790 protein-coding genes, 9 tRNA genes, 1 other RNA gene, 8 pseudogenes and 2 riboswitches (2 of these 810 cut by a window edge) are annotated in these 922746 nt (G+C 59.9%); of the genes and pseudogenes, 438 read left to right on the top strand and 370 right to left on the bottom strand.

From position 1 onward, the window contains the following. The 7 genes from ACIX9_RS13770 to ACIX9_RS13740 form a co-directional block, all read right to left on the bottom strand. Positions 1-87, bottom strand: partial view of a hypothetical protein gene (locus ACIX9_RS13770; protein ID WP_198152103.1) — the beginning only. Its footprint begins 330 nt before the window's first position; 87 of the gene's 417 nt are visible here — the first part of the coding sequence; the start codon lies at positions 85-87; its stop codon lies beyond the left edge, outside the window. A gap of 98 nt (positions 88-185) precedes the next feature. Next, entirely contained in the window at positions 186-827 is a 642-nt protein-coding gene (gene leuD / locus ACIX9_RS13765) for a 3-isopropylmalate dehydratase small subunit (protein WP_013581099.1), read from the bottom strand. Positions 828-881: 54 nt separating this feature from the next. Beyond that, the gene (leuC, locus tag ACIX9_RS13760; RefSeq protein ID WP_013581098.1) at positions 882-2375 is read right to left on the bottom strand and encodes a 3-isopropylmalate dehydratase large subunit; all 1494 of its coding nucleotides are present in this window, start codon (positions 2373-2375) and stop codon (positions 882-884) included. A gap of 39 nt (positions 2376-2414) precedes the next feature. Further along, positions 2415-3173: a hypothetical protein gene (locus ACIX9_RS13755; protein ID WP_013581097.1), complete on the bottom strand. Its 759-nt coding sequence runs from the start codon at positions 3171-3173 to the stop codon at positions 2415-2417. After that, positions 3170-3397: a hypothetical protein gene (locus ACIX9_RS13750; RefSeq protein ID WP_013581096.1), complete on the bottom strand. Its 228-nt coding sequence runs from the start codon at positions 3395-3397 to the stop codon at positions 3170-3172. Before ACIX9_RS13750 ends, ACIX9_RS13755 begins: the two co-directional genes overlap by 4 nt. A 97-nt stretch (positions 3398-3494) precedes the next feature. Next, positions 3495-4604 (bottom strand): 3-isopropylmalate dehydrogenase, encoded by a 1110-nt coding sequence (gene leuB / locus ACIX9_RS13745; protein ID WP_013581095.1) that lies wholly within the window; start codon positions 4602-4604, stop codon positions 3495-3497. A gap of 82 nt (positions 4605-4686) precedes the next feature. Then, entirely contained in the window at positions 4687-5868 is a 1182-nt protein-coding gene (locus ACIX9_RS13740; protein WP_013581094.1) for a 2-isopropylmalate synthase, read from the bottom strand. 400 nt (positions 5869-6268) lie between these two features. On the opposite strand from ACIX9_RS13740, the gene ACIX9_RS13735 reads away from it, so the two are divergent. From ACIX9_RS13735 to ACIX9_RS13725, 3 genes are all read left to right on the top strand, one after another. Continuing rightward, a complete protein-coding gene (locus tag ACIX9_RS13735; protein WP_013581093.1) occupies positions 6269-7183 on the top strand; it encodes a LysR family transcriptional regulator in 915 nt (304 codons plus the stop codon). Positions 7184-7302: 119 nt separating this feature from the next. Continuing rightward, positions 7303-7803 (top strand): hypothetical protein, encoded by a 501-nt coding sequence (locus ACIX9_RS13730; protein WP_198152102.1) that lies wholly within the window; start codon positions 7303-7305, stop codon positions 7801-7803. Positions 7804-8052: 249 nt separating this feature from the next. Next, positions 8053-8649 carry an acyloxyacyl hydrolase gene (locus ACIX9_RS13725; protein ID WP_013581091.1) on the top strand — a complete coding sequence of 199 codons (597 nt, stop codon included), beginning with the start codon at positions 8053-8055 and terminating at the stop codon, positions 8647-8649. A 166-nt stretch (positions 8650-8815) separates the two neighbouring features. On the opposite strand, the gene ACIX9_RS13720 is transcribed toward ACIX9_RS13725, so the two are convergent. From ACIX9_RS13720 to ACIX9_RS13705, 4 genes are all read right to left on the bottom strand, one after another. Next, a complete protein-coding gene (locus ACIX9_RS13720) occupies positions 8816-9385 on the bottom strand; it encodes an outer membrane beta-barrel protein (RefSeq protein ID WP_157477561.1) in 570 nt (189 codons plus the stop codon). Between the two features lie 272 nt (positions 9386-9657). Continuing rightward, positions 9658-10065 carry an outer membrane beta-barrel protein gene (locus tag ACIX9_RS13715; RefSeq protein ID WP_013581089.1) on the bottom strand — a complete coding sequence of 136 codons (408 nt, stop codon included), beginning with the start codon at positions 10063-10065 and terminating at the stop codon, positions 9658-9660. A 97-nt stretch (positions 10066-10162) separates the two neighbouring features. Then, positions 10163-12040 carry a hypothetical protein gene (locus ACIX9_RS13710; RefSeq protein ID WP_013581088.1) on the bottom strand — a complete coding sequence of 626 codons (1878 nt, stop codon included), beginning with the start codon at positions 12038-12040 and terminating at the stop codon, positions 10163-10165. 102 nt (positions 12041-12142) lie between these two features. Continuing rightward, complete coding sequence (locus ACIX9_RS13705; RefSeq protein ID WP_013581087.1) at positions 12143-13246, bottom strand: energy transducer TonB; 1104 nt, start codon at positions 13244-13246, stop codon at positions 12143-12145. 419 nt (positions 13247-13665) lie between these two features. On the opposite strand from ACIX9_RS13705, the gene galE reads away from it, so the two are divergent. Together galE and ACIX9_RS13695 are read left to right on the top strand one after the other, a co-directional pair. Next, a complete protein-coding gene (gene galE / locus ACIX9_RS13700; RefSeq protein WP_013581086.1) occupies positions 13666-14634 on the top strand; it encodes a UDP-glucose 4-epimerase GalE in 969 nt (322 codons plus the stop codon). Between the two features lie 27 nt (positions 14635-14661). Then, on the top strand, positions 14662-15243 hold the full coding sequence (locus ACIX9_RS13695; protein ID WP_013581085.1) for a DUF421 domain-containing protein: 582 nt from the start codon (positions 14662-14664) through the stop codon (positions 15241-15243). Here ACIX9_RS13695 and ACIX9_RS13690 read toward each other — a convergent pair. Together ACIX9_RS13690 and ACIX9_RS13685 are read right to left on the bottom strand one after the other, a co-directional pair. Next, positions 15240-15422 (bottom strand): hypothetical protein, encoded by a 183-nt coding sequence (locus tag ACIX9_RS13690; protein ID WP_013581084.1) that lies wholly within the window; start codon positions 15420-15422, stop codon positions 15240-15242. The genes ACIX9_RS13695 and ACIX9_RS13690 overlap by 4 nt on opposite strands. Before the next feature lie 311 nt (positions 15423-15733). Then, on the bottom strand, positions 15734-16945 hold the full coding sequence (locus ACIX9_RS13685) for an L-lactate MFS transporter (protein ID WP_013581082.1): 1212 nt from the start codon (positions 16943-16945) through the stop codon (positions 15734-15736). A 284-nt stretch (positions 16946-17229) separates the two neighbouring features. Here ACIX9_RS13685 and acs point away from each other — a divergent pair, with 284 nt between their 5' ends. Then, the gene (gene acs, locus ACIX9_RS13680) at positions 17230-19167 is read left to right on the top strand and encodes an acetate--CoA ligase (RefSeq protein ID WP_041597796.1); all 1938 of its coding nucleotides are present in this window, start codon (positions 17230-17232) and stop codon (positions 19165-19167) included. A gap of 47 nt (positions 19168-19214) precedes the next feature. Here the strand turns inward: acs and ACIX9_RS13675 are convergent, their stop codons facing one another. The 3 genes from ACIX9_RS13675 to ACIX9_RS13665 all read right to left on the bottom strand — a co-directional run bounded on the left by ACIX9_RS13675 (position 19215) and on the right by ACIX9_RS13665 (position 25666). Beyond that, a complete protein-coding gene (locus ACIX9_RS13675) occupies positions 19215-21608 on the bottom strand; it encodes a PAS domain S-box protein (RefSeq protein ID WP_013581080.1) in 2394 nt (797 codons plus the stop codon). Positions 21609-21707: 99 nt separating this feature from the next. Then, entirely contained in the window at positions 21708-22220 is a 513-nt protein-coding gene (locus ACIX9_RS13670; protein ID WP_232298718.1) for a YybH family protein, read from the bottom strand. Between the two features lie 86 nt (positions 22221-22306). After that, positions 22307-25666 carry a S41 family peptidase gene (locus ACIX9_RS13665; RefSeq protein WP_013581078.1) on the bottom strand — a complete coding sequence of 1120 codons (3360 nt, stop codon included), beginning with the start codon at positions 25664-25666 and terminating at the stop codon, positions 22307-22309. 158 nt (positions 25667-25824) lie between these two features. Here ACIX9_RS13665 and ACIX9_RS13660 point away from each other — a divergent pair, with 158 nt between their 5' ends. The 3 genes from ACIX9_RS13660 to dxs all read left to right on the top strand — a co-directional run bounded on the left by ACIX9_RS13660 (position 25825) and on the right by dxs (position 30744). Then, positions 25825-27177 (top strand): glycosyltransferase family 87 protein, encoded by a 1353-nt coding sequence (locus ACIX9_RS13660; protein WP_013581077.1) that lies wholly within the window; start codon positions 25825-25827, stop codon positions 27175-27177. A gap of 29 nt (positions 27178-27206) precedes the next feature. Then, positions 27207-28598: a dicarboxylate/amino acid:cation symporter gene (locus ACIX9_RS13655; RefSeq protein WP_013581076.1), complete on the top strand. Its 1392-nt coding sequence runs from the start codon at positions 27207-27209 to the stop codon at positions 28596-28598. Positions 28599-28854: 256 nt separating this feature from the next. After that, positions 28855-30744 (top strand): 1-deoxy-D-xylulose-5-phosphate synthase, encoded by a 1890-nt coding sequence (dxs, locus tag ACIX9_RS13650; RefSeq protein ID WP_013581075.1) that lies wholly within the window; start codon positions 28855-28857, stop codon positions 30742-30744. A gap of 116 nt (positions 30745-30860) precedes the next feature. On the opposite strand, the gene ACIX9_RS13645 is transcribed toward dxs, so the two are convergent. Then, the gene (locus ACIX9_RS13645; protein ID WP_013581074.1) at positions 30861-31910 is read right to left on the bottom strand and encodes an endonuclease NucS domain-containing protein; all 1050 of its coding nucleotides are present in this window, start codon (positions 31908-31910) and stop codon (positions 30861-30863) included. Positions 31911-32024: 114 nt separating this feature from the next. Here ACIX9_RS13645 and ACIX9_RS13640 point away from each other — a divergent pair, with 114 nt between their 5' ends. Next, positions 32025-32321, top strand: a complete 297-nt coding sequence (locus ACIX9_RS13640; protein WP_041597116.1) for a BrnT family toxin — start codon at positions 32025-32027, stop codon at positions 32319-32321. Further along, on the top strand, positions 32308-32610 hold the full coding sequence (locus tag ACIX9_RS13635) for a hypothetical protein (RefSeq protein ID WP_013581072.1): 303 nt from the start codon (positions 32308-32310) through the stop codon (positions 32608-32610). The genes ACIX9_RS13640 and ACIX9_RS13635 overlap by 14 nt, the downstream gene beginning before the upstream one ends. A gap of 2 nt (positions 32611-32612) precedes the next feature. Here ACIX9_RS13635 and ACIX9_RS13630 read toward each other — a convergent pair whose 3' ends face one another. Next, positions 32613-34091 (bottom strand): SulP family inorganic anion transporter, encoded by a 1479-nt coding sequence (locus ACIX9_RS13630; protein ID WP_013581071.1) that lies wholly within the window; start codon positions 34089-34091, stop codon positions 32613-32615. Between the two features lie 155 nt (positions 34092-34246). Here ACIX9_RS13630 and ACIX9_RS13625 point away from each other — a divergent pair, with 155 nt between their 5' ends. Then, complete coding sequence (locus ACIX9_RS13625) at positions 34247-35965, top strand: peptide-N4-asparagine amidase (RefSeq protein ID WP_013581070.1); 1719 nt, start codon at positions 34247-34249, stop codon at positions 35963-35965. A gap of 45 nt (positions 35966-36010) precedes the next feature. On the opposite strand, the gene ruvX is transcribed toward ACIX9_RS13625, so the two are convergent. Both ruvX and ACIX9_RS13615 read right to left on the bottom strand, forming a co-directional pair. After that, a complete protein-coding gene (ruvX, locus tag ACIX9_RS13620; RefSeq protein WP_013581069.1) occupies positions 36011-36442 on the bottom strand; it encodes a Holliday junction resolvase RuvX in 432 nt (143 codons plus the stop codon). A 9-nt stretch (positions 36443-36451) separates the two neighbouring features. Beyond that, entirely contained in the window at positions 36452-37012 is a 561-nt protein-coding gene (locus ACIX9_RS13615) for an SRPBCC family protein (protein WP_013581068.1), read from the bottom strand. A 216-nt stretch (positions 37013-37228) separates the two neighbouring features. On the opposite strand from ACIX9_RS13615, the gene ACIX9_RS13610 reads away from it, so the two are divergent. Both ACIX9_RS13610 and ACIX9_RS13605 read left to right on the top strand, forming a co-directional pair. Beyond that, entirely contained in the window at positions 37229-39844 is a 2616-nt protein-coding gene (locus ACIX9_RS13610; protein ID WP_013581067.1) for a TonB-dependent siderophore receptor, read from the top strand. A 64-nt stretch (positions 39845-39908) separates the two neighbouring features. Further along, on the top strand, positions 39909-40595 hold the full coding sequence (locus tag ACIX9_RS13605; protein WP_013581066.1) for a Fe2+-dependent dioxygenase: 687 nt from the start codon (positions 39909-39911) through the stop codon (positions 40593-40595). A 5-nt stretch (positions 40596-40600) separates the two neighbouring features. On the opposite strand, the gene ACIX9_RS13600 is transcribed toward ACIX9_RS13605, so the two are convergent. The 3 genes from ACIX9_RS13600 to ACIX9_RS13590 all read right to left on the bottom strand — a co-directional run bounded on the left by ACIX9_RS13600 (position 40601) and on the right by ACIX9_RS13590 (position 42391). Then, the gene (locus ACIX9_RS13600) at positions 40601-40984 is read right to left on the bottom strand and encodes a DUF3037 domain-containing protein (RefSeq protein WP_013581065.1); all 384 of its coding nucleotides are present in this window, start codon (positions 40982-40984) and stop codon (positions 40601-40603) included. After that, a complete protein-coding gene (locus tag ACIX9_RS13595; RefSeq protein ID WP_041597794.1) occupies positions 40962-41738 on the bottom strand; it encodes a HipA family kinase in 777 nt (258 codons plus the stop codon). The genes ACIX9_RS13600 and ACIX9_RS13595 overlap by 23 nt, the downstream gene beginning before the upstream one ends. Positions 41739-41824: 86 nt before the next feature. After that, a complete protein-coding gene (locus tag ACIX9_RS13590) occupies positions 41825-42391 on the bottom strand; it encodes a fasciclin domain-containing protein (protein WP_013581063.1) in 567 nt (188 codons plus the stop codon). Positions 42392-42647: 256 nt separating this feature from the next. On the opposite strand from ACIX9_RS13590, the gene ACIX9_RS13585 reads away from it, so the two are divergent. From ACIX9_RS13585 to ACIX9_RS13545, 9 genes are all read left to right on the top strand, one after another. After that, entirely contained in the window at positions 42648-43199 is a 552-nt protein-coding gene (locus tag ACIX9_RS13585; RefSeq protein ID WP_013581062.1) for a DUF2127 domain-containing protein, read from the top strand. A 439-nt stretch (positions 43200-43638) separates the two neighbouring features. Continuing rightward, positions 43639-44073: a division/cell wall cluster transcriptional repressor MraZ gene (locus tag ACIX9_RS13580; RefSeq protein ID WP_013581061.1), complete on the top strand. Its 435-nt coding sequence runs from the start codon at positions 43639-43641 to the stop codon at positions 44071-44073. A gap of 36 nt (positions 44074-44109) precedes the next feature. Beyond that, the gene (rsmH, locus tag ACIX9_RS13575) at positions 44110-45003 is read left to right on the top strand and encodes a 16S rRNA (cytosine(1402)-N(4))-methyltransferase RsmH (RefSeq protein ID WP_013581060.1); all 894 of its coding nucleotides are present in this window, start codon (positions 44110-44112) and stop codon (positions 45001-45003) included. Positions 45004-45219: 216 nt separating this feature from the next. Next, positions 45220-45747: an FtsB/FtsL family cell division protein gene (locus ACIX9_RS13570; protein WP_013581059.1), complete on the top strand. Its 528-nt coding sequence runs from the start codon at positions 45220-45222 to the stop codon at positions 45745-45747. A 32-nt stretch (positions 45748-45779) separates the two neighbouring features. Beyond that, entirely contained in the window at positions 45780-48125 is a 2346-nt protein-coding gene (locus ACIX9_RS13565) for a penicillin-binding protein (protein ID WP_013581058.1), read from the top strand. A gap of 14 nt (positions 48126-48139) precedes the next feature. Beyond that, positions 48140-49609, top strand: coding sequence for a UDP-N-acetylmuramoyl-L-alanyl-D-glutamate--2,6-diaminopimelate ligase (locus ACIX9_RS13560; protein WP_013581057.1), 1470 nt, complete (start codon positions 48140-48142; stop codon positions 49607-49609). Further along, positions 49606-50976, top strand: a complete 1371-nt coding sequence (locus ACIX9_RS13555; protein ID WP_013581056.1) for a UDP-N-acetylmuramoyl-tripeptide--D-alanyl-D-alanine ligase — start codon at positions 49606-49608, stop codon at positions 50974-50976. Before ACIX9_RS13560 ends, ACIX9_RS13555 begins: the two co-directional genes overlap by 4 nt. 41 nt (positions 50977-51017) lie before the next feature. Next, complete coding sequence (gene mraY / locus ACIX9_RS13550) at positions 51018-52154, top strand: phospho-N-acetylmuramoyl-pentapeptide-transferase (protein ID WP_013581055.1); 1137 nt, start codon at positions 51018-51020, stop codon at positions 52152-52154. A gap of 72 nt (positions 52155-52226) precedes the next feature. Beyond that, positions 52227-52739: a hypothetical protein gene (locus tag ACIX9_RS13545; protein WP_013581054.1), complete on the top strand. Its 513-nt coding sequence runs from the start codon at positions 52227-52229 to the stop codon at positions 52737-52739. A 22-nt stretch (positions 52740-52761) separates the two neighbouring features. Here the strand turns inward: ACIX9_RS13545 and fucP are convergent, their stop codons facing one another. Together fucP and ACIX9_RS13535 are read right to left on the bottom strand one after the other, a co-directional pair. Next, complete coding sequence (gene fucP / locus ACIX9_RS13540) at positions 52762-54117, bottom strand: L-fucose:H+ symporter permease (protein WP_013581053.1); 1356 nt, start codon at positions 54115-54117, stop codon at positions 52762-52764. Positions 54118-54205: 88 nt separating this feature from the next. Beyond that, positions 54206-54415, bottom strand: a complete 210-nt coding sequence (locus tag ACIX9_RS13535) for a hypothetical protein (RefSeq protein ID WP_013581052.1) — start codon at positions 54413-54415, stop codon at positions 54206-54208. 93 nt (positions 54416-54508) lie between these two features. Here ACIX9_RS13535 and murD point away from each other — a divergent pair, with 93 nt between their 5' ends. From murD to murG, 3 genes are read left to right on the top strand one after another with little or no spacing between them, the layout of a single operon-like run. Continuing rightward, a complete protein-coding gene (gene murD, locus ACIX9_RS13530; RefSeq protein WP_013581051.1) occupies positions 54509-55864 on the top strand; it encodes a UDP-N-acetylmuramoyl-L-alanine--D-glutamate ligase in 1356 nt (451 codons plus the stop codon). Positions 55865-55873: 9 nt separating this feature from the next. Continuing rightward, positions 55874-56965 carry a putative lipid II flippase FtsW gene (gene ftsW / locus ACIX9_RS13525; protein WP_013581050.1) on the top strand — a complete coding sequence of 364 codons (1092 nt, stop codon included), beginning with the start codon at positions 55874-55876 and terminating at the stop codon, positions 56963-56965. A gap of 3 nt (positions 56966-56968) precedes the next feature. Continuing rightward, a complete protein-coding gene (gene murG, locus ACIX9_RS13520; RefSeq protein ID WP_013581049.1) occupies positions 56969-58048 on the top strand; it encodes an undecaprenyldiphospho-muramoylpentapeptide beta-N-acetylglucosaminyltransferase in 1080 nt (359 codons plus the stop codon). A gap of 92 nt (positions 58049-58140) precedes the next feature. Here murG and ACIX9_RS27410 read toward each other — a convergent pair whose 3' ends face one another. The 5 genes from ACIX9_RS27410 to ACIX9_RS13495 all read right to left on the bottom strand — a co-directional run bounded on the left by ACIX9_RS27410 (position 58141) and on the right by ACIX9_RS13495 (position 63462). Continuing rightward, positions 58141-59457 carry a YXWGXW repeat-containing protein gene (locus tag ACIX9_RS27410; RefSeq protein WP_013581048.1) on the bottom strand — a complete coding sequence of 439 codons (1317 nt, stop codon included), beginning with the start codon at positions 59455-59457 and terminating at the stop codon, positions 58141-58143. 96 nt (positions 59458-59553) lie between these two features. Continuing rightward, a complete protein-coding gene (locus tag ACIX9_RS13510) occupies positions 59554-60615 on the bottom strand; it encodes an acetamidase/formamidase family protein (RefSeq protein ID WP_013581047.1) in 1062 nt (353 codons plus the stop codon). A 138-nt stretch (positions 60616-60753) separates the two neighbouring features. Continuing rightward, positions 60754-62124 carry a carbohydrate porin gene (locus tag ACIX9_RS13505; RefSeq protein ID WP_013581046.1) on the bottom strand — a complete coding sequence of 457 codons (1371 nt, stop codon included), beginning with the start codon at positions 62122-62124 and terminating at the stop codon, positions 60754-60756. A gap of 30 nt (positions 62125-62154) precedes the next feature. After that, positions 62155-62838, bottom strand: coding sequence for a Bax inhibitor-1/YccA family protein (locus ACIX9_RS13500; protein ID WP_013581045.1), 684 nt, complete (start codon positions 62836-62838; stop codon positions 62155-62157). A 156-nt stretch (positions 62839-62994) separates the two neighbouring features. Further along, entirely contained in the window at positions 62995-63462 is a 468-nt protein-coding gene (locus tag ACIX9_RS13495; RefSeq protein ID WP_013581044.1) for a TonB family protein, read from the bottom strand. Between the two features lie 240 nt (positions 63463-63702). Between ACIX9_RS13495 and murC the strand changes: the two genes are divergently transcribed. The 4 genes from murC to ACIX9_RS13475 all read left to right on the top strand — a co-directional run bounded on the left by murC (position 63703) and on the right by ACIX9_RS13475 (position 69141). Next, complete coding sequence (murC, locus tag ACIX9_RS13490; RefSeq protein WP_013581043.1) at positions 63703-65094, top strand: UDP-N-acetylmuramate--L-alanine ligase; 1392 nt, start codon at positions 63703-63705, stop codon at positions 65092-65094. Positions 65095-65329: 235 nt separating this feature from the next. Continuing rightward, positions 65330-66628, top strand: a complete 1299-nt coding sequence (locus ACIX9_RS23880; protein WP_157477557.1) for a cell division protein FtsQ/DivIB — start codon at positions 65330-65332, stop codon at positions 66626-66628. Beyond that, complete coding sequence (gene ftsA, locus ACIX9_RS13480; protein WP_013581041.1) at positions 66625-67860, top strand: cell division protein FtsA; 1236 nt, start codon at positions 66625-66627, stop codon at positions 67858-67860. The genes ACIX9_RS23880 and ftsA overlap by 4 nt, the downstream gene beginning before the upstream one ends. Before the next feature lie 102 nt (positions 67861-67962). After that, the gene (locus ACIX9_RS13475) at positions 67963-69141 is read left to right on the top strand and encodes a carboxypeptidase-like regulatory domain-containing protein (protein ID WP_013581040.1); all 1179 of its coding nucleotides are present in this window, start codon (positions 67963-67965) and stop codon (positions 69139-69141) included. Between the two features lie 139 nt (positions 69142-69280). Here ACIX9_RS13475 and ACIX9_RS13470 read toward each other — a convergent pair whose 3' ends face one another. The 3 genes from ACIX9_RS13470 to ACIX9_RS13460 are packed head-to-tail and all read right to left on the bottom strand — an operon-like array spanning position 69281 to position 71189. Continuing rightward, a complete protein-coding gene (locus ACIX9_RS13470) occupies positions 69281-70057 on the bottom strand; it encodes a secretin N-terminal domain-containing protein (protein WP_013581039.1) in 777 nt (258 codons plus the stop codon). Next, complete coding sequence (locus tag ACIX9_RS13465) at positions 70018-70635, bottom strand: hypothetical protein (protein WP_013581038.1); 618 nt, start codon at positions 70633-70635, stop codon at positions 70018-70020. The genes ACIX9_RS13470 and ACIX9_RS13465 overlap by 40 nt, the downstream gene beginning before the upstream one ends. Further along, complete coding sequence (locus ACIX9_RS13460; RefSeq protein ID WP_013581037.1) at positions 70632-71189, bottom strand: RNA polymerase sigma factor; 558 nt, start codon at positions 71187-71189, stop codon at positions 70632-70634. The genes ACIX9_RS13465 and ACIX9_RS13460 overlap by 4 nt, the downstream gene beginning before the upstream one ends. Positions 71190-71302: 113 nt before the next feature. On the opposite strand from ACIX9_RS13460, the gene ACIX9_RS13455 reads away from it, so the two are divergent. The 4 genes from ACIX9_RS13455 (at position 71303) to ACIX9_RS26475 (ending at position 76070) form a co-directional block, all read left to right on the top strand. Next, positions 71303-72472, top strand: a complete 1170-nt coding sequence (locus ACIX9_RS13455; protein ID WP_013581036.1) for an acyltransferase family protein — start codon at positions 71303-71305, stop codon at positions 72470-72472. A 141-nt stretch (positions 72473-72613) separates the two neighbouring features. Then, positions 72614-74206 (top strand): cell division protein FtsZ, encoded by a 1593-nt coding sequence (gene ftsZ, locus ACIX9_RS13450; RefSeq protein ID WP_013581035.1) that lies wholly within the window; start codon positions 72614-72616, stop codon positions 74204-74206. 330 nt (positions 74207-74536) lie between these two features. Continuing rightward, positions 74537-75844 (top strand): penicillin-binding transpeptidase domain-containing protein, encoded by a 1308-nt coding sequence (locus ACIX9_RS13445; RefSeq protein ID WP_157477555.1) that lies wholly within the window; start codon positions 74537-74539, stop codon positions 75842-75844. Positions 75845-75881: 37 nt separating this feature from the next. Further along, positions 75882-76070 carry a hypothetical protein gene (locus tag ACIX9_RS26475; protein ID WP_083808448.1) on the top strand — a complete coding sequence of 63 codons (189 nt, stop codon included), beginning with the start codon at positions 75882-75884 and terminating at the stop codon, positions 76068-76070. 188 nt (positions 76071-76258) lie between these two features. Here the strand turns inward: ACIX9_RS26475 and ACIX9_RS13435 are convergent, their stop codons facing one another. Then, complete coding sequence (locus ACIX9_RS13435) at positions 76259-77656, bottom strand: APC family permease (RefSeq protein WP_013581033.1); 1398 nt, start codon at positions 77654-77656, stop codon at positions 76259-76261. Between the two features lie 123 nt (positions 77657-77779). On the opposite strand from ACIX9_RS13435, the gene ACIX9_RS13430 reads away from it, so the two are divergent. Continuing rightward, positions 77780-78163, top strand: a complete 384-nt coding sequence (locus ACIX9_RS13430; RefSeq protein WP_157477553.1) for an NIPSNAP family protein — start codon at positions 77780-77782, stop codon at positions 78161-78163. Positions 78164-78397: 234 nt separating this feature from the next. On the opposite strand, the gene ACIX9_RS13425 is transcribed toward ACIX9_RS13430, so the two are convergent. Beyond that, on the bottom strand, positions 78398-79936 hold the full coding sequence (locus tag ACIX9_RS13425) for a GDSL-type esterase/lipase family protein (protein ID WP_013581031.1): 1539 nt from the start codon (positions 79934-79936) through the stop codon (positions 78398-78400). 208 nt (positions 79937-80144) lie between these two features. On the opposite strand from ACIX9_RS13425, the gene ACIX9_RS13420 reads away from it, so the two are divergent. From ACIX9_RS13420 to ACIX9_RS13410, 3 genes are all read left to right on the top strand, one after another. Further along, entirely contained in the window at positions 80145-81998 is a 1854-nt protein-coding gene (locus ACIX9_RS13420) for a phosphoenolpyruvate carboxykinase (GTP) (RefSeq protein ID WP_013581030.1), read from the top strand. 416 nt (positions 81999-82414) lie between these two features. Next, complete coding sequence (locus ACIX9_RS13415) at positions 82415-84133, top strand: MFS transporter (protein ID WP_013581029.1); 1719 nt, start codon at positions 82415-82417, stop codon at positions 84131-84133. A 60-nt stretch (positions 84134-84193) separates the two neighbouring features. Then, entirely contained in the window at positions 84194-85372 is a 1179-nt protein-coding gene (locus tag ACIX9_RS13410) for a GGDEF domain-containing protein (RefSeq protein WP_013581028.1), read from the top strand. A gap of 15 nt (positions 85373-85387) precedes the next feature. Here the strand turns inward: ACIX9_RS13410 and pgm (ACIX9_RS13405) are convergent, their stop codons facing one another. The 3 genes from pgm (ACIX9_RS13405) to ACIX9_RS27745 form a co-directional block, all read right to left on the bottom strand. After that, positions 85388-87025 carry a phosphoglucomutase (alpha-D-glucose-1,6-bisphosphate-dependent) gene (gene pgm / locus ACIX9_RS13405; protein ID WP_013581027.1) on the bottom strand — a complete coding sequence of 546 codons (1638 nt, stop codon included), beginning with the start codon at positions 87023-87025 and terminating at the stop codon, positions 85388-85390. Between the two features lie 213 nt (positions 87026-87238). Beyond that, the gene (locus tag ACIX9_RS25865; protein WP_013581026.1) at positions 87239-87490 is read right to left on the bottom strand and encodes a hypothetical protein; all 252 of its coding nucleotides are present in this window, start codon (positions 87488-87490) and stop codon (positions 87239-87241) included. A gap of 13 nt (positions 87491-87503) precedes the next feature. Next, a complete protein-coding gene (locus tag ACIX9_RS27745; RefSeq protein WP_013581025.1) occupies positions 87504-87716 on the bottom strand; it encodes a helix-turn-helix domain-containing protein in 213 nt (70 codons plus the stop codon). 6 nt (positions 87717-87722) lie between these two features. On the opposite strand from ACIX9_RS27745, the gene ACIX9_RS13395 reads away from it, so the two are divergent. Beyond that, positions 87723-88109, top strand: a complete 387-nt coding sequence (locus ACIX9_RS13395; protein ID WP_041597113.1) for a hypothetical protein — start codon at positions 87723-87725, stop codon at positions 88107-88109. Here the strand turns inward: ACIX9_RS13395 and ACIX9_RS25860 are convergent. Together ACIX9_RS25860 and ACIX9_RS13390 are read right to left on the bottom strand one after the other, a co-directional pair. Beyond that, complete coding sequence (locus ACIX9_RS25860; protein WP_157477549.1) at positions 88092-88331, bottom strand: hypothetical protein; 240 nt, start codon at positions 88329-88331, stop codon at positions 88092-88094. The two genes, ACIX9_RS13395 and ACIX9_RS25860, sit on opposite strands and share 18 nt — an antisense overlap. Positions 88332-88606: 275 nt before the next feature. Beyond that, positions 88607-89575 (bottom strand): IS1595 family transposase, encoded by a 969-nt coding sequence (locus ACIX9_RS13390; RefSeq protein WP_013581024.1) that lies wholly within the window; start codon positions 89573-89575, stop codon positions 88607-88609. A 475-nt stretch (positions 89576-90050) separates the two neighbouring features. Between ACIX9_RS13390 and ACIX9_RS13385 the strand changes: the two genes are divergently transcribed. The 6 genes from ACIX9_RS13385 to ACIX9_RS13360 all read left to right on the top strand — a co-directional run bounded on the left by ACIX9_RS13385 (position 90051) and on the right by ACIX9_RS13360 (position 97157). Next, positions 90051-91439, top strand: a complete 1389-nt coding sequence (locus ACIX9_RS13385) for an MGH1-like glycoside hydrolase domain-containing protein (protein WP_013581023.1) — start codon at positions 90051-90053, stop codon at positions 91437-91439. Positions 91440-91534: 95 nt separating this feature from the next. Continuing rightward, on the top strand, positions 91535-92590 hold the full coding sequence (tilS, locus tag ACIX9_RS13380; RefSeq protein WP_013581022.1) for a tRNA lysidine(34) synthetase TilS: 1056 nt from the start codon (positions 91535-91537) through the stop codon (positions 92588-92590). Positions 92591-92804: 214 nt separating this feature from the next. Next, positions 92805-94724, top strand: coding sequence for an ATP-dependent zinc metalloprotease FtsH (ftsH, locus tag ACIX9_RS13375; RefSeq protein ID WP_013581021.1), 1920 nt, complete (start codon positions 92805-92807; stop codon positions 94722-94724). A 161-nt stretch (positions 94725-94885) separates the two neighbouring features. Continuing rightward, entirely contained in the window at positions 94886-95407 is a 522-nt protein-coding gene (locus ACIX9_RS13370; RefSeq protein ID WP_041597786.1) for an LPS-assembly lipoprotein LptE, read from the top strand. Beyond that, positions 95407-96591, top strand: a complete 1185-nt coding sequence (holA, locus tag ACIX9_RS13365) for a DNA polymerase III subunit delta (protein ID WP_013581019.1) — start codon at positions 95407-95409, stop codon at positions 96589-96591. The genes ACIX9_RS13370 and holA overlap by 1 nt, the downstream gene beginning before the upstream one ends. 110 nt (positions 96592-96701) lie before the next feature. Then, on the top strand, positions 96702-97157 hold the full coding sequence (locus tag ACIX9_RS13360) for a hypothetical protein (protein WP_013581018.1): 456 nt from the start codon (positions 96702-96704) through the stop codon (positions 97155-97157). On the opposite strand, the gene ACIX9_RS13355 is transcribed toward ACIX9_RS13360, so the two are convergent. Further along, the gene (locus tag ACIX9_RS13355) at positions 97154-98074 is read right to left on the bottom strand and encodes a hypothetical protein (RefSeq protein ID WP_013581017.1); all 921 of its coding nucleotides are present in this window, start codon (positions 98072-98074) and stop codon (positions 97154-97156) included. The genes ACIX9_RS13360 and ACIX9_RS13355 overlap by 4 nt on opposite strands. 266 nt (positions 98075-98340) lie before the next feature. On the opposite strand from ACIX9_RS13355, the gene ACIX9_RS13350 reads away from it, so the two are divergent. From ACIX9_RS13350 to ACIX9_RS13335, 4 genes are all read left to right on the top strand, one after another. Next, positions 98341-99198, top strand: a complete 858-nt coding sequence (locus tag ACIX9_RS13350) for a VWA domain-containing protein (RefSeq protein ID WP_232298716.1) — start codon at positions 98341-98343, stop codon at positions 99196-99198. Positions 99199-99405: 207 nt separating this feature from the next. Beyond that, a complete protein-coding gene (locus tag ACIX9_RS24825) occupies positions 99406-101004 on the top strand; it encodes a hypothetical protein (RefSeq protein WP_198152101.1) in 1599 nt (532 codons plus the stop codon). Between the two features lie 170 nt (positions 101005-101174). Further along, positions 101175-102425: a TCR/Tet family MFS transporter gene (locus ACIX9_RS13340; protein ID WP_013581014.1), complete on the top strand. Its 1251-nt coding sequence runs from the start codon at positions 101175-101177 to the stop codon at positions 102423-102425. Between the two features lie 4 nt (positions 102426-102429). Then, complete coding sequence (locus tag ACIX9_RS13335) at positions 102430-103956, top strand: sialate O-acetylesterase (protein ID WP_013581013.1); 1527 nt, start codon at positions 102430-102432, stop codon at positions 103954-103956. Positions 103957-104010: 54 nt separating this feature from the next. Here ACIX9_RS13335 and ACIX9_RS13330 read toward each other — a convergent pair whose 3' ends face one another. Then, positions 104011-105636: a DHA2 family efflux MFS transporter permease subunit gene (locus ACIX9_RS13330; RefSeq protein ID WP_013581012.1), complete on the bottom strand. Its 1626-nt coding sequence runs from the start codon at positions 105634-105636 to the stop codon at positions 104011-104013. A gap of 93 nt (positions 105637-105729) precedes the next feature. Between ACIX9_RS13330 and ACIX9_RS13325 the strand changes: the two genes are divergently transcribed. Together ACIX9_RS13325 and ACIX9_RS13320 are read left to right on the top strand one after the other, a co-directional pair. Next, complete coding sequence (locus ACIX9_RS13325; RefSeq protein WP_041597782.1) at positions 105730-106314, top strand: TetR/AcrR family transcriptional regulator; 585 nt, start codon at positions 105730-105732, stop codon at positions 106312-106314. A 17-nt stretch (positions 106315-106331) separates the two neighbouring features. Continuing rightward, complete coding sequence (locus tag ACIX9_RS13320; protein WP_013581010.1) at positions 106332-106778, top strand: acyl-CoA thioesterase; 447 nt, start codon at positions 106332-106334, stop codon at positions 106776-106778. On the opposite strand, the gene ACIX9_RS13315 is transcribed toward ACIX9_RS13320, so the two are convergent. The 7 genes from ACIX9_RS13315 to ACIX9_RS13280 form a co-directional block, all read right to left on the bottom strand. Continuing rightward, positions 106775-107110, bottom strand: a complete 336-nt coding sequence (locus ACIX9_RS13315) for a hypothetical protein (RefSeq protein ID WP_013581009.1) — start codon at positions 107108-107110, stop codon at positions 106775-106777. The two genes, ACIX9_RS13320 and ACIX9_RS13315, sit on opposite strands and share 4 nt — an antisense overlap. Before the next feature lie 91 nt (positions 107111-107201). Continuing rightward, complete coding sequence (locus ACIX9_RS13310) at positions 107202-109700, bottom strand: zinc-dependent metalloprotease (protein WP_013581008.1); 2499 nt, start codon at positions 109698-109700, stop codon at positions 107202-107204. Positions 109701-110136: 436 nt separating this feature from the next. Next, on the bottom strand, positions 110137-110928 hold the full coding sequence (locus ACIX9_RS13300; protein ID WP_013581006.1) for a glycosyltransferase family 2 protein: 792 nt from the start codon (positions 110926-110928) through the stop codon (positions 110137-110139). Between the two features lie 183 nt (positions 110929-111111). Beyond that, positions 111112-111447: an iron donor protein CyaY gene (gene cyaY, locus ACIX9_RS13295; protein ID WP_013581005.1), complete on the bottom strand. Its 336-nt coding sequence runs from the start codon at positions 111445-111447 to the stop codon at positions 111112-111114. Between the two features lie 29 nt (positions 111448-111476). Then, entirely contained in the window at positions 111477-112883 is a 1407-nt protein-coding gene (locus ACIX9_RS13290) for a dihydrolipoyl dehydrogenase family protein (protein WP_041597111.1), read from the bottom strand. Positions 112884-112984: 101 nt separating this feature from the next. Continuing rightward, the gene (locus tag ACIX9_RS13285) at positions 112985-114637 is read right to left on the bottom strand and encodes a TIGR03118 family protein (RefSeq protein ID WP_013581003.1); all 1653 of its coding nucleotides are present in this window, start codon (positions 114635-114637) and stop codon (positions 112985-112987) included. A 156-nt stretch (positions 114638-114793) separates the two neighbouring features. After that, the gene (locus ACIX9_RS13280) at positions 114794-115279 is read right to left on the bottom strand and encodes a DsrE family protein (RefSeq protein ID WP_013581002.1); all 486 of its coding nucleotides are present in this window, start codon (positions 115277-115279) and stop codon (positions 114794-114796) included. 137 nt (positions 115280-115416) lie between these two features. On the opposite strand from ACIX9_RS13280, the gene ACIX9_RS13275 reads away from it, so the two are divergent. From ACIX9_RS13275 to ACIX9_RS13260, 4 genes are all read left to right on the top strand, one after another. After that, the gene (locus ACIX9_RS13275) at positions 115417-116256 is read left to right on the top strand and encodes a sulfite exporter TauE/SafE family protein (protein ID WP_013581001.1); all 840 of its coding nucleotides are present in this window, start codon (positions 115417-115419) and stop codon (positions 116254-116256) included. Then, on the top strand, positions 116257-116640 hold the full coding sequence (locus ACIX9_RS13270) for a DUF1634 domain-containing protein (RefSeq protein ID WP_013581000.1): 384 nt from the start codon (positions 116257-116259) through the stop codon (positions 116638-116640). It begins immediately after the preceding gene. A 10-nt stretch (positions 116641-116650) separates the two neighbouring features. Next, entirely contained in the window at positions 116651-117478 is an 828-nt protein-coding gene (locus tag ACIX9_RS13265) for a c-type cytochrome (protein WP_013580999.1), read from the top strand. Between the two features lie 201 nt (positions 117479-117679). Continuing rightward, positions 117680-118138, top strand: coding sequence for a hypothetical protein (locus ACIX9_RS13260; RefSeq protein WP_041597110.1), 459 nt, complete (start codon positions 117680-117682; stop codon positions 118136-118138). Between the two features lie 97 nt (positions 118139-118235). On the opposite strand, the gene ACIX9_RS13255 is transcribed toward ACIX9_RS13260, so the two are convergent. The 6 genes from ACIX9_RS13255 to ACIX9_RS13230 all read right to left on the bottom strand — a co-directional run bounded on the left by ACIX9_RS13255 (position 118236) and on the right by ACIX9_RS13230 (position 126394). Beyond that, positions 118236-118727 (bottom strand): single-stranded DNA-binding protein, encoded by a 492-nt coding sequence (locus ACIX9_RS13255; RefSeq protein ID WP_013580998.1) that lies wholly within the window; start codon positions 118725-118727, stop codon positions 118236-118238. A gap of 61 nt (positions 118728-118788) precedes the next feature. Beyond that, positions 118789-119013 carry a hypothetical protein gene (locus ACIX9_RS13250; protein ID WP_013580997.1) on the bottom strand — a complete coding sequence of 75 codons (225 nt, stop codon included), beginning with the start codon at positions 119011-119013 and terminating at the stop codon, positions 118789-118791. Between the two features lie 45 nt (positions 119014-119058). Next, the gene (locus ACIX9_RS13245; RefSeq protein WP_013580996.1) at positions 119059-119616 is read right to left on the bottom strand and encodes a DUF420 domain-containing protein; all 558 of its coding nucleotides are present in this window, start codon (positions 119614-119616) and stop codon (positions 119059-119061) included. Positions 119617-119793: 177 nt separating this feature from the next. Further along, positions 119794-120753, bottom strand: coding sequence for a heme o synthase (cyoE, locus tag ACIX9_RS13240; protein ID WP_013580995.1), 960 nt, complete (start codon positions 120751-120753; stop codon positions 119794-119796). A gap of 28 nt (positions 120754-120781) precedes the next feature. Then, positions 120782-122521 carry a M1 family metallopeptidase gene (locus tag ACIX9_RS13235; RefSeq protein ID WP_013580994.1) on the bottom strand — a complete coding sequence of 580 codons (1740 nt, stop codon included), beginning with the start codon at positions 122519-122521 and terminating at the stop codon, positions 120782-120784. 69 nt (positions 122522-122590) lie between these two features. After that, a complete protein-coding gene (locus tag ACIX9_RS13230; RefSeq protein ID WP_198152100.1) occupies positions 122591-126394 on the bottom strand; it encodes an Ig-like domain repeat protein in 3804 nt (1267 codons plus the stop codon). A gap of 918 nt (positions 126395-127312) precedes the next feature. Between ACIX9_RS13230 and ACIX9_RS13225 the strand changes: the two genes are divergently transcribed. Beyond that, entirely contained in the window at positions 127313-129976 is a 2664-nt protein-coding gene (locus tag ACIX9_RS13225) for a TonB-dependent receptor (RefSeq protein ID WP_013580992.1), read from the top strand. A 71-nt stretch (positions 129977-130047) separates the two neighbouring features. On the opposite strand, the gene ACIX9_RS13220 is transcribed toward ACIX9_RS13225, so the two are convergent. From ACIX9_RS13220 to ACIX9_RS13210, 3 genes are all read right to left on the bottom strand, one after another. Further along, a complete protein-coding gene (locus ACIX9_RS13220; RefSeq protein WP_013580991.1) occupies positions 130048-130488 on the bottom strand; it encodes a hypothetical protein in 441 nt (146 codons plus the stop codon). Positions 130489-130588: 100 nt separating this feature from the next. After that, positions 130589-132343 (bottom strand): DNA polymerase/3'-5' exonuclease PolX, encoded by a 1755-nt coding sequence (polX, locus tag ACIX9_RS13215; RefSeq protein WP_013580990.1) that lies wholly within the window; start codon positions 132341-132343, stop codon positions 130589-130591. Between the two features lie 113 nt (positions 132344-132456). After that, a complete protein-coding gene (locus tag ACIX9_RS13210) occupies positions 132457-133092 on the bottom strand; it encodes an NUDIX hydrolase (protein ID WP_013580989.1) in 636 nt (211 codons plus the stop codon). Positions 133093-133179: 87 nt separating this feature from the next. Between ACIX9_RS13210 and bshC the strand changes: the two genes are divergently transcribed. Further along, positions 133180-134793 (top strand): bacillithiol biosynthesis cysteine-adding enzyme BshC, encoded by a 1614-nt coding sequence (gene bshC / locus ACIX9_RS13205; RefSeq protein WP_013580988.1) that lies wholly within the window; start codon positions 133180-133182, stop codon positions 134791-134793. A 62-nt stretch (positions 134794-134855) separates the two neighbouring features. On the opposite strand, the gene ACIX9_RS13200 is transcribed toward bshC, so the two are convergent. From ACIX9_RS13200 to ACIX9_RS13190, 3 genes are all read right to left on the bottom strand, one after another. Then, on the bottom strand, positions 134856-135176 hold the full coding sequence (locus ACIX9_RS13200) for a hypothetical protein (protein WP_013580987.1): 321 nt from the start codon (positions 135174-135176) through the stop codon (positions 134856-134858). After that, positions 135173-135835, bottom strand: coding sequence for an RNA polymerase sigma factor (locus ACIX9_RS13195; RefSeq protein WP_041597109.1), 663 nt, complete (start codon positions 135833-135835; stop codon positions 135173-135175). Before ACIX9_RS13195 ends, ACIX9_RS13200 begins: the two co-directional genes overlap by 4 nt. 180 nt (positions 135836-136015) lie before the next feature. Continuing rightward, positions 136016-137071, bottom strand: coding sequence for a ThiF family adenylyltransferase (locus ACIX9_RS13190; protein ID WP_013580985.1), 1056 nt, complete (start codon positions 137069-137071; stop codon positions 136016-136018). 568 nt (positions 137072-137639) lie between these two features. On the opposite strand from ACIX9_RS13190, the gene ACIX9_RS13185 reads away from it, so the two are divergent. From ACIX9_RS13185 to ACIX9_RS13170, 4 genes are all read left to right on the top strand, one after another. Beyond that, a complete protein-coding gene (locus tag ACIX9_RS13185) occupies positions 137640-140654 on the top strand; it encodes a POTRA domain-containing protein (RefSeq protein WP_232298715.1) in 3015 nt (1004 codons plus the stop codon). A 14-nt stretch (positions 140655-140668) separates the two neighbouring features. Further along, the gene (locus tag ACIX9_RS13180; RefSeq protein WP_013580982.1) at positions 140669-141442 is read left to right on the top strand and encodes a hypothetical protein; all 774 of its coding nucleotides are present in this window, start codon (positions 140669-140671) and stop codon (positions 141440-141442) included. Continuing rightward, positions 141439-145929 (top strand): translocation/assembly module TamB domain-containing protein, encoded by a 4491-nt coding sequence (locus ACIX9_RS13175; RefSeq protein ID WP_013580981.1) that lies wholly within the window; start codon positions 141439-141441, stop codon positions 145927-145929. The genes ACIX9_RS13180 and ACIX9_RS13175 overlap by 4 nt, the downstream gene beginning before the upstream one ends. Positions 145930-146466: 537 nt before the next feature. Further along, positions 146467-147333 carry a UbiA-like polyprenyltransferase gene (locus ACIX9_RS13170; RefSeq protein WP_013580980.1) on the top strand — a complete coding sequence of 289 codons (867 nt, stop codon included), beginning with the start codon at positions 146467-146469 and terminating at the stop codon, positions 147331-147333. A gap of 108 nt (positions 147334-147441) precedes the next feature. Here ACIX9_RS13170 and ACIX9_RS24820 read toward each other — a convergent pair whose 3' ends face one another. Both ACIX9_RS24820 and ACIX9_RS25855 read right to left on the bottom strand, forming a co-directional pair. After that, positions 147442-147759, bottom strand: coding sequence for a CsbD family protein (locus ACIX9_RS24820; RefSeq protein ID WP_013580979.1), 318 nt, complete (start codon positions 147757-147759; stop codon positions 147442-147444). Between the two features lie 66 nt (positions 147760-147825). Then, positions 147826-147975: a lmo0937 family membrane protein gene (locus tag ACIX9_RS25855; RefSeq protein ID WP_013580978.1), complete on the bottom strand. Its 150-nt coding sequence runs from the start codon at positions 147973-147975 to the stop codon at positions 147826-147828. 149 nt (positions 147976-148124) lie between these two features. On the opposite strand from ACIX9_RS25855, the gene ACIX9_RS13160 reads away from it, so the two are divergent. The 9 genes from ACIX9_RS13160 (at position 148125) to ACIX9_RS13120 (ending at position 155611) form a co-directional block, all read left to right on the top strand. After that, on the top strand, positions 148125-148991 hold the full coding sequence (locus tag ACIX9_RS13160; protein WP_013580977.1) for a prephenate dehydratase: 867 nt from the start codon (positions 148125-148127) through the stop codon (positions 148989-148991). A gap of 240 nt (positions 148992-149231) precedes the next feature. Then, positions 149232-151682 (top strand): endopeptidase La, encoded by a 2451-nt coding sequence (gene lon / locus ACIX9_RS13155; RefSeq protein ID WP_013580976.1) that lies wholly within the window; start codon positions 149232-149234, stop codon positions 151680-151682. 195 nt (positions 151683-151877) lie between these two features. After that, on the top strand, positions 151878-152315 hold the full coding sequence (locus tag ACIX9_RS13150; protein ID WP_013580975.1) for a DUF6321 domain-containing protein: 438 nt from the start codon (positions 151878-151880) through the stop codon (positions 152313-152315). Positions 152316-152337: 22 nt separating this feature from the next. Next, positions 152338-152676, top strand: coding sequence for a MoaD/ThiS family protein (locus tag ACIX9_RS27535; protein ID WP_013580974.1), 339 nt, complete (start codon positions 152338-152340; stop codon positions 152674-152676). After that, a complete protein-coding gene (locus tag ACIX9_RS13140) occupies positions 152666-153109 on the top strand; it encodes a molybdenum cofactor biosynthesis protein MoaE (protein ID WP_013580973.1) in 444 nt (147 codons plus the stop codon). Before ACIX9_RS27535 ends, ACIX9_RS13140 begins: the two co-directional genes overlap by 11 nt. Positions 153110-153215: 106 nt before the next feature. After that, positions 153216-154124 (top strand): VWA domain-containing protein, encoded by a 909-nt coding sequence (locus tag ACIX9_RS13135; protein WP_232298714.1) that lies wholly within the window; start codon positions 153216-153218, stop codon positions 154122-154124. Positions 154125-154184: 60 nt separating this feature from the next. Next, on the top strand, positions 154185-154391 hold the full coding sequence (locus tag ACIX9_RS13130; protein WP_198152099.1) for an AbrB/MazE/SpoVT family DNA-binding domain-containing protein: 207 nt from the start codon (positions 154185-154187) through the stop codon (positions 154389-154391). Next, positions 154388-154723, top strand: coding sequence for a type II toxin-antitoxin system PemK/MazF family toxin (locus ACIX9_RS13125; RefSeq protein WP_013580970.1), 336 nt, complete (start codon positions 154388-154390; stop codon positions 154721-154723). Before ACIX9_RS13130 ends, ACIX9_RS13125 begins: the two co-directional genes overlap by 4 nt. Positions 154724-154735: 12 nt before the next feature. Continuing rightward, the gene (locus ACIX9_RS13120; RefSeq protein WP_013580969.1) at positions 154736-155611 is read left to right on the top strand and encodes an inositol monophosphatase family protein; all 876 of its coding nucleotides are present in this window, start codon (positions 154736-154738) and stop codon (positions 155609-155611) included. Positions 155612-155657: 46 nt separating this feature from the next. On the opposite strand, the gene ACIX9_RS13115 is transcribed toward ACIX9_RS13120, so the two are convergent. Continuing rightward, positions 155658-156173, bottom strand: a complete 516-nt coding sequence (locus tag ACIX9_RS13115) for a hypothetical protein (protein WP_157477542.1) — start codon at positions 156171-156173, stop codon at positions 155658-155660. A 46-nt stretch (positions 156174-156219) separates the two neighbouring features. After that, positions 156220-157488 carry a PAAR domain-containing protein gene (locus ACIX9_RS24815; protein WP_013580967.1) on the bottom strand — a complete coding sequence of 423 codons (1269 nt, stop codon included), beginning with the start codon at positions 157486-157488 and terminating at the stop codon, positions 156220-156222. A 179-nt stretch (positions 157489-157667) separates the two neighbouring features. On the opposite strand from ACIX9_RS24815, the gene ACIX9_RS13105 reads away from it, so the two are divergent. The 14 genes from ACIX9_RS13105 to ACIX9_RS13040 all read left to right on the top strand — a co-directional run bounded on the left by ACIX9_RS13105 (position 157668) and on the right by ACIX9_RS13040 (position 171355). Further along, the gene (locus ACIX9_RS13105; RefSeq protein ID WP_013580966.1) at positions 157668-157928 is read left to right on the top strand and encodes a 4Fe-4S dicluster domain-containing protein; all 261 of its coding nucleotides are present in this window, start codon (positions 157668-157670) and stop codon (positions 157926-157928) included. Positions 157929-158074: 146 nt separating this feature from the next. Beyond that, positions 158075-158821 (top strand): DNA repair protein RecO, encoded by a 747-nt coding sequence (gene recO / locus ACIX9_RS13100; protein ID WP_013580965.1) that lies wholly within the window; start codon positions 158075-158077, stop codon positions 158819-158821. Between the two features lie 37 nt (positions 158822-158858). Next, on the top strand, positions 158859-160064 hold the full coding sequence (locus ACIX9_RS13095) for a glycosyltransferase family 87 protein (protein WP_157477539.1): 1206 nt from the start codon (positions 158859-158861) through the stop codon (positions 160062-160064). Then, a complete protein-coding gene (locus ACIX9_RS13090) occupies positions 160054-161157 on the top strand; it encodes a vWA domain-containing protein (protein WP_013580963.1) in 1104 nt (367 codons plus the stop codon). The genes ACIX9_RS13095 and ACIX9_RS13090 overlap by 11 nt, the downstream gene beginning before the upstream one ends. 62 nt (positions 161158-161219) lie before the next feature. Beyond that, positions 161220-162194 carry a glycine--tRNA ligase subunit alpha gene (locus tag ACIX9_RS13085; protein ID WP_013580962.1) on the top strand — a complete coding sequence of 325 codons (975 nt, stop codon included), beginning with the start codon at positions 161220-161222 and terminating at the stop codon, positions 162192-162194. Positions 162195-162343: 149 nt separating this feature from the next. Continuing rightward, the gene (glyS, locus tag ACIX9_RS13080) at positions 162344-164425 is read left to right on the top strand and encodes a glycine--tRNA ligase subunit beta (protein ID WP_013580960.1); all 2082 of its coding nucleotides are present in this window, start codon (positions 162344-162346) and stop codon (positions 164423-164425) included. A 20-nt stretch (positions 164426-164445) separates the two neighbouring features. After that, on the top strand, positions 164446-165099 hold the full coding sequence (gene bluB, locus ACIX9_RS13075) for a 5,6-dimethylbenzimidazole synthase (RefSeq protein ID WP_013580959.1): 654 nt from the start codon (positions 164446-164448) through the stop codon (positions 165097-165099). A 23-nt stretch (positions 165100-165122) separates the two neighbouring features. Then, positions 165123-166076, top strand: coding sequence for an RNase adapter RapZ (gene rapZ / locus ACIX9_RS13070; RefSeq protein WP_013580958.1), 954 nt, complete (start codon positions 165123-165125; stop codon positions 166074-166076). A 30-nt stretch (positions 166077-166106) separates the two neighbouring features. After that, entirely contained in the window at positions 166107-166574 is a 468-nt protein-coding gene (locus ACIX9_RS13065; protein ID WP_013580957.1) for a GxxExxY protein, read from the top strand. Between the two features lie 84 nt (positions 166575-166658). Then, positions 166659-168518 (top strand): ABC transporter ATP-binding protein, encoded by a 1860-nt coding sequence (locus ACIX9_RS13060; protein ID WP_041597107.1) that lies wholly within the window; start codon positions 166659-166661, stop codon positions 168516-168518. Then, complete coding sequence (locus ACIX9_RS13055) at positions 168515-169411, top strand: YicC/YloC family endoribonuclease (RefSeq protein WP_013580955.1); 897 nt, start codon at positions 168515-168517, stop codon at positions 169409-169411. Before ACIX9_RS13060 ends, ACIX9_RS13055 begins: the two co-directional genes overlap by 4 nt. A 46-nt stretch (positions 169412-169457) precedes the next feature. Further along, on the top strand, positions 169458-170120 hold the full coding sequence (gmk, locus tag ACIX9_RS13050) for a guanylate kinase (protein WP_013580954.1): 663 nt from the start codon (positions 169458-169460) through the stop codon (positions 170118-170120). A 96-nt stretch (positions 170121-170216) separates the two neighbouring features. Next, the gene (gene rpoZ / locus ACIX9_RS13045) at positions 170217-170438 is read left to right on the top strand and encodes a DNA-directed RNA polymerase subunit omega (RefSeq protein ID WP_013580953.1); all 222 of its coding nucleotides are present in this window, start codon (positions 170217-170219) and stop codon (positions 170436-170438) included. 44 nt (positions 170439-170482) lie between these two features. Beyond that, the gene (locus tag ACIX9_RS13040; RefSeq protein WP_013580952.1) at positions 170483-171355 is read left to right on the top strand and encodes a uracil-DNA glycosylase; all 873 of its coding nucleotides are present in this window, start codon (positions 170483-170485) and stop codon (positions 171353-171355) included. A gap of 6 nt (positions 171356-171361) precedes the next feature. On the opposite strand, the gene ACIX9_RS13035 is transcribed toward ACIX9_RS13040, so the two are convergent. Continuing rightward, positions 171362-172279: an energy transducer TonB gene (locus ACIX9_RS13035; RefSeq protein ID WP_013580951.1), complete on the bottom strand. Its 918-nt coding sequence runs from the start codon at positions 172277-172279 to the stop codon at positions 171362-171364. Positions 172280-172331: 52 nt separating this feature from the next. Here ACIX9_RS13035 and ACIX9_RS13030 point away from each other — a divergent pair, with 52 nt between their 5' ends. From ACIX9_RS13030 to ACIX9_RS13020, 3 genes are all read left to right on the top strand, one after another. Continuing rightward, on the top strand, positions 172332-173159 hold the full coding sequence (locus tag ACIX9_RS13030; protein ID WP_041597771.1) for a TatD family hydrolase: 828 nt from the start codon (positions 172332-172334) through the stop codon (positions 173157-173159). A 34-nt stretch (positions 173160-173193) separates the two neighbouring features. Next, positions 173194-173694 carry a YajQ family cyclic di-GMP-binding protein gene (locus ACIX9_RS13025; RefSeq protein WP_013580949.1) on the top strand — a complete coding sequence of 167 codons (501 nt, stop codon included), beginning with the start codon at positions 173194-173196 and terminating at the stop codon, positions 173692-173694. A gap of 122 nt (positions 173695-173816) precedes the next feature. Beyond that, a complete protein-coding gene (locus tag ACIX9_RS13020; RefSeq protein WP_013580948.1) occupies positions 173817-174806 on the top strand; it encodes a polyprenyl synthetase family protein in 990 nt (329 codons plus the stop codon). On the opposite strand, the gene ACIX9_RS13015 is transcribed toward ACIX9_RS13020, so the two are convergent. From ACIX9_RS13015 to ACIX9_RS13005, 4 genes are read right to left on the bottom strand one after another with little or no spacing between them, the layout of a single operon-like run. Next, positions 174803-175387: a zeta toxin family protein gene (locus ACIX9_RS13015; protein ID WP_013580947.1), complete on the bottom strand. Its 585-nt coding sequence runs from the start codon at positions 175385-175387 to the stop codon at positions 174803-174805. The two genes, ACIX9_RS13020 and ACIX9_RS13015, sit on opposite strands and share 4 nt — an antisense overlap. Beyond that, the gene (locus ACIX9_RS25850) at positions 175384-175542 is read right to left on the bottom strand and encodes a hypothetical protein (protein WP_013580946.1); all 159 of its coding nucleotides are present in this window, start codon (positions 175540-175542) and stop codon (positions 175384-175386) included. Before ACIX9_RS25850 ends, ACIX9_RS13015 begins: the two co-directional genes overlap by 4 nt. 19 nt (positions 175543-175561) lie before the next feature. Beyond that, entirely contained in the window at positions 175562-175828 is a 267-nt protein-coding gene (locus ACIX9_RS13010) for an exodeoxyribonuclease VII small subunit (protein ID WP_013580945.1), read from the bottom strand. A 34-nt stretch (positions 175829-175862) separates the two neighbouring features. Further along, entirely contained in the window at positions 175863-177776 is a 1914-nt protein-coding gene (locus ACIX9_RS13005; RefSeq protein WP_013580944.1) for a bifunctional homocysteine S-methyltransferase/methylenetetrahydrofolate reductase, read from the bottom strand. 151 nt (positions 177777-177927) lie between these two features. Between ACIX9_RS13005 and ACIX9_RS13000 the strand changes: the two genes are divergently transcribed. Both ACIX9_RS13000 and bshB1 read left to right on the top strand, forming a co-directional pair. Continuing rightward, the gene (locus tag ACIX9_RS13000; RefSeq protein ID WP_013580943.1) at positions 177928-179391 is read left to right on the top strand and encodes a hypothetical protein; all 1464 of its coding nucleotides are present in this window, start codon (positions 177928-177930) and stop codon (positions 179389-179391) included. Positions 179392-179480: 89 nt separating this feature from the next. Continuing rightward, the gene (gene bshB1, locus ACIX9_RS12995) at positions 179481-180224 is read left to right on the top strand and encodes a bacillithiol biosynthesis deacetylase BshB1 (RefSeq protein WP_013580942.1); all 744 of its coding nucleotides are present in this window, start codon (positions 179481-179483) and stop codon (positions 180222-180224) included. Between the two features lie 9 nt (positions 180225-180233). On the opposite strand, the gene lpxD is transcribed toward bshB1, so the two are convergent. The 5 genes from lpxD to dcd form a co-directional block, all read right to left on the bottom strand. Beyond that, positions 180234-181193, bottom strand: coding sequence for a UDP-3-O-(3-hydroxymyristoyl)glucosamine N-acyltransferase (gene lpxD, locus ACIX9_RS12990; RefSeq protein WP_013580941.1), 960 nt, complete (start codon positions 181191-181193; stop codon positions 180234-180236). After that, on the bottom strand, positions 181193-182134 hold the full coding sequence (locus ACIX9_RS12985) for a lysophospholipid acyltransferase family protein (protein ID WP_013580940.1): 942 nt from the start codon (positions 182132-182134) through the stop codon (positions 181193-181195). Before ACIX9_RS12985 ends, lpxD begins: the two co-directional genes overlap by 1 nt. A gap of 101 nt (positions 182135-182235) precedes the next feature. Next, positions 182236-182940: a lipid-binding SYLF domain-containing protein gene (locus ACIX9_RS12980; protein ID WP_013580939.1), complete on the bottom strand. Its 705-nt coding sequence runs from the start codon at positions 182938-182940 to the stop codon at positions 182236-182238. 315 nt (positions 182941-183255) lie between these two features. Then, a complete protein-coding gene (locus ACIX9_RS12975; protein ID WP_013580938.1) occupies positions 183256-183900 on the bottom strand; it encodes a response regulator transcription factor in 645 nt (214 codons plus the stop codon). Positions 183901-183950: 50 nt separating this feature from the next. After that, on the bottom strand, positions 183951-184505 hold the full coding sequence (gene dcd / locus ACIX9_RS12970; protein ID WP_013580937.1) for a dCTP deaminase: 555 nt from the start codon (positions 184503-184505) through the stop codon (positions 183951-183953). A gap of 196 nt (positions 184506-184701) precedes the next feature. Here dcd and ACIX9_RS12965 point away from each other — a divergent pair, with 196 nt between their 5' ends. After that, the gene (locus ACIX9_RS12965; RefSeq protein ID WP_041597106.1) at positions 184702-184971 is read left to right on the top strand and encodes an HU family DNA-binding protein; all 270 of its coding nucleotides are present in this window, start codon (positions 184702-184704) and stop codon (positions 184969-184971) included. Positions 184972-185005: 34 nt separating this feature from the next. Here ACIX9_RS12965 and priA read toward each other — a convergent pair whose 3' ends face one another. Together priA and aroE are read right to left on the bottom strand one after the other, a co-directional pair. Then, the gene (gene priA, locus ACIX9_RS12960) at positions 185006-187633 is read right to left on the bottom strand and encodes a replication restart helicase PriA (protein WP_013580935.1); all 2628 of its coding nucleotides are present in this window, start codon (positions 187631-187633) and stop codon (positions 185006-185008) included. A gap of 113 nt (positions 187634-187746) precedes the next feature. Continuing rightward, on the bottom strand, positions 187747-189462 hold the full coding sequence (gene aroE / locus ACIX9_RS12955) for a shikimate dehydrogenase (protein ID WP_013580934.1): 1716 nt from the start codon (positions 189460-189462) through the stop codon (positions 187747-187749). Positions 189463-189676: 214 nt separating this feature from the next. Between aroE and pgeF the strand changes: the two genes are divergently transcribed. Further along, positions 189677-190471: a peptidoglycan editing factor PgeF gene (gene pgeF / locus ACIX9_RS12950; RefSeq protein ID WP_013580933.1), complete on the top strand. Its 795-nt coding sequence runs from the start codon at positions 189677-189679 to the stop codon at positions 190469-190471. Here pgeF and ACIX9_RS12945 read toward each other — a convergent pair whose 3' ends face one another. The 4 genes from ACIX9_RS12945 to sppA all read right to left on the bottom strand — a co-directional run bounded on the left by ACIX9_RS12945 (position 190472) and on the right by sppA (position 194537). After that, complete coding sequence (locus ACIX9_RS12945; RefSeq protein ID WP_013580932.1) at positions 190472-192169, bottom strand: hypothetical protein; 1698 nt, start codon at positions 192167-192169, stop codon at positions 190472-190474. It lies immediately after the preceding gene. Further along, positions 192157-192954, bottom strand: coding sequence for an ABC transporter ATP-binding protein (locus tag ACIX9_RS12940; protein WP_013580931.1), 798 nt, complete (start codon positions 192952-192954; stop codon positions 192157-192159). The genes ACIX9_RS12945 and ACIX9_RS12940 overlap by 13 nt, the downstream gene beginning before the upstream one ends. A 75-nt stretch (positions 192955-193029) precedes the next feature. Then, a complete protein-coding gene (locus ACIX9_RS12935; protein WP_013580930.1) occupies positions 193030-193356 on the bottom strand; it encodes an HU family DNA-binding protein in 327 nt (108 codons plus the stop codon). Positions 193357-193475: 119 nt separating this feature from the next. Next, positions 193476-194537 carry a signal peptide peptidase SppA gene (gene sppA, locus ACIX9_RS12930; RefSeq protein WP_013580929.1) on the bottom strand — a complete coding sequence of 354 codons (1062 nt, stop codon included), beginning with the start codon at positions 194535-194537 and terminating at the stop codon, positions 193476-193478. Positions 194538-194683: 146 nt separating this feature from the next. On the opposite strand from sppA, the gene ACIX9_RS12925 reads away from it, so the two are divergent. Genes ACIX9_RS12925 through ACIX9_RS12915 form a run of 3 tightly spaced genes read left to right on the top strand, consistent with a single transcriptional unit; the run spans position 194684 to position 197992 of the window. Next, positions 194684-195505 (top strand): dolichyl-phosphate beta-glucosyltransferase, encoded by an 822-nt coding sequence (locus ACIX9_RS12925; protein WP_013580928.1) that lies wholly within the window; start codon positions 194684-194686, stop codon positions 195503-195505. A gap of 34 nt (positions 195506-195539) precedes the next feature. Beyond that, positions 195540-197027 carry an ankyrin repeat domain-containing protein gene (locus ACIX9_RS24810; RefSeq protein ID WP_157477537.1) on the top strand — a complete coding sequence of 496 codons (1488 nt, stop codon included), beginning with the start codon at positions 195540-195542 and terminating at the stop codon, positions 197025-197027. Between the two features lie 50 nt (positions 197028-197077). Then, the gene (locus tag ACIX9_RS12915; RefSeq protein ID WP_013580926.1) at positions 197078-197992 is read left to right on the top strand and encodes a proline dehydrogenase family protein; all 915 of its coding nucleotides are present in this window, start codon (positions 197078-197080) and stop codon (positions 197990-197992) included. 446 nt (positions 197993-198438) lie between these two features. Here the strand turns inward: ACIX9_RS12915 and ACIX9_RS12910 are convergent, their stop codons facing one another. The 3 genes from ACIX9_RS12910 to ACIX9_RS23860 all read right to left on the bottom strand — a co-directional run bounded on the left by ACIX9_RS12910 (position 198439) and on the right by ACIX9_RS23860 (position 200695). Continuing rightward, the gene (locus tag ACIX9_RS12910; RefSeq protein WP_013580925.1) at positions 198439-199122 is read right to left on the bottom strand and encodes a DUF3106 domain-containing protein; all 684 of its coding nucleotides are present in this window, start codon (positions 199120-199122) and stop codon (positions 198439-198441) included. Positions 199123-199257: 135 nt separating this feature from the next. Continuing rightward, on the bottom strand, positions 199258-199779 hold the full coding sequence (locus tag ACIX9_RS12905) for an anti-sigma factor (RefSeq protein ID WP_013580924.1): 522 nt from the start codon (positions 199777-199779) through the stop codon (positions 199258-199260). Between the two features lie 37 nt (positions 199780-199816). Continuing rightward, positions 199817-200695, bottom strand: a complete 879-nt coding sequence (locus ACIX9_RS23860) for an RNA polymerase sigma factor (RefSeq protein ID WP_013580923.1) — start codon at positions 200693-200695, stop codon at positions 199817-199819. Between the two features lie 154 nt (positions 200696-200849). Between ACIX9_RS23860 and ACIX9_RS12895 the strand changes: the two genes are divergently transcribed. From ACIX9_RS12895 to ACIX9_RS27740, 7 genes are all read left to right on the top strand, one after another. Beyond that, positions 200850-200924 (top strand) — tRNA-Val (locus ACIX9_RS12895). Between the two features lie 198 nt (positions 200925-201122). Continuing rightward, entirely contained in the window at positions 201123-201506 is a 384-nt protein-coding gene (locus tag ACIX9_RS12890) for a hypothetical protein (RefSeq protein WP_041597104.1), read from the top strand. A gap of 5 nt (positions 201507-201511) precedes the next feature. Further along, positions 201512-201958 carry a hypothetical protein gene (locus ACIX9_RS12885; RefSeq protein WP_198152098.1) on the top strand — a complete coding sequence of 149 codons (447 nt, stop codon included), beginning with the start codon at positions 201512-201514 and terminating at the stop codon, positions 201956-201958. Between the two features lie 74 nt (positions 201959-202032). Further along, the gene (locus ACIX9_RS12880) at positions 202033-202812 is read left to right on the top strand and encodes a tyrosine-type recombinase/integrase (RefSeq protein ID WP_041597103.1); all 780 of its coding nucleotides are present in this window, start codon (positions 202033-202035) and stop codon (positions 202810-202812) included. 478 nt (positions 202813-203290) lie between these two features. After that, entirely contained in the window at positions 203291-203887 is a 597-nt protein-coding gene (locus tag ACIX9_RS12875) for a DUF6088 family protein (RefSeq protein WP_041597102.1), read from the top strand. After that, the gene (locus tag ACIX9_RS12870) at positions 203880-204920 is read left to right on the top strand and encodes a nucleotidyl transferase AbiEii/AbiGii toxin family protein (RefSeq protein WP_013580920.1); all 1041 of its coding nucleotides are present in this window, start codon (positions 203880-203882) and stop codon (positions 204918-204920) included. The genes ACIX9_RS12875 and ACIX9_RS12870 overlap by 8 nt, the downstream gene beginning before the upstream one ends. A gap of 188 nt (positions 204921-205108) precedes the next feature. Next, positions 205109-205324: a TrbC/VirB2 family protein gene (locus tag ACIX9_RS27740; RefSeq protein WP_013580919.1), complete on the top strand. Its 216-nt coding sequence runs from the start codon at positions 205109-205111 to the stop codon at positions 205322-205324. A gap of 140 nt (positions 205325-205464) precedes the next feature. Here ACIX9_RS27740 and ACIX9_RS12860 read toward each other — a convergent pair whose 3' ends face one another. From ACIX9_RS12860 to ACIX9_RS12835, 6 genes are all read right to left on the bottom strand, one after another. Beyond that, positions 205465-206802, bottom strand: coding sequence for an EH signature domain-containing protein (locus tag ACIX9_RS12860; protein ID WP_013580918.1), 1338 nt, complete (start codon positions 206800-206802; stop codon positions 205465-205467). Beyond that, positions 206799-207482 carry an OmpA/MotB family protein gene (locus ACIX9_RS12855; RefSeq protein WP_013580917.1) on the bottom strand — a complete coding sequence of 228 codons (684 nt, stop codon included), beginning with the start codon at positions 207480-207482 and terminating at the stop codon, positions 206799-206801. The genes ACIX9_RS12860 and ACIX9_RS12855 overlap by 4 nt, the downstream gene beginning before the upstream one ends. Further along, positions 207482-209434 (bottom strand): hypothetical protein, encoded by a 1953-nt coding sequence (locus ACIX9_RS12850; RefSeq protein WP_013580916.1) that lies wholly within the window; start codon positions 209432-209434, stop codon positions 207482-207484. The genes ACIX9_RS12855 and ACIX9_RS12850 overlap by 1 nt, the downstream gene beginning before the upstream one ends. 180 nt (positions 209435-209614) lie before the next feature. Further along, the gene (locus ACIX9_RS12845; RefSeq protein ID WP_049789295.1) at positions 209615-210373 is read right to left on the bottom strand and encodes a hypothetical protein; all 759 of its coding nucleotides are present in this window, start codon (positions 210371-210373) and stop codon (positions 209615-209617) included. A 322-nt stretch (positions 210374-210695) separates the two neighbouring features. After that, the gene (locus tag ACIX9_RS12840) at positions 210696-211772 is read right to left on the bottom strand and encodes a DNA recombination protein RmuC (RefSeq protein WP_083808444.1); all 1077 of its coding nucleotides are present in this window, start codon (positions 211770-211772) and stop codon (positions 210696-210698) included. Then, positions 211733-212308 (bottom strand): hypothetical protein, encoded by a 576-nt coding sequence (locus tag ACIX9_RS12835; protein ID WP_041597100.1) that lies wholly within the window; start codon positions 212306-212308, stop codon positions 211733-211735. The genes ACIX9_RS12840 and ACIX9_RS12835 overlap by 40 nt, the downstream gene beginning before the upstream one ends. A gap of 741 nt (positions 212309-213049) precedes the next feature. On the opposite strand from ACIX9_RS12835, the gene ltrA reads away from it, so the two are divergent. After that, complete coding sequence (ltrA, locus tag ACIX9_RS12830; protein ID WP_013580914.1) at positions 213050-214516, top strand: group II intron reverse transcriptase/maturase; 1467 nt, start codon at positions 213050-213052, stop codon at positions 214514-214516. A 598-nt stretch (positions 214517-215114) separates the two neighbouring features. On the opposite strand, the gene ACIX9_RS12825 is transcribed toward ltrA, so the two are convergent. From ACIX9_RS12825 to ACIX9_RS12810, 4 genes are all read right to left on the bottom strand, one after another. Then, entirely contained in the window at positions 215115-216737 is a 1623-nt protein-coding gene (locus ACIX9_RS12825) for an amidohydrolase (protein ID WP_013580913.1), read from the bottom strand. A gap of 209 nt (positions 216738-216946) precedes the next feature. Further along, positions 216947-217828 carry a helix-turn-helix domain-containing protein gene (locus ACIX9_RS12820; protein WP_013580912.1) on the bottom strand — a complete coding sequence of 294 codons (882 nt, stop codon included), beginning with the start codon at positions 217826-217828 and terminating at the stop codon, positions 216947-216949. Then, entirely contained in the window at positions 217816-218355 is a 540-nt protein-coding gene (locus tag ACIX9_RS12815; protein ID WP_041597099.1) for a nuclear transport factor 2 family protein, read from the bottom strand. Before ACIX9_RS12815 ends, ACIX9_RS12820 begins: the two co-directional genes overlap by 13 nt. Before the next feature lie 65 nt (positions 218356-218420). Then, positions 218421-219227: a helix-turn-helix domain-containing protein gene (locus tag ACIX9_RS12810; RefSeq protein WP_013580910.1), complete on the bottom strand. Its 807-nt coding sequence runs from the start codon at positions 219225-219227 to the stop codon at positions 218421-218423. A 160-nt stretch (positions 219228-219387) separates the two neighbouring features. Between ACIX9_RS12810 and ACIX9_RS12805 the strand changes: the two genes are divergently transcribed. Beyond that, on the top strand, positions 219388-220035 hold the full coding sequence (locus ACIX9_RS12805) for a hypothetical protein (protein ID WP_041597098.1): 648 nt from the start codon (positions 219388-219390) through the stop codon (positions 220033-220035). 14 nt (positions 220036-220049) lie between these two features. Here the strand turns inward: ACIX9_RS12805 and ACIX9_RS12800 are convergent, their stop codons facing one another. Both ACIX9_RS12800 and ACIX9_RS12795 read right to left on the bottom strand, forming a co-directional pair. Continuing rightward, positions 220050-220886 (bottom strand): helix-turn-helix transcriptional regulator, encoded by an 837-nt coding sequence (locus ACIX9_RS12800; RefSeq protein ID WP_013580908.1) that lies wholly within the window; start codon positions 220884-220886, stop codon positions 220050-220052. A gap of 117 nt (positions 220887-221003) precedes the next feature. Beyond that, positions 221004-223436, bottom strand: a complete 2433-nt coding sequence (locus tag ACIX9_RS12795) for a winged helix-turn-helix domain-containing protein (protein WP_013580907.1) — start codon at positions 223434-223436, stop codon at positions 221004-221006. 103 nt (positions 223437-223539) lie between these two features. On the opposite strand from ACIX9_RS12795, the gene ACIX9_RS23855 reads away from it, so the two are divergent. Next, complete coding sequence (locus ACIX9_RS23855) at positions 223540-225003, top strand: nuclear transport factor 2 family protein (protein ID WP_013580906.1); 1464 nt, start codon at positions 223540-223542, stop codon at positions 225001-225003. 403 nt (positions 225004-225406) lie between these two features. On the opposite strand, the gene ACIX9_RS27735 is transcribed toward ACIX9_RS23855, so the two are convergent. The 3 genes from ACIX9_RS27735 to ACIX9_RS12775 form a co-directional block, all read right to left on the bottom strand. Further along, positions 225407-225664 carry a sigma factor gene (locus ACIX9_RS27735; RefSeq protein WP_408609731.1) on the bottom strand — a complete coding sequence of 86 codons (258 nt, stop codon included), beginning with the start codon at positions 225662-225664 and terminating at the stop codon, positions 225407-225409. A gap of 91 nt (positions 225665-225755) precedes the next feature. Beyond that, positions 225756-226646, bottom strand: coding sequence for a response regulator (locus ACIX9_RS12780; protein ID WP_013580904.1), 891 nt, complete (start codon positions 226644-226646; stop codon positions 225756-225758). A gap of 39 nt (positions 226647-226685) precedes the next feature. Next, entirely contained in the window at positions 226686-226964 is a 279-nt protein-coding gene (locus ACIX9_RS12775; protein WP_013580903.1) for a cold shock domain-containing protein, read from the bottom strand. A gap of 515 nt (positions 226965-227479) precedes the next feature. On the opposite strand from ACIX9_RS12775, the gene ACIX9_RS12765 reads away from it, so the two are divergent. Further along, positions 227480-228133: a Crp/Fnr family transcriptional regulator gene (locus tag ACIX9_RS12765; protein ID WP_013580902.1), complete on the top strand. Its 654-nt coding sequence runs from the start codon at positions 227480-227482 to the stop codon at positions 228131-228133. 221 nt (positions 228134-228354) lie between these two features. Here ACIX9_RS12765 and ACIX9_RS12760 read toward each other — a convergent pair whose 3' ends face one another. Then, positions 228355-228888, bottom strand: a complete 534-nt coding sequence (locus ACIX9_RS12760) for a hypothetical protein (protein WP_013580900.1) — start codon at positions 228886-228888, stop codon at positions 228355-228357. 38 nt (positions 228889-228926) lie between these two features. On the opposite strand from ACIX9_RS12760, the gene ACIX9_RS12755 reads away from it, so the two are divergent. After that, positions 228927-229331, top strand: coding sequence for a MerR family transcriptional regulator (locus tag ACIX9_RS12755; RefSeq protein ID WP_013580899.1), 405 nt, complete (start codon positions 228927-228929; stop codon positions 229329-229331). A 90-nt stretch (positions 229332-229421) separates the two neighbouring features. Here the strand turns inward: ACIX9_RS12755 and ACIX9_RS12750 are convergent, their stop codons facing one another. Next, the gene (locus ACIX9_RS12750) at positions 229422-230585 is read right to left on the bottom strand and encodes an IS481 family transposase (protein ID WP_013580898.1); all 1164 of its coding nucleotides are present in this window, start codon (positions 230583-230585) and stop codon (positions 229422-229424) included. A gap of 343 nt (positions 230586-230928) precedes the next feature. Between ACIX9_RS12750 and ACIX9_RS26945 the strand changes: the two are divergent. After that, positions 230929-231354 (top strand): annotated as a pseudogene (locus tag ACIX9_RS26945) (ArdC family protein); the annotation flags it as partial. Positions 231355-231418: 64 nt separating this feature from the next. Here ACIX9_RS26945 and ACIX9_RS12745 read toward each other — a convergent pair. Genes ACIX9_RS12745 through ACIX9_RS12735 form a run of 3 tightly spaced genes read right to left on the bottom strand, consistent with a single transcriptional unit; the run spans position 231419 to position 234782 of the window. Next, positions 231419-232276 (bottom strand): site-specific integrase, encoded by an 858-nt coding sequence (locus ACIX9_RS12745; protein ID WP_041597096.1) that lies wholly within the window; start codon positions 232274-232276, stop codon positions 231419-231421. Next, on the bottom strand, positions 232240-233592 hold the full coding sequence (locus tag ACIX9_RS25845; protein WP_041597095.1) for a hypothetical protein: 1353 nt from the start codon (positions 233590-233592) through the stop codon (positions 232240-232242). The genes ACIX9_RS12745 and ACIX9_RS25845 overlap by 37 nt, the downstream gene beginning before the upstream one ends. Next, positions 233589-234782 carry a tyrosine-type recombinase/integrase gene (locus ACIX9_RS12735; protein ID WP_198152097.1) on the bottom strand — a complete coding sequence of 398 codons (1194 nt, stop codon included), beginning with the start codon at positions 234780-234782 and terminating at the stop codon, positions 233589-233591. Before ACIX9_RS12735 ends, ACIX9_RS25845 begins: the two co-directional genes overlap by 4 nt. A gap of 140 nt (positions 234783-234922) precedes the next feature. Here ACIX9_RS12735 and ACIX9_RS12730 point away from each other — a divergent pair. The 3 genes and pseudogenes from ACIX9_RS12730 to ACIX9_RS12720 all read left to right on the top strand — a co-directional run. Further along, positions 234923-235429 (top strand): annotated as a pseudogene (locus tag ACIX9_RS12730) (DUF1738 domain-containing protein); the annotation flags it as partial. After that, on the top strand, positions 235429-235845 hold the full coding sequence (locus ACIX9_RS12725) for a DUF6908 domain-containing protein (protein WP_013580896.1): 417 nt from the start codon (positions 235429-235431) through the stop codon (positions 235843-235845). The pseudogene ACIX9_RS12730 and the gene ACIX9_RS12725, both read left to right, overlap by 1 nt. Positions 235846-235927: 82 nt before the next feature. Beyond that, positions 235928-237634, top strand: a complete 1707-nt coding sequence (locus ACIX9_RS12720) for a ParB/RepB/Spo0J family partition protein (protein WP_013580895.1) — start codon at positions 235928-235930, stop codon at positions 237632-237634. Positions 237635-237825: 191 nt separating this feature from the next. Here ACIX9_RS12720 and ACIX9_RS12715 read toward each other — a convergent pair whose 3' ends face one another. Further along, positions 237826-238491 carry a hypothetical protein gene (locus ACIX9_RS12715; RefSeq protein ID WP_198152096.1) on the bottom strand — a complete coding sequence of 222 codons (666 nt, stop codon included), beginning with the start codon at positions 238489-238491 and terminating at the stop codon, positions 237826-237828. Positions 238492-238867: 376 nt separating this feature from the next. On the opposite strand from ACIX9_RS12715, the gene ACIX9_RS12710 reads away from it, so the two are divergent. The 5 genes from ACIX9_RS12710 (at position 238868) to ACIX9_RS12690 (ending at position 243319) form a co-directional block, all read left to right on the top strand. After that, positions 238868-239203 (top strand): hypothetical protein, encoded by a 336-nt coding sequence (locus ACIX9_RS12710; RefSeq protein WP_013580893.1) that lies wholly within the window; start codon positions 238868-238870, stop codon positions 239201-239203. Next, positions 239200-240705, top strand: a complete 1506-nt coding sequence (locus tag ACIX9_RS12705) for an ATPase domain-containing protein (protein ID WP_013580892.1) — start codon at positions 239200-239202, stop codon at positions 240703-240705. Before ACIX9_RS12710 ends, ACIX9_RS12705 begins: the two co-directional genes overlap by 4 nt. A 12-nt stretch (positions 240706-240717) precedes the next feature. Beyond that, complete coding sequence (locus tag ACIX9_RS23850; RefSeq protein WP_013580891.1) at positions 240718-241923, top strand: PAS domain-containing sensor histidine kinase; 1206 nt, start codon at positions 240718-240720, stop codon at positions 241921-241923. Between the two features lie 35 nt (positions 241924-241958). After that, entirely contained in the window at positions 241959-242402 is a 444-nt protein-coding gene (locus ACIX9_RS12695; RefSeq protein WP_013580890.1) for an NUDIX domain-containing protein, read from the top strand. Between the two features lie 347 nt (positions 242403-242749). After that, complete coding sequence (locus tag ACIX9_RS12690) at positions 242750-243319, top strand: hypothetical protein (RefSeq protein WP_013580889.1); 570 nt, start codon at positions 242750-242752, stop codon at positions 243317-243319. Here ACIX9_RS12690 and ACIX9_RS12685 read toward each other — a convergent pair. Together ACIX9_RS12685 and ACIX9_RS12680 are read right to left on the bottom strand one after the other, a co-directional pair. Next, entirely contained in the window at positions 243303-244076 is a 774-nt protein-coding gene (locus ACIX9_RS12685; protein WP_013580888.1) for a Crp/Fnr family transcriptional regulator, read from the bottom strand. The genes ACIX9_RS12690 and ACIX9_RS12685 overlap by 17 nt on opposite strands. Positions 244077-244419: 343 nt before the next feature. Next, complete coding sequence (locus ACIX9_RS12680) at positions 244420-244659, bottom strand: hypothetical protein (protein WP_013580887.1); 240 nt, start codon at positions 244657-244659, stop codon at positions 244420-244422. A 174-nt stretch (positions 244660-244833) separates the two neighbouring features. Between ACIX9_RS12680 and ACIX9_RS12675 the strand changes: the two genes are divergently transcribed. Then, positions 244834-245826, top strand: coding sequence for a zinc-binding alcohol dehydrogenase family protein (locus tag ACIX9_RS12675; protein WP_013580886.1), 993 nt, complete (start codon positions 244834-244836; stop codon positions 245824-245826). 144 nt (positions 245827-245970) lie between these two features. Next, entirely contained in the window at positions 245971-248064 is a 2094-nt protein-coding gene (gene glgX, locus ACIX9_RS12670; RefSeq protein ID WP_013580885.1) for a glycogen debranching protein GlgX, read from the top strand. A gap of 144 nt (positions 248065-248208) precedes the next feature. Here the strand turns inward: glgX (ACIX9_RS12670) and ACIX9_RS12665 are convergent, their stop codons facing one another. Further along, the gene (locus ACIX9_RS12665; protein WP_041597758.1) at positions 248209-249168 is read right to left on the bottom strand and encodes an IS5 family transposase; all 960 of its coding nucleotides are present in this window, start codon (positions 249166-249168) and stop codon (positions 248209-248211) included. 239 nt (positions 249169-249407) lie between these two features. Here ACIX9_RS12665 and atpD point away from each other — a divergent pair, with 239 nt between their 5' ends. From atpD to glgP, 12 genes are read left to right on the top strand one after another with little or no spacing between them, the layout of a single operon-like run. Beyond that, positions 249408-250880 carry a F0F1 ATP synthase subunit beta gene (atpD, locus tag ACIX9_RS12660; protein WP_013580882.1) on the top strand — a complete coding sequence of 491 codons (1473 nt, stop codon included), beginning with the start codon at positions 249408-249410 and terminating at the stop codon, positions 250878-250880. Continuing rightward, positions 250870-251262 carry a F0F1 ATP synthase subunit epsilon gene (locus ACIX9_RS12655; RefSeq protein ID WP_013580881.1) on the top strand — a complete coding sequence of 131 codons (393 nt, stop codon included), beginning with the start codon at positions 250870-250872 and terminating at the stop codon, positions 251260-251262. The genes atpD and ACIX9_RS12655 overlap by 11 nt, the downstream gene beginning before the upstream one ends. After that, positions 251252-251593 carry an AtpZ/AtpI family protein gene (locus tag ACIX9_RS12650; protein ID WP_013580880.1) on the top strand — a complete coding sequence of 114 codons (342 nt, stop codon included), beginning with the start codon at positions 251252-251254 and terminating at the stop codon, positions 251591-251593. The genes ACIX9_RS12655 and ACIX9_RS12650 overlap by 11 nt, the downstream gene beginning before the upstream one ends. Beyond that, on the top strand, positions 251586-251894 hold the full coding sequence (locus tag ACIX9_RS12645) for an N-ATPase subunit AtpR (RefSeq protein ID WP_013580879.1): 309 nt from the start codon (positions 251586-251588) through the stop codon (positions 251892-251894). Before ACIX9_RS12650 ends, ACIX9_RS12645 begins: the two co-directional genes overlap by 8 nt. Then, entirely contained in the window at positions 251891-252607 is a 717-nt protein-coding gene (locus ACIX9_RS12640) for a F0F1 ATP synthase subunit A (RefSeq protein WP_013580878.1), read from the top strand. Before ACIX9_RS12645 ends, ACIX9_RS12640 begins: the two co-directional genes overlap by 4 nt. Before the next feature lie 14 nt (positions 252608-252621). Next, the gene (locus tag ACIX9_RS12635; protein ID WP_013580877.1) at positions 252622-252906 is read left to right on the top strand and encodes a F0F1 ATP synthase subunit C; all 285 of its coding nucleotides are present in this window, start codon (positions 252622-252624) and stop codon (positions 252904-252906) included. Between the two features lie 3 nt (positions 252907-252909). Further along, complete coding sequence (locus tag ACIX9_RS12630) at positions 252910-253698, top strand: F0F1 ATP synthase subunit delta (protein WP_013580876.1); 789 nt, start codon at positions 252910-252912, stop codon at positions 253696-253698. After that, a complete protein-coding gene (locus ACIX9_RS12625; RefSeq protein WP_013580875.1) occupies positions 253695-255260 on the top strand; it encodes an alternate F1F0 ATPase, F1 subunit alpha in 1566 nt (521 codons plus the stop codon). Before ACIX9_RS12630 ends, ACIX9_RS12625 begins: the two co-directional genes overlap by 4 nt. Then, positions 255257-256189, top strand: a complete 933-nt coding sequence (locus ACIX9_RS12620) for a F0F1 ATP synthase subunit gamma (RefSeq protein WP_013580874.1) — start codon at positions 255257-255259, stop codon at positions 256187-256189. Before ACIX9_RS12625 ends, ACIX9_RS12620 begins: the two co-directional genes overlap by 4 nt. Before the next feature lie 56 nt (positions 256190-256245). Continuing rightward, entirely contained in the window at positions 256246-257115 is an 870-nt protein-coding gene (locus ACIX9_RS12615; RefSeq protein ID WP_013580873.1) for an ADP-polyphosphate phosphotransferase, read from the top strand. 43 nt (positions 257116-257158) lie between these two features. Further along, on the top strand, positions 257159-258844 hold the full coding sequence (pgm, locus tag ACIX9_RS12610; RefSeq protein WP_013580872.1) for a phosphoglucomutase (alpha-D-glucose-1,6-bisphosphate-dependent): 1686 nt from the start codon (positions 257159-257161) through the stop codon (positions 258842-258844). Beyond that, a complete protein-coding gene (gene glgP, locus ACIX9_RS12605; protein WP_013580871.1) occupies positions 258841-261381 on the top strand; it encodes an alpha-glucan family phosphorylase in 2541 nt (846 codons plus the stop codon). The genes pgm (ACIX9_RS12610) and glgP overlap by 4 nt, the downstream gene beginning before the upstream one ends. Positions 261382-261468: 87 nt before the next feature. Here glgP and tpiA (ACIX9_RS12600) read toward each other — a convergent pair whose 3' ends face one another. The 4 genes from tpiA (ACIX9_RS12600) to ACIX9_RS12585 are packed head-to-tail and all read right to left on the bottom strand — an operon-like array spanning position 261469 to position 266450. Further along, entirely contained in the window at positions 261469-262269 is an 801-nt protein-coding gene (gene tpiA, locus ACIX9_RS12600) for a triose-phosphate isomerase (RefSeq protein WP_013580870.1), read from the bottom strand. Next, positions 262266-263339 (bottom strand): class I fructose-bisphosphate aldolase, encoded by a 1074-nt coding sequence (locus ACIX9_RS12595; protein ID WP_157477532.1) that lies wholly within the window; start codon positions 263337-263339, stop codon positions 262266-262268. Before ACIX9_RS12595 ends, tpiA (ACIX9_RS12600) begins: the two co-directional genes overlap by 4 nt. 2 nt (positions 263340-263341) lie before the next feature. Next, complete coding sequence (locus ACIX9_RS12590) at positions 263342-265786, bottom strand: phosphoketolase family protein (protein ID WP_013580868.1); 2445 nt, start codon at positions 265784-265786, stop codon at positions 263342-263344. A 31-nt stretch (positions 265787-265817) separates the two neighbouring features. Continuing rightward, entirely contained in the window at positions 265818-266450 is a 633-nt protein-coding gene (locus tag ACIX9_RS12585) for an HAD family hydrolase (RefSeq protein WP_041597091.1), read from the bottom strand. 442 nt (positions 266451-266892) lie between these two features. On the opposite strand from ACIX9_RS12585, the gene ACIX9_RS12580 reads away from it, so the two are divergent. Further along, positions 266893-269397 carry a heavy metal translocating P-type ATPase gene (locus ACIX9_RS12580; protein ID WP_456297993.1) on the top strand — a complete coding sequence of 835 codons (2505 nt, stop codon included), beginning with the start codon at positions 266893-266895 and terminating at the stop codon, positions 269395-269397. 550 nt (positions 269398-269947) lie between these two features. On the opposite strand, the gene ACIX9_RS25840 is transcribed toward ACIX9_RS12580, so the two are convergent. Next, positions 269948-270205, bottom strand: a complete 258-nt coding sequence (locus tag ACIX9_RS25840) for a hypothetical protein (protein WP_013580865.1) — start codon at positions 270203-270205, stop codon at positions 269948-269950. Between the two features lie 361 nt (positions 270206-270566). Between ACIX9_RS25840 and ACIX9_RS12570 the strand changes: the two genes are divergently transcribed. Together ACIX9_RS12570 and ACIX9_RS27730 are read left to right on the top strand one after the other, a co-directional pair. Next, positions 270567-270863, top strand: a complete 297-nt coding sequence (locus tag ACIX9_RS12570; protein WP_041597090.1) for a single-stranded DNA-binding protein — start codon at positions 270567-270569, stop codon at positions 270861-270863. A 252-nt stretch (positions 270864-271115) separates the two neighbouring features. After that, positions 271116-271436 carry a helix-turn-helix domain-containing protein gene (locus ACIX9_RS27730; protein ID WP_083808439.1) on the top strand — a complete coding sequence of 107 codons (321 nt, stop codon included), beginning with the start codon at positions 271116-271118 and terminating at the stop codon, positions 271434-271436. 32 nt (positions 271437-271468) lie between these two features. Here ACIX9_RS27730 and ACIX9_RS12555 read toward each other — a convergent pair whose 3' ends face one another. Beyond that, positions 271469-272431, bottom strand: coding sequence for a LysR family transcriptional regulator (locus tag ACIX9_RS12555; RefSeq protein ID WP_013580863.1), 963 nt, complete (start codon positions 272429-272431; stop codon positions 271469-271471). Positions 272432-272669: 238 nt separating this feature from the next. Between ACIX9_RS12555 and ACIX9_RS25835 the strand changes: the two genes are divergently transcribed. Together ACIX9_RS25835 and ACIX9_RS12545 are read left to right on the top strand one after the other, a co-directional pair. Then, positions 272670-272912, top strand: a complete 243-nt coding sequence (locus tag ACIX9_RS25835) for a helix-turn-helix domain-containing protein (RefSeq protein WP_013580862.1) — start codon at positions 272670-272672, stop codon at positions 272910-272912. Positions 272913-273016: 104 nt separating this feature from the next. Then, positions 273017-274162: a tyrosine-type recombinase/integrase gene (locus tag ACIX9_RS12545; RefSeq protein WP_013580861.1), complete on the top strand. Its 1146-nt coding sequence runs from the start codon at positions 273017-273019 to the stop codon at positions 274160-274162. A gap of 76 nt (positions 274163-274238) precedes the next feature. On the opposite strand, the gene ACIX9_RS12540 is transcribed toward ACIX9_RS12545, so the two are convergent. Then, a tRNA-Met gene (locus tag ACIX9_RS12540) sits at positions 274239-274315 on the bottom strand. Positions 274316-274554: 239 nt separating this feature from the next. Next, entirely contained in the window at positions 274555-274710 is a 156-nt protein-coding gene (locus tag ACIX9_RS26470; RefSeq protein ID WP_198152095.1) for a hypothetical protein, read from the bottom strand. 46 nt (positions 274711-274756) lie between these two features. On the opposite strand from ACIX9_RS26470, the gene ACIX9_RS12535 reads away from it, so the two are divergent. The 3 genes from ACIX9_RS12535 to ACIX9_RS25830 all read left to right on the top strand — a co-directional run bounded on the left by ACIX9_RS12535 (position 274757) and on the right by ACIX9_RS25830 (position 277849). Then, complete coding sequence (locus tag ACIX9_RS12535) at positions 274757-275101, top strand: L-rhamnose mutarotase (protein ID WP_013580859.1); 345 nt, start codon at positions 274757-274759, stop codon at positions 275099-275101. 169 nt (positions 275102-275270) lie between these two features. Then, positions 275271-277307: a DUF1800 domain-containing protein gene (locus tag ACIX9_RS12530; RefSeq protein ID WP_013580858.1), complete on the top strand. Its 2037-nt coding sequence runs from the start codon at positions 275271-275273 to the stop codon at positions 277305-277307. A gap of 260 nt (positions 277308-277567) precedes the next feature. Then, positions 277568-277849, top strand: a complete 282-nt coding sequence (locus tag ACIX9_RS25830) for a hypothetical protein (RefSeq protein WP_013580857.1) — start codon at positions 277568-277570, stop codon at positions 277847-277849. On the opposite strand, the gene ACIX9_RS24785 is transcribed toward ACIX9_RS25830, so the two are convergent. The 5 genes from ACIX9_RS24785 to ACIX9_RS12500 all read right to left on the bottom strand — a co-directional run bounded on the left by ACIX9_RS24785 (position 277792) and on the right by ACIX9_RS12500 (position 282080). Continuing rightward, positions 277792-278241, bottom strand: a complete 450-nt coding sequence (locus tag ACIX9_RS24785) for an REP-associated tyrosine transposase (RefSeq protein WP_013580856.1) — start codon at positions 278239-278241, stop codon at positions 277792-277794. The two genes, ACIX9_RS25830 and ACIX9_RS24785, sit on opposite strands and share 58 nt — an antisense overlap. 260 nt (positions 278242-278501) lie before the next feature. Next, positions 278502-279062: an MOSC domain-containing protein gene (locus tag ACIX9_RS12515; protein WP_013580855.1), complete on the bottom strand. Its 561-nt coding sequence runs from the start codon at positions 279060-279062 to the stop codon at positions 278502-278504. A gap of 224 nt (positions 279063-279286) precedes the next feature. Then, positions 279287-280030: a hypothetical protein gene (locus ACIX9_RS12510; protein WP_013580854.1), complete on the bottom strand. Its 744-nt coding sequence runs from the start codon at positions 280028-280030 to the stop codon at positions 279287-279289. Between the two features lie 126 nt (positions 280031-280156). After that, on the bottom strand, positions 280157-280576 hold the full coding sequence (locus ACIX9_RS23845; protein WP_157477528.1) for a hypothetical protein: 420 nt from the start codon (positions 280574-280576) through the stop codon (positions 280157-280159). A 472-nt stretch (positions 280577-281048) separates the two neighbouring features. Next, entirely contained in the window at positions 281049-282080 is a 1032-nt protein-coding gene (locus ACIX9_RS12500; protein WP_013573305.1) for an IS110 family RNA-guided transposase, read from the bottom strand. Between the two features lie 587 nt (positions 282081-282667). On the opposite strand from ACIX9_RS12500, the gene ACIX9_RS12490 reads away from it, so the two are divergent. Further along, positions 282668-284179 (top strand): RNB domain-containing ribonuclease, encoded by a 1512-nt coding sequence (locus ACIX9_RS12490; RefSeq protein ID WP_041597084.1) that lies wholly within the window; start codon positions 282668-282670, stop codon positions 284177-284179. 58 nt (positions 284180-284237) lie between these two features. Beyond that, the gene (locus ACIX9_RS24775; protein ID WP_013580851.1) at positions 284238-284399 is read left to right on the top strand and encodes a hypothetical protein; all 162 of its coding nucleotides are present in this window, start codon (positions 284238-284240) and stop codon (positions 284397-284399) included. A gap of 19 nt (positions 284400-284418) precedes the next feature. On the opposite strand, the gene ACIX9_RS12485 is transcribed toward ACIX9_RS24775, so the two are convergent. After that, the gene (locus ACIX9_RS12485; RefSeq protein WP_013580850.1) at positions 284419-285213 is read right to left on the bottom strand and encodes an EcsC family protein; all 795 of its coding nucleotides are present in this window, start codon (positions 285211-285213) and stop codon (positions 284419-284421) included. Positions 285214-285364: 151 nt separating this feature from the next. Further along, the gene (pdxH, locus tag ACIX9_RS12480; protein ID WP_013580849.1) at positions 285365-285982 is read right to left on the bottom strand and encodes a pyridoxamine 5'-phosphate oxidase; all 618 of its coding nucleotides are present in this window, start codon (positions 285980-285982) and stop codon (positions 285365-285367) included. 312 nt (positions 285983-286294) lie between these two features. Here pdxH and ACIX9_RS12475 point away from each other — a divergent pair, with 312 nt between their 5' ends. The 6 genes from ACIX9_RS12475 to ACIX9_RS12450 all read left to right on the top strand — a co-directional run bounded on the left by ACIX9_RS12475 (position 286295) and on the right by ACIX9_RS12450 (position 290452). Continuing rightward, positions 286295-286879, top strand: coding sequence for an RNA polymerase sigma factor (locus tag ACIX9_RS12475; protein ID WP_041597748.1), 585 nt, complete (start codon positions 286295-286297; stop codon positions 286877-286879). Next, positions 286876-287412 (top strand): hypothetical protein, encoded by a 537-nt coding sequence (locus ACIX9_RS12470; protein ID WP_013580847.1) that lies wholly within the window; start codon positions 286876-286878, stop codon positions 287410-287412. Before ACIX9_RS12475 ends, ACIX9_RS12470 begins: the two co-directional genes overlap by 4 nt. After that, entirely contained in the window at positions 287412-288032 is a 621-nt protein-coding gene (locus ACIX9_RS26465) for a hypothetical protein (RefSeq protein ID WP_013580846.1), read from the top strand. The genes ACIX9_RS12470 and ACIX9_RS26465 overlap by 1 nt, the downstream gene beginning before the upstream one ends. Positions 288033-288234: 202 nt before the next feature. Next, positions 288235-289008: a sensor histidine kinase gene (locus tag ACIX9_RS12460; RefSeq protein ID WP_013580845.1), complete on the top strand. Its 774-nt coding sequence runs from the start codon at positions 288235-288237 to the stop codon at positions 289006-289008. Further along, positions 289005-289541 (top strand): hypothetical protein, encoded by a 537-nt coding sequence (locus ACIX9_RS12455; protein WP_013580844.1) that lies wholly within the window; start codon positions 289005-289007, stop codon positions 289539-289541. The genes ACIX9_RS12460 and ACIX9_RS12455 overlap by 4 nt, the downstream gene beginning before the upstream one ends. Positions 289542-289753: 212 nt before the next feature. Continuing rightward, on the top strand, positions 289754-290452 hold the full coding sequence (locus tag ACIX9_RS12450; protein ID WP_013580843.1) for a Crp/Fnr family transcriptional regulator: 699 nt from the start codon (positions 289754-289756) through the stop codon (positions 290450-290452). A gap of 259 nt (positions 290453-290711) precedes the next feature. Here ACIX9_RS12450 and ACIX9_RS12445 read toward each other — a convergent pair whose 3' ends face one another. The 5 genes from ACIX9_RS12445 to ACIX9_RS12425 all read right to left on the bottom strand — a co-directional run bounded on the left by ACIX9_RS12445 (position 290712) and on the right by ACIX9_RS12425 (position 307902). Next, a complete protein-coding gene (locus tag ACIX9_RS12445; protein WP_083808437.1) occupies positions 290712-292508 on the bottom strand; it encodes a DsbA family protein in 1797 nt (598 codons plus the stop codon). A gap of 56 nt (positions 292509-292564) precedes the next feature. Further along, entirely contained in the window at positions 292565-293290 is a 726-nt protein-coding gene (locus tag ACIX9_RS12440; RefSeq protein WP_013580841.1) for a hypothetical protein, read from the bottom strand. Further along, entirely contained in the window at positions 293287-303414 is a 10128-nt protein-coding gene (locus ACIX9_RS27405; RefSeq protein WP_013580840.1) for a carboxypeptidase regulatory-like domain-containing protein, read from the bottom strand. Before ACIX9_RS27405 ends, ACIX9_RS12440 begins: the two co-directional genes overlap by 4 nt. 79 nt (positions 303415-303493) lie before the next feature. Continuing rightward, positions 303494-304372, bottom strand: a complete 879-nt coding sequence (locus tag ACIX9_RS12430) for a Cif family virulence factor (protein ID WP_013580839.1) — start codon at positions 304370-304372, stop codon at positions 303494-303496. Further along, a complete protein-coding gene (locus ACIX9_RS12425) occupies positions 304369-307902 on the bottom strand; it encodes a PKD domain-containing protein (protein ID WP_408609730.1) in 3534 nt (1177 codons plus the stop codon). The genes ACIX9_RS12430 and ACIX9_RS12425 overlap by 4 nt, the downstream gene beginning before the upstream one ends. Between ACIX9_RS12425 and ACIX9_RS26920 the strand changes: the two genes are divergently transcribed. Next, positions 307853-308047 (top strand): hypothetical protein, encoded by a 195-nt coding sequence (locus ACIX9_RS26920; RefSeq protein ID WP_232298710.1) that lies wholly within the window; start codon positions 307853-307855, stop codon positions 308045-308047. The genes ACIX9_RS12425 and ACIX9_RS26920 overlap by 50 nt on opposite strands. Here ACIX9_RS26920 and ACIX9_RS27725 read toward each other — a convergent pair. Both ACIX9_RS27725 and ACIX9_RS12410 read right to left on the bottom strand, forming a co-directional pair. Beyond that, positions 308041-308889, bottom strand: a pseudogene (locus ACIX9_RS27725) (PKD domain-containing protein); the annotation flags it as partial. The gene ACIX9_RS26920 and the pseudogene ACIX9_RS27725 sit on opposite strands and share 7 nt — an antisense overlap. Positions 308890-308902: 13 nt before the next feature. Then, positions 308903-311167 (bottom strand): PKD domain-containing protein, encoded by a 2265-nt coding sequence (locus ACIX9_RS12410; RefSeq protein ID WP_013580838.1) that lies wholly within the window; start codon positions 311165-311167, stop codon positions 308903-308905. 265 nt (positions 311168-311432) lie between these two features. Between ACIX9_RS12410 and ACIX9_RS12405 the strand changes: the two genes are divergently transcribed. Continuing rightward, the gene (locus ACIX9_RS12405; protein ID WP_083808436.1) at positions 311433-313739 is read left to right on the top strand and encodes a tetratricopeptide repeat protein; all 2307 of its coding nucleotides are present in this window, start codon (positions 311433-311435) and stop codon (positions 313737-313739) included. 12 nt (positions 313740-313751) lie between these two features. Here ACIX9_RS12405 and rph read toward each other — a convergent pair whose 3' ends face one another. Further along, the gene (gene rph / locus ACIX9_RS12400; RefSeq protein WP_013580836.1) at positions 313752-314489 is read right to left on the bottom strand and encodes a ribonuclease PH; all 738 of its coding nucleotides are present in this window, start codon (positions 314487-314489) and stop codon (positions 313752-313754) included. A gap of 513 nt (positions 314490-315002) precedes the next feature. On the opposite strand from rph, the gene ACIX9_RS12395 reads away from it, so the two are divergent. From ACIX9_RS12395 to ACIX9_RS12360, 8 genes are all read left to right on the top strand, one after another. Next, positions 315003-316547: a sigma-54-dependent transcriptional regulator gene (locus ACIX9_RS12395; protein WP_232298708.1), complete on the top strand. Its 1545-nt coding sequence runs from the start codon at positions 315003-315005 to the stop codon at positions 316545-316547. A gap of 68 nt (positions 316548-316615) precedes the next feature. Next, positions 316616-317119 carry a hypothetical protein gene (locus tag ACIX9_RS12390; protein ID WP_013580834.1) on the top strand — a complete coding sequence of 168 codons (504 nt, stop codon included), beginning with the start codon at positions 316616-316618 and terminating at the stop codon, positions 317117-317119. A gap of 73 nt (positions 317120-317192) precedes the next feature. Beyond that, a complete protein-coding gene (locus ACIX9_RS12385; RefSeq protein WP_013580833.1) occupies positions 317193-317450 on the top strand; it encodes a ubiquitin carboxyl-terminal hydrolase 14 in 258 nt (85 codons plus the stop codon). Positions 317451-317501: 51 nt separating this feature from the next. Beyond that, the gene (locus tag ACIX9_RS12380; protein ID WP_013580832.1) at positions 317502-317777 is read left to right on the top strand and encodes a CDGSH iron-sulfur domain-containing protein; all 276 of its coding nucleotides are present in this window, start codon (positions 317502-317504) and stop codon (positions 317775-317777) included. Positions 317778-317868: 91 nt separating this feature from the next. Next, positions 317869-320073, top strand: a complete 2205-nt coding sequence (locus ACIX9_RS12375) for a CocE/NonD family hydrolase (RefSeq protein ID WP_013580831.1) — start codon at positions 317869-317871, stop codon at positions 320071-320073. 5 nt (positions 320074-320078) lie between these two features. Continuing rightward, positions 320079-320633, top strand: coding sequence for an NUDIX domain-containing protein (locus ACIX9_RS12370; RefSeq protein ID WP_013580830.1), 555 nt, complete (start codon positions 320079-320081; stop codon positions 320631-320633). A 58-nt stretch (positions 320634-320691) separates the two neighbouring features. Further along, the gene (locus ACIX9_RS12365) at positions 320692-320874 is read left to right on the top strand and encodes a Flp family type IVb pilin (protein WP_013580829.1); all 183 of its coding nucleotides are present in this window, start codon (positions 320692-320694) and stop codon (positions 320872-320874) included. Between the two features lie 52 nt (positions 320875-320926). Next, a complete protein-coding gene (locus ACIX9_RS12360) occupies positions 320927-321391 on the top strand; it encodes a DinB family protein (RefSeq protein WP_013580828.1) in 465 nt (154 codons plus the stop codon). A 143-nt stretch (positions 321392-321534) separates the two neighbouring features. Here the strand turns inward: ACIX9_RS12360 and ACIX9_RS12355 are convergent, their stop codons facing one another. From ACIX9_RS12355 to uvrA, 3 genes are all read right to left on the bottom strand, one after another. After that, positions 321535-322770, bottom strand: a complete 1236-nt coding sequence (locus ACIX9_RS12355) for a vWA domain-containing protein (RefSeq protein ID WP_013580827.1) — start codon at positions 322768-322770, stop codon at positions 321535-321537. A 181-nt stretch (positions 322771-322951) separates the two neighbouring features. Continuing rightward, complete coding sequence (locus tag ACIX9_RS12350) at positions 322952-323560, bottom strand: hypothetical protein (protein ID WP_013580826.1); 609 nt, start codon at positions 323558-323560, stop codon at positions 322952-322954. A 190-nt stretch (positions 323561-323750) separates the two neighbouring features. Continuing rightward, on the bottom strand, positions 323751-327062 hold the full coding sequence (gene uvrA, locus ACIX9_RS12345; RefSeq protein WP_013580825.1) for an excinuclease ABC subunit UvrA: 3312 nt from the start codon (positions 327060-327062) through the stop codon (positions 323751-323753). Positions 327063-327321: 259 nt separating this feature from the next. Between uvrA and ACIX9_RS27395 the strand changes: the two genes are divergently transcribed. Next, complete coding sequence (locus tag ACIX9_RS27395; protein ID WP_269744671.1) at positions 327322-327456, top strand: hypothetical protein; 135 nt, start codon at positions 327322-327324, stop codon at positions 327454-327456. Between the two features lie 111 nt (positions 327457-327567). Here ACIX9_RS27395 and ACIX9_RS12340 read toward each other — a convergent pair whose 3' ends face one another. Beyond that, a complete protein-coding gene (locus ACIX9_RS12340; protein ID WP_013580823.1) occupies positions 327568-328143 on the bottom strand; it encodes an elongation factor P in 576 nt (191 codons plus the stop codon). Positions 328144-328235: 92 nt separating this feature from the next. Here ACIX9_RS12340 and ACIX9_RS12335 point away from each other — a divergent pair, with 92 nt between their 5' ends. Continuing rightward, positions 328236-329078, top strand: a complete 843-nt coding sequence (locus ACIX9_RS12335) for a TIGR04325 family methyltransferase (RefSeq protein ID WP_013580822.1) — start codon at positions 328236-328238, stop codon at positions 329076-329078. Between the two features lie 198 nt (positions 329079-329276). On the opposite strand, the gene ACIX9_RS12330 is transcribed toward ACIX9_RS12335, so the two are convergent. Then, positions 329277-329981: a hypothetical protein gene (locus tag ACIX9_RS12330; protein ID WP_013580821.1), complete on the bottom strand. Its 705-nt coding sequence runs from the start codon at positions 329979-329981 to the stop codon at positions 329277-329279. A gap of 126 nt (positions 329982-330107) precedes the next feature. Between ACIX9_RS12330 and ACIX9_RS12325 the strand changes: the two genes are divergently transcribed. From ACIX9_RS12325 to ACIX9_RS12310, 4 genes are all read left to right on the top strand, one after another. Next, positions 330108-331097, top strand: a complete 990-nt coding sequence (locus ACIX9_RS12325) for a hypothetical protein (protein ID WP_013580820.1) — start codon at positions 330108-330110, stop codon at positions 331095-331097. A gap of 159 nt (positions 331098-331256) precedes the next feature. Continuing rightward, positions 331257-331904 (top strand): nitroreductase family protein, encoded by a 648-nt coding sequence (locus tag ACIX9_RS12320; protein WP_013580819.1) that lies wholly within the window; start codon positions 331257-331259, stop codon positions 331902-331904. Positions 331905-331922: 18 nt separating this feature from the next. Continuing rightward, positions 331923-332915 carry an alpha/beta fold hydrolase gene (locus ACIX9_RS12315; RefSeq protein ID WP_013580818.1) on the top strand — a complete coding sequence of 331 codons (993 nt, stop codon included), beginning with the start codon at positions 331923-331925 and terminating at the stop codon, positions 332913-332915. Positions 332916-333028: 113 nt separating this feature from the next. After that, positions 333029-334045, top strand: a complete 1017-nt coding sequence (locus ACIX9_RS12310) for a VTT domain-containing protein (protein ID WP_013580817.1) — start codon at positions 333029-333031, stop codon at positions 334043-334045. A gap of 117 nt (positions 334046-334162) precedes the next feature. On the opposite strand, the gene ACIX9_RS12305 is transcribed toward ACIX9_RS12310, so the two are convergent. Further along, positions 334163-334915, bottom strand: a complete 753-nt coding sequence (locus ACIX9_RS12305) for an energy transducer TonB (protein ID WP_013580816.1) — start codon at positions 334913-334915, stop codon at positions 334163-334165. A 181-nt stretch (positions 334916-335096) separates the two neighbouring features. On the opposite strand from ACIX9_RS12305, the gene ACIX9_RS26455 reads away from it, so the two are divergent. The 25 genes from ACIX9_RS26455 (at position 335097) to ACIX9_RS12190 (ending at position 368191) form a co-directional block, all read left to right on the top strand. Continuing rightward, positions 335097-336272 (top strand): acyltransferase family protein, encoded by a 1176-nt coding sequence (locus tag ACIX9_RS26455; RefSeq protein WP_013580815.1) that lies wholly within the window; start codon positions 335097-335099, stop codon positions 336270-336272. 242 nt (positions 336273-336514) lie between these two features. After that, a complete protein-coding gene (locus tag ACIX9_RS12295) occupies positions 336515-337660 on the top strand; it encodes an acyl-CoA dehydrogenase (RefSeq protein WP_013580814.1) in 1146 nt (381 codons plus the stop codon). A gap of 68 nt (positions 337661-337728) precedes the next feature. Then, positions 337729-337820, top strand: a tRNA-Ser gene (locus ACIX9_RS12290). A 294-nt stretch (positions 337821-338114) separates the two neighbouring features. Beyond that, entirely contained in the window at positions 338115-339434 is a 1320-nt protein-coding gene (locus tag ACIX9_RS12285) for a sigma-54 interaction domain-containing protein (RefSeq protein WP_232298863.1), read from the top strand. Between the two features lie 103 nt (positions 339435-339537). Continuing rightward, positions 339538-339969, top strand: coding sequence for a hypothetical protein (locus ACIX9_RS26450; RefSeq protein WP_198152091.1), 432 nt, complete (start codon positions 339538-339540; stop codon positions 339967-339969). Next, positions 339932-341161, top strand: a complete 1230-nt coding sequence (locus tag ACIX9_RS12280) for a phage tail sheath subtilisin-like domain-containing protein (RefSeq protein ID WP_232298707.1) — start codon at positions 339932-339934, stop codon at positions 341159-341161. Before ACIX9_RS26450 ends, ACIX9_RS12280 begins: the two co-directional genes overlap by 38 nt. A gap of 35 nt (positions 341162-341196) precedes the next feature. Beyond that, entirely contained in the window at positions 341197-341577 is a 381-nt protein-coding gene (locus tag ACIX9_RS26910; protein ID WP_232298706.1) for a phage tail sheath C-terminal domain-containing protein, read from the top strand. A gap of 12 nt (positions 341578-341589) precedes the next feature. Continuing rightward, a complete protein-coding gene (locus ACIX9_RS12275) occupies positions 341590-342099 on the top strand; it encodes a phage tail protein (protein ID WP_013580812.1) in 510 nt (169 codons plus the stop codon). 257 nt (positions 342100-342356) lie between these two features. Continuing rightward, positions 342357-342860, top strand: coding sequence for a hypothetical protein (locus tag ACIX9_RS23830; protein WP_157477514.1), 504 nt, complete (start codon positions 342357-342359; stop codon positions 342858-342860). A gap of 820 nt (positions 342861-343680) precedes the next feature. Next, positions 343681-345000, top strand: a complete 1320-nt coding sequence (locus ACIX9_RS12265) for a DUF4255 domain-containing protein (protein ID WP_013580810.1) — start codon at positions 343681-343683, stop codon at positions 344998-345000. Further along, positions 344997-346874, top strand: coding sequence for an ATP-binding protein (locus ACIX9_RS12260; protein ID WP_013580809.1), 1878 nt, complete (start codon positions 344997-344999; stop codon positions 346872-346874). The genes ACIX9_RS12265 and ACIX9_RS12260 overlap by 4 nt, the downstream gene beginning before the upstream one ends. Continuing rightward, positions 346871-347197 (top strand): hypothetical protein, encoded by a 327-nt coding sequence (locus ACIX9_RS12255; protein WP_013580808.1) that lies wholly within the window; start codon positions 346871-346873, stop codon positions 347195-347197. Before ACIX9_RS12260 ends, ACIX9_RS12255 begins: the two co-directional genes overlap by 4 nt. Then, positions 347194-350628 carry an eCIS core domain-containing protein gene (locus tag ACIX9_RS23825; RefSeq protein WP_013580807.1) on the top strand — a complete coding sequence of 1145 codons (3435 nt, stop codon included), beginning with the start codon at positions 347194-347196 and terminating at the stop codon, positions 350626-350628. The genes ACIX9_RS12255 and ACIX9_RS23825 overlap by 4 nt, the downstream gene beginning before the upstream one ends. Then, complete coding sequence (locus tag ACIX9_RS12245) at positions 350628-351287, top strand: hypothetical protein (RefSeq protein ID WP_013580806.1); 660 nt, start codon at positions 350628-350630, stop codon at positions 351285-351287. Before ACIX9_RS23825 ends, ACIX9_RS12245 begins: the two co-directional genes overlap by 1 nt. 27 nt (positions 351288-351314) lie before the next feature. Continuing rightward, on the top strand, positions 351315-351626 hold the full coding sequence (locus ACIX9_RS12240) for a LysM peptidoglycan-binding domain-containing protein (protein ID WP_013580805.1): 312 nt from the start codon (positions 351315-351317) through the stop codon (positions 351624-351626). After that, a complete protein-coding gene (locus ACIX9_RS12235; protein WP_013580804.1) occupies positions 351619-352746 on the top strand; it encodes a hypothetical protein in 1128 nt (375 codons plus the stop codon). Before ACIX9_RS12240 ends, ACIX9_RS12235 begins: the two co-directional genes overlap by 8 nt. Continuing rightward, positions 352743-353276, top strand: a complete 534-nt coding sequence (locus ACIX9_RS12230) for a phage baseplate assembly protein V (protein ID WP_013580803.1) — start codon at positions 352743-352745, stop codon at positions 353274-353276. The genes ACIX9_RS12235 and ACIX9_RS12230 overlap by 4 nt, the downstream gene beginning before the upstream one ends. 27 nt (positions 353277-353303) lie before the next feature. Further along, positions 353304-353627 carry a hypothetical protein gene (locus ACIX9_RS12225; RefSeq protein WP_013580802.1) on the top strand — a complete coding sequence of 108 codons (324 nt, stop codon included), beginning with the start codon at positions 353304-353306 and terminating at the stop codon, positions 353625-353627. Positions 353628-353651: 24 nt separating this feature from the next. After that, complete coding sequence (locus ACIX9_RS12220) at positions 353652-354017, top strand: GPW/gp25 family protein (RefSeq protein WP_013580801.1); 366 nt, start codon at positions 353652-353654, stop codon at positions 354015-354017. Continuing rightward, a complete protein-coding gene (locus ACIX9_RS12215) occupies positions 354014-356554 on the top strand; it encodes a putative baseplate assembly protein (RefSeq protein WP_013580800.1) in 2541 nt (846 codons plus the stop codon). The genes ACIX9_RS12220 and ACIX9_RS12215 overlap by 4 nt, the downstream gene beginning before the upstream one ends. Then, positions 356554-359271 (top strand): putative baseplate assembly protein, encoded by a 2718-nt coding sequence (locus ACIX9_RS12210; RefSeq protein ID WP_013580799.1) that lies wholly within the window; start codon positions 356554-356556, stop codon positions 359269-359271. Before ACIX9_RS12215 ends, ACIX9_RS12210 begins: the two co-directional genes overlap by 1 nt. Further along, complete coding sequence (locus ACIX9_RS12205) at positions 359268-361490, top strand: hypothetical protein (protein ID WP_013580798.1); 2223 nt, start codon at positions 359268-359270, stop codon at positions 361488-361490. Before ACIX9_RS12210 ends, ACIX9_RS12205 begins: the two co-directional genes overlap by 4 nt. Before the next feature lie 12 nt (positions 361491-361502). After that, positions 361503-364526 carry a DUF6519 domain-containing protein gene (locus tag ACIX9_RS12200; RefSeq protein ID WP_013580797.1) on the top strand — a complete coding sequence of 1008 codons (3024 nt, stop codon included), beginning with the start codon at positions 361503-361505 and terminating at the stop codon, positions 364524-364526. 66 nt (positions 364527-364592) lie between these two features. After that, the gene (locus ACIX9_RS12195; protein ID WP_013580796.1) at positions 364593-365891 is read left to right on the top strand and encodes a hypothetical protein; all 1299 of its coding nucleotides are present in this window, start codon (positions 364593-364595) and stop codon (positions 365889-365891) included. An 11-nt stretch (positions 365892-365902) separates the two neighbouring features. Continuing rightward, positions 365903-368191 (top strand): glycosyltransferase, encoded by a 2289-nt coding sequence (locus ACIX9_RS12190; RefSeq protein WP_013580795.1) that lies wholly within the window; start codon positions 365903-365905, stop codon positions 368189-368191. 150 nt (positions 368192-368341) lie between these two features. Here ACIX9_RS12190 and ACIX9_RS12185 read toward each other — a convergent pair whose 3' ends face one another. Continuing rightward, complete coding sequence (locus tag ACIX9_RS12185; protein ID WP_013580794.1) at positions 368342-369781, bottom strand: outer membrane beta-barrel protein; 1440 nt, start codon at positions 369779-369781, stop codon at positions 368342-368344. A 119-nt stretch (positions 369782-369900) separates the two neighbouring features. Here ACIX9_RS12185 and ACIX9_RS12180 point away from each other — a divergent pair, with 119 nt between their 5' ends. The 7 genes from ACIX9_RS12180 to ACIX9_RS12150 all read left to right on the top strand — a co-directional run bounded on the left by ACIX9_RS12180 (position 369901) and on the right by ACIX9_RS12150 (position 380582). Further along, positions 369901-371388 (top strand): sensor histidine kinase, encoded by a 1488-nt coding sequence (locus tag ACIX9_RS12180; RefSeq protein ID WP_013580793.1) that lies wholly within the window; start codon positions 369901-369903, stop codon positions 371386-371388. Then, positions 371381-372097: a response regulator transcription factor gene (locus ACIX9_RS12175; protein WP_013580792.1), complete on the top strand. Its 717-nt coding sequence runs from the start codon at positions 371381-371383 to the stop codon at positions 372095-372097. The genes ACIX9_RS12180 and ACIX9_RS12175 overlap by 8 nt, the downstream gene beginning before the upstream one ends. A 64-nt stretch (positions 372098-372161) precedes the next feature. Continuing rightward, positions 372162-372305: a hypothetical protein gene (locus ACIX9_RS26445; protein WP_013580791.1), complete on the top strand. Its 144-nt coding sequence runs from the start codon at positions 372162-372164 to the stop codon at positions 372303-372305. A gap of 102 nt (positions 372306-372407) precedes the next feature. After that, positions 372408-374195: a potassium-transporting ATPase subunit KdpA gene (kdpA, locus tag ACIX9_RS12165; RefSeq protein ID WP_013580790.1), complete on the top strand. Its 1788-nt coding sequence runs from the start codon at positions 372408-372410 to the stop codon at positions 374193-374195. Between the two features lie 9 nt (positions 374196-374204). Then, the gene (gene kdpB / locus ACIX9_RS12160) at positions 374205-376244 is read left to right on the top strand and encodes a potassium-transporting ATPase subunit KdpB (RefSeq protein WP_013580789.1); all 2040 of its coding nucleotides are present in this window, start codon (positions 374205-374207) and stop codon (positions 376242-376244) included. An 11-nt stretch (positions 376245-376255) separates the two neighbouring features. Continuing rightward, positions 376256-376840: a potassium-transporting ATPase subunit KdpC gene (kdpC, locus tag ACIX9_RS12155; RefSeq protein ID WP_013580788.1), complete on the top strand. Its 585-nt coding sequence runs from the start codon at positions 376256-376258 to the stop codon at positions 376838-376840. Between the two features lie 439 nt (positions 376841-377279). After that, on the top strand, positions 377280-380582 hold the full coding sequence (locus tag ACIX9_RS12150; RefSeq protein ID WP_232298705.1) for a carboxypeptidase-like regulatory domain-containing protein: 3303 nt from the start codon (positions 377280-377282) through the stop codon (positions 380580-380582). 66 nt (positions 380583-380648) lie between these two features. Here the strand turns inward: ACIX9_RS12150 and ACIX9_RS26905 are convergent, their stop codons facing one another. Together ACIX9_RS26905 and ACIX9_RS12145 are read right to left on the bottom strand one after the other, a co-directional pair. Then, positions 380649-380819, bottom strand: coding sequence for an adenine nucleotide alpha hydrolase family protein (locus tag ACIX9_RS26905; RefSeq protein ID WP_232298704.1), 171 nt, complete (start codon positions 380817-380819; stop codon positions 380649-380651). A 24-nt stretch (positions 380820-380843) separates the two neighbouring features. Continuing rightward, on the bottom strand, positions 380844-381794 hold the full coding sequence (locus ACIX9_RS12145) for a histidine kinase (RefSeq protein ID WP_232298703.1): 951 nt from the start codon (positions 381792-381794) through the stop codon (positions 380844-380846). 14 nt (positions 381795-381808) lie between these two features. On the opposite strand from ACIX9_RS12145, the gene ACIX9_RS12140 reads away from it, so the two are divergent. After that, positions 381809-383245, top strand: coding sequence for an ATP-binding protein (locus tag ACIX9_RS12140; RefSeq protein ID WP_013580786.1), 1437 nt, complete (start codon positions 381809-381811; stop codon positions 383243-383245). A 241-nt stretch (positions 383246-383486) separates the two neighbouring features. Here ACIX9_RS12140 and ACIX9_RS12135 read toward each other — a convergent pair whose 3' ends face one another. The 7 genes from ACIX9_RS12135 to ACIX9_RS12105 all read right to left on the bottom strand — a co-directional run bounded on the left by ACIX9_RS12135 (position 383487) and on the right by ACIX9_RS12105 (position 391202). Beyond that, positions 383487-384146: a CatA-like O-acetyltransferase gene (locus ACIX9_RS12135; RefSeq protein ID WP_013580785.1), complete on the bottom strand. Its 660-nt coding sequence runs from the start codon at positions 384144-384146 to the stop codon at positions 383487-383489. 38 nt (positions 384147-384184) lie between these two features. Next, complete coding sequence (locus ACIX9_RS12130) at positions 384185-385465, bottom strand: lactate racemase domain-containing protein (RefSeq protein ID WP_013580784.1); 1281 nt, start codon at positions 385463-385465, stop codon at positions 384185-384187. A 49-nt stretch (positions 385466-385514) separates the two neighbouring features. After that, positions 385515-387308: an HAD-IIIC family phosphatase gene (locus tag ACIX9_RS12125; protein WP_041597738.1), complete on the bottom strand. Its 1794-nt coding sequence runs from the start codon at positions 387306-387308 to the stop codon at positions 385515-385517. Positions 387309-387370: 62 nt separating this feature from the next. After that, a complete protein-coding gene (locus tag ACIX9_RS12120) occupies positions 387371-389278 on the bottom strand; it encodes a type II and III secretion system protein (RefSeq protein ID WP_013580782.1) in 1908 nt (635 codons plus the stop codon). A gap of 65 nt (positions 389279-389343) precedes the next feature. Beyond that, the gene (locus tag ACIX9_RS12115) at positions 389344-389634 is read right to left on the bottom strand and encodes a helix-turn-helix domain-containing protein (protein WP_013580781.1); all 291 of its coding nucleotides are present in this window, start codon (positions 389632-389634) and stop codon (positions 389344-389346) included. 70 nt (positions 389635-389704) lie between these two features. Beyond that, positions 389705-390283: a CvpA family protein gene (locus tag ACIX9_RS12110; protein WP_013580780.1), complete on the bottom strand. Its 579-nt coding sequence runs from the start codon at positions 390281-390283 to the stop codon at positions 389705-389707. 10 nt (positions 390284-390293) lie between these two features. Next, positions 390294-391202 carry a phosphoribosylaminoimidazolesuccinocarboxamide synthase gene (locus ACIX9_RS12105; RefSeq protein ID WP_013580779.1) on the bottom strand — a complete coding sequence of 303 codons (909 nt, stop codon included), beginning with the start codon at positions 391200-391202 and terminating at the stop codon, positions 390294-390296. Between the two features lie 538 nt (positions 391203-391740). On the opposite strand from ACIX9_RS12105, the gene ACIX9_RS12100 reads away from it, so the two are divergent. Together ACIX9_RS12100 and ACIX9_RS12095 are read left to right on the top strand one after the other, a co-directional pair. Continuing rightward, positions 391741-392472: an SDR family NAD(P)-dependent oxidoreductase gene (locus ACIX9_RS12100; protein WP_013580778.1), complete on the top strand. Its 732-nt coding sequence runs from the start codon at positions 391741-391743 to the stop codon at positions 392470-392472. A 295-nt stretch (positions 392473-392767) separates the two neighbouring features. Next, entirely contained in the window at positions 392768-393787 is a 1020-nt protein-coding gene (locus tag ACIX9_RS12095; RefSeq protein ID WP_049789285.1) for a hypothetical protein, read from the top strand. A 198-nt stretch (positions 393788-393985) separates the two neighbouring features. Here ACIX9_RS12095 and ACIX9_RS12090 read toward each other — a convergent pair whose 3' ends face one another. From ACIX9_RS12090 to smc, 3 genes are all read right to left on the bottom strand, one after another. After that, entirely contained in the window at positions 393986-394528 is a 543-nt protein-coding gene (locus ACIX9_RS12090) for a DUF4357 domain-containing protein (protein WP_198152090.1), read from the bottom strand. Further along, positions 394500-394874, bottom strand: coding sequence for a GIY-YIG nuclease family protein (locus ACIX9_RS26440; protein WP_198152089.1), 375 nt, complete (start codon positions 394872-394874; stop codon positions 394500-394502). The genes ACIX9_RS12090 and ACIX9_RS26440 overlap by 29 nt, the downstream gene beginning before the upstream one ends. Before the next feature lie 61 nt (positions 394875-394935). Continuing rightward, positions 394936-398901, bottom strand: coding sequence for a chromosome segregation protein SMC (gene smc / locus ACIX9_RS12085; protein WP_013580776.1), 3966 nt, complete (start codon positions 398899-398901; stop codon positions 394936-394938). Between the two features lie 417 nt (positions 398902-399318). Between smc and ACIX9_RS12080 the strand changes: the two genes are divergently transcribed. Next, the gene (locus ACIX9_RS12080) at positions 399319-400629 is read left to right on the top strand and encodes a hypothetical protein (RefSeq protein WP_013580775.1); all 1311 of its coding nucleotides are present in this window, start codon (positions 399319-399321) and stop codon (positions 400627-400629) included. A gap of 70 nt (positions 400630-400699) precedes the next feature. Here the strand turns inward: ACIX9_RS12080 and ACIX9_RS12075 are convergent, their stop codons facing one another. Both ACIX9_RS12075 and ACIX9_RS12070 read right to left on the bottom strand, forming a co-directional pair. Beyond that, a complete protein-coding gene (locus ACIX9_RS12075; RefSeq protein WP_013580774.1) occupies positions 400700-401074 on the bottom strand; it encodes an RrF2 family transcriptional regulator in 375 nt (124 codons plus the stop codon). Between the two features lie 12 nt (positions 401075-401086). After that, positions 401087-401479, bottom strand: a complete 393-nt coding sequence (locus ACIX9_RS12070) for a hypothetical protein (RefSeq protein WP_013580773.1) — start codon at positions 401477-401479, stop codon at positions 401087-401089. A gap of 41 nt (positions 401480-401520) precedes the next feature. Between ACIX9_RS12070 and ACIX9_RS12065 the strand changes: the two genes are divergently transcribed. Continuing rightward, positions 401521-402327 (top strand): TIGR00282 family metallophosphoesterase, encoded by an 807-nt coding sequence (locus ACIX9_RS12065; RefSeq protein ID WP_013580772.1) that lies wholly within the window; start codon positions 401521-401523, stop codon positions 402325-402327. Here ACIX9_RS12065 and ACIX9_RS12060 read toward each other — a convergent pair whose 3' ends face one another. Then, complete coding sequence (locus ACIX9_RS12060; RefSeq protein WP_198152088.1) at positions 402328-402657, bottom strand: hypothetical protein; 330 nt, start codon at positions 402655-402657, stop codon at positions 402328-402330. 53 nt (positions 402658-402710) lie between these two features. Further along, positions 402711-404585 carry a lysine--tRNA ligase gene (gene lysS / locus ACIX9_RS12055; RefSeq protein WP_013580770.1) on the bottom strand — a complete coding sequence of 625 codons (1875 nt, stop codon included), beginning with the start codon at positions 404583-404585 and terminating at the stop codon, positions 402711-402713. A gap of 87 nt (positions 404586-404672) precedes the next feature. Between lysS and ACIX9_RS12050 the strand changes: the two genes are divergently transcribed. From ACIX9_RS12050 to ACIX9_RS12035, 4 genes are all read left to right on the top strand, one after another. Next, entirely contained in the window at positions 404673-404912 is a 240-nt protein-coding gene (locus ACIX9_RS12050) for an AtpZ/AtpI family protein (RefSeq protein WP_041597075.1), read from the top strand. A gap of 4 nt (positions 404913-404916) precedes the next feature. After that, positions 404917-405333 carry an ATP synthase subunit I gene (locus tag ACIX9_RS12045; RefSeq protein ID WP_013580768.1) on the top strand — a complete coding sequence of 139 codons (417 nt, stop codon included), beginning with the start codon at positions 404917-404919 and terminating at the stop codon, positions 405331-405333. 21 nt (positions 405334-405354) lie between these two features. Beyond that, the gene (gene atpB / locus ACIX9_RS12040; RefSeq protein WP_013580767.1) at positions 405355-406086 is read left to right on the top strand and encodes a F0F1 ATP synthase subunit A; all 732 of its coding nucleotides are present in this window, start codon (positions 405355-405357) and stop codon (positions 406084-406086) included. Positions 406087-406254: 168 nt separating this feature from the next. After that, a complete protein-coding gene (locus ACIX9_RS12035) occupies positions 406255-406569 on the top strand; it encodes an ATP synthase F0 subunit C (RefSeq protein ID WP_013580766.1) in 315 nt (104 codons plus the stop codon). A 61-nt stretch (positions 406570-406630) separates the two neighbouring features. Here ACIX9_RS12035 and ACIX9_RS12030 read toward each other — a convergent pair whose 3' ends face one another. The 16 genes from ACIX9_RS12030 to ACIX9_RS11955 form a co-directional block, all read right to left on the bottom strand. After that, entirely contained in the window at positions 406631-407449 is an 819-nt protein-coding gene (locus ACIX9_RS12030) for a hypothetical protein (RefSeq protein WP_013580765.1), read from the bottom strand. A gap of 96 nt (positions 407450-407545) precedes the next feature. Further along, entirely contained in the window at positions 407546-408250 is a 705-nt protein-coding gene (locus ACIX9_RS12025) for a Crp/Fnr family transcriptional regulator (RefSeq protein ID WP_013580764.1), read from the bottom strand. Positions 408251-408309: 59 nt separating this feature from the next. After that, positions 408310-409857, bottom strand: a complete 1548-nt coding sequence (locus ACIX9_RS12020) for an NADH-quinone oxidoreductase subunit N (protein WP_013580763.1) — start codon at positions 409855-409857, stop codon at positions 408310-408312. Continuing rightward, positions 409857-411491: a complex I subunit 4 family protein gene (locus ACIX9_RS12015; protein ID WP_013580762.1), complete on the bottom strand. Its 1635-nt coding sequence runs from the start codon at positions 411489-411491 to the stop codon at positions 409857-409859. The genes ACIX9_RS12020 and ACIX9_RS12015 overlap by 1 nt, the downstream gene beginning before the upstream one ends. Before the next feature lie 97 nt (positions 411492-411588). Next, on the bottom strand, positions 411589-413583 hold the full coding sequence (nuoL, locus tag ACIX9_RS12010; RefSeq protein WP_013580761.1) for an NADH-quinone oxidoreductase subunit L: 1995 nt from the start codon (positions 413581-413583) through the stop codon (positions 411589-411591). A 15-nt stretch (positions 413584-413598) separates the two neighbouring features. Next, positions 413599-413901 carry an NADH-quinone oxidoreductase subunit NuoK gene (gene nuoK / locus ACIX9_RS12005; protein ID WP_041597734.1) on the bottom strand — a complete coding sequence of 101 codons (303 nt, stop codon included), beginning with the start codon at positions 413899-413901 and terminating at the stop codon, positions 413599-413601. Between the two features lie 2 nt (positions 413902-413903). Continuing rightward, positions 413904-414428 carry an NADH-quinone oxidoreductase subunit J family protein gene (locus ACIX9_RS12000; protein ID WP_013580759.1) on the bottom strand — a complete coding sequence of 175 codons (525 nt, stop codon included), beginning with the start codon at positions 414426-414428 and terminating at the stop codon, positions 413904-413906. Positions 414429-414491: 63 nt separating this feature from the next. Next, on the bottom strand, positions 414492-415550 hold the full coding sequence (gene nuoH, locus ACIX9_RS11995; RefSeq protein ID WP_013580758.1) for an NADH-quinone oxidoreductase subunit NuoH: 1059 nt from the start codon (positions 415548-415550) through the stop codon (positions 414492-414494). Between the two features lie 15 nt (positions 415551-415565). Beyond that, positions 415566-417959, bottom strand: coding sequence for a molybdopterin-dependent oxidoreductase (locus tag ACIX9_RS11990; protein ID WP_013580757.1), 2394 nt, complete (start codon positions 417957-417959; stop codon positions 415566-415568). A 75-nt stretch (positions 417960-418034) separates the two neighbouring features. Then, a complete protein-coding gene (gene nuoF / locus ACIX9_RS11985) occupies positions 418035-419363 on the bottom strand; it encodes an NADH-quinone oxidoreductase subunit NuoF (RefSeq protein ID WP_013580756.1) in 1329 nt (442 codons plus the stop codon). Next, positions 419363-419872 carry an NADH-quinone oxidoreductase subunit NuoE family protein gene (locus tag ACIX9_RS11980; protein ID WP_013580755.1) on the bottom strand — a complete coding sequence of 170 codons (510 nt, stop codon included), beginning with the start codon at positions 419870-419872 and terminating at the stop codon, positions 419363-419365. Before ACIX9_RS11980 ends, nuoF begins: the two co-directional genes overlap by 1 nt. Further along, entirely contained in the window at positions 419869-420162 is a 294-nt protein-coding gene (locus tag ACIX9_RS11975) for a hypothetical protein (RefSeq protein ID WP_013580754.1), read from the bottom strand. The genes ACIX9_RS11980 and ACIX9_RS11975 overlap by 4 nt, the downstream gene beginning before the upstream one ends. A 15-nt stretch (positions 420163-420177) precedes the next feature. Then, positions 420178-421443, bottom strand: a complete 1266-nt coding sequence (gene nuoD / locus ACIX9_RS11970; protein WP_013580753.1) for an NADH dehydrogenase (quinone) subunit D — start codon at positions 421441-421443, stop codon at positions 420178-420180. Further along, on the bottom strand, positions 421443-421934 hold the full coding sequence (locus ACIX9_RS11965; protein ID WP_013580752.1) for an NADH-quinone oxidoreductase subunit C: 492 nt from the start codon (positions 421932-421934) through the stop codon (positions 421443-421445). The genes nuoD and ACIX9_RS11965 overlap by 1 nt, the downstream gene beginning before the upstream one ends. A gap of 1 nt (position 421935) precedes the next feature. Next, positions 421936-422343 (bottom strand): NADH-quinone oxidoreductase subunit A, encoded by a 408-nt coding sequence (locus ACIX9_RS11960; RefSeq protein WP_013580751.1) that lies wholly within the window; start codon positions 422341-422343, stop codon positions 421936-421938. A gap of 121 nt (positions 422344-422464) precedes the next feature. Then, positions 422465-423409 (bottom strand): prepilin peptidase, encoded by a 945-nt coding sequence (locus tag ACIX9_RS11955; RefSeq protein WP_013580750.1) that lies wholly within the window; start codon positions 423407-423409, stop codon positions 422465-422467. Positions 423410-423497: 88 nt separating this feature from the next. Here ACIX9_RS11955 and ACIX9_RS23815 point away from each other — a divergent pair, with 88 nt between their 5' ends. Then, positions 423498-423887, top strand: a complete 390-nt coding sequence (locus ACIX9_RS23815) for a DUF3592 domain-containing protein (RefSeq protein WP_157477507.1) — start codon at positions 423498-423500, stop codon at positions 423885-423887. Between the two features lie 19 nt (positions 423888-423906). On the opposite strand, the gene ACIX9_RS11945 is transcribed toward ACIX9_RS23815, so the two are convergent. Then, positions 423907-425340 carry a carbohydrate porin gene (locus ACIX9_RS11945; protein WP_013580748.1) on the bottom strand — a complete coding sequence of 478 codons (1434 nt, stop codon included), beginning with the start codon at positions 425338-425340 and terminating at the stop codon, positions 423907-423909. 87 nt (positions 425341-425427) lie between these two features. Further along, complete coding sequence (locus ACIX9_RS11940) at positions 425428-425667, bottom strand: hypothetical protein (protein WP_013580747.1); 240 nt, start codon at positions 425665-425667, stop codon at positions 425428-425430. Positions 425668-426046: 379 nt separating this feature from the next. On the opposite strand from ACIX9_RS11940, the gene ACIX9_RS11935 reads away from it, so the two are divergent. The 3 genes from ACIX9_RS11935 to ACIX9_RS11925 are packed head-to-tail and all read left to right on the top strand — an operon-like array spanning position 426047 to position 427964. After that, positions 426047-426817 (top strand): thiazole synthase, encoded by a 771-nt coding sequence (locus ACIX9_RS11935; RefSeq protein ID WP_013580746.1) that lies wholly within the window; start codon positions 426047-426049, stop codon positions 426815-426817. A gap of 17 nt (positions 426818-426834) precedes the next feature. Then, positions 426835-427353, top strand: coding sequence for a crossover junction endodeoxyribonuclease RuvC (gene ruvC, locus ACIX9_RS11930; RefSeq protein ID WP_013580745.1), 519 nt, complete (start codon positions 426835-426837; stop codon positions 427351-427353). Then, on the top strand, positions 427350-427964 hold the full coding sequence (locus ACIX9_RS11925; RefSeq protein ID WP_013580744.1) for a hypothetical protein: 615 nt from the start codon (positions 427350-427352) through the stop codon (positions 427962-427964). The genes ruvC and ACIX9_RS11925 overlap by 4 nt, the downstream gene beginning before the upstream one ends. On the opposite strand, the gene rsmA is transcribed toward ACIX9_RS11925, so the two are convergent. Together rsmA and ACIX9_RS11915 are read right to left on the bottom strand one after the other, a co-directional pair. Then, complete coding sequence (gene rsmA / locus ACIX9_RS11920; protein WP_013580743.1) at positions 427961-428776, bottom strand: 16S rRNA (adenine(1518)-N(6)/adenine(1519)-N(6))-dimethyltransferase RsmA; 816 nt, start codon at positions 428774-428776, stop codon at positions 427961-427963. The genes ACIX9_RS11925 and rsmA overlap by 4 nt on opposite strands. Before the next feature lie 97 nt (positions 428777-428873). After that, complete coding sequence (locus ACIX9_RS11915; RefSeq protein ID WP_013580742.1) at positions 428874-430433, bottom strand: ArnT family glycosyltransferase; 1560 nt, start codon at positions 430431-430433, stop codon at positions 428874-428876. Between the two features lie 96 nt (positions 430434-430529). Between ACIX9_RS11915 and ACIX9_RS11910 the strand changes: the two genes are divergently transcribed. Together ACIX9_RS11910 and ypfJ are read left to right on the top strand one after the other, a co-directional pair. Further along, complete coding sequence (locus ACIX9_RS11910; RefSeq protein ID WP_013580741.1) at positions 430530-431033, top strand: DUF3455 domain-containing protein; 504 nt, start codon at positions 430530-430532, stop codon at positions 431031-431033. A 60-nt stretch (positions 431034-431093) separates the two neighbouring features. Beyond that, complete coding sequence (gene ypfJ / locus ACIX9_RS11905) at positions 431094-432035, top strand: KPN_02809 family neutral zinc metallopeptidase (protein WP_013580740.1); 942 nt, start codon at positions 431094-431096, stop codon at positions 432033-432035. Between the two features lie 185 nt (positions 432036-432220). Here the strand turns inward: ypfJ and uvrC are convergent, their stop codons facing one another. Beyond that, positions 432221-434209 (bottom strand): excinuclease ABC subunit UvrC, encoded by a 1989-nt coding sequence (gene uvrC, locus ACIX9_RS11900; protein ID WP_013580739.1) that lies wholly within the window; start codon positions 434207-434209, stop codon positions 432221-432223. Positions 434210-434453: 244 nt separating this feature from the next. On the opposite strand from uvrC, the gene ACIX9_RS11895 reads away from it, so the two are divergent. Together ACIX9_RS11895 and mazG are read left to right on the top strand one after the other, a co-directional pair. Beyond that, the gene (locus ACIX9_RS11895; RefSeq protein ID WP_013580738.1) at positions 434454-435236 is read left to right on the top strand and encodes an OmpA family protein; all 783 of its coding nucleotides are present in this window, start codon (positions 434454-434456) and stop codon (positions 435234-435236) included. A 107-nt stretch (positions 435237-435343) separates the two neighbouring features. Next, positions 435344-436165, top strand: coding sequence for a nucleoside triphosphate pyrophosphohydrolase (gene mazG / locus ACIX9_RS11890; RefSeq protein ID WP_013580737.1), 822 nt, complete (start codon positions 435344-435346; stop codon positions 436163-436165). 4 nt (positions 436166-436169) lie between these two features. Here mazG and ACIX9_RS11885 read toward each other — a convergent pair whose 3' ends face one another. Beyond that, positions 436170-437132: a hypothetical protein gene (locus ACIX9_RS11885; RefSeq protein WP_013580736.1), complete on the bottom strand. Its 963-nt coding sequence runs from the start codon at positions 437130-437132 to the stop codon at positions 436170-436172. 133 nt (positions 437133-437265) lie between these two features. Here ACIX9_RS11885 and ACIX9_RS11880 point away from each other — a divergent pair, with 133 nt between their 5' ends. Further along, positions 437266-437619 (top strand): bactofilin family protein, encoded by a 354-nt coding sequence (locus ACIX9_RS11880; protein ID WP_013580735.1) that lies wholly within the window; start codon positions 437266-437268, stop codon positions 437617-437619. Positions 437620-437634: 15 nt separating this feature from the next. Then, on the top strand, positions 437635-438273 hold the full coding sequence (locus ACIX9_RS11875) for a class I SAM-dependent methyltransferase (protein WP_013580734.1): 639 nt from the start codon (positions 437635-437637) through the stop codon (positions 438271-438273). Between the two features lie 49 nt (positions 438274-438322). On the opposite strand, the gene ACIX9_RS11870 is transcribed toward ACIX9_RS11875, so the two are convergent. Beyond that, positions 438323-438583, bottom strand: coding sequence for a hypothetical protein (locus ACIX9_RS11870; protein WP_013580733.1), 261 nt, complete (start codon positions 438581-438583; stop codon positions 438323-438325). Between the two features lie 250 nt (positions 438584-438833). Here ACIX9_RS11870 and lnt (ACIX9_RS11865) point away from each other — a divergent pair, with 250 nt between their 5' ends. The 5 genes from lnt (ACIX9_RS11865) to ACIX9_RS11845 all read left to right on the top strand — a co-directional run bounded on the left by lnt (ACIX9_RS11865) (position 438834) and on the right by ACIX9_RS11845 (position 444654). After that, positions 438834-440417 carry an apolipoprotein N-acyltransferase gene (gene lnt / locus ACIX9_RS11865; protein WP_013580732.1) on the top strand — a complete coding sequence of 528 codons (1584 nt, stop codon included), beginning with the start codon at positions 438834-438836 and terminating at the stop codon, positions 440415-440417. A gap of 9 nt (positions 440418-440426) precedes the next feature. Beyond that, a protein-coding gene (gene prfB, locus ACIX9_RS11860) for a peptide chain release factor 2 (RefSeq protein WP_013580731.1) occupies positions 440427-441555 on the top strand; the annotation gives its coding sequence in 2 pieces (ribosomal slippage) (positions 440427-440495 and positions 440497-441555; 1128 coding nt in all). A gap of 69 nt (positions 441556-441624) precedes the next feature. After that, positions 441625-442116: a DinB family protein gene (locus ACIX9_RS11855; protein WP_013580730.1), complete on the top strand. Its 492-nt coding sequence runs from the start codon at positions 441625-441627 to the stop codon at positions 442114-442116. A 2-nt stretch (positions 442117-442118) separates the two neighbouring features. Beyond that, positions 442119-442517, top strand: a complete 399-nt coding sequence (locus ACIX9_RS11850) for a CoA-binding protein (protein WP_013580729.1) — start codon at positions 442119-442121, stop codon at positions 442515-442517. A gap of 40 nt (positions 442518-442557) precedes the next feature. Next, positions 442558-444654, top strand: coding sequence for a protein-disulfide reductase DsbD family protein (locus ACIX9_RS11845; RefSeq protein ID WP_013580728.1), 2097 nt, complete (start codon positions 442558-442560; stop codon positions 444652-444654). Between the two features lie 39 nt (positions 444655-444693). Here ACIX9_RS11845 and ACIX9_RS11840 read toward each other — a convergent pair whose 3' ends face one another. Together ACIX9_RS11840 and ACIX9_RS11835 are read right to left on the bottom strand one after the other, a co-directional pair. Next, positions 444694-446031 carry a replication-associated recombination protein A gene (locus tag ACIX9_RS11840; RefSeq protein ID WP_013580727.1) on the bottom strand — a complete coding sequence of 446 codons (1338 nt, stop codon included), beginning with the start codon at positions 446029-446031 and terminating at the stop codon, positions 444694-444696. Further along, on the bottom strand, positions 446028-446819 hold the full coding sequence (locus ACIX9_RS11835) for a TrmH family RNA methyltransferase (protein WP_013580726.1): 792 nt from the start codon (positions 446817-446819) through the stop codon (positions 446028-446030). The genes ACIX9_RS11840 and ACIX9_RS11835 overlap by 4 nt, the downstream gene beginning before the upstream one ends. 185 nt (positions 446820-447004) lie before the next feature. On the opposite strand from ACIX9_RS11835, the gene ACIX9_RS11830 reads away from it, so the two are divergent. Further along, the gene (locus ACIX9_RS11830; protein WP_013580725.1) at positions 447005-447649 is read left to right on the top strand and encodes an L-threonylcarbamoyladenylate synthase; all 645 of its coding nucleotides are present in this window, start codon (positions 447005-447007) and stop codon (positions 447647-447649) included. A 108-nt stretch (positions 447650-447757) separates the two neighbouring features. Continuing rightward, the gene (locus ACIX9_RS11825; protein ID WP_013580724.1) at positions 447758-448414 is read left to right on the top strand and encodes a YdcF family protein; all 657 of its coding nucleotides are present in this window, start codon (positions 447758-447760) and stop codon (positions 448412-448414) included. On the opposite strand, the gene ACIX9_RS11820 is transcribed toward ACIX9_RS11825, so the two are convergent. Continuing rightward, the gene (locus ACIX9_RS11820; protein WP_013580723.1) at positions 448411-449262 is read right to left on the bottom strand and encodes a DUF92 domain-containing protein; all 852 of its coding nucleotides are present in this window, start codon (positions 449260-449262) and stop codon (positions 448411-448413) included. The genes ACIX9_RS11825 and ACIX9_RS11820 overlap by 4 nt on opposite strands. Before the next feature lie 75 nt (positions 449263-449337). Between ACIX9_RS11820 and ACIX9_RS11815 the strand changes: the two genes are divergently transcribed. Beyond that, positions 449338-450720 carry a YncE family protein gene (locus tag ACIX9_RS11815; RefSeq protein ID WP_013580722.1) on the top strand — a complete coding sequence of 461 codons (1383 nt, stop codon included), beginning with the start codon at positions 449338-449340 and terminating at the stop codon, positions 450718-450720. A gap of 71 nt (positions 450721-450791) precedes the next feature. Here ACIX9_RS11815 and ACIX9_RS11810 read toward each other — a convergent pair whose 3' ends face one another. After that, on the bottom strand, positions 450792-451652 hold the full coding sequence (locus tag ACIX9_RS11810) for an anti-sigma factor domain-containing protein (RefSeq protein ID WP_013580721.1): 861 nt from the start codon (positions 451650-451652) through the stop codon (positions 450792-450794). After that, on the bottom strand, positions 451649-452188 hold the full coding sequence (locus ACIX9_RS11805; RefSeq protein WP_013580720.1) for an RNA polymerase sigma factor: 540 nt from the start codon (positions 452186-452188) through the stop codon (positions 451649-451651). The genes ACIX9_RS11810 and ACIX9_RS11805 overlap by 4 nt, the downstream gene beginning before the upstream one ends. 257 nt (positions 452189-452445) lie before the next feature. Here ACIX9_RS11805 and ACIX9_RS11800 point away from each other — a divergent pair, with 257 nt between their 5' ends. The 9 genes from ACIX9_RS11800 to ACIX9_RS11755 all read left to right on the top strand — a co-directional run bounded on the left by ACIX9_RS11800 (position 452446) and on the right by ACIX9_RS11755 (position 461242). Beyond that, positions 452446-453225: a TlyA family RNA methyltransferase gene (locus tag ACIX9_RS11800; RefSeq protein WP_013580719.1), complete on the top strand. Its 780-nt coding sequence runs from the start codon at positions 452446-452448 to the stop codon at positions 453223-453225. A gap of 49 nt (positions 453226-453274) precedes the next feature. Further along, a complete protein-coding gene (locus ACIX9_RS11795; RefSeq protein ID WP_013580718.1) occupies positions 453275-454129 on the top strand; it encodes an NAD(+)/NADH kinase in 855 nt (284 codons plus the stop codon). Positions 454130-454136: 7 nt separating this feature from the next. Further along, positions 454137-454991 (top strand): class I SAM-dependent methyltransferase, encoded by an 855-nt coding sequence (locus ACIX9_RS11790; RefSeq protein WP_013580717.1) that lies wholly within the window; start codon positions 454137-454139, stop codon positions 454989-454991. A 48-nt stretch (positions 454992-455039) separates the two neighbouring features. Continuing rightward, complete coding sequence (locus ACIX9_RS11785; RefSeq protein ID WP_013580716.1) at positions 455040-455306, top strand: type II toxin-antitoxin system ParD family antitoxin; 267 nt, start codon at positions 455040-455042, stop codon at positions 455304-455306. Beyond that, the gene (locus ACIX9_RS11780) at positions 455303-455605 is read left to right on the top strand and encodes a type II toxin-antitoxin system RelE/ParE family toxin (protein WP_013580715.1); all 303 of its coding nucleotides are present in this window, start codon (positions 455303-455305) and stop codon (positions 455603-455605) included. The genes ACIX9_RS11785 and ACIX9_RS11780 overlap by 4 nt, the downstream gene beginning before the upstream one ends. 212 nt (positions 455606-455817) lie before the next feature. Continuing rightward, on the top strand, positions 455818-457416 hold the full coding sequence (locus tag ACIX9_RS11775; RefSeq protein ID WP_013580714.1) for a B12-binding domain-containing radical SAM protein: 1599 nt from the start codon (positions 455818-455820) through the stop codon (positions 457414-457416). A 253-nt stretch (positions 457417-457669) separates the two neighbouring features. Further along, the gene (locus tag ACIX9_RS11770; RefSeq protein ID WP_013580713.1) at positions 457670-458215 is read left to right on the top strand and encodes a glutathione peroxidase; all 546 of its coding nucleotides are present in this window, start codon (positions 457670-457672) and stop codon (positions 458213-458215) included. Between the two features lie 1526 nt (positions 458216-459741). After that, positions 459742-460614, top strand: a complete 873-nt coding sequence (locus tag ACIX9_RS11760) for a glycine betaine ABC transporter substrate-binding protein (protein ID WP_013580710.1) — start codon at positions 459742-459744, stop codon at positions 460612-460614. Positions 460615-460753: 139 nt separating this feature from the next. After that, complete coding sequence (locus tag ACIX9_RS11755; protein ID WP_013580709.1) at positions 460754-461242, top strand: DinB family protein; 489 nt, start codon at positions 460754-460756, stop codon at positions 461240-461242. 89 nt (positions 461243-461331) lie between these two features. On the opposite strand, the gene ribA is transcribed toward ACIX9_RS11755, so the two are convergent. After that, positions 461332-461970 (bottom strand): GTP cyclohydrolase II, encoded by a 639-nt coding sequence (gene ribA / locus ACIX9_RS11750; RefSeq protein WP_013580708.1) that lies wholly within the window; start codon positions 461968-461970, stop codon positions 461332-461334. A 43-nt stretch (positions 461971-462013) separates the two neighbouring features. Between ribA and ACIX9_RS11745 the strand changes: the two genes are divergently transcribed. From ACIX9_RS11745 to ACIX9_RS11725, 5 genes are all read left to right on the top strand, one after another. Next, a complete protein-coding gene (locus ACIX9_RS11745; protein WP_013580707.1) occupies positions 462014-463381 on the top strand; it encodes a sensor histidine kinase in 1368 nt (455 codons plus the stop codon). Between the two features lie 18 nt (positions 463382-463399). Next, a complete protein-coding gene (gene miaB, locus ACIX9_RS11740; RefSeq protein WP_013580706.1) occupies positions 463400-464722 on the top strand; it encodes a tRNA (N6-isopentenyl adenosine(37)-C2)-methylthiotransferase MiaB in 1323 nt (440 codons plus the stop codon). Continuing rightward, a complete protein-coding gene (locus tag ACIX9_RS11735) occupies positions 464722-465240 on the top strand; it encodes a bifunctional nuclease family protein (protein WP_013580705.1) in 519 nt (172 codons plus the stop codon). Before miaB ends, ACIX9_RS11735 begins: the two co-directional genes overlap by 1 nt. A gap of 24 nt (positions 465241-465264) precedes the next feature. Next, on the top strand, positions 465265-466563 hold the full coding sequence (gene aroA, locus ACIX9_RS11730) for a 3-phosphoshikimate 1-carboxyvinyltransferase (RefSeq protein WP_013580704.1): 1299 nt from the start codon (positions 465265-465267) through the stop codon (positions 466561-466563). Positions 466564-466940: 377 nt separating this feature from the next. Further along, the gene (locus ACIX9_RS11725; protein WP_013580703.1) at positions 466941-467897 is read left to right on the top strand and encodes a hypothetical protein; all 957 of its coding nucleotides are present in this window, start codon (positions 466941-466943) and stop codon (positions 467895-467897) included. A gap of 582 nt (positions 467898-468479) precedes the next feature. Here ACIX9_RS11725 and ACIX9_RS11720 read toward each other — a convergent pair. Then, positions 468480-468881, bottom strand: a complete 402-nt coding sequence (locus ACIX9_RS11720) for a response regulator (protein WP_013580702.1) — start codon at positions 468879-468881, stop codon at positions 468480-468482. A 143-nt stretch (positions 468882-469024) separates the two neighbouring features. On the opposite strand from ACIX9_RS11720, the gene ACIX9_RS11715 reads away from it, so the two are divergent. The 18 genes from ACIX9_RS11715 to ACIX9_RS11635 all read left to right on the top strand — a co-directional run bounded on the left by ACIX9_RS11715 (position 469025) and on the right by ACIX9_RS11635 (position 483104). Next, positions 469025-469780, top strand: a complete 756-nt coding sequence (locus ACIX9_RS11715; RefSeq protein WP_013580701.1) for a flagellar hook-basal body protein — start codon at positions 469025-469027, stop codon at positions 469778-469780. Positions 469781-469820: 40 nt separating this feature from the next. Then, positions 469821-470609 (top strand): flagellar basal-body rod protein FlgG, encoded by a 789-nt coding sequence (gene flgG, locus ACIX9_RS11710; protein WP_013580700.1) that lies wholly within the window; start codon positions 469821-469823, stop codon positions 470607-470609. Between the two features lie 42 nt (positions 470610-470651). Further along, positions 470652-471155, top strand: a complete 504-nt coding sequence (locus ACIX9_RS11705; protein ID WP_013580699.1) for a hypothetical protein — start codon at positions 470652-470654, stop codon at positions 471153-471155. Positions 471156-471159: 4 nt separating this feature from the next. Then, positions 471160-472017 (top strand): flagellar basal body L-ring protein FlgH, encoded by an 858-nt coding sequence (locus tag ACIX9_RS11700; RefSeq protein WP_013580698.1) that lies wholly within the window; start codon positions 471160-471162, stop codon positions 472015-472017. After that, positions 472017-473213, top strand: coding sequence for a flagellar basal body P-ring protein FlgI (locus tag ACIX9_RS11695; protein WP_013580697.1), 1197 nt, complete (start codon positions 472017-472019; stop codon positions 473211-473213). Before ACIX9_RS11700 ends, ACIX9_RS11695 begins: the two co-directional genes overlap by 1 nt. Continuing rightward, positions 473210-473533 (top strand): flagellar protein FlgJ, encoded by a 324-nt coding sequence (locus ACIX9_RS11690; RefSeq protein ID WP_013580696.1) that lies wholly within the window; start codon positions 473210-473212, stop codon positions 473531-473533. Before ACIX9_RS11695 ends, ACIX9_RS11690 begins: the two co-directional genes overlap by 4 nt. A gap of 48 nt (positions 473534-473581) precedes the next feature. Then, a complete protein-coding gene (gene flgM, locus ACIX9_RS11685) occupies positions 473582-473875 on the top strand; it encodes a flagellar biosynthesis anti-sigma factor FlgM (protein WP_013580695.1) in 294 nt (97 codons plus the stop codon). 4 nt (positions 473876-473879) lie between these two features. Further along, on the top strand, positions 473880-474122 hold the full coding sequence (locus ACIX9_RS11680; RefSeq protein WP_013580694.1) for a hypothetical protein: 243 nt from the start codon (positions 473880-473882) through the stop codon (positions 474120-474122). Then, complete coding sequence (gene flgK, locus ACIX9_RS11675) at positions 474110-475519, top strand: flagellar hook-associated protein FlgK (protein WP_013580693.1); 1410 nt, start codon at positions 474110-474112, stop codon at positions 475517-475519. Before ACIX9_RS11680 ends, flgK begins: the two co-directional genes overlap by 13 nt. Positions 475520-475544: 25 nt before the next feature. After that, the gene (gene flgL / locus ACIX9_RS11670) at positions 475545-476447 is read left to right on the top strand and encodes a flagellar hook-associated protein FlgL (RefSeq protein ID WP_013580692.1); all 903 of its coding nucleotides are present in this window, start codon (positions 475545-475547) and stop codon (positions 476445-476447) included. A 20-nt stretch (positions 476448-476467) separates the two neighbouring features. Next, positions 476468-476707, top strand: coding sequence for a hypothetical protein (locus ACIX9_RS11665; RefSeq protein WP_013580691.1), 240 nt, complete (start codon positions 476468-476470; stop codon positions 476705-476707). A gap of 206 nt (positions 476708-476913) precedes the next feature. Then, positions 476914-477594 carry a dienelactone hydrolase family protein gene (locus ACIX9_RS11660; protein WP_013580690.1) on the top strand — a complete coding sequence of 227 codons (681 nt, stop codon included), beginning with the start codon at positions 476914-476916 and terminating at the stop codon, positions 477592-477594. A 167-nt stretch (positions 477595-477761) separates the two neighbouring features. After that, positions 477762-478028 carry a 30S ribosomal protein S15 gene (gene rpsO, locus ACIX9_RS11655; RefSeq protein WP_013580689.1) on the top strand — a complete coding sequence of 89 codons (267 nt, stop codon included), beginning with the start codon at positions 477762-477764 and terminating at the stop codon, positions 478026-478028. Between the two features lie 83 nt (positions 478029-478111). Further along, positions 478112-478309 carry a hypothetical protein gene (locus ACIX9_RS25800; RefSeq protein WP_157477503.1) on the top strand — a complete coding sequence of 66 codons (198 nt, stop codon included), beginning with the start codon at positions 478112-478114 and terminating at the stop codon, positions 478307-478309. Between the two features lie 42 nt (positions 478310-478351). Further along, on the top strand, positions 478352-480805 hold the full coding sequence (gene pnp / locus ACIX9_RS11650; RefSeq protein ID WP_013580688.1) for a polyribonucleotide nucleotidyltransferase: 2454 nt from the start codon (positions 478352-478354) through the stop codon (positions 480803-480805). Between the two features lie 10 nt (positions 480806-480815). Next, positions 480816-481733, top strand: a complete 918-nt coding sequence (locus tag ACIX9_RS11645; RefSeq protein WP_232298861.1) for an MBL fold metallo-hydrolase — start codon at positions 480816-480818, stop codon at positions 481731-481733. Continuing rightward, entirely contained in the window at positions 481733-482668 is a 936-nt protein-coding gene (locus tag ACIX9_RS11640) for a hypothetical protein (protein WP_013580686.1), read from the top strand. Before ACIX9_RS11645 ends, ACIX9_RS11640 begins: the two co-directional genes overlap by 1 nt. Positions 482669-482693: 25 nt before the next feature. Next, on the top strand, positions 482694-483104 hold the full coding sequence (locus ACIX9_RS11635; RefSeq protein WP_013580685.1) for a hypothetical protein: 411 nt from the start codon (positions 482694-482696) through the stop codon (positions 483102-483104). Positions 483105-483145: 41 nt separating this feature from the next. On the opposite strand, the gene ACIX9_RS11630 is transcribed toward ACIX9_RS11635, so the two are convergent. Continuing rightward, positions 483146-483904, bottom strand: a complete 759-nt coding sequence (locus ACIX9_RS11630) for a dienelactone hydrolase family protein (protein WP_013580684.1) — start codon at positions 483902-483904, stop codon at positions 483146-483148. Between the two features lie 27 nt (positions 483905-483931). Next, positions 483932-485992 (bottom strand): hypothetical protein, encoded by a 2061-nt coding sequence (locus tag ACIX9_RS11625; protein ID WP_013580683.1) that lies wholly within the window; start codon positions 485990-485992, stop codon positions 483932-483934. 312 nt (positions 485993-486304) lie between these two features. Between ACIX9_RS11625 and ACIX9_RS11620 the strand changes: the two genes are divergently transcribed. Further along, positions 486305-487657 carry an FAD-binding oxidoreductase gene (locus ACIX9_RS11620; protein WP_013580681.1) on the top strand — a complete coding sequence of 451 codons (1353 nt, stop codon included), beginning with the start codon at positions 486305-486307 and terminating at the stop codon, positions 487655-487657. 7 nt (positions 487658-487664) lie between these two features. Here ACIX9_RS11620 and ACIX9_RS11615 read toward each other — a convergent pair whose 3' ends face one another. Both ACIX9_RS11615 and ACIX9_RS11610 read right to left on the bottom strand, forming a co-directional pair. Beyond that, on the bottom strand, positions 487665-488696 hold the full coding sequence (locus tag ACIX9_RS11615; protein WP_013580680.1) for an MBL fold metallo-hydrolase: 1032 nt from the start codon (positions 488694-488696) through the stop codon (positions 487665-487667). Between the two features lie 51 nt (positions 488697-488747). Then, on the bottom strand, positions 488748-489842 hold the full coding sequence (locus tag ACIX9_RS11610; RefSeq protein ID WP_013580679.1) for an MBL fold metallo-hydrolase: 1095 nt from the start codon (positions 489840-489842) through the stop codon (positions 488748-488750). Between the two features lie 227 nt (positions 489843-490069). Between ACIX9_RS11610 and ACIX9_RS11605 the strand changes: the two genes are divergently transcribed. Then, positions 490070-491914: a TonB-dependent receptor plug domain-containing protein gene (locus ACIX9_RS11605; RefSeq protein WP_013580678.1), complete on the top strand. Its 1845-nt coding sequence runs from the start codon at positions 490070-490072 to the stop codon at positions 491912-491914. A gap of 5 nt (positions 491915-491919) precedes the next feature. On the opposite strand, the gene ACIX9_RS11600 is transcribed toward ACIX9_RS11605, so the two are convergent. From ACIX9_RS11600 to ACIX9_RS11570, 7 genes are all read right to left on the bottom strand, one after another. Next, a complete protein-coding gene (locus ACIX9_RS11600; protein ID WP_041597071.1) occupies positions 491920-492249 on the bottom strand; it encodes a hypothetical protein in 330 nt (109 codons plus the stop codon). A 397-nt stretch (positions 492250-492646) separates the two neighbouring features. Further along, positions 492647-493126 (bottom strand): c-type cytochrome, encoded by a 480-nt coding sequence (locus ACIX9_RS11595; RefSeq protein WP_013580676.1) that lies wholly within the window; start codon positions 493124-493126, stop codon positions 492647-492649. A gap of 15 nt (positions 493127-493141) precedes the next feature. Then, positions 493142-494578 (bottom strand): DUF1501 domain-containing protein, encoded by a 1437-nt coding sequence (locus tag ACIX9_RS11590; RefSeq protein ID WP_013580675.1) that lies wholly within the window; start codon positions 494576-494578, stop codon positions 493142-493144. Positions 494579-494612: 34 nt separating this feature from the next. Next, positions 494613-497837: a PSD1 and planctomycete cytochrome C domain-containing protein gene (locus ACIX9_RS11585; protein WP_013580674.1), complete on the bottom strand. Its 3225-nt coding sequence runs from the start codon at positions 497835-497837 to the stop codon at positions 494613-494615. Further along, positions 497834-498745 (bottom strand): ABC transporter ATP-binding protein, encoded by a 912-nt coding sequence (locus ACIX9_RS11580; RefSeq protein WP_013580673.1) that lies wholly within the window; start codon positions 498743-498745, stop codon positions 497834-497836. The genes ACIX9_RS11585 and ACIX9_RS11580 overlap by 4 nt, the downstream gene beginning before the upstream one ends. Continuing rightward, on the bottom strand, positions 498730-499590 hold the full coding sequence (locus ACIX9_RS11575; protein ID WP_013580672.1) for an ABC transporter permease: 861 nt from the start codon (positions 499588-499590) through the stop codon (positions 498730-498732). Before ACIX9_RS11575 ends, ACIX9_RS11580 begins: the two co-directional genes overlap by 16 nt. A gap of 2 nt (positions 499591-499592) precedes the next feature. After that, on the bottom strand, positions 499593-500753 hold the full coding sequence (locus ACIX9_RS11570; RefSeq protein ID WP_013580671.1) for a putative urea ABC transporter substrate-binding protein: 1161 nt from the start codon (positions 500751-500753) through the stop codon (positions 499593-499595). Between the two features lie 224 nt (positions 500754-500977). Here ACIX9_RS11570 and ACIX9_RS11565 point away from each other — a divergent pair, with 224 nt between their 5' ends. The 4 genes from ACIX9_RS11565 (at position 500978) to uca (ending at position 507288) form a co-directional block, all read left to right on the top strand. Next, positions 500978-502045, top strand: coding sequence for a Vgb family protein (locus ACIX9_RS11565; protein ID WP_013580670.1), 1068 nt, complete (start codon positions 500978-500980; stop codon positions 502043-502045). 152 nt (positions 502046-502197) lie between these two features. Beyond that, a complete protein-coding gene (locus ACIX9_RS11560; RefSeq protein WP_013580669.1) occupies positions 502198-502920 on the top strand; it encodes an urea amidolyase associated protein UAAP1 in 723 nt (240 codons plus the stop codon). A gap of 18 nt (positions 502921-502938) precedes the next feature. Then, on the top strand, positions 502939-503601 hold the full coding sequence (locus ACIX9_RS11555; protein WP_013580668.1) for an urea amidolyase associated protein UAAP2: 663 nt from the start codon (positions 502939-502941) through the stop codon (positions 503599-503601). Positions 503602-503604: 3 nt separating this feature from the next. Then, the gene (gene uca, locus ACIX9_RS11550) at positions 503605-507288 is read left to right on the top strand and encodes an urea carboxylase (protein ID WP_013580667.1); all 3684 of its coding nucleotides are present in this window, start codon (positions 503605-503607) and stop codon (positions 507286-507288) included. Positions 507289-507349: 61 nt separating this feature from the next. Here uca and ACIX9_RS11545 read toward each other — a convergent pair whose 3' ends face one another. Beyond that, positions 507350-507988: a nuclear transport factor 2 family protein gene (locus ACIX9_RS11545; RefSeq protein ID WP_013580666.1), complete on the bottom strand. Its 639-nt coding sequence runs from the start codon at positions 507986-507988 to the stop codon at positions 507350-507352. 578 nt (positions 507989-508566) lie between these two features. Here ACIX9_RS11545 and atzF point away from each other — a divergent pair. After that, complete coding sequence (gene atzF, locus ACIX9_RS11540) at positions 508567-510369, top strand: allophanate hydrolase (protein WP_013580665.1); 1803 nt, start codon at positions 508567-508569, stop codon at positions 510367-510369. Positions 510370-510372: 3 nt separating this feature from the next. On the opposite strand, the gene ACIX9_RS23810 is transcribed toward atzF, so the two are convergent. After that, positions 510373-511107: a glutathione peroxidase gene (locus tag ACIX9_RS23810; protein ID WP_232298702.1), complete on the bottom strand. Its 735-nt coding sequence runs from the start codon at positions 511105-511107 to the stop codon at positions 510373-510375. Between the two features lie 142 nt (positions 511108-511249). Then, on the bottom strand, positions 511250-515023 hold the full coding sequence (locus ACIX9_RS11530; RefSeq protein WP_013580663.1) for a carboxypeptidase-like regulatory domain-containing protein: 3774 nt from the start codon (positions 515021-515023) through the stop codon (positions 511250-511252). Between the two features lie 355 nt (positions 515024-515378). Here ACIX9_RS11530 and ACIX9_RS11525 point away from each other — a divergent pair, with 355 nt between their 5' ends. Together ACIX9_RS11525 and ACIX9_RS11520 are read left to right on the top strand one after the other, a co-directional pair. Further along, entirely contained in the window at positions 515379-516296 is a 918-nt protein-coding gene (locus ACIX9_RS11525) for a LysR family transcriptional regulator (protein WP_013580662.1), read from the top strand. Between the two features lie 191 nt (positions 516297-516487). Then, a complete protein-coding gene (locus ACIX9_RS11520) occupies positions 516488-517360 on the top strand; it encodes an MBL fold metallo-hydrolase (RefSeq protein WP_232298701.1) in 873 nt (290 codons plus the stop codon). 63 nt (positions 517361-517423) lie between these two features. On the opposite strand, the gene ACIX9_RS11515 is transcribed toward ACIX9_RS11520, so the two are convergent. Both ACIX9_RS11515 and ACIX9_RS24740 read right to left on the bottom strand, forming a co-directional pair. After that, a tRNA-Val gene (locus ACIX9_RS11515) sits at positions 517424-517500 on the bottom strand. A gap of 59 nt (positions 517501-517559) precedes the next feature. Further along, positions 517560-518324, bottom strand: coding sequence for a YkgJ family cysteine cluster protein (locus tag ACIX9_RS24740; protein ID WP_013580660.1), 765 nt, complete (start codon positions 518322-518324; stop codon positions 517560-517562). 164 nt (positions 518325-518488) lie between these two features. Here ACIX9_RS24740 and ACIX9_RS11505 point away from each other — a divergent pair. Continuing rightward, a tRNA-Asp gene (locus ACIX9_RS11505) sits at positions 518489-518565 on the top strand. A gap of 272 nt (positions 518566-518837) precedes the next feature. Here the strand turns inward: ACIX9_RS11505 and ACIX9_RS27390 are convergent. From ACIX9_RS27390 to ACIX9_RS23795, 9 genes are all read right to left on the bottom strand, one after another. After that, positions 518838-518960, bottom strand: coding sequence for a hypothetical protein (locus ACIX9_RS27390; RefSeq protein ID WP_013580658.1), 123 nt, complete (start codon positions 518958-518960; stop codon positions 518838-518840). Positions 518961-519503: 543 nt separating this feature from the next. Then, on the bottom strand, positions 519504-520253 hold the full coding sequence (locus tag ACIX9_RS11500; protein WP_013580657.1) for an ABC transporter ATP-binding protein: 750 nt from the start codon (positions 520251-520253) through the stop codon (positions 519504-519506). After that, the gene (locus ACIX9_RS11495; protein ID WP_013580656.1) at positions 520253-521341 is read right to left on the bottom strand and encodes an ABC transporter permease; all 1089 of its coding nucleotides are present in this window, start codon (positions 521339-521341) and stop codon (positions 520253-520255) included. The genes ACIX9_RS11500 and ACIX9_RS11495 overlap by 1 nt, the downstream gene beginning before the upstream one ends. After that, entirely contained in the window at positions 521338-522681 is a 1344-nt protein-coding gene (locus ACIX9_RS11490; protein ID WP_013580655.1) for an ABC transporter permease, read from the bottom strand. Before ACIX9_RS11490 ends, ACIX9_RS11495 begins: the two co-directional genes overlap by 4 nt. 4 nt (positions 522682-522685) lie before the next feature. After that, positions 522686-523954, bottom strand: a complete 1269-nt coding sequence (locus tag ACIX9_RS11485; RefSeq protein WP_013580654.1) for a Fe-S-containing protein — start codon at positions 523952-523954, stop codon at positions 522686-522688. Positions 523955-524105: 151 nt separating this feature from the next. After that, a complete protein-coding gene (locus ACIX9_RS11480; RefSeq protein ID WP_013580653.1) occupies positions 524106-524567 on the bottom strand; it encodes a hypothetical protein in 462 nt (153 codons plus the stop codon). 120 nt (positions 524568-524687) lie between these two features. Continuing rightward, positions 524688-525770 carry an outer membrane beta-barrel protein gene (locus ACIX9_RS23800; RefSeq protein ID WP_456297992.1) on the bottom strand — a complete coding sequence of 361 codons (1083 nt, stop codon included), beginning with the start codon at positions 525768-525770 and terminating at the stop codon, positions 524688-524690. Then, positions 525694-525990: an outer membrane beta-barrel protein gene (locus ACIX9_RS27905; RefSeq protein ID WP_456297996.1), complete on the bottom strand. Its 297-nt coding sequence runs from the start codon at positions 525988-525990 to the stop codon at positions 525694-525696. Before ACIX9_RS27905 ends, ACIX9_RS23800 begins: the two co-directional genes overlap by 77 nt. Next, positions 525987-527468 carry an outer membrane beta-barrel protein gene (locus ACIX9_RS23795; RefSeq protein WP_198152086.1) on the bottom strand — a complete coding sequence of 494 codons (1482 nt, stop codon included), beginning with the start codon at positions 527466-527468 and terminating at the stop codon, positions 525987-525989. Before ACIX9_RS23795 ends, ACIX9_RS27905 begins: the two co-directional genes overlap by 4 nt. Before the next feature lie 196 nt (positions 527469-527664). On the opposite strand from ACIX9_RS23795, the gene ACIX9_RS11470 reads away from it, so the two are divergent. Next, positions 527665-529104, top strand: coding sequence for an IS4 family transposase (locus ACIX9_RS11470; RefSeq protein ID WP_041597069.1), 1440 nt, complete (start codon positions 527665-527667; stop codon positions 529102-529104). On the opposite strand, the gene ACIX9_RS11465 is transcribed toward ACIX9_RS11470, so the two are convergent. Further along, complete coding sequence (locus tag ACIX9_RS11465; protein ID WP_013580651.1) at positions 529075-529674, bottom strand: carboxypeptidase-like regulatory domain-containing protein; 600 nt, start codon at positions 529672-529674, stop codon at positions 529075-529077. The genes ACIX9_RS11470 and ACIX9_RS11465 overlap by 30 nt on opposite strands. Positions 529675-529915: 241 nt before the next feature. Continuing rightward, entirely contained in the window at positions 529916-533443 is a 3528-nt protein-coding gene (locus ACIX9_RS11460; protein ID WP_013580650.1) for a TonB-dependent receptor, read from the bottom strand. Positions 533444-533740: 297 nt separating this feature from the next. Here ACIX9_RS11460 and ACIX9_RS11455 point away from each other — a divergent pair, with 297 nt between their 5' ends. Then, entirely contained in the window at positions 533741-536434 is a 2694-nt protein-coding gene (locus tag ACIX9_RS11455; RefSeq protein WP_013580649.1) for a glycoside hydrolase family 2 protein, read from the top strand. Positions 536435-536550: 116 nt separating this feature from the next. Here ACIX9_RS11455 and ACIX9_RS11450 read toward each other — a convergent pair. The 3 genes from ACIX9_RS11450 to ACIX9_RS11440 all read right to left on the bottom strand — a co-directional run bounded on the left by ACIX9_RS11450 (position 536551) and on the right by ACIX9_RS11440 (position 537520). Further along, positions 536551-536627, bottom strand: a tRNA-Arg gene (locus tag ACIX9_RS11450). A gap of 56 nt (positions 536628-536683) precedes the next feature. Further along, positions 536684-536983, bottom strand: a complete 300-nt coding sequence (locus ACIX9_RS11445; RefSeq protein ID WP_041597068.1) for a hypothetical protein — start codon at positions 536981-536983, stop codon at positions 536684-536686. A gap of 48 nt (positions 536984-537031) precedes the next feature. Continuing rightward, complete coding sequence (locus ACIX9_RS11440; protein ID WP_157477497.1) at positions 537032-537520, bottom strand: TlpA family protein disulfide reductase; 489 nt, start codon at positions 537518-537520, stop codon at positions 537032-537034. A gap of 31 nt (positions 537521-537551) precedes the next feature. Here ACIX9_RS11440 and ACIX9_RS11435 point away from each other — a divergent pair, with 31 nt between their 5' ends. The 5 genes from ACIX9_RS11435 (at position 537552) to truB (ending at position 541394) form a co-directional block, all read left to right on the top strand. Continuing rightward, positions 537552-538640 (top strand): glycosyltransferase, encoded by a 1089-nt coding sequence (locus ACIX9_RS11435; RefSeq protein ID WP_013580646.1) that lies wholly within the window; start codon positions 537552-537554, stop codon positions 538638-538640. 222 nt (positions 538641-538862) lie between these two features. After that, positions 538863-539303: a 6-pyruvoyl trahydropterin synthase family protein gene (locus ACIX9_RS11430; protein WP_013580645.1), complete on the top strand. Its 441-nt coding sequence runs from the start codon at positions 538863-538865 to the stop codon at positions 539301-539303. Continuing rightward, positions 539303-539728, top strand: coding sequence for a 6-carboxytetrahydropterin synthase (locus ACIX9_RS11425; RefSeq protein WP_013580644.1), 426 nt, complete (start codon positions 539303-539305; stop codon positions 539726-539728). The genes ACIX9_RS11430 and ACIX9_RS11425 overlap by 1 nt, the downstream gene beginning before the upstream one ends. Before the next feature lie 15 nt (positions 539729-539743). Beyond that, the gene (gene folE, locus ACIX9_RS11420; RefSeq protein ID WP_013580643.1) at positions 539744-540334 is read left to right on the top strand and encodes a GTP cyclohydrolase I FolE; all 591 of its coding nucleotides are present in this window, start codon (positions 539744-539746) and stop codon (positions 540332-540334) included. Positions 540335-540509: 175 nt separating this feature from the next. After that, entirely contained in the window at positions 540510-541394 is an 885-nt protein-coding gene (gene truB / locus ACIX9_RS11415) for a tRNA pseudouridine(55) synthase TruB (protein WP_013580642.1), read from the top strand. Positions 541395-541551: 157 nt separating this feature from the next. On the opposite strand, the gene ACIX9_RS11410 is transcribed toward truB, so the two are convergent. Then, positions 541552-542295, bottom strand: a complete 744-nt coding sequence (locus tag ACIX9_RS11410) for an arylesterase (RefSeq protein ID WP_013580641.1) — start codon at positions 542293-542295, stop codon at positions 541552-541554. A gap of 47 nt (positions 542296-542342) precedes the next feature. On the opposite strand from ACIX9_RS11410, the gene ACIX9_RS11405 reads away from it, so the two are divergent. From ACIX9_RS11405 to ACIX9_RS11390, 4 genes are all read left to right on the top strand, one after another. Continuing rightward, positions 542343-543086, top strand: coding sequence for an ABC transporter ATP-binding protein (locus ACIX9_RS11405; RefSeq protein WP_013580640.1), 744 nt, complete (start codon positions 542343-542345; stop codon positions 543084-543086). 93 nt (positions 543087-543179) lie between these two features. Beyond that, positions 543180-543419, top strand: a complete 240-nt coding sequence (locus ACIX9_RS11400; RefSeq protein WP_013580639.1) for a hypothetical protein — start codon at positions 543180-543182, stop codon at positions 543417-543419. Between the two features lie 41 nt (positions 543420-543460). Next, entirely contained in the window at positions 543461-543853 is a 393-nt protein-coding gene (locus tag ACIX9_RS11395) for a type II toxin-antitoxin system VapC family toxin (protein ID WP_049789420.1), read from the top strand. Between the two features lie 27 nt (positions 543854-543880). Further along, complete coding sequence (locus ACIX9_RS11390; RefSeq protein WP_013580637.1) at positions 543881-546478, top strand: ABC transporter permease; 2598 nt, start codon at positions 543881-543883, stop codon at positions 546476-546478. A 102-nt stretch (positions 546479-546580) separates the two neighbouring features. Here ACIX9_RS11390 and ACIX9_RS24735 read toward each other — a convergent pair whose 3' ends face one another. Next, positions 546581-546730, bottom strand: coding sequence for a hypothetical protein (locus ACIX9_RS24735; RefSeq protein WP_013580636.1), 150 nt, complete (start codon positions 546728-546730; stop codon positions 546581-546583). Between the two features lie 377 nt (positions 546731-547107). Between ACIX9_RS24735 and ACIX9_RS11385 the strand changes: the two genes are divergently transcribed. Beyond that, positions 547108-547950: a PGN_0703 family putative restriction endonuclease gene (locus ACIX9_RS11385; protein ID WP_083808515.1), complete on the top strand. Its 843-nt coding sequence runs from the start codon at positions 547108-547110 to the stop codon at positions 547948-547950. Between the two features lie 34 nt (positions 547951-547984). Here the strand turns inward: ACIX9_RS11385 and ACIX9_RS11380 are convergent, their stop codons facing one another. The 4 genes from ACIX9_RS11380 to ACIX9_RS11365 all read right to left on the bottom strand — a co-directional run bounded on the left by ACIX9_RS11380 (position 547985) and on the right by ACIX9_RS11365 (position 553239). Next, on the bottom strand, positions 547985-549751 hold the full coding sequence (locus ACIX9_RS11380; protein ID WP_013580634.1) for a S1 RNA-binding domain-containing protein: 1767 nt from the start codon (positions 549749-549751) through the stop codon (positions 547985-547987). A gap of 112 nt (positions 549752-549863) precedes the next feature. Next, on the bottom strand, positions 549864-551981 hold the full coding sequence (gene glgX, locus ACIX9_RS11375; protein WP_013580633.1) for a glycogen debranching protein GlgX: 2118 nt from the start codon (positions 551979-551981) through the stop codon (positions 549864-549866). Positions 551982-552119: 138 nt separating this feature from the next. Continuing rightward, a complete protein-coding gene (locus tag ACIX9_RS11370) occupies positions 552120-552731 on the bottom strand; it encodes a D-sedoheptulose 7-phosphate isomerase (RefSeq protein ID WP_013580632.1) in 612 nt (203 codons plus the stop codon). Positions 552732-552744: 13 nt separating this feature from the next. Further along, positions 552745-553239: a GtrA family protein gene (locus ACIX9_RS11365; RefSeq protein WP_013580631.1), complete on the bottom strand. Its 495-nt coding sequence runs from the start codon at positions 553237-553239 to the stop codon at positions 552745-552747. Positions 553240-553384: 145 nt separating this feature from the next. Here ACIX9_RS11365 and ACIX9_RS11360 point away from each other — a divergent pair, with 145 nt between their 5' ends. After that, positions 553385-554305 (top strand): alpha/beta hydrolase, encoded by a 921-nt coding sequence (locus tag ACIX9_RS11360; RefSeq protein ID WP_013580630.1) that lies wholly within the window; start codon positions 553385-553387, stop codon positions 554303-554305. Between the two features lie 7 nt (positions 554306-554312). Here the strand turns inward: ACIX9_RS11360 and ACIX9_RS11355 are convergent, their stop codons facing one another. Next, entirely contained in the window at positions 554313-554702 is a 390-nt protein-coding gene (locus ACIX9_RS11355; RefSeq protein WP_013580629.1) for a cupin domain-containing protein, read from the bottom strand. Positions 554703-554886: 184 nt separating this feature from the next. Between ACIX9_RS11355 and ACIX9_RS11350 the strand changes: the two genes are divergently transcribed. From ACIX9_RS11350 to ACIX9_RS11310, 9 genes are all read left to right on the top strand, one after another. Then, positions 554887-556338: an ammonium transporter gene (locus ACIX9_RS11350; protein ID WP_013580628.1), complete on the top strand. Its 1452-nt coding sequence runs from the start codon at positions 554887-554889 to the stop codon at positions 556336-556338. A gap of 52 nt (positions 556339-556390) precedes the next feature. Beyond that, positions 556391-556729 (top strand): P-II family nitrogen regulator, encoded by a 339-nt coding sequence (locus ACIX9_RS11345; protein ID WP_013580627.1) that lies wholly within the window; start codon positions 556391-556393, stop codon positions 556727-556729. 56 nt (positions 556730-556785) lie between these two features. After that, positions 556786-559461: a [protein-PII] uridylyltransferase gene (gene glnD, locus ACIX9_RS11340; RefSeq protein WP_013580626.1), complete on the top strand. Its 2676-nt coding sequence runs from the start codon at positions 556786-556788 to the stop codon at positions 559459-559461. Then, entirely contained in the window at positions 559451-560164 is a 714-nt protein-coding gene (locus ACIX9_RS11335; RefSeq protein ID WP_013580625.1) for a hypothetical protein, read from the top strand. The genes glnD and ACIX9_RS11335 overlap by 11 nt, the downstream gene beginning before the upstream one ends. 172 nt (positions 560165-560336) lie before the next feature. Beyond that, entirely contained in the window at positions 560337-560954 is a 618-nt protein-coding gene (locus ACIX9_RS11330) for an NADH-quinone oxidoreductase subunit B (RefSeq protein WP_013580624.1), read from the top strand. A 289-nt stretch (positions 560955-561243) separates the two neighbouring features. Next, positions 561244-562899: an OmpA family protein gene (locus tag ACIX9_RS11325; protein WP_013580623.1), complete on the top strand. Its 1656-nt coding sequence runs from the start codon at positions 561244-561246 to the stop codon at positions 562897-562899. 157 nt (positions 562900-563056) lie between these two features. Then, complete coding sequence (locus tag ACIX9_RS11320; protein WP_013580622.1) at positions 563057-565330, top strand: WD40/YVTN/BNR-like repeat-containing protein; 2274 nt, start codon at positions 563057-563059, stop codon at positions 565328-565330. A 30-nt stretch (positions 565331-565360) separates the two neighbouring features. After that, positions 565361-566524 (top strand): aminofutalosine synthase MqnE, encoded by a 1164-nt coding sequence (mqnE, locus tag ACIX9_RS11315; protein WP_013580621.1) that lies wholly within the window; start codon positions 565361-565363, stop codon positions 566522-566524. A gap of 2 nt (positions 566525-566526) precedes the next feature. Continuing rightward, entirely contained in the window at positions 566527-567096 is a 570-nt protein-coding gene (locus ACIX9_RS11310; RefSeq protein ID WP_013580620.1) for a GNAT family N-acetyltransferase, read from the top strand. Between the two features lie 28 nt (positions 567097-567124). Here the strand turns inward: ACIX9_RS11310 and murA are convergent, their stop codons facing one another. The 3 genes from murA to murQ all read right to left on the bottom strand — a co-directional run bounded on the left by murA (position 567125) and on the right by murQ (position 570069). Then, entirely contained in the window at positions 567125-568405 is a 1281-nt protein-coding gene (gene murA / locus ACIX9_RS11305) for a UDP-N-acetylglucosamine 1-carboxyvinyltransferase (RefSeq protein WP_013580619.1), read from the bottom strand. Positions 568406-568541: 136 nt separating this feature from the next. Further along, complete coding sequence (locus tag ACIX9_RS11300) at positions 568542-568991, bottom strand: hypothetical protein (RefSeq protein WP_013580618.1); 450 nt, start codon at positions 568989-568991, stop codon at positions 568542-568544. 97 nt (positions 568992-569088) lie between these two features. After that, positions 569089-570069 carry an N-acetylmuramic acid 6-phosphate etherase gene (gene murQ / locus ACIX9_RS11295; protein ID WP_013580617.1) on the bottom strand — a complete coding sequence of 327 codons (981 nt, stop codon included), beginning with the start codon at positions 570067-570069 and terminating at the stop codon, positions 569089-569091. A 192-nt stretch (positions 570070-570261) separates the two neighbouring features. On the opposite strand from murQ, the gene lepB reads away from it, so the two are divergent. Continuing rightward, on the top strand, positions 570262-570822 hold the full coding sequence (gene lepB / locus ACIX9_RS11290; RefSeq protein ID WP_013580616.1) for a signal peptidase I: 561 nt from the start codon (positions 570262-570264) through the stop codon (positions 570820-570822). A gap of 316 nt (positions 570823-571138) precedes the next feature. Here lepB and tpiA (ACIX9_RS11280) read toward each other — a convergent pair whose 3' ends face one another. Further along, positions 571139-571897, bottom strand: a complete 759-nt coding sequence (gene tpiA, locus ACIX9_RS11280; RefSeq protein WP_013580614.1) for a triose-phosphate isomerase — start codon at positions 571895-571897, stop codon at positions 571139-571141. 142 nt (positions 571898-572039) lie between these two features. Here tpiA (ACIX9_RS11280) and ACIX9_RS11275 point away from each other — a divergent pair, with 142 nt between their 5' ends. Beyond that, positions 572040-572399, top strand: coding sequence for a four helix bundle protein (locus tag ACIX9_RS11275; RefSeq protein WP_013580613.1), 360 nt, complete (start codon positions 572040-572042; stop codon positions 572397-572399). On the opposite strand, the gene ACIX9_RS11270 is transcribed toward ACIX9_RS11275, so the two are convergent. The 3 genes from ACIX9_RS11270 to gap form a co-directional block, all read right to left on the bottom strand. Continuing rightward, positions 572383-573600 (bottom strand): phosphoglycerate kinase, encoded by a 1218-nt coding sequence (locus ACIX9_RS11270; RefSeq protein ID WP_013580612.1) that lies wholly within the window; start codon positions 573598-573600, stop codon positions 572383-572385. The genes ACIX9_RS11275 and ACIX9_RS11270 overlap by 17 nt on opposite strands. Further along, positions 573600-574007, bottom strand: a complete 408-nt coding sequence (locus ACIX9_RS11265; RefSeq protein WP_013580611.1) for a RidA family protein — start codon at positions 574005-574007, stop codon at positions 573600-573602. The genes ACIX9_RS11270 and ACIX9_RS11265 overlap by 1 nt, the downstream gene beginning before the upstream one ends. Before the next feature lie 98 nt (positions 574008-574105). Then, positions 574106-575113, bottom strand: a complete 1008-nt coding sequence (gene gap, locus ACIX9_RS11260) for a type I glyceraldehyde-3-phosphate dehydrogenase (protein WP_013580610.1) — start codon at positions 575111-575113, stop codon at positions 574106-574108. Positions 575114-575355: 242 nt separating this feature from the next. Here gap and ACIX9_RS11255 point away from each other — a divergent pair, with 242 nt between their 5' ends. The 3 genes from ACIX9_RS11255 to ACIX9_RS11245 all read left to right on the top strand — a co-directional run bounded on the left by ACIX9_RS11255 (position 575356) and on the right by ACIX9_RS11245 (position 577948). Next, a complete protein-coding gene (locus tag ACIX9_RS11255; RefSeq protein WP_049789419.1) occupies positions 575356-576285 on the top strand; it encodes an ATP-binding protein in 930 nt (309 codons plus the stop codon). Between the two features lie 144 nt (positions 576286-576429). After that, complete coding sequence (locus ACIX9_RS11250; RefSeq protein WP_013580608.1) at positions 576430-577185, top strand: ATP-binding cassette domain-containing protein; 756 nt, start codon at positions 576430-576432, stop codon at positions 577183-577185. Positions 577186-577318: 133 nt separating this feature from the next. Continuing rightward, positions 577319-577948, top strand: coding sequence for an ABC transporter permease (locus ACIX9_RS11245; RefSeq protein ID WP_013580607.1), 630 nt, complete (start codon positions 577319-577321; stop codon positions 577946-577948). 73 nt (positions 577949-578021) lie between these two features. Here the strand turns inward: ACIX9_RS11245 and ACIX9_RS11240 are convergent, their stop codons facing one another. The 4 genes from ACIX9_RS11240 to ACIX9_RS11225 form a co-directional block, all read right to left on the bottom strand. Further along, positions 578022-578414 carry a hypothetical protein gene (locus ACIX9_RS11240; protein WP_332308604.1) on the bottom strand — a complete coding sequence of 131 codons (393 nt, stop codon included), beginning with the start codon at positions 578412-578414 and terminating at the stop codon, positions 578022-578024. Positions 578415-578662: 248 nt separating this feature from the next. Then, a complete protein-coding gene (locus tag ACIX9_RS11235) occupies positions 578663-579556 on the bottom strand; it encodes an RluA family pseudouridine synthase (protein ID WP_013580605.1) in 894 nt (297 codons plus the stop codon). A 68-nt stretch (positions 579557-579624) separates the two neighbouring features. Beyond that, positions 579625-580227 (bottom strand): hypothetical protein, encoded by a 603-nt coding sequence (locus ACIX9_RS11230; protein WP_013580604.1) that lies wholly within the window; start codon positions 580225-580227, stop codon positions 579625-579627. A 227-nt stretch (positions 580228-580454) separates the two neighbouring features. Then, complete coding sequence (locus ACIX9_RS11225; protein WP_041597709.1) at positions 580455-581402, bottom strand: IS5 family transposase; 948 nt, start codon at positions 581400-581402, stop codon at positions 580455-580457. 165 nt (positions 581403-581567) lie between these two features. On the opposite strand from ACIX9_RS11225, the gene ACIX9_RS27385 reads away from it, so the two are divergent. From ACIX9_RS27385 to ACIX9_RS25790, 7 genes and pseudogenes are all read left to right on the top strand, one after another. After that, on the top strand, positions 581568-581693 hold the full coding sequence (locus ACIX9_RS27385) for a hypothetical protein (RefSeq protein ID WP_269744669.1): 126 nt from the start codon (positions 581568-581570) through the stop codon (positions 581691-581693). A 460-nt stretch (positions 581694-582153) separates the two neighbouring features. After that, positions 582154-582489: pseudogene (locus ACIX9_RS27900) on the top strand (outer membrane beta-barrel protein); the annotation flags it as partial. A gap of 206 nt (positions 582490-582695) precedes the next feature. Next, a pseudogene (locus tag ACIX9_RS27895) lies at positions 582696-583343 on the top strand (outer membrane beta-barrel protein). 26 nt (positions 583344-583369) lie between these two features. Beyond that, positions 583370-583648, top strand: a pseudogene (locus tag ACIX9_RS27890) (outer membrane beta-barrel protein); the annotation flags it as partial. Continuing rightward, complete coding sequence (locus ACIX9_RS11205; RefSeq protein WP_456297995.1) at positions 583570-583998, top strand: outer membrane beta-barrel protein; 429 nt, start codon at positions 583570-583572, stop codon at positions 583996-583998. The pseudogene ACIX9_RS27890 and the gene ACIX9_RS11205, both read left to right, overlap by 79 nt. Positions 583999-584605: 607 nt before the next feature. Further along, complete coding sequence (locus ACIX9_RS11200; protein WP_041597059.1) at positions 584606-584923, top strand: alpha-amylase family protein; 318 nt, start codon at positions 584606-584608, stop codon at positions 584921-584923. Positions 584924-584963: 40 nt separating this feature from the next. Further along, a complete protein-coding gene (locus ACIX9_RS25790) occupies positions 584964-585308 on the top strand; it encodes an alpha-amylase family protein (RefSeq protein WP_157477490.1) in 345 nt (114 codons plus the stop codon). Positions 585309-585972: 664 nt separating this feature from the next. Here the strand turns inward: ACIX9_RS25790 and ACIX9_RS24730 are convergent. Continuing rightward, a pseudogene (locus ACIX9_RS24730) lies at positions 585973-587178 on the bottom strand (IS3 family transposase). A 246-nt stretch (positions 587179-587424) separates the two neighbouring features. Between ACIX9_RS24730 and ACIX9_RS11185 the strand changes: the two are divergent. After that, on the top strand, positions 587425-587958 hold the full coding sequence (locus ACIX9_RS11185) for a hypothetical protein (RefSeq protein WP_013580601.1): 534 nt from the start codon (positions 587425-587427) through the stop codon (positions 587956-587958). Between the two features lie 82 nt (positions 587959-588040). Beyond that, a complete protein-coding gene (locus tag ACIX9_RS11180; RefSeq protein ID WP_013580600.1) occupies positions 588041-588226 on the top strand; it encodes a hypothetical protein in 186 nt (61 codons plus the stop codon). A 5-nt stretch (positions 588227-588231) separates the two neighbouring features. Here ACIX9_RS11180 and ACIX9_RS11175 read toward each other — a convergent pair whose 3' ends face one another. From ACIX9_RS11175 to mutS, 3 genes are all read right to left on the bottom strand, one after another. After that, entirely contained in the window at positions 588232-589734 is a 1503-nt protein-coding gene (locus tag ACIX9_RS11175) for an ABC transporter substrate-binding protein (RefSeq protein ID WP_041597707.1), read from the bottom strand. 85 nt (positions 589735-589819) lie between these two features. Beyond that, on the bottom strand, positions 589820-591007 hold the full coding sequence (locus ACIX9_RS11170; protein ID WP_332308603.1) for an anhydro-N-acetylmuramic acid kinase: 1188 nt from the start codon (positions 591005-591007) through the stop codon (positions 589820-589822). A 69-nt stretch (positions 591008-591076) separates the two neighbouring features. Further along, entirely contained in the window at positions 591077-593785 is a 2709-nt protein-coding gene (mutS, locus tag ACIX9_RS11165) for a DNA mismatch repair protein MutS (RefSeq protein WP_013580597.1), read from the bottom strand. Between the two features lie 69 nt (positions 593786-593854). Between mutS and ACIX9_RS11160 the strand changes: the two genes are divergently transcribed. Next, a complete protein-coding gene (locus ACIX9_RS11160; protein ID WP_013580596.1) occupies positions 593855-594079 on the top strand; it encodes a hypothetical protein in 225 nt (74 codons plus the stop codon). A gap of 62 nt (positions 594080-594141) precedes the next feature. Here ACIX9_RS11160 and ACIX9_RS11155 read toward each other — a convergent pair whose 3' ends face one another. Further along, positions 594142-594561: a DUF7674 family protein gene (locus ACIX9_RS11155; protein WP_157477487.1), complete on the bottom strand. Its 420-nt coding sequence runs from the start codon at positions 594559-594561 to the stop codon at positions 594142-594144. A 331-nt stretch (positions 594562-594892) separates the two neighbouring features. Here ACIX9_RS11155 and ACIX9_RS11150 point away from each other — a divergent pair, with 331 nt between their 5' ends. From ACIX9_RS11150 to ACIX9_RS23790, 5 genes are all read left to right on the top strand, one after another. Beyond that, positions 594893-596317, top strand: a complete 1425-nt coding sequence (locus ACIX9_RS11150) for an alpha-L-fucosidase (RefSeq protein ID WP_013580594.1) — start codon at positions 594893-594895, stop codon at positions 596315-596317. A gap of 64 nt (positions 596318-596381) precedes the next feature. Next, the gene (locus ACIX9_RS11145; protein ID WP_013580593.1) at positions 596382-597194 is read left to right on the top strand and encodes a cytochrome C assembly family protein; all 813 of its coding nucleotides are present in this window, start codon (positions 596382-596384) and stop codon (positions 597192-597194) included. Beyond that, positions 597191-598465 carry a glutamyl-tRNA reductase gene (gene hemA, locus ACIX9_RS11140; RefSeq protein WP_013580592.1) on the top strand — a complete coding sequence of 425 codons (1275 nt, stop codon included), beginning with the start codon at positions 597191-597193 and terminating at the stop codon, positions 598463-598465. The genes ACIX9_RS11145 and hemA overlap by 4 nt, the downstream gene beginning before the upstream one ends. A gap of 46 nt (positions 598466-598511) precedes the next feature. Then, a complete protein-coding gene (locus tag ACIX9_RS11135; protein WP_013580591.1) occupies positions 598512-598940 on the top strand; it encodes a putative toxin-antitoxin system toxin component, PIN family in 429 nt (142 codons plus the stop codon). A gap of 2 nt (positions 598941-598942) precedes the next feature. Beyond that, positions 598943-599275 (top strand): hypothetical protein, encoded by a 333-nt coding sequence (locus tag ACIX9_RS23790; RefSeq protein WP_013580590.1) that lies wholly within the window; start codon positions 598943-598945, stop codon positions 599273-599275. 88 nt (positions 599276-599363) lie between these two features. Here the strand turns inward: ACIX9_RS23790 and ACIX9_RS23785 are convergent, their stop codons facing one another. Continuing rightward, positions 599364-600812, bottom strand: coding sequence for a pentapeptide repeat-containing protein (locus ACIX9_RS23785; RefSeq protein WP_013580589.1), 1449 nt, complete (start codon positions 600810-600812; stop codon positions 599364-599366). 23 nt (positions 600813-600835) lie between these two features. After that, entirely contained in the window at positions 600836-602071 is a 1236-nt protein-coding gene (gene hflX / locus ACIX9_RS11120) for a GTPase HflX (RefSeq protein ID WP_408609729.1), read from the bottom strand. A 366-nt stretch (positions 602072-602437) separates the two neighbouring features. On the opposite strand from hflX, the gene ACIX9_RS11115 reads away from it, so the two are divergent. From ACIX9_RS11115 to ACIX9_RS11090, 6 genes are all read left to right on the top strand, one after another. After that, complete coding sequence (locus ACIX9_RS11115) at positions 602438-603088, top strand: trimeric intracellular cation channel family protein (RefSeq protein WP_013580587.1); 651 nt, start codon at positions 602438-602440, stop codon at positions 603086-603088. 78 nt (positions 603089-603166) lie between these two features. Continuing rightward, positions 603167-604747, top strand: a complete 1581-nt coding sequence (locus ACIX9_RS23780) for a methyltransferase regulatory domain-containing protein (RefSeq protein WP_013580586.1) — start codon at positions 603167-603169, stop codon at positions 604745-604747. A 24-nt stretch (positions 604748-604771) separates the two neighbouring features. Continuing rightward, complete coding sequence (gene hemC / locus ACIX9_RS11105) at positions 604772-605728, top strand: hydroxymethylbilane synthase (RefSeq protein WP_013580585.1); 957 nt, start codon at positions 604772-604774, stop codon at positions 605726-605728. Between the two features lie 440 nt (positions 605729-606168). Then, on the top strand, positions 606169-606951 hold the full coding sequence (locus tag ACIX9_RS11100; protein WP_013580584.1) for a TIGR03435 family protein: 783 nt from the start codon (positions 606169-606171) through the stop codon (positions 606949-606951). A gap of 613 nt (positions 606952-607564) precedes the next feature. Next, positions 607565-607870 carry a hypothetical protein gene (locus ACIX9_RS11095; protein WP_013580583.1) on the top strand — a complete coding sequence of 102 codons (306 nt, stop codon included), beginning with the start codon at positions 607565-607567 and terminating at the stop codon, positions 607868-607870. Between the two features lie 98 nt (positions 607871-607968). Next, positions 607969-608451 (top strand): hypothetical protein, encoded by a 483-nt coding sequence (locus ACIX9_RS11090; protein WP_013580582.1) that lies wholly within the window; start codon positions 607969-607971, stop codon positions 608449-608451. Positions 608452-608516: 65 nt separating this feature from the next. Here the strand turns inward: ACIX9_RS11090 and ACIX9_RS11085 are convergent, their stop codons facing one another. Further along, positions 608517-609002: a heme-degrading domain-containing protein gene (locus tag ACIX9_RS11085; protein ID WP_013580581.1), complete on the bottom strand. Its 486-nt coding sequence runs from the start codon at positions 609000-609002 to the stop codon at positions 608517-608519. A 50-nt stretch (positions 609003-609052) separates the two neighbouring features. Here ACIX9_RS11085 and ACIX9_RS11080 point away from each other — a divergent pair, with 50 nt between their 5' ends. Continuing rightward, positions 609053-610390, top strand: coding sequence for an Hsp70 family protein (locus ACIX9_RS11080; RefSeq protein ID WP_013580580.1), 1338 nt, complete (start codon positions 609053-609055; stop codon positions 610388-610390). Between the two features lie 461 nt (positions 610391-610851). Here ACIX9_RS11080 and ACIX9_RS11075 read toward each other — a convergent pair whose 3' ends face one another. Together ACIX9_RS11075 and ACIX9_RS11070 are read right to left on the bottom strand one after the other, a co-directional pair. Continuing rightward, entirely contained in the window at positions 610852-611754 is a 903-nt protein-coding gene (locus ACIX9_RS11075) for an aromatic alcohol reductase (RefSeq protein WP_013580579.1), read from the bottom strand. A gap of 209 nt (positions 611755-611963) precedes the next feature. Next, positions 611964-614243, bottom strand: a complete 2280-nt coding sequence (locus tag ACIX9_RS11070; protein ID WP_013580578.1) for a S9 family peptidase — start codon at positions 614241-614243, stop codon at positions 611964-611966. 133 nt (positions 614244-614376) lie between these two features. Here ACIX9_RS11070 and ACIX9_RS11065 point away from each other — a divergent pair, with 133 nt between their 5' ends. After that, entirely contained in the window at positions 614377-616398 is a 2022-nt protein-coding gene (locus ACIX9_RS11065) for an amidohydrolase family protein (RefSeq protein ID WP_013580577.1), read from the top strand. Between the two features lie 36 nt (positions 616399-616434). Here the strand turns inward: ACIX9_RS11065 and ACIX9_RS11060 are convergent, their stop codons facing one another. Further along, positions 616435-617175, bottom strand: a complete 741-nt coding sequence (locus ACIX9_RS11060) for an SDR family NAD(P)-dependent oxidoreductase (RefSeq protein ID WP_013580576.1) — start codon at positions 617173-617175, stop codon at positions 616435-616437. A 410-nt stretch (positions 617176-617585) separates the two neighbouring features. Here ACIX9_RS11060 and ACIX9_RS11055 point away from each other — a divergent pair, with 410 nt between their 5' ends. Further along, on the top strand, positions 617586-618809 hold the full coding sequence (locus ACIX9_RS11055; RefSeq protein WP_013580575.1) for a hypothetical protein: 1224 nt from the start codon (positions 617586-617588) through the stop codon (positions 618807-618809). Between the two features lie 75 nt (positions 618810-618884). After that, a complete protein-coding gene (locus tag ACIX9_RS11050; RefSeq protein WP_083808432.1) occupies positions 618885-619919 on the top strand; it encodes an LLM class flavin-dependent oxidoreductase in 1035 nt (344 codons plus the stop codon). A gap of 10 nt (positions 619920-619929) precedes the next feature. Here the strand turns inward: ACIX9_RS11050 and ACIX9_RS11045 are convergent, their stop codons facing one another. Both ACIX9_RS11045 and ACIX9_RS11040 read right to left on the bottom strand, forming a co-directional pair. Further along, positions 619930-620904 carry a formylglycine-generating enzyme family protein gene (locus tag ACIX9_RS11045; RefSeq protein WP_013580573.1) on the bottom strand — a complete coding sequence of 325 codons (975 nt, stop codon included), beginning with the start codon at positions 620902-620904 and terminating at the stop codon, positions 619930-619932. A gap of 37 nt (positions 620905-620941) precedes the next feature. After that, on the bottom strand, positions 620942-621193 hold the full coding sequence (locus ACIX9_RS11040; RefSeq protein ID WP_041597058.1) for a hypothetical protein: 252 nt from the start codon (positions 621191-621193) through the stop codon (positions 620942-620944). Positions 621194-621332: 139 nt separating this feature from the next. Here ACIX9_RS11040 and ACIX9_RS11035 point away from each other — a divergent pair, with 139 nt between their 5' ends. Next, positions 621333-621707 (top strand): energy transducer TonB, encoded by a 375-nt coding sequence (locus tag ACIX9_RS11035; RefSeq protein ID WP_013580572.1) that lies wholly within the window; start codon positions 621333-621335, stop codon positions 621705-621707. Positions 621708-621886: 179 nt separating this feature from the next. Here the strand turns inward: ACIX9_RS11035 and ACIX9_RS26435 are convergent, their stop codons facing one another. The 3 genes from ACIX9_RS26435 to ACIX9_RS11020 all read right to left on the bottom strand — a co-directional run bounded on the left by ACIX9_RS26435 (position 621887) and on the right by ACIX9_RS11020 (position 627088). Then, the gene (locus ACIX9_RS26435) at positions 621887-622501 is read right to left on the bottom strand and encodes a TIR domain-containing protein (protein ID WP_013580571.1); all 615 of its coding nucleotides are present in this window, start codon (positions 622499-622501) and stop codon (positions 621887-621889) included. A gap of 64 nt (positions 622502-622565) precedes the next feature. Then, the gene (locus ACIX9_RS11025; RefSeq protein ID WP_013580570.1) at positions 622566-623993 is read right to left on the bottom strand and encodes a sigma-54-dependent transcriptional regulator; all 1428 of its coding nucleotides are present in this window, start codon (positions 623991-623993) and stop codon (positions 622566-622568) included. Positions 623994-624124: 131 nt separating this feature from the next. Next, positions 624125-627088, bottom strand: a complete 2964-nt coding sequence (locus tag ACIX9_RS11020; protein WP_013580569.1) for an ATP-binding protein — start codon at positions 627086-627088, stop codon at positions 624125-624127. Between the two features lie 256 nt (positions 627089-627344). Here ACIX9_RS11020 and ACIX9_RS11015 point away from each other — a divergent pair, with 256 nt between their 5' ends. After that, positions 627345-628166 carry an alpha/beta fold hydrolase gene (locus ACIX9_RS11015; RefSeq protein WP_013580568.1) on the top strand — a complete coding sequence of 274 codons (822 nt, stop codon included), beginning with the start codon at positions 627345-627347 and terminating at the stop codon, positions 628164-628166. Between the two features lie 99 nt (positions 628167-628265). Here ACIX9_RS11015 and ACIX9_RS11010 read toward each other — a convergent pair whose 3' ends face one another. Continuing rightward, positions 628266-628955, bottom strand: coding sequence for an alpha/beta hydrolase (locus ACIX9_RS11010; protein ID WP_013580567.1), 690 nt, complete (start codon positions 628953-628955; stop codon positions 628266-628268). Between the two features lie 61 nt (positions 628956-629016). Between ACIX9_RS11010 and ACIX9_RS11005 the strand changes: the two genes are divergently transcribed. The 4 genes from ACIX9_RS11005 to ACIX9_RS10995 all read left to right on the top strand — a co-directional run bounded on the left by ACIX9_RS11005 (position 629017) and on the right by ACIX9_RS10995 (position 631742). Beyond that, entirely contained in the window at positions 629017-630054 is a 1038-nt protein-coding gene (locus ACIX9_RS11005) for a M20/M25/M40 family metallo-hydrolase (RefSeq protein WP_013580566.1), read from the top strand. Further along, on the top strand, positions 630054-630419 hold the full coding sequence (locus tag ACIX9_RS11000) for a YdcF family protein (protein ID WP_013580565.1): 366 nt from the start codon (positions 630054-630056) through the stop codon (positions 630417-630419). Before ACIX9_RS11005 ends, ACIX9_RS11000 begins: the two co-directional genes overlap by 1 nt. Positions 630420-630431: 12 nt before the next feature. After that, complete coding sequence (locus tag ACIX9_RS23775) at positions 630432-630659, top strand: YdcF family protein (protein ID WP_013580564.1); 228 nt, start codon at positions 630432-630434, stop codon at positions 630657-630659. A gap of 72 nt (positions 630660-630731) precedes the next feature. Then, the gene (locus ACIX9_RS10995) at positions 630732-631742 is read left to right on the top strand and encodes a hypothetical protein (protein WP_013580563.1); all 1011 of its coding nucleotides are present in this window, start codon (positions 630732-630734) and stop codon (positions 631740-631742) included. A 26-nt stretch (positions 631743-631768) separates the two neighbouring features. On the opposite strand, the gene ACIX9_RS10990 is transcribed toward ACIX9_RS10995, so the two are convergent. Then, a complete protein-coding gene (locus ACIX9_RS10990; RefSeq protein WP_013580562.1) occupies positions 631769-632155 on the bottom strand; it encodes a hypothetical protein in 387 nt (128 codons plus the stop codon). A 172-nt stretch (positions 632156-632327) separates the two neighbouring features. Between ACIX9_RS10990 and dnaE the strand changes: the two genes are divergently transcribed. The 8 genes from dnaE to ACIX9_RS10950 all read left to right on the top strand — a co-directional run bounded on the left by dnaE (position 632328) and on the right by ACIX9_RS10950 (position 641615). Continuing rightward, positions 632328-635858 (top strand): DNA polymerase III subunit alpha, encoded by a 3531-nt coding sequence (gene dnaE / locus ACIX9_RS10985; protein WP_013580561.1) that lies wholly within the window; start codon positions 632328-632330, stop codon positions 635856-635858. A 71-nt stretch (positions 635859-635929) separates the two neighbouring features. Then, positions 635930-636463, top strand: coding sequence for a Uma2 family endonuclease (locus tag ACIX9_RS10980; protein ID WP_013580560.1), 534 nt, complete (start codon positions 635930-635932; stop codon positions 636461-636463). 48 nt (positions 636464-636511) lie between these two features. Next, positions 636512-636958 carry a DoxX family membrane protein gene (locus ACIX9_RS10975; protein WP_013580559.1) on the top strand — a complete coding sequence of 149 codons (447 nt, stop codon included), beginning with the start codon at positions 636512-636514 and terminating at the stop codon, positions 636956-636958. A gap of 6 nt (positions 636959-636964) precedes the next feature. After that, on the top strand, positions 636965-637813 hold the full coding sequence (locus ACIX9_RS10970) for an acetyl-CoA carboxylase carboxyltransferase subunit alpha (RefSeq protein WP_013580558.1): 849 nt from the start codon (positions 636965-636967) through the stop codon (positions 637811-637813). A gap of 44 nt (positions 637814-637857) precedes the next feature. After that, positions 637858-638913 carry a CPBP family intramembrane glutamic endopeptidase gene (locus ACIX9_RS10965; RefSeq protein WP_013580557.1) on the top strand — a complete coding sequence of 352 codons (1056 nt, stop codon included), beginning with the start codon at positions 637858-637860 and terminating at the stop codon, positions 638911-638913. Positions 638914-638991: 78 nt separating this feature from the next. Beyond that, positions 638992-640158 carry a hypothetical protein gene (locus ACIX9_RS10960; RefSeq protein ID WP_013580556.1) on the top strand — a complete coding sequence of 389 codons (1167 nt, stop codon included), beginning with the start codon at positions 638992-638994 and terminating at the stop codon, positions 640156-640158. A 112-nt stretch (positions 640159-640270) separates the two neighbouring features. Further along, a complete protein-coding gene (locus ACIX9_RS10955) occupies positions 640271-640450 on the top strand; it encodes an Rcat domain-containing protein (protein ID WP_013580555.1) in 180 nt (59 codons plus the stop codon). Positions 640451-640757: 307 nt separating this feature from the next. Then, a complete protein-coding gene (locus ACIX9_RS10950) occupies positions 640758-641615 on the top strand; it encodes a dimethylarginine dimethylaminohydrolase family protein (RefSeq protein ID WP_232298697.1) in 858 nt (285 codons plus the stop codon). Positions 641616-641680: 65 nt separating this feature from the next. Here the strand turns inward: ACIX9_RS10950 and pyrF are convergent, their stop codons facing one another. Then, positions 641681-642394, bottom strand: coding sequence for an orotidine-5'-phosphate decarboxylase (gene pyrF / locus ACIX9_RS10945; RefSeq protein ID WP_013580553.1), 714 nt, complete (start codon positions 642392-642394; stop codon positions 641681-641683). 32 nt (positions 642395-642426) lie between these two features. Between pyrF and thiD the strand changes: the two genes are divergently transcribed. The 3 genes from thiD to thiS all read left to right on the top strand — a co-directional run bounded on the left by thiD (position 642427) and on the right by thiS (position 643942). After that, the gene (thiD, locus tag ACIX9_RS10940; protein ID WP_013580552.1) at positions 642427-643230 is read left to right on the top strand and encodes a bifunctional hydroxymethylpyrimidine kinase/phosphomethylpyrimidine kinase; all 804 of its coding nucleotides are present in this window, start codon (positions 642427-642429) and stop codon (positions 643228-643230) included. A gap of 99 nt (positions 643231-643329) precedes the next feature. Continuing rightward, entirely contained in the window at positions 643330-643713 is a 384-nt protein-coding gene (locus ACIX9_RS10935; RefSeq protein WP_013580551.1) for a hypothetical protein, read from the top strand. 10 nt (positions 643714-643723) lie between these two features. Beyond that, the gene (gene thiS / locus ACIX9_RS10930) at positions 643724-643942 is read left to right on the top strand and encodes a sulfur carrier protein ThiS (protein WP_013580550.1); all 219 of its coding nucleotides are present in this window, start codon (positions 643724-643726) and stop codon (positions 643940-643942) included. Between the two features lie 57 nt (positions 643943-643999). Here thiS and ACIX9_RS10925 read toward each other — a convergent pair whose 3' ends face one another. Beyond that, positions 644000-645313: an MFS transporter gene (locus tag ACIX9_RS10925; RefSeq protein WP_013580549.1), complete on the bottom strand. Its 1314-nt coding sequence runs from the start codon at positions 645311-645313 to the stop codon at positions 644000-644002. A gap of 97 nt (positions 645314-645410) precedes the next feature. Here ACIX9_RS10925 and prpB point away from each other — a divergent pair, with 97 nt between their 5' ends. From prpB to ACIX9_RS10885, 8 genes are all read left to right on the top strand, one after another. Then, positions 645411-646301 carry a methylisocitrate lyase gene (prpB, locus tag ACIX9_RS10920; RefSeq protein WP_013580548.1) on the top strand — a complete coding sequence of 297 codons (891 nt, stop codon included), beginning with the start codon at positions 645411-645413 and terminating at the stop codon, positions 646299-646301. Beyond that, positions 646298-647455, top strand: coding sequence for a bifunctional 2-methylcitrate synthase/citrate synthase (gene prpC, locus ACIX9_RS10915; protein WP_013580547.1), 1158 nt, complete (start codon positions 646298-646300; stop codon positions 647453-647455). The genes prpB and prpC overlap by 4 nt, the downstream gene beginning before the upstream one ends. Then, the gene (locus ACIX9_RS10910) at positions 647452-648924 is read left to right on the top strand and encodes a bifunctional 2-methylcitrate dehydratase/aconitate hydratase (RefSeq protein WP_013580546.1); all 1473 of its coding nucleotides are present in this window, start codon (positions 647452-647454) and stop codon (positions 648922-648924) included. Before prpC ends, ACIX9_RS10910 begins: the two co-directional genes overlap by 4 nt. Beyond that, positions 648924-649688, top strand: coding sequence for a 3-hydroxyacyl-CoA dehydrogenase (locus ACIX9_RS10905; protein WP_013580545.1), 765 nt, complete (start codon positions 648924-648926; stop codon positions 649686-649688). Before ACIX9_RS10910 ends, ACIX9_RS10905 begins: the two co-directional genes overlap by 1 nt. A gap of 63 nt (positions 649689-649751) precedes the next feature. After that, positions 649752-650507 (top strand): electron transfer flavoprotein subunit beta/FixA family protein, encoded by a 756-nt coding sequence (locus ACIX9_RS10900; RefSeq protein WP_013580544.1) that lies wholly within the window; start codon positions 649752-649754, stop codon positions 650505-650507. Further along, complete coding sequence (locus tag ACIX9_RS10895) at positions 650507-651457, top strand: electron transfer flavoprotein subunit alpha/FixB family protein (protein WP_013580543.1); 951 nt, start codon at positions 650507-650509, stop codon at positions 651455-651457. The genes ACIX9_RS10900 and ACIX9_RS10895 overlap by 1 nt, the downstream gene beginning before the upstream one ends. Before the next feature lie 9 nt (positions 651458-651466). After that, positions 651467-653833: a (Fe-S)-binding protein gene (locus tag ACIX9_RS10890; protein ID WP_013580542.1), complete on the top strand. Its 2367-nt coding sequence runs from the start codon at positions 651467-651469 to the stop codon at positions 653831-653833. Positions 653834-653911: 78 nt separating this feature from the next. Next, positions 653912-656218, top strand: coding sequence for a GH92 family glycosyl hydrolase (locus ACIX9_RS10885; RefSeq protein WP_013580541.1), 2307 nt, complete (start codon positions 653912-653914; stop codon positions 656216-656218). Positions 656219-656224: 6 nt separating this feature from the next. Here the strand turns inward: ACIX9_RS10885 and ACIX9_RS10880 are convergent, their stop codons facing one another. From ACIX9_RS10880 to ACIX9_RS23770, 9 genes are all read right to left on the bottom strand, one after another. Further along, positions 656225-657361 carry an SIS domain-containing protein gene (locus ACIX9_RS10880; protein WP_013580540.1) on the bottom strand — a complete coding sequence of 379 codons (1137 nt, stop codon included), beginning with the start codon at positions 657359-657361 and terminating at the stop codon, positions 656225-656227. A gap of 30 nt (positions 657362-657391) precedes the next feature. Beyond that, a complete protein-coding gene (locus ACIX9_RS10875; RefSeq protein WP_013580539.1) occupies positions 657392-658681 on the bottom strand; it encodes a sugar MFS transporter in 1290 nt (429 codons plus the stop codon). A gap of 84 nt (positions 658682-658765) precedes the next feature. Next, positions 658766-658987 (bottom strand): hypothetical protein, encoded by a 222-nt coding sequence (locus ACIX9_RS10870; RefSeq protein ID WP_013580538.1) that lies wholly within the window; start codon positions 658985-658987, stop codon positions 658766-658768. Positions 658988-658991: 4 nt separating this feature from the next. Beyond that, positions 658992-660281 carry a voltage-gated chloride channel family protein gene (locus tag ACIX9_RS10865; protein WP_232298696.1) on the bottom strand — a complete coding sequence of 430 codons (1290 nt, stop codon included), beginning with the start codon at positions 660279-660281 and terminating at the stop codon, positions 658992-658994. A 53-nt stretch (positions 660282-660334) separates the two neighbouring features. Further along, positions 660335-660405, bottom strand: a riboswitch (Fluoride riboswitch). A gap of 35 nt (positions 660406-660440) precedes the next feature. Then, positions 660441-661523 (bottom strand): aromatic ring-hydroxylating oxygenase subunit alpha, encoded by a 1083-nt coding sequence (locus ACIX9_RS10860; protein WP_013580536.1) that lies wholly within the window; start codon positions 661521-661523, stop codon positions 660441-660443. A 46-nt stretch (positions 661524-661569) separates the two neighbouring features. After that, a complete protein-coding gene (msrB, locus tag ACIX9_RS10855; RefSeq protein WP_013580535.1) occupies positions 661570-662154 on the bottom strand; it encodes a peptide-methionine (R)-S-oxide reductase MsrB in 585 nt (194 codons plus the stop codon). Between the two features lie 45 nt (positions 662155-662199). Continuing rightward, complete coding sequence (locus ACIX9_RS26900; RefSeq protein ID WP_013580534.1) at positions 662200-664065, bottom strand: cytochrome c biogenesis protein DipZ; 1866 nt, start codon at positions 664063-664065, stop codon at positions 662200-662202. Between the two features lie 95 nt (positions 664066-664160). Then, positions 664161-664649, bottom strand: a complete 489-nt coding sequence (locus ACIX9_RS10845) for a GAF domain-containing protein (RefSeq protein ID WP_013580533.1) — start codon at positions 664647-664649, stop codon at positions 664161-664163. 89 nt (positions 664650-664738) lie between these two features. Then, positions 664739-666976, bottom strand: coding sequence for a winged helix-turn-helix domain-containing protein (locus ACIX9_RS23770; protein WP_157477485.1), 2238 nt, complete (start codon positions 666974-666976; stop codon positions 664739-664741). Between the two features lie 353 nt (positions 666977-667329). Here ACIX9_RS23770 and ACIX9_RS23765 point away from each other — a divergent pair, with 353 nt between their 5' ends. From ACIX9_RS23765 to ACIX9_RS10760, 15 genes are all read left to right on the top strand, one after another. Next, a complete protein-coding gene (locus ACIX9_RS23765) occupies positions 667330-672888 on the top strand; it encodes an IPT/TIG domain-containing protein (RefSeq protein ID WP_013580531.1) in 5559 nt (1852 codons plus the stop codon). Next, positions 672885-674228: an NHL repeat-containing protein gene (locus tag ACIX9_RS10830; RefSeq protein ID WP_013580530.1), complete on the top strand. Its 1344-nt coding sequence runs from the start codon at positions 672885-672887 to the stop codon at positions 674226-674228. The genes ACIX9_RS23765 and ACIX9_RS10830 overlap by 4 nt, the downstream gene beginning before the upstream one ends. A gap of 10 nt (positions 674229-674238) precedes the next feature. Next, positions 674239-674685: a PqqD family protein gene (locus ACIX9_RS10825; protein WP_013580529.1), complete on the top strand. Its 447-nt coding sequence runs from the start codon at positions 674239-674241 to the stop codon at positions 674683-674685. Between the two features lie 61 nt (positions 674686-674746). Next, positions 674747-676597 (top strand): NHL repeat-containing protein, encoded by a 1851-nt coding sequence (locus tag ACIX9_RS10820; protein ID WP_157477483.1) that lies wholly within the window; start codon positions 674747-674749, stop codon positions 676595-676597. Positions 676598-676697: 100 nt separating this feature from the next. Next, positions 676698-677495 (top strand): HPr kinase/phosphorylase, encoded by a 798-nt coding sequence (locus ACIX9_RS25785; protein WP_013580527.1) that lies wholly within the window; start codon positions 676698-676700, stop codon positions 677493-677495. Positions 677496-677503: 8 nt separating this feature from the next. Continuing rightward, positions 677504-678619 (top strand): nucleotidyltransferase domain-containing protein, encoded by a 1116-nt coding sequence (locus tag ACIX9_RS10805; RefSeq protein ID WP_041597053.1) that lies wholly within the window; start codon positions 677504-677506, stop codon positions 678617-678619. A gap of 25 nt (positions 678620-678644) precedes the next feature. Beyond that, the gene (locus ACIX9_RS10800) at positions 678645-678905 is read left to right on the top strand and encodes a helix-turn-helix domain-containing protein (protein WP_013580525.1); all 261 of its coding nucleotides are present in this window, start codon (positions 678645-678647) and stop codon (positions 678903-678905) included. Positions 678906-679094: 189 nt separating this feature from the next. Further along, positions 679095-680201, top strand: coding sequence for a cytochrome c oxidase subunit II (gene coxB / locus ACIX9_RS10795; protein WP_232298695.1), 1107 nt, complete (start codon positions 679095-679097; stop codon positions 680199-680201). A 37-nt stretch (positions 680202-680238) separates the two neighbouring features. Next, positions 680239-681939, top strand: a complete 1701-nt coding sequence (ctaD, locus tag ACIX9_RS10790) for a cytochrome c oxidase subunit I (protein ID WP_013580523.1) — start codon at positions 680239-680241, stop codon at positions 681937-681939. A 9-nt stretch (positions 681940-681948) separates the two neighbouring features. Beyond that, positions 681949-682551: a cytochrome c oxidase subunit 3 gene (locus tag ACIX9_RS10785; RefSeq protein ID WP_013580522.1), complete on the top strand. Its 603-nt coding sequence runs from the start codon at positions 681949-681951 to the stop codon at positions 682549-682551. Between the two features lie 30 nt (positions 682552-682581). Then, positions 682582-683442, top strand: a complete 861-nt coding sequence (locus ACIX9_RS10780) for a hypothetical protein (protein ID WP_013580521.1) — start codon at positions 682582-682584, stop codon at positions 683440-683442. 8 nt (positions 683443-683450) lie between these two features. After that, complete coding sequence (locus tag ACIX9_RS10775) at positions 683451-684197, top strand: c-type cytochrome (protein WP_013580520.1); 747 nt, start codon at positions 683451-683453, stop codon at positions 684195-684197. Next, positions 684194-684919: a QcrA and Rieske domain-containing protein gene (locus ACIX9_RS10770; RefSeq protein ID WP_013580519.1), complete on the top strand. Its 726-nt coding sequence runs from the start codon at positions 684194-684196 to the stop codon at positions 684917-684919. Before ACIX9_RS10775 ends, ACIX9_RS10770 begins: the two co-directional genes overlap by 4 nt. Next, complete coding sequence (locus ACIX9_RS10765; RefSeq protein WP_013580518.1) at positions 684916-686478, top strand: cytochrome b N-terminal domain-containing protein; 1563 nt, start codon at positions 684916-684918, stop codon at positions 686476-686478. Before ACIX9_RS10770 ends, ACIX9_RS10765 begins: the two co-directional genes overlap by 4 nt. Positions 686479-686493: 15 nt before the next feature. Then, entirely contained in the window at positions 686494-687393 is a 900-nt protein-coding gene (locus ACIX9_RS10760; protein ID WP_013580517.1) for a cytochrome c oxidase assembly protein, read from the top strand. A gap of 140 nt (positions 687394-687533) precedes the next feature. Here ACIX9_RS10760 and lnt (ACIX9_RS10755) read toward each other — a convergent pair whose 3' ends face one another. Next, the gene (gene lnt, locus ACIX9_RS10755) at positions 687534-689168 is read right to left on the bottom strand and encodes an apolipoprotein N-acyltransferase (RefSeq protein ID WP_013580516.1); all 1635 of its coding nucleotides are present in this window, start codon (positions 689166-689168) and stop codon (positions 687534-687536) included. Further along, the gene (locus tag ACIX9_RS10750) at positions 689165-693430 is read right to left on the bottom strand and encodes a choice-of-anchor D domain-containing protein (protein WP_013580515.1); all 4266 of its coding nucleotides are present in this window, start codon (positions 693428-693430) and stop codon (positions 689165-689167) included. Before ACIX9_RS10750 ends, lnt (ACIX9_RS10755) begins: the two co-directional genes overlap by 4 nt. 1240 nt (positions 693431-694670) lie before the next feature. Here ACIX9_RS10750 and ACIX9_RS27380 point away from each other — a divergent pair. Further along, the gene (locus ACIX9_RS27380; RefSeq protein ID WP_013580514.1) at positions 694671-694793 is read left to right on the top strand and encodes a DNA repair protein; all 123 of its coding nucleotides are present in this window, start codon (positions 694671-694673) and stop codon (positions 694791-694793) included. Between the two features lie 1268 nt (positions 694794-696061). Here ACIX9_RS27380 and ssrA read toward each other — a convergent pair. Together ssrA and ACIX9_RS10745 are read right to left on the bottom strand one after the other, a co-directional pair. Beyond that, positions 696062-696415, bottom strand: a transfer-messenger RNA (tmRNA) gene (gene ssrA, locus ACIX9_RS24725). Positions 696416-696530: 115 nt separating this feature from the next. After that, positions 696531-697175: an SGNH/GDSL hydrolase family protein gene (locus ACIX9_RS10745; RefSeq protein WP_013580513.1), complete on the bottom strand. Its 645-nt coding sequence runs from the start codon at positions 697173-697175 to the stop codon at positions 696531-696533. Positions 697176-697217: 42 nt separating this feature from the next. Here ACIX9_RS10745 and ACIX9_RS10740 point away from each other — a divergent pair, with 42 nt between their 5' ends. Next, the gene (locus ACIX9_RS10740) at positions 697218-697637 is read left to right on the top strand and encodes an EamA family transporter (protein WP_013580512.1); all 420 of its coding nucleotides are present in this window, start codon (positions 697218-697220) and stop codon (positions 697635-697637) included. Here the strand turns inward: ACIX9_RS10740 and ACIX9_RS10735 are convergent. From ACIX9_RS10735 to glmU, 4 genes are all read right to left on the bottom strand, one after another. Continuing rightward, positions 697634-698071 (bottom strand): CYCXC family (seleno)protein, encoded by a 438-nt coding sequence (locus ACIX9_RS10735; protein WP_232298694.1) that lies wholly within the window; start codon positions 698069-698071, stop codon positions 697634-697636. The genes ACIX9_RS10740 and ACIX9_RS10735 overlap by 4 nt on opposite strands. A gap of 295 nt (positions 698072-698366) precedes the next feature. After that, a complete protein-coding gene (locus ACIX9_RS10730; protein ID WP_013580510.1) occupies positions 698367-698651 on the bottom strand; it encodes a 4a-hydroxytetrahydrobiopterin dehydratase in 285 nt (94 codons plus the stop codon). A gap of 57 nt (positions 698652-698708) precedes the next feature. Further along, positions 698709-699818 (bottom strand): response regulator, encoded by a 1110-nt coding sequence (locus ACIX9_RS10725; protein ID WP_232298693.1) that lies wholly within the window; start codon positions 699816-699818, stop codon positions 698709-698711. 85 nt (positions 699819-699903) lie between these two features. Continuing rightward, positions 699904-701328, bottom strand: coding sequence for a bifunctional UDP-N-acetylglucosamine diphosphorylase/glucosamine-1-phosphate N-acetyltransferase GlmU (gene glmU, locus ACIX9_RS10720; protein WP_013580508.1), 1425 nt, complete (start codon positions 701326-701328; stop codon positions 699904-699906). 78 nt (positions 701329-701406) lie between these two features. On the opposite strand from glmU, the gene ACIX9_RS10715 reads away from it, so the two are divergent. Continuing rightward, positions 701407-701940 carry a Uma2 family endonuclease gene (locus tag ACIX9_RS10715; protein ID WP_013580507.1) on the top strand — a complete coding sequence of 178 codons (534 nt, stop codon included), beginning with the start codon at positions 701407-701409 and terminating at the stop codon, positions 701938-701940. A 12-nt stretch (positions 701941-701952) separates the two neighbouring features. On the opposite strand, the gene ACIX9_RS10710 is transcribed toward ACIX9_RS10715, so the two are convergent. Continuing rightward, entirely contained in the window at positions 701953-703470 is a 1518-nt protein-coding gene (locus ACIX9_RS10710) for a M16 family metallopeptidase (protein ID WP_232298859.1), read from the bottom strand. A gap of 2 nt (positions 703471-703472) precedes the next feature. Beyond that, positions 703473-705023: a M16 family metallopeptidase gene (locus ACIX9_RS10705; protein WP_232298692.1), complete on the bottom strand. Its 1551-nt coding sequence runs from the start codon at positions 705021-705023 to the stop codon at positions 703473-703475. Positions 705024-705157: 134 nt separating this feature from the next. Between ACIX9_RS10705 and ACIX9_RS10700 the strand changes: the two genes are divergently transcribed. The 5 genes from ACIX9_RS10700 to ACIX9_RS27375 all read left to right on the top strand — a co-directional run bounded on the left by ACIX9_RS10700 (position 705158) and on the right by ACIX9_RS27375 (position 715636). Beyond that, the gene (locus tag ACIX9_RS10700; protein ID WP_013580504.1) at positions 705158-705481 is read left to right on the top strand and encodes a hypothetical protein; all 324 of its coding nucleotides are present in this window, start codon (positions 705158-705160) and stop codon (positions 705479-705481) included. Positions 705482-705658: 177 nt separating this feature from the next. Then, the gene (locus ACIX9_RS10695) at positions 705659-708115 is read left to right on the top strand and encodes a 3-hydroxyacyl-CoA dehydrogenase/enoyl-CoA hydratase family protein (RefSeq protein WP_013580503.1); all 2457 of its coding nucleotides are present in this window, start codon (positions 705659-705661) and stop codon (positions 708113-708115) included. A 132-nt stretch (positions 708116-708247) separates the two neighbouring features. Further along, on the top strand, positions 708248-709432 hold the full coding sequence (locus ACIX9_RS10690; protein ID WP_013580502.1) for an acetyl-CoA C-acyltransferase: 1185 nt from the start codon (positions 708248-708250) through the stop codon (positions 709430-709432). A 304-nt stretch (positions 709433-709736) separates the two neighbouring features. After that, positions 709737-711563: an acyl-CoA dehydrogenase family protein gene (locus ACIX9_RS10685; RefSeq protein ID WP_013580501.1), complete on the top strand. Its 1827-nt coding sequence runs from the start codon at positions 709737-709739 to the stop codon at positions 711561-711563. Between the two features lie 248 nt (positions 711564-711811). Then, the gene (locus tag ACIX9_RS27375) at positions 711812-715636 is read left to right on the top strand and encodes an Ig-like domain repeat protein (protein ID WP_198152082.1); all 3825 of its coding nucleotides are present in this window, start codon (positions 711812-711814) and stop codon (positions 715634-715636) included. A gap of 70 nt (positions 715637-715706) precedes the next feature. On the opposite strand, the gene ppk1 is transcribed toward ACIX9_RS27375, so the two are convergent. From ppk1 to ACIX9_RS10665, 3 genes are all read right to left on the bottom strand, one after another. Further along, the gene (gene ppk1 / locus ACIX9_RS10675) at positions 715707-718019 is read right to left on the bottom strand and encodes a polyphosphate kinase 1 (RefSeq protein WP_013580499.1); all 2313 of its coding nucleotides are present in this window, start codon (positions 718017-718019) and stop codon (positions 715707-715709) included. 150 nt (positions 718020-718169) lie between these two features. Further along, entirely contained in the window at positions 718170-719222 is a 1053-nt protein-coding gene (locus ACIX9_RS10670; protein ID WP_013580498.1) for an ATP-grasp domain-containing protein, read from the bottom strand. Positions 719223-719314: 92 nt separating this feature from the next. Continuing rightward, positions 719315-720070, bottom strand: coding sequence for an esterase family protein (locus ACIX9_RS10665; RefSeq protein WP_332308602.1), 756 nt, complete (start codon positions 720068-720070; stop codon positions 719315-719317). A gap of 79 nt (positions 720071-720149) precedes the next feature. On the opposite strand from ACIX9_RS10665, the gene ACIX9_RS10660 reads away from it, so the two are divergent. From ACIX9_RS10660 to ACIX9_RS10620, 8 genes are all read left to right on the top strand, one after another. After that, a complete protein-coding gene (locus ACIX9_RS10660) occupies positions 720150-721013 on the top strand; it encodes an alpha/beta hydrolase (RefSeq protein WP_232298690.1) in 864 nt (287 codons plus the stop codon). A gap of 151 nt (positions 721014-721164) precedes the next feature. Beyond that, positions 721165-721416 carry a 30S ribosomal protein S16 gene (rpsP, locus tag ACIX9_RS10655; RefSeq protein WP_013580495.1) on the top strand — a complete coding sequence of 84 codons (252 nt, stop codon included), beginning with the start codon at positions 721165-721167 and terminating at the stop codon, positions 721414-721416. 287 nt (positions 721417-721703) lie between these two features. Continuing rightward, positions 721704-722015, top strand: a complete 312-nt coding sequence (locus ACIX9_RS10645; RefSeq protein ID WP_013580494.1) for a KH domain-containing protein — start codon at positions 721704-721706, stop codon at positions 722013-722015. A 53-nt stretch (positions 722016-722068) separates the two neighbouring features. After that, positions 722069-722695, top strand: a complete 627-nt coding sequence (gene rimM / locus ACIX9_RS10640) for a ribosome maturation factor RimM (protein WP_157477481.1) — start codon at positions 722069-722071, stop codon at positions 722693-722695. Continuing rightward, positions 722695-723513 (top strand): tRNA (guanosine(37)-N1)-methyltransferase TrmD, encoded by an 819-nt coding sequence (gene trmD / locus ACIX9_RS10635; RefSeq protein ID WP_013580492.1) that lies wholly within the window; start codon positions 722695-722697, stop codon positions 723511-723513. Before rimM ends, trmD begins: the two co-directional genes overlap by 1 nt. A 73-nt stretch (positions 723514-723586) precedes the next feature. After that, complete coding sequence (rplS, locus tag ACIX9_RS10630; protein WP_013580491.1) at positions 723587-723943, top strand: 50S ribosomal protein L19; 357 nt, start codon at positions 723587-723589, stop codon at positions 723941-723943. A 101-nt stretch (positions 723944-724044) separates the two neighbouring features. Beyond that, positions 724045-724788, top strand: coding sequence for a ribonuclease HII (locus ACIX9_RS10625; RefSeq protein ID WP_013580490.1), 744 nt, complete (start codon positions 724045-724047; stop codon positions 724786-724788). Beyond that, positions 724779-725510 (top strand): PIG-L deacetylase family protein, encoded by a 732-nt coding sequence (locus ACIX9_RS10620; protein ID WP_157477479.1) that lies wholly within the window; start codon positions 724779-724781, stop codon positions 725508-725510. Before ACIX9_RS10625 ends, ACIX9_RS10620 begins: the two co-directional genes overlap by 10 nt. Here ACIX9_RS10620 and ligD read toward each other — a convergent pair. The 4 genes from ligD to ACIX9_RS10600 form a co-directional block, all read right to left on the bottom strand. Then, positions 725507-728251: a DNA ligase D gene (gene ligD / locus ACIX9_RS10615; RefSeq protein ID WP_013580488.1), complete on the bottom strand. Its 2745-nt coding sequence runs from the start codon at positions 728249-728251 to the stop codon at positions 725507-725509. The two genes, ACIX9_RS10620 and ligD, sit on opposite strands and share 4 nt — an antisense overlap. An 85-nt stretch (positions 728252-728336) precedes the next feature. Further along, on the bottom strand, positions 728337-729341 hold the full coding sequence (gene ku / locus ACIX9_RS10610; RefSeq protein ID WP_013580487.1) for a non-homologous end joining protein Ku: 1005 nt from the start codon (positions 729339-729341) through the stop codon (positions 728337-728339). 74 nt (positions 729342-729415) lie between these two features. Then, positions 729416-730207, bottom strand: a complete 792-nt coding sequence (locus ACIX9_RS10605; protein WP_013580486.1) for a 2-keto-4-pentenoate hydratase — start codon at positions 730205-730207, stop codon at positions 729416-729418. Beyond that, on the bottom strand, positions 730194-733007 hold the full coding sequence (locus ACIX9_RS10600; RefSeq protein WP_198152081.1) for a PIG-L family deacetylase: 2814 nt from the start codon (positions 733005-733007) through the stop codon (positions 730194-730196). Before ACIX9_RS10600 ends, ACIX9_RS10605 begins: the two co-directional genes overlap by 14 nt. Before the next feature lie 177 nt (positions 733008-733184). Between ACIX9_RS10600 and ACIX9_RS10595 the strand changes: the two genes are divergently transcribed. Together ACIX9_RS10595 and ACIX9_RS10590 are read left to right on the top strand one after the other, a co-directional pair. Further along, on the top strand, positions 733185-734564 hold the full coding sequence (locus ACIX9_RS10595; RefSeq protein ID WP_013580484.1) for an APC family permease: 1380 nt from the start codon (positions 733185-733187) through the stop codon (positions 734562-734564). A gap of 9 nt (positions 734565-734573) precedes the next feature. Further along, positions 734574-735758 (top strand): diflavin oxidoreductase, encoded by a 1185-nt coding sequence (locus ACIX9_RS10590; RefSeq protein ID WP_013580483.1) that lies wholly within the window; start codon positions 734574-734576, stop codon positions 735756-735758. A gap of 74 nt (positions 735759-735832) precedes the next feature. Here the strand turns inward: ACIX9_RS10590 and ACIX9_RS10585 are convergent, their stop codons facing one another. Both ACIX9_RS10585 and ACIX9_RS10580 read right to left on the bottom strand, forming a co-directional pair. Beyond that, complete coding sequence (locus ACIX9_RS10585) at positions 735833-736273, bottom strand: DUF6526 family protein (protein WP_013580482.1); 441 nt, start codon at positions 736271-736273, stop codon at positions 735833-735835. Positions 736274-736338: 65 nt separating this feature from the next. Beyond that, positions 736339-736635 (bottom strand): hypothetical protein, encoded by a 297-nt coding sequence (locus ACIX9_RS10580; RefSeq protein WP_013580481.1) that lies wholly within the window; start codon positions 736633-736635, stop codon positions 736339-736341. Positions 736636-736803: 168 nt separating this feature from the next. On the opposite strand from ACIX9_RS10580, the gene ACIX9_RS10575 reads away from it, so the two are divergent. After that, the gene (locus ACIX9_RS10575) at positions 736804-737670 is read left to right on the top strand and encodes a deoxyribonuclease IV (protein WP_013580480.1); all 867 of its coding nucleotides are present in this window, start codon (positions 736804-736806) and stop codon (positions 737668-737670) included. 53 nt (positions 737671-737723) lie between these two features. Beyond that, entirely contained in the window at positions 737724-738515 is a 792-nt protein-coding gene (locus ACIX9_RS10570) for a hypothetical protein (RefSeq protein WP_157477477.1), read from the top strand. A gap of 48 nt (positions 738516-738563) precedes the next feature. Here the strand turns inward: ACIX9_RS10570 and ACIX9_RS10565 are convergent, their stop codons facing one another. Beyond that, positions 738564-739856, bottom strand: a complete 1293-nt coding sequence (locus ACIX9_RS10565; protein ID WP_041597667.1) for a D-arabinono-1,4-lactone oxidase — start codon at positions 739854-739856, stop codon at positions 738564-738566. Between the two features lie 62 nt (positions 739857-739918). Here ACIX9_RS10565 and leuS point away from each other — a divergent pair, with 62 nt between their 5' ends. From leuS to guaA, 4 genes are all read left to right on the top strand, one after another. Further along, the gene (leuS, locus tag ACIX9_RS10560; protein WP_013580477.1) at positions 739919-742486 is read left to right on the top strand and encodes a leucine--tRNA ligase; all 2568 of its coding nucleotides are present in this window, start codon (positions 739919-739921) and stop codon (positions 742484-742486) included. A gap of 1 nt (position 742487) precedes the next feature. After that, positions 742488-743435, top strand: a complete 948-nt coding sequence (locus ACIX9_RS10555; RefSeq protein WP_013580476.1) for a hypothetical protein — start codon at positions 742488-742490, stop codon at positions 743433-743435. 93 nt (positions 743436-743528) lie between these two features. Then, complete coding sequence (locus tag ACIX9_RS26420) at positions 743529-743699, top strand: hypothetical protein (RefSeq protein ID WP_013580475.1); 171 nt, start codon at positions 743529-743531, stop codon at positions 743697-743699. Positions 743700-743741: 42 nt separating this feature from the next. Next, positions 743742-745325 carry a glutamine-hydrolyzing GMP synthase gene (guaA, locus tag ACIX9_RS10550; protein ID WP_013580474.1) on the top strand — a complete coding sequence of 528 codons (1584 nt, stop codon included), beginning with the start codon at positions 743742-743744 and terminating at the stop codon, positions 745323-745325. On the opposite strand, the gene ACIX9_RS10545 is transcribed toward guaA, so the two are convergent. Both ACIX9_RS10545 and ACIX9_RS10540 read right to left on the bottom strand, forming a co-directional pair. After that, a complete protein-coding gene (locus ACIX9_RS10545) occupies positions 745326-746684 on the bottom strand; it encodes a hypothetical protein (RefSeq protein WP_013580473.1) in 1359 nt (452 codons plus the stop codon). A gap of 109 nt (positions 746685-746793) precedes the next feature. After that, positions 746794-747801 (bottom strand): tagatose 1,6-diphosphate aldolase, encoded by a 1008-nt coding sequence (locus ACIX9_RS10540; protein WP_013580472.1) that lies wholly within the window; start codon positions 747799-747801, stop codon positions 746794-746796. Between the two features lie 192 nt (positions 747802-747993). Between ACIX9_RS10540 and ACIX9_RS10535 the strand changes: the two genes are divergently transcribed. Continuing rightward, positions 747994-749172 (top strand): MFS transporter, encoded by a 1179-nt coding sequence (locus ACIX9_RS10535; protein WP_013580471.1) that lies wholly within the window; start codon positions 747994-747996, stop codon positions 749170-749172. A 27-nt stretch (positions 749173-749199) separates the two neighbouring features. Here the strand turns inward: ACIX9_RS10535 and ACIX9_RS10530 are convergent. Continuing rightward, positions 749200-749275 (bottom strand) — tRNA-Glu (locus ACIX9_RS10530). Positions 749276-749515: 240 nt separating this feature from the next. On the opposite strand from ACIX9_RS10530, the gene ACIX9_RS10525 reads away from it, so the two are divergent. From ACIX9_RS10525 to ACIX9_RS10495, 7 genes are all read left to right on the top strand, one after another. Further along, positions 749516-750592 carry an efflux RND transporter periplasmic adaptor subunit gene (locus ACIX9_RS10525; RefSeq protein ID WP_013580470.1) on the top strand — a complete coding sequence of 359 codons (1077 nt, stop codon included), beginning with the start codon at positions 749516-749518 and terminating at the stop codon, positions 750590-750592. A gap of 429 nt (positions 750593-751021) precedes the next feature. Then, positions 751022-754189 (top strand): efflux RND transporter permease subunit, encoded by a 3168-nt coding sequence (locus tag ACIX9_RS10520; protein ID WP_013580469.1) that lies wholly within the window; start codon positions 751022-751024, stop codon positions 754187-754189. Positions 754190-754475: 286 nt separating this feature from the next. Continuing rightward, positions 754476-755582 (top strand): carboxylate-amine ligase, encoded by a 1107-nt coding sequence (locus ACIX9_RS10515; RefSeq protein ID WP_013580468.1) that lies wholly within the window; start codon positions 754476-754478, stop codon positions 755580-755582. Positions 755583-755648: 66 nt separating this feature from the next. Then, complete coding sequence (locus tag ACIX9_RS10510) at positions 755649-756749, top strand: aminopeptidase (protein ID WP_013580467.1); 1101 nt, start codon at positions 755649-755651, stop codon at positions 756747-756749. A 9-nt stretch (positions 756750-756758) separates the two neighbouring features. Then, positions 756759-757976 carry a hypothetical protein gene (locus ACIX9_RS10505; protein WP_013580466.1) on the top strand — a complete coding sequence of 406 codons (1218 nt, stop codon included), beginning with the start codon at positions 756759-756761 and terminating at the stop codon, positions 757974-757976. Positions 757977-758095: 119 nt separating this feature from the next. After that, positions 758096-758422: a PilZ domain-containing protein gene (locus ACIX9_RS10500; RefSeq protein ID WP_013580465.1), complete on the top strand. Its 327-nt coding sequence runs from the start codon at positions 758096-758098 to the stop codon at positions 758420-758422. A gap of 43 nt (positions 758423-758465) precedes the next feature. Beyond that, positions 758466-759194: a response regulator transcription factor gene (locus tag ACIX9_RS10495; RefSeq protein ID WP_232298687.1), complete on the top strand. Its 729-nt coding sequence runs from the start codon at positions 758466-758468 to the stop codon at positions 759192-759194. 67 nt (positions 759195-759261) lie between these two features. Here the strand turns inward: ACIX9_RS10495 and ACIX9_RS10490 are convergent, their stop codons facing one another. Then, positions 759262-759840: a YceI family protein gene (locus ACIX9_RS10490; protein WP_041597046.1), complete on the bottom strand. Its 579-nt coding sequence runs from the start codon at positions 759838-759840 to the stop codon at positions 759262-759264. A gap of 346 nt (positions 759841-760186) precedes the next feature. Beyond that, positions 760187-760555 (bottom strand): hypothetical protein, encoded by a 369-nt coding sequence (locus ACIX9_RS26415; RefSeq protein WP_198152080.1) that lies wholly within the window; start codon positions 760553-760555, stop codon positions 760187-760189. A gap of 39 nt (positions 760556-760594) precedes the next feature. Here ACIX9_RS26415 and ACIX9_RS10480 point away from each other — a divergent pair, with 39 nt between their 5' ends. The 3 genes from ACIX9_RS10480 to ACIX9_RS10470 all read left to right on the top strand — a co-directional run bounded on the left by ACIX9_RS10480 (position 760595) and on the right by ACIX9_RS10470 (position 763525). Then, complete coding sequence (locus ACIX9_RS10480) at positions 760595-761845, top strand: MFS transporter (protein ID WP_013580461.1); 1251 nt, start codon at positions 760595-760597, stop codon at positions 761843-761845. A gap of 168 nt (positions 761846-762013) precedes the next feature. Further along, positions 762014-762772: a phenylalanine 4-monooxygenase gene (locus tag ACIX9_RS10475; RefSeq protein WP_013580460.1), complete on the top strand. Its 759-nt coding sequence runs from the start codon at positions 762014-762016 to the stop codon at positions 762770-762772. 123 nt (positions 762773-762895) lie between these two features. Beyond that, positions 762896-763525, top strand: coding sequence for a PPC domain-containing DNA-binding protein (locus ACIX9_RS10470; RefSeq protein WP_013580459.1), 630 nt, complete (start codon positions 762896-762898; stop codon positions 763523-763525). A gap of 161 nt (positions 763526-763686) precedes the next feature. On the opposite strand, the gene cobA is transcribed toward ACIX9_RS10470, so the two are convergent. After that, positions 763687-764487 (bottom strand): uroporphyrinogen-III C-methyltransferase, encoded by an 801-nt coding sequence (gene cobA, locus ACIX9_RS10465; RefSeq protein ID WP_013580458.1) that lies wholly within the window; start codon positions 764485-764487, stop codon positions 763687-763689. Then, positions 764484-765146 (bottom strand): precorrin-2 dehydrogenase/sirohydrochlorin ferrochelatase family protein, encoded by a 663-nt coding sequence (locus tag ACIX9_RS10460; protein WP_013580457.1) that lies wholly within the window; start codon positions 765144-765146, stop codon positions 764484-764486. The genes cobA and ACIX9_RS10460 overlap by 4 nt, the downstream gene beginning before the upstream one ends. A gap of 79 nt (positions 765147-765225) precedes the next feature. Here ACIX9_RS10460 and ACIX9_RS10455 point away from each other — a divergent pair, with 79 nt between their 5' ends. The 3 genes from ACIX9_RS10455 to ACIX9_RS10445 all read left to right on the top strand — a co-directional run bounded on the left by ACIX9_RS10455 (position 765226) and on the right by ACIX9_RS10445 (position 768412). Further along, a complete protein-coding gene (locus ACIX9_RS10455; RefSeq protein WP_232298686.1) occupies positions 765226-766773 on the top strand; it encodes a two-component system sensor histidine kinase NtrB in 1548 nt (515 codons plus the stop codon). A gap of 43 nt (positions 766774-766816) precedes the next feature. Beyond that, positions 766817-767749, top strand: a complete 933-nt coding sequence (locus tag ACIX9_RS10450) for a hypothetical protein (RefSeq protein WP_013580455.1) — start codon at positions 766817-766819, stop codon at positions 767747-767749. Between the two features lie 93 nt (positions 767750-767842). Beyond that, positions 767843-768412: a methyltransferase family protein gene (locus ACIX9_RS10445; protein ID WP_013580454.1), complete on the top strand. Its 570-nt coding sequence runs from the start codon at positions 767843-767845 to the stop codon at positions 768410-768412. Positions 768413-768460: 48 nt separating this feature from the next. Here ACIX9_RS10445 and ACIX9_RS10440 read toward each other — a convergent pair whose 3' ends face one another. Both ACIX9_RS10440 and ACIX9_RS10435 read right to left on the bottom strand, forming a co-directional pair. Beyond that, a complete protein-coding gene (locus ACIX9_RS10440) occupies positions 768461-768844 on the bottom strand; it encodes a hypothetical protein (RefSeq protein ID WP_013580453.1) in 384 nt (127 codons plus the stop codon). 25 nt (positions 768845-768869) lie between these two features. Beyond that, on the bottom strand, positions 768870-769493 hold the full coding sequence (locus tag ACIX9_RS10435) for an FMN-dependent NADH-azoreductase (protein ID WP_013580452.1): 624 nt from the start codon (positions 769491-769493) through the stop codon (positions 768870-768872). Positions 769494-769590: 97 nt separating this feature from the next. Here ACIX9_RS10435 and ACIX9_RS10430 point away from each other — a divergent pair, with 97 nt between their 5' ends. After that, entirely contained in the window at positions 769591-770190 is a 600-nt protein-coding gene (locus tag ACIX9_RS10430; RefSeq protein WP_041597659.1) for a TetR/AcrR family transcriptional regulator, read from the top strand. Here the strand turns inward: ACIX9_RS10430 and ACIX9_RS26410 are convergent. The 8 genes from ACIX9_RS26410 to ACIX9_RS10395 all read right to left on the bottom strand — a co-directional run bounded on the left by ACIX9_RS26410 (position 770187) and on the right by ACIX9_RS10395 (position 779873). Next, positions 770187-773135: an aminotransferase class V-fold PLP-dependent enzyme gene (locus ACIX9_RS26410; RefSeq protein ID WP_013580450.1), complete on the bottom strand. Its 2949-nt coding sequence runs from the start codon at positions 773133-773135 to the stop codon at positions 770187-770189. The genes ACIX9_RS10430 and ACIX9_RS26410 overlap by 4 nt on opposite strands. Before the next feature lie 171 nt (positions 773136-773306). Then, positions 773307-775055 (bottom strand): nitrite/sulfite reductase, encoded by a 1749-nt coding sequence (locus ACIX9_RS10420; protein ID WP_013580449.1) that lies wholly within the window; start codon positions 775053-775055, stop codon positions 773307-773309. 225 nt (positions 775056-775280) lie between these two features. Then, positions 775281-775733, bottom strand: a complete 453-nt coding sequence (locus tag ACIX9_RS10415; RefSeq protein WP_013580448.1) for a c-type cytochrome — start codon at positions 775731-775733, stop codon at positions 775281-775283. A gap of 15 nt (positions 775734-775748) precedes the next feature. Beyond that, complete coding sequence (locus ACIX9_RS10410) at positions 775749-776981, bottom strand: PQQ-dependent sugar dehydrogenase (protein ID WP_013580447.1); 1233 nt, start codon at positions 776979-776981, stop codon at positions 775749-775751. Positions 776982-777194: 213 nt separating this feature from the next. After that, positions 777195-777602 carry a hypothetical protein gene (locus ACIX9_RS26405; protein ID WP_198152079.1) on the bottom strand — a complete coding sequence of 136 codons (408 nt, stop codon included), beginning with the start codon at positions 777600-777602 and terminating at the stop codon, positions 777195-777197. Positions 777603-777618: 16 nt separating this feature from the next. Next, positions 777619-778578 carry an IS5 family transposase gene (locus tag ACIX9_RS10405; RefSeq protein WP_041597230.1) on the bottom strand — a complete coding sequence of 320 codons (960 nt, stop codon included), beginning with the start codon at positions 778576-778578 and terminating at the stop codon, positions 777619-777621. A gap of 209 nt (positions 778579-778787) precedes the next feature. Further along, positions 778788-779270, bottom strand: a complete 483-nt coding sequence (locus tag ACIX9_RS25770; protein WP_157477473.1) for a hypothetical protein — start codon at positions 779268-779270, stop codon at positions 778788-778790. A gap of 48 nt (positions 779271-779318) precedes the next feature. Beyond that, the gene (locus ACIX9_RS10395; protein WP_013580445.1) at positions 779319-779873 is read right to left on the bottom strand and encodes a DinB family protein; all 555 of its coding nucleotides are present in this window, start codon (positions 779871-779873) and stop codon (positions 779319-779321) included. 87 nt (positions 779874-779960) lie between these two features. Between ACIX9_RS10395 and dcp the strand changes: the two genes are divergently transcribed. Continuing rightward, on the top strand, positions 779961-782066 hold the full coding sequence (dcp, locus tag ACIX9_RS10390) for a peptidyl-dipeptidase Dcp (protein ID WP_013580444.1): 2106 nt from the start codon (positions 779961-779963) through the stop codon (positions 782064-782066). 65 nt (positions 782067-782131) lie between these two features. On the opposite strand, the gene phoU is transcribed toward dcp, so the two are convergent. Together phoU and ACIX9_RS10380 are read right to left on the bottom strand one after the other, a co-directional pair. Then, entirely contained in the window at positions 782132-782809 is a 678-nt protein-coding gene (gene phoU / locus ACIX9_RS10385) for a phosphate signaling complex protein PhoU (protein WP_013580443.1), read from the bottom strand. Positions 782810-782913: 104 nt separating this feature from the next. Continuing rightward, positions 782914-787446, bottom strand: coding sequence for a sodium:solute symporter family transporter (locus ACIX9_RS10380; protein ID WP_013580442.1), 4533 nt, complete (start codon positions 787444-787446; stop codon positions 782914-782916). Between the two features lie 76 nt (positions 787447-787522). Here ACIX9_RS10380 and ACIX9_RS27370 point away from each other — a divergent pair, with 76 nt between their 5' ends. Continuing rightward, the gene (locus ACIX9_RS27370) at positions 787523-787876 is read left to right on the top strand and encodes a BadF/BadG/BcrA/BcrD ATPase family protein (protein ID WP_049789272.1); all 354 of its coding nucleotides are present in this window, start codon (positions 787523-787525) and stop codon (positions 787874-787876) included. Then, positions 787873-788445, top strand: coding sequence for an N-acetylglucosamine kinase (locus tag ACIX9_RS27365; protein WP_049789271.1), 573 nt, complete (start codon positions 787873-787875; stop codon positions 788443-788445). The genes ACIX9_RS27370 and ACIX9_RS27365 overlap by 4 nt, the downstream gene beginning before the upstream one ends. Positions 788446-788453: 8 nt before the next feature. On the opposite strand, the gene nagA is transcribed toward ACIX9_RS27365, so the two are convergent. After that, positions 788454-789584 (bottom strand): N-acetylglucosamine-6-phosphate deacetylase, encoded by a 1131-nt coding sequence (nagA, locus tag ACIX9_RS10370; protein ID WP_013580441.1) that lies wholly within the window; start codon positions 789582-789584, stop codon positions 788454-788456. Between the two features lie 591 nt (positions 789585-790175). Here nagA and ACIX9_RS25765 point away from each other — a divergent pair. After that, positions 790176-790313, top strand: a complete 138-nt coding sequence (locus tag ACIX9_RS25765) for a hypothetical protein (protein ID WP_157477469.1) — start codon at positions 790176-790178, stop codon at positions 790311-790313. Positions 790314-790491: 178 nt separating this feature from the next. Here ACIX9_RS25765 and ACIX9_RS10365 read toward each other — a convergent pair whose 3' ends face one another. Both ACIX9_RS10365 and ACIX9_RS10360 read right to left on the bottom strand, forming a co-directional pair. After that, on the bottom strand, positions 790492-790923 hold the full coding sequence (locus ACIX9_RS10365; protein ID WP_013580440.1) for a YidB family protein: 432 nt from the start codon (positions 790921-790923) through the stop codon (positions 790492-790494). 63 nt (positions 790924-790986) lie between these two features. Further along, on the bottom strand, positions 790987-793185 hold the full coding sequence (locus ACIX9_RS10360) for a beta-N-acetylhexosaminidase (protein WP_013580439.1): 2199 nt from the start codon (positions 793183-793185) through the stop codon (positions 790987-790989). Between the two features lie 236 nt (positions 793186-793421). Here ACIX9_RS10360 and ACIX9_RS10355 point away from each other — a divergent pair, with 236 nt between their 5' ends. Continuing rightward, complete coding sequence (locus ACIX9_RS10355) at positions 793422-795446, top strand: hypothetical protein (RefSeq protein WP_013580438.1); 2025 nt, start codon at positions 793422-793424, stop codon at positions 795444-795446. A 136-nt stretch (positions 795447-795582) separates the two neighbouring features. Next, entirely contained in the window at positions 795583-796992 is a 1410-nt protein-coding gene (uxaC, locus tag ACIX9_RS10350) for a glucuronate isomerase (protein WP_013580437.1), read from the top strand. On the opposite strand, the gene ACIX9_RS10345 is transcribed toward uxaC, so the two are convergent. The 3 genes from ACIX9_RS10345 to ACIX9_RS25760 all read right to left on the bottom strand — a co-directional run bounded on the left by ACIX9_RS10345 (position 796993) and on the right by ACIX9_RS25760 (position 797972). After that, the gene (locus ACIX9_RS10345; RefSeq protein WP_013580436.1) at positions 796993-797424 is read right to left on the bottom strand and encodes a TA system VapC family ribonuclease toxin; all 432 of its coding nucleotides are present in this window, start codon (positions 797422-797424) and stop codon (positions 796993-796995) included. Further along, positions 797421-797666, bottom strand: coding sequence for a hypothetical protein (locus ACIX9_RS10340; RefSeq protein WP_013580435.1), 246 nt, complete (start codon positions 797664-797666; stop codon positions 797421-797423). The genes ACIX9_RS10345 and ACIX9_RS10340 overlap by 4 nt, the downstream gene beginning before the upstream one ends. Positions 797667-797786: 120 nt before the next feature. After that, positions 797787-797972, bottom strand: a complete 186-nt coding sequence (locus tag ACIX9_RS25760; protein WP_157477467.1) for a hypothetical protein — start codon at positions 797970-797972, stop codon at positions 797787-797789. A gap of 35 nt (positions 797973-798007) precedes the next feature. Here ACIX9_RS25760 and ACIX9_RS10335 point away from each other — a divergent pair, with 35 nt between their 5' ends. The 4 genes from ACIX9_RS10335 to ACIX9_RS10320 all read left to right on the top strand — a co-directional run bounded on the left by ACIX9_RS10335 (position 798008) and on the right by ACIX9_RS10320 (position 801948). Beyond that, positions 798008-799285 carry a lactate racemase domain-containing protein gene (locus ACIX9_RS10335; RefSeq protein WP_013580434.1) on the top strand — a complete coding sequence of 426 codons (1278 nt, stop codon included), beginning with the start codon at positions 798008-798010 and terminating at the stop codon, positions 799283-799285. A gap of 115 nt (positions 799286-799400) precedes the next feature. Then, a complete protein-coding gene (locus ACIX9_RS10330) occupies positions 799401-800663 on the top strand; it encodes a tagaturonate epimerase family protein (protein WP_013580433.1) in 1263 nt (420 codons plus the stop codon). Further along, positions 800663-801172: a gluconokinase gene (locus ACIX9_RS10325; RefSeq protein WP_013580432.1), complete on the top strand. Its 510-nt coding sequence runs from the start codon at positions 800663-800665 to the stop codon at positions 801170-801172. The genes ACIX9_RS10330 and ACIX9_RS10325 overlap by 1 nt, the downstream gene beginning before the upstream one ends. Beyond that, on the top strand, positions 801172-801948 hold the full coding sequence (locus ACIX9_RS10320; RefSeq protein ID WP_013580431.1) for an SDR family NAD(P)-dependent oxidoreductase: 777 nt from the start codon (positions 801172-801174) through the stop codon (positions 801946-801948). Before ACIX9_RS10325 ends, ACIX9_RS10320 begins: the two co-directional genes overlap by 1 nt. 133 nt (positions 801949-802081) lie before the next feature. On the opposite strand, the gene ACIX9_RS10315 is transcribed toward ACIX9_RS10320, so the two are convergent. The 6 genes from ACIX9_RS10315 to ACIX9_RS10290 all read right to left on the bottom strand — a co-directional run bounded on the left by ACIX9_RS10315 (position 802082) and on the right by ACIX9_RS10290 (position 808442). Continuing rightward, entirely contained in the window at positions 802082-802810 is a 729-nt protein-coding gene (locus ACIX9_RS10315; RefSeq protein ID WP_041597654.1) for a carbohydrate-binding family 9-like protein, read from the bottom strand. Between the two features lie 129 nt (positions 802811-802939). Beyond that, complete coding sequence (gene larB / locus ACIX9_RS10310; RefSeq protein ID WP_013580429.1) at positions 802940-803713, bottom strand: nickel pincer cofactor biosynthesis protein LarB; 774 nt, start codon at positions 803711-803713, stop codon at positions 802940-802942. Then, entirely contained in the window at positions 803710-805041 is a 1332-nt protein-coding gene (gene larC / locus ACIX9_RS10305; RefSeq protein ID WP_013580428.1) for a nickel pincer cofactor biosynthesis protein LarC, read from the bottom strand. The genes larB and larC overlap by 4 nt, the downstream gene beginning before the upstream one ends. Further along, positions 805038-805877 carry an ATP-dependent sacrificial sulfur transferase LarE gene (larE, locus tag ACIX9_RS10300; RefSeq protein WP_013580427.1) on the bottom strand — a complete coding sequence of 280 codons (840 nt, stop codon included), beginning with the start codon at positions 805875-805877 and terminating at the stop codon, positions 805038-805040. Before larE ends, larC begins: the two co-directional genes overlap by 4 nt. Positions 805878-805967: 90 nt before the next feature. After that, complete coding sequence (locus tag ACIX9_RS10295; protein WP_157477465.1) at positions 805968-808187, bottom strand: heavy metal translocating P-type ATPase; 2220 nt, start codon at positions 808185-808187, stop codon at positions 805968-805970. Positions 808188-808247: 60 nt separating this feature from the next. Continuing rightward, positions 808248-808442 carry a heavy-metal-associated domain-containing protein gene (locus ACIX9_RS10290; protein ID WP_013580425.1) on the bottom strand — a complete coding sequence of 65 codons (195 nt, stop codon included), beginning with the start codon at positions 808440-808442 and terminating at the stop codon, positions 808248-808250. A 68-nt stretch (positions 808443-808510) separates the two neighbouring features. Here ACIX9_RS10290 and ACIX9_RS10285 point away from each other — a divergent pair, with 68 nt between their 5' ends. Continuing rightward, the gene (locus tag ACIX9_RS10285) at positions 808511-809140 is read left to right on the top strand and encodes an NAD(P)-dependent oxidoreductase (RefSeq protein WP_013580424.1); all 630 of its coding nucleotides are present in this window, start codon (positions 808511-808513) and stop codon (positions 809138-809140) included. A gap of 6 nt (positions 809141-809146) precedes the next feature. Here ACIX9_RS10285 and ACIX9_RS10280 read toward each other — a convergent pair whose 3' ends face one another. Both ACIX9_RS10280 and lpxB read right to left on the bottom strand, forming a co-directional pair. Continuing rightward, the gene (locus ACIX9_RS10280) at positions 809147-809350 is read right to left on the bottom strand and encodes a hypothetical protein (protein WP_013580423.1); all 204 of its coding nucleotides are present in this window, start codon (positions 809348-809350) and stop codon (positions 809147-809149) included. 35 nt (positions 809351-809385) lie between these two features. Then, the gene (gene lpxB / locus ACIX9_RS10275; RefSeq protein WP_232298858.1) at positions 809386-810597 is read right to left on the bottom strand and encodes a lipid-A-disaccharide synthase; all 1212 of its coding nucleotides are present in this window, start codon (positions 810595-810597) and stop codon (positions 809386-809388) included. Between the two features lie 13 nt (positions 810598-810610). Here lpxB and queG point away from each other — a divergent pair, with 13 nt between their 5' ends. Continuing rightward, positions 810611-812689, top strand: coding sequence for a tRNA epoxyqueuosine(34) reductase QueG (gene queG / locus ACIX9_RS27530; RefSeq protein ID WP_332308601.1), 2079 nt, complete (start codon positions 810611-810613; stop codon positions 812687-812689). 182 nt (positions 812690-812871) lie between these two features. Here the strand turns inward: queG and ACIX9_RS10260 are convergent, their stop codons facing one another. Next, positions 812872-813435 carry a tetratricopeptide repeat protein gene (locus ACIX9_RS10260; protein ID WP_013580420.1) on the bottom strand — a complete coding sequence of 188 codons (564 nt, stop codon included), beginning with the start codon at positions 813433-813435 and terminating at the stop codon, positions 812872-812874. A 138-nt stretch (positions 813436-813573) separates the two neighbouring features. Beyond that, positions 813574-814185, bottom strand: coding sequence for a DUF4254 domain-containing protein (locus ACIX9_RS10255; protein ID WP_013580419.1), 612 nt, complete (start codon positions 814183-814185; stop codon positions 813574-813576). Between the two features lie 101 nt (positions 814186-814286). Here ACIX9_RS10255 and ACIX9_RS10250 point away from each other — a divergent pair, with 101 nt between their 5' ends. The 3 genes from ACIX9_RS10250 to ACIX9_RS10240 are packed head-to-tail and all read left to right on the top strand — an operon-like array spanning position 814287 to position 818156. Further along, positions 814287-815381: a glycosyltransferase family 9 protein gene (locus ACIX9_RS10250; RefSeq protein ID WP_157477463.1), complete on the top strand. Its 1095-nt coding sequence runs from the start codon at positions 814287-814289 to the stop codon at positions 815379-815381. Positions 815382-815411: 30 nt separating this feature from the next. Beyond that, positions 815412-816899, top strand: coding sequence for a bifunctional D-glycero-beta-D-manno-heptose-7-phosphate kinase/D-glycero-beta-D-manno-heptose 1-phosphate adenylyltransferase HldE (hldE, locus tag ACIX9_RS10245; protein ID WP_013580417.1), 1488 nt, complete (start codon positions 815412-815414; stop codon positions 816897-816899). Positions 816900-816932: 33 nt separating this feature from the next. Then, positions 816933-818156, top strand: coding sequence for an ATPase (locus ACIX9_RS10240; protein WP_013580416.1), 1224 nt, complete (start codon positions 816933-816935; stop codon positions 818154-818156). Positions 818157-818197: 41 nt separating this feature from the next. Here ACIX9_RS10240 and ACIX9_RS10235 read toward each other — a convergent pair. After that, positions 818198-818273: transfer RNA gene (locus tag ACIX9_RS10235), tRNA-Lys, on the bottom strand. Between the two features lie 396 nt (positions 818274-818669). Here ACIX9_RS10235 and ACIX9_RS10230 point away from each other — a divergent pair. The 7 genes from ACIX9_RS10230 (at position 818670) to ACIX9_RS10200 (ending at position 838202) form a co-directional block, all read left to right on the top strand. Next, on the top strand, positions 818670-820403 hold the full coding sequence (locus ACIX9_RS10230; protein ID WP_013580415.1) for a cellulose synthase operon protein YhjQ/BcsQ: 1734 nt from the start codon (positions 818670-818672) through the stop codon (positions 820401-820403). Next, entirely contained in the window at positions 820400-824950 is a 4551-nt protein-coding gene (bcsA, locus tag ACIX9_RS10225; RefSeq protein WP_013580414.1) for a UDP-forming cellulose synthase catalytic subunit, read from the top strand. The genes ACIX9_RS10230 and bcsA overlap by 4 nt, the downstream gene beginning before the upstream one ends. 59 nt (positions 824951-825009) lie before the next feature. Then, positions 825010-826206, top strand: coding sequence for a cellulose synthase complex periplasmic endoglucanase BcsZ (gene bcsZ, locus ACIX9_RS10220; RefSeq protein WP_408609728.1), 1197 nt, complete (start codon positions 825010-825012; stop codon positions 826204-826206). Positions 826207-826293: 87 nt separating this feature from the next. Beyond that, complete coding sequence (locus ACIX9_RS10215) at positions 826294-831684, top strand: cellulose synthase subunit BcsC-related outer membrane protein (RefSeq protein ID WP_083808428.1); 5391 nt, start codon at positions 826294-826296, stop codon at positions 831682-831684. Positions 831685-832118: 434 nt separating this feature from the next. Continuing rightward, positions 832119-833969 carry a DUF3857 domain-containing transglutaminase family protein gene (locus ACIX9_RS10210; RefSeq protein ID WP_232298685.1) on the top strand — a complete coding sequence of 617 codons (1851 nt, stop codon included), beginning with the start codon at positions 832119-832121 and terminating at the stop codon, positions 833967-833969. 138 nt (positions 833970-834107) lie between these two features. Further along, positions 834108-836099, top strand: a complete 1992-nt coding sequence (locus tag ACIX9_RS10205) for a DUF3857 domain-containing protein (RefSeq protein WP_013580410.1) — start codon at positions 834108-834110, stop codon at positions 836097-836099. A 78-nt stretch (positions 836100-836177) separates the two neighbouring features. After that, positions 836178-838202 (top strand): arginine--tRNA ligase, encoded by a 2025-nt coding sequence (locus ACIX9_RS10200; RefSeq protein WP_013580409.1) that lies wholly within the window; start codon positions 836178-836180, stop codon positions 838200-838202. Between the two features lie 5 nt (positions 838203-838207). On the opposite strand, the gene ACIX9_RS10195 is transcribed toward ACIX9_RS10200, so the two are convergent. The 11 genes and pseudogenes from ACIX9_RS10195 to cobU form a co-directional block, all read right to left on the bottom strand. Beyond that, complete coding sequence (locus tag ACIX9_RS10195) at positions 838208-839248, bottom strand: HoxN/HupN/NixA family nickel/cobalt transporter (RefSeq protein ID WP_013580408.1); 1041 nt, start codon at positions 839246-839248, stop codon at positions 838208-838210. Between the two features lie 72 nt (positions 839249-839320). Then, the gene (locus tag ACIX9_RS10190) at positions 839321-840568 is read right to left on the bottom strand and encodes a pyridoxal phosphate-dependent aminotransferase (RefSeq protein WP_013580407.1); all 1248 of its coding nucleotides are present in this window, start codon (positions 840566-840568) and stop codon (positions 839321-839323) included. Continuing rightward, positions 840565-841593, bottom strand: a complete 1029-nt coding sequence (gene cbiB, locus ACIX9_RS10185) for an adenosylcobinamide-phosphate synthase CbiB (protein WP_013580406.1) — start codon at positions 841591-841593, stop codon at positions 840565-840567. The genes ACIX9_RS10190 and cbiB overlap by 4 nt, the downstream gene beginning before the upstream one ends. Beyond that, entirely contained in the window at positions 841590-843206 is a 1617-nt protein-coding gene (locus tag ACIX9_RS10180; RefSeq protein WP_013580405.1) for a cobyric acid synthase, read from the bottom strand. The genes cbiB and ACIX9_RS10180 overlap by 4 nt, the downstream gene beginning before the upstream one ends. Before the next feature lie 9 nt (positions 843207-843215). After that, the gene (locus ACIX9_RS10175) at positions 843216-843803 is read right to left on the bottom strand and encodes a cob(I)yrinic acid a,c-diamide adenosyltransferase (RefSeq protein ID WP_013580404.1); all 588 of its coding nucleotides are present in this window, start codon (positions 843801-843803) and stop codon (positions 843216-843218) included. After that, entirely contained in the window at positions 843800-844546 is a 747-nt protein-coding gene (locus tag ACIX9_RS25755; protein ID WP_013580403.1) for a hypothetical protein, read from the bottom strand. The genes ACIX9_RS10175 and ACIX9_RS25755 overlap by 4 nt, the downstream gene beginning before the upstream one ends. Next, positions 844543-845124 (bottom strand): histidine phosphatase family protein, encoded by a 582-nt coding sequence (locus ACIX9_RS23745; RefSeq protein WP_013580402.1) that lies wholly within the window; start codon positions 845122-845124, stop codon positions 844543-844545. Before ACIX9_RS23745 ends, ACIX9_RS25755 begins: the two co-directional genes overlap by 4 nt. A 1-nt stretch (position 845125) precedes the next feature. Continuing rightward, positions 845126-845907 (bottom strand): annotated as a pseudogene (gene cobS, locus ACIX9_RS10160) (adenosylcobinamide-GDP ribazoletransferase). 8 nt (positions 845908-845915) lie between these two features. After that, positions 845916-846962 (bottom strand): nicotinate-nucleotide--dimethylbenzimidazole phosphoribosyltransferase, encoded by a 1047-nt coding sequence (cobT, locus tag ACIX9_RS10155; RefSeq protein WP_013580399.1) that lies wholly within the window; start codon positions 846960-846962, stop codon positions 845916-845918. 11 nt (positions 846963-846973) lie between these two features. Continuing rightward, positions 846974-848449: a cobyrinate a,c-diamide synthase gene (locus ACIX9_RS10150; RefSeq protein WP_013580398.1), complete on the bottom strand. Its 1476-nt coding sequence runs from the start codon at positions 848447-848449 to the stop codon at positions 846974-846976. Next, positions 848446-848991: a bifunctional adenosylcobinamide kinase/adenosylcobinamide-phosphate guanylyltransferase gene (gene cobU, locus ACIX9_RS10145; RefSeq protein ID WP_013580397.1), complete on the bottom strand. Its 546-nt coding sequence runs from the start codon at positions 848989-848991 to the stop codon at positions 848446-848448. The genes ACIX9_RS10150 and cobU overlap by 4 nt, the downstream gene beginning before the upstream one ends. 123 nt (positions 848992-849114) lie before the next feature. Beyond that, positions 849115-849317, bottom strand: a riboswitch (cobalamin riboswitch). Positions 849318-849713: 396 nt separating this feature from the next. Between cobU and ACIX9_RS10140 the strand changes: the two genes are divergently transcribed. After that, positions 849714-851366: a peroxidase family protein gene (locus tag ACIX9_RS10140; protein ID WP_013580396.1), complete on the top strand. Its 1653-nt coding sequence runs from the start codon at positions 849714-849716 to the stop codon at positions 851364-851366. On the opposite strand, the gene ACIX9_RS10135 is transcribed toward ACIX9_RS10140, so the two are convergent. The 3 genes from ACIX9_RS10135 to ACIX9_RS10125 all read right to left on the bottom strand — a co-directional run bounded on the left by ACIX9_RS10135 (position 851363) and on the right by ACIX9_RS10125 (position 852881). Next, positions 851363-851842, bottom strand: a complete 480-nt coding sequence (locus tag ACIX9_RS10135; protein WP_013580395.1) for a GNAT family N-acetyltransferase — start codon at positions 851840-851842, stop codon at positions 851363-851365. The genes ACIX9_RS10140 and ACIX9_RS10135 overlap by 4 nt on opposite strands. Positions 851843-851970: 128 nt before the next feature. Beyond that, positions 851971-852243 (bottom strand): anti-sigma factor family protein, encoded by a 273-nt coding sequence (locus ACIX9_RS10130; protein WP_013580394.1) that lies wholly within the window; start codon positions 852241-852243, stop codon positions 851971-851973. After that, positions 852240-852881 (bottom strand): sigma-70 family RNA polymerase sigma factor, encoded by a 642-nt coding sequence (locus ACIX9_RS10125; RefSeq protein ID WP_013580393.1) that lies wholly within the window; start codon positions 852879-852881, stop codon positions 852240-852242. Before ACIX9_RS10125 ends, ACIX9_RS10130 begins: the two co-directional genes overlap by 4 nt. 323 nt (positions 852882-853204) lie before the next feature. Here ACIX9_RS10125 and ACIX9_RS25750 point away from each other — a divergent pair, with 323 nt between their 5' ends. The 13 genes from ACIX9_RS25750 (at position 853205) to ACIX9_RS10050 (ending at position 870463) form a co-directional block, all read left to right on the top strand. Continuing rightward, positions 853205-853498, top strand: coding sequence for a hypothetical protein (locus ACIX9_RS25750; protein WP_157477461.1), 294 nt, complete (start codon positions 853205-853207; stop codon positions 853496-853498). A gap of 400 nt (positions 853499-853898) precedes the next feature. Further along, positions 853899-856310 carry a transglycosylase SLT domain-containing protein gene (locus tag ACIX9_RS10115; protein ID WP_041597041.1) on the top strand — a complete coding sequence of 804 codons (2412 nt, stop codon included), beginning with the start codon at positions 853899-853901 and terminating at the stop codon, positions 856308-856310. A gap of 50 nt (positions 856311-856360) precedes the next feature. Continuing rightward, a tRNA-Leu gene (locus ACIX9_RS10110) sits at positions 856361-856447 on the top strand. Positions 856448-856561: 114 nt separating this feature from the next. Next, entirely contained in the window at positions 856562-857620 is a 1059-nt protein-coding gene (locus ACIX9_RS10105) for a tyrosine-type recombinase/integrase (RefSeq protein ID WP_013580390.1), read from the top strand. A 682-nt stretch (positions 857621-858302) separates the two neighbouring features. Next, positions 858303-859505 carry a hypothetical protein gene (locus tag ACIX9_RS10095; RefSeq protein ID WP_013580388.1) on the top strand — a complete coding sequence of 401 codons (1203 nt, stop codon included), beginning with the start codon at positions 858303-858305 and terminating at the stop codon, positions 859503-859505. Continuing rightward, a complete protein-coding gene (locus ACIX9_RS10090) occupies positions 859505-860728 on the top strand; it encodes a CHC2 zinc finger domain-containing protein (protein ID WP_013580387.1) in 1224 nt (407 codons plus the stop codon). The genes ACIX9_RS10095 and ACIX9_RS10090 overlap by 1 nt, the downstream gene beginning before the upstream one ends. A 291-nt stretch (positions 860729-861019) precedes the next feature. Next, positions 861020-861979: an IS5 family transposase gene (locus tag ACIX9_RS10085; RefSeq protein ID WP_041597230.1), complete on the top strand. Its 960-nt coding sequence runs from the start codon at positions 861020-861022 to the stop codon at positions 861977-861979. Positions 861980-862327: 348 nt separating this feature from the next. Then, positions 862328-862669: a hypothetical protein gene (locus ACIX9_RS10080; RefSeq protein ID WP_157477459.1), complete on the top strand. Its 342-nt coding sequence runs from the start codon at positions 862328-862330 to the stop codon at positions 862667-862669. A gap of 399 nt (positions 862670-863068) precedes the next feature. After that, positions 863069-863326 (top strand): hypothetical protein, encoded by a 258-nt coding sequence (locus tag ACIX9_RS10075; protein ID WP_013580385.1) that lies wholly within the window; start codon positions 863069-863071, stop codon positions 863324-863326. Positions 863327-863415: 89 nt separating this feature from the next. After that, on the top strand, positions 863416-863937 hold the full coding sequence (locus tag ACIX9_RS10070; protein WP_013580384.1) for a hypothetical protein: 522 nt from the start codon (positions 863416-863418) through the stop codon (positions 863935-863937). Positions 863938-865096: 1159 nt separating this feature from the next. Continuing rightward, positions 865097-868279 (top strand): hypothetical protein, encoded by a 3183-nt coding sequence (locus ACIX9_RS10060; RefSeq protein ID WP_013580382.1) that lies wholly within the window; start codon positions 865097-865099, stop codon positions 868277-868279. 660 nt (positions 868280-868939) lie between these two features. Then, on the top strand, positions 868940-869551 hold the full coding sequence (locus tag ACIX9_RS10055; RefSeq protein ID WP_013580381.1) for a hypothetical protein: 612 nt from the start codon (positions 868940-868942) through the stop codon (positions 869549-869551). A gap of 63 nt (positions 869552-869614) precedes the next feature. Further along, on the top strand, positions 869615-870463 hold the full coding sequence (locus ACIX9_RS10050) for an SGNH/GDSL hydrolase family protein (protein WP_013580380.1): 849 nt from the start codon (positions 869615-869617) through the stop codon (positions 870461-870463). A 1109-nt stretch (positions 870464-871572) separates the two neighbouring features. Here ACIX9_RS10050 and ACIX9_RS10040 read toward each other — a convergent pair. From ACIX9_RS10040 to ACIX9_RS26875, 6 genes are all read right to left on the bottom strand, one after another. After that, the gene (locus ACIX9_RS10040) at positions 871573-872199 is read right to left on the bottom strand and encodes a Crp/Fnr family transcriptional regulator (protein WP_013580378.1); all 627 of its coding nucleotides are present in this window, start codon (positions 872197-872199) and stop codon (positions 871573-871575) included. 298 nt (positions 872200-872497) lie between these two features. Then, the gene (locus ACIX9_RS10035) at positions 872498-872746 is read right to left on the bottom strand and encodes a KH domain-containing protein (RefSeq protein ID WP_013580377.1); all 249 of its coding nucleotides are present in this window, start codon (positions 872744-872746) and stop codon (positions 872498-872500) included. A 234-nt stretch (positions 872747-872980) separates the two neighbouring features. Further along, entirely contained in the window at positions 872981-873196 is a 216-nt protein-coding gene (locus ACIX9_RS10030; RefSeq protein WP_013580376.1) for a cold shock domain-containing protein, read from the bottom strand. Between the two features lie 741 nt (positions 873197-873937). Then, the gene (locus ACIX9_RS26400; protein ID WP_198152077.1) at positions 873938-874114 is read right to left on the bottom strand and encodes a hypothetical protein; all 177 of its coding nucleotides are present in this window, start codon (positions 874112-874114) and stop codon (positions 873938-873940) included. Positions 874115-874283: 169 nt separating this feature from the next. After that, positions 874284-874553 carry a cold shock domain-containing protein gene (locus ACIX9_RS10015; RefSeq protein WP_013580373.1) on the bottom strand — a complete coding sequence of 90 codons (270 nt, stop codon included), beginning with the start codon at positions 874551-874553 and terminating at the stop codon, positions 874284-874286. A 74-nt stretch (positions 874554-874627) separates the two neighbouring features. After that, the gene (locus tag ACIX9_RS26875; protein ID WP_232298683.1) at positions 874628-874855 is read right to left on the bottom strand and encodes a hypothetical protein; all 228 of its coding nucleotides are present in this window, start codon (positions 874853-874855) and stop codon (positions 874628-874630) included. A 312-nt stretch (positions 874856-875167) separates the two neighbouring features. Here ACIX9_RS26875 and ACIX9_RS10005 point away from each other — a divergent pair, with 312 nt between their 5' ends. Beyond that, a complete protein-coding gene (locus tag ACIX9_RS10005; RefSeq protein ID WP_232298682.1) occupies positions 875168-875626 on the top strand; it encodes a hypothetical protein in 459 nt (152 codons plus the stop codon). 87 nt (positions 875627-875713) lie between these two features. Here the strand turns inward: ACIX9_RS10005 and ACIX9_RS10000 are convergent, their stop codons facing one another. The 8 genes from ACIX9_RS10000 to ACIX9_RS09965 all read right to left on the bottom strand — a co-directional run bounded on the left by ACIX9_RS10000 (position 875714) and on the right by ACIX9_RS09965 (position 885075). Beyond that, the gene (locus ACIX9_RS10000) at positions 875714-876874 is read right to left on the bottom strand and encodes an IS30 family transposase (protein ID WP_013580370.1); all 1161 of its coding nucleotides are present in this window, start codon (positions 876872-876874) and stop codon (positions 875714-875716) included. Between the two features lie 811 nt (positions 876875-877685). After that, positions 877686-878018 carry a helix-turn-helix domain-containing protein gene (locus ACIX9_RS09990; protein WP_013580369.1) on the bottom strand — a complete coding sequence of 111 codons (333 nt, stop codon included), beginning with the start codon at positions 878016-878018 and terminating at the stop codon, positions 877686-877688. 1156 nt (positions 878019-879174) lie between these two features. After that, entirely contained in the window at positions 879175-879777 is a 603-nt protein-coding gene (locus ACIX9_RS09985) for a class D sortase (protein WP_013580367.1), read from the bottom strand. 1 nt (position 879778) lies between these two features. Continuing rightward, a complete protein-coding gene (locus tag ACIX9_RS25745; protein ID WP_013580366.1) occupies positions 879779-880567 on the bottom strand; it encodes a hypothetical protein in 789 nt (262 codons plus the stop codon). 957 nt (positions 880568-881524) lie between these two features. Further along, positions 881525-882484, bottom strand: coding sequence for an IS5 family transposase (locus ACIX9_RS09975; protein ID WP_041597230.1), 960 nt, complete (start codon positions 882482-882484; stop codon positions 881525-881527). Between the two features lie 256 nt (positions 882485-882740). Beyond that, a complete protein-coding gene (locus tag ACIX9_RS26395; RefSeq protein ID WP_013580363.1) occupies positions 882741-882941 on the bottom strand; it encodes a hypothetical protein in 201 nt (66 codons plus the stop codon). A 191-nt stretch (positions 882942-883132) separates the two neighbouring features. After that, on the bottom strand, positions 883133-883309 hold the full coding sequence (locus ACIX9_RS26390) for a hypothetical protein (RefSeq protein ID WP_198152076.1): 177 nt from the start codon (positions 883307-883309) through the stop codon (positions 883133-883135). A 947-nt stretch (positions 883310-884256) separates the two neighbouring features. Further along, entirely contained in the window at positions 884257-885075 is an 819-nt protein-coding gene (locus ACIX9_RS09965; protein WP_157477916.1) for an EAL domain-containing protein, read from the bottom strand. Positions 885076-885478: 403 nt separating this feature from the next. Between ACIX9_RS09965 and ACIX9_RS27715 the strand changes: the two genes are divergently transcribed. The 5 genes from ACIX9_RS27715 to ACIX9_RS09945 all read left to right on the top strand — a co-directional run bounded on the left by ACIX9_RS27715 (position 885479) and on the right by ACIX9_RS09945 (position 889214). Then, positions 885479-886723 (top strand): tyrosine-type recombinase/integrase, encoded by a 1245-nt coding sequence (locus tag ACIX9_RS27715; protein ID WP_013580360.1) that lies wholly within the window; start codon positions 885479-885481, stop codon positions 886721-886723. Continuing rightward, positions 886720-887688 carry a tyrosine-type recombinase/integrase gene (locus ACIX9_RS27710; protein WP_049789268.1) on the top strand — a complete coding sequence of 323 codons (969 nt, stop codon included), beginning with the start codon at positions 886720-886722 and terminating at the stop codon, positions 887686-887688. The genes ACIX9_RS27715 and ACIX9_RS27710 overlap by 4 nt, the downstream gene beginning before the upstream one ends. Positions 887689-887713: 25 nt before the next feature. After that, positions 887714-887965, top strand: coding sequence for a KH domain-containing protein (locus ACIX9_RS09950; protein WP_013580358.1), 252 nt, complete (start codon positions 887714-887716; stop codon positions 887963-887965). Between the two features lie 80 nt (positions 887966-888045). Next, entirely contained in the window at positions 888046-888351 is a 306-nt protein-coding gene (locus tag ACIX9_RS27705; RefSeq protein WP_083808424.1) for a DUF3761 domain-containing protein, read from the top strand. Between the two features lie 314 nt (positions 888352-888665). Beyond that, complete coding sequence (locus ACIX9_RS09945; RefSeq protein WP_013580356.1) at positions 888666-889214, top strand: hypothetical protein; 549 nt, start codon at positions 888666-888668, stop codon at positions 889212-889214. A 1214-nt stretch (positions 889215-890428) separates the two neighbouring features. Here the strand turns inward: ACIX9_RS09945 and ACIX9_RS09940 are convergent. From ACIX9_RS09940 to ACIX9_RS26385, 4 genes are all read right to left on the bottom strand, one after another. Beyond that, positions 890429-891388, bottom strand: a complete 960-nt coding sequence (locus ACIX9_RS09940; RefSeq protein ID WP_013580355.1) for an alpha/beta hydrolase family protein — start codon at positions 891386-891388, stop codon at positions 890429-890431. 588 nt (positions 891389-891976) lie between these two features. Continuing rightward, complete coding sequence (locus tag ACIX9_RS09935) at positions 891977-892156, bottom strand: hypothetical protein (protein ID WP_013580354.1); 180 nt, start codon at positions 892154-892156, stop codon at positions 891977-891979. Positions 892157-893209: 1053 nt separating this feature from the next. After that, on the bottom strand, positions 893210-893503 hold the full coding sequence (locus ACIX9_RS09930; RefSeq protein ID WP_013580352.1) for a hypothetical protein: 294 nt from the start codon (positions 893501-893503) through the stop codon (positions 893210-893212). 9 nt (positions 893504-893512) lie between these two features. Beyond that, positions 893513-893725 carry a hypothetical protein gene (locus ACIX9_RS26385; protein WP_013580351.1) on the bottom strand — a complete coding sequence of 71 codons (213 nt, stop codon included), beginning with the start codon at positions 893723-893725 and terminating at the stop codon, positions 893513-893515. Between the two features lie 93 nt (positions 893726-893818). Here ACIX9_RS26385 and ACIX9_RS09925 point away from each other — a divergent pair, with 93 nt between their 5' ends. The 3 genes from ACIX9_RS09925 (at position 893819) to ACIX9_RS09910 (ending at position 903936) form a co-directional block, all read left to right on the top strand. After that, the gene (locus ACIX9_RS09925) at positions 893819-894541 is read left to right on the top strand and encodes a hypothetical protein (protein ID WP_013580350.1); all 723 of its coding nucleotides are present in this window, start codon (positions 893819-893821) and stop codon (positions 894539-894541) included. Between the two features lie 339 nt (positions 894542-894880). Then, entirely contained in the window at positions 894881-896161 is a 1281-nt protein-coding gene (locus ACIX9_RS09920; protein WP_013580348.1) for a tyrosine-type recombinase/integrase, read from the top strand. A gap of 482 nt (positions 896162-896643) precedes the next feature. Then, the gene (locus ACIX9_RS09910; protein ID WP_083808423.1) at positions 896644-903936 is read left to right on the top strand and encodes a phage head spike fiber domain-containing protein; all 7293 of its coding nucleotides are present in this window, start codon (positions 896644-896646) and stop codon (positions 903934-903936) included. A gap of 713 nt (positions 903937-904649) precedes the next feature. Here ACIX9_RS09910 and ACIX9_RS09900 read toward each other — a convergent pair. The 21 genes from ACIX9_RS09900 to ACIX9_RS09800 form a co-directional block, all read right to left on the bottom strand. Then, positions 904650-905102, bottom strand: coding sequence for a lysozyme (locus ACIX9_RS09900; RefSeq protein WP_013580344.1), 453 nt, complete (start codon positions 905100-905102; stop codon positions 904650-904652). Between the two features lie 48 nt (positions 905103-905150). Continuing rightward, positions 905151-905690, bottom strand: a complete 540-nt coding sequence (locus ACIX9_RS09895) for a hypothetical protein (protein WP_013580343.1) — start codon at positions 905688-905690, stop codon at positions 905151-905153. A 73-nt stretch (positions 905691-905763) separates the two neighbouring features. Beyond that, positions 905764-908655 (bottom strand): phage tail protein, encoded by a 2892-nt coding sequence (locus tag ACIX9_RS09890; RefSeq protein WP_013580342.1) that lies wholly within the window; start codon positions 908653-908655, stop codon positions 905764-905766. 4 nt (positions 908656-908659) lie between these two features. Further along, positions 908660-909097 carry a DUF6950 family protein gene (locus ACIX9_RS27700; RefSeq protein WP_013580341.1) on the bottom strand — a complete coding sequence of 146 codons (438 nt, stop codon included), beginning with the start codon at positions 909095-909097 and terminating at the stop codon, positions 908660-908662. A gap of 58 nt (positions 909098-909155) precedes the next feature. Next, on the bottom strand, positions 909156-909710 hold the full coding sequence (locus ACIX9_RS09880; protein ID WP_013580340.1) for a hypothetical protein: 555 nt from the start codon (positions 909708-909710) through the stop codon (positions 909156-909158). Then, a complete protein-coding gene (locus tag ACIX9_RS09875) occupies positions 909710-910366 on the bottom strand; it encodes a hypothetical protein (protein WP_013580339.1) in 657 nt (218 codons plus the stop codon). The genes ACIX9_RS09880 and ACIX9_RS09875 overlap by 1 nt, the downstream gene beginning before the upstream one ends. A 42-nt stretch (positions 910367-910408) precedes the next feature. Then, positions 910409-910759, bottom strand: coding sequence for a hypothetical protein (locus ACIX9_RS09870; RefSeq protein ID WP_013580338.1), 351 nt, complete (start codon positions 910757-910759; stop codon positions 910409-910411). 35 nt (positions 910760-910794) lie between these two features. Beyond that, positions 910795-913638, bottom strand: coding sequence for an SGNH/GDSL hydrolase family protein (locus tag ACIX9_RS09865; protein ID WP_013580337.1), 2844 nt, complete (start codon positions 913636-913638; stop codon positions 910795-910797). A gap of 41 nt (positions 913639-913679) precedes the next feature. Further along, complete coding sequence (locus tag ACIX9_RS09860) at positions 913680-916073, bottom strand: phage tail tape measure protein (protein ID WP_013580336.1); 2394 nt, start codon at positions 916071-916073, stop codon at positions 913680-913682. Beyond that, positions 916070-916810: a GIY-YIG nuclease family protein gene (locus ACIX9_RS23735; protein WP_013580335.1), complete on the bottom strand. Its 741-nt coding sequence runs from the start codon at positions 916808-916810 to the stop codon at positions 916070-916072. The genes ACIX9_RS09860 and ACIX9_RS23735 overlap by 4 nt, the downstream gene beginning before the upstream one ends. A gap of 36 nt (positions 916811-916846) precedes the next feature. Next, complete coding sequence (locus ACIX9_RS09850) at positions 916847-917344, bottom strand: HK97 gp10 family phage protein (protein ID WP_013580334.1); 498 nt, start codon at positions 917342-917344, stop codon at positions 916847-916849. Between the two features lie 2 nt (positions 917345-917346). Further along, positions 917347-917685, bottom strand: a complete 339-nt coding sequence (locus tag ACIX9_RS09845; RefSeq protein ID WP_013580333.1) for a UBA domain-containing protein — start codon at positions 917683-917685, stop codon at positions 917347-917349. Between the two features lie 17 nt (positions 917686-917702). Further along, positions 917703-918095, bottom strand: a complete 393-nt coding sequence (locus ACIX9_RS09840) for a hypothetical protein (protein WP_013580332.1) — start codon at positions 918093-918095, stop codon at positions 917703-917705. Positions 918096-918097: 2 nt separating this feature from the next. Beyond that, positions 918098-918574: a hypothetical protein gene (locus tag ACIX9_RS09835; protein ID WP_013580331.1), complete on the bottom strand. Its 477-nt coding sequence runs from the start codon at positions 918572-918574 to the stop codon at positions 918098-918100. A 116-nt stretch (positions 918575-918690) separates the two neighbouring features. Then, positions 918691-919059 carry a DUF3168 domain-containing protein gene (locus tag ACIX9_RS09830; protein WP_013580330.1) on the bottom strand — a complete coding sequence of 123 codons (369 nt, stop codon included), beginning with the start codon at positions 919057-919059 and terminating at the stop codon, positions 918691-918693. A 2-nt stretch (positions 919060-919061) separates the two neighbouring features. After that, entirely contained in the window at positions 919062-919412 is a 351-nt protein-coding gene (locus tag ACIX9_RS09825) for a phage head closure protein (RefSeq protein WP_013580329.1), read from the bottom strand. Next, on the bottom strand, positions 919413-920072 hold the full coding sequence (locus tag ACIX9_RS09820) for a head-tail connector protein (protein ID WP_013580328.1): 660 nt from the start codon (positions 920070-920072) through the stop codon (positions 919413-919415). It abuts the gene before it with no gap. A gap of 9 nt (positions 920073-920081) precedes the next feature. Beyond that, entirely contained in the window at positions 920082-920288 is a 207-nt protein-coding gene (locus ACIX9_RS09815) for a hypothetical protein (protein ID WP_013580327.1), read from the bottom strand. Between the two features lie 55 nt (positions 920289-920343). Next, positions 920344-921510: a phage major capsid protein gene (locus tag ACIX9_RS09810; RefSeq protein WP_013580326.1), complete on the bottom strand. Its 1167-nt coding sequence runs from the start codon at positions 921508-921510 to the stop codon at positions 920344-920346. Positions 921511-921644: 134 nt separating this feature from the next. Continuing rightward, positions 921645-922397 (bottom strand): HK97 family phage prohead protease, encoded by a 753-nt coding sequence (locus tag ACIX9_RS09805; protein WP_013580325.1) that lies wholly within the window; start codon positions 922395-922397, stop codon positions 921645-921647. Continuing rightward, positions 922387-922746: the 3' portion of a phage portal protein gene (locus tag ACIX9_RS09800; protein ID WP_013580324.1), read on the bottom strand. Its footprint extends 987 nt past the window's final position; the window shows 360 of its 1347 coding nt (coding positions 988-1347); the start codon falls outside the window, past its right edge; its stop codon occupies positions 922387-922389. Before ACIX9_RS09800 ends, ACIX9_RS09805 begins: the two co-directional genes overlap by 11 nt.

Below are 922746 nucleotides of genomic sequence, written 5' to 3'. Positions count from 1 at the left end.
TGAGATGAACACGGACTTTGCAGTCGTCAGTTGCAAGGGCTTAGGTGCCGATGGATTGTAGGCACCTTGTGCGTGGAGATTAGGCACAGCAATGCAACTGAGTAGAAGAGTCATCACTGAGCAAGCGATTTTTGTCGATTTATGGATCATCACGAAGGGCCAACCTCTGTTGAACTACTCGGCTGTTAGAGGGACAAGGATTTAGCGCGGGGTTTTAGCCAGAAGGCCTGGTCGTGGGTGCGTTCGTAGGTGTTGAGTTGGGCTTCGTGGCGGAGGGTCAGGCCTATGTCGTCGAGGCCGTTCAGGAGGCAGTATTTGCGGAAGGGGTCGATTTCGAATGTGGCGCTGAAGCCTTCATCGTCGGTGATGGTTTGGGCCTCGAGATTGATGGTGATGCTGTGCTTTGGGTTTACGGTGCTGCGGTGGGTGAGGAGGTTGACGTCTTCCTCTGACAGGCGGACGAGGATCATGCCGTTCTTGCCGGCGTTCGAGAAGAAGATGTCGGCGAAGCTGGGGGCGATGACGGCGAGGAAGCCGAAGTCGGTGAGGGCCCATGCGGCGTGCTCGCGGGAGCTGCCGCAGCCGAAGTTCTTGCCTGCGATGAGGATCTTTGCGCCGGCGTACTCGGGGCGGTTGAGGGCGAAGGATGGGTCTTCGGCTCCGGTATTGGGGCCTTCCTGGAAGCGGCGCCAGTCGAAGAAGAGAAACTCGCCGTAGCCGGTGCGCTCGATGCGCTTGAGGAACTGCTTGGGGATGATCTGGTCGGTGTCGATGTTGGAGATGTCGAGTGGGGCGGCGGTGCTGGTGAGGACGTTGATGGCGATCATGGGGTGCTCCTCCGGAGCTAGGGATCAGGGATCAGTTGTCAGGGATCAGTGTGCTTAGCTTTTGAATTCCCAGGTGCGGATGTCTGTGAGGTGGCCTGTGATGGCTGCTGCTGCGGCCATGACGGGGCTGAGGAGATGGGTGCGGCCTCCGCGGCCCTGGCGGCCTTCGAAGTTGCGGTTGCTGGTGCTGGCGCAGCGCTCGCCGGGGGCGAGGATGTCCGGGTTCATGCCGAGGCACATGCTGCAGCCGGGCTCTCGCCAGTCAAAGCCGGCGGTGGTGAAGATGTGGTCGAGGCCTTCTTCTTCTGCTTGCGCTTTGACGGACTGGGAGCCGGGGACGACCATCGCCTTGACCGTCGTGGCGACGTGATAGCCGCGGACGAGGGCGGCGGCGGCGCGAAGGTCTTCAATGCGGGCGTTGGTGCAGGAGCCTATGAAGACACGATCGACTGCGATCTCCTGCATGGGTGTGCCGGACTTGAGGTCCATGTATTCCAGGGCGCGCTCGAAGCCTTTTTGATCGGCCTCTGAGGCTCCGGCTGGGAGGGTGGGAACGTTGGAGTCGATGCCGGTGACCATCCCTGGGGACGTCCCCCAGGTTACTGTGGGGGTGAGTCTGGTCGCGTCGATGAAGAGCTCGCGGTCGAAGGTTGCGCCTTCGTCCGTAACGAAGGTGGACCATTGGGCTACGGCTTCGTTCCAGGGTGAGGTGGCTCCCTTCATGGCTTTGCCGAACTGGGCGGGGTCCATGGGGATGTTGGGGATGGTGAGGGCGGGGGAGAAGCGGCGGCCACGGAGGTAGTCGAAGGTGGTCTGGTCCGGGGCGATCATGCCTGCGCGTGCGCCCGCCTCAATGCTCATGTTGCAGACGGTCATGCGGCCTTCCATGGAGAGGGCGCGGATGGCGGAGCCGGCGTATTCGACGACGTGGCCTGTGGCTCCGGCGGTGCCTATTTCACCGATGATGTGAAGGACGATGTCCTTGGCGGTGACGCCGTAGGGGAGTTCGCCATCGACGGTGATGCGGAAGGTTTTGGGCTTGTCCTGAGGCAATGTTTGCGTTGCCATGACGTGCTCGACTTCACTGGTGCCGATGCCGAAGGCGAGGGCTCCGAAGGCTCCGTGGGTGCTGGTGTGTGAGTCGCCGCAGACGATGGTCATGCCGGGCTTGGTTGCGCCGAGCTCGGGTCCGATCATGTGGACGATGCCTTGCTCGGGGGCCTGGACGTCGAAGAGCTGGACGCCGAAGTCGGCGCAGTTTTGGCGGAGGGCTTCGATCTGGCGGTTGGCGATGGGATCGAGGATGTGGAGGCGATCCTGGATGCTGGAGGTGGGGACGTTGTGGTCGACCGTTGCGAGGGTGCGGTCTGGGCGGCGGAGCTTGCGGTTCGCCATTCTCAGGCCGTCGAAGGCCTGGGGGCTGGTGACCTCGTGGACGAGGTGGAGATCGATGTAGAGGATGCTGGGCTCGTTGGCGGGGGCTACGACGAGGTGCTGCTGCCAGACTTTTTCGAAGAGGGTGCGGGGTGTGGTGATGTTCGTCTGCATTACTTGCTCCTGGCTAAAAGCTCGGGTTCGGGCTGATTGCTACTTGCGTTTCGGAAGCGTCGGGCCTTCGGGCTGGACTGCTTCGGTGGGGACTGCGATCTGGTGTGGGGTGCCGTCGGGGTCTACGACGATGGCGGCGGTGATCTTCTGGACGATGCCGGTTCCGGGGACGGGCTCGGCCATCCAGCGGGTGAGGGAGTGGATGAGTGGGCCGGGGAGGTATGCGGGGTTAGCCGAGGTGGCGGTGCTGTGGTTGGGGAAGAGCCAGAGGGTGTACTCGGCGTCGGGCTGGTCGGTTGTTTTGCTGTCGCGAATCCAGTCGATGGCGGCGAAGACGGCGAGGGGGTGATCGCCGTTGAGGTCCACGAAGAGGAGGCCGCGCGAGGTGCGGAGATGGAAGACGCTGCCGGTGGCGGTGATGTAACGGTTGTTGTCTGCCCAGACCTTGCCGGGGACGGTGAGGAAGTCGTAGGCGGTTTCGGCGAGGGACTTGCGGCGGCCTGTGCGGCCGGAGGAATCAGTGCCCCAGAAGGATTGGGGGGCGGTGAAGTACTGATCGAGGAAGGGGAGGAAGTTGGGGTCCTGGATGAGGTCGTGCTCGCGGCCGTCCGCGGGCGGGGGGCTGTACTGCCAGAGCCACTCGACGTTTTCTTTGGACTTGGCTTTCTTGTCTCGCTTGATGCGGTTGATGTCCTGAGCTGCGTCGTGCTGGACGAGCGGCGGCTGGCCGAGGAGCTGGGCTTGCGCGCAGGGCGTCAGGGCGAGTGCAAGGGCCGAGATGTAAAGGGGGCGGATCATTCTTTGGTGTCCCGGAGGCCTGCGTAGTAGTCGCGCTTACGCTGTTGCTGGATAGCTCGTTGTTTTGAGCCGGCGAGGTAGACGGTAAGGTTGCCGATGAAGATGAAGGCGATGGCCCCAATGATGACGATGTATGGCTTGTAACCGCGGACAAGCTGGATGACGCTCGCGGTAAGGATGGCGGCGGTGACCAGGAGGTACTGCGATTTGTGGGAGATCGTCATGACGGGGTTACATTCCCTCAGCGGCTAAAGCCGGCTTTGTTGCGGGCGCTGAGGGCGGGGCTGAAGCCCCGCCCTTTCAAGGCGAAGTGCTTCAACCTTAGACGGCGTGCATGGACTGGCTGCGGTCGAGCGACTGGGTTAGGGCTTCGTGGACGAGGCGGCCCATCTGGGTGGTGGTGACGCGGACGTGGGCGGGGTCCGTGCCGCGGGCTATGTCCGCGGTGCGGTGGCCGGCGAGGAGGACGTGCTGGACTGCGGCTTCTACGGCGGCGGCTTCAGCCTCCAGCTTGCCGGAGTGGCGGAGGACCATGGCGGCGGTGAGGATGGCGCCGAGGGGGTTGGCCTTGCCCGTGCCTGCGATGTCCGGGGCGGAGCCGTGGACGGGCTCGTAAAGGTTGACCTTGCCGCCGATGGTGGCGGAGGGCAGCATGCCGAGCGAGCCGGTGATGACGCCGGCTTCGTCGGAGAGGATGTCGCCGAAGAGGTTCTCGGTGAGGACGACGTCGAAGCTGCGGGGGGTATTCATGATGTGCATGGCCATGGAGTCGACGAGCTGGTGCTCGAGGGTGATCTCGGGGTAGTCCTTGGCGACCTCCGTGACGGTGGCTCGCCAGAGTTGGGAGACTTCGAGGACGTTGGCCTTGTCTACGCTGGTGACCTTCTTCTTGCGCTTTCCGGCGAGTTCAAAGGCGACTTTGGCAACGCGGACTACTTCGTCGCGGGTGTAGCGCATGGTGTTGATGGCTTCGTTGGTGTCGTGGTTCCACCAGCGGGGGGCTCCGAAGTAGAGGCCGCCGAGGAGCTCGCGGACGAAGAGGATGTCGGCGTCCTTGGTGACCTCGGGGCGGAGGGGGGAGTTCTCGGATAGGGCAGCGTAAGCGACGGAAGGGCGGAGGTTGGCGAAGCCGCCGAGGTGCTGGCGAATCTGCAGCAGGCCTGCCTCCGGGCGCTTGTCGGGAGTGAGGTGGTTGAACTTGTTATCGCCGACTGCGCCGAGGAGGACTGCGTCGGACGCCAAGGAGATTTTGAGGGTTTCTTCGGGCAGGGGGGTGCCTGCGGCGGTGATGGCGACTCCGCCGAGCAGGGCGGGGGTGAAGGTGAAGTCGTGGCCGCCGAGGTCGGCGACGGCGCGGAGGATGTTAGTGGCTTCTGCGGTGACTTCAGGGCCGATGCCGTCTCCGGCGAGGACTGCAATGTTGAGCTTCAAGGTGGATCTCCAAATAGTTGCCGGGTGAAGGAAGGCTTACCACGGATAAAAGACGGATCAAGGCCGGATCTTCAGGCTTCGATCAGACGGTCATGATGGAGTCTTCGGGTTTCAAGAGGCCTATAAGGTCCTGGTCGTAGATGGATTTCTTGCGGTCGGCGAGGGTGGTGAAGCGGGCGTAGACCTCGTCGAGCTCAGGGCGGGTGAGGGGGTGGCCTAGTTCGGCGAGGCGCTGCTCCAACAGGCGGCGGCCGGAGTGCTTGCCGAGGACCATGTTGTTGGCGGGGACGCCGACGGATTCGGGCGTCATGATCTCGTAGGTGAGGGGGTTGGCGAGGACGCCGTGCTGGTGGATGCCGGACTCGTGCGCGAAGGCGTTGGCTCCGACGACGGCCTTGTTGGGCGAGCAGCCGAAGCTGATGAACTCGGCGAGAAGCTTGCTGGTGGGGTAGAGCTGCTTCATCTTGAGGTTGTGGCGGTAAGGGAACTTGTCGTGGCGGGTGGCGAGGGCGGCGGCGATCTCTTCGAGGGCTGCGTTGCCGGCGCGCTCGCCGATGCCGTTGATGGTGCATTCGATCTGGCGTGCTCCGCCTTCAACGCCGGCGAGAGAGTTGGCGACGGCCATGCCGAGGTCGTTGTGGCAGTGGGTGGAGAAGATGATGTTTTCAGAGTTGGGCACCTCTGCCTTCATGCGGGCGAAGAGGGCCTTGTACTCGTCCGGCGTGGTGTAACCGACGGTGTCCGGGAGGTTGATTGTTGTGGCTCCGGCGGAGACGGCGTGGATGACGAGCTTGAGGAGGAAGGCGGGGTTGGAGCGGGTGGCGTCCTCGGCGGAGAACTCAACGTTATCGGTGTAGCGGAGGGCGTGGGTGATGGACTCGGCGGCCTGCTCGAGGGCCTGGTCGCGGGTGATGCGGAGCTTGGCTTCGAGATGAAGGTCTGAGCTGGCGAGGAAAACGTGGATGCGGTTGTGATGGGCGGGCTCGATGGCACGGGCGGCGGCTTCGATGTCAGCGGCCTTGCAGCGGGCGAGCGAGGTGATGCGGGGGCCTTTGACCTCTTTGGCGATGGCGCGGATGGATTCGAGATCGCCGTCGGAGGCGATGGCGAAACCGGCTTCGAGGACGTCGACGCCGAGGGCTGCGAGCTGATGGGCCATGCGGAGCTTCTCGTCATGGTGCATGGTGCAGCCGGGCGATTGCTCGCCGTCGCGGAGGGTGGTGTCGAAGAAGACGATTTGGTCGTTTACGGCGGGGTCGGTCATGTTGGCTCACTCTGGAACGGCTTACTACAGACATTGGTTAGCATAACGGATGGTTATGCTGGATGCTCGGAGTATTATTATTTCTTATTGCTTTATTGTTTTGGACGATGGTTGGTTTCGCCCCCGGGGTTGAGGTGAGTTTAGACCTGTGAGGGGGTGGGGGCAATGGTTGGCTCCGTGGCTGAGGGAAATTCGCAGAGCACGGCGTAACGGGGAAAAGATGGATAAAGGCGGGATTAAGAGGGATACGGCAAAGACAACGGCTCCAGGGCTTGAAGAGCAAGGGCAACTGCAGGTTCCTCCGCTGCGCTACGGAATGACAAGAAAAAAGCTGCGGAGTGACAAAAAGAACTGGATGCGGGACCGCTTGATTGGTTGAGCAGAGATTTGGGAGGGTTGGATGGATTTGTTTCAGTTGGAGACGTTTTTGGCGGTGGCTGAGGAGCGGAGTTTTTCGCGGGCGGCGGCGCGGCTGCATCGGACGCAGCCGGCGGTGAGTCAGGCGATTGCGAAGCTTGAAGGGGAGCTTGGGGAGGTGCTGCTGGAGCGGTCTTCTCGGGATGGGACGCTGACGGATGCCGGAGAGGTGCTGCGGGAGTATGCACTGAAGCTGCTGAACCTGCGCAATGAGGCTGCGGGGGCGCTGACGGAGCTGCGGGAGCTGCATCGGGGGCGGTTGAACCTGGCGGCGAATGAGTACACCTGTCTTTATCTGCTGCCGCTGCTGGATGAGTTCAGGCGGCAGAATCCGCAGATCAAGGTGGCGGTGCAGAGGACGCTGGCGAGCAGGATTGCGGATGAGGTGCTGATGCACTCGGTTGAGATTGGGGTGCTGTCGTTCAAGCCGGATGATGTGCAGGTGCATTCTGTGATGGTTTACCGGGATGAATTGGCGCTGGTGGTGAATCCGAAGCATCCGCTGGCGAAGGAGGGTGAGGTTTCGATCCGGCAACTGGGGGCGCTGAACTTTGTGGCGCACAACATTCCTTCGCCGCAGAGGCAGAAGGTAATCCAGACGTTTCGGCGGCATAAGACACCGCTGAATATGGGGGTGGAGCTGCCGTCGCTGGAGGCGATCAAGCGGTTTGTGGAGCTGGGGAACGGGGTGGCGCTGGTGCCGGCGCTGGTAGCGCAGACGGAGCTGGCGAGCGGTGCGCTGGTTCGGGTGAGGGTGAAGGAGCTGCAACTGGAGCGGAAGCTGCGGCTGGTTTATCGGAAGCAGGCGAGCCTTTCGCACGCGGCGCTGGCGTTTCTGCGGGTGGTGGAGGCTTATGCGGCGGCGCATGGCGATCCCTATGCGTACCAGTCCAGTTGATTACGGGAAGATAAATCCGGCGGGGACCGGAACAAATGGTGATGGGTTCGCGTCTGAAGGTGATAGACGACGCCCGCATCCGATGTTTGGGCGCGACGCAGGATGAAGGTGAGAGTGCCATGAAGATTGCAAAGATAACGTGTACCGGTGCGATGGTCGGGATGCTGATGCTGGGAGTGGGGAGTGTGCCGATGCTGGCGCAGGCCTCGACGGCACCGGTGGCGCAGCAGCCTGCGGAGAATCAGCCCTCTTTGCCTACGGAGGCTCGTCAGGGCGGACGTGGCGGGCAGATGGGTGGACCGCGGCAGGTGGAGATGCTGACGAAGCAGCTCAGCCTGACGGACGACCAGGTGACGAAGCTGAAGGCGATCGACGCGGACGGCATGCAGCAGATGCAGGCGCTGCGGGCCGATACGGCGACTCCGCAGGAGGAGAAGCGGCCGAAGATGATGGCGATTCGTCAGGCGCAGGAGACGAAGATCAAGGCCATGCTGACGGACGAGCAGAAGACCAAGTACGACGCGATGATTGCGCGGATGCGGGAGCGCAGGGCCGAGGGTGACGGGCCGGGTGGGTCACCGCCGACTGTACCTCCTCCGAGCACGCCTCCGCAGCCTTAGGCTTCGGTTTCAAGGCAGGGCCGGCGCGCCACTGCGGTATGGGTGCGCCGGCCCTTTGGTGCGTCTGGATGAGGTGAGGAAAGCTGGAGATTTTGCGAGGTGTGTGTCCTTTTTGCTACCGGTGGTGTGTGGGGTGAGTCCAACGGGTACAATTGTGAGAGCGAAGAGACTGTTTGGGGCTGCGTGGCGATCATGCGGACTTAGTGTTTCAAGGCAGCGTCGCTCGACATCGAGAGGGTTTGAGGAAGAATGAAGAAGACGATCTTTTTGGGCGCGCTGATGTTGTCAGCAGCCGCCGGATACGCGCAGGAGAGCCGGCAGGACGTCAGCATCAGCGGGTTTGAGACGATCAACCCGACCGTGCACGGAAACTCGGTTACATTGACCCCGACGCACACGACCGGAGTTCTGGCGAGCTACCGGTTTCTGTTGACCCCGAAGAGTGCACTGGAGGTGAACTACTCGTTTGCCCAGTACACGAACTACTACCAGTACTCGGGCAACCTGACGTACAACCCGATTCACACACGGCAGCAGGAGTTTTCTGCGGCTTATGTGTTCGGGCTGAACTTTAAGAACTTCAATCCGTTTGTAGAAGCGGGTCCTGGCGTGATGTTCTTCTCGCCGATCCGGGACAACGGTACGGACCGGCTGGACGCGAAGCGTGCGACGGGTGTGGGTGGCTTGTTTGGCGCGGGTCTGGCGTACGAGATCAGCCCCAGCTTCGACATTCGCGCGGAGTATCGCGGGTTTTTCGTGAAGGCACCGAGCTTCATCGACGACTTCAAGACCGGGCGTTATGAAGTTTTGAGCATGCCGACGATCGGCGTGGCGTTCCACTTCTAAGATTGACCGCGGGCGGCAAGAAGAGGCCTGCCACGGATAAGACGAGCAAGGACGGATCAAGGCAGGATAGAGCTATGGCTCTGCTTCTGGCTTGATCCGTTTTTGTTTGCGACAACAGAAGAGGCGCGGATCGTGTCCGCGCCTCTTCTGTTTGTTTCAGGGAGGGCTATTTACCGTAGTGCTGGCCACGACCGAGGCCGCCGGGGAAGTGATAGGCGACGCCGACGTTGAAGACCTGGGGGTTGAGGCCGTTGGCAGGGAAGCCGAACCAGTCCTGGTACTCGTAGTTGGCGCGGACATTGATGTAGCGGAGGACGCGCACGTCCACACCGGCTCCGATGACGGCTTCGTTATAGGCGAGGTTGGCGTTCACGGGACCCAGCGGGGCAAAGTTGAAGACCCCACGGCCGTACATGATCTTGGCATATGGGGAGTAGCGGCCGTAGGTGCGGAAGTAGCGAGCACCAAGCTCATAGGTTCGCTCGTAGTCCTTATTGGGCGATGAGGCGCTTCCCTGATTGAAGTCAAACTCAGCGCCGAGGTGATTGGTGAGGTCGAAGGTGGTGTAGAGGCCATAGCCCTTGTAGAGCTTGGGATCGTAGTCGGAGTGAATGCCGGCGAAGTCGACCCCGACCTGGAAGTCTCCGGTGCGGGCGGCGGTGTACTTCGCTTGCGCGTGCAGCATCGGTACGGAGCATGCGAAGAGGGTCAGTGCGGCGAGGAACCGTGTCAGCAAGGGTAGATCTCCCATTCCGGCGCGTCGACGAGGGTCGAGACGTTTTCGTTCATGAAGTTTGACGTCCCCTGGTGAAGCGGGATTACTGCTGAGTGCCGCTTATTATGTGGGTCGTCGTCGATAAGGTTACGCCGTAAGGGACGATTAGTGAATGATATAAGCGATACCGGCGCTGATGGCGATGGGGGAGAGGGTGTGTGGCTCGAAGTTAGGCCATTTCTGGAGTTCTACGTCGATGGCGCGGATGTTGAAGCGGCGCGTGGCGCGGTACTCTACTCCACCGCCGTACCCGAAGACGTTGAAGGCGCTAGAGTTCTTGGTGATCTGATTGGTGATGATGCCGCGGCCGAGGGTGACCTTGCCGAGACGTTGAGGCGACCGCGGCGGTAGGTGGCACGGGGGCCGATGGAGTAGCTGTTTTCCCCGATGTCGCTGGCGGAGATGAGACCTCCGAGGCGGGCGTCTGCTTCTACGCCGACCCACCGGTTGAAGTCATAGTCGCCGAAGAAGAGCAGGCCCTTATTTCCATCATCTGTGTAGTCGCTATTGAGGTACATTACGGCGACCCCGGCTTGGATGCGGGAGGAACGGGTAGCGGTGTAGGCGGCCTGAGCGAAGAGGGTGGGAGCGAATGAAAGGAGTGCAGCGAAGACCAGAACAGAGCGGGACCGGAGGTTCATTCAATCTCCTGAGCGACTGGTGTACGTGTGCAGGCCCGGCACGATTCGTGTGGGAGATGGAGCGAGGCAGCGCTGGTTGGCGCTGCCTCGGGTCCGGTTACTGGGGAGTTGCGGTGGGTGTCGGTGTGGGGGTCGGCGCGGTGGGCTGAGCCGGGACGGTGTTATCGGTTGGGGCTGGTGCCGGCGCTGGAGCGGTGTTATCTGCCGGTGCCGGGCCTGCGGGGGATGGGACGGGCTCCGCGGGTGCCTTGTAGTAGCCGAGCTTCAGGTAGACCGGCGCGACTTCGAAGGGCATCTTGTCGCTGGCGCTGAGGATCGGCTCCAGGGCGGTGTGCATGGTGATGACCTGATCGGTCCAGGGGTCGAAGCGGAGGAAGCTCGAAAGAGGCTCGGCTGCCTGCTGCTTGAGATCCTTGACGTTGAGCTTGTCGCCCTTGGGCATCATGGCTGCGAGCCAGAAGGTGGGGTCGGTTTCGCTCTTGACCAGGCCGTCTCCGATGGCAGGCGTGTTGAGAGCCTTCAGGCCCTTGACGCGCTGCTGGAGCTGCTGGAGGTAGAGGCCGAAGTACTTCTGACCGCCCTCAAGCTCCTTGACGCTGAGGAGTTCCATGGTCTTCTTGGCGGCTTCGATGTTGTCGGCATCCGTGTGGTGCATGGGGATGCGCTTGAACGAGGAATCCGAGGGGAAGAGGAGGCGATCGTTGAAGGCGTACTTGGTGTCCAGCTTGTGGCCGGCCAGGATGTGGGCGAGCTGGAAGGCGACGATGGCGTAGAGATTGCCTTCCTGCTGTGCGCCGTCGGTGGACTGAACGGCGGTGGTGTCGATGAGGCTCTTGGAGAGGATGATGGTGTTTCCGACCGAGAGGGACTCAAGCGGCTCCGTGAGCAGGGTGCGGACGTGGATCGTGCCCGCGACCGGGATGTTGTTGTACGCGAGGATGTTGTTGGCGAGGGCTTCGAGGGTCTTGTCGAAGTCGCTGGGCGCGTCGATGAGGCCGGCTTCGAAGAGCTTCTCAACCACGTTGTCCTCAGCCTGCTTGGAGAAGGCGCGCTGTGCGCCGAGCGGGCTGACATCCTGTGCATCATTGGAGACGTCCTGAGCGCCGACGACTTCAAGCGAGGTGTTCTCCGCCTGAACCGGCGGAACCTTCAACTGGTAGCCCCAGACGTGATTGATGGCCTTGAACTTGAGGGTGCTGGTGCGGCTCTTGGGATCGGACTCCTCAACGTAGAAGGAGGTGGGGAGCCAGAGGTCAGGCTGCACGTTGGTACGCCAGGAATCGAAGTGGTAGTAGTCCTGGTACTCCTTGTCGGAGCCAGCGAAGTCACCGTTGAAGCGGACGACGTTGCCGTTGCGGGTCTCGACCCAGATGCGCCCGAAGAAACGGCCGCGGTCGTTGTTCTTGGCGGGAGTTACGTCGAAGACGGCGGTGGGAACGTTGCCGAGAAAATCGTTGCGGACGAAGCCGAAGTTGTAGTGCTGCTTATCGAACTCATAGGAGTCCATGAGGAGCATGGAGACGAAACCTGCCTCGTGAAACTGGAGGTGAAGCGAGCCGCCGAGACCGCCGAGGAAGCCTGCGGAGTTCTTGAAGAAGCCGAGCTTGCTACCCTTTTCGCCGGAGCCGGCCTTTGGACCCTGCTTGAAGGCATCGTCGCCGATGACCTTGCCGAAGTCGACGCGACCGAGAAAGTGTTGGTCGGAGTCGGGGACCTGGCGCATGACTGGGTCCTGCTTCATGTTCTGGATGTAGGTCTCGACGAGGGGAGTGCGCTCCTTGACGACTTTGATGACCTCTTTTTCGCGAAGCACGGCCTTATCGATCAGCGCGCTCTGGCCCGGGGTAAGCTTCTTGCCGGCGTTCGCGTCCTTGGGTTTCTTGCTTCCGAAGACGGGAAATGCTTTGGCCTGGGTGGCCGAAGCAACGATCAGTGCAAGAGAAAGTCCGGCAATTTTCTGGTTCCGAGAAATCATGTCTTACGGCTCCTGTGGTGTGCAGCGAGGAATGGGTACCTGATGTGATGCTAGCCGATGCAGCCTGCGAACGGCTAATTCGTTCCAGATGAGACGTTTGAACTAGCTTGCGAGCTGGAAGGAGATGTTGACGACACCCTCCCAGTCAACGGGGTTTCCGGAGGCATCGACCGCCGGCTTGAACCGGGTGGCCTGGATGGCGTGAACGGCAGACTCATCCAGCCCGTGACCGAGACCATTGGTGACGCCGATGACCGAGACGGCAGCGTTGGAGGAGACCCGGATACGAACCGAAACCGTGCCTTCCAGATGCATGGAGGTGGCCTCCGCGGTGTAGACAGGGCGCGGCTTGAAGAGGACCTGGGGGCCGGTGCGGACGGGCGGGTGCTCGGCGCGTGCCTGCTGGGTCTGTGGGGTCTCCGGAGCGTGACCGAGGGCGACGACCGCGGGACGATTGCCGACGCCGTTACCGGTGCCACCGGGGGTTCCGTTGGTGACGCCGAACTTCACGCCCTGGACGCCGCGTGAGCCGGTGCCGTTCATGGCGCCGCCGGGCTGTCCGCTGCCAAGGTTGACGGAGCTGGCCGGGGGACCGCCGCCGGTGGTGCGGGCGGGCATGCCGGCGAGACCGCGGCTGCCGAGATCGACGGCTGCGACCGCAGGACGGTCCGAGTGCAGGGGATTGTTGGCCGTGCCGAGCGAGACGGCCGCGGGGTGGGGATCGTTGTTGGCGACCGAGGCGGAGCGCGCGAGGTTCACGGCGACCGGCTTGGGCGCGGCGGCGGCCACGACGACTTTGGGCGGCGCGGGGGCCACTGCGGGGAGCGGCTTTTCGACCGGCTTCATCTCCAGCGGCTTGGGTACGTCAGGCAGCTTGACCTCAGGCTTGAGGATCTTGGGCTCGATCGTCTTGACCGGCGGGAGCTTGGGCGGAGGAGGAGGCGGGATGATCTTGACGATCGGTTTGGGCTCCGGCACAGGCACGGGCGCAACGTAGGTCAGGTTTTCCTTGGCGCGGAGCGCAATGGTCTTCTTGGCGGCCGCGCCGATGATGATGGCGACGATGGCCAGAACGATGTTGAGCGTGACCGAGGTGAAGAGCGACGACTTGCTCTGGCCACCGGTGTTCATGACACCGAAGTGCTTGAACTGTTGTTCCTGGGGCTGTGGCTGGGTGACGGTTTCGCTGCGCAGAGGAGTCGACATAAAAGGTCCTTTTGAGGGCCTCGGTGCGAGGAGGCGACGAGGAGGTTGATTTGAGATGCTGTAGATGGAGCCTGGTTCAACCGTCTGCGCGGCCTAAGTAACGTAAAACGAGGACAAACCCGTACTGTTGCCCTTTGAAAGATCAACCCGATATCGGTGAGATGCCGATAATGGGTTTTGAAGTCTGCTGATGCTGAACTGCGATAGTCACGGAGCAAGGTTGAGGACAATCAAAGAGTCCGGTAGATGGTTTGGATCGTTCGACTTCCGAGTTCGAAGTGAGACGCCCACTACAGTCATCGGTAAACTTAAGTAACTCTTTAACAGTGTGCCAGAGAGTCGTAGTCGACGCACTGATACTTTTGTTGCAGCGCATACTAAAAGGTTTCATTGTGAAGAATTTAGGGGAGATGGGACAGATGAAGATTCTGGTAACTGGAGGCGCGGGCTACATCGGCGGAACGGTGAGCCGACTGCTCCTGGAGCGGGGCCATGAGGTCACGGTTTTCGACAGTCTTTGCCATAGCCGCCGGTCGGCGATTGCAGAGGGTGTGACGTTTGTGGAGGGCGATCTGGCAGATAGCGCTCTGCTCGAAAAGACGTTGAATGCCGGGAAGTTCGATGGCGTGCTGCACTTTGCGGCGCTGATCGAGGCCGGCGAGAGCATGAAGCAGCCGGAGGTTTACTTCCGCAACAACACGGCGGGAACGCTGACGCTGCTGGAGGCGATGCTGGCGACCGGGCACAACAAGCTGGTGTTCAGCTCCACCGCTGCCTGCTACGGCGAGCCGGAGAAGACGCCGATCACCGAAGAGGCCAGGCTGGCGCCGACGAACGCGTACGGAGAGAGCAAGCTGCTCTCTGAGCATATGATGCGCTGGATGCACCACTCCCACGGGCTGCGGTATGCGGCGCTGCGGTACTTCAACGTAGCCGGCGCGATTCCCGGATATGGCGAGAATCATGAGCCTGAGTCTCACCTGATTCCGCTGGTGCTGGATGTGGCGCTGGGACGGCGGGCGAGTATCAAGATCTTTGGGCAGGACTATCCCACGCCCGATGGGACATGCGTGCGCGACTATGTGCATGTGCAGGACCTGGCGGATGCGCATCTGCTGGCGCTGGCGGCTCTCGAAGACAAGGCTCCGCTGATCTATAACCTGGGCAGCGGAACGGGTTTCACGGTGCTGGAGGTGATCGAGTCTGTGCGGCGGGTGACGGGCAAGGAGATTCCGGTGGAACTATGTCCTCGCCGTCCGGGCGATCCTGCGGTGCTGGTGGCAAGCTCTGAGAAGATCCAGCAGGAGTTGGGTTGGAAGCCTCAGTTTGCGAAGCTGGACAGCATCATCGAGAGCGCATGGATCTGGCATCAGCAGCTGCATCGCTAGTTTTAGTCACGAGGAGGGAGAGTTCGCTTGATCGAGAGTATGTTTCACATGCACCTGCCGCTGCTGGAGAAGATTCTGCGGCCGATGATCGTGTACCTGGTGCTGATCGTGTTTCTGCGTCTGTTCGGCAAGCGTGAGCTGGCGCAGTTGAACCCGTTCGACCTGGTGGTTCTGCTGAGCTTGTCGAATACGGTGCAGAACGCGATCATTGGGGACGATAACTCGGTGACGGGCGGCGTGGTGGGTGCGTTTGCGCTGCTGGCGATCAACTGGGTGTTGATGCGGATCCTGTTCAAGGTTCCGAAGCTGAACGATGCGTTGGAGGGAACGGAGACGCTCTTGATCCTGGACGGTATCGTCGACTATGAAGCGTTGAAGCGGGAGACGCTGACCGAGGTCGAACTCCTGTCCGTGCTGCACAAGCAGAGCTTCGACAGCGTGAGTCAGGTAAGGAAGTGCGTGCTCGAGCCGAATGGGACGTTCTATGTCGAGGGCATGACGCCGAGCGCGGAGGATGTTCACTCCAGCGATCTGATGAAGGCGGTGGAGACGCTGACGCGCGAGGTGAGGGAGCTGCGATCGGAACTGAACCGGCGAGCCGATGCCTAAGCCGGCTTGAGCTTGGCAAGAGCCTTGGTGAGGCGCTCGGGCTGCGTGGGCAGGATGGAGTCGCGAACCGCGGCGCGGTAGCCGCCCATGTAGATGGAGTACATCACCGCAAGCGCGCAGCCCACTCCAAAGACGAAGCCCAGGAAGAATCCGATGCAGACTGAGAGCGGGAAGGTCACAGGCTCAGTCTAGCAGCGGGGTCTAAGGCCGGAGGTGACTAGCGGTTGCGGGTGGGTGCCGGCTCTGACTTTTCGACCGAGGTCATCGCGACGAGGCAAGGGATAAGGATGATGAGGATGAAGCTGGCTGCGATGGCGATATCGGGCATAGTGTGTGACCTCAGGGGACGTTGAAACAACCTGTCTGTGTTTACCCTATCGTCAATTTGCGCCTCGCTACAAGGTTATGGTTGTACAACTAATGACCCACGAAAATTACTCCCGATAAAGGGAATAAGCTTCGTGGGTCGTGGGTAGTTTTGTCCTTGTTTTCAAGCCTTTGCGACGGCAGGCGGTCTGACGACGAGAGGCAGCAGAGCAGAGACGGCCATGATCATCGCGATGATGTGCAGACCGCTCGCGTAGGTGCCGCTGGACTGCCGCAGATGCGCGATGAGCAGAGGACCGAAGGCGCTGGCGAAGCCCCATGCGGTGAGCATCAGGCCATAGATCGAACCCACGTTGGCCGGCCCGAAGTAGTCTGCTGCAAACGCCGGCATGGTGCCGAAGCCGCCGCCGTAGCACATGAGGATGATGAAGCTGATGGCGGTGACGATGGGAACGGCATGCAGGCTCGGCAGGAGCCAGAAGAGCAGGATCTGAATGACGAACATGGAGACGAAGGTCATACGTCGACCGAGCGTGTCCGACACCCAGGCCCAGAAGACTCGTCCAAGCGCGTTGCCGATACTGACGATGCCGACCATGCCTGCCGCGATGATGGCGGTGGCACGGGCAAACTCCTGGAACATGGGAGCTTCCTGGGAGATGATCGAGATACCCGCAGACGTATTGAGGAAGAGCAGGAGCCAGAGCGCCCACCACTGCCAGGTCTTGAGCGCCTCGCCGAGGGTGAAGCTGCGTGCGTGCTCCTGGACGAGCTGCTTCTGGGTGGGGGTCCAGCCTTCCGGCTGCCAGCCTTCGGGCGGGTTCTGCATGAAGGTGGCTGCGGCCACGGTGACGATGAGGAAGGCGATGCCGAGATAGGCGAAGGTATGCAGGACGCCGATGCTCTGAATGAGGCGCGTGGCGATGGGCGCGGTGACCAGGGCTCCGGCCCCGAAGCCGCCGACGGCGATGCCGGTCATGAGGCCGCGCTTATCCGGGAACCACTTGAGGAGGACGGCTACGGGAACGATATAGGCGAAGCCCAGGCCGATACCGCCGATGACGCCGTAGGTCAAATAGAGCCACCACAGGCCGATGGAAGAGAAGCTGGCGAGGAAGACGCCGATCCCGTAGAGTGCGCCGCCAGTGAGCGCTACGACACGGGGGCCGACTTTCTTGAGCCAGAGGCCGCCGAAGAAGGAGGCGAAGCCGAGCACCATGATGGCGATGGTGAAGGTGAGGGTGACCTCAGAGATGGACCAGTGAAACTGCTTGGCGAGAGGCGCGCGAAAGACGCTCCAGGCATAGACGGCTCCGAGAGCCATTTGCAACAGAATGCCGGCAAGGGCGATCCACCACCGATTCAACGTGCTCATCGTAAAACTCCTGGAAGGCAAAATGTGGGTGCGCGACGCCGATGGCTAGCGAGTGATCTCGTCAAAGCGGTCGCCGGACCAGTGTACGAGTACATATGTACATGAGTTAATAGACGTTTGAACAGCGGTCTATGATCTCATTTCTTTGTTTGGTGTATGGAATTGGGACAAATTGCTCTTGGTATGGCGCATAGCGTACCTTTTCGAGGATGGTCTCAAGGGGGAATTCAAGCGTGTCCAGCTCCAGCAACAGCGCCACGGAAAGCACCACCGTTCACACGAATATGCACTCGTTTCTGCGGGAAGACCGCGTCTTTGCACCGCCTGCGGAGTTTGCGGCGAAGGCCCATGTAACGTCGCTGGACGACTATGAGGCGATGTACAAGCGGAGCGTCGACGATCCTGAAGGCTTCTGGAGCGACGCTGCGAACGAACTGGAGTGGTTTACGCCGTTTACCTCCGTGGTTCAAGGTGAGATGGGGTCGGCGCGTTGGTTTGAGGGTGGGCGGCTGAATCTTTGCCACAACTGTGTGGATCGTCATGCGTTGGGGGTGCGGCGGGATAAGGTCGCCATCGTGTGGGAGGGTGAGCCGGGTGAGGTAAAACGGCTGACGTATGGCGACCTGCTGGAGCAGGTACAGGTGTTCGGGAATGTGCTGAAGTCGCTGGGTGTGAAGAAGGGCGACCGCGTGGCGATCTACATGGGGATGTGCCCGGAGCTTGCGATTGCGCTGCTGGCCTGTGCGCGTGTGGGGGCGGTGCATAACGTGATCTTCGGTGGGTTTGCGGCGCATGCGCTGGTAGACCGGATCAACGACTCGGAGTGCAAGGTGGTGCTGACGCAGGATACGTCGTACCGGCGCGGGGGCGAGGTCAAGCTGAAGGCCATCGTGGATGAGGCGCTGGAGAAGTGCCCGGGTGTGGAGAGCGTGCTGGTGCATCGGCGCAGCGGGACCGCGGTGGCGATGAAGGAAGGGCGCGACCTCTGGCTGGATGAGGAGAGTGCGAAGTTTGCGGGGCAGGCTTGCGTGGCGGAGGCGATGGAGTCGGAAGATCCGCTCTACATCCTCTACACGTCCGGGACGACGGGCAAGCCGAAGGGGCTGGTGCATACGACGGGTGGGTACTCCGTGGGGACGTATCTGACGAGCAAGTACAACTTCGACCTGCGGGAAGAGGATGTGTACTGGTGTACGGCGGATATCGGATGGGTGACGGGGCATAGCTACGTGGTCTATGGGCCGCTGCAGAATGGCGCTACGGTGCTGATGTATGAGGGTGCGCCAAATCATCCGCAGCCGGACCGGTTCTGGAAGCTGATCGACGATCACAAGGTGACGGTGTTCTACACGGCTCCGACGGCGATCCGGTCGTTCATCAAGTGGGGCGGCGAGTGGTTGAAGCCGTACTCACTGGCTTCGCTGCGGCTGCTGGGGACGGTGGGTGAGCCGATCAATCCTGAGTCTTGGATGTGGTATTACCGGGAGATTGGGCATGAGAAATGCCCCATCGTCGATACATGGTGGCAGACGGAGACGGGTGCTCACATGATCGCGCCGGTGCCGGGCGCGGTGGCGACGAAGCCGGGATCGGCGACGCGGCCTTTCTTTGGGATTGTGCCTGAGATTGTTACAAAAGAAGGCGAGCCGGTGCCTGCGGGGCAGGGCGGGTTGCTGGTGATCCGCAAGCCTTGGCCCTCGATGGCACGGACGATCTATGGAGATGCGGAGCGGTACAAGCAGGCTTACTTCTCTGAGATTCCGGGGGCGTACTTCACCGGCGACGGCGCGCGATGCGATGCGGATGGATACTACTGGCTGATGGGGCGCGTGGACGACGTGATCAACGTCAGCGGGCATCGGCTGGGGACGATGGAGATCGAGTCCGCGCTGGTGGCACATCCCAAGGTGGCCGAGGCTGCGGTCGTCGGGCGGCCGGATGAGATGAAGGGGCAGGCGATCTCTGCGTTCGTGTCGCTTGAGGAGGGCCATGAGCCATCGGATGAGTTGAAGAACGAACTGCGGCAGTGGGTGGCGAAGGAGATCGGTGCGCTGGCGCGGCCGGATGACCTGCGGTTCACGCAGTCGCTGCCGAAGACGCGGTCCGGCAAGATCATGCGGCGTCTGCTGCGGGAGCTTGCGACGACCGGGACGGTGACGGGGGATACGACGACGCTGGAAGACTTCAATGTAATTGCTAGTCTTCGGGGGAACGAGGAGTAAGGGTGGTCCAACCCACGTCTCAGAATCGAGACGTGGGGCACCCAGTTTTAGCGGAGATGGGCGACGGCCTTGGTGGGCAAGGTGAAGTGGAAGGTTGCGCCCTTGCCCGGGGGGCTGGAGGCCCAGATGCGGCCGCCGTGCTGGGCGATGATGCTGCGGCAGATGGCGAGCCCGAGGCCGGTGCCGCCCATGGCGCGGGTGTCTGAGGCGTCGACCTGCTGGAAGCGCTCGAAGATATTTTCAAGCCGATCCTGCGGGATGCCCGGACCCTGGTCGCTGATGTCGAACTGGGCTTCCTGTTCGTCGAGGTAGCGGGCGGTGAGGGTGATCTCGCCTTCGGGCGGCGAAAACTTGATGGCGTTGGAGATGAGGTTAGAGAGCGCCTGCAGGATGCGGTCGGGATCTGCCCAGACGCGGACATCGTTGCTTTCCACGCGGAAGCGCACGTTGTGCTTGAAGGTGGCGCCCTGGTGGATCTTGGTGGCGCGTTCCAGCAGGTCTTCTGCGGCGGACATGACGGGACGCAGTTCAGAACTCCCGCTGCCGATGCGCTCGATATCCAGGATGTCGTTGACGAGGCGGACGAGTCGATCGGTGTTGGCGATGGCGATCTGAAGCATCTGCTTCATCTTGTCCGGACGCGTGGCTAAAGCACCACCGGTGACGAGGCCCAGGGCTGCGCGCAGGGAGGTGAGCGGCGTGCGCAGTTCATGAGAGACGGTTGAGATGAACTCGTCCTTCATGCGGTCGAGCTGGCGGCGCTCCGTGGTATCGGCGAAGGCGACGACGACACCGACGGCGCGGCCGGGGCGGATGCCGTCTTCGGAGGCCTCGATCTGCGGACGAGCGACGTACTCGACCGGGAAGCAGGTGCCGTCCTTGCGCCAGAAGACCTCGTCCGAGACGCGCATGGTGTCAAGCGCATCGATGGCACGCATGACGGCGCAGTCATGGAAGTCGTGCGCGGAGCCGTCGGCGCGGGTGTGGTGGATGACCTCATGCATGTTGCGGCCCAGAAGCTCATGGGGCTTGTAGCCGAGCATCTGCGCGGCTGCGGGATTGACGACGGTGACCCGGCCTTCAAGATCGAGTCCGTAGATGCCGTCGCCGACCGATTCCAGGATGGAGTTGGACTGGTCGATGAGGTTGCGCAGCTTGCCTTCCGCCTGAACCTGCTCGGAGATATCGACGCCGAAGCCGAGGACGTAAGGCTCGCGCCCCGCGATCTCGATGAGCTTGTTGCGGTAGGCGATGATGCGTTCGCTTCCGTTGCGATGCGTGAGGTAAAGGCGGCCCTGGGCTTCGCCGGTCTGCTGGACCTGGCGGAGATAGTCCTGGAAATGTGGTCTGCGTGACGGTGCGAGTAGCAGAGCGAGGTTGCGGCCGATCAGCTCCTCGACCTCATACCCGACGCTTTGAGCACCGTGCAGGTTGACGGAGAGCAGCTTGCCTTCCAGGTCGTGCGTGCAGACCATGCCCAGCGAGCCTTCGATCAGCTGGCGGTAGCGTGCTTCGCTTTCGCGTAGGGTGTCTTCCGCCTCGCGCTGCTCGGTGACGTCAATGCCGGTGGAGATGATGAAGTTGGTCTGCCCCTGGGGATCGACGAGCGCGGTGGCGGACCAGGCGATGCGGCGGAGGCTGCCATCCCGGCGGAGCCAGTGGTTTTCAAAGCTGGTAGGGGACGAGCCGTTGACGATGCGCTCAAAGGTCGAGACGGATTCCGCGACCTCGTTTTCCGGGATGAGTTTCTCCCAGACGTAACGGCCGACCATGGATTGCAGATCGTAACCGGAAACGGCTTCGCAGGTGCGGTTGAAGCGCACGATGCGGCCGGCGGTATCGCGCACGAGGACCAGCGCACCTACAGTATCGAGCATGGCGGAGACGAAGTTGCGTTCGACGCTGAGGGCGCTTTCGACGCGCAGCCGCGATCGACCGGCGCGGTCCATGTGACGGACGCGGGCATTGAGTTCAAAGCGTGTGGTGACCTGGCGGGCAAGCACCTGGAGCGCGCTTTTCTGGGTCTCCGATAGGGTGCGCGGTGCGGAGTCCTGCACGAAGAGACAGCCGATGTTGATGCCCGCACCCCCGGCGAGGGGCGCACCGGCGTAGAAACGGGTGACTCGGCCGGCGACCATGATGCCGTCCGGACGGTAGTCGCGATGGTAACGCGCGTCCGGGATCTCATAGACCGAATCGCCCAGGATCGCGGTCTCGCAGGGGACGCTTCCGCGCGGCAGTCGTGGTGGACCCGGTCCGAAACGGGATTGAAAGTAAACGGCATCTGCCCCCACGAGCGAGATGCCCGCCATGGAGGTGCCGCAGATCTGCGCGGCGAGCTGCGTAAGGTCGTCGATTCCAGAATCAGGCGCGGTTCCGATGACCTCGTATTCCTCGAGGGCTTCAAGCCGTAGCGCTTCGTCTCTGGAGAGAGTTTTCATCGCTTAGTTGCCATGGTAAGGAGGGCGGGCGAGATTGGCTGTAATACTTACGGGGGATGATGCAATCAAGAGCTTCGATCCTGCAGGCGCACGGATCGCTCAGGGTTTGGGGAGCGAGCAGCAATCTCCGGCTCCAGGTGGCTCGTTCGCACTGGCGTCCAGGATGACCTTCCAGACGCCATCCTTGGATTTTCTCCACACCGTAAAATAACGTCCTGAAGTCACGGTTGGATGTCCGTCCGGGTTGATTGATTTGCCGTCGTAGTGCCCCCAGGTGAAGCCCATGTCGTTGGACGGGCCCATCTGCGCGCCTTGGGGGTTCCAGGTGAGCTGGTAGCTTTTGGGGTCCCACTGGGCCTGGGCCGTGATGGCGCCGCGACCCAGGATGGCGGGTTTGCCGTTATTGAGAACGACGGCATCGTCTGCAAACCACTCTGAAAAGACCTTGCCCCCGCCTGCGGCGACCGCTTCCTGGAAGCGTCCTTCCAGCTCCATCAACTCCACCACTCCGGGGGTGAGGACAGGCAGCGTGAGCGGACTGATGATGCGGTAGCCTGAATTGCCGGATGGCACAGTCTGGCCTGGAATAGTGCCGGGGAGCTGCTGGGCCATGCCCTCCCCGACCGCAACGATGACAAACAAGGCCCTAAGACTGGTCCGGAACATGGTAGATCGTAGCATTCCGGCCCATTCCGGGGTTAACGATTATGGTAGTCCGGGAACGGAGGACGCTTGGGTGCCGGAACGGGACTCTTCTCCAACCCTTCAAGAGCCAGGGCTACAGCTTTTTCCAGTTGCGGGTCATGGCCTTCGCTGACGGCCTTGGGGTCCTGGTCGACGGGGAAGTCCGGCTCTACGCCCTTGTTTTCCACATCCCAGACGCCGGATGGGGAAAACTGGCCGAAACTGGGCGAGGTGACGTTGCCGCCATCCATCAGGACCGGAATGCCGCCGATGCCGACGAGGCCGCCCCAGGTGCGCTTGCCGACGAGCGGACCGATCTTCTGCTGGCGGAAGAGGTACGGCATGGCGTCGCCACCGGAGCCGGAGAACTCGTTGGTGATCATGACCTTGGCCCCCAGGATGGCGGCGGTGGGGGTGCGGTCGATCGCTCCGTAACGCGGCTGCCAGAAGCTGAGCAGCGGGCGCTTCATGGCTTCGATGATGTAGTCGGCGACCTGGCCGCCGGCGTTGAAGCGCTCGTCGATGATGGCGCCCTGTTTGTTGTCCTGGGCGAAGTAGTAGCGGTTGAAGTTGGTGAAGCCGCCTTCTCCGGTATCGGGCAGGTAGACGTAGGCGAGCTTGCCGCCGGAGAGTTGATCGACCTTCTTCTGGTTGCTCTCGATCCAGTCGACATTGCGGAGGGAAGCTTCGCTGCGGATGGGGATGATGGTGATATCGCGTGCGGGAGCGCTGCCGGTGGCGAGGCGCAGCGTGACGGCGTGGCCGGCGGTGCCTTCGAGCGGGCGCTGGATGTCCTCGGCTGCGGTGAGCGGTTTGCCGCCGATGGCGGTGATGCAGTCGCCGACATGGACGTTGAGGCCGGGCTGGGTGAGCGGGCCGGTCATATTGGGGTTCCAGTGGCCGCCGTCGTAGAGTTTGGCGATGCAGTACTGGTTGTTGACGATGGTGTAGTCCGCGCCGAGCAGACCGCCGGGGACGCGCTTGGCCTCCGGGATCGCGCCGCCGTTACCGCGCAGGTGGCCGACGGAGAAGGGTCCGAGCATCTCCTGGAAGATGTAGTTGAGGTCTGTGCGCGAGGCGATGGAGCGGACGTAGGGCTCAAACTTCTTCTCATCGGCGACGGTGTCCACGCCGTGGAAGTGGGGGTCGTAGAAGTAGGCACGCTCGACGCGCCAGACCTCGTGGTACATCTGACGCCACTCGGCGGCGGGGTCTGTGCGGATCTGCATGTCGGCCAGGTTGAGGACGCCGCTGTCTCCACCGGGCTTACCGCCTGCGGGGGCGGGGGTTGCGGGGACGATGGAGTAGTTCGGGGTGCCACCGTCGCCGCCGTGAGGCTGCTCCAGCAGAACCTTCTCTCCGTTGGCGGAGAGGGAGTAGGACTCGACGCGGTCGGAGATGGTCTCGGCCTTGCGGGATTCAAGCGAAAAACGCTTCAGGGTGCCGGGGCCACCGCCTTCGCTGTGCTCGACGAAGAAGAAGCCGCCGGCCTTGCCGCTGTCGAGATCGGTGTAGCGGCGGGACGGGAGCGGCAGGGCGACGACGCGGGTCTCGATGCCTGCGAGATCGATCTTGGTCGGCTTGGTGGTGGGGACTGCGGGCATGGAAGCTTTGGCCTCGGCGGCTTCGTCGGGCTTCTGACCTGCTGGTTTTGCAGGAGTCGTGGTGGGCTCGTCGCCCATGTCCTTGTTGTGTTCCTTGGCTTCGGCGAGGGTCTTCTCGTCATCGCTCTCAGGTGCAACGGGGCTGGGGGCATCCGCGGCGAGCACCAGCGCGTAGAGGTTGCGCGTGGTGCGGAGAAGATCGCTGGTCATGTCCAGGCCGAAGGCTGTGCCGCCCTGGTTTGTGCTGGCGGTGAAGTAGAGATACTTGCCGTTGCGGTCGAAGGCGGGGTTGCCGGAGTCGGCCATCTTGTCCGTGAAGACCGTGCTCGTGCCGGTCTCGGTGGAGTAGAGATAGAGGCAGCTCAGGTGGTTGTCTTCGGTGCGCGAGTAGGCGAGCCACCTGGAGTCGGGCGACCAGGCGTAGTCGCGGTCGATGCCGGAGAAGAAGTTGTTCTCTCCTACGTGCGAGAGCTTGCCGGTGACGATGTCGAGCATCCAGAGGTTGAGGCGATTGTCGTAGAAGGCGATCTTCTTGGAATCGGGTGACCACTTGGGCTGGAAGTAGTAGGCGGCTTCAGCGGCCAGGGGGAACTTCTTGACGGGGCCGTCGTCGTTCTGGCTGGCGACGTGAAGGGCATAGAGGCCGCTTTCGTCGGAGAAATAAGCGATGGACTGGCCATCGGGTGCCCAGGCGGGCCAGCGCTCCATCGCGCCGGGGGTGTTCGTGAGGTCGCGGGTAGGACCGTGCTTGACGGGGACGGTAAGGATCTCGCCGTGCGCTTCAAAGACGGCTCGGATGCCGGTGGGCGAGATGCCGGCGTGTTCGATCTCGGCGCTGACGTTCTCGATGCGCTCGCGAACCTCGGGGAGGTCGCCGGTGACGTCGATCTCGATCATGTGGGACTTGCCGGAGGCGGGATCGAAGAGATAGATCTCGCCGAGCTGGTCGTAGACCAGGCCGCCGGGGCCGGCGGAGAGGGAGTGCATGTCTGATCCGGTGTTGTGGAGGGCTTCCGTGACGGCCTTGGTGGCGGGGTCGTAAGAGAAGAGGCTGACGGAGCCCTTGCGGTCTGAGAGGAAGTAGACCTTGTTGCCGAACCAGACGGGCGAGAAGTCCGACGCCTTCTCATGCGGGATGGCGGTGGTGGTCAGGTCAGGCAGGCTGGTGATGTTGACCGTACCCGCGCGGCCGCCGCGGTAGTTGCCCCACGAGACGTAGCTGGTGTAGTTGAAGCCGAAGGCCGGCGCGAGCGGGGAGTAGGCGATCATCTTGCCGTCGGCTGAGATCTGGCCCTGGTAGGCGAGGGGCAGTGGCAGCAGCTTGGCTACGCCGCCGGTGGGCGCGACCTCAAAGAGCTGGGCAAAGCGGCTGGTGGCCTGACGGTCGGAGCGGAAGATGATCTGCTTGCCGTCCGGTGTCCAGGCTACGGGGACGTCGATGGAGGGGTGATAGGTGACGCGTTTAGGGATGCCGCCTGCGATGGGAATGGTGAAGACGTCGGTGTTGCCGTCGTACTCGCCTGAGAAGGCGATGGTACTGCCGTCCGGCGAGACGACGGGTGCGGTCTCGATGCCGACGCCAGCGGTGAGGCGCGTGGCTTTGCCGCCCTTGCGGTCAACCGTCCACAGGTCTCCGGCGTAGTTGAAGACGATCTGGGTCTGGGTCAGTGCGGGCCGCTGCAGGAGATGTGGATTGGCGGGCGGCGGGGCGGCAATCGCGAAGGGCGCTACGGCAAACGAGGCGGCGAGCACGGACAGAACTTTGCGCAAAGAGACATCTCCTGAAAACTGCCTGGAACTAAATTCGCTGTTCGTTCATCTTACGATTTTCAGCGGCGAATAGTTCCTGTTTCATCATCCGGGCGACCCATTCGCGCTCGCGTCACTCTAACGAACAGCTCCAGAACGACATTCGAGGTCTTCTCTCTTTGCGCATCTTTCTGCGTTCCCTGAAGGACCAGCCCGCTGGACCATGGATGATCGCCGTCATCCTGATGCTGTTTGCCGTGCTCTCCTTTGCGGAATATCGCGACTACGACGGGGATGACCTGGGCTCCTCCTATGTGGGCTGCAGGCTGGTTGCGGCGGGGCAGGTCTCTCACCTGTACGCGCATGACCCCAAGGACTTCGCGGCGATCGGGCCCGATAAACCGTGGCAGGATGCGGCAGACTCCGGGGAGTTCACCGCGTTTCTTCATCCTTATGTGCAGACGCCGCTATGGGCGTGGGTGCTGCAGCCGCTTTGCACCGGCACGGAGTTTCAGACCTTTCAAGAGATCTTCACGGTTCTGACGATGTTGAGTTTTGTGGGGTGCCTCTGGCTGACGGCGCGGTTCTGGGCTCCTTCCATGTTCAATTCCTATGCGATGGCGCTGGTGGTGACGTGTCTCTGGTTCTCTGAACCGTTCGGCTATGCGATGGCCTTGATGCAGACGCATATGCTGCTTCTGGTGATGACGATTGCGGCGCTCATCCTCGCTGAGCGCGAGCGTCCCGTGGCGGCTGGATTGCTGCTGGCGTGCGCGACTGCGGTCAAGGTAACGCCGGGGATGCTGCTGATCTATTGGCTGCTGACGAGACGGTTCAGGGCAGCGGCGAGCATGGTGGCCTGGTCGGCGGTGCTGGTCGTGATCACGCTGCTCACTACAGGGCCGCAGGTCTTTGCGACCTACCTTGCCTGCCTGCATCGGGTGTCACGAGTTCTGTTGCTCTCCATGAATAACCAGTCCTTTGTGGCCTGGTTCATGGAAGGCGGTTATAACGTTCGAGAGATCTACGGCTTCAGGATTCTGGGGCTGCCTGACAGCGTGCGGATCGGTTCGACGGCTCTGATGGTCGGCTTTACCGTCCTCGGCGGCGTGATTGACCGGCGGAATGCGGCGCGCGGTCTGAGTGCTGCTCCTTTGGGCGCGATGATCGCGCTGATGGCCGCCACGATCTTTGCGCCGATTGCCTGGACGCACTACTTCGTTCTGCTGATGGTGCCGCTCATGGTCATCGTGGAAGAGAACCAACGGCTGACTGCGGCGTGGTCGCGATGGTGTGTCGCAGGATTTGCGTTGCTGATCGTGGCGCTGAACTTTCAGCCCCTTGCGACAGACATCCAGAACAGCATGGTCGGCAGCTTCTCTCTGATTCGGAGCGAGTTTTATGCCGGTGGGCTTTGTATTGCGTTGCTCGGTGTACTTGCCTGGTGCAGAAGGGCGCGGGAGCAGGTGAGAAGCGTTGCCGATGAAGAGGCAAAGGACGAAGCCGCTGAGAGGCCGATGCAGGCGGCTTGAGCGGGGGTGACCTGCTATTCTTCCTCCCAATGTCAAAACCCCAGACGGAACGAATTCTTCTTGGCGCAGCCGCGCTCTTTTTTCTGCTTGGCTGTGTGATTCTGCACGCGCAGCAAGGTCATGCGGTGGCGGCGATTGCGCTGCGGTGGGTGGCGATTGGGATTTTGGCGGTGTTTGCCGCGCGGCGGCGGACCCTGACGCCGTGGATCTTTGTGGCGATGGTGGCCGGTGCGGAGCTGGGGTTCGATGCGCCTGCGTTTGCCGTGAATCTGCGCGTCTTCTCCGACATCTTTCTGCGGCTGATCAAGACGATTGTGGCTCCGCTGATCTTTGCGACGTTGGTTGTGGGGATCGCGGGGCATGGGGATCTGAAGTCCGTGGGACGGATGGGGATCAAGTCGCTCTTTTACTTTGAGGTACTTACGACGATCGCGCTGGTGATCGGGCTGTTGGCGATCAATATCTCGAAGGCGGGTGTTGGACTTTCAATCCCTGTGGCCGCTGGCGCGACGGAGACGTTGGCGAAGGTTGCGCCGACCCACTGGGATGACTTTCTGCTGCACGTGTTTCCAGAGAATATTGCGAAGTCGGTTGCAGACGGTCAGATCCTGCAAGTGGCTGTGTTTGCCGTGTTTTTCGCCATTGCGCTGGCTGGTTTGAGCGAAGAAAAGCGCGGGCCGGTGATGCGGCTTTGCGAGAGTTTGAGTGAGGTGATGTTCAAATTCACCAACGTCGTCATGTACTTTGCGCCCATCGGGGTGGGGGCGGCGATGGCATTCACCGTCGGGCACATGGGGCTGGGGGTTCTCGTCAACCTGGGTAAGTTGTTGATGACGTTTTATTTAGCGTTGATCGCGTTTGTGTTGTTCGTGCTGTTGCCGGTGGCTCTGCTGGCTCGGGTGCCGATCCTCGGATTCGTGAAGGCGGTGACGGAGGCGGCTACGATTGCGTTCGCTACGGCTACGAGCGAGGCGGCGCTGCCGCGGGCCATGGAATCGATGGAAGCCTTCGGTGTACCCCGTAGGATCGTTTCTTTTGTTATACCTGCGGGCTACAGCTTCAATTTGGACGGCTCCACGTTGTACCTGGCGATGGCCAGTATCTTTGTGGCGCAGGCGGCGGGTATCCACATGGGGTGGGGTCAGCAGCTTGTGATGATGGGAACGCTGGTTTTGACGAGCAAGGGGGTGGCTGGAGTGCCGCGTGCGGTGCTGGTGGTGCTGCTGGCGACGGCGGCTACGTTTAGGTTGCCGACCGAGCCTATCTTTGTAATTCTAGGCATCGATGCGTTGATGGATATGGGGCGGACGATGCTGAATGTCGTAGGGAATTGTCTGGCCAGCGCGGTGATTGCGCGGTGGGAGGGAGCGTTCCGGACGGAGCCGGTTTCGAGCGTTGTGCATGAAGGAATGCTGGAATAAGGGCGTAAGAACGGGACCACAAATCACCACAAGCGCACCACAAATTGAAGTCGCAAATTGCGAGGGCTGGGCGAGGGCGGCAGATGTTCCAGGTTTGGATCGTTTTGTAGTCGTGCGTGACCAGTTGCACGTCTTTTCCAGCAGCGCTGGGTCCGAGTTATGGAGAGTCGTATACTTGTCGTTTGGGCGTCGATAACCGTGGGCGGATGGTGATGGCCGCGGATGAGACGCTTCCGGGAATGGGTAGCGAAGACTGATGAGCAGAATTCTTGAGACGATCAACTCGCCGGCGGATGTGAAGAAGCTCTCCGTGGCGGAGCTGACGATGCTTGCGGCGGAGATTCGCGAGCGGTTGATTCAGAGTGTGGCGAAGACGGGCGGGCACATTGGGCCCAACCTGGGTGTGGTGGAGCTGACGATTGCAATGCACTACGTCTTCGACACGCCGACGGACAGCTTTGTCTTCGACGTGAGCCACCAGGCTTATGTCCATAAGCTGCTGACGGGGCGCGAGAAGACCTTCCATACGATCCGGCAGCCGGAGGGGTTGAACGGCTTCATGCTCCGGACGGAGAGCGAGCATGACAGCTACGGCGCAGGCCATGCGGGTACGGCGTTGAGCGCTGCGCTGGGGATGGCGGTGGCTCGGGATATGTCCGGTGGCAGTGAGCATATCGTCGCGCTGGCCGGGGATGCGGCGTTCACGAACGGCATCAGCTTTGAGGCGTTGAACAACATTGCCGCGCAGACGAAGCGGATGATCATCATCCTGAACGATAACGAGTGGTCGATCGACAAGAACGTCGGGGCCATTGCGGAGTACTTCCACAAGATTGCGACGAACTCCACTTATGTGACCCTGCATGACAAGGCGGCGGGGCTGGTGGAGCGGTTCGGCGGCAAGGCTGCGCTGCATGTGGCGAAGCGTGCTGAGGAGGCGGCGAAGGGGCTGGTGGGCCGCGGCATGATCTTCGAGGAGTTCGGGATCAGCTACTTTGGGCCGATCGACGGGCATAACCTGCAGTTGTTGATTGAGACCTTCCAGTTTTTGAAGCAGCAGAACAAGCCCGTGGTGCTGCACGCCATTACGCAGAAGGGCCGTGGGTTTCAGCCGGCGATCGAAGGGCAGAAGAAGTTTCATGGTCTGGGACCGTACGACCCAGAGACGGGCGAGACGAAGGTGCCGGGGCAGAAGACATACTCGGAGATCTTTGCGGAGACGCTGACGAAGCTCGCGAACGGGAACGACAAGGTGGTGGCAATTACTGCCGCCATGCCAAATGGGACCGCGCTCGATCTGTTCCGGCCGCATCATCCGAAGCGGTACTTCGATGTTGGGATCGCTGAGGAGCATGCCGTGTTGTTTGCTGCTGGAATGGCGACGAAGGGGTATCGGCCTTTCTGTGCGATCTACTCGACGTTTCTGCAACGGTCGTTCGACCAGATTGTGCATGATGTTGCGTTGCAGAATCTGCCGGTCGTGTTCTGCATGGATCGCGGCGGGTTGAGCGGGGACGACGGGCCGACGCATCATGGGCTGTTCGACATCAGCTACCTGCGCGGGGTTCCGGGGCTGATCCACATGGACCCGATGGATGAGGACGAGCTCGCCGACATGATGTACACGGCGATGCTGCATGACGGGCCGAGTGCGATTCGGTATCCGCGTGGAACGGGACCTGCTTCGGTGGTGAAGGATCAGCCTGTGGCGCTTGAGATTGGCAAGGCTGAGGTGCTGCAGGACGGGTCCGATGTGGCGGTGTTTGCGCTGGGCGCGATGATGGGCGAAGGACGCCGCTTGGTGGGTCTGCTTGAGGCTCAGGGATTGTCTGTGGCGCTGGTGAATCCGCGCTTTGCCAAGCCGGTGGATGCGGAGTGCGTTGCGCTCTACGGACGGCGTTGCGGGCTGCTGATCACGCTGGAGGATCATGTGCTGGACGGTGGGTTTGGGTCTGCGCTGCTGGAGCGGGTGAACGAGCAGGAGCTCGCCGTGCCGGTGGTGCGGGTGGGCTGGCCGGATCAGTTCATCGAGCATGGCAAGCAGGATGATCTGCGGAAGAAGTATGGGCTGACCGCTGAGGGTGCTATGAGCAAGGCGGCGGGTTTTGTGGGAAAGATTGTGGGGGAGCGGCTGGCTGTGCAGTAGGGCGCCCACAGCCACCGTAGCTCTGATACGTTTCGGGTGATCCACCCAACGAATGTCAGCCACCTAATTAGAAGCTGCGCCTACATTGAATTTTGTAAACTTCTGTTTTAGGCGATCTACTGTGAACCGCCACTTGGTGTAGTGGGTTTGCATACCGTATTTTGGTTGCCGAATAGACCAATCTCCCAGACGGCTTCTCGGACTGGTAAGGTCTGCAGCCAATCCACTGGGATAAAGTATTCGCACTTCTCCAGATCATCGGCAAACTCACGGTGGTACATACCTTTCTTTGCGACATCGAGGATAGGTACCACAATGCCGTTAGAATCCTTCACAGTAAAAGCGGCGGCTGGGGAAGCTTGTCCCGTAACCCTTCCCACGCCGACGAATCCCATATTGGGAACTTTTACCCAAATTCTGTCTCCCGGCTTTACTAGACCAAGCGTTCTGCTATACCAAACGCCTCCGCCAGCGCACAGAAATCCATATTGAGTCGCGTCTTCCCATGAACGCGATTCTCCTTCGCCAAAGGAGCAATAAAATTCGCCGTTCCATGGTTCCGATTCGCTATATGTTGTGGCAGCACTGCTGACCTGTGAACGAACTGGATCAAGTAACCACGACCTACTGAGTAATTGTTCGCCGCTATGAGAGAAGATCTGAAAGCAGAGAATGTTAATCGATATATTTCGCTCGTTTAGATAGTTCACTATCCGTTCGCTGCTTTGATCTAATGAAGCGGCCACGATGACAATCTCGTGGCTTTGATTCAGCATGTCCTCGTCTAAGTTCAGGGCAAAACGTGCTTTGAAGTCTGCTTCCAAACTCCTGTTTGGCGCAAAACGATCATAGATTTCAGCAATTTCATCTGCACGAAGGTTGCTGAGCCAACTTGCGTAATCAAGAGCCTGTGCAACCACCTCGCGAGGGGTCCGGTCACGTTTGAGTTCAATGAGTACCAGGGAGCCATCTGGCGAGATAGCCAATAAGTCTATCCTTCCGCCGAATCCCGTGTCCTCCTGTCTTCCGATCAACATCCACTCATCTGAGAGTATTTGCGGAGCGGCGACAATCATATCTTCAAGTATTTGTTCTCTGGCAAGAAGCGATTCAGTCAACGGTTCTGGTTTTGCTCCGACCTTCCAAATTGCACTGCGTATTGGCAAGTGAATCTCTCCTGCATAGCCGCTTCATCCTACACGACCGAGACCAGCAGGCCGCCGACGGAAAACTTCTCTTAGTCGCTGTAAGCTTATATCTGTTGTATATACAATAGATATATGGCTATGCATTCGATGCTCGATGGGCAGCGCTTTGTCTGGGATAGCGATAAGGCTGCTCGCAATCTGGCATGGCATGGCGTTCGCTTCGAGCAGGCTCGGGAGGTCTTTCTGGATCAACTGGCTCGGTATGAGGATGCCAGTCCTGACGAAGAGGCGCGGCAGGCGTGTATCGGTCTTACAAGCGAGTACAGATTGCTGTACGTCGTTCATGTAGTTCGGGAAGGTGATGTGCTCCGCCTTATCTCCGCGCGTCTTGCGGAACGGGCGGAAAGGAGACGCTATGAAAATGACTGAACGCATCAAGCGCAATATGCAGGCTGATAAACCGATGACCCTGATCTCACTGCGTTTGCCGGATCATGTGATCGAAGATCTCAAGGAGGTTGCGCCTACGCTTGGATTTGGCGGATACCAGGCGCTGATTCGGGCTTATATCTCGAATGGGCTGCGGAAGCATCTGGCCGAGAGGGAGGCACTGCGGGTGAAGGAGAGTGCCGTGGAGGAGTTCAGTCAGAGGTTGCTGGCTCATGGGGTGCCGGAGCAGGCTATCAAGGACGCGGCGGCGGAGATGACAGAAAACTAGAACTAGGAGTCAGCTAGTGACAGGAGCAGGCCGGCTCCGTCCTTGCGGCGTAGGAGCTTGTCGCAGCTTTCGCTGAGGCCGTGGAGGTGGAGGCGTTTGCCCTGTTCGCGGTAACGCGTGGCGAGGGCCTCGACTGCTTCCAGTGCGGAGGAGTCCATGATGCGGGCTTCGTGGAATTCGAGGAAGACCTCTGCGGGGTCGAACTTGGGTTGGAAGAAGCTTGTGAACTGGGCTGCGGAGGCGAAGAAGAGGCTGCCCTTCAGACGGTAGGTCTTGCTGCCGGGCTCTTCCGTGATGGTGACTTCAAGCTCCTGTGCGTGGTCCCAGGCGAAGACCAGGGCTGCGATGACGATGCCTGCGACAACGGCGACTGCGAGGTTGGCGAGCACGGTCACAGCCGTTACGACGAGCATGACCATGGTGTCGTGGCGGGGGATGCGGGCGAAGCCTTTGAGGCTCTTCCAACTGAAGGTTTCGGCTGAGACGACGAACATGACGCCGACGAGCGCGGCGAGGGGAATGCGCTCGATGAGGCGCGAACCGAAGAGGATAAAGGCGAGCAGGAAGGTGCCGGCGCAGATGCCGGAGAGCCGGCGTCGGCCGCCTGCGTTGAGGTTGATCATGCTCTGGCCGATCATGGCGCAGCCGCCCATGCCGCCGAAGAGGGCGCCGATGAGGTTGCCGAGGCCCTGGGCCATGGACTCGCGATTGGGCTGGCTGTTGGTGCCGGTGAGTTCGTCGATGAGGTTGAGGGTGAGAAGGGTCTCGACGAGGCCGATGGTGGCGAGGATGAGGGCGTAGGGCAGGATGATGCGCAGGGTGTGGAGATCGTATGGGACGGCGGGGAGATGGAAGGTGGGGAGGGTGCCTTTGATGGAGGCGAGATCGCCCACCGTGCGGGTGTGGATGCCGAAGGCGAAGGCGCAGGCAGTGGCGGCGAGGATGCCGGCGAGAGCGGATGGGAACGCCTTGGTGAGGCGGGGCAGGAGGACGGTGACCAGGATCGTCACGGCTACCAGGCCGAGCATGATGAGGAGGGCGGGGGTGGCCATCCAGCCTTCGGAGCCGGTCTGGGTGCGGGTGTGGAAGTGCTGCAGCTGGGCAGATGCGATGACGATGGCGAGACCGTTGACGAAGCCGATCATGACCGGGTGAGGCACCATCCGGATGAGCTTGCCGAGGCGGAACCAGGCGAAGAGCAGTTGGAGGATGCCGGTGAGGATGATGGTGGCGAAGAGGTACTCGACGCCATGCTGGAGGACCAGTCCGGCGGAGACGACGGCCATGGAGCCGGCGGCACCGGAGATCATGCCGGGACGGCCGCCGAAGATTGCCGCGATGAGGCAGATGATGAAGGCGGCGTAGAGGCCTGTCAGTGGGTTGACATGCGCTACGAGAGCGAAGCCGACGACCTCCGGAACGAGGGAAAGGGCGGAGGTGAGGCCGGCGAGGAGTTCAATCCGAACGTCAGCGAGACGCATTCACGGCCTTGATGGAGCGGGTTTTGTGCATCCCCCTATCTTCTCTGAAAAGCGGGCAGCCGCCTAATGGGTGTTCAGAGGCTATGGCTGACCCAAATGTGTTACCTTGAGCGCATTCACGTTCGTACATCTTTCTATTTTTGTGAGGCCCTTTGATGAGCACTTCTGTTCGTTTTCGTGCAGCTATCTTTCAAACAGTGATTGCAGGCGCGTTTTGCGCTCAGGGCATCGCAGGGGCGCAGGTGGTTACGGTTCCAACAACGCCTGTGGTGGGCTCCTCCAACCCGGCAACGGCTGAGCCGCCGGTGACTCGGCCTACGACCAAGCCTTGCACCGTCTCGCTTTACAGCAATGAGGCGTTCAACGACTACTCCGCGCATCCGGTGTCGTATACGCCTCCAGCAGGCTGCAAAGGACCTTGGGCGAAGGTGGTGCTGAGCCTGGACTTTACCGTGACGGCGGGGCGTCAGTTCGACCGTACGGCGAGCCTGTACCTGGGCAATGCAAATATCTTCTACGGCACGACGGCGGAGCCTCGCACGGCGCTGAGCCCGTCCTGGCATGTGGAGCGTGATGTGACGGATCTGTCGGCATTGTTCAAGACCGCACAGACCGGCAACGCCATCGTCTACAACATCTTCAACAGCACGTATAACGGCGGCATCTACGGCAATGCGACGCTGCAGTTCTATCCGGCCGACCTGCGCAACCTCCCGCCGGAGGTGCCGGATATGGTGGTGCCGGTGAGCGGAACGAACAGCCCATATGAGCTGGATTCGACGAGCAGCGAGCTCAAGACGACGGTGACTCTGCCGCGCAACCTGACCAAGGCTTACCTGGATGTGATGGCGCAGAGCCAGAGCAATGACGAGTTCTGGTATCTGGGTGTGCCGAACGATGTCTCCAGTGAGCTGGAGACTGGCGGCGGGACTGCGTTCCGTGAGACGGAGGTGACGATCGACGGCAAGGCCGCGGGCGTGGCGCCGGTGTCTCCATGGATCTTTACGGGCGGCATCGATCCTTATCTATGGGAGCCGATCACGGGCGTGGAGACGTTGAACTTCAAGCCTTATCGCGTGGATTTGACACCGTTTGCGGGGATGCTGAGCGACGGCAAGCCGCACGTTGTGGGCATCAGCGTCTACAACGCCAACAGCTACTTCCTGGCGACGGCAAACCTGCTGCTCTACCGCGACAAGCTTCGCGCGGAGACGGGGGGCGACGTGATTGAGAACACGCTGTTCTCCGCACCTGTGCCTTCTGTAGTGGAGAACCTGACCACGGCGAACGGTGCGGTGACGGGAACCGTCGACGTGGCCTCCAAGCGCACGTTTGTGGTGAAGGGATACGTCAATACGGGCCTGGGACGCGTGGAGACGACGGTCGAGTCTACGGTGAACTTCGACAGCAACCAGAAGTTCAACGTAGCGACCTCTGGTGTGCCGGAGATTCAGAACATCAACCAGACGAGTACGGTGGATTCGAAGACCACGACGCGGCTGGGCTTCCTGGCGGAGCAGACGGCCACGCACTGGGCGTTCCCGCTGAAGCTGGACTACTCGTTCGTGCAGAACACGGATGGGACGTACACGCAGGTGGTCAGCTCCGACCAGCAGCATGAGGTGAGTGAGAGCAAGGGCATCAATGGCTTCTCGCTGGCGAGCTCCAGCACGGTGGAAGAGGTAAAGACAAGCGATGCGCTGGTCTATAACTCATCCCTGTCCGCGGTGGACTCGGTCGGCCCGACGGCCAGCTCGGCGAGCTATGTGTCGAAGGACTCCACGGGGAACTGCTTCAGCCGTGAGCTGACCTCGGCGGCACGCGTGCTGACTGCCGTGCAGGACGGCAAGGGATGCCCGGCGAAACGCTGGTAGGTCAAGCGATGACAGGGAAGGACCGGGCTTCGGCTCGGTCCTTTTTTATTGGAGCCTATATTGTGCCTGCATCCAGCCTTCCAGGATGAGGACGGCGGCTACCTGGTCGATGATGAACTTACGATCCTTGCCGCGCGCGTGGCCGGCTTCGTCGAGGATCTCGTTGGCGGCGACGGAGCTGAGACGCTCGTCCCAGAGCTGGATGGGGATCTCGGTGCGTTCGCGGAGGTATTCGGCGAACTCGTGGACCTTGGCGGCGAAGGGGCTGAGGTCGCCGGAGAGATGGAGTGGATTGCCGACGACGAGGTGGGTGACCTCGTGCTTGCGGATGAGGCGCAGGAGGCTGCGGGCGTCTTCGTTGCGAGTCTTGCGCCATAGCGTCAGGAGCGGCTGGGCGGTATAGCCCAGCGGGTCTGTGAGGGCTATGCCGATGCGTGCCTTGCCTACGTCCAGTGCCATGATGCGGCCGATTGCCATACGGCTAGTTTAGCGGGCGCGCGGCGTTTCTCTCACCCGTAGCAGGGGCATGAGCTCCGCGGTGCGCTTGTGGCGGAAGTCGAAGATGGACTTGAACTGCGCGGGGGCGAAGAGCTTTGCGGCTAGCTCGCCGAGTGGGCCGAGGGGGAGTTCGTATTCGACCTCGTCCCGTATCAGCGTGCCCTGGACCTCACGTCCGGTGTTGGCGCGGGGCTCCGGCGTGAGGCGATGGCAGTGCCGCCAGAACTTGAACGGGCCGCGGTGCTGCACGTCGCAGAAGTGCTCGTTCCAGGTGAACTCCGTAATCTCCGCATCCCAGGGTACGCGGATGGGTGAGAAGGGAATCGGCCGGAAGCTGATGGTCATGCGGGTGCCCGCTCCGGCTACGATGCCGGGAAAGATAGGCAGGCCTGCAGGGCGCGGAGGCGGCGGTGCGAAGGCGGCCTCCTCGATGCGGGCCTTCTGCCATGCGGGCATGAGGCGCGGAAGATTCTCCGGGTTGGAGAAGAAGGCGAAGACGTGCTCGATGGGATAGGGGAGCCATTGCTCGGCCTGAAAGTGATGACGCATACAGGGTGAGATGTCGATTCCATGCGTGGACGCGGCAGTTTGTTGGTGGGAAGCAGTGAAGATGAAAAAGACTGCATAAAAATTCAATGAACGTGGACTGGATCAGTCCTAGATCGTGTAAATTAGACATATCGGACCGGATCTGTCGGAGTTCGGAGGCTGCCTGGAGAAGACGCGCACCAGGTCAGCGAGAACGTGCGCCTGAAGGAAACTGAAATGGCTGAAAAGACTGGATTGAATAGCGTTGGCAATATGGCCGTAGTAGCGATGGTTGCGGCATGGACAGCGGTGAGTGCGCCCGCGGTGAGCTTCGCGCAGGTGCCGAACAATGGTTCGGCAACGACTGCGGCGAGCCAACAGAAGAGCTTCGATATTCCGGCGGGACGGTTGCCGGAGGCGCTTGAGGCGTACAAAAAGGCGACCGGCGTAACGGTTGCGGTGAAGGTGGGAAATACGGCTGGGGAAGACTTCCAGACCTCCGCCGTTACGGGTGTTTATACCAATGAGGCTGCGCTGCGGGCGATGCTGAATGGGACCGGGTTGAGCTCGCGTTTCACGGCTGGTGGGACGGCGGTGGTTTCGATTGAGAACGCGGAGTCGGTGGATGTCTCCGCGCCGCTGCCAAATGAAGTCGCGATGACGAAGTTTACGTCTCCGCTGCTGGATACGGCTGCGTCCGTGACGGTGATCCCGCAGTTCGTGCTGAAGGATGAGGGCGTGTCTACGCTGAGGGATGCGCTGCGCAACGTTCCGGGCATCAGCCTGGCGGCCGGTGAGTCCGGCGCGCAGGGCGACAATCTGACGATCCGTGGCTTTACGGCTCGGAACGATATCTTCATGGACGGTATCCGCGACTTCGGCAGCTACTTCCGTGACTCCTTCAACTATGAGCAGGTGGAGGCGCTGGAAGGGCCGGCGGGCATCGCATTTGGACGCGGTGCGACCGGCGGCGTCATCAACCAGGAGAACAAGGTTCCAGGGGTCACTCCGCTGATCAACGTGCAGGCGCAGTTCGGCACGAACCTCACCCGGCGTGTGACGGCTGACATCAATGAGCCGATTCCGGACGTGGCCAACGGCGCAGCCTTCCGGCTGAACCTGATGGTGAACGACAGCGGCGTGGCGGGACGGCCATTCGATGCGATCCACCGGCTGGGTGTGGCGCCTTCGATCTCGTTCGGCTTGAACACGGCGACCCGATTCACGCTGAGCTACATCCACCTGAATGAGAACGATACGCCGGACTATGGTCTGCCTTGGTTCTATAACAAGCTTGCGCCGGGCGTCAGCCGTTACGCTTACTTCGGCTTTGCGGACCAGAACTTCCTGAAGACGAACGACGACATCATCACGGCGAAGGTGGATCACGACTTCAACTCGCATGTGACGGTCCACTCGATTGCGCGTGCTGCGAACTATCCAAGGAACGCGCAGATTACCGAGCCGCAGATCTGTACCAATGCGAGCATTCCCGCTCCGGTGGGTGGTTGGGTTCCGTCACGGCCCACGTCCTCTGTGACGGGCGCGAACTGCCCGTACATTCCAGGCGCCGTGAACCCGAGCACGATCCTGGTGAACCGCAATCAAATCCAGATCAAAAGTGTTGAAGGCGATCTGTGGGATCAGACGGAGGTCAACGCACGCTTCAAGGTGCTGGGGCTGAAACATGAGTTCGTGGGCGGCGTTGAGGGTGGCCAGGAGATCTCAAACCCGATCCGCTACGGCTACACGATCAGCGGCTTGAACACCGTTCCTTCCACGACGCTGGTCAATCCGAATACGTCGCAGGTGTTTGGCGGCACGGGATATATCTCGTCGATCGTGCATACGAAGGCGGAGAGCGTTGGGCTTTACTTCGTCGACACGGTTCACCTGGGACGGCTGTTTGAGTTGAGCGGCGGCGTGCGCTGGGATCGGTTCGACACGGGTTACAACGGCTACCAGCCTACGGCGCCTACGGGCGGAACGGCGCTGGCGGCGAGCTCGGCTGGAACGTTCTCGCGAGTCGATGCGCAGCCTTCGTATCGTGCGGCGTTTGTGTATAAGCCGACCTCGCATGGCAGCGTGTACTTCGACTATGGAACGAGCTTCAATCCATCGGCTGAATCGCTGGCGCTGACCTCGATTACGCAGAACGTCGCTCCGGAGCAGAACGAGACGTATGAGGCCGGAGCGAAGTACAGCTTCCTGAACGAGCACCTGATGATGGAAGGCGCATGGTTTCGGACGGAGAAGGACAACGCTCGTGAGACGGACCCGAACAACTCCAACAACATCGTGGTGGCGGGTAACCAGGCAGTGAAGGGTGTGCAGGTCAGCGCTGTCGGCCGCCTGCCGCAGGGGATGGATATCGTCGCGGGCTATGCGTATCTGAGCAGCAAGGTGCTGTACTCACCGTTCTATCCGACGTCGGTTGGATACCAGTTGGCGAACGTGCCGAAGCAGACGTTCAATGCGTTCATCACGCATCGCCTGCCGGGCCACTTCAACGCGGGTGTCGGCGGCAACTATGTGGCGAGCAGGACGGCTAGCTCGACGACTCCGTTTGTGCCGTTGACGTTCGGTGCCGCTACGACCTTCGCGGCTGGATCAGCCCCTTGCGGAACCGCTACGACGACGACCTGCTACCAGGTGCTATCGACCGGAATGAAGCAGGTTCCGGGTTACTGGGTCTTCAACCTGATGCTGAAGCGTTCCATCAGCGAGCATCTTGAGGTGCAGGCGAACGTGAACAATGTGCTGAACCGGTTCTTCATCGACCTGCCGCATCCGAGCCACTTGATTCCCGGTGAAGGCGCGAATGCTTTGATGGGCTTGAACTATAAGTTCTAAGAACGAATTTTGTGCCCGAGCTTTCAGCGTAGGCTGAGGCTCGGTTTTTTATTCGGAGAGAGAAATGCTGCTTGCGATTGAAGATGTGTTGACCAAGGAGTTAGTGAACGAGGCGCGCCGTGTGCTTGCCGGGGCCGAGTGGGTGGATGGGCGCGTGACCGCCGGCTACCAGGCCAGTGAAGTGAAGCGCAATGCTCAGGTGAAGGAAGGGACGGCTGAGGCGAACGCCGTCGGCGAGATGGTGCTGACAGGACTGGCAAGGAGTCCGCGCTTCATGTCTGCCGCACTGCCGTTGCGGGTGTTTCCTCCGATGTTCAATAGCTACGCGGGCGGCCAAACGTTCGGGACGCATGTGGATACGGCGATCCGGCAGGTTTCGACTACGGGCCAGAGGATCAGGACGGATCTCTCCGCGACGCTGTTTCTGACGGAGCCGGATGAGTATGACGGTGGGGAGCTTGTTGTTGAAGACTCTTATGGCGAGCACAAGGTGAAGCTGCCTGCAGGTCACATGGTGTTGTATCCGGCGACGAGTCTGCATCGCGTTGAGCCTGTCACGCGCGGCAACCGGGTGAGCAGCTTCTTCTGGATTCAGAGCATGGTGCGCCATGACGCGCAGAGGACTCTGCTGTTCGATCTGGATAGCTCAATCCAGAGGCTTGCGGGGGTTGAAGGTGATGAAGTCAAGGCTTCTGCGGTGCAGTTGACGGGGGTTTATCACAACCTGCTGAGGCAGTGGTCGGAGATGTAATGCAGTCAGCCGACTAGCTGATGGTAGAGGCGGTCGAGGAGGGCTTCTGTTTCTGTGCAGAGGCCGGTATGGACGGGTGAGGTCTGCATGACGGTGCTGCGCGGGGAGGTGAGCCAGTGGAAGCGCTCGCTCTGCGAGAGCTTTGCGATGGGGCCGGCTGACTCGTCGCCCGTGCAGATGCGGTTGACGGCTTCGATATGCTCGCGGATGGCGTCGAGATCGAGCTGTGGCCAGAGGGCGCGGAGACGCTGCTCATCGACGTGAACCTTTGCGCCGAGGAAGCGTTTCTCACGGCAGAGGAGGATGACTCCTACGTTGATGAACTCGCCACGTTCCACGCGCGGGACCACACGCAGGACGGCGTAATCAAAGGAGGCGTTGGTGTGCATGGATCGCCTCCTCTTCAAAGATGCTTGCGGCCTGCAGGCGGCGGGTGAGGTATTCGACGTATGCTGTGCGGCGCTCACTGGCGGTGGCTTCTTCAGACTCGAGCCATGCATCCGGCACGAAGCTGAGGATGTTTTGCAGTAGCTCAGACGTGATGATGCCGCGGGCTTTGGTGCCTGCGGCTCCTATCTCCGTGGCCCAGGGCAGGAGGACGTGGTGTTGCGACTCAGCGAATAGCGACTCAGCCTTGGCTGGAGCGGTGGGCCAGTTGTGATGGAAGAAGAGGGCCGCGCCGTGGTCGATGAAGTGGAGCTTGCGGTGCCAGAGCAACAGGTTGGCGTTGCGCGCCGTGCGATCGACATTCTGCACGAAGGCGTCGAACCATACGGCCATGGACGCGATCTCCGCGGAGGCGGTGTTGCCTGCGGCGGGATCGAACATCATGGAGCCGGGCAGGTAGTCGAGCGCGAGGTTCAGGCCTGCGCTGGCCTTGAGGAGATAACGTATCTCCGCATCGGGATCGTTGCGCCCGAGGATGGGATCGACCTCGATGAAGACGAGCTCCGGCACCGTAAGTCCGAGAGCGCGTGCAATCTCTCCCGCCACAAGTTCAGCAACGAGCGCCAATGCTCCCTGGCCTGCACCGCGAAACTTGACGACGTACAGGCCCTGGTCGTCCGCTTCCACGATGGCGGGCAGGGAGCCGCCCTCCCGGAGTGGGAGCACGTAGCGCGTGGCTTGGACGGTACGAAGCATCAACGTCAGTGTATGGGTTTCGGGCAAAAAAGAACGCCTCCCGCTCGGATCGGGAGGCGTTTGATGATGCGGGGAGTGAAGCGTGCTTAGTTGGGCATCAGAACGGTGTCGATGACGTGAATGACGCCGTTCGACTGGTACACGTCTGCGGTGGTGATGTTGGAGACGCCGCCCTTGGCATCGGTGATGGTGATCATGCCAGGCGAAGGCATCATGAACGTGAGCTCTTCACCCTGAACGGTCTTCAGCATGGTCTTGCCGCCGCCCTTTTTGATGTCCTTGGCGAGCTTCTTGGAGTCGATCTTGCCGGGGACGACGTGGTAGGTCAGGATCTTGACCAGCGTGTCCTTGTTCTCAGGCTTGACGAGCGTATCGACGGTGCCGGCAGGCAGCTTGGCGAAGGCATCATCGGTGGGTGCGAAGACGGTGAAGGGACCGGGGCCGCTGAGGGTATCGACCAGGCCTGCGGCCTTGACGGCTGCGACGAGGGTGGTGTGAATGGGGGAGGCGATCGCATTCTGAACGATGGTCTTGTTGGCGTACATGGCCGCGCCGCCAACGGTGGGGTCAGCCTTCTGGGCAACTGCGCTGAAGGAGGTTGCGGCGAGAACGGCTGCTGCCATAGAGGCGAGGAAGGTCTTCTTGAGATTCATAGTCGTGTTCGTCCTTTGAGTGCGTGTGTTCTAAACTTCGCCTCGATCTCCGTCGTTCCATCAAGGCGTTCAATCATCTCTACGAGGTCTGTAAGAAGATGGATTGCGATACAGGAAGTGTGATGTAGAAAAAAATTGCGCGGCGGACGGGTTGCCTACACTATTTATGAATTGATGCCGATATGAAACTTGATCCCACCCTTCTGTGGTTGCGTTGACAATTGGCGGGTGAGACCGTCAACTGGACTAGGTGGATATGTCGAACAGAATGAGTGAAGAGGTCCTACAAAACGAGCGGGAGACCGAGGCAGCCGCGACGGAAGATCGTCCCAGCCTGCATGACAACGGTCTGCTGCTGATTGGCCTGTTCAAACTCAGCAAGGCGCTGTTCTTCTTCTGCGCCGGCCTGGGCGTCATCCACTTCATGAACAAGAACCTCAGCGATGAGGTCATCCGGCTGGCTATGGCGCTGAAACGCGACCCGGAAGGCCGTATTGTGCAACTCCTGCTGGAGAAGGTGGACCTGGTCGACGCACACACCATGCGGCGGATTGAGTTCTTCACCTTCGGCTACTCGGGCCTGGCTTTGACGGAAGGCATCGGGCTGCTGCTGAAGAAGGTCTGGGCGGAGTACCTGACGCTGCTCCTGACCATCTCGTTCCTGCCGTGGGAGCTGTTTGAGCTGGTGCGCCGTGCCAGCCTGTTCCGCTTCGGCCTGCTGGCGACCAACCTGGCCGTTCTCGGATACCTCATCTGGCTTCTGCAACGCAAGAAGCAAAGCCGGGTTGAGGCTGCGGACAGGGAATAGGCAATACCGGAGTTGACGCCCGCTTTGCTCTTTCCCAATGGCGATTGGCTCACCCGATTCCAGCAATGACAGACTGAAATCGACTAACACCAATGTGGGATTGCGTCGGCGACTTTCGCTTTTACTTCGCTTATCAGATCGGTTTCAGCCAAACAAGTAACCAATTCGCCCTGAACCAACCGAGCTAACACTACCTGTAGTGCTTTGCACAGGCATCCACCCTGCCGGCTGTTTTTTCCACAATTCGCCCACGTTATTCTTCCGGATTCCCCAACTTAGTCCTTTACACCGCGCAAGCCACAAGTAACTATGTGGATGGCAGTGGAACAAAGTGGAGCAAAAGGGAGCGACTTCAAGCTGAACTGAGCAAAGTCTACCCCTCCCAGGCAACTCTGGGAAGAACCCACCAAGGTTCACCGCCAAACGGGGTTAGAAAACGATGTTTCGGGGAAACCACCCAGCGCGCGTGGACGAGAAGGGCCGGTTGAAGATTCCGGCTGACTTCAAGCGCGAGTTTCCCGAAAAGCAGGAGTTTTACGTGACCAGCCTGGACGGCAAGCGGGCGCAGCTTTACCCGATCGCCGAATGGGAGAAGAAGGAGGAGGTTCTGGCGAAGATGCCTTCGACCTCCGTGGCAAAGATCAAGTTTCTGGACGTGACGAGCTACTACGGCCAGATGGTGGAGATGGACACGCAGGGCCGGGTGCTGTTGCCGCAGATTCTGCGGGAGTCGGCCCGGGTGGATGGCGAAGTGGTTGTGCTGGGTAAGCAGGGAATCCTGGAGGTCGTGAACCATGACGACTTCAAGGCCGAGATGGTGAAGGCGCCGCTTTCGATGCAAGACATGGCAGCACTCGCAGAGTTTGGACTTTAGCAGTTGAACGAGCACGAAACACCCTCAGGGGAGCGCATGACGCCACAGCAGCATGTGCCGGTTCTTTTAGAAGAAGCTTTGGAGTACCTGAATGTGCGGCCTGGCGGCGTGTATGTAGACGCCACGCTGGGACTGGGCGGCCACTCTTCCGCGATTGCGAAGAAGTTGGGCGGGCAGGGCAAGCTGATTGCCTTCGACCGTGACCCGGATGCGATGAGCAAGGCGCAGGCCCGGTTGGAAGCCCTGAAGGAAGAGCTTGGGGCGGAGATGCCGACGGTGCAGTTTGAGCCGAGAGCGTTCTCGGAGGCCGGCGACGCGATCGCCAAGGGCAGCCTGGACGGTTTGCTGGCGGACTTTGGCGTCAGCAGCATGCAGTTGGATGAGGCGCACAGAGGGTTTAGTTTTCGGTCGGATGGACCGCTCGACATGCGGATGGACACGCGGAGCGGGGAGACGGCCGGTCAAGTGGTAAATGAGGAAGACGAAAACGAGCTCGCCGACCTTATTTACGAATTCGGAGAGGAAAGGAGGTCGCGGAGAATCGCCAGAGCCATTGTCAGGGCCCGGCCGATATCGACGACAGCGGAACTGGCTCGAATCATATCGGCCGCGGCCCCTCCAATGAAAGGCGACAAGATTCATCCCGCAACGCGCACCTTTCAGGCAATCCGAATGAGGGTTAATGACGAACTGGGAGAGATTCAATCGCTGCTGAAGAGCGCGGGATCTCTGCTGAAGCCGGGCGGCAGGCTGGTGATGATCAGCTTCCACAGCCTGGAGGACCGATTGGTCAAGGATGCGTTCCGTGAGCTGGGCCGGGACAAGAAGTTTACGGTGCTGACCAAAAAGCCGGTCATCGCCGCGGAGCAGGAATCGCTTCGGAATCCAAGGTCGCGCAGCGCGAAGCTGAGGGCTCTGGAAAAAGTTTAGAACGGCCTTGAAATGCGGTTTCATTGCACAGTTATTAGTGCAATGATTAACACACAATTCAAGGATGACATGAGATCGGGCCGGGGTTGTCCCACCGTGCTTTCAGGCGAAAGACAACTTGCTCCAAACAGTCCCCTCCTCCACTAACGATCCCGGCCCGGATCGTACTGAGAAGGGGCAAGAGTTCAGAAAGAAGACGTACACGAGGGTAGGACAATGGCGACGATGACGGTGGGGATCGAGGCGATGGGAACCAGGGCGGCACGGGGGCGTGCCCAGTCCGTGGCGGAGCGCAATGCAGAGCGCTTTGAGGCGCAGCGCCGCGCTCGCCGTGGACCGACGCCTGAGGTCTTCTTCACCAAGCACATCGATAACAGCCGCATCGTGAAGGCGGACGACCCGGAGCGCCGGCGTGAGATGCGCCTGTTCACCGTGGCCATGACCGTACTCTTTTCGCTCTGCATGGTTTATGTGTACCAGCACTTCTCGTCGATCGAGGTTGGCTACAAGATTGAGGCGCAGAAGACGCAGGTGGCCGTGCTGCAGGAGAAGAATCGCGATCTCCGTCTGAACGAGGCGCAGCTCACGCAGCCGGGCCGGATCGTTACGATCGCCAAGCAGCTTGGTCTGGACGCACCCGCGCCCGGACAGATCATCCGCAACGACGGCTTCACCGGGCAGGAAGTTAACGCCCCGGCCTACGCTGAGGTTGCGGTTCCGGCATCGGGCGTTCTCTCTCGTTAGTGTTTTAGAAATCAGAAGCAGGCAGGGTGGGGATGCAACCGAATAACGCGCCAAGGCAGCCGAGGCAGACACTCACCGCTCCCATTCAACGGAAGCGGTTTGCCTATGTTGCCCTGGCCTTTATCGTCTGGATGTTGGCGATTGCGCTGCGGCTGGTCTGGCTGCAGGTCTACCAGAATCACAAGTGGGTGAGCCTGGCGGCACGGCAGCAGCAGGGATCGTTTGAGGTGGCTCCGCGCCGCGGTGTGCTGTATGACCGCAACCTCAAAGAGCTTGCGCTGACCGTGCAGGTGGACAGCATCTACGCGGTGCCCAGTGAGCTTGGCGAGAATCGCGAGGAGGCGTCGCAGATGCTCGCACGCCTGGTCCACACGGACCCCACCGATAACTTCACCTCGCAGCACCAGATGAACGCGCGCTTCAATGCCTCGCATGGCTTTGCGTGGGTCGCACGCCGCGTCAGTGCGGAGACGGCGCAGCGCGTGCGTGAGCTGAACCTGAAGGGCGTCTACTTCCAGAAGGAGTTCAAGCGCTTCTATCCCAACAACGAGCTGGCCGCGCACGTCCTTGGTTATGTGGGGACGGACGACGCCGGGCTCGGCGGGCTGGAGCTTCAGTTCGACGATGATATGCACGGCGTCTCCGGGCACATGCTGACCGCGCTCGACGCCAAGCGCCACGCGCTGGGCAGCACGGAGAACGAGCCGCAGCCGGGTGAGAATCTGGTGCTCTCAATCGACGCCAACATCCAGTACATGGCGGAGAAGGCACTGGATGAGCAGATGGCGAAGGTCAAGGCCGCGCACGGTACGGTCGTCGTGCAGGACCCGCATACGGGCCAGATTCTGGCACTTGCGGTCTCGCCGCGCTTCAATCCGAACGACGCCAAGCACATGGACGCCAGTGTGCTGCAGAACCTTGCAGTGAGCGATATCTATGAGCCGGGTTCGACCTTCAAGCTGGTGACCTACTCGGCCGCGATGGACGGCGCGGGTGTGGAGCCCACCGATATCGTTGACTGCATGGGCGGCGCGATGACCATGATGGGCCGCACGCTGCATGACGATAAATCGGACGGCCGCATGGGCCGCGTGACGGTGCAGTACGCGCTGGAGCGCTCAAGCGACGTGGGCGCGGCCAAGATGGCCATGAAGCTCGGCAACCAGAAGTTCTACGACTATATGAAGTCGTACGGCTTCGGCGACCGCACCGGTATTGAGCTGCCCAGCGAGACGCGCGGCCTGCTGCGTGCCCCCAAGAAATGGGACGCCACCAGCTTCATGTCGCTTGCCATTGGGCAGGAGATCGGCGTGACGCCGATTCAGCTTGCGACCATGGTTTCCACCATCGCGAACGGTGGCATGTACATGCCGCCACACGTTCTGCTGCAGTCCACCGACGAGATGAAGGGCGATCCGCGGCTCAAGCCCGCGGCCTTCCATCCAGCCAATCAGCTTCCAACCGTACTGCCCGATGGCGCACACCGCGTCATCAAGGAGATCACCTCCGCCAAGATGCGCGAGATGATGCGCGGCATCGTCGTTGAGGGCACGGGTAAGGCTGCCGCGCTGAACGGCTACAGCTCCGGCGGCAAGACCGGGACGGCCAACAAGATTGATCCGGCGACCCACACGTACAGCCACACCAAGCTGGTCGCCAGCTTCGCGGGAATGGCTCCCATCTCGAATCCTGCAATCACGGTCGCGGTGATCATCGATACGCCGACCGTGGGCAGCCTGTACGGCGCGGCTGTGAGCGCTCCTGTGTTTGCAAGCGTCGCGCAGCAGGTGCTTGAGTATCTGGGTGTGCCGCACGATCAGCCGCTCAAGACGCAGAAGGAGATGCAGGTCGCCGCAGCGCAGGCGAAGGATGACTTCGACGGCGACGCAGCCGATAACGGCGCTGACCTGAACGCGATGTTCGCGGATGTGAACAGCCTGCCCGCCGACGATCCGCTGCGTGGCGGGACGGAGAAGCCGGTGCTGGCTGTGGCTGCGCCCGTTGAGACTGAAGAAGAGAAGCGCTCCAGCGGTCTGAAGAGCCTGCTTCCAAAGAGTGTGCTGGAAGCGTTCCATGCCAACGGCAGCACGACCTCTGTAATCGCCGATGAGAGCGCCAATGCGGATCGTCCGTTGGCCGCGCCCAAGGTCGTTCCTGTGGTGCAGGCACTGACCAATGGTGGTGTGCGAGTCGATGCAGGGCAGCGTGTGGCCGTGCCGGAGTTCAGCGGCATTCCGCTTCGCGCGGTCGTTGAAAGGGCTGGTGCTGCTGGCCTGCGCGTGCAGCCTGTAGGCAGCGGTCTCGCAACGGAGCAAGTTCCCCTGCCGGGGACGATGGTGCCCGTGGGGACAGAGATCGTCGTCCGTTTCGTCCGATAGGTCGTGGTGTTTCTATGTTGATTGATGAAGCGCTTGCGGGTATCGACGTACTGGAGCGGGGCTCCGGCTCCGCTGACGTAACGGGCGTGCAGTACGATTCGCGCCGTGTGGTGGCCGGTGATGTCTTCGTCGCAATGAAGGGCGAAAGCTCTGACGGCAATCGCTTCATCGAGACCGCAATTGCGCATGGTGCGCGAGCCATCGTGACGGACTCGCGCGAGGCCTGGGCAGCGGGCGGTGCAGTCCCGTTCTATCTTGTAGGCAACGGTCGCCGAGCCCTTGCAGGCGTAGCAGCAAACGTCTTTGGACATCCCGAGCATGTGCTGAAGATAAGCGCGGTCACGGGGACCAATGGCAAGACGACCACAGCCTTTCTCCTGGAGCAGATGCTCAAGAGCGTCAACCGCAAGTGCCTGCTGATCGGAACGATCGAAACCCACATCGGCGATGAGGTCCGAGTCAGCGAGCACACCACGCCGGAGTCCCGCGACCTGCTCGCTCTCTTTGCGGATGGTGTGAAGGCAGGTTGCACGGAAGCCGTCATGGAGATGAGCAGCCACGCACTGGCGCAGGAGCGTGTGTGGGGCGTGCCGGTCGATGTGGCGATGTTTACGAACCTCACGCAAGATCACCTGGACTATCACGGCACGATGGAGCGTTACTTTCAGGCGAAGGCGAGGCTCTTTGAGGGAGTCGGCGCGGAGGCACCACGCGTGGCGGTGGTCAATGAAGATAGCCCGGCGGGCGTGTGGCTGCTGACGCGAGATCTCGGCCCCGAAGTCATGAGCTACGGCATCAACGCCGGCGAGTTCAGAGCGAGCAAGGTGGCTTTGAGCGCGGGCCGGACGCAGTTTCTCTGGGAAACACCATACGGTGCCGTTCAGATCGACTCGCCACTAACGGGCAAGGTCAACGTCTACAACCTCCTGGCCGCAAGCTGCGCGGCGATGGGCCGTGGGCTGACGCTCGAAGAGATCGCTAAAGCCGCTCAAGGCTTGCACCAGGTTCCAGGCCGCTTCCAGACTGTACCGAATGACCTCGGCATCACAGTCGTCGTGGACTACGCCCACACGGATGATGCACTGCGAAATCTCATCGGCCTCGCGCGTGAGTTGGTCGGCAAGGGCCGCGTCATCACGCTCTTCGGTTGCGGCGGCGATCGCGACAAAACCAAGCGGCCAAAGATGGGCCGCGCAGCCGGTGAAGGCAGCGATCTGGTCGTCCTGACCAATGACAATCCTCGTACGGAGGAGCCGGGCGCGATCCTTGATGAGGCACTGGCAGGTGTTCGCGAGACATCCGTCGAGTGTGTAGTCGAGCCGGACAGGGCGACAGCGATAGCCCTCGCGATCAAGGCTGTGAAAGGTGGAGACATCGTGCTGCTCGCAGGCAAGGGACATGAGAAGGTGCAGATCCTGAAGACCGGCACGGTGCCGTTCGATGATGCAGAGGTTGCGGCGCGTGTGCTGCGGGAGATTCGATGAAGTTGACGTTGGGACAGGTTGCGGATTGGATTCACGCGGAGGGGGACTTCACCACCTCCAGCGAAGCCGTTGGTTATTCGATCGACTCGCGGACGATCGGCGCGGGGGAGTTGTTCTTTGCCGTGACCGGCGACCGTGTGGACGGGCATGACTACGTGGAGGCGGCGCTCGCCAACGGTGCGGTGGCAGCGGTGGTCAGCAATCGCTGGCTGGCCTCTGACGAGCCGCGTGAGGTGGACCCGTGCAAGCTGCTCTGGGTCCCGGAGGGCGAAGAGTGTGTGCTGCGTGCGATGCAGTTGCTGGCCCTGCGCGTCAGGCAGAGCTGGGGCGGACGCGTCATTGGAGTCACAGGCTCGGCAGGGAAGACGACGACCAAGGAGATGGTGGCCACGGTTCTCAGTTCTCAGTTCTCAGTTCTCAAGTCGGCCGGTAATTTGAACAATCACTTTGGTGTGCCGCTGCAACTGCTGAGGTTGGAGGCGGAGCATGAGGTTGCCGTCATCGAGATGGGCATGAACCACTCCGGCGAGATCAAACGCTTGGCAGAGATCGCAGAGCCGCAGTGGGGCGTCGTCTCGAACGTAGCAGCCGTCCATCTGGAGTTCTTTCCAGCCGGTATCGCGGGGATTGCGGCGGCGAAGCGGGAGCTGATTGAGGCTTTGCCTTCGGATGGACTTGCAATTTTGAATGGCGATGATGAGTGGGTACGCGGCTTTGGAGTTGGCGTCGACTCCGTCTTGTACGGTTTGGGCGATGAAGCCCAGGTGCGCGCCACGAATGTAGTTGAGGCTGGACTCGACGGCGTCAGCTTCACCGTCCACGCTGGCGGAGACACGGCTGAGGTCCACCTCGCGCTCCTGGGCAAGCACAACGTCTCCAACGCTCTCGCTGCCATTGCCGTGGGGTGGAAGAGCGGGATGACATTGACCGCATGTGCGGCTGCGCTTGCGGAGATGCGAGCTACGGACAAGCGCGGTGCCGTGATCGAGTGGCGCGGTGCAAAGCTGCTCAATGACTCGTACAACTCGAATCCGAAGGCACTGGACGCAATGGTGGATGCCTTGATCTCTACCCCAGCCACACGACGGATTGTGGTGGCAGGAGAAATGTTGGAGCTTGGGCCGGAAGGGCCGGCGCTCCATAAAGCTTGCGGTCGCCGAATGGCGGAGCAAGGCGTGGACCTCATCGTCGGCGTGAGAGGCCTCGCCGCTGACCTCGTGAGCGGCGCAGGTGAAAAGGCCGTCTTCGTGGAGACGCCTGAGGCCGCAGGCAACTGGCTCACAGCAAACGTCAAAGCAGGCGATGTGGTCTTGCTGAAGGCCTCACGCGGCGTCCGCCTGGAGCGGGCTTTGGAGAAGTTGGGTTAGACACTGCTGTTAAGATTGAGAGATTCACGCGGAGAACTCCTTTGCTCTATTGGCTGCTGTACCAGAAGCTGTTTCCTTATTTTCGGTTCTTTCGCATCTTCCGCTACCTGACCTTCCGGTGCGTCTTTGCGAGCCTCACGGCCTTGCTGATCGGGCTGCTGATCGGGCCGTTTGTGATTCAGCGGCTGCGCGAGTTTCAGATCGGCCAGTACATCCGTGAGGAGGGGCCGCAGAGCCATCAGAAGAAGGGCGGCACGCCCACCATGGGCGGCGTGCTGATCTGCATCTCCATCCTGGTCCCCACGCTGCTGTGGTCGGATCTCTCGAACCCCTTCGTCTGGGTGGTCATGCTGTCCACCCTGGCCTTCGGAGCCATCGGCTTTGCGGATGACTATATCAAGGTGGTGAACCGCCGCAATCTTGGCCTGACGAGCAGGCAGAAGCTGCTGGCGCAGTTCGTGGTCAGCGGCGCGGTGGCGGTGACGTTGATCAAGCTGCAGGGCGTCGGGAGCTACTCCACGCGGCTGGTGGTTCCGTTTGCCAAGCGGCTGCGGCCGGACCTGGTCTGGGAGTGGATGGGCCACATCCCGCACCTGCACTGGATTGCGTTCCTGCCCTTCGTCTTCTTCGTGATGATCGTGATTGCAGGCGCATCCAATGCTGTCAATTTGACGGACGGGCTGGATGGCCTTGCCATCGGCTGCACGATCATCGCCGCCGGCGCGTTGACGGTGCTGACTTACATCAGCGGCCACGTCGTCTTCTCTGACTATCTCGAGCTCCAGCGCATGCCGCTGGTGAGCGAGCTGACGGTCTTCTGCGGAGCCATGGTGGGCGGCTCCATCGGCTTCCTCTGGTACAACGCGCACCCGGCTGAGATCTTCATGGGCGACGTCGGATCGCTCGCGCTGGGCGGCGCAATCGGCACGGTCGCCGTGGTCATCAAGCAGGAGTTACTGCTGCCGTTCATCGGCGGCGTCTTCATTCTGGAGCTGATGAGCGTCGTCTTGCAGGTCGGCAGTTACAAGCTCAGGAACGGCAAACGCATCTTCAAGATGGCTCCGCTGCACCATCACTTTGAGCTGCTGGGCTGGAGCGAGAGCAAGGTCATCGCACGCTTCTGGATTCTGGCGCTGGTCTTCGCATTGCTGGCTCTGACGACGTTGAAGCTGCGGTAAGGTACCCACGACAAAAGACGATCCCGTTTATTTTGCCTGGAGCAGGATCCAGGTTGCAGGTATCGTAGCGGGATGCTTGCTTCCACCTCCAATCTGTCCTACTGGTTCCCGCTGATCACGGCGGGTGTCGCATTGCTGACTGCGCTTTTGACCGTAGTCTCCTCCCAGACGCTGGAGTGGTTGAAGGAGAGACGCAGCTATCGGCGCGAGGTGGAGACGCGGCTTCTGACGCGGCGTGAGGCGCTGCGGGAGAGGCGCAACGACTTCCAACGGCAGACGCTGCTCGATCTGCAGGACGCGATCCTCGAGTACGTCTCCGTGAAGCTGGAGACACAGCGGCTGCAGCCTTCGAACGAGCTCGCGTCCAAGGTCTTGCTTGCGAACGCCCGCATCACCAAGCTGATGACGCGGGTGGAGGATGAAGAGGTCAGGAGGCTAATCGATCGCGCGCAGGAGGCGACTCGGGTCACGCGGCCTGGTGAGAGTCCGGCGGCCGCGGAACGGCCTCTCGGCCTGATCCTTGAGGAGATCAACAACCGCATTGGCGGGCTTCTGCGGAAGCTGGACTCTGAAGAGTCACTGTAAGGATCGTATAGAGCCGAGGCGGCTAGATGCTGCTGACGCGCAGCGCCTCTTCGCGCCGAATCTCAGCCGGGGTGATCCGCACGCGGGAGCCTATGAAGGCGAACCAGGCTACGACGAGGTAGCTCACAAGCGGCACGACGAATCCCCAGGCCGTGCTGTGCATGCGCTCGGCCACAAATCCCACGGCAGGCGTGACCACCGCGCCGCCAACGATGGACATCACCAGCACGGATGCACCCAGGGTCGTATCGGGGCCAAGCTGCTTCAAGCCCAGCGCGAAGATGGTGGGGTACATCAGCGACATGCACAAGCTCGTCAGCATCAGCGCCCAGAGACCGATCCATCCCGGAAAGCCGATTGCGACGGTGAGGAGCAAGACGTTGACCAGCGCGAGGAAGCCCATCAGACGGTTGGGGCGGACATACTTCATCAGCGCCGTGGCGACGAAGCGGCCCAGCGCGAAGAGCAGCAACGTCCCGCTGAGGAAGTAGCCTGCAATCTTCTCCGGCTGGTGAGTATAGTCCAGCACGTACTGGATGAGGAAGCTCCACGTACCCACCTGTGCGCCGACATAGAAGAACTGGGCGACGACCGCGGAGACGAAGTGCGGGATGCGGAAGAGGCTGGTGACGGGGCCGCGCGGCTCATGCGGAAACTGCTCCTGGCTCAGCGTGGGTGAAGGGAACTTGACGCGGAAGAGCGCGAGCGCAAACAGAAAGACGACCGTACCGAGCACGAGGTACGGCGTGATGACGCGCAGGGTCTCGCTGTGCAGGAAGCTGGCGTAGGTGCCTGCGGACTTCATGGTCTGCACGTCGGCGGGGCCGGGCTCCACGCCGGAAAAGATGAAGACCGTGCCGATGAGCGCCCCTGCGATGGTTCCGGGGGGATTGAAGGCCTGCGCAAGGTTCAGGCGGCGCTCGGAGGTGGCGGGGTCGCCAAGCTGCGTGATGAACGAGCCCGCGCCCGTCTCCAGAAAGGCGAGCCCGGCGGCGATGACGAAGAGTGCGAAGAGGAAGAAGTTGTAGCTGTTGGCCTGGGCCGCCGGCCAGAAGAGCAGGCAGCCGATCGCATACAGCAGCAGCCCGGTGACCAGTCCAATGCGATATCCAAAGCGGCGCAGCACCAGCGCCGCCGGCAGCGAGATGCAGAAGTAGCCAAAGTAGAACGCGGACTGCACCAGCCCGGCCTGCAGGCGGCTGATCTGGAAGGACTTCATAAACTGCCGGATCAGCACGTCGTTGAGGTTGTTCGGCATCGCCCAAAGGAAGAAGAGCGCGGTCACCATGAAGAAGGGAACGGCGTAGCGCCGATCGAAGAGCGGCAGTTCTTCGCCGGGCCTGACGGTTCGGGGCGCTGTGGAGGGCGACAGATGCACGGATAACTTGTATCAGAAGGGCACGAGGGTTGGCACGAGAGCCCCGGCGATTATAGATTCAGGTCCGAGAATGGGAAGGGAAGGAGAACTACTTCGCCGGCTGTAAGTGAGCCCATGCGGCGTCCTCTTCCGGTCCCAGCCAGTTTTCGGCTAAGGCAGTCTCAGAAAGCAGCATGGTCTCGTGTTCTGGGGCTGTCTGCCAGGTGAGAATGGCGCGGCCTTCCGGAAGAGTGGAGAGTGGATCGACGGGATGAACCTTGCCGAGGGAATCGATTTCTACTTCGATCGCATGCGTCATGGCCGGTTTCCTCCTCACCTGCAGTCTGTCTAAGATATCAAAGTCAGTGCACGCATTCATGCACTAAGCTGGACCCATGGAGTGGATTTCAGAATGGAACTGAAGAACAAACGGGTGTTGGTGGTTGGGTTGGGCCGGAGCGGGTTGTCGGCGGCGATGTTTCTGCGGGATCGCGGGGCCCGGGTGACGGTGAGCGATACGCGCTCCGCAACGGCGCTGGCCAAGGAGATTCCCGCGCTGATGGAGGCCGGAATCATGGTCGAATCCGGCGGCCATGGGCTGCTGACCTTCCGGCGGCAGGATCTGATCGTCGTCAGCCCGGGCGTGCCGCTGGAGACGCCGGAGATCGCGCAGGCGGCGGCGTTTGGCACGGCGGTCATCGGAGAGCTGGAGCTGGCGAGCCGCTTTCTGGACGGCTCCGTCATCGCGATCACGGGGTCCAATGGCAAGACGACAACGACCACACTGACCGGCAAGATCTTTGCGGATGCAGCGTTGCCGACCCTCGTCGGCGGCAACATCGGGCTGCCGGTGATCGATCTCATCGCAGAGAGCCGGCCGGAGACCTGGAGCGTGCTGGAGGTCTCTAGCTTTCAATTGGAGACCGCGACCACCTTCAAGCCGCGCATCGCGATGGTGCTGAACGTGACGCCGGATCACCTGGATCGGCATAAGACGTTTGAGCGGTACTGGGAGGCGAAGGCTCGCATCACGGCCTGCCAGGAGTCCGAGGACTTCCTGATATTGAATGCGGAGGATGTGAACGCACAGAAGATGGCCGCGAAGACTCGCGCCCAGATCTACTGGTTCAGCGGACGGCGGCAGGTCAAGCAGGGAGCCTTCGTGCATGGGGAGAGCGTGTTCTTCCTTGGCAAAGAGGGCGGCAAGCCGGAGCCCGTGTTGCCGGTGAGCGAGATTGCGTTGAAGGGCGCGCATAACGTGGAGAACGTGCTGGCGGCAGTCTGCGCGGCGCGGCTGGCGGGGATCGATGCGGAGACGATCCGTGCGGCGGTGAAGGGATTCCGCGCGGTCGAGCATCGGCTGGAGCTCGTCCGGGTGCGGAACGGCGTGGAGTTCTACAACGACTCCAAGGCCACCAACGTGGATGCAACCGTGAAGGCGGTGGAGTCGTTTGCGGGTGGCATTCACCTGATCCTGGGGGGCAAGGACAAGGATTCCGACTACGCGACCCTGTCAGCCCTCCTGAAGGAACGCGTCCGGGTTGTTTATACGATTGGTTCAGCGGCCGAAAAGATTGAGCGGCAACTGGATGGAGTAGTGAAGATAGTGCAGGCGGGGACTTTGGACAAGGCTGTGAAGCTTGCGGCTGAGGCTGCTGTTTCTGACGAGATTGTTTTATTGGCTCCGGCTTGCTCGAGTTTTGATCAGTTTACGAACTACGAGGAGCGCGGGCGGGTCTTTCGGGACGTTGTGTTGGGTCTGGATTAGAGGTTTTGGATGGCGAAGCGCGTAGGGGTCGATAAGTGGCTGTTCGGGGTGGTGCTGCTGCTGACTCTGTTTGGGTTGGTGATGGTCTTCTCTGCGAGCGCGGTGGTGGCGAAGTCGCAGTATGGCTCTCCGTATTACTTCGTCGTGAAGGAGTTTGGCTTTGCGGTGGCCGGGCTGGTGGCGCTGGCGGTGCTGATGCAGGTGGACTATCGCCGCTATAACAGCCCCAGGGTCGTCTTCCCCGCAATGGCCGTCACCACGCTGCTTCTGGTCAGCGTCTTCGCGATGCATGCGTTGAACAACACGCATCGCTGGGTCAAATTTGGCGTCTTCACCTTTCAGCCGTCGGAGCTTGCGAAGCCGATGAGCGTGCTGTTTCTCGCGTACTTTTTGCAGACCCGCATCCACAAGATGGACGACTGGAAGGGCACCGTGATGCGGGCGGCGCTGCCTCCGCTGGTGTTCGTTGGGCTGATCCTGAAGGAGCCGGACCTGGGGACGGCGCTGGTTTGTGCAGGTGTGACGGTAGCGATGCTTTATCTGGCGGGGTTGCAGATGAAGTGGATTGGGCTGGCAGCTGCTGCGGCTTCGCCGGTGATGTTTTATATGCTTTGGATGGTGAAGTGGCGGCGGGATCGTCTGATTGCCTTCACCAACCCGGAGGCCGATCCGCTGGGCAAGGGCTTTCACATCATGCAGTCGCTGATTGCCGTGGGCACGGGCGGTGTGCGCGGACTGGGCTTGATGGAAGGCCGGCAGAAGCTCTACTACCTGCCGGAGGCCTGGACCGACTTCATCTTCGCCAACATCTCGGAGGAGCTTGGGCTGCTCGGCGCATTGGCGCTGGTCGCGCTGTTCGTCACCTTCGGCTATCGCGGCCTGCGCGCGGCGTATCTTTCCACCGATCCCTTTGCGCGCTTCCTCGCCTTCGGCCTCACCACCGCGATCCTGATCCAGGCGTTCTTCAACATGAGCGTCGCGCTCGCGCTCGTTCCGACCAAAGGAATCACCCTGCCGTTCGTCTCCTTCGGCGGAACGTCCCTCTTCTTCACGCTGGCAGGCATGGGCGTGCTGCTGAACATCACACGGGAGATCGATTAGCCGGTGAAGGTTTTGATTGCGGGTGGGGGAACCGGTGGGCACGTCATCCCCGGGTTGGCGATTGCGCGTGAGCTACGAGACACCGCCGGGGCCGAGGTGCGGTTCGTGGGCACTGCACGCGGGCTTGAAACCAAGCTGGTCCCTGAGGCCGGCTTCTCTCTGGAACTCATCCATGTAGGACAGTTGAAGGGCGTCAGCCTCGCGACACGCCTGCGCACCCTCGGCGATCTGCCACTGGGCATCGCAAAATGCGTGGCGATGCTGCGGGAGTTCAAGCCGGACGTGGTCGTAGGCGTAGGCGGATACGCGTCAGGCCCTGCGATGATGGCGGCACTCCTGCTGCGCGTGCCGACCGTCGCCTACGAGCCCAACGCCGTCCCGGGCCTGACGAACAAGCTGGTCGGAAAGTTCGTAAGCGCGGCCGCAGTGAGCTACGCGCAGACGACGAAGTACTTCAGGAACGCCACAGTGACGGGCGTGCCGGTCCGCGCGACGATCTTCGACGTCGCTCCCCTCACCGAGGCTCAAACTCCCAGGCTCCTCATCACCGCAGGGAGCCAGGGCGCAAAGATCTTCAACGACACCATGCCGCTGATCCTCTCGCGACTGCTGGAGGCGGTCCCCGGCCTGACGATCCTCCATCAAGCCGGAGCACGGCACATCGAGGCAACCACCGCCGCCTTCGCAGCCAGCGGAGCCGACCCCTCCCGCTGGGAGGTCAGGGCGTTCATCGACGACATGCCCCACCAGTACGCCGCCTGTACCCTGGTCCTCGCACGCAGCGGAAGCACCGTAGCGGAGCTCGCGGCGAGCGGACGGCCATCACTCCTGGTGCCGTTCCCCCAGGCCGCCGACGACCACCAGAGAAAGAACGCTGAAGTGTTGGTGCAGGCTGGCGCAGCCACGATGATGATCCAGGCAGGCCTGACGCCGGAGGGTCTGCTGGAAGAGCTCACGCGGATGTTGAACGATGCGCCGGGCCTCGTGGAGATGGGCGCGAACGCCAGAACACTGGCACATCCAGGCGCACTGGAGCGCATCGCCGGGATGGCTTTGCGGGTTTCAAGGAAGACGCCAAACTAAGTTCGCAGTGGTCCGTTCTCAGTGGTCACGAAAAGCAAAAAGGCGAGCCGCTGAACTGGCTCGCCTTTGTCATTCTGTTTAGCGTCTAGGGATTAGCGATGACCGCCGCCCCCACCGCCGTGGGAGCCTCCGCCACCGCCGCCACCACCATGAAAGCCGCCGCCTCCTCCGCCAGCAGGTGCGCCGCCTCCACCGTGGAAGCCGCCGCCCCCACCGCCCGGGTTGCCCCCGCCGCTGGGAGCCGTGCGAACACCCCCACCACCGCCGAAGTTGCCTCCGCCGCTGGGAGCCGTGTGAACACCCCCGCCAGCGTTGCTTCCGGGATTACCGGAGAAGCCGCGTGCGCCGCCGCCCTGGAACGGTGTTCCCGTGGCTCCACGAACGTTGTTGCCAGCTGCAGGCGTACCGCCACCAAAGCCGCCGCGGTTCCCCGCGTAGCCCTGGTACCCGATCCCGCCACGGTTGCCCGCGTTGTTATTGCCGTTGAAGCCCTGGCTGCGGAAGCTGTTGCCCTGCTGATTGAACGTTCCGGCACGATTATTGATCCCAAAACCGCGTCCGCGATTGATCGAAGCAAAGCTGCTGCCGCCCGGGTGGATTCCGCCTACACCGGCATAGTGCTGGCTGTAGAAGTGACCACCAAAGGCACGGCCGAAATGGCCATACTCGCGGTTATAGAAGAAGCGCCCGCCATTCCAGTAGCCGCCGTAGAAGCCTACGCCAAAGTAGCCGAAGCCGTAGTCAATGCCGCCGTAGTAGCCGACGGTTGGTCCCCAGTAACCAGCGTTCCAGAAGTAGCCGTTGTCGCCATCGCCCCAGTAGCCGGGGGTATAGAGCGCGCCGGTATAGGGCGGCTCAACCCAGGCGCCGGGAACCCAGACATAGCCGTTGCCGCCCCACTGCCAGTAGCCGGGGGTCCAGATATCGCCGTCGGCCGGAGCCTCAGGCTGGTCATAGTCCGGAAGCGGCGGCGGAGCCTGCTGGACGAAGTCCTGCGGATCGGTCGGGGGACCCTGCTGGCCGTACTGCTGCTGCTGGGGATCACCGTAGGGCTGCTGCCCCTGATACTGCTGCGCCTGACCCTGATATTGGGGGTTAGCCTGGTTGCCGTACGTCTGAACGCCATAGGCATTGTTGCCGTAGGGCTGGTTGACGTAAGGCTGCTGCTGGCCGTACTGCTGCTGGGCCGGAGCAGCGTAGTTCTGGGGATCCTGGTTGTTATAGGGCTGCACGCCCTGGTTGTACTGGGCGGACGCGGCCTGCGGGGAGAAGGCCAGCGCACCGGCGAAGGCGAGAGTCGTAAGCGAAAGCTTGAGAGCGTTGCGTGCGTCCATGAGGTCCCCTACCGCCGGGGAATCCTTCGTTTGTCCCTGATGCTCCGGGAGTGCGAGGAGTTCGGCTTGAGTCATCCGTGTTTCCGGATTCAGGCTCCCTTGTTTAGACACAAATGCCGGAAATAGGTTGCGGCAAAGGGTACGGCACTCTAGTAACCGCACCCTTTTGGCCTATTTCGTGCTTGTAAACATGTTTTTCGGGCACATCACGTGGACTCCCACGCGCGGCAGGTCCACAAGTTGCGTGATATCAACGTCGCACGAGACTGAGATCAGCGAATACGCATCCTCGCGAGACAGGTGCGGATGATCCGGATTCTGCTCGCTCAGGAACGTAATCATGTTCCTGACCGCCATCTCGGTCGCGCGCTTGAGGTCCTCATGAAAGCCCATCGCGATGTACTGCGTCGGGGTCTCGCCGCGCGGCCACACCAGCCGCGTGGGGTCCGTCAGCGAGCCCTTGTGCAGGATGAACTCAAAAGTCCCCGTCAGCTGCGTCTCCATGGCCGTGATATCGACTTCGCCGTTCCCCTGCCCGGCATGCCCGTCGCCCACCTCAAAGTTCGCCCCCGGCGTATTGATCGGGATGTAGAGGACGGTTCCCGCCACCATCTCCTTGTTATCCATGTTGCCGGCGTTCATCCACGGTGGCGCGGAGTCGGACTTACCGCCCGGCGTCGCGATCCCCATGGACCCAAAGAACGGATGCAGCGGGATATCGACCCCCGGAGCGAAGTGTCCAATCATCTTCTCCCGATCCAGCGGAATGATCTTCGTACGGCTGTACGGAAAGTCATCCGGCAGGAATCCCCGTCCCGCGCCGAACGAGTTGCACGCCCACGGCACGTCGATATCGATCTTCTGAATCCGCACCTCCAGCACGTCGCCCGCCTTCGCGCCTTCAATGGCAACCGGACCAGTCAGAATGTGGCCGCCGGGACCCTTCTCCGTGGCAGGGAAGTTGCTGTAAATATCGTCGACGTAAGTCGGAATGTCCTTGCGATCGACCCCTGCTGCCATCAGCCTCGCAGCCGGTCCGCAGGTGGAAAGCGTCTGGATCGCGACCGTATCGCCCGATTTGACCGTCAGCGCGGGCTTGGCCATGCCGTTGTAGTTGCCCCAGACGATCGTCTGCGGCGTGGCGAGAAGCTTTTGGGGCTGCTGGGCTGAAGCAAAGGGCGCGAGAGCAAAGAGCGTGGCGGCGGCGACGATGAGGCGGCTACAGACGGGCATGGGGCTCCTTGGTTGGGGCGGAGAAAGACGAATCTCCCGGCATGGGGCAGGACAGGGGTTTGGGCTGTTGGGTTACTGCGCTGATTGTACGGATTTCGTACGCACGGAACTATGCGTACATCTACGGAGGCCATTCCTTTACAGGATCAGCTTCACCCTCATGCCCAGCAGCGCGGTCACGTAGGCGTTGGGGCTGTTGGTCGGGTGGATGGAAATCTCCAGATCCGGCCCTGCCTCAAAGCTGCGCGTCACACGCACCCGGTAGAAGGTCTCGAACAAGCTCTCGTGGTGCTTCGCGCCGTGGCTGGGATCGGTGATGTTGATGGACGCACCAAACATATCGCCGCGCCGTCCGAACGGCCGTATGTGGGCCACTCCCGCGTCGAAGACCCGCTTGATGGAAGTCCCTGAGTCGGTCGCAACGCCCAGCCTCCCAAACGGCACCCATCCGCTCTTCAGCTCGTAGTCTGATCCAAAGCCCGCACCCGCTCCGCTCCCCAGGTGTGCGGTGTCGTCCCGCCACAGGGCCAGCCGGAACAGATGCTCCTGCCGGGTCGGCGCACCGCTCTTCCACCCGAACTCCACCGCGTTCATATACTTCTTATCCGCCAGGCTCCTCAGGTTGCGCTGCTCCCCGCCCTCCGTATCGACAGTGACGGTGTGGATGTAGAAGTGCTGCGTCACCTGGTACTCCAGCGCCGCACCGCCGGCATAGGTTCCATCCGATGCAATCGTGAGGTTGCCGTCGTTCTGCGCGTTGAGGAACTGGCTGCGCTCGTCGTTGTTGTAAAGGCTCAGCGAGATGAACTCATTCGGGTGCAGCTTGCCGATATAGAACGCAAACTTCCTCTTATAGAAGTCCTGCCGGTAGTACAGGATGTTCAGCGAGATCGTATCCTGCGCCGCCCCGCCCTGCAGGCAGTTCAGCACCAGTCCCGAGCCCAGCGCATTGCTCAGGTTGAACTGCTCGCTGACGCCGATGTTGGTGCCCGACCGCACCAGCATACTGAACGAGCCCGCATTGCCACCATGATCGTAAGCCTTCCACCCACCCACCAGGTCGAACCGTCCCGTTCCCGCATTGTGGCGCACACCATCCGGGGTCTTGGTCGCGTACTGATCCAGCAGCGTATAGCTCCCGGCAAAGGTAATCCCTTCCTTCCTCTGGAGCCCGTTGAACGTCGCATCGAACGGCACCATGCCCCAGCGCAGCGGGTCTCTGTGGAAGAGCGGATCCGGCGGCACCGTGGACAGCACGGCGGCATCCTGGTCGAGCGCCTGCCCCCGCATCTTCGAGAGGTCGTCAGTCTGCGCATTCTCCGGCGTGGCCGTGCTGGACTTGCTCAATCGCTGTGCGGGCCCGGAGGCATCCGGAGCGCCGGAACCCACCTGCCCGGAGGCCGCCGCTGCCAGTCCCAGGCACAGCAGCGCCGGCAACACGCGCGTCAAACAGAAAGGCATCATGCCCTGGCCCACATCGTCGATCGTTCCGTGCTGTGTGGGGGGCATGATGCCTGGCCTTGCGGATTGCGATAAGGGTTAGTTGCGGCGGCGGCCGCCGCCCATCAGTTGCAGCACCGCCAGGAAGATGTTGATGGCGTCCAGATAAATGGAGAGCGATAGCGAGACAGCCGACTGTCCATCGCCACCCGCGCGAATGCGGGCAAAGTCACCCACCGTCAGCAGCGTAAACACCCCCAGCGTCAGCCACGAGTACGTATCCGGCTGCAGGAAGTGGAAGAACATGCTCGCAATCCCCATCAGGACCAGCAGCAGCAGCGCGGCGGATGCAATACCCGTTACCCGGCGGTAGTTGATGTTGAACAGATACGCGACGATGCCCATCGCAGCCATGCCCAGCCCAGTCGTCGCTGCCGCCTTGAAGACGATCGCCGGCCCAACCGTCTGCATATACCGGTGAATTAGCGGCCCGATCTCCCAGCCCATGAAGTAGGTCAGCAGCAGAAACAGCCCCAGCGCAAGTGAGGCGTTCGCCTTACGCGCGGCAGAGATAGCGAAGATCAGCGCAAAGACCGCGATCAGCCCAGGCAGGGTGCTCCAGACCGGAGCCGTGCGAACGCCGAAGGCGGTGATCAGGAAGCCCAGCGAAGTGATCGCCAGGACCTTGGAAAGCAGAGACGCGGTCTCCTCGCGCGGTACGTCGATGAGGGTGGACCAGGTGCCGGTGCGGGGATCGAGGCTGCGATTGACGTCGTAAGACATGGGGAGTACTCCAGTAAAACAAGCTGCGGTGCTACCTGACTTCTACCTGTTAGACGCGTAAAAACCTGTGTTGATTCTAGCCCTTACCCGGCCCCCCACAAGGAAAAGGGGCGAACGCCGAAGCGTCCACCCCTCAAGGGCCCAGGCAACCGCTGCTTACTGGTTGTGCGTAATGTTGTACTTAAGCGTCACAGGAACTGCAGTGGGAACACCGCTGACCTTCGCGGGCTCGTAGCGGAACTGGGAGACGGCTTCCAGAACCTCTGCGTTCGTGATGGGGTCTGCAACCTTGGTCAGCTTCAGGTTCTCCGGCTTGCCGGTCTCGTCGACGATCATTTCGATCACAACGCTGCGGTCGCCGTTGAAGCCGTGGGCCGAGTAGGAGCGGGTCTGGCCAAGCTCGACCGAGTGAACCAGCTTCAGCGGGGTCACGCCGGTTGAAACGCGCCGGGTGGTCGTCGTGGCTGCAGCCGCGGCAGACGCTGCGGAGTTGGCGGCCAACAGGCCGGCGGACTGGACGAGGGTGGACTGGAGGGCAGGCGTAGAGCTGGGCTGAGCAGGTGCATTCGTCTGCGCGAAAACGGACGCCGACGAAAGCGCGAGGATGGCCACGATAGTACGCATAATGATTGCTCCAAATGGGTAAGAGTACCCGTCACCACAGTAAAAGGTAATCCACACGATTGTCAAAGGAATTGTTTCGATTGAGAATTTGCCTTTGTTTTCCACATTCCGTTACGCCATGAAAACAGCGTCCTCAAGCCCGGTCCGAAAATCGCCCATGCGATCTCGACTTTCAAAACTCCAACAGAAAGAAGCGAACCGCCGTCGCTGATAGAGTGGGGAACTGAGGTAAGGTCAGCGATGTTTGTGCCGGGGCATATTCTTTTTGCGGCGACGCAGCGGGTTCATTTCATCGGAATCGGCGGAATCGGAATGAGCGGGATCGCAGAGATCCTCGTCACCATGGGGTACAGCGTCTCCGGCTCAGACCTTCGTGGCTCCGCCGTCACGGAGCGCCTTGAAAAGATGGGCGCGACGATCTACATCGGCCACGCCGCCGCCAACGCCGCCGCCAGCGACGTCGTCGTCACCAGCTCCGCCGTCAGCAAGGACAATCCGGAGGTCCTCGAGGCCCGCGCCCGCAAGATCCCCGTCATCCAGCGCGCGGAGATGCTCGCTGAGCTCATGCGCCTGAAGTACGGCATCGCCGTCGCAGGCATGCACGGCAAGACCACCACCACCAGCATGATCGCCGCGGTCCTCGCAGGCGGAGGTCTGGACCCGACCGTCGTAGTAGGCGGAAGAGTAGACGCCCTCGGCTCGAACGCACGCCTCGGGACGTCACAATACCTCGTCGCGGAGGCAGACGAGAGCGACCGTTCCTTCCTCAAGCTCTCCCCCATCCTCGCCGTCGTCACCAACCTCGACCGCGAGCACACCGACTGCTACCCCACCATGGACGACGTAGACGCCGCCTTCCTTCAGTTCATGGACGCACTCCCGTTCTACGGCGCAACCACCGCCTGCATCGATAACGAGCGTCTGCGCGGCATCCTCCCCCGCGTCCGCCGCAAGGTCTACACCTACGGCGAATCGCACGACGCCGACTTCCGCCTCGAAATGCTCCCTGGCGTAGATGGGGTTCGTTCCACCTTCGAGGTCAACTACCGCGGCCTGCTCCTCGGCCCCTTTGAGCTCCACGTCCCCGGCCGCCACAACGTCCTCAACGCCACCGCCGCCATCGCCGTCGGCGTGCAGCTCGGCATCGATCCAGCGTCCATCGCCAAAGGTCTAGCCACCTTCCGCGGCGTAGACCGCCGCTTCCAGCTCAAGGGCACCGTAGGCGGCATCGCAGTCGTAGACGACTACGGCCACCACCCCACCGAAATCACCGCCACCCTCAAAGCCGCACGCGACTGCGGCTACGGCAGGGTCCTGGTCGTCTTCCAGCCCCACCGCTACACCCGCACCCGCGACCTCATGCCGGAGTTCGCCGCAGCCTTCGGCGACGCCGACGCCATCCAGATCCTGGACATCTACGCCGCCAGCGAGCAGCCCATCCCCGGCATCACCGGCGAAGCCCTCGCCCAGCAGATCGCCCAACAAACCGACGGCCGCGCCACCTACGCCCCATCCGTAGCCGCCGCAATCGCCGCCCTCACAGCCCAGGCCCGTCCCGGCGACGTCATCATGACCCTCGGAGCCGGAAACGTCTCCGCCATAGCCCCCCAACTCCTGGAAGCCCTGAAGTAGAACCGAGCCGTTGCCCGCTAGGCCCTAGTCCCTAGGCTCTAGGCCCTGGTCTCTAGGCCCTGGTCTCTAGGCTCTAGGCCCTGCCTCACAAGAGTTCCGAGGCAGATACTCCCCCCGCATCCCCGCGAAGAACAGGCGATAACCGCGATATATTGAGATCGGCGATTCTCGCGGCCTTGCTCGGGTTTGCGGATAGTTTGTTTCATGTGTGAAGGGTGGGTCCCCGGTGCTTGAAGTGCCAGAGAAGACGTATGCGTCCAAAAGCGCCGGCCAGACCGTGACTCCGCGGCGGGTGTCCAAGCCCCCAGCCGCCGGGCGCGATACCAGCGACGACTTCGCACGGCCCGCAAGCAAGCAGACCCGCCGTTCCGCCGCCGCCGGAGACGACGACGGATACACCCGCGCCCACGGCCAGCGCTTCACCGGCCTCCGCTTCCGCCTCAAAGGCGGCGTCCCCAGCAGCGTCGCCGGGCGCATCGCAGCCGGGGTCGTCGTACTGACCGGCCTGGTCGGCTTCACCGCCGTCCTCTGGGCCGCGCGCAGCTCGCTCCTGCACGATCCGCGCCTCACCATCGCCTCCTCCGCCTCAATCCAGATCGTAGGCAACCGTCGCCTCACCCGGCCGCAGCTCCTCAGCGTCTTCGGCGAGGACGTCGACCGCAACATCCTCACCGTCGATCTCGCAGACCGCAAAGCAGAGCTCGAGCAGCTCCCCTGGGTCGAGCACGCCACCGTCATGCGCCTGCTCCCCAACCACGTCCGCGTAGCCATCATCGAACGCGTGCCCGTCGCATTCGTCCGCCAGGGCGGCCACATCGGCCTCGTAGACAAGACCGGCGTCCTCCTCGATCTCTCCCCGGAAGCAGCCTCGGACAATCACTACTCCTTCCCGGTCGTAACCGGCGTAACGGCGGACATGCCGATCTCCACCCGCGCGGCCCGCATGAAGCTCTACCAGGGCTTCCTGGACGCGCTCGATGCAGGCAAAGACAAGATCTCCGACAAGCTCAGCGAGGTCGATCTCTCCAGCCCCGAAGACATCAAGGCCCTCATCCCCAGCGGCACCGGCCCCGATACCCGCGACATCCTCGTCCACTTCGGCGACGACGACTTCCTCGCCCGCTACCAGCGCTTTGAGCAGCGCCTCCCGGAGTGGAAGCAGCAGTACCCCAAGCTCGCCTCAGCCGACATGCGCTATGAGCGCGAGGTCGTCCTCGAGATGGCACCTGGCAACGCCGTCCCCGTCTCTGAGGAAGAGAAGAAGCGCGTAGCCGGAGCGCAGGCGGTTGCTGAACGAGGCATTCTCGGCGGCAAGAATAAGAACCTGCCCAAGCCCACAGCCCTGAAGCCCACAGTCAAACCAGCCACCAAGGCCCCCACGCCCGCCGCGCATAAGCCATGGGTGAAGCCCACGGTCGCTAAGCCCGCAGTCGCCCACAAGCCGGCCGCAACCAAACCCGCTGCGACGCCCGCCCCCAAGCCTTACGTCTCGCCCATGCACATTCATAATCCGATGGCGGTTGAACCCCAATGACACCCAAGCCTGAAAACCTGATCACCGTTCTCGACGCCGGAAGCCACAAGAGCTGCGTGCTGGTGGCTGAGGTGGCCGATGGCGTCCTGCGTTATCGCGGCCACGGCATCGAAGCCTCGCGCGGCATGCGCAAGGGCCTGATCGCGGAGCTTGGTCCGGCAGCCGAGGCCATCAACCAGGCCGCCCTCACCGCGGAGCGCGTCGCCAAGGCCACCATTGAAAACGCCGTCGTCGGCATAGGCGGAACCCACGTCCGTGGCATCAACTCACGCGGCGGCATCTCCATGGGCAGCCGCATGCGGGAGATCACACGCGAGGAGGTCCGCGCCGCAGTAGACCGCGCCCGCAGCGTGCCCCTCCCGCCAGACCGTGAGGTCCTCCACCTCCTCCCACAGGAGTTCATCCTGGACGATCAGGCTGGCATCCACGACCCCGTCGGCATGGTCGGCAACCGCCTTGAGGTCAACCTCCATCTCTCCACCTGCTCCGGCGGCATCGCGCAGAGCGTCATCACCTGCGCCAACCGCGCCGGCCTTGAAGTCGAAGACACCGTCTTTGAAGGCATCGCCTCCGCAGAGGCCGTCCTCTCAGCCGACGAGCGCGAACTAGGCGTCTGCCTCGCAGACATCGGCGCATCCACCACGGAACTGGCCATCTACTTTGAAGGCTCCATCGCCCACACCGCCGTCCTGCCCATCGGCGGAGACCACTTCACGAACGACCTGGCGGTCGGGCTGCATGTGAGTGTAGAAGAAGCCGAGCAGATCAAGCAGCTCTACGGCAACTGCGTCGTCACCAGCGTCCCCACGCTCGCAGAGATTGAAGTAGGCGGCCAGCTCGCAGGCATCGGCGGCGGCGGCCAGCCCGCACGCCTCGTCCGCCAGCGCTTCGTCGCGGAGATTCTTGAGCCACGCGCCCGTGAGCTCTTCACCATGCTGCGCGATAACCTCCGCCAGGGCGGCGTCCTGGAAGCCCTCGGCGCAGGCTGCGTCCTCACCGGCGGCGGCGCAAACCTCGTCGGCCTGCTGGATAACGCAGAATCCCTCCTCCGCGTCCCCGCCCGCATCGGCATCCCGGTCCCCCTCTCGCGCATGCCGCAGGAGCTGGTCAAGCCGGAGTTCGCCGCAGCCATCGGCATGCTGCTTTACACCCACCGCACCCAGATCCGCCGCGCCGGGGAAGAGCAGGGCCTCAAAGCCAAGCTCCGCTCCATCTTTGCCGGCAGCTTCTAGTCAGAACTTCCGGCTAAACCAAAGTGTTACGAAGCTGTGACTCACAGACGTGAGTCTTGAGGGTATGCTCTGTGCATACTCTTTTGTTTCACTTGGTGGGATATGTCACGGTTCATTGGTTTGGATGAACTCGCGGCGAGAGCGTCTGTTCTCTCGCGCGGGGCAGTAGCTTCTTTGTTTCTGGCAGCGACGCTGTGTCTCGGCATCGCTCCCTCGCACGCGCAGACCGTACAGCTAAGCCGCACAGAGCTGCCCGACTCCCCGGGCCATCTCCGCGACCTCGAACTCCAGGCGACCGCAGCCCAGCAGACCCCCAACGCCCCCCAGACCGGCACGGCCAGCATTCGCGGCGTCGTCCTCGACGTCAACCAGGGCATCGTCCCGGACGCCAAGCTCACCCTCACCGAGCACGGCGTCTCAGGCGACCGCACCGCCATCTCCGGCCCCGACGGCATCTTCACCTTCGCCGACCTCCCCGCCGGCCGCTATAACTTCATCGTCACCTCCGCCGGCCTCGAAACCTTCGTCTCCTCTGAGATCACCCTCAAGGAAGGCCAGCACTACGAAGAACCCAAGATCGCCCTGCCCATCGCCACCGCCTCCAGCGACGTCACCGTCCGCGTCACCGAGCGCGAACTCGCCGAAGAGCAGATCAAGGCAGAGATGCAGCAGCGCGTCCTCGGCATCTTCCCCAACTTCTACAGCAGCTTCATCTGGGACGCCGCACCGCTGGAGCCCAAGCAGAAGTTTGAGATGGCCCTCCGCGCCCGCAGCGATCCATTCGTCTTCCTCGTAACCGGCATCGTCGCCGGCGTCCAGCAGGCACGCGATAAGCCCAGCGCCTGGGGCCAGGACCTTCCCGGCTACGCCCAGCGTTACGGCGCGGCCTTTACCACCGGCACCGTGAGCCGCTTCTTCGGCAGCGCCATCTACCCCGTGGTCTTCCACCAGGACCCGCGTTACTTCTACAAGGGCTCAGGCAGCGTAAGCTCACGCGCCTGGTACGCGATGACGCGTTCTGTCGTGGCTCGCGGAGACAACGGCAAGTGGCAGCCCAACTACTCCCACATCCTCGGCGGCATGACCGCCGGAGCCATCTCCAACCTCTACCATCCCGCCAGCAGCCGCGGCGCAGCCCTCACCTTTGAGAACGCCGGCCTGGGCATCGGCTTCACCGCAGCCGGCAACCTCGTCCGAGAGTTCGTCCTCCGCGGAGTCACCCACAAGGTCCCCACCTACGAGCAGGGCGATAAGTCGTCCGGCAAGTCCGCCATCAAGTAAGGCGATCAAGATTTGAGCCACACGCTTTGAAAGGGCGGGACTTCAGTCCCGCCATCCCCACCCCGCCACGACCCGGCTTTAGCCGCTGAGGGAGTTCCACCCAGACTCCCTCAACGGCAACGCCCACCCCAGCTCCAGCCTACGGAACCGGGTCCATCAATACCTCGATATCCAGGTGCCGTGTACTTCCCGGAATATCCATCGACCCAATCGTCACGGCCTTGCCAGGCACCAGAACCGCTGAACCTTCCGTGACGCTCTGGCGAATGACAGGCTCGGTCACCTCAGCGATCGTCTTCGTCTCAACGGCGCTCGACTGTTCGATCTTGGAGCGAAGGCGAGCACCATTGCCCAGAGCGTCCAGCGACGCATCGATGTTCAATCCCACGTCGATATAAGTGAACTGCGTGTCCCCGCCCTTGGATGAGCCTGTCGCCAGCGGGATCTTGCTGCCGTTCTTCACCGTCGTCCGTCCACCCTCCAGCACCACCAGCGAGGTGTGCTGCACGCCCACACGCTTGCCGTTATCAAGCTCGATGACGGTGTACGTCAAACGCCACGCCTTCCGCGGACGGTCAAGCTCTTTGATCAACCTTGCAATCAGTTCAAGATCGTCCGCGCTCGCGCGGGCAATGATCGCGTTCAGAGACGGATCGAGGTAAAGCTTATCTAAAGGGTCCACCATGATGCGAACCCCGGTCAGAATCTCGTTGCCGTCATTCGCTTGAGCCGCATGAGCCAGGTAGAACGTCTGGGTCGGACGCGTATCGTGATGCGGGTTCGGAGTATCTGCCTTCGGTGGATCAGCCTTAGGCCCATCCTGCGCCTGCAGCGTGACAAACGTAAGGCTGAACAATGCGGCGGTGGCAAGCACTCTCATTTTGCTGGAGCCTGTTCTGCGACGATGCGTTTCCATTGGTTCTCTCCTGTGGTTGGATCTTGAAAAAACTTGTCGCTGTCAGCCCGAAGCTCGGCGATCTCGGTCCCCCGTGCGATGGACGGAGGCGGCGTCACCGGCACTTCGTCACCGTGATGCGCAACCCGAATTAGCAGCTTCTCCTGCTGCGTCAACGGCAACGGCGGGGCAGGGAAGCTCTCCGCCATCGCATCCGGTTGCGTCGTCGCAACGTCGGCCTGCACAGCCCGCACACGTCCAGTCCGAGGCTGTCTCATTCCCTCCACTATCAGCGCAGGTGCAACCGGCACGCTGTGCAAGCGAGTCACTGCAATCGGAGCAACGGCATGTGCCACAACATCAGGAGCAGCGGCACGCTGGCCCGAGTGTTGCACCGCAAACGCAATCGCAACAACCGCCACAGCCAAACCACCACCCCAAGCCAAACGAAACATCCACAGCGACGCAGCCTTCGCCTCCGCACGCTCCTCGAGCCGCCGCAAAACACGCGCTTCCATCCCGGTCCCCGGCTCAACCTGCCTCAACCCCGCCAGTACCCGGTCAATCTCCCGCTCGTAGTTATCGTTAGGTTCAATCATCCGCGACCTCCTTTCTCCAGCCGCTCCCGCAGCCGCGTCCTTGCCCGAAACAACAACGCCCGTACCGCCGATTCGCTCTTCCCCAGCACCTCCGCCATCTCACTCGTGCCCATCTCTTCCACTGCAGAAAGCAGCAGCACATGTTTCTCCGCCTTGGGCAGCCTCTCCATCTCGGCCAGCACGACCTTCATCCGTTGCGCGTCATGCAGCGCCCGATCCGCAGGCACATTCCGCGCCGCCAGGCTCTCCGCAAACACACCATCCAGTTGCTCCGGCCTGATCTTCCTTCGCCGGTCGAGCGCCAGATTCCATGCAATCCGAATCAGCCACACCCGCACATCCCTCACCCCCGGCAGCTCCCGCCGATGCTCCAGCACCCGCACAAACGTATCCTGCACCACTTCCTCAGCCTCATGCCGGCTCCGCAGCACCGAGTGCGCGATCCGAAACAGCAGCCCGGAGTATGTGCCGACAAGCGCCGCAAGATCGGCCTGCTCCGATCGTGCGCGTTCGACCACCGGCAACTCCAAGCTGTATCCCTCAACCGACGCCATAGCTTCCTTCTAACAAGACAGACGGGCGCATCCCCATTCCGCTCGGAAATATTTCGCATCCCTACGCCCTGTACCCCATGATCCCGCTCCCAGAGCAGTGTAGGCTTTGGTGCATGACTGAACAGGCTCTCGGAGACATCCAACGCCCCAGCCGCCTCCTCTCCATCGACCTCCTCCGCGGCCTCACCATCGGCTTCATGATCCTCGTCAACGACGCAGGCAGTGAGCGCGACGCCTACGCGCCCCTCCAGCACGCCTGGTGGAACGGCTTCACCCCCACCGACCTCGTCTTCCCCACCTTCCTCTTCCTCGTCGGCATCACCACGGTCCTCTCGCTCGGCTCGCGCATGGACCGCAACGTCCCCCGCATGACCCTCTTCTGGAGCGTCCTCCGCCGCGCAGTCCTCATCTACGTAGTCGGCATCCTGGCCAGCACCTTCCCCTTCACGCACCTGGCTGGCATGCGCTTCGTCGGCGTACTCCCCCGCATCGCCCTCTGCTACCTCATCGTCGGCTCCCTCCTCCTCATCAGCAAGAGCTGGAAGGATAAGGTCGTGATCCTCGCCGCCTGCCTCATCGGCTACTGGGCTCTGCTCCGCTTCGTCCCCGTCCCTGGCTACGGAGTCCCCACCCATGACGTCCCGCTCCTGGATCGCGACGGCAACCTGGCCGCCTGGCTCGACCGCTGGATGTTCGCCCCCCAGCACCTCTATGAGCGCACCCGAGACCCAGAAGGCCTTCTCAGCACCATCCCCGCCGTCGGCACCGCCCTCCTGGGCCTCCTCACCGGCCTCTTCCTCCGCTCGCAGCACGCCCTCCGCACCAAGATCATGGGCATCGCCGGAGCAGCCACCGTCAGCATCCTCCTAGGCTTGTTGTGGAACATCACCCTCCCCATCAACAAGAAGATGTGGACCAGCTCCTACGTCCTCTTCGCAGGCGGCCTCAGCATGTTGCTCCTCGCCGCCTGCATGACCCTCATCGACATTCCCGCCGAAAGGGAGTCGAAGCTCCAGCGCTCCGCCCGCTCGCGCTTCTTCACGCCATTCCTGGTCTTCGGCACCAACGCCATCGCGGCTTACGTCCTCGCGGACCTGCTGGAAGAAATCCTCTCCACCATCCACATCGCCGGCCACAGCCTCCACCACGTCCTCTGGTATGCCCTCCGCAACGCCATCCCTGACATAGCCTTCGCCTCGCTCCTTTACGCCCTGGCCTACGTCTTCGTCTGCTGGCTCATCATCTACCAGCTCTATCGCCGCAAGATCTTCCTCAAGCTCTAGTTTTCCGCGTCTTTTCCGCCGTCCTTCCACCATTTGCGAACCACACAAGATACGTGCTGAGGAAATCAGCCCAAATCCGGGGTGCGCCATTTTGCTGTTGATGGGAGAATTAACACGTAACCCTGAGGAGCTCACCCGCCCATGTCCGATATGCATGAAAACGACCTTCGTATCCAGTATCACGATCAGATGCCCCGCGGCGCGCGCATCAAGGTCATCGGCGTAGGCGGAGGCGGAAACAACGCCGTAAACCGCATGATCGCGGCCCACGTGGAAGGCGTCGAGTTCATCGCAGCCAACACCGACGTCCAGGCCCTCCAGGTCTCGAACGCCCCCGTCAAGCTTCAGCTCGGCGTCAAGCTCACCAGCGGTCTCGGCGCAGGAGCCAACCCCGACGTAGGCCGCCGCGCCGCCCTGGAAGATTCAGACAAGATCATCGAAGCCCTTGAAGGCGCGGACATGGTCTTCGTCACCGCCGGCCTCGGCGGCGGCACCGGCACCGGCGCAGCCCCGGTCATTGCTTCGCTCGCGTCTGAGATGGGCGCACTCACCGTCGCCGTCGTCACCCGCCCCTTCGCCTTTGAGGGCAAGCGCCGCATGATGCAGGCCGAGCGCGGCATGCAGGAGCTACTCGAGTCAGTCGACACCGTCATCGTCATCCCCAACGAAAAACTCCTCGCCGTCGCCAAGGACGCAGGCTTCTTTGAGTCCTTCCGCATCGCGGACGACGTACTCCGCCTCGGCGTCCAAGGCATCTCAGACATCATCACCATCCCCGGCGTCATCAACCGCGACTTCGCCGACGTCAAAACCACCATGGCCGGCATGGGCTACGCCGTCATGGGCACCGCCTCGCGCACCGGCGAAAACCGCGCTCGTGAAGCAGCCGTCGCCGCCATGGCCTCGCCGCTCCTTGAAGACGGTGCCATCGACGGAGCACGCGGCATCCTCATCAACATCACCGGCTCCAGCTCGCTCAAGCTCTCAGAGGTCAACGAAGCCTCCAGCATCATCCAGAGTGCCGCCCACGAAGACGCCAACATCATCTTCGGCGCAGTCCTCGACGAATCCATGGGCGACGAGGTCAAGATCACCGTCATCGCCACCGGCTTCAAGCCCCAGGGCCAAGACGGCCTCAGCGACCGCCGCGAGCGCATGCTCGCCGGCACCACCCTCCCCACCGCACGCTGGGACGTCCCCATCGCCCCCCGCGTCAACACCCCCCGCGTTGAGGTAGGCAGCGCCCCGGAGCCCGTGCCGGTCATCTTCCCGGCAGCCGAGCCCCAGAAGCCCGCTGAGCCCCAGCAGACCGCCACCCCGGCCGAGCCTGAAGCTGCCCCCGCCCAAATGGAAGTCCAGGCCGAAACCCAGACCGAAGTCCAGCCCCAGGCCGAAACCCCCGCTCAGCCCGAGATCAAGGCCCACTCCCCGGAGCTCATCCCCGTACCACGCAGTGTCTTTGACGACGATTTCTTCCGCATCTCCGCCCGTGAACGTGCCGCAGAGCACGATATCGCCCCGGAGTCCAACCGCGTCCGTGGCAGTGACGGTAGCGACTTTGCCCGCCCCGGCCGCGTCCAATACGTGGAAGGCGGGCAGGATACCCATTCCCACCAGGCCTTCGGCGTCCCGGAACCCGTCGTCCGCGTACCTTCATTCTCAGGCGCAATGGCCCCGGAGCCCGTCGAATCGGACGAACTGGACATCCCAGCCTTCCTGCGGCGCGGAAATTAGCTCGTCCGTCGTTCGGAGCTTTTGCCGTTACCGTTCGAGGTCTTTGCCGTTGCCGTTCGGATTAGAGTGGGGCTTTAGCCCCACGTCCCGGGCACCCACAACAACCGGGCTTTAGCCCCGGGCCTTTCGCCGGGGAGACGCACAGAAGCACGAAATAAGAAAACGGCAACATTGTAGAAGTCGCACATGGCCTCAAATGTGCATAGATAGAAACCGGCCGAACGAAAGTGTAATAGTCGGCACGATTTGTTTCATTACCTTGGAAGTAGGGGTCTAGGCATGGTTGGAAGTTGGGTCAGGTTTTTCGGTGGGGTCTCGGTCAGTTTGGCAATGGCATGCGTCGCAGTGGTCCCGGCGGCAGCCCTGCACCCCAAAGCCAAGGTCGTCTCCGCGCATCCCACCGCCCACAAAGCCACCGCCTCCAAACACGCAGCTAAAGCCGAGCACGGCCGCGCCGTAAAAACCACCCCCATCATCACCCGCAGCGGAAAGCACGGCCACGCCGCCGTGGAAAAGGTCACCGTCAAGGGCCGCCACGGCAAGGTCGCCGTCATTGAGCGCGAAGTCGTCGCCACCAGGCTCGTCCGTGGCCGCCACGGCCGCCTCATCCGCGTCGCCGCCACTCCCGCCCGCCCCCGCTTCGTCGGCGAGCGCTTCTACGCCAGCTCCTTCGCAGACTCCTCCCAGTACACCGGAGACATCACCACCGGAGAAGATCCGCTCGTCCGCGCCGCCGCCATTGAGGCCCTCGGCAACATGAACGGCACCGCCCTCGCCATCGACCCCGCCACCGGCCGCATCCTCGCCATGGTCAACCAGAAGCTCGCCCTCTCCTCCGGAGCCGAGCCCTGCTCTACCATCAAGCTCACCGTAGCCCTCGCCGCGCTTGAGGAAGGCCTCATCAAGCACGACACCCTCGTCAGCCTCGGCGGCGGTTACAAGATGGACCTGACCTACGCCCTCGCCAAGTCCGTCAATCCTTTCTTCGAGACCCTCGGCCGCTCCCTCGGCTTTGAGCGCGTCAAGCACTACGCCAACCAGTTCGGCCTCGGCGAGCTCGCCGGCTACAACATCCAGGGCGAGCAGCTCGGCGTCTACCCAGACCAGGAGCTCCCCGCGGCCCTCGGCGGCGTAGGCCGCATGTGCTCCTTCGGCGAGTCGGTCTCCATGACCCCGCTCCAGCTCGGAGCCATCGTCGCCGCCATCGCCAATGGGGGCACCCTCTACTACCTCCAGCACCCCACCACCACGGAAGAGGTCTCGGCCTTCCAGCCCAGGATCAAGCGCACCCTGGACATCGGCCCCCTCATCCCGGAGATGCTCCCCGGCATGCAGGGCGCGGTCGCCGCCCCCTGGGGCACGGCACGCCGCCTCCAGGCCAGCTTCACCCAGTTTCCCGTCATGGGCAAGACCGGCACCTGCTCCAACAACGGCACGCGCTTCGGCTGGTTCGGCTCCTTCGCCAACACACCCAACGGCCGCATCGTCACGGTCTTCTTCCTCGAAGGCGGCCGCCCCACCTTCGGCCCCAAAGCAGCCGAGCTCACCGGCCTCTTCTACCGCAGCCTCTACGACAAAAACTACTTCGCCCCCAAGGTCCAATCCATGTCGGCTGAAGGCGTAGTGGGCACCAGGTAACGCAGTAGCACCCGCCGCGACCGTTGCCGCTGCCCCTTTGCTTGTCATCCCCAAAGGGGACCTGCAGTTGCCGCTGCCGTTGCTCTTGCCGCTGCCGCTGCCGTTGCTCTTGCCGCTGCCGTTGCCGTTGCCGCCGCCGTTGCCGCCGCCGTTGCCGCCGCCGTTGCCGCCGCCGTTGCCGCCGCCGTTGCCATTCGGATTAGAGGTGGGCTTCAGCCCACCGTAAACGGCCAAAAAACAAAGTGGGCTTTAGCCCCGGGCCCTCCTGAACCAGCCCAAACCCTATCCGTGCCCCATTCATCGCAAGCTTCATCGCGATGAATGGGAAGTACTCGCTCAAGCTGGAGTCTTTGCACTCTAGGTACCCCGAGGCTCCCCCCGCAAAACGGGCTGCAGGCTGCAACCCAAAATCCCTTACCCCCGCCCCCGAGTCCCCCGCCAATAAACCCCCATCCCCACCAGATTCAAAAACAAAGCCGCCCCCACCACCTTCCCCGCAAAAACCCACGCATTCGCCACCGCAACGATCGGCACCAGATTGAACCCCATAGCCAGCAGCGAAACCAGAAACCCACTCACCGCCGCCACCTTCATCCAAAACCGAGCCCCAACAAACAGCGGAATCGCAAACATCATCAAGTAATAAACCCCATAAAGCAGGTTCCCAGAAGTCACAATCAACTGAAACGCCTCCTGCTTCCCAGCTCCGGAGGTCGCCAGCAGCGCCGCCACCATCGACGCCCCCACGATCACCACAATCGCCCGCGTAGGCGTCCCCCACCGCGGATGCAGCCGTGTAAACCACGCAGGCAGAATCCCATCCCAACCCGCCACCAGCGGCAACCGGCTCGTCTCCGCCACGATCACCGCATACTGCGCCACCAGCGCCACCGCCAGCGCCAGAATAGCCCCCCGCCCCAGCAGTAGACCCACATCCAGCCCGCTTGAACTCCCACCAGAGAACGCCGCCGAAAGAATCTGCGGAACCGGCCCCGTCAGGTCCACCTGGTCCATCGGAATATACGTCAGGATCGACCCCGTCATCAGCACATAGATCAGCACGATCAGCGGCGCAGCAATCCACGCCGAGCGCAGAATCGCCCGCGCCGGGTCCTTCGTCTCTCCTGCAAACACCGCCACCTGCTCCAGCCCCGTTAGCGCATTAAAGGAAATCTTCGAAAACAAATTCAAACTCAGCAGCGTGAGCAGCGGCAGCCCAAACAGAAACGGCTTCTGTGGCGACACATGCGGATGCGCCGCCGTCGCATGGGGATGAAAGAACAGCAGCAGGATCAGCAAAAACGTCACCAGCACCATGACGGCGGTCCCAAAGTGCGAGACCCACTTCCCAATCCCGAATCCAAACAAATTGATGATCAGAATCAGCCCAAACAGCCCCGCACTCAGCCACACCACCAGCGCATGGCTATCGGTCATCCACGCCGCGCTCGGCCCCAGCCCGTAGCTCAAACTCGTCGCTGTGATAATGCCGATGTTCGAGACCGTCAGCAGCGCCCAAAGCGCAAAGTTCCACCCGCTCATAAACCCGGCAAACGGTCCAAAAGCATTCCGAGTCCACGAGTAGACCCCACCCTCCTCCGGCCACAGCCGCACACAGAACATCACCACCGCAGCCGTGGGAATGAACAGCGTCAGCACCGCCACCACCCAGAAGAAGACGTGCGTCCCGCCCTGCCGCGCGGCGATCCCGGCCCACGTAATCCCCACAACCAGCAGAATCTGCATCGGGACAAGGTCCCACAGGCGAAGCTCACGTTTGAGCTCATGGTTGGCAGGTGCAACAGGGTCCATCAGGGCCTCGGGCAGGGAATCGTTTGTTGCAGCCTAACATCCAAGCCTCAGCCTCCGGGAGTAAACTCCTCTCTGACGAGGTGCTACATGGATCGCCGCGATCTACTCAAGGTCATGGGAGCAATGGCAACAATCACGATGTTGAAGGGAACCGCAATGTCTGAAGTCACCAGCGAAACCGTCTACGAACTCCGCATCTACCACCTCAACGAGGGCAAACTCCCCCTCATCCTCAACCGCTTCCGCACCAAGGAGGTCGCCATCTTCAAGCGCCTCGGCATGGAGGAGGTCGGCTACTGGACCCCCACCGACGAGCCCCTCGCCAACCGCACCCTCATCTACATGCTCAAGCACAAGAGCCGCGCCGCAGCCACCGAGAGCTGGGCCAAATTCAAGGTCGATCCCGAGTGGGTCGCCCTCAAGGCCGAGACCGAAAAAGACGGCACCTTCGTCATCAAGAACGAGTCCACCTTCATGAAGCTCACCGACTTCAGCCCCAAGGTTTAGCCCTTCGACCTCGGAAATTGTCGAGACATTTCCGCCTCCACGCGTTTGTGGTGCAATCACCATCATGTGTGGTGATTTGCACCACGCATTTGCACCACAAATCGCGCTCTCAAGCCGTAAGAAACCCGCACAAAAGCCAGCAAAACCACCATCTCCAGCGGAAATCAACCACAACTCACCACAATCGCAGGTAAACCCCAAAGATCCAAAACTGAGGGGTCGAATTGGTCCAACCTATTTACCATCCGTAGGAGCCGCCTGCGTCACCGCAAACGTAGGAACAATCGACTTACCAGCAGCCTCCCCCACAACATCCGGCCCCAACTCCACCTGCGTTCGCACCAGATTATCCGCCACAATCCGCCCAAAGACCGCCTGCCCATGCGGATTCAAATGCGTCCGGTCGATGGTCGATTTCCCGCTCTCGGCCCGCTGATCCGCATGACCCACAGCATTGAACTCATCAGCCTGGGCCTGGGTCATATGATTGAGCAAAGCAGTGGAGATGCTATTCAAATCCACAACAGTAATGCCTTCCTCAGCCCCCACCTTCTTCGTAGCCGCAGCATAATCCTTAAGATCCTCAACAATCTTCCCATCCTTCATCGTCCGCCGGGACAGCGACGTCACCAGCACCGGAACCCCGCCCACCGAGCGCACGCCCCGGATGTAAAGCCGCAAGTAGTCCTGAAACGAGCCATTCGCATCCGTATGCCTCGCCACATCCGGCTTCTGATCGTTGTGCCCAAACTGGATCAGGTAGTAGTCGCCATGCTCGTCGAGCGCCTTCTTCCAAGCCCCCTCATCCACAAAGCTCTTCGTGCTCCGGCCATTCAGCGCCACGTCCACGCACGTCACATTCGGCGTCATCACCGCGCAGAACCCCGGCCCCCATCCGCCCCCAGTCGCCACAGTCGAGTCACCCACCAGCACAATCTTCACCGGTCCGCCCTCGATGATCTTCATCGCCTTCAGCCCCTCAGGCGGCAGCTTGGCAGCCGTGGGTAGCACATACTTGTGCAGCGCCGGAACCTCCTCGCCCAGGTCCTTCGCCACAATCCGCCCAAAGATATAGCTCCCCGCCCAGTTTAGATGGGTCTTGTCGAAGATCGTCTTACCCTCATCGTCCTTCTTCGTAATAGCCAGCTTATTGCCTTGTGTCTCCCCGGTTTTATCCAGCAGCGCAATGCTCTCCCCCTGCAGGTCGATCAGCGGAACCTGCATGTCTTTTGCCACCCGCTTCATGGTCGCGGCATGCCCCAGCAGGTCGGAGTGGATCTTGCCGTCAGCCTCAAAGTACCGGCGCGTCAGCGGCGTGCAAAGCACAGGCTTGATTCCCGCCGCGCGAGCCTCGGTGACAAACCGCCGCAGATTCGCCTCGTAATCCGCCATCGAGACCTGCCGATCCGCAGTCGCAACCCCGTCCACCTTCTCCATATCGTTGTGACCGAACTGAATCACCATGTAGTCGGGCTTCGTCGCCAGCGACCGGTCCCACAGCCCCTGTTCCCGGAACGTCTTCGTACTCGCTCCACCCTTCGCCATATTCACGCAGTCCACCTCCGGCGTGAAGTTCGCACAGAACCCTCGGCCATAGCCTGCGTTATCCGTCTGGGTCGAATCGCCGATCAGGTCGATCCGAACCTTCGTGCCGGGCCCGCGCGTCGCCGCGGTAGCACTGTTGAACGTCTTCGGTGGATCGCCCTGGGCGCGGGCTGCGGGGCTGAGGGCAGTGAACGTGGCGAGAAGCGCGGCGACAAGGATCGTTTGCATTCGAGTGTGGGCCTCGGTGAAAAGCTTACTGCATCCACGGCTGCGACTCATATGCCGATGGATCACAACAGCGTGCGCCGCCTGTAAAACGCTTCCAAAACACTTTCGGAAATTCTTAAGCTCAAATTTCGCACACTCGTGCCGATAATCGCACTCTTGGGTTGACACGCTGAATCCCGAAGAGAAAACTTGTTGCTCAGGTGACCCAATGACCCCTCAGACATCCGCAACTCGCTCGACAGTGTTGGACCCGACCGCCACGCCTCCCACCACCAACAAGCACCTGATCCGCTGGGTGGAGAAGATGGCCGATCTATGCCAGCCCGCGCGTGTGCATTGGCTGGATGGCTCGCAGGCCGAGTACGACTGGCTCTGCAATCAACTGGTGGAAGGTGGAACCTTCACACGGCTGTCGGAAGAGAAATGGCCCGGATGCTTCTACGCCCGCTCGTCGCCGAACGATGTGGCACGCGTGGAAGACCGCACCTTCATCTGCTCGCTCAGCAAGGAGAACGCAGGACCGACGAACAACTGGGAAGACCCCTTCGTGATGCGTAAGAAGCTCAAGGGCCTCTTCAAAGGCTCCATGCGCGGCCGCACCATGTACGTCATGCCGTTCTCCATGGGACCCATCGGCTCGCCCATGTCGCAGATCGGCGTGCAGCTTACGGACTCCGCATACGCAGTGGTCAACATGCGCATCATGGCCCGCATCGGCGCACCCGTCTATAAGGAGATCGATAAGGACGAGAAGCGCGTCGTACCTTGCCTCCACAGCGTAGGCGCACCGCTGCTGCCGGGCCAGAAGGACGTCTCCTGGCCTCAGAACGACACCAAGTACATCGTTCACTTCCCGGAGACGCGTGAGATCTGGAGCTACGGCTCGGGCTACGGCGGCAACGCTCTACTCGGCAAGAAATGCTTCGCCCTCCGCATCGCCTCCAACATCGCGCGCGACGAAGGCTGGATGGCCGAGCACATGCTCATCGTCGGCGTCGAATCCCCCACCAAGGAAAAGACCTACGTCGCAGCCGCCTTCCCATCCGCCTGCGGTAAGACCAACTTCGCCATGATGATCCCCCCCGCCGGCTTCGACGGCTGGAAGGTCTGGACCGTCGGCGACGACATCGCCTGGATCAAACCGGACGCCACCGGCGAGTTGCGCGCCATCAACCCGGAGAGCGGCTTCTTCGGCGTAGCCCCGGGCACCAGCGCCAGGACGAATCCCAACGCCATGGCCACCCTCCGCGCCAACTCCATCTTCACCAACGTTGCCCTGACCACCACCAACGGCGTGCCCGATGGCGGCATCTGGTGGGAGGGAATGACGGACGAGCCACCTGCAGAGGCGATCGACTGGCGCGGCAACCCCTGGACCCCCGCGAGCCCCACCCCCGCCGCCCATCCCAACGGCCGCTTCACCGCACCCGCCTCGCAGTGCCCCACCATCGATCCATCCTGGGAAGATCCCAACGGCGTCCCCATCTCCGCCTTCCTCTTCGGCGGACGCCGCCCCACCACCATGCCGCTCGTCTTCCAGGCCTTCAACTGGAGCTCCGGCGTCTACATTGGTGCGACCATGGGTTCGGAGACCACGGCAGCCGCCGGAGGAGCCATCGGCAAAGTCCGCCGCGATCCCATGGCCATGCTGCCCTTCTGCGGATACCACATGGGCGACTACTTCCGGCACTGGCTCCGCATGCAGCGCAACCTCAACTCCACCCCCCGCGTCTTCCACGTCAACTGGTTCCGCAAGGGCGCCGACGGCAAGTTCCTCTGGCCCGGTTACAGCGAAAACATGCGCGTCCTCAAGTGGGTCGTAGACCGCGTCCGCGGACGCGTACGCGGCAAGGAAACCCCCATCGGCTGGACCCCAAAGTTCAACGACATGCACTGGGAAGGAATGGACTTCACCTACGACCAGTTTAAGGAACTGCAAACGGTCGATCGGGAGAGCTGGAAGGTGGAGGTCATGGGCCATGAAGAACTGTTCCTGGCCCTGCACGACCACCTCCCCCCGGAGATGATCTACGAGCGGGAACTTCTCATCTGCCGCCTGTAGTTTTTGTTGATAAGACTTGACTATGGGCGGAAATCGACGTAGAGTCTCTTTAGGACATGGCTCCCCTTGTGGTTGAGCCGGTCTTAACGAAGTCCACCCACTTCGTTGCTTTACCGGAATAGCCACGCATCAGCCCCCACCGCGCTGCGTGGCTTTCCTTTTTAAGCTAATCCCTAAGACGACCAAAAGCGGCACAACATTCGCCGCCGCGCTGCGTGGCTTTCCTTTTTAAGCTAATCCCTAAGACGACCAAAAGCGGCACAACATTCGCCGCCGCGCTGCGTGGCTTTCCTTTTTAAGTTAGCCACCTCAGACGATCAAAAGCGGCACAACATTCGCCGCCGCGCTGCGTGGCTTTCCTCTTTTAAATCGACCCTTTTTAGCGATGCGTTCAGGCGTTTAGACTGAAGGAGCCGATGCCACTCGAACAGCCCAACGCTTCTCCTGCCGAGTCCTCAGTCAATCCAGCTTCGAGCGGCTTCGCGCCGCTTCATATCCCTCTCTTCCGCGATCGCTGGATCGCTTCAACGGTGTCCTCCCTGGGAACGTGGATGCAGGACACGGCAGGCACCTGGCTGATGACGCTGCTGACGTCGTCCCCACTGCTCATCGCGCTCATGCAGACGGCGGCCTCATTGCCCGTGTTGCTGCTGGGCCTGCTGGCGGGCGCAACGGCGGATATCTTTGACAGGCGCAAGCTGCTTATCTTCTGGCAGGCCTGGATGCTGGGAGCGGTTGGCTTGCTGGCCGTGCTGACCTTTCTGGGGCACATCTCGCCCTGGGGGCTGCTCGCGTTTACCTTCCTGCTGAACATCGGGTCGGCGATGAATAATCCCGCCTGGCAGGCCATCGTGCCGGAGCTGGTGCCTCGCGAACTGATCCCCGATACCGTTTCGCTCAACGCCGCTTCCAATAACCTCGCTCGAGCCGTGGGTCCCGCTTTGGGTGGCTTGATGGTAGCTGCCTTCCAGCGAGCCACGATGGGAGCAGGGTCGGTCTTCGCGCTGAATGCAGTCTCGTTTGCGGGCGTCATCTGGGTGCTGGTGAACTGGAAGCGCATGCCGCTCTTCAAGTCGGCCCTGCCGAGCGAACGGATTGCCGCTTCGATCCGCAGCGGCCTGCGCTATGTGCGCTACTCGCCGCCTCTGCAGGCATCGCTGCTCCGCGCGTTCACCTATACCTTCTTCGTCTCCGCCATCTGGTCTTTGCTGGCGGTCGTCGCGAAACGGGACCTCCACCAGGGAGCCCTGGGCTACGGAATCCTGAACGGCTCGCTCGGACTGGGCGCAGTCATTGCAGCCACGCAACTGCCGAAGGTCCGGCGCCGCTTCTCCGCGGACAGGATCATCGCGGCCTCGACCCTCTACAGCGTCTTCACGATGGTCATGCTGGCGTATGTGCGCTCGCCGTGGATCATCATTCCCGTACTGATCGTGTCGGGCTCCGCCTGGACGAGCACCATGTCGACCATCAATACCTCCGTCCAGCTTGGCGCGCCCGCCTGGGTTACGGCCCGCGCCCTGGGCACCTACCTGATGATCTTCCAGGGTGGGATGGCCCTCGGATCGGTCACTTGGGGCTTCCTGGCGGAGCACACCACCACCCCGACCGCCCTCGCATCCTCCGCCTGCGGCCTCCTCGTCACCCTGCCTCTGGTCTACCGCTTCCACATCCTCCAGGGCCCGCTACCAGACCACACACCCTACCAGTGGAAGCGCCCCGCGCCGGAGCTTGTGAGCCCCTTCGGTGTAGATGGCGCGACGACGGGCCTGGGCCTGGACGCCGAATACCACGAGGGTCCGGTGCGGATCTCGGTGGAGTACAGGATCGAGCCGGAGCGGTATGTGGAGTTTACTCATGCGATTCACCAGTTGCGTGGGGTCCGGCTACGCGATGGTGCGCTGCGGTGGGGCATCTTCCGCGAGGCCGCTGACCCATCACACCTGAACGAGACGTTCGTGATGGAGTCCTGGCTGGACTACCTGCGTTCCCGCGAGCGGATGACGGCCGCCGACCAGACCATTCGAGACCGCGTGCATGCCCTACATGCGAGTGACGAGCGTCCGCGGGTGACTCATCAGATATACGTCCGTGAGATCACACCAGAGCTGAAAAGTCCTACACAGGAGCCTTAGTTTCAGGCAAAATCATAGGACCGGCCAGATACCAGAGACCAGTCCCAAGGGGGAGACGATTTGAGCATTCACACGCTCCATATCGAGCACGTGATGCTGCTGGCGATCTATAGCCTCCTCACGGTCGCAAACTCTCTCCTGTACCGCAACGTCAAGGGCATCCACTGGTTCTCGCTGTATAACGTCTTTGCGTTGCTTGGCGCGATTGCTGTCGAACTGCGCGGGCAGATCCCGGACTTCCTTTCCATCGTCGTCGGCAATCTGTGCGTCATGACGGGTTATGCGCTGCTCTTCTTCTCGCTCGCCGCCCTGGCCGAGCGCAGCATTCGTCAGACCTACTTCCAACTGCTCCTCCTGGCAGCCGCCGTGGTCACCATGATGCAGTGGGGGTACTGGCATCCGGAGACGAAGACTCGTCTTCTGGCGTACAGCCTGATCCTCTTTCTGCAGCAGGCGCACATCGCGTTTTTCATCTGCTTTGCCCATGCGGGCAAGCTGCGCCGCGTGGGCAGCGCGATGGCGGTCATGCTCGCCGGGCTGGCGGCGATCAACGTTATCCGCATTCTCGGCGTCAGCCTGCACGGAGCACCCAGCGACTACCTCCAGGCTGGACCTTTCCTTGCAGGCATTGTCGTCGCCAATACCTGCCTCCAGTGTGGGGCGATGGTGGCTTACGTCTGGATGACTGCCTCGCTGCTGCGCAAGGAACTGGAGCATCAGGCGCTCTCCGACCCACTGACCGGCATTCTCAACCGTCGCGCGATCCAGAAGGCTGCCGAGCGCGAGATCGCGCTGAGCCGGCAGAGGTCCCTGCCGCTGTCGGTGATCACGGTCGACCTTGACTCCTTCAAGAAGATCAATGATTCATACGGCCACCACGCCGGCGACGCAACGCTCATCGCGGTCGCGGACTGTCTTCAGCAGGCGATGCGGGGCACCGACCTCCTGGCCCGGACCGGTGGAGATGAGTTCACGATTCTGCTTCCGCGTACCAGTCTGCAGTCAGCCGATGAGATCGCGGAAAGGCTCAGAAGCTGTGTCGAAGCTCTCCGCGTTCTGCATCAGGATGTCGAGACGACGATCACCGCGAGCTTCGGCCTCGCGACTCTCGAGAGCAGTACGCTTACCTGGGACCATCTGATCAACACCAGCGACAAAGCCCTTTACAGGGCCAAGCGGGCAGGCGGCAATATTGCTCTCACCACTCCCGACCCCAGCCCAACCCTGCTCGCCGGTTGAGCCCGATTCTTTTTGCTAGCTGCCGATTGCCGCAGTGACGAGAGCCTGGGCCTCCTGCTGGATCTGCTTGAGGTGGGACTCGCCTTCGAAAGATTCGGCGTAAATCTTATAGACATCTTCGGTTCCGCTGGGACGGGCAGCGAACCAGCCTTCCGCAGTGGTGACCTTGAGGCCTCCGATGGCGGCGTGGTTCCCGGGAGCTTCCGTGAGGATGCTGGTGATGTCGTCGCCGGCGAGGGTTTTGGCGGTGACCTGGCTGGGGGACAGCTTGCCTAGCTTGGCTTTCTGGTCCTTGGTGGCCGCGGCGTCGATGCGCTGGTAGACGGGTGCGCCGTACTTTGCGGTGAGGTCGTTGTAGAGCTGTCCGGGGTCCTTGCTGGTGACGGCGGTCATCTCTGCCGCGAGCAGGCCGAGGATGAGGCCGTCCTTGTCGGTAGTCCAGACCTTGCCGTTGCGGCGGAGGAAGGTGGCACCGGCGGACTCTTCACCGACGAAGCCGAGGGAGCCATCGATCAACCCGTCCACGAACCACTTGAAGCCCACAGGGACCTCAAGCATGGGGCGGTTGAGGCCCTTGGCTACGCGGTCGATCATGGAGGATGAGACGAGGGTCTTGCCGATGCCTACGTTCTGCGCCCAGTCCGGCCGGTGGGTGAAGAGGTACTGGATGGCGACGGCGAGGTAGTGGTTGGGGTTGAGCAAGCCGGACGAGCGGGTGACGATGCCGTGGCGGTCGTGGTCGGTGTCGCAGGCCCAGGCTACGTCGAACTTGTCCTTGTTAGCGATCATGCTGGCCATGGCGTTGGGGCTGGAGCAGTCCATGCGGATCTTGCCGTCCCAGTCGCAGGTCATGAAGCGGAAGGTGGGGTCGACGTGGGGGTTGAGGAGCTCGACCGAGAGGTTGTACTGGTCGAGGATGCGGGGCCAGTAGTAGACGCCTGCGCCTCCGAGGGGATCGACCGCGAGCTTGAGGGTGGAGTTCTGGAGGGGGTCGAAGTCGATGACGTTGGAGAGATCGTCGACGTAGGCGGTGAGGAAGTCATGGCGGTGAGTGGTCTGGGCGGCGAGAGCTTTGGTATAGGTGGTGCGCTTTACGCCGGCGAGGTGATTGGTGATGAGGTCGTTGGCGCGGTTCTCGATCCATTTTGTGGCGGTGGTGTCGGCCGGGCCGCCGTTGGGGGGGGTGTACTTAAAGCCGCCGTCCTCAGGGGGGTTGTGGCTGGGGGTGATGACGATGCCGTCGGCCAGGTCTGCGATGCGGTTCTCGTTGTAGCGGAGGATGGCGTGGGAGAGGGCAGGGGTGGGGGTGTAGGAGAGGGCGGAGTCGACCATGACCAGAACGTCGTTGGCGGCGAGAACCTCGAGGGCGGTGGAGAAGGCGGGGTCGGAGAGGGCGTGTGTGTCCTGGGCGAGGAAGAGGGGGCCGGTGATCTTCTGGGCGGCGCGGTACTCGACGATGGCCTGGGTGATGGCGGCGATGTGGTCGTCGTTGAAGCTGGTGAGGAAGGAGGAGCCCCGGTGGCCGGAGGTGCCGAAGGCGACGCGCTGGGCGGGGATGGTTGGGTCCGGGTGCAGGTTGTAGTAGGCGGCGATGAGGCGGGGGACGTTGACGAGAGAGTCGGGTGTTGGGTGCTGGCCGGGCTGGTTAGGCATGTGTCCCTTGGATGCTGCGTAGATGCGAAGTGGAGTTCGGTTGGCTAGAGGAGTGTAACGGAAACTCGGTTTCGTGCGCCGCTGGGGGTATCCCCCACCCCGGTGGTTCGATCTAAAGTATTCATTCTATTTTGTTTATGTTGGTAAAAACATACTTGACTAACCAAACCCCATCTCAGATGATTTTGGGGTGCGTTGTATTGGATAGTATGACTATTTCTGATTCGACAAAAGACGCGATACTAGATCAACTATCTCAGTGCTCGATCCGCCTATTGTGTTCTGAGATTCAGTTTCGGAGAGTTTTTCCCGAGAGTTCCAAACTGATTCGGCCTTTGAGTATTCTTCAGAGAAACCCGGAACTGTTTTGTGGAGAGTCTGAAGGGTAAGGAAAGCAATTTCATTGGTTCTCGTGAACGCTTCCAATAGAACTTTTAACGTGTTGTTTGCTTCGCCTTCAGTCATGTTTCTCGTCTCCTCATAAACCTTTCAAAATCTCAGACAGGCTCGAATCTAGAGCCGTCACAATGTCTTTTAGCCTCTGGACCCCAACCTCATGTTTCCCACGTTCGAGGAGAGACAAGTGAACTTCATGGACTCCCGAGTGTTCCGCTAGATCAATCTGTCGCCATCCCCTAGCGATTCGCAAATCCCGTATGCGCTGCCCCAACGGAATGAGAACGTCGCCCATTCCGCAATGTTCCGCTTAGTGAATATACTAGATTTAGCAAATTTGCTAAGCGGGGTTGAGATGGGAGATTGGTTCACATCCTGGCATTGGCCGACAGGGCATGAGCTTGCTATCTGTGGGATTATCATCGTGCTTCATGTGGTCTGGAAGACTGTTCAAACGAGTTTGGCGGAAATAGCCAAACTTCGTGTCCAAATCTCGGAACTATCTGAGTTCTTGGGATACAAGCCGGAACCTACCTATGCTTTCACTCGGGAAGAGTTCGAGGAAATGAAGGTTGAACAAACGCCTGAAGTGATTGAGAGAATGTCAGAGCAGTTGAAAGAACAAAAGAAGATACTCAAGGCTAAACGCCTTAGATCAAAGCAAAGAGGTTTATTTAGATGGTTTTGACTGAAACTCCGTCCCAGATTTCAACTTGGCAATCTGAAGCGTGTCAGAGACTCGACGTAGTTCTTGACCGGATTCGCGAATCTCACGCGCTTTTGCTCTCACTTCGCCAACAGCAGTCCGACTTACACGTTCTGCCAGATCGTCAACCAAATCAGCAACTTCACGGCTAAGTCTTTCAGTAACCTCTATCAATTTCAGTAATGCTTCTTGCGTCTCATCCATTGCCACGCCTCTTTCGCTTTGTCTTACACTCTACAGCCTGTCCACTTTCCGGACAGGTTTTCGTGCGTTTAGGCTCAATTTTGAACAAGTTCGCTAGGATGCGTCTAATAGGTTATGAAAGATCACGACGCAGAAACAACGTCCTCCCGTCCCAACGAAAAAGCCTATCCTCCTGAGTACTCGCGGTTTCGCGCTTTACTACGACAGGTGGTAAAACCTGACCCACCGCATCCCTCAAATCAGGGCGAGTCGGACCCCGCTGTTTCCGATTCAGATTAGAATTTCGCGGTTTGACCTGACCTCCCGGTAAGGTCTGCATATGTCAACTGACGGTTTACGATCTCTTTGAGTACGGCTTTGAAGCGGGTTGCGTCTGTGTGCCTGACTTTGCCAACCCAACGATGATTGAAGCGAAATACTTGCTCATTGACGTACCGACCCAAATGCTCGGGCTCTACTGATACATAGGTGCCAGCCAAACCACGTTTGAGCAATGCCCAAAAGTTCTCAATACCGTTGGTGTGGACCTGACCGCGAACGTATTCGGTCATATGGTTCACAAAGTCATGCTCATATTTGAGTTTCAAACCCGTATAGCCAACGTGACTGTCTGTGTAGACCGTAGATCCAAACTTGACGTGTTTCTGGACAAGGGCTTGCATCGTTTCGCGTTGTGCCGCTGGTATGACTTCAGCACGAACTTTCTTGTTCTCGCGGTCTACAGCACCCATGACAATGCTCTTATTTTTGTTGTCTCCGCCCGAACCCGCAAATGCCCGTCTTTGTTTGTTGTGCATGTTCTTCAACTTGCCACCGATATAGGACTCGTCAACTTCGACCGCTGTATCAGCCCCGCCAAGTTTAGAGCCGTCTTCAGGTGCCATTGCTTCCCGTATACGGTGGGTCATATGCCACGCAGATTTTTGAGTGATTCCGAGAGAACGGGCGATCTCATAGGACGAAACCCCATTTCGGCAATTCGCCAGCATCCACATAGCGACAAGCCATTTGTCTAAACCGAGGGGCGAATCCTCAAATATCGTTCCACGCTTGACTGAGAACTGTTTACGACAGGCTTTACACTTCCACCGCTTTTGCGTCGCAAGCCACGTATTGTTCTGCTTCCCGCACCAGCAGCAGGTTGGTTTACCATCAGGCCAGCGCATCTCGGAGACGGAATCAATGCAGACCTGTTCGTCGGAGAAATACCGGACCGCTTCGATGAGTGTTTTGGGGTAATCCATGCGTTTAGATTAAAACTCAGCGTGTGGTTAGTCAAGTAAGTTATTACCTTTATGTTTATGGTGATTGTAAAGTATTCAATCGAAAGGAGTTGCAGGTAAAGTCTTGATTCGATTGAGGTTGCTGATGGAGGTTATAGAAGCTCACCCACTTCTACTGCTTCTATTTTATCAGGGTAGGCGGGGTAAATACCCCAACTATTTCTGGAGCGTAAGTGGATTGGAATGTTCGGTTTAGCCACGAAAATCGGCTAGTGGGGGCTTGACACGCGAGTTTTGGGGTGTTTTTGCATAAAATAGTTGTAAAACGTTGTTATCAAAAGGGTTGTGGTCGCGCGAAGGAGAGCGGTCGTTTGCTTCCGCAAACGATATCCTACCCTGTCGCGATGAGGCTGCGCCGAGGATGGGGCACCCAGCGGTGACGATGATGCCTGGCGGTCGGTACACTCAGGGTGCTTGGGTTTGCTGGGGAGAGATTATGAGTCGGATGGGTGGGCGGCGGGAGTTTTTGAGGCGAGCGGGAGTTTTGGCGGCGGGGGTGGGAGTTGCCGGGCGGGGTATGTTGGGGCAGGCGGTTGGGGAACAGCAGACCCCGGCGGCTAAGCCCGTGCCGGCGATGGTGGCGGCGAATGCTAAGTGGAAATCGACCTGGAGCGATGCACTGACGGTGCTGGCGGGGAATATCAAGATGACTCCGCATTACCCTCGGCCCCTGCTGTTTGAGGGTGCGGTCTATGGAGGGTGCTGGCAGGAGTGTGGGCCGATGGAGGGGCTGGTTTACTCGTCTCTGGGGCAGTATGTGCCGGCGATGGCGGGGGTGCCTACTCCGGTGCAGGTGGCGAAGGATAACCATATGGCGTTCTTTGCGCTGCAGACGGCGGAGGGGCAGATTCCATCTTCGATCAAGGCGACCGCCTCGCCTGAAGGTGGGCTGGGGCAGATCCAGATGGTGGTGCCGATTGCGGCGACGGCTTGGGAGCTAGCGCAGGCTACGGGAGATGATGAGCTGCTGGTGGCGGCTTACAAGGCTGGCGGCAAGTGGGATGCCTGGCTGAGGCAGTATCGGGATACGCGGAAGACGGGGCTGGTGGAGGGGTTCTGCACGTACGACACGGGGCATGACAACTCGCCGCGGTGGAAGGGGATTCCGAACCGTTGTCCGGATGCGGATGCGAGGAAGTTTCCGGCGCTGCCGGGGATGCCGAGGCTGTGTCCCGATCTTTCGGCTACGGTTTATGGCGGGCGGGTGGCGCTGGCGGCGATGGCTCGGGAGTTGGGGCGGCCGGATGAGGCGGATCGTTGGCTGGCGGACGCCGAGACGATTCGGAAGCTGATTATTGCAAAACTTTGGGACCCTAAGGATGCGGCTTTTTATGACCTGGATTCCGATAACAAGTTTGTGAGGGTGCGGGGGGATCTGATTTCGCGGGTGCTGGGGGAGCATGTGCTGAAGCTGTCGGATGCTGGGGATCGGCAGATCTTCAATGCGGTTTATACGCGGCAGATTGTGAATCCGAAGGCTTTCTGGGCGCCTTATCCGCTGACCTCGATTGCGATGGATGATCCGGCTTTTGTAAGGCCGATTCCTCGTAATAGCTGGGGTGGGGCGAGTCAGGCGCTGACGGCGCTGAGGGTGCCGAGGTGGATGCCGCACTATGGGAAGCATGCGGACTTTGAGCATTTGATGAGGCAGTGGTGCGAGGCGATCAGCCGGCATGGGGAGTTTCGGCAGCAGATGGACCCGGAGACTGGGGATTTCACGCAGGCTGATCCTAGTGGGTACTCGCCGGCTGCTTTGGTGTTTTTGGATTTTGCGCGGAGGTTGGGTCGGGCGGATCTGGGGGCGGAGGGGAAGACGCAGGGGTAGCATTCCCTCAGCGGCTAAAGCCGGATTTGTGGTGGGGATATGACGGCGGGGCTTAAGCCCCGCCCTTTCAAAACGGGATCAGAGGTGGAGTAGACGTGTTGGCGCTTCCGAGTGTGGGGTTGAAGGTGGGGGAGAGGGTCTGCTGCGCGGTATCGGGCGGGGCGGACTCTGTGGCGATGCTGCTGCTGGTTTGTGCGGCTAATGGGGGGAGTAAGGGGTTGGGGTTGGGGGTCTCTGCGGTGCATGTGAATCATGGGCTGCGCGGGGCGGAGTCGGATGGGGATGAGGGGTTTGTGGCGGCGCTGTGTGAGGGGCTGGGGGTGCCGCTGACGATCGAGCGGGCGGATGTGGCGGGGCGGGTGGCTGCTCGGGGGGAGACGGTTGAGGAGGCGGCGCGGGAGGTTCGGTATGAGTGCTTTCGGCGGCTGATCGCTGAGGGGCGGGCGAATGTGGTGCTGACGGCGCATACGCTGGACGATCAGGCGGAGACGGTGTTGATGAAGTTGCTGCGGGGGGCCTGGACGGAGGGGTTGGGAGGGATCTCGCCGGTGGTGGAGGTGCCGGGTGGGCGGGTGGTGAGGCCGGTGCTGGGGGTTCGGCGGGGGGAGTTGGTTGAGTTTCTGAAGGCGAAGGGGCAGGGGTGGCGGGAGGACTCGTCCAATGCGGATGAGGCGTTTACGCGCAACCGGCTGCGGCATACGGTGATGCCGGTGCTGCGGGCGGAGAATCCTTCGGTGGACCGGACGCTGGCGAATCTGGCGGAGGTGGCTCGGGAGGAGGAGGCTCGGTGGGGGGTGGAGCTGAAGCGGCTGCTGCCGCAGGTGCTGCTGCCGGGTAAACCAGTGCGGGGCGGGGGACGGGCGAACTCAACTGCGGTGGATGGCGGGGCGGTGGCGATTGAGATCGAACGGCTGCGGGCGATGGATGGGGCGCTGCGGCGGCGGGTGCTGCGGGCGGCAGCGAGGGGGATTGGGGCGAGACTGAGTTTTGACGAGACTGGGCGGCTGCTGGCGCTGGCGGGGATTGGGCCGGCGGACCCGACGGTGCCGACGAAGGCGGGATCGGTGTTGAAACTGGCGAATGGGCTGGTGGGGGAGCGGAGTGTGCGAGAGCTGAGGCTCTCGCGGGCCGGAAGCGGGAGTCAGGGCTGAATGGTGGGAAAGTGGACGTAAGTTGCAGGAAACGGGCGGGAATTTGGCGCGCGTGAATCCTTCGGCTAAGAGTAGAATCTAAGCTAATTACGTAGCGGTGCCTTTCGTCACTTTGCGAATCAGTACACGTCTAACGAATGAGAGCCCTGGGGCTGAGTTGAATCGAAACCCTGGGGAGTTAAGTTTTACCCTGGTTCACCACGAGGAAATTCGCTTGAATTCGACCGTTAAACAACTTTTACTCTGGGTTTCGCTGCTTGCCTGCTTGTTCATCCTCTGGAACTACGTCGCCAAGACCACGGGCGGCGGCAAGGAAGAGCAGGTGAGCCTGTCGCAGCTTCAGAACGACGCAGACGCCGGCAAGATCCAGGACGTCACGGTCAATGGCAATGAAGTTACGGGCCACTATAAGGACAAGAAAGAGACCTTCCACACGATCATCCCGAGCAACTACCCGGATCTGTACAAGAACCTGCGGGAGCATGGGGTAGGGATCACGATCAAGGACCAGACGCCGAGCTTCTGGGTGAATGCGCTGGTGAGCCTGGCGCCGGTGGCGCTGCTGCTGGGGCTGTTCCTGTTCATGATGCGGCAGATGCAGTCCGGCGGGAACAAGGCAATGAGCTTCGGCAAGAGCCGTGCGCGCCTGCTCTCCATGCAGCAGAAGAAGATCACGTTCAAGGATGTGGCGGGTGTCGATGAGGCTAAGGAAGAGCTGAAGGAGATCATCGAGTTCCTGCGCGAAAGCCAGAAGTTCCAGAAACTGGGCGGCCGCATTCCCAAGGGCGTGCTATTGGTCGGACCTCCGGGAACGGGTAAGACCTTGCTCGCCCGCGCTGTTGCAGGCGAGGCAAACGTTCCGTTCTTCTCGATCTCCGGCTCCGACTTTGTGGAGATGTTTGTGGGCGTGGGCGCTTCGCGCGTGCGCGACCTGTTCGAGCAGGGCAAGAAGAATGCTCCTTGCATCATCTTCATCGATGAGATCGACGCTGTTGGACGGCACCGCGGTGCCGGACTGGGCGGCGGACACGATGAGCGCGAGCAGACGCTGAACCAGTTGCTGGTGGAGATGGATGGATTCGAGGCCAACGATGGAGTGATCCTGGTGGCTGCTACGAACCGTCCGGATGTGCTCGACCCGGCTCTGCTGCGTCCGGGCCGTTTCGATCGGCGCGTGATTGTGGATCGTCCTGACATCAAGGGGCGCGAAGAGGTTCTGCGCGTTCACTCGAAGAAGGTTCCTATGTCTGAGGACGTGAACCTGAACGTTCTGGCTCGTGGGACACCGGGCTTCTCCGGCGCGGATCTGGCGAACATGGTAAATGAGGCTGCGTTGACCGCGGCTCGGTTCAACCGCAAGGCCGTCCACATGTTCGACTTCGAGACCGCGAAGGATAAGGTCATGATGGGCGCGGAGCGGAAGTCGATGCTGCTGTCCGACGAGGAGAAGAAGGTGACGGCGTATCACGAGGCCGGGCACGTTCTGGTCGCGGCGCTGCGGAACCACTCTGATCCTCTTCACAAGGTGACGATCATCCCGCGCGGTATGGCGCTGGGCGTGACGATGCACCTGCCTGAGGAAGATAAGCACACCGTCACCAAGGATTACCTGGAGACTCAGTTGGCTGTATTTATGGGCGGACGCTGCGCGGAAGAGATATTCCTGAAGCAGATGACGACCGGCGCGGGCAACGATATTCAACGGTCCACGGCGCTGGCTCGCGCGATGGTTTGCGAGTACGGTATGTCGCGGATGGGTCCGCTGACCTTCGGCAAGAAAGAAGGCGGCGAGGTGTTCCTTGGGCGTGAGATTGGCCAGGCGCGTGACTTCTCAGACGATACGGCGAAGCAGATCGACGAAGAGGTCCGCAACTTTGTGGACGCGGGTTATCAGTCGGCTTACTCGATTCTGGATGGGAACCACGACATCATGCATCGCATGTCGGCCGCCCTGCTGGAGCGGGAGACGCTGGATGCGGCTGAGATCAAGCTGATCATCGAAGGCAAGGAGCTTCCGGAGGCGCGTTCGCCACTTTCGGCGGTCGATCCGGGTCCCGGTGGCGACGTGCAGAAGGTGCTGAAGCCTGAGAACGGCCGGAAGCCTGGATTTGAAGGACAGCCTAGCCCTGCCTAGAACAGTGATTAGTAGTTTGTGATTAGTAAGGCGTCCCCGTTCCGGCTTTGCTGGAGCGGGGATTTTCTTTGTTCGGGCTTTGCTTACGCGGGTTCTTGCCTGTGGAAAGCGGGGTTGTTCTCTGCATCGCGCAGGGTGTGGGTGCGACAATGGAAGAGGCGATGCGACGACTTTTCATGCTGTTTTTGTTGGTTTCTATGGTGCTTCCGTTGAGTGGGTGCGGGTACCACACGGCTGGGGCGGCTACACATCTGCCGGCTTCTGTGCGGACGGTGGCGGTGCCGGTGTTTGAGAATCGGACGCAGTCTTTTCATACGGAGTTTGCGTTTACGCAGGCGGTGATCCGGGAGTTGAATACGCGGACGAAGTACCAGGTGCTGAATACGGATGGGCCGGCGGATGCGACGCTGAAGGGGACGATTCTTTCGCAGACGGCTTCGCCGCTGACGTATGACTCGACCTCCGGGCAGACATCTTCTTACCTGGTGACGATTACGGCTCGGGTGGTACTGACGGGGAGCGATGGGAAGGTGCTGTATCAGAACGATGCGCTGGCTTATCGGGAGCAGTATCAGTCGACGCAGGATTTGTCCGGGTTTATCCAGGAGGATGGACCGGCGGTGAGACGGATGGCTCGGGACTTTGCGCAGACGCTGGTATCGAATGTGTTGGAGTCGTTTTGATGCCTAAGGCTGTGATCAAGAGTTTTGCGAGTTCAGATCGATTTCTTTCGGAGCTGCGGTCTGGCAGCCTAAGGCCGGGGTATGTGCTGGCGGGGGATGAGGCGTTTCTGTATCAGCGGTGCCGGGATGGGGTGCTCGATGCGCTGGCTCCGCCGGATCAGCGGGACTTCTGCCTGCATGACCTGGACTTGGGTGAGACGGCGATCTTCGATGTGCTGGACCGGGCGCAGACGCCTTCGCTGATGGTGCCGTTCCAAGTGATCTTCGTGCGTGGGTTGAAGGCGCTGTACGGACGGGGGTCGAAGAAGGAGGAGTTTGCGGCGATCGACGCTTACTTCCGGCGGCCGAATCCGCAGGCACTGATTTTGTTTGTGGCGGATCATCTTTCTATTCCGACCGATCTTCGGCGCATGGATATGACCGACAAGGAGCGCTACGACCGCATCCGCGAGACGCTGGGCGACTGGTGTGGGTTGGTGGAGCTGGCGCGGGTTGAGGAAGGTGATGCTGCTCGGTGGTTGATGGAGACGGCGGCTGAACGTGGGGCTCGGATTGAGACGGACGCGGCGAGGGAGTTGGTGGACGCGCTGGGTGCGGACATGATGCTAATTGCCAGTGAGTTTGAGAAACTGTGTTTGTACGCGCAAGGGAAGCAGTTGCTGACGCTGGCGGGGAAGCCCGCAGTTGAGACGCCGGCGATTACGCTGGGCGATGTGGAGACGATGGTGCTGGCGGCGAAGCAGCGGTCCTTGTATGAGCTGACGGATGCGATCTCCGCGAAGGACCGGCCGCGTGCGCTTGGGCTGCTGCATGGGTTGTTGAATGCGAGCGATGGTGGCGAGGATTCGGCGATCGGGCACTTGTATATGCTGGCGCGGACGTTCCGGCAGATGCTGATTATTTCGGAGAAAAATGTCAGGGACTCAAGGGCGATCTGGGGGGTGCTGTGGCAGGGCTTCCGGATGCCTCCGTTTGCGGCTGAGGAGCTGATCAAGCAGGCTCGGAGATACAAGTCGCGGGGGGATCTGACGCGGGCGTTGCGGTTGATTGCCAAGGCTGACCTGGAGATTCGGTCGAGCCCGCCGGATAAGCGGCTTGTGCTGGAGCGGCTGGTGCTGGGGCTCGCAACCGAGGCGAAGGTGAATGTGTATGAGGCCAGCGGGCAGTTTGCGATGGAGCTATAGGGCTTAGGCGGTGGCCTTTACGGCTTCCGTGGCCTTTGGTATACAAGGCTTGAGTCCCTTTTGGGTTTAGAGGGGAAGTTGATCGAGCGCGCTTCATAGGAGTCCAAATCGTGAGACGTTTTGCTGCCACACTCTTACTTTCCGCCAGTTTGTCTATGGGTTATGCCGCATGCCAAGGTACTGCGCACCCGCTGCCCAAGCCTGTGTTTATTGCGAAGACGATTGTCATCCTCAATAACACGCACAACGAGGCTGTCGAGCAGGGTGCGGTTGAGGCTTTGAAGCGGTGGGGGAAGTTCACTATTGTCGACGACCCCGACCTGGCTGACATCACGCTGACCTTCGATAAGAAGTCTGAGCATGACGGCACCAGTTCACAGAAGCCGGATAAGGATGGGAATCCAAGCTCCAGCTACAGCATGTCCTTCTCGTCTTCGATCCACATGCATGCTTCGCTCAAGGGTGCTTCGGGCTCTTTCTATAACGCTACGACGACTGAAGGGAAGAAGAAGGCCGGGGCGGAGTGCATCGTCGATCTCCAGCAGGCGTATGCGAGCGGACCCTAGGGCTTTGGTGGCAAGACCCGTGCGTTCTGCCAACGTGCGAAACAGAGCATGAGAAAGGTCATCCCGCTGACCGCAACCGTGACGGCGATCGTGATGAAGACGTCGACATAGAACGGATCGGCCCGCTGGCTGGGGATATCACCCCACTCCACCACCGCGAGTCCATCCGGCACGTTGATCTTCTCGTCGAGTAGTTTGCGCGCCACAGTGCCAGAAATGCCATGACTCAGTGTGCCCGTGAAGTTGTAAGGCACACCATCGGTCAAGGGTGCCGGCAGAATCGGTGAGCCATGTTCGGAGCTCGCAGTCCTGCAATGCACCAGGTAGCGTACAGGCGCTGCCTGCGTCCAGTTTGACTCGACCACCGGGGCGAAAGCATCCCAAAGCTCTCCGGCCTTCGAGGTGACGATGAATTTTTTCGGTACGTTGCCGTTCAGGGAGATATAGCCCTGATGTTGGTCAGGGCCGGCCGGAGCGGTCGCGAGGTCCACCTGGTCCACCGGTTTAGCCTCTTCCTGTTTGTGTCCCACATATAGTACGGCTGCGATGACAGCTCCGAGCAGGGCCATGCCAGCTGGGATCGCAAAGACAAAGCCCCATGTCATGGGATTCGGAAAGCTTGCATTCCTCGGGTTCGCGTAGACGAGAAAAGCCTTGGTTTCAGCAAAAGCGATTTTCTTGAATACTGTTACTAAAGCTAAGAGGGGGATGCAGCCGACTAACATCGTCAGGACCAGCGTCATCTTCAGCGATGCAAACCCAAGGAGCCGCATCTGGCTGTCGACGACAAGACCTGGCAGCCCGCTTTCGGTATAAGCGCCGTGCAGCGCATAGGCAAAGAGCAAGCCTAGATAGAGATACGTGGCGAGTAAAATCCATCGATTTCTTCTTTGCTCTGTCCTGGCGATCTCCATCATCACGCCAATCTACAGCAATGCGAGCCGGCGCTGCTTGAAAAGGAGCCAATAGTCCTGGCACCGCGCCCATAAAGATCTCGCGTCCCAAGCTTGATCATGACATCGGCTGCATCGTCGATCCTGGCCAGCCCCGTGCGTTCGCTTTGACGGAACCACCGGCGGTTTTTTTGCGTAAACCCATCATGCTTTCAAGTGTGCGAAGCTTCCTAACCGCAGCTCTTTTGCTACCCCTTCCTGTTCTTGCTCAGAGCTTTCCTCCGCTGAAGGTGGAGACTCATCTGATCGATACGACAGTCAGCGTGCACGATGGCTCCGGCGGGCTCGTCAATGATGTTGCCAAGGACGACCTCACCATCATTGAGGACGGCGTTCCTCAGACGGTCCGCTTCTTCTCGCACGCCGATCAGCTCAACCTCAGTATCGGCCTGGTGATCGACGCGAGCGGAAGCCAGGAGAAGTTCATCAAGGAGCACGAGCATGATATCGCCGACTTCCTCCATCAGACTCTGCTTCCCGGTGACCGCGTCTTTGCGGTTTGCTTCGGGAATCATCTGCGGCTGGTGAGTGACTGGACCGGCGACCAGGCGGCTATCATCGATAACCTCCGCAGCTACGATAAGGGCCATCGGGACGGGCCGGAGCTCGGACCGATCGAAGAGCGGGAGTTTGGGACCGCGCTCAACGACGCCATCTTCTACTCTGCGACCGAGAAGATGGCGGATGTTCATCAGCGCCGGAAGGTTCTGGTCGTCTTCTCTGACGGCGAGGAAAACTCCAGTGAACACGATCTTGTCGATGCGATTGAAGCTGCGCAAAACAATGACGTGCTGGTGTATGCGATCCGCTACACGGAACTCAATCATGGCAAGATGAATGCGCGCGACCGGTATGGCATGCGCGAACTCGACCACCTCACCGCGCAGACCGGGGGCAAGTCCTACGATGTGCATGCGATGAAGGTCAGCCAGGCGTTTGCGGAGATCGCCGGTGAGCTTCGCTCGCTTTATGGTGTGGCGTATCAATCTACGAACAAGGTTCGCGACGGTGCCTTCCGCAAGATTGTGATTCAGCCGAATCGTCCGGGACTGGTGCTTAGAGCTCGCGCCGGGTATTACGCGAAGTAGTTGCGTCTTTGCTGACGCGGCGTTAAGCCTGGTTCAGGCTCAGTTCCGCTTTTGATAGAACGAACGGCTTATGCCATCTGACTACTTCGTCTGGCTCGGTAACACCTTCGTTGGGTGGCAAATCTCGCTTTTCAAAGTACTATCAAGGAATTCCCGAATTAGGAAAATTCCATTTTGCTTAAACACTCTGCTTTTCTCCCTTGTGCCTTGGTCAGCTTCGTGCTTCTTACCGGTTGTGGAGTGACGCAGAGTCCTTCTGCGACGGTCGGCCCCGCGGGACCTGCGGGCGCGCCTGGTCTCATCTTTCTCAACGCCTATACTGCGACCCTGCAATATGTCCCGACGGATGTCGTGACGTACCAGGGATCTTCGTATGTGGCGCTCGCCACGAGTACCGGTGTAGCACCTGTGGGAGCGACTGCGAGTGCGACCGATTGGGCGGTACTGGCGCAGGCGGGGGCGACCGGGGCTCCTGGAGCCGTGGGAGCCGTGGGAGCCGCGGGTCCGCAGGGCATTCCGGGCTTGTCTGGCGCGCAGGGGCCTGCGGGTTCGCCTGGGACGGCGGGAGCACAGGGAGCTGTTGGAGTCGCGGGTGCGCAAGGGGTGCAGGGTCCTGTCGGGCCGATCGGGCTGACGCTGCAGAGTTCGTATCTGCCGAATCAGCAGTATGCTGCGCGCGATGTGGTGCTGTACCAAGGCTCGTCTTACGTAGCGCTTGCGGCGAATATGGGCGTGGCTCCGCTGGGGGCTGCGATGAGCGGCGTGAACTGGGCTGTGCTCGCACAGGCTGGGGCAACGGGAGCGACCGGCTTGCAGGGTCCGGCTGGTCTCACGGGCGCCATGGGTCCTCAGGGGCCACAAGGTGCTGCGGGACCTCAGGGCATGATGGGTTTGCCGGGTGCCACTGGTGCTATGGGACCTCAGGGCTTGATGGGTCTACAAGGTTCGACGGGGGCTATGGGGGCTATCGGTCAGCAGGGGACACCTGGTGTTGCCGGGGCGCAGGGAACTCAAGGACCTGCTGGGGCTGCCGGGGCTCAGGGGTCACAGGGCGTTGCAGGTTCTCAAGGGCCTACCGGTGCGACGGGTGCAACAGGGCCTGCGGGACCTTCGGGCACGAGCGCCGTTTCGTATCTTCAGAACCGGAAGTTGGGCGTGCAGGGAGACAGTTTTTCCGCGCTCTTCAATAACGCATGGCAGAACGTGGTGACCTCGCGAACTGGGATGACGCTGGCCGTGCAGGAGGCGCATCCGGGAAAGCGCTTTGATACGGCGTTCGAATGCTGGAGCAATCCCGCCGTAGGCGGCATGCTGGGTCCCTTTACCGCAAGTCATAACCTCTCTGGCACGGGGGGGACCTGTGCTCAGGCTACCTTTGGAATTTCTGATGGCACCCTGTTTGCGGACAGCCTGGCGAACGTCGACCTGGAAGTGATTGAGTTGGGAACGAACGATCAGTCGACCACTCTTGGGCAACTGGGTGATGCGACCAATTCAGGCACCTACTACGGAAACATGCGCTGGGTGGTAGAAAACTACCTCAATGCAAAGCCGACGCTCCGTGTGGTGATGGTGACTTTGCAGTTCAACAACTTTGCCTCTGCCGCGACCAACCAGCAGTATGCCGATGCGACGGTGGCCTATGGGAACAGCATCGGAATCCCGGTCATCAACATGTTCAAACTGGGCGGAGTCAATGCGATCAGTTCTCCCGTGCTGCTGCGGGATGGTGCCCATCCAAGCGACTTCGCGTTTGCGAATTTCTATGGGCCGGTGATCGCGCAGCAGCTTCAGACACTTTTCTAAGGCAGTTCTCTTTGATGAGCTGTACTTCGGGATATACTTCTGGTCGTAGAGGTGTGGTTCAATGCGGATTGATTCTGAACTCGTGAAGTAGCTTCCTGCGTGGCTGTCTGCCGCGCGCTGCTGCCAATGCACGGATAGCTCCGTGCTTACAACGATCAGGATGTCTCTGCATGATGCGCTCCAACTCACGCTCTACGACCCTTATCTTTCTTATCGTGTTTCTGGATGCCATGGGCATCGGGATCGTCTTTCCGGTGCTGCCGGGACTGCTGCGCTCTTTGCTGCATGGACAAGGGCTGCATGGGCCGGGCGACGTGGTGCGGCAGTATGGCTATCTGCTGGCGGCTTATGCGGCGACGATGCTGCTGGCGAGCCCGGTGCTCGGGGCGTTGAGCGACAGGTTTGGGCGTCGGCCGATTCTGCTGCTGTCGCTGATGGGGACGGCGGTGGATGACCTGGTGATGGCGCTCTCGCCTACGGTGTGGGTGTTGTACGTGGGGCGGGCGGTGGCGGGGCTGACTGGGGCAAATATGACGGTCGCGAATGCCTATCTGGCGGATATCAACTCTGCCGAGACGCGGGCGGCGGCGTTCGGGCGGATGAATGCGTTCTTTGGGGTGGGGTTTATTGCGGGACCGGTGCTGGGTGGGTTGTGCGGGACGTACTCGCTGAGGGCTCCTTTTTATGTTGCGGCGGGGTTGAATCTGATTGGGTTTTTGGTGTGTGCGCTGGTGCTGCCGGAGTCGCTTGTGGCGCGGGCGGCGGTGCGGCCGCGGATTACCCTTGCGCAGTTGAATCCGTTTGCTGCCATGCGGGCGATCAGCGGGCTGCATGGCGTGGGCCGGCTGCTGTATATGTTCTGCACGATCGACCTGGTGGGGCAGGTGCCGGCGGTTTTGTGGGTGCTGTATACGACGGGGCGCTTTCAGTGGACACCTACGGTGGTGGGGATCTCGTTTGCGTACTTTGGGCTGTTTCATGCACTGTGCCAGGCATTTCTGCCGGAGCGGTTGCAGAAGCGATGGGGTGAGCGGGGGACACTGATGATCGGGATGACGGCTGACAGTGTGGGGATGGTGCTGTTCTCGCTGGCGCGGAGTACGGCTGCGGTGTTCGGGATGATTCCGCTGCTTTGTCTGGGTGGAGTTTCGCTGCCGGCGTTGCAGTCGTTGCTTTCAAACAGCGTAGGGGATGAGCGGCAAGGCGAGATGCAGGGCGTGCTGACAAGCTTCAACGGGCTGATTGCGGTGACGGGGCCGGTGCTGGCCTCGGGTGTTTATGGCTTGCTGCGGGAGCGGGTGCCTTCGTATCCGGGAGCGGTGTGGCTGGTGCCGGTTATGCTGTACTTGCCTTGTTTCCTGATGGTCGCGGTTGGCGGCAAGCTGGGGCGCAGGGCATCTGTAACGACAGACGGGGAGTGATGGGATGAAGGCAGTGCGGGTCATGATGGCGGGATGTTTGATGTTTGGCTGCGTTGCAGCCAAGGCGGAGTTGCGGTTGCCGAAGGTGATCTCCGATCATGCGGTGCTGCAGCGGGAGAGGCCGATCCATGTCTGGGGCTGGGCGACGCCGGGAGCCAGGGTGAAGGCTGAGTTTCACGCACAGACTCGCTACGCTGAGGCAGATGCGCTGGGACGTTGGAGCCTCTATCTGCAGCCTGAGAAGGCTGGTGGTCCGTATGAGTTGCGGGTGAGTGGGGATGGCGGTGAGGCGACGGTTCGCGATCTGCTGGTGGGCGATGTGTGGATCGCATCCGGGCAGAGCAATATGGAGATGCCGCTGCAGGGCTTTGGGCCGGGCACGCCGATCAAGGACGGCGAGAAGGAGATTGCAGCAGCGACGCATCCGAAGATGAGGCTGCTGCTGGTGGAGCATAAGAGCTCCGAGTATCCGCTGGATGATCTCTCGACGACGTGGACGGAGTGTACGCCGGAGACGGCGAAGAGCTTCTCCGCGGCGGCTTACTTCTTTGGGCGTGAGATCAGCGCGAAGGAGAATGTGCCGGTCGGGTTGATCGATTCTTCGTATGGCGGAACGCCGGCGGATGCGTGGGTGTCGCTGGATACGCTGGGGACGGACGCGAGCCTTCTGCCGGCGTTTGCGAGCCGTGCGACGTTTGCCAATCAGCAGACAGACATACGCGCGTTGATCGCAGAAGAAAAGCGGGAGGATGATGCGGCGCGGGCCGCGGGCAAGCCGGTTCCGAGTCACTTCTGGCACCCGGATGAAGCTCCATGGCGGCCGGCGGGGCTTTACAACGGGATGATTGCGCCGCTCGCGCCGGTGACCGTGAAGGGATTTCTCTGGTATCAGGGAGAGGCGAACAGCGGCTATGACCGTGCGCCTGAGTATGAGCGGTTGTTTGGGGCGATGATCGGCGACTGGCGACGGCATTTTGAGCAGGGGAACCTGCCCTTTTTGTATGCGCAGATTTCGAGCTACGACTCACCCAAGGAGTATTTCTCGCTGGTGCGCGAGGAGCAGCGTCGAGTGCTTGAGGTGGCCAATACGGGGATGGTCGTAACGCTTGATGTGGGGAACGCGCACAATGTGCATCCGGCAGATAAGCAGACGGTAGGCGCTCGGCTGGCGCTGGCTGCGAGGCATGTGGTCTATGGCCAAGAGGTCGCCTACGAGGGGCCGCTGTTCCGCGAGGCGACGACGGAGATGGGTAAGGATGGGGTCAAGGCGATGCGGGTGTGGTTCGATGCGGGGAAGGGGCTGACGTTCCGGGGCAAGGCTGCCAGTGGGTTTGAGCTGGCCGGGGCGGATCATCACTTCCTGCTCGCAGAGGCGGAGGTTGAAGGCGAGAGTGTCGTGGTGCGGTCGCAGGCTGTGCCGCTGCCGGTTTATGTGCGGTATGGCTGGTCGAGCGTGGTGCCGGAGAGCCTTTACAACGCAGCGGGTCTGCCTGCTTCCACGTTCAGCTCAGAGCCGGTGCCTAGCCGCTAGCTTGCCCATGTCCCAGGATCGGGACATGGGGCACCCATCGTGCCGGGTTGAGGGTTAGTGGGCGGGCTCGGACTTGGCGGAGGGTTTGAAGCTCTTGGTGAGGAGAGCCAGGGGGCCTACGACTAACGTCATGATGCCGAGGACGTAGAAGCAGTCCATGAAGGCGAGCAGGCGAGTCTGGGCGAAGAGCTCGTTGTAGTAACGGGCGTAGGCGGCGGAGAGCGCGTCGGCCTGCGAGAAGCCGTGTACGCGGAGATAAGCGGCTGTGGCGTTGACGGCGGATTGGAAGGTGGCCGATGACGCGTTCTGATTGGCTCCGACGATGGACTGGTGGAAGTCCTGGCGGCGCTCCGACATAGTGGTGACGAAGGCGATGCCAAAGCTTCCGCCCCAGTTGCGGAAGAAGTTGGTGAGGGACGATGCGCGGTTGTTTTGCGCGGGAGTGAGCTGCGAGTAGCCGATGACCGAAAGCGGCACGAAGAAGAAGGCGTAGCCGAAGCCCTGGAGTGCGCGGGCGAGGGCGTAGTGCTTGTAGTCGGTGGCCAGGTTGAAGTGGCTGTAGTGGATGAAGGAGAGGCCCACGACCATAACCGCGCCGAAGAGGAGGATCTTGGGTTTGACGATGCCTCGCTGGACCAGTTGCGCACCTACGGGGGCCAGGAAGGTAATGACGAGCGCACCGGGTCCAAGGACGAGGCCGGCGTCGATGGCGCGGTAGCCATAGAGCGACTGGAGGAGCTGGGGGATCATCGTGGTGGAGGCGAAGAGACCTACGCCGAAGGTGAAGTAGAAGACGCAGGCGAGGGCGAAGTTGCGGACCTTGAGGAGTCGGAAGTCGATGACGGGGTCCTTGTGGTTGAGCTCCCAGAAGACTGCGCCGGTGAGGCAGGCGACGCCGACGACGAAACACCAGCGGATGAAGACGGAGCCGAACCAGTCGTCGATCTGTCCGCGGTCGAGGAGGATCTCGAGCGCGGCGGAGCCTACGCCGATAAGGGCCATGCCGACGCCGTCGATGGAGAGCTTACCGCCCTGGCGGACGGAGGCTCGCTCTGCCGCGTAGGAGGGTGGATCGAAGACGAAGCGGTTGGTGAGGTAGAGCGAGAGGAGGCCGATGGGGATGTTGATGAGGAAGACCCAGCGCCAGTTGTAGTTGTCGGTGATCCAGCCGCCGAGGACGGGGCCGATGGCGGGTGCGGTGACGATGGCGACGGTGTAAAGGGCGAAGGCTGAGGCTCGCTTGGCGGGTTCAAAGGTGTCTACGAGAATGGCCTGTTCGACCGGGGCGAGGCCTCCACCGCCGATGCCTTGAAGGACGCGGGCGAGGAGCATGATCTCCAGGCTGGGGGCGATGCCGCAGAGGAAGCTGGTGACGGTGAAGAGCGCGACGCAGGCCATGTAGTAGTTCTTGCGGCCGAAGACGCGGGAGAACCAGGCTGACATGGGCAGGATGACAGCGTTGGCGACGAGGTAGGTGGTGAGAATCCAGGTGACTTCGTCGAACGAACGGCCGAGGCCTCCTGCGATGTAGGGCAGGGAGACGTTGGCGATGGAGGTATCGAGCAGCTCCATGAAGGTGGCGAGGGTGACGGTGAGTGCGACTACCCATGGGTTGATGCCCGCTCGCCGGAGTGCTTCTACAGGAGAAATCTGAGAGATTGGGGCGACTGCGGTTGCCATCGAAATCCTTTTGTCAGAGATGAGACCGTTCGGTCGCTTTATGCATCAGATTCAGGAGAGATGGTGTGCGATGCAGGTTTTCTGGAGGTCGCGATGAGTAAAGGCGAGACGACGCGGGAGCGGATTGTGCGCGAGGCCGCGCCTTTGTTCAATCAAAAGGGGTTTGCGGGTTGTTCGGTGCAAGACATCCTGAATGCGACGGGGCTCGAAAAGGGTGGGCTGTACCGGCATTTTGCGAGCAAGCAGGAGTTGGCGGTGGAGGTGTTCCGCTGGGCGACGGCGCAGTCGCAGCGCTCGCGCACCGACGGGATGGAGCATATTGAGAACGCGGTGGATCGGCTGAAGTTTCATGTGGCGCGGTTTGCGGAGGCTCCCAGCCTGGTGGCGGGCGGCTGTATGCTGCTGAACACCGCGGTGGACGCGGACGACGTGAACCCGGAGCTGAAGGCGATGGCTTGCGATGCGATCCAGCGTTGGAAGCGCAGGATTGCGGCGATCGTCGAGTATGGGATGGCGCGGGGGGAGATCAAGGCAGGGACTACGGCTCGGCGGGTGGGGAATACGATTGTGGCGACGCTGGAGGGGGCGTTGGTGATCAGCCGGCTGGAGGGGACGAAGGATGCGCTGGAGGATGCGCGGGAGTCGCTGGGTGTGATGCTGGAGGGGCTGCGCGCCTGACCCGGTAAACTGAACAGATGAGTGAAATGGTTTTGGGTGAGGCGCGAGTGCGTGTCCGCTATGCGGAGACGGATCAGATGGGCGTGGTCTATCACGCGAACTACCTGGTCTGGTTTGAGGTGGGCCGGGTGGAGCTGATCCGGCAGATGGGCCTGGACTACAAGACAATGGAGCGCGAGGACGGCGTGGGGATTGCGGTGGTCGAGGTCACCTGCCGGTACAAGGCTCCGGCGCGGTACGACGATGAGCTGATCGTGCAGACGCGCATCGCGGGCGTACGCGGGAGCGTGGTGAAGTTTGCATATCGCGTGGTGCGTGCAGCGGATGGAACGCTGCTGTGCGAAGGCGCGACAACCCATGTGGTGGTCGACAAGGAGATGCGCAAGGCCGCGATGCCGGCACGCTACGCGGAGGCGTTCCGGGCCGCGCATGTGCCGGTGGAGACCGCTGAGGACGAGAGCTAGATCAGGACTGCGGCGGTCTCGGCGTCGGCGACGGTAGTGTCCGTGATTTCCAGCGTGGAGTCCACGTCAGCCCTGGTTAAGCCGAGGCTGGCAGAGATGGAGTTCACGCTGGCGCCGACCTGCTTGAGCGCCTCGACCTTGGCGGTCGTGGTCAGGTGGACGGTGTAGGCCTCGCGCACATGTTTGGCCTGCGCCTCTTCCACTTTCTGGGTCTTGGAGGGCTGGGTAGCTGTGTTGTGGGTTTCGGCCTGCGCCTGCACGTTGGTGGGCTTGTCGACGGGTTCCGGCTGGATCTGGGTGGGCTTCTGAATTGCGTTGATTTGATCGACCATGGTTGCACCTCTCTGGGGGTCTCGCCACGGAACTATCGGCAGGTCCCAGAGAGGCGTTCAACGATTCGCATCAATAATTTACGAATGCAGCTTACTCTTCGTCATCGCCGATGGGCATACCGGGGGGAGCTTCGATGGATTTGGCGGGGACGAACTTTTCAGGATCGCGGTTGAAGTCGTTGATGCGGTCGATCATCGCGGCGCGGTGGATGGCCTCTGCCGTATCTGTCAGGGGGGCGGCGGAGGTGAACTGCTTCAGCACGTCCTCAAGGTGGGAGTGGGCGATGGCGCGAGCCTGGGATGAGGCTGTTGGGTTCACGGCGAGGGTGAACATGGCTTCGAGCGCACGGAACTCGACGGCGCGTTCCACCTCAGAGGACATGGTGTGACCACCTTCTGGACGCTCGGCAGTGGTCTTGGAGACGGCCTCCATCAGGCCGCGCAGGGAGGGTGCCTTGGGCGAACGCATGTGGTACTGGACGAGGCGGCTGGCGCGTGCGGGATCGAAGAGAACGGCGAGGGTGAGGTCGGCGGCGGACTCTGCGGTGGCAATGGGATCGAAGGTCAGACCGGTCTCAGACGGGAAGGACTCCTGGGTGCGGCGGAGGCCGGGCGGGCGGGGCGGCAGGATCTGTAGCAGCGATTCAGGCAGCGTGAGCGTGTCCGGCGTGAGGGTCTTCAGCACGGCGGCGATGGCCTTGTTCTGATCCTCAGGCGAGACGATAGTGGGGTTGATCTGGCCGTCGTCACGGAGTTGGTAGCGGTAGTCCAGGCCGCCGATCTCCTTGATCGCGGCCTCGGTCTGGTAGCGGTGCAGCAGGTAGAGCGGGACGAGGGTGTCCTCAAGCTGGGCCATGGGCATGCCGGGCTTGATGGCGTTGGCGTTGAAGCGGGCGATGGCCTTGGCGCGGATGTCGAGGATGCGGATCAGCTCATCTGCTGGGTCTGCCCCGTTGTCCCAGAGATGGGCGTGCGGGTGTGCGCCGCTGAAGGGGCGGGAGTCCTCGTCGGTGATGAAGATGAGGCCCTTTTTCTCTGAGTCGGCAAGGATCTGATTGAGGGCTGCGGGCCGCTCCACGGCGCTGCCGGAGCGGTCGAACTCGCGATAGCCGTAATCGATGGCGACCTTATCCCAGGAGCCGATGTTGACGGGGTAGGCGTGGGAGAGATCGGGCACGCCTCCCTTGTTGAGGAAGATGTAAGGGTGCGGGTAGTCCATCACGGAGATGGTTTCGTCGAGATCGGTGTGGGGGAAGGCGCTGGCAGCGAAGTTGTGCGCGAGGCCGAGGGTGTGGCCGGTCTCATGCGCGGAGAGCTGACGGATGCGCTGCAGGACCATGGCGAGCATGGGATCGTTGCTGGGAGTGATCGCTGGTGCACCCTTGACGTAAGGGCTGAGCAGGGCTTCGGCGATGAGGTAGTCCTGGCGACCGCGCAGGCTGCCAAGGGTCACGTTGCCCTTGATGATTTCGCCGGTGCGTGGGTCTGCGATGGCGGCTCCGTAGCTCCAGCCGCGGGTGTAACGGTGGACCCACTGGATGATGTTGAAGCGGACGTCCATGGGGTCGGCGTCAGCGGGCAGGGGGTCTACGCGGAAGGTTCCCTTGGCCCAGCCGGCAGCCTGGAAGGCCTGGTCCCACCAGCGTGCGCCTTCTACGAGCGCGGTGCGGATGGGCTCCGGTGCGCCGCGATCCACGTAGTACTGGATGGGGGTGACGGGCTCGCAGGCCTTGGTGCAGCTTGGATCTTTCTTGATGAGGCGGTGGCGGATGATGAACCTTTGGTCGAGCTCTTCGCCTAAGGGCGCGCTGTAGTCGCGGTAGGAGCTGGGGAAGTAGCCGGCGCGCGGGTCGAAGCGCCGCGGGGTGAAGCCGGGGGGCGGGAGCTCCAGGAAGGACTGGTGCTCGCGCAGGGTGAGGGCGTGCGGGTCCGGGGTGACGTCCGCGACGTAGCTACGGCGACCTGGCGAGGTCTCGGAGGTGAAGGTCAGGAGGGCTTCGACCTCAGTGTTCTTTGGGAAGGCCTTGGTGTGGTCGAGCTCTATGGTGGAGCGGGAGGCATCCAGCTTGAACGCGCCCTGCTTCAACGTGGTGAGGGTCTCGATGACGCCGTGGGCGTCGCGGACGAAGAAGTCGGTGGCGTCTACAAGGACTGCGCCGTCGGGGTTTTCGGCCTCGACCTTGAAGCCGGCCAGGACGGACTCCGGGAAGGACTGGTGAATGGAGAGGCGCTCGGCGGGGTCGTCAGACGAGCTGCGGAACTCCTGGTTGGGCTCAACGAGGAGGACCTTGGGGCCGGAGCGCTCGAAGTGTACGATCTTGCCGCCGGAGGTCTGGCCGCGGTCCAGCCCAAGGTCGTTGGAGCCTGTCCCATGTGGCAGGGAATTTGTGTACAGGATGTCGTAGTTGAGCTTGGGGATCTCAAGGTAGAGCTTGCCGGCCCTGGCGTCCCAGTCCAGCGGCAGCAGGCCGGGCATGTGGACCATCGTCGCGGTCTTGGCGGCGATGGTCGGGGTCGGCTTGGACTCAGGAGACTGTGCGAGGACGGACGTCGCGGGAAGGGCGAGGGCGAGCAAAAACGCTGGGCGCATGTTTAGGTTTTAGCACGGGTGGAGGGGATCGGATTAAAAAGAGTTCAGCGGGGAGACCTCTCGCTGGCGAGGGCGACGGAGTTTGCAATGAGCACACCTGTGTCGAAATGGATTTCGCTTGAAGTAAAGTTCGTTGCAGCGGGGACAATCCCAGGAGGTCATCTGCCAGTTCATTCTGAACCACTGAATCAGGAGTGTCAGCCACAGCAGGCCGCCCAATAGAGCCGCTGAATCACTGAGGAAGGGATGATGTTCCAGAGACGTGGACGGGATCACTCCGAAGAGCAAGGCTCCGATCCCGATCGTCCCGAAGATGACTCCCAATCGGCTCAGCTTTCGCATACGCTCGCGGTAGAAGGCGCGCCACTGGTTTTGATACCAGAGTTCGTCCTTCCAAGGCTCGTCAACCAGAAGCTGCATGGAAGAAGTCTACGACCTAATTCGACTTCAGGAGTAATGCCGCGCGCCAGGCCTTCGCGTACTTCCAGCTCACATAGGCCGAGTGATACAGGTGCAGGAGCAGACCTTCGCGGCCGTCAAGGAAGCCGAGGCGGAAGATGTAGTTCCAACCGAAGGTCAGGGTCGGGACGATGAGGACGTTCCAGTAGAAGGCGGGCCACTCCCGGCTGGTGCGGCCGGCGGTCACCAGAAGCTCAGCGCCAAGCGTGGAGTAGCGATCCATATGCTCCAGGTAGCCTTCAAGCGTCGGGTAGGCGTGATGGATAAGGTCATAATCCAGGGTGTCTGAGTGGCCATCAAAGACGATGGTCTCGTGGACGGAGCGGTCTTCAAACTTGGGGGTGAGGGAGAAGTTGGCCGTGGAGCGGCGGAAGAGGCGTAGCTTGGGGTCCGGGTAGTAACCGCCATGCCTGATCCAGCGATTGAGAAAGAGGTTCCGGCGCTTCAGGAAATACGCATCGGCAGGCGGATTCGAAGGCAGCAGGGTCTGGATCTGGGTACGCAGCTTGGGGGAGAGTTCTTCGTCAGCGTCGAGCGAGAGAACCCAGTCTCCGGTGCATTGTGCGATGGCGAAGTTCTTCTGCGGGGCGAAGCCGGGCCAGGACTGCTCGAAGACCTTCGCGCCGAAGGACTGGGCGATCTCGACCGTCCGGTCCGTGGAGCCGGAGTCGACGATGACGATCTCGTCCGCGAAAGATACGCTGGCGAGCGTTCGTGCGAGGTTGTACTCCTCGTTACAGGTGATGATGGCGACGGACAGCATGGGCATGGTTTCTGGTCAGGTCCCCTCGCCCCTGGGGGCTAATGGCTTTCTTGTGAAGATGAGGGGGCGCGCGTAGGTGGCGGGCACCCTGAAAAGAGGCCCGCATATCTGGATTGTAGCGTGTCAGGGGGTGGTTACCGGAGAGCTTTCTGGTGACCGGAAGCCGGGTACTCCGCCAATTGGCACGGACTACGCCAGCAGAATGGAGGGGTCGCTGAGCTGCTCCTGGAGCAGGCGCTGGGTCAGCAGCAGCAGGGTTTCGCCGGTCTTGGACAGGACGAAGGCGGCGGCATCCTCAGACCAGTCCAGCTTGAAGCTGGTGGTGCGGGCGGAGATCCAGATCTGACGGACCGGGGTCTGCGGGGTGAAGACGAACTTGGTGCCGCCGTCCTCAAACAGCACGTTGAGCACACCGTTATGGTCCTCGGCCTCAAAGCCGCCTTCCTCTTCCACGCGGATCAGGGACTGTTTCAGGGATTCAAGGGCTTTGTCAGAGGCGCGGCGGAAGGTGGGCTCGTCAATCATGTTGCTAGTTTACGGCAGAGGACCGTCGCTCATCTCGGCGGCGTGCTGGAGAAGAGGTAGACCAGGCCCTCGTTCAGGGTGGGGTGCGTGACGATGAGGTCGCGTAGCGCGGTGTACGGCAGGTTGGCGGACATGGCCAGCTGGACCGCCGCCAGCATCTCGCCGGAGCCGACGCCGACCGCCGTGAAGCCGAGGATGGAGTCGTCCTGGGTGCTGATGAGGGCTTTGAGGAAGCCTTCGGACTCGTCCATCGTGCGGGTGCGAAGGACGGCGAGCATGGGGAGTTTGGCGAGGCGGTACGAGATGCCCTGGCGCTTGGCCTCACTCTCGCTCAGGCCGATGTGTGCGAACTCGGGATCGGTGAAGAGGCAGAAGGGGACCTGGCGGTCTTTTGTGCTTCGCGGAGTGCTTCCGGATTTGCCGAGCAGAACGGATTTTACGACGCGATGGTCGTCAAAGGCGATGTGCGTGAAGTGCGGACTGCCGGCGCAGTCGCCTACCGCAAAGACGTTTTCAGCAGAGGTGCGGAGATGCTCGTCGACCTGGATGTGGCCATCCTTGCCCAGGGTAACGCCGGCAAGATCCAGCCCGATGCCGTCCGTGTTCGGCGTTCTTCCCGTGGCGACGAGGATGTGGGTGCCCGTGATCTCGCCCGCGCTGGTGTGAACGGTGACGGAGGAGCCTGACCGACCGGTGACACGCTCGACCGAGGTGCTGGTGAGGATCTCGATGCCCTCGCGTGAGAGGACTCCGGTCAGCGTCGTGATGACGTCTTCGTCTTCCCGGTGGAGCAGGCGTGGATTGCGCTCGACGACTGTGACCTCGCTGCCTAGGCGGCGCATGGCCTGTGCAAACTCTAGGCCGATGTAGCCGCCGCCGAGGATGGTGAGGTGGGGTGGAACCTGGCCGGTTTCCAGCATCTCAATGTGGGTGAGGGGCTGGGCTTCGAGCAGGCCGGGGATGGGGTCGATGGCGGCACGGGAGCCGGTGCTGATCACCACGGTCTCCGCCGTCAGCATCCTGGTCATTCCGGTGTTGGTGAGGACGTGAAGGGTACGTGGCGCGGTGAAGGTGCCGGTGCCGAGAATCAACTCGGCCCCAGTCTGGGCGAATCGCCCTTCATGCATCTGGACGAGGCCATCGACCATCTTGCGCTTGCGACCGCGAACGACCTCCATGTCGATTGGCCCCGTCGCCACCGGAAGCCGGAACTGCGCGGCCTGCGAGGCGTAGTGAGCGACCTTGGCGGAGTGAACGAAGTTCTTGCTGGGCAGGCAGGCGATGTTGGGGCAGGAGCCGCCGATGTAACGGCGCTCGATGACCGCAGCCTTCTTGCCTGATGTGGCCATGGCCCAGGCGATGTACTTGCCGGCCTCTCCGCTGCCCAGGACTAGGAGGTCGTAGTGTTCGACGGGATCGGCTAACGGTGCGCTCATGCAGGTCAGTGTACGGCCAGCGCTGCCGCCCGTCATCCGCGTTCGAGGCAAAAAAGAGCCGCCCCTTGTGAGGGCGGCTGCGGGAAAGGGAAGCGGGGAGTTTACTGCACAGTCAGGGCGACGTTGGTCGTCTGGCTGATGGTGCCGCTGGTCGCCGTAACGGCGATCGTCGACTGTCCGGCAGGGGTAACGACAGCAGGCGTGGACGAGCTATCGTTGCAGCCCGCAAGCGAACCGATGGAGACCAGCAGCAGAAGCACTCCCAGGAGGTTCGGAAGTACGCTGCGGCCGGCCGTCGCCTTGCGCTTGCGGAAGGCAAGCAGCGAGGCAAACGGGAGGAGCATAGCAAAGGCGAGCCCGGTCGTCAGCTTGCTGGCCGGACGTACAAGTGCGGCGTTCGCCTTGCTGGTCAGGATGGTGACGGTGCCGGTGCTGCTTGCTGTGCCGGCGACCGTCAACTGCGTTGGCCCGAAGGTGCAGCTTGCGCCGACCGGCAGGCCGGAGCATGCAAGCGTTACCGTCCCACTGAAGTTATAGGTCGGCGCGACCGCGATCGTTGCCTGCACGTTGCTGCCTGCCGTAACGGCCAGCGCGGACGAAGACGTGCTGACTCCGAACGAAGGCGTACCTGCGGTGGTCGCGTCGTTGGCGATGCCTGCCAGCAGGCCGTGCTTCTCACCCGCGAGACCGGCGGTGAAGAAGACCGTGCTTGGATCGCCTGCGCTGACGGTGGTGCCGCCGGGGATAGCAGTTCCGCCGGGAAGCAGATCCCAGAGGGATGCGTACGCGAGCGGCTTGCCGGTGCCGTCGATCAACTGGCCCAGGTAGGCGAAGGTCTTGGGGTCATAGACGTTGATGAGGCCGTCGCCGAAGTTGCCGACGAGCAGGTCCTTGCTGAAGATGCCGAAGCTGGCCGGTGCGATGGCGACGCCCCAGGGCGCGTTGAGGTTGCCGCCGGTGACTGCCCGTGCGACAAAGGTGCCGGTGAGGTCAAAGATGCTGACGACGCCGTTGCCTGGTGCTACGAGTTCAAGTCCGGCGGCGGTGCGCTGCGAGTAAGCCACGAATACCTGCGTGCCGATGACATGGACGGAGAAAGGGAAGTAGCCGGTCGGCAGGGACGGATCGGTAAAGGTTCCGGCCAGCGTCGCAGGCTTGAAGGTGCTGTCGTAGATATCGACCTTGCCCGTGCCGAAGTTCGGCGCGAGCAGGAAGCTGGCTCCGGCGGCGTTGGTGAAGACGGCCAGACCGGTGTAGACGGAGCCCGTCGCGCCGGTGGCCGCGACCTGCGAGATTGCGTTGGCGGTCCCGAGCTTCGAGTTCCAGCCGGTGATCGCGCCGTCGATGCTGGAGAAGATAAAGGATGCCTTGGTGCCGTTGGGTAGAATCATGCCGGTGGTGCCGGCGGTAGTGACCGAGCCGGTCGGGGTTCCGGTCGCCGTGCCACCAGCCGCAGCCGGTACGATGACCTTGAACGCAATGGTTCCGGCGGCAGCCGTCACATAGTTGAAGCCCGTGCCCTGCGCGCTGATCCACCAGGTGGGGCTGACGGAGATGCCCCAGGGATTGATGAAGTTGGGGTCCATGGTGGTGGCGGCTACGGAGCCGTCAGAGAGGAGGTTGGTGACCTTGAAGGCGCCAGCCGTCTGGGCATGAAGCATTGCCGGAGCGGCAACGGAGAGCGCGGAAAGCGTCGCAACCGTTGCAAAGGATTTGATTGCCGCGAGGGCGCGGGTAACTCGTAGGGATGACATGGTGCCTCACTTTTCTTCGTCTGCCTCTTCTTTGAAGAAGCAGAGTCCTGACCGCAGAGTGTTTGCCGGTCAGGTTGAAGAGTAGTGAGGCGCAACCCCTGAGTTGTCAGTGGTTTGTCACGATGCTGTCTGCTGATCGTCTCAGCCGTGCAAAACCTAGCGACCGCCCTTGATGTACGTCCAGCCCTGCTCCTGCTTGAGCACCGTCTCGACGATTCCTGCGGGAACAGTCCCCACACCGGTTACCAGATCCGCCTCCGTCAACTTGCGTGCGTGCATGGAGTTCTGGCACGCGACGAAGCGGACGTGCTTCGCCATTAGCGCCTGGATATCGGCATCGGCGGTGGAAGGCTTGGCGACGAGCATGATGCCGCCACCAAAGGCCACAACCTCAACATCGACCTGATCCGGAGCCAGTCCCTTGAGCAGATTGCGAATGTTCCCCAAGGCAAGGTTCCAGTCGGCCTCATCGCCTGAGGTCACCGCGACCAGCACGTGATGCGGTTTGCCGGTGGCTTGGCTTGGAGCAGGCGCAGTGGTTGTGGCAGGCGCGGCGGCGGCCTGGGCCTGGCCGTTGATCGTGCAACAGAAGGGCAGGGCCAGCATCAGGCTGAACGGCAGAATCTTCTTACCTATGGACATGCGTGCGTACCTCGGATCGATTGGGATTCAGGTACGCTCATGCGCGTTCCTGCGATCAGGATAACCTCTCGCCCGCACTATAAGGCTCGGACACCGTATTCTGGAACCATCGTGACGGTTGAACAAGAGCGGGTGGCATGAACGCGGTTGAGTTTTCGGTATTGATTGGCGTGGCCTCGCTGCTCGCCGGCTTCCTCGGCTCGCTGACGGGGTTGGGCGGGGGCGTGGTGATCGTGCCGCTGCTGGCGCTGGGCTTTAAGGTGGATATCCACTACGCCATCGGCGCGTCGCTGGTCTCGGTGATCGCTACTTCGTGCGGGTCAGCGGGGTCGTTTCTGCGTGAGGGCTATTCCAACATTCGTATCGGCATGCTGCTTGAGGTGGCGACGACCACGGGCGCGATTGTCGGCGCTTTCCTCGCGGCAGGTACGCCGACGAAGGCCATCGCCATCGTCTTTGGGCTTGTGCTGATTGCCTCGGCTGTCATCTCGCTGCGAAAGAAGAAGCCGCACGCCAACGACGACGTCAAGGACCCCATCGCCACCGCGCTCAAGCTCAACGGCAGCTATCCCCTTCCAGCCGGCGGCCGTCAGGCCTACAACGTCCGCCGAGTCCCGCTCGGCTTCAGCCTCATGTTTGGCGCGGGTGCGCTTTCGGGTCTGCTCGGCATCGGCTCCGGCGCAGTGAAGGTGCTGGCGATGGACGAGGCAATGCTCATCCCCTTCAAGGTTTCGACCACAACCAGTAATTTCATGATTGGCGTCACCGCTGCGGCCAGTGCGGGGATTTATCTCAGCCGGGGCTACATCGACCCCGTCATCGCCTTCCCGGTCACCTTGGGCGTGGTGGCGGGCTCGCTCATCGGGGCACGCTTTCTGGTCCGCGCCAAGACCAGCGCCATCCGTATCGTCTTCGCCGTCGTCATCTGCCTGCTGGGGCTGGAGATGATCTACAGCGGCCTGACGGGGAGGCTCTAAATGGCCAAAGCCCCCAAGCCCTTGAACTGTACGGTGATCGATGCGCAGATCGGCCTCCTGCTGCGTATCGGTCTACTTTGCGCCACACTCGTCGTCATGGCTGGAGGAGCCATCTTCCTCGCCGCACACCAGCATTCCGTCGTCAGCTTCCATACCTTCCATGGCGAGCCCGCCAGCCTGAAGTCTCCCCTGCTGATCGTTGAAGGCGTCCTGCACGGGCAGGCGCTCGCCATCATCCAGTTCGGCATTCTGCTGCTGATCGCCACGCCGGTCGCGCGAGTGGTTTTCTCCATCTTTGCTTTCTTGAAGGCGCGGGATTATCTCTATGGCATGATCGCTGGTATGGTGCTGCTGGTTCTGCTGTACAGCCTGATCTGGCACTAGAGGCCTGGGGATGAAACGTGTGCGGGAGAGGTGGATCGTCGTTGCCGTCGTCGCGTTGACCGTCTCGGTCTACGGCGGGGCGATCCTCGCCAGCCTGCTTCCCAAACATCTCTCGCTCGACCTCGACGCAACCACTCGGCAGTCCAAGCTACCCTGGCGTCCGCCGCCCGTAAGCTCCATCCCGGACAACCCGCATGGTGACAGCATCCGCCGAGGCGCTCTGCTCTTCGACGAAACCCCGCTCTACGCCGCAGCCTTCACCGGAGCCAAAGTAAGCTGCGCCAACTGTCATGCGGAGGGCGGCATTCAACCGCTGGCCTCGCCGGTCGTCGGCCTCCCCGCAAAGTTTCCCATGTACAACGAGCGTGCCGGCCACATGATCAGCCTGAAGGACCGCGTGCAGGAGTGCTTCGTGCGTAGCGAGAACGGCACGCCGCTCGACTACGACGGCACGGAGATGAAGGGGCTCGTCGATTACATCGAATGGCTCTCCATACCGCAGCCCGGACGGCGGGCGTTTGAGGGGCGCGGCCTGGTCAAGCTGCCTGAACTCACTCCCGACCCCATCCACGGCGGCCAGATCTTCGCCGCCCAATGCGCGGGATGTCATGGTGAGGACGGGCAGGGTAAGCCACCCAAGTTCCCGCCGGTCTGGGGGCCGCAGTCCTTCAACGATGGCGCAGGCATGCATGGCGTGCGCAAGATGGCATCCTTCGTCCAGCACAACATGCCGCAGAACCGCATGGGCATCCTCACGCCACAGGAGGCCTGGGACGTGTCAGCTTTCATTCACGCGCAGCCCCGCCCGGCCTTCAATACGGCTTACAAGAAGTTTTAGAGCATGATTCCAAAGCCGTTGAAAAACTTCTATCGCGGTCATAACCGCAGCGGTATACTCCTGTTGAAACTCCGGCTGAAAGTTAGCTGAAGTGAACAATGCTCATGATTCCGTGAATGCGATCCGCTCCGGCTGGGACGACCGCGGTCTCTGGCAAGGCCCCGGCTCATCTCTGCAAATTGAAATTCACACTGGAGCGTTATGCCTATCAGATATGTCAATCAGATTCTTAATTCTTACAGCGCCAACGGAGTGACCTACAACAAGGGCGCTTCCGGCACGGGCGTGACCTACAACAACCCCTGGCAGGTGCTCACCGCAAGCGGCGACGCCGTCAGCGCGTTCACCGAGCCCCACATAACCGTATGGGCCAACAATGCCAACCGCATCACGACCGTGGAATTCACATGGGCGGGCAGCTATCATCTGGAGTTTCGCAATAGCTCGGGCAGGATCTTCGCCAAACACATCCCCGGTAGCGAAGCGACTAACGCGGCCAATCTGGAGAATCATCTGATTGCATTCCTGCAGACCTCCCACATCGTAGGTCCCAACAGGAATATTGGCCGCGCGTTTGCAGCTCCTGTAGCTAACGCCGCACCCATCGTACAAGCGCCTTTGAATCTCAACAGCCTGGCTGAGTTTCCATCACTGAGATAAGTGGCGCATCTTGCAACTCTCCCCAGAAGAAAAACCTGGTCCCCTCGATTCAGCAGGGGGGACCAGGTTTCGGATGGTGATTGACTGGTGATCAGGATTAGAAGGGAATGTCATCGTCGGTGATGCCGCTGTCGCCGTAGTCCGGGGTGCCGGCTGGTTGGCGCTGGTCGTAACCGCCGCTGCTTGATGCCGCGCTGGAGCGTGAGCTGGAACCGGAGTAAGAGGAGCTTCCGCCGCCGCTCTCGCCGCCTGCCTTGCCGCCCAGAAGCGTCAGTTCGTTGCACAGGATCTCGGTCTTGTACTTCTTCTCGCCGCTGGTCTTATCGTCCCAGGAGCGCGTCTGGATCTTGCCTTCGATCAGGATCTGTGAACCCTTCTTGACGTAGTCGCGGACCACCTCTGCCGTGCGCTGGAAGCAGACGATGTTGTGCCACTCCGTCTTGTCCGCCCAGTTGCCCTGCGCGTCCTTCTGGCGGTCGGCGGTGGCGAGCGAGAAGCTTGCGACGGTCATGCCGCCAGCCGTGCTGCGGATCTCGGGGTCCTTGCCGACGTTGCCGAGAAGGAAGACTTTATTGACGCCTTTTGCCATGGGGTGATGCTCCGATTCGTGCTGATTTTAGAGGTTGAGGATAGCAGAATGTTGTGTGGAACTAGCGGCGATAGTCGCCGGCCAGCTTTGCGATTCCCAAAAAGAGAGTCAGGACGCCGGTCGGCAGGCAGCCCATCGCAATCATCAGGCAGAGCCAGCCGGCGTTGGTGTGCGGTCCCTGATGGCCGATCCCCCCAAAGACGAAGAGGGCAAGAGCGGCGCAGACCGCCCCCGTGCCAAAGATGGCGATACCGGTCGTAAGAAGCTTGCGGGTGTCTTGTTGCATAGGGGCTTTCGGCAGAACATGGCAAACAAAAGAGTTGCAGTAAGGCTAGCGGTAAGCGGCCAGCATGGCGTAGACCAGGACTCCGCTGACCGAGACATAGAGCCAGATGGGAAAGGTGTAGCGGGCGAGACGGCGATGCAGCTCGAAGCGGCCGGTAAGCGAGAGAAAAAAGGTGATCAGGATCATCGGCAGCGCGAGCACGGAGGCCAGAATGTGCGGCGTCAACAGAATCCACAGGTAGAAGAAGCGGACGGCACCGTGGCCGGGAAAGTGCGCGTCGCCGTGCAGCGCATGATTCGTTATGTAGGATGCTAGAAAGAGTGACGAAAAGAAGAACGCCGCGAACATGCTGTTGCGGTGCTGCACGATCTCCCGCCGGCGAATGTAGCGCAGACCGATGATCAGGGCGATGGTGCAAAGGGTGTTGAAGACGGCATTCAGCGCTGGCAGAAAGCGCAGATGGGTGCCGCTCACGTCGGTCGGGTGGTGGTAGTAAACCAGCCACACCAGAAACGCGGAGGCCGCGCCGCTGATCGTGATGATGCCTGCGACAGCGCTGAAAGGGGTTCGGATGCCGAGAGTCGGGGTGGAAAGCGTGGACATGGTCTAAACACAGTGTAACGGCAGCGGGCAGGGCAGAAAAAAAGTGCGTGCTATCGTGGCTTCAAGTTCAATGAAATGAAGACTTTGGAGGCCAGGTTCGGACTTGCGTCCCGGGAAGTCCAGACCTAGGTCCAATGAATGGAATACTTTAGGCTTATTTGATAGGGGTGGGGGGCCTCAGAACCAAACCCGCCCCTGTGCGTTCAGGATCATCGCCCCCAGCAGCAGGGGAAGATAGATCACGCTTGCCTTCAGCAGGTTGCGCGCCTGGACGCGCGAATCGGGCGAACTCGGGTCGCGCAGGATCGACGCGAACTTGATCGTGTACCAGAGATAACCCAGCGTGAGGATGGTCGCCGCAATCGTATACGGCATTCCGGTCAGGTGCAGGAAGCTCGGCCAGAGTGCGACGGGAAGCATCAGGACGGCGTAGAACAGCGCCTGGAAGACGGTGGAGCGGGCCGCCCAGGTGATCGGCTGTTGCGTCGCCGCCAGCCGGATTCCCCCATGGCGATACTCATCCCGGTACATCCATCCAATCGCCATAAAGTGCGGGAACTGCCACACGAAGATCATCGCGAAGAGTGCAACGGCGGGCCACTCGATCAACCCCCGGGCCGCCGTCCACCCAATCAACGGAGGCAGCGCACCGGGGAAGGCTCCGATGAAGGTATTCAGGCTTGTGATCCGCTTCAGCGGGGTATAGATCGCGACATAAGACGTTGCAGTCAAAAGCGTTAGCGTGCCGGTGAGGAGGTTGGTTTCAATCGCCAGCCAAAGCGAGCCGAGGAAGATCGCCAGAAATCCCAGGATAAGACCATGCGGCAATGAGATACGCCCCGTGACCATCGGCCGCCGTGCAGTACGTGGCATCCGAGCATCGGAACGCCGCTCCAGCGCTTGGTTCAGAGCGGAAGATCCCGCCGTCACAATAGTGATGCCGGCCAGCGCGTAGAGCGATTCCGGATGGAAAGGACTCAGGCCAGACCGCAGATCCCCTAGATACAGCCCCGCAGCCGCGGTAATGATCACCATGGTCGAGACACGGAACTTGAAGAGGGTCGCGTAGTCCGAGAGGAGGCTCGGCTCAACCTTGGTCTCTACGGGAATCTCGACGGTTGCTGCGGAGTGGGCCACACCCTATTTTAGCGCGGCCCACTCCAGGCTAGGTTTTGCTGACGTTGATGAAGAAGAGATCCGTGGCGGCGGCGAACTGATCCTTCGTCAGGGGGGTCTTCAGGCTTTGCCAGGTGGTGGTGGGAAAGATGGTCTGCCAGTGCGTCTCATCCGTGCCCGCCTCGCCAATGCGGATGGGCATGGCGAAGCCGGGTTCATCCACCTGCCACTTGTAGAGAACGGTCTGGCTGGCCTCGTCAAAGTTGAGTTCCAGGTTGGGAATTGCGGTGTGGCGCAGGTACTGGTTGAAGAATGGGTTCAGGTAGAGGCCGGTATGGTCGTTCCACCAGGCGACCACGTCATCGGTCATGATGTTCTGGTATTTGAAGTGTTGATAGAACTCGTGGATCAGGCTGAACCACTTTGCGTCGTCATTGAGGACACTGCGGAGGGTGGCGATCATCAGCGCACCCTTGAAGTACATATCCTGCGGAGGCTCCTGGTTGCTCCAGGCCTCGGGAATGATGGGGGTGCGATTGCGGACCTTGGAGATCAGACCGTTGGTGTATTTGATGGCGTCGGGACGGCCGTAGTGATACTCGACGAAGAGGGTTTCCAGGTAGGTATCCCAGCCTTCGTGAATCCACGTGGACGACCGGTCCTGGGCGGTGATGGCGTTGCCGAACCACTCGTGGCCTGACTCGTGGATGATGATGAAGTCGAAGCGTGGTGAGATGCCGACGCCGGTCCAGTCGCGGTTGAGATAGCCATTGGCGAAGTGGTTGCCGTAAGACACGGCGGACTGGTGCTCCATACCGGAGTATGGAACTTCGATCAGCTTGTAGCCATCGCGCGCGAAGGGGTACTCACCAAAGTAGTGCTCGAAGGCTTTAAGCATGTTGGTGGCCTGGGGGAACTGCGCCTTGGCTTTGTCCAAGTCTTCCGGGAGTGCGTAGTAGTCAAGAGTAAGGGGCGGAAAGTCCCTGGACTTGTAGGTGTCTGAGAAGTGGCTATACGCAGCGATGTTGAGGGCCACATCATAGGAGTTGATGGGATAGGTGACGTGCCAGTTCCACTGGCTGTAGCCGTCGTGTAGATCGATCCTGGAGACGAAGCGTCCGTTGGAGACATCGGTCAGGGCGTTTGGAACTGAGACCGAGATATCCATGCCGTCCTGAGGCTCATCCTTCCACTGATCCTTGGAAGGCCACCAGATGGAAGAGCCGTCATCCTCGCAAGCAGTGGTGATCCAGGGCCGGCCCGCTGGGTCCTGCTCAAACGTCATGCCGCCGAAGCGGCCCTTGGCCTTGGGTGCGCCCGAGTACCTGAAGAGGATGGAGTACGTCTGGCCCTGCTTGAGCGTCTGGGGGAAATCGATGAAGACTGCGTTGCTGTCGTGCGTGTAGTGAAGCGGAATTTTGTTGAGGGTGATGCTGTCGATCTGGAGGGTGTCGGTCAGATCGAGCTGGATGCGGTTGCCATCAGCCAGCATCTTGAAACGGATCTGGTTAGTGCCGGCGATGGTCTTCGCGACTGGATCGACGCGGACGTCGAGATGGTAGTAGAGCAGATCGTTGTTGGCCCGATAAGGGCCGTAGGCAGCGTGGAGAACATCGTAGCGGCTGGGAGTGGCGGGAGCTGGCGCGGGTGTGTTCTGGGCGTTGGCTGCAGGGTAAGTGGTGGAAGTGGTATCGGAAGGCGTCTTGGGGAGGACGGGTGCTGGTGCAATTTGAGCGAAGAGGGACGAGGCCAGGATGCAAGCCGGTAGGGCAGTGCGAATCATGCGCATGGAAGGCAGTTTAGCGTGTTTTGCCGTCTTGAAAGACTGCGAATCGCACGAGATGGTGCGGACGCCTCCCTATGGGGAGACGTCCAGGCTGGTGATGACGTACTTGCTGGAGGTTGGGAAGAAGCCCATCTTCGTGGAAACAGGAAGGTTGGCGGGAATGGTGGCCGTCGCGGTCTGGCCACCGCAGGAGAGGATGGCTGTCTGGCCCAAGAGGGAGACGGTCACTGTCCCAACGGTAGACGAGGGGTAGATGGTTGCAAGGGTTTTGGTTGAGTTGCCGATGGTGGAGTAGAGATCGACCTCTCCGGCGTAGGTGACGACGAAGAGCATGTGCTTGAGATCGGTGTAGCGGAAGAGTAGATGAACTCCATTCGCGGGCAGGACATAGGTGGCCGTGTAGTCGGAGTGGGCTGCGTCGATGAAGACCGGATTGCTGAGATCTGACGTGTCTGAGACGATGCCGCCGCCTGCGATGTAGGTCCAGTCGCCGTTGGGGTCACTCCATACACCTGAGACGATGTTTGTGGCAGGTAAGGTCTTGTTCAGTGCAGTGCCTGCTGGATGCTCGTCGAAGTTGGTGTGAAGGTAGGGGATGGCCGCATGAGGCATGACAAGAATGGCCGTAGATTGACTCGGGGAGTAAGTCGAGTTTCCCGCATAGGAGGCCGTGAAGCTGTGAGTCCCGGAAGCGATGGCTGGAAGGGTAAAGTTTGCGGTCCCGGACACCAAGTTTGCGGTTCCGATGATGGCACTCCCATCAAGGAAGCTGACCGTTCCTGATGCGGCGGAACTCACCACGGAAGCCTTGAGCAGAATGCTGGAGCCTACTGCCGGGGCTGTGCTGGAGGATGTCAGTTGCAAGGTCGTCGGAATGGTGGCAGCCGTGACGACGGAGACTGGTGAGGTGCTTGCTGAATAAAGGCTGGTTCCCAAATAGGCGGCGGAGTAAAGATGAGTGCCTGGTGCGATGGAGTTTACGGTATAAACTGCATTGCCCCGCGAAAGTTTGGCAGTGCCAAGAGAAGTGGGCCCGTCAAAGAACTTGATGGTTCCGGTGACTGATGTGCTGTCGGTACTGGCGACGATGGTGAAGCTTGAATTTCCAGCGGGGTTGGAAGACGGGAACGAGAGCGTCGTGGAGGTGGGTTTCCGGTTGGTGGGAAGCGCGGGGAGATCTCCAACCATCATCGCAAGCGGAGCGGAGGTGCTGGCGGCGTAAGTTGAATTCCCGGCATAGACTGCAGTGATGGTGTGACTGCCCGCAGTCAGTGACGCGACTGTGTAGATAGCCGACCCTCCGATGAGGGGAGCGGTTGCGAAGGCTGCGCCAAAGTCTTGGAAGGTGACAGTGCCGGTCGCGGCAGATGGAGCCACGGTTGAAGTAAGAACGACGGGGACTCCCGTCAATGGTGCAGTGTCAGAGACTGTGAGCGTGGCATTTGAGGCGGTCGGTGACACCGTATTGGTGCTGGCGGTCCAGTCATAGCGGGTAATGGAATAAGGCGGTAAAGTATCGCCGGAGGGATTGGCAACCGTAAACGGCGCATTGATCGAGACGTTCTGCGCGGCGGTGTTGGTTGGGTTGTTGGCCGTGGCTTCATTGGTGGCGGAGATGCTGGAGGGTGCGTAGCGGGTCAGGATGACCTGTCCGCTCGGCATCTGCGGTCCGGCAAAGCCGATCGCATGCGAGCCTGCGACATCAGTGTTGATGACAATCATGGACCGCTGCGTGCCGGACTTGAAGCAATACGAGAATTGCTGGGGAACGTTGTTAGTGGCGGGCTCGCCGCTGCTATCCGCACCGTTGTGGTTGGCTAGCAGGTTATACGTTGTAGGGTTTGCAACCGGGCAGGAATACATGGGGCCGATAATGGCAGCGTTTGCCATGCGCATGCCGAGTTCCTGTGGGCGCACTGCATTGGTGGCTCCGCCCATGTCAATGACAGCGCCCCAGTTGTGGACCCAACCCACTGCGGGGATGTAAAAGGCATATTGATCGAGCGAGAAGAAGTTCTGATCGACGATGCCGAAGGTAAGGTGTTGAAGGGCTTGCAGGGCCGTGGCGGTGCCGTAACCGGCCGCATCCGTGAAGCTATCCAAGACGGATTGTGTGAGCGCGGAAGAGCCTTGACTTGTGCCGTTGTCGAACTCGTACACGTTCAGCTTGCCGTGAGACTTGATTGCGGTGCCCTGCTGGTAGAAGGTCGTGTCAGGGTTGGTGGTGTTCGCGACCACCTCATAGAAGAGCGGGTTCCAGAGCGAGGTGACCGGGGTCACGTCTCCGATGTACGCCTGGGTGTACGGGGCAAGTTCAGCGCTGTTCGGGTTGGCGCGCGCCATGGCTTCGGTCACGCCGTAGTTGGCATTGCCATCCTGAAAGCCGAGGACAAGATCAATCCCGGTGCCACCAGCAGGCCATGATGCGCTGCCTCGCATGGTGGCCCAAACGCCGGCCGCGTCGACGGAATAATCGTAGTAGTAGTCCGGCGCGTCCACGCGATATCCGAGGCCCTGGCCGGTTGCGCCCTCGTTCCAGTTCTCATTGCCCATGGGGAGATGGATCGTCGGGAAGACGCTGAGCCAGCTTGCTGTCTGGCCGTTTGCGGCTCGTTTGGCACCATAAGGAGTTGAGACCGCACCGTTGAGATACTCGATCCACTTGCCACCGTCTTCCGGTCCGGTGGTCTCCGGGAGGGTGTAGTAAGGCTCAGCGTTGATTGCCTTGCAGAGCTGGAGGAACTCCTCTAGCCCCACGCTGAGGCTGCCCGTGCCTCCGTTTGGCGGGTAGTCGTAGCTGGCTCCGGGAAGGCTCGGAGAGCGCTCGAACATAGGCTTGATGCTGTTGTCGATCTCCTCGGCGTTTTCACCAGCCCAATCGCGAAGCTCACAGGGGACGCCTGAAAGGGAGGCGCCGGCGCAATGCGCTTTGAGGGTGTTGAGGAGTTCGTCGCGGAAGACTGTGGTGTTCGTCGGATCGACGCCGGAGGTTTTCTGGAATGATACGTTGTCCAAGAGAACGGCTCCGCTTTGAGCTTCGAAGTCTACGTCGACCGGACCCGCGGCGACCTGATTGGTCTCCGTAGCGGGGCAGGTGACTGTGAAGGAGGTCCAGGCGGACGAGGCTGCGAAGGTCTTGCCGGCACAGAGAAAGGGGCTACCGGCTGCGGAGGTCACGAGGCGGCGCGCGTCGACTGAGAGTGTTGCGCTGCCGATGGTCTTATAGAAACCGGAGATGGTGTAAGTGCCGTTGAGCAGGATGCCGACATCGCTCGGGTTGGTATCGACGTAGCCCTTCACGCCCGCGGTAGAGCCCGAGACGGTCGCGTCGAGGCGCAGGGACTGGGTGCCATCATAGGGGGCAGAGCACTCTGAGAGGAGCTTGCCTCCGTTGGAGACGTTACCCCACCAACCACCTCCTTGGCCTTCCCAGACAGCCTCTGTGGTGCAGGCGATGGCTTGCCGCAGGATGATCACGTCACCTTCCTGCACGGCTGACGAGCATGGCTGAGAAAAGGTATACACAGGGCCGGCATTGTTCTTGGCGGTCGTATTGCTGGCTACGGTGCCAGAGCAGGCTACGGTGCGCGCTGTGCCGCGGTAGATGCGGAAGGTAGCACCCATCCAGAAGTTGGCAATGACGGGGTCATACGTATTGGGCGAGGGGAAGGTCGTCGTCGTCCCTGCCTTAAAAGCGACGAACTTATCGCGATAGAGATCCGGCTCGAAGCCTGGATTTCTCCAAAGAAGATTCTTGTAGATCTCACCGCCCTGATAGTAGGTCGGACCGTTCAGGTTGATACCAATTTTTTTTGGTGACTGAAGGACGATGGAGGATTCGTTGGGAGTGATCGTCTGAGCGTGCGCGATCGACAAAGAAAAAATGAGAAAGAGGAACAGACGCAGCTTCATGCAGGAACTCCCAGGATCGTCTTTTAGGTACCTAGGACAGATTGTGATGACACAGGGCTACAGGCGCATTACAACCGATTGAGGAAACTCCCTCAGAGCCGGAGGTTGTTCTGCAAAGTGAGAATTCGATTCAACTTATAGAGTCGTTTGACTAAGCATGGCACGCGCCGAATTTCCGTGCAAACCAACTTTTGTGTTAGCGCTCAATGGGGAAAGTTGTAGTTCCAAAATGGACAGAGCTTGTGAATGTTGGCCAAGACAAGAATGTTCGGGGCAAAATTATCTATTTCTTATCAATAGTGCTTGCGCATTAGCGGTGATAGAGTTGAGTTGAGCCAGTCACCCTTTGTCAAGAATGCCCCAACGCGCCTCGCTGCCGTCCACTCCTTCTCTGTGGCTGCGGTGGGTTACGTTTGCGGGGATACTGCTCATCCTGTTGGCGAGCACTGCCCAGGCTTCGCACATCCATAGCGATTGGCTTCCGCATCAGCCAGGGCAATTAGAGGCACAGGCCGATGGCGCTTCGCTGCCGGGCAGTGAGGCGGCCTGTCCTCTCTGCGTAGGCATGCACTCTGCCTTGACCTCAAGTCAGGGAAGCGGAGCAATTGGCGAAGCTCCCACTGAACAGCGTTTTTTCACATCCGTGACCTATGACGGTTTGGGTGAGCAGTATTTTCAGCTCTTTAGCAGGCCCCCTCCATTCGCTTTGGTCAATTAATTTTCTTGCCAAGCTTATGAGTTGAGCGTGTTTGCGCCGCGTGTGACGCAGGTTCACGGTCAACTCTCATGATCAGCAGTCGCGCCTTCGTGCGCGCTTGAGCGAAGGAAAGCCAAGTCGCTTCCCACTCGTCTGCTTCCGCAGCAGACCGGAGTTGTGTCTCTATGCAAAGATTTCAGTTCAGTCGTTTCACCTCAACCACCTATGCGCTCGGCATCATTCCAGGCCTGTTTACAGCTCTGGCATTAGGGCAGAGCAGCTCCGGCACCGTGAATGGAGTGGTCAAAGATCCCATGGGCGCGGCCCTTCCGGGGGCGGTTGTTGTTCTCGAGAATCCCGTCAGTGGGTATACACGGACGGCCAAAGCCGATGAGACCGGACAGTTTCGCTTTTACAACGTTCCATTCAACCCTTACAGGCTCTCCGTGACGAGCGGCGGCTTCGCATTGGCGGCGCAGAATATCGAGGTCGAGAGTGCGCTGCCGCTGATGATCCCGATCAGCCTCAGGGTTGCGGGTTCAGCGACCAGTGTGACGGTGGAGACGTCCCCAGATCTCCTGGAGAATGATCCGCACTTTCATACGGATATCGATCGCTCGACGATCGAACGGCTTCCCGTCGAGTCCCCGAGTTCAGAGTTGAGCTCGATTGTGACGGAGTTGTCGCCAGGTGTGGCTGCTGACTCGAATGGGCTGTTGCATGGCCTGGGAGATCACAACGAGGTTTCGTTCAGTATCGACGGGCAGCCGATCACGGATCAGCAGAGCAAGGTGTTTTCGAATCAGGTGCCGGCTGCGGCGATTCAATCGCTTGAAGTGATTGAAGGGGCTCCACCTGCGGAGTATGGGGATAAGACAAGCCTCGTGATTGTGGGGACTACTCGTTCAGGTCAAGGAGTGAGCCGACCCACGGGAACGGTAAGCCTCTCCTATGGAAGCTTCGGTACAAGCAACATCGGTGTCGACCTGGCTTACGGAACGAAGAATTTTGGGAACTTCTTTGCTGCGAATGTGCTGGAGTCCGGCAGGTTTCTGGATGCACCGGAGTTTGCGGTGTATCACGATAAGGGGAATGAAGAGAATCTGTTTGACCGGGTGGATTTTCAGTTAAGCCCTGTCTCCTCGATTCATACGAATCTTCAGTACACGCGCTCATGGTTCCAGACGCCAAATAGTTATGACACGCAATTAGGATATTTTCAGAACGGCATGACTCCTGGGGCAACCGATCAACGGTCCAAGATTGAAACGTTCGATATCGCTCCAACGTATACACGCTTGATCAGTGATACGACAGTGTTCAACTTTGCTCCGTACATCCGTCGTGATGCCTATAACTACTATCCCAGCAACAATATGCTTGCGGATCTTGGTCCGATTCAGCAGGAGGCGGTGGCACAGCAGCGATCATTGACGAACGCTGGAGTTCACTCTGATATTTCTTATGTGAAGGGGCATCAAAACATCAAGTTCGGCGGTATGTATGAGCAGACCTTCCTGCGCGAGAATGATCAGATTGGTCTGGTCGATCCGACGCTGAACGATCCGGCGGGAGCGAACTTCAATCCGGTCCTTGCGCCTTACGACCTGACCCGTGGTGGAACGACCTATGCGTATCACGGACAGACGGATGTAAAACAGCTGGCGCTATACGGGCAAGACCAGATCACTGCCGGGCATTGGCTCTTCAATCTTGGTTTGCGAGGAGATTTCTACAACGGGCTCAGCGTCCAGCGGCAGGCCGAGCCTCGCGTCGGGATCTCATACAACATCAAGCAGACGGGAACCGTTCTGCGAGTTTCGTATGCGCGCACGCAAGAGACGCCGTTCAATGAGAACCTGGTGCTCTCAAGCCAAGGCTGTTTGAATCCCGTGATCCAGGCGGTGTTTCTGACGCTTGGACCCTGCAATCCAGCGCCTTTCAACCCTGGATTTCGCAACGAGTTCCACGCCGGACTGCAACAGAGCATCGGACATCATTTCGTGTTCAGCGGCGACTATATTACGAAATACACGCACAACGCATATGACTTCAGCGTTCTGGGAGCTACGCCGATCACGTTTCCAATCGAATGGCATAACTCGAAGATTCCGGGCTTTTCGCTCAGTGGAACGCTCACTGAGGTAAAAGGTCTCACGGCGCGGGTTACCATGTCCTCGGTTGCGGCTCGGTTCTTCAATCCGCAGATCGGAGGGGTGGGCGCGACGGTTGGAGCACCAGGCGGGTTCCCATTCCGGATCGATCATGACGAGCGGTTCAATCAGACGACTCACCTGGAATACAAGATGCCGTTCCGGAAGAGCCTCTACTATTCGTTCAATTGGAAGTTCGACAGCGGGCTCGTGGCTGGATCTACGCCTTGCTACAACGTGACGGACCCGAACAGTGCCTGCGGTGGATATTCCTTCGATGCCAACGGGAATCCGCTTACGTTGAATGGAAAGCCTGCGATCGATCTAAGCAGCCTGACCGCTGATGAGGAGTTTCAGGCCGGTCTGGTGTGCGACGGGGTTCATGCAACGCAGATCAATGGTTTTTCTATCTGCGATGCGGCGGGGCTGACCTCCAAGCTGATCAATATCCCTGCTCCAGGAACTGAAGACGATGACCATCATCCGCAGCGGATTGCGAATCGTAACTTGTTCGACATGCAGATGGGTGATGATCAGATCATTCGATTTGGTGGAGACCGTTACCGGATCGGCGCCCGTTTGACGGCCATCAATGTGACGAACAAGTACGCGTTGTATAACTTCCTTTCAACCTTCTCCGGAACTCACTATGTCTCACCGCGCACCATAACGGGGGAGATCGCGTTCCACTTCTAACGGGAGGCGAGATAAAGAAAGGGCGCTCATCCAGATGTCTGGATGAGCGCCCTTTGGCCGTCAGAATGATTTTATGCGGTCGTGTCGATGATGGAACCGGAAGTGTTTCCTGTCTGAATGAGGTAGCCGGCGAGTGTCGAGAGCGCATCGCTGGTGCTTCCGGCATCAAGTGATTTGGAGATGCTGGTCAGAAGCTTGTTCAGGGCATTGTCGCTTGAAGATGAGGAAGACGAGGAGCCGTCCTGGGCTTTGAGGTCCTTCTGGAGTCTGGCTATGTCTGACTTTGCTGCAGAAACATTGCCGACGGCGAGATCCTTGAGGAGCTGAACGGTGTCTTTGGAAAGCGGGGAGGACGCGCTGCTGCTGGGGGCGTCGAGGTCCGATGTCGAGAGCGAAGAGTTGCTAACGGAGGCCGTGGAGGCCGCGCTCCCGGTGCCCGAGGTGCTGGTCGAGGCGGTATTCAGATTACTGAGTAGTTCAGAGGTACGTAGAGCAGAGAGTGCCGAAAGCATGTTTGACCGTCCCGTGATTCGGTGAAGTCGGAATCGTCGACTGCACTCAAGTTACCGGTCTATCGGCAAGATCCCTATACGACTTCAGTGCCAGACCAATTTATGGCCGGGGGCGGAGACTTGCGAGGAAGTCTTCCGGGGTTGGAGCGGTGTTGATGACATCGGCCGAAGTCAGCCAGGCGCGCCGAAGCTGGACTATACCGTGTTGCATGTGGTCGAGTTCGTCGGTTGCATGAGCATCTGTGTTGACGACTATCTTGCAGCCAAGCGATTTTGCCAGGCGCATATGCGAGTCGGAGAGGTCCGTGCGGGCGGGAGCCGCGTTATGCTCGACCGCTACGCCCAGCTCCGAGGCTCTTCGGAAGATCTGCTCCAGGTCGATCTTGTAAGGATCGCGGCGAAGGAGCTTGCGTCCGGTTGGATGGGCGAGGATGCGAACGTAAGGGTTTTCAATTGCGCGGAGAACGCGAGCCGTCATCACCTCGATCGGCTGGTCGAACTTGCTATGGACGCTGGCGATCACGATGTCGAGTTGTGCCAAGGTCTCATCGGTGAGATCCATCTCACCCTCGCCCAGGATGTCGCACTCGATCCCTGTAAAGATGTGGATACGACCTTCCATCTCCTGATTCACTTGCCGGACGCGGGCGGCGTGGGCGAGAGCCCGCTCATCGTTCATGCCATTGGTCATCGCCAGGTTTTTTGAGTGGTCTGTGATGGCGATATAGCGGCGGCCCCGAAGGATGGCGGCCTCTGCCATCTCGCGGATGGTGTAAGTCCCGTCGGTTTCAGAGGTGTGCATGTGAACGTCGCCATGCAGGTCCGCCAGGGTGATGAGCTGGGGCAAGGTGTGATTGGCAGCTGCTTCCAGTTCTCCGCAATTCTCACGGAGTTCGGGTGGAATGAAGTCCAGGTCAAGTGCGTTGTAGATGGCCTCTTCTGATTCGGAGGCGATGATTTTATTGTCCTCGAGCCGAAGCAGTGCGTACTCCGAAAGGGTCATTCCTCGTTTGATCGCACGCTGACGAAGCGCGACGTTGTGATGCTTGGAGCCGGTGAAGTATTGCAGGGCGGCGCCGTAGCTTGAGCGGGGTAGCAGACGGACGTCGACCTGCAGGTTGTTCCGGAGGGTAAACGTGACTTTGTTCTGCCCGCGAGCCATGAGCTTGTCGATGAGCGGGAGGGTAGCGACGTGCTCTACGGCGGAGGCGACTACATCCGGCTCGCAGGCTGGGCCGGTTGCCAGAAGGTCAAGGTCGCCTACGGTCTCGCGTCCGCGGCGAAGAGATCCGGCGGGGGTGACCTGATCGATGCCGGGGAAGGCGAGGATGAGCTGCGAGATCTTTTCGGCGTAGTCGCGGGCTTGATCGATGCGAAAGCGGGAGGAGTTCTTGCGATGATCCTCAATTCCTTTGAGGAGCTTGACGGTAAACTTTTCGCCCATGCGGGGCAGGGCGGCCAGGTGGCCTGCCTTGGCGGCTGCTTCCAACTCATCTATGTTTGAGACCTGAAGCGCGGACCAGACCAGGGCAACTGTCTTGGGCCCCATCCCAGGCAGGCGGAGGAGTTCAAGCATGGTGGGCCGGTACTTTTGCAAAAGTTCTTCGCGAAGAGGCATTGAACCGGTGGCAACCAGGTCGCGAATGTTGGCCGCCATCGCTTTACCAATGCCTGCGATGGCGAGGAGTGCCTTGGGGTCGGCTTCCGGGGTCGCCAGCGTTGCAAGCTGGGTGGTCTGTTGTTCGACCGCCTCGGCCGCCCGACGGTACGACCGGATGCGGAAAATGTCAGCACCGTCGATTTCGAGCAGTGAGGCGGTTTCGTCCAGGAGTCGAGCGAGAGAGATGTTGTCCATAAGATAGAAGAGCGGCCACAGCAGGGTAGCCGCTCCTACGATTATGACTCGATTGGGCGGTCGTCGCCTAACCGCAAATCTATTTTGGCGAGGGATGGATTACTGACCGATTATCAGAGCTTGGACGTGTACAGAAGAACGGCGAGCATAGTCTTGGCATCCTCGATCTTGCCGTCACGGATCATGGACAGCAGCTCTGCAAGCGGGATGTGGAGGAGGTCAATCTTTTCGTCCTCCTCCGGCTGAGCGAGGCCCTCTCGAATCTCTTCTGCGAGAAAGACCTGCATGTGTTCGGCCAGAAAGCCGGGGCTGGCGTAGTAACGGACAAGACGAGACCAGCGTTTGGCGCGGAAGCCGGTTTCTTCGATCAGTTCACGTTTGGCGGCGGCCAGGGGCGCCTCGCCGGGTTCGATACGGCCGGCAGGAAGCTCAAGAAGGAATTTACCGGCGGCATGACGGTACTGGCGCTCAATGAGGACTGTGGGCTCTGGAGCACCGGTATCCGGGTTTGTTCGGGAACCGATCGCCAGGATCACAACAGAGCCGTTATGCCGGACGATGTCGCGCGTGCTGGTGACTCCGCCGGGCTCAGTGACCTTCTCGGTCACCACGGAAAAGACCTTGCCCTTGTAAGAGACCTTTGAAGAAAGGATGTGAGCCTTGGTGGCGGAGGGCGTGGACGAAGAGGGAAGGGGAACGCTTTTCGTCGACTTCACGGGTTTGATTGGTAGCTTTGTCTTGGTGGCCATGGGGGTACGGTATCATTCTGCGTCGGGTGGATGAAGGAGTGCATCCAAAACGTTGTCTAATACAGTAATGGTTGGAGCAGGAGAAAGATGAGCCCAGAGTGTTATCCGATGAGCGTGCTGCCGCATATCTCCAAGTTGTATGGGGATTACCTTGCCATGGGCGGAGACGCGGACACGCCGTTGCGGGGGTGGTACGGCGCTGAACCTCTGGGTGCTGGATGGATGGGGCGTGAGGTTGGAGTGGCCCATTCAAGCAGACTTGCAGACCTGCTGAAGGATCAGGTCCGGGAGTTTGGTGGTGGGGCCGCCGCCCTGGCGAACGTGGAGCGGCTTCGGAACGGGGCGCACGCGGTCGTGACGGGGCAGCAGGTTGGACTGTTTGGCGGGCCGCAGCTCACCTTGCTGAAGGCTGCTACTGCCATCGCCCGTGCAAAAGAAGCGGAAAAAGTCACTGGTAAAGCACATGTTCCTGTGTTCTGGCTTGCCAGTGAGGATCATGACCTAGCGGAGGTTGACCAGGTCTCGCTGCCGGGGAAGAAGGAGTTGGAGACGCTCAGGCTTGGTTTGCGCGGGCACGGCGGCGAGGTGGGGAAGATACTTTTGGGTGACGGCGTGGAGAACGCCCTTGATCAAGCCAGCGAACTCCTCGGATATGCTCCGGTTTGCGACCTCTTGCGAGAGTTTTATAGACCGGATGCCACGCTTGCGGGGGCCTTTGCCCGCTTGATGACGCGGATCTTCGAGGAGTACGGGCTGGTCGTGATGGATGCGGCCGGACAGGGCTTCCACGCTCTTGGAGTGAGCGCTCTGCGTGCTGCCATAGAGCGGGCTGACGAACTCGAGAGGGCATTGCTGGCTCGGACAGAAGAACTGGAGCGGCTGGGTTATCACGCTCAGGTTCTGGTGAAGAGTGGCGCTTCGTTGCTCTTTCTCGTCGATGAACGAACCGGGGAGCGCCTTCCGCTCAGACGACTGGCGGATGAGAGATGGAAGTCTGGGGCGAGGACTTACTCCGTTGCCGAGCTACTTGAGATTCTGGAGACTACGCCGGAGCGCTTTAGTCCAAATGCGCTTCTAAGGCCGGTTTTTCAAGATACGATTCTTCCGACCGCCGCTTACATCGGCGGCCCAGCGGAGATTGCGTACTTTGCCCAAAGCGCGGTGCTCTATGAACGGATACTGGGACGACTTCCTGCTGTGCTGCCAAGGTTCTCAGGAACGATGATTGCCCCTGCGGTAGAGACCGTGATGAGCCAACATGAGGTGTCTTTAAAGGACCTTTTCGATGCGAAGACACCTGAGGAGTTGACGCAGCGGCTAGGGGCTCGCGCCATGCCTATCGAAGCCAAGCGCAAAATTGCGGCTGCAGGAAACGCACTAGACGAGGAATTGGGATCCCTAACGGGGTATCTGGGATCTCTTGATGAGAGTCTTGGGCGTTCTGCCGAAGTCTCCGCGAACAAGATGAGATATCAGATGAATCGGCTGAGAAGGATGGCAGCGCGGTACGAAGTCCAGAAGGAAGCGAGTCTTGCCAAGCATGCCGGTGTGATGATGCTGCAGCTCTTCCCTGACGGGCACCCACAGGAGAGGATTATCGGGGGAGTCTGGTTCTTAGGTCAGTGGGGATCTGGATTAGTCGACCGCCTTGTGCTGGAAGCGGCTCAGATGTGTCTCGGGCATTCGGTGATCCGGGGGTAGCCGTCGGATCACCCATGATCGTTGTCAAAACGATCATGGATGATCGCCGGGATGCCCATCCTCTACGCTTCGGGAAGTTTGGTCCCTAGCTGGCTCTGAATCTTGTTCCAGACTTCGTCGCTTGGCGCTTCCTGTGCAGGTTCAAACAGAAGGCGAGCCTGCTTGGCGATATATTCCAGATCACGGATGAGTGCGGAGTAGTTCGGATCGCTCCGAAGAGCAGCGAGCGGGTCTTCCTCATCGGGGTTAGCCGATGCGTGGACTGCAAACAGATCGTGAAGATCGTCGGGCTGACCGCTGTAGGAAGCGGATCCTTCGGTAGTCTCCGCGATGGTCGTGTCATCGATGGGCTTCTGTGAGCCAGGAATCTCTTTGTCGTTCATGCGGAGGCCTCTTTCAGGACTGCAGGCTGGGTGGATGATACCTGCTCGCGCAGGAGTTCACGCAGCTTAAGACGAGCTTTGTGAAGCTGAGATTTACTGTTGCCGGTGGAGCACTCGAGCATGGTAGCAATTTCGTTATGTTCAAATCCCTCCACGTCGTGGAGAACGAAGACCATACGATATCCGGGCGGCAAGGATGCGACAGCGCGCTCCAGTGCGACTCGATCTACAGAACCTGAAAGCATTGGGTCACGGCTTCCGAAGTCCCGTTTTGGCGCATCCTCTTCCGACGGGCTGATCGTCTCCTCCAAGGAAACAAGATTCAGACCCTTCTTGCGCAGGTGCATCAAGACCAGATTCACGGTCAGGCGATGAAGCCAGGTGGAAAAAGCACTTTCGCCGCGGAAGCTGCCGAGCTTCCGGAAGAGATGGAGGAAAGCTTCCTGCGTCATATCCTCTGCCTCTGAGACATTTCCGAGCATGCGGAGGCAAAGCGTATAGACACGGCGTTTGTGAAGTGAGTAGAGCTTTGAGAATGCGTCCGGGTCGCCGTTCTTTGCCGCCTCGATGGCTTCGGCTTCGCCGGCGATCGGCGGGTTCCGCTTGAACAAGCCGGGATTCGGTTTTTCCTGGGTCATTAATACGCCTTGAATATTCATTTGGGCTGGTTTCCGGTCCGTCGGCCTGAGGGCGACGCTTTGCTTACGCCAATCGGTGTCCGTTTTCTCGCCTACCTTCAAGGGTAACGCAAACGGGAATATGATGCGCGGGTGCCACCGCTCACCTCCGAAGTAGGAGAAGCACTAGGAGCGAAAGGTTGTTTCAGGGAACCAATTGCGTCAGGAGCCGATATAACGAGCGTACAGGGTCCGGGCCGTCGAGATGTCGGTAGTGCCCTGGATCAAAGCGCGACCATCAGGAAAAACCGTGATCGTGTTCGAGTCGCGACGGAACCTAAGCAGCATGGCGTTTGCCCGGATGTCCTGAAGGTCAGGGTTTTTGGCCAAAGTGGCCTGTAAAGCGGCTAAATCAAGAGGGCGGTGGTGCTCATGGATCTGGACTGAGTTTCGGCCGCACAGGGTGATATGCGGCCGTGCGGTCCCTGCCAGATGAGTGAAAACCCGGTCGCTGCAGACGGGACAGTCAGAGAGCGGCCGACCGGTAGCGATTTCACTCCGTTGATTGGTCCAGAGTTCGTGGGAGAGAAGTGTTCGCCGCATCAAACTCGTTTGACCGGTGAGAAATTTCAGGGCTTCCGTTGTTTGAATTGAAGCAGCCAGGTTCACGGCGGTGGAGAGGATGCCAGCCGTATCGCAGGTTTCGACCGGGCCGCTGGGTGGAGCGGGGAAGATGCAGGCAAGACATGCTGTGGGCTCCCACTTTGCCGAGGGGGCCGGCAGGATATTCATGGTTGCGGCGTAAGCTCCGATTGCCGCCGCGTAGATCCACGGCTTCGCTTCGCGGACCGCATAGTCATTCAGCAGGTAACGCGTTTCGAAGTTATCCGTGCAATCGAGGATCAGATCAGCGGATTGCAGGTACTCGCTGACGTTGGCTGGAACCAGATCTGCGATAGCGGTTTCGACCACTATCGATGAGTTGAAGAGTGCGATCTTGCGACGGGCTGCCTCTGCCTTCGGCAAGGCTGCCTGGGCATCGGCTTCGTCGAAGAGGATCTGGCGCTGCAAGTTCGAAAACTCTACGAAGTCCCGGTCAATGAGGGTAAGGTGACCGATGCCCGCGCGAGCCAGAAGTGAGGCTGACGCAGCTCCCGTTGCACCCACTCCAACGACTGCGACACGAGCTTGAGCAAGCAGTTCCTGCCCTCGGCTCCCGATCCCTGGGAAGAGGATCTGGCGGGAATAACGGTCATGGATTGATGAAACTTGGGGCATAGTGGGAGGGATTGATTGCATGACTGTTGCGCGCCGTTTTTGGGGGCGTCTGTTCGTAGTATAGGGAGATCGTGGGTTTTTTTCTGCCAGGCGGTATTGAAGCGTTGCAGACAAACGCTTCAGACAAATTCTGCATCGGAATGACAATAAAATGAATCGTGGGATCGGTGCGGATAGGATGCATGACCCTGTAACGCAGAGACCTCAGCTCGGTGAGAGGCTCACCGGGATCTTGAATAGGGGCCTAAGAGTGGCAGTATTGCGGTATCGGCAGCAAGAGTATCGGAGTGGGTCCGGGCGCTCACCGGCGGGGAAAGCGGGCTTTTCTGCGGATAGACACGCCCCAGCGTGCCCGAAAAATACGAAGAAAATTCTTTGGGCAACTCTACTCAGCACAATGTCGCTTGGCGGGGGTCTCTTCACACGGGCTGCTTTCTCCCAGATCCCGAGTTCCTCAACAGTGACGACTGCAACTCCCTCAGGACCCACGACCACCAATCCTTCAGGGCTCTCCTCCCCGACACCACAGGCCTCTCAAGAGCCTGCGACCTCTGCGGCGGTGGGTGCGATGGGACCGATCATCCCAGCTCTCAGCGCAAACTTGACGCAATATCAGGGCTTGCGCGTTGAATCGATTCATTACGAAGGCGTTGAGTTTGACAAGTCTGATCGCCTCACAGGCGAACTGACGCAGAAGGTTGGCGAGCCGTTCGACGCGGACAATGTCAGGCAGACAACGCGGCGGCTCTTCGCTACCGGTCGCTATCAGAATATTGCAGTGCGGGTGGTGCGTAATGGCGATGCCGTAACTCTGATCTTCGCGGGCGTTGCGCGTTCTTACATTGGTCGCATCCAGATAAACGGCGTGAAGGAAGAACGGCTTGCTTCCCTGCTGGAGTATGGCACTCAGCTCAACCCTGGTACGGCATACTCTCCCGCTCAACTCCCTGCAGCAACCGAAGCGGTGCGGCAGGTCTTGGCGCAGAACGGGTATTACGAGCCGGTCGTCGCGGTTCAGACCGAGCGCGATCCAGTCGGTAATCAGGTTAATGTCACCTACACCGTAAGCGTCGGGCCTCAGGCTCGTGTCGGCAATATCGTGATCAGCGGTACCAATCCTGGGATTTCGCTGGCGACCTTCCGCAAAAAAGGAAAGCTGAAACCCAAGAACAAGGTGACCCGCGAGACGACGAGCAATGCGCTCTCAAACCTGCGCGGGGTGTATCAGAAGCAGAACCGTCTGGAAGCCACGCTGACTCTTCAGAAATCGACCTACGATCCGGCAACCAAGCGCGTTAACTATGAGTTTCAAGCCGAGCAGGGCCCCGTCGTCAAGGTTCTTGTGGACGGAATCAAGATCTCAAAGAGCCGGTTGCATCTGCTGGTGCCGATCTTTGAAGAAGGTACGATTGATAATGATCTGCTGAATGAAGGCCGCTTCAAGATCCAAGATTTCATGGAGCAATCGGGCTATTCCGATGCGAAGGTCTCTTTTGCGGTCGAAGGCGCAGCAAGCACGACCCAGACCGTGCGCTACACGGTGGATAAAGGGATTAAGCACAAGGTTGTCGCTGTTGAAGTGACGGGAAACAAATATTTCGGAAGTCAGCTCTTAGTCGACCGGCTGGCGGTGCACAAGGCTGATGCCTATCAGAGGGTCGGCAGATACAGCACGCAGTTGGTGAAAAACGACGCCACGAATCTCGAGGGCCTTTACCGCGCGAATGGATTCAACTCAGCTAAGGTCACCTCTTCCATTAAGGATTTCGATGAGGCTGGTGGGAAGAATCTGAAGGTCGCACGTGTGGCCGTCACTTACACCGTGGTTGAGGGGACGCAACAGAAATTCGGCTCAGTAGATTTGAACGGTATAGATCCGAGCCGGAAGCAGGTATTGAGCGGCCTTTTGGGTGCAACTCCGGGACAGCCGTTTTCGTTGGTTCAGTTGTCCGGCGATCGGGATGCCTTGCTGAGTTGGTATGTCAGTAACGGGTTCGACCAAGCCAAGCTGGAAGTGAAGCAAACGATTGAAGGTGAAGATAAGAGCAAGACGGACGTTGCTTTCAACGTCATTGAAGGCCAACAGGTTTTTGTGGGCAAAGTGCTTGAGAGCGGTGTCCAACACACGAGACAGAGCCTGGTCGATCAACAAACCAAAGTGCACGCCGGAGATCCGCTTGACCAGAGTGCTTTGCTTGAGACGCAAAGAAATCTATATAACTTGGCACTCTTCAATGAAGTCGTGGCCGCCGTGCAAAATCCGGATGGCGACGCCGAGCAGAAAAATGTCTTACTGCAGATTACAGAGGCTAAGCGCTGGGATGTAACGTACGGAGTGGGATTCGAGGCTCAGACCGGGCTCCCAAGCCGTGGGATCTACTCTACGGCGCAGGGCACGACGGCCGCGCAGCAGGGTAAAGCGGGCGTGAGTCCGCGAGTTTCAGTCGATGTCAGCCGCATCAATTTGCGCGGCACTGATAATTCGCTGACGTTGCATACTGCTTATGGTTTGCTTGAACAGATTGCGACCCTCAGTTTTCAGGATCCGCACTTCCGTGGAAACAAGAATCTGGCGTTACAGATTTCGGGTGGCTACACGAATGTTCAAGACATCACGACGTTCGCGGCAAAGACCTTGCAGGCAGATCTCCGGCTCACCCAGAAGGCGACTCGTAAAGATACCTTCATCTACGACTTCGTTTATCGGCGCGTCGAAGTCGACCCGAACAGCCTGGAAATTTCACCCGACCTGATTCCGCAGCTTTCTCAGCCGGTTCGCGTGGGTGGCCCTCAGGTCACCTGGTTCCACGATACGCGGACGCCTAGCGCTTTGGATGCTACGAAGGGTTCCTATACAAGCGTGGTTGATTTTTATGCTTCTTCCAAAGTTGGTTCGCAGACAGACTTCAACCGCACCGATATTTCCAATTCGACCTACTATGCCTTTGGCAAGCGGAAGTACGTCTTTGCGCGGAATACTCGTGTAGGTTTTATCGCCAATTTCGGCGTAAATCCCAACGCCGGTAATGCTGGATGTGCGGGCGCACTTGTCAACACAAATGCAAGTTGCAATCCGATTCCCCTGCCCGAGCGCCTCTATGCAGGTGGTGCGACCTCTCATCGAGGGTTTCCCATCAACGGTGCGGGGCCTCGAGATCTGCAGACAGGATACCCGGTGGGGGGATCTGGGGTGTTCGTGAACTCACTCGAACTGCGTATGCCTGCACCCACATTGCCGGTGGTAGGAAGCAGCATTTCCTTTGTCGTGTTCCACGACATGGGTAATGTGTTTCAGCAAGTAAGTCAGATCGGTCCGAGCTTTGGGCGCTTCCATCAGCCCAATGTAGGCACCTGCAAAAATCTCACCGGCGTCAACGTATCTTGTAACTTCAATTATTTTTCTCACGCCATCGGACTGGGTGCACGCTATGCGACACCAGTGGGACCGATCCGCGTTGATTTCAGCTATAACCTCAATCCTCCCACTTACCCGGTAGAGCCTAACTCCGGCGTCTTGAATGCGCCGTTTGTGGGCACTGGAAGTCACTTCAATTTCTTCTTCAGCATTGGTCAAAGCTTCTAAGGGCAGCGGCGTACATGGATATGCGGCATCACAATTCGGCGCTGAAGATGGGTATGCTTACTCTGCTCGCTTTCCTCACGTCTGGTCCTCGCCTATTGGGTCAGGCGGCTGTTTCCGGTTCTTCCGCAGCCCAGAGCCAGGCTCGTAGCCCTATCGTGCCATCGGGTGATGGGATCACTGTTGATCAGGTCGTTGCCGTCGTAAACGGAGACCTAATTCTTGAGAGTGATGTGGCTGAGGAGAGGCGCTTCGGAGCGTTTCAACCGTTCAGCAATCCAGAGGGAACTTACAGCCGTGAAGAGACAGTACAACGGCTTATCGACCGCAGTTTGATTCTTCAGCAGGCAAGACTTCAGCCCGATGATGCGGTAACGAAGGAGCAGGCAACCTCTGAGCTGAATGAACTGCGCGGGGTGATCCCGGCCTGTAAGCAATATCGTTGCGAGACAGATGCCGGCTGGCAGAAGTTTGTCGAGGCACAAGGCTTTACGGTTGCAGAGCTAACGAAACATTGGCAGCAGAGGATGCAGGTGCTGAAATTCATCGAGGTGCGCTTCCGCATGGGGATACGCATCACGCAGCAGGAGATCAAGGATTATTACGACAAGACTCTGCTGCCTGCTTATGCAAAACGGAAGGCGACGGCACCCAAGTTGGACACGATATCCGACCGCATCCAGGAGATTCTTCTGCAGCAACAGGTCTCTAACCTGCTGGGTGACTGGCTGAAGACGCTGCGGGCACAGGGATCTGTGCGCGTGATGACCGCGAGTGGGGAGGCGTCATGAGCGAGTTCGATCAACCGGCCGGAGAGCCGGAGGAGCTGCAAAGTCCGAGTAAGCGCAAGAGTCTCGCGGGCCGTTTTGGCCGGGGTCTAGCGTGGCTGGTCGGCGGATCTCTGCTGTTTCTTATACTGCTGTTGGCGGGTGCTGCTTATTACACGACGACGGCAGATTTCCAGAGACGGGTCGGCAAGGAAGTCGTAAGCGTGCTGGAAGATTCGACGGGTGGACGTGTCGATCTGGGAAGAATCACCTTCAATCTATGGCAACTCGCCATTGAAGCGGATGGGCTGGTTATTCATGGCCTTGAAGGGCCCGGAGAGGCTCCCTACCTTTCGGCTGACAAGATCCTTGTAAGGGTGAAGATCTTCGACTTCCTCAAGCGCACAACGGGCACTGGTAAGAGAACTTACGTCGGGTTGAATCTGCTGCGCATTGAACAACCGCACGTCCACCTCATCATCGATAAGGACGGCAAGACAAACCAGCCGGTGCCGAAGCACACGACACCCAGTAATGAACCGGTGATCGACACGTTGCTTGATCTGAAGGCTCAGAAGGTTGAACTCGTCAATGGCTTGGCGGCTCTCAACGACAAGGCAATTCCATTCAACCTGGCTGCGAAGGATCTGCAGGCCGAAGTTCATTACATCGCATCTTCCGATCGTTATGGGGCGACAATCGATCTCAATGACTTGGTGACAGAGATGCAGAAGGAGCCGGAGGCTCAGTCGAAGTTGCATCTGGTTGCGGAGATCGGAAGAGATGCGGCTGACCTAAAAGAGTTCAGCTTCCATACCGGTGCCACCTCCGACCTTACAGCGACTGCTTCGCTCAAGAACTTCAGTTCTCCGGAGTGGTCCACCAAGCTGGATGGCTCTCTCGAACTGAAACAGATTCAGGTTCTCTCAGGCGTCGATGGGCTGGACGCGGGCTCCGTCGAATTACACATCGCCGGGCATAACTGCTACGTCGCTCCTACGGTGGCGCAGAAGCAGCCGACCTCGTTGTTTCATCGCCTGCGCAGCAAGCATGAAGCTGTGGCGGCCGCGCCGAAGACTTTGCCTCCCGACCCGGATTGCCAAAAGGGGTACCTTCTCGTCGGGTCGGCCAAGTTGCATAACGCAGGCTACCGGGACCAGTATGTGAAACTGCATGACATCAACGGTGGCGCGGACCTTCACATCACACCGACGCAGCTTCTGTTCACCGCGCTCACCGGTTACCTACCAGGCGGCGGCAGCGCGAAGGGTGAGTTGAAGATCAACAACTGGCTGGGCGAGGTCCCGGCTAATACTCCGACGAGCTCTCCGACTGTTGCTGGCGCGACCACGACCGCAAACAAGACATCCGCGGCGATCGTCGGGCAGCCGGTGGTGTCGGCTTCTCCTACGGTCGCGCCGGTGGCGGCTGCACAGGCTTACCTGACTGTTGTTGTCGACAAGATCTCTCTCAATACGATTACTGCTGTTACCGCCTCCAAACAGTATGAAAAGCTTGGGTTCGACACGTCCATTTCCGGACCGGTGACCGTGGAGTGGGGTGGGCCGGCAACCGACATTGCGGACACTGTGGTTGTGGATGCGGATCTGAAGCTGGGGCCGGTAGGTGCGCATCGTGGGCGGGATATTCCAGTTACAGGTCAAGTGCTGGGCCACTACGACGGCAAGAGCGAGACGGTGCTGCTCAAGCGGCTGGTTGCGAATACACCGCAGTCAACGCTGACGGCAACTGGGATACTTGGCGTAAACGTGGGCGATCCACTGACTGCGTTGAACGTGGATCTTTCCGTGCGTGACCTGGGTGAGTACGACACGCTGCTGAAGACGCTTGGCCTGTCTGGAAACGGCAAGACTGGATCAGCGGCTATCCCGGTTACGCTGCACGGAACGGCTGCCTTCCACGGCACAGCTCGCGGTGCGATTGCGAAGCTGGATGTGAAGGGTCATCTGGAGGCTAATGATCTTGAGGTGCGACTCGGAGACTTTCAGGCGGCGGTCACACCTCCTCCGGTTAAGCCCAATCTCATCACAGCCGCTCTCAGCAGTGGCTCTGCGCCGGCACCTCCTCCTGCTTCGTCGCAATCGACCGACGTGCACATCGACTCATTGGTAGCGGATGCGGAGTACACGCCGGCCGGGCTGGCGGTGGCTAGTTCCACCATCAAACAGGGAACGGCGGTGCTGAATGTTGCGGGCTCCTTCAAGCCTCGTACCGTCTATAAACGGCGAGTTGCGACCTATGTCTGGGACGATGGGACTACGGTCGACGTCAAGGTGCAGCTTGGTAACGCACAGGTGGGCGACGTGCTCGCTATCGCGGGCCAGCAGCAGAAGATTCCTGTAACTGGAACCATCCAGGTCAATGCTCATGCGGTTGGAACGTTGAAGACACTGGCCGGCGGTGGGTCGGTGTCGCTGGTCAACGGCGTCGCTTACGGCGAGCCGTATGAATCGGTGAATGTAGATGCTACGGTGCAGGGCAAGCAGATCGAGGCGTCCCGGGTGCAGTTGAAGCTGCATGGGATGACGATCGGCGGCAATGGCGGGTACAACATGGCCAGCCAGCAGCTTCATGCTCACATTGCAGGCGACAATCTGGTGCTTTCAAAGTTCAAGTTGGTGCAGGATGCCAAGGTCAATGCGGACGGCACCCTCTCTATCGTGGCGGATGCCAATGGGACTGTGGAGCAGCCCGGGTTGAAGGCCAGTGTAAAGCTGGCGAATCTGGTAGTCAGTGGGGCTGCGATCGGGCAGGCCGCGATCGACGCTCATAGTGAAGGCAAGGTCGTTTACTATACGGCGAACTCGACGCTGGTGGGAGCGACGATTACGGCGAATGGACAGACTGAGCTGACCGGAAACTTTGAGACCAAGGCGCATCTGACGATGGCCGGTCTTGATGTGGCCAAGCCTCTGGAGTTGTTCCAGCCGGGTGGGCTGAAGGCGACCTCTAATATCGCGGGAACTATTGACGTCAGCGGGCCGGCGAAGCTGCCGATGCAGTTGACGGGGCGGGCGGTGTTCAGTCCATTGAGCGTGACGTCGCAGGGGTTGACCTTCCAGGCGGCAGAGCCGCTGGCGATCGGGCTGAAGAATGGCCTGGCGACGCTGGATGCGGTCCACATCACGGGGCCTGACACGGACCTGAAGGCAAGCGGCACGGCGCAGGTGTTCGGTGCGGTGAATCCCAAGACCAAGCAGCCGGATAGCTCGAGCGGCAAGCTGGACGTGCAGACCGAAGGCAGCGTGAGCATGGCGCTGGTCCATACTCTGGACCCGGACCTGATCACGAGCGGGAAGACGACCTTCGCGATTGGCGCGGGCGGAACGATCGGCGATCCGCAGTTGACGGGCAAGGTGCAGTTTGTGGCTGTCAATGCGGCCGTCAATGGGGTTCCAAATGGGCTGACGAACATGAACGGGACGTTGATCTTCAACGAAGACCGGTTGAATGTGCAGTCGCTTACGGCGACGACGGGGGGTGGGCAGCTGAGCATCGGCGGGTTCCTGACGTATCGGAACGGGCTGTATGCGGATCTGACGGCTACGGGCAAGACGGTTCGGGTACGGTACAACGGGCTCAGCTCGACCGCGGATCTCAATCTGAAGCTGCAGGGCGGCCCGCAGAGTGCCCGGCTGAGTGGCTCGGTGCTCATCACTCGGTTCGGTGTGGGCGCGGATGTTGATTTCGCTGCCTTCGCTGGATCTGGGGGCGTGAGCGCTCCGCCTGATCCCTCAGCTGCGTCCAACAAGATCCAGTTGGATGTTCACATTACCAGCTCTCCGCAGCTCGACTTTCAGAACAGCTATGCGAAGCTGGCCGGGACGGTTGACTTGACGGTTCGTGGAACTGTCGCGGACCCGACCGTGCTGGGCAAGGTCCAGATCACGGATGGCAGCGCGACGTTCGCGGGAACGAATTATCAACTGCAGCGCGGAACGATCTACTTCAGCAACCCGGTACGGATCGATCCGACGATCGACCTGGACGTGACGGCTCGGGTTGAGACCTATGACGTGACGGTCGGCTTACATGGAACGGCGTCAAACCTGAAGCCGACGTACCGGTCTGAGCCGCCGCTGACAGAGGCTGACATCTTCTCGCTGCTGGCCCTGGGGCGGACGCAGGAGGAGGCGTCGCTGTACTCGCAGCAGCAGCAGCAGGCGGGGACCGATCCGACGACCAGCTCGATCCTGGGCGGGGCGCTGAATGCTACGGTGAGCAGCCGGGTTTCGAAGCTGTTCGGGGTCGGGAGCGTGAAGATCGATCCCTCGTATGTAGGTGCTCTGGGGAACTCGTCAGCACGTATTACGGTTCAGCAGCAGCTTTCGCGGCAGTTGAGCCTGACGTATGCGACGAATGTGAACTCCTCCGCGGAGCAGTTGATCCAGTTGCAGTATGACCTGACGCCGACTCAGTCGGTGGTGGTGACGCGCGATGAGAGCGACGTGTTCAGCATTGTGTTCAAGATCCATAAACGGTATCGGTAAGGGGTACTCCCCCCTCCCCCCCCGTTTTGGTTCAAAGTCTTCAAAATAAATGAGTTAGGTCCGGACATGTTTGGTCTGGACCTAACTCATTTTTGTTGCTTTGTTTGTGTATTTCTTGCTGTTTCTATTTTATCAAGTTGCGTGGGGTAAATACCCCAACTATTTTTTGGGCGTAAGTGGTTTTGATTGTTTGGGTTATGGGGTATTTTGGTGTTCGACGGGCTTGACAAGCCAGTTTGCGGGTGTTTCCTGGAAAAATAGTTGTAAGTTGTGCTTTTTATTACGGTTATGCCGGGTTGGTGCCCGGGGCTAAAGCCCCCAATCGTGGGAGACCCGGGACGGGGGACTAAAGTCCCCCTCTAATCCGAACGGCAACGGCAACGGCAACGACAACAGCAACGGCGAAGACGGTGGTGATGCCCAAGGCAACGCGACGGATGGACGGCGTCGGTATCGGTGAGGGCCGACAGTGGCAACAAGCGACCGCTGGGGCGGAGGGCGAGATGGGATAGCCGCGCCTCGGCCTAGAATAGAGGGATGGCTTCTTTGGTTCGGAATACGGCGGTTACGTTGGAGATGATCAAGTGGGAACACTCGATCTTTGCGTTGCCGTTTGCGTTGACGGGTGCGGTGCTGGCGGCGGGTGGATGGCCTCCGGCGGTGAAGCTTTTGTGGATCGTGGTGTGCATGGTCGCGGCGCGGTCGGCGGCGATGGCGTTCAACCGGCTGGTGGATGCGACGCTGGATGAGGCGAATCCGCGGACGAAGATGCGGGCGATTCCGGCCGGGCAGTTGAGCTGGGGATTTGTGGCGGGGTTTGTGGTGGTGAGCTCGGCTGTGTTCCTGGTGGCGGCTGCGATGCTGAACCGGCTTACGCTGGAGCTTGCGCCGGTAGCGCTGGTGGTGGTGCTGGCTTATAGCTATATGAAGCGGCTGACGCGTTGGTCGCACCTGGTGCTGGGGCTGGCGCTGGGGATTGCTCCCTCGGCTGCATGGATCGCAGTTACCGGTTCACTTGATCCGAGGATTATTGTGCTGACCGGGCTTGTGATGCTTTGGGTGGGCGGGTTCGATGTGCTTTATGCCTGCCAGGACTTTGAGCACGACCGGGCTGTGGGGTTGAATAGCGTTCCGGCGGCTTTTGGGCTGGAGGGGGCTTTCTGGATTGCGCGGGTGATGCACCTGGGAGTCGTGGGGTTGGCAATTTGGCTGGATCGGTTGTTTGGGCTTGGGGTGGTGGGATATGTGGGGACGGCGATTGTGGCGGGGCTGCTGGTTTATGAGCATTGCATTATTTCGCCGAGGGATCTGCGGCGGATGAATGCGGCTTTCTTTTTGTTGAATGGGATTATTTCTGTGGTGTTCTTTTTGTTTGTGGCTGGTGCTGTTGTGGTGCGGCGATAGAGTGAAAAGCTAACCACAGAGGGCGCGGAGAGAAAAGCTGAGAATACAGAGGAAAGACGAGAGGCCACCCGGTTGGGTGGCCTCTTTAGCGTCTGCGTTGCGCCATGCTTAGTCGTTGGCTTTGTGTTCGAGGTTGTGGAGGCCGCGCTGGATGCTCTCTTTTGCGCTTTCGGCGGCGTTGGTTACGCTATCGCGGAAGCTGTGGGCGTTCTGCTCGGTGTGGAGCTTTGCGTCCTCTGCGTCACGGCTGTGGTTGAGGTTGCTGGCGGTATCTTTTACGCTGCCCCAGGCTTCCTTTGCATGGCCCTTGACCTGATCGGCTGCGCCTTCGTTGGCGAGAGATTGATTGTTGGTCGCTTCACCGAATGCCTGCTTGACGCTGCCCTTAACCTGGTCGAGTACGCCTGTTGCTTTGTCTTCATTCATGGCCGATTCTCCTTGTTGCCTGCTGCTGTATAGGATGCGATTGAGTGGCTTCGCGTGGCCGGAGCGTTAGAGGGCTCGTCGGCCGGAGAGCAGGTTGAAGATAAGCACGATGACGGCAAGGACGAGCAGGATGTGAATCCAGGAACCAAGCGTGTATCCGCTTACCATGCCGAGCAGCCAGAGGACGACGAGGATGATTGTGATAGTCCAAAGCATTTGATATTTCTCCTGAGAGCTGGGCCATAAGGTCGACCTGAGCTTTTTGCTACAGGCCGTGCGGCCGTCATGTGGTAAGGTGCTTCGACTGATAGTCAGGTTGTCTTATGAAGCAGGAATGTTAGGTTTGTTTGTGAGGTCAAGAGCAGATGTGGGGTGAGGCAATCCAGGGCGGTGCAGGGTCCGTAAGCCGGGTCGCGATTCAAGGTGAGTTGGGATCGAACAGCCATATGGCGGCGCTGGGGATGCAGCCGGCGGATGGGGGAGAGCTGAGGATTGTGCCGTGTGGGTTATCGGCTGAGGTGATCGAGCGGCTGGCCAGCGGGGAGGTGGATTCGGCGGTGCTGCCGATCGAGAACAGCCTGCATGGATCTGTGTCCGAACACTATGATCTTCTGCTGCAGCACGAGGTGAAGATCACGGCGGAGAGCCTGCTGAAGATTCGGCATAACGTGATTGTGGCTCCGGGGGTGAAGCTGAGTGAGATCAGGAGGGTGATCTCGCATCCGGTGGCTTTGAGCCAGTGCAGACGGTGGCTGCGGGCGAATGGGGAGATCAGTGCCGAACCTTTTTATGACACGGCGGGGAGCGTGAAGGAGATCATGGCGAAAGGGCTGCGGGATACGGCGGGGATCGCGCCGGAGCTTGCGGCGACGCAGTACGGTGGCGAGGTGCTGGTGGCCGGCGTGGAGGATCATGCGGAGAACTACACGCGGTTCTATCGGCTGGTGCGGGCTGGGGCGGTTGGGGTGGAGGACGCTGGCGCGGACAAGATGAGTGTGGCGTTCAGCGTGTCGCATGAGCCGGGGACTCTGATTGCGGCGCTCGAGGAGTTTCGGCGGGCGGGGATGAATCTGACGCGGATCGAATCGAGGCCGGTGCCGGGGCGGCCGTGGGAGTATGTGTTTTATGTCGACGTGCGGTTTGAGGGGGAGGGGCAGGCAGATGGGGTGCTGGCGGCACTGGGGCGGTCTTGCGAGATGGTGAGGGAGTTGGGGCGGTATCGGGCGGCTTGAAGGCGGTGGCTAGTGATTAGGAAGATTGTTTTGAAATGAGGGTCGGGGTGGGGCTCCGATTGCATCCGAATCTTGTGTGAGCCACGTTACGGAGGTAATGTGGTCGGGCCGGTGCGCCGATAGGCGGAGGGGCGGGGCTTTTCTGTGTGCGACGTTTCCTGATATGCTGCATCGAATAGCTGATAACTTGATAACGTTGCACTCAAGTTGAGAGACAATGGTTCGAGAAGGGTAGGGAGTATGCCAAGCGATTTCGTAAGCGTGATTAAGCCGACCGGGGTAAAGACCGGTGAGGTTGTGGGTCAGGGTGAGGTTGGACGTGGCGCGATTCCGGTGCTGCCGGTTCGGGATACGGTGCTGTTTCCTCATGCGGTGCTGCCGCTGACGGTGGGGCGTGAGAGCTCGATTCAACTGATTCAGTCATTGGGTGAGGAGAAGACGATCCTGGTGGTGGCGCAGCAGGATGCTCGCCTGGATACGCCGGAGGGGACCGATCTGCATAGCGTGGGAACGCGCGCGACGGTGCATAAGGTCGTCAAGATGCCGAACCAGAGCCTCTTTGTGTTTACGGAGGGCAATGAGCGGGTGCGGCTGGGTGAGTTTACGCAGTTGATGCCGTTTATGACGGCTGAGTATGAGATTCTGAGCGAAGTTGAGCCGGAGAAGACGCCGGAGCTCGAGGCGTTGCAGCGCAATGTGGTGAGCCAGTTTCAGCAGATTGTGACGTCTTCGCCGACGCTGTCTGACGATCTTCAGACAATTGCGATCAACATCGACGAGCCCGGACGGTTGGCGGACTTTATTGCGTCCAGCCTGCCGTTTTTGACGACGACCGACAAGCAGGAATTGTTGGAGACCTCTTCTGTCAGTGCTCGGCTGGAGCGGGTGAACAAGCATCTGGCGAAGGAGCTTGAGGTTCAGCAGCTCCGGAACAAGATTCAGAGTGAGGTGCAGGACTCGGTGCAGCAGTCGCAGCGGGACTACTACCTGCGCGAGCAGATGAAGGCGATCCAGAAAGAGCTCGGCGACCTGGATGATACGCAGAAGGATATTGCGGAGCTGAAGGAGAAGATCGAGAACGCGGGGATGCCGGAGGAGACGCAGAAGGACGCGCTGAAGGAGCTGGCGCGGCTGAGCCGGATGAATCCGGCGGCGGCGGATTATTCGCTGACGCGTAACTACGTGGAGTGGCTGGCGGTTCTGCCTTGGGCCAAGACCTCGTCTGGCGAGGTGGATATCTTGAAGGCGAAGGCCTTCCTGGATGAGGATCACTACGGGCTGAAGAAGGTGAAGGATCGCATTCTGGATTATCTTTCTGTGCGGCGGTTGAAGCCGGATATGAAGGGGCCGATTCTGTGCTTTGTCGGGCCTCCGGGCGTGGGTAAGACCTCGCTGGGTAAGTCGATTGCGCGTGCGCTGGACCGGAAGTTCTCGCGGATTTCGCTGGGCGGTATGCATGATGAAGCGGAGATTCGCGGGCATCGGCGGACGTATATCGGCGCGCTGCCGGGGCAGATCATTCAACACCTGAAGAGAGTTGAGGTGAAGGACCCGGTGTTCATGCTGGATGAGATCGATAAGCTGGGCAGGGACTTCCGGGGAGATCCTGCGAGTGCTTTGCTTGAAACGCTTGATCCGGAGCAGAACAATACGTTCCGGGACAACTATCTGGATCAGCCGTTTGATCTGAGCAAAGTGCTGTTTATCTGCACGGCGAACCAGTTGGATACGATTCCGGGACCGCTGCTCGACCGTATGGAGATCATTGAGCTGACGGGCTATACGGAAGAGGAGAAGGTTGCAATTGCGCAGAAATACCTCATTCCGCGGCAGATCAAAGAGAACGGCGTGCCGGACGACATGATGGAGTTTCCGCAGGAGTCTGTGGCTCTGGTGGCTCGGCATTACACGCGTGAGGCTGGGGTTCGTAAGCTCGAACAGCAGATTGGCACGGTGTGCCGGAAGCTGGCGCGGAAGATCGCGGAGGGTCGTACGGAGAAGCTGGTCATTACTCCGGAGATCATTCACGAGTTCCTGGGCGGCATCAAGGTGCGCGTGGATACGGAGATCGCAGAGCGGACGAAGCGGGCAGGCGTTGTGGTTGGCCTTGCGTGGACTCCGGCGGGCGGCGATATTCTCTTCATCGAAGCGAACAAGATGAAGGGGAAGGGCGGCTTCAACATCACGGGGCAGATTGGCGATGTGATGAAGGAGTCGATGCAGGCTGCGCTGACGTGGGTCCGCTCGAACGCGATTGGGCTTGGGCTGGATGAGGACTTTACGAAGGATCTCGACCTGCATATCCATGTGCCGGCTGGTGCGATTCCTAAGGATGGTCCGAGTGCCGGTGTGACGATGGCGACTGCGCTGGTGAGCCTGCTGACGGATAAGCCGGTTCGGCCACTGCTTGCGATGACGGGCGAGATTACGTTGAGCGGCGATGTGCTGCCGGTCGGCGGAATCAAGGAGAAGTTCCTGGCGGCGAAGCGTGCCGGGGTTCGAGATGTGATTCTGCCTGTGGACTGCAAACAGCAGGTGGATGAGGACCTGACGCCGGATCAGACGGAAGGGATTACGATCCACTACGCTCGGCGGATTGAGGATGTGCTGGCTGTGGCTCTGCCGAAGAATCTCGTTGAGGAAGTGCAGGACGAGGAGGTTCGGGAGGAAGTGCTGCAGGCTGCTGTGTAAGGCAGTCGCGGCGATTCTGGAAGCGAACCACGGAGAACACGGAGTGAAATACGAGGGCACGGGGGATATCCCCTGTGCCCTTTTGTTGGTCGGTCTTCTGTGAAACCAAGGAGATTTGGGCGTGATGGAAATTGCTTGCTGAGGCTGTGACGGCGAAGGCGGGGACAGCATCTGAGGGTCGCATGAGGAGGTTTTATGGCGACGAAGAAGACATCAGCTAAGAAGACATCAGCTAAGAAAACGGCAGCGAAGAAGGCTCCGGCGAAGAAGATTGCCGCGAAGAAGGGTGCGGGGAAGCCGCCGAGCCGGAAATCGGTTTCGTTGACGAAGGAAGGTAAGGACCCGAAGGGTGGGCTTACGGCTGCGGGGCGGAAGACTTATAACGACGCGACCGGAGGGCATCTGCAGGAGGGGGTGAAGGGGAAGGCGGATACGCCGGAGAAGAAGAGGCGGAAGGGATCGTTTCTGACTCGGCACTTTACGACTCCTCCGGGACCGGTGGTGAAGGATGGCGAGCCGACTCGGCAGGCGCTGCAGGCTGCGGCCTGGGGTGAGCCGGTGCCTAAGACTGAGGCGGAAGAGAAGAAGCTGGCAGCTAAGGGGCGGAAGTTGCTGGCGGAGGCTAAGGAGTGAGCTGTAGTTCCGCTATGAGCCCATGTCCCAGAAGCGGGACATGGGGCACCCAATTGTGTCGGTCCATAATGCGGTGGGATATGCTGAGTTGGTGATCGTCAGGGTGCTTTATTTCGGGGTTTTGAAAGATTTCGTCGGGGTGGCGGAGGAGTCGATGCATTTGGATGTGGGAAGCCGTGTCGGGGGGCTTGTACGCGATTTGGCGGGGCGCTCGTCTAAATCAGGTGAGGGGTTAGGTGGGATGATGGGGTCGATCGCCGTGGCGGTGAACCGGGAGTATGCGGGGATGGAGACCGTATTGAACGACGGCGATGAGGTGGCGTTGCTGCCGCCGGTGAGTGGAGGGTGTTGTGCGGGTTGAGATTCTGGATGAGGTGCTGCCGACGGATGCGGTGATGGCGGAGATGAAGGCCGGGGCGGATGGCGCGGTGTGCGTGTTCGACGGAATTGTGCGGGACAATACGCGGGGGCGGAAGACGCTTTATCTGGACTATGAGGCTTATCGGGAGATGGCGCTGACGCAGATGGAGGGGCTGGCTGCGGAGGCGATTGTGAAGTTTGGGGTGCGGGATGTGGCGTTGCTGCATCGGCTGGGGCGGTTGGTGGTGGGTGAGACGAGTGTGCTGATTGTTGTGGCGAGCGCTCATCGTGGGGCGGCGTTCGATGCTTGTAGGTGGTTGATCGATACGTTGAAGAAACAGGTGCCGATCTGGAAGAAGGAGACGTTTGTGGATGGGGTGATTTGGGCGGATGGAGAGCCGTTTCCAACAGAGGTTGCGCTGAATGGGAATTGATTTCAGGCCGGTTTAGCGAAGGCTGCATTGTCCAGTTGTGAGTTGTCAGTTTTGAGTGTTGAGTTAAGGCGGGCGTTCGTTGAGAGTTTTGGGTTGGGGTTTGGTCGTGGCTTGCGGGGTTGGTGGGGGGCAGGCGCCGATTGAGCGGCGGGCTCCGGAGCAGGCTGTGACGACGCTGAAAGCTGAGTCTCGGCTGGTGAATGTGGCGGTGAATGCGGTGGATGCGCAGGGGGCTCCGGTGGGGGGGCTCTCCAAGGCGGATTTTGTGATCTCTGAGGACGGGGTGGCGCAGAAGATTGCGTTCTTTGAGAAGGAGTCGGCTACGCCGCTTTCGATCGTGATGGCGATCGATGGGAGCGAGAGTGTGGTGACGAATGATCGTCTTGAAAAAGAGGCTGGGAAGAAGTTTGTGAGGGCGTTGCTCAGGGAGCAGGATGAGTTCGACTTGATGGATTTCTCCGATACGGTGCGAGAGGTTGTGTCGTTTACGAACGATAAGAAGCGGATTGAGAATGGGTTGAATGAGTTGAGGAAGGGCGATGCGACCGCTGTGTATGATGCGGTGTATCTGGCTTCGCAGCGGTTGGGGGAGACCAATGCCGGAGGTGGGCGGCGGCGGGTGCTGGTGTTGATTACGGATGGGGATAACACCGTTCATGGCGTGGGGTATGACCAGGCGGTCGAGCAGGCTCAGCGCGCGGGTGTGATGGTGTATGCGCTGATCGTCGTGCCGATTGAGGCGGATGCGGGGCGCAATACGGGTGGGGAACATGCGCTGATCCAGATGGCGACGGATACGGGCGGCAATTACTACTATGTGAACGATCCGCGGGATCTGGCTAAGGTGTATGCGAAGGTGTCGGATGATCTAAGGACGCAGTATGTGCTGGGGTACTATGCGCCGGAGAAGACGGTGAAGAGCCGGCGGGATGGGTATCGGAAGATTGGGGTGTCGCTGGTGGATTCGCAGGGAGTGAGTTTGCGGTATCGGACGGGGTATTATTCGAGTAAGTAGCGGAGGCGTGCGATGCATGTGACGAGCTTGCAAAGAGTGGACGGGGTACTGATGATGGAGGTGCCAGAAGCTCTCGAACGAGAGTTGCATCTTCATGATGGGTCGACTGTGGAGGTTGGCGTAGAGAGTGGTCGGGTTGTACTCTCTGGCAGCAAGGCACCCAAGTACACGATGCAGGAGTTGCTGGACCAATGCGACGGCGAGATGGTCCGCAGCGAAGAGGATGAGGCTTGGTTGAATGTAGCCTCGGTTGGCCGGGAGATTTGAAACGCGGTGAGATCTACATGGTCTCCCTGGAACCGACGCAGGGGCACGAGCAGCGTGGGTTCCGCCCAGTTCTTGTGATCTCGCCGGATGAATTCAACCGTTTGACGCGGGCTCCGATGGTGCTGCCGATTACGAACGGTGGGGGTTTTGCCCGGAGGTCAGGTTTTGCCGTTTCGCTTGACGGCATGGGATTGAAGACTACGGGCGTAGTCCGCTGTGATCAGTTGAGAGTACTTGATCTGGAAGCCAGGAATGCTCGGCTTGTTGAGTTGGTGCCGCGAACGACGGTCATCGAAGTGCTCAGCCGGATGCAGGCAATTTTTAGTGAATAGTCAGGAGTTTGTGTGAGTGAGTTTTTGTTGGCTGGTGTGGCGGAGGGGATTGCGCGGGAGGCTGGGGCGCTGCTGCGGGAGTTCTATGCGAAGGGCGTTGCGATGGAGTACAAGGGCGACGTCGACCTGGTGACTGAGGCGGATCGGGCGAGTGAGGCTTTGATCAAGGCTCGGCTGAGCGAGGCGTTTCCGGAGCATGGTATCTATGGTGAGGAAGGGACTCGCGAGGGGTTGGAGCGGGAGTTCCGTTGGTACGTCGATCCGTTGGATGGGACGACGAACTTTGCGCATGGGTTCCCGGTGTTCTGCGTGGTGCTGGGGTGTGAGCGTCGGGCTGCGGGACTAAGTGCGGATGAAGATGGCGAGATGGTGGCGGGGGTGATCTATGACCCGCTGCGGGATGAGGCTTTTGTGGCCGAACGGGGCAAGGGCGCGTGGCTGAATGGGAAGCGGATTCATGTGTCGAAGGCGAAGACGTTGCAGGAGTCGCTGACGGGGACGGGTTTTCCATCGAGCAAACGGCATGAGAACCCGAACGTGCATTTCTACCAGGAGATGACGCTGCGGTCGCATGGGGTGAGACGGGCTGGGTCAGCCGCGCTGGACCTGGCTTATGTGGCTTGCGGGAGGCTGGATGGGTACTGGGAGTTCAAACTGAATCCGTGGGATACGTCAGCTGGATATTTATTGGTGGAGGAGGCGGGTGGAACGGTGACGCACTTCGATGGGGGCAAGTTCACGCTGGACTCGCGCGAGGTGTTTGCGACGAATGGGCTGATCAAGGACGAGATGCAGCATATTTTTACGGAGATGTTTGCGGGGCGGGGGATGGAGCGGATTCCTACGCCGGCGGAGTTTCGGGCTCGGCGGGAGACGAGCGAGCCGTAAAGCGCATGAGAGGGTTCTGGCTGTGCCGCGGCTCTGGTGCTTCGGTTCAGTTGGCAGACGAGTACTTCTTCGCGGCTTCTGGGTGCTTTGCCCACCAGTCATTCAGGATCTCCAACATCTTCTGGCGATGCCAGACATAGGCTGCGTCGCGTAGATTCTTGAAGCGCTTCATGGCCTGATCTGTTGGGATTGAAGTATCGGCGAGATCCAGCCGCAGATAAAGGCGTGGTTCGAGTTTGGCGATGGATTGTTTATTCCAGGGCAGAGTGCGTATGTCGAAGACGGCTCCGGCGGTCTCTTCCGGGTGATCGTGTGCGGTCTGATCGATCTGCTGCTTGATCTCCGCTTTGGTCGTGAGGAATGGTGCGGCTCCGGGCATGATCAAGCCCCATACGTGGAGGATGTGGTCGCTCTCCGCGTACTGGAAGTCAATGCCGCCCATGGTTCCGAAGAACTCCTTGCCGTTGTCACTGATATGCGCCAGGGAGTCATGATCGAATGCGGCCCATGCTGCGACATAGCGATAGGCATCGCCGTGAGTGAGGGTTGAAGAGAGGGGCAAGGTCATGATCCTTTCAGCGGGGTGAGCCGGGGTTGGAAGAGTGGCGCTAAGAACAATTGCAATCGCGAGGGCCAGGTGCCTGAGGCATGTACTTGGCGTAGATGGAGTCGAGGCTATGGGCGTTGATGGGGTTGAGCTGCGGTTCATTGATGTACCCGGTGGGGGTTGGGTCGTTATCGGCGTTGGTGGCGCTCTGGAAGGCGGACTGTGCGCCCTTCATGGCGGCGGGCACGGGGTCGGCAACGTTATTAAGCTTGGAGTAGACGGGCCCGACCGGCCAGCCCTGTACGGCAGTTCCGTAGGCGCTGATGTTGACCTTGGAGAGAGCCTGGCTGACTTGAGCGGGCGACATATCGCCCGCGAGCATGGCAGACTTGGCGTGGTCGAGCGCCTCCTGTGTGGCGAGGCCGCCTCTGCTGTGGACGATGAGGTTGAGCGGGTCGGGAGGGTCTTTGGAGGCGGCTCCATAGACAAGATCGGTCAGGGTGCTGACCTGCTTCGAGTCGGAGGTCTTGGAGATCTCGTCGACGGCCTGATCGAGGTCAGGGAGCATGCCTTCTGTGGCTCCGTAGATGCCGACGACCTCAGCACAGGTCTGGTTGGCGATGTTCTGCATGGTGGCGCACATGGAGGCACCGTCGCCGGCGAACTTGGTGTTGATGCCGTTGGCGAAGTAGACCTTGGGGATAGTCTTGGATGGGTCGGGGCATTTGGCTGGGCGGACGCCGGGCGCGGTGGCGACGGTGCCGGGCTCTGTGGGCTGGCAGCCTGAGCCGATGACCTTTCCGTCGTAGGGGAGCTGGGTGGTGTCGTGCGGGGAGTGGTCCAGGAGGAAGGCGCGGGTGCTTTTCTTGCCGGCAAGAAACTGAGCTGCGAGTTGGATGGTTTTGGCGGTGAGAGCGTCGATGGCTCCGGTGCCGGCAGCATAGACGGATGCGATGGCCTTGTTGAAGTCCTTGACGATTGCCGCGGCGAGGCCGGCGACGATGCCTCCAAGGCCACCAGCGCCGGGTGACGGGGAGCCGATCTCTCCGATCATGACGGTGGGTTCACCGAGGATGATGACGCCGCCGTGCGCGGTCATATCTCCCATGCGGGCTGCGGGGAGGAAGTTGATGAAGACGCCTGCGGAGCCTTTGACGATGATGTCCGGGGGGCCGACACAGGTGACCATGTTGGTGACGGTGGCGGCGGGCAGGAAGCCGATGAGGACGGTGGGCGCGCCGGGAGGCAGGATGGGTCCGCCGACGTGTGGGACGAGAACCGTCACCATCGGACAGGTATGCATGTCGGTGACCCTTGCTGCTGGCGGCATGGTCGGAGGCTTCGCTTTCCTGAGTTTGCGCTTGCGGATGATTCTACGGGAGGCGAATGGATTGGGGTGAAAATGTTGGGTATGGGGGAGGGGAATGATTTTGGTTTGGGTTGCTGGTAGAATCTAGTCAAAGTTCAGGTTCAATCGATTTTAGATTTGGGTTAAAGGGAGAGTTTGAGATGGCGTATGTGATTGCGGAACCGTGCATTGGGACGAAGGATTCAGCGTGTGTGGACGCTTGCCCGGTGGATTGTATTCACCCGAAGAAGGATGAGAACGGCTACTCGGATGCGACGCAGCTTTTTATCGATCCGGTCGAGTGCATCGATTGCGGCGCCTGCGTGCCGGTTTGCCCGGTCTCGGCGATCTATGCCGGGGACGATCTGCCTGAGAAGTGGGCGGAGTATCAGGATAAGAACGCGGCTCACTTCGGTCGGTAGGTTTTCAGATTTGTCGAGGCGCGCGGCCCTTTGTGGCCGCGCGTTTTGCTTTTGTGGCTGGGAGAAAACTACTGAGATTCTTCGCTGCGCTCAGAATGACCGACGCGGAGGGGGAATGACGGTGCGGGCGGACTAAGGAGGTCGGGGTGAAGGAAGGCAGGATCGCGGTGCGGGTGGGTGAGGCGATCGTGCTGCGGACCTGGCCGTTTCATGAGGCTGATCTGCTGGTGAGTTTGTTTACGCGGGAGTTTGGGAAGGTGAAGGGGATCGCGCGTCATGCGATGCGGTCCAGACGGCGGTTTGGCGGGGCGCTGGAGCCGATGACGCATGTGAAGGCGACGTGGGCGGAGAGGCCGAAGCAGGAGCTCGTCAGGCTGGATGCGTTTGAGATTATGAGCTCGCCGATGACGGCGAAGATTGATTTTGTGCGGCTGGCGGGGCTGGAGCTGGTGGCGGAGGTGCTGGACGAGCTGCCGGATGGGGCGGTTGAGGATGCGGTGTTTCGCCTGGCGCTGGCGGTGACGGGGGCAATGGAGGTGGGTCGGGTCTGGATGCCAGTGACGTATTTTTGTCTGTGGATGACTCGGCTGATGGGGTGGATGCCGGAGCTGGGACGGTGCGTGGTGTGTGGGGAGGATCTGCGGGGGCGGACGGTTTGGTACTCGGGGGTGGCGGATGGGGTGACGTGCGCGGATGATCGGCGGCCGGGGAGTGTGGGGTTGGGGGCCGAAGCGGTGGCGGAGGCGCTGAGGATGTTCAAGGGGACGGTGCAGGACCTGGGGGCGGAGGAGTGGCCGAAGGAACGTGGGGTGGCGCTGCGGCGGTTCGCGGTGGAGACGCTGGAGCGGCACCTGGAGAAGAGGCTGGTCAGTGCGCGGGCGCTGGCGCGATAGACTTGGAGTTCCTGAATTCATTGTGATGGGTGGTGCTTTGAGGCTTCCGAGAGCTTTGCGGGTGTTCTGGGCTGGGTCGGTGGGGATGTTTCTGCTGACGTGGCTGCGCGGGTGGCTGGAGGCTCGGGCGGGTGTGCCGCGGAATGGGTGGGACCCGCTGGATGAGCCGCTGTTTGGGGATCTGCTGGAGTATGTGCCGACGCTGAAGCTGGTGCATACGAGCGCGTTCTGGGGCAATCCGGTGACATCGCCGGTGGCGTATCCACCGTTTGGGGCGGTGCTGTTTCGGGGGCTTTATCTGGGTGGGCATCCGGTGGCGGTTTATGTGGTGATTGCTGCGCTGGCTGCGGGTGTGGTGGTCTGGGGGGTGGTTCGGGCGCTGCGGGCGGAGGGGATTGGCTGGGCTACGGCGATCTTGTTTCCGGTGACGGTGGGGCTAGTCTCTTTTCCGATACGCGGGCTGGTGGAGCGGGGGAATGTCGAACTGCTGCTCTGGATCTTTGCGGCTACGGGGAGCTGGCTTTATGTGCGGGGGAGGAACGATGGAGCAGCGGTGCTTTGGGGGCTCGCAGCGGGGGTGAAGCTATACCCGGTGATCTTTCTGGCGCTGCTGCTGCCGAGACGGGCCTGGCGGGCGTTTGGGGTGGGGGTGGGGACGTTTGTGGGGGCTACGGTGGCTTCGATGATTTACCTGGGACCGACTGTGGGGGAGGCGTGGCGGGGTTCGCTGAAGAATGTGTTTGGTTACCAGGGGATTCGGGTGGCGGAGTGGAGCCTGCATGAGCTGGTGGCGAACCACTCATTCTTTGGGCTGGTAAAGTTTGTGGCGACGCTGATGGGGGTGGCTCCGGGGCGGTTGACGGGGCCCTATTATCTGTGCGGGGCTGTCCTCTTTGCGGTGGTGTTCTTTGGGCGGGTCTGGAGGCTGCCGGTGGCGAACCAGTTGCTGATGGTGAGCCTGTTCATGGTGATGCTGCCGCCAATCTCATACTTCTACACGCTGGTGCATCTGTATGCGCCGTTTGTGGTGCTGATGCTGGTGGCGGTTCGGGCGGAGAGGCTGGGGGTCAAGGTGCCGGGGCTGGGTGGGGCGCTGGTGCTGTTTGTGCCGGTGTTTGGGTCTGCGGCGTTGATGACAGCTCGGACGGTGTATGTGTTTGGCGGGCTTGTGCAGGCGGTGGTGTTGGCGGTGTTGTTCTGGTGTTCGGTGCGGTACCGGTTTGAGGTGGTCGATGAGGGCTAGATCGCTGATAGGGCTGGTTGTCTTGTTTGCCGCGATCGGTGCGGGCGGGCAGACGAGCGTGCCAGGTGCGCCTGAGGTGGGGACGGCGGGGGATGCGGCGCTGCCCACGCTGCACGTTTATACGAACCTGATCCAGATTCCGACCTTAGTGTTGAGTCCTTTACGGGGTTCGATGGGGCGGGTGGCTGAGGACCGCTTTCTGATGAGCGTGGACTCCGGGCCACTGTTCAAGCCGACGCATGTGCGGGAGGAGGGGAACGATCCGATCTCGCTGGTGGTGCTGCTGGACCCGAGTGGGGAGGCGTCGGGGCTGATGGACGAGGTGCGCCAAAGGCTGGCTAGGCTTGCGCCGGGGCAGCTTCAGGCGCGAGACAGTATCTCCATGTACGTGATGAGCTGCGGGCTGATGCGGACGGGGTTGAACGTCCCGGTGGATCGAGCCTCTCTACAGATGGCGGCGGACCATGCGATGACCGAGGTGAAGCGGGTGCAGGGAAGGCATGGATGCCGCCAGGGCGTGGGGCTTTGGGATGCGATGGCGATGACGGTGAAGCAGGCGTCGAAGCTGCCGGGGCGGCGGGTGATGCTGGTGGTCTCGGATGGGCAGGACCGGGGAAGCCGGACGAAGTGGCCGGAGGTTCGGGAGTATGCGCAGAGCCAGGGGATTGCGGTGTTTGGGCTTTCCACGACGGGGAGCATCCCGAATAGCCTGAGTGGGCGAGGGTCGGGGCGCTCGGCGTTGCCTGGCTACACTTCCACCGAAACGAACGAGGATGCGTTTAACGAGCTTTGTGAGCTGACCGGTGGAATGCGGTTATATGCGCAGGAGATTGAGGTTGGCTCGGAGTTGAAGCGGCTGGTGAAGCTGCTGCGGGAGCGGTACATTGTGGAGTTTCCGCGGAGTACGGGGATTGGGGCCGGGAAGCATGACCTGGTGGTGACGATCAGCAGGATGAATGCGTTTGTGAGGCCGGCGGGGATCTCCGTGCCGCTGCCGGACCCGAAGATTCTGGCCGATCCAATGACGTTGCCGAACGATTTGACGAAGGAGCCGGTGGGGGGCGAGCGGCGGATTCTGGTGCCCAAGCAGTGAGAAGAGGGCTGGGCGTTTAGAATCGGGTGATTGCCTGTTTCAGAAGAGAGACGCGAAGACCGATGAGTGCGATTGCGACAAAGAGTGGTTCCCTCAAGGCGGGGGCGCTGACGTTTCAGGAGTTGGTGTTTCGGCTGCAGAGGTTCTGGGCGGAGCGCGGGTGCGTGCTGCAGCAGCCGTATGACAGCGAGGTTGGAGCTGGGACGATGAGCCCGGATACGTTTCTGCGGGTGCTGGGGCCGAAGCCGGTACGGATTGCGTATGCGCAGCCGAGCCGCCGGCCTGCGGATGGTCGGTATGGTGAGAATCCGAATCGTCTGTTCCGCCATACGCAGATGCAGGTGATCCTGAAACCGCCACCGGTGCGGGTGCAGGAGTGGTACCTGGAGTCGCTTGAGGCGATCGGGATCGACCTCAAGGAGCATGACATCAAGTTTGAGGAAGACAACTGGGAGTGGCCGGTTGGCGGCGCGTGGGGCGTGGGCTGGCAAGTAATGCTCGACGGGCTGGAGATCACGCAGTTCACGTACTTTCAGCAGTGCGGCGGGATGGACCTGGACCCAATCTGCGGGGAGATCACGTATGGGCTGGAGCGGATCGCCGGGTTCCTGCAGGATGTGGATTCGATCTATGACATTGTGTGGGCGGTCGAGCCGGATACCGGTAAGGAAGTGACGTACGGCGAGATGCGGCTGGCGGAGGAGGAACAGTTCTCCAGCTATGGGTTTGATTATGCGGATGTGAGCTCGCTGTGGAAGCATTTGGGGCTTTATGAGGAAGAGTGTTTGGGACTGCTCGATAAGGCCAAAGGCATGGACAAGATGGAGGCGCTGGAGTTGAAGCGGTTTCCTGTGCTTGGGGCTTACGAGCTGGCGCTGAAGTGCTCGCAGTTGTTCAATTTGCTGGATGCTCGTGGCGCGATCTCTGTGACGGAGCGTGTGGGCGTGATGGCGAGGATTCGGACGCTGGTTGTGGGTGTGGCTAAGGCTTATGCGGCGCAGGGTGAGTTGGTTGCGAAGGATTTTGCTTCAGCTTAGGAGTAGTTGAACATGTTCGAATTTTTGTTTGAATTCGTGCTGGACATCTTCTTTGATCCGTTTCTGTGGGTTGAGTGGATGAACGATCGACGGGATAAGCAAAAAACGAATGTAACGCTCGAGGCAAGTAAAGGATTGGGTACGAGTTGATGGCGGATTTTCTGTTTGAGATCGGGTTGGAAGAGGTGCCGGCGCGGATGATCGCGCAGGCTGAGGCGGAGTTGCTGAAGCGGACGGTGGGTCTGCTGGAGCGTGAACGCCTGGTTGCGGGTGCGGTGGAGGCGAAGAGCTACTCGACTCCGCGGCGGCTGGCTGTGGTGGTGAAGGGCGTGCTCGCGCGGCAGGAGGATGTGTCCGAGGAGGTGCTTGGACCGGCTACGAAGATTGCGTTCAAGGATGGGCAGCCTGGGCCTGCGGCGGTGGCGTTTGCGAAGAAGAATGGCGTGGAGGTTTCTGCGCTGCGTGTGGTGACGAATGCCAAAGGTGAGTATGTCGCTGCGACTTCTGTGAAGGCTGGACGGTCTGCTGCTGCTGTTCTGGCGGAGGAGTTGCCGAAGGAGATTGCGGGGATCTACTGGGCTAAGAATATGTACTGGCGCGCGGGGCGGCCGGAGCGATTTGTGCGGCCGGTGCGTTGGCTCGTGGCGCTGCTGGGCGATGAGATTGTGCCGGTTTCATTCGGTGGTTATGAGGCTGGACGCGTGACGTATGGGCATCGGGTTTTGTTTGGGGATGCGGCGATTGCGGTGACTCCGGCGAGCTATGTCGAGGAGCTTGCGAAGGCCTCTGTGATGGTGGATGTTGAGGGTCGGCGGCATGTGATTCGCAAGGCGCTGGATAAGGTTTGCAGGACGGCTGAGGGGACGCGGTGGCGGGAGGATCATGGGCTCGTCGACAAGATGACGCACATGACGGAGTGGCCGAGCGTGATCCTGGGTGGTTTCGAGAAGGAGTATCTGGCGCTGCCCGAAGAGGTGCTGGTGACCGTGATGCGGGATCATCAGAACTACTTTGCGGTGGAGAGTGCTGACGGCAAGCTGGCGCCGCATTTTCTTGCGGTGCTGAATACGGTGGCCGATGAGACGGGGCAGGCGGTGATCCGTCATGGCAATGAACGGGTGCTGCGGGCACGGTTCAACGATGCGCGGTTCTTCTGGGAGTTCGATCAGCGGGTGCCTTTGGAAGAGCGTGTTGCGCTGCTGGAGAATGTGACGTTCCAGAAGGATCTGGGGAGCTATGCGGCTAAGTCCGTGCGCGTTGGGGCGTTGGCTTTGAGCCTTGCTGCGACGGTGCCGGGTGTGGATCTGGAGGCTTTGAAGGCTGCTGCTCGACTGGCGAAGACGGATCTTACGACGGAGCTGGTGAAGGAGTTTACGGAGCTTCAAGGTGAGGTCGGCGGCCTTTATGCGGAGGCTCAAGGCGTAGCGCAGGCGGCTTGCAATGCGATCTATGACCAGTATCGGCCGGTGTCGACGGAGGACAGGATTCCGCGGACGGTTGAAGGGCAGTTGCTGGCGATGGCGGATAAGGCGGATACGATCGCTGGGATGTTCGGGCTGGGGCTGGAGCCGACGGGGTCCAAGGACCCGTTTGCGCTGCGGCGGGCTGCGAATGGGATTGTGAAGATCCTGGGCGAAGGCGCAACCGGGCTGGGGATTGGGCAGGTGGTCAGGGCTGCCGTCGGGGATAACCTGGTGCTGGTGCGGAAGCTTGAGGTGTTTTTTGCGGAGCGGCTGGAGTTCTATCTGCGCGAGGCCAAGGGGCAGGCTTATGACGTTGTGGCTGCGGTGCTCGGGGCTGGGGCGGATGATGTGCGGGATGCCGTGGCGAGAGCGGAGGCTGTGACGGCGGTGCGTGGGTCTGAGGACTTTGCTGCTGTGAGCGCGGCTTTCAAGCGGATGAAGAATATCCTGGCTCAGGCTGCTGAGAAGGGGATTGCGCCTGGAACCGCCGTGGATATCTCTCTGCTGAAGGATGGCGCGGAGCTTGCGTTGGCGGAAAAGGCGGCGGAGGTCAAGCCGGAGGTTGCTGCGCTTCGTGGTGCTCATGAGTATCGCGGTGCGTTGGAGTTGATTGCGACCTTGAGGCCGCAGGTGAATGCTTTTTTTGAGGCTGTGATGGTGATGGACCCGGATGAGGCTGTGCGGGCGAATCGACTGGCTTTGCTGGGGAAGGTGCTCGGAGACTTTGGCGGGATTGCGGAGTTTTCTGAGATTGTGGTCGCGGGGTAAAGCGGGCAGAGGCGGATCACTTGGATTTCAGTGCGGATGAGCGGGGGGCGGTCTATCGAGCTATCGCCGAGCGGCGGGATGTGCGGCGGGGATTTCTGCCGGAGGCCGTGCCGGATGAGGTGATGATGCGGGTTCTGGGGGCGGCGCATGCTGCGCCTTCGGTGGGGTTGATGCAGCCTTCTCGTTTTGTGGTGGTGCGGGATGTGGCGGTGCGGACGGCGGTGCGAGAGGCTTTTCTGGCAGCGAATGCATCCGCCAAAGAGGCTTATGAGGGTGAGCGGCGGGAGCTGTATGACGGGCTGAAGCTCGAAGGGATTCTGGAGGCTCCGCAGAATGTATGTGTGCTGTGCGATGCGTGCAGCGATCAGGGGCATGGGCTTGGGCGGCAGACGATGCCGGAGGCTGCGATCTATTCGACTGTGTGTGCGGTGCAGAATCTTTGGCTGGCTGGGCGGGTTGAGGGGATCGGCGTGGGGTGGGTGAGCATTCTGGACATGGCGAAGCTGCGCGAGATTCTGGGGGTGCCGGAGCGGCTGACGGTGGTGGCTTACCTGTGTGTGGGGTATGTGGGGGAGTTTGGACGGGGGCCGGAGCTGGAGCGTGTGGGGTGGGAGTCAAGGCGTGGGCTGGAGGGTGCAGTGAGCTTCGACCGGTGTGGTGCGGAGTGGGGTTAGTGTGCGGGTGCTAGGATTTCTGCATGATTCGGAAGACTGCGACGAAGACAACGGCTAAGGTTGCGAAGGCGGCGAAGAAGGTTTCGGGTGGGGCTCGCAAGGTTGCGAAGGTGGTTGCTGGTGACGGCGAACTCGTCATTCTGACGGGGATGAGCGGGGCAGGGAAGGCCTCGGCTCTGAAGGCGCTGGAGGATCTGGGGTATTACTCGGTGGACAACCTGCCGCTGGAGCTGATTCCGCAGTTTGCGGAGTTAGTGCGGCAGTCTGCTGAGAACAGGCGTGCGGCTCTGGTGGTGGATGTGCGCGAGGGCAGCCGTCTGGAGCTGTTTCCGGGGATTCTGCGGAAGGTGAAGAAGGTTCTACCGACTCGGGTGCTGTTCTTGGAGGCCAGCGACGACTCGCTGGTGCGGCGGTTCTCGGAGACCAGGCGGCCGCATCCGATGGGGCGGAGCGAGACGGTGCCGCAATCGATCCGGGCGGAGCGGAAGCGGCTTGATCCGGTAAGGAATGTCGCGGACATTCTGCTGGATACGACGAAGTTCAACGTCCACGAGCTGCGTGCGCATATCAATGCGCAGTTCGAGGCTCGGAGTGAAGAGGACAAGAATCTTACGATCTCCGCTATGAGCTTTGGGTTCAAGAACGGGGTGCCGACGGATGCGGACCTGGTGCTCGACGTGCGGTTTCTGCCGAATCCACACTTTGTGCCGGAGTTTCGGGAGCTGACCGGCAAGCATCCAAAGGTGGCGGCTTATGTGCAGAGCTTTCCGCAGACGGAGGAGTTTTTGAAGAAGACGACCGACATGTTGGAGTTTTTGTTGCCGCATTACATTGCGGAGGGGAAGAGCTACCTGACGGTGGCGTTTGGGTGTACGGGTGGGCAGCATCGGTCTGTGTCTATTGCGGAGGAGATGAAGAAGAGGCTGGAGGGGGTTGGGTATCGGGTGAAGAGTATGCACCGGGATATGCCAAGATGAGGCTAAAAGCAAGGCGTAACGGGGATAACGATGGATCGAGACGGGATAAAAACGAATGAAACGGGCGTGGTGTATTCAGGCAAGTTCGTTGGCACTGAAGATGAGCTGACGGCTCAAATCATTGGTGTGTTTTACAAGGTTTTCAATGAGCTAGGCTTTGGATTTCTGGAATCAGTTTATCGCGAGGCGATGGCAATTGCTTTGAGTGAGGCTGGGTTGTCCATGGCCGTCGAGGTCCCCATCGCCGTTACTTATCATGGGAAGCCGGTCGGGTCTTTTCGAGCCGATATTGTTGTGCAGGGGAGGGTCGTTCTGGAGTTGAAGACAGCAGAGCAGATATCCAAAGCCCACGAAGCGCAGCTTCTTCACTATCTCCGAGCATCTACAATGGAGATTGGACTTATTTTGAACTTCGGACAGCTCCCGAAATGTCGGCGAGTGGAGTTTAGAAATGAGCGTAAACAGAACATTGCAAAATCCTTTTCTATCCTGTCTTGATCCTCTTCATCCTCGTTACGCCTTGCTTTCGGGTAGCCGGTAGAATGGTTGGGTGATTGAGCGTGTGATCTGGCGGTGTGAGGCGTGAGGCGGATTTGGCGGTTGCTGCGGTATATGCGGCCTTATGCGCTTTACCTTGTTTTGTCTACGCTACTGATGGCGGTGGTGGGGGCGATGGGGGCTTTTCGCTTTCTGCTCATCAAGCCGATCCTGGACAATGTGCTGAGTGCATCTTCCTCGCCGGATCAGGTGCTCAAGTTTCGAATTCCGCATACGAATACCGTTGTGAATCTGCAGAGCTTGATTCCAAGCCATTTTCATAATGCGTGGACCGTGGTGGCGGTGGCGCTGGTGGCTTCGGCAGTGGTGAAGTCGGTTTGTGATTACCTGGGTACGCTGCTGGCGAACAAGGCCGGGTTCGGGATGATTACGGATCTGCGGAACGATTTGTATGACTCGCTGCTGCGGCGGAGCATGGCGTTCTTTCAGAAGCACACGACGGGCTCGTTGCTGTCGACGTTGATCAACGACATTGAGCGGGTGCAGGCTGCGATGTCGACTGTGCTGAGCGACTTTCTGCAACAGTTGTTTACGTTGATCTTCATGGTGGGCGCGGTGATCCTGGTGGGCGGGAAGCTGGCATGGGTGCTGCTGCTTTTCCTGCCGGTGGTGATTTCTTCCGCGCGCAGAATTGGACGGAGCGTTCGTAAGACGACGCGCAAAGGGCAGGACAAGCTGGCGGAGATTCAGAACATTCTGCACGAGACGATTACGGGCAACGGCATCGTCAAGGCGTTTGGGATGGAGCTTTGGGAGATGAACCGGTTCCGGCGGGCGGCGGACCGCTTGCTGACGGCGAATATGCGGTCGGTGGCGGTGCAGTCCATCTCAAGCCCGCTGATGGATGCGCTGGGTGCAGTGGCGATTGCGCTGCTGCTTTACCTGGGGCGGCAGAGTATCCTGCATGGCACGTCGGCTGGTGCGTTTATTACGTTTCTGGCGGCGACGATTGGGCTGTATGACCCGGTGCGGAAGATGCCGATGTTCTACAACAGCTTCCAACAGGCGGTGGGAGCGAGCGAAGAGATCTTCAAGTTCATGGACGCGCAGGATGACGTTCGGGAGAAGAAGCGCGCGGCTGTTGTGAAAGGTTTTGAGAAGGAGATCTGCTTCAACGGGGTTGGGTTTGGGTATGAGGAGGATGGGCGGCGGGTGCCGATCCTGCACTCGATCGATCTGAGGGTGGCTCGGGGTGAGGTGGTTGCGTTTGTGGGGCCGAGCGGCGCCGGGAAGAGCTCGCTGGTGAATTTGATTCCGCGGTTCTTCGATGTGAACGATGGGGCGATCACGATCGACGGGCTGGACCTGCGGGATGTGACGATCGAGAGCCTGCGCAAGCAGATCGGCAAGGTGACGCAGGAGACCGTGCTGTTCAACGACACGGTGCGAAACAACATTGCGTATGGTCAGCCGGATATTCCGCTGAAGAAGGTGCAGGAGGCGGCGAAGATGGCGCTGGCTCATGACTTCATCCTGCGGATGCCGGATGGATACGACACCATGATCGGCGAGAAGGGTGTCAGGCTGAGTGGCGGGGAGCGGCAACGGCTGGCGATTGCGCGGGCGATCCTGAAGAACGCGCCGATCCTGATTCTGGATGAGGCTACGAGTGCTCTGGACACGGAGAGCGAGGCGTTCGTGCAGGCGGCGCTGGCGAACCTGATGGAAGGGCGGACGGTGTTCGTGATCGCGCATCGGCTGTCTACGGTGAGGCGGGCTACGCGGATCGTGGTTCTGGAAGCCGGGCGGATTGTGGAGATGGGCACGCATGATGAGCTGCTTGCAAACTCCGGGACTTACAAGCGGCTCTATGACTTGCAGTTCATTGGCGAGATGCCTACGGAGTCGGCTGAGGCTGCGTGGGAGTTGGAGGGGACGGCGTGAGCGTTGTGGCTTCGATGACGGGGTTTGCGAGTGTTGAGGGGACGCTTGCTGGTGGCCGTGGTTTCACGCTTACGGTGAAGAGTGTGAACCATCGGCATCTGGATCTTCAGGTGCGTGTGCCGATGGGGTTCGATGCGCTGGAGGCGGGGTTGCGCAAGGTCGTCAAAGCGGGAGTGAAGCGTGGGCACGTGGAGCTGACGGTGTTTGTGGAGAAGGGCTCTAGTGTGGGCGCGGTGCAGGTGGATGAGGGGCTGCTGGATGCTTATGTGGCGGCGTATCGCAAGGCTGCGGAGCGTTATGAGGAGCCGGAGGAGTTTGACCTGAATGCGCTACTGCGGATGCCGGGCGTGATGAGTGCGGCGGTGGTGCCGATGGATGTGAGTGCCGCTGAGGAAGCAGTGCTGGAGGCTGCGCAGAGGGCCGTGGCGGGGCTGAACGGGGTTCGTGAGGCTGAGGGTGCGGCGCTGGCGGCGGAGCTCAGGGCGGGGATGGAGCGGCTGAGCGTCATGGCGGAGGAGGCTCGGGTGCTTAGAGCCGGGGTGGCTGCAGCACAGGTGGCCAGGCTGCGGGAGCGATTGGCGGAGATGCTGGTCGGTGTTCCGGAGGATCGTGTGGTGATGGAGGCGGCGCTGCTGGTGGAGCGGGGGGACGTCGAGGAAGAGCTGGTGCGGCTGCGGACGCATATCGAGCGGTTCATAGGCTTGCTGGATGGCGGCGGCGAACTTGGGCGGCAGCTCGATTTTCTGTTGCAGGAGCTCAACCGCGAGGCGAATACGATGCTTTCAAAGACGGGCGGAAGCGCTGGAGACGCGGGCTTGCGGCTGACGGAGCTGGGGCTGGCGATAAAGGTGGAGCTGGAACGGGCTCGGGAGCAGGTCCAGAATCTGGAGTAGTTGTCGCGAGGGTGTAACCCTCGGCGGGTACACTGGTTAGACACTTATGGCAGGCATTTTATTTATCATTTCGGCGCCTTCGGGGTCGGGTAAGTCAACTCTGGTGAGCCAGCTTCGAACGCTGGTGGAGGGGTTGGATTTTTCCATCTCGTATACGACGCGCGCGCCGCGTGGCTCTGAAGAAGATGGGCGGGAGTATCACTTCACGACTCGCGAGAGGTTCGAAGAGATGATCGCCGCCGGCGAGTTCCTGGAGTGGGCGCAGGTGTTTGGTAACTACTACGGGACCGCGTTGAGCGCACTGGATCATGCAAAGCGTGAGGGCAAGGACTTGCTGTTGGATATCGATGTGCAGGGCGCGGTGCAGGTGATGAAGAAGCTGCCGGCGGCGGTTTCGATCTTCATCCTGCCGCCCAGTCCGCAGGTGCTGGAGCGCAGGCTACGTAACCGTAGCGAGGCCGAGCATGTCACGGCTGAGGATGTCATTGCGCGGCGGCTGGCGGAGGCGCAGAAGGAGCTCGACCGGGTGGGCGAGTACAAATACGCGCTCGTGAATGACGTGCTGGACGATGCCGTGACCGAGATGAAGGCAGTGGTGTTGAAGGAGCGAGGGGAGCCCCTGGCAGACGGGGAGTTAGCGGCGAGTTGCGAGACGAGTGCGCGTTCGGCGAGGCTGGTGGCGGCGCTGGGGAGCTTCGGCCGCAGTTAGTTGTTAGAACTCGTTAATAAAAAACATTCCGTATGTGGAAAACTTCTGTTTCTGGGGTAGAGTTGGGGAAACGGACAACTTAATACGGGGTGCAGGATGCCAATCGATAATGCTCTGCTCAACAAATACAGCCTGGTCAAGGGTGCGGCGCGTCGTGCGCGGCAGCTTCAGTCGGGTGCTCCTCCGCTTTCCAACTCGAAGTCGATGAAGGCCTGCCGGGTCGCTCAGGATGAGATTCGGGCGGGTTTTGTGACGTTTGTTTTGCCGGAACGGCTGGTTGCTCCGGAGCTGCCGATCACACGAGCTGGATCGCTTTAGCGCTTTGCTCCCGCCGCGGAACGGCTACGCTGTAGTCTTGTTTTATGGCGGTTGAGAAGCAGGCTGGGCACGCGGAGGTTCGCGCGTATCTCGAATACTTTCGGGATATGGGAGTGTATGACTTCTATCGGAACGGGGAGCCTCAAGCGATTGAGGCTGCGACGATGGAGGCGGTTGTTGAGCGCGTCGAATCTGTGCGTGCCACTCCGGTTGCGCCAGTGGTTGCGGTTGTAGAAACTGGACCGAGCGTGCCTGCAACTCAAGCGGCCGCTGTGGGGTTTGACATCGCAAAACCGGTTTCGTTCGATGATTTGGCTCCGCTGCCTGAGGTTCGTGTGGCGGCTGGGGATCGTGCGGCTGCGCTGGCTGTCATTCGCGCCGATATCGGCGATTGCACGCGGTGCCCGCTGGCGTATGGCGGGCGTCGGAACATCGTGTTTGGCGATGGCGATGCCAAGGCTCGGCTGATGTTTGTGGGGGAAGGTCCGGGAGCCGACGAGGACGAGCAGGGACTGCCGTTTGTGGGCAAGTCCGGGCAGTTGCTGAACAACATGATCGGGGCCATGGGGCTGAGCCGCGAGCAGGTCTACATTGCGAACATCGTGAAGTGCCGGCCGCCTGCGAATCGCGCTCCGGAGCCGGTGGAGGCGAATACCTGCACGCAGTTCCTGGTGCGGCAGATGGATGTCGTGCAGCCGGAGTACGTGGTGGCGCTGGGAGCTACGGCCGCGACGTACCTGCTGGGCGTAAAGCAGTCGCTGGCTTCACTTCGTGGGCGCTGGCATGACGTGCGCGGTGCCAAGGCTGTGGTGACGTACCATCCGGCGTTTCTGCTGCGCGATCCGCGGCAGAAGGGTGAGGCGTGGAAGGATCTGCAGATGGTGATGGCGGCGATGGGGTTGAAGCAGGGCAAATAGGTGGGCTTAGACCTTGCTGGCCCGGTTGCGAAGACGGCGGGCTTCTCCGCCCTGATGCTGCTTATCCATGACGATGGCGTGGAGCTCGAAGACCTCTCGAAGCTGGGTGCGGTAGTTGGCGGTACGGTCGTTCTTGGATTGATCCGGTGCGGACTGGTCTGCGATGAGGGTGGTCAGGGTCTCTTCCGCGGCAGCGCAGTCCTCGGCGGCTCCGGGGTACTCCTTGGCCAGCGAACGAGCCTCACAACGGGTGATGTAGGCGGTGGCGACGGCGGGTGTGTGGGGATGGTTTGCGGTGTCGACCAGGGCTACGGCCTCGTTGGCGACGAGCGCGGCGTCCGGATAGTTCTTCTGTGCGAGCAGGACAAGGACGAGGTCGTTGACTGCGGTGGCGCGGGATTCCAGGGCGGCGGTGGGGGTGAAGCGGTGGGACATGGCGACGGCTTGGCGGCAGGCCTCGAGGGCTTCGGTGGTGATCTCTGACTTGGTGCCACCGTCCACGTAGGACTGGCACTGGGCCTGCAAGGGCTGGAACTGGCGGTCGACCAGGAGGTCGGTGTCGGGGGGAAGTTCGGTGAGGTTGAAGTTGACGGCGGTGGTGATGACGGCGGGGGTGGGACGGCCGGATTTGGGGTCGGTAAGGGGCTTATAGGTAGCGTGGGTGTAGGCGTCGACGGCGGCCTGGCGGAGGAGAAGTGGGCCATCGAGCGCGTGGACGCTGGTGACGTGGCCGGTGGGATCGACTGCGATCTCAAGATGGACGGTGCCCTGGACGCGGGCGCGTTTGGCCTCTGAGGGGTAGACGACGGCGGGGACGGTGAGGGGCTCGTCTGATATTGGGGCGGGCGTTTGGGCTAAGGCGGCGAACGACAGGGAGAGCAGCAGGGAGGCGGCGAAGGCGGGCTTCATCTTACGGCAGAGCATACCGGAAGATGATTGACCGGAGGTGAATTGTTACTTGGGTAAACTGGAGTTCATGCTGATCGACTCCCACGCTCACCTTGATTTTTATGACGACCCAACGGAGATTCTGGTGCGGGCTGAAGCTGCGGGTGTAGCGCAGATGCTGGCGATTGGGATCGGCGACGGGCCAGCTACGATGCATCGTGCACTCGACCTGGCACGCCAGCATGGGCATGTCTTCGCTTCCGCCGGGATTCATCCTCAGGAGGCTCATCAGGCCACACCTGAGGCTCTGGAGAAGCTACGGGCGCTGGTTGCGGACCCGAAGTGCATCGCGGTCGGCGAGATTGGGCTGGACTACTATCACCTGGAGAATCCCGATATCGAGGTGCAGCAGCAGGCGTTTGTGGCGCAGTTGGCGATTGCTGCGGAGGCAGGGAAACCGATCCTGATCCACTGCCGGACGTCCGATCTCGCGACCGCGGAGGCTAAGGCGCGGTTTGGGCCGGCGGATGCGTTTGCAGACATCATGCGACTGATTGCTGAGCACTGGACACCGGCTGGGATTCCGGGGGTGATGCATTGCTTTTCCGGTAGCCCGGAGCAGGCCAAGCAGGCGCTGGCGGCGAATTTTTATCTGTCGTTTGCGGGGAATGTGACCTACCCGAAGAGCTTGAACATCAGGGAGGCAGCGGCGCAGGCTCCTGCGGACCGGTATCTGGTGGAGACGGATTGCCCGTTTCTTGCGCCGATCCCGTTCCGCGGCAAGCAGAACGAGCCGGCGTATGTAACGCATACCGCAGAGGTGGTGGCTGAGCTTCGTGGTGTGGGTGCGGCGCTGGTGGCGGAGCAGACGACGGCAAACTTCCACACGCTGTTTCCGTCGACGGCACGGTCCTGACTCAGACTGGCTGAACTGACTTATACTGGAGTTTATGGCAGCCGATAACAGCTTCGACGTAGTGAGCAAAGTAGAGATTCAGGAAGTCAAGAACGCAATCGATCAGGCCTCCAAAGAGGTGAACGCGCGCTTCGACCTGAAGAACTCCAAGTCCAAGATCGAGTTGGAAAAAGAGGAAGCGATCCAGCTTGCAAGCCAGGATGAGTACACGCTGGGCGCGGTGATCGAGATTCTTTCGCAGAAGTTGGTCAAGCGCGGCATCTCGCTGAAGAACCTGGAGTACGAGAAGATCGAGCCTGCCTCGAACTCGTCTGTGCGGCAGAAGATCAAGCTGAAGCAGGGCATCGCGTCTGACGCGGCGAAGAAGATCGTCGCGGTCGTGAAGGACTCGAAGCTGAAGGCGAATGCATCGATCCAGGGCGAGACGGTTCGGATCGTCAGCAAGGATCGCGATGTGCTGCAGCAGGTGATGGGCAAGCTGCGCAGCGGGGATTTCGGGATCGAGCTGCAGTTTACGAACTTCCGCTCAAACTAGTCTGGCTTGGCCTTCCTCACAACTGGAGCCTTCCTCACAAGAGGAGGCTCTTCTGTAACTCCCATGAAAGCAGTACGTTCGGTAACCGGACCGAATCGTGCGTCCTGATACTCTAAACGAGAGTGAGCACGATCTCCATCGCGACCGCAACTGAAGTCATGGATCTTCTTCGTGATGATCTTCTGGCTATTGAGCGCGAGTTTACCGTGCAGTCGGCGTCTCCGGTTCAGGTCATCACGGATATTGCGGAGTACCTGATTGCGGGCGGCGGCAAACGGATTCGTCCGCTGCTGCTTTTGCTTTCGGCCAAGGCGTTGGGGGCGACCAGCCAATCCCGGATTCGTCTGGGTGCGGTCGTGGAGATGCTGCACACCGCGACGCTGGTTCACGACGACATCATCGATGAAGCGGATACGCGGCGCGGAAGGCCCTCTTCAAACACAGCGTGGGGTAACTCCAAGTGTGTTCTGGCAGGCGACTGGCTTTACATGCAGAGCTTCCGGACGGCGCTTGAAGAGCGCAACTTTCATGTGCTCGACCTGCTGATTACGCTGACGCAGCAGATGGTTGAGGGCGAGCTTCTGCAGATGGAGAAGCTGGGCCATCTCATCAATGAAGAAGAGTACTTCGACCTGATCTTCCGCAAGACGGCTTTTCTATTCAAGGTCTCGATGCAGCTCGGCGCGGCGATCGAGGGTGCGTCCGATCAGACCGAAGAAAAGCTCGGCGAGTATGGGCGGAACCTGGGGCTGGCGTTTCAGATTGTTGATGACGTGCTGGACCTGACTGCGGCTGAGGATGTTCTGGGCAAGCCGGTGGCGAGCGATCTGCGCGAAGGCAAGGCAACGCTGGCGGTGATCCATGCGCTGGAACGCGGGACGGGCGCGGATCGCGAGGCGATTCGGACGGTGCTCGCAGACCGGAGCTTTGCGCATGTCAGTCATGTGCAGATTCTTGAGATTCTGCAGCGGCACGGGTCGATCGACTACGCGATGGATACGGCATGCGCGTACGCGGAGGCGGCTCGGTTATCGATTGCGGATCTGCCGGCTACGGATGCGAAACGGGCTCTGCTTTGGGTGCCGGGTTTTGTGACTTCGCGGGATCGCTAAGATTTTAGTTCGGCGCAAAGATGGGCTGCCCAACTTGGGACCGGCTCAATCCAGTGCATATACCCGGCATGACCGAAAGCCACAAGCGTGTGCCCCTTTTCAGTTGAATTATCCAATACAACTGCCAGATCAGCTTGCGGTAGAAGCCGCTTCATGTTGGCTAGGGTCCGCGGGTAGCGTCTCCTCTGATCTTCCTCTGGAACGTCATGACCGCCTTTAGCGACACGCGCTTTGACCCTCTTGAGATTGATGTCAACTGAAGCGGTGCCAATGAATACAACCATAAGCGTGAAGCCGGCCTGTTTGGCCCGGGCTGCCATCTTCAGGTATGTGCCCCCTGAGAGAGTCGTTTCGACAGTGAAGGTTTGCTTCTTTTCAATGAGTTCTTCAGCAAGTTTGAGAACTCTTTTGCCAGCTTCAATGTTGGAACTTGGGGAGTCCTGGACGGCCTGTAAGGATTTGGCGATCGCATCCGGATCAAGGATGGGTGTTTGCTGAAACTTATCGCGAGCCGTTGAGGTAAGGGTGCTCTTTCCGCATCCGTTTGATCCAGCGATGATCGTGAGAACGGGCTGGCTCAAGCGGCTTCGCTCTTACCCTCTGCCTGAGCTTTCTTCTCCTCGAGAATCCACTCCAGCTTGCGGCGTTCCCACTTCACGCCTTCCTGGCAGTCCTTTTCGAGGCTTCTGGCAAACTTTTCGATATCGAAGGTCTTCACATCAATCCAGTTTTCCATGGGTTAATCCTACGCTCTCCTATCCAAGGTCCTCAATCTCGTCGTCATCCTCTTCCTCGTCGTCGCCCGTATCGGGGAGCTCAAGATCCTCTACCTTCCCGTTCCCCCGAGTCTCAACGAGTACCTGAACCCTGCCTTCTGCGCGTTCGAGCTCTGCCTTGCATGAGTTGGAAAGCTGGACGCCCTCTTCAAACAGGCGCACGCTTTCGTCCAGCGATAGTTCCCCGCGTTCCAGTCGCTCCACCACCGCTTCCAGAGCGGTCAATTTGTCTTCAAACGTCGCCATGCTTTTGCCTTGAACCTTTCAAACGAACTGCTGTTTACAGCACGCCCAACACTTGGGCTGCTGCCTTGTATTTGCCGAACGGCGCGCTGACCTGCACGCCCTGCACCATGGCGCGGGACTCTTCCAGCATCTCCTGTGCGATGGCGATACCCTCGGCCTTGGCGTGCTCGGGGGAGGGCATTGCACCCATGCGGGCGAGGATCTCTTCCGGCATGCGGACCTTGAGCTGATCGCGCATGAACTCGGCGTTCTTGACACTGGTGAGCGGCCATATGCCGGCGATCATGGGGATGCGGAACTGCTCGATGCGCTTGAGGAACTGCTCGAGCAGGCGCAGGTCGAAGACGGGTTGGGTGATGCCGTACTCGCCGCCGGCTTCCACCTTGGCGGCGAAGCGCCGGACCTCGTTATCGATGTCAACAACGCCGGGATTAGCCGCGACCGCAATGGTAAAGCCACAGGATTGGCCGATCGAGTGGCCGCCGATGTCGAGTCCGTAGTTCATATCGCGGACGATCTTGGTGAGGCCGATGGCATCGACGTCAAAGACCGCGGTGGCATCCGGATAGGTGCCCATCTTGGGCGGGTCGCCGGTGAGGCAGAGGATGTTGCGCAGGCCGATGGATGACGCGCCGAGCAGGTCGCTCTGGATGCTGAGCAGGTTGCGGTCGCGGCAGGTGTAGTGCAGGACGGTCTCGATCCCGACGCGCTGCTGGATCTGCACGCACAGGCTCATGGCACTCATGCGGGCGCTGGCCCGGGGCGAATCCGGCACGTTGATGGCGTCGACGCCGAGCTTGTGCAACTCCTCCGCGCCTTCCAGCTCTTTGGAGCTATCGATACCCTTGGGCGGGACGATCTCGACCAGCGTGACGAACTCGCCGGTTGCGATCTTTGCGCCGACCCGAGAGCGATCCTTCAGATCAGGCGGCATGACCTTGCTCTGGGCGCGGGCGGCTCCGGCTTCCGCTGCACCTCCGTTTTCGACGACCTCGACCCCGGTCTCCTGGGCTCCGATCGCTCGCAGGGCTCCGCGCATAGCGCGTGTGTGCTGGGGGGTGGTTCCGCAGCAGCCGCCGACGAAAGTCGCCCCAGCCTTGATGAACTTCCGGGCGAAGCTCGCCATATACTCAGGCGAGGTCAGGTAGATGTGGCGGCCGTCGATGACGCGCGGGTTGCCGGCGTTGGGCATGGCGGCAAGCGGTAGTTTCGTTGCAGTGCGCATGCGCTCGATCACGGCGAGCACCGTGGCGGGCCCGTCCGAACAGTTGCAGCCAACAGCATCCGCACCCCACTCCGTCATCAGGCGCGCAGCCTCCTCGGCAGAGGTGCCGTCCAGGCAGTTTCCGTTCACGTCGACGGTGACCATGGCAATGACCGGCAGACCCTGGCCTTCCGCCTTGGCGGCTTGAATGGCGAGCCGAGCCTCGTTCATCGCCATCAGGGTCTCGAGGATCAGCAGGTCCGCGCCGACGCCGGGTCCGCCTTCAACCAGGGCTTTGACCTGGACCGCGAAGGCCGCATAAGCCTCTTCTTCCGTGACCTTGTTCCCGTCGCCGATTCTGATGCCAAGCGGGCCCATGGCCCCGGCGACAAAGGCCTCGGAGGCATGCTTTTCGGCCATCTGCTGGACACATTCCCGGGCGAGGCGGACTCCGGCCCGGTTGATCTCGCGCACTTTCTCTTCCAGGCCATGGCGCTCCAGGCGGATACGGTTTCCGCCGAACGTGTTGGTTTCAATGACGGTTGCGCCTGCCTGCAGGTATTCGGTGTGGACGGCGCGGACCAAGTCCGGCTGGGAGAGGTTCAGTTCGTCGTAGCAGCGGTTGATGAAGATGCCGCGGCCATACAGCATGGAGCCCATGGCGCCATCGCACAGGACGGTCCCGCCTGTAAAAAGACGTGCCGCAGCCCCTCTCAGCTCCGTTTTTGTCTCCACTTCGGTCATCTCTTCATCCTAAGCCACCTGCAAGCGCGCTCCAAACGCCGCTTCCAAACTGCGTGCGTCCGCGTCTCACCTTCACACCGTTTGGTATACTCGCGAGAGCCTGCAGGCCTTCGTTTTACGTTGCTGCACGCACGCATTGGAGTCGTTCACGTTGAAAAATCGCAGTTTCTCCGCACGCGCCGTCCGCGGCATTTTGATGACCTTCCTCTTGACGGTGGTCAGTCTCTCGTTGACCTCCTGCGGGCAGCAGCTCTATAAGTTTCCTGAGTTCACGTTTGCCGGCCGGCCCATTCCGCCCAGTCTGCTGGCCTATCGCGTCATGGTCTCGCTGACGCCGAATGGTACCACCGGCGCCCTGGAGATCCTCGACGGCAACCGCGACCTGCGCGGCAACGTGCAGAACACGAAGCAGAGCTTCTTCATCAGCGGTTTTTCTGGGGCCAATCCAACCCAGATCCTGAACTTCCCTGAGCAGTTGCGCGGATATGTGTTCTCAAACGCCTCCGGTAACTCAGTCGCCACCGTCAACTACGGTACCGAGACATCTGGGGGAAGTGCAGGAAGTTTTCCGGGCAGCACCTCGGTCGCAACCGGCTCTGATGGCGTTCGCTTCTACTCGGCAGATGAAGCCGCCGGCCAGGTGATTGTCGTCGATAATCAGCTGGGCCGCACCTTCGCGTTGAACCTGCCGAATGCCTACCGCGTGGCCGTGAACCAGGGCGACACGGTCGCACTGGCGATGGTGCGGAACTCCAACACGCTCTATCGCGTCCTGAAGCTGAACAATGGAGGGCTCGCGCCCCCGGGAAACGTGGACTGTGAGCCGCAGATTCTTCCGGTCTACTGCGTCGTCCCAGTACCGGGTTCCTATGACCGCCCCCAGGCTGCATACTTCTCAACCGACGGTGCAACCGCCTACGTCCTTAACTGTGGGGTGGAATGCGGCGGCGGCAACAACGGCGGTGCAAGCGTCAGCTTCATGCCTCAGTCTCCCCTGACGATTAACGTGATCCCGACCTCCGCGCCTTACCCCGCTGTCGTCACCAATACAGTGGCGATCCCTGGCGGTGCGACGGTCGCGCTTTCAGACGGATCAAATCTTTATGTGGCGGGCCAGCAACTGCAGACGGACGGGCTCTTCGCCGGGCGTCTCACCAAGGTGAACCTCAGCACGCTCGCAGTCAGCGCAGCGGTGTCCATCTCGGACGGCAACCACAGCAAACTGATCTTCGGCGACGACAACACGCTGTGGATCGGATCGCAGTACTGCGCGACCGGCGAACGGGCCAAGCAGGGACTGAACTATAACTGCCTCACTCGCTACGACATGGGCACGGGTGCAGCATCGATCATTCCTGCGAATGTGGTTCCAGGCTCAACCGCCGCTGGTACGACGGTTCCTTACCCGAATACGGACGACAACCAGTACTACTACGGCTCGCTGTCCGGCATCTGCTGGGTCCAGAGTCTGCACAAGATGTACACGGCCTACGGCGGTCAAATTCATGCGTTCAATACGGCGGATGGGTCGGAGATCAACAACTTCAACATCACCGTTCAGGGCACCGCGCTTGACGTCGCTTTCATAGACGCTGCAACGAACGCCGCAAACTAATACGCTGACTGATACTTGATTGTTTGGCCCTCAACCTTTGCGGTGGAGGGCCAAACTTTTTGGGCGTGGGAACGAACTAGAATCGAGGGATGATCTCAGGCTCATCCCCGGCAACCGTCGACATTCTCGCAATTGCAGCGCATCGTGACGATGTGGAACAGACCTGTGGGGGCACACTGCTCGTCCAGCAGGCGCTTGGGTTTCGCACGGGGATTCTCGACCTGACGCAGGGTGAATCAGGCACGCGCGGTACGGCCGCCGAGCGCGAAGCCGAAGCCAACGACGCGGCGCGCATCCTGAAGGTCTCCCATCGGGAGGCGCTCGATCTCCCCGACGGCAACGTGCAGAACACACTTGAAAATCGCCTGAAGCTGGCTGCTGTACTCCGGCGTCTGCGTCCGCGTGTCGTCATCCTCCCCTACTGGCAGGGCCGCCACCCGGATCACTACACCTCAGCCACTTTGGGCTATGAAGCCTGCTTCACGGCGGGATTGAGCAAGCTCGTCACGCCCGGCGACCCCACCGCCAAGCCTCACCGCCCCTTCAAAATTCTCTATGCCTCCCTCTACGCGGATGTGCGGCCCACGTTCGTCGTCGATATCACGCCGCATATTGAGACCCGTCTGCAATCTCTGCTGGCCTATCGCTCGCAGTACTCCAACCAGCAGCAGGGCGGGGGATTGTTCGTACCGGAGGAGGAGATTCGCGAGCGCACCTTCGCCACGGCTCGCCACTACGGCCTGCTGGCCGGAGCCCGGTACGCCGAGCCGTTCGTGCAGAAGGAGGTCGCCATGGTCAGCGATCTGATGCACCTGCCGGTAGCCTCCATCTGAATCTGGCTGTCAGCGCTTCCGCATGCGGGCGAGGTTCCGCAGATACTCGCGCACAGGTTGCGCTGGCGTGCCCCAGAAGATCTCGCCCTCGCCATCGATCCGCTTGCCCGGCAGGACGCCGCCCTGGCCGCCCAGGATGACGCCACGGCCGATCGTAACGTGCTCGCCCAACCCGGCCTGCCCGCCCAGCATGGCGTTGTCCTCAATCGTGGTGGACCCTGCCATGCCGACCTGCGCGGCAATGATCACATCCTGGCCGATGCGGCAGTTATGCGCAATGTGAACCAGGTTATCGATCTTGGCCCCGCGTTCGATGCGGGTTTCACCCAGCGCACCGCGGTCGATCGTCGAATTAGCCCCAATCTCGACATCGTCCTCAATGACAAGGGTGCCGATCTGCGGGAAGCCGATATACCCGCTTCTGTCCCGCGCAAAGCCGAAGCCGGACGAGCCCAGGACCGCTCCGGCCTTCACCTTCACCCGATCCCCCAGGGTAGTTCCCGCAAGAATCACGACGCGCGGACCAATCTGGCAGTCGGCTCCCACCTGCGCACCATCTTCGACGACCGCGCCCGCGCCAACCGAGGTCCCTTGGCCGATGACAGCCTCGGCCCCAACCACAGCACTGGCATGAACGCCAGGGGTTGGCCGAGCAGCGAACCACCGCTGATAGACACGCGCAAAGGCGAGACGAGGATCTTTGACCCGGATGACCCTGTCCTCGTTCTCGTCCGCTGTAGAGGCTAGTGGGGCCAGGATCAAACCGGCGGCCGAGCCAAGCGCCTGCTGGAGCGCACTCTCGTCCGTGGCAAAGACGATGCTGTCATCCTGTGCATTCTCCAGCGAGCTCACCCTGGTGAAGACTCGCAGAGGTCCCGGCCCCTCCTCCGATTCAGGCAGCGGCAGGCAGAGTAGCACGCGGATGTCGGAGTAAGTTGGGTAGGGGCTCAGATCGTCGTCTTGCGTCATCAATAAACTCCCGCTTCGCCGGCTGGCCGCGTCTTCCAGCGGCGATGCAGCCAGAGCCACTGCTCAGGATGCTGGCGGACGTATCGCTCAATGGTAGCGGTAAACGCCGCCGTATTCGCCAGGACATCCGCATCGGCGTTCTCGGTGCGGATCAGCGTCATAGGCTCTCCAAAACAGAGGCGGTACTTCCGGCGAGCCTCATCCCACAGTAGAAACCCCGGCAGGACCGCCGCATCCGTCTTCATGGCCACCTTGGCAAGACCGGAGGCCGTACACGCCTCGCGTCCGAAGAATGGGACGAAGACGCCCTGCGGCGGGGTCATGTTGGTATCCATCAGGATGCCCATCGTCTCTCCGTTGCGCATGGCGGCGATCAGTCCACGCGCAAAGTCGTCTTTGTGGATCACGCGGTTGCCGTGCAGGCAGCGAATCCGATTGACGAAGGCATCCACCAGCGGATTATCCAGCCGCCGGATGACGAGCCCCATGGGATATCCCATCAGCGAGTGATAAAAGCTGGAAAGCTCCCACGCCCCCAAGTGACCGGTCAGGACCAGGACGCCCTTCCCGCGATCCCGCGCCGCCAGGAAGTGTTCCAAACCGTCGTATTCAATGAACTCGCTCGCCTGCTCCCTGGTGTAACCCGACATGAGGCAGAACTCTGCCATCAGCAGACCGAGACTGCGGTATAGACCCACCAGCGTCCCACTGCGCCACTCCGAATCTCGTTCGGGATAGGCAAGTTCCAGGTTTCGCAAGCCCACCTTGCGAAGCTTTTGCACCAGCCTGAAGGCCAGCCTCCCAATCCACACACCCATCTGCCGCGCGATCGGGCGGGGAAGCAGTCCTAGCCCCTTGACGATGACCCAGAGAAAAGCGAACTCGAGCCGCTCCTGCCCGCTGGCTTTGCGCCACGCGCCGTTCTGGGGTCCACCGCTCAAGAGTTCAGTCTAAATCCTCTTCAGCAGCAGCCAGAGCGCGTGTTGATAGTAAACAGCAAAGAGCAGCCCGAAGGCTGCTCTTTGCTGAAATCGACTGCAATTTACTGTGCGTCACGCGAAACGATGAAGTACTTGGCAACCGTTCCCACAAACGGACGAGCCGCGGGAGGGGTGGGCTGATTGCCTTCCAGTACGCCCTCAAAGGGAACGTCACTGCCGTAGAAGGCGCGGGTATCGTCGCCGTTCTGCGAAAGAACAGTGCCATCCAGATCGAGTCCAGCGAACAGGCCCTTAGACCGCGAGTAGGTCAGGAACTCGGCATTGAGCTTCCAGTCCGTGCCAGCCTGCGCATTACGTCCTACCGGACCGGCAGAGGCAGCAGCGTCAGCGCCAAGCTTGAACTTCGCCTTCAGCATGTCCTGCAGGCCGTTCTTGTTCATCGCAATCAGCACGAGATCGGTGGACTGTCCGCCAATCTGGAATCCAAAGCTTCCGCCTTCAAGTCGGACGAACACCGGCGAACTCCAGCCATGGGGAGTGCGGCAGGTGGCAACACCCTGGCCGTACTGCCCGCCGACGACGAACGCACCCTTCTTGAAGCTGGGAACGACGACGACACACGAAGCGCTCGAAAGAATGCTCTGCGGGATGCCCTTATCAGGGGTTGCCATGATCTCCTGGATCACTGCTTTGGCGGAACCAAGACGCTCATCCAGCTTCGGCTTATCGCCCTGTGCCATCGAAACCTGAACCGCTCCGGCTATCAAAGCCAAAGCAGCTACCGAACCTGCAAATTGCTTATTCACGAGTAAATCCTCCGCAACCCTCTTCAAACTCAAAGCCTGAGAGTCTGTGTTCGGCCTGACCGAACCAGCTCAACACTTCGTGAGATGAAAACGTTTGTAGTGGGGTTGCACTCAGAGTAAAGCAGCAAGAAATCAACCGATGGGACGAGCAAAAAAATGGGGGCTGTGAACGTCGATGGCGATCACCGAGCGTCGCAGCCCCACTCTCCCAGGTCTGTGTTGCTCCTAAGAAGGTGCAATGAGCGGGGCCTTTTCACAAGAGTACCGAGGTCTATAACCTTTCGTAACCATACAAATTTACTAAATAGTAAACAGCTAATGAAGAGGAATTTCCACTGTTTTCATCGCCAGAGCCGTCCGGTTTTCCACCCCAACCTTGCGCATCAGACGGCCCACATGGGCCTTAATCGACCCTTCATCCACGCCCAGCGCAGACGCGATCTCCCGGTTGGGATGCCCTTTTGCCAGCAAGCCGAGCACCTCCTTCTCGCGCTTGGTGAAGACAGGGGGCAGGGTAGCTCTCAGAACAGAGTCCTCACGCGCACGTTCCAGAAGCCGCGCCAGAACCTTTCTCGGAGCCCACACGGAGCCGTCCCGGACGACGTCCAGTGCCATCCGCAACTCGTCCTCACTTGCAGACTGGCTGAGATATCCCTTGGCCCCCGCGCCGATCACCCGCTCGATATAGTCGAAGTCTTTTTCCGCACCCATCACGATCAGGCGCAGTTGAGGACGGTCCCGGCGGAAGGCTGCCAGCAACTCAAATAGATGTTCCGTCACGGCAGAGTCGATGACGACCATCTCGAGGCCCTCTGTATCAAGCGCACGCGGCACGGAAAGAGGTATTACCTCAAGATCGGTTCGCGCAGCCATGATCGCCTGTAGCCCGAGCAGGCGCAACGGCCCGGTCGCAACCAGGCCGATCCTCGCCACGCTCTTCTGCACCGCTTCCGTGATCATCCAGGCCTCCGCTTACCACTCAACGCGCTAGCCCGATTCCTTCTTGCTCGTTACAGCTTCGGAAGGACGATGCCCTGCTGGTTCTGGTACTTGCCCTTGCGGTCCGCATAGCTGACCTCGCACACCTCATCCGATTGAAAGAAGAGGATCTGGCAGAGCCCTTCATTCGCATAGATACGCGCCGGCAGCGGCGTGGTGTTGGAGATCTCGAGCGTTACAAAGCCTTCCCACTCAGGCTCGAATGGGGTCACGTTGACGATGATTCCGCACCGCGCGTACGTCGACTTGCCCACGCAGATCGTCAGCACGTCTCGTGGAATCTTGAAGTACTCGATCGACCGTGCCAGCGCGAAGGAATTCGGCGGAACGATGACGCTATCCGCCGTCACAGTCACGAACGACCGTTCATCGAACGCTTTCGGATCGATAATCGCGCTGTTGACGTTCGTGAAAATCTTGAACTCGTCTGAGACCCGCAGGTCGTACCCGTAGGAAGACAGGCCGTACGAGATCACCCCGTCCTTGACCTGTTTTTCACTGAAGGGCTTAATCATCCCGTGTTCCTGCGCCTGTTCGCGAATCCAACGATCGCTCTTGATCGACATCGTCCTTCAACCCTCTCCGTAAACCGTCTTTGAGCCGAACCTCGATGTTACGCAAAGGTCTAACCCGTTGACAATCATCATCTCCCTTTCTACCATCGCTTCAAGCCCGCCGCGAAAAAGGTGAGTCCATAGGGCACTGAACATCGTCTGAACATTGAATCCCTTATCTCTCCCGTTTCAGGAAATGAGGCACGACTTGATCAAACAGGATCTTATCCAGCGCGTTGTCGAGCGCACCGGACTTGTCCGAACCAAAGCTGAAGCTGCCGTCGACGCAATCTTCGAGTCCATGAAGCAGAGCCTCGTCGAAGGCGAACGCATTGAACTACGCGGCTTTGGCGTCTTCACCGTCAAGCCCCGCAAGACCGGCGTCGGCCGCAATCCGCGCACCGGCGCTGAGGTCAGCATCGCTCCAGGCAAGGCCGTCCGCTTCAAGCCGGGCAAAGACCTGCACGTCATCGAGTAGTCCAGGTAGTCCGAAAGACCCATCCGGAGTGCGGTCAGGAGAAGCTGATCGCGTCCACATCCACTATCAGGCTGCGCCGGGGCACCCCTGCCTCCGCCGCAAACTCCAGCATTCCCCGCAGCGCATCTCCAAGCGCACGCCGCCGCTCCGCTTTCAGCACGAAGTGAAAGCGGTAGATGCGTTTCAGCCGCACGATCGGCGCGGCAGCCGGCCCAAGCACCTTCACCCCTACAGGCCTGGCCTGCTTGAACCAGCGCCCGATCTCCGCCGACCAGGCCGCCGCCTCTTCCAGCTTCTCGCTGACCAGCACCACGTTCGCTAGCACCGCGAACGGCGGATACTGCAGACTGCGCCTGAACTGCATCTCCTTGCCCACAAACCCCACGTAGTCGTGCTTCGCCGCAAACTTCACCGCGTAGTGATCGGTATGGTAGGTCTGGACGAGCACCTTCCCTGGCAGGTCTCCTCGCCCCGCACGTCCCGAGACCTGCGTCAGCAACTGAAACACCCGCTCCGCCGCGCGAAAGTCCGGCATCCCCAACGCATAATCCGCGCCAATCACACCCACCAGCGTCACCCCATGGATGTCATGGCCCTTGGCGATCATCTGCGTGCCCACCAGCAGGTTGATCTCCCCGGCGTGCAGCCGGTTGAGCAGCCGCTCCATATCCCCGCGCCCGCGCACGGTATCACGGTCCATGCGGCCGATCCTCGCCTCCGGAAACAGCTCCTGCAGCTTCTCTTCGCCCTGCTGCGACCCCGCCCCCATGAAGTACAGGTGCTCGCTCTGGCACTTGGGGCAGTTCTCTGGCACCCGCCGCCTGAAGCCGCAGAAGTGGCATTCCAGCCGCTGCCCCGGCTGCGCAATCCCGTCGGGCGAATCCGCCGCGGGCCGGTGATACGTCATGGAAAGCGCGCAGTTCTCGCACTCTACTTTCTCCCCGCAGCTCCGGCACATGACCACGGACGAGTACCCCCGCCGGTTCAGCAGCAGAATTACCTGCTCCCCGCGGTCGAGCGCCGCGCGGGTCTCCTCCACCAGCCTCCGCGAGAAGATATCTTCCTTGCCCGCCTCACGAAACTCCGCCCGCATATCCACCAGTTCCACCACCGGGAGCGGCCTGTTCGCCACGCGCTTTGTCACCTCGATCAGCGCATACCGCCCCCGCTCCGCGTTCGCCCAGCTCTCGAGCGAGGGAGTAGCCGACCCCAGCACCACCACAGCATCGCTAAGCTTAGCCCGCATCACCGCCACGTCCCGCCCGTGGTATCGCGGCGACTCCTCCTGCTTGTAGCTGGAGTCATGTTCCTCGTCCACGATGACCAACCCAAGCTCCCGCACCGGCGCAAACACCGCCGACCGCGTCCCCACCACGATTCGCGCCTCCCCCCGGCGGATGCGATGCCACTGCTCGGCCCGCTCATCCGGCGTCAACCCGGAGTGCAGCAGAGCCACCTCCTCGCCGAACGCCGCGAACATCTGCCCCGCCATTGCCGGTGTTAGCCCAATCTCCGGCACCAGCAGCAGGGAAGACCTCCCCGCCGCGAGCGCCCGCCGCATCGCAGCAAAGTAAACCGCTGTTTTGCCGGAGCCGGTGACGCCATAGAGCAGATGCGGTCGAAATCCACCCTTCTCCATTGCTGCCGCAATCGTCCCCACCGCCTCCATCTGCTCCTCGTTCAGCAGATGCTCATGCGCACCCTTCTTCCCGCCGCCCGAGCCCATGTGGAAGCCCTCAGCCTCCTCCTCGATCGCCACCAGCCCGCGCTTGACCAGCGTCACCAGCGACGATCCCGGCACTCCCGCCCGGATCAACCGAGCCTTCAACTCCGCAACCCCCAGCCGCCCACCCACCGCAGCCAGCTCCGCCATGATCGCAAGCTGATTCTCATTCAGCTTCGGCAGCCGCCCCGTACCTGCAGGCAGTTCCTCTGAAGCAGGGACTTCCTCAAGATTCGTGTGCCCCATCCTCATCGCAGTCTCATCGCGATTAGGGTGGGCATCGGCAAAGCCGGCCTTCCCAGAACCTATCGACCCAACGATCATTCCAAGCTCGACCAGCACCGCCACCCTCACCACCCGCCGAGCGTCCCGCTCCTCAGCCAGTGCCTCCCGCACCAGCCACTTCTTCTTCACCATCCCCTCGAGCAGCCCCCGATTCGCCCCCGTGGCAGACCGCAGCGCACCCGCCTTGGCCGGCTCGCCATTCTCCAGGTAGTTCAGCACCGCGTACTCGCGGTTCTGCTCCTCCGGCGTCAGCCGTGATCGCCGCGAAGACCCCTTCGCCGCCCCCTCATACAAAACCCGTCGTCCCGCCTCGCCGATCCGGTACGTCCATTGCCGCTTCACCTCAGCCGAAAGCGGCAACATCCCACGCAGCACCTCACCCAGCGGTGCGCAGTAGTACTCCGCCACCCAGGCAGCCAGGCGCATCATCTCCTCGCCCAGCAGCGCGTCGTCGTCCATCACACTCTGAACCGGCTTGACCTCGACGCCATCCCCCGGAGGCGCATCATGCACCCGCACCACCACACCCATCAACCGCTGTCCGCCAAACGGCACCAGCACCCGCGCCCCAACGCACGGCACCACCGGCCCAACCGAATAGATAAACGTCCGGTCCAGCGGCACAGGCAGCGCAACATCACAAAACTGACTCACACCTCCAGTTTAGCGATTGACTTAGCGATTGACGCCTGCCTTAAACGCCTCCGGGGCTCTCACCCGGTTGAAACCGCGTGAGAGCCCCGGAAATAAGGTGGAAAATCGACCCGTTAGCGCTTGGCTTTGGCAGGAGCAGCCTTTGCAGGTGCCTTCTTCACAGCAGCCTTGGTCGTCACCTTAGGCTTGGCTGCAGGCTCCGGCTCAGGTTGGACGGCCTCTTCGACCTCTTCAACCTCCGCAACCCGAGCAGGCGCGGCCTCAGGCTCAACCATCCCGCCATACTGCTGACGCAGCGCATGGATCACGACCTTCAGCATCTCGTCCTCGGGCGCAGGCTTGCCGGTCCAGATCTCGAACTGCCGCGCACCCTGCTGCACGAACATCTCCACGCCGGTAATGACGCTGAGTCCCAGGCTCCGAGCCTGCTTCAGCAGCGGCGTATCCACAGGGTTGTAGACCAGGTCAAAGACCAGCTTGGTCGTCTTGAGCTCAGCTGCGGTCAGGATCGGTTCGACCGACTGGCCGGACATTCCCACAGGAGTCGCATTGATGATGACGTCGAAGGTGGACTTCAGCAGCGCCTCGCGCTTGATCACCTTGGCTCCGGACTGCTTGGCGAGCTTCGCCGCAGTCTCCAGCGTGCGATTCAGGATGAAGACCTCCGCACCCTTATCGCGCAGCGCAAACACAGCCGCCCGCGCCGAACCACCCGCGCCCAGCACCAGAGCCTTGGCACCCTTGAGTTCGATACGCTTCTGCAGCGGAATCAGGATGCCTTGCACGTCGGTGTTGAAGCCATACAGCTTGGCCGGTTCACCAGCCGAAGGCGGTACCCGCAGCACGGTATTGCAGGCACCAATCTTGGCCGAAAGCGGATCGGTATGCGCCAGGTGCGCCATGATGCTCTGCTTGTGCGGCATGGTGATGGAGACGCCCTGGATTGGAATCTCCTGGATCAGCTTCACCAGGTCCGTGACGTCGGTCGCCTGCAGCGCCAGGTAGACGGCGTTGACCGTCTCGCGACGGAAGGCTGTATTCATCATCAGCGGGGAAAGGGATTTGTTCACCGGGTCGCCCGCGACACCGTAGACCTTGGTAGCTGCGTCAACCTCTGCGATCCGATACGTCTCAAGCAGCGTCCGAGCCAGAATCTGACCAGGCGCGGTCTCTTCTCCGACCGTTGCGGCAGCAAAGGTAAAGGTCGATCCGGCGCGGACTCCGAGCACTCGCGAGATGATCCCGGAGTCCCCCATACAAACACCCACGATGCTGGCTTCGTCGCTCATGCGCTCAATAAACCGCATCAACTTCACGTTGTCGGTCAGGCACTGCGCGGTTGGGACGATCTTAACGAAGTCGGGCTCAAACGGCGCAATGCGCGCATAGACCTTATCCAGGTCCGGCGTCTTCTCAAAGTCGTGCCAGGAGACGATCAGCCCGGCGCTGGTGGCGCGGATCTTGTCGATTCCAGCAGACTTGAGCGCTTCAGCCGACTCCAACTCCAGGTCGACGATCTGGAAGCCGCTGTTAGCCGCTTCTACCAGAATCTCCAGCTCGGAGGCGGCAGAGCCCTTATAGCGCCCACCATTTTCAGCCCGGCGGCAGGTCGCGATGGCCGTCGCCGCATTGTTTGCAGCCAGGAACTGCTTGAACTCAGGCAGCGCCGCAGCGGGTTTGGATAGGTAGTCGAGACGAAACTCTAAAAAAGGCGTTTCCTTGACGGCGAGGGAGGCACGCTCCAGCATTTCAGCAGCGGTTGCGCCAGTAATGGCGACGCATACCTTGCCGATGCGGGAGCGGAGAAGCTGAGCGGTAGAGTTAGGCAATGTTATTTCTCGTTTTCGTTCTGCGTTCGGTGGCCGAACTGCTTATAAACGCGGTATCTTACAGACCACCGGGTTAGGATGCAAATGCTAACAGACCGGGCGCAATATATTGCGGATTTGCGAGTTTCGCAGGCTGCCCCGACTAATAATACGCATTCGGGACAGATAGACGTTCCCATTTCGGGAAGGTTTACGCCGGGTCTACACTCTTCTCATGGTGATTCCGGTGCTGCGGGCAACAGGGTGGGACCAAATCCCGGGACTCAGACATGGCTTCAGCACGCGAATAGGCGGAGTTTCGCAGATTTACACAGGCGGACAGCAGGGAGAACTGAATCTGGGTCTCACCGCCGATGATGAACGCGACCGCGTCCTCGCAAATCGGCGGCTGCTCCTGCAGACCTTAGGCGGGGATCGATGGGACGGCGCCGAGATTAAGACAGTCCGGCAGATTCACTCGGCTCGCATCGAGCGCGTGGACGCGGCTTACACTCCGGGTAGCGTGGAGGCCGACGGCCTCATCACCAACCAACCCGGAGTCATGCTGGGTATCCTTGCAGCAGACTGCGTGCCAGTGCTGGTCGCGGATGTGCAGCGGGGAATCGCAGGAGCCTTCCATGCCGGATGGCGAGGCACCGCCGCCAGAATCGTCGAGATCGGCGTCGCCCAAATGGTGGACGAGCTTGGCGCAAAAGTGGGGGATTTGGTCGCGGCGGTCGGACCATCCATCGGAAGCTGCTGTTATGAGGTCGGCCCGGACCTGCAGAAGACCTTCAGCCAGGAGTTCGAGTACGGCTCGGAGCTCTTCTCGCGCGGAACCCACCTCGACCTCTGGGAGGCCAACCGCCGCCAGTTGCTCGCCGCCGGTCTCGCCCCGGAGCAGATCACCGTCATCGGGGAATGTACGGCCTGCTCTCGGATAAACGGCGCTCGAAAGTACTTCTCCCACCGGGCCGAAGCTGGCTTCACCGGCCGCGGGATGGGCATCATCGGCTTCGATCCAGCCTGATCAGGACGCCTTGCAGAGCTCTTCCAGGATGATCTCGCGGTGCGTGTACGCCATGGCATCCACACGATTCAGTCCAGCCGCGTAGAGTGCAATCGCTCCCGCCGCAAGCGCCAACAAAGCCGGAATCGGCAGCCACGGCAGTTCCAGCGCCTTGCCCAGAAGGTAAAGTCCCGCGCCAATCCCTGCCGCAATCAGCATGAACCCGATGCTGATCAGCGCACTCATCTGCGACGCCTGCTTCCGCGCCAGCTTGCTCGGGTCCATCTTCTTGGGGGAGGTCAGCGAGCGCATATTGCCGATCGTCACGTTCGCAAACGTCGCAAACACCAGCCAGCAGACCGTCTCGATGGCGATCAGAGCAGGCGGCGGCCCGGAGGTAAAAAATAGCAGCGCATAGATCAGCACCAGTTGCAGTGCCGCCAGCCCAAAGGCAAAGATGTTCTTGGCAATGAACACGCTCCGCATCCGGATCGGCGCCAGGAAATATCCCTGCACCCCCGCCGCATCCAGCCCCAGAGCGTTATAGCTTAGGGTGGAGATTCCGAGAAAGCTGTAAACCACAGCAGCCGGAAACGTAAAACCGGTCCGGCCAAAGCTTCCCGCGCGCCCGGCGAAGACGAAGACCATCGCAATGGGCACCAGCAGCCCATAGTACTGCGCCGCATTCCGCCGCAGGTAGATGAACTCCTTCTGGAGGCACGCCGCCACGATCGGCGACAAGCCATAAGTCCGAACCGGAGCAGGCGTCTCAACCACTATATGGGAGCCTCTCGGCGCGGCTTCCGGGCTCACGTTCGCTTCGGAAAGATTCTCGCCTCCAAACTCGAACTGCATCCGCCAGGCAAACACCGCCAGGAAGAACGCCCCAAACAACCCAATCCCCAGAATCTGAATCACCGCCAGCGATGGGCTGTGCAGCGTCTGATCCAGGATCGCCGCGGCAGCCAGGCCCGGCGGCAGATGCATCAGCAACGGTGATGCCGCCTGGTAAAGATGCTCCACCCGCGCAAGCTTCGCCGCCTGCGCCGCCGCCTGCCCCGCGCGAGATGTGTGCCCGCCAATTCCGTTGAAGGTCACATTGATGTACTGGAACACCACCGTTCCCAGCAGGATCAGCCCCGTCATCGCCTCCCGCGCACGTCGCGTGGAGAGCCACCGATCCACCCACGCAAACACCATCCGCACGAAGAACATATTCGTCACGGCCAGCGCAATCGCCGCCGCAAACGCAATCACCCCCAGCTCCGGCCGCGCCACCGAAACACCCACAGCCGCACCCAGCAGCGCACACGTCCCCGCAATCGTGGAAGCGCTCAGCAGCCCCAGAAACAGCCGGATCACCAGGTATCGCGGAAAGCTGAGAGGGAAGCGGATCAGCGATTCGGGGTCGAAGCTCAGCCCCGGCGGCGCAATGTTGATGCTCACCACCACCTGCAGTAGAAAGATCACCCAGAAGACCACCGCCATCAGCTCGACGTGGCTCTCCGAGATCGCGTAATAAGACCCGAACGTAGCCCCCGCCACCGGCCCCGCCAGAAACAGCAGCGAGATCGGATAAATAATGATCTTCGCCGCCAGCTCCCCGATCCCTTCCTTACGCCGGAAGGTATTGGCGAACAGCCGCCAACGCAGATACGCCACAGCCTTGAACTGCGCGGAAGCCGGAACCGGCGGCAGGCGCTCGGTTAGCCCAGCCATGAAAGCTCCTGCTCCGGCGGCGCAACGCCGGTCGTCCCCAGCACATTCAGGAAGATCTCCTCGAGCGTCGCCTTCTCCGTCCGTCCGGACTCAGGATGCTGCGCCTGCACACCCGCCCGCAGCTCCTCCAGCGACCCCTGCGCCACCAGCGATCCCTTCTGGATGATCGCCACATGCGTGCAAAGCCGCTCCACAATCTCCAGCACATGCGAGGTAAGAAAGATCGTCGCCCCACGCGCAATCATGCCCTGCAGCATCGACTTCAGCGTACCCGCCGCAATCGCATCCACACCCTCAAACGGCTCATCCAGAAACAGAACCTTGGGCCCATGAATCACCGCTGCGGAGAGCGCCAGCTTCTTCTGCATTCCGTGGGAAAAGTCCGTAATCAGCTTCTTGCTGTCGCCCGTGAGGCTCATAAAATCCAGCAGTTCAGCCGAGCGCTGCGCCGTCACCCCGGCGTCCAGCCCATACATCTGCCCTACAAAGCGGAGGTATTCAGGAGCGGTCAGCCGCCCAAACAGCGCCAGCCCCTCCGGCACCACGCCGATATGGCGCTTCAGCTCCACCGTCTCAGCGGTCAATGACTCGCCCAGGATCTGGATCGACCCGGAGCTCGGAGCCAGAAGGCCGGTCAGCATCTTGATCGTGGTGGATTTACCCGCGCCGTTAGGCCCCAGGAATCCAAAAAACTGACCCGGGGCGACGCTGAGATTGACATCCCGTACGGCGGTAAACTCGCCGAAGCTCCGGGTAAGGGCAGTGGTCTGAACAGCAGGGATCATGTGGGTATCAGCATACGAGAGATTTGCCCCCGCGCACCAAAAAACAACGAACCCAGCAACAGCCCATCACACCGTTCACATTGGTGGCGGATGATGCGCGTTTACCGCCGCGCCATTCAGCAAGCCCTTGGGGTTGACCAGGTCGCGAAGCTCTTTGGACGGCTTGAAGAAAGGAACCTTCTTCGCCGGAACATCCACCTTCGCACCCGTCTTTGGGTTGCGCCCGATGCGTGAGTTGCGCTGACGCGTGCGGAAGCTGCCGAAGCCGCGAATCTCAATCTTGTCGCCAGACTTTAGCGCACCGATCACGGAGTCGAAGAGCAGATCGACGATCACTTCGCCGTCGCGTCGTGTCAGATCGCCCAGGGAAGTTACTTTGTCGACAAGGTCTGCTTTGGTCAAGGGGAATCTCCTCATTCCGGCTAGAGCTTTGTTTTCTCTAAGCTGTATGAAATGAGATACGCACGAAGGGCCGGAATTGTCTCCGGCCCCGGTGGAAAAATGAGAAGTTTACTGTTTGTTTACTTCCACATAAAGTAAAAACCCGGTGCGTGGTCCAGCAGCTTCGTCGGATTCGGGAACAGGTCGTCGCCTTCCCCGGACAGCAACCCTGCCAAACCCTTCTTCGCACTGTTCGGCTTCACGATCGCCGGCTCGCCACTGATGCCGACGTCATGCGCTGTATCCATCAGCGCCACCCGGAACCCGCCAATCTTGTCGATCAGCCCCAGCGGCAGACTCTGCTCGCCCGTCCATACCTGCCCCGTAGCCAGCGGCTGGATCTTCTCAGTCGAGGTATGCCGGCCCGCCGCCACATCCCGCACAAACTGCCCGTACATATTGTCGGTTAGCGCCTGGAAGTAGGCCGCTTCCTTCGGCGTCATATCGCGAGAAGGATCGCCAGCATCCTTCAACTCGCCCGCGTGGATCACCACCGGCTTCAACTTCGCCCACTTCATCAGGTCACCGTAGTTGGTCCACTCCATGATCACGCCGATGGACCCAACCACCGAAGCCTGGTTCGCGTAGATCTTGTCGCAAGCGCTGGCGATGTAATAAGCCCCGGACGCTCCAACCGACTCCACCGAAGCCACAATCTTCTTATGCTTCTCCTGCCGCACCCGCAGAACCTCGTGATAGATCTCCTGGGACGCCGCCGCGCCGCCGCCGGGCGAGTTGATGTGCAAAATAATCGCCTTCACGGACGAGTCGTCGCCAAACTTGCGAAGCTGCGAATCCACCTTATCCGCATCCAGAATCACCCCATCTATATCAATGACGGCAATCTCGCTGGTGGCAAACGTGGTCGTAGCGGTCGTATCTCCCCCCAGCGACTTCGCCGCAGACCATACGATCGCCCCAAACAGCCCAACCACCACCACAATGGAGCCCAGAATGATCGAAGGCCAGAACCAAGCCGAACGCGGCGGCCGCGCCGGATATCCATAAGGATTCGCATAACCCCCGGCATTCCCATACGGAGAGCCGAAGGCAGGCTGCTGCGGCGGAAACGCCGAGGCCTGGTTCTGAGGAACGTAAGGAGGTTGCGGCGGTGGGGGCGCTTGATTCAGGTCGTCCGGCATGGTGCGAGTGTAGCAGCGCGGAACGGCAGAAGGATATTTGGGCCTTCGGGGTATGTTCATACGTCTAAAGATTCAAGTATGATGAAGCGCGGCGGCGGGCCACTGAGAAGTTTTTTCGTAGCGGAATCGTTGAGAAAGGTTTCACAATGTCTCATCCCATGTTGAGTATCGTCATCCCGGCTTATAACGAGAGCGCCCGCATTGAAGCCGCGCTGGAGCGGGTTATGACCTGCATCGATGAGCAGGGCTGGGATGCAGAGGTCCTCGTCGTCGACGATGGTTCTAAAGACGATACGGGCGAGATCGTCCAGCATTGGATGGAATCATTCCCCCGCCTTCATCTCATCCGCAACCCCGGAAACCGCGGCAAGGGATTCTCAGTCCGTAACGGCCTCCTCCAGGCCGCCGGCGATATCGTCATGTTTACGGACGCCGACCTTTCCGCGCCCATGGAAGAAGCGAACCGCCTCATGGCTGCTATCGCCGCCGGAGCGGACGTCGCCATTGGCTCCCGCTGGATGGACCGCCAACGCCAGACCATCCACCAGCCCCTCTACCGCCAGTTCTTCGGCCGCTGTTTCAACTTCATCACCCGCACCGTCATGGGCCTCCCATTCAAGGATACCCAGTGCGGCTTCAAGGCCTTCCGCCGCCCCGCCGCGCAGGTCATCTTCCGCCTCCAGAGCATCGAGCGCTGGGGCTTCGACCCCGAAATCCTCTTCATCGCACGCAAGCTGAAGTACTCCATCATGGAAGTCCCGGTCACCTGGGGCCACGACGAACGCAGCCGCATGTCCTACCTCAAGGACGGCATGAAGATGCTGGAAGAGATGGGCGTTATCCGCTACAACTCCCTCGCCGGCCGCTACGACGCCGCCATCGCCGCCATGAAGGACACCAGCGGCATGGTCACAGCCCCTGAGCCAGCCGTAAAGAACGTGGTCAAGCTCCCCTCGCACTTGCAATAATTAAGCGTCGAATATCAGATTTCCCGGAGGCTGATTGCGACATAATCGCCTAAAGCGGCTGATGATCTGCATCTGCCTCTTAGGGCAAGCGAAGCCATCTGTTCATGCACAAACAATTGACGCGATCCCTTCAACTCACGCAGCGATGTTCTATCCGCCCATTGCACGTGTTGCAAAGATCTCAGGTGATGTTGAAATCACCTATCGGATCGACAGCGCAGGGCAGATAACGGACGTAAACAGCGTCTCTGATCCCGAAATCCTGCGAAAAGCGGCTGTCGATCAGGTCAAAAGTTGGCGTTTCAAATCCGACGGCGGCGTTGGCCAGCGAGCTGTTGTCTTCCATTTCAAACTGACAGCCCCTGATCTTGAGGATACAAGCGGCAACTCGACCACTCACGTTCTCACAACGGGCGGGGAAGTCGAAGTATCGAGTGGAGCTGGCTCCGATGTCAGCCGGGAAGGATGCCCGCTTCCTCCGCAACGAGTCCCCACGAACGGCCAGACCCCGCGAGACTTTGTCGAAACCGGCTGGCCCTTATTAAGAGTCGAAGCATCCGGAAAAGTCTGGTGGAATCCTCCCGGAGAATGGGACGCCCCAGACTGGAATAAAGCCACAAAGTCCGAGATCCCCAGTCAATCCGCGCGAGCGCTGATTGAACGCTTCAGAACCGAAGCCTTCTGGCGCTTGTGCACTTCTTACTCGCGAAATGTGACGGAAACTCCTACCAACTTCCTGCGCGTCTCTTTGGGCGGCCTGGAAAAGGATGTGAACGTGCATGGGATCGAGGGTCTCGCTTCCTTTGACGATCTGTTTCAGGCAATCCATGAGGCGACCAACTCTCATCAATGGCGTGTCGGTGATCCAAAGACCGAGCAGATGGGAGACATGGGGGCCGATGTCTGGCTTCCCAAGCCTGGACGCACGAAGCTAATGGCCTCAGCCCACTTCGGGAAACTGGAAGACGTTCAGACTGCCCTCGACTCAGGCGACTCCGTAAACAGCCACGATGAGAGCGGTTGGACTCCACTTATGTACGCTGTCGGCGGGTATCAGACCGCTAAGGTCGTTGAGTTTCTGCTCGCTAAAGGGGCAGACGTACAAGCGGCCGGACTCCATGGAGAAACGGTACTCATGTTTGCCGCGCTTCGCGGAGACGCAGACCAGGAACTGATCGCGGCGGGTGCCAGGGTCAACGCCCGGACAAGCCGAGGAGCAACGGCGCTAATGCTATTAGCCCAAAAAGCAGAGACGGACGACCTCAAGGTTCTTCTCCGCGCTGGCGCGGATGCGCGAATGAAAGATTCTGAGGGCCTCACCGCCGCAGACTATCTCATGGCCGCGAGCTGCGGACGAAGTCTCGTCTCAACTGACACACATCCATGGATGACGGTCGGCTATGGAAGCTGCAACGCGTTGAACGCCGATGAAGTGCTTTCAACGGCATCACTCCTGAGAGCAGAAGGTGTGGTGGCGACGAAACACTGGACCGTGGCAGGAGACCTGGAAGCAACTCCATAGGAAGCCACCACCATGAGAAAATCAAAGGGTTGTCACAGGAGTTGTCCAGGGTGCTTCGTTCTTTCTTTATCTCCATGTCGCAGAACAAGAGTCTGCGTGCCTTCTCTGAAAAGTCCGCGGTAGGCAAGAAGCTTTCCAGCCGTTTCGTCGCAGGCATGACCGTCGCCGCCGCCCTTGAGGCAGCCGAGCAGATGAACCGTGAAGGCCTCGCCGTCTCGCTCGACTCCCTCGGCGAAAGCGTCATGGATGAAGCCCACGCCCACGCCAGCGCCGCCATCTATCATGAGGTCCTGGACGCGATCCAGCAGCGCGGACTCAACGCCAACGTCAGCGTCAAGCTCACCCAGATGGGCATGGACCTGGACCCCTCGCTCGCGGAAAGCATCGTCGCCGGCATGATCATCCACGCCGAGGAAGCCAACACCTTCGTCCGCATCGACATGGAGGGTTCCGAATACACGGAAGCCACCATCCAGATGACCGAGCGCCTCAACGCACGCTGGCCCGGCCGCGTCGGCACCGTCCTTCAGGCCTATCTCTACCGCACCGCAGACGATGCCCAGCGCCTGGTCGAGCAGGGAATCCGCATCCGCCTCTGCAAAGGGGCCTATAAGGAGCCGGCAGAGATCGCTTTCCCGGAAAAATCCGACGTCGACGAAAACTACGAGCGCCTGATGCTCTACTTGTCCACCAGCGGAGTTTTCTGCGGCATGGCCACCCACGATGAGACCATCATTGACACCATGCGCCGCTTCGTCGAAGCCAAGGGCCTGCCCAAAGCGAACTTTGAGTTCCAGATGCTCTACGGCATCCGCCGCGACCTCCAGCGCAAACTCGCCGCGGAAGGTTACGGCGTCCGTATCTACATCCCGTTCGGCGCTGAGTGGTACCCCTACTTCATGCGCCGCCTCGCGGAACGTCCCGCCAACGTCCTCTTCCTGGCCAAGAACTTCTTCAAACGCTAGCTCCTGTAAAACAATCCCGTGATCTCAGGCCCTAAGGGGGTGAAGATCACGGGAGAGTCCTTACAAATTCCACCGTCCGCTATCCGTCCTGCTCACGTTTGCGCCGGTTCCGTCTTGCTGCATCCTGATAAGCCTATGTTTAAGAACCACTTACAACTATTTTCACGGAAAAAGCCAGCAAATTAGCTTGTCAAGTCCCCACGGGCGCAAAAAATAGGCTAACTAACACATTCAAATAAGCTTATACGCCAAAAATAAATGGCGTATTCCCCCCATTCAAGTTGATAAAATAGAAGTAGAAGATAAAGCGTGCCATGAGCAGGCTGCTTCCAGCGGAACACCTTACCCCCGAACAACTGAAAGAGGTCCAGATGGCGACCAGACCAAGTCCAGACCTAAATCGTATGGAATGAAGACTTTAGCATAAAGAGGGGGGAGAGGGGGTACTACTGAGGAGGTCCATAAGGCTGCGGATATGGGGTTGCCGGGTATGGTGCCACTCGCCGCGGTTGCAGCAGTAGGTTGGGCGGAACCGCCAGAAGATTATTCAGGGTCCCACGCTCCTGATCGTTGAACTGTCCGCGAATCTGCGGAGAGTTAAGGTAGCTCTGGCGTTGCGGCTCCGGCATATTCTGCAGACTGCGGTACGCCCTGGCAACTGCCATGCGTCGATCCGGCGGAAGGCTCCCAAGCTGCTGGGAAGCGCTCCGAACCTGCTGTCGCTGATCAGGATTAAGCCGCTCCATCGCCTCGGTCCGGGCGATCGTGCGCTGTCTTTGCTCCGGCGTCATGCCGTTAAGTTGGGTCAGACGCTCATGCATTCTCGCCTGTTGATCAGGTTGAAGCTGCCGGAAGCCCGGTTCCATCTCCAGCGCACGCTGCTGCTGCGCCAGGGGAAGGTTGCTATGGGATTGCATCCACTCTGACAGGTGCGGCCGGTTTTGCTGCCCGGGCCCAAACGCCCGCTGCTGGTTCATCGGAGCCCGCTGCTGCATCATCGGCGGCTGCCGCACGATGGGGGCCGGCCCGCGGTTCTGAGCAAACCCAAAGCCGCCCGCCAGAAGCAGCCCGAGGGCAGGGAGCTGCCTTTGCCAGGCTGATGCACGGCGGGTTGTCGAGAAACGTTTCATACTCGGGCAGGCTATCGGAGGCAGACGTACAAGCGATGGTTCAAGTTGCATTCAGTGTGTTCGAGGAGGGGTGGCCTGAGTCTCTTGAGGCCCTCATGGCCACCTTCTTCGACGAGTTTATCGCAGCAATCCTTATCAGTTTGCCGGCTGGACCGGGGTGCCGGAATCATCCGTAGGCTGGTTATCCTCATCCTGCTGTAGTTGATCGAGTTGCTCAAACGCCTGCTCGTTCCGATCCAGGATCTGCAGGTCATTGATGGTCGCAGAGGCCTGCGCCGGCTGCTGGTGGGATGCGTTGTAGTTGAGCCCGGCAAAGCTGCCGCCGCCTACAATCAGTGCCAATGAGAGTGCGCCGATCATGGCCGGACGGAACTGACGCCCAGTATTGAGCTGCAGACGAGTCATGACGGACTCAAACCAGCCCATCTTCGGAGCAGCCTGCTCTTCGCGCAGACGGACCTGCATCTTCTGGTCGAAGTAGGGCGAGGGTTCAGGCGCAGTCCACGTATCCAGCACCGCAAAGGTCTGCTGGAAGGAGAGATACTCCTCCGTGCAGGGGGGGCACTCCTTCAAATGAGCCACCGCCGCAAGGCTGGGCTTGGCTCCAGGCGTCAGGATCAGGTCGGGCAGTTCGTTTTGGAAATCAGTGCAGTTCATAGTTGTTCTCCTTCAGGCTCCGTGAAAGGGGGAGTCTTTATACAAAGTCCTTAAGCTTGTCGCGTAGCGTCTGGTAAGCGCGGAAGAGGAGCGATTTCGTGGCCGATTCGGACAGCTTCAACACCTCGCCGATCTGCTTGTAGTCCATGCCTTCATACTTGTGCATCAGCACCGCCATCTGCTGCCGCTCAGGCAGCGATATCACATGAGCCCGAATCGCTTCCATACGCTCCCGGCGGAGAATCCCGGCCTCGGCTCCAGGAGTGCTATCCGCCACATCCGGCGAGGTGCCCGTCTCAGAGTCTGGCTCATCCAGATAGACGGTGGCGGCGGAACGTTCGTGCCGGGTGTCCCGGGCATGATTGACGCCCAGATTCGTCGCGATGCGATAGAGCCATGTGCTGAATCGAGCCTCGGCACGGTAGGTCTCGCGTGAACGGTAGACGCGAAGGAAGACTTCCTGCGCAAGCTCTTCAGCGACAGCCTGATTGTGCGTCATCCGGAACATGAAATGAATGATCGGTTTCCGATACTTCACCATCAAAAAGTCGAACGCCGCCATATTGCCGGCCTTGAGTTCGAGCATGATGGCGGCATCGTCAAGCTCACCGAAGTTGCCGTTTGTATGAAGACCAGCTTGCCGAGCCTCGGCATCTGCAAGCCCTTCCAGGTTCGTCGGATTGAGCGCCAGAGTACTCATATCCTCTGTAACCCCATCTTCGCCCGCGGGTTGCGCGAAATCGTCGGATTCTGCGGACTTTGACTCGCCGTCCTCATCAGCTTCCGGGCCAAGGTCGTCAGAAAGCTCTTCAGCCTCCTCCGGCTCATCGGCCAAGTGCTCCCTGGATGCCTGACGGCCCTCACTCCCAGCCGCTGTGCGGACTACTGGCCGAATTGGAAGATCAGAACCGGGCATGCCTGCGCATATTGTACTGCGCCATGAACTTAGGTAGGACGCCTTGGTAAGGAGACGGGCAGGGATGAAAAAGCCCTCGTACCCTCCACTTCGGCCGTGTCGATGATATTCTGCATTAGTCGATGTGCTGCTTGCAGCGCTCAACCTCCCTTTGGGGCTCATAACTCAGCGGTAGAGTGCCACCTTCACACGGTGGAAGTCGTAGGTTCGAATCCTGCTGGGCCCACCATAAAATCAACAACTTAGCGCAATCCGGTTTAGGTCGTACGTCATGCGTACGCATAGAGCATCGGAAACCCCCACCACCCCGGATCTCCTGTCCTGTGTGCCCGGTGGTCTACCCCTCAGTGCATGAGCCATTTTGAGCAGTTGGGTAGAGGGTGCATTTCGTCTTTCTACTTCGCCCTGTCTTCGCTATAGTTGAGCAATGAATGAAGAGCGGCCATTGATAGCCGTTGCGGTGAAATCAATTGGGCGCGATTTCTATCCCGGTATGCTGGGAGGACATCCACATAACGCGATAATCGTCGGGCGGTCAACAAACCGAGATGCTTCATTCGAGTTTCAGACTGGATTTTTGAGCGGCATAGCCTTTGCGAAGTGCCAGCAGTTGGAGAAGCACGGTTTCACGGCGGTTGAAGCTCCAGAAAATTGGCGATATGGGTACTACAACGAGCCTGGTGGCTGGCAGCACGCATTGGCTACCGAGCCGAGTGATGACGAGCTATTGACGGCATTGGACGCGCTATATCTTCGGGGCATGATTACGGAAAGCCTCTTCGCGGGAGCACGACAGCAACCCGTACCATGACAGCGATGGCGAATATCCAAATCACTGCAAAGGGACATGACCATGTTCACGGCATCGGTCAGCCCATCCTGCCGAACATCGTGATTCAGGGCGATCAAATCAATACTCATGGTCCAGTTGGAGCCGTAGGACGTAATTCTATCGGTACGATCAACTATCAGCAGCAATGGGCCGGGGTATTGAATCAGGTCAGTCTATCGCAAGTTGCAATCGAACTAGAGTCACTCCGGACCGAGTTGGTGAAGACGGCGAAGGTCCCTGCTGATTTCCAACAACTAGGACTGATCGCTGAAGCCGAGCAACACGCGGAGAAGCAAGACGGGACTAAGGTCATGGAAGTGTTATCAAAGGCCGGGAGAAGTTTGTTAGATTTCGCAAAGGCGCTAGTTTCGAGCCAGTGGAGGGCCGGGATGTTCGCCTCGGGAGCGCCGAACTCCTGGATGAGCCCGTAGAACGTCTGTCTAGTCGGGCCAACCCGAACGGTTAGGGTGCCATCGCCCGAGACGGCTTGTTTATCCGCAGCGTGATGCACTTGCTGTATGAGTGCGCCACACGCTGGGAGCTCTTCACCGAGCAAAGGAACCCCATCGCCCTTGTTCGTGTTGAGGGCGGCGCCAAGCGCCGGCAGCGCCCCATGATCCTAACTGTGGAACAATTTGAACTGGTCGTTGCGACACTGCGTGAGCCGTATCGCACGATGGTCCAGATCGCCCAATGCCTCGGTCTTCGCGTAAGTGAGATCGCGGCGCTTCAGTGGGACGACTTCGATTTTGAAAAGAATCAGCTCCTCGTTCAGCGCAGCTTTGTGAGCGGGCGGATCGATGACGTCAAAACTGAATATTCCCAGGACTATGTTCCGTTGCATCCGTCCCTGACCAAGATCGTCTTGGCTTGGAGCAAGCAGGCCGTTCCCACCGCAAAAGGGTGGGTCTCTGCGAACCGGATGACGAACCGACCGTATCACCCGACCGAGATCCAGAAGCGGCATCTTCGCCCTTCGGGATGCTGTGTGGTCGCGTGTCCAACGTGCGGCGCGGCGCCGGGTGTGTGGTGCTGGCAAGGTGAGCCCACAGCAAACAGCAAGCGAGCTCTCATTCACGACACACGCAAGATCGAGGCGGGGAAGCTAGGAGAGATTCGGTTGGCACACGTTCCGCCACACGTACCGTTCGTGGCTGGACGAGACCGGGGTTCCGATGAAGGTGCAGCAGGAATTGATGCGTCATGCCTATATCCTAACGACGATGAATATCTAAGGACAGGCGATGTCGTTATCGAAGCGGGAAGCGAATGGAAACGTCGTTGAAATGGTGCTCAAGCCAGTTGCAGCGAGCGCCTAAAATCAGCGATTTTCTTATTGGGAGTTTCTAGGAGTTTGTCTCAAGAGTCCCATCCTTGTAAAGGATTCAAAGGATTGGTTGCGGGGGTAGGATTTGAACCTACGACCTTTGGGTTATGAGTGACCTGAATAACGCGTAAGTTGTTGACTTTACGGTACTAATGGCGACTCAAAAGTACGGAAAAGTACGCTTCGGACAGGCTACTGGGAGTGCATCGGGAGTGAATCTCGACCGTTGGGTTTTGTCAGATTTTGTGACCAACAGTCGGCTCGACTGTTGGGGTTTCGCCAAGCGGAATACCGTGTGGGCACGTTGGCGTAAACGAATTCGTTTCAACCGTTTGCATCGCAGATTCGCACTCCCAATCGACTCCCAATGACGGGAGTGAAATCGCATGTTCAAAAGTGTCAGAAGTGGATATAATACTTCTGACAGAGGTGGAATGTGGAGCGATTGGTGGAGTCGATATTGCAGCGAGTGACAGCCCTCCCAGAGGGTGCGCCGGTCAGCGCCAAGATGCTGCTGCATCTCGGAACGCGACCCGCTATTGACCAATCTCTCTCCCGGCTCGCTCGCCGAGGACGGCTGCTCAGAGCTGGGCGAGGAGTGTATGTCTCGCCGGTTGTCACTCGTTTCGGGAGCAGTGCCCCTCTGGCGGAGAGGCTGATCGAAGAGCTGTCCGCACAGCGGGGCGAGACGATTGTTCCTTCCCCCGCGACATCGGCGAATGCGCTGGGCCTGACGACACAGGTTCCCGTCCGAACGATCTATCTGACCTCCGGGAAAACCCGGAAGTTAACACTCGGAAAGCAAGTCATCGAACTCCAGCACGCCCCATCCTGGCAACTGACCTTTGCCAAGGAACCCGCTGGCGAGATCGTCCGTGCGCTTGCATGGGCTGGCCCCGAGAGAGTGGACGAGGTTCTGAAAGAGATCGAGAGCAAGGTTCCAAAGGGTGACCTCAAAAAGGTCAATCAACATATCTCCTTATTCCCCGGATGGCTGGCGACAGCGTTGAGCCGGAGTGCTTTCTATGTCTGAGAACTTTCTCCAACTAAGCGAGAAGGACAAGGTGGCGGTGCTGCGTACCGCCACCTCTTCCTCAGGTCGCTCAGGCCCGCTGTTGGAAAAAGATGTTTGGGTCGTTTGGGCGCTTTCGACGTTGTTTGAGTCCCCGCTCGGAAACCATCTGGTCTTCAAAGGTGGAACCGCTCTGTCAAAGGCGTACAAAGCCATCCGCCGATTCTCAGAAGACGTAGACCTCACCTATGACATTCGGGCTCTCGCACCTGAACTGGTTGCGAAAGCTCCGCAAGGATTCGACGCGATCCCACCGACGAGAAGCCAGGAAAAGAAGTGGTCAGATGAGATCCGTAAGGAGCTTCTACCCGCGTGGTTACGCGACCACGCGCATCCGATTGTGGAAGCAGCGATGGCGGGCTTATCTGGGGTAAGGAGCCGCGTGACCGACGGCTGTATCTTTATCGACTACGAACCTCTCATCGCTCCCTCCAGATACGCTCTGCCAAGCGTGATGCTGGAATTTGGAGCAAGATCCACTGGCGAACCGAGCAGTGTTCGCCCGGTCCAGTGCGACATGCAGGACTTCATCCAAGACGTTTCCTTCCCACTGGCGAACCCGAGAGTCATGGAGATCGAGCGTATTTTCTGGGAGAAGGCTACGGCGGCCCATGTGTATTGTGTGCAGGGCGAAGCTGGGCTTAGCCAGCGCTTTTCTCGACACTTCCATGATCTGACTCGTCTGCATCAAGAGGGATATCTGCCAAGTGCGATTGCGGCACGAGAAGTCGCGGAGGCCGTCGCCGTCCACAAAAACGCTTTCTTTGCGGAAAAGGATGCGAATGGTAATCGCATTGACTATCTTGAAGTAGTTCGCGGTGGCATCACATTGGTGCCCACCGGGAATGCCTACGATGCTCTACGCGTAGATTATCGGCGCATGGTTCAAGAAGGCCTGTTTGTCGAAGAGCCTGAGTCATTTGAACAGACGATGACCAACTGCGCTCTCATACAGGAAGAGCTAAATCTTTCGCCAAGAGACCCCAACTCTTAAAGCCACGCCTGCACCGATCTCCGCGAAACGCCAACGAAGACCACAATCGTCTTTTGACTCTCCGCGATTCCGGGGTTCTTATGCGCGACGCGCATAAGAACGAACGCGAAAGTCATTGGACTTAGAGCGATAGCTCGCCGTAGGTTTGCGCCATACCCGACGAACTCAAGTCGGATGGAGGTGCAAACATGAAGACGCTTCATCGTGCAGCCCGAGTTGAGAGGCCAAACCTTCGGCCTTCTTTCTCGGGTTTTTTACTGCTCACCCTTCTCCTGTTTCCACTGGCGGCTCACGCTCAAACCGGGAGTTCGCCTTTTGACACAGGTCTCACATCCATTCAGACGCTCTTCACCGGGACGATCGCCAAGGTGAGCAGCCTGATTGCGATTGTGTTGGGCGGGTAAGCGTTTCGCATCCGGTATATCTAGGACTTCACTGGGCCAACTCCTACGACTGCCCAAATCAACGTCGTGAGGGCCAATTAGGCGTAGGCCATCGCTATCGGCCAAAACTTCCAATGTTCCATACTGTGCGAGTCGGATCGTCATGATGCTCTAATACCTATTTGCGCAAGGGTGCTCCGCACTTTGCTTTGCCAATTGTTCATATGGCTGAAGCTGATGGCCAGACCCTCCTCCGACTTGAGTTCGCGGAGCCGGAATTCACTGCGATTAATGTCGCCAATTCTTTCGAGAAAGCGTCCATAGTAGAAAATTCTTGCTTTTCCCACATTGCTAAACTCAGCTACGATGAAATCCTCGTTGGCCCCTTTGAAGCGCATGAGAAAACAACTGATCGACTGATTTTCTTGGATTCTGCAGTGGTGCACTCGTTCCAAGGAAAGCGAAGTGTGCAGCCTCTGCAGGTCAGTGGGACATAGCGCTACCACTGAATCGACTACCTGATCGACATACCGGAGCCAGAAATCCTTACGGCCGTGGGGGTCCCGACCCTCGGGCAAAACACTTCGGAAGAAGAACACCAGATCTTTCGTGGCGCGCCACGTCCTGAACTTTCGGAGAGCTGCTGCGTCGACCCCATTCCATTTCGGGAGGTTGTGCGGTAGGCGTGGATCACCAAGACGTGGGCTATCCAGAACAAACGCCTCGATACGCTTTCGAAAAGAATCATTCTTATCTGCATGGGGTGAAAGAATCAGAGTGCCTGCTCCGGCCTGAAAAGTAGACATCTGAACCAAAGGTAGTTGTAGGGTTGCCAGGAGGTCGTCCAACTGGCCCACCCGCCCGCTAGAGATCTCAGTCAATATGTGATTGACGTATGCAGTCAGCACTGCGGAAGCCAGGGGTGTGGTCGTTGGCACGCCCCACAGCGCCAACGTTTCCGTCAAGGATGCCTGTTCGACTGATATCTGACGACTCAGGAAGACGTCAGCGCTGGCGCTGAATATAGAAGTGGCTTTCTCCTTGTAGCGTTGAAGCAATGGGGTGAAGCCGGCTTGTTGGTCCGCTAGGATTCGGAGCATTTGTTCAAACAATTCATGTTCCGCATGAGTACCCCAACTACCGAAGTACACTTGGCTCAAAATCAAGAGATTTGGCTTTACTGCGCGGGACCGAACACGCTCTGCCAGTTGGGATCGGAATCGAGCATTTAAAAGCATCTGATTGTTCCAAGCCAAGAGGCGAATCTCTCTCGGCTCAAAGCGATCCAAATTTTGCTTTTCCGCATGGAAACGAGCGATTAGCTTTTCGATTCGTGCCGGATCAGGCGGGCGCGTAGACGCGGCCTGCGCCTTCATCTTTGTCACAGCAGCGTCGAGGGGCCGCAGTTCGAATACGGGGTCGCAATTCTTGGAAAGCGAAGTCAGGCTGATGTCGCGTGGGAGTGCGGCTAGACCTTGAAGTGCCTCAAGCAATCTCATTTGTGAAGGTCCGCCTTGATCTCTTGTGCAGCATCCTGCATCGCGTTCGAGCGCACCCTGATGCGAAAAATCACCCGTCGGAGGTTCGGATTATTTTCGGGTCCGCCTTGATGGATCGCTTGCTGTTCGCCCCTACCGCTTGCGGACAACCGATCCAAAAAGAATTCTCTTTCCGGGATGTGGTCCGGTCCAGAGAGGTCTCGAAGAGACTCTTCTACAACTTTCATCGAGCGCTCCTGGCTCAGGATCAGATTTTGAGCCTCCCCTTGTTCTTCTGAGCTACCCGCAGCCCTTTGTCGATCGGTGTAGCCCTCAACAATCAAAGAGTCGACATCGTTCCGGAAATCGCTTACGAGCATTTTAGAGATTGGAGGTATGTACTTCGCGAGAAACGCCTTCCCTCCATCTTTCAAATCCGACTTGCCGGTCTCGAAGTTCATGAGGCCTTCCGGCACAATAATCACAACGGCGTCCCCGTCCTTTTTGATGTTCTGTTGGTCAAGATTCGCTTCCTTCAACTGTTGTTGCAACTCGGAGAGGAGTTTATCTTTAACGCTTTCTTGCCGTTCCTCCTGTTCGTGGACGAAAGCCAAAAACAGCAGGATAAAGATTACGACAAGAGAGGACATCAGATCGGTGAACGAACTCGAAAGGTGATCATGTTTCTCGCGGGATCGCATTACTCGGCTCCGGCTTGAAGCGCCTTACTGAACACTGATGTCAACTCTTCAAGCTGACGTTCAAGCTCCTGAATCTGACTCTGAAGCACGCGAGAAATCTCGGGCAGATAGTCGTTCGAATGTTTCACGATTACGCTGAAGTTGCTCTCAACTGTCTGCACGTACTCGCGCATCCCGGTGTTGATCTTTGTGAGGAGGGTTTCGATTTGAGTATCAAGAGTGCCAAAGACTGTCTTGGCTTCGTTTAGGGAGCGGTTGTATTGGTCGAGGATGCCTTGATTTCCAGCGCTGGTCTGCTTCAATTCTTCTACAATTTGCCTGCTAAGTGCAACGACCTCAGCCTGACGGCGTTGCGTGTCGTCGCTGTTTCGAGCTACTACCGTCAAGGCTGTTGTGTACCCTTCGACTTGTCTGGCCGCCGATTCCATGGACTTGAGCGCAGTCGCGTTCCTGTCCAGCACATCGGCCAGCAAACTCTTTGCTTCAAGGAGGCTCTGACCGGCTGCCTTAAACTCCCCACTTCTGGCCTCGATTGACTCCAGGAGGGTCGTTAGTTGTTGACTTGTAGCTTCGGTCCACGCGCCACTCTTTGCTATCAATGCATCTGCCGAACTCTGGCTTCCTTGAGCTGCATTACTGACAGTACGAATCATCGTTTCCGAGACATCTTCAACTTTTCTCGACAGATCCGCAATCACGTTCGTCAAAGCCCCTGCGATGTTTTGCAGGTTCGAACTTGCGTTCTTACCCATCTCCTCAATCAGGCCGTGCATGAGTTGTCGAAGAGCCTCTGCTTGATCCTGACTTGCCTTTGCTTGGTGGTCGGAGGACGTGTTTGCTGCATCAACCAGATTCGAGAGAGCCGAACGCGTGAGTTCAAATTGCGCGTTCATCTGTAATAGCATTTGTGACGTTCCGGATAGTGTCTCTTGTACAGCTGCAAATTCGGAGTGGGCTGAACCCGTCAACTGCTCGTGAAAGCGCGAGCCCATGTCGGACAACGCATTCGTGATTGAAGTCTCCAAAGTCGTGACAAGCGACCTGAATTCGCCCACAACAGAATCTTGTTTCTGTGATTCGAGGCGTTCTAGAGCACCTTCCATCTTTTGGATGGCCGGGAGGAGTTGCTTCGTGAGTTGCTCCGCTAGATCGAACGACAGACTCGGCAGTATCGTCTGTTGGAACGCTCCCGTGAGTTGCCCCACCAGATCACTGCTGATGTTCGATAGAGAAACAGATTGGCTCAGCGCCTCTTTGCGGATGTCAATAAGCACTCGCTCTTGGGTGAGCCGGGGGAAGACTCTGTCGAACCTCCCGCAGACTTTGGAGTAGAGCCTTTCGAATCTCGTAGCGAAAAGGAAACGCTCGGCTAAGACAAAGATGAGGCTTGACCCAAGCGCGAGTACCGAAGTGAAAAATTTGCCCGAGAGTGCATTGATCAGATCAGAAAGGCCAAGAACGGCTTTATCTGTGTAGCGTAGGTCGGCAAGCCCGAGCAAAAGTGCGCTAAATGTACCCAAAAGGCCCAAGGCCGTAAGAATGCCGGGCACTGCTTGGTGAGAAACGTCCGCGTAATCCTCGAACAGTTCCTCGGAACTGAACAGGTCCCTTGCTGCGTCTGAAACGAACCAACGATCTTCCGATAGCGGCGAATTTAAAGGAAGGAGAGAGCCTTCGATCGAATTCCACCAATCCTTTGCATGCTCGTTGGAGCTTTGGAAGGCCGACCGCAGCAGATTTATTCGGTCAAGAGGTAAGCCGTCGATGCGCTCTTCGCTGCTAGCAGCAGGCACTGAGTCCAGCACAGCGAGGATCGCCCGGTTCGCCTTGTGAACTTTCATTGCCTGCCAGATCATTCTGACAAGGAAAGCTATCCATAACGCGACGATAAGCGCCGCAAACCCACGGAGGAAAGGGGACAACGAGTGGACAATGTGCAGGAAGATTGGCAAGGCATTCCTCAGCCATGGGCACTCCCGAACGCAACCGCACCTCAGTCCGTTGTCGGAAACCCTCCCACGGGAAAACTCTCAAATGTTGGAACATATCTACTCTACTCTGGGAGGCTGCCTTTGGGGCACAATTCGCTCCAGAAGAAAAAAACATCCCAAATCGCCCCACCCTGCCGAGGTTTAGCGCGTTTCCGCTTGTTGTTGCTTCCTGATTTGATCCGCACGACGCTTGATTCCCACCTTTGGGTTGATCGCCAGCGCTGAATCGTATTCGGTTAAGGCGGTCGTCAGATCGCCTATGGCTTCCCAGCATTGCCCTTGGAGTTTCTTCAGCGTCGCTTTCCGCTGAACATCAGTTTCTGGAATTTGCGGTGATATCCGATCCAAACTTTTGAGCAAGCGATGTGCCAGTCCTTCTTCCAATTGGCCGTCATCGCTTTTGATCGCGAAATCTACTGCCATCATTACCGTGCTGTAGTCACCCTTCGAAAGGCGGGCCTCTTGCCACTCTTCCGCATCCAGGAACGTCCCATCCCAACGGTATGAAAACAGTCCGAGCTTCGAGTACCCCAATTGGATAACGCCGTCTGCTGGAAATGCGTAGAAGTCCGCCCAACCGGATGCGGGAATCCAAGAAGCAACTTCCACTCCGGTTCTCAGATTGAAGATCGTCAGCTTTGAGCCGTCATCTCCTTCATAGGCATTCGCAGTCTGGCACGCTGCGGTGCTCCCATCGACTGAGAGCCCGTTGTTGAAGAGGTTAGCTTCGAACTGGCGTTTCACGAGAGGTTTCCCCGAGCAATCAAAGGCCAAGAAGACACCTTGAAGACCACCCCCAAATCCCCAGTCGTTCAAGATGAAGCTCCCATCATTGGCTATCTTGCCGTCGTTTGGACGAGCGACGGCACCTTGAGCGATGACATCCTTACCGGCCAGCACGATATATTTTCCTTTGCCTTGGGATCTAGCCCCACCTTGAGAACCCGATTCGTTCGCGTCCCTCCAAGCCAGTGTGTACCTCTGGTCGGGAGATCGGACGCATTCTCCAAAGAAATTTCGTTCAGGTATGTCTATGAACTCAGTTTTTGGCACGGTCCACACAACCGACGATTTGATGGGTTCTTCAGCCGAAAGCTGTTTACGGATTACTGACCCGGAATGTGTTTGAAACGGAGGGCGTTTGTGAAGCAGCCAATCGAACAGTCCCATAGCTTAGGTATCAACTCTCGTCAAAATACACCGCCAGCGGTGTGCCAAACCATCAATCCTCGATCTCGTCTTCGTCGCTCGTGGCAGCAATGGAGAGATGTTCAGGATCTTCGGTTTGCTCAATGTCTTCATCGTCGGCACCGGCAGCCTTTAGGAGATTTGCGACTTCTCCCAGAACTTTTTTGCTTTTCCCAAGTGACGACGTGTTCCGCGCTCCCAAAGCCGTTAGGTTAAGTGATCGCTTCGCTATCTGATTCTCAACTCTCCGCTTACTACTACCGAACGCTTCGTTTACAGAGTCTAAAGCGAGACTCAACTTCGCAAAGTCCGCGAGGAACTTAACAATTTCGCCATTTAATTTTGAACCTTCATGCGCAATTCGCTGGGCGTTTTGAGCGATCTTCTGTTCATTCCATCCGAATTGGACAACCTTCAGAAGCCCAATCAATGTCCCTGGGGTAGCTACAAGAACTTTCCTTTTAAGCGCTTCCTCCATGAACGTTGGTTCTTTTTCTAGTGTCATCGACAGAAATGACTCATTTGGCAAGAACATCACGACAAAGTCGGGACTGTCAGCCACTCTCTGCATGTAATCAGTTTTTGCTAAATCTGCGACGTGCTTCTTCACCGAACGGCCGTGGTTCACTAGAGCCGCTTGTCTTTCGTCATCGCTGGAAGCTTCGATGTAGCTCAGGAAGTGAACAATAGGTGTCTTTGAATCCACCGTGATCTTCCTTCCTCCCGGCATCCGCACGATCATATCCGGTCTCAAAGCTTCATCATCCGAGGTGAGAGATGTCTCCTGGAACTCGACATCGCAGTGCTCCTCCATACCCGCCAGTTCTACGCAGATTTTGAGCTGAACCTCGCCCCATCGCCCTCTCACGTTAGGCCTCTTTAGAGCGTCTTTGAGGGCACCGGCTTGTCTAGCAACTTCGACGGCAGATGCAACCGAACTACGAAGTTGTTCGTCGATTGACCCGAATGCTGTCGCACGAGTCGCCTCCATCTCTCGCGCTGCATCACCAACTGCCTTGATGCCTTCCTCTATTGGTTTTACGAGGTTCTTTATCTCCTCTCGCCTTTTATCTAAATCCCCGGACGCACTTTGATGTTGAAGAGCCAACACGCGCTTGCGGTCTCTAAAAACTTCTCACCGTTGTCCTTGAGTGCATCTGCGGAGAGTTCCGCAAATTGCGCCTTAAAAGCCGCCGCAGTTTCGGTGAATTGCTTCCGTTCCTCTTTTAGGGACGCTTCGCGTTCCGCGATTGCGGAAGCCATGGTAGCCTTCTCGATTTCCAGATCAGTCACCGATTTCCTGACCTTTTCAGCTTCTTCAGTCAGAGAAATTACTTGGCTCCTCAAATCTCCGATAGCGTCGTCGCGATCAGCTAAAGAAGAGGTTGCAGCAGAATGTTTTTCCGTTAGTTCCAAAATCGTTGAACGATCTTCTTCGGCCCTTGCAATCAATTCAGTTACTCGACCGGCAACGCTTCGCAGACCCGCGATTTCGATTTCAAGCTGTTGTCGAGCCGCATCGAGCTGCGCTGCGCGGACTTTCTCTGAGGCCGCTTCAGAAGCGGAAAAGCTCAGTCGGGGTTTGATCAAGACGTAAACTGCCAAGCCACCTGCAAGTAGGGCGATCACGATCCACAGAGCTTCCATATGAAAAGGAAGTATATGTCTTGTCCGGCAATTTCCCAACGGGCTGTTACGGCTATCTAGAGGGAGGAGGAGTCCTCCCTATCTGCGGCCAAGTGCTGGCCTCCGCTACCCACCTCAGCGGGCCTGTTCCTGCCGTGCGACTTGAGGCTATTTGAATGATTGTTCAACACGAAAGGAGTGAGCTGAACCTGCGGTTCCGTCCGCAGTAGCCTATCGACATCGGCGTAGCTGGTAACGGCTGGGTCGAAAGCTGTCGAGACAACGAGCCTCTGTCTTGCGACAAGGAGAAGCCCGCGAGGGACTCTCTGCCACTGCCAGCGTCAAGGCGGTGGGAGGCGCCAGGCTGAATGATATGTCCAACGAAAGTGAACCACCGCAGGCATCGTAACGGCCGAGGAGCCAAAGGCGCTGACAGGCTCTAGCCAAAAGGCACGCAGCCGGTTGCTCCACCGGTAGGGATGGAGCACACGGACACAAGGGCTGCCGGTGTAGAGGTGGGGGCTAAGTCATTCGTGTCATTCAAATGGAACAAGGTAAGCCCGTTATCTCGCCCCTCGGGGCAGGTGTTGCCGCAAGGCACGCTGTCGGGGTAGCGGGTAAAGGATGCTGGAAAAAGCAAATGCCGCTCTGTAATGGAGCGGATAGGAGTTGCTACATCACTCCGCTGCGAAAGCAGGCAGACTTCCAGTTGGTCGTGGTTGACGAGAGAACTTACAGAATCTTCGCAGGAGGAAATCGCAAATGAACGTGGAGCAATCTATGTGTGCAGCCTCCGGCCCTGAATCGCAATGGGAACAGATCGATTGGTCTCAATGTGAGCAGAAGGTCAGGAGACTGCAAGCGCGTATCTTCAAGGCAACACAGGAAGGCCGCCACGGCAAGGTGAAAGCCTTGCAATGGCTGCTGACCCACTCGTTCTACGGTCGAGCGTTGGCCGTGAAACGAGTGACGCACAATCAGGGCAAGAATACGCCTGGAGTGGACGGAGCAATCTGGCGCACTCCGGCGTCCAGGTACAAGGCCATCGGCACACTGCGACGGCGCGGGTATTTTCCGCTACCGTTGCGGCGTGTCTATATCCCGAAGTCCAATGGGAAGCTGAGACCGCTGGGAATCCCCACGATGAAGGACCGCGCTATGCAGGCTCTTTACCTGCTCGCGCTGCTCCCCGTAGCGGAGACGACTGCCGATCCCAACTCCTATGGCTTTCGACCGAAACGCTCGACCGCCGATGCCATCGAGCAGTGCTTCACGGTGCTGGCTCGCAAGATCAGCCCGCCGTGGGTTCTTGAGGGCGACATCCGTGGCTGCTTCGACAACATCAGTCACGCGTGGATGCTCGACCATATCCCCTCGGATAAAGAGGTGCTGCGGAAATGGTTGAAGGCGGGCTACATGGAAAATCGAGCACTGTTTCCGACGGAGGCAGGTACACCGCAAGGCGGAATCATTTCGCCGACGCTGGCGAACCTTACACTGGATGGGTTGGAGCGGCTTCTCAAGAAGACCTTTCGTAGAAGGGAAATCCGAGGAAAACGCTATAACCTGATGGTGAACTTCGTACGTTATGCGGATGACTTCATCATCACCGGATGCTCGAAAGAGCTACTGGAAAATGAAGTCAAACCTCTGGTCGAGCGGTTCATGCTCGAACGAGGCTTGCAGCTCTCACCCGAGAAAACTTGCATCACGCATATCGAACAGGGCTTCGACTTCCTTGGACAAAACCTGCGTAAGTATGGCGGCAAGCTCCTGATTAAACCCTCCAAGAAGAACCTGCACGCCTTCATGGAAAAGGTACGTGGCGAGATTCGCTCGAATCGCGCCACGAAACAGGAGCACTTGATCGGGCAGCTCAATCCGGTTATCCGTGGTTGGGCTTATTATCACCGCCACATCGAAGCGGGTTCGACGTTTTGGAAGGTCAAGAATGACCTCTGGCACCTGCTCTGGCGATGGGCGAAGCGCAGACATCCGAATAAGAACTCTGCCTGGATCGTAAATCGATACTGGCACTGGTCTGCGGGATGTTCATGGTGCTTCGCCACCGTGACTGCCTCCAACGCGCAACGTTCGCGCTCGTATGAGGTTCGGTTGGTAAATCCATCCGATATCCCCATCAAGCGCTACGTGAAAGTGAAATCGGATGCTAACCCGTTCGATCCGCACTGGCGCGCCTACTTCGAGTCTCGCAAGAGGTTCAGGTAAGGCAGTCATCATCGCAACCCTTGTGCGTTCTGTTCAATCGGCTCTGCTCACGCAGGGCTTACACACGGCTTGAGCCGGATGATGGGAAACCATCCAGTCCGGTTCTTAGGGGAGGGAGCGGCAGCGATGCCGCTTCCTTACCCGACCGCAACGCCGACCCTGATTTCCTGAAAAGCAAAAGCAAAAGCAAAGGCAACAGCAAAAGCCGCTAAGGGGAGTGAGTGTACCGGGACATGCGTTACGCTGTGGACCTGAGACATCCGTTACAAGCCCCTTGCGGCGGCCATGATTTCGAGTTGAGGAGGTATGAGAAGAAAACTATCTAGTCGTCGAGGCCGTGGGAATGTGGGAATCCCGAAGGGATTTCCAAAGAGTGCGGGAAGGGTGGGAAGCCGGCTCCTTGGCTTTCCATGCTTTCCATACTCTGTCATTTCCATGGCCTGCTTTTCGCCCGGGCGGCGCTGGGTTTACAGCTACAACAGCCAGCGCAATGGGGCTACTCGCAAGGACTGTTCGTCGTGATTTTTGTCCATGAGTGCTCTGGCGATTTAGCACTAATCTAGGAGCATTCCTGACGGGAAGCATGGTAATCGTTACCTTATCGGCCCTGCTGCATCCCTAGCTCCGCTGACCGAAAAGCCACTGATCCGCCGATGATGGTGAGAACGCTGTGCGTCGCCGGAACAGGAGCTTGAGGATGTGTGGTGACGTCCTGTGAGAGCACCGCGACATCAGCCAGCATCCCCGGCGCTAGCCGGCCTTTCTTCGTCTCCTGGAACTCAGCAAAAGCCGAACCGCTGGTCAGGATCGCCAGCGCGTCGTCAGTGGATATCGCCTGGGGGTTCTTCGCGTCCGTCATCACACTGAACATCAGCCAAGGGCTCATGCCGCCATCGGACCCGTAGGCCAGCGGTATGCCGGCTGTTTCGAGCGCCTTCCAGGGACGGCCCGGACGTGGTTGCGCGATCACGATACCAAGCTTGTGAGCGCGCGCCATTCGTTCCGGCGTGGTGAAGCCGTCACCATGTTCGAAGCGGACCCGCAGCGGACGCCAGGTCTCCGCAGGAGCCAGTTTTTCCATCTCGTCCATGACCTCATCCGTCATGGCGTCGCCCACGATGTGCAGCATCAACTGGTCTTTTCCGTTGAGCGCCAACTTTAGCTGCCGGGCGATGAACGCGACTGAGTAATCCGGACGCCCTCGCCATCCCGGCTTATCGGCGTAGTCCTTGGTCTGGTAGGCAAGCTCCTCGATCGGAGTGCCATCCAGCACGTACTTTACCCCCGCGACACGCACCCTTGGGTTCAGGACCTCTTCCCCTGTGCCCAGCTTCTCGCCCACACGAGCATCTTCAAGAGCCATCGGGAAGCGCATAATCCTGATCCGCAGCGGATCGTCCGGTTGGGCGAAAGTCTTTTCCAGATAGCTCAAACGCTGGTTGGTGGCCATTATCTGTACGGTCGTTACGCCTTGCTCGAGACGCCGCTGGGCATAGCCATGGAAGGCTTTGACGGAAGGTTCCACGCCCGCCTCATCCGCCAGCCCGCGTTTGACCTCGTTGGCGGCTTCTTCTTCCAGCAGACCGGTTAGATGGCCTGCGGCATCGCGGTCGAAATGGCCGCCTTCGGGGTCCTTCACTGCGTCAGTCAGTTTCAGTTTTGCCAAGCCGCGGGAGTTCAAAATGGCTCCATGTCCCCACCACGATGACACGATGACGGGTTGGTATCCTGCGGCCTCATCAAGCGCCTGCCGAGTCTCTCGGGGGTGCCGGATGATTGCTTCTCCGACCTCTCCCTCTATCCAGCCACCTTCTGGTGCCGTCAGTGCTGCGGCCTTCACGGCATCCGCGAGTTCCGCGACCGATGGCTCGGGCCCAGGACCGTGAGGCCCGTTCCCCGGAGGAGAATGCAGTTGCACCCCGAAGTCAGCACCGCCGACATGGTCGTGCGAGTCATTGATTCCGGGCATGGCCATGCGGCCGTGCAGGTCGATCACCCTCGTCTGTGTACCCGCAGTGGCCATGACGGCAGCATCGCTTCCCGCCAGCACAATCCGCTCGCCCCGGATTGAGATAGCCTCCACCCACGGGTTGGCCTTGTCGCCAGTAAAGACGTGCCCATTGCTAAGGACGAGATCGGGCGCCGCAGAAGGCGTCTGCGCACCTGCTGTGGAAGCAACTAAAAGCGCTGTGGCAAGCGAGGTGAAGAGGAAGCGATTCATGTAGGAGGTCTCCAGGTAAATGAGATCGATTTTATATCCCTGTCGTCCTTTAATGGACCCGTTGCGCCTGACTCAGCAGCGCAACTCGTAAATTTACGTGAACAGCCCAAAGCGCGTTTGCAGCTCGGCCTATGCTCTGTGAGCGCCTTGGCGATTATGCACCAACTGAGAAGGCCGAACGTCATCACTAATGGGATGTTCAACGGCCGTCACAAGCTTTCGTTGAAAGCCTTGCCCCATGCGCTCGGCCGAAGCAGCAACGACGCACCGTGATGGGACTGCAGCTGCGCGGTAAGGGCTGTAGGCGTGGCTCCTCCCATAAGACGGAACTCGCGGATCAGGTGCATCTGGTCGTAATAGCCTGAGGCGTGAGCGATCTCGGTCCAGCTGACGGACCGTCTATGGTTCGAGGCTCGTTTGACGCGCAGAGCGTGGACAAATCGAGCGACGCGGGCCATCGTTTGTGGGGTCATGCCAGAGAATTCAAGCGACCTGCGTTCGAGCTGGCGGGGGCTGATGTTGAGCGATGCGGCTAGCTCGCGGACAGTGTGTGCGCCACGATCCTGAGAGACCAAGGCAAGAGAGCGTGCCCAGTGTGAGTCTCGCGCCCGGCTTTTGGAGTAGAGCCGTTTGAGCAGGAATTGGTCGAGCAGGCGGACGCGAGTGGGAAACGTTCGGGCTTCCCCGAGTGTGGCGTAGAGCTGCGAGATGGATCTTCCGAGGAGTGAGTGGGCTTCGACAGCGTGCTCGGTGAGGAGATTGGTCGGGATGCCGAAAAGCTCATAGAGGCCGAAGGGGTGAAACATGACCGTGAGCGACTCGACGGTGCCGTCGGCGGTGAGTTGGAGGCGGCGGTAGGTGATGGGGCCAACGACCAGCATGGGAGCGCAGGACTCGAAGCGGTCTGTGCCGACAATGGGAATGCGATAGAGGCTTTCGAAGTGGAACTCGAAGAGGCCGCCGAGGCGTGCGGTGACGGGCTCTTGGAGATCGTCTCCGGGAACGATGCGCCGCTGCGAATAATAACGCACGAAGCGGCGCAGCGCCGGGTGCGGCGCGGTGGTTGCGAGATCGACGTCTACGCGTTCCATTTGGTCTTGAAGGGAAACTTGATGGGATCGACACTGTGGAGATCGTGCTGGACGATCTGCCAGGTTTTGCCACGTCGCATCAGCAGGTAAGTCGAGAGCAGGTCGACCCACGGCGTCTGGCTGCCGTGCGCAAGCTGATCGCCGGGACCCATTGTTGGATTTTTCCAGCGGGCGTGAAGAGTGGCCATATCGGTATTCAGCATACGACTTACGAGTAGTTTCTGACGGGGGAAAGTGATGCTATGGAATGGACCTCCTGGCCCATGGAGAAATTGCATAGCCTTCTCAAGCTCGGCCCGGCCTTCCAGCATGGAGCCAAAGCGATTGACGACCAATACGTCTTCGGCGTGCAGCATGGCGATCGCCTGCGGATTGTGACTCGCCCAGGCTTCATCGTAGGTTTGGAGGAATGCAGTCAGATTGGTTGGCGTGGGCTGAGCGATCAAGGTAGAGGAAACGGCCGCAGCACCTGCCAACGAGGCTGCGGAGAGGAAGAACGAGCGGCGATTAGAGACGGAAGTGGTCATGAGGGGAGGATAAGTACCCCGGACGATTCGGAAATAGTACCGGTGCGACATTTTGGATGGTTCTGTCATCCACAACAAAACGAGATCAGATGCTCGTCCAGGATCTCGTTGACGACCTGGGTCGGAGCACCGCCTCCCAGATCATGAAAGTCTCGAATCAAGTGCATCTGGTCGTAGTAACCGACTTTATGAGCTATGTCGAGCCAAGTGCTGTGACCGGACCGGTACTCTGCAATGGCACGCTGAAAGCGAGAGACTCGAGCCAGAGCTTTTGGTGACACTCCGGCCCACTGCTTGGACCTTCGCTCAAACTGACGCTCGCTGATCCCGACCATTCTTGCGGCGTCCCCTACGTTACATCTGCCAGAGGCCAACCAGCGCATGGCGCGAGCGGTCGGATCAAGCGGATGTGCCTGCTGTAGCCGCCTCAGAAAGAAACGATCCAGTAGCTGCACGCGCTCGGCAAAGCTTTCCGCATTACCGAGACGCTGATAGAGAGAGGATATCTGCGGGCCGAATACAGCACGCCCTTCCGCGCCCCCTCCAGTGAGCGGCGAGATCGGCACTCCGAACAGACGGTACATCCCCAGCGGTCGAAATAGAACATCGAGCGAATCCACGTGGTCACGCAGAATCAGGCGTGTTCTGCGCGCAGCTATAGGTCCGACAACGGTTGCTGCCCAGGAACGACGAAGTTGTTCCGTCGCGTACTCCTTGACCTCGTAGATATCCGCAAACTGAAAGATAAGCATCGTGCCGGCGCGAGGAAACACCGGCTCAATGACCTCTCCGCTCTTCGAGACGCGCTGCACATAGCACTGGACAAATGGCTGCAGGACTGCATCTGGCGTTGCGCTTTGCGTTGTCAGCATCTTGCCTCCATGACAAGGCTAAGGTCTCTGCCCTGGGCTCGAGTAGGGCAAGTCCATCTTCTCAACATTGTGCAGATCCATCTGAGTCGCTCGCCAGTCGCTTCCCACTTTCAGCAGCGTGTACGACACAAGCATAGTGGATCATTGCTTCTATACAGGGATGGCCTTTGCGATGGCGGCTGGGGTATTCGCCGGCTTCATGAAGACTTACTATGCAAAGACTTACTTCCACAGTCCTGCAATTCCGTTCTGGGTGCATGTTCATGGAGCGATATTTACCGGATGGATCCTGTTTTACCTGCTTCAGAACCTGCTTGCGATGTATGGACGGATGAAGCTGCATCGCAGCCTGGGTATCGTTGGGGGGCTGCTCGCGACGGGTGTCGTAGTGTTTGGATCCGCAATCGCGCTCCGCCAGGCACGTCAAGGACGTTTCTTTCCCTTTCCGGATGGATACAGTCTCCTGGCGGTCTCGTTCGGCCAGATGGCGCTCTTCGCTATATTCGTCTACTTTGGCTTGCGACTCCGGCGAGATGCAGAGACGCACAAGCGACTGATTCTGATGTCAACACAACTGTTCTTCTTCCCTGCGTTCGGCAGACTGCTGCACGGGATAAATCCGCTGACACTTGGGATTGCATTGTGCTTTTATTTTGCTGGCCCTATCTACGACCTGTTGAGCAGAGGTTCCATTCACCGGGCTTACCGATGGGGCGTCCCGCTCCTGGTGGCCACTATGCCGCCATTCGCCGTGATCGCCTCTCACGTAAATGCCTGGCGCTATGTTGTGGACAAGTGGTTGCTATGAGCTTGAACCGGGGTTCACCCACGCCTGGACGATGGCTCCATTGCGAAGTGGATGAGATGCTCCGGTTCTATCTCCAACAGCGCAGAGGTTGGGGCCTCCCCTGCGAATTCACGGAAGTCTCGGATCATGTGCATGTGGTCGTGATACTGGGCGGCATGGGCGATCTGCGTCCAGTTCAAGGAACGCTCTGTTCTGAGGCGAAGAGCATGACTAAAGCGCGCGATGCGGGCCAGGGTCTTCGGAGACATACCCGCGTAGTCGAGGGATCTTCGCTCAAGCTGGCGAAGGCCGACGCCCATCTGTCTGGCTACATCGGCAACTTTCAGACCTGTCTCTGGTGCCATGAGCTGATGAAGCGCCCTTTGTAGTGGATCGACCGACTGAGGGACCGATACCTGCCGGAGGAAGAAACTATCGAGTGCTTTCGCTCTCTGCGCAAACGTGGGCAGATTTCCAAGCTGCTCGCGAAGGCGCGACACCTTTCGACCCAAGAGCGAGTGCCCCTCAGTCCCGGCATTCGATAGCAATGCTGTCGGCACCCCGAAGAGCGCATGAAAACCGAATGGTTGAAACATGACAACCAGGGACTCAATATCTCCCCTAATAATTAGCCGCGAGCGGCGCCATCCCTGAGGTCCAATGACAGAGATGACGTTCGGATCTTCCACCGTCTCTGACCCATAGTTCCGAACCTCGTATGATCCGGCGAATTCAAATTCAAGCATCACGCCAAGTCGCGCGACCACCGGCTCAATAAGCGTTCGTGTGCCGAGGTGAGCCTCCCGTTGGACATACGTCCGAATGTAAGGCAACAGTGCGGGGCTGGGAGAAGCGCTTTGAACGGTAAGCATCAGGCTCCTTTGAGGCCCGTAACGAACTGAAGCGATCGCTACTCGTTCGCAGGCCGCTCCTCGTTTCGTAGATCGTACGCAGACGTGTTTTATCTAGCTAGTAAGAACACGACATCTTCAATGATTACGGTCTTCAATGCGAGCGAATTCAAGCCGCGATTGTTTCAATAGGGGAAGATCCTGGTCGGCAGCATTCCACAGGGCAAGGAAGTCTTTGTAGGCGGCTTGCGCTCCAACTGAATTCCCCGACTGTACGTAGGCTCTTCCAAGCTCCAAGTGAGCCAACGCTCCTATTGGGTCGTTCGCAACAATTCCAGGATGGTCTAGAACCTTGCGGAATTCAGTAGACGCATCGTTGCCGCGATGCATCATGAGATAAGCCATACCTCGCACATAAACGGGATAGAGCACGCCGTAGAAACCGGAGAAGCTGCTTTGAGGAGACCCTAGTTCATAAGGAATATTGGCTTGTAGCAACTCAATTGCCTTTGTTGCATCATGGCGATCCAGCGCGACGAGCGCGCGAAGCGTCGGGACATAGTGAAAACGCACTGACGTGTCCTCGGGAAAACGCTTTTCCAGGTCACTCGCTAGCGCCTCGGCCTTAATTGAATCGCCTGAAAGCGCAAAGGCGAAAGCTGCACCGTACTGAGCATCCCGCCCCTTCGAAAGGCTCAGCGCGGCGAGCGCCAGACGCTTCGCCTGATCGCGATTGCCTAAGAAAGCCTCTCGCAGTGCAGAGCCGCTCTCCGCTCTCGCCGCCGCCTCTCGCCTACCGGACTGCACCATAAAGGTGATTGCGCCGGCCGAAACCGCACGCGCTTTTTCCAATTGCCCGTGGGAGGCGAAGGAAGATGCCTGCTGGCCGGCAATCATATCCTCGCTGCCCGGCATCTTCGCCGCCATAGTGACGACTCGCTGCATCGCTGCTTCATCTCCGGTAAGAGAAGCTAGGCGAAACTGGTCGAGGGCATAGTAAGGAATCTTAAAGTTCCTTGCTGACGCGCGCTCGCCGATGCGCTGCGCGTCCTTGTAGCGGCCAAGCGCTATGTCATTGAGAGCGACAAAGTGGTATGCCATGGCGAAGTCTGGATGAATGCCAACCAAATGCTCGGCGTTTTCGATGGCCTTGTCGTACTGGCCGAACACCCTGAGGATCAGGCCGGCCCTGAAGCCGTAGCTCCCGGCGTCATTGGGATAAACCTGTGCCCAGGTTTCGCAGGTTTGTTCCGCCTTTTCTAGATTCCCAGTAACCTGCATCTCATACGAAGCCACGATGAAGAACCTTTCGTGATCGCTGGCATGGTCACGAAACTCATAGGCCTTGGCAGTGCTCTCCGCGGAGGATTTTTCCTGTCCGATATCTCCATACAAGCGGCCCAAAATGGCCCAGGCCGCTGCAAATTTGGGGTCCAATTCAACAGCGCGCTGCGCAAGCTGAATCGCGGCGGCGCTCCCGCTCTCATTTTCGACCCGGGCCGATTCGCTGAATGCCTTCAAGGCGTCAAGCGATGAGGTGGTTGCTTCGTCCAGAGGAGTGTCCAAGCTTCTGATCGATGATATTGATTCACCCAAACGGCTCCTGAGGTTGCTGGCAACGGTGCTGAGGGCATGAAGCACGTCCTCTTTCCTGGCGGCTTGGACCTGCTCCGTATAGAGAACCTCTCCGGTGTTGCAGTTCGTTGCGTGAAGCGTGATCACATATTGGCTTCCCAGCGAGGCTATTGAGCCATCAAGCATCGCGGCACTGTCAGTCCGCTGGCAGATCTCCCGAGCCAACACCGGCGTCAACCGCGTCTCCGGATTTCGGCTCATCATGCGCAGCGTATTCCGAATGCGCGGCTCGGAGATGAGACTGAGCACGGGAGATTGCTCCAGTTGAACGGTCAAGCCCTCGCGAAGCGTTCCGTCGAATACGGCATCTCCAGTAGAGTTCTCGAAATCGCTGAGCACGACAGCTTTCTTCTCTTCGAGAATTGGCTGATGGTGAAAATGTATCCAAAGCTCAGCTCCTCCGGCAACTGGAAGCAAAACCGCCAGGAGGTACCAATTCCTCCATTTGACTGACCTACCCTCATGCTTTCGGGACAAAGGGTTGGGGGTTAGAACCTCATTAACCTTGGCGAATGGAGGGAATCGATCTTGATCGGCTTCCAGCGTGAGGGGATGCGGCAGTGGTTCTAAAGTCTGGTTGACGCTGGGCTTGGCATCGGGGTGAGTTTCGCCTGGTTCCGCGGCCGACAGGGTCTCGACCTTCGCAATGAACCGATAGCCCAGAGTTGGGACGGTCTCAATATAGGTTGGAGCGCGCGAATCATCTCCCAACTGCTTGCGTAGGATCGTGATCGCGCGGGTTAGCGTGCTTTCCTCTACAAATGTGGCCTTCCAAACGCTCTCAAGAATGAAGTCCTTCTGAAGCAGTTTGCCCGGATTTTGGACGAAGAGCAGCAGAACTCGCAGCGCCCTGGGCTCAAGCGGGACTCGCCGGCCCTCGTGGAAGAGACAGAAGCCTGAGTCGTCAAGTTCAAACTTTTCAAATAGATAGACCAACCGAGACCCTCAATTTGATGCTCCGTAGCGGCCCTAGGAAAAACCTAGGAAGAACTTCATGGCAATCACGCGACGCTTCCAGCGCTTCGGGCGAGGATGACCCATGCGCAAAACACTGGAGGCATTCAAGATGCATCGTACCCCACCGCCCTCGAAATCATCTCTCAACAACCCGGCAACATGCATAAAGAAATTCGCGATTCTGGCGACTGTCGTCCTCTCGCTTGTGACCGCTCCGCACACGGCTGCTGCTCAGACCCAGAACACCTTGCCAGATATCAGCGCCATCCAAAGCAGGATCCGCGCCGAAGACTCGATTGTTGGCCGCGCCATCGCCACCCATGACTTTGCAATCCTCCAGAGATATTGGTCGCCATCCCTCGTAGTCAACGGTCCGACCAACAAGATCGTGAACCGAGACCAGGTTGTCGAGTCGATGCACCACGGTGGTCTCAATTACACCAGTCTCAAAGGCATGACTGAACTCTTCGCCGTCACCAACGGAGTGGCCATCGACATGGGCCACGACGACGTCGTCACGGCCGACGGTCCGATGGCAGGCAAGCATATCGTGCGCCGATCAACGAACATCTTTCAGCGCTCCGGTGACGATTGGGTTCTGATCGCACGTCAGGCAACCTACGTCGGGTTCGATGGAGCGATCCTGGGAGGCACGGTCACCACTTCCTTTACTCCCCCATTACCCGCGCCCGAAGATGCAGCGGTTCATGCCCAGATCGACGCCAATGGGCGCGCCGTCGGCCACGCTATCGCCACGATGGACTTCGCCGCACTCGAGAAGCTCTGGTCTCCCGCCATGGTTGTCAACAGTCCCGGCAATAACATCCTCACCCGCGATCAGGTCTTTGCCGCCATGCGCGAAGACAAGCTCAAGTATGAAAGCGGCCAGGTTTATCAGGATGCCTTCTTCGTCTCGAAGGACGTTGCGATCGAGATGGGTCACGAAGACATCGTCATGGCGAACGGACCCATGGCCGGCCAACCACTCAAGCGCCGCTTCACCAATGTCTGGCAGAAAGTCGGCGACACATGGGTGCAGATCGCCCGCCAAGCCACCTACGTCGGCATCGACGGCGGGGCCGTCTATGGTCACCCCGACCCGACCCTCGATCTAGTGTCACTCGCAGCGCCGAACGTTACCCCAACGACGGAAGTCGATGGCTCTCCAGAAGACGTCAAGGCCATTGAGGCGCTGGTTCACTCGAATCCATCCGATCATGTCACCGAAAATGTAAGCTTCACGAACATATTTGGCACTGTGCGTTTCGGGCGCGAAGAGTTTATCCAGCGCCATAAAGAAATTGGGCAAACCTTTTTCAAAGGAACAACTTCGAAGAGTTCCATCACCAAACTGCGTTTTGTCCGGCCAGATGTTGCTGTGGTCGATGTGTCCGGAGAACTAAGTGGGTTCCAAAAGCTCTATTCCGGGCTGCCGGTCGGCAAGGATGGAATTCTACGGAACAAGCTTTTACTCGTCCTCGTCAAGGAGAATGGAGTTTGGTGGATCACTGAATTTCACAATGTAGCAGTGACGCCAGAGGTCTGAGGAAGGTGCTCCGCCAAAGCCGCGGGATTAGGCTGAGGGCAAGTTCGCCTTTGCAGGCAGACCCGTCCTTCATTCTTGGGCCGTAGCTTCAGAAGATCGAAGCTCGTTTCTCGGTATCAGGCCAATTCGCGTTTCCATCGCCCGAAACAGCGTCGGTGAGCGCCTTGGCGATTCTGTACTCATCGTCATCACCGCTGACTTAGCGCGCGTTTACCGGGAGTTTTCGCAATTATTGGCTTATCGCGATCCGCGCAGGGCATGTGCGCTTTTGGAGCGGCACAATAGCCGATGGGGAGCATTCTTCCGGATGAAACAAGCTACCTCGCTGTTGCCGAGAATCGGCCCGCGAACCGACGCGAAATCGTCAACTTGTTCTCAATTCGGGTCGCCGCAGCAGTAGTGTTCACAGTGTTTCCTCCTTGTTTTTGGAAGCCGTGAACGCTGCGGCTTGGTATTTATCCCGAACTTGAACTGCCCGGCGAAATGTACTCGTCGCTAAAGAGGCCTTCAAACTCCCGTCACGCAGGGCGAAGCTGGTAGGTTCTCTCCAAAGCTGCATAAAGGTCTCGTGCAAGACATCTTCCGCATTGTCCGTACTGCTCACGACCGCTAGTGCAATGGAATAAACGACCGAGGAATACAAGTCGTAAAGGAGCCCCATGACCTTTTCGTCACCTGCCTGAACCCTCGCAAAGAGTATCGCGTCGGACTGAGCGAAAACACCAGCCGTACTCATAGCGGCCCTAAACCAGTCACGCGACAACCGGGAGGAGATCGACCTTGGCTTCCGCGATGTAGCTTGCCATTGTCTGAGCTAATTGCGAATCGACCTCGTCCGCGATCGCCATCACGGCGAGCAGCAGGAGGCTGAAATCAACACGATGCAGATTGTTTTGAAGCGTCTGAAAGATGCTTACCTGTAGCATTCGGGACTCTTCGACGATCATTGCTGCGGTATATCCCTGTTCACGTCTCGCGAGCCCGTGAGCGACTGCAGCTGCCGAGGGCAATGCACGTGTCCCCAGCGGTAGCGGCTTGCGAAGGCGAGTGATGAGATCACGGAATAGATGAGGGAGGTGAGCGCAGCGCTTCTCGGTAGAAAGACGTACGGTGATCACATCCGGTTCCAGATTCACGCGTAACAACCAGTCGTCGATTGTTATCTGAGTGTCTTCCTCCAGGAGGAAAGCGACTGTTTGTGTGACTCGTCCAACCGCATTCGCTCCAGCTTTCAGCCTGTCTTTGATGGTTTGAATCAAAACATCAGGCGACATTGGTTTTACAAGGATTTCGTCCGCCTGCAGCAGAATTGCAGCTGCGGCCTCTTTCATCTCGGGAAACCCGCTAAAGATGATCGTGACAGCCTTCGGATTGAAGTGCCGCATGGCGCTGACGACCGTCAGTCCATCGCCAGCTCCGGGCATATGGAGATCGCTGAGTAGCGCGTCGAACGGCTGAGAACCGATCAGCTTCAAGGCTTCGTTGACGCTTTGGGCCGTAGCTACGTTGAAGCCGCCACCTTCCAAAATCTTTGCGAGCGTAAGCCGAACCATCTCGTTGTCATCAACGAGCAGGAGTCGCGGGATCTCCGCAGTGTGCCCTTCGTCGTCTTTTGTCGCAACCGCGTGATTGATACTAGTCATCTGTCGCCTTCACTTTTTGCTGGCAAAAGGAACGTGACATTACGAGCCAGCTACTTGCAAATGAACGGCTGAAGGCACTCTTGGGTCTTCTGGCGCTTGGGTCGACCCCATGACGACTCGCCGCACCTCAGCGGCCTGCGGTCCTTTGTCACCCTGGACAACGTCGAATGAAACGTCCTCACCTTCTGCCAAGCTTTTGTATCCGTCGTTGACGATTGCGCTAAAGTGAACGAATACATCGGCACCGCCGTCACGGCTTAAGAAGCCAAATCCCTTCGCGTTGCTGAACCACATCACCTTGCCTAAGTATTGCGCCATAGCCCTATCGTCCTTTCGTACTGGAAGACTTCTTCATACAGAAACGAATTGCAACTGATCGTCTGTTCCGTACACGATCTGACATTCCGCGCACGATCCTCGATGGGTGACCCACGCCACAAAAGCTTGACTGTATCTTTGCTTCGCGACGAACATCAGGTCTTCAAAGGGTGGCTCTCGAACTTTATAATGCCTCGCCGAAGACGTGAGCAAGATGTCTCTCGCGACATCCCGATCTTTTACAGCAGTCTCGTATTGCCGAATCAGCTCGATTCCCAGAGTGCAAAGCATGTCCGATACCTGCCTAAGAAGACGTGACGATGCATCACGGAACTATCGAGGGTGCATTCGATAGCTCCGTCGATTATGGCGATAATGCCAAAGTCCCGCTGTTCTGTTTAGCACACAAAGATTTAGTAGCGTCCCCTGGGAGGCAGACAGCTGAACGGAATCGGAGTAAGAGGACTACTATCGGAGTGATAACCGGCCATCTAGCGGTGAAATCGGACGACCCTATGGCGGACTCTCTCGAAACCTTCGATGTGCAGCAGTTCCTCTCAAAAGCGGGGGTTGGGAAGACCATTGCCTCTTTCAGTAAGGGCTCTCCAATCTACGCTCAAGGCGACACTTGTGATGCCGTCTACTATGTGCAAGATGGCACCATTAAGCTAACGGTGGTCTCGGAGTCCGGTAAACAGGCAACGATTGCGCTTCTGAATCCTGGGGATTTCGCTGGGGAAGAATGCATGTCGACTCTACAGCCATTTCGTTCTGCCTCTGCCACGGCGCTTACGGACTGTGTGCTTCTCCGGCTTACCAAAATAGAAATGAAAAGAGTAGTGGACGCCGAGGTTGCGATGTCCGGCCTGTTCATCGCACATCTGCTCGCTCGAACAAACCGTATCCAAGCGGACCTGATTGATCAACTCTTCAATTCGAGCGAAAAGCGACTCGCCAGGACACTTCTCTTGCTCGCAAATTTCGGCAAAGAAGGCGTGACCGAGACCTTAGTACCAGACATCAGTCAGGAAACTTTAGCGGCGATGATTGGCTGTACTCGGTCGCGAGTCAACTTCTTTCTCAATCGATTTCGAAAGTTGGGCTTCATCGACTATGACGAGCGCATTCGCGTCAATAAATCGCTTTTGCAGGTGATCCTTCATGATTGAACCATTCAGACAAAACCTCAAAGGCATTCCCAAGAACTGGAAAAGCAACTTATGCATGAGGATTTCAGTCCCCAATCAGCACCTGAAATACACCTACAGCGTCCTTAGGCAACTGTCCCGTGATTAGTCCCGTCAAGGCGGCATCTCGTCAGTGATATGTGCCGACTGGGATGAGCGTTTATCGGAAGAAATCGAAGATCATAGAGAGAAACATGCCAGCATCAATGACGTTGTCGTCTGATGCCGATTAAAAGGCCTGCGCTCATACCAATAGATTGCTGATGACCGGCCATGAAGTTGTAGTCATAAGCCGGTTCCAGATACCAACCAAAACGGTGTTTGCCATTGGGCCAGAACATGAAGTCTCCGGCGACCTCGCCCGCGATTGAGTTGGATGTTGTTCCATGCTGCCGAAGGTAGACCCATTCCGGCCCGACCCCGAGCATGAACTCGGCTTTCGAAGAAAGTGTCCATGGCTTCTTGAAAAGGAAATCCGTGTCCCATTCGGTGGAGTTCCGTGTGAAGAAGGGCGAAACGCCAGCCTCAATCTCCAGCCAATTTTCGATTGGAGTGGTCTCCGCCGCGAGATTAGGGGCAAAGCTCGCAGCGCCTCCCGTGGTAGTCCAACTCGTAGCAGCACCTAGCTCAAGGATGACGCTCGGATCATCGTCAAGCGGAGGCGCGCTGTGTCCTACTACCTGGGCGTACGAGGTTGAAACCACTGAAAATGCCAGTAGAAGCGTGAACCATCTCATGCAGCGATCCTAAAGTCTATAGTGGCTATAGGGTCAATATGAGCGCACTCTTCCGCATCGGCGATTTAGCGAAGCAGGCTGGCGTTAAGGTCGTTACCATCCGTTATTACGAACAGGCCGGGTTGATGCCCGTTTGCGAACGAACGTCCGGCAACTATCGCGTGTACGCTCAGGAGCATCTCCAACGCTTGAACTTTGTACGGCGATGTCGGGAACTTGGCTTCACCCTGGTGCAGATCAAAGACCTGCTACAACTCTCTGCTTGTCAGTCTCCGACCTGTGCCGATGTCTGCAATGTGGCTACAGATCACCTCAAAGAGGTGGAGTCTAAGATCACCGATCTGAAGCGCTTGGCTTTCGAGCTTCGACGCATCGGTTCGTCATGTGACGGAAAGCAGTCGAGCGCGGAGTGCAGGCTCATTGCCTCTCTGACGAATGCCTGACCAAGTTGTTCGACCGCCTAAGAGAGGCTCAGCAGTAATTGCGGCCATCCATTCTCAACTGACGAGAACAGGCCAATTCACTCATCGAGCTCAAACGACTCTTCGTGCAGCTCTGAAACGAAGCTCTTCCGCATTTAGCTCTCCGACCTCGAGGTCTCGAAAGTAAACTCTGTAGAACCCCGGTGTGGTTAGCTCAAGCGCGAGCTCTTCGAAGCGGAATACTTCGCTGATGAAAATTCTTGTCTTGTGCCAGCTGATGTCGCCACTGTTATTCACTTTTCGCAGAAGAAGCCCTTTGGGGTACGTGAACTCCGGCAATTTGCGTGGCAGTCGGACAGAACTGGGGTGATAGAGACTGGCCGGAACTGCGTTCTTCAGGCCCTCATGTGGGCGCTCGTTATTGAAGACGTAGCGAAAATTATCGAATCGGCTCTGCTGAGCACGAAGAGATGATGCAGGCGGTTTCGTCGTGTCCTCCTTCAGCGTGCGATGCATGCGCTCGTGACGACCGTTCTGTTGCGGTCGGCCTGCCTGAATGCGCTCATGCACGATCCCGAGCTTCATCCAGCCGAGCGCAAGCTTCGAAAGTCCCATGAGCCCCGTGCCCGCGAACGGCGCGCCGTTGTCGGTCCTGATACGAGCTGGCATTCCATATTCCCGCATAGCTGCTTCACAGATCGCTCGAACCTGGCTAAGGTCTATGCGCGAGACAATCTGGCAACGAATCAAATAACGGCTATACGCATCGGTTATCGTAAACGGATCGCATCGCTTGCCGTCTCCCGTCACGAAGTAGCCTTTGAAATCCATACACCACAGCTGATTGGGTCCCGTGACCATTGAGAACGGCTCTGAGCAAGGCGTGATGCGTTTTCTTTTTTTCTGTGGACTCGTCAAGCCCGCGCGGCTCAGGATGTTTCCGAATGTGCTAGCTGCAGGCCATACCAGTTCTGGCTGTAACATTTCCAGCCTTGCCTTGAGTTTGCGTGCGCCCCAAGACGGATGCTTGGCCCGGAGCACGAGAATAGCGTTCTCCATCGGCTCAAGGGTTGCGTGCGAGCAGGTATGCGGCCGGCGACTGCGATCCACGAGTCCTTCTGGTCCGGTCTCGTTGTAACGGTTGATCCAGCGGTAGGCCGTTGGACGTGAGATTCCATACGCGCGACACAGGTCCGCTACTGACATCTCTTCCTTCTGATAACTCGATAAGAACTGCAAACGTTGATCCAAGATACGACTCTCTTTCCAGGGCATACACCATCGTCGTGTGTCACCCAAACGGCCCGTGTCCGTTACCGTCGCGCTTCGCTGTAAACCATGTCTCCGGTCTATTTCGTAACGCAAGTGCTAAGTACGCTCAGGAGCTCCGCCCCTCGCGCCCGCAAGGGGTATCCCCAGGCTTCCGCGCTGCGCTTGTGCAGCCCTCGCTTCGCACGCCCTTTCCATTCTCGCTGCGCTTCATTTCAAGGGTGGGAGAGACCCCTCCCCTTGCAGTTGCTACCCCCCGCCTTCGCCAGGAGGCGTTCGGCATGTATGTACACGCCGCTGCCAATTCAACGGCAACAGCCAGTGCAACTGCCCACAGGAGGAAGCAACCATGAATACCGAAATCGTCACCGCCCCCACCGCCCCCGTTACCCCGATTAGCGAAAACCCTAAACAACCGCAGCAACGGCAGACAGCAAAAGAGATCATCGCCGCCAATGTGAAGAGCCTCATCGAGCAGCTAGAGGCAGGACACAGCGATGCACTCACGGCCTACCTCGACGCCATGAGCCGTTTTCATAACTATTCCTTCGGGAACATCTTGGAGATCGCTAGGCAGAAGCCGACCGCAACCCGCGTAGCTGGCCTGTACGCATGGAATCAGCTTGGACGGAAAGTGAGGAAGGGAGAGCGCGGTATCCGCATTCTCGCTCCCATCGTCGGCATCAAGCGGAAGAAGGATGAGGAGGCCGAAAGGGACATCACCAGGCAGAACACCCGCGTTCTAGTCGGTTTTCGTAATGCCTACGTCTTCGACAGATTATCTCGTGATTTGCGCCCGGCATGGCCTGGCCACCGTGCGCCGCCGCAGGGAGCGGATGTCAGGCATGCGCCTCGATGGCAGCAGCCACATCATCGCTCAGTTCGGAGGCCCGTTGCAAGGCGGTCTGGATGCGGACGAGTTCCAGTTCGCGGGCAGCGATCTGTCCTGCTGGTTCGTTGTGTCCTTTGGCTGCGCTTAGACTTCGTTGATGGCTCGCGAGCATGCGACGGAAGACAGGTACGGCGCTCTTCTTCGGTTGAGCGTGGGTGCAGCCGAGGCAGAGTAGTCCTTTGGGGCAGTGTTCTCCCGTGGGCAGAGCGCAGAGGTGCGTTCCCATATCGCGCAGGTTGCAACTGGCGGCGAAGGCAGACCACTCTTCGGCAGTGGGGTTCTTGAGTCCAGCCTCTCCATAGTGGGCGTTGTAAAGCCCGCGCATGGTCTTGCGGTACTCTTCGATCAGTTGGCTGGGATAGAGCTTGGCGTAGATCATGACGGTATCGAGCGAGGCATGTCCGAGCAGGGCCTGTATGACGTGGACGGGCGTGTTGTTGTTCAGGTGTTCGGAGGCGAAGACTCGCCGGCAATCGTGAGGCAGCAGGACCAGCGGCGATCCATCGGCGCGGCGCGCACCCGCACTGGTCGATAGGCTCTTGATACGTGCGCGGATCGTCTGGAGTCCCGGAGCGCTGGGGTGCCGAATGGCCTGGATGAGATAAGGTGCCGGTGGTCGAGGCTTCTTCTGCGCGAGGTTCCAGTGGTTGCAGATGGGCACATGGCTGGTGCCATGAAATCGCTTCACATGGCGGACGATCTCGGCGATGACGCGGCCCAACCCGTCACCGATGGGCAGGACGCGAGCGCGGTCGAACTTCGAGGGCTTCACATGGAGCAGATAATAGATGCGGCCATCGGGCATCTTGCGCTTGAGGATGTCGAGGGTGGTGAGATCGGAAGCCTCTCGATGCGCAGACCGCTCTGCACGAGCAACTCCAGCAGCGCCCAGTCCCAGAAGCTGTCGGTCTCTTGCGTCCACGGCTTCGGCGAAGCAGGCAAACTCGCCACACGAACAGTTGCCTCGTTCCATCGCCGTAGCGCGAAGGAACGTATCGCAGGCATCTCTCGTTCGAGGTCGAGCACGGTTGCGGTGATGCGTGCGCGTGTCCGTTCGCGTGCCTTCTCGAAGCCAAGCCCCAGCAGCGAGTGCCTGGTGAGCGGCACCGTTGGCGGAGCAAAGTGGGCAAATGGCGAATCGGGTTCGAGTGCCCAAGCGCAAAGATCGCTGAAGAAGGTGCGCAGGTCGGTAAGCCAGGAATTAGCCGTAATGCTTACCTTTTCCTCGGTCTTGTTGCCCCGTCTTACGGTCAGCGCATGGGCCATGATGTGGGGGATATACTCGCGCAGATGGAGTGGCCGCACCTGCGCGGGGCTCGTTACCTCGGGGTGTTTTTCCGCGAGGTAGCGCCAGAAATGCGCGAATGCGATCGCCTTATGTCTGCGGGTGGTGTAACTGTCGCTGACGCGGGCGACATACGCCTCAAGGTAAAGAACCGTTATCACGCGGAAGGCTTCGGGCGTGCGCGAGACATCAACGATCTCACTTACGGTCAGGAGTCGCCGGCGGCTGTGGCGTGTCGATCCATGCCTGGGCGTGCGGGGGAAGACGCCGAGCGCGCACAACGCCGCGTCGAGAACATCGGTCCCCTTCGAGTAGTGGGTGGAGAGCTGCTTGAGGTCGTCATCCTGAATCTCGTTGAGAGTCGTATAGCCGCGAGTCAGCAGCAGACGCAGTCCGCTCGATACAGCGAGGTGCCGTGAGTGCGGCGAGGCCCACCGAATGCCTGCCGTTGCCTGTAGCAGTAGCGTGTGTTGCTGGACCAGTACATCGTCTTCGGGAAAGCGCACGACCCACTGGTTGACGCGCAAATCGCAGAGCCACTCCATGCTGGGAACTACGATGCGAGCTGGCACGAGAACGCGTGCGCCCCAGGTCCACAGCGTACAAGGCCTGTCTATGTTGCTGGCCCATCGAGGCCAGACAGTCTTTTCAAAGTCTTGCCATCGCTGCTGAAGCGTGATCCCCACGCAACCATCGAGTGCGTCCGCGAGGTGCTTGCATGCGCCTCGCATCTTGCTCTTGTCTTCATGGGTCAGGCGAAGAGACGCAATGACTTCGTCGGATCGTAAGAGCAAGGCAGCTCTGTCGTAGAGTTGGTCAGTCAGGGACGGCTTCATGGGTGCGGTCTCCTTGTGAGTGCTTGGTTGTTCACGGCGTCTTCGAGCTCCGCAATGGTATCCGCGTCGTAGTCGAAGACATATCGTCGTTCTTCGCTGGGAACGTTCAACGATGGACGGTGTGCGGCGTCGAAGCTGGACTTCGCCGCTGCCAGTGCGGTGACAAGAGACACCGGATCGACGCGCGTGTAGATGTCCGCTGTGGTCGATATATGCGCGTGTCCGAGGATCTCCTGGGCGATCTTGAGGTTGCCGGTCAGGTCGAGAACGCCTTGTGCGAGCGTGTGGCGGAAGAGATGGGGATGGACGGGCACACCTGCCTTGCCGCCAATGTAGCGTAGCGACGACTCGAACGCTGCATAGGTCAAAGGCTTGCCGCGTCCCTTCCGCAGAGCAATCCAGAGCGCTTCACAGTCTTCGGCTGTGCGACGCTCTTCCTTGAGATAGCGCTCGTACACGGGCCAGAAATCGTCGGTGACGGGGACACGATGTTCGTCTCTTGCACCCTTGAGGCGAACGACGATCAGGCCGCGCTTGCGGTCGACATCCGACAGAGACATCCCTAGAATGCCGTGCCTTCCGGCACTCTCGTTCCAATCGCCAATCCGTTGGCCGGTGCGGCAAAGCAGCGTAAGATTCGCCTTGTCCCGAAAAGACGAAGCAGCGTCGATCAACCTCTGAACTTCTTCCGGCTCGATACGCTTCGGCACTTCATAAGGCACTCTGCGGCGAAAGCCATCGCGTTGCCGTGTACGCGGCGGCAGATCGCGGCCCATCATACCGTGCCGCAACTCGCGGTCGAGCAGCTTGCCCGATGCAGGGTTCGTGCGGCCACACCAGGGACCGGCGCCGTCTTCGGTATCGCGACGAATATGGAAATCGAAGAATGAAGCCAACACGCTGAGGCGGTGATTTACCGTGCGTGCGCTTCGCGCCTTCGGCGCAGCTCGCGTCGTCACGGCACCACCCGGCTCGCTCTCCCCGAAGTCTGCGATATACCGGCCTATGACCTGGCGCGTAACTCGCTCTGGTTCGACACCGTTCGCGCCGAGCCATGTAAAGAAATGCGCCAAGCCCAGTGCATACGCACGTTGCGTGTACACAGAACAATCCCGCAGCCGGAGTTGGAAAAGAAACTCATCACACAACGGCATGACTCTACCGTCGCCGTCGCAGACGCGAAAACGCACCCCGATCTCATCTGAACTTCGCTTCGCAAGGTAAGTAGGCATAACAGTCCAAGCATCCATGAACTGCTATCGAGGAGTACATTCGCTCCCTGCGGCGGCGCGCGGTGGCAAGGCCATGTCGGGCGCAAATCACGAGATAAGATGTATCGCAGACCGAAGGCGCAGAGCTACCGAGTTTGAGGGAAATGCGCGGCACCGTAGGCGAGAACCAAGACCGCCTCGTTTCTTTCATCAGGGCGCAGAGCATCGAGCTTGTCTTCACCGAGAAGATCGCACCCGCGTTGGGGATGAGCTACGGCGGGAAGATCGCTATCCTTCCCGGCCAGTCCGAGGCCGAGGAGTTCAGCACCTTAGTCCATGAACTCGCGCACGAGATGTTGCATAAGGCGGAGCGTCGCACCACCACCACGAAGGTAGTGCGGGAGACAGAGGCCGAGGCTATCGCATTCGTGATTGGGAAGGCGGTTGGCTTGGATACAGGTTCGGCATCCGCCGACTACATCCACCTGTACCACGGCAACGCCTCGCTCCTGGCCGAGAGCTTGGAAGTCATCCAGCAGACCTCCGGTGTCATCCTTGCCGCATTGCAGCCGCCGACCGCTGAACAAGCGGCCATGCCTGATGCAGAACTGGCGAAGGTGGCGTAATGAAAACCATCCTTCAAATCCTCAAACAGGCCGGAGGTTGGCACCACGGCCTGTACCTCAAGATCGAGAACCCGCCTTATATGGCGTTGGTGATCGAAGCGACCGACGAGTCAGGCCCGTGTGGTCTTCCCGCAATCTCTGTCTGTCACTACGGTGAACAGAACGGCGACCTGATGCGCGACCCGGAAATGTGTTTCGAGTTCGGCTTGGCAGGAGGGGCGCACCTTAACCCCTTCTACTATCGCAACGATTATGTCGGGGTCGAGCAGTGGAGCCGCAATATTGTCGGCGACCACTACGTTTACCTCACCAGCTTGCACCAGCAGCACGAGCGATTGGCCAAGGTGTGGGACAACAACCTGCGATTGCAGGGATTCGCCGAAGCCTTCGAGCAGCAGCATACCCCACGCCCCTAACCCTTTCCCGCCCCGGAGCGGATGGGAAAGCGCGTCCGCTCCACAACCGCCGAAGCAGTGCAACCGCTCAAGGAGAGCAGCCATGCAAGATAGCAGCGCATTCCAATTCCTCGCCATAGACCAGATTCACGAATCAACCACCAACCCCCGCCGCACCTTCGATGAGGCCAAGCTGTACGAGCTTGCCGAGTCCATCAAGCACAACGGCCTCATCCAGCCAATCACCGTCCGCCCCAACGATCAAGGCTTCGAGATCGTCGCAGGGGCACGGCGCTACCGCGCTTCGTTACTTGCCGAAGTCTTCTCAGTCCCCACCCGTATCGTCGAGATCGACGACGCCCAGGCGCTTGAGTGGCAGTTAATTGAAAACTCGCAGCGTGTGGACGTTCACCCATACGAAGAGGCGCAGGGCTTCCAACGCCTGCTTGACATGCCCGGTTACGACGTAGCCGCGTTAGTGGAGAAGTCAGGAAAAAGCGCAAGCCACATCTACGCCCGTTTGTCCCTCCTGCAACTCATTCCCACGATTGCGGAGGCCTTTACCGCCGAGCGCATCACCGCCAGCCATGCCAACTTGCTTGCGCGTCTTCCTCAAGACGCACAGTCCGCAGCTTATGAGCAATGCTGGCGCAAAGACTGGCAGGACAAAGAGCCGCATCTGCTACCCGCCAAGCATCTTTCCGCTTGGATTCAGACGAACCTTTATCTGTCTCTCGCGGATGCGCCCTTCGATCACGAAGATACCACCCTCAACCCGAAGGCCGGAGCTTGCACCACTTGCCCCCGGCGCAGCGGATACAACACCGCACTTTTTGCCGACGTGGTTTCCGACCAGTGCCTTGATTCAAGCTGCTACCACGTCAAGGTTGAGGCATTCCTAGACCGGGAGATTGCCGCCCATCCCGGACTCCTTCAGATCGAGAACGGCTGGCGTAATCCCAAGGAACAACGACCGGGAGCCGTTCAGCGCGGCCACATTCGGGAGATCGAAGCCGTGACCGAAAACCCCGACGCCGAGCCGGTAACGCCGTGCCAATCCGCTAAGACCGCAATCGTGGTCTATGGCAAGCAGCTTGGCCGCAAGCTGACCGTCTGCACCGATAAGCATTGCCCGGTACACGACCCACAGGCCGCAGCCGAAGCAGCCGCCCATCCTGTCCCAGCGATGGCACCCGCTCCAGAAGCCGAGACGGAAGAGGAGGCCGCAGAACGTCAAGCCGAGTTCGAGCGGCAGAGAGCGGAGTACGAGGAAGAACGCCAGCGCAGGGAGGAGGAGCGCAAACAGCAATTCGAGCGGGAGCAAGCGGCGATCGAAGCCGAGCACAATCGCAGAGCCGAAATCATCAAAGCCCGCCAAGCCACGTTCGAGCGCATCATTGAGAATGCCCCAGCCATCCTGAGCGCAGCGCAACTCCGCGTCTTGCTCCGCGCCATCGTCAACCTTGACCCCTACACCTTTGCCGACGACCTGGCCGAGGACATCGCAGGAGACAACGAAAACGAACAGCGCAGTGCCGAAGAGGTACTGATTTCCACCATCGACACGACCGCAGACGACAAGCTAACCCGCTTCGCCCTGCGCCTAGCCCTTGCCGGACACGTCGGCATTCCACGCGAAGGCGAGTTCGACTTCCTCACCGAAGCCGAAGGCGTGTTCGCGCCACCACCGCAGAAAAAAGCAGGCGCGAAGAAGGCAAAGCAGCCGACACCCATCGAGTCTCCTGCGAAACCCGCTCCAAAGGCCAAAGCGCAAAGGGCAAATCCAAACAAGAAGAAAATTGCAGCATAACCCGAAGCGGGAGCCGATCATCGGCTCCCGCTTTTCTTTGTAAATGCCAAAATGCAACGCGGGAGAAACCTCTTCGGTTTCCCCCTATCCCCCATCCCGCTTGTCTCTAAACATCCCGCCACCTTCTTGCAGCCGCTGCCGCGGATGCGTAGCGCAAGAAAGTATCTCCGTCAGACGGTACTAAACTGGTTTCAATTCAAATAGCCATTCTGTGGTGAGGTGAGTACGTTCGCCTTCAAACCGCCAGGCTTGCTTCGGATAACCGTAAAGACGTCCAACACCGCCGCAATATTGCGAATGCTCCCCGCAACGCTCATTACCTCTTCGATACCGACATGTTTGTCCGCAAGGGTCTCAAGGCGTTCGCTCACATTCCTCAATTGATCAGCTTCCAGCAAAATATCTTCAAAGGGTCCTAAGTAGCTCGTGCCCGCGGCGGGGATGGTTGCCTCCGGTATTTCCATTTCCGATTTGGTGTCGATCCGAACAGGTTCACTTTCAATCAAAGACACCGTGGCCGCTTCTCCCAGTAGTGTAAGAAACAGTCCGAGCAGCTGTGCAATCAGGATGATCCCGACCACGTCCTCCTCGTCTGTGCCCGCTTGCAACTCAACTTCGCTAAGACCGCTCAAGTCACCGGTCGCCATTACTTGCACGGTACTAAGTCTGGGAGACTGCGACTTCGCGAGAGATAGAGCACGGGCGGCAAGCGCTTGAAATCCATCAACTCCCACGGGTGCGCGGAGCTTTTGGCGCAGCTTTTCATAGACGCGAAGGGTGGCGCCCTCGGTCCGTGCAGAAGGTGATTCCGTATCAACTTCGGAAGCAACGAGCCTGCGGGCCCAATCGTGAATCATTCTTTGAGAATACATAAGTTCTCCTTACGCTAAGGTCGCTGGGAAGACGCAGCGACCATCCCGCTTAGAAGTTCCCTGCCGATACGAGACATGGGATTGCGCCGTTATGGCGCTGCACAACATACCTTACGTCAAACGTCTTCGCCAAGCCGTGCAATATTGACCGATTTGACGTTCGCCCTGCTCGATTGACTCTCCCACGACGGACAAGAAGGTGTCCTCTTTTGACCAACCCGAGCGACGGGCTATGGCTAAACTTCCCACAGGGCTCCAGACAAGCGCCAGTGAAGACACGATGCGATGCTCAGATACTCCTACGACACGGAATCTCGCCAAGCAGCTTCTTGCTTTAGAAAGAGATGAGACTGCGTCTGACATGTCGGATGTGCAGGCGATCAGATCCGTCTGCGACAAGCTGCGCCGTCCGTTAGCCACGCTCGCTGGGGCAGCGGGATTCCGCTCGCTCCTTGAGCGAGCATTGACCTTGTCGAAACAGGAGTGTCAAATCCTCGACGCCTGGGAAGTTGAGCCGAACGGTTCGCTCCGAGGTTTGAACGGCGAAACAGCGCAGTGGGGTGGCGTCCTCATTGCCCAGCTCATTGGGCTGATGACTACGTTCATCGGCGAGTCTCTCACGCTCCAGCTCTTGCAAAATGCATGGCCGAATCTGCCCTGCTCCGAAGTCAACTATGAAAGGTGTGAATCGAAATGAACGAGCATAAAAGGGTCAAGATCAACCAATTGAGGACCGGCGTACCTGGGCTGGATGAAGTACTCGGCGGCGGCCTTCCTGAGTTTTCATTCAACATCATCGCCGGAGCGCCTGGATGCGGCAAGACCACCTTGGCCCATCAGTTCATCTTTGCCAACGCCACGCCGGAGCGGCCTGCGCTTTACTTCACTGTACTGGGTGAACCAGCGCTGAAGATGCTGCGTTACCAGCAGCAATTCACGTTCTTCGATGCGACGAAGCTGAACAATGCCGTGCGCTTCGTCAACTTGAGCCAGGACCTCGTCGAGCGCGGGTTGGAGGGAGTATTGGCAGAGATTTCCAAACAGGTCGAGGCTGCCAACCCCAGCATAGTGGTTGTGGACTCCTTTCGCACGGTGCTGCGCAGCGAGATGCTGGAAGGCAAAAATATGGCCGTGCAAACGTTCGTGCAGCAGTTGGCGCTGCTGCTCACCAGTTGGGAGGCAACCACGTTCCTGATTGGCGAGTACTCTGAGTTGGAACTGCGCGACAACCCCGTCTTCACCGTTGCCGACGGCCTCTTCTGGCTCTTTCAGCAAGTGGACCGTAACTCGGTCGTTCGCAAGATGCAAATCATGAAATTGCGTGGACAAGCTTCGGTGCCGGGGTTACATACCTTTCGCATCACCGAAGCTGGCTTGCAAGCCTTCTCACGCACCCTTGGGCTAGTTGGCGCGAGAAAGACATTCAGCACCGTGAAGCGTCTGTCCATGGGAATTCCGGCGCTGGACGAGATGATGGGCGGAGGCGTTCCAGAGGGAGACAGTCTGCTGATAGCTGGTTCTTCGGGAACTGGTAAATCGCTGATGGCGACGCAATTCCTCGCTGCGGGCATACGTGCGGGTGAACCGGGCATTGCGGCGGTCTTTGAAGAGCGGCCCAACGAATACACCGCCCGCGCCTCTGAGTTCGGACTAGACCTTCAGACTGCGCTTTCGGAAGGAAGTCTGGAAGTAATCTACCTGCGGCCACTGGATCTGTCTGTGGACGAGATGATGCAGGAGATTCTCGACGCCGTGAAAAGAACGGGCGCAAAGCGTCTGGTGATCGATTCCTTGGCCGGCTTCGAGATGGCTTTGGCACCTTCGTTCCGCACTGACTTCCGCGAATCGCTCTATCGCATGATCTTCGCCCTGACCGCTATCGGAATCACCATCCTGAGCACTCTGGAGATGCCGGAGACTTTCACCGAGCTGTCTTTCAGCAGCTATTCAATTTCATTCCTCACCGACGACATCATCCGGATGCGCTATGTAGAGATCGATGGTGAACTCTGCCAGATCATGATGGTGGTGAAGATGCGCAGAACCGCGCACAGCCGGGAAATCCGAAAGTATGAAATCACCACCGAGGGCGTCGTTATCGGGGAGCGTTTGAAGAACTATGTAGACCTCATCACTGGGATACCACAACCGCTTTCGGCGTTGAGCTCGGAAGATCTTCTACTCAACCGGAAGGCTTGACCTGGGGATGAGATGGCAACCGAACAGATAGTCAACGTCGCGGAGATGGATTTTTCGGCGCTTTGTCGCGCCGTAGCGGACGCTTCGCCCATGCCGATGGCCGGATTGGGCGGTTCCTTACATACTCTCCGCTACGTCAACCTGGCCTTTTGCCTGCTCACCGGCAAATCAAAAGATGAATTGCTCGGGACGGCTTTCTCCAGCATCGCCCACTGCCCGGACGAATGCATGTTACTGCTTGACCGGGTCGCCAAGACAGGGCTGGCCGATAGCCATACCGGGCAGGAGCATAACGGTATCCATCCGCTCTACTGGTCGTACGCGATGTGGCCGTTGCGCGGGGCGAACCAGAACCACCACGGCATTATGGTCCAGGTAACTGAAGCCGCCCAGTTTCATCAGGACGCTGTCGCCATGAATGAGGCGTTGCTGCTGGGCTCGGTGCGCCAGCATGAGCTGACGGAAGCCGCTGATCTGTTGAATGTTCAACTGCAGGCCGCGATCATTGTGGCAAAAAATGCTGAAGCGGCGCTAATAGGCAGCGAGAAGCTGGCTTTTGCCGGGCGCATGGCTGCGGTGCTCGCGCATGAGATCAATAATCCTCTCGACGCCGCGATGAACTTATTGTTCCTTGCGCAAACCACAGGCGAGACCCCTTCGGCCATACGTCAGTATCTGGAGACGGCTGACGGTGAATTGAAGCGGGTAGCCCACATCACCCGGCAGACTCTTGGCTTCTATCGTGAGTCGTCCGAGGCGACGACTTTTCTCGTTGTCACTTTGCTGAATTCCGTCATCGACCTGCTGCAAGCAAAGAGGGTGTCTACGCAGGTCATCGTGGAGAAGCAGTGCGACGATCTCCTGCAAATCACCGCGGTCTTTGGCGAACTGCGGCAAGTGATCTCGAATCTGATGCTCAACAGCCTGGATGCACTTGGCGAAGGCGGAAGGGTCACGCTCCGAGCATCTACCTCGCGAGACCCCCTGAATGGCAGCGCGCGTATTCGGATTACACTCGCCGACAGTGGTCAAGGTATCGACGCGGCGGTACTACCCAGGATTTTTGAGCCGTTCTTCACAACCAAAGGTTCGATAGGAAATGGGCTCGGCCTTTGGGTTTGCAAACAGATCATCGAAAAGCACAGCGGCACCATCAAAGTTCGTTCCCGCACAGATGACCGGCACGGAACGACGTTTTCGCTGGTCTTGCCGGAGTAAGCCGTCGACGTACCAACCACTCTCAGGAGCAATTCATGGCCTACAAGACCATCAACGGCATCACCAGTTCCATCATTCCCTTCTATCTGCAGGACGGCACCCTCTTTGTACTGCTTGGTCAGAGGGGACCGAAGTCAAAAGCCTTCGCAAACTCCTGGGCCCTTGTCGGCGGCTTTCTGGACCCTGGCAGCGAGTCACTCGAACAGTGTGCCGCCCGCGAGTTGAAAGAAGAAACGGGGATTGAAGTCTCTCCTAAATCCATGAAGCTGGTTACTGTGCAGTCAGACCCGAAACGTGATCCGCGCGGCCAGATCATCGATACCGTGTGGTCTACTCTCCTCCAGTCCGAACTTCCTTCTGCCGCTGCCGACGACCTTCAGGCCGTAGCGTGGCTTCCGCTCAGCGAGGCTCTCAATATGGAGTTAGCCTTCGATCATCAGGACTCACTTCGGCGATTCGCAGCAATAGAAGGGTTCTAGCAAATCCGAGAGAGCTTCCGGCTGCCGAAAGACATGCTTGGACACAAGGCCCGAACTCAGCACAGGTTTTCTTGCGAATCGCTGAATCTGAAGCACGAAAAGCCGACGCCTGATGCCAAGATGATCAGAGTAGCCATCCAGCCCCATCACTGGCACTGGAAATGGAACTGTCAGCCTGCCGAGAACAGTCTTACTGTCCGCGCATGGTCTCTGTGCAATCCGATACAACTTCGAAATCACATAAAGCAGACAATCGGATTGTCTTTGGCACAATGCAGGCACTTAGCTCGCCGAGCTTTGTTTCCGCCTGACTTCAAAGTGCCACACTCGATTTTCTTAGGTGTTCTATGACCCTCCAGGTACTGAACTCGTTCCCCTATACGTTTCTGCCTTCTGGCATACTCATTGTCGAGCCTCACGCGGGACTACTCACGGCTCGTAGTATGCTGCTCGCGGCTGCTGACCACTATGTGGGTGTCTCAGCCTGTTCCGGGAACCAGTCGGAGAGAAACGAAGAGTGTGAGGTCGCCATAGCTATTCTGAGTGAGAGCCTTGGCCGTGCCGTTTTGAGCGGAACCGCGGAGATCGTGCGGCGGAACTGGCCGCGGGCGCGCATCCTGATTTTCGGCAGTAGTGGCGCCGCCATCGAAGACCACCTTTACGACGCGCGCATCGATCACCGCGCCCGCTCGGAAGAATTGCTCGCAGCGTTGCTTATGCTTACGGAATACCCTCGAAATCAGAAAGCGACGCCAACAGCCATCTTGGCCGATGGCAGAGTGGAACGTCTGTTGACTGGTGGGGCAATAGGGAGAATCGCTGAGAGCGACCCTACGAAACGCTTGGTAGGTAAAGTGGAAACAGCATACTCCCGCAACCTGCCGGGCGCAGAGCAGCCCTTCAGGCGGGCATCTTAGCCTTGCTCTGGCGTTTCGTGAGACTCGATTTCTCTGGTTGACCGGGAAAGAGTGCGGCCCCAACTGCATTATGCTCAAAAAGCTGGTCGTGCAAAATCACGTTGAGTAAGGATTTATTTACATGAATACGACCGTTGTATTCGATGAAGCCCAACTTACGGAAGCGATTCATGAAGAAGCTGACCCGCGACCGAGTGGTTCCGATCATGTCGGCCAGGGTTTCCTGAGAGATTCGAGGGATCAGCTTCTCGGGTTCTCCCGGCTGGCCGAATTCGGCCATAAGCAGCAGAATTCTGGCCAAGCGTTTTTCGCTGGAATTGAAAAGCTGGTCCACCAAATCCGCTTGAATCCTCATGCTTCGGGAGACAAGGAACGCTAAAAACATGTCGGAGAATGCGTGTTCTTCGTGCATAACGCGCAACATCTCCGCCCTGCTGATCTTGAGCGCTGTACAGGCCGTGATGGCCACGGCAGTGGCCATATGCAAACCGGCGACAGCAGCCACAGATTCCTCGCCAACGAAGTCGCCCGGCCCAAGCAAAGTTATGGTGGCTTCCTTGCCGCTTCCTGACACAACCGTAAGCTTTGCGCGACCCGTTTGCAGGTAGAAGACGTACTCAGCCGCATTGCCTTGCGAGAAGAGGGCCTCTCCGACTTTGACCTTGATAATCCGTCGGCCCAAGCCTGCGCTCGCCAGGAAGACGGCCGGATCAAACTCTACTGCGCTTGACGACGACTTCAAAGGCCTCTGTTTCATATGTCACCTGTGTTACTGAGTCTATCTGCATCCTGACCACACGTGGGCATGCTGCTGCCCAGGGTGTGCAATTTAGATCAGTAAAAGTGCGCTTTCGACTGAAAATAGAGGTGCAACAGCAGAGTGCCAAAACGTTTTAGGGGCAAGCGGGACGAGGGAAGGCTACCGGCCCCTGCCTTCCCCGCCTAAGGTCTCGCTCGCCGTTTGCTCCACCCTTGAACGGAAGCGAATTTGTGAGACCTGTGGGCATGCTGGAAAGAACCCCGGAAGCCAGGCAAGAGTTAAAGTCAAGAACCCTTACCATAGTCGTTCAGCCATTTCGAGACGTCTAGAAAGGAGAAGCCTAACCCCGATTGGCTGCTGCCGCAGCTTCGACTCTGTCTTGCTCTTCTAGTTCGTCGTCTTCTTCTTCCATTGCGGCAGACTCATTCAAAGACGCGTCCAGTTGGATCTCATGGTCGGTGGCAAGATCGATCTGCTTGACCTCGTCGGATTCCAGAACTCCGTGCACTGCACTCATCTCCGCAACGGGCGCGGGAACGCTCAACCTATTTACGAGCGGGTAAATCTGGCTCTTCATCATCTTTTCCCCTGTGCATTGAAATTTTGCTGCAAGTTCGAACAAGTCCCATCGTTCAGTGTGGGCGCTTCAAACTCCTTAAGCTGTCTCCTATTGCACAGCGGTTCGAGATGGCTAGAGGGCAAGATAAGCTTAGCGATCACGCATTTCGATTCGCGGGGAAGGTGGGGAGCGTAGATGCAAGCGGCTATCTTTCGTCATTCCGCTAAGGATACGAAGCCGTATCTCAGCATCGAAGATGTTCCGCGCCCAACCATGCTTCCGGGGCACTCTCTCTTGCGCATGATCGCTTGTGGTGTATGCCGGACTGACTTGCACATCGTGACTGGAGAGTTACCCGCATTGAGGACGCAGCTGATCCCCGGCCATCAGATCGTCGGCGAAGTCGTCGACGGTGCAACACCAAACTTCCCCATTGGAATGCGTGTCGGAGTCTCCTGGATGGGTGGAGTGGACGGTACTTGTTGGTACTGCATGCATAGCGCGGAAAATCTTTGTGACGAGCCAGTCTTCACCGGATACACAGTCGATGGAGGGTACGCAGAGTTTGTTCTTGTACGCACCGACTTCCTGCTGCCACTCCCCGTTGGCTTGGACGATGCCGCAGCAGCGCCGCTTTTGTGCGCCGGGATTATTGGCTTTCGCAGCCTTCGTGTGGCGGGAGTTGAACCTGGTGAAAAAGTAGGACTTCACGGCTTCGGTAGCTCGGCAAGCCTGGCAATCCAGGTGTTGCACTCTTGGAATTGCGAGGTATACGTCTCATCTCGCGGCCAGGGCAATCGTGACCGCGCCGCCGCTTTAAACGCAACATGGGTAGGAAAAGACGGGGATAAGCCGCCCGTTGCGCTGGATCGTGCGATCACCTTTGCTCCCAGCGGAGAGGTTGTGATCGCAGCGCTGAGCGCACTTCGCAAAGGTGGCGTCGTAGCGGTCAACGCCATTCATATGGCCCAGATTCCAGCATTCGACTACGACAGCCTGCTCTGGGGCGAGCGGCAGATACGCAGCGTCGCAAACATGACCCGGGCTGACGCCCGCGACTTTCTTGAGATTGCACATACGCTCGGTATACGCCCGAAGACGACTGTACTGAAGTTAGAACAGGCGAATGAAGCGCTGGCCATGCTTAGCAGAGATCGCGACGATAGCTCCATTGTCCTTGTTCCATAGGCGCCCAGGCTGCCGCATCGATAGGAAGCAAGCAATCAGTCGGTCAACGGAGAAGTGAGCACGAACACAACAGGCATGCACACCATATCGACATACTCATGAACTGACGAGTTCGAGTCGCACAGTAAACGAAGGGTGAATGGAATGACACCAATCCGGCCACTAGACCCTGTGCAGGGGACAGACCCGGGAAGGCCTTTCCCTCTCGGTCCAACTGTTTGCGAGAAAGGAACAAACTTTAGCCTATTTTCGGCGAATGCCACAATGGTTGAACTTCTCCTGTTCAACGGAGTTGACGATGTAGCTCCTTCAAGGACCATCAAGTTGGACGGCGAGCGAAATCGCACGTCGCACTATTGGCACATGTTGGTTTGCGGCATCACACCGGGGCAACTGTACGGCTTTCGTGTTCACGGTCCCGACGACCCGGCGGGAGGTTTTCGTTTCGATAGCCAGAAGGTGTTGCTCGATCCCTATGGCCGAAGCGTGGCCGTGGGAAAAAACTACAGCCGCGCTGCGGGCTGCGCGCCTGGAGACACGGCTGCAAGTTGCATGAAGAGTGTTGTCGTCGATCCGAGCCGCTTTGATTGGGAAGATGACGTTCCTCTGAATCACTCGTTCCGTCAGACTGTGATCTACGAAATGCATGTTGCGGGTTTCACTCGGAACGCGAATTCAGGAGTCGAGGAAAACAAGCGCGGTACATTCCTGGGGGTGGTTGAGAAGATCCCTTATCTCCAGCAGCTTGGCGTGACCGCTGTTGAACTGCTGCCCGTATTCCAGTTCGATCCGCAGGATACGCCCCACGGCCTCGAGAATTACTGGGGCTATGATCCGGTGTCGTTTTTTGCTCCGCATCTCGCGTATGGCACAGACAGCGACCCTCTGCGCTGTATGGACGAGTTTAGAACGATGGTCAAAGCCCTTCACAAGGCAGGAATCGAGGTCATCCTCGACGTGGTTTACAACCACACATCGGAGGGAAACGAGCGCGGTCCGACGGTCTGCTTTCGCGGAATTGAGAACAGTACCTACTACATCCTCAACCACGACAAAGCCCGCTACGCCAACTTCACCGGCTCCGGTAACACGCTGAAGGCGAACCAATCTGTGGTCAAGCGTCTTATCCTCGACAGCCTGGCGTACTGGGTCTCCGAGATGCACGTCGATGGGTTCCGGTTCGACCTGGCCTCAGTCTTTTCAAGGAATGAAGCCGGTGAGCCGATGGTGAACGCACCGATCATCTGGGAGATCGACTCCCACCCTGCACTCGCGGGTACAAAGCTCATTGCGGAGGCCTGGGACGAAGGGGGCCTTTATCAGGTTGGCAGTTTTGGGCCCGATAAGTGGAAGGAATGGAATGGACAGTTCAGGGATGACATACGAGCTTTCGTGAAGGGTGAGCAAGGGACGGTCGTGAAGCTGAGAGAACGGATCACGGGGAGTCTCGACCTCTACGGGGTTGGGGATCGGCCCACGGGTCAAAGCATCAATTTTGTGACCTGTCATGACGGTTTCACCGTCAACGATCTTGTGTCGTATGACTCGAAGCATAACGAAGCCAATCGCGAAAACAATCGTGATGGGACGGACGCCAACCATAGCTGGAATTGTGGAACCGAGGGGCCAAGCGAGGATCAGGCTGTCTCGCTCCTCCGGTCGCGGCAGATTAAGAACCTGCTTGCTCTTACGCTGCTTTCGGCAGGAACGCCTATGCTCCTGATGGGCGATGAAGGACGCCGCACCCAAGGGGGGAACAATAATGCCTATTGCCAAAATAGCGAAACGAGTTGGTTGGACTGGAGCCTGAATAGTCACAATGAGGAATTGGGACGCTTTGTTGCATGTCTGGTTCGGTTACGTTTCGGATCTGAAGTCTCAAGCGATCGTGTACGCCTTAGCCTGGAGCAGTATGAGGTTGAAGCGCATTACGAATGGCATGGAATCGAGCTCGGAAAGCCCGACTGGAAAGATGATTCTCACGCGATTGCCTTTACGCTTCATACAGGATCGCTCAAGCGCTTGCTTTACGTCGCCGTCAACGCCTTCTGGGAACCACTCTCATTCGCCTTGCCCGCAAGCAACGCCGCAGGCCCACTTGGCTGGCAGCGTCTCGTCGACACATCGCTCGCGTCACCCAACGACATTGTTGAATCCGAAAGTGGGGTTGTGGTCACGGACGCTCGGTATCTCGTTAATTCCCGCTCAATAGTGGTTCTCCAGACAAGCTTGAGCTAGGGAGCCTCTGCGCAGGCGGCCGATTTGACGATGTCGGTGTGTGACTTGAGTCGGCGGCCAAGTTTTTCAGCGGGGGGGGCCGTGCTTTGCTTGTTCTGGCTGGGGTTTGTGCGGAGTCGAAGACTCATAGCCCGTCTCCCGGCGCTAGGCGGCGGTTCCCGCCAGGTGCTTGCGGTGGAGGTAGAGGTTGATGAGGGCGAAGTTGGCGCATAGCCGGTGATGGTTCTTGGCGATGCCTCGGTAGCGTACCTTGTCGAAGCCGAAGACGCGCTTCAGGACACGGAAGACATGTTCTACTTTCGCTCTTACTTTTGATTTCGTCGTATTCTTCTTCTTTGCCGCTTCATCGACATAGTTCTTGAACCTGGTTCGCTTGCAGGTCATGTCCTGGGCCTTGGGCGCGGCCTGCCGGATGGCCTTGGTCTGGCCTTGATAGCCGCCGTCGCCCCACACCTTTCGCTCGTCGCCATGCAGCAAATCCGGCAGCATGTGAACGTCTGAAACGTTGGCCGCAGACGTCGCCACCGAATGCACGTGACCTTCTTTTGCATCAACGCCGATGTGCGCCTTCAGTCCGAAGTACCACTGCTTGCCCTTACGAGTCTGACGCATCGCCGGATCACGCTCTTTCTTCTCGTTCTTGGTCGAAGAAGGCGCATGAATAATGGTCGCATCCACGATCGTGCCGGTCTCGATGCGGATGCCCCTGGCCGCCAGATGCAGGTTCACCGCGTCGAGCATGGCACCGCCAAGGTCATGCTTTTCGAGCAGGTGGCGGAAGCGCAGCACTGTCGTTTCATCCGGTGCCGGAGCCACGCCCAGGTCAACACCAGCGAACCGCCGCAGCGTGAAGGACTCGTAAAACGCCTCTTCGACGCCGGGGTCGGACAAGTTGAACCACTGTTGCATAAAGTACGTCCGAAGCATGATCGCAAGCCCGACAGGACGACGGCCGTTGCCGGCCTTCGGGTAGTGCGGTTCGACCAGAGCCTGTAACTCGGGCCACGGAACAACCACTTCCATTTCATCCAAAAACAGCTCCCGCCGAGACTTCCGCCCATACTTCTCAAAGATCGACTGGGACGCAAACGTCTGCTGCTTCATCGCCATCCACCCCTAACCATCAGATTAATCCATCAGGCCGCGGACGCAGAACTTGTGCAGAGTTTCCCTAGGCGCGCCTGCGGACCCCCTAATGCGAATGTCTCCCATACCTACTCAATAGAGGTGAGCAAAAGAATACAGCCTCATATTGTCCCGCGAGATAGGGTTGAGTACACCGGTTCTCTTCGGGATATGCCCAGTCCGGACGGGTAATTCAGCCGCAACTTTGGAGACAAACGATGTCCGACGAACCCGTGGCACCCCATTGCGGCGTCGTCGTCTCTATAAGGGGCAGTGTGGTCGACGCGCAATTCTCCGGCCAACTGCCGTCAGTGTTTTCTATTCTGCGCTGTGGCACAAAGGAAGCAATCGTCATCGAGGTGATGGAGCAGATCGATCAAGATCGAGTAAGGGGCATCGCACTTACAGCGACACAGGGGCTCGCGCGTGGGATGACGGTAAGGGATACTGGCATGCCTCTGCAGGCTCCGGTAGGCAAGAAGATCATTTCGCGCATGTTCGACGTGTTCGGCCACGCGATCGACCGCCAGCCTGAGCCTGCGAACACCGAGTGGCGGAGTGTGCATCGGGCTCCGCCCCCGCTGTCGGATCGTCTTACGAAATCCGAGGTGTTTCAGACCGGCATCAAGGCAATCGATGTGCTGGTACCTCTTGAGCGTGGGGGTAAGGCAGGTCTCTTTGGAGGTGCCGGGGTAGGAAAGACCGTGCTGCTAACCGAGATGATCCACAACATGATCGGACACCAGAAAGGGATGAGCATCTTCTGCGGCATCGGCGAGCGCTGTCGTGAAGGAGAAGAGCTCTACAGCGGCATGAAGGATGCCGGTGTACTGAAAGATATGGTGATGGTCTACGGTCAGATGAACGAGCCCCCCGGCGCTCGCTTCCGCGTGGGCCACGCTGCCTTGACCATGGCCGAATACTTCCGAGACGACGAGCATCGAGACGTACTCTTTTTGGTGGACAACATCTTCCGCTTCCTTCAAGCGGGTATGGAAGTCTCCGGCCTGCTTGGTCAGATGCCATCGCGGCTGGGGTATCAATCCACCATGGGCACAGAGTTGTCCGGCCTGGAAGAGCGCATCGCCAACACACACGCCGGTGCCATCACTTCGATTCAAGCTGTGTATGTGCCTGCGGACGACCTGACCGATCCCGCGGCGGAGCACGTCTTTGGGCACCTTTCGGCGTCGCTTGTGCTGTCACGAAAGCGGGCAAGCGAGGGATTGTATCCAGCGATCGACCTGCTGCAATCGAACTCTGCCATGGCGACATCCGCCATCGTAGGCGAACGCCACTACCGGGTCGCCCAGCAAATTCGCAAGACCCTCGCCGAATACGAAGCACTGAAAGATATCGTGGCGATGCTGGGTTTGGACCAGCTCTCCCCGGCAGACCGCCTAACGGTTGGAAGAGCGCGGCGGCTCGAACGCTTTCTCACGCAACCGTTCTTCGCAACGGAGCAGTTTAGCGGCTTGAAGGGAAAGCAGGTGAGCCTGGAAGATGCGCTCGATGGGTGCGAACGTATTCTGCGGGATGAGTTCAAGGATGTTCCCGAGAGTGCGCTCTACATGATCGGAGCCATCAGCGAAGCAAAGCAAGCGCCCCCCCAAAAGAAGCAGGACGGTAAAGCCACTCCCACTTCGATGCCGCCGCCAGCCGCCCCAGCGGGGTCCGCCCATGCAGCTTAAGGTGCTTCTCCCCTCCGGAATCTTCTTCGAGAGCGATAACGTGGAACGAATCGTGGCTGAGACGCGCTCAGGCTCTTTCGGTATTCTGCCACATCGGCGTGACTGTGTTGCGGCACTTGCGCCGGGGATACTGACCTACCAGGAGGCCAATGGTTCACCGGCCTATCTAGCCGTTGATGAAGGCGCCCTCGCAAAGGTCGGGATGAAAGTGCTGATTTCGGTGCGGCGAGCGATTCGAGGTACCGATCTGGGCCAACTGCACGACGAGGTCAAGCGGCAGTTCCTGACTCTGAACAATGAAGAGCGGCAAGTTCGAGACGCCCTCCACAAGTTGGAGAGCACGTTTGCCGGCAAACTTGCGGAGTTCGCTCATGAGCGATAACGAGATCGTGCCACCCAGCATTGCCCCGGGCAAAGAGGATCTCTTCGCCGGGCAAATCGGTGCCAAAGCTGCGAGAAAGCAGCGGGCGTTGCGTGCAGGGGATCAAGGCGTCTGGTTTGGTCTCGGAATGTCAGGACTCATCGGCTGGTCCGTCGCGGTACCGACGGTATTGGGCGCGGCCCTCGGCGTCTGGCTCGATGATCGACACCCGCAGAAGTTTTCCTGGACGCTTACCCTGCTGTTCGCAGGTCTGATTATTGGCTGCTTCAACGCCTGGCATTGGGTCGCACAGCAAGATGCATCCATGCGAGAGGAGAACACCGATGAGTGAGACGCTAAAAGTCAGCGGCGCTATACTCGGGGGCCTCGCTTTGGGTGCCTTCTTCTTCGTCGGGCTGTGGTGGACGGTGCGAAGAGGAGTAGCCTCGGCGCATCCAGCGGTCGTATTTCTCGGCAGCATGATTCTTCGGACACTGGTAGTTATGTTGGGCTTCTATTGTTTAGGTCGCGGCGACTGGCGGAACGTGGTCGGTAGTCTCGCGGGATTTGTAGCGGCCCGGTTTATCGTCACACGCAACGCACCTTCTTTCGCTCATGCGAAGCTGGACATTCCTGTGGAAGGTGCACCATGAATCTCACTTCCGATCAGGTCATCTTCTGGCAACACGGCTTTTTCAAGCTGAACGAGACCATCTTGACGACCTGGGCCATGATGCTGCTGATGGCATTCGGTGCGATGCTCATCACGCGCCATCTTGCAACGGAAGGTAAGATCTCTCGCTGGCAGGGCGCGCTTGAAATCATCATTACGACGCTGGAATCCCAAATCAAGGAAGTGGGTCTGCCAGATGCACGCAAATACCTAGCGTTTCTGGGGACGTTGTTTGTCTTCGTAGCCACGTGCGCGCTTTGTGTGATCCTCCCCGGCTACAAGCCACCGACCGGCTCCCTCTCGACTACCGCGGCGCTCGCGCTCTGTGTCTTTCTCGCTGTGCCGCTTTATGGAATCCGCGAGCAGGGCCTGGGGGGCTATCTGAAAACGTACACGCAGCCGACGATCATCATGCTGCCGTTCAACATCATCAGTGAGCTGTCACGGACCTTGGCCCTGGCGGTGCGCCTCTTCGGCAACATGATGAGCGGCGTGATGATCGTCGGCATTCTGCTTACGATCACCCCCTTTATCTTCCCCATCGTCATGACTGCGCTCGGTCTGCTCACAGGTATGGTTCAGGCCTACATCTTCACCATTCTTGCAGGGGTCTATATCGCGGCGGCCACGTTGGTTCCAAGGCGGCAGAACGTAGCCGTCGCGGCCCCGAAAGCACTTCCCAAGCAAAGCTGAATCAAGGAGGATTCATGGATAGCACAACCGCAATAGCCATCGCGTCTATTGTCACAGCCGGTTTGACAATCGGTATAGGATGCCTCGCCCCGGCGCTCGGCGAAGGAAAGTCGGTGGCGACCGCTCTCACCTCTCTCGCGCAGCAGCCGGACGCTTCCGCCACCATTACCAGGACGCTCTTCGTCGGCCTAGCGATGATTGAGTCCCTGGCTATCTACTGCTTCGTCGTCTCCATGATTTTGATCTTCGCGAATCCATTCTGGAAGTTCGTCATCGCGCACGCTGTCCAGGGTAAGTGACCTATGCTCATCGATTGGTTCACCGTCATCGCGCAGATGCTCAACTTCCTGATCCTGGTCTGGCTCTTGAAGCATTTTCTTTATCAGCCCATCCTTAACGCCATCGACACGCGCGAGAAAGGTATCGCGTCCAAGCTCGCGGATGCTGAAGCGAAAGAGGCTGACGCCCATAAGCAGCAGGAAGACTTCGAATCCAAGAACAAGACTTTCGACGAGCAGCGGGCTGCACTGATGACCAAGGCCGACAGCGACGCCAAAGCAGAGCACGATCGTCTGATTGGCGATGCACACAAGGAAGCGGATGGAGTTCGCGCCTCTGAGGCCGCTGCGCTGAAGGACGATCAGGCGCACCAGACGGTCGCAATCAGACGCATGGCTCAGGACCAGGTGTTTGCGATCACAAAAAAGACATTGGCCGATCTCGCGACCGTAACTCTGGAGGAACGCATCGGAGAAGTTTTCACGCGCAGGCTGCGGGAGATGAACGCTAAGGATAAGGAGGAAATGGGCGCTGCGCTGAAGTCTTCGCCCGAGGCCTCACTGCTTCGCAGCGCTTTCAACCTTCCCGACCAGCAGCGCGCTGCGATTCAGAATGCGCTGAATGAAACTTTTTCCGCAGTGATCCGGGTTCGATATGAGACGGATGCGAATGCAATCAGCGGCATCGAACTCACCGCGCAAGGGCAAAAACTCTCCTGGAGTATCTCTAGCTACCTCGATTCCTTTGATCGGAGTCTTGCCGAACTGACATCGCAGGGAACGAAGCCGGCGCCTGTTACAGAGGCTAAATGAGTGAGCCCGTCGGAGTTCTGCTGACGGCGCTAGACAGCGTCTTCGATGAACTGACGCATGCGTGCGCCACCTACTCGCCAAGCCTGGTGCCGGAGGAGATTGGAATCATCACCAGTCTTTCGACTGGCATCGCCACCATCTCCGGTCTGCCGAACCTCGGCAATGAAGAGTTGGTCAGCTTCAAAGACGATCGCCTGGGTTTGGCGTTCAACGTGGATGAAGGAGAGGTCGGCCTCATCCTGCTCTGCGACTACCAAGACCTCCACGTTGGCGACGAGGTGCGACGCACCGGACGCGTGATGGACATAGGCGTTGGGAATGGTTTGCTGGGTCGCGTGCTCGATCCGCTGGGCCGGCCAATTGACGGCAAGCCACCTCCGCTGACCGAACATCGTCTGCCTGTGGAACGGCCAGCCCCCGCGATCATGGATCGCGCACCGGTTAGCGTTCCGCTGCAAACGGGACTGAAGGTCGTTGATGCGATGATCCCCATAGGTCGCGGTCAGCGTGAACTCATTCTTGGCGACCGACAAACCGGCAAGACCGCGATTGCGACCGACACGATTCTGAATCAGCGCGGACAGAATGTGGTCTGCGTGTACTGCGCCATTGGACAGCGAGCGTCCTCGGTTGCCAAAGTCATCGCCAACTTGGAGGAAAAAGGCGCGATGGAGTACACGGTCGTTGTCGTGGCGGAGGGCAACAATGCACCTGGGCTGGTCTACATCACACCCTATGCGGCAACCAGTATCGCCGAGTACTTCATGGAGCAAGGGCGCGACGTGTTGATTGTCTATGACGATCTCACGCAGCACGCACAGGCCTATCGCGAGCTTTCCCTTCTACTGCGTAGACCTCCGGGTCGAGAAGCATATCCCGGCGACATCTTCTACATACACTCCCGCATGCTGGAACGTTCTACTCATTTGATCAAAGATCTGGGCGGCGGTTCCCTGACTGCTCTTCCCATCATCGAAACCGACGCGCAGGATATCTCCGCATACATTCCCACCAACCTGATCTCCATCACCGATGGTCAGATCTACCTTTCGCCTACGCTGTTTGAGCTTGGCGTCCTTCCGGCCGTCGACGTGGCGTTATCTGTCTCGCGCGTGGGGAGCCAGGCACAGAAGCCCGCTTACCGTGCTGTCGCAGGCGATCTCAAGCTCGCCTACTCGCAGTTCGAAGAACTCGAAACCTTCGCAAAGTTTGGAACGCACTTGGACGACGCGACACGGAAGACCATCGATCATGGCCAGCGGATACGGGCTTGTCTGAAGCAGCCGCAGTCCCAGCCTCTTCCGGTCGCACAACAGATTGTCGTGCTGATCGCGTTGCAGGCCGGACTGTTCGATCAAGTTCCTTTGGATAAAGTAGCGGACGGTGAAGGCGCACTTCAAAAGGCGCTCAAAACACTTCCCAAAGACGTTGCCGGTCGGCTCACGTCGGAAGACAAGTTGAGCGACGAGGATCGCAAAACGATCGTCGCGCTTGCAAAAGGCGCGCTAGCGGGCTTTCAGCCTAAACCCGATCCAGCCCCAGCGACGAAGGACGCCAAATGAGTGGATCGACCGAGCAACTGAGTCGCAAAATCAGCGGAGCCAAGGACCTTGGTGGCGTCGTGCGAGCGATGAAGGCCCTTGCAGCGTCGAGCGTTGGACAGTATGAGAAGGCGGTCAACGCTCTTGACGACTACCTGCACACGGTAGAACTGGGTTTGATCGCTTGTCTACACCGAGCGAGTAAGGGTTTTCCAGCCATCGACATAAAGCCGCAGCATGCAGATAAGATCGGCGCAGTGATCTTCGGTTCGGATCAGGGTCTCGTCGGCAGCTTCAATGAAGTCATCGTCGAATTCAGCCAGAAGTCCCTGCGCGCTCTTGCAGGAAGGGTGACTCAAATCTGGGTCGTCGGCGATCGCGCGAAGGCGTTGCTGGCTGAGACCGGTGGAATTCCAGTGCGAGGGCTGGAGGTGCCAGCTTCTCTCGATGCGATCACCCCGCTGGTAGGGCAGATCCTGCTCGAACTCGAGGCCGCTCGCGAGAAGGGCGAGATATGGGAGGTTCACGTCTTTCACAATCATCCGAAGCCCAGTTCAGCGTATGAACCCGTAGGGCGGTGGCTGCTTCCTCTGGACGCCGCCTGGGAGCAAAAACTACATGCAACACCTTGGCCTACCAAGACACCTCCGCAAGTGATCGACGGGGTTTCATCCGCCTTTCCAATCTTGATTCGCGATTACTTATTTGTTCTGTTGTTTCAAGCCTGCGCGGAGTCTCTTGCCAGTGAGAACGCTAGCCGACTCGCGTCCATGAGCCGCGCCGAGAAGAGCATTGACAGCATGCTTGACGACCTCAATCGCAAGTATCACCGGCTTCGACAGGAAAGCATCGATGAAGAACTGTTCGACGTGATCGCCGGATTCGAGGCGCTCACCAGAAAGAAGCCCAAGCCCAGCTCAGATACTTCATTGGCCAAGACAAGCCATTAGACGATCTCGCGACCGTTCACAAAACACTAGCGCAATCCGCTTTCAGGAGGACAAACGTGAAGATTCAGTCTGAAAAGTTTCGAGTTGAGCCAGACAAGAAATTCCGGCTTGACGACAGACCAACCATTATCAAACCGTACTGTAAGTCAAAGAAGCAATACCGCAAGACCTTGGAAGACCACGTTGAAGAACTGAGTTCGTTACAGCAATTGCATTACGCTTCGCATCGATACGCGCTTCTAATCATCTTTCAGGGCATTGATGCAGCCGGCAAGGACGGAGCGATACGACATGTCATGTCGGGGGTCAATCCTGAAGGCTGCGAAGTGTTCAGTTTCAAGCAACCAAGCGCGGAGGAGCTGGAACACGACTTCCTCTGGCGCACGACGTGCCGGCTGCCAGAGCGAGGCCGAATCGGTATCTTCAACCGCTCCTACTATGAAGAAGTGTTGGTCGTACGGGTGCATCCGGAGATTCTTAAGAACGAGGGTCTGTCAGAAGAACTTCGCGACGAAAAGGCCGTCTGGAAAGAACGATACCGTTCCATCGAAAACTTCGAGAGCCACCTGCATGTAAACGGAACGCGCGTCGTCAAGATCTTCCTCCATCTGTCGCAGGAAGAGCAGCGCAAGCGCTTCCTCGAACGGATCGATGAGCCTGACAAGAATTGGAAGTTCAGCATAACGGACATCCACGAGAGAAAGTATTGGAAGCAATATGCCGCGGCGTTTGAAGAATGCCTGAACGCGACGAGTACCGAGGCTTCGCCCTGGTTTGTCGTGCCAGCTGACGACAAAGAAAATGCACGTCTGATTATCTCCAGGATTGTGATGGATGCACTGAAAGACCTAAAGATGTCCTATCCAAAGACCACGGCAAAGCGGAAGGCTGAACTGCAGGCCATTCGCAAGCTTTTGATGAAGTAGGGCGGGTCGGGCCGAGCCATCGGTCCATGAAATGAGGAATCCAATGAAGGTCGATCCAAGAGCAGGTCAACCCGCGATGGCCAGCGACCTCGTCGATGTCCAGAAGCTCGTCGCTGCCTACTATGAAGAGCGCCCTGATTCGGGTATCCCTGAACAGCGTGTCGTGTTCGGCACATCGGGACATCGCGGTTCCTCTTTCGAGAAAACATTCAATGAATGGCACATCCTGGCGATTACGCAGGCCATTTGTCTTTACCGCAAGCAGCAAAAGATCGGCGGGCCGTTGTTCCTCGGAATTGACACTCACGCGTTGTCACAGCCGGCCGTCGAAAGCGCGCTTGAGGTTCTGGCCGCGAATGGTATCGACGTAATGCTGGCGGGACGCGAGGAATATACTCCAACCCCTGTGATCTCGCACGCCATCCTTACCTACAATCACGGACGGACGACGGGTCTTGCAGACGGCATCGTTATTACTCCTTCGCACAATCCTCCCGACACTGGCGGCTTCAAGTACAACCCGCCTCATGGTGGCCCGGCAGAAGAGAAGATCACTGCCTGGATTGAAGAACGGGCGAATGAATGTCTCGCTCACCAACTCAAAGGTGTCCAGCGAATCTCCATCGATAAAGCACTGGCTGCACCGACCACGCATCGTCACGACTTCCTGACGGCCTACGTAGACGACCTGCACAACGTCATCGATATGGATGCAATCCGGTCGTCGGGCCTCAGCGTTGGCGTAAATCCGCTCGGCGGGGCCGGCGTGCATTACTGGGAGCCGATTGCAAAGTGCTATGGCTTGAATCTGAAGGTCGTAAACGAGACCGTCGATCCGACGTTTCGGTTCATGACGCTTGACTGGGACGGAAAGATTCGCATGGACCCTTCTTCGGAATACGCCATGCGACCTTTGATTGCCCTAAAGGATAAATTTGATCTCGCTATTGCCTGCGACACAGATCACGACCGCCATGGCGTCGTAACGCGAAGTGTTGGATTGTTGCCGCCCAATCACTACCTGGCAGTATGCGCCGACTATCTGTTCCAGCATCGTCCACGTTGGTCAAAGGATATGGCGGTGGGCAAAACCGTGGTCAGCAGCAGCATGATCGACCGTGTCGCGGCTCGCCTAGGTAGAAAGCTCTATGAGGTTCCGGTCGGCTTCAAATACTTCGTTGACGGGTTGCTTCACGGCGGTCTCGGATTTGCAGGCGAGGAGAGCGCCGGCTCTTCGTTTGCGCGCATGGATGGCTCTGTCTGGACCACGGACAAGGATGGCATTATCGCCGCTTTGCTGGCAGCGGAGATCACTGCGGTCTGCAAGAAGGACCCGGGAGAACTGTATGCGGAACTTTCGGGCAAGCTCGGCAACTCACGCTATCGCAGATCCGAAGCCCCCGCGACAAACCAGCAGAAGGCAGCTCTTGAACACATCACGGCAAAGGATATTCACACGGCTGACCTAGCAGGCGAGAAGCCGATAACTATCAGGACGAAAGCCGCTGGAGATGGCAATCCCATCGGCGGGATCAAGGTCGCCGCCGCAAATGGATGGTTTGCTGCACGGCCGTCGGGAACCGAAGCCATTTACAAGATTTATGCAGAAAGCTTCAGTGGAGAAGAGCTTCTGGCTCTCATCGAGGCTGAAGCGCAAACCGTCGCAAACCAGGCGTTTGCATCCGCAGCGCTGGCAACGATGAACCGAGAGCCTCAGGAGACAAAGTGAGCGATCTGAAATCCAGCAAACCAGATAAGAAGGCCGCAGGAGTAAACGCAGCACCCGCTTTGGGAATTGACGCACTCAAGGAGTTGGCGCTGAATCTGCATTGGTCTTGGAACCACATGGCGGACCCCCTTTGGGAAGCCCTGGACAGTTATCTATGGCACTCAACGCAGAATCCCTGGGTGATTCTGCAAACGGTCTCAGACGATAGGGTAAAGGTTCTTCTGGGCACGCCAGAGTTTCAGGAGCGCCTCTCCGACTTGCTGCAGCACAAACGCAAGTTCTTCTCGGCTGACGCGTGGTTTCAAAAGACGCATCCCAAGATATCGCTCACAACGATTGCCTATTTCAGCATGGAGTTCATGCTGACCGAAGCCTTGCCGATTTACTCTGGCGGACTTGGCAATGTCGCGGGCGACCAGATGAAGGCGGCGAGCGACTTGGGCGTGCCAGTAGTCGGCGTTGGCTTGCTATGGGGGCAAGGATACTTTCGTCAGGACTTCGATGCTGATGGCAATCAACGCGCGCTCTATCCCGTGAACGATCCTGGGCAAATGCCCGTGCAGCCGCTGCGGCGTGCGAACGGAGAGTGGCTGCGTATCCAAATTCAACTCCCCGGTGCCATGATCTGGCTGCGATGCTGGCAGGTGCTCGCCGGTCGGACAAAACTATTTCTCTTGGACGCGAATGACTTCGCCAATAGCGCCGCACATCGCGGAATTACTAGCGAGTTATACGGCGGCGATGCTGAGATGCGGCTGAAGCAAGAGATCGTTCTGGGTATCGGGGGTTGGCGTCTGCTCCGAGAACTGGGTCTCAGCCCTGAAGTGTGCCATCTCAACGAAGGCCACGCGGCCTTCGCTGTGCTTGAACGCGCTCGGTACTATATGGCAGATCATCGTGTTTCTCTTGATGTCGCGCTGACGATCACCAGGGCAGGAAACTTGTTTACAACCCACACAGCTGTCCCAGCTGGATTTGACCGATTCGCCCCGGAGCTCTGCTGGAAGTATCTCGGCCACTACGCGAAAGACGAACTGGCAATTTCCATGGAGGAGCTCCTCAGTTTGGGAAGACAGAACCCTGCAGATGCCTCCGAGCCTTTCAACATGGCTTACCTTGCGCTTCGCGGCAGCGGTCAGGTCAGCGGCGTCAGCAAGCTGCACGGAGAAGTAAGCAGGCAGATTTTTCAGCCGCTGTTTCCGAGATGGCCTCAGGCGGAAGTCCCGGTGGGTTCTGTCACGAACGGAATTCATGTGCCGACCTGGGATTCCGCCGAGGCGGACGCGCTTTGGACCAGGGCATGCGGGCCAGATCGTTGGCGGGGCGACCGCCCACTCGCAGACAGCGTTCGTGGCTTGACCGGCGGTGAGTTGTGGCGAATGCGTACTTCGGCCCGAAAGACGATGCTCGCTGAGGTGCGTCACCGCTACGCGCGGCAGCTCTCGGCCAAAGGCGGTCCTCACATAGACATCGCTGAACTGTTCAAGGAAGACGTGCTAACAATTGGGTTTGCACGCCGCTTCGCAACCTATAAGCGTCCCGATCTCTTGCTGCACGATCCTGACCGGCTCATTCGCCTGCTCACAGATTCGCGACGCCCTGTGCAACTGATCCTGGCCGGTAAGGCTCATCCTGAGGATATTCCGGGACAGGAGCTTATCAAGCGGTGGAACGATTTCATTGAGCGGCCCGAGGTTCGGAGCCATGTTGTGTTCCTTAGCGACTACGACATGCAGATGGCGCAAGAACTGGTCAAGGGTATGGATCTCTGGATCAACACACCTCGGAGACCTTGGGAGGCCTGTGGGACAAGCGGAATGAAAGTTCTGGCCAATGGAGGGCTCAATATCTCCGAGCTTGACGGCTGGTGGGCGGAGGCTTATACCCCGGAGATCGGATGGGCGATCGGAGACGGAAAAGAGCACGGCGAGGATCCTGCATGGGACGCTTCCGAAGTGGAAAGTCTCTACACGCTGCTGGAGCAGCAAGTTGTTCCCGAATTCTATGATCGAGACGAGCAAGGAATGCCTGCCCGGTGGCTTGATCGTGTACGCGAGAGCATGGCGACGCTCACTCCTGAGTTCTCTGCGAGCCGGGCAATACGCGAATATACAAACGATCATTACCTGCCAGCCGCTGCAGGCTACAAATCACGCTCTGCGAACGATGGCAAGCTCGGCGTCAACATTTTGCAGTGGCAGCGCCGGCTCGCAGACCATTGGCAAACGCTCGCCTTTGGCACAGTCACGGCCGAGACGAGAGATGGTCAACACTGGTTTTATATTCCGGTCGTCTCTGGTGGGCTCCGTCCGGATGAATTCAGAGTGGAACTCTATGCCGCTCCGACCGAAGAGAGCGGGGACAAACCTGAGATCATGGCTGTATGTAAATCTTCGGCAGACTCGTCAGGCATCCTCATCTACTCAGTTTGCTGTCTCGCAAAACGTCCGGTCGAAGACTATACAGCCCGTCTCATCCCATCGCACCCCGAAGCGTTCGTCCCTCTCGAAACCGGGCAGATTATCTGGCAGCGATGACAAATGCAAAGAACCCTAGCGGTTGCCTTTACACCTGCCCAGTGCACACGGATGTCCACCGGGCCGGTCCGGCGACTTGTCCGCGTTTCACGCGGTCTGCATTTCCGCTTCTGTTTCACAAATACCCGCATTGACGATGGCGAGAAACTCATCGGCCTTCAGACTGGCACCGCCAATCAGAACACCGTCGATGCCGTCCTGACCCAAAAACGCGGCTGCATTCCCCGGTTCAACGCTGCCACCGTAATGGACCGATAGCTCCTCGGACCACGTCGCCCCAAGTATCTGAGTGAGTTTTCTCCGAATGAGCACATGCGTATCATGCGCCTGTTGAGGAGTTGCATGATGTTCGTCGTTGCCGATCGCCCACACTGGTTCGTAGGCGACGCTGAGGTGAGACAACATATCGGACGATACTCCATCCAATCCGGTGCTGAGCTGATGATCGAGTACCGCCTCCGTCCGTCCGCCTTGTCGCTGCTCTAGAGTCTCGCCCACGCAAAGGATCACGTCCAAACCTGAATCGAGCGCACACTTCACTTTACGATTGATAAAAGCTTCGGATTCGCCTAGCTTGTGTCTGCGCTCACTATGTCCCACGATGACGTATTTGCAGTCGAGATCGAGCAACATGTTCGGGCTCACCTCGCCGGTGAAGGCGCCTTCGGTTTCCGGGTAAACATTCTGCGCGCCAAGCGCGACCCGGCTACCCCTGAGCATGTCTCCAACGATCGGAAGGTACGGGAACGGTGGGCAGAGGACTACTGTGACGTGGTCCGGCGCGGCCAAGCCATCAACTATGCCCTTGGCGAGTTGCTGGGCTTCGAATGAGGTCGTGTGCATCTTCCAGTTCCCAACAATGAATTTCTGGCGGATTTCCGTTTTCATCTGGCTCCTCCTGCATATGCGAGATAGTCCACTTCATCCTGCACGCTCATCTCGTGATCAGCCTCTACCGTTGCGCTGTATTCGCCGCGATGCGCAGCGCGGTCGCACTTGGCGCGATGGTAGAGAGCTTTCTGCGCCGGGATGACGTTCGCCTGGTTGCCATGCCAGATTTCCAGGGCTGGCTCTTGAATGGCGCGCCCAAAGGAGAACGACAACTCCCAGGGAAGGCGCGACTTGTGCCGTACGTTCATCGCATTGAGACGGGCGGAGGCAAGTTCGCCGGATTGACCGCCTGACAAGAAGACAACGCCCGGAACCGCGGCGGGAACCGAGCGCAACAGACAACCGACCGTTGCATCGGCCACTTCCTCCACAGACTCCTGCACAGGGCAAGTCACACCGGGAAGCACCATATTTGGCTTCAGGATCATTCCTTCGAGTTTCACCCGTTGGGCATAGAGCTCCCTGAAGACGCTACGCAGAACTCTCTCGGTGACTTCTGAGCACATGTCCAAGGTGTGAGATCCCTCCATTAGAACCTCCGGCTCGACGACCGGGACAAGTCCTGCCTCCTGACACAGCGCGGCATAGCGGGCCAGCGCGTGTGCATTAGCTTCAACGCACCCGTGGCTCGGAGTCCTATCGCCGATAGCGAAGACCGCTCGCCACTTCGCGAAGCGAGCGCCCATTTGCGCATACTCCGCCAAGCGAGCACGCAAGCCGTCCAAACCTTCCGTAACCTTTTCACCCGGGAACGCCGCCATCTCTTTGGCCCCCAGATCGACCTTAATGCCTGGAATGATACCGCGTGCCGCAAGGGCCTCGGCAAAGGGTATTCTGTCGTTCATCTCTTGCCGAATTGTCTCGTCGTAAAGGATCGCTCCACTAATAGACTCGCTAAGACCTGGCGTGTTCACAATCAACTCTCGGTACAGCCGGTGGGACTCCGCAGTCTGTGGGATTCCCCACTTGGCAAAACGCTTATTGCAGGTTTCGGTGCTTTCGTCGATCGCCAGTAGGCCCTTGCCGTCGGCGACCATCATCTTGGCCGTTGCTTCAAGAGTTTGCATGTTCACTTTGTGGCACTCCATTTCCAATTCCGGATCTCCGGCATGTCCTCGCCGTGGGCGTCGATGTAATGCTTGTGCTCGATGAGCTTGTCCTTCATCTGCTGTTTTAGATAGTCGCCCTTTGAGCCCAGATTCGGTACCCGGTCCACTACGTCCATCACCAGGTGAAAGCGGTCGAGGTCGTTTTGCACGCGCATGTCGAAGGGCGTCGTAATCGTGCCCTCTTCTTTGTAACCGCGCACATGAAGGTTGCGGTTGGTTCGAGCGTAGGTGAGACGATGGATCAGCCAGGGATACCCGTGAAAGCCAAAGATGATGTGTTTGTCTTTTGTGAAAAGGGAGTCGTAATCACGTTCCGTCAGGCCGTGGGGATGCTCCGTGCTGGGTTGCAGCTTCATCAGATCGACGACGTTGACGACACGTATCTTCAACTCAGGCAGATGCTCGCGAAGAATCGAGACTGCAGCGAGGATCTCCAGGGTAGGGGTATCTCCACAACAGCCCATCACCACGTCTGGCTCGTTTTCCTGATCGTTGCTTGCCCATTGCCAGATGCCCACTCCCTCCGTGCAATGCACGACAGCCTGATCCATCGTGAGCCATTGCGGGAGCGCATGTTTCCCAGCGACGACGACGTTGACATAGTTCCGGCTGCGCAGGCAGTGATCGAAAACAGACAAGAGGCAATTAGCATCCGCTGGAAGGTAACAGCGCACGATATCGGCCTTCTTGTTGATGACATGATCGAGGAAGCCAGGGTCCTGGTGCGTGAATCCATTGTGATCCTGCTGCCAGACATGCGAGGCCAGCAGATAATTCAACGACGAAATGTCGCGTCTCCAAGGCAATTCCCGGCAAACCTTCAGCCACTTTGCATGTTGGCTGAACATCGAATCAACGATACGAATGAACGCCTCGTAACTGTTAAACAGACCATGCCTTCCGGTTAGAAGATAGCCCTCCAACCAACCCTCGCATTGGTTTTCGCTCAACATCGAATCCAACACGCGGCCCTCCGGTGCGAGGAACTCGTCGTTGCTGTATTCCCGCGCATCCCACTGGCGGTTGGTGACCTCAAAGACGGCCTGAAGAAGGTTCGAGACCGTTTCATCGGGACCAAACACGCGAAAGTTTCGTTTGTCCTGATTGAGCTTGGCAACGTCCCGCAGAAACGACCCCAGCACAAGCGTGTCCTCAACCTCCACTGCGCCCGGAGAGTTAACTGTTACAGCGTGGTCGTGGAAGTCAGGCATATCAAGGTCGCGGAGCAGAATGCCGCCATTGGCATGTGGGTTGGCTCCCATCCGTCGGTCGCCCTTAGGCGCCAACTCTGCCAGTTCTGCAAGGAGTCGGCCATTTTCATCGAAGAGTTCTTCGGCCTTATAGCTCTTCATCCACGCTTCCAGAAGTTTTACGTGATCCGGATGTGCGGGATCGACCAGAAGTGGCACTTGATGCGATCTAAATGTCCCCTCAATCTGTAAACCGTCGACGACCTTCGGCCCCGTCCAGCCCTTGGGCGACTTGAGGACGATCATTGGCCAGCGAGGCCGCGTAGTATCGTTGCCGGTACGCGCATTGCTCTGGAAGCGATGGATATCCTCGATAGCCACATCGATCGTAGTTGCCATGAGTTCATGCATCTTCTCAGGCTCGTCACCTTCTACGAAGTATGGAGTCCAGCCACAACCCCGCAGGAATTGATCCAGCTCCTCATGCTCGACGCGAGCCAGAACAGTCGGATTGCTGATTTTGTAGCCATTGAGGTGCAGGATCGGTAGCACCGCCCCATCGGTCCTGGGATCGAGAAACTTATTGGACTGCCAGGAAGTAGCTAGCGACGCCGTCTCCGCCTCTCCATCACCAATGACGCAGGCGACGATCAGGTCCGGATTATCGAACGCCGCTCCAAATGCATGGCTGAGAGAGTAGCCCAACTCGCCGCCTTCGTGGATCGACCCGGGAGTCGTCGGCGCGACGTGACTTGAGATGCCTCCCGGAAACGAGAACTGCTTGAAGAGCTTCTTCAATCCCGCTTCATCCTGGGTGACGTTGGGATACACCTCACTCCAGGTGCCTTCGAGGTACACGTTGCCGACGATGGCCGGCCCGCCATGTCCTGGCCCTGCAATGTAGAACATGTTCAGGTCATACTTCTTGATGATCCGGTTCAGATGCACGTAGATGAAGTTCTGCCCCGGCGTCGTCCCCCAATGTGAGACCACCAATGGCTTCACGTGTTCGAGCTTGAGTGGTTCTCTCAAGAGTGGATTCTCATAGAGGTATATCTGGCCGACCGACACATAATTGGCTGCCCGCCAGTAAGCGTTCATTCGGCGAAGCAGGTCTGGAGTGAGCGTTGCGCCACCCTTGAGCGACTCCTCCGCGGCTATTGCATCGGACGTTTCGTGAAGCAGGTCCTCGGTCGTGAGCATGTCGGTTGGCATTCTGAATCTCCTTTTCGAACTGGTGACACGGCTAGGTTGCGTCGTTCGTCTGCAATCCGAGTGAAGTGAACTTTGCGCGGGTGGACTCGTAATCGACGTGATGAATGCTTCGCATCCCCAGGCGCTCCGCAATCTGAACGAACATCGGAGTGTTGTCGATGAAAACAGCGCGCTCAGGGGCGGTCTGGGCAAGGTCAAGGGCGAGCCGGAAGATTTCAATATCTGGCTTCCGCATTCCAACGAAACAGGAAGAGATGAATGCGTCCACCAATTGGTCGAGCCTGAAGGTGCGAATGCGATGGGCATTGATCTCGCGCGACTCATTGCTGACCACGACAATCTTCAGGCCGTGTTGAGCCTTGAGTTGGGCAACCAGGCCAAGCATCTTCGGATATGGCTTCGATTGGGCAAACATGAAATCGCGAAATTGAATCCGGGTAAACGGCCGCTTCTCAAAGAACACCACCCACCCCAGGTATTCCTCAAAGGAGAGCTTGCCCTCCTCGTGCGTCTCGAAGACGAGACGATGACGCTCATCCATCTCTGACCAATTCAGTTTGAAGTGTTTGGCCGCTCGCTTGCGGGCAAGATGGTCCCAACCATTCGTGAGCAATACCCCGCCTACATCCACAAACAACGTCGTAATTGGTAAGGACTTTTTCACTAAGCAGCGATATGGCCTTTTGGCGAAATGCCAGTCGAGAGCGTAACCCTCGGATGGACCGTGCGGCCCCAAGAACCGAAGGCCAGCTCGATATCACCATCTACACTCTCGCACTATCGATGCCTTCAATCTGAGCATTACAGCACACCGCCCATCGAAGCGATATTGGCATAGGGCTGTGAACGCCTTTGTCGCACGTGGCTTATTTTTTGTTTCACCGTGGCCGGTATTTGATGCCAGGAGCCTTGTCTCGAAGGGCCTCTCAGCGGATACTTCCAGAGGTCGCGTCTTCGTCGGGTCCCTCTCGCAATAGGCAAACCTGAACGAAGCGTCTGTGCTGTTTTGACCACGATCAACTCAACACGTACTCAATTGCTCAGTAGGAAAGCTTTGGGATCGATAGGCTCTGAGACAGGACAACACAGCACCAAGGGTGAAGGAGATGAGCCAGCCGCGCAAAACTCTCCAAGTAATCGCTGAGGCGGGGCTGCGGTCAACGCAGCCCTGTTCAGTGCAAGGAGCCGCAATGGTGGACGAACATACAGTCGAAGAGGTACGGGATCCCGTATGCGGGATGATGATCAAGCCACAGGACGCGGTGAGTCATCAGGAGTATGACGGGCACACCTACTACTTTTGCAGTCGTTCCTGTGCGACGAAATTTGCTGCCGCTCCGCAAAGATATTTGCAGCCCGCGACGAAGGCTGCCCCTCATGGAAACACCGAAGCGCCTTACATCTGCCCGATGCACCCGGGGGTCCACCAGCTCGGGCCGGGAAGCTGCCCGAAGTGCGGCATGGCTCTCGAACCGGCAGTACAAGTCGCGCCCTCCACTCGTACGCAGTACACCTGTCCCATGCACCCCCAGATCATCCGAGACGAGCCCGGCGACTGCCCGATCTGCGGTATGGCGCTGGAACCGATGACCATCACGGCTAACGAGGCAAATCCCGAACTCGACAGCATGACGCGGCGGTTCTGGATTGGTGCAGCCCTGACGCTCCCATTGCTCGCCATCATGGTCTCCGACCTCCTGCCTAGCCATCCGATCCAAGGGCTTTTGAAAGGCCCGTCACTTGGATGGTTTGAACTTGCCATCGCTTCACCAGTAGTTCTCTGGGGAGGCTGGCCATTCTTTCAGCGGGGCTGGGCGTCCATCGTGAGCCGAAACCTCAATATGTTCACCCTCATCTCGATTGGGGCCGGTTCCGCCTACTTGTACAGCGTCGTCGCTGTATTCATGCCACAGCTCTTCCCGGCATCGTTCCGGGATACGTCCGGTCAATTGGGTCTTTACTTCGAGGCGGCAGCCGTAATTACCGTCCTTGTCTTGCTGGGCCAGGTCTTGGAGTTGAAAGCTCGTAGCCAGACCAGCAGCGCGATCAAAGCGTTGCTCGGATTAGCCCCCAAGACGGCACGACGCATCTCGGCAGATGGCCAAGAGCAAGATGTTGACCTGAACAAGATTCAAGTAGGCGACAGTCTGAGAGTCCGCCCAGGTGAAAAGGTTCCAACGGACGGCGTTTTGACCGAGGGCAGTAGTTCGGTTGACGAGTCGATGGTTAGCGGAGAGCCAATCCCTGTTGAGAAGGCTAAAGATGCAAAGGTCATCGCCGGCACGATCAACGGCACCGGCAGCTTCGTGATGAAGACGCAGCGCGTCGGCGCAGACACACTCCTCGCCCAGATTGTGAAAATGGTTAGCGAAGCGCAGCGCACCCGCGCGCCCATCCAGCGGCTTGCGGATACCGTCGCTTCCTACTTCGTTCCAGCGGTCCTCGCCTCAGCGGTAATCACATTCATCGTGTGGGCGATTTATGGACCGCAGCCACACTACGCGCATGCACCGGTAAATGCGGTGGCCGTGCTCATCATCGCGTGCCCGTGTGCCTTGGGGCTTGCAACGCCTATGGCGATCATGGTGGGAACGGGCCGCGGCGCCGGAGAAGGGATCCTCATCCGCAACGCGGAGGCCCTAGAGATTCTGGAGAAGGTGAACACTCTCGTAGTCGACAAGACCGGAACCCTGACTGTCGGCAAACCGATACTCACCGCCCTCGCGCCCGCCGAAGGCTTCGACGAGGCTAATCTCCTCCAACTCACGGCCAGTCTCGAAAAGGCCAGTGAGCATCCTTTGGCGGCTGCCATTCTCGCCGCAGCTCAGGAGAAGAAGGTTGAGCTGTTGCCCGTCGATACGTTCCAGTCCGTAACCGGAAAGGGCGTCACCGGAACAATTCGAGGCAAGAAGATCGCCATTGGAAATGTCGCCCTTATGAGCGACCTCGGGGCATCTACGGAGACTTTGCGTGGCAAGGCGGAGGCCCTGCAGGCCGAAGGACAGACCGTTATGTTCGTTGCCACTGACGGACGGTTCGCCGGCTTCGTCGCAGTGTCTGACCCGATCAAGGTTTCCACAGCGGAGGCGATCGAACAGCTCAAGAAAGAAGGCATCAAGGTGGTCATGGTGACGGGCGACAATCATAAAACAGCCGAAGCCGTCGCGAAGAAGCTAGGTATCGACTTCGAGGCCGACGTTCTGCCGGAGAAGAAGGCCGAAGTAGTAAAGAAGCTACAAGCGGCCGGAGCAATCGTCGCGATGGCCGGCGACGGCGTGAACGACGCGCCCGCCCTTGCACAAGCGCACGTAGGTATCGCTATGGGAACGGGAACGGACGTAGCGATGGAGACGGGTGGAATCACCCTCATCAAAGGAGACCTGCGTGGCATCGTGAAGGCTCGCCGTCTGAGCCAACACACGATGAGCAATATCCGACAGAACCTCTTTCTAGCATTCTTTTACAACGCGCTCGGAGTGCCGTTGGCAGCAGGTGTCCTCTATCCATTCTTCGGAATTCTATTGAGCCCCATGATCGCCGCTGCCGCGATGAGCTTCAGCTCAGTTTCGGTGATCGGCAATTCTCTACGGCTTCGCAACGCGAAGCTGTAGAACCTTTGGTGTTCGTCAGAGTCTTATGATTAGGCGAAAATGCCTCGCTTCGCCACTTTCGTCGCTTTGTTCCTGCTCATCGTCATCGCAGCGCCAATACTGGCCTGAGTGACGGGCGAGGCGATGACTCCGCAGGAAAGTGCCTGCTGCCGGGAGATGCACGGCAACTGTGGCGACATGGCGAAGATGGGTTGCTGCAACAAGAAGATTGCAACCGACGCTCATCCGCAGTTGAAGACGACTAATCCCCCCATCGTCATCAATTTCACGTTTGGAGACTTCGTAACAACATTTACACGATCAATCGAACCGCCTTCACTGAGCTTGTTGAAGGCCCCGGAGGAGCACCCTCCACCTGGGCTTTTGATCGTTAGAATCACAAATCTCCGAATCTGATCCGCTCCTCATCCTGATGACGGGCACACCCGACGTGTGCCTTCGCCTCATTTGGTTTGAACAAAGGAGCAAATATGAAACGTCTCTTGGTCTTCGCCTGTGCGCTTGCATGGTCAAGCAAGGCCTTCGTTACGGACCACGGTCCGGTCTTCAGCTACGCTACGCCCGTAACTCGCAGGGCGAAGTTAGCTATGACACCGGCATTTACGGTCGAAACGGCATCCACGGCACACAGCTCTCTACGGGTTCGGGCTTCGGCTAATTGCAGCAGGGCGAGGTCTGCGAAGCAGATGATCCGACCACTTGTGGCGAGGTGAGCAAGCTGAGCCGCGCTATCCTGTGGGGGGTCGGCGATCGTCTGGAGTGGCGGCTTCTTCGTTGCATACTTGCTCGGGCCGATACTCGAACGCATGGACAAGTGAACGCCGGTGGGGTCTTTCCTCGGAGAGGCCTCACCGTTTCTTCCAACTGCCGTTCGGCAGACAGCATCTGAGAATGACGATCCTGTGTGCGGTGTTCCATATGCACGATCTCCTGTTTGCACGTTAACTCGGCCACCGCTTCGGTGCAGGAGCTGCGCCCTTCGGCTCTGCGTTCAGAACTCGCGTTCCGCGCCCTCCGGGTTTCGGACTCTTCCCCCCTCGCAGGCTCCGGGTCCCCGCTCCTAAAACTTCTTCTCTTGGCAACGCGGCTACGCCGCGACTTGGGAGCAGCGCACCTTTGCGCCCCTTCGGGATGTGTGTCCCGAGTGACCGGGCAAAAGGAGAAAGACCATGCAGACTCAACAGACCATCACCTTCTTCGGAACCGTCAGCAACTCAGCTGTCAGCCGCATCTCCAAAAACGGACGTGAGTACACCGCCTTCGGCGTTTCGATCATCTCCGACCGAAACCTGCAAGCCTTCTATTACAACGTCGTTGCCTGGGGCAAGCAGGGCCAGTTCGCCAAGCCTCTTCAAGTAGGAACCCGTATCAAGTTGGTCGTTCAAGCTCAGTCGCAGCCCGATAACATCGCCACCATCCCACTTCTCACCGCCACTTTCGTGCGACCGGTTCAGCCGGTCGCATGATCCGCTTCAATCCTCGCGTTTGAATATGGGTTGATCCGGAGTGTCCTCGCGGCAATACCGAGCGTCAATGGACTGCTTGACGCCCACGCAGACCGAAAGTTGTGTTCCGTCAGTAAACCGCACAAGCACTTCACGTCCACAGGTCGCGTCGTCGTAGACGGATAGCTCTGCCACGGACTTGCCGACGACCTCGGGAAACGCCAATCTTGGGTTTTCCATTGTGCCGAAACTCCTCGTAATGCCGCCTTAAGCGTGTCCCTTATTAGGGGTTTTCGTCAACTGTTACCCACACTTCAGGGTGTGGCAGCAAGAGCCAAACCGGATGCTCGCAGATCCCGAAAGGGACGCAACGAAGACCTGCGTGAGTATTACGAAAGTGTTCTATCGAAACTGATTGCGGCACGGGCCGAGAGCGGTCTGACTCAACGCGAGGTATCCCTACGGCTCGGCATGGCCCATTCGTTCATGAATAAATGCGAATCCGGCGAGCGAGCAATAGACATCGCGGAATTATGGGCCATATCGAACATCTACGGCAAGCCCCTTAGTCACTTTGCCCCGGACAAGCTCTGATGAAACACAGGCGGACTTGGGGTTCCAGTCCGCTATCGTCCGAGATGACCATCGCCCGGTTCAATCAGCAATGTGAGTTGGGGCGGCAACAGGACTGTTTTTAGTTTCTTCACAAAGGTTCGAACAAACTCGCTGACCAGTTTCGAGGCGTTGTCGGCCCGCGCCGCGAGGTGAACGTCCAATTTCAGGGCTTCCTCGTCTAGTGGCTTGGCGACTAGGCCTTGCCTCGCTATCCGATGTGCGCCAGCCCTGGTAAGAAAAGCAATGCCGCCGCTCTTGAGGAGCAGGTGGGCCGCTTCATCCGCACTCATCACATGATTAAGGGCTCTGTATTCGATACCCTCGAATCTCGCGAGGCCGATAAGGGTGTCATACAGGGACGGATGAATTCGGCGGTCAAACACTGTCCAGCGGCTTCCACCCAAGTCCTTGAGTTTTACCTTATGCTTCTTGGCAATCGGATGATCTTCCGACAGGACGATATGCAGCGGTGCCTCCGTAAGCTGTACTGTCGTCAATCTGGGGTTTGCGTCGGGGTGGGTAATCAGCGCGAGGTCGAGGCGTGAGCAAAGGACGCCATGCTCCAACTCGGGCGCGAACTCGCTGTGCAACTGAACATCGAGATTGGGGTGCAGTGGCAGGTGCAGGGATAGCAACACCTCGCTCAAGACTGGATCGGTGTACTGCGACCGCCCTACGACAAGAGTGGAATCTACCCCGTGGGCGACGGCCTTTGTAAACTGAATCGCGCGCTCCTCGTGTTCGATGGAGAGACGCGCTTCAGCGACACAGGCGCGACCCGCGTCGGTCAACTCGACCCGAGAACGGTTTCGATCAAAGATTTTGCGATTGAGGCGACGCTCCGCGTCCTGGATTGACCGACTCAAGCCTGACTGGCTCATTCCGAGCCGTCGAGCCGCTTTGGTGTAGCTCAACTCTTCTGCCAGCGTAACGATCGCGTTGAAATGACGAAGTTCCAGCGTTGGTCTCTGCATGGCCCGGCCTCCCCATTAAGCTCTGTAGCAACATATGGGTCTAGCGTCGGCGCGGCTCGTGCAGGCATTTAGTCCCGCCGATATCAAATTATCCACAGGCTTGAAACCTGTTGTCAAACTTGAGTCATTGCCGCGTTTGTCCGTTCTTATGTGCGCCACGCATAAGGTGATTCCCACAACTCATTGGACAGATCGGACACATGGGCCGCACCTTCAAAGCAACAACTGGAGGTCAGCTATGTATGACCAGAAAAAGCCGCCCACATCTGAACGGAGCTTGCCCATTCCAGGGAGGTCCGGCATCGAACCGCTGCTTGATAGCAATAAGGCTGCTGCGATGCTCGGAGTCCATCCCAGAACGCTACAACGCATGGTCCTACGCGGCCAGATTGTCGGGGTTCAGGTAGGCAAACTGTGGCGGTTTCGAGCTTCGGCTATCGACGAATGGATCGAGAACAAAGAGCACAAGATGGTTGGCTGACCAGTTTTCCAGAGGCTCCAAAAAGCCCGATTTTGCTGGCGATTCGGCACCCAATCGACTACCCTTAAGGGAGCCATTAGTGCCGTGAGTCAGGGAGGAATACCTTGAAATCACGAGCATATTACCAATTCGGAAGTTTAACTCTCAAGAAGCGGGAGAAGAGTGCAGACGTCTGGGAGTTTCGGTATTACGAGGATGCGGCCACTGGAGGGAGAACACGGAAAGCTCTCTTCGTCGGCACCACCGATAAGTACAAGACCGAAGCTCAGGCACGAAAAGCCGTCGAAGCGATTCTCCTAAAACTCAACGCTGAAAAGCCCATGCACCATCTGGGAACCGTGACGTTTGGCGGTCTCTGTGACAGGTACATCGCTGAAGAGTTGCCGGAACGCTATTCAACTCGGAAGTCGTATCTGTCGAACATCAATCTGCACATTAAGCCACGCTGGGGTGAATACCTCATCGAGGCAGTCAGGCCGATGGCAGTTGAAGGTTGGTTCAAAGAGATGGACAAGTCTCCCAAAACGAAGGCGCATATCCGAAGCGTGATGCACGTCATCTTCGAGTGCGCTGCCCGCTGGGAACTGTTCAACGAACGTCGCAACCCAATCGAGATGGTGCGTGTCAAAGATTCGACGAAGCGGCGCAAGCGGCCAATGATTCTCACCAACGACACCTTCGATGCGGTACTGGCCGGTTTACCAGAACCGTTTCGGACGATGGTAGTGGTGGCGCAATGCCTGGGACTTCGCGTAAGCGAGATCACCGGCTTGCAGTGGGGCGACCTCGACACCGAGCGTCGTCAGCTCCTCGTTCAACGGAGCATCGTGAACGGAAGAGTAGACGATGTGAAGACCGAGTATTCCCACGATCATGTGCCGATTCACGAGTCCTTGCTAGAGGTCCTGCTCGCCTGGAGCGAGCAGTGTCCGGAGACGGAGGAGGGATGGATGTTCCCGAATCCGTTGTCAAGCAAGCCCTACTACTCAACTGAGATCCAGAAACGGTATCTCAAGCCTGCGGGCATCAAGTTGGGATTGGGGCCGATCGGCTGGCACACCTTCCGTCACACGTACCGGTCATGGCTAGACGAGACCGGTGCGCCGATGAAGGTGCAGCAGGAGCTCATGCGTCACGCCTCCATCCAGACCACGATGAACGTGTATGGACAGGCGATGCCGGAGTCGAAGAGGGAAGCCAATGGGAAGGTCGTCACGATGGTACTCAAGCCCTTGCGGGCGAGTGCCTAAAAAGTGCCAATTTTCTTATTGGGAGTAAATGGGAGTGAATCGGATTTTTTGATTCTCTCTAAACCATTGATTTGATTGGTTGCGGGGGTAGGATTTGAACCTACGACCTTTGGGTTATGAGCCCAACGAGCTACCGGGCTGCTCCACCCCGCAAAACCAATATAGCTTGATCGGCCCGTAAAATCAAGCCGTGACGGGCTTCTCTGTCGCGTACTGCTTGAACCCCCGTGCAGACTACACTTCGTTACAGTGACTATGGCATTACCATCCACCTCAGCATCGTGCTACTTATTCGTCCGGATGTTCAAGTCTTGGTAGTGAATTTACTTCGCTCGCGACAGACCCTAAATGGGGGTCGAATGATGTTTTGCGATTCAGCCCAGGACAGAAACTCAAGAGACAAAGATGATGGCGGCATCGAAGAGATCATGGGCAACGACGCAGTCCTTCTGAAACGGAATGAACTGCTCTATCGGATGCATGCCGGCGACGGCAGCCAAGGCGATTTTGCAAATCGTGCGAAACCGTCTGATACTTGGCAAATTCACTCCAATCATTGTAGTTTCGACGCATCCCTTTCCTTAAGGAACGTTCATGAAGCGATTTTGCCTTGCCCTCGATCTTCGCCCTGATCCTCTTCTGCAGGAACAGTACGTCAGGTATCACCAGCATGTGTGGCCAGAGGTCCAGCAGAGTTTGCGTGATGCAGGGGTGCAGGATATGGAGATCTATAAACTGGGCGACCGGCTTTTCATGATTATGGACGTCTCCGATGATTTCACCTTTGAGCGTAAGGCCAGGATGGATGCTGGGAACCCAAAGGTTCAGGAATGGGAGGCGATGATGGGGCGGTTCCAGAATGTGTCCGCTGACGATGATCCATACTCCAGGTGGCAATCAATGGATAGAGTTTTTCAACTGGATTCGCAATCGGATTGAACTCGACTTGTTCAACTTCCTTAATTTTCGGTTGGCTTGCCGCCAAGGATTGCGAAACGGGATAAGGGTCTGCAGCGTTGATGATGTTTGAAGCGAAAGTACCACCTCATCCGCTCAATGAGCACAACTTACGGCCTGGTGAATGGTTCCATATTGTTAGAGGCACGCCATGAAGAATTTAGGCACGGCTATTTTGCTGATTTCGGTGGCTCCACTCTGCGGCGGGCAACGAGGCGCGGACGGTGTGGCGAAGTTGAAGTTGCCCCCTTCGAAAATCGCTCTGAATGCACCGTTGACCACGCGCGAACGTGCGGTGCAGATCCTAAATCGATTCACATACGGGCCCCGGCCGGGGGATGTTGAGGCGGTGATGGACGGAAAGTGGTTCGACCAGCAGTTGAATCCGGGGTCGATTCCAGACGGACCACTTGAGAAGCGACTGGGGGACTATCCGACTTTGAGGATGAGGTCGGACCAGTTGCAGGATGTGTTTCCGGACAGGGGGGCGATTCAGCTGGTGGCGGATGGGAGGCGGCCTTATCCGCTGGACCCCTTGATTGCGGGGGTGTATGAGGTTGAGGTGGCGAAGCTGCTCGCTGAGCGGGAGGATAAGCAGCATCCTCACGCAGAGTTGACCGACGCGGAGAAGGCTGCGGCGAAGAAGGCGGACCAGGCTACGGCGTCCCGGGTGGCGGGAGTTCTGTTCTCCATGCCGAAGGGACAGCGGATGGCTGCTCTGAATGCGATGCCGGTGGAGGATCGGATTGCGTTTGCGAATAACGTGAGCGGGGATCAGAAGAACACGTTGATGGCCGACTTCAACCCTCGGGAGAGGGAGGCGGTGAATGCGATTCAGGGTGGGGTGGGGGCGCAGTATCGAGCTTATGACGAGCTGGCGCAGGCGCATGTGCTTCGGGAGGTTTTGAGCGAGCGGCAGGTGCAGGAGGTGATGACGGAGTTCTGGTTCAATCACTTCAATGTTTTCTTCAACAAGGATTCAGACCAGTGGTACACGACCAGCTTTGAGCGGGATGTGATCCGTCCGAATGCGCTGGGGAAGTTCCGGGATCTGCTGCTGGCCACGGCCGAGTCGCCGGCGATGATGGTTTACCTGGACAACTGGCTTTCGATCGGGCCGAACTCGCTGGCGAATGGGGTGGACCCGAAGAAGCCAAACTCGAAGCCGGGCAACAAGGGGCTGAACGAGAACTACGGGCGTGAGGTGATGGAGTTGCATACGCTGGGGGTGGGTGGGGGGTACAGCCAAGCGGATGTGACGCATCTTTCGGCGATCCTGACGGGATGGGGTGTGGACCGGCCGAACATGGGGGGTGGGTTCCAGTTCGATCCTAAGAGGCATGAGCCGGGGACGAAGGAGTGGTTCGGGCATACGATCGACGAGCAGGGGCGGGTGGAGGGTAAGGCGCTTGGGGGGAACAACCCTGACGGGATGAAGCAGGGTGTGGCGGCGCTGACGCTGCTGGCGGCGGCACCGCAGACGGCGCACTTCATCAGCTTTCTGCTGGCGCAGCGATTTGTGGCGGATGAGCCTCCGGCGGCGCTGGTCGACCGGATGACGAAGAGCTATCTGGATTCTGACGGCGATATCAAGGTGGTTCTGACGACGCTGGTGACGTCGCCGGAGTTCAACTCGCATCGGTACTTCAGGAACAAGGTGAAGACGCCTGAGGAGTTCCTGGCCTCCTCGTTCCGGGCTATGGCGACCGATCCTTCTAACCCGGGGGCGGTGGTGGGGAAGCTGCGGGAGTTGGGGGAGGCACCGTACCAGGCGCTTCCGCCTACGGGGTACATCATGACGGCGGATCACTGGATGAATACGGGTGCGCTGGTGGCTCGGTTGAACTTCTCGGATCAGTTGACGCATGGGAAATTTGGCGGGCAGAAGTTCGATTCTTCGCGGGTGCTGGCGTTTGGGTTGATGGCGGATCGGGGGGCTGGGGCGGTGGCGCAAGCTCCGGCGGTGAAGGGGAAGGTTCGGGCGCTGCCGGTGGCGGCGAGTGATCCGATGGGGCCGGATGTGGCTCTGCGGGTGCTGGAAGGGACGTTGATCGGTGGGGAGGTTTCAGTGAAGACGGATGAGTTTATTCATTCGCAGATGGCGGCGCAGCCTGCCTCAAACCCTACCGAGACGCTGAATCTTCTGACGGCTTTGCTGCTGGGGAGTCCGGAGTTTCAGGTGCGGTAGTGATTTGGGATATTGCTTGCTGACGTGAGTATTGGATTGGCCAGTTTTTCGCGAGACCGTCAATCGGTTCGACCAATCGGCCTTGTTTTCGGGGTTTGTGGGGAGTTGTGGTTAGTTTTCGGTGTTTGTTGGGTTTTGTGGGTTTTTCTTCGGGTGTTGTGGGCAAATTGTGACCCTTTACCGTGCGAAATGCGACCACAAATGACCAGCAGGGAACCACAAGTTCACCACAAATGAACCACGATTCGCGCCGAGGTGGAATGTCTCGACAAATTGGCGTTGGAAGTGCGACGACCCCGGGGCTAAAGCCCATTTGTTTGTTGTCCGTGGACGGGGGGCTGAAGCCCCCCTCTAATCCGAACGGCAACGGCAACGGCAACGGCAACGGCAACGGCAACGGCAATGGCAACGGCAACGGCAACAGGAACAGGAACAGGAACAGCAACGGCAACGGCAACGGCAACGGCGACGGCAACTTCTACTGCTATCGGAAGTGGCTTGGGGGTGGGTCGGTCCTGTGGGGTAGGGCTGCGGAGGAGTAAGGGTAGGCGGCGGGTGTGGGGGAGAGCTTGCTCTTCACGGGATTGAGGTGGGTGTAAGTCTCGTGATTGAGGAAGCTTTCTCGGTCTTCTATGCGGCGACTGTCGTAGCTTCGTGCCCAGACCTCTTTGCCGCTTTTCAGTTGGAAGGAAAAGCCTCCTTTGATCAATTGCATCGATTTTTCCAAGGAGATCAAAGGGGATGGAGTGAGGAGAAGGTGGACGTGGTCGGGCATGAGGACGAATGCGTGGAGAGCATAGGTCTGCTTGAGGCGGTGGGTTTCAAGGATGTTGAGGAGAAGGGTGGCGTTGCGGTCGAGTTGGAAGAGGCGGTGGCGATCGGCAGTGACGGTGGTGATGAAGTAAGTGCGGAGTTCTTGTGGTGCGAGGAACATAAACGGGAGGGTATATCCGAGGCGTAGTCGATGAGCAGGATTCTTTGGTCTCGGCGGAGAGGTTCCCGAATTGGGATGTTAAGGTGGGGATGAGCCGGGGCTAAAGCCCCTCTCTATTCCTGGCCGTTGACGGGGGCCTGAAGGCCCCCTCTAATCCGAACGGCAACGGCAACGGCAACGGCAACGGCGGCAGCGGCAACCGCAACGGCAACCGCAACCGCAACCGCAACGGCAATGGCAATGGCAGGTGTGTGGCTTTGTTAGACGGGGGTCATCTTTGTCCAGGGGTGGGGTGGGTGGTGGATGGTGATGAGGTCGCCGGGGCGGACTGGGCCGGAGACTTTGGCGGTGGCCATGACGCCGGCTTTGCGGAGGAGGGTGCCATCGGCATCGCGGGCGAAGCAGGCCTTCATGAGGCCTTTGCGGAGGCCGTTAAGCTGGTTGCAGGGGTCGCGGAGGCCGGTGATCTCGACGACGGCGGTTGAGCCGAGGTGGACGAGGGCTCCTACGGGGAGGTCGATGAGGTTGAGGCCGCGGACTGTGATGTTCTCGCCCATCTGGCCGGGGGCGACCTCGAGGCCTTCGGCGCGGAGTTCTGCGAAGAGTTCTTCGGGTAGGAGGTGGACCTGGCAGAGGTTGGGGGCTTTGGGATTTTTGCGGACGCGGTAGAGGTGCTGGACGAGAGGGCCGGCGTGGGCGTCGCCTTCTACTCCGTGGTTGGCGAGGATGTTGATTTCAGCGACGGGGTCTTTGCTGAAGCCGTGGATGGGGCTTCGGCTTACGGAGACTACGGTGCCGGTGGTGGATGGGTGGGGTGGCATATGGTTCTCAGGGTTCAGGGTTCAGGGTTCAGGGTTCAGGGTTCAGGGTTCAGGGTTCAGGGCTCAGGGTTCAGGGTTCAGGGCCTAGGGCCTAGAGCCTAGAGCCTAGAGCCTAGTGGCTAGTGGTTAGTGATGCGTCAGGACAGGCTACGGCTTGAGTTTGAGAGTTTAAGTTTTGAGTGGAGGGTTATGAGTTTAAGATGACGGCTCGTGGCTTTGTGAGGTCACCAGGTGAGGATCATGCGGATGGAGGCGTAGAGGAGGATGCCGAGAAGAACTACGCAGTCCAGCCACGGTGATGCTTCCAGCTCGGTTTTGGTCCAGGCAGTTTTGAGTGCCCAAACTGCCAAGGCAACTGCTGCGCTGAGGCTTGTGATGCGCACGCTGTGGGATTCGTGTGCGGATGTGGCGAGCGAGATGAAGAAGACGAACGCGCCAACGGTGAGAGTGTTTTGCCAGTTGCGCTTCCGTTTTGTACGAAGGCTGCTGGACGGAATTGCCTGGAGACCGTGGTCCTTGAGCTCTGCGATGCAAGCGCGATAGTCATCGAGAAAGCGGGGTATGGTGATGTTGCTTTTGCCGGTGGTGGCGACGAGCGTGACGCCTCCATAGGGCATGGGCACGAGGCCCTGGATTTCGGTCCAGGGGAGAGATGAGCTGCGGGTACCTACTGTCCGCAGGACTCCCTGGTCTGTGATGGTGACGGTTCCGCGTGATTTCAAGGACAGCAGGATCGATCCCATGGCTGCGACGGCCATGAGGCCGAAGCCTCCGGCGCCCAGCCAGACAAGGCCGGAGAGGAAGAGGCGGTCGGATGTAGCGGCGGGCGTGAAGGTGCCGAGGTGGCGGTGCAGGGACATCCATGAGAGCAGGCCGATCGCTCCGATGGCTGCACCGATCGATGCGAAGTTACGGCCTGTCGGGTTCCAGCCGGCGTAATCGTCTGGGACTACGAGGTAGGTGGCCATGACGGAATTGTAGCAAGGGGGGTGGGTGGGGTTGATCGGGGCTTTGGGGGCGGTTTGCCGGTGACTTCGTTAGGGAGATTGCCGAAAACACCGACTTTCGAGGATTTACGGCACGGTAGACGCACCTTATGTCGCGACCTGCGGCTCAAAGGCTTTGAGTTCCATGCAGAGGCGTTTGACAGTAGCCTCCTTCTCGCAATAGAAGAAAAGGCGGTGGCTTGACCGAAACTCTACTATAAAGTCCCCGATGGCAGGTACGAAGCAGCCGGGCCACCCATTCCCGAAAGCCGTCATGAGGAAGAGTTGGACGTCGAGCGTTTCGTCTTCTCTAAAGATCTGTGCTGGTGCAACGTCGAGGGGGCGCTGGTCACCGTTCGCGCGCCGCATATCTTCAACGATCCGCCAACCGAGCGGCATCAGGTAGTCAGCCCCAACGTTCCACATGTGCAGCCAAACCAGCCCTCCGGGAAAGTTTCCGCCATAGACTCCATTCACTAGCCGCTGGCAGAGAAACGCGAGCGTCCGATAGTCCGTGGGTGACTTCAAGAAGAAAGAATGCTCTTCGGGCACATCGAAGAAAACGCTGCAACCGTCAGAGGCCACCTTTCGGGGGCCCCCGTCCTGATTGCAGTAGCGTCTAGCTTCATCACTGGTTGCCGATCGCATGGTGTTCCCACCCTAACATCAGGGTTTGTCCCTGAAATGTATGGTCCGCCGCACGACTGCAAGGGAAAAGCGAAGGGCGACATCGACAGGTCTGCGCAAATGTATTCGGCCTTTGGGTGGAGGGTCTAGTCTCCTGGCCATGATGAGTTGCGCTGCGTGCTCTACCTGATAAACGGCACGGTCATGGAAGACCATTTTCGGGAGCAGGTTTTGAGCACGCCGTTGGGAACTGTTCGGTCGTCTTAGCTGTCCAGTGCAGACCTTGGTGGGAACTCTAAATCGTCGTCGTGGTGCGGTAAAGTGGGAGCGCGATTCTGCGCTTCCAAGCCGAAGGCGTCTTTTCCGCGCCTGCTCAGGCCGGCATCGGAGCCGTTGCTGGGCGGTAGTCATTGCCGCTTGAGAGCACCGCCCAGGCCATACGAGCAAGCTTGTTGGCTGCGGCTGTAATGACGACCTTCACCGGTGCTCGTTGTTCCAGACCATCAAGCCAAGGCCCAAACGGGGAACGCTCTCGCTTGACGATGAGAACTGCTGATCGGGCGCCATGGACGAGCAGCTTTCTCAGGTAGCGGTTACCTCGCTTGCTGATGCCGAAGAGTCTCGCCTTGCCGCCGGTCGAGTGCTGTCGGGGTACAAGTCCAAGCCATGCGGAGAACTCTCGGCCCTTATGGAAGGCTGCTCCGTTGCCGATCGCAGCGACGATTGCGGTTGCGACCAAGGGGCCGATGCCGGGGATTTGTCTCAGCCGTTGGCATGCGGGGTCGGAAGAAGCGATCTGCTCGACCTCTTCGTTCATCGCAACGATCTGCTGCTGAAGATCCTTCCACTCGCTCCAGAGCAGGCTGACAAGGTTGCGCATGCGTGGCGTCAGGTTCGACTCCGCGTTCTCGAGTATCTCTGGCATCGCTTGTCTCAACTTGATGGGAGTCTTGGCGAAAACCATGCCGCGCTCCAGCAGAAAGGCTCGCAGCTGGTTGATCACGGACGTCCGGCGAGCGACAAGCCTGTCACGCACACGATGCATGGCTTGCAGGTCGAGCTGATCGTCGGTCTTGATCGGAACGAAGCGCATGTTCTGTCGGTCGACGGCTTCAGCGATCGCCTCAGCATCCAGGAAGTCGTTCTTATTCGACTTCACGAACGGCTTTACAAACTGCGCTGGAATCAGCTTCACGTCGTGGCCTTGCGCTCGCAAAGCCCGGCCCAGGAAGTGCGCTCCTGAACATGCCTCCATCCCGATCAAGGAGGTCTGCATGTTCGCGGTGAAGGTGATCAGTTGCTTCTGAGTGAACTTCTTGCGCAACAGCACCTTGCCAGCTGCGCTCAGGGCTACGAGGTGAAAGGTCGTCTTACCCAGATCTATGCCAACCGAATGAATCTGCATGTCGATGATCCTCCTTGTACCTGCCAACACAATCGCCTACCTTCCGGGTGGAGATCAAGCGGCGGACCATCTCATTAACGGCGTTTTGGGAAACGTGGAGGAGAACGGTCGTTTGCTACCGCAAACGATGCCCACCCTAACCGACGATAGAACCGTCGGTGAGGATGGGGCACACGGAGGTTGTGGTTTGTTCCTATAAACGGTGTTTTGGGAACATGTTGAGGAAAGGGCATGTGTCGGGCTTTCAGCCCTTGGGTTGATGTTTGCTGGTGACCCAGGGCTTTCGCCCTGGGCTGGTATAGGCCGCGCCTTCAGCGCTGTCAGGTGGTGTGGGTGAGGCTGGTGGCGCGCGGTTTGGTGTGGGACGGAAGGCGGTCGTTTGCTTTCGCAAACGATGCCCACCCTAATCGACGATGAAGCTGTCGGTGAGGATGGGGCACACGACCATTACTTTTTCTTCGTATCACTCCGGCCTGGTCGATGCGAAGGGAGATCTGGTTCCGGCCGCTGAGGTGTTGGCTGGGCGGGGTGCGGTTGATGAGGGTTCTCTGTACAGGGGCGGGGATTTGCACTAGTCTCGACCACGAATGACTACTCATGGGGTTGTGTTCGATCTTGCTGCTGCTGCTCGTGCCGAGATGGTGCGGGAGGGGTTTAACCTTTTGCCGTTGGATGGGGAGGAGGTTGAGGCGGGAGAGAGGGAGGTTGAGGAGATACGGGGTTCTTTTGAACCCATGTCTCAGAAGCGAGACATGGGGCACCCAGAGGCTAGGGACTTGAGGGGGTTGAGTTGGTCTTCGATCGATAACGATACTTCGCGGGATCTGGATCAGGTGGAGTGGGCGGAGAGGACGCAGGCGGGGATTCGGGTGCTGGTGGGGATTGCGGATGTGGCGGCGGCGGTGGGGAAGGATACGGTGCTGGATCGGGCTGCGGCTTTGCAGACGCAGACGGTTTATACGGCGGTGCATAACTTTCCTATGCTGCCGAATGAGCTTTCGACTGATCTGACGAGCTTGAATGAAGGGCAGGATCGGCGGGCGATCGTGTGTGAGTTTACGGTGACGGGGGATGGTGGGCTGGTGGGGACGGCGTTGTATGAGGCGTGGGTGAGGAATGGGGCGCAACTGGCTTACTCGACTGTGGGGCCGTGGCTGGAGGGGAAGGCGCGGGGGGATGGGCGGACGGACCCCAAGATTTTGAACGATGCGGCGATTCAGGCGCAGTTGAGGCTGCAGGATGAGGCGGCGCAGTTGCTGCACAGGCAGAGGGTGGCGCAGGGGGCGCTGGAGTTCAATCGGGTGGAGGCCGATCCGGTGGTGATCGACGGGAAGGTGCAGTCGATCAAGGCGGTGATGCGGAACCGGGCTTCGGATCTCATTGCGGACCTGATGATCGCTTCGAATGAGACGATGGCTCGGATGCTGCGGGAGTCGGGGCGGTCGAGTATACGGCGGGTGGTAAGGTCGCCGGAGCGGTGGTCAAGAATTGTGGCGCTGGTGGCGGCTAAGGGGACTGCGCTGCCTGAGAGTCCGGATGCGCGGGCTTTGAATAAATTTCTGGTGGCTCAACAGGCCAGTGACCCGGTGCATTATCCGGATCTGTCGCTGGCGATTATCAAGCTGATGGGGCCGGGGGAGTATGTGCTCGCTGCGGGTGGGTCTGAGGAGCAGCCGGGGCACTTTGGGCTGGCGGCGCTGGACTATACGCATTCGACTGCGCCGAATCGGCGGTTTGCGGATCTGGTGACGCAGAGGATTGTGAAGGCTTTGCTGCGGGGTGAGGGTGCTCCGTATAGCGATGAGGAGTTGGCGGGGATTGCGGCGCATTGCAATGAGCGGGATGCGGCGGCTCGGAAGGTGGAGCGGGCGATGCAGAAGAGGGTGGCGGCGGTGGCTTTAGGACACTTGATTGGGCATCAGTTTACGGGGGTGATCACGGGGGCCAAGGACAAGGGGACTTATATACGGATCTTCGATCCTCCGGTGGAGGGGAAGATCGTGCGAGGGTTTGAAGGGTTGGATGTGGGGGATACGGCTACCGTAACGTTGAGTGAGGCGGACCCGGTGCATGCTTTTATTGACTTTACTCGGCCGTAAAGGGGATCGGGGAGGACACGGAGGAATAGCAACGGCCCGGGGCTAAAGCCCATTTTTTTTGCCCTTTGACGGGGGGCTGAAGTCCCCCTCTAATCCGAACGGCAACGGCAACGGCAACGGCAACGGCAAGAGCAACGGCAACCGCAACGGCAACGGCAAGAGCAAGAGCAACGGCAACCGCAACGGCAAATACGGAGGTTCTGAGCTTCGCTCAGAATGACGGTTTGGGTTGGGCGGGTTTAGGGGGTGGTGGGGAGGGACTCGTAGAGTTGGTGGACTTCGGGTTGGCCGTATTTGCGTTCGAGGTGGCGGATGGCGAAGTGGCCTTCTGCGAGGCGCTGGAAGTGGTTGGTGAACATGATGTTCAAGGCGAGGCCTCCGGCGGCTCCGGCTACCGGGATGAGCTGGGCGGCAGCTTTCTCGCTGACTTCGAGGCCGAAGCGGGCGGCTACTCGGGCGATGAAGGAGACCAGGGCGGGTGCGCCCTCCTTGGCTAGACCCTTTTCGGCGACGTAGGAGGCGGCTTCACGGGTGACTTGGGTGAGGGCTGCCCGGGTGGCGTAGTAGGCGCTCTCCGAGGCCTCCGCGCCGCTGTTGAGACGGGTGTGATTGGGGCCCAGGGCGAAGACCTGGAGGCAGGCGAGAGCGGGTTCGGGCTGGGTGAGGTCTTCGCCGTGGGAACGGGCGATTTCGGCGATGGAGTGGAGCATGACGGTGGTGGTGACGGGGAGCTCGATGGCGAGGCCGGGGAGGCCGAAGAAGCCTCCGATGGCTCCGGTGACCGCGGTGGCGGCGGTGTGGAGGCGCTTGCTGCGGGGGGCGATCGTTGTGCGAGTGTCGAGAAGGGCTACCTGGAGACACTGCTCGAGTGCGCGGTTGACGGCTTCGCCGATGCTTGCCTGGGCTCCTGCGGGGAGCATGCGCATGAGGGTTTCAAAGGGGACGCCTACCTTGGCGGCTACCTTCATGGCGAAGGATTCGGCTTCGAGGTTTTGCTTGGCGGTGGCGAGGAGGGCGGTGTCTTGGGGGGTCATGGGGGTTCCTTAAGGGCAGGGCCTAGGGCCTAGAGCCTAGAGCCTAGGGACTAGCGGACAACGGCAGGGATCAGGGATCAAGGGACCCGGCTTGAGGAGCGGTGGTTGCGTCTGCTTGCCAGGCTCTGGTCCCTAGGCTCCAGGCCCTGCTTTATGGGTAGAGGCGTTGTTTGGTCCAGGAGTTGTTTGGGGTGGGGGTGAAGACGATGCGGTCGTGGAGGCGGTAGTCGCCTTCCTGCCAGAACTCGATGGAGGTGGGTTTGACGACGAAGCCGGTCCAGTAAGGGGGGCGGGGGACCTCGCCGGGGAAGCGCTTTTCAATCTCTTCGGTGCTTTGGAGGAGGGCGGCGCGGGAGTCGAGAGGGCGGGATTGCTGGGAGGCCCAGGCGCCGATCTGGCTCATGCGATGACGGCGTTTGAAGTAGGCGTCGACGTCTTCCGGGGGGAGCTCGGTGATGGTTCCTTCGACGCGGACCTGGCGCTGGCGGGACTTCCAATGGAGGGCGAGGGCGGCGTGGGTGTTGGCGCGGAGCTCGCGGCCTTTGCGGGATTCGCCGTTGGTGTAGAAGCTAAAGCCTTTGGCGTCAACGGTTTTGAGGAGGACGATGCGGACCGAGGGAAGGCCATCCGGGGTGGCGGTGGCGAGGCTCATGGCGTTGGGATCGTTGAGCTCTGAGTGTTTGGCGTCTTCCATCCAGCAGTTGAAGAAGTCGATGGGGTCTACGGCTTGTTCCATGGTCATGCCGCAGCGAGTGTTGGGTTCCGGCATCAAGGTTTGCTCCAGTGACCTCAGTGTAGCGCGTGGTGCGTCGCTGGGTTGGATGGTGAAAGGTGGGTCTGGGACTGCATGGCTCCTGTGCTGGTTTCTGGCAAAAAGATTACGGGGATAAGAGGGGATAAAAGCGATCAAGGCGGATACGGCCAAGGCGGATGGACTTGCGTGGGGTCGCCTATCGATGGCTCAGAGGTGGTAGTGAGGGTTGTTGGTGACTTTGTAACCTCTGGGGCGTCGGGGAGCGTCTCTTTTTGTGTCACCACTTCAATGTTCTGGATGCTGCCTATGTTTGCGAAAGCTTCTTTGATGTCCGACTCGTCTATTCTCAGCAGTGGGATCTGCGTGGGTGAGCGGGGGAGCGTTATTTCAGAGCTGGACGATATCGACGGGCTGGTGCGGGTGTATCGGCCGCGGCTGCTGCGGTATGTCGCGTTTTCGATCAACGATCAGGATCTGGCGGAGAGCATTACGCAGGACTGCCTGTTGAAGGCGTTCAATGCGCGCGGGAGCTTCCGGGGCGACTGCTCGGTGAGTACGTGGCTGTTTGGGATTGCGAATAACCTGATCCGGGATAATCTGCGGACGAAGAAGTTTCAGTTCTGGCGGAAGGCCAGGGCGACGGCGCTGGATGTGACGGAGATGGCTTCGTTTCTGCCGAGCCATGCGAGTTCGGCTGAGGCGAGGGTGCTGGCGGAGGAGCGTCTGCGGCAGGTGAGGGATGTAGTGGAAGAGCTGAGCGTGAATCAGCGGCGGGTGTTCATGCTGCGGTTTACGGAGGAGCTGGACCTGGATGAGATCTCGGAGATTACGGGGATGCCGATCAACACGGTGAAGACGCATCTGCATCGCGCGATCAGTGCGATCCGGACGAAGCTGGGAGGGACGAAGTGAGCTCGATTGGGCATGGGTTTGGGCGAGAGCCGGGCCGGCATTTGGATGAGGATGAGTTCGGCCTGGCGATGATGGGTGAATCGCTGGGGGCTGATGCGCAGGCGCATGTGGATGGGTGTGCCGAGTGCCGGGCGGAGATGGAACTGTTTACGGGATCGGTGGGGAATTTTGGTTTGGCTGCGCTGCGTTGGAGCGAGGCGCAGAGGCCGGCGGCTATGCCGCAAAAGGCTGCGGCGGGATGGAGGATGTATCCGGCGGCAGGGTGGGCGCTGGCTGCTGCGGTTTTGCTTGGGGTGATGGTGCCGGTGACGGTACACTTCCAGCACGGACATAGTGCTGTTGAAACGGCTGCGGATACTGGCTCGGAGATTGAGGCTGGGGATTCAGCGGAACAGATTGCGAAGGACAATGCTTTGCTGGCGGCTGTGGACGATGAGTTGAGCCAGAGCGAGGCGCAGATGCTGGCGGCGCATGGCTGGCAGGCAGGGTCTGCTTCAGGAGCGAAGACCGGTTTGCGGGAGAGGAGACGGTGATGCAGTCGGGATGGAAGAAGAAGATGCTGATGCTGTCCGGCTGCTCGCTGCTGGTGATGCTGCTTGCGGGCGGGGTTGCGCTGGCGCAGGGGCATGGGGGCGGTGGCGGCGGGCAGGGCGGTGGCGGCGGACAAGGTGGTCCGGGCGGCGGCGGCCAGGGCGGTGGACAGCAGGGAGCGGGCGGACGGATGCAGGGCGGCTTTGGCGGCGACGCGATGGGCGGTCGCGGGGGCGTGCCTGTGGGTGCTGGTGGGATGGGCGGGGTTCGGGGTGGGATGCGTGGGGGAAGTCTGCAGACAGGGGCTGTGGGGCGGTGGTGGGACGACAAGGGGTACTCGAATGCGCTGGGGTTGAGGCCGGAGCAGAGGAAGCGGATGGACGCGATCTTCAATGACTCGCGCGGGGAGTTGGCGGAGAGGTATCAGGCGCTGCGGACGGAGGAGACTCGTCTGGAGGCTGCGACGCGGGATTCGAAGGTGAACCAGGGGAGCGTGTTCGGGCAGATCGACCGGGTGGCGCAGGCTCGGGATGCGCTGGAGAAGACGAATACGAGGCTGATGGGTGCGATTCGGAAGGAACTGGATGCGGACCAGATTGCTCGGATGCAGACGCTGAAGTAGGTTGGCGGTGTGTGCAATGTTGCTCTGTTTTACAGGCGACAGAATCTTTCCTCCTGGCATCCTAATGTTTGATAGACGACATTAGTGTTTTTGCTGATTTTGTCGAAGTGAACAGGCTGGCCAGCGGGGGAGCTTCCCTCCGGGCAACAGACGCCATGATGGCGTTCTTCCCAGTGTTTCGGGTGTGACTGGGAGTGGATACTTGGAAGAATCGATCACAGAGCGTAACGACAGGTGGGCCGAGCTTGAAGAGGCTTTGCGGCAGAGCAGGACGCTTGCGGCGGCGGGGCAGTTTGCGGCCGCGGTGATGCATGAGATCAACAACCCGCTGGAGGCAATTACGAACCTTGCCTACCTGGCTCGGGAGGAGGCTGACGACCCCGAGAAGGTTCGGGAGTATGTGAGTCTGCTGCAGGAGCAACTGGCGAGCGTGGTGCAGATTGCGCATCAGACGCTGAGCTTTCACAGGGGCGCGGCTGCGCTGGCGGCGGTGGATATGGGAGAGATTACAGACGCGGCGGTGCGGGTGTACCAGTGGAAGCTGGCGGCGAAGCAGATACGGCTGCTGAAGGAAATTGTGCCGGATGCGAAGGTGCGTGCGCATGCGGGGGAGCTGCTGCAGGTGATGTCGAACCTGGTGGTGAATGCGATCGATGCGCTGCCGGAGAAGGGGACGCTGCGGCTGCGGGTTCGGCGGTGTGAGGCCCAGGTTCACCTGACGATTGCGGATGATGGGCATGGGATCCCGGAACCGATGCTGGCTAAGGTGTTCGATCCATTTTTTACGACGAAGGCGGATCGCGGGACGGGGTTGGGGTTGGCGATCTCGAAGGCGATTGTGGAACGGCATCAGGGGACGATCCGATCGCGGAGCAGCACGCGCAAGGGGCGGAGCGGAACTGCATTTCGGATCTCGCTGCCGCGTGAGATAGAGGCTGCGGAGCGTGAGAGTGCTGGAAGCAGGGTGACGGGATGAGAATGAATGTGCGCCGTGATCTTCGGGGTGCGTTGCCGATGTCGCTGATTGCGGGCGCGGCCTATCCGGTGGTGAGGCCGGAAGAGATCGCGTTTGCGATGACGCTGTTTCTGCAGGCGGCGAGCCTTCAGCTTGCATCCCGGCGATGCGGGGACGGACGAGACTCCGACGATTGTGAGTGTGTGCGGGTTCTGCGTGAGCTTGCGGGGGGGATTCCATTGGCTGCGCCGAAGGTTCTGATCGCCGCGCAGGAGAGCTCGCTGGAAGGTGCGTTTGCGGCTTTGTGGCATCACTACGAGGGAGAGCCGGTACAACTCTCCTTGAGCGCGCGGGTGCTGGGCTTTCACCTGCTGGCGCTGAACAACGGCGGAAGGATTCTGGAACGGTGGGTGCGAGAGAACGTTGCGGGAACGGAGACGGTGACGCTCGACCCGGCGCTGGTGGAGGCGCTTGCGGTGGTGCCGCTGGGCGACACGGGACGGCTGGATGCAGAGCTGTTCTTTGCGACGGCGGAGTTACTTGCAGGGCTTTAGGAAGGGCAGGATCGATCGCGGTATGTCAATGGGCTTCAGCCAGGGATTTTGATTTCTTGTGGCTATGGTAGCTGGGACACATAGCTGGACGGGGTCGGCGTGTATGGTCTGACATGTGGACGCACGCTGTTCCACTCTGTTCAGAGACGCACTCTCTCGGTCGCCATGGTGGCGCCTGTTCTTTTGCGAACTGATGCAAAGGATCTGGTGTTATGGCTGCTGGAACGAATCGTTTGCTGGAAAAACTTCCGGCTGAGTACAGGACTACCTTGCTGGCACGGATGGAGGCGATTACGCTGCCGGTTCCGGTGAATCTCTATGAACCAGGTGTGGTTCCGAAGTATGCGCACTTCATGACGAGCGGAGTGACCTCCGTGGTGACGTTCATGGAGGATGGGAATGGCGTCGAGGTGGGGCTGATTGGGCGCGAGGGTCTGGTGGAGGGGATGCACCTGCTGGGGGCAGGGCTGCTGCCGACGACGGGATTTATCCAGGTGGACGGTACGGCGCTCAGGATGTCGTTTGCGGAGTTGAGGCGTGAGTTTCAAAGCTCTGAGATGTTGCGGACGCTGATCCTGGCGGAGGTGCAGGCGCAGAACCTGGTGCTGGGGCAGATTGCGGCCTGCAATCGGCTGCATGAGCTCGAAGAGCGGCTGGCGCGGTGGCTGCTGATGGTGAGCGACCGGCTGGAGAGCGATCACTTTACGTTGACGCAGGAGTTTCTGGCGGAGATGATCGGGGCTCGGCGGACGACTGTGACGCTGGCTGCGGGGAGTTTGCAGCGGAGTGGGTTGATCGAGTACAAGCGAGGGCATATCAAAATTCTGGATCGTGAAGGGTTGGAGAGCGCGGCTTGTGAGTGCTATCCGATCGTGCGGGATTTGATTGAGACGCTTTACTTGTTAGGCTAGAAACAGACAACTGCAACTGATTACCACGGATAAGACGGTCAAAGACGGATCAAGGCAGGATGCTCTGTCTTGATCCGTTTTTTTTGGGCCTGATGGTGGAGGGCGAGTTTTGAGTTTTGAGTTTGAGAACGGGCAACGGCGAGGGCTTAGAACAGGCAACGGCAATGGCTAATACGGCTAATACGGAGGTTCTGAGCTTCGCTCAGAATGACGACCGTTTGGGGGAGGGCTAGTGGGGGAGGGATTAGTGGGTGAGGGCTTAGTGGTGGGTGGGGTTAGTGGTGAGGAGGGTGGCTTGGGTGGTGGTGGGCTGGGCTTTGAGTTGGTCTTTCAACTGACGATCAAGGATGGCGGTGTAGAAGGCTTCGCGTTGGAGGCCGTCTACTCGCTCTGTGTTGAGGAAGAGGACGGGAGCGCCGGAGATGCCGCGGCGGGTGGCTTCCTGCTGGTCTGCTGTGACGTCATTTTCGGATTGGTCGAGGGACTTCTCAAAGGCTGAGGCGTTCAGGTGCATGGCGGCGGCTATGGTGAGGAGCTTGGGGCGGTCGAGGAGGTCGCGGCGGTCGGCGAGGGCGTCGAACATGGGCCAGAATTTGTCTGATCCTCCTAACGCCAGGGCGGCGAAGAGGGCTGCGCTGGCGAGGCGGCTGTCGGGGTGGGTGACGAGGGGGTCGGCTTTGAAGAGGACCCGGATGCGGCCTTCGTAGTGGGCGGTGAGGGTGCGGAGGAGCTCTGCCTGATGGGCGGCGAGGGGGCTGCGGACGTCGGTGAACCAGGTGAGGGTGATTGGGGTGTCGGGCTGGCCAGAGGAAGGTTCAGGGCCGAGGACCTGGTGTGTGGCTGCTGGGGCTGTGGGGACTCGCGCTGATGCGTTCTGGATGCCGGCGAAGTTGCGGTGGGCGTCTGCGAGGGCGGCGAGCTCTGTGAGAGAGCGTGCGCCGACCATGAGATGGCCGTCGACCATGAAGGTGGGGGTGCCGGAGACGCCGGCGCGGAGGCCGAGGGCTCGGTCTGCGGCGACCTGGCCGGCGAGGCGATGGGTGGACATGGCTTCGTCGAAGGCGGGGAGGTTGAGGTTGAGCTGCTGGGCGTAGGTGTGGAGGTCGGCGAGGGTGAGGGCGGACTGGTGGGCGAAGAGGAGGTCATGCATGGGCCAGAACTTGCCCTGCTCGCCGGCGGCGAGGGCGGCTTCGGCGGACTGCTCGGCGAACTGGTGGAAGTCGAGGGGGAAGGCGCGGAAGATCCAGCGGACCTCCTGGCCTCGTGCGGCCATGAGCTGCTCCATGGGGGCGACGGCGGCGCGGCAGAAGGGGCACTGGAAGTCGGTGAACTCGACGATGGTGAGGGGGGCTGTGGCGGGGCCCTGGGTGGGGGAGGTGGGTGCGAGGATCTGAGCGAGGAGGGTGGGGTCGGTGATGGTGCCGTCGTTACCTGAGGCAAGGGTGGGGGCGATGGAAGGGGTGGTGCTGGCTTTGTCGATGAGGGCGGTGAGGGTTGGCTCGTCCTGGAGGCCGGAGAGGAGCTTGCCGTTGAGGAAGGAGGTGGGGGTTTCGATGACGCCGAAGGCGTGGCTTTCTTCGAGGTCGGTGGCGAGCTGTGCGGCGACGGCGGGGGAGTCGTAGTCGCGGCGGAAGCGGGGGATGTCCAGGTGAAGCTGGCGGGCGAAGCTGAGGAAGGTGGGGAGATCCTGGTGGGTCTGGTTGGCGAAGAGGAGCTCGGCCATGGCGTTGTAACGGTTCTGGCGGGCGGCGGCGAGGGCTGCGCGGGCGGCGAGGGGTGCGTCGGGATGGATGGGGAGCGGGGTTTGCTTGTAGAGGATGTGGAGGCTGTTGGGGTAGCGGGTGGAGAGCTTCTGGAGGGTGAAGAAGGTCCTGGCGGAGAAGGGGCAGGCGAAGTCCGAGAAGACGATGAGGGTGGCGGGGGCGGCGGGGTTGGGGAGGGGGGCGAAGGTGCCGGATTGGTTGAAGGTGGAGGTGGCGGCTATGGGGGTTGATTGGGCATTGGTGGTGGTCGTGGTGAGGGGGAAGAGAACGAGCAACAGCAACAGCAAAGACAAATACGGAGGTTCTGGCTTCGCCAGAATGACGGAAAATTTAGATAGCATATTGGGACCTATGGGGTGGTGAGGGGCTTGGCGGTGTTTTTGATCCAGGAGTCGGCGATGGTGGTGACGAGGGTGGGGTTGTCTAGGTTGCCGGGGATGCTGAAGGCGATGCGGTTGCCGTCCATGGCGTAGAGCATGGGGGTGCCGCGAGGCTTGAGGGTGGTGAGGGCCTGGTGGGTGGTGTCGGCTAACCAGGTGGCGGAGTTGAAGGTGGGGTTGGCGGCGCGGACGGTTTCAAGGCCGGTCCGGGTGTGGGTTGCGACGAGGACGATGTAGGGGGTGCCGCGCTGGAAGTCGGAACTGGTGCTGGCGGCGAGGGTGTTCATGAGGCGGTCGCAGGGGAGGCAGGTCTGGGTGCGGTAGAGGAGGAGCCAGTGGGTGGGTGGTGCGGGTGCAGTTGGCTGGAGGGCGAGGGTGGTGGCCTGGGCTGCGATGGGAGTGGCTGGGGTGCGGGCGGCTATGAGATGGGTCCCTACGGTTTGGGCGGAGGTGGTGTGGCCGTCACGGTCTGTGACGGGGAAGTCTGGGAGGGTTTGGAGGGGCGGTTTGATGCCGCGGGTGGCGGCGGATTCGGCCGTGCTGAGGAGGGCTGCCCTGGGTGGGAGGGTGGTGGCGGGTGGGCGCATGACGGCGCGGAGGTGGGCGGGGTGCGGGGCGTCGGGAGTTGTGGTCTGGGCTGCGAGGGGGACGGCGGCGCAGGCGAGGGTGAGGATGAGACGGGGGATCGGGTTCACTGGAGACCTCCTGCGAGGGGCAGGGTTGCGGGGAGTTTCAAGGATGCCATGATGTGGGGTGCGACGGGAGCTGTAAGTTGAGTTTTAGTGACGGAGGCTTTGCCGGGCGCGGGTTTGGCCGAGGGCGTGGGGTAGGTGACGTTGATGACGACGTTGCCTCCGTAGGGCAGGATGCCGGATGCGGTGCCGAGGACGGTGTTGTTGGGGCCGGTGACGGTGATGGTGATCTGGCCGGGGTCTACCTGGAAGACGAAGCTGCCGTCGTTGGCGGTGTCTTCGAGATATCCGGTGTTGGGATCGCCGGTGCTGTCGACTTCGATCTCAACTCCGGGGACTGGATTTCCGTGGGCGTCGTAGACGATGCCGGTGACCAGGCCGCTCTGGGGGAGGCCGATATCGACTTCAATGGGGGTGGTGGGGTCTGTGATGATGGCGTTGGTGGAGCCGTCGCTACTGCCGTCCGCGAAGGTGGCGGCGGCGACGAAGTTGCCGACGGGCAGGCCGGTGGCGGTGTACATGCCGTTGGCGTCCGTGGTGGCGGTGACGACGACGGTGGAGGGAGAGGCGGCGGTGAGGGTGACGGTTGCGCCGGGGACGGGGTTGCTGTTTCCGTCGTAGACGGTGCCGAAGACCTCCGTTACGGCGGCGGGTGGGGTGCCGAGGTTGATGGTAACGGTCTGGCCGTTGGTCTGGAGGGAGCCGGTGGCCATGATGGTGTTGTCCGAGTTGTCCTGGACGGTGAGGGTGAGGGAGCCGACGGGGATATCGGTGAAGGTGAAGTTGCCGTTCTGGTCTGTCTCGGTCTCCGTGGAGAAGCCGTTGCCGTTGCCGCTGGACTGGATCTGGACGTAGGCGTTGGTGAGGAGATGGCCGGAGTTGTCGTAGGCGATGCCGATGACGGTGCCGACGGGGCCGAGGGAGACGTTGGCGGCGGTGACGATCTGGGTGTCTGAGGTGAGGACTACGGTGGAGGTGCCGACGATGTCGTTGGAGTCGTAGGCATGGAGGGTGACGGTGCCGGTGGTGGGGCCGCTGAGTTGATAGGTTCCGTTGGCGTCAGCCTGGGCGCTGAAGCCTGAGGTGTCGCCGTAGGCGTCGATGGGCTGGCTGGAGTAAAGCTGGGCGAAGGGGACGGGGGTGACGCCGTCGTTGAGGAAGACGGTGCCGCTGATGGAGGAGACGGGGAGTGTGATGTTTTTGGTGTCGGTCTGGCCCTGGGTGGTGATGCTGCCGGTGACGGAGGCGGTGGTGGTGGCACCGTAGAGCTGGGCGGTGAGTTTGTAACCGCTGGCTCCGTTGCGGACGCCGGTGAAGGTGTAGCCGGCACCGTCGCTGGGGGGATAGACGGTGGTGCCGGTATTGGTGTCGATGTCCGTGAACTTGACGGTGTAGCTGTTGCGGATGAGGGTGGTGCCGTCTGAGGCGTAGACCTGGCCCTTGATGGAGCCGGTGGGGCTGGTGGTGATGGTGACGTTGACGGTGTTGCCGTCGTCGGTGGGGGCTACGGTGAAGGCCTTGGAGCCGGCGTTGAAGGCGGTGTAGTCGGTGTTGGCGTAGGCGATGAACGCGCCTTCTACGACCTGGGTGAAGGTGTAGGTGCCATCGGCCCCGATGGCTCCGGAGTAGTTCTGGGTGCCGGCGTCTGTGCTCTTGATGTAGACGGAGCCAGAGGTGGCGTGGGTTCCGTCGGTGTTGAGGAGGGTGACCTTGACGCTGGAGAGGCCGGGGTAACGGAGGTCTACGATGAGGGTTTGTCCGTCGCCGGGGACCTGCTGGTTGAACTTCTGGGCGATGATGGTGCGGTTGGTGGTGTTGGTGGCCTGGTAGCTCTGAACGGTGACGGTGCGGTCCGCGGGTGCGGGGGTGACGGCGTAGGCTCCGGCGGAGTCGGTGGCGGCGTATGCGGTGAAGTTGTTGGTGGCGTCGAAGATGTTGACGTACTCGCCGCTGCCGGGTGTGCCGTCCTGGTTGGTGACGTGGCCGCTGATGGTGCCGACGGGGGTGAGGGTGACGGCGGGAGTTAGGGTGTTGCCGTTGCCTGTGAGGGTGCCGGGGGTGGTGGAGTAGAAGTTCTGGCCGGGGTAGTAGGCGCGGATGTTGAAGGCACCGGTGGGGACGTTCGGGAAGGTGTACTGGCCGTTGACGTCGGTGTAGCCGCCGTAGGTGTAGTTGGGGGTGGTTGAGGTGCTGATGTAGAGGAGCGAGTTCTGGGCGATGTTGCCGTTGGCGAAGCGGACGGTGGGGGTGACGGAGCCTTTGCCGATGAACTGGAGGTTGACGACGGTGGTGGTGTCCTGGGTGGTGCTGACGACCTTGGAGACGGTGTTGTTGGTGATGGGGTCGGTGGCCTGGATGGTGTAGGAGATGAGGGGCAGGCTGGAGAAGATGAAGGAGCCATCGGCTGCGGTGGTGGTGGTGGCTCCGGAGGACTGGTTGTAGTCGGATGGGACGGCGTAGACGGTGATGTTGGCGGCTGCCGTGCCGTCGGCGTTGCTGACCTTGCCGGCGATGGTTCCGCTGGCGGGGATGGTGATGGTGAACTGGTTGGTCTGGCCTGCGGGGATGTCGGTGGTGAAGTAACCGCCGCCTGCGGGGAGCGGGATGGACTCGTTCTGGGGGAGGGTGACGTTGAGGTTGAGGTTGGTCTGGCCGGTGGGCAGGGTGTAGTAGGTGAACTTGCCGTCCGGGCCGAAGCTTCCGTTGAGAGAGCCGCAGTAGGAGGAGGCGTTCGGTTGAGCGGCCGAGCGTGCGGCTGCGGCTTTGGCGGCGGGTTGGGCTGCTGCGGTGGTGCGGGCTAGAGCCTCAAAGGCGGGAAGCTCCTGCGGCTGGGTGTAGTTGGTGCAGGAGAAGTTGAGGTAGAGGGTGCCTTTGAGGAAGGTGCCGTTGCCGGTCTCCTTGACGAGGCCCTGGAGGATGCCGGTGTTGGTGAACACGATGTCTTTGGTCTGAGGCGCGGGTGGGGTTACGGGCGCGGCGAAGGTGCCGGTGACGGTGGCGGAGAGGATGCCGTCGCTGGGGTCCATGGACTCCAGGGCGAAGCCGTTGGCGAGGAGGGATGGGATGTTGTAGAGGCCGGTGGCGTCTGCGGTGGCGGTGGCTCCTGCGCCGAAGAGAACGTCGGTGGACTGGGCGTAGACGATGGCGTTGGGGATGGCGGTGGTGCCATCGCCTGCGTAGACGTGGCCGGAGAGAGCCTGGGCGGGTGAGGGGGGATGAACGGTTGAGAGAGGCGTGGTGGGGATGATGAAGTTGACGACTGAGGCGAGGTCCGAGGTGGAGAGGCCGGCGAGGGCTTCGGCGGGGAGTTGGACGAGTCGCTGGGCGGCGGAGGTTGCGGTTGAGCCGTTGGACTCCTGCGCGGTGAAGAAGAGGATGCTGGCGGTGGATTTGGCGGGGATGGTGATGGGGGTCCAGGCGTAGTTCCAGTTGAGGTAGCTGAAGTAGACGCCGTTGGAGGGGTAGCTATTGGAGGCGACGTTGTCCGAGACGCCGGAGAGGGTGGTGGGCGCGCCGGTGCCGGCGAAGATGTTGGCGAGGGCGGGCTGGGTGCGTGGGTAGGGGAGTCCGCCTGCGTCGTCGTCATCGACGGCCCAGAGGATGGTGTTGTCTACGGTGGTGTTGTTGTTGGAGGTGTTGACGATGCGGATGGCGTTGGGGGTGTAGCGGTCGTAGCCGTTTTCCTGAACGGTGACGGTGATGGGGGAAGAGGTGGGGTTCTGGAAGACTTCAAGGCGGCGCGCGAAGTAGCCGTCGGTGGGGACGTAGATCTTGCGGGTGACGTTGAGGCCGAGGAGGGAGGGCTGGTTGATTTCGATCTGCTGGCCGCTGAGGGACTGGATGGCTGTGGTGGGAGAGCCGCCGTTGCCGAAGGCTGCTCCGGCACCGGCTACGGTGAGGGTGAGGTTGTTCGCGTTGTAGAAGGGCGAGAGGTTTGTGCCTATGTTGCCGGTGGGGCCGTAGGTTCCGGCGGTGCCGACGGTGTAGGTGAAGCTGTCTGCGTCGGTGAGGGTGGCGGGGAGGGTGACGGTGCTGGAGATGATCTGGATGTCGACCTGTTCGGAGTCGCCGTCCTTGGTGATGGCGCTGGTGGCGAAGCCGGCGAGGGAGGTGGACAGGTTGTTGACGGTGACGGTGAAGTTGCCGATGGGGACGGCGGGGACGGTGTAGGTTCCGTCGCCACCGGTGACGACGGATTGCTGGCCGCCGATGTTGGCGTTGGAGCTGTTGATGGTGAGGGTGAGGTTTTCACCGCGGGTTCCGTCTGCGTTGAGGACGGTGCCGTGGACGGAGCCGATGGCGACGAAGGTGAGGTTCTGGGTGATGACCTGACCGGCGGTCTGGAGGGTCTGGTATGGAGCGTTGGCGCGGATGACGCCGTTGGCATCGTGGACCTGGAAGTTGTACGAGGCGAGCTGGGCGCTGGCGAACTTGTAGCTGCCGTCGGCGGCGGTGAGCTGGGTGGGGCCGTATGGGACGCCGACCTGGATGGTGGCTCCGGCGACGGGGGTGACGCCATCGACGTTATAGACGATGCCCTGGATGACGCCGGTGGCCTGGACGGTGAGGGTGACGGTCTGGCTGGCGTTGTACGCGAGGGTGGTGCTGGTGCTGGCGTTGAGTCCGGAGACGGGGTCTTTGGCGGTGATGGTGAGCGAGCCGGCGAAGATGTTGGTGAAGACGGCTGTGCCGGTGGCGTCGGCGGTGGCGGTGTATTGCTTGCCGATGGTGTTGTTGTAGACGGTGAGGGCGGCTTTGGCGATCTTGTTGTTGCCGGAGTCTACGACCTTGACGGTGAGGTTGCCGAAGCCGTTGAGGGTGATGTTGACGGTGCGGAGTTGGCCGTTGGCCTGGATCTGGGAGTTGGTCTGGCCCTGATCGCCGGTGGAGGCGAGGGTGGCGTAGACGGTGAAGTTGCCGAAGGGCTGGTTGGGGAAGTTGTAGACGCCGTTGGAGTCGGTGGTGGTGGTGGCGGTGCCGGTGAAGGGTGCGGGGGAGATGGTGACGGTGACGTTGGGGGCGGGGGTCTTGCCGTCGCCCTGGAAGACGGTGCCGGTGACGGAGCCGGTGGCAGTGAGCGAGACGTTGATGGTGACGGTCTGGCCGGCGAGCGGGAGGTTGCCGTTGCCGGTGCCCTGGAGGCCGGAGGAGGTGACGGCGTGAACGGAGATTGCGCCGGGTTTGACGCCGTTGATGGTGAAGACGCCGGTGGCGTTGGTGGAGCCGGTGAGGGTCTGGATGCCGGAGGTGGTGGTGCTGGTGAGGGTGATGGCCAGGTTGGCGACGGAGCTTCCGTCGTTGACGTTGACGGTGCCGGTGACGCTGCCTTTGCTGGAGAGGACGAGGTTCTGGGTGGTGGTGGCGTTGCTGCTGACGGCGGCGGTGGCGGTGACGGCGGAGTTGGATTGCGAGTCGTAGACGTCCAGGGTGTAGGTGCCGATGGGGATGTCGGTGAAGGCATACTGGCCGGCTGTGTTGACGGACGTGGAGAGGACTCCGGTGGAGGAACGGAGGTTAACGACGTCCTGGATGGCGAGGGAGCCATCGTCACGGGTGACGGTGCCGGTGATGTTGCCGGACTCACCGATGGTGATGTTGGTGGTGGTGGCCGTGCCGGCGGTAACGGTGACGGAGGAGATGCCGGTGAGGAGGGTGTTGGTGACGTAGGCGGTGATGATGTACGTGCCGGGGACGACGCCGTAGATCTTGTAGGTGCCGTCAGCGGCTATGGGGATGTTGGTGAGCGGGAGCATGGGGCCGGCGGTGAGGGAGACGGTTCCGGCTACGTTGAGGACGACGGGTCCTCGGGAGATGGTGCCGGTGATGATGCCGGTGTTGGAGAAGACGATGTTCTGGGTGGCGGTTCCTGCGCCGGGCGTCTGGCCGGTGCCGAAGGTGCCTGCGGTGACGGGGGAGGGGATGCCGCAGCCGTTGCCGATGGCGACGCCGATCTGGGCGCAGGTCTGGTCAAGGAAGGTGCCGTTGCTGGGTTCGTATGCGGTGACGGTGAAGTCATCCTGGGGGATGGCGAGGGACTGGAAGGCACCCTGGAAGGAGTAGTTGCCTGCGCCGTCCGCAGTGGTGATGTAGGTGCGGGCGAAGATGGGGTTGTTGCTGTGGAAGCGGACCTGACTGGAGGCGAAGGGGGTGGTGCTGTCCGAGGTGTAGACGACTCCGCCGGCCTGGTTGGTGACGGGCGGGAGCGAGGCGATGGTGGAGGTGCCGCCTGCGGGGATGACGAAGTTCTGGATGGCTGCGAGGTCCGAGGTGGCGAGGCCGTAGAGGGACTCGGGCGGGAGCTGGACGAGGCGCGCGGCGCTGGCGGCTGCGGCGGCGAAGGCGTTCTCCTGCGAGATGAAGTGCATGACGCCTACGGTGCCGCCTGCGGGGATCTTGAGGGCGCTATAGGTTTGGGTGAGGGTGGAGTAGTTGCCTGCGGAGCCCTGCGCGTAGAGCACGGAGGTGGGCTTGAGGGGCGCCTTGGGGCCGTCGAAGACGTCGGCGATGGGCGGGATGGGGTTATCGGCGAAGAGGGAGGGGACGAAGGGATCCTGATCGACGGGGCCGCCGAAGGTGACCCAGGAGTCGGGGTTGGTGGGGTCGGAGATGTTGAGGATGTTGTCGCCGGAGGAGGTCTGGAGGATGACGGGAACGGAGAAGTTGGCGGTCTCCGTGGTGCCGAGGTTGATGGTGCGGAGCTGACGGTAGTTGGAGAGGAGTTTGAGGTCTACGGTGATGTCGGCGGCGGAGGGGTTGGTGAGGAGCTCGACGTAGCGTGCGAAGTATCCGTCGCCGGGAACGAAGACGCGGCGGGTGATGTTGAGGCCGGCGAGGTTGTCCTGCTCGATGGAGATCTGGCGGCCGGCGAGGCTGGAGGGTGAGAGGGCTGCGCCGGTGAATTTGGTCTCGGTTCCGTTGAGGACGACGGAGAGGAGGGAGCCGCCTTCGTTGGCGGCGGCGTCGCCCTGGAAGACGGAGTAGGAGCCGTCAAAGATGCCGCCGTTCTCGCGGATGGGGTAGCTGGCTCCGTTGGCGTCGGTGAGGCTGACGGTGGAGGGGACGAGCGAGGTGGAGAGCTGGATGTTGGTGGTTGTGGTGGAGGCGTCCGTGGTGACGGAGCCGGTGGCCTGGCCGTAGGTGTTGGTGGTGGCGGTGTGCTGCTGGGCGATGACGCGGTAGGTGCCGATGGGGATGTTGAGGAGGGTGTAGGTGCCGGTGACGTCTGTCTGGGTGCCGTAGGGGTTGCTGTCGCCGGGGGCGTTGCTGGTGAGCTGGACGGGTATGCCGGCGGCGATGGAGCCATCCTGATTGGTGACGAGGCCGGTGACGGTGCCTCGGCCGGTGATGACGAAGTTGGAGGTGACGACCTGGCCCTGGGTGGTGATGACGACGCCGTTGTTGATGGCGAGGGTGTTGTTGATGGAGTCGGCGACGTAGACCTGGTGGGTGCCGGAGGGGACGACGGTGAGGGTGTAGAAACCGTTGACGTCGGCGGTGACGGAGCGTTGGCCGTCCAGGACGACGGTGGCTCCGGGGAGTGGGGTGACGGCGTCATGCTTGTAGACAGTGCCCTGGACGGTGCCGGAGGCCTGAAGCTTGACGACGACGGCTACGGTGCCTGCGGCGGCAAGGGTGGCGTTGGCAGTGCCGGCGAGGCCCGTGGTGGGGTCTGAGGCGGTGACGGTCTGGCTGCCGGCGAGTTGCTGCGTGAAGGCGACGGTGCCGTCCGAGGCGCTGACGCCGTTCTGCGTGGCGGGGAACTGCGCGCTGACGTTCTGGACCTGGACGAGTGCGCCTGCCTTTGCAGTTCCGCCTGCATCCTGAACCGTGACGTTGACCGTGCCGAGGCCGATGAGGGTGATGTTGAGGGTGGAGGTCTGGCCGCTGGTGACGGAGCCGGTGGCGTGGCCACGATCGCTGGTGGAGGCGTCCGAGGCCTGGGCGGTGATGCCGCCGAGGGGGATGTTGCCGAGGGTGTAGACGCCTGCGGCGTTGGTGAGGGCGGTGGCGGCTGAGCCGGTTACGGAGACGAGGGCGCCGGGGACGACGGTCTTGCCGTCTGCACGAAAGACGGTGCCGGTGAGGGTGCCGGTGGCTCCGAGTGCGATGTTGACGGTGACGGTCTGTGCGTCGGTGGAGAGGATGGATGAGGCCGAACCGCCGGTGGAGGAGGAGGTGGATGAGGCGGAGAGGGTGAGCGGGCCGATGAAGACGTTGGCGAAGGTGTATTGGCCGAGGGAGTTGGTGGTGGTGTTGGCGTAGCTGTTAAAGATGCCGCTGTCGTAAAGCTGGACTGCGGCTCCTGCGATGGCGGTTCCGCTGGCGTCCGCGACGGTGCCGGTGACGGTGCCTCGGCCGAGGTATTGGACGTCTGCGTTGATGGTCTGGGAGGTGGCGGTGATGGTGCCTGTGGCGCGGCCGTGATTGCCTGCGGTGTCGGTTGCGTCTACGGTGTAGCCGCCGAGGGGGACGAAGGTGAAGGCGTAGTGGCCGAGGAGATCGGTGGTGGTGGTGGCGTTGAGCGCGCCGGTGATGATGACGGTTGCGCCTGCTCCTACGGGTGTGCCGGAGGGCGTGCGGACGGTTCCGGAGACGGTTCCGAAGGCTGAGAGCTTGACGTTGAGGGTGAGGGGTGTGGCTGCGTTGAGGGCGGATACGGCCTGGCCGCGGAGGGAGGTGTTGGGGTCAAAGGCGGAGGCCATGACGGTGCCGGACTGGAGGCCGGTGACGAGGTAGAGGCCGGTGCCGTCGGTGACGGTGGTGCGGACGTCCATGCCGTCGGTGAGGGTGACCTGGGCGGCGCGGACGATAGTGCCGTCGGGGTTGGTGATGGTTCCGCTGACCTGACCGGAGCTCTGGCCGAGCTGGATGGTGCCGATGTCCGTGGTGCCGCTGCCGACGGGCGGCGTGGCCTTGGAGGCTCCGTTGTAAACGGTGGTGCCGACGATGGCGCGGGCGGAGACGACGAAGTTGCCGAGGGAGGTGGGGACGGAGGTGAGGGTGAAGGCTCCGGTGGTATCGGTGACGGCGGTGAAGTAGGTGAGGACGAGGATGGATGCGCCGACGGCGGGGGTGCCGTCGGGATTGCTGACGTGGCCGGTGAGGGTGGTGGTGACGTCAGGCACGAGGGGATTGAGGCCGAGGCGGACTTCGATTCCGTCTGGGATGCCGTCGCCGTCGGTGTCGTAGACGAGGGGATTGGTGCCGAGGCGGACTTCGTCCCCGTCGTTGAGGCCGTCCCCGTCGGTATCGGCTACGAGGGGATTGGTGCCGAGGCGGACTTCGTCTCCGTCGTTGAGGCCGTCGCCGTCTGTGTCGGCGATCCGGGGGTTGGTGCCGAGTTGATATTCCTGGAGGTTGGTGAGGCCGTCTCCGTCGGAGTCGAGATTTGCGTCGGTGGGGTCGAAGGGGTTGAGGCCGTTGGCGATCTCGTAGGAGTCGGGCAGACCGTCACCGTCTGAATCGAGGAGGCCGAAGGAGGTGAGGAGGATGGTGGAGGAGAGACCGTCGTTGCGTGCGGTGATGATGACTGCGCCGGGACCTTTGGCGGTGACGATTCCGTTGGCGTCTACGGTGGCGACGGCTGCGTTGCTGGAGGTGTAGGTGGTGCCCTTGGTGACCTTGGTGTAGTCGTAGGAGTACGTGGAGGGGTCGATGGCCTGGGTCTCAAGCTGGACGGTGGCTCCGACGGCTGAGAGCGCTCCGCTGAGGGCCTGGACCTTGAGTGCGCTGGGCTGGGCGCTGAGGGGACCGATGGGGAGCAGGGGCAGACTGGTGCTGCCGTTGGGGATGAGGGTGAGGTAGTCCGAGGTGCTGCCGAGGAGGCTGCCGTCGGTCTGAGGACAGATGACGCGGGCGCGATAGGTGCCGGGATTGACGGGGACGTTGGGGATGAGGAAGGTGCCATCGGCTGCGACGGGGACGGAACGGTTGAGGATGGAGGCGGTGCAGTTCTGGTCTGCGTACTGCTGGGCGTAGACCTCCGTGGCGGTGTGGTGGAAGAGCAGCGAGGCGGTGGTGACGACGGTGAGGAGACGCGTGAGATGGCGGCGGTATCGCGTGGAGCTGGTGGCGGTCGCGCCTGCTGGGTTGTGCGGAGTCCGGGTCACTGGGCGAATGTGCGTCATGGATGCCTCTACTTTGTCTTTGGCCTACGGTATCTCTGGCCTGGCTTTGAAGCTCTGCGGCTCTTGTATCTGCTGGGTGTTACTCGGCTGTTTTGGTGACTGAGGCTACGGTGGTGTGGCGGGCGAAGAATTCTTTCTGGGCTTCGCCGGTGAGGGCTGCGGGGCCTGTGAGTTCCTTGGTGGGAGCGATCTCGTACTCCTTGACGACCTTGTTGGCGGTGCCGTCGTAGTTCATGATGAGACCGTCGTTTGAGAAGGCGTTGGTGAGGGTCCACTTGCCGCTGTTGATGACGAGGACCTCTGAATCGGTCTGGGTGGCGGCTGGCTTGGCGGGGTCTTCGATGCGGGTGTCGAGAATGATGTAGTTGACGGTCTCGAGGCGATCGATGAGGAAGTAGCGCTTGTTGGCGAAGGCGGTGCGCCAGAGGGCACGCCAGTACTCGGCACCATTTTTTTGCTGTTTGGTGGTGGCTTCAAGGGCTTTGCGGGAGGGTTCATCCCAGCACTGGAGCCAAGCTTCGTAATCGCCACTGCGCATGGCGGAGTAGTAGGCGGTGAGGGCGGCTTCGGGCGAGTCGTGTCTGGCGGCTGCGCGGGAGACGAGTGCGAGGGGGACGGGTGGGGTGTAGTTGGAGGTGGCGTAGTTGAAGACGTACTGCACGGTGAACTGGGATTGCTTGCGCTGGCTGCTGGGATAGAGCGGCGCAGGGATGGCCGGGGAGTACGGGCGGACGGAGAGGTCTTTTGAGGTGTAGTGCTTGTTGTCGCTGGCGAGAGGGCCGTCCGGCACGAGTGGTTTGGCTGCGGCCGGTGCGGGGGGCTTGGTGGCTGGTGGCTGGACTGGTGTCTGGGTTGGGGTTTGGGCCGGGGTTTGAGCGTGCGCGAGGATGCCCGAGGCCGCGATGAGCGACAGGAGGATGAGGCTTTGGAGTGGGCGGATTACGGGGAGTTTTTTCATTGGGATTGGGTGTCGTCGAACCAGAAGATGTCGTTGTTTCCAAGCTGTTGCGCGGTGCGGACTACCTTTTCGAAGCTCCAGGTCTTGCCGCCGGGGAGGCCGACGCTGAAGACCGCTTTCCAGTCCGTGAGGCCTACGTTGAAGTTTCCCTTGTGGCAGAAGATGGAGGCTTTGACTTCCACGCCGGCGGTGATTCCGCCGCTGATGCGGAGGTCGCCGGGCGCGTTGACACCGAGACCGGCTTCTACGTCGACCTGCACGCCGGCGCTTCCGCCGACACATTGGCTGTCGTCGCAATCGTTGGTTTTGTTGGACATGTTTCCGCTGATGGTGACTCCGAACTGGATATAAAGGCCGGCGTAGTAGCTGGTGAGCGGGATTGAGATTGAGCCGTACGGTGCAGGGAATGGAATCTGCGCGGTTTTGATGGTGAGACCGAGCGTGAGCTTCGATTCCGTCTGCGTGGAGAGGAGGTCTTGCTTGGCTTCACAGCAGGAGTTGCGGACGCTGTACTCCGGCACGATGACGGGTGCGACGGTGACGTGATAGCCGAAGGCGTTGAAGAAGGAGGTGAGCGGTCCCAGGCCTGACTCGAAGGCTTTCTCGATCTTGAAGCCGTCGGGCAGAAGGGTGGCGGCGTTGGGGTTGTCGGTGTCGTCGATCTTGGTGCCGTGGCACTCTGCGTTGTTATCGCAGAGATCGTTCTTGGTGCAGAACATGCCGTCGTCGCAGGATGTGCCCGGAGCGGAGCGGACGCCGGTGCAGTGGGTGCCATCGCAGACGCCGGGCTTCTGGCAGCTGTTGGGGTTGTTGCTGCCGCACTTGGCTCCGTTGGCGGCGGTGTGGGCGCAGCCGCAGGGGAGGACGTTGTCAATGGTGCAGACGTTGTGGTCGTCACAGGACTCCGGGCAATCGTCTTCGTCGGGATCGACGTAGTCATGGCCCCAGCCGGCCTTGGTGATGCCGAAGCCGGGATCGCTCATGGTGACGGAGCCGTCGGCGCTGACGTGGCCGGTGCCGGCGGAGACGAACTGTTCGAGATCGTGGTCGTACTGGTAGAGCTCCGTGATGGCTCCGGGGGCGCGGCCGCGGGTGTTGGGGAGGGTGACCTGGACGGGGACGGAGAAGCGCGCGCCCGCGGGCTGGAGGGTCCAGATGAGGTCCGGAGCGGTGCCGTTGGCGGGCGCCATGGGGACCATGTCGCTCTTGACCTGGGAGAGGGAGAGCTTGCCGACGGTGGTGCCGTCCGGGAAGGTGACGGAGTGAGGGGCGACGGTGAAGGAGACGCCGGGAACGCCGGCCATGGTGAGGGTGACGGGATCGTCGCCGCCTACGGTCTGGGCATCGTTGATGTCGATGGAGGGGAGGTAGATGGGCTTGTTGAGGGTGTTGTTCTGGCCGGGGAGATCCTGGAGGACGAAGGAGAGAAAGGGGAAGGTTTCCGTGCGGGTGCTGGTGGAGCCGTCTACCGAGAGGGTGACGGTGCCGACGGGCGCGCCGGCGAGGGAGAAGCGGCCGTTGGTATCCGAGACGGTGGAGAGGTTGGTGTTGAGGAGACGGACGGTGGCGTTGGGGACAGGGGTGTTGGCGTTATCGAGGACGACGCCGCTGACGCTGGTGGCGGAGGCGGGGCCGGGGGCGTAGGCCGAGGCGGCGAAGGTTGCCGCGACGCCGGTGTTGCCGGTGAAGTTGGCGGCGACCATGTAGTTGCCGACGCCTTCCTGCTGGCCGAGGGTGAGGGTCGCGGAGGCTTTGCCGTTCGAGTCTGTGACGGCGGAGGCGTGGTCCAGGGTGCCATCGCCGGCGGTGGAGGTGTAGGTGATGGTGGTGCCGGGGACTGGGTTGCCGTAGGTGTCGCTGACGATGACCTGGAAGGCTTCTGCGAGGGATTGTCCGAGGAGGCCGCGCTGGTTTTCACCGTGGAGGGCGTGGATCTGGGCGGGGGCGGCGAGGGTGGAGCTTTCTGTAAAGAGGACTGTGCCGGCGGCTCCGGGGGTGCTGGCGGTGATCTGGTTGACGCCGAGGCCGCTGCGGGAGCCGAGCTGGAAGAGGATGCTGGCTTTGCCGGTGGCGTCGGTGGTGACGTAGAGGCTTTGGGCGGTGTTGGGGAGGACTTCTACGAGGCCGTCGCTGCGGGTGACGGTGAAGGTGATGGGGCGGCCGGCGATGGGGGTTCCCTGGGCCGAGAGAAGCTGGATGACGAGAGGCTGGGGGAGGATGGTGTGGACGACGGCGGTTTGCGCGTCGCCACTGATGACCCGCAGGGAGAGCTGGGCGCTGGGTTGGACGTACTGGACGGTGGAGGTGGTCTGGCTGGTGTTGCCGACGAGATCTGTGACGACGACCTTGATGGTGTTGGTGCCGGGGGAGAGCAGGACGCCGGGAAGGAGGAAGCTGCGGTTGGAGACCTGGGCTGCGACTCCGTTGACCGTGACGGTGACCTGATTGCTGCCGACGGTGCCGGTGACGATGTCATTGACCATGCCGGCGACGGAGATGGTGGAGGTGCTGACGGTGGTTCCGCTGGCGGGTGAGGTGATGGAGGCGGTGGGGGCGGTGGCGTCCATGATGACGGAGACGGTGCCGGTGCCGATGCCGCCTTTGCCATCGGTTGCGGTGGCGGCGATGAGGTTGACGCCTTCACGGAGGGATACGCCGGTGGCGGTGAAGCTGGAGCCGGAGACCTGGGCGGCGATGCCGTTGACGGTGACGGTGAGGTTGGCGACGCTGATTGTTCCGGTGATGGTAGTGGTGTTGGTGCCGAAGAGGGCGTTGGCTGTGGGGGAGGTAATGGTGACCTGGAGCGAGTTGGAGATGACGGCCTGGGCTGTGGCCTGGGCGGTGGCGGTGCCGCTGGTGGCGGTGACGGTGACGGTATAGGTGCCGGGGTTGGTGTAGGCGTGGCCGGGGGTGGTGCCGGTGCCGGCTGAGCCATCGCCGAAGTCCCAGATGAAGGTGAGGGGGTTTCCGAGATTATCGAACGAGGTGCTGGCGTCAAAGGTGACGGAGTGAGAGGTGACGTCTGTGTATGGGCCGCCGGCGGAGGCGGTGATGGTCTCGGCTGCGGGTGCGCCTACGGTGACCTGGGTGGTGGTGCTGTTTTTGAGGCCGGTGCTGTCGTTGACAGCGAGGCTGAGGGTGTAGGTGCCTTGCGCGGTATAGGTGTGGGTGGCGGGGGTGTTGCTGGCTGTTGAGCCATCGCCGAAGTCCCATGCGTAGACGAGCTGGCCGCCATTGGGGCTGTTGGTCTTGGAGGCGTCTACGGTGAGGGGCTGGTTGACCGCGACGGTGTATGGGCCGCCTGCGTTGGCGACGAGGGGAGCGACCGTTGCGGGGGCGATGGTGGCGGTGGTGGAGGCGGCGTTGCTGAGAGTGCCGTTGAAGACGGTGATGGTGACGGAGAAGACGCCGCCTGCGGGATAGGTGTGGGTGACCTGAGCGCCTACGGCTCCAGCTCCATCGCCGAAGTTCCAGGTGTAGGTGAGGGCGAGGTTGCCGGGGTCTGAACTGCCGGCGCTGGTGAAGGAGATGGCGGTGCCGGCGGTGCCGGTGTATGGGCCGCCTGCGTTGGCGGTGGGCGCGGGAGTGGCGGAGGTGCTCGCGGCGATGGTGGCGGTGGTGACGGCTGTTGCCGTGGCTCCGGAGGCGGACTGGACGGTGACGGAGACGTTATAGGTGCCGGGGTTGGGATAGGAGTGGGCGGGGCTGGCTCCGTTGGCGGAGGTGCCGTCGCCGAAGTTCCAGGAGAAGGTGAGGGCGTAGAGGCCGGCGGTGGGGTTGGCGGGGTCGGATGAACCGCTGCCGTTGAAGCTGATGGCGATGCCCGCGGTGCCGGTGTATGGGCCGCCGGGGTTGGCGATAGGCGCCTGGGAGGTGACCGCTGTGATGGTGACCTTGGCCGTGGCGGAGGCGCTTACGGAGTCTGTGTTGGTGACGGTTAGGGTGGCGGTATAGGTTCCGGCTGTGGCGTAAGTGTGGGTTGGGTTGGGGCCTGTGCCGGAGGTGGTGTCTCCGAAGGTCCAGGCGTAGGTGAGGGTTTCGTTTTTGGGGTCTGTGGATGCGCTGCCGTTGAAGGCGAGGGCTGTTCCTGCTGTGCCGGTGTAGGGGCCGCCTGCGTTGGCTGCCGGGGCTTGCGGTGCTGCGGCGATGGTGACGGTTGCTGTGGCTGAGGTGGCGAGCTTGTCTGTGTTGGTGACGGTTAGGGTGGCGGTGTAGATGCCGGCTGCGGCGTAGGTGTGGGTTGGGGTGGGGCCTGTTGCGGAGGTGGTGTCGCCGAAGGTCCAGGTGTAGGTGAGGGTTTCGTTTTTTGGATCTGTTGATGCTGTGCCGTTGAAGGCTACGGCAGTTCCTGCTGTGCCGGTGTATGGGCCTCCGGCGTTGGCTACTGGTGCTTGTGGGGTGGCTGCTATGGTGACTGTTGCTGTGGCTGAGGCTGAGAGCTTGTCTGTGTTGGTGACGGTTAGGGTTGCGGTGTAGGTGCCGGAGGTGGTGTAGGTGTGGGTGGGGTTGGGGCCGGTGGCGGAGGTGGTGTCACCGAAGGTCCATGCGTAGGTGAGGGTTTCGTTTTTGGGGTCGTGTGGAGGTGCTGCCGTTGAAGGCTACGGCTGTGCCTGCTGTGCCGGTGTAGGGACCGCCTGCGTTTGCTACTGGTGCTTGAGGGGCTGCTGCAATGGTGACGGTTGCTGTGGCTGAGGCGGAGAGCTTGTCTGTGTTGGTTACGGTTAGGGTTGCGGTGTAGGTGCCGGCTGCGGCGTAGGTGTGGGTTGGGGTGGGGCCGGTGGCGGAGGTGGTGTCTCCGAAGGTCCAGGTGTAGGTGAGGGTTTCGTTTTTGGGGTCTGTTGATGCGCTGCCATTGAAGGCTAGGGCTGTTCCTGCTGTGCCGGTGTAGGGACCGCCTGAGTTTGCTACTGGGGCTTGCGGGGCTGCTGCTATGGTGACGGTTGCTGTGGCTGAGGCGGAGAGCTTGTCTGTGTTTGTTACGGTGAGGGTTGCGGTGTAAGTGCCTGATGCGACGTAGCTGTGGGTTGGGGTTGGGCCGGTGGCTGAGGTGTTGTCACCGAAGGTCCATGCGTAGGTGAGGGTTTCGTTTTTGGGGTCTGTTGATGCTGTGCCGTTGAAGGAGACGGCTGTTCCTGCTGTGCCGGTGTAGGGACCGCCTGAGTTTGCTACTGGGGCTTGCGGTGCTGCTGCTATGGTGACGGTTGCTGTGGCTGAGGCGGAGAGCTTGTCTGTGTTGGTGACGGTGAGGGTTGCGGTGTAGGTTCCGGCTGCGGCGTAGGTGTGGGTGGGGTTGGGGCCTGTTGCGGAGGTGGTGTCTCCGAAGGTCCATGCGTAGGTGAGGGTTTCGTTTTTGGGGTCTGTTGATGCTGTGCCGTTGAAGGAGACGGCTGTTCCTGCTGTGCCGGTGTAGGGACCGCCTGCGTTTGCTACTGGGGCTTGCGGTGCTGCGGCTATGGTGACTGTTGCTGTGGCTGATGTGGAGAGCTTGTCTGTGTTGGTGACGGTGAGGGTTGCGGTGTAGGTGCCGGCTGCGGTGTAGGCGTGAGTGGGCGTGGGGCCGGTGGCGGAGGTGGTGTCACCGAAGGTCCAAGCGTAGGTGAGGGTTTCGTTTTTGGGGTCTGTTGATGCGCTGCCGTTGAAGGCTACGGCTGTTCCTGCTGTGCCGGTGTATGGGCCGCCGGCGTTGGCGACTGGTGGTTTGGCTGGGTCGGTGATGATTGCGGTGGTGGTGGCCGAGGAGGAGACTCCGGCGGAGTTGGTGACGACGACGATCACCATGTACGAGCCTGCAGTGGCGTAGGTGTGGGTGGGGGTTGCGCCTGTGCCGGTTGATCCGTCGCCAAAGGTCCAGGCGTAGGTGAGGGCGAGGCCTGCCGGGTCAGTAGATGCGGCGGCTGAGAAGGCGACGGGCTGGCCGGTTGTTCCGATGTACGGGCCACCGACGGCGGCGATTGGAGCGAGGGGTGGAGCGGTGACGGCCAGGGCGCCGGTGAGAGTCAGGGTTTGGCTCCCAGTGGCGACGACGATGTCGTGGGGGCCGACTGTTGCCGTGAGTGCGAGGGTGAGGTGAGCGACGAGCTGGGTGCTGCTCTGGACCTGGGGTTGGCCGGGGATTCCGGGGGTCGATCCGTTGACGGAAATGCCTGGGCCTGCGAGGAGCGTGGTCGTACCACTTGTCCATGCGGTGGAGATACCAGTTACGGTGAGATCGACTGTCTGGCCGGCCTGAGCGGTGACTGGGGCCACGGAAAGGATGGCTGGACCGGGTTGGATCGTGATCTGAACGGGTGCGGTGTCAAAGCCGGAGTAGTAGTTGCTGCTCCTGGCAGTGAAGGAGTACGGGGTGGGGACGGTGATGCTGAGGGTCGGGAGGGTGACCCGGAGAACTGAGGTGCCGTTGCTGCCGGGGCCGATGCTGTTGACGGCCAGGGTGTAAGTGGTGCCCGAGCCGGAGACGGGGGACATGGTGACGGTGACGTCGGATGCGTTTGGTGTTTGAACACCGGCTGGAAGGATCAAGTTGAGGCTTTGGCCACTTTGAACGACTGTGGAACCGACCGTAAGCGCAGCAAGGTGGGTGGGAACTGGGGCTGAGCCGCAGCCGGTGAGGGTCGACAGCGCGAAGAGACTGCCGAGGAGGGCGAGGGAGAAGAGGACGGCGATGAGGAAGGGGCGCTCGGAGCGGGAGCGGTCCAGGCTGAGGCGGCGGCGAAGGACGCTGAGGGGCGAGGGACTGGACCAAGCGGGTTGCGCCGCGGGAGTGCGTGGCCGTGTGCGGTCGACAACAACTGGCATAGATCAGCTCCGGGAGAGAGGCTCGAGAGGACGGACACCCTGGGCAACGCTTTGCCAAATCAGCCCCTCTATATAAAGAGTGGGGACATGGTTGACGAAGAAGGAGTCAGAACTCAATCACAAGGTGGAGTGTGCGGGGGCCGACTCACGAAGAGCAACAGTCGTAACACGGCAGAAGACGGCAAATCACGGCATGAACGGTCCGGGCGACGTAAATCGTTGATCTCAGGGGGATTTCGCGCCTAGAGTGACATTGGAAGCCGCCATGTCACAACCTCAAAATCGAGTGCTTCGGATTGTGTCCGGAGCTCTCCTCGTCTTGATCTGTTGGTCCGCCCGGGATTCAGGGCGAGGGCAGGTCAGTGCCCAGGCGCGGCAGATGGATCTGCCGGGGAGCCCTGTCGACGGTGGGGGAGGCGTGCCTGTTCCGGATAGCAAGCTGCCGGTGCGGTACGAGTTGCCGTTTGGGGACAATCCTTATCTGCCGAGTGAGGCTCGCTCAGAGTTTTCCGGATTCCTGCAGCCTTCGGAGATTCCGACTGCGGCTTACTGTGGGCATTGCCACTCCGATGTTCATGCGCAATGGAGGCAATCCGGGCATGCGAACTCCTTCCGGGCTCCGTGGTATGTGAAGAACGTTGGGGAGTTGGGGGAGACTCGCGGAGTTCCTTATACGAGACATTGCGAGGGTTGCCATAATCCTGCGGCTTTATTTACCGGGGCGTTGACGACGAAGAGTTCCGTCGCGCGGCCGAACGATGAGGATGGGGTGACCTGCATGGTTTGCCACTCGATCAAGCAGGTGACGAGTACGAAGGGGATTGGGAGCTATGTGCTGGGCCGTCCGGCGGTGATGGTGGACGCGGCAGGGAAGCCGGTGAGTGGGATGCCGTCGGATGTGGAGATTCTGACGCACCTGGATCGGCATAAGGCGGCGGTGATGCAGCCGCTTTATAAGACCTCCGAGTTTTGCGCGGCCTGCCATAAGGCGGCGATTCCGCAGATGGTCAACGACTATAAGTGGCTGCGGACGTTCAGTACCTACGACGAATGGCAGCAGTCCTCGTGGTCGAAGGAGACTCCGCTGTCTTTTTATAAGAAGCCTGAGGCGGTGGGGTGCCAGGGGTGCCACATGGTTCGGGAGGCTTCGAGCGATGTTGCGGCAAAGGCTGGAATGACGGCTTCGCATCGCTGGGTGGGGGCGAATACCGCGGTGCCGGCGCAGTATGGGTTCGATGAACAGGCGAAGCGGGTGGTGGAGTTTTTGAAGAAGGATCAGATGGAGGTGGATATCTTTGGGCTCACGGTTGAGCGGGGAGGGAAGACTACGGCTGGCCTGGTCGCTCCGCTGGGCTCAAAGGCGTTTACGGTGCTGCCGGGGGACTGGGTTCGGGTGGACGTGGTAGTGCGGAATAAAGGGATCGGGCATACCTTGATTCCTGAGCTGCGGGACTTCTATGAGAGCTGGCTGGATTTTGAGGTGAAGGACGATGGTGGTCGGACCATTTATCGTTCGGGTGGTCTAGATAGCCTGCACAAGGTCGATCCGAAGGCGCGGAGCTACGGGCTGCGGATCGTGTCGAGTGACGGCAAGAGTATCGACCATCATGAGGTCTGGAAGACTCGGACGAAGGCTTATGACGCGACCGTGCTGCCGGGCAAATCGGACGTGGTTCGGTACCGGTTTCAGATTCCGCTTGAAAGCAAGGGGATGACGGTCAGTGCGGCGGTGCGATACCGGCGGTTTCGGCGAGAGTTTACGGACTGGGTGTTTGGAGATAAGCCTGAGGCCTCGGACCGGTTTCCGACGGTGACCCTGGCTTCTGGAAGTCTGCATATCGACGCGGGAGTGAATGAAGCCAAGGGTGAGGTGCTGCCGGCAGGGCTGACTGAAGTTTTGCGCTGGAATAATTACGGGATTGGGATGCTGGACCGGTTGCAGTTTGCGGAGGCTGTCGAGGCGTTTCACCAGGTGCTGAAGCTCGACCCGAAGTATCAGCCGGGGTATGTGAATGTGGCGGTTGGGGAGTACTCGCGTGGGCGGTATGACGAGGCTTTGAGGTGGCTGGATCGCGGGCTGCAGATGGACCCCGCGGATGCCAGGGCGATGTACTTCAAGGGGCTTTGCCTGCGGTGGCAGACGCACTTCGATGAGGCGATCGCGGTGCTGGAGCCGGTGGCGAAGCAGTATCCACGTTTCCGGCAGGTGCATCAGGAGTTGGGCTATGTGTACATGGTTCGGAGGCGGTTTCCGGAGGCCAAGGCGGAGTATGAGGCGGTGCTGAAGATCGATCCGGATGATCCGGTGGCGCACCGCTGGCTTGGACCAGTGCTGGCGGCGCTGGGTGATGCCAAGGGCGCGGCGGCTGAATCGAAGATGGCGGCTGCTACCGGGAACGACACGTCAGCGGGATGGCTGGCGCAGCGCTTCTGGAGGGAGCATCTGGATATCGCGAGCGAGGCGATGCCGGGGCATACGCATTCGCCGGGGAACGAGCGAGACGACGCGGATGTGCATAAGGTGCTGAACCTGCAGAATCCACCCAGCTATATCTGGGTGGATCATTACTAGGTTGCTGCGGGACTAGAGGGCTGCGGTCAGGGCGGTCTGCTGGAGGATGAGGAGGTCTCGGATGCCGGCCTCGGCGAGATCCAGCATCTCCGTGAGTTGCTGACGGGAGTAGGAGTCCTTTTCGGCGGTGGCCTGGGTTTCGACGAGGCCGCCGCTGGCTAGCATGACGACGTTCATATCGACGGTGGCGCGGGAGTCTTCTTCGTAGGCGAGATCGAGGAGGGTGTTGCCGTCCACGATGCCGACGGAGGTGGCTGCGATCATCTGTTTAAGCGGGCTGGCTTTGAGTGTGCCGGCCTGGACGAGTTTGCCGAGGGCGATGGCCAGGGCGACGGATGCGCCGGTGATGGCTGCGGTGCGGGTTCCTCCGTCGGCCTGGAGGACGTCGCAGTCGAGGATGATGGTGCGCTCGCCGAGGGCGCGCATGTCCACGATGCCGCGCAGGGAACGGCCGATGAGGCGCTGGATCTCATGGGTGCGGCCGCCGATCTTTCCCTTTTCGGCCTCGCGCGGAGAGCGGGTGAGGGTGGCGCGGGGGAGCATACCGTACTCGGCGGTGACCCAGCCTTTTCCGGAGTTGCGCATCCAGCCGGGGACGCCGGTTTCGATGGTGGCGTTGCAGAGGACGCGGGTGTTGCCGACCTCGATGAGGACGGAGCCCTCCGGGGTGGAGACGTAGCCTGGAGTGATGCGGGTGGGACGGAGCTGATTGGCGGTGCGATTGTCGGGGCGGAAGACTGGGGAGGACATCTGCTGATTATAGGTTCGGTGAGGATGCTGCGGAGTGGCAGAGGGGAACGAGTGGATTGTTCCTGGAAGAGGATTCTTCGGGATCGAGGTGTTTTGAGTGGGGGGCAGGAATGGTTCGATTTTGACGATCGACGCTTTTGGGCCTTCTTCTATTTTTCGGGATGTCCCAATTCGGGATTTCTTGAACAGGCGGGATCTCAGAAATATGTTTCAAAAAGGGACGCGGAAGAGTAGGAGTAGGACAAGGGATGTTTCTTTTTGAACACTTTTCGGGATGCTTCTCAATCGCTATGATGATTTTTCGAGCGACATCGCCCTAATGAACGAATTTTAGGAATACGAGACGATACCGATGCAGGCCACTTTGAGTTTCACAGCAGCCTTGGGGAAGTTAAGTTTTATCGGATCACGGACAGTTTTCCAACGGGTCGACGAGGGTGGTTCCCACGTCGCTGCGAAGGGCCTTTCATGCTGAGAGCCCCAGGCGGTGGAGGGGGGCAGCGCGGTCGTGGGATGGCAGTGGAGCAAGGCGGAATTGCACCGGGTCCGGCGTGGCCGGAGCGGATGGCACGAGGCGAGGAAGGCGTTCACCGCATGGCGAGTGAGGTACAGCGTGGGAGGCTGGGTGGGTCTGAGGGCCAGCCTGTGCTGCATCTTCTCGTGGTTGAAGATAATGCTTCCATTCGTGCCGCGTGCCTGGAGATCGCGTCCAACATGGCATTTTCAGCGGTGGGTGCGCCCGATATGAAGGAGGCGGAAGAGATTCTGCGCCATCAGGCTGTGGATGTGCTGCTGCTGAATCTCAAGATTCCAGGCGGTGGCGGGATGGACCTGCTGGAGCGGGTGAAGAAGTTACAGCCGGATACGGTCGTGATTGCGATGACGGCCGCTGCGTCTGTTTCAAGTGCTGTGGAGGCGATGCGTGTGGGTGCGGCCGAGTACCTGACCAAGCCGTTCGCGCTGGAGGAGTTGACGTCCGTGCTGGAGAACGCGGGTGCGCGGCGGCAGTTCGATCTGGAGAGCCGACGGCTGAGGGAACGACTGAGGAGTCAGCGCGGGGTGGGGAATCTGATTGGGCATTCTCCTGAGATGGAGAAGCTTTACAGGATTCTGTCGAAGGTGGCCCACACCTCGCATCCTGTCTTGATCGTGGGGGAGCGGGGGACGGGGAAGGAGTTGGTGGGCAAGACGATTCATTCGACCGGATTGCATGCGCAGCGACAGTTCACGCCGGTCGACTGCGAGAGCCTGGCACCGGAGATGATCGAGAACGAACTGTTCGGGTTCGTCAAGGGTGCGTTCGCGGGAGCGATTCGCAATAAAGCGGGGCTGCTGGCGACGTTGGAAGGTGGGACTGTTTTTCTGGACGAGATCAGCGAGCTTCCGCTGGAGCTGCAGGGGAAGCTGGTAAGGGCTCTTCAGGATCGTGAGGTCTGGCCCATGGGTGCGAGCCACCCTGTACCGCTGACTGCGCGGATACTGGCGTCCACGAGCAGAAACCTGGTGGCGATGGTGGAGGCGGGACGGTTTCGACGGGATCTGTACTTCCGGTTGAACGTGGTGAACCTGCGTATTCCCGCGTTGCGGGAGCGGCAGGAGGATATCCCAGTCCTGGCGATGCATACGTTGAGTAAGGCGCAGCGCGACCAGTACGCCGAGAAGGAGTTTCCGAGGACGTTCTCAGACGACGTGCTGCGTTTATTTCTGGAGTACGAGTGGCCGGGGAATGTACGAGAGCTGGAAGCGGTCGTAGAACGTGCCTGCGCGGTAAGCTCCGGGCCAGTCGTCAATCTGGGCGATCTTCCTTCTCCTCTTCAGGAGTTCTGGATGCAGGGGCGTTCGGTTCGGCGGGTCGACCTGGAGGCCGAAGCGGATCAAGACCTGGGGCATATTGTTTCAATGGCGGAGGTTGAGAAGAAGACGATCCTGACCGCGATCCAGATGCTGAACGGCGACAAGCTGAAGGCGGCGAAGGTTCTCGGCATCGGAAAGACGACACTTTATCGAAAGTTGAAGGAGTATGGGCTGGGGGAGGGGCCGGAGCGCGACGAAGACTAGAAGATCCCGGTTTCCAGCGAAGAGGTTTCATAAACCATGAGCACTGAACATTGAGAAGGAGACAGGCCATGATGAACAAAGAAGTGTTGATGATTACGGGGATTGAGGGTGCGGGGAATCTTGCCGCGGCGATCGGCGAGCAGTTGGATCTACATGTGGAGGTTGCAGCTACGCGCAAGGCCGCACTGACTTCGTTGAAGCATGGAGAGTTCGGGGTCGTGATTGTTGAAGAGAATATGGCGGCCATGGATCCGGATTGGGCCAATCATGTCTGGGCTCATGCGGGACAGGCGATTCCTTTGGAGATCAACTTTGCGATCTCCGGGGTCTCTCGGCTGACGCGTGAGGTTCGGAGTGCATTGGACCGGATGAAGCGGGAGCAGTTGCTGGCGCGGCGAAGCGTGGCACTGGAGATGGAGAACGATCTGAAGGTGACGGTGACCGGGATGCTGCTGCAGTCGGAGCTGGCGTTGCGGGAGCCGGCTGTGTCACCGACGCTGGAGCCGAAGCTGCGGCGTCTGGTCGAACTGGCGGGGGTTATGCGTGAGCGTCTTCGAGTATCGGCAGCGTAACCTTCGTGCCGGAGCTCGACTTCCGGTGTAGGCTGGCGGCAGAGCGGTCAGCTTACATTGGAGGCGGAGCGGGATGACTTGTACGCATATGGAAGGGCTGGGGCCGGTGACGCGGTCGGGTAAGGGCTGTGTGGAGTGCCTGGAGCAGGGGATGCGGTGGGTGCATCTGCGGGAGTGCCTGGTGTGCGGGCATGTGGGGTGTTGCGACTCGTCCGTGGGGAAGCACGCGACGAAGCACTTCAAGGGGACGGGGCATCCGGTGATGAAGAGCATCGAGCCGGGGGAGCGGTGGGGCTGGTGCTATGTCGATCAGGCGATGGTGGATGTTTAGCCGGCGAGCGCGGCTGGTTTGGTATGCTTGCGACATTGGAGATAGTTGACTATGGCTGATGAGTTGTTGAGCGGTTCTGAGGGTACGTCCGGTTCCTTGCCGACGGTGAAGATTACAGTTCGACCGAATGGTCCGTTTCGCGTTGAAGGGCCGTTTCAGTTGGTGGATGTAGAAGGCAAAGAGTGGGACATTGCGGGGCGGGCGATCGTTTCGCTCTGCCGCTGCGGGTTGAGCACGAAGCGGCCATTCTGCGACGGAACGCACGGCAAGGAAGGCTGGAAGTGCGATGCCAGCCCGGTTCCGGTTGAGCCGGTCGCGCAGGGATAGATTCTTCACGATAGATACTCGCCTCCGCTGATCCAAAGCGGGGGCGAGTTTGCAGTTCTTTGATCTTTATTCTTGGCGTGAGGGTTTCGGCATGACGGTTCGTGTTGCTTCGGTTGCTGGTTGGTTGAGCCTGGTTGCGGTGAGTTCGTTTTCGATTGCGCAGGCTCCTGCGAAGCCCTCGTTGCAGAGCTATGTGGGGCTCTACAAGGTGTCGGCTGACGCTGGGGGGACGCTTTCCATCTACATGGACGGGGCGCACCTGTATGAAGAGACCGAGCATGATCCGAAGCATGAGCTTACGCTGGGCGCTGGGGTCGACAGCCTTCAGGTTGAAGACGCGCCGCTGAAGATGGTCTTTGCGCGGGACGGGAAGGGCAACGTCACGAGCTTCAAGGCGGTGCGGACGGATAACTCGTCCACGCTGTTTTCCGGCACGCGGATGAGCCAGGAGGCGACTCGGCTAAACCTTCCGGTGGGGTATGAGAAGATCGGCGTGATGATCCCGATGCGGGACGGGGTGAAGCTGCACGCCGTGGTGATCAAGCCGAAGGATTCAAGCACAGCGGTGCCGTTCCTGATGCAGCGGACGCCGTATGGCGTCGACCATTACAGTGTCGATTCTGTGTACAAGTCGAAGCCGGAGCTGGCGGCGAGCGGGTACATCTTTGTGTTTGAAGATATCCGCGGACGATATGGATCTGAAGGGCAGTTTGTGATGAACCGGCCGATCGTCAATCACGTCAACAAGACGGATGTGGATGAGACGACGGATACGCGGGATACGATCGACTGGCTGCTGAAGAATGAGAGTGGGAACAATGGGGCCGTCGGAGTGTATGGGGTTTCTTACCCCGGCTTCCTGGCGATGATGGCTGGGATCGACGCGCATCCGGCGGTGAAGGCGATCTCGCCCCAGGCGCCGATGACGGACGTCTGGATGGGCGATGACTTCTTCCATAATGGTGCGTTCCGGCAGACGTATGGGTTCGACTATGTGCAGCAACTGGAGGCGCAGAAGACGGACGCGCGTGTGGAGTCCAAGGGCGATACCTACGACTACTTCCTGAAGCATGTGAACTTTGCAGGTGCGGCCAAGGATGCGGGCATGGAGAAGCTTCCGACGGCGGTCAAGTTTCTGAATGAGCCGAGCTATACGAAGTTCTGGAAGGATATGGGGGTGGAGTACCACCTGACCAAGGTGGAGGTTCCGACGCTGGAGGTTGGCGGGTACTGGGACCAGGAGGATATGTGGGGCACGCAGGAGGAGTACGCGAAGCTGCATGCGCAGGATAAGGATCACAAGGTCTTCATGGTGCTTGGACCGTGGAACCATGGTGGATGGGGTGGGCCTGGGAATGAACTCGGTGGGAACTTTGGGAAGCTGGAGTTCGGCGAGCCGACCGGTGACGAGTATCGCAAGACGATCGAGGCACCGTTCTTTGAGAAGTATCTGAAAGGCAAGGACGGCTACGACCTGATGGGCGTCGCGAGCTTCCGGACAGGGATCAACAAGTGGGAGCGGTATGAGGCGTGGCCGCCTCCTTCCGGGTTCAAGCCGGCGAAGGTGTTCCTGCAGGCGGATGGTGGGTTGGCTACGGACGCTCCGCAGGCTCCTAAGGACGATGCTGCCGCTGCGAAGAAGAAGGGTCTGATGGACAAGATCCCATTCAAGAAGCCTTCTGCTCCTCCCATCCCGAAACCGGGTGCGCCTGCCAAGCAGATGGTGGTTGGGACGTATGTGGCTGATCCGGCTAACCCGATTCCGTATCGGAATCGTCCGATTCAGGCGACGTATGGCGATGGTTCGAAGTGGCGGACGTGGCTGGTTGAGGATCAGAAGTTTGTGGATGCGCGGAAGGACGTTGCGGAGTTCCAGGGGGCTCCTCTGGCGCAGGACTTTACGGTGACCGGGGATGTGATGGCCGATCTGTTTGCTTCTACGACAGGGACGGACGCGGACTGGATTGTGAAGCTGATCGATGTGTCGCCTGAAGGCGTGCAGACGATGATTGTGGATGAGATCTTCCGTGGGCGGTACAAGGAGAGCTTCGAGACGGCCCATGCCATCCCGGCTAACAAGGTGGTGGAGTACAAGTGGTCGCTGCATGGGGCGGACCATACCTTTCTTAAGGGACACCGGATCATGGTGGAGGTGCAGTCGAGCTGGTTCCCGTTGTACGACCGCAACCCGCAGACGTTTGTGGCGAACATCATGAGCGCTCCGGCTGAGGCTTACCAGAAGCAGACGGTGAAGATCATGAGCGGTAGCCATCTGGAGTTCCTGACTACGGAGTAAGGCCTTTGTCGATCAAGACGGTTAGTTCGCGGGAGGTCTACCGCAATGCCTGGACGCGGGTTCGCGAAGATGTGATCGAGCGGGCGAATGGGGTGCGGGGGATCTATGGGGTCGTGGATAAGGACCCCGCCTGCATCGTCATTCCGCTGGAGCGGACGGCGGAGGGAGAGTTTGTGACGCTGGTGGAGCAGTACCGGTACACGGTGCTGCGGCGGGCGTTCGAGTTTCCGCAGGGTGGGTGGGAGACTGCGGATGTGGTGGCTGAGGAGCTTGCGCGGGGTGAGCTGCGGGAGGAGACGGGGCTGATCGCGGAGAGGATGACGGAGCTTGCGGCGTTGCAGATTGCTTACGGCGTTCTGAATCAGCGGCAGCATGTTTTTCTGGCTGAGGGGCTCACCCAGGGGGAGGCTGAACTGGAGCCGGAGGAGCATGACCTGACCGTACACCGTGTGAGTGTAAGGGAGTTCGAGGAGATGCTGCTGGATGGGCGCGTGGTGGATAACTGCACGGCTTCAGCGTGGGGCGTTTACCTGGTTTGGCGTGGTCGGCAGCGTGGGTGATCTGGCTGCTACGTTTGGGGAATTCCCTGTGTCGCTTCGACGACTCTAGACTTTGCTCATGAAGGGCTACAAACAGTTTCTGAATGAGCTGCTGCGGGATGAGACGGGCCAGGATCTGATCGAGTATGCGTTGGTTGCGGGGCTGATTGGGTTGGGGGCCGTGGTCTCGTTTGGAGGCTTCGAGAACAAGGTCCGGGGTGCGTTTAATTCGATTGGGAACCAGCTTACCAATGCGATTTAGGTGTGGGCGGGTGTTCCTCGTGGGCTGATGTTCGGCTGGTATTCTGCTGGCTATGGGATTCTCTGATGAATTGGCTGGGCTATATGCCAGGGACCTCGCGAGGCTGCGGGCGCAGGTTGAACTTTTTCCGAATGACGAGGCTGTGTGGGTGGTGCTGCCGGGGGTGGTGAATCCGGCGGGGACCCTGGTGTTGCACCTTGAAGGGAACCTGCGGGAGTATGTGGGGAGGGTGCTGGGTGGGATTGCGTATGTGAGGGATCGGCCGGTGGAGTTCAGCGCTCGGGGGGTGAGTCAGCGCGAACTGGCGGGGCGGATTGCTGAGGTGGAAGGGATGATTCCGGGGGTTGTGGCGGGATTGTCTTCAGAGGTGATGGAAGGGGCCTATCCGGGGGAGGGGAACGGGGAGGTCACCAGCACGCAGAGGTTTCTGACCCATATGTACGGACACCTGGGATGGCATCTGGGGCAGATCGATTATCTGCGACGGATGCTGGCGGGTGGAGAGAGCAAGGCGTAACGAGGATAAGAAGAATAAAAGCGGGATAAGAAACAAATGTTTAGGTTTGTTTCTTATCCCGCTTTTATTTATTTCTATCAGTGCATTTATTAGTTGATGGTTTTCATTGAAGTTTAGCGCGCAATAGGCTGGTTCGCTCGATGTTAGTTTATGGTTTTCATTCGTCTACTCATGAAGTCCATGAGGAGGTAGTTGCCGAGGGTCTCCGGAGTGGTGAAGTAGGCTTTGCCGCGGCACATCTGGGAGACCTGCTGGACGAACTGGACTAGTTGGAAGTCAGACGCGAGCATGAAGGTGTTGATCATGATGTTGCTGCGCTTGCAACGGCTTACTTCCTGCAGGGTTTCCTCGATGACGAGGGGGTCGAGGCCGAAGGCGTTTTTGTAGATGCGGCCGTCCGGGAGGGTGAGGGCGGAGGGCTTGCCGTCGGTGATCATGACGATCTGCTTCATGTCCTTGTTGCTGCGCTGGAGGACGCGCTGGGCTACGCGGAGGCCTTCACGGGTGTTGGTGTAGTGGGGGCCGACCTTGACGCGGGGGAGTTGGCCGATGGGGATGTGTTCCGCGGAATCATGGAAGAGGACCAGGTCGATGGTGTCGCCGGGGTACTGAGTGCGGATGAGGTGGCTGAGGGCCATGGCGACACGCTTAGCCGGGGTGAAACGATCTTCGCCGTAGAGGATCATGGAGTGGGAGCAGTCGAGCAGGACGACGGTGGCGCAGGAGGACTGGAAGTCTGCCTGCTGGACTTGTAAGTCCGAATACTCCAAGTTCAATTTTCCGCCGTGCTGGTTGAAGTCGGTGCCCTCGCGTGCGAAGACGTTGGAGAGGGTGGCGGTGATGTCGAGGTTGAGGGAGTCGCCGAACTCGTACGGCTTGGAGGAGCCGTTGGTTTCGACGCCGGCGGCCTCGTAGCGGGTGTCGTGGCGGCCTATGCTGGATTTGCCCAGGGGGCCTAAGAGCTCGCGCAGGGCTTTGTAGCCGAGGAAGTCCATGCCCTTGTCGGTGACTTCAAAGCGGGCGGACTCGCCGTCGCCGCCCTCTTCGCCCTGGCCCTGCTGGGGCTGCTCGGCGTTGATGAAGTTTTGTTCCTGCATCTTCTGGATGATGTTGTCGATGAGGTCTTCGACCTGGTCCTCGTCGAGGGCTTCGTATTTTTCCTGGGTCTCGTCGTCGAAGAGGTCGCCGGACTCGAGGGCCTGGCGGATGGCCTCGCGGAGGTTGTCCATGGTCTGCTCGCCGTCGAGGGCCTGGAAGCGGGACATGGGATCGTTGAAGCCGGAGTCCAGGAGGAAGTCAGAGAGGGCCTGCATGAGGTCTTCGAGACCGAATGAGGAGGAGAGATCGCCGGTGAACTTTGTGTAGCGTGTGCGCTTCATGTTTGGCCCTCTCGCTTCAGTTTAGACGAGGTGGGAGGGCGGAGGATTCATGAGGCTGGAAATGGGGGACTAAACCGGTGTTGACGGGTACCGAGCTTCGGGCTGGTCCGCTAAAAATGGATGACTAAGCCGGTGTTGACGGGTACCGCGCTTCGGGGCTGGTCCGCTAGAAGCTGGTCCGCTAGAAATGGATGACTAATCCTGTGTTGGCGGTGACTACGGTGGCGTTGTAGGTTTTGCCGTTGGTCGTGATGCCGGGGACGTTGAAGCCCTGGCCTACGCCGATCTCCACGATGCGCCAGTCGATGAAGGGGAGGATCGGATGGTCTACGCCGCCGAGGATCTCGTAGGCTGCGTACTGGTTGCCGAAGGTGCCGCCTACGGGTTGGTTGGTGCTGGGGTTGGTGGAGACGTTGGTGGTGCGGGTGTTGAGATAGCCGCCGGCTACTTCGATGTACGGCTTGAGGGAGATGACGTGGGGGTGGACGGCTAGCTGGAGGCCGACGAGGGCGGAGTCGACTCCGTTGGTGCCGGGGCGGGTTGAGCCGCGGAGGTCAACGTTCAGGGCGACGATGGGGAGGTGCAGGATGGGGAAGGTGATGCCGCCGCCGATGCCGGAGGACCAGTAGGAGGCGGTTTGCTCGGTGGTGCCGGTGGCGGTGGAGACGGCTCCGGTTTCAATGTTGGAGAGGTGGGCGGGGGAGAAGGTGACGTAGGCGGAGAGCTGGGCGTGGGCCGCCGGGGCCAGGAGCAGAAGGGATAGGAAGGTGAAATTGGGGCTGATCCGCATGGCTTGTCCTCTTTGAGAGGAATAACACGAGGGGAGGGGGGATGTTTCGTTGAGTGTCTGGGTAGGTGGTCGATTTCTACCGAAATCGATACCCCACCCTGTCGCAATACGACCGCGCCGAGGATGGGGCACCCGTTGGGCTGGGAGAGGGTTGTGGAACCCACGTCTCAGAATCGAGACGTGGGGCACCCTACTTTGTGGCTTTCTTCTTTGCGGCTTTCTTAGCGGGCTTTTCTTTCTTTTCGGCTGGTTTTGTTTTGCTTGCGGTGGGGACGCCCATCTTTTTCTCTGGGGCTATGAATTTCTTTTTGGGGTCTTTCAGGCGATCGGCTTCGGCGCGGATGCTTTCGGGTTGGGGGCCGGCGTTGGGGTTTGGGTTGAGCTTCGTGTTGGCGGGGAGGTGCTGGCGGAGGAAGTGGGCGGTGTGGGAGGCCTGGACGGTGGCTAGCTGCTCCGGGGTGCCGTGGCCTACGATGGTGCCGCCGAACTCGCCGCCTTCTGGGCCCAGGTCGAGGAGATAGTCGGCGTTGCGGATGATGTCGAGATTGTGCTCGATGATGATGACGGTGTTGCCGAGATCGGTCAAGCGATGCAACACGTCCAGGAGTCTTCTTACGTCGTCGAAGTGGAGGCCTGTGGTGGGCTCGTCGAGGAGGTAGAGGGTGCGGCCTGTCTGGCGCTTGGAGAGCTCGCGGGCGAGCTTCATGCGCTGGGCTTCACCGCCGGAGAGGGTGGTGGCGGACTGGCCTAGATGGATGTAGCCGAGGCCTACGTCGACGAGGGTCTGGAGCTTGATGGCTACGTTGGGGATGTCTTTGAGGATGGGGACTGCGTCGGCGATGCTGAGTTCCAAGAGGTCAGCGATGCTGTAGCCGTTGAATTTTACGGCGAGGGTTTCCTGATTGTAACGGCGACCGTTACATACCTCGCAGAGGACGTAGACGTCCGGGAGGAAGTTCATCTCGATGCGGCGCTGGCCTTCGCCCTGGCATGCCTCGCAGCGTCCGCCCTGGACGTTGAAGGAGAAACGGCCGGGCTTGTAGCCGCGCTCGCGTGACTCGGGGAGCATGGCGAAGAGGTCGCGGATGGCGGTGAAGACGCCTGTGTAGGTTGCGGGGTTGGAGCGGGGGGTGCGGCCGATGGGGGACTGGTCGATCTGGATGACCTTGTCGAGCTGGTCGATGCCGATGACCTTGCCGTGTTGGCCGGGTTCTTCGCGGGAGCCGTAGAGTTCCTTGGCGAGGGCGCGGTAGAGGATGTCGTTGACGAGGGAGGATTTTCCGGAGCCGCTGACTCCGGTGACGACGGTCATGACGCCGATGGGAAAGTGGGCGGTGACGTTGCGGAGGTTGTGCGAGCGGGCATCTTCTACGGTGATCCAGCGGCCTGTCAGGGGGCGTGGGCTCATGTCTTCGGTGGTCGTTCCGTCTTCCGCTGTGATGATTCTGGCGGGGCGGGTGACGATGGGGATCTTGCCGGCTAAATATTGGCCGGTGATGGACGCGGGATTGTCCATGACCTCTTGCGGGGTTCCGCTGGCCATGATGTGGCCGCCGTTTTTTCCGGCTGCGGGGCCTATGTCCAGGAGATAGTCTGCCTTGCGCATGGTGTCTTCGTCGTGCTCTACGACCAGGACGGTGTTGCCTAGATCGCGCAAGGCTTCTAATGCGGCTATGAGGCGCTGGTTGTCTCGCTGGTGGAGGCCGATGCTGGGTTCGTCGAGGACGTAGAGGACGCCGCGGAGGCGGGAGCCGATCTGGGTGGCGAGGCGGATGCGCTGGCCTTCGCCTCCGGAGAGGGTTGCGGCGCTGCGCTCCAGGGACAGGTAGCCCAGGCCTACTGCGTTGAGGAATTCGAGGCGCTCTATGATCTCGCGCTGGAGGCGGTCGGCGATGATGCGCTCTCGGCCGGAGAAGTGCATGGTGCGGGCGGCGGTGAGGGCTCGTTCCAGGGAGAGGGCGGTGAAGTCGGCTATGGAGACGGGGTGGGCTCCGTTGGAGGTAGGTGCTACTCCATCCCACGTCCCAGAATCGGGACGTGGGGCACCCAGATTTGTGTCTGATTTGGATTGTTGGGCACCCGGAGTTGTGCCCAGGGTCATGGGGACGGTTACGGCGAGGGATTCGGGACGGAGGCGGCGGCCTTTGCAGCGGGGGCAGACGGTCGCGGACATGTACTGCATCATGTACTCGCGGTAGCCTTCGGACTTGGTCTCTTCGAGGTTGGAGCGGAGGTAGGCGAAGATGCCGTGGAAGCCGGTGCGGGAGGACTCGCCGACGGGTGGGCCGTAGAGGAGGAGGTTGCGATGAGGCTCGGTGAGGGCCTGGAAGGGCTGCTTGAGGTTGATCTTGTATTTGTCTGCAGCGAGCTTGATGAGGCGGAGGAGGTACTGGGAGCCGGAGCCGGGGCCCATGGCTCCGTCGAGCAGGGGCTTGGACCAGTCGGTGATGGTCTTGGCGGGGTCGAAGTCATAGATGCTGCCGAGGCCGTGGCACTCGGGGCATGCGCCGTAGTTGGAGTTGAAGGAAAAGCTGCGGGGCTCGAGGCGGGGGACGTTGATGCCGCAGTCCGGGCAGGCCATGGAGGAGGAGTAGAGGGTTTCTTCGACCTGTCTTGTGTGAGGGTCTTGCAGGCCTATTAAGACGAGGCCGTTTGCCATGCTGAGGGCTTTTTGGACGCTGGCTTCCAGGCGCTTGGTGTCGTATTTGGGGGTGGGAGGGACGCCGGCCAGGGTGGCGTTGACGTTGGGGGCGTCGGTGGAAACCCAGGTCCCAGAATCGGGACCTGGGGCACCCGGCGGTGTCGCTGGGAGAGGTTTGAGGATGATGCGGTCTACGATGGCTTCGATGGTGTGGTTTTTGCGCTTTTCGAGGCGCATGCCCTCGGTGAGCTCGGTCATTTCGCCGTCGATGCGGGCGCGGAAGCCTTGCTGGTCCAGGGCTTCGAGTTCCTCGCGGAACTCGCCTTTACGGCCGCGGACGATGGGGGCCATGACGGTGATGCGCTCGCCGGGGTTGAGGGCGGCGATGCGTTCGACGATCTGCTCGGCTGACTGGCGGGAGATGGGGCGGGCGCAGTTGGGGCAGTGCGGTTGGCCTACGGAGGCGTAGAGGAGGCGGAGGTAGTCGTAGATCTCGGTGATGGTGCCGACGGTGGAGCGGGGGGAGCGTGAGGTGGTTTTCTGCTCGATGGAGATGGCGGGGGAGAGGCCGTCGATGGCGTCTACGTCGGGGCGTTCCATCTGGTCGAGGAACTGGCGGGCGTAGGCCGACAGGGTTTCGACGTAGCGGCGCTGGCCTTCGGCGTAGATGGTGTCGAAGGCGAGGGAGGACTTGCCGGAGCCGGAGAGGCCGGTGACGACCGTCAGGGTGTTGCGGGGGATGGAGACGGAGACGTTTTTGAGGTTGTGCTGGCGGGCTCCGCGCACGGTGATGTGAGTGATGCCTTTGAACGTGCGGGCCGGCTTGGGGGCGATTTCTGGTGAGACTGGAGTAAGGCTCATAGGATGTGTCGGCCTGGATTGCGGCCAATGATTAGGATACGGTATTTCGGGCTGGGATTCAGGTTGGGAGGGGTATGGCTCGGGTGTGGGATGGCGGGGGCGACCGTTTGGGTGAGAATCTGAGTGAGCAACTTTGTCTGAAAATTCATTCGGGGGGGATGCACTTCGTTTGCGATAATGAAGGTGCTGCCGGAGACTGTGCGATGACGCGGGCCGGCGTGAGGATGTCTTGATTCTTTCGATAATGCTTGTGTGCGCGGTGGTCGCTTCCCTGGCAATGGGTGTGCTGGTGGCGTATGGGATCTGTCTGATGATGTTCGGGCTGTTCCGGATTCATGCGCGGCAGGTTGCGGGGCGAGTTGTGGCGGGGAAACTTAAAACCGTCGGGAATTAGTTCGGGAGCCAGAAAGCGAACCACAGAGGGCACAGAGGTGAAAGAGAGCACAGAGGGGTTCTGTGTTCTCTCTTATTTTCTTTGTGTCCTCTGTGGTTTGCTTCTCTTTAGTTAGGCGCGGCCGGAGAATTCGCCGGTTTCGGTGGTTACCTTTACTTTTTCTCCCTCTTTGATGAAGAGTGGGACCTTGATTTCGAGGCCGGTTTCCAGCTTGGCGAACTTGGTGACGCTGCCGCTGGAGGAGTCGCCGCGGACTGCGGGTTCGGTGTGGGCTATGTCCAGCTCTACGAAGATGGGGAGCTGCAGGCCGATGGGGTTGCCGTTGTACTTGTGGAGCTGGAGCATGGCTCCTTCGATGAGGAAGTCGAGTGCGTTGCCCATCATGTCCTTGTTGAGGGTGAGGGTCTCGAAGGATTCCTGGTCGAGGAAGTGGGAGCCTTCTCCGTCGGAGTAGAGGTAGGAGGCGGGGACGAGGACGAGGTCTGGCTCCTTGAACTTGTCGCCGGCCTTGAAGGTTTTTTCGAAGACGGCGTTGGTGAGGAGATTGCGCATCTTGAGGCGGACGAGGGTCTGACCGCCGCGGGCGGTGGGGGAGCTGATGTCGGAGTCAAGGCAGGCGTAAGGGGCGTTCTCGTACTCGAACATGAACTTGCGCTTGATGTTGATTGCTTCAAGGAGTGCGGCCATGAGTTCCTCTGGATCTTTGTGGCAGGCTGGGTGCGGCCTGGTTTCGGTTTGGATCAAGTATAAGGGAGTGGTTGGCTGGAGATAAGGGCGCGATGGCACCACAGCAGGGATTGCTGCGACGGGTACGGCAGATGCAGGCGAAGGCTGTGTCACGGGTCATGCTGCGGGTGGCTGGGAATGGGCTTGGGCGGCGGGTGGTGCAGGGGCTGGGGCGGTCGCGGGTGGTGGAGCGGGTGATGGTGGGGTATCGGCGAGGGTTTTCGTCGATGGCTGAGGCTGAGGCTTGCGCGGCACGGCTGGGGGTGGGTGGGCATACGCATCCGGATGCGATTCGGCAGCACTTGGAGCTGGGAGAGTCGATGCGGCCGAGCGATGGGCCGGCGGTGGAGCATCTGCGGCGGCTGCTGCCGGAGATTGGGCGGGTGGCGGATGTTGGGGGGAGTGCGGGGAATCTTTTCTATCTTTATTCCGGGCAGGTGGAGTTTCCGGAGGGGCTGGTGTGGACGGTTTATGACCTGCCGGAGACGGTGAAGGTGGGGCGGAGTTTGGCGTTCGACCGACGGGTCACGGGGCTGGAGTTTTGTACGGATTTGTTTGGCCCGGTGGAGGCAGATTTGATGCTGCTTTCGGGGTCGCTGCACTTTCTGGAGGCTTTGCCGCCGGAGATTATGGGGGGGTGGAAGAGGCGGCCGAAGTATGTGCTTGTGAACCGGTCGCCGGTGTCGGAGGAGGGTGGGGTTTATGGGTTGCAGGATCAGTGGACCTGGATGACGGCGGCTAAGGTGTTAAATCGGGGGGATTTGGTTGGGGGGATGGGGGCGGCCGGGTACGAGCTTGTGGATGAGTGGGGGGCGGCGGAGTTGCGGTTGATGTTGCCGATGAGGCCGCAGAGTTCGGCTGCGGGGTATTCGGGTTTTTTGTTTCGGTTGCGGTAGGGGTGGGGTGGAGGAGAGAGCCCGGGGCTAAAGCCCATTTTTGTTGTTGCCCTTTGACGGGGGACTAAAGTCCCCCTCTAATCCGAACGGCAACGGCAACGGCAAACGCAGATTCCCTTCGGGAATGACAAACGAAGGGAATGACGGACAAAGGGAATGACGGACAAAGGGAATGACAAACGAAATAGTTGAGGGGGGTTATTGAGGGGGGGCGGTGGATTTTTGCTGCTGGAGCTTCATGAGCTGGTCGTAGATCTGCTGGGGGGTGCGGACGCCGGTGTCTGAGGAGGTTGAGGTGTCTGGTGGTGGCTGCTGGCCGGAGTTTTGTTGCTGCTGGGTGGCGGATTGGATATTGGTGGGGGGTGGCGGGGCGAAGGGCATTGGAGGGCGTTGCGGACGAGGCGGTGGGACGATGGCGTTTTCGTCCGCGTCGTCAGGATGGGAGGAGGCTGGGCTGGGTGGGGTGGGTCCGCCCTGGCGGGGGGTAAGGACGAGCTCCTGGGGGGCGTTGCCGGTGGGCTGGCGGAGGAGCATGTTGCTGCCGGTGCCGGTGAGGAGGGTGGCGAGGACGGTGGCGGGCTCGGCTGGTCCGTAGGTTCCGTAGACGCGCTCGTCCTGGACGCCGCCGGTGATCTTGAGGCCGGTCTGGCGGGAGATGTCGCGGAGGATCTGGTTGAGGCTGGAGTTGTCTGCGACGACGGAGAGCTGGCCGGCGGTCCAGGTGATGGTGGCTCGGCTGGCTGCGGGCGGGGCGGGTGGCTGGTAGGCCGGAGTGGGAGCGGGCTGGGGCGTGGTGGGCGGGGTCGCTGGAAGGGTGGACGGGTGCGGGGCGGGAGTCTGGGCTGCGGCGGCCAGGGGAAGGGCGAGTGCGAGGAGCAGGCGGGATGGGACGAGGCTCGGCATCTGGTTGCTATGGTACTTGGAAGTAGACTCAGGGCGTGGAGAAAGGTTGGTCGCGCCGGGGGGAGAGTGCGGTTGCGCTAAACTTGCGTCCTACAGAGTAGAGACTTGGCAGAGTGGAGAGAAGCGATGAAGCGATTTGCGGTTGGGTTGGGGATGGTTTTGAGTGCCGGGATGGCGATGGGGCAAAGTTGCGTTTCGCAATCGCAGATGAAGGTTGAGGAGAAGGATGCGCTGAAGTTAGCGGCGTACACGCTGGCGCTGGGGGTGCAGGCGAACGACGATGCCGGGGTGAAGGCGCAGACGGTTGCGGAGTATGCGAAGGACTTTGCGGGGGTGGCGGGGGTGATGAGCGATGCCTCTCCGAAGTTGAAGGGTGGGAAGGCGGCAGTGGAGCAGGTTTATGTGCTGGATGCCTCGCAGATGAAGGCTACGGGGGATGCACAGTTCTACTGCACGCTGAATGGTTCGACTGCTGAGGCGGACTTTACGATTCCGCAGTTGCCGGTGGGGCGGTATGGGTTTGCGATGGTGCGGTTCGACGGGGCTGAGCCCTGGCGAGTCTCGTTTTTGCTGCGGCAGGAGGCCGGTAAATGGCTGCTGGCGGGGATCTATCCGAAGCCTTTGAGCGCGGGTGGGCATGAGGGGCTTTGGTACTGGCAGCAGGCGAGGGAGTTCAGCGCCAAGAAGCAGCCCTGGGTGGCCTGGCTGTACGACCAGGAGGCCGAGGTGTTGTTGCAGCCGGCTCCGTTTGTTTCAAGCACGCACTTGGAGAAGCTGGCTGGGGAGCTGGCGAGTGCGGCTCCGCCAGAGGTCAAGGGTGGGGTGAGCGATGCGGCGAAGCTGGTGGTGAAGGGTGCGGATGGGGTGGAGTACCGGTTTACGAGTTTGGGCACGGACAACTCGCTGGGTAAGGAGAAGATCGACGTGGCGGCGCATCTGAAGGTGGATGCGCTGGGGGATGCGGCGGCGGCACGGAAGCGGAATCTGGATGCGATGGCGGCTCTGGTGACGGCGCATCCGGAGCTGAAGGGTGCGTTCCATGGGGTGTGGATCTTTGCGGATGCTCCGGGGCAGACGGCGTATGCGACCGAGGCTGCGATGGCGGAGATCAAGTAAAAGAGGCTTCTTTATAGAGAAAGCGGGAGACGGGGCGGGTGTTTTGTGGTGCTATGGTAAGAACGCCCGACCGGCAACGGCGAGGCGACCAGCCGTACGCTATGATTCCTTTGGCTGCGGCTGTAAGTAACTTCATCCTGTTGAATTGGAAGAGCGATTATGCCGAAGTCGGTTAAGAGTTTGAGCCAGGCGATCCAGGGCCGGCGAGCTACGCCCAGTTTTGATGAGGCGCCCATGCCGGAGGAGGACCTGCAGCAGATTTTGGATGCAGGGCTGCGAGCGCCGAGCGGCTACAACATGCAGCCGTGGCGGTTCATCGTCGTGCAATCGCCTGAAGGGAAGAAGAAGCTGCGGGCGGCGAGCTATAACCAGGCGAAGGTGGAAGAGGCTTCAGCGGTGATCGTGGCTTGCGGCGACGCGGATGGATGGCGCAAGGATCTGGACCTGATGCTGCAACTGGGGCGCGAGGGCGGGATGCCGGAGAGCTATGCGGCGCAGGCCAGGACCAGTGTTTCGGGGTATCTCTCAAGCTTTACGCCGGAGCAGATGAAGCTTTGGCTGACCAAGCATGTGATGCTGGCGTATACCTCCATGATGCTGATGGCGGAGGTGCTGGGGTACGATACGGCTCCGATGGAAGGGTTCGAGCAGGAGAAGGTGCATGAGGCGCTGCGGCTTCCGCTGAGCTATACGGTGGTGGCGCTGCTGGCGATCGGGACGTTGAAGGGCGTGGATAAGTTCGACGGTGGGCGCTTTGAGATGGCGCATACGGTATTTGGGGAAGAGTACGGACGGCCGCTGAAGTAAGGGAGATCGCTGCGCACGATGAAGGCATTTTTGTACGGGCTTTTGGCTTTGTGCGTGGTGGTGGGGGCTACGGCGGGACTGACCTTCTACTTCAATCCGTTGTGGGTGAACGATCTGCGGATCAGGAACCACATGTGGCGGCAGCATGTGCAGAGCAAGTACGTGCAGGTGGATGGGTATCGGGTTCATTATTATGAGGCGGTGACGCCGGACCGGCTGCTGCGGGCGGGGAGCCCGAAGGGCGGGGTGCCGCTGGTGCTGGTGCATGGGCTGGGGTCGCGGGGGGAGGACTGGTCTCCGATGATTCCTACGCTGGCGGCGTCAGGGTTCCATGTGTATGTGCCGGATCTGCTGGGGTATGGGCGGAGCGAGAGGCCGGATGTGGGCTACTCGGTGAGCCTGGAAGAGCAGACGGTTGTGGACTATATGAAGGTGATGGGGGTTCCGCGGGCGGATGTGGCTGGGTGGTCGATGGGTGGGTGGATTGCGATGAAGCTGACGCTGGATCATCCGGAGATGGTGGAGCGGCTGGTGGTATATGACTCGGCTGGGGTTTATTTTCCGCCGACGTTCGATGCCTCGCTGTTTACGCCGACGGATACGCCGGGGCTGATGAAGCTGAGTGCGATGCTGACTCCGCATCCGAAGCCGTTTCCGGGGTTTGTGGCTCGGGCGGCGATACGGAAGCTGCATGGGAGTGGGTGGGTGATCCGGCGGAGTGTTACGGCGATGACCTCGGGTAAGGATCTGCTGGACTTTCGGCTGCATGAGATTCATAAGCCGACGCTGATCGTGTGGGGGAGCGACGATAAGCTGATTCCGCTGAGCGCCGGCGAGGAGATGCATGATCGAATTGCGGGGTCGTCGCTGCTGGTGATTGGGGGGTGCGGGCACCTGGCACCGGGGGAGTGTACTCGTCCGGTGCTGCGGGGGACGCTGGCGTTTCTTCATGCGGACCCGCCGATGCGGGGCGGGCAGCGGGTTGTGCCGGGTGTGGCGGCCCATCCTTAGTTGCTCAAGCTACTCATCCGTAAGAGGGGTGCGGGGTTCGGTACGGCGGGTTAGACTGTAGGCGTCGGGGAGCCACGAACCGAAACTGCTCTTTTGAACATCTACTCACTACCATGCCCATCGCACTCGTCTTCTTCGTGCATTACGCTTACGCCATCCTGTTCCTGTGGGTGTTGGTGGAGCAGATGGGTGTGCCGATTCCTTCGATTCCGGTGCTGCTGATGGCGGGGACGCTTTCGGCTACGCATCGGGTGAGTGCGGTGGGTGCGCTGTTGATGGTGCTGCTGGCCTGTCTGGCGGCGGACTCGATCTGGTATGCGCTGGGGCGGCGGTTCGGGAACTCTGTGCTGCAACTGCTTTGCCGGTTCTCGTTTGAGGCTTCTACCTGTGTTTCAAAGACCGAGGGCTACTTTCATAAGCGCGGGGCGGTGACGCTGCTGTTTGCGAAGTTTGTGCCGGGACTTTCGACGGTGGCTGCGCCGATTGCGGGGCAGACGGGGATGCCGTATCCGCGATTCGTGCTGTACGACATGGGCGGATCGGTGATCTGGGCGTTGGCTTATCTGCTGGCGGGGCGGTTCTTTGGCGATGTGGCGCAGAAGAGCTCCAAGTTCTTTGGGATGCTGGGGCACTTTGCGGTCGTGATCTTTGTGCTGATGGTGTTCGGGATCATGCTGTACCGGTTGTGGAATCAGCGGAAGTTCCTGGCCAGTGTGCGGTCGCTGCGGCTGGAGCCTGCGGAGCTGTACAGCATGATCGAGATGGCGGAGGAGCAGGGGAATATTCCTCCGTTTATCGTCGATCTGCGGCATCCGCTGGATTATCTGCCGGACCCTCGGGTGCTGCCGGGTGCGGTGCGGGTGAGCCCGGCTGAGTTGACGGCACATCAGTCGCTGCTGCCTCGGGACCGGGATGTGATTTTGTACTGCACTTGTCCGTCGGAAGAGACGAGCGGCAAGGTGGCGTTGCAGTTGCACAAGTTTGGGATCAACCGGGTTCGGCCGCTGCTGGGCGGGTTTGAAGGGTGGCGGGACGGTGGGTATCCGCTGGTGGAGTATGTTCCTCCGGCTGCTGCTGCGGAGTTGACGAATCCGGTTACGGCGGCTCCTGTGGGTGCGGTGGCTTCTTAAGATATTCGAATCATTCCTGCATTCTTCTCAAGCGCTAAGGATGTGGGATTCAGACGGTTGTGAAAACCCATGTCTCAGAAGCGAGACATGGGGCACCCAGTTCGTGGCCGTTGAGGGTTATGAGCCCAGGTGGAAGATGACGGAGATGGTGGTTTCGACTTCTGTGGGATCTCCGTTGAGGAGGTAGGGCTTGTAATGGGCGGCGCTTACGGCTTCAAGGGCCGAGGAGCGGAGCATGGCGGGGCCGCTGGTGACTTGCAGGCCTACGATTTTGCCGGTCTTGTCAATGGTGGCGGTGAGGACGACGGTGCCTTCCTGGTGGGCGGCGCGGGCTATGGGTGGGTAGGTGGGGTGGATGGGGGTGAGGAGCATGCCGGAGGTAACGCCGGAGGAGAGGCGGACCTTTTGGGGTGAGGCGGCTTTGACTACGGTTGCGCCGCCACCGGAGATCGATGGGATGCCTGAGGCTATGCCGGTGGGGGTGCCCATGGTATTTGTGCTGCCGATGGGGGCGAGGGAGGGCTCGTCTGGTGGGATGCCGGGGATGATGTGTCCGTAGGAACGGGCGAGGAGGGCTGCGGGTTGGGCTGGTGATGGGGAGGAGGGGGTTGTGGAGGTGTGGGTGGCCTCGGCGGGTTTTACGGGGATTGGTTTGGGGATGGGGCGGGGCGGGTTGGCGAGGATGACGGTGGGGCCGGTCATCGCCATGGCGAGGGTGGCGGGGTGGAGGAGAGGAGCGATGAGGATGAGGGCCAGGATGGCAATCTGGGCGGCTATGGCGGCGGTGGTCGCCCATTTTTTTGTCTTGGAGATTTGGGTGGGGGCGGAGGAGAAGAGACTGTCGTCAAATAAAGTGCGATCTGGAAACATGGTGGTCCCTCGCTGATGGTGGAGTTTTTCGCAGCCCAGCGAGGAGTGCGGATGTTGGGTTAGACACCGGGGGTGAGGTGGGGGTTCCATTTGGAACCCGCGGAACCCACGTCCCAGAAGCGGGACATGGGGCACCCGGTTTCGTTCCGGTGCGGGAAGGCATCTCAGGGGTGTGACTCAGATGACTTCGGCCCCTTCCGTTTTACCCTTCGTGCGTGTTGCGCCGCGTGTGCTTTCGATCGATGTGCTGCGGGGATTGACGATTGCTTTGATGATCCTGGTGAACGATCCGGGGGATGCGGGGTGCGTTTATCCGCAGCTGCAACATGCGGAGTGGAACGGGTATACGGCGGCGGACCTGGTGTTTCCGAACTTTCTGTTTCTGGGTGGGGCTTCGCTGGTTTTTTCGTTGCAGGGAAGGATCGAACGGGGAGCGGATCGGTGGGAGTTGGCACGCGGGTTGGGGCGGCGCGGGGTGAACCTGATTGCGCTGAAGCTGGTACTGGCGATGCTGCCTTCGTTTCGGCTGAGGCGGATCAGAATCTTTGGGGTGCTGTTTCGGACGGCGGTCTGTTCGGTTGCGGGGGGACTGATTCTGCTGGGAACGTTGGAGATTCCGATGCTGGTGGGGATCGTGGGGGCGATGCTGACGGGGTACTACGGGGCGCTGCGGATTTCATTTGGGAGGATGAACGCGCCGCTGCTGGACCCGGAGAATAATCTGGCCGCGGCGCTGGACCGCAAGGTGGCGCACTTGCTGCATGGGGAGCTTCATACGGGTGCGCTGTATAACGTGACGCATGATCCGGAGGGGCTGCTGAGCTCGGTTCCGGCGGTGGGGACTACGCTGCTGGGGGCGGTGGCGGCGCTGGTGATGCGGCATCCGAGGCTTACGCAGGGGCAGAAGGTGGGAGTGCTGGCGGCGAGTGGGGTGGGGGCGCTGGGGGTGGGGAGTGTTTGGGGACGATCGTTTCCGGTGAACAAGAATCTCTGGACGAGCAGCTATGTGCTGGTGGCTGGAGGTTGGTCGCTGCTGGCGCTGGGGGGGATTTACTGGTGTCTGGATGTGCGGCGGCCTTCGGCGCGGACGCTGCGAGCGATCCGCCCGGCGCAGATCTTTGGGGCGAATGCGCTGGTGGCTTATGCGGTTTCGGTTGCGGGGCATAAGGTGGCTCGGACGGTGCATGTGCCTTGTGACGGGCATTCGGTTTCGTTGCGGACGTTTGCTTATCGGAGGGGGTTTGCGCGGGGTGGGTCTACTCGGCTGCGGTCGCTGGGGTTTGCGGTGGCTTATGCTGCGGTTTGCTTTCTGCCTAACCTGATTCTTTGGCGGCGGAAGGTGTTTGTGAAGATCTAGGGGCTGGTCCCATCGGGCCAGAGTATAGGGGAATGTGATAGATGTATTAGGTTTCGTTATGGACCTTCTTGGCCGTGGAGAAAAAGACTTACTACGGCTAAGAGAGAAAGACAGATCAAGGCAGGATGCTTGCAACGGTTGGGTGCTGACGGCAACGATGGCTGCGGCGACAACAACAGCATAGGCAAATACTGAGGTTCTGGCTTCGCCAGAATGACGATGCGTTTCAGGAGGAGATGGCGATGTTTGGATTGACGGATGAGCAGGAGTCTTTACGGCGGGAGGTTCGGTCGTTTGCGGCTAAGGAGGTTCTGCCCGGGCGCGAGGAGCGGGATGAGACGAGTGAGTTTCCGCATGGGATCGTGAAGAAGCTCGGGGAGATGGGGTTGATGGGAGTGATCTTTCCAGAGGAGCTGGGTGGGTCCGGGTTGGGGTATGTGGAGTATGTGCTGGCGATCGAAGAGCTCTCACGGGTGGATGGGAGTGTGGGGATTATTGTGGCTTCGCATAACTCGCTCTGCACGAATCACCTGATGCTGGCGGGAAATGAGGAGCAGAAGAAGCGGTGGGTGACGAAGCTTGCGACGGGTGAGTGGCTGGGGGCCTGGGGGTTGACGGAGCCGGGGTCGGGGAGCGATGCGGGGGGGATGCGGACTACTGCTGTTCGGCGAGGGGATGAGTGGGTGCTGAATGGGGGGAAGACGTTTATTACGAACGGGACCTATGCCAACTGTGCGCTGGTACTGGCGGTGACGGATAAGGAGAAGAAGACGCATGGGGGGATCTCGGCGTTCCTGGTGGAGCGGGGGACGAAGGGGTTCAGGGCAGGGAAGAAGGAGAACAAGCTGGGGTTGCGGGCGAGCGATACGGCGGAGCTGATCTTTGAGGATTGTGTGGTGCCGGCGGAGAACTTGGTGGGCGTGGAGGGTGCGGGCTTCAAGGATGCGATGCGGGTGCTGGATGGTGGGAGGATCTCGATTGCGGCGTTGAGCCTGGGGATTGCGCGTGGGGCGCTGGACGCGGCGATGAAGTATGCGACGGAGCGGCGGCAGTTTGGGAAGGCGATCAGCGAGTTCCAGGCGATCCAGTTCAAGCTGGCGACGATGGCGACGGAGCTGGACGCGGCGTGGCTGTTGACGATGCGGGCGGCGAGGATGAAGGATGCGGGGGAGAATGTGACGTTGGAAAGCAGCATGGCGAAGCTGTATGCAAGCGAGGTGGCGTGCCGGATCTGCGATGAAGGTGTGCAGATTCACGGGGGGTACGGGTTCATCAAGGACTATCCGGCGGAGAAGTTTTATCGGGATGTGAAGCTGTGCACGATTGGGGAAGGGACGAGCGAGATACAGAGGATGGTGATCGCGCGGGAGTTGCTGAAACGGCTGTAGAGACGATAGACTTAGGGCTGGTTGACGTGGCTCCCGGTTGGTTTGGGTTGTCGACGGCTGGCCGACGCGGACAGATGGCAGAGCCCGGTTGAATGCACCTGACTCGAAATCAGACGTACCTTTACGGGTACCGGGGGTTCGAATCCCTCTCTGTCCGCCACTAAATCCCCTGTAATGAGTGACTTGAGAGCTATTTTCGAGGTTAGTCCGCTGTTGGGGGCTAAAACCACGTTAGCCGCTGCGTATGAATTTTCCGCGGATGCATTATTTTTTTGGGTGTTTTTTGTCGAGTGGGAACCTACACTGTTCGCTCATCGTCTCGGGCCGGATGCGATGCCTCTAAATCATTGAGCCGATTGGGGTACACATGGAGATGCGGGCCCTTCTACTCGATTTTGCGATCCATCCGGGAGAGCGACTGGAGCCCGCTTTGCTTGCCCAGGCCGGCTTGGCGGTGGAGGTGCGGGAAAGCGTGGTTGCGCCCTTTGGGGATCTGGCGCAACCCGGAGTTGCGTTGGTTGTCGTGAATATGGGCGCTGACTCACAGCCTACGGAGGAGCTTTTTCAGTGGTTGAAGTGTAATGCGCTGCGCGCGGCGGTGCTTGGGGTGCTGCCTCCGGATGGCCATGAAGCCTTGCAACGAGCCGCTGGAGCAGTGGACGATTTTCTGCTGGCACCGGTGCATCCGGAGGAGTTGCGGCAGCGGGTGCTGCGCCTGATTGGCGTCGCTGCCCCGGAGTGCGCCCGACCGGAGTACGAGTGCGCGAGGGAGCTTGCCCTGCGGAACGTGGAAGGCGGCGACCCGGCATTTTTGAGCGTGCTGGCTCGGCTGGTGGATTTTGCCCGCGTGGGGGCGCCGGTGCTGATTGGCGGGGAGACCGGCACGGGCAAGGAGTTGTGCGCGCGTGCGATCCATCTGCTGAGTGCTCGTCGCAATGGTCCGTTTATTCCTGTGGAGTGTGGTTCCTTGCCGGACCATCTGTTTGAAAGTGAGATCTTCGGTCACACGCGCGGAGCGTTTACGGACGCGCACAAAGATCAGAAAGGCCTGGTCGCCCTGGCGCACAACGGCACGTTGTTTCTGGATGAAGTGGATAGCCTGTCTTTGGTGGTGCAGGGCAAGCTTCTGCGTCTGTTGCAGGAGAGTACCTTCCGTCCGCTGGGGGCGGACAAGTTTTCTCGTGCGGATATTCGGATCATCGCTGCCTCGAACGTCAGCCTGAAGCAGCGGGTGGAAGAGAAGCGCTTCCGCAGCGACCTCTTCTTCCGGCTGGACGTGCTGCGGTTACACTTGCCCGCGTTGAGGAATCGCCCGTCGGACATTCCTTTGCTGGCGCGCAAGTTTACCGATGAGTTCTGCGACGAATATAAGCAGCATCGCAAGAGGATATGTCCGGCGTCGCTGCGACTGCTGCAATCCTGGCATTGGCCGGGGAACGTGCGAGAGCTACGCAATACGATGCAGCGAGCGGTCCTGCATGCGACCGGACATGAGGTTTTGCCATGCCATCTTGGCTTCGATTCCGGGCAGGATACCGTGGAGTGGAGCGGTGAATCGCTGTTGGAAAGATCGTGTAACTCACTTACGGCGGACTTCCGCTCGAGCCGCGCCCGCGCAATCGCAGCCTTTGAAGCGGACTTTGTGCAGCGTTTGCTGGAGAAGCACCAGGGCAATATCACTCGTGCCGCGCGAGAAGCAGGCAAGGAGCGCCGGGCCTTCGGGCGGCTGGCGCAGAAGTATGTTTCTCCTGTATCCAGGGTGGGGCAAAACTGACCCACCCGTGGGCGAGTTTTCGCCCACCCCGTCGAAGCCCGCGTGGATTGGGCTTTCGACAGATTGACCGGGCGGGTTTATACCCGGGGTCTTCTTACCTTCTTTGCATGAAACTGCGGATTTCGGCCTACAACTGAATTGGCATTGCGCATGCATTGAGCTTTGTCACGGTGAAGTGTCAATCTCAGGCGAAAACGAGCAGGAAGCTGATGCGCGGCGAGTCCTCGCCTACTTTCTGCATCATCCGGAGACGGCGGACAGCATTGCCGGGCTGCTGCGCTGGCGTCTGCTGGAAGACGAAAGCCGGTGTGGTCCGGAGCGAAACGAACAGGCTCTGCAGTGGCTGTTATCGAAGAAATACCTAAGGGAAGAGCCTGTACCGGGCGGGGCCCGGGTTGTGATGTTGGATGGAAGCGACCTGCGCCGGGCAAGACGATTTGTAGCAGCGGGTCGTCAAGAGAAGTCGGCGGGCGAAAGCCCAGAGAAGAGGACATCAGATGCCAGTCACGGTAAGTTATCCGGGCGTTTACATTGAAGAACTGCCCAGCGGCGTCCACTCCATTACGGGTGTGGCCACCTCCATCACCGCCTTCATCGGGTCTGCCGCACGCGGCCCGGTGAACCAACCCATCACCATCAATAGCTATGCGGACTACGACCGTGCATTTGGCGGCCTGTCGCAGAGCAGCACCATGAGCTTTGCCGTGTCTGACTTCTACGCCAACGGCGGCTCTCAGGCCGTGATTGTGCGTCTGACGCATACGGACGCGGCTGCGGCGACGATCGCGCTTGGGGAGGATACAGCTGTGACTGCGACAGCAGGTCTGACCGGGAATGGCAACAGTCTGGTTCTCGTCGCTGCAAGTACCGGCTTGTGGGCCAACTTCCTGACCGCGATGGTTGATACGACAACCCGCAGGAACAGCGACGGCAGTGTCGATCCCTCACTCTTCAACCTGACGCTGGCCCTCAGCGACGCAACGGGGAATGCGCTTGCCACGGAGGCCTACCTCAACTGCTCGGTCGATCCTGCGAGCCCGCGGTCTATCGTTACCGTACTCGCGCAAAACTCTGCGTTGGCGTTTGTCCAGACGGATAACCCGGGACAGCCCAGCGGCAAGCCCCTGGTGCCCAACGTTCGCCCACTCGCCACTTATGACACCACGGTCACACCTAACAAGCCCGCACCCAAGGCCTCGGACAAGGCAGGCAAGGATGGCAGCGCTCTAAGTGTGAATGACTTTACCGGGTCCGGCCTGGCGGCCAATAAGCAGGGCCTTTATGCGCTTGAGACCGTCGATCTCTTTAATCTCCTCTGCATTCCTCCTTACCTCAGTACTGGTGACGTGGACACAGGGCTGGTTGGCAGTGCGGCCACCTACTGTGAAGGACGACGGGCGTTTTATCTGGTCGATCCGCCCAGCGGATGGACGAACCTGCAGAACGCTCTGAAGGATTTCACGGATGCCACGACGGACCATGTAGGGACCAAGAGCGCCAATGCCGCCATCTATTTCCCACGTATCAATGAGCAGAATCCACTGCTGGACAACCAGCTTCAAACCTTCGTTCCGTGCGGCGCGCTGGCCGGCATCTATGCGCGGACGGACGCGCAGCGTGGAGTATGGAAGGCTCCGGCCGGGCAGGAGACGGTCCTCAATGGTGTGGTGCAACTGTCTGTATCGCTGACGGATGCTGAGAATGGCAACTCAATCCGCTGGGCCTGAACTGCCTGCGCAGCTTCCCGGTCATCGGGCGTGTGGTGTGGGGAGCTCGTACGCTGCAGGGCGCGGACATCCTGGAAAGCCAGAACAAGTACGTGCCAGTACGGCGCACCCAATTGTTCATTGAAGAGAGCCTGTACCGTGGCACAAAGTGGGTGGTCTTTGAGCCCAACGATGAAACGCTCTGGCAGAGCATCCGGCTGAACGTCGGCTCATTCATGCAGGGGCTGTTTCAGCAGGGCGCCTTTGCCGGCAGCTCGCCGGACACCGCGTACTTCGTCAAGTGTGACAGCGAGACCACGACCCAGGCCAACATCGACAACGGCATGGTGAACATCGTGGTCGGCTTCGCTCCGCTGAAGCCGGCGGAGTTCGTCATCATCCAGATTCAGCAGATCGCCGGAGAGCTACAGGCATAAAAGGAGAGTGGTATGGCGCAATTTGTCGTAAACAACCGGAAGGATCCCTACAAGAACTTCAAGTTCCGCATACTTTGGGATGGCCGCTATGTCGCAGGTATCAGCAAGGTGACCATGTTGAAGCGCACCACGGAGGTGGTGAAGCACCGTGAAGGTGGCGACCCCAGCACCAGCCGCAAGTCACCGGGTCGCAGCGAGTTCGATGCCGTGACGCTGGATCGTGGCGTTACGCACGATGAGGCGTTCGAAGCCTGGGCAAGCAAGGTTTGGAAGTTCAAGGGCGGCCTTGGCTCAGAGGTCTCACTTGCGGACTTCCGCAAGGACATCACGATCGAGATGTACAACGAAGCCGGACAAAAGGTGATTGCGTATCAGGTCTACCGATGCTGGGTCTCTGAGTTCCAGGCGCTGCCCGACCTGGACGCCAATGCGAATGCGGTTGCCATCCAGCACCTGAAGCTGGAGAACGAGGGCTGGGAGCGGGATACGAGCGTAAAGGAACCCAAGGAGCCGGTCCTGTAACGCAGGCCAACCATGAATGCTCAGTTCCAATACGACCTTCTCGCCGCATGGGAGAACGGGCAGGACCAGGGTCCTTGCCGGAGGGCACTGGGCCTGCTGTCCGCTGCAACGGGACGGGACGCAACGTCGCTCGAAAGCATCACCTTCGGCGAGCGCGATCGTGGGCTATTGACGCTCCGCGAGCGCCTCTTCGGCACCCGTCTGCATGGACTCATGCATGTCCCGCCTGCGGCTCTCCGCAGGAGTTCGAGCTGGCCGTGCAGTCTCTGCGGTCGGATCGTCTGCCGGCGGAGGCGGTTAGCAGTGCTCCGTTGGAACTCAGCGCTGAAGGCTTCGATGTGCGGTTTCGGCTACCCATGATTTTGGATGTGTTGGCGCTCGAAGACGCCGATCCATCTGAAGCGAACTTGTCCATGGAAGACGCGTTGCTGGAATGCTGTGTGCTCACTGCGAATTTTGAAGGGCAGGCTGCTGCAGTGACGGACCTGCCGTCGCGGGTGCGGACGGCTATCTCCGAGCGGATGGCGGAGGCAGACCCACAGGCGGAGATCGAGCTCGCTTTCGAGTGCTGCGACTGTGCTGAACCATGGACCGAGATCTTCGACATTGCCGCCTATCTGTGGGATGAGGTCAACGCCTGGGCCATGCGGACGTTTCACGAGGTGCATTGTCTGGCGTCCGCCTACGGCTGGAGCGAGCGTGAGGTGCTGGCTGTGAGTCCGCGCCGCCGCAGCCTGTACCTGGAAAGGATCGCAGAGTAGCCATGAGTGACCTGCTGCGTACGCTTTCCCGCCAGTTATCACGCTCCCAGCAGGGCGCAGGGGCCATACGGCCACGCGGGCGCTCACGGTTTGAACCATACGGCGATGGCCCGTCATCCTTTCCCAGCGGCCTGGCGTTCGATGAAGCCGAACACGCCGCGCCGTTCGCGCAGCCCGGCCCCATTCAGGCGAATGTCTCTCCGCAGCCCCGTGCCGAGCAAGGGCCGCGTATGGAGACGCTGCATGTAGCGCAACCTGAGCGCGAACAGTCGCCGGCAACTGCTACGCCGATCCGGGAGATGATTCGAGAGGTCATCCGCTCTGTCGATCCGTTACTCTTTCCGGTATTGCTCGCGAGGGAGCCACAGGCGGCGCAGGGTCCAGCGGTCCCTGTGGCGTGGCGGGAACGTGAAGCAGCACAGCCCATTCCGCCTGCGTCAATCTCAGGGAGAGCTCCGGCAGTGGAGAGTCAAGGAGGGCCGCAACCACCGGTGGTCCGCACACCTGTTCCAGCGGATGAACCCCGTTCCGCACGCACCTCATCACAACCTGCGGAACGTCTATCGATCGCGCCTCTTGCGCAGCGCAGTCTACCGCGGTTTTCGGAGGGAGACTTTGTACGGTCACGCGTTCCGGCCGCGCAAGCTTTCCCGCAGGCAGCGCAACCTGCCGGCCGGCAGGAGATCACGATTGAGATCGGTTCCATCATCGTGCACGGCGACGCGTCGGAGCGCCGTACGCCTCACAGCATCGCTGCCGCCCCTCCGCAAGCACCTGCGCTCTCGCTGGAACGCTATCTTCAGCATCGTGGAGGTACACGATGAGCACCGCGCTGGCACTTGCTTCTGTTTCTTACGTGCTCGTCGACCTGTTGAACAATGGGCTGATCGACCATGACATCAGTTCGGTGGCCGGCGATGTTTCGGTCACTGCTCTGTCTCCGGACCAGATCGATGCCAGCAGCCCGACCAACAGTCAACTGAATCTGTTCCTCTACAACGTCACTCAGAATGAGTCATGGCGTAATGACAATTACCCATCACGCAATTTTCAGGGCGACCGTATCAGCAACCCGCCTCTTGCTCTGAATCTCCACTATCTGCTCACGGCCTATGGCGCCGAGCCCTTCCATGCGGAGATTCTGCTGGGCTATGGGATGCAGCTGCTGCATGAAAATCCAGTGCTGCCGCGCGACGCTATCCGCCGTTCGCTGAAGGGCACGACGGTGGGCGCGGGCAATCTGCCCTCAAACCTGCTGAACCTCATCACATCCCAACTGGCTGAGCAGGTGGAGCAGGTCAAGATCTGGCCGCAAATGCTCAGCACCGAAGAGATCTCGCGGTTATGGACGGCGTTTCAGGCGAAGTACCGGCCGACCGCCGCGTACCAGGCATCTGTGGTTTTGATCGAGAGCACGGTCTCAACGAAGTCGTCGCTGCCGGTGCTTACGCGCGGCCTGTACGCCTTTCCATCGCAGCGACCGGTCGTCACGTCCGTCCTCTCGCAGCGGCCTGTGCCGGATGCGAAGCCCGCGGATCAACCGATCCTGTTCAATTACACGCTGCTGCTGCAAGGCTCGAGCTTACAGGGCGAAAGCACCACGGTCAGCTTCACCACGCAGGATGCCGCGCCTACCAGCACAACTGCATCGATGATCACGGTGCCGCTGCCCGCGGGTCTGCTAGCCGGGGCGCAGGTGCTCACCGTCAACCAGACGTTGCTGGCCGGCAGCCCACCTACGAGCATTCTGACGCAACAGTCAGAGCCGCTGAGCTTTGTGCTGCGGCCCACCTTGGTTTCTGCAACGGTGGAAGGACTTACCGGTGCAGGGGACTCACCGCGCAACGGAACGCTCCATGTGGTGATCGCACCCGCCGTCGATCCAGCCCAACGGCTTATCCTTCTGCTCAACCTCATGGAAACCATGCCCACCACGGGTGCGGGCTACAGCTTTCCAGGGCCGGCGCCGGTATCGACAGACCCATCGGGTGCTTTGTCTGCACCCACCGATACCTTCGATATTCCGTTCGCTGGGACCGTTCCGGGCACGTATCAGGTGCGCGTCAACGTGGGTGGAGTGGACAGCATCCAGATTGCGCCGGATGGCTCCGTGCAATCGATGCAAGTGGTGATCGCATGAGCGCCGCCGCTACCGCCGTGATGCCAGACCGCGCTCTTGATGCCGGGGAGGTGTTGCTGATCGCGCTGGAAGACGTGGCCGCGCTGTTGCGAGGACGAAGCCAGGGCCTGGACCGGCTGATCAAGGCGTTTGATTTATCCCCGTTCGAGACCTCCGTGGTCCTGCTGGGAGCCGCGCTGGAGCTTAAGCCTGAAGTAGCAAAGATCTGCGCAGCACTCCATGACGATGCGCGCATGCGCTATCCGTCGCTGCGGCTTGCCTTGCAACATCTGCCGGAAGCGCAGTGGGAGGCCGTTGCGCCTGGAGCGACGCTGCGCCATTGGAAGCTGATCGAAGTGGCCGCGCAGGATGCGCTGCTGGCCGCGCCCTTTACCCTGGAAGAGCCGGTGCTCCACTACCTGCTGGGAACGCCCACGCTCGATGGCCGCATAGCGCCGTACCTGGAACCGATGCCTCTTCCTGCATCGTTGCCCGCTTCGTTTGGCGTCGCGGCCCGGGACATGATTCAAGCACTGCAAGCCGAAAAACCAGTGCTGTTGCGCGGCAGCGGTCATACCTGCAAAGCAGAGGTTGCTGCTGCAGCATCAGCGCATAACGGTATGCGGGTGTTTCGGCTGCAACTGCCCGCCTCGCTTCAGTCTGCCGAGTTACTCGACCCGCTGATCCGTCTGCTTTCACGTGAGGCAATGCTGCACCGCTTTGTCTTGTTACTGGACCAGGATACTCATCCCCTTGGTGAGGCCGCGCTGCAAACGCTTGTGCGCCGCTACGCTCTGCCTCTTGTGCTGGCCTCCGCCACGCAAGCTCCGGAAGGCATTGCGTGGAAGGAGATTTCGATCGACCTGCCGGATGCAGAAGAGCGCGCGGCACTGTGGGTTCATGCGCTCGGGGACGAGATATCCTTGCTCCTCGGCGGCGAAGTTCAACGCATCGCAGGCCGGTTCCCCTTTGAACCTGCACGCATCGCCGCCATCGCAAAGAAGGTGCGCGAAGGATCGACTGACGAGCCAGAAGCCGCGAGTTTGATGACCAAGCTGCTATGGCGGCTGTGTCGTGAAGATACGCGGTTGCCGGGCGATGGCCTGATACGCCAGATGGCAACCTCGGCTACATGGGCGGACATCGTGCTGCCGGAGGCGAGCATGGCTGCACTGCGCGACATCGCCGCACAGGCCAGGCATCAGCAGAGCGTTATGAAGGTGTGGGGTCTGGGAACGCGGGGCGCCGGCATCGCCGTGCTGTTTCACGGTCAGAGCGGTACGGGTAAGACGCTGGCTGCGGAGGTGCTGGCCCATGAGTTACACCTGGATCTGTGGGTGATCGATCTTAGCCAGGTCGTCAGCAAATATATCGGAGAAACGGAAAAAAATCTGTCTTCTGTCTTCGACGCGGCCGAACAAGCCGGCGCGCTGCTGCTCTTTGACGAGGCCGACGCCCTCTTCGGCAAACGGAGCGAGATTCGCGATAGCCATGATCGCTACGCGAACATTGAGGTTGGCTATCTGCTGCAGCGGATGGAGCAGTACAGCGGTCTGGCGGTGCTGACCACCAATCTACGCGGCTCTCTGGATACGGCGTTCCTGCGCCGCCTGCGCTTTGTCGTACCCTTTCCCTTCCCGGACCAGACGCAACGGCGGCGTATCTGGGAAGGCGCGTTTCCCCCTGCGGTGCCGTGTGCGGACCTGGACTACGACAAGCTCGCACGCCTCAACATGGCGGGTGGCAACATCCGCAACATCGCGTTGAGCGCGGCCTATCTGGCCGCCGAAGCTCAACTGCCCCTTGGGATGGAGCACCTGCGGCTGGCCGCACAGCGGGAATGCGCCAAGTTCGACCGCGGGATGACGGAAGCGGAGCTGGGAGGCTGGCGATGATCTCCCGCCGCGCTCAGCGCGCTCAGTGGGCCAGCCGCCTTCGTGGGCAAGCCTCGGTTAACACGGCATTGAACCTGCGCGTGGGACGCGTGGTCTTTGACGGCATCAGCCGCGGCAGCGCACGGCGCATCGTGGACGGGCTGGAGGCGTACCTGGGCGATGCATTGCACGAAAGCCTCAGCTCTGGCCAGCAGGCATCGTGGCCACGGACGCAAAAGCTGGCTGAGCTGCGAGGCGCCATTCCGCGTGGGCTGCGTGAGCGGGAGCGCGGTGAGCATCTGGCTCGCACCATTGCAGAGCTCTTAGAGGAGGTGCGCCGATGAGCGAAGGAAGCAGCTCTGCCGTGGCCACCGCGCCCAAGCTCTCGAGCGGGGGTGCCGTCGTCGCGCGTTCAGCGCGGTCCACCCCTTCGCTCAGCGCGGCGCGTGCTCCGCTGCTGCAGCGTGAGTGCTCCTGCGGCGGCAGCGGCTCTTGCGAGACGTGCAAGAAGTCTCGCGCCAATGAAGAGGCCAAGGCTCAATTGCAGCGCAGCGCGGCAACACCCGGAAAGGGAACTGCGCCGCCCAGCGTGCATCGTGTGCTTTCGTCGCCGGGCCAGCCGCTGGATGCAGGCGCACGCTCTTTCATGGAACCACGCTTCGGGCGCGACTTCAGTGGTGTGCGGGTTCACCATGATGCGGAAGCCGCGGAGTCAGCGCGCGCCGTCGATGCCCATGCCTATACCGTGGGCCAGCACATCGCCTTCGACCAAGGCCGCTATGACCCAGGCAGTTCCTCCGGGCAACACCTGCTGGCGCATGAGCTTGCGCACACCGTGCAGCAGGGTTCAGTGAGCACAGCTCCCTCAGTGCTTCCCTACGGCAATACGCCGGAGTACAACCACCTGGAGAACGAAGCCGAAGCGATGGCACACGCGGTGATGGATCGCGGCTACGTTGCTCCTGCTGTATCCCATGCCGGCCCCGTGCTCTCCCGTGCCAAGGCTCCTCCCAAGCCGGTCGCGCCAACTGCAAGCAACAAGCGCCCTAAGGACACAAGCGCTGCGACTGCCTCTGCAAGCGCAGAAGTCCAGACGGAGAGCGCACGCGACTGGACGAACGTGAAGACGCCTGAGCTGAAGAAAGCCGGAGTCAAGGCGTATGCCTTCAACGCGGCCAACCCCGGCATCATCGCCGTACAAATGAGCGCCGCGCTGGAGTTGCCCAAGGAGAAAGGCTCATCCAGTGTTGAAGACCTTTGGAAGAGCCGAGCCTCGGCCGGAGCGCTGGAAGCAATCATTGAGCTGGCGAGCGGCGAAGCCAAAACCCGCTCCGGCCTCAAGCAGACTCGTCCGCCGACGGCAGAACTTCGCAAGATATGGTTGAGTAAAGTCGGCTGGACCTACGGGAATGCTCCCGCCAACTGGGCCAAGGCCGGCGGTGATAAACAAAGCTTCGATCCACCGCAGGCCGGCAAGAAGACCTGCCAGGTCGACCATATCCTTGAACTCCAGTTCGGCGGCAACAATACCTCCGGCAACATGCAGATGCTGGACGGCGAAGAGAACCAATATAGCGGCCGCCTCATCTTCCAGAACCTGAAAGCCCAGGTGGATGTAATCGTCGACGCCTTCAAGTCTGACGGCATCGACGTCAAGGGCGTGACGGACGTGCTGGTCCACTATGACAAGGTCAAGATGGCGGGAACGCTGGCCAATTGTGCCTGCTGCGGCGTTGAAGAAAAGGCTAAGGGCATTCGAGACTTCGACGTCAGCGAGGGCAAAAGCAGAAGCGGCGCACAAGGCCTGCCGTATCCTATGAAGGCCGGGGCACAGGAAGCCACAGTCATCGTGGAAGACGACAAGGACAAAAAGGTCGCCTTGGCCCTATCCAACGTGCCGGAAAATAAGCAGGCCTCCACGTTGATCTCTGGCATGAGCCTGGAGACATGGAACCGCCCGACCAAGGTTGGCGGGACCGTCGACGCCTCACTCGATACTGACTCGCGTTTTCCCAAGAGCCTCAAGCCGGATGCGAAAAAGAAGCTTCATCTTCAGCGCGGCAAGGACGGCACGCTGAAGCTGCCGCCTGGCAATCCCAACATTGCTTTCCACTTCGATTACCTGAGCGATGGCGTCTTCAAACATCTGGAGATCGTGGACGACAAGTACCTTGTAGGCTCCGGGACGCTAAGGCCTTCCATCCCATGGATCCCGCCGTTCGACGTGGCGTTTGACAAGGACAAGTTTGCGATCACCAAGCCAATCCCTACGAACAAGCTGAAGCTGCCGCTGGGCGGCCTGAAGTTTACTCCAGGCGAGATCGGTTTCGAGCTGGCACCAGAGTTCAAGCCGTACGGAACCATCGGCTTCACGCTGGATGCGGGAAAACGCCACCTGCTGGACGGCAGTCTCGAGTTAAGCGCCGACGCCAACGGCATCGCGGCCGTTGGCGACGTAAAGGTATCACTGCCCGGCGTGGACAAGGCGGAGGGCCACATCGAATACCGCAACCGGCAGTGGTCCGGAAAAGTTGAGATCTCTGCTTCTGACATCGCGAAGAAGATCAAGTACGTGCAGAGTGGGCAACTGATTGTGCTCTTCAGCGATAAAGGCATGAGCGCTGAAGGCACGGTAATGATGAAGCTGCCCGGCACCTCGGCAGATGTGAAGGCCAACCTGTTGTACGACGGCGGCAGCAAGCGCTGGGTGTTCCAAGGCACAGCCCACTTCAAACCGCCCGGGCTTGAGCCGACCTCTTTTGAGGTCACTTACGACGGCGATCATCTGAGCGGTAAAGGCTCCACCGGGATCAAGTTTCAGGGCGTGCAAGGCACGGTCACGGTATGGTACAAGGACGAAAAGTTCTCCGGTGAAGGCACGCTCCAGATCAGGAAAGGCAAAGCCACCGGCAATCTCCATGTCGTCATGAAGGAGAAGAACGGCCATCCCCTCTTCACCGGGGACGGCAGCATCACGGTTCAGCTCTCCGACAACATGATCGCGACTGCGGGCATTGAGGTTGCCGAAGATCAGCGCGTCAAGGTCAAGGGCGAACTTGCGTTTCCGAAGCCCATCAAGCTGTTTGACGGCACGCACGGCGACTATAAATTCTTTGAGGTCGGGATCAGCATTCCTATTCCGGGTGCTTCCATCGGCACATTCGGCCTGAACGCACGTATCGACGGCTCGCTTTCCGCGGGCTACAAGCTCGGCCCGGGCGAACTGCGCGACACCAAGCTGGATGGGACGTTCTATCCGCTTGAAGACAATCCTGACCTGGACCTGAAGTTCACGAGCACGATCTATGTCGGTGGGAGCGCATACATCAGTGGCAAGATCTCCGGGGCTATTGAACTGGAAGCCGGTATCGCCCGGGTCAAAGGCGGCCTTGCCATTACTGCGACGGCAAGCCTCAACGGCTTCACCGCCAGCAAGGTCACTCTGGAGTACAGCAAAGGCAAGTTCACTGCCGAGGCTGACTTCAAGCTGCTGGTCGCATTGGCCCTGGGGCTGGCGCTTGATGCCTTCGTTGAAGGGGAACTTGGCGTGGGCTGGTTCAGCGTTTCACGACGGAAGGACTGGAACCTTGCCAGCTACACCTACAACACCGGACTGCAATTCGGAATGGCTTTGAAGAAGCCTATTCACTATGACAGCGTCGACGGCGTCAAGTTGCCCACGTTCAACGATATCGAGTGGATCACGCCATCGCTGGAGCCCGGCAATCTCATGGATAAGAGCTTTGGCGGCGCCAGCACAAAAGGAGACAGCTAATGGGTTTCCCCGGTTCCCCTCGTCTGCTGCGCGCCGGCCTGGTCGTTGTCGACTCCTCGACGCTTGCCATCCAGCGCAGTATCGCCCTGCAGTACAACCCGGACTCGCTGAGCCGGTCCCTGGCCGTGCGTGGAGCCACTGGCGACTCCGGGGATCGGCTGGACGCGCTGCGGCTGACCGGCCCTCCAGTGGAGACGCTGAAGCTGGACGCGGAACTGGACGCTACGGATGAGCTTGAAACACCATCGAAGTTTCCCGATACTGTGCGGCTAGGCCTGCATCCGCAACTGGCCGCGTTGGAGACGCTGATCTATCCTTCCAGCGCTCAGATTCAAAGCGACAACACCCTGGCCATGGCAGGCACCATTGAGATCGCGCCCATGGAAGCACCGCTGGTTCTCTTTGTCTGGAGCACCAGCCGCGTGGTGCCGGTGCGGATCACGGAGTTCAGCATCACGGAAGAAGCCTTTGACGTTAACCTCAACCCCATCCGCGCCAAGGTCAGCCTGGGTATGCGGGTGCTCAGCACCAACGATCTCAACTTCGACCACAAGGGCAATCACATTTTCCTGGCATACCAGCAGAACAAGGAGCGTCTGGCCGGCAAGGTCGGCTCAGTCTCTCTGCGTTCGTTGGGCATCACCGGCATCGCGTCCTGACGCGACGCCGCTCCTGAAGGAGGACTCATGTTCGATTCCGCAAGCCGCTATAACGGAGTTTCACTCCTGCCGTATGACACTGCCGATGGGCGCACGGTGAACTATGTGGCTCGCCGCTTTCTACCACGTCCGGACAACTACGATCTTCTGCTGCTCCACACGGTTACGGAGGGCGATCGCCTGGACAACATCGCCAATACCTATCTCGACGATCCGCAGCAGTTCTGGCGCATCTGTGACGCGAACGAGTGTGTCTCGCCGTTCGACTTGACGGAGCAGCCGGGCACGCGCATCCGCATCACGTTGCCGCAAGGCATACCCGGGCCGAGCCGTGCTTAAGGGGCTCTATCTTTCGCTGTTCCTCGGTCCGATGGTGCCGGTACCCGCGCCCAAATCGGTCGTGGACGCGCTCGTCTCCGCTCAGGTCAATACCGGCGGAGAGCGGAGCGGCTTTCAGCTTGTTTTTTCAATGAATAAGAAGTCCGACCTTTACCGCAAACTGCTGCCGGCCGGGGCATTGGACCCGATGGTGACGCGCGTCATCCTGGTCTGCACGCTGGGCGGTACACCGAATGTGTTGATTGACGGTATCGTGACGCGCCATGAAGTTGCGCCTTCCAACCAGGCCGGACAATCGCTGCTGACGCTGACTGGCGAGGACCTCACCGTGCTGATGGACGTGGTGCAGTTTCCCATGTTGCGCTACCCCTGCATGCCCGCCATCGCACGCCTGAATCTCATCGTGGCCAAGTACGCGATCTTCGGGATTGCGCCCCTCATCATTCCGCCGCTGTTCGATGATGTTCCGCTGCCGACGGACAAGATCCCCACGCAGACCGGGTCGGACCTGGCTTATATCAAAAAGCTCGCCTCCGACTTTGGATATATTTTCTATCTCGTACCTGGCCCCGTACCCGGCGTCAGTGTCTTTTACTTCGGTCCTGATGTGCGTGTGCCAGTTCCGCAGCCCGCGCTGAACGTCAACATGGACGCCAACACCAACGTAGAGAGTCTCAGCTTCTCACTGGACGGCCTGGCAAAAAAGGTGGTGATCATGACCATCATGGATCCAATCACCGGCAAGATTCCTATTCCGATTCCTGTACCCAACATCAGCCTGTTGCGGCCCCCGCTTGGCGCACGGCTGACAGCTCCTGCGAAGGTTGAATTTCCTCCGGATGGCGGTAACAAGAACTCCATTGAAGCCATTGCACTGGCGCTGGCCAAGACCGGCGCAACGGGTGAAGCCGTCACCGGCACCGGCACGCTGAATGTTCTGCGCTACGGCCGTGTGCTCAACGCGTTTCAACTGGTGGGCGTGCGTGGCGCGAGCAGTACCTATGACGGTCTGTATTACGTCCGCACCGTCAGCCACAGCATCAAGCATGGCGAATACAAGCAGAACTTCACGCTTTCACGCGATGGCCTGATCTCACAGACCCCGGTGGTGCCTTCATGACGATGACGGGGACAGAAGGACGGTTCTTCGGGAAATTCCGCGGCACGGTGGTCAACAATGTCGACCCGCTGTTCATGGGGCGGCTGCTGGTTGAATGCCCTGACGTGCTTTCGCTGGCTCCCTCAAGCTGGGCGTTGCCGTGTACGCCGCTGGCCGGGCCCACCGGCACGGGCGCAGGGGCATACCTGGTGCCTGCAATTGGCACGGGTGTCTGGGTGGAGTTTGAGAAGGGCGATCCGGAGTATCCCATCTGGGCGGGCTGCCGTTGGGGCTCTTCCTCAGACGTACCGCCGCTGGCCCTGGTCGGCCTGCCGGTCTCACCCAGTATTGTCTTTCAAACGATTGGACAGAACACGTTGATGATGAGTGACGTGCCCGGCCCTTTGGGCGGCATTCTGCTGAAAGGTACAACCGGAGCCTTGATTTCGATTACAGAGCTGGGCATCACCATCTCAAACGGACAAGGCGCAAGCATCTCCATGATCGGCCCGACCGTGACCGTCAACGCCGGTGCACTCGTCGTCACCTAGAAACGAAGAAAGGAAAGGAGCAAGATCATGCCGGGATTCTTGATGCACCAGGGAGCAACCGTACTATGTTCGCACGGAGGGCAGGCCCAGCCCACCGTCCCTAACCCGCGCGTAGTCGTCAACGGCATGCCAACGGTACCGCTGAGCGGGCCATGGGTGGTCGCAGGCTGTGCCATGCCTCCGCCTCCGGCAGGCAACGGTCCCTGTATCACCGCGCAGTTTGTGGCAGGCACCACGCGCGTTCTTTCGAACGGGCTGCCACTGCTCACCTTCGACAGCCAGGCCATCTGTACCCCAACCGGCACGCCGACCATCACGATCCTGACCCAGACCCGCGTCTTTGCCATGTAGCTTGATGCACCCGAGTTCACGCCCATGAATGTAGCCTTCCCATACCGCTTTGACTCACGCCATCGCACCGCCGTGGCTACGGATGCAGATCACATCCGTGACCTGATCGAGCAGGTGCTGTTCACTGCGCCCGGTGAGCGCGTGAATCAGCCGGAGTTCGGCTGCGGACTGCTTCAGGCGGTCTTTGGCCCGAACAGTCCGGAGTTGGCCTCCGCCGCGCAGTTCCTGGTGCAGGGCGCCTTGCAGCAGAACCTGGGGGACATCATTAACCTGACCGCGGTGGAAGTCACCGCTGTAGACAGCACTCTTACCGTCACCGTGGAATATATCCTCCGCACTACGCAGGAGCAGGTCGTAACTCAGATCTCGCGGGGAGGGCAAAGCCTGTGATCTATACCTGTTGCGACGCGCGGCGCCGAGCCGTCCTGGCCGGACAAACGGCGATCAACGCCATCGACTTTCTGGACGTGGTCAACGATCCGTCCATGCCTGCGGCGCAGCGCCAGCGCACGCTCAATGTCCACTTCCTGCATCCGCTCACCCCAGATCAGATCAAACCTGCAAACATCGTCATCAGTGGTGGGGAACGCATCACCGGTATCAAGGTGGTCAGCGCCACCGTTGCAAGCGAGCTTTCCCCCGGCGGCAATCCACGCATCCTCGTCGTGGTGGTCAACACCGCAGGAGACTTTTCGCCCTATCAACTGCAGTTAGTCCAGCCTAACGACCCGACCGAGCCGCCCGCAGGTTTCGATCCGGTGCTCTCTGCGATTGAGTTCTCCTTCAAGGCAGCCTGCCCCAATACGTTGGACTGCCAGCCGGAATCCGCATGTTCTCCGTCGGCTGTGGCTCCGCCCGCCATCTCCTACCTGGCCAAGGACTACACCAGCTTCCGAACGTTACTGCTGGATCGCATGGCCACCGTCATCCCCGCATGGACAGAGCGCCACCCGGCTGATGTCGGCGTGATGCTGGTGGAGTTGCTGGCCTATCTTGGCGACAACCTCAGCTACCAGCAGGACGCCACCTACACAGAAAGCTACCTGCAAACAGCACGCCGAAGAACCTCCGTCCGCCGCCACGTGCGGCTGGTGGACTACCCCATGAGCGACGGCTGCAACGCTCGCACCTGGATTCATTTTGAGACGGGCGATGGCATTGCAGGCGTCACCGTGCCCGCCGGAACGGAGTTGCTGACCGCGGGCTCATCGCCAACAACCGTGCTGGACGTCGCCTCTCAGGAATACAAACAGGCGCTTGCGGAAAACCCCGTCATCTTTGAAACGATGGAGCCCGTCACCGTACGCACCGCGCACAACCGGCTCCCGCTGTACACCTGGGGTGATCGTGAGTGCTGCCTGCCGGCAGGCAGCACCGGGGCAGATCTCGAAGGCGCGTATCCCGACCTCCAGATTGGCGATGTGCTGCTGCTGGTGGAAGAGAAAGGACCGCTTACCGGTGCTACGGCTGACGCTGACCCCAGTCATCGATATCCCGTGCGCCTGACCGCCATCACACAGCGTATCGATCCCATCGGCGGCCAGTTCGACGATCCTCAAACGAACGCTCCAACGATTGTGACCCATGTGGACTGGGGCCGCGACGATGCTCTGCCGGCACCCTTGTGCGTCACCAATACTGTCGGCGGAACGTTCCTCTCCGGCATCAGCGCTGCCTGGGGCAATATCGCATTGGCCGATCACGGCTTCACCGTTCGTGGGGAGGCGTTGCCGCCCGTGCCTGCGGCTAATCCTGCGCTGACCGTGCAGGCACCCCCCGCGGACTGGTGCGGCACCGACTCCACAGCCATCGTACGTCCTGTCCGCTATAACCCCACGCTGGCGCAGAGTCCGCTCACCTTTGCCGATCCGTACTCCCCAGCCTCTACCTCCGCAGGCGTGCCCTCCGCCGCTCAGGCGTTGCAGCGGCAGGAGAGTCTCATCACCGCACAGATCACCTCTCTCACGCAGACCGACGGCGGCCGCCCCTGGAGCGTGCAGCCTACTCTCCTTCGCAGTGTGGGCTCGGCGAACAACTTTGTGGCCGAGGTGGAAGACGACGGCAGCGCCAGCCTTCGCTTTGGCGACGGCACCTTTGGCAGCGCGCCCACCACAGGCACTTCGTTTCAAGCAACGTATCGCGTGGGTAACGGTACTGCGGGCAATGTCGGTGCGGGGACACTGGTGCGCCTGGCCACGGACACTGGAAGCGTTTTGCTGGGCGCAGGCGTCATCCTCTCAGTCACGAACCCACTTGCCGGGATGGGCGGAGAAGATCCTGAAACGCTCGACGAAGTTCGGCTTCGCGCCCCGCAGGCCTTCCGCGCGCAGGAACGTGCCGTCACCCCGGAGGATTACGGCACCATGGCCGTGCGGGTCGATCCCTTGCTGCAACGCGGCACCGGCACGCTGCGCTGGACGGGCAGTTGGCAGACCGTGTTCGTCAGCGTGGACCCGCAGGACAGCGAGACGCTGAACGACAGCCGGCGCGCCGCGATTGCCAATGGTCTGGAGTTGTATCGCATGGCCGGACAGGACGTCGACGTGCAGCCGCCTGTTTATGTCTCTCTGGAACTGAAGCTGAGTGTTTGCGTCCAGCAGGGCTACCAGAGCGCCCATGTGGAAGCCGCGCTGCGCAATGTGTTGAGCAACTGCAGTCTGCCGGATGGCAGCCGAGGACTCTTCCATCCGGACAACTTCACCTTCGGACAGACGGTCTATCTCAGTCCCATCTATGCCGCCGTGCAGGATACGCCCGGCGTCGCCTCCGTCACCGTCAAACGCTTCGCCCGTCAAGGTAAAGCCACGACCGACGCGGTATCTGCAGGCAAGCTCACGCTTGGCCGTCTGGAGATCGCTCGCCTGGCCAACGACCCCGACTACCCGGAGCATGGCCAGTTCACCCTGCACATGAAAGGAGGCTCCTGATGTCCTGCGGCGATGGATGCACCTGTGGATGCTGTGCCGGCCTCGCGGCCGTTACGCCGGTCGCGGTTGAGAACCGTCCCGGACTTCCCGCGCTGCGTTACCGTGTGGGAACCTACGCGGACTTCCGCGAAACGCTCTTCGCGCGTATCTCGCAGTCGCATCAGCCCGTGCTCTCCGCGCTGAGCACGCGTGACGATGACGACTTTACGATCGCACTCTTCGACTCTTTCTCCGTGATGGCGGATGTACTCACGTTCTACTCCGAACGCTACGCCAACGAGGCCTACCTGCGAACTGCGACGGAACGTTTCTCCGTTCGCCAACTCGCTGCCCTGGTGGGTTACCGGCCGTCGCCCGGCGTGGCCGCCTCAACCTATCTTGCCTTCAATATCGACGCCGCAGCCGGAGCCTATGGTGCGGCGCTGGTAGGCCCGGTCCCTGGTCAGAATGTGCCGCTGGACAGCCAAACGCCGGGCATCCCTCCCGGTACCGGCGTGCAGAGCATTCCCAGCACTCCGCAGGAGCTGCCGCAGAGCTTTGAAACGACTGTCCCCTCTGTTGCCAACCCGCAGTGGAACGCCATTACGCCGCAGCTTACGCAGCCGCAGACGATCCAGGGCGATACACCAGCCATCGTCACTTCGTTGCAACTGACGGGCACAATAACCAGCCTCAAGCCTGGCGATTCCATCCTATTACTCCACGATAACGCTCCTGCGAACTTCACAAAGATCCGCACCGTTCTTCGCGTTTCGCCAGCAACAGACGGCAAGACGACTTTAGTCGAACTGGACGGCGCGGTCAGCGGTACATCGGGCTATAACCCCAGATCCGCTCCGACCCTGCAAGGGGCTATCAACGGATCCATCGACGGCATCTCCGCGATCGACCTGACCGACGCGGCTGTTGCCGCTGTGCTGCAAAACACCTGGGATCAGGGCACACTGGCCGCATTGGCACAGATCCGTAAATGGCCCCTCGGCCAGTTGGAAGCCGCCATCAATCAGCAGGTCGCACAGCGCGCAGGCTCCAGTGGCGGCAAGGCTTACGTGTTACGCCAGCAGGCTGCGCCGTTCGGCTTCAACATTCCGATCCAGACCTATCCGAATACATCCCCGGCTATACCGTCGAACGACCCGGTCAACGGGGCCGGTATCGGCTCGACGAACGTGATCTATCTCGACGCTCCCTATCCGGGTATCGCGGCCGACTCCTTCGCAGTCGTGATGGATAGTACGGACCGTCTCTGCGTCTCCGTTGCCAGCGCGCCGGTGACCACGGTGAACCAGTTCAAGATCAGTGGCAAGGTATCGGCGTTGCAGTTGAATGCCACGGCTGACTTCAGTAAGTATCCCGTTCGCAGCACTACGATCCTCTGCCAGAGCGAAGAGCTTCCGCTCGCACCTGTCCCGATCACAGACGGCGTCGCCTCCGGTACAACGCAGATCGTTCTCAGCCGCGCGTTCCTCGGCCTACAGGCAGGGCAGGAGGTCGCCATCTTCGGCTCCCGTACTGACCTGCCCGGCGTCTCCGCGTGTGAGGTGCGACGTCTCCAGGCAGTCGTCCTCAACAGCGGGTACACCGTGATCACCCTCGACTCCGGCCTTACCTACGCCTACACGCGCGGCTCATTGAGCATCAACGCCAACCTTGCCTATGCCACGCACGGCGCAAGCGTTGCGGAAACACTGGGCAGCGGTGACGCCACCACGCCCTTCCAGAGCTTTGGCCTGAAGCAATCGCCGCTGACCTATGTCCCCGCCGCCAACGCCGCGGGCATCTCGTCCACCCTGCAGGTCTGGGTCGATAACGAACGCTGGAGCGAAGCTGACACCTTCTACGCGCACGGCCCGCAGGAGCATATCTACGTCACCGCCCAAGACGATGCGGGCAATACCACCGTTACCTTTGGCGATGGAATCAGCGGCGCACGCCTGCCCACCGGGACGGCCAACCTACGCGCACAGTACCGCTATGGAATCGGCGTAGCGGGTATGGTCAACACCAACCAGATCGTGCTGCTGACCAGCCGTCCGCTGGGCGTACGTTCTGCCTTCAACCCGGTGCCCGCCGTCGGCGGCGTAGACCCTGAAGGGCTGGACGACGCCCGCGATAACGCCACCCTGACGATCAAGGCGCTGGAGCGAGTCGTCTCGATCGACGACTTTCAGAGTTTTGCAAGAGCGTATACGGGCATTCATAAGGCCTCAGCCACCTGGATCTGGAATGGCAGACGCACGTTGGTGTTGCTGACCGTTGCCGGTGTGGACGGCGTCGTCATCGACCCTGGCGGCACGGTGGGCGCTTCGCTGCGGCAGGCCATCACGGATAGCTCCATTCCCGGCACGCCGTTTGTCCTGCAGTCCTATACGCCTGCTCTGTTTCGACTGGGAGGCACCATTACGGTACAGCCGGACGCCGATACGATCACGGTTGCTGCATCTGTCGAGACTGCCTTGCGCGCACGCTTCTCCTTCGATGCCCGCGACTTTGGCCAGCCTGTCCACCTCAGTGAAGTCATCGCAGCTATCCAGGACATACGCGGTGTGCGTGATGTAGAGATCACCGCGCTCTATCGCTCTGACCAGCCGGTCAGCCTGAAAAAGCATCTGCAAGCGTCAGCCGCACAGCCGGGCTTTAAAAAGATCGTTCCGTCCGAGTTACTCACTCTTGATCCCGTTCCGCTCTTCCCGGCCCTGGAGGTGACGCAGCCATGACGCCCCTTGACCTTCAAGCCATCTACAACATGATCCCCGCGGTCTACCGCATACGCGATGCGGAGATTGCACTGCAATCCGACGCCACACTGGACGCTGCCGATGCTGCTGAACTTGCCGGGCTGCTGACCCAAACGATGCTCTCGGCGGCAGAGCAGGGGCGTCTGGCTGAGTTGCAGGCTCTGCAGCAGCGCGGCCCCCTGCAATCCATGGTGGCGCTGCTCGCTGAGCAGATTGAGGTGCTGCAGGAGAGCCTCTACCAGGGTTATGACGATCTCTTCATCGAAACCTGTGCGGAATGGCTTGTTCCCTATATAGGGGAATTAGTTGGCTTTCCTGCGCTGGCGGACTTTCCCGGCACGCCCTACAGCCTGCGTGCCGCAGTAGCGGAGGCCATCCGTACCCGCCGCCGTCGTGGCACCGTCTCCGGACTGGAAAGCGTGGCGCGCGATATCAGCGGCTGGCCCGCGCACGTTGTCGAGTACTTTCTGGAACTGGCAACCACGCAGTATATGAACCATCTGCGTCCGGCCAATCATTCCTGGGTCGACGTACGCAACGCCTCGGACCGCCTGCCCGGTACGCCGTTCGACAACTCGGCACGCACCGCGGATGTGCGGCGCATCGCCACCGGCGGCGGTTTGTACAACATTCCCAACATTGGTGTGTGGCTATGGCGTCTTACGCCGTACTCCATGGCGCTGGCTCCAGCCTGCCGAGTCGACAACCGTCGCTTCCTGTTTGACCCCCTGGGCCGCGACACACAGCTCTATACGGAATCTGCCCCGGTCAGCCAGACGACGGACCGCGCAACGTCCTTCAATGTCCCACTTCCCATTACCCGCCGGATGTTGTGGAGGAACTTCAAGGACATCCGCCGCAATCGCCCGATACAGGGCACCTTCTACGGCGGGCAGGAAGAAAACAGCCTCTCCATCGACCAGTCACAACTGGGAACGCCCTCGCCCGACTGGCCGGTGATCGAATGCGATCTGCGTGATGTGTACGACGGAATGGGCAATGTGACCGGGTGGGCCCATGCGCCCACCAACGTCATTGCCATTGACCCCGAACTCGGCCGCTTCGCATTGCCTGCCGACGCTCCCGCCGGTGAATTGCTGACCACGTATAGTTGGGCTTTTTCCGCGGACATAGGCGGCGGCCCGTACTCACGACCATTCGTTGGTGATGAGAATTCCACCGCGACCATCAAAGTGCCCTCGGATGCAGCAACGCTCACAGACGCCCTTGCCAAAGCAACAACCGAGTTCGCAGGCGATACCTCTGCTGTCACGATTCTGATCCAGACCAGCGCCCGCTTCGTGGAAACACCATCCATCTCAATCCCGGAAAAATGCTCCTTGACGATACAGGCAGCGGACGGCTACCGCCCCACGCTGGTGCTCTCGGATGATATGCCCGTAATTGGCGGCGATGGCAGCAGCCTTACCTTGAACGGCCTGCTGATCGGCGGTGGGTGCATCGCCGTACCTGCAACGGATGGAGGCTCGCTGAACCTGCTTGCCAAGCTCACCATCTCCCACTGCACCTTGGCACCAGGTGCCATCCGTGCCATTGAGGGGGCTCCAGCTCAGCCGGCCGGCCCTCGCTTGTATGTGGAAGCGGAGGATGTGCAACTCGCGCTGGACCACACCATCACCGGCGCGCTCCGGCTGCGTGAAAGCGGCGACCTTACCGCCATCTCCTGCATTATCGACGCCGGCGCTGCCACGGAGATCGCCTACGCGAATGAAGATTGCAGCGCCTCCGGCGCGGCCATGACGATGACTAACTGCACTGTCATCGGGCTGTTGCAGACGAGGCAAATTGTGCTGGCGTCCAACTGCATCTTTGACGCGCTCATTCAGGAGGGGAGCCTGTTTCCTTTCCCTGTCAACGCAGATCAGTTGCAGCAGGGCTGCACGCGTTTCTGCTACGTTCCGCCGGGGTCTCGCGTGCCCCGGCCTTACCGCTGCTATCCAGGCTCAGGTACAGGGAAAGCGCATGTGCCCGCCTTCACCTCTCGCCGGCAGGGCGACGCAGGCTACTGCCAGCTTGCGTTTTCCACCGGCACAGAGATCATGCAGGGCGCGGACGACGGCTCAGAGATGGGCGTCTTCCACGATCTGCATCAGCCCCAACGTCTTTCCAATCTTCAACTCATGCTGCAGGACAACCTGCGTTTCGGCCTTGAAGCCGGAATCTTCTTCGCAAGTTAGGAAAAGTGACCTATGCCCGGTGATTTCAGTCGCTCCTCATTCAATTGGCCGCAGCGGTATAGCGGCGTTCTCATGCAGCAGGGCCGCGTACAGCTGGACGCGGACTGGAACGAGCAGGTCGCGCTTGCCCAGCACCGTACAGACGCGGAAGCCTACGACACCATCGGGGTTTGCGGCACGCCCAAGACCGGCTCCGGCTTCAAGCTGCAACTGACCCCGGACGGCCAAGACCTGTTGATCGCCCCTGGACGTTACTACGCTGGCGGCCTGCTCTGTGAACTCGACCCTGAATGGCTCCCCCTTGCGGTCGACGGGACCAGCTTCAAACTGGTCTCCGCCTTTACGGACGGCCGGCGCTGGAGATCAGGCGACTGGGCAGAGGTGCGCCGTGGCACAGACGCATCCCAATTCTTGAAGATCGGTGAGATTGACGAGGTCACACTAGACGTCAACTTCACTACGTCACTCAACGCGGGCGATAGCGGCTCTATCGCCATCCGCCGCGCTTACACCTACCTTACGCAGCCCTTCTTTCCGCAGCCGGAGTTCCCAACCGCCGCTCCCACCAGTCCCCCAAATAGCCCTCCTAATAGTCCCCCTTCCAGCCCACCCTTCAGTCCGCCATTCAGCCCACCGTCAAGCCCGCCGCAGACCGTGTTGCCAGAGGGTGAGTATCTAGCGTACCTCGACGCCTGGCAGCGTGAAGTCAACTGGATGGAAGACGGCCACATCCGCGAGGTCGCACTGGGCAAGCCGGATACTGCCGTACGTATCCAGACAGTGTGGCAGCTCAAGCTGCTAAACATCACGGATGATGTCTCCACCTATCTGCAAACAGGCAAGAAGCCCGCCTGCAACGTCTTTTTGCCAAGCTGGGGAACCCTGCTTGCAGGCGCACGCACCACCGGCCTGCTCAATGCACGCGCGGTCCCTCTGCCACCGGAGGCGAACCCGTGCAGCCTTCCTCCAGACGCCGGATATCTGGGAATGGAAAACCAGCTCTATCGCGTTGAAGTAGTGCAGGGCGGCCCTACGCTCGCCGGTTGCACCTTCGTCTGGTCGCGTGATAACGGCTCGGTAGAAACATCGGTTGTCTCTGTCAGCCCATCCAGTCCCAACCAGGTCACCGTAACCGACCTCGGCGATGACGATCTCCACGCCCTGGAAGTAGGCGATTGGGTAGAGCTGGTCAGCCGTGACGACGAGCTCCAGAACACGCCGCGCTTCTTCGCGCAGATCGTTGCCCCTGCGCCTGATCCTTCGCTCAATGTCATCACCCTCAGCCTGCCGGTGCCGGACCCTTCCCGCATTGGAGCGGATGAAAGCAACGACTTCCGCCTGCGCCGCTGGGACATGCTCGGCGCCTCGGTCACGCCCAACGGGATCGCGGTCGTCGATGGCTGGCTCGATCTTGAAAGCGGCGTCCAGGTCCAGTTCATGGAAGGCAGTTTCGCATCTCGCGATTATTGGCTGATCCCCGCCCGCACCATCACTGCAGACGTGGAATGGCCGCCCTTCGAGCAGCCCAATACGTCGCCCGTGCCGCAGCCTCCCATCGGCCCGCACCACTACCTCTGCCGCCTTGCGTTGCTTGCCAGCACAAACGGTGACGTGTCCGTGCAGGACTGCCGCACGCTCTTCCCGGCACTCACCGCCATCTGCGCGGATGACGTCTGTTATCACAGCAGTTGTGACGCATTGAAGGAAGCCAATACGGTCCAGAAAGCGCTCGACGCCTTGTGCAACGGCCTTCAACTCAACTTCCATAAAAAGTATCTGCATGGTTGGGGTGTGGTCTGCGGGCTTGAGGTTGCCTGCGCGGGTGACGGAGCGAGTGTCACCGTCGATTCCGGCTACGCCATCGACTGCCAAGGCAATGACATTCTGCTGCGCACCGTAGCCAGCTTCAACGTGCTCGAACATATCTCCACGCCCAGCGGGTCGCCGGACGCGGACTACAGTCTCTACTTCGATACGACCGCATCCAACGCCCTGGCGCTTGAGCCTTACACTGCACCCAAGAATCCGCTCCAGGCTGCCCTCGAGGGCACCTTCTGGTCCGACTACTTCACGAGTTACCTCCAGCCTTTCGTTGACATCTTCAAGGACCTTGGAACTCAACCGTCGAACGCCCTGGTGCGCAATGACGAGCGAAGCCTCTCATCCCTGATCGATCTGCTCTTCCAGCAGATCGATCCGAGCTTCGGGAGCAACGTCTACATCTCGCTTGATGAGCACAACCTGCTCACCTCTCTTTATGACACTGTTCGCAAGCGCATTCGTGACCGCACGCTATGCTCCTTGTTCGCGGACGTCCCCGCCAGCCTCCCCGCATATCCCGATCTTATCGGTGGCATCCAGACAGGCTTCGGGGAAAAGGCCAAGACACGTCTGCGCGTCAACGTGGCGGGGACGTTTGCAGTCGCCAGCGGCGGCGACACAACGATTCACCTCTACGATCTCCGCGGCACCGCCCCACTGCTCGTCCAGCGCTTTACTTTCCCGGCATCGGGCACCCAGGCCGTTAACGACTGTGTCTTCTTATCCGGCGATACCCAGCTCTTTGCCATTGCCAGCGACGGCACAAATACCACCCTGGGATCCATACCGTTCCAGACTGCCGGTGCCACGTGGGTGACGCAAGCCCTGGCAGGAGTAAGTCTGGATTCTCTGGCTGTCATGAATGCGCTGCTCGTCGCCAGCTGCCCAAACAAGGGTCTTTATACAGCGCAGATCTCAACGCAGCCTGTGCAATTAGCAGGGCCGGCCATTTCATGCAGTTGCCTGGGTCCTATGACCACAAACGGCAACCAGTTGTTTGTCCCCTGCACAGATCCCGCCACGGGCGTTGGGACCATCATCAACGAGTACGCGGTAGACGGAAACCTGGTCCACGTTGATAGCATCACGCTGCCTACGGGCCTATCCATGACTCATCAGGATGATCTCGTGGTCGGTCCCGGAAACTTCGCAGTGTACTTGTACTACAGCGCAGATGGCCCCAATGCGCAGCGCGTCATTTCTGCCGTCCGCTAAGGAAGCGGCAACCCTAGTGCTGGCCACCAGTTCATCCCCTACGTCGCCACCACGGATACCGGTGTTTTGAGGCTCACAGCTTCGGTCACGCTCAACGCGGTCCTTTTCTCCTCCTCACGCCAGCACAACATCTGGCGGGTCACCACCAGCAACCTCGCCACCGGCGCTGTGGCCGCACTGACCGCAGCCCCAATCTTCCCCACGGAGGCCGCGCCTTCTGCCCTCGTCATGAGTGAGCGTGCCGGGAATCTGCTTGCCCTTAATGCCGCCAGCAGCACTTTGACCTCGATCTCCCTGGTCATCGTGGGTAACACGCCCCCGCAGCAGGCCTGGGACGCCACCCACTGGGCGACACTGAAGACTTATCGTGTCGACATGCTTGATGCCTTTCGCAAGCTCCTCTTCGCCATCGTGCAATATCTCAAGGACGGCTTCTGTGAGCAACTCCTTTTACAGTGCCGCGTCTGCGAGAGCGGCCAGCAGAAGCCCATTTACCTCGCAACCATTGGGGTGCGGGACGGCGTCGTCTACAAAACCTGCAACCTGCGACAGCGGCAATATGTAAAGACCTTTCCCGGCGTCGAGTACTGGCTCTCTGTTGTCCCTATTCTTCCGGTGCTACACCTGGCGCTCAAAGAGCTGTGCTGCCTTGTATTCAAAGCTCCCACCTACCAGCCTTCTACCTCGAAGACCGCCTACGACTTCGTCAATGCACGTAGCGTCGTCAGTACCTTCATTAGTTCCAACCCGATGGCCACAGTCTCGAAGGCATTTCAGACGGGCTTTGGCCAGGTCCTCAACTCGGGGACGGACTACATTGGCACACTGATACAACCAAAGGCCGTCCTGCCCACGGCAGTCGCGCAGGTCTCCGCCAGCAGCATTACGGGCAAGCCTCTTACGGACGTACAGCAGCAACTCGCTGCCTCAAACATTGTCGTCAATACGCAGCCCTATCAGGCCACGGATGTCGGTGCTAACATCACCCGCATCCTTGGTGCGCCCACCCAGGTCGCGCCAGGTTCCGAGGTAACGCTCTACACCGACTCCACAGACACAGTGAAGTCGTTCTCTGTTACCTCGGCACAGGTGCAACAGCTGCAGGGGCAGATCAACCAGGTGTCGAACGCGCAGGTCAACGTCTCAGCGGCGTCAACCACCATCACTGGTCTCAGCAGTCAATTGGATGCCGTCAAAGCGCAGTTGACTACACTCCAGGCGACGCACGCCCAGGACCTTGCGACACGCGATGCACAGATTGCCCAGCTCACCTCTACCTCGCAGCAGCTTGCGGCTTCGGTAACTGAAGTTCAGACCAATCTCAGCAAGATCAACATCGGAGTCATCAAGCCGCCGGTAGCCTAAGGCCCAACCTGATGCCGGAGCCAGTAGAAGTTATCATCGGGATACGCGTCTTTGAAGAGCCGCAGCGCCTGCACGCAACCTTGCAAGCCTTGGCAGCCCACACCGCCGTACCGCACCGCCTGCTGCTGCTGGGCGATGGGCCCGACGCGGAGACCTCTGCCGCGCTCTCCACATTGGCGGACATAGAGCAATCCAGCACGACGGAGCACCTTGGTGGTGCAAGCTGCTTTAACCGGCTTACCATGTACCCCGCCGCGCGGGCATACGTGTTGCTGGAGTCCGGTGCCAGGCCTGGTCCTGACTGGCTCGACCGCTTGCTCGCCACCATGATGCGAACCCCTGGCTGCGGTATCGCCGGCCCCTCTACCAACCGATCCTCCAACCAGCAGTGCCTCTTTCCTGGACGAGGGACTGAAGCAAACGAACAACCGCCGGATGACATCGCAATGGCCCGTCTGGCAGCTCGCCGCTTCGGCCATTTGGCTCGTCCGCTTGTCCCTCGTCTGGATCTTGCGGACTTTTGTTATGTTGTCTCCCGTGAGACGGTCGATGGAGTGGGCCCAGCGGACGAGTCCTACGGCCCCGGCCCTTGCTGGGAGATGGACTACAACATCCGCGCCTATCGCGCCGGCATTACCGCCCTCTGGGTCTGTGCCGCATGGGTAGGGCGAGCCCCGGTAGGCAAGCGCGAGGCCGAAGATCATGCCATCCTTGGCGTCCGCAACCGTCAGCGGTATGCAGACACGTTCTGCTTGAAAGTGGCTCACAAGGCCACATCTTATCCAAGTCCTGTAGTCAGTCCACGTATGCCCCTGCAACAGTTGCGGCCTCTGCCATTGCCGGATCTCTCGCTTCCCGCGCCACAGAAGTTCCCCCGCGAGCCACGCCGATACACCCCAATCGAAGGCTCGCCACTGGCAAGCTGCATCATGCCGACGGCAGAGCGCCGCGCCTTCGTTCCCCGAGCCATCGCACACTTTCTCGCGCAGGACTATGCCCCGCGCGAACTCATTGTGATCGATGACGGTACGGACTCCATCCGAGATCTCATCCCAAACGACGAACGCATACGTTATGTACGTTTGAGCGCAAAGTCCACCATCGGGGCCAAACGCAACCATGCCTGTCGTCTCGCCGCGGGCCCTTACATCCTTCACTGGGATGATGACGACTGGTACCCCAGCGACCGCATCCGCCGACAGGTCGCCGCGCTGCAACTCCCGGACGTAGAGGCATGCGGCTCCAGTGAGCTTTATTATTTCGAGCCGAAAACAGAGATGGCCTACCGTTACCACTACCGCGGCGGCGACTCGCCCGTGTGGTTCGGCGGTCTTGCTTACCTGCGCTCCGCATGGGAGCGTCATCCCTTCGATGACCTGCAAATGGGCGAGGACGTCCGCTTCCTTGGGCACATCGCACCCGCTCACCGTCATGATCTGCATGACCCGGCATTGATCGTAGCGACGCTGCACCCTGGCAACACCAGTCCCAAGCATCTTAACAATCCCTGCTGGCTTCGAGAAGATGCCCAGCGTCTCACAGCGTGGATGGCTGAGCACGAACGCCGCATGTTGACCCCGCACGTCAGGTGCATCATGCCGACGCGAAACCGCCGAGCTTTCATTCCATTGGCCTTGGCCTGTTTCCAGACTCAGGAGTGGCCCAACAAGGAACTCGTCATCGTCGACGACGGAGAGCAGGCGGTGGAAGACCTGGTGGCCCGTGTGGAGAACGTCCGTTACCTGCGGTTGGACTGCCGCCACAGCATTGGTGAAAAACGCAACCTCGCCTGCGCCCACTCCTCAGGCAGCTACATCGTCCACTGGGATGACGATGACTGGCACGCGCCTAACCGTATCTCCCGTCAGGTAGAGCCGTTGATGAATGGTGCTCATGATCTCTCGGGACTGAACATGCAGTTTCTGCTGGAGGTACAGGCCGGTGCCTTCTGGCAAATCTCCGGTCAACTCCACGGTCGCATGTTTGTAGGCGACGTGCTCGGAGGTACACTCACTTTTGCCCGGAAAGTATGGCTGGACGGCGCACGCTACCCGGACACGAACCTCGCGGAAGACGCCGGCCTCATCCGCAACGCGCAGGCCATGGGCAAACAGTTGTTGCGCCTGGAAAATGGGGGCGAGTACATCTATATGCGTCATCCCGGAAATACCTGGCAGTTTGAACCCGGAGGCTTCATTGACCCCGGCGGATGGCGGCGAGGTGAAGCTCCCGCAGGCTTTTCACCTGCACTCCTCCAGCGCTATCGCGCTGCGTCCCGGCAGGTTGCCTTGGCAGGGTAGGTCATAAAACCGGGAAAGTGCCTACCGCTTTCTGCTCCGATCCGGCTAGGTCCAGAGTAGTGTGAATGGTTGCCTACTCTTTGCTGGAGCGGACTAAAAGGCAGGCGTAACCGCCGTGTATCTGATGACTCCCACGGCAGTCGTGAATTTCTAAAACTTGTAGATGAGATCGAGACCCATGAAGAACTGGTTTCTCGCCTGCCCGAGGTTATAGCCCTTGCGGTCCCAGGAGTGGTCGAAGCGGATCTCCGGACGGATCATGATCGTGCTTCCGATGTACTTTGTCGCGTAGAGGGTGTTTTCGGTGTACTTGCCGGCAATGCCTGTGCGCTGACCTTTTTTATCGTTGAGCAGATCCGACCGAAAGCCCATCATCAACCTTGGATTGATCTCGCGATTGATGTAGTTGACGATGGCGTACTCCGGGGCTGTGCAGGTTCTTTGACCTGCCGCGCAGAAGGCTCCGTTTGCTCCAGTTTCAGTGGCGATGGGAACGGTTACGTTTCCAGCAACGTTTGGAACCTGACGCTCATACATGTAGTAGGCCTCGGTTGCGCCATGCCACTTTGAATTGAACTTGTGGTACCAGGTCGCATCGTAGTGCTGCAGGTTGTTGTAGGCATACTTCCCATCATTGATACCGTTGGCGCAGGCATAGAAGTTATCGTTGTTGGTCCGGGTGGAGTAGTTGAGGCAAGCGATCCCGGATGCCTTCCTGTCATCGGACCACGGCGCGACATCGTGACCTGCGGAGAGACCGAGTTGAACCAGCCATTGCTTGTTGAGCTTCAGGGTGCCGATGATGCCGGTGTCGGTAAATGGATCGATGGTGTAGAGCAGAGAGTGAGTCATGTTGTAGTTATTGGGGGCAAGTTGCGCCTCGATACCCGGAACCGACAAGAAGCGTCCGATGCGAATATTCAGGCCGTCCTTAACCGGAAAGTACAGCTCCGCATATTCAAGAACGGGATCGAAGCCGTAGCGGCGGTTCTTCTGGAGCAATTGCTGACTCAGATAATCTTTTGCGGTGGTGAACCGGTAGTCGGTTCCGAAGAAGCCGGTGATGTGATAACCGAAGTCAAAGTGTTTGTTCTGCACGGTGTTCGGCAGGCGCTCGATATAGATGACGGCCTGATTCAGTTCAAGGCGGTTGGGTACGACATCGTAAGAGAGGGGAAAGCTGTTCGTTCCGGAGGTGCTGAAGTTCACACTCGGCGCAACCCAGCCATAGACCTTCGTGCGACTGTTCTGCAGCTTGAGCGCGGTCATGAGCGGATAGACATTCGCATCCGGTGTTCCCAGCAGGGTTGATCCGCCGTAGCCCCAGTCGGAGCTCGGAAAGGGGGAGGAGTCGAGGGGAGCGGGAAGCGCTCTGCGTGCAGGGACGTCTGTAGGGGCTGCGTTCCCCTTCCAATCCTGGATGTACACCTGTCCGAGGCGTTGAAAGAAGTTGCCTTCAAAGACGACCGCTGGCTGGGTCACGGGAACTGCTGGTTGTTCCTGTTGCGCGAAGGATGCTGCGGTGAAGATCGATACGAGGCAAGCTCCGAAAAGAAAAGCCTTGGTGCATTTCATACTGCGGACTTTCATGATTCTCCTCAAGGCCCTTGGTCCACTGCGTGGAGACCGTCAAGCCAACAACTGATGCTAGGCCCTAACCCATAAGGGAGACATAAAGAGAGCGGCAACCTGCGTACTATGAAGGAGCGATGAACCTTTCCTTTGCCAAGTTCGAGCACGCCATCGCCCGGCGAATCACGAATCCTCCCCATGTGGAGATCGCTCGCGCGACCATCGCGGTCATTATCACGATCTGCCTTTCCGCCTCCGCGTTCGCCCTGCATCTGAATCTTGCCTCGGCGATCTCGATCCTGTTGCTGGCGACGGTGGTGGCTTCGATTCAATGGGGCGTTATCCAGGGAACGGCGGTCTCGCTGGCTGCGGTGGGATGTCTGGATTTCCTGTTTACAGCGCCTTTGTTCAAGTTTTCCGTACACAACCGGGAAAACTGGATCGCTCTGATGACCTTTGAGATTACCGCGCTCATGGTGAGCCGGCTCTCATGGAAGGAGCGCCTTCATGCGCGGGAACAGGAGTATCAACGCCAAGGCATCAGCAAACTGTACCAGCTCAGCAACGCCATCCTTCTTGTCGATACCCGGAGCTCCTGGCTTGAGCAGCTCAGTGCACTGTTGCGTGAGTTCTTTTCAGTAGAGTCGGTTGAACTATGGATTGCACCGGATGACAGGGCGTTCTCCGCAACGGCAGAAGTAAATGCTGTCGAGAATGCCGCCTATCGTGTTTTTGCAGCCGGGGACGATACCGACAGTGTAGAAGGAGGCTGGTCACATCGTGTCCTGCGTATGGGGACGTCATCGATTGGGGGAATGGTTCTTCAGGGCTGGGAGGTTGACCCGGCAATCGCCGACGCCGCTGGATCCTTGATTGCCGTGGCGGTCGAGCGGGCGCGGTCGGCGCAGAAAGAGAGCCATGCTGAGGCTGCGCGCAACACAGAACAGCTCAGAACCGCTGTCCTCGATGCATTGGCTCATGGCTTCAAGACTCCTCTCACGGCAATTCAGACAGCAAGCTCAGGGTTACTGGCGATTGGCCGGTTGAGCGAAATACAGAGCGAGTTAGTGGAAATTATTGACCAGGAGGTTGGCATGCTTGCCGGTCTGACCAGCAGGCTGCTGCGGACCGCCGCGCTTGACGCCAGGGAGATCAAGGTCCGGTCTTCTCAGGTTTCGCTCCTGCCACTGGTGGAGGGAATCGTCATGGAGCATGATGAAGAGACCAGGCGACGCATCCACATCGCAAGCCCACCCGTGCTCATGGACATCCAGGCTGATCCACAGCTCCTCACCCTCGCGTTGGCACAAGTGGTTGACAATGCGTCCAAATACTCCACGGTGGGTTCCCGGATCGATCTCAGGTTCATCCAGGATGAGAGCAGGACAATCATCACGGTGAGCAATCAAAGCGAGCCGCTTCGCAAAGAAGATCTGGGCCGCATCTTCGAACGGTACTACAGAGGCGCTCAAGCGGGAAAAGGGCCGACCGGAACTGGCCTGGGCCTTTCAATCGTCAAGAAGATTGCAGAAGCGCATGGGGGCGACGCCACGGCAACCTGCCAGGGCAATGAGATCAGCATTTCACTTCGCCTTCCCGGAGGCACAAGGTTGAGCAATGGATAAACAGGACAAGCACGAAGGCGCGGTACTGCTGGTTGAGGATGACAGGTCTATCCGCAGGGGACTCTTTGCCACGTTGTCAGCGATGGGCTTCGCGCTGGGGGAAGCGGAGTCTGGTGAAGAGGCTCTCCTTAAGCTCCACGTGTTGCCTTACGACGCCGTCCTGATGGACTTGAATATGCCCGGAATGGGCGGAATCGAAGCCTGCAGAAGAGTGCGGAAGGAGTATCCACATATTTCAATCCTCGTCGTAACGGTGCGTGACCGGGAAGAAGACAAGATCGAAGCACTGGACGCAGGCGCTGACGACTTCGTGACCAAGCCCTTCAAGATGGGAGAACTGGCCGCACGAATACGTTCGGCCGTTCGCAGGCAGCGGACACCGGTTGCGATCGAGAAAGTGATCAATGTGGGTGTCTTCAGTCTTATCCCGGACCGGCGCTTACTCAAGAAGTCCGGTGAGGAAATCAAGCTGACCCCGACAGAGTTCGATCTCTTGTCTTACCTCATGGCTCATGCGGGACACCCGATCATGCACTCGAAACTCCTGAGCACGGTGTGGGGGCCAGCCTATGGCGATGAGCGCGAATATCTCCGGACGTTCATTTTGCAACTGCGTCGGAAGATCGAAGACGATCCCAGCAATCCGGTCTACCTGAAAACGGTGAACTACCTCGGTTATCTCTTTTCTGACCCGGATACCACCTCTTAGGCAATCCTTATGCCTTCCTTATGAACTTGCATCCACACTGGAACTCGAATCAGCGCATCTGCGCATGATCGTCGTGCAGGAAATCGCAGGACGCGGAGAGTTCAATATGTGGGACGTCGGATGCGTAATAGCCTGCGTGGTCTTCTTTCTCATCGCCATCGCTTATACCCGTGGTTGCGAGCGCCTGGCAACGAAGGCAGGCAAATAGATGCTTGAAATCGTTCTGCTGGGTCTCGTGACCGTCAGCCTGCTGATCTATCTCGTTTACGCGCTGTTGCAGCCAGAAAAGTTTTAACAGGACACCCCTCTCATGACCGCCAATGGCTGGTTTCAGATCCTCTTCTTCTTTGCGCTTGTTCTCGTTAGCGCAAAGCCTGTCGGCGTGTACATGGCCCGCGTCTTTGAACGCGAGCGTACGCTTGTCGACATTCTGTTTCGTCCTGTCGAAAGAGCCCTGTACAAGCTTTCGGGAATCGACGAAAGCTACGAGATGCGCTGGACAGAGTATGCCATTTCGATGCTCTTGTTCAGCCTGGTCACCCTGCTCCTGACTTACATGATCGAGCGCCTGCAACAGTGGCTTCCGCTGAACCCCCAGCATCTTGCAAACGTTTCGCCCGATCTTGCGCTGAACACCGCAGTCTCGTTTACGACCAACACGAATTGGCAGTCTTACGTGCCTGAAGCGACGATGAGTTATCTCACTCAGATGCTCACGTTGGCGTATCACAACTTCTTCTCAGCGGCAGCAGGCATGGCACTTGCCATTGCACTGATCCGCGGAATCGCTCGCAAGGAGACGAAGACTCTCGGAAACTTCTGGGTCGACACGACCCGTGCTTCACTCTGGATCTTGCTCCCCGGATGTTTCATCTACGCTCTCCTGCTGGTCTCGCAGGGAGTGGTACAGAACTTCCGCCCCTATGACCAGGCAAAGCTCATCCAGCCGATGACTGTGACCACGACCGGCGCAGATGGCAAGAGCGTCACCCAGACGATCACAGAGCAGTCGATCGCGCAGGGGCCCGTGGCATCGCAGGAAGCGATCAAGATGTTGGGTACAAACGGTGGCGGTTTCTTCAACACCAACAGCGCGCATCCGTTTGAAAACCCCACACCGCTTTCGAACCTCCTGCAAATGTTTTCGATCTTCCTCATCCCTGCCGGTCTAACAGTGACACTCGGGCACATGACAAAGAAACCCGCGCACGGGTGGGCTGTCTTCGCTGCAATGGCAACCCTCTTTTTTGTCGGGGTCTTCGTCACTTACTATGCGGAGGCGCAGCCGAATCCGTTGCTCCACACGGCTTCCATGCACATCGATCAGCAGGTCTCTGCCACGCAATCTGGCGGGAACATGGAAGGCAAGGAGGTTCGCTTTGGCATCGCAAACTCAGCGCTCTTCGCGACGATCACGACGGATGCAAGTTGCGGCGCTGTCAATGCGATGCACGACTCATTCATGCCCCTCGGAGGATTGGTGCCGCTGGTGAACATCATGCTGGGCGAGGTGATCTTCGGCGGTGTCGGGGCTGGACTGTACGGCATGTTGATCTTCGTCATACTCGCTGTCTTCATTGCCGGGTTGATGGTTGGTCGAACGCCGGAGTACCTTGGGAAGAAGATAGAGTCCTTTGATGTGAAGATGGCCATGCTTTACATCCTCATCTTTCCCTTGTCGATCCTCGGCTTCTCCGCCGTCTCCCTCATGATGCCGAACCTCGGCATCAGTGCGCTCGGCAATGGCGGCCCACATGGCCTTTCAGAGATCCTCTACGCATTCACATCAGCCACAGGGAATAACGGTTCAGCGTTCGCGGGGATCAGCGCAAATACGCATTGGTACAACCTGTCATTAGGTGCCGCAATGTTGATCGGACGCTTCCTGATGATCGTCCCAATGCTCGCGATCGCCGGCAACCTGGCTCAGAAGAAGCTCGCTCCTCCTTCGCAAGGGACCTTCCCGGTTGACACACCGCTCTTCACCGTCCTCCTGATTGGAACCATCATTATTGTCGGCGCACTCACCTTCTTCCCGGCACTCTCGCTTGGCCCCATTCTTGAGCATCTGCTCCTCAATGCCGGCAAGGTGTACTAAGGACCTCTCATGGCAAATACCAGCAAGCGCTCTCTTTGGGATAGCAAGATCATCAGTCGCGCACTAGGGGATGCCTTCGTCAAACTAGACCCGCGCATGATGATGAAGAATCCCGTCATGTTCGTCGTTGAAGTCGGTAGCGTGATTACCTCCATCTACGTTGTGCGCAACCTGATGGGCGGCCACCACTCGCTGCGCTTCGATCTCCAGATAAGCCTCTGGCTGTGGTTCACTGTCCTGTTTGCTAACTTCGCAGAGGCCATGGCAGAAGGACGCGGCAAGGCTCAGGCTGATGCTCTTCGGAAAGCCAAGTCTGAGACGACTGCCGTACGCTTCAAGCTCGATGGCACAACAGAAAACGTGGCCAGCTCTGATCTCCGCTCAGGGGATGTTTGCCTCATCATTGCGGGCAGCATGATTCCAGGCGATGGAGAGGTCATCGAAGGTGTTGCTTCCGTTGACGAATCCGCCATCACCGGCGAATCCGCTCCGGTGATTCGTGAGGCAGGCGGAGATCGGTCCGCCGTCACAGGCGGCACGCGGGTGTTGTCTGATCAGATCAAGGTCCGCATCACCTCAAATCCCGGTGAAACCTTCCTCGATCGCATGATCGCATTAGTCGAAGGTGCAGAACGCCAAAAGACGCCCAATGAGATTGCACTCAACATCTTGCTCGCCGGGCTCACCATCATCTTTCTTCTCGCAGTCGTCACCCTGCAGCCGATTGCGATCTATTCGAATGCGCCTCAATCAGTCTTCGTTCTCATCTCTCTCTTGGTATGCCTTATCCCAACGACCATTGGCGGCCTTCTCTCAGCCATCGGGATCGCCGGCATGGATCGGCTCGTTCAATACAACGTTCTGGCGATGTCGGGACGTGCAGTTGAGGCTGCTGGAGATGTCAGCACTCTTCTGCTGGACAAGACCGGGACGATTACTCTTGGCAATCGTCAGGCATCGGAGTTCCTCCCTGCTCCAGGTGTAAGCAAGGATCAACTCGCAGACGCCGCGCAGATCTCATCGCTTCCCGATGAAACTCCCGAGGGTCGCAGCATCGTCGTTCTTGCAAAGGAAAAATATGGTCTGCGGGGTAGGGAACTGGCAGACCTCAAAGCAGAGTTCGTGCCATTCTCAGCTCTTACCCGTATGTCCGGCGTGGATATGGAAGGGCGCTCGATTCGCAAAGGCGCAACCGATTCGATCGCTGCCTTCATCAAGGGGTATGGTGGCACGATGCCCGATGAAGTGCGCTCTGCGGTGGAGACAGTCGCCCGTGCTGGCGGCACGCCTCTCGTCGTTGCAGAGAATGGACGTGCGCTCGGTGTGATTCATCTCAAGGACATCGTGAAAGGTGGCATGAAGGAGCGCTTCGCACAGCTTCGTGCCATGGGCATCAAGACCATCATGATCACCGGCGACAATCCTCTCACTGCCGCTGCAATCGCACGCGAGGCAGGTGTGGATGACTTCCTCGCCGAGGCCAAGCCGAAGGACAAGATGGACCTTATCCGCCGCGAGCAGGCTGACGGCAAGCTCGTGGCCATGACAGGCGACGGCACCAATGACGCGCCGGCTCTGGCCCAGGCAGACGTAGGAGTCGCCATGAACTCGGGCACACAGGCAGCCAAGGAAGCTGGCAACATGGTCGATCTCGACTCCAATCCGACCAAGCTCATTGAGATCGTCGAAATAGGCAAGCAGCTCCTCATGACACGCGGTGCCCTGACGACGTTCTCTATCGCAAACGATGTGGCAAAGTACTTCGCGATTCTGCCCGCGATGTTTGCAGCTACTTTTCCAGTGCTTAACGCTCTGAACATCATGCATCTGAAGACACCTCAATCCGCAATTCTTTCGGCAGTGATCTTCAATGCGCTCATCATTGTCGGTCTTATCCCGCTTGCCCTGCGCGGTGTCGGCTATAAGCCCATGTCCGCTGAAGCCTTACTGCGCCGCAACCTGCTCATCTACGGTGTTGGCGGTCTTATCGCACCCTTCCTCGGTATCAAGCTCATCGATCTCCTCATCACCGCCATTCACCTGGCATAAAGGCACCCGTCATGCGTCGCAATCTGCTCATCGCACTTCGCTTCACGATCGTCACTACCTTTCTCTTTGGTCTGGTCTACCCGGCTGTTGTTACGGGTGCGGCCCAACTCTTCTTCAAGGACAAGGCCGACGGTCAGCTCATTCATCGTAACGGCGTTCTTGTAGGGTCACGTATTCTGGGGCAAAGCTTCTCGGGGCCGACTTACTTTCATTCAAGGCCTTCTGCCGCAGGCTCAGGCTATGATGCAGCAAATTCGAGCGGCTCGAACCTGGGACCGTCCAGCAAGAAACTGCTTGACCGGATCAGCGCTGATGCCAGCGCCGCGCAGGCTGGCCAACCCGACGCCACGGTTCCCATCGATCTGGTCACCGCTTCCGCCTCGGGGCTCGATCCACACATCACTCCCGCTGCTGCTGACTTTCAGCTTGCACGCGTCGCAAAGGAACGGCATATCGATGAAGCCATCGTAAAGCAGGCCGTAGCTCGCCAACTTGAGGGACGCCAGTTCGGTTTCCTCGGTGAACCGAGAGTGAACGTCCTTGAACTCAACCTGAACCTGGATGAAATCACAGCAAACTCAACTCAGAAGCATTGACCGCGTCCCGCTTCGAGACAGCAATAGTCGGAGTTGATTTCAGGATCATCGTGTGTACCCTGCATTAGACCTCGTGCGCTCTGATGCCGCATCAGACCTGTCTCTGGAACTCACGTTGGACTTCAATGTTTCTAAAGCATGGAAAGTACCAGGCAACGATGGCCTATTTGCCACACGTAAGATTTTTTTGAAAAGCCTTATGCCTCACTGATGAGTTTCACGATTCACTGAGCGTGTCGGTTGTTTTCGACATAAAGGTGAATCAAACATGAACCATCATAGAGGCCTATTTCATAACCTGAAGGCCGCTGCGGAAGGCACGCCCACTCAACAAGAGGCATCGTCACCACACAACACAAAGAACATGTACCGCAATCGCTTTCCCCGCTCTGTGATCAGTGTGGGCATCGTCTGCAGCATGATTTGTGGCACTCCGTCCTTGCTGTTAGCGCAGTCAACTTTCGGCAGCATCAAGGGCACTGTTCAAGACTCGACTGGCGCGACCATCCCCGGCGCTCACCTCACCTTGCACAGCGTGGATGAGAACACGGACCGTCCCTTGGATGTTGATCCGTCCGGCAACTTTACCTTTGAGAATGTGAAGGCAGGCAAGTACACGCTCACGGCTCATCGCGACGGTTTCGCCGATACGGTCGTATCCGGAATCTCCGTGGAAGCCCGCCAGGATTTGCGCCTCGCCGCAACCCTCAACGTTGCTGCCCAATCAACGACTGTAGAAGTAAGCGCCGCCGCCGATCAGATCAATACAGAGAACGGGACGATCAGCGATTCGAAAACAAACATCCAGATGACCCAGCTTCCACTGAACAACCGAGCGACAACGACCAGCCCACTTGGTGCCTTGGCTTTGTCCCCGAACGTCCAGACCGACAGTTCAGGCAACATAGCGCTGGGGGGTGCGAGTTCGTCGATGGTTAATTTTTCGGTGGACGGCATCTCGACAGCAAACGTAAGGCAGAACGGAGCCCTGCAGGATGCTTACCCATCGCAGGAGGGTATCGCCGCGGTCAAGGTGACGGCCTTCAATAACAGTGCCGAGTTCTCACAGATAGGAGACGTGACCTTCACGACAAAGAACGGTACAAACGATTATCACGGAAGTGTCTTCGAATATCTTCAGAATCAGGCGCTCGATGCCAACCCATATGGGTTCACGGGAAAGGCTCCGAAGAAGTTCAATACGTTTGGTTTTTCTCTGAGTGGTCCAATCTCAATACCCCGTCTTTACAACGGGCATAACAAGACGTTCTTCTTCGCGGATTACGAAGGCAATCGCCGCAGCACGGCCGTTCTTCAACAGTTTGTGGTGCCGACTGTAGCAGAACGAAGTGGTGACCTGTCGGACATCGGCGGTCCGGTCATTCCAGCCTCAAGCATCAGCCCAACGGCAAAGGCATTGCTTGCCCACTACCCGCTGCCCAACATCGCAGGTGTTACCGGCGCCAGCACCATCAATTACACAAACTTTCAAGCCACCCCGGCCAGAACAGACGGTGCAGACATACGCGTCGATCAGACGATCAACTCGAAACAATCTGTCTACGCCCGGTTTAGCAGAAAGAACATCACTTCCTCCTTCGCAAATCCGTTTCTGCCTGACGATGAAGATTCCATTCACAACCGGAGCTTCCTCGTTTCCCACACCTATACCATCACACCAAAGCTTTTGAATGAGTTCCGTATCGGTTTTACGAATGTGTCGACTAACGTAGACTTCCCAATTCAAGGATCTACCGCATTGACGCAACTTGGGCTAACTGGCGTCGATATCAGCCAGCATCCCCTCACCCACGCCTTTCCCACCTTCAACTTCACTGCTGGAACGAACTTCACGCCGATTGGCCGTGACAAAGCCGGTATAACCCAATCTAAGACGACCCAGATCAGCGACAATGTCACCCTCACCATCGGCAAGCATACCCTCAAGGGCGGCATCGACATACGTCACGTAAGGTACTTCGACCTGGAGAGCTTTGCTCCTCAGTTTGCCTCGGATGACTTCGGCAACTTTGTCTTTCAGCCGACCTTCACCGGAAATGCCTTCGGTGATTTTCTTGAAGGCGCTCCAACCACTCTCAACTTCGCCGTCTCAAGCCCTGACGTCGGAGGAACGGCCACGCAGTACAGTCTCTTCGCTCAGGACGAGTTCCAACTCAACAGTCACCTGACGATCAGCTATGGCCTGCGTTGGCAGGTGCTGCCGGGCTTCAAGGAAGATGGCGGAAATCTTGCCAACTTCGATCAACGCAGCAATTCGATCGTTGTGCCGGACGCACTGGCGAACTACCTGACGAGCCAGAACATCACCTCTTCCAATCTGGCCTTTCAGCAATCCTTCAACGCGTGCAATCTGAACAACACCTCAATACCCTGCACGAAGTACATCACCGCGAGTCAGGCCGGCTTGCCCCAGAGCCTGCGGAATACGTACAAAGGCGACTTCCAGCCTCGTGTCTCCATTGCGTACCGCCCCTTCAATGACACGAAGACAGTGGTGCGGGCCGGCTTCGGCATCTACACCATGACGAACCTCGGACCGCTCTCGTTCAATAACAGTGGCAACCCGACTTCAAATCTGCACACTTATTCGAATTCCAACACGGCTGGCGCAAACACTCCGCAGATTCGCTTTCCCAACACTGCACCTTCGAGCATGAGTGGGCCAGTATTTGGCGGCGGCGGTCTCGATCAGGGGGTGGATCCTAACTTTCGCGATCCCCAATCCAATCAGTGGAACCTGACCGTGGAGCGTGAACTCACTGCGGCAACTGCGCTGAGAGCGAGCTACGTCGGAATGCACTCGTATCGACTCAACCTGACGGAGGATCTGAATCAGATTCCTGCAAGCACGATTCCTTACAACTCCGGCACGACGGCAGGTACCTTCGTCGACAGCCGCGCACCCTATCAGAACTGGACAACGCTCCTCAGCACCTTCAATGCTGGAGAGGCAAACTATCACGCCTTTGAACTGGAAGCCACGCATCGCCTTGAGCATGGTCTCTACTTCGATGCCAATTACACCTTTGCGAAGAATGTTGCCGACAATCAGGGAGACGCTCCAAGTGCGTTCGCCGGAGAAGTCAACTACGGTCTTCCCATCGCAGACCGCTTCCATATCAAACAGGATCTAGGAAATACGGAAGGCACTCGGCGTCATCGCGTCCTCCTGACGGGTGTCTATCAACTCCCATTCGGCAAGGGGCGTGCCTATATGAATGCCAGCCGATTCACTGATACAATCTTCGGCAACTGGGATCTGACGACAATCACACTGCTGGAAACAGGTCCTTGGCTCACCCCAAGCATCAGCTCTTCAGCGGACCAGTCAAACACCAATGTAGTGAACCGTAGCGCGGTACTGCGGCCTGACGTGGTATCGAACCATTACTACACGGGTCAGTCGCGTGCTCAATACTTCAACCTTGCCGCTTTCTCACCAACCCCTGCCGGAGCAGGACGGTTCGGAAACGCAGGAGTCGGTATCCTCCAGGGTCCTGGCACGGCGACCGTGAGCCTGGGTATTGCGAAGCGGTTTGCCATCACGGAACGGGTGCATGCCCGCTTCGAGACCACCTTCACAAACATACTCAATCACACCAACTTTGCCCCTCCTGTTACCGCGATCGACAATTTGCTCTTTGGTCAACTCACGGGTCCTCAAACGGCGGAGAGTGCGGGCAATAGAACCGGTCAAGCCGCACTCCGGATTGACTTCTAACGTAGCTCGTGGAGGGAGTGAGCTGAAGACTGCTTGCTTCCTCCTCTTACTCTGTCGCACGGGCAACTAGGGCGTTTCCGGGGTCACAATGTGTAGATCGACATGCGGAGCTAAAGACCGGAAGCGAGCGATCTCCCAGAAATAGAGGTACTTCTTCAGCCCAGTCAGAGCGGAACTGCCGAAGATGGTTTGAGTAATGCGATGCTCCTTCGCAAAGAGGGCGGTCGCTTCAGCCACGTTCGTACCCTTAAGATGAACGACCTACGCCCCCAGGTTCTCAGCAAATTGAAGGTTGTCCTCAAGAGTCCGGGAGACCGCTTCGGCTATGTTCCGACCATTATCAAGATGAAGAACGAACAGCTCTGCGTCCATGCCTTTGGCCAGCCTCGCTCCTCTTGCGATCAAGTCCCGTGCCGCGGGGCTGGCACTCACGCAAACCGCGATTCTCTCGGCAACAGTCCAGTGATCACCTAACTGCTTCAGTTTTACGTAGTCGTCCAGGGTCCGGTCGACGGCGCGGGTAACTCGCTGCAATGCCATTTCGCGCAGCGCGATCAAGTTGCCCTTCCGAAAGAAGTTGGAAAGCGCTCGCTCTGTGCGATCGAGTGGATAAATATCTCCACGGCGCATCCTGGTGGCAAGCGCCTCGGGGGACAGATCACTCATCACAATTTCATCTGCGCGATCCAGCACCCAGTCAGGAACCATCTCTCGGACAGTCACCCCAGTCAGCGACTGGATGATTGGCGTGCAGCTCTCAATATGCTGAACGTTCAGCGTAGTCACCACGTCGATCTTCGCTTCCAGCAGCGCGAACACGTCTTCGTAGCGTTTGCTGAAACGGCTCCCCTCAATATTGGTATGAGCCAATTCATCGATGAGGGCCACCTTCGGATTACGGGCCAGGATTCTATCAAGGTCCATCTCCGTGAACAGCGAGCCTTTGTAATTGACCTCTCTGACCGGAACCCTCTCCAGCTTGTCTGCAACCTCAGCAGTCCCCGCTCTGCCGTGGGTCTCAACGACTCCGATGACAACATCCTCACCGCGCTGTTTGCGCCTCACGCCCTCGCTCAGCATGCTGAAGGTTTTACCCACGCCGGGTGCATATCCAAGAAAGATCTTGAAGCACCCACGCTTCTTTTCCGCGGCTTCGGCCTTCTGCAGCCAGTCCTCAGGCAGCTTTCTCGGATTGGATTTATCCCTTGTCATCGTAGAATCTCGGGGTGCACTCGAAACTGATTATCTCCGTCACTCGCTGGTTCAGTGCTGCGATCGGCCTGGGAGGAATTGTCTTCTTCTTCCACGTCGTGCTCCAGGTGAATCCTACTACGGTAGCGCTGACACTTTTACTGTTTATCCACTCTCTTGCCTCTCGCTGGGGATTGAGGTACGCAGTGGTCATCTCTTTCGCAGCCGGAGCATGCTATAACTATTTTTTTCTGCCACCGGTCGGCCACTTCATTATCTCTGACCCTCAAAACATTGTTGCTCTACTGGTCTTCCTCATCACTTCAATCTTTGCGAGCCGCATGTCTGAACGCATCCGGGAAGAATCCAAAGAAGCGCGAGCCAGCAAGGCGGAACTTGAGATCTTATATCGCCTCAGCAGGGCGTTACTACAAACCGATGAGTTTGTTCAGCTTACGAAGACTGTCCCCAATGCAGTCGCGGTTGCGACCGGCGCACAAGCGGTGCTCTTCTTCCTCTTGGACGGGAATCGGATCTATCGTTTTGGATCCGACTGGACGCCACACCTTTCGGAAGACGCTCTCAAGGAGCTTTCACACGCACCCGGCATTATCTCTTCCGCAGGCGCACAGGAGGCGATGATCCCTCTCCGTAGCGGGGTTCGTCCAAGGGGCATACTGATCATTCGCGGCCTGACTCTCTCCCATCAGAGCCTCGATGCCCTTGGAGGACTTGTATCGATCGCTCTTGATCGATCGAACGCCATCGATGAGGTCTCTCGCACTGAGGCTGCGAAGGAGAACGAACGCCTCCGGGCCCTCATGCTCGATTCGATCACCCATGAACTCGGGGCGCCATTGGCTTTCATTGATAGGTCTCTGGATAGTTTGCTGGCTCAGGGACTTGAACCTGCGGAGTCTCGTGCCCTTCTCGGCTCCGTACAGGGCGAAAGTAACCGGCTCAGCCGCCTCGTCGCACAGGCGGTGGAGATGGCAAAGTTCGATACGCAGGAACTCCGTATGACCTTTGTGCCCCAGAGCATGGAAGAAATGATCAATGACGCAATTCAGACTGCCGAGGATGTGCTCAAAGGGCATCCTGTACAAGTCACGCTTGCTCCCCGGCTTCCCAGTGTTCAGGCCGACTCTATCTGGGTCGGGCGGCTCCTTACAAAACTTCTTCAGAATGCAGCCAAATACTCTCCAGACGACGCTCCGATCTTTATCACCGCAGAGCAGGATGGTCGTTTCGTCACCTGCAGTATTGCGGACCGAGGCATCGGCATTGAACCGATAGAACAATCTTTCATCTTCGACAAATTCCTTCGTTCCGGCAATCGAGAGCAACGTTCATCAGGCACTGGTTTAGGTCTGGCGATCTGCCGCACGATCGTAGAGGCCCACGGAGGCAAGATCGAAGTGAGCAGTCAGCCGGGAAGAGGCTCTGTTTTTTCGTTTACCCTGCGAGTCTGAACTACGCGGTGAATCAGTAAGTGAAGAGGGAGTTCGATTGAAGGAGAGGGCTGCAGGGCAGGCCGAGAAGCTGCTTCGAAAGAGCTTGACGGCCTGCATGTGTGGGTAACCAGGCCGTTGAGCATCGCTGCTATTGAATGATCTGGATGCGAGTCGACCCGACCTTCGACGGACTGCGCGACGATCCGCGCTATGCGGCGTTGCTTGCTCGCATGAAGCTGCCGACTTAGTGATCGAATGCCTAAAAAACTTCGGCGGCCGGGTCAGCGAGAGCCTGTTCGAATTTCTCAACGAACTGCGCGACATGCAGTCCGTCTGCGAGAGCATGATGCACGTGAATCGATACGGGCATCGCGGCGCGACCATTTGATTCCGTGATCTTGCCGAAGGTGATGTGTGGGGCGGAGTCTTTGCGGGAGACGTCGTGGGCATGCGAGATTGCGGTGAAGTCGAACCAGGGAAGCACGGAGTAACGTATCAGATTGGCGTCAGGATAACGTTCAAGGTCTTCCCGTTGGCGCACCCGTTCCAGTTCGACACTTCCTTCCCGCACAAAGTCTTCCATGCGTGGATGAAACGGATAGTGCCCGAAACCGATGGTGCCGTTCGCGCGTCCGACTGCGCTGCCGGCGTTGATCTGATCGTAGTGCCAGGCGGTGCCGTCAACGATGCGTGTTCTGAAATTTTCTACCTGGTTGGCTGCAAGGAGCGAACGATGCACCAGCGATAAGAAGACGGAGATGTGATTCTGCCGCGCAAAACGATAGGTCGCCGTGCAGTCGACGCGGAGACATACGCCGTGATAAGGCTCGGAGTAATCCTTGAAGAGTTGGAAGGTAGCGCGGCGGTTCCATGTTTCCAGATCGATCTTCTGCCCGCTGCCGTTTTCAAAATGCTGCATGATGACCTGCTGACGCTATGGTTTTATTTTGATTGAAATCAGGCAGTGGGGTCTACACGTGCGTAGACATAGGGACCTTCGGGAATGAGGGCTACGTCTGCGCCGGGAGTGAGATCCGACAGCACAGCGTCTACGGCAAGGTCGACGCTCGTGAAGACACGATCACGGAGTGCGCCGGCGTGGGCTGCGGGTACGCCCGGGGTGAAGAAGTACAGCTCGTGAGTGAGGCCGGTGAGAGCAAGTTTCTCCAGTTGCCATTGGTCGACTTCGACCTTAGCTGTGTGGACCTCGTCAAGAAATTGCTGGTGACCCGGATAGTTCTCAAGCTTGTGAGCGAACTCCGGAGAGCCGGCGCCCTCAGAGCACTCTGCCAGGATCAGGATTTTGCCTCCGGGTTTTGCGATATGCTGCGCTGCCGTGATTCCTTTGACGATCTGGTAGAAGGTGAGGTCCAGCGGATAACCAGCCGCGCTGGTGATGACTACGTCCGCAAGCTTTGGAAGCTTCTCCAGCGACGTGTGTTGCAGGAAGCGGACGCCGGCTGCGTGAGCCTGCACGGGCTCGCCCGCAAAGACTCCGGAGATCTCACGAGTTTTCGTAAGGGTGACATCGAGCATGAAATCATGACGGACCATGCGGGCGATTTCGAGGAGCTCAAGATGCAAAGGATTGTCGGAGGTATGGCCTTCGGTTGCGTTGGGCTCGCGCATGAAGCGCGGTGAATGGATGACCTTGATGGTCTCCTGGGATGCCACCCCGGGGGCGACCAGTTTACGTCCGCCTGAGAAGCCGAGCATGAGGTGCTGCTCGATGAAGCCGAGCGTGATGTGCAGGTCGGCTTGCATGAACCTGCTGTCGATATAAACAGGGGTGCCCCGGGATGTCGTTCCCAGGGACAGGTGCTGGTCGAAGTCCTTGGCGTCATGGTTGACGATCCGGTACTTCGCCGCAATGTCCTCTCCGACGATCCTGCGGATCTCATCGGTTGTCGCTGGGCGATGCAGGCCGGTCGCGATGAGGATGGTGACGCCCTCCACGGGGATGCCCGCAGCATGGAGGCGCTTGAGCAGAGGGGGAAGCGTCATCCAGTTCGGCGCAGGGCGGGTGATGTCGCAGATGGAGATGGCCGCGGTCTTCTTGCCTTCGGCAAGCGTCAGCAGAGAGGGGCCGGCGACAGGGAAGTCGAGCGCATGGTCCAGAGCCTGGAGCGGGTCAGCAAGAGGCTGGGCGCTGCGGCTTTCCACGAGCATGTAGCTGGGACCCTCATGAAGCTTCACCTGGATGCCATCTTTCCCAAACGCGAAATCCACTTCCTTCATTTCCCATCCTTTCGACAACGCTTCACTGGGCTTAGCTTCGGGAGACGTCTCAAACATGCGTGTACTCCAGGACCCGGATGTGCGAATTTTTCCGGACATAGCCGGTAAGGTTCAGCTGCCAGGCAGTAGCACCTTCAGGCAGACTGGGTTGAGGGCATGGTTGGAAACCAAGGCGGCTGTAGTGATCGGCCACCATGCTGTTCTTCGCCGTGGGCAGATAGTTGCCACGGACCACTTTGACTCCCATGCCAAGAGCACGCTCAGCGAGGGCGTCAAGCATGGCTGTCTCCATGGACCGCTTGAGGACGCGACAACTCATCAGCCAGAGATCGATGTGCACGGTATCACCGTCTCGTCGGCCAAGCACGATGGAGATCAGGCCGTTATCGCCAAAGCGGTCACTCAGCTTGCCGTACAGGGCAATGGTGTTCCGGTCACGCATGGCAACCTCCATCTCTGCCAAGGTGTAGCGGCGAGAGGTGAGGTTGAACTGGTTGGTCTTGTTGGTGAGTTGGGCGATTCGCTCCAAATACACTGGCTTGAAACTGTCTATCTCGGCAGACATATCGAGAGAATCAAGATACTCGCCATAGTTATTGAATGTGGCCGCTTGGTCGGCGCGCTGCAAGTTGCTCGCATACAGGGCTGCCCGCTCGCGGTCTTCTCTGGAGAGAGATGCAGGCTCGAAGTAGCGTGCGGCCTGGATCACCTCGGCATAGTGAGTGACGTCGTTGCCGATGTCTGGCACTGCAACACCCGGTATCTGTGCCTGGACGATTGCCCGCTCTGCAGGGTTGTCGTCTACAAAGACGAAGCTGTCGACGCCCAGATTGAGTTCCTTCGCGATGAGCGCGATGTTCTCGTGCTTGGGCTCCCAGTTAGCCTTGAAGCAGGAGATATGCTCGAGCTTCAGGATGGAATCCGGATGCGAGAAGCCAGCCTTCGCAATGTCTTCATCATTCTTTGAGCAGATAGCCAACAGGATGCCGCGATTTCTTAGAGAGAGGCAGTACTCCTGGAAGGCGGTGTAGGCCTCGGCTTGGGGCGTCTCGCGGCCGATCAGGATCTTGTCAACGCCATCGTCGCCGATGGTTCCACCCCAAAGCGTGTTGTCCAGGTCAAGGACCAATACTTTGCGGCTCTTGCCATAGATGGCTTGAATCATGGCATTCAGTGAGCGTGCGAGTTCCAGATTGGCAGCCGGTTGCAGTAAGAGCTTGAAGTTGAAGAAAAGGGTCCAGTCAAACCAGTTCCGCAGACCGACCTTTGCGGAGATACCATGGACATCCTGAAGCAGCAGCCTGGGCCGGCGTGTGGCCTCGCGTGCAAAGGCTACATTGAGCTCCATCAGGAAACGATTCTCACCGCCAGCCGCAACGGCGTCCATATTTCCGAGGATGGCGTGGGGTGGCATCTCAAAGTTGTTCTGAATCACCTGGCAGCCGACCCGAGCATCCAGCGAGTCCCAGATCTCTTTGAAGCGGTTCAACTCTGTCTCCACATATCCGGGTAGCTGGGATTCTGTGCAATTGAGCGGAGGGAGATTGCGGACGTTGCGGCAGGAGGTATGGATGTAGACCAGGTTAGGCCTGAAGTCGATCAGGGTTTGCGGATCGTAAACCGCGTCGTCGTAGTAGCGACCGTACTCGCTTTGATGGAAGACCGGCTGGAAGCCGGCAGCGAGCAGAAAGATCTCAAGGGTCGTCACGATCTGATCCGTCGTCGATCCGCCAAGCACTGCGATGCGTAGCTCTTGAAGGCCATCGACCGCCGAAAGCTCGCGCCGCAGAGATCTGCGACGGAGCAAAAGTTCGTCAGCAGAGCAGAAGTCCAGATCAATCATTCCTTCAATCTTATAAGCGTCAGGCATGTTGTGCTGCGACTACGAAAGGCACGTCGACGAGACTAATTTTCCTGGGGTACCGATGTCTGGAAAGCGATACGCGGCCCCGCGAGCGTATTCGACCGGCGGCGCACGAGATGCGGGGTCACCATCATGACGAGCTCGGATGAGTCGCGCTCGGTGATGCGGTCTGCGACTGACGTTTGGAAGCCGGGGAGTTCTGCCAGGCCGGGAATTCCGCTGACCGCCGCCGATTCCTGGCTGGAGAGTTGTGAGAGCATCATGGCCGTGCTGCCCTCAGGGCAGGTCACGTCCGAGGTAAAGACGCGGCTGGTAAGGACAGGGATGTTGTTGGCGCTCTGGCCGGTGAGGGCTTCGATCTTCAGGTCGATGTGCATGGTGATCAGGCCGGACTTCAGCACGGTGGGTGTCGTCTTGAGGGTGATGCCGATGTCTTCATACTGAATCTGCGGAATGGTCTGGGAACTCGCACCGAGGTATTGGTTCAGGAGGGAAGAGGCGCTGACCCCACCCACCGTAACACCGGCCAGTGCCGAGGAGGTGGCAGCCGATACTCCGCTGGAGTAAGTCGATGTCGTGATGGGATACTTGGAGCCGACTTTCAGCGTCGTAGTCTGCCGGTCGCCGGAGCGAACAGTGATGTCATCCAGCGCACGCGTGTCCGAGGTGTCGAGCGCGAAGTTCAGCGTAGGGTTCGAGCCTACATAAATGCCCGCCGTCGTAAGCCCACCGCCCACCAACGTAAGTAGGCCGCTGAGCTTGGCGTCGGTGGCAAGGCCGGACGCGATCAGGTAGATGGCCTCCGTGATGGTATCCGTCGCGGCGTTGCCTGAGGGCGTGAAGAGACCCTGCGAGATTGCTTGCTGGATCACGCTCTGGTTGGCGCTGACGATACCCTGCGCTTCGGCTGCAACGGAGAAGCCGCCCACCGAATTTGGTGTAGTCAGGCCAAGATTGCGGGTGCGGGTCTTATCGACCGTGTAGAGTTTCAACTCCATCACAACCTGCGCGTTGCCGTCGACGAGATCAGCGATGGTGTAGTTGACCGCTTTAAGCGTCGGCTCCGGTGCGCGTACAACCAGGCTGGAGGAGTTCTGCTGGATCGCAATCTGCTTCACGTCAAAGACGTTCTTGATGATGTTGACGAGCTCGTTGAGCTGCTCCTGCGTGCTGCCGGGAACGAAGATGGTCTCCTCAGCCTGACGCTCGTACTTCTGGCGGGCCTCCTGCGAATCCTTGACGACGAAGAGCGTTTTGGAATCGATAGGCACGGCGAAGAGGTGGGCCATGCGCAGCAGGATTGGCATGGCCTGGGTATAGGTAACTGCGTCGAGATCGAAGCGTATCTGTTGGCTGACCAGGTCGGCGTCGTAGACGGCCTTGATGCCGTAGGTGGAGGCGACCTGGCTCAGGACCTGCTTCACATCGCCGCGTAGGTGGAGATCGTGGACGCCGGCTGCGGCCGCAATCTGCAGCGGAGGGGCAAAGAGCATGTCCTTTGACTGTGCGGGCTCCACGTGGGTCATGGGCTGCTGAGGCGCTTGAATGCGCTGCAGCACAAGGTCGCTGCCGGGATCGACTGCACGAGCCTCCGCCAGCAGTCTGTCTGAGCGGTCGGCCTGGTTGTCCATGCGTGCCTTGGCCGCTTGCTGAATGAGATTCGAGACTCGGCTTTCCCGGGCGACGGCCAGGGCCAGGGTGTAATCCTGGCGGGTGGGATTGAGCTGGACGGCCTTGGCAAACTGGCTCTGAGCGGCGGCAAAGTCCCGATGGTCGATCAGGATCGCCCCGGCCAGGTACGCTTGCTCCGCCTTGCGTGGGTCGGGCTTGACGCTCGGGGCTTGTGAGAAGGCTGAGGTCGACGCGAGGGCGGCAGCGGCGATGACGGTCAGACAGACGGAACGGCGTCGAGTTGCAAAGTCGCTTCGAGAATGTGCTGGCTGCTTCATGCGGGCTTGAAGGTTGGACGAAGCAGGGCGGTGATCGGCTCGCCGCTTCGTCCGGAATGGCTCAACTATCGGATCTTGGTTAGATTGGCTACGGACGGCAGGGTGCGTGGGCGTTCGCTCATGGGCGGACGGCGCATGCCGCTGCGGATCTGCGCGGTGTCCATGTCGAGCTCGGCCAGGGTCCGGGAGAGCGTATTGCGGTGCATCCCCAGCTCTTCCGCTGCCTTACACTGGTTGCCTTTGTGCTGCGCGAGAACCTCGAGGAGATAACGGCGCTTGAATTGACGGACGGCCTCCGTGTAGGAGACACCCGCCGAGTGCATCTGTGTGATCAAGGCATCGAGTTCGCGCTTCAAATTGTTCCCACCTTACGGGCTGTTAGTCGCCTGGCTATTTTCGATGCAAATACAGCAGCACGGGCTTGAATTAATCCCGATCATTCTTGCGGGGGTGTGACTTTAAGAGGTCCGGAGTCTGTTGTAGGAGGTGCGTGGCGCCCTGAGCGATCTGCTGCTCAAAACGCGGGGGCACAACGAAGGATACCGCATGCGCCCCTTCAAGGAAATAGGGAGTGAGCTGAGAATTCTTGACCCACTCCGAATTCGGGGAAAAGGCGGCGATGGCCATCATGGCGGCCACCCCGGCCAGAAAGCCGCGGAGGACGCCGAAGGCGGCCCCCAGCAGGCGGTCCAGGAAGCCCAGACCGACCGCCGAAGCCGTCTTGCGCAGGAGATTGGCCAGCATGGAGAAGGCGATGGTGATGACGATCAGGATCGTCAGGTAGGCGATGATCTCCGCCACGGTGAAGTTGAGTATCCAGCGGCCCAGGTACGAGGCGAAGGAGAGGTAGTTCCAACTGGCGACCACGATGGCGAGGATGAAACCGACCAGCGACAGCAGGGAACGGATCAGGCCGCGCATGAACGCCGCGATCGTCGAGATGACGAGGATCACGACGAGGAACCAGTCGAACGGGTTGTACGAGGTGGTGGGCGGCAGTTGCATGTGCGTGAAACTAGAGCGTATCGCGGCCCGAGATGAGATGGAAGGCCTGAAGATATTTTTCTCGCGTGTTCGTTACTACCTCAGGAGGTAATGACGGGGCGGGGGCCTGCTTGTTCCAGTGGATCGACTCGAGGTAGTCGCGTACGTACTGCTTGTCGAACGACGGGGTGGGGCCGCCGGGGGCGTACTGGGAGGCGGGCCAGTAGCGGGAGGAGTCGGGGGTGAGGACCTCGTCGGCGAGCGTGATCTGGCCGTCGATGAGGCCGAACTCGAACTTGGTGTCGGCCAGGATGACGCCGCGGGTGGCGGCGTGGGCGGAGGCCTTGGCGTAGATGGCCAGGGATAGCTCGCGGAGGGCGTTGGCGTGCTCTGCGCCGATGGTCTCGATGACGGTGGCGAAGGAGATGTTCTCGTCGTGTCCGCCGGTGTTGATCTTGGCGGCGGGGGTGAAGATCGGCTCGGGCAGTTTGTCGGATTCGCGGAGGCCGGCCGGGAGGGGTATGCCGCAGATGGCCTGGGTCGCCTGGTAGTCCTTCCAGCCGGAGCCGGAGAGGTAGCCGCGGACGACGCACTCGACGGGGAACATCTGGGCGCGCTTGACCAGCATGGTGCGGCCTTCCAGTTGGGCCTTGAAGGGCTGGAGGCTGGCAGGGAACTCGGAGACGTCGGCGGTGATGAGGTGGTTGGGGACGACATCCTTGACGAAGTCGAACCAGAAGAGGGAGAGCTGGGTGAGGATGCGGCCCTTGTCCGGGATGCCGGAGCCGAGGACGTGGTCGAAAGCGGAGAGGCGGTCCGAGGCGATGAAGAGCAGGTCTGAGGCGGGGTCAGGCGAGACGGCGTAGATGTCGCGGACTTTGCCGCGGGCTAGCAGTGGCAGTGCGCCGAGGTCGGTGGTGAGAAGCGCGGAGGATTCCATCGTCAAAACGTGTCACCTGAAGGGCTGGACCGGGGTAGTACCCCTCCCCCCTCTGTTTGATCTAAAGTCTTCATTCTGTGGGACTTAGATTCGGACTGAAAGTGTAAGATCTTGAGAAGAAATGGGTTAGAGCTAAAGTCTTCAAAACAGGTGACTTACGCAGGCTGCGTAGACTTCGCTGTACACCGATAAAAAGTCACTTCTTGCGTACTTCCATTTTACCAAGTTGCGTGGGGTAAACATGCCAACTATTTTTCACGCAAAAGGCCGCGTGGTTGTTGGGGTTTCGCGATTTCTGTGGGCCGTGGGGGCTTGACATGCGAATTTGCTGAGGTTTTCGCAAAAGAAAGTTTGAGGTCGAGGCTCGGGGTGGCGCGGCTTTACCTGGAATGGGTTCTCCACAGTTCCATAGTTTTTATATTCGGAACTATTGAATCTGTCCTGTAACTCGTCCCATCTTACTTATAAGAACCGAGCGGAAAGCGCATGACGCTGGTGCGGAGTGGCTTCGCGGGTTCATCTTGAAAGGGATCAGGAAATGGATAAGCTCAAAGGAAAAGTAGCCGTTATCACCGCCGCCACGTCCGGGATGGCGCTCGCCACCGCAAAGTTGTTTGTCGAAGAGGGTGCGTACGTGTTCATCACGGGCCGCCGCCAGGACAAACTGGATGAGGCGATCAAGATCATCGGCAAGAACGTCACGGGCGTGCAGGGCGATGCATCCAACTTGGCTGATCTAGATCGCCTGTATGAGACGGTGAAGCGCGAGAAGGGCAAGATCGACATTCTGTTTGCCAGCGCCGGGTTCGGCGAGTTCGCGAAGCTGGAAGAGGTTACGGAAGAGCACTTCGACAAGACCTTCGACCTGAATGTGCGGGGAACGCTGTTCACCGTGCAGAAGGCGCTGCCGTTGATCAGCGACGACGGCTCGGTCTTCCTGAATGGCTCGATTGCGAGCATCAAGGGCTTCCCGACGTTCGGCGTATACAGCGCGAGCAAGGCTGCGATCCGCTCGTTTGCGCGCACATGGCTGCTGGAGTTGAAGGAGCGCCGTATTCGCGTGAACATCCTCAGCCCGGGCACGATCGACACACCGATTCTCGATCCGCTGGGGGATGAGGCGAAGGCGTTCTTCAAGTCGCAGATCCCGCGCGGCGAGATGGGACGGCCGGAGGAGATTGCGACCGTTGCGCTGTTCCTGGCGTCCAGCGATTCCAGCTTCGTGAATGGCGTTGAGTTATTTGTCGATGGTGGTACGGCGCAGGTCTAAGGCGGGGCTTTGCGGCTATCGTTGTGAAGACTGGACCCGCGTCCCGGAGCTTTCCGCTCCTGGGACGCGGGTCCAGTTTGCTTTGCAATTTCGCAGGTCAGGACGTTATGACAACTATTCAGGGGTTGCAGGGTCCTTGTAACTGTTGCTGAATCCGCCTTTGAGGTCGTTAGTTTTGAGAATGTCGCGTTGTTCTGTCGTGGGTCCGTTTGTGACTTTGCTTTCCTTGTCTGCTTGCACGTCGCTCTTAGCAGGCTGCTCCTCCTCCGGTGGGACAGCGATTCCACCGCACATCGTGGCGACCCAGCACATTCTCTTTGTGGGCGATAGCTTTACGCATGGCCGTTATGCGCCGGTGCGGACGTACAACAGCACGCCGGGGACCGGAGGGTTGGGTTCGACGGCAGCATCCCCGCTGGTGGTCGATGAGAACTTCAACACCACAGTGACAGCGCGGGAGGAAAACTCGCCTGGCGAGACCGGTCCGTGGGGCGGGATTCCGGGGATCTTCGCTGAACTGGCGGCGGAGGCCGCGATTCCATACGACGTGCATATCGAGGCGATCTCGGCGACCTCACTGAACAAGAACTACCAGGCTGCGCAGAGCGTGATCGCGCAATCCGTCTGGAACACCGTTGTGCTGCAGGAAGCGACCTTCGAGCCGATTCCGCCGTCGCTTTCCGGTGACAGTATCAGCAAGCCGGCGACCTTCTGCAGTGCGGTCGGCACGATCGAGCAGGGAGTCCATGCGGCGGCTCCGTCTGCCAGCGTGTACCTCTATGAGACGGGCGCTCCGGCCGACACGGCGTATGGGAACAGCACTGCTTCCTCCGCGTTTTCCGATTCAGCCTACCTGAGCGCGCTGGGTACTCTGACTGACGCTTACCATGATGCGTACCTCACGGCGGCGACGCAGGATGGGCACATCGCCGGAGTGGCTGCGACGGGAGATGCCTGGTCGCGCGCGTGGAGTGAAGGGATTGCGAACCCCGATCCCTATGGTGGAAGCGCTGCGGGCGTTTCATTGACGTTCAACTACCAGCCGGGGAGCCAACCTTCCACCACCAGCAAGCCTACGGATGCGGGATTTCACCATCCCAGCATCTACGGGGCTTACCTGAATGGGCTGGTTCTGTTTCAGAAGATCACCGGGACGGATGTGCGGACGTTTGGTGGGACGGAGAAGGCTGCGCAGACGCTTGGGATCTCGGCGGCTGTGGCTGTGCAGTTGCAGCAGATTGCCTGGGAGTCTGTGACGATGCAGAATACGCAGTTGGTTCATCCCACGGTGAATGCCTGTGCGCTGACGCAGTAAAGCGGTGCTCGAGTGTCCGGCTGCGGGGTTGGGGGTAAAGCTGCGATGCTGCCACTTGGCGTCCTGTACTGTCGTTCCAGTTGCCATCTCTTCCTCCCAGGGTTAGGTCTGTGAGAGGAGAGTAGGAGGGGCGGGGTGAGCGGCGATAGTACGGATACGACAGGGCGGCGTGAACTACCGATCTCGCAGAAGCATTACTTATGAAGCATCTGCAATTGAAAGTTGCTCCGCTTCCCATTCTTTATAAGTTTTTTTGGGATTTGTAGTCAGCACCCAGGCTTTAGGCCCTGCAGTCGCTCTTCCGCTAAGAACTGCCCCTGCAGCACTCGGACTACTGAATGCATACGATTTGATGAAGCGTCGTTGCATCCCATCAGAGACATAGACTCCACTCTCAATGACCTCGTCAAATAGATTCTGGTAGTTGTGTTTCACTCCGATCCATTCGGCTCGACCTACTGAACCAGCTTGTATGACGAATTCGCCGTTTTCGAGCTCAGCGGATGCGTCTACCTGTCCGTTGGCTAGTTTAAACAGAAACTTTGCTGTAGGTTTAGGGGCTACAGTGGTCGGCAAGACCTGAATGCGCGGCTCTGCTCGTGTTCTGACTACAAATCCGTCTACACGGATTGCCGGAAGAATGGTGAGAACGTAATCAACGAATTGCTCCATATTGGCTTGCGCTGCTTCTGAAAGCGAAGGTCTGGGAGGGTTAGTTACATTTTCGAGCTTCTTCGACAAGGCGAGACTCGACGTACCTCACATGTGCTTTGTTCAGACTGTTTGCAGTGCTCGTAATGAGGATTGCCTGAGTCCACCAATCACGCTTTGAATCGTGATTTCGGATTCTAGAAGCAACGTCGTCGCTTTCACCGATGTACGCCATAACGAGGCTGCTTTCGTCACTATCGCCTAGCAGGATATAGACGCCGGTGTACCCGGCCTCTTTGCGCTTGAGAGCTTCGGCCAGGCGGATGCGAGGCGTGACTAGGACGTGACCCGTCCAGTTGAATATTTCCGCCGTGAGCATTCCATCTGGAGAGCCATCGATGAAGAAGAGTTCAAGCGACTGACCACGATTCGGCATTCTCACCTTCGCTCTGACAAGCGACCACTCTTTGCAATTTGTCGATGATATTACTCCGCTACTAAGCGGCGCGGCTGGTGCGCTCTCGTTCTCTGGCGCCGGAGCGGTTGTTCTGGCCGAGGTTGACGCTGACGATCTTGCTGACGCCGGGCTCCTGCATGGTGACGCCGTAGATGACGTCGGCCTGGGCCATGGTGCGCTTGTTGTGGGTGATGGCGATGAACTGCGTGGTCTGGGCCATGTCTGCGATCATGCGTGCGAAACGGCCTACGTTGGTCTCGTCCAGAGGGGCGTCGACTTCGTCGAGAATGCAGAAGGGCGCGGGCTGGAACTGGAAGATGCCGACCAGCAGCGAGAGCGCGGTGAGGGCCTTTTCTCCGCCGGAGAGTAGGAGGATGCTCTGGAGCTTTTTGCCCGGGGGGGAGGCTACGATCTCGATGCCGGATTCCGCGGAGTTGCCCTCGTCGGTGAGGCGCATGAAGGCCTGGCCGCCGCCGAAGAGCTTGGTGAAGGTGACGGAGAAGTTCTCGTTGATGATCTTGTAGGCCTCGTCGAACTTGATGCGGGAGACGTCGTCGATCTCCTTGATGGAGGCTTGGGTGTTTTCGATGGAGTCGAGGAGATCCTTGCGCTGGGTTTCGAGGAAGGTGTGGCGGGTGCTGGCTTCCGCGTACTCCTCCAGCGCCATCATGTTGACGGGGCCCATGGCTTCGAGACGCTTCTTGAGGTCGCGGGATTCGGACTCGAGCTGGTTGAGGGGGTCGCCTTCGATGCGGACAATGGACTCGTCTGCGCGAAGGTCTGACGCGGGGATTGCAAGGTCATTCAAGCAGGTTTGTTCGATGTGCTCGAGGTCCGAGGTGAGCTTGGCGAGGCGGGCGCTATGGCCTGCACGCTGCTCGCGGAAGGCTTCGGTTTCGGCGCGGAGAGCGCGGAGTTTCTGGTCGAGCGTGGTGGTGACTAAGCGGAGTTCCGCGGCTTCCGAGGTGAGGCGTGCGCCCTGGGAGACAGCGGTGAGGCGGGTCTCGGCGATCTGCTCGTGCTGCGATGCGAGGGAGGCGGTCTCTTCTTCGCGGCGGAGGCGTTCTGTCGCTGCCGATGCAAGCTGCTGGTCTAGCTGCCCGATGCGCTGCTGCTGGCCGTTGTAGAGGCGGGTGGTCTGTTCGTAGTTTGCCTGGGCGTTGCGGCGGCGTTCTTCAAGGCCGGCCAAGGCGGCTGCGGCTTCGGACGCGGCTTGCTGGAGCTCTTCGCGTTGGGCGCGGAGTTCTTCCACCTGGTCGGTCATCTCTGCGAGGCCGGCTTCAAGGGCTGCGCGCTCGGCTTCGAGGGCTGTGGCCTGGGTCTCGCGGGCGGCGATGAGGTCCGTCTTCTGGTTGCGGGCGTCACGGTTGCGGTCTGTGGCGAGCATCCAGTCCTGGAGGCGGCGCTCGATGCGTGCGGTCTCCGACTCCATCTGGCGGAGGGCTGCACCGGAGTTGGCGGCCTCACGCTCGGCGTCGCGGCGCTCGTGATTCTTGGATTCGATCTGGGCGTTGTCGGCGGCGAGTTCGTGCTGGAGGGTGGCGGTGCGGAGGTCGGTCTCGGAGAGCTCGGCCTCGAGGGCGGTGAGCTTTTCCTGGAGTTCTCTTAGTTCGCGTTTGAGTGCAAGGGGACCGCCGGAGCTGGGGCGGCCGCCGGTGACGGTGACGTTGCGGAAGGTCTCGCCGGTGGGGGAGAGGAACCAGGCGTGGGGGTGCTGGAGGGACAGCGTGCGCGCGGTGGGGGAGTCGGGCGTGACGTAGCCGTCGCGGAGTTTGGGGAGGGTGAGCTCGAGGGATTTGCCGAAGCCGTTGAGGACTTTGACCAGCTCGGTGAGGGGACGGACGCCATCTCCGGTGGGGATTGGTGCGGCTCCAACCCACGTCCCAGAATCGGGACGTGGGGCACCCAGGTTGGTGGTTGTGTGGACGTCTGAGGTGGGATGGACGAGGAAGGTGGCGCGGCCGGCTACGTCGGATTTGAGGAGGCGGATGCCTTCGTCGGCGGCGTCCCAGTTTTTGACGACGATGTAGTTGAGCTCGTCGCGGAGGAACTCGTCGACGACTTGCTCGTAGGCTCCGTCGACTTCGAGGAAGTCGGCGAGGGTGCCTAGGACTGTGTTCTCCGAGCCCGTCTGCTGGGCTCGCTTCTGGCTGGTGCGGAAGATGTTCTTGACGGTATCGGTGGAGTAGGAGTGGTCGCGGATGAGGCCTTCGAGGGAGTTGCGGCGGCCATTGAGGCCTGCGACCTCGCCGCGAAGCTGATCGCCGCGGCGCTTGTTCTGGGACTCCTCGGACTTGCGGGCTTCGATGGAGAGGCGGAGCTCGGAGATTTCCAGTTCGAGGCGCTTGAGGCGCTCGGTGACGGACTCAAACGACATCTTCACCTGACCGCGCTGGAGGCCGAGTGCGGCGAGCTCTTCATGAGCTACGGCGGACTCGGAGACGAGGCGCTCGGACTCGCGTTCGAGGCCGGAGAGGGAGGCTTCAGCCTGCGACTGCTCGTTGCGAATCTGTGCGGCGCGCTGCATGAGCTGCATGGTGGCGCGGCGGTTGGCTTCAGCCTGCTGCTCCTTGGACTGGACGCCTCGGACGGCCTCCTGGGCGGCCTGCTGCTGGGCCTGGGCGGCGGCGCGGGAGCCTCCGGCCTCCTCGTTGGCGGAGTCCAGGAAGCTGCGGTGCTGCTCCTGCTCGCCTGCCAGGGCTGCGAGCTGGGCGCGTGCGGCTTCAAGCTCCTGTGCACCGGATTCGAGACGGGCGGTAAGCTCGGCGACGCGGTCCTGGTTTGCGGCTGTGCGGGCGGAGATGCGCTCCAACTCGACGGCGCTCTGGTTGGCGGTGGCGGCGTGCTCGCGGATCTGCTGGTCGAGCGCGTAGCCGGTCCGCACGCCTTCGGTGTGCTCGGCGTCCATCTGCTCGGTGGATGCGACCTGCGAATCGATGCTGGTCGTTAGCGTTGCGATCTGGGCGGTGGTGGCGGTCTGGTCCGCGTCAAGCTGGGCGATGCGGCTGGCGAGGACGACGCGCAGACGGGTGCGGAGGTCGTCGCGGATCTCGCCATAACGCTCGGCCTTAGCGGCCTGGCGCTTCAGCGTACCCATCTGCTTGGTGACCTCTTCAAAGATGTCGTTGACGCGGGAGAGGTTCTGCTTGGCGGATTCGAGGCGCAGCTCGGCGAGGCGCTTCTTGTTTTTGAAGCGAGTGATGCCGGCGGCTTCCTCGATGATGGAGCGGCGGTCCTGAGGCTTCGAGCTGAGGAGCTGGCCGATGCGCTCCTGGCCGATGATGGCGTAGGACTCGCCGCCGAGGCCGGTGCCCATGAAGATGTCCTGGATATCGCGCAGACGGCAGATCTTGCCGTTGAGCAGGTATTCGGAGTCGCCGGAGCGGAAGAGGCGGCGGGTGATGGTGAGCTCGCCGGCGCGGATGGGCGTGCGGCCGAACTTGCGGCGGCGGATCTTGAGGACGACGTTGTTGTTGAGGCTGTGCTCGGCTTCGGCGGTCTCGGGGGCGGCTTCGGTCTCGGGCGCGGCTTCTGCTCCCGAGGCTTCACCTTCTACCTTGCGGGGCTTTTTGACTTCGGCCTCAAAGGTGGTGCCGGGCTGGGCTTCGGCTACGGCTTCTTCGGTCTCTTCGGCGAGTTCTTCGCGGAAGGTGGTCTCGTCCCAGTCGGTGATGGGGATGGTCTTGCCGTCGTAGACGACGTCCGGCGGGGCGTTGGGGTCGGCGGAGTCGTAGACCTCAGGGTCGACGAGGGTGAGCGAGACCTCCGCCATACCGGTGGGCTTACGGTCGCGCGTGCCGGCGAAGATGACGTCCTCCATCTTGATGCCGCGGAGGGATTTGGCGGACTGCTCGCCCAGAACCCAGGTGATGGCGTCCGAGATGTTGGACTTGCCGCAGCCGTTGGGGCCTACGATGGCCGCGATGCCTTCACCGGCGAGCTGCACTTCAGTGCGGTCGCAGAAGGATTTGAAGCCGAGGATCTGAACTTTCTTGAGCTTGAGCATGTTGGGCCTCGTTCCGGGATCACGGCAGAGGCGCGCACAAGGCGGCTGCGACATCTGCGGATACGACAACTTTATGGGGTGCGGGGCCGCGAATCAACAGGGGAGACGCTACAGGTTGTGGATAAGACGTAGCGAATACTACATGTGGATAAAAGGGGCTAAATCCGGTGCTCTCAGGATTGCAGGCTGATTCCTGACCGAAAGCGACTTGTGCTTGCAGAGGAGCAACGGGCTTCTTATAATTCGCATCATCCATAGGGGCCGGCGCGATATGGCGACTCGACTTTTTTGAGCCGGTGGGTGGGTCGTTTCATCGTCGGGCATGACAAGCGGCTCAGATTCGGATACAAAGCAGATATGCTCACAACAGCGTTTTCATAGCTGGTGGAACAAAGAATGATCACTACGAGGAGTTTTATGAACAAGGCAGGCGTTGCATCTCTCCTGGCAGTCTCGGCGACACTTTTGGTTCCGGGCATGGTTTCGAACTTTGGTGTAGCACTGGCGCAGGCCGCGGCAGCCCCGGCTGCGGGTCAGGTCCAGATGGACCCCAAGGAGTATGCGGTCTATGACGATGCGGTCAACAAGCAGACGACTCCGCAGACGCAGGCCCCGGCGCTTGAGGCTTATCTGACCAGCTTCCCGAACAGCGCGGTGAAGGCTGACGTGCTGCAGCGGCTGATGCTGGACTACAGCCAGTTCGATCCGGCGAAGGCGATCACGACCGCCGATAAGGTTCTGCAACTCGACCCGAACAACCTGCGCGCGGACCTGATTGAGGTTGCGTTCCGTCGCCAGGCGGCGGAGACGCAGACCGATGCGACGGCTCGTCAGGCTGGGCTGGATGCGGCTGTGACCTACGCCCAGAAGGGTCTGACCGCGACCAAGCCGACCGGCATGTCCGATGCAGACTTTACGACGCTGCAGGCTGCTGCGATTCCGGCCTTCCAGAGTGTGATCGGCACCGCCGCGTTGAGCAAGAAGGATACGGCGACCGCGATCACGGCCTTCAAGGCTGAGCTCGCAGCCAGCAAGCCGGAAGACACCACCAAGCCGGGTACGGCTCTGCAGGACACGTACTATCTGGGCCAGGCTTACTACCAGTCCACTCCTCCGGACCTGGTGAACTGCACGTTCTACGCAACGCGCGCGTTCTCCTATGCTCCCCCGCAGTTTCAGGCGCAGATGCCGCTGGCCGCTTATTGCTACAAGAAGTACCACGGCGGCACGGATGGTTACGATGCAGTCACGACTGCAGCCAAGGCTAACCTGAATCCTCCTTCCGGCTTCACGATCGTGGCTGCTCCTTCCGACGCAGACATTGCGGCGAAGACCGTTGCGAGCACCCCTGACCTTGCTTCGCTGGCGCTGAGCGACAAGGAGTTCATCATGAAGAACGGCAAGTCCGAGGATGCGGAGAAGGTCTTCGCAACCATCAAGGGCAAGACGGTTCAGATTCCTGATGCGCTGGTAATCGCTGCGACTGCCGATGATGTGCAGGTTGCGGTGAGCGATGACGCGGTGCAGGGCAAGGCGGCTGACTTCGACTTCAAGATGAAGACTCCGCTGACCAAGGTGCCTGAGGTTGGAAGCAAGATCAACCTGGCGGGAACGTACGATTCATACACGCAGTCGCCTGTGATGATCACCATGAGCGACTCTGATGTGGTGACGAAGAAGGCTCCGGCCGCTGCAACTCACCACACGACCACCACGCACCATAAATAAATCTGTCGGTTCTGAAAGAATGGCCGCCCCTGGGGGCGGCCATTCTCGTTTGGTGCAAGGGAAGGGAGCGCTATCCCTTCTTCAGCTTCTTGCCTACTGCCGCAATGGAGGTCTCGTTCATGGCCTCTACTGCCGCGGTCCTGACCTTCTTCATCGCCGCATCCAGAGCCTTCTCTCCGCTCATCAGCCAGTCCGGCTCGATGGCGACGAAGAGGTCTCCGAGGCCGATGGATTTGGCGGAGTGCTTCAGGCGCGCGCCGCCTGCGGGACCCTTCTTCTGCTCAATGAATCCGGCCTTGTGGAGCGCGGAGAAGATGCGCCGCACCATGACCGGGCTGGACCCTATTGCCTCTGCAATTGCCGCTGATGTATGCATGGCGTCCGGCTCCGCCGCCAGCACGCCCAGTACCCGAACACTCAACCCAAAACGTCCACTCTGCGCCATAGCAATACGCTACTACGTCCGCGCCGTTGCGGAGTGGCGAACCGCGAGCAACTCCGCCAGTTTGGCTCCGGCGACGGCGAACATGGGCGGCACCACCACCAGCATCACCTGATACCACGGCGCCTGGAGGCCCTTGTAGTGAGTGTAGGAGAGGGCGGACATGACGAGGATGACCATCGCCAGGATGAGGCCGTGGCGCACGCGGCGAGCCTCCGCGACGAAGCCGGTGACGAAGCCGCCGATGGCCGTGAGGATGCAGGCCGCGGCGACGTTGTAGATCAGGTATCCGACGGTCGGCACAGGCGGGTGCGGGCCTGTGAGCTTCACCGTCACCAGAATCAGCACAATCTTCAGGAAGAACATCACGATGAAACCCAGGATCACCGCAAGCGAGCTACGCAACATAAGCCCGACGATAGCACAGGCCGAGGATGTAAACTCCTCAAGTGAACATCCTCTTCGTCGGCGACATCTTCGGGTCGGCCGGCCGCCATATCGTCCGGGAACACCTGCCCCACGTCCTCGAAACCAACGCCGTAGACCTGCTCGTCATCAACGGCGAGAACGCTGCCGGCGGCTTTGGCATTACGCCGTCGCTTGCGGAGGAGATCTTCGATCTCGGTGCGCATGTGATCACCACCGGCAACCACATCTGGGATAAACGCGAGATCTTCGAGTACATGAAGGTCCCGGTGGAGTCGCATGAGCGCGGCCGCCGGATTCTGCGGCCTGCGAACTATGCCGTGGGGACGCCGGGCTTTGGTCACTATGAAGGCACGCTCGCGGATGGGACCAAGTATGCGGTCATCAACATGCAGGGGCGCGTGTTCATGAACTCGTGCGACGACCCGTTCCGCAAGGCGGATGAGTTGCTGACGCGCATCGAGCGTGGGTCCAATGCGAAGGTGATCCTCGTCGACTTTCACGCCGAGGCGACCAGCGAGAAGGTCGCGCTGGGATGGTATCTCGATGGGCGGGTCACGGCTGTCCTTGGAACCCACACCCACGTTCCGACTGCCGACCAGCGCATCCTGCACAACGGGACCGCCTACCAGACCGATGTGGGGATGAGCGGACCATATGACTCGGTGATTGGCGTGGAGAAGGAGTTGGTTCTTCAGAAGTTCCTGACCGGGATGCCGGGCAAGTTTGAGGCGGCGAAGGGTAATCCAAAGATGGCCGCCGCCCTGATTGAGTGCGACCCGGTTACGGGGCGGGCTTATCAGATTCAGCGATTGCTGCTGGGGGAGTAGTTATCGCCATAGCTGCGGGCTGAAGTAGGCGTAACGGACCAGCGCGTAGAGCGCCGGAACGCCGAGCGCTACCTGGAAGACCAGCGTGAGGACGTAGATCAGGGTGCCTTTCTTCTGTCGCCACTCCTCCATCTTGGGGGCGAAGAGTTCACAGAGCGAGAAGACGACCTGGACGGGGATGGCGACGATCCAGAACAGATGCGGTCCCTCGGGACGCTGATACGCGAAGCCGAGGAGCCCTGGGATCAGCAGAATGCCGAAGAGGCCTCCGAGGATGTCCATCCTGGAGACCGCTTCGGGTTTCTTGAACGCGATCGCGACCCTGCCCAACCCACTGAGCAGGATAATGACCGAAAAGGCCCAGCAATAGACCCGCCATGCGGTCACTCGGCGGATTCACCGTGCGGCTCTTCGGGCTTCTGTTGCTTCTGGATGGGGCGCATGAGGGGGAAGAGGATGACGTCGCGGATGCTGCGCTGGCCGGTGAGGATCATGGTCAGGCGGTCTATTCCGATTCCTTCGCCGCCTGTGGGGGGGAGGCCGTATTGCAGGGCGCGGACGTAGTCGGCGTCCATCTCCATGGCTTCGTCGTCGCCGCGAGCCTTCTCTGCGACCTGGGCCTCGAAGCGGCTGAGCTGGTCTACGGGGTCGTTGAGCTCTGAGAAGGCGTTGCCGACCTCGAAGCCGCCGATGTAGAACTCGAACCGCTCAACCCAGTCGGGCTCGTCGGGCTTGACCTTGGAGAGGGGGGAGACGGCTAGGGGGAAGTCGTAGATGATGGTGGGCTGGACGAGGTGGGGTTCGGCGAGGAATTCGAAGACAGATGCGATGCTCTTACCCAGCGGTTCTCCGCCTTCCAGCGCAGCAATAGTTGCGACTAAGAACTTGTGATCTGTGAAGTCCTCGGGGAAGTAGATTGGATTGAGAGTCTCTACTTCTATACCGTCGTAGGACTTCGCTATCTCAAGCCTACTTGCGAGGAGATCTCTCGACTGAGAGAGCTTGTTGAGCCACCTGCTTGCCTTCATGAAGTCATTGTCTTCGTATTCAAAGAAAGGTGCCCAATTCGGTCGCCAGAACTTGATGATCGCTTCGCGCATGGAGTATTTCTTCCAAACGCTCAGGTCGATGTCCACCCCATTGAAGCGGGTCTTGTAGCTGCCGTTGACCTCCATCGCGACGAACTTGATCAGCTCTTCGGTGAGGTCCATCAGGTCGTGGTAGTTGGCGTAGGCCTGGTAGAACTCGAGCATCGTGAACTCGGGGTTGTGCTTTGTGCTGACGCCTTCGTTGCGGAAGTTGCGGTTGATCTCGTAGACCCTGTCCATGCCACCGACTACGAGGCGCTTCAGATAGAGCTCGGGTGCGATCCGGAGGTAGAGTTCCATGTCCAGTGCGTTGTGCCTGGTCGTGAAGGGCCGGGCGGCCGCGCCGCCAGCAATCGAATGCATCATCGGCGTTTCGACTTCGAGATATCCGCGTGAATCGAAGAAGGTGCGGAGGGCGCGGAGGATCAGGGCGCGCTTGACGAAGACCTCGCGGACGTTGGGCGGGGCTTCGGTGACGTGGGGGTCGGGCGTGGGTGCGGGTCCAACCCACGTCCCAGAATCGGGACGTGGGGCACCCAGTTCTGTTCCGGCGTCAGGGTTGTTGGCTGCGGGGGGGATGGGGCCGTGCTCGGTCTGCTTGACGGCCGGGCCGCCCATCTGGCCGGTGTTCATGAACAGATCGACATACCGCTGGCGGTAGCGGAGCTCCACATCCTCCAGGCCGTGGTACTTGTCCGGCAGGGCCAGCATGGCCTTAGCCAGAAACGTCAGGTGAGTGACGTGGAGGGTCGTCTCGCCCGTGCGGGTGATGAAGAGGTAGCCGCGGACGCCGATGTGGTCGCCAAGGTCGAGGAGCTTGTACAGGGCGAACTGGGTCTCGCCGACATCGTCCTTGCGGACGTAGATCTGGAGGCGTTTGCCGCCCTGCTGGAGCTGCGCGAAGCCGGCCTTGCCCTGGATGCGGATCTGCATGAGGCGGCCGGCGAGGGCGGCTTCGACGCGCGGAGATTCGAGCTGCTCGGCCGTAGCGGGCGCGGCGTTGTCGATGTACTCGGCGCGGAGCTCGGGGATGGTGTGGGTGGCGCGGAAGTGGTTGGGGTAGATAGCTTCAGCGGGCGAAAGGCCCTGGGCGACGCCGAGGGCGCGGATCTGCTCTAGCTTGTCCTGACGGAGGGCGAACTGGTTTGCTTCAAAGTCTGACTCGAACAAAATGGTTTCCTTATACGGTTAACTGTCACGTTCTAGAGTATCGCGCCAGACTATCGCGTGTGCCGGGCTGTGGGCGATAATGGCTCCATGGCAGGTAAGGGAACAGGTGGGGGCGGCGGGTTGGGCGATCTGGTGAAGGCTGAGTCCATGATTCAGCTCGCCATTGCGCTGCCGCTGGGGTGCGTCATCGGCTGGCTGCTGGGGGCGGCGCTCGATAAGCACTTTCACCAGAACTGGATGGGGATCGTGGGGATTCTGCTGGGGGCTGTGGGTGGGTTCATCCAGATCTTTACGACGGCGCAGAAGTTTCTGAAGCGGGGCGAGTAGGGTCATGGATCTGGCGAGCCTGGGTGGATTTACCGACGACGACTTCAAGCGGACGATCCTGAGCGCGTTGCGGCTCCTTGGGGTGCTGTCCGTCATTGCGATGGCACTGTTCTGGTGGAAGTCCGGCTGGCAGAGTGCGGCGCTGCTGGTGATTGGCGCGGCCATCTCAGGTAGTGGCTTGTGGGAGTGGCTGCGGCTGATGAGCGCGGTGATGGAGCGGATGGACGCGGGCGGGAAGGCTCGGCCCATGGGCCTCATTCTGTTCGGTTTCTTCCTGCGCCTGGGGCTAACCGTGGTGATCCTCTATGTTAGTCTTAAGTATCTGAACGGCTCTGTTCTTGCTCTTGCTGCGGGTCTTGGTCTGGGTGTTTTCGCACTCACGGTTGAGGGGCTTCGCTTGATGAAGGCTTGGACGGTTTAGCGCGAACAGCCCAAAATTTATATGCCTACTCAGCTTCTTTTCACACGATTTCTGAATGCACATTTCGCCGGCCCGGTGGACGCGCTGCTGCGAGCGATGCACGTTCAGCCCCTTTATCCTCGGGCTCCCATCTCCAATGCCTTCAGCATGGAACTTCTGATCTTCATCGCGATGATCCTGTACTTTGTCGCTGTCCGTGCGACGCTCAGCGTAGAGAAGCCGGGCGCGGTGCAGCACCTCGCCGAGATGACCCACGAGTTTGTCTCCGAGCAGGGCGAAAGCATCATCGGGCATGGCTTCGAGACCTTTACCGGCTATCTGACGGTGCTGGGGCTGTTCATCCTCATCGGCAACCTGATGGGCCTGGTTCCGGGGCTTGAATCGCCGACGGCTGACGTTGTGGTGCCGCTTGGCTTCGCGCTGGTCACGTTCTTCTACTACCACTACTACGGCATCAAGTCGAACGGCTTTGGCTACATCAAGCAGTTCCTTGGGCCGGTGTGGCAGCTTTCCTGGCTCCTGCTGCCGATCGAGGTCATCTCTCACCTGGCGCGTGTGCTTTCACTCACGGTTCGTCTCTACGCGAATATGTTCGCGGGCGACCTGGTGACGCTGGCCTTCTTCTCGCTGGTGCCGGTAGGTATTCCGCTGGTGTTCATGTTCCTGCACCTTGGCGTGGCTGTGGTTCAGGCTTATGTGTTCATGTTGCTTGCGATGATCTATCTGTCCCTGGCAACGGCGCACGACCATTGATGTTACGCATCACTCAGGGCTAAAGCCCTGAGCTACCAAAGTTTTGCTGGTTTCGGGGTGCCCCCTCTGAACCGGTTGTTGCACCGCCGCTTAGCGTGAGGGTGCCAGCACGGTGAGCATCAACCACCCACTGGCGGCGGATATCCTGACGGGGGCTTTGGAGTTGTTATGAATCGTATGTTGCAGGCAGGCAAGTACTTCTTTATGACGTTGGCGGCGATGATGTTGGCCGTTCCCGCGTTCGCTCAGGGCGCTGCAGATGAGAGCCACTGGTGGGTTTCAATCGGCGCCGGTATCGGCATGGCCCTTGCGGCTGGTCTTTGCGGACTCGGACAGGGCCGCGCGACGGCTTCGGCAACCGAGGCTCTGGCACGTAACCCGGGCGCTCGTCCTGGCATCTTCATCTTCCTGATCCTTGGTCTCGCGTTCATCGAGTCCCTGGCTCTCTTCACCTTCGTCATCATCTTCCTGAAGGTCAAGTAAGCTTCTCAGCAAAGAACAAAGCCCCCGCCTTGGTGCGGGGGCTTTGTTGTTTAAGCGGCGGTTAGGCTGCAACAGGGTGTGGTTGTTTGCTAAGCGACGCGACAACTCTCGTGGACACGACGATCGCCGGACGGCGCTCCGCCAGCACCATTCCGACCTGCCCTGACAGGGAGTTGTCATGGCAGAGCGAGTCGGCCGGGCACTCGACACAGTTCGAGCAGATTCTGCGCGCGGCAAGCGGAAGCAGAGGTGCGGCCTCCGGCTCCAGCATGGCCACCTTCCAAGCCTCGGAGGCGACTGCTGCCGGGTGTTCACTGCGATACTCCGCAAAGAGCATCCGGCCGCCCAGGAACAGTTCACTCGCTCCGTACAGACCCACATAGGCGGCCAGAACGTAGGACGTATCGGTTGCGTTCAGCCCGTTGGCAAAAGGGAGAAATACAGCGCAAAGCCCGAGCACCATCGAGGTGCTGTAACAGGACAGGCAGCCGTACTCCTGATGGGTGTTTCGTGCGATGAGAAATTCAGCTCCAGCCGCCATCGCCGCCTGTGCCGCCACGATCCATAAGAGCCATGACTGATTCAACATGCCGTATCCGAAAAGGTAAAACGTGGTTCCGAGCACGAGCGCAATCCCAGCCTGTCCGTACAGGATGCGGCGATTCGTGGCGCGCGTGGGCATCAACCTCTCCAGCAGGATCATCACCGCGCCATCGAAGATGGTGTAGGTCGCGAGGCAGTCGATCGCCAAAGCGACGAGAACCGGCAGGGACAGCATGGATGAGGTCGTGAGAGGGAGGGCGAGGATGAAGCATGAAGCCAGGATGGTCATCGCTCCACGGATCGCGGAAAACGTCCAATATTGCTGAAAAGCTTTCATGTGTTTGCTCCTGAGTCCATCCTCCGCTTGTTGGGAGCAGGTCTCAGTGATGCGCATCACACGTGTTTGTGATCTGTCACCGCTTCGGTCAACGGATCAGACGGCGATCTTCTCCAGCAACTCGGGCGCGGTGATCAGGATCGAAGAACCCTTTATCTGGATCAGGCTTTCCTTCTTGAAACGCGTCAAGGTGCGGGTGATGGTCTCGCGAGAGGTGCCGACGAGGTTCGCTAGCTCCTCATGCGTCAGCGCCATCGTAAAGCGCATCTCGAACTTTCCGCAGGAGCCCGCACTTTTACCCCAGTCCAGCAGGACTCCAGCGAGTCTGCCCGCCGCCGAACCGGAGAGAGCCAGTCGGCGGGCATCGAAGAACGCCGTTTTGTAGTCTGCTGACAGTGCCTTCGCGACATGAAGGCTGCCTTCGCCGAACCGATCGATGAACTTGAGAAAGGCATCACGCTGGATGTGTTTGACCTGCGTAGGCTCTACCGTCTCAGCCGAGACCTCATAGGGAGATCCAGAGATCACGGCACTCAGGCCAAGCACATCACCCGGCATGGCGATCTTCAGGATGAGGGTCTTACCTTCCTTGGACGTGCAGGACAGCTTGACCTGGCCGGTGCAGACGACAAAGACGCCGTCACTCCGCCCACCTTCACGGAAGAGCATCACGCCCCTCTGGTAGTTAGCCTCGCTGCCGATTGCGGCGTAGTGCTGGAGAGCTTGCTCATCCAGATTGCAAAACATCCGCAGCGAACGGTGCTCGCAGTTCGTGCAATCGAGGAGCGGGCGGTCAGGCATCTGGGTTGCCTCGTTCTACACGGCTGGAAGGACAGGCGTAGCCCCGACTATATACCCGCCTATTCGGGTTGGCAGTCCGGGGTGTTGGAGCTCTGGATGGCGGGGCAGTTGGCGCTGGTGTAGGGTGCGGTGTTGGGGGCCAGGAGGTCGGCTGCGGCGGCGTTGGTGAGGTCCAGGGTGCGGCCGGGGATGATGCCCAGCGCGAGCGTCGCCAGGGCGCTGCCTGCGAGGCCCAGGGCCGCCGGGAGCGAGAGCTTGGTGAAGACGGCGCGATCGTTGCCCTTCTCATGCGGGTGGCGGGTGTAGAGCGCGGCCAGGAGGCGGAGGTAATAGACGCAGGCCAGGCCGGAGTTCAGCAGGCCAACGATAGCAAGCCACGTGTGCCCGCCGCCTACGACCGCGGTGAAGACGTAGAACTTGCCGAAGAAGCCGCCTGTGAAGGGGATTCCGATCAACGAGAGGAGGAAGAAGGAGAGCAACGCACCGAGCCATGGACGGCGAAGGGCTGCGCCGGTGAAGTCTTCCACGGTGCGGTGATGCTCGTCATATCCTGCGAGCTGGGTGACGACGGCGAAGGCTCCGACGTTCATGGCCGCGTAGGTCGCTGTGTAGAAGCAGGCGGCCGAGATGCCGCGGCTGGGCAGCGCGGTGAAGGCGGCGAGGAGGTAGCCGGCGTGCGCGATGGAGCTGTACGCCAGCATGCGTTTGACGTTCTTCTGCATGAGCGCGCCCAGGTTGCCGATGGTCATGGAGAGGGCGGCGAGAATCCAGAGCAGTGCGGCCCAGCGGTGTTCGATGGTGGGGAAGCCGATGAAGGTGATGCGGATCAGCACGGCGAACGCTGCGGCCTTGGGGCCGGTCGACATGAGCCCGACGACGGGGGCAGGTGCGCCCTGGTAGACGTCCGGGGTCCATACGTGGAAGGGAGCGGCGGAGACCTTGAAGCCGAGCCCGATGACGATCATGCCCAGCGCCAGGAACGCGAGGTGCGGGGTGTTTGTGCCGACCGAAAGCGCCATCGCAATGGCCGCGATGGAGGTGCTGCCGGTCGCGCCGAAGGCCAGTGCGATGCCGTACAGGAAGAAGGCGGTGGAGAAGCTGCCGAGCAGGAAGTACTTGAGCGAGGACTCGGAGCCGGTGGCGATGCCCTTGCGGAAGCCGCAGAGGATGTAGGAGGAGATGGAGGAGATCTCGAGGCCGACGAACACCATCAGCAGCTCAGTGGCAGAGGTCATGAACATCATGCCCACTGCGCCGAAGAGCACGAGCGCGAAGTACTCACCGGCGTGTCCGTCGGGGCGGTCGAAGAAGTCGAGCGAGCCGAGCAGGGAGACGACGACGATCCCAGCGATGAGCAGATGGAAGAAGACGGAGAACGCGTCGACCTGGATGGTCCCGGAGAAGGCGTGGATGGGCGCAAGCGTGGCCCGCGTGACGTTGAGCTGGTAGACGCTGGCTACGGCGGAGGCGGCTGCGGAGACGATGGCGAGCCAGCCGAGACCGCGGCGGGATTTGCCGGGCGCGATGCAGGGCTCGGCGACCATGATGAGTACGCCGGCGACGGTGAGGATGATCTCGGGGAGCAGGGCAAGGGTGTTCGGGTTCATTAGTAGCGGGCTCCCTTCAGGGCGGGCTCGGGCTGCTGGTGCAGGGCGGCTGCGCCCAGGGCTGGATCGACGAAGACGGGCTTGGGGTAGGACTCGGACTCGATGCGGGTGGCGGGGGCTTCAGCCGGAGCGGCGGTGCGCTGCAGACTCATGGCCACGCCGTTGGTGTCGATGGTGTGCAGCCAGTAGGGGCTCGAAACGCCCATGAGGACCATGACGGCGACGAGCGGCCAGAGAGCGGTGTGCTCGCGTGCGTTGAGATCGATGGAGGGCTGACCGGAGCTCGTCACGCCCAGGTGGCCGTAGAAGACGCGCTGAATCATGATGAGCATGTAGGCCGCGGAGAGGATGACGCCGGTGGTTGCCAGCACGGTCCAGAAGACGTGATGCGCGAAGGCAGCCTGCATGGAGCCGGAGAGGACGAGGAACTCGCCGACGAAGCTGTTCAGGCCGGGGAGCCCGATCACGGAAAGGGTGGTGATGACGTAAAGAGTCACCATCCACGGAAGCTTCTGGGCCAGGCCGCCCAGGTCGCGCATGTCGTAGGTGCCATAGCGCTCGTACAGGAAGCCGAGCAGCAGGAAGAGCGCGCTGCCGGAGATGCCGTGGTTCAGGATCTGGTAGATGCCGCCGTCCAGCCCCGCGATGGTGAAGCCGAAGATGCCGAGCGTGATGAACGAGAGGTGCGAGAGCGTGGAGTACGCGGCAAGCTCTTTGAGGTCGTTGCGCGTGGTGGCGATGAGCGCACCGTAGACGATGCCGATGGCTCCCAGCGCGAGCATCAGCGGAGCGATGTGGTGAGACTGCTCCGGAAAGATGCCGAAGGAGAACCGCAGGATGGAGTAGAGGCCGGTCTTGCCGGCCAGCACCATGACAGCCGCGGTGGGCGCTTCTACGATGGCGTCCTTCAGCCAGCCGTGCAGCGGGAAGACCGGAACCTTGACGCAGAAGGCGATGAGGAAGGCGAGGGACGCAAGCCCGAGCGCGGAGCCGTTGGGCGAGATGTTGTGAGCGGCTGCCAGGCCGGCGAGGGCAGGGAACTGGAAGGTGCCGGTCTTGACGTAGAGCCAGAGGATGCCGACGAGGAGGATGGCGGAGGGAATGAAGTTGTAGACGAAGTACTTGATCGCTGCGGGGCGGCGGTTCTTGGTGCGGCCGAAGGTGGCGATCAGGATGGTCATGGGGACCAGCGAGAGCTCGAAGAAGGCGTAGTAGAGGAAGAGATCCAGCGCAAGGAAGAGGCCGAGCATGGCGACCTGCTGGAGCAGGAAGAGGACGTAGAAGGTCTTGGCGCGCTCGTTGATGCTGGGAATCTTCCACGAGGCCAGGACGCCGAGCGGCGCGAGGAAGGCGGTCAGGACGACGAGCCACATGCTCATCGCGTCCACACCGAGGTGGTAACGGATGCTGGGCGCGGTGATCCAGTCGTGATCGATGACGAACTGGAAGGAGCCGGCGGGGGCCGCGCCGTTGAAGTGCGCGGGCAGATGCAGCGTGCAGAGCAGGGTGAAGAGGGTGACGATCAGCGCGCCGAACTTCTGAATGTTTCCGCGATCGGGCAGGAGCGCAAGGACGGCTGCGCCTGCGAGCGGGACGGCGATGATGAGGGTCAGGATTGAGGTATCGATGTTCATAGGAATGCAGTTCCTAGTAATGCAGTGGCTAGTGCTTAGTGGTGAGTGCTTCGCAAATACAAGGACAAGAGCAACAGACTTTGCCAAGAAGCTTTTTCTATACCCAGAATCGCCCAAAGATCATGACGACCATGACAGCGGCGGCTCCAAGGGCTAACCAGCCGGCGTAGGAACGGATGTTGCCGGATTGAATGCGGCGGGTGACTTCACCGAAGTCGAAGGCGACCCAGCCGGCGAACTTGCCGAAGCCGTCGACCACGATGGAGTCGAAGCCTTTAAGGAAGATGCGGGTGAAGCCGAGCAGACCGGTGACGAAGATGGCGTTGTAGATCTCGTCGACGAAGAACTTGTTGGCGACGAGGTTGTAAGGATGAGGGAAGCGCTGCGCGAGTGCAGCGGCGGTGCCGGGCTTCTTGTAATACCAGAGGTAGGCCAGCATGAAGCCGAGCAGCGCGGTGATGACCGAGACTGCGGCAAGGCCGATCTCTGAGCCGTGTGAGGCAACTGCGAGAGGCTCTGCGATGCCGCTGGCGAAGACGGGCTCGAGGAAGTGCTCGATCTCATTGTGCCCGCCGAGGGCTGCGGGTACTCCCACCCATCCGCCGACTACGGAGAGGATTGCGAGGATGACCAGCGGAGCGAGCATGATCCAGGATGACTCATGGACTCCGTGTGAGTGCGTGGCCTCAGAGTCGTCGTGCTCGGCGTTGTGTGAGGTGTCGCCCAGGTGGTGTTCATCGAAGCGCTCTGCTCCGAAGAAGGTCTTGAACCAGAGGCGGAACATATAGAAGCTGGTCATGCCTGCGGTGATGAGGCCGACGAGCCAGAGGAGCTTACCGAGCGCCGGGTAAGCGGTCCAGGAGTATGCCTGGAAAAGGATCTCGTCCTTGGAGAAGAAGCCCGCGAGCGGCGGTATCCCGGCGATGGCGAAGACGCCCATCGTCATCGTCCAGAAGGTGACCGGGATGCGCTTGCGGAGGCCGCCCATGACACGCATGTCCTGCTCTCCAGACAAGGCATGGATGACGGAGCCAGCGGCGAGGAAGAGCAGGGCCTTGAAGAAAGCGTGGGTGAGGACGTGGAAGATGCCGGCGGTATAGGCCCCGACGCCGCAGGCGAGGAACATATAGCCAAGCTGGGAGACGGTCGAGTAAGCCAGAACGCGCTTGATATCATGCTGCACCAGCGCGATGCAGGCGGCGAAGATGGCCGTCGCCGCGCCGATGCAGGCTACGACGGCGAGGGCGAAGGGCGAGCGATCAAACAGTGTATGGCAGCGGGCGACCATGTAGACGCCGGCCGTGACCATGGTTGCCGCGTGAATCAACGCGGAAACTGGAGTAGGCCCTTCCATCGCGTCCGGGAGCCAGACATAGAGGGGAATCTGTGCGGATTTACCCGCGGCTCCCACGAGCAGCAACAAGGCGATGGCAGTCAGGAAGCCGCCATGCAGGCCGGGGTTCGCGGTGATGCTTGCGAAGACCTCAGAGAAGCTCAAGGTGCCGAAGTGGGCGATGAGCAGGAACATCGCGAGCAGGAAGCCGAAGTCGCCGACGCGGTTGAGGATGAAGGCTTTTTTGCCGGCGTTGGCCGCGGAGGTCTTGGTGAAGTAGAAGCCGATGAGCAGGTAGGAGGCGAGACCCACGCCCTCCCAGCCTACAAACAAGAGCAAGAAACTATCAGCCAGAACCAGTACCGACATGAAGAACATGAAGAGGTTGAGGTAAGCGAAGAAGCGCCAGTATCCATCCTCATGCGCCATGTAGCCGGCGGCGTAGAGGTGGATGAGGAAGCCGACGCCGGTGACGACGCCCAGCATGATGAGCGTGAGGTGGTCGACCGAGAGCGCGAAGTCTACGTGAAAGTTAGTGATGTCGATCCACGGCCGGGAGACGACGGACATCGTCAGGGGCCCGTCCGCCGCGAACTTCATGAAGAGCCAGAGCTGGAAGACCTTGACGGCGGGGATGATGGTCGCGATGAGCGCGATGGCCGTGACGAAGGGACGCGGCAGCTTGCGGCCGACGGTTCCGTTGATGAGGAAGCCGAGGAGAGGGCTGAGCGGGATGAGCCAGAGAGTGTTGGGATTCATTGAGGTCAGGGCGCCCTAGTTCTTCATGAGGTTGATCTGGTCGACGTTGAGGGTCTGGCGGGTGCGGAAGATGGCGATGATGATGGCCAGTCCGACGGCTGCTTCCGCGGCTGCGACGACCATGACGAAGAAGACGAAGATCTGTCCGGAGACCGCGTGCCAGCGATGCGCGAAGGCGACAAAGGTAAGGTTGACCGCGTTGAGCATCAGCTCGATCGACATGAAGACGCTGATGACGTTGCGCTTGATGAGGAAGGCGGCGATGCCGATGGAGAAGAGAATCGCGGCGAGGATGAGGTAGGCGGAGATGGGGACGATCACTATTTACCTTCCTCTTCAGGCTCTGTCTTGCGGGCGAGAACGACAGCCCCGAGGATGGCGACGAGGATGAGGACGCTGGTGACCTCAAACGGGAGCAGGAGCCTGGTGAACAGGACTTGCGAGATCTCCGCGATGTTGTTGACGCCGCCCGAGAGCATGCCGCCGAGCGTCGCATTGCCGATGGCCTTGGATTCCGTAAGGAAGACGAAGCTGAGCAGGCAGAAGACAGCCGTGGCTCCGGGGACGCCGGCGAGGTATGCCGCCCGGCTGCCGGTGGTGCGCTCTTCTTCCCCCGCGTTGAGCAGCATAACGACGAAGACGAACAGCACCATGATGGCGCCGGCGTAGACGATGACCTGGGCGGCGGCAAGGAACTCCGCGCCAAGCGTCCAGTAAAGGACCGCGAGGGACATCATGACGACGACGAGGGAAAGGGCCGAGTTGATGGGATGGCGCTGCAGAAGGAGATTGAGAGCTCCTGCAATGGCCAGTGCGGCGAAGATGATGAAGAGTGCGAGTTGCATGGGCTGGGTGGTTTCTCCCGGTTCGTGCAAAGGTGCGTTTTGGGCTTCAGACGATTGTAAACGTTAGCCCTTGAAGGCGAGGACGAGGCTGGTAGCGAGAATGTTGAGGATCGCCACCGGCATCAGGAACTTCCAGCCGAAGCCCATGAGCTGGTCGTAGCGGAAGCGGGGGAGGGTAGAGCGGACCCAGATATAGAGAAACAGGAACGCGAAGATCTTGGCGACGAACCAGAAAATGGACAGGCCGGCGTGAACCCAGGGGCCGCCGAAGTCCGGGAAGAGATGGCCGAATGGGCTGGACGCGCCGCCGAAGAAGAGCAGCGTGGCCACGCAGGCGACGGTGATCATGTTGGCGTACTCGGCCATGAAGAACATGGCGAACTTCATGGAGCTGTACTCGGTGTGATACCCGGCGACGAGCTCGGATTCAGCCTCGGGAAGGTCGAACGGCGAGCGGTTGGTCTCGGCGTAGGCGGCCATCAGGTAGATGAAGAAGGCGACGATCTGGAAGCCGCCCAGGATATTCCAGGAGAGCGCCCCGTGAGCGGACTGGCTGTCCACGATGGTGCGGAGGTTGAGCGAACCCGCGCGGAGGACGACGCCTACGAGCGAAAGGCCGAGAGCAAGTTCATACGAGATGACCTGGCTGGTGGCGCGGAGGCTGCCGAGCAGCGCGTACTTGTTATTCGAGCTCCAGCCAGACAGAGCGATGCCGTACACGCCGATACTCGTAATGCCGAGGATGACGAGCAAGCCAATGTTGACGTTGGCGATCTCAAACAGATCCACGCCCTTAAAGGTAGTGAGCGTGCCGAACGGCACGACCGCAATGGAGGTGAGCGCACAGCCGAGAGCGATGATCGGGGCGACGAGGAAGAGCGGCTTCTGCACCAGCATCGGCGTCAGGTCTTCCTTGAGGAACAGCTTGATCCCGTCCGCAAGCGGCTGCAGCAGGCCGAACGGCCCAACGCGCGAGGGTCCCCAGCGGTTCTGCATGCGGCCGATGACCTTGCGCTCCAGCAGCACGGTATACGCAACGGCAGTCAGCGTGATGACGAGCACCACGACGATCTTGAGAACCGTAATCAGGAAGCAGACTTGGAAGTCGGAAAGGTTAGGCATTCTCTTCTTTCAGGGTTAGTCTGCGGCCGTCTGGTTGAGTTCAATGTGCTTGCGGGACTCGTTCTCCTGCAGGTCGAGGAGCATGGCGGAGTAGTGGCCGAGAGTGCCGGAGGTAAAGAGCGTGTCGCCCGAGGGAAGCACGAGGTCGCGGCGGGTTGTGCTGATTTGTACGAGATTTGCTGCGGGCTCCAGGTGCTGATCGTTGCCGCTGAGAAGTTGAAGGCGGAGCAGCTTGTCATAGCCGGGTACGAGCCGCTGGATCTCGTCGAGGATGGCCGTCGTATCGAACGGGCTGAGGCGCGGCTCCAGGCTGTGCGCGGTGAGCCATACTGCGTGGCGATCGGCCTCACCGGACTGTGCACCGCGGGTCTGGCCCATGTCGGCACGTGTTCCGGCAACGTTCTTGCCGAAGGGGACGAGCGACTGGATGTGCGCACCCATGCGGTCAGCAATGCGGACGATCATCTCGAAGTCCGAGCGGACACCGGCGCGGTCGGCTGCCTTCTTGACCTGCTGCACGTCACCGTAGTGGTTGGTGACGGAGCCGGATTTTTCGTAGAGGTTTGAGGCCGGGAGCACGACGTCCGCCAGCACTGCCGTCTCCGTCATGAACATATCCTGCACAACGACGAAGGTGTTCTTGAGCGCGGCAGCTTCTACGCCATAGCGCAGAACAGGGTTAGAGCCGACGACATACAGCGCAGAGAGATTACCCGCACCGGCTGCGTCGAAGATCTCCAGCATATCCTTCCCCGGGGTGGCGGGTGCGTTGTATTCCGCGAAGTGCTCAGACCCCACAGGCGTATAGCCGGGGAGCATGTCTGGCAGCAGACCCATGTCCGCTGCACCTTTGCTGTTGACGTAATCGGAGAGCAGCGCAAACTTGGAGCCCGGCAATGTAAGACCAAACTCGATCAGACGCCTGAGGTCAGCGCCGCGCAGGTCTGAGCCGATCAGGATCAGCAGGTTCTCGGTGCCGCGAAGCGTGTCACGGAATCCGCTGAGAGCTTCGGTATTCTGCACAGCCTGGGACGCGGCGGAGTCGTCGCCGGCGAGGAACGCTGCCAGTGCGCCGTAACCAAATGGAGCCAGGCGGACGAAAGCCTTGGCCTGGCGGCGAAGCTTGATCTCTTCATGGTTGACGACGTACAGCTTCGCCCCGTTGTTCCGGACGTTGGTGCGCAGGTTCCAGGCGGTGGCGGGGGACTGGTTGGTAGGATCGCCGCCAACGATCAGGACGGAGGGGGCGCTGAGGGTGTCGTGCAGGCTGGCGGAACGTCCGGTCTGGCCGCTGAGCGCCTGCGCGAACGCCACATGATCCGCCGTGCGGTGATGGTCAATGTTGTTGGTCTTAAGGACGGTCCGCGCAAACTTCTGCAGCAGGTAAGACTCCTCGTTGGTCAGCCGGTTGGAGCCGATGACCCCAATGCTCTCGCCGCCCTTCGTATCGCGCAGCTCACGGAAGCGCTTGCCGATGTGGTCGAACGCAGCCTCCCAGGTTACGGGCTCGAGCTTGCCTGCAGCATTGCGCACCAGCGGCTTGGTGATGCGGTCTTCGTGGTTGGCGAAGTCGAAGGCGTAGCGGCCCTTGTTGCAGAGGAAGTCGCCGTTGATGCCGGACTTGTCGCGGTTGTCGCCGCGCACAATCTCAGAGCCGCCGGAGGTGCTGCGCACGCCCAGCGTGGTCTTGCAGCCGTCGCCGCAGTGGGTGCAGACGGTGGAGACGTGATTCATCTCCCACGGGCGGGTCTTATAGCGATAGGTGCCTGAAGTGAGGGCTCCCACCGGGCAGGCGTCGATGCACATACCGCACTGCTCGCAGTCAACGTGCGGCAGGCTGTCCATCGGATTCTCAGAGGCAGGGGAGTTGGGCGCGATGATCGACGACGAGCCGCGGTTCTGAATACCCAGTGCGAACACGTCCATACCCTCTCCGCACATGCGCACGCAGCGGTAGCAGAGGATGCAGCGCGGCCGGTCGAAGTAGACGACGGGGGACCACTTCTGCTCTTCGCGATGGTTCTTCGGCTCGGCATAAAAGCTGTCTGCGGCACCGTACTTGAAGGTCATGTCCTGCAGCTCGCACTCGCCGCCTGCGTCGCAGACAGGGCAGTCCAGCGGGTGATTGCCGAGCAGGAGCTGCAGCGTAGCCTTGCGGGCCTGTGCAATCTCTGGCGTCTCCGTGGCGACGACCATGCCTTCCGCAACGGTGGTGGTGCAGGCCGTGGCGAGCTTGGGCACCTTCTCGATACGGACCACGCACATGCGGCAGGCAGCCTGGAGCGAGAGGCCGGGGTAGTAACAGAAGGCCGGGATGTTGATGCCATGGGTCTTGCAGGCGTCGATAAGGAGCGTGCCTGCGGGGGCGGTGAGCTGGCGTCCGTCTACGGTGAAGGTTACGTCTGGCATGAATGAATTCCTTCGGCTGCATTGCTCTTGAAGCGACTGGAGGCGAGCCTTGGCTCCAGTCGCCTGGATCTGAAGCTAGTGACCAGCCCCTACCAGTTCCTGTTCGCTCATGACCGGGGTACCGGCGCGGTTGCCGTCGATGTAGTCCTCAAACTCTTTGCGGAACTTCTTCACGAAGCCCAGCGTCGGCATCGCGGCCGCATCGCCCAACGGGCAGAACGTCCGGCCCATCATGTTTTCGGCGAGGTACTGGACGTTGTCCACGTCCTTCTTGCTGCCGCCACCCGCGTACACGCGGGCCAGCGTCTTCTTGATCCAGTCCGTGCCTTCGCGGCAGGGGATGCACCAGCCGCAGGATTCGTGCTGGTAGAAGCTGATGACGCGCAGCGCAAACTCGACGATGGACACTGTCTCATCCAGCACCACAATGCCACCGGACCCGAGCATGGTGCCGGCCTTGCCCATCTGGTCGAAGTCCAGGCCCACATCCAGCTCATCGGCTGTCAACACCGGGCAGGAGCTTCCGCCGGGGACCACGGCCTTGAGCTTCTTGCCGCCCTTCACTCCGCCGGCCACTTCATAAATGGCCTTCTTCAGGTTGTAGCCCATCGGGAGTTCGTAGACGCCGGGGCGCTCCACATGGCCGCTGATGCCGAACAGGCGCGTGCCGCCGTTGCGCTCTGAGCCGAGCTTGGCATAAGCCTCGCCGCCCATCAGCAGGATGTGCGGGGCAGAGGCGATCGTCTCTGCGTTGTTGATGACGGTAGGCCCACCATACAGCCCGACCACAGCAGGGAAGGGAGGCTTGATGCGCGGAACACCCCGCTTGCCTTCGAGCGACTCCATAAGCGCGGACTCTTCGCCGACCTCATACGCGCCTGCGCCGGTCTGGGTGATGATGTCGAAGTCGATGCCGGAGCCGAAGATGTTCTTGCCCAGGAAGCCCTTGGCGTAGGCCTCGGCCACAGCCTTTTCGACGATCTTCAGTAGGTAGCGATACTCACCGCGAAGATAGATGAAGCCAAGCTTGGAGCCGATGGCCAGGCCTGCGATCATCGTGCCTTCGATGACGGCGTGCGGGTCTTCGAGGAAGATGACGTGGTCTTTGCAGGTGCCGGGCTCGGACTCATCACCGTTCACCAGCACGTACTTGGGCTTCTCAGAGACCTTGGGGACGAAGGACCACTTCAGGCCGGTGGGGAAGCCTGCACCGCCACGGCCACGGAGACCGGAGGCCTTCATGACGTTGATGATCCAAGTAGGCATCTCGGGGCCTTGCGCGATGGCCATCTGAACGGCCTTATACCCGTCCAGTTCAAGGTACTTATCGATATTGGCTGCGCCCTGGCCGAAACGGCGCTTGAGGACGATCGCTTCATCAGGATGGGAGACGTTGCGTGGCATTATTTGACGTCCTTTCCGCGGCCTGCGGCGTACTCGGCGAGGATGTCGTCGACCTTCACGGTCGTCAGATCGTCATGAAAGTCGTAGTTGACCTGCATCGCGGGAGCCCAGCAACAGGCTCCGATACACTCGACTTCCTCAAGCGAAAACTGCCCATCCGGCGTGGTCTGCTTATGCCCGATACCCAGCTTCGCCTTGCAGTGGTCGAGGATCTCGTACCCACCGCGCAGCATGCAGGAGATATTGGTGCACACCTGCACGTTGTACTTGCCCGCCGGCTTGGTCCGCAGCATGGAGTAGTACGAAAGCACGTTGCGTACGTCCAGATCGAAGAGGTCCAGACGCTGTGCAATCTCCTTGATCGCAGGCTCAGAGACAAAGCCGAGTTCGTCCTGCGCGTAAAGCAGCATTGGGACGAGGGCGGAGCGCTTCAGCGGGTAGATGGTGATGAGGTGGTCGAACTTCGCCGCCATCTCCGGCGAAAAGATTGTGTTGGCGATTGCACTCACTGCATCATCTCCCGTGTAATTCGCTCTGCTGTCAGATCCATTTCTTCTATCTTACCGCCAAGGGTGACGGTTCCATCTTCATTGAGCGCGAAGCCTTGTTGCATACCTTCACTGGACTGCTGTTCGGTTTCGGTAAAGCGGAGCCAGCGTGTATCGACCCGCAGGATAATCTCGTTCGCCCCAACCTCTACGACGGCGTGGTGCACACTGTTGAGCCCCGCCATGGCTGCATAAGACCGGAGCAGGGAAGCCCAAGACGTCCAGAGTTCGCGGTGAAGGGAAGCGTTCATCCCCTCACCCCCGGCTTAGCGATCGATCTCTCCCAGCACAATATCGATCGACCCGATCACAGCCACCACATCCGCCAGCAGCCGTCCCTTGCACATCGTCTCCAGCGCCTGCAGCGTAGCAAATCCCGGATTCCGCATATGCACCCGATACGGCTTAGCCGTGCCATCAGACACAACGTAATAAGCCATCTCACCACGCGGCGCTTCGAGCGCCTGGTAGACCTCGCCCGCCGGCACCCCAAACCCTTCCGTCACAATCTTGAAGTGGTGGATCAGCGACTCCATCTGCGTCTTCATCTGCTCCCGGTCCGGCAGAATGATCTTCGGCGCGTCAGCCACAATGCGTCCCGCCGGCATCCCATCCAGCGCCTGCTGGCAGATCTTCAGCGACTCCCGCATCTCCTGCATCCGCACCACATACCTGGCCCAAACATCGCCCACCTTGGACACCGGCACGTCGAACTTGAACTTCTCATAGCCCGCATACGGCATATCCCGCCGCAGATCCCAGTCGACGCCGCTCGCACGCAACGGCGGCCCCGTCACGCCCAGCGCAACCGCATCCTCAGGCGAGAGATAACCAACCCCTTGCAGCCGCCCCTTCCAGATCGGATTCGCGTTCAGCAGCCCTTCATACTCGTCGATCTTGCTCGGAAAGCTGTTGATGAAGTCCTGGCACTGCTTATAGAAATCAAGCGGCGGCTCCATCGACAGCCCACCGATCCGCACATAGCTCGTCATCATCCGCTGGCCGGAGAGGTTCTCAAAGATCCGCAGCAACTGCTCCCGCTCACGGAAGCAATAGAGGAAAACGGTCAGCGCGCCCACGTCCATGGCGTGCGTGCCCAGCCACACCAGGTGCGATTGAATCCGCGTCAGCTCCTGCAGCAGCACGCGCAGATAGATCGCCCGCTCCGGAATCTCCAGGCCGAGCAGCTTCTCCACGCCCAGGCAGTACGCCAGATTATTCGTCATCGGGCACAGATAGTCGATACGATCCGTCAGCGGTACCACCTGCTGATAGAACTTCGCCTCGCACGTCTTCTCGATACCCGTATGCAGATACCCGATATCCGGTGCGCACGACACCACGGATTCGCCGTCGATCTCCAGCACCAGCCGCAAAACACCATGCGTGCTCGGGTGCTGCGGGCCCATGTTCAGCACCATCGTGTGGTCCTTGGGGTCGCCCTGCGCGTTGTGCGCGCGGGAGTCCGCCAGAACCTCGTCGATCGACGGGTTGATCAAATCTTCAGGAGCAATCGGAGGAGCGGTAGCCATTATCTGTATCCCTCCACGGGATAGTCCTTACGCAGTGGGTGGCCCTGCCAGTCTTCCGGCATCATGATGCGCTTCATGTTGGGATGGCCGCCAAAGTGGATGCCGAACAGATCAAAGATCTCACGCTCGTAAAAGTTGGCCGAAGGCCACACCGGCACGATGGAGTTGACCGAGGGACTAGCTGAATCGAGCAGCACATGCAGCCGCACGCGGGTCTTCAACGCATGCGAAAGAATGTGGTACGTCACCTGAAAGCGCGGCTCGGACGGATACCAGTCCACGCACGTCACGTCCTCCAGAAAGTTGTAACCGGCGGCCTTGACGGCCTGTGTCGCTTCGATAATGCTCTCGCCGGGAACGACGATCGTCAGCTCTTCGCGGTCAAACTTGGCATTGGTCGCAATGGACTTCAGCGCAATGAGCGCCTTGTTCTCCGGGTGAGCTTCGCTGACAGCGTCGAGACCCTTCAGGGCGGTGGCGGGATCGTACATATTAGAGATCTCCCTTATCGTTCGCCCAGTTCAGAATGCCCTTCTTCCAGACATAAAACAGTCCCACGCCGACGAACGCCAGATAAACCAGCATCTCGTTAAAGCCAAAGTATTTGGAGTAGCCCAAACCGGGAAGCTTGCGGAAGATCACAGCCCACGGCAGCATGAACACGGCTTCCACGTCGAACAGGATGAACAGCATCGCAACCATATAGAACCGCACGGAAAACCGCCCGCGCGAGTCGCCCACCGGGTCCATGCCGCACTCGTACGTGCCTGCCTTGGTCCGGGAGTTCTTATGCTTGCCGACGAAGAACGACGCTCCAACCATGCCGCCCGCAAGTGCGATGGCGACCACGATCTGAAGGACGAGAGGGAGGTATTGCCAGAGGTAGGGGTATGTCTGCATGGCCAGTCTTGAGACTAGGAGCGTCGCCGTCAAGTGTCAAGAGATGTGGGGGTTAGCGTGCGGCAATCGCCCAGAAAATCGCCGCTCTTTTTGCGTGAGATGGAAGGCCCGGTCGCCACGTTCAACGAAACAGGCCGGCGTACCAGTTCAGGATCGGCTCGGCAAAAAGCGCGGCAAGAAGGCCCGCGATGCCCAGGAAGGAGCCAAAGGGCAGCTTGGTCAGCGCGTTGGCCCGGCGGCGCAGGACCAGCGGGATCGCGTAGGCGCTGGCCAGAAAGGTCCCCAGGAACAGTGTTAGGATCGTCGGCCAGAAGCCCAGAAAGGCGGCGACCATGGCCAGCATCTTCACGTCGCCCAGCCCAAGCCCGTCGCGGTGCCGGACGGCCTTGTAGAGCGCCCGGATGGTCAGCAGGATGGCCGCGATCCCGGCCACGGCCAGCAGCCGCCCGAAGATGAGGTGCTCGGGCCCCGTCAGGAAGACGTTGCCACGCCCCACAAACGAGCCCGGGCTGGACATCCGCAGGTGATGGCTGGTCAGGTTGATCTGCGCCTCGGTCGGCCCCAGGAAGATGGCCTGGGTGCAGACCAGGAACAGTCCGGCAAAGATGCCGCCGAGGGTGAACGCGTCAGGCAGGCGCTGGGTCTGCCAGTCCATAACGATCAGGCCGATGAGGAGGAAGCCAAGGACGGCGATCGCGAGAATCTGAACGTAGCCTTCCAAAAGTTGGCTTCCGCTCAGCGGCCCTAAACCGAACGCGCTTACATAATGAAGCTCTCGTATCTGCGCTCCAGCGCGGGCGAACCAGAGGCCGGTCGCAAGTTCAACGGCCGGATAGCGCCATGAAATCCTCTCCTTGCAATCCCGGCACCGCCCCCGCAGCAAAACCCAACTCAGCAGCGGAATATTGTCGAACCAACGGATGGGATGCTCGCAGCCCGGGCACTTTGACCGCGGCGTGACGACGGACTGGTGCTGCGGCAGACGCGAGATGCAGACATTCAAAAAGCTGCCGAAGAGCAGACCGAGCAAGAGGCCGGCAGCCTCAAAGAAGACGGGCGAGAGCATGGTTTGAGTATAGGTGCGGGTGCTAGATTCGAGCGATGCGGGATCTTGGCGCGATCGGACGATTGTTGATAGGGGTGGGCTCGTCCTCGTGCTGTTGGGGTGTGGCTTTGGGTGGCAGAAGTACGAGTTTGTCCACGCTGCAGTGAAGACGGACGCGCTGGTGGTTGGGAATACGAAGTTCGCGGCCCCGGACGGGTCGGTGGCCTACCGGCCAATCTTCCAGTTCACGACTCCGGATGGGCGGAAGCGGACCGGGGAGGCGGATGCCGGGAGCCACACGCAGGGGTACGTGCCAGGGGACCGGATCAGGGTGGTCTATCTGGCGGACGATCCTTACGGGGCGCAGATGGATTCGTTTCAGCAACTTTGGCTGGTGCCTGTGAGTTTGGGTGGGATCGGGGCGCTGCTTCTGGGGCTGGGGTGGGGGATAAGGGCGCTGGGAGTGATGCGGCAGTACCGGTGGGTCGGAGGAGCCTGAACCACCCCAGTCTCGGTCCTTAGAAATCCACATGCATCCGCACCGATTCAACCAGCGCAGGCCCCCGGTCCTGGTTGTAACCAGGGTGGGTCACGTACTGCGCGTCCAGCGCGTAGTAGACCCCGCGCCAGGCGTGCAGATTGTAGTAGGCCTCCAGAATGTCCTCACGGGCGTAGTGGAGGTGACCGTCGCCCAGCAGGAACCCCTGACCGCCCAGCGCGAGATACGCCTGGTGGTCGCGCTTGATGGCGTTCGAGACGAAAGCCACGCCGATCTTGTCGTTCTCCCGATGCGAAAAGGCGGCGGCCTTCAGGTCAAGCCCGCCCGAAATACTCTGATCGACCTCCGTATAGGCGTAGCTCTCGTGCTGACCCTCATTCCACCCAAACCGGCCATAAGCCCGGAGGTTGGAGGTCAACTCCTGCTCCACGTTGAGCCCCAGCCCATATTTGACCGAGACCGTGGCGGGATGAGCGGTGATGACGGGGGTCGTGCCGGTGGCGAGGGCAAGCTGGTTCTGCTGCCGGTAGTCGCCCATATTGGCATGGTTGACGAAGGTGAGGGTGCGGATGACGCCGGCGCGTTTGCCCAGCAGGCGCGGCGCGACCAGCGTGCCGATCCCCTTGCGAAGCTCCAGCTCGACGTTCTGACCGCTCGCCCGCCGCAGATTCCACTCCAGATTCGTGCCGTTCGCGACCGTCGGCATCAGCGCAATGGCGTAACGCGCGGTGAAGGCGTGCGGGTCGTCGACGTACTCCGAGACCATGCCATAGGTGTAGCCCCGCGTGTCAGCCGCATAGTCCCACGCGCCGTTGTTATCGACCGTCCAGTTCATGAACTGGAGGTGGGAGTCGGTGCCGATGGCGTTGACATCCAGGTAATCCGGCAGGCTCATCTTGCCGACGTGGAGGTCCAGCCGCCGCTCCGGGAGGCGCGGTGCGAGAGAGAACTGGGTTCGTGGAGTATCGGACATCTTGTCCGTAAAGCCGATGACCTGGTGGAGCTGAACCCGCGCCATGTAGGGAATCGATCCAAGCGAAGGGTTGCGGACCACGTCCAGATTCGTGAACCCGGCGAGCCCCAACGCCTCGGAGATCCCGCGCCCACCGGATGACTCCTCGTCATAAAGAATGTCCGTGGCGAAGCGCGGATGAGGGTTGAGCTGGTAGCCCAGGTAGAGCGTCCCGAGGAGCGAGGTCTTGTACTCGCCACGTCCCAGAAAGCTGTTGGGGCCGGAGTAAGGCGAGTGGAAGGGCCCGTGAGCCTGAAAGATGATGTTGGTCTGGCCCAGAATCAGGTAGCGGGCGCTGTCTGGATGGGGAAACATCGTAGGGGCGGCGGGCCCAGCCGGGGCAGGCTGCTCAGTGTCCTGGCCGAATGCAGGCGCGATGAGCGACGCAGCGGCTCCCAGAAGGAGCAGGCTCAGGAAGAGGTTTTTGGGGCGGAAGACCATCGTCTCCGATTGTCTCAGGAGAGAGGCTTGGAATGATGAAGAATCGGTTAAGTCATTGATGACGTTGATGTTGCTGTTGCGAAGGCGTTATCGTGCACGGCTCGCGAACACTACCATGCCGACCCCCGCCACCAGCGCAATCGTGCTCAGGTAAGGCGAAAGCGGAACGGTGCTGCGGGTGTCATGGCTGATCTGGATAGGCCCCTGATCGATGTCCTTGTGGCGATGCGTGAAGGTGAGTCCGCCGGTGGCGTAGCCGATGAGCGCGAGAAGGATCAGGAGGAGGCCAACGGCGGTGAGGGGCTTCATATCAAATTGGATGCTCAAGCAGGGCCCTTGACGCCAGGGTTACTGATTGGTTATATTCGCTTCACACGGGAAAGGAGGATGGTCCAGCCTATGAAAATTGACAGTAACAGTAGCAAAACGGTACGTGAGGTGACTGAGGCTTAGAGCGTTCATGCTCTAGTCCTGGCGGTTTCAAAGATGTTCTTCGCCGAGGCCCACTTTTGAGTGTGGACGCCTCAGGTCAATCTCAACAGTCCACCGCCAGAAGGCCCGCAACCCCCAAAAGGGTTTGCGGGCCTTCTGCTTTGTCTCGACATGGAAAGCCTCGTTTTTTGTGGTGAGTTTGTGGTGAGTTTGTGGTGATTTGTGGTGCAGTTCAACCACAAATTCGCACGGCGTAAAGGCATAAGATAGACCTATGGAACCCTTGGTTATTGCAGGCAGAACCTTCACGTCGCGGCTCATCGTAGGCACCGGAAAGTACAAGGACGGAGCGGAAACCAGGAGCGCAATCGAGGCCTCCGGAGCAGAGATGGTGACGGTCGCGGTGCGGCGCGTAAACCTAGACAGGTCAACAGAATCGCTCTTGGACTTTATCGATCCGTCGAAGTATTTTATGCTCCCCAATACAGCCGGTTGCTACACCGCAGAAGAGGCCATCCGAGCCGCCAGACTGGGCCGTGAAGTAGGCCTATCCGACTGGGTCAAGATCGAAGTCATAGGCGATCTACCCACCCTCTACCCCGACATCCAGGCTACCGTGGAAGCCACCAGAGTTTTAGTAAAGGAAGGCTTCACCGTTCTCCCCTATACCTCTGATGACATTGTGTTTGCAAAACGCTTGATCGACGTAGGAGCCGCCGCCGTCATGCCCCTGGGAGCCCCCATAGGCACCGGAATAGGCATAGCAAACATCAGCACCCTCCGCATGATGCGAGAGCTGATTACAGAGGTCCCGCTGGTAGTAGACGCAGGCCTCGGAACGGCAAGCGATGCGGCGTTGGCGATGGAAATGGGCTTCGACGCAGTGCTCCTGAACACGGCAATTGCAGGAGCTAAAGACCCTGTTTTGATGGCGAAAGCCATGGGAAAGGCCGTCGAGGCGGGGCGTGAGGCATTCCTCGCCGGACGGATGCCGAAGAAGCTTTACGCAACGGCAAGCTCACCGATGGACGGGATTTCTCGGTAAGGGATTAGACTTTCGCCATGCGCGTATTTGGGATTGACTGTGGGACGGAGTTTACCGGGTACGGGGTGGTGGAGATGGATGCGCGTGCGCGCAACTCCAGGCTGGTCCACTGCGCGGCAGGGACGATCCGGTTGAACAAGAAGGAGGCGACTCCGACGCGGTTGGTGAAGATCTTTGGGGAGTTGACCGCGCAGATTACGCTGCATGAGCCGGATGTGGTGGCGATCGAAGAGGTATTTTTCTCGGCCAACGCCAAGAGCGCGTTGAAGTTAGGGCAGGTGCGGGGGGTGGCGATGCTGGCGGCGGCGACCTGTGGAAAACCTGTGGTTGAGTATGCGCCGCTCTCGATCAAGAGCGCGGTGGTGGGGTATGGGCTCGCGGCGAAAGAACAGGTTCAATTCATGGTGATGAGGCTGCTGGCGCTTGAAACGGCACCCGATTCTGCGGACGCGGCGGATGCGCTGGCGATTGCAATCTGCCATCTGCATACGGCTCAGACGCTTGATTTACAGGCTGGGGCGGGTGGGCGGCGTTGATTGGATTTCTGGTTGGAGCGATTTTGGGGGTGTTTGGGCAGGGGGCGGGGCCAGCGGATTCGTTGATTACGTTTCAGTTTGATCGGCCTGCCCTGCGGCAGCCGGGATATACGTTTGAGGTACATCGGGATGGGCGGGCGGCTTACACGCAGGCGGGTGTTAGTGTGCCGCTCGAGGTCTCCACGGGGCTGGCTGCGAGGATCTTCGAGGAGGCTGTTTCGGTGGCGCGGTTTGACTTTCCTTGTGCCTCCAAAAAGAAAGGGATTGCGGACACGGGGTTGAAAACATTGGCCTATAAAGGGCAGGACGGGGCCGGAAGCTGCACCTATAACTACACGGAGAGCAAGACGGTACAGACGCTGACGGATCAGTTTCAAGGGATGGCGCTGATGTTGGAGGAGGGGCGGAAGCTGGAGATGGAGCACAAGTACGACCGGCTGGCTCTGTATGGGGAGATGACTACTCTTGAGGGGATGGTGAAAGATGGGCGGGCCATCGAGGTGGGATTGATTGCAAAGGAGTTATGGTCGCTGGTGGGCGATCCGGATGTGTTGGAGAAGGTGCGGGTGAAAGCGGGGGATTTATTGAAAACAATGGAGATAGCGCGCTAATCCACTGCGTTTTCGTCACCACAAAACGCCAGTAGCGCACCATAAAGTGTGGACATTTGCTCCAGCGATAACTGCTCGGCGCGGGCTTGGGGGGGGATGGTTGCGGGCCATTGGGCGAGGGCTTCGGGGGAGTAGCCGGCGACGCGCAGGTTGTTGTGGAGGGTCTTGCGTTTCTGGGCGAAGCACTTGCGGAGGAAGCGGTCGAAGCCGATGGGGTCCACGCCGAGTTCAGTGAAGCGGGGGGCGAAGCTGAGGCGGAGGACTGTGGAAAAGACGTCCGGCGGCGGGTTGAAGGCGGCGGGCGGGAGGGTGAAGAGGTTATCGACCTGGGCGTACATCTGGGTGGAGGCGGAGAGGAGACCGTAGTCTCGGACGCCGGGGTGGGCGGAGACGCGGTCGGCGACCTCGCGCTGCATCATAAGGGCGGCGCGTCTTAATAAAGGCGCGGCGGCGAAGAGGTGCAGGAGGATGTCCGAGGTGATGTAGTAGGGGAGGTTGCCGATGACGTCCAGCGTTTCACCTTCCTCTGCGATGCTGGCGAAGTCGAACTTGAGGACGTCGGTTTCGATGACCTGGACGTTTGGGTTTTCGCGGAAGCGGAAGGTGAGTTCAGCGGCGAGGGAGCGGTCTAGCTCCAGGGCGATGAGGCGACGGCAGCGGGTGGCGAGGATCTCGGTGATGGCTCCGTGGCCGGGGCCGATCTCGACGATGGTGCGGGTGGAGAGGTCGCCGAGGGAGCCTGCGATGCGGTGGCGGGCGTCGTCGTCTACGAGGAAGTTCTGGCCGAGCTTGGGCTTACGGATCTGGGACACAAGTCTAGTTTACGTGGTGGGGCGGATTGGACGGCAAAGACAGAAGCAGGTTGCTCCGCTTCGCTGCGGAATGACAAAAAGGTAGGGTTTGCAAGGTTCAGTCGAAGTGCTTCAGGTCTGGCCAGTCGGCGGTGAGGTTTTGGCGGCGGTGCCGGGCCAGATAGACGGTAGCTCGACGTTCAAAGGGCATGGCGTAGGAGTGGGTGATCTTGCCGATGACCTGGACGTCTTTGTAGGATTCGAGCATTTGCTGGGGTGTGGCACCGTTGATGACGATCATGACCTCTCCTGTGGCGGCCTGCGGACCCCAGAACCAGTAGTTGTTGTGGCCGCTGATGACGGGGGGCAGGTTGGGGCCATCGAGATATTCAAGGCCGGCGGCTTCCCCGTAGTTGGCGCAGAGGATGCGGACCTGAGAGAGGTCGGCCGGGGAGAGTTGGGCGAGGGCTTGGTGGACGAGGGCGAGTTGCTCGTCCCAACCGAAGCGGTCTGCCAGGTATTGGGGGAAGAAGGCATCACCGGATATGCCAGCGGCGGCGCGGAGATGGGTTGTGCGAATGTAGCTGATCCACTGCGCGGGAGTCATGAAGGGATTGCCTAAGGGGAGAATGAGAATGCCCAGGGCAAAGATAGCTGTCTGGAGGATAGGGAAGGCGACTAGGCGCGATTGCCGCTGGGCAGGAATGCGGGACTGCCAGAAGAGGCCGCCGGCGGCGAAGAGGATGGGATAGATGGGGGTGGGGTAGTAGTCCTTGGCGTGGAGGGCGGCCATGGCGGCGAAGAAGAAGATATAGGTGAGTCCGAGCCAGCGTTGGGCAGGGCGGCGCAGGAGCCAGTAAAGGCCGGGGAGCCAGACGAAGGCGCTGATGGGGCCGAGGCCGAGCACCTGGCTTTTGAGGAGATTGAGAAAGCTGGGATGGTCCTGGTGATGGGTGGATTCGCGAAGGAACTCAAGCGTAGCCCAGTGGTGGTGAAGCTGCCAGAGGAGGTTGGGGGCGGTGATGATGACGATGAGGGCGATGCCGCCGAGGAGGTACGGGGTAAAGAGGAGACGGCGCTGCGGGGTGATGAGGAGCGCCAGCAGGAGCGCGATGAGGAAGAAGGTCATCGAAGGCTTGTTGAGGAGGCCGAGACCGGCGGCGAGGCCGAAGAGCAGCCAGAGCTTTGGCGTGCGGCCCTGGTGCATCAGGATGACGGCGAGGGCGCAGGTCATCCAGAAGGCGGCCTCCCAGGAGTTCATGGAGAGGAAACCGTCCAGCACGAGGTAGATGGGCGCGAGCGAGACGGCGAACATCGCCAGGGTCTGGGCGGCTCGGCGTCCGCCTAAGGACCAGGCGAGCAGACCGGTGAGGAAGACCCGTGCGGCTCCGCCCAGGGCAGTGAACATGCGGATGCCGGCAAGGGAGTGGCCGAAGATGGTCTCTGCAAGGCGGGCCTGTACGGCTACGAGCGGGCCGTGGTCGACGTAGCCCCAATCGAGATGGCGGCCACAGAGGAGGTAGTAGAACTCGTCACGGAAGTACCCCCAACCGAGGTGCGGCTGGCTGAGGTTGACGAGGAGGTGAAAGAGAAAGGTGATGAGAGCGAAGACGGCGGCAAGACGGACGGCGGAGCGAAGTTCGGGGTCGGTGGGGCGAACGACGGTGGTGTCACTCATGGGTGTGACGAGGATACGATGGGCGGTTGATTTCTGTTCCGTCAATCGTGGTGGTGGTCGGGATTTTTGAGGTGGGCGGGCGATAGACTAACGGACATGATTCGATTCGTTACGACGTGTGTGTTGAGTTTGAGCGGTGTGGCTGCGCTGGGGCAGTCTGGAGCGCAGTCGGTTGATGTGCCTGCGGGTTTTCATGCGGTGCTGACGGCTGAAGGGCGCGGGGTGCAGATCTACAAGTGCCAGAAGAAGGATGCAGGGATGGCCTGGGTGTTCGTCGCGCCGGAGGCGAAGCTGTTTGTGGATGGGGTCGAGGTGGGCTCGCATGGGGCGGGGCCGGTGTGGATGTATAAGGATGGGAGCTCAGTGCACGGGAAGGTGGTTTCAAATATGTCGTCGCCGGTGGCTGGCGCGGTTCCGTGGCTGCTGCTGAAGGGTGTGGATGCGGCTGGGGCAGGGGAGATGGCTGGGGTGGCGTATATCCGGCGGTCTGAGACGAAGGGTGGCGTGGCGAGGGTGGATGGCTGCGACGTGGCGCATGAGGGAGCGGAGTCTCGGGTGCCTTATACGGCTACGTATAGCTTTTATGCGGCGGGTTCATAACTGCGGTGAGCTTGGTTTTTGCATCCATTGATGTGAGAACAAGATAAGGGAGTCAGCGATATGGATTGGACGCCGGGCGGAACGAGCAGTGATATTGAGGATCGGCGGGACTCTTCCGGCGGAGATGGCGGCGGGGGTGGGTTCGGATTTGGTGGCGGGGGTGGCGGCGGGCTGGGGATCGTGGGGTTCATCATTGTGCTGGTGATCAGCCTGGTGACGGGGCATAACTTCCTGGGAAGCATGATGCATGGGGGCGGTGCGCCTTCACAGAGTTACAACGGGCCGAGCAGCGCTCAGTATGGGCCGGCTGTTGCGGGTGGGCCGCAGCGGTCGCCCAAGGCGCATCCTCCGGGGGAGGATCGGGATGTGCAGTTGATCAGCTTTGTGCTGGACGATGCACAGAAGACCTGGACGCGCATCTTTGAGGGAGCGGGGAAGCAGTATCGTCATGCGAAGCTGGTCATTTATCGGGGAGCGACTTATTCCGGTTGCGGGACGGCGCGGTCGCAGACGGGGCCGTTTTATTGTCCGGCGGATGAGAAGGTGTATATCGACCTGAGCTTCTGGGATGAGTTGAAGAAGTTTGGCGGGGATACGGGGGACTTTGCGCAGGCGTACGTGATTGCGCATGAGCTTGGGCATCATGTGCAGAAGCTGCTGGGGACGGAGCAGAAGGAACAGATGCTGGTTCGGCAGAATCCGGGGAAGAAGAACGAGTATTCGGTTGACCTGGAGCTGCAGGCGGATTGCTATGCGGGGGTCTGGGCGCACTCGACGCAGCAGCGGGGGATTGTGCATGAGGACGATATTGCCGGGGCGCTGAAGGCTGCGGCTGCGGTTGGGGACGATCACCTGCAGAGTATGAGTGGAAGGGCTGTCAGCCCGGAGAGCTTTACGCATGGGACGAGTGCGCAGAGAGAAGACTGGTTCAGGAAAGGGCTGACGACGGGGAAGGTTACGGCTTGCGATACGTTTGGGGCTAATGCTGGGGCGGGGGAGTAGAAAGAACGAACAACTGTAACTGCCCGGGGCTAAAGCCTTCCGTTCTTGGTGGGGAAACGGGGGGCTGAAGCCCCCCTCTAATCCGAACGGCAACGGCTAGAACAAGCAACTGCAACAGCAGCTACGGAGATTCTTCGCTACGCTCAGAATGACAGTTGGTGTGGTGTTGGACTTGTGCTGAGGCGCTAGGAGATCTGTACTAAGGTTTCGGGTTCTGCCGGGGTGGGGAAGAAGTAGCGGCGGATTTTTTCTGCTGTGGCCTGGTTGACTACGGCGGTGAGGGCGTCGGGGTTTTGTTCGGCGGTTTGCTTGATGGCGCGGATGGAGCCGAAGTGCTCGATGAGGCGCTGGCGGGTGCGGGGGCCTACGCCGGGAATGGGGTCGAGTTCGGTTTCGCGGTCGCGGATCTGGCGGCGTTTGCGGTGGTAGCCGACGGCGAAGCGGTGGCTCTCGTCGCGGATTTTTTGGACCATGTGCAGGACCGGGCTGCGGCGGTCGAGGACGACGGGTTCGTCCTCCTGGCCGTGGACGTAGATGATCTCTTCCTTTTTTGCGATGGAGGCCAGGGGCTGGAGGGTTACTCCTATTTCTTCCAATGCGGCATAGGCGGCGCTGAGTTGGCCGAGGCCTCCGTCTATGAGGATGACGGAAGGGAAGGGTTTTTTCTCGTCGAGGAGGCGCTTGTAGCGGCGCTGGATAACCTCGCGCATGGAGGCGAAGTCGTCGTTGCCGGAGACGGTTTTGATCTGGAACTTGCGGTAGTCGGACTTCTTCATGACGCCGTCTTCCCAGACGACCATGGAGGCGACGGTCTCGGAGCCCTGGATGTGGGAGATGTCGAAGCACTCGATGCGCTTGGGGGTTTCGGGCAGGTTGAGGATGTCCTGGAGGGTGTCGGCGATGAGCTTTTTGGTGGGCTGGAGGACGCGGAAGCGCTGGTCGTAGGACTGCTTGGCGTTTTGACAGACTAGATCGACGAGGGAGCGCTTGTCGCCGCGCTGGGGGGCGGCGAGCTCGATGCGGTGATGGGCGCGCTCGGAGAGGAGGTCGGCGAGGAGGACGCGGTCGGGGAAGTCGACGGGAACGTAGATGCTGCGGGGGACGTAGGACTGGTCGAGGTAGAGCTGTTTTAAGAGGGCGGAGAAGAAGGCGGCGGGGGAGAAGACTGCGCCAAGTTCGGCCACGGGTGTTTGCTGGACGGAGGTGGAATCTTCCTCGATCTCTGGCGCGGAGCGGCGGGTGTCGGGCTCAAGTGCGGCTTCGGTCTCTTCGCCTTCATTGAGGGATTCACCGAAGTGGCCGGCGAGGTCTGGGAGGTCTTCCCAGAAGAAGTCGCGGCGGTCTACGATCTTGCCTCCTCGCATGTGGAAGAGGTTGACGGCGAGCATCTGGTTTTCGTAGTGGAAGCCGAAGACGTCTGCGTCCTCGTTGTCGGTGGTGGCGATGCGCTGCTTGTCCTGCATCTGGCTGACGGTGACGAGCTGGTCGCGGAGGCGGGCGGCGAGCTCGAACTGCATGTTCTCGGCGGCTTCGGCCATTCTTGCGGTGAGGCGTTTTTCCAGTTCGTCGGTGCGGCCGTCGAGGAAGAGCTGGACGTCGCGAATGGTGTCTTTGTAGGTCTCGGGGGTGACGAGGCCTTCGACACAGGGGCCGAGGCAGCGCTTGATGTAGTACTGGAGGCAGGCGCGGGGGTGGTAGCGGTTGAGATCGACCTTGCAGGATGGGATGAGGAAGCTGCGGTGGATGAGGTCTACGAGGCGGTGGGCGAGGTTGCCGGGGAAGTAGGGGCCGAAGTAGGCTCCGCCGTCCTTGCGGAGGCGGCGGGTGACGAAGACCTTGGGGTGGCGGTCGGTGAGGGTGATCTTGATGTAGGGGTAGGTCTTGTCGTCGCGGAGGAGGATGTTGAAGCGTGGCTTGCGCTGCTTGATGAGGTTGTTTTCAAGGGCGAGGGCCTCGCGTTCGTTGTCGACGGTGATGTAGTCGACGTCGACGGCCTCACGCATGAGGGAGCCGGTCTTCTGGTTGTTGCGCTGGTTGGCTTCCAGAAAATAAGAACGGACGCGGGAGCGCAGATTCTTCGCCTTGCCGACGTAGATGACCTCACCTTCGGCGTTCTTATAGAGGTAGCAGCCGGGAGAGGTGGGGAGGGTGCGAATTTTCTGGAGAAGATCCATACTTGGGCGCGGTGAGGTGCTTTCTCTAGTTTAGATGAGCTGTAAGTGCAGCGGACGCAGAGTGCCGGAACGGGAAGTTTTGACGTTTCCGGATGGCAAAAATTCCATCTGTTCTGCGGGCCTGCACCCAAGGACGCGGCTTTTTTGCAAAATGCATGGGATTTATGACCCTTTTGTGGGATTGCGGCTTTGGCAGCAGGATTGCTGTCAATCTTGTAACGAGACTCGTCTCGAAGGAGAATTTATGAACGCTAGTTCCAGTCGACTTTCCCAGTCGCTTAATTCCCGCTTCTCGACCTCAAAGGTTGTTTCGCTGCTTGCACTTTCGGGTTCGCTGGTTCTCAGCCTGGCAACGATAGGCTGCTCCACAAAAAATTATGTTCGCTCGCAGACCGCTCCGTTGGTGCAGAACACGAATGAGCTTGACGCAAAGACTGCGTCCGATCACCGCGCCCTCGTCGATACCGATGAGCGTGCGACCAAGGGCATCGCCGGCGCACAGGCTGCTGCCGATCAGGCTGGTCAACATGCCACGGCTGCCGGGCAGTCCGCGGATCAGGCGAACCAGGCTGCTCAAGGCGCATCCAACCGCGTCGACTCGCTCAATGGCGTGATCGCGAATCTCGACAACTACAAGCAGCTCTCCGATGTGAGTGTGACCTTCGGCTTCGATAAGACGGTGCTGACGAAGTCGGATAAGGAACAGCTCGATGGGCTTGCTGCAAGCTTGCAGAGCGCCCGGGGCTACCTGCTTGAGGTTACAGGCGGTACGGACTCGGTTGGTGACGCACAGTACAACTACAAGTTGAGCCAGCGCCGCGCGGATGCGGTGGTGGACTATCTCTCGGCTAAGTACAACGTTCCTCCGCACAAGTTTTATCTCGTCGGCATCGGCAAGGACGCGCAGATTGCCAGCGACAAGACGGCCAGCGGACGTGCGCAGAATCGCCGTGTAGAAGTGAAGTTGATGTCGAATATGACGAGCGGTGGCGCAACGGCCGCTTCGAACGCGATCAGCTCCAACTAACTGTTTCAAAGCTAATCAGCAATGCGAGCAGAGCCGAACGGAAGCGGAGTTAGCTTCCGGTGGCTCTGCTTTTTTATGTGTAGGACCAGTCAGGTTAGAGTGAATTGATGAGCGAAGAGACGACTAAAGTCACACCGGCGGAGATGGAATCACTGCGTGAGGCGATTGCGATTATGGCGCGTCTGCGTGGGCCGGGTGGGTGTCCCTGGGATCGGGAACAGACCTTTGAGTCCATCAAGCGGCATACGCTGGAAGAGACCTACGAGGTCTTCGATGCGATCGACCGGAAGGCATGGCCGGAGTTGAAGGATGAGCTTGGCGATCTGCTTCTGCAGGTGCTGTTCTATGCGCAGATGGCGTCCGAGGCGGGCTACTTCAACATCCAGGATGTGGCGGCGAACCTGAGCGCCAAGCTGATCCGCAGGCATCCGCATATCTTTGGCGATGCGAGTGCCGAGACGGCGGATGACGTTAATCGCAACTGGGAGGCCGTGAAGCGGCAGGAGAAGGCGGAACGAGGCGATGCCCCGGCGGGCCTGCTGGCGGACGTGCCACGGCACGTTCCTGCGATGCTGGAGGCGACCAAGCTGGGCGCGAAGGCGGCTAAGGTTGGGTTCGACTGGGCGGATGAGGGTGGGCTGTTTACGAAGCTGGAGGAAGAACTGGAGGAACTGAGGCTGGAGGTGCGGCCGGGTGAGGCGGGGTCTGAACGGGCGTTCGATGAGCTGGGCGATCTGCTGTTCACCGCGATGCATCTGGCACGCAAGCTGAAGTTGGACCCGGAGTTTGCGCTGCGTGGAGCGAATGCGAAGTTCCGTAGACGGTTCAATGCCATGGAGGCTGCCGCGGGCGGCACGGAGACGCTGCAGAAGGCTTCAGAGGAAGAGCTGGATGCGATGTGGCGGCTGGCGAAGCAGCAGGTGGGCTGACGAGCTAGAGCGAGTGGGGGAGGGGCGTATCGAGGAGGGCTTTGATGGCCTCCTGGTAGGTCATGGGCTTGACCTGCGTGAAGTCGAAGCCGTCGATTTCAGAATTTTCCTTGAAGGTCTTGACCATGAGAGCGCGGACGGTGACATGCTCCACGAAGTGCGAGAAGATCCAGCGTTGATCCGTGAGGCCTACCTGCTCCAGCGTGACCTTGCCGCCGGGAGCGATGCGCGCCACCATGCCGAAGCCGAGGTTGACGGGGCGGAAGATATCGCCTTCAAGGCGGACCATATGGCGTGTGCGCCGATCGATCCAGACGCGTCCCTGGAGTCCCGTGAGAGCCTCTGAGGTCATGGTGGGCGGATTCCATGCGGGGTTGGGCTTGAAGTCCATGACGATGTCCGCTGGCTCACCCTTGTTCTCCTTGTTGCCGCGCTGGGGCTGGCCCGGGGTATAGGTGAACAGCATGGCGTCCGGCATGAGGGCTACGAGGTCCGTGGCAAGCTTCTTACCGCTCTGGTCCCCCTTGACGTGCTTTGCGAAGGCTGAGGGCGAGTCCAGCATGTCCTGGAGGCGTTGATGCTCCGCAGCGTCTTCCTCCGAGGTGAGCGGGCGGTTCTCCTTGAAGATGAGCCGAGCTACGGTGCCGTCCTTGCTTTCGAGCACGTCGCGGATCTGGTCTCCGCGTGCGCCGACCATGTGGATGCGATAACGGACGTAGACGCCGTTGAACTGGATGGCTTCCTTTTCGTTGGCTGCGGCGTCAGCTGCCCAGTCGCGCGGGTTGCGTGCGAGCGGATCGCCGACGGAGCTCTTCCACTGATCTGGCTGGGTGTGGGGCTGGGCTGGATGCTGGGAGTGCGCAAGCGGCGCGAGGGAGAGGAGCAGGAGCGTCGTGAGGGCTCTGACAGAAGGCGCGGCGTTTCCCAGAATGGTCTTCCTCTTCGTCGATCGTACGCGGGATCTCAATGCATAGCTTGGACGTACGGAGCGGCGGCAAAGTTTTCCGCGTTTGCCTCAGCGCGGACGGATGGGTATAGTTCGCTTCATGCGGTGGCTTGTGCAGGGACCCGCGAAGCATCCTCAAGGAGAACACTGAAACATGAAGCCAGCAGAAGGTTCAACGCTCATCGGCAAGTCCGTCACCATCAAAGGAGATCTCTCCGGAAGCGAGGACCTGTTTATGGACGGCATCCTTGAAGGCACGGTCACGCTGACCGAGAGCCGTCTGACGGTCGGCCCGAACGCACGTGTCAAAGCAGATCTGCAGGTACGCGACCTGATCGTCTTCGGCATCGTCGATGGCAATATCAATGCCAGCGGTCGGATGGAGCTTCGTCAGAGCGCCGTGGTCAATGGCGACGTGATCGCGGCACGCCTTTCGATTGAAGAGAACGCAACCATCAAGGGACGTGTGGAGCTGACCGGACAGTCCGCCAAGACACCCGGCGAGTAGGGGAGAGCGCGGATCATGGGCCTATTCGGTAGTAAGTCAAGCGGATCCGGCTCGCGCCCGGACGGCAGCCGGGTGCAGCGGCACTCCAGCGGCTGGATCGAACTTGCCAAGCACCTGAAGAGCGAGGAGTCGTTGCGGATTCTCGACATCGGACCGACCTCGGCAAGCAATATCAACTTCGTCACCAACCTGGGCCACAGCATCTACATGGCAAACCTGGTGGACGAAGCTGCCAAGCCTGAGTGGGTTGTGCCGAAGTCCGAGGGAGACAGCGAGAGCGTATTTGACGTGGATCGTTTTCTGCATCAGAACCTGGATTTTTCCGGGCGGCACTTCGACGTCGTCACGCTGTGGGACACGCTGGATTATCTTCCGGAGGCGTTCGTGCAACCGATCGTGGATCGTGTCTTTGAGGTCATGCAGCCGGGCGGACGCCTTCTGGCGTTCTTCCACGCCAAGCCGACCGGGGATGAGACCGTCTTCGCGCGGTATCACCTGACGGAGTCCGATCAGATCGATCTGCAACGCATGGGCGGACATCCGATCCTTCATACCCACACCAACAGACAGGTAGAGAGCATCTTCAAGGGCTTTGCGGCGTACAAGTTTTTTCTCGCGAAGGATGCCTTGCGAGAGGTGCTTGTTACACGGTAATTTTGAGGTGCAACGCAAGAAGGCCCGGGCATCTTGCTTTATGAGGATGTTACTTGGCAGTCTGCTTGCGGCGCTCGGCCCAACGCTTTTTCATGGCGTCGGCGATGGCCTTGCGGCCTTCCGGGCTCAGCTTGCGCTTGCCCTTGATTGCTGGCGTGGGAGCGGCTGCAGCTACGGCGTTCTTGCTGCCCTTGGGACGGCCGCGGCCGGACTTGAGTGCAGCGGCCGGGGTGTCGGTGAGAAGCGCGCGAGCCTGTTGCAGCCGTGCAATCTCTGCGTCGATGTGTTCAAGAACCTGATTCAATGCCACTGATGCCTCCTGGTCGCGCTAGGGGCGGGTCCACAGTGCGGACTACCTTTTTTGCGATGACTCCTTGACTTTACAGAATTTATTCTGAACCACGCAAATATTTGATCCTTGTCGACCGCATCAATTCATGAAATTTCACTGAATTCAAGACTTCCCGTCTGACGGGGACAGCGTGTTCCGGGAGGCGGCGCCAGGAAGAGCGAGCCTTTCGTATGCGATGCAAAAGCCCTGTCAATGCTAGACTTTCGCCATGCGATCGATTCGTCCGCAGGCATGGATACTGGTGGTATTTTCAGCGATCCTACAGACATTCTGTTTTCCAGTTGCGGGCCAGATATCTTTTTCTCGTGCCGGCATCTGCTGGTTCGCACTGGTTCCCTTTTTTATAGCGCTACTTATTCCGGATAAGTCAGGTAAAAGCCTTAGGCCGTTGCAGGGTGCGGCGCTTGGATATCTGTGCGGCGTGCTCTGGTATGTGGGTAACTGCAGTTGGATCTACCAGACTATGTATCTCTACGGAGGCATGGAGAAGCCGGTCGCATTTTTGATCCTTATCCTTTTTGCTTTGTATCTGGGGCTTTATCACGCTCTTTTTGCGTTACTGCTTACTTTTTTCAGAGGCCGTTTCAGGAGTATGCGGAACGTTTTGCTGCTGGCCCCGGTGCTGTGGGTGGCCGTTGAGCTTGCGCGGGCGCGAGTTACGGGCTTTCCGTGGGATCTTCTTGGTAATGCGCTGATCGATCATGCGTGGATGACGAAGCTTGCTCCGCTTGGCGGCGTGATGCTGATGAGTTTCGTGGTTGCAATGGCGAATGCTTGTTTCACAGGGATCGCGCTGAAGCCGGGAAGCACATGGTACGGCAAATGCGGAAGCATCGTGACTATTGCATACTTTTTACAACTTACAGGAACGCCCGGCAGGACCATGCCGAGCGCAGGCAATCAAACTGCAGTGATGGTCCAGGAAAATCTCTCAGTAGGAGCGACGTCGAAGAGTGAAAAACCACTGACGCGTGAATATGAGTTACAACAATTTTCTGAGTTGAGCCTTCATCCTCAACTCTCTTCTGTGCTATCCGGTCAGAGACAACAAGCTACGGTCGTCGTCTGGCCTGAGGCACCGGCGCACCTGCAGACGAACGATCCTGCGTTTCGTGCTGCAATGAGCGACCTGGCCCGGAGAGCGAATGCTCCTGTCATTGCCGGTAGTCTGGGCGTGGACTTCGATAACAAACCGGCCAGAGGTTACTACTTATATGACTCAGCCGCGTTATTCGATAAGAGCGGCAGTTACCAGGGACGCTACGACAAGATTCATCTTGTGCCGTGGGGTGAATATATTCCGTACAAGCAGTTCTTTTCGTTTGCACAAAAGTTGACCGAGGGCGCTGGCGACATGGACCCGGGCACGACTCGGTCTGTCTTTACGACGAACGGACATACGTATGGCGTCTTTGTTTGTTATGAATCGATCTTTGGCGATGAAGTTCGGCAGTTTGTAAAGAGTGGCGCTGAGGTGCTGGTGAACATCTCAGACGACGGCTGGTACGGCGATACCGGTGCGCCCTGGCAGCATTTGAATATGGCTCGGATGAGGGCGATCGAGAACCGCCGCTGGGTGCTTCGTTCCACGAATACCGGGATGACGACCGCCATCGATCCATACGGGCGTTACACCGAGACGCCGCGTCATGTGCGCGTGGCGTATGCACTGCCGTTTGCGTTTGAGTCCGGTCTGACCTTCTATACGCGGCATGGCGACTGGTTCGCCTATCTCTGCGCCGTTGTGGCGCTGGCGGCGGTGGGTTTTAGTCTCAAGCCTCGCATGAACTAGAATCGACTGATGCTGAGTGACCTCGAATACCAATACTCCCCGGTGCGCGACAAGGTTCGTGAACTGCGGGAGTATCTTTGACTCTTCCCGCCTTCGCCGTGAACTAGCCATCGTTGAAGAAAAGATTGCCGATCCTACCGTGTGGGCCGATGCTGCACGTTCGCAGCCGCTGATGCGTGATCGCAAACGTCTTGAGACATTGCTTGCTGATGATGCGGAGCTGGCTCGCCGCTCCGATGACATCGAGGCTTACTTCGAGTTAGCCAAGGAAGGCGAAGACACGGAGCCGGATCTTGTACGCGAGATTCCCGCGCTGGTGGAGTATGCCGATCAGCTTGAATCGAAGACCATGCTCTCCGGTGAGACGGACTTGCTCAACGCTATCGTGACCGTACACCCCGGCGCGGGTGGCACGGAGAGCCAGGACTGGGCTGAGATGCTCATGCGCATGTACATCCGCTGGGGTGAGCGTCAGCGCTTCAAGGTGGAGATCAACGAAATCCAGGATGGCGACGAGGCCGGCATCAAGTCCGCGACCTTCACCATCTCTGGCGAGTTTGCATTTGGTTTGCTTTCGGGTGAGACGGGCGTGCATCGCCTGGTGCGGATTTCGCCGTTCGACTCCGCCAAGCGTCGTCATACGAGCTTTGCCAGCGTGTTTGTGAGCCCTGAGATCGACGACACCATCGTCATCGACATCAAGGTTGAGGATCTGCGGATTGACACCTACCGCTCTGGCGGCAAAGGCGGCCAGCACGTCAATACGACCGACTCCGCCGTGCGCATCACGCACCTGCCGACGGGGCTGGTGACGGGCTGCCAGAACGAGCGCTCGCAGCATAAGAACAAGGAACGCGCCATGAAGATGATGCGCTCCAAGCTGTACGAGTATGAACTGGACAAGAAGAAGGCGGCCACGCGAAAGATTGAGGACTCGAAGCTGGAGATCGGCTTCGGCTCGCAGATCCGAAGCTATGTGCTGCAGCCGTATCGCATGGCGAAGGACCTGCGTACGCGCGTGGAGGTCGGGGACGTGGATAAGGTGCTCGATGGCGACCTGGAGCCGTTTATTCGCGGCTTCCTGCGGATGCGGCGTGAGGGGAATCTTCCCGCCACGCTGGATGACTCGGAAGACTGAGTGTGGCGGGCGCAGAAGTAGTCTGCGCCCCGTCGCCTGCTTGGCGCATCCAAACCTGCTGAGGATACGATGCCTGCAAAACACGAAGATCCGCTCATCGCTCAACTGATTGCCCTGCTGGATGGCGGGCAGGCCCACGCCGATTTCGATACAGCGACCAAGGACTTTCCAGTTGATGCGCGCGGGAAGGTTCCGGAGAATCTGCCGTACTCCGCCTGGCAGATTCTGGAGCATCTCCGCATCACACAGCGCGACATCCTCAACTTCACCGCGCCGCCGACCGGTGGCTACCACGGGATGGAGTGGCCCAAGGACTACTGGCCTGAGTCTGCCGAGCCTCCGACTGTGCATGCCTGGGATCAGACCATCGCAGCCATTCGGGAGGATCGCACGAAGTTTGATGCGCTGCTGACCAAGCCGAATGCAGATCTCTACCGGCCCTTTACCTGGGGCAACGGGCAGAACCTGCTGCGCGAGGCTCTGCTGATTGCAGACCATAATGCGTATCACCTGGGCGAACTTGTCGTGATCCGCCGTCTACTCGGCGTGTGGCATAAATAGCCATGAATGAGCCTGAAGCCATCCAAGCGATGCTGGCCGCGAAGACGATTGCGGTGATTGGTCTCTCTGAAGACGCCTCCAAGCCGAGTCACTACGTCTCGGCGTTTATGCAGGCTCAGGGGGCCAAGCTGCTGCCGATCAATCCGGCGATTGATTCCGTGCTGGGGGAGAAGGCGTATCCGTCGCTGACGGCGCTGCCGGAGAAGCCGGATGTGGTGAATGTCTTCCGTCTGCCGCGCTTCATTCCGGAGATTGTGGACGAGATGATCGCGTTGGGCCTGAACAAGTTGTGGGTGCAGCAGGGAATCGTCAACCTGGAGGCGGCTGCCAAAGCGGAGGCTGCGGGAATCCAGGTGGTGATGGACCGCTGCATCATGGTGGAGAAACGCTTCCAGCCCTGAGTGTCTGTATCTTTCCAGACCGCCTACAATCAAATGTGACATGAATCTTCGCCGACCCCGCCTCGCCCTGACCGCCCTGTTTGTCTTCCTGCTTGCCAGCCTGAGTGCGTCCGCGCAGATTCAGGAGATTGGCGATGGTGGCCCCGGGCCGGTGAAAGGGCAACACATCACGGCGGAGATGGTCTCGCTGGCGCCCAGTGTCTCGCCCGGCGGCACCGTACAGGTAGGCCTTGTGCTGACCATGGAGGAGCACTGGCATGTCTATTGGATGAACGCTGGCGACTCCGGCCAGCCGCCGAAGGTGATCTGGACGCTGCCCTCCGGCATTACGGCAGGCCCCATGCAGTTCCCAATTCCACAGCGCCTGCCGCTCGGCCCCTTGATGGACTTTGGCTATGAGGATCTGGTTACGTTCCCCATGGACATCTCGGTCGCCTCCAGCGCCAAGCCCGGTCCCGTGCATCTGGATGCCAAGATCAACTGGCTGGTCTGCCGCGAGGTCTGCATCCCCGGCAAGGCGCACCTGGGCCTGACGCTGAACGTTGCGCAGAACAGTCCTGCGGGTCAGCCTGTCGGTGCGTTGGGACAGGCGTTGAAGCTGATTCCCAAGCCGCTTCCGGCGGGGATGTCCACTGCAATCACCGCAGGCAGGACGGACATAATTCTGACGCTGAAGGGTGGCAGCAAGGAGACGGACGCCGAGTTCTATCCGTACGACCAGGATCAGATTCTCAATGCGCCGGACCAGGATGTGGTGCCCACGGCGGATGGCGTCAGCGTGCGTCTGAAGCGTGCGGCTGAACTGACCGCACTTCCGCTCACCATACGAGGAGTCCTTAAATTTTCCGACGACGAAGCCTATGAGATCGTTGCGCCGGTCAAGGCCGGAGAGGTGGCGTTCGCAGGTACACCGGCGAAGAATGCTTCCGCAGCCTCAGGTGTGACGGCCATTGGTGCCATCGGACTTGCGTTCCTGGGCGGCATCATCCTCAACCTCATGCCGTGCGTGTTTCCAGTGCTGTTCCTGAAGGGGCTGGCACTGGTGCAGTCTTCCGGTGAGGAGCGCAAGCGTCTCCGCAGCCATGGGATGGTCTATACGCTCGGAATTCTGGTCTCGTTCTGGGTGATCGTGGGTGTTCTGTTGGCGCTGCGTGCGGGTGGAAGTCAGGCTGGATGGGGCTTCCAGCTTCAGTCGCCGGTGTTCATTGCGCTGCTGGCGTCTGGGCTGTTCCTCTTTGCACTCTCGCTTGCGGGTCAGTTTGACGTAGGTCTTTCGATGACCAGCGTCGGCGGAGATCTCGCGAAGAAGCAGGGGTATACAGGCAGCTTCTTCACCGGCGTTCTTGCGACGATTGTAGCTACGCCTTGCACGGCTCCGCTGATGGGCGCGGCCATTGGGTTTGCGCTGGCGCAGCCTGCGGGGATCACCTTCGCGGTCTTTACGGCTCTGGGGCTTGGCCTTGCGGTGCCGTATCTGGTGCTCAGCTTCCAGCCTGCCTGGACACGGATTCTGCCGCGTCCCGGAGCCTGGATGGAGGTGCTCAAGCAACTCACCGCCGTGCCTCTGTTTGCGACGGTCATCTGGCTCGCCTGGGTCTACGGGCAGCTCTTCTCCGCGCAGCCTGGTGAGGCCGCCGATCACATTGCACGCCTGCTCTGCTGCTTCCTGGTGCTCGCTATTGCGGGCTGGGCGCTGGGCCGCTGGCCGCTGAACTGGCGCAGCACGGTGGCTGCCGTTGTGCTTTGCGTCGTGGCGATTGCAATCCCGCTGACGACTCCGAAGCCCCTGGTGCTCAAGGCTGTACCGTACTCGCAGGCCGCGTTGGATGAGGCCCGCGCTGCCGGTCATCCGGTGTTCATCGACTTCACGGCCGCGTGGTGCCTCTCCTGCCAGGTGAACGAGAAGCTGGTGCTGCATGCGTCTGACGTTGAATCCGAGCTGACCTCGCACAACTTCGTCGTCATGCGTGCGGACTGGACTGCGTATGATCCGGAGATCACCAAGCAGCTTGCGTCGATCAACCGCAGCGGCGTCCCCACGTATGTCATTTACCCTGCGAAGGGCAATGCGGATGTGTTGCCGGAGCTGTTGACGAAGTCAGTCGTGCTCGACGCGATCCAGCGCGACAGCAAGTAGCGGATCCTCTGGCGGACGTAGGCGCGGCTGGAATCAAACCTAGCCGCGTTTCGCTGCCTTGATCCGTGAAATCTCTTCCATGCGCTGGGCAAGCTGGCGCTCGCGTCCTTCGCCTGTTGGAACGTAATATCGCTTGCCCGCGAGGGAGGGCGGCAGGCACTCCATATCCGCCACACGGCCTTCCACGTCATGCGCGTACTGATAGTCGCGCCCGTAGTCGAGCTCCTTCATCAGCTTCGTCGGCGCGTTGCGCAGATGGATCGGCACCGGCTCCGCGACCGTCCGCTGAATGTCCGCCTGCACCTGTCCGTATGCCACGTAGACCGCGTTTGACTTGGGCGCGAGCGCGAGATAAACCACCGCCTGTGCGAGTGCCAGCCCACCCTCCGGCTGCCCCAGAAAGTGCATCGCATCGCGTGCGGAGAGGCAGAGATTCAGAGCCTCTGGAGCTGCAAGGCCGATGTCTTCGACTGCCATCCGCACGATCCGACGTGCACAGTACATGGGGTCTTCGCCGGCTTCGAGCATTCGCCCCAGCCAGTAGAGTGCGGCGTCCGGGTCGCTGTTGCGCACGCTCTTATGCAGCGCGGAGATGATGTCGTAGTGCTGCTCGCCCTTCTTGTCATAGAGCAGCATGCGCCGCTGCATGGCCTCGGCTGCGAGTGGCTTGGTGATGGTCGTCTCGCCGCGCCCGGTGGCAAGCTGGGCCGCGACCTCAAGCGCATTCAGCGCTGTCCTTGCATCGCCGCTGGCATAGGCCGCAATCGAAGCCAGCGCGTCTTCATCGGCCTCGACGCCACTTTCGCCCAGTCCATACTCTGAGTCCGCGAGTGCACGCCGCAGCAAGGCGATGACCTCATCCTCGCTCAGCGGCTGCAGCGTGTAGACGCGGCAGCGGGAGAGCAGCGCGGCGTTGATCTCGAAGCTTGGGTTCTCGGTGGTTGCGCCGATCAGCCGGATCGTCCCGCGTTCGACATACGGCAGAAATGCGTCTTGCTGCGCCTTGTTGAAGCGATGGATCTCGTCGACGAACAGGATGGTACGTGAGCCGAATTGCGAGGCCTTCTCCGCCTCCACCATGACGTTCTTGATCTCCTTGATGCCGGAGAGCACGGCGGAGAACTCGATGAAGCTGGCCTGCGTCTTCTGCGCGATGATCTTGGCGAGCGTGGTCTTACCCACGCCGGGCGGTCCCCAGAAGATCATGGAGGCGGGGTCGTCACGTTCGATCGCGAGCCGCAGCGGCTTACCCACGCCCAGCAGATGCTGCTGCCCGGCGTACTCATCCAGATCGCGGGGGCGCATGCGCTCGGCCAGCGGCGCGGTGCCGCGCCCGGGGCTGGCTGGAGCCAGGGGAGAGGTGTCAAACAAGCTCAAGTGCGAGCCCCGCGCTGCCGCGATGCTTCATAGAGCAGGATCGATCCCGCCACCGCGGCGTTCAGGCTCTCCACCCAGCCGGGGCAGGGAATCGTCACCCGCTGATCGGCCAGGCGCAGCCAGTCTTCGTTCAGCCCCGCGCCTTCGTTGCCGATCAAAATCGCCGACCCGACCGTCAGGTCCGCCTCACCGATCGCCACGGCATCATCCTTCATCGCGGCAAGCAGTTTGATGCCCTGCTGCTCCAGGGTCTCCATGGCATCAGGAGTAGCCACTGCCACGGGGAGACGGAAGACGGAGCCAGCGGAGGCGCGCATCGCCTTCTGGTTCCACGGGCTGACAGTGCCTGGCGTGGTCAGGACGCCGGTCGCGCCGAACGCCTCGGCGGAACGGATCAAGGTGCCCAGATTGCCCGGGTCCTGCAGTCCCACGGCGATCAGGATCAGCGCCTCGCCCGGCCCTTCCAGCATCTTCTCCACCGAGTGTGCCGGAGGCACCAGGAGAGCAGCAATTCCTTGCGGCGTACGTGTCTCGGCGATGCTGGCAAACACGTCTGAGGCCACGCTGACCACCTCAACCGACGCCGGCACATAGGCCGGAAGCTCCATGCGTTCGCTGAGGAAGACGGTCTTCAGGGCCTGCCCGCTCTTCAGCGCCTCTTCGACCATGTGCTCGCCCTCAACGGCGATCAGCCCGCTGCTCAGCCGCGCCTGGCCCTGGAAGGCGGCGCGAAGCTGCTTGAGGCGCGGATTGGTGCGGCTGGTGACGACTTGTCCAGAAAAACTCATTCCACCAAGTTTACGCCCGCACCGGCCGTCGCACGGGAACCGCCTTTGACACCGGCACCACCCCATTCGGAGTTTGTAAACGGTTATGCTAAGGTGCGGGTTGTGGGTGGGTCCTCTTCTTGTTCCAGCGGCCATCCGGCCGACCCCGCAAAAGCCCGGTCCCCCAACGCCAAGGAGCCCCTGATTTGACGGCCGAGATTTTACGCATCAACCCGGACGAGCCGGAACCGGCACTCGTCGACTACATTGCCGGCCGCATCGAAAGCGGACTGCTCGTCGCCCTGCCGACAGACACCTTCTACGGTCTCGCCGTGGACCCCGTCAATCTGCGCGCGGTGGAGCGCATCTACCACCTCAAAAATCGCGCCCGCCACAAGCCCCTCTCGCTGCTCATCGCGGACGTGGCGCAGGCGTACGGCCTCGCGCGGGAGTGCGATACCGCCTTCGACCGTCTTGCCGAACGTTTCTGGCCGGGGCCGCTGACCATCATCGTCAAAGCCGGCTCCAAGCTGCCGCTGCGCGTCACCGCCAACACGGGCAACGTCGCCCTGCGCGTGCCGGAGGCGCCCATCGCCCGGGCTGTCGTCGCGAAGCTCGGCCTGCCTATCACCGCAACCTCCGCCAACCTGGAAGGCCACGCCGAATGCACCAGCGCCAGCGGCGTGCGGGAGCAGCTTGGCGATAAGATCCCCCTGATCGTCGATGGCGGACCCACCGCACGCACGGTTGCGACTACCATCGTGGATCTCAGCGGCGGCGGCAACTCCTGGACGATCCTGCGCGAGGGCGCGATTCCAACCCACGAGATCGCCCTTTGCCTGCAGCGATAGGCACCGCTTCAAACGAAAAGCTCCGTATCGCCTCAAACTGAGGAAATGCACAAGACGGAGCGCCGCATCCCCGGGTATTCTTGCATCTTCTGCTGGAGCTGAACTGCCATGAGCGAGCGTTCCAATCTGCGGCGAAACTCCGGCCAGTTTGAGCCGAAGCGGACCCATCCGTTCCGCAGGTTCCTGCTCTGGTGCTTCTGTTTTCTCGTCCTCGCGGCCATGGGTTGGAGCTCCTGGGTGGTGCGCCAGATCAACCTCGTCGCAGCACAGGATCAGGCTCAGCCCGCAGACGCCATTGCCGTCTTCGGTGCGGCGGAGTACTCCGGACGCCCGTCGCCCGTGTATCACGCTCGCCTGGACCACGCCGTGACGCTCTATCGCAAGCAGATCGCACCCATCGTCATCACCTTCGGCGGCGGCAGCGACAAGGACTCCGGCAAGACCGAGGGCGGCGTCGGGCGTGACTACCTGCTCGCCAACGGCATCCCCTTCGACAAGATCATCGCGGAGACCCATTCGGTCGATACCGAGCAGCAGGTCGAGCTGCTCGCCCAGATTGCGGAGGAGAACAACCTCTCGCACATCGTGCTGGTCAGCGACAACACCCACCTCTTCCGCATCCAGGAGCTCTGCCGTCGCGCGGGGCTGGATGTCTACACCTCACCCCGGCCCGCGCTCGGCCACATCGACTCCTACGACCTCTTCATGCGCTACTTCCACGAGGTCCTCAGCTACACCGCCATGCGTTTGGACATCGACGTCTAGACCAGCAGCGCGAACGCCAGCCCGGCTGCAAAGAGTGTTGAGGTAAAGTTCACCAGATCGTTCCCGAGCCATCCCCAGCGCTCCACGGTCGCACCCAGGATGCTGTCGAAGAACAATCCCGCCGCGCCGCATCCCAGTGCAACCGCAAACCCCTTCAGTCCAATTCCCATGGCTCCATACCCGACCAGGGCCACCAGCGCACCGCCCAGGATGCCGGCCATCGTTCCCAGCAGCGTCACGCCGCCGTCTGTCCCCACCGCGACCCTGCGGAGGCTCACCAGCGAGACTGGTTCGCCCCCAAACGCCTGCCCGATCTCTGATGAGACCGTATCCGCCGTCGCCTCCACCAGCGCCGCCAGCAGAACCACAAAGACCCACGGATGACCCGCACCCGCACCGGCCACCAGACCCGCTGCCCCCAGGTTCGCCATGACCTGGGCCGCGTTTCTGCCTTTTCGACTCTCCGCAAGTCCGCTCTTCGTCTTTTTCCTCCGTCCGGCCCGCGTCGACGCAAAGGTCAGGATGAACAGCGCCACCAACGGCAGCAGCCCGGATCGCACAACCAAGCCTCCCCCCACCTGGACCAGCAGCAGGCAGATCGCTCCACCGGACGCCGCCGCGCCCGGCGTCGCCGAGCCCAACTTCCACGCCAGCAGCGCAAAGGCCACGCTGATTCCCAGCGCCAGCAGGGAATTGAAGATTCCCGCGCGACCTCCGGCGGGTCCAAACGTCAAACCATGCAAACAAAGCAGAACCAGCAGCGGCGAAACCACGCACACCAGAATCCGTGACTGTATCCGGTCCCGAGCCTCCGAAATGTTCTTTCGCCAGACGTTCTCCATCTCCATAACCCCGTCATCATCCTCGTGATTTACAATCGAGCCTTGAATCTAGTTCATATTCGTACGGCAGTGGGAGCAGGTTTGCACTCAGTTCATCAGCACGCAGCAGTAAGGTCTTCGTCTCGACGCATCGCACGTCCCTTCGCACGGTTCGCACTCGCACTCGCCGCCGTTTCACTGGCCGGCTGCGGCAACCAGTATCGTCCGGTCGTCAGCTCCGTCAATCCCGTCGGCCCGGCCTCGCAGCCCGGAAAGTACGCCGTCGCGGTCTCCAGCAATGGAACCACCTCGCCCGGTCTGGTCACCATCGTCGACTTTTCGGGCGATACCACGCTGATCACCGCCAACCTCGGCGCGAATCCGCAGTATCTGATCGTCGATCCCACCGGCAGTGAAGGCTACGTCCTCAACGGCGACGGCACCTTCAACTCCTTTGCGGTCTCTACCAGCCTGCTCACCAGCAACGTGCTGCAGAGCACGCTGCCTGTCGGCGCGGCACCTGTGGCCATTCTGCCGCAGGGGACGAATCTCTACATCGCGGAAGCCGGACGCAACGCCATTGGCCAGCTCACCGGTTCTCCCTCCGCCTTGAAGCAGGAGCTTGTCACCGGTCCCGGCACGGTCTATACCGTCGGCATCTCCGGCGCGCCGCGCGTCTACGCCATCACTCAGGGCGCAACAGGCACCGCCGGCGCGGTCAAGGCGATCGAGACCACTACCAATACCATCTCCAACACCATCAACGTCGGCACCACGCCGGTCTACGGCGTGATGACGTCCGATGCTCGCCGCGCCTTCATCCTCAATAAGGGCAGCAACACCGTCACGGTCATCAACTCTCAGACCAACGCGCCGGACACCTTCACCGGCACGGCCGGCACCGCAACCAATACGATTGCCGTGGGAACCGCACCGCTGTGGGCGGACTTTGACAACACCCGCTCGGAGCTGCTCGTTGCCAATGCAGGCGGCGGCACGGCAACCACGCCGGGCAGCGTCACCGTCATCAACATCCCGCTCTGCTCTGCGAACACCGTCACCACCAACCCCAACTGCGACGTCAACAACCCGGTCGATGCCGTTGGCTTTGGTCAGGTTCTCGCCAATATCCCTGTCGGCGTCAACCCGGTTCAGATTGCAGTCCTCGCGGACGGCAGCCAGGCCTTCGTCGCCAATGCCGGTAACGCAGCCGCTGGCATCGCTGGTTCGGTCAGCATCATCAATCTTCAGACCGACACCGTCGTCGCGACCATCCCCGCAGCCAACACCACGGTCCAGGGCGATGCCTTCGTCCACGGCCACCCGGGAACCATCGCTGTAACTGCCGGAAATCCCACGGGCAAGGTCTACATCACCTCGCCCGACTCCACGGACCTGACCGTCATCCGCACCGATACCGACCAGGTTCAGACCCACATCACCCTGCAGGGCAATGGCGTCTACGTCCGCACCAACCTGCCGTAGCCCGCCCAACCTCACCAAACCAAAGAGCCATCCCGCTTGGGATGGCTCTTTGATATTGCGATCAAATCGTTCTAGCCCGCAGCGCCCTTCATCAGGATCGGCGACGTAGGCACCAGCGAACCAGCTTCGTTCTCGATCGTCACGCCGAACGCCTTGGCCACCAACCCCTTCGGCATGGTGGGCATGATGACGCTGCCGTTCCCACGTTGATCCGGACGGAAGGTTCCCGCCGGCACCGGAGCCTGCCCATTGGCCGGAATCAGCCAGAGCTCATACGCCTTGCCCTCGTCGACCGGCCCCATGTTGCTCGCCAGAAATACCAGCGAGCCCTTATCCGCCGCGTAGCTGACCCGCCCCTGCGGAGCCGGCTTGGTCTCCGCTGAGACCAGCATCACATGCTGCGCTGCAGGGTCTTTCATCGTCTCCAATGCAGCGTTTGAGAGGGAAGCCGACTCCTTCGTCGCAGCCAGATCCGACCGATACGCCGCAACCGACTGCTCCGCGCCCTGTCGAATCTGGAACTCGTGGCCAGCTTCAACCGCGATCATCGCAGCGGCAGCCCAGCCGACCCACGGCAGAACCTTGCCCGCAAGCGTCTTCTTCGCCGGAACCTCGACCTCAACCGTCACCGTAACGATCTCCGGCTGTACCTTGGCACGCGCCGCCGCCTCGATCGCCGCAATGTCGATCGGGATGACCTTCTTCTCGCGCGCCACCTGGTTCATAAAGCGCATCCGAGCCTCAGGCTTGGGCTCTTCGCGCTCTGCGGTCTGCGCGAGCAGGCTCAGTTCGCCGTAGATCTCGGCGAGCACCTTTCGTGCCTCGATGCTGTACTGCAGGTTTTCGGTGAGCTCCGCCATCTCCTCCGGCGGGAGCAGCTTCATCGCATAGAGCGGGAGGTCGTCCGGATCGATCTGTTTCACTGGAATCATGATTGGAACGCCTTCCTAAGGGTCTGCAGCGCACTGCGAATCCTTGTTTTTACCGTGCCCAGCGGATCTCCGGTCATTTCGGCGATCTCAGAGTGTGTCAGTCCATCAAAAAATGCCATCTCAATCGTCTTCCGCTGCTCTGGCGGCAGCAGATGAATCACGCCGCGCGCCTTTTCGATCAGCGAATTCCGCTCAGCCTCGTCGGCCAGATCGTAAGACGATGCCAGCCCCAGGTCGTCCACCTGCTCGCTTGGCCGCTTGCGTCTCAGCGCATCGATCGACCGGTTCCGGCTCACCACCGCCAGCCAGCCTCCAAGGCTGCCGCGTGTTGCGATGAATCCGTCCGGTGTTCGCCAGATCTGCATGAAAATCTCCTGCAACACATCTTCAGCCGCCGCAGGATCACGCAGAACGCGCAGCGCAACCGAGTAAACAACCTTCGAGTACCGATCGAATAACGAGGCCATCGCCGCTTCATCCCCGCGCTGCACCTGACTCAACAGGGCAGCGTCATCCAGAAGGGATGGCGGTGGCATATTCGTTACTCCCGTGTCTCTGTACATAGAACGCACCCATCAGTAAAGCAGATTGCCGTTTGTGGTCTTTAGCCGTCGCCGGCCGGTAACACTTTAGTACTCTGATGCACCCAGAAGCACTAGAGAACTCTACCGGACTTTGGGCTCCCTTGCGAAATCCCGTTGATTCCAGAAGCCTGCCGTCACCGGCCTTCCTTCGCGTGAGCTTACACTGAAGTCACACGGCTCCCGCCGCGGAAGGCAAATTTTTTTCCAGTATGAAGATCCGTCTCGACAAACTCATAGTAGATCGCGGCCACGCAGCCTCCCGCGAGCGTGCCCAGGCCCTCATCCTCGCCGGCCGCGTCCTCGTCCAGGACCAGCGCATCGACAAACCGGGCACCCCCGTCGACGATGCCTCCATCCTTCGCATGCTCGGCGACGACCTGAAGTTCGTCTCCCGCGGCGGCCTCAAGCTGGAACGCGCCCTGGATTACTGGCAGATCGACGTCACCGGCCTGGCCTGCATGGACGTTGGAGCCTCCACGGGCGGCTTTACGGACTGCATGCTCCAGCGCGGGGCGGTTTCTGTTTTAGCAGTCGATACGGGTTACGGCCAGATCGCCCAGAAGCTTCGCTCAGACCCCCGCGTCAGCCTGCGCGAGCGCTGCAACGCCCGCCTGCTGAAACCGGCAGAGCTCGCCGACCAGCAGGCCGCCGCCAACCTCAGCCCCATCACCTTCTTCGCCATGGACGTCTCCTTCATCTCCGCCACGCTGGTCCTGCCCGCCGTCATCGGAGCCCTTTCGACCGAATCGAACCCCTGGCAGGGAACCGTTGTTCTCCTCATCAAGCCACAGTTTGAAGCCGGTCGCGAGAACGTAGGCAAAGGCGGCATCGTCCGCGAACCCGCCGCCCGCCAGTTCGCCATCGACCGCGTCCTGACCGCCGCCCGCGAGCTCAAAGCCACTAACCTGGAAGTTATCGACTCCCCCATTAAGGGCATGGAAGGCAACCACGAATACCTCCTCCGCGCCACATTTAGAACCGAGAACTGACAACGGGGAACTGAGAACTTTTCCCATATAGCCGTTACACTAACCTTCAATGTTCAAAGCCGCCATCATCTCCAAACCGCAGAAGCCAGAGGTCGCCACCCTTCTGCCTGAACTGATCGCCTGGCTCAATCAGCACGACTACGAGGCGCTCCTCGATACCGACAGCGCCGCCTATCTCAACCTCCCCGGCAAGGACCGCACCCTCCTCCCCCAGGACGATCCCTCCCTCGTCATCGTCCTCGGCGGCGACGGCACACTCCTCTCCGCCGCCCGCGCCTTCGCCCGGACCCAGACTCCCATCCTCTCCGTCAATCTCGGCTCCCTCGGCTTCCTGACCGAGATCCCCCTCTCCGACCTCTACCAGACCCTCGAGCTCTGGTGTAACGGCTACGCCGATATCGACCTCCGCGTCATGATGAACGCCCGCCTGCTCCGCGACGGCAAGGTTCGCCGCGAGTGGGACGCGCTCAACGACGTCGTCGTCGCCAAGGGCACCATCGCTCGCATGGCAGACTACACCGTCAAGATCGACGATCAGCTCGTCGCCACCTTCCGGGCCGACGGCGTCATCGTCTCCACCCCTACCGGCTCCACCGCCTACAATCTCGCCGCCAACGGCCCCATCGTCATGCCCAGCGTCAACTGCATGCTGGTCACGCCCATCTGCCCGCACCTCCTGACCATCCGCCCCATGGTCATGCCCGGCGAAGCCCGCATCACCATCCAGATTGAAGGCGTCCCCAACCAGATCTACCTGACGGTAGACGGCCAGGAGGCCATCGAGCTCGAGATCGGCGACGAGGTCCAGTGTTGCCGCTCCCTCTCGAGCGTCCGCCTCCTCCGCCTGCACCCCAACGGCCTCTTCAACGTCCTCCGCAGCAAGCTCAAATGGGGCGTCCGCTAGCCGCGCGATGCAGACCGGTCAACCAAGCCGAACCGCCTTCGCCGCCGCCGCCCATCGCGCCGCACATCAACTGTTGGAGAAGGGAAGTCTATTCCCAGACCCGCTGGCTATCCGCATCCTTGGCCAATCGCCTGAGGTTATCGCGCAGGAGGCCGAAGCCACCCCGTCCCGCGCCCGCATGCGTCTCTTCATCGCCGCCCGCACCCGCTTCGCGGAAGACGCCCTCGCCGCCGCCGTCGCGGAAGGCGTCACCCAACTCGTCGTCTTGGGCGCAGGTCTCGACACCTTCGCCTACCGCAACCCGTACCCCACCCTTCGTGTCTTTGAGGTCGATCACCCCGCCACCCAGACCTGGAAGCGCCAGCGACTCGCGGAAGCCGCTATCCCCATCCCCGCCGCCCTGACCTACGCCCCGGTCGATTTCGAAGCCCAGACCCTGGCTCAAGGCCTTGAGACCGCCGGCTTCGACCCCACCCAGCCCACCTTCTTTACCTGGCTCGGCGTCGTCCCATACCTGACGCCAGAGGCTATGGACGCCACCCTCAGCTTCATCGCCTCACTCCCAGCCCCGGCACACGTCGTCTTCGACTACAGCGACCCACCTGAGACGTTCACTCCTGAGCTTCGCGAGTTCCACAACCTCCGCGCCGCACGCGTCGCAGCACTCGGTGAATCATGGATCAACTTCCCCAGCGCGGAAGCTCTCCACCCGCGCCTTCGTGCCCTCGGCTTCACCAAGATTGAAGACCTCGGCCCGCCTGAAATCTCCGCCCGCTACTTTCCTAATCGCACCTCCACGCCACACGCCAAGGGTGCCCATATGCTCTACGCTTCAAAGAATAAGAGCAATAACAAGGTTTGACATTTCTGGTTATTGGGAGAATCCTTGATAGGAGTGTGAGGACCGCCAATGAACGTCTCTCTTACCCCTGAACTGGACGAATTCGTAGGAGCGAAGGTGGCTTCAGGCCGATATACCTCGGCAAGCGAAGTCGTTCGCGAAGCATTACGGCTTCTTGAGGAGCGTGACCTGGAGCGGAGTTCTCAACTTGCCGCCTTCAATCAGGAACTGAAGCAGCGGTTACAGTCACTCGAACGCGGTGAGTTCGTCGAAATGCACGAGGTCCGAGCACGCCTTGAACAAAAGTCTCAGGAGCGCAGGCGCAAACAAGCATGAGCCGCTACGTCCTCGGAGGTCAGGTTGAATTCGATATGGATGAGATCTGGGAATACATCGCAAAAGATAGCCTCGATGCGGCCGATCGCGTATTGGTGACGTTCTACGAAGCTATGGATGCTTTGACACTGGACCCGGGGGCAGGGCACACGCGTAGAGATCTCACGGCCTTACCGATTCTCTTCTGGCCTGTGGGTTCCTATTTGATTCTTTATAAGAAGGGGCTGGCTCTGATACAGATTGTCGCGGTCGTACACGCTGCCCGCGATATCCCTTCATTCCTGAAGGGGCGTTCTTGAGGGAGACTAGACGCTAAATTTCGGCCCCGTCAAAATCCCACTCCCTGATCCTCCAAAAACGCCCTGATTCAACAATCTTCTGTATCATCACCAACATACGCCGAAGGGAATCTTCCCGGTCGGCACGCTCATGAAGCCGCAGCTTCTGATCTGAGCGCCTGCAACCCACACTCTGCAGAACCACCGCACTCGCACGTTGAGAGGCTGGCCTGATGAGTGTTCATCTCATTAATCCAAGCGATAACTCGTTCGGAACCGCAGTCATTACCCCCCGTTGGCTCTTCGTCCTCGCCGCGGCAACTCCCTCATCCGTAGGCGACCCAATTCTGGTCGACGAGTCCATCGAGCAGGTTGTGCCTGAGTCCATCGCGCCTGGCGATATAGTCGGCATCAGCGTTCACACCGGCAACGCCCTCCGCGGCTACGCCGTAGGCCGCATGGCCCGCGAGCGCGGCGCTACCGTCATCTACGGCGGCATCCACGCCACCCTCTTCCCGGAAGAGTGCTTCGAGCGCGGACAGGCCCACTCCGTCGTCAAAGGCGACGGCGACGTCGCCTGGGGCATGGCCGTCAACGACAGCCTCAACGGCACCCTCCAGCACATCTACGACGGCGGCCGCATCGAAGGCAACCAGTTCCTCGCCGCGCGCTGGGACCTCATGCGCACGGACAAGTACATGTGGGCGTCCGTTCAGACCATCCGAGGCTGCCCCAAGCACTGCTCCTTCTGCAGCGTCTGGCGCACCGACGGTCAGAAGCCCCGTCAGCGCCAGTTCCAATCCGTCATCGACGAGATCGTCAACCTGCGCCGCATCGGCTTTCGCTTCATCGCACTTGCTGACGACAACTTCTACCCCGTCACCTTGACTGACCTCCGCCTCGCGCGCGAGCAGGGCAACCAGGCCAAGCTCGACGAACTCATCGCCATCCGCTCGGAGCGCTTCCAACTCATGGAAGAGCTCTCCAAGCTTCCCAAGGACATGGTCTTCTTCACCCAGATCACCATGGAAGCCGGGGAAGATGGCGACTACCTCGACGCCATGCGCCGCGCCAACATCAAGGGAGCCCTTGTCGGCGTGGAAGCCGTCACACCGGAAGGCCTCAAGGCCGTCTTCAAGGACTTCAACTACTCCGGCGAGGCTCTCGCCAAGCAGCTTCAGACGTTCAAGAAGCACGGCGTCCACGTCCTCGGCTCGTTCATCTTCGGCCTGCCGACGGACAAGCCCGCCACCTTCGATGCCACCGTCGAGATGGCCCTCAAGGCCGGCGTCACCTTCGCCCAGTTCGTCATGATGACCCCGTTCCCCGGCACCGTGGACTTCGGCCGCTGGGAGAAGGAGCAGGCGCTCAACCCTACGCTGGTCGGCGACATCCCGATCACCCGCTACTGGCTCATCCCCACCGAGATCCGCCCCAAAATGTTCACCCCGCACCCCAGCATGAGTTCGGGTGAGATCAGCGAGCGCACCCAGAAGGTCTGGGACCGCTTCTACGACTGGGGCGCCATCTGGGAGCGTTCTTCCTGCACCCCAAACCTGAAGTCCCGGCTCGCCTTCATCCTGCTCTCGAAGCTCTATCGCCAGATGTACGCCGGCACGGGTATTTCGACCGACAGCGCACGCCGCAAGAAGTCGAAGAAGGCAGCCCGCTGGACCGCCGCCCAGACCCGCAAGATCTTCCAGGCCAAACCCATGCCGGAGCTCCAGGCCCCAGCCTGGGAGCTGGCCTTCAAATCTCCACTCTCAACCCGCCCCGCGTTCCTCCGCCAAGCAGTTGCCGAGACCGGTCCGTTCGCCATCTTAAGCGAGTAGCTTAGCTTACAAACGCAAGCCCTAAACACCCCCTGTGGTACAGCAGGGGGTGTTCTTCGTCTGGACAGCCACCTGGAAGTCCAGGGAGTGTCCTGATCTGGATATTGAAATGAGGACACTACCGGGCGCTTCGGTCCGGCTCACGGTTGTAGAAAGTAAACAGTAGCGGACCTTGCTCGCTTATATCTTCTCTAACGCGGCGACGACTGCCGCCCAGTTAGACTGGGCATAGAACGAATTTCTGGAGTCGCCCGTGCGAAAGTTCTACGTGATGCTGATGTTGTTGTTGCTCAACGGCTTGGCCGTAGCCGATGCCGGCGCGCCCGTCTATAACTTCAAACTGAACACCATCGAAGGTGAACCCACGACGTTAGGTGCCTATAAGGGCAAGGTCCTGCTCGTGGTCAACGTCGCCAGCGCCTGCGGATTCACCCCGCAGTACACCGCGCTTGAGACCGTCTACGAGAAGTACAAGAATAAGGGCCTGGTAATCGTCGGTGTGCCGGCGAACAACTTCGCCAACCAGGAGTCCGGCACCAATGCAGAGATCCGAGAGTTCTGCAGCGGCAAGTTCCACGTGAAGTTTCCAATGATGGCGAAGGTTTCGGTCAAGGGCGACGATAAGACTCCGCTCTATCAATACCTCACCACGGCGCCAAACATTGGCGGTGAGATCAAGTGGAACTTCACCAAGTTCCTCATCGCGCGCAACGGACAGCCGATCGCTCGCTTTGAGCCGGCCGTGACACCGGATTCACCACAGGTCATCTCGGCCATCGAGTCCGCGCTGAAGCCCTAGTCGCTGCTATGCATGAAAGCCCGTTCTGTAAGAGCGGGCTTCTTCAAACGTCTGTGCGTTGTTTTCGCTTCTAGGAACGCTCGTCAAAGTATCTCGCGCATCTGTGGGAGCTACGCCTGACAAGTTAAGAGGATGGCTATAGAGTGATTGGACTGGACAGGAATACCGATCCTCATCGTTAGCTTTGTGAGAACAATCAACGCGTTGGGTTCCTGAAAGTCGAATTGTCCTCAATCTCAGCCTGCCCAACCACAATTCGGGCCGAAGTTGGCGATAACGCCGTTTTCAAGGCACATCGATGTAGCCTACAGAAATGGTCGTTTCAGTGAGTACCGACTTGATCCCTGAGCGTAACGTTGTCGGCGATGCCATATTCTGTGAAGACCATGACGTCACCTCAGGACCTTGCGAATGGACTGTCAGCAATCCTCCCTAATGTTAAGTGCGGCGCTCTCCGGTTTTGGGGTGCTTGGTTCGGTCGCCCATACGACAACGGCCATCGGTTGGTAGAGTGTCACGGGAGTGAAGACTGTCTGCGCCTCGAGTTCAACGAGGGAGAGGTCCTGGCCGTGTGGAATCCCTCAGATGTACAAATCACTGAAACAAGCTTCCGCATTGGGTGTGCCACGGCTCTACGGTGGACCTGGTTCTACTATGGTCGTCCAAAAACGCCGGAAAATCTTTACTACCTTGACTATGCGCAACAGGATGGAGGAATCGTCTTTCGCACTAATTGGGATACGATTCCTGGGAACGGCTGGCTAGAAAAAGATGCCAGTTCTTATCCAGCCGTGGAGATGCCGGACCCGCTCTGATTTCACCCACGACAACTCCGGTAGTCAGGGGTAGTTTCCGATATCGCCGTTTTCAAGGCGCGACCAGCTACCTAGCTAACAGCCGCTCGAAAATGCAAGGCTTCCGTCATCGGAGTGGTGACGTCTTTAGTTCTTCAAGCTCGGGGATGCGGAGAACCCACTCCCAAAAAGCGTTATCCAGGTCAAAGTCATTCTTTGGGATCTTGAGAGACTGGGTCTCGCCATGGCTAGTAGGAATGAGTTCCAGGTAAGGGACATTGATGCCACCTTCAGGACCGTCCTGGTACTCCTCATATTCGCGACGATAACGGATTTGATTCAAGTGCATAGAGTGGCTGCGGAAGACGCTCCCGTAGCGGATGGAGTCCTCGGCTAGCACAACACGGGCCGTCAAAGTCTGGGCCGCGAAGCCCGCGCCTGCGAGCATTAGCACTATCGCGATTGCGAGATCGAGCCATGTGTTTGCCCCAGTTGAGACCCCTCTCCATGCGCTAAAGCCGAAGAATAATGAAAGCGCTAGGAAGACAAAACAGAAGACCCTCAATGAGTTTTTAGGCCGGTAAACGCGTCTCAATTTTTAGTCCTCAGCGGTGAGAAAAGGATACAGCCACGCACAGGCTCTCCCCACGGCAGTTCCTGGTTTTGGTAACGCCCGCGAAGTCGGGTTTTCGGAAACGCCAAACCAGGCTCCCCTGCATTACCCTCATCCCAGTGCCACTCAAACTCTTCCTCCCCGCACTCCTCCTCCTCACCGCCTGCGCCCCGCCACGCTCCTCCCGCATCACCATCGGAGCCAAGAACTTCACCGAGCAAGTCGTCCTCGGCGAACTCCTCGCCCAGCAGATTGAAGCCGAGACTCACCAGAAGGTCGACCGCCGCTTCTACCTCGCCGGCTCCTACCTCTGCCATCAGGCCCTCGTCTCCGGCCGCATCGACGCCTATCCCGAGTACACCGGCACCGCCCTCACCGCCATCCTCAAACAACCCCTCGACCGCGACCCCGCCCGAGTCGACGAAACCATCACCCGCCTCTACGAAGACCGTTTCCACATCAAGGTAGAGCCGTCCCTTGGCTTCAACGACACCTTCGCCATGGTCGTCCGCGGAGCGGACGCCGAGAAGCACCACTGGAAGACCATCTCGGACGTGCTCCCCGTCGCCAGCACCCTGCGCCTCGGCGTAGGCTACGAGTTCCAGGCCCGCCCCGATGGCCTCGACGGCCTCCAGTCCACCTACGGCCTCCACTTCGGCGCACGCCCCCGCGTCATGGATCTCGGCCTCCTCTACCGCTCCCTCGCCTCCAACCAGGTCGATATCGTCGCAGGCAACTCCACCGACGGCCCTATCAAGGCGCTCGGCTTCCGCATCCTTGAAGACGACCGTCACTACTTCCCACCCTATGAAGCAGTCCCGTTAGTCCGCGAAGACTCCCTCGCCGCCCACCCCGAGATCCAGACCGCCATGAACAAGCTAGCCGGCAAGATCACCGCCGAGCAGATGCAGCAGATGAACGATCAAGTCGACGGCAAACACCAGGACGTAGCCGAAGTAGTCCGCCACTTCCGCCAGACCCACAGCCTCTAATTCCCGCCGGAGCCGTCATTCTGAGCGAAGCTCAGAACCTCAGTATTTGCATTTGTATTTGCCGTTGCTTTCACTGACAACTCAAAACTGTACAAGACAAGCCGTTGCCTGTTCCTGGAGCCGACACTAAACTCAACCCATGCCCGAACCCTGGCTCCGCGGAACCCTCACCGAAATCGACGCCGTCCCCCGTCAGATCCTCCACGCCCTCGAACTAGCGGCAGAGGACTGCACCCGCTGGTGCGACGACCTCACCGAACCCGAACTGAACGCCCGTCCCTACGGTCTGCCATCGGTTGCCTTCCACATGCGCCACATAGCCCGCTCGCTCGACCGCCTGCTCACCTACGCCGACGACCGTTGGCTCGACGAAGACCAGCTCGCCGCCCTGGACACGGAGCACGACCCAATCACCCGCGAGCCACTCTTTCAGGAGTTCACTCTGGGCCTCTCAGAGGCCGCACAGCGCGTTCGCGCCTTCAATCCGGATCGTTACGACCAGAAGCGCTCGGTAGGCCGCAATCGCCTCCCCAGCACCTTGGGAGGCCTCCTCGTCCACTGCGCCGAGCACACCCAGCGCCACGTCGGCCAGATGGTCACCACCGCAAAGCTGGCAGTCGCCCCCTGAGGCTCCCACAGGCATCCTGAAAGCCGCCAGCGAATGTCACCAAATTCGTGGTGAGTATGTGGTGATTTGTGGTGCAGTCCGACCACAAATTAACCGACCAGATGACCCATCTTTTCGCGCTTGGTTTGCAGGTAGAACTCGTTCGTCGGCTCGGAAGGAACATCCGCAGAAATTCGCTCAATGACCTTAATTCCACCGACTTCGAGCGCCTCAACCTTCTCCGGGTTGTTCGTCATCAGCCGCACCGCGCGCACCCCGAGCAGCTTCAGAATCTCGGCGTGCAGCTCAAAGTGCCTGCAATCAGCCTCATAGCCCAACTCCAGGTTTGCCTCGATCGTATCCCGCCCCTGGTCCTGCAGCGCATAAGCCTGCAGCTTTGCCATCAGTCCGATCCCGCGCCCTTCCTGGTTCTCGTAAAGCAGGATTCCAGCACCTTCCTGGGCAATCCGAGCCAGAGCCAACTCCAGTTGCTGCCTGCAATCGCATCGCAAGGAATGAAACACATCACCCGTAAGGCATTGAGAATGAATGCGAACCACCGGAGGAGCAGCCAGAATATCGCCCATCACCAGCGCCACAGCCGACTCAATTCTTACCAAAGGAGCCGGAATCGCATCGTTGCAAGGCTCAGGATTCTCTACATTTCCTTCAAATCCATAGATTCGAAAATGGCCCCAGCGGGTGGGAAAATCAGCCTCGGCAAGCTGTCGTACGGATAGAAACGGCATACCTGGATTATACGAGTTACGGGGGTAAAGGTAGAGTAGTGCTGTGAAACCTGTCTCGACCAGCCTCATTCTAATCACGTTATTGGTAGAGCTGGGCGTAGCCGCCGCAGTTTCTTCCTCCCTGGCACGCTCCAAAACCTTTAGGAATCTGTTACTTACAACCCATCGCACGATCCGTCAGACCGCCCAACTAGTAACCATCTTCTCCGTCCCCCTGATCCTCGGTGTATGGATTCGGGTGCGGGTTCCCAACTTTCTGGCAGCCGATATCTCCTTCGAAGCGACCATCCTGCTCGGCGTTCTGGTCGGCCCACTGGCTGCGACGGTGGGCGGCGCGGCATTGGCGGTGCCGGCGCTACTCCACGGAGAGTTCTGGGCTCTTCCTGTAAACGTCGCGATTGCAGCAGTTGCGGGCAGCTATAAGCGTTTTGCGGAGTCGGAAGACGTCTGGTCCTTCTCCCCGCTCATTGACCTCAGCATTTATCGATGGATCACTCGCAACCTGAAACGGCCTCATCTCGATCGCCAAATTCTGCTCCTGATGCTCATCACCGCAATGGAATTCTGCACCAGCGAACTCTCCCGGTTCTACCCGCAACGGTTCTTCGAACTCCACTCCAGTTCATGGCTGGTAGAGCTGGCGATCTGCTTCTGCGCACCCGTGGTTGTGGGGATTCCGCTGAAGATCTGGAATCAAATTCGCATCGAACGCAAGCTTGAAGAGCAGTCGAGGCTCTTGCTGGAAGCTCGTCTGGATGCCCTGCAACGACAGATTAACCCGCACTTTCTCTTCAACACCTTGAACTCCATCACCTCGCTCGTCCGGTCCCAGCCGGAGCTAGCACGCGAGATGATCGTCAAGCTGGCCAACATCCTGCGCATTCTGCTCAAGGATCGGGAAGCCTTCGTGCCCTTCGCTGAAGAGCTCGCTTTCACGGACGATTATCTCGATATCGAAGTCGTGCGCTTCGGAGAAAAGTTGCGGGTGGTGAAGGAGATTGCCCCGGACACCCTGGGGGTCGTGGTACCGAGCATGCTGCTGCAACCGCTGCTTGAGAACTCGATCAAGCACGGGTTGGAGCCTCGGATCGAGGGGGGTACGGTCACCCTGCGGAGCCGGATCACCGACGATGGCAGGTTGTTGGTGGAGGTGGAGGACGATGGGGTGGGGATGGCGCCGGAGCGGCGGGTGGCGGGGGAGTTGCGGACGTCCGGGACGGGAATCGGGATGCGGAACGTGAAGGAGAGGATGGAGGTTCTGTATGGGACTTCGGCGCATGTGGAGATTGAAAGCCGGCCGGGAAGGGGGACCAAGGTCAGCTTGTTGATGCCGGTGCTGGAGGGTGGCGCGGGTGGGTGGGAGATGGTTCGGGAGGCCGTGGGGAATGCGCTCAAGGGCATTGGGCGTTAGCGGCGATATACTAACAGTGTGAGCAAGACGTTCTATATCGAGACCTTTGGCTGCCAGATGAATGCGCACGACTCCGAAAAGGTGGTCGGCACGCTGGAGCAGCAGGGCTATGCCCAGGTGCAGGACGAGGCCGAGGCCGGCCTGATTCTGTACAACACCTGTTCGATCCGCGACAAGGCGGAGCAGAAGGTCTTCCATCGGCTGAACGAGTACAAGAAGATGCAAGGCGAAGGCAAGCGCTTCGCGGTGATCGGCTGCGTGGCCCAGCAGGAGGGCGAGAAGATCTTCGATCGTGCTCCTTACGTGTCCATCGTCGCTGGTTCGGCTTCGTACCGTAACCTGCCGGGGATGCTGGAGCGGCTGGAGCGCGGCGACCAACGCATCACCGGTCTCGACGACAAGAAGACGACCGAGACCTTCGAGACGCCGTTCGTGGCGCGCACCAATCAGCATCGCGGCTACATCACGATCATCGAAGGCTGCGACAAGTTCTGCGCGTACTGCGTGGTGCCGTACACGCGCGGTAACGAGCGCAGCCGGAGCGCCGCTTCCGTGATGGAAGAGGCTCGGCGCATGGCCGACTCCGGCTACACGGAGATTCAACTGCTTGGGCAGAACGTCAACTCGTACCGCGATCCTTCCGGCGCGAAGAGCTTTGCCGAACTGCTTCATGCGGTCGGGACCATCCCCGGCATTCGCCGGGTGCGGTTCACCACCTCGCATCCGCGCGACTTCACACGGGATATCGTCGAGGTCATCGACGCGACGCCTACGCTTTGCGACCATGTTCATCTGCCGGTGCAGAGCGGCTCGACCCGCATCCTGGCGGCGATGGCGCGGGAGTACACGCGCGAGTGGTATCTGGAGCGCATCGCCTGGATGAAGGCTGCCAAGCGCGATATCTCCATGACCTCTGACATCATCGTCGGCTTTCCCGGCGAGACGGATGAGGATCTCGAAGACACCGCGACGCTGCTCGATGCGGTCGGCTATGATGCTATCTTTGCGTTCAAGTACTCACCCCGGCCGAATACTCCGTCGGTGTCGATGGCCGACTCGCTTTCGGACGAGGTCAAGGCGGCTCGGTTGCAGATCCTGCTCGACCGTCAGCGCGAGATACAACGCATCAACTACCAGCGCCATATCGGGCAGGTGGTTGAGGTGATGGTTGAGGGACATAATCGCCAACGCAACCAGGTTGTGGGACGGACTTCCCAGAACAAGACGTTGAATTTTACGACCGCCCAGCCGATCATGCCGGCGCTGGGGAGCTACCAGATGGTGCGGATCACACAGGCCTTTCCGAACAGCCTCCTGGGTGAGGCGCAGGCGGCTCTCTAATGGCGATTGACCCTATCGATGATCAGGATCTCGACATCGAGGTGCAGATTCGCGGGCTGATGCTGGACCCGGTGACGAACATGCCGATCGTCGTGCTGAAGGACGTTGCGAGCGATCTGGTGCTGCCGATCTGGGTAGGCGTCTTCGAGGCCAACGCGATTGCGTTGGAGCTGGAGAAGACGGCGACACCCCGGCCGATGACGCATGACCTGCTGCGTAACATGGCTCGCGGGCTCAATGCGACCGTGCATAAGGTGGTGGTGTCCGATCTGCGGGACGACACCTTCTACGCCACGATCTGGCTGATGCAGGGCGAGGAAGAGGTCACGATCGACGCTCGACCATCCGATGCGATTGCGCTGGCCCTGCGCTGGGACTGCCCGATCTACGTCAGCCAGAGCGTGCTGGGCCGGACGCGGCAGGCGGCGACGGAGGCGGGAGCCAATGCCAACGCGGATGAACTGCGGCGGTGGCTCGAGAACCTGAACGAAGACGATACCGGCCAGTACAAGATGTAGCGGGAACGCTGTAACCTAGAACGAATGTCTACAGAGATCATTCATCCTGCTCGCTCGCTCCAAGGCTCGCTTGTTCTGCCTGGCGATAAGTCTATTTCTCACCGTTACGCGATGCTGGCCGGTCTGGCCGAAGGCACCACCAAACTCTCCAACTTTTCTACCGGGGCGGACCCGCACAGCTCGCTGGGCTGCATGGCTGCGCTGGGTGCGGAGGTCAAGGACTTGGGCACGCACATTGAGGTTACCGGGGTCGGCGGAAGCTTCCGGCAGCCTACCGGCGACCTCGACTGCGGCAACTCCGGGTCCACGATGCGGATGCTCTCCGGGCTGATTGCCTCCCATCCGCATACGTTTACGCTGATCGGCGACCACTCCCTGACGGTGCGACCGATGGAGCGTATCCGCAAGCCGCTGGAGCAGATGGGCGCACGGATCGCGCTGGTGGACGGACATGCTCCGATCACGATCAACGGAGGGCCGTTGAAGGCGATCGACTTCGATACGCCGATCCCGTCCGCCCAGGTGAAGACGGCGGTGCTGTTTGCCGGGCTTCAGGCGGAGGGAACGACCTCGCTGTCCGAGGCGATCACGACGCGCGACCACACCGAACATGCGTTGCGGGCGTTTGGCGCGAAGCTGACGCGGGAGACGGGTGAGCGTCCTCGGCTGGTGATTGCCGGCGGCCAGAAGCTGAAGGCGATTGAGGCTACGGTGCCGGGCGATCTGTCTTCGGCTGCCTTCTTCCTTTGTGCTGCGTTGTTGTTTCCGGACTCCAATCTGATTCTCGACTCGCTGGGCATGAATCCGACGCGATCCGCGCTTTTGGACGTGGTGGCGGCCCTGGGGGCGAAGATCAAGGTGCTGAACGTCGAGGAGCAGCATGGGGAACTGATCGGGACGATCCAGGTGAATGCGGCTCCGGCGCTGAGCCGGGGGCCGATGGAGATCAGCGGCGCGTTGACGGCGCAACTGATTGACGAACTACCGGTGCTGGCAGCGATTGCGCCCTACACTCGGCACGGCATGATCATCCGCGACGCGAAGGAGCTGCGCGTGAAGGAGTCGGATCGGATCGACCTCGTGGCACGGAACCTGCGGGCGATGGGTGCGACCCTGACCGAGCACGAGGACGGCATGGAGATCCCGGGCGGGCAGACGCTGCATGGTGCGCAGATCGATTCCGGGAGCGACCACCGGATTGCGATGGCGTTCTCGATTGCCGGGCTGCGGGCTACGTCCGCGACCGAGATCAACGGGGCGGAGGCTGCGGCGATCTCGTTTCCGGAGTTCTTTACGCACCTGCGGAACCTTTGTCCGCAGTGATTCTTTTGCAGGGAGAGGGTACCCCCCTCTCCCCCCTGTTTGGTTCAAAGTCTTCAAAGGAAATGACTTAGGTCTGGACATCCAAACAGTGGCTAGTGATTGGTGGTTAGTGATTAGTAACTACAGGAACTGGCAACGGCAGCGACAGAAGCAGATCCCCTTCGGGGATGACAACCAATCGGGGACCTTCGAAGATTCCGTGGATGGCCTGCTGCCGATGGACATGACCTCCGTTCAGATGAATCCTGTGCGAGGATTGCAACGTTCTTAGGTTGTCCTCGTCCAACCGGGTAATAAGTCTTGCAGTATTACCAAGATCACGGAAGAATATAACGGCTGACGGTTTTTCAACCGATAGGGCCATTGGGAGCTTTACCTTGAACCTCTTCAAACGACAGAAACTGAGCCTTGCGCTGGCGGCCTTCACGCTGGTAACCCCTTTCTTCGCTGCACAGGCGGCTGAACTTTCGAACGACGGTAAGGCTGCGATTCCGCATGACGTGCAGCAGGTGATCGTGGTGGACTACCGGGCGATGCAGAACTCGCCCGCGGCGATGAGCCTGAAGGACCGCGTGTTGCCGCCGGAGTTGAAGCGCCTGGAGACGGCGCTGAAGACCTCCGGGCTGAAGGTGGATCAGGACGCCGAGATTCTGGCGTTTGCTTCGTTCCGCGCCGGTGAGGGCACTCGGATCGTCGGAATCGCGCAGGGTCAGTTCCATACCGGAGCGATCATGGCGAACTTCACGAAGAACAAGACCAAGGCGACTGCGCTGCGCAACAATCAGATCTATCCGCTGGGCTCGGGCGGGATGAGCGTCTGCTTCCTGAACCAGACGACGATGGTGTTCGGCGATAAAGAGGCGCTGAAGGCTGCGCTGGATGCCCGGGACGGCGTTACGGCGAACTTCCTGACGAACACCGATATGGTGAACGAGATGGCGTCCGTCGACACCAAGGCGGTATGGAGCCTGCTGGACCAGAAGGGCACCCAGACGATGATGAAGGGGGTGCTGGGCGAAGCGTCACAGCTTGCCGACTACGACACCGTCAAGAACCGGATGAAGAGCGCTCACTACGCGATGGACTTTGCGAACGGCGTGAAGTTCGACATGGCGGTGGTGATGTCCGACACGATTACGGCGGCGACGATTGCGACCCTGATGAAGGGTGTGGCGATCATGAAGAAGAATAACGGCAGCCCGATGGAGAAGACGGCGCTGGATTCGACGATCATCGATTCCAACAGCGGGACGCTGACGGTGGATTATTCTTCTTCGGATAGCCAGTTTGCTAGTTTGTTGACGTCACCTTTGTTTCAGTCTGTTGTGAAGTAGATTTCTGGTGTTAAACGGAAGCGGCTCCCCTGATGGGGAGCCGCTTTTTTGTGTCTGCTTTAATTGTACGCGTTTGAATGGGGTAAATACGCCAACTATTTTTTGGGAGTAAGTCTTTGTTTTTGTTTGGGTTGCGGGAAATTTTGGCGAGCTGGGGGCTTGACATGCGATTTTGCTGGTGTTTTTTGAGGGAATTATTTTTTGGGTGGTGAAGAGCTTGATTGGCGCGGGTTTTGTGAAGGGTGGGTCGCGGGAAAGATTTAGTTGTTGCAGTCAACAGGCCGGAATTATTTGGAAGGCGAGAGACCTTAGGTTGAAGCCTTGTGTGCCTAGAAGCAGGAGCAAAGCAAGAGCAAGAGCCAATACGGAGGTTCTGAGCTTGGCTCAGAATGACGACGTAGAACGAACAACAGCAACAACAGATTCCCACCGGGAATGACGAACCGAGAGGCGGCGGCAATAAGCTGCGTTGTTCCTGAACTGATGGGTGGGGTATGGGTCTCTGGGAAGGTCGGCTTTGCCGATACCCCACCCTGCCGCGATAAAGCCGCGTCGAGGATGGGGCACCCGATGAGGTGACCCTCAGGCGGCGGTGGGTGTGGTGCAGGTGGGGAGCAGGGGGCAGACGCGGGCGCGGATCTGTTCGGCGGTGAAGGGTTTGCAGATGTAGCCCTTGGCTCCGGCTGCGATGGCTCGGTGGACGAGGGCTTCGCTGCCTTCGGTGGTGATCATGACGACAGGGGTGCCAGGGGCGAGAGATTGCTGGTTGCGCTGCTCGAGGAAGTCGAGGCCGCCGAGACCGGGCATGTTGATGTCGGTGAGGATGAGGTCGAGTGGTTCCTGCGTGGGTTCTCGCAGGAGGTCTAATGCTTGCTGGCCGTCGTTGGCCTGGAGGACTGCGGTGATGGGGAGGCCGGATTGGCGGAGGGCTCGCTCGACTACCTTCCGCATGACGGCTGAGTCGTCGACGATGAGAACGCGCACAGGTGCCTCCTGATGGTGTAAGTTGCAGGATTGCTGATGGGGTTATCGGCTGAAGTGACGTGCGCTTTAGGGGTGGACTGTTGTTGGACAGTTCTAACGTGCGACGGCCAAACTTCGGCGCGGCGCGTGCATAAGTCCTGTGCATGGATAGCGGACTGTACGCGGCATATACGGGTTTACTGGCGAGGACGCAGGCGCTGGATACGGCAGCGAACAACCTTGCCAATGCAAGTACGAACGGCTTCCGGGCGCAGCGGGATTCGTTCAGCGGGGTGCTGGCGAGCGGGCTGGCTGCGGGGCAGCAGGGCTCGCAGGTGGGGGTTGGGATCAATAGCTATGGGGTGCTGGGGGGAAGCTCGGCCGATCAGAGTCAGGGGCCGATGGTGACGACCTCCAACCCGCTGGACGTCGCGATCAATGGGACGGGATTCTTTGCGATCAGAACTGCGCATGGGGTTCGGTATACGCGGGATGGTGCGTTTACGTTATCGGCGCAGGGACAGTTGCAGACGGGGGCGGGGGAGCCGGTACTGAATACGGCGATGGCGCCGATCACGCTGCCGAGCGGAGAGGTGCAGATCTCGGGTGACGGGACGGTGGCGGTGCAGACGGCGGCGGGGAGTGGCGTGGTGGGGCAGTTGGGGATCTTTGATTTTGCATCGACGGCGGGGCTGACGCAGGAGGGTGCGAACCGGTTCAAGGCCCCGGATGATGCGGTGCCTACGGCCTCTACGGCGATGGTGAAGCAGGGAGCCGTCGAGGGGGCGAACCAGGACAGCGTTCACGGGACGATGCAGTTGGTGTTGATCCAGAGGCAGGCCGAGATGATGCAGAAGGCGCTGAGCGTGTTCAACGCGGACTTCGATAAGACGGCGACGGAGCAGATTGCACGGGTTTAGTTCGAGCTTCAAGTGAGTTGAAAAGACAAAGGAGAAGGCGATGATTCGAGCACTTTATACGGCAGCGAGCGGGATGAGCGCACAGCAGGCGAACCTGGACACGATTGCGAATAATCTGGCGAACTCGGCTACGGCGGGGTTCAGGAGCAGGCGGGTGCAGTTTGAGGACATGATCTACCAGAACATGATCACACCGGGGTCGCCTGCTACGCAGTCGACCGTGTCTGCGGGGTTGCAGATTGGATTGGGCACGAGGACGTCCGCGACCGAGATTATCCAGGCGCAGGGGGACTTCAACCAGACGCAGAATCCGCTGGATCTTGCGATTCAAGGCGGCGGGTTCTTTCAGATTCAACAGCCGGACGGGACCATCGCTTACACGCGGAATGGGAGCTTCCACCTCAATAACCAGGGGACGATTATTACGACCGAAGGGATGAGCCTGATTCCTTCGATCACGATTCCTTCCAATGCGACGAACGTGACGATCTCGCCCTATGGGGTGGTGTCTGCGACGCTGCCGGGGCAGACTGCGGCGGCGCAGTTGGGGACGCTGCAGCTTGCGAACTTTGCGAATCCGGGTGGGCTGAACTCGGCTGGGAACAGCTTGTTTACGCAGACGACTTCGTCGGGGAATCCGGTGACGGATACGCCGGGTGGGACGTCGGGTGTGGGGACGCTGGAGCAGGGGTATCTGGAGAACTCGAATGTGGATGTGGTGACGGAGTTCGTGCAGATGATCCTGGCGCAGAGGGCGTATGAGAGCAACTCGAAGGTGGTGCATGTGGCGGATGACATGTACCAGCAGATCAACGGGATGATTCGTTAGGGATGGCTTGGTTTGGCTGACTTGTTTCTTTGGAGTTTCGTGATGAAGAGTGTCCTGGTTGGTTTGCTCGTTTGTTCTGCGGGGTCTTGTTTTGGTTCTGAGCTTCCGCGCGGGTGCTTTCGGAGTGTTGCGGAGGCGGTCTCGCAGACTGTTGGAGCCCCGCTTGTTGCGAGTGGGGGATATCGGCTGGCGGATGTAAGGCGGGATGCGCTGCGGAATAAAAGCTGGGCGATGGTGGAGAGCTGTGGGCATCCAGAGCAGCCGGCGATTGCTGTGGAGGTTGCCGGGAGTGTTTTGAAGGGGGAGAGCGCGGCCGGCGTGGCGGTGGGGCCTGTGGTGATGCGGGCCGGGGCTACGGTTCGGCTGGTTCGGCTGGAGGCGAATGTGCGGCTGGAGATGCCTGCGGTGGCACAGATGAATGGGGCGTTGGGGGAGCGGGTTCGGGTGCGGGTGGTGCGGTCTGTCGGGGATTTTGGTGGCGCGGGGTCTGAGGAACAGGTTCTGGTTGGCGTGGTGAGAGGTTCTGACGTTCTGGAGATGGAGTAACGCGATGACGACGATGAGTGTGGCCGCCGAAGAGCGGGAGATGAAATCCGGAGAGTTGAGGCAGCTTGCGGGAGGGTCGCACCCGCCGGTGCTACGGTTTGCGATGCTGACATGCGGGGTTCTGCTGCTGTTGCTGGCGGTGAGTCTGCAGGCGCAGACGGTCGCCACGGCTGCGGCTGCACCGGCTTCCACTCAGGCGGGGAAGAAGGGCTTAATCGACCGGTTGAAGCCGGTGGAGAAGCCGAACGTGGCGCAGAGCTCGATTGCGACTTACCTGGCGCGGGTGAAGGCGGATGGTTCTACGGGGAGTGCTTCGGAGGGTTCGATCTGGTCTGAGAACGGGCGGCTGGCGCATCTGAGCACGGATGTGCGGGCGATGCGGCCGCATGACCTGATCTCGGTGGTGGTGTCTGAGAGTCTGGCGGCTTCGACCGATGGCGAGGTGAAGAACTCGCGGGCGTCAAATGCGAACTCGCAGATCTCGGCATTCTTCGGGCTGCTGCATGCGGGCAATGCGATGCAGAACCTGCTGAATCAGAGCTCGACCTCTGGGCTGGCGGCGCAGGGGGCGAGCGCGACGAACTCAAGTTTGAGCACGACGTTTGGAGGGCAGGTGATCGACGTGCTGCCAAACGGGATGCTGGTGATCGAGGCGGCGCGGCAGGTGGAGTTCAGCCAGCAGACGCAGACGATCGTGCTGCGCGGGCTGGTGAGGCCGGAGGACATCTCGCAACAGAACCAGGTGTTGTCGACGGCGATCTCGAGCCTGGAGCTCGAGGTGCGGGGCAAGGGGATTGTGAACGACTTTACGCATCGGCAGAACGCGCTGGTGAGGCTGCTTGAGAAAGTGCTGGTGTTCTGATGAAGAAGCTTCACTACACCCAACATATTTGTGAGGCGGAGCGGGAGTTTCAGGATCGGCCCAGCATGGTGCGGATTCTGCTGAGCGTGGTCGGGCTGATGGGGCTGGCGGCTGCGCTCGTGCAGGGGCAAGCTCCGGTGCAGGCAGCGATGGTGACGCCGGTGCGACAGGCGCGAGTGAAGGATATCGCGTCGATCGAGGGAATCCGGGATAACCAGCTTGTGGGGTACGGGCTGGTGGTGGGGTTGAATGGGACGGGCGATAGCCAGCAGACGACGTTTCCTACGCAGACGCTGTCCGCAATTTTATTGCGGATGGGCGTGAGTGTGCCCGCTTCGGCGATCAAGGTGCAGAATCTGGCGGCGGTGTTTGTGGCGGCGAGTCTGCCTCCGTTTGCGAGGCCGGGGACGAAGCTGGATATTACGGTTTCGTCTGCGGGTGATGCCCGGAGTCTTGAGGGCGGGCTGCTGCTGATGACGCCACTTTATGGCGCGGATGGAAAGATCTATGCGCAGGCGCAGGGGCCTCTGGTGCTGGGGGGCTACTCGGTTACGGCGAACGGGAGTACGAAGTCTTTGAATCATCCGACGACGGCTCGGGTGCCGTTTGGTGCGACTGCCGAGCGTGGTGTGGCGCTGGAGTTGGAAGGGCGGCGGCAGTTTTCAATCCTGCTGAACGATGAGGACTTCCATAGCGCGGAGGCGATGGCTGAGGCGATCAATAAGGATCTTGCACGGCCGCTGGCGAAGGCTTATGACAGCCGGCGGGTGGAGCTTGCGGTGCCTGCGGGGGAGGATGTGCCGATGCTGCTTTCTCGTGTTGAGGCCGTTCAGGTGTCGCTCTATCCGAGGGCGAAGGTGATTGTGAATGAGCGGACGGGGACGGTGGTGATCGGGGGAACGGTGGTGCTGCAACCGGTCTCGATCCTGCATGGCGGGCTGGCGGTGAATGTGGTGACGGACTTCAATGTGTCGCAGCCGGGGCCGTTCAGCAATGGGACTACGACGACGGTTCCGGTGACGCGGATCGAGGCGCATGACAAGCCGGTGAGCCGGATCGAACTGAAGCAGGGTGCGACGGTGGACGACCTGGTGCGAAGTTTGCAGACGATTGGGGCTTCGGCGCGGGATGTGATTTCGATCTTGCAGGCAATGAAGTCTGCGGGTGCGCTGGAGGCGGAGATTGAGGTGCTATGAGGATCGATGACGTGGTGGCCGTGCAGGCCGGGGCGAAGAATACGCTGCCGAATCCGAAGCTGGTGGATGGCGCGAAGGACTTTGAGGCGATGATGCTCAAAGAGATGCTGAAGCCATTGCACTTTGGCGCGACGGATGATGGTGCCAATGGAGACAGCGAGAAGGGTGGGGAAGCCGATACGATTCAGGGATTCGCGCTGGATGCACTGGGCAAGGGGCTGACTCGCGGAGGAGGCTTTGGGTTGGCGAAACAGATCATCCGGCAGGTTACTGCCGAGCAGAGCGCGCGACAAAGCAAAAGAGTGACCGGCCATGACTAAAGTCCTAGGGAGGCGCGCCGATAGTTGTAGTTGACGGAGGAACTATCGATGCAACAGACAAATGGAATCAACTCATTGCAGAACTCAACGGGGTCACTGGCGGTAAACGGAAGCAATGCGGTCCAAACGCCGAAGAGCTTGAATTCGAGTGGCGGCACGGCAGCGAGCCCACAGCAGAAGACGGACAAGGCAAGCTTTTCAGACGCTGCAAGCTCAGTGACCAGAAGCTCCGATGTGCGGCTGGCGAAGGTTGCCGGGATTCAGCAGGCGATTGCGAACGGGACTTACAACGTATCCGCCGGCCAGGTGGCCGACAAGATCATTTCGTCTTTACTGGGGTGAAGTCATGAAGCTGGTCAACGGTACTGAAACGATTCCGACCTTCCTGGATCAGGCGACGATTGCGCTGATGCAGTTGAGCATCGATCATCTTGAGCTGCTGGAGCAGCTGGCGATGGAGCTGCAGGCACGTACGAGCACTTCCATCAGGCTGCCTGAGACCACCAAAAGTTTAGCGGTTCAGGTTGCGATTCAGGCGGCGACCGAGTATCCGACGGACGGCAGCACGGAGAGAACATGGGATCACTAAGCTCACTTTACGATCTATCGCGCGGCGCACTTCAGGCAGACCAGGTGGCGCTGACCACGACCGCGAACAACGTCGCCAACCAGAACACCGTGGGTTATACCCGCCAGGTGGTGACGTTTGCGAGCGGCGCGGACCGGGTGACGTTGAGCGATGGCGCAATCGCAAGCGCCAATGCGCCTGAGGCGACGGTGAGCTCCGCGCGGGACCGGGTGCTGGAGCAGAGGGTGCAGCAGCAGACGCAGTTGCAGGCGGGCACATCGGCGCAGGCTACGGCGTTGTCCCAGCTTGAGGCCGTGTTCAGCATCAGCGGCAGCTCGGCGACGGTGGGCTCGACGCAGATTGGGACGGCGATCGACGGATTCTTCAGCTCGCTGACGGCGCTGACGAGCAATCCGTCGGACAGCTCGACACGGCAGGCGGTGCTGACGGCGGCAGGGACGCTGGCGCAGGCGTTCAATGCGGGCGCGCAGCAGATCTCGTCGGTTGCGGCGGGGATCAACTCAGGGGTGGCGAGCTCGGTGACGGCGGTGAACTCGCTGACGGCTACGATTGCAGGGTTGAACGCACAGATTCAGTCGCAGAGTCCGAATACGGACGCGGGGGCGTTGGAGGATCAGAGGCAGACGGCGATTGCGCAGCTTTCGCAGTACATTGGGCTGGACCAGATTTCGACGGAGTCGAACGGGATTGCGCTGACGACGGCCAGTGGGGCGACGCTGGTGTCCGGCACGAAGTCTTATGACATCTCCTCTGCTGTGGTGGGAGGCTCGGCGAAGATCTATGACAGCACGGGTGCTGATATTACGGCGGGGATTACGGGCGGGAGCATCGGCGGACAGCTTGCCGCGCAGGGTGGCGCGCTCACGACGGCTTCCACGGCGCTGGATGCGCTGGCTTACCGGATTGCTACGGCGGTGAACACGCAGAACGAGGCAGGGCTGAATGGGTCCGGCAGTGCGGCCGGCGCGATTTTTACGGTGCCTTCCTCTTCCGCAGGCGCCGCCGGTGCGCTCGTTGTGAGCGCGACGAGCGTGAATGCGATTGCTTCGGCTGGGAGTGGTGAAGGCGTTACGGGCAACACGAATGCGCTGGCGCTGGCGGCCATTGCAACTGGGACCGATGCGAACGGGGCTACGATCGACGGTTCGTTTGCGGCGTTGCTCTCGCAGGTGGGGAGCAGTTCGTCCAGCCTCCAGGCACAGAGTACGGCGCAGCAGGCTACGCTGACGGCTTTGACCTCGCAGCGGGATAGTCTTTCGGCGGTTTCGCTGGATGAAGAGGCGGCGAATCTTTCGCAGTATCAGCGCTCGTATGATGCTGCGGCGAAGCTGTTTTCGATTGTGGATTCGGTGACGGTGACGGCGCTGAACCTGGGCGAAGAGGTTGCGGTCCAGTAGGCGAAGAAGATCAGGAGGAGTTACGATGCGCGTCGATCCGAATTATGTTTTCAACCTTACGCAGTCCGTCAGCGCTTCCAGCGCGGCTGAACAGAAGCTGACGAATCAGCTTTCAAGCGGGCTGCGGGTGTCCTCGCTGTCCGACGATCCGGTGGCGGTGGCGCAGAATGTGCTGCTGGCGAGTTCGATCAGCAAGGCGGACTCGTTTACCCAGACCTCGACGCGCGAGCAGGCGGTGTTGCAGGCGACGGATTCAGCGCTGGGTGAGGTGGTGTCCAATGTGACCTCTGCGATTACGCTCTCCGTGCAGGCGAACGCGGGTACGCTTTCGGCTTCGAATCTGAAGTCGATTGGGGAGCAGCTTTCCGGGATCAGGGATCAGGTGGTTTCGCTGGCGAATACGGGGTACCTGGGGACGTACCTGTTTGGCGGGAGCCAGGGGGGGACGCCGCCGTTTACGTTGGCGACCTCCACCGATCCGGCCACGGTGACCTATAACGGGGACTCGGTGACGCAGAGCGTGGTGACGCCGGATCAGCAGAAGATTCAGGTGAACCTGCCGGGGTCGGCGATCTTCCAGGCCTCTGGGGCTGATCTGCTGGGGGCGCTGAACCAGGTGGTGAGTGATGTAAGCAATGGTGCGAGCGGGACGGCGCTGGCCAGCGATACGGCTGCGCTGACGACAGCGCTGGGGAATGTGACGAGCCAGAGGGCCGTGCTGGGGAGTTCGTTGAGCAGGCTGACTTCGACCACGACCTACTCGAACACGCAGGAGGCGCAGTTGACGGCACAGCAGAGCACGTTGCTGTCGTCTGACACGGCTGCGGTGGCGACCGGGCTGACGACGGCCGAGACGCAGCATACCGCTCTGCTGAATGTGATTGCGGGGCTGGATAAGACGAATCTGTTCGATTATCTGCAAGGGTAGGTGAGGCCTATACTTGAGGGATGTTTAAGGGATTGGTGAGCCTGGTGGGGTTTCTCTGGGTGGCTACGAAGGGTAGCCGCCTGAGGCCGTGGCGGAGTGAGTACCTGCGGTGGCGGGTGGAGACGTATTCAGGGAAGACAGCGGGGTCTTTGCGGATTCGGGATTTTTTGGGGTTGTTCTTTTCTGAGCGACGGCAGATGACCCGGTTCGTGCGGTGGATGGGTGAGGTTCGTGGGCTCGCTGAGGGGAAGGGTGAATAGCACCAGGCAGCGTAGCGGATGCATTGTGCCGCCCCGTGGGAAGGATTACGGGGATAAAAATTGATACAAGCGATCAGGGCGGATTTTGACCGGGCTACCCTAATGCTTGATTTTCCTTATCGGGCGATTGCGGTTCATGCGGCTTTGATAGTCGGTGATCTATGATGTCCGTGGTTGAACAGATAAATTTTCGGAGATGAAACGCGATGGGAATGATCAAGATTACGGCTGCCGATGGGCATGAGCTTGGGGCGTATGTGGCTGCACCGGACAAGCCGATTGGCGCTGTCGTAGTGGTACAGGAGATCTTCGGGGTCAACAAGTCGATCCGCGGGGTTGCGGATGACTTTGCGAAGGCGGGTTACCTGGCGATTGCGCCGGCGCTGTTCGACCGCTACGAGCGTGATCTGGAGCTGACGTACGTGGGCGAGGATCTGCAGAAGGCGTTCGGGCTGTATGGGAAGCTGTCGCCGGATACTGCGCTGCTGGATATCGCGGCGGCGTTCAAGGAAGTGGAGAAGACCGTTGAAGGCGTGGCGGTGATGGGCTTCTGCTACGGCGGGCTGATGAGCTGGCTTTCGGCTACGCGGGCGGAGAAGCTGGGGATCGATCCGGCCTGCACGGTGGGTTTTTATGCGGGCGGTGTGGGTTCGGTCGCGACCGAAGAGCCGACATGCCCGGTGATGCTGCACTTTGGTTTGGCCGATTCCCATATTGGGGCCGATCAGCGGGAGGCGGTGAAGGCTGCCCATCCTGAGGTGAAGGTTTATGAGTATGAAGGGGCGGGGCATGGCTTCTTCAACGTGGATCGTGCGGACTATGCGCCGGAGCAGGCGAAGCTGGCGTGGGAGCGGACGCTGGAGTTCTTGAAGGAGAACCTGGCGTAAGACTTTCTTCCCCTTGCGGGTGAATGACGGTCGCGATTTGCGATTGGATTATGGGAATGGATGGCACCGTTTCTCTGGCTGGCCTTCGCTGGCCGGGGAAACGGTGCTAAACTTTTACAGACACTGAATAGTGGAATTGAGAAGAAGATCAGGAGTAGAAAACAGCTGTGTTGGCACCCGTCAAGAAAACAGACATTATCGCGAAGTTTCGTACGCATGACTCCGACACCGGAAGTCCGGAAGTCCAGATTGCAATTCTGACCGAGCGGATCACGGAGCTCACCGAACACTTCAAGACGCACAAGAAGGATCACGGCTCACGCCGCGGCCTGCTGATGCTCGTGAGCAAGCGCCGCCGTCTGCTGGATTACCTCAAGAAGGTCGATGCCGACCGTTACCGTGAGGTCATCAGCAAGCTCGGAATCCGCAAGTAAGCTCACCAGGGAAGAACCTCCAGGAATCGGTACATGGATCTCCGCACGGCCCGCACGCACAGCGCCGGACGCTTCGTCGAGGATTGGCAACAATCCTCGACTGGGAGTGCCTGCCTGTGACGTTTGCGCCCGCAGCGAGTTCCTACGACCTTCCCGGCGGCTACGGCCCTACCTCCACGTTCCGCACAACGCAGCTTTCCGGACGCGCACACGACGCACCGGCAGAGTTGCGTTTTCGTGCGTCCGCCGCACTGCGCGCGGATCCACGCCACGATATCTAACTAGAACAAACAAAGACGAGCACCTGAGAAGAGGGCGCATTTATGAAGCATGACGTTACCGTAGAGCTTGCCGGCGGCAAGCACATCAAATTTGAGACCGGACGTATGGCCAAGCAGGCCTCCGGCGCAGCATTCACAACCTCTGGCGACAATGCCATCCTGGCGACCGCAGTCGCATCGCCCGACCCAAAGGAAGGCATCGACTTCTTCCCGCTGACGGTTGAGTACCGCGAGTTCACGTACGCCGGCGGACGCATCCCGGGTGGGTTCATCAAGCGTGAGGGCCGTCCCTCTGAGAAGGAGATCCTGACGAGCCGTCAGATCGACCGTCCGATTCGTCCTCTGTTCCCCGAAGCCTTCCGCAACGAAACGCAGGTTGTAGCGTTCGTGTACTCGGCCGACAAGGAAAACGATCCTGACGTCCTGGGCATCAACGGCGCGAGCTGCGCTCTGGCACTCTCCGACATTCCGTTCCACGGTCCCGTGGGCGCGGTTCGCGTGGGTCTGATCGAAGGCAACTTCATCGTGAACCCCACGTATGCGGAGCGCGAGAAGAGTGAGTTGAACATCATGGTCGTCGGCACGGCGGACGGCATTGTGATGGTTGAGTCGGGCTCGAAGGAGACCTCTGAAGAGAGCGTCGTTTCTGCCATCGAGTTTGCTCATGTAGAGATCAAGAAGATCTGCGCGGCGATTGAAGAGCTCGTGAAGCTTGCGGGCAAGACCAAGCGCACGGTCACCCCGGTTGAAGTGGACCAGGAGTACCTGGGCTCGCTGAAGGCCAAGGTTGGCGAGCGTTTGAGCGATGCGCTCGACACGCAGAAGCACCCCAAGTTTGAGAGCTACGCACTCGTCAAGACGATCAAGGACGAGCTGAAGAAGGATCTTCCCGAAGGGGATGCCGCCGCAGGCAAGAAGCTGAGCAAGTACTACGAGCTGATGCGCGAGAGCATTTTCCGCGACCAGGTGCTGAACGACCGCATCCGTCCGGATCATCGTGCGTTCGACCAGATCCGTCTGGTCACCGTGGAGACCGGCGTTCTGCCGCGTGTACACGGTTCCGCTCTCTTCACGCGCGGCGAGACGCAGGCTCTGGTCTCCGCGACACTGGGAACGACCGACGATGCACAGCGCATGGAGAGCTACACGGGCGAGTTCAAGCGCCGCTTCATGCTGCATTACAACTTCCCACCGTTCTCGGTCGGTGAGGTTGGGCGTATGACGGGCGTTGGCCGTCGCGAGATCGGTCACGGCGCGCTGGCTTGGCGTGCGATTGAAGCTGTGCTGCCGGGTGAGGATGAGTCACCTTACACACTGCGCGTTGTTTCGGACATTCTTGAGTCGAACGGTTCGTCCTCGATGGCGACGGTCTGCGGCGCATCGCTTGCGCTTATGGCTGCAGGTATCCCGCTCAAGGGCGCAGTGGCCGGTGTTGCGATGGGCCTTGTCAAGGAAGGCGACAAGTACGCCATTCTGACCGACATTGCAGGCGCAGAGGATCACTACGGCGATATGGACTTCAAGGTGGCCGGTACCCGCAAGGGCATCACGGCGCTGCAGATGGACATCAAGATCATGGGCATCACGCCGCAGATCATGCGTGAGGCGCTGGAGCAGGCTCGGCGTGGACGTCTTGAGCTGCTGGATACGATGGATGCGACGATCTCTTCCGCCAGCGAGCAGAAGAGCGCGTTTGCACCGCGCATCCACTCCATGCAGATTCCTACCGACAAGATCCGCGACCTGATCGGACCTGGCGGCAAGGTGATTCGTGGAATCATCGATGCGACCGGCGTGAAGATCGACGTGGACGATACGGGCCGCGTGAACGTGGCTTCAAGCGATGCGGACGGCCTGAGCCGTGCGATCCAGATGATCACCGACCTGACGGCTACGCCGGAGATCGGCAAGACCTATCTGGGCAGGGTTGTCCGGCTGGCTGAGTTCGGCGCATTCGTCGAGATCTTCCCCGGCACGGATGGCCTGCTGCACGTGTCCGAGATCGCGGAGCATCGCGTCAAGGAAGTGAAGGACGAGCTTCGCGAAGGCGATCAGATCCTGGTGAAGGTACTGGCGATCGAAGGCAACCGCATCAAGCTCTCCCGCAAGGCTGTTCTGCGTGAGCAGCGTGCGAAGCTGGGGCTGCCGGAGGTTCCGGAGGCTGGTGAAGGCCAGCGTTCCGCTCCGCGTCCTGCACAGGCGCAGACGCAGGCTCCTGAGCCGGGTAACATTGCTGAAGATGGCGATGACTTCGACGACGATGATGATGATGATGTGGAAGATGGGCCGGATACGAACGGTGAGGATGAGGCTGAGCCTAACTTCAACCGTGCGGATGGTGTGGCCCCGGCTGCGCCTGCTGGCGGACGGCCTGCGGGTGGACCTGGCGGCGATCGCCGTCCGGGCACGCGGCGTCGTCGCGGCGGACGTCGTCCGGGTCAGGGCGGCGGAGGCGGCAACGCGGGTGGTGGTGGAAACCGTCCTTCGCAGGGCTAATCGCAAGACAATGGTAAGGATGGGGTCACGCTTTGGCGTGGCCCTTTCTGTTTTGTTCTGTGTCTGTACGGCGCGCGCGCAGACGCTGGTTGCGCCTGGGGTCTGGTTTCTGCTGGGCGATGCGAGCAAGGGCTATAGCAATACGACAGTGATCGAGATGAGCGACTATCTCATCGTGGTGGATGCGAACTATCCGGGGCGGGCGAAGGAGCTGATTGCGCTGATGCCGACGCTGTCGAAGAAGCCGGTGCGGTATGTGTTCGATACGCATGCACACGGGGACCACTCGTATGGGAACTCGACGTGGACCCGTGCGGGCGCGACGACCATGGCGTTTGCGGGAGTGGCGAAGGAGATGGACCGGTGGGAGCCGAAGCGATGGCAGACTGCAGTGGCGAAGCGTGAGGATGTTCGCGCGACCGGTGAGAGCGATGTGGAGCGCCCGCGCAAGATCATTACCGGCGACAAGTTAGTGCTGAAGGACAAGACGCGGGAGGTGGATCTTCTGTTTCTGGGGTGGGGACATACGCCGGGAGATGGGTATGTTTGGCTGCCAAAAGAACGGGTACTGGCGACTGGTGATGCGGCGGTGAACGGGCCTAGGAACAAGCTGTGGGATGCTTCGATTGAAAATTGGCCAACGGTGCTCGACAAGGCCCTGGCATTGAAGCCGGTGCATGTGCTGCCGGGGCATGGTGAGGCGGACGGAGTGGAGATACTTGTGGGACAGCAGAGGTTTTTGAAGGACTTGTTTGTGGCCGTGAACAGGGAAGCGGCAGCGGGGAAGAGACCTGCGGAGATGCATATCGAACTGCCGCGCGAGGATGCGAACTGGGTGCCGAAGGATCTGTCGGGAGACATCGAGGCTTGCTACACGGAGGTCCAGGCGCATGCGCCGGCGGGCTCCGTGCCGCACGAGTGGAAATAATGCGGCGCAAGGTCTGGCTGGGGTTTGGGCTGTTTTGTTTTCTCGCAGGGTCTCGCTGGCTCCTGGAGCAAGCTGTGCCTGCGCCAGTAACCTCGCTGGTGCGGGAGGCGATGCATCATGGGCTGCTGGTGCTGATCTTCGCTGCGTGGGCTGTGCAGCGGCGAGAGGGTTGGGCCGGTAAGAGCCTGATGGATTGGCTGGAGATTGCAGGGGCGGCGGCGCTGGTGTTCGTGCTGCCGGATCTGCTGATCAACGGGGCTGCGGGCGCGGTGACCAGCTTGAGCGAGACGCTGGTGTTTCTGCTGGTGCCGGTGGTGGTGGTGTTCGTGGTCGCACAGCAGGCGAGTGGCTTTGGCGTGGACGATGGGGCCAGGGGGCTGCTGGGGCCGGCGCTGGCGGGGCTCGCAGGGGCGGGGTTGATGATTCCGTTTACGATGCCGCCGTCCGTGGCCGGGAAGGTCTGGCTGGGCGCGCTGGTGGCCGGGGCTGTGCTCGCGGGGATCGCCACGGTGCGGGTTCATGCGCTGCTGCGCGGCACGGGCATCATGGCGGCGACTGCGGTTGTGAGTGGCGTGATCGCGGTGCTGAGCGGCGTGGCCGCTTCATCCGACTGGCGGGGGCTGGCACAGATGGATGGGCGTGGGCTGCTGGTGGAGGCGGCGATTGCGGTGTTCGTCGATGGGCCGCTGCTTGTGCTGGCCGTGTGGCTGCTGCGGGAGATGCCTCCGGTGGGCTTCGTTGTGCGGTACTTCCTGGTACTGCTGATCACGATCGTCGAGAGCTTCATCGTGCTGCATCCGAGCGTGAGTTGGTATACGGCTTTGGGTGCGGTGTTGATGGCGGCGGCGGTGTGGCTGCTGCTGCGCGGAGCTGCTGGGTTAGCCTCCAAGGCTGACTCCGAGGGTTCTCCGGTGAAGTTGAGGGGCGCGGATTAACAGGGTCCAGGCATACACTCTGCGTATGGCTGCTTCGCTTTACATCGTGGTCGAAGGGGAAGACCCGGGCTTCGACATCTTCGTCAACGGCAGGCTGCTGGCGCGGCATGAGGACTCGCTGGAGCGGCTGGCGCTCTCGCTGGGCGTGAAGCCGCTGATCGAGTACTTCTCGGCGGATGAGAACTCCATGTCGCTGCTGATTGAAGAGGGCGCGGGGAACGAAGAGCTGATCAAGCGGCTGCCGCCTCCGCAGTGGTATGGCGGGGCTGAAGGGCTGACGACGATCGATGCGCTGGTGGACGCGCTGGCAGAGGAGCCGCACAAGCTGGGCAGTGAAGGGCCGATGGTGCTCGATGAGTTGAAGGAGTATGCGCGGGTGCTTCGGAAGACTGAGGACCGCGGGCTGCGGTGGCATCTGGCGGTTAGCTGGCGGTAGCCGCACGAGACTCGCTGCGGCTTGACCAGGACTGCGGAAGGCTAGACGGGCAGGTCTCCCTGGCCTAGCTTGCGGTGGAAGAAGTCATAGGTCAACGACATCATGGCGTGGGCGTGTTCGGGGTCGTAGCGGACGCCTTCGTCGCGCAGGAAGGCATGGGCTCCGTTGACCTCATGCCAGTTGAGCAGGGTGTTGAGCTCGTTGAGGCGTGCGAGCAGCTTCATGCGGCCTTCGGTGGAGACGTGCGGGTCCTGGCGGCCCCAGGCCATGAAGAGCTCGCCCTTGATCTCTGCGGCGCGGGCGAAGGAGTCGTCGTGCTTGCCTTCACCGAGCGTGCCGGTATGAATGTCCGTGGCGTAGAAGCAGACGGTGCCGGCGATCTCCGGATTGAACGCGGCGCGGAAGGCGAGATGGCCTCCCATGCAGATGCCCATCGCGCCGATCTTACCGGTGCAGTCGGGGCGAGCGACGAGATGGTCGATCATGGCGCGGGTGTCGGCGTCATACGCCGCGACGGGCTTGTGGGTCTTGAGGAAGTTGCCACGGTCTGAGCCGGCCTGGTCGTAGGCCAGGATGCTGCCGGCGGGCTCGTACTCGTGATAAACCTCCGGCATGGCGACGATGTAGCCATGGCCCGCGAGCATCGCGGCGGTGCGGCGGATGGGCGCAGTGATCTGGAAGATCTCCGAGTAGAAGAGGATGGCGGGGTAGCGGCCCGGCGCGGCTGGGCGCACGATGTGCGTGCGCATGGGGCCGCTGGGAGTTTCGAGTTCGACGAATTCGCCGTTGATGATGACCATGCGTTCGATGGTAGCGCAATGGGGTGGCTAGAAGAGCTTCATGTACTCGATGAGCGCCTTCTTGTCTGCGTCCGGGAGCTCCGCGCCGAAGGTGTGGCCGCGATCCTGGACGAAGTCTGGCGCGTTATCGGCCAGCAGGAACAGGGCATTGAGATGGCCGGTGCCGGTGACCTTGCAGAAGAAGCGCGTGAAGAAATCATCCTTGCGGAAGTGCTCCGGCGTGACGACGTCTACGTTCGCGATAAGCGAGACGGGTGTGCCTTTGGCGATGCAGACCGAGCCGCCTTCCTCGTAGAAGAACTTGCTCGCCTGGCTGGTGCGCTGGATGGATTTGACGCCGGGGCGGCGCTCCGGCCAGAGCAGCTTCTCCATCGCATCCTGATACGCTGCGAGCCTGCCCGCGACGGAGGGGTCTCCGTTGTAGAGGCCGACGGAGTTGTTGTGGAGCAGGGGCGCGGTGGCCCAGATGTTGGCCAGGTTCGGCGTGCGGTAGTAGCCGCGACCGCCGGTGGCTTCAAAGGGCAGGAGCTTCAAGCTGGTGTGGAAGGGATCGACGAGGCCGTCAATATGTACCGGTGGAAGTTGCTTATAGGTATCGGATGAAAAGTTGGCCCAGATGTGGCCGGCCGTCGCGTTGGTTCCCATGGCTCGAGCGCTGTTGGTCTTGATCTCTGAGATGGGATGGCGTGCGTCGTCGGAGAGATAGTTCTTCTGTAGGAAATCGTCTGCCATGACTGCCTGGCGAAACCACTCTGCCTGCGTGGTCGCGTTGTCCGCGGGCGGCCGCTTACTGGAGTGGCATGAGGCGCATTGCTCGGCGAAGACTGCCTTGCCTCGCGTGAGGACGGCGGTGTCTTTGGGGAGATAGGCCTGGCCGTTATCGGCATCGGCAAGATGCAGGGGAGCAAGCGTGCGGAGGAAGGATTCGAGCCCGCCCATGCGAGCTTCGGTGTCAGTCCAGCCCTGGTTGCAGTTGGGATCGAGACGCGCCTGCTTGGGATCGAAGGCTGACTGCGGGCGTTGCAGGCCGTAGATGGGGTCCTGCAACGTGGTCCAGATGTTGGCGCAGACGCCGATGTTGATATACACGCGCAAGGCGGCGCAGGCAGTGTCATCCTGGCCGGGGTGCGGCGTGGGATCGTCCAGGCAGGCCGAGCCTACGGAGTCCGAACCGTCTTTGAGGATGTGATACACATTGCGATGAACGCCGTCCGCTGTAACCTCAGCGTGTGTGGGGCGATCGTTGATGTACGCAATGTGGTTGATGGTGTTTGGATTGAAGATGTGATCGGTGGCGACCTGCGAGGTCTCCGACGTGCCTGCGGGTTCGCTGTGTGCGAGTTGCCAGCGGAAGTCGTTGGGCTGGAGCGACTGCGTCATGGGAAACTTGGCGGCGCTGAAGATCTGCTCGCGGAAGTACTGGTTGCCGATGCCTGGGTTGAGGTTATGCCACTGCGGGTTCTCGGGATCTGCCGGTGGATGCAGGGGATTGAAGCCGACGTGGCACATGGCGCACGTCATGCCGACGAGGTACGGCGGCTCAACCGATGCGGCGTCTTTGCGATAGGCATCAACGTTCCACTTCTTCGGATCGAAGTTGGGATTGGGGAAGATGCGCAGGCCGATGATGCCTGCCGATTTGCCAAAGGCGGGTCCGAGCGGAGGCGTGTTGATGCTGGTGCAATCGTCGATCCAGAGACCGTACTGATCGGGTGCGGAGGCCTTCCTGCAATCCGGGTCGCTGATGATGCCGAACTGCTTGAAGCGCTGGCCACGGTGACGCGAGTCAATGGACTGGATGAGGTCGAACTGGCCGTGAGTTTCAGTGGCAATGTGACGCCAGAGCGCCTGGTCGCCGACGACGTTGGTGCCGCCCGGGTTGCGGTCGCCGCCGGTCCAGAAGTACCAGGTATCGCGGCCTTGGCGTTGCAGGTCAGTGAGGCCGACGTAGCTCATCTGGTAGCAGTTCGTTGAGCCGTCCGGACAGACGTAGCCGGTCTGCGCGCGGGTGCGATGCAGATGAGCGCCAAGGGATGCGGTGAGAAGCAGAAGCAGAGTTGTAAAGACGAGGACGCGGCCGGCACGCATAGGGTGACCTCCGAAGATTTCTTGCGGGGCCCGAACTGCAGTGGCAGACCATCACTCCATGACGAGGGTGTTGGCGATGACGTGAGTGAGAATAGCATACAGTCCGTTTGTTGGCTTGACTTTAGATTTGTGCGCTGCTAAATTCCTCCCGATGCGAAGGTTGGGCTCTCTGCTCACGCGCATCTTTATCCGGCCATCCACACGTCCCCAAGGCCCCGGGCCAATCCCAACGGAAAATTTGATCGATACAGGCTTCTGAGGCTTTGTGTCTGTGCGCCTGTAAGTCAGCTTACTGATTTAGAAGAGGAACCCATGGCAGAGATAACGGTGACGAACTGGTTCGGAAATATTGTGTCGCATCCGCTGGTGGTAGTGGATGCCAACTCGGTTGATGACATTGTGCGCGTACTGAAGGACCCGGTTCAGTACCCATCGCCGGTACGAGTGGTGGGCTCCAATCACTCCACGTCACCGTGCGGTGTGGCTGATGGCGGCACGCTGATCCGCATGAAGATGAACAAGGTTTTGAATGTCGGCGACGACACGCTGACGGTTGAGGCGGGTGCGATTCACCTTGACCTGGCGAAGATGCTCGAAGCGAAGAACCTGATGTTTTATGTGAATACGGAGATTGGGAGTCTCTCTTCCGGCAGCGCTGCGTGTGCGGGGACCAAAGACGCTTCCATGCCTGGAGAGTACGGCCAGGTGGGTTCTTATGTGACCGGGATGAAGATGGTGCTGCCCAGCGGTGATCTGCTTGAAGTGACCGAGGCAGATCAGCCCGATCTCATGAAGAAGATGCGTTGCTCTTACGGCACATGTGGAATCGTCTATGAGGTCACTTATAAGATTCGCGCGCTTCTGCCTATGGCCGTCCATCACGAGACCTTTGAGTTGGAGGATTTCATCGCCAGGCTGCCTGAGTTGAAGGCGCGCGGCGAATCGATGTTCTATTACATCTTTCCTTTCGACAACAAGATCACGATCGAGTTTCGTAAGTACAACCCAGGCGCAACGGGTGACCCAGACCATTGTGCGTGGGGGCTGCGGAACCACTTCTGGGGCTCCGCCGGACCGAAGTTTGGCCATGACGTGTCGCAGAATATCTCCATACCCAAGATTAGGTACGGCATCCTCGATGGCTTCAACGCGACCTGGCGTTTTCAGCTTGAGAACCTGGTGTGCGGGGATTACACGATACCGGGCGACCAGATCATTCACTATCCGCCAGTCTCCGATGACAGCCGGTATACCTTCAGCCTCTTCGCGTTTCCGGAGGCGGACTATGCTGTCTGTATCTCGGACTTCTTCAAGTTCGTGAAGGATTACTACAACGAGAAGGGCTATCGTTCAAACCTGCTGTATGTGGGTTACTGGATCATGCAGGATCAGCAATCGCTGCTGTCGTACTCGTACAACGGGCCCGTGATGACGATCGATCCGGTGTCCACCGCGAACGATGGCTGGGTTGATTTTCTGGCGGCCTACAACCAGTTCTGCAGCGATCGGAATGGTGTTCCGTTGTTGAACCAGACCTATGGCCTGACACCGGCAATCGTTCAAAAGGCCTATGGCGACAGGCTTACGACGATGCAGCAGACACGACGCAGCTACGATCCAACGGACCGTCTCCTCAACGCTTACTTCAAGGATCTACTGGGTTGACCCGCGCCTAGGTCTCATAGGCGTAAGGATTCTTGTCGATGGTCGTGGTGCCTCGCGTCTGATTGCAGAGGTAGACGCCGCCGGTGAAGTAGATGCCGGGCTTGGTGATCGTCTTGGCGATCTCGTAGGCGTGGCGCAACTCTGCAACGGTGAGCTGCCACGGCGCTTCCTCAGGCTGCCAGGTGACGCCGTAGGGGTAGTCCTCGCCCTTGCTGCCCATCTCCACATGGCAGCCCACGATGTGAGTGACGGGGTGGCCGTCGTCGAGAAACTTGATAAGCCGGGTCATGCTGTCGAACCATGGTTGCCAGAAGCTGATGTAGCAGCGGCCGCGATAGAACATATCACCGGTATAGAGGATCTGCGTGTAGGTGTCGTAGTAGGCGAACTCGCTCATGACGTGGCCGGGGCTGCCCCAGATCCAGATCTCACGGCCGCCCAGGTCGAGCACCACGCGCTGCTCAGGATAGTGAGTCATGCCCCAGAAGCCGACCATCTCCTCATGCGTCAGGCCCATGATGCGTGTGTTGGGGCGGTCGACGAACTCGTTCTGCGCGGCGTAGTGATCGGCATGCAGGTGGCTGAAAGCAAGGAGCAGTTCAAGGTCCTCAGCTTTGTGTCCATGCTTCTTCGCCCAGGTGTCGATGCAATCGTCAACGACGTCACGCAGCGGCCAGTCCGAGCGCAAGGAGTTGAAGCCCTGGTCGATCATGAGGACGCGTTCATTGCCGAAGTAGAGCATCATGAACGGGGCTTCGTAGCTATAGCATTTGTTCTGCCGTAGGACCGCCGTGTGCTCGTTGTACCAATGTACCTGGACGGGTGGATCGGTGTTGTCCATGGCTGATTCCGAGCCGCAGATCCACTTTGCGGGAAATGTGCCTGGCGCTGGTACATTCTGCCTAAAGTCGACGGGACCGACAAAAGCGGGTGCGGCTGGCGAGACCAATCCATTCTCCGAGTTCATCAGGGCGTTCGCCGCAGGCACCACAAAAGATAGAACAGGAAGCGCGAGGAAGTTTCTACGATCGAGTTGCATAGTGGCATTTCCTTTGCGGACAGTAACTGTTACATATTGCTCAGGGTGAGACTAGAACGCTCGCGGACCCGTGATATTGGGGACGCCGGCAGGGAAGTCGAGCGTCTTCTGATCCGGACTTACGCGGTTGAGGAGTTGAAAATCGACACGCACGAGGACGGTCTCCTTGCCCACGATTTCTTTCGCGGCGGCCAGAGCCTCATCGATCAGCGGAGGCTCCATGGGGAGCAGTCGTTCGTAAGGTTTATAGGTGTAGAACCGCGGATAGGCCTTGCCCGGAAGGAACTGCATCTCGACGTGGCCGCCAAGGACCCACTTGACCGGGTGCGTATCCTTCCACTGCTTCAGGCGCTCAAGGGATGCGACGAAATCCTTGTCGTTACTGATTTGTATCTTTCCCGGATACAAAAGATCACCAGTAAAGAGGAAGTCGCAGTAGGGGTCATAAAAGCTGACGCCATCCTTGTGGGTCCCAGGCGTCGCAAGCACATCGATGACTCGGTCCCCGAGGTCGATCTTTCCAATCCCCTTTCGCCAGGACGCATTCAGCTTGTAGAACGCCTTCATCTCATGCAGAGGCTTCGGTACGAGCGTCGTATTCGGCCGCCCGGCAAACTGTGCAAGTCCCTGATTCTGTGCAATGTCCTCTCCAGAGGTCATCACGACCGTCAAGGGCACATTGCTTCTGCCGCGAGCCCTGGCCCAGCGCGTGATGATGTCATCGACCGTCTTGCGCAGTGGATACCACTCTGCCTGCGGGGTCGCGCCGGTGTCGATCAGCAACGCACCCTTGTTACCAAAGAGCAGATAGGTAAATGGGCCTTCCCAATTCACGCAGATGTTCTCTCGCATGAGGTAGGTGTCTTCGTTGTACTGCATCACCTGGATGCGCGGGTCTTTATTGCGAGCCGCGATGACCGAACCAAAGATCCAGCGGAAGCCCAGCGTGCCGGGCGCTGACCCTTCGCAGTGGTAGTTGTGGATGACCGGGCCGGTGGGGTGAAGCGGCATGCAGGAGTCCGTGTTCTTTGCGGCTGCCGGATTCAGTGAATCGGCTGGATTGCCGTTGGGATAGGGGCGTCCGCTGGGTGATTGTGGAATACCGTTCAACGCCGGGTTGTAAGCTGGTGTCTGTGTCTGTGCCATCGCATCCCTCAAGACGTAAGTCCGCGCGCATGCGTTGCCGCACGTCATGTTTGTTTGGTACTCATGTCGGTGAACTAACGTGAGCATAGGCAGCTTTCTCAAGTTGTGCCAGCAACATGGCTTAGTTCTATCGCCTCGATAGACGACTGGCTCTAAGGCATACTGCCTAAGAGCGATTACTTGATCCGCACGGCTCATCAACTTTGCACCTGCACGATGAAAGAGAAATGCGTAAGCCACTTCTGTTGCTGTCCGTCTGTGCCACCCACGCCTTCGCCCAGTCACCGGTTTCAACGAACCCTCAGCAGACCGCGCTGCCATCCACGGAGGCCGCGGTCAACGTTACCTCTGCCATCCAGCCCATGCTGCTCTCCGGCTCGGATCGTTCGTTCGTTGTCCTTGATCCCGAAGCCACTGCGCTGCTCAACGACAACGTCACGGACTATCTCCGCATGGATGCGTCGGTCAACCTGCAGTCTCGCGCGGGCAACGGCGTTCAGGCCGATCTCTCCATCCGCGGCACCACCTTTGAACAGTCGCTGGTGCTGCTGAACGGCTTCCGCATCAATGACCCGGAGACCGGCCACCTCAATCTCGATATCCCCATCCCGCTTGAAGCGATCTCCCGCGTCGATGTGCTGCACGGTTCGGGTTCCACGTTCTTCGGCTCCGATGCCATCGGCGGCGCGATCAATCTCATCACCGCACGTCCGTCGCGAACTTCTGTCACAGCCAAGGCCGGCTTCGGCAACTACGGTTCCGAAGAGCAACACCTGCAGGCCACATATGCAGCCTCACGCTTTGCCGGAGAGCTTGCGGGGAGTCGCGATACGTCCGACGGCTTCATGGTCGATCGCGGCTATCACTCCAACGCGCTCTCGTCGGAGACCTGGTTTGACCTGCGCCCGCATCCATCGAGCCAGTCAGCGCCAAAAGATGCGTGGACCACGGATCTCCTGTTTGCCGCCAGCGACCGTCCCTACGGAGCAAACCAGTTCTACGGCGCGTACGATTCGTGGGAGCGCGCCAAGGGCTGGTTCGCCTCAATCCAGCAGCAGCTTGGCGCACGAACGATCGGGCAGTTCGCCTATCGCCGGCACTCGGATCTCTTCGTCCTACTCAACGACAACCCGCAGTACTACCGCAATAATCACCTGGACGGAGCATGGGAGGGCGCACTTCGCCGCACCGATGATGTGCGCCATGATCTCAGCATCTCTTACGGTTTGGAGGCAGACGGCGATAGCATCCACAGCTCGAACCTCGGTCTTCACGCACGCAATGAAGAGGCTGGATATGTCAGCGTTGCCTACCATCCGCAGGGGCGCTTCACTGCCATTGCGGGTGCGAGGGAAGAAGGTCTCAGCGGCGGAAGGTCCGTCTTCTCGCCGAGCCTCGCAGCAGGGTTCAGCTTGACGAAGACGTTGCGCCTGCGCGCCTCAGCCGGACACGGATTTCGCCTGCCCACCTACACCGATCTCTACTACTCTGACCCCGCCAGCATTGGGAATCCCGCGCTGAAACCGGAGACGTCCTGGAGCTATGAAGGTGGTCTGGACTGGACGCCGGGCGGACGCTATACCTTCAGCGCCACGGGCTTTCGTCTGCAGCAGAAGAACAGCATCGACTACTCAAAGTACACGCTGGCCGCGCCCTGGCAGGCGACGAATATCAATGACCTGAACCTCACCGGCGCGGAAAGCAGCTTACACATCCGGCTTCCTGCCACCCAGACTTTGCAGCTTCGCTACACCGCGGTACAAGCCGCGCCGCCACCGCCGGGGCTCATCAGCGAGTACGCCTATAACTACGCCGCACAGGATGCGAACCTGCTCTACACCGCATCGTTTTGGAAGCAGTGGATTGCGCAAACTGAGCTTGGGGTGATTCAGAGAACGGGGCACACTGCCTACCCGTTGTGGGATCTTTCCATCGCTCGCAGCAGCGGGCGGATCAAGCCTTATCTTCGGCTGATGAATCTGAGCGGTACGGGGTATGAAGAGATCGTGGGAGTCCGGATGCAAGGCCGCACCGTGATGGGCGGCCTTGCGTACTCCTGGACTCGCAACTAACTGAGTTACCGAAGGTTGACGGTTGCGCCGCCCATGTCTTCGGTGACCTCGGTGACGACCGTGCCGGAAGGTCCGGTGGACGAGTCGGCAACGGTGGTGATGCGGGTGCCGGCGGGGATCTTGACCGCACGCGACTCACCGGCGGCGAGCGAGATCTGATCGTCGCCGCTCTTCAAAGCGATCGGTGCCTTGGTCGTATTCTGAAGGGTGAACTTCACGGTCTTACCCTTTTTGGCGGTCTGGGCGGTGGGTGCGGGTGCTGCCTGCGCGAACGCGCTGAAGGAAGGTACAAGAAGGCAAAGGGCAGCTGCTGCGGGGAGTACAACAGATTTCATGGTACGCATTTTGAAGCTCCAAAATAAGTGCGACACGAGCTGCAGGATCTACGGTGTAGCAGGGTCACGGTGACAGGTACGTGAATAAATCCACCAGACCAGCTCCAAACGGGGAAGACCGCACACGTTAGAGCCGATGGCCTGGCTTCAGAAGGCAAAACAGACTATAGCCCTCTGCTTTGACGCCTGTCGACCGTAACCGGTGCATTTTGTGTCAATTTTGGGGCGCGTAGCGGTACGAGAACTCGGAGACAGCCGAAAGAGAGAGACTCTTTCGGGCTCGACGAATCCTGATCATTTCATGCTAAGTAGAACAAAATAAATTGGTTGCGACGGTCTGCTGCGCTACCGTGCATCAGCGAGTGCTTCTGACGGCTCCTCCCAAAGAATTTCTGAACTATTTCCCGCCATAGACAGCCGGTTCTCCCAGACTGCCCTTCGGCGGCAGATGACGGATGTAGACGACCATCCGCCACATGTCGTCGTCGGAAAAATCTCCTGTGGACGGTGGCATCCCGGACGGGTACAGCCCGTTCTTGATGATCCACTTCAACTGCCCGTCCGAATACGCCTGAACCTGTGCACTTGCCAGCGAAGGAACAGGCGGTGAAATGGTCGCGGCAAACGGCACGCCGGTGTTCTGTCCATCCAGTCCGTGGCAGACCATGCAGTATGAGCCGAACAACTGCTTGCCGTCCGCAATGGCTGCCGCATCCGCATGGACCGGGTTCACATCCTTCTTTCCGCCGACCGTGACGTGCAGCTTGACCCAGGTTGCCACTGCCGTCTCCGGCTTGCTGGGCTGAGTCGCCTTGCAGCCCGAAAGCCCAAGCGCCAGCAACGATAAGACGACCCGAACTGCTACAGTCTGCTGCAAGCAATAACCTCTGTTCTAAGCGATGATGTCGTGGATGACCTTGCCGGAAACGTCCGTCAGACGGTAGTCGCGGCCGCTGCTGCGGTACGTCAGCTTAGTGTGCTCGATGCCCATGAGATACAGAATCGTCGCATGGATATCGTGTACGTGAACAGGCTTGTCCACAACCTTCCAGCCGAAGTCATCGGTCGCGCCATAGGTCATGCCGCCCTTGATGCCGCCCCCGGCAAGCCACATGGTGAAGCCGTGCGGATTGTGGTCGCGACCGTTGTGCGTGCCCGCGCCGCCCAGTTCCACGACCGGCGTTCTGCCGAACTCTGAGCCACACACGATGATCGTCTCGTCGAACAGTCCACGCGCCTTGAGATCCTTCACCAGCGCTGCAAACGGTTGATCGGAGTCCTTGGCGTTCTTGCGATGCATGAGGATATCGGCATGGTGATCCCACGGGTCGCCCTGCGAGTAGTAAACCTGCACCACGCGCACACCTTTCTCAATCAGCCGCGCCGCAGTCAAACATCCGCGTGCCGTGCTGCCTTCGCCGTACATCTTGATCGTCGCGGCAGACTCCTTGCGCACATCGAAGACCTCCGGCGCCTCCGTCTGCATGCGGTACGCCGTCTCCATGGAGCCGATCGTCGCTTCAAGCTGCGGAGTCGACTGGTTCTCCGCCATGTTCATATCGTCGAGCTTCTTGATCAGATCAAGCTCCTGCCGCTGCGCCTTCATGTCGAAGCGTTCGTTATGAATGTCCGGAATCAGCTTGTACGGATCGAAGTCCTTCTGTTTGGTGTCCGAAGAGACGTACGTTGCTTGATGAATGGGCGGCAGAAACGCGGAACTCCAAAGCGGAGGCCCGACGGTGGTTGGAACCTGGGGGCAGAGGACGACGAAGCCCGGCAGATCCTTGTTGATCGTGCCCAAACCATAGGTCAGCCATGATCCCATGGAGGGCCGTCCCGCAACGTTCGCGCCGGTGTTCATCATGATCAGCGCCGGCTCGTGGTTTGGTATCTCCGTGAAGACCGAGCGCACCACGCAGATATCGTCGATGCACTCGCCCACATTGGGGAAGAGCTCGCTGACCTCGATGCCACTCTTGCCATACTTCTTGAACTCAAACGGCGACTTCATCAGCTTGCCCGTCTTGCGCTCGTGGCCCAGGTCTCCGCCCGGCATGGGCTGCCCATCGAACTTCGTCAGCATCGGCTTGGGGTCGAAGCTGTCGATGTGCGAAAGCCCACCGTTCATGAACAGAAAGATGACATGCTTGGCCTTGGGCTTGAACTTCGGGTCCTTCAGCATGTACTGATCCGGCCCCGGATTCACAGGGGCAGCGGTCTCAGCCTGCGCAATCTGCTCGCCCAGCATGCTGGCGAAGCTCATGAAGGCAAAGCCTCCGCCGATTCTCTTCAGTGCGTCACGACGATCGATTGGTTTCGGTTTAAGCATGGATAGTCTCCATTCGGAACACATGTCTGTTGCGTTAGTTGAGGTACTCGAACTCGTTGGAGCTGAAGAGCACACGCGCGTACTGCTTCCAGGCCGTCAGCGGCTCCTGGTTGACCAGGTAGCCCGGACGCTCCGGCGTGTTCTTCAGGAAGGTCAGGCCAAGCTGCAACTCTTCCGCAGTCGGGGCGCGATTGAACAGGATCTGGTAGGTGTCCTTGATGCGTGCGGCATCGTCGCCCTTCGCATACACCCGCGCCGCCAGCTTGCCGGCCTGCGAGTACACAAAGGCATTGTTCATGAAGTAAAGCCGTTGCACCGGCACGTTGGTGGAGAAGCGCTGCTCGGCCGTAAACGTCGGGTTAGGGAAGTCGAACTCCTGCAGGAACGGATCGATGCGGAAGCGGCTGACCTTCGCATACAAGGTCCGGCGAGTGTTATCCGTGCCCAGCGGCTTCGCGGGTCCGCCCAGCTTGCTCGTATCGAGATCGCCCGCGACAAACAGGATCGAATCACGCAACTGCTCGGCATCCAGACGCTGCATGGAGAAGTGCGAGTAGAGCCGGTTATCCGGATCGGTCTCCTTGGCCAGCGGGCTCTCCTTCGAGCTCTGCTGGTAGGTCGCCGACATCATGATCTCTTTCTGCAGCTTCTTCAGAGACATGCCGTTCTTCTGGAACGAGATCGCAAGATAGTCCAGCAGTTCAGGATCGGACGGCGGATCGCCAACCTTGCCCAGGTTGTCCGGCGAGTTTACGATGCCCGTGCCGAAGTGCCACTTCCATACCCGGTTCACCCACACGCGCGAGGCAAGTGGACTGGCCACGATATCGTTCGCAAGGTCAAGCCGGCCACTGCCTTCCGTGTAAGGCTTCTTCCCCGGCGCACCCAGAACCTCAGGGAACGCCCGTGGAATCTCCGGTCCCAGCGCATGAGGATTTCCGCGCAGATTCAACGCGATGTTCACAGCCTTCGGACGATCCGTGAAGCCATGGACAAACGGATACTGCTCCGGCATGTCCTTATGCATCTTCTTGCCCTGGACTTCCAGGTCCGCCAGGTACTGCTGCTCGGTCGGTCCAAGCCGCCGCCGCAACGCCCATCCGCGATAAGCAAACAAGCCTGGCTCGCCGCGTCCTTCGCTGTCGGAAGAGAGCGCCCGGACGAAGAGATCGGAGTAAAGATTCGCGCGCTCCGGGGTCATCACCTTCAGCTCCAGCGTGCAGCCCGGGCAGAACTCGTCATACGTGTCGAACTCGTTCGGCTTGGCCTCTTTTTTGCGCCGCGTGGGCACATCCGCCTTCGCCTCGATTTTCTTGTTGTCCTCTTCGAGCTGCTTCTGCTCCATCTCCAGATCGAGAATCAAGCCCTGGAACGCATCGCCAAGATACTTCGCCTGGTCCTCCGTCCCACCCTGCGCGATCATCATCTGCCAGTCATGCAGGTAGGGGTAGAAGGTCTGCTTCTTGCCCAGGAACTTCACCCAACGGTCAAGCTGTTCAGGGTCCAGCTTGTCCTTCTCGGCGACGTCTTCCACCTTCATCTTTGGCTTGCCGGAGACTCGCCACGCAGCCACCATGTAAGCCGAGCTCTCCGAAGCGAACGCCTTCGCCAACTGCTCGGACTCGGTCTTGTTGTAGGCCTGCACGGCCTCATCCATCTTGTCGGCCTTGTTGAACTTATCGTGCCAGTACGTCACCTCTTCATCCGGGACGAACGAATATTCCTTGTAGGTCGAGCTAGCAAACACACCGCCCAGCGCGTAGTAGTCCTTCGCCAGAATGGGATCGTACTTATGGTCATGGCAGCGAGCGCACGCAACCGTCAGCCCAAGATACCCACGAGTCACAGCGTCGATCCGCTCATTGCGTTCATCCGCCCGGCCCTGTGCCGGTTCCGCCTGATCCCAGATCCAGGGAGCCGCGCCCAGAAACGATGTGGCCTCAAGCTCATCCGGCGTCGGCTTCTTGCTCATCAGGTCGCCCGCAAGCTGCATCTTCACAAACTTGTCGTAGCTCAGGTCGGAGTTGATCGCACGCACCACCCAGTCGCGATACACATACGCGCCATCGAGCGGCATATACCCACGTCCGCGCGGGTCGAGACCGCGAATATCATCATCCGCATACCGCGCCACATCCAGCCAGTGCCGTCCCCAGCGCTCGCCATACCGCGGCGAAGCCAGCAGACGATCGACCACCTTCTCATACGCATTGGCGTCCTTGTCCTGCTCGAACGCCGTAACCTCTTCCTCGGTCGGCGGCAGCCCCGTCAGGTCCAGCGTCGCGCGCCGGATCAACGTGCGCTTGTCCGCCGCCGCAGCAGGGGACATACCCTTCGCTTCCAGCTTCGCCAGCACCAGGTGATCGATATCCGACTTCGCCCAGCCCGCATTCTTGTTCACCGGAATCGCCGGAGCCTTCAGCGGCTGGAACGACCACCACGCCCGCATCTCATCGGTGATCTGCTTGCCTTCTTCACGCACCGCAACCGTGCTCGCAGGCCAAGGCGCGCCCATCTTGATCCAATCCGTCAGCGACTGAATCTCCTGGTCGGAAAGCTTCGTGCCCTTCGGCGGCATCTTCAACTCGGTCGTCTGATGCACCGCCGTCAGCAACAGGCTTTTGTCGGGATCACCCGGGACAATCGCTGGCCCGGAGTCCCCGCCCTTCAGCAGCGCCTCACGCGAGATCATCCTTAGGCCGCCCGACGAGCGATCCTCATGACATGTCCCGCACTTCTGCGCCAGGATCGGCCGCACATTATTCTCGAAGTACTCCTCGCCCGCGCCACCCTTCACCGCAGCCGCCGTAAGCGTAGCGGTAATCGGCTTGGTCGATTCCGCTGCATCCCAGGCCGCACCGTTCTTCACCCACTCGGTCAGCGAAGCAATCTCGCCATCCGTCAGCTTCTTGCCCTTCGGCGGCATCTTCAGATCGCCCGTCTGGTTGATGGCCTCGATCAGCAGGCTCTTCTCCGGCGCACCCGGAATCAAAGCCGGCCCCGTATCGCCACCCTTCAGAACTCTCTCGCGCGAGTCCAGCCGCAGCCCACCCATGGCCTCCGACGTGTGGCACTTGTAGCAGTTCTGCGCCAGCACCGGACGAACCTTATCCTCAAAGTACTTCTGCTGATCGCCACCCGCACCCGCGGGCTTCAACGCCGCGGCATGGATCTTGTCGGCGGGCGCAGCCTGCTGCGCACCAGCGGTCAAGCTCAGGGTCAGGGCGGTAAACGTTCCAGCGAGCCATAGCTTCTTCATAGCACTTCCTCAGGGCTGGGCGTCGACTCATCGGCCACTGCCGATCCTCGAGACGCGTCTTCGATGTGCTCTACCAAATCCAGAAATTGTTGCCCGTTCCGCTTCAAACTCATGCCCGTCTCAGGCAGCTTCAGATCCAGCGCAACCTTAGCGCCGTCCTGCCCGTTGACGCCCTGCTTCGCCAGCACAATCACGCGAGTCGCCAGAAACAGCGCCTCCGCCGTGTTGTGCGTCACGAACACCACCGTCGGCTTCGTCTCCAGCCAAACCGTCCTCAGAATCCGTTGCAGACTCGTCCTGGTCGCCGGGTCCAGCGCACTGAACGCCTCATCCATCAGCAGCACGTTCGGCTTCATCATCAGCGCCTGCGCGATCGCCACCCGCTGCTGCATGCCGCCTGAAAGCTGATGCGGATACTTGTCCGCGTCCGTCGCATGAAGCCCCATATGCTGCAACTGACGCAGAGCCTCAGCCTTGACCTCTCGCCGAAACGCCCTGAACTCCGGCCTCAGCCGCCCCAAAATATGGAACTTCGAAGTCTCCGGCCCCATGATCAGATTGCCCATCACCGTCCGGTCCGGAAACAGGGAATACTTCTGCGGCACATACCCGCACTGCGCACTCACCCGTTCTACCTTCTTGCCGCGCACAAACACCGCACCCGCAGCCGGGAGTTCCTGCCCCAGGATCATCCGCAGCAGCGTGCTCTTGCCGCAGCCCGTCTCGCCCAGCAGCACGACGAACTCACCATCGGCGATCTCGAGGTTCACCCCATTCAGAATCGTCTTGCGCGTCTTCTTCTTCGTCGCGTAGGAGACGGACACATCGGCGATATGGATCGCCGTAGCCTCAGCCTTCGCGGCAGAGGTCGTGACAGTCTCAGGCATCGGCTCTAGGACTGAAACCATGGATGCATCCTCCTGTTCACGATTCGCAACGAGAGATCCACACAGAACAGCAGCAGCGCCACCCAAAGCACGTAAGGCAGAATCACATCCATCCCCATATGCCGCCGCATGATCGCAATCCGGTAAGCCAGCCCGTCTGAGGCCGCAATCATCTCGCCCGCAAACAGGAACAGCATGATGGGCTTCAAGTTCAACCGCAGGCTGTTGATGATCTGCGGCAGGATCTGCCGGAAGATCACGCGATACGCCACATCGAAGTCATTCGCGCCTAGCGTGAACGACTTCACCACCTGCTCCTGCGGCACCGTGCGCACCATCTGGATCACGTCCAGCATCATCGTCGGCGCAACGCCAATCACGATCAGTGCAATCTTCGACCACTCGTCGATCCCAAACACGATGAACAGAATCGGCAGCAACGACAGCGCCACGATTTTGTCGAAGAACAGGAGAAATCGCATGCCGCCGGAATTGAAGTAAGGGAACAGCCCAATGTGCAGCGCCAGCAAAACCGCCGGCACCAGCAGCAGTAGCGCAATGCCAAAACGCCGCCCACTCGAGAGCGTGTCCTTCCAGATCATCGAGTGGTGAAACCGCTCCCACTTCGAAGCTCCATCCGGCGCAATATAGTCATCTTCCTCAGCAGGCTCCAGCACCGAAGCATGAATGCCCGCACGCAACTGCTGCGCGTTCGGCACAATGCGGTCCTCAGGGTTATCCGCATGACGCACCTTCGACGTATGCACATACAGCCCCAGGCACACCAGGAAGAACACGAACGAGAGCGCCTGTGCAACAAGGCGATTCGGCCGGGCCTGGATATCGAATGGGGCGAAGCTGCTCATGTCTATAGCTTTCCTTGCTGTGCTGCCTGCATATAACCTGCGTCGAACCGAAGCTTCACACGATCCTTCTTGCCCTGAACGGAACCGTCCGGATACGCAATCGCCACATCGTCAACAGACTTCGTGCTCTTACCCAGCAACCCATGTGCAAAGCAGAACTGCCGCACCAGGTCCATCTTCTGTTTCAAGGTCGGGCTGGTCGTGAAGTCGGCCGCGGCCTTGGGCGTGCTGAACAGCGCAGTCGTCTTCAACTGGCTCTTATAGGAGTCAACTGAATCACCCGAAGCAGCCGCGCTCACCTTCAGCGCCTCGGCCTGCGGTGCGCCGTTGCCGGTCAAGCGCTGCATCGTCTCGTACCACGCGCCGTTCATGGCCTTGGCAAACTTCTCGCCGGACCCATCCGGCCGCTTCAGCACCTCGGTCCGAACCACCAGCAGGTCAAGAATCTCGCCCGGAATCTGTGACGAATCGAAGATCGAATGAACGCCCTTGTCCACCAGGATCTGCGACACCAGCGGCTTCCACGTGACGACTGCTTCGTTGGAGGCGTTGTTCAAAAACGCCGGAGCAATGTCGGAGTCAGACGTGTTCAACAGCTTCAGGCTTCCAAGCTTGGCCTGCTGCCCGCTCATCACCATGCCGCGCTCCAGCAGGTACTCGGAGACTGTCTTCTGCACCAGCATGACGCGGTGCCCGGCGAGCTTATCGAAGGTCAACCCATTGCGAGTCAGCACCGCATCGTTGCCGTTCGAGTAATCCCCGGTAATGATCACGGTGGAGTCCACTCCGCTGGCCGCCGGCATATCCAGCGCCTCCATGTTCGTCATGGTGCAGGCATCGATATTCTTGGCTACAAACGAGTCCAGCGAGGCGGCATAGTCGAACCGCTGAACCTTGATCTTGATGCCGTACTTGTCCGCCCACTTCTTTAGAATCCCGGACTTCTGCATATAGAAGTAAGGATTCCAACCCGCATAAACAGACCAGCCCACCGTAAATGTAGCGGGCTCGGCAAGGGCTTTAGGAGCAGCGGACGTCTGCAGCAGACCCACCAGAACGGCAGCGGCAATCAACGACATCTTGCAACATCTACGGATCTGAGGCAGGGAGCCGCGCTCGATCGTACCGGACTTCAGTACGGCTCTGGTAAGGATTTGGGCCATGACCAAAGTTTAGGCAGTTCACCTTGGGCAGTCGCGCGGTATGGAATCGGCCAATCGCATTCATAGGGTTTGCCTATGACCTCTATTCTGTCTATTCACTCCATAGAAAATTCCCATGTTCATGCATTCCGCGCCCCGTGTTTGTTCTAGTGGAGGTATCCCAAAAGCTCAGACGAGCGTACCTGCGCGAGCCTCAACTCCTCGCGCGACGGAGACAAGATCGAATGCCGTTCAAGACACCTTCTCGCTCTACTCTGCTCTCGCTCGCAGTCGCCTCCTCATTAGTTCTTGCGCCGTTCCTCCACACTCAGCAACCGGAGCCGCCAAAGGCCCCATCCCTCCCCACCGAGGCCCCAACCCCCGCGGCCCCGGCCAAACCGCGCCCACCCCGTATCGTCCGCCCCGGCGTCGCCACCCCCGGCGTAAGCCTCCCGCTTGACGCCCTCAAGCACGACGCCGTCTTCCCGGTAGAAGGCTCGCCCGACTGGTCCGTTGTCACCAAAGACGCCGTCTGGGTCTCCAGCGCACGCGCCAACCACGTCGTGCAACTCCTCCCCGCCACCAACACCGTCGGCCTCATCGCTGACGTCAAGCGCCCCTGCGCCGGCCTCGCCGACGCCTTCGGCAGCATCTGGGCCCCAAGCTGCGGCCCCACCAAGGAGATTGAGCGCATCGACCCCGCAACCGGCAAGATTACCGCCAGCATCCTCGCGGAAGCCGCCAACTCGGAAGGCGGCATCACCGCCGGCGCAGGCTCCATCTGGTTCGTCATCAAGACCAGCAAGCTCATCCGCATCGATCCCAAAACCAACGCCATTGCCTCCACGCTCGACCTGCCCACAGGCTCAGAGAACCCGGCCTTCGGTGAGGGCTTCGTCTGGATCTCCTCCTTCGAGCACGACCAGCTCCTCAAGGTCGATCCCGCCACCAACAAGATCGTCGCCACCATCCCCATCGGCCCCAAGCCGCGCTTCCTCACCGTGGGCGGCGGCTCCGTCTGGACGCTCAACCAGGGTGACGGCACCATCTCCCGCGTCGATATGAAGTCCGGTAAGCTCGCCGCCACCATCAAGTGCGGCATCCCCGGTGAAGGCGGCGAGATCTCCTTCGGCGAAGGCTCTGTATGGGCCGCCATGTTCGACTTTCCCCTCACCCAGGTCGACCCCAAAACCAACACCGTCGTCAAGCAATGGGCAGGGCAGGGAGGCGATGGAGTCCGCGCAGGCCTCGGCTCCGTCTGGCTCTCAAACCTCCGCCAGGCCAACGTATGGCGCATCCCACCCGCACAGTAGACTTATGGGGATGTCGCGCTTGTATTTGCTGTCGTAGTTCGGATTAGCGTGGGGCTTTAGCCCCACGAATAGCCCAACCAATGCAGCGGGCTTTAGCCCCGAGCCTTGGCACTCTTTCAAGACGCCGGAAGCCCCGGAGAAAGATCATCATCTTGACGCAAGAGAAGCACGAAACCCTCTGGACCGAGACCCTCCCCGGCAACGCCACCTGGTCTCACATCCTCAAGCGCGGCACCTCGCTCCGCCTCACCGCCCTCGACCCCAACCCCAACGTCGCCGCCATCCTGCTCAACGCGGATAACTTCTCCGAGCGCCTCAACCTGCCCGACACCCTCAAGGCCCAGCACATTGCCCGCCTCACCACCGGAGCCGTCCTCTACTCGGACATGGCCCGCATCCTCTGCTCTATCACTGCGGACACTGTCGGCTGGCACGACCCGCTCGGCGGCTGTTCGGACGCCGCCATGGTCGCCGCAAAGTACGGCGAACTGCCCTACCAGCAAGCCCGCAACGCCTGGCATCAGAACGCCCTTGATGGCTTTCTCATCGAGCTCGCCAAGTACGGCCTCGGCCTCCGCGACCTCATGATGAACGTCAGCTTTTTCAGCAAGGTAGAGGTTCACGACGACGGCTCCATGCACTTCATCCCCAACAACGCAGCGCCCGGAACCTCGGTCGAGATCCGCGCCGAGATGAACACCCTCGTCATCCTCAACTCCTGCCAGCACCCCATGGACCCCTCGCCGGACTACGCCGCAAAGCAGGTCGAACTCACCCTCAGCAAGGTCCCCGCCCCCGGCCCAGACGATGTCTGCCGCAACTTCCGTCCCGAGAACACTCGCGGCTTCACCCTCACCGAGCGCTACTTCCAGTAGCCCTGAAAGGGAATGTAAATGTCAGACACCATCATCCAGGAAAGCCCCCGCCTCACAGACGCATGCTTCCTTGACGAGATCATCCGAGCCGGCGACTCCTTCGTCCACGAGATCAAGCAGGGCCAGTTCGTCCGCATCGTCGATCTCGAAGGCAACCAAGCCGTCGACACCCTCTTCTACAACGCCCACAACTACGCCGACCGCTACAGCGCGCAGGACACCATCCGCGCCCAGGCCAACATCTACCTCACCACCGGCACCAGGCTCATCTCCACCCAGCGCAACACCCTTCTCACCATCGTCGCCGACACCTGCGGCCGCCACGACACACTCGGCGGAGCCTGCTCCACCGAGAGCAACATGGTCCGCTACGACATCGAGAAGCGCTCCATGCACGCCTGCCGCCAGTCCTTCCTCAAAGGAGCCCTCACCTGGTCCGCGAGCACCGGCCGCGATCTCGACAAGCGCGACCTCACCGCCAACATCAACTTCTTCATGAACGTCCCCGTCACCCCTGCCGGCAAGCTCACCTTTGAAGACGGTGTCTCGGACGCCGGCAAATACGTCGAGCTCCGCGCCGACATGGACGTCCTCATCGTCATCTCCAACTGCCCCCAGCTCAACAACCCCTGCAACGCCTACAACCCGACGCCCGCCCGCGTCCTGATCTGGAACGCCTAGATAATGTTCACCAAAGTTCTCATCGCCAATCGGGGCGCCATCGCCACCCGCATCATCCGCACCCTCCGCCGCATGGGCGTAGCCTCCGTCGCCGTCTATTCTGAGGCCGACGCAACCTCCCTCCACGTCCTCCAGGCTGACGAGGCCGTGCTCCTCGGCCCCGCCCCCGCCGCCCAGAGCTATCTCTCCTTCGACGCCATCTTCGCCGCCGCTGCCCAGACCGGCGCACAGGCCATCCATCCCGGCTACGGCTTCCTCTCGGAGAACATCGCCTTCGCGCGCGAGTGCACCGCACGCGGCCTCGTCTTCATCGGCCCCACTCCCGCCAACATCGACGCCTTCGCCCTCAAGCACACCGCCCGAGCCACCGCCAAACAATGCGGCGTCCCCTTACTCCCCGGCACAGGCCTCCTTGCAGACAAGCAAGACGCCCTGACCCAGGCCGAAACCCTCCGCTACCCCGTCATGCTCAAAAGCTCCGGCGGCGGCGGCGGAATCGGAATGAAGGTCTGCCACTCCGCACCCGAGCTCGAAGAGGCCTACGACTCCGTCCTCCGCCTCAGCAAAGCCAACTTCGGAGACTCCGGCGTCTACCTTGAAAAGTACGTCGCCCGCGCCCGCCACATCGAAGTCCAGATCTTCGGCGACGGCCAGGGCAACGTCATCGCCCTCGGCGAGCGCGACTGCTCCGCCCAGCGCCGCCACCAGAAGGTCCTCGAAGAGACCCCTGCGCCCGGCCTATCCGCCGCCACCCGCAAGCACCTCTACGACTCCGCCGTCCTCCTCGGTAAGGCCGTCGACTACGCCAACGCCGGCACCGTCGAGTTCATCTACGACGAAGACACCACAGACTTCTACTTCCTCGAAGTCAACACCCGCCTCCAGGTCGAGCACGGCGTCACCGAACAAGTCACCGGCATCGACCTAGTCGAATGGATGGTCCAGCAAGCCGCAGGAGAACTCCCAGACCTAACGAAGGTCAACGTAACCCTCACCGGCGCATCCATAGAAGCCCGCGTCTACGCCGAAGACCCCGCCCGCAACTTCCAGCCCACCCCCGGCAAACTAACCCTAGTCACTTTTCCCGGCCCTGAAATCTCCCGCACCGAAACCTGGATCGAATCAGGCTCCACCATCACCCCCTTCTACGACCCCATGATCGCCAAGATCATAGTCACCGGAAAGGATCGTACCGAAGCCCTAACCAAACTCCAGACAGCCTTAGAAGCCACAAAAATCGACGGCACCGAAACCAACCTCCACTACCTCCTTGAAGTCGCACGCTCCCCCGAGTTCCAATCCGGCACCGTCACCACCGCCTTCCTCGGCACCTTCACCTTCGCCCGCAATGCCATCGAGATCCTCGAAGGCGGCACCCAGTCCACCATCCAGGACTACCCCGGCCGCACCGGCTTCTGGAACGTCGGCGTCCCACCCTCCGGCCCCATGGACCACCTCAACTTCCGCATCGCCAACCGCATCGTCGGCAACTCGGACAACGCCGCCGCCATCGAGTTCGCCACCATGGGCGCACGCATGCGCTTCGATTGCGAAACCACCATCGCCCTCACCGGCGCGGACATGAACGCCAAACTCAACGGCAAACCCGTCGAGCCCTTCACCCCCATCCCCATCCACACCGGCGACACCCTCTCGCTGGGCGCGGCCTCGAACGTTGGCGTCCGCGCCTACCTCGCCATCCGCGGCGGCCTCTCCACCCAGCCTTACCTCGGCTCCCGAAGCACCTTCATGCTCGGCGGCTTCGGCGGAGCAGCCGGCCGTGCCCTGCGCGGCGGAGACGTCCTCCACCTCGGCCAACCAGACGTCACCCTTACGGCACCCATCGCCCTACCCATAGCCCAGGCCCCACCGCTCGCCAAAGCCTGGGAGGTAGGCGTCCTCTTCGGCCCTCACACCGCCCCGGACTTCTTCACAGAAGAAGACATTGAGATGCTCTTCGCCACGCACTGGAAGGTCCACTACCAGTCCGACCGCACCGGCGTCCGCCTCACCGGCCCCAAGCCAAAATGGGCTCGCCCCGACGGCGGCGAAGCCGGCCTCCACCCCTCCAACATCCACGACAACGCCTACGCCATCGGCACCATCGACTTCACCGGCGACATGCCTATCATGCTCGGCCCCGACGGCCCATCCCTCGGCGGCTTCGTCTGCCCCGCCACCATCGTCCAGGCCGAACTCTGGAAGCTAGGCCAATTCAAAGCCGGCGACACCGTCCACTTCAACCGCCTAACCCTCGCCCAGGCTGAACAGATGGAGCGCGCCCAAGACACCTTCCTCCAATCCTTCACCACCCCACTCCCATCTCTAACGGGGGTCATTCTGCCCCAAAGCGAAGCGACGGGGGAGAATCTCAGTAGTTCGCTCGAAGCGGAACAATCCTCCCCCGTTTTGTCATTCCGCAGCGAAGCGGAGGAACCTGCAGTCATCCTCTCCCTCACCACCCGCCCAACCCCCATGGTCTTCCGCGCCGACGGCGACAAATATCTCCTCGTCGAATACGGCCCCCTCCAGCTAGACCTCACCCTCCGCTTCCGAGTCCACGTCCTCGAGCAAAACCTCCGCGCCGCCAACCTCGCCGGCATCATCGACATCACCCCCGGCATCCGTTCCCTCCACATCCACTACGACAGCCGCATCCTCGTACGCGCCAAACTCATAGACACCCTCGCCGCGTTAGACGAGGCCATGCCCCCCCTCACCGACATCACCGTCCCCAGCCGCATCGTCCACCTGCCTTTGTCCTGGGACGATCCCCAGGCCAAACTGGCTCAGCAAAAGTACATGCAAGCCGTCCGCCCGGACGCCCCCTGGTGCCCGTCCAACATTGAGTTCATCCGCCGCATCAACGGCCTTGACTCCATCGATGACGTCTACCGCATCGTCCACGAAGCCAGCTACCTCGTCCTCGGCCTGGGCGACGTCTACCTCGGCGCACCCGTAGCCACCCCCGTCGACCCGCGCCACCGCCTCGTCACCACCAAGTACAACCCAGCCCGCACCTGGACCCCTGAAAACGCGGTCGGCATCGGCGGAGCTTACATGTGCGTCTACGGCATGGAAGGCCCCGGCGGCTACCAGCTCGTAGGCCGCACCATCCAGGTCTGGAACCCCTGGAAGACCACGGAGGCCTTCACCCCTGGCAAGCCCTGGTCCCTGCGCTTCTTTGACCAGATCCGTTTCTACCCCGTCTCGCCGGAGGAGCTGATGGACGCCCGCGCCCGCTTCCCCCACGGCCAGTATCAGCTCCGCGTAGAAGAGACCACCTTCAAGCTCAGCGACTACCTCGCCTTCCTCGACTCCATCGCCCCTGAAGCCGCAGCCTTCAAGGCTCACCAGAAGGCCGCCTTCAACGCAGAGCGCGAACGCTGGATCGCCGCCGGCCAGATGACCATCGTAGAGCCCGCGGAAGCCCCCGCCGACACCCCTGACGTAGTCGTCCCTGAAGGCTGCGAACCCGTCTCCTCCTCCGTCACCGCCTCCGTCTTCCAGATCCCCGTCAAAGCCGGAGACAAGGTAGAAGAAGGCCAGAAGCTGGTCGTCCTGGACGCCATGAAGATGGAGATCGCCATCACCGCCCACACCGCCGGCACGGTAGAAGCGGTCCACTGCACCCTCGGCTCGTTAGTCACCAGCGGCCAGATCCTGATCTCCCTCCGCCCCTCGTAGTTGCTTTTCTAGTTGTCTTTCCCGAAGGGAACCTGCGGTTGTCGTTGCTGTTGTCGTGCCTTTACGGCAAAGACAACCGGCTATCCGACCAATCAATCACCACCTTCCGCTCCACGAAGAGCCACCGGCTTTCCTGCCGCAGAAACTGGTCGTAGTACCGAATCCCAAGCGTCTGACACTTGCGCTGACCGTTCGCTTCCGTGAACTGGTGCACGATGCAATAGTTCTCCCCAATCGCCCGATCCCCCTGGATCAACGCATCACTCTGCCCATTCATATGCAACGTCACCGTAAACGAATTGAGCACAGCCAAAGCACTTTGGATCGCCGCCCGGCCCTTGATCGTCGAATGCGGCTTATGCGTCCTGGGATCACCCTCGTAGTTCACGATCGCGCCGTCCGGCACAAACAGGTTTGCCTGCTGCTCCGCCAGTCTCCGGTCCGCACAGTGCGCCCACGCATCCACCAGTCTCCGCAGAGCCAAACGATCCGCCGCCTCGCCCTTCAGCGTCGTAGCCAGAACAGAGCTGTCATAGAGGTGATCGAACGAAAGGGAAGACCCCGCCGCCGGATGCACCTGTCCTGCAGCCTCTTCGCAAAAAGCCTCGGACTGGCCAAGCCCTGCCGCGAGAGCCGATCCAGCCACCGTGACCGCACTCGCCAGAAAATTGCGCCGATCCGCCTTGAATTCACCTTCCATCGTTTGTCTCCCCCGTCTCTAATCTCGGATTATGATGGCGATCTCATGTTCCGAGTGATCGCTCTCCGTGCATTTACTTCTTGGGTAGCATTCCAGCAAGAAATCTGTTTCCGCCTTTGTCTTCGCTCTTGCCGTTGCTTCACTCGCGACTCCAACTCGCAACCCGAAACTGGTTAATCCCAAGCCGTTGCCCTCGCACTTGCCTTAGCTCAAAGCTGGCGGCTCATAGCTCATAGCTGGAAGAAAACCACCCACCCCAAAATTATTTTCAAGAAAAATCGCCAAAACACTCTCAAAAACACCAGCAAATTCACCTGTCAAGCCCCACCGCCCATAACTCATTCATTCCAAACGAGATAGGCTAACCGAACCATCCATCCCAACGTGATATCATAAAGATATAAAACAACAAAGAATCCGGGTGGGATTCGCCTCATAAACCCATTGTTTTGAAGACTTTAGAGCCTAAATTCTTCAAAGACAAGACTTTCCGTCTCCAGTCCAGACCTAAGTCCAATGCTTTGAAGACTTTGCACCAAAGACCGGGGTAGGGCCTACCCCTAAAACCAAGGAGAACGATGAACATCGAAGCCCTGCACCGCGAGTACGCCGCTGGCACCACAACCCCAGCCCAGATCGTAGAAGCAATCTTCGCCCGCATCGCCTCCGAAGGCGTCCACCCCGTCTGGATCTCCCTCATCCCCAAAGAGCAGGTCCTCCAACGCGCCGCCGCCCTCCAAAACCAGGACCCCACGAAGCTCCCCCTCTACGGCATCCCGTTTGCCGTCAAGGACAACATAGACGTAGCCAACCACCCCACCACCGCCGGCTGTCCCGCCTACGCCTTCACCCCCACCGAGTCCGCCACGGTCGTAGCGAAACTCGAAGCCGCCGGAGCCATCCTCATCGGCAAGACCAACATGGACCAGTTCGCCACCGGCCTCGTCGGCACCCGCAGCCCCTACGGCGCACCCTCCAGCGTCTTCAGCAAAGACCACATCTCCGGCGGATCGAGCAGCGGCTCAGCCGTAGCAGTCGCCAGCGGCCTCGTCGCCTTCTCGCTCGGCACGGATACTGCGGGCTCCGGCCGAGTGCCCGCCATGTTCAATAACCTCATCGGCCTCAAGCCCTCGCGCGGAGTCCTCAGCACCCACGGAGTAGTCCCCGCCTGCCGAACCCTTGACTGCGTCTCCATCTTCACCCAGACCGCCGCAGACGCCGCCGCAGTCCTCGACGTAGCCTCCGGTCCCGACCCCAAAGACCCTTACTCCCGCACCCCAACCCCCGGAGCCGGCGCATCCCCCTGGGCGGCGGCAAGCACGTTCAAGTTCGGCGTCCCCGCCCCGTCCGCCCTCCAGTTCTTCGGCGACACCCACAACCCAGCCCTCTACCAGGCGGCAATCACCGCCCTGAAGAGCCTCGGCGGAGAACCAGTCGAGTTTGACCTCGCCCCACTCCTCGCCGCAGCTCAACTCCTCTACAAGGGCCCCTGGGTCGCCGAGCGTTACGCCGTCATATCGGACTTCATCCAGGCCCACGCCGCCGAGATGGACCCCACCGTCGCCAAAATCATCAACGGCGCGGCCAGCTACACCGCAGTCGATTACTTCGACTCCGCCTACAAACTCCAGCACCACCTCCGCCAGACCGAGCAGGCATGGAAGGCCTTCGACCTCATCCTCCTGCCCACCGCACCCCGCACCTTCACCCACGCCGAGATCGCCGAGTCCCCCATCGAGCGCAACTCCCAGCTCGGCTTCTACACCAACTTCGTCAATCTCCTCGACCTCTCCGCCGTAGCCGTTCCCGCAGGCATGCGCCCGGACGGCTTGCCCTTTGGCGTAACCCTCATCGGCAAGACCCTCGCTGAAGCCGCCCTCCTGCCTCTCGCCGATAGCCTGCAGCGCAAGCTAAACCAGACCCTCGGCGGCAGCAAAGACCTCCTTGCCGGCACGACACCGCTGAAGCCCGCCACAACCCCGACCGGCACCCTGCTCATGGCAGTCGTAGGAGCCCACCTGACCGGCCAGCCCCTCAACTGGCAGCTCACCGATCGCGGCGGCAAGCTCGTCCGCACCTGCCGCACCCACCCCGACTACAAGTTCTACGCTCTCAAGAACACCACGCCTCCCAAGCCTGGCCTCGTCCGCGTCCCCGGCTTTGAAGGGAAGGGAATTGAAGTCGAGATCTGGGCGCTCCCCTCCGACACGGTCGGATCGTTCGTAGACGGAGTCCCCCAGCCACTCTCCATCGGCAAGCTCCGTCTGGAAGATGGCACGCTCGTCATGGGCTTCCTCGTAGAACCGGAAGCCACCCAGGATGCGTTTGAAATCACAAACCTGGGTGGCTGGCGGAACTACCTTGCAACGCTGAAGAAGTAGGCGCTAAGCCGGTGGGTCCCCATCATCTCCACCGCCACCACCCGGACCACCGGGTCCGCCTGCTTTCTTCGGCTTGAACCGCCCGTCCAGCACCTGGTCCAGCGTCGACAACATCTCAGGCGAGTCCGGGGCAACATCCGGATTGAACCGTGCCACCACCTTGCCGTTCTTGTCGATCAGAAACTTCGTATAGTTCCAGTGAACCGGCCCGTTCTCCGGAACCGCCTTCTCCTTGGTCAGATACGAATACAACGGAAGCTCATCATCTCCGGTCACCTTCGACCGGGCCACGACAGGAAAGGTCACCTTGTCGTCCACCTTATAGACCTTCTGGATCTCCGCATCCGTCCCCGGCTCCCCCGCCCCAAAGTCATTTGAAGGCACCCCAATCACCACCAGCCCCTTCTCCTTGTACTTCTCATTCAACTTCTCAAGCGCCGCCACCTGCGAGTTGTAGCTGGAGTTCCGCGCCAGGTTCACGATCAGCAGCGTCTTCCCCTTGTACTCCTTCAAGGGCACACCCTTCCCATCCGCCCCCGGCAGCTCATAGTCATACACCACCTTCTCCGGCTGCGTCTCCTTCCCACCCCGCCCAACGCGCCCCTCCCCCGGCGCCAACCCCACCGCATCCGGTGCCGCCTTCTTATGCCCGGTGGCCCCCCGTCCAGTCTTATCCTGATTCGCAGGCTCCTGCGCCCGGACCGCCGCCGCACTTCCCATCCCAACCGCGCAAGCCACCACGATCCCGAATCTTAAATTTACTGACTGATTCAACCGCATCGTCTCAGCTCCAACCCTCAATCTCATACTTGTTTTACCAGAAAAATCCCACAGAAAAAGGGAAGCGCGAAGAGTCATCCTCGCGCTTCCCAAATCCCAATTAGAACGAGTATTTACCCGAGAACTGCATTTGCCGTGGCTGCCCGAGCAATCCAGTCGTAGTAGCAGAGCCTCCCGTGTATTGACCAAACTTCGTGCTGTTTCCGGTAGCAGTTAAAGCGTTGAAGCGCGTCGAGCCCGTTACGTTGAATACTTCAACTTGGATCTTGAAGGCCTGTTCGCGGAACGTCCGGAAGGACTTCGAGAAGCCATCATCCATGGAGAAGTATCCATCGGCCCGGAAGTTGTTGCGCTGTCCCGTCTCACCCACGTAGGCGGCCCGAAGGTTTGCGAACGCCTGTGTCACGGTAATGCCGTTCAGCGCAGTCTCGTAGTTGCCGCCTGGCACGTAATGATGGCCTCCGGTTGGGATTGGACCTGTCTGGATGTAGTTACTGGACGAATCGAAGTTCGTGCCGAAACCGTTGCTGATGCTAGCTGAAAACGGGAACGCCGTGCTGTAGTGGACGACTCCGTTCAACTGCCAACCGCCAATCAGACGATCCACTAATCCATTTGCATGACCGAGGAAGGGTTTGCCTTTACCGAAAGGCAAAGGAGCGTTGTAATTCGCTGTGATATTGTGGCGCACGTCAAAGTCTGAAGGAGCATACATCTGGCTCGGATTGACCGTGTTCACGATGTAGTTAGAGGCGGAGCGCTCAGGTGACGAACCCTGATCAAGAGATTTGCTGTACGTGTAGTTGAGATCGTACTCCAGTCCATACCGCAGGACATGCCGTGCGGACATTTGCAGGGCGTTGTAGTTGCTGTTCGCGATCGTGGATTGCACGTAGATGGAAGATGTCTGCGGATAGAAGAATCGATTGCTCTGCCCGGCAGGGGAAGACGCCGCGCCAGCCGTGTAGTCGAATTGATAGAGCGCAGCCGTTTCATTTCCGCGATTTGCAGCCATGAACGCATAGAACGCCTGCGCACCCGTGAACCCCTTGTAAGCAGCCTTGGGGAACAAATTCTGAAAGTAGCCAGTGTTTGCGACTGTGTTGGTCGCGACACCGGCGTCGATCATCTTGTCGTAAGCGGTGGCAGCCTGGAAATAAGTTTGCTGGCTCGCCGTATCCAGAAGGTTGTTCGGCTGGGCCACGTCGATCGCATCGGAGAGGTGACGGCCAAGGCGCCCAACGTAAGAACCAGTCAACGTCAAGCCATGCGTCACCTCACGCTGGATGGTGAAGTTGAATGCCTCTGCGTAAGGAGTCTTCTGAATGCTGTTCACAGTTTTCAGGAAGGTGAACTCGTTGTTTGCCGGCGTTGCCGGTAGGGCTGTGGTAGCCACGGTTACGGTGCCGAGCGGCACATTATGATAGCCAGTGAAACGCGGATTCGTGTTCACATCCGTATAAGAAAATGTGTTGCTTTTCGAAAGCGAAAGCAGTGAAGAAGTTCCCGCGTCGTAATAATCGACGACTCCTTCACCAAAGTGATCGAACACCAATGAGAAGCCTCCGCGGATCGAAGTGCGATTATCCGGAGTCGCATAGGCAAACGAAATGCGTGGAGCGAAGTTACCCTTCTGCGGAGTCCAGAAGTTAGGCGCGTTGTTCGCAGAGCCGGACACCGCAAACGAAATCGGCGTGTTGTAAGAAGTTCCAGAGTTAGCGCCAGCGACACGATTCTGAAGCAGAGTGTTCGCCGCAATCGTCGGCGCAATCTGCTGACCATGAATCTCATACGGAACACCGTAATAGTTGTACCGCAGACCCGCAGTCACAGTGAATCGAGGACTAGCCTTCCACTGGTCCTGGATGTAATACTCCTGCTCCAGATTGTGGTAAATGTGTGTCGGAACGACGCCTGCGCCAGCCGGTACAAGGGAGCCATTCTGGACAAGATACTCGGTTCCCGACTTGCCGCTTTCGATAACCCCGCCGTTAGCTAGAATCGCGGCGTTATACGAGTTCGCAAAGCCACTTGATACCGTTCCGCAGTCAGCGCAGGTACCGATCGCTGGATCATAGCTGCTGCCAGTGTTTGCAACTGCAGCCAGTGCCAGAAGGCTCGACGTCACGCTGGCGTTGGAAAGCAGAGGTGAGTCGAAGTAGCGGCTGTTCGAAAGAAGACGATCGTTGACGCCAAACTGGATCGTATGGCGGCCCTTGGTAATCGTGAAGTCATCGGCAAAGTTGTTCGTAGTGATCTTGTAAATGGTAGACGTTGTGGTGGCCGAGATCGTGGTGAAGGCGCTGAACGTTACGTAAGGCTGGCTTCCAGTACCTCGCGTGGCAGTGCCCTGCCGTATGAAACCATAGCGGAAGTTATTGCTCATCGCACTGTTCAAATTCCAGATGTGACCGGCAGCCATTCCCTTGTTATTGCCGAACGTATTGGACGCAGCAAGCAGGCCAGGGAACGTGAGTGCTGCTGCCTGATTATCGCTCTGCAGGTTTCCGCGAACAAACAACGTCTGTCGTGGATTGATCGTGTAGTCAACACGAGCGATGTTTGTAATCTGGTGTAACGGGAGCGGGGAAGCAAAACTATAGGTGCCCGTGTTAAAACCGTCGCCACCCGTATTGTTGTTGGCCAACGGGAACTGCTTCATATAGGCGATTGCCGCTGCATTGGTGGTCGGCGCGGTGCATGCTGAGGTACTGCAAACTGGGTCGTTGGCGCGGCCGTCGAGTGTTGCAATGTCAGTCGGCGTCAAGGTCTTGGTTGCCGTGGAAGATTTACAGACAACCGATGAAGGGCAGACTTGGTAAGTCACGTTCCCAGTAACCAAGCCTTGAGCCGTACCGCTTGCGCTGAATAGCGACGGTACAGTTGCCGCAACTTGCTGATCGCTGGCCTGCTTGAAGCCTTCGTACGCGGCAAAAAAGAACAATTTATCCCGGATGATTGGCGCGCCGAAGGAAGCACCATAGGTATTTTGCAGGACTTTCAGAGGCACATTGCCCGTATTGGTATTGAGTTGTGTTTGCTTATTAAACCAGTTGTTCTGTAGACCGATCCCGCCGCGGTAATACTCGTAAGCGCTGCCATGATAGGTATTGGTTCCCGAGCGGGTAACGAGAGAGACCTGACCGCCGGAGGAACGGCCTGCATCTGCATTGCTTCCCGTCGTCGTAACCCGGAACTCTTCCACTGATTCACGTGTCGCACGGAGTGCGCCGTTGAACGCATAGCCATTGGTTTGGTCATTGTTATCGACGCCATCAAGACTGATGTTCGTCTGATCCTGCCGTGCGCCATTCACGATACCCGTGCGCGTATCTGTGTTCAAACCGCCCGTCTGCGCACCGCTATCCAGCGCCAGCACACCAGGCTGCAATGACAACAGATATGTAATGTTGTTCGCCAGATAAGGCAGATTCTGAATCTGTTTGCTGTCGAATGCTTTGCCCAGCGAGGCATCGGTTGCATTCAGTGCGGCGATATTAGTCTCGACGTTGACCACCTCGCTTGTGCCGACGGTAAGCTTGAAGTCCATCTTCACCGGCGTGGCCACCAGCAGTTCAACCTGTTCGTCCTGCTCGGAAAAACCCGGTGCCAAAACCTTCACCACATATGTGCCCGGCGGAATCTGGTCAAAAGAGAACTCTCCCTTTGAGTGGGTGCTGGTGTTCTGAACCGATCCGGAGGCTGGATTGGAGATGCTGATTGCAACTCCGGGCATGAGTGCCCCAGATGCATCCGTCACTGTGCCGCTCAAGGCTGTTGTGTTCGTCTGAGCCGATAGAAGGGAAGAGCTTGCCAGGGCAAGAGCGAGGCCGAGCAGGATGCGGCGGCCGGAACGAAGACAGAAAGTTTGCATAGAGATCCTCCACTGGCATAACCAGTTTGTGTTGCGGATACAGAGGTATCCGTCAACGCATCACGCCGTTGCGATTCAGGTCCGAATGGACAAATGTTCCCTGGGGTTGATGACTGAATCCTAGCGTGCCGCATCGTGTTGAGAGGACAGAATTGCTTTTCCCTATGGCGCGCATAAATCTGTAGGTCTGTCATTGGAATCGCCTATAGCTGCTATAACTATGCCTAGACCCGCACGAAATTCGCATAACGTTCCGACCGAAGCCGCTGAGATGTTCGCTTGTTCGCACACCCGCAACTGCTGAACCAACCAGCTTGCGGTACACAACACGGATGACAGTAGAAAGGGGCTGTACGTGGACTTCGATCAATTGAAGACTTTCCTGGAAGTTTCAAAGCAGAAGAGTTTTTCCAAAGCTGCGGTCAAGCTTCTCGTCACACAGCCTTCCATCTCCGCACAGATATCGTCACTGGAGAAAGTGATTGGGGTGCGGTTATTCGAGCGGGGGGGAGGCAAGGTGACTCTGACTGCGGCGGGCCGCGTCTTCGAGCCTTTCGCGGAGGATTGCATCACGCGCCTGAACCATATCAGCATGACAATCGCTGACTTGGAGCGATCACCGCGGGGTAGTCTTCTGATCAGCGCCAACGACTCCACGGCCCTCTATGTTCTACCGACGTTCTTTGCCGCGTTCAAGAAGCGTTACCCGCGCGTGTCGCTCAATATCATGCGGGCTGAACGATCTAAAACAATCGAGTCCGTTCTCAATCGAGAGGCTGACTTTGGAGTGGTCTCGCTTCCGGTGACTGACCAGCGGCTTCATGTCGAGTTGATCCATGAGGACCGGTGGGTGCTCGTGGTCCCGCCTGAGCATCCTCTTGTTGGGTGTACCAACGTCACACTGAAGCAGGTCGCGCAACACAGCCTTCTTGTTCCAAAACAGGGGCAGCGACGTGAGCACCTCGATCAACTGTTCACGCAGAAGAAGCTCAGTCCGAAGATTGGAATGGAGCTCGATTCCTACGAATTGCTGAAACGTCTGATCATCGCGGGAATGGGGATTGGCTTCCTGCCCCGTATCAACGTACTCTCCGAGTCGCGTGCAGGTTTGGTCCATATCGTGCCGAGTGAAGAGATCGTAATCCCACGGAATCTCGCGATTATCTCGCGGCATGATCGTAGTCTGACTCGGGCTGGCCAGGCTTTTTATACCGTGACGACGCGCCTGGTTCATCCGTCGGCTATAACTGAGAGAACGACTACATCCTCATAGTTTGCTGGTTTCCATTGGAAGCCAAGCTCCGCGGGAGTCTTGACTTGAAAATTTGTTTGATCGCTTTGATGCTGGCTTCTTGTCTCGGATGTCCAATGCTGCCTGCACAGTCGCCCAATCCTGATGGGGGTGGGGTGCAACGTGGAACCCTCCCCCTTACGTGGTCTACGGGCGGCCCTAAGTGTTTGGAGATGCCCGAGTGGCAAGTTCACGAATATAACCCTGAGTTTTTCATCCTGAGGCAAAGTGGCTGCACGGATTTTGAGAAGCCTTTCGTGTATCTCATCTTTGGCGAAAAGCGTGCGTTACTCTACGACACTGGATCACGCAACGGAAACCTGGCTCCGACGTTGCAACGCGTTATGCATTTATGGCTCTTGCGCAACCATCGCACGTCGATGCCGCTGGTCGTAGTGCATTCGCATTCGCATTCTGACCATACGGCAGGCGATACGGACATTCAGGCTCTGACCGATCCTGCGATTCCGATCACCTTTATCGCCGCGAACGTAGAAGCTACGAAAGCGCTCTATGGAATCGTGAACTGGCCTGAGGATACGGGATCCATCGATCTCGGCGATCGTGTGATCGACGCGGTGCCTATTCCCGGTCACGACACCGTAAGTGTGGCTCTCTATGACCGGAAGACGGCGGTCCTACTCACAGGCGATAGCGTTTATCCCGGACGTTTGTATATCCGCGACTTCGATGCGTTTACAAAGAGCAACCAGCGTCTTATGCGGTTCACCCAGGACAAACTGGTGACTCATATTCTTGGTTGTCATATTGAAGAGACGCGCACACCCTTCCTGGACTACCCGGTGGGGACGATTTATCAGCCCGACGAGCACGAACTCTCGCTTTCCCGGGGAGTTCTTCTGGAGATGCAGTCAGCGTTGGATGGAATGCACGGGACGCCCCGACGCGTCGCATACGCAGACTTTTCCCTTTGGCCTTCTGGGCCGGCGTTTCGCGCGGCAGATAAATCGCAGGATACGTTCAAGACGACTCAGGAGTATCAGCTGAAACATATGTGGGACCAGACAGCACCCACCACAAAGTGATATTTGGTCGAGGATAAAGACACGAAAACCGGCTGAAGAGCCGGTTGGGGAGAGATATATCTGTGGTGGGCGGTGAGGGATTCGAACCCCCGACCCTCTCGGTGTAAGCGAGATGCTCTAACCAGCTGAGCTAACCGCCCGTCTGCGACTACCTTAGTGTATGGGACTGCCAAGACAGATGCAATGACCCGGCGTTCAATCAGGATGTGTATCGCTTCACGAACTCATGTAAAAGTTCATGGCCGAGCCCCTCAATCGCTTGACCGGGAGTGCCGCCGGTCTGCATCCAGACGAACAGCAGTGGAAGCGGAATCCATCCGGTTGTGCCTTCTTCTACCAGCGAGCCGAGACCGAAGAGGACACTGGAACTCTTGAGAGGGATTGGAATAGGAACGACTGTCTCGCGAGTTGGACGAGCGCAGAAGACGGGATCAGATGTGACTAGGTACTCACGGCAAATTAAGGGTCGTATGGGGTGGATGCTGCAGGACTCGTCATGTAGAAAAGGACATGGAATCTCCTGCTCAAGGTAATCCGCCGCAAGGGTCCTGGCTTCAAGATCCTCCTCCTGCCAAAGATGCGGAGTCAAGAGACGGGGAAGTAGGTTCGTCGCCTTGAGGGCGTCGACGGTGGTATTGAAGCGAGCATTGAGTGCCTGCTGTTGCATTGCAGGTAAGCTATGAATCCATTCCGTTAAAAACTCCGCTTCAAAGATGCTTAGAGGGACTAGTTGCCGGCAGCAGGCGCCACAGCCTGCGCGACACGAAACTTGATAGCCTTCTGTGCTAACAAGTACGGTGGCTGCGTCAACGATGTTGCTGGTCAGGGTTTGAAGGACCGGTAGTATCTGTGTCAACGTAACATGGCCTGAGGGAACTTCCAGAGATGCGTCAAGCCGTCCATGGCCAATACCAAGCGTGAAGTTCACTTGAACCGTCGGGGGTAGATCGACTGAGGACTTCATGGTGCGATGAGTATAGAGAATCTTGCTTGGGCGGCCAAATCTTCCTTTGCGAGGGTGATTTTCATCATCTCTCGCGATCCGTATTGACCCGCAGGCACTAAGTCAGTATGATCAGAAAGTTGTCCGGTGAGTGCTTTACTCCTCTCCGACACCAGGTAGCATTTGGGGACGTAGCTCAGTTGGTTAGAGCGCTGCCCTGTCACGGCAGAGGTCGCGGGTTCGAGCCCCGTCGTCCCCGCCATCATTCCAAAAGACTTATGGAGTGACTGGCTGACATTGAAAAGGCATTATAAGGAACGATAAGCCTTGTCAGTATCGAATGCAAAACTCGAGATTAGAAGGGGCTCTTCCTCGGGGAGCCCCTCTCATGTTCAGGCTATATTTTAAAATTGTCTGCGTGATAGCCAGATGGGCACTCACAGAGGAGCGTTTGTTGAGACCCTAGCAAGATGCGGATGGCTCTTCCTCCCTCTTCTCATGGGACCGGGGCTTCGAAGATCCCCGAGGCGTCGATCAGTGCCAGTCGCTTCTCGGCGTCATCCCGTTCTTGTTATCAAGAATCGTGCCAAGGCTGTGCCAGCCGATGCTGGCTGCCAAGGCAGCCGGACGAACGTGGCTTTCCAGCTCGGACTCCATCCAGAAGGGCCGCTTTCCTTGGGTGAAGGGTGAAGCGAAAACCCAGTCGTCTGGCTGATTGTAGGGTGTCGAGTATCGACAAGTCAGGAGAGCTTCGCGAGATCGCGCATCATGGGCAAGCCCTGAAGTAGTCGCGGTAGCTGTCAATGGTCGTTTACGAGCGCTCAACCTCTGGATCGGAGAGCTCGTGAGGCTGGAAATGTACCCGAGTAGTACCGACGGGCGGCTTTTCAATGGTCGCCGCCGCAGCGGAGTCTGCAGCTACATTGATAGCTAGGCGCAGCGAGTTCGATGTCTGAAGCACCGGATGTGTCGTCTGCGGGACACGGAGATGGTCAGCTAGCGCTTCGAGCGTGACCTTGTGGGTCCGGGCTCCCCTCACGAAGTGACCATCGCCCTGCGCCAGCGAATTGATCGCTCGGCATCCCCGCAGCTACGACCCTGAGGCAGCGGTCTACGATCCGCTGCAAGTATGTTCAGGTCTTAAGACTGCTCGAGACGTATGTTATCGTGTTTCGATCAAAACAGGATGGAGGGGGGTACCTACTTCCCCAGCCGAACAATCCCACCCACAGGATGACAGAACACTGTCCCGTGGCTCAGCGCGATCCGTCGCTGCGCCAGCGCCGCCATCTCGGGATCATGCGTCACCATCACGATGGTGTGCCCCGCCAGATGCAGGTCCCGCAGCAATTGAGCCACGATCTTTTGGTTGGCATGATCGAGATTTCCGGTAGGCTCATCCGCCAGCAGGATCGGCGGGTTATTGATCAGCGCCCGCGCGATACAAACCCGCTGCTGCTCTCCGCCTGAAAGCTCGCTCGGCAGATGCTCCGCCCGCTCGCCCAGCCCAACCTTCACCAGAGCCGCCCGAGCCTCCTCCTGATCCGTCATGGAATGAAAATACTGCGCCAGCATCACGTTCTCCAGCGCAGAAAGGTAGGGAATCAGGTGGAACTGCTGGAAGATGAACCCGATCTTGTCCGCCCGAAACCGGTCCAGCTCACCCGCCGTCATGGAAGCAACATCGGTCCCATCGATCTTTAGCTCCCCACACGTCGGCCGGTCCAGGCACCCCAGCATATTCACCAGCGTGCTCTTACCCGAGCCAGATGGCCCCGTGATCGCCACCCACTCCCCAGCTACGATGGAGAAGGTTGCCGAGTCCAGCGCTCGCACCACACCCGTCCTGCCCGCATACTCGCGCGAGACGCCATCCAGCGAAATCACTGCGCACTCGTCGCGCGTCATCTTTGGTGCCGGATTCGCCAGCTTGGTGATGACCTCAGCCATTATTCCCCTTTCAACAGCGCCGCCGGCTCAAGCCCGCGGAGCGCCCGTATCGGCAGTAGCGCAGCCAGCGCGGCAATCAGCCCATTCAGCAACAATACCGCCGGAATCACACCAGCGTGAGGCAGCGTCGCCGTATGGAAGTTCACCTCGCTGATCACCCACGCCGCGCCTGACCCTGCCACGTATCCCAAAATCACGCCACCTAAAGCCAGCAGCAATGTCTCCAGCAGAAACAGGCTCATCATCTGGATCTCGCTTCCACCCAGCGCCTTCATCAGCGCGAAGTCCCGGCGTCGTTCGAGCACACTCGCGGAGAGCGTCGCCAGCACGGACACAGCCACGGTCAACGCAATCAGGATCACCGCGCCAAACATCAATGCGTGCGTCCGATCCACGATGCGCGACTCCCCGTCCACAAGCTGCCTGACCGGCTCAACCCGCGCCTCCGGCAGTGCCGCCTTCAGCCTGCCGAGCGCCGCCTCAACCGCAGCCCCCCCACCCGGCACCTGCACCTCCAGCACATTCGGCGCGACCCCCGTCCACGCAGTAAACGCCGCAGCCGGCACATAGATGCGGCTATCCTCATCGCCACCCGTCTTCACTCGTCCAGCCCCACGAAACGTCTGTTCCTTGCCCGCAAACGAGAGCTTCACAGCCTTCTCATCCGCAACAAAGTTCGCCGCCCGATCCCCCAGTAGAGCATCGTCCGCTCCGCTCGGCCAAGCCGCCACAGACCACCACGAATCCAGCCGCTTCACCGCCTCAAAGTCCACCCCGGACACCACCACCGGCGTCCCTCGATCGGTCAACGCCACGGCATACCCAAACGCCGCGACGTTCGCGTTAGCCCCGGCAGCAGCTTGTCCTTTGGTCGCAAGGCCAGCCTCACCCACAGGCTCCGTCACCACAATGTTCGCGCCAAAGCTCCGAAACTCATGATGCAGCTTCGCATCCAGATCGGCGTAGAGCGTCAGCAGCGCGGTCGCCACCGCCGCGGAGACCGTCATCGCCGTCAGCGCAGACAGACTCCGCGCCCGCCGATGCACCAGCGACCGCGCCAACATCCTCCATAGCCCGATGCCCTTCAAGCGTCCGCCCTCAGGACCATCGAAGGGTCCATCCGCAGCGCCGTCCGGATCGAAGGTGTACTCCCCGCCACCGCCACGATCAACGCCATCGCCACCACCACTGGCAGCAGCACCAGGTTCAGCACAGGACCGTTCGCATCGCCGGAGAAGATATGGCCGCCCAGCCAGTACGCAAGCACCGACCCCGCCACATACCCCAGGCTCCCCGCCACCACCGCCAGCAGCCCCGTCTCCGAATAAAACAGCAGCGCAATGCTCCCCTTGCTCGCGCCCAGCGACCGCATCAGTCCGATCTCTCTTCGCCGCTCCAGAACGGCGGTGGCCATAGCAGCACTGACCGCAAAGCCCGCCGCCAGCAGCGCCGCGCCGCTCACCAGCCACATCAATCCGCTGATGCGCGAGAGCACCGTCCCTTCACTTTGCTCCACCCGCCGCACCTGCTCGGCCGCCGCCCCCGGGATCGCCTCGCGTATCTGGTACGCGATCGAGTTCGCATAAGGCCGGCAGTACCAGATCTCATGCTGCGCAGGGGAGAGCGTGTCCGGGTCCTTGCGAGCGAAGGCATCTTCGGGCTTGGTCGTTGCGGAAATCTCTACGCGAGACAAATCGCTATTGGATACGGGCGGCGCAGTTGCCTTTCCCGCAACGACAACCTGTGAAATTGGAATGCTAAGCGGCAGGAGCACTTCGTTGTCAGTTGCATCACCGGTAGTCACGATCCCAACTACATCCGCTTCTGGAGCGTAGCCCGGCTGCTCAATAGCCAATACGAAATCGTCGCCGATGTGCATGCCGAGTTGCTGCGCAAGTTTGCTGCCAAGGACGACCTGAACAGCATCTTCGCGATGCTTCCCTTTAGCCAAAGCCTCAACAGGCCACTTGCCCTCTAACTTCCACCAAGGGTGGAGTTGAGGCGCGCCTGTTGTGATATTGCCGAACCGATGATTGAACCAGTAGCCCACCGCAGTCACCGGTTTCAAAACCTTGCCGTCCGATCCGAGAGCGATTCGGCTCATCCGAAGTTCGGGGCTGAGACCCGTAATGTTGTTAGCCCAAAAAATCGTCTTCAGCTTCTCAAGATCCGCTTCCTTCAGATAAGCCCCACCCGTACTAGGCTTCAGATCCACGCCACCCACATTCACGCTCAGCGTATCCGCCTTCGGATAGACCACAATGTTCGCCCCATACACCGCAAGCTCGCGATGAATCCGGTCCCCAATCGTAGTCGCCAGGGCGAGCATCGCCGTCACCGCCGTGGTCCCCAGCAGGATCGCAATCGCAGCCAGCGCCTTACGCCGCCGCTGCCGTACGAAGCTCTCCCACAGCAGCCGAAAGAACACGCCGTTACCTCTCGAACCGCGGTGCCAATGCCTTAAGATCAGCCGCCGCAATCGTGATCTGCCCACCCGCGTTGGTCGACTTCAACGGAATCGGGTTACAGCCACCCGGCTGCCCCATGGAAGCCGGCACCAGCGGCGACGCACACATCTTGCACGTAATCCCCTGGCTGCCCATGTAGAAGCCCACCGGCCCGCAGATCGAACAAGCATCCGCTACCGAAACGATGTTCCCATCCGGCTTCTTGAACAGCAGAAACCGCACCTCAGGCGAGGCCCCATTCCCATCGTCTACATGCACGCCAAACCGATGCAGCTTGTCGTCCGTAATCTCTGCCGTAGGCACCGTCACCTGATCGCCCACCAGCGTCACCGGGCTGGTTGCGCTCAGGGAAGTCGCACTCTTCGCATAAATAAACTCAGCCGTTGAAAGAAAGATAAACAGGAAGCTGGCGGATACCACTGCGGTCATCCACATCTTCTCGCGCCGCTGACTCCACTCCGCACGCCGCTTGTCGGCAGCCGAAGCGCCCTCCGGCAGAGCCGCCGGCCCACGTCGCCGCTGCTCCATCAGGATCATCAGCACCGCCAGCGCAAGCATCGTCACAAAGAAGAACAGATCGTTCCGCACGATCGGGCCGATGTACCGCATCTCCGCAGTGCTAGAAGGCAGCACGCCGTTCTCGGAGAGCTCATGCAGCCCGCTCACCAGCAGTTGAAAGGTGACGAAGTACAGGATGACGCTCGTCACCCGGAAGAACCGCTGCAGGTTCACCTTCACGCTGCCGCGAATAAACATCACGCCGAACACCACCGCCACCGCGATTCCCAGCATCGTGCCCGTGAAGCTCAACAATTCAGTCGAGTTCAGCGAGACCGCCGAAAGAATCAGCACCGTCTCCACGCCCTCACGCAGCACCAGCAGAAACACAAAGAAGAAGAGCCCCACGTTGCTCGAACCCAGCGTAGCCTTGGCGATCTTGCTCTCAATCTCGCCCTTGAGGGACTTGGCCGCCTTCTGCATGAACCAGATCATGCTCACGACGAACCCCGCCGCCGCCAGCATCACCCAGCCTTCAAAGATGTCGGAGTTGAACTGGGTGCGGGAGAGAATAACCGCACCCAGCACACTCGCGGCTATAGCCGAGCCAAGCGCCCAGTAAACGACCTTCTTCAGGTCCGGACGGCCGATCTTGCTCAAATAGGCGAAGACAATTCCGACAATCAGCGACGCTTCCACGCCCTCACGGAGCGTGATGATAAATGCCTGCAGCATTGCAACTCCAACTCCGAAGCTCCGCCGGTCCATTCCGTGCAGGGAGTCCGAAGGACACGCCGGGCGAAAGCCATCAGGAGCGCAGATTCGTATCCCGGTCGATTCTTAAGTCTAATTCGGACTAAATCAGTCGTCAATGTCGGAGGTCACATTAACGCACGTAGCTGTAAGTCCCACACAGGTTCGTTGAGCTGCCCAGAGCCTCCGGCGTAAACACCGGCATCGTCGCGCCGGAGAAGAACGACATCTGCAGGCTCTTGCCCACCGAGTAGGTCGCCAGCCACTGCGTCTCTTCGCCCCCACACATGGTCGTGCCATGCATAAACTTCTTCGTCCCGGGAATGCTAAGCCGGTACAGGTTTCCACTCCCACCTGCGGTACTGTCGGAGTCGAACGCCGCCCCAATCTCAACCGGTGTAAGCGGCCTGATCTGCGCAATGGCATAGCCGGAAAAATAGATTGAAATCCTCTCATCTCCAAACGCTACGTCACCTGTAATCGACTTGGCCGTCTTGCTTGCAGCGCGCCAGATGCCTTTTTCCTGCGCTGCTCCCGGCATTGAGCATGCCAGACTCAATCCCAAAGCCGCACCCAGTAACAATCCCTTATTCATCTCTCAAGCATGGCATCCGGAAGTGGCTTTAGCAACCGATCACACACGCTAAAGCAAGACGTCCTCACACGGTCCGAATCCAATTCGGACCGTGTGAGGACGAAAGGTTACTGCATCCGGTTAGTAGAGGATCTTCACCGCGAACTGGATCACTCGCGGCTGGAAGGTGCTGGTGATCTGTCCGCCCGTGGTCGTCGTGGAGGCGCCTACGGTGCCTCCAACGGTGCTGGGCAGGTACAGGTTGGTGTGGTTGAGGATGTTGTAGAACTCGCTCCGGAACTCAACCTTCAGACTCTCGATCGGCGTGGAGAACTTCTTGTTGAGCGAGAGGTCGGTCTGGTAGAAGGCGGTGTTGCGGCTGGCGTTGCCGAAGGGGCTGGCCAGAGCGGCACCCGCCGCGTTGCCGGCGGTCGTTGGAGGCAACGCAAACGCAGTCAGGTTGACGTACTGAATGAAGCCGTTGGCAAGCTGGGTGTGCTGGATTTTCTTGACGCCGGGAACGACATTCGGACGATACAGGTTTGCACCGCGGAAGCTGTTCGCGATCGTGGGTGAAACCTGGTTTGAGGAGGCCGGCGTATAGGTCAGATTGAACGGTGTGCCGGACTGCATCGTGTTGATGGTGGAGAGCTGCCAGCCGCCCAGTGCTGCCTCGACGATACCGTGGCTGTTTGAGAGGTAGTGGCGGCCGTAACCAATGGGAAGCTCGTAGACGATGCTGGTGATGTTGTCGATGGGCAGGTTGTAGTCGGACTGCCCATAGTCGCCCCTGATGTTGTTGCTGCCCTGCGGAGACTGGGTATTGCCTTCAGGCGAGGCGCTCGCCATGTCCAGCGCATGCGACCAAGTGAACGAGTTCAGCAGCGTAAGTCCGCCCAGAAAGCGCTGCTCATACCGCACCTGCAGCGAGTTGTAGTTGGAGGAGAATTTGGGGACCGGACGATCCGCCTGAGCAAAGCCAACTGCCGGATTGAGTTGATTAGCATTCACGAATCCCTGCAGCTTCAGGCCATGGTTGCCAACGAAAGCGATGTCCACCCGGATGTTCTTCGCAAGCTCCCGCTGAACGGAGAGGAAGTAGCTTTCCACAGAGCTGTCGCGCGTGTTGCGCGGCACGTAGGTGACGTTATCCGTAAGCGGATTGAAGGTGGTGGTCAGCTCGGTCGGGAAGCCTTGTTCCTGGCTCACATAGCAGGTTCCCAATGGAGGTGACGGTGGGCGTCCCAACGCAGTGATTGGTTGGCGTGGGCTTGAGGTTGTTCTGGTTGACCGCCACAAACAACGCCTGCGGAGCGTTGATCGCCTGAATGTCTCCAGAGCCGGCGCGAGTGTAATGCACATAGCTCGTACCGAATCCGCCGCGGATGGCAGTCTTGGAATCCGCAGCCAGGGCAAAGCCGATGCGCGGTGCAAAGTCGTTCAGGTCAGGGTTGATGAGGGTATGGCCGTAGACGCCGCCGCTTGCTGCAACCGGTGTGAGGTTCGCGCCCGTGCACCTGGCGTGGTGGTAATCATCGTCTGGGTGATGGGGTCGAAGTTGGAGACGAAGTTGTTCTGCTCAGAGTAGGGCGAGCCATACTCCCAACGCAGACCAAGATTCAGCGTCAGGTTGGGCAGAGCCTTCCAGTCATCCTGGGCGTAGACGCTGTGCAGCGTCTGGCGCAGGTGCGCGGTGAAGACGTTGGCTGCGGAGTAGCCGCTGGTCGTGCCGAAGAGGAAGTCCGCCCAGTAGGTATCGGACACCGTGGAGGCAGTCAGATTGACTGGCGTGCCCGTCGCAGAGCTGCAGGCTCCGACGCCGGGAATAATCGTGCCGGACGGACATGCACTATAGCCGCCGCCATACGTGAATGAACCGAAGAGCGGATTGTTATCGCTGACCGCCATCCACACATGCTCATACTCGTAGCCGAACTTCATCGAGTGCTTACCCTTGACCCAGGTAAAGTTCACCTTCGGGTCCAGCAGAGCGGGGTTCTGGAACTGCGGGTTGGTGCTTTGGCGACCGAATCCGGTGAAACCCGTAATGGTTGTCGTCGGCAGTCCGCCGGCGACCGACGCAGCCGTCGGAAGTCCAGGAATGTTGAACGGCGTACTGCCGATGGAAGTGGAGAACTTCCCAGCCTTGGTGCGTGAAAGCCCAACGCGAGCATCGAGGACCTTATCGGCGCCAAACAGCCGCGTGTAGCCAAGAACGACCTGCTGGTCGAGCACACGAATCTTGCCGTTCGTCTGCCCGTCCAACGGCAGAGGAAGCGCCGGCGCATTCAGCGCATTCTCTTTGCGATCGCTGACCCGGAGGAACCAGGAGTCCGAAGGATTCTGCTGATAGTCGAAGCGCAGGTCGCCCTTGTCCGAGTTATCCGTAAACGAAACCTGGACGGCGTAGTTGAACTGAGCAAGGCCGGTCCCGGCAGCGCCCGGAGTATTCGATACACCCGGAATCGCACGGAAGGCGCTGATGATCTGCTGTGAGACAGGGTTGATATCGGCTGTCGGAATCGCGCTGCCGGCGGCATAAACCTTGCTGGTCAGCGGATTGCGAACCGGGGAGACGAGCACTCCATTCAGTTCGTTCGTCGTCGGCAGGGTAAGAACGCTGAGCGGCTTCAAAACCTGCCGAAAGCCTTCATAGTCCAGGAAGAAGAAGAGCCGGTCCTTCATGATCGGTCCACCGAAGTTGACACTGTACTGATTGCGGTTGAACGTAGGCTTCTTGAAAGGAACCACGATGCCGGAGGTGCCCGTGTTGGTCGGCTTGAAGAAGCCGGTCGCATTGAGATCGGTGTTGCGGAAGAACTCGTAGAGCGTGGCGTGATACTCGTTCGTGCCGGAGTTGGATGCGACGTTGATCGTCGCACCGGAGGAGCGGCCGTACTCCGCCGACTCGTTATTCGTCACCACCTGGAACTGCGCAACCGAATCAGGTGGAACCGCGATGATCTGGTTGTCGAAGCCCTGGTTGGATTCGCCGTAAGCGTGTTGTCCAGCTTTCGATTACCCACAAGTCGAAGCGAAGAAACCGAGTGGAACCAACGTTGGTTCTGCCTCAAGACAGTGACTTTCAGAGCGTCTTCGTAAGTGTTGAACTTCGAGAATGCCGAAGACGCGGGTTGAAGCGCAAGAGGATCTGGATTCCTGGCTGGACCGTGAAGTTGCTGGATGCCAATTTCAAGATAAGCGGCACGGGAAGAGATTTGGTTTGCTGTTGGGACAGCTCTCTGAGCGGGTAGGAAGTAGCATTCCGTTTGCCTGCCAGGATTGGGCGAGCACCAAGGCAGCCTATCGTTTTTTGTCGAACAAGCGGGTGAGTGAAGAGAAGATTCTAGCGGGACACTTTACTTGTACCCGGGAGCGTTTCAAAGCGACTTCGGATACGACAGTGTTGGTTCTTCACGATACAACAGAGTTCATTTACCGGCGGGAAGAGAGTGCGGCGATCGGCATTGTGAGCAAGCTGCCGACCCGATATGGCAGCCGACCTCGCTATCACACGACGTGCGGCGTTCTCATGCACTCCAGCCTCGTCGTCACCGAGCATGGACTTCCTCTTGGGCTGACCGCGATCAAGTTCTGGACGAGAGACAAGTTTCATGGTGCCAATGCGCTCAAGCGCAGAATTAACCCGACACGTGTGCCGATTGAACAAAAGGAGAGCTATCGTTGGCTGGAGAACCTGCGACAGTCCACGGCATTACTCCAGCATCCCGAGCGCATCGTCCATATAGGGGATCGAGAGAGCGACATCTATGAGCTATTTTGCATTGCTCAGGAAATGGGTACCCGCTTTCTGTTGAGGACCTGCGTCGATCGGCTTGCCGGAGAGGGAGGCCAAACTGTCTCGGATGCAATGGAAGCAGCTCCCATCAAGGGTCTTCACCGCATCAAGGTCCGTAACAGGAAGGGCGAAACGAGCGAAGCAGTCCTTGAGCTTCGGTATCGCAGGATCCGGCTCCATCCCCCGATCGGCAAGCGCAAGCTCTACCCTGACCTGGACGTAACCGTACTCCACGCTACGGAATCGCATCCGCCGAAGGATCGTGACAGAATCGACTGGAAGCTGATCACCAACCTTCCTGTTCACTCGCGCAAGGACGCTGTCGAGAAGCTGCGCTGGTATGCGATGCGCTGGAAGATTGAGACGTTCCACAAGATCCTGAAGTCGGGCTTCAAAGCCGAAGAGGTCAGACTCCGAGCGGCCGAGCGGCTGGTCAACCTGATTGCAATTCTGTGCATTCTGAGTTGGCGCATCTTCTGGATGACGATGATGAATCGGACTACCACCACTGCGCAGCCAGATACGGTGTTCACCACGACCGAGCTGTACCTTCTCGATCAGCTTGTTCGAGACAAACCTGGCAAGTCTCCCTCCGAATCCACGCTCACTTTATATATGACCAAGCTCGCGCAACTGGGAGGCTACCTCGCCAGAGCAAAGGATCCGCCGCCAGGGAACACTGTCATCTGGAGAGGCTTGTCAAGGCTCACAGATATCCAGCTAGGCTTTTTACTTCGTACGCAACTTGTGGGTAATTGAAAGCCTGTCCAGACCGTCCAGCAGAAAGTTATTGAACATGCTGGGTTCGCCGTTGATGTTGTACGAACCGGCGCGAACGAGTGAGTTGATGGAACTGGTCGTCGCGGCGGACGGTGCCTGGCGTGAACCCGTAACCAGCCCCAGCAGATCAGAGTAGTTACGGCTGACGAGGGGAAGCGCCTCTGATTGATAGCCGGTGATCGTCTGCCCACGCTCTGAAGATTCGGTTTCAACCTGCAGCGACACCCCAGTGACTTCAACCGTCTCCTGCGTCCCGGCAGCCGGAAGACTCAGGTCGACCCGCTGGCGAGCGCCAACGGACAGGGTAATGTTGCTCGCGGAGGTATCGGAGAATCCGGCATGGGAGATCGTGACCCGATAAACGCCGGTCTTGAGCGAAGGAACCTCCCACTCGCCGGCCGAGCCTGAGGTCCGCGTGACGGTAATGCCGGTCTCAGTATTAATGACCGTGATGGTGGCCCCGGTCACCACCGCGCCGGTACTGTCATGCACGGTGCCGACGAAGGAGCCATTGTCATACTGAGCAAATGCAGACGTGGCAGCAAGCATACCGACGCAAAGCAGCGCACGGCTGCTGGAACGAGAAGAGATAGGCGTGCATTGAGGCTAGGCAAGCAACTAGAACCTTCAGTGAATAGAAGAAGAACACAAGATGAATCATGCATCATGTTACGGATAGGTTCCGCTTTATTAGCAGAGAGTTATGTGGAGTGTCTCCTTAAACGGCAATTGAACCCAGCAGGCGGCTGCATGGTTCAATTGCCGCTGATCAAGCCGGCGCAACCTTCAACTAGAAGGCAATCTTGACGCCCGCCTGCAGAACACGCGGACCGCCGACTCCATTGACATTACCTGTTCCACTGCCCAGGGTTGAGGTGATCCTGCCGAAAGAGCTGTTGGGATTGGTTATGGTGTTTGCGTATGCCGTGTTAGGAAGGCCGAAGGCTGGGGTGTTGGTCATGTTAAAGGCATCGAAGCGAGCTTCAAGGGCCGCCTCGCGGAAGATGGGAAAGCTCTTGAAGAGTGAGAGATTGTCAGAGAAATATCCGGGGCCGCGGAACTGGTTACGCTGCGTGTTGCCGACTGCACAAGCGACAGGATTAGCGGGGGTGTAAGGGGTGCAGGTTGCTGGTGTTGTGAAGGAGGCAGGATTGAACCAGCGAGTGTTGCCGGTGCTGGATACGCCATGTGTGACTTGATATGGTGCGATCTGGTTGACGGTCTGGGTCGTCCCTCCCGTCGCACTGGCGGTGGTGATTGTAAAGGGTAGACCAGAGAGCGCGGAAACCACGGCAGATAGCTTCCAGCCGCCCAGCGCATAAGAACTCACACCTGAGCTGAAGTAACGGTGACCCTTCCCCGCCGGCAACTCATAAGTGATCGTCTGCTCGTAGTTGAGGGTACGGTCGAAGTCGGCAAGATTGTAGTTGCGGCGAACCGGACCACTCCAGAAGAGAAGACCACCATCCTGAGCACCGGTTCCATAACCCTGTGCCTTGCCCCAGGTCACCGCGGAGCTGAAGGTAAGACCCTTGGAGAAGCGGCGCTTGAGCTGAACCTGTAGCGACTGATAATTCGTCGAGTAGCCCAGGAAGTACTGGGTCACAGAGGCGGTCTTGAGGAAGGTCTGCGTTACGCCATCCGCCGCATGATTGAGCGGATCATAGGCTGCGCTCTGACCGTAAACCAGAGGCTGGTTGATGTTCTGGGCTACGTCGATGCGTGTGCCGTGGTTGGCCACATACGCAATCTGCAACGACATATCCAACGGAAGTGCCTGCTGAACCACCGCATTCCAAGAAGAAACGTATGCGTTCTTGAAGTTCAGCGGGATATAGAGATTGGCTAGTCCGATCGTTCCATTGGCCGCACTCTCAGTAAGCGTTCCATTGGAGCCGAACGCGATGGTTGGCGTGCTTGGAATTCCAGTGACGAAGTTGACGACGCCGCCAGCTGGATTCAGTGCCGGCCCGAAGGTGGGGCTGAAGGTGTAGTTGGTGCTCGTCTTGATTGGATAGTTATAGGCGTAAGTATTATCGACAAAAGGTACGTAGCTGATACCGTAGCCTGCGCGGATGACCGTCGTATCCGTGGCACGGTAAGAAACACCCAGGCGCGGCGCGAAGTTAGTGTAGTTGGACTGCATGCCAAGGTTGGAAGGATTTCCGCCCACGCCAGCCGTCACAAGCTGATTGTTGGAAGGGTTGTAGTTGACAAATCCACCCGCCCTCCGGGGCACAGCCGGCGGATAGAGTTCGTAGCGCATGCCAAGATCGACCGTGAGCTTGGGAGTAGCCTGCCACTTGTCGGAAACGAAAAAGAAGAGCCAGTTCTGGCGGTAGGCGGGGAAGGTACTATTGGTATCCTGACCGACTGAGTAGGGAACATCAAAGAGCAGACTGGCAATCGCATTAGCCTGACCGACTGTAGGGGCGCCAGGTGCGGAGGTCTGGTTTTCACTGAACGCGAACGTTCCCGCAGCCGCGTTGATGTTGCCTTGCAGAAGGTCGTCGCGGATCCGCCGGATGTCGGCGCCCGCCTTCAGTGTGTGATTCCCCAGGATCTTTGTCCAAATATTGGCGAAGTCGATGTTGGATTCGGCACGCAGCCAGGGAAGAGACTGGGAGTACCCGATCAGCGGATTGCCCGTCCCGTTTTCCCCATTGCCGGTAAAATTGCTGAGCTGAAAAGCAACCTGACCGCTGGTGGTGGGAGTGTTGTTGGTTCCGTTGGGCCCGTTCCCGGGAATCCCAAGCGTGCGTGCATCATTGCTGCCGTAATCGGTCTGCGTAGCGGAGTTGCGGAGATGCGCCACGCCGACGCGGACCTCTGTGAAGAGAGTCGGAGAGAAAATGTGATCGTAGTTGAACCCGGTGCTATATGCGGACGCCACACCGGTTGCTTCAAACCCTCCACCCGTGGGACCACCGTAGAATGCACCGAACAGAGGAGCCTGAAAGGTATCCGTCTTCTGGTGGCTAAAGCGGCCGCTAAGATGATCCTTGGTCGTGATGGTGTAGTCGGACTTGATGTCGTAGCTAATGAAATCCTTACTGAAAGGGGAGTTCTGCGAGAAGTTATTGGAAAGTTGGCCTGCGATATAAGCGGCGGATGCGAGATTCGTCTTTGGATTACGGGCTAGAGCATCAATGTCCGAAAGTACCTTTACAGCGATAGGGCTGATACCCGGGTTGTTGAGTGGAATGACGTTGCCCGCGAATGCCGTGCGTCCCGTGCCGCAGGGTGCTCCGGCCGCAGACGGATTGGTGCAAGTGGCCGTGGCCCCCGTGTTCGGGTCATACACTTGGCCGGCGTAGCTGCTCAGGTTCAGGTTCCCGCCCTGAACGTTGTAGTAGGGAATATTCGTGTTGACCGTGGAAGACTCGTGATCCGAGACACGAAGAAAATCTCCAAAGAAGAAGAGCTTGTCCTTGAGGACGGGACCGCCTATCGAGCCGCCCGTGTAGTTGTAGACCAGCCGGCCGTTCGGGCCGGTAGCGAAGTAATTACGCGCATTGACGCCGTTGTTCTCCATGTTCTGAAACACCGAGCCATGAAACTGGTTCGTGCCGGACTTCAGCGTGATGTTGACGACAGTCCCGACCGCGCGGCCGAACTCTGCCTCGAAGTTGTTCGTCGTGATGTCGACGTTGCCGATGGCAGCCGCAGGCGGAACCAGAATAATGTGAATGCCCGTGCGCTGATCGTCATCGATCCCTTCAATCTGGTACAGATTGACGTAAGACGATTGGCCGTTCGCATTGACGGAGAGATCGTTGTTCGCATTGAAGAACTGCGAGTTGTTGAAGACCACCGGAGCCATGCCGGGAACCGTGTTCAACAATGACTGGAAGCTGTTACCGCTGCTCAGCGGTAGGTCCGCAATCTGCTTCTGCTCGATGGTCGTCGAGATATCCGCGCGGTCCGTCTGCAGCAGCGGGGGTGCCGTTGTAACGGTGACCGTTTCAGACGTGCTGCCGGTCGTCAGCCCAACATCGACTCTGGCCGTTTCGTTCGTCAGCACCGTGATGTTTTCGCGAGCCTCCTTCTTGAACCCCGGCGCAACGATCGTCACGGTATAGGTTCCCGCCGGGAGGTTCGGCTCCGTAAAGTTTCCGCTCTCATTGGTGACGGCTGTATGAACCGTGCTCTGTCCAGTCAGGACGATGGTCACCGTAGCGTTCGCGACATTCGCGCCACTAGGGTCGGTCACCGTGCCGAGGATCGTGCCACTTACGGCCTGCGCCTGCAGATGGCCACAGCTTACGAGAATCAAGAAGAGTAGGGCGATGCCAAATCTACGCACACACAAACGCATGAAGCCTCCGGAACAGAGTCTAGGACGAAGAAAATCGACTAATCTGAGCACCCGGAATCTACTCGTTGTTAGCCTGTACAGTCAACTAAGCAAAGCGCTTTCGGTGATTCTCGGACTGCTCAAACGTTTCACTCGCCAATCCTGGGAAGGATTGCCATGCTTGGCTCTCGCAGCGGCAACGGAATGCAAGAAGGCCGGGGCAGATCATTGTCCGTGTTGCAGTCTAAAATGGCTGCACCAGAGCGCGGGGCTTGAATCGACCGCACGCTCGTTCTGTTCACCGGAAGGAACATCCTCTTGCCGTCTCAATACTGCCAGCTCCCCATCGCCACGCGAAGAATCTCATTCTCGAAGCTCCACGCTCTGTTCCTTTGCCTGTTGCTGCAAGGCATGGCCGCCAGCGCCCAGCAGCCTCAGGAGATCAGTGCATGGGAGATGCAGGACGTGGCAAAGGTCCCTGCCACCGGCGATGCAGTCTCCCTCCCAAACTTCAAGACCGCCTCCTGGTACAAGGCCACCGTTCCCGGAACCGTCCTCACCACGCTCGTCGATAACCACGTCTACCCGGAGCCCCTCTACGGCGAAAACATGCGCGCCATCCCGGAGAGCCTGAACAAGACGAGCTACTGGTATCGCACCTCGTTCACTATCCCCTCCGCCTACAAGGGCCACACCACCTGGCTTCACTTCGCGGGCATCAACTACTCCGCCCAGGTCTGGGTCAACGGCCACTCCATCGGCTCCATCAAGGGCGCGTTCATCCGCGGCGACTTCGATATCTCCGCCGCCGTAAAGCCCGGCACCAAAGCAGTCCTCGCAGTCCTCATCAGCCCCCAGCCTCACCCCGGCATCCCTCACGAGCACACCATCGCTGATGGCGTCGGCAAAAACGGCGGCGACACAGCCCTCGATGGTGCCACCTTCCTCTCCACCATCGGATGGGACTGGATACCCGCCATACGGGACCGCGACACCGGCATCTGGCTGCCCGTCACCTTGTCCTCCACCGGTCCTCTCGTCATCGACGACCCAGCCATCCGCAGCGACCTCGCCGCCTCCCACGCTACCGCCGACCTCTCCATCTCAGGCGCAGTCACAAACTCCTCCGCAAAGACCGTGGACGGCACCCTGACCGGAACCATCACGGAGGTCGGAGATGACGCCTCCCCCAAGACCATTACCTTCACCAGAAAGATCAGCGTAGAAGGCGGCAAGTCTCTGCCTCTCGCCCTTGACCCCGCCGCAATCCCTGAACTCCATATCAACGCCCCCAGACTCTGGTGGCCCAACGGCTACGGCAAAGCCAATCTCTATCGCCTGAGCCTTAACCTTCGAACCTCCGGCGGCACCTCAGATGTCTGGTCCGGAAACTTCGGCATCCGCACCATCCAGTACCAGGTCGCCGGGTCGGAAAACCTGACGCTCTCCGTAAACGGTGTCCCCGTCATGGCCCGCGGCGGTAACTGGGGCCTTGACGAGGCCATGAAGCGCGTCCCCAAGGCAAGGCTTGATGCCCAGTTCCACATGCACGCGCTCGCCCATCTCAACATCATCCGCAACTGGGTCGGCCAGAGCACCAGCCCGGACTTCTACGAGATGGCAGACAAGTACGGCATCCTCCTCTGGGATGAGTTCTTCCAGCCCAACCCCGGCGACGGACCCAACGTAGCCGACATCCCCACCTACCTCAAAAACGTGACAGACAAGGTCACCCGTTACCGCAATCACCCATCCATCGCCGTCTGGTGCGCCCGCAACGAAGGCTATCCGCCCAAGGAACTTGACGATACCCTCCGCGTTCTCATGGCCAAGCTGGACCCCACCCGGCTCTATCAATCGAACTCCGCCGACGGTCACGGCGTGTCGTCCCACGGCCCTTACTACTGGCGCTCCCCACGCTACTTCTATGCCCTCAATGAAAGCTTCAAAACAGAAACAGGCTCCGTCTCCATTCCCACCATTGAATCCATCCAGGGCATGATGCCCCAGAAGGACTGGGAGACGATCAACGACGACTGGGCGCAGCACGACCTCGCCAAGGGCGCACAGCGCGGCGATCAGTACCCATCCCTCCTTGCAAAGCGTTACGGCCCCATCCGCAACCTGGCAGACTTCACCCGCAAGGGCCAGCTCGCCAACTACGAAGCCTTCCGCGCCATGTACGAAGGCCGCAACGCCCAGATGTTCACCGCAACCACCGGCGTCATCACCTGGATGAGCCACCCCGCTCAGCCCAGCTTCGTCTGGCAGCTCTACCACTATGACCTGGAGCCCAACGCCTCCCTCTACGGAGCGCAAAAAGCAAGCGAGCACATCCACGTCCAATTGAACGAGGCCAACTTCGGCGTTGAAGTCGTCAACAACACCCCGGAACCGCTCAGCGGCTACCAGATCAGATCATCCATCTACGCCCTTGATGGAACACTGTCCGCGCAGCAACTTCATCCGGTCGAAAACGCGCCAGGAGTTCACACGACAAAGATCTTCCAACTCGTCGCCAACCCCAGCATCAGCGCCGTCTACTTCGTGAAGCTTGATCTGCTGGACGCGACCGGCAACCAGGTCTCCACCAACTTTTACTGGCAGAATGTCGATCAGGACGACTTCACCTCCTTGGGCCGGATGCCCCCCGTCACCCTGGAAGCTTCCGCCACATCCACCTTGGCCAAAGACAAGACCATGCTCAAGGTCGTGCTGCATAATCCCACCAATCACGTCGCGCTTATGACTCACCTGCAACTTCACCGCGAAGGCTCTGAAGCCAGGGTGCTGCCAGTCTTCTACTCGGAGAACTACATCTCGCTCGCCCCACAAGAGACCCGGGAGTTGCTCATTGACGTAGCCACGGCCGACCTTCATGGCACAGCGCCCATCCTGGCCGTCGACGGCTTCAACATCCACGTCAAGAGCTCCGGCGGTCCCATCCGGATCATGAATAACGAGAACGCCGACCCCATGCACTGGCCGGCCAGCAATCTGGTAGGGAAGTGAGTTTCAGGGCAGGCGCGAACACGTCGCGCCTGCCCTGAACTTTAGCGCTCATAACTTGAAGGGGAAGAAGTAATATCTCGAAAAAGCCGAATGAGCGGATCACTCAAAGCTTGATATGGTGCGCCCGGAAGGATTCGAACCTCCGACCCTTTGGTTCGTAGCCAAATGCTCTATCCAGCTGAGCTACGGGCGCACATTGCGTTACTGCAACCTGACTAGATTATCGAACTTTCGCCTCTGAAGCAAGCCCTAAACCTTAGCCGCCACAGGTGCGGCCGGGGGCGCTGCCGGAGGAGCAGGAGGAGGCGGTGGCGGAGCCGGCACAGTCAGCGCAAGCTGCTCGCTGATATCCAACCCCGTACGCCGCAGAAGCTGGTAGATCACAGCCTCGGTCAGACGCGTCGAGTCGTACTCCACCCGCACCGTCTGCTCCAGCTCCTTGAACTCCATCCGGCGAATCCCGTAAACCTCGCGCATAGCCCCGAGCGCAAGCGTCGCAGCCTCGGTCGGAACCGATCCATAGCGGTACATCACTTCAACCTGAGTCATACGCCGATTTTAGCAGGGTGCCCCAGCTCCGGATCTTCGGACCTGGGTTTACAACTTGCTCAGATAATCCGTAATCTCCGGCCCCGTCCAATCCTGCGCGCCAATAAACTTCCGCCGCAGCACCCCGTTCCGGTCGATGATGTACGTCTCCGGAATCTGCACCGTCCCATACAGCGCATTGATCTTCGCGTCCGAGTCCCGAACCGTCGGGATATCCACATGATGCTTCACCAGGAACGCCCGATAAACCTCGTCATCCTGGTCCGTGCTCACGGCCACCACCGCGATTCCCGGCATCTTCTGCTTCAACGCCAGCAGGCTCGGCAGCTCCTGCACGCACGGCGCGCACCAGGTCGCCCAAAGGTTCAGCACGACGATCTTCCCGCGTAGCTTCGCCAGGTCCACCGTCTCCACGCCATCGGTCATCACAAACTGTGCCGCAGGCTTGCCGATATTCCCCGGATGCGACCCGCGATCGCACGCCGTCAGCCCCGCCATCAACAATGCCGCCGCCAAACTCGTCCAGACTCTTCGCACGCCACGCTCCACCTTCCTATAATACGAACTCGTGGCCGACATCTCAGAAAACATCCCCGCGGTACCCCAAACTTCGCCGCTCGAACTCACCGTCATCGTCCCCGCCCGTAACGAGCAGGACGCTCTCCCCGCCTGCCTCGAATCCCTCCTCGCCCAGTCCGAGCCCGGCTTTGAGCTCGGCCGCCACTGGGAGCTCATCGTCGTCGACGACCACTCCACAGACGAGACCCCCCGTATCATCGCGCAAGCCGCGCAAACCCCCGGCGTCATCGCCCTCCCGGCACCCACCCTCGAACCCGGCCGCAACTCCGGCTTCACCGGCAAGACCAGCGCCTGCTGGGCCGGAGCTCAGATCGCCCGCGGCCGCCTCTTCGTCTTCACAGACGCCGACACCATCCACGAGCCCGGCGACCTCTCCCGCGCACGCCACGAACTTGAAAAATATAAGGTAGCCCTCCTCTCGTACTCGCCCCGCCAGCTCGTCTCTACCTTCTGGCAGCGAGCCCTCATGCCCCTTGTCTTCGCGGAGCTCGCCACAACCTACCCCATGGCCAAGGTCAACGACCCCGACAACCGTATCGCCGCAGCCAACGGCCAGTTCCTCATGGTGGAGCAGGAAGCCTACTTCTCCGTCGGAGGCCACCGAGCCGTAGGCCCGGACGTTCTTGAAGACGTGGCCCTCGCCCGCAACATCAAGCGAGCCAAACACCCCCTCCGTTTTCGCTATGCCCCGGACGCCCTCGCCACGCGCATGTACCGCACCAACGCCGCCATGGTGGAGGGCTGGACCAAAAACCTCGCACTCCTCTTCTCAAACGCCCTCGTGATGGCCGCCATGCGCTCGCTGGAGCTCCTCCTCATCGTCGGAATCCCAACGATCGCTCTCGTCTACCCCTTCTTCATCAGTTGGCAGCGAGCAGCCCTCTTTGTGGTCTGGTTCCGCGGCCTCTGGGCCTTCTACCGCCGAACCTCCCGCTCCAACTTCCCCATCACGGACTGCGCCATAGCCATCCTCGGCCTGCCCCTGCTGATCGTGCTCCTCCTCCGCAGCTACATGCAGGTCAAGATCACCAAATCAGTCGAATGGAAGGGCCGCACCTACCCCACCGACACCCACTGATGCCAAAATCTCAACCCTCCACAACCGTCATTCTGAGCGAAGCTCAGAATGACGGTTGTGGTTGTTGCCGTTGTCTGTTTTAGGTCGTTGTTTGTTTTAGGTCGTCATTCTGAGCGAAGCTCAGAACCTCCGTATTGGCTTTTGTTCTTGCTTTTGTCGTTGCCTTGCCTACCCACTCCCGCACCCCACCCCATTCCGCTAACATCTAAACAGGCACACCCTATGATCCTCCTCACCCGCAAAGCCGAGTTCTCCGCAGCCCACTTCTACTGGAACGATGCCCTCTCGCAGCAAGAGAACGAACGCATCTTCGGCAAATGCGCCAATCGCAACGGGCACGGCCACAACTACACCCTGGAAGTCACCGTAGCGGGCGAAGTAGACCCCATCACCGGCTTCGTAGTAGACCTGAAGAAGCTGAAGGATATCCTCGAGCAAGAGGTCGTAGGCGTCTACGACCATCGCCACCTCAACCTGGAAATCCCAGACTTTGCCACCGTCATCCCCACCACGGAAAACATTGCGATAGCCATCTGGCGTCGCCTCGCCGGCAAGATCCCCAACGCCACCCTCCACCGCGTCCGCGTCTACGAGATGCCGGACCTCTTCGCAGACTTTTACGGAGACTTCGGCCCAGAGGCCGAGGCAGGAGCAGGGAACTGATGCCCATCGCCCACCTCTCCCGCCGCTACCACTTCTCCGCCTCCCACCGCCTCCACGCGGACACGCTCTCAGCCGCGCAGAACCAGGCCACCTTCGGCAAGTGCAACAACCCCTACGGCCACGGCCACAACTACACGGTAGAGGTCTGCTTCAGCGGCCCAGTCGATCCCGCCACCGGCATGGTCACCAACCTCGCTGACCTCGACGCCTTCGCCCACGCGCATCTCCTCGCGCCCTTCGACCAGACCAACCTCAACACCCTCGCTCTCTTCGCGGACCTGGTCCCCAGCACAGAGAACCTCTCCATCGAGCTCCACAAAATCTTCCTCACCTACCCCCACGCCCGGCTCGAGCGCATCCACATCGAAGAGACCCCCAACAACTCCTTCGACTACGCCGGCCCCGCGCATCTGCCCAAGCTCTAGAAAGGTACGTCCGCAATGTCCGAACAGAACCAGACCCTCGCATCCGCATCGACGCAAGACCTCTACCGCGAGATGATCCGCCGCATGGGCGAAGACCCTGACCGCGACGGCCTTCTCCGCACTCCGGAGCGCATGGAGAAGTCCACCGCCTTCCTCACCCAGGGCTATAAACAGACCGTCACAGAGGTCCTCCACAACGCCCTCTTCGACGTCGACTACGACGAGATGGTCATCGTCAAAGACATCGAGTTCTATTCCCAGTGCGAGCACCATCTCCTGCCCTTCTTCGGCAAGGCCCACGTCGCCTACGTCCCCAACGGTAAGGTCATCGGTCTCAGCAAGATCGCACGCCTCGTCGACGTCTTCGCCCGCCGCCTGCAAGTCCAGGAGCGCCTCACCCGCCAGATCGCCGAGTCCATCGAAGAGGCCATCGCCCCCCAGGGCGTAGGCATCATCCTTGAAGCCCAGCACCTCTGCATGATGATGCGCGGCGTAGAAAAACAGCACTCCCACACCGTCACCTCCGCCATGCTGGGCGTCTTCAAAACCCAACTCCAAACCCGTAACGAGTTTCTCTCGCTGGTCCGCCATAAAACGACCCTCTAGCGTATTACCGTTCTCGTTTCCAGCGCTGTTTCCTTAGCCAACACCGTCAGCTCAAACAACGCCGTCACCCAAGCAAGGTCGTCATTCTGAGCGAAGCTCAGAACCTCCGTATTGGCTCTGGCCGTTGCTGTTGCTTGTTCTCGCCCACCACTCACCATTAATAGAAAGAACACCCTTGCCCCCTCTCAACGGCCTCCTTATCCTGGACAAACCCACCGGCATGACCTCCCACGACGTGGTCTCCATCGTCCGTAGAGCCACCGGAGAAAAATCCATCGGCCATCTCGGCACCCTCGACCCCATGGCCACCGGCGTACTCCCTTTGCTCCTCGGCAAATACACCCGCCTCGCCCAGTTCTTCAACCAGGCGGAGAAGTCCTACACCGGCCACATCCGCTTCGGCTTCGCCACCGACACCTTCGACGCAGAAGGTACCCCCGCCACAGACCCCAAGCCCCTCACCCAGTCCCTGGAAGACCTCCGCACACTGGCAGAAAAGTTCCACGGCGACCTCGACCAAATCCCCCCCGTCTACTCCGCAAAAAAGCTAGGCGGCGTCCCCGCCCACAAGCTTGCCCGAGCTGGCCTCCCCGTCCCCGTCAAACCCGCCCGCATCCACATCCACGACTTCCAACTCCTGGATCTCGAAGCCGACACCACAACCTTCCAGATGACCGTCTCCGCCGGAGGCTACGTCCGCTCGGTCGCCCACGAGCTAGGTGAACTAGCCGGAAGCGGAGCTCATCTCTCCAGCCTCCGCCGCACCCGAGCCGGCCTCTTCACCCTCGCCCACGCCATCACGGTAGACCAGCTCAAGCAGGCCAGCACAGACGAAACCATCACGGAGCTACTCCCCCACCCCCGCACCCTGCTCCCGGACATGCCCTCCGTCACCGTAGACGATCAAGCAGCCGGCCGCCTCCGCAACGGAATGCAGGTCAACCTCCCCGACTTCTCCCAGGCCCCCCTGATCAAAGTCTTCACCAGCCCCACTGACCTCCTCTGCATCGCCAAGCGCATAGCCGGCACCCTCATGCACCCCATGGTCGTGATGGGCTGAACCACACACAGCAACAACCGTCATTTTGAGCGAAGCTCAGAACCTCCGTATTGGTCTTTGCTGTTGTTGTCGTTGCTGTTCGGATGAGAGGGGGGCTTCAGCCCCCCGTCCCTCGCAACCAGGACAACCGGGCTTTAGCCCCGGGCCTTCCCCACCTCTACTTCCTCAGCAGCGGCTCCACCAGCGGCAAAACATTCCGCGCCACCACCGCATTCCCCTTCTCCGTCGCATGCGTCCGATCCCCCTGCATCATCCCCGGCACCCCATACACATCCTTCAGCAAAAACGGCAGCACCGGCACACCGTACTTCTTCGCCAAAACCGGATAATTCGCAGTAAAGCTAGTCACATAATCCGCCCCATAATCAGGCGGCAGCGTAATCCCCGCCAGCACCACCTTCGCCCCACTCGCCTTCAGCCCTTCGATCATCGTCGCCAGATTCGCCCGCGTCGTCTTCACGTCGAACCCCCGCAGCCCATCATTGCCCCCAAACTCCAGCACCACCACCGCCGCCTTCATCCGCTCGACCCCCGCCAGCCGGTCCACCCCATCCTTCGTCGTATTCCCGCTGATCCCCTCATTCACCACCCGGTACCGATACCCCGCTCCATCCAGGTCCTTCTGCAGAAAATCCGGATAGCTCGCCCCATCCTCAGCCCCATAGCCCGCTGTCAAACTATCCCCAAAACAAACCACCAGCGGCCGGCCGTCCACCACATCCGCCTTCCGTATCGCAGCCTTGGGAGCCTCCACCGGCCCCGGCGCGTTGTTTTCCGCCACCTCCGGAGACGTCCTACCCCCATCATCCGTCTTACAACCAGCCAGACCCGACAACAAACCCGCTAAAATAAAAGAGCCGACAAACTTCTGCATCCTCTCAAAATACCAAAGAACGTTCAAATCACCGCCTCCTAAAGCGCACCCGAACCCTTCCATCCAGGAGACAGATGCCTCCCAGCCCCACAGCAGTTACCCCCGCCGCCCAGCAAGACGTCATTCAGGTCAAGTCCCTCCGCAAGTCCATCCGCAACGGCACCCGCACGGTCGACATCCTCAAAGGCCTCGACTTCGCCATCCCGCACGGCCAGTTCGCCGCCATCATGGGCACCTCCGGCTCCGGAAAATCGACGCTCCTCGGCCTCCTCGCCGGCCTCGACACCCCCACCTCGGGCGACGTCATCCTTAACAGCCAGCCCATCTCCTACCTCCCCGAAGACCAGCTCGCCCAGGTCCGCGGCCGCACCATCGGCTTCGTCTTCCAGTCCTACCAGCTCATCCCCACCCTCACCGCGCTTGAAAACGTCCTCCTCCCCCACGAGCTCAACGCCGACGCCAGCAAACAGGACGGCCTAACCCGCGCCCGCACCCTCCTTACCTCCGTAGGCCTCGGCGACCGCCTCGACCACTACCCCGTCCAGCTCTCCGGCGGTGAGCAGCAGCGCGTCGCCCTCGCCCGCGCCTTCGTCCTTCGCCCCCCCATCGTCCTCGCCGACGAGCCCACCGGCAACCTCGACACCACCAACGGCGCCCACATCCTGGAGCTCCTCCTCAACCTCAACAAAACCGAAGGCACCACATTAGTCCTGGTCACCCACGACCCAGTCTTAGCAACCTACGCCGACCGAGTCATCACCCTACGCGACGGCCTCATAGTCTCCGACACTCTCAACCCGAATCCAGCCGTCCTCTAAACAATAAAAGTCACGAAGTGACCGCCCCACGCGTAGTGGGGCCGTCCGGCAGGACAAATCCTTGGATAGAATCAAATTGAGAGGAGGGGCATTATGACCATTGAGATTCACCAACCCGAACTCGAAGCCCTGATTCAACAGCGAATGGCCAGCGGTCATTTTCAGGATGTAGAAGATGTCCTCATTCAGGCGCTGAAGCTTGCTCCCTCCGTCAACGATTCAGCAGCCACTCAGCAGACCCTGGAAGAAATGTTCGCTAAAGCCAGGGGCCTTGGCGATGATCTAGACATCACACGCGATCCCTCTCCAGGCCGCATCATCGATCTCTCGTGACCTCAGGCTTTTTGCTCGACACAAACATTCCGTCTGAGCAGATGCATGTCTTACCTGACCTGAGAATCGGCATCTGGATGTATGCGCAGCCAGAAAGCTCGCTCTATCTCAGCGTCATGACGATAGGGGAACTGCGTAAGGGCACCACACTCCTGCCCGAAGGCAAGCGCCGCCGGCAGCTAGAACAGTGGCTTGATCACGAACTGGTCCCCAGGTTCCACAGCCGCATCCTCCCCATCACTCAAACCATCGCAGACCACTGGGGAATCCTCAGCGCCCGGCGTCAACGCCAGGGCGCACCCTTGAGCATGGCTGACGGTCTCATCGCCGCCACAGCCCTCCACCACAACCTCACCGTAGTCACCCGCAACATCAAAGACTTCACTGACCTCGGCGTCCCCCTCCTCAACCCCTGGGAATCCAACCAGCCCTGACCTGTTTGCGAAGTCGAGACACTACCCATGCCCAGCCTCTCCTACCCCACCGCCTTCCGCATCGCCTCCAGAGAGATGCGTTCCTCACGCGGCAAGTTCTTCTTCGTCATCCTCTCCGTCGCCATCGGCGTAGCCGCCCTCACTGGCGTCCGAGGCTTCTCCAACTCCTTCCGCACCACCCTCCTCACCCGCGCCCGCTCCATCATGGCTGCCGACCTCTCCGCCCGCACCAACCAGCAACCCACCCCCTCAGAGGCCGAAGGCCTCGCGACGATCGAGAGAGAAGGAGTCCAGATGACCCCCGTCACTGAGCTCCTCTCCATGGCCTCCGCCGCCAAAACCCTCGACCCCCTCCTCATCTCCCTCAAAGCCGTAGACCCCAGCGCCTACCCCTACTACGGCACAGTAGACCTCGAACCCACATCCACCCTCCAGCAAGTCCTCACCCCAGATTCCGTAGTCGTAGCCGACGACCTCCTCGTCCGCCTCCATCTCCAGATCGGCGACCAGCTCAAGATCGGCAACAAGCTCTTCCGCATCGCCTCGGTGGTCACCAACGAGCCTGATCGTCTCTCCAGCCAGTTCGCCGCCGGCCCCCGCGTACTCATCTCCCGCCAGGGCCTTGACGCCAGCGGCCTCCTCGCGCCCGGCAGCCACGCCGGCCAGCGCTTCCTCTTCAAGGTCCCCGCACCCGCCAACGGCGCACCCATCTCGGACGCCGCCGTAGCCGACCTCAAAGCCCGCCTCATCAAGCTCCTCCCGGAGTCGCAAATCACGGACTACCGCGAGACCAACCCAGCCCTTACCGCGGGCCTGGACCAGGCCACTAGCCTCCTCTCGCTCATGAGTCTCGTAGCCCTGGTCCTTGGAGCCGTAGGCGTAGCCATGGCCATGCGAGCCCATCTCCAGCAGCGCCTCGACACCATCGCCATCATGAAGTCTCTCGGCGCAGGCTCCGGCCAGATCATCAAGATCTACCTCATTCAGACCCTCCTCCTCGGCCTCGCCGGAGGCGTCGTCGGCGTAGGCCTCGGAGTAGGCGTTCAACTCGCCTTCCCGTATCTTCTCGCCAGCCTCATCAACGTCCGACCCGAACTCCATCTCGATCTCCGTGCCATCGCTGCCGGCCTCGGCGCAGGCGTTCTCACCACCTTCCTCTTCACCCTCCCGCCACTGCTCGATATCCGCGGCATCCGCCCCATCCTCATCCTCCGCCGCGCAGTCGATGAAACCGACGAACCCTGGCACGTGAAGCTCGTACGCCTGTTCACCAAAAACCTCGCCCAGATCGGCGCATTCCTCCTCATCCTCGCCGGCCTCGCCCTCATCGCCTTCCGCATCTCGGACTCCGCCTCGGTCGGGAAGTGGTTCACCGTCGGCCTCGCCGCCGTCCTTGCCGTCCTCCTCCTGGCCTCCTTCCTCGTCCTCAAAGCCCTCAAGTTCTTCCTCACCCGCACCCGCCTGCATCTCCCCTCCGCAGTCCGCCACGGCCTCGCCAACCTCTACCGCCCCGGCAACCCCTCCTCAGCTCTCCTCGCCGCGTTAGGCATGGGCGTCATGCAGATCATGATGGTCTTCCTCATGCAGAACGCCGTCGTCAAGCAGCTTCACATCTCCTCCGCCCCCAACCTCCCCAACATCTTCCTCGTCGATATCGCCAACGATGAGATCGACGGCATGCGCAAGCTCCTCACCAGCGCCCCCGGCATCACCGCCCCACCCGAGCTTCTCCCCGTCGTCAGCTCCCGCATCCTCGCCATCGACGGCGTCTCCGCCAACGACATCAAGACCAAGAACTTCCCCAAGCACATGCTCCGCTCCATCCAGCTCACCTGGGCGGAAGCCGTCCCGCCCGGAGCCACCGTAGCCTCCGGTAAATGGTGGACGAAGGCGCAGTCAGCCGCCGCCGCAGATCACCCCGTCGTCGCCGTTGCGGATTTTCAGGCCAAGCGCCTCGGCCTCAAGATCGGCAGCGTCATCACCTTCGCCGCCCAGGACAAGCAGTTCGACGCTACCGTCGCCGCCTTCACTCGCTCCGACGGCCAGCACGCCTACAGCCGCGCCGAGTTCATCCTTCCCGAACGCGCCCTCACCGGCCTCCCCGTCATCTGGTACGGCGGCGTCCACGTAGACCCCACCAAGGTCGCCGCCCTCCAGCGCGCCCTCTACGCCGCCTACCCCACCGTCACCGTCATCAACGTAGCCCAGGCGCTCGAAACCATCCGCGCGGTCGTCATCCAGATCATCTATGTCGTCCAGTTCCTCGCCGCCTTCAGCATCTTCGCCGGCATCGTCATCCTGGCCTCGTCCATCGCTGGCACCCGCTACCGCCGCATCCGGGAGGTCGTAGTCCTCAAAACCCTCGGAGCCACCCGCGCCCACATCGCGAGCATCTTCTCAATAGAGTTCGCGGTCCTGGGCCTGGTAGCCGGGTTAGTCGGAGTCTTCTTCGCCAACATAGTCGTCAAAGGCCTCCTCCGAGCCCTCACCGTCCCCAACACCTTCCAATGGGGCTGGAGCCTCGGCGGACTCTTCGGCACAGCAATCCTCACGGTAGCCACAGGCTGGATCGCCAGCCACCGCATCCTCGGCCAGAAGCCCCTGGAAGTCCTCCGCGAAGAGTAACGGCGACCCCAGCCACCACCCCCACAACCGTCATTCTGAGCGCAGCGAAGAACCTCCGTAGTTGCATTTGCATTTGGTGTTGCTGTTGCCTGTTTTGCGCCGTCATTCTGCGCGAAGCGGAGAATCTCCGTAGTTGCTCTTGCTTTTGCCGTTGCTTTTGCCGTTGCCGTTGCCGTTGCCGTTGCCGTTGCCGTTGCCGTTGCCGTTGCCGTTCGGATTAGAGGGGGGCTTCAGCCCCCCGTCAACAGTCAAGAAAAATCCGGGCCGTGGGCTGTAACAACCAAAGCTCTCTCCGCATCCCCCCCCCCGAAAAATAAATTTCGCCAAAACACTGAGCAAATTCGCATGTCAAGCCCCCACGCTCACAAAAATCCTCATAACCCACCCAGAAACAACAACTTACCCTCAAAAAATAGTTGGCATATTCACCCCACCCAAACTCGTACAATTAAAGCAGGGAAGAACCAAAGGAAATGGCCAAGCATCGCAAGCTAACTCATTTCGTTTGAAGACTTTGCCAATAAGCCGCCTAAAATCACAATCTTGCAAAGAAGTCCAAACCTAAACCATATCGAATCAAGACTTTAGACCAAAACAAGGGGGGAGGGGGTATGTGGTCAGAAGAAGAAATGCGAGACATAGAACCCGTCCGCCCAACCCCACGCCGCACCAACTCCCCAGCCATCCGGCAAGACCTCATCCGCCGCAACCTCACCCGAGCCGCAGCCCACCCCCACGACCAGACCCGCTCCAGCATCATCTACGCCCCCACTGAAACCGCCCACGGTAACTTCATAGACGCCTCGTATCGCCGCATCCAAGCCACCCCCGACTGGCAGAGACGCCTCACCAAACCCCATACCGCAAAGCGTCACGGCCGCCTCTCAGAGGTCCGCGACACAAGCTGGTGTGAGCTCGACACCGCCACCAGCTCCGACGCACTCCTCATGAACATCTTCTGCTACCCTCGCGTCCTAGCCACGGCATCCCTCCCCGCCCTCCTCGGCATAGACCCCGGCCAGACCCCCATCTTCGGCCACAAGCCACACACCCCGCTCCACCGCAACCTCACGGACACCACAGAGATCGACATGAAGCTGGGTCCGCTCCTCGTGGAAGCCAAGCTCACCGAAACAGACTTCCAATCCGCCCCCATCCGCAAGCTCCAGCGCTACCGGGACCTTGAAGAGGTCTTCAACCTGGAAGACCTAAAGGCAGAGCAGGGAACCATCCGCTCCTACCAACTCATCCGCGGAGTCCTCGCCGCCCACGTCCATCAGGCCAGCTTCTGCGTCCTCTGCGATGCACGCCGCCCCGACCTCATCGAGTCCTGGTTCCAGGTCATGCGAGCCGTCCGCTTCTACGACCTCCGCGCCCGCCTCCGCATCCACACCTGGCAGGAGCTAGCCCGAGCCCTCCCCGTCCCCCTGAAGGTCTTCCTCGCACAAAAATACGGCATAGAGTCCGCGTAGCGACTCTATGCCGTATTTGCACTTTGCTTCCGTCTTACGCTAGTTCCAAAGCCAGCTTCTTCGTCTCCGGCTCCAGCACCGTCAGCCGGAAGCTGCGAATCTGCCCAGCCTTCAGCGTCTTGTCATCGCTCGGAGCAACGACAGCCTTACCCTTGGCCGCCGGCTTGCTCGGCTCCGCGGAGGTCTTCCACTTCGACCCCAGCAACGACCCAAGGTTAGACAGATCCACCGGACCAGTCTTAGTCGCCAGATCCTCCACCGGAGCAGCCTCCGCCGGAATCGAGCACATCGCAATGATGCCCTCGCCCAGCTCCACACGAGCCGTATTCGAGACCCGATCCAGGTCGATCAACCGCCCGGTGACAACATCACCCACAGCATGTTCGGCAATGAACTCGTCGATGCCCGTAGGCACCAGTTGCTTGATCGAAAGCTTGAGCTGACGCTTCTCGCGGTCGATTTCCAGCACCTGCGCCTGCACCACCTCACCCACGCGCAGCACGTCGGAAGGATGGTTGAGCCGCTTCTCCGCCGTAATCTCGGAGATGTGGATCATGCCTTCCACACCCTCGGCGATCGTCACAAAAGCTCCGAACTTGGTGATGCTCGAAACCGGCCCTTCAACCACCGAGCCCGCATGAACCGTCTTCACCAGTTCAGCCCATGGATCGCCCAAGGCCTGCTTCAGTCCCAAGGACATCCGCTTCTGCTCCGTATCGATCCCCAGGATCACAGCCTCAACCGAATCTCCAACCTTGACGACGTCCGAAGGCTTACGCACCTTCTTGCCCCACGCCATCTCGGAGATATGGATCAGCCCCTCGATCCCCGGAGCAATCTCCACAAACGCGCCAAAGTCCGCATCCCGTGTGACGGTGCCGGTCACCTTATCGCCAATCTTGAACTGCTCGCTCACCGTATCCCACGGGTGCGGCAGCAACTGCTTCATCCCGATCGATATCCGCCGCCGCGCCGGGTCGGTGGCATCGATCTTCAGGATCTTCGCCTCAACCGAATCGCCAACACTCAACACATCCGCGGGATTCGCCACACGATGCCAGGCCATGTCGGAGATATGCAGTAGCGCATCCGCACCAGCCAGATCCACAAACGCACCGTACTCCGTCAGCGACCGCACGGTCCCGTTGACGACATCGCCCTCAGCCAACTCAGAGAACCGCTGATCCGCGCTCGCCCGCGCCTCTTCCTCCACAACGCTGCGTCGATCCACCACAGCATCCGGCCGTCCAGACTCGCCGCCCTCCAGATCGAGCGTCGTGATCCGCACCCGGATCTCCTGGCCCACAAGCTTCGCCATCTCATCCGCATCGCGCGTCCCGGAGCGTGACGAAGGCAGAAACGCCCGCATTCCGATATCGACAGTCAAGCCACCCTTGACCACACCCGTAACCGTACCGAGCACCGTCCCCTTGGCCTCAAACGCCTCTTCCAGGGACGAGTAGTCTTTAGGCGTAGCCGTCCGCTGCCGCGTCAGCTCGTAGTACCCATCCGTGTCCCGTCCCTTGACGGTCACGCGAACCTTATCGCCCGGCTCCACGGCTTTATCGCTGGCCGGAAACGAACTCAGGGGCAGGATGCCCTCAGTCTTGTAGCCGATGTCCAGAAATACAGTGTCGGCGGAGACGGCTACGACGGTCGCGTCGATCTGCTTGGAACCGCCGCTGCGATCCACCGCACTGGCACGCTCCTGATCGTTCTCTCGCAGCAGGGCAGCGAAGTCATAGTTCTCGTCTTCGGTTACATCGCTCGTTGTAGGGGGAAGGGGGGTATTGGTGTCCACCCTTCCATCTTATACGCGGCATTCGGTTGCGGAGAAGCGCCGGTCACCGCCCAGCACAAAGGCCGCCCCAAAAAGAGCGGCCTTTGCGATATTCATCCCATCCCTACGATCTCTAACGGCAGTCGCTCAACATGACGAACGTCCTGCCGCCAACGGTGATCTTCTCTCCAACGTCGGACTTCTGAAAAGGATCTTCAAGGTTTTCCGTGTTCAAGACATACTTCCACGGATTCCCGTTCGGAGGAGGCGGCAGCGTAAACTCCACACCCTCATGGAATGCGTTGATCAGCATAAGGAATGAATCGTCCTCAACCTTGTTGCCCTCCTCGTCGGAGACATTGAGCGTCTTACCGTTCAGCATCAACGCCAGCGACTTGCTCCAGGAAGAGTTCCAGTTCTCATCGGAAAACTCCTCTCCCGTGGTGTTGTACCAGGCGATATCCCGCACAACCGATCCGCGAATCGTACGATCCTGAAAGAACTTCCGCCGATGCAGATTCGGATGATTCCGGCGCATCTGGATTAGATTTGCCGTGAACTCCATCAACCGTCTCCGCGGCGAATCGAGATTCCAGTCATACCAGGTCAGTTCGTCGTCCTGGCAGTAGGCATTGTTGTTACCCATTTGCGAGCGGGCGACTTCATCTCCCCCGGCCAGCATGGGTACACCTTGCGAAAGCATCAGCGTCGCAAGAAAATTCCTCGTCTGGCGCTCCCGCAGAATATTGATTCCTTCATCCTCTGTAGGCCCCTCCGCTCCCATATTCCAGGAGTCGTTTTCGTTCGCTCCGTCCTGGTTATCTTCGCCATTGGCTTCATTGTGCTTCTGGTCGTAGCTCACCAGGTCGCACAGCGTAAAGCCGTCATGCGCGGTAACGAAGTTGATGCTGGCATAAGGCTTCCGTCCATCGGACTGGTAGAGATCGGAAGACCCCGTAAGCCGGTAGGCAAAGTCCGAAAGCTGACCGTCGTCACCCTTCCAGAATCGCCGCACCGTATCCCGATACTTGCCATTCCATTCCGCCCAAAGAACAGGGAACTCCCCCACCTGGTAGCCGCCTTCACCGACATCCCACGGCTCCGCAATCAGCTTCACATCGGCCAGCGTAGGGTCCTGGTGAATGGTCTCGAAGAACGCAGACAGCTTTGAGACCTCGTGCAAGCCACGCGCCAGCGTAGCCGCCAGATCGAAGCGAAATCCATCCACATGCATCTCGGTGACCCAGTACCGAAGGGAGTCCATCAGCAGTTTCAGCACCTGCGGATTGTGGACCTTCAACGTGTTCCCGGTGCCCGTGTAGTCCATGTAGAAGCGAGCATCGCCATCCACCGTCCGGTAGTAGGTCGTATTGCAGACACCCTTCATGGAGAGCATCGGCCCCTTCTCATTGCCTTCGCAGGTGTGGTTATAGACCACATCCAGAATGACCTCGAGACCCGCCGCATGAAGCTTCTTCACCATCTCCTTGAACTCGACGACCTGCCCACCCGTATCGCCGGAAGAGCTGAATCGAGCCATCGGAGCAAAATAGCCCAGCGTATTGTAGCCCCAGTAGTTTGAAAGTCCCTTATCCAGCAGGTGGCCGTCGTCAATGAAGTGATGCACCGGCAGCAGTTCAATCGCGGTCACGCCGAGCTTCTTGAAGTAGTTGATGCTGGACTCATGCGCCAGCCCCGCATAGCTCCCACGCAACTCCTCAGGAACCATCGGATTACGCTCTGAGTAACCCTTGACATGAACCTCATAGATCACAGAATCGGCCAGCGGAGTATCTGGCGGGCAATCCTCGCCCCAATCAAACTTATGAGAAACCACAACAGACTTTGGCACCCCGGCCTGCGAATCCTGGTCATCCCGCTTCATGTCGTCGCCGGACGCCACATCGTAGGGATAGATCGGCGCCTTCCAGTCGACATCTCCGCTGATCGCCTCAGCATACGGATCGACCAGCAGCTTCGCCTTGTTGAACCGCTGTCCATTTGCCGGGTCCCACGGACCATCGACACGGTAGCCATACCGCTGACCGGCCTTTACGCCGAGCACTAGCCCATGCCAGACATAAGCCGTATGCTCCTGCAGCGCGACACAGTCAGTCTGTTTGCCGTCTTCGTCGAAGAAGCAAACCTCAACACCCGTAGCGTGTTCGGAGTAGATCGCAAAGTTGGTTCCCTTCGAGGAAACCTTGGCGCCAAGGGGATACGGCCGGCCGGGAAGCAGTTTTCTGGGCATGAATTCTCATCTCAAACGGATTCACCCGTCCTACACATCGCACAAGAGGGTCCTTAGCGTAGATGCACACCAGCACCCGTAGGTTTGGCAATCCGCTCAGATGAGGTCAAAGCCAGTGACCGGGCCAAACTTAACGCGCTATTCGCTGACAATCTGCGGAGCCTTGTCGAAGTCCATCCCAAACGTAAACCGCTCCACGATCATGCAGAAGATATGCTCTAGCGCCAGGTGCGATTCCTGAATGTTCATGGTCGTCGTCGAAGGGATAATGACGTTGTAGTCGCAGGCTTCGCGCATCTTCCCCCCGCCATTGCCCGTGAATCCAATCGTCGTCAGCCCCAGCCGCCGAGCCTCCGCCATCCCCAGCAGGATGTTTGGCGAGTTCCCAGAGGTCGAAATCCCCAGAAATACATCGCCCTCCTGCCCCAGCGCCTCAATCTGCCGGGAGAACACCGCATCGTAGCCAAAATCATTGCCCGTCGCCGTCAGGATTGAGGTATCGGTCGTCAGCGCAATCGCCCGCAGTGCTGGCCGGTTCACGGTCAGCCGCACCACAAACTCCGCCACCAGGTGCTGCGCATCGGCAGCCGAGCCCCCATTGCCAGCCACCAGCAGCTTCTTCCCATTCCGCATGGCATCCGCCGTCAGACGGCCAATCTCCACCATCGTGTCGTGAATCTCATCGCTATCGTGTACCGCCTGCATGGTCGCAATCGACAGTGCAAGCTGGCGTCGAACTAGGTCTTTCATCACGGCTCCCGGCCTAACGGCGAAACGAAAATTTCTTGTGGGCAAAATAGCTATAGCTGGCAATCACCACCGAGTTAACGATGCCGGCCAGATACGGCGCATAAGGGTGTGTCAGCGCTGTCAGCAAAAACAGTTTCGTCGCCACGGGCAGGATCACCAACTCCACCGGCGTACTGACGCCATAGACCGCGAAACAACGCAGCCACTCCTTCAGATAGTTCCCATGCGTCCTGAACACAAAGTGCTTATAACCCAGGAAAGCGACCGTAATTCCAATCGGCTTGGACGTGATCGACGCAATATCCGCGATCAGCGGCTGGCCATGGGTCGGCATCAGATGGCCATAAAATCGAACGCAGGCAGCGTAGAGCGCGTAAGAGAAAAGCGTGTTGGAAGCGCCAACCAGAAGAAACCGGATCACCTCTCCCGTCGGGAAGACGCGACGCAAAGCCGCAAAGGGTCCGTGAGGTTCGGGGGTTGGCGTCACAATAGGGGTCAGGGTGTCCAAAGTTTGCTCCAACTTCATTTTAGCCGGTGGTGGCCCCCTGGTGCCGCCTTACGCAGATGGCCTGTCTCATCCCTGTTTCCAATCTCAATCCCAGCCTGGGTTAGAATCAGCGGGCACGCCATCCAAGCGTGCTGACGGAGCGTGCATGAGCCTTCACCGTATCTTCCTCAAAGCGGCTGTACTGTCGGCCACGGCCGCCTGCCTCACCTTGCCTGTCCTCGCACAAACAACCGCCCCCATGACGCCTCCCTCGGCAACCCTCCCCCTCTGGAAGTCCGGAACCCCCGGAGCCCTGGGCACGGCCGATGACGATATCCCCACCCTCGCCGTCTACCTCCCCTATGCGAATCCCACCCATACCGCCGTCATCGTCGCTCCCGGCGGCGGTTATCAGCACCTCTCCATGCAGAAGGAAGGCTCGGACGTCGCGCATTGGCTCAACGCCCACGGCGTAGCCGCCTTCGTGCTCAAGTATCGCCTCGGCCCCAAGTACCACCATCCCATCGAACTCGGTGACGCGCAGCGAGCCCTCCGCCTCGTCCGCTCCGGTGCTCAGTCTTACGGGATCGATCCAACCCGCGTAGGCATGTGGGGTTTCTCCGCTGGGGGCAGTCTCGCCGCCACGACCGGCACGCTCTTTGCGCCCGCCAACCCCGCCTCGCCGGACCCCATCGATCGCCTCTCCGACCGCCCCGACTTCCTGATCCTCGCCTACCCCGTCATCACCATGGAAGATCCTTACGTCCACACTGGCTCCCGCAAGTATCTCCTCGGAGACAACCCCGACCCCGCTCTGGTCGCGCTCCTGTCAGCAGAGAAGCACGTCACCGCGGACACCCCTCCCACCTTCCTCTTCACCACCACGGACGACCACACCGTCCCGGTCATGAACAGTGTCCTCTTCTACTCCGCGCTCGTCGCCGCCAAGGTCCCGGCCGAGCTTCACATCTTCCAGTCCGGCCCCCACGGCACCGGCCTAGCCCCCGGCTTCCCGGACCTCAAGGTCTGGCCTGACCTTCTCGCCACCTGGATGAGGGCCCGGGGCTATATGGCCCCAGGCTCCTGATCCAGAGCTACTTGACCTCTGCTCCACCGCGAAGATAGCTGTCGTCCTTGTCCAGCCAATCCTGCCGAGGCGGTGCGAACAGATCCAGGTCTACCGTATCCTCGAGCGCCAGCGCCGAATGCGGAACGTTCCCCGGAATCACCAGCACTCCGCCCGCACGAACCGTATGCACGGTCCCCGCGACATTGAACTCCAGCGCCCCGCTCAGAATGTAAGCAATCTGCTCATTCGCATGACTGTGCTCCGGCACCACGGACCCCTTCTTCAGCACAATCCTCGCCAGCATCGATTTCTCGCCTGACACATACTGCCGCGTCAGCGTCGGGCTCATCTGTTCTGCTTCGATATCGTCCCAGTGGTACAGCGTCGCACCCGCACTCTTCGTCTCATCAGCCATCGCTAACCCTCGTCGTTTCATTTCCCGCTTTGTCTTGCGGACCTGCTTGTGTAGAGTAAGCGAAACAACCGCATTTATGACGTCGCTCCCAAGCGCAGCGACCGGCACTTCGATTCGAGCCACTGTCTCTTTGCCGGATCGACGAGACTTCTGCAACACCAAACCTGATGAGGGCACACGACTGATGCGTTTTTCTGCGTTGAAGGTACACCTGGCGTTTCTCGCAATCCTTACCCTGGGTCTGACCTCCGCCCCATCCAAGGCCTTCGCCCAGGCCGCCGCTCCTGCCATGACGGCCTCCGCTCCGGCTGCCGATCCCACCAGCCGCATCGCCGCGCTGGAAAAGCAGGTTGCCGATAACACCGCCGCAACCGCAGCCGCGCAGACCGCAGGCGATAACGGCTGGATGCTCGTCAGCTCCGCGCTCGTCCTCATGATGAGCATTCCCGGCCTCGCCCTTTTCTATGGCGGCCTGGTCCGCAAGAAGAACATCCTCGGCACGATGATGCAGACCTTCGCCATGTGCGCCGTCATCACGGTGCTTTGGGCGCTCGTCACTTACTCACTTGCCTTCAGCTCCGGAAGCGCGTTTATCGGCGGCTTCTCCAACGTCCTCCTGCACGGCGTCGGCCTCCAGCTCGCCAAGGACTATGCCCCGACCATTCCGCTCCAGACGTTCATGGTCTATCAGCTCATGTTCGCCATCATCACCCCCGCGCTGATCACCGGGGCCTTCGCAGAACGCGTCAAGTTCTCCGCCATGCTGGTCTTCATGGTGCTCTGGGCCTTCATCGTCTATAGCCCGATGGCTCACATGGTCTGGGGCATCGGCGGTCTGCTCAACGTCGTCGGCGGTAAGTTCCCCTGTCTGGACTTCGCCGGCGGCACCGTCGTCCACGTCACCTCAGGCGTCTCCGCCCTCGTCACGGCGCTTTACCTGGGCAAACGCCTTGGCTACCCCAAGGTTCCCATGCCCCCACACTCGGTCGTCCTCAGCTTCATCGGCGCGGGCCTTCTCTGGGTAGGCTGGTTCGGCTTCAACGCAGGCTCCGCCCTCGGCGCCGGCACGCTCGCCACCTCCGCCTTTGTCGCCACTCACTTCGGTGCCGCTGCAGCCGCTCTCGGCTGGAGCGCGGCAGAGTGGATCAAGAACGGCAAGCCTTCCGCTCTCGGAGCCATCTCCGGAGCCGTAGCCGGTCTCGTCGGAATCACCCCCGCCGCCGGCTTCGTCACCCCCATGTCCGCCCTCTGGATCGGCCTCATCGTCGGCATCTTCTGCTTCTTCATGGTCGTCACCGTCAAGGCCCTCTTCGGTTATGACGATTCGCTCGACGCCTTTGGCGTTCACGGCGCAGGCGGCACCATGGGAGCCCTCCTCACCGGCATCTTCGCCAACTCCGTCATCAATCCCGTCTTCGGAGCAGGCAAGGCCACAGGCGCTCTTGAAGGCAACCCCCACCAGCTTCTCAACCAGCTCACCGGCGTCGCCATCGCTTGGACGCTCTCCATCGTCGGTACTCTGATCATCCTCGTAGTCGTCGATAAAACCATCGGTCTGCGTGTCAGTGAAGAGGACGAGCGTGAAGGCCTCGACCTCTCCCAGCACGGCGAAGAAGGTTACGACTGGGCGCACTAGTCCCTCAATCCGCAGCGCATAGAATGAGCGAACGAACCAGAAGGGAAGAGCAATGCAGAAGATCGAAGCCATCATCCAGCCATCGAAGCTGGACGAAGTCAAAGACGCACTCATCGAGCTCGGCGTAGAGGGCATGACGGTTCTGGAAGCACGCGGCCACGGCCGTCAAAAGGGACACACCGAGTTCTATCGCGGCCGGGAGTACGCCGTGGACCTTCTGCCCAAGGTCAAACTCGAACTCGTCGTCCCCGACACCATGGTCGAAGGCGCAATCCAGGCCATCATCACCGCCGCCCGCACCGGCAAGATCGGCGACGGCAAGATCTTCGTCTCGCGCATCGACGAGGCCATCCGTATTCGCAACGACGAGCGCGGCGAGATCGCACTCTAACTCCATACCGCCTCGAACTACCTCGACATCACCTGAACTAAGAAACCCGTGGTGCCATGGCAGAAGACGCACAAATCGCAGCCGCCATCGAGCGTCGCCGTCAGTATGAGAGCGACATCCTCGCCCTGCGCACCAGCTTTAAGGAACGCCTCCATCTCCCTTCGGCAGGCGTCACCGCTGTCTACGATCGCTCCGCGATCGTAGACGCCCTGGTCTCGCAGCTATGGGCAGAGACCTCATTCCCCCCCGGCGTTACCCTCGTCGCGGTAGGCGGTTACGGCCGCCGCGAGCTCTTCCCCTACTCCGACGTCGATCTCATGTTCCTGCTTGACGGACGCATCCCTGAAAAGGAGCTGAAGACCCCCGTCCGTCAACTCAACCAGTGCCTCTGGGACTGCGGCCTGCGAGTCTCGCCTATGACCCGCACCCTCGCCGAGTGCGAAAAATTCAACCCTGAGAACGTCGAGTTCACCCTCGCCCTGCTCGATGCACGCTTCCTCGTCGGCGATCTGGCGCTCTTCACCAAGCTGACAGAGAAATCTCTCCCACGCCTCATCGCCCGTGATCGCAAAAAAATAATTGCTCGCCTCGCGGAGGTCACCCGCACCCGCCATCGCAAGTACGGTGACACGCTCTTCCATCTCGAGCCCAACATCAAGGACTGCCCCGGCGGCCTCCGTGATGCACACGTCTTCGCCTGGCTCACCCGCCTCGTAGAACACCCTTCCCCAGCCCCGGACCCCAGTTTTCTCGAAGCCCGTCAGTTCCTTCTGCTCGTTCGCACCTTCCTCCATTTGCGTCATCAGCGCGACGACAACACCTTGGACTGGCACGCCCAGGATGAAGCTGCCTCGGCATCCCTCGGCATCTCTCCGCCCCCCCGTTCGCCCATCGACGCCGCCTACTGGATGCGGCTCTACTTCCGCCACGCCCGCAGCATTGAGCGCAACGCTGCCCGCTGTCTGGAAGAGGCCGCGCCCACCAAATCGCAGTCCCGCCTGCCCGGCATGGCTGCCCTTCGCCGCCTCTCCGGAGAGCCCGCCCAGCCCGGTTTTGAGATCCACCAGAACACCATCGTCCTCGCACCCGCGGGCGCGGAAGACCCCGCTGAAAACCCTGAGGTCATGCTCTCCCTCTTCGCCACCGTCGCACGCACCGGCGCGCGCTGCTCCGGTGAAACCGAGCAGCGCCTCGAACGCGCGCTCCCGCTCCTCTCCGCCCACCTGGAAGATGGCCCCGGCCTCTGGCGTCGCCTGGAACAGATCCTCACCGGCCAGTACGCCGGCCTTGCCCTCCGTTCCATGCACGCCCTCGGCATCCTGGAGCTCGTCATCCCGGAGTTCCACGGCATCGACGCCCTCGTCATCCGCGACGCCTACCACCGCTACACCGTGGATGAGCACACCTTCGTCCTCATCGACATCCTCCACGCCCTCACCGCGGTCACTCCGTCGAAGAACCCCGTAGGCCTCGATCAATGGGCCGCCCGCTTCTCGCCCATCCTGCGCGACCTCCCCCACCCCAGCCTCCTTTACCTCGCCGCCCTCCTGCACGACACCGGCAAAGGTCACAGCACCTCCGCCCACGCCGTCGAGTCCGCCCGCATGGCGCAAAGCGTCGTCCAGCGCCTCGAGCTCGACGCCTACGAGTCTGGCCTCGTCCTCAACCTCATCCGCAATCACCTTGAAATGTCCGCTGCCCTTCGCCGCGACGTCTTCGACGCCGAAACCGTCCGCTCCTTCGCCCCCAAGGTCCTCACCCCTGAGGCCTTGCGCATGTTGACCCTCTTCACCTACGCCGACATCGCCGCCGTCCACCCCGACGCTCTGACCCCCTGGAAGGCAGAAAACCTCCATCGCCTCTACATGGCCACCGCCGACTACCTCGACCGCAACGTAGACGACGAGCGCGTCGGCGTAGCCACGGAGAGCGAAGTCGGCGAACTCATTCATCGCGTCTCGGCCCTGCTGCCCGGCAAACGAGCCGAACTCGACCGTTTCCTCGAAGGCTTTCCCCAGCGTTACCTCCTCACCCGCAATCCAGACCAGCTCCGCAGCCACTTCAACATGGCCTCGCTCCTCGAAGCCGGTCCCGCGCAGGACACCATCCAGCTCGACTTCCGCTACTCCCCGGAGGTCAGCGAGCTCACCCTCATCACCCGTGATCGCCCCATGCTCTTCGCCAGCATGGCCGGCGCCCTCGCCGCCTGGGGCATGAACATCGTCACCGCCGACGCCTTCTCCAACGCCCACTCCATCGTCGTCGATAGCTTCCGCTTCACCGACACCTTCCGCACCCTTGAAATGAACGAGGAGGAGCGCGACCGCTTCGTCGAAAGCATTCGCAAGGCCATCGGGGAAGAACTCAGCAGGGAAGAGAAGGGCGAACTCATCGGAGCCTCACCCATCGAGACCATGCTCGCCTCGCGCCGCCGCAACCGCCGCAAAACCCCCAAAGTCCAGGTAGAGACCCGCGTAGACTTCAACAACGCCGCCTCCAGCCATTCCACCCTCCTCCAGGTCGTCTCACTCGATACCCCCGGCCTCCTCCGCGCCCTCTCCCTCACCCTCGCCGCACACGAGTGCAATATAGAGGTAGCCCTCGTCGACACTGAAGGAGAAATGGCCATCGACGTCTTTTACATCACCCATTCCGGCGCGAAACTCACGCCCGAAGCCCAGGATTCACTCCGCCGCACACTGCTCGAGGCCATCCAAGCCAATGCCCGCTAAGCACCTCCGCCGAATCGTCTGCCTCTCCGCAACCCTCGCCTCAACCCTCCCCTGCATCGCCGCACCCCCCGCCAGGGCCTGCCGCCAGGCCGTGATTGAGGGAGAGGTCACCGCCGGCCAGCCCTTTCTGAAAGCCATCGGCGGCAACCTCGCCCTTTACCTCCAGCCCATCGCCTCAGGCTGGATCATCCGGATCGTCCCCGCCTCCGGCCCTCGCGGAGAGCATGACTACGCAGAACTCGCGACCCCACCCTACAACTCCGTCACCGCCCTCTCCCTCTCCACGGACTTCGCCTTCCGCGCTCAGGATGCCGTAGGCTGGAACCCACGCCGCTTCCACTTCGCCACCAATCCGCAGACCTTCTCGCAACTCCTCCACGCCTACCAGGCCTTCCCCCCACCTCCGGCAAGCCCACCCGCCTCCGCCGAGCAACAGCTCGCCTCACTTCTCCCCCTCACCTCCCAGGGAACCCTGCGCATTCTCGACGCCCGCATGATTCCGGGCACGGCGGACCAGACCCCCATGGCCGCGACCGTTGCCTCCCACTTCGCATCCACCGCCCACACCGTGGACCAGCTCCAGACCCCCACCCCCCTCGGCAAGCTTCTCTGGCTAAAATTCCGCACGGAACTCGACCTTCCCCCAGCCTTCGTACCTGCTCCCGGCTTGAAGATTCAGCCCTCCGTCTGCTCCTCTTTGTAGCCGCTACGAATTTTTTTCGCATTCAGTCTTCCCATCAACCAACCTGCACAATCCCCGCTGCATCCATTTGTGAAGATCAGAAGACTATGCGTAAAGTGCTGAGACGATTCAATTCTTCGCACCAGACTGCCAATCTCCCGGTCAAAGACTGAAATCACCGTATTATTGACACATGACCACTCCCTCCCAAGAGACGACGAGCAACGGCCGCCCCACAGCCACTCCTCAGCAGAACGACCGCTATTTTTTCGGTACGCTGGATAGCTTCGGGAAGAACCAGGAAAAGCTGCGTGAAGTCAACTGGGGCTACGACCAGCCGGAAGGCATCGTCCTCGCCTCGCTGGACGCCGCCATCAACTGGGTGCGTAAAAACTCAGTCTGGCCCATGACCTTCGGCCTCGCCTGCTGCGCTATCGAAATGATGTCCATGGGCGGCTCCCGTTATGACATCGCCCGTTTCGGAGCAGAAGTCTTCCGCCCCTCGCCTCGCCAGAGCGATCTCATGATCATCGCCGGCCGCGTCTCGCAGAAGATGGCCCCTGTGATCCGTCGCCTTTACGAGCAGATGCCGGAGCCCAAGTGGGTCATCTCCATGGGAGCCTGCGCTACCTCCGGCGGCGTCTTCAACAACTATGCGCTCTTGCAGGGCGTCAATCAGATCATCCCTGTAGACATCTACGTTCCCGGCTGCCCACCCCGCCCGGAACAGCTTCTGTACGCCATCACCCTCTTGCAGGAAAAGATTCAAAGCGAACGAGGTACGGTTCGCCGCACCCTCAACCTGAGCTAAAGTCAGGTTAAGTCACTCAAACGATTTTGGAGTCGATCCCGGCCGTCCGGTCTTCGAAGAAGTAAAGTGAGACCGGACCACAAGTGATTACTCCGCAGGTTCCAGCAAAGAATACGGCGCAGTTTAGTCGAGATTCGCTGGTAAATTTCTTCCACGTAGGCAGTTGGACAATTTAGTTGTAGCTACTGGAAGTAAACGCGGTAAACTTTGTCATACTTTGACAAAGCAGAATGAGCTGGGATTCAAAATAGCTCTTACATCAAGTTGCAATTTTAGCGGAGGAAGTCGAATGGTTTATCGCCCGTTTTCTAGTATTGGCCGGCTCGGACTGGCTGCATGTGCAGTCAGCCTTGGAGTTGCGAGCCTGAGTGCGCAGTCTGCACCCAGCACCACCGCCCCAGTGGGGCCGAACCCTTCGCGTGTTGACATCTTCACCGGGTTCTCTTACTTCGGCGCACACGGCCAGGTCAAGCCGGCGGGCATCAACTACTCGTCGATCAACGAAGGTGCAATCGGCAGCGTCGCATACTACTTCAACAAGTATGTCGGAGCGGAAGCCAACCTCGTCGCTCACCCCGATGGAGCCAATGACGGCCTCTACACCGCAAGCGGCGGTCTGATCGTTCGCGCTCCCATGCAGAACTTCACCCTCTTCGCTCACGGCCTCGCCGGTGCCTCCCGCCTCGTTGGTCCGAACAGCGACAACGCAGCGACCTTCGAGCATGAGCCCTACACCACCGGTGTTGGACTCACCGCCGGCGGCGGCATGGACTACGATCTCCCCTTCTTCAACAATCGCTTCTCCCTGCGCTTGTTTGAGGCGGACTACCGCTACATCCACACCGACTTCGGTCCCGCGACCACCGTCCCCACCGGCGGCACCCTCGGCGGTCGTGCAAACCTCAGCGGCGTTGATCTCAGCACCGGTATCGTGACGCACTTCGGCCACATCATCCCGCCGCCGCCCGTCACCTATGCCTGCGCTGTCGCTCCCGCAGTTGGCTACCCGGGCGACCCCCTCACCGTCACCGGAACCGCAACCAACCTCAACCCCAAGAAGACGGCCACCTACTCGTGGACCTCTACCGGCGGCGCGGTGGTCAGCGGCACCAGCAACGTGGGCAACATCGACACCAAGACCCTCGCAGCTGGAACCTACACCATCAAGGGTCACGTCTCGGAGGGCAACAAGCCCGGCCAGATGGCAGACTGCTCGGCTGATTTCCAGGTCAAGGCCTTCGAGCCGCCGACCATCAGCTGCTCGGCGAACCCCTCGACCGTATCGCCTGGCGACTCTGCCATGGTCACGGCCAGCGGCATGAGCCCCCAGAACCGTCCTCTGACCTACAGCTACACCGCCTCGGCTGGTTCGATCAGCGGCTCCTCCTCCAGCGCAACCCTCGCCACCACCGGCGCAGCACCCGGCACCATCACGGTCACCTGCAACGTTGTTGACGATAAGGGCCAGACCGCAACCTCGACGACCTCGGTCACCGTTGTTGCTCCTGCTCCGCCACCGGCTCCCACAACCTCGGCCCTCTGCTCGATCAGCTTCGACCGCGACACCAAGCGTCCGACGCGCGTCGATAACGAAGGCAAGGCTTGCCTGGACGATCTCGCTCTGAACCTGCAGCGCACCACCGACGCGAAGCTCGCAGTCGTTGGAAACGCAGCAAGCGCAGAGAAGATGGGCCCGCACAAGGCTGCTGAGCGCGCTGTCAACACTAAGGCATACCTGGTCGGCGAGAAGGGCATCGACGCAAGCCGCGTCAATGTCTACACCGGCACCACCGATGCCAAGACGGTTACCGATACACTGGTTCCCGCCGGTGCAACGATGGACATGACCGGTGTCACCCCTGTGGATGAGAGCGCTGTCAAGGCTCTGCCCCGCAAGGCTCTGCCCGCTGGTCACAAACACCACAAGCACCACAAAAAGGGCTAACCCCCTTACCCGGTTGAAATGACCGGTCAAACTCAACGGCTGGCTGAGCTTCCACTCAGCCAGCCTTTGCTTTGTATCCGACACTTTCCCCGCTCGCGGCGTCTAACCCAGATATCCTATGAACGCTTGGAAATAGGAACGATTGGAAAAACTTCGAATGTTTCGACGCTTCGCTCTCAAGTCAGCTCTGCTCACTTTCCTCAGCCCGCTTCTTTTCTCGGCGACCTTCGCCGCAGCGGCCCCCTGGCTTCCGTTCGGACCGGACGGAGGCGACGCCCGTAAGTTCGCAATCGATCCCCACGATCACACCCATCTCTATCTCGGCACGGCCAACGGCTGGATCTATGAGACCCACAACAGCGGTGCAAACTGGCGTCGTCTCTCGCGCGTGGGCAAACGCGATGACCTCGTCATCGACAACATCGTCGTGGACCCTTCAGACCCGAAACACCTCATCGCCGGTGCCTGGGTCGGCTCGGATGGCGGCCTCTTCATCACCTATGACGGCGGTGCCACCTGGACCAGCCAGGCTGAGATGCGCGGCCAGTCCGTGCGCTCCTTAACCTCCGCGCCCTCAGACCCCAAAATCATCGTTGCCGGCACCCTCAAGGGTGTCTATCGCTCCACCGACGGCGGCCGCCGCTGGCGCCTCATCAGCCCTCCGGACTCCACCGAAATCCATGAAGTAGAGTCCGTCGCCATCGACCCCAAGGACCCCAACATCGTCTACGCTGGCACCTGGCATCTGCCCTGGAAGACCGTCGACGCAGGCGAAAACTGGGACAGCATCAAGCAGGGAATCATCGATGACTCCGACGTCTTCTCCATCATCATCGATCCCAACTCCCCCAAAGTCGTCTACGCCAGCGCCTGCTCCGGCATCTACAAGAGCGAGGACGCCGGCACTCAGTTCCACAAGATCCAGGGCATCCCATCCACCGCCCGCCGCACCCGCGTCCTCCTCCAGGACCCCAGCAACCTCGACATCGTCTTCGCCGGAACCACAGAAGGTCTCTTCCGCTCCACCGACGCCGGCAAGCAGTGGCAGCGCACTACTACGCCTGAGATCATCATCAACGACGTCTTCGTAGACCCCACCGATCCTCACCACGTCCTCCTCGCCACGGATCGTGGCGGCATCCTCGCCTCGGACGATGGAGGCGACACCTTCCGCTCCTCGAACGGCGGCTTCTCCGCCCGTCAGGTCGCAACCCTCAAGCGCGACAACCTCCACCCCGCCACCATCTTCGTCGGAGTCGTCAACGACAAGGAGTGGGGCGGCATCTTCCAAAGCGACAACGGCGGCATCGACTGGGCGCAGCGCAGCGAAGGCCTCAAAGGCCGCGACGTCTTCTCGCTCGGCCAGTCCCCGGACGGAACCATGATCGCCGGCACAGCCCACGGCATCTTCCGTCTGGATCGCGACGCTGCCGTCTGGAATCAGGTCGAACAGACCCCGGAGGCCATTGCTGCGGATAACGCCGCGGTGGCCCCGCCCGAGATTCGCGCAGCGGTCTCCATCAACCGCAACCAGTTCGCCCAGCGCAACAACGTCAAGCCGTCGGCAACTCACGCCGCCCCCCACACCACCGCGCTCAAAAACAGCAAGGGCAAAGCCTTTCAGCACCCACCCCTGCATAAGGCCGCCAAGCCGCTGCCCAACTCACCAGCCGCCCGGAAAGCAAAGCTTCTCGCCGCAAAGAAGCACACCGCCGCTCCTTCGAAGCGCACAAAGATCGTAGTCGTAAAGAAACCACAACCCGTAGCCCCTCCAGTGAAGGAACTCACGGCCACCGCAGCACCCAAGCCTCACTTCTTTGACGGCAGCGTCTTCGCCATTACCACCTCGGACCAGACCCTCCTCGCCGCCACCTCAGCCGGCCTCCTCGCCAGCTCAGACCAGGGAGTCAGTTGGAAGCCCGCCGGCCCGCCTGACTCCGCGGAGTGGCGTTACCTCGCCTCCGCAAAGAACAATGTAGTTGCCGCATCCCTCCACGGAGTCCAGTTCTCGCCTGACTCCGGCGCTGACTGGTCGCCCATCCGCATGCCCGAGAAGATCACCCTCGTCACCGCCACAGCAGTCGAGCCCTCAGGCGAGATCTGGGTCGGCGGCCCGGAAGGCATCTTCGTCTCTTCCGACGCCGGCAACACCTGGACCACGCCCAAGAACCTCTTCACCAACTCCGTCACCAGCATCTACTACGACGACGCAACCAACCGCATCCTCGTCACCGCCGTAGGCTCCGGCAGCGCCGCCTTCATGGTCCAGCTTCCACAGAAGACCGTCACCTATACAGATACCGGCTGGAACCTCCGCTTCGTTCGCCCGGTCGGCGATCACCTCGTAGCCGCAACCTTCTTTGACGGCATCGTCATTCAGCCCAAGATGATGTCAGGTTCAGCACCCAAACCGGAGACCGCCGCTCGCTGAAGCCGGCCCCACAGGAATAGAATTGTTCTTATGAGCGCCGCGCCAATCTTCACCTCCACTGCCCTGAAGCCTCGTCATTCCTTTCAGACGGACGATCGCAATCTCCTGCCGATCGCAGAAAAGGTTCAGGCCGGTGAGCGCCTCAGCTTTGAAGACGGGGTCACCCTCTTCCGCTCCGGCGATATCCTCGCCGTAGGCTGGCTCGCCAACCTCGTCCGCGAGCGTCTCCACGGCGACCTCACCTACTTCAACGTCAACCGCCACATCAATCCCACCAACGTCTGCGTCGCCTCCTGCCGCCTCTGCGCCTTCGGCCGCAAAAAAGGTGAAGCCGATACCTACACCATGGCCCTTGAAGAAGCCTTCGAGACCGCAGCCAGCGGCTACACGGAAGCAGTCACCGAGTTCCACATCGTAGGCGGCCTCCACCCGGACCTCCCCTTCGAGTACTTTATGGACCTCGTCCGCGGCCTCAAGCAGCGCTTTCCCAAGGTCCACATCAAGGCCTTTACCATGGTGGAGATCGCCTTCCTCGCCAAGCGCGGCAAGATGACCATCCCGGAAGCTCTCCAGCAGATGAAGGACGCCGGCGTAGACTCCATGCCCGGCGGCGGAGCGGAGATCTTCGCAGACCGCATCCGCCACATCATCTGCGACCACAAGATCGACGGCGGTGAGTGGCTCGACACCGCCCGTCTCGCCCACCAGATGGGCTTCCGGTCGAACGCCACCATGCTCTACGGCCACGTCGAGGCCGATGAAGACCGCGTAGACCACATGATGCGCCTCCGCGCCGTCCAAGACGAGACCGGTGGCTTCCAGACCTTCATCCCGCTCTCCTTCCACCCGGACCACACGGCCCTTTCTCACATCCCCAAATCAACAGGAATGTTAGACCTCCGCCAGATCGCCGTCGGCCGCCTCATGCTGGACAACTTCCCCCACATCAAGAGCTACTGGCAGATGGTCACCCCCCAGATGGCCCAGATCTCCCTCCGCTTCGGCGCGGATGACGTCGATGGCACCGTCATCGAAGAAAAGATCTACCACGACGCCGGAGCCACCACACCCCAAGGCATGCGCCGCGCGGACCTCGTCCGCCTCATCACGGAAGCCGGCCGCATCCCCTTTGAACGCGACACCCTCTACCGCGCCATCACCCGCACAGAAGACACCTTCACCGTCTCCGCCTGACGTTGCCTCAGCAGCCCACCACAATCCGCCCCGGCACCCCCGCAGACCTTGAGCCCATGTATCAGCTCGACCGCCTCTGCTTTGACGCACCCTTCCGCTTCAGCCGAGCCGCCATGCGCCACTTCGCCTCGGAGCAAGGTGCCTTCACCCTCGTCGCGGAGTTTCAACAAAATTCGGGTGCCCCATCCATCGCAGCGCCTCATCGCGATGGGTGGGATGCAACCTCTCCCCCAGCGGGCACTCCGTCCACGCAAGCACCCACCTTGGCCGGCTTCATCATCATCCACCTCGAACACATCCACCCCCGCACCCAGGCCTACGTAGTCACCCTGGACGTAGCCCCGGAGCATCGTCGCCAGGGCCTCGCCCGCCGCCTCCTTGAAGCCGCGGAGCAGCAGTCAGCTACCCGCCAGGCCTCACCCATGACCCTGCACGTCTGGACGGAGAACACCCCAGCCATCAATTTTTATGAACGCTCCGGCTACGTCCGCACCGTACTACACCCCAACATGTACGCACCCGGCAAAGACGCCTACGGCTACCTGAAGGCTCTCACGAATCCGAAGCCTTAGGTAGCCGTAAATAAATCCGCTAGCCAGCCTACTTCTTGCCGAACACATCCCCCATCCGCCGAATCTGCGCCCCAACCCCCCGCAGCTTCTCCTCGATCCTCTCATATCCACGATCCATGTGATAAACCCGGTCCAGGATTGACTCGCCATCCGCCACCAGAGCAGCCAGCACCAGGCTCGCTGAGGCCCGCAGGTCGGAGCACATCACCGCCGCTGACTGCATCGGAGTCTTCCCCCTCACTGTAGCCGTCCGGCCCTGTACGGAAATATTCGCACCCATCCGGTTCAGCTCCTGCACATGCATGAACCGGTTCTCGAAGATATTTTCCGTGACATTCGTAGTCCCCTCCGCCTGCGTCGCCAACGCCATAAACTGCGCCTGCATATCGGTAGGGAAGCCCGGATACTCTTCAGTCGAGATATCCGCAGCCTTCAACTCGCCGCCAGATCGAACCCGGATGCTGTCCTTGCCCACATCGATCCGCACACCCATCTGCTCCAGCTTCGCAATCAGCGCGCCCAGGTGAGACGGATCGCAGCAATCCACATTCAGATCGCCGCCCGTGATCGCACCCGCCATCAGGAACGTCCCCGCCTCAATCCGGTCCGGGTTGATCTTATGCCTGGCCCCATGCAGCCGCGTCACGCCCTGAATCTTCATCGTGGATGTCCCCGCACCCTCGATCTTCGCCCCCATTGCCAGCAGCAGCGCCGCCAGGTCCGTCACCTCAGGCTCCCGGGCACAGTTTTCCAGGATCGTCTCACCCTCAGCCAGCGTCGCCGCCATCAGGATGTCTTCCGTCCCCGTCACCGTGATCTTGTCGAAGACGATATGTGCACCCTTCAGCCGGTTCGTCCTGGCCTCCAGATAGCCATGATCCTGCGTGATCGTCGCGCCCATCTGCTCCAGCGCCGCAAGGTGCATATCGATAGGCCGTCCCCCGATCGCACAGCCTCCCGGCATCGCCACCCGCGCAATCCCGGTTCGCGCAATCAGCGGTCCCAGCACCAGCGAGCTCGCCCGCATCGTCTTCACAATCTCGTACTTCGCCACCGGATCGGACAGCACCGCGCACTTGATATGCGTCCTGTGCTGCGCCCGACCATACCCAAGCTGCACCTCGGCACCCATGCTCACCAGCAGCTTGCGCTCCGTCTCAATGTCCTGCACCTGCGGAATATTCTCGAGGATCAGCTCATCCTCAGTCAGAATCGCCGCAGCCATACAAGGCAGAGCCGAGTTCTTCGCACCAGAAACCTTGATCGTACCCAGAAGGGGATTGCCACCGCGCACTACAAACTTGTCCATCCCTCAATTCTACGAACCTTTCGCATGTGCAAGCAGCGTAAAAAGATGGCGAAATAGATTCCACGCCACCTGCCAACCAAAGAAAAACGCGGAGCCGAAGCCCCGCGTCATCCCATCCGTCTTTCCATCGCTGAAACTAAGCCGTAGGCGCCGGAGCCGGGGCAGCCGCACCCTGATCCCCACCACGCCCATGATGCCGCCGCTCGGACTTCATCTCCGCAAGCTGCTGCTTCTGCTGATCGTTCAGCACGCCATCCAGCTTCTGCTTTGAGTCCTCCATGATCGCCCGCATCTGCTGATGCATCTGCTTCACGGTCATGTTGCTGTCGGAGGCATGCAGGTCCGCCATCTTCTGATCGCGTTCAGCCAGAATCGGCTCAACCTGTGCCGCCTGATCCGGCGTCAATCCCAGCTTCTTGGTCAGGAACTTTACCTGATGAGCCGCATCCGGCCCATGGTGCGCATGCTCACGAACGATGGGCGCGGGAGCCGGAGCAGTCTGGTCTGGAGTCTGTGCTGAAGCCGCAACGCCGCCGCAGAGAGCCGCGCCAAGCAGAATAAATGAGAGTTGAGAAAGGGTACGCATAGAACATCTCCTGGGTGCTTCGTCTGGGGCTCGGCAGGAGCATCTACGCTCCCGCCTTCACCACATCAAACCCAGCTTCCAGCCCACAGTTGCGCCCTTAGAGCTCAAGCCTTGAGTCGTCGATCGCCAGCCGCACATTCCCGTCGGATTTACCCAGACGCCGCACAGCCTCCATCTTGTCGACATTCGCCTTCAACATCACCATCGCAATCGGAATCGACTTGCCCGCGCTCTTGATCGTCCGGATCGCCGTATCCCGGTCAATGTGGCACACATCCATCAACACCCGAATCCCGCGCTCCACCAGCTTCGCGTTCTTCATGTGAACGTTCACCATCAGGTTGTCGTACACATAGCCCAGCCGCGTCATAGCGCCGGTTGTGATCATGTTCAGGATCATCTTCTGTGACGTCGAAGCCTTCATCCGGGTTGAACCCGAAATCACCTCAGGCCCCACCTCCGTCACAATCGACGTATCAGAAACATCCGCCAGCGGTGTCCCGATATTGCACGTCACGCAGGCCGTCTTCGCCCCTCGCGCACGCGCATACTCCACAGCGCCGACGACATACGGTGTCCGTCCGCTCGCTGAAACACCAATCACGATGTCCTTCCGTGTAGGCCGTCGCCGCGCGATATCCCGCTGCCCAATCTCGGGCGAATCCTCATTCACATCGGAAGCCGAGGCCAGCGCCTTGGGCCCGCCCGCCATGATGTACTGCACCTGGGAAGGAGCCGTGGAGAACGTAGGAGGGCATTCGCTCGCATCCAGCGACGAGATACGCCCGCTGGACCCCGCACCCACATAGATCAGTCGTCCACCGTCGCGCAGCGAACGCGCAACCGTGTCGATCACAATCGCGATTTCAGGCAGCGCCTTCTTGACCGCTGCCGCAATCTTTGCGTCTTCCTGGTTGATAATCCGCGCTATCTCCAGCGCCGATTTCGTATCCAGATCATGCGATGCCGCGTTCAGACTCTCCGTCGTCAGACCGGAAAAGGGTCTCAGATCACGAATTCCAGAATGTTTCTCCGGTCTTTCCGGCTCAACTTGCTCGATCATCGTCAGGGTTGCCATCTTGTACCGCCGTCTTTACCTATTCTAGCCGTATCCTTATTGGATGCACGATCTTGCCTTACGGTGTCAAAGGACGACTCTCATCGTGAAACAGATTGCGCCAACTTGCAATAGCTCTTGGTGGCACTACACTACACCTTCCAGGCCAAACGACGCGTCTAATCTGATACAAGCGTCAGGAGTATGACTGAATTGAACGACTTTGTCCCTCAACCTGCTGCCCCTTCCGAACCAACGCCCGCCAAAGGCTCCCTCCGCGCCTGGCTCCGCGACCTCCTGCTCTCCGTCGGCGTCTCCGCCTTCATCATCATCTTCCTCTACCAACCGGTCCGCGTAGAGGGAACCAGCATGAACCCCGGTCTTGAGGACCAGGATCGCCTCTTCGTCAATAAACTCGCCTTCCACGTCGGAGAGATCCACCACAGTGACGTCGTCGTCTTCCTCTACCCCCACGACCACACCAAGAGCTACATCAAGCGCGTCATCGCCGTCCCCGGAGACCACATCCGCATCGATCACGGTCGCGTCTACCTCAACGACCAGCGCCTCCCCGAGTCCTACGTCCCCACCCGCTTCACCGACGACCGCTCCCAGCCCGAACTCATCATCCCCCCAGCCTCCTACTTCGTCATGGGTGACCACCGTTCCATCTCCTCAGACAGCCGCGACTTCGGCCTCGTCCCCCGCGATCTCATCTACGGCAAAGCCGCCTTCGTCTACTGGCCCATGGATCAGGCGGGCGTAGTCCGCTAAAGTTTCCACCCCAACCAACTAACCGCCATCCCCCAGGCATCCGACTACTTATCACCGGCAAGCAGATCGGTTACAGGTTCTCTGGAGAAGACAAATGGCACGTATCGGACGTTGGTTCCTCGCTCTTACTATGGTGGTTATGCTGGCAGGCCTCGTGCCCCATGCAGATGCCCAGATCATCATTCGCACCGGCCCCCGTCACAGGCATTATCATCACCACCGCCACTACCATCACCGCGGCTATTACCGCTAGGCTCCATACCCAGCGCATAGAGAAGCCCCGCCGTCAGGCGGGGCTTCTCTATTTCAATCATCACTACGCAGTCGCGTACTTCACAATCCGGCAGAACGTCTCTGGATCTAAGCTAGCCCCACCCACCAGCGCCCCATCGATATTCGGCTGAGCCATCAATTTCGCCGTATTCTCGGGCTTGACCGACCCCCCATAAATAATCCGCGTAGACTCCGCACGCTCCTCACCCAGCCTCTCCGCAACCTCCCGCCTGATAATCTTGTGCGCCTCTTCCACCTGCGCCGGAGTAGCCGTGCTTCCAGTCCCGATCGCCCAGATCGGCTCGTAAGCAATAATCATCGCCTGCGACCCCTCCCGCTCCACCCCATTCAGTGCGCAGGAGATCTGCCACCGCAGCACCGCCTCTGTCAGCCCGGACTGCCGCTTATCCATCGTCTCACCCACGCACACCACCGGCGTCAGCGAGTGTGCAATCGCAGCCTTCAGCTTCCAGTTCACCATGTCGTCGGTCTCATTCGCATAGATCCGCCGCTCGGAGTGTCCCAGCAGCACATGCGTGCAATGAATACTCGCCAGCATCGTCGGCGAGGTCTGCCCCGTATAAGGCCCCTCATTCAGCCAGTGCATCGTCTGAGCCCCAGCCCTGACGTTCGATCCCTCCACAGCCTCCAGCACATAGCCCAGCGAAGACATGGTCGGAAACAGAACAACCTCATCCCGCGTATGGTTCTCGATCAAAGGCAAAAACACCTGCAGAAACGCAAGCGACTCCCTCGGAGTCTTGTACATCTTCCAATTCCCGGCAATCACAGGCTTCCGCATAGTCCCCAAGTATCCCATCTTCATCCGAAGATAGGCAACGATCTATACTGACCTCGACCAAGCTGGCAGCTGATAGCTCATAGCTGGCAGCTGGAAGAAAACCCTCTGTCCTGACCACAATCTCTTCCGGAGAAGAAAGTTAATGCAAGACTTCCGCCAACTGGCAGTGTGGAAGCGAGCCCACCTCCTCGTCCTCCACATCTATGAAGCATCCGAAGCCATGCCAGAAGCCGAGCGCTTCGGGCTCTTGCTCAACCTGAGAAGAACTGCAATCTCGGTCGCCTCCAAAATCGCAGAGGGAAGTGGCAGAGGGAGCGATGCCAAATTCGCAATCGAACTCCGCAGAAGCCGCGCAGCCATTACAGAACTGGAATACCTGCTCCTGCTTTCACGAGATCTCGGCCACCTGCCGGAGACTCAGTTCCAATCGCTCACAGAAGAGATCGTCGAAGTCCGCAAGATGATCTCAGGCCTCATCTCCCGTCTTACAACCGCTCCGTAAGCGCCTCAACCCCCGGCAGAACCTTCCCCTCCAGAAACTCCAAACTAGCCCCACCCCCGGTCGAGATATGCGTGATCTTCCCCGCAAACCCCGACTTATGGATCGCCGATACAGAATCCCCGCCCCCCACAATTGTCGTGGCCTCATCGTTCCCGGCCACAGCCTCTGCAATCGCGTTCGTTCCCACGGCAAAAGCAGGGAACTCAAACACCCCCATCGGCCCATTCCAAAGCACCGTCCGAGCCCCCGCAATCTCTGCCGCAAACAACTCCACCGTCTCCGGCCCAATGTCGAGAGCCATCTTGTCCTCCGGAATCCCCGCCGGCGCCTTCCAGACCCCACGCGCAGCATCCGCGGCAAATCTGTCCGCCACCACATGATCCACCGGCAGCAGGAACCGCACACCCTTGGCCGCAGCCTTCTTCAGCGTCTCCCCGGCCACATCAACCTTGTCCACCTCCACCAGCGATTTACCCGTATCCTGCCCCATCGCCCGCAGAAACGTATAAGCCATCCCACCACCGATCAGCACCGCATCCGCCTTCTCCAGCATCGCCTCGATCACCCCGATCTTGTCCGACACCTTCGCCCCCCCAATGATCGCCACAAACGGCTTATCCGGCTCCGTCAGCGCCTTCCCCAGGTGCTCCAGCTCCGACTCCATCAGCAACCCAGCCGCGGACTCCTTCACAAAATGCGTAATCCCTTCCGTCGATGCATGAGCCCGATGCGCACTTCCAAAAGCATCGTTCACATACACATCGCACAGAGCCGCGAGCTTCTTCGCAAAAACCGGATCGTTGGCCTCTTCCCCCGCATGAAACCGCAGGTTCTCGAGCAGCAGTGTCTGCCCCTGCTCCAGCCCATTCACCAGCTCTGTCGCCACCTCGCCCACGCAATCCGGCGCAAACCCGACGTTCTCATCTTCGCCCAGCACATGATCCAGCAGCTCCCGCAGACGATCCACCACAGGCCGCAGACTCAGCGCCGGAACAACCTTCCCCTTAGGCCGCCCCAGGTGGGAACACAGCACCACCCGAGCCTTCCGCCGCAGCGCATACTCGATCGTCGGCACCGTCTCCCGAATCCGCGTATCGTCCAGAATCTCCCTGCCATCCTTGGACAGCGGCACATTGAAATCCACGCGAATCAGCACGCGCTTCCCACCCAGTTCAAGATCCCGTATCGACAGCTTAGCCATTACTCGTCTTCTCCTGGAGCATCCGTAGCGTCGCCTGGAATCAGCGCATCCGCCTCAATCTCAATCTTCCACCGCGGATCGATCAATCCTGCGACCACAACCATAGTAGCCGCCGGCTTCACCAGCTTGAAGAACTTCCCATGCACCCGCCCCGCAGCCTCCCAGTCATTCCGGTCGGTCAGATACATCCGCGTCCGAACTACATGCTCAAAGCTAGTCCCCGCGCTCTTCAGCGCCGCCGCAATCAAAGTCAGACATTGATCCGTCTGCCCCGCAACATCCGCGTCATCGCACCCCACCGGCCCAGTCCCCGACACCATCACATGCCGCCCAACCCGCACCGCCCGCGAGAACCCAATCACATCCTCGTACTCAGAAGTCCCCGCAAAGTTCTGTCGCTCATTCATCACTTTAGGTTACTCGCTTCCTGGATGTGGTTGTAACCCACAAGCAAAAGGGCCAGACAACTGTCTGAGCCCCATTGCTGAAGTTAGGATGAAAAACTCTACAGCCCCTTCTCCACCAAAAACAAAACCAGATCCTTCACCCGGCTCGAATACCCCCACTCATTGTCGTACCAGCTGATCACCTTCCCAGTCTGCCCAACAACCTTCGTCAGCTTCGAGTCAAAAATAGACGACCGAGAATCCCCCCGGAAGTCCGTACTCACAAGCTCCTCGTCCGTAAAGCCCAGAATCCCAACCATCGGTCCGGCTTCAGAAGCAGCCTTGATCGCCGCATTGATCGTCTCCACCGAGATTGGCTTCTCCGCCACAAACGTCAGGTCCACGACCGATACGTTCGGAGTCGGAACCCGAATCGCAAATCCATCCAGCTTCCCAGCCATCTCCGGCACCACCAGCTTCAGCGCCTTGGCCGCGCCGGTAGAACTAGGAATCATGCTCAAAGCAGCCGCCCGAGCCCGCCGTAGATCCTTATGCGGCGTATCCAGGATCACCTGGTCGTTCGTATAGCTGTGGATCGTCGTCATGATCCCGCTCGCAATCCCAAACGTATCGTGCAGCACCTTCACCACCGGAGCCAGGCAGTTCGTCGTGCAGCTCGCGTTCGAAATCACATGATGCTTGCTCGCATCGTACTTGTCATCGTTCACGCCCAGCACCACGGTCAGGTCCTCATTGGTCGCCGGCGCGGAAATGATTACCTTCTTCACGGTCGTTCCCAGGTGCGCCTTCGCCTTCTCCGCATCCGTAAAGAACCCCGTCGATTCCACCACGATCTCCGCCCCCACGCTCGCCCAGTCCAGCTTGCTCGGGTCGCGCTCCGCAAACACCTTGATCTTCTTCCCATCGACCTCGATGTAGTCCGCCCCATGGGAGATCGTGTTCTTCAGATTCCCCAGAATCGAGTCGTACTTCAGCAGATGGGCCAGCGTCGCCGGCGTCGTCAGATCGTTCACCGCAACGAACTCGATCTCCGGATTTCCCAGAGCCGTTCGAAACACATTCCGTCCAATGCGGCCGAAGCCGTTGATCCCAACCTTCACTGCCATAGTATTGCTCTCCTTGCTATCACTCCGCAGGCTATCAAAGCCGCTCGGGGGGTGCAAACCCGGCATCCCCTGACGCATCCGCATTTGCCCCCGCCCAACCCCTGTGTTACAAGCGTCATTAGATACAGGGACCGCGCCCGTCGCACCCTGCCATCGAAACCTGAGAACTTCGCGCCGCCTCACACGCGCCCGCCGAAGCCCAAGAGAATAAGCGCCACATGCGCGAATGGATACTGAACCAGATGAGAAGACGCACCAGACGTGGACCCAACGAGTCCGAGTCCACCGGCAAAAGCGGCCAGGAACTGCCCACCGGCCAGCTTGCCCCCCTCCGCCCCACCTACCCGGACCCGATCGAGCGCAAACCCGAAGCCCCCAAACCGGAACCGGTTAAACCCGTCATCTCCCGCACCACCGAGCTTCCTATCGATCTTCTTCCGGTCGCCGCGAAGCACGCGCAGCCCGAACCCGAAGGTCCCGAGGGCTTCGAGCCCTCCGCCCCCCCGGAAGGCTTCGCCCCCGCCGACCCCGAGGCTGAAAAGAAGGTCGTCGTAGAGACCCAGCCCGAGTCTCTCGCCACCCCGCCCCCCGGCCCGGAGGCCGTCTCGCCCAAGGCTCCCCGCGGCTACGTCGTCCTCACCATCGGCCTCCCCGGCTCCGGCAAGACCACCTGGTACAAGCGCCGCGGCGTCTCGCCCCTGTCCTCGGACATGCTCCGCACCATCCTCTTTGACGACATCACGGACCAGCGCTACCAGGGCCTCGTCTTCAGCACCTTGCGCTCGCTCCTCCGCGCACGCCTGATCGCCAAGATGCCCTGGAACTACGTCGACGCCACCAACCTCAGCCCGCATGAGCGCCGCCAGTGGATCAAGATGGCCAAGTCCTTCGGGTACGAGGTCCAGGCCGTCTTCTTCGACGTCCCCCTCGCCGTCTGCATGGAGCGCAACTCCAAGCGCGACCGCCAGGTCACCGACGAGGTCATGCAGAAGATGGCCGAGCGCCTTCGCCCTCCCGTCTTCAAAGAGGGCTTTGACAAGATCACCGTCGTCCGCGTCAAGGGAGCCCCTGAAGCACCCTCAGACACCCCCACCCTCCCCCAACCGACCCCCGAAGAGCCCAACCCGGACGCCGCTCCAACCCCCACTCAGGAACCCCAACCCGAGGCATAACCTCATCGGGTGCCCCATCCTCGGACCACAGTTTTACCGTGGGACAGGGTGGGGTATCGATTTCGGTAGAAATCGACCGCCTCCTTGAGATGAGGCAAAGACTGAGATGAGGCAAAGACGTCCACCGCATCGGAGCCGCGAACTATGCCCACCCCCGCCATAGAGTTCGCAGAAGTCTCCTACGCCGTCCAGTCCCGCACCCTGATTGACAAAGTCTCGCTCGCCCTCGAGCAGGGAACCACCACCGCCCTCCTCGGCCGCTCCGGCTCCGGCAAGACCACCCTCCTCCGCATGGTCAACGCCCTCGTCACCCCCACCGCCGGCGAGATCCGCATCGCAGGCGTTCCCAACCACCTCCGCAACCTCACCGACCTCCGCCGCACCATCGGCTACTGCATCCAGGAGACCGGCCTCTTCCCCCACATGACCGTCGAGCGCAACGCCGCCCTCGCCCTGGAGATCGCCGGCCCCGAACCCGGCCAGACCAAACAAACCTTCCGCAACCGGGCAGCGGAAGTCCTCGCCCTAACCGGCCTCGACCCCGCCCTGGCCACCCGTTACCCCTGGCAGCTCTCGGGCGGCCAGCGCCAGCGCGTAGGCCTCGCAAGAGCCCTCGCTCACGACCCCGAAATCCTCCTCATGGACGAGCCCTTCGGAGCCCTCGACCCCATCACCCGAGCCGAGATCCAGACCACCCTCCGCGCCCTTCTCCAGAAACTCAACAAAACCGTCCTCCTCGTCACCCACGACCTCGACGAAGCCCTCTACTTGGCCCACCGCGTCATCTTCCTCGAAGCCGGCGAAGTAGTAGCCGACCTGAACTCCGCAGAGGTCCTCACCTCCCCCAACGCCCACGTCCAGACCTACGTCCGCGCAGTACACAGGGGGACCCCCGCATGACCCCCTTCCTCCATCACCACTCAACTCGTGTGCCCCACCCTCACCGCGGTCGTATCGCGGTTAGGGTGGGCATCGCGCAAAGCGCGACCCTTCCACCGCCTCCAGCCCAACCCACAAACCCGGAGGAAGCCGCATGACCTTCCTCCACCAGCACGCCTCAGAGATAGCCCGCCTAACCTTCGAGCACCTCTGGCTCACCTTCTTCGCCATGGCCCTGGCCGCAGCAGTAGGCATCCCCACCGGCATCCTCCTCACCCGTCACGAGCGCCTCGCCAAACCCATCATCACCATCGCCAACATCATCCAGGTCATCCCCTCGCTCGCCCTCTTCGGCCTCCTCCTCCCCGTCCCCTGGCTGGGAGAAAACGCCGCAAGACTAGCCATCCTCGCCCTCACCGGCTACGCCCTCCTGCCCATCCTCCGCAGCACCTACGCCGGCATCCGCTCGGTCGATCCCGCCCTGATCGACGTAGCCGCCGCCATGGGCATGACCCCCACCCAGCGCCTCCTCAAGGTCGAGCTCCCCCTTGGCGCGAGCGTCATCCTGGCCGGCCTCCGCACCGCCACCGTAACCTGCGTAGGCGTAGCCACCATCGCCGCGGCCATAGGCGCAGGCGGCCTCGGCGAGCTCATCTTCCGCGGCGTAGCCTCCGTAGACAACGGCCTCGTCCTCGCCGGAGCCATCCCCGCCGCCCTCCTCGCCCTCATCGCAGACTCAGCCCTAGGCCTCCTCGAAAAGAAGCTCACCATCCGCCACACCTGAGCCGGAGACACAAGGCGACGCAGAAAGACCCGCCATCATCAGCGGGTCTTTCTGCGTTCATTACGCAATCAATCTAGTGGTGTCCGCCGCCGCCATGACCGCCGCCACCCGGCACACCGCCATGTCCGACAAATCCGCCGCCATGCTCGCCGCCTGCATCATGTCCGGCATTGCCAACATGCCCAAACCCATCCCGAGCCTCATTGCCCTGGAAGTGGTTGAACGGCTGCACACCGCGGTCCGGATAAGGCCCGTTATAGCCATGCCGCGGATCGTAGCGATTGTCCACATGTCCATAGAACCCACGTCCGCCGTGATACCAGCGACCCGCACCAATGAACACGCCGCCATTGAACCAATCCGGCCCATAGTACCCATAAGGCGAGCAGTTGTAGGGAGCATAGTCGTAGTACCCATACGGGCAGGACGGCTCTCCAATTCCAATAGAAATCTGCGCCGGTGCCACGTGGGAAGCTCCCAACATACCTAGCGCAAGAGCGGAAACGGTAAGAGATTTCAGAATCGACATTCGCGTGTACCTCGTTCTTCTCTTGGTTGGACCCTCAAATCGCACCCTGAGTTGTTCGGCCAACTCAATGAGCCCAACCGGCATGCACACGAAAAGCCTCTGAAGATCCGTAACTCCTTTGAAATAAGACCCCTCACCTATTTGATGCCTTGCAGGCACAGATCTCATCATGCCCGGTATCCGTCCTACGGATGCAAGAAGCCAGAAGGCAAAGCCGCCTCAAGCTCGATCTGTTCTCCCGTGACGGGATGATGAAACTTCAGAAACTGGGCGTGCAGCAGATACCCTCCATCGCCCGGAAGCCCCGGAAGATCGTCAAGCGGCAGGCCTGTCGAGCCATATAGAGGATCGCCCACCAGGGGATGCCCGATGGAAGCCAGATGGATCCTGATCTGATGAGGCCTCCCCGAACCCAGCCTCACCTCAAAGGTCGTGGTCGCTGCAGTCCGCGAGATCACCTTCGCCGACGACTTCGACGCTTTACCTCCAGCGCTGGCCGCCCACACCGAACCCAGGCGCGGGTGCGGCACCAGCCCGATAGGCGTGAGAATCTCATACGCCTCCTGCCGCGCCACCCCTTGAGCCAGCGCCCGGTAGATCTTTTGAACTCTGGGCGTATTCCAGTCTGCGGTCAGTCCAGCGGCAGCCTGCGCTGTCTTGGCAAACATCACGATGCCGGTCGTGGCTCGGCCCAACCGGTGCACAGGGTTTGCGCTCGGGCTATGCCTATGCACCAGCCGCAGGAGGGTGTTTTCCAGAAAACCGCCCCCGGGAAGAGTGGGCAGTCCACTGGGTTTATTGACGGCCAAAAGATGAAGATCATCGAACAGCACTTCAAAGTGCTGAGGCGCATCCGGTTCGATCCAGGCTGGCCGCTTCCAGACAAGGATTTGCCCTGAACTCAGCAACTCGCTCCCGGCAGCAGTTATGCCGTCAAGAGTGACCTCGCCGTTGTCCAGATTCTCTTGCCAGGCCTCAGCGCTCGAGTGCGGATAAAGCCCCGCCAGGTGCGAGAGCAGCGTCCATCCATGCTGTTTGCTGCCGATGATGGTCGTATAGGCATAGCCCCGGTTGAGCATGTAGCTTCAGTCTAAGCTGTGGCATCTCAGGCAGGCATCTCAGGCAGGCCTCGCAGGCCACCAATAGCCTACCCCAAAGGCTCAGCCCGTCCAATCGCAATCGGCCTCACCTCGAACACCGTCGCCTCAGGCGAAAACATGAACCCTGTCGGCCGTCCCTCCGCATCCACCTCAAACCGTATGAACCCTGACCCCACTCCGCTCGTCCCATCCTCCCGCGTATCCTCGAAATGAGGCTTATCGGCCGAGTCATAAACCCGCACCGACCACACCCCATCCTCGATCTCCTCCGGCGTATCCCCCACCAACACCACATGCCCCGTATCCTGCCCCTTCACCAAAGGCAGCTCCCACGCCAGAACATCCCCTCGCCGAGCATCCGCCAGCCGCATAATCTGCCTCCACCCACCCGTCCGCGTCCCCAGCCCACTGAAATACAAGTAATACTCAAACGCCCGGGGCAGAGGCTGCTTCGACTCCTTCGGAATCAGCGCGTAGTGATTCGCCGCCAGCCCCTCCAGCACACAAGCCACAAACTGGTTGCAGTCGCAGTCGTAAATCCCTGCCTCCGCGTCGATGAATCCGTTGTACTGATAGTCCGTCTGCGTCAGCGTATTGACGATCGACTCGGCCTGCGCGGCCAACTCTGCGGGAAGCGGATTCGAAGCCATCTGGAGGTCCCTCTGGCCAGCACGATACCACCAAATGGGTACCGCAAAGCAAGCCTTAATTCCCATAAATAGAAACAAAGTGCTTAGGAAACTCTGCGCAGGCGGCTGATTTGACGTTATGAGTAAACGTCTTGAGTCGGCGGCCGGTTTGTTACGATACTACCGTGCTGTATTTGGTTTTGGCTGAGTGTGCGCTGTGTTGAAGAGTCGTTGCCCGTTTTCGGGCGCTATGCGGCCAGCCCTGCCAGGTGCTTGCGGTGGAGGTAGAGGTTGATGAGGGCGAAGTTAGTGCATAGCCGGTGGTGGTTCTTGGCGATACCTCGGTAGCGCACCTTGTCGAAGCCGAAGACGCGCTTCAGGATACGGAAGACGTGTTCTACTTTCGCTCTTACTTTTGATTTCGTCGTATTCTTCTTCTTTGCAGCTTCATCGACATAGTTCTTGAACCTGGTTCGCTTGCAGGTCATGTCCTGGGCCTTGGGCGCGGCCTGCCGGATGGCCTTCGTCTGGCCTTGATAGCCGCCGTCGCCCCACACCTTGCGCTCCTCCCCATGTAGCAGATCCGGCAGCATAGGTACGTCCGAGACGTTGGCCGCCGACGTTGCTACCGAGTGCCTGTGACCTTCTTTTGCATCGACGCCCACGTGCGCTTTCAGTCCGAAATACCACTGCTTGCCCTTACGAGTCTGGCGCATCGCCGGATCACGCTCTTTCTTCTCGTTCTTCGTCGAAGAAGGCGCGTGGATAATGGTCACATCCACGATCGTACCGGTCTCGATGCGGATGCCCTTGGCTGCCAGATGCAGGTTCACCGCGTCGAGCATGGCACCGCCGAGGTCATGCTTTTCGAGCAGGTGACGGAAGCACAGCACTGTCGTTTCATCCGGTGCCGGAGCCACGCCCAGGTCAACACCAGCGAACCGCCGCAGCGTGAAGGATTCGTGAAACGCCTCCTCGACGCCAGGGTCGGACAAGTTGAACCACTGCTGCATGAAGTAGGTCCGCAGCATGATCCCAAGCCCGACAGGACGACGACCGTTGCAGGCCTTCGGGTAGTGTGGCTCGACCAGAGCCTGTAACTCGACCCATGGAACAACCACTTCCATCTCATCCAGAAACAACTCCCGCCCATACTTCTCAAAGCTCGACTGCGACGCAAAAGTCTGTTGCCTCATCGCCATCCACCCCTAACCATCAGATTAATCCATCAGGCCGCCGACGCAGAACTTGTGCAGAGTTCCCTTAAACTCTCGAGCTAGAACTCCCCATGCCAAGGATCATGGTCGTGGTCATCCCGTCCTCTGGTCTTATGCGTCGTCGTCGTGTCTGGCACCGTGTTGATGTCAATAAGCAATAAGCGCATCAAGAAGTTCGCGGCGGCGCAGGGCATCACCTACAACAGATTTGGCAAGACACTCATAGCCGCCCGAAGGTGGCCTACGGTCAATGACACCTCAACGATGTGAACTCGTTCCTGTATAGACCGTGGCACGGCGTCGACTGCTTTGCGTGCGATTTCAGGATCGGCTGGGGCCGCGGAATGGTCGAGTGGCTCTCCATGGTGGTCATCCATGCGGAACTGTACGAAGTAAGCGGGCTGGACACGAAGTGATGGGTGCTGACGCCCTTTAACGGAAGGACCTTTCTCATCCCGAAAAAGCCAAAGGGCGGGATGCTGAAGATCAAAAAGTCATAGCACTTTGGGATCTGCTCAAGGCATCCCCAACCCCATCCTGACCAAGCTACAAGCCGGGTGCCCCTCAATCTCGAACTACAACACGTTCGATGTACGTATGGATTGGAATCCGAGCGCGAAAGATCTCTTTTTCGTTCACTTTTCCTACGACAATTCACTTCGAATAATCAGTGTGAACTGCCGCAACAGCCGGGCTTTCCAGCCCTGTCAGCGAACGGTGCCAAAACTTCACACATAACCGAGGCTACGCGGCGGGATATACATACACCTTCTCTTTCACGCTCGTAAACGATACACGAATTGCCTACAACCGCGACGACTATGGATTCTCGCCGAGCAGCTTCGGCCAGGATGCCGGCGGCTTGCTGGGTAACGAGAATACCGACCTCGGTGCTTATGCGAACAGCGGAGGCCCGCTCATCGGAGGCGCTGGTTCTGAGCTTGATATATCGTTGACTACGGATGGTTTGCCGTACCGCAGAACGCATACAAAGCCACCGACACGCTTATCATCAACCCGCGGCAAGCACTCTCTCAACGTTGGCGGCACCTTCCTTCGCCGGTAGGTCTCGTACTTTCGTCCCATCTGCGGTAAGGGCTGCTTCTTTATCGCGGGTAACGGCAGCGAGTTCACCGGCTATGAGCCCAGCGAACTGCTCGTTGGCGGCGCAGATAACTACGGAATCGGAAGCCAGACCGGATTCTTTGCGGAAATTAGTCAGGAAGACGCCCTGTTCGCGAACGATGATTAGCGCATCACCCCGCGTCTCACCTGAACCTTGGGCTTCGCTGGAACTTGCTGCAATGGCCAGTGGAGCAACATGACAAGCAGGCTGCATTCGACGTAAACAGCGGTAACATCTTGCTTCCTGGTCAGCACGGGGTTCCTCGTAGCATCGTCAACCCGAGCACAGACTTTGCTCCGCGCATCGGTTTCACGTACGATCTCCTAGGAAACGGGAAGAGCTCGGTGCACGGCGGCTACGGTATCTATTACTTTCTGGACTACGGCGGCATCAGCAACCAACTCGGTCAGCAGATTACCTTTGGAGGCGACTTCACGGCCTTCTCGTTCATCGGAAACTGCCAAACGCTGTCAGGCCAGACAGCATAAGGCGCACCGTTTACCTGCCTTGGCTACATAAGTGGAGCATCAGCTAACTTGCCCTTGCCGCAGCCTGGGTTTCCCGGGTTCAATTTTCAATCGCTTCCGTTTGGCATGAGCGGATTGGCTGTGGACCAGAACAATCGTCATAGCCGTGAACAGCAGTCGAACCTCGAAATGGAACAACAGGTAGGCCCGAAGTACGTGATCCATATCGCACACGTCGGAGCACGTGCGGATCGTCTGTCGAGCTACTACAACTACTACAACTACACCATTGGCAAAACGGTGAAGCCCCTTCCCGAACTTCGGTAGCATCACCCTGAACGAGTACAACGGGTCATTCCAACTACGACGGTCTCCAGTCTCACGCAGAGCACCGCACGTCGAACTTCACTGCGACTGCTTCTTATGCGTGGTCTCACGCACTGGATGACTCCACGAGTGCCTTTGGTGGCACACCGGAGACACTTCTCTTTTCTTACAACCAGCGGTCAAACTATGGAAACTCCAAGTTCGATGAGAGTCATATCTTCAGTTCATCCTTCGTGTACCACCTGCCCTTCGGTCGCGGTCAAAAAAAATCGACAGCGTCGCGTCGCGGCCACTCGACTTGCTGATCGGAGGATGGCAGCTGAACAACCTTATTTTGCTGTCGACAGTTCAGCCTGTCGATCTTTCCGCCGCAGGCAGCGCTGCCCAAAGAAATCGTCCAGACCTGATCACTCCCATCCGCTACCTGAAGAGCATCAGCGGCTTTTGGTTTGATCCGACGGCTTTCTCCAGCAACATCCCGGTCACGACGGCAACTGACGGAACAGGCAGCGCGATCTTGACCCGCATCGGTACACTGGGCAGCAATCAAGTCTATGGACCGGCCGTTCGTACCGTCAATCTCGGCGTACAAAGGAACTCGCACCTCACATCAGCACGCAACTGGAACCTCACGGTGACGCGTTCAATTTATTGAACACGCTAGCTTTTCCACCCCAACAATAGCCTTGGTAATCCATCGCTCTTCAGTAAGATCACCGGTCTTCGCGGCGAAGTATGGCAGATTCAGTTAGCTGCACGCCTGGGTTTCAAACTTCACAACGTGCGGGCCCGTCCGCTTGGCATTAGGGTGGGCAGCCCGAAGCACTTCTTTCAAGAAACCAGTTGAGGGAGGGAAACATTTGATATGCAGGCTTGGCCTCGTACCGTCGCGCTGCTTGCGGCGACGCTCCTGAATATTGAATATTTACGTGCACAGGAAACTGTTCCATCAGTATCCACTAACGTCCCACAAACTCAAGCAGTGGCACCCCCGTTTGGCTTCGAGATGCTGTCAACTATGAAATCTTTCCACGAGCATTCTCGCGGAAGGGAATGCTGGGCGGGATTACGGAGTGGCTCGACACACTGCACCAGCTTGGCATCAACGTGCTTTGGCTCATGCCGATATCTCCACCAGGTAAGGAGAAGCGTCTATGTCGGCTCGGCAGCCATATTCTATCAAGGACTATTACGCGATTGATTCCGACCCCGGCACAAAGGCCGATCTTTTGGCTCTGTTGGAGGCCGCACATTAGCGAAAGATGCTGGTGATTCTCGACACGGTATCGGATCATACAGTTTGGTGCAGCGTGATGATGACACATCCGATTATTTACCAGCATGATGGTGCCGGCAAGATCATCTCCCCGGATGGGTGGAGCGATGTCGCCGCTCTCAACCATGGTGACACCGCGCTTCGGCGCTATATGGATGACATGTTCCTCTACTGGTTAAAAAAACTTTCACATCGATGGTTTCCGCTGGATGCGGCCGGCATGGTGCCAACTAGCTCCGGAATGAACTCCGGCCGCAGATCAAGCGAGAAAATCCAAACGCGGTGCTACTTGCAGAAGCTTTGAAACCCGAACTGATGGAGCATTCTTTCGACCTGGATTATGCATGGCCGTTGCTTGCTACCTTCAGCAGGTAATTGATGAAGTCGCACCAGCGAACGCGATCAGGGATACCCTGCGAAGCGCAGGATGCGATCTTCCGCAAGGCACGCAGCACATGCTGATCAGCGACGATCACGATAAATCGCTTGCAGTCGTGCGGCAACGCGAGCGTGATGCTCTGGCAGCATCTGCAATTAGCCTCACGCTATCCGGCGTTCCGCTCCTATATAACGGCATGGAAGTCGGTGACGCGACGCAATCTGGTGGATCGCAGCTATTCGATAAGGTCGATGTGGACTGGAAGAACGCGTCTCCTTCCTTACGTGCCCTTCTTTCATGCCGTCATTGATCCGCGAAGAATTCGCCTGCACTTCAGCACGGCGCCATCGTGGGGTTGCTCAACTCGGAAGAGCAGCATGTTGTGACCTTCCTCCGACGCGCACCCGAAGAGACTGATCTCATCACCGCGAACCTGTCGACACGCCTTTTCGCAGAACTGTAGAAACCGCGACCGGCGTATGGAAGGAAGTTCCCTCACCAGCTTCAGGCCAAGAGAAAGCGCATTACCTGCGCTTTCACTGGATGCTTTTCAGACTAGTATTGCCCGACTTACTCAGCTGAATTGAATGAGTGAAAGAGCGAATCAGACTATTTTCCTATTCTGTTATGAAAAATAGGTCAGAGATGGATCCAAGAGGACACGATACTGGTACGTCCAAAACATCTGTTCATTCAGATCGATCAAACACGTCTCGTCCGTTCGTACGCCACATCGTCAGCTATGAGTAGATAGATGTCCAAGCTGCGAAAGGACTTTCCATCGCCCACCAACGGCAAACAGACATGCCGTCGTGCCTAGAAGAGAAAGATGTATCAGAGGTGCCCCAGCGGAGTCTCTCGATCGTATAAGCGGCGTGGAAAACTTGCGGAGTCCATCATTCTGAGGTCAAAGACTCGAAACGAAAGCCTGAGCTACCAGGGTAGGTCTTGGAGTGCCCGATCTTTTGCACCAGTTAGCTTGTTAGTTTAGCGCAGCTTCTTTTGAGTTCAAGTAGCCGCCGTCGAGGGTGTGGGGAAGTGGGAGGCGCACTCTGCTTTCCACTTCTCCATAACCCTGTCTTGATCTCGTGAGGCCACGTGTCTGGAGCGGGCGATCGATAGCCGAGCGAAGAGTGTGGCCGGATGGTGTTGTAGTGGATGCGCCAACGTTCGGCCAGCACCTGCACCTCCTTGAGCGAGTAGGAGATCTCGCCGTTGAGGAACTCGGCGCGCAGCTTCGAGTTGAATGATTCACAGTAACCTTTCTCCCACGGACTGCCGGGTTCGATGTAAAGCGTCCTGGCTCCGGTCGCGGCCAGCCACTTGCGCTGATCGTGGGCTACGAACTCCGGGCCATTGTCTGATCGGATATGCTCTGGAACACCCTTCAACACCATCACATCGGCCAGTACCTCGATCACTTTGGCGCTTGACCAGCGCCGTTCCGGACGCACCAGCAGGCTCTCCCTGGTGTGCTCATCGATCAGATTCAGCATCCTCACTGTTCTCCCATCATGAGTCTTGGCACTCACGAAGTCGTAGCTCCAGACATGGTTCGCGTGCTCGGGACGCAGCCGCACGCACGACCCGTCGTTGAGCCATCACCGGCCCCTTGGCTTCTGCTTCTTTGGAACCTTCAGCCCCTCACGACGCCAGATTCTCTCCACCCGATCTTTGCCGACGCACCAGCCTGTACGCTGCAGCAAGGCTGTGATCCGTCGATAACCGTAGCGCCCGCCAAAGTCACGATTGCCTGGGGGAGTCTGTCTTCGTCATCTCGCTGTGTCGGTCGATAGCGTTGCGTGCCCCGTGGCTGCTCCCCCACAAGGCACGCACGCCGCTCGCTCAGCCCCATGTGCTTCACGCGCATGGCTCACCGCACAACGACGCCGCTCGGGGCTTAGAAGTTTCCCTCCGCGATCCTTCAACACCAGCTTCTCCAGGCTCAGGTTCGCCACAAGACGCTTCAGCTTCGCGTTCTCCTGCTCCAGATCCTTCAGTCGCCGAGCCTGGTCCACCTTCAGCCCGCCGTACTCCCGACGCCACCGGCAGTACGTCTGCTCTACGATCTCGGCTTCCTTGCACGCCTGGGGCAACGACTTGCCATTCGCCACGCCAACCTCAACCTGACGGAGCAAATTCACAATCGGCTCCGCCGTATGCTTCTTGCCTCGCGCCATAAACAAATCCTCTTGGTAACAGTTTTATCGTTCCTAACTGGCACAGAAAAGACCCGGCAGTCCAGAAGTTTCAAGGTTTCACTGATATGCCAAGTCGACTTCCGCCAATGCACCACCGACGGCTTGTATTTATCAAATTACGAGACTAGCACATTCTGCGGGGCGACCAACGTCTCGGCGGTTCGTGACACGGACCGGCATCCAGTCATGGTTGGCAGAACCGACCCAGTATGATTCACTTCCTGCATGGCTATTCTTGATTCCCGCCGCAGCTTCCTTCGGATCGCGCCTCTTGCCGCAGCCGCCAGCCTCACTCTCGCCGAAAACCTGCTCTCCGTGCCTGCACACGCTCAAGCCTCTACAGGTGCCGCCGTAATCCCCTTCCAACTCTTCACCGCCCAGTCGCTTGAGTCTTCGGAGAAAGCGCTTCAGGCTGCGCCCGGCAACAAGACTCTCATCGACGTCAAGCAACTCCCCGTCACCGTCGTCATGACCTCTGAGACCGCAAAGGCGGGCAAAGAGTTCGAGTGGCACGAAGGCCGCGACCACATCGTTCAGATCCTCGATGGTGCAACCCTCTACGAGGTAGGTGGCACGCCAAAAAACGGTCGCAACACCAAACCCGAAGAATGGCTCGCCCCAGAATCCGAAGGCCATACCACCTATAACCTGAAGAAGGGCGATATGCTCTTCCTCCCGCGCAACACGCCACATAAGCGCAGCACCAGCGGCACCGTCAGTTTAGTCCTGATCTCAACCGTGGGTAGCCCCAAGGCCTAAGCCGCAACTCTAAGTGGAATACAAATATAACTTTTCGCTAAAATACTCCTGAGACCACCCCTCGGTGCTCTCAGGAGCAGCCATGCTGACGATCATTCATATCGTGATCTCCGTCATCAACGCCATCCTGCGTGACGTAGCCAACGTCCTGCTCGCGGGCGGCGCAATCGTCCTTACTGCGATTACCGTCCTCATCGCAGCGGGTATCGCGCTCGGCATCTCCGGCTTCGGAGCCTTCCGCTTTTTGAAGAAGAGAAGAAGCAAGTAGAGCCTCTACTTCACCACCGCGTCCCTCAAAAAATCAAAGCTCCCAGACCCATCCCCCACAATCCCGCTCACCCGATCCGTATGGACGATGTTGTTGTTCGGGTACCAGAGCGGAATCGCCGGCAGCTCATCCGCCAGAATCTTCTGCACCTCCACATAGTCAGCACGCCTGGCACTAACATCCGGCGTAGTGGCGGCCGCAGCCAGCAGGGAATCGACCCGAGCATTGGAATACCGTCCCCGATTCCCGCCCACCGGAGGCATCTGGCTCGTCGCAAACGCATAGTGGAAGATGTCCGGATCTTCATTGCTCCAGATCCACCGCAGCGCATACATCTGAAACGCCCCGCGCGTCACATCCGCATAGAACGTCCCAAACTCGCTCGACCGCAGCGTCAGCGCAATCCCCGCAGCCCGCAACTGCTGCTGCAGGATCTCCGCCAGCAGACGCGTCGTCTCATCGGTGGACGTCTTCATCTCCAGCCGTAGCCGAACCCCATCCTTGTCGGCGTGATACCCCGCCGCCTCCAGCAGCGCCGCCGCCCGCGCCGGATCATGCGGATACTGCGTCAGCTCGCCCGGTGCCGCCGCAGCCCAATGCCCAGGCGGCAGCAGCGTATCCGCCACCCGTGCTCGCCCCAGCCACAGCGCATCCACAATCGCCTTCCGGTCCATCGCAAACGCCACCGCCTGCCGCACGCGCTTGTCATTCAGCGGAGCCGCCGTCACATTGAAGTTCATATACATCACCGGCGACCCCGGCCCGGTCTCATCCTTTAACCCCGGCACACGCTCCAGCGCACGCACCATATCCAGCGTAACCACGTTCACCGCCACATCTGCCGAGTGCTTCCGCAGCTCCAGCGCGCTCGTTACCGCATCCGGCACCACGGATAGCCGCAGCCGTTCGATATTCCCACGCGACCCCGCCCAGTAACTCGGCACCCGCTCCAGCACCACCTCTTTATCCTGCTCCGCACTCACAAACCGGAACGCCCCCGACCCCACAGGAACCCGCCCAAACTCCCGCCCTGACCCCTTAGGCACCACCCCAAACAGACCATCGCTCAGGTTGAAAAGCAGCGATTCGTCCGCCCTTTTCATCTTCACCTCAACGGTCAGCCGATCCTTCGCCCGCGCCGTCTGTACACTCGCAAAGTTGCCGCCCTTGGCCGTGATGAGCGTCCCATCCACCATCGAGTTGATCGTCCACGCAACGTCCTCCGCCCCCAGCGGCCTTCCATCCTGAAACCTCACACCATCGCGCAGATGAAACACCCAGGTCGTAGCATCCGGCCGCTCCCAACTCGTCGCAAGCCATGGCTTGAACTCATACCGTTCGTCCTTACGCACCAGCGCATCGAAGATCAGCCCATCGATCTTCTCCGCCTGCGCATCCGTCCCCACCCGCGGATCAAGACTATTCGGCGAGCTCTCAATCAACACCACAACAGTCCCCGCATCGTCTGACCGCGTATGACATCCCAACACACTCAGACATCCCAACATCAAGCCACAAATCCGGGTGCCCCATCCTCGGCGCGGTCTCATCGCTACAGGGTGGGGTATCGAGCGAAGCTCGACCGCTTTTCCCTCAACCAAGCGACACCTTCCCCAAAACAACTCCCCTCTTCGCCCCCGTAGCACTAGGCACATTGCCCGTCATCCCAAACCAACTCAACCACCCCAACAGCGCAAACGCCGCCGCCTCCTTGGCCTCCGCCGCGACCCCCATCTCATCCATCGCCAGCACCTTCACTCCAAGCTCCGCAAACCGAGCCGTCAATCCCTTCATCAAGTAAGCATTCCGAGCCCCACCCCCAGCCGCAATCAACTCAGTCGCCTTCGCCAGCGGAGCCCTCTGCCCCAAATGGCTCCAGCAGAACTTCGCATAAGCCTCCACCACAGACCGCACGGTGATCTCGGTCGCCGTAGCGATTACATCCGCCTTCTTCCCACCCGCCGCCACACAAGCCTCATGCACCCGCGCCACGAACGCCGCCCCATACTGCTCCCGCCCACAGGACTTCGGCGGCAGGGCAGAGAAGTACCCATCCTTCATCACCTCATCCACCACCCCAGCAAGCACACGCCCCCGAGCAGCAGTCTGCCCGCCACAGTCATAGTTCCGCCCATACAGCTTGAACATCAGCGCATCGACCACCATATTCGCAGGCCCCGTATCGAACGCCAGCAACCCATCCAACCCCGCACCCGCAGGGATCGCCGTCACATTCGCAATCCCCCCCAGGTTCAGCAGCACCCGATTCTTCGTCGCACTCCGAAACATACAAAAATCCAGCATCGGCACCAGCGGCGCACCTTGTCCACCCGCAGCCAGATCAGCCGGTCGCATGTCGCTCACCACCGGAACCCGCATCCGTTCCGCCACCACCGCCGCCTCACCAAGCTGCCACGTAGCCCGCACCGGAGCACCCAGATACTCCTCCGCTACTCCCTGGTGATAGATGGTCTGCCCATGCATACTCACCAGCCCAATCTTCTTCCCCACCTTAGCCGCAGTCTTCTCCACACAATCCGCATACACCTCACCCAGCCGCCAGTTCAGTCTCGATAACTCCGCAACAGAAACCTCCTTCGCATCCATAGCTCTGAGCACGGCCGCACGAACATCCTCGGAATAAGCAAAGCTCTCATGCCCAATCACCTTCAACTTAGGCGTAGGCGCACCCGGCGACACCCGCACCACCGCCACATCCACCCCATCCGCGGAGGTCCCACTCATCACCCCCGCCACCACCATCGCCTTAGGCTCTCGCACCTGCACCGCCTTTACTCGAAACTCGAAACTCGCGACTCGAAACTCTTAGCTAAACGCCGTTGCCTGTTCTTAGCCCTTCATCTCCCGCTTCAACTCCGCCAGCAGATTCAGCGCCTCCAGCGGTGTCAGCGAGTCGACCTCAACCGCACCCAGCCGATCCACAATTCTCTGCGAAAGTGGCGTAAACAGTGTCATCTGCACCTTCCCCGCAGGCTCCGCAACAGCTTCTCTGACCTGTTGCGATTCCGCCCGCTCATGCACCTTCAACACCTCACGCGCCCTTGCAATCACCCCATTCGGTAGCCCCGCCAGCCGAGCCACCTCGATCCCATAACTCTTGCTCGCCGCCCCCGCCTCAACCGAATGCAGGAACACAATCCCACCCGCATTCTCCTTGACAGTAACCCGCACGTTCTTCAGCTTCGTAAGTCGATCCGCCAATAAAGTAAGTTCATGATAATGAGTCGCAAATAAAGCCCGAGCGCCAATCTTATTATGTAAGTGCTCCACAGTAGCCCACGCCAGACTAAGCCCGTCATAGGTCGCCGTACCACGCCCCATCTCATCCAGCAGCACCAGGCTCTTGTTCGTAGCCGTATTCAGAATCGCAGCCGTCTCCGTCATCTCCACCATGAACGTAGACCGTCCCCGAGCCACATTATCGCTAGCCCCAATCCTCGTATAGATCCTATCGACCAACCCCACCCGCATCCGCTCCGCCGGCACAAAGCATCCACACTGCGCCATCACCACCAGCAACGCAGCCATCCGCAGGTAAGTACTCTTACCGCCCATATTCGGCCCCGTCATCAGCAGCAAAGAGGGCCCCGCATCCGCATCCAGATACAGCGAATTAGGCACAAACCGTCCCGCACCCGACTCCTCCATCCGCCGCTCCACCACAGGATGCCGCCCCTGCACAAACTCGAGCGCACAGCCTTCTTCCACCACCGGCCTCACCCACCCACGCAGCGCCGCCAGATGCGCAAAGCAGCTCATCAGGTCGATCTCCGCCACCTTCCGCGCCGTCTCCCGCATCCGCCCCGCAGCCGCCAGCAACTGCGCTCTCAGCTCGCTGAATAAACGTCGTTCAATCTCCAGCGACCGCTCCTGAGCCGTCAGAATCTTCGCCTCATACTCCTTCAACTCCGGCGTCGTAAACCGCTCCGCATTCACCAGCGTCTGCTTCCGCTCATAGTCCGCCGGCACGGCCTTCGCATTCGCCTTCGTCACCTCAAGGTAGTAGCCAAACACGCTATTGAACCGTACCTTCAGCGACCCGATCCCCGTCCTCGCCCGCTCCCGTTCTTCGATCGCCACCAGCGCCTGCCGCCCGCTCCGGCTCAACTCCCGCAGCTCATCCAGCTCCGCATGAATCCCCGCCCGGATCACCCCGCCATCCGCAAACGTCACCGGAGGCTCATCCACAATCGTCGCCGTAATCACTTCATGCAGGTCCTCCAGCGGATCGAGCCCCGCCCCCAGCTCCATCCACTTCGCCGCCGTAAACATCCCCACCGCCGCAACCACCCTCGGCACACAGCCAAGCGTAGAAGCCAGCGCCAGCACCTCCCGCGGCCCAGCAGAGTCCATAGCCACACGCCCCAGCAGCCTCTCCAAGTCGAGCAGCCCATTCATAGCCCGCCTCACACCCTCCCGCCGTCTTAGATCCGCCGCCGCCTCCCCCACAGCATCCAGCCGAACCTCAATCTCGCCAAGCCCCATAGCAGGTCTTAACAACGTAGCCCTCAGCAGCCGTTTCCCCATCGGCGTACAACAAGCATCCAGCGTATAAAGCAAAGTAGTCTGCGCCGACTCCCCAGAAAACAGCGGCTCCACCAACTCCAAATTCCTCACGCTTACAGCATCGAGCTCCAAACACCCAGACCGCTCATAAAACCGCACCGCCTCCACATGCTCTAGCGCTCCCTGCTTCTGCTGCCGCAGATAATGCAGCAATCCACCCGCCGCAACCCCAGCAGCCTCATGCCCACCCAGCCCGAGCCCATCCAGTGACAACACCCGAAAATGCGACCGCAGCAGCGGCAACGCATGCTCCGCCGTCATCACCCAATCCTCAACAGCGCTCTTAGTCTTGATCCCATCCAACCCCGCCCCGTCCGAATCATCCACCGAACTGGGTGCCCCAGGTCCCGCCTCTGGGACCTGGGTTGGATCGGCACCAAGCTTCAAAGACCGGTTAGAACCCGAAGCCCCCAGCAATCCACCCGACGCATAAACCAACTCCGCCGGCTTCACCCTCCCAAGCTCATCTACCGCCAAAGCCCAAGCCCCGGCCCCAACAAACTCCGTAGCCCTGAACTCGCCGGTAGAAAGATCCACCATCGCCACACCAGCAACACCCTTCACCATCACCACGGAAGCCAGCCAGCAACTCTCTCCCGCACCCAGCGCCGGATCGACAGCCGTCCCCGGCGTCAGCACCCTTGTTACCTCCCGCTTGACGATCCCCTTGACCGTCTTCGGATCTTCCATCTGCTCGCACAGCGCAATCCGGTAGCCCTTCCGCAGCAGCCTCTGCAGATAAACCTCAGCCGCATGATACGGAACCCCGCACATCGGCTGCTTCTTCTCTTTATCCCTGGCCGTCAGCGTAAGCTGCAACTCCCGGCTGACCAGAATCGCATCCTCATAAAACAGCTCGTAGAAGTCCCCGATCCGGCAGAACATCAGGCAGTCCGGATGCGCCTCCTTCGCCGCGAAGTACTGCCGCATCACCGGCGTCAACTGTGCATCGTTTGTCGTATCAATCGCCATATCGCTTGGAACCTCCAGCATACCGGAGCAGCCCCACCCGCGATAAACTACCTCAGCCAGGAGACCCACATGATCCAGATCCCCCTCACCCCAGAAGCCTTCGCCGCCAAATCCCAAGAGCTAGCCGAAAAGCACAACATCACCCTCACCGGCCATGAGGGCACCCTCTCAAAATCAGGCGTCACCGCCGGCTACAAGTACGAGGTCGGCCTCCTGACCGTCAACATCCTGGAAAAACCCTTCTTCGTCTCCACCGATTACTGCGAAACCGAACTGAAAAAGTTTCTGGCCTAGACCGCTGCACGAGGGTGCCCCATGATCATCGAGGGCGAAGCCATCGATGATCGTGGGGTCAATCACTTCGCCTGAACAAGCCCCAAACGCACCCCAATCCGCCTCAAAAACGAACTCGCCGCCGCGTTAGCCTTGTGTTCCCGCCGTTGCGTCGCCAGACCAGGCACATAGCGGCATAGTCGCTTCGTTTCAGGACCGAGCCACGGCGAAAGCCTATCCTCGTTCTCCATAAATCCCAGCCACTCTCCAACCTCAATGCCAAGCAGATTTTCCAAGTCGGAATCACTGGCAGAACTCACCGCGATATCTTCAAAGTAGGCGCAGAACGATAAAATCACCTTAAGATCCGCCTCACGCAGCGCTTCTTCCAGATGAGGGATGATCACGCAGCCTAAAGCAATAAACGGGAGCGGTTCATCATCGTCCATGTAGCCGCGAATCTCCTCTTGATACTTAGGAAAGCGCTGAACGAGATCGCTCACAGACGTCGCATACGTCACCTCAGCAGAATACCTGCGTTTCACCGGTAAACTTTCCGTAGCGAGCAATTTGGGAGTACGAAATGCGGAAGAAATATCGCAGCAAAGCAGCGGCAGCCGTTCACGAAACAGCCCCGGGCTTGCACCGTGCCGGCGCAATGAACGATGAAACCATGCACGAGTTCGATAGGCTATGCCTTACACAAATCCCCCTGCAACTTCGCTGAAGCACTCTCGCCCCCGTCGCATTAACAAACCAAATCGCCGCACGAAGTAAAGCCGAGGTTTAGCAGATCTGTTCGAAGCAACCACTCTAAAGCGATAGAGTGGTGCGATGGAATCCTCGAGCCGCCACAAAACTTTCTGCAGAGCCGCACTCTCCGCCGTCCTGAGCCTCTCCTTCATCGCTACCGCACAGGCCCCCAGGCACTACCAGCCCACCATCGAGTCCCTCGACCAACACCCGCTCCCTCAGTGGTTCGACGACGCAAAGCTCGGCATCTTCATCCACTGGGGCCTCTACTCCGTCCCAGGCTGGGCGCCGCTGGAGCAGGTCAACTTCAGCAAGCCTGACTTCCTCAAGAACAACCCCTACGCGGAGTGGTACTACAACACAGTCCGCATCCCCGGCTCGCCCACTCAGGCTTACGACCGCCAACACTTCGGCGCCAATCACAACTACTACGACTTCGCCGAAACCTTCAACGCCGAAAGCAAAAAGTGGAACCCGGACGTCTGGGCCAAAACCTTCAAGGACGCCGGAGCCAAGTACGTCGTACTCACCACCAAGCATCACGAAGGCTTCACCCTCTGGCCCAGTGCCATCCCCAACCCCACCTTGCCCGCCGCCCGCCAGCACGCCACCCGAGACCTCGTCGGCGATCTCACCACCTCGGTCCGCAACGCAGGCATGAAGATGGGCCTGTACTACTCGGGCGGCTTCGACTGGACCTTCGTTCCAGGCCCCATCGCCACCCACGCCGACTTCGACCCCGCAAAGCCCCAGACCGAAGCCTACGGAAAGTACGTCGACGCCCAGTACCGCGAGCTCATCCAGCGCTACCACCCCTCCGTCCTCTGGAACGACATCGACTACCCCAAATCCGGTCACCCGCTCGAGCTTGAAGCCGAGTATTACAACGCCATTCCTGATGGCGTCGTCGACAACCGCTTCGGAATCAAGCACACCGACTACGACACCCCCGAGTACTCCACCCTCAAGGACATCAATCCCAAAAAGTGGGAGGAATGCCGCGGTCTCGGCCAGTCCTTCGGCTACAACCGTGCCGAAGGTGAAGCCGAGACCATAGCCGCTGACAAGCTCATCTATCTCCTCGTCGATATCGTCAGCAAGAACGGCAACCTGCTCCTTGACGTAGGCCCTGAGGCCGATGGAACCATCCCCGCCGTCCAGCTTTCACGCCTCAAAGCCCTCGGCACCTGGCTCAACCAGAACGGCGAAGCCATCTACGGCACCCACCCCTGGACGCACGCGGAAGGCAAGACCGCTGACGGAATCGACATCCGCTTCACCCAGAAAAACCAGACCCTCTACGCCACCCTCATGGGCAATCTCAAGGGCTCATCCGTCACCATCACCGCCCTCAAGCTCAAACCCGGCACCAAAGTCCAGCTCCTTGGCACAAAACAGCCGGTCACCTGGTCGCAGGAAGGTGCCGACGTCAAACTAAACCTGCCGTCCACGCTCCCCGGCAAATACGCCTACGTCCTCGGCATCGGCAAGTCCGGGATCATGTAGGCCCGCAGCCGCTCAACCCGATATACTGGATTGTCGCCGCAAATCAACGCCCCGGCCCTATCCAATGTCCCTCCTCTGGCTCAGAGTCGCAGTCCTCCTCTACGGCATCGCCGCCCTCGCGGTCCTGCCCGCGGCCCTGTACGACCGTCACCGCTGGCGCCACATCGCCATCCCCGCCACCGTCCTCGCCCTCATCTTCCACTTCGTCTCCTTCGCCGAAACCCTCAGCGCCGCCCACCACGCGCTCCCCGTCGATACCCACGAAACCCTCTCCCTCATCGGCATCCTGTTAGCCCTGGCCTTCCTCATCGTCTACTGGCGATACCGCACCCTCGCCCTCGGTATCTTCATCCTCCCCGTAGTCTTCCTCCTCGGCCTCCTGCCCGCCTTCCACCCCGGTGAAGAACTTGTAGCCCCCGGCCTCCACGCCGGCTGGGTCCTGCTCCACATAGCCCTGCTTTTGGCAGCCTACGTAGCCCTCCTCATCTCCCTCATCGCATCGCTCCTCTACCTCATCCAGGAACGCCGCCTCAAATCAAAATCCGTCGCCAAATCGAGCATCAAGCTCCCGCCACTCGATACCCTCGACCGCCTCGCCCTCCGCGCCCTCACCCTCGGCCTCCCCTGCATGACCGCCGGCCTCCTCATCGGCTCCGCCCTCGCGCAAGTGACCTACGGCTCCGCCTACTTTCGCGACCCCAAGATCCTCCTCGCCTTCGCCATGTGGCTCGCCTACATCGGCATGATCTACATCCGCCGCCACTCCGGCCTCCGCGGCCGCCGAGCCGTCTATCTCTCCTCCTTCACCTTCTTCATCATCCTCGCCGTCTGGGCCTCGAACCAGTTCTCCGCAGTCCACAGGTTCACCACCCCATGAGCGAGTCGAACATCCAGCCAGACCAGAAGACCCCAACCCTGGTCCTCCTCGGAGTCAACCACAACACCGCGCCCATCGATATCCGCGAGCGCCTCGCCATCCCCGCAGGCCGCCTCGCCGACGCCACCCGCTCCCTCGCCCACTCGCCCGGCATCCGTGAAGGCCTCATCCTCTCCACCTGCAACCGCGTAGAACTCCTGACAGTCCAGGACGGCCCCACCCCAGAGACCAGCCCGGACCTCCTCCGCTTCCTCCACGAGTACTTCTCCGTCCCCTCCGCCACCATCCTCCCGCACCTCTATGAGTTCCGCGAGCGCGAAGCCGTCCGCCATCTCTTCCGCGTAGCCTCTTCGCTGGACTCCATGGTCGTAGGCGAGCCGCAAATCCTCGGCCAGGTCAAAGACGCCTACACCATCGCCAAAGAGGTAGGCAGCATCGGCGGCACTGAGAACGGCCAGCTCGACACCCTCCTCCAAAAAGCCTTCACAGTCGCCAAAAAAGTCCGCTCAGAAACCCAGATCGGCTCCAGCGTCGTCTCCATCGCGTCCGTAGCAGTAGACCTCGCCCGCAAGATCTTCGGCTCCCTCGCCAACAAAACAATCCTCCTCGTAGGCGCAGGCAAGATGTCGGAGCTGGCCGTCAGCCACCTCATCCAGCACGGCGCAGCAAGCATCCTGGTAGCCAACCGCACTGAAGCTCGCGCCCAGAAGATCGCCCAGCAGTTCGCCACCCCCGGCGTCACCTGCACCGTCATCCCATTCGACGACCTCTACACCCAGGCCCACCAAGCCGATATCGTCATCACCAGCACCGGCGCAACCGAGCAGCTCTTCGCCCGTCAGCACGGCCAGCAATTCATCGCCAAACGCCGCGGCCGCCCCATGTTCTTCATCGACATCGCCGTCCCCCGCGACGTAGACCCCCGCATCAACGAGATCGAAGGCTGCTTCGTCTATGACATCGACGACCTCCAGCAGGTAGCCCAATCCAACCAGGCCAACCGCAGCAGGGAAGCCGAAGCCGCCGAGCGCATCGTCACCAACGAAGTCGAGTCCTACCAGCAGCGCCTCGTCTCCCTCGTCGCCGTCCCCGCCATCAAGGCCCTCCAGCAGCAAGCCGAACAAACCCGCCAGTCCGAGTTAGCCCGCGCCGCCAAAGCCCTCGGCACCCTAACCCCAGCCCAGCAGGAAGCCGTAGAAGCCCTGACCCGCTCCCTCACCAACAAGCTCCTCCACCCCCAGCTGGTAGCCCTCCGCAAACCCACCGAATAGTCTCTCTTTGCAAAATATGTGACGCCACAGGTGATATCATCTTCCTATGAGGATTGTCCTTGATACCTCGTGCTTCATCACAGCCATCCGCTCGGTTCACGGTGCCGCTGCAGAGGTAATCAGGGTGATCGCTGCTCGTAGGGTGACGATCCTGATGGACTACAAACTGAGCTGCGAATATCGGGACGTAGCTCTTCGGCCATCCAACCTGCTGGCATCTCAAATATCCTCGCAAGCGATGCAGAAGGTCATCTCGAACTTGGAAGATGTCGCTGAAGCCGTACAGATCTCAGTAAAACATCGCCCACTCTCACCCGATCCGGACGACGATATGATTTTAGATCTCGAGATCAACGGACACGCAGACGCAATCATCACACAGAACAGAAAGCATTTCGTTCAGGCGGCTGAAGTATTTGGCATCCCGGTGCTCTCACCTGGAGAACTGCTGCATCACCTTAGATATCAGGAGTAAACATGCCCACCCAGTCCCGAAAGGCCGTTCTTAGCAAATTCCCATTGCGTCTCATGCCGTCGGTGCGCTCTACCGCAGAGCAGTTCTCACAAAAAGAGGGTGTCTCCCTCAACCAATTCATCAATGTTGCGGTTGCTGAAAAGCTCGCTCATCTTCAGCATGAAGAATGGGCTCGCAATCGTGCCAAGCCGACTCAGGAGACCTACGACCAGATCATGCATTTCGCCGATGGCCTTCCTGACGTGCCGCCACAGCCCGGAGACGAGTTGCCAGCTGGTTACGTCCCTATCCATCAGCGTACGGAAGGCGGATCGAAGAGAAAGCGGCAGGCATAGAGAAAGGAACTTTCAACATCAAATCCGAGCTTCGTAGACGAGTCTCCTTACGCTCCGATTGACGATGAACTGATTGATACCACACGCTTCACCAGCTCACCTGCCCCAGCAAATGCGTCACCGTGTGCAGCATTGGCTGCCAATGCTCCAGCAGCGCCTTCTCCGTCGCACTCTCCACCACCTTCACCGCAATCTCCTTCATCACGCCAAGCCCCGCCGCCACCACCCCAGCCTTCGGCTTCTCCTTCTGCAGTTCCGCCCCAACCGACTCCGCCGCCCCCTCAAGCTCCGTCGCCTGCCCCTCGCTCAGATCGTCCCTGCGCAGCAACATCTCCCGCAACAAGCTCACAATCTCCTTACTCTCGCCGATCGTCTGCTCCGCCTTAACCGAAGCCTGCCCACCCGCAATCACAACGTTGGTCGCCGAGCCGGTAATCTGCACATGCTGCCCTGAAGCCGCCAGCATCTTCGGCAGAACATCATCCAGCAGCAGTCTCTTCTCAATCTCCAGCCTCGCAATCACGTTATCCCGCAGCGCCACCTGCGCGGCTTGCGACTCCTTCGCCTCCGCCCGAATCGCATCCAGCGTCTTCGCATCCGCCTCATCCACATGGATCGAAACCCGCACTCCACCGCCCGTCTCTTCAATCGACTTCAGCCGAATCCCGCTCTCCGGATGCAGCGTCGCCAGATGGTGCAGCAGTGCCGGCAGCGTATTCACCTCAAACGGTGTAATCCCCCCGTGATACACGAGCTCCACCCGCATCCCAACGCTATAAAGCTTCTCAAACTCTTCCGGCGCGTATTCAACTCGCTCCTCACCCCGCTCATCCCAGAACGCCGCCTCGCAAACGATGCCGTGGATCGACCAACCGCTCCGTTGCGTCTCCCAAAGCTGAATCCCCGTGACATTCGCATGGTCCAGCGCAGCCGCCTTCAGCCTGGCGGAACGCAGGTCCGCATCTTGCAGCTTCGTGTAGCGAAGATCGGCCTCCGTCAGGTCGCTCTCCCGCAGGTTCACACCGCTCAGGTCGCATCCATTCAGCCTCGCCCGCCACAGCTTTGCCCGGAACAGGTTCGCTCCGCTCAATCTCGAATCTCTCAGATTGGTATCGCTCAGGTTTGCCCGTTCCAGCCTGCATCCCTCCAGCACCGCCCCGCTCAGGTTCACCTCGGTCAGATCCACGCCGGTCAGATTAGCCCCGGAAAGATCGCACTCGCCAAAGTTGGCGCCCTTCGTATCCGCCCCTCGAAGGTCCGCGCCCCGCAGCTTCGCGCCGCGCAGATCGGCCTCCCGCAGATCCGCCCAGTTCAGGCTTGCCCCGTTGAAGTTGGCCCCGCGGAGTCTCGTCTCGCTCAGATTGATCCTGTTCAGATACGTATGACTCAGATCGACGCCGCGTAGCTCGGCCTTCCTGAAAGACGCATCCGTAAGGTCCACCGGCTCATCCGGATGCTCGGCCCGCCACTCATTCCAGGCCTCCGCACCCCGCGCCAGAATCAGCAGCAGTTCTTTGTTCGATCCACCGTTCGGCATACCGAAACGATACCAAGAAATCCCTAAGCCGACCGATCCCGAAACCGCCGATACCGCCCCAGCAGCGAAGCCGGCCCCTTCACCTTCAGATAAACCAGGTTCCCCTCAAACCGCTTCTCCTCGATCACCGCCCCACCCTCGAGCGAAGCCAGCACAGCCCCCTCAGACTGCGGCAGTCTGAAGCTCGATTCCACCAGCGGATCAGCCACCAGCGCCTTATCGATAGCCAGCAAAAGCTCCTCAAGCCCAGTCTTCTGAATCGAAGAAACCGCCACCGCCCCGCGCTCATGCGGTAGTCGCCCCCGCTCCGGCACCAGGTCGATCTTGTTCAGCACCTCGATCACCGGCTTCTTAGCCGCCATGATCTCCGCCAGCACCTTCTCCACCTGCATCTTCTGCTCTTCCACAATCGGGCTGGAAGCGTCCTGCACATGCAGCAGAATCTCCGCACGCTCCACCTCTTCCAGAGTCGCCCGGAAGCTCGTCACCAGCGTATGCGGCAGGTTCCGGATGAACCCAACCGTATCCGACAGCAAGATCTTCCGCCGTGAAGGAAGCTGCAACTGCCTTAGCTTCGGGTCCAGCGTCGCAAACATCCGCGCCGATTCCAGCACCCCCGCCTCGGTCAGCGCATTGAACAGCGTGCTCTTACCCGCGTTCGTATACCCCACCAGCGCCACCACCGGCACCGGCACCGCCTCTCGCCTCTGCCGCTGTTGCTGCCGAATCCGCCTTACTCCATCCAACTGCGTCTTGATGTGATCGATCCGCACATTGATCTTGCGCCTGTCGGTCTCGAGCTGCGTCTCACCCGGCCCACGCGTTCCAATTCCGCCGCCAAGCTGCGACATCGCCCTTCCTCGGCCCGCAAGCCTCGGCAACTGATACTCAAGCTGAGCCAGCTCAACCTGTAGTTGTCCCTCCCGAGTCTTCGCATGGCGAGCAAAAATATCCAGAATCAACTGCGATCGATCAATCACATGGCAAGGCAGCCGAGCCTCGATATTCCTCAACTGCGAAGGCGTCAGGTCATGGTCGAACAGCACCAGCGAAGCATTTGTCGAAGCCACCACCCCCACAATCTCATCCAGCTTTCCTTGCCCCACCAGGCTTGAAGGATCGGGCTTCTGCCGACGCTGCACCAGCGTCGCCGCAATCGTAGCCCCGGCAGACCGAGCCAGCTCCTCAAACTCCGCCCGCCCCGCCTCAAAGTCCAGCGCAGAACCCTCCGGCAGCTCGCCCTCGTCCTCCCCCGCCATCACCGCCGCAGCCGTCCGAGCAGACCTCGCAGCAGCCGTAAGCTGCTTCCGCTTCCGCAGCTCTCCCGTAAACTCCACCACCACAATCACCGCAAGCTCTTCCTGCGTCTGTGACGTACGAAGCTCACGCGCCAGCAGCGCAGCATCCTGCGCCGCGCTCGCCTCCACCAGGCTCCGGCGAACAGTCTTACCGCGATTCCGGCGCGAAGTCACCTGCTCCGGTAGAGTTTCCGTTGAAGCCTTCTCTTTCCTCAAATCTCTCCCAATCCAGGGCCAGCACTCCAGCCCGATCTACCAATGATACCGGCCCAGCCCCACCCCAACTTTGCTAGCATTCACTAACCACGAATCACTAACCACTGCCTTATGCTCCCAGAGCGTCTCCATCTCCAAACCCTCATCTCCGCGCTCGACTTCGCCGGCATCGCCATCGGCAGCATCGGCGGAGCCCTCCACGCACGCCAGCACGCCCGATACAGCTACGACATCATCGGAGCCTTCGGCCTCGCGCTCACCTCCGCCCTCGGCGGCGGAGTCGTCCGAGACCTCCTCCTCCAGCACGGCCCACCCCTCGCCCTCACAGACGTCTGGTACCTCTACACCGCCCTCCTCGCCGCCGCCGCCGCCCTCGCGCTCGGCTCCATCATCGGCACCCGCACCCAGCGCGTCATGCTCTTCATCGACGCAGCCGCCATCTCCCTCTTCTCCGTCGCCGGCACCACCCGTGCCCAAAGCTTCGGCCTCTCCTGGCTCCCCGCCATCATCCTCGGCGTCACCACCGCCGTCGGCGGAGGCTCCCTCCGCGATATCCTCAGCGGCACCACCCCACGCGTCTTTGAACGCGGCAACTTCTACGCCATCGCCGCGCTCGCCGCCTCCGTCAGTTACCTCCTGCTGGACCAGACCAGCCTCTCCGATACCGCCAACGTCCTCATCGCCGTGGCCGTCGGCTTCACCCTCCGCATGCTCAGCGTCCACTTCAACTGGACCACCGACCCCATCCGCCCCGTACCGTAGCAGAATCCCTTCAACCAACGCGAAGGCGATGCAGTATCGTGGGGTTGTTCCGCGCCAAGCCATCCCCTGGAGCCAGTCATGCCGTCGCCCTCCAACGCCCATCAGACCCCATCCATCCCCGACCCCCACGACGCCGTACCCTACCCCGGCACCGCCTACCCCGCCACCCACCCAGACAATCTAGCCGTCCAGGCCCTCCTCCACGGCCTAACCCCCACCCCCGTCGCCCATTGCAGGGTCCTCGAAATCGGCTGCAACGAAGGCCGCAACCTCATCCCCATGGCCTACGCCATCCCCACCAGCCACTTCGTCGGCTTTGACCTGGCCGCCCAGCCCGTCGCTCGCGGCAACCAGCGCATCCAGCAACTCGGCCTCACCAACATCCACCTCTTCCAGGCCGATATCCTCACCCTCCAGGACACCCACCCAGACCTCGGCCTCTTCGACTACATCATCGCCCACGGCGTCTACGCCTGGGTCCCCCAGCACGTAGCCGACGCTCTCCTGGCCCTCTGCCGCCGTCTCCTCACCCCCAACGGCGTCGCCTTCATCAGCTATAACGCCCTCCCCGGCGGCCACCTCCGCACCATGATCCGAGAGATCCTCCAGCACCAACCCGGCCCAGGCCCCGCACCAGATCAAGACCCCACCCAAAGCCTCACCCACTCACTCGACTACCTCAAGTTCATCGCCTCCACTCGCCCGGAAGGCGATCCCTACCGCACCCTCTTCGAGCGCGAACTCACCCGCCTCCCGGAGAAGGGAGCCCAGGTCGTCTTCCATGACGAGCTCACCGCCAGCTATAACCCCGTCTCCTTCACCACCTTCGTCACCCACGCCGCCGCCCACAGCCTCCAGTTCCTCGCCGACGCCACCCTCCCGCTCCCCAACGACCCCTGCTTCAACCCCGCCATCGCCGGCCCCGCCAAGACCTTCGCCAACGGCGACCCCATCGCAGAAGAGCAAAGCCTCGACCACGCCCGCATGCGCATGTACCGCGAAACTCTCCTCTGCCACCAGGGCCACGACATCACCTGGGACCTCCGCCTCGACGCCCTCGCCCACCTCCGCCTCTCCTCCCGGGCCGAACTCCAACCCCCCGCAGCCTCGGATGAGGACGACGACGCAGAGTATGACGACGGCTCCCGCAACTACAAGCTCCCGGACGCCCTCCACAAAGGCGCCGGCATGGACACCCGCAGCCCCGCCCTCATCCTCATCATGGATCACCTCATCGCCGCCTGGCCTGAGTCCGTCCCCATGGCCCAGATTGAGCGCCTTCTCGCAGGGCAGGGAATCACCTTCACCGCAGAGCTCGTCACCCTCCTCCTCCGCCTCATCTTCGCCCGCATGATCCATCTCCACACCTGGGCCGCCCCCGTCAGCGCCACCCTCGCCGCCCGCCCCCTCGTCAGCCACATCAGCCGCTTCGAACTCACACAGCACGACCGCCTCATCAACCTCGCCCACTCCGTCATCACCCTCCCAGACCCCATCGTCCGCACCCTCCTCCAGCTCCTCGACGGCACCCGGGACCGCGCCGCCCTCCTCGAAGCCCTCCACACCACCCACCCGGACATCCCCCTCGAAACCCTCGCCCAGGGCCTCGAACCCGCCCTCCACCTCCTCAACCGGGCCGCCGTCATCCTCGCCTCTTGACCGCCGTCGTATCCTGATAAGGACATGACACAGATCCGCATAGGCTCCCGCGGCAGCCAGTTAGCCCTCTGGCAAGCCAACCACATCGCCGCCGAACTCCGCGCCCACGGCCACCAGGTCGAAATCGAAGTGATCCGCACCACCGGCGACCGCATGCAGCAACCTGGCTTCGTCCCTCCACCAGGCCTCGACGGCAAAGGCATCTTCATCAAGGAGATCGAGGACGCCCTCCTAGACGGTCGCATCGACCTCGCCGTCCACAGCTACAAGGACCTCCCCACCACCATCGACCCCCGCTTCACCATCGCCGCCGTCCCCCCTCGCGCCGACGCCCGCGACGCCTTCGTCTGCGAGCCCTACTGGGCCCTCCATACTCTCCCGCACGCCGGCCGCATCGGCACCACCAGCCCCCGCCGCCGAGCCCAGCTCCTCGCCCTGCGCCCGGACCTGACCTTCGTAGAACTACGAGGAAACATAGACACTCGCCTCCGCAAGCTCGAGGAAGGCGCCTGCGACGCCCTGGTCCTCGCCTGCGCCGGCCTCGATCGCATAGCCCGCACCGAGTCCGTCCACCAGCGCTTCGACGTAGACGAGCTAACCCCCGCCCCCGGCCAGGGAGCATTAGCCCTCGAAACCCGCAGCCCCGCCCACGCCCTCGACACAGAAGACCCCACCCGCGACCCGGCCATCTACAAAGCCATCCGCGCCCTCGAGCACCCAGAAACCCGCTTCGCCACCGACGCCGAGCGCGCCTTCCTCGCCGAGATGGGCGGAGGCTGCGAGCTCCCCCTCGGAGCCCACTGTCTCTCCACCTCCGGCGTCTACCGCCTCTACGCCCAGGTCCTCTCCCCGGACGGCGAGTACATGGTCCAAACCACCCTCGACCGCCACCCCGAAGAACCCGCCGCAGCCTTGGGCCAACGCGCCGCCGAGATCCTAAAAGCCCAGGGAGCCCTCGACCTCCTAAGCACCGCTGTCTAACCCTCCACAACTCTGGGTGCCCCATGTCCCGACTCTGGGACATGGGTTCAACAGCTTAGGCCAGACCGCCTCACCGCCGAGACCCACCCCTCACTCTCGCCGCCCCACCCCACCCCACACACAGGTGTCATTCTGAGCGCAGCGAAGAATCTCAGTAGCGGCTGTTGCTGTTGCTGTTGCGGTTGCTGTTGCTGTTGCTGTTGCGGTTGCGGTTGCGGTTGCTGTTGCGGTTGCGGTTGCGGTTGTCGTTGCACTTGCACTTGCACTTTGCAGCTCCTCTTGCAGCTACCCATCATCTGAGCCCGTCATTCTGCGCGAAGCGCAGAACCTCCGTATTGGCCGTTGCCGTTGCACTTGCTCTCATAATCCACCCCAGCATCCGGAACTTTCCCCTCCAACCTCCCGTATTACCTGGAAACAAACGAGCACAGGGGTTGCAGATGAAGATGAAGCTACTAGCCGGTCTGGTCCTGGCAGCCGCGCTAAGAATCACCTCCGCCCAAACGCCCGGCCCATCCTCGGGTCAGATGCCAAAGTCCGCCCACCCCACCTTTGACATCGTCACCATCAAGCCCAGCGACCCCGACTCCCACCGCCAGGGAATCGGCTACCACGGCCGTCAGGTCGATGCCACCGGCCAGACCCTCAAGAGCCTCATGATGTTCGCCTACGGCGTCCACGGCAAGCAGATCGTCGACGAGCCCGCATGGGTCTCGAGCGTCAAGTTCAACATCGTGGGCGTCGCCGACATCCCCGGCGAACCCAGCCTCCCGCAGATGCAGGAGATGTACCGCAAGCTCTTCACAGACCGCTTCGGCCTGCAGCTACGCCATGGAAAACGAGAGCTCTCCTACTACGCCATCACCATCGCCAAAGGCGGCACAAAGGTCCTCAAGGCTAAGGATGGAGACGACGCCTCCCCGGACCAGACCGGCGAAGGCCACGGCTACATGGAGATGCGTTTCACCGCCAACCTCATGTCGGACTTCGCCCTCGGCATGAACTACTTTGCAGACCGCCCCATCGTCGACGAGACCGGCCTGCAGGGCAGATATGACTTCACCTTGAAGTGGACACCTGACACCGCGACACCCACAGAGAGCAGCCCGGTTCCCGGCCTCTTCACCGCCATGCAGGAGCAGCTAGGCCTCAAGCTCGAACCCAAAAAGGGAATGGTAGACGTCCTCGCAATCGAAAAAGTACAACAACCCTCCGCCAACTGAAATTGAAGCTCCGGGGCGATATCACCGGGTGTCCTATCCTCAGACGACGGTTTCATCGTCGGATAGCCGGGTCCCTTCCAAAGCTTTTGTCTAGCAGGGTGGTACGGGGGGCATCGTTTGCGGAAGCAAACGACCGCCTTCCTCAACCTCGCCACAGCTCCGGGTGCCCCATGTCCCATTTCTGGGACGTGGGTTCCACCGCCCAACCCGGCACCGCCACCACCACGCCAAGTCCCGGAAGGGCACGGCTTCAGCCGTGCCGTCGCACCACCTCTCCGAATGGTCGGAGCTTCCAAAAACACCGAGGTCTAAGAACAACCACAACTTCCGTGTGCCCCATCCTCACCGACAGCCTTCTCGTCGGTTAGGGTGGGCATCGTTTGCGGAAGCAAACGACCGTTCTCCTCGCTCTCACCCAAACTCCGGGTGCCCCATGTCCCGCTTCTGGGACGTGGGTTCCACCGCTCAAACCGGCACCGCCACCACCACGCCAAGTCCCGGAAGGGCCACAGCTTCAGCCGTGCCGTGGCACCCTCGACGAAGGACCCGTCTGTGAAAGTCGAAATTTCCGCAAACACCGTTTTCAAGGCTCTTCGGTTAGGATGCTTCAAGGATGAGCGCCCAACCGTTCCAGATCGATTACGTCAGTCCGCTTGAAGATTCTGACTCCGCAAACGATAACATCGATATTCACCTTCGCATGGACGATGGGCGGGTCTACAGCCTTCTCGTTGCAACGCCAAACAACATCTACTCCTGCATGGACAACAGCCAGGAAGACTACTTCTTTGGTGTGCCTCCCATCTTCGTCAGAGTGCTGGACAGAAAGCATATTGAAGAAGCGATCAATGCGCTCCTTTCTGAAGATGATGGCAGATGGCTTTCCATCTACGGCACCCTTCAGGTAGGACTTGGCTAAGCAGACAGTCTCTGTTTAGTCGCTAGCGCAGCGACTCCTCGAAAGTCGGTGTTAGCGGAAAGAACCTCCGCCACCGCCACTTCAAGCTAGAATTCCGCATGGCAGGCTTGTTGGTCGTGGGTATCCCGTTTCTGGTGGTATGTGTCGTCGTCGCGTCTTTCATCATGTTGAGCACGTTGAGCAACAGGCGCAACGTGCAGTTTGCAGCGGCACGCGGCGTTACCTACGAAAAGCATGGGAAGACTCCCATAGCCGTTCCCAAGGTGGTCTACGGTCAGCGCGACCTCAATGAAACGAGTTCGTTCTTGTATGGACCGTGGCACGGTGTTGACTGCTTCGCGTGTGATTTCAGGATTGGGTGGGGCCGGGGCTCAGTCGAATGGCTCTCGATGGTAGCCATCCATGCAGAACTGCAAGCAGTGAGCGGGCTCGATCTGAAGCGATGGGTCCTGACGCCGCTGAACGGATGGACATTTCTGGTCCCGAGAGAGCCGAAGGGCGGCACGCTGAAAATCAAAAAGGTGATAGAGCTTTGGGACTTGCTGGCCGCTGCCATCCCAAATATTGACCAGCGAGAGTAGCTCCCGCAAAGTCGCGTTATCGGCACCATCAACATCCCACAGCCAGGCCCTCGCGATCAGCATCATCACCCCAACCCCACCACCGCAGTCCCCAGTGCCTCCCCCAACGCCGTCACCACCATCGCATGATCCTCTCTCTGCGTAAGCCCACTCGCCACCACGCTCCCCACATACCCCGTCCCCCGCAGCACGATAGGAAACCCACCCCCATGCAGAGCGTAGTCCGCCAACGTCAGCCCATGCCTCTCCTCAATCGTCTTCTTCTCCAGTTCGAGCTGCAGCCCCATCGCATAAGAAGCCCTCCCAAACCGCATAACAGTATTTCTCTTCCGCCTGATCCAATCCGCCTGCCCTGCCGGAGGATTATGCGTCACCGCATGAAACAGCACCCGCCCCGCCACCTGGATCTCGAACGTCATCACCGCCGCCCGCCGCATCGCCTGCTCCCGCAGACTGCACCCAACCTCCCACGCCGTATCCGCGCCAAAGCTCTCAAACTGCAGCGCCTTCTCCTGTTTCGCAATCACATCCAGATCGTCCTGCAAACCCATCGACACCCTCCCCTTCAGCCAAACCCCAACATGCGACATAATAAGCCTTCATGCCTTCACCAGACACAAAGCACGACCCAGGCCCAGCAGTCGGACCAGCTTACGCAGTAGGGATAGACTTCGGCACCACCAACAGCTCCGTCGCCCGCATCGTCAACGGCCACGTCGAACTCCTCACCCTCTCGACCCCCACCATCAAGCCCAGCCCCAGCTCCCGCTCCCTCCTCTATCTCGAAAAAGCCCCCAAGGGCATCCTCTCCAGCACCGGCCCCCACGCCATCGAGCGCTACCTCTCCGCCCATCGTGAAGGCGATCGCCCCGGCCGCCTCATCCAGTCCCTCAAGTCCTACCTCCCCTCCCGCTCCCTCACCGGCACCGAGGTCTTCGGCCGCCACTACACCCTCGAAGACCTCATCTCCCGCATCCTCCTCGACCTCCGCCAGGCAGCCGAGCACCAGTTCAACCACCCCATCACCCGAGCCACCGTAGGCCGTCCCGTCCGCTTCGTCGGAGCCGAAACCGAAGAAGACGAGACCTTCGCCCTCACCCGCCTCCGCGCCGCCTTCACCCGGGCCGGCTTCACCCACATCGACTTCGAGTACGAGCCCCTCGGTGCCGCCTACTCTTACCAGTCCACCCTCACCCACCCGGAAACCATCCTCATCGGTGACTTCGGCGGAGGCACCAGCGACTTCTCCATCCTCACCCTGGGGCCCCTTCACTCCTCGCAGGAAAGACAGGTCCTAGGCACCGCCGGCCTCCCCTTCGCCGGCGACGCCTTCGACGCCCGCATCATCCGCAACCTCGTCTCACCCGCCCTCGGTTCCAACTCCTTCGCCCTCGGCCTCAACAAGACCCTCCCCGCCGTCCCCGCCTGGATCTACGCCAACCTGGAGCGCTGGCACTACCTCTCCTTCCTCCGCACCCGCAACGTCTTGGAGATCCTCACCAGCGCCCAGAAGCGAGCCATCGAGCCCGAAAAGATCCAGGCCCTCCTCGCCCTCGTCGAAGAGGATCTCGGCTACCAGCTCCACCAGGCCGTCCAGCGCACCAAGGTAGCCTTGTCGCATGAAGAAGAAGCCCCCTTCAACTTCAGCGGCCCTGACGCCGGCACTATGGATCTCCGCACCACCGTCCACCGCGCCGACTTCGAACGCTGGATCACCCCCGAACTCCTCCAGATCGCAGAAACCGTAGACACCCTCCTCGAAACCGCAAAGCTCCCCCCACAAAAAATCGACCGAGTCTTCCTAACCGGAGGCACCAGCCTGGTCCCCGCCGTCCGAAGCATCTTCGAAACCCGTTTCCCCACACGCGTAACCGCCGGAGACGAGTTCACCTCAGTAGCCCAGGGCCTAGCCCTAAAAGCCGCCGAAACGACCTCCTGATTTCTTAGCGTCAAATAAAATATCGCTATAAAGCATGTCATCCCGACCGGACCCTGAGCGCAGCAAGGGGTAGTGGAGATACGGTGGATTCAGGGTTGAAGTGCAATTTTGTGATGTTATCTGATGCATTGTGTTGAACGAAGCCGAAGTCCCCTTCTGGGGGAAAAAGGTCTGTGAGGCATTATCCAACCGAGAGTCTTTCCCGGTCTGGTATTCATCTACCACGTGATGTCGTCTGACTGCTCTTGCGAGATGACACTGAGATCGAGGCTTCTGGGCAGATAGTCGCGGATGAGGCCGTTGATGTTTTCGCAGATGCCTCACTCTCACGGCGCGTGCAGATGGGCGAAGTGGACGTCGATGCCGGTCTGCTGAGCGAGCATCTGTGCTGTGCAATCTCTGCTCCCTGGTCGTAGGTCAGTGAGCGGCGAAACTGGCTTAGAACAAGCAACGGGAACAGCTCAGACTTTCCGAGTTTGCAGGAAGTCTGTTAGCAGGTTCTGGACAGTGGTCCAGTTCATGCCGGGGTAGCGGTTGTTGGCGAGGTCGGTCATGAGGGCTTTGCCTTCATACATATTGTGCATGTACTGCATTCCCTGCCAGGCGGGAAAGGGCTCGGAGGGAGCTGAGTTTAGTTTGCGGGCTACGTTGATGATGGCGGCTAAGACCGGCAGACCTCCGGGGCGGAGGGTTTTGAAGGGTTTGCCGGTGATGTTGCTGGCGATGGCGGCTAGTTCACGGGCGCTGCGCTGGTCGCCGGCGATTTTGAGCCAGCGGGGGGATGTGGGGTCGAGGGCGGCGCGGGCGGTGAAGGCGGCGGTGTCGTCCATGGTGGTGAAGTCCATCTTCTGTTCTGGTGAGCCCCAGCAGAGGACGCGGCGGATCTTCCAGAGATAGAAGGGGGCTTCGCCGGTGAGGAGGTCCATGAACATGCCGTTGAGGATGGAGGTGGCCTGGATGCCGCTGCGGTCGAGGCGCTGCTGAAAGTCCCGGTGGAGGTCCAGGTTGCGGTTGGTGCCGGGGGTGAGGCGGGTGAAGTCCATGGCGTAGTCGGATGGGATGAAGCGGGGGACGCGGGCTTTGAGGGCGGCGTCGAGGAGGGTGGTTTGGGTTTCGACCATGACTTCTCTCAGGCCTAAAAGGGCGCTTATGAGGCAGTCGGTGCCCTGGAGGGCTCTCGTTAGTTCCTGGGGGGAGTCGAGGTTCAGCTCGGCGATTTCTACGCCTTGCTTTGTTATAGGCAGGAGGCGTGAGGGGTCTGTGCCGGGGCGGACAAGGGCTTTTACGGTTGCTCCGTTGGCTATGAGGGACTTGGTGATTCGGGTGCCTAAGGCTCCGGTTGCTCCTGCGATTGCTATGTTCATGGATGACCTCTGAGGGAGGTCTGATGCGGGATTTGGGTGGCTGAGTGAATTTTGTGGAACCCACGTCCCAGAAGCGGGACGTGGGGCACCCCTTTTCTTGGGGAGGAAGAGGGTGCGGTCGTTTGCTTCCGCAAACGAGGCCCACCCTAATCGCGATACGACTGCGATGAGGATGGGGCACACGGTTCTGGTGGGTGGGTTCTGGTTCGTTATGGGGTGGGGATGTCGTATTGGGGTTCGGGGGTGTTGAGGAGGAACTTGTCGAACCACGCTGTGATGTTTTCGAGGCGCTCGATGCGGTGCCAGGGTTCGCCGGAGCGGGAGAGTTCGTGGGACTCGCGGGGGAAGCGGACCATTACTGTGGGGATCTTGCGGTACTTGAGGTAGCGGAAGAACTCCTCGCCGCCGGAGGTGGGTGGGGTGCGGTAGTCGGCGTCGCCGAGGATGAACATCATGGGGGTCTTGATGTTGTTGATGAAGGTGATGGGGGAGTGGGCTTTGTAGATTTCGAGGTTGTCGAAGGGTGCGGGGGGCATCCAGTACTGGTGGAACTCGCCGATGTCCGCAGTGTACCACCAGGCGGCCTGGTCGACGATATCGCGCTGGGCTACGGCGGCTTTGAAACGGTTGGTCTGGGTGACGGTCCAGTCGGTGAGGAGACCGCCGCCGGAGCCGCCGGTGACGCCCAGCTTGTCGGGGTCTGACCAGCCTGCGGCTACTACGGCATCCATGGTGTCCATGAGGTCGTGGAAGTCGTCTCCGGGGTAGTTGGATTCGATGATGTTGGCGAAGTTCTGGCCGTAGGTGGTGCTGCCGCGGGGGTTGGGGTAGACGACGACGTAGCCCCGGGCGGCCATGGTGAGCATCTCGTGGTCAAAGACCCAGCCGTAGGCGGAGTGGGGGCCGCCGTGGATGTTGAGGATGGTGGGGTAGGGGTGCGCGGGCTTCGCTGGGATGACTGCCCCGGTGGCGTCCTTCGTCATGGGGAAGGATGGGGGGAGCTGGACGAAGGTGTCGATGGTGACGAAGGGGATGTCCATGGGGCGGACGGTGGGGGTGACTTTGATGTCCTGGGGGAGGGTGAGGTCTAGCTGCGAGAAGAGGGTCTCGTTGACGTGGGTGAGCGGGGTCTGGAGGCCTATGGGCTCGCGTGTTGTGTCCTCTGGCGAGGGCTGGCCGATGCGGTAGAGGTCTCCTATGACGATGGGGTTGGAGACGAGGGCGATGAGGTCTTTGCTGTTGGCGGTGAAGTTGAGGACGGCTTGTTTGCGGGCGGTGAGGCGCGTCATGTCGCCGGTGGTGGCGTCGATGGACATGAGGAGGGCGCTGCCGAGGTTGCCGGCTACGTCGAGGAGGTGAGTGCTGTCCGGGGTCCAGGTGATGGCGGGGCGGCCACCGCCGCGCGGGGCGGTGTTGTCGCCGCCTACGCCTGAGCCCATCTCGTAGCCCTTGCTGACGGTCAGGTTGCGGGGTGCGCCGGCGACGGTGGGAGCGTTCTTTTTCCAGGCGAGGTCGAGGACGAAGAGGTCCGATTGCTGGTGGCTGACGGGCTTGGCGGGCGGGATGGGGAAGGCTTCGGCGTGGAAGGCGAGGTGGGCTCCGTCGGGTGAGAGGGCGAGGCCGTGGGCTTCGAGGGGAAGTTCTGCTGTGAGGGCTGCTGGGGGTTGGGCTTGCGGGTGGGTTGATTGGGACGCTTCGATACCGTAGAGGGTGTTGTGCTCGGTCGCGTCATAGTAGGGCTCGTCCTCGTGCGTGGAGGTATAGAAGATCCAGTTGGAGCCGGGACGCCAGGTGTATTCCTCTACACCGAAGCGGCCGCCTGTGAGCTGCCATGGAGCTTCCTGCGTGCCGTCCGCCTTCGGGAGCGAGACGAGATAAAGCTGGGGGACGAAGGTGGGGTCGAGGTTGCCCTCACCGTTGAGGCGATAGACCTCTCTGTTTACGATGCGGATATCGGAGACGTGGGCTTCGTCGCCTGTGGCGCGGGACTTCTTTGTGGCTTCCAAGCGGGCTTTGGCCTGGTCTTGCGGGGTGCTGGATTCGACGGCGATGGCTGTGCCGGAGGGTGCCCATTGCGGGGCGGATGCGCCTTTAGGGAGGTCGGTGAGCTTGATGGGGCTCTGGGGGCTTGTTGCTGAGACTAAGTAAAGCTGTGGGGGTGTGGGGTGGCCGTCTTTTTCGACCGAGCGGATGAAGGCTAGTTGCTTGCCGTCGGGGGACCAGCGGGGGGATTGGTCGCGGGTGCCGAGGGTGACGCGGTGCGGGGTGGCGTTGGGGGTGGCGGTGTCGAGGGTGTAGAGGGCGGTCTCGTAGCCGCTATGGTCCGGGCTGACGGTGGTCTGGACGAAGGCTACGGTGGGGGAGGTGGGCGAGAGTTGGACGTCGCCGATCCAGACGAAGGAGAAGAGGTCTTTCTCGGTGATGGGGCGCTTCTGGGCGTTCGCTTGAAGCGAGATGAGGGCTAGGAGCGGATAGACGACTCGACGCATGGGGCCTCTGGTGATTGAAGTTTTGATGAACAGTATCAGTGTACGGATGATTGAGGGAGATGGGGCGATTCAATGATCGGGTAGCATCATGGGTGTTGCTTGTAGGTATGAGGGTGTGAAAGGTTTCCTGCGTATGCGTTGTTCGGTTCTGATGCTGGTTGGCGTTCTCGTTGCGGGCGGTGGTCTCTACGGTCAGGCGGCTCCGCGTGTGGTGGAGCACGGAGTGTATGGGGTTCACCTGATCGAGCGGAGCATTGGGAGCGAGGAGTATGAGATCTCGTCTACTGGGCTGCGGCGAAAGCTCTCTGTGACGACGAATACGTCTGAGCGTGGGATGAAGCATACGACGACGACCACACTGGAGTATCGGGCGGACCTTGCGCCGAGCCGGTTTGAGCAGCATACGATTACCCCCGCGACGGCGACTGCGGCGGCGGTGGATCATGCTTCCGTCACTGAGATCAACGGCGATCAGGTGACGGCTCATGAAGCCGAGAGTACGCGCTCGTTTGCGAAGCCTGCGGTGGCGTTTCCGGGCTTTGCGAATATGCCTGCGGCGGCGCAGATGATGATGATGCGGTACTGGCTGCATCATGGGCGGCCGCAGAAGCTGGTGTTGATGCGCGCCTCCGCGGATGCTCTGCCGGTGGAGATTCGGGCGGTGGGGCATGATGTGTTCAACATCAAGGGCGCGATGGTTCGGCTGACGCGGTACACGGTGGAGAACCTGGTGTTTGGGCGTGAGGTCCTGTGGATGAACGACCGCGAACGCCTGGCGGGGGTGATGACGTTCGCTGCAGGGCTGCCGCAGGAGGAGGTGCTGGATGAGTACAAGTCCGCCTTCGATCCGCTGTTTGGAAGCGCGGTCCGGCAGGAGATGCTGGACCTGGCTACGCTGACGCGGGCGGTGAAGCCGGAGGCCTCCGGGAGCTATGCAATTGTGGGTGCGCGGCTGATCGACGCTACGGGTGCGGTGCCGGTTGAGAACTCTGTCGTGATCGTGCGGGACGGGAGGATTGCGGCTGCGGGTGCGGCGAGCGCTGTAACCGTTCCTGCGGGAATGCAGGTGATTCATGCGGAGGGGCAGTCTGTGCTGCCGGGGCTATGGGAGATGCATTCGCACTACTCCGGTGTGGAGTTTGGGCCGGCGCTTTTGTCTGCGGGGATTACGACTGCTCGGGACTGTGGTGGGGAGTTGCTGTTTCTGATCGCGGTGCGTCATGCGATTGCGGAGGAGCATCAGCTTGGGCCGAGGCTTCTGCTGGCGGGGTTGGTAGATGGCGATAACCACGATGCCTTTGGGCTGTTTACGGCTGGGACGGCGGAGGAGGGCAAGAGCGTCGTGGATATGTATGCCGACGCGCACTTCGACCAGATCAAGGTCTATACGCAGATACAGCCGGAGGTGCTGCGGGCGATCTCTGAAGAGGCGCACAAGCGCGGGATGACGGTGACGGGGCATGTACCGGCTGCGGTGAATGCGTTTGAGGGGGTGGCGGATGGGATGGATCAGATCAACCATCTGCAGTTTGTGACGAAGGCGATGGTGCCGGAGTGGTCGGCTGCGCCGTTTGTGCTGAACGATCTGAAGTCCGACCGGGCGAAGCGGCTGATCGCGTTACTGGCGGCGAAGCAGATCGTGGTGGACCCGACGATTGGGTGGGGCGAGATGGCCGGGCATCCGAAGAGTATTCCGACGTGGGGGCTGGAGCCGGGGGTGAAGGCTGCGCCGTTTCCGCTGGCGTGGCGGTTCAACAACATCGGGGTGGCGGGAATGGATGAGGCGAAGTTCAAGGACGGCATGGTGGCCAAGCTGCAGGTGATTGGCGCGCTGTTCCAGGCGGGAGTGCCGATCGTGGCGGGGAGCGATACGAACCTGCTGGGGTATGGGCTGGACCGGGAGCTGGAGCTGTATGTGCAGGCGGGGATGACGCCGATGCAGGCGATTCAATCGGCGACGAGTGTGCCGGCCCGGGTGATGCATCATGAGGGGGATTCGGGGACGATCGCGGTGGGGAAACGGGCGGACCTGGTACTGGTGATGGGGAATCCGGCGGAGAAGATCAGCGACCTGCGGCGGGTGGTGAGCGTGGTGACTGAAGGCAGGATATACGACAGTAAGGCGATGGGGGCTACGGTGGGCTTCCATCGGTAAGGGTGGGCCGACCATTCGGGTCGGCCCTTTCCGGGATCAGGCGTTGGTTCCGCCGTCTACGGTGAGGTTGGCTCCGGTGATGTAGGAGGCCTCAGGGCTGGCGACGAAGGCGACCAGGGCGGCGACTTCATCGACGTGGCCGTAGCGGTGGAGGGCGGTGTTGGCGAGCTGGGGTGCGGCCCAATCGCCTGCGGCTGGATTGAGGTCTGTGTCGATGGGGCCGGGCTGGACGTTATTGACGGTGATGGCGCGGTCACCGACCTCACGTGCGAGGCCCTGGGTGAACATCTTGACGGCACCCTTGGTGGCTGCGTAGACGGCGAGGCCGGGGGTGAAGTTGCGCTCGCCGACGCAGGAGCCGATGGAGATGATGCGGCCGCCGTTGGGCATGTGCTTCAACGCGGCCTGGGTGGCGGCGAAGATGCCGCGTACGTTGATGTCCAGGACGCGGTCCATCTCTTCCAGGGTGGCGTCTTCAAAGGGCTTGGGGATGGCGGTGCCGGCGTTGTTGACGAGGATATCGATGCGTCCGAAGGTCTTTACGGTCTGGTCGACGGCGGCTTTGACGGCTACGGGGTCGGCGGCGTCGGCCTGGACGGCGAAGGCTTTGCGGCCAAGGGCTTCAATGGCTTTGACGACGGCTTCCGCTGCGGTTGCGTCTTTGGCGTAGGTGATGGCGACGTTCGCGCCATCGGCTGCGAGGTGTTTAGCGATGGCGGCTCCGATGCCGCGTGAGGCGCCTGTTACGAGTGCGATTTTGTCCTTGAGTTTCGACATGATGGCTCCTTTTCCGAGTCTCAGGAGGTTCCGGTGCCGCTTGAACCCCTGCGGGTTTGGTCGGCTTCCTGAGCTGCCTATCGGATGTCGTGTCGGAAGAAGTGATTTGAACTTTCGGAGGGGGTCGCTTCTCTGTGCTGGAGTGAGAGTAGCAGTGACCAAAGGACATAGGAGATGTGGTTGCGTGTGGAAGTGGAGCGCGCGTATGCTGTTGCGCGTGTCGGAGCTGTTCAAGGGAATCGGCGTCTGGCACGGGCAGACGATCGATCTGCCAGCTCCCGATACGTTCAAACATCTTGTTTCCCTGCAGTCCTTGTCTGACACCCTCGCCTTACCTGAAAGGGATTCCCCCCACTCCCTTCCACCCTCAACGCCGCGTGCGCGGACTATCGAAACAAAGGACTCCTTTCATGAAGACTGTCGTTGGCGCTCTCGCACTTGGAGTAACGTTTTTTTCTGTCGCACCTCTTCTTAGCCAGACTCCAAGCTTCTACCTTGTTCCAGACGATGTTCGCGCCCAGTATCAGCGGCCCGGCGTGGTGCCTTACGCCTCCACCGCCGTCCCCGGCACCTCTGCCGCAAAGCCGTTCATGTCGTTCGACATCATCAGCTTCGATCAGCGGACGCAACTGATGACCCTCTCCAGCCGCTCGTCCAAGGCGGTTGCCATCTTTGACGGTCTCACCGGCATTCCCATCGGCGAGACACCGGCAGTCTTTGCCGGTGTAGGTGCGAGCAATGACATCTCGGGACCAAACGGCAATGTCATTGCGGGTGACCAGCTCTGGGCCGGCGACTACCCGAGCACGGTGCGGGTCTTCGACCTGCGCGCGAATCCCTCCAATCCGCCGCAGATTGCGGTGATCGATACCGGCGGCACGCAACGCGCGGATGAGATGGACTACGATCCCGCGGATGGCCTTGTCGCTGTTTCCAACGGAGACACGGCTCCTGCATTCGTTACGCTGATCTCGACGAAGACGCTCAAGATCGTCAAGCGGATCACCTTCGATGGCTCGCATGGAACGGTAAACGCGTCGCCGGGCGGTATCGGCAGCGTGCTTTTCGATAAGAACATCGGCAAGTTTCTGATCAGCATTCCGCAGATCGGCGACAAGACGGATCTGGGAGCGGTTGCGGTGATCGATCCGAAGAGCGGCACTGTGGAGAAGATCTTCAAGCACATTGACCGGTGCATGGCCGCGGGCATGGCCAAGGGGCCAGGGGACAACGTCCTCATTGGTTGCGATCCTGGGTTCCCCGCGCCCGATGCTACGTTCACTCCGCTGACCTACGTGATCAATGACAAGACCGGCGCAATCGTGGCCAGGATCAAGGAGGTCGGGGGCGAAGACGAGGTCTGGTATAACCCGGGCAATCACCGTTATTACACGGGCTCGCGTGATTTCTTCACAAACGCTGCTGCCACGAAGGCCACCCCTGTCCTGGGTGTCATCAACGCCGATACGAACCAGTGGATCGAGAATGTTCCGACTGGGACCAACGCCCATTCTGTAACGGCAAATCCGTTCACCAACGCAATCTTCGTTCCGCTTGAAGATCCAAACCAGGTCTGCGGCCCGATTCCCGGATGTCTCGGGATCTACCACACAGACTATTTCCAGGGCTGGTAAGGCGGCGCTGCCCGCGTACCCTGCTCGTCTGGAGGGTACGTGGAGCCGCGCTGTTGGCTCGGGGATAATGGATGGATGACGATTCAGATTGGATGCGACAGCTTTGCGGCGATTGGGCCTGATCCGGTGACGGGTGTGGCCAGGAGTGGTGTGGAGCGGATCAGCGATCTGCTGGATGAGATCACGCTGGCCGATGAGGTGGGGCTGGATACGTTTGGGCTGGGGGAGCATCACCGGGCGGAGTATCTGGATTCTGCTCCGGTGGTGTTGCTGGCTGCGGCGGCTGCCCGGACGAAGAACATTATCCTGACCAGTGCGGTGACAGTGCTGAGTGCGGCTGATCCGGTGCGGGTGTTCCAGGAGTTTGCGACGCTGGACCTGATCAGCAAGGGACGAGCTGAGATGGTGGTGGGGCGGGGATCGTTCATTGAGAGCTTTCCGCTGTTTGGGCTGGAGTTGAAGGACTATGACTCGCTGTTTGCGGAGAACCTGGATCTATTGATGGCGCTGCGAGAGTCGACGACGGTTCATTGGAAGGGGAAACACAGGGCTGCCTTGACGGGGCAGGGAGTGTATCCGCGGCCGGTGCAGGAACGGATTCCGATCTGGCTTGGAGTGGGTGGGACGCCGGAGAGCTTCGCACGGGCGGGGATGCTGGGGCTGCCGCTGATGGTGGCGATCATTGGCGGGGAGCCGCATCGGTTTCGGCCGCTGGTGGATCTGTACCGTGAGGCTGGAAAGCGGGCTGGCCATAAGCCGGAGACGCTGAAGGTAGGAGTGCATGCGCTTGGGTATGTTGCGGCGACGGATCAGCAGGCTGCGGATGATTTCTTTCCGGGGTATGCGGAGGCGTTTACGAAGATTGGAAAGGAACGTGGTTGGCCACCTACGACCCGGAGGCAGTTCGACGCCTTGTTGGGGGATACAGGAGCGCTGGCGGTGGGTGGGCCCGAGCGGGTGGCGTCTCGGGTCAAGTACTATGACGAGGTGCTTGGGGGGATCAGCCGGTTCGAGTTTCAGATGAGCGTGGCTGCGCTGCCGCACGAGAAGGTGCTGCGGGCGATCCGGTTGCTGGGAGAGACGGTGCGGCCGACGGTTCTTGGGATTTGAGGCGAAGTGGTTACAGGGAGCGGGCGCAGCGGAAGCCGAGGTTCGAGGTGGAGCTGTCGGGCGTGTTGGAGCTGCGGGCTGCGACGCGATAACGATTGCAGTATGACTTGTGACAGAGGAACGATCCGCCTTTCATGACGCGGACCGTTCCCGTCGGCGGCCCAACAGGGTCTTCTGTCACTGTGTCGACAGAATCGGGAATTCCAAACCAGTCCATGCACCACTCCCATGCATTGCCTGTAATGGAGTAGAGGCCGAAGCCATTTGGGGGATAAGCCTTCACGGGCGACGTGCCGGCGTATCCATCCTCCGCCGTGTCTTCGTGCGGAAACGTGCCCTGCCAGATATTGCAGCGATGTTCTCCATTGGGGCGAAGCTGATTCCCCCAGGGATAGAGCTTCTGGACGAGACCACCGCGGGCTGCGTACTCCCATTCGGCTTCGGTGGGAAGCCTGTTGCCTGACCAATCGCAATAGGCCAGTGCGTCGTTCCAGGTGACGTGGACGACTGGGTGATCGGAGCGCCGTGCCACGTCGGAGCCCGGTCCCTCCGGCGCATTCCAGACAGCGCCAGGAACCTGGCACCACCACTCAGCTCCCGCCACGGTGTCCGTTACAAGCGAGCCACGCTGTAACTTCGGAATGTGATTCATGAAGACGAACGACCAGCCGTAGAGCTCAGCTTCTGTCTTGTAGTGGGTGGCTTGCACGAAGGCTGCGAAGTCTGCGTTGGTGACGGGGTAGATGTCGATCTGGAACGGTTTGAGGTGGACTCGCCTGACGGGGCGTTCTCCGTCCGCTGCGAAGGCTTCCTCATAGTCTGTCCCCATGAGGAATTCTCCTCCGGGCAGGGAGATTATGCGGCTTGCGTCTGGGGATGGTGGAGGGCCGTTGAGGAGAGGCGCAGGGTTGTTAGGGGCTGATTCCGGAACGCGAGAGGTTCGAGGTGTGCAGCAGCACTTCGGCGTGGATGCTTGTTGTTCCATGGATCAGAGTGGCCCCGTACTTCGCTCCAAGACGGCTTTAGGGTAACACTGCTGGTTCAGGCAAAGCACTCTCGATAGATCTGCTCGGCATCTGCCTGGGAGAGTGGCGTGGCTTATTTTTAAGCAGGAGGGTGACGGTCATGGCGGATCGAGCGAGATGGGGGATGTCGGTGGGGGTGACGCCGTGGAGGGCTAGATCGTAGATGAGGCCGCAGTCGGTGCCTAGGGCGGCGGTGGCTTCGTCTGAGAGGCCTGAGGGTGCGCCGAGGGCTCGGGTCGAGGTCTGCATGGCGTGATGGGCGGGCGGATGCGTTGAAGCGGAAGACTGCCAGGAGAAGGATAGGCAAGAGCCTCTCCTACGCTGCTTTATTCCGTCGATGGCTTATGGAAGCTTCAGCGCATCCAAGTAAGAAGAAGGCGGGTGTTCGATGCAGAAAGCTATCTTTGGATTGTTATTGATGTGTGGCATGGTGCTGAGTGCGGGTGCGCAGCAGGGCGTCGATATGCCGAAGCATGTGATTCGGGTTTCAGGTGGGGTGATGGCGGGACGGGCGATGACGAAGGTGGACCCGGTGTATCCGCCGGAGGCTCGGGAGAAGAAGATTTCCGAAGTAGTGGTGCTGCATGCGGTGATTGGGGCGGATGGGACGGTGAAGGATCTGAATGCGGTGAGCGGGCCTGGAATCCTGATCGCTTCCGCGCTGGAGGCGGTGCGGCAGTGGACGTATGAGGCTTATGTGCTGAATGGGAATACGGTGGCGGTGGATACGACTATTACGGCGAACTACTCGTTGGATAAGTAGGCTAGTTCCGAGAGCGTAGTGGTAGCTGAGCCAGACGGAAGCGCTTTTCCTGAATGGTGAGGAGTGCTCCGCGATCGATGTGGTCGAGTGTCTCCATGGGCTGGCTCATGCTTTCGTGATGATGCGCCGTACGAGGAGACCTGCGCGGAGAAGCGCTCGCTGGTCGTGGCGAGGTAGCGCTAGATCAACGGGCCGAGGGTCGTAGTGAGGAGTTGCAGGTGGGGCGGGCTGAGGATGAAGTCGCCGTGATCCCAGGCGAGACCCATGCGCATGCCGTTGGTCCTGGTGACGGGAATACGGGTGACGTGAGTCTGGTTCATGCCGAAGAGATTGCCAGGATTGAACTGGAGGACGACGCCGCGAAGGATGGGGAGATGGGCGCGGCGACGGCGGCCGTTTTCCATGTGGAACTGGCCTAGCTCCTGCATGCAGTAGACACTGTCGTTGTACTCCTCTGTGTAGACGAAGAGCATGATCTGGGCTTCGCGCATGGCATTTTTGTAAAGGGTGTTCCAGTCTGCACGCGCGGCACCGATGGGCATGGCTCCGGTGGGGGAACGCATGTGATCTCTGCGGTCTGGTGTGACGGAGGCGGTGCCGGCTGGGGCATCGCCGACAAAATCCTCTCTGAACGTGGCGTGGCGAGTGTTGCCGGAACGGGCGACGACGGAGTCCATGTAAACGTCGTCAACCGCGTAGAGACTGTAATGCTTCATAAGCTTATCGCGCAGCCAGTTGGCGAAGGCTGCTCCTTGGTTCGCCATGGCAAAACTCATCAGGATCTTTGTCGACATAGCTCTCCAGTATCAGGTGATTCGGACTGCGTCTGGGGAGAGGATAACCGAAACAGATCAATTGTTAGTCGCGGGGGCGCTTTTTGATCTCTACGTTGAGGCGCTTGATTTTTTGATTGAGGGTGCTGAGGGGGATCTTGAAGAACTCGGCGGCTTCGGTCTGGTTCCAGTGGCAACGCTCGAGGCGGTCGGCGATGATGCGGCGCTCGATGTCTTCCATGACGTCGAAGAGGCTGGCATCGGGGCGCTGGTCGAGGAGGGATGCGGTGTAGGTTGCGCCGGTGAGCTGGGATGGGAGCAGGTCTGGCGTGAGGGTGCGGGTGGTGGAGAGGACTACGCCGCGCTCCATGGCGTTTTCCAGCTCGCGGACGTTGCCGGGCCACTCGTAGTCCATGAGGACGCGGAGGGCTTCGGGCGAGAGGCTGGGGGCTTCTGTACCGTTTTCCTCTGCGTAGAACTTGAGGAAGTGCTGGGCGAGGAGAGGGACGTCTTCGCGGCGCTGGCGTAAGGGCGGGAGTTCCAGGGTGATGACGTTGAGGCGATAGAAGAGGTCTTCACGGAAGCGGCCATCTTTGACGGCTTGCTGGAGGTTGACGTTGGTGGCGGCTACGATGCGGACGTCTACCTGGAGCTCCGTTGTGCCGCCGAGGTGCATGAAACGACGGTCTTGCAGGACACGGAGGATCTTGGCCTGCATGTCCATGGACATGGTGCCGATCTCGTCGAGGAAGAGGGTTCCGCCGTTGGCTACTTCGAAGAGGCCCTTCTTGGCGGAGATTGCGGAGGTAAAGGCTCCTTTGACGTGGCCGAAGAGGCTGGACTCGAGCAGGTCTGAGGGGATTGCGCCGGTGTTGACGGGGATGAAGGGCTTGTCGCGACGGGGGGAGTTCTGATGGATCGCTTTGGCGATGAGCTCTTTGCCGGTGCCGGACTCGCCTTGCAACAGGACTGTGGAGCGGCTGGGGGCTACCTGGGCTACGGTGTCGAAGAGGCGGAGCATGGGCTCGGACTTGCCGATGATGTTTTCAAAGTTGTAGCGCTGCTTGAGGGTTCGCTTGAGCTGGATGACCTCGGCTTCCGCGCGATGGCGGGCTATGGCAGAGCGGATATCGGCGAGGAGCTTTTCATTGTCCCAGGGCTTCTGGACGAAGTTCTCTGCGCCTGCGCGGATGGCGTCGACCACGTTGTTGACGGTGCCGAAGGCGGTGATCATGATGACCGGCAGGTGGGGGTGCATGGCGGTGATGCGGGGAAGGAGATCGATGCCGGATTCGCCGGGGAGGGCTAGGTCGAGGAGGAGGAGATCGAAGTCCTGGTGGGAGAGGGTGTCGAGGCCGTTGGGTCCGTCGATGGCGAGGGTGACGTGGAAGCCTTCGAGGATGAGGAGGGTCTCGAGGGACTCGCGGATGCTGGGCTCATCGTCGATGATGAGGATGCGGATGAGGTCTGCGGCGGTCGCGTTGGTGGGTGGTGCGGTTAAAGCTTGGGGCATCGGCGATCCTTAAGGCGAGAGCAAGGCGTAACGAGGATAAAATGATAAGAACGGAATAAAAGCGGATAGAACAGGCAACGGCAAGTGATTTTGTAAGAACAGGCAACAACGTTGGTGCCGGTGGCTTTGTTCTAGGCTCTGGTTTGACTCGTGGCGTAGACGGGGGTTTTGTTTGGGGACTCGGTTGCGGGAATTTCGAGGCGGAAGGTGGTGCCTTGTCCGGGTTCTGAGTCTACTGTGATCTTGCCGCCGTGCTCCTGGAGGATGCCGTAGGAGACGGCCAGGCCTAGGCCGGTGCCCTTGTGCTGGCCGGGCTGCGGATTGGTTTTGGTGGTGAAGAAGGGGTCGAAGATGCGGTGGAGATGTTCGCGCTCGATGCCAGAGCCGGTGTCGCGGATTTCCAGGATGACCTGATCGTGCTCGTTGCGGGTGGCGATGGTGATGAGGCCGGTGGACGTCCCCTGCATGGCGTCCTTGGCGTTGAGCATGAGGTTGAGGATGACCTGCTGGAGCTTGCCTTGATTGCCCTGGATGCGGGCGAGGTCGGGGGCTAGTTCCTGGTCGAGGCGGATGCGGGCGGTTTTGAACTGGTGCTCGAGGAGGATGGCGGAGTCGCGGAGGAGCTGGTTGAGGTCGATGGAGACGAACTCTGCGCCGGAGGTGCGGGAGAAGTTGAGGAGGCCGTTGACGATCTCGGACGCACGGAAGGTCTGCTGGGTGATCTTTTCAAGGACCGGGGCGATGCGGACGTCGTCGCGAAGCTGCTTGGAGAGCATCTGGGTGTAGCTGGAGATGACGGCGAGGGGAGTGTTGACCTCGTGGGCTACTCCCGCTGCCAAGAGACCGATGGAAGAGAGCTTTTCAGACTGGGTGAGCTGGGTTTCAAGCTGGATGCGGTCTGTGATGTCGTCGACCAGAATGATGCGGCCGACTACGTCAAGATTTCGCGTGAGGAGGGGCGCGATGGCGATGTTGGCGGTGCGGGTTTCGCCGGTGGGTAGGGCGAGGCGGAACTTGTAGAGGGTGTGGGTGCCGTGGGCGGTGCCGTCGCCGCGGATGGCGTTAAAGCGGGCGAGGAAGTCTGAAGGGAGGATCTCCGAGAGATGACGGCGGATGGCCTCGGAACGCGGGCGGGCAAAGAGGACCTCCATCTGGGCGTTCCAGGACTCGATCTTGTCTTCAAGGTCTACGGCGAAGATGCCGATGTTGATGGATTCGACGATGTTCTGGTTGAAATCCTTGAGGCGTTCAAACTCGTTGATCTTGGATTCTAGTGACTTATAGAGCTGGGCGTTCTGGATGGCGATGCCGATGTAGCCGGCGAGGGATTCGAGGACTTCCATGTCCTCTGAGGAGAGGAAGTCGCCGTCACCGGTGCGGCCGAGTCCGATGATGGCTACGGTGCGGGTTCCGCCGCCGACGCGATTGGCGACACGGCAGGGAAGGTAGTAGTTGAGGTCGAGGCGGCGGGCGGTCTCGCGCTGGGCCTCCGGGAGGCGGAGGACCTGCTGGGGGTTTTCGAGGAAGAGGTGGGAGTTGGCGTCGAGGGCGTCGAAGTCCAGGAAGCGGATGTCGAGGGCGCGGAGGTCCTGGGCCTGAAGGTTGGTGAGGCCGTGGGAGGCTGCGAGCTCGAAGGTGGGCTTGGGGGCGGGGCGGTTGTCGGCGTCGGGCTCTGAGGCGAGGAAAACGGCTACTCGAGTGACGAGGAGGGTCTGGGGGAGGCGCTCGACGACGGAGTCCACGAGGGCGCGGAGATCGGTCTGGGAGTTGAGGGAGCGGCCGAAGTCGATGAGGGTCTCGCGGTAGTCGAAGCGCTTCTGGTCGAAGACGCGATCGACACGGGCCTGGATGGTGCGCTTGAGGGGATCGAAGATGAGGCCGGTGGCGACGATGGCGGCGAGCAGACCCCAGACGCGTAGGGATGGGAGACGGGTGTGTACCATCTCCGCCGAGACGGCGACTACGCCGAAGTAAAGGCCGACGAGAGCGGCGGTGGCGAGGGTATAGGTGACGCCGCGCTTGAAGATGAGATCGACGTCCATGAGGCGGTAACGGACGATGGCCCAGGAGAAGGTCAGGGGAAGGATGATGAGGGCGAGGCGGACGAAGTTGGCTACGGGGGCGGGGACGGCGTAGTCGAGCAGGAAGGGCAGGACGTAAAGCAGCGTGAAGGGGATGACCGCGACGAGGGTTCCGCGGGTGAGCCACTTGAGCTGCTGGCGTTCCAGCGGGTTTTCAGAGCTGCGGGCGCGGATGAAGAAGAGCGCGGCGGCTACGACGTAATAGAGCGCCATGTAGGCGAGGGCGATCTTGTCCAGACGGTGCTTGAGGACCTCGGTTGCGGACCAGTGGACGATGGAGACGATCTGGAGGCCGAGGAGGTAGAGGCCGGGAAGATAGAGGAAGGTGCTGAGGATGCCGCGGCGGGTGCGATGGGCCGGGTCAGGCGCGGTGTCCGAGAAGGTAAAGGCGAAGTGGAGGAAGAGCGCAGGCTGGAGGAAGGTGGCGACGACGTTAGACCAGTAGATGATCCAGTCGAAGGTGTCCAGCTCTGTTGTGAACTTGAAGGCGTAGAGGACGAAGCTGACGAGGCAGAAGACGTAGAAGTGGGTGGATTTGGGGGCGGTCCAGCGGCGGAAGAGGACGTAAAGGCCGATGAGGAGGTAGACGACGCCGATGATGCGGAGACCATAGTTGATGGAGCGGTCTGTGGGTTCGAGGATGACCTGGATGTCGAACTTGGTGGAGGAAGGCTGGAGCTGACAGCGTTTGGCTGGGCGGGCGATGAGGTAGGTGGCGCGGCCGTAGGTGCCGTCGCGGAAGAGCTGGTGGATGAAGGGGGCGAGGGCGAGGGTGGGGCGCTCGTCCACCGTGATGAGGACATCTCCGGCGCGGACGCCGGCTCGCTGGCCGGGGGAGTCTACGGGGACCTGCTGGGCGCAGAGGCCGCCGTTGGTTTCGAGCCACCAGATGCCGTCGGTGGGGACGTTGTAGTTGGATTCCGCAGAGAAGTTGACGCCGGCAAGGACGCACGCTCCCAAGGTCACGACGGCCAGGATGATGGCGAGAATCCGTGTTTGAGCGGCGTTCTTCATTGCGTTGCTGGAGTGGGCGTATGCACGTTCGGGTCCAAACCTGGTGCGGTGTTTCTATAGGAACGAAGGCTGCATTGCAGGCCGAATCAGGTTTGTATACAGATAATCATAGATGGTTGTTCCATATTGAGTGCATCGGAATGCACGGAAAGCCGTGCAAAAGCCATGCCCTATTCGGGGAGTTGGTAGACCAAACGTGGGAGCGCCGATGCGTTTTGATCATTTCAAGACGTTCACAGTCCTGTAACATTGGGGAATGCAGACGCAGGACAAGTCGGTTGTTGTGGGTGGGGTGCGTGTGCATTACCAGCAGTGTGGGAGTGGACCTGCGCTGATCATGGTGCATGGGCTGGTGGGCTCGGCACGGAACTGGGATCAGAATATTGAGTTTTTGTCGCGGGATGCGACGGTGTATGCGCTGGACCTGGCGAATATGGGTGAGTCGGAGCGGGTTCGCGGTCTGGATGCTGGGATGGCTGCGACGGCGGATCGAGTTGCGGCGTTTATGGACGCGCTGGGGATTGTGGATGCGGATGTGGCTGGGCACTCGCATGGTGGGGCGGTGGTGATGATGCTGGCTGCTCGGCACTCCGAGCGGGTGAGGAAGCTGGTGCTGTTTGCGCCGGCGAATCCGTTCTGCGAGCTTTGCCGGGGGCTGGTCAAGTTCTACAACACACGGGTGGGGCAGACGTTTGCGCGGATTATTCCAAGGCTGCCGCGGCTGGCGCATGACGTGGCTCATCGGCGGATGTATGTGGATAAGCGGCGAGTGACGCCGGAGGCGCTGGCGAGCTATACGGATGGGCTGAATCGCGAGTCCGTTGAACATATGCTGGGGATTCTGCGGCAGTGGTGGAGCGATATGGGGGTGCTTCGGAGCAGGCTGGCGGAGGTGGCAAAGGTGCCAACGCTGCTGATCTGGGGCGACCAGGATTTTGCTGTGGGGGTGAGGTCCGGGGAGCGGCTGGCAGAGGCGCTTGGTGCCCGGCTGATGGTGATTCCGAACGTGGGGCATCTGCCATTTGCGGAGCGGCCGGAGGTTTGTAATGCGGCTATGCGGGAGTGGTTGAGGGGCTAAAGTACAGGGCCTAGAGCCCAGGGCCTATGGACTAGCGAGCGCGGTGGTTGAGCGAGATGCAGATTCTTCCGCTTCGCTGCGGGATGACAAACCAAAAAACTATGAGTGCGATTGAAGTTGGAAGGTGCCCTCCAGCCATGTGCGGAGGGCTTGCTGCATCTGGTCCAGTTTGGGTTTGGGGTCTGTGGGGATGCCCTGGAAGAAGTGCTCGGCGCCGGGGATGATGACGGTCTGGCAGGGGAGTGGTGCGGTCTTCATGAGTTCGGCGAGGATGTCCGGGGGGCAGAACTGATCGTGGTCTCCGCTGATGAAGAGCTTGGGGGCGATGCAGTGTGGGAGGAAGTCGTAGCGGTAGTCGCGTTCGGCGGCTCGGATGGGGAGGCCGAGGCCTACGAGGCCTTGGACGCGGGGGTCGCCGCAGCAGGCTCGGAGGCCTACGTTTGAGCCGAAGGAGAAGCCGGCGAAGAGGATGGGCTTGCTGGTGAGGCGGTGGAGGTAATCGACGGCGGCGCGGACGTCTTCGACCTCGCCCCGGCCTTCGTCGTGTGCGCCCTCCGAGAGGCCGGTGCCGCGGAAGTTGAAGCGCAGGACGGGCAGGGCAAAGTGGGTGAAGGCCTTCATGGCGTGATAGACGACCTTGTTGTGCATGGTGCCGCCGGAGGGTGGGTGGGGGTGGCCGATGACGGCGGCGTAGGGGGCGTCGGGTGAGCCGGTGTTGAGGATAGCTTCCAGGCGGCCGACGGGGCCGCGGAGGTCTTCTAGGGTGCGGACCTGGGAGGGGAAAGGCATAAAGGCAGTGTAAGGCAGTATGGGGCAGTGAAATGCAGTGAGGGGCAGTTATGCTTGGGGTATGGCTATTGATGCGGTGGAGTTGACGAGGCAGTTGGTGGGGATTGAATCGACTACTTATCATGAGTATCCGGCGGGCGTGTTTCTGCATGAGCTGCTGGAAGGGATGGGGTGGGCGGTGGAGCGGCAGGAGGTGCCGAAGCCAGCTGTGGGGACTCCGGGGGCTGAGTGTGGGGGGGAGCGGTTCAATGTTTATGCGGGGATGACAGGGGAGATCGCTGACGTGGTGCTTTCTACGCATATGGATACGGTGCCTCCTTATGTTCCGCTGCGGGAGGATGAGGAGTATCTGTATGGGCGGGGGACTTGTGATGCGAAGGGGATCATTGCGGCGCAGGTGGCTGCGGCGGAGCGGCTGAGAGAGCTTGGGGTGAAGGTTGGGATGCTGTTTGTTGTTGGGGAGGAACGTGACTCGGCTGGTGCGGCGGTGGCGAATGGGTTGGCGAAGGGATCACGATTTCTGATCAATGGGGAGCCTACGGATAGCCGGCTGGCGTTGGCTAGTAAAGGCGCGTTGCGGGTGGAACTTTATGCGAAGGGGAAGATGGCGCATTCGGCTTATCCGGAACTGGGGGAGTCGGCGATCGATAAGTTGATTGAGGCGCTGCACGATATTCAGGCGCTGCCGCTGCCGTATGTGGAGGGGATTGGGGAATCGACCGCGAACGTGGGGTTGATCTCCGGGGGGCGGGCTCCGAATGTGATTGCCGACGCGGCTGAGGCGCATATGCTGATTCGGCTTGTGGGGCCGGCGGAGGAGACGAAGGCGGCGATCGTGAAGGCGGTGGATGGGCGGTGTGTGGTGGATTTTTCGCTGGAGCTGCCGTTTGTGCGGATGAGGAAGGTGGGGAATCTGCCGACGATGGTGGCGAAGTTTACGACGGATATTCCTTCGCTGACGAACTGGGGGGAGCCGTTTTTGCTGGGGCCGGGGTCGATCCATGTGGCGCATACGCCAGATGAGAAGATCTCGAAGAAGGAGCTGGTGGATGCGGTGGGGCTTTATGTAGAGTTGGCGCTGGAGTTGGTGAGGAGCTGATGGTGAAGCGACTGGGGTGGCTGTTTCTCTTTGTCATGACGCTGGCGGTGATCGCCGCGATGGTCACATTTGAGGCGATGCCTACCCACAATACGGACGCGACGCACTTCGACACGATCATTGTGCTGGGATGGCCGACCGCGCCGGACGGGAAGGCTTCCAAGATTCAGACGGCGAGGGTGATGGAGGCGGTGCGGGAGCTGATGGCGGGGCGGGCGGGCCACATCATCGTATCGGGGGGTGCGGCGCACAGCCAGTTTGTGGAGGCCGAGGCGATGGCGAAGGTGGCGATCGAGGCCGGGGTTCCGCAGGAGGATGTGATCGTTGAGGGTAGGGCGATGAATACGATCCAGAACATCTATTAAAGCAATCTGATTATGGAACAGCATGGCTGGACGAGCGCGGAGGTGGTGAGCTCGGCAAGCCATCTGCCGCGGACGGGGCTGATCCTGGAGCGATACAAGTTTGGCTGGCGGACGCATGCCGCGCCGAACCCCGTGGAATTGAGCGTGGGGCGGAACTACTTTTATTACGCACGCGAGATGGCGGCGACTGCGGTGTTGCGCTGGTTCGGTTTTGCGCCTACACCATTTCTGCCTCGATAAATTCAGATTGCGGGCGGTACGGGCGAGGGTACAATTCGAGCAATTCTGCTGGGATTGGGAGTCTTCTTCGCTATGAATGTGTGCCTTGGTCTGCTGGGTCGTAAGGCTTTGGGAATGTTTGTGTTGGCGCTGCTCGTGGGGGGGCGAATGGTTTGGGCGCAGGATGCGCCTTCGGCGTCGCAGGCTCCTCAGAGCCATATGGAGGCTCCGCCGGTGCAGCAGACAGGTGCTCCGATCGTCCGGATCGAGCCGGAGTCCAGCTATGACAAGACAATCTTCTTGAAGACGTTTCCGGTGGCGGATCTGGCGTTTTTGAAACAGTATGACGGGGCTCCGGCGAAGGACCTGATACATGACAAGCAGTTCAAGAAGGTGCTCAAGGATGTGCTGCCAGGGTGCATGTTTCATTACGGCAAGGACATGCCGCTGGATGAGGCGGTGGATATGGTGATGAAGGATTCGCGGGTACCGGTGCGGATTCGGGATGGACGGTACGTGGTGGTGTCGGGGTTGGGTGGGCCTTATTTGAGTGGGCGTGGGTTTGTGTGGATCGACATGCAGGACGGGGTGGCGCTGGGTGGGTTCTACTTTCATCCAACGAACGGGGAGCCTACGCCTACGCTGGCGATTTATTCGAAACAGATCAAGGAGGACCAGGTGGCGATGAGCGAGCTGCCGCCGGTGTTTGGACAGGATATGGCTGAGTGGCAGAATGAATCTCGCGTGCCTACGGTGACGACGCAGTACTTTTTAACGGGCAAGAATAAGAGGGTGCTGCTGGAGCATGATGAAGACTACTGCTCGCCCGCAGATGGTATGGTGGCTCCGGCGGGGGACTGCGAGGAGTTGAATGCGGACGCTGCTGATGCGGATGAACAGGCGGCTTACTACTTAGATCAAGTTCACTATGCGACGAACGCTACGGCGTGGATGATCGGGGCGGATCAGGTGGCCTGGATTGGGGTTCGGGAACGGACTTGTGGGGGTGTGGTGGATCCGCTGGGGTGCAGGATTCGGGTGACTCGGGAGCATACGCATGTGATTATCGGGCGAGGGCCGGTGGGGCATGGGGGGCGGCGGTAGGGCACCTGCGTCCCTCGGCACAGCGGTTATGAGACCTCTGGTGCAGCTGCGAACAGCCCGCGGAAGCTGAAGCGGTAAGCCCAGATCAGGAAAACCTCCAACACGGTGCATACCAGTCCCGTGATGATGCCGGGCACTTGGAACAGGATGTGGAACAGCAGGATGTTGACCAGGATCGGTCCCAAGAGTACGAGGCCGATGGGGACGAAGCGGCCTACCAACAGCAGCAATCCTCCGATGAGCATAATCAACGCCACAAACGTGGTGTAGTTGTGCGCCACCATCAGGGTCATGAAGGCTGTGGCATCGACCGGCATTCCGCCCATCTTGCCGAGCTTCAGGAGGCTGACGATGCCCGAGGCGAAGAACACGAGACCGAGCAATATGCGGGCGATAAGAATCGCAATCTTCATAGCGCAGCTCCCAAAGCGTGGATTGAGGTGCGATGAGAATACCAGTGGACTCATTCCTCGTACAGCACCTTTCTCGTCGCTTATCGTGCTTGCTTCCGGCGACGGGACGTGCTCATTTCGGACGTGATTTGCACATCTGGCAGGGTCGGCCAGCGCAGCCTAAACTAGGGGTATGGGCGCTGAGTTTACGCATCTGCATTTGCATACGGATTATTCGCTGTTGGATGGGGCTTGCGACGTCGACAAGCTGGTGGCGCATGTCGACAAGATAGGGCAGAAGTCGGTTGCGATGACCGATCATGGGAACATCTTTGGGGCGGTACACTTCTTCAACTCTGCGAAGAAGAAGGGGATCAAGCCGATCCTGGGGTGTGAGCTTTATATCTGCCAGGCCGAGGACCACAGGGCCAAGGGCGATGGGGATAAGTACAACCACCTGCTGGTGCTGGCGGAGAATCAGGAGGGGTATCGGAACCTGGTCCGGCTGACGAGCGAGGCGGCGCTGCATGGGTTCTATCGCAAGCCGCGGGTGAGCAAGAACTTTCTGGCGAAGCATACAGAAGGGCTGATCGGGTTCTCCGGGTGCCTGGCGGGTGAGGTTTCGCAGCACCTGATGGCTGGGGACTACGACAAGGCCAAGACGACGGCGGGTGGGTTCGAGGAGATGTTTGGGCGAGGGAACTTCTTTCTCGAAGTGCAGGACCATAAGCTGGCGCCGGATAAGGCGGTGATCGAGGCGATGTTCCGGATGGAGAAGGATCTGGACATTCCGTTGATTGCGACGAATGACTCGCACTACATCGAAGACCAGGACGCGCGGGCGCATGAGGTGCTGCTGTGCGTCCAGACTGCGGGATCGATGAACGATCCGAAGCGGTTCAAGTTCGATACGGAAGAGTTCTACATCAAGACGGCGGAGGAGATGGCTCGGTTCTTTCCGGATCATCCTGAGGTCTTGAGCCGGACGATGCAGTTTCCGGAGCGCTGCAACCTGGAGTTGAACAAGGTCGACAATCCGTTTCCGGACTTTCCGGTGCCGGCGGGGGAGACGCTCGAGAGCTACTTTGAGCAGGTTTGCCGTGAGGGGCTGAAGAAGCGGTTTGAGACGAACGTGGCGCACCTGGAGCGGACGGGTAAGCTGCGGAAGAACAAGACCGATTATGAAGCGCGTTTGAACCGGGAGATCGATTGCATCAAGGCGATGAAGTTCCCGGGCTACTTCATGATCGTGTGGGACTTTATCCGGTATGCGCGGGAGCAGGGGATTCCGGTGGGGCCGGGGCGTGGATCGGCTGCGGGATCGCTTGTTGCATATTGCATGGAGATCACGGACGTCGATCCTTTGCAGAACGAACTGCTGTTTGAGCGGTTTCTGAATCCGGAACGTATCTCGATGCCGGATATCGATATCGACTTCTGCATGAATCGCCGGGGTGAGGTGATTGAGTATGTGCAGCGGAAGTACGGCAAGGACCAGGTGGCGCAGATCATCACGTTCAATACGATGGCGGCGAAGGCTGCGATCAAGGACGTTGGACGCGCGCTGGATATGCCGTATGGCGAAGTGGACCGGATTGCGAAGATGATCCAGGGGCGCATTGGGGTGACCATCTCCGAGGTGCTGAAGGACAATGGGCCGCTGACGAAGGCGTATGAGTCTGAGCCGCAGATTCGGGAGTTGATCGATACGGCGCTGCGGCTTGAGGGGTTGGTGCGTGGTGCGGGTGTTCACGCTGCGGGTGTGGTGATTGCGCCTTCGCCTCTGACGGAGCTGGTGCCTGTTACTCGAGCCAAGTCTGAGGAGATTGTGACCTCGTACGACATGGGCGCGATTGAGAAGATGGGCCTGCTGAAGATGGACTTCCTGGGGCTCACGACTCTTACCGTCATCGACGATGCATTGAAGCTGATCAAGCTGACTCGTGGCGAGGATGTCGATCTGGCGACGATCTCGCTGGACGATGCGAAGACGTATGAGCAGGTGTTTCATCGTGCGCTGACGAGTGGGGTGTTCCAGTTTGAATCGGGTGGGATGCGGGATGTGCTGCGGCGATATAAACCGAACACGGTTGAGGATCTGACGGCTTTGAATGCGCTGTATCGGCCGGGTCCGATCCAGGGCGGGATGGTGGATGAGTTCATCGAACGCAAGTGGGGACGGCGGGCGGTGGAGTATGAGCTGCCGGAGCTAGAGCCGATCCTGCGTGAGACGTTGGGCGTGATGCTGTACCAGGAACAGGTCATGCAGATCTCCAACAAGCTGGCGGGGTTCAGCCTGAGTCAGGCCGACATGCTGCGGCGTGCGATGGGTAAAAAAGACGTGGCTGAGATGACCAAGCAGAAGGTCAAGTTCATGGAGGGTGCGGCGGAGAACAAGCATCCGAAGGCCGTGGCCGGAAACATCTTCGACCTGATGGCGAAGTTTGCGGAGTATGGGTTCAATAAGTCGCACTCTGCTGCTTATGCCTTGCTGGCATATCACACGGCTTATCTGAAGACGCACTATACGGTGGAGTTCATGGCGGCGTTGCTGACGTCTGAAACGTCGAAGCCGGAGAATGTCGTCAAGTACATTTCTGAGTGCAAGGAGATCAACATCGCGGTGGTTCCGCCGGATGTGCAGATCTCGCAGCCGAGCTTTACGCCGCAGGATGGGGCGATCCGGTTTGGGCTGGCGGCGATCAAGAACGTTGGGCATAATGCGATTCAGTCGATCATCGATGCGCGTGGGGCGTTGCAGGCTGAAGGTAAGGACGGGTTTGCGAGCCTTTGGGAGTTCTGCGAGAAGGTGGATCTGCGGCTGCTGAATAAGCGGGTGCTGGAATCGCTGATCAAGGCTGGGGCTATGGACTGCTTCGGCAAGAGAGCTGCTGTGATGGCGGCGCTGGACAATGCGATGGACCGGGCGCAGAAGGCGCAGAAGGATAAAGCTGCGGGGCAGCATGGGCTGTTCTTTGGTGGGATCTTCGATAGCGATGTGCCGGCTGCGGGAGCTGCGGTTGAAGCGCTGCCGAATGCACCGGAGTGGGATGAGCATACTCGGCTGCAGAACGAGAAGGATGTGCTTGGGTTCTTTGTAAGCGGACATCCGATGGATAAGTATCGGGAGAAGCTGCGGAACATGAAGGTGGTGGATACGGCGACGGCGTGCGAGATGAAGCCGGAGCCGCAGCAGTTCAGACGTGGCGGTCCGGAGCCGAATGAGATCTCGATTGCGGGCGTGATTACCGGGCTGAAGGTGGCGAAGAGCAAACGCAGCGGCGAGATGTATGCACAGGCGGTGCTCGAAGATACGACGGGGAAGATTGAGCTGATCTGCTTTCCGCAGAGCTACGAGAAGATGGCGGAGAAGCTGAAGATTACGGTGCCGGTGGTGATTCGCGGGTCGCTGCGCGGGGAGGAGGATTCGGCTCCGAAGCTTGCGATCTCAGGGATTGAGGCGCTGGAGGATGTGAAGCTAAGGCTGCCGGAGGCACTGCGGATCAAGGTTCCGCTGCACTCATCCGATGCGGAGTTGCTGAACAAACTGGCTCGGCTGTTTACGGAGTCGCCTGGGAGAGGGAAGCTGCTGCTGGACTTTGAGGAGCCGGGGGAGTTCTGTGCGGTGCTGGAGCCTATGAAGGTGATGGTGGCTGCGGATCGGCTGTTTATTGATCGGGTGGAGGAGCTTGTGGGGCGCGGGGCGGTGAGGGTGATTCAGTAAAGTAGCCTGCGTTCCATGCGGCTTGCCGGGTGCTGATAGACTTCTGCTACCAAGGTTATGAGGGTGTTGCTATGGCTACCTCCGTACTCATTCCGATCTCTGAGTATCTGAAGACGACCTATCGCCCGGACCGGGAGTATTTGGACGGCGAGGTTGTGGAGCGTCACGTGGGTAAGTGGGAACATTCGCGGGTGCAGGCTCTGCTGACGGGTTGGTTCATTCAGCATGAAAGATCATGGAATATCCAAACCGCGACTGAGTGGAGAACCCAGGTGTCCAGTACGCGGGTCAGAATTCCTGATCTCGTTCTGGTGCGGTCCGGTGCGCAGCCTGAGGTGCTTGAAGATGCACCCTTGCTGGTCATCGAGATACTCTCTCCGGACGATAGCTACTCCGACACCCAGCAACGTGCCGAAGATTACCTTCGAATGGGCGTGACCACGATCTGGATCATCGATCCGAGCACGCGAACCGGAAGGGTATGCTCCGGATCGAACTGGATGCAGAGAGAACGGCTGGAGGTGGCGGGGACTGCGATTTATGTTCCCTTGGACCGCGTCTTTGAAGCTCTTGTCTCTGGTGGCGTCGTGGAGGAGACGAAGTAGGTTCGCATTCTTCTGAAATGTTTGCCGGTAATGAGCGTCTGACCTGATATGAGAGTTGCGGGTAAAGAACTGGCTTATGGGTTGTTGCGGGTGGCGCTTGGGCTGAACTTTTTGGGGCATGGTGGGTTTCGGATTCTGAGTGGGGTGGGGGCTTTTGCGGTGGGGATGGCGGAGCATATGACGAAGTCGCCGTTGCCGCATGGAATGGTGGTGGGGTTTGGATATGCGATTCCGTGGATTGAGTTGTTGCTGGGGCTCGGTTTGATTCTTGGGGTGTTTACGCGGACGGTGCTGGTGGGTGGGGCGCTGTTCATGATGGCGTTGACGTTTGGGACGACGTCGAATCAGCAGTGGGATGTGGCGGGGCAGCAGCTTGTTTATAGTGTGGTGTTCTTTGGGCTGCTTTACCTGGTGGAGTTCAATCGGTTTTCCATTGATTGGCTGAGGGCTCCAGACGGGCTGCGCGGTGGGATGGCCCGGTCTTCGTTACAATAGGGTTCGATGGCAGAGATGGAAACAATCAAGCAACAGATGCCGGCAGCCCCTGTACCCGAAGCCTGGGTTCGTACGGAGCTGGCGCGTGATCCGGCGAGACCCTACCCGATGGACTACATCGAAGCACTGTTTACAGACTTCAGCGAGATACATGGGGACCGGGCGTTTGGCGATGATGCCGCAATGACGTGCGGGATGGCGCGGTTTCAGGGGACGCCGGTGCTGGTGATCGGGAACCTGAAGGGCCGGACGCTGAAGGACAGGGTGACGCGGCGGTTTGGCTCGCCTGAGCCGGAGGGTTACCGGAAGGCGCTGAGGGCGATGAAGATCGCCGAGAAGTTTGGGCGGCCGGTGTTTACGTTTCTGGATCTGGCTGGGGCGTTTCCGGGAATTGGCGCCGAAGAGCGCGGACAAGGTGAGGCGATTGCGCGGAACCTGATGGAGATGAATCGGCTGAGGGTGCCGACGCTTGCGACGATTACGGGTGAAGGCGGCTCGGGTGGTGCGCTGGCGCTGGCTGTGGCGGATAGGGTGCTGATGCTCGAGAATGCGATCTACTCGGTGATCTCGCCGGAGGGATGCGCGTCGATCATGTGGAAGGACGCGAGCAAGAAGCAGCAGGCTGCGGCTGCGCTGAAGTACACGGCGAAGGACACGAAGGCGCTGGGGTGTGTCGATGATGTGATTGGCGAGCCGGAGGGTGGGACGCAGGCCGATCCGGGCAAGGCGTTTACGCTGGTAAGCCGGAGTCTGAAGAAGCACTTCAACGAGATCAAGGGTATGCCGATCGATGAGCTGCTCGAGAAGCGGTACCAGAAGTTCCGCAACATGGCGCAGTTCTACACGACAGCCTAAGCGCCACGTCTAACTACAAGAACGGCGCAGGAGTGCAAGGCCAGTTGCGAGACGAGATAGAGAAGATTCCACGCGGTTTCGAGATTGCGCTGTTTGGTACGGCGATGCTTTGGGCGCTGGCCTCGTCGGCGATTGCGAGCCGGTCTGCGCATGGGATAGTTGTGCGGTTCAAGCTGGATACGATCGAGAGCCTGCTGAGTGCGGTGTTTCTGGTCTTTCTGGTGGTGGTCGGGTTCAGCTTGCTGGACTGGATTGCGACGCGCGGGCGGTCTGATGCGGATGCACTTCCGCTGCCTCGGCGGGCGGGGTGGGGGATGGAGTGGGGTGTTGGGGCTGCGGTGGGGTGGGGGCTGTGCCTCGTGGCTGTGCTGCCGGTATTGCTGATAGGGAATCTGCATGGACGGCTCATGTTGAGTGGGGCGACCCTCTGGTCTGCGGCTCTCTCTGCGTTGACGTTGCTGGCGATGACGCTGGCGGCGGAGTTGATCGCACGGGGGTATGGATTTCAGCGGCTGATCGTGGCGGTTGGGCCTTCTTGGGCTTCGGTGATTACGTCGTTTGGGTTTGCTGCGGCGCTGGTTTGGGGGAATCCGCCACGGCATTTGCTGGTGGCCTTAATCGATGGAACAGTCTTTGGGCTGGTTCTGGCGGTGGCTTATCTGCGGACCCATGCGCTTTGGGTTGGGTGGGGGATTCACTTCGCTTATCGGGTGATGATGGCTGTGGTGGTGGGACTGCCGATTGCCGGGCGGAACGATTTTGGATCGATCATGGACACGTATACGACCGGACCGGGATTGTTGACGGGGAGTGGATTCGGGCTGGATGGGGCTTTGCTGACGGCTTTGGTGATGGCCGGCGGGATGGTGGTGGTGTACCGGGTGACGAAGGAGTACGCGTGGAAGTACACGCTGCCGGAGATTGTGGCTGCGGGGTATGAGGTGACGGTGGCTCCTCCTGCGGCGCATACGGCGATGGAGAAGGCCGCGGCACCTGCTCCGCTGGTGCAGATCCTGGCGACGACTCCGCAGACACGGTCTGTTGTGTCTCCTGTTGAGCCGCCCAGGCCGGAAGCGGAACACGACTTTCGACAGCACTAAAAGGCTGCTTGCAAACGAGCAAAGAAAAGGCGCAGACTCTCTGCATCTGGGTACGCATTCTGGGCTTGAGGTGCGGAGATGACGACGTGCGTGCGGAGTTTGTCGCTGGCTGTTGGTTTGGTGATGGTGTCGGTGGGGGCTGGGGGGCAGGCGGCCCCTGGTGCTCAGGACGGGGCCAAGGATGGGGCGCAGGCGGCTGCGGCCAAGTCTGAGGTGTTTACGGTTGGAGAGCGGTCGGCTACGGCTGGGATCAATACGGAGTTCACGCCTACTCACGTTGAGTTCGATGAGAGTGCGCTTTCCGAGCGGGGGCGGCGGGAGTTGATTCGGGACCTGGTGGGGGAGCAGGGGTTTGCGCATCGGGTGCTGCCGCAGGCGGCGGGGCTGACGTTGCAGGCGAATGGGAATCTGAAGCCAGGGCCCGAGGAGTACAAGAAGCTGATCTATGAGAAGGGGACGTCGGCTGGGCCGGGGGATCGGGTGGCGATTACGGCGCTGGAGTTCAAGGGGGATCGGCTGGTGATCGACCTGAACGGCGGGCCGTATTTGAAGCACAGGTTTTTGCGGCATGTTTCGATCATGGGGGCGGACCCGGCGTACCTGGATGGGAAGGAGGCTACGGGTTCGAGGGTGGTGCTGGTGTTTGAGGGGGGGCTGCCGGAGGTGACGGCTCCGGAGGTAAAGGCGCTGCTGGCTCCCGTGGTGGACTTTGCGGCCAAGAAGGGGGAGCTCGCTTACGCCGATACGCTGCCGACGCCGGTGAAGAGCGCGATTGCGTCGCATGAGGTGCTGGTGGGGATGAATCACCGGATGGTGCTGGCGGCGCTGGGGGCACCGGAGAGCAAGGTTCGGGAGCAGAACGGCGAGGGGCGTTACGAGGAGTGGATCTATGGGCATCAACCGCAGACGGTGAAGTTTGTGCGGTTTGTGGGGGACCGGGTGAGCCTGGTGAAGATCGCGGAGGTGGGCAAGCCGATTGCTGTTCACGATCAGGATGAGTTGGCGGGGTATCTGCCGCCGGCGCCTACGCGGGAGATTTCACTGGCGGATCGGGTGGGAGAGGGCCAGAAGGCGAGTGCTCCTACGCTGTTGAAGCCGGGGGAGAAGACTCTGGAGACCGGGGATACGCAGCGGAAGGTGCAGGTTCCGGTGGATCCGACGAGTGCGGGGAATGGGAGCGGTCATGCTCCTACGGCTCCGGCCAAGACACCGGATCAGTTCGTGGCGGCGCCGAGTGTGATGTAGACTGGAAGACGCCCCAACTTGCAGAAACTGTGTGAGGTTGCACAGGGGAGGCGATGCTTTCCTCGCCTCCGTACACGCATGCGGGCCTATCTAGAACCATGGGAGAGCAACAATGTCAAAGATTGCAAAGACCGGCGATCGCGCCAAGGTCATGGACACGAACAAGAGCACGGATTGCCCGAAGTGCGGGAAGCTGACCCGGATTGTGAAGCGGGTCAAGGATCGTGAGCGCGGGATTCCGGGTGGAGTTTATATCTCCTGCTCGGCTTGCGATTTCTTCGAGAAGCTGTAATTCAAGGGTGGGACTCCCACCCCGGTATTTGATTCAAAGTCTTCAAAACAGGTGATTTAGGTCTGGACTTCTGGTCCCGGGCCAATCATGAGTCACCGGACAAAATGGGCTCGCTTCCTTACAGAGTGCGAGCCCATTTTGCGTCTTGATTCATGTTTGTGCCGAGGTGGTACATAGGGGTTCGAAGATTAACTGCGGGTGGGTTGACGAACGTGGTCAAGAGGGGGCAGACTCACGTACGGAAAGCAGGGACCTCGTGTTCAACGGGAAAGAGACGACAGTTTTAGCAGGGACTTTGGCAGGAAATGTGGCGGCAACTTTGCCGTCGACGCACTTCAGCAGAGCGACTTTTTTGATGTGCTCGCCGGAGTGGTATGACGTGGGGTACGTGATCAACCCTTGGATGGCGGGGAATCTGCATCGGCCTACCCGAGACGCCTCGTTTGCACAGTGGCGGGGTCTGTACGAGGCTCTGGGGCGGATTGCGGATGTGAAGCTGCTGCATCCCCGGCAGGGCTCGCCTGACATGGTGTTTGTGGGGCATACGGCTCTCGTGCATCACGGGGTGGCGGCGGTTTCAAGCTTCGCGCACGCGGAGCGGCAGCCGGAGGAACGTCATCTGCGGCGGTGGCTGCAGGAGGCGGGATTCCTGCTTTGGGACACGCCTCGGGAGACGTGTTTTGAGGGTGAAGGCGATGCGCTGTTCGACAGCGATGGGCGGCATCTCTGGGCGGCGCATGGGGCGAGGACGTGCAAGTACAGCCATGGGCATGTGGCTGAAGCCTGGCATGTTCAGGTGACGTCTTTGCACCTGGTCGACCCGCGGTTCTATCACCTGGATACGTGTTTTGCGCCTTTGAGCGGTGGGCGGGTTCTGTACTATCCGGGGGCTTTCGATGCGATGTCGCTGGCGTTGATCGAGGCGGCTTATCCGGCAGAGAGGCGGATCATGGCGACAGAGTCCGAGGCGGCGCAGTTTGGGTGCAATGTGATCAACATCGGGCGCGATGTCCTGATGCACAAGGCTTCGGGACGACTGGCGGAGAGGCTGCGGGCGGCTGGGTATGCCGTGACGGAGCTGCCGCTGGGAGAGTTTTTGAAGGGCGGCGGGTCGGCTAAGAGTCTGGCGTTGCGGCTTAGTGATCTTTCGGTGACTTACGGATAGAGCAGCGACTGTGTTGAGGAAGCTTGGCACTGACCAGTTTCGAGTCGCGAGTTTCGAGTTTCGAGTTATAGGCCGCTGATTTCGTGGAGGATCGCTTCGGCGGCCTTCGCGGGGTTGGCGGCTTTTGTGATGGGGCGGCCTACGACGAGCATGGAGGCTCCGGCTGCGATGGCGGCGGCGGGAGTGGCGATGCGCTGCTGATCGTCCGTTGAGGCACCGGTGGGGCGGATTCCGGGGACGACCAGGCGGGGGGATGGGCCGAGGTCGCGGCGGAGGGCGGTTAGTTCTTCTGACGAGCAGACGAGGTTTGGGACGCCTGCAGCGGCTGCCATGTGGGCGAGGCGGAGGACCTGATCGGCGGGGGTGCCGGGGACTCCAATGCTGTTGAGTTGGGTGTTGTCCATGCTGGTGAGGACGGTGACTGCGAGGAGGGTGGGGGCGTCCGGAGTTGCTGAGGCTGCTTCCGCTGCTGCTGCGAGCATAGCTGGACCGCCGGCGGCGTGGAGGGTGAGGAGCGAGGCTCCGAGGCTTGATACGGAACGGACGGCCGAGGCTACGGTGTTGGGGATGTCGTGGAGTTTGAGGTCGAGGAAGACGTTGAAGCCGCGCTGGCGGAGGGTGGTGACGATGGGGGCACCGGCGGCAAGGTAGAGCTCGAGGCCCACTTTGAACCAGAGGCATTGGCCATCTAGGGCGTCGACGAGGGCGAGGGCGGCGGCGGCGGTGGGGTAGTCAAGGGCGACGATCAGTTGGTCGCGGGGGGTGAGGGAATGTGGCATGAGTGCAGTTTATCGTCTGCGATGATTGAGGGATGAAGACTGGACTTACGATTGCGGGGTTCGATCCCTCGAGCGGGGCTGGGGTGACGGCTGACCTGGCGGTGATGGGGGCTCTGGGGGTGTTTGGGACCTCATGCATTACGGCGTTGACGGTGCAATCCACGCTGGGCGTCAGGGCTACGCATCCAGTGCCGCCGGAGGTGGTGGCTTCTACGCTGGATTGCCTGGCGGTGGATCTGCCTGCGGCGGGGATCAAGATTGGGATGCTGGCAACGGCTGCGACCGTGGAGGTGGTGCTGGAGTTTCTGCGGGGGATTGGCGAGGGGGTGCCGGTGGTGCTGGACCCTGTGATGCGGTCGAGCTCCGGCCGGGCGTTGTTGGATGCTCCGGGCGTCGAGGCGATGCGGGAGAGGCTGCTGCCGCTGGTGGACTGGGTGACGCCTAATCTGGGGGAGCTCGAGGTGCTGGTGGGGCGGGAGTTGGATACGAAGGAGGAGATGGAGGTGGCGGCCCTGGAACTGGGGGAGCGCTGGCCGGGGTTGAATGTGGTTGCGACAGGCGGAGACCTGGACGTTCCGGATGACCTGGTGGTGACGGCGGATGGAGCGGCGGTTTGGGTGCCAGGGGTGTGGATCGAAAGTACCGCTACGCATGGGACGGGGTGTGCGTTTTCTACGGCACTGATGTGTGGATTGGTGAGTGGGCTTGAGGCTGTGGAGGCCGTCCGGAACGCCAAGCAGTTTGTTGCGGGGGCGATCCGGCGGGCGGAGGTGCGGGGTGGAGGTAAGGGGCCGATGGAGTTGCTGTGGCCACTGCGGACTCAGAGGGCTCGGTAAGGCGGGGGTACTTTTGTACTTGGCTGGGTGGGAGTGAACGCTATGGCCGAATCATGGGTTAGGCGGGTGGGCCGATAGGTTGATCGAGGAGAAAACCCGATGAACGTATCCGCCGTGAAGGCAGAACCTGTTGGACCCACGCTTATGCAGGACCATATCCCAGTGCCGCTAAATCTGAAGAACACGATGTTTGTGGAGCGTCGCCGGACGATGCGGCGAGGAAACATGGAGCAGGGGCGGGCGTTGGAGATGCTGGGCCACGCGGTGGAGTATCTGGTCGACTCGCGGCTGTTTGGGGTGGATGAGCGTACGGTGAAGAGCAATCAGGAGGCGGTGCAGATCTTGATGCGGCTGAGCCGGGCCGTGTTTAGCGAATGCCCGGAGGTGGTGCCGGTGGGACGCAAGTTCAACCTGTGGATGCGCGGCATGGTGGATAAGGTGATCGGCGAGCCGGTTCGTGGTGGGAAGACGGAGCGCTGGTAGGCTTGAAGGTATGAGTTTGACGTTGACGTTGAATGGGCAGGCACAGAGCCTGGAGGCTCTGGAGGATGGCGCGGCGATGGATGTGGTTGTCGCCGCGCTGGGATTGAAGGCGGACCGTGTGGCGGTGGAGCTAAACGGGGAGATTGTGTCTCGGAAGCGGTGGGGGGAGCAGGGAGTCCGTGGAGGTGACAAGCTGGAGGTGGTGCATTTTGTGGGTGGTGGATGCTAAGAGACCCGTGGAAACCCACGTCCCAAAATCAGGACGTGGGGCACCCGGTAGTGGCGGCTAGGTGATGGGGGCTGTAGTGAGGTCTTCGTCGCGGGTTTCGTGGATCCAGAGCAGGCCGATTGTTGTGAGGACGGCGGAGCCGGTGAGGTAGTAGCCGACGTACTGCAGGCCATAGTGGGTGGCGAGCCAGGTGGCGATGCTGGGGGTGGCTGAGGCCCCGAGAATGCCGCCGAAGCTGAAGGCGAGTGAGCTGCCGCTGTACCGGATGGAGGTGGGGAAGATCTCCGAGATGATGGTGCCGAGGGGACCGTAGGTGAGGCCCATGAGGGCGAGGCCCAGGCACATTGCGACGATGGCTCCGGTGGTTCCGGCCTGAAAGATCTGCGCGAATACCAGGCCGAAGATGCCGATGGCGACGCTGACGGCAATCATTACGACACGGCGGCCCTTTTCTGCGAGCAAGGCGGCGATGGGGATGGTTCCGGCGAAGAAAATGACTCCGAAGAGCTGGATAAGGAGGAACTTGTCTCGCGTGAAGTGGAGCGCGTTGACGCCCCAGGAGAGGGCGAAGACGATCATGAGATAGAAGAGGACGAAGGTGGCAAGGCAGATCATGATGCCGGCGACGAGCGACTTGGTGTAGTGGGTGAAGACCTTGAGGACCGGCATCTCGGTCTGCTCACCGCGTTTGCGCGCCGCTTCAAAGACCGGGGTCTCCGTGATGGTGAGGCGGACGTAAAGGCCGAGCAGGACGAGGGCGGCGCTGGCGAGGAAGGGCAAACGCCAGCCGAAGGAGAGGAACTGCCTGTTGGTGAGGAGGTGAGAGAGGAGATAGAAGACGAGGCCGGAGAGGAAGAAACCCAGGGGCGCGCCGAGCTGCGGGAACATGCCGTACCAGGCGCGCTTGTTGGGGGGCGCATTTTCTACTGCGAGGAGGACGGCTCCGCCCCACTCGCCGCCGAGGCCGATGCCCTGGCCGAAGCGGCAGAGGGCGAGGAGTAGCGGTGCGGCGACGCCGATGAGGGAGTAGGTGGGCAGGCAGCCGATGAGGAAGGTGGATAGGCCCATGGTGCCGAGGGCGAGGACCAGGGTGGTCTTGCGGCCGATGCGGTCGCCAAAGTGGCCGAAGAGCGCGGAGCCGATGGGGCGCGCGAGGAAGGCGACGCCGAAGGTGGCGAGCGAGAGCAGGGTGGCGGCGGCGGGGTCGGATTTGGGGAAGAAGAGCGACGGGAAGACGATGACCGCGGCGGTGGCGTAGATGTAGAAGTCGAAGAACTCAACGGCGGTGCCGATGAGGCTGGCGAAGAGGACCTGGGCGGGGGTGTTGATGGCCTTCGCGCCTGTCGCGCCGGGGGAGAGTGGCTTGCTCATTGAGAAAACATACCTTATTGGGGAGCTGTGTGGGAGTGATTGGCTTGGTTTGTCCTCTGGGGCGTACCCTAGTGGCGACTGATGTGCGAGGGTACGGATGGCTGTGGAGTCGGCGGGTGCTAGGTTTCGGCAGGCGGTGAAGGATGAGCGGCCGCTGCAGGTGGCGGGTGCGATCAATGCTTATACGGCGCGGATGGCGGAGGCTACGGGGTTCAAGGCGCTGTATGTTTCTGGGGGTGGGGTTGCGGCGAACTCGCTGGGGATGCCGGACCTGGGGATCAGCACGATGGAGGATGTGCTGATCGATGTAAGGCGGATCACGGAGGTGACTAAGCTGCCGGTGCTGGTGGACATCGATACGGGTTGGGGTGGGGCTTTCAATATTGCTCGGACGATCCGGTCGATGATCAAGGCGGGTGCGGGAGCGGTGCATCTGGAGGACCAGGTGGGGACGAAGCGGTGTGGGCACAGGCCGGGAAAGGAGGTTGTGGCTGTGGGGGAGATGGTCGACCGGATCAAGGCGGCGGTGGATGCGCGGACGGATGAAGGGTTTGTGATCATGGCCAGGACGGATGCGCTGGCGGGCGAGGGGCTGGAGGCTGCGCTCGAACGGACTGCGGCGTATGTGGCTGCGGGCGCGGATATGATCTTCGCGGAGGCGGTGACGGAGCTTTCACAGTATGGAGAGTTCAAGAGGGCCGCCGGGGTGCCGATTTTGGCGAATATTACGGAGTTTGGGCATTCGCCGATGTTTACGACGGAGGAGCTTGGGGCGGCGGGGGTGGATGTGGTGTTGTATTGCTGCTCAGCTTACAGGGCGATGAATGCGGCGGCGTTGAAGGTGTACGAGACGATCCGTGCGGAGGGCACGCAGAAGAGCGTGGTGCCGATAATGCAGACGCGCGCGGAGCTGTACCGGTTTCTTGACTATTACGCGTATGAGAGTAAGTTGGACGAGCTGTTTGCACAGAAGAAGGAGGGGAAGTGAGCGAGGCGGTCGCGGAGGTTGGGTTTAAGCCGAAGAAGTCGGTGGCGCTGTCCGGGACTCCGGCGGGGAATACGGCGCTGTGTACCGTGGGGCGGAATGGGAGTGAGCTGCGGTATCGAGGGTACGGTATTGCCGATCTGGCGGGGCGGTGTGGGTATGAGGAAGTCGCGTATCTGCTGATTCATGGACGGCTGCCGAATGTTGCGGAGATTGGAAGCTACAAGGCTAAGTTGAAGGGGCTGCGGGGGCTTCCTGCGAGCGTGAAGGCAGCGCTGGAGTTGCTGCCGGCGGCGACGCATCCGATGGATGTGCTGCGGACTTACGTGGCGGTGCTGGGGTGCGTGCTGCCGGAGAAGGATGGGCACAAGGTTGCGGAGGCCAGGGAGATTGCGGATGGGTTGATCGCTTCCATGCCGTCTGCGTTGCTGTACTGGTATCACTTCAGCCGGCATGGGCGGCGGATTGAGGTGGAGACGGAGGATGATTCGATTGCGGGGCACTTTTTGCATTTGCTGCATGGGTGCGCGGCCTCAGCGGAGTGGGTTGGGGCGATGGAGACTGCGCTGATTTTGTATGCGGAGCATGAGTTCAATGCGTCTACGTTTGCGGCTCGGGTGATTGCGGGGACGGGGTCCGATCTTTACTCGTGTGTGGCGGGCGCGATTGGGGCGCTGAAGGGGCCGAAGCATGGTGGGGCCAATGAGGTGGCGCTGGAGATACAGAGTGAGTTTGCGTCGGCGGACGAGGCGGAGGTGGAGATTCGCAAGAGGGTTGAGGCGCGGGAGGTAATCATCGGGTTCGGGCATCCGGTTTATACGGTGAGCGACCCGCGGAACAAGATCATCAAGGAGGTTGCGCGGGGGCTGGCTGCTGGTGCGGGGACGACGGGGCTGTTTGATATTGCTGAGCGGATTGAAGCGGTGATGTGGGATGCAAAGAAGATGTTTCCGAATCTTGACTGGTTCAGCGCGGTGGCGTTCCACGTGATGCGGGTGCCTACGGCTATGTTTACGCCGCTGTTCGTGATGGCGAGGACAGCGGGTTGGGCGGCACATGTGATCGAACAGCGGCAGGATGGGAAGATCATTCGGCCGGCTGCGAACTATACGGGACCGGATGAAGTCAGGTTTGTGCCTTTGGAGGAGAGAGCTTGATTCACGAGAGTACAGAGCGGGCGGCACCGGATCAGGTGTTGGTGGATATTGCGGATTATGTGTTTGGGTATGAGGTTGAGAGTGAGCTGGCGTATGCGACGGCTCGGCTTTGTTTGATCGATACGCTGGGGTGTGGGCTGGAGGCACTGGAGTATCCGGCTTGTACGAAGCTGCTGGGGCCTGTGGTGCCGGGGATGACGGTACCGCATGGGGCTCGCGTGCCGGGGACGGAGTATGAGCTTGATCCGGTGCAGGCTGCGTTCAACATCGGCACGATGATCCGGTGGCTGGACTACAACGACACGTGGCTGGCTGCGGAGTGGGGGCATCCGTCGGATAATCTGGGCGGGATACTTGCGGTGGCGGATTGGCTTTCTCGTGCGGCGGTGGCTCAAGGGCTTGCGCCGCTGACGATGCGTGCGGTGCTGACGGCGATGATCAAGGCGCATGAGATTCAGGGCTGCCTGGCGCTGGAGAACTCGTTCAACCGCGTGGGGCTGGATCATGTGGTGCTGGTGAAGGTGGCTTCGACTGCGGTGGTGAGCCAGATGCTGGGGTTGACGTATGAGCAGACGACTGCTGCGTTGTCACTGGCGTGGGTGGATGGGCAGAGTCTGCGGACGTATCGTCATGCGCCGAATACGGGGTCACGCAAGAGCTGGGCGGCGGGCGATGCGACGAGCCGCGCGGTGAGGCTCGCGTTGATTGCGAAGACGGGTGAGACGGGGTATCCGTCGGTGCTGACGGCGAAGAAGTGGGGCTTCTATGATGTGTCGTTTGGCGGCAGGGAGTTTACGTTTCAGCGGCCGTACGGGTCTTATGTGATGGAGAACGTGCTGTTCAAGATCAGCTATCCTGCTGAGTTTCATTCGCAGACGGCGATTGAGGCGGCGATGACTTTGCGAAGCAGGATGCAGGCGCTGGGGCGGACGGCGGATGAGATTGTGAAGATCACGATCCGGACGCATGAGGCTTGTCTGCGGATCATCGACAAGAAAGGTCCGCTGAATAATCCGGCGGATCGCGATCATTGCGTGCAGTACATGGTGGCGGTGCCGCTGATCTTTGGGCGGTTGACTGCGGCTGATTATGAGGATCAGATTGCATCTGATCCGCGGATCGATGCTCTGAGGGACAAGATGAGGTGTGTTGAGGATGCGCTCTTCAGCGAGGATTATCTTGATCCGGCGAAGCGCTCGATTGCGAACACTCTGGTGATTGAGTTGAAGGATGGGACGTTGCTTGAGGAGACCGTTGAGTATCCGATTGGGCATAAGCGCAGACGCGCGGATGGGATTCCGTTGCTGCAGGCGAAGTTTGAGGCGAACCTTGCGCGGCGGTTCTCTGTGGGGCAGCAGAAGCAGATTCTTGAGGCTTCCGCGGAGCAGGGACGGCTTGAGGCGATGGCTGTGAATGAGTACGTTGATCTATTTGTGCCTGAGATTGGTACAAATGCGGGACGGGCCTGATGGAGATTGCGGGGAAGGTGTTTCTGGTAACGGGTGGAGCGTCCGGTCTGGGAGAGGCGACGGCTCGGATGGCTGTGGGGCGTGGGGCCAAGGTGGTGCTGGCGGATGTGAATCCGAAGGGTGAGGCGCTGGCGGCAGAGCTTGGTGAGGGCGCGTTGTTTGTGCGGACGGATGTGACCTCTGAGAGTGATGGCGAGAGGGCTGTGCAGGCGGCGCGGGAGAGGTTCGGTGCGCTGCATGTGCTGGTGAACTGTGCGGGCGTTGCGCCGAGTGAGCGGGTGCTGGGGCGGAGTGGCCTGCATGGGCTGGAGAGCTTTGCGCGGGCGATCTCGATCAACCTGATCGGCACATTTAACATGCTACGTCTGGCGGCGGCGGCGATGGCTGAGAACGAGCCTATGGGTGATGGCGAGCGAGGGGTGATCATCAACACGGCTTCCGTGGCGGCGTTCGACGGGCAGATTGGGCAGGCGGCCTATGCGGCTTCAAAGGCTGGGGTGGCGGGGATGACGCTGCCCATCGCAAGGGAACTGGCACGGGTGGGAGTGCGGGTAATGGCGATTGCTCCGGGACTGTTTATGACGCCGATGATGGCTGGTTTTTCTGCTGAGGTGCAGGAGTCGCTGGCAAAGTCTGTGCCATTTCCGGCGCGGCTGGGAAGGCCTGAGGAGTATGCGTCGCTGGTGATGTCGATCTGCGAGAATGCGATGTTGAATGGTGAGACGATACGGCTGGATGGTGCGCTGCGGATGGCTGCGAAGTAAGTCGCAAGCAAGCTGTCATGAGTTAGGCGTAAGCTGCTAAGGTGTTTGGGAGTCGAGGGAAAGATGCTGATTTTGTCGGTTATTCGTCAGGTTCTGGATGCGGAAGAGAATGTTCGGATCAAGGACGGCAGGGTTGATCTGAGCAGCAGTAAGCTCGTCATCGACACGATGGATGAGTATGGGGTTGAAGAGGCTCTGCGGCTTCGGGATTCAGGGACGGGAGTTGAGGTGGTGGTGCTGGCGGTGGGGCCTGCGCGGTGTGAGGAGGCTTTGCGGACTGCGCTGGCGATTGGGGCCGACCGGGCGATCCTGGTGGAGACCGCGGAGACGCTGGATGTGATTGCGGTGAGCAGCGTGGTGGCACAGGTGGCGAAGAACGAAGGTGCGGAGTTGATCTTCTGCGGAGGACAGCAGGCGGATTGGGATAGCCAGGGGCTTGGCGCTGCGGTGGCAGAGCGGCTCAACTGGCCACAGGCTGCCTGGACTACTGCTTTGAAGTTGGCTGATGGCAAGCTGAGTGGGACGCATGATGTCGATGAAGGGAGCGAGTCGTTTACGATGGCGCTGCCTGCGGTGGTGACGACGCAGCAGGGATTGAATGAGCCACGTTATCCGACGTTGCCGAATATCATGAAGGCGAAGCGTAAGGAGTTGAAGAAGGAGCCGCTGGAGCAGTTTGGTGTGGCCGCGAAGTTGAAGCTGGTGAGCGCTGAGGTGCAGGTAAAGGGCCGGCTTGGGAAGATTCTGGATGGCAAGGATGCGGTTGCGGCTGCGGGTGAACTGGTCGATCTGCTGCGTAACGAAGCAAGGGTGATTTGATGATTTTGATTGTGGCGGAACAGGGCAACGGCAAGCTGAGCAAGAGCACGTATGAGATGGTGACGGCGGCGCGTGAGTGCGGGCGCGAAGGGCCGGTGACGTTGCTGGTGCTTGGGAGCGGAGTAGTACAAGTTGCGGCGCAGGCTGCGTTGCTGGGGGATCAGGTGCTGGTGGCTGATCTGCCGGCGCTGGAGCAGTTCGATCCTGAGGTGTGGGCTGCGGCGGTGGCGCAGATTGCGAAGGAAGGCGAGGCGCATACGATCCTGATTGGCGGAAGCCGCAGTGGGCGGGGGTATAGCTCGCGGGTGGCGGTGAAGCTGGATGCTCCGCTGGTGGAGGATGCGATCAGTTTGAAGTATGCGGGAGACGTGTTGGAGGCGGAGCACTATACGTATCTGGCTCGGGTGACGGAGCGGGTGCAGGCGCTGGCTCCGGTGATTGTGGCAACGGTGAAGCCGGGGGCATTCGCTCCGGCACAGGCTGGGGCTGAGGCGGTGGAGCAGTTCGATGTGGAACTGGAGCTGCCATCGAAGCGTGTGGAGGTGACGGAGCGAGCGACCGCGAAGAGTGAGCGGGTGTCTCTGACTGAGGCGGATATCGTTGTCTCTGGTGGACGGGGCCTGGGAAGCGCGGAGGCTTTCACGGAGCTTGTGGAAGGGCTGGCGGATCAGCTTGGTGCGGCTGTTGGGGCTACACGTGCGATCGTCGATGCGGGTTGGCGGCCTTATGCGGAGCAGGTAGGGCAGACGGGCAAGACGGTGCAGCCGAAGGTGTATATCGCGATTGGGATCTCGGGTGCGGTGCAGCATCTTTCCGGGATGGGGAAGAGCAAGGTGATCGTGGCGATCAATCGCGACCGGGATGCGCCGATCTTTGGGATGGCGGACTATGGGATCGTGGGGGACGTGAAGGAGATCGTGCCGGCGATCCTGGCGAAGCTGAAAGCCTAAGGGGAACAGATGCTTTCTTTGCCGGAGAGGGTCGCGTTTCTGTTGTTTGCGCTCGTGACGGGTGCGATTGGGGCGCATGGGTTTTATCGCCTGGGGCGGCGGATCGGTGCGGGCAGAGCCGATACGGATGCGCGTTGGGACCGGCTGCCGGGGCGGGCCTGGTATGCGCTGGTCACGACGCTGACGCAGCGACGGACATTCCGCAAGAGGCCATGGGTGAGTTCCTTTCACTCGCTGATCTTCTATGGGTTTGTGTTTTATCTGCTGGTCAATCTGGTGGATGCTTTAGAAGGATTTTTTCCGTTCACAATCTCATCAGGCACCGTGGCGGGTGGGGCTTATAACCTCTTGGCGGATGTGCTGAGTGCGCTGGTGCTGGTGGGCGTGGTGGCTCTTGTGCTGCGGCGGTTTCTACTGCCGAGCCGCAGGGACTTCAGCTTCAATGAGCGCACGCTGCTGCATAAGGATGTGAAGGAGCAGTACGTCACGCGAGACTCGGTGATTGTGTCTGTGTTCATCCTGTTTCATGTGGGGAGCCGGGCCGTTGGTGCAGGGGCGAGGATAGCGGAGGATGGGGCGGATCGGTTGCAGCCTTTTGCTACGCTGCTTTCCCATCTGTTTACGCCTGGCGATGCTCATGTGTGGCAGGTGTTTGGGTATTGGGGTGCGCTGGGGAGCGTGCTGGCTTTCCTGATGTACTTTCCCCGATCAAAGCATATTCATATCTTCATGGCGCCGCTGAAGTATGTCGTCGCGAGGCCGGTGTCTTCTGGCGTGCTACCGGCGCTTGAGTTGAATATGGAGGCAGAGGAGCCGAAGCTTGGGGCGAAGAGGCTGGAAGATCTGGCGTGGCCTCGGCTGCTGGATGCTTATGCGTGTATCCAGTGCAATCGGTGTCAGGACGTTTGTCCTGCTACCGCGACAGGGAAGGCTTTGAGTCCTTCGGCGCTCGAGATCAACAAGCGGATGGAGTTGAATGAACTGAGCCGCAATGTGAAGGGGTTTGAGCAGGGAGAGGCTAGTTCGAATCCGTTGCTGGGGTTGGTGCTTTCGGCTGAGGCGGCTTGGGCTTGTACGACGTGCGGGGCCTGCATTGAGGTGTGTCCGGTGCAGGATGAGCCGATGCTGGACATCATCGATATACGGCGGCAGCAGGTGATGATTGAAGGCGAGTTTCCGGCACAGTTGCAGACGGCGTTTCGTGGGATGGAGCGCACGCAGAATCCGTGGGGGATCAATCATGAGAAGCGTATGGACTGGGCCGATGGGCTGAGGGTCAGGACGACGGACGAGAATCCTACGCCGGATGTGTTGTTCTGGGTAGGATGTGCGGCGAGTTATGATCCGCAGTCACAGAAGACGGCGCGGGCGTTCGTGCAGTTGCTGGATCATGCGGGCGTGGACTTTGCGGTGCTGGGTAAGCGGGAGTGCTGCACGGGTGATACGGCTCGGAGGGCGGGGAACGAGTATCTCTATCGGCAGCTTGCGGACAAGAACGTTGCGACCCTGAATGAGGTGAAGCCGAAGCTGATTGTGGCGACGTGTCCGCATTGCATGAACTCGGTGGGCAAGGAGTATGGGCAGATTGGCGGCGACTTCAAGGTCATGCACCATACGGAGTACCTGGAGACGCTGGTGGCGAGTGGGAAACTGCAGGCGGATATGGGGACAGCGACTGTTACATATCATGACCCTTGCTATTTGGGCCGGCATAACGGGGTCTATGATGCGCCGCGCAATTTGCTGAACGTGATCAGTAACGATGTGGTTGAGTTGGATCGGAACAGGGAGAACTCGTTCTGCTGCGGGGCGGGCGGGGCGCAGTTCTGGAAGGAAGAAGAGGCGGGCGACGAGAGGATCTCGGACAACCGCTTTGGCGAGGTGAAGCGGCGGCTTGAGGGGGCGGAGGAGAAGGTGCTCGCGGTGGGGTGTCCGTTCTGCAAGAGCATGCTGGAGAGCACGCCTTCAAAGGGTGCCGATGCGATTGCGGTGAAGGATGTTGCGGAGTTGCTGCTGGAAGGGGTGCGGAGGCGGTCGCCGGTTGAGGTGGCTGTAAGTGCGCTTGTGGAGACTTCGCAGCCGGTGGAGGCGATGGTTATGAGCGAGGAGGTGACGCCTGATGCGGTCGCAGTGGAGGAGCCACCTGCTGTGGTTGAGCCTCAGGCTGAAATGCCGGCTACGGAAAGGGCTCCACGGAAAAAGTGGGTGCCGAAGGGTGCGACCGTTGATCCTTCGGTGCCACCAAAAGAGGCCGAGGAGACCCCGGTTGCGCCGGTCTCCAGCGACGCACCCAAGCGAAAGACCTGGACGCCGAAGCGTGCGGCTGGATCGCCGCTTGAGGAGAAGAAGCCGGATGATCCGGAAAGTTTGGGATAGGGTTTGTTGGCGGGTCGTTTGCGTTAGGCTTAAGGAAACATGTTGCAGGGAAGTCTGCACGGAACAGGAAGAAATCGTATGAGCTCACGTCGCGAATTTATTCAGGGGACTGCTGGTGTTTGTGCTGCTGCATGGCTCTCATCGGCTGCTGTGTTGGCAGAGCCTTCTGCGCAAGAAGAGGAAGTGCTGCGCTGGGTCGATCCACGGATTGGCACGGGCGGTCATGGCCACTGCTATCCCGGTGCTTCGGTGCCGTTTGGTGCTGTGCAGTTGAGCCCGGACACCTTTAACGATGGCTGGGATTGGTGCGCGGGATACCATGTTTCCGATAGCTCCATCATGGGCTTCAGCCATACGCATCTCAGCGGCACTGGCTGCGGTGACCTGCTGGACTTCCTGGTGATGGCGGGTACGGGGCCGGCGAAGATCGTTCCGGGTACGCGGGAGAAGCCGGAGGATGGCTACCGTTCACGCTTCAGCCATGAGGACGAGGTGGCGACGCCGGGGTACTACTCGGTGCTGCTGAAGGACTACCAAGTTCGCGCGGAGCTGTCCGCGACCGAGCGTGCGGGTATCCATCGCTATACCTTCCCTGCGAGTGATGAAGCTTACCTGATCCTCGACCTGCAGCATGCCTATCTGGATGATGGAAAGCCCACCGTCGTCTCTTCGGAGTTGAAGCGGATAGGGCCGGATACGTTTACTGGCGGCCGCGTGACGAAGGCCTGGGGCAATGGGCGGCATGCTTACTTCTCCATGCAGCTTTCCAAGGCTCCAACGCGCGTCGTCTATTACAGCGATGACAAGGAAGTGCCAGCGGGCGCGTTGGAAGGAAAGAACCTGAAGTGCGTGATGTACTTCAAGACGAAGGCGCAGGAGACGATCCTGGTCAAGACCGGCATCTCCGGCGTCAGCGCGGAGGCTGCAGGCAAGAACGTCAAGGCTGAGATTCCCGCGTGGAATTTCGAAAAGGTTCGGAGCGACGCAAGAGCGAAGTGGAGCCGGCAGATCGGCAAGATTCAGGTGACCTCCGCGAATGAGGCGCACAAGCGCGTGTTCTACACGGCGCTTTACCATATGTCGCTGGGGCCGACGTTGTTTGACGATGTGGATGGCACGTATCGTGGCATGGATCAGCAGATGCACACGCTGCCTGCCGGACGTCACAACTACACGACCTTCTCCGCATGGGATACGTACCGCGCAGCCCATCCGGCGTATACGTTGATTGAGACGGAACGTGTGCCGGATTTTGTGAACACGCTGATCCGCATGGCGGCGGAGAGCCCGCAGGGGATGCCGGTATGGCCGCTGCAGGGTTGCGAGACGGGCACGATGACGGGCTATCACTCGGCCGCGATCATCTCTGAGGCGATCAACAAAGGCTTCAAGGGCATCGACGAACAGCTTGCCTACCAGGTGATGATGAAGCGTGCGATGGTGGATAACTATCGTGGCTTGGGCTACTACCGCAAGATGAACTATATCCCTGCGGATCTCGAAGATGAATCCGTCTCGAAGACGTTCGAGTACTGCTATGACGATTGGGCGATCGCACATGTGTCCAAGAAGCTGGGCAAGAGCGACGATGCAGCGTTGCTGGTGAAGCGGTCGACGAACTATAAGAACTACTTCGATCCGTCGGTCGGCTTTATGCGGCCCAAGCTTCAGGACGCATCGTTTACAACACCTTTCAACCCCATCGACATGGGCCACATGAAGAAGTGGCGCGACTATACGGAGTCAAACGCATGGCAGACGACGTTTGCTGTGCAGCATGACCCGGCGGGGCTGATCGCTCTGTTTGGTGGACGTGAACCCTTTCTGGCCAAGCTGGATGAACTCTTCACGACTGCATCCACACTGCCCGCGGATGCGCCACCGGACATCGCCGGGATGGTGGGTCAGTATGCGCACGGCAATGAGCCCTCGCACCATATCGCATACCTGTACGTGTATGCGGGCGCGCCGCATAAGACGCAGGCTCGCGTACGCAGCCTGATGGAGACGATGTACTCTCCGAATCCAGACGGGATGCAGGGCAATGAAGACGTCGGCCAGATGTCCGCGTGGTTCCTGTTGAGCGCGTTGGGCTTCTATCCGGTCGATGCGGTCAGCGGCAATTACATCCTGGGCTCACCGTTGTTTGAGCATGCAACCGTCAATGTGGGCGGCGGCAAGAAGCTTGAGATTGAGGTGAAGCGCAGCGATCCTGCGCACGCCTATATCCAGGCCTTCTCGTTGAACGGCGAGCCGCAGCAGAAGGCATGGTTCCACCACAGCGACATCGCACAGGGAGGGAAGCTCAGCTTCCAGATGGGTCCTGAGCCAAACCTCACCTTTGGTGCGGCGCCTGAGGTTGTACCGCCTTCGCTCACGCTCTAGCAGCGCTTATTCGGCGAGGACCGCCTTCGTAAGATTGCGAGGGTGGTCCACGTCGATGCCGCGATTGATGGCCATGAAGTACGACAGCATCTGGAGCGGGATGACCTCGCAGATGGCGAGCAGAGGCTCCGGTGCTTCGGCAACGGAGATGACCTGGGTCGCAACAGCCGCCACTTCCTGGTCGCCTACGTTGGCGATGGCGAGGATGTTCGCGCCTTGCGTGCGCATGTCCCGCATGAGCTGAACGACCTTGTCGTAGCGCTGAACCGAGTCCGCATCCGAGCGATCCACGGTGGCGATCATCACGAGCGGAATTCGTTCGCTGACGAGAGCGTTGGGGCCGTGTTTGAGCTCGCCGCTGGGATAGCCCTCTGCGTGAAGATAAGCGGACTCCTTCAGCTTGAGCGCGCCTTCACGAGCGACGGGATAGTGGACACCGCGTCCCAGGTAGAGAAAGCTCTCGGCTTCTTTGAAGTGATCTGCGGCAGCGCGGGCTGCGGTCTCCCATCCTTCCAACTGGACCTTGATCGTGTCCGGCAATGAGGCGAGTTGTGCGAGGCGCGTCTTAAGCTCAGCGGCGTCGATTGCCTGCTGCGACTCCGCGGCGAGCAGGGAGAGAAGCTGCAGGTTGAGGAGCTGCGCGGTGAAACTCTTGGTGGCGGGAATGGCTCGCTCCCGGCCAGCCAGTGTGCAGAAGGACGCGCTGGCCTCACGAGCCATGGTGGAGTTGATGACGTTGGTGATGGCTAGCGTGGGGTGGCCGGCTTCATTGGCCTTGCGCAGAGCGGCCAGGGTGTCCGCTGTCTCGCCGGATTGCGAGATGACGAGCAGCGCGGCGTTCTTGGTGGCGCGCTCCGGGCGGTAGCAGTACTCGCTTGCGTACTCGACGTCTACAGGCGTGCCACAGATGTCTTCAATGAGGATCTCTGCGATCATGCCGGCGTGGCGGCTGGAGCCGCTGGCCGCAATGACGATCTCCTTGTTGGCCGCTACCAGCCATGTACGAATGGGCTGGCAGACCTCCTCACGGAAACCGTCAGGGCCGACGTAGCGGTCCAGTGTCGCGGTCAGGGAGTCAGGTTGTTCGTGGATCTCGCGCAACATCCAATGTGGGTACGGGGTGGGGCTATCTTGCTGTGACATACGCTCTTTCCTGGGGCTGGTTGCTTAGGGTCAGACGAGCTCTGGTGGTGCAATCGTCGTTTGTGATGCGGTCTCGACACTCTGCTGGGGACGATGGCCGGATAAGCCGAAGTAGATGAGGTAGGCGTAGCAGCAGAGGACGATGAGGAAGCTCTTCTGGTAGCCGAAGGAATCGGCGAGGAGGCCCTGGATCTCCGGGATCACGGCTCCGCCAACGACCATCATGATGAGGATGCCGGAGCCCTGGCTGGTGAAACGTCCAAGGCCCTTGACAGAGAGAGGGAAGATGCAGGGCCACATCACGGAGTTGAAGAGGCCGCAGACGACGATGGCCATGGAGCCCACCATTCCGTGCGCCAACACTGCCGTGGCCACTGTGATGAAGGCCAGGATGGCGACGAAGGTCAGGGCCTTGGCGGCGTCGATCTTCTGCAGGGCGAAGGAGCCGATGAAGCGCCCGATCATCGCGCCGCCCCAGTAGAACGAGACGTAGCGGGCAGCGGCTGCGTGGGTCATGCTGCCCATCGACGGTTGGCCGAGGTAGTTGATGAGCAGACTGCCGATGGCAACCTCAGCGCCCACGTAAAGGAAGATGGCAACAGCTCCCAGGCGCAGATGGCGGAACTGCCACGCGCTGCCGTCGAGCGGTTCGGCGGCAGCTTCGGCGGTTGGTTCCAGCAGCCGGGGAAGTGGAACGAACCTCGTAAGAATGGCCATGAAGAAGGCCAGAGCCGCGAGAATCATGTACGGCGTGCGGACAGAGGCGGCGAGTTGCGCTGCGCTGGCTCCTGCCGCGATGAAGATGAACGCCGCGCCCACCTTGGGTGCGCTGGTGCCGGCAAGGGAGTTGAAGAAGCCCGCAATGTTGAGGCGGGCGGCAGCCGTCTCCGGCCGGCCCAGTGCGCCGATATACGGATTGATGGCCACCTGCAGCAGTGCAAGTCCGCTGCCGACGACGAACAGCGCAAACAGAAACAGCGGATAGAAGACGAGGATGGAGGCGGGCAGAAAGAGCAGGAGGCCGCAACCCATCGTCGCAAGTGAGAGCACGATGCCGTTCTTATAGCCGACCCGGCCGACGATCCAGCCTGAGGGTACGGACATCAGAAAGTACGCGCCGAAGAAGGCGAATTGCACCAGCAGCGCGAGGAAGTTTGAGAGGTGAAAGAGATCCTTGAAGTGGGGAACAAGGATATCGTTCAACGCGGTGATGAAGCCGATTCCGAAGTACAACGAGACCATCAGCGTCAGCGGCACGGCGAAGCTGCCCTGGGTGTTGGTTGTCTGTGATCCCGTTTGCAGGCTTGTAGCAGCAGCCATCGATCCCCCATCCCGAGTTTCAGGCCCGGAGATGAAACTTTATCATTCACTGGTGCGCGGAGCGTTTCTTTTCAACGCCAGGTGTCAGCGATCCTTGCGGTAGAGAAGCTCTCGCATGGCGGTACGGCGTGCCTCGTTGGCTTCAGAAAGGCTCTTGCGTTCGTCGGCGTCCATGCGTTTCTTGGTGGCTGGCTCTTCCTCTTTGGGGGCGCTGCATTCGGGACAACGATTGGCGAAGCCGGGTTTATCGGGCTTCAGTTCAAACTCTTCAGAACAGACAGCGCAAACTTTGATTGGGAAAGCCATCTGATTATTTTAGATGAAGCGGCGCGGTGTTTTCTTCCGGCGCGTCATGCATCTTGGCGACGAGCGTCAGGGGCAGGCCCTCTTCCTCAGCGCGGCTCAGATGTTTGCTTTGTCCCACGCGCTGCGAGCTATAGATCCCGGCATGACCGGAGAAGAGGTAGCTGATGACGCAGGCGATCCCCGCATAGGCACCGGCTTCGCCGCCAAAGAGTTCGACTGCCATGAGCGTGGACGCAATGGGAGTGTTGGCTGCGCCTGCGAAGACCGCAACGAACCCCATCCCGGCCATTAGCGAGGACGGCAGCGGGATCAGGCGGGAGAGCGCATTGCCCAGCGTGGAGCCGATAAAAAAGAGTGGGGTGACCTCTCCGCCTTTGAAGCCCGCGCCGAGCGTGATGGCGGTGAAGATGGACTTGGCGGCAAAGTCATAGGCAGGCAGCCTGGAGTGGAACGCTGCAACGATGGTCGGGATTCCCAAGCCGATGTACTTCAGCGTGTGAGATGTGCCGAGCCCGAAGACTGCAATTGTCACGAGCAGACCGCCGGCGACAGGACGCAGCGGAGGGTTGACAATGTACTTCTTTGCGAGGTGAGAGACCGCATGGGTCAGTCTGGCGAAGCACATGCCTGCCAATCCGAAGATCGCACCGGCGATCATGGCGTAGGCGACGCCGCGGATGCTCATGGTGGGGACATCAGTCACGGTGTAGACGGTGTGATGGACCTTCCAGGCCCGCGTCACCAAGTCCCCGACGAACGCGGCCATGAAGCAGGGCGCGATGGCCTCATAGCTGAGAGTGCCGATGGCCAGGACCTCAAGGCCAAAGATGGCACCGGCCAGCGGCGTCCCGAAGACCGACGCAAAACCCGCGCTGATGCCCGCCATCAGGAGGATGCGGCGGTCGCGCGGAGACAGGCGGAACGGTCGCGCAAGTTGATCTGCGAGCGAGGCTCCAGTCTGGATCGCCGTGCCTTCACGTCCTGCAGACCCGCCAAAGAGATGGGTCATGAAGGTGCCGATCAGGATCAGAGGCGTCATCCGGACTGGGATGGTCGCGGTGGGACTGTGGATCTCTTCCAGGATGAGATTGTTGCCCGCCTCAACCGAAGTGCCGAGCCGCTTGTACATCTCGCCCACGAGCCAGCCGGCCGGAGCCAGAAACAGGATCAGCCAGACATGCTTTTCGCGCAGGTCGGTCGCATAGTTCAGTGAGATAAGCAGCAGCGCCGAAGCAGAGCCGCCCATGATCCCCACAAGGGCGGAGATTGAAATCCAGCGGGCAAGTTCGATCAACAGGGAAAGCTGTTCAGATGTTGTTTGGCGAATTTTGAGCAAGAGTCCTCCTACGAGATGTAGGAGTCATCAGCGCCGGCTTTACAGCCGGGCATCGTAGGCGAACCCCATCGCCAGGATTGTGATCAAACGATAGCAGGATGCAGAATCCTCGGTCAATCAGGCCGTGTAGGTTCGGCCCAGTCCAATCTCCGCGAGCCCTTTGCGATACGTGATGGAGCTTCGGTCGGCAGGGAAGTGCGCCTCAGCCTGCAGGTCGATCGGCAGGTCCTCCGGGAACTGCTGTTCGACGATTGCGATGTCCTCGGCAAAGACCTGATAGTTGAAGTCGAGCGTCGCTTCTATGGGTGCGTCGAGATCGAAGTTGCGGCAGATGGGAACGAACAGGCGCGTCTTGCGTGCGGAGACCGGCGACGCCGCGTTCATGATGTGCAGCAGACCGCCACCAGGGAACTCCACGGTGAGCTTCGCGACAAAGGGTCGAAAGACCTCAAAGCGGCGGTGCCATTGGAAGCCGGGCGGGTTCAGGTGCTTGAAGCCATGGGAGTAGTTGCTGACGCTGCTGATGTAGTCGGCAACAAATCCCTGCGGAGTCTTCGTCACCTTATAGTCAGGGACGACCGGGTTATCCGGCTCACCGAAGCTGTCCTTGTGGACGAAGGCGAAGTGGCTGACGTCCAGAAAACCTTCCATCTGGCGCCCCGCCGAAGCGTTGATCAAGACGCTGTCCGGGAGCACCTGGAGGTAGCCGGGCTCGTCCCACTCCTTCATCTCCGGCAGCGGGAGCGGGCCGTTGTCCACCAGTCGAACCCAGACCAGGCCGTAGCGCTCCTGCGCCTGGTACATATCCAGATGGAGCCGCGGCGAGATGGCACCGCCAGGGTGCGCCGGAATGCAGACGCAGCGGCCTTCCTTGTCGTATCGGAGGCCATGGTACTTGCAGATGATCTCGTCGCCTTCCACATGGCCCAGGCTCAGCGGCACCCCACGGTGGTAGCAGATATCCCGCGCCGCGGCGACCGTTCCATCCGAAAGCCGATAGACAACCACACGCTCATCCAGCAGGCGTGAAGCGTAGGGCTGATGCGTGACCTCACGGGAAAATGCAACGGGATACCAGAATGGAGCGAGCGCTCTCCAGTCAGACTCGGTAAACGTGCAGTCCCGAGGCATCACCGACCGGGGCGGCGCGTCAGCGACCAGCAGATCAGAGGCAGGGATGAAGGAGGTGGAGGTCGCCATGCATCATTATGAGCGTAGGCGACCCCGCGAATCAATCGGCAATCGTCTAAGCCGTCTTTACAAATCGCATCGCAGCCGAGTTCATGCAATAACGCAGCCCGGTCGGACGGGGGCCGTCGTCGAAGACGTGGCCAAGATGTGCATCGCACTCGCGGCAGGAGATTGCGGTGCGCTCCATGCCCATGCTGCCATCGTTGATCTCGACGATGTTCTCCTTGGCGATGGGCTGCCAGAAGCTCGGCCAGCCGGTGCCTGACTCAAACTTCGTCTCTGAACTGAAGACCGCGTTGTCGCAGCAGATACAGCGGTAGAAGCCCTTGTCATGGTTGTTCCAGGTGCTGCCACTGTAAGGACGCTCCGTGCCCGCACGCCGAGCGACCTCAAAGGAGATGGGCGCGAGCTTCTGCTTCCACTCAGCGTCGGTCCGAACCACACGCGGAACGGCTGTCTTCCCAACCGGCTTGCCGGCATCGGAGAACTGAACCACGGTCACGGTCGGTGGATTCCCGGCTGCGAACGCGAAAGAAGGACGCCAGGCGGCAACGCCTGCCACGCTGGCTGCGGCAAAGAGAAACGTGCGGCGGCTGGGCCGCTGTGAAGAGTTTGATTGCGAAGACAGATTCTTGATCATGATAACTCCCTTATAAATACGATCACGGTAGTTGGACGGATGTTTTCATCCGAAGGTGAACGAGTAAGCCTGCACGCCGGGGACGAGAAACTCGATGCGGAAGGTACGATCCTGCACCTTTCCTTGCTGCCGAATCAACTGGTAAAGCCGGTCTGAGGTGACTGTGCCGTAGCCATCTGCGTCCGTGTCCATGCCATGATCCGCGCCGGGGGCTTTCCCGTCAATCGTGACTCGGAAGCGGATCGGCTTGCCAGCCTTTGACGGCCCCAGCACCAGGTGAAGATCACGCGCATGAAAGCGGTAGACGATGGCGCTTGCCGGAGCCAGCGACGTAGCGATCTGGCGCTCGTCCTGCCATTGCCCGGCGAACGCCCACTCATTCAGCTTCAGCGTCGCGGGAGCTTCATAGGCCTGCGGTTCGTTCTGGTTGAAGCCGCCCGGAGAAGCGAAGTGTTCCGCCCGGTGATAGCCGACGTAGGTCTCCGGCGACTGCACATCATTTGAGTCCGCAGCCGCTTCAGCACCGGAGGCCGAGATCTGCGTCGCGCTCCCCGGCAGCGGCTTGTGATTGGCCTCTTCCAGCAGGCTGCGAATCCAGTTCTCGGACTCCTCATAGCCGCCTTCGCCGAAGTGGTGATAGCGCACTTTGCCGGTGGCGTCGATGAAGTAGTGCGCGGGCCAGTACTCGTTGTTGAAGCTGCGCCAGATGCGGTAGTCGTTATCCATGGCGACGGGATAGGTCACACCAAGATCCCGAACGGCCTTCCTGACGTTGGACTCATCCTTCTCAAACGGGAACTCCGGCGTATGCACGCCAATGACGACCAGTCCGCTGTCCTTGTACTTCTCGTTCCAGGCCTTGATGTAAGGCAGCGTCCGCAGACAGTTGATGCAGGAGTAGGTCCAGAAGTCGATCAGAACCACCTTGCCGTGGAGCGCCGCCAGCGTCAGTGGTTGCGAGTTGATCCACGCCGTCGCACCGGATAGATCGCCCGTTGGCACAGTGTCCGCCGCCGGAGGAGCGCCGCCAGCCGCCATCATGGCGTTATTGCCTGACATCGCCGGCTGGTTTGCCGCCATCATGGCATTGTTGGCTGCCATGGCGGGTTGGTTTCCAGCCATCATCGCGCCGCTTCCGGCCATCATCGCGGTACTGGGCGCGATTGCCTCGTCTTTCGTCGCGGTCTCGGCCTTCTGCGGATGAAAACGGTCCAGAAGCCCTTGCTCCAGGTTGGCCGTGCTGGACAGGGACAGGCGCGTAAGAATTCCGCGATCCAGACCAAACGTCACCGCAACCACGCCCGCCAGAACAGCAACACCCAGGATGCGGCGAATCCACTCCTCAGCACCCAGCGAGCTTTTCATCGCCGCAAAGACCTTGCCCCCGGCCAGCAGCGCAAGGGTGAGGGAAGTCGCCGCACCCGCAGCATAGGCCAACAGCAGAAAGACCGTATGAACACTCGCGCCGCCCAGAGCCGCGCCTGTCAGGATGAGCCCCAGGATCGGCCCCGCGCAGGGTGCCCACAGCAGACCGGTCCCAATGCCCAGCAAAAATGAGTTAGCCATGCTTGGCCCGTCGTCCGTGGTTCGGGAGAGGCGGTTGCCAAGCTGAACGATCGGACGGCTGACGCGCTCGGCCAGCGATGAGAAGAGCAGTGTGAGCCCAAAGATCCCGAACAGAACTAGCGCGGCACCCCGACCGAACTGGTTCGCACGCACTGCCCATCCACCGCCCACGGTGGCCAGGCTGGCGACCAGCGCGAAGGTCAGGGCCATGCCCGTCAGCAGCGGCAGACCGCTCTTACGGAAGGGCTGGTCGGAGCGCGCAAAGACGAACGGCAGCACCGGGAGGATGCACGGGCTGAGAATGGTGAGAATGCCACCGAAGTACGCCAGGAAAAGCAAAAGCATGATGCTCACCAACTCCTTGTTCAACTACTGAAGGTCTGACGGCAAAACTCTGTATAGGTTACGGAAGCTGGGTCACTTCGGTTTCCCGGGGCCTTTCAGCCTGGATGCTGCTCCATGTAGGAGCCGGCGATGCGCGCCGTCTCTTGCAGCAGCACCCGGTCGTCCTCTCCAAAGGCTGCAGGGCTGTGGCTATCGATGTCGATCTCGTCCATGACCTTTCCATTTACATTGATAGGCACCACGATCTCAGACTTCGTCTTGATGGAGCAGGAGAGATAGCGCGGATCTGCGTTGACATCGTCCACGATTACCGTCTCTCCCGTAGCCACCGCGGCTCCGCAGATGCCCTCCGTCACAGGGATGCGGACGTGCGGAGTAGGATCGCCGACGAAAGGACCCAGCACCAGAGTCTCAGGATCGTCGGGATTGAGCATGTAGAAGCCGGTCCAACTATAGTGCGGCAGTGCGCTCGATTGTCCTTCGACAATGCCTTGTTGCAGAGCATAGAAAGAAGTGACTGAGGTGGCGAGCTCGCTGAACTGCTTCAGCAACAGAGAATGGATAGAAGATGGTGCGTTCAGCATAGTTCCTAGTATCTAACAGGAACAACTTGACGATCGCGGTGAGGGCCCGGAGCTGATTTGACCTAGGCAAGCTTGAGAGACGAAATCGCTCACTGTGTCGTATCGGAGGCCCACACGTTGTTACTGTTCGTTCGGTCGGGAAAAGCAATCTTCTTCCCATCTCGCGACGGAATGCCCCAGAGAGGTACCGAACTCTTGCGTAGCACTTTGACATGGCCGACCATGTCCAGGTTGACCAGTTCAAAACCATCCCTGGTTCTGCATTGAACGAAGAGGGAACGACCGTCGGCAGCCCAATTTGAGCCCAACAGCGCTCCATGTCCGACCAGCGGGAGTTCGCTGGGGCTTTCTTCATTCCGATTGCCCAGAGGCACGAGGTGAATGCTCGGATGAACGAGGTCGTGATCGGTGACTGAGAGGGTGGAACCGTCTGGCGAAAGGCCCCAGTCGCCCAGCACGATGGGATGCCAGGGTGTCCGTGCGAGCTCCCGACCAATGCCCGTGACGGGATCGAGCGCATGGTAGACCAGCTCCGTATTGTCGATCGTCTCACGCAGGACGCAGGTTCCGCTGGCTGAGACAGGGCATAGAAAGTCCTCAATCTGACCGCTGACCGGAACCTGCGCTGCCTCGCCCCCGGCTACCGGAACGCGGAAGATGCCACTTGGTGCCGCAACATTATTCGAGACCTCAAGGAACATGATCCAGCGGCCATCCGGAGAGGTCTGGGCCATGGCGGCGCCGGTTGGAAGCTTCGCGACAAGCTGAGATTCCGGGGCGTCCAGCGGGTTTTTGAAGATGGCCCACGTGCCCAGCACGCTGCTCTCAGATAGAACAGCTTTACCATCGGGCGTCCACGCGTGCGGATAGCTCTCCTCCACCTTGTGAGGAAGCTCCCTGATGTTGTCGAGCGTTGGGCCGGGGAGATGAAGGTCCGCAACGAAGACGTTTACGGTGGCGTAATCGAGGGCAAGGGCGATCCTTTTGCCGTCGGTCGAAGCGGACAGCGCCCCTCCATAGCCGCTGAAGGTCTGCAACTCCTGCGGTTTTTCCAGTAGTTTTCCGGTTCGGGGATCGGTGTGAACCATCATCAGTCGCGTCTTGCCGGAAGCCGGGTTTTGCGATCCAGAGATCGGGAAGTAAAGACGCCCATCTTCAAGGAGATAGCCCGAAGGGAAGGCTAGACCGCTCTCATGGGTCAGCACCGCACCGGATCGAGCGTCGATCGACTCATAGCTGTCGAGGTCCGGTGATGTGGTGTGGCGATCGGCCAGGAGATGATCACCGGTGGAAGACCAGATCAGATAAGTAAAGCTGCCTCGTGCATCGGTCAGTAGTTTGCGCGGGTTCTCACCGCCGGCATCCGCCACCCAAAGCTCCGTATTGTTATGCCGCGTATAGGCGACGGAATCTCCAGTTGGGGAGACGGTAGCCAGATCGGCATCGTCCGCGAACGGCCGCAGATAACCTTCCCAGAGAATCGCGCCCAGGACCTGGTGCCGCCTGGTTTGTGTGTCCGTTCCGCTCAGCAGGAGCTGCTTTCCATCCGGAAACCAGGAGATACGGCTGACCTGGAAGAAAGGTCGCGAGGGGAGAAGATGGTCGGTGCCTCCGAAGGTGTGGATGGAGACGCCGGCCCGGTTGCTGAAGGCGACTGAATTCCCGTCGGGTGATACGGCCACCGCTGAGATGGTTTCACCGTGCGCAGTCAAAGTGACCGGGCGAAGATGAAAGGGCAGCGAAGCTGTCTTCGTCACCGGCATCGCGGCAGTAGCCGATCTTGCCCGGGTAAGGCGCAGCAAGAAAAAGCCGCCGGCGATGACCAGTAATACAAGGCTGCAGACTGCCAGCCATCCGCGATGGGGAATGCTTCGAGCGTTGGACCGGGTGACCGGAGCCGTAGGCGTTTCAGCGATCGGAAGTGATACCTCGTCCACCTCCGAGGGCGGGACGGGTGTCTCTTCAACTGGAGGCTCAGATTTGGCAGGAGCTTCCGGCAGGGCGGGTGCCGGCGAAGGAGCAGCGGCGATCTCAGCCACAAACCGATAGCCGAGTCCGATGACGGTCTCTATATACTCAGCCGAACTCTGAGGATCGCTCAGATTGGCGCGCAGGCGATTGATGGAGGTGTTGATGCCGCTCGAGACATCGATCGTGCCGGTGTCGACCCACAGGTGGGCCGTGATCTCGTCCCGGGTGATCAGCTCCCCGGGCCGCTCCAGAAACAGATTGAGCAGGCGCAGTTGAGCGGCAGGCAGCTTGATGAGATGTCCCTGCCGACGCAGTTCCTGGCGGCGGAGATCAAAGTCAAAGGCTCCGAATCGCACCTTGGATTGTCTCGAAGATGAGTCAGCGTTCACGTGCGTTGTCTTAAAACCAGGTCAGAGATCATGGCAGGTTGTCCTCGGTGCTGACAACAAAAGGGTTGCAAGGTTAGATCGAAGTTAGATCGATTTTAGCCGGAATTCATGGCCGTGTCGCGCACAGTCGCTTAGGGTTTGGCAACAGAGCTATATCCAGCAAAGCAGGGAAGGCGGCATTGCATCCGCCATGCCCTCCGCGGCGTTAGCCGGCTCTACTCCTTGTGCGCCCGCTTTCCTGGAGCGCGTAACCGCCGAGCGCAATGACTTGTGCGAGGCAACCGGGCCCCCAAGTTTCCAACCAGTCTGAGGCTCACGTCATGATCCATTGCATCGCTTCCCTGTCAGGTTCTGTTCTTCACCGCATCAAGCTGTCCGTGGTTTGGGGTCTTGCCACACTCTTGCTCCTGGCGGGCGGAGCACAGGCCGCGAACGCTCAGTTGAGCGTTGCGGTGGGGACTACGAGCGCGACGCAGACTGCGACGGTCTCCGTCACCAGCCCGGCTATGACCGCCTCCACCACGGCGAGCGCGATCTCCGTGGTGACGCAAGGTGCGGCTGGGTTGGACTTCAACTTCGCCAGCGGCGGCACCTGCGCGGTCTCGACGACGTATCAGGCGAACTTTGAATGCACCATCAAGTACACGTTCAAGCCGCAGTACTCCGGTCTGCGCTTTGGGGCGGTGGAGCTGAAGTCGACAGCCGGCGTGGTGATGGGTACGGCGTTAATCTCTGGCGTAGGCACCGGCCCGCAGCCCATCTTCCCGCAGGCGACGGTCAACACCTTGCCGGGAACCTACAGTCAGCCGAGGTCGATCGCCCTGGATGGGGCTGGCAACGCTTACATCGCCAACTTCGGAAACGCGAACGTCCTTAAGGTTCCGGTGGGCTGTACGACCTCCGCCTGCGTTACGACCCTGGAGACGTTCAGCGGACCTGCTTCAGTAGCAGTGGATGGCGCCGGAAACGTCTACGTTGCCGACTTCAATCTCAACGAGGTGCTCAAGATCCTGGCCAACTGCACTTCGGAGTGCGTGTCGACGTTGGGAGGCGGATTCAACGAGCCCATCGGAATCGCGGTCGATGGAAGCGGAAACGTATTCGTTGCAGACTTCGCAAACAATCAGGTCAAGGTGATTGCCCCAGGCTGTACGTCCGCGTCCTGCGTAGAGCCGCTGGGAAACGGCTTTAGCAATCCGCAGGACATTGCGGTGGATGCGAGCGGGACGGTTTACATTGCGGATTACGGCAACAGTCTCGTCAAGTCGATGCCTGCGAACTGTAACTCCTTCGTTGGCTGCACGATCACCACACTCGGTGGGGGATTCAGCTCTCCGTCGGGTGTCGCGGTGGATGGAAATGGCAACGTGTACGTCGGTGATTCCGGCAACAATGCCGTTGAGGTGATGACGCCTGGCTGTACTCCCGCGAATGCAAGTACATGCGTGACGACGCTCAACGGTACGCTCAGTGGTCCCATTGGGGTGACGCTGGATGGAGGCGGGAACGTCTACGTTGCGGACAACGGCAATAATGCGATTCGGGAGCTGCCTCGGGCGACCGCAGCGCCGTTGAACTTTGGGTCAGTGAACGACGGCGGGACCAGCGCCCAGCAGACCGTGACCCTGACCAACTATGGCAATCTGCCGCTGACGTTTCCCGTGCCGTCTACCGGGGTGAATCCCAGCTTCTCGTCCGGCTTCGCGGTGGGAAGCGTGGGTGCGGGGGCGTGTCCGAACGTGAGTGCCGGCGGCTCCGCGGGAACGCTTGCTGCGAACGCGAGCTGCGCGCTGAACATCACCTTCGCGCCACTCGCCCCGGACAATGGCGCCGTGACCGGAAGCGCGACCTTGACCGATAACAGCGCGGGCGTCCCGGGACCGACCCAGACGATCGCCTTGAGCGGAACTGCCACCGATGTGGCTCCCGTCATTACTTCGATCTCACCGACCGATGGTCTGCCGGCCGGAGGGACCACGGTCACGGTCAACGGTACTATCTTGAACACGATTACCTCAGTCAATTTCGGCGGCACGGTAACGACCAACTTCCATATTGTGAGCGAAAGCCAACTGACGGTGGTCTCGCCGGCTGAGGCGGTCGGAGTCGTGGATATCCAGGTGCAGAATCCCGATAAGCTGAGCGCCAAGACCACGGCGGACCAGTTCACCTACAGCAATACCCTCCTGAATGCGATCACCTTTCCGGCATTGGCCAACGCTGCGCTGGGAACCACTCCCCCTACGCCGGCTGCTACGGCGACCTCGGGGCAGCCCGTCACCTACAGTTCAAGCACGCCGACGGTCTGCACGATCGCGGGTAGCGCCATTACCGATCTCAAGGTGGGTACCTGCACGATCGCGGCGTCGCAGAGCGCAGCGGGGCACTATGCGGCGGCGGCTACCGTCTCGCAGAGCTTTCAAGTGATTGCGGCGCCGACAGTGACTGGAGTTTCCCCGTCGAGCGGACCGCTTGTCGGCACGACTGTGACGATAACAGGCACCGACTTCGGCAGCGGAGCGACCGTGTCGTTTGGCGGCACGGCTGGGAATGGTGTCACGGTGATCAGCGCGACCTCGCTGACGGTGAGTGCACCGGCGCATGCTGCCGGCACAGTGCATGTGACCGTGACGGTCTCGGGCGCGACGAGCGTGACGAGTGCGAACGATCAGTTTACCTATGCACCGCCGACGGTGACCGGGGTCTCGCCGTCCTCAGGCATAACAGGCGGAGGAGAGACGGTCAACATCACAGGAACGAACTTTGGGGCCGATTCGCAGGTCATCTTCGGCGGTGTCGCGGCGACGTCCACTTACAAGAATTCGGGTTTGATCGTGGCGACTTCTCCAGGGGGTTTCGTAGGCACCGTCGACGTAACGGTGACGTCAGGCGGGGTGACGAGCGTGACCAATTCGGCCGATCACTACACCTTCCTTGTGCCGACCGTCACGGGAGTCTCGCCGTCCTCAGGTTTGCCCTCCGGAGGAACAGTCGTCACCATCACGGGAACCGGTTTTTCGGGCGACGTGTTGCCCTACTTCGGCAATAACGTTTCGACTGAATTCTTTATAAACGGTCCTACTTCCATCACGGCGACCACCCCGGCGGGCGCCTCGGGTACCGTGGATGTGACGATACAGGCAAACGGTGGGACGAGCGCAACGAGTGCGGCGGACCATTTCACCTACGGCACTTTGCCAACGGTGACGGGAGTTTCCCCGCTGTTCGGGCCTCCAGCCGGTGGAACGAGCGTCACCATTACAGGAACAGGCTTTGCCAGCGGGGCGACGGTGTCGTTTGGCGGTAAAGCGGCAACAGGCGTGGTCGTCAACAGTTCGACCTCCATCACGGCGGTCGCTCCGTCGGGTTCCGGCAGCGTGGATGTAACCGTGACGGGGGCGGCCGGGACGAGCCAGGCGAACACCTCTGACGAATTCGGTTATTTCATCCTTGTGAACGTGGGCTCGACGAGCGCGACCCAGACGGCAACCGTGACGATGACGACAGCCGGCACGCTGGGAGCGATCGACGTGCTGACAACCGGACAGCCGAACCTGGACTATGCCTTTGTGACCGGTGGTACCTGCGCAACCGGCACGGCTTACGCCGCAAACGCGACCTGTACGGTGAAGTATTCCTTAAAACCCAGAGCCCCGGGCATTCGCAACGGAGCCGTGCAACTGATTGCATCGGGAGGGACGAGTGTTCTTGGAACCACGGTGATCACTGGCCTGGCGACGGGACCTGCGGTGATGTACCCCACGAACCAGAGCCTTGCGATCCTGGGCAGCGGGTTCAACCAGCCTTACAGCATGGCGGTCGACGCAGCGGGCAACGTCTACGTCGCTGACTTCAAGAACAATGCGGTCAAAGAGATTCTTGCGGCGGATGGCAGCGTACTGACGCTGGGCAGCGGGTTCGCCTCTCCCACGGGCGTCGCGGTGGATGGAGCGGGCAACGTGTATGTCGCCGACTTTGGCCACGGTGCTTTGAAGGAGATGCGGGCGGTGGGCGGCAGCGTACCCACAAGCAACCCACAGATCGCGACCCTCGGCCCCGGCAAGTTCATCGCGCCTCTGGGTGTGACGGTGGACGGAGCGGGCAACGTTTATCTCACTGACGCTCAGGCGGGCACCGTGTGGGAGATCGTTGCATCGACTGGCAGCGTGAACGCGCTGGGGACCACGTTCAGCAATCCGCATGGCATAGCCGTGGACGCGTTTGGGAATGTCTTTGTCGCGGACTTCGGCAACAATGCCGTGAAGGAGATCGTGGGGGCAAGTGGAGCTATTGTGACGGTGGGCCCAGCATTCACTACCCCCAACTGGGTGGCGATTGATGCGGCGGGAGACGTGTACGTCGCAGACGCAGCGACCGGGACCGTCAGTGAGATGGTGGCGGTGAATGGCAGCATTCCGTCCAGCAGCCCGACGGTTCTCACGCTGGGACCCGGGTTCACCTCACCCACCGGCTTGGCTCTGGATGAGGCCGGGAATGTCTATATTGCGGACAACGGTCCGAACACGGTCTACAAGTTAGCGACGGCGACGCCACCGAGCTTCACCTTTGCGGCCACCAGCGTCGGAAGCACGAGCGCTGCGCAGAGCTTCAGCCTGCAGAACTTCGGCAACGAAGACCTGGTGCTGAGTGTGCCCGGCAGCGGAAAGAATCCGGCCATCACCTCCGGCTTCACGTTGAATGCAGCCTCCAACTGTCCGCTGGTGAGTGCGGGAGGAAGTACGGTTGCGCTTGCGGAAGGCGGTTTCTGTACGGAGTCCATCAGCTTCAAGCCGGTGACCGCCGGGTCTGACATCGGCTCACTCACCTTCACGGACAACGCCTTAAACGTTACTTCCGCTACCCAGGCGATCAGCCTGATCGGGAGTGGCGGAACTCCGACGGTGACGGCGGTTTCCCCAGCAAGTGGACCGGCCACAGGCGGAACCGCCGTGACGATTACAGGAACGAACTTCGTGACCGGCGCGACGGTGTCCTTCGGTACTACGGCGGCGACCAACGTTACGGTGATCAGCGCAACCCAGATCACGGCCCTCTCTCCTGCCGGCAGCGTGGGCGTGGCGGACGTCACCGTGACAAGCGGAGGTGGTACATCGGCAACTGTTACTGCCGACAGGTTCACCTATACGGCCATCGCGTCCACGATCACCTTTCCGGCACTGGCCAATACAGTGATCGGAGCGACGCCTCCGGTCTTGAAGGCTACCTCCAACGCGCCTACGCCCATCACGTATAGCTCAACCACGCCGCTGGTCTGTACCGTGGCCCTGGGTGTCGTTACCGATCTTGCGGGCGGGACATGCAGCATCACGGCATCGCAGGTTGCAAGCGGCATCTATGCTGCGGCGACGCCGGTCTCGCAGAGCTATACGGTGACCGTGCCGCTGCTCTTCATCGCGGGAAGCGGAAGCGTCGGATCGCTGGCCGGCAACGGCAATATCACCTCCTCTGCCACCAGCGGCGGCGGGATCGGCGCGGCCGTCGACTCAACAGGCTTTGTCTGGTCGATCGACGCCAGCGGGACGGGAATCTCACGCTTCACGTCTCTCGGCGCGAAGGCCAGCGACTTCACCAGCGTTGGTCTCGTCGGGGCTTCGGCGCTCGCCATCGACGGCAACTCTCAGGTCTGGGTCGCCAACAGTAATGGCACGGTTACGGTCCTGTCGAGTGTTGGCACGGCGGTCTCCACAACGCAGGGAAGTACGACTGCGGCGCCCACAGGCATCGCCATCGATATCTCCGGCAATGTGTGGATCACCAACAACGCAGCCAACTCGGTAGACGAGGTCATTGGCGGCGCCGTGCCCACCTCGCCATTGTCTACGTCAGTCACAAAAAACACGACAGGAGCCCGCCCATGATTCGCAACATAACCTTCAGCCTTGCTCTTACCACCGCACTCCTCTTGACGGGCTGTGGCGTGGGCCCTGTTTCGACCACGCTTGTACCCGCGCCCGTGTCCATTGCAGCGGGGCAAGCCAAGGGTATTGTGATGGGAGGACAACAACCAGTGGCCGGCGTCGCGCTGCAACTCTACGCGGTCGGCGTGACGGGCTATGGATCAGCGGCCACGCCCCTGTTCACGCCGGGTGCGGTGAAGACCACGCCTTCAGGCAACTTCACCTTTCCGTCGTTCACCTGCCCGGATGCGAACTCGATGATCTACCTGGTCGGGACCGGTGGCCAACCGATCGCCGCGGTGGGGAGCATCGCAGCCATCACCAATACGAACCTGGCGCTGATGGCAGGTCTGGGCACATGTTCCAATCTCGGCGGCAACGCCTTCATCGACATGAATGAGCTGACGACGGTGGCTTCGGTCTGGGCTCTGTCGCCCTTCATGACCGGCATCTCCAATATCGGCTCGCCCGCCAACACCGGTAATCCGCTGCTCCCATCCGCGGGCCTGGTCAATGCCTTCGCATCGATCAACAAACTTGTAGCCGTCAGCACCGGTACGGTCGTCGCGTCTACGACAACCGTGACGCTCCCCACCGCCAAGATCAACACACTCGCCGACATCCTTGAGAATTGCGTGAACTCCGCAGGCAGCAGCTACAGCGGCTGTAGTGGTCTGTTCAGCCTGGCGGGTGGCTCTGCAACGACGGATACCGTAACGGCTGCTCTGTTCATCGCTCACAACCCCTCGCTGAACGTAGCCAGCCTCAACCAGATGCGCTCCGCTTCGCCGGTCTTCCAGCCGCCGTTGGCCGTGAGCTCTCCGCCCAACGACTGGTCCATCGTGCTCACTTATAAAGGCGGCGGTCTAAACGCACCGCAGGCCATCGCAGCGGACCAGTCCGGAGATGTGTGGATCGCAAACTCGGGGAATTCGAGTGTATCCGAGTTCAGTCCGACGGGCGTAGCGCTTTCACCAACCGCAGGATTTACCGCGGGCGGCATCGACTCACCCTTTGCGCTTGCTGTCGATCAGAGTGGTTTTGTGTGGGTGGCAAACTCCGGCAATAACACCATCACCAAACTCACCTCAGGCACAGCGGGCACGGCGTTCGGAAGCAGCGCCACGCTGAACACGCCAAAGGGCATCGCCATCGATGGCACAGGGAACGTGTGGGTGAGCAACTCCGGCGGCGCCAGCGTAAGCGCATATACCCCTTCAGGAACCGTGATCGCTGGTTCGCCTTACCAGGGAACCGGTTTCGTTCAAGCTCCAGTCGCCATCGCAGTCAACCCGAAGTAAGGAGCACCCAATGAAGAATGTGTTTCCACGCCGCAGAACGCACCAACTCTCGATCCAGCAGGTCGGTCAGGAGACCTTGATCTATGACGAGCAGACCCATAATGCTTTCTGCCTCAACCCGGTCGCCGCGGCCGTATGGAATCTGTGTGACGGAGAGACTTCAGCTGCCGTCATCTCGGTCTCCGCATCGTTTGCCTTGAAGCTGACTGTATCTGAGGAGCTTGTCCAGTTGTCACTTGAAGCTCTCGCGAGCGACGGTCTGCTTGAGTCAGAGTCTCCACCGCCCGCACCAGCGACGATCTCTCGTCGCGCCGCAGTAAGCCAGCTCGGTGTCGGCGCGGCGATGCTGCTGCCGGTGATCGCGGTCATCGCTGCCCCGAAGGCCGCACAGGCGTACACCGGGTGTGTCAACTGCACGGCCCCAAGCTCCACCGGTACCCGAGGTCGACGCCAGTAGAACGGCGCTCCGAACAATGAAGCCCGATCAGGCTTCCTGCTGCACCAGGACAGACTCCGTGATGAGATGCAGCTCCCGCAAACACGCCATGATTCTCTCGTGTGGATGGCTGGGCATAGCCGCAGCCACGATCGGCTGCGGCTCGTCCACGCCGTCTTCGACAACCACAGTAACGGCTCCGGGAAGCGCATTCACGGGCCACATAACCGCGGCAGGGCAGCCTGTGATCGGGGCTTCCGTGCAGCTTTACGCCGCTGGAACCAGCGGCAACGGAACCGGCGCGGTCAATCTGCTGCCAGGCCAAACGATCTCATCCAACAGCGCCGGGCAGTTCAGCATTCCGCAAGACTTCGCCTGCCCCACCTCCACGACGCAGACGTATCTCGTGGCGCAAAGTGGTAATCCGGGTCTTGCAGGCGGCACAGACAACCGAGCCCTGCTGCTCGTGGCCGCTCTGGGAGATTGCGGCAGTCTTTCAATTACGACAACCCCTATCGTCAACGAAGCCACGACCGCGGCGGCCGCCTGGGCGTTCTCAACCTTCCTCGGAGCCAGCGCCGCCATCGGGTCGTCCGCAACCAACGCAACAGGTCTGCGCAACGCCTTCGCTCTGGCGGCGAACCTTGTCAGCATCTCGACGGGAACGATACCGGGACCGAACCTGCCATCCAGCGCCAAGTTCGAAACAGCCAAACTCAATACGTTGGCAAACGCCCTGGCGAGCTGTACTCACTCCGAAGGAGGCGCAGCCTGCGGCCCACTCTTTGCCGCAGCACAGCAGGGAACTACGAAACCTGCCACCACACTCGATGCGGCATTGAGCATTGTTCGCAATCCTGCAAACAATGTAACGGCTGTGTTTGCGGCTTCATCGGGACAAACCACATTCCAGCCCACCTTGGCTAGCGCTCCCCACGACTGGACGTTGTCCATCACGTACGGCAACTGCACCTCCGGCTGCGGTGGTCTTAACCTTCCAGGGAATATTGCGATCGATTCCACCGGAGCCGTGTGGGTCGCCAACTACTTCGGCCGAGTCGCCTCCAAGTTCTCCGCGACCGGTGTTGCAGCAGCAACCAATGGCTTCGTTGGCACCGGCCTCTATGCTTCGTACGGCATCGCGGTGGACGCCTCCGATAACGCATGGGTGACCAATCTGCAAAGCTTTACTCCCACGAACAGCTACTCAGGAAGCGTCAGTGAGTTCTCCCCGGCAGGCGCAGAGTTATCCGGTCTCGGCTACACCGGTGGCGGCGTCTACTATCCACTGGCGGTAGCGGCCGGCACCAACGGCGACATCTGGGTTGCGGACTACGGCAGCTCGTCAGCGAGCCTCCTCGCCTCTAATGGAACAACCCTGTCTGGAGCCTCAGGTTATGCTGCATCGCAACTGCCGTTCACCTCAGCTGTCGCGCTTGATGCCACTCAAAATGCGTGGTTTGCGGTGCAGAACGGCGTCGCGCGAGTCACTCCACTGGGCGCAGTCACGTCCTTCTCCTGCTGCGACGATCCTGAGGGGATCGCCGTCGATCCTTCCGGCGACATCTGGGTCGCAGACTATGGCGCGTCCAGCCTCATCGAGCTCTCCCCCTCAGGCCAGACCATGGCAACGCTCGACACCGCAAGTGCAGGAGCATCTCCCAAGGGCATCGCCATCGACGGTGCAGGCAACGTGTGGGCAGCGAACTACTACGGCAATAGCCTCACCGCGCTTACCGGAAGCAACGCCGCGTTTCGCTTCCCGACGAGAACCATTGGGCTCGACGCCTCGTTGAATGAGCCTTACGCTATTGCTGTCGACGCCAGCGGCAACCTCTGGGTCTCCAACTCCAACAGCAACGCGCTGGTCGAATTCATCGGCCTGGCAAGCCCCGTGAAGACTCCACTGCTGGGGCCACCAGCCCAACCATGAGCAACCGCTTATCACGGCATCCTCCGCAGAATAATTTCTGACAAGCAAAGGAGAGTGCCGCAGCGTCGAGACCAGGCTTTATGAGGAAGGACACTTCGAGATGAATGCAACTGGTCAAGCTTCGGGGCTGACATGCACGCCTGATTCCGTCGTCTCATGCGAGTCTTACGGTGTCTTTTTTCGTGTACGCGTGGCCACGCCGGACCTCCTGGCTGAGGTAATCAAAGTCTTGCCCCATGGCTCCGTCCTCGTTGCTGAGGTTCCTGCTGGTGCCGAGGAGTTCACGTTTTCGGCAGACTCCCGCACTCGCAAAGGATTTGAAAGCAGCCTTGAGCAGCTCCGCCAGGATTTGATGGTGCACGTCGCCAATTCCGCGCCCGATCATGTCTTTGTGCATGCGGGCGTGGTCGCGTGGCAAGGACACGGGCTCATGCTTCCAGGGGAGAGTTTCGCGGGCAAGACGACCCTGGTGGCTGAACTTGTGCGCGCTGGTGCGCTGTATTACTCGGATGAGTACGCCGTGATAGACCAGGAAGGGAAGGTTCATCCCTATGCGCGAAATCTGCAGGTTCGAATGCCCGGATATGCGTTGCAAACTGATATGCCAGTCACGGAGTTAGAGGGCATAGCGGGCACGCGACCGCTCTCGATTGCTCTGGTGGCGTTCGTGAAATTTTCCAGGGATGAGCCTTGGATGCCTGACTCGATGACTGCTGGCATGTCAGTCCTGGAGATGCTACGCCACACGATTCCGGTTCAACGCACTCCTGCGCGCGTTATGGCGACGCTGACCTCAATGCTCGCTGATGCGTCAGTCATCCGCTCGAAGCGTGGCGAGGCGGGGCCGGCAGCACACGCTTTGCTCAAGCTGCTGGAGTTTCATGCGGTATCAGCATGAGAGCCGGCATGAACTGCTTGCTCGATGTGCTGCAGGGGAAGGTGGGCGCGCAATCCCTCAGCGATGTGGAGTGGGAGCAGGCGTTTGAACTCGCCGAAGCGGAACAGGTTCTACCCTCGTTCGTCTCGACTCTCCGGCGCAGCGGCCTGCCCTTGTCGCCATCGATTGAGAAGCGTTTGTGCGGCGCCGAGCGTCAATGCGCTATTGCCGGATTTTTCTGGAGTGCGGAGTTACGTGGCCTGCTGAAGTCGTTTGCCGAGGCCGCTGTGCCGGTGTTGCCGCTCAAAGGACCATCGCTGGCCCTTCGCGCTTACGGAGAGGCGGCCTTCCGAAGCGCAAAGGATCTTGACCTCCTCGTGCAGCGCTCCGATCACGCAGCCGCGGAATCAATCCTGCTAAAGATCGGCTTCGCACCCAATCGTCACGCGGACGACTATCACCGCCAGTGGAGTCGAGGGACGACCTTGGTCGAGTTGCATTTTGATCTGGAAAATCCCCTGGCCTTCGACTTCAAAGTTGAGACAGCTTGGCAGCGAGCTAGTCCCGGAGAGTTTCAGGGGCAACCGGCTTGGCACTTTGCCGCTGAGGATGAGTTGTTGTTTCTTGCTCTGCATGGCGTGCGTCACCGCTTCGAGCGGCTAAGCCACGTCTTGGACCTGGCGCTCGCATTTCGTGCATTTGCGCCGAATGGGAGTCTCGCTGTACCCCGTGCAGACGTCGCTCCAATCTCTCGACTGCTCGTCCTCGGGGCGGAGTTAGCGAATTTGTTGTTCCCGGAGGAGCCGATGCCAATCGTCCCTGCAGACAATCGGACAAAGCGCAAGATGGACACACTCGCGAAGAGTCTCTGGCAGGATCTTCTGTGCGAGCCGGCGGGACAGCTTGATTGGCAGACGCAACACCGTTTCTTTGTCGAGACCGAAGTCTGCATCGGCGGCCGTTATTGGTGCCGAATAAAGCACATGCGAATTCTTCTCACACGGACGATCGAGGCAGATCATGCGTTCGCAAACCGGCTTGGCCTCATGCGTCACTGGCAAGTCGCGCTTCTTCGCCCGATTCGCTTACTGCTCAGGGACCTCAAGCAAAGAAGGAGCAAGCCTCGAATCAGACAAGCTCTGTGACCTTGAGGAAACGAGCGGTCAAACGATGGTCGTAGCTAAGATCATCGGGGAAATGCTGACCTGGGCTCGCACATGTGCGGGGCTGAAAATCGAGAGCCTAGCTGAGGGCTCGATTAGCGTTGAGATGCTGACCGCATGGGAAGATGGGACGGACAAGCCCAGCCAAACACAAGCAATCGCCATCGCTGAAAAGCTCGGTATCTCGTACGCCATGCTTTTCATGCCGGAAGTTCCCCCATCAGACAATCCCAATACTCTAGATTTACGGGTATCGACCTTCTGCTAAGCAGAAAGACCATGCTGTCGTCCTTGTCTCATACGACACCTTCAAATCAAACAGTGTTGCAGCGACCAGTTGAGACGGCACGACTTTGCGAGCGATAACGAGCTTGAGCCGCGCTCCATCGATCGATGGAGCGCACGCACACTTGTCAAGCGCCGTCAGTCGATTTCGCAAGAGAGGCGCGGCGTAGGTTTGTGGGAGAGACTTCAGAGCACTCTACTTGAGAGCGTCTCTCAACGGCAACGGGCATTCCTAGTCTCATTGAACGAATGGGGTATGCTGGTGGTGGTAGACGGAATTATTACGGTTATTTCGGAGTACTGCCCCTTTATGCTGCAGCTTTCCTGTTTTGTTCCAACGAATATCTTCATGCCGGCAGCATCACCGGCGCGAGCGATCTTCGGGTTATCGATTCTTACGCTGTGCATCGTTACAGCGATCTTCCTGGTGGTGGGCGGATTGCTGCTGTATGCGTTGATTAAGTTTCGGGAAAAGCCCCAGCAGGACGATCGAGAGCCTGTGCAACTCTTCGGCAGCAATCAGATTGAGCTATCGTGGACGGTCATTCCGATCCTGATTGTGGTTGTTCTGTTTCTCGCTACAGCTCGAGTGATTATTGCTACGGAGCGCTCCCATCCTCCGGAGGGTGCCTTGCATGTGACCGTTGTGGGACATCAGTACTGGTGGGAGTTTCGGTATCCGGGCACGCAGGTGGTGACTGCCAATGAGTTACACATTCCAACCAGCGACCCGTCCCATCCGCGGCCCACATATCTCAATATGATCTCCGCTGACACCGACCACAGCTTCTGGGTGCCTCGATTGGCAGGCAAGATGGATGTAATTCCAAACAAGATCAATGTCATGTGGTTCGACCCGCAGCAACCTGGCCTGTACCTCGGCCAGTGTGCACAGTACTGCGGAACGCAGCACGCGAAAATGCTGATCCGGGTGTATGCACAGACGCCTTCCGAGTTCCAGCAGTGGATGAATGCGCAGGCGTTGCCGGCGGCGCTCGATCCGCAGATGTCGGCGGGACGCGCGGTGTTTGAGAGGAACGCCTGCATGAACTGCCACCAGGTTCGTGGGACGGTTGCGGATGGAAGATTTGGTCCGGACCTGACGCACTTCGGCAGCCGCGATACGCTGGCGTCAGGGGCGGTTACAAATACTCCGGAGCATCTGCGTCAGTGGATCGCCGATCCCAGCCACTACAAAGACGGTGCACTGATGCCCGCCATGCACCTGAAGGATGCAGATATCGATCTTGTCTCCAAGTACCTGGAATCTCTGCAGTGACAACCACGCACACGCCCGCTTCGGGCAGGAGCCATTGATGGCGACAACGACAAGCACTCCCGAGTACAAGCAGGGCAAGCCTGAGCTGCTTCAACCAGGCCGCGGACGGCTCCTGGTCGAATATCTGCATGGCTGGATCACGACGGTCGACCACAAGCGCATTGGCATCATGTACATCTTGTCAGCGCTGCTCTTCCTGGTGATCGCCGGAGCGGAGGCCTTGGTGATCCGTTGGCAGCTCGCAGTGCCGAACAACGACCTGGTAAGCGCGGCGAACTTCAACCGACTTTTCACCCTGCACGGCACCACAATGGTCTTTTTCGTCGGTATGCCCATCCTCTTCGGCTTTGGCAACTACCTGATCCCGCTGATGATCGGGGCGCGGGATATGGCCTTTCCTCGCTTGAACGCCTTCTCCTTCTGGGTATCACTGTTCGGCGGGTTGCTGCTTTACTTCAGCGTCATCGGTGGCAGTGGGCTTTACGGCGCGGGCTCAGCGCCAGACGTTGGTTGGTTCGCTTATGCGCCGCTGACCTCGCGCGTCTTCTCTCCGGGCCATAGTACAGACTATTGGACGCTGGCAGTCATGCTGAGCGGCATCGGCTCTGTCGGCACGGCGCTGAACATCGTGACTACGACCATCTCCATGCGCTGCCGGGGCATGAAGCTCATGCGCATGCCGCTTCTGGTCTGGCTCTACTTTGTCACCTGCCTGCTGGTGCTGGTCGCGCTCAGTCCGCTCACCGCGGCGCAGATCATGCTGTGCCTGGACCGCTATCTAGGAGCGCATTTCTTCGATACGCAGGCAGGCGGCTCCGCGGTGCTGTGGATGCACTTCTTCTGGATCTTCGGACATCCGGAGGTCTATATCCTGGTCATGCCAGCATTCGGCTTCGCCAGTGAGATCATCCCGGTCTTCTCGCGCAAGGTGATCTTCGGCTATCCGGCAATGGTGCTGGCGACCATCTCCATCGGATTCATTAGCCTGAGTGTGTGGGCCCACCACATGTTTACTGTCGGACTGGGGCCGGGACCAAATACGTTCTTCACTCTGGCCACGATGATCATCGCAGTACCAACAGGGATCAAAATCTTCAACTGGCTGGCGACTATCTGGGGCGGCCGTGTGCGCTTCGCCACACCAATGATGTTTTCAGTCGGCTTCCTGTTCAACTTCCTCATCGCCGGCCTCACTGGAATTGTGCTGTCGGTCTCGCCCTTTGACTGGCAGCTTGGCAACTCCTACTTTGTGGTCGCGCACTTCCACTTCGTGCTTGTAGGGGCCATTCTGTTCATGATCTTCGGTGCCTTCTACTACTGGTTCCCGAAGATGAGCGGCAAGATGTTGAGCGAGCGGCTCGGCAAGTGGCACTTCTGGCTTTTCCTCTTCGGCTTCCACATGACCTTTGACCTGATGCATATCCCAGGCATTCTCGGTATGCCGCGCAGGATCTACACCTACCAGGCGGATCGAGGCTGGGGCACGCTCAACATGCTCGTCTCCATTGGCGCCATCTTCCAGACTATCGCGGTGGGCATCTTCGTCTGGAACCTCATCGATTCGCTCCGGCACGGCGAGCCCGCCGGGCCTGATCCATGGGACGCATGCACGCTTGAGTGGTCGACCACCTCGCCGCCGCCGGCCTACAACTTCAACGACGAGCCAGAGGTTCACAGCCGCAGGCCGCTTTGGGATCTGAAGCACCCTGACGATCCGGATACCGACTATGCAATGTGAGGCGAACCAATGAGCAGCCAGACCACCACCGGTTCGTCCTCTTTCGCCGAGACTTACGCCGCGCACCCGTCCAAAGGGCTTGTAGGCATCCTCTGCCTCATCGTCGCGGAGACGACAATATTTGTCATCTTCGTGGTGGCGTATATCTTCTATCTGGGAAAGAGCCTCAGCGGGCCCGCCCCGCATGAAGTGCTGAGCCTGCCCATCGTGGCAACCGTCTGTCTGCTCTCCAGCAGCCTCACCGTACACCAGGGAGTGGCGGAGTTGCGCAAGGGCAAGAGCGCGGCTGCGACGTTTTGGATCGGGATCACTGCGCTGCTGGGCCTCATCTTTCTTGGATTCACGGGCGCAGAGTGGTTTGACCTCATCGTGCACCACGGCCTGACGATCAAGACTAACCTCTTCGGCACCACCTTCTACTCGCTGGTGGGGCTGCATGCAACGCACGTCGTTGTCGGTTTGATCATGTTGTTGCTCGTGACGTTCTTCGGCCTGAACAAACAGCTGGAGGAGCGGCATGCTGAGCGGCTTGAGATTCTCTCGCTGTACTGGCACTTCGTCGACGCAGTCTGGGTCATTGTGTTTTGTGTCGTTTACTTGTTTGGCAGATAAGCCCTTCAAGGCTGGGAAAGGAGCACGCGGATGGCTACAGAAAATGAGATAGAACGGCCGGGCGCCGATACACGGATCGAGATGCCGTCGCCTACAGCGTGGCCGCTGGTGCTTGCGCTTGGTCTTGCACTCTCCATCTCGGGCATGGTCACGTCGGCTTGGGTCACCCTGGTCGGCGTCCTGATGTTTGTGTATGCGGCATCCGGGTGGTTCCGCGAGATACTGCCGCACGAAGCGCACGAATGGATGGAGGTCACTGGCGAACGGGTGGAGATTACCCGCTCGAAACGCGAGGTCGCGCGCCTCTCCGGCTCCTCCACCCACCAGCAGGTTCAACCGGTGGAGACCTTTAGCCTGCTCGCGGGCATTGAAGGCGGCGTCGCTGGTGGAATCGCGATGCTGGTTCCCGCCGTGATCTATGGGCTGCTGAAGGAGCACAGCGTCTGGTATCCGGTCAATCTGTTGGCAGCGGGTGGGTTCCCTTCGTGGTCCAATGAGAGCAATGCCTTCTTGGCGCAGTTCCACTGGAAAGGACTGATCGCGGCTTCGATCATCCATGGCGTAACTTGCCCCCTCGTAGGGCTGCTCTACGCCGCCGTTCTTCCCATGTTCCCCAAACGCCCCATCCTGATGGCAGGCTTCGTGGTCCCTCTGTTCTGGACCAGTCTGATCTACAGCATGCTCGGTCTAATCAGTCCGATCCTCAACCAGCGCATCGATTGGGATTACTTCATCCCCTCGCAGTTGGCCTTCGGTCTCGTAACAGGCTGGGTCATCAACCGGCACATCCATCTGCGAGGCACAGACTTCAGTAGCCTGCCGTTTGCCGTCCGCGCGGGATTGCATAGCGATGTGCGCAATCGCGATGATGCAGATGGGGGACACTCTTGAGGTTATCTTTGCAACCATCGACCGGACCGTCCCGCCTTCTTTGGGCGCTCTCTCTGGGGGCGCTCAGCATCACGGGCTGCAAGCTGCCAGGACGTCCAGCGCCTGGAGACATTCCGCAGCGTCCCGACCAGGTGGCCGACTTCAAGACGCTCTACAACAGCAACTGCGCAGCCTGCCATGGAAGCAATGGGCAGCATGGAGCAGCAGTCTCGCTTGCAAATCCTGCCTATCTGAACTACGCGGGCGAGACCAATATTGCCAACATCACCGCCAAAGGCATCGACGGATCGCTGATGCCGGCATTTGCCACAGAGGCCGGCGGCCTCCTGACAGACACACAGATCCGCATCCTTGCCCACGGCATGGTCACGAACTGGGGAAGGCCGGGCGCAACGGCTCCCGCATACCAGAGCCACGCCGTCGGCGACATCAAGCGGGGAGAGACGGCGTACCGCAACGATTGCCTGCGCTGCCACGCACCCGGCAACGGATCGCTTCTGGACCCAACGTACCTTGCGATCATCTCGGACAGCGGTCTGCGAACCTACATCGTCGCGGGTAAGCCGGAGGACGGAATGTCCGACTGGACTGGCTACGGCGCCGCGCCGCTGGACGACCAGACCATCACCGACCTGGTCGCATTCCTCACCTCGCACCGAATCCAGACGCCTGGTCAGCCTTATTCGAATGGCCTTGGCGAAGCAAAACCACAACCACAGCCCGCCACAAGCACCGGAAAGAGTGGATCTCTGTGAATGATTCCAATGAACTTGCATCACAGCGGACGGAGATCACAGCGCCTCAGGACCAGCCTGTACCAGTCACCGCCTCGCAGTCCACATCGGCCGAAAAGGCCGCCAAGCATACTCGCAGGGTCTTTCTCTTCCAGCTTTCGCTTGGCCTGAACGCAGTAGTCGGTGCCGTGCTTGCCGTCCCAATCCTCGGCTATGTCCTAGGCCCAATGTTCAAGAAGAATGGCTCCTACAACAGCTGGGTTCCCCTGACGATGCTGGATGCGATGCCCGTCGGCGCAACCCGGCTGGTCGAGTACCTCAACCCGCAGCGCACACCGACGGACGGCGACACCGATAAGGTAGCCTGCTGGGCCAGGCGTCTCAGCCCAACCAGCTATGAGGTCTTCGCCATCAACTGCGCACACCTCGGCTGTCCCGTCCGCTGGTTTGAGCAGTCGCAGCTCTTCCTCTGTCCCTGCCACGGCGGTGCATACTACGCCAACGGTGATCGCGCCTCAGGGCCGCCCGAGCGAGGACTCTTCAAGTACGACGTCCGGGTCTCCGCCGGCAGGGTCTACATCAACGCCGGCGAGATGCCCACGCTCGCCACGCAGGCATGCCGTGAGAAGAAGAACGAACCCCTCATCCATATACAAACCGACAGCGCGGAGCAAGCAGCATCCGAAGCCTACAACCACATCCCAATCTCCATCGCCTCCGAGCCCGACGGGAGGAATGCATGAGCGATCCCAGGAAACTAAAAACACCGGCAAAGTCCTCGCTCGTTCGCGGAGGGTACAACCTGTACGCATGGTTTGAGAAACGTACCGGCCTGGTAGAGTCCGCGCTTCAATCCGCCGAGCACCCGGTTCCCGAGAACACCTCGAGTTGGTGGTACGTCTTCGGCAGCGCGGCGACCGTGCTGTTGATGCTGCAGGTTGTCACCGGCATCCTGCTTGCGCTCGTCTACGCACCCTCGGCCAGCAACGCCTGGAACGTGCTGCAGGTCTTGAACCACCAAGTCGCCCTCGGATGGCTGCTTCGCGCGGTCCACGGGTGGGGATCGAACTTCATGATCGCCATCGTGCTCATCCACATGGCGCAGGTCTTCCTCTTCGGAGCTTATAAATTCCCTCGCGAACTGACCTGGATGGTCGGGGTCGTTCTGCTCCTGCTGACACTCGGCATGGCCTTCACCGGTCAAGTCCTCCGCTTCGACCAGGACGCCTATTGGGGTCTGGGTATCGGCGCCTCCATCGCCTCACGGGTGCCGATCATCGGCGGCCCGCTCGTGCACATGATCCTGGGCGGCCCGATCATCGGCGGCCCAACCCTCACACGCTTCTTCGCGCTCCACGTCTTCGTCATTCCCGGCCTGCTGATCGCGCTAGTCGGCCTTCACGTATGGATGGTTCTTAAGCTCGGTATCAACGACTGGCCCATGCCCGGCCGCATCGTGCGCAAGGCCACCTATGAGCGCGAGTACCACGAGCTCACCGAGCGCACCGGTATCGCCTTCGTCCCGGACGCCGCCTGGAAAGATGCTGTCTTCGCGGCGATCATCCTGGCCTCCGTTCTGCTAGTCGCCGTCATCTTCGGCCCCATCGGCCCCAGCGGGATGCCGGACCCTACTATCATCCAGACCGCTCCCAAGCCGGACTTCGCCTTTCTCTGGATCTACGCCGTACTGGCGTTTCTGCCTCCTTCTGTTGAGACCCCGGTCATGCTCATCGTGCCCGTGCTCGCAATCCTGGGCATGCTGGCGCTGCCGCTGTTTGCAGGTGAAGGCGAGAAGCATTGGTCGCGCCGTCCCATCGCCGTCTTAATGGTCGTCGTGATCGCCTTGGCGCTCGGCATCTTCACCCGGCTCGGCACCTACACACCATGGAGTCCGATCATGGATGCCTGGACCAGCGATCCCGTGCCGCAAGCCTATCTCGTCCACCGCACGCCACTTGAGCGTCAGGGAGCTCTCGTCTTCCAGAATAAGCAGTGCCGCAACTGCCATTCGCTGGACGGGATGGGCGGCCAGCGTGGGCCGTCACTCGACACCATCGCAACCCGCATGTCCGAAGACCAGTTGATTCGCCAAGTCCTGCAGGGCGGAGGCAACATGCCCGCATTCGGCAACTCGCTCTCCCCGGCCGAGACCACCGCGCTCACCCGCTTCCTGCGCACGCTCCGTGGGCCCGGCGAACAAAGCCCGGCAGACGTTCCCGCCATGCAGCTTGGACAGGATGGCGAAAGCCTGCCTGCCGAACGCCATGGTGACCCTTCACTTGATGCCAAACCGGTCCGCTAACCGCATGGAGATGCATTGATCTCGGCCGTCTTGATCACCAGCCCGGATCTTATCGGCGACTGGACCCCCCCGCTCTTTCTGACGGCCACTTGCATCCTTACGATCGCCCTCTACCTGCGTGGCTTCTCTCTCCTGCGCAGGACACGCCCAACCTTTTCATCACTGCGCGCAGCCTCTTTCTGCGCGGGAATCCTGGTCCTCTGGTTGGCCTTGGCGTCGCCGCTTGAAGAGCTGGCCGATACCGTGCTAACCGCGCACATGATCGAGCATCTTCTGCTCATGTCCGCAGTCCCGCCCCTGGTCTTGATCGGCTGGCCCGTTGTCCCCATGTTGCGCGGCCTTCCGCTCTGGCTGCGACGCTCGCTCGTGCACCCGCTGCTCCGTTCGCGACTCATACGCGCCGTGCTGCACTGGCTCGATTCGCCTCTGGTCGCATGGCTACTCATGAATGCCACCCTGCTCCTATGGCATCTCCCCAAGGCGTATGACTTCGCGCTGGAGCATGAAGGCTGGCATGATTTCGAGCACATCTGCTTCCTTGCCACATCTCTCGGCTTCTGGTGGATCCTGCTGCGGCCATGGCCGGCAACCGCGCGGAGTGCAAGCTGGGGTTTTCTCGCTTATCTGCTAAGCGCAGACTTCGTCAACACCGGGCTTTCCGCGACACTCGCGTTCATCGGCCATCCGGTCTACGCTTATTACCTCAACCACACCAACCCACTCGGCATGGACCCCCTGATGGATCAGCAGGTGGGCGCGTCCATCATGTGGGTCTTTGGCTCCATGGCGTTCCTGCTGCCCGCGCTCGTTCTGGCTGCGCGCATGCTGAGCGGCGGGAGTAGAGATGAGCGGAAGAGCAGCCAGTTGTATGAGCGTGAACCCGCACGAATCGTTAGAGACCTCAAGAATCCGTAGGTCTCGGCGTTCGCGAGAAGCGGGATTATCGCCCTCGTCATCATCATCATGATCATTTTGGGGATACAAGCGCGGGACCCAGTGGGTAATCATTCTTAATGAACAAATTTAAGGATGTCGCGCAAGTTTGTCAGTACTGATCAAGAACATTCCACATCAAGGCCGCGCAGAGTTGCGATGTGGCGAAGATGCTTGACGCATGGTGGAATTGCTAAGAGCAGTAGCAAGCACAACGAACATAGGCCGCCGAACAGATGCCCCCCTCGTTCGTAGAAAGTATGTCCGCCTTCGATGAGGGGTAGAGTCGCCAGCATGTGGCTCGCCGGCTGCGAATGAAGAGAGGGATCAACGGCGTAGGTCTTCTGAAGTACGCGTCCGTTGGCGTCGATGAAGGCTGAGACGCCGGAGTTGACACTTCTTGCCATCGCGGTTCGTTGCTCGACCGCAGCGAAGACGGAGAGCGCCAGATGCTCCCAGGGCTCGGATGTGTCGCCGAACCATGAGTCGTTGGTGAGGTTAACCAGAAGCTGTGGGTGGTTTGCTCCGACGAGGCGTAAAAAGTCCGGCAGGATGTCTTCGAAGCAGATGAAAGTTCCCAGTCTCAGGACCGTTCCATCGTCATTCCTAAAGGGCAGGGGAGTTGCCGTGCTTCCAGGAGTGAAGCGGGCGTAGTCTCGCGGCAGCAGGTCGGTGAGCCATGGCAGGATTTCGCCTGCTGGGATACGTTCGCCGAAGTTCATCAATCTGACCTTGTCGTAGACGCCTGCGATGTTGCCGCCACGATCCACCAGGAGCGCAGAGTTGAAGTGCTTTTGCGCCGCCGTATCGCTGATATTGGCTCCGATGATGACGGGTGTATGGAAGCCCCGCATGATCGCCGGCGATGGATCGACCGCTACGACCCCCTTGCGACGTTGCAGTGCGAAGGGGTAGCTTGTTTCGCTCCAGACGATCAGCTGCGCACCTGCTGCTTCTAGCTCTCGCGACTGCTCCTGCAGGATGGCGAGGCGCTCCGATGCCGGTTGCGGGTTTTGGGAACCCTTCTCGGTGTGAGCGAAGTTCGGCTGGACGATACCCACGCGCAGCTTGGCGGCGGCGTTGGAGATTGCGTCCACCTGACGGATGCGGATCGCTCCATAGAGCAGAGATGCGATGAGGATCATCGCTGAGATGACGGCTGGCACAACTGCCCGGCGCGTGGAGACGATCAGGTCATACAGCGCGCCGTTGATGAGCAGCAGCAGCGCGCACACCCCGAGTGGGCCTGTGATGTCGGCTATCTGGATGACCAACGGATGCCACGCTTGTGTGATCGCGAGACTGTCGGGGAAGACCATGGGTTCGATCCACTCGGCTGTCACCATAGCCAACGGAGCGAGGAGCGCCATGGGGATGGTCCGGCGATGCCTTGCGAAGTGGACTGCCGCTCCGAACAGGGTGAAGGTCAGACCCTGATACAGGCAGATGGCGAGGAAGAGGAGTAGGGCGATCGGCCATGGCAGGTGTGCGAATCGCCGGATGGTCTGGAACAGCCAGTAGAAGCCTCCCATATTTCCAACCAGCCCGGTCCAACTGCTGAACCACACGGCCCTTTGAAAGGAGAGTGTCTGGTCCAGAACGAACATCAACGGGAGCATCGCGATCCAGGCGCCACCGGCAAACCGGAAGGGCGGCGCGCTGAGAAACCAGAGGCATCCTGCCAGCGTGGCCAATGCAAGACTGGACCCCGCTGGCAGTTCACGCGCCGATGTGATCTTTGCCCGTGTCATCGTCATGGTTGCAGGGTCAGATTGACAGTGTGGCTGATCGATCCACTCGTTGCATTGACGGTAAAAACGATGGCCGGTGGGTCGTCACCGCAGCCATTCAACACGAGCCCTCCCGCCAGGCTGCACAGCAGGAAGAGCAGGATTTTGCGATTGCGGATCGGTTTGAGTTTCCAGGCAAACGGTAAGCACAGCGCGAAGCATGCGAGGACAGGCCATCCCTGGCGAGAGTTGAATGGTGGCCGTTTCATCATGACTTGCTGTGGATTCGTGAGCGTCAAGGTGGTGCTGACCGAGCTTCCATTCGGCGTCACTGTGGACGGGGTGAAGGTTGGAGTCCCATAGGAAGGATCGAGGCTGCTGACCGTGAAGGTGATCGGCTGGTTGAAGCCGATGCTTGCGGTCAGTGGCGCAATGTTGATCAGCCAGCTTGGACTGCTGTTGCCGTTCTGCGTTCCGGTGGGAGATGTCACGACGAAGTCCATGGGGCTGGTGCCGCCGTTGAGCGTCACGCTCACGTCACCGGTGCTGAGCTTCACGTCGAGACTGGCGGTGAACTCGTTGGTGCTGGCATCGGGACCGAAGGTGACCGATATCTGACAAGAGGCGTTCTTGGCGATAGCCGATGGGCAGTTGCTCGTCTGCGTGAACGCCGTCGGATTAGCGCCGGTGAAGGTTGCGCTGGTAAACCCAAGCGGCGCTTCGCCACTGTTACTCACGGTGACGATTTGTGCCGGGCTCTTGCTTCCAGCGGCCGTGGCTGGGAACTGAATATTTTTTGGCGTTACAGTGGCCGCGGCAGGCGTAACCACGTTCGCAGTCAAGGTTACAGACGCCCCATACTGGAATGTGCTTCCCGGCAGCGTGTAGGGGATTGTCAGTATTGCGGTCTCCGAGGTATCAGTTGCGATATTTCCCTGAAAGCCGATCCCATACTGGCAACTGCCGCCGGCAGCGACAGTGGTGCCCCCATTGCCGTTGTCCCGGCAGGTTGCAAGTGTGCCGTTATCCGGGACGAAGCCCTGGGTTCCGCCAGTGAGCGTTACATTGCCAAATTGCCACGAGATCGGGAAGGTCGAATTGTTTGTCACCGTGATCAGTTGTATCGTCTGTTGATTCTGGGGAATATCCTTGAAGATGAGAGGATTCGGCGTCAGCGTGACCTGAGGCGACACGATAAAGGTGGTTCCCGTGACGTTGATGGTTGGATTGGAGACCTTGTCCACTACCTGGAAGGTCTCTGTCTGCGTTGACGTGTATGTTGGGGCGAACTGCAACGTCAAGGTGCAGGAGGCATGCGGTTGAACGCTGATAAAGCAGGTGGTGGCGGTCACGCTGAAGGCGTTGTTGGAATTTACGTTGGTGTAGATTGCTATGGTCGCATCGCTACCGTTCGTGAAGGTCACAAGCTTTGTCGCAACCGTTCCCACCGGGACGACGCCGAAGTCGAGGTTTGCCGGTGACAGCGTGTCGGAGCCGGCAGCGGGCGCTGCGGCGCCGGTCGCCGTAAGTTGCACAATCTGCGTTCCAAAGCCGTCTGTCACGGTCAGCGTGCCAGCGTAGGGGCTCGGGGCTGTGGGAGCTACCGTGATGGCAAACTGGCACGTTGCCCCAGCCGCGACTGAGGCTCCGCAGGTGTTGCCGGACAGGGCGAATCCTGTACCAGCTACGACGGCACCGGTGACGGGGAGCGCTGTGGTGGAGTCGTTGGTAAGCGTGACAGACTGCGTCGTGGTTGTGCCGTCGGTAACCATGCCGAAGTCGAGCGCGGTGGGCGAAAGTGTCACTGTTGCGCCGGTGGCGTTTCCCGTCAACGCGATGGTGAGCGGGTTGTTTGGAAAGTCGAGATCTCCGGTGGTGTACGTTGAGGTCAGCGTTCCAGCCGACATTGGGGTAAACGTGATGTTGATCGTGCAACTGGCCTTCGGAGAGAGGATGGCGCAGTTATTGGTCTGGGCGAAGTCCGTGCTGTTCGAGAGCTTGCCTTGGGCCAATTCAACGCTCTTGGCTGTGCCGTTGTAGAGCGTCGCGGTCATGGCGACGCTGGTCGATCCGATGCTGGTCGATGGGAATGTGAGGGTCGACGGCGTTAGAGTCAGGATGCCTGGATCAATGGCGGTGATGAAGCCGTCGGACGTCCCGCCGCTGCGGGTCACCTGATAACCATTGACGATCCGAAGATCGGTTGCGCTGGTCGTGCCCACGATCAGAATCGGGCCGGTGGGCGAAAGATATACACGCTCTGGCACGGTGGCTCCTTGGGTTGATCCCAGGAAGGACGATACCAACAACGAACTGTCGAAGGACTGGGTGGTATCGATCAGGCCAAAGACGACGTCGTACACGTTAGGAGAAAGTTGCGGAGTCTGCAGGTTATTCTTCACCGGAAAGCCCGATCCGGCGACGCCGGTGAAGGCCAATAGCCCCTTCGTCGAGACCGCGATCTCCACGCCTACCGGCACGTAGGTCGAATAGAGTAGAGTCTTGCCGTCCGGACTGAGCTTGCTGATGTAGCCCGCCTGGTTGCCGTCGATGGCGATCTCATAACCGTTCAGGGTGGGGAATCCGGCCTGGCTGGTATAGCCGGAGACGTAGACGTTGTCGGAGGGATCGATCACGATATCGCGGGGATAGATATACACGTTGGAGGCGCCGTCGACTCCTCCCAAGTACGTGGCATAGGGAATCGTGGAGCCGGTGGGATCAATCTCCATCAGGAAGGTGGCGTCGCAGGGGGTCGACCTGCACTGAGGCTCCAGCGCGCTGGCGTCCGTGGTCGGAAACATATTGTCGTGGGTCGAGCCGTAGAGCCAGACATCGCCCTTCGAATCCAACGCCAGCGAGCTAAGAGTGACGACGTTCGCGCCGTCAATGCTGTCGCCTACGTAGGTCGCGTAGACGACGGAATCCGTTCCGGTCTTGGTTGTATCGAGCTGCGCGAGAAAGTCTACAGCGATATGGAAGAGAGAATTCTTCTGCCAGATGAATGCCAGATCCGAGGCCCCGGACTGCCCGATCACGTAAACGATGCCGTTGTTCGCCGTGGCCATAACCGGCGGGGCGTAGTTTACCGATGGCCTGCCGTAGCCGATGAACGTGGAATACAGGATCATCGAGCCGTCCGCAGACAGCTTCGTCAGTGTGCCGGATGTCTTGCCTCCCGCGGGTGCTCCGCCGGGATACCCGTTCACGATGGGAAAGTCCGTGCTTTGCGTGGCGCCGGCCACGTAAATGCTGCCGTCCGTATCCAGCGCGAGGTTATAAGCCTGATCGCTGCCGCTGCCGCCGAGGTACGTCGCGAAGAGCGGCTGCTGGAAGGTGGGGTCGAACTTCACGACGTACATATCTGGCGCGGTGGATGTGCCGCCATCCGCATTCGCCGGACCGCACTTACCGATACAGGCTCCAGCGGTCGCGCCGGGCATAGTCAGGTCTGTCGAATCCGTGGTCAATAGCAGGAAAAGGCTGCCGTCACCGGCCACCTTGAGATCAACAATCGAATCGGTATACTTGCCGCCGAAGTAGCTGCCGTAGACGATCACCGGGTCGATCACCAGCGGGCGCGCATGATCGTAGCTGCCTAACGTGAACTGCGCGTCGCCGTCCGCGCCTAGATGATAGCTCGCCATGACACCCTGTCGCGTGCCGCCCTCAGATAGCTGGTAGGCCACCGGTCGCTCCATCCGGATGGCATCTTCGGAGCTGTCGGGCTGTTTCAGAACCAACTCACCGGTCTTGCCATCGAGCCGAGGCGAAGCGCCGCGAAACTTCATCCGGATCATCCCAGGATCTGCGTTCGCGGCAATCAGGTAGTCGTGTTCCAGTTGCTCGCCATTGCCGTAGTACACAAGGTCCACGCCGGGATAAACCGCCGATACCTGCACTCTGCCGAACTGGCTTACACCTGTCCGCCACTGTGTGGGCTTGTTGCCAAGCAGATAGTTACTCTGAACTGTGAGCAGGTCTCGCCCTTCTGGCGTGGCGTGTGAGTTCGCTCCGTCCAGTACCACGGAAACAGCGCCCTTGTCGCGTTCGCCAAACATGACAGCGCCTCCACCATCAATCCTCACTTTGCGACCCATGCCGCGACTGGACATACCGCCATCCGCCGTAGCTTCAAAGTGGAGGGATTGGCGTAACAACATCCGCTTCATCGTTTCGCGTGATGGGGAAGATGCCGCGGTCTGTGAGGACGCAACCCCGCAGAAAAGCGCAATGGACATCAACAAGATGCTGTGAACGAAGGCGAGGGAACGAGGATAGAAATTCATCACAAAACTCCTGAAAATGAAATCAGGGTCGGCAGCAGCGGCTGCGCCCCTCGGTTACTGAAACTGAATCGACTCAGAGCGTCTTCTAATCCGAAGAGCAATCGACAATCTTTCCGGGATACCGGCGTCACTCAATTTTTCTAGTTACGCCTGCAGTCATTCCTGATAAGGCGCTGGAGCAGGTCGAGAGGTAGCCAGAGCGAAAGGCCCGCCAGAAGGCCCGCGGTGACTGAGAAGAGAACAGTTCGTCGAGCATTTTTGTTTTTCCTATGAGCATCACTGCTGAAGTTTGGAAGGGCTGCATTCATCCCTCATCTTTTGAATAGACCGTTCACAGACCCACACTTCGTTGTCGGAAGAACATAAGAGGTGCAGCTTTCCTTCGTTCGCGGCCAGCTTCAGTTGCGCTGGTGTCAGCCGCAGAGTGCTCAGTACGTCGCGGAAGTTCGGAAGCCACGGGGACCCACAATGGGGACACTGCCTGGGTGGTGGCTTTTTTGAAGCTGCCCCCTTCGGGTCTGGCCCCTGGGTGGAAACCTCTGGAATCGAAAGGGTGACTTCGGTCTGTTCGATTCGTATCGAAATCCGTTTCCGTAGCATGGGTCTGTTGTCCCACGCTCGGCGAGTAGTCGTCCTCAACCGAATCTCAACCGCGGCTCAATTCCTGCTCAATCCACTCAAGTGTAGGAAAAAGGGAGTTTGGTCCCTGGAAGTCTATTGCGGTCAAAGGATTGTTACTCGCTTTTCGAAGCCGTCTATTAATGAATGCCGCGTGGATTCGTAGCCTTTGGCATGCTTCGCATCGAGCGAAAAACCGATAAACACGAGGGATGGCACGCACAATTTGCGAAGGCGCGAACTGTGTATCCGCTCTCCTCTTCCTCCGATTTGACCGATAACCACCGCTGCTCATGTCGCTGGAAACGCAACCGCGAATTCGATTCGAGGGGCTACCTTATCGACCGCCTCGCCTGGTAGCTCCAATAGCAGGGCGCGACGATCACGCTTAATTGTGTAAGCCTTCTTTTTTCTTTGGCTTCTTCATCTTTGCCCTTAGGCATAAAGGGCAGCGAAACTTTCGCTTCCCGTGATAGACATGACCCTTTAGCTCCCGCATCGGAACACGGCATCGTTTGCAGGTCACGCTACCTCTGCCTCTGACTTGGCCATCTATTTCTCTTCGTCACCCTGGTAAACATTTATCAGCTTATCCGTTGGAACTGACGGTATCGCAAAGGCAATGGCCGCCGATCCCGCCGCTTTTGACCCGGACAATGCGCGGGCGCTGATGACAGTGACGGGTGGCCGCACCGTCTATGAACTTCGCGGGATCTCCCGCCTGCCGCTAAATCTGATGGAGTAAATCATAAATATCCGAGGGCGACTGAGCTGTAAAAGGAGAACGTAGACTCATAGCGAGCAGTGAAGACAGAACGAAGTTCTGGGTAGTGTCTTAATTTGGCGTCCAAATTAGGACACTACGACACAGCCGTCTCGATCTGCACTACCTGTTATGAAGAGGGATATGCGCCAGGCTGGGGGGGACTGATAATCATCCGCGCTAACGTAGCGGTGCTTGCCTTCGACGACACGCTACTGAAATTTTAAGGGGATCTCTGCCGCAATCGCCTCCCCGTAACACACGACAATATGCTGACCCTTTCTAAGACGGATCGAGCCATACTGGTGACGACCACAGGTGATTCCGATCAGATCGAGTACGTTTCATAATCGAATGCACCATTGCTCTCCTTCAGGCTCGCTGGTAATTAGGACTGCGGTTCTGGTGGCCATATTTTCGGTAACCGGTTGCGGCAGTAGAGGGAAGCCCAAAGCGGCCGGGCCTCGCGGCGGCGATCACCGTGCAGCGGCAAGCGCCACGATTCCCTTGGGAGTGAAGCCACGCTGATGGTAGCTGCAACGGGAAGTAGTCCGCTGAGCTATCAGTGGAAGAGGACGGAAACATAGTCCTTGGCGCGACATCGGCGAGCCTGATGATGTCCGCCTTGCAACTAGCAGACACGAGGACCAGTTCGCGGTGACGGTATCAAACGCCTACGGATCAGAAGTGAGCAGTGTTGCAATGATCTTGATCGAGCCTCGGTCGCCGGCGCAGCGGGATATGCGTCTCAAGCATGTGCAGATCTCGCCGAATCTGAAATAGATCGCAATGACAACATTATTGCAGTGATTCCGGGAAACATATTTTCTTCGAGTTTCACTGGCGCACCTCGTTCGCCCCTGTCAGTGAGAAACCAAAATTGCGGCACGAGCGGGAACAGGGCTAGCTATACTTGGCTTCTCGGGGAGTCTGGGGTGCCGGCAGGTATAGAAGGCTTTAATTCGGCATATTATATGGCGAATTCGCTGATAAACTTTAATGGCGATCTGAGCGAATTGGGTGCAAACGCGGTCTTAACGTCTCTGGACTAGGAGAATGGACGGACCTTCGCGTATGGATTGCCGCGTATTCAGTCGAAACAAATCCGACGTTTTCCGGCGGCTTCAAAATCAACCGCGCAGGTTGGAGTTGTTATCAGCTACCCTTATCTTTCAAAAGGAGTCCAGCACGGATTTAGCGCAAGCCCTTAGGTTTCTAGCGGCAAGCCGTACATTTTAAACGACTTAAAATGGTGGAGGCGGTGGGAGTCGAACCCACGTCCGAAACTACAGTCAACAGAGAGCTTTCATGCTTTTCCACGTTCATCTTTGTCTCGTCATCGACGCTAGGAACGGGCGAAGAAACGTTGACGACCAGCCTGATCGATCTCGTCCCGTCCGCTCAGGCGGAGCAGTTGGGACCAGCCTACTGTGCGACGATGGCTCTCCGCCCATAGGCGAAGCGGAGGACATCGGCCACTTAATTAATTAAGCAGCAAGAGCGAACTGAGGTTCGGCACTTATAGTTTTGTGAGCGATTACGGGTGTCCACACCCCGGCATGCCTCTCTGCCGCAAGCAATCCCGTCGAAGCCGTGACGCCCCCATTTGGAGCAAGCACCAACATTGCATTGGGCACTCAAAGATCTACGCTTAGTATAACTCACGCGTAAATATGAAGTTGGGTGCCCCATATCGCGATTCTGAAATGTGGGTTCCGGCTACTTCCCAGCCCCAACCAGATAAGCCGCCAAAGGGTCAGCTTTCAGCGCCACCAACCCACCCTTAACCCCAGTCCCACTCAGATCCACAAATGGAATCCGCTGTTCCGTAGCGATCGCCTTCGTCCAATCCCCAGCCCCGTCCTTCGCCCCCGCTAAAGGCGAGCAGAGAATTGGATTCGCCCCATGGTTGATCGCATCCACCACGATCTTCCGCAGATACCACCCATAGCTATGCACCAGCTCAAGCTTCTTCGTCCCCGGGTCAAGGTAGTCGAAGGTCCCATCTCCCATCCCCTTCAGCGTCCGCTGCGCATCGTCATGGTCCTGCCCACCTTGGCCCTCCGGATTGAACTCGATCAACACGAAGTCTCCCGGCTTGATCTGCCCCGCAAGCTGATCCCACGCGCCAGACTTGATATAGGCCCGGCTGGTCTGCCCGACGGCTCCGCTCTCCACCAGCTTGATCCGGTTCGGATCGAACGTATCTCCCACGGACGACGAACTAAGATCCCCCACCAGAAAAAGTGAAGGACGATTCGGATTCGGAGCAGAGGCTTGTCCGTTCGCGACAGAGAGGGAAGCAAGGGCAATCATCACAGGGGCAGCGCGGCGAATCCAGGGAACCATAACACCCAGCATCATCGCCCGCGTCCCTCCAGTCAAGCCACCCGGTATCATCAGAAGATGACCTGGTTAGGTTGGGCTTTATTATCAGCAGTCTTCGCAGCGGCCACCGCACTTCTGGCCAAGGTCGGCATCAAGGGCATCGATTCGAACCTCGCCACCGCCATCCGCACCACGGTCGTCCTGGTCTTCACCTGGGCCATCGCCATCGGCCTGGAAAAGCACAACGGCCTCGCCCAGATCGGCCGCAGAAGCTGGCTCTTCCTGCTTCTGTCCGGCATCGCCACGGGCCTGTCCTGGCTCTGCTACTTCCGCGCTCTCCAGATGGGCCCGGCATCAAGCGTCGCCCCAGTCGACAAACTCAGCGTGGTCATCGTCATCATCTGCGCATGGCTCTTCCTGGGAGAAACCCTCACCCCGGCCAAGCTCCTGGGCGGAGGCCTCATCACCGCAGGCGCAATCGTCCTCGCCTTTGCCTAAAGCGTAGCCTTCTCCAGATCCACGTTCATCCACTCACCCTTTTCAATGGCGGCGCGAATCTGCAGCGGCGTCTTACCCAGCTTCGTCTGCTGGTACGCAAATACGCCTTCTTTCATGCACGTTGAGCAAGCCGCCCCATGCGTCCCCTCAAAGCAGGAGTGCAGGGAATTGTGACCCATCTCCCGGTCGCACCGGCAGTAGCAGGGCTGCTGATGCAGCACCCCCGGAATCTTGGCCGCCATCTTGTAAGCGGTGACCTGGTACGGATGGCTGAAGTAAGGACCGGTCAACTGAGCGCCGCTCAAAACCGGAGGCAACGCCCGGCTTGGAGCCTGCGCGTTATAAGCCGGAATATCTTCAGCCGGATTCGACCATTGCGCGGAAGCGGCCAGAGCCACCAATCCCAACACCAAACACCCTAAAACCTTCTTCATGGACCTCATTCTACCGTCCGAAGCCCATCGTCCACAAAACCTCAAGAGCAAAAAAAAGGCGCCATGAACGGTATTTTGTTCATGGCGGGAGGCCAGTGACGCAACTTGTATCAGCATGTTTCGCCGGTCAATCATTTCCAGCCCGGCGGCTGATGAACCTTGCCAGTGGAGGAGTCTCACTGGGCTTGAAGACAACAATAACGCAATCTATGAAAAAAATCTACTTCAATCCATAGAATCTTGAATTTCATATACTTTTTTTCACCGAAAGATCGAAACAAAAGACTTAGCATACTCAGATATCGAACCGGGCACCCAGACGAGCAGCCATGTCGGCATCTTTGGAGCTGATTCCGCCCTCATCATGCGTCACCAGACCCAGCTTTACCTTGTTGTAGCGAATATCGATATCCGGATGATGACCAGCCTCCTCCGCAACCTCCGCCACAAAATCGACGAACTTCATCGCCTCCACGAAGTCCCGGAACCGCCACTCCCGCACCAGCTTCCCATCCTGCAGCTCCCAACCCTGCTGCTTCTCCAGCAGCTCATCCAGTTCAGCTTTGCTCAGCACCGCCATCCGTCACCTCTCACCCGATGCTACGTGCGCACGCCTCTACAGATCAACGCAGCCGTCCTAAACCGCGGCGGGCCGGCAAAGCGCAACCGAGGCCGTCCCGGCACTCAACCGCCCCACCTCGGCACGCAACACTCGCCAGCGCTCCGGCTCCACCGCCATAAACACCCGCACGATTGCCGGATCGAACTGAATCCCGGAACACCGCGCAATCTCCGCCTGCGCCGCCTCAAACGTAGCCGCACGCCGATACGGCCGGTCCGAAGTCATCGCATCCAGCGTATCCGCAATCGCAAAGATCCTCGCCCCCAGCGGAATCTCCTCCCCGCTCAGCGCCCTTGGATAACCACTCCCGTCATACCGCTCCTGGTGCGCGTAGACGATCTCGCTCGCCTCCTTCAAAAACGGAATCTTCCGCACCATCTCGTACCCACGCTCGCAATGCTCCCGCATGATCTCGGTCTCGTCGTCATCCAGCTTGCCGGGCTTCAGCAGCACGGAGTCCGGCGTAGAGATCTTGCCAATGTCATGCAGAAACGCCCCTCGAGCAATCACCCTCAGCTCATGCGCGTTCAGCCCCATCTCCCGGGCCAGCGCAATGCTATAAGCCGTCACTCGCTTTGAGTGCCCCTCCGTCTCCGCGTCCCGCAGATCCAGCGCATCCCCCATCGCCTCCAGCGTGATGTCGTAGCTCCGCTCTAAATCCTGCATCGTGGCCCGAAGCTGACCCGTCCGCGACGAAACGATCTCCTCCAGGTTCTGCCGGTAAGCCGAACTCTGTTTCCTCAGCCGCCCATGCTCCACCGCCCGCCCCACCACGCTCGCCAACTGCGACCGCTCAAACGGCTTCAGCAAATAATCCGTAGCCCCCCGACGAAACGCATTCGTCGCCACATGGATGTCATGTACCGCCGTAAACATCACCACAGGCATCCCCGGATAGTCCGCCACGACCGCATCCAGCAGCGCCAGCCCATCCACTCCCGGCATCATGATGTCGGACATCACCAGGTCGAACGCAGGATCGCCTTGCAGATAGTTCAGCGCGGCCGAAACCCCATTCGCCGTCACTACCTCATACTCCATACGCTCCAGCAGAGCCGTGACGATCCCGCGCACCGCCGCCTCGTCGTCGACAACCAAAACCCGTCCCTGCAACATACGTCTCATCACCCGGGCGCAGATGCGCGTCCGCCCGCCCGCGAACGCTCGCAGGCAAGGAGGCCTCTATCCCTTATCGGCCCCAGCCCAGACTTCAACAGCCCTTCTTCGCAGCCTCCTGCGCCGCCTTCTTCCGCGCCGCCCACCCATCCTTATTCACCTGCCTCGACCGCCCCAGCGCCAGCGCCCCCGCCGGCACATCATGCGTCACGCAAGATCCCGCCGCCACGTATGCCCCATCCCCCAGTGTCACCGGAGCCACCAGCGTCGAGTCCGATCCCACAAACACCCCATCCCCAATCGTCGTCAGGTGCTTGTTTACACCGTCGTAGTTACAGGTAATCGCCCCCGCGCCGATATTCACCCCCGCCCCAATCACCGCATCCCCCAGGTAATTGAGGTGATTCGCTTTCGACCCCTTACCCAGCGTCATCTTCTTCGTCTCCACAAAGTTCCCCACATGCGCCCCTTCGCCGATGCGGCTCTCCGGCCGCAGATGCGCGTATGGCCCAAGCACCGCGCCATCGCTCACCTCCGCCCCATCCAGAACACACCCATTCCGCACCAGCACCCCATCCCCCAAGGTTGAGTTCTGCACCACCGCATACGATCTCACCCGGCACTCCACCCCAATCCTCGTCTCGCCCAGCAACTGCACATAGGGCTCGATCACCGTATCCGCCCCCACCGTCACCCCGGCATCGATCACGCAAGTATCCGGCCTGAAGATGGTCACGCCCATCGCCATCAGCTTCTTAGCCGTCTCCATCCGCATCGCCTGGTCCAGGTGCATCATCTCGGCGATCGTATTCGCCCCCAGCACCTCATCCACGCTCTCCGCCTTCACCGCGACAACGCGCTCCCCATCCGCCACCAGCATCGCCGCAACGTCCGTGAGGTAGAACTCCCCATGCGCATTGTTGGTGGAAAGGGAATCGAGCTTCCCGAACAGCGCCGCCGTCCGGAAGCAATAGATCCCAGAGTTGATCTCCTGCGCCCCCATCTGATCCGCCGTCAGCGACTTCTGCTCCACAATCGCCGTCACCTCCGGCCCCGTCTCTGAAACCCGAATCACCCGCCCATACCCCGTAGGATTCGGCGGCACGGCGGTCAGAATCGTCATCGCCGCACCTTCGCGCAGATGCACGTCGCAGATCGCGTCGATCGTCTCTGGCCGAATCAGCGGCACATCCCCACTCAGCACCAACAGATTCTCCGGCACCGCCACCCCGGTCTCAGCGAACCAGGCCTTCACCATCTGGATCGCATGACCTGTCCCACGCTGCTCCGCCTGCAGCACAAACTGCACGCCGGTCGCTGCCACCGCAGCCTTCACCCGCTCCGCCTCATGCCCCACGATACACAGGATCTCGGAGGCCGGCACCACCGTCTTCGCCGCCGCAATCACATGCAGCAACAGCGCTTTCCCACCAATCTCATGCAGCACCTTCGGCCTCTTGCTCTTCAGCCGAGTCCCTTTACCCGCCGCCATGATCGCAATCGCAAACCCATCCCGCATATCCAGTAACCTCACCACCAAGTTAACAGTTCCACCCACCCAGACGAAAGGAGCATACTACTGCCAGAGGGACCACTCATGGCGACTGCAACCCAAACCCCATACCTTTCGGTTGAGGAATACCTCAGAACTAGTTTCCGTCCAGACGTTGACTACGTGGATGGACACATCGAGGAGCGCAATTTGGGTGAGTGGGATCACAGCACGATACAGTACGTCTTCGTCAGGATCTTTGACCGCCACCGCAAGGATTGGCAGATTCGCATGCGTAACGAGATCCGAACTCAGACCGGGACTCGAAACTACCGCGTTCCAGATGTCTGCGTTACGGACGCACGGTACCCAAAAGAGCAGGTCATTCACATCCCGCCGCTTCTTTGCGTTGAAGTTCTCTCTCCAGAAGATAATTTTCGAGAGATGCGTGAGCGCATCACAGACTTTCTCAGCATGGGCGTCCCGCAGGTCTGGATCGTCGATCCTAAACGCCGCACAGCCACAGTCTGCACCTCAGCCGCAAAAGACACAGTCCACTGCACCGGCATCCTTACCGTGCCTGACACCCTCATAGCTGTGGACTTGGAGGAAGTCTTCGCCGCACTTGACGAAGACTAGCCTCCACGTCATCTACTGCGGAGGCGGCAACCCACCCGGGCCACCCGCCGCCACCGGAGGCGGAATAGCAATATCCACATCCGTCACCGCACCCAGCCCGGTCAGCGGCCCGCCAAACTCCGCACCATTCCCCACCACCACGATCGCCAGCTTCTTCTCGTCGATGTATTTGTTCGCAACCCGAGTTACATCCGCCGCCGTCACCTGCTCGATCCCGCTCTTGTACTTCTCCAGGAAGTCCGCCGGATACCCATAGAACGCCAGTGAAACCTGTTCACTCAGCGTCTTTTCGGGCGAGTCGTAGTTGAACACAAACGAGTTCAGCACCTGGTCCTTCGCGCTCTTCATCTCCGCAGCCGTCGGAGGAACCGTTTTCAGCTTGCCGATCTCGTCTTCCATCGCCTTCACGGCAGCCACTGTGCTCGCGCTCTTCGTCGCCGCGCCCACCGTGAACAGCCCCGGATGGTCATACGAAGCCCCATAAGCCCCGCCCACGCTGTACGCCAGCCCCAGCCGCGTCCTTACGCTCTGGAACACGCGCGACCCAAACCCGCCGGAGAAGATCTCGTTCATCACGCTCAGCGCATAGTAGTCCGGGTTATTCCGCTCCGTGCCCAGGCCCACGATGTAGACGTTGGATTGATCCACATCCGTCTTGTTCACAAAGTAGACGCCCGGCTTCGGGTCCTTGTACTCGCCCTTGCTGACAAGCTGTTTCTTACCCTGCTTCATCCCCTCGAACGCCTGACGCAGCTTCGCTTCCATCGCCGCCGGATCGAAGTCCCCGGAGACCGAAACGATCATATTGTTCGGCGCGACCGTCCGGTCATGCCAGTCCTTCAGGTCGCTCAGCTTTACAGCCGCAACCGTCGCATACTCGGTCTCCCGCGCATAAGGGCTGTCCTTGCCGTAAGCGAGCACGGAAACCTCCCGCCCCGCAATCCCGGAAGCATCATCATTGCGCCGAGCAATCCCCGTATCCAACTGCCTCTTCGCCAACGCCAGCTTATCCGCCTTGAAGGCTGGATGCAGCAGCACATCCATCGCATCGCCAAACACCAGGTCGAAGTCCTTGGAGAAGCTCGACCAGCGCAGCGAGGTCGTAGCCAGCCCACCGCTCGTCTCCACGCTCGCCGCCTTCAGCGCCAGCGCATCGTCCAGCGCCTCACCGCTCTCGGTCGGCGTCCCGCTCGTCCGCCACGTCTGCCCATACAGGCTCACCAGCCCGATCTTGTCCGCCGGCTCATCCCGGCTTCCACCCCGTATCAGGATGCCGCCCTTGATAAACGGCAGCTCGTGGTCCGGCTGCAGAAAAATTACCAGCCCGTTCGCCAGCTCGATCCGCGTCGGCTGCACCGGCTTGAAGTCATGCAGCGGCGGGATCGGAATCTTCTTCCAGGGCTCCGCCGCTGTCACACCTGCGGCATGCTTCGCCTGCGCCTGAACCGCACCTGTCCCCACACCCGCCAGCAATACCGGCAGCAACGCCAAACCAGCCCACTTCGTCATCTCACTCCGTCCAAAAGTCATCTTCACTGGGCACCGCCTGCGGGTGCGGCCGCACTCTTCGGCGCACCGGCCTTAGGTGCGTCGTACACAATCTCCGCCGTCGTCCGGTTGCTCGCCACAAACGTCTTGTTGGCCACGCGCTTGATATCCGCCTTCGTCACCGCGTCGATCTTCGCAATCTCACGGAACATCTCGCGCCAATCCCCATACCGCGTCTGGTACTCGGCCAGCGAGTTCGCCAGCCCCGCGTTATCCGCCAGCCCGCTCAACTTGTCCGCCTTCGTCCGTTCCTTGTAGCGCTCCAGCTCCGCGTCGCTCACGTCCTCGGTCTTCAGGCGCTCCAGCTCCTTGTGGATCGAAACCCCAAGCTCCTCCGGCGTATGCCCAGGCAAGGGAACCGCGTAGAACGCAAACAGCCCCGGAAACTTCTGTCCCGGAAACCCGCTGAATCCCTGCGCAACCGCGGCAATCTTCTGATCCCGCACCAGGCTCTTGTACAGCCGTGAGGTCCGGTCGTTGGAGACGATATCCGTGATCGCGTCATACACCGCATCGTCCGGGTCACGATAGTCCGGCCGGTGATATCCCTCCAGGTAAAACGGCTGCGTCTGCTCGTGGATCACGACCGACTTCTCCGCCGTCTGCACCGGCTCGACGGTCGTCATCGCCTCCGGCTTCGGCCCGGCAGGAATCTTGCCAAAGTACTTCTCCAGCATCGGCATAGCGGTAGAAGCCTTAAGGTCCCCTACCACCGCAACCACGATGTTCGCAGGCACATAGTACTTCTTGTGAAAGGCCTCAGCCTCGGTCGCCGAAACCTGGCTGATCTCGCTCTCCCACCCAACGCCGCTCCGCCCATACGGATGGGCCACGTAAGCCGTAGCCAGCATCTGCTCCACCAACCTGCCCGTAGGGCTGGAGTCGATCCGCATCCGCCGCTCCTCCTGCACCACGTCCCGTTCCTTGTAGAACTCGCGCTCTACCGGATGCCCAATCCGCCCGCTCTCCATATAGGCCCAGAGCTCCAAACGGTTGGATGGCATATTCCAGAAGTACTGCGTGGAATCCTCCTCAGTCGAGGCATTCAACCCTTCCGCGCCATTCTGCTCCGCAAGCTGCGGAAACGCATTCGGGATCACATACTTCTGAGCCCCGGCCTGCGCCTCGTCGAAAGTCTTCTTAAGGCTCGCAAGCCTGCCCGCATCCTGCCCCACCCGCTTGCGGAACTCCGCGTCAAACGCCGCATAAGCCGTCTCCACCTTGGCCAGCGCCACCTTCTCCGCCGTATAGTTCGTCGTGCCGATCTCGTCGGTCCCCTTGAACGCCATGTGCTCGAACATGTGCGCCAGCCCGGACTGCCCACCCGGATCGTCAGCCGACCCCGCATCCACCAGCGTGTAGAAGCTGAACACCGGAGCCTCCGGCCGCTCGCATACGATCAGCGTCAACCCGTTCGGCAGCACCTTCACCGTCGTCCGCTTCTCAAAGCTCGCCAGGTCCTGCGCCCTGACTCCCACCGTGACCAAAGCTGCAACCGAACCCAAAGCCAACATCCGCATCCAGCGTCTCTGCAAGTAAAACCCTCCCACACCAACTCTTCGCTCCATCATAGCCGCGTCACCCATTGGACGTCCCGCTCCCACAAACGGGGAATAGCCGCACTAAAGTAACTCGCAGAGAATGACGATGAGACCAAGAGGAGGTCAGCATGTTCCCTAAAGAAACTTGGATCAGTCTGGCCCTGATGGCCGTCACCTCCGCAGCCCTGTTCTCCTTCCTCGGCTGCGCTCATCACAACTCGGCCATCGCCCAGGCGCAGCATCCCTCCGTCCAGAATCATGTCCGCTCCGCTAAATTTCAGGCCAGCGCCTTCACAGCCCAGCACCAGGTAGCCACCCCCGCCGCCCACGTCAAGCAGGCCATCCGCTCCGCCGACCCCCACGCCCCGGTCCTCCGCCCCATCGTCCAGAACCAGAAAACGGCAAAGAAAAAGTTATCCAAGCTCCCCAAAACACAGCCAGCCGCACTGTAACGCCCGGAGAGGGAAGTCCAGACCTAAGTCTCCTGTTTCGAAGACTTTGACACCTTTTACCCGGGTAGGGGTCAAGGGGTCGATTTCTCCCAGCCTCCCAATTCTTGACCCCGTCACAACCTCCGCGTAATCTCCTCTCGACCGGGCACCTTCACGCCTGGCCGGAGTCAAACCCTCATGCCTCACCCCAATCCGCTCATCGCCTGCGTCGCCGTCCTCGGAGCCGGAACCATGGGCTCCCGCATCGCAGCCCACATCGCCAACGCCGGCCTCCCCGTTATCCTCCTGGACATCGTCCTACCCGACAAGCCCCGCAACTTCCTGGCCCTCTCGGCCCTCGACGCTCTCCGCAAGGCCAAACCCGCCGCCTTTTACACCCCGGATGCCGCCCGCCTCATCACCCCTGGAAACTTTGAAGACGACCTCGCCCTCCTCAAGGACTGCGACTGGATCATCGAAGCCGTAGCCGAGAACCTCGAGATCAAGCGAGCCCTTATCGCCCGCGTCGCCGAGCACCGCAAACCCGGTTCCATCCTCACCACCAACACCTCCGGCCTCCCCATCGCCAGCATCGTAGAAGGCTTCCCGGAAGACCTCCGCGCCCACTGGTTCGGCACCCACTTCTTTAACCCCCCGCGCTACATGCGCCTGCTGGAGATCATCCCCACTGCAGAATCCTCCCCGGAAGCCGTCGACACCATCGCCACCTTCTGCGACAAGCGCCTCGGCAAGACCGTAGTCCCTTCCCGGGACACCCCCAACTTCATCGCCAACCGCGTCGGCACCTTCTCCATGCTCAACGCCATCCGCCTCATGCAGGAGCAAGGCCTCACCATCGAGGAGATCGACGCCCTCACCGGTGCCCCATTAGGCTTCCCCAAGACCGGCACCTTCCGCCTCGGAGACCTCGTAGGCGTAGACGTATTGGCCCACGTAGCCACCAACTTCGCCGCCCAGTCCGCCCGCACCCACGACGAGCGCGCCGACGTGGTTCTCCCGCCGTTCATCACCCACATGCTGGAGCAGAAGTGGCTCGGCGATAAGACCCAGCAGGGCTTCTACAAGAAGGCCGGCCGCGACGAACAGGGCCGAGACCTCCGCCACGTCCTCGACTGGCAGAGCCTCGACTACCACCCCGCCACCCGCCCCAAACTAGCCGCCCTAGAACAAGCCAAACCCATCGAGCATCTCGGCACCCGCATAGCCCAACTCCTCCACGCAGACCCGAAAACAGACAAAGCCGCCGCCTTCTATTGGCCCTTCCTCACCGAGCTCTTCACCTACGCCGCCAACCGCGTTTCCGCATCGGACAACGAGCCCGCCGCCACCATCGTAGAGATCGACGCAGCCATGAAGGCCGGCTTCAACTGGGAGCTAGGCCCCTTTGAGATGATGGACGCCGCAGGCCCTCGCGCGACGACCTACCGCATGTTGGCCGAGAACCGTCCCGTATCGACTAACGTTGAGCGTCTCCTCAACTACCCGCACGCAATCACCGAACCCGGTCCCACTTGGTACAAGGACGACCCCACCACCCCCTCCGGCCGCCAGTTCTTCGATCCCACCACCGCCACCTACAAACCCGTCCCCATCCCGGAAGGCGTCTCCTCCCTCGCCACCCTCAAGAAGTCTCACGGCGTAGTCAAAAAGAACTCCGGAGCCAGCCTCGTCGATTTCGGAGACGGCGTAGCCGCCATCGAGCTTCACAGCAAGATGAACGCCCTCGGCGGCGACATCGTCTCCTTCATCACTCAAACCCTCAAGCCCACGTCGGAAGCCGTAGCCAACTTCACCTCCTTCGTCATCACCGGCGAGAGCAACAACTTCTCCGTCGGCGCCAACCTCATGCAACTCCTCCTCGCCATCCAGGATGAGGAGTGGGATGATATCGCCCTCATGGTCCGCGGCTTCCAGAACATGACGCAGCTCATCAAGTTCTGCCCGCGCCCCGTCGTCGTCGCGCCCTACGGCATGTGCCTCGGCGGTGGAGTCGAGATCAGCCTCCACGCCGCCGCCCGTCAGCCCCACGCCGAGCTCTACATGGGCCTCGTCGAAGCTGGCGTCGGCCTCATCCCCGGCGGCGGCGGCTGCAAGGAGATGCTGCTCCGCACCATCGAATCCGGCACCAGCATCCGCCCCGACGCACGCGGCGAGGGAGTCGAGATCTTCGAATCCCTCAAGAAAAACTTCGAGACCATCGCCAAGGCCACCGTCTCCACCTCCGCCGCCGAAGCCCGCACCATCGGCTTCCTGCGCCCATCGGACGCCATCACCATGAACCGCGACCGCCTCCTCACCGACGCCAAACTCCGCGCCCAGTCCCTCACCGCCGCAGGCTACACCGCACCCAGCCCCCAACTCGCCGTCCCCGCCCCCGGCACCAACGCCCTCGCCACCCTGAAGCTCGCCGTCTGGACCCTACGCGAAGGCCAGTACATCTCCGCCCACGACGCCAAGGTCGCCAACTGGGCCGCCTACGCCCTCTGCGGTGGCAACGTAACCCCAGGCACTCCCGTGACGGAGCAATACCTCCTCGACCTCGAACGCGAAGCCTTCCTCAGCCTCTGCGGAGAAAAGAAAACCCAGGAGCGTATCGCCTTCACCCTCAAAACCGGCAAGCCCTTACGCAACTAACCTCGACCACTCACGCTCATCATCACATGCGCTCGTCATCCAAAAAAAGCTCGTCATTCTGAGCGAAGCTCAGAACCTCCGTATTTCATTTTTGCAGTTGCTTGTTCTCGCACCAGCATCACAGAGGCTCCAATGAATGAAGTCGTCATCACCTCCGCAGTCCGCACCCCCGTAGGCAAGGCTCCCCGAGGCACCCTCCGCACCACCCGCCCGGACGATCTCGCCGCCATCGCCATCAACGGAGCCCTCGCCCGCATCCCCCAGCTTGACCACGCCGAGATCGAAGACGTAATCCTCGGCTGCGCCATGCCGGAGGCCGAGCAGGGAATGAACGTCGCCCGCGTCGCCGCCCTCCGCGCCGGCCTCCCCATCACCACCTCCGCCATGACCGTCAATCGCTACTGCGCCTCCGGCCTGCAGTCCATCGCACTCGCCGCGGACCGCATCCGAGGCGGCGGCGCGGACGTCATCGTCGCCGGCGGCACGGAGAGCATGTCCTACGTCCCCTTCGGCGGCAACAAGATCTCCCTCAATCCCTGGCTCGTAGAAAACTACCCCGGCTCCTACATCTCCGTGGGCCTCACCGCGGAGCGAGTCGCCACCCACTACGGCATCACCCGTGAAGCCATGGACACCTTCTCCTACGAGTCCCACCAGAAGGCCCTCAACGCAATTCAGCAAGGCTACTTCGACGACGAGATCACCCCCGTGGAAGTCGTAACCACCACGCCAAACGCCAAGGGCAAAGCCGTCACCACCACCAGCACCTTCGCCCGGGATGAAGGCCCACGCGCCGACACCAGCTACGAAGCTCTCGCCAGACTGAAGCCCGTCTTCCACGCCAAAGGCACCGTCACCGCCGGCAACTCCAGCCAGACCTCCGACGGAGCCGCCGCCGCCGTCGTCATGTCCGCCACCCGGGCCCAGGCTCTCGGCATCGCCCCCCTCGCCCGCTTCATCGCCTTCGCCTACGCCGGCTGCGACCCCGAAGAGATGGGCATCGGCCCCATCCACGCCATCCCCAAAGCCCTCAAGCTCGCCGGCCTCTCGCTTGAAGACATCGGCGTCATCGAACTCAACGAAGCCTTCGCCGCCCAGTCCCTCGCCGTCATCAAGGTTCTCGGCATAGACCCCGCCCGCCTCAACCCCAACGGAGGAGCCATCGCCCTCGGCCACCCCTTAGGCTGCACCGGAGCCAAACTCACCGCCACCATCCTCCGAGAGATGCAACGCCGCAAAGTCCGCTACGGCATGGTCACCATGTGCGTAGGCGGAGGCATGGGCGCTGCCGGTATCTTCGAGAATCTGCAGTCCTGATTGCAAGCGAAAGGAGCTGCTCCTGATATGCCGCTAACAGAGCAATGTGAAATCAAGTTTGGTTCGACTTGGAAAATAATTGGGATAGATGAAGGACTTGCAAAGCGTAGTGAGCCAATGCGATGTATCGAATGTCATGGTCGCTTGAAACCAATGTCAAAGTACAAGACTGGGACACGGGCTCACTTCGAACATGCAATAGCTCATGAGGGCTGCTCTACAAAGGAGAAGACTTTCTCTGGAGTTAGGTCGCGCCATCCGGATTCACTTTCCTAGGAAGACATAGTTCAACAGGAGTAACACCATGGCCACCACCCCCACCCTCCCCACCGAAGTCACCGCTATCCCCGCCCTCCCCGCAGGCGGCTCCTTCCTCATCACCTCGCCCACCCCCGCCTCCTGCTTCTTCCCGGAAGACTTCACCTCCGAGCACCAGCAAATCGCCGAAGTCACCGCAGACTTTGCCCTCAACGAGATCCTCCCCCACTCTGAAGCCATCGAGCACAAGGACTTCTCCATCACCCGCGATCTCATCAAAAAAGCCGCCGAGCTGGGCCTCACCTCCACCGACATCCCCGAAGAGTACGGCGGCCTCGAGATGGACAAAGCCACCTCCGCCATCATCGCCGACCACATCGCCAAGCAGGGCAGCTTCTCCGTCGCCATCTCTGCCCACACCGGCATCGGCACCCTGCCGCTCGTCTGGTACGGCACCCACGAGCAGAAGACAAAATATCTGACGAAGATCGCCGACGGCACCATCGTAGCCGCCTACGCCCTCTCAGAAAGCACCAGCGGCTCAGACGCCGTCAACGCCCGCACCCGCGCCGTCCTGTCAGAAGACGGCCAGCACTACATCCTCAACGGTGAAAAGATGTGGATCACCAACGGCGGCTTCGCAGACCTCTACACTGTCTTCGCCAAATGCCTGATCCCCAGCGGCAAAGGCGCGGGCGAAGAAAAACTCACCGCCTTCCTCATCGAGCGCGGCACCCCCGGCTTCACCAACGGCCCGGAAGAACACAAGCTAGGCATCCGCGGCTCATCAACCACCCCGCTCATCCTCAACGACTGCAAGATCCCCGCCGCCAACCTCCTCGGAGAGGTCGGCAAGGGTCACCACATCGCCTTCAACATCCTCAACGTAGGCCGTTACAAGCTCGGCAACGCTGCTGTAGGCGCGGCCCGCCACACCCTAGGCAACGCCATCCGCTACGCCAGAGACCGCAAGGCCTTCGGCAAGTCGATCTCGGAGTTCGGCCTCATCCAGGAAAAACTCGCAGACATGGCCGTAGGCATCTACGTCGGTGAAGCCCTCTGTTACCGCACCGTAGGCCTCATCGATCAGGCCCTCGCCCAGACCGAAAAGTCAGACACCCCCGCCATCCAGCGCGCCATCGAGTCCTACGCAGTCGAGTGCAGCATCGTCAAAGTCTGGGCCTCTGAGATGCTCGATTTCGTCGTAGACGAAACCGTCCAGATCTTCGCCGGCTATGGCTACGTCGAGGAGTTCCCAGCCGAGCGCGCCTACCGCGACGCCCGCATCAACCGCATCTTTGAAGGCACCAACGAGATCAACCGCCTCATCATCACCGGCCGCCTCATGAAGGCCGCCCTCGCCGGCCAACTCCCCCTCCTGCCCGCCATCAAGGCCCTCATGGACGAGGTCCTCGCCGGCCCCATCGAAAAGGAAGACCGCGAAGGCCCCCTCGCAGCCGAGTGCGACCTCCTGGCCGCCGCCAAAAAACTCACCCTCTTCATCGCCGGGACCGCCAGCCAGCGTTACATGCAGAAACTAGTGGACGAGCAGGAGGTCATGGCCGCCATCGCCGACATGATCATCCAGGTCTTCGCCATGGAGTCCGCCATCCTCCGCACAGAAAAGCTCCTGGCCAACTCAGGCAAGGGAACCGACACCGCCGTCACCATCACCCGCATCTACGCCGCCAAAGCCATGGATATCCTGGAGTCCCAGGCCCGCAAGGTCATCGCCGCAGCAGCCGAAGGCGACATGGCCCGCACCCAGTTCACCATCCTCCGCCGCCTCGTCAAGCACGACCCAGCCGACACCATCTCCCTCCGCCGCTCCCTCGCCCAGCACATCATCGCAGCAGGTAAATACACCCTCTAACCAGAGTCCGGTGTTGAAACGGCGGGACACTTCACTCGACCGCGTCTTGAAAGGGCGGGACTTAAGTCCCGCCGTTCATGGATCACCACAAAAACCGGCTTTAGCCGCTGAGGGAATGCCTGAGCGCCACACCAACCCCCACCGGCACCGCCCAATTCCCGATGCAACATGAAAAGACCTCATCGCCCTCGCATATGAGGTCTTTTCTATTGCCTTTCACCCCCCTCAATGCGACCATTCCCATAATCATGAAATCCAAAGTAACCAGGTCTCTCCGCAGGCTCGTATCAACTTCTTTCGCCGCTTCGGCGCTTGTTGCACTCTTTTCTGCCGCCATCCCCGCCTCCGCCCAGCAATCCGGCGACACCCGCGTTACCCTCGCCACCCGCACCGCCGCGTCTTTGGCCGCCGCCACCGACGCTGGCCCGTTGCCCGCCGCGCAGCGCCTCTCGCTGACCCTCACGCTCGCACCATCAGCCGACCGCACCGCTGCCCTCCAGCAATACCTCGCAGATCTCACCACCCCAAACTCCGGCAGCTACCATAAGTGGCTCACCCCCCAGCAGTTCGCAGCCTCCTACGGCGCATCCTCAGACCAGCTCGCCACCGCCACCACCTGGGCCCAGTCCCAAGGCCTCTCGGTTGACGCAGTCTCCCCATCGAACCTCCGCCTCACCGTCTCCGGTACCACCACCCAACTCCAGAGCGCCTTCGCCGTCAGCCTCCACGCCTACACGGTCGCCGGAGCCCAGTACTTCGCCTCGACAACTCTCCCGTCTCTGCCCGCCTCCACCGCGTCCGTCATCGCCGCCGTAGACGGCATGGACAATCTCCCCGCGAACAGCGCCCTCATCCTCAATACCGCACCCGCGACCCTCTCCTCCATCGCCTCCGTCGTTGACGCCAACACGACCCCCATCCTCACCCTCACCTCCGCCCTCTGCACCGCCAACCTCTCCACCGGCCAGCTCGCCGAGTACACGACTCTTCTCCGCCAGGCCTCCGCACAGGGAATCACCACCATCTCCAGCCGTGATTGCCCCTCCGGCAGCTTCCCCGCCGCCCTTTCTGAAGTAACCGCAGTCTCCGCACCCGGTGCCGTAGCCGATACCACCGCACCCATCGCCGCACGTCCCTCCTGGCAGAACGCCCCCGGCCTTCCCGCAGACTCTCTCCGCTACGCGCCGGATCTCACCTCAGCCAGCCTGACCTCCTTCGCCCAGACCATCGCCGCCCTCCAGCAGAAATCCGGCAGCCGTCTCGGCAACATCAACCAGACCCTCTACGCGCTCCTCCCGACCCCCGGCCTCTACACCCAGCCAGACGCCGCAAAGGACACTTGGGAGCCTGCCACCGGTCTCGGCCTCATAGACCTCCAGAAGCTCGCCCAGGCATTCCCCCTCGGCACCGCCGGCGTCACGCTCAACTACTACAGCTCCAACGGCGCACCCATCCACGGCCAGACCTTCACCCTCACCACCACGCTCATCTCCTCCACTGGCGGAGCAACCCCCACCGGCAGCATCACCTACGCAGCCAACTCGGCTGTCTTCACCTCCGCCACCGTCAACCTGGACGGCAACGCCACCGCGACCTCCGCACCCTACCAGCTTCCCGGCGGAACCTACGCCATCACCGCCACCTACTCCGGCGACGCCAACTACGCGGCAAACTCCGCCACCATCAACCTCACCGTCTCGCCGGAAGCCGCCGCATACACCATCACCTCGCCCGCCACAGCCACCCTCGGCGACACCATCACCACCACCGTCACCCTCAAATCCAACTCCGGCTTCGGAACCCCCGTCGCCACCGCCACCATAACGCCCTTCGGCCTCACCAACGTCAACCCGGTGAACGTCGGCATCAACGGCTCCAACGGCACGGCCACCGGCTCCACGACCTTCACCCTGAACGCAGCCGGAACCATCACCTTCAAGGTCAACTGCTTCCCATCCGACCAGAACTTCACCTGCGACGGCACCCAGCAGACTACCACCCAGGTCGCTCACGTCACCCCCGTCGTCACCCTTACTCTCAACCCATCCGTTCTCACCACCGGTACGCCCACCACGCTGAACGCAGTCGTCGCCACCACCGGAGGTATTGCCCCCACGGGCAACGTCCAGTTCTTTGACAATGGCACTCAACTCGGCACCGGCAACGCCCCCAACGCCACCCTCCCTAACATCACCCTGGCCCCCGGCACAGTCCACTCGCTCTACGCCACCTACGTCGGTGACGACAACTACAACCTCGCCAACTCCAACACCGTCACCCCCACCGTCTCCTCCGTAGCCACGACCACCAACGTCACCGTCAATCCCACCGCCCCCGTCTTCGGACAGGCCCTCATGCTCAACGTTACCGTCGTCCCCACCGCGGTCATTAACGGCACCCAGCCCACCGGCACCCTGACCATCGCCGGAGCAGGAACCACCTTCACCGCCCCGGTCACCGGCGGAACAGCCACCGTGAAACTCCCGGCTCTCCCCATCGGCAACTACACCGTAACCACCGCTTACGGCGGCGACACCGTCTACGCGGCAAGCACCGGCAACCCCGTCACCTTCACCGTCGGCGCGACCGTCGGCGCACTCATGACCGATCTCCAGCCTCCCAGCTTCACCACCAACAGCACATCCACCCTCACGGTCACGGTCACCCTTCCCAACAACGGCCAGCTTCCCGCAGGCAGCACCTTCCAGGCCAGCATCCTCACCATCGGCAGCGCCGTCTCCACCGGCATCTTCACCATCAACAACGGCGGCAACACCGGCACCGGCCAGGTCATCATCCCCGCGCCCATCGCCGGAAGCTATACCCTTCAGATCACCTGCCCCAACAACGCCTCCTTCACCTGCACCGCGGCAAACATCGCCATCACGAGCACCTCCACCTCCGGCCCCGCGCCCAGCAAAGGTCTCGCCACCACCACTACCCTCGCCGCGGTCCCCAACCCGCCGGTAGCCGGCCAGAGCGTAGCCCTCACCGCCACCGTCCAGGCTCCCACCCTCGGCAGCACAGCCATCAGCGGCACCGTCACCTTCTACGACGGCCTCACCCCCCTCAGCGGCGCGGTCATCGTCACGGTCGCCAACAACATCGCCACGGCCACCACCAACGCCACCCTCAGCACCTCTCCCAACCACACCCTCACCGCCATCTATAGCGGCGACACCGTCTACGCCACCAGCACCTCCAACGGCATCGTCCTCGGCACCGGCTCAGGCACCACCTCCACCGCCGCCATCACCCTCAAGTCCAACGTAACCACCGGCACCGCCGGCCTCGACGTCGTCCTCACCGCCAGCGTCACCGGCCTCACCACCGCCGGCGCGAGTCCCACCGGCACCGTCACCTTCTACCTCGCCGGCACCACCCCCACCGCCCTCGGCACGGCCACCCTCACCGCCTCAGGTGCAGGCGTGGCCATCGCCACGTACTCCTCCACCAACTTCCCCGTAGGCAACTCCACCGTCTACGCCGTCTATAACGGCGACGGCAACTTCGCCTCCGTCACCTCCAACAACATCACCATAGGCCTCACCGACTACTCCGTCACCTTCGTCAGCCCCACCACCCTCACCCTCACCCAGGGCCAGTCCGGCACCGTCTCCCTCCTCCTTACAGATATCGGCGGCTACACGGGCACCGTAGCCTTCGGCTGCATGCCGCCCGTAGGCACCGGCATCACCTGCTCCTTCAACCCCACCACCCTCACCACCGGCGGCAGCACCACCACCCTGACGGTCACCACCACCGCACCCATCCGGGCCGCCAACACCACCCCCGGCATCTTCGCCCGTAACCTCGCCGGCACCGCAAGCCTCGCCGCTCTCCTCTGCCTGCTGCTTCCCGGCCGCAAGCGCCGCCGTCTCCCCACCGTCCTGCTCGTCCTCCTGGCCCTCGGCATCACCGCCAACCTGGGCTGCGGCAACGGCGTAGCAGCCACCAACGGAGCCAACGGCGGCACCCCCTTCGGCACCTCCATCCTCACCATCAACACCGCAGGCTCAGACGGCACCAATACCATCCACCACAACTACACCTACCAGGTCACCGTCCAGTAGCACTCCAGCAAGCCCAAAGCAAAGCGGCGAGCCCCAAAGGGACTCGCCGCTTTCTTTTGCCCTCACCCAACTAGCAAGCCAGCCCCATAAAGTACTCCTGCGCACTGAACCGCTCCCCCTTCGCCTCAGCCCGCACATACTCCCCACTCGCCAGCAGCATCCGAGCCTTCACGTTATCCCGCAAATAAGCCCCCAAAATCTCCTCCCGCAGCCGCTTCGCAAGCGCAGGCTCAGTCACCGGAAACACCACCTCACACCGCTCATACAGGTTCCTCGGCATCCAGTCCGCACTCCCGCAGTAAACCTCCGCCTTCCCCCCATTCGCAAACTCAAAGATCCTGCTGTGTTCTAGATACTGCCCCACAATCGACCGTACCTTGATCCGCTCGCTCATCCCCTTAACCCCGGGCCGCAGCGAGCACATCCCGCGCACGATCAACTCCACCTCCACCCCAGCCTCAGAGGCCGCATAAAGCGCCTCCACCGTCTTCCCATCCAGCAGCCCATTCATCTTCGCCACAATCCGCGCGGGTCTCCCCGCCTTGGCATGATCCGCCTCCCGCCCAATCAGCCGAATCAAGTCCGTTGATAACGTCAGTGGGGCCACGAGCAGCGGTTGATACGCATCCGCCTCAGCCTCCGACTCGGCTGTCAGGTAGTTGAACACCTTCTGCACTGCCACCGTCATCTCCGGCTTCGAGGTCTGCAAACTAATATCCGTATAGAACCGAGCCGTCACCGGGTTATAGTTCCCGGTCCCCAGGTGCGCATACCGCCTCACATGCCCATCCGCATCCCGTCTCACCAGCAGCGCCAGCTTGCAATGCGTCTTCAGCCCAAAGATCCCGTGGAACACCCCAACCCCAGCATCCTCCAGCTCCCGCGCCCACCGTATGTTCGAGTCCTCATCGAACCGCGCCATCAGCTCCACCACCACCGTCACATCCTTGCTCTGCGCCGCCTCAATCAGCGCCCGGAAGATCGGTGAGTCCTTACTCGTCCGATACAAGGTCTGCTTCATCGAGATCACTCTCTCATCCCTCGCACCCGCTCCAATAAACTCTTCCACCGTCCTGTAGCTGTCGAACGGATGATGCAGCATCACATCCTTCTCCCGCAGTTCCGCAAACAGGTCCTCATTCTTGCCGCTCAACTTGTACTGCTTCCCACTGAACGCCGGATACTTCAGCCCCGGCAGCTTCGCCTCGCTGTACAGATTCATCAGCCGAGAAAGGTTCACCGGCCCATCCGTCTTGAACACCTGCTGCTCGTCCAGCTCAAAGTTCGTCCGCAGCCCATCGACGATCTCCTCCGCGGCTGACGTCTCAATCTCCAGCCTCACCGCGTCGCCCTTGCGCCGGTTATGCAGCTCCGCCCGCACGCTCTCCAGCACACTCCGCGACTCCTCCTCCTGCATATAAAGATTGCTGTTCCTCGTCACCCGGAACGCCGCCTTTCCCAGCACCTCATACCCCCGGAACATCTTCTCCACCTGGGATTCGATCAGCTCATGCAGAAAGATAAAATCCTGCCGCCCCTCCGGCGAAGGCAGACAAACCAGCCTCGGCAAACTCCTCGGCACCGTCACCACGCCCAGCACCTTACCCGGCCTCAACCCTGCCGGCCCCCTGCGTTTATGTCGCAGCAGCAGCGCGATACACAACGCTTTATTCAGCACCCTTGGAAATGGATGGCTAGGATCGATCGTCACCGGCGTCAGCAGAGGATCGACCTCATCTTCATAGAACTTCAACGCGTGAGTCCTCGCCTCGGGCGATAGCTTCCCCCACCGCAGCACATGAACCCCAGCCGCCTTCAACGAAGGCAGCAACTGCTCGTTCCAGCACCTGTACTGCGCCGCCACAAACGCAGCCATCTGCCCGCTCACCCGAGCCAGCCGCTCCTCCTGCGTCAGCCCACCCTCATCCGCACCCTGTGTCAATCCCAGCCCATCTTCAATCCGCTGTAGCACACCCGCCACCCGGATCTCCACAAACTCGTCCAGATTGCTGGCCGTAATCGCCAGAAACTTCACCCGTTCCAGCAGCGGATTCTTCTCGTCCTGCGCCTCTTCCAGCACCCGCTGATTGAACCGCAGCCAGCTCTCATCCCGATTGAAGTACCGGCTCTCTACCGGCGTCTCGGCAGCCTTCTTCCCAGCGCGCTTAGCACCACCCTTACCTGCGGAGATCTGTTTCGCCGCACTCTTCACGGCTCTTTTAGCCGCCGCAGAGCTTTTCGGAGCAAGATCCACTCCGTCCTCCTCCGAGCCTGCCAGCGCTGCTTCCGTTGCCATATTCGTGGGTGTCATCTCGACCGGCGCAAGCTCCTGCGCCGCATCCGGCTCGTGTGATTGCTGAGACTTAGTTCGTTTGCTGGTCATGTCGGTTACCCAAGCCTACCCAACCCATGTGAACACAGCGAAAAATCCCACATCAAACTTACTCGCGATCCTCTCATCTGCCCTCAGGCAATGACGCAGTCTCGCGAGCTTCCCCATGGGAAGTTTCCAAAAACAACAACGGCATGCGCTCTACTTCGTAGCGTTTTTCTTAGCCGCGACCTTTTTTGCTGCGACCTTCTTGACGACAGCTGGGACCGACTTTTTGATTGCCGTCTTCTTGGCCGACACTTTCGCCGAGCCTGAAGACGGGGTGCCATTGAGGAAGGCTGCGTAGTTGAGGTCGCTGCCGGAGGCAACGCCTTGCTGGGCTTTGGCGATGGCCAGCCTGGCCATCTTGTCGACGATCCACTCAAAGTTATCCGGGCCTACCGAGTGGTAGTCGGCGTCGGGGGCGGGGTTCATGAAGTCGATGGCGTAGGGGATGCCGTCTTCCACCGCGAACTCGACCGTGTTGAGGTCGTAGCCAAGGGCGCGGCAGAGGGTAAGGGCGTCCTTCTCCACGCGGGCGAGCAGCTTGGGGTCGTACTCGGGTGGGTCCATAACGTAGCGCTCGGCGTTCGGACGGCTGGGATCGTAGGGCATGATCTTGACGTCGTTGCGGCCGACGACGTAGCACCGGAAGTACTCCTTGAATTTGACGGCGGCCTGGAGCGTCATGCAGAGGTCGCGGCTCTGGTCGTATGCGTGAAAGAACTCGTCCGGGTTGTGAACATGCCAGACGTCCTTCCAGCCGCCGCCGTCGTGCGGCTTGAGGAAGGCAGGAAAGCCGATGTACTCGAAGATGCCGGGCCAGTCGAGAGGGAACTCCAGGTTGCGGACGGACTGCTGGTTGATATCGGGTGGATAGTGCTTGTGGGGGAGCAGCACGGTCTTCGGCACGGCGACGCCGAGCTTGGCGGCGAGAGCGTAGTTGAAGAACTTGTCGTCGGCCGACCACCAGAAGGGATTGTTGATGATGTGGGTGCCGTGGAGCGCGGCGTTCTTCAGGTAGCCGCGATAGAAGGGCATGTCGTGGGAGATGCGGTCGACGATGACCGCGTAGGGGCTGGGCTCGTCCATCTTGACGCCGCCCACCTGCACGAACTCGGCGGAGATGTCGTCCACCTGCATGGAGTTGATTCGTTCCACGAGAGCACCGGGAAAGGTGTTCTCCATACCGAACAGCACGCCGATCTTCTTCATTGCGACTCCTTGATAGCTCAGATGCAAAGGCAACAGCAAAAGCCAATACGGGGATTCTTCGCTTCGCTCAGAATGACGATATTCGTGGGAGGTTACAAATACGTTTGGATCATCTTGTGCCAATAGGGCCAGTCGTGGCCGGTGTCATCGCCCCAGACATCAAGGCGGACGGGGATGCCGCGCGAGCGCATGACGTGGGCGAGCTTGACGTTGAAGTCCCAGCACTGATCATGCACGCCGGTGGCGAGGACGTAGCTGCTCCCGCGATAGCGATCGAGGAACCAGGCGTCGCTCATGTTGGCGAGGTACTGCAGCGGCTGGTTGAAGTAGACGTTCTGGTCGTGATAACCGCCCAGGAAGCCTGAAAGATCGAAGGCGCCGGACATGGAGAGGAAGGCGGTGAAGATGTCGGGGTGCTTCATGGCGACGTTGACGGCGTGGAAGCCGCCAAAGCTGCAGCCAATCGAGGCGATCTGACGGTTCCAGTTCTTGTTGCGGAGGAAGGGAACGACCTCATGGACGATGTAGTTGTCGTACTGGACGTGGCGTGCGATGCGCCAGTCAGGGCCGACGGACTTGTTGTACCAGGACTCTGCATCGACGGAATCGACGCAGTAGAGCTGGACCTCTCCGTTGTTGATCTTGTGCTCGATGGCGGCGACCATGCCGCGATCTTCAAACTCGTAGAAGCGGCCCTGCGAGGTAGGAAATACGATGGCGGGGAGTCCGGCATGACCGTAGACGGTCAGTTCCATATCGCGGCCCAGGCTGGGAGAGTGCCATTTGTGATATTCCCTGTGCAAACCTACCGCCTTTGTGAGTTTGTATGACCCTGCTAGTCTGAACATCGTACTGTACGGAGCCTGGTTTCTGAAGATATCGCCGAATAATCGCATGTTGGACCGCACCCTCGGACCCCTTTTCCGGATGAGGATCGGGGAGCCGCAGACTGGAGTTCAGACTGCAGTTCAGGCCGAGCCTGCGAGCCTGGTGCGGATGGAGACTGAGCCGGAGGATCGGATCGAGCGGCTGGAGCTGTTTGAGCTGCACTCTGCCGTGCTGCCTGAGCCTGAGACTCGGTGCGTGTGCGTCTATCTACCGGAGTGCTATGAGAGTGAGCCGGAGCGGCACTTTCCGGTCTTCTACCTTCATGACGGGCAGAACCTGATCGATGGGCGCACGTCGTACATCCCCGGCCGCACCTGGCGCGTGGGCGAGACGGCAGACCGCATGATCGCCGAAGGGCTGGTCGAGCCGGTAATCCTGGTCGGCGTGGCGAATACCGGACTGCGGCGCATGGCGGAGTACACGCCGACGAAGGATTTCAGGATGGGCGGCGGGGACGGAAAGCTTTACGGGCGGCTGCTGGTGGAGGAGTTGAAACCGCACATCGATCATGAGTTTCGGACGCTGCGCGGGGCGGTTCACACGGGGTTGGGGGGATCGTCGCTGGGCGGCTTGATCTCGCTTTACCTCGGGTTGGGACATCCGGAGACGTTTGGGCAGCTGGCGGTGATGAGCCCTTCCATCTGGTGGGATCACCGGTCGCTGCTGCAGTTTGTGAAGCAGGCGAGGCCAAGGCCGGAGACGAAGATCTGGCTGGATATCGGCACGGGCGAGGGCATGAGGCATGTGCGGGACACGGAGCTGCTGGAGCGTCTGCTGATCCAGCAGGGCTGGCGGCCCGGGGAGGATCTACAGACGCTGATTGTGCCGGATGCAGTACATGATGAGGATGCGTGGGCGGCGCGGTTCGATCAGGTGCTGCGCTTTCTGTTTCCGGCGCGGTGAGGGATAGCCTAAACGCTGTCTTTCTGCGATACTTGTGAGATTGGGTTGTGTTCTATCCTGCACGCTGTACGGAGTGTGGCTTTACCTCCTGCGACTGTCAGCCTGGATGCTTCGCCCAAACTTCAGTAATTCGAGAGGTTTTCCTGTGTTGATGATTCGTCTGGCGCGCGTAGGCGCAACCAAGCAGCCCCACTACCGCGTTGTTGTCATTGAGAAAGATCGCGCCCGCAACGGCCGTTCGGTTGAAGTTGTCGGCACGTATAACCCCCGCACGAATCCTGCGACGGTTCTGTTGAAGCGCGACCGGATCGACTACTGGACCAAAAACGGCGCACAGTTGTCCGACCGCGTCGGCAAGCTGCTTGCGGCCGCTCCGGTTGCTGTTGAGCCTGCTGCTGTCTAAAAGTAATCATCGGGCATCGTCGGTAACCTGCCGGCGATGCCTAAAGATGTGACCTGATATATCAGTTGCGTCATTGAATTCGCCTCCCGTCCGATACACTTGATCCAGAACCGTATTTTCAAGTACGGTTTCTTGGCTTCCAAGTAGTTGAGTTCAAAGACCTCTGCTTGCGGGGCCAATCGCTTTTATTCGATCCACTAATGTACTCCAGCGTACAGTTCTGCATCAGACAGAATACCGGCCGGAGGACAGATCGATGAAGTCGAGACTCCTACGAGGTATATGGAATGGCGGAAGTTGCGGGACATACGGATAGGGAAACCCTTATCCGTTCGATGAGTGAGTTGGTCGCTGGAATGGCGAAAGCCCTGGTCGACTCACCGGAAGGCGTCTCAGTCAAGGTTGAAACCGACGGAGACTCAACTGTACTGGTCCTGCGCGTTGCAGCAAGCGACCTGGGTAAGGTCATAGGAAAACAAGGGCGAACAGCCCGGTCGATGCGAACGATTCTGGGCGCGGCCAGCATGAAGGCTCACCATCGCTTTGCACTCGATATTCAACAGGTAGACCAGCTAGAGCCGCCAACCTCAGAGAAATAATGGGACTTTTGGCAATCACCAACCGGCTTGCTCGTCTTGCGTATGCTTGAAGTATGACTGGGCAAAACGAATTGGAAGAACGGTCCTGGACCGTGCTGGCACATCTTCTGCGTCCTCAAGGGCGTAGGGGAGAGGTGCTGGCTGAACTGCTTACGGATTTTCCGGAACGCTTTGAAGACTCCCTGGCGGTTTCGCTGGCCAAACCTGGCTTTAGCGGAACGGCAGGGGAGGCGCGTGCCGCGACTGTCACCGGCTTCTGGCTGCCTGTCGGCAAGAACCAGGGGCGCGTCGTACTCTCACTTGCAGGAATCGACTCGATCAACCTGGCAGAGACCCTCAACGGCCTTGACGTGCTGATCCCGCGGTCTGACCGCATGGAACTGGAAGAGGGTGCGGAGTACATCGACGATCTGGTGGGCTGCACGGTGTACGACGGCGACGTTGAGATTGGCGTGGTGGAGTCCGTAGACTTTCCAACAACACCCGATGGCGGCCGCCGGCTGGACGATGCGGCTCCCTTGCTCTCCGTGATCACTGCGAATGAGGATGAAGTTCTGATCCCCTACGTTCAGCAGTTTCTGGTCTCGCTGGACGTGGATGCGAAGCGGATCGAGATGAAGCTTCCCGAGGGGCTGATCGAGCTGAACCTGACCGAGCCAAAGAGTGGCGAGCAGAGCTGATGCGCTTCGATTTGGTCAGCATCTTTCCCAAGTTCTTTGACGGGCCGTTTGAGTACGGTGTGGTCGCGCGTGCTGCGAAGACCGGACTGGTGCAGGTACGGACCCACGATCTGCGCGAGTTCACGCATGACCGGCACAGGACCGTGGACGACCGGCCATTCGGAGGCGGGGAAGGCATGGTGCTGAAGCCGGAGCCGCTGTTCGATTGCCTGGCCGGCATGGGGCTTTCAGAGAAGAAGGACAGGGCCGCAGCGCGGGAGACGGTAGTGCTGCTCTCCGCGCAGGGCAAGCCGTTCACGCAGGCGATGGCGGTTGAACTCGCCGGGCTGGAGCGAGTGGTGTTTGTCTGCGGGCGCTATGAGGGTGTCGACGAGCGCATCAACGAGCTGCTGTGCGATCGCGAGATCTCGATTGGAGACTATGTCCTCTCCGGCGGCGAGCTGGCGGCGGCGGTGATCCTGGATGCGGTAGTGCGGCTGCTGCCGGGAGTGCTCGGGAATCCAGACTCGGCCAAGTTCGAGAGCTTTGGCGTGGAGGATGCGGGGCCGGGTTACGTGGCAGGTGAGGTGCCTCCTTCAACGCATGGTGCCGGCGGTCTGCTGGACTATCCGCACTACACCCGTCCTGCGGAGTTCCGCGGAATCGGCGTGCCGGAGGTGCTGCTGGAGGGCGATCATGTAAAGATCCGGCGCTGGCGGCGGGAGCGTGCGCTTGAGAAGACGTGGCGGAACCGGCCGGAACTCCTGAAGTCTGCGACGTTGACAAAGGAAGACCGGCGGTGCTTATCCGACCTCGAGCGAACAAAGATGGAAGAGTAGCGGTGGAAAACTCTATGGAAATCTGAAGTTTTGATATACACTAAAAGCTCGAGTTCAGAACAGGAAAGTTGTTATGTCAATCCATCCCATCATGCAGAAACTGGCCGCCAAATTTGAGCGGACCGACCTCCCCAAGTTTGCTCCCGGCGATACCGTCCGCGTGCAGGTCAAGATCAAAGAAGGCGAAAAGGAACGGCTCCAGGCGTTTGAGGGTATGGTTATCGCCTACCGTCGCGGACCCCAGGGCACCTTTACCGTCCGCAAGATGAGCTTCGGCCAGGGCGTCGAGCGCATCTTCCCCTTCAACTCCAAGGTTGTCGATAAGGTTGAGAAGGTACGTTCGTACCAGGTTCGCCGTTCGAAGCTGTTCTACCTGCGCGGTCTGCGTGGGAAGGCTGCTCGTCTGCGCGAGGTCGAGCGCGCCAAGTAGTCTCAATCCTTCATCTGGATTCAGAGCCGCAGCCTTCGGGTTGCGGCTTTCTGTTTGTGGAATGGTTGATGGGTGTCGCAACGTTATAAACTCAGGTCACCATGATTCGATTCGGAACCCCGGCGGCCAAGCAGCAGATGCTCAAGCAGTTGGTGTGCTCTGACGCGCCGGAGCAGGCGCTGCGCTATCGCGGTGCGCGCTCGATTGCGGGTGTGGATGAGGTTGGACGTGGTGCGTTGTTTGGCCCGGTGGTGGCGGCTGCGGTGATCCTGCCCGCGGGGCTGGCGTCGCTGGCGAAGGCTGGCTTGACCGACTCCAAGCAGCTGACGCGGGAGGAACGCGAAAGCCTGGACAAGCGGATCAGGCGCATGGCGATCGCCGTCTCGGTGGCAGAGATCGATGCGGAGACGATCGACCGCGTGAACATCTATCAGGCGACGAGGCTTGCCATGCTGCAGGCAGTCGAGGGGCTGGCGATTGCGCCGGATCATCTGCTGATCGACGCGATGGTCGTTTCGCATCCCTGTCCGCAGACGAAGTTGTTTTACGGCGATGCGCTCTCGCTCTCCATCGCAGCCGCATCCGTGGTGGCCAAGGTTCACCGCGATGGGCTGATGCGGGAGCTTGATCTGGTGCATCCGCAGTATGGCCTCGCCTCGCACAAGGGTTATGCCACGCCGGAACACAGGCGTGCGCTGCTGGAGCATGGCGCATGTGCCTTGCACCGGCACTCGTTCGCGCCGGTCAGGGCGCTGAAGAGCCGGGAAGAGGCGCTTGAGGCTGAGATGGACGCGGGCGAGGTTCTGTTTGACGACGGCGATCTTGGGGGGGCTGTTTGGGTCTGAAGCTGATGTGCATTGTGGCCCACCCGGATGATGAATGCTTTGCCTTTGGCGGTGCGCTGGCGCTGGCGGCGCAGCAGGGGATTGAGACCTACGTGATCTGCCTCACGGATGGGCAGGCTGCGACGAATCGTGGCGATTCCTGCTCCAGTGAAGACCTGGGACGGATGCGGCGGGAGGAGTTCGCCGCGTCATGCCGCGTGCTCGGGGTCTCGCGGTACGAGCTGCTCGACTACCAGGACGCCCAGCTTGAGTTTGCGGACTTCTCAAAGGCTGCCGGGCGGCTAGTGGCCAAGGTGCGCGAGTACAAGCCGGACGTGATGGTCACCTTCGGCCTGGATGGCGGGTTGAACACGCATCCGGATCATACGATGGTGGCTTCGTTGACCTCGGCTGCTTTTCACTGGGCGGGCCTTGAGAAACGCTATAAGGGCCTTGGGCCGGTACACCTGGCAAAGCGCCTCTACATGCTGTCCACCGACTTCTTCATGGATGGCCGGCCAGAGCCCGCGCCATTGCCCTGGACCGTGAAGCTGGACGTGCGTGCGGCGATGGAGCAAAGGCAGGAGGCCTTCCGTCAGCACGCCTCGCAGGCGCCGCTGATGGAGCGGACCAGGGCGATGTTCGAAGAGCATGGCGCGTTTGAGTACTACACACTGGTAGCTGAACGCGGGTGTGCGGCGGCTACGGCGGGCGAGAGCTTGTTTGCGGGGCTTGAGGGTTAGAGGCCTGCGGCTTTCTGAGCTTCCTTGCTGATGCGCTGCTTCGTTTTGGGCAGGTCCGCCCAGACATCTTTCTTGAGCCGTCCACCCCACTCCGGGAAGGTTGCGACGCGGAAGACGGGGCGCTCGGGCTCGTCCAACTCAGACCATGCGAGAGGCACAGCAACGCCCGCACCCTTGCGTGCGCGGGGTGAATAAGGGGCGACAGCGGTAGCCCCACGTTCGTTGCGAAGGTAGTCGAGATAGATCTTGCCGGCGCGGGCCGACTTGGTCATCTTGGTCAGATAAAGCTTGGGATCGGCACGCTCCATCAGGTTCACGAAGCCGTGGCACCACTGCTTGATCTGCGGCCATTCCAGCTCCGGCTCGATGGGGATGACGACGTGCAGACCCTTGCCGCCGGTGGTCTTGACCCAGGACTCCAGGCCCAGGTCCTTGAGGCGCTTGCGTACGTCGAGAGCGGCACCAGTCAGAACCTCCCAGGGAAGCAACTCGTCTGGATCGAGGTCGATGGTAAGCTGGTCGGCGCGTTCGAGGTCATCGTTGCAGGAGCCCCACGGGTGAACCTCGAGGCAGCCCATCTGGGCGAGCCCTGCCAGGGCCTCACGCGTGTCGAGCGTGATGTAAGGCTCGGGTGTGCCGGTCTTCTTGTCCGGCACGTCAATCGAACCGATGCCGGGCGGCAGCATGTGGTTCGTGTGCTTCTGGAAGAAGCAGGGCTTCTCGGACCCCTCAGGACATCGGACGAGCGAGAGTGGCCGATTGGCGATGTGGGGCAGCATGCGCTCGGACACGGCCCAGTAGAAGTCGGCAAGCTGCTGCTTGGTGAGGTGAGTTTCGTTGTCCACGACCTTATCCGGATGCGTGAGGCGGACAGGAGCCTTCTCCATCGTAGGAGCAGCGATGAGTTTGGCGGCTACGCGAGGCTTGGTGGTATGTGAGGCGGCGGTTGGCTGGGTTGCTGACTTGGCGGACTTCGGTGTCGGAGCTGCGGTCTCGCGCCGAACCTCGGACGCTGGCTTGTCTTCGCGGATGCCAAGGAAGGCTGCCTGGCGGAGCTGATCGTCCGCGGTCCAGGTGGCGAAGCGGACCTGCACCACCATGGAGGGACGGGTCCAGATCGCGCCGCGGCGAGCATCGGCGGAAGGGTTATTGAAGGGGGAGGATGCGGCCTCGATGGGCTCGAGACGTTTACGGATGATGACGCTACCCTTTTGCGTGAAGCCGGTGCCGGTGCGGCCGGCGTAGATGAACCGTGCCTTGTCATCGTAGTACCCGAGTAGCAGCGCACCAATACCGGAGCCACCCTTTGAAGGCAGCGTGTAGCCGCCGACGACAAACTCCTGCTCATGGAGACACTTCGATTTGAGCCAGTTCCCATTGCGGCCTTCGGTGTAGGGTGCGGTAGCCTTCTTGGAGACGATACCCTCGGCATGGAGCTCGCAGGCTTTGTGAAACATCTCCTCACCGCTGGTTTCGAGGTGCTCACTGAACTGAAGGGTGGATCGGTCGGCGGTGGTGAGGACTTCGGCAAGGAGCTTCTTGCGCTCCAGCAGCGACAGGCCGCGCGGATTGTGCCCGTTCAGGTGGAGAAGGTCGAAGCAGAAGTAGGTGAGGGGATTCTTCGCACCTTCCTGAAACGAGGCCTGCAGGTCCGCGAAGTTGGTGGTGCCGTTTTCCGCGACCACGACAACCTCTCCATCCAGGGTGACTGCGTCATAGGGCAGGCGCGCCACCTCAGCGGCCACGGCCTTCACACGGTCAGTCCAGTCCAGCCCACTGCGGGTGAGCATCTGGACCTTCTTGCCGTCCTTGCGGGCCTGCATGCGGTAGCCGTCGAGCTTCAGTTCATGCAGCCAGCCGTCTGCTGAGGGAGGCGTCTGGGTCTCCTGCGCCAACTGCGGCTTGAGAAAGGTAGGTTGATGCTCTTCGGGCAGAGAGCCGAGGTCCAGAGCGGCAGTCTTCACCGGTTTATCTGCCTCAACGTCGTTTCGATACCAGGCCTGCCCAGGCTTGGCGGTCTCCTTCGAGTTCCAGACGTGATCTTCGTTCTTTGCAATCTCTTCAAGGGTTCGGCCGGTGATGACGCTCTTGGGCTCGGAGTCGGTGATGGCCTCGTCATCCGGGCCGCGCTCAAAGTCGTCGTGTTCCTTGATGAGGAGCCAGTTCGGTTTCTTCTCCGTCGCAGCGTGACCGCCCATGCGGATCAGCGCCCACTTTCCCTTCATCTTGGTGCCATGCATGATGAACTTCAGGTTGCCGTCGCGCAGGCCGGCGTCGACGTCCGTGTGGCCGGGCTGCGGCTCCCAGGTCCCCTGGTCCCACAGCATGACGGTGCCGCCACCGTACTGGCCTGCAGGGATGATGCCCTCAAAGCCACCGTACTCGATGGGGTGATCTTCAACCTGCACGGCCAGGCGCTTGTCCTTGACGTTATAGCTGGGTCCCTTGGCGCAGGCCCAGGACTTCAGCACACCATTCCAGCCAAGACGAAAGTCATAGTGCAGGTGGGACGCGGCGTGCTTCTGGATGCAGAACGGGAGAGATTCGCGGGTGATCTCCTGCGCCTTCCCGGAGGGCTCGGCAGTGACGTCAAAGTCGCGCATGGAGCGATAACGCGCAAGCTGCTCATCGACTGCGTCGGACGGCGACGCCTTGCTCTTGACGGCTTTCTTTGCGCTCTTCTTCGCGACGGACTTCTTTGCGGCTATCTTTTTGGTGGCTGTCTTCTTTGCTGCGGGCATGGGTGAAATCCTTGTGGGTCTCACCTGGGTTTGACGCAGAAAATTACCACCATGGCTAATTTGATTTAGCTCGTATCCCGTTGAATCAGGCCGACTTGCGTTTGGGTGCTTTCGCCGTCTTCGTGGCTGCCTTCAAAGCTTTGCCGGACTTGACCAGGGCGATACCCTTGGCCGGAGCGGCTGCATGTTTTGCCGCCGGCTTCTTCTTCGCCGGAGCCTCTTCATGCGCCTCGTGGTCTGACGTGTCCTCCGACGCAGGGCTCGCGATCGACTTACGCAGCGCATCCATCAGGCTCACGACGTTCGACTTCTTCGGCGCAGGCGCTTCGTCCTTCGGGATCGGCGCATGGTCGATCTTGGCCTGCACGAGCTCTTTCAGCGCGACCTCATAGCCATCGACAAACTTGGCCGGATCGAACTTCGCGGACTTACGTTTGATGAGCTGCTTCGCCAGGTCCAGCGAGTCCTCATCGACCGCAGGCTTCTTGATATCGCGGAAGTACTCCTTCGGGTCGCGCAGCTCCTCCGAGTAGCGCATCGTGTACGCCATCATGCCGCCCAGCGAGTCATCCTGCGTGGGCGTGATGGCGACGACGTGTTCGCGCCCCCCAAACGCGATCTTGGAGAGAGCAATCTTCTTCTCGTCCCGCAGCGCCTGCCGCACGACGGCGAACGCCGGTGCCTGCGCATCGTTCTCAGGCACCACGAAGTAGGGCTTCTCAAAATACTCCGGGTCGATCTCCTCAGCGTCCACGAACTGGATGACCTCCATGGTGTGCTTGGAGGGCACGCGAAGTTCGCTCAGTTCCTTCGGCTCCACAATGACGTACTGCCCCTTGGTGTACTCGTACCCTTTGACGATCTCATCCTTCTTGACCATGCTGGACGCCGCCATGGGAGCGTCATCCGGAGCCGATTCACGGGCTTCCTGCGCGGAGGCGAGCACCTTCTGCTGGCGGACGCGCTCACCGGTGGAGCGCGAGATCTGATGAAAGTGAATCTCGCCCTTGGCCTCGGTTGCGACGAAGAGCTTCACGCCAAAAGAGACGAGTGAGATGGTGATCTGTCCGGTCCAGTAAGGGCGCGCCATGGTTTTGCCTCTGCTGTTCTGATTCCGCAGCAGGCCCGTGGAGATGCTTTATCAGGCTGGTATTAGCTGGGTAGTTACTCGAACCGAGTCGTCACCCGGCCAATGGTGGAGAAGTGGACGTCGACCGACGAGCTTGCTGTCGCGAGCGTGTTGCCCGTCCAGCTTCCCGTAGTGATCCACTGGCCGGCTCGCAGACCGCCCGTGCGTGCCGCGCCTTCGTTGGCCAGGTAGGGAAGCAGGCGCAGAAGATCCCCGGCGGTGTTTGAGCCCGTGCGTTCCACGCGGACGCTGCCGTCCACCGCGAGCACGACCTGCTCCTGGGTGAAATCGACTGTGCGCCACTCCGGGCAGGGCGGCCCGTAGATGAAGCCGCCGTTGATCTGGAGGTCGGCGATCTTGTTGAGCGTCGGGACGATGCCGGGATCGAGTATTCCTGACTCAAGGACCTCGATCGCAGGATGGCAGGAGGCGATGGCCGCGATGACCTCGTTGCGGCTATAGGGTGTTGCGCGCGGCGGAAGGTTATCGCCCAGCAGGAACGCGACCTCCGCCTCCAGGCCGCGATATCGGCTGGTATGTCCCTTGATCTTGCTGCCGCCCGGAGCCATCCAGGCCAGGGGCATCGGCGCGAAGGATGGCGTTGCATCGGCCGAGGGTGCGCCGATCTTCCAGCCGCCGATGCTGCCAAAGGACTCGGCAAGCTGACCCTGAATCCAGAAGGCTTCTGCCTCCGTGGTCGGAGCCAGGGCTGGCGGAAGGTCCTGAATCGGATTGCCGGTGCGGCGTGCATCGAGCAGCAGATCTACGGCTTCAAGGAGCTGGGCTTCACGAGGTCCGGAGAGACCGGAGAGCTTAGTCGTCGTCATTCTGTTTGGCCTCTGATGGTTTGATGTCGGTTACGAAGCCGGGGTTCTGGCGGAGGCTGAGAAGGTTCGCAAGCAGCCTGTAAGCGCCGGGAACACCCTCCGGAAGCGAACGGTACAGCGCGAGCGCGCAGTAGATATATGCGCCCTTGCCGGTGCGTGCCAGCAGCAGGCCGCCCTTCTGCGGGTCCTGGTCAGGATCATGAACCTCCAGCAGAGCCTCATAGTGAGAGTCCCACGTGGAGGCAAAGCCGTGTCCCCACTCCTCTACCCAATGCTCGAAGTCAGCCGAGGTCAGCTTGTTGGGCCAGTTGAGAGCGGGCGATTCAGGCGCGAGAAAGGTGACGGGCTGGGCTTCTACGACAACGTTATGAGCCGAGTCGCCAGGCAGATCAAACGGATAGGGTGCCGCGTGGCCGGAGCTGCCACCACTGTTGTACTGAACCAGCACGATTCCGCCATTCGCGGCGAAGTCCAGCAGCGGCTTGGACCCTGCGCCTGCAAGCTCCGGGTGAGCGGAGTAAGCGCGCACGCCGAGGATAACCGCGTCGAAGCTTGCGAGCTTCTGTGCCGTCAGATCTGCAACGGTGAGCATCGTCGGCGTGATGCCAAGATCCGGCAGAAACTCCGCAACCGAGTCCCCGGTCCCTGGCAAATAGGCGACTTTGAGGTTAGGTGCCGTCTTGACGTCGACGGCGGTGACCTTATCGATGGCGGGCGTGTAGAAGTTGGTCGGGGTCAGGCCGGCGTAGCCGACAGCGCGGAAGGACTCCGTGTAGTTATAAGCCGCGGAGCGGGCGACGGCCTGCGCTTTGACGATCGTTCCATCCTCCGGCCTGTGCGGCGGCGAGATGGTGAAGGCGTAGCTCTTGTCGACGGCACAATGCGGATCGAAGTCCTGAATACCGGGCGCGACGAGCCAGTCGTTGGAAAGCCGGATGCTCAGCTTCGCAACCTGCTTTGGAAGGTCCTTCGCCACAGGGTGGCATGCGGCAGGATCGGTGGCGTTGACGCGCAGCCGGGTCTCCAGGGGGAACGACGGCATATCAAGCGGCACGATGCCGGAGGCGCTGGAGAGCGAGACCGTGACCGGCGGAACGATGACGACCGGTTGCGGGCCCTTTGCATCGTCAGTGGCCTGCACGACAGTTTCGAGATCAAGCCGCACGCCCTGATCGTCAAACTGGACGCCAGCCGAGATGGGATACGGGGTCGCCGGCGCATTACGGAGGTTAGCGTCTTTGACGTTGTAGAAGGGCTGCTCCAGATTCGGTCGGGAGAAGTAAGGTCGTGTGGGGACGAGACCCGCAAGATACGGCAGCCGGATGGGAAGCTCGCGCGTGGTGCGCGGCTGGATCGCGCCCAGATCGGCCTGGCCGATGCCTTGCCCAGCCGTGTTCGCCGTGAGGTGGATTCCGGCGATCCGGTACGAGTTCGCGCTCTTGTTGTCCAGCTTGATCTTTACGGCAAGCGAGGTCAGGGTGGAGAGCACCTCCGGTCCAGCCTTGGGGTCGGCAAGGGTCGCGCTCACGGACAGGTGATGAGCGAGGACGAGAGCCTGGTTGAGCTGCACGCGCTTGGTCCGGAGTTCGTGGAGAAGATCGTACTTCTGCTCCTCGGGCAGGGAAGCTGCCTTCATCTCGGCGAGAAGGGTGTCGAGCGAGCGTAGAGCATCGCGTAGCGGAGGCGCGGTCAGCTCGATGTTCTCCGGCGTGAAGATGCTCTCTGCGTCCGCGACCTGTTTATCAATGGAGGCGAGCGTGGTGCGGAGGCTTGCGGGCGCGGCTGGCGCAAGGTTCGCGATGCCGGTCAAGGTGGTATCGACGCCGTCAAAGAAAGACTTCTCCTGCGCGGAAGAAGAGCCGGTCCGGCTCGCCTTCAGCGAGTAGCCGCTACTCAGCGCGCCGGCTGGAGCAGTCCGTACGCCTTCGCCAATCTGCGTCTTCTGCAGCGCGAGCCCCTTGCGTGCGAACTGGACGTAGGAGTCGCCGTGCATACCCAGCAGCGTGGACTTTTCGCCCTCAGGAATCTCCACCGTGGCGACCGGCTCGCCGGTGCTGTCCGTGTTGGTGACGTAGTTGTGGAAGAGCGGCGGGATGGTCCTGCCGGTGGCGTAGTCGAACATGCCGTCCTTGGTCACGCGGGAAAAGGGGACACGCGCGTAAACCTTCAGCGGCGCCCACGGCGGCAGGCCCATCTCCGGGAAGACCTTGGGATCGGCCGCGGCGGTGAAGACCTCCTGGCATATCTCGCCGGAGGTCTGATGGTGGCCGTGTCCGTCGGTCGGCCCACCGACGAAGACGGAGGCCAGCACCAGCGGACGGTAGAGCCTCACGGCGCGGACAGCGTCGTAAAGCACGCGCTCATGCGTCCATTGCGCAAGGGTCTCTTCCTTGGTCTTCGAGAAGCCGAAATCAACCTCCGTACCGAACATCTGGTCGACGCCCAGGTAGCGGTCAGCCGCAAGCAGCTCCTGCGTGCGGATCAGGCCGAGCGCATCGTTGAAGTCGGCCGACATCAGGTTCTGCCCACCTTCACCACGCGTCAGCGTCAGCATGGCCACACGCGCTCCCTGACCGCGCGACTCATACGTCAGCATCCCGCCGTCCTCATCGTCCGGGTGCGCGACGATCATCATCAGCGAGGCCCGCGTGCGCAGCTTCTTCAGCAGTTGCTCCAGCGCCGGAGCGCCGTGATTGATCTCGAGCGTGTCCGCGTGGGCAGGCGCTGAGGTCCGTTCGCCCATCAGGTTGGCCGGGTCTTTGGCCTGGGGGTTTTGCTGCGCGAAGGCAAGCGAGGGCACAAGCAAAAGGGCGAGGCTTCGGGTCCGGCGTCCGAGTGTCATTAGCACCAATCTCTCATATCGCGTTAGAGAAAGGCGTAGCCAATTGCGATTCAGAGATCGCTGGAGCAGGAAAGGTAGACTCTTCGTATCGAAGAAAACCAACAACTCGAACGGACGCTGACTCTTCGGCCAGCCGTGGCGATCAACATGCTGGACATGATCGGCGTCGGCCCGTTCATCACGTTGCCCATCCTGCTCAGCGCCATGGGCGGCCCTCAGGCGATGCTGGGTTGGATCTTTGGCGCGCTGCTGGCGGTCTGCGACGGGCTGGTCTGGGCGGAGCTTGGCGCGGCCATGCCGGAGGCGGGCGGCTCGTATCGCTTTCTGCGGACGATGTTTCCCGGCGAACTCGGCCGCTTCCTGGCATTCCTCTTCGTCTTTCAGCTCATCTTTTCCGCACCGCTCTCGGTCGCGAGCGGCTGCATCGGCCTCTCGCAGTACGCGGCATTCCTCGCGCCCTCGTTGGGAGGCCATTGGTGGGCCTGGGGACGAGTCAGCGCAGGGCCGGGAACGCTGGTCGCCATCGCCTGCGTTGCGCTGGCCTTGGTCCTGCTCTACCGGCGGCTGGCCAACCTCAAATGGATCTCCTACGTGCTGTGGACAGCGGTCATCGCGACCATCGGCTGGATTCTGGTTACAGCCAGCCTCTACGGCCATCTGGGCCGGGCCTTTAGCTTTGCCCCCGGAGCCTTCCACCTGACGCCCTCATTCTTCTCCGGCCTGGCTTCGGCGATGCTCATCGCCACCTATGACTTCTGGGGCTACTACAACGTGACCTTCCTGGGCGCGGAGGTCAAGGACCCCGCGCGGACGATCCCACGTGCCATCCTGATCTCCATCGGCGCAGTGGCGGGGCTGTACCTGCTGCTGAATGTGGCGATCCTGACGGTCATGCCCTGGCAGCCCCTCGTCGGTGAGACCGAACTCGGCGCACGCCAGGCGCTCGTCGCCTTCTTCATGCAAACAGCGTACGGAGGCCACCTGGGCATGGTGCTGGGCCGAGTCGCCGCCGGTCTGGTGATGATTACGGCGTTTGCCAGCGTCTTTTCCCTGTTGCTGGGTTACTCGCGCATCCCCTTTGCAGCAGCGCGCGATGGCAACTTCTTCCGCATCTTCGGCCAGTTGCACGCACGGCACGGCTTTCCATACGTCTCGCTGCTCTACCTCGGAGGCGCGGCGATGGTCTTCTGCTTCTTCTCGCTCAAAGAGGTCATTGCGGCGCTGGTCGTGCTGCGCATCGTGGTGCAGTTTCTGCTGCAGCATGTGGGGGTGATGGTCCTGCGCAAGCGCCGCCCGGATCTGCCCAGACCCTTCCGCATGTGGCTCTATCCATTGCCTCCGGTCCTGGCGCTGGCGGGTTTCGGCTATATCCTCCTGGCTCGCCCCATGTTCTACCGGGAACTGGGCGAGGCACTGGCCGTCGTCGCGCTGGGAGCTCTGTTCTACTTCATCCGGCGCTTTCGCAGATCTGAAAGTCGTCCAGAAAATAGACCAAAATGGTCCGAATCAGTTTAAGATAGACAGATGAGCGAAACACTGGAAGCTACCACCGAATCTGCTGCCGCCCCGGCTGCCCACGCGCCCAAGTACACGCGCAACAATCCCTACCAGTCCAACGTCCTGGTCAATGAGCTTCTGACGGCTGAGGGCTCCGAGAAGGAGACCCGCCACGTCGAGCTGTCGCTTGAAGACGGCATGACCTACACCCCCGGCGACGCCGTCGGCATCCTCCCTGAGAACCGCCGTGAGGTCGTGGACGAGATGCTGCAGGCCCTGGGCTTCACTGGCTCTGAGCGCGTACTCGATCACTACAAGGTTGAGATCGACCTCGACGAAGCCCTTCGCACCCGCCTCGCCATCGGCAAGCTGGAGCGCGGACGCATCACGCAGATGGTCAAGCTCGCCCCGGAGAACGCTGGCCTGAAGGCCATGGCCGGCGCGGACAACAAGGCTCGCGCGGAGGAGTACTGCTACGGCCGCGAGTTCATCGATCTCGTCAAGGATTTCCCTGGCATCATCACGCAGCCTCAGCAGTTATTTCAGATCCTCGCCCGTCTGACGCCGCGCATGTACTCCATCGCCTCCAGCCAGGCGCTCCATGCGGATAACGTGCAGACCACCGTGCGCGTCGTCCGTTACGACGCACATGGCCGCAGCCGCCAGGGCCTGGCCAGCGGCCACCTGGGCGAGCGCGCCCCCGTCGGTGGCACCATGCCCATCTTCCTCCATGCCAACGGCAACTTCCGCCTGCCGGAGGACTCCTCTAAGCCCGTCATCATGGTCGGCCCCGGAACCGGCGTCGCGCCCTTCCGTGCCTTCCTTGAGGAGCGTCAGGCCAAGGGCGAGACCGGTGACAACTGGCTCTTCTTCGGCGAGCAGCGCCGTGCGCTCGACTTCCTCTACCAGGAGCAGTTTGAGGGTATGCACAAGGACGGCGTCCTGACCCGTCTGGAGACCGCCTTCTCCCGCGACCAGGCCAAGAAGATCTACGTGCAGGACCGCATCGAAGAGCACGCGGCTGAGGTCTACGCGTGGCTTGAGCGCGGAGCCTACTTCTACGTCTGCGGCGACGCGACCCGTATGGCCAAGGACGTCCATACCGCTCTGCTCGACGCCATCGCCAAGGGCTCGAACGGCACGCTGGAGCACGCCGAAGAGTACCTGGCCACGATGAAGAAGCAGAAGCGCTATCAGTTGGACGTGTACTAAATTCTTCGCAGCAAACAAAGAACGGGAGCAGCCGAGGCTGCTCCCGTTCGTATTTCTAAATCCGGTTCCCGTTCCTAAATGCGGTTATAGTCCGGCCGCCACGTGCCGATGTTCTGCTTGATGGTCTTGCCGTCCAGATTTTCAGCCACGGCCTTCCGCGCGAGCGCCGGAAGCTCCGCATCGCACGCAAACCGCAGCGCGACAAACTGCCGTGTCGTGAGCTGGTCCGCGATGGAGTGGTGTTCCTCCGGCATAAGCTCATGCAGCCGCAGACGCCCTTCCAGACGAATGACGCGATCCTGAACCGCAAGCGGGTACATCCGCGACTTGAGGTTCAGAAGAATCAGCCCCATCGATGCCAGAATCATCCAAAGATGATCCAGCCGGTGAAGCGGCCAGTCGTGGCGGATCAGGTAGAGAGAAAGCCCTAAAGCGATCAGGCCCAGTGGCAATAAGGTGAAGTGCGTGATGGGGTCGAGCGCGGTATGGCTCTTAAAGCTCTGTTCGGCTGCCATGGATGTTGAGCTCCTGAAGGGTGGACGCTCAGCATAGCACTTTCGTCTCGGGCAAACCTCAGAGGTTAAAGAACCCGATTGCTGATGTGGCGTGGAGCAAGCTCTGCACGGGATAGTTCGCGGCTGTGCGCGTGATGGTGTGACGACAGCAGGCTGAGGTCTGCCTTCGTGGAATCGGCCGCGTCCAGCCAGGTGTGAGAGTGCCCAAGATAGCCCGAAAGATCCGCATGCATCGCCGCCTCATCCGCGTTGCAGCCCGTAGCCATCGCCGCAGCCGCCAGCAGCAGCGCGCCCGTAAGGAGCCGCGAGACCTGGTTGGAAGGCAGACTGTTGTGCGCTGAGGTGGTAAGCGAGTTGAGCATCGGAGCCTCCGGGGGTACGTCATCAGCTTAGGAAACAACCGTCACTCGCGCCATTCCCAGAGCGGGTTATTACCTTCGTCAGGCTTTTCATCGGCATCCGCTTGCATCCGTGCGATACATCTTTCGTGTGGGAAAACGTGACGCACAGGTTCGCGATACCCTTGAGAGATGGCTCAGGCAAAGAAGCGAATCGGTGTGCATCTTGGAACGTCAGGCGGTTGTTGGACGGCAGTGAACAGGGCAGTGGAGGCGGGCGCGAACACCTTCCAGTTCTTCTCCTCCAGTCCCCGGACCTGGAAGGCCAACGCGGTCAAACCGGAAGAGGCCGCAAAGATGCGCGAGCTGCGCGCCGCCAACGATATCGGCCCCGTCGCCATCCATGCCAGCTACCTCATCAACCTGTGCAGCCAGACCGAAACCGTCCGCATCAACTCCACTGCTGCCTTCCGCGGTGAAGTAGAACGCGCTCTCGCCTGGGGTGCCGAGTACCTGGTCCTCCATCCCGGAAGCTGGAAGGGCCTCACCCGCGACGAAGGCCTCCGCCTCGCCGCCGCCTCCATCGTCGAAGCGGTCGACGGCATCGACTTCACCGGCAAGGACTTCCGCATCCTCATTGAGAACACCGCCGGCGCGGAGTTCTCGCTCGGCGGCAAGCTGGAGCAGGTCGCGGAGCTCGTCGAAACCCTCAAGCCCTGCGCGCCCGTCGGCGTCTGCCTCGATACCTGCCACGTCCACGTCGCGGGCTACGACATCGTCACGCCGGAGGGTTATGCGGAGACCATGCAGACGGTGGAGCAGACCATCGGCTTTGAAGCCGTCAAGGTCTGGCACTGCAACGACGCCAAGGCTGCCATGGGCTCGAAGCTCGACCGCCACGAGCATATCGGCGAAGGCACGATCGGAGCCGAAGCCTTCCGGCGCCTGCTGCACGATCAGCGCTTTGCGGGCGCGGTCTTCATCGCGGAGACGCCCGTGGACGCACCAGGAGATGAGGCGCGTAACGTCGGCGTGCTCAGAACGCTCGCGGCGGGATAATTTGCTTGTCTTGATGGGCAGCGTCACGCAGAATGGGAGCGTGGCGCGGAGGATTGAAGATGCGTGGTTCCTGCCTGTCTTTTGTAGCATTGGCGGCGGTCTTGATGGGTGGCGAGAACGGTCTCGCACAGAGCACGCTCGGGAACGGTGGTGGGATTCTTCTGGCAGAGGCGGGCCATGGCGGCCTCAGCGACCACAGCGTTAAAGGGCTACCGTACAGTCTCGTCGAGACGTTCACGTCGCAAAGGATGCTGGCGGATGGGACGAAAATCGACAACACCCACGAGGAGCGGATTATGCGCGACTCCGAAGGGCGTGAGCGGCGTGAGACGAGCCTGATCAAGGACGGCAAGCCGGAGTTGACATCGATCTTCATCATGGACCCGCTCAACAGAACTTCGACGATCCTGATGCCGAGGATGAAGATTGCCCATGTGAATCATCTGCCGCAGCGGAAGGTCTTGACGCAGGAAGAAGAGGCGAGAGGAGCGGAGGCTCGCGCGAAGGCCGAGGCAGCGCGCAAGGAGCATCAGGCACAGCCAGGCATGGAGGATTTGGGAGCGCAGGCTATCGCCGGAGTCGTTGTAGAAGGTAGACGACGCACCATGGTGATTCCAGCAGGACGTATGGGAAATGATCGCGAGATCAAGGTGGTGACCGAGACGTGGACGTCGCCTGAATTGAAGATTATTTTGAGCAGCACAACCGATGATCCGCGTCTTGGGAAGATGACAGCCGTAGTGACGGAAGTGAAGCGTGGTGAGCCAGCGGCGGCGTTATTCACTATACCCGCAGACTACAAGGTGGAGGAGCGCTCGCTTGGTCTTGGCGGACTGGCACACTAGGCAAGGGATGCCCGGTGTGGGCTTAGCTTGGCTGAAGTTGTCGCCAGATCAGAGGTCGAAGACATTGGTATCCAGAAACGCATTGCGAAACTTGCCCTGCGGATCGTACTTGGCCAGCAACGCCTTGAAGTCGTACATCCGGGGATAGAGCTGCTGTACCTGCGCGGGCGGCACGGTGAAGAGCTTCGCCCAGTGCGGTCTTGCGGCAAAGGGCGCAAGCTTCGCCTCGATCAGCGGCAACACCTCACGTACGCCCTCCCAGTTCCGTTTCCAGGTAAAGTGCAGCGCCAGGGAAGGCCGCCGATAGGCCATGCTCATCCAGAGGTCATCCGCTGCCACCGTCCGCAGCTCAGAGATGAACAGGTGCGGCGTGATGCGGTCGCGCAACTCCTCCACGGCCATAATTGCCTCATATCCGCGGTCGAGTGGGACGAAGTACTCCGTCTGCAACTCCTCGCCGTTGCTGGGCGTGAGGTCTGGCCGGAAGTGCGGCAGCCGCTCAAACGACGGCCCCGGAATCCCCAACTGCACCGTGCGGTTCTCGGTTGAGCCGTTCGGCAACGGATGCAGCGTCTTCGTCGCCAGCGTAGCCCCAAACAATTCCGGCGCAAACACAGGCGGAACCCCAGACTCGACGCGCCGCTTCACCCAGACCTGCCGTATCCGCTGCTCCTGCCAGTCCGTAAACAGGCTCACGCTGTATCCGCTGAGGAAGATCTCCTCAAGATGCTTCTCCAGTTGGCTCAGCGCAAGACCCTCATAGACAGACTGCGCGACCTCAAACGCCGGCTGCACCTCCAGCGTCACGCTTGTGATGATCCCCAGGCCGCCCAGATTCACCACCGCCCCGGCAAAGAGCTCGCCATCCTTAGCCCGTGAGAGCGTCTGCAGCGAGCCATCGGCCGCCACAAACTCAAACCCGGACACCGCGGTCGAAAGGCAACCGTTCCCGCTGCCGGAGCCATGCGTCGCCGTCAGGCAAGCGCCCACCACGGAAATATGCGGCAGGGAAGCCAGGTTATGCACCGCAAATCCACGCTCATGCAGGTACGGCGCAAGCTGCGCGTAGATGATGCCGCTCCCCACCGTGACGGTCTTCTCCGCAACATTCAGCTCCATAGACTTCAGCCTTGCGAGAGAAACCTGCGTCCCGTCCGTATCCGCAATGCTGTTGAACGAGTGCGCACTCCCCAGCGCCTTCACCTTGGCGGCCCTGGCGACGATCTCCCTTACCTCATCCACCGTCCCCGGCTCATGCAGCGTGGCGGCCTGGAAGGCGTAGTTGCCTCCCCAGTTCATACGTGAAGCGGTCTTACTGGCGGCAGTCTGATCGGTCGACATGATCCCCCAAGGATAGTTCACAGACATGTCAGGTCCATCCAGGCGGGTACAATCAAGGGAGTATGTCTGATATATCTTTGCCTGAAAACGCAGGAAATTCGCCCCAGTCTGACGCCGCCTCCGCAGAGCCGAACCAGCCGCAGCGCTACACGCCGGCTGAGATCGAGCCCAAATGGCAGGCCCGCTGGGACGCTGACCCCAGCCTCTACGCCGCCGACGCCCACGACTCCGGCAAACCCAAGTACTACTGCCTGGAGATGCTCCCGTACCCCAGCGGTGCCCTTCACATCGGCCACGTCCGCAACTACGCCATCGGCGACGCGCTCGCGCGTTTCATGTGGATGCGTGGCCACAACGTCCTGCACCCCATGGGCTGGGACGCCTTCGGGCTGCCGGCGGAGAACGCCGCTCTCAAGAACAACGTGCCCCCGCGTGAGTGGACGCTCTCCAACATCGCCTCCATGAAGAAGCAGTTCCAGCGCCTCGGCATGGGCTTTGACTGGTCCAAAGAGGTCACCACCTGCCTCCCCGACTACTACCGCTGGAACCAGTGGCTCTTCCTCAAGATGTTTGAGCGCGGCCTGGCCTACCGCAAGAAGAGCAAGGTCAACTGGTGCCCGCAGTGCGCCACCGTCCTCGCCAACGAGCAGGTCATCCAAGGCCGTTGCTGGCGTCATGACGAGACCGTCGTCGAGCAGCGCGACCTCACCCAGTGGTTCCTCCGCATCACCAAGTACGCGGACGAACTCCTCACCGGCCTCGACAAGCTCGAAGGCTGGCCGGAAAAAGTCCGCACCATGCAGCGCAACTGGATTGGCCGCAGTGAAGGCACCAACGTCGACTTCATGGTCGCCAACGCGCCCGCGTCTGCCAGCAACGGATCGAAGATCACCGTCTTCACCACGCGCGTCGACACCATCTTCGGCGCGACCTCCATCCAACTCGCCCCGGAGCACGCGGTCGCCAAGGCCTTCGCCGCCGAGGACCCCAGGCTCGCCGAAGAGATCGAAGCCCTCCTGCTCCAGCAGCAGAAGGCCCGCGAGACGGATGAGCTTGGCGCAATCGAAAAGCACGGCGTTCCCACCGGCCGCTTCGCCGTCAATCCCTTCAACGGCGAGCGCGTTCCCATCTGGGTCGCCAACTACATCCTGGCCGACTACGGCACTGGCGCCATCATGAGCGTGCCCGCGCACGATGAGCGCGACTTCGAGTTCGCCACCAAGTACAACCTGCCCATCAAGCGCGTCATCGCCCCCAATCTCGACACCGACGACCTCCCTCTGCCATACCTCGCCGAAGAAGAAGCCGTCCTCATCGACTCCGGCGAGTGGTCCGGCGAGGCCTGTCTCGAAGCCCAGGACAAGATGGCCGCCTTCGTGGAAACAGGCAGCTTCGGGTCGAAGACCGTCACCTATCGCCTCAAGGACTGGGGCGTCAGCCGCCAGCGTTACTGGGGCACCCCCATCCCTATGGTCTACTGCGAGGCCTGCGGCGCAGATGAACCCATCCCTGTACCTGAATCGCAGCTTCCCATCCTCCTCCCGGAGCAGATCGCCATCACCCAGGAGGGCGGCTCGCCCCTCGGCCGCGTGCCGGAGTTCGTCAACACCACCTGCCCCAAATGTGGCGGACCCGCGCGTCGCGAGACCGACACCATGGACACCTTCGTCGATTCAAGCTGGTACTTCTACCGCTACACCGACCCCCACAACGACACCGCCCCCTTCGACTCCGCCAAGGTCAACTACTGGTTCCCCATCGACCAGTACATCGGCGGCGTCGAGCACGCCATCCTGCACCTCATCTACTCGCGCTTCTGGACCAAGGTCATGCGCGACCTCGGCCTCATCGTCAACGATGAGCCCGCCGAGCGCCTCTTCACCCAGGGCATGGTCATCAAGGACGGCGCCAAGATGTCCAAGTCCAAGGGCAACGTCGTCAGCCCGGACCTCATGATCGACCGCTACGGCGCGGACGCCACCCGCATGTACGCCCTCTTCGCCGCTCCCCCTGACCGCGACCTCGACTGGCAGGAGGAAGGCGTCGCCGGCATCAGCCGCTTCCTCGGCAAGATCTTCCGCCTGACGACCAAGTTCGCTCAGCTTGAGGGCGGTGAAGCAGGCCCGGCAGACGCCGCGCTCCTGCGCAAGCTGCACCAGACCATCGCCAAGGTCACCCACGACTTCAGCGGACGCTGGCACTTCAACACCTCCATCTCGTCCATCATGATCCTGGTCAACGAGATCACCGCCAACGAAGCCGCCATCGACGCAGGCCAGGTCACCGCAGCCACGGTCAAGTCGACCCTGCGCTCGCTGATCCAGATGATCGCCCCCTTCGCGCCCTTCCTTGCGGCAGAGCTCTGGGAGACGCTTGGCGAGCAGGGAATCGTCTTCCGCCACCCCTGGCCGGAGTCCGACGCAGCCCTGGCCCGTGAGGATGAGATCTCCATCCCCGTCCAGGTCAACGGCAAGCTCGCCAACGTCATCAAGCTGCCCTCAGAAAGCACGGACGAAGAGGTCAAAGCCGCCGCACTCCTGGACGAAAAGGTCGCAGCCCGCATCGCAGGCAAGACCATCGTGAAGGTCGTCTACGTCCCCGGCAAGCTCGTCAACCTCGTGGTGAAATAGCGTGGCCGCGACGGCTCACGGCGCGCAACCGGTCCGGGGCACGCAGTCCTTCGTCCGCACCCTCTCGCTCTGCTGGACGAACCCCGGCCTCACCGGCCTTGAGGTCCTCTGGCGCTGGGTTTACGGCATGCCCGCCGTCTGGGTCGTCGTCGTGCAACTCCGCCGCATCCTGCTGGCCGCAACCGATGGCACCCTGGACCCCGCCCGCCTCGGCCTTGATCGCACCCTCCTCAACGACCCCGTAGGAGCCCTCACCGCAGACCCCATGGGCGCAGCCGGCAAGTTCGCCGGAGCCATCGGCCTGGTCCTCCCGCAGATCCTGCACCTAGGCGCATGGCTCGCACCCCTCCTCCTGGCGACGTGGGTCATCGTCTCCTCCTTCGGCCGCACCGCCGTCCTGCGCCGTGTCGACCCCACCCTCCACGCCCGCCCCATCACCCTGATGATCCTCCAGGCCATCCGCATCACCGCGCTGGCCGCCAGCTTCGTGATCTGGTTCAAGGCCCTCACCTGGAGCTCCCACACCGCCATCACCGGCCCCATCGCCGCAGGGTCAGAGCCCAACCTCGTCCTCTACTGCGCCCTCGTCATCGTCCTGACCATCGCCCTCTTCATCCTCTGGTCATTGGTCAGCTGGTGGTTCGGCGTCGCGCCCCTGCTTGCCATGCTCAACGACACCGGCCCCCTCGCCAGCCTGCGAGCAGCAGGAAATCTCGGCGCACTCAAATCCAATCTCATCGAGATCAATCTCGTCATGGGCATCGTCAAGATCGCCCTCATCGTCCTCGCCATGGTCTTCTCCGCCACACCGCTGCCGTTCCAGAGCGTGACCACGCCGGAGTTCCTGGCCTGGTGGTGGGCAGCCGTTACCGTGGTTTATCTGCTCGGCTCAGACTTCTTTCACGTAGCCCGCCTGGTCTCGTATCTCGATCTCTGGCGTCGCTCCTAAGCTCCCCAGACCGACACAAATTTTGTCCCGTAACTCCCCCGGAATCTGCATCTCACGGTGGAGTGCCTTTCCCATGGCACGCGGGAGATTCCTATGTCCTTCGGTCTGTACGCCTTCGGTTACCTCATCGTCATTGCGGGTGTCGCTTATATGGCGCACCTCATGCACCTCCCGCAGCATTGGATCGGCGCCATCGTCGTCGTGCTGCTCGGCATCGGCATCGTGACCGGCGTCCAGAACACCCGCGCCAAAGACCCAAACTAGTCCCTGTCCCAGGCAGGCGCACGCTGCGTTTAGACTGGAGGTGTGGATACTCCAACCAACATCTCAGCCAGCACCTCGACCATCGTCATCCTGGACTTTGGCTCGCAGTACACGCAGCTCATCGCCCGCCGCATCCGTGAGTTCAACGTCTTCTCCGTCGTCCTGCCCTGCACCACGCCGCTCGACCAGATCAAGGCCCTCGCCCCCATGGGTCTCGTCCTCTCCGGCGGCCCCAACTCCGTCTACGATCCCGACGCCCCCGCAGCCGATCCCGCCCTCCTCAAGATGGACGTACCCATCCTCGGCATCTGCTACGGCCTCCAGTTCATCGTGCATCATCTAGGCGGCAAGGTAGAGAGCGCCGCGCAACGCGAGTACGGCCACGCCAGCGTAGAAGTCATCCGCGAAACCAAACTCTTCGCCGGCCTCCCCGGCACGCTTGATGTCTGGATGTCCCACGGCGACCACGCCGTAGCCTTGCCGCCCGGCTTTGAGCGCACCGCCGAGACCGCCAACGCAGTCGCCGGCATCGCCGACGAAGATCGCCGCATCTGGGCCGTGCAGTTCCACCCGGAGGTCGCCCACACCCGCCAGGGCATGGAGCTTCTCCGCAACTTCGCGCTCGACATCTGCGGCTGCGAGGCCAACTGGACTCCCGAGCACTTCATCCAGACCACCATCGAGCGCGTCAAAGCCCAGGTCGGCACCGGGCACGCCATCTGCGGCCTCAGCGGAGGCGTCGATTCGTCCGTCGCCGCCGTCCTCGTCGCACGCGCCATCGGCGACCGCCTCACCTGCATCTTCGTCAACAACGGCGTCCTCCGCAAAGACGAGTTCGCCAAAGTCCACGCCACCATGCGCGAGCAGCTCGGCCTCAACGTCGTCGCCGTCGATGCAGCCGACCGCTTCCTCACCAAGCTCGCCGGAGTCACCGACCCCGAGACCAAGCGCAAGGTCATCGGCGGCGAGTTCATCTCGGTCTTCGACGACGAGGCCAAGAAGATCTTCGAGGCAGAAAAGTCCGCAGGCGAAGAGATCGCATGGCTCGTCCAGGGAACCCTCTACCCCGACGTCATTGAAAGCTCCAGCGTCAAAGGCCCGTCGCAGACCATCAAGAGCCACCACAACGTCGGAGGCCTGCCCGCGGACATGAAGCTCAAGCTCATCGAACCCCTCCGCGACCTCTTCAAGGATGAGGTTCGCCGCATCGGCCGCGACCTCGGCATGCCGGACGAGATCATCGAGCGCCAACCCTTCCCAGGCCCCGGCCTCGCCGTCCGCATCCTCGGTGAGGTCACAGCAGAGCGCGTCGCCATCCTGCAGGAAGCCGACGCCATCGTCGTCGAAGAGATCAAAGCCGCCGGCCTCTACCGCAAGGTCTGGCAAAGCTTCGCGGTCCTGCTGCCGGTCAAATCCGTCGGCGTCATGGGAGACCAGCGCACCTACGCCAACACCTGCGCCATCCGCGCGGTCGAAAGCGAAGACGGCATGACGGCAGACTGGGCGCCGCTCCCCTACGAAGTCCTCCGCAAGATCTCCAGCCGCATCGTCAGCGAGGTCCGCGGCATCAACCGCGTCGTCTACGACATCACCAGCAAGCCACCCGGCACCATCGAGTGGGAGTAATCAGCTAGCCGGCTTCAGCCGCGTCACCTGGGTAGCCTCCGTCTTCAGAACGATCCGCGTATTCCGTGCAAAGGCCGTCTCCTTACCTCGCGCGAAGTAGGCTCGGTACATCGAGACCGCCGCTCCATAAGCCCCGATCGCTCCAGACACGGCCGCCTGCCGCGAAGCCGTCCCAATGATAAACCCGATCAGCCCCAGGCTGTTCGAAGCCAGCGCATTCTTGCCGAACTGCTCGCCCGCATCCGCATCCCGGTCATGGTGCAGCGGCAACGCAGCCAGCGCCGCATAGATCAACGGAGCCACCTTGTTCGTAGGCTCCGGGGCCACATTGCCCTCGGAGTCCATGGCGAGTTGCTGCGGTGTCTTCGCATCGGCCGCCGCCATCGTCGTGCGCACGTTCTTCGGCGCTGCTCCCGGCAGGGTCAGGGTCGTAAACGTGAACCGCAGCTTGCCCGTATGGGAGAAGCGTCGCGCCGGCTGCGCTTGGGTCACCGTACCTGTCAACACAGCTCCCTCAGGCACCGCCAGCGAGCCGTCCGCATTGAAGATCGGCACCGCCACCGTAGCCTTCACAGGCTCGCCTACATGGGAGGTCGCGGAGCTGATCGGTTCATCCAGATACGCCTGGATTAACCACTTCGGCCTCTCCTCCGGAGCCTCCTGCGCCAGCTTATCCGGAGCCGTTAGCCGATCAAAAAAGTCTGGCAGGTGGTTGTTCTCAGCCTCAGGCGTAACAGCGACAAGGGCCAGCATAGCGGAGTCGGCAGGAAGCTCCAGCGGCGCGGTCGTCGTAACCGTCCACGCAGTCCCTTGGTCGATCCGCTGCGGATGATACGGAAGCTGGTTATAGAGCAGTTGCTTCAACCGGTCGCCCCGCCCCGGCGCAGTGTAGAAGAGCGCCTGGTTCCGGACGCTGGCCTTCACCACCTGGTACTGCTGCCGGATGATCCCGCCGCGCTTGGGCGGTCCGGGAGTCAACCGGAAGATCGGCGCGCCATCCGTAGCGGCTGAGGTCGCCAGCGGCAGGGAACTGCCATTCTTCAGCAGGATGGAGGTGAACTCCACCACCGGCGTTCGGAACGGAGTGAAATCGGCGCTGAAACGCGCATAGACTCGCCGTCCATGATCCGGATTCAGTGACAGAACGAGCCCCAGGACGATCGTGTGCGCTGGCAGCACCAGCTTATTGTCCACGTAAACCGGATACAGCAGCTCGGAACGCAGCGTCTCACCCGCAAGCATCGGAAGATGGACGGGGATCGCAACGGGAAGGGGAGTGCCGGCAGGTAGAGTGACCTGCGCACATGCGGAAACAGATAGGGAGAGCAGGATTCCAGCCACGCGAGATTCAAGAGTCATCCCATTCCACTCTACGCAACGGACCTTAAGTCAACCTGAAGACGCGAAGGCACTTAAACAGTGAAGCGCCGAGCCAACAGCCTCGGCGCTTCACTGATCCAGCCCTTGCTTAGCCCAGTTCAGCCAGGCTGTTCGCCCCAAACTTCGTGTACCAGGGGGTCGCTGCCTTCAGCGCCTCGTTGACGTTTGAGATGTTCTCCACGCCCGTCGTCTCCAGCCATTCCTTGAACGCCGCCGCGCCCTGCTTCGCGTAGATCACGATGCCGTCTTTCCAGGTCGCGCGTCCGCACAGCACTCCGTTGAACTTCGTGCCGGACTCGGCAGCCAGCGCCAGCGTCTCGATGAACACTGGATTCGAAACGCCCGCCGAAAGATAGATAAACGGCTTATGCGTCATCGTCTCCGCATCGCGGAAGTGCTGCAGAGCCTCAGCGCGGGTGTATGCCTTCTCGCCCTTGAACGCCTTCGTGCCTTCCACGTAGCTCATCTCAACCGGCACTTCAACCTTCAGCACATCGACGTTGTACCGTTCCTTGCCAAACTCCGCCATCGAGCCCGAAACGATCAGCGGCTTCTTGATCGCATAGGCCAGCGACTTCTCATCCCCGCCTTCAGCGTCATAGCCCACAAACTCCAGGAAGAACGGAATATCGTGCGCAATACACTCATCGCCGATCCGTTCGATCCAGGCATGCTTCAGATCGTTGATCGCAGTCTTCTCAAACGGCGAGTAGTACAGCAGAATCTTCACGCAGTCCGCTCCAGCCTCCTTCAGCCGGCGGACACTCCACACATCCAGCAGGTCCGGCAGCCGTCCCGGCGTAGCCGAGTCATACCCGGTCTTCTCATACGCCAGCAGCAGCCCGGCGGAGTTGCGGTTCTTTGAAGCCTCCAGCCCAAACTCCGGGTCCAGAAGGATGGCGGAAGCATGGCGCGTCAGCACCTCCGTCACCAGCGTCTTGAACTCACCCAGCGCAGCCGAGTCGATAATCCCGCCGCGTTCCTTCGCAAGCGACTTCTGCAGCGATCCACGCTGATCCATTGCGGCGGCGGCGATCACGCCTCGTGCATCCGATACGGCCTTCAGGCCTGCGAGTTTTCCTGGTGTCAGCTTCATGGGGCTTTCTTCTCCTGGTATCGATCAAGCAGTAATTGATTCGTAAATGAGCGGCGGAATCCGCAATAAGCCTAGAACCTCATTTTACATAGCTCCCACGCACGCCCGGTTACAAAGACCGATTATCGCCGCAACCCGCCCCTCAAGCCCCACTCTTGCGAGCCAATCCCAAACAATCGACGACAATAAGTCATGCGCAAACCCCTCCTAGCCCTGGCCGTCTCCGCCTTCGCCATCGGCACCTCCGAGTTCATCATCATGGGCCTGCTCCCGGACCTCGCGCACAGCTTCCAGGTCAGCATCCCCAAGGCCGGCATCCTCATCTCCGGATACGCCCTCAGCGTCACCCTCGGCTCGCCCTTCCTGGCCCTCGCCCTCGCGCGCCTCGACCGCAAGCGCGCCCTCCTCATCCTCATGGGCGTCTTCATCGCCGGCAACATCCTCTGCGCCCTCGCCCCCACCTACTCCCTCCTGCTCGTCGCCCGCATCCTCACCGCCCTCTGCCACGGAGCTTTCTTCGGTGCCGGCAGCATCGTCGCCGCCAACCTCGTGCCCAAATCCGAGCGCGCCCAGGCCATCGCTCTCATGTTCAGCGGCCTCACCATCGCCAACGTCCTCGGCGTCCCGGCCGGCACCGCCCTCGGCCAATGGCTCGGCTGGCGCTTCGCCTTCTGGGCCCTGGTCCCCATCGGCGTCATCGCCGCCATCGGCCTCTGGAAGATGGTCCCCAGCCAGCCCGCCGAGATCATCCACCTCAAACACGAGTTCCACGCCGTCCTACGCCCCCAGGTCCAGCTCGTCCTAACCCTCAGCACCTTGTCGTCAGTGGCCCTCTTCTGCGTCTTCGCCTACATCGCCCCCATCCTCGAAGCCGTCACCCATCTCCCCCCGCACATCGTCTCCTGGGTCCTGGTCGTCTTCGGCGTCGGCATCACCCTCGGCAACCTCATCGGCGGCCGCCTCAGCGATTGGAAGCCCATGGGCGTCATCCTCGGCGGCATGGCCACCCTCATCGTCCTCTTCCTCCTCATGCCCCTCACCCAACCCCACGCCGCTGCCGAGATCGCCATGGTCTTCGTGTGGGGCTTCGTCCACTTCGGCGCCGGAGCCCCCCTGCAGGCCCGCATCGTAGACCGAGCCAAAGGCGCACCCAACCTGGCCTCCACCCTCAACCAGGGAGCCTTCAACCTCGGCAACGCCCTCGGAGCAGCCATGGGCGGCCTCATGCTCACCTACGGCCTCAGCTACCAGCGCCTCCCCCTCGGAGCCGCCGCCGTCTGCTGCCTCGCCCTGGCAGTGGCCCTCGTCGCCCTCAAGCTGGAACGCAACGAAGCCCGCGACGCCCTGGGCGCAGAGGTCTCCCTCACGTAGTTTCCACAGCAATCAATTGAAAAGGTTTGGCGTCCCCGACGGGATTCGAACCCGTGTCATCGCCGTGAAAGGGCGGTGTCCTAGGCCTCTGGACGACGGGGACGCGATAAGCACACGCAGCCCACACTGCATTTGCTCCATCTCCAAAGTTACTCAATCTTCGCCCCCATGTCAAAACATCCGCTCCCTTCCGAACCCTTTTCCATCTAAACTGGCAAAGCTCTAAAAATCAGTCGCTTCGGTCGCCCCTAGCCGCCTCGGCAAAACGCCAGCCATCCGGTCAGCAGACCAGCTTCCGCCCGGACCACAAGCCCCACCGGTCCAAGCCCTCAGGAGAATCACGTTGCAAACTCCCCGCCTCCGCATCCTTATCGCGACCCTCACTCTCTCGCTCACCGCCTGCAAGTCCGCCCCCCCGGCCGCCCCACCCGCCATGCAGGCCATGCCCGTCGCCGTCGCCCCCGTCGCCCTCAACCCCGTCCCCACGGGCGACACCTACGTGTCCACCATCAAGTCCCGCCGCACCGCCAACATCCAGCCTCAGGTCGATGGCAACATCACCAGGATCTTCGTCGTCTCCGGCCAGTCCGTCGCCGCCGGCCAGATGCTCATGCAGATCGACCCCCTCAAGCAGCGCGCCGCCGTCGATCAGCAGATCGGCTCCCAGGCCCAGTTCAACGCCACCTACCAGTTCAACCAGGCTGAGGTAGAGCGCCAGCGCAAGCTCTTTGAGGCCGGCATCACCTCCCGCCAGGCCTACGACACCGCCGTCCAGAACTTCCAGAACTCCAAGGGTGCCTACCAGGCCGCCGCCGCCGGCACCTCCACCCAGAAGGAGCAGCTCGCCTACTACCAGATCCGCGCCCCCTTCGCCGGCATCATCGGTGACATCCCCGTCCACCAGGGCGACTACGTCTCCCCCACCACCGCCCTCACCACGCTCGACGAAAACAAGGACCTCGAAGCCTACATCTACATCCCCACCGAGCGCGCCGCGCAGATCCACCCCGGCCTCCCCGTCCAGATCGTAGACGCCAACGGCACAATCCTCGAGCGTTCCACCATCTCCTTCGTCTCCCCGCAGGTCGATAATGGCATCCAGGGCATCCTCGCCAAGGCCACCATCCCCGCCGGCTCCAAACTCCGCAACCAGCAGGTCGTCAACGCCCGCGTCATCTGGACCTCCGCCCCTCAGCCCACCGTCCCAGTCTTGGCCGTCACCATGATCGGCGGCCAACCCTTCGTCTACATCGCAAAGGCCCAGGGGGCAGGCTTCATCGCCCACCAGGTCCCGGTCACCCTCGGTGAAACGGTAGGCAACAGCTACCCCGTAACCTCCGGCCTCAACCCCGGCGACCGAGTCGTAGTCTCCGGCCTCCAGTTCCTCGCAGAGGGTGCCCCCATCAAACCCCTCGGCTAACCCCAACCGCTCCACCCAGCCCCCCCACCCGCGGGTCATTCTGAGCGCAGCGAAGAACCTCCGTAGTTGCCGTTGAAGTTGCCGTTGAAGTTGCCGTTGCCGTTGAAGTTGCTGTTGCCGTTGAAGTTGCTGTTGCCGTTGAAGTTGAAGTTGAAGTTGCCGTTGCCGTTGCAGTGCCGTTGTAGTTGTAGTTGCTTTTGCCTTTGTTAGTTTTGGTCGTCATTCTGAGCGAAGCTCAGAACCTCCGTATTGAGCTTTTGTAGTTGTAGTTGTAGTTGCCCTTGCCGTTGTTAGTTTTGGCCGTCATTCTGAGCGAAGCTCAGAGCCTCCGTATTAAGCTCTTGCCGTTGCTTGTGCTGTTGCAGTTCCTGATCCCTAGTCCCTGATCCCTGATCCCAAGCCCCACCCGCACTCCAAGGAACCCGTCCAGTGGTCGAATTCTTCATCCGCCGCCCCATCTTCGCAACCGTCTGCGCTCTCCTCATCGTGCTGGCCGGCGCAGTCTCCCTCCCCACGCTCCCCATCTCGCTCTACCCCGAGCTCGCACCCCCGCAGGTCATCGTCGCCTGCAACTACGTCGGAGCCAACTCCTCCACAGTCGAGTCCGCCGTCACAGTCCCCTTGGAAGAAGCCATCAACGGTGTAGAGGGCATGCGTTACATCTCCTCCACCAGCTCGAATGATGGAACCAGCACCATCACCATCACCTTCCAGACCGGTTACTCGCTCGACATCGCAGCCGTAGACGTACAAAACCGAGTAGCCACCGCCCAGGGCCGTCTCCCCGCCGTCGTCAACAACACCGGCATCAGCATCACCAAGGCCAACTCCAACTTCGTCCTCGCCGCCGGCTTCGTCTCGCCTGACCACTCCCTCTCGCCCGCCTTCATCTCGAACTATTTGGACGTGTATGTCTCCGACGCCCTCAAGCGCGTCCCCGGAGTAGGCGCAGTCGTCATCTTCGGCGAGCGCAAGTACGCCATGCGCATCTGGCTCGATCCCACCAAGCTCGCCGCCCGCGGCCTCACCCCGCTGGACGTCAACAACGCCCTCGGCGAGCAGAACATTGAAGTAGCCGCCGGACAGCTCGGCATCCCGCCCTCGGACCCCAAGCAGGCCTACCAGATGGCCGTCCGCGTCGTCGGCCGCCTCTCTGATCCCAGGCAGTTTGAAAACATTATCATCAAATCCAATGCAGCCAGCGGAGCAGGAGCCACCAACCCCGTAGGCACCGGCATCGTCCTCCTCAAGGACGTAGGCCGTGCGGAACTGGGCGCGGAAACCTACAACACCAACCTCCGCTTCTCCGGCAACGACGCCGTCGGCCTGGGCATCCAGCAGCTCTCAAACGCCAACGCGCTTGATGTAGACAAGCGCTGCCGCCAGGTCCTCGCGGACCTTGAAAAGTCCTATCCTCCCGGCCTCAAGGGCATCATCGCCGTAGACACCACCACCGTCGTCTCGGACTCCATCAAGGAGGTTGAGTCCACCCTTGCGGAAGCCATCATCATCGTCATCGTGGTCATCTTCCTCTTCCTCCAGGACTGGCGAGCGACCATCATCCCGGCCGTCACCATCCCCGTCTCGCTGATCGGCACCTTCGCCTTCATCAAGATCTTCGGCTTTTCGATCAACTCCCTCACGTTGTTCGGAATCACGCTGGCTACCGGCCTAGTAGTAGACGACGCCATCGTCGTCATTGAGAACGTCCAGCGCCACCTTGAGGAAGGCGTGCAGGACCCCATGGAGGCCACCTCCATCGCCATGCGGGAGGTCACCAGCGCCGTCATCGCCACCTCGCTCGTGCTCATCTCGGTCTTCGTCCCGGTCAGCTTCTTCCCCGGCACCACCGGCATCCTGTACAAGCAGTTCTCCCTCACCATCGCCTTCTCCATCGCCATCTCGGCCTTCAACGCCCTGACCTTGTCCCCTGCGTTGTCCGCAATCCTCCTCAGAAAAGAACAGCACAAGACCGGCATCCAGGGCTTCTTCCTCAACCCCATCGATAAGGCCATCAAGAAGCTCATCAGTTGGTACGCCGTGGCCGTCACCTTCGCGGTGAAGATTCGTTACGCCGTCCTCATCGTCTTCTTCGCTGGCCTCGCTGCCACCGCGTATGAGTACACCCACGTCCCCACCGCCTTCGTCCCGCAGGAAGACCAGGGCTACTACCTCATCATCATCCAGACCCCTCCCGGCGCATCGCTCGCGTACACCGCTGAGTTCGCAGACCGCGTCAGCCAGGTCATCCGGAATGACGATGACGTCTTCGGCACCTTCTCCGTCATGGGCTTCTCGCTCTCCGGCGGCAGCTCGCCCAACTCCGGACTCATCTTCGCCCCGCTCAAGCCCGTTGACGAGCGCACCAAACGCGGCAACGGCCACTCCGCCCATGACATCGTCCTCCGCACCTCGCCCAAGCTCTTCGGCGTCCCCGGCGGCATCGCCTTCGCGGCAGAGCCTCCCGCCATCAACGGCATCGGCACCGTCGGCGGCTTCCAGTTCATCCTTCAGGACGGTGGCCGCAACACCTTCGGCGATATCGACCGCATCGCCCACCAGATCGTAGGCCAGGCCCGCTCACCGTCCTCCGGCCTCACCAACCTCAACACCACCTTCACCGCCAACGATCCGCAGATCTACGTCACCATCGACCGCCAGAAGGCTGAGGCCATCGGCGTCCCGCTCTCCCAGATCACCGCCGCCATGGGCACCTACATGGGCTCCAGCTACATCAATGACTTTGACTTCAACAACCGCTCCTACCGCGTCTACGTCCAGGCCGATCAGCAGTTCCGCCGCAACGTCCAGGACCTCCGCCAGTACTACGTCCGCTCCAACTCCAACCAGATGATCCCGCTCGATAACCTCGTCGCCATCAACGAGACCTCCGGCCCCCAGGTCATCAACCACTACAACCTCTTCCGCTCCGCAGAGATTGACGGCTCCCCAGCCCCCGGCCTCAGCTCCGGCCAGGGCAACGACAACATGGTCAAGCTCTTTGAGAAGAACAAGCTTCAGGGCATGACTTACTCCTGGACCGGCCTCGCTCTTGAGGAAGTCGAGTCCAGCGGCAAAGCCATTGTCATCTTCGGTCTCGGCCTCCTGGTCGTCTACCTGACTCTCTCAGCCCAGTACGAGAGCTTCACTCTGCCGTTCATCATCCTGCTCGCCGTCCCCACCGCCATCCTCGGAGCCCTCGGTCTCGTCTCCCTCCGCGGCATCTCGGATGACGTCTACGTGCAGATCGGCATGGTCATGCTCATCGGCCTCTCCGCCAAGAACTCCATCCTCATCGTTGAGTTCGCGGAGCAGCAACTCGGCCTCGGCAAGTCCATCATCGACGCAGCCATCACCGCCTCGGAACTCCGCCTGCGCCCCATCCTCATGACCAGCAGCGCCTTCATCCTCGGCGTGCTGCCTCTCTACTTTGCCACCGGAGCCGGAGCCTACGGCCGCCACTCCGTCGGCACCGCCATCGTCGGCGGAATGGTCCTCTCCACCGTCCTCAACCTCTTCTTCATCCCCGTCCTCTACGTCATCCTCAAAACCTTCCTGGCCACCTTCACCCGCACCAAGCCCGTTCGCACCACCTAACCGGGTGCCCCATGTCCCGCTTCTGGGACGTGGGTTGGAGGACACAGAACCTCTCCAAAAACCCCTAACCGTACTCACCAGTACGGCGCACGTTGGTGGCCATTCAACAATTAAGCATGGTCCAAAACCACAAAACCCGCGCCAATCCAGCACTTCACCACAGCAATGTACCTCAAAACACCATGCATTTGTGGTGAGAACGTGGTGATTTGTGGTGCAAAACCACCCCATTCGGGCAATCACAGCGCAATGTGGCATCATACGAACTCAGTGCAAGGAGGTCATGATGCGTCCCACGTTTACGCTCGGCATCGAAGAGGAATACCAGACAGTTGACCCCGAATCACGCGACCTGCGCTCCCACATCGCCACAGAAATGCTCGAACAGGGCAAACTACGCCTCGAAGAACGTGTTAAAGCCGAGCTCCACCAGTCCGTCATCGAGGTAGGCACCCGTATTTGCAACAACATAGAGGAAGCCCGCGAAGACCTCTACGACCTCCGCCGCAACATGATCGGACTAGCCGACGAGAACGGCCTCATGCTCGTCGCCGGTGCCACCCACCCCTTCGCAGACTGGCGTTCGCAGGAGATCTACCCCGATCCCCGCTACGACCAGGTCGTAGCCGACCTCCAGCTCGTAGCCCGCGCCAACCTTATCTTTGGCCTGCATGTGCATGTAGGCATTGAAGATAGGGAAGCCGCCATACGCGTCATGAACTCCCTCCGCTACTTCCTCCCCCACATTCTGGCCCTCTCCACCAACTCCCCTTTCTGGCTGGGTATGGACACCGGCTATAAGTCCTATCGTGCCAAGGTCTTCGAGAACTTTCCCCGTACCAACCTCCCGGATTCCTTCGCAAGTTACTCAGAATTCGAGAATTACGTCGATCTCCTCATCAAAACCAATTGCATCGACAACGCCAAAAAACTCTGGTGGGACGTCCGCCCCCACCCCTTCTTCGACACCATCGAGGTCCGCATCTGCGACATTCCCATGCGCGCCGAAGAGACAATCGCCATCGCCGGCCTGATCCAGGCCACCGCCTGTAAGTTGTGGAATCTACACTCCAAAAACCTCGATTATCGCCAATATTCACGCGCGTTGTTGATGGAAAACAAGTTCCGCGCCGTCCGCTACGGCCTCGACGGAAAGCTCATCGACTTCGGCAAACAGCAGGAGCTCCCCGCCAAAGACCTCATCCGCGAGTACCTGGTCTGGGTCGACGAGGTGTTGGACGAACTAGGCAGCCGCAAAGCCGTCGAATACATCCACCAGATGCTCGATCAAGGATCAGGCGCGGACCGCCAACTTGCGGTCTTCCGTGAGACAGGAAGCCTGCCGGCTGTGGTCGATTACATGGCGCGGGAGACCAAAGTCGGACTTTGGTAAGTCTTTCGGTGGCCTGAAACAGAGCCAAATACCACTTTCTACTGAGGTTTCCAGTATCCTGTAAAGATGCTGGTGAAGGGTGTGAATGACATGGTCGAGCAAGTTTTAACAGAGCGGACAAGTCGAGTAGAACGGACCGATCTGCGCAGTATTCCGTTTCCAGCAGAGTTCTCCGAAGGCGCACACAATGCGGTTACGACCTGCCTCCAGATTCAAGCCGATGAAAAGGTCACGCTGATCACGGATCGAAAGTGTGTGACGATCGCCGCGTCGATGGCAGTTGAACTCGATCGCCTGGGCTGTGCCTGGAACGCTTTCGTGCTCGAAGATGTTGCAAGCAGACCGCTCGACGGCATGCCAGAGGTGGTGCTTGAGGATATGGAAAGCTCTCAGGTGAGCATCTTCGCGGTGGAAGTCCAGCCGAATGAGCTACGTAGCCGGATGCAGATGACCGACGTCGTCAATCGCCGGCGCATGCGCCACGCGCACATGGTGAATATCACCCCGGAGATCATGACGCAGGGGATGCGCGCAGATTTCAACGCTGTCGACCGATTAAGCCAAGCGGTCTTGGATAGAGTTCGCAAAGCGACGTATGTCCGTGCCACCACTCCCGCTGGTACCGATCTCCATGCGCAGATGGACCCCGACTATCGCTGGTTCAAGACCAGCGGTATCATCAGCCCGGAGAAGTGGGGCAACCTTCCTGGAGGGGAGTGCTTCACAGCGCCCGGAGAGGTCAACGGCGTGTTTGTCGTCGATGGAGTCGTTGGAGACTTCCTATGCAAGGAGTACGGACTCCTCGAAGATCAGCCTCTGACGATCCACATTGAAGGGAACCGGATCACGAAGGTCAGTTCCGCGAACAAGAAACTGGAGAAGGACTTCTGGGCTTATACGCATACTGACAAAAATTCAGATCGTGTGGGTGAGTTTGCGATCGGCACAAACATAGGCGTGGAGCGCGTGATCGGAAATATTCTGCAGGACGAGAAGTTTCCTGGAGTTCACATTGCGTTCGGAGATCCTTACGGAGCTCATACCGGCGCAAAGTGGAAGTCATCAACTCACATTGATGTGGTGGGGCTGCGCTTCAATATCTGGCTGGGCGATGCTGAAGGTGAACACCAGATCATGCGGGATGGCGAGTTTCTGATCGACGCGTAAGGGGGCCGGATGCTTCAGCCGTTTCGTAAGAGCTTCAATGAGGAGCAGTTCTCCGCTGCTCGTTATGCAGCGTTGAAGGAGCGACTCGATCTTCGAACGAGAACGAAGATCGAATTCCGAGTGTGCGAGACGCCGTGTTTTTTTCCGGCGGAACTGCTGGAAGAGATGATCGAGACCGGACGTATCCTCACCCATCAGCTCATCGATAGCGCTGAGTATATGAAGCGGTCTGGGGAGGCTATTCCGAGCGCGTATCGGGTGCCCAACGATAATCCTCGGCCGAACTTCATGACCGTGGACTTTGGGCTGGTACGGGGGGGCGATGGCAAGCTGACTCCGACGTTAGTCGAGTTGCAGGCCTTTCCTTCCATCTATGGGTACCAGGACGTTCTGTGTGAGGAGTATCAGCGCGTCTATGGGCTGGATGAGCGACTTCAGTGTCGCCTGGGTGGCCTCAGTGGCGATGAGTACTGGAAGCTGCTTGGCCAGACGATCGTTGGGGATCATGCGGCGGAGAATTCAGTCCTGACCGAGGTTGAACCTGAGGGACAGAAGACTCTCCCTGACTTTCATGTGTATGAAGATCGGCTTGGGATCACGACGGTAGACATCGCCAAGCTCAAGAAGGAAGGCAACAAGCTCTTCTATCAGAAAGGCGGCAAGTGGATTCGGATTGAGCGAATCTTCAATCGCGCGATTGTGGATGAGATTGAGCGGAAGGGGGTCACCCCGGCGTTCGACTATCGGGATGAGTTGGATGTGGAGTGGGCGGGGCAGCCGAACTGGTACTTCCGGGCGAGCAAGTTCTCCTTACCGTTCCTGGATCATCCTTCTGTGCCGGCAGCGGTGTTTCTGGATGAGTGGTTCGATGGGGTTGGGCGGGAGCGGCTGCCTGCTGATCGGGAGAGCTTGCTGCTGAAGCCTCTGTACTCGTTTGCGGGCAAGGGGATTCAGTTTGGGCCGAGCGATGCTGAGTTGGCATCGATCCCGGCTGATGAGCGGCATCTTTATCTACTGCAGGAGCGGGTTCGATTTGAACCTGTGATCGATACTCCTTTCGGGATGACCCAGGCTGAGGTTCGGATCATGTATGTGTGGCCGGAGGGGGCGGGGGAGATGCGGGCGGTGAACAGCCTGGTGCGGCTGGGGCGGGGGTTGATGATGGGGGTCGATCATAACCGGAACCAGGAGTGGATCGGTGGGTCGGCCGCCTTCATCCTTCCGTGAGCGTACGAAGGTGATTTGATGTACCACCTAACGGGGATGGATCGGATGTAACGGTGCGGTAAACTTCTTTCGGCGGCGGTTCTCCACGGAGAGCCGACCTCTAACGGATAAAGGACACCATGGCCACTTTGGTAACGACGGACGCTCCGGACCAGGTACGCACGGCGGTACGGTTTCCGATGCGCCTCTCGCTCATGATTCACACGGGCACAGGGGAGATGGAAGCTACGACGGAGAACATCTCCGCGAATGGCATCCTGTTCACCGGGCCGCATCTGCCGGCCGTGGACGATCGGATCGAGTTTACGATCACGATGCCCGCGAACGTGATGGGCACGCCTGAGGATCTTTCGATTCAATGCACGGGACGGGTGGTACGGCACCAGAGCCATGACGGCGAGACGCAGGCAGCAGCGATCATCGATGAATATCTGCTGAGGGTGTGACGGGATGACGGTAATTGATATCAGTTCGACGGAACCTCTTGTAATGGAAGAGGGGGCGCGTGAGGGTAATACGGCTATTCGAATGATCCTGGCGGACTCCCAGGCGATCTACCGCGTGGGGATGCGCAAAGTGTTCGCGCTGGAGGATGACATCCGTGTCGTCGCGCAGGCAGAGACGCTTCAGAATCTTTATGCAGCGTTGCAGCGGTTTCCCACTGACGTTGTCGTGCTGGAAGGTCAGTTGATTTCGGGTACGGTGGATGCGATTCCAGAGCTGGTGCGGCGCGCGCCTGAGGCCAAGCTGATCGTTCAACTTTCCGAGAGCGATGAGGCGAATACGGTGGAGCTTTACCGGCGCGGGGTGCGGGGGGTGGTGCCCCGGTCGATCTCTCCGGATCTGCTGATCAAGTGCGTGCGCAAGATTGCGGCGGGCGAGACGTGGATCGATAACCAGTCGGTGAGCTGGGTGATCGAGGCGTATCGGGCGCAGGCGACTTCTTTGACCGGTCCGCGGACGCAGCCTAAGCTGTCCAAGAAGGAGCTTGCAATCATCGGGTGCATCACGCGCGGGATGCGCAACAAGGAGATCGCTTACCAGATCGGGACGACCGAGCAGGTGATCAAGAACTATCTGCGCAAGGTATACGACAAGCTGGGCGTTTCCGACCGGCTGGAGCTGGCACTTTACTGCCTGCATCATCAGCTGTTGAAGAAGTACAACCAGGAGGCCGAGGATACGATCCTGGCGAATGGGACTCATCAGGGTCAGTAGACAGTTGGGGCAAAGAAAATGGGTCCGGCGAGTATGCTCGCCGGACCCGTTTTCTTTGGAGACAGGATTACTTGCCCATCTCGATGTCGATGGTGAACTTCACATCGTCGCCGAGCATGGGGGCGGTGTACTTCTGGCCGAAGTTGAACTCAGCGCGGTGGATGACGCCGGAGGCGGAGAAGCCGCTGACGGTCTTGCCGCCCATGCCCTTCTGGGGTGCGGCGGGGCCGTCTACATCCAGGGTGACGGGCTTGGTGACGCCGTCAAGGGTGAGGTTGCCGGTCATCTTGAGCTTGCCGCCAACGTTGGTGAAGGAGGTGGACTTGAACGTCATGGTGGGGAACTGGGCGACGTTGAAGAACTCGGCGCTCTTGAGGTGGTCGTCGCGCTTGGGCTCGTCGGTGTTGACGGTGGTGGTGTCGATGGTGGCTTCGACGGAGGAGTGAGTGATGTTCTTCTCGTCGAGGTTGATGGTTCCGGTGACCTTGTGGAAGGAGCCGCGGACGTTGGAGACGCCGAGGTGGCGGATCTCGAAGTTGACGCCGGAGTGGGCGGAGTCGATGGTCCAGGCGGTGGCCTGAGCGTGGGCGGCGGTGCTGAGGGTGAGGGCAGCGGCGAGGAGGGTGGCGGTGTTGAGGAGCTTCATGTTGGTGCCTTTCAAAATCTCGGATGATGTGCCGTTCCATCGTAGCGTGCTATTGCCAGGTTGAGAACGGTTGGTTGGCATTTTGATGTTGCACCACCTACCGGGGTTCTTTTGTTTGGAATTTCTTTTGGGTGAGTGTGAGTACCCCCCCCTCCCCCCTGTTTGGTCCCAAAGTCTTCAAAATAAATGAGTTAGGTCTGGACTTCCGATTTGCGGCCTGGGGATGATGATTTGGGTGGAAGCAGCCTGCCTTGTGCACGCTTTTTCTTCTACTTCTATTTTACCAAGGTAGATGGGGGGAATACGCCATTTATTTTTGGTCCGTAAGAGACTTGTAATGAGGGGGTTACGTGAAATTCGCGGGGGCAGGGGGCTTGACAAGCGATTTTGCTGGCGTTCTCTTGAAAAATAGTTGTAAGTGGTTCATTTTGAGCTGGTTATGGTTGGGCGGGCCGGGGCTAAAGCCCGAGTTTACGGCGGCTTTGACGGTGGGCTGAAGCCCACCTCTAATCCGAACAGCAACAGCAACAGCAACAGCAACAGCAACGGCAACGGCAACAGCAACAGCCACAGCCACAGCCACAGCAACAGCAACAGCAATAGCAACAGCAATAGCAACAGCAATAGCAACAGCAGCAGCAATAGCAACGGCAACAGCCACAGCCACAGCCGAAGCAACAGCAATAGCCACAGCCATAGCAATAGCAAAGGCCAATGTGGTGATACGCGCTCTGGATGCTAGGATTGCGGGACTATGGGGATTGCGGCTAATTGGACGGCTCTGAACCGGGCGCAGAAGAATACGTTTGCGGCTTGTTTTCTGGGATGGACGCTGGATGCTTTTGACTTCTTTCTGTTGACGGTTTGCCTGCCTTCGATTGCGACCGAGTTTCATGTGGACCTGGCGACGATGGCGAATGCTCTGTTCTGGACGCTGGTGATGCGGCCGGTGGGGGCGGCGCTATTTGGGGCGATGGCGGAACGGTATGGGCGGCGGCCTACGTTGATGTTGAATATCGTCGCGTTCTCGGTGTTTGAACTGGGGAGTGCGTTTGCTCCGGGGATTGGCAGCTTCATGGTGCTGCGGGCGCTGTTTGGGGTTGCGATGGGTGGGGAGTGGGGCGTGGGGGCAGCGCTGGCGTTTGAGACGCTGCCGGCGAAGGGTAGGGGGTTCTTTTCAGGACTGCTGCAGGAAGGGTATGTGGTGGGGAACCTGCTGGCGGGTCTACTGCAGTGGCTGCTGCTGCCGCATCTGCATGGGACGGGTCACTTTACGCCGTGGCGGGTGCTGTTCATGATTGGGGCGCTGCCCTCGCTGCTGGCGTTTTATCTGCAGTTCCATGTGGAGGAGTCGCCCGTATGGCTGGAGGCGAAGCGGACGGGCAGGACGCTGAAGAACAGCTTTGAGGCTTCCAAGCTGAAGGAGTATCTGCCTTCGTTCCTGTTCCTGGTGCTGATGATGGCGGCGTTTACGGCGTTCAGCCATGGGACGCAGGATCTCTATCCGAGCTTCTTGAAGCGGGATAAAGGGCTGTTCGACGCGGCGGCCGGGAAGGTGCTGGTGGTGGCGAACCTGGGGGCGCTGTTTGGCGGGATCTGCTGTGGGACGATCTCTGAAAGGCTGGGGAGGCGGAAGACGATCATGTTTGCTTCGTTGCTGGCGCTGCCTATGATTCCTCTGTGGGCGTTCTCTCATACCGTCGTGATGCTGGCTGTGGGCGGCTTCCTGATGCAGTTCATGGTGCAGGGTGCGTGGGGTGTGGTGCCGGCTTATCTGAATGAGCTCTCGCCGGCACCGGTGAGAGCGGTGTTTCCGGGGTTTGCGTATCAGTTGGGGAATCTGTTGATGTCGAAGAACGGGAACGTGCAGGCTACGCTGGCGAAGCGGTTTCCAGGTGGGCTGAGGACGGTGCTGGCGGGGACGGTGGTGGTGGTGGCGCTGGTGCTGACGGTGGTGACTTCGTTTGGGAAGGAGAAGGTGGGGGCGGAGCTTGGGGCGGAATAGGGCTGGGTGCTACTCCCTGGCGAACGGCCTGAGTTGATAAGGATTGATAAAAGCGATCAAAGCTGATTTCGGTGGTTCTGAGAGTACGTTTTGTCTGCACTTTGTCACTTCCCACGGTTGACTATGAGCTGTGGAGGTGGCGGAGCGGGGTGGATGTAGACTTTTTTAATGGCAGTGATTTTGGAACAGACGAGTGGGTTGCGGGTGGCGCAGCCTTTTTTGATTGAGCAGGATTGGGCGGGGTATACGGCCGAGCAGCATGGGGTTTGGGGGGAGCTGGTGGCTCGCCGGATGCCTCAGTTGCGGAATCATGCCTGTGCTGAGTACCTGGATGGGTTCGAGCAGATTGGGTTGAGCGAGACGGCTCTGCCGGATTTAGGGGCGGTGAGTGCGAGGCTGGGGCCGAGGACGGGTTGGGCTTCGACGCCGGTGAGTGGGTTTCTGCCGGGGGACGCTTTCTTTGAGATGCTGGCGGCTCGGAGGTTTCCTACGACGACGTGGCTGAGGTCTCGGGAGGCGATGGACTATACGCCAGAGCCGGATATCTTCCATGACGTGTTTGGGCATGTGCCGATGCATGCGCATCCGGTGTTTGCGGATTTTCTTCAGCATTATGGGCAGGTTTGTGCGAATTTGATTGACCGGCCGGAGGCGCTGGAGAGGCTTGGGCGGCTGTTCTGGTTTACGGTGGAGTTCGGGTTGATCCGGCAGGCGGGGGAGATCAAGGTTTATGGGAGCGGGCTGATCAGCTCGCATGGGGAGTGTACGAGGGTGCTGGCGGGTGGGTGCGAGGTAAGGGAGTTCGAGCTGGATGCGGTGCTGGGGCAGGAGTTCGATACGGGGGCGATGCAGCCGGTGCTGTATGCGGTGGAGAGCTTTGAACAGATTTATGAGGCGGCGAAAGAGGCTGAGGGGAAGGTGGGGTGACTGGGCTGTAGAGCAAGGCGTAACGAGGATAAGACGGATAAAAGCGGGATCGAGACGGATGAGGCAAAGGCGTAAGACTGATTCAGGAACAAAAGCGGCTGCGAAAGAGGCTAAGGGAAGGGTATGAGGAAGAGCTGGTTGTGGTTGGGCGGTGGGGTTCTGGTGATGTGGCTGGGATGGACTGTCCTCATGTCCCTGCCGCAGATCGTTCTTGGCTACCTTGGTATGCCTTGGCGAGTCGTGAGTGCGGCTTCAGTCGATGAGGTGACGATCTCTCCTTCGCGGGCGATTCCTGTGGGTGGGGCTCCGGGGATGCAGGTGACGCTGGTGCATGAGAATGGCGGCGAGAAGGTTTATGCCGTGATTTTCAAGAAGGGCGATGAGGTGCTGAGTGGGTTGACCGACTTTGCGATTCAGAACCATGTCGGGGATGCTCATTTTACCGGGATTGGGGCGGTGAGCGGGGCTACTACGGGGTGGCTCGATCTGTCTGCGAAGGTCTACCGGGGGACGGTGACGAAGGAGCAGGTGGAGGTGCTGTCGCTGACGGGTGATATTGCTACGTTCCAGGGGAAGCCGGTAGTGCATGGACATGTGGTGCTGGGGCGGCGGGATGGATCGACTGTGGGTGGGCACCTTTGGGAGGCTAAGGTTAATCCTACGCTTGAGGTATTTGTGACGGTGGATGAGAGGGCTTTGCCTAAGCGGCTGGATGATGAGTCAGGGATGAAGGTGATTGATGCCAAGCCTTAAGTAAGACAAGTAACAGCAACGGTGAATGCGAAATGCGGGGGGCCTTCGCTTCGCTCAGGATGACGGCGCGAAACACACAACGGCGACGGCAAAAGCCAATGCCAATACGGAGGTTCTGAGCTTCGCTCAGAATGACGACTTCTAACTTCTGTGTGGTAGGCCTAGGTGCGGATGGCTTGGCCTATGAGGATTAGGAGCGGGGCTGGGCCTGGTTGGGAGGTGGGCAGGGCGGCCAGGGTGGTGGAGACTACGTGCTGGTGGGGGGTGGTGGCGCGGGAGACGGCGGCGACCGGGGTTGCGGGGGGGATGCCGGCGGCGATGAGCTCGGCGGCGAGGCGTGTGAAGTCGCGGCCGGGCATGTAGAGGACGAGGGTGGCTTCGGGGGGGAAGGCTCCGTGCCAGGCTACGGGTTCGGTCTTGGTGGCGCTGTGGTGGGCGGTGGCGAGGATGAGCTTGGAGGCGGCGGCGCGGTCGGTGAGGGGGGTTTTGAGGGAGGCGGCTACGGCGAAGGCGGCGGTGATGCCGGGGACGATATCGAAGGGGATACCGGCGGCGGCGAGGGCGTCGATTTCTTCGCCGGCCCGGCCGAAGACCAGGGGGTCGCCGGATTTGAGGCGGAGGACGGACTTTGGGCGGCGGGCGTGGTGGAGCATGAGCTCGTGGATGCCGGCCTGGGTGATGCGGGGCTGGCCGCAGCGTTTGCCTACGGGGATGATCTCGGCGAGCGGGTTGGCTAGGGCGAGGATTTCGTCGGAGACGAGATCGTCGGGGAGGATGACTTCACAGGTGGCGAGGAGGCGGGCGGCGCGGAGGGTGAGGAGGTCGGGGTCGCCGGGGCCGGCTCCGCAGAGGTAGACCGTGCCGGGCTTTTGCCCTGCGCGGGCGGCGGTCACTTCGGGACTTGTGTTGGGCTTCGTTTGGGGCTCCCGTTGGTCGCTGGGGGGATTGGTGGTGATTGTCATGATTGGGTGGCGTCGGGGATTTCGGTAATCAGGGGTGCGGGATTGGTTTGGGCATGGCGTCGGGCCATGGCGCGGGAGGGGCAGGCGTCGTAGCCGCAGACGTCGCGCTGGGCGAGTTGATGGAGGAGGAGCTTGCGGTCCTCGTTGAGGGGCTCGGCTGCGACGACTTCGCGGCGGAGGTCGCCGAGGTCGGTGAGCCAGTCGCCGAGGTCGAGGGGGAGCTGGGCGTTGATCTCTTTGCGGAGACGCTGGGCGAGGGCGGGGCTTGCGCCGGCGGTGGAGATGGCGATCTGGAGGTCGCCGCGACGGACGACGGAGGGGAAGTAGAAGTCGCAGAAGGGTGGGTCGTCTACGGCGTTGCAGAGGATGTCGGAGGCTTCGGCCTCGGCGAAGACGGCGCGGTTGACGGCGGGGTTGTCGGTGGCGGCGACGACGAGGAAGTTTCCGGCGAGGTCGCCTGGGCGGTACACGCGCTGGAGCCAGGTGATCTCACCGGCGGCGTCCATGTTCTGGATGCTTTCGCGGGCGCTGGGGGCAATGACGGTGACTCGGGCGTGGGCTGCTCGGAGGCTCTCGATCTTCGATTCTGCGAGGTTGCCGGCGCCGATGACGATGCAGGGCCGGGCGGCGAGCTTGAGGAAGATGGGGAAGAGATCCATAAGTTGATTTTACGAGGTTCTGCGGGGTTGGGGGCCGACCGTGACGTGTTGTTGTGCATCAGACTTTTTGTTGGAGTATTTGGATAAGGAGATCGTCGACAGGATGCAGACGGGGCCGGTGGAAGTTGCTGAGATGAGTGGAGATGTTGCAGTGCTGAAGACTGGTGTGGGGATCCTGGTACAGGATGCGATGAGTCGGCGGTTGATCGAGGCGGCTTCAATTCATTTGGAGCTGCAGCCGGTGGAGTTGGATGAAGGGTCATTCGAAGGCTCGATGCTGAGTGGGTTTGAGCTGATTATTGCGGATGAGGCGATCGCGCTACGGCTGCGGGCGGTGATGACGACCGGGGATGAGCAGGCGGAGGGGGTGAACCCGGCGTTGATCGCGGTTCGGAGTAAGACTGCCGTGGGGCCGGAGGAGCCGGAGGTTCACTTTGAGGGCGTGCTGGCGCTGCCGCAGGAGCCAGCGGCGATCGTTGCGCAGATGGGGCTGATTCTTTATGCGCATCGGGCGTTTGCGCGGCGATATCAGTCGGCGCTGGAGGAGTTGCAACTGAATCGGCGGATCTTCCGGTCGGTGACGAGTGGGATCTCGGTGGCAAATGCGAAGGAGCCGGATCTGCCGCTGGTGTACGTGAATCCTGCGTTCGAGGTGATGACGGGATACAGCCTGGAGGAGGTGCAGGGGAAGAACTGCCGGTTCCTGCAAAAGGGGGAGACGGAGCAGCCGGGGTTGACGCTGATTCGGGAGGCTCTGGCGGCGGGGCGGGAGGTGGTGGCAATTCTGCGGAACTACCGGAAGGACGGGACGGTGTTCTGGAACGAGTTGTCGCTCTCGCCGATCAGGAATCGGGATGGGGAGCTGACGCACTTTGTGGGGATACAGAACGATGTGACGTCTCGGGTGGAGTTTGAGGCGGCGCTGCGGGAGAGCGAGAAGCTGGCAGCGGTGGGGCGGTTGGCGGCCTCGATTGCGCATGAGATCAATAATCCGCTGGAGTCTGTGATGAACCTGCTTTACCTGGCGGGGCATGGCAGCGACGACGAGGCGAAAGGCGAGTATCTGGCACAGGCGGATAAGGAGTTGCAGCGGGTTGCACAGATTACTTCTCAGTCGCTGCGGTTCTATAAGCAGTCCACGAAACCGCAGGCGGTGCGCTTGGTGGATCTGATGGAGTCGGTTCTGGATCTGTATCAGGGGCGCATTGAGAATGCGGGGCTGACGGTGAAGAAGCGGGAGCGCATGACGGAATCGATTGTGTGCCTGGAGAGTGAGATACGGCAGGTACTGAGCAATCTGGTGCGGAATGCGATGGATTCGATGGCGGGGACTGCGGGGCGGCTGATGGTGCGGACGCGCGAGGCTACGGAGTGGCGATCGAATACGCGGGGAGTGTTGCTGACGGTTGCCGATACGGGCACCGGTATGAGCCCGGAGACACTGAAGAAGCTTTACACGGCCTTTTATACGACGAAGGGCATCGGCGGGACCGGGTTGGGACTGTGGGTGAGCGCAGAGATCGTGCAGCGGCATAAGGGGCGTTTGCTGGTGCGGAGTAGCCAGCGGGCGGGGGCAAGCGGGACGGTCTTCGAATTGTTTTTGCCGTACCAGGGGTTCGCGAACTGATGGGCTGGCGACGCGTAGCGGGGTTCTGCCGTCCAATGGTGGCATGAATGTTGTGACGCGATGGTGTTTTGCTTTCGGGGTGGGATTGCTGTGGGGACGGGCGGCGCGGGCTGACGTGGTGCTGGTGATGGAAGATCCGATTAACTTTGCAGGGCGCATGACGTCCGCGGGGCATTCGGCGATCTGGCTCGACCGGCTTTGCTCTGACGATCATATAAAGATGCGGAGTTGCGGAGCGGGGGAGCCGGGGGCGGTGCTGAGCCGTTATCAAGGAGTGAAGGGGCGGTTCGACTGGCTGGCGATGCCGCCGGATGCTTACTTCTTTGCGGTGGATCGGGAGTCGGCGATCCCGGCGAATGTGACGGCGGAGAATGCGGAGCGGTTGAGGCGGGAGTACCGGGTGGCGCATGGCGGGAGCTTTGCGGTCGATCCGGGTGACGGGACCTGGACTTCACTGCTGGGGGAGTCGTACCGGCGGCGGATCGTGCTGGTGCGGGTGCGGACGACGGGGGCACAGGAGCAGCGGATGATGCGGTGGTTGAACGATGGGCGCAACGTCAGTCACTTCAACATGTTCTATTCCAACTGCGGAGACTTTGCGAGTAAGTTGCTGAATGTGGCGTTTCCTGGAGCGGTTCACCGGAACTACCTGCTGGATGCGGGGATGACGACGCCGAAGCAGTTGGAGGCTCGGCTGCATGGGTATGCGAAGAGGCATCCGGAGCTTGGGTGGGAGGCTACGCTGTTGCCGCAGGTGGCGGGAAGTATTCCTCGGAGCCGACATCTCCATGGGGTGACGGAGAGCTACCTGAAGACGTATCCGTACCTGCTGCCGCTGGACTACTTGCTGCCGATCGAACTGGGACTGGTGACGGGGCTTGGGCTCTGCGATCACCGCTATGTGGCTAAGCCGAATGTGCGGGTGGATGATGGGATTTTCTTTCCGACGGCAGAGGTTGCGGGGAGTGGATTGTGAGACGGGTTCGTCCCCATGTTGATTTGGGCTGATTCGATTGCGGTGTCGGGTTAGGATCGCTGCAGGCTGGAATGAGTGGCCTGGGGGCGACCGATGACGGCAGGGCGGATCTGGTGGGTTTTGTATGGGTTGTGGGTGTGTGGTGAGGTTTCGATCCTGCTGTTTACACGGATCAAGTCGAGTGGCGGTGAGAACCGGGATCGTGGGTCGCTGCGGATTCTGTGGGCTGTGATCATGACGTCCAGCTTTGTGGGGATGAGCTACGGTGCCACGCACGGGGCGAACCTTCCAAACGCCGCGCAGTGGGCGGGTTGGACGAGTGTGGCGTTGATCGTGGTGGGACTGGCGATACGCGGGACGGCGATCTGGAGACTGGGGCGATCGTTCAGTGCGAATGTGGCGATCACCGAGACCCAGAAGCTGGAGACAGGTGGTCTGTTCCGGTTGGTGCGGCACCCAAGTTATACGGGGATGCTGCTGATCTTTCTATCCATGGGGTTGAAGACGGGGAACTGGGTGTCGGTGTTGATCTTGACGGTGCCACCCGTGGTGGCTTTGCTCTACCGGATCAAGGTGGAGGAGGACGCTTTGCATGGGGCTTTTGGCACCGAGTATGAGGAGTACTGCCGGAGAAGCAAGAGGCTGGTGCCGGGGATCTATTGATGTGCCGCAGTGGGAAGGTCCGGAGTTGAAGGACCTTCCCGTAGCGAGCTAGCTCTCTACCCTTTGCTGCAACAGCGGGGTAAAGGCCGACCAGACGCGCGCGGCGACGAGCACCCAGAGGATGACGACGAGGATTGCAATGGGTAGCCCGGCAGGGGCCATGAGAAGGTGCGTCAGGACGATGTTCACGATAATGGGCGCGAGCAGTGTCAGGGCGAGAGGAACGAATCGATTGGCGAGCAGCAAGATGCCGCCGACTAGTTGGAGGAGGAAGACCAGGACCATGTAATGAGAGATGGCCAGGGCGGTGACGAACTGGGTGGCGACCGGCGGCATGGGTTGCATGGGAATGAAGTGCAGGAAGCCATTGGCCCCGAATACGAGGAAGATGATGCCGAGAAGATAGCGTGCGACGAGTGAGGCTACTTTCATGAGCGCTCCTTGTAATGGGATTGGGTTACTGGATGCGCTGGTGGATGGATTCGATGTGTGGCTGCATGAAGGTGGGGAGGTCGATTTTTCCGAAGGCCACTGCCATGGCTCCGCCGGCGTTGATGAGGAGCGTGTCTGTGACGCCGAGGAAGCCGAAGACGGCCTTGAGATAGGGGGCGGTGTAGTTGTAAGAGGCCATTGCGGTTTCGGGGCTATAGTCGCCGCCGGAGGCTATGACGAAGGTGGCTTTTTTGTCGGTGAGGAGGCCTGCTGGGGTGCCGTTGACGTAGGAGAATGTCTCGCCGGGGCGGGCGATCTGGTCGATCCAGAGCTTGAGGATGGCGGGGATGCCGAAGTTATACATGGGGACGCCGAAGACGTACTCGTCCGCGGACTTAAGGTCTGCGATGAGAGAGTCCGAGAGGGTGAGGAGTTCTTTCTGCTCGGTAGTGCGGGCATCGGCCGGGGTCATGCGTGCGGCGATCCATGCCTGGCTGACGGGCGGGATCTGCATCGTGGTGATGTCGCGGGTGATGACGGTGCCGGTGGGGTTGGCGGCTTGCCACTTTGCGACGAACTGGGCGGTGAGATGTCGGGAGATGGAGGCATCGCCTGCGGGGCTGGAGTCGAGGTGCAAGAGGGTTGGCATGTTGGGCTCCTTTACGACGTTTGACTACTAAACGACAGTTGTCGATTCAATATAACGACAGATGTTGTTTTATGTCGAATTCCGGTACGCTGGTGGTATGGCTGGGACGATTACGCAGGTTGGAACTCTAGATCCGCGGGTGCGGCGGACGCGGCTGATGCTGCATGACGGGCTATGGAGTTTGCTGGAGAAAAAGGAGTTCGACAAGATCTCCGTGCAGGATATTGCGGAGGCGGCGGAGCTGAACCGGGCCACTTTTTATGACCATTATTCGGACAAGTTTGCGCTGCTGGAGTGCATGGTAGGGAGCCGGTTTGGGGAGTTGCTGGAGCGGCGCGGGGTGAGATTCAGCGGGTGCGATGGGGCGCTGCGGGCGATCGTGCTGGGGGTTTGCGACTACATTACGAGTGTGCCGGGGGCTGCTTGTGGGGGCGGGCGGCAGCTTGAAGGGCATATGGAGACGGCGGTGATCGCGGTGGTGCGGAAGATGCTGCTGGATGGGATGAAGCGGCATGTGCGGGTGGAGGGGGAGCCAGCAATGGCGATGTCGGATGCGATGGTGGCCTCGGCGGTGAGCTGGGCGATCTATGGGGCTTGCAAGGAGTGGCTGCACACGGCTGGGCGGTGTGAGGCGGAGGAGATCGTTGGGAAGATTGAGGGGCTGGTGGTGGGGATGTTGCGTGGGACTGGGAGTTAGGTAGCGGAGTTCAGGAGCATGTGGCGGACGGCTGCATGGATGCGGTCTACGGCGGTACGGCGGTAGTCCCAGCGCGGGTCGGGCGAGGGCTGCTCTACGACCATGGTGGCGTTGGCTTCGAAGAGGAGGAGGTCGCCCGCGAGGTTTAGGCCGAAGTCAATTCCGGCATAGTCGAGGCCGAGGGTTTTCTGGATGGAGGCGAGGGCTGACATGGCGCGGGGGCCGAGGACGGTGGACATATCGGAGAGGAAGGCGGCTTCTTCTGCGCGGTGGTCTGGGCGGTCTGCCATGTCTGCGCTGAAGTAATGGATCTTCCAGTTGGGTGAGATGGCGAGGTGCAGGGGGTAGAGCTCGCCTGCGATGAACATGACGCGGTATTTGCGGGCGCAGCCGTCGCTGCCGCGGGCGTCGAGGTATTCGATGGCGAGGACTTCTGCATCGGCGTGTCCGAAGGTGGGGAGGGCGGCTATGTGGGCGGCCAGGGCCGAGGGCTCGTCGACCTGGGTGAAGTGCTGACCCATGTGGAAGCCGGGGAGACGGAGGAGCAGGGGGAAGGTGAAGCCGTCGGTTGCTAGGGTTGGGAGGGCGTGGTCACCGGCGAGGAAGGTGAGGGGATAAGAGCGGGTTCGGGCGGTGCGGACACTGGGGAGAGCGGCCAGGCGGGCGGCGTTTTCAGGGCGGCTGGTGGCCAGGACTGCGGATGGTAGGTTGAGGATGGGCCGGGAGATTTGGGCGAGGAGGGTGCGCGCGGCGATGAGGGCTTCCGAGGCTACTTCTACGTCTCCGATGCCGTTGAAGATGAGTTGGTGGGGCGGGAGTGGGGTTTGGGGGTCGTAGAAGTCGGCTACTATGACCCAGGTCTGGAAGATGGTGTCGTCCAAGAGCTTTTCAACGGGGGTGTTGCCGCCGGTGGATGAGACCAGGAGGATGACTGGGATGGGATGGGCGGTGCCACGGAACGGTGTCTGGAAGATGTTCTTGCGGCCGAAGGCTTTCTGGCGGTGTAGGGCGGCGGCGTCGGGGTCGCCGAGGCGGGTGAGGGCATAATAGAGACCGCCGTGGGCTTCTGGAAGGCCGGGGCTTAGTTGCAGGGCAAGCTCGTAGTGGTGGCTTGCCTTGCTGGGATCGTCGTTTGTGAGAAGTGTGCTGCCGAGGTTGACGTGGGCGACGGCGTCGTGGGGGTAGTGCTTGACGGCTTCGGTGTAGACGACCTGGGCGGCTTTGGTCTGGCCTGTGCCTGCGAGGAGGCGGCCAAGTTCGAGGAGGTTGGCGTGGTGGGTGGGATCAAGTTCGAGGACGCGGAGATGATCGCTGCGGGCTTCAAGGGGACGACCGAGTTGGGCGAGGAGGATGGCGCGCTGGACGCGGAGGGCGATTTCGTCGGCTGGATCGAGGGTGGCGGGCAGTTGATGGCTCAGTTGGAGGAGCTCGGCCTCAAGCTGGAGTGTGGGTGGCCAAGACACAGGATGCGGGGTGGGCTGGAGCTCTCGGCCGAGGGACAGGGTGGCCTCCACGAGATCGTCGATCTCGGATTGGGTGGTGCGGTGGTTGACGATGGCGGCGCGGATGGCTACGCGGCTTGCGAGAGTGGTGGCGGATGGGACGACGATGCCTGACTCCTGAAGACGGATCACGAGTTCGCGGTTGAGGTGGCTTACGTCGGTTTCCGATTGATCGGTGAAGCGGTAGCGGAAGCAGACGATGTTGAGTTGAACGGGGGCCAGGAGTTCAAGCTCCGGCGTGTTGCGGATGCGGGTGGCGAGTGACTGGGCGAGGTTGCAGGTGTTCTGGATGACGGCTCCGATGGCATCGGTGCCCTGGACCTTCAAGGTCATCCAGACCTTGAGGGCTCGGAAGCTGCGGGAGAGCTCTGGGCCGAGGTCACAGGGCCACGGGGAGTTGGCGGCGAGCCCGCGATTTTCGCGGGCGAGGTAACAGGCGGGCGAGGCGAAGGCTTGTTGATGGAGTTGGGCATCGCGGACCAGGAGAAAGCCTGCGTCGTAAGGTACTTGCGCCCATTTGTGGAAGTCAAAGGCGAGAGTGTCGGCGCGTTCTATGCCTTTGAGGCGTGGGGCCAGGCCGGGGGCGAGCATGGCGAGTGCGCCGAGGGCTCCGTCTACGTGGAACCAGAGATTGTGCTGAGCGCAGAGGTCTGCGATGGATTCGAGATCGTCGATTGCACCGATGTCTACGGTGCCGGCAGTGGCCGCTATGAAGAAGGGGGTGAGGCCGGCGGCGCGGTCTTGCTGGATGGCTTGGTCGAGGACAGCGAGGTCCATGCGACCGGCGGGGTCTGTGGGGATGAGGCGGAGGGTGCCGGTGCCTAGGCCGGCGAGGTCGAGGGCTTTGGCGATGCTGTTGTGGGCGGCGGAGGAGGTGTAGGAGATGAGAGTGGGGGAGGTGAGGCCGGTTTGGCGGATGCCGGGGCCGAGGCGGGCGTCGCGGGCTATGACGACGGCGAGAAGGTTAGCTATGGAGGTGCCGGTGAGGAAGATGCCGGAGGCTTCGGCGGGGAAGTGGAAGAGGTCGCGCATCCATGCGGTGACCTGGCGCTCGACTTCGAGGGGGATCTGGTCACGGCCGCCTACGTTGGCGTTGAGGCCTGCGGTGAGCATGCCGGCGAGCATGCCGACCTGGGAGCCGCCGCCCTGGGCCCAGCCCATGAAGCCGGGGTGTGTGTTGGCTGCGGTAAAAGGCAGGATGGAGGTCATGAACTGCTGGTGGACTTCGGCTAGGGCGGAGGGCTGGGTGGGGATGGGGGATTGGAAGTTGGCGCGGATCTCTGGTAGGATGACCTGCCAGACCTGGCGCTCGCGGATGTTCTCGGAGTAATCGAGCATGTCATCCAGCATGGCGTGGGCCTGGGCGCGGAGGGTGGCGCGGGCGGCGGGGGAGGATGGGTCGAGCGAGAGGTCAGTGGTGGTTGCGAGTGCGGGTTGTGCCATCGATGCTCCCTGATGCGCGGTGTGAGCCGTGTCAGTGAGGGAGATGCAATTGGGGTGCCATAGGAGGGGTTTATGAATGCAAAGAGGTTACGGCGAAGTCCTCGCTCCCGGGGTGGGTGAGGGCTTCGCCGTATCTCATGAAGCGTTCATCTGGCGATGTGTTTGTGTGGGCTAGGCGTCGGCGGCGTGGCGGCCACCGGCGGGTGGGGCGTCGCGTTCGACTGGGGTGACTACGGCTCCGGCCAGGTGGGTGCGGAGGTCTTCGTCGCTGGTGCGGGCGAAGTAGGCTCTCAGGTCTTCACCGGGGGTGCGGAGGGCGAGGTAGCCGCGGAGGAGACGCTCGACGGCCTCCGGGGTGTCTTCGGCGGCGGCTCGGTAGCCGATCTGGCGGGCGGCGCGGGCATACTTGCCTACGGCTCCGCCTACGCAGAAGTAGAAGGCGTCTACGAGTTTGCCGTCCTTCTTGATTTTCTTACCTTCGAGGCCGATGTCGGCGATCCAGCTTTGGCCGCAGGAGTTGGTGCAGCCGGTGACGTGGAGCTTGATCTGCTGGTCGAAGCCGGGGAGGCGGCCTTCCATCTCTTCTGTGAGCCACTTGCTGAAGGCTTTGGTTTCTGAGATGGCGAGCTTGCAGAACTCGGTGCCGGTGCAGGCGACTGCGCCGCGCCAGAAGGGGGAGACTTCAACGCGTAGGTCGAGGGCGGCGAGGTCTGCGATGAGGGCGCGGACGTTCTCGTTCTTGATGTTGACGAGGAGGATGTTCTGCATGATCGTGGCGCGGAGGCTGCCGTCGCCGTATTTTTCTGCGAGGTCGGCGAGCTGGATGAGCTGGTCACCGGAGAGGCGGCCGCCCATGACGCTCGCGCCGACTGCTGAGAGGCCGGATTGCTTCTGCGGGGTGATGCCGATGTGGTCGCGGTAGACATCGTCAGGGACCGGGTCTGCGGTGAGGGGGCTGGGGTCCAGCTTGTAGCCGAGTTGCTGCTCGATGGCTTCCAGCATGGATTCGGCGGTCCAGCCGTGGCGCATGAAGAGGTACTTGATGCGGGCGCGGGTGCGGTTTTCGCGGAGCTCGGATTGCTCCTTGAAGATGCGGACCACGGCTACGCAGACGTCGTAGGCCTTGTCCTGGGGGATGAAGGCGGGGATGCGGACGGCGATGTGGGGCTCCGTGGAGAGGCCGCCGCCTACGCGGAGGGTGTAGCCGATTTCTGTTGCACCGTTGATCTCGCGGGTGATGGCGGTGAAGGCTACGTCGTTGATCTCCGGGTAGGAGCACCAGAGGGGGCAGCCGGTGGCGGAGATCTTGAACTTGCGGGGGAGGTTGTAGAACTCGGGGTTGGCGGTGAGCTTGTGGGCGAGCTCGAGGGCGAGGGGGCTGGCGTCGAGGAGCTGGTGGCCGTCGATGCCGGCGAGGGGGCAGCCGGTGACGTTGCGGACGACGTCGCCGCATGCGCCCTTGGGGGAGAGGCCGATCTCGGTGAGGGCGTCAACGACTTCTACGAGGGCTCCGATGGTGAGCCAGTGAAGCTGGATGTTCTGGCGGGTGGTGATGTCGGAGAGGTTGCGGGCGTATTTTTTTGTGAGGTTGCCGATGACACGGAGCTGAAGGCTGGTGAGGATGCCGTTGGGGAGGCCGATGCGCATCATGAAGAACTCGGAGGCTTTGCCTTCGCCGTTGGCTCCGCCGGTGACGCCTAGGCCGTCGCCCTGGGTGTAGACGCCCCACCACTTGAAGTAGAGATTGGACCATTCTGGCGCGACGGAGTCACGGCCGCCTTTGGCGTACTCGCGGACCTCATCCCATGCGTCCCAGGGGTTTTTGGCGAGCTTGAGGCGCTCGGACTTCTGGGCCTTGGTCTCTTTGACTTCTTTGGGCTTGGCTTCTGCGGCGGGAGCGGTGAGGACTTCGTCAGGCATTTGGTTTGGGTTCCTTGGGAGCTTGTGGCTTAGAGGCTATGGCTTGGAAATGAAGAGGCCCACGGGGTTCGTGGGCGGCTGTGGGCTTTGCGGATCGTTTTTGGTGGGGATTCGATCAGGCAAAGAGACAGCGCGCGCGGTCGCAACAACAGGCAGGACAGTTGGCGAGGCGCTGTTTTTTTGGGAGAACCATTGCTTCAAGGTTAGATGGGGCGGGGTAGGGAGTCAAGGTGTGTGGGGCTTGCTGTTCGAGGCGGTGACTTGTGCGGTGCCGGGTTCGGCGAGGATTTGCTTCAAGCGCTCTCGATCGGTGGGGCTAAGGGTTGTGGGGGCGTGCAAGGTGGACTGGGGGGCGGGGTGAGGTGCCTCGGAGGGTGCGGGCGTTTGGAGCGAATAGTACTTGTCCAGGTAGACGACTACTTTGTCGAGGTCTTCTTTTGTGCCGTCGGTGCCGCGGGCGGCCATGTCGTCGACATTTTTGCGCCAGTCGTCCGGAGTCTTTTTGACTGCGACGACCAGTGAGGCGAGGTGGCAGGCGGTGCAGTTGTGGACGAACTCTGGCTTCCCTGTGTCGTCGGGCAGTTGCAGCTTCTGGGCCAGGGCTTGAGAGGAGATGCAGAGCCCGCACAGGAGTGTGCAGGCTGCTGCCCCGAGGATGAGTGTGAGTTTTCTGCTCATTGTTTCCATGCTCTTTTAGTTGGTGGCTGTTTTGGGCGTTAGACGCCAGAGGGCACCGGGTTTGGCGTCTTCGATGACCCAGATTGCACCGTCAGGAGCGACTTCTACATCACGAAGGCGGTGGTTGAAGTTCCAACGCTCGGCGACCTTGGCACCGCCTTTGCTATCGAAGGTGAGGCGCATGAGGATCTTGGGGCCGAGGCCGCTGACGAGGGCAGACCCGTTCCACTGCGAGAACATGGAGCCCTTGTAGAAGGCGAGGTTGCCGGGTGCGATGACGGGGTCCCAATAGATGACTGGCTCGGTGAGATTGGGCTTCGGATCTGTTTTGGGGATGGGGACGCCGTTGTAGTTTTTGCCGTAGGAGAAGAGGGGCCAGCCGTAGTTCTTGCCGGGTTCGATGAGGTTGAGTTCATCACCGCCGCGGGGGCCGTGCTCGAGTTCCCAAAGGCGGCCATCGGGTGCAAAGGCCAGGCCGTAGGGGGTGCGGAGGCCGGTGACCCAGGTTTCAGAGGGCGTGAGGTTGGGGCCGGGGAAGGTGTAAGTTTTGACGACGGGCGCGGTCTTGGCGGCTTCCGTGTCTTCAGGCGGGTCGATGACGGGGACGGTGGGGGTGCCAATCTTGCCGGCCATCGGGTTGCCGGGGGCAGGCTTGCCGTCGAGGGTGAGGCGGAGGATCTTGCCGAGGGGCTGGTTGGGGTCCTGCGCGGGCGTCATGCGCTGACGATCGCCGGAGGAGAGGTAGAGGAGCTTGCCGTCTGGTGAGAAGGCGACCTCTGCGCCGAACTGTCCGCCCTGGCCGCGTTCGCCGTCGCGCCAGATGACCTTGAGGTCTTCGAGGCTGGCGGTGCCCTTGTCGAGCTTGAGGATGGCACGTGCGAGCGCGAGGCTGGAGCCGCCGTCGCCGGGCTCGGAGTAGGTGAGGTAGACGAAGTGGTCCTTGGCGTAGTGGGGCGAGAGATAGACGCCGAGCATGCCACCCTGGCCTCGCCAGAGTGCGGCGGGAACGTTGGAGACGGGGGTCTTTTCACCCTGCTGGGTGACGAGTTGCATGCCGCCGGTCTTCTCGGTGATGAGCATGCGGCCGTCCGGGAGGAAGGCGATCTTCCAGGGGAGGCTCAAGGTGGTGACCTGCGTGACGGTGAAGGGCAGGACCGAGTCGGATTTCTGGTCGCCTGCGTTGACCTGTGCGGATGCGCTGGTTGAGACCATGGTTAGAAAAAGGCCTGCGAGTGCCAAGTGCTTCATTCGTTCTCCTCTGATGCGGTCATGCGGTGCGAAAACTTTCAGTCACAGGATAGCTTGTGTTGGTTACGAGTCGTTTTTGGCATTGGGGCAGGTCAGCTCTGCGGCGAACTCCCTTTAGCTACTGACGGTATCCACGCGCTGATTGTTCCATATCTGCGGGAAGTCCATCTGGATGCACAGCCCACGATTCAGAGAGCATGAATTCCGTCGTGCTCAAACGCTCACATACTTATGGCCGCGTCCAAAAGGAATTCGCTCGGCCAAGCGAAGAAATGCGAACGCTTCTCCCACCACTTTGAAGCTACAAGAGGAACTTTGGCTGGCGGTAATCGGCATATTTTCTTTGAACCAATGCAAGGTAAATTCCCCTTCATCGACTAAACGCTGGTATGCCATATCCAATTCCGATTGGACAATGGATTTCTGGCTGCGTTTACCAGTCGTCCTGTTTGGAATCGAATAGAAAAGCGCGGATTCTCCGCGAGATGGCCTAAGGAGCCTCTGCGCAGGCGGCCGATTTGACGATGTCGGTGTGTGACTTGAGTCGGCGGCCAAGTTTTTCTGCGGTTGGGCCGTGCTTTGCTTGTTCTGGCTGGGGTTTGTGCGGAGTCGAAGACTCATAGCCCGTCTCCCGGCGCTAGGCGGCGGTTCCCGCCAGGTGCTTGCGGTGGAGGTAGAGGTTGATGAGGGCGAAGTTGGCGCATAGCCGGTGATGGTTCTTGGCGATGCCTCTGTAGCGTACCTTGTCGAAGCCGAAGACGCGCTTCAGGATACGGAAGACGTGTTCTACTTTCGCTCTTACTTTTGATTTCGTCGTATTCTTCTTCTTTGCCGCTTCATCGACATAGTTCTTGAACCTGGTTCGCTTGCAGGTCATGTCCTGGGCCTTGGGCGCGGCCTGCCGGATGGCCTTGGTCTGGCCTTGATAGCCGCCGTCGCCCCACACCTTTCGCTCCTCCCCATGTAGCAGATCCGGCAGCATGTGTACGTCGGAGACGTTGGCCGCCGACGTTGCCACTGAGTGCACGTGACCTTCTTTTGCATCAACGCCGATGTGCGCCTTCAGTCCGAAGTACCACTGCTTGCCCTTACGAGTCTGACGCATCGCCGGATCACGCTCTTTCTTCTCGTTCTTGGTCGAAGAAGGCGCATGAATAATGGTCGCATCCACGATCGTGCCGGTCTCGATGCGGATGCCCCTGGCCGCCAGATGCAGGTTCACCGCGTCGAGCATGGCACCGCCAAGGTCATGCTTTTCGAGCAGGTGGCGGAAGCGCAGCACTGTCGTTTCATCCGGTGCCGGAGCCACGCCCAGGTCAACACCAGCGAACCGCCGCAGCGTGAAGGACTCATAAAACGCCTCTTCGACGCCGGGGTCGGACAAGTTGAACCACTGTTGCATAAAGTACGTCCGAAGCATGATCGCAAGCCCGACAGGACGACGGCCGTTGCCGGCCTTCGGGTAGTGCGGTTCGACCAGAGCCTGTAACTCGGGCCACGGAACAACCACTTCCATCTCATCCAAAAACAGCTCCCGCCGAGACTTCCGCCCATACTTCTCAAAGATCGACTGGGACGCAAACGTCTGCTGCTTCATCGCCATCCACCCCTAACCATCAGATTAATCCATCAGGCCGCGGACGCAGAACTTGTGCAGAGTTTCCCTAACACCTGTAACGAGATAGTTAGGATCAAGCTTCGTACCGACCGGTAGCTCATTCATGATTTTCTGAAAGATCTCCGAGTTACCCACTATGGACTGCCTCTCTTTAAAACATAGAAATGGTCGTGCGCCACCCAGCAAATTTACAATTGCCAACTTACGGTGCAATTATCACAATGCGCCAAGTTGACTATTTCCTTACGGCTTAAACCGGTCGCAAGAATGGAAATTCCACCCGTTAGGATCGCCCCGGCAAGTTTGCCGCCACTCACGCCAGCCTTCTGGCTAGTTCTTTTGATCCGAACGTTACCCACCGTGTTGCAGTGTGGGCAGCTTACCTTCGGTTTCACGACTCCATACTCTAATAGCTTAATCATCAAAGAAATTCCAGAAGGTCTCCGTTCCACCACGGGTGGGTTTTTTCGAGCCTCATGAGCTGCAGCCTTTGCCTCTGCCCGTTTGAGTTTTCCTTTTGTCGATAGTTGCTCGCGGCGAGCGTCTTCGCGCTTCCGGAATTCAGCCGCCGAAAGATGCCCTTTCCCTATGACTTCAGGACTGGAGGCTTTTCTAGAGGTTGCTTTAGGAGTGCTGCCCTTTCTCTTCGCGACTTTCTTCGGGCTTGCCATGCGAACAGATTAGCTGATTCTTTGCAAAGTCGTACTTTCGATCGCGCGTTATGAGGGTGGGTAGGCGGGGTTGGATTTGATCTCTTCGATTTGGTGGGCGTGGCGGGCTGTGTGTTGGGCTGTGACGACCAGCCATTGGTAGCAGTCCAGGTCTCCGAAGGCTATGTGGGGGAAGAAGTGGTCGCGGAGAGGGGATTGGGTTTCGGAGGCGAAGTGGAGGGTTTGGGCGCGGGTTTGGCGGAGTTCAGCGATGAGGTCTATGGGGTTGGGCCAGCGGCCGGTGGGGAGGTTCACTTCGCGGGATTTGAATCTGGTGTGGCGGGATTGGGCGAGGCCTTGTACCCAGGGTTCCTTGGTGGGGGCTTCGGGTTTCTTTTCGGTGGTGGCTGGGGTGGCGAGAGCGTTGGTGATTACGCCGGTGATGAAGCGCTCGAAGACGATGCAGTGCTCGATGATTTCTGCGATGGACCAGCGGTCTGGGGACTCCTGGAAGTGCCACTGAGAAGGGTTGAGGTTAGTTGCGAGTTCGAGGAGGCGCTGCTCGCTGGTGGAGAGTTGGTCAAGGACTAGCTGGCGTTCTGAGGGGGTGATTGCTTCTACCATGCTCCTCTGGGTCTCCCTTGGGGATTCATGCTTTGCACAAGGATACAATTTAGACCTCTGGAGGGTTTCAGATTGGGAGTCATGCGGATGAGTGTAGTTCTGGCGGCGGGTGCGATGGCAGTGGGGATGGCGCAGGGGCAGACGGCTGTGTTTGGGCCGGCGAATCCTTTTTATGAGAAGAGCTCGCTGCCGTTTGAGGCACCGCCGTTCGACCGGATTAAGGATGCGGACTACGAGCCGGCGCTGATGGCGGGGATGGAGGCGCAGACGAAGGAGGTTCGGGCGATTGCGGATAACGCCGTGCCGGCGACGTTTGAGAATACGGTGGTGGCGCTGGAGAAGACGGGGTTGCTGCTGGATCGGGTGCAGGCTGCGCTGGGCGGGGTGACGGGGGCTTATACGAATCCGACGCTGGAGCAGTTGCAGGCGAAGATGGCGCCGAAGATGTCGGCGCACGAGGATGCGATTTACCTGGATGCGAAGCTGTTCAAGCGGGTGGAGGCGGTTTATGAGAAGCGGGCTGGGCTGGGACTGGATGCTGAGTCGCTGCGGCTGCTGGAGCATACGTATGACGGCTTTGTGCATAGCGGCGCGAAGCTGAACGATGCGGACAAGGCGAAGCTAAAGGCGATGAACGAGGAGGAGTCGAAGCTCTCGAATACGTTTGGGCGCAGGCTGCTGGCGGCGACCAAGGCGGGGGCTTATACGACAACCGATAAGGCTGCGCTGGCGGGGCTGCCGGAGGCGCAGATTGCTGCTGCTGCTGCGGCGGCGAAGGCTCGGGGAGTTGAGGGGTATGTGCTGCCGTTGCAGAATACGACGCAGCAGCCGGTGCTCTCAGGGTTGAATGTGAGGGCTACTCGGGAGGCTGTGTTTCATGACTCGTGGACTCGGGCGGAGAAGGGCGGCGATAACGATACGCGGATGATCGTGTCTGAGCTGGCGCAGATTCGGGCGCAGAAAGCGAAGCTGCTGGGGTATCCAACGTATGCGGCGTGGAAGCTCGAGAACCAGATGGCGAAGACGCCGGAGGCTGCGATCCACTTTATGGATGCCCTGGTGCCGGCGGCGGTGGCTGAGGCGAAGGCGGAGCAGAGGGATATTCAGGAGTTGATCGACACGCAGAAGGGCGGATTTACGGTTCAGCCTTGGGATTGGGAGTTTTACTCGGAGCAGGTGAGGAAGGCTCGGTATGACATTGATCCGGAGGCTGTGCGGCCTTACTTCGAGATCGATAATGTGCTGCAGAATGGGGTGTTCTATGCGGCGAACAAGCTGTATGGGGTCACGTTCCAGGAGCGGCATGACCTGCCGGTGTATGCGCCGGATGTGAGGGTGTTCGAGGTATTCAATGCAGATCACTCGCACCTGGCTATCTTCTATTGCGACTACTGGAAGCGGGATAACAAGCGGGGCGGGGCGTGGATGGGGAGCTTCGTGCGGCAATCCAGGCTGCTGGGTGAGATGCCGGTGGTCTATAACGTGGCTAACTTTACGAAGCCTGCCGATGGGCAGCCGGCGCTGATCACGTTCGACGATGTGACGACGATGTTCCATGAGTTTGGACATGCGCTGCATGGGATGTTTGCGGCGGCGCAGTATCCTTCGCTTTCAGGGACTTCAGTGCCACGGGATTTTGTGGAGTTTCCATCGCAGTTCAATGAACACTGGTCGACTTATCCGGATGTGTTTCAGCACTATGCGAAGGACTATAAGACCGGCGCTCCGATGCCGGAGGAGCTGGCGGCGAAGTTGAAGCGGGCGGCGACCTTCAACCAGGGGTATGCGCTGACGGAGCTGCTGGCTGCGGCGGAGCTCGATATGCAGTGGCATACGCTGGGCGCGGGGATGCCGGCGCAGGAGGCGGATGCGTTTGAGAAGGCGGCGCTCGAAAAGAAGAGCCTGGCTCTGGAGGCGGTGCCGCCACGGTATCGCTCGACTTACTTCAGCCATGTGTTTGCGGGTGGGTATGCCGCCGGGTACTACGCCTATCTTTGGAGCGAGATGCTGGACGATGCGGCGTATCACTGGTTCGAGGAGAACGGTGGGCTGACTCGGGCGAACGGCGACCGGTTCCGAAAGATGGTGCTCTCGCGTGGGAACACGGAGGACCTGGCGAAGATGTACGACACCTGGCTTGGCGGGGAGCCGAAGATCGAGCCGATGCTGAAGCAGAGGGGCTTGAAGCAGTAGGAACAGTGGTGGGGTAGTGTTAGGGCAGTGATGGTGCGGTGGAGAGGCAGCCTTTTGGCTGCCTCTTACTGTGTGGGTTGGAGGAGGGAGAACTTGTGGCGGACGTCGTTGCCGCGAACCCAGAAGATGACGTCCTCTGCGATGTTGGTGGCGTGATCGGCGGCGCGTTCCAGGTTGCGGCTGATGATGATGGCGTTGAGGGCCTGCTCGGCTGACTCTGAATGCTGCTCCATGGTCTGGATGAGGTCGGCGTGGATGGCGCGGTTCATCTCGTCGATCTCGTCGTCGAGGGCGAGGACGGATTCCGCGAGTTTGTCGTCGGCTTCAAGGAGGGCCTGGATGGCGCGGCGGATCATGACCCCTACCTTGGCGCCCATCTCTTCGATGTCGATGGGGAGATGGATGGCGGGCTTGTCGAGGGCGGCGGCGGCACGGGTGGCGATGTTGGTGGCCTGGTCGCCGATGCGCTCGAGGTCACCGTTGATCTTGATGACCGAGAGGATGAAGCGGAGGTCGACGGCCATGGGCTGCTCTTTAGCGAGGAGCTCATAGGCCATCTCGTCGACGGAGGTCTCGGCTGCGTTGATGGCAGCTTCAATCTCCTTGACGTGGTTGGAGAGGGCTAGGTCGCGTGTGGAGTAGGCTTCGACGGAGAACTCGAGGGCTTGCTGGGAAAGCGCGGCCATGGCGAGGAGCTTGTCTTTCAAGGCTACGAGTTGCTGTTGAAAGTTGATACGCGGCATGGATGGGGCCTCCTGGGGGTTGAAAAGGAAAGGATTGACCTCTTCAGGCTGGTCTTTTCATTGTAGAGAGATGCACCGGGAGGGGTGCGTGTGTCATGGAATATTCACGGTTGGTAGAGGAGGTACGGGGCGGTGGCGGTTCGGAATTGGGAGAGGGCGGGCTGGAAGGCGGCGGTTATATCGCGAGGGTCTTTACCGGCGGTGAGGTCGGCCAGGGTCTGGGCGCTGGCGAGGAGGGTTTTTGCTCGGGCGAGGTTGAACTGGGTGGGATAGAGGTGGTGGAGGGCGGAGAGGAGCTCGAGGCCTAGCTCTGGGGTGTCGAGGATGGTGCGGTCGGTGACCTCGAAGTGGATGGCGGGGATGGTCTGGCCGTGGGAGGGGTACTTGTTGGCGTCCTCCGCGATGGTCATGGTGGTGGGGGTGAAGCGGATGCCGGGAATTTTGCGGGCGACGAGGTAGGCGATGAGTTCTTTGGGGTTGAGCCAGGGGGCTCCGAGATTTTCAAAGGGGGTGGGGGTGCCTCGACCGACCGAGATGTTGGTTTGCTCGGTGAGGCCGATGCCGGGGTAGAGGGTGGCGGCGGTGGGGCTGCGGAGATTGGGGCTGGGGGGAATCCAGGTGAGGCCGGTTTGGTCGAAGAACTGGGCGCGGGTCCAGTTTTGCATGGGGATGACGAGGAGGTTGTCGGTGGGGGAGGCGGGTAGCTCGTTGGGTGGGTTTGCCGGGGAGAGTTCTCCGGTGGTTTCGTTGAAGATCCTGGGTGGGGTGTGGGTGGCGTGAATGCCGGTTTGAGTGTTTGAGGGCTGCGCGATGGATGTTTGCCGATTCCCACGATCGGTCGCGTGGATACCTGTCTGAGATTGGTCTCCGGGGAGGTGTGGGAGCAGGCTGCGGAAGTATTGCGCTAGCTCGCCGATGGTGAGGCCGTGGCGTACGGGGATGGGGGTGTAGTTGGTGTAGACGTTGGTCTGGCGGTCGGAGATTTCGCCTTGGACGGCGAGGCCGCCTACGGGGTTGGGGCGGTCGAGGATGATGAGGGTGGTGTGGGTGTTGGCGGTGGCTTCCACGAAGTAGCCGACGATGGTTTCGTAGGTCCAGAAAGGGACCCCGGCGTCCTGGAGGTCGATGATTACGGCGTCCAAATTCTCCAAGTCTGACGACTTGGGGCGCTTGTCGGCGGGCTTGGGGCCGTAGAGGGAGATGACCGGGAGGTTGGTTGTGGGGTCGGTTTGCTTGCCGAGATTTTCCTGGTCGAGGGCTGCGGCTATGCCGTGCTCGGGGGCGAAGAGGGTGGTTAGTTCGATGGAGGGGTCGGCGTGGAGGAGGATGTCTATGGTTCGGTGGCCGGAGGAGTCCTGGCTGGTTTGGTTGGAGAGCAGGGCTATGCGGAGGTGGTTTTGGTGCTGGGTGGCTAGTTTGCGGAGGGGGAGGAAGTTGGAGGCTTCGAGGACGTCTATGCCGGTGAGAACTTTGGGGGCGGTGGTGGGAACCCACGTCCCAGAAGCGGGACGTGGGGCACCCGGCTCGTAGAGTACTGGCTTTAGTGATGGGGAGGAGGAGGGCGGTCGAGCTTCGCTCGATACCCCACCCTGTGGGGTGAGGCCGAGGGCGCGGGCGGCGGCGGTGGCTACTTGGCCTCGGAGGGCGGAGATGGGGGCACCGCCGCGGGGGTGGATGGCGTTGGCAAGGAGGATGACGTAGGTGTTGCTGGTGGGGTCCAGCCAGAGGCTGGTACCGGTGAAGCCGGTGTGGCCGAAGCTGCCGGGGTGTTCCTTTGTGGTGATGGGGAAGATTTCGCCTCTTGGGCGGGAGAAGGCGGTGTTGAGGTCCCAGCCGAGGCCTCGCTGGGCTACTCCCTTGGTGGTGGTGCCGTTGGGGAGGAAGATGGTGGCGGTGTCGACTGCGGTGGCGGGGGCCTGGGGGGAGGTGGCTAGTTTCAGGGTGGATTGTTTCAGGGGGAAAGGGCCTGTGTTGTTTACCAGCTTGTCCAGGAGGGCCTGGCAGAACTTGGCGGCGTCTGAGGCGGTGGAGAAGACTCCGGCATGGCCGGCTACTCCTCCCATGCGGCGGGTGGTGGGGTCGTGGACTGTGCCTCGGAGGAGGTGGTCGAAGTCGGGGTTGGCGGTGGGGTCGAGTTTGGATTCATCGTCGTGGGCGGTTGGGGCGGTGCTGGGGATTGAATAGATGGGTGTCCAGTATGCAGGTCCGACGCATTCGAATGCCTTCGGCAGCTTTGGCAAATATTCGATCGCGGCGCCGCTGCGTTGAGCTGGGCCGCAGGCCTTATCGAACGGGTGGTAGTTAGTCGAAACCATACCGAGCGGAGTGAAGATGTGGAGGCGAGCGTACTCATTGAGCGGTTCGCCGGAGAGTTTTTCTACGATGGCTCCGAGGGTGATGAAGTTGATGTCCGAGTACTTGAAGGTGACGCCAGGGGGGCCGTAGGGGATGGATGCCATGGCGCGGGAGATGCCTTCGGCTTTGTCGGGGGCGGCGAGGCCCCAGGAGTCTTTGAGATTTACGTCCTCGGGGAGGCCGGAGTAGTGGGTCAGGAGTTGGTGGATGGTGATGGATTGCTTGCCGTTTTGGGCGAAGGTGGGGAGGTACTTGACTACGGGGGCGTCGAGGTCTAGCTTGCCTGCCTCATAAAGTTGGAGGATGGCGGTGGTGGTGGAGAGGACCTTGGAGAGGGAGGCTATGTCGAAGATGGTGTCTTCGGTCATGGGCTCGGCGGGGGAGGGTTTGCCGTCCAGTCCGGGTTCTCCGGCTAGCTTGCGGTTGCCGTAGGCATGGTGGAAGACGATCTTGCCGTTGTGGCCTATGAAGAGGACGGCTCCGGGGAGCTTGTGGTCGGCTATTGCGGTTTGGATGAGGGTGGAGGCGGAGGTGAAGTCGTAGGGGATTGAGGGCGGGGCTTGTGCCGCTACGAGCGAACTACTGAGATTCTCCGCTGCGCGCAGAATGACGGCGTGGGTAGGTTGGGCTGAGGAGGCGATGGTGAAGATGAGCAAGATGGCGGCTGTGGTGAGGGTGGGTGGTTTGGGGCGGGGGATGAGGCTGAAGAGGCTGCCGAGGGCGAAGGTGGCGAGGGAGCCTATGAGGACGTACCAGGTGAAGGCGATGCGGATGGGCAAGGGTATGAAGGGGTGGGGGAAGGTGGCTTGATAGAGGAAGAGGTTAAGTGCGAAGCCGCAGATCATGCCCAAGGTCGCTCCTAGTTCGGTTGCGTATTTGGTGAGGGTGCCCAGGAGGAAGACTCCGAGGAGGCAGCCGTAGGCTACCGAGGCTATGGAGAGGCCGGTTTCTACTACGTGGCCTTTGCCTCCGGCGTGGACGGAGTAGACGGCTATGGCGAAGAGGACGATGGCCCAGAGGATGGTGGCCAGGCGGGAGATGAGAGTGGTATCGGTCGAACTTGGTGCTGGTTCAGGCGAAATACTGAGGTTCTGAGCTTCGCTCAGAATGACGACGGCTTTTTTTGGAGAACTGGTGCGGGATTTGAACGGGACGTAGAAGTCTATGACGGTGGTGCTGGCGAGGGAGTTCAGGGCGGCGGAGAGATTGGACATGGCGGCGGCTAAGATCGCTGCGATGAGGAGGCCGGCTACGCCGTGGGGCATCTCGCGGACGATGAAGGTGGGGAAGATGTGGTCGTTGGACTTGAAGGATTGCGGGTGGTTGCCGTAGAAGACGTAGAGGCCAGCTCCGATGAGGAGGAACAAGGTGAACTGGAGGAAGATGACGGCGCCGGAGCTGAGGAGGGCGAGGCGTGACTCGCGGAGGTTGCGGGCGGCGAGCATGCGCTGGACCATGAGCTGGTCGGTGCCGTGGGAGGCCATCGTCAGGAAGGTTCCGCCGAGGATGCCGGCCCAGAAGGTGTAGGACCTGGTGAGGGTGAGGGAGAAGTCGAGCATGTGGAACTTTCCGGCGGCTCCGGCGACGGCGTGGATGTGAGACCAGCCGCCGGGGACGTGGGCTCCGAGGGTGAAGATGGCGACGATGGTTCCGGCGACGTAGAGGGCCATCTGGACGACGTCGGTCCAGATGACAGCGGCCATGCCTCCTTCAAAGGTGTAGAGGAGGGTGAGGGCGGAGATGATGGCGATGGAGAGGACGTCGCCGGTGCCGATGGCCAGGCCTACGACGATGGAGATGGCGAAGACTCGGACGCCTTCTGCGGCTGCTCGGGTGAGGAGGAAGAGGCTGGCGGTGACCTTGTGAAGGCCGGCGCCGAAGCGGCGGTCGATGAGCTGGTAGGCGGTGAGCATTTCCCCTTGGAAATACTTTGGAAGGAAGAGGGCGGCTACGACGATGCGGCCGAGCATGTAGCCGAGGACGATCTGGAGGAAGCCGAAGTCGCCGGCAAAGGCTACGCCGGGGATGGAGACGATGGTGAGAGTGCTGGTTTCGGCGGAGACGATGGAAAGGGCTATGGCCCACCAGGGAATGGTGTTGTTAGCCAGGAAGTAACTCTTGAGCGACTTGTCCTTGGAGGTCTTGTCACGCTTGCTGAAGCGGAGGCCGAAGATGGTGATGGCGACGAGGTAGAGGGCGACCAGGGCGAGGTCGAATGGGGAGAGACGGGTGGTGCCGAGCGTCGGGATGGTGAGGAGTAATGGGGTGAGGCTCGGGGTCAAATGCGTTCTCCGGACGTGAATGGCTCGTGAGCGTTTATGATAACGGGCTTGGCGGTATGAACGGAGGAGTGTGCGGATGGGGTTCTATGTTGGCGTGGATGCGGGGGGTACGAAGACGGAGTGCTGGCTGGGGAATGAGACGGAGGTGCTGGGGCGGGCGACATGCGGATCGGTGAAGCTGATCCGGGTAGGGGAAGAGGTTGCGGAGGCTCGGCTGCGGGTGCTGCTGGGTGAGGTGGAGGCTATGGCGGGGGTGTCGCTGCAGGAGGTTACGCGGACTTGTGTGGGATTGGCGGGAGTCTCGATTACGTCTGTGCGGGAGTTTGTGAGGCGAGTGATTACGTCGAGTGTGGGTGGAGATTTGGAGATTTGTGGGGATGAAGAGATTGCTTTGGATGGGGCGTTCCGGGGGGGGCGGGGGTACTGGTGATTGGGGGTACGGGATCGGCTGTTGTGGGGCGGTGTGGGGATGGGACCCGGTTCACGGCGGGTGGGTGGGGGCCGGCGATCGGGGATGAGGGGTCGGGGTACTGGATTGGGGCGGAGGCGGTGCGGGCGGCGTTCTGGGCGCTGGATCGGGGGGTGCAGACGGGGCTGGTGGATGGGATCAAGGCGGCCTGGGGTGCGGAGGATCTGGCGGAGGTTGTGGGGGTGGCGAACGCGCGGCCGGGGCCGGACTTTGCGGCGCTCGCTCCGGTGGTGATGCGGGTTGCGGAGACGGGGGATGAGATTGCGATGAAGCTGCTGGAGCGGGCCGGGTGGGCGCTGGCGGATCAGGTTTCTACTGTTGCGGGAAAGATGCGGGGGTGTGGGGAGGTGGGTGAGGTGATCCGGGTGGCTTATACGGGGAGTGTGCTGGCTCGGATTGAGCCGGTGCGAAGGGCTATGACGGAACGGTTGATGGAGATGGGTGGAGTGGAGGTGATGGATGGGGCTGTGAATGCGTTGGAGGGGGCTTTGTGGCGGGCTAGAAAGCAGGGCCTAGTGCCTAGGGCCTAGGGCCTGCCTCAGGTGCGGTGGCCCTGGAGGTAGGTGGCTTCGAGGCGGCCTTCGGGGGTGTATTGGTTGAAGGTGGCGGGTTGGCCGGGGCGGAGGCTGGCTATGGTGTCTTCGAGGCCTAACATTCTGGCGGGGTGGGAACTGGCGCAGCGGACTGCCTGGGCCAGGGTGGCGTTGGTGAAGGATTGCAGGTTGGCGACGGCCTGATCGAGGGTAAGGACGGAGCCAGCCAGGGTGTCGGGTGCGTCGGTGAGGGTGCAGCGGTGGTCTTTGACGGTCACGGCGAAGGAGCCGAGGTGGTATTCGCCGTCGGGCATGCCGGTGGCGGACATGGCGTCGGTGATGAGGATGGCTTTCTCCTGCTTGAGGCGGAACCAGAGGCGGACGAGGGCGGGGGCGACGTGGATGCCGTCGCAGATGAGGTCCGAGAAGAGGTCGTCGCGGTCGAGGATGACGCCGACGATGCCGGGCTCGCGGTGGTCCAGGGCGCGCATGGCGTTGAAGGTGTGGGTGCCGCTGGTGGCCCCGGCTACGATGGCTGCGTTGGTCTCGGCTGCGGTGGCGTTGGTGTGGCCCATGGTGACGCGTATGCCCTGATGGGTGGCGTAGGTGATCAGTTCGAGTGCGCCTTCGCTCTCGGGTGCGATGGTGAGGAGCTTGATGTGGCCGCGGGCGGCTTGCTGGAAGCGGTCGAAGAGGGCGATGGAGGGTTTCTGGAGGAGCTCCGTGGGGTGGACGCCGCGCTTGATGTGGGAGAGGAATGGGCCTTCGAGGTGGATGCCGAGGGGGGTGGCTTCTCCGGGTGCGGATGGGTGCTCGATGGCGTCGGCGAGGTGCTCGAGGGCGCGGAGGGTGTCGTCAATGGGGGCGGTGACGGTGGTGGGGAGGTAGTGGCTGGTGCCCCTGGTGGCCAGGAAGCGCTGAATCTTTGAGATGCCTTCTGGGGTGGCGGCCATGAGGTCTTCACCGGCGGCTCCGTGGAAGTGGATGTCGAGGAAGGTGGGGGTGAGGATGGCGGTGCTGCGGATGGTGGGGTCGGTGGAGATGTCTTCGATGAGGCCGGTGGGTCCAATGGTGATGGCAGGGTACTCGACGGTGCCGATGGCGGTGATGAGGGTGCGGGCGGTGAGGATTGGCATGAGGTCTCTTTGATGTTAGTTCTTTGTGCTTGCTTCTGGGCGTGGCGGTAGGTATACCCTCACCCTGAAAGAGTGCAAAGTCTTCAAAGGAAAGGAGTTAGGTGTGGACTTCCGGTTTTGCATTTTGCTCAAGTCTCTGGATGCAAGGGGTTGCGAGGAGCAGGTCTCGTAAAGTCTTGTATTTATTGGGTTTAGTGGTGGAGTGCGAGGTCACGACGGTATTTCGTCCTGAATTTTGTCTATCTTCCTATTTTACCAAGGTTGAATGGGTGAATACGCCATTTATTTTTAGGGGCTAAGTTGTTCATTGTGGATGGTTTGCGGGGTTTTTATTTTGGTTGGGGGCTTGACACGCGAATTTACGGGTTTTTTTGGTGAAGATAGTTGTAAGTTGTTGTTATTGCTTGGGTTATGTGGGTGGTTTTGAGGTGGTTTGAATTGAGGCGGGGTCAGAAGGTTATGTGTCGCGCCTTCAGCGCTCTGACGGTTTGTTTGGGCCGACCTAGGCCTTCGGCCTAGGCTGTTATGTTCCGGGCCTTTGGCCCTGGGCGGCTTAGGGGGGCGGTAGGTTTGGGGTGGCCTTGAGGTTCGGTGGAAACCCACGTCCCAGAAGCGGGACGTGGGGCACCCAGTGTGCGGGTGATGATGGCGGTTGGGGTGGGGATGGGGCGGGCTTGGGCCTGGGAACGTGGCGCGGGTGGTTTGGGTGGGTTTAGTGAAGGCGTGTGATGTCGGGGTGTCTCCCACTCATCGCAAACGCGCGATGAATGGGGCACGGAAGGATTGTGCTCGGGATAGGGAGAGCGGTCGATTCCTACCGGAATCGATACCCCACCCTGTCGCGATGAGACTGCGCCGAGGATGGGGCACCCGGTGTGTTGGTTCCGGATATCCAGGTTCCCAAGTTCTAGAGGCGGCCGAGGATGGATTGGAGGAGGCCGCCGGGTTCGGGGTTGGGGTTTTCGGTGGGGTCGCCTTCGGGGGTGATGTGGCCGTTGGAGGCCATGTGGTGGACGATGAAGGGGATGGCGATGGCGAGGCCGGATTTGATCATGGTGGGGCTTAGGCCGGTGCGCTGGGCGACGTTGTCGATGATGCCGGAGCCTCCGAGGCCTTGCTCTACCTCATCCGGGCTGGCGGGTTGGGTCTGGCCGGCGGCCCACTGCTGGACCAGGCCGCCCATGCCGTTCTGCTGGAAGTTGGTGACGAGGGCGCCGAAGCCGCCGGGCTGCTGCTGGAGCTCCTGGACGAGGCCGCTGGCTGCCTGGGCGTTCTGGCCGCCGGCTCCGCTTGCGAGTGCGCTGGTTGCCATCGATTCGAGAGAGTCAAAGATTCCCATGTTTGTCGTTCTCCTGTTTTGCTGTGACGCGTTTGGGTGCGGGATGAGGATACACGGGTGCCGTTACTGAGGGGGCAGGCCGAGATCGAAGGCAGTGGGGAGGGTTTTGGATTCGCCGTATTGACGCTGGGCGGAGCGGAACTTTTCTCCGCGGGCGATCCAGAGTTGAATGCTGGCGTCGTACTTTTCGAGGACCGGGCGGAGGGAGTACGGACGGTTGGAGCGGAGCCAGGTCTGCTCGTAGAGATCGCGGATGAGGGAGAAGTTGTCGCGGAGGTCGCGGATGCGGCCGTTGACGCCGCTGGCGATGTCTCCGATCTCGCGTCCGGTGGTGGCGTGGAGCTTGGGGTCGGAGCTGGCGCGGGCGATGAGGGCTCGGTTGTAGCCCTGGATGATTTCATCGGAGAGCTGGAACTTGAGGCCGATGAAGTCGAAGCGACGTGCGCCTAGTTCGAGGGCGTCGATTGCGTCTGTGTTGCGGAGGGCTGTGGGGTTGGAGGGGTAGGCGTTGAGTGGGTCATAGGCGGCATGATCCCACGTCTCAGAAGCGAGACGTGGGGCACCCACTGTAAGGGGTGGGGCGGCGGCGCGGGCCTGGGCTATGAGGGTGAGGGCGTGCTCGGCGTGCATGCGGAGGTCATGGACGTAAGGGCGGATCTTGGCGGCGTTGGGCTGGCCGTCCTTGCTCCAGGGATCGCTCCAGAAGATGCCGGTTGAGCCATCGCCTACGTGGGCCTGATCGCGGAGGATGCGGTGGCATTCCATGAGTTCAAGCTGGGCTTCGTTGAGCTTGCCGGTGGCGTCTCCGTGGAAGACCTGGGCGTAGCTCTGCTCGAAGGCGGGGATGCTGGCCTCGCCCTGGTGCCATGCTGCTTCGGCTCCGAAGAGGAGACCGTACCAGTTGCCGTTGGCGAGGGCTTCACCATCGTCATACCAGATGGTGTTGAGCTGGCCGGTGGAGTGCTGGCGCTGGCCTTCGAGGGTGAACTGCTGGATGTTGGCGAGGGCGTCGTTGTTGTTGGGGAAGATGCGGGACCAGCTATTGACGCCGGTGGCGACCCAGGTCTCGATGCCTGCGTCTGTGAAGGGGGTGAGGAACTTGGAGAAGCCGCCGCGTGGGTTGGGGTTGTACCACCAGGCTACGGCGATGGTGCCCTTCTTGAAGGAGGCGGGGAGGTTTTTGATAAGGTCCGGGTCAGGGTGATCGTTGCCGGGTGCGCCGACGGAGCCGTAGGCGGTCTTGCCCTGGACGATGGTCTGGGCGATGTCACCCCAGAAGAGGATGCGGCGGTTGAGGGGCTGAAGGTCGGTGACGATCTTCTGGAGGAAGTTGAGGTAGACGGGGCCGAGGCCCTGGGTGTCTACGGCGGATTTGGTCTGGCCTACGCCGAGGTCTACGGTTTCGTCCGCACCGATGTGGAGGAAGGGGCTGGGGTAGAGGGCGGCGAGCTCACCGAACATCTGGTGGATGAGGGCCAGGGAGCCGGGCTGGCCGGGGGCGAGGGCGGTGCCGTGCGGGGTTTCGGCGAGGGGCTGGTACTGCTCGTAGAGGAGATTGTGGTGGAGGTGGCCGAAGGCTTCCTGGTCGGGGACGACCATGACGTGGAATTTGGTGGCGTAGGCGACTAGCTCGCGCGCGTCGGCGGCGGACATGGACGCGCCGGGGATGGCCATGGTGGGGTTGGAGGCGTATTGCTGGGTCTCTTCAAAGTAAGGGGAGAAGAGGTTGACCTTGTAGGAGGCCATGGTGCGGATCATCTTCTTTTCGTATTCGAGGGTGGAGATGGGGCCGCGGGAGAGGTCGTCCTGGTAGCCGCGGTAACGCATGGCGGGCCAGTCCTTGATGGTGGCGAGGTGGAGGACGGCGGCGGAGCCATCGTGCTCGATGAGCTGCTTGAGGGTCTGGGCGGCGTAGAAGAGGCCGGCCGACGAGGCGGCGGCGAGTGTGATGGAGTTTTGGCCGGGGGTGATGGTGTAGCCCTCAAGCTTCATCTCTTCCGGGAGGGACTGGGTGCGGGTGAGGTTAATGGTGAAGGGGCCGGAGGTGGGGATGGCACGGGCGGCGAGGGAGGTGGTGAGGTCCTCGGCTGTGAAGCGGTCTTCTGGATCTTGCGTAGAAGTGGTGATGCGGATGCCCTGGGCTAGGGGTACGTCTGTGGAGGCGTGGACCTCGCGCGGCATGGGGATGAGGTGGAGGGTTTGGGAGAAGGCGAGGCTCGGCAGAAGGAAGAGGGCGCAGGTGGCGAGGCGGGAAAGGCGCATGAAGAGAGGGTAAACCAGGATGACCTAACGGTGCGCCGGTAACCACCTCTGTTGGATTGAAGTTACGCCGGTCACATTGTCAATAGGCGGTGAATATTGCCCCAATTTCTTCGTGTGTTCACACAGCTTTGGGAGCATGAGGACAAAGAGCAGAGACGAATTTTCAGAGCGGCCAATCGGGGCCAGTCCTGAGGTGTTTTGTTGTCCTGCCTTGTGTATCGACTATGAGGAGTTCCATGACGAAGCAGATGAAGGCGGCGATGGCTGCGATGCTGATGGTAGGCACGCTGCCGATGATGGCCCAGACGTCCGAGACGAAGACGGTCAAGGTTGCGCCAGGTCAGACCAAGACGACGGTGATCCATCGCAAGAACGGTGCGACGGATACGGTTGTGAGTGAGGGTACGTCGACCGGCGTGAAGCATACGAGCCGCAAGCGGGTTGTGCGTAAGGGTGCGAAGGCTCCGGTGGAGAGCGCTACGGCTCGAGAGATCCGTGAGTTGAAGGAGCGGCAGACGGCGCAGCAGGCGCAGATCGATGCGTTGACGGCTGCGAACGCGGCTAAGGATGCGGCGCTGGTGCAGGCTCAGCAGACGGCTGCTAACGCCGAGACACAGGCGCAGGCGGCGACGCAGCAGGCGCAGAGCGTTAGCTCGACGGTGCAGGCGACGTCTGACCAGGTACAGGCTTTGAAGTCGAACGTGAGTGATCTGCAGACGACGAATGTGGGTCTGGCGCAGACGATCAGCGCGAACAAGGTTGAGCTGCAGGAGAAGATCGACAGCCCGCTGGCGATCCACTACAAGGGTGTGACGATTACGCCGGTTGCGTTCTTCGCGCTGGAAGGCGTTTGGCGGCAGCGTTCGATCAACTCGGATATCAATACACCGTTCAATACGACTCCTTATCCGGGTTCGAACGAGGCGCATATCAGCGAGTTCAATCTGTCCGGTCGGCAGAGCCGCCTGGGTGGGTTGTTTGAAGGGAATGCTGGGAAGTACAAGCTTTCGGGATACTTTGAGGCTGACTTCCTAAGTGCGGGTACGACTTCCAACGAGAACCAGTCCAATAGCTATACGCTTCGTCAGCGCCAGTTCTGGGGCAAGGCTGAGACGCAGGGTGGATTTGCTGTGACGGGCGGTCAGACGTGGTCGCTGGTGACGGAGGATGGTAAGGGCACGGATGTTCGGACGGAGAAGCTGCCGAATACGGTCGATCCTCAGTACATGGTCGGTTATAGCTGGGCTCGTCAGCCTGGTATCCGGTTGCAGCGGCGCTTCGGCGATGCGACCAAGGGCGCTGTGACCGTGGCGATTGCTGCGGAACAGGCTCAGATTCAGTTGGGTACGACCGCTAATGCTCCTGCCAACTTTATCTTCGGCGGCGTGGGTACGAGCGGCGGTCTTCTGAACGCTGGCGGTACGGGTGCGACGGGCGCGGCTGGAACGAGCGGCGGCGACCTGGCGACGTATACGAACGACGTGGCTCCGGACATCATCGCGAAGGTGGCGTTCGATAACAAGTATGGGCATGTGGAACTTGGCGGATTGGCCCGGTTCTTCCGCGATGCGTATGCTCCGCTGGTGTTGAATGCCAATGGAACGACGAACAGCGTCTCGTCCAACCTGCTGAAGAATACAAAGACGGGCGGCGGCGTGTTTGGCAGTGCGCGGGTTTCACCGAGCAAGTATGCGGATATCGCTGTGCAGGCGATGGCTGGAGATGGGACGGCGCGGTATGGGTCGTCTCAGCTTGGTGACGTGACGGTGCATCCGGATGGCACGCTGGCTCCGATTCACAACTACCACGGGATGTTCTCGCTGGAGACGCACCCGACGAAGAAGCTGGATGTCTATGGCTACTACGGCTACGAGTACAACCAGCGGACGGTCTACACGAGCCCGGCGGGCGTGCTGACAGGTTATGGCGTGCTGAATGCCAACGACTCGGGCTGCAATACGCTGACGATTCCGACGACTGGCGTTGGCGGAACGGGTGGCGTGAACGGCGCTCCCGGGACGGTCGGCACCTGCGCTTCTCCGACCAAGAATGTGCAGGAAGGGATGATCGGCTTCACGTACAAGGTCGTCAACAGCCCCAAGTACGGGCGTCTGCAGTACCAGGCGACCTACAGCTACCTGCAGCGGACGAGCTGGGAGGGCCTGTTGAGCGGCACCTTTGGGACGACGTCGGCGCAGTTCACGGCTGCTCATGCGACCAACAACATGATCCACGTCGGGATGCGTTACTACATTCCGTAGACCGTGGTTGATCTGAAAGGGGAGAGGCATCCGGTGGATCGGGTGCCTCTTTTCTTTTTGCGGAAGGTGTCAGTGGTTGGTCCAATTTGTTAGGCTGCTTAGGTTGATAGATCGAACGATCAAGGATGGTGGACGTATGTTGCATGAGCACAGGCTTTTTCCGGCGGATGGCGCGGCGCGCGCGATTGCAGTGAAGCTGTACGAGACGATCAAGGATGCGCCGATCATCTCGCCGCATGGGCATACCGATCCGCAATGGTTTGCGGAGAACAAGCCGTTTGCGAATCCGACGGCTCTGTTTCTGCAGCCGGATCACTATATTTTTCGGATGCTTTATTCGCAGGGGATCTCGCTGGAGTCACTGGGGGTGCCGCAGGCTGGGGTGAAGGGGGATGCTTCGGTGGGGGTCGATCCGCGGGAGGCGTGGCGGATCTTTGCCAAGAACTACTTTTTGTTTCGCGGTACGCCTACGCGGCTGTGGCTGGATCACTCGTTTTCAACGCTGTTTGGGTTTACGGAACGGCTGAGCGAGAAGAATGCGGATGAGTACTACGAGACGATCGACAAGGCGCTGAAGACACCGGAGTTTCTGCCGCGCGCGCTGTTCGAGCAGTTCAATATCGAGGTGCTGGCTACGACGGATGCGGCGACCGATCCGCTGAAGTTTCATGCGCAGATCAAGGAGTCGGGCTGGAAGGGGCGGGTGGTGCCTACGTTCCGGCCGGACAGCGTGGTGGATGCGGAGTTCATCGGGTTCAAGGAGAACCTGCAGAAGCTGGGCGAGATGACGGGTGAGGATGTCTCGAACTTCAAGGGGTATCTGAATGCGCTAAGGTCGCGGCGGGCGTTCTTCAAGAGCATGGGCGCTACGGCGACCGATCATGGGCACCTGACGGCCATGACTGCGGACCTGCCGGCGGATGAGGCTGGGCGGCTGTATGAGCGGGTGTTCGCGGGCAAGATGCAGGCGGGCGATGTGGAGCTGTTCCAGGCGCAGATGCTGACGGAGCTGGCGGGGATGAGCGTCGAGGATGGACTGACGATGCAGCTTCATCCGGGCAGCGTGCGGAACCACAACCTGAATGTCTATGAGAAGTTTGGGCGGGATAAGGGCGCGGATATTCCTTCGCCGACGGAGTATGTGCGGTCACTGCGGCCGCTGCTGAACAAGTATGGCAACGAGGCTAACTTTACGTTCATCCTGTTTACGCTGGATGAGACGTCGTACAGCAGGGAATTGGCTCCGCTGGCGGGGCACTATCCTTGTTTGAGGCTGGGACCGAGCTGGTGGTTCCACGACTCGCCTGAGGGGATGATGCGGTTCAGGGAGCAGGCTACGGAGACGGCTGGGTTCTACAACACGGTTGGATTCAACGACGATACGCGGGCGTTGTTATCGATTCCGGCTCGGCATGACGTGGCGCGGCGTGTGGATGCGGCGTTCCTGGGACGGCTGGTTGCGGAACATCGGCTGGATGAGGATGAGGCGTTTGAACTGATTCAGGATCTGACGGTGAACCTGGTGAAGAAGGCTTATCGGCTGTAATCAGGCCAGAGGGTTATGCCAGCGGATACTGGAGAAGCGGGCGAAGTCGCGGTCGTTGGAGTGGACGACCGCGCCGTACTCGAGTGCGAAGGCCGCGATGGCAGCATCGGCGATGAGGTCTCCGGTTGCATGGCCATTCCTGGTGACGGTTTTGAGGAACTGCCAGTGTTCTTCGCCGGGATAGAGGATGCGCACATGGGGAAGTGCCTGCCACTCTTCGACGCGAGCGATTGCGTCATCCATTGCGATACGAGCGCCGGTGACGGCGGGGTTTGTGATCAGTCGAAGAAACGCGGTGGCGCATTGGATGGGTATGCCAATGGACTCCGAAGTATCACTGAAGATGTGGTCGAGGTAGGACCGTGCGGGCTGGTGGAAGCTCGAACGAGCGGTGTAGGCGTAGAGCAGGAGGTTTGCGTCCAGGACGATCACTGGCGTTCAAGACCTTCCGCTATGTCAAGAAGTTGCTGTATGCTGCCGGAGGTCCACTCTGTGGGAAGCGACGCATCGAACGGCCGCACCTTGAAAGGCTTCGATTTCATGGGCGTAGCCGCCTGATACAGGCCTGCCCGCAGGAGGCGGTTGACGGCCTGCTTGAGCGGTTCGCCGGAGCGGCGAAGTTCCTTCTGAAGCAATGCGGCCACATCGTCGTCGATGGTCAGAGTAGTTCGCACATCAGGATGCTTTCACTTAAGACATCATGATGTCAAACAAAGCTGGTTTGTATTGCTGAAGTTGCGCTGAGGCAGTGGCAAATCATTCAGAGCATGAGGCGAGGTCGCGCTTCTGGAACATCATGGAAACTGCGAGGAGAGCGACTGCGGTGATGAGACTGAACCCGATCGAGCGCCGCGCGCGAAGTCGGATATTCCGGAGTGTGCGGCGGTCACGCCAAGAAGCACCGGTCCTGTCGCGACGATGGTGCAGCCGGAGGCGCAGGCGACGGCTATGCGGCGATTACGGCTGAGTGGACGTTTCATGACGGCAGGTTACCACCGGTTTAGGATGGAAGGCTATGAGTTTATTTTTTAGTGTGGGATCGCCTGAGACTGAGTTGTCGGAAGCTGAGATTCGCGATGGTTTGTTCAGCGCGCTGGGAATGCTGGGGGAGCGGAAGCGGGTGCTGGCGGTGCCGCCGGACTTTACGCGGATGCACTCGAAGAGTGGGATGCTGACGGAGATGGCGTCGGCTTACTACGGCGACAGGCTGGTGGATGTGCTGCCGGCGCTGGGGACGCATAAGCCGATGACGGATGCGGAGATCTCGACGATGTTTGGGGCTACTCCGCGAGAGCTGTTCCGGGTGCATGACTGGCGGAACGATATCGTGACGCTGGGTGAGGTTCCGGGTGAGTTCATGGCTGATGTGTCGGAGGGGAAGCTCGACTATACGTGGCCGGCGCAGGTGAATAAGCTGCTGCGGGATGGCGGGCATGACCTGATCCTCTCGATTGGGCAGGTGGTGCCGCATGAGGTGGTGGGGTTTGCGAATGGGTCCAAGAATATCTTTGTGGGGACGGGCGGGGTGATGGGGATTCATCGCTCGCACTTCCTGGGGGCGGTGTACGGGATGGAACGCATGATGGGGCGGGCGGATACGCCGGTTCGGCGGGTGCTGAACTATGCAAGCGCGCACTTTACGAATGAGCTGCCGCAGATCGTTTATGTGCAGACGGTGGTGAACAAGAATGCGGCGGGCAAGCTGGTGATGCGGGGGCTTTACATCTCGGATGATGACCAGGCGTTTGAGCTGGCTGCGGCGCTGAGTTTGAAGTGCAATTTTCTGATGATGGATCGCGAGATCAAGAAGGCGGTGGTGTTTCTTGATCCGCAGGAGTTCCGGTCGACCTGGCTGGGGAATAAGAGCGTGTACAGGACGCGGATGGCGCTGGCGGATGATGCGGAGTTGATTGTGCTGGCTCCGGGGGTGCATGAGTTTGGTGAGGATGCGGCGATCGATACGCTGATCCGGCGGTATGGGTACTGTGGGACGCCGGCGACGCTCGACGCGGTGAAGGAGGATGCGGAGCTGGCGGCGAACCTGAGCGCGGCGGCGCACCTGATTCATGGGTCGAGTGAGTGGCGGTTCACGATACGGTACTGTCCGGGGCACCTGACGCAGGAGGAGATCGAAGGGGTTCACTTTGCGTATGGGGATCTGGCGACGTACACGGCAAAGTATGACCCGGAGAAGCTGGTGGATGGGTGGAATGTAGTGGATGGGGAGGAGATCTTCTTTATCTCTAACCCAGGGCTGGGGTTGTGGGCTTATGAAGGGCGTTTCAAGGACTAACTGACCGGCGCGGCGGCGGATTTGCCGGTTGTGGGTGGGAGTGAGTATGCTTGGGGACGTTGAAGTGGTAGAACCAATGTGTCGCTGAAGCGGCGCGTTGAGACATGGAGAAACGATGAGTGACGATTTGAAGCTTCCCAGATTTTCGGTTGGCGTTGGCGACCGTTTTGCGCATCAGGCTAAGGCGCAGTTGCAGGCTTGCATCATGGCGGCAGATGCTGGGGTTGAGGTTGTGCCGGTGTGGAACAAGTCGAATCGTGAGCACATGATTATTGGCTCGGAGCCGAGTGCGACGCGGCTGGCTGCGGATGCGGCGGTGAAGGAGCTGGGCTGGACGAAGCCTTACTTCCTGGATGCGGATCATATCAATCTGAAGACGGTGCAGCGGTTTCTCGATCCTTGCGACTTCTTCACGCTGGATGTGGCGGACCTGATCGGTCAGCCGGCTAAGCCTGAGGATGTGACGCAGTTCATCCATAATCATCCGGAGCTGGTGGGTGAGGTTGTGATTCCGAAGATTACTGAGCCGTTCAAGACGGATAAGGCGTTTGTAGAAGGCGTTGCGAATAAGTTTCTGGCGGCTGTGAAGCATGCCGGCGAGATCTATCGGCTGCTGGTGGAGAATAAGGGTGTGGGGCGGTTTGTGCCTGAGGTTTCGATGGATGAGACCGACTATCCGCAGACGCCGGTGGAGCTGCTGATCATTCTGGCGATGATCTCGGATGAGAAGATCCCGATTCAGACGATTGCGCCGAAGTTTACGGGGCGGTTCAACAAGGGTGTGGACTATGTGGGCGATGTTGCTCAGTTCACGAAGGAGTTCAACGAGGATCTGGCGGCGATTGCGTATGCGGTGCATACGTATGGGCTGCCGGATAATTTGAAGCTGAGTGTGCACTCGGGGTCGGACAAGTTTTCGATCTATAAGCCGATGTATGAGGCGGTGAAGGCTACGGGCGCCGGTCTGCATCTGAAGACGGCGGGTACGACGTGGCTGGAAGAGATTATTGGGCTGGCTGAGGCGGGCGGGACCGGGCTGGAGATTGCCAAGGAGGTTTACTCCGAGGCGTATGCTCATCAGGCTGAGCTCTGCGGGCCTTATGCGACGGTAATCAACATCGACCATGCTGCGCTGCCTAGCCCGGAGACCGTCAACGGCTGGACGAGCGATCAGTTTACGGGTGCGCTGCGTCATGATCAGTCGAATCCGGCTTACAACCAGAGCTTGCGGCAGTTGCTGCATGTGGGGTTCAAGGTTGCGGCGAAGATGGGCGACCGGTATTTGAAGGCGCTTGAGGCGAATGAGGCGATCGTGGCGAAGAACGTGACGACGAACCTCTTTGACCGGCATATCAAGCCTGTGTTTCTGGGGCTGTAATGATTGTCGTTTTGATGGGCGTGAGCGGGTCGGGCAAGACGACGATCGGAACTGTGCTGGCGGGGAAGGCCGGCGCTACTTTTGCTGACGCGGATGATTATCATCCGGCGGCCAACAAGCAGAAGATGGCGGCCGGCCATCCGCTGAACGATGAGGATCGACAGCCGTGGCTGGAGACTTTGAACCGGCTGATGGTGGGCTGGTTCGAGGCGGGAGCGAGTGGAGTGCTGGCTTGCTCAGCGCTAAAGGATAAGTATCGGAAGACGCTTTCAGCAGGGATGCCCGCGGGTGCGGTACACTTCGTGCTGCTTGACGGGTCGAAAGAGATGATTGCGGAACGGCTTGCGGCTCGGCATCATGAGTATATGAATCCGGCGCTGTTGGAGAGCCAGTTTGCGACGCTGGAGACGCCCGGCGAGGACGATCCGAGTGCGTTCAAGGTCGTGAATGACAAGGCGCCTGATGATGTGGCGGACGAGATTTTGAGACGGATAGGACTGGAGAAGTGATGGGACACAAGTTGTTTGATCTGAGCGGCAAGGTTGCGGTGGTGGTGGGTGGTACGTCCGGTATCGGGCTGGCGATGGCGATTGGGCTGGCTGAGGCTGGGGCGAATGTCGTGGCGAGCTCGCGGCGGCAGGAGCAGGTGGATGAGGCTGCGGCGCTGATCGAAGCGCAGGGTGTCGAGACGCTGCGGATCACGTCCGATGTGGGTAATCGGGCGAGCCTGCAGGCGCTGCTGGATGGGACGCTGAAGCAGTTCGGGAAGGTGGATATCCTGATCAACTGCGCGGGCAAGATCAAGCGGGAGCCTACGCTGACGGTGTCCGAGGAGACGTGGGACGACATTATGAATACGAATGTCACCGGGACGCTGCGGGCCTGCCAGATCTTTGGCAAGCATATGCTGGAGCGCGGGTCGGGCAAGATCATCAATATTGCTTCGCTGAATACATTTGTGAGCTTGAAGGAAGTGACGGCTTATGCGGCGAGCAAGGCGGCGGTCGGGGCGCTGACGAAGTCGCTGGCGGTGGAGTGGAGCTCACTGGGGGTTACGGTGAATGCGATTGCTCCGGGTGTGTTCCGTACGGCTCTGAACCAGAAGCTGCTGGATGAGAGCGAGCGCGGCAAAGAGCTCAGGATGCGGACGCCTATGGGGCGGTTCGGGAAGACGGAGGAGCTTGTTGGCTCGGCTATCTTCCTGGCGAGCGAGGCTTCGAACTTTGTGACGGGCGAGATTCTGGTGGTGGATGGAGGGTTCCTGGCTAGTGGTGTGAACCAGTAGCTGGTACCCCCATCTCCCTAAAGTGTTTGTGGCTGGTTGGGCGGCTGAACCCATGTCCCAGAAGCGGGACATGGGGCACCCGGTTGTGGTTGTTGCACTAAGTCCCGCCTGCGGAGCGACCTCTGACTCGGGATCAGCGAGTGAAGCGGAGGTAGCCCCAGCGATCCGGGACGTGCATGTTGATGAGGCCCTGTGGGGTCCAGACCCAGTTGTCTTCTTTGGGCTGTCCGGCTTTCCACTCGACGCGGCTGAAGTTTACGCGCCAGATTGTGCCTAAGGTGGGGTGCGGGACGTCCTGCCGGGGTTGGAATGCTGTCAGGGGGATGGCTATCTCAACCGTCCATCCTACGTCCTTGTCGTTCGGGTTATTCAGGGTTCCATTTACGGCGACTGCGGTCTTCAGGCCCTCGATGTCCCAACTGTTATCAGCCTTTCCTCCTTCTCGGTACGGCTTGTTGAGGAAGAGGTCCCAGCCTGTGTTGAGGGCGTTGATCTCGAATTCGTAGTAGCTTTGGGTTTCGGGCAGGGGCTTGAGAAACAGCTCGAAGTCGTTGTCTTTGAAGATGACGGAGTCGTGCTTGGTCAGGGTGGCTTTGACCTCGGGCTCCTGTAGCTCTGCTGCGATGTAGAGATAGTTGTCATCCCAGAGCATCTTCATGCGGGTTCGATAACGGGGCTTGTCTTTTGCGGGCCCTTCGATATCGACGAAGTCGCTGGTCCATGCGGCTGACTGCCATGCGGGATCGTTCAGGCGGCCGTCGACTGTGGGAGGGGTCTTTGTGTATTGGCAGCTGTACGAGAGGGGCTGAGGTTGGTCGGTGGTTGCCTGGGCTGCACTGTGAGTGGATATCAGGCCAGTCATCAGCAGGCAGGCTGTAGCCACGACTTTGGTGCAAGAGCAGAAAGATGGTTGGAGCCAAGACATTGCGCAACCTCCGGTTCTAGTGGCGTGAGACTTTGTTAGGGGTATCTTAGCTTTGCCCTAAGGGCATCACCGGGGATGTGTGGCTCTGGCGATCATAGTGGCCGTATAGGCTGCACCGAAGCCGTTGTCTATATTGACAACGGTGACGTTGGGGGAGCAGGAGTTGAGCATGCCTAGAAGAGCGCTGGTGCCGCCGAAGCTGGCTCCGTAGCCGACCGAGGTGGGGACGGCTATGACGGGGACGGCTACCAGACCTCCTACGACTGAGGGCAGGGCTCCTTCCATGCCGGCACAGACGATGACGCAATCGGCTTCCATCAGTTGGGGGCGGACGGCGAGGAGGCGGGGGAGGCCGGCTACGCCTACGTCGTAGAGACGGGTGACCTTGCAGGCGAAGAGCTCGGCTGTGACGGCGGCTTCTTCTGCTACGGGGAGGTCTGAGGTGCCAGCGCAGAGGACGGCTATGTGGCCCTTTGGGGCTGAATGCTGTGTGGGTTGCTGGGTTATGCAGCGGGCTGTGGCTTGGTAGACGGCTGTGGGGGTTAAGGCGGCTACGGCTTCGTAGTGGGCTTGCGTGGCTCTTGTGGCCAGGACTGCGGTGCCGGTGGCGGCCATGGTGGCGAAGATGTTGGCGGTTTGGGCGGGGGTTTTGCCGGCGGCGTAGATGACCTCGGGCAGGCCGGTGCGGAGGAGGCGGTGATGGTCTATGCGGGCTTCTTCGGTTTGGTCCGTGTTCAGGACTTCGAAGGGCATGGAGGCGAGGCGGGTGGCGGCGGATTCCGGGGTGAGGGTGCCGCGTTCTACTTCGGCTAAGAGGGCCAGGAGGGTGGTGGGGTTCATTTTGACGGTGCTGCCAAGGCTGCTTGTTGGACGGTTTTGAGAGGGACTTTGTGGGCGGCGGCGGCGGCGCGGCAGTCTTCGTACTCGGGGGTTTCGTTGAGGAGGGTGCCGCTGAGGGAGCCGGACTTGATGCGGATGGGGCCGTAGGGGGTTTCGGCGGTGCGGTGGGTGCGGTCGAGGATGGTGCGGGTTTCGGTGCGGGTGCGGACTCCCAGGGTGGGAAGTTCGGTTAGGAGGAGTTGGGTGAGGGTGGATTGGTCTGCTGGCGTGCAGAGAACGGTGACTATGGTGCCGGGACGGCCCTTCTTCATAATGACGGGGGTTAAGGTGACGTCGAGGGCTCCTTGCTTCAGGGCGAGGTCGGCTACGTGGGCGAGGAGTTGAGGTGTGGCGTCGTCTATGTTGGTTTCTATGACTCTGATTTCCTGGGTGGTTTCCGTGGAAACCCAGGTCCGAGAGTCCGGACCTGGGGCACCCGATTCGCCGATTGAGAGGCGGAGGACGTTGGGGAAGGATTCGGGGTTGCGGGTGCCGGCTCCGTAGCCGATGGAGGCGATGGACATGGGGGGCTGGGGGCCGAAGGTGGGTGAGAGGGCGCGGAGGATGGCGGCACCGGTGGGGGTGACGAGTTCCTTCTGGATGTGGGCGGAGTAGGTGGGGATGTTGCGGAGAAGGTCTGCGGTGGCGGGGGCGGGGACGGGGAAGGTGCCGTGGGCGCAGACGACCATGCCGCCACCTACGTTGACCGGAGAGGCGTGCCAGGTGCCGATGTTCAGGTGGACGATGCCGGCGGAGGCGGCGACGATATCGATGATGGCATCTACGGCTCCGACCTCGTGGAAGTGGATGTCGTCTACGGGGACGTTGTGGATCTTGGCTTCGGACTGACCGAGAAGCTCGAAGGTTTGGATGGCTAGGGTTTTGACTGCGGGGGCGAGGGGGGCAGCCTGGATCATGGTGCGGATGACTGAGAGGGAGCGGCCGTGGACGTGGGGGTGATCGTGTGTGTGTGGTTCCTCGTGGGTGTGGGGGTGGCCGGTTTTGTGTTGGTGTTGGGTCTTGGGGGCGTGGGTGTGGACGTGTGGGGCGGCCTGGTGGGTGAAGGTGTCGGGGGCCTGGCCCTCTGCGGGTTTGTCGCCTTCGAGGACGTGGATCTTGATGGAGGAGATGCCGCTGCGGTCGACTGTTTCCTGCTTGAGGGTGACGTTGAGGTTCATGGCCGTGGCGGCGTCTTGCAGGACTTCCAAGGGGACTCCGGTGCCGATCAGGGCTCCGAGGAACATGTCGCCGGAGATGCCGGCGAAGCAGTCGAGGTAGGCGATTCTCATTTTGCGATTCTTTCTGCGGGGGTAATGTATGGGATGAGGGCGGCGTTCATGCTGCCGGTGCGGTAGCCCTGGGTGTCGAGGGCGATATAGAGGAAGCCGAGGGGTTTGAGGGCGGCGGTGATCTGGTCGAGGACGGCGAGGGATAGGGCGCGAGGGAGGTCTTCGCGGGCGATCTCTATGCGGGCTAGATCGCCGTGGTGGCGGACTCGGACCTGGGGGAAGCCGAGGGTGTGGAGGGCCGCTTCGGCTTGCTCGACCTGGCTTAAGTTCTCGCGGGTTACGGGGCGGCCGTACTCGATGCGGCTGGAGAGGCAGGCGCTGGCGGGCTTGTCCCAGAGGGTGAGGTTGGCTTGCTGGGCTAAGAGGCGGATTTCTTTTTTGGTTAGGTGCGCGGTGACCAGGGGGGCTACTGCGTTATGGAGAGTTGCGGCTTGCTGGCCGGGGCGGAAGTCGCCCTGGTCGTCGAGGTTCATGCCGTAGGCCAGGTGGGCGAAGGCGTAGGTGGCGCGGTAGGACTCCATGGCGGCGAAGAGGGTGTCCTTGCAGTGGAAGCAGCGGCGGGCGTCGTTGCGGATGTAGTCGGGCTTTTCCAGTTCGTCGGTCTGGAGGATGTGGGTGGGGATGTTGTGGGTGGCAGTGAAGGCCAGGGCCTGGGCTAGTTCTGCTCGGGGGAGGGATGGGGAGTCGGCTATGACGGCTAGCATTTTATCGCCGAGCGTTTGGTGGGCTGCGTAGGCGAGGTAGGCGGAGTCTGTGCCGCCGGAGTAGGCGATGAGGACGGACCCCAGGTCTTGCAAGGTCTGGTAGAGGAGGGCGGATTTTTCTGCTAAAAGCATCTCTGGTGATTGTAGGACTTGTTACAGGCGAGGTTGGTTGGATGGGTTCGTGGCGAGGACGAGGATGCTTATTTCTTCCAGCTGTCAGCTTTATTCGAAGCGGCGGAGGCGTAGGGAGTTGAAGAGGACGGAGATGCTGGAGAGAGCCATGGCGGCGGAGGCGAGGGCGGGGCTGAGGAGGATGTGGAAGTGAGGATAGAGCGCGCCGGCGGCTATGGGGAGGCCGAGGAGGTTGTAGGCGACGGCCCAGCCCAGGTTCTGGCGCATGGTTCGGGTGGTGCGGCGGGCGAGGCGGATGCTGGTTGGGATCAACGTCAGGTCTGGACGCAATAAGACGAGGTCGGCGGCTTCGCGGGTGAGGTCGGTGCCGACGTTCTGGCCGCTGATGGCTATGCCGGTGTCGGCCTGGGCGAGGGCTGCGGCGTCGTTGATGCCGTCGCCGGCCATGGCGGTGGGGGCTTGTTGCTGGAGTTGCTGGATGATGGTTAGTTTGTCTGCGGGTAGTAGGTGGGCGTGGATTTGGGCTGCGGGGATGTTTAAGAGGTTGGCTATGGCGGCGGCTGTGGCGGCGTTGTCGCCTGTGAGGATGTGGGGGGTGATGCCAAGGGTGCTTAGTTGGGTGAGGGCTTGGGGGGCTGATTCTCGGAGGGTGTCGGTGGCTTCGAGGGTTAGTTGAAGTTGGTTATTGATGGTGAGGTGAAGTTTGGTGGTTGGGGTTGAGGGCTGTGGAAACCCAGGTCCGAGAGTCCGGACCTGGGGCACCCGGTTTTGGTGGCTCAGAGCTTCGTTGCCTATGGTGATTTGTTGGTTGTTGTAGGTGGCGGTGATGCCTTGGCCGGGGATGGTTTTTATGTTGGTTAGGGTGAAGGGGGTGTGGGTTGGGATGTAGGACTGGACGGCTTTGGCTAGGGGGTGCTCGGAGTGGCGCTCGAGGGCGGCGGCTAGTTGGAGGAGGTGTTGGTGGTCTTCTGGGCTGAGGTTGGGGGCGAAGTGGGCGGCTACGATCTTGGGACGGCCTTCGGTTAGGGTGCCGGTTTTGTCCAGCGCGAGGTTGCGTGTTTGGGCCAGACGCTCGAGAGCTTCGCCGTTTTTGACGAGGATGCCTAGCTGGGCGGCTCGGCCGATGCCTACCGTCAAGGCTGCGGGGACGGCGAGGCCCATGGCGCAGGGGCAGGCGATGACGAGGACGGCTATGGCTGCGGCGAAGGCTCGGGGGAGGGAGTGATCGAGCAGGAGCCAGGCGGCGAAGGTTAGGGCGGCGAGGGCGAGGACGGTGGGGACGAAGATGGCGGAGGCGCGGTCTGCGAGCTTCTGCATGGGGGCTCGGCTGGACTGGGCCTCTGAGAGGAGTCGGCGGAGTTGGGAGAGGACGGAGTCTGCGCCGAGGGTGGTGGCTTCGATGGTGAGGGGGCCGTCGAGGTTGATGGTGCCGCCTATGACGGGGGATTGTGGGGATTTGAGGACGGGGATGGATTCGCCGGTGAGGAGGGATTCATCGACCGTGGAGGTGCCAAGGAGGACGGTGCCGTCGACGGGGATGCGCTCGCCGGGGAGGAGGAGGATCTGGTCGCCGGGGTGGAGGGCGGCGAGGGGGAGTTCTATCTCGGTGTTGTTGCGCAGGACTCTGGCGGTGGATGGGGTGAGCTGGGCGAAGGCGGCGAGGGCGGACTGGGTGCGGAGCTTGGCGCGGGAGTCCAGCCATGCGCCGAGGAGGAGGAAGGCGAGGATGAAGTCGATTGCTTCGTAGTACACGTCGGGGGCCAGACCGTGGGTGATGAAGATCTGCGGGGCGATGGTGGCGGTGAGGGACCAGGCGAGAGCGGCCAGGGTGCCTATGGCGACGAGGGTGCTCATGTTGGTGGTGCGGTGGCGCGCTGCGGTGAAGGCTCGGCGATAGGTTTCTGGGCTCAGGGCGAGCATGACGACGAGGGTGAGGGCGAGGAGGGTGTAGCGGAGGGGGGTGGCGGGGAGCGTCGTCATGCTGAGGAGCATGGAAGCGGCGGCGATGGTCAGGGCGGTGAACGCTCTGGTTGAGAGCTGTGGGAACCCATGTCTCAGAGGCGAGACATGGGGCACCCCTTCGAGTTCGGGTGAGGGGAGGGTGGCGTCGTAGCCGGCGTCCTGGATGGCGGTGATCAGGGCTTCGGGTGGGAGGGTGGAGGTGATGGTGGCCTGGTTGGCGAGAAGATTCACGGATGCGGATTCAACGCCGGGTAGGGCGTTCAGGGTCTGCTCGATGTAGGCGGAGCAGGCGGCGCAGGACATTCCGGTTATCGGGAGGGTGAGGGTTTGCATAGGCTGACGGGACAAAGACAAAAGATAACCATGGAGGGCACGGAGGAAAGTGCTGAGGACACGGAGGTGCTGTGGTTAGGATTCGATGTGGGTGGGGAAGCCGGTTTTTTGCATGGCGGCCTGGATCTGATCGGGTGTGGCCTGGGTTTCTATGCGGGCGGCTCCTAGTTGGACTTCCTCTACGGTGGTGTTGGGGAGAGAGTTGAGGGCCTGGGTGACGCGGCGGATGCAGGCGGCGCAGTGCATATTTTCTATGCGGAGAGTGGTCATAAAGTATTGGATGCCGGGGAGGCAATGATGTATGCGGGGGCTGCATCTGAGGGGTGAGGTGAGATGCGATGAAGGTATTGGTGATTGGGGCAGGTGGGAAGTCCGGGCGGTTGGTGGTGGAGAAGGCGTTGGCGGTGGGGCATGAGGTTGTGGCGTTGGTGCACAGCGCGGAGAGCGAGGAGAAGCACCCGATGCCGGCGGGGGCGGAGGTGTTCCATGGGGATGTGAGGAATCCTTCGAAGCTGGAGGCGGCGATGGCTGGTTGCCAGGGGGTGGTCGACGCGATTGGCGGAACGAAGCCGTTTCTGGAGACGACGATGGAGCGAGATGCGGCGAAGGTGGTGCTGGAGGTGATGGGGAAGGTGGGGGCTAAGCGGCTGGTGGTGATCTCTGTGATGGGGGTTGGGGAGAGCCGGGAGTCTGCGGGGTGGTTCTATGACCATCTTCTGCTTCCGGTGTTTCTGCGCGGGGCGCTGCCGGATAAGACGGCTATGGAGGATGAGGTGAAGCACAGTGATGTTGACTGGGTGCTGGTGCGGCCGCCTGTGCTGAAGGACTCGGATGAGACGGGGGTGGTGCGTGTCTTGGGGCAGGGAGAGTTGGCGGAGTCGATTACGCGGGGAGACCTGGCGCGGTTTCTGGTGGAACAACTCACGAGTGAGGAGTTTGTGGGAAGAGCTGTGACGGTGGCGAACTGACGAGTCTCAGGCAGGCGTGATTGCTTCCGCTTCGTCCATGGCGGCGTTGATGAACTTGCGGGCTGCTTCGGCTTTCATGCTGCAGATGATCTTGCCGCCGCCGATGAGGTTGACCATGCTTTGCTCGTCGGGTGAGTTGCCACGGTAGTTTTCGATGTAGACGATGGCGTGGGGATTGATGGCTCGGCCGTCCAACATGATCATGCGCATCTCTGGTCTCTCCTGGTGAGGCTGTAGCTGTCATCCTAATTGACGGAAGGTGGGAGGACGGAGAGAACAGCGTCCCGGACTCTTACTATTGGGGTGGGACCCTGAGTGGTGAGGCACTGGCGGAGGGCGGCGAGGTCCTCTAGCTGGCGCTGACGGGTGGGGGTGTCTCTGAGGAGCGGGGTAAGAGCTTCTGAGAGGGCGTCGGGATTGAAACGTTCCTGAAGGAGTTCCGGGACTATGCGGCGGCCGGCGATGAGGTTTGGCATGGCGATGGGGAGGTTGCCGTTGCGGTCGGTGCCCTCTTCCGTGGGCCAGACTTCGGGTGGGTACCAGACGAGAGATTTTGCCAGCTTGAAGGTGATGGGGGAGACCTTGTAGACGACCAGGAAGGGGTTGCCGATGAGGGCGGCCTGGACGGTGGCGGTACCGCTGGCGACGACGGAGGCTCGGGCGTGGTGGAGGGCTTCACGGGCGTCTGAGACGAGGTGGATGTAGGGGAGTGTCAGGGTGGGATCGCTGCCGGGGTAGTGGCTGATCCAACCGGCGGTGAAGTCTGCGAGGCGGGGACGGTCTATGGTGCTGGCTACGGGGAGGATGTACTCGACGTCGCGGGGGTGGCGGCAGGCCATCTCGACCATGGTGGGGAGGTTGGACTCGATCTCTCGCCAGCGGGAGCCGGGGAGGAGGGCGATCCAGGGCTTGTTGGGGTCGAGGTTGTTGTGGGCGGCGTAGGCCTCGCGGGTGATGGTGGGGAGGGGAAGTTCGGCGAGGGGGTGGCCTACGAACTCGGCTTGAACTTTGCGGTTTTTGTAGAACTGCTCTTCGAAGGGAAAGATGGTGAGCATGCGGGTGACGCGCTGCTGGACCCAGCGGAGGCGGCGTCGCTTCCAGGCCCAGAGCTGGGGGGAGACGAACCAGATGACGGGTATTCCGAGGGATTTGAGGTGCTTGGCGAGGCGAAAGTTGACGTCGGGGAAGTCAATGAGGATGGCTGCGGCGGGTGGGTGGCTGCGAATGCTGGCGACCAGCTTGCGGTACTGGGAGTAGATGTAGGGGGCGTGGAGGATGACCTCCGTGATGCCCATGTGAGCTACGTCTTCGGCTTTGACGATGCGGGTTTGGCCGGCCTGGGCCATCTCTGCGCCGCCGAGGCCGGTGAAGGTGGCGTTGGGGAGTGAGGCTCGGAGGGCGTGGATGATCTGTGCGCCGTAGTGGTCGCCGGAGGCTTCGCCGGAGGAGAGGAAGATCGAATTGGGTGAGGTGGCGATAGAGGTAGTTTACCGTTTACGGATGGGGAGTGCGTGGAGCTCGGAGCTGGTGGAGTGGGTGAGGGGCTCGGCTGTGGGGGCGGGGTTCGATTTGTGTGGGGTGGCGGGGGCTCCGGCTTCAGGGGAGAGTGAGGGAGTGCTTACTGCGGAGAGGTTTTCTGAATGGGTCGCGGGCGGGCGTGCGGGGGAGATGGAGTACCTGAAACGAAGGGATGAGGCTGGGGAGTTGTTGAGGCGGTCGGCTCGGGTGGCTATGCCTTGGGTGAGGTCCGTGGTGGTTTGTGCTTTGAACTATCACGCTGAGGGGCCTTTGTCTGTTGACGCGGCAGCTAAGGGCGCGGGGTGGATTGGGCGGTATGCGTGGAGTGGCGGGGAGGACGGGGAGCCGGTCGATTATCACGATGATCTGATGAGGCGGCTGAAGGTGGTCGAGGCGGGGTTGGTTGCGCGGGTTTCCAGTGAGACGCTTCAGACGAAGTGCTATGTGGATACGGGGCCGTTGCTGGAGAGGGACTTTGCGGCTCGGGCGGGGGTGGGATGGGTAGGGAAGAATACATGTGTGATCAATCAGGGGGTGGGGAGCTGGCTGCTGCTGGGGGTGATTGTTTGCTCGCTGGAGGTGGAGACGGAGGCTGCTGCTTTGGTGGCGGCGGATCGGTGTGGGAGTTGTACTCGATGTATTGAGGCTTGTCCTACGGGAGCGCTGGTTGCGTCGCGAGAGATGGATGCTTCTCTGTGTATCGCTTATCTGACAATTGAGAAGAAGGGAGCGATTGCGGAGGAATTGCGGGAGAAGATGGGGCGGCAGGTGTTTGGGTGCGATATCTGCCAGGATGTTTGTCCGTGGAATCGGAAGGCCCCGGTGGGGGATCATGTGGGGTTTCGGGCTCGGGGCGAGTTGGTGAATCCTTCGCTTGATTGGCTCGGGGGGATGAGCGCAGACGAATTTCGGAGGTGGTTCAAGGGGAGTCCGCTGGAGCGGACGAAGCGGCATAGGGTGCAAAGGAATGTGGCGATTGCGATGGGGAATAGCGGGGATGAGTCGTTTGTGCCGAAGCTGATGGAGTGGGCGGGTGGTGAGGATGCGGTGCTGGCGGAGAGTGCGGGGTGGGCTTTGAGGCGGTTGGGGCTGCTAGCATCGAGGCAGAGGGCGTGGATGTTGTCTGAGGACGTAAAGAAGAGTGAAGCTGAGCCGGAGGTGAAGCCGATTGAGGCTGTGAAGCCTACCGTGCGGGAGGATGGCGCGTGGCCTCAGGTGAAGGCGCTGGCGATGTATATGGCGAGCACCGAGGTGCATACATATGCGTTCAGCGTGGCGGCGAATGTGATTCTGTCTTTGTTTCCGTTTATCGTGCTGCTGCTTACGCTGGCGCAGAAGGTATTTCATTCGCCTGCGATGGTGGCGGTGGTGGGGGATCTGCTGCGGACGATTCTGCCGAACAATCAGGACTTTATCGTGCGGAATATGACGTCGCTGGTGCACCCGCATGGCTCGACCCGGGTGTTTTCCGTGGTGATGCTGCTGATCACTTCTACGGGGGTGTTCCTGCCGCTGGAGGTGGCGCTGAACAATGTCTGGGGGGTGAAGGAGAACCGGAATTATCTGCAGAACCAGATGGTATCGCTGGGGCTGGCGGCGGCGGTTGGTGCGCTGGCTATGGCTTCCGTGGCGCTGGCGACCGGGCAGCAGAGGATCACGACGTGGATCTTCTTTGGGCATACGGACAACATCTTCTTCAACTTCCTGGCGGGCGGGGTGCTGAAGATCTGTGCCGTGGTGATGAGTGTGCTGCTGTTCTTCCTGATCTATTGGGTGCTGCCGCATCGGAAGATTCCGGCGATGGCGGTGTTGCCAACGGCGATTGTGATTGGGCTTTCGTGGGAGGTGGCGAAGTATCTGTATGTGCTGGCTTTGCCGCACCTGGATTTTGAGTCGGTGTATGGGCCGTTCAAGGTTTCAGTGGGATTGATGATGTGGGCATTTTTGTCCGGATTGATGCTGCTGGCGGGGGCGCATTTTTCGGCTACGCGGTATACGCTGCGGCTGGCGAGAGAGGCTGAGGCGGAGTGAGATCTGGGTTGGGGGACACGGTTATGTGTCGGGCCTTCAGCCCTTGGATTCCTGGGTGTCTTTACCTAGGCCTTCGGCCCAGTCTGTTATGTGAGGCTCCTTCAGCGCTGTCTCGGTGTGGGGTATCCGCCTAGCGTACATGGAAGAGACGACGGCGAGAGCCGATGATCTTGCTTCCTTTTCTATACTTCCGGGTAGAGGAGTTCTGTGAAGCGGGGGTCGTCGGCCATGTCCTGGAAGTCGGAGTCGGCGCGGGCCTGGATGCGGTTGCGCGGGTTCTGGCGGATGGCCTCGGTGAGGTGCTCGAGGCAGGTGTTGCAGTCGCCGGTCATGCTGGCGAGGACGGCCATGCCGTAGAAGACGTAGTCGGCTTTTGCGTTGTGGCTGAGGATGGCTTTGAAGTGGGTGCGGGCGTCTTCGTAGTGGCCGTCGTTGAGGAGCGAGATTGCGTAATCGTATTCTTCTTCGTGCGAGCTGAAGGTGGTCTTGCCCTTGGAGACCTGAAGCAGGCAGGCGTTGATGTACATGCGGATGCGCTCTGCGAGATCGGCTGGGCTGTTGAGGAGCATCTTGTCAAAGGCGGCGTGGGCCTTATCGTATTTGCCCTGCTGCATGAGCTGGAGGGCCGCCTCATAGTTGACGAGGGTCTGCGCGCGGGCCGCGTCGTGCGCGGGGGCCGCGGAGCCGGCGATGATGCGGGGAGCTCGCTTGGGTGCGGCTTGGGAGATCGGTTTTGTCTGCGCCATAGTCGTTCCTAAGGGCCGAGATGTTTGGGCGTTCAACATCTTCACGGCGATGGTTACCTTTGTGTGCTTCTCCTCGGTTTTATACGCACAAGGGATCGGTAGGTCAACTCCTGCTGTGCATGTGCCTTGGGTGAGGAGTCAACGAGGGTTGCGATAGAGGACCGGGTTGAGGTCGGGATCGTTGTACATCTTCATCTGGCGGTAGAGTTTGAAGCGGCGGCGGCCGCTGCGGATGTCGTTCCAGAGCTGGTCAAGGCAGAGTGCGAGGTCGTTGCGCTGCTGGCGGATGACGTGGAGGCGGGCGAGGTTGCGGAGGCGATGCTGCTCGGTTGCCGAGGGGCGCTGGGACTCCTCGGCGGTGTGGTACTGCTTGAGGGCGAGGATGGAGAGGCGGTCGATGATAAGGCCGGGGGTCTCCGAGTGGAGGGGGGCGTCCTCATTCTGGGGGCTGGCCTCGGCGAGGAGGCGCACGTCCATCTGCTCGACGGTATCGTTGCGGAGCTGGTTGAGGCGGTCGATGGCGTGCTTGACGGTGGCGATGATGGAGTCGGTGGCTGAGGGGTTGCGAGCTTCGTCCTCCTGGTGCCAGAGGTCGTAGTTGGCGCGGTGATGGGCGCGGACCTGGTGGAGGAGGCTGGCGGGGTCAGGGGCGAGGTCCGGCAAGGTGGTGTGCCAGAGAGCTGTGGCCTCGTCGTGCATGCGAGTGATGAGGGCGGCGTCGACGAAGGGAGTTGAGGAGGGAGTGTGCATGGGGGCGAGTTGTTGGATGAGCGTATCAAATGCGAGACGTTGTTGCGAAGGGGATTGAGTATAGGTTGCAGGGCGAGGCGTGAGGCTGGAGAATGGGGGGAATGGCGAAACGGGTAAAACGGGTTCTGATCTACCGGCTGGGAAGTCTGGGGGATACCGTGGTGGCGCTGCCTGCGCTGCACCTGATCGCACGCGCGTTTCCGGGTGCGGAACGCAAGCTGCTGACGAACTTTCCAATCAACGATAAGGCTCCTGCGGCGGCTGCCGTGCTGGGCAAGAGCGGGCTGGTGGCTGGGTATTTTCGCTACACGGTGGGGATGCGGAACCCGTTTGCTCTGCTGAGGCTGTGGTTTGAATTGATCCGCTGGCGACCGCAGGTGCTGGTGTACCTGGCAGCTGCTCGGGGCGTGAGCGTGGCAAAGAGGGACTCGCTGTTTTTCAAGGTGTGCGGGATCCCGCGGCAGGTTGGCGTGCCTTTGACGGATGTGGCGCAGAGAAATACGTGGCTAGGGGATGAGCTGGGGTATGAGCCGGAGTGCGAACGGCTGGTGCGGAATATCAGTGAGCTGGGGGACGCGGAGATCGACCGGGCGGATGCGTGGGATCTGCGACTCTCGATTGCGGAACGTGCGCGGGGGCGGGAGATGCTGGCGGCGGCGAAGGGACGGCCGCTGATCATGTTCAGCATTGGGACGAAGCTGCAGGCGAACGACTGGGGCAAAGAGCGATGGCGGGCGCTGATGGTGGAGATGGGCCGGCAGTATCGGGATCATGCGCTGGTGTTTACCGGGGTGAAGGGCGAGAGCGAGACAAGCGAGTTTGTGGCGGAGGGGTGGCGGGAGTCGGCCGGGGAAGACAGCCCGGTGGTCAACCTGTGCGGAAAGCTTTCTCCGCGGGAGAGCGCGGCGTGCTTTGCGCAGGCGCAGGTGTTTCTGGGGCATGACTCCGGGCCTATGCACCTGGCGGCGGCGATTGGAGCTCCGGTGGTGGCGATCTTTTCCGCGCGGAATCTGCCGAGGATGTGGTTTCCGTACGGCAAGCAGCACAGGGTGATCTATCACGAGGTGAGCTGCATGGGCTGCGGGCTGGAGCGGTGCGTGGTGGAGCAGAAGCGGTGTCTGACGAGCATTGGGGTGGATGAGGTGGTGGAGGCGGTGCGCGAGGTGCTGGGGGAACGGGTGGGGGCAGGGCGCTAGGTTGGCGTGGTTCTGGTATCTTCAGTCTGAATGCTGCCTGAACTTCATTCCGTCCTCGAACTGTTGGAACATGGCTTTGGAGAGCTGAAGATCCTTGTGGTTGGGGATATCATGCTCGACCGTTACATCTTGGGTGAGGTGGAACGGATCTCGCCTGAGGCTCCGGTGCCAGTGCTGCGACATGCGCAGCGGTATGAGCGGCCGGGAGGCGCGGCGAACGTCGCGATGAATCTGGCAGGGCTGGGCTGCCAGACGCTGCTGGCGGGGTTCTGGGGCGCGGACGCGGAGCAGGGCGAGCTGGTGAAGCTGCTTGAGGCGGCGAAGATCGATACGGTGGGTGTGGTTTCGAGCTCACTGCCTACGATTTCAAAGACTCGGATTATGGCTAAGACGCAGCAGATTCTGCGGCTGGATATCGAGAGCCGGGATAAGGCTCCGATGGCAGAGTCTGAACGGCTGGAGGCTCGGGCGGTGGAGCTGGTGACCAAGGTTCATGCGGTCATCCTGTCCGACTATGCGAAGGGTGTGCTGACGGATAAGGTGTGCGAGGCGATTATCCGGGCCGCTCGGATGGCGGGTGTGCCGGTGCTGGTGGACCCGAAGACGAAGGACTTCAGTAAATATTCGGGTGCGACTACGGTTTGTCCGAATCTGAATGAACTGTCGCTGGCTACGGGTGTGCCGGCACACCAGACTGCGGAGTTGCTGGCTGCTGCCCGGGTGCAGATGACGGAGCATGACTTCAAGTTCCTGACCGTGACGATGAGCGAGAAGGGAATTACCGTGCTGGGGCCTGAGGGGGACTTCCATTCACCGGCTCGGGCTCGCGAGGTTTATGACGTTTCGGGTGCGGGCGATACGGTGATTGCGGTGCTGGCTGCGGCTCTGGCGGGTGGCTTGCAGACCCGGACTGCGGTGGAGCTGGCGAACCTGGCGGCGGGTATTGTTGTGGGCAAGGTCGGGACGGTGCCGATTGCGCAGCATGAGCTGATCTCTGCTTTGACGCCGAGTTCCGGGATCACTTCGGGCGAGAAGATTCTGGATTGGGAGCGGGTGCAGCGGCGGGTGACGGAGTGGCGTGCTGCTGGAGAGACCGTGGTATTTACGAACGGATGCTTCGACCTGCTGCATGTGGGACATATCACGCTGCTGGAAGAGTGCAGACGGTTTGGGTCGAAGCTGGTGCTTGGGTTGAATGCGGATGCCTCGATCTGCCGGCTGAAGGGGCCTTCGCGGCCCATTGTGGGCGAGCGGGAGCGGGCAAGGGTGATGGCTGCGCTGGCGTCGGTGGATGCGGTGGTGCTGTTTGAAGAAGATACTCCGCTGGAGCTGATCCAGGTGTTGAAGCCGGATGTTCTGGTGAAGGGTGGGGACTACTCGATTGAGACGGTGGTGGGGCATGAGGATGTGATCGGACGGGGCGGCCGGGTGGAGATCGTGCCGATCGTGGAAGGATTTTCCACGACGAACATCGTGCGGAAGCTGACGACTCCGGCTGAGGAGCATCAGACGACTTAAGGAACGGTGATTCACTGAATTCCTGGGAGGTTTATGAGCGAGTGGACCAGCGGTACGAGTGGGAAGCCGGCGATCTTCTGCATTAGCACTTACGTGAAGGGACAGGCCTTCCTGCGGGAGGCGGCGGCGCTGGGGTGCGAGGTGACGCTGCTGACGGTTGATCGGCTGAGGGATGACGACTGGCCGAAGGACATTCTGCACGAGCTTCTGACGATGCCGGAGGACCTGACGCCGGGACAGATTCTGAATACGGTGATGTACCTGGCGCGGACGCGGCGGATCGACCGGATTGTGCCGCTGGATGAGTTCGACTTGGAGGCTGCGGCGCTGCTGCGCGAGCATATGCGGCTGCCGGGGCTGGGGGAGACGGCGACGCGGTTCTTCCGGGACAAGCTGGCGATGCGGACCGAGGCAAAGAAGGCCGGGATCGCGGTGCCGGAGTTTACCGGCGTGTTTAACTACGACGATCTGCGGGCGTTCATGCGGAATGTGCCGGGGCCATGGCTGCTGAAGCCGAGGACGAGTGCTTCGGCGATCGGGATCAGGCGGATTGAGCATGAGGACCAGCTTTGGCCGGCGCTGGATGAGCTTGGGGACCTGCAGAGTCACTATGTGATGGAACGGTTCGTTTCAGGCGAGGTGTTCCATGTGGAGGGTGTGACGTGGGGCGGGAAGGTTCTGTTCGCGCAGCCGTTCCAATATGGGAAGCCTCCGATGCAGACGATGCACCAGGGTGGTGTGTTTACGACGCGGACGCTGGAACTGGGATCGAAGGACGGCAAGGGGCTGCTGAAGATTCACGAGAGCCTGATTGCTGGGCTGCATATGCACGCAGGGGTGACGCACAGCGAGTTCATTCGGGCGGACGCGGATGGGAGGTTCTATTTCCTGGAGACGGCGGCCCGGGTGGGCGGGGCTTATATTGCCGAGACTCTGGAGTTTGCGACGGGGGTGAATCCGTGGGTGGAGTGGGCTCGGATTGAGGTGGCGCTGGCGAAGGGCGAGGAGTATAAGCTGCCGGAGCTGCGGAAGGAGTATGCGGGCAGCGTGATCAGCCTGGCGAAGCAGGAGACGCCGGATACGAGCGGGTATACGGACCCGGAGATCGTGCTGCGGCTTCACAAGACGCATCATGCGGGGATTATTTTGAAGTCGGGCTCAGAGCCGCGGCTGAAGAGCCTGGTGGAGAGCTATGCGGGGCGTTTTCTGGATGACTTCTGCGCGGTGATGGCAGTGCCGGACAAGCCGACGGCATAGGCCTGCCGGCTTGTGGCACTTGCTTGGGGATGAGAAGAGGATGGTGAGCCCGCTGGGGCTCGAACCCAGGACCAACGCCTTAAAAGGGCGATGCTCTACCGACTGAGCTACAGGCTCATACCACTCTTTGAAAATACCATAATTGGCGGATGTGGGAGTGGGAGGCGCTTTGAGGGGGCGGGAAGCAAAGGGTTTGCAGGTGCTGGGAACTTTCTTCCGTTTATCGCGAAAAGTTTGCACAATTTTGTGTGTGTTTGGACGGCGGGCGAAGTATAAATGGGGATACTCATTTGATGACTTGGGATGCGCCCACAAAGATTCCTGTAGGTAATTCCAGTGGGGCGCACTAAAGTGGCCTTACTGAGTCATTGACTGGCGGGTTGGCACCACGCGGCTTCTGAGCATTGCATAAGGATTTGTGCAGCGTTTTGAGGGTGCGATGAGGTGGCAGGTGCAGCTCAAGGGCGCTCGATCAACGGATTTTGGACGACTGGATTATCTGGAACTGACCTTATGGAGAAGTACCTGAACGACAACCCCGAAGAGCCGCTGGCGGCAGAGACGCCGGAAGACGTAGCGATTCTTTACTCGTGGGCGAACCTGCATGGTGCGAAGTATCGCGATTTTTCGGCTTCGCGGCGTGAGTATCGCGCGCAGGTCCGGCACCGCGCCGCGGAAGAGCTTCGTCATGCGGAGTTGCAGGCTGCCGCCGAGGCAGAACGTGCGGCTGCGGAGGCGGAGCAGATTGCGCGTGAGGCGGAACGTGCCGCGCACAACCCGATGGGCGACGAGACCTACTATCCCCGCGAACAGGCGATCCTGACGGCCGAAGAGGCTGCTCGGCGAGCTTCTGCTGAACGAGTTGAGGCTGCGCGGCGGGCTGAAGCGGCTGCCTTTGCGGAGGCGGTGGCTCGTCGGGAAGAGCGCGAGATTGCGGAGGCACATGCCTCGGCTGCTCGGCAGGCTGCGCGCTGGGCTGAGTCCGATACGCGGCGGCGCTCGCTGGCTGGACCGCAGCCTTCGGCGGTGGTTCCCGGGCTTCGGGGCGATCCTTATATGCGCGAACAGGGTTCGGGACCGGAGGTCGATCTTTATACGCCGAACGAGCAGTTGGAGCGGGTGCTTCCGAATCGATACCGCGGGGACGACCCGAACAATCCGAATGCTACTGGCCGTCCTTATCTTCCGCCGGAGACACCTGGGCGGCGACGTCCGCAGGGCTATCGTCCGGATGACGCTTCCGGGATACGGCCTGCTTATGGAAGTGCGGCTCAGCCGGGTGCAGGATATGGGGCTGGCCAGGGTGGCGTGACGCCGGCGTGGCTGAACTCTGAGACCCAGCAGCCAAGCGTTGTGCCGTCTTCCGTGGATGACACGCTGCAGCACTCGCGGGAGCGAGTGGCTTCACGCTGGTATGGGCTGAAGGATGCGTTTGAGCCGGGGCAGGAGCCGGTGGAGGAAGACGGGACGGAGCGTCATCGCGAGACGCGGACTCCGTTCCTTGCGGTCTTCTCGCTGGCCGGAGGTGTGGGTAAGACGAGCATGGTCGCTACGCTGGGACGCTCTCTGTCTTCGTTGGGTGAGAAGGTTCTGCTGACGGATACTACGTCGCATGGGCTGCTGCCGTTTTATTTTGGCGCGAGCGAACTGCGCGCGGGTGTCGTGAGGACGTTCTCGCCCCCAAGCGGAAGCACGGATGCGCCGATCTACCTGGTGAGCTATGACGTGGACGAGGCGGCGGGTGACCGTACCTTGCAGGACGCGCTGGCGGATGAGATCACCAAGGCCGCGAGCGGGACGCACCGGGTGCTGCTGGATCTGAACACGGCTTCGGCGTGGCTGATCCGCAGATTGATCAAGATGAGCCCGACGATCCTGGTGCCGGTTGCGCCGGACATGAACTCGGTTATCAGCCTGCAGGCGGTGGAACGCTTCTTCCATGGGTTGAACGACCAGGAAGGGCGTGCGATCCAGCCGTACTACCTGCTGAACCAGTTTGACGCTGCGCTTCCGCTGCACCTGGATGTGCGCGAGGTTCTGCGGCGCCAACTGGGGGATCGGCTGCTGCCTTATGTGATCCGGCGTTCGCCGGCGGTGAGCGAGGCGCTTGCCGAGGGGATGACGGTGGTGGACTACGCGCAGGATAACGCGGTCGCCAAGGATTATTTGAATGTCGCACATTGGCTGCGGTCGGTTTCCGCGCCAGCCACACAAGCTTTTCGCAACGCTCGATGGAGTGAACGATGACCAGGTCACCATTATGGAGAGAGTTTGAGTCCGGGGATAGTTTCCTGCTCAAGGCGCTTCGCTTCTGCATTCTTTTTGGCGGAATCTGCTTTCTGATCTTTACCGGCGTTCTGGAGCTGACATGGCCACAGCAGGCCGTGCTCGGCCTGCTCACGGTGCTGCTGGCGATCTGGATGGATCGCAGTTCAAGCTCGTACCTGATCACGCTGACGCTGATGCTGATCTCGATGTATGCGACGTTCCGGTATGGATTCTGGCGCGTGTCGCAGGTGATCAAGTTCTTCCTCGACCCGGGCAATACGCAGTGGACGGCGCTGGACGCGTTCTTCATCTGGCTGCTGGTGGGCGCGGAGGCCTATGCGTTCGTCATTCTGTTCCTGGGGTATCTGCAGACGCTTTGGCCGCTGCGCCGTACGCCGGTGCCGCTGCCCGAGGACCCGGATAACTGGCCTGCGGTCGACCTGCTGATCCCGACGTATAACGAGCCGCTTTCGGTGGTGCGCTTTACTGCTCTGGCCGCGATGAACATCGACTGGCCTGCCGACAAACTGAACGTCTATATCCTGGACGACGGCAAGCGTGAGGAGTTCCGGCAGTTCGCGCAGGATGCGGGCGTCGGGTACATGACGCGCGACGACAACAAGTTTGCGAAGGCCGGCAATATCAATCGCGCGCTGGAGCGCCTGGATGCGCCGTTTGTGGCGATCTTCGACTCCGACCACGTCCCCACGCGGAGCTTCATGCAGGTGACGATGGGCTGGTTCCTGCGCGATCGCAAGCTGGGTATGCTGCAGACGCCGCACCACTTTTATTCGCCTGACCCGTTTGAGCGGAATCTCGATCAGTTCCGTGTGATTCCGAATGAAGGCGAGTTGTTCTACGGCGTGGTGCAGGACGGCAACGACTTCTGGAATGCGACGTTCTTCTGCGGATCGTGCGCGGTATTGCGGCGGACGGCACTGGATGAGATCGGCGGGATCGCGGTCGAGACGGTGACCGAGGACGCGCACACGTCGCTGCGGATGCAGATGAACGGCTGGAACACGGCCTACATCAACATTCCGCAGGCTGCAGGTCTGGCGACCGAGCGGCTGAGCGGACATGTGAAGCAGCGGATTCGCTGGGCGCGTGGAATGGTGCAGATCCTGAGGATCGAGAACCCACTGTTTGTGGGTGGACTGACGATCTGGCAGAGGCTCTGCTACTTCAACGCGATGACGCACTTTCTGTATGCGCTGCCGCGGCTGATCTTCCTGACGGCTCCGCTGATCTATCTGATCTTCGGCCATACGAACGTCCCGGGCTACTGGGCAGCGATCCTGGCTTATGCGTTCCCGCACCTGATGCTTTCGTCGCTGACGAACTCTCGCATTCAGGGGCAGCATCGGCATTCGTTCTGGAACGAAATCTATGAGACGGTGCTGGCGCCGTACATCTTCCTGCCGACGATGCTGGCGTTGATCAACCCGAAGCTGGGAAGCTTCAACGTGACGGCTAAGGGCGGAGTGGTCAACAAGAGCTTCTTCGACTCGCGCATTGCGCTGCCGTTCCTGGTGCTTCTGGGCTTCAACGTCTTCGGTGTATTGATGGCGATTCCACGCTACTTCCACATCCCGTACCTGGAACGGGTCTGGGATGGAACGCATCCTGGAACGATCATCATGAACTTGATCTGGACGTTCTTCAACATCACGATCCTGGGCGTAGCGACCGCTGTTGCATGGGAGAGCCAGCAGCGCCGCTCGACCGTGCGCGTGGCGATGAGCGTGCCGGCGGACGTGGTGCTGGCGGATGGAACGATCATCCAGGGCGTGACGGCCGATCTTTCGAGCGGCGGCGTGATGGTGACGACAGACCGCAGCTTTACGGCATTGCCGGGCGAGTCCGTGAAGTTGATCTTCCCGGTGCTGGATGGCGATGCGAGCCTGCCGGGGACGATTGTGAGTGCGGACGGCCGGAGTATCCGGGCGCAGTTCGATCCGTTGAATTTGCAGGAGGAAGAGGCGCTGACGATGGTGCTCTACTCCCGTGCCGATACGTGGCTGGGTTGGGGTGAGGCGCGTGAAGCGGATCGTCCGCTGTTCAGCCTGCTCCGTATCTTCCAGCTTTCTTACCATGGACTTTCGCAGACGATCAGGGGTTTGATGAGAAACAAGAAGAGCACTCCGAAGGGCAAGTTCGCCACGAATGTGGCACCCTTGCTCCTGTTTGCGCTGCTGGCCGGATTCAGTGGCCGCCACGCGTCCGCGCAAGTCCAGTCGTCACGTTATATGGGGGTGCCGAACAGCACATCCGCAACCGCCGAGGTGCCTCGGCCGGCTACGTTTGGGCCAGGCGCACCGGCTCCCAAGCCAGTTGCTCCGGGTGCCTTCGACAACACGTTTCAGCTTGCTGATGTAGGGGTGCCGGATACGATCGTGCTGCGCGGCGTGGATGCGTATCACTCCGTATTCTTTTCCCTGCCGCAGACGCAGGTGGTGAAGACGGCGAAGATGCATCTTCGCTATCACTTTTCGCCTGGACTCATTCCTGACATCAGCCATCTGAATGTGAGCTTGAACGGAACGTTGTTCGCGACGCTGCCGGTGAAGACTCGTCCGGACTACGTCAATCCGAACTCGGACCTCACGCCTTCGCAGAAGGTGGCGGAGCAGCAGGTGCTGAACGTGACGCGCAACGAGAACAATGCGCTGCTCGAGGCGGATCTGGTTCTGCCGGCGGACATGCTGGTTCACAGCAATGAGCTGACGTTCGAGTTTATCGGGCACTATACGTTTCAGTGCGAGGATCCCTCACATACGACGCTTTGGAGTCATGTGGATGCTAGCTCCACGATCGAGTTGGCGGGTGCGCTGCTTCCACTGTCCAACGATCTGAAGCTTCTGCCGCTGCCGTTCTATGATGCGGCGGTCAACCTTCATCCGAGCATTCCGATTGTGTTTCTCAGCCAGCCTTCTCCGAAGGCGCTGCGTGCGGCCGGTATCGTGGCTTCCTACTTCGGCATCCTGACCAACGATCATCCGGTGCGGTTTCCGGTGAGCGTGGGCACGATTCCGGCGGGCAATGCGATCGTCATTGGGGAGAGCGCTTCCGAGCTGCCGCCTTCGTTGAGCGTGAACTCGAGTTCAGGGCCGACGATTGCGATGCGCACGAATCCGAATGACCTTTACGCAAAGGTTCTGATTCTGACAGGCGATAACGCGGACGACCTGGTGAGCGCGGCTGAGGGCCTGGTGCTGCAGCATGACATGCTGGAGAGCGATCAACAGCGGGTGTCGTTCAATCCGAAGTCGCTGGCCGACCGCAAGCCGGATGACGCTCCGCGCTGGTTGAGCACGGAGAAGAATACGACGCTGGGCGACATTACCAATGGCGGCGAGCTGCAAGGAGATGGTTCGGTGCCGGTGGGTGTTTACCTGCGGGTTCCGCCGGATCTTTTCTATGGTGCACAGCAGAACCTGGGCTTCCATATGGGATACCGGTATAACGGGATTCCGCTGGCGAACGAGAGCTCGCTGCAGGTTTACATGAATGGGGCCTACGTGAGCTCGACGCCGATGCCGCATACGGATAAGGCTACGGCTGTGGAGGAGACGATCGTTCCGATCCCGGTGATCGGGGATATGCGGCCGTTCTCGAACTCCATGATGATGCGGTTTGTGTTCCAGATTGCGAAGAAGGGTAAGTGCCAGGATACGGCGCCGCTGAACCTTCAGGGCGTGATCATGAAGGACTCCTATCTGGATATCAAAGACATTCCGCATTGGGCGATTCTGCCGAACCTAGAGATCTTTGCCAACGCCGGTTATCCGTTTACGCGGAAGGCCGACCTTGCGGATACGGCTGTAGTTCTGCCGGATACTCCCTCAGTGGATGAGGTAGAGATGTTCCTGACATTCATGGGACACTTTGGCGCACAGACCGGATACCCGGTTCTGAACGTGACCGTGACCAACAACGATGGGATGAAGAGCGACCACATCAAGGACTACCTGGTGATGGGTACGGTGGAAGATCAACCGGCTCTGACAAGGCTCGATCCGTTGCTGCCGGTGCGCGTCGATGGCGGCGGTCTGCATATCCAGGACACACAGGGCTTCTTCTCTCCGCTGCAGCATGCGTGGTGGAAGGTGCGGAGCTCGGATCATATCCAGTCTGGTCAGTTGGAGACTGCTGGCGGATTGCCGGATGCTCTGATCGAGGGCATCGAGTGGCCCGCCGGGTCCGGCAAGTCTGTCGTGCTGATCGCGCTGCGCGACCACACAGTAGTGCCGAACTTCCTGACGGTCTTCCTGAAGACTTCGCAGTCTTCGGATGTATCGCAGTCGGTCAGCGTGCTGCATGGAACGAAGTTCTCTTCGTACCGGATCGGCAACGACGTCTATCGCGTGGGTTCGCTCTCGCTGTGGATTCGTCTGAACCTTTGGTTCTCTCAGTACTCCTGGCTCGATATCCTGATGGTGCTCGTGATCTGCTTCCTGATGGCGGCGCTGATTCGTGCGACGCTTCGGCGGCGTGCGAGGACGCGGTTGCAGGGAAGCGAGTAACGATCGGCTGGCACGATCGTCGTATGGCTGCCGGGCAAATGCTGTCGTATGACCAAGGAGTGCTTACGTTGTTTTCAAGCAAGAACTGGAGCGGTGCCGGACAGAGGAAGACTCTGTCCGGCATCGCTGCGTTGGCGGTGATGTTGACTGGTGTGCAGGCCTGCAGGGCGCAGAAGCCGTGGCCTTTGTGGGATGCGTATGCGAAGCGATTTCTGGACGACCAGGGGCGGGTGATCGACCGCTCGGCTGGGGACAGGACGACCAGCGAGGGCGAGGCGTATTCGATGTTTTTTTCGCTGGTGGATAACGACCGGCCACGGTTCGATAAGCTGCTGAACTGGACGGTGGCGAACCTGGCGGGTGGGGATCTGACGCTGCGGCTGCCGGCGTGGTCGTGGGGCAAGAACGCAGCGGGTGAGTGGAAGACGATCGACTCGAACTCTGCCGCGGATGCCGATCTCTGGATGGCTTATACGCTGCTGGAGGCTGGACGGCTGTGGAAGGAGCCGCGCTACGAGACGCTGGGGCGATTGATGGCGACACGCATCGCCAAGGAAGAGGTGGTGGTGGTGCCGGAGCTTGGGACGGTGCTGGCGCCGGGGCCGAAGGGCTTTCATCCGGACGATCAGACGTGGCTGGTAAATCCGAGTTATATGCCGCCGCCGGTGCTGGTGGGATTGGCAAAACGTGCGCCGAACGGACCTTGGAAGGCAATCGCAAAGACGCTACCTGCCGTGACGGGTGGTGCGATAAGCCATCAATTTGCGATGGACTGGGTGAGTGCCGGGAGTGCAGGGATACATCCCAGTGCACCGCCTTCGCAGCCGACTACCGGGACGCAACAGACGCAGGCTTCGGGGAGCTATGACGCGATCCGGGTTTACCTTTGGCTGGGGATTGCGGAGCCGGGAACCGCGGGTTTGCACAATCTACTTGGGCGGGTGTCCGGGATGGGCGGCTATCTTGGAACTGCGACTACACCTCCGCTTGAGGTCAGTCCGGAGGGGACTGTGGTTCGTTCGGACGCGCCGGTGGGCTTCTCCGCGGCGATGATTCCGTATCTTTCTTCGATCGGCGCGAAAGCGGCGGCGAAGACGCAGGCGGACCGCCTGGTGGCGACCAAGGATCCGGAGAGCGGACTTTATGGCCGGACGATGGAGTACTACGACCAGAATCTGGCTTTGTTCTCAACCGGATGGAGCGAACATCGGTATCTTTTTGAGCGGGACGGGGCTTTGAAGGTGTCGTGGAAGTAGTGTATTCGGGGCTGATCCTGAGTTGGTTCAAAGCCTCTAAATTTGTGCAGAAAAAAAGATACAAGCTGGCCGAAAGACGGTACTCTCATGAGGACAGCTAACAGCATCCATACTGCAACTCCGGTGCCTTGCGGCTCGATGAATATACCTATGAAGAGTGCTTCCTCATTTCGCTTCTGGGCGCCAGTAGTTTTACTTGGCGCTGCCTCGATTGCTCCAATCTCTGCCGTCGCCTTTGGTCAGGCGAATCAATCTGCTACACAATCATTGCTGGACCGGGCGCATGGTTTTGAGGCTCGGGGACGCAGCGATATGGCGGCGCAGATCTGGCAGCAGGTGCTGCTGGTCGACCCCAACAACACGCAGGCGCTGGCTGGACTGGCGCGTGCGGCGAAGTTGAAGGGCGATCTCCAGGTTTCAGCCAACTATGTTTCTCGTCTGCGCTCGCTCAGCCCGAACGACCCTGCGATTGCAGAGGTTGAGTCGATGCAGACGCAGCAGAACAAGAACACGGTTCTGCGCGAGGCCGGACATCTGGCGGAGCAGGGCGAGTATGCAAAGTCGCTGGAGCTCTACCGGCAGGCTTACGGGAATAATCCTCCTCCGGGCGAGGGTGCGGTTGGCTACTATGAGACCGAGTCGGCGCTGGAAGACCGGCGGGGCGATGCGATTGCAGGGCTGCGTCGGCTGGTCGCGCAGAATCCGCAGGATACGCATTATCAGGTCGCGCTGGGACGCATCCTGACTTATGACCCGAGGACGCGCGCTGAAGGGCGGCGGTTGCTCGAAGCTCATCCTTATGATCCAGGGGCGGTCGATGCGCTGCGACAGTCGCTGCTTTGGGATGCGAAGAATCCTGCCTCCGCGGCACAGATACGGGCTTATCTTTCAAGCCATCACGATGAGCAGTTGTTCGATGCGCTGCGGGATGCTCCGAAGTACGGTGGTGGTGGCCGTGGACGGCCTTTGACGCCCGAACAGCGGGCCGAGCAGGCGCTGGACCGGACGCGGACGCGTGAGGATCGGTCGGCTTACCGGGCTCTGAATCAGAAGCATCTGCCTGAGGCCGAGCGGCTGTTCAAAGAAATTCTGGCAAAGCATCCTGAAGAAGCGAACGCGCTTGCAGGCATGGGTTATGTCCGCATGGCGCAGGCGAACTTTGCTGGGGCGATCACTTATTTTTCGCAGGCGCAACAGGATGGCTCCAAGGACCCGCGGATCGAAGGGGCGCTGCGGACTTCGCGCTTCTGGAACACGATGGCTGAGGGCGCGCTCGATCTGAACGACGGCAATTTGCCGGGCGCCGAGAAGAACTATCGCGCGGCGCTGGTGATGTGGCCGAATCGTCCGGAGGCTCTGGAAGGCCTGGGCGGAACGCTGCTGCGGGCACAGCAGCCAGCTGCTGCTCTTACGATTTTTGTGCAGTATGTGAAGGTGGCCCCTGCGGCTCCTCATGCGTGGCGCGGATTGTTCCTTGCCGAGATGGGCCTGGGCGATGCGACGAAGGCTCTGCAGATCGAGCATGATCTGCCGCCGACGGTGCGGGCTGAGCTTTCGCACGATCCATTGTTCCTGCGTCAGCTTTCTTCCGCTTATGCGGCGGTGGGCCGGGATGGGGATGCTGCGCGCGTGTTGAAGGCGGCGCTGGATCTTCCGTTCTCCGTGGATCAAAAAGGGTTGGAGGCCGACGAGCAGATTCAGTATGCGGGGTTGCTGCAGGAGGCGAATCATCTGCAGCAGGCGGCGGGGCTCTACCGCCAGGTTCTGGCGAAGCACCCGAACAATACCGAGGCCTGGGAAGGTCTGGTTCGCGTCGAGCACGCACAGGATCACGATGAAGAGGCTCTGAGGACTCTGGAGAGCATTCCGCAGGCTAGCTATGCGGTTGCGATCAAAGACCCGGGGTTTGAGTCGACGATGGCTTCGATTTATCAGAGCCAGAAGCGGTATGACGTCGCGCAGAAGATTTTGGAAGACGCGATTGCACAGGAGACGGCCGCAGGGCAGAAGCCTTCGGTGGCGGTCCAGATTCAACTGGCTGGGATCTATCTGCTGAGGAACAATCCGCAGCAGGCTTATCCGATCTACCACCAGATTCTGACCGAGAATCCAGACCGGCTCGCCGCCTGGAATGGGTTGCTATCGTCCCTGCACCAGTCCGGACGGGATAAGGAAGCGTTGTCCGAGGTTCGGCAGATTCCGGCGAAGACCCGTGCCACGCTGGAGCAGGATGTCAGCTATCTGCAGACCGTGGGCGCGATCTATACCGCGCTGGGCGATCCAAAGGATGCCGAGATCTTCCTGCGGCGCGTGCAACATCACTATGCGGAGCAGCGTGCGCTGGCACCCGCGGATGTCGACATCCAGAACGCGTGGCTGCTTTATAACGGCATGAACGATGCCGGGCTGTATCGGCAGTTGATGGTCCTGGGCGACCGCAACGATCTGACCGAGGTGCAGCGGCGCACGGTCCAGACGATCTGGACGAACTGGGCGGTACGGCGTGCGAACCAGTCTTCTGCGGCGGGCAACGATCATCGTGCGCTGGCGATCCTGAATGCGACTGCGCGTGCCTTCCCAGACAATCCTGAGGTGATCAAGGCTCTGGCGAACGGCTACTCGCATGCCGGGATGACGAAGCAAGCGGTGATGATCTGGAAGGCGCAGGATCTGAACAATGCGTCTTCCGCGGACTACCAGGCTGCGATTGGCGCGGCGCTGGCGGCGCAGGATCTGGGCAATGCGGAGAAGTGGCTGCGGTTCGCGCTGAACTTGTATCCGACGGACTCGCACATCCTTGTGCTGGCGGCTAAGTTTGAAGAGGCTCGCGGCGACACGAATCGGGCTGCGGACTACTACAAGGCTTCTCTGGAAGCGATGCCGGCGGTGGACCCGGGTGCTGAGCTTGCGACTGAACTGAGCCGGCCGGTGCCGATTGCGGCGGTCGGGCTGCCGAATCCGAACTCGCAGGATCTGGCCGGGCTGCTGGCTCCCAATGGGACAGATCAGAATGTGTCGCAGGGGGGTGGGGCGGTCGATACGGCTCCTTACCTGCCGGGGTACGGCAATCTGTCCGGGCCCGCGCCGGTGCCGTTGGGCGGTATGGACGATGCGCCCAGCATGCCGAGCACGCCTCCTTCCGACTATGGGAATGGGCGTCCTGCCGTTCCGTCTTACATGACGGCTCCGCGGAAGACTGCGCCGGCTGACGGATCGAAGCCGAGGCTGAAGGACTATGTTCCGCAGGCCTCTTCCGAAGCACCTGTGCCGATGGACGGCACCGAGACACCAAGGATTCAGTACGCGTCCAATGAAAGCGCCACAAAGATGGTTTTGATGCCGGCGGTGTACCAGCCACAACAGATATCGCGTGAGGCGGAGCAGCGGCCCGTACTCCGGTATGCGTCGTATGAGGTTCCACAGCAGCAGTCCGCGCCGGCGCAGTCCACCCAGACAACGCAGACCCAGACGGGCATGCAGCCGCCCCCGGCGACCGGGGACCAGGGGTACGGGACCTATGTACCTTATAAGGCTCCCGCGGCGACTCAGACTCAGGCACCGCCGCCTCAACAGAGTGCGCCGCCGGTGCAGCAGCAGGTAGGGACGCCCACCGCTCCGGCAGACGAGAGGTTTGGACCGTATGTGCCTTATAAGGCTCCAGCACCGACCGCAGTGCAGCTTGGAACTCCCGAGCCTGCGGGTGCAACGACTTCGCAGCCCCAAGTGACGGACGTACTGCCGACCTCGCACCAGACTCCGGCCGCACGTACGACGCGTAATGCACGGAGACGGCAGGCGGCTCCGGCGAATGCCACCGGTCAGAGTGTTCCTCCTCCCGCAGGTAACTACGGGCAGCCGAGCGGCGATCAGGTTGCGCAGCCTGGAACTTCCGGGCGTCAGCTGACCTATCCTGAGCCTACGAATGCCGGCGGACAGTTTCCGCAGCAGACGGGTGGGAGCGACGGACAGCAGTATCCTCAGCCGAACACGGCTGGTACGGAGGTCTATCGGGGCAGACTTCATGGACGTCGCCGGCCGGCAACCACCGCAGCTAAGGCTGCGCCACCGGCTGAGCAGCCTGCTTACCAGGGGCTGAACTATCCGGGGATCGGGCAGCCGTTGAGCTATCAGCCGTATCCGTTGATTGGGCCGGGGTATCCGCTGGGCGTTCCGCCATCTGACGGAGATCTGCTGGAGCGGGAGCTTCCTCCGCTGCGTGGACCTTACTACCACGGTGAAGCCTTGAAGCCGGAGCTTACCGAACGGGAGCAGGCTGAGCTTGCCTTGAATACGCTGGAGGGGTCTTACAGCGGATGGCTGGGCGGGACCGGGAGTGCGCGGTATCGGAGCGGAACTCCGGGTGTGGACCGGTTGACCGATCTTACGGCGACCTTTGAGGCGACGCAGACGATTGGGAATAACGTTCGGCTGTCGATTGTGCCGAAGGCTGTGTTCCTGAACTCGGGCACGCTGGATACGGCCAACTTTACGACGACGAATCCTGTGCTGGGCACACTGCCGGGCAATGCGGTCAATCCGCCGCAGCAGCAGTTTGCAAATGGCGTGGGCGGAGAGCTTCAGCTTTCGACGCGGACGTTTGCGGCGGCGGTGGGGTACACCCCGTATGAGTTCCTGGTGCGCAACGTGACGGCTCGTGTGCTTTGGGCCCCCACGCGGCACTTCACGCTCTTCGGCGATCGCTCGCCGGTGACGCAGACGCAGCTTTCGTATGCGGGTCTGCGCGATCCGGGATCGGCTACACCCATCTTCGCGGGTAATGTCTGGGGCGGTGTGATCTCGACCGGTGGGGGAGCGCGACTGGACTTCGGCAATGAGAAGGCCGGGTTTTACATTACGGCGGACGGGGCTGACCTGACCGGTGTGCATGTGCTCGAGAACACTACGTTTGAGGGGTCGATGGGGGCTTACTTCCTGGCCCACACGTTCCCGGGGTATGGGCGATTGAATATTGGGGCCTCGATGTTCGGGATGCACTATGCGCATAATGAGCGGATCGAGACTTATGGGCAGGGCGGGTACTTCAGCCCGGATGCTTACTTCCTGGCTTCGGTGCCGATTACGTGGGCAGGACGGTATGGCAGCAACTTCCACTACACCGTCGCGGGTTCGCTGGGCGTGCAGACGTTCCAGGAGGACAATGCGCCTTACTTCCCGCTGGATAAGACACTCCAGAATGCGCTGACCTGCACGCTTGGGCAACTGACGACGCGTACCGGTTGCATCATCCCGCAGAACAGCAACACGGGCGGCAACTACTCGATCAATGCTGAGGGGGCGTACAAGATCTCCGAGCATTGGTTCGGCGGCGGCTTCCTTTCCGCGAACAATACGAATGACTACAACACGGTGACCGGGGGCTTCTTTGTGCGGTACCTGTTCCGTCCGCAGTATGGCGCGGACGACTATCCGACGGGGCTGTTTCCGGTTGAGGGTTTCCGTCCGTTGCGGGTTCCGTAGACTGGAATCGAGAGCTCAACCCCTACCCCGGTCTTTGATCTAAAGTCTTCCATCCAGGGGGCTTAGGTCTGGACATGGGGCTCCGGGCCGATCATGAGCCGCACTTTATTTTGAGGATGCCGCGACTGCTTCTGTCGCGGCGTTTTTCTGTTTTGAACCAAGGCGGAACGGGCGAACGGGAGGCGTAACGATTTCTGTTGCAAATGGACCGGCCGAACCGTATAAGGTTGCAATCCCTTGTTTCTTTCCGTCCTGTTTCTGACGGTTTTGTACGTCTTTGCTGTCTGGTGAAAGGCCCTATGTCTCTCTGCAGTTTTCCCTCTGAGCTGTTCTGCCGAGTTTTGCTTGTTGCAACGCTTTCTCTTTGCACGGTTCCCGCATTTGCCTCCAGGGACTCCGTTCCTGATTGGGTGGCGGCGGCTGCGGCCAAGCCGATGGCGACCTATTCTGCAGAGACCTCCGCAGTGGTGCTGCTGGACGATACGACCCTGACGGTGGGGGCGGACGGCAAGGGGGTGGAGCATCGGCGGCATGTGGTGAAGATCCTGCGGCCGAATGGGCGGGACGAGGGTGTGGTGTGGATTCCCTACGACAAGGACACGAAGATTCTTTCGCTGCACGTCTGGAGCATTGCGCCTGACGGCAAGCAGTATGCCGTGAAGGATAACGAGATGGTGGATGTCGGGTATCCGGGACAGGGGAGCCTGTACGAGGACATCAAGATGCGTGCGGTGCGTGCGCCGGGGCGTGATCCGGGCGGGGTGATTGCGTATGAGTACGACCAGCGCAAAGAGCCGTACCTCCATGAAGAGACGTGGATGTTCCAGCAGGAGATTCCTGTTGCTAATCAGAGCTTTACGCTGGAGTTGCCGCCGGGGTACACGTATGGGACGGTGTGGGCGCACCACGATCAGCAGAAGGCTGCGGACCTGGAACACCAGCGCTATCGGTGGGAGATGAATGCGACACCGGGGATCGACCTGGACCGGGTGCCGATGCATCCCTCCGAACTGGCGCTGGCGGGCCGGATGACGGTGCATTATGCTCCGGTGGGGACCTCGGCGGATTCGCTGGCGACGTGGCGCGGGATTGGGGAGTGGTATGAGCCGCTGATGCGGGATCGGGTGCTGTCGACGCCGGAGATTGCGGCCAAGGCTGCGGCGCTGACGAGCGGGAAGACGGATTTCTATGACAAGACCGAGGCCATCGGCGACTATGTGCAGGCCCAGATCCGCTATTTCGTGATCGAGATGGGGATTGGCGGGCAGCAGCCGCATCCGGCGGCCGATATCTTCCGCAACGGGTATGGGGACTGCAAGGACAAGGCGACGCTGCTCTCCGCGATGCTTTCAAGCGTCGGCGTTCATTCGACGCTGATGGCAGTGGATCATCGGAGGGGCGTGGTCGATCCGCTGGCTCCTTCGATCTTTGGCGATCACATGATTGCGGCGATCGAGATTCCGAAGGGGTATGAGTCTGCGAAGCTGCGGAGCGTGATCACGGCGAAGACTGGGAAGCGCTACCTGATCTTCGATCCGACGTGGGACAAGACGGCATTCGGGCAGTTGGAGTACAACCTGCAGGGCGGGTATGGGGTGCTGTTCGAAGGCAAGGATACGGAGATTGTGGAGTTGCCGGTGCTGAGCCCGGAGCTGAACAGCGTGAAGCGTTCGGGGACGTTTCAACTGGCGGTTGACGGAACTCTGAAGGGGAGCTTGACTGAGAAGCGGTATGGGGATGTGTCTGAGCGGATGCGGAGCCTCTACACGGAGTCCGATGCGAAGCAGCAGCGGAGCTTCCTGGATGAGAGCCTGAGCCACGACTTCACGACGGTGGATGTGGAGGATGTGAAGGTGGAGAATGCTGCGTCGTTGAGCAAGGAGTTGACGACGAGCTACGAGCTGACGGCGGGTCGGTACAGCCGCAGCATGGGGCCGCTGCTGATGGTTCGGCCGCGTGTGCTGGGGACTGAGGGGTTACCGGTGGATCGTAAGGTCCGGTTGGTGCCGATCGACCTGCGCGGGACGCGGCTGATCCATGACGATTTTACGATCGAGCTGCCGGATGGGTTTGCGGTGGATGAGCTGCCGGAGCCGGTGAAGCTGGATATGGGGTTCGCTTCTTATGAGAGCTCGAGCCAGCTTACGGGCAAGACGCTGCACTACAGCAGGACGTACACGGTGAAGCAGGTATCGCTGCCTGCGGACCGGTATGGCGACCTGCAGAAGCTGGCGCTGGCGATTGAGAACGATGAGCAGAATCATGCGGTGTTGAAGAAGAAGTAAAGACAGTGATGGGGCAGTGAGATTGCGGTGATGGGGCAGTGATGAGGCAGTGAGTTCGATTTGAAAAGGATGAATTTCTTGAAACTTCTGAGGGTTGGAAAGCGCGGCTTGGTTTGTTTTGCTTCTGCTGGATTATTGATGGGTGCCTCTGAACTTCGGGCGCAGTGGACTCCTCCTACGGCTGAAGAGCTTTCGATGACCTCGCAGGAGGGTGCGAAGGGTGCGCCTGCGGTGTTTCTGTATAAGGAGCAGATTACGGACGATGGGCTGCGGATGCACAGCTACTATGTCCGGCTCAAGGTTCTAACCGAAGGCGGCAAGGAGTACGCCAATGTGGAGCTGCCTTATGTTTCGGGTTCCGCGCATCTGCAGGTGGACAGCATCTCGGGGCGGACGATTCATCCGGATGGCACAATCATTCCGTTTACGGGCAAGCCGTACGACAAGCTGGTTGCGAAGGGACACGACTATAAAGAGATGGCGAAGGTGTTTACGATGCCGTCGGTTGAGGTGGGGAGCATCCTGGAGTACCGGTACAAGCTTCACTATGACGACGCGTACTTTGAATCGCCCGACTGGTATGTGCAGTCCGACCTGTACATGCGGAAGGCGCACTACATGTGGCGGCCTACGACGCAGTTGATGCAAGGCGAGCATGGCCAGACGATGGGACGCATTGCGTGGACGCCCATTCTGCCGGAGGGTGCAACGGTCAAGCAGACGGACGCGAAGGGGGGTATGCGTGGGAACGGCGAGCATGAAGGCGGCATTCAGCTTGATCTGGATGTGCATGATATTGCGCCGCTGCCAATTGAATCGTTTATGGCGCCGGCGGCGAGCTTGAGTTATCGGGTGATGTTCTTTTACAGCGGATACCGGACGATGGACGAGTTCTGGAAGAGTGAAGGAAAGATCTGGTCCAAGGGGCAGGACAAGTTTGTAGGGCCGGGGAACGGTGTCAAGGCGTTTGTGCAGCAGACTGTGGCGGCGGGCGATACGCCGGACCAGAAATTGAAGAAGCTGTATGAGGCTGTGATGACGCTGGAGAATACAGATTTTTCCCGCGAGCGGAGCAGCCAGGAGGAGAAGGCGAACGGCTTCAAACAGCTCAACACCACAGACGATGTGCTTGCACGCAAGCGCGGGAATGGCGACCAGCTTTCAGACCTGTTTGTGGCGATGGCGCGGGCCACAGGGTTCAAGGCATATGTGATGGGTGTCGCAAACCGCGACCGGCGGCTGTTCATTCCGCAGTATCTGAATATCCGGCAACTGGATGATGACATTGCGATTGTGAATGTGAACGGCAAGGACGAGTTCTTCGATCCGGGGCAGCGATACTGCGAGTACAGACACCTGGCATGGGTGCACGGGGGGTCGGGCGGAGTTCGGCAGATCGACGGTGGCGGCACTGACATGATCGAGACGCCTCTGGACAATTACAAGGAGGAGAGCGTGAAACGGGTGGCAGACCTGACGCTCGACGAGCAGGGGGAGGCGACCGGCACGGTGAAGTTGACGTATTTGGGCGACCCGGCGCTGCACTGGCGGCAGGAGGCTCTGAAAGGGGATGACACGAGTCTGAACCTGGACCTGCGGAGCAACCTGGAGCGCATGCTGCCGGGTGGGATGGAGGTTCGGGTGACGAATGTGACGGGCCTGAGCAAGCCGGATCAGCCGCTGGTGGTGGATTATTCGGTTAAGGGTGCGGTGGGGACGCCGACGGGCAAGCGGTTGCTGATTACGGGGAACCTGTTTGAGGTGAATGCGAAACCGGTGTTTCCGGATTCGAAGCGCGAGCAGGCGGTGTATATGCATCATCCGAGTTTCGTGCAGGATGCAGTGCGGTTTAAGCTGCCGGCGACGATGACGGTTGAGTCTGCGCCGAAGGAGGATGCGGCGATCGTGCCGGGTTCGATCGGGTTTACGGCGAGCAGCAAGCAGAGCGGATCAAGCATCACGATGTTCCGGAATGTGACGATTGCGAAGCATATCTTTTTGACGAAGGAATATCCGGACCTTCGTGGCTTTTACGGGAAGCTGGAGACTCGAGACCAGGAGCCGCTGGTGCTGATTCATCCTGCACCTGGTTCAGCTTCCGCGGCGACGGCGGCGGGTCCGGGGAACTGATACGGGGTGGGATGGGGGTTGCGACTCAAGTAAACTGGAGTGGCAACCCTATCCTGATCGACATGGTGTTCCCAGACGATGTATCGCACAATTCAGCAGACGCTTCTTGGCCGTATCCAGGCTCTTCTCTCCTCAAAGTACGAGATCACGCTGACGCAGCTTGCGGTGGAACAGCCACCTTCAATCGCGCTGGGAGAGCTTGCTCTGCCGGTGGCGTTTGAGCTGGCGAAGCGGCTACGGAAGGCTCCGCGAGCTATCGCGATGGAGCTGGCTGAGGCTTTGAATGGAGATTTGGCTAGTCTGCCTGGGGTGGCTTCGGTTGAGGTCGCCGGGGCGGGGTATCTGAATGTGCGGTTGGATCGTGCGGCGGCGGTGCAGAGCATTGCGGCGGATAGACACGCGGACCTGGGTGGGGCCGGGTTCAGGCTGATCGAGCATACGAGCATCAATCCGAATAAGGCGGCGCATATCGGGCATTTGCGGAACGCGATCCTTGGGGATACGTTTCAGCGGCTGCTGCGGAAGGACGAGTACAAGACGGGTTATGACGTTGGGGTGCAGAACTACATCGACAACACCGGGGTGCAGGTGGCGGATGTGGTGGTGGGATTCACGGAGCTGCTGGGGAAGGATCTGAAGAGCGTTCGGGAGTTGCTGACGGAGCTGATCGAGACGAATCAACGGATTGATTTCTACTGCTGGGACCTGTATGCGCGGGTGTCGCAGTGGTACACGGAGGCGGGCGTTGCGGCGGAGGAGCTGCAGCGGCGGAAGCAGGTTCGGCTGGATACACTGCATGCGCTGGAGCATGGGGGTAATGACATTGCAGTGATCGCGGATATCGTTGCGACGGATGTGCTGCGGCGGCACCTGGACACGATGCAACGGCTGGGGATCGAGTATGACTTTCTGCCGAGGGAGAGCGAGATTCTGAGTTTGCACTTTTGGGATGCGGCTCGGAAGCTGATGATCGAGAAGGGTGTGCTGTACCAGGAGACCGAGGGCAAGAACAAGGGATGCTGGGTGATGCGGCGGGCTGGGACGGATGGCGCTACGGAGGATTCAGGGCCGGATGAGGAGGCTAAGGTTATTGTCCGGTCGAATGGGACGGTGACTTATGTGGGGAAGGATATTGCTTATCATCTGTGGAAGTTCGGGCTGCTGGAGAAGGACTTTGGGTATGTGAAGTTTCACGAGTATGCGACGCATACTTGCTGGATCTCGACCGGCGATATGGGCGCGAGCGATCCGGCGCATCCGGTGTTTGCGAAGGCTGATGCGATCTATAACGTGATTGATTCGTCGCAGAGCGACCCGCAGAATAATGTGATCGCAGCGCTGCGGGGGATGGGGTATACGGATGCCGCGGACCGGTATACGCACTTCAGCTATGAGAAGGTGGCGCTGACGCCTCGGTGTGCGGTGGAGTTGGGCTACACGATCAGCGATGAGGATAAGGCGCGGCCGTTTATTGAGGTTTCGGGGCGCAAGGGCTTGGGCGTCAAGGCGGACGATCTGCTGGATAAGCTGACGGCTGCGGCTAAGGCGGAGCTTGATACTCGGCGGCCGGAGCTTACTGAGGACGAGCGGTTGGTGATTGCGGGGCAGATTGCGGTGGGTGCGCTAAGGTACTTCATGCTGCGGTTCAACCGGAATACGATCATTGCGTTCGACTTCAAGGATGCGCTGAGCTTTGAGGGTGAGACGGGGCCGTATGTGCAGTATGCGATCGTGCGGGCTGCGAATATCTTTCGTAAGTCTGGGGTGACGGAGCGTGAGGCTTTGGCTGGGCTGGCTGGTGCGGACAAGCTGACGGAGTTGCTGGGTGGGGAAGAGGGTGGTGGGATCTGGGAGACGTGGCTGGCGGTTTCAAGGCTGACGGCTGTGCTGGATCTCGCGATCAACTCGGCAGAGCCTGCGCACTTGGCGAAGTATGTGTTTCAGTTGGCGCAGCAGTTCAACAACTTCTACCACCGGTTCCACATCTTGAACGAGATGGATGCGGAGCGGAAGGCGCTACTGCTGGGGACTGCGGCTGTGGCGAAGCGGGAGATGATCCGGGCGCTGGGGTTCCTGGGGATCGAAGCTCCGGCGGTGATGTAAAACCGCTAGGAGCTTAGTTCGAGGTCGTCGAAGCGGCGGTACTTGTAGATCGCGATGGAGACGAGCCAGCTTGCGGCGAAGAGCGCGATGATGGCGTAGCCGAGGGTGCCGAAGTTCTCGTTGAGGCGGGTGATGAGGGTCCAGAAGAGGCCGCTGGGGTGCAGGTGGGCGGCGGCGAGGCCAAGGGCTTCAATGCCGCCGACGGCGAAGGCGACGACGACCGAAACCGAGGTGATGGTGAGGTTGTAGTAGAGCTTGCGGATTGGCTTTACGTATGCCCAGCCGTAGGCTCCGAGCATGAGGATGTTGTCGGTGGTGTCGACTAGGCTCATGCCGGCGGCGAAGAGGGTGGGGAAGACCAGGATCGACCAGAAGGAGAGGCCCTTGGAGGCTTCGGTGGCGGAGATGCCGAGGAGGCCGATCTCTGTGGCGGTGTCGAAACCGAGGCCGAAGAGGATTCCGAGCGGGTACATGTGCCAGTCGCGCGTGATGAGGGCGAAGACGGGGCGGAAGAAGCGCGCGAGCAGGCCTCGGGAGTTGAGGAGCAGGTCGAAGTCCTCGTCGAGGTAGGGCTCGCCGCGGCGGACGGCTCGGAAGGCTTTGTAGATCGAAAGCAGCACGGCCAGGTTGGCGAGGGCGATGGCGAAGAGGAAGAAGGTGGAGACCAGGGTGCCGATGGTGCCGCCGATCTCTCGGAAGGCTGCGATATGGCCCTGCATGGAGACCGTGGTGGCGGCTATGAGGATGGAGCCGATGACGACGATGGTGGAGTGGCCGAGCGAGAAGAGGAAGCCGACGAGGATGGGGCGGCGGCCCTGCTGCATGAGCTTGCGGGTGACGTTGTCGATGGCGGCGATGTGGTCTGCGTCGACCGCGTGGCGGAGGCCAAAACTGTAGGCGAGAAATGCAGTGCCGAGCAGGACGGGATAGTGGCGGAAGGCGATGAGTGCCCAGAGCCATGCGCCTAGGTTCATCGCGGCAAGGGCGATGTAGAGGGTGATGACTTTGCTGCGGATGGGGGCGGCTGTCGCTAAAAGAGTCGGCATGGCTTTTGGGGCTCACGCGGCTTGCGGGGAGCTTGTTCCAGCTTAGATGGTTTGGGGGCGGTTGTGTGGGGGTTAGAGGATGGCTCGCAGGGCGGTGATGAGGCGGGCGTTTTCTGGCTCGGTGCGGATGGCGGTGCGGAGGTGTGGGCCGGGGAGCGACTCGAAGTTGGTGCAGGTGCGGAGGTGGATTTGATGGTCTGTGAGGAGGGACTGCCAGATTTGCTGGGCATCCGAGGGGAGCGGGAGCAGAAGGAAGTTGGCTGCTGCGGGGTAAGGGGTGATGCCTAGCTGGGTCAGGGCGGTGGAGAGGGATTCACGGCGGGTCTGGTTCAGGGTTCTGGTGAGGTGGTGGTAGGGCTCGTCTGCCAGAGCGGCCTGGACGGCGTGGGTCGACAGGGTGGTTATGGGCCAGGGGGGGAGGATTTCATTGATCTGCCGGGCGGTGTCCGGGTGGGAGACGCAGTAGGCGACGCGGAGGCCGGGCATGGCGAAGAACTTCGTAACCGAGCGGAAGACGATCAGGTTGGGATGCGTGAGGGGGGCGGTGGTGAGAGATTCAGTGGGGGCGTAGTCGACGAAGGCTTCGTCGAGGAGGATGGTGGCCTGGGTGTTGGCGATGAGGTCAGAGAGGACGGCGGCTGGGGTGAGGTGGCCGGAAGGGTTTTGGGGGTTGGCGAGGAGGATGGCATCGGAGTTGGTTTGGTTCAGGGTGGATAGGAGGGCTTCCGGGTTGTAGTGGAATGGCTGTTCCGATCCGGAGAACCCACGTCCCTGAAGCGGGACATGGGGCACCCGGTTTTGTGGCAGGGGATATGGGATTACCTCTACGCCGTTGAGTTCGAGGGTGCGGCGGTACTCGGAGAAGGATGGGATGGGGAGGAGGCAGCGGCGGATCTTGCGGGTGCGGATTGTTGCTTCGAGGAGTGGGACGAAGCCGTTGGCGATGGAGAGATTTTGCGGAGTGATGGAGGTGGCTGGGGGAGAGGATACTTCCCACCCATTCGGGGTGAGGCTCCGAATGGATGGGGCACGGAGACTGCCTGCCGCTTCGGACGAACTGCCGAGGTTCTTCGCTGCGCTCAGAATGACAGCAGCTTGATTGAGATGATCGGCAATGGATTGCTTGAGGGCCTGGAGGTCTAGATCCGGATAGTTGGTGAGGGTCGCGGGGTCTTCGAGCGCGCGGTGGAGGGCGGCGAGGACGCTGGCGGGTGGGCCTTCGGGGTTGATGTTGGCGCTGAAGTCAAGGATCTCGTGCGCCGGGATGCCATAGTGGGCGGCGATGCGGCGGAGTTGGCCTCCGTGTGCAGGGAGGTTCATTGGGGACTCCTGCGGCGGGTGGTGTTGTAAGCGATGGCGATGGCCAGGGCTGTGCCGAGAAGGGAGACGGCTCGGGTGATGTGGAGGGCGCGGCGTGCGTAGGTGCGGGTGGGGAGCGGGGCGGAGGCGTTGAGGATGGGGGCGGTGTGGGGCTCGCCGTCGTAGGTGCTGGGGCCGCCTAGTTGGATTCCGAGGGTGCCGGCCATGGCGGATTCGGGGTGGCCGGCGTTGGGGCTGGCGTGTTTGTTGTGGTCCTGGCTGTAGGTGCTGATGGCTGCCGGGCTGGGGTTGGTGGCGAGGATGAGCAGGGCAGTGAGGCGGGCTGGGATGAGGTTGGCGAGGTCGTCCAGGCGGGCGGCGGTCTTACCGAAGTGGAGATAACGCTTGGTGCGGTGGCCGATCATGGAGTCGAGCGTGCTGATGGCCTTGAAGGCCATAGCCGCGGGTACGCCGCCGATGGCAAGGAAGAACAGGGGAGCGAGTATGCCGTCGGCGGCGCTCTCTGCGAGGGTTTCGATGAGGGCTCGGGCTATGGCCGGTTCGTCGAGATGGGCTGTATCTCTGCCTACGATGCGGGCTATGCGCTGGCGGGCCTGGGGGAGATCGTCTAATTCCAGGGCGGTTAGGACGGCTCGGGCTTCGTCGTCGAGATTGCGGCTGGCGAGGCAGGTGCTGGCGAGGAGGATCTCGAATGGCTTGGGGAGATGCTTGATGAGGACGGCGGTGAGCTTCCAGGTGGCGGCTACGAGGGCGAAGGTGAGGGCGGAGCCGGCGAGGAAGTTATAGGTGGGGGTGCGGTCTTCGCGGTAGAGGGCGTGGTCGCCTGCGGCGATGGCTTTGCCGATGAGGCGGACGGGGTGGGGGAGGGATTCGGGGTCGCCGAGGAGCCAGTCCAGCGTGGCGGCGGAGGTGATGAGGGTGGGGCGACTGAGCCGCGAGGAGCCCGCTGATCGACACTTACTTTCCCACCCAATCGCGATGAAACTGCGAGTGGATGGGGCACGCGAACTTTGGCGCGAGGTCATGACTTTTTGTCCAGAGCTTGATAGTCGAGGCCGGCCCAGGAGAAGATTTGCGGCATGTCGAGGGAGGATTCGACGTGGGCTGCGAAGGCGTTGAGGGCGGATTCGCGGTGGTGCTTCCAGTTGTTGAGGGCGGCGGGTGGGGTGAGGTGGTGGAAGGCTCGGGCGTTGGTGAGGAAGAGATGGCGGAATGGGTCTTCGTCGAAGAGGCCGTGAAGGTAGGTGCCGAAGATGCGGGTTGTGGGGTCTATGGCTCCGTCTGGGGTTGGCTCTGGTTGCGGTGAAGGTGATCCAGGCAAAATACTGAGGTTCTGAGCTTCGCTCAGAATGACGACGTCATTTAATCGGACAAAGGGATGGGAGTTGGGGAGGTAGGTGGTGGTGCCGATGTGGATCTCGTAGCCGGTGAGTTCGGTGGGGGGGCAGGGGTGGTTGAAGAGGGTTGTGGGAAGCAGGGCGCCTCTGCTGAGGACGGTGGTTTTGTGGGGCTGCATCGTGGTTTCTATCGGAAGGAGGGACAGGCCTTCGATGGGGGCGTCGGAGTCGGATTCGATGTGGCCGGGGTCTGAGATGGTGCGGCCGAGCATCTGCATGCCTCCGCAGATACCGACTACGAGGCTTGTTGCTGCATGGGCCTGGATGGCGGCGGCGAGGCCAGTTTCGTTCAGCCAAGCGAGGTCGGCGACGGTTTGTTTGCTGCCGGGGAGGATGACAAGGTCGGTGTTGGCAAGGGTCTCTACGGTGCGGATGAGGCGGAGGTCTACGGAGGGCTCGGAGGTGAGGGAATCGAAGTCTGTGAAGTTGGAGAGGGATGGGAGGGCGATGACGGCGATGCGGAGGGGGCGTGCAGGGTCTGCGCTCTGAGCCCAAGGGGTGGTGGCGATCTGCTGGAGGCCGAGGGAATCCTCTTCGTCGAGGGCGAGGTTGGGGTAGTGGGGGATGACGCCGAGGCTGGGCTTGTGGATGCGGGCTTCGATCATGCGGAGGCCGGGTTCTAGGAGAGCGACGTCGCCGCGGAACTTGTTGACGACGAAGCCTTGGATGCGGGCTTGCTCGTGTGGTTCGAGGAGTTCGATGGTGCCGAGGAGGGAGGCGAAGACGCCGCCGCGATCGATGTCGCCGACGAGGATGCAGTGGGCGTCGGCGAGGTCTGCCATGCGCATGTTGACGATGTCATGGGCCTTGAGGTTGATCTCGGCGGGGCTGCCTGCGCCCTCTAGGATGATGAGGTCATATTCGGCGGCGAGGTGCTCGTAACTCTCAGTGACTATGGGGAAAAGCTCTTCGACGCGGCGTCGGTGGTAATCGGCGGCGGTGAACTGGCCGTGGATGCGGCCGTGGACGATGACCTGAGAGGTCATGTTGCCGGAGGGTTTGAGGAGAATGGGGTTCATGTGGACGGAGGGCGGGATTCCGGCGGCTTCGGCCTGGAGGGCTTGGGCTCTGCCGATCTCCAGACCCTCCGGCGTGGCGGCGGAGTTGAGGCTCATGTTCTGCGACTTGAAGGGCGCGACGCGTACGCCGTGCTGCGCGAAGATGCGGCACAGCGCGGCGACGAGGAGGCTTTTGCCTACGTGCGAGGCAGTGCCGAGGACCATGATTGCGCGTGCCCGCATGAATCCGGGCTACCAGGCCCGCGAGAACTTGGGGCCGGCGGTGTCGTCGGTGCGGAGGCGTGCGTCGACGCCGGCGCGGACCTCGATGAGACGGCCGAAGAGCCAGATGACGTCCGAGAGGCGGTTGAGGAAGGCTAGGACCTCGGGGACAACGAGCGGGGTTTCCGGCGCGGAGGTCTCGTTGAAGCGGACGGCGAGGCGCTCGGCGCGGCGGCAGACGGTGCGTGCCATCTCATAGGCGGCGGATTGGGTGTTGGCACCGGGGAGGGACCAGTCGGCGAGGATTCCGTCTGTGGCTTCGATCTGGTAGACGAGATTTGTCAGGAAATCCACGTCCTCTGTCGAGATAACGGGCTGCTTTTTGCGGGACTCGGGCGGCGTGGCCAGGGCGGAGCCGACGCGGAAGAGGATGCGCTGGATCTGCTCGGTCCAGGCGGCTATGTCGGTTTGAGTACAGATGCTGCGGGCGAAGCCGAGCACGGTGTTGAGCTCGTCTACGGTGCCGTAGGACTCGACGCGGAGATCTGATTTTGAGGTGCGGATGCCGCCTGCGAGGCCGGTGGTGCCGGCGTCGCCGCGCTTGGTTGCGATGCTCATGGGTGTAACTCCTTTATTTCTGGTTCGAAAGATTCCTGGATGCTGATGCGAATGGTTTTGAGGACGCGGGGAGTGGGGTAGGAAAGGGTGAGGGTTGGGTCGAGGAAGTCGGTGACCATGGGGGGACGGGGGGCGAAGGTGGTTGATTCTGGGAAGAAGTTGGGTGTCTGGGGGTAGATCTCGTCGAGGGTGCGGGCATGGATGACGACGGCAGGGACGGCGTTGAGGCCGGCGCGGAGGAGGTCGTGGGCTCGGTGGTAGCCGTCGCGCAGGAAGGCTCGGTGTTGAAACAAAGCGACTTCCAGGAATGGGCTGCCGCCGTGGAGTTGCCAACCGGTAAAGGTTGGGCGGAGAGTTAGGTCGGGGTTGGGCGACTGGATGGTGGTGGAGGTGGGCCGGGTGTGGGTGGTAGGGCGTGGTGGGGGGAAGGCGAGGGTTAGAAGTGAGTTCGGGTTGACCGTTGGAGTCGGGTGGGTGGGGTCGAAGTGGAGGCGGCGCTGGAATGCTTGGAGGGTGCGGAGATCGACTACGGCCAGGGACCAATCAAGGCCGGCGAACTCCTCATGTAGGTCTGGGCGGGTTTGGATTTGGGCGAAGTCTGTGGCGTTTGTCGATGATTCTATTACGGTTGGGGATGGGATTGAGAAATCACGTCCCAAGGTCGGGACGTGAGGAATGCGGCTCGGGCGGTGGGGGGAGGGATCGAGATCCCAGGCGATTAGTTCTAGAGTTTCGAGATTCATGGTTGGATCACCAGCGTTGATTCTGGGCTGGTTTGGGTGCAGTGGACGATGCAGGTGTAGTCGCGGGTGCGCTCCCAGGCGTGGTGGGGGGAGAAGTGACCGAACTCTTCGAGGAGAACGCGAAGGACGCCGGCGTGGGTGACTACTGCGATATTGGTTGTTGCGGCCTTTTGGCGTAAGTCATACAAAGCGTTGAGGATGCGCTGGCGGAATTGGGTGATGGGTTCGCCATTGGGGGTGGGGAGATTGGGGAACTCGGCGACCCAGCGGGCGGCGTAGGTGGGGTCGCGCTGCTCGATGGTCTCCCAGGTGAGGGTTTCCCAGTCTCCGAAGGCGATTTCGCGAAGCTCGGGGGTGAGGTTGAGGGGGATATGGCGGGCGTAAGTGATTGATTCTGCTGTTTCACGGGCGCGGCGGAGGTCGCTGGTGTAGACGGCGTCGATGGCGTGAGGCGCGAGGCGTTCCAAGAGGTTAGGGAGCTGGGAAAGGCCGATTTCACTGAGGTTTGGGTCGGATTGGCCGCAGAAGGTACCGGCTAAATCTGTTTGGGCGTGGCGGATGAAGAGGAGGTTTGTCATCCTAAATCCATGCTCCGGCTGTAAGTACTGCAATTTCAACGAGTTGCGTGGTGGTTCCGAAACAGTCGCCGGTTATGCCGTGGATGCGATGGTTGAGGTATGCGGCGCAGGCTGTTGTTGTGAGGAGGGTTACGGCAATAGGGATGGCTGCGTTGCGGTGCAACGAAAACACCACGATTGCACCACAAATCACCACGGACTGCACCATTGTGAACCACGATGTGCGTTGGGCTACCCGGGCTCCCTGGCCGTTTTCGGGGCGGGCGGGGGGAGATAGCTGAGGGGTAAGGGGGACCAGCGGGCGAGGGTGTGGGCGGCTATGAGGTAGGGGAAGACGTGGTTGAGGGGGAGGGCGGCGACGAGGAGGACTCGGGCTCCGAGGGATAGGGCCAAGGCGGCGGCTCCGTAGGTGCCGATGCGGCTATCGCGGAGGATGGCGAGGGTGCGCTCGCGGGAGTGGTGGCCGAAGAAGGCGTCGGCGCAGTCTGCGAGGCCGTCTTCGTGGAGTGCGCCGGTGATGAGGACAGTGAAGGTCACGGTGCAGAGTGCTGATAAGGGGCGGCTTAAGTGAGGGGCGAGAAACTGGTTGACCAGGGCGGCCAAGGTGCCGATGAGGAGGCCTATGAGGGGGAAGTAGGCCAAGGCGTCTGAGAGGGTGCGGTCGGTGTAGGGAATCTGGGGGGTGGGGATGCGGGTGAGGAACTGTACAGCAGCCAGCAGGGCGTACGCCGGGTTGGTTCGGCGTGCGAGGGCTGCGGGGCGGGTTTGAGGCTCGGTGATCATGATGTGTTTTAGAGGGCGGTTGCGGCGGAGACTCCGGCGGAGGTGAAGGTCGCCATTTGAGTGTAGAGGGCGAGGGCTGACTCAAGGATGGGCATGGCGAGGACTGCGCCGGTGCCTTCGCCTAGTCGCATGTCCAGGGTGAGGATTGGGGTGAGGTTGAGGTGGGCAAGGAGGATTCGGTGGCCGGGTTCCTGAGACTGGTGACCGGCGAAGAGCCAGGAGTGGACTTGGGGAGCGAGCGCGACGGCGCAGGCTGCGGCGGCGGTGGAGATGAAGCCGTCGATGATCAAGGCGATGCGGTGGCTCGCGCAGCCGAGGATGAAGCCGGTCATGGCGGCGACCTCGAGGCCTCCGAGGCGGCGGAGGATCTCTTCCGGCGTGGTCAGGTGGGGCTCGTGGTGGGCGAGGACGGCTTCCAGGACGGCGATTTTGTGGGCGTGTGCGGCGTCGTCCAAGCCCGTACCTCTGCCTGTAACGGGGTAGAGGGCGCGACCGGTGAGGGCTGCGGTGAGGGCGCTGGCGGCGGTGGTGTTGGCGATGCCCATCTCGCCTACGGCGATGAGGTTGAAGCCTTTGGCTGAAGCTTCAGCGGCACATTCGATGCCAAGCGCAAGTGCTTCATTCAGTTCGGCTTCTGAGAGGGCTGGTTCGTGGAGCATGTTGCGGGAGCCGGGGCGGATGGGGGTGTTGCGTAGGGTTGGGGCGGAGTCCAAGGCGGTCGCTACGCCGGCGTTGACGATGTGGACGGGGGCGTTGTGGAGACGACTGAGGACGTTGATGGCCGCGCCGCCGGAGAGGAAGTTGAGAACCATCTGGCGGGTGACTTCGGCGGGGTAGGCGCTGACTCCTTCTGCTGCGATGCCGTGGTCTGCGGCGAAGACCCATGCGGCTTTGCGGAGGTCTGTGAGTCCGAGGGTTTGGAGTTGGGCGGCTAGGTCTTCCAGGCGGCCAAGGGCTCCGAGGGGCTTGGTGAGGGTGTCGAGGTGCGCGCGGAAGAGTGCTTCCGGGGCGGGTGCCGGGATGTTCGCGATCGTGTCCTGGAGGTCTGGGGTCATTTCTCTCTTCACTACGCTGGGGAAAGCTGGGCTACGGGCTGCGGGGTTTCTTCGAGGTGGAGGGTGAGGGAGTCTGCTGGGCGGGCGGCTACGATGGAGGCGATGAGGTTGGTGACGACTGCGGGGTTGGCGCGGAAGTGGAGGTGGACGTAGCTGGCGAGGATGTTGCCACGGGTGTAGCCCTCGGGTGCCTGGCGTTTGGAGAGGGAGTAGTCGAGGTGGTAGGCGGTGTTCAACTCCGGCTCATTGGTGAGGCGGGAGTAGTGGAAGCTGTGGCCCCGGATGACGGTTCCGGTGGGGCCGAGGAGGCAGTCTCGGGTGAAGGTGGTGGTGACGTAGCCGAAGTCGACTAGTTTTGGGGTCATCTCGATGTTGAGGGGGAGGATGCCGGTGAGGGGGATTGCGGGGGTGTTGGGTTGGGTGATGGATTCTGACAGATAGATCATGCCGCCACACTCGGCGTAGATGGGGCGGTTGGTGGCGGCGAAATTACGGATGTCTGTGAGGAGGGAGTGGTTTTCTGAGAGGGCCTGGGCGTGGAGTTCGGGGTAGCCTCCTCCTAAATAGAGGGCGTCGAGATTTTCCGGGAGTTCGGCGTCGGCCAGGGGGCTGAAGGGGATTAACGTGGCTCCTGCGGAGCGGAGGAGGTCCAGGTTGTCTTCGTAGTAGAAGGAGAAGGCTTCGTCGCGGGGGATGCCGATGAAGCAGGGCCTAGGGCCTAGGGCCGAGGGCCTAGGAATATAGGGACCAGGGACTAGGGGCGAGGGACTGGCGGGTAACGGGAAATCCTGCTGGTGCAGGGACTGGATGGCTTCGAGATTGAAGTGCTGTTCGGCTAGGTCGGCCAGGAGGGTGGATTCTGCTTGCAGGGTTTCTGTGGATTGGGCGGCGGCGTGTAGGCCTAGATGGCGCTCGGGGATGGTGATCTCTGGGGTTCTTGGGAGGCTGCCCAGGACTGGGGTTTTACAGCGGGATTCTATGGCCGCCGTGAGGAGTGCGAGGTGGCGGGGGCCTCCGATGCGGTTGAGGATGACGCCGGCGATGGGGAGGGTAGGGTCAAAGGTCTCGAAGCCGAGGACGGTGGCGGCGATGGAGCGGGCGGTCTTGGAGGCGTCGAGGACGAGGATGATGGGGAGACCCAGGATGCGGGCGATCTCGGCTGAGGAGCCGGTCTCGGAGAGAGGGTCTTTGCCGTCGAAGAGGCCCATCATGCCTTCGACTACGGCTGCGTCTGCATCTTGCGTGGCTGCGGTGAAGAGGTCTCGGTTGGCTTCATGCGGGAGGAGCCAGGTGTCGAGATTGCGGGCGGGGCGGCCAGCGAGACGGGTGTGGTGGGTGGTGTCGAGGTAGTCCGGGCCGCCTTTGAAGGGTTGGACGACGAGGCCTCGGCGCTGGAGGGCGGCGATGAGGGCTTGGGTGACCGTGGTTTTGCCTACGCCGGAGGCGTTTCCGGCTACCAGGAAGGCGGTCTGCAAAGGATTGCTCACTGCTGGCGGGCCTTGATGGTGAGGGGGAGGCCGGCGACCATGAGGAGGACGCCGGTGGCGATGGCGGCGACGCGCTGGTTGAGCTCGCCGAGGAGGTCTCTATATTGGCGGCCGGAGGCGTAGGAGGGGACGACGCCGCTGCCGACCTCGTTGGAGACGAGGATGATGGGGCGGGGTGGGGCCTGGAGCGTCTCGAGGAAAAGGGCTACGTTTTCTGTGACGGCGGCGGGGGGGATGGTGAGGAGGTTGGCGGTGTAGAGGGTGAGGCAGTCGATGAGGATGACATCGTGGGCGGGGCCGTGGGTGTGGATGGCTTCGGCGAGGGCGAGGGGCTCTTCGAGGACGGTCCAGTCGAGGCGGTCGCGTTGGCGGTCCTGGCGGTGGCGGGTGATCTTCTCGCTCATCTCCGGGTCTACGGCGGTGGCGGTGGCGATGAAGAGGACGCGGTCTGAGAGGGCGGCGAGCTTCTGGGCGTGGTGGCTTTTGCCGCTACGGGCTCCGCCTAAGATCAGAGTGACCGGGGGTTTGGGGGTGTCGTGCATACGCTCCGGCGGCAGCTATACCTAAACAAAAAGGGGAATGACGGATGGAAGCGGCTGCGCCCACGGGTCTCCGGTGGTGGAGACGGGCGGCAGTGCTCTTCAGCTCTCCCTACGGAGCTGAACGGGCCGAAAGCTGATCTGGCCGGTCTCCTGACTTGCGCTTCAGCGAGTCTTGAACGACCTTCCCAAGCCCTTCGGGCTCAGTGGTTTGCCTTGCGGCTTGTTCGTGCTCTCGGCGCTTACAGTTACGGGGTAGTGACGGAGTTTCACCGCCTTCCCGACACCAGAATCTAAGAGTGAAGATTACCACGGATGGGTGGGTAGGTAGTCAGGGGGCAAGGGTGAGGGTAATCCGCATTGGGAGGAATGGTGGGCGAGAACAGACAGCGGCAATGGCAACCGCAACTGCAACTGCCAATACGGAGGTTCTGAGCTTCGCTCAGAATGACGGGCTTGGAGGAGACAGGAGCAAGGGGCCGGGGCTAAAGCCCCATGCTTTTTGGGCCTCGTGACGGGGGGCTGAAGCCCCCCTCTAATCCGAACGGCAACGGCAACGGCAACGGCAAAAGCAACTGCAAGGGCAAAAGCAACTACTGAGACTCTTCGCTTCGCTCTGAATGACGGGCCAAAACAGGCAACTGCAACAGCAACAGCAGCTACGGAGGTTCTTCGCTGCGCTCAGAATGACGGGCGAAAAAAGCGGGGAGGTTGTATAAGGTCTTATGCCAATCGCTAACTCACGTACGGAGTCTTTGCAGCAGGCGCAGTTTCGCGCGGTTCAGGCCATTACGGTGAAGCCGGAGGTGCTGGATGAGAGCAACCCGACGCGGCAGGTGCTGACCGGGTTGATGAAGCATGGGGGCGTTTATACGCTGCTCGATACGGAGATGATGACGGCGCGGCTGGTGCCGATGTTGACGCGGGGCAGTGGGGCTGCGGCGATGTCTGCTGAGGACGCTAGTACGTTTGTGAATGGGCTGGGGAATACGATGGCGAGCTTCTTCCAGCACCTGGTGCCGGGGAAGGCTTATACGATTCCTTCGAGTTTGATGTCGCATATTGCGTTTCCGGGTACGGGGGTGAGTTACTCGGACCCGGGGCTGGAGCAGAGCGATCCGGGGGTGTTCGAGAGCCCGGAGGTGCCGGCGGCGTTTACGTTTGTGGGGCAGTTTATCGACCACGACCTGACGATGAATGCGGTGGACCTGTTTGAGGTGCAGACGGATGAGGTGGCGAATACGGCTTCGCCGCTGATCGACCTGGACAGCGTGTATGGGGCGAACAGGACGAAGCTGACGGCTCCGTTTTCCAAGATCTTTCATGCGGATGGACGGTTCAGGATGGTGGATCGCGGGGGGTACGAGGACCTGGTGCGGGATGAGGTGGGGAATGCGCTGATTGGGGATCAACGGAATGACGAGAACCAGATGATCCTGCAGATCCACCTGCTGGTGATGAAGGTGCATAACAAGCTGATGGCCGGGGGGCTGGGATTTGAGGAGGCTTACCGGGAGACGCTGTTTAACTGGCAATCGGTGCTGCTGACGGACTATCTGCCTGCGATTCTGGAGCCGGCGACGTTGGCGTGGCTGCTGGGGGAGATCGGTAAGCCGGATTTTGGGGAGTTCAAGTACAAGCCGTGGAAGAATCTTGTGGATGGCAAGCTGGCGGCTAGTATGCCGCATGAGTTTGCGATCGGGTTCCGGTTTGGGCATAGCCAGTTGCGGTTTGGGCTTCGGGTGAATCCGGGCGTTGGGGGAATGGTGAGGTTGTTCGATAACTCGCTGACTTCAAGTGGGGGGAAGACTTCTACGGGGGCGGTGAAGAACCTGTTCAGCGATCTGCGGGGGAGCCAGGAGCTGGTGGCGGAGCATGTGATCGACTGGGGGACGTTTCTGGGTGGGGCTACGCCGCTGCGGTCGAACCGGATCGATGGGAAGGTGACGAGCGTGGTGTTCGACCTGCCGGAGAGCGCGATTCCGGACGATATCAAGTACATCGGGAACCTGCCGCAGAGGAATCTGATCCGGAGCAGGCAGGTGGGGCTTTGTGCGGGGGAGGACCTGGCGAAGTTCTATGGGATCGAACGGCTGGCGACGCGGAAGATTGAGCCGGATGAGGCGGCGCATCACCTGTATATGGAGAAGGGACACTTCAGGACGCCGCTCTGGTACTACATTTTGAAGGAGGCGGAGGCTGTGGGAGGGCCGAAGAGCTCGCGGCTGGGGGCGCTGGGGAGCCGGTTGATCGGCGAGGTGATTGTGGGGGCGATTGGGTTTGCGCCTACGAATGTGCTCGCGGAGCCGGGGTGGAAGTCTAGTGTGACGGGGTCCAGGGAGGTGTCGCTGCTGGAGTTGGCGGAGTGGGTGGGCTAGGAGCGGAAGAGCTCCAGGAAGACGTTGGCGCGGGTGTAGAGGGATTTGGTGAGGCGCTCGGCGGGGACGGGGCGGAAGCCGAGGGACTCGTAGAGGTGGACGGCGGGGGCGAGGGCGCTGTTGGTTTCGATGTAGAGGCGGGTGGCGTTGAGCTTCCAGGCCTGGGCGATGGTGTGGGTGAGGAGCTGGCGGCCGAGGCCCTGGCCCTGGGCGGCGGGGGTGACGGCCATCTTGGAGATCTCGTACTGGCCGGGGGTGATGAGGATGAGGGCGCAGCAGCCGACCGGGGTTTCGTTTTGGAAGGCGAGGTAGATGTGGCCGCCTTGGTCGAGGTATTTTTCTTTGGGGTGGGCCAGGGCTGCGGCGTCGGCGGGCTCGATGCGGAAGTGCTTGGTGATCCAGGCTTCGTTGAGGGATTGGAAGGCGGGTTGGTCGGTGGAGATGGCGGGATTGAAGTCGCGGATGGTGATGGGCATAGAGTTGCGGCCTGGGCAGAACGACGAAATTTGTGGGGGGGAAGAGCGGTCGATTGCTACCGCAATCGATACCCCACCCTATCCCGCGATGAGACTGCGGTCTGAGGATGGGGCACCCGGATTTGTGCCTAGGACTTGACGGCCTGGCGGGCTGCGGGAGCTGCTGCCCGGCCGGGGATGCAGCGGTTCATGATGGCGCTGGTGAGGCGGTGCTCCAGCTCTGGGGGGAAGTCGTAGATCTCGTGGTCTCGATAGATGTTGATGGTCTTGGTGGTGGAGTCGAGGACGACCTCACAGTGCTTGCACTCGGCGATGTGGTGTTCGACTTCGATGAGGAGATCGGGAGCGACGCGGCCGTCGAAGTAGTCGGTGAGCTTGGCGAGAAAGTCTGTGCAGGTCATGCGAGTTGGCCTTCCTTCTTCCCCTGTTTGAAGTAGCGGCTGAGGCGTTCGCGCAGTTGCAGACGCGCTCGGAGAAGACGGGATTTGACAGCGGGGACGCTCAAACCGAGCGCCTCCGCGGTTTCTTCAGTGGAGAGGTTTTCGACGTCGCGCAGGGTGAAGACGGTGCGGAAGCCGGGCGGAAGTCCCTGGATGGTCTTGCGGAGAATGTCGGCGAGCTCTGCCTGGTTGAAGTTCTGCTCGGGGTTGGGACGCCACTCGGCGAAGTCACGAGGGATGGAGCCTTCTTCAGTCTGGACGTCTTCGTCCATGCTGACGGTCTTGCTGGTCTTGCGCTTGCGGAGGCGCATGAGGGACTCGTTGACGGCGATGCGGACGAGCCAGGTGCTGAATTTGGAGTTGCCCTGGAACTGGTCAAGCTTCTGGTAGGCCTTGAAGAAGGCGTCCTGCGTGATGTCCTCGGCGTCTTCACGGTTCTGCGTGATGTGCTGGGCGACGCGGAAGATCTGCCGGTCATACTGCTTGACGAGTTGTTCGAATGCTGAGGCATCGCCTTCTCTGGCCCGTGCGACGAGCGCTACGTCGGGGTGGATCTCTTCGGTCGGGATTTCGTTCTCTGGCGATTGGATGGCAGGCATAAGGAATGGGTGCGGCGGTATTTGTGCAACGTTTGGGGCAGTCGTCAGAGAATGCATACGACATTGGATGACGGCTGCACGTTTCTGGACTCAAACGTGAGGCAAGGCTCATGGTAAATGGGGATTCGCGTTGGGGCAATGTGGAGGTCGGCTAAGTCGGGTCTCAGCCTCGGTTTGCGGGAGTCACGATCCGGTAAATTCTTCGGGGGTGATCCAGGTGAAATGGGCGGGTGGGTCTCCCGTAGCTGCCCTGCGCTCTTATAGGCCGCGACTCCGAACGCTGGGATCAATACAAGCATGCTGGCGAGCCAGAGAGCCCATCCGTGGCTGAGACTGTGGGCCGCGATCCACCACCCGAAGGCCCAACCGAAGACCGACCCGATTCCGCCCGCGACCAGGGTGGCGTAAATCCGGAAAAGGGCGAACGTGACTCGCTGGATCAGGGCTTGGTGAATCCAAGCGGTTGCGGTGGCTACTACGAGTGTCCCCAGAACGCCGCAAACGAGGTAGGACCAGCCGACCGCTTTGAGAAGCTGCGGTGCGCGAACAGCTTGCAGGTGCCCGCCTTGCGTTATCGCTGCGCCCGTGAAGATTCCTACGCCTGCGAGTGTTACTAAAAGCACCGTACATGGGCCCCAGACGGCTATCCACAATGAGGAGCTGAAGGCGAATCGACGAAGACGTGGCACGAGTGCCGATAAAACAAAAGCCACGGCACCTACCAAGAGAAACAAGAAGACGATGAAGGCGAAGGCAAGCGGCAGCATGGCGCAATTTCTACCGCTTTCTTAGTAGAAGGTCAATGGAATCGTCTAGTTGATGGTGATTGTTGTAGAACAGACAACGGCAAAAGCAACTGCAACGGCAAAAGCAACTACGGAGGTTCTTCGCTGCGCTCAGAATGACCCGCTTTGGGGCGAGGCGGGTATCTGGTTTGATTCGGACGATGGCTGTTGGTGGGGTTTTGATGTGCGGTGGGGGCTGGTTGCGGCTAGAGTTTAGGGTGACTGCAGGTTTGTGAGGTTGGGTTTGGGTTCTGGGATCAGGGTTGGGGTGTTTGCGGCGGTTTGCCTTTCTGGTGCGATGGGGTTGCCGGGGTGTGCGTGGGCTTCGGCTCTGAAGAAGCCGGCTAAGGCTGCGAGTCATGTGCAGAAGGGTAAGGCGGCTACAGGTAAGGCAGGGAAGAAGGGTGCGGTTTCTGCCAGGGCGGCCAAGGGTGCGAAGGGTAAGGCTGTCGCTTCTGGTCGCGGCGAGAAGAAGCTGCCGGAACGCAAATTGACCAAGGCCGAGAAGGCTGCGGAGGCGAAGCGGAGTGCGGCGGAGACGACGCAGGTGGTGAAGCTGAACTCGGCGTTTGTGGCGACGACACAGCTCAGGCCGATGGCGCAGCAGCTTGCTTCGACGCGGTCCGGTGCGAGCTATAACGGGGTGCTGACATATGCGGGTGGGCATCCGGGGATTGGGGCGGCTACGGCTTACCTGGCGTTGGGTCATGCGTATGCGCTGGATCACAAGTACGCGGACGCGGCGGATGCGTACAAGCGCGTGGATGCGGCGGGCGATGCGCTGAGCGACTACGCCGACTACCTGGGGGCGCAGGCGCTGATCCAGGCGCAGCGGGGCAGTGAGGCGTATGGGCTGCTGGATCACTTTGGGGATCGGCACCCGGACAGTATCTTCGCGGCGACGGCTCCGGTGTTGCTGGCGAACGCTTATCTGGATCAGAAGAATCCAAGCGGCGCGGTGAGCGCGCTGCAGGCGGTGGCGGGGACGGCTGAGGCGGACCACGTCGACTACAAGTTTGCGCTGGCGAAGGCTTACCAGGCGCAGGGTGAATCAGGGAAGGCGGCGGGGCTTTACCGGTATATCTATGTTGCGACTCCTCTGAGCTATGAAGCGGGGCAGGCAAGGGCGCAGATGCTGGCGATGGGCCAGGGGCCTACGGCGGCTGAGCGCAAGGTGCATGCAGACCAGTTGTTCAACGCCAAGCGGTATGGCGAGGCGAGCATCGAGTATGCGTCGGTCAAGAACGATTCGAGCCTGGGGCAGGCGGATCGGGATGCGCTGGAGATCTATAGCGCGGTGTGCGATCTGAAGCTGAAACGGCTCTCGCGGCGGGATGTGGATAAACTGCCGGCGACGACGGATGACACGGCTGCGCTGAAGCTTTATCTGTATGCGGAGATCTCGCGTACGGAGAAGGATAGGGTGAGTCACCAATCGATCATCACGCAGATGGTGGACAAGTATCCGAACAGCCGGTGGACGGAGGAGGCACTGTACTCGGGCGGGAACATGTATCTGCTGACGCATGATTCGACCCAGGCGCTGTACCACTATGGGCTGCTGGTGCAGCACTTTCCGAACAGCACGTATGCTCCTTCCGCACATTGGCGGATGGCGTGGATGAACTACAGGCTGCGGAGGTATCCGGAGGCTGCGAGGCTGATGGATGAGCAGGTGGTTCGGTATGCTGCGGGGACTGAGGCTTCTTCCGCGCTGTATTGGCGGGGGCGGATCTATGAGGATGAAGAGAAGGACTTTGGGCAGGCGGCGAACTACTATCGGGCGCTTTCGGCTAACTACAACAATTTTTACTATGGCGTGCTGGCTCGGCAACGGCTGGCGGTGATTGGGCGGCAGGCGGGCGAGACGGCTGCGTCGCCGGTGTTGAGCAGCGTAAGGAAGCTGAATATTCCTGATCTGACGGATGTGATTCCGGTGGGCGATCCGCACTACATCAAGGCGAAGCTGCTGGCGAATGCGGCGCTGAATGAGTACATTGGGCCGGAGATTGCGGCGAGCCCGGGGTCGGGTGAGTGGGGCGCGCTGGCGCAGGCGCAGATCTATGCGTCGTATGGGGAGATTACGCGGTCTCTGCAGTCGATGAAGCACTCCGGGATCTCGTTCTTCTCGCTGCCGACGAGCCAGGTGCCGATGGGGTACTGGCGGCTGATGTTTCCGCAGCCGTTCTGGGGGGATCTGACGAGCGATGCGGCTAAGAATGGGCTCGATCCTTATCTGGTGGCTTCGCTGATTCGGCAGGAGTCTGAGTTCAACGCTGGTGCTGTGAGTCCCGCGAAGGCTTATGGGCTGATGCAGTTGCTGCCCGGGACAGGGAAAGACAATGCCAAGAAGGAAGGGTTGCGGGGGTTTCAGACTTCGTGGCTGCTGAATCCGGCTTTGAACTTGCAGCTTGGGACGCGGAACCTGCGGGGGGTGCTCGACCGGTTTGGCGGGCAGCCGGAGTATGCGCTGGCGGCGTATAACGCGGGCGATGTGCCGGTTCGGTCTTGGATGGCTAGCGGGGATTATAAGGACATTGCGGAGTATGTGGAGTCGATTCCGTATACGGAGACTCGGGAGTACGTGCAGGCGATTATGAGGAACCGGGAGATGTACAAGACGTTGTATGGGCCGAAGTCGTAAGGTGGGGAGCAGGGCTGGCTTGCGTTAGGATAGGGGCTGGTGGAAGCAGGGCCCGAGTGGTGAAATCGGCAGACACAGCGGACTTAAAATCCGTCGCCCTTTAGGGAATGGGGGTTCAAGTCCCCCCTCGGGCACCACATAAACATCATAGAATCAACGATATAAAGCCCTTCAGTAGCTTGAAGGGCTTTTCCATTTTGGTGGCACTTTTGGCTGGTGGCACTTGTAGTGGCACTTGGTAAACTTGATACATGGCGACACGTAAAGCACCAGCAAAGGTTAGAGGCGTTTACGAACGGGAACCCGGAAGTGGGGTTTGGTGGATCTGCTACAAGCAGGGAACTGTACGCAAGCGTGAGAAGGTAGGACGCAAGGGCGATGCCATCGAACTTTACCGGCAGCGCAAGACGGAACTCAGGGCAGGAGCAAAGTTGGCCCCCAATCTCCGTCACAAGGGTGTGACGTTCGGGGTCTTGGCGGAGGAGGCCCTCGCATGGTCTGCCGAGTTCCACCCTAAGGACATCAAGACCGTAATGGGCAGGATGAAGATGCTCACTGGGGAGTTCGGCCTCGTGGCTGCCTCTGACCTCACACCCCAGATGATCGACTCTTGGTTGACTGACTACCGGACCAAAGGGAAAAACGTATTGGCTCCCGCCACGAAGAACCGTTATCGTGCCCTTATTAGCCTTGTCTACCGACAGGGAATGAGGAACGGGAAGGTGAAGGCGAACCCGGCACGTTTGGTGGCTGCAAGGGCAGAGAACAATGCTAGGGTGCGTTACCTGTTGCCGGATGAAGAGAAGGCACTCAGGACAGCGATGGAGAACGGTCGGCTCTGCTACATCCCGGCTCTAGACGTTGCCTTGAACTCTGGTATGCGCCTCTCTGAACAGTTCTCACTGACTTGGGAGGCGATTGACTTCGGGCGGAAGGAGATTGTGTTGGACGAAACGAAGAACGGAAGCTCCCGGCACATCCCGATGAACTCAACTTGCGAGGCTGCCTTTAGGTCTTTAGTGGTGGCTGGGCAGAAGCCAGCCGACCGGGTGTTCAGTTCCCGGCATGGCAAGGCAATCAACACACCCCGAAAGTGGTTCGAGGCTTCGGCAGAGGAGGCCGGTATTACCGATCTCACTTGGCATTCGCTGAGGCATACCTTCTGCAGCCGTCTTGCCATGGCAGGCGTGGACATCAGAACAATTGCTCAGTTGGCGGGGCACAAAACTCTTGCTATGGCTATGCGGTATTCCCACCTGTCGCCATCGCATAACCTTTCCGCCATAGAAAAGCTGGTAGCGGTCGAGTGACGAGCAGCACATAGTGCTACTTAGTGCTTGACCTTGGCAGCAACATAGGTTAGGCTCGACTGTCAAGAGCAGGAGATTGGAGACTGTGTTGCCATCCATTTACGCGAGATGGCAAGACTCCCAAAGTAACTGCAATAAAACTTCAAGCTGACCCTAACAGCTTAATCAATAAGGTCCCTACGCGATAGCGACCGGGTAGTCGGATGCTCACCGACGAATAACAAGAGCAGACCCAAACAGCACACACAGAACCCGACGATAATGCAAGCGCGCGTCTTCGCCTATGGTCTGCCCACTTTTTATTCTGAACAGCGCGGCCCCGGCAGACGTGTGTCTGTCGGGAGTTCGCAGCCAAGGAACTAATGCCCGAAGTTTTGTCTCTGCCTGTATTTCCTGCCTACGTGGTGGGTTCGCTCTCTCCTGCCCCGCAGAAGCTCCTGTATGACCGTAAGAGTGCGGCCTACGTTTTATCGATCAGCACACGGTCGCTCGATTGGCTCGTTAGCCAGAAGCAACTTGCCACACGCCGCTTGGGTAAAAAGGTGATGATCACTCACGGTGAACTAGTTCGCTTTGCGAGGGCCGATCACTTCCATCTGACTCAAGCTCCCAGCCCTTGAATTAGGACCACAGCACCACTCCACAACTTGACGCGCCACCGACCCCCGTGTGGGGGATGGGGATGCTTGTCGTAATTTTGCCCTTTGGGCTTCACCGGAGCAATGAGAGTGACACTTTGAACAGGAAACAAGAGAGATTTACCGAGCAACATCAGCAAGAAAAGCGCCCGCGTCTCAAGGAGACGGACAAGTTCCAAGGTTCTTTTGGCCCTCAGTCCAGCAGTCCTGGCCCGTGGCTTGCAACCATTCTCGTTGACGCTCTGATCTCAGATCAGAACGATGAATCCCTGTCTAAGCCACTATTGGATGGATACCAGTATCAGGGTGCTATTGAGATTCTAGCGAGCTACGGTGAGCATTCAAGACATAGCCTCGACAACGCTGCTAAGCAGGTCGTTGATTCAACACCTAACTTTCCAATGATTGGACAGCCAAACGTCTTGTCAGGACAGGAGTGGCTGGAGTGGCAGCGCAACCGTCCCATGAGCCTGCACTCGTATCAGGCAAGATTGGAAGATGCTGAGGATGCAAAACGGGTCATCTTGGACGCTAAGACGGCCGTGCGTGGCAAGGGGAAGAAAAAGCCAACTGCGTCTACCAAACTTACGCGAATCAAGATCACTGATGAAAAGTTTAATGCCGACTACAACACTTGGTTCGATGCCGCTAAATCAAACGATGCGTGTGCATTCTTTGAGACTCTTTATCATTTTCTAGTAGGGAAGACGCGGATGGTGATGGCTAGTGAAAATGTGAAACGCCGTGAGCAAGCAGATGATTTCCAGCAAGACTTTGCCATCGAAATGATGGCTGCCCTTGCAGCTAAAAAGATAGCTGGAGAGCGTTTGGAAAAGCCAGCGAATTACGTTACTCGCTCCTGGACCAACGGGCGCATTGATGCGAATACAGCTATATCAAAGCACGACAAGATGTTCCCGAGTGTTCAGACGGGGAAGGACAGCACCGATGAGGATGAAAATTATGTGACGAAGGATCTTGTAAATCGGAGGGATGCAAACGAATGGCTCAGGGGCAGCAAGCACATCGAACCCCAACGAGATGAAGATGCTCTTTACCTGGAGCGGATGGCGAAACTGCCCATGCTCGATCCCGGACTGAGAGACGCTACTGGTATGCATCTAGCTGGGCACACTCAGCGGCAGATTGCACAGGTGCTAGGGATAACCCAGCAGGCAGTCAGCAAGAAGCTTGTCAAGATCAGCAGCCAACTTCAAACGCCACGCAAGTCGGAGGATGCGGCCTAATGTCTAACATCCTTCACGCCAATGGCATCCTTCACTTTCAGCTACCCAAGAGTCTTTTTTCCAAATCGGGAGTGTTCAACAGGGGAAGACTGAATTTCCCTGCCCTCGCGGTATACACCTACCTCTGCTACAAGGCGCAGGAAGGCACCAAAGTCCAGATGCTTCTCACCGCAAATGAACTTGGTGACGCCTTGAAAATGGATGCCGATACAGTTCAGATTGCACGCGGGAGATTGGAGCAGGAAGGACTGGTCTCTGTCATGCGGACTCCATTGGGTTACACATATCAATTGCTGGACCACAGCACCGGCAAGGCGCTAGTAAGAGGAATCAAGGGAGATATTGCGCCAATCAACCTGGACGATGTGAGCCCCACAGGATTGAAGACCTATTTCCGGCATCACACCGAGGGACCATTCAAATCGAAAACAGGTTCGCTGACAGTCTACTGTCCAGTCCATAACGACTCAAGACCATCATTGACTGTAGATCTCAATGATCACGGCACCTGGAAGTGTCATGCGTGTGACAGGGGTGGCAAGCTGATTGCATTTGAGCAATGGGTTGCCAAAAGCAAAGGTGAAGACCTTTCGACTAAGGACGCTCTGCCCCGACTGATTGGTGTCCTTATCTCCCTAGGGTTGCTGAAGGGCCACCTGGGGCAGCCTGAGGCCAGCTATCAGTACCGGAACACAGCCGGCATACTAAAGTTTGAAGTGCTCCGGTACAAGACCAACGAAGGTAAGCTCTTTCTGCAGCGCCGGCCCGATCCAAACAATCCTAAGAAATGGATATGGAACTTGGATGGTGTTACCAAGATGCTGTACGGGCTAGGTGATGTCGATGAGGCAGACGTGGTTGTGATCTGTGAAGGAGAGAAGGATTGCGACAACGTGAGATCGCTACGCCTGACATCAGAAATCACTTCGCTGAAGGATGTTGCGGTGGTCACCTGTCCTGGTGGTGCCCACAAGTGGCAGGCTTCATACTCACACAGCCTGCAAGGCAAGCGAGTCATCATTCTTCCTGACAACGACAAAGATAAGACTGGAGTCACTCATGCTCAGAAGGTTGTTGCCAGCCTCAAGGATCAAGCTCTGGAGGTGAGGGTCTGCTGCATACCGAGTGAGTTCAAGGATGTCAGTGAGTTTCTTGAGATTCATGGCTCGGACCTGACTCAGATCCTTGGTTCTGATTGGATACACAAACCCCTGCAGCCGTGAGTGATACCGAAAATATCCGAATCAGATACCGAAAATTTCGGTATGGGGGGTGGCTGAATACTCTGTCAACAGTGGGCTTAAGCCACCCATCTACATTGTTAGGGGATTGTACTGTATACCTCTATGTCTAACTGAGAACTCAAGCGCATACTCTGCAATAGTGAAATCTGTAAACAACTAAACCATGGGCGCGAGATGTCACTTATCCTCGACACGCATACTAGGGAAACTCTGCACAAGTTCTGCGTCCGCGGCCTGATGGATTAATCTGATGGTTAGGGGTGGATGGCGATGAAGCAGCAGACGTTTGCGTCCCAGTCGATCTTTGAGAAGTATGGGCGGAAGTCTCGGCGGGAGCTGTTTTTGGATGAGATGGAAGTGGTTGTTCCGTGGCCCGAGTTACAGGCTCTGGTCGAACCGCACTACCCGAAGGCCGGCAACGGCCGTCGTCCTGTCGGGCTTGCGATCATGCTTCGGACGTACTTTATGCAACAGTGGTTCAACTTGTCCGACCCCGGCGTCGAAGAGGCGTTTTATGAGTCCTTCACGCTGCGGCGGTTCGCTGGTGTTGACCTGGGCGTGGCTCCGGCACCGGATGAAACGACAGTGCTGCGCTTCCGCCACCTGCTCGAAAAGCATGACCTTGGCGGTGCCATGCTCGACGCGGTGAACCTGCATCTGGCGGCCAGGGGCATCCGCATCGAGACCGGCACGATCGTGGATGCGACCATTATTCATGCGCCTTCTTCGACCAAGAACGAGAAGAAAGAGCGTGATCCGGCGATGCGTCAGACTCGTAAGGGCAAGCAGTGGTACTTCGGACTGAAGGCGCACATCGGCGTTGATGCAAAAGAAGGTCACGTGCACTCAGTGGCAACGTCGGCGGCCAACGTCTCCGACGTACACATGCTGCCGGATCTGCTACATGGGGAGGAGCGCAAGGTGTGGGGCGACGGCGGCTATCAAGGCCAGACCAAGGCCATCCGGCAGGCCGCGCCCAAGGCCCAGGACATGACCTGCAAGCGAACCAGGTTCAAGAACTATGTCGATGAAGCGGCAAAGAAGAAGAATACGACGAAATCAAAAGTAAGAGCGAAAGTAGAACACGTCTTCCGTATCCTGAAGCGCGTCTTCGGCTTCGACAAGGTACGCTACAGAGGCATCGCCAAGAACCATCACCGGCTATGCGCCAACTTCGCCCTCATCAACCTCTACCTCCACCGCAAGCACCTGGCGGGAACCGCCGCCTAGCGCCGGGAGACGGGCTATGAGTCTTCGACTCCGCACAAACCCCAGCCAGAACAAGCAAAGCACGGCCCAACCGCAGAAAAACTTGGCCGCCGACTCAAGTCACACACCGACATCGTCAAATCGGCCGCCTGCGCAGAGGCTCCCTAGGCAAGCTCTTACACTTAACCCAAAGTATTCAAACTCTTTTTCCGAAATGTGGTTGTGAGAATGACAAGTTCCTGTCTAAGTAATTATAAGGGGCAATTACTCACCCTTTCATTCTCCGTTCGGGGCACCGGACCTCTCAACTGGTGTCCCACTTTTTTGAAAGGAAGTATGATAACAACCCCGAACACACAAGATATGGCCGTGAATCTGAAGCTTGAGAGCATCCGGCTGACCATAAGCCAGATGACGTCGGCTTCAAACGGTAACGCCGAGGCAGAATGCTTCATCGAGACGCTGCAAGCGTATGAGCACATGCTAATGAGGCAACGACTCTCCATCGCAATGAGCGTCGATGACCTAGCGGCTCTAGACCAGAGGGCAAAATATTGCAGCTCAATGCTTGCCGGTTTTGCTGAAGATGCACCCGAGGAAATGGCTGGCTGGTATCACGGTGCACTTCCGATCAATGGCTCGTTTGCCCTGGCAAATCTGCTTAGTCGCTTGGTCATGGATTTCAGCGAGTATCTGGGCATTTCTTGCTGAGTAAACAATGGGCAGTCGCCTCAAATCGACCTCCCCCTGGATGGTCATTTAGGCAGGGAAGGGCGACATAACGGTCCCCTTCCGCGCTCTAATAACAAACGGCTCACGCCGTAGCTACCAATCGCATTCGATTCGGTGCCGCAGGGCAGTGACCACAACCGAGTCATGCTGCTGTCGCACCGAATGATCTTGCGACTGACGTTGCATCCCACCCCCCCCAAAGCAAAAACCCTGGCTGGCAGAGTTGAAGGGCTCGTAGGTGTGTATCGGCCCTTCGGACCTCTTCACGAAACAAGTCTTTGAACACTTAGCACTTGAAGTGCTTGCACACTCTGCATCCGACCTCCCACACAATTCACAGACCATAACAATCGCCACACAGGCGACAAGGAAATCCCCATGCCCAAGCTAGAACACGCATCAGCTAGTTCCACCCGCAAGATCAAACCACCCACAACAACCGAGTTCTCAGAGGCAGCACGGCGTGGCCACAAGACACTTACGGGAGATGTCCTGAAAGAAATCCGTACGGGGAAACTGGCTGTCAGGTCGTCCGCTGTAGCCCCCGACCCGGCGATAGCCACGCTGCGCAAGCGTGTAATTGCCCTTGAAAGCGAGAAAACCAGGCTCAAAGTCCAGATGATGAACGCAGGCTAATCCGACTAGACACGCTGCAGATTCACTGCATCCACCCCAAAGAAACAACAACCTAGTCCACCCCCAGTAATGGGAAGGAAGCATCACGCATGAGTTATCTGTTTATCAACACTACTGCCGTACTCGATTCTACAAACACCGCATTCTTCACGTCGCTCTCAGGACGCACTTGCACACCCCCACTCAAAATGGGCATAGAAGAAAAATCTAGTTTGCTACGCGGGTTTCTCGCAGCCACTATCCAGGGTTTAAGTCATCTGCGTGACACCTTCGGAAATGGCAACGGCTACTCGATCGATGTGTGCATTCCCAACGAAGCCATTGCCAGGGAGATCCGCGAGCACAGCTCTCGTAAGAGCCTTCTGCATGGTGACGACGATGCACTGTGGGCAGACTTTCATCGTCTCAGCACAGGTTTCGAGCTCAAATTCATCTCAAGTCCGGGTGAGAGTGGCAACCTGCGAACCTTCTATGGCTGGAACTCCACGCCCTTCATTTTAGGAGAGCTTGAGGGCGAAGTTGGTTACACGCCAGCAAAGCTAACCCCAGCGGCAGCACCAGAGCCGCCGCCCATTCGGTACGCGCCCAACTACAAAGTAAGCGTCGGCTAGAGCTTAATCCGTTTACACATTCCGACCTTCCATCCTGCCCCATGCCCGGTCAACCAGCCGGCACGGGGCAGAACTTATTTCTGCCTGCCCGACTTCTGAAAGAGATTCCATTTGCCCACTGAAACAGCAACACTGACCGACGCACGTATAAGCCCCAACAGGCTATGCTACGTTGCGCCCAAACCGTATGAACCAATGCCTGTCATCATCAGCGTAACCAGCTCACCGACGTTGCTCTCGTACTCCTTGACTGGCCCTGCCGTGGACGCGCATCGCTATTGCAAGGCATGCACCGTCGGCCCCGATGACGGCCTGCTAGAGGCAGTCGCAACAGCATTGGGTTTCCTCACCCCACGTCGCGCTGCTCACCTGCTCAAGATCCAACGGAACTATCGAGCAGCCCTCAAGCTGTATGAGAACCCTACGTTCCTTCCTGGTACTCGTCCCGACCCCAAAGACTTGCCGATCTCGATACGGACCAGTAGCCAGCGACTCGCAGATGCCGGTCTTGCTCTCTGTGAGATGACCTTCAACGATGTACCCGAGGGTCTCGCTACACGACTCTGGATGGAGCTAAACCGATTCGATGTGACGTGGGTCCTTCTGCCGATTGATGCCGCCGAACTTGTCACGCTCCAGCGCTGGGGGAGCATCCACTTTCGACCGGGCGAGGCATTTAAACGAGGAGAAGAGACTCGACGATATTTTCGGGAGGCTCAGGCTACCTTCGAAAGACCAGACCAAGAGGACTCGCACCCTGTGCCGCCGGCCGATCTGGACGAATCATCGGACGTTTGACACATTTTGGCCCAGGGGTGCGCGTGAGGCAGGGGGTATCAAGGTTCCGGGAGATGAACCGGGTTGACGACCAACTGACAAATAAAATTTCGATGTCCCCGTAACGAAAAATTTGACCTTGTTGGTCCCATCACCCTTGCATAGTGTGCAGGTGATGATTCTGTGTCTGAGCTTTGGGGTGAGTTTGGACGCAATATCAATGCGTTTAGGTGAGTTTAAGCCCTATTTGCAAGCAATTCAATAGAAATCTGCAGGCGTAGCGATCAACCCTTTTTGCATACTGTGCAATCTGGCTGATGGCCCCTGCCCTGAAAGCAGGCACATAATCGCAGTTAAAATCGGAGTCATCAGCGTAGATCTTTTGGCCAACACGGCCTCATTCTCCGCTGGCATGACAAAAATGGGTCAGTTGTCCGCAACAACGGGCAAAAATATCGAGCGTTCATTTAAACTGGTAGGAACAGCGGCTGCAGGCATGGCAGCAACCATCGTTGCCTCCCTGACCACAGCCATAGCAAAAGGTGAAGATTTTGCGTTCACCGTCTCCAAAATGGCGCAGCAGACAGGCACCACGACTGAAATGTTCTCTAAACTTGCATACTCTGCAAAGCAAGTTGGAATCCCTCTCGATACTCTAAAAGGATCTCTCGAAAGGCTTGCACGGACCTCGGGGGCAGCACAGAGTGGTAACAAGGAAGCAATCGCGGCATACGGTGCACTCGGGATCTCTGTCAAAGACCTGAACGGCCCCCTAAAAAACAGTGGGGACTTGCTGGTTGCCTCTGCAAAGAGCCTCAACCAGTTCGGTGACAGCGCCAACAAGACAGCTTTGACCCAGAAAATCCTCGGTAGAAGTGGGGCAGAACTCGCCCCTCTGCTCTCACAACTTGCAACCGGCTTCGATACTGCCTCTGCCAAAGCCACTCTGTTCGGCGTGGTCATCGGGGATAAAACTGCAGCACAGGCAGTGAAGCTTCATCAGTCGATGACTGAGCTTGAGTCAATTGCCTTGGGTTTCTCTCTACGTCTGCTGTCTGGTGTTTCACCTGCCCTGCAGGATGTTTCAGCCAAGCTGGTGAAAGTGGCAACGAGTGCTGATGGGATGCAGACTGTAAGCGCCATTGCCTCAAACGTGGCTACTGTCATCAGGGATCTTGGGGATGCCTTTTTCTTCCTCAGTCAACACACCACGGCAGTCAAGGTCGCCTTTGAAGGCATTTCCGCACTTCAAATTGGTTCCATATTAGTACCGCTCGTTGCAGGTGCCGCCAAGGCGGGAACAGGGCTAGACACCGTCGGCCTCGCTGCAGTGAAGATGATCGGAAGGCTATCGGGAGTATCGCAGGTATTGCCCCTAATAAGTTCGGTGACGAGTGCGGTTCAAGTGCAAGCCTTCATGTTCCGCACGTTGGCACAGGAGGAAGGGACAGCAGTAGCTGCTACCTATGCACTCAGCACGGCCTGGAAGAGCCTCACGGCCTCAATGCTGGCTAATCCTGGCATAGTTGCCCTCGGGTTGCTCACAGCAGGCGCGTATGTCTTTCAGAAGGCACTCACGGACGATGTAGCTGCCTCTGCCAAACTGAGCGATGCTGCCGTTACCTTTGCTGACTACTGGAAAGCTGCAATCGACCAAACTAAAGACCGTATGGAGGAACTGAAGACGATTCTGTTTACGTTCGATGAGTCGAAGCGTAACGCGGCTTTGAGCCAGTGGGGTGAAGATCCCACGTTTGGTGAACGAGTACACATGGAAGCGAACACTCGTCTGGTTGCTGCGAAACCAGCGGCCCCGGTTCCTGTCACTCCGAAGCTCAATGCTCCCCCGATCCCCAAGGAGGCAGCCGAACGTGTGGACATCGTAGCAAAGAAGCTAATGGAATTGCGCGATGCTGCAGCCGCTGCTAGACAGTCTTTGGCCGACGCCGGAAAAGGAGTGGATTTCGAGCGGGCTGACGAAGCTGCGAAGGAGTCGAAGAAGACCATTGATGAACTGAACATTGCGCTAAAGGCAAAGGGCAAGGCGCTTACCGTGGGGCAGAAGGCAGAGATCATTGCTGATACAGCCACTCGGATCAACAGCGAATCCCAAGCGAAGTATCGGAGTGATCTCGTTCAGTCCACCCGCATGATCCTGGCACAGGTTGAAGCTCATCGCATTCTCACGGCTGCTGTAGGGCAGGGGGCGCAGGCTGTTGCACAGGCTCAAGTAGATTCCGAGTCCACTCTTAACAATGCCAACCAGAGTCCCCAGTGGATCAAGAACAACAAAGCTCTCCTCGATCAACAGAAGGCAGCACGCTTGTCTGAGTTGTCGGCTGCTAACACACACACGGATGCATCTGCCCTGGACGGCCTCACACAACAGTTGAGCGTTCAGAAGCTGATCAATGCTGCCATCCTCGCAGGTAGAGACGCGACCAACCAAGCGCGTCTTGCAAGTGAGCAGGCGGCCATCGTCAACGCTTACAACGGACGTGGTGATCACAACGATGCAGCCCGTGATGCCGAACTGGCTGCAAACGAAAAGCTGTTCAATGCGAAGAACAAAGAGGCAGACCTCACCCGCGCTGCTGGCATGGATGCTGCAAGGTTGTACAACGATGAAGCCCAAAGTCTGCAGAATGCCGCCTCGGCTGCTAGGGATGCGGGGCAGGCCATCAATGAGATGCAGTTGAAGGCAGCCAACAAGGCGAACCTTGATCAGTACATCGCCTCTATCGAAAAGGTAAACCTTGCGGTCGGTGGCATGTCTGATGGGTTCTCGGTCTTCTTTGAGCAGATGGCCCGTGGCACAGAATCATCTGCCCAACAGGTTCACGATCTCCTCGGAGGTGCGTTTGAAGGATTGAACGGCACTCTTGAAAAGATCGTCACCACACACACCCGAACGTTTTACGAATTCACCCGTGCGGTCAAGCAAGACTTCGGAGAGATGCTCAAAGGTATCTCCTCCAGCTTGGCTTCTCTAGGTCTGAAGAACCTTGAATCGGGCCTCGCTGGTGGCCTCATGAAGAGCCTCGGCATAGGCAGCAAGGCTGACCCCACCGTAGGAGCTATCAACGGCACCAATCAACGTCTCGACGTTCTGATTGGCCTCGCTGGTGGCAAGTCTGCAACGAGCGCAGTGAGTTCCGCTGTAAGCTCGGCTGCTGGCCTCGGCAAGTCCTCCGGTTCATGGCTTGGTGGGGCAGCAAGCAGCCTCCTCGGGCTCATCCCTGGTGGCGGTTTCCTCTCTGGTCTCGGCTCTCTATTCGGTGGACATCGCGCCCTTGGTGGTGATGTGCAAGCCGGTATGAGCTATGACGTAGGAGAGATGGGTCGAGAGACCTTTACCCCTAGTGTCAATGGCAAGATCACTCCGAATAACAAGCTGGGTACTGGTGGCAACATGATCAGCATCGACGCGAGAGGCTCGAACGATCCTTCGCAGACTGAAGCTGCTATTCACAGGGCAATGAAACAGTATGCCCCTACGATTGCAGCCGGCTCGGTTAAGGCACAGAACGAATCAAGGGCTAGACGTCCGGCTTCCGGAAAATAACAACTAAACAAGAACCTGAATCTGAGATGCAAAACGAAGCGCCTTCCAATCCACCGGAGGGCCTTTTAGTTTGTGTAGTCGATTCGGCGGGTATTCGCGCGTAATCGCGTCAAAAGGCAATAAATGAGCGCACCGACAGGATTCACAACCGTTTCATCCGCTGCTCTACAGGATTCAACAGGAACGTTGATCCAAAGAGCCACAATTTATTTTCAGCCTGTAGACAATAATGGCAACATCCTGTCATTCCGCGCAGGTAGGGCAGGTAAGCTCTCGACCAGTTCAAGCCCAGGTCATCAACGGTGCGTTTAGCTGCATCTTGGCTGATTCAGTCCTGACATACCCAATCAACGTTGGCTATGCAGTTACAGTAATTGCTTACAACACTGGTGATCAATTGCTTGGTCCTGGTTTCGAGTGCTACCAGCCCACGGGGCAGTCGGATAACTTTCACAGCTTTTCTCCAAACCTTCTGCCCAATCTGACGGCGTTACCTGGTCTTCAAGGGATTCAGGGCGTGCCTGGGCAGACTACCTTTCAGCAGCTGGGCTCTACTGTGGGAACGAGCATTGCGAACACACTCAATGCCGGCCGAAATCTGTTTGACAAATCGCGCTTTGTAGATTCACTTGCGCCCCGAACTTTAGACAGCGGGCCACAATGGAGATAATCACCATCAGTGGTTCTGGCATCGTTGAAAGCATCCCTATCAATGGACCCTTCACCTGCAATCAACCGCTGTATGGGCAGGCTGGCTACGGCAGTGTCTTTTTGGACGTGACGCAAACCTATATCCCCAGTTCAATGATCCAGGCGATCACGCCTGCCGGTACAACCATCACCCCTCCGACGGGTGCGGCCTATGTTCACTTGCTTCTCTACGATCAGGGCAACGGGGCTGGAGCTACACCAAATGATCTGAATTCCTTCATGATGGCCGCTGGCACGACCCAGCTTGCTTACGTGGACTTCAACTTCGCCACCACAGACCTGTTGGCCTCTGTGGGCAACAACTCCGTTACGGAAGCCCTCCAGCTTGTCCGCGACTTTGGCATGCAGCAACTCAATCTGTTCAACGTGGATACGGTGCAGGTCGGTGCTCTCAAGTATGGGGTGCTGGATACCACGGTTGGAAACTTCCGTACATCAGCTTTGTTCCCAGTCTTCGGATCAACGCAGATGATAAGCAACACTCAGTTCCCAGGAAGCGGTCCAGCGAACGGCTATGGGGCTGCCTTCTTCGATTTCACTAAGACTTACATTCCCAATTGAGCGCAGAGCAACCTGCCAGCCAACACCGCAATACCCATTCCTGCGGGCGCGTATTATGCGGCGGTGCAGTTTGACTCCGGTACATACGACCCCGCGAGTGTGGTCATTGTGTTGGGCGGCACTTTGCCGTCTGGCTATGTTTCAGCCGGTTATCTCACGAAGTCCGCAGCGCAGGAATTGTTTACCCAGAGCGGCATGAACGGGAAAAAGTGGGGCGTGTTCGGCGACAGCTGCACCGGCAGAGCCAGCCTACTTTCAACTTGGCAGACCGCCGTCACGCAGCGCACCGGGATGACTCAAGTCTTTCAAGACGGCATCTCAGGCCGTGCGTATGGAGTCGCTACGGCTGATCCCAACACCGGAACCGCCGGAGCTATTCACGGAATCTTCTCCCACTATGGCGGCGGTAATGGCAGTGGCGCGTGTGACACCAGCGGTATCAGCAATGCTCAGGAGATTACCTTCGGCTGTACTGCGGGCAATACGCTGGCACAGACGGTTGCCGGACTCGATGTTTTGCTTGTCGTTCTTGGTCCGAATGATGCCGGTGCATTAGCGAGCGGAGCCCTAACGCTTGGCAACTTCGGCGACACGCTAACGAGCGTCACGCAGTATGGATACGTGCAGAACGCATTGACCGTGCTGTCAAGCGCGAATCCTACGATGCGTCTCCTTGTGGTCGGCAACCCATACACAAGCAATGGTGGTCGTGCGGATAACTTGCTCATCGACACTTGCCTTGAGACACAATGTGCTGCCCTCGGCATTCCGTTCTTGAGCATGTACAAAAAGTATGGGTTGAATGAACAGACCCTGACCTCAATGACGCAGGATTCGGTGCATTGGACAATCGCGGCCTACGCCGAACGGTATGGTCCGATGGTCGTTGATTTCATCTTGGCGAATTGCTAGGTGAAGGAACGTGTTCAGACTCAGCTTGTCCTAACGACTGGATCTTCCTGTCATTCTCCAGAACACGCCTCATTTCGATGAGGCTTTCTGTCTGCACAACAAGGGTCACCTATGATTGACACCATCACCCTCAATGAGTAGACGCTCTCCATCGTTGTCCTTCCGACCTGTATCGCCTTGTGTTACGTTATCTTTCACGGGTCAGGCCCAAGCTCATCGTAGGCGCTCATTGGGTATTCAGCGCTGTCAAAGGCGGTATACCTGGACCGGCACCGTCCGATTGAGTCGGCTATGCTGGGCATTCATCGCTTCACATCTTGGCAGGGAACATCAGTACGGCAGTTCAGGCACGGCAAGTGCTGATCGGTATACCTGACCCTCTACCCGCAGGGTCTTCGGTGGAGCACAAAGAGTCCATCATAATTCACCCCACCACAACCTAGAACCGCGATGACAGAGGCCAGCCCATTACGGGCTGGCCTTTTATGCTTCAATTGCATCCAAAACGTGATGGGCCTGATGGAAAGAGTCGCTGACCTTTTGAAGAGCAGGGCCTATCGTGCTTTCTGCATTCATTGCATCGGGAAGGCGCTGGATGTAGACAGGATCGTAACCGTGTACGAAGTGCTGGGGCAGCTAGATTACATGGCCCGTGCGACTGCGATGGGGTTTATGAGAGGGTTTGGCAAATGCAGTGTTTGCGGGAGACAACGGGTCGTGGTTTTCTACAAGCCAAATGATTGTCAAATTCAGAGCTAATGTCGGGCGTGTACGACGCTCCGAGTGCCTCTGCTAGTCGTGTTCGGACGCAGCACCAAGAAGGCTATAAAAAGGGCCACCAAGACGCCGACGAACACGAAGACCATAATCGGAGAACACTTCCGTAAAGGGGTAGATCGAAATTCTTTTGGCAACATGGCCGTTGGATGCATTAACGAGAGCTGGCCGGCGTATTGACTTTGGCGCTGTTCAGCATCTCCGGACCGTTGTTCCTGAAGTTTCCCACCAGTGGGTCAGCAAATGCCATCGGCATATCGTAAGACTCGAACGGTCTCATGAAAGTGCGGGTCACAGCGTTGCTCAATTGAGAAGATCGGAGCTTCGGCCATTCAGGAAGTCCCGTTCAGCAGTCTCGGTTTGGGCTCAGAATGTTTTATACGACTGAGATGTTCAGGTGTGATCCCTAGTAATTGTGCAACCTCTGCCTGACTCAAGACGGACTTAATATCAGCACACTTCCACCCTTGCGACTCAGACCGGGACTCATTCAGATAGGTTAATAGCCGACTCTGGGCAGAATTGGCCATGACTTGTTTCACCAACTCCCTGGTAGTCACCAATTCTCTTGCAAGAGAGCACATCACTTTATGAGCTAGTTGAGCATCTGTCTGGATGACAGACTTAAACAGCTCCGCGTCTATCCGCGTGATGCAGCACGCCGTCAGCGCATGGACTGTGCTTGTGCTTAGGGTTCCGGTGATGACGTGTGCGGCTCCGCCAAGCCAGCCAACCGACCGCAATCCAATCATCGACTCAACACCGTCTTCGGTGGCGTAGGTCATCTTCACAATGCCGCGTCTGATGAGAAAAACGAAAGGCGGGAGAGAATCCTGTTGGTGAAGCATTTCACCTGGTGCTAGCAGGTGTTGAGGTAATGACGATAGAAAACCATCAAGCAGATCGGACTCAATTGGTACAAAGGCGGGGGCATTGCCTAACAAGCTCTTGTCTTGCATTTGTTCTCCTGGACACGAGGCGTGAGGCACGGTTTGCAAATCGTGGGAGAGATCATGTCTTTCAGGCCCATAAGCGAGCGGTGATGAGATTCTACTGGCTATGCGCTCTAAGCGACATATAAAGTTGCTAGTATATGGTATTCCTCAATCGGCGTTAGCCATACTATGGTCTACGTCAAAAGTGGGATTTAGGCACCCCACTCGACTCCCCTACCTTTGAGGTGTAACCTCCGGGTTCATCAACGGTGCAGAGCGTTATCCGTCCCCTGAGACTGGGCTCCGGCCTGTCTCAGGGGCTTCAATTGGTTATCGTTAGCGACACAGTGCTCCCCATCTGATGACCCGCAGCAAGAGTGAACATTCGAAGCGAGTGCGCCGTTCTGCCTTGCTTCCCAATCACCATGTCAAGGTCTTCATCTGCCACGCTGATCACAAACATGATTCGCGGTAATGTCTCGACCTTGATGACAACTTGATTGGGGTGCTTCACCAGCGCACGCACGATCTCAGTCAGCACTTCGTGTAGTTCCGACATGCTCAGTGGCATGAGCACACAGTAGCCCTCAATGCCTGCACTAGCTGATCAAGTTTGCACACTTGGGGTCTTGCGCCTTGGATGTCGCGGGAGGGGCAAGAGACAAATGTGACAGCTCTCTCCCTGATGAAGACCATCTTCATCGCAAGACTTGGCGATTGTAAGAAAGCATTGCGGGCAAATTGACTCCCACGCCCCGGTGCCTCTGTGGCGATGATAAAAAAGGGTGTGGAAGTGTCCATAGGACTATTCCGCTCCGACGCGAACGACTTGGTCGGCTTGAAGACCCTTGTCGCCCAGGATCACGTCGTACTCCACTTTGTCACCTTCCTTCAATGACTTGTAGCCGTCAGTTTGGATGGAACTGTAGTGACAGAAGACATCAGGTTCACCTTCTCTACCGAGAAAACCGAAGCCCTTCGCATTATTGAACCACTTTACTTCGCCCTTGAAGTGCGCCATGTCGAGTCTCCCTCTTAAACTAGATAAGCGGGATATTACCTAGCACTGGAAGGACACGTAGTTCGTTACATGACATAGCAGGAGCAAAAAGTCTTCAGCAAGTCCAGCATTCATAAGACTTACAAAATCGACTCCCAAAGGATGTGCTGAGAAACTATCCGTCATTTACCGCACCAAGGTGCATGACAATCTAATTCCAATCGATGCAAGGATCTTTAACCCATTTCTGCTAATAACTTAGGATCAGTAGGCGTCTGTTGGAGCGCTTCCTCGCCAGAATTCTCTCGGGCAACTCTGTTACGGTGAATAGTATCTCCATACCTGACGAGCTACGACGAGCTTGTCTCCCGAAACCGTTTGCAGAGGCTGGCCCCGTGAAAGCGGGGCCGATTTTTGTACCTATACCTCGTTACATTCCCCACACGTGTTGCGGTGTTCTACGAACGCCCTCCACAGAGGGTTCCGCTGAAGTAGGGGATGGTCGGGACGGTCAAAACCCCTCGCCACAGCCAACTCGTACGCACCTGGGCTTACCTCTGCCATCTGACGGAGGATTCCGATACCGACCGGGCAAGCTGGATATTCCTCAATGCTCTTCCATTGAGTCAGGAACTGTAGATCTCGCTGCTGCGTCTCGGTTCGCTCGCTGTCCTGAGCCTCGGCTTCCGCTGTGATGATAGTCCGCTCATCCATAGATCTTGACCTCATGTGTTTGACCGGGTAAACCATCCGAAGCTGAGCCTAATGATGGGAAGTCACCCAGCGGTACGCTGGCGGGGTACTTGGATTGGCGTCGTCGATCTGAAGAATCTCATTGAAAACCGTCGAGTCGTCATACACAATGGCAAGGCCAAGGACGTCGAAACGTGCGAAGAACTCATCCCAAGTCATCTCCTTTGCGAACGCTGTCTCTTCCACGGTCATTTTGTGTAGAAGGCACATGCACGCAGGCTCCGCGTCGATCCTATTAGGTTCAATGTTTGCGGGCACCATCCCATGGGTCTTCGCCCATCTTGTTATTTCTGCGTGATCCTTGGTGGGTCCTTTGATCGCCATCCGCAGTCGGATGTGAATGAGACTAAAAAGGTTAGTCGCTCGTTCCGGCCTCAAGTCTTTCGGCCTTAGCCTGCACGCTAAGGACACCGTGATTCAAGCGCACTACTTTTCTCGCCTCGGGACGGCCAGTGCTTCCGGTTTCGATCTCGAAATCAACTGTGTCACCCTCGTCAAGGGTCTTGAAGCCATCGAGCATGATCGCACTGTAGTGAACGAATACGTCTGGGCCAGTCTCAGGGGTTATAAACCCAAATCCTTTTCCGTTATTGAACCAAGCTACCTTGCCAGTCTGTCGTGCCATTGGTTGAGCCGTCCTTTGTCTTTTGAAATCGGTATGAATGTTTGGATGCGTCATGGCCCCAATGCAACGGCGCATCACTTCAGCTTTCTGTACTGCTCCTCCGTCAGGTTCAGCCACACCGACCCCCGCCCTTGCTTCAGCGCATACTCCATGATTTGTGTTCCCTCGGAGGTGCGTACAGCGCCACCCTTCTCGGCCATCTCTTCAATCTTGCTCGGGTCTTGAAAGGTGAGCCGTCGCCGGAGTGGGGTCTTGAGGTCCTCCTCTAGGAATTGGCAATGCCAGCCCTTGGCCGTTGACATGAAGTGCATGTAGATGCGTCGCTTGGGTCCGCAACGACTGCAATAACGTTCTCTGGCGGGTGGGGGTGGCAGAGGCACCTTGCAGTTACAACAAATCTTGCCTGCTTCCCGCTGCCGCGTGGTCGATGCTCTCTCCCCACCCATGAAAAGAGTCTACGCGAAGAAAAGGAGAAGATGGTGTGGAAGTTCTGCACAGGACGGGGCTGCCGCTCAGTGAAAATCTCGTTGTTGCCGAAAACCCGACTTTCAGGGTGACTCGAACGTTTGCACACTTTATCAATCCGAGCAGTTCCGAGTCGTTATGATCGTGGGGTGCCTAAAAGCTCCGCAAGAGTTCTCATCGCAGGGTTGATCCTTGGAAGCGTTCCAGGCTTGTATCCATCACGATTGCATCTTCTCGCCGATACTTCTCTCCTCGTTGGGGTGCTACTCATCGTCTTCGCCTCGTTGCGAGGTGGGTTGAATCAACCGAAAAGAGCATTGATTCTTATCGGCTATTGCAATCTAGCTTTCTGGCTCTCCTACGTCGTGTGGATGCTTCGACTAAAGATGGTGGGGCCTTCACTTGACATTGGGATCGACCCTTTCGCCGGAGTGCTTGCAGAGTGGTTTGTGCTGTTAGTCCTCGGCTCAGCCTATGAAGTGATTGTCTTTACACGGGGGATCTTCTCTCAACAGCAAAGACGCATCGCACTGGTGGGAATGGGAGTCTTGCTTATCCAGATCCTCACATCCATTCAGGTCTCTTATCGCCTTTTGCAGGGGGTCTAGACCGGACCTCCCGCAAAACGACGTTGTCGGCAACTCTAAATGTGCGAGCGGCCCAAAACGGCGTGATTGCCGAAAACAATGGCGGTCTCAACCGGTCGATGCAACACTGGCTTGGAGTTTACTAGCCGGAGTGTCGAAGTCCAAAGTTTTCCTTGGGCGTTGATTGAGGCGCAGAGCTACCTTGTTGAGGTCTGCCTGAGAGTAGCCGGATAGGTCAGTCTTTCTGGGAAAATACTGTCGCAGAAGCCCGTTGGTGTTCTCGTTGGTACCGCGCTGCCATGGGCTTTGCGGATCACAGAAGTAGACGTCCACCTTCGTGGCCACCGTGAAGCTTTTGTGTTTTGCCATCTCAAGGCCGCGGTCCCAAGTCAGCGAACGCCTCAAAGATGCGGGCAGTTTACGAACCTGCCGACTTAGCGCGGCGACGACAGTCGCTGTGTCTTTGCTTGGCACTTTCACTAGGATGGTGAAGCGGGAATGCCGTTCTACGAGGGTTGCGATGTGACTGTTGCCGGACCCGCTGAGCAGGTCTCCCTCCCAATGACCAGGGATGGCGCGGTCGTTAATCTCTGCGGGTCGTTCGCTGATGGAGATGGCATCGACGATCTGACCGCGGGACTGTCCAGCAGCCTTAGCATGCACCGATCGTCGGATCTGCCGCTTGGACCGCAGGTGCTGCACCAGCTCCTTTTTCAGCACTCCGCGAGCCTGGATGAATAAGCTTCGATAGATCGTCTCGTGGGACACGCGCATGCTCTCGTTGTTGGGATATCGTCTCTTCAACCAGCCGGAGATTTGCTCCGGCGACCAGTCTCGGATCAGTTTACCGGCCACGACCAAGCGCAGCTTCCTGTGCCTGGCAAGTCGACAGGCCTTAGGCCGCAGTGCCGATCTCCAGGCCCGCTGATCAGCCTCACTCGCTCTATAGACTGAGCGGCCACCGTTCCGGACTACCTCCCGGCTCACCGTAGATGCTGGACGTTCCAGACCCTTAGCTATCTCGCGGATCGACGAACCGGAGGCAAGACCTCGCGAGATCTCTTCTCGTTCGACCAGCGTGAGCGCTCGCTGCGACCGCTCACGAACTGCAGGTGCGATCCCACCGTGCTTCGAGAGCATGAACTGAATCGAACCATGATCCTTGTTGAAGGCTCGACCAATCTCTTTGAGAGACTCGCCCAACTTCCAACGCCTCCAGATGTCAGCCTTATGCTCAGCAGAAAGCCCAAACCGTCTTCCTTCTCTCATTCACACCACCTCGAAGAGAAATCATTTCTATCAGATGGTGTTGCATCGACCGGTTGAGACCGACCGACTTTGCGGGACGTTACGGCTTAGTCACTGCTCCCAGCTAGGCCGGCAATCCTTCCGCAGCGCGGAGGCTCCTGTAGAACCGCATAGCGTAGGGATTGTCCCGGGGGATGTCGCGCTCAAGGCGCGGCCAGTGTTCGCCTACTCCAATCGTCCGCAGTAGCTTGGCATATTCGCGCATTTCGCGAGGGATTTTGCCCAACGCCAACATGGTCGAGATACGTGCCCGCAAGCGAGACTTCTGCGTTTCATCCCGAGGGCATCGGCGCAACGCTCGGGCTGTATTGGATTTGAGTTTCGGGCCGAATGGGAAGAGCGCATCTTCTTCAACAAAATCGACTCCCAACTGTATGCAGGCCACATCCCGGCTTCGATCCCTCGAATAACCTCAGACATGATCGGGTAAATCCAGTGAACTTCGCCCTGTTGCGCTCTGAAGGGATCGAGCGAACTGCATTGTTCGATATGAAGAGTCGCACAATATTCGCGATACCGCCTCTGAACCGAATCTACGGACCAGTTGTCCTTTCCGTTGTAATCCTTGATGTTCCCCAGTAAGTCTGAGCGGTTCATGGAAAGAGTCTAGCGGACTTCATTCCCGGTCTGCCTTGAAAACGGCGTTTTCGGAAAGAACATTCGGCGCAAAGCACTCCCCCCCACCCCCAAGGATACTGACCCCACCCTCACGGCTACGGGTGCTGGAGAGCGCAACCTCGGAGCAGAGGCGGGGGTATCCAGATGACCTGGGCTAGGTCTCTCTATCCACCTGCAGCTGCCGTTTAGCTAGTTCCGAGGGACGTGGCGAACGGGGCACCTCCTTCGTTTCCCGTAGGACTGTGGGTTCTTTCCAATCGGGGAGAGGAATGCCTTGCAGGAGGTCTGACGGCGTCATATCGAGGACCGAAGCGATTCTCAGCAAACTTGCAAAGCTAATCCCACCGCCCCGTTCGTATCTGCGCCACTGGCTGTCATGGATGCCGTAGTCGATTATCAACTTCTTGTTTGATATGCCGCGCTGCTTTCGAGCGGCCTTTATGCGCTCGCCTAAAGTCTTCGTATAGCTTTTGAGTTGCTCGTCCATAGTTGTCTCAAATCCTAAATTCAATCGGGGAGAGTGATTGGCCTAAAGGAACTACAGCATCCATTATGCTGATTCACCAAGCCACGTTATCGTGCATCAAACCAGCCAATTCACATCAACGAGGAGACTCTGATCATGAAAAAGCTACTTTTCTGGACTACCGTTCTGTCAGGAACTGCTGCCGCCTACTTACTTTACAAGCGCGGTGTGCCAGTCGGAACCATTGCCTCAGACGTTCTCACTCACCCGATAGGAACGTTGGTACACGAACTGGGGGCGGGCGGCGCAGCGAGGTAAGCTAGCTGCCCCACCAGCAACCGCATGAACGAGCCAAGGTAGCAGTTTCGTCCATTTTCACCGGCTACGAAGAGGGAATCGACGGCTACCCGACACCCGAACGGCTACCGAGGGGTTACCAGTGACTATCTAATTCCAGATTGCGCAACCTCACGGCATCGCGGAGGCGCTCGGGGTATTGGGCAAACGCGAACACCGCCCTGCTTTCCTAAACGCTACGTTTGAAAAATCGGCGCGGTCTATTGTTGCTAAGCTCTCATTCTTGAAGGCGGCCGCCAGAGACGGAATCAAATTGGGGACGCCGGCCTTGGCTCCCACCCAAGTCCGAGCCTGAACCGCCAAGAGATTTGAAGGGGTCTTCGATGTCGGGATGTCACGGGCCAGGTTTTAAACCTTCACTGAAGGAGTGAGGGCTGCCCACAAGGCTGAGACACTCTTCGACGCAGCAGCCGTTTGCAATGAAAAGCGAGATTTGCGAGAGGTGGGGTCTTGATGCCGGGCCGGGAGGCGTCAGTAAAGTCCCGTAAAGCTGAAGAAACTGAGCGTCCGTTACCTGCGTGAGCGGATCCGAAGACACGTATCTAGTATCAGGCCAGAAGGTTTGTACATCGGATGCCTAAGGGCACAGTTTGGGCAGCAACCCGTCCACCATCTCCGCCACCAGCAGGAGGGGAGTTGTACATCTCACTTAGCAGACCGCTTCTGCTGAGCCAATGGCTCCAGTCACGAACCCTGGATGAGTGCCCCTATCCAGCTAGAGTTCCGCTGGATAGGTCATCAAGGTTAAATCGTAACGCGGTCAAACAACAGGCTTAGGCGCCTACTCTTGGTCGCCTTTCGCGTTAGCCGCGTTGCAGGATTAGGAAGGAATGACGGATAACAGATGCGCGTGAATGATGAATCTCAGAGGCGCCTCACCTATAAAGTTGAATGGGTAGCAGGTGATGAGAGTCAGCTCAGGACGCTGGCGTACATCTAGGACTTCAATCTGGCTCGGTTTCACGATCTCGGTTGAATCAACCGAGTAGTGATAAGTGCCAGTGGCGTCGCTAAGTTCTATTCCCATCCCCACCTTGATGCCTCGGAGCGAACGGAAATATGTGTCTCGATGTCCGGCGATTCCGACAGTACCTAAGCCTCCAGGCATTGCGGTTCCGGGTATGTGTCCAACACCTTTCAGCAAATCGGCGGCTTCATAGTTATCCATCAGAGCGACTGACAATTTGAGCTGTGGGATCTCGATACGTCCAAGGATCGAACCTTCTGTCGATCCTCCCGTGTTCGGGTTTACATTTACCTTGTTTGTGTCACGCTCCTGCTCGCAGGCAATGATCGTCTTACTCGCCGCATCGGCTTGTATCGAGGTGATGTAGACAATCAAAAAGATGACAAGGCAGCTAGTCGCAACTCCGTAAAGGCAATTGCGTACTAGCTTCCGAATAGCCGAGACGGTTTCACGCATCCTAAGAACCGGCGCTTCCGCGTTTGTTAGACGAAAACTGTAACGATAGTGCACCAACGATGGAAAGTGCACCGAGAAGCCATACAAGCGGCAACTGACTTCCTGTATGTGGGAGCGTTCTGATTGTGGCCAGATGTTTTACTGGTCTCAACGCTGGAGGAGTGGGTGAAGCCGCAGGCTGGGCAGGCAAGTGCAATTGCGCGACTTGTGCAACACCCAAGTTCGGCGTGGTGACCTGTGTTGAAGGCGGTTCGTATCGTTGCGCTAGAATTGCTGGTGTTTGATCCTCTGGACCTGTCTTTGTAAAGGAGAGCGTCCACAAGTCAACCACGCGTATCTGATCCGCTGTCAGTCGGTCGGTATGAACGATGTTTGCGCTAGCGTAATCTACGGCGACGATATGAGATTTATTCTTCTGCGCTAGTTTCGCTGCATCGGCCTTCGGATACACAAACTCGACGACTGGGCCATTCTCGAAAGACACTTCTCGGATAGCGTGATTTCCGTCGATTCCTTTCTCCCAATCTACAACCCCTGCGGGGTGAGGAGAGCCGACAACTCCTAGGAAGAGCTGGTGCTCTGTACTGTTGGGATATTCAACCCTGACTATGTATCTGTCATCTAGGGAATCCACGATGCTTATCTTGTAGAGCCCAGGCTTCAAGACTCGACTGGGAATATCGGTATTTTCAGTGAGGTTTATGGCTGACGACTGTCCGCTCATCAATGAGGAAATAGCGCAGAGAACTGCAATAGATAGGTTTACGGGAGAGAAAAGCGTTGTGATCATAAAACCTCTTGAGGGTCGAAGGATCACCGTGGGATGAGGACGAAGGAGCAAAAAGATGCCAAGTTCACAAAAATGAGACACATTCGATTTCAGCAAATCAAAGTCGAGGAGATGTCCTCAGGCGTCAATTGGGCAGTGATCGAATTGTAGTTTGATACCCGCTAAGAATCCGTAGTGTCCGGTGAGTCACGAAATCCCCCGTAGTGCCTAAACGTTTACGGCGCGTCTTGTCTGCAGGTCGAACACAGGCTCTCTGGCAGCCCCGTACAAGAGATATTTGCAGTCCTTCAAGATAGTTCCCTTAAACTCAACCTCTCCTCCGCTGTAGCCCAACATGCAGCGAGTGAAAGTGCAATCGACGAATCTCTTTCCGTCGATGTGAATTGAAACTCTCGTAAAGCTCTGGCCGGTAATGGTTTCCACAGCTCTCCACAGGACGCGCATGAGGGCAGACTCAGTGGGTCTCGATACCGCGTCCAGAACCTGAAAGTAACTTTAGTAACTTACGGTGTCAAGCTTTAGCTCTTACGTGACACCAAATCAACAATGGCGCCCGTAACGCGTTTAGGCTGAAAGCCGCCTCGGCTCAGCCGGTTAAATCTATGCACCAAGTCATGGATACGGTGTTTGCCAGACCGGATCTCCACGTCCAGTAGGACTGATCGGTTACCCTCACCAGTCTCATAGATTTCACAGGCTTGTACTACTGCCACCCCGCCAAAGCAGTTTACAAGATCCCCGTTGCTGGGTAGATCGGTAATTCCTGCGCGGTCTAAAGTAATCTCTTCCACCCCATGGGAACATCTAGCTCTAAGGAGCCTCTGCGCAGGCGGCCGATTTGACGATGTCGGTGTGTGACTTGAGTCGGCGGCCAAGTTTTTCTGCGGTTGGGCCGTGCTTTGCTTGTTCTGGCTGGGGTTTGTGCGGAGTCGAAGACTCATAGCCCGTCTCCCGGCGCTAGGCGGCGGTTCCCGCCAGGTGCTTGCGGTGGAGGTAGAGGTTGATGAGGGCGAAGTTGGCGCATAGCCGGTGATGGTTCTTGGCGATGCCTCTGTAGCGTACCTTGTCGAAGCCGAAGACGCGCTTCAGGATACGGAAGACGTGTTCTACTTTCGCTCTTACTTTTGATTTCGTCGTATTCTTCTTCTTTGCCGCTTCATCGACATAGTTCTTGAACCTGGTTCGCTTGCAGGTCATGTCCTGGGCCTTGGGCGCGGCCTGCCGGATGGCCTTGGTCTGGCCTTGATAGCCGCCGTCGCCCCACACCTTGCGCTCCTCCCCATGTAGCAGATCCGGCAGCATGTGTACGTCGGAGACGTTGGCCGCCGACGTTGCCACTGAGTGCACGTGACCTTCTTTTGCATCAACGCCGATGTGCGCCTTCAGTCCGAAGTACCACTGCTTGCCCTTACGAGTCTGACGCATCGCCGGATCACGCTCTTTCTTCTCGTTCTTGGTCGAAGAAGGCGCATGAATAATGGTCGCATCCACGATCGTGCCGGTCTCGATGCGGATGCCCCTGGCCGCCAGATGCAGGTTCACCGCGTCGAGCATGGCACCGCCAAGGTCATGCTTTTCGAGCAGGTGGCGGAAGCGCAGCACTGTCGTTTCATCCGGTGCCGGAGCCACGCCCAGGTCAACACCAGCGAACCGCCGCAGCGTGAAGGACTCATAAAACGCCTCTTCGACGCCGGGGTCGGACAAGTTGAACCACTGTTGCATAAAGTACGTCCGAAGCATGATCGCAAGCCCGACAGGACGACGGCCGTTGCCGGCCTTCGGGTAGTGCGGTTCGACCAGAGCCTGTAACTCGGGCCACGGAACAACCACTTCCATCTCATCCAAAAACAGCTCCCGCCGAGACTTCCGCCCATACTTCTCAAAGATCGACTGGGACGCAAACGTCTGCTGCTTCATCGCCATCCACCCCTAACCATCAGATTAATCCATCAGGCCGCGGACGCAGAACTTGTGCAGAGTTTCCCTAATCGTTGTCAGCACTTCTATAAGACGATTTCCAGCGACATTTGGATGGATTACGACCAATCCAAACACCCCGTAGCCCCCACCCGGCCGCCTGCCCAAAGTACACCGACTGTCCCTGCCTACCGCAACACTTATTCACGGAGCATGCCGCTCTTCTTTAGCGGCCAGCAGAGATGGATGAGGCCGCCTAACGGCTAACTTTGCTCGCAGTCTTCGCCCGCGCGTCATGGAACGGAATCACGTTACTCGGAATGAACTGTTCTTTAGGTTCGGCCTGCTTGGGCTTGCTGATCCTCGCCCCTAACGCGAAGAGGGATGAGCCGACTGCACCCAGCATCAGCAAAGCAAATGTGACGATCTTCAAGGATTGGAACGTGGGGCCTATCATGCGAATACTGTCGCAAGTTCAATCAACGAGTCGCAATAACACGTTCTGGGGATAAAGATGCGGTAGCTTTGGCCTCGACCAGTCAGGCATTGGTCTGTCTGGGGAGGGCTTGGAATTCGACCTAACGTCAGGATCAATCATTCCTTCGCTGACCATCATCGAAAGAATTCAGCTTTTCTGGAATCCCCCCCCTATTGGAGGGACAGCTCTTCGTCGAACACCTCGATTGGATCGATGCGTGTCTCAGTCTCGGCATGAGATGCTACTCCGCCGGTAGTCATCATCATTGAAAGTAGATAGCAGAGCACCCATATTCCGCTGATTGAGTAGACGAGCAGCTTCAGTGTTTCCCAGAACATCCAGGTCATCTCACCACGTTACGGGCAATCTAGACGAATGGGTATCACCCATAGGTGACAGTCACATTTTGCTAAGGTGACGAGTGGTCAAAGTCTTGCTTGATATGCGATTTCTCAAAATCAACCGAGCGGCAACCCGATGCAGCCTAAATAGTAAGCCCTTGACTGTCAGGCACAGAGTTGGGCAGGGAATTGAACGGGGAGTACTGCGTGATCATTCTAGTAATGCAGATTGATGATGGCGGAGCGTCTTCCCAACACCCTCATTACGCAATCCCTCACGATCAGGCTCACCATGGATTGACCTAACACGCGTAGACCGCGAACCTGAGATCGTTTCAGCAGCATCCGAAAGCGAACTTTGCACAACGTTGCGACCAACCAGCAGGGCTGACCAAGAATCCAAAAACAAATGCCCGTCCCTAAAAGGCCGTGTTCAGGGGAATTTGGACCTGAAATTCAGCAGCTCTTACATGCCGACATCGACCGCGCTCGTTGGCGAGTACACCCATGCTCCGTCTGTGGCCAGATGGTCGAGGCCGAATTGAAGTTCGCGACATGGTCACCCCTCAAGCATTGGCCTTCAATCAACTACTCAGCCGTGCGCGATCAATCGAGGCGTCACGATACGCGAGGGCGGGCCGCGCTCTCACGATATTCGAGCGATTAGGCAGACTGTTCCCGCCGTCCCACTATGTGGTGATTTATGTGCGGGCTATGCTGAAATAATGCCGTCCGTTTTCTCACTTCGGGTACGAGAGGACGACGCCTCGGCTTTTCACGAGAGGTGGATACTTGCGTTGATTGCAATAAACCGCGGAAAGTGACACGCTATCGCCGTCCCGCGTCACAACCGGCCCTTGTCTAACCGCAGTCCGATTTCTATCCCGGTGGGGCTTTGTAGCGTGCCTGTGTCAGCAAAGATCGGACCGTGATTGCACAAGCTACTGAATGGATCAAGCGCTAAGAGATTGTGCAGCTTCACGTCGGCCTGGAAGAGCTCCAAGGTCTTGCGGATACGCGACAGCGGGTAGCGCCTCGAAAGCTGGACGGGCTAATAGGTAGCCTTGCATCAGACGGATGCCGCAAGAGCGAAGCGCCCGCAGCTCCTCAACAGTCTCGACCCCTTCGGCGATGCAAGTCACTCCGAGTTCCCGGCAAAGCTCGGCAGTAGAACGGACGATGGCTAAGGCCGTGGGCCGCGCGTGAAGATTGCGGGTGAGGTCCATGTCTAGTTTAAGAATGTCGGGCGTAAGGTCCGCTAAAAGATTGAGACCCGAATAGCCCGAGCCGAAGTCATCGATAGCCATTTGAAATCCGTGGCGACGATATTCCTGGGCAATTTTCAAGACGTGGTTTCGGTCTTTGATTTCTTCCATCTCGGTGATCTCAAAGATGAGTAGATCGAGTGGGAAGTCTAGCTTTCGTGCCGTCTCCAAGGTTAGCCGGATGCAAGCAGCGGGATTGTAGACCGCCCCAGGCATGAAGTTGATGGATAACTTTGCCCCAGTGTCTTTCAAGCCAAGGCGGGCTGCGAGAGTAATGGCAGCGACACGGCAACTTTGGTCAAAGGCGTATCGATTGTCTTCGGTCAGCTGTGCCATGACCACGCCCGCCGGTTCGTTGTTCAAACCCCGGACAAGGGCCTCGTAGGCATAAACGCGGGACTCCAGCACATCGACAATGGGTTGGAACGCCATTGTCATCGGGAAAGGCTGACTAACTCCGTCTTTGCAGGCGGAGCACTTGGGTTCAATTAGCTCGGGGCCGCTCATCCACGAAAGAATAAAGCCCAAACTCTTCGGAAACTGTCGCCTTAACGACATACTGAAGCTGAAGTTGTATGGAAGTCACATCGGTGCAAGGCAGCCCTAACCCATTTGTAACTTATCGACTCTTGTTGAAACGGCCCTCAATCTAATGAGATTGTTCATCTTTAGGGATGGCGGACAAAACGTTGAAGGTGGCCGGCATCCCTTGATTCCCAACGGGAGCACAAAGTCTATGCGGACCTCGCCGTAGTCAATTCATGCCGGTTGGAGTGTTCGCTTTATCGCCAAGACAAGAGATTAGAGCAATGCGACAAGTCTCTCTTCCCAAACGCTAACGGAGGCGTTAGCGTGGTGTTCCGCCGTGATCTGCATTGCGGGTTGTCTTTGCCACAGGAACCGGAACGTCATGATCCAAGAGCTATTCGTCTTCGAAAGCACTCGTGCGAGGCAGTGCGCTGCTCCCATGCTCCGTGAACGTGAAGAGTACCTTGACTATATGGCCCGGCAGGGCGTCGGACGGTCGCGCTTACGGTCTATGGCTGCCATGCTTCTCAACATAGTTAGGTTTCTCGAACTCGAAAGCTCGCGGGCCGTGAGTATCGAAGAGTTGCAGCGGGGGACCGAACGTTGGCTGACCGAACCCGGTCCCAGAACCGCCCGCAGACCAACCAAAGTCTCGGGAATGAGATTTCTTCTAACGGCTAAGAATTGGTTGCGTTTTCATAACCAACTAACCATCGAAGCCCTGGACCCGGGGCCGACCGAAATCATAGTCCGTGGATTCGCCCACTATCTCTCCGTGGTGCGAGGCTTGGCCCCGGAGACGACGCGCATCTACCGGACGCGGGTGTCACATTTCTTGGAGTGGGCTCTCGACCGTCGGGCTTCGCTATCGGTCATCTCACTGTCCGACGTTGACGACTTCATCCTAATGAAGCGCGCGAGTGGATATCTGCCCCGGTCAATCGTTTCGTTTTGCGGAGCCATTCGAATGTTCTTCCGATACGCCGAAGAGCGGGGCTGGAACAACTCGCACATTCCGCTAAACCTGCGGGGGCCGCATATCCCGAGGTATCTTTCCGCGCCGAAGGGCCCTACTTGGAAAGACGTTCGAAGGCTTATCAACAACAAAACTGAGACCCCGGTGGAGTTGAGAGCGACCGCGATACTCTATCTGTGTTCGATCTATGGGCTGCGGAGCAGTGAGGTCGTGGGCCTCAGATTATCGGATTTCAATTGGGTAAGCGAAACGTTTGTCGTACACCGGGCCAAGCGGGGTAGAGTTCAGCAATTTCCGATCCAATTCGAGGTGGGAGAGGCGATTCTTGGCTATCTTCAACGTGGGCGTCCTCAATGTGTCTGTAGGAACGTCTTCGTTACCCTGCGGCCCCCATATCGGACGGTGAGGGCTACGACCTTGTGGGGCATTGCGGCTGACCGCATGAAGAAACTTGGTATCACCTCCGAGAATTACGGTGGCCACGCGCTTCGGCACTCTTGCGCCACCGAGCTTCTACGGAGGGGCTCATCGCTGAAAGACATCGCGGATTTTCTTGGCCACCGGGACATGCGGTCTGTGTCCATCTATGCGAAATATGATCTCAAGTCGCTTCGGCAAGTAGCATCCTTCAGTCTGGCGGGGGTCAAATGACGGTTGCCGAGGCCGTTGAAAAGTACATCTCACGTAGACATGCGGAGGGGATTGTCTTTGAACGGGGAGGCTCGATGCTCCTGCAACTATGCCAGTATCTTGGACCCGTGGCGCTCGCTGCGGTCACGGCAAAGGACGTGCTTGGGTTTCTGGATGGGCAATCAATCGGGTCGAGAACGTGGCGATTGAAGCATCAGATGCTGAGCCGCTTCTTTGAATTTTGGTCCGCTCGCGCGGTGTTGCCCGGCCTCCGGATGCCCCCTCAAAGACCGGAGGTGAGGCAGACTTTCGAGCCCTACATTTACTCCCGAGCCGAAATCCAAAGCCTGTTGCGCGCGGCGCGCACGGACCATCACCCTACTAGGTTGGTTGATCCTCAAACTTTGAGGACCTTTATCCTCTTCCTCTATGGCACCGGGGCGCTAACCGGCGAGATTTTGGGGGTCAAAGACGCAGACGTAGATCTCGAAACCGGAATGCTCACGATTGTGAGCGCGCGATGGAATCGAAGTCGCAGCATTCCCTTATCGCGTGACCTATGCGAAGTCCTGCAGAAGTACAGAAATTGGAGGGCAAGGAAGAGACTGTTCGACCCGCACTTTCTCGTTACTAAGAATGACAAACCCCTGAGTAAGAAATCGGTGGTAGTCTGCTTTGCGCGGCTACGGCGTATCGCGGGGGTTTGCCGGCGGGACGGTAGCGCCCTGGAACCGAGACTTAATGACCTCAAATTCACCTTTGCGGTTCATCGGATCACGTCCTGGATTCGAAATGGCGCTAACCTTAGCCGGATGCTCCCTGCACTGGCCGCATACATGGGGCAAGTAGACCTGGGGGCGACTGAGCGTTACCTCTCCATGACTCCTGAACGCTTCCGCAAAGAGCTGAACAGACTAAGCCCTCGAAAAGGCAAGGCGCATTGGCGGGACAAGCCCGAGCTAATGAAATTTGTCTCCTCTCTTTAGCCCCTATTCCCGTAGACTGCCCATCATGGTAGACATTGAACGAACAGGAGCGGCGCTTTCGGAAATAATCAAGCTCATGGTGGGCCGACCCAATGAGGTGGTGCTTTCCATCGCCACCACGGAGCTGGGCAAGGTTGTTTATCGCGTCACCGTTGCAACGGACGACGTGGGAAGCATCATCGGTAAGAATGGGCGAACGGCTACTTCGCTCCGCAACGTCTTGCACGTAATCGCCCTGCGGACCGACCTAAAAATTAGCTTAGAAATCGTCCCGTAGGCTCGCCGGCCGCCTCCAAGATTGATGTTTACAACGCCCCGCCCTCGGGATACCTTCAGACATCCACCCGAGGGAATCAAATGCTGAGTAGGACCTCGCTTTTAGCCGCACTTTTGTTGTTCCCGTTGGCGTTGAGTTCGCAGCAACCAACGCAGAACCCGCAGCCGACTCCTGCCCCGCCCACGGCTCCCGCAACCACCACTGGTCCCGCCTCGGGCACCCACTACACCAACATAGACGGCCAGCGGGTCCACACTCCGATGCGGGCACCCTCGGCACCGTCCGGGGCGACTGCGAAGTGTTCAGATGGGACCTACAGCTTTAGCCAACACGCCCGAGGGACTTGCTCTCATCACGGGGGTGTGGGATTGTGGTTGACTCACTGAGGAAATTAGCATGTTTGATAAATCGACAAATAGCGGAGAAAGCTCCTCAGCCCCATCGGGCACGCCGGAGGGTGGATACGCATCCCTAGGGCGGACCATTGGAGACGTTCTTGATACGATACTTTCAGAGCCCCGCAGATTGGCTACTCTGATTCTCATGCTGGCATCGTTCGCCCTCATGGCATTGCTATTCATGTTTATTTTTAGCAAGTTGTTCACGGTGCAACCCGCAGAAGTTCAGCTAGGGAACACCAGCTCGCATTTTCTTTGAGCGATCTGAAAAGGCTCGAGGCAGCGCGGAGTATCTCATCACGGTGACGCCGGAGGGGTGGCAGCAATCGGGAATTCCGGTGACAGAGGGAGACCACATCACCGTGACCGCCGGAGGCAAAGTGTGCGTAGACATGCACAGTATCTGGGAGAACGTTGAGCGGCGCTTACATTATGAGAATGAATGGGTGGAGAAAGAGAAAATCCGTAGAGATGACCCCGAAGAAACTCGGGTCCCTAAGCAATTTTTCACTAAAGAAGAGAGGGCTTCTCTCATCCTCACCCGCCCTTGGGTTGGGCCAAATGGATTTAGCCTCGACTCTTACAAGCCAAGCTTTCGGTCGCGCCGCGAACATTATCTAATTCCGAGCGAGCCAGCTGGGGGGCTCGTCGCTGGTATCGGCGGCAAAAATGTACCATCTTCGGGTAGTTTATTTTTTGCTGGACAACACAATGACTCCATTGCAGATAAAAGTGGGGAGTTGTGGTTTACGGTGAACGATGTGCAATTTGACGACCCGACAAACAGAGAACTCTTCTACGATGACAACATTGGATCGTTTTGGGTAAAGGTGATTGTCAAGAGGAAGTAGCGAAACGATTTCCTTAACCGCTTGTAAGCGGACTGTGCGCGATGGGTCTCTGAGAGCTACGAAAGCTTATAACCCTTTGAATGCCTGACCTGATCGATCGTACCCCGGAAAGGGAAGGTAGCTAACGAAGGCCGCAATTTCGTCATCATTCCCGTGCAGTTGCATCGTAGTCCCAAAAGAGCATCCACTTCCACCTCCGTTGTCTCTCCCAGCCGTAACGTCAGGCCGTCGATGCCTCCGCCGTCCCAGCCTGACATGGAAGGATCACATCAGCGAACTTGCTACTTTAGCGGGAATGAAGCATCTTTTGAGTCCTGACTGAGTGTAAGACCATTGAAGTGTTGTTCATCCGTAGCTCCATCAGAGAAATGCAGCCTTACCCAATAATCGAACTTCCATGTGTCGTGTCCAATTGGTTGGATATGAAGCTTGGTTGTGCACTGTGGAAGTTGATCCTTTCGTATGTTGGCCAAAATGGGCACCGTAAGCCACGGCGTCGACATGCTGTCACTAAACTCGTCGATAGTAGGCGAAAAGATACCGTCATGCGCGGGGTTATCGTCTACTGGTTGTGAGGAAGCAAAAACGACACCAGCGTGAACGAAGTCAACGTTGAGCCGTGTGTCACGGTCCTTATCATCGTCGCCCGTTTGAAATTGAATCTCAATGGCTTTGATAGTCGGGATCTTGCTTAGGTCTGGCGGTGCCGGTCTGGGCCCTGAAGTTGGCTTAGTGGGCGGCACTGGTGGCGAAGGTCTGGAAGGTGGGGCAGGCGGTGCAGGCATGTGTCTCTCCGGTTTGAATTTGCGACGATTCTAAACTGAAATACGAAATCTGAAACCACTTTAATCGGATGGTAGTCCGGGCTTGGCAAAGATAAAAACTCTTCCTACATGCAACGGGCTGCTCAGCATAAAAATCATGCGCCACATCGCTTCAAAAAACACGAAAGCCTTGACGTCGCCAAGGCTGCTTTATGTCCTTACGCGCATTTGAGGCAGAAAAGGACTCGACAAACATTTATACCCACTCATCGAAAATCCCTAGCTAGAATCTCAGATTATGGCCCTTGAGAAAACACAAAGGTCGTTAGCCAATCCGAACTGCAGCTATATCGACGCGCTACCTTCACTGAATTGCGAGTACCGGTGAGCACCCTCCACGATTGCTGGGCGTTGTGAACGGGAGCGTGGCCTCAAGGTCGGCACTACAACCTAATTCGAGCCGGCAGCAACTTTCTTTAGGCCCTCAGCTAGTTCTGCAATCGAATGGCTCGCTACTGGGTTGGTGGTGCCGAAACGGTCATCACCAAATAAGTTGTAACGACGCTGACTCACTTCAGGGTTCACCGTGGATGGCTTATGCACGACACTCGCTATCGCACGGACAATTGCCAGTCCCTCCCCACGCTCGTAAATCCTAACGATCTTTAGGCCGATCACATTTTCTTGCCGAACGTTCCGCGCCGTGTTTAGGAACGTTGTCACAGGAGATGTATCGAAGGCGAACACTGTGTCCACATGCTGTATACCGAACTCGCGAGCGGGCAGAGAATACGCGAACTTTTCGGCTAACCCCGCACCCAGAGAGTGACCGGTTGAGATCAGCGTCACCTTCCCGAGGTATTCTTGACCTGGCTGGGTTCTCCTCCGCGCGAGTTCTTCGGCAAACGAACGAACATAGCTTGACCCCAACACAGTGTATTCGTCTTTTTGCCACAATTGGGTCCAGCGAAAATTTGACTTCCAATCATTCCAGCTTCCGGCTTCAGTTCCGCCAAAGGATACGACTAGCAGGCCCTTCGACTTATTCTCCCAAACGCGGGCTCGCAGGTGAACGCTGGCCATCTCCGTTTGCAACTCTGCATCCGGAAATGCGATCCAGGGCTGCCATTCATCTCCTAAATCGGCGGAGCCGTTCGGGCACCTTTTTGCTTTCTTGTCATTTGGATTGAGCGAGTCGTAGGCAGAGCAGCTAATGAGCGCGTAAGGAAGATCCCCAGCCGCGATAGACTGTGCAGGTTGAGGGGGTAGAAGGAGGCGAACTCCTGGCGGTCTAATCGCCACTTCATTTTTCTTTTGCCAGAACGCGGCCCTGCTTATTATTGCGGCAGTGCCCCCGACAATCAGCGTGAGCGCAACCCAGCCCCAGTTCGATGCCGCGTACCTTGGCATTTTTGCTTTTCCTCATAAGGCCAATCAGATTGAAGTTCTTGTGCCGCCCAATATATCACTTGGCAGAAGAGAACCGCGAAAAATGCGACGGCATCTTCCGTTCAACCGTGCGCCTCTATGAATGGCCCGCGCGGGCCAGCACTTTAGTCAGCGTTTCCGCAAAACGAAGCCTGCTAGGCTGCTGCCGGTCAGAGAGTCCAGCGTAAGGAGGTTTTTAGCAATCCATGTAGCGATCTCCTAATCCGTTGCTCCGAACAAAAACAATAGGTAGCCTGCATAATGGCGCCCCAGAAGATTATGTCTCTGCTTCTGGAGCAGATCGAAGACGGGATCGGCGCTTTCCGAAATATTCGATGACAAACATGATTGCCAGTACGATAGGGAGCTTTGCAACTCGCTCGCGTATTTTCTTAATGTTTACCTGCCGTCCATTCCACGCCCCTCATATGTCGAGTCCGTTCAGTGTCTCAATGGCGCTGACGATATCGTCAATCATGTATAAGGCGAGCAGAACCATTCTTTGTGCCACCTTATGTAATTGCAAGCCCTGTCTATCCTCATGTCTGAGGATAGACAGGGTTTCTTCGTTTACGCCTGCGACAGATAATTGATCTGTTTCAGGATGTCGGCTTTATAACGCTTGCGTTGCTGGTCCTCATGCTGAAGACTTGCCATTCGGAACTCTTCAGCACGCTTTACACCTGCGTAATGACTTTGGATAATGGCTTCGGCAAAGGAACGAGTTGCGAGAGTGATTGCTTCATTCATGACTAATTCTCCAATGAGTATTAGCCACTGATCGAACTGACAAGGGGCCTGTGTTCCGGGTGCATTTCCCGCAGGATGGCTGTTCCTGTCGCCGCTTGTTGCTGCGGCCCGCGTCTCACCTTGTCTGCTTGCCACGATCTTCAGTGACGTTGCTAGAGATTAGCACAGTTCCACCCATCTATTTCTGAGTGGAACTGTGCTGTTAGTTGATCGGGGTGAATACCGAAGTGGTGAAGCGTCTGCCCTCGATACGAAACAGAAGCAAATCTACACCGTACCCATTGGCGCTGTATTGAGCTTCACCAGAACCCAACGCGGCCCGTTGGTGCCCCTGGTGAATCGGTCCCATGCCATCCGGCAAACACTTTGCGATCTCATGCTCATGGAGGGGCAGTCTGGATAACCACTTGGTCTCCCCTGAGACTCCGTAACAGGAATCGTGTTCAGACTCCACCACCAGTGTCTGTGAGGGCAGCAGCGGGGTGCGCCACAGCTTTTGTGTAGCTACTGCTACCGCGATGGCAGGTGAGACGTGATCGCAAGAGCAGCCACAGTCAGCGCACATCACCAGCTTGCAAGATGAACAGGTGTCCCGCGCTGTGAGGAAGGCCCGCAGGCAGCTAGGGCAGGGGTTAGGGATTGGCAGTGAAGGTGTAACGGGTGTGAGGCTCATGATGTAGCTCCTTGTGTTTCTAGGACCAGCATTTCATAAGCACAGCACGGAAGATACGTCAAGGAAAAATATGCTGTATTGTCTAAGGCTTTATCTTGTTCATTCTTATGCAAAAAATAAATTTAACTGTTGACCTTGAAATGGTGGGATTGTCCTGAGAGTCTTGTTCCATGAAGGTTGCTACTCTCAGCGTAACAATGTTGATTCTAGGCTGCGGAAGCCAAAGCCATAGATTTGTGCCTGTCGGTGAAGGAACTTTCGCACTCGACACGAAGACAGGGCAGCAGTGTTTGTCTGTCCCAAGGCAGGAAGTTGATAAGGATGCAGGCGCATATCCGCTGTGCGTTGATCTCTATAAGTCTCAGTGAAGATCAGGGGACTCAGACCTCGTTGCAATTCTCACAAGCCTGGTAGTGAGCAACAAAGGCTCTCCAGTGAGGGTTGCGGATGAGCAGCGGGTGATCCGGCCTGTCCATCCCTTTGGAGAGTGCGAGCTCATACGCCCCCGGACTAGCCTCTGCCATCTGTTTCAAGATGCCGATACCCACGGGGCAGGCGGGGTACTCTTCAATACTCTTCCATTGAGCAAGGAAGCGGAGATCATGCTGCCTGACCTCATTGACCTGCCCTGCCTGCTGCTCATCCGCAACTGAAACAATCGTCCGCTCGTCCATATGTCCTCCTCACTTCTGCCCCAGCTTTTCGGGAACCCGCCTGAACACCTTATTGAAAATCTCATGAGCCAGTTCCACCGACTCATCGACCGCAACCCTCGTAGGGACAACCCGGACGTTCACCTGTCGCTCTCTTGCTAGTCTGATGCCAGCGATCATGCACGCGCCGAGATAGACCATTGTTCGATTGATGCGAGGCGTGTTGGCGAAAGGGTCGAACATGAACCAAGTATAGGCGAAGAGATGGCGAAAGTGACACTTCTCGATGGTATACAGTCAGCAGCGTGTCTTGTTGGCGGGGCGTAGGAGATTCATATGGTCATCCATTACATAACGGAGGCAGTTTGGCCTTCCATAGAAGTTTCTATTGACCACTTTGCTGGAAGCCGTCCCGGCAACGGGCCGACCAAGTTGACTGCTGGAATAAATTTTCAGATCATCCTGGGGGCAGCGTGTTATCTCGAAGGCATTTTAGAATCCATTCTTCGGGCACTTCTTGAACACCGGAGGAAGATATTCTTCGACTCAGAACAGTTGGATTTTGCCAAGAGAAAGTCGAACAATCAGTTCTTCAACAGATTGCACACAGACCTTGCGGCAAGAGTTGGCAGAAGCACCGGAATAGCCGGTTATAGAGAGACCTTCGAACTCGTGACCGGATACAGCTTTGATGACCTTTCTGGCCTTAAGCCTTTATTGGAAGCCCTGAGCGTCCTCTTTCACTTTCGTAATGTCTTGGGGCATGGGCGTGAGGTGGCGGCAAAAAGAGTTTCACGTGGAAATAGCGCCTTGGAGGATGACTTTGGCGGCAGTTACCGGAAGGTTGAAGACTATCTTTTCAAGAAAAAGCTCCTCAAGCATCGCTTCGTTGACCGCCATTCCGAGTATCTCTTTCTTGGTTCAGATATTGCCGATCACTTCTGGGGGCTTGCAAAAAAGACTCCTATCGCGCTCGTCGGGTCGCTCCCGACAGTAGAAGCGGACGTTTGCTCAAAGGCACTTGAAATAATCCGTCTCGCTGCATCACCAACACCTTAGAAAGGTTCAAGCTCTTTGTCAGGTTCTGGTGGCACTTGTAGTGGCACTTCGCATCGGAATATCGTGCGATGGTAAACGTCATCCTGCAAGGCAGAGAAGCGATAAAACTCAACAAAGACAAGGGTTTTGCAGCAATCTGCAAGATAATGCTTGACACCGCAATCTGTGGAAAATGGGACTTAAAATCCGTCGCCCTTTAGGGAATGGGGGTTCAAGTCCCCCCTCGGGCACCACTACAACGCTAAGTGATTTATATTGAATGGCTTAGGTTTCTCTCCGGCTGCGCCGTACTACCACCGTACTGAAAAGCGTTACTATTGAGCCCTCGGAGGGCTTATCGTGGCGAACAGGAAAGTGGCGGTTTACAAGCAGGTGCGCGTCGGCGGCGTCTGGGACGCGGGCAAACGGGAGTGGCAGGGTGGCGTGTGGGTGAAGTGTCCGCCGTGGGTGAACCCGAGCAATAACAAGCCGGAAAACGATAAGGTTCTGGTTAGGGGCAAGATGGAGGTTCACCCCGAGGGTGACTGGGGGATCTTCTTCTACGAGGGCACGAAACGCCGCTGGAAGAAGATTGGGCCGAAGTACAACCTCGCCAAGAACGCAGCGGACATCAAGGAACTCGCCCTTCGGGGCCTGTCCGTCGGTTTGAAGGTGGAGGAGGCCGATGAAAAGACCCTACTCAAGACGGCTATCGCGTCATTCTTAGACCCGGCAACCAACCGACCGTCCGCTAAGTGGCGGCCCAAGACCCTCGCGCTCTTCACCTACGACCTTGAAGAGTTCCGACGGTTCGTCAAAAAGCAGTACGTTGAAGACCTAACATCTGACGATCTACACAACTTCGTGGACTGGATAGTCAGAACTCCGGAGCAGTCAGACCGGGAGCACGCCCACAAGACCCGTAAACTCCGCACTCAGCGCACGGCGGTGAACAAGGTCGCGGAGGTGAATCAGTTTTATCGCTGGTTCATGGACCTACCCCCCGGCAAAGGGCTAGTGAAGATGGAGGAGTTCAGGGATGACGACGAGAACGACGAACCCATTATCTTCCAGACTGAAGAGCTGGAGAAGTTCTTCGCTGCGTGCAAGCCAGCCGAACACCTTCTGTTCACCACCTTCCTGCGGACCGGTCTGCGCAAAGGCGAGATGATGAACCTCGCTTGGCGCTGGGTGGATCTCAGGTACGGCATCATCACGGTTCGAAACAATAAGACGACTGGGCATAAAACCAAAACAGGGAAGTCGCGCACTATTCCGATCCTGCCTGATTTGCTCCTCCGCCTGACGGCGCATAAGGAAGCCGCCACGAAGCTGAACCAAGGCGCGGATACTGACCTGGTCTTCTGTACCCGGTCAGGGAAGCCCAATGACAAGATGTGGGACCTTTGCAAGAAGATCGCGAAGCGGTCCGGCCAAGACCCCTCGATTTTCTTCGTTCACCGGTTTAGAGCTACCTACGCCACTAATTGCCTGCGGGGCGGTATGGACGTGAAGTCGGTTCAGGTGCTACTCGGCCACTCACACAAGGACTTCACCAGCACTTCCCGGTACTTGGCGGCTGCCGTAACGGGCGACCTCAAGGAGCGGTTCATAGCTGCTCAGGCGAAGGCCGGATACTGACGACCGACGAGGCGGCTGACCGATACCGGCCAGCCGCCATCCAGGAATGGCGCTCGATGCTGCGAGGGTGCGCTCTCCGGGACCGGTAGCCGTGCGGGCAGGGTTGGTATCCCGGGCCGGGCGGGCCGGGGGGTTGTGGGTCGAGGCGAAGCCGAAAGAGAACGCACTTGAAGACAGCAAACAGTGCATGCAGGAGTAAATTTTCATTGACTTCACTCTTCAGAAAAGGCAATGTTACTCATCATCAAAATTTGCGCCGCTTGGAGATTTAATGCGCCGTCCCTTGGCTCGGGTGTTCCTGCTCTTTCCTGTTCCTGCAGACTGATCTTTCCCGCCTTACTTACCCTAATCCTTATAGCTGAGATCCATCAGCAACGCCGAGGAGTAAAGCGTCTGCCTGCAAAGCGGACAATGATTCTCCAAGGCTCTTGGTGAATGTTCGGCCACCAAAACGAAACGTCTGGTTCCTAGCAAAGGGCTTAATGATTTCTCTGAAAAACTGCGCACGTCTTGTTGCAGGTTTCTTCATCATCTCCGCATCCAACTTATGTGCCCAGAGCAACCCTCTGGTGAATGAGGGTTCCGTTCCGATACCTGGCGTAGGTCACAACTACATCAACGGCCTTTCGGAAACTGTTAATCCAGCAAATGGTTCATTATCACTTAAGGTCGATCTGCCCACGCCAAAAGGAAGAGGAATCTCTCTTCCTTTTGCTTTCACCTACAACTCAGGTTCTGTGCATCGCTTCTCATCCCTTGTTGCTGGCTGCGGCGGTTTAGACTCGGCACCATGTTCTTACAACCAGCCAACAAACACTGACCGCGCAAACGCGGGAGGAGGATGGAGCGACACACTCCCGTACGTCACTGCTTTAGCTTGGAACGTTCAAATGGTCAATCCAGCGGCCACCAGCAGCAGCGGGTCATATGCTTGCTCCATCTCGTCCGCTTACAATTTCTACGACATGCAGGGAGAGGCGCATCCGCTCGGTCTAGCTTTCCTGTCGCCGCCTGAAGTCTCGGTAACCGGCGGTTATGATCCGGAGGACCACTGTGATTCTTCGCAGCTTCAAAGTAACCTTCACAGTTTTACATCATCGCAATCGGGAGGGGATGACGAAGTCGCCTCCGCAGCTGAAGCGAACTGCAATGGCCTTCCGTCGGAGAATAGCGACTGCGGGGAGGGACCCTCGTTTGTAGCCACTGATCTTAACGGCACTCAGTATTTCTTTCCAGCTGGCCAAAGCGGGGTGCCTGGATATGATCCGCATGATGTAACGAATAACTACATCTATCCTCTCGCCATCGAAGATAGAAACGGCAATCGACTTGCCTTCAATGTACTTCCGAATCAAACAAACGGCGGTCTGCCAATAACGGATAGCGTGGGTAGAACTATCGTTTCGGTATCTTCCTCGGGCGCATCTGCGCCGGGAGCCTATCCCTACCTTGGTACTCAAGCAAATCAAAACAACAGCGCAAACACGATGAAACCTCTCGACTACAATGTTGGGGGCCTAAGTTACCACCTTGATTTTACATCTGCAACCGCGTCCTATAATCCTCCCTCGGTTCGAATCGTCAACAATCCTGGTTCCACATATACATGCAACGGCTATTTCAATATAAGTGAGCCGGGATTCTCAGTTCTGAATTCCATCACCGCGCCGAATGGATCGGCATATAACTTCAAATATGACCCAACATTTGGGTTAGTTAGCGAAGTAGATTATCCTGGCGGTGGTTGGGTAAGGTACAAGTGGAGACTAAGCGAAACATTCTCTGAGGCTGCGAATTTCGATGGAAGTCAGGGCTCGGGGTCCGGTGGTCAGCCGATACCTTTCTCTGGCGGTTGCTTATACGAATATTCAATCCCAGTCATCGACCAGAGAACTGTAGGGTATCGTCAAGGCTCCTCAGCGGCGATCACGCAAAGCTTTAGTTATTCGACGACATGGAATTCGGTTGGACAATGGCTTTCTAAGACTACGACGGTATCTACCACCGATAACATCAGCGGTCAGAAATCTCAAACCGTCTACTCCTACGGTCCGATCGGTAGAAAAGTACAAGTAAACGAGTTTGGATTGATGGCAGTTCAATTGCCCGTTGAAACTAGTGTCAAAGACTATGATCTGGGAATTGCGGGCTCATCTAATTCGACTCTATTGCGGGCTACGACTAAAACGTGGTCCGACCAGTACAAATTGACGAGCAAAACTGTTCAACTGGCGGGAGCACCCTCGTCGTCTGAAGTTTACTGCTTTACCGGTGACTCGGACCTGGTTACAGAAAAAGACGAGTATGGATTTGGAGTAAGCGGGCCTCAAATAACGCCTGTCAACGGTGGTTGGTCGGTTGCGGCTAGTGCAAATTGTGGGTCACCTACACCCACCCGTAAAACCCTTTTAGGGTATGGGATTTCCTCAATGCCCTGTTTGACAGCCATCTACGATGGATCAACTCGCACAGCGGAGACAGACGTTTACTTGGATGGTGGGTCGTCACCTTGCCTGAGTGGCAGCGCCACCACGCAGGCTGTCGGTGGTCTGGTTGCTGGTACCCACGATGAAGCAAATTATGGTCCCTCAGTCCCCGCGCGACGCGGCAATCCAACCACCGTCACGCAATGGTCCAATAACGGATCGTCAACGACCACGACAGCGGTCTTCGACGAGACAGGCCAGATCGTTTCGAGTACCGACGGCTGCGGTAACGTTGCTTGCGCTGATATGCCCGGCACGGCGGGACACACGACTGCATACTCCTACGCCGATAACTTCACAGATGCTAATGCTTCGGGACAGACGAATGCTTACGTCACGTCTGTAACACGCCCTTCGCCGAACGGCGTGCCCATAGTTTTGAAGTACGGCTATCGCTATTCCGATGGTCAGGTTTCGAGTGTAACCGACGCAAACAACCAGACGACTAACTACACGTATGCGGACTCGTTGAATCGGCTCACGGAGACTCAGGGACCATTGGACGCAAGCAACGGAAACCAGCGGCCAACAACAGCATTTACTTACAACGATGCCGCACCCTCACCCAGCATCACGACTAAGATGCTGCTCAACACGGGCGGTACGCAACTCAACAGCGTGGCGGTTCAGGACGGCATCGGCCATACTGTTCAGACGCAGGTTACATCTGACCCAGCAGGCACTGACTATGTGGACACCGCTTACACCGGCATGGGATCGGTCTATTCGGTCAGCAGTCCGCATCGGAGCGGCTTCCTCCCCACGGACGGTACCAAACTTTTTGCTTATGACGCCCTTGGCCGGGAGATTCATCAAACAAACACAGACGGATCCGGCGAATGGTGGTGTTACAACGGCATTAGCTCGGGCTCACAGCCCAATTGCATCGGTAACGCCAGTTCGATCTCGCAGGGCTCTTGGGTCGATCACTCCGATGAGACCGGCTCACACTGGCAGCATGTTTCAGACTCGTTTGGCCGGTTGGCGGCCGTGATAGAGCCTAGCCCGGCTAACGGAACTCCATTTCTTGAGACTGACTATTCGTATGACGGCCTCAATAATTTAAAAGGCGTGAATCAAATCGGAGCTCCTGGCGACGCACCGCGGTCCCGCAGCTTCTCATACGATTCTCTGTCGCGTCTCATCACCTCTACCAACCCCGAGACCGGCACCATCTGCTACGGGCTTTGGAGCGGCTCTACTTGCTCAGGTGGCTACGATGCGAACGGCAATCTTCAATACAAGACTGATGCACGGGGAAAGCAGACCTCCTACACATACGATGCTTTGAACCGGCTTCACTTCAAGACCTATTCAGATGGAACGCCGACGGCTGCATTTGGTTACGACGGTAAGGATGAGAATGGAGGGGCCATTCCGTCTTCTCTGAATTCCATCGGGCGGTTGTCTCACGTTTCGAATGAGGTGAACGCCGCGAAGACGTTGTCCTATGACGCGATGGGAAGATTGACTAGCCAGACGGAGTGCGTTCCTAGCGATTGCTCCTACGATATCGGAGTTTCTGCGGGATACGACCTCGCCGGGAATATGACATCCCTTACCTATCCGGACGGTCGCACGGTGCAGCATGGGTTCGATGCGGCGGGACGTATGTCCTCGGTTACGAATCTCGGGTTTAGTTCAAATGTGGTCAACCAACCGTATCTCACGGTCGCGACGAACGGTTACGACGCCGCTGGCCACCTCGTGGCGGCTGGGTTCGGCAATGGTGTGTCGATGGGTGCGGGTTACGACAATCGGGAACGCCTACTGACTCTGGGGTACGGTCCGGCGAATGCGCCTCTCTGGTCAAAGCAGTATGCCTGGACTCCCAACAGCAATCTTCAAAGTCAGACGGATCTGATTACTGGCGTTCAACGCCAGTTTGGCTACGATAGCCTGAATAGGTTGACGGCGGCGCAGGACATATTCTCGAATCTCGCCGTCGCGAGTGGATCGAATGGCAACACTGGCTCCACCACAACAAGCGGTAGCGGTGCGGCGGAAACACCGGGCGGTAGCGGAGCTGTTCCACAGTGGACCAATCCCGACGATTCAAACCTACTTGCGGAGCTTGGCGCATCCCAGCCTGGTTGGACGTACACGAATGCGACCGTGGCTACAAACGCCGCGACTGGGCCTGATGGCCTGATGAGCGCAGCGGTTGTGACGGCAACCTCCGGCTCACAAGACACTTATATCAGCGGGACAGTCCCTAATGCGAGCAGTTACAGCCTCGAAACGATGACGGGTTCTGTATGGCTACGAAGCACTTCGGGCACCCAGACGGTCAATCTCTATTTGGTTGATCTGTCCCCGGGTAATTTTGGGATCGCTGGCTGGAGACAGGTCCAACTTACGCCTAGCTGGCAGCAGTATCAGGTGACGGGATCGATGCCAGCTGCTCTAAATGTTATCTCTTGGCAGATCGGAGGGGGCGCAACAGTGAGCAATGGCCAGAGCTTCATGGTCTGGAATCCCATGCTGGAAGACGAAGGTATAGCTGGATCAAGCGTTACAAACTTTCTGCCTTATTCTCAGCGCTTCTCGGGGTCTACTTGGGCAGCGAATGGTGTATCAGTTGCCGATAATTCTGTCACCGCGCCCGATGGTCAGAAGACCGGCGCAACAATAACCTCCACTGGCAACGGCCAAATTGACGGTCTTGTTCAAAGCCCTCTCCCCTACAGTGGGCTGACTATCACCGGTTCAGTGTGGATGCGAGTGCCGAGCGGCAGCCTTAGTGTGGACTTAGGTCTCTATGAGACGGGTTCATCTGGTTTTGCGGCCCTGAACGCAACGATTGTGAATGTGACCTCGGATTGGCAAAGATTTGCTGTGACAGGGGTGACACAGGGTAGCCTTTCGCTGCTCGCACTTCAGGTCGGCGGCAATGGTCATATGTTAGCCGGCCAAGTTGTGCAAGTTTGGGGGGCGCAGGTGGAGGCTGCGGCTACAGCCGGTCCCTACGTCGCGACAGCGGGGATTCCAGCAACTATCAATACGAGTTTTACCAACCTCCTTCCGTATTCGCAGACCCCGACCGGTCCAAGTTGGTCTGGCCAGACCATAACGACCGCTACAAACAGCACTACCGCGCCAGACGGTTCGATCACAGCTGCACAGATATCGGCTACGGGAGCAGACTCGTATTTGGTAGATAGCGCTGCTAATCCCGGCCTCTATGACGGGGCCACTGTCACAGGTTCTGTCTACCTACGTTCCACAGGTGGTTCGCAAACTCTGAACCTTTATCTCTTCACGATGAACGCCTCCGGTAGGACTTATTTCAGTCCGCAAACGGTAAACCTGAACTCCACATGGCAGCGCTTCCAGATCACGGCCAGCCTTCCAACTGGTTTGACGGCTCTCGTATTACAGATTGGGGGCGCAGGCTCATTACAAAGTGGACAGGTCTTCGATGTTTGGGGGGCTCAGCTGGAAGTGGCATCCCATCCAGGACCTTACATCGCAACTACAACGCTCCCGGTTCTCACCGGCACACAATTGACGAACATACTACCCAACTCTCAGCAACTCAATGGGCCTAACTGGTTCCTCAGTGCCGGGAGCATCGCTGGCATTTCCGGGGCTGCGCCTGATGGTACGAACACAGCCTCCACTTTTGTTGCGTCTCCGAATTCAGGCGACAGCTACCTCGCCGCCTTGGCTCCCAACCCGTCCCTCTACGATGGAGAAACCGTTACGGCGTCCGTCTATCTCCGCTCAAACTCAGGCACTCAACCTATCAATCTCTATCTTACTGAGATTGGCGATCAAGGCTGGCAAGTTGCGAACTCGGTCAATCTTAATCTTTCCTCATCATGGCAGCGCGTTGCTGTTACTGGCAGCCTTATGAATGGTCTGACGAATCTCGCTTTACAGATTGGGGGCGGCGGATCGATCCAAAATGGTCAGGGGTTTCAAGTCTGGGGTCCTCAGTTGGTCGAAGGCAGTGATCCCGCCCCATACACGCAGACAACCACCACGACTACGGTGATCGCCACGGGACAATCAGGAACCCCGGTTCCCAATGGCCTGAACGAGAGCTACGCCTACGACTCCTTCGGTAACATCACGAAGAACGGTAGCTTCAACGCCAGCTATACTGCGAACAATCAGATGTTTGGATACTCCTATGATGCTGCCGGGAATCTTTTATCGGACGGCTACAACGTCATGACGTGGGATGCGGAAAGCCGAATGCTCACGGCTGGCGGTGCCACCTATGTCTACGATGCGGAAGGGCAACGAGTTGAGAAGCAGGGTGTTGGAGTGACCGATACTGTTTACTTTGGTGGCCAGCCAATCGCCCGGCTCTCCGCTGGACAGTGGACAGATCTCATTTATGGGCCGAATGGATTGCTAGCCGAGGTGCCGGGCACTCAAAACGGCGCACCCGTCTACCACGTCACGGATCAACTCGGAACCACAGCGGGCAATCTGCTGGCCGATGGAACGTTCGTCAACCCCATGGATTACCGGCCATTTGGTGGCGTGTTTTCCGGCAATACGAACGATCCATATTTGTTCACCGGCAAAGAACGCGACGCCGAGTCAGGACTCGACTACTTCCCGGCCCGCTACTACGGATCGAATATGGGGAGATGGATGTCGCCTGATCCTATCCCGTGGTTGGGCTGGCAACATCCTCCCGAAGGCAGTAGCGAGGAAGAGGAAGAAGAGTCCCACAAGAAGTTCGAGGAGTGGATCGGAAATCCTCAGAACCTCAACATGTATGCCTATGTGAACAACAATCCGATGAGCCACACCGATCCAACCGGAATGGCAGGGTGTCAGGCTGGCGATAAGAAGTTCAGCACTTGCACGATCACGGTAACCTACGACCCCAAAACGTCGAAGGGGACGCTCACCGTCACCGGGCAAAATAAAGGCGACGCAGCTCCGACCACGCTTCTAACCGCGAGTGTCGTAGTTGGCGGCGACGGCCATGTGACGCCGACCGGAACGTTTACGGCGAAGAGTTGGGAGAAGGATCACGTCTCGACCTTGTATGGGAACTCGGCGAATACGCCGTGGAGCAAAACAGCGCTTGGCGGCAATGCCTTCGGGCCGTACCAGCTTCACATCAAGGAGCTAGACGGTAGAGGCATCTTCATCCACGGAACGATGGGGCCAGGCTGGAGTCCAACAACCTGGGGTAATGCTCTCTTCCTAAGCCCGACTTCTCACGGCTGCATACGCATGTGTAACCGTGACGACATAGACCTGCACAGCATCATGCCGAACCCAGCCGGGAACAAGATCATCATCGGCACCACGCCATAGGGGATGACATGAAGAATCGTAAAGTGCTCGTCGTCTTCCTCGTGGTTCAGTTCGTCGGCATAACGTGCTTAGCGCTATGGCCGCACGCACCGTCAGCCATGGGAATACCGATGTGGGGGACGGCCTTGATCCTGCTATGCCCCGGTAACTTCTTGGGTGGTTGGCTCATCCAGAGCTTGCTCTGGAGAGGCCCCTTGGGGTTAGTTGCTCTGGGTTTACTCTCGGCTCTGACCGCTGTTGTCATCAATGGGATCATCTGGTTCGCCATCGTGAAACTCTTCCGTCTCGTCTTCAATCGCGGTTCTAAGGGAGCTGGAGTAACCGCAGCCTAGCTTCCCGATCTACCGACAACCACGGGCCGCCTCGCGGCGGCCCGTGGTGCGTCTGGTGGGTGGTGAGGCTCAGGGCCTACTTGCGGCGGAGAGCGACGATAGAGACGGCGAGGGCGATGATGGCGACGGTGAGCTGTGCCACGTTGACCAAGAGGGCCGCGTAATCCATGTGCGACGGTTCCTTCGGCCCGTTGCATAGGCATCAGGAAGATGGAAAACGTGAAATCACTGTCGAACTTAAAAGCACGCTGCTTCGCATCGGAAGTAGGGGTGACACGTCACCCAGAATGGGAGCTGCATGGCGACCTTAAGCTACATAGACCCCTCAGCTTTCGCCAAGGGGTCTTTGAGTTTTCCAAGCACTTGGAAAAGTTCAATTGTCTACGCAGCCACACCAGAATCGAACAGCTTCTCCTCCGCCAGACGACGCCTCAGCAGCCCAGCCACCACCTGACCGCTGACATGATCCCAGGCCTCAAACTGGTGAGCCGCCTCAGCCAGCTTCCCGGCGTTGAGGTCCTTCAGTAGCATTGACCCGGCAAAGGCTCCGCACCCCGCGTTGAAGGCGAAGTCAACCAGACTATCGAAGACCATCTGATCGAGACCAGCCCATGTGACCAGCCGGTTTACCGTGTCGCTAGCGTGTCTCACGTCGGCTAGAAGGAACTGCTCTGCTTGCGTGAGGGTTATGGTCAGGCCGGAATGAACGTCCGCTCCGGTATGACCGTAGCCGATAGTCCACACGCCGCCTTGATCCTGATACGCCGTGAGGCGCACGCCTTCAAAGGACTCGGTGAGGGCGAGTCCATCCTTGCTGTAAATGAAGTTGTACATGGGATTTCCTACTCAATCCATCTTTCCGAGGATCGGAAACATGACCATCTACTGCTTGACGTACTCGGCTACAACCTTGAAGACCGCAGGAGCATAGTGGCTCAGCGCCCACATCAACCCAGCCGCCCCGAACACCTTCCAGAAGTCGGCCTCGGTGAGAGCTTTGATTGCTAGCTCCAGGCACTTGCTGACGCCCTTTGAGGTAGCCACGAACCAGCGAATCATCCGCATCTGGCCGGTCATCTTCTTCTGTTCGGTTTCTATGGTGCCGACTCGGGTGATGACCTCTGTTCGGAAGGTGAGGTCGGCTTCATGCCAGTCGCTATGCTTCCCGGCTTGCTCTTCCTGCCTATCGCGGACCGCGTCGATGCTCGTCTTGATGTCTTTGATCATTCCGGCCACCAGAGGCGTACCGACCAAAGCAGATAAGTCTTGCTGCATGGTGTCCAACTTCTCGTCTTGCGTATTGAGCCGCGCCTCTAGGAACTGCTTGGTGCGCTGCTCTGACTGTGCAATACGGAAATCAATCTCGCCAGCGGGCAAACCGTCAAGCTCCTTGATGGTGGTTGGTTTGTTTATGGGTGACATGCTGCTTCCTTCTACTGGGATCTTGTCGGACTGGGTTAGGGATCGTTCATGGGCTGAGGGATGGGGCATCGGTCTACTGGATATAGATCTCGTAGACCGAGAAGCTGCCGGTGTTTGAGGTTGACCCGTTGTCGTCCGCAGTCACGTTGACTTCCAGTGAAACCGTACTGAGGTCTGTCCCCAAGGGAATCGCCATCGTGTAGGTCGCTGAGGCCGTTGTTGCGGATTCGGTCATGACGATATTCGCGGTGCTGCCGATATTGCCGGTGACGGTGACTTGCGGCGAGCCGGTTCCGAGAACCCGATAGGCCGCAACCAGGTTCAAGTTCGTCGCGGTAGTCGTGGTCACGCTGGGGAAGTCTTCCCATAAGCAGAGACCGAATGACGACCTTGACGAGCTACCACCGCCGGGAGGGAGGCTGCCTTGGGCTGAAGGTCCTGATGCGTTCTGGGTTATTTCCCCGCCGCCCCCGGCAACATAGGTATAGCTACCCGACACCGTTGCAGCGGTAGATGTGTCGCCGTCATAGGCGCTCGTTGGGCTGGTTGTGGTGCGGGTGCCGGTGTCTTGGAAGTTGCTGGGTGAGTAGCGCGTGCCTGTAGCAGTCCCGCCACCACCACCACCAGACCCAGAAGCCGGAGGAGCATACGGGGTGATTATGGAGTCGATAAGAAAGTATCCCGGCTTGTTCAGGAAGTCCGCCGTATTCTGCGTATCTATCGGAGTGATGGCTCCGCCGGTGAAGTTCAGATCGACATAGTAGATGTAGTAGAGCTGCTGCTGCGCCAACCCTTGAAGCAAGACCGTCGTGCCATTCGGTAGAACAGCCACACTTGCGTTGCCTACCATAGCCGTGAAGCCCTGCACCGTTACTTCGGCATACTGCCCGGTGCTATCGGAGTAGGCGTCAGCAACCAGTGAACCGGGAGCTAAGGCGAGGATGCCTTGAACCGACAGAGTGATGCTGACGGTATAGCCGTCTATCTCTTCCCAGGGCGACTGAGCGCCATTTGCTCTGAGGCCTCGAATACGGACGTTGTAACCTGCGCCCGCAATCACGTTGCTGATATAGGTGAGGTTGTTCGAGACGTCTACCAGACCCGCATCAAGCCACAGCGTGGGGTTAGCCACGGTCGAATACTGCACCTGAATCTGATTGGTAAGGATGTCTTGAGGCGTGGTCCATTGGACCTCAATCCGGGGATGTACTACACCATCAAGAGTCTGAAGGGCAGTAGCAGCACCAGAGGTGAGGACAAGACCGGTAGGAGGCGCGGGGACATAGGTAGTCTGTGCCAGAACCGGAGCGTCATAGATGGTCTGTTCTTCACCGGGGCCGAGGTCTTCGTAATCGCTTGCGGCCGTCTCACGAACCGACACCACCACACCGATAGAAGGCACGCCGGGGGTGTTCTGGTCGCCGTCATTCTCAGTGACAGCGAAGACGACATCCGTGACTTCAAGCAGCTTCTCAGTCCAGCCGTATTCGGGGAAGGTGAACTGCATGACGTCAACCGGCTGCATCCGCCAAGCCGCTAGGCTCATCGGGAAGCTGCCTGTACCTTGGCGGCGATTGTCTAACAGCGTGCCCTTAGCAATGCGTTGGGCCTGAGCAACAGATAGGACGGTGCGGAGAGTGATTTCCTTCGGGCGGATGATGCCGCCATCTTCGTTCAGGTACTCATCGCTTGCGTATCCGTGAGGAACGTCAGCGGCGAACTGTGGGAAGTTTGTCGGCTGAAAGCCGTACTGGAAATTGTTCTGGATGGTTCCCGTCGCTGGGTCGAAGCCATTAGCGTCGTAGAGATTTCCAGCAATGTTAAACGGGTACTGAGGAGCTACATATGTCCCCGTGCAGCGATTGATGAGATCCGGCGCAGAGCGATATGGGTTCCATGAAATTGGGCCAGTAAGGGCGTTCTCATCCAGAGTGAAGCTGGGTCCCTGCCAGTAGCGAGGCCAGTAGAACCACTCGCCGCCGATCTGTGAAAGACGACCAAGGGTTTCTTCGACCATCGTGACAAGCACATCACCCGGCGCAGTGCCGGTGTCGTAGTGGTAGTTGCAGCAGTCTCTGGATTCAGTTCCTCCGCCAGCAAGTGCGACCTGCTCATCACACACGTTCGCCGCCACGACAAGCTGAGCCTGATTTACAGTGTTGTCACCTAAGCCGAACTGAAGATCGGAGATGACGTCAGCGATGATGAGTGCGCGGTTGGTAGAGAACGCAGTAGTGCCCGTGCGTGGGTCATAGACCTGTTTCCCATTGACCGTGAAACGTATCTCGGGATCACCGGGGAAGACATTTGGGTCGCTCTCCAGCTTCAGGAACACGTAGCAGCAGTCACCGACATAGGGCGAACCCTCGCTAGATGCTGCCCAATTAGCGTCGTTAGCGGTCAATCCGCCAATGACATCACCGGCTAGCTGGTCACCATATCTGGCCTCGCAATAGACGTGGTATCCGCCATGGCCACCGCCAAAGTTGTACTGCTCTCCATTTGGTCCTGTGTATGTGTTGCCGTCACAGTGGCCACCGAAGTTGACACCGTTGCGCGTGCTGTTGCCGGTGGAGCCAACCTCCCAATGCACCTGACGACCATCGAGGTAGAGGTTAACGATGGAGTCACATACGTGTCCAGCCAACACAATGACGTAGTTGAATTGGTCGAGTGAGCTTCCAGTTGTGCTGCGGTAAATCTCTACACCACCCACACGCTGAGTGCCGTAGATGATCTGGCGATTGCTCGCAGGCTGACGCGTCGTGATGGTCATTCCGCGATTGCTGGTCAGCGCCGACGCGGCGGCACCTGCCAACATGGAGGCACCGCTTAGAGCGAGACCCTCTACTAAGTGCAGAACAAACGGTGTGAGGAGGGCCTGACCTCCTGGTACGAAATTCGCGGCGACGACAAGGCCAGCCGCAGCACCGATCTCTGCGACTCCCATAATGACTTTGGACATTGGCCTATACGCTCCAACTACGGACTACTTTGGTGATGGGGAGCCGGACTGTGTCTGACTCCGAAACTGAAATGACATGACCGCTGAGGTGAACCACCCCGCAGATAAGCTCGTCGCCATCAGCTACGACCACGAGGTCTCCGCGTTTCGCCATAAGCGGGTGCTGGTGTTCAACGAGACCGTGCTTCTGGGCGCAGTAAGCGGCTGCATCAGCTACAGTCGAGCCACCGGTCAACGACCTGATGAGCAGGAAGGCTGAACGCTTGTCGGTGTACTTGCCGCGAAAGTCCGTGGCGATATCGACGCCGGTATTCGCGAGGATCGCGTCCGCACTAAAAAGGGCGCAGTCATTGGTGCCCCAAGCGAAGGGTGTTTGAGCGCGGTCTACGAGGAAGGGATGGAAGGCACGCGTGTGCCAATGCTGCTTCTTGGGAAGAGACATGGGGGATGACCTTGGTTGTTGCGGGGAAACGGTGCGGAAGGAAGGGAGTTCGGTGCTGCTAGCTGCCCCAGCGGAGCGAGATGTCGTTCATCTTCTCTACCCAATTAAAAGCTGTATCGTCTGAGTAGTGAGCACGCTGGTCAGTCGCGGTGTAGCGGCGATTAGAAGCTCGCTGTAAGTCCACCATTCGGTTTTCTAGAGCGAGGCTGATGCTCACCGTATCAGTGCCGGTATGGATTGTGGGCTTGTCTACGCAACCTCGGAAGATGAGAAAGGGTGCACCGATGAGCGCACCATTCAGGTAGTTGCCGAAGTGAATGGTGGCAGGCGCTCCTATCTGGATGTCGGTGAGAGCTTCACCCAAGTAAACCTTGTCGATTCCTGAGAGGGTGAGCGAAGTCCCGTCAGCGTGAACCTCTATGCCCTCCTTGATTGAATCAACCTTGCCGAGCGAACCCACACCGAGGTAGGTGTTGCCGTTCCATATGAGCGTGCCCGCACCTGACCACACGTAGGTCGTCTGAGATTTGAAGGTGAGCATGACGAGGAACACAGGGCCGAAGAGAGGCGCACTCAGGCTGGCTGAGAAGGTGGGGTCAAGATTTCTGGGCATTAGCGGTACTCGATCAGGGGAAAGGAAAGGTTGGTGAGGCCGGTGTAGTCCGAGGACCACGTCATCTTGTTGCTGCCTCGGCGGAACAGACCTTGGGGGTTGTTGAGGATGATTGGCTGGCCGTCAGCGGGGAGGTCACGAAGCGAGGGGAAGATAGAAAAGGAGGCCTTACCATTCGCGTCTGAGTTCACCCGGTCAAGACAGCGGTGAAGGCGATAGCCAATCTGTAGATAGTCGCCGGGGAGTAACAGTGAGAAGGCATTCGGCAACCAGCCCTTGGTGTAGAGGACTTGATTGCCGACTTGGTTGAGAGTCGTGACGGACATATCCACCACAGGCACTGAAGCCGACGTGACGCTCCCCCGAGGTGAAGACTTGAGAGGGTCGCCCATGAGGAATGGGTTCGTCATACCTCGGCACTCCATAAGGAATGAGAGCCATTCGTCGGCTTGGTCCTGAGTGAGAGGCGGGAGTGTTGCGGTCCCCGACCACCAGTCCGCTCCGGGCCACTGTTGGGCTTGGGTCTGTCCAGAGAATGGCGACGTGACGATAGCGACCGAGTCACTCCCCGACAGTTCTATGGAGCGCAGGGCGATACAGGTCGGCGACGCGACGATAGAAACCGTCTGCCCATTGAGGGTGATGGTGTTGAGCATGGCGGGATCTTTCTGGCGGGGTGCTACGGGAGAGAGGAAGAGTTAGGCGAGAGGAGTGAGGTCAGCCTTGACGGTGCCAGCAGCGGCCTTGATAACCGGCAGGAAGGCAACGAAGTCCTTTACGAACTTGGCGAGATTGGCGGCTTCAGCAGCGTCAGCAACGAAGTTAGCTGGGTTGCTTCCTGCGGAGATAAAACCAGTAGCTACAGCTTCGCCGTCAGCGATGAGGGTCGTGAGGCCAGCCTTCACTTCCGGGGTGAGCTTGCTTGCGTCGGTAAGGAGACGCTCAAAGCAGACGGCACCGTTGCCGATAACTTCAACTACGTGGACTGCGCCGGTGCCGAGCTTCTCAGCTTCCGTGCCGACGCCTTTGAGGATTGCTAGAACATTCATGGGTTTGCGTCCTTGTTATGGAATGATGAGGCGCGTCAGTTGCTTACAGGCTGGCAAGCGCAGTGATCAGGTGACCGGTAAACTTTGCATACCCGGCGTTGTTGGGGTGGAGGACTCCGTCCAACATAAGTCGCGATATTGAGCTGGTTGATACCGGAGGTATGGTAAAGGTCAACGACAGGCAAGGCGTACTGTCTACACTTCGTGATGATGGCCGTTGCGTAGTTCTCCAAGGTGAAACCAAGCGAGTTCGCAACCGTCCCTCCCGAGCGTTGCAGCGGCGTAAAGAAGATGATGTCTAGCGAGGGATTCCACCCAAGCCATGTGTTGATCATCAAGTCCATTGCGCCGTAGAAGGTGGTGTTGTCGGTGCTTGTCAATGGGTCACCCATAGGCACCACGCCTAACGCGGTATTGCCGTAGTCGTTGGTTCCCTTGAACACCGTCAAGAAATTGCAAACTTGGATCTCAGCTTGGCTGGGGGCATAGCTGCTCAAGAGGACGTCAACCATGCGCGTGCCTGGATATGCGTGTATGACACGCTTGTTTGCACCCAGAGCCGCTAACATCGGTTGCTGATAGCCGATGTATTGAGACGGACCTCCATTGCCCTGCGGGAACGAGTTAGGCTCCCCATAGGCGGTGATGCTGTCCCCGATAATGGCGGCGTTTTGCAAGTAGAACCGCGACGGTACGAGAGCTGCGGCTTGGCTGCACGGAATGAAGTTTGCAGGTACTATGCTCCCCGTCAGGACCATGAAGGTGGAAAGCACGACCTGACGAGACCAGCCCTTGGCCGTAGCCTGAACAGTTCCACCAGAGCCGACGCGCGCAAAGAACGCTCCTACTGGAACGGTCATTGGCGTTCCGGCTGCGTTCCCATTAACTCCCGATATGAAGTTGAAATCCTCGTCGTAGAAGGCGAAGCCGAAACTCCCAGCACCGTAGTCCGTCTCTTGGTTCGCTACAATCTGCGAAAGACCGAACACCGGCATGAAGCCACTGGCGAAGAAGTTCCCGACGCCAAATGAACTTGATACGTCTGTTGAGGTTCCAGAGGTGTAATCAATCAGGTGATCGAGCGTTACCTGTGAGGGGTCGAAAAGGTTCTTCTGTCCATCAAACAGACGGAGTTTCTGCGGTGTAGCTGCGGATGACGCTCCATAAGACTGATAGTGCGCGGGCATTAAAGCTCCCGGCATCACCATTGCTCCGGCAAGAATCAATGCCCTGTCGCTTGCGGTGGAGGTTCCCATGCCGAAGCGCACGAAGGCTGCGCCCGCTGGGACGGCAATCGCTGTATTGGCGGCAACACCTGCAACGCCTTTCATGAACGCTTTGTTTACGTCATAGAACGCGAAGCCTAGCGTGCTTGCGGCATAGCTCGTGTTCTCGTTGCAGATGATTTCTGAGAGACCCAGCACGATCATGTAATCCGTAGCAAAGTATCCCGGCCAACTGTCAGCATTGCCAGTCGTGTAGTTGATCAGGACGTCTAAGGTAACGCCTCGCTTATCGAACAGATTGCCGCGATGCGAGAGGGACGAACCCGCGCTGCTCGAAGCCACGGCAAGCGCATTGCTGATCGCACTGTACGCATCCGTGCCGCCATGGGAGGCGAGTGTGCTCGGTAGGACACTTCCACCGACAAGCACTACGGTGGGGAGTATAGAAGGGTTCTCGTTGTCAGTGCTTCCCATCCCAACGCGCAGGTACGCGGCTCCTGCCATAACGGCAAATGCTGTAGAGGCTGCTACCCCATTGGTCCCGCCCATGTAATTGAAGGCATCGTCGTAGAAAGCTATGCCGCTCTGAGGTATGCCGAAGAGAGTGTTCTGGTTACAGATAGCCCAAGCAAGGCCGCTGACCGGAATGAAGTCGCTGGTGAAGTAGTTGCCGGGGACGGAGATCGTCGCGCCGGTAACTTGACTGATCAAGACGTCGGGAGTGGCTGTCGTGGGGTCAAAGCGGTTCCGTTGATGACCAAGACTGCGGTCGAGCAGAGCTGCCGACTTAACCGCTGTGGTTGCCGGATCTTCGTAGCCGAAGGCAATGTAGGCGGACGGGAGGACCGCCCCTTCCACGATGATGAATTGGTTCTTCCAGTAGTCGTAGTCGTGCCCAGCTACAAGGTCGTTTCCACCGCTGCCGACGCGCATATAGATTGCGTTAGCCGGAGCGGTCACGGGAGTGCCAGCAGCACAACCCATCACGCCACCGACGAAGGTCAGCTGGCCATCAAAGAAGGCGAACCCGATGGTGGTGGATACGAGGAACGTGTTGAGACTAGCGACGTACTGTTTACCCGCAACGACCGGTATATATCCTGTAGCAAACCAAGCTAGCCCGGTCTGACTGGTGGTCGTTCCATCCACCCAATTGACGAGTAGGTCATTCGTCGCCAGGGTCTTGTCAAAGAGATTACGCAGCGCCGGTAAATGAGAAGCGACCAGCGAGGCTGTGGTCGTGCTTGCGGGACCAGGAGCGCCCTCACGTCCTTGCGGACCCAGCTGCACCGCAACCAGCGCCGTGAGGTTCGGTACATACGTATCGAAGCTCCACGTTGCGCCTGAAGGTTGAACACAGCCATAGCCGGAACCGAGAAGGTGCTCTCCTGTGAGGTTGTCCACTACCGTTACGGCGTACCCGACGTTCACTGGAGTCGTGAGTGTCGTATCCGCAAGCTGGATCGTGAATGCGCCATTGGTGACGGTGGCTGTGACCGGAGTGGCGACGGTCTGCCCACCACCACCCGCCATGAACGAGATGGGAACGCCCGTGTTGTTGACCGGAGCAAAGCGAATGGTGGCGTTAGCAATGGGGGTTCCAGCCGAGTCCTTGAGAGAGGACCCGGTGACCTGGGTGTATCCGGTGGGCATGATTCGTCCTTGTTCGTGCGGAGGGGTGTTGCGGGAGGGTTTTACTTTTGGCGGGTAGAAGGAGAGCGTTTGTTCTGCTGCGCCTTGGCCTGCATACTCTGGGCGGTCAGGTGAGGTGCGGCCTGTTGAATGCCCTGCTGCACCTGGTAACGAACCTGAGCCGGGTCAGTAGCGCCACGAGCGTCAATGTGCCAGTTGTGGGTGTCGCCACCAACGGAGCCAATGCTGCTCAGCTTATGGTTTGGGGTGATGTGCGCTCCTGAGCCAAAGTAGGCAAGTTCTGGGCCTTGTTCTCCGACCATTGCTAGCGTTCCGGGTGTGACCGTGCCGCCACCAGCGAAGCCAGGAATCATACCGGCGAGTGAACTGAGCCAACCACCAGCCTTAGAAGCAAGACCTGATACGGCACTTCCGCCGCTATCGCCATCACCAGACTTGAAGAGGCTGGAGAGGCCCTTAGCTGCGGAACCAACACCACCAGCAACACCATCGGCCATACGGACGTAGAGCGGATTGCTCTTGCTTCCGTCAGCCTTGGCTCCGAATCCCAGCCCTTGCATGATGGAGCCTTCTGCTTTCTGGAGGCCGATGCCGGCAACGTTGCGGAAGATTGAAGCGCCAGCATTGCCGAAGTCGGTTCTTTGCCCGCTGATGGCCTTAACGAACTCCCCATTCAGGGTGTTCAGCGTACCGGTGGTTATCTCACGCATCTGACCTGCAGCGTCCTTGGAAGCGAGAACGAAGTCATTCAGGGCATCCACGAATCCGACGGAAGCGAGAGAGCCTTGGGGGTTGGTTGAGGCGTTGTCCTGCTGAGTCTGTAATGCCCGCTGGTTGTTGAGAGCGGCAATCTGATTGTCGGAGTTCGCCAACTGAGCCTTGCGCTGTACGTCGCTGAGGCTGGCGTTAGTGGTGATAGCGTCGCGGTTATCCTTTAACTCACTCAATCTGTCGTTGTATTCCTGAGTGTGAAGGTTGGCCTGTATCTGAGCCGCGTCCATCTTCGTCATGCGGCCTGTCGCGACCGCCATTTGAAGCGAAGACTCTGCTATCGCCGTGGCATTCTGCTTTTGAAGCTCCACGCCTGAACGCAGCGAAGCGATCCATTCGGCGGTAGCCTTGCCAGTCGCGGTTATCTGCTCAGCGTCATCCTTGCTGATGCCGCCGTTGGCGTTACCGTCCTTGAGGAAGTCGTTAGCCCAGGTGGGGCGAGCTTCGGTCATCTCCCGGTTATCGGAGATGATGTCTGCGTTGACCTTCTTGTTCACGGCGCGATAGTTCAAAGAGCCGATGTTGAGGGTAGCGAGCTTCGCCTTCCACCAGTCGGCGTCGTCGAGGAGAGAACGGTCCTGTGCAGCTTTCCAGTCGGCGTTGCTCTCTTCCCAAGCTGCAAGCTGTTCGGCTGCGGCTTTCTTCTGAGCCTCAAGTGCAGCACGTGCAGCGGCCTTGGCTGACTCAGCCGCAGCTTTCGCAGCCTCGTCCTTATCCTTGATCCCGGTAAGTTGCTTGTTGGTATCTTCGGAGGTAGCACGATGCTGCTGGCCGAGTAGAACACCTTGAAAGCCGAGTAGCTCAGCACGATTAGAAGCCTGATCTCCGCCCATGATCTGGTCGTCAGGACCAGCCAGGTCCGGGTGGTCGGTGGCGAACATCTTGCTCTTAGCCCAACCGAGACCGGAGTTCTGCTTGTCGGATAGCTGCTTACGCAGGCTGGCGACTTCGGTGTCGTTGTTCGGTTTCTGAGCGGCAACAGATATCTTGTTTCCAAGATCCTGTAGGTCATTCATATAGCTCTGAATAGAGCTGGAAACGTTTGAGGTGTTCGCCTTGCCTACGAGCTGGCCGAGCAAGCCGATCTTGTTTGCGGTGAGGAGGTCATTGACTGCTTTCGCATCGTTCGCGAGGGAGGTAGCCAGCTTGTCAGCTTCCACGCGGGATTCAGCGAGCGCCGTCTTGAGGTTGTTTTGGGGCTTGCCTTCGAGCTTGGCTATCTGATTCGCGAGTTTCGCGTTGGTCAGGTCTAGCTCATCATTGCTGGTGCGGATGGAGAGGTTCAGAGAATCGAAGCCACGCTTGATGACGGCGGGCATCTCGTTCATCTCCTTGATGAACTTGACAACCTCCGTAGTCAGCTTCGCGAACATCCCAGCGATAGCGATAGCACCGACTAGAGGGAAGGCCGCCTTCATCACGCCGGATAGAACTTTGCTTTGGGAGATGAGGCGTTCAATGGCCCGCATGTTGTTGCCAAGCGGGTTCTCAAGCAGCCTGATGCTGGCGCTAGCGGCCTGCATATCCGAGACTGATCCATGACCAAATGACTTTGACTTGCCTTGCAGCTTGTCTAGTTCACGCCCAGCCTGATCAAGCGCAGCGGAATAGCTGACCTTATCTGCGGAGAGAACAATAGTGACTTGACCTGCTGCTGTGCTCATGATTGGTTTGTTCTCTTCGCTGCCTTAGCTAGGCGCATCTTTTCAATCTGTTTTTCTTTGAAACCGGGTGCCGCCCACATCCGCTTGTTTGAAGCGATACGGTTCGCTCTTGCCTCAGGGGTGTTTCTGGCGGCCACGTTCAGCGCACGCTTCTCTGGGTCTACCCACATAGCCTTGGCTTGATCCGACTTGAGCTTTATGAAATCCGGGTCGTTCCATTGCTCTTTGCTAGCCCTCGACTTGCGCGCCACAACATCAGCACGTAGTTGAGCATCGCTATTGTTCTTACGTGCTTGAGGTGTACCCGCTGTAATCCTTCGGTGTGCGCTTACACTCTCTTTGAAAGCAGCATCCGCCCACTTCGTGAGCATGGACGCTACATGCCTTGCACGTTTTTGTGGGTCGGCCCAATGAGCCTTCACCCTTTCACTACTGAAGCCTTCGCCGCCTGGGGCTAAGTTATAGCCGAAGGCACGATTCTGAGCTTCGTGAGTAAAGATGGCGCGAGTCTCCATCTCGTCTAGTTCGGCCTTGCAGCTAGCCACACCCAACACACACAAGGTGAAGCTGTCGGCACCATACTTGGCGATTGCTCGATGAATCGGATAAGGCGGATGAGCCCTGCGTCCAGCAGCAAGATGATCTTTGAATCGTTGCCCTACAGCACGGATTGTTTGTCCGACATAAACTTTGCCGTTGATGCTATTTCGTATTAGGTAGACCGTTCCGTAGTTCATGGAACTGAATACCGAAGTCTGTTTGTGTGCTTGCGGTTATTGCTTCTTGACAGCAGCCTTTTGAATTTCCGCTACAAGCGTGTTGGAGATGGCCTCTACAACGGCTTCTCGGGATTCTTCATAACCAACGCGAATAAAACTGTGTTCGGCAACGAAGCCAACCTCTTTACCGGGGCCACGTGTCTTACCGTTCTTGAGCATTCGGGAGTAGCCACCACGCACTAGCCTGTGGCCGTACTCTAGCCACCGTGCAACGTGAGCGGTGTACTTCCCGGGGGCGACAGTGACATATGGGGTTCTACCGGAAGGCCGATGAACCTTGACCTCTATGTCGGCCTTGAGAGCGCCCTCGGGTAAGAGACCACCAGTCGTATCCTTTACAGGGGCGCGGTCAGAGATAGCGGCTTGCTCTATCAGAGCGCCAGCCTTGAGAGCTTTGAGGATGGCGTTGTCGGCTTCCTTCGTTGAGAGGGCTTCAAAGAGAGCTTTCACTTCGGCTATGCCCTTTATGTCTGCGCTGAAACCGTCTGCCATCGTTATCTCTGTGCGGGGAACATCATGCGAATCGTGTCTACGACAGCCGCTCGTTTGGCCTTCGTCATACGCGTGTTCGGCTGTTTGGTTGGGGCTTGCTTCAGGGCCAGAAGTGACGGCATGAAGTGAGCCGGGATCTGAAACTTCTCGAAATAGCTGCGGAAGCCTGTGTTGACAACCCAAGATGTGAGCTGCCCGAACATCAGTTCGGTATGGTTTCTTACTGTCTCGCGGTTATTTTGGTATCGCTTACAGAGGGCTTGGAATTGTCGTGGGGTCAGGTCGTAGAACTGCTCAGAAGAGAGGCCGAGTTCTAGCGTCGCCGTGACCCACCACGACATCCATAGTTCGGCTGAATCTAGTCCAGCTCCAGATCCAGCGGATTCTCTAAAGGGTCTGCCTTAGCATCCTTATCAGGCTCGACCATAGACAGGGCGAACGCATCGAACAGAGCTTGCTTGATGGCGGGGATGTCCCTCATGGTGATGAGGGTCGGAACTTCCAAAAGATTGAAGTCAGGCGTTTCAGTGATGAGTGCGGCATACAGGATGGCGGCCAGACTCTCTGCGCCAAGGTTGGCGAAGTCCAAAGCATGAAAGATGTTTATCTCGTGCCCTATCTTCTTGAGCGCAGCCTCAGCAGTGGCGAGGGCGGCGAACGTGAAGCAGAGATGATAGGTCTTACCCTTCAGCTTCAGCTCCACCTTCGGCAGAGTAGGGTCTAGTGCGGGGTTCTTCGCGACCTTCGCCATGATTAGGACCCCAGCACGCTGTTGTAGGAGTTGAGATCAACTGTGAAGGTGTACTCGGACACCTTGTCCAAGCTGACATCGAAGGAACCCGCCTCAGTGATGATTCCGCTAAACGTAATCAAGTCGCCCGTGGTCTGGCCGTTAACGGTGTTGGGTGGGATCTGAAACTTGAAGTCGTACGGTACGCGGGTGAGCTGCGCGGCATTGATAGCAAGCTGACCGGCATCGTTACCGACGCGGTTTGCCGTGAACGTCGCTGTGCCGAGATCGGTGATGGTCGCGACCTTCTGCTGAATACCGAGAGAAGCGAAGTTGGTGCTCATCGTGGTGGAAGTCTTGCGGCCGGATAGCTTTGCATCCTTCACCTCACCGATGGTGACGAAGACTTCAGAGCCACCAGCGCCGGTCGGACCGCCTATGCTGAGGATTGCGCCTGTTCCTGCTACCTGTGCTGCTGATGCTCCTGCTGCTAATGCCATGGGTGATGCTCCTGATATTGGTTGAAAGGGAGGGTTAGCCCCACGCAGACGCAGCTCTACCAAGGCCGGGAATGAGTCGGTCTGGGTTGGCGGGTCAGGTTGTGAGGTCGTGGGGGCTAGAGATTGCTGAAGACGTAGAACTCGGCCGTGGCGCGGCAGGTCTCAGAGATGTGGTCGAACATATCGCGGGAAAGCATGAACTGAATCACCACACCGTCTTGGGAATAGCCATTCAGGGCGGTGATGACCGCTGCTCTGAGTTCCCAAGCACTGAGGGCTTTCTGTGCCCAGCAGCTCACTTCAAACCGGTACCGCTGTGAGCCACGTGTACTGAAGGTGGGGGATGAGACCGTGCTGATGAAGAGGTAGGAGATTGCTGGGAAGCCGGTGTCTCTATCCAGAACCATCGGATTGATTCGGTCGCTGACAAGAGCGGTGACGGCTGGACTCGTGCTGAGGATGGTGTAGATGGTGGTCTCTACCATGCTTACCCCTCTCCGTTCAGCTCGTAGCACATGAAGATGAAGAGCTTGTTGGCCTGTTTGTCATTAAGGATGGCCTGAATCTCATAAAGGTGAACCACGCCGGTAGTTGGCTCTGTATAGACAATCCTCTGGTTCGGCTGGAAGACGACTGAGGATGTATAGCGGCAAGTGATGCGGTACGTGGTATTTCCTATGAACTCTGCCGTGGAGTAAATAAGCTGACTTTGTTGAACGTCTATCGACGCCCAACACTGGTAGGTAGTGTCCCAGAGGGTTGATTTCTGACCGGCTTGGTCTCTGGTCTCGGATTGGCTCTGAATCTGAATGCGTCTATTGAGGGTTCCGGCGTTCATTTACATGCCCCCATAGAAGCGATAAGGACTGAGCAGCGCGTCTACGCCAAGCGGGAGTATCTTCAGTGAAGCCACGGTGCTGGCTTCACGGTTCTCGTAGAGGTGCCCCAGGACAAGCAGGATGGCCGCTTTGATTGAGGCGGGGCAGGTGTTGACCTGAATGCCGTCTCCGTAGCTACCGGCGACAAAGGTGACTTTTACACTGCCGGGCATGTAGTAGTCCGAGGTGGGCCATGAGCCGGAGGGAGCGGGAACAATGCGGGCTGGCTGAGAAGACTTGTCTACGGAATAGAGACTTGGATCGAGGGTCTGCGTTACACCGAACGTGTCAACGTAGGTGATTGAGGTGACCGAAACGAGACGCGGCATGGGCAAGCGGAGTGCTGTGGCTTCCCAAAGGGCGGTGTAGTTCAAAGGGTTGCGGCGAGCCATAGGAATCGTGCTGCGCCAATCGCCATAGTTGAACTGATCAAGGCTCAGGACGTAGGTCTGATTGAAGATGGCGCGTTGCATCTTCTGCTCACTCATCTCACGAGCCGCACTGATGAATCCGGCGATAAGGCTGTCTTCGTCAGGGAAGTCCACCCTGAGATGTGCCTTTGCTTCAGCGAGAGACACGGGCTCGACTACCGGCGGAATTGTGAGTTGGTAATCGGGCACTGATGTTCCTTAGCGGGTTTCGTTGGGCTTGCGAACGGCTTTGTCGCGCTTCTCTTGCGGAGTGTGAGCAGCAACTTCAGGCTCACCTTCCTCGCGAGTGGCTAGCTTTGCGTTCACGTACTGCTCCGCGACATGATCGGGAAGCTCGTAGACGTGCTCAGCGGCATGGTGAATCCCAGCGCCGACGGCGGAGTGTGTCATCTTTACTTTTGTCATGGGAGTGGGGTGTAGGCGGCTGGCTATCTACGGCAAGCCAGCCGCCTACGGGTTGCTAGGCGTGGACGGTGAGTGCTATGACGGGGGCGATACCAGCGTTCATCGTGATTCCACCAACGCGTGAGCGGATGATGAAGCCCACCTCGTCGGTATCCGCATAACGCTCGTCGAGACGCTTGATCGTCGGCGCACCGTCTAGGCGAAGGGTATACGCCTTCTTGAAGTCACCAAAGAGGATCGCCTTATTACCAGCGGCCAGGGTCGGCATCGAATCATTGATGTAGATGGGACGACCGAAGATAGACGAGAACGGACCATTGGTCGGGTCGGTGTTGAAGATGCTCTGACCAGTCGTAGCGGTGAGGGCCATGAGCGCAGCGCGGGTGGCGGTGCTCATCATGAACGAACCGTTGCGGGCATAAGCGGCAGTCAGACCGCCGTACAGAGCAGCGATATCGGGATAGGTGATCACACCAGCAGCAGCCGAGGTCGTACCGGTTGCAGCTACAGCCAACAGACTGGCGATGTTGCTGCCGTCTCCTGCGGTTACGTAGTGCTCAAGAGAGTAGCCGTAGGTGTTCTGCCAAGCCTGAGTGAGCCATCCGCCGAGGTCAAACTCGGAGTCGTCAAGCATCTCATTGGAAATCTTGACCTCACCGCCGAGCTTATCCACGTTCAAGATCTGAGAAGTGAAGGCGGGATCAATCTCTGGGAACTGCGTTCCTTCGGCTACGACCGGCAGAATGGTACCGGTGTAGTTGATGAGGTTCATCTTCATCGGAGCGCCGTTCTTGTTGGTCGTGATGACGTTGACCGCATCAAGGACGGGTGCGTAATCCTTAAGAGCCTGTACCAGCACGGGTGAGAACATTTGCGGAATCGTGACGCCAGCGGACGCGGAACTGGTGGTTAGAAGGTCGCGGTACTCGGGTTCTACGCGGTCTCTGATCATGTATGAGCGGAGGGCATCAACGGCGCGGGTGCGCTGCTCATCCTTGCTCTGCTCACCAGTAGGGCGAGGAGCCGGTACGAAGGCACGCTGCTCGGCCTCATACGCTTCAACCTGCTTGAGAGTCGCGACGCGCTGCTCCAGCTCGCCGGCATCGGCAATCATCTTGTTGGCGGACTCAATCTGGTCTGCGGTGGGAGCATCGCTGCGGAGGATTACGGCAGCATCGGTCATCAGCTTATTGCGCTGTTCCTGAAGGGCGGGCATGGACATGGGTGTTCCTTGGTGGGGCGGGTGGGATAGGAGGGAGGGAGGTTGAACCGGAGAGGCCGGTGATTTTGGGCGCAATCCGGTTCAGCCGCTCGGGAGAGCAGCTTGGGGTTACAACCCGTCAGTGGAGGAGAGCTTTAGAGGGTGATCTGCATCTCTAGTAGCCGGAGGGCTAGGAGAGATCGCTTCTGGTGAAGTGTGCGGGACCGCTCGTCGTTGTCACAGGAACACTGGTCCAACGAGCAGCCATCAACCGAGCAGTTATTACAGGTTCCGGAAAGACACTCGGGACAGGTGCAGGGGCAAACGTTGTCGTCGTCGGCACCTTCATCAGCGGTTCGCTTTGCTACACGTGCCCGAACTTCAGGCGGGGCCGTACGCAATGAGGCGCTGGTGGATTCGTATGCGGGGAAGCTGACGATACTGATCTCGAAGAGGTCAAGGTCAAGCAGGGTACGTCTGTCGTTGCCGTTCCCGTCAGTCGTCCACGCATCGCTGACCACGCTGAAGCCAAACGAACAGGAGTCGATATCGCCACGACGCAGGCTTTCCGCGAGATCGTTGGCGACAGTCGTGTTCGGTAGGTTGCAGGTGAAGTGAAGACCCGTGTCGTCTGGGGCAAGGTTCAACGTCCCAGCCGTTGTGCGGCCGAGTAAGAACTCCTGCTTGTGGTCGCGGAGGCAGAGCACGTCGGGGTTGCCGGTGAGGGTGCGGTTTAGAGCGGTGGGAGCAACAACTTCAATGAACCCGCCCAGGTCTACGCTCTCAGAATTGAACACAATGGCATAGCCGGACACCGTATGGCCGCCTGTCGCATTGGTTTCAACGCGGACTTCCTTCAAAGGAGCCGTGCGGACCTCCATGGCTTCCAGTGGTGATTTAGGCTGCATTGGGTTCCTTTTCCGGTTCCTTTACCGGCTGTTGTTCAATGTTTTCTTCATCCGCCTGAGCCGGTAGCTGATCGGCATTCGCCATATTGACCGGATACAGGTACACATCAGCCTGCGGATCGGGGATGGTGTTCTCACGAAGCTTGCGGCGAATGTCGTTGGTGCTGTACCAACCCCACTGTTTGCCCATTGCGTATCCCTTCATCTGGGTCGCAAAGTCGCCACGAAGGCGCTCAGAGAGGTCAAACTCGGCAAAGTAGCTACCCGCCTTGCGGCCAACCTTGGGCATGAGCTTGCGGTTCAACTCGCATTCCAGCGTGGAGAGGATGGGTCGGAGCGTATCGGTCAC

Source organism: Granulicella tundricola MP5ACTX9 (assembly GCF_000178975.2).
GTDB classification, from domain to species: domain Bacteria; phylum Acidobacteriota; class Terriglobia; order Terriglobales; family Acidobacteriaceae; genus Edaphobacter; species Edaphobacter tundricola.
This window is presented reverse-complemented; position numbering and strand designations above follow the sequence as displayed.

Excerpts from the sequence above, each read along its gene's own strand:
- leuD (WP_013581099.1), bottom strand. The coding sequence starts at position 827 with ATGATCGCCATCAACGTCCTCACCAGCACCGCCGCCCCACTCGACATC.
- leuC (WP_013581098.1), bottom strand. The coding sequence starts at position 2,375 with ATGCAGACGAACATCACCACACCCCGCACCCTCTTCGAAAAAGTCTGG.
- ACIX9_RS13755 (WP_013581097.1), bottom strand. The coding sequence starts at position 3,173 with ATGATCCGCCCCCTTTACATCTCGGCCCTTGCACTCGCCCTGACGCCC.
- ACIX9_RS13750 (WP_013581096.1), bottom strand. The coding sequence starts at position 3,397 with ATGACGATCTCCCACAAATCGCAGTACCTCCTGGTCACCGCCGCCATC.
- ACIX9_RS13740 (WP_013581094.1), bottom strand. The coding sequence starts at position 5,868 with ATGACCGACCCCGCCGTAAACGACCAAATCGTCTTCTTCGACACCACC.
- ACIX9_RS13735 (WP_013581093.1), top strand. The coding sequence starts at position 6,269 with ATGGATTTGTTTCAGTTGGAGACGTTTTTGGCGGTGGCTGAGGAGCGG.
- ACIX9_RS13730 (WP_198152102.1), top strand. The coding sequence starts at position 7,303 with ATGAAGATTGCAAAGATAACGTGTACCGGTGCGATGGTCGGGATGCTG.
- ACIX9_RS13725 (WP_013581091.1), top strand. The coding sequence starts at position 8,053 with ATGAAGAAGACGATCTTTTTGGGCGCGCTGATGTTGTCAGCAGCCGCC.
- ACIX9_RS13715 (WP_013581089.1), bottom strand. The coding sequence starts at position 10,065 with ATGAACCTCCGGTCCCGCTCTGTTCTGGTCTTCGCTGCACTCCTTTCA.
- ACIX9_RS13710 (WP_013581088.1), bottom strand. The coding sequence starts at position 12,040 with ATGATTTCTCGGAACCAGAAAATTGCCGGACTTTCTCTTGCACTGATC.
- ACIX9_RS13705 (WP_013581087.1), bottom strand. The coding sequence starts at position 13,246 with ATGTCGACTCCTCTGCGCAGCGAAACCGTCACCCAGCCACAGCCCCAG.
- galE (WP_013581086.1), top strand. The coding sequence starts at position 13,666 with ATGAAGATTCTGGTAACTGGAGGCGCGGGCTACATCGGCGGAACGGTG.
- ACIX9_RS13685 (WP_013581082.1), bottom strand. The coding sequence starts at position 16,945 with ATGAGCACGTTGAATCGGTGGTGGATCGCCCTTGCCGGCATTCTGTTG.
- acs (WP_041597796.1), top strand. The coding sequence starts at position 17,230 with ATGCACTCGTTTCTGCGGGAAGACCGCGTCTTTGCACCGCCTGCGGAG.
- ACIX9_RS13675 (WP_013581080.1), bottom strand. The coding sequence starts at position 21,608 with ATGAAAACTCTCTCCAGAGACGAAGCGCTACGGCTTGAAGCCCTCGAG.
- ACIX9_RS13670 (WP_232298718.1), bottom strand. The coding sequence starts at position 22,220 with ATGGCCCAGCAGCTCCCCGGCACTATTCCAGGCCAGACTGTGCCATCC.
- ACIX9_RS13655 (WP_013581076.1), top strand. The coding sequence starts at position 27,207 with ATGTCAAAACCCCAGACGGAACGAATTCTTCTTGGCGCAGCCGCGCTC.
- dxs (WP_013581075.1), top strand. The coding sequence starts at position 28,855 with ATGAGCAGAATTCTTGAGACGATCAACTCGCCGGCGGATGTGAAGAAG.
- ACIX9_RS13640 (WP_041597116.1), top strand. The coding sequence starts at position 32,025 with ATGGCTATGCATTCGATGCTCGATGGGCAGCGCTTTGTCTGGGATAGC.
- ACIX9_RS13635 (WP_013581072.1), top strand. The coding sequence starts at position 32,308 with ATGAAAATGACTGAACGCATCAAGCGCAATATGCAGGCTGATAAACCG.
- ACIX9_RS13630 (WP_013581071.1), bottom strand. The coding sequence starts at position 34,091 with ATGCGTCTCGCTGACGTTCGGATTGAACTCCTCGCCGGCCTCACCTCC.
- ACIX9_RS13625 (WP_013581070.1), top strand. The coding sequence starts at position 34,247 with ATGAGCACTTCTGTTCGTTTTCGTGCAGCTATCTTTCAAACAGTGATT.
- ruvX (WP_013581069.1), bottom strand. The coding sequence starts at position 36,442 with ATGGCAATCGGCCGCATCATGGCACTGGACGTAGGCAAGGCACGCATC.
- ACIX9_RS13615 (WP_013581068.1), bottom strand. The coding sequence starts at position 37,012 with ATGCGTCATCACTTTCAGGCCGAGCAATGGCTCCCCTATCCCATCGAG.
- ACIX9_RS13610 (WP_013581067.1), top strand. The coding sequence starts at position 37,229 with ATGGCTGAAAAGACTGGATTGAATAGCGTTGGCAATATGGCCGTAGTA.
- ACIX9_RS13605 (WP_013581066.1), top strand. The coding sequence starts at position 39,909 with ATGCTGCTTGCGATTGAAGATGTGTTGACCAAGGAGTTAGTGAACGAG.
- ACIX9_RS13600 (WP_013581065.1), bottom strand. The coding sequence starts at position 40,984 with ATGCACACCAACGCCTCCTTTGATTACGCCGTCCTGCGTGTGGTCCCG.
- ACIX9_RS13595 (WP_041597794.1), bottom strand. The coding sequence starts at position 41,738 with ATGCTTCGTACCGTCCAAGCCACGCGCTACGTGCTCCCACTCCGGGAG.
- ACIX9_RS13590 (WP_013581063.1), bottom strand. The coding sequence starts at position 42,391 with ATGAATCTCAAGAAGACCTTCCTCGCCTCTATGGCAGCAGCCGTTCTC.
- ACIX9_RS13585 (WP_013581062.1), top strand. The coding sequence starts at position 42,648 with ATGTCGAACAGAATGAGTGAAGAGGTCCTACAAAACGAGCGGGAGACC.
- ACIX9_RS13580 (WP_013581061.1), top strand. The coding sequence starts at position 43,639 with ATGTTTCGGGGAAACCACCCAGCGCGCGTGGACGAGAAGGGCCGGTTG.
- rsmH (WP_013581060.1), top strand. The coding sequence starts at position 44,110 with ATGACGCCACAGCAGCATGTGCCGGTTCTTTTAGAAGAAGCTTTGGAG.
- ACIX9_RS13570 (WP_013581059.1), top strand. The coding sequence starts at position 45,220 with ATGGCGACGATGACGGTGGGGATCGAGGCGATGGGAACCAGGGCGGCA.
- ACIX9_RS13565 (WP_013581058.1), top strand. The coding sequence starts at position 45,780 with ATGCAACCGAATAACGCGCCAAGGCAGCCGAGGCAGACACTCACCGCT.
- ACIX9_RS13560 (WP_013581057.1), top strand. The coding sequence starts at position 48,140 with ATGTTGATTGATGAAGCGCTTGCGGGTATCGACGTACTGGAGCGGGGC.
- ACIX9_RS13555 (WP_013581056.1), top strand. The coding sequence starts at position 49,606 with ATGAAGTTGACGTTGGGACAGGTTGCGGATTGGATTCACGCGGAGGGG.
- ACIX9_RS13545 (WP_013581054.1), top strand. The coding sequence starts at position 52,227 with ATGCTTGCTTCCACCTCCAATCTGTCCTACTGGTTCCCGCTGATCACG.
- ACIX9_RS13535 (WP_013581052.1), bottom strand. The coding sequence starts at position 54,415 with ATGACGCATGCGATCGAAGTAGAAATCGATTCCCTCGGCAAGGTTCAT.
- murD (WP_013581051.1), top strand. The coding sequence starts at position 54,509 with ATGGAACTGAAGAACAAACGGGTGTTGGTGGTTGGGTTGGGCCGGAGC.
- ftsW (WP_013581050.1), top strand. The coding sequence starts at position 55,874 with ATGGCGAAGCGCGTAGGGGTCGATAAGTGGCTGTTCGGGGTGGTGCTG.
- ACIX9_RS27410 (WP_013581048.1), bottom strand. The coding sequence starts at position 59,457 with ATGACTCAAGCCGAACTCCTCGCACTCCCGGAGCATCAGGGACAAACG.
- ACIX9_RS13510 (WP_013581047.1), bottom strand. The coding sequence starts at position 60,615 with ATGCCCGTCTGTAGCCGCCTCATCGTCGCCGCCGCCACGCTCTTTGCT.
- ACIX9_RS13505 (WP_013581046.1), bottom strand. The coding sequence starts at position 62,124 with ATGCCCCCCACACAGCACGGAACGATCGACGATGTGGGCCAGGGCATG.
- ACIX9_RS13500 (WP_013581045.1), bottom strand. The coding sequence starts at position 62,838 with ATGTCTTACGACGTCAATCGCAGCCTCGATCCCCGCACCGGCACCTGG.
- ACIX9_RS13495 (WP_013581044.1), bottom strand. The coding sequence starts at position 63,462 with ATGCGTACTATCGTGGCCATCCTCGCGCTTTCGTCGGCGTCCGTTTTC.
- murC (WP_013581043.1), top strand. The coding sequence starts at position 63,703 with ATGTTTGTGCCGGGGCATATTCTTTTTGCGGCGACGCAGCGGGTTCAT.
- ftsA (WP_013581041.1), top strand. The coding sequence starts at position 66,625 with ATGACACCCAAGCCTGAAAACCTGATCACCGTTCTCGACGCCGGAAGC.
- ACIX9_RS13475 (WP_013581040.1), top strand. The coding sequence starts at position 67,963 with ATGTCACGGTTCATTGGTTTGGATGAACTCGCGGCGAGAGCGTCTGTT.
- ACIX9_RS13470 (WP_013581039.1), bottom strand. The coding sequence starts at position 70,057 with ATGGAAACGCATCGTCGCAGAACAGGCTCCAGCAAAATGAGAGTGCTT.
- ACIX9_RS13465 (WP_013581038.1), bottom strand. The coding sequence starts at position 70,635 with ATGATTGAACCTAACGATAACTACGAGCGGGAGATTGACCGGGTACTG.
- ACIX9_RS13460 (WP_013581037.1), bottom strand. The coding sequence starts at position 71,189 with ATGGCGTCGGTTGAGGGATACAGCTTGGAGTTGCCGGTGGTCGAACGC.
- ACIX9_RS13455 (WP_013581036.1), top strand. The coding sequence starts at position 71,303 with ATGACTGAACAGGCTCTCGGAGACATCCAACGCCCCAGCCGCCTCCTC.
- ftsZ (WP_013581035.1), top strand. The coding sequence starts at position 72,614 with ATGTCCGATATGCATGAAAACGACCTTCGTATCCAGTATCACGATCAG.
- ACIX9_RS13445 (WP_157477555.1), top strand. The coding sequence starts at position 74,537 with ATGGCATGCGTCGCAGTGGTCCCGGCGGCAGCCCTGCACCCCAAAGCC.
- ACIX9_RS13435 (WP_013581033.1), bottom strand. The coding sequence starts at position 77,656 with ATGGACCCTGTTGCACCTGCCAACCATGAGCTCAAACGTGAGCTTCGC.
- ACIX9_RS13430 (WP_157477553.1), top strand. The coding sequence starts at position 77,780 with ATGGCAACAATCACGATGTTGAAGGGAACCGCAATGTCTGAAGTCACC.
- ACIX9_RS13425 (WP_013581031.1), bottom strand. The coding sequence starts at position 79,936 with ATGCAAACGATCCTTGTCGCCGCGCTTCTCGCCACGTTCACTGCCCTC.
- ACIX9_RS13420 (WP_013581030.1), top strand. The coding sequence starts at position 80,145 with ATGACCCCTCAGACATCCGCAACTCGCTCGACAGTGTTGGACCCGACC.
- ACIX9_RS13415 (WP_013581029.1), top strand. The coding sequence starts at position 82,415 with ATGCCACTCGAACAGCCCAACGCTTCTCCTGCCGAGTCCTCAGTCAAT.
- pgm (WP_013581027.1), bottom strand. The coding sequence starts at position 87,025 with ATGCCTAACCAGCCCGGCCAGCACCCAACACCCGACTCTCTCGTCAAC.
- ACIX9_RS25865 (WP_013581026.1), bottom strand. The coding sequence starts at position 87,490 with ATGACTGAAGGCGAAGCAAACAACACGTTAAAAGTTCTATTGGAAGCG.
- ACIX9_RS27745 (WP_013581025.1), bottom strand. The coding sequence starts at position 87,716 with ATGGGCGACGTTCTCATTCCGTTGGGGCAGCGCATACGGGATTTGCGA.
- ACIX9_RS13395 (WP_041597113.1), top strand. The coding sequence starts at position 87,723 with ATGTTCCGCTTAGTGAATATACTAGATTTAGCAAATTTGCTAAGCGGG.
- ACIX9_RS25860 (WP_157477549.1), bottom strand. The coding sequence starts at position 88,331 with ATGGATGAGACGCAAGAAGCATTACTGAAATTGATAGAGGTTACTGAA.
- ACIX9_RS13390 (WP_013581024.1), bottom strand. The coding sequence starts at position 89,575 with ATGGATTACCCCAAAACACTCATCGAAGCGGTCCGGTATTTCTCCGAC.
- ACIX9_RS13385 (WP_013581023.1), top strand. The coding sequence starts at position 90,051 with ATGAGTCGGATGGGTGGGCGGCGGGAGTTTTTGAGGCGAGCGGGAGTT.
- ACIX9_RS13370 (WP_041597786.1), top strand. The coding sequence starts at position 94,886 with ATGCGACGACTTTTCATGCTGTTTTTGTTGGTTTCTATGGTGCTTCCG.
- holA (WP_013581019.1), top strand. The coding sequence starts at position 95,407 with ATGCCTAAGGCTGTGATCAAGAGTTTTGCGAGTTCAGATCGATTTCTT.
- ACIX9_RS13355 (WP_013581017.1), bottom strand. The coding sequence starts at position 98,074 with ATGATGGAGATCGCCAGGACAGAGCAAAGAAGAAATCGATGGATTTTA.
- ACIX9_RS13340 (WP_013581014.1), top strand. The coding sequence starts at position 101,175 with ATGATGCGCTCCAACTCACGCTCTACGACCCTTATCTTTCTTATCGTG.
- ACIX9_RS13335 (WP_013581013.1), top strand. The coding sequence starts at position 102,430 with ATGAAGGCAGTGCGGGTCATGATGGCGGGATGTTTGATGTTTGGCTGC.
- ACIX9_RS13330 (WP_013581012.1), bottom strand. The coding sequence starts at position 105,636 with ATGGCAACCGCAGTCGCCCCAATCTCTCAGATTTCTCCTGTAGAAGCA.
- ACIX9_RS13325 (WP_041597782.1), top strand. The coding sequence starts at position 105,730 with ATGAGTAAAGGCGAGACGACGCGGGAGCGGATTGTGCGCGAGGCCGCG.
- ACIX9_RS13320 (WP_013581010.1), top strand. The coding sequence starts at position 106,332 with ATGAGTGAAATGGTTTTGGGTGAGGCGCGAGTGCGTGTCCGCTATGCG.
- ACIX9_RS13315 (WP_013581009.1), bottom strand. The coding sequence starts at position 107,110 with ATGGTCGATCAAATCAACGCAATTCAGAAGCCCACCCAGATCCAGCCG.
- ACIX9_RS13310 (WP_013581008.1), bottom strand. The coding sequence starts at position 109,700 with ATGCGCCCAGCGTTTTTGCTCGCCCTCGCCCTTCCCGCGACGTCCGTC.
- ACIX9_RS13300 (WP_013581006.1), bottom strand. The coding sequence starts at position 110,928 with ATGCCCATGCTGTCCGTCGCCATCATCACCTGTAACGAGGAGTACAAC.
- cyaY (WP_013581005.1), bottom strand. The coding sequence starts at position 111,447 with ATGATTGACGAGCCCACCTTCCGCCGCGCCTCTGACAAAGCCCTTGAA.
- ACIX9_RS13290 (WP_041597111.1), bottom strand. The coding sequence starts at position 112,883 with ATGAGCGCACCGTTAGCCGATCCCGTCGAACACTACGACCTCCTAGTC.
- ACIX9_RS13285 (WP_013581003.1), bottom strand. The coding sequence starts at position 114,637 with ATGTCATCCCTACGAGTTACCCGCGCCCTCGCGGCAATCAAATCCTTT.
- ACIX9_RS13280 (WP_013581002.1), bottom strand. The coding sequence starts at position 115,279 with ATGTCCATAGGTAAGAAGATTCTGCCGTTCAGCCTGATGCTGGCCCTG.
- ACIX9_RS13275 (WP_013581001.1), top strand. The coding sequence starts at position 115,417 with ATGAACGCGGTTGAGTTTTCGGTATTGATTGGCGTGGCCTCGCTGCTC.
- ACIX9_RS13270 (WP_013581000.1), top strand. The coding sequence starts at position 116,257 with ATGGCCAAAGCCCCCAAGCCCTTGAACTGTACGGTGATCGATGCGCAG.
- ACIX9_RS13265 (WP_013580999.1), top strand. The coding sequence starts at position 116,651 with ATGAAACGTGTGCGGGAGAGGTGGATCGTCGTTGCCGTCGTCGCGTTG.
- ACIX9_RS13260 (WP_041597110.1), top strand. The coding sequence starts at position 117,680 with ATGCCTATCAGATATGTCAATCAGATTCTTAATTCTTACAGCGCCAAC.
- ACIX9_RS13255 (WP_013580998.1), bottom strand. The coding sequence starts at position 118,727 with ATGGCAAAAGGCGTCAATAAAGTCTTCCTTCTCGGCAACGTCGGCAAG.
- ACIX9_RS13250 (WP_013580997.1), bottom strand. The coding sequence starts at position 119,013 with ATGCAACAAGACACCCGCAAGCTTCTTACGACCGGTATCGCCATCTTT.
- ACIX9_RS13245 (WP_013580996.1), bottom strand. The coding sequence starts at position 119,616 with ATGTCCACGCTTTCCACCCCGACTCTCGGCATCCGAACCCCTTTCAGC.
- ACIX9_RS13235 (WP_013580994.1), bottom strand. The coding sequence starts at position 122,521 with ATGCGCATGATTCGCACTGCCCTACCGGCTTGCATCCTGGCCTCGTCC.
- ACIX9_RS13225 (WP_013580992.1), top strand. The coding sequence starts at position 127,313 with ATGCAAAGATTTCAGTTCAGTCGTTTCACCTCAACCACCTATGCGCTC.
- ACIX9_RS13220 (WP_013580991.1), bottom strand. The coding sequence starts at position 130,488 with ATGCTTTCGGCACTCTCTGCTCTACGTACCTCTGAACTACTCAGTAAT.
- polX (WP_013580990.1), bottom strand. The coding sequence starts at position 132,343 with ATGGACAACATCTCTCTCGCTCGACTCCTGGACGAAACCGCCTCACTG.
- ACIX9_RS13210 (WP_013580989.1), bottom strand. The coding sequence starts at position 133,092 with ATGGCCACCAAGACAAAGCTACCAATCAAACCCGTGAAGTCGACGAAA.
- bshC (WP_013580988.1), top strand. The coding sequence starts at position 133,180 with ATGAGCCCAGAGTGTTATCCGATGAGCGTGCTGCCGCATATCTCCAAG.
- ACIX9_RS13200 (WP_013580987.1), bottom strand. The coding sequence starts at position 135,176 with ATGAACGACAAAGAGATTCCTGGCTCACAGAAGCCCATCGATGACACG.
- ACIX9_RS13195 (WP_041597109.1), bottom strand. The coding sequence starts at position 135,835 with ATGAATATTCAAGGCGTATTAATGACCCAGGAAAAACCGAATCCCGGC.
- ACIX9_RS13190 (WP_013580985.1), bottom strand. The coding sequence starts at position 137,071 with ATGCCCCAAGTTTCATCAATCCATGACCGTTATTCCCGCCAGATCCTC.
- ACIX9_RS13185 (WP_232298715.1), top strand. The coding sequence starts at position 137,640 with ATGGGACCGATCATCCCAGCTCTCAGCGCAAACTTGACGCAATATCAG.
- ACIX9_RS13180 (WP_013580982.1), top strand. The coding sequence starts at position 140,669 with ATGGATATGCGGCATCACAATTCGGCGCTGAAGATGGGTATGCTTACT.
- ACIX9_RS13175 (WP_013580981.1), top strand. The coding sequence starts at position 141,439 with ATGAGCGAGTTCGATCAACCGGCCGGAGAGCCGGAGGAGCTGCAAAGT.
- ACIX9_RS13170 (WP_013580980.1), top strand. The coding sequence starts at position 146,467 with ATGGCTTCTTTGGTTCGGAATACGGCGGTTACGTTGGAGATGATCAAG.
- ACIX9_RS24820 (WP_013580979.1), bottom strand. The coding sequence starts at position 147,759 with ATGAATGAAGACAAAGCAACAGGCGTACTCGACCAGGTTAAGGGCAGC.
- ACIX9_RS25855 (WP_013580978.1), bottom strand. The coding sequence starts at position 147,975 with ATGCTTTGGACTATCACAATCATCCTCGTCGTCCTCTGGCTGCTCGGC.
- ACIX9_RS13160 (WP_013580977.1), top strand. The coding sequence starts at position 148,125 with ATGTGGGGTGAGGCAATCCAGGGCGGTGCAGGGTCCGTAAGCCGGGTC.
- lon (WP_013580976.1), top strand. The coding sequence starts at position 149,232 with ATGCCAAGCGATTTCGTAAGCGTGATTAAGCCGACCGGGGTAAAGACC.
- ACIX9_RS13150 (WP_013580975.1), top strand. The coding sequence starts at position 151,878 with ATGGCGACGAAGAAGACATCAGCTAAGAAGACATCAGCTAAGAAAACG.
- ACIX9_RS27535 (WP_013580974.1), top strand. The coding sequence starts at position 152,338 with ATGTCCCAGAAGCGGGACATGGGGCACCCAATTGTGTCGGTCCATAAT.
- ACIX9_RS24815 (WP_013580967.1), bottom strand. The coding sequence starts at position 157,488 with ATGCCGCCAGCAGCAAGGGTCACCGACATGCATACCTGTCCGATGGTG.
- ACIX9_RS13105 (WP_013580966.1), top strand. The coding sequence starts at position 157,668 with ATGGCGTATGTGATTGCGGAACCGTGCATTGGGACGAAGGATTCAGCG.
- ACIX9_RS13090 (WP_013580963.1), top strand. The coding sequence starts at position 160,054 with ATGAGGGCTAGATCGCTGATAGGGCTGGTTGTCTTGTTTGCCGCGATC.
- ACIX9_RS13085 (WP_013580962.1), top strand. The coding sequence starts at position 161,220 with ATGAGTGCGATTGCGACAAAGAGTGGTTCCCTCAAGGCGGGGGCGCTG.
- glyS (WP_013580960.1), top strand. The coding sequence starts at position 162,344 with ATGGCGGATTTTCTGTTTGAGATCGGGTTGGAAGAGGTGCCGGCGCGG.
- rapZ (WP_013580958.1), top strand. The coding sequence starts at position 165,123 with ATGATTCGGAAGACTGCGACGAAGACAACGGCTAAGGTTGCGAAGGCG.
- ACIX9_RS13065 (WP_013580957.1), top strand. The coding sequence starts at position 166,107 with ATGGATCGAGACGGGATAAAAACGAATGAAACGGGCGTGGTGTATTCA.
- gmk (WP_013580954.1), top strand. The coding sequence starts at position 169,458 with ATGGCAGGCATTTTATTTATCATTTCGGCGCCTTCGGGGTCGGGTAAG.
- rpoZ (WP_013580953.1), top strand. The coding sequence starts at position 170,217 with ATGCCAATCGATAATGCTCTGCTCAACAAATACAGCCTGGTCAAGGGT.
- ACIX9_RS13040 (WP_013580952.1), top strand. The coding sequence starts at position 170,483 with ATGGCGGTTGAGAAGCAGGCTGGGCACGCGGAGGTTCGCGCGTATCTC.
- ACIX9_RS13035 (WP_013580951.1), bottom strand. The coding sequence starts at position 172,279 with ATGCTCTGCCGTAAGATGAAGCCCGCCTTCGCCGCCTCCCTGCTGCTC.
- ACIX9_RS13030 (WP_041597771.1), top strand. The coding sequence starts at position 172,332 with ATGCTGATCGACTCCCACGCTCACCTTGATTTTTATGACGACCCAACG.
- ACIX9_RS13025 (WP_013580949.1), top strand. The coding sequence starts at position 173,194 with ATGGCAGCCGATAACAGCTTCGACGTAGTGAGCAAAGTAGAGATTCAG.
- ACIX9_RS25850 (WP_013580946.1), bottom strand. The coding sequence starts at position 175,542 with ATGGAAAACTGGATTGATGTGAAGACCTTCGATATCGAAAAGTTTGCC.
- ACIX9_RS13010 (WP_013580945.1), bottom strand. The coding sequence starts at position 175,828 with ATGGCGACGTTTGAAGACAAATTGACCGCTCTGGAAGCGGTGGTGGAG.
- ACIX9_RS13005 (WP_013580944.1), bottom strand. The coding sequence starts at position 177,776 with ATGACCGAAGTGGAGACAAAAACGGAGCTGAGAGGGGCTGCGGCACGT.
- bshB1 (WP_013580942.1), top strand. The coding sequence starts at position 179,481 with ATGATCTCAGGCTCATCCCCGGCAACCGTCGACATTCTCGCAATTGCA.
- lpxD (WP_013580941.1), bottom strand. The coding sequence starts at position 181,193 with ATGACGCAAGACGACGATCTGAGCCCCTACCCAACTTACTCCGACATC.
- ACIX9_RS12975 (WP_013580938.1), bottom strand. The coding sequence starts at position 183,900 with ATGATCACGGAAGCGGTGCAGAAGAGCGTGGCGAGGATCGGCCTGGTT.
- dcd (WP_013580937.1), bottom strand. The coding sequence starts at position 184,505 with ATGTCGATCAAGAGCGATCGTTGGATTCGCGAACAGGCGCAGGAACAC.
- pgeF (WP_013580933.1), top strand. The coding sequence starts at position 189,677 with ATGGTGATTCCGGTGCTGCGGGCAACAGGGTGGGACCAAATCCCGGGA.
- ACIX9_RS12945 (WP_013580932.1), bottom strand. The coding sequence starts at position 192,169 with ATGGCTGGGCTAACCGAGCGCCTGCCGCCGGTTCCGGCTTCCGCGCAG.
- ACIX9_RS12940 (WP_013580931.1), bottom strand. The coding sequence starts at position 192,954 with ATGATCCCTGCTGTTCAGACCACTGCCCTTACCCGGAGCTTCGGCGAG.
- sppA (WP_013580929.1), bottom strand. The coding sequence starts at position 194,537 with ATGCCGGACGACCTGAATCAAGCGCCCCCACCGCCGCAACCTCCTTAC.
- ACIX9_RS12925 (WP_013580928.1), top strand. The coding sequence starts at position 194,684 with ATGTCTCATCCCATGTTGAGTATCGTCATCCCGGCTTATAACGAGAGC.
- ACIX9_RS12910 (WP_013580925.1), bottom strand. The coding sequence starts at position 199,122 with ATGAAACGTTTCTCGACAACCCGCCGTGCATCAGCCTGGCAAAGGCAG.
- ACIX9_RS12905 (WP_013580924.1), bottom strand. The coding sequence starts at position 199,779 with ATGAACTGCACTGATTTCCAAAACGAACTGCCCGACCTGATCCTGACG.
- ACIX9_RS23860 (WP_013580923.1), bottom strand. The coding sequence starts at position 200,695 with ATGCCCGGTTCTGATCTTCCAATTCGGCCAGTAGTCCGCACAGCGGCT.
- ACIX9_RS12890 (WP_041597104.1), top strand. The coding sequence starts at position 201,123 with ATGAATGAAGAGCGGCCATTGATAGCCGTTGCGGTGAAATCAATTGGG.
- ACIX9_RS12885 (WP_198152098.1), top strand. The coding sequence starts at position 201,512 with ATGGCGAATATCCAAATCACTGCAAAGGGACATGACCATGTTCACGGC.
- ACIX9_RS12880 (WP_041597103.1), top strand. The coding sequence starts at position 202,033 with ATGCACTTGCTGTATGAGTGCGCCACACGCTGGGAGCTCTTCACCGAG.
- ACIX9_RS12870 (WP_013580920.1), top strand. The coding sequence starts at position 203,880 with ATGTCTGAGAACTTTCTCCAACTAAGCGAGAAGGACAAGGTGGCGGTG.
- ACIX9_RS27740 (WP_013580919.1), top strand. The coding sequence starts at position 205,109 with ATGAAGACGCTTCATCGTGCAGCCCGAGTTGAGAGGCCAAACCTTCGG.
- ACIX9_RS12860 (WP_013580918.1), bottom strand. The coding sequence starts at position 206,802 with ATGAGATTGCTTGAGGCACTTCAAGGTCTAGCCGCACTCCCACGCGAC.
- ACIX9_RS12855 (WP_013580917.1), bottom strand. The coding sequence starts at position 207,482 with ATGCGATCCCGCGAGAAACATGATCACCTTTCGAGTTCGTTCACCGAT.
- ACIX9_RS12835 (WP_041597100.1), bottom strand. The coding sequence starts at position 212,308 with ATGGAAGCTCTGTGGATCGTGATCGCCCTACTTGCAGGTGGCTTGGCA.
- ltrA (WP_013580914.1), top strand. The coding sequence starts at position 213,050 with ATGAACGTGGAGCAATCTATGTGTGCAGCCTCCGGCCCTGAATCGCAA.
- ACIX9_RS12825 (WP_013580913.1), bottom strand. The coding sequence starts at position 216,737 with ATGAATCGCTTCCTCTTCACCTCGCTTGCCACAGCGCTTTTAGTTGCT.
- ACIX9_RS12820 (WP_013580912.1), bottom strand. The coding sequence starts at position 217,828 with ATGGAACGCGTAGACGTCGATCTCGCAACCACCGCGCCGCACCCGGCG.
- ACIX9_RS12815 (WP_041597099.1), bottom strand. The coding sequence starts at position 218,355 with ATGACCACTTCCGTCTCTAATCGCCGCTCGTTCTTCCTCTCCGCAGCC.
- ACIX9_RS12810 (WP_013580910.1), bottom strand. The coding sequence starts at position 219,227 with ATGCTGACAACGCAAAGCGCAACGCCAGATGCAGTCCTGCAGCCATTT.
- ACIX9_RS12805 (WP_041597098.1), top strand. The coding sequence starts at position 219,388 with ATGGCCTTTGCGATGGCGGCTGGGGTATTCGCCGGCTTCATGAAGACT.
- ACIX9_RS12800 (WP_013580908.1), bottom strand. The coding sequence starts at position 220,886 with ATGCTTACCGTTCAAAGCGCTTCTCCCAGCCCCGCACTGTTGCCTTAC.
- ACIX9_RS23855 (WP_013580906.1), top strand. The coding sequence starts at position 223,540 with ATGCGCAAAACACTGGAGGCATTCAAGATGCATCGTACCCCACCGCCC.
- ACIX9_RS27735 (WP_408609731.1), bottom strand. The coding sequence starts at position 225,664 with ATGGGGCTCCTTTACGACTTGTATTCCTCGGTCGTTTATTCCATTGCA.
- ACIX9_RS12780 (WP_013580904.1), bottom strand. The coding sequence starts at position 226,646 with ATGACTAGTATCAATCACGCGGTTGCGACAAAAGACGACGAAGGGCAC.
- ACIX9_RS12775 (WP_013580903.1), bottom strand. The coding sequence starts at position 226,964 with ATGGCGCAATACTTAGGCAAGGTGATGTGGTTCAGCAACGCGAAGGGA.
- ACIX9_RS12765 (WP_013580902.1), top strand. The coding sequence starts at position 227,480 with ATGGCGGACTCTCTCGAAACCTTCGATGTGCAGCAGTTCCTCTCAAAA.
- ACIX9_RS12760 (WP_013580900.1), bottom strand. The coding sequence starts at position 228,888 with ATGAGATGGTTCACGCTTCTACTGGCATTTTCAGTGGTTTCAACCTCG.
- ACIX9_RS12755 (WP_013580899.1), top strand. The coding sequence starts at position 228,927 with ATGAGCGCACTCTTCCGCATCGGCGATTTAGCGAAGCAGGCTGGCGTT.
- ACIX9_RS12750 (WP_013580898.1), bottom strand. The coding sequence starts at position 230,585 with ATGCCCTGGAAAGAGAGTCGTATCTTGGATCAACGTTTGCAGTTCTTA.
- ACIX9_RS12745 (WP_041597096.1), bottom strand. The coding sequence starts at position 232,276 with ATGCCCGATGGCCGCATCTATTATCTGCTCCATGTGAAGCCCTCGAAG.
- ACIX9_RS25845 (WP_041597095.1), bottom strand. The coding sequence starts at position 233,592 with ATGAAGCCGTCCCTGACTGACCAACTCTACGACAGAGCTGCCTTGCTC.
- ACIX9_RS12725 (WP_013580896.1), top strand. The coding sequence starts at position 235,429 with ATGAAAACCATCCTTCAAATCCTCAAACAGGCCGGAGGTTGGCACCAC.
- ACIX9_RS12720 (WP_013580895.1), top strand. The coding sequence starts at position 235,928 with ATGCAAGATAGCAGCGCATTCCAATTCCTCGCCATAGACCAGATTCAC.
- ACIX9_RS12715 (WP_198152096.1), bottom strand. The coding sequence starts at position 238,491 with ATGATTCACGATTGGGCCCGCAGGCTCGTTGCTTCCGAAGTTGATACG.
- ACIX9_RS12710 (WP_013580893.1), top strand. The coding sequence starts at position 238,868 with ATGTCGGATGTGCAGGCGATCAGATCCGTCTGCGACAAGCTGCGCCGT.
- ACIX9_RS12705 (WP_013580892.1), top strand. The coding sequence starts at position 239,200 with ATGAACGAGCATAAAAGGGTCAAGATCAACCAATTGAGGACCGGCGTA.
- ACIX9_RS23850 (WP_013580891.1), top strand. The coding sequence starts at position 240,718 with ATGGCAACCGAACAGATAGTCAACGTCGCGGAGATGGATTTTTCGGCG.
- ACIX9_RS12695 (WP_013580890.1), top strand. The coding sequence starts at position 241,959 with ATGGCCTACAAGACCATCAACGGCATCACCAGTTCCATCATTCCCTTC.
- ACIX9_RS12690 (WP_013580889.1), top strand. The coding sequence starts at position 242,750 with ATGACCCTCCAGGTACTGAACTCGTTCCCCTATACGTTTCTGCCTTCT.
- ACIX9_RS12685 (WP_013580888.1), bottom strand. The coding sequence starts at position 244,076 with ATGAAACAGAGGCCTTTGAAGTCGTCGTCAAGCGCAGTAGAGTTTGAT.
- ACIX9_RS12680 (WP_013580887.1), bottom strand. The coding sequence starts at position 244,659 with ATGATGAAGAGCCAGATTTACCCGCTCGTAAATAGGTTGAGCGTTCCC.
- ACIX9_RS12675 (WP_013580886.1), top strand. The coding sequence starts at position 244,834 with ATGCAAGCGGCTATCTTTCGTCATTCCGCTAAGGATACGAAGCCGTAT.
- glgX (WP_013580885.1), top strand. The coding sequence starts at position 245,971 with ATGACACCAATCCGGCCACTAGACCCTGTGCAGGGGACAGACCCGGGA.
- ACIX9_RS12665 (WP_041597758.1), bottom strand. The coding sequence starts at position 249,168 with ATGAAGCAGCAGACGTTTGCGTCCCAGTCGATCTTTGAGAAGTATGGG.
- atpD (WP_013580882.1), top strand. The coding sequence starts at position 249,408 with ATGTCCGACGAACCCGTGGCACCCCATTGCGGCGTCGTCGTCTCTATA.
- ACIX9_RS12655 (WP_013580881.1), top strand. The coding sequence starts at position 250,870 with ATGCAGCTTAAGGTGCTTCTCCCCTCCGGAATCTTCTTCGAGAGCGAT.
- ACIX9_RS12650 (WP_013580880.1), top strand. The coding sequence starts at position 251,252 with ATGAGCGATAACGAGATCGTGCCACCCAGCATTGCCCCGGGCAAAGAG.
- ACIX9_RS12645 (WP_013580879.1), top strand. The coding sequence starts at position 251,586 with ATGAGTGAGACGCTAAAAGTCAGCGGCGCTATACTCGGGGGCCTCGCT.
- ACIX9_RS12640 (WP_013580878.1), top strand. The coding sequence starts at position 251,891 with ATGAATCTCACTTCCGATCAGGTCATCTTCTGGCAACACGGCTTTTTC.
- ACIX9_RS12635 (WP_013580877.1), top strand. The coding sequence starts at position 252,622 with ATGGATAGCACAACCGCAATAGCCATCGCGTCTATTGTCACAGCCGGT.
- ACIX9_RS12630 (WP_013580876.1), top strand. The coding sequence starts at position 252,910 with ATGCTCATCGATTGGTTCACCGTCATCGCGCAGATGCTCAACTTCCTG.
- ACIX9_RS12625 (WP_013580875.1), top strand. The coding sequence starts at position 253,695 with ATGAGTGAGCCCGTCGGAGTTCTGCTGACGGCGCTAGACAGCGTCTTC.
- ACIX9_RS12620 (WP_013580874.1), top strand. The coding sequence starts at position 255,257 with ATGAGTGGATCGACCGAGCAACTGAGTCGCAAAATCAGCGGAGCCAAG.
- pgm (WP_013580872.1), top strand. The coding sequence starts at position 257,159 with ATGAAGGTCGATCCAAGAGCAGGTCAACCCGCGATGGCCAGCGACCTC.
- tpiA (WP_013580870.1), bottom strand. The coding sequence starts at position 262,269 with ATGAAAACGGAAATCCGCCAGAAATTCATTGTTGGGAACTGGAAGATG.
- ACIX9_RS12595 (WP_157477532.1), bottom strand. The coding sequence starts at position 263,339 with ATGCAAACTCTTGAAGCAACGGCCAAGATGATGGTCGCCGACGGCAAG.
- ACIX9_RS12590 (WP_013580868.1), bottom strand. The coding sequence starts at position 265,786 with ATGCCAACCGACATGCTCACGACCGAGGACCTGCTTCACGAAACGTCC.
- ACIX9_RS12580 (WP_456297993.1), top strand. The coding sequence starts at position 266,893 with ATGAGCCAGCCGCGCAAAACTCTCCAAGTAATCGCTGAGGCGGGGCTG.
- ACIX9_RS25840 (WP_013580865.1), bottom strand. The coding sequence starts at position 270,205 with ATGCGTTCGAGTATCGGCCCGAGCAAGTATGCAACGAAGAAGCCGCCA.
- ACIX9_RS12570 (WP_041597090.1), top strand. The coding sequence starts at position 270,567 with ATGCAGACTCAACAGACCATCACCTTCTTCGGAACCGTCAGCAACTCA.
- ACIX9_RS12555 (WP_013580863.1), bottom strand. The coding sequence starts at position 272,431 with ATGCAGAGACCAACGCTGGAACTTCGTCATTTCAACGCGATCGTTACG.
- ACIX9_RS25835 (WP_013580862.1), top strand. The coding sequence starts at position 272,670 with ATGTATGACCAGAAAAAGCCGCCCACATCTGAACGGAGCTTGCCCATT.
- ACIX9_RS12535 (WP_013580859.1), top strand. The coding sequence starts at position 274,757 with ATGAAGCGATTTTGCCTTGCCCTCGATCTTCGCCCTGATCCTCTTCTG.
- ACIX9_RS12530 (WP_013580858.1), top strand. The coding sequence starts at position 275,271 with ATGAAGAATTTAGGCACGGCTATTTTGCTGATTTCGGTGGCTCCACTC.
- ACIX9_RS25830 (WP_013580857.1), top strand. The coding sequence starts at position 277,568 with ATGTCTCGACAAATTGGCGTTGGAAGTGCGACGACCCCGGGGCTAAAG.
- ACIX9_RS24785 (WP_013580856.1), bottom strand. The coding sequence starts at position 278,241 with ATGTTCCTCGCACCACAAGAACTCCGCACTTACTTCATCACCACCGTC.
- ACIX9_RS12515 (WP_013580855.1), bottom strand. The coding sequence starts at position 279,062 with ATGCCACCCCACCCATCCACCACCGGCACCGTAGTCTCCGTAAGCCGA.
- ACIX9_RS12510 (WP_013580854.1), bottom strand. The coding sequence starts at position 280,030 with ATGGCCACCTACCTCGTAGTCCCAGACGATTACGCCGGCTGGAACCCG.
- ACIX9_RS12500 (WP_013573305.1), bottom strand. The coding sequence starts at position 282,080 with ATGCAGATTCATTCGGTTGGCATAGATCTGGGTAAGACGACCTTTCAC.
- ACIX9_RS12490 (WP_041597084.1), top strand. The coding sequence starts at position 282,668 with ATGACTACTCATGGGGTTGTGTTCGATCTTGCTGCTGCTGCTCGTGCC.
- ACIX9_RS12485 (WP_013580850.1), bottom strand. The coding sequence starts at position 285,213 with ATGACCCCCCAAGACACCGCCCTCCTCGCCACCGCCAAGCAAAACCTC.
- pdxH (WP_013580849.1), bottom strand. The coding sequence starts at position 285,982 with ATGCCGGAACCCAACACTCGCTGCGGCATGACCATGGAACAAGCCGTA.
- ACIX9_RS12475 (WP_041597748.1), top strand. The coding sequence starts at position 286,295 with ATGTCCGACTCGTCTATTCTCAGCAGTGGGATCTGCGTGGGTGAGCGG.
- ACIX9_RS26465 (WP_013580846.1), top strand. The coding sequence starts at position 287,412 with ATGCAGTCGGGATGGAAGAAGAAGATGCTGATGCTGTCCGGCTGCTCG.
- ACIX9_RS12455 (WP_013580844.1), top strand. The coding sequence starts at position 289,005 with ATGAGAATGAATGTGCGCCGTGATCTTCGGGGTGCGTTGCCGATGTCG.
- ACIX9_RS12450 (WP_013580843.1), top strand. The coding sequence starts at position 289,754 with ATGGCTGCTGGAACGAATCGTTTGCTGGAAAAACTTCCGGCTGAGTAC.
- ACIX9_RS27405 (WP_013580840.1), bottom strand. The coding sequence starts at position 303,414 with ATGACGCACATTCGCCCAGTGACCCGGACTCCGCACAACCCAGCAGGC.
- ACIX9_RS12430 (WP_013580839.1), bottom strand. The coding sequence starts at position 304,372 with ATGAAAAAACTCCCCGTAATCCGCCCACTCCAAAGCCTCATCCTCCTG.
- ACIX9_RS12410 (WP_013580838.1), bottom strand. The coding sequence starts at position 311,167 with ATGCCAGTTGTTGTCGACCGCACACGGCCACGCACTCCCGCGGCGCAA.
- ACIX9_RS12405 (WP_083808436.1), top strand. The coding sequence starts at position 311,433 with ATGTCACAACCTCAAAATCGAGTGCTTCGGATTGTGTCCGGAGCTCTC.
- rph (WP_013580836.1), bottom strand. The coding sequence starts at position 314,489 with ATGTCCTCCCCAGTCTTCCGCCCCGACAATCGCACCGCCAATCAGCTC.
- ACIX9_RS12395 (WP_232298708.1), top strand. The coding sequence starts at position 315,003 with ATGGCAGTGGAGCAAGGCGGAATTGCACCGGGTCCGGCGTGGCCGGAG.
- ACIX9_RS12390 (WP_013580834.1), top strand. The coding sequence starts at position 316,616 with ATGATGAACAAAGAAGTGTTGATGATTACGGGGATTGAGGGTGCGGGG.
- ACIX9_RS12385 (WP_013580833.1), top strand. The coding sequence starts at position 317,193 with ATGACTTGTACGCATATGGAAGGGCTGGGGCCGGTGACGCGGTCGGGT.
- ACIX9_RS12380 (WP_013580832.1), top strand. The coding sequence starts at position 317,502 with ATGGCTGATGAGTTGTTGAGCGGTTCTGAGGGTACGTCCGGTTCCTTG.
- ACIX9_RS12375 (WP_013580831.1), top strand. The coding sequence starts at position 317,869 with ATGACGGTTCGTGTTGCTTCGGTTGCTGGTTGGTTGAGCCTGGTTGCG.
- ACIX9_RS12365 (WP_013580829.1), top strand. The coding sequence starts at position 320,692 with ATGAAGGGCTACAAACAGTTTCTGAATGAGCTGCTGCGGGATGAGACG.
- ACIX9_RS12360 (WP_013580828.1), top strand. The coding sequence starts at position 320,927 with ATGGGATTCTCTGATGAATTGGCTGGGCTATATGCCAGGGACCTCGCG.
- ACIX9_RS12355 (WP_013580827.1), bottom strand. The coding sequence starts at position 322,770 with ATGAAGCGCACACGCTACACAAAGTTCACCGGCGATCTCTCCTCCTCA.
- ACIX9_RS12350 (WP_013580826.1), bottom strand. The coding sequence starts at position 323,560 with ATGCGGATCAGCCCCAATTTCACCTTCCTATCCCTTCTGCTCCTGGCC.
- uvrA (WP_013580825.1), bottom strand. The coding sequence starts at position 327,062 with ATGAGCCTTACTCCAGTCTCACCAGAAATCGCCCCCAAGCCGGCCCGC.
- ACIX9_RS12340 (WP_013580823.1), bottom strand. The coding sequence starts at position 328,143 with ATGGCCGCACTCCTTGAAGCAATCAACATCAAGCGCAAGTTCATGTTC.
- ACIX9_RS12335 (WP_013580822.1), top strand. The coding sequence starts at position 328,236 with ATGGCACCACAGCAGGGATTGCTGCGACGGGTACGGCAGATGCAGGCG.
- ACIX9_RS12330 (WP_013580821.1), bottom strand. The coding sequence starts at position 329,981 with ATGCCGAGCCTCGTCCCATCCCGCCTGCTCCTCGCACTCGCCCTTCCC.
- ACIX9_RS12325 (WP_013580820.1), top strand. The coding sequence starts at position 330,108 with ATGAAGCGATTTGCGGTTGGGTTGGGGATGGTTTTGAGTGCCGGGATG.
- ACIX9_RS12320 (WP_013580819.1), top strand. The coding sequence starts at position 331,257 with ATGCCGAAGTCGGTTAAGAGTTTGAGCCAGGCGATCCAGGGCCGGCGA.
- ACIX9_RS12315 (WP_013580818.1), top strand. The coding sequence starts at position 331,923 with ATGAAGGCATTTTTGTACGGGCTTTTGGCTTTGTGCGTGGTGGTGGGG.
- ACIX9_RS12310 (WP_013580817.1), top strand. The coding sequence starts at position 333,029 with ATGCCCATCGCACTCGTCTTCTTCGTGCATTACGCTTACGCCATCCTG.
- ACIX9_RS12305 (WP_013580816.1), bottom strand. The coding sequence starts at position 334,915 with ATGTTTCCAGATCGCACTTTATTTGACGACAGTCTCTTCTCCTCCGCC.
- ACIX9_RS26455 (WP_013580815.1), top strand. The coding sequence starts at position 335,097 with ATGACTTCGGCCCCTTCCGTTTTACCCTTCGTGCGTGTTGCGCCGCGT.
- ACIX9_RS12295 (WP_013580814.1), top strand. The coding sequence starts at position 336,515 with ATGTTTGGATTGACGGATGAGCAGGAGTCTTTACGGCGGGAGGTTCGG.
- ACIX9_RS12280 (WP_232298707.1), top strand. The coding sequence starts at position 339,932 with ATGCCAGTCACGGTAAGTTATCCGGGCGTTTACATTGAAGAACTGCCC.
- ACIX9_RS12275 (WP_013580812.1), top strand. The coding sequence starts at position 341,590 with ATGGCGCAATTTGTCGTAAACAACCGGAAGGATCCCTACAAGAACTTC.
- ACIX9_RS12265 (WP_013580810.1), top strand. The coding sequence starts at position 343,681 with ATGAGCACCGCGCTGGCACTTGCTTCTGTTTCTTACGTGCTCGTCGAC.
- ACIX9_RS12260 (WP_013580809.1), top strand. The coding sequence starts at position 344,997 with ATGAGCGCCGCCGCTACCGCCGTGATGCCAGACCGCGCTCTTGATGCC.
- ACIX9_RS12255 (WP_013580808.1), top strand. The coding sequence starts at position 346,871 with ATGATCTCCCGCCGCGCTCAGCGCGCTCAGTGGGCCAGCCGCCTTCGT.
- ACIX9_RS23825 (WP_013580807.1), top strand. The coding sequence starts at position 347,194 with ATGAGCGAAGGAAGCAGCTCTGCCGTGGCCACCGCGCCCAAGCTCTCG.
- ACIX9_RS12245 (WP_013580806.1), top strand. The coding sequence starts at position 350,628 with ATGGGTTTCCCCGGTTCCCCTCGTCTGCTGCGCGCCGGCCTGGTCGTT.
- ACIX9_RS12240 (WP_013580805.1), top strand. The coding sequence starts at position 351,315 with ATGTTCGATTCCGCAAGCCGCTATAACGGAGTTTCACTCCTGCCGTAT.
- ACIX9_RS12230 (WP_013580803.1), top strand. The coding sequence starts at position 352,743 with ATGACGATGACGGGGACAGAAGGACGGTTCTTCGGGAAATTCCGCGGC.
- ACIX9_RS12225 (WP_013580802.1), top strand. The coding sequence starts at position 353,304 with ATGCCGGGATTCTTGATGCACCAGGGAGCAACCGTACTATGTTCGCAC.
- ACIX9_RS12220 (WP_013580801.1), top strand. The coding sequence starts at position 353,652 with ATGAATGTAGCCTTCCCATACCGCTTTGACTCACGCCATCGCACCGCC.
- ACIX9_RS12210 (WP_013580799.1), top strand. The coding sequence starts at position 356,554 with ATGTCCTGCGGCGATGGATGCACCTGTGGATGCTGTGCCGGCCTCGCG.
- ACIX9_RS12205 (WP_013580798.1), top strand. The coding sequence starts at position 359,268 with ATGACGCCCCTTGACCTTCAAGCCATCTACAACATGATCCCCGCGGTC.
- ACIX9_RS12200 (WP_013580797.1), top strand. The coding sequence starts at position 361,503 with ATGCCCGGTGATTTCAGTCGCTCCTCATTCAATTGGCCGCAGCGGTAT.
- ACIX9_RS12190 (WP_013580795.1), top strand. The coding sequence starts at position 365,903 with ATGCCGGAGCCAGTAGAAGTTATCATCGGGATACGCGTCTTTGAAGAG.
- ACIX9_RS12185 (WP_013580794.1), bottom strand. The coding sequence starts at position 369,781 with ATGAAAGTCCGCAGTATGAAATGCACCAAGGCTTTTCTTTTCGGAGCT.
- ACIX9_RS12180 (WP_013580793.1), top strand. The coding sequence starts at position 369,901 with ATGAACCTTTCCTTTGCCAAGTTCGAGCACGCCATCGCCCGGCGAATC.
- ACIX9_RS12175 (WP_013580792.1), top strand. The coding sequence starts at position 371,381 with ATGGATAAACAGGACAAGCACGAAGGCGCGGTACTGCTGGTTGAGGAT.
- ACIX9_RS26445 (WP_013580791.1), top strand. The coding sequence starts at position 372,162 with ATGATCGTCGTGCAGGAAATCGCAGGACGCGGAGAGTTCAATATGTGG.
- kdpA (WP_013580790.1), top strand. The coding sequence starts at position 372,408 with ATGACCGCCAATGGCTGGTTTCAGATCCTCTTCTTCTTTGCGCTTGTT.
- kdpB (WP_013580789.1), top strand. The coding sequence starts at position 374,205 with ATGGCAAATACCAGCAAGCGCTCTCTTTGGGATAGCAAGATCATCAGT.
- kdpC (WP_013580788.1), top strand. The coding sequence starts at position 376,256 with ATGCGTCGCAATCTGCTCATCGCACTTCGCTTCACGATCGTCACTACC.
- ACIX9_RS12145 (WP_232298703.1), bottom strand. The coding sequence starts at position 381,794 with ATGACAAGGGATAAATCCAATCCGAGAAAGCTGCCTGAGGACTGGCTG.
- ACIX9_RS12135 (WP_013580785.1), bottom strand. The coding sequence starts at position 384,146 with ATGCAGCATTTTGAAAACGGCAGCGGGCAGAAGATCGATCTGGAAACA.
- ACIX9_RS12130 (WP_013580784.1), bottom strand. The coding sequence starts at position 385,465 with ATGAAGGAAGTGGATTTCGCGTTTGGGAAAGATGGCATCCAGGTGAAG.
- ACIX9_RS12125 (WP_041597738.1), bottom strand. The coding sequence starts at position 387,308 with ATGATTGATCTGGACTTCTGCTCTGCTGACGAACTTTTGCTCCGTCGC.
- ACIX9_RS12120 (WP_013580782.1), bottom strand. The coding sequence starts at position 389,278 with ATGAAGCAGCCAGCACATTCTCGAAGCGACTTTGCAACTCGACGCCGT.
- ACIX9_RS12110 (WP_013580780.1), bottom strand. The coding sequence starts at position 390,283 with ATGCAACTGCCGCCCACCACCTCGTACAACCCGTTCGACTGGTTCCTC.
- ACIX9_RS12105 (WP_013580779.1), bottom strand. The coding sequence starts at position 391,202 with ATGGAATCCTCCGCGCTTCTCACCACCGACCTCGGCGCACTGCCACTG.
- ACIX9_RS12100 (WP_013580778.1), top strand. The coding sequence starts at position 391,741 with ATGGATAAGCTCAAAGGAAAAGTAGCCGTTATCACCGCCGCCACGTCC.
- ACIX9_RS26440 (WP_198152089.1), bottom strand. The coding sequence starts at position 394,874 with ATGCCGAATCGTGGTCAGTCGCTTGAACTCTTCTTCATCGATGGCTCT.
- smc (WP_013580776.1), bottom strand. The coding sequence starts at position 398,901 with ATGCTCAAGCTCAAGAAAGTTCAGATCCTCGGCTTCAAATCCTTCTGC.
- ACIX9_RS12080 (WP_013580775.1), top strand. The coding sequence starts at position 399,319 with ATGAACAAGGCAGGCGTTGCATCTCTCCTGGCAGTCTCGGCGACACTT.
- ACIX9_RS12075 (WP_013580774.1), bottom strand. The coding sequence starts at position 401,074 with ATGGCGCAGAGTGGACGTTTTGGGTTGAGTGTTCGGGTACTGGGCGTG.
- ACIX9_RS12070 (WP_013580773.1), bottom strand. The coding sequence starts at position 401,479 with ATGTTGCGTAGCTCGCTTGCGGTGATCCTGGGTTTCATCGTGATGTTC.
- ACIX9_RS12050 (WP_041597075.1), top strand. The coding sequence starts at position 404,673 with ATGGCAGGTAAGGGAACAGGTGGGGGCGGCGGGTTGGGCGATCTGGTG.
- ACIX9_RS12045 (WP_013580768.1), top strand. The coding sequence starts at position 404,917 with ATGGATCTGGCGAGCCTGGGTGGATTTACCGACGACGACTTCAAGCGG.
- atpB (WP_013580767.1), top strand. The coding sequence starts at position 405,355 with ATGCCTACTCAGCTTCTTTTCACACGATTTCTGAATGCACATTTCGCC.
- ACIX9_RS12035 (WP_013580766.1), top strand. The coding sequence starts at position 406,255 with ATGAATCGTATGTTGCAGGCAGGCAAGTACTTCTTTATGACGTTGGCG.
- ACIX9_RS12030 (WP_013580765.1), bottom strand. The coding sequence starts at position 407,449 with ATGAAAGCTTTTCAGCAATATTGGACGTTTTCCGCGATCCGTGGAGCG.
- ACIX9_RS12025 (WP_013580764.1), bottom strand. The coding sequence starts at position 408,250 with ATGCCTGACCGCCCGCTCCTCGATTGCACGAACTGCGAGCACCGTTCG.
- ACIX9_RS12020 (WP_013580763.1), bottom strand. The coding sequence starts at position 409,857 with ATGAACCCGAACACCCTTGCCCTGCTCCCCGAGATCATCCTCACCGTC.
- ACIX9_RS12015 (WP_013580762.1), bottom strand. The coding sequence starts at position 411,491 with ATGAACATCGATACCTCAATCCTGACCCTCATCATCGCCGTCCCGCTC.
- nuoL (WP_013580761.1), bottom strand. The coding sequence starts at position 413,583 with ATGAATCCCAACACTCTCTGGCTCATCCCGCTCAGCCCTCTCCTCGGC.
- ACIX9_RS12000 (WP_013580759.1), bottom strand. The coding sequence starts at position 414,428 with ATGCAACTCGCACTCTTCATCATCTTCGCCGCACTGGCCATTGCAGGA.
- nuoH (WP_013580758.1), bottom strand. The coding sequence starts at position 415,550 with ATGCCTAACCTTTCCGACTTCCAAGTCTGCTTCCTGATTACGGTTCTC.
- ACIX9_RS11990 (WP_013580757.1), bottom strand. The coding sequence starts at position 417,959 with ATGCCAGACGTAACCTTCACCGTAGACGGACGCCAGCTCACCGCCCCC.
- nuoF (WP_013580756.1), bottom strand. The coding sequence starts at position 419,363 with ATGCCACGCAACGTCTCCCATCCTGATGAAGCGATCGTCCTCAAGCGC.
- ACIX9_RS11975 (WP_013580754.1), bottom strand. The coding sequence starts at position 420,162 with ATGAACGCTTCCCTTCACCGCGAACTCTGGACGTCTTGGGCTTCCCTG.
- nuoD (WP_013580753.1), bottom strand. The coding sequence starts at position 421,443 with ATGGCTACCGCTCCTCCGATTGCTCCTGAAGATTTGATCAACCCGTCG.
- ACIX9_RS11965 (WP_013580752.1), bottom strand. The coding sequence starts at position 421,934 with ATGTACGATCCCGCCACCGCCCTGAAGGGTCTCGACGCTGTCAGCGAA.
- ACIX9_RS11960 (WP_013580751.1), bottom strand. The coding sequence starts at position 422,343 with ATGCAGACATACCCCTACCTCTGGCAATACCTCCCTCTCGTCCTTCAG.
- ACIX9_RS11955 (WP_013580750.1), bottom strand. The coding sequence starts at position 423,409 with ATGCTCTCGCCCGTCTTCTTTGAGGCTGCCGGCCTCTTGCTCGGTCTG.
- ACIX9_RS11945 (WP_013580748.1), bottom strand. The coding sequence starts at position 425,340 with ATGGTCTTCCGCCCCAAAAACCTCTTCCTGAGCCTGCTCCTTCTGGGA.
- ACIX9_RS11935 (WP_013580746.1), top strand. The coding sequence starts at position 426,047 with ATGGAACCCTTGGTTATTGCAGGCAGAACCTTCACGTCGCGGCTCATC.
- ruvC (WP_013580745.1), top strand. The coding sequence starts at position 426,835 with ATGCGCGTATTTGGGATTGACTGTGGGACGGAGTTTACCGGGTACGGG.
- ACIX9_RS11915 (WP_013580742.1), bottom strand. The coding sequence starts at position 430,433 with ATGAGTGACACCACCGTCGTTCGCCCCACCGACCCCGAACTTCGCTCC.
- ACIX9_RS11910 (WP_013580741.1), top strand. The coding sequence starts at position 430,530 with ATGATTCGATTCGTTACGACGTGTGTGTTGAGTTTGAGCGGTGTGGCT.
- ypfJ (WP_013580740.1), top strand. The coding sequence starts at position 431,094 with ATGGATTGGACGCCGGGCGGAACGAGCAGTGATATTGAGGATCGGCGG.
- uvrC (WP_013580739.1), bottom strand. The coding sequence starts at position 434,209 with ATGGATCTTCTCCAGAAAATTCGCACCCTCCCCACCTCTCCCGGCTGC.
- ACIX9_RS11895 (WP_013580738.1), top strand. The coding sequence starts at position 434,454 with ATGAACGCTAGTTCCAGTCGACTTTCCCAGTCGCTTAATTCCCGCTTC.
- mazG (WP_013580737.1), top strand. The coding sequence starts at position 435,344 with ATGAGCGAAGAGACGACTAAAGTCACACCGGCGGAGATGGAATCACTG.
- ACIX9_RS11880 (WP_013580735.1), top strand. The coding sequence starts at position 437,266 with ATGAAGCCAGCAGAAGGTTCAACGCTCATCGGCAAGTCCGTCACCATC.
- ACIX9_RS11875 (WP_013580734.1), top strand. The coding sequence starts at position 437,635 with ATGGGCCTATTCGGTAGTAAGTCAAGCGGATCCGGCTCGCGCCCGGAC.
- lnt (WP_013580732.1), top strand. The coding sequence starts at position 438,834 with ATGCGATCGATTCGTCCGCAGGCATGGATACTGGTGGTATTTTCAGCG.
- ACIX9_RS11855 (WP_013580730.1), top strand. The coding sequence starts at position 441,625 with ATGCCTGCAAAACACGAAGATCCGCTCATCGCTCAACTGATTGCCCTG.
- ACIX9_RS11850 (WP_013580729.1), top strand. The coding sequence starts at position 442,119 with ATGAATGAGCCTGAAGCCATCCAAGCGATGCTGGCCGCGAAGACGATT.
- ACIX9_RS11845 (WP_013580728.1), top strand. The coding sequence starts at position 442,558 with ATGAATCTTCGCCGACCCCGCCTCGCCCTGACCGCCCTGTTTGTCTTC.
- ACIX9_RS11835 (WP_013580726.1), bottom strand. The coding sequence starts at position 446,819 with ATGAGTTTTTCTGGACAAGTCGTCACCAGCCGCACCAATCCGCGCCTC.
- ACIX9_RS11825 (WP_013580724.1), top strand. The coding sequence starts at position 447,758 with ATGAGCGAGCGTTCCAATCTGCGGCGAAACTCCGGCCAGTTTGAGCCG.
- ACIX9_RS11820 (WP_013580723.1), bottom strand. The coding sequence starts at position 449,262 with ATGGAGATGGAGAACGTCTGGCGAAAGAACATTTCGGAGGCTCGGGAC.
- ACIX9_RS11810 (WP_013580721.1), bottom strand. The coding sequence starts at position 451,652 with ATGATTCCAGTGAAACAGATCGATCCGGACGACCTCCCGCTCTATGCG.
- ACIX9_RS11805 (WP_013580720.1), bottom strand. The coding sequence starts at position 452,188 with ATGCCACCGCCATCCCTTCTGGATGACGCTGCCCTGTTGAGTCAGGTG.
- ACIX9_RS11800 (WP_013580719.1), top strand. The coding sequence starts at position 452,446 with ATGAAGATCCGTCTCGACAAACTCATAGTAGATCGCGGCCACGCAGCC.
- ACIX9_RS11795 (WP_013580718.1), top strand. The coding sequence starts at position 453,275 with ATGTTCAAAGCCGCCATCATCTCCAAACCGCAGAAGCCAGAGGTCGCC.
- ACIX9_RS11790 (WP_013580717.1), top strand. The coding sequence starts at position 454,137 with ATGCAGACCGGTCAACCAAGCCGAACCGCCTTCGCCGCCGCCGCCCAT.
- ACIX9_RS11785 (WP_013580716.1), top strand. The coding sequence starts at position 455,040 with ATGAACGTCTCTCTTACCCCTGAACTGGACGAATTCGTAGGAGCGAAG.
- ACIX9_RS11780 (WP_013580715.1), top strand. The coding sequence starts at position 455,303 with ATGAGCCGCTACGTCCTCGGAGGTCAGGTTGAATTCGATATGGATGAG.
- ACIX9_RS11775 (WP_013580714.1), top strand. The coding sequence starts at position 455,818 with ATGAGTGTTCATCTCATTAATCCAAGCGATAACTCGTTCGGAACCGCA.
- ACIX9_RS11755 (WP_013580709.1), top strand. The coding sequence starts at position 460,754 with ATGCCCGAACCCTGGCTCCGCGGAACCCTCACCGAAATCGACGCCGTC.
- ribA (WP_013580708.1), bottom strand. The coding sequence starts at position 461,970 with ATGCCGTTTCTATCCGTACGACAGCTTGCCGAGGCTGATTTTCCCACC.
- ACIX9_RS11735 (WP_013580705.1), top strand. The coding sequence starts at position 464,722 with ATGGCGATTGACCCTATCGATGATCAGGATCTCGACATCGAGGTGCAG.
- aroA (WP_013580704.1), top strand. The coding sequence starts at position 465,265 with ATGTCTACAGAGATCATTCATCCTGCTCGCTCGCTCCAAGGCTCGCTT.
- ACIX9_RS11715 (WP_013580701.1), top strand. The coding sequence starts at position 469,025 with ATGGATAGCGGACTGTACGCGGCATATACGGGTTTACTGGCGAGGACG.
- flgG (WP_013580700.1), top strand. The coding sequence starts at position 469,821 with ATGATTCGAGCACTTTATACGGCAGCGAGCGGGATGAGCGCACAGCAG.
- ACIX9_RS11705 (WP_013580699.1), top strand. The coding sequence starts at position 470,652 with ATGAAGAGTGTCCTGGTTGGTTTGCTCGTTTGTTCTGCGGGGTCTTGT.
- ACIX9_RS11700 (WP_013580698.1), top strand. The coding sequence starts at position 471,160 with ATGACGACGATGAGTGTGGCCGCCGAAGAGCGGGAGATGAAATCCGGA.
- ACIX9_RS11695 (WP_013580697.1), top strand. The coding sequence starts at position 472,017 with ATGAAGAAGCTTCACTACACCCAACATATTTGTGAGGCGGAGCGGGAG.
- ACIX9_RS11690 (WP_013580696.1), top strand. The coding sequence starts at position 473,210 with ATGAGGATCGATGACGTGGTGGCCGTGCAGGCCGGGGCGAAGAATACG.
- flgM (WP_013580695.1), top strand. The coding sequence starts at position 473,582 with ATGCAACAGACAAATGGAATCAACTCATTGCAGAACTCAACGGGGTCA.
- ACIX9_RS11680 (WP_013580694.1), top strand. The coding sequence starts at position 473,880 with ATGAAGCTGGTCAACGGTACTGAAACGATTCCGACCTTCCTGGATCAG.
- flgK (WP_013580693.1), top strand. The coding sequence starts at position 474,110 with ATGGGATCACTAAGCTCACTTTACGATCTATCGCGCGGCGCACTTCAG.
- flgL (WP_013580692.1), top strand. The coding sequence starts at position 475,545 with ATGCGCGTCGATCCGAATTATGTTTTCAACCTTACGCAGTCCGTCAGC.
- ACIX9_RS11665 (WP_013580691.1), top strand. The coding sequence starts at position 476,468 with ATGTTTAAGGGATTGGTGAGCCTGGTGGGGTTTCTCTGGGTGGCTACG.
- ACIX9_RS11660 (WP_013580690.1), top strand. The coding sequence starts at position 476,914 with ATGGGAATGATCAAGATTACGGCTGCCGATGGGCATGAGCTTGGGGCG.
- pnp (WP_013580688.1), top strand. The coding sequence starts at position 478,352 with ATGAAGCATGACGTTACCGTAGAGCTTGCCGGCGGCAAGCACATCAAA.
- ACIX9_RS11645 (WP_232298861.1), top strand. The coding sequence starts at position 480,816 with ATGGTAAGGATGGGGTCACGCTTTGGCGTGGCCCTTTCTGTTTTGTTC.
- ACIX9_RS11640 (WP_013580686.1), top strand. The coding sequence starts at position 481,733 with ATGCGGCGCAAGGTCTGGCTGGGGTTTGGGCTGTTTTGTTTTCTCGCA.
- ACIX9_RS11635 (WP_013580685.1), top strand. The coding sequence starts at position 482,694 with ATGGCTGCTTCGCTTTACATCGTGGTCGAAGGGGAAGACCCGGGCTTC.
- ACIX9_RS11630 (WP_013580684.1), bottom strand. The coding sequence starts at position 483,904 with ATGGTCATCATCAACGGCGAATTCGTCGAACTCGAAACTCCCAGCGGC.
- ACIX9_RS11625 (WP_013580683.1), bottom strand. The coding sequence starts at position 485,992 with ATGCGTGCCGGCCGCGTCCTCGTCTTTACAACTCTGCTTCTGCTTCTC.
- ACIX9_RS11620 (WP_013580681.1), top strand. The coding sequence starts at position 486,305 with ATGGCAGAGATAACGGTGACGAACTGGTTCGGAAATATTGTGTCGCAT.
- ACIX9_RS11615 (WP_013580680.1), bottom strand. The coding sequence starts at position 488,696 with ATGCAACTCGATCGTAGAAACTTCCTCGCGCTTCCTGTTCTATCTTTT.
- ACIX9_RS11610 (WP_013580679.1), bottom strand. The coding sequence starts at position 489,842 with ATGGCACAGACACAGACACCAGCTTACAACCCGGCGTTGAACGGTATT.
- ACIX9_RS11605 (WP_013580678.1), top strand. The coding sequence starts at position 490,070 with ATGCGTAAGCCACTTCTGTTGCTGTCCGTCTGTGCCACCCACGCCTTC.
- ACIX9_RS11600 (WP_041597071.1), bottom strand. The coding sequence starts at position 492,249 with ATGAAATCTGTTGTACTCCCCGCAGCAGCTGCCCTTTGCCTTCTTGTA.
- ACIX9_RS11590 (WP_013580675.1), bottom strand. The coding sequence starts at position 494,578 with ATGCTTAAACCGAAACCAATCGATCGTCGTGACGCACTGAAGAGAATC.
- ACIX9_RS11585 (WP_013580674.1), bottom strand. The coding sequence starts at position 497,837 with ATGAAGAAGCTATGGCTCGCTGGAACGTTTACCGCCCTGACCCTGAGC.
- ACIX9_RS11580 (WP_013580673.1), bottom strand. The coding sequence starts at position 498,745 with ATGGTTTCAGTCCTAGAGCCGATGCCTGAGACTGTCACGACCTCTGCC.
- ACIX9_RS11575 (WP_013580672.1), bottom strand. The coding sequence starts at position 499,590 with ATGAGCAGCTTCGCCCCATTCGATATCCAGGCCCGGCCGAATCGCCTT.
- ACIX9_RS11570 (WP_013580671.1), bottom strand. The coding sequence starts at position 500,753 with ATGGCCCAAATCCTTACCAGAGCCGTACTGAAGTCCGGTACGATCGAG.
- ACIX9_RS11565 (WP_013580670.1), top strand. The coding sequence starts at position 500,978 with ATGCCGTTCAAGACACCTTCTCGCTCTACTCTGCTCTCGCTCGCAGTC.
- ACIX9_RS11555 (WP_013580668.1), top strand. The coding sequence starts at position 502,939 with ATGTCAGACACCATCATCCAGGAAAGCCCCCGCCTCACAGACGCATGC.
- uca (WP_013580667.1), top strand. The coding sequence starts at position 503,605 with ATGTTCACCAAAGTTCTCATCGCCAATCGGGGCGCCATCGCCACCCGC.
- ACIX9_RS11545 (WP_013580666.1), bottom strand. The coding sequence starts at position 507,988 with ATGGAAGGTGAATTCAAGGCGGATCGGCGCAATTTTCTGGCGAGTGCG.
- atzF (WP_013580665.1), top strand. The coding sequence starts at position 508,567 with ATGAACATCGAAGCCCTGCACCGCGAGTACGCCGCTGGCACCACAACC.
- ACIX9_RS11530 (WP_013580663.1), bottom strand. The coding sequence starts at position 515,023 with ATGCAAACTTTCTGTCTTCGTTCCGGCCGCCGCATCCTGCTCGGCCTC.
- ACIX9_RS11520 (WP_232298701.1), top strand. The coding sequence starts at position 516,488 with ATGCCCGAGTGGCAAGTTCACGAATATAACCCTGAGTTTTTCATCCTG.
- ACIX9_RS24740 (WP_013580660.1), bottom strand. The coding sequence starts at position 518,324 with ATGAAGTCCTCAGTCGATCTACCCCCGACGGTTCAAGTGAACTTCACG.
- ACIX9_RS27390 (WP_013580658.1), bottom strand. The coding sequence starts at position 518,960 with ATGGAGTCCGAGCTGGAAAGCCACGTTCGTCCGGCTGCCTTGGCAGCC.
- ACIX9_RS11500 (WP_013580657.1), bottom strand. The coding sequence starts at position 520,253 with ATGGCTGAGGTCATCACCAAGCTGGCGAATCCGGCACCAAAGATGACG.
- ACIX9_RS11485 (WP_013580654.1), bottom strand. The coding sequence starts at position 523,954 with ATGCTGCAGGCATTTATCATCACGCTCCGTGAGGGCGTGGAAGCGTCG.
- ACIX9_RS11480 (WP_013580653.1), bottom strand. The coding sequence starts at position 524,567 with ATGAATAAGGGATTGTTACTGGGTGCGGCTTTGGGATTGAGTCTGGCA.
- ACIX9_RS11470 (WP_041597069.1), top strand. The coding sequence starts at position 527,665 with ATGCCGAAGACGCGGGTTGAAGCGCAAGAGGATCTGGATTCCTGGCTG.
- ACIX9_RS11465 (WP_013580651.1), bottom strand. The coding sequence starts at position 529,674 with ATGCTTGCTGCCACGTCTGCATTTGCTCAGTATGACAATGGCTCCTTC.
- ACIX9_RS11460 (WP_013580650.1), bottom strand. The coding sequence starts at position 533,443 with ATGCGTTTGTGTGTGCGTAGATTTGGCATCGCCCTACTCTTCTTGATT.
- ACIX9_RS11445 (WP_041597068.1), bottom strand. The coding sequence starts at position 536,983 with ATGACTCAGGTTGAAGTGATGTACCGCTATGGATCGGTTCCGACCGAG.
- ACIX9_RS11430 (WP_013580645.1), top strand. The coding sequence starts at position 538,863 with ATGATCCTCCTCACCCGCAAAGCCGAGTTCTCCGCAGCCCACTTCTAC.
- ACIX9_RS11425 (WP_013580644.1), top strand. The coding sequence starts at position 539,303 with ATGCCCATCGCCCACCTCTCCCGCCGCTACCACTTCTCCGCCTCCCAC.
- folE (WP_013580643.1), top strand. The coding sequence starts at position 539,744 with ATGTCCGAACAGAACCAGACCCTCGCATCCGCATCGACGCAAGACCTC.
- ACIX9_RS11405 (WP_013580640.1), top strand. The coding sequence starts at position 542,343 with ATGCCTCCCAGCCCCACAGCAGTTACCCCCGCCGCCCAGCAAGACGTC.
- ACIX9_RS11400 (WP_013580639.1), top strand. The coding sequence starts at position 543,180 with ATGACCATTGAGATTCACCAACCCGAACTCGAAGCCCTGATTCAACAG.
- ACIX9_RS11395 (WP_049789420.1), top strand. The coding sequence starts at position 543,461 with ATGCATGTCTTACCTGACCTGAGAATCGGCATCTGGATGTATGCGCAG.
- ACIX9_RS11390 (WP_013580637.1), top strand. The coding sequence starts at position 543,881 with ATGCCCAGCCTCTCCTACCCCACCGCCTTCCGCATCGCCTCCAGAGAG.
- ACIX9_RS11385 (WP_083808515.1), top strand. The coding sequence starts at position 547,108 with ATGCGAGACATAGAACCCGTCCGCCCAACCCCACGCCGCACCAACTCC.
- glgX (WP_013580633.1), bottom strand. The coding sequence starts at position 551,981 with ATGCCCAGAAAACTGCTTCCCGGCCGGCCGTATCCCCTTGGCGCCAAG.
- ACIX9_RS11370 (WP_013580632.1), bottom strand. The coding sequence starts at position 552,731 with ATGAAAGACCTAGTTCGACGCCAGCTTGCACTGTCGATTGCGACCATG.
- ACIX9_RS11360 (WP_013580630.1), top strand. The coding sequence starts at position 553,385 with ATGAGCCTTCACCGTATCTTCCTCAAAGCGGCTGTACTGTCGGCCACG.
- ACIX9_RS11355 (WP_013580629.1), bottom strand. The coding sequence starts at position 554,702 with ATGGCTGATGAGACGAAGAGTGCGGGTGCGACGCTGTACCACTGGGAC.
- ACIX9_RS11350 (WP_013580628.1), top strand. The coding sequence starts at position 554,887 with ATGCGTTTTTCTGCGTTGAAGGTACACCTGGCGTTTCTCGCAATCCTT.
- ACIX9_RS11345 (WP_013580627.1), top strand. The coding sequence starts at position 556,391 with ATGCAGAAGATCGAAGCCATCATCCAGCCATCGAAGCTGGACGAAGTC.
- glnD (WP_013580626.1), top strand. The coding sequence starts at position 556,786 with ATGGCAGAAGACGCACAAATCGCAGCCGCCATCGAGCGTCGCCGTCAG.
- ACIX9_RS11335 (WP_013580625.1), top strand. The coding sequence starts at position 559,451 with ATGCCCGCTAAGCACCTCCGCCGAATCGTCTGCCTCTCCGCAACCCTC.
- ACIX9_RS11330 (WP_013580624.1), top strand. The coding sequence starts at position 560,337 with ATGACCACTCCCTCCCAAGAGACGACGAGCAACGGCCGCCCCACAGCC.
- ACIX9_RS11325 (WP_013580623.1), top strand. The coding sequence starts at position 561,244 with ATGGTTTATCGCCCGTTTTCTAGTATTGGCCGGCTCGGACTGGCTGCA.
- ACIX9_RS11320 (WP_013580622.1), top strand. The coding sequence starts at position 563,057 with ATGTTTCGACGCTTCGCTCTCAAGTCAGCTCTGCTCACTTTCCTCAGC.
- mqnE (WP_013580621.1), top strand. The coding sequence starts at position 565,361 with ATGAGCGCCGCGCCAATCTTCACCTCCACTGCCCTGAAGCCTCGTCAT.
- murA (WP_013580619.1), bottom strand. The coding sequence starts at position 568,405 with ATGGACAAGTTTGTAGTGCGCGGTGGCAATCCCCTTCTGGGTACGATC.
- ACIX9_RS11300 (WP_013580618.1), bottom strand. The coding sequence starts at position 568,991 with ATGCGTACCCTTTCTCAACTCTCATTTATTCTGCTTGGCGCGGCTCTC.
- murQ (WP_013580617.1), bottom strand. The coding sequence starts at position 570,069 with ATGGCAACCCTGACGATGATCGAGCAAGTTGAGCCGGAAAGACCGGAG.
- tpiA (WP_013580614.1), bottom strand. The coding sequence starts at position 571,897 with ATGCGGAAGCCTGTGATTGCCGGGAATTGGAAGATGTACAAGACTCCG.
- ACIX9_RS11275 (WP_013580613.1), top strand. The coding sequence starts at position 572,040 with ATGCAAGACTTCCGCCAACTGGCAGTGTGGAAGCGAGCCCACCTCCTC.
- ACIX9_RS11270 (WP_013580612.1), bottom strand. The coding sequence starts at position 573,600 with ATGGCTAAGCTGTCGATACGGGATCTTGAACTGGGTGGGAAGCGCGTG.
- ACIX9_RS11265 (WP_013580611.1), bottom strand. The coding sequence starts at position 574,007 with ATGAATGAGCGACAGAACTTTGCGGGGACTTCTGAGTACGAGGATGTG.
- gap (WP_013580610.1), bottom strand. The coding sequence starts at position 575,113 with ATGGCAGTGAAGGTTGGGATCAACGGCTTCGGCCGCATTGGACGGAAT.
- ACIX9_RS11255 (WP_049789419.1), top strand. The coding sequence starts at position 575,356 with ATGAGAAGACGCACCAGACGTGGACCCAACGAGTCCGAGTCCACCGGC.
- ACIX9_RS11250 (WP_013580608.1), top strand. The coding sequence starts at position 576,430 with ATGCCCACCCCCGCCATAGAGTTCGCAGAAGTCTCCTACGCCGTCCAG.
- ACIX9_RS11245 (WP_013580607.1), top strand. The coding sequence starts at position 577,319 with ATGACCTTCCTCCACCAGCACGCCTCAGAGATAGCCCGCCTAACCTTC.
- ACIX9_RS11235 (WP_013580605.1), bottom strand. The coding sequence starts at position 579,556 with ATGCTCAACCGGGGCTATGCCTATACGACCATCATCGGCAGCAAACAG.
- ACIX9_RS11230 (WP_013580604.1), bottom strand. The coding sequence starts at position 580,227 with ATGGCTTCGAATCCGCTTCCCGCAGAGTTGGCCGCGCAGGCCGAGTCG.
- ACIX9_RS11225 (WP_041597709.1), bottom strand. The coding sequence starts at position 581,402 with ATGAGGCAACAGACTTTTGCGTCGCAGTCGAGCTTTGAGAAGTATGGG.
- ACIX9_RS27385 (WP_269744669.1), top strand. The coding sequence starts at position 581,568 with ATGTCAATAAGCAATAAGCGCATCAAGAAGTTCGCGGCGGCGCAGGGC.
- ACIX9_RS11200 (WP_041597059.1), top strand. The coding sequence starts at position 584,606 with ATGCTGGTGATTCTCGACACGGTATCGGATCATACAGTTTGGTGCAGC.
- ACIX9_RS25790 (WP_157477490.1), top strand. The coding sequence starts at position 584,964 with ATGGCCGTTGCTTGCTACCTTCAGCAGGTAATTGATGAAGTCGCACCA.
- ACIX9_RS11185 (WP_013580601.1), top strand. The coding sequence starts at position 587,425 with ATGGCTATTCTTGATTCCCGCCGCAGCTTCCTTCGGATCGCGCCTCTT.
- ACIX9_RS11180 (WP_013580600.1), top strand. The coding sequence starts at position 588,041 with ATGCTGACGATCATTCATATCGTGATCTCCGTCATCAACGCCATCCTG.
- ACIX9_RS11175 (WP_041597707.1), bottom strand. The coding sequence starts at position 589,734 with ATGTTGGGATGTCTGAGTGTGTTGGGATGTCATACGCGGTCAGACGAT.
- mutS (WP_013580597.1), bottom strand. The coding sequence starts at position 593,785 with ATGGCGATTGATACGACAAACGATGCACAGTTGACGCCGGTGATGCGG.
- ACIX9_RS11160 (WP_013580596.1), top strand. The coding sequence starts at position 593,855 with ATGATCCAGATCCCCCTCACCCCAGAAGCCTTCGCCGCCAAATCCCAA.
- ACIX9_RS11150 (WP_013580594.1), top strand. The coding sequence starts at position 594,893 with ATGGAATCCTCGAGCCGCCACAAAACTTTCTGCAGAGCCGCACTCTCC.
- ACIX9_RS11145 (WP_013580593.1), top strand. The coding sequence starts at position 596,382 with ATGTCCCTCCTCTGGCTCAGAGTCGCAGTCCTCCTCTACGGCATCGCC.
- hemA (WP_013580592.1), top strand. The coding sequence starts at position 597,191 with ATGAGCGAGTCGAACATCCAGCCAGACCAGAAGACCCCAACCCTGGTC.
- ACIX9_RS11135 (WP_013580591.1), top strand. The coding sequence starts at position 598,512 with ATGAGGATTGTCCTTGATACCTCGTGCTTCATCACAGCCATCCGCTCG.
- ACIX9_RS23790 (WP_013580590.1), top strand. The coding sequence starts at position 598,943 with ATGCCCACCCAGTCCCGAAAGGCCGTTCTTAGCAAATTCCCATTGCGT.
- ACIX9_RS23785 (WP_013580589.1), bottom strand. The coding sequence starts at position 600,812 with ATGCCGAACGGTGGATCGAACAAAGAACTGCTGCTGATTCTGGCGCGG.
- hflX (WP_408609729.1), bottom strand. The coding sequence starts at position 602,071 with ATGGCGGGGGAGGACGAGGGCGAGCTGCCGGAGGGTTCTGCGCTGGAC.
- ACIX9_RS11115 (WP_013580587.1), top strand. The coding sequence starts at position 602,438 with ATGCTCCCAGAGCGTCTCCATCTCCAAACCCTCATCTCCGCGCTCGAC.
- ACIX9_RS23780 (WP_013580586.1), top strand. The coding sequence starts at position 603,167 with ATGCCGTCGCCCTCCAACGCCCATCAGACCCCATCCATCCCCGACCCC.
- hemC (WP_013580585.1), top strand. The coding sequence starts at position 604,772 with ATGACACAGATCCGCATAGGCTCCCGCGGCAGCCAGTTAGCCCTCTGG.
- ACIX9_RS11100 (WP_013580584.1), top strand. The coding sequence starts at position 606,169 with ATGAAGATGAAGCTACTAGCCGGTCTGGTCCTGGCAGCCGCGCTAAGA.
- ACIX9_RS11095 (WP_013580583.1), top strand. The coding sequence starts at position 607,565 with ATGAGCGCCCAACCGTTCCAGATCGATTACGTCAGTCCGCTTGAAGAT.
- ACIX9_RS11090 (WP_013580582.1), top strand. The coding sequence starts at position 607,969 with ATGGCAGGCTTGTTGGTCGTGGGTATCCCGTTTCTGGTGGTATGTGTC.
- ACIX9_RS11085 (WP_013580581.1), bottom strand. The coding sequence starts at position 609,002 with ATGGGTTTGCAGGACGATCTGGATGTGATTGCGAAACAGGAGAAGGCG.
- ACIX9_RS11080 (WP_013580580.1), top strand. The coding sequence starts at position 609,053 with ATGCCTTCACCAGACACAAAGCACGACCCAGGCCCAGCAGTCGGACCA.
- ACIX9_RS11075 (WP_013580579.1), bottom strand. The coding sequence starts at position 611,754 with ATGAACATAGCAATCGCAGGAGCAACCGGAGCCTTAGGCACCCGAATC.
- ACIX9_RS11070 (WP_013580578.1), bottom strand. The coding sequence starts at position 614,243 with ATGCGTCGAGTCGTCTATCCGCTCCTAGCCCTCATCTCGCTTCAAGCG.
- ACIX9_RS11065 (WP_013580577.1), top strand. The coding sequence starts at position 614,377 with ATGCGTTGTTCGGTTCTGATGCTGGTTGGCGTTCTCGTTGCGGGCGGT.
- ACIX9_RS11060 (WP_013580576.1), bottom strand. The coding sequence starts at position 617,175 with ATGTCGAAACTCAAGGACAAAATCGCACTCGTAACAGGCGCCTCACGC.
- ACIX9_RS11055 (WP_013580575.1), top strand. The coding sequence starts at position 617,586 with ATGAAGACTGTCGTTGGCGCTCTCGCACTTGGAGTAACGTTTTTTTCT.
- ACIX9_RS11050 (WP_083808432.1), top strand. The coding sequence starts at position 618,885 with ATGACGATTCAGATTGGATGCGACAGCTTTGCGGCGATTGGGCCTGAT.
- ACIX9_RS11045 (WP_013580573.1), bottom strand. The coding sequence starts at position 620,904 with ATGGAACAACAAGCATCCACGCCGAAGTGCTGCTGCACACCTCGAACC.
- ACIX9_RS11040 (WP_041597058.1), bottom strand. The coding sequence starts at position 621,193 with ATGCAGACCTCGACCCGAGCCCTCGGCGCACCCTCAGGCCTCTCAGAC.
- ACIX9_RS11035 (WP_013580572.1), top strand. The coding sequence starts at position 621,333 with ATGCAGAAAGCTATCTTTGGATTGTTATTGATGTGTGGCATGGTGCTG.
- ACIX9_RS26435 (WP_013580571.1), bottom strand. The coding sequence starts at position 622,501 with ATGTCGACAAAGATCCTGATGAGTTTTGCCATGGCGAACCAAGGAGCA.
- ACIX9_RS11025 (WP_013580570.1), bottom strand. The coding sequence starts at position 623,993 with ATGCCCCAAGCTTTAACCGCACCACCCACCAACGCGACCGCCGCAGAC.
- ACIX9_RS11020 (WP_013580569.1), bottom strand. The coding sequence starts at position 627,088 with ATGAAGAACGCCGCTCAAACACGGATTCTCGCCATCATCCTGGCCGTC.
- ACIX9_RS11015 (WP_013580568.1), top strand. The coding sequence starts at position 627,345 with ATGCAGACGCAGGACAAGTCGGTTGTTGTGGGTGGGGTGCGTGTGCAT.
- ACIX9_RS11010 (WP_013580567.1), bottom strand. The coding sequence starts at position 628,955 with ATGCCTTTCCCCTCCCAGGTCCGCACCCTAGAAGACCTCCGCGGCCCC.
- ACIX9_RS11005 (WP_013580566.1), top strand. The coding sequence starts at position 629,017 with ATGGCTATTGATGCGGTGGAGTTGACGAGGCAGTTGGTGGGGATTGAA.
- ACIX9_RS11000 (WP_013580565.1), top strand. The coding sequence starts at position 630,054 with ATGGTGAAGCGACTGGGGTGGCTGTTTCTCTTTGTCATGACGCTGGCG.
- ACIX9_RS23775 (WP_013580564.1), top strand. The coding sequence starts at position 630,432 with ATGGAACAGCATGGCTGGACGAGCGCGGAGGTGGTGAGCTCGGCAAGC.
- ACIX9_RS10995 (WP_013580563.1), top strand. The coding sequence starts at position 630,732 with ATGAATGTGTGCCTTGGTCTGCTGGGTCGTAAGGCTTTGGGAATGTTT.
- ACIX9_RS10990 (WP_013580562.1), bottom strand. The coding sequence starts at position 632,155 with ATGAAGATTGCGATTCTTATCGCCCGCATATTGCTCGGTCTCGTGTTC.
- dnaE (WP_013580561.1), top strand. The coding sequence starts at position 632,328 with ATGGGCGCTGAGTTTACGCATCTGCATTTGCATACGGATTATTCGCTG.
- ACIX9_RS10980 (WP_013580560.1), top strand. The coding sequence starts at position 635,930 with ATGGCTACCTCCGTACTCATTCCGATCTCTGAGTATCTGAAGACGACC.
- ACIX9_RS10975 (WP_013580559.1), top strand. The coding sequence starts at position 636,512 with ATGAGAGTTGCGGGTAAAGAACTGGCTTATGGGTTGTTGCGGGTGGCG.
- ACIX9_RS10970 (WP_013580558.1), top strand. The coding sequence starts at position 636,965 with ATGGCAGAGATGGAAACAATCAAGCAACAGATGCCGGCAGCCCCTGTA.
- ACIX9_RS10960 (WP_013580556.1), top strand. The coding sequence starts at position 638,992 with ATGACGACGTGCGTGCGGAGTTTGTCGCTGGCTGTTGGTTTGGTGATG.
- ACIX9_RS10955 (WP_013580555.1), top strand. The coding sequence starts at position 640,271 with ATGTCAAAGATTGCAAAGACCGGCGATCGCGCCAAGGTCATGGACACG.
- pyrF (WP_013580553.1), bottom strand. The coding sequence starts at position 642,394 with ATGCCACATTCCCTCACCCCCCGCGACCAACTGATCGTCGCCCTTGAC.
- thiD (WP_013580552.1), top strand. The coding sequence starts at position 642,427 with ATGAAGACTGGACTTACGATTGCGGGGTTCGATCCCTCGAGCGGGGCT.
- ACIX9_RS10935 (WP_013580551.1), top strand. The coding sequence starts at position 643,330 with ATGAACGTATCCGCCGTGAAGGCAGAACCTGTTGGACCCACGCTTATG.
- thiS (WP_013580550.1), top strand. The coding sequence starts at position 643,724 with ATGAGTTTGACGTTGACGTTGAATGGGCAGGCACAGAGCCTGGAGGCT.
- ACIX9_RS10925 (WP_013580549.1), bottom strand. The coding sequence starts at position 645,313 with ATGAGCAAGCCACTCTCCCCCGGCGCGACAGGCGCGAAGGCCATCAAC.
- prpB (WP_013580548.1), top strand. The coding sequence starts at position 645,411 with ATGGCTGTGGAGTCGGCGGGTGCTAGGTTTCGGCAGGCGGTGAAGGAT.
- ACIX9_RS10905 (WP_013580545.1), top strand. The coding sequence starts at position 648,924 with ATGGAGATTGCGGGGAAGGTGTTTCTGGTAACGGGTGGAGCGTCCGGT.
- ACIX9_RS10900 (WP_013580544.1), top strand. The coding sequence starts at position 649,752 with ATGCTGATTTTGTCGGTTATTCGTCAGGTTCTGGATGCGGAAGAGAAT.
- ACIX9_RS10895 (WP_013580543.1), top strand. The coding sequence starts at position 650,507 with ATGATTTTGATTGTGGCGGAACAGGGCAACGGCAAGCTGAGCAAGAGC.
- ACIX9_RS10890 (WP_013580542.1), top strand. The coding sequence starts at position 651,467 with ATGCTTTCTTTGCCGGAGAGGGTCGCGTTTCTGTTGTTTGCGCTCGTG.
- ACIX9_RS10885 (WP_013580541.1), top strand. The coding sequence starts at position 653,912 with ATGAGCTCACGTCGCGAATTTATTCAGGGGACTGCTGGTGTTTGTGCT.
- ACIX9_RS10880 (WP_013580540.1), bottom strand. The coding sequence starts at position 657,361 with ATGTCACAGCAAGATAGCCCCACCCCGTACCCACATTGGATGTTGCGC.
- ACIX9_RS10875 (WP_013580539.1), bottom strand. The coding sequence starts at position 658,681 with ATGGCTGCTGCTACAAGCCTGCAAACGGGATCACAGACAACCAACACC.
- ACIX9_RS10870 (WP_013580538.1), bottom strand. The coding sequence starts at position 658,987 with ATGGCTTTCCCAATCAAAGTTTGCGCTGTCTGTTCTGAAGAGTTTGAA.
- ACIX9_RS10860 (WP_013580536.1), bottom strand. The coding sequence starts at position 661,523 with ATGGCGACCTCCACCTCCTTCATCCCTGCCTCTGATCTGCTGGTCGCT.
- msrB (WP_013580535.1), bottom strand. The coding sequence starts at position 662,154 with ATGATCAAGAATCTGTCTTCGCAATCAAACTCTTCACAGCGGCCCAGC.
- ACIX9_RS26900 (WP_013580534.1), bottom strand. The coding sequence starts at position 664,065 with ATGCTTTTGCTTTTCCTGGCGTACTTCGGTGGCATTCTCACCATTCTC.
- ACIX9_RS10845 (WP_013580533.1), bottom strand. The coding sequence starts at position 664,649 with ATGCTGAACGCACCATCTTCTATCCATTCTCTGTTGCTGAAGCAGTTC.
- ACIX9_RS23765 (WP_013580531.1), top strand. The coding sequence starts at position 667,330 with ATGATCCATTGCATCGCTTCCCTGTCAGGTTCTGTTCTTCACCGCATC.
- ACIX9_RS10830 (WP_013580530.1), top strand. The coding sequence starts at position 672,885 with ATGATTCGCAACATAACCTTCAGCCTTGCTCTTACCACCGCACTCCTC.
- ACIX9_RS10825 (WP_013580529.1), top strand. The coding sequence starts at position 674,239 with ATGAAGAATGTGTTTCCACGCCGCAGAACGCACCAACTCTCGATCCAG.
- ACIX9_RS10820 (WP_157477483.1), top strand. The coding sequence starts at position 674,747 with ATGAGATGCAGCTCCCGCAAACACGCCATGATTCTCTCGTGTGGATGG.
- ACIX9_RS25785 (WP_013580527.1), top strand. The coding sequence starts at position 676,698 with ATGAATGCAACTGGTCAAGCTTCGGGGCTGACATGCACGCCTGATTCC.
- ACIX9_RS10805 (WP_041597053.1), top strand. The coding sequence starts at position 677,504 with ATGAACTGCTTGCTCGATGTGCTGCAGGGGAAGGTGGGCGCGCAATCC.
- ACIX9_RS10800 (WP_013580525.1), top strand. The coding sequence starts at position 678,645 with ATGGTCGTAGCTAAGATCATCGGGGAAATGCTGACCTGGGCTCGCACA.
- ctaD (WP_013580523.1), top strand. The coding sequence starts at position 680,239 with ATGGCGACAACGACAAGCACTCCCGAGTACAAGCAGGGCAAGCCTGAG.
- ACIX9_RS10785 (WP_013580522.1), top strand. The coding sequence starts at position 681,949 with ATGAGCAGCCAGACCACCACCGGTTCGTCCTCTTTCGCCGAGACTTAC.
- ACIX9_RS10780 (WP_013580521.1), top strand. The coding sequence starts at position 682,582 with ATGGCTACAGAAAATGAGATAGAACGGCCGGGCGCCGATACACGGATC.
- ACIX9_RS10765 (WP_013580518.1), top strand. The coding sequence starts at position 684,916 with ATGAGCGATCCCAGGAAACTAAAAACACCGGCAAAGTCCTCGCTCGTT.
- lnt (WP_013580516.1), bottom strand. The coding sequence starts at position 689,168 with ATGACGATGACACGGGCAAAGATCACATCGGCGCGTGAACTGCCAGCG.
- ACIX9_RS10750 (WP_013580515.1), bottom strand. The coding sequence starts at position 693,430 with ATGAATTTCTATCCTCGTTCCCTCGCCTTCGTTCACAGCATCTTGTTG.
- ACIX9_RS27380 (WP_013580514.1), top strand. The coding sequence starts at position 694,671 with ATGGCCGCCGATCCCGCCGCTTTTGACCCGGACAATGCGCGGGCGCTG.
- ACIX9_RS10745 (WP_013580513.1), bottom strand. The coding sequence starts at position 697,175 with ATGATGCTGGGTGTTATGGTTCCCTGGATTCGCCGCGCTGCCCCTGTG.
- ACIX9_RS10740 (WP_013580512.1), top strand. The coding sequence starts at position 697,218 with ATGACCTGGTTAGGTTGGGCTTTATTATCAGCAGTCTTCGCAGCGGCC.
- ACIX9_RS10735 (WP_232298694.1), bottom strand. The coding sequence starts at position 698,071 with ATGAAGAAGGTTTTAGGGTGTTTGGTGTTGGGATTGGTGGCTCTGGCC.
- ACIX9_RS10730 (WP_013580510.1), bottom strand. The coding sequence starts at position 698,651 with ATGGCGGTGCTGAGCAAAGCTGAACTGGATGAGCTGCTGGAGAAGCAG.
- ACIX9_RS10725 (WP_232298693.1), bottom strand. The coding sequence starts at position 699,818 with ATGAGACGTATGTTGCAGGGACGGGTTTTGGTTGTCGACGACGAGGCG.
- glmU (WP_013580508.1), bottom strand. The coding sequence starts at position 701,328 with ATGCGGGATGGGTTTGCGATTGCGATCATGGCGGCGGGTAAAGGGACT.
- ACIX9_RS10715 (WP_013580507.1), top strand. The coding sequence starts at position 701,407 with ATGGCGACTGCAACCCAAACCCCATACCTTTCGGTTGAGGAATACCTC.
- ACIX9_RS10710 (WP_232298859.1), bottom strand. The coding sequence starts at position 703,470 with ATGACTTTTGGACGGAGTGAGATGACGAAGTGGGCTGGTTTGGCGTTG.
- ACIX9_RS10700 (WP_013580504.1), top strand. The coding sequence starts at position 705,158 with ATGTTCCCTAAAGAAACTTGGATCAGTCTGGCCCTGATGGCCGTCACC.
- ACIX9_RS10695 (WP_013580503.1), top strand. The coding sequence starts at position 705,659 with ATGCCTCACCCCAATCCGCTCATCGCCTGCGTCGCCGTCCTCGGAGCC.
- ACIX9_RS10690 (WP_013580502.1), top strand. The coding sequence starts at position 708,248 with ATGAATGAAGTCGTCATCACCTCCGCAGTCCGCACCCCCGTAGGCAAG.
- ACIX9_RS10685 (WP_013580501.1), top strand. The coding sequence starts at position 709,737 with ATGGCCACCACCCCCACCCTCCCCACCGAAGTCACCGCTATCCCCGCC.
- ACIX9_RS27375 (WP_198152082.1), top strand. The coding sequence starts at position 711,812 with ATGAAATCCAAAGTAACCAGGTCTCTCCGCAGGCTCGTATCAACTTCT.
- ppk1 (WP_013580499.1), bottom strand. The coding sequence starts at position 718,019 with ATGACCAGCAAACGAACTAAGTCTCAGCAATCACACGAGCCGGATGCG.
- ACIX9_RS10670 (WP_013580498.1), bottom strand. The coding sequence starts at position 719,222 with ATGAAGAAGATCGGCGTGCTGTTCGGTATGGAGAACACCTTTCCCGGT.
- ACIX9_RS10665 (WP_332308602.1), bottom strand. The coding sequence starts at position 720,070 with ATGTTCAGACTAGCAGGGTCATACAAACTCACAAAGGCGGTAGGTTTG.
- ACIX9_RS10660 (WP_232298690.1), top strand. The coding sequence starts at position 720,150 with ATGAGGATCGGGGAGCCGCAGACTGGAGTTCAGACTGCAGTTCAGGCC.
- rpsP (WP_013580495.1), top strand. The coding sequence starts at position 721,165 with ATGATTCGTCTGGCGCGCGTAGGCGCAACCAAGCAGCCCCACTACCGC.
- ACIX9_RS10645 (WP_013580494.1), top strand. The coding sequence starts at position 721,704 with ATGGCGGAAGTTGCGGGACATACGGATAGGGAAACCCTTATCCGTTCG.
- rimM (WP_157477481.1), top strand. The coding sequence starts at position 722,069 with ATGACTGGGCAAAACGAATTGGAAGAACGGTCCTGGACCGTGCTGGCA.
- trmD (WP_013580492.1), top strand. The coding sequence starts at position 722,695 with ATGCGCTTCGATTTGGTCAGCATCTTTCCCAAGTTCTTTGACGGGCCG.
- rplS (WP_013580491.1), top strand. The coding sequence starts at position 723,587 with ATGTCAATCCATCCCATCATGCAGAAACTGGCCGCCAAATTTGAGCGG.
- ACIX9_RS10625 (WP_013580490.1), top strand. The coding sequence starts at position 724,045 with ATGATTCGATTCGGAACCCCGGCGGCCAAGCAGCAGATGCTCAAGCAG.
- ligD (WP_013580488.1), bottom strand. The coding sequence starts at position 728,251 with ATGCCCGCAGCAAAGAAGACAGCCACCAAAAAGATAGCCGCAAAGAAG.
- ku (WP_013580487.1), bottom strand. The coding sequence starts at position 729,341 with ATGGCGCGCCCTTACTGGACCGGACAGATCACCATCTCACTCGTCTCT.
- ACIX9_RS10605 (WP_013580486.1), bottom strand. The coding sequence starts at position 730,207 with ATGACGACGACTAAGCTCTCCGGTCTCTCCGGACCTCGTGAAGCCCAG.
- ACIX9_RS10590 (WP_013580483.1), top strand. The coding sequence starts at position 734,574 with ATGAGCGAAACACTGGAAGCTACCACCGAATCTGCTGCCGCCCCGGCT.
- ACIX9_RS10585 (WP_013580482.1), bottom strand. The coding sequence starts at position 736,273 with ATGGCAGCCGAACAGAGCTTTAAGAGCCATACCGCGCTCGACCCCATC.
- ACIX9_RS10580 (WP_013580481.1), bottom strand. The coding sequence starts at position 736,635 with ATGCTCAACTCGCTTACCACCTCAGCGCACAACAGTCTGCCTTCCAAC.
- ACIX9_RS10575 (WP_013580480.1), top strand. The coding sequence starts at position 736,804 with ATGGCTCAGGCAAAGAAGCGAATCGGTGTGCATCTTGGAACGTCAGGC.
- ACIX9_RS10565 (WP_041597667.1), bottom strand. The coding sequence starts at position 739,856 with ATGTCGACCGATCAGACTGCCGCCAGTAAGACCGCTTCACGTATGAAC.
- leuS (WP_013580477.1), top strand. The coding sequence starts at position 739,919 with ATGTCTGATATATCTTTGCCTGAAAACGCAGGAAATTCGCCCCAGTCT.
- ACIX9_RS26420 (WP_013580475.1), top strand. The coding sequence starts at position 743,529 with ATGTCCTTCGGTCTGTACGCCTTCGGTTACCTCATCGTCATTGCGGGT.
- ACIX9_RS10545 (WP_013580473.1), bottom strand. The coding sequence starts at position 746,684 with ATGACTCTTGAATCTCGCGTGGCTGGAATCCTGCTCTCCCTATCTGTT.
- ACIX9_RS10540 (WP_013580472.1), bottom strand. The coding sequence starts at position 747,801 with ATGAAGCTGACACCAGGAAAACTCGCAGGCCTGAAGGCCGTATCGGAT.
- ACIX9_RS10535 (WP_013580471.1), top strand. The coding sequence starts at position 747,994 with ATGCGCAAACCCCTCCTAGCCCTGGCCGTCTCCGCCTTCGCCATCGGC.
- ACIX9_RS10515 (WP_013580468.1), top strand. The coding sequence starts at position 754,476 with ATGCGTCCCACGTTTACGCTCGGCATCGAAGAGGAATACCAGACAGTT.
- ACIX9_RS10510 (WP_013580467.1), top strand. The coding sequence starts at position 755,649 with ATGCTGGTGAAGGGTGTGAATGACATGGTCGAGCAAGTTTTAACAGAG.
- ACIX9_RS10505 (WP_013580466.1), top strand. The coding sequence starts at position 756,759 with ATGCTTCAGCCGTTTCGTAAGAGCTTCAATGAGGAGCAGTTCTCCGCT.
- ACIX9_RS10500 (WP_013580465.1), top strand. The coding sequence starts at position 758,096 with ATGGCCACTTTGGTAACGACGGACGCTCCGGACCAGGTACGCACGGCG.
- ACIX9_RS10495 (WP_232298687.1), top strand. The coding sequence starts at position 758,466 with ATGGAAGAGGGGGCGCGTGAGGGTAATACGGCTATTCGAATGATCCTG.
- ACIX9_RS10490 (WP_041597046.1), bottom strand. The coding sequence starts at position 759,840 with ATGAAGCTCCTCAACACCGCCACCCTCCTCGCCGCTGCCCTCACCCTC.
- ACIX9_RS10480 (WP_013580461.1), top strand. The coding sequence starts at position 760,595 with ATGGGGATTGCGGCTAATTGGACGGCTCTGAACCGGGCGCAGAAGAAT.
- ACIX9_RS10475 (WP_013580460.1), top strand. The coding sequence starts at position 762,014 with ATGGCAGTGATTTTGGAACAGACGAGTGGGTTGCGGGTGGCGCAGCCT.
- ACIX9_RS10470 (WP_013580459.1), top strand. The coding sequence starts at position 762,896 with ATGAGGAAGAGCTGGTTGTGGTTGGGCGGTGGGGTTCTGGTGATGTGG.
- cobA (WP_013580458.1), bottom strand. The coding sequence starts at position 764,487 with ATGACAATCACCACCAATCCCCCCAGCGACCAACGGGAGCCCCAAACG.
- ACIX9_RS10460 (WP_013580457.1), bottom strand. The coding sequence starts at position 765,146 with ATGGATCTCTTCCCCATCTTCCTCAAGCTCGCCGCCCGGCCCTGCATC.
- ACIX9_RS10450 (WP_013580455.1), top strand. The coding sequence starts at position 766,817 with ATGAATGTTGTGACGCGATGGTGTTTTGCTTTCGGGGTGGGATTGCTG.
- ACIX9_RS10445 (WP_013580454.1), top strand. The coding sequence starts at position 767,843 with ATGACGGCAGGGCGGATCTGGTGGGTTTTGTATGGGTTGTGGGTGTGT.
- ACIX9_RS10440 (WP_013580453.1), bottom strand. The coding sequence starts at position 768,844 with ATGAAAGTAGCCTCACTCGTCGCACGCTATCTTCTCGGCATCATCTTC.
- ACIX9_RS10435 (WP_013580452.1), bottom strand. The coding sequence starts at position 769,493 with ATGCCAACCCTCTTGCACCTCGACTCCAGCCCCGCAGGCGATGCCTCC.
- ACIX9_RS10430 (WP_041597659.1), top strand. The coding sequence starts at position 769,591 with ATGGCTGGGACGATTACGCAGGTTGGAACTCTAGATCCGCGGGTGCGG.
- ACIX9_RS26410 (WP_013580450.1), bottom strand. The coding sequence starts at position 773,135 with ATGGCACAACCCGCACTCGCAACCACCACTGACCTCTCGCTCGACCCA.
- ACIX9_RS10420 (WP_013580449.1), bottom strand. The coding sequence starts at position 775,055 with ATGCCTGACGAAGTCCTCACCGCTCCCGCCGCAGAAGCCAAGCCCAAA.
- ACIX9_RS10415 (WP_013580448.1), bottom strand. The coding sequence starts at position 775,733 with ATGAGCAGAAAACTCACACTCATCCTCGGGGCAGCAGCCTGCACACTC.
- ACIX9_RS10410 (WP_013580447.1), bottom strand. The coding sequence starts at position 776,981 with ATGAAGCACTTGGCACTCGCAGGCCTTTTTCTAACCATGGTCTCAACC.
- ACIX9_RS26405 (WP_198152079.1), bottom strand. The coding sequence starts at position 777,602 with ATGAGTCTTCGACTCCGCACAAACCCCAGCCAGAACAAGCAAAGCACG.
- ACIX9_RS10405 (WP_041597230.1), bottom strand. The coding sequence starts at position 778,578 with ATGAAGCAGCAGACGTTTGCGTCCCAGTCGATCTTTGAGAAGTATGGG.
- ACIX9_RS25770 (WP_157477473.1), bottom strand. The coding sequence starts at position 779,270 with ATGGCAAGCCCGAAGAAAGTCGCGAAGAGAAAGGGCAGCACTCCTAAA.
- ACIX9_RS10395 (WP_013580445.1), bottom strand. The coding sequence starts at position 779,873 with ATGGTAGAAGCAATCACCCCCTCAGAACGCCAGCTAGTCCTTGACCAA.
- dcp (WP_013580444.1), top strand. The coding sequence starts at position 779,961 with ATGAGTGTAGTTCTGGCGGCGGGTGCGATGGCAGTGGGGATGGCGCAG.
- phoU (WP_013580443.1), bottom strand. The coding sequence starts at position 782,809 with ATGCCGCGTATCAACTTTCAACAGCAACTCGTAGCCTTGAAAGACAAG.
- ACIX9_RS27370 (WP_049789272.1), top strand. The coding sequence starts at position 787,523 with ATGGGGTTCTATGTTGGCGTGGATGCGGGGGGTACGAAGACGGAGTGC.
- nagA (WP_013580441.1), bottom strand. The coding sequence starts at position 789,584 with ATGCCAATCCTCACCGCCCGCACCCTCATCACCGCCATCGGCACCGTC.
- ACIX9_RS10365 (WP_013580440.1), bottom strand. The coding sequence starts at position 790,923 with ATGGGAATCTTTGACTCTCTCGAATCGATGGCAACCAGCGCACTCGCA.
- ACIX9_RS10360 (WP_013580439.1), bottom strand. The coding sequence starts at position 793,185 with ATGCGCCTTTCCCGCCTCGCCACCTGCGCCCTCTTCCTTCTGCCGAGC.
- ACIX9_RS10355 (WP_013580438.1), top strand. The coding sequence starts at position 793,422 with ATGACGAAGCAGATGAAGGCGGCGATGGCTGCGATGCTGATGGTAGGC.
- uxaC (WP_013580437.1), top strand. The coding sequence starts at position 795,583 with ATGTTGCATGAGCACAGGCTTTTTCCGGCGGATGGCGCGGCGCGCGCG.
- ACIX9_RS25760 (WP_157477467.1), bottom strand. The coding sequence starts at position 797,972 with ATGAAACGTCCACTCAGCCGTAATCGCCGCATAGCCGTCGCCTGCGCC.
- ACIX9_RS10335 (WP_013580434.1), top strand. The coding sequence starts at position 798,008 with ATGAGTTTATTTTTTAGTGTGGGATCGCCTGAGACTGAGTTGTCGGAA.
- ACIX9_RS10330 (WP_013580433.1), top strand. The coding sequence starts at position 799,401 with ATGAGTGACGATTTGAAGCTTCCCAGATTTTCGGTTGGCGTTGGCGAC.
- ACIX9_RS10325 (WP_013580432.1), top strand. The coding sequence starts at position 800,663 with ATGATTGTCGTTTTGATGGGCGTGAGCGGGTCGGGCAAGACGACGATC.
- ACIX9_RS10320 (WP_013580431.1), top strand. The coding sequence starts at position 801,172 with ATGGGACACAAGTTGTTTGATCTGAGCGGCAAGGTTGCGGTGGTGGTG.
- ACIX9_RS10315 (WP_041597654.1), bottom strand. The coding sequence starts at position 802,810 with ATGACTGGCCTGATATCCACTCACAGTGCAGCCCAGGCAACCACCGAC.
- larB (WP_013580429.1), bottom strand. The coding sequence starts at position 803,713 with ATGAACCCCACCACCCTCCTGGCCCTCTTAGCCGAAGTAGAACGCGGC.
- larC (WP_013580428.1), bottom strand. The coding sequence starts at position 805,041 with ATGAGAATCGCCTACCTCGACTGCTTCGCCGGCATCTCCGGCGACATG.
- larE (WP_013580427.1), bottom strand. The coding sequence starts at position 805,877 with ATGCTTTTAGCAGAAAAATCCGCCCTCCTCTACCAGACCTTGCAAGAC.
- ACIX9_RS10290 (WP_013580425.1), bottom strand. The coding sequence starts at position 808,442 with ATGACCACTCTCCGCATAGAAAATATGCACTGCGCCGCCTGCATCCGC.
- ACIX9_RS10285 (WP_013580424.1), top strand. The coding sequence starts at position 808,511 with ATGAAGGTATTGGTGATTGGGGCAGGTGGGAAGTCCGGGCGGTTGGTG.
- ACIX9_RS10280 (WP_013580423.1), bottom strand. The coding sequence starts at position 809,350 with ATGCGCATGATCATGTTGGACGGCCGAGCCATCAATCCCCACGCCATC.
- ACIX9_RS10260 (WP_013580420.1), bottom strand. The coding sequence starts at position 813,435 with ATGGCGCAGACAAAACCGATCTCCCAAGCCGCACCCAAGCGAGCTCCC.
- ACIX9_RS10255 (WP_013580419.1), bottom strand. The coding sequence starts at position 814,185 with ATGCACACTCCCTCCTCAACTCCCTTCGTCGACGCCGCCCTCATCACT.
- ACIX9_RS10250 (WP_157477463.1), top strand. The coding sequence starts at position 814,287 with ATGGCGAAACGGGTAAAACGGGTTCTGATCTACCGGCTGGGAAGTCTG.
- hldE (WP_013580417.1), top strand. The coding sequence starts at position 815,412 with ATGCTGCCTGAACTTCATTCCGTCCTCGAACTGTTGGAACATGGCTTT.
- ACIX9_RS10240 (WP_013580416.1), top strand. The coding sequence starts at position 816,933 with ATGAGCGAGTGGACCAGCGGTACGAGTGGGAAGCCGGCGATCTTCTGC.
- ACIX9_RS10230 (WP_013580415.1), top strand. The coding sequence starts at position 818,670 with ATGGAGAAGTACCTGAACGACAACCCCGAAGAGCCGCTGGCGGCAGAG.
- bcsA (WP_013580414.1), top strand. The coding sequence starts at position 820,400 with ATGACCAGGTCACCATTATGGAGAGAGTTTGAGTCCGGGGATAGTTTC.
- ACIX9_RS10215 (WP_083808428.1), top strand. The coding sequence starts at position 826,294 with ATGAGGACAGCTAACAGCATCCATACTGCAACTCCGGTGCCTTGCGGC.
- ACIX9_RS10210 (WP_232298685.1), top strand. The coding sequence starts at position 832,119 with ATGGCGACCTATTCTGCAGAGACCTCCGCAGTGGTGCTGCTGGACGAT.
- ACIX9_RS10205 (WP_013580410.1), top strand. The coding sequence starts at position 834,108 with ATGGGTGCCTCTGAACTTCGGGCGCAGTGGACTCCTCCTACGGCTGAA.
- ACIX9_RS10200 (WP_013580409.1), top strand. The coding sequence starts at position 836,178 with ATGTATCGCACAATTCAGCAGACGCTTCTTGGCCGTATCCAGGCTCTT.
- ACIX9_RS10195 (WP_013580408.1), bottom strand. The coding sequence starts at position 839,248 with ATGCCGACTCTTTTAGCGACAGCCGCCCCCATCCGCAGCAAAGTCATC.
- ACIX9_RS10190 (WP_013580407.1), bottom strand. The coding sequence starts at position 840,568 with ATGAACCTCCCTGCACACGGAGGCCAACTCCGCCGCATCGCCGCCCAC.
- cbiB (WP_013580406.1), bottom strand. The coding sequence starts at position 841,593 with ATGACCTCGCGCCAAAGTTCGCGTGCCCCATCCACTCGCAGTTTCATC.
- ACIX9_RS10180 (WP_013580405.1), bottom strand. The coding sequence starts at position 843,206 with ATGCGGGCACGCGCAATCATGGTCCTCGGCACTGCCTCGCACGTAGGC.
- ACIX9_RS10175 (WP_013580404.1), bottom strand. The coding sequence starts at position 843,803 with ATGAGCATCGCAACCAAGCGCGGCGACGCCGGCACCACCGGCCTCGCA.
- ACIX9_RS25755 (WP_013580403.1), bottom strand. The coding sequence starts at position 844,546 with ATGAATCTCGAAACTCTAGAACTAATCGCCTGGGATCTCGATCCCTCC.
- ACIX9_RS23745 (WP_013580402.1), bottom strand. The coding sequence starts at position 845,124 with ATGACAAACCTCCTCTTCATCCGCCACGCCCAAACAGATTTAGCCGGT.
- cobT (WP_013580399.1), bottom strand. The coding sequence starts at position 846,962 with ATGACCCCAGACCTCCAGGACACGATCGCGAACATCCCGGCACCCGCC.
- cobU (WP_013580397.1), bottom strand. The coding sequence starts at position 848,991 with ATGCACGACACCCCCAAACCCCCGGTCACTCTGATCTTAGGCGGAGCC.
- ACIX9_RS10140 (WP_013580396.1), top strand. The coding sequence starts at position 849,714 with ATGCCAATCGCTAACTCACGTACGGAGTCTTTGCAGCAGGCGCAGTTT.
- ACIX9_RS10135 (WP_013580395.1), bottom strand. The coding sequence starts at position 851,842 with ATGCCCATCACCATCCGCGACTTCAATCCCGCCATCTCCACCGACCAA.
- ACIX9_RS10130 (WP_013580394.1), bottom strand. The coding sequence starts at position 852,243 with ATGACCTGCACAGACTTTCTCGCCAAGCTCACCGACTACTTCGACGGC.
- ACIX9_RS10125 (WP_013580393.1), bottom strand. The coding sequence starts at position 852,881 with ATGCCTGCCATCCAATCGCCAGAGAACGAAATCCCGACCGAAGAGATC.
- ACIX9_RS10105 (WP_013580390.1), top strand. The coding sequence starts at position 856,562 with ATGGCGACACGTAAAGCACCAGCAAAGGTTAGAGGCGTTTACGAACGG.
- ACIX9_RS10095 (WP_013580388.1), top strand. The coding sequence starts at position 858,303 with ATGCTTGTCGTAATTTTGCCCTTTGGGCTTCACCGGAGCAATGAGAGT.
- ACIX9_RS10090 (WP_013580387.1), top strand. The coding sequence starts at position 859,505 with ATGTCTAACATCCTTCACGCCAATGGCATCCTTCACTTTCAGCTACCC.
- ACIX9_RS10085 (WP_041597230.1), top strand. The coding sequence starts at position 861,020 with ATGAAGCAGCAGACGTTTGCGTCCCAGTCGATCTTTGAGAAGTATGGG.
- ACIX9_RS10075 (WP_013580385.1), top strand. The coding sequence starts at position 863,069 with ATGCCCAAGCTAGAACACGCATCAGCTAGTTCCACCCGCAAGATCAAA.
- ACIX9_RS10070 (WP_013580384.1), top strand. The coding sequence starts at position 863,416 with ATGAGTTATCTGTTTATCAACACTACTGCCGTACTCGATTCTACAAAC.
- ACIX9_RS10055 (WP_013580381.1), top strand. The coding sequence starts at position 868,940 with ATGGAGATAATCACCATCAGTGGTTCTGGCATCGTTGAAAGCATCCCT.
- ACIX9_RS10040 (WP_013580378.1), bottom strand. The coding sequence starts at position 872,199 with ATGCAAGACAAGAGCTTGTTAGGCAATGCCCCCGCCTTTGTACCAATT.
- ACIX9_RS10035 (WP_013580377.1), bottom strand. The coding sequence starts at position 872,746 with ATGCCACTGAGCATGTCGGAACTACACGAAGTGCTGACTGAGATCGTG.
- ACIX9_RS10030 (WP_013580376.1), bottom strand. The coding sequence starts at position 873,196 with ATGGCGCACTTCAAGGGCGAAGTAAAGTGGTTCAATAATGCGAAGGGC.
- ACIX9_RS10015 (WP_013580373.1), bottom strand. The coding sequence starts at position 874,553 with ATGGCACGACAGACTGGCAAGGTAGCTTGGTTCAATAACGGAAAAGGA.
- ACIX9_RS26875 (WP_232298683.1), bottom strand. The coding sequence starts at position 874,855 with ATGTCAACGGCCAAGGGCTGGCATTGCCAATTCCTAGAGGAGGACCTC.
- ACIX9_RS10000 (WP_013580370.1), bottom strand. The coding sequence starts at position 876,874 with ATGAGAGAAGGAAGACGGTTTGGGCTTTCTGCTGAGCATAAGGCTGAC.
- ACIX9_RS09990 (WP_013580369.1), bottom strand. The coding sequence starts at position 878,018 with ATGGACGAGCAACTCAAAAGCTATACGAAGACTTTAGGCGAGCGCATA.
- ACIX9_RS09985 (WP_013580367.1), bottom strand. The coding sequence starts at position 879,777 with ATGCGTGAAACCGTCTCGGCTATTCGGAAGCTAGTACGCAATTGCCTT.
- ACIX9_RS25745 (WP_013580366.1), bottom strand. The coding sequence starts at position 880,567 with ATGATCACAACGCTTTTCTCTCCCGTAAACCTATCTATTGCAGTTCTC.
- ACIX9_RS09975 (WP_041597230.1), bottom strand. The coding sequence starts at position 882,484 with ATGAAGCAGCAGACGTTTGCGTCCCAGTCGATCTTTGAGAAGTATGGG.
- ACIX9_RS26395 (WP_013580363.1), bottom strand. The coding sequence starts at position 882,941 with ATGATAGGCCCCACGTTCCAATCCTTGAAGATCGTCACATTTGCTTTG.
- ACIX9_RS26390 (WP_198152076.1), bottom strand. The coding sequence starts at position 883,309 with ATGACCTGGATGTTCTGGGAAACACTGAAGCTGCTCGTCTACTCAATC.
- ACIX9_RS09965 (WP_157477916.1), bottom strand. The coding sequence starts at position 885,075 with ATGAGCGGCCCCGAGCTAATTGAACCCAAGTGCTCCGCCTGCAAAGAC.
- ACIX9_RS27715 (WP_013580360.1), top strand. The coding sequence starts at position 885,479 with ATGATCCAAGAGCTATTCGTCTTCGAAAGCACTCGTGCGAGGCAGTGC.
- ACIX9_RS27710 (WP_049789268.1), top strand. The coding sequence starts at position 886,720 with ATGACGGTTGCCGAGGCCGTTGAAAAGTACATCTCACGTAGACATGCG.
- ACIX9_RS09950 (WP_013580358.1), top strand. The coding sequence starts at position 887,714 with ATGGTAGACATTGAACGAACAGGAGCGGCGCTTTCGGAAATAATCAAG.
- ACIX9_RS27705 (WP_083808424.1), top strand. The coding sequence starts at position 888,046 with ATGCTGAGTAGGACCTCGCTTTTAGCCGCACTTTTGTTGTTCCCGTTG.
- ACIX9_RS09940 (WP_013580355.1), bottom strand. The coding sequence starts at position 891,388 with ATGCCAAGGTACGCGGCATCGAACTGGGGCTGGGTTGCGCTCACGCTG.
- ACIX9_RS09935 (WP_013580354.1), bottom strand. The coding sequence starts at position 892,156 with ATGAATGAAGCAATCACTCTCGCAACTCGTTCCTTTGCCGAAGCCATT.
- ACIX9_RS09930 (WP_013580352.1), bottom strand. The coding sequence starts at position 893,503 with ATGGACGAGCGGACGATTGTTTCAGTTGCGGATGAGCAGCAGGCAGGG.
- ACIX9_RS26385 (WP_013580351.1), bottom strand. The coding sequence starts at position 893,725 with ATGTTCGACCCTTTCGCCAACACGCCTCGCATCAATCGAACAATGGTC.
- ACIX9_RS09925 (WP_013580350.1), top strand. The coding sequence starts at position 893,819 with ATGGTCATCCATTACATAACGGAGGCAGTTTGGCCTTCCATAGAAGTT.
- ACIX9_RS09910 (WP_083808423.1), top strand. The coding sequence starts at position 896,644 with ATGATTTCTCTGAAAAACTGCGCACGTCTTGTTGCAGGTTTCTTCATC.
- ACIX9_RS09900 (WP_013580344.1), bottom strand. The coding sequence starts at position 905,102 with ATGTACAACTTCATTTACAGCAAGGATGGACTCGCCCTCACCGAGTCC.
- ACIX9_RS09895 (WP_013580343.1), bottom strand. The coding sequence starts at position 905,690 with ATGTCACCCATAAACAAACCAACCACCATCAAGGAGCTTGACGGTTTG.
- ACIX9_RS09890 (WP_013580342.1), bottom strand. The coding sequence starts at position 908,655 with ATGTCCAAAGTCATTATGGGAGTCGCAGAGATCGGTGCTGCGGCTGGC.
- ACIX9_RS27700 (WP_013580341.1), bottom strand. The coding sequence starts at position 909,097 with ATGTCTCTTCCCAAGAAGCAGCATTGGCACACGCGTGCCTTCCATCCC.
- ACIX9_RS09880 (WP_013580340.1), bottom strand. The coding sequence starts at position 909,710 with ATGCCCAGAAATCTTGACCCCACCTTCTCAGCCAGCCTGAGTGCGCCT.
- ACIX9_RS09875 (WP_013580339.1), bottom strand. The coding sequence starts at position 910,366 with ATGCTCAACACCATCACCCTCAATGGGCAGACGGTTTCTATCGTCGCG.
- ACIX9_RS09870 (WP_013580338.1), bottom strand. The coding sequence starts at position 910,759 with ATGAATGTTCTAGCAATCCTCAAAGGCGTCGGCACGGAAGCTGAGAAG.
- ACIX9_RS09865 (WP_013580337.1), bottom strand. The coding sequence starts at position 913,638 with ATGCCCACCGGATACACCCAGGTCACCGGGTCCTCTCTCAAGGACTCG.
- ACIX9_RS09860 (WP_013580336.1), bottom strand. The coding sequence starts at position 916,073 with ATGAGCACAGCAGCAGGTCAAGTCACTATTGTTCTCTCCGCAGATAAG.
- ACIX9_RS23735 (WP_013580335.1), bottom strand. The coding sequence starts at position 916,810 with ATGAACTACGGAACGGTCTACCTAATACGAAATAGCATCAACGGCAAA.
- ACIX9_RS09850 (WP_013580334.1), bottom strand. The coding sequence starts at position 917,344 with ATGGCAGACGGTTTCAGCGCAGACATAAAGGGCATAGCCGAAGTGAAA.
- ACIX9_RS09845 (WP_013580333.1), bottom strand. The coding sequence starts at position 917,685 with ATGTCGTGGTGGGTCACGGCGACGCTAGAACTCGGCCTCTCTTCTGAG.
- ACIX9_RS09840 (WP_013580332.1), bottom strand. The coding sequence starts at position 918,095 with ATGGCGAAGGTCGCGAAGAACCCCGCACTAGACCCTACTCTGCCGAAG.
- ACIX9_RS09835 (WP_013580331.1), bottom strand. The coding sequence starts at position 918,574 with ATGGCATTAGCAGCAGGAGCATCAGCAGCACAGGTAGCAGGAACAGGC.
- ACIX9_RS09830 (WP_013580330.1), bottom strand. The coding sequence starts at position 919,059 with ATGGTAGAGACCACCATCTACACCATCCTCAGCACGAGTCCAGCCGTC.
- ACIX9_RS09825 (WP_013580329.1), bottom strand. The coding sequence starts at position 919,412 with ATGAACGCCGGAACCCTCAATAGACGCATTCAGATTCAGAGCCAATCC.
- ACIX9_RS09815 (WP_013580327.1), bottom strand. The coding sequence starts at position 920,288 with ATGACAAAAGTAAAGATGACACACTCCGCCGTCGGCGCTGGGATTCAC.
- ACIX9_RS09810 (WP_013580326.1), bottom strand. The coding sequence starts at position 921,510 with ATGTCCATGCCCGCCCTTCAGGAACAGCGCAATAAGCTGATGACCGAT.
- ACIX9_RS09805 (WP_013580325.1), bottom strand. The coding sequence starts at position 922,397 with ATGCAGCCTAAATCACCACTGGAAGCCATGGAGGTCCGCACGGCTCCT.